Source organism: Pseudomonas sp. FP2294, assembly GCF_030687625.1.
Taxonomy (GTDB): Bacteria; Pseudomonadota; Gammaproteobacteria; order Pseudomonadales; family Pseudomonadaceae; genus Aquipseudomonas; species Aquipseudomonas shahriarae.
Genome location: NZ_CP117441.1, coordinates 2,112,673 through 3,035,418, shown reverse-complemented (window position 1 = coordinate 3,035,418; position 922,746 = coordinate 2,112,673). Strand labels below are relative to the sequence as shown.

General features: G+C 60.4%; 775 protein-coding genes, 2 tRNA genes, 25 pseudogenes and 3 riboswitches (2 of these 805 cut by a window edge). Of the genes and pseudogenes, 348 read left to right on the top strand and 454 right to left on the bottom strand.

The genetic code is table 11. The features are described from left to right. Both PSH73_RS13400 and nfuA read left to right on the top strand, forming a co-directional pair. Positions 1–1,279, top strand: the 3' portion of a protein-coding gene (locus tag PSH73_RS13400; protein ID WP_057436768.1) for a fatty acid cis/trans isomerase. Its footprint begins 1,013 nt before the window's first position; only the last 1,279 of its 2,292 coding nucleotides appear in the window; the start codon falls outside the window, past its left edge; the stop codon is at positions 1,277–1,279. An 86-nt stretch (positions 1,280–1,365) separates the two neighbouring features. Continuing rightward, on the top strand, positions 1,366–1,950 hold the full coding sequence (nfuA, locus tag PSH73_RS13395; RefSeq protein ID WP_057436766.1) for a Fe-S biogenesis protein NfuA: 585 nt from the start codon (positions 1,366–1,368) through the stop codon (positions 1,948–1,950). 1,069 nt (positions 1,951–3,019) lie between these two features. Here the strand turns inward: nfuA and cobM are convergent. The 4 genes from cobM to PSH73_RS13375 all read right to left on the bottom strand — a co-directional run bounded on the left by cobM (position 3,020) and on the right by PSH73_RS13375 (position 5,158). Next, the gene (gene cobM / locus PSH73_RS13390) at positions 3,020–3,766 is read right to left on the bottom strand and encodes a precorrin-4 C(11)-methyltransferase (RefSeq protein WP_305417137.1); all 747 of its coding nucleotides are present in this window, start codon (positions 3,764–3,766) and stop codon (positions 3,020–3,022) included. 80 nt (positions 3,767–3,846) lie between these two features. Further along, positions 3,847–4,260, bottom strand: coding sequence for a cobalamin biosynthesis protein (locus PSH73_RS13385; RefSeq protein ID WP_057959412.1), 414 nt, complete (start codon positions 4,258–4,260; stop codon positions 3,847–3,849). Next, the gene (locus tag PSH73_RS13380; protein ID WP_120733224.1) at positions 4,257–4,958 is read right to left on the bottom strand and encodes a CbtA family protein; all 702 of its coding nucleotides are present in this window, start codon (positions 4,956–4,958) and stop codon (positions 4,257–4,259) included. Before PSH73_RS13380 ends, PSH73_RS13385 begins: the two co-directional genes overlap by 4 nt. Before the next feature lie 11 nt (positions 4,959–4,969). Beyond that, positions 4,970–5,158: a CbtB domain-containing protein gene (locus tag PSH73_RS13375; protein ID WP_057436758.1), complete on the bottom strand. Its 189-nt coding sequence runs from the start codon at positions 5,156–5,158 to the stop codon at positions 4,970–4,972. Positions 5,159–5,253: 95 nt separating this feature from the next. After that, positions 5,254–5,461: riboswitch (cobalamin riboswitch) on the bottom strand. 88 nt (positions 5,462–5,549) lie between these two features. Then, positions 5,550–5,750, top strand: a riboswitch (cobalamin riboswitch). Positions 5,751–5,842: 92 nt separating this feature from the next. On the opposite strand from PSH73_RS13375, the gene cobW reads away from it, so the two are divergent. The 4 genes from cobW to PSH73_RS13355 are packed head-to-tail and all read left to right on the top strand — an operon-like array spanning position 5,843 to position 12,322. Beyond that, a complete protein-coding gene (gene cobW / locus PSH73_RS13370) occupies positions 5,843–6,904 on the top strand; it encodes a cobalamin biosynthesis protein CobW (RefSeq protein WP_057436756.1) in 1,062 nt (353 codons plus the stop codon). 2 nt (positions 6,905–6,906) lie between these two features. Beyond that, positions 6,907–10,668, top strand: a complete 3,762-nt coding sequence (cobN, locus tag PSH73_RS13365) for a cobaltochelatase subunit CobN (protein ID WP_120733222.1) — start codon at positions 6,907–6,909, stop codon at positions 10,666–10,668. After that, complete coding sequence (locus tag PSH73_RS13360; protein ID WP_115128301.1) at positions 10,668–11,666, top strand: ATP-binding protein; 999 nt, start codon at positions 10,668–10,670, stop codon at positions 11,664–11,666. Before cobN ends, PSH73_RS13360 begins: the two co-directional genes overlap by 1 nt. A gap of 53 nt (positions 11,667–11,719) precedes the next feature. Next, positions 11,720–12,322, top strand: coding sequence for a VWA domain-containing protein (locus tag PSH73_RS13355; protein ID WP_057959416.1), 603 nt, complete (start codon positions 11,720–11,722; stop codon positions 12,320–12,322). Between the two features lie 125 nt (positions 12,323–12,447). Here the strand turns inward: PSH73_RS13355 and PSH73_RS13350 are convergent, their stop codons facing one another. Next, entirely contained in the window at positions 12,448–13,395 is a 948-nt protein-coding gene (locus PSH73_RS13350) for a DUF1853 family protein (protein WP_128593045.1), read from the bottom strand. 154 nt (positions 13,396–13,549) lie between these two features. On the opposite strand from PSH73_RS13350, the gene PSH73_RS13345 reads away from it, so the two are divergent. The 8 genes from PSH73_RS13345 (at position 13,550) to PSH73_RS13310 (ending at position 21,810) form a co-directional block, all read left to right on the top strand. Then, positions 13,550–14,440, top strand: coding sequence for an NAD(+) kinase (locus PSH73_RS13345; RefSeq protein WP_010210870.1), 891 nt, complete (start codon positions 13,550–13,552; stop codon positions 14,438–14,440). Further along, on the top strand, positions 14,437–15,414 hold the full coding sequence (locus tag PSH73_RS13340) for a metallophosphoesterase (protein ID WP_164844814.1): 978 nt from the start codon (positions 14,437–14,439) through the stop codon (positions 15,412–15,414). The genes PSH73_RS13345 and PSH73_RS13340 overlap by 4 nt, the downstream gene beginning before the upstream one ends. Beyond that, the gene (locus PSH73_RS13335) at positions 15,407–16,276 is read left to right on the top strand and encodes a rhomboid family intramembrane serine protease (protein WP_115128297.1); all 870 of its coding nucleotides are present in this window, start codon (positions 15,407–15,409) and stop codon (positions 16,274–16,276) included. The genes PSH73_RS13340 and PSH73_RS13335 overlap by 8 nt, the downstream gene beginning before the upstream one ends. A 30-nt stretch (positions 16,277–16,306) precedes the next feature. Then, on the top strand, positions 16,307–16,567 hold the full coding sequence (locus PSH73_RS13330; RefSeq protein ID WP_057436741.1) for a YeaC family protein: 261 nt from the start codon (positions 16,307–16,309) through the stop codon (positions 16,565–16,567). Then, the gene (locus PSH73_RS13325) at positions 16,564–17,394 is read left to right on the top strand and encodes a DUF2797 domain-containing protein (RefSeq protein ID WP_057436738.1); all 831 of its coding nucleotides are present in this window, start codon (positions 16,564–16,566) and stop codon (positions 17,392–17,394) included. Before PSH73_RS13330 ends, PSH73_RS13325 begins: the two co-directional genes overlap by 4 nt. A 13-nt stretch (positions 17,395–17,407) precedes the next feature. Beyond that, on the top strand, positions 17,408–20,065 hold the full coding sequence (gene pepN, locus PSH73_RS13320) for an aminopeptidase N (RefSeq protein ID WP_120733216.1): 2,658 nt from the start codon (positions 17,408–17,410) through the stop codon (positions 20,063–20,065). After that, positions 20,062–21,168: a cell division protein ZapE gene (gene zapE, locus PSH73_RS13315; protein ID WP_057959421.1), complete on the top strand. Its 1,107-nt coding sequence runs from the start codon at positions 20,062–20,064 to the stop codon at positions 21,166–21,168. Before pepN ends, zapE begins: the two co-directional genes overlap by 4 nt. 150 nt (positions 21,169–21,318) lie before the next feature. Next, positions 21,319–21,810 (top strand): GNAT family N-acetyltransferase, encoded by a 492-nt coding sequence (locus PSH73_RS13310; protein ID WP_057436733.1) that lies wholly within the window; start codon positions 21,319–21,321, stop codon positions 21,808–21,810. A gap of 123 nt (positions 21,811–21,933) precedes the next feature. Here the strand turns inward: PSH73_RS13310 and PSH73_RS13305 are convergent, their stop codons facing one another. The 3 genes from PSH73_RS13305 to PSH73_RS13295 all read right to left on the bottom strand — a co-directional run bounded on the left by PSH73_RS13305 (position 21,934) and on the right by PSH73_RS13295 (position 24,294). Beyond that, positions 21,934–22,155 carry a hypothetical protein gene (locus PSH73_RS13305; protein ID WP_057959422.1) on the bottom strand — a complete coding sequence of 74 codons (222 nt, stop codon included), beginning with the start codon at positions 22,153–22,155 and terminating at the stop codon, positions 21,934–21,936. Between the two features lie 150 nt (positions 22,156–22,305). After that, positions 22,306–24,039: a phosphoethanolamine transferase CptA gene (locus PSH73_RS13300; protein ID WP_305460685.1), complete on the bottom strand. Its 1,734-nt coding sequence runs from the start codon at positions 24,037–24,039 to the stop codon at positions 22,306–22,308. A gap of 105 nt (positions 24,040–24,144) precedes the next feature. After that, a complete protein-coding gene (locus tag PSH73_RS13295) occupies positions 24,145–24,294 on the bottom strand; it encodes a DUF6026 family protein (RefSeq protein WP_220172963.1) in 150 nt (49 codons plus the stop codon). Positions 24,295–24,572: 278 nt separating this feature from the next. Here PSH73_RS13295 and gnd point away from each other — a divergent pair, with 278 nt between their 5' ends. Genes gnd through PSH73_RS13280 form a run of 3 tightly spaced genes read left to right on the top strand, consistent with a single transcriptional unit; the run spans position 24,573 to position 27,894 of the window. Beyond that, positions 24,573–25,553, top strand: a complete 981-nt coding sequence (gene gnd / locus PSH73_RS13290; RefSeq protein WP_057959424.1) for a phosphogluconate dehydrogenase (NAD(+)-dependent, decarboxylating) — start codon at positions 24,573–24,575, stop codon at positions 25,551–25,553. Next, positions 25,550–27,073, top strand: coding sequence for a glucose-6-phosphate dehydrogenase (zwf, locus tag PSH73_RS13285; RefSeq protein WP_115128294.1), 1,524 nt, complete (start codon positions 25,550–25,552; stop codon positions 27,071–27,073). Before gnd ends, zwf begins: the two co-directional genes overlap by 4 nt. Continuing rightward, positions 27,070–27,894 carry a Cof-type HAD-IIB family hydrolase gene (locus tag PSH73_RS13280; protein ID WP_057959426.1) on the top strand — a complete coding sequence of 275 codons (825 nt, stop codon included), beginning with the start codon at positions 27,070–27,072 and terminating at the stop codon, positions 27,892–27,894. The genes zwf and PSH73_RS13280 overlap by 4 nt, the downstream gene beginning before the upstream one ends. 182 nt (positions 27,895–28,076) lie before the next feature. Here PSH73_RS13280 and PSH73_RS13275 read toward each other — a convergent pair whose 3' ends face one another. Further along, a complete protein-coding gene (locus tag PSH73_RS13275) occupies positions 28,077–28,343 on the bottom strand; it encodes a hypothetical protein (protein ID WP_032861167.1) in 267 nt (88 codons plus the stop codon). Between the two features lie 340 nt (positions 28,344–28,683). Between PSH73_RS13275 and PSH73_RS13270 the strand changes: the two genes are divergently transcribed. Beyond that, complete coding sequence (locus PSH73_RS13270) at positions 28,684–30,009, top strand: sigma-54 dependent transcriptional regulator (protein ID WP_057959427.1); 1,326 nt, start codon at positions 28,684–28,686, stop codon at positions 30,007–30,009. Between the two features lie 83 nt (positions 30,010–30,092). Here PSH73_RS13270 and PSH73_RS13265 read toward each other — a convergent pair whose 3' ends face one another. From PSH73_RS13265 to PSH73_RS13235, 7 genes are all read right to left on the bottom strand, one after another. After that, positions 30,093–31,379 (bottom strand): hypothetical protein, encoded by a 1,287-nt coding sequence (locus PSH73_RS13265; RefSeq protein ID WP_120733208.1) that lies wholly within the window; start codon positions 31,377–31,379, stop codon positions 30,093–30,095. A gap of 49 nt (positions 31,380–31,428) precedes the next feature. Further along, positions 31,429–32,175: a hypothetical protein gene (locus tag PSH73_RS13260; RefSeq protein ID WP_057436717.1), complete on the bottom strand. Its 747-nt coding sequence runs from the start codon at positions 32,173–32,175 to the stop codon at positions 31,429–31,431. Between the two features lie 37 nt (positions 32,176–32,212). Further along, positions 32,213–32,893 (bottom strand): C39 family peptidase, encoded by a 681-nt coding sequence (locus PSH73_RS13255; RefSeq protein WP_057436715.1) that lies wholly within the window; start codon positions 32,891–32,893, stop codon positions 32,213–32,215. A 65-nt stretch (positions 32,894–32,958) separates the two neighbouring features. Further along, positions 32,959–33,714, bottom strand: coding sequence for a hypothetical protein (locus PSH73_RS13250; protein WP_057436713.1), 756 nt, complete (start codon positions 33,712–33,714; stop codon positions 32,959–32,961). A gap of 68 nt (positions 33,715–33,782) precedes the next feature. After that, on the bottom strand, positions 33,783–34,337 hold the full coding sequence (locus PSH73_RS13245; protein WP_057436711.1) for a hypothetical protein: 555 nt from the start codon (positions 34,335–34,337) through the stop codon (positions 33,783–33,785). Next, positions 34,334–34,795 (bottom strand): hypothetical protein, encoded by a 462-nt coding sequence (locus PSH73_RS13240; protein WP_057959431.1) that lies wholly within the window; start codon positions 34,793–34,795, stop codon positions 34,334–34,336. The genes PSH73_RS13245 and PSH73_RS13240 overlap by 4 nt, the downstream gene beginning before the upstream one ends. A 344-nt stretch (positions 34,796–35,139) precedes the next feature. After that, complete coding sequence (locus PSH73_RS13235; RefSeq protein ID WP_057436707.1) at positions 35,140–36,138, bottom strand: FecR family protein; 999 nt, start codon at positions 36,136–36,138, stop codon at positions 35,140–35,142. A 151-nt stretch (positions 36,139–36,289) separates the two neighbouring features. Between PSH73_RS13235 and PSH73_RS13230 the strand changes: the two genes are divergently transcribed. Together PSH73_RS13230 and PSH73_RS13225 are read left to right on the top strand one after the other, a co-directional pair. Next, complete coding sequence (locus PSH73_RS13230) at positions 36,290–36,559, top strand: PepSY domain-containing protein (protein ID WP_057436705.1); 270 nt, start codon at positions 36,290–36,292, stop codon at positions 36,557–36,559. A 340-nt stretch (positions 36,560–36,899) separates the two neighbouring features. Further along, positions 36,900–37,931: an Ldh family oxidoreductase gene (locus PSH73_RS13225; protein ID WP_115128290.1), complete on the top strand. Its 1,032-nt coding sequence runs from the start codon at positions 36,900–36,902 to the stop codon at positions 37,929–37,931. A gap of 39 nt (positions 37,932–37,970) precedes the next feature. Here PSH73_RS13225 and PSH73_RS13220 read toward each other — a convergent pair whose 3' ends face one another. Beyond that, positions 37,971–38,291 (bottom strand): YqjD family protein, encoded by a 321-nt coding sequence (locus PSH73_RS13220; RefSeq protein WP_057436701.1) that lies wholly within the window; start codon positions 38,289–38,291, stop codon positions 37,971–37,973. 164 nt (positions 38,292–38,455) lie between these two features. Between PSH73_RS13220 and PSH73_RS13215 the strand changes: the two genes are divergently transcribed. Beyond that, a complete protein-coding gene (locus tag PSH73_RS13215) occupies positions 38,456–38,707 on the top strand; it encodes a hypothetical protein (RefSeq protein WP_038441493.1) in 252 nt (83 codons plus the stop codon). 18 nt (positions 38,708–38,725) lie between these two features. Here the strand turns inward: PSH73_RS13215 and PSH73_RS13210 are convergent, their stop codons facing one another. The 3 genes from PSH73_RS13210 to PSH73_RS13200 are packed head-to-tail and all read right to left on the bottom strand — an operon-like array spanning position 38,726 to position 41,183. Continuing rightward, the gene (locus PSH73_RS13210; protein WP_115128289.1) at positions 38,726–39,274 is read right to left on the bottom strand and encodes a GNAT family N-acetyltransferase; all 549 of its coding nucleotides are present in this window, start codon (positions 39,272–39,274) and stop codon (positions 38,726–38,728) included. A 5-nt stretch (positions 39,275–39,279) separates the two neighbouring features. Further along, on the bottom strand, positions 39,280–39,747 hold the full coding sequence (locus PSH73_RS13205) for an LEA type 2 family protein (protein WP_115128288.1): 468 nt from the start codon (positions 39,745–39,747) through the stop codon (positions 39,280–39,282). Between the two features lie 8 nt (positions 39,748–39,755). After that, positions 39,756–41,183, bottom strand: a complete 1,428-nt coding sequence (locus tag PSH73_RS13200) for a nucleobase:cation symporter-2 family protein (RefSeq protein ID WP_057444103.1) — start codon at positions 41,181–41,183, stop codon at positions 39,756–39,758. Between the two features lie 235 nt (positions 41,184–41,418). Between PSH73_RS13200 and PSH73_RS13195 the strand changes: the two genes are divergently transcribed. Continuing rightward, positions 41,419–43,044: a methyl-accepting chemotaxis protein gene (locus PSH73_RS13195; RefSeq protein WP_057959436.1), complete on the top strand. Its 1,626-nt coding sequence runs from the start codon at positions 41,419–41,421 to the stop codon at positions 43,042–43,044. A 733-nt stretch (positions 43,045–43,777) separates the two neighbouring features. Here the strand turns inward: PSH73_RS13195 and PSH73_RS13190 are convergent. The 5 genes from PSH73_RS13190 to PSH73_RS13170 form a co-directional block, all read right to left on the bottom strand. Then, the gene (locus PSH73_RS13190; RefSeq protein ID WP_057959437.1) at positions 43,778–44,755 is read right to left on the bottom strand and encodes a D-glycerate dehydrogenase; all 978 of its coding nucleotides are present in this window, start codon (positions 44,753–44,755) and stop codon (positions 43,778–43,780) included. Then, entirely contained in the window at positions 44,755–46,053 is a 1,299-nt protein-coding gene (locus tag PSH73_RS13185; RefSeq protein WP_057959438.1) for an MFS transporter, read from the bottom strand. The genes PSH73_RS13190 and PSH73_RS13185 overlap by 1 nt, the downstream gene beginning before the upstream one ends. A 58-nt stretch (positions 46,054–46,111) precedes the next feature. Next, the gene (locus tag PSH73_RS13180; protein WP_057436679.1) at positions 46,112–47,056 is read right to left on the bottom strand and encodes a sugar kinase; all 945 of its coding nucleotides are present in this window, start codon (positions 47,054–47,056) and stop codon (positions 46,112–46,114) included. Next, positions 47,049–47,831, bottom strand: coding sequence for a sugar phosphate isomerase/epimerase (locus tag PSH73_RS13175; protein WP_057959439.1), 783 nt, complete (start codon positions 47,829–47,831; stop codon positions 47,049–47,051). Before PSH73_RS13175 ends, PSH73_RS13180 begins: the two co-directional genes overlap by 8 nt. Before the next feature lie 64 nt (positions 47,832–47,895). Further along, on the bottom strand, positions 47,896–48,915 hold the full coding sequence (locus PSH73_RS13170; RefSeq protein ID WP_057959440.1) for a LacI family DNA-binding transcriptional regulator: 1,020 nt from the start codon (positions 48,913–48,915) through the stop codon (positions 47,896–47,898). Between the two features lie 257 nt (positions 48,916–49,172). Here PSH73_RS13170 and PSH73_RS13165 point away from each other — a divergent pair, with 257 nt between their 5' ends. The 3 genes from PSH73_RS13165 to PSH73_RS13155 all read left to right on the top strand — a co-directional run bounded on the left by PSH73_RS13165 (position 49,173) and on the right by PSH73_RS13155 (position 55,190). After that, positions 49,173–50,420, top strand: coding sequence for a hypothetical protein (locus PSH73_RS13165; protein WP_057959441.1), 1,248 nt, complete (start codon positions 49,173–49,175; stop codon positions 50,418–50,420). A 225-nt stretch (positions 50,421–50,645) separates the two neighbouring features. Beyond that, positions 50,646–52,637, top strand: a complete 1,992-nt coding sequence (locus PSH73_RS13160; RefSeq protein ID WP_057959442.1) for a hypothetical protein — start codon at positions 50,646–50,648, stop codon at positions 52,635–52,637. A 288-nt stretch (positions 52,638–52,925) separates the two neighbouring features. Continuing rightward, a complete protein-coding gene (locus tag PSH73_RS13155) occupies positions 52,926–55,190 on the top strand; it encodes an autotransporter outer membrane beta-barrel domain-containing protein (RefSeq protein ID WP_057959443.1) in 2,265 nt (754 codons plus the stop codon). Between the two features lie 67 nt (positions 55,191–55,257). Here PSH73_RS13155 and PSH73_RS13150 read toward each other — a convergent pair whose 3' ends face one another. From PSH73_RS13150 to PSH73_RS13135, 4 genes are all read right to left on the bottom strand, one after another. Next, positions 55,258–55,719 carry a hypothetical protein gene (locus tag PSH73_RS13150; protein ID WP_057959444.1) on the bottom strand — a complete coding sequence of 154 codons (462 nt, stop codon included), beginning with the start codon at positions 55,717–55,719 and terminating at the stop codon, positions 55,258–55,260. A gap of 260 nt (positions 55,720–55,979) precedes the next feature. Continuing rightward, positions 55,980–56,621 (bottom strand): DUF1345 domain-containing protein, encoded by a 642-nt coding sequence (locus PSH73_RS13145; protein ID WP_057436955.1) that lies wholly within the window; start codon positions 56,619–56,621, stop codon positions 55,980–55,982. 80 nt (positions 56,622–56,701) lie between these two features. Continuing rightward, complete coding sequence (locus PSH73_RS13140; protein ID WP_057959445.1) at positions 56,702–59,794, bottom strand: efflux RND transporter permease subunit; 3,093 nt, start codon at positions 59,792–59,794, stop codon at positions 56,702–56,704. Between the two features lie 18 nt (positions 59,795–59,812). Next, a complete protein-coding gene (locus PSH73_RS13135) occupies positions 59,813–60,970 on the bottom strand; it encodes an efflux RND transporter periplasmic adaptor subunit (protein ID WP_057959446.1) in 1,158 nt (385 codons plus the stop codon). A 198-nt stretch (positions 60,971–61,168) separates the two neighbouring features. Here PSH73_RS13135 and PSH73_RS13130 point away from each other — a divergent pair, with 198 nt between their 5' ends. The 4 genes from PSH73_RS13130 to nudC all read left to right on the top strand — a co-directional run bounded on the left by PSH73_RS13130 (position 61,169) and on the right by nudC (position 64,961). Next, positions 61,169–61,870: a response regulator transcription factor gene (locus tag PSH73_RS13130; RefSeq protein WP_057436665.1), complete on the top strand. Its 702-nt coding sequence runs from the start codon at positions 61,169–61,171 to the stop codon at positions 61,868–61,870. 4 nt (positions 61,871–61,874) lie between these two features. Continuing rightward, a complete protein-coding gene (locus PSH73_RS13125) occupies positions 61,875–63,170 on the top strand; it encodes an ATP-binding protein (RefSeq protein WP_120733192.1) in 1,296 nt (431 codons plus the stop codon). A 138-nt stretch (positions 63,171–63,308) separates the two neighbouring features. Then, positions 63,309–64,121, top strand: coding sequence for a crotonase/enoyl-CoA hydratase family protein (locus PSH73_RS13120; RefSeq protein ID WP_057959447.1), 813 nt, complete (start codon positions 63,309–63,311; stop codon positions 64,119–64,121). Between the two features lie 6 nt (positions 64,122–64,127). Further along, complete coding sequence (nudC, locus tag PSH73_RS13115) at positions 64,128–64,961, top strand: NAD(+) diphosphatase (protein WP_057959448.1); 834 nt, start codon at positions 64,128–64,130, stop codon at positions 64,959–64,961. Here the strand turns inward: nudC and PSH73_RS13110 are convergent. Further along, positions 64,929–65,708 carry a TSUP family transporter gene (locus PSH73_RS13110; RefSeq protein ID WP_057436653.1) on the bottom strand — a complete coding sequence of 260 codons (780 nt, stop codon included), beginning with the start codon at positions 65,706–65,708 and terminating at the stop codon, positions 64,929–64,931. The genes nudC and PSH73_RS13110 overlap by 33 nt on opposite strands. A 267-nt stretch (positions 65,709–65,975) precedes the next feature. Between PSH73_RS13110 and sfnG the strand changes: the two genes are divergently transcribed. Next, positions 65,976–67,082 carry a dimethylsulfone monooxygenase SfnG gene (sfnG, locus tag PSH73_RS13105; protein ID WP_057436652.1) on the top strand — a complete coding sequence of 369 codons (1,107 nt, stop codon included), beginning with the start codon at positions 65,976–65,978 and terminating at the stop codon, positions 67,080–67,082. On the opposite strand, the gene PSH73_RS13100 is transcribed toward sfnG, so the two are convergent. Beyond that, on the bottom strand, positions 67,071–68,162 hold the full coding sequence (locus tag PSH73_RS13100) for a GNAT family N-acetyltransferase/peptidase C39 family protein (RefSeq protein WP_305462672.1): 1,092 nt from the start codon (positions 68,160–68,162) through the stop codon (positions 67,071–67,073). The two genes, sfnG and PSH73_RS13100, sit on opposite strands and share 12 nt — an antisense overlap. Before the next feature lie 92 nt (positions 68,163–68,254). Between PSH73_RS13100 and PSH73_RS13095 the strand changes: the two genes are divergently transcribed. Together PSH73_RS13095 and PSH73_RS13090 are read left to right on the top strand one after the other, a co-directional pair. After that, a complete protein-coding gene (locus tag PSH73_RS13095) occupies positions 68,255–69,841 on the top strand; it encodes a RimK family protein (protein WP_057959451.1) in 1,587 nt (528 codons plus the stop codon). Continuing rightward, positions 69,835–70,776, top strand: a complete 942-nt coding sequence (locus PSH73_RS13090) for a magnesium transporter CorA family protein (protein ID WP_057959452.1) — start codon at positions 69,835–69,837, stop codon at positions 70,774–70,776. Before PSH73_RS13095 ends, PSH73_RS13090 begins: the two co-directional genes overlap by 7 nt. A 33-nt stretch (positions 70,777–70,809) precedes the next feature. On the opposite strand, the gene map is transcribed toward PSH73_RS13090, so the two are convergent. Both map and PSH73_RS13080 read right to left on the bottom strand, forming a co-directional pair. Continuing rightward, positions 70,810–71,565, bottom strand: a complete 756-nt coding sequence (map, locus tag PSH73_RS13085) for a type I methionyl aminopeptidase (protein ID WP_057436952.1) — start codon at positions 71,563–71,565, stop codon at positions 70,810–70,812. Next, the gene (locus tag PSH73_RS13080; RefSeq protein ID WP_057436650.1) at positions 71,565–71,765 is read right to left on the bottom strand and encodes a ParD-like family protein; all 201 of its coding nucleotides are present in this window, start codon (positions 71,763–71,765) and stop codon (positions 71,565–71,567) included. The genes map and PSH73_RS13080 overlap by 1 nt, the downstream gene beginning before the upstream one ends. A 251-nt stretch (positions 71,766–72,016) precedes the next feature. Between PSH73_RS13080 and ilvA the strand changes: the two genes are divergently transcribed. Further along, positions 72,017–73,039, top strand: coding sequence for a threonine ammonia-lyase, biosynthetic (gene ilvA / locus PSH73_RS13075; protein WP_128593050.1), 1,023 nt, complete (start codon positions 72,017–72,019; stop codon positions 73,037–73,039). Between the two features lie 406 nt (positions 73,040–73,445). Next, positions 73,446–74,406: pseudogene (locus PSH73_RS13070) on the top strand (IS110 family transposase). 159 nt (positions 74,407–74,565) lie between these two features. Here PSH73_RS13070 and eco read toward each other — a convergent pair. Then, positions 74,566–75,048 carry a serine protease inhibitor ecotin gene (gene eco, locus PSH73_RS13065; protein WP_057436648.1) on the bottom strand — a complete coding sequence of 161 codons (483 nt, stop codon included), beginning with the start codon at positions 75,046–75,048 and terminating at the stop codon, positions 74,566–74,568. Between the two features lie 267 nt (positions 75,049–75,315). Between eco and PSH73_RS13060 the strand changes: the two genes are divergently transcribed. After that, positions 75,316–75,573: a DUF1652 domain-containing protein gene (locus tag PSH73_RS13060; protein ID WP_057436646.1), complete on the top strand. Its 258-nt coding sequence runs from the start codon at positions 75,316–75,318 to the stop codon at positions 75,571–75,573. On the opposite strand, the gene PSH73_RS13055 is transcribed toward PSH73_RS13060, so the two are convergent. Beyond that, positions 75,574–75,954 carry a hypothetical protein gene (locus PSH73_RS13055; RefSeq protein WP_057444094.1) on the bottom strand — a complete coding sequence of 127 codons (381 nt, stop codon included), beginning with the start codon at positions 75,952–75,954 and terminating at the stop codon, positions 75,574–75,576. Positions 75,955–76,088: 134 nt separating this feature from the next. Here PSH73_RS13055 and aqpZ point away from each other — a divergent pair, with 134 nt between their 5' ends. Further along, the gene (gene aqpZ / locus PSH73_RS13050; protein WP_305462667.1) at positions 76,089–76,775 is read left to right on the top strand and encodes an aquaporin Z; all 687 of its coding nucleotides are present in this window, start codon (positions 76,089–76,091) and stop codon (positions 76,773–76,775) included. 6 nt (positions 76,776–76,781) lie between these two features. On the opposite strand, the gene PSH73_RS13045 is transcribed toward aqpZ, so the two are convergent. The 7 genes from PSH73_RS13045 to PSH73_RS13015 form a co-directional block, all read right to left on the bottom strand. Next, positions 76,782–77,723 carry a carbohydrate kinase gene (locus PSH73_RS13045; protein WP_252117343.1) on the bottom strand — a complete coding sequence of 314 codons (942 nt, stop codon included), beginning with the start codon at positions 77,721–77,723 and terminating at the stop codon, positions 76,782–76,784. 12 nt (positions 77,724–77,735) lie between these two features. Then, positions 77,736–79,217: a xylulokinase gene (gene xylB, locus PSH73_RS13040; RefSeq protein WP_305462664.1), complete on the bottom strand. Its 1,482-nt coding sequence runs from the start codon at positions 79,215–79,217 to the stop codon at positions 77,736–77,738. A gap of 51 nt (positions 79,218–79,268) precedes the next feature. After that, complete coding sequence (locus PSH73_RS13035) at positions 79,269–80,741, bottom strand: mannitol dehydrogenase family protein (RefSeq protein WP_169989685.1); 1,473 nt, start codon at positions 80,739–80,741, stop codon at positions 79,269–79,271. 17 nt (positions 80,742–80,758) lie between these two features. After that, complete coding sequence (locus PSH73_RS13030) at positions 80,759–81,862, bottom strand: ABC transporter ATP-binding protein (RefSeq protein ID WP_057959457.1); 1,104 nt, start codon at positions 81,860–81,862, stop codon at positions 80,759–80,761. 27 nt (positions 81,863–81,889) lie between these two features. Beyond that, positions 81,890–82,720, bottom strand: coding sequence for a carbohydrate ABC transporter permease (locus PSH73_RS13025; RefSeq protein WP_057436636.1), 831 nt, complete (start codon positions 82,718–82,720; stop codon positions 81,890–81,892). A 10-nt stretch (positions 82,721–82,730) separates the two neighbouring features. Then, entirely contained in the window at positions 82,731–83,618 is an 888-nt protein-coding gene (locus PSH73_RS13020; RefSeq protein WP_057436634.1) for a carbohydrate ABC transporter permease, read from the bottom strand. A gap of 100 nt (positions 83,619–83,718) precedes the next feature. Next, entirely contained in the window at positions 83,719–85,029 is a 1,311-nt protein-coding gene (locus PSH73_RS13015) for a sugar ABC transporter substrate-binding protein (RefSeq protein WP_128593054.1), read from the bottom strand. A gap of 260 nt (positions 85,030–85,289) precedes the next feature. On the opposite strand from PSH73_RS13015, the gene PSH73_RS27025 reads away from it, so the two are divergent. Next, positions 85,290–85,571 (top strand): chitin-binding domain-containing protein, encoded by a 282-nt coding sequence (locus PSH73_RS27025; protein ID WP_081044227.1) that lies wholly within the window; start codon positions 85,290–85,292, stop codon positions 85,569–85,571. 89 nt (positions 85,572–85,660) lie between these two features. Here the strand turns inward: PSH73_RS27025 and PSH73_RS13010 are convergent, their stop codons facing one another. The 3 genes from PSH73_RS13010 to PSH73_RS13000 form a co-directional block, all read right to left on the bottom strand. After that, positions 85,661–89,416 (bottom strand): hypothetical protein, encoded by a 3,756-nt coding sequence (locus PSH73_RS13010; protein WP_305462661.1) that lies wholly within the window; start codon positions 89,414–89,416, stop codon positions 85,661–85,663. A 121-nt stretch (positions 89,417–89,537) separates the two neighbouring features. Further along, entirely contained in the window at positions 89,538–90,443 is a 906-nt protein-coding gene (locus tag PSH73_RS13005; protein WP_057436628.1) for an AraC family transcriptional regulator, read from the bottom strand. 72 nt (positions 90,444–90,515) lie between these two features. Further along, complete coding sequence (locus PSH73_RS13000) at positions 90,516–91,808, bottom strand: glycosyltransferase (protein WP_305462659.1); 1,293 nt, start codon at positions 91,806–91,808, stop codon at positions 90,516–90,518. A gap of 167 nt (positions 91,809–91,975) precedes the next feature. On the opposite strand from PSH73_RS13000, the gene tpx reads away from it, so the two are divergent. The 7 genes from tpx to PSH73_RS12965 all read left to right on the top strand — a co-directional run bounded on the left by tpx (position 91,976) and on the right by PSH73_RS12965 (position 104,818). After that, positions 91,976–92,476, top strand: a complete 501-nt coding sequence (tpx, locus tag PSH73_RS12995) for a thiol peroxidase (RefSeq protein WP_057436626.1) — start codon at positions 91,976–91,978, stop codon at positions 92,474–92,476. 233 nt (positions 92,477–92,709) lie between these two features. Then, positions 92,710–94,014: an MdtA/MuxA family multidrug efflux RND transporter periplasmic adaptor subunit gene (locus PSH73_RS12990; RefSeq protein WP_120733170.1), complete on the top strand. Its 1,305-nt coding sequence runs from the start codon at positions 92,710–92,712 to the stop codon at positions 94,012–94,014. Further along, on the top strand, positions 94,011–97,109 hold the full coding sequence (locus PSH73_RS12985; RefSeq protein ID WP_120733168.1) for an MdtB/MuxB family multidrug efflux RND transporter permease subunit: 3,099 nt from the start codon (positions 94,011–94,013) through the stop codon (positions 97,107–97,109). The genes PSH73_RS12990 and PSH73_RS12985 overlap by 4 nt, the downstream gene beginning before the upstream one ends. Continuing rightward, positions 97,106–100,213 carry an efflux RND transporter permease subunit gene (locus tag PSH73_RS12980; RefSeq protein ID WP_057959463.1) on the top strand — a complete coding sequence of 1,036 codons (3,108 nt, stop codon included), beginning with the start codon at positions 97,106–97,108 and terminating at the stop codon, positions 100,211–100,213. Before PSH73_RS12985 ends, PSH73_RS12980 begins: the two co-directional genes overlap by 4 nt. Then, on the top strand, positions 100,210–101,661 hold the full coding sequence (locus PSH73_RS12975) for an efflux transporter outer membrane subunit (protein ID WP_198799288.1): 1,452 nt from the start codon (positions 100,210–100,212) through the stop codon (positions 101,659–101,661). Before PSH73_RS12980 ends, PSH73_RS12975 begins: the two co-directional genes overlap by 4 nt. Before the next feature lie 241 nt (positions 101,662–101,902). Further along, entirely contained in the window at positions 101,903–103,984 is a 2,082-nt protein-coding gene (locus PSH73_RS12970) for a bifunctional diguanylate cyclase/phosphodiesterase (protein WP_305462657.1), read from the top strand. 87 nt (positions 103,985–104,071) lie between these two features. Continuing rightward, a complete protein-coding gene (locus PSH73_RS12965) occupies positions 104,072–104,818 on the top strand; it encodes an SDR family oxidoreductase (protein ID WP_198817327.1) in 747 nt (248 codons plus the stop codon). Positions 104,819–104,836: 18 nt separating this feature from the next. On the opposite strand, the gene PSH73_RS12960 is transcribed toward PSH73_RS12965, so the two are convergent. The 4 genes from PSH73_RS12960 to PSH73_RS12945 all read right to left on the bottom strand — a co-directional run bounded on the left by PSH73_RS12960 (position 104,837) and on the right by PSH73_RS12945 (position 108,728). Next, complete coding sequence (locus tag PSH73_RS12960) at positions 104,837–105,196, bottom strand: hypothetical protein (RefSeq protein ID WP_225923789.1); 360 nt, start codon at positions 105,194–105,196, stop codon at positions 104,837–104,839. 198 nt (positions 105,197–105,394) lie between these two features. Beyond that, entirely contained in the window at positions 105,395–106,804 is a 1,410-nt protein-coding gene (gene mapR, locus PSH73_RS12955) for a GntR family transcriptional regulator MpaR (protein WP_057436622.1), read from the bottom strand. Positions 106,805–106,877: 73 nt separating this feature from the next. Then, positions 106,878–108,293, bottom strand: a complete 1,416-nt coding sequence (gene ccoG / locus PSH73_RS12950; protein WP_115128259.1) for a cytochrome c oxidase accessory protein CcoG — start codon at positions 108,291–108,293, stop codon at positions 106,878–106,880. Between the two features lie 195 nt (positions 108,294–108,488). Then, positions 108,489–108,728, bottom strand: a complete 240-nt coding sequence (locus PSH73_RS12945; protein ID WP_057436618.1) for a DUF3203 family protein — start codon at positions 108,726–108,728, stop codon at positions 108,489–108,491. Positions 108,729–108,847: 119 nt separating this feature from the next. On the opposite strand from PSH73_RS12945, the gene PSH73_RS12940 reads away from it, so the two are divergent. Next, entirely contained in the window at positions 108,848–109,342 is a 495-nt protein-coding gene (locus tag PSH73_RS12940) for an MgtC/SapB family protein (protein WP_057444089.1), read from the top strand. Positions 109,343–109,352: 10 nt separating this feature from the next. Here PSH73_RS12940 and PSH73_RS12935 read toward each other — a convergent pair whose 3' ends face one another. Together PSH73_RS12935 and PSH73_RS12930 are read right to left on the bottom strand one after the other, a co-directional pair. Beyond that, complete coding sequence (locus tag PSH73_RS12935; protein ID WP_162947732.1) at positions 109,353–109,511, bottom strand: hypothetical protein; 159 nt, start codon at positions 109,509–109,511, stop codon at positions 109,353–109,355. Between the two features lie 318 nt (positions 109,512–109,829). After that, positions 109,830–110,966, bottom strand: coding sequence for a M10 family metallopeptidase C-terminal domain-containing protein (locus PSH73_RS12930; protein WP_169989692.1), 1,137 nt, complete (start codon positions 110,964–110,966; stop codon positions 109,830–109,832). Positions 110,967–111,467: 501 nt separating this feature from the next. On the opposite strand from PSH73_RS12930, the gene PSH73_RS12925 reads away from it, so the two are divergent. The 4 genes from PSH73_RS12925 (at position 111,468) to PSH73_RS12910 (ending at position 123,569) form a co-directional block, all read left to right on the top strand. Next, complete coding sequence (locus tag PSH73_RS12925; protein WP_057959470.1) at positions 111,468–113,441, top strand: alpha-1,4-glucan--maltose-1-phosphate maltosyltransferase; 1,974 nt, start codon at positions 111,468–111,470, stop codon at positions 113,439–113,441. Positions 113,442–113,533: 92 nt separating this feature from the next. Next, on the top strand, positions 113,534–116,848 hold the full coding sequence (treS, locus tag PSH73_RS12920) for a maltose alpha-D-glucosyltransferase (protein ID WP_057959471.1): 3,315 nt from the start codon (positions 113,534–113,536) through the stop codon (positions 116,846–116,848). Between the two features lie 146 nt (positions 116,849–116,994). Continuing rightward, on the top strand, positions 116,995–119,223 hold the full coding sequence (glgB, locus tag PSH73_RS12915) for a 1,4-alpha-glucan branching protein GlgB (RefSeq protein WP_057959472.1): 2,229 nt from the start codon (positions 116,995–116,997) through the stop codon (positions 119,221–119,223). Positions 119,224–119,831: 608 nt separating this feature from the next. Continuing rightward, the gene (locus tag PSH73_RS12910) at positions 119,832–123,569 is read left to right on the top strand and encodes a hypothetical protein (RefSeq protein WP_305462653.1); all 3,738 of its coding nucleotides are present in this window, start codon (positions 119,832–119,834) and stop codon (positions 123,567–123,569) included. Positions 123,570–123,578: 9 nt separating this feature from the next. On the opposite strand, the gene PSH73_RS12905 is transcribed toward PSH73_RS12910, so the two are convergent. The 28 genes from PSH73_RS12905 to arnC form a co-directional block, all read right to left on the bottom strand. Then, the gene (locus PSH73_RS12905; protein WP_186625402.1) at positions 123,579–126,155 is read right to left on the bottom strand and encodes an autotransporter outer membrane beta-barrel domain-containing protein; all 2,577 of its coding nucleotides are present in this window, start codon (positions 126,153–126,155) and stop codon (positions 123,579–123,581) included. A gap of 247 nt (positions 126,156–126,402) precedes the next feature. Continuing rightward, complete coding sequence (locus PSH73_RS12900; RefSeq protein ID WP_057959509.1) at positions 126,403–127,164, bottom strand: PIG-L deacetylase family protein; 762 nt, start codon at positions 127,162–127,164, stop codon at positions 126,403–126,405. A 183-nt stretch (positions 127,165–127,347) separates the two neighbouring features. Beyond that, the gene (locus PSH73_RS12895; RefSeq protein WP_057436603.1) at positions 127,348–128,007 is read right to left on the bottom strand and encodes a glycosyltransferase family 2 protein; all 660 of its coding nucleotides are present in this window, start codon (positions 128,005–128,007) and stop codon (positions 127,348–127,350) included. Continuing rightward, complete coding sequence (locus tag PSH73_RS12890) at positions 128,004–128,603, bottom strand: SAM-dependent methyltransferase (RefSeq protein ID WP_057959475.1); 600 nt, start codon at positions 128,601–128,603, stop codon at positions 128,004–128,006. Before PSH73_RS12890 ends, PSH73_RS12895 begins: the two co-directional genes overlap by 4 nt. After that, positions 128,600–129,358, bottom strand: a complete 759-nt coding sequence (locus PSH73_RS12885) for a PIG-L deacetylase family protein (RefSeq protein ID WP_057959476.1) — start codon at positions 129,356–129,358, stop codon at positions 128,600–128,602. The genes PSH73_RS12890 and PSH73_RS12885 overlap by 4 nt, the downstream gene beginning before the upstream one ends. Continuing rightward, positions 129,355–130,356: an acyl-CoA dehydrogenase family protein gene (locus tag PSH73_RS12880; RefSeq protein ID WP_057959477.1), complete on the bottom strand. Its 1,002-nt coding sequence runs from the start codon at positions 130,354–130,356 to the stop codon at positions 129,355–129,357. Before PSH73_RS12880 ends, PSH73_RS12885 begins: the two co-directional genes overlap by 4 nt. A gap of 1 nt (position 130,357) precedes the next feature. Then, positions 130,358–132,499: a glycogen debranching protein GlgX gene (glgX, locus tag PSH73_RS12875; RefSeq protein WP_057436597.1), complete on the bottom strand. Its 2,142-nt coding sequence runs from the start codon at positions 132,497–132,499 to the stop codon at positions 130,358–130,360. 112 nt (positions 132,500–132,611) lie between these two features. Next, positions 132,612–132,842, bottom strand: coding sequence for a DUF2934 domain-containing protein (locus PSH73_RS12870; protein WP_057444084.1), 231 nt, complete (start codon positions 132,840–132,842; stop codon positions 132,612–132,614). 23 nt (positions 132,843–132,865) lie between these two features. Continuing rightward, positions 132,866–135,619 (bottom strand): malto-oligosyltrehalose synthase, encoded by a 2,754-nt coding sequence (locus tag PSH73_RS12865; RefSeq protein ID WP_057959478.1) that lies wholly within the window; start codon positions 135,617–135,619, stop codon positions 132,866–132,868. Then, positions 135,616–137,700 carry a 4-alpha-glucanotransferase gene (gene malQ / locus PSH73_RS12860; protein ID WP_120733154.1) on the bottom strand — a complete coding sequence of 695 codons (2,085 nt, stop codon included), beginning with the start codon at positions 137,698–137,700 and terminating at the stop codon, positions 135,616–135,618. Before malQ ends, PSH73_RS12865 begins: the two co-directional genes overlap by 4 nt. Continuing rightward, on the bottom strand, positions 137,697–139,454 hold the full coding sequence (gene treZ, locus PSH73_RS12855; protein WP_057959480.1) for a malto-oligosyltrehalose trehalohydrolase: 1,758 nt from the start codon (positions 139,452–139,454) through the stop codon (positions 137,697–137,699). The genes malQ and treZ overlap by 4 nt, the downstream gene beginning before the upstream one ends. A 14-nt stretch (positions 139,455–139,468) precedes the next feature. Continuing rightward, on the bottom strand, positions 139,469–141,028 hold the full coding sequence (gene glgA / locus PSH73_RS12850) for a glycogen synthase GlgA (RefSeq protein ID WP_057436591.1): 1,560 nt from the start codon (positions 141,026–141,028) through the stop codon (positions 139,469–139,471). Positions 141,029–141,586: 558 nt separating this feature from the next. Continuing rightward, positions 141,587–142,540: a D-2-hydroxyacid dehydrogenase family protein gene (locus PSH73_RS12845; RefSeq protein WP_252117331.1), complete on the bottom strand. Its 954-nt coding sequence runs from the start codon at positions 142,538–142,540 to the stop codon at positions 141,587–141,589. 34 nt (positions 142,541–142,574) lie between these two features. After that, on the bottom strand, positions 142,575–143,003 hold the full coding sequence (locus PSH73_RS12840; RefSeq protein ID WP_057436587.1) for a YqaA family protein: 429 nt from the start codon (positions 143,001–143,003) through the stop codon (positions 142,575–142,577). Between the two features lie 3 nt (positions 143,004–143,006). Next, complete coding sequence (locus PSH73_RS12835) at positions 143,007–143,453, bottom strand: DUF411 domain-containing protein (protein WP_057959482.1); 447 nt, start codon at positions 143,451–143,453, stop codon at positions 143,007–143,009. 166 nt (positions 143,454–143,619) lie between these two features. Further along, on the bottom strand, positions 143,620–144,069 hold the full coding sequence (locus PSH73_RS12830) for an SRPBCC family protein (RefSeq protein WP_305462648.1): 450 nt from the start codon (positions 144,067–144,069) through the stop codon (positions 143,620–143,622). 98 nt (positions 144,070–144,167) lie between these two features. After that, on the bottom strand, positions 144,168–145,319 hold the full coding sequence (locus tag PSH73_RS12825; RefSeq protein ID WP_120733147.1) for an acyl-CoA dehydrogenase family protein: 1,152 nt from the start codon (positions 145,317–145,319) through the stop codon (positions 144,168–144,170). A gap of 3 nt (positions 145,320–145,322) precedes the next feature. Further along, entirely contained in the window at positions 145,323–146,429 is a 1,107-nt protein-coding gene (locus PSH73_RS12820; RefSeq protein WP_169989701.1) for an enoyl-CoA hydratase/isomerase family protein, read from the bottom strand. A 159-nt stretch (positions 146,430–146,588) separates the two neighbouring features. Further along, positions 146,589–147,293: an HPP family protein gene (locus PSH73_RS12815; protein ID WP_120733143.1), complete on the bottom strand. Its 705-nt coding sequence runs from the start codon at positions 147,291–147,293 to the stop codon at positions 146,589–146,591. Positions 147,294–147,493: 200 nt separating this feature from the next. After that, the gene (locus PSH73_RS12810; protein WP_225923788.1) at positions 147,494–147,700 is read right to left on the bottom strand and encodes a type VI secretion system contractile sheath small subunit; all 207 of its coding nucleotides are present in this window, start codon (positions 147,698–147,700) and stop codon (positions 147,494–147,496) included. A 190-nt stretch (positions 147,701–147,890) separates the two neighbouring features. Further along, a complete protein-coding gene (locus PSH73_RS12805; RefSeq protein WP_128593070.1) occupies positions 147,891–149,498 on the bottom strand; it encodes a glycosyltransferase family 39 protein in 1,608 nt (535 codons plus the stop codon). 3 nt (positions 149,499–149,501) lie between these two features. Further along, positions 149,502–150,875: a UDP-glucose 6-dehydrogenase gene (locus PSH73_RS12800; protein WP_186625384.1), complete on the bottom strand. Its 1,374-nt coding sequence runs from the start codon at positions 150,873–150,875 to the stop codon at positions 149,502–149,504. Then, positions 150,872–151,276, bottom strand: a complete 405-nt coding sequence (arnF, locus tag PSH73_RS12795; RefSeq protein WP_057959489.1) for a 4-amino-4-deoxy-L-arabinose-phosphoundecaprenol flippase subunit ArnF — start codon at positions 151,274–151,276, stop codon at positions 150,872–150,874. Before arnF ends, PSH73_RS12800 begins: the two co-directional genes overlap by 4 nt. Then, positions 151,273–151,620, bottom strand: a complete 348-nt coding sequence (gene arnE / locus PSH73_RS12790; RefSeq protein WP_057959490.1) for a 4-amino-4-deoxy-L-arabinose-phosphoundecaprenol flippase subunit ArnE — start codon at positions 151,618–151,620, stop codon at positions 151,273–151,275. The genes arnF and arnE overlap by 4 nt, the downstream gene beginning before the upstream one ends. Beyond that, the gene (gene arnT / locus PSH73_RS12785) at positions 151,617–153,272 is read right to left on the bottom strand and encodes a lipid IV(A) 4-amino-4-deoxy-L-arabinosyltransferase (RefSeq protein WP_186625381.1); all 1,656 of its coding nucleotides are present in this window, start codon (positions 153,270–153,272) and stop codon (positions 151,617–151,619) included. The genes arnE and arnT overlap by 4 nt, the downstream gene beginning before the upstream one ends. Then, on the bottom strand, positions 153,269–154,156 hold the full coding sequence (arnD, locus tag PSH73_RS12780) for a 4-deoxy-4-formamido-L-arabinose-phosphoundecaprenol deformylase (RefSeq protein ID WP_169989721.1): 888 nt from the start codon (positions 154,154–154,156) through the stop codon (positions 153,269–153,271). The genes arnT and arnD overlap by 4 nt, the downstream gene beginning before the upstream one ends. Beyond that, positions 154,153–156,156: a bifunctional UDP-4-amino-4-deoxy-L-arabinose formyltransferase/UDP-glucuronic acid oxidase ArnA gene (gene arnA, locus PSH73_RS12775; protein WP_305462644.1), complete on the bottom strand. Its 2,004-nt coding sequence runs from the start codon at positions 156,154–156,156 to the stop codon at positions 154,153–154,155. The genes arnD and arnA overlap by 4 nt, the downstream gene beginning before the upstream one ends. Beyond that, the gene (arnC, locus tag PSH73_RS12770; protein ID WP_057959494.1) at positions 156,153–157,187 is read right to left on the bottom strand and encodes an undecaprenyl-phosphate 4-deoxy-4-formamido-L-arabinose transferase; all 1,035 of its coding nucleotides are present in this window, start codon (positions 157,185–157,187) and stop codon (positions 156,153–156,155) included. The genes arnA and arnC overlap by 4 nt, the downstream gene beginning before the upstream one ends. 453 nt (positions 157,188–157,640) lie before the next feature. Between arnC and PSH73_RS12765 the strand changes: the two genes are divergently transcribed. Both PSH73_RS12765 and xerC read left to right on the top strand, forming a co-directional pair. After that, entirely contained in the window at positions 157,641–158,426 is a 786-nt protein-coding gene (locus PSH73_RS12765) for a M949_RS01915 family surface polysaccharide biosynthesis protein (RefSeq protein WP_057959495.1), read from the top strand. A 108-nt stretch (positions 158,427–158,534) separates the two neighbouring features. Then, positions 158,535–159,449 (top strand): tyrosine recombinase XerC, encoded by a 915-nt coding sequence (xerC, locus tag PSH73_RS12760; RefSeq protein WP_057436550.1) that lies wholly within the window; start codon positions 158,535–158,537, stop codon positions 159,447–159,449. Here xerC and PSH73_RS12755 read toward each other — a convergent pair whose 3' ends face one another. Continuing rightward, positions 159,450–161,915 (bottom strand): fimbria/pilus outer membrane usher protein, encoded by a 2,466-nt coding sequence (locus PSH73_RS12755; protein ID WP_234451380.1) that lies wholly within the window; start codon positions 161,913–161,915, stop codon positions 159,450–159,452. It lies immediately after the preceding gene. On the opposite strand from PSH73_RS12755, the gene PSH73_RS12750 reads away from it, so the two are divergent. Next, positions 161,857–161,991 (top strand): hypothetical protein, encoded by a 135-nt coding sequence (locus PSH73_RS12750; RefSeq protein WP_258558676.1) that lies wholly within the window; start codon positions 161,857–161,859, stop codon positions 161,989–161,991. The genes PSH73_RS12755 and PSH73_RS12750 overlap by 59 nt on opposite strands. 120 nt (positions 161,992–162,111) lie before the next feature. On the opposite strand, the gene PSH73_RS12745 is transcribed toward PSH73_RS12750, so the two are convergent. The 8 genes from PSH73_RS12745 to PSH73_RS12710 all read right to left on the bottom strand — a co-directional run bounded on the left by PSH73_RS12745 (position 162,112) and on the right by PSH73_RS12710 (position 173,464). Further along, the gene (locus PSH73_RS12745; protein ID WP_057959497.1) at positions 162,112–162,858 is read right to left on the bottom strand and encodes a molecular chaperone; all 747 of its coding nucleotides are present in this window, start codon (positions 162,856–162,858) and stop codon (positions 162,112–162,114) included. Between the two features lie 73 nt (positions 162,859–162,931). Then, positions 162,932–163,534 carry a fimbrial protein gene (locus PSH73_RS12740; RefSeq protein ID WP_305462642.1) on the bottom strand — a complete coding sequence of 201 codons (603 nt, stop codon included), beginning with the start codon at positions 163,532–163,534 and terminating at the stop codon, positions 162,932–162,934. Between the two features lie 147 nt (positions 163,535–163,681). Next, positions 163,682–164,329, bottom strand: coding sequence for a response regulator (locus PSH73_RS12735; protein ID WP_057436542.1), 648 nt, complete (start codon positions 164,327–164,329; stop codon positions 163,682–163,684). Between the two features lie 73 nt (positions 164,330–164,402). Further along, complete coding sequence (locus PSH73_RS12730) at positions 164,403–167,591, bottom strand: hybrid sensor histidine kinase/response regulator (protein WP_305462640.1); 3,189 nt, start codon at positions 167,589–167,591, stop codon at positions 164,403–164,405. 82 nt (positions 167,592–167,673) lie between these two features. Next, positions 167,674–168,867 (bottom strand): EAL domain-containing protein, encoded by a 1,194-nt coding sequence (locus tag PSH73_RS12725; protein WP_057959499.1) that lies wholly within the window; start codon positions 168,865–168,867, stop codon positions 167,674–167,676. After that, positions 168,854–171,664, bottom strand: a complete 2,811-nt coding sequence (locus PSH73_RS12720) for an ATP-binding protein (protein ID WP_305462638.1) — start codon at positions 171,662–171,664, stop codon at positions 168,854–168,856. Before PSH73_RS12720 ends, PSH73_RS12725 begins: the two co-directional genes overlap by 14 nt. Before the next feature lie 64 nt (positions 171,665–171,728). After that, positions 171,729–172,715 carry a hypothetical protein gene (locus tag PSH73_RS12715; RefSeq protein ID WP_169989710.1) on the bottom strand — a complete coding sequence of 329 codons (987 nt, stop codon included), beginning with the start codon at positions 172,713–172,715 and terminating at the stop codon, positions 171,729–171,731. A 23-nt stretch (positions 172,716–172,738) separates the two neighbouring features. After that, positions 172,739–173,464, bottom strand: a complete 726-nt coding sequence (locus tag PSH73_RS12710; protein WP_057436537.1) for a molecular chaperone — start codon at positions 173,462–173,464, stop codon at positions 172,739–172,741. Between the two features lie 483 nt (positions 173,465–173,947). On the opposite strand from PSH73_RS12710, the gene PSH73_RS12705 reads away from it, so the two are divergent. Further along, positions 173,948–174,322 carry a C40 family peptidase gene (locus PSH73_RS12705; RefSeq protein ID WP_225923874.1) on the top strand — a complete coding sequence of 125 codons (375 nt, stop codon included), beginning with the start codon at positions 173,948–173,950 and terminating at the stop codon, positions 174,320–174,322. Between the two features lie 119 nt (positions 174,323–174,441). Here PSH73_RS12705 and PSH73_RS12700 read toward each other — a convergent pair whose 3' ends face one another. From PSH73_RS12700 to PSH73_RS12690, 3 genes are read right to left on the bottom strand one after another with little or no spacing between them, the layout of a single operon-like run. Beyond that, positions 174,442–174,702 (bottom strand): hypothetical protein, encoded by a 261-nt coding sequence (locus PSH73_RS12700; RefSeq protein WP_152987932.1) that lies wholly within the window; start codon positions 174,700–174,702, stop codon positions 174,442–174,444. 38 nt (positions 174,703–174,740) lie between these two features. Beyond that, entirely contained in the window at positions 174,741–175,133 is a 393-nt protein-coding gene (locus PSH73_RS12695) for a hypothetical protein (protein WP_057959503.1), read from the bottom strand. A gap of 58 nt (positions 175,134–175,191) precedes the next feature. Next, positions 175,192–176,733 carry a catalase gene (locus PSH73_RS12690; RefSeq protein WP_057959504.1) on the bottom strand — a complete coding sequence of 514 codons (1,542 nt, stop codon included), beginning with the start codon at positions 176,731–176,733 and terminating at the stop codon, positions 175,192–175,194. A 417-nt stretch (positions 176,734–177,150) separates the two neighbouring features. Here PSH73_RS12690 and PSH73_RS12685 point away from each other — a divergent pair, with 417 nt between their 5' ends. The 3 genes from PSH73_RS12685 to PSH73_RS12675 all read left to right on the top strand — a co-directional run bounded on the left by PSH73_RS12685 (position 177,151) and on the right by PSH73_RS12675 (position 184,874). Continuing rightward, entirely contained in the window at positions 177,151–182,562 is a 5,412-nt protein-coding gene (locus PSH73_RS12685; protein WP_305462636.1) for an Ig-like domain-containing protein, read from the top strand. Between the two features lie 124 nt (positions 182,563–182,686). Beyond that, positions 182,687–183,607, top strand: a complete 921-nt coding sequence (locus tag PSH73_RS12680; RefSeq protein WP_057959649.1) for an OmpA family protein — start codon at positions 182,687–182,689, stop codon at positions 183,605–183,607. Positions 183,608–183,935: 328 nt separating this feature from the next. Continuing rightward, positions 183,936–184,874, top strand: coding sequence for an OmpA family protein (locus PSH73_RS12675; protein ID WP_057959642.1), 939 nt, complete (start codon positions 183,936–183,938; stop codon positions 184,872–184,874). Between the two features lie 167 nt (positions 184,875–185,041). Here the strand turns inward: PSH73_RS12675 and PSH73_RS12670 are convergent, their stop codons facing one another. The 4 genes from PSH73_RS12670 to PSH73_RS12655 form a co-directional block, all read right to left on the bottom strand. Next, positions 185,042–188,656 carry a transporter substrate-binding domain-containing protein gene (locus PSH73_RS12670; protein ID WP_305462634.1) on the bottom strand — a complete coding sequence of 1,205 codons (3,615 nt, stop codon included), beginning with the start codon at positions 188,654–188,656 and terminating at the stop codon, positions 185,042–185,044. Positions 188,657–188,837: 181 nt separating this feature from the next. After that, positions 188,838–190,643 (bottom strand): TolC family protein, encoded by a 1,806-nt coding sequence (locus PSH73_RS12665; RefSeq protein ID WP_305462632.1) that lies wholly within the window; start codon positions 190,641–190,643, stop codon positions 188,838–188,840. Between the two features lie 2 nt (positions 190,644–190,645). Further along, positions 190,646–191,824 carry an HlyD family type I secretion periplasmic adaptor subunit gene (locus tag PSH73_RS12660; protein WP_367615842.1) on the bottom strand — a complete coding sequence of 393 codons (1,179 nt, stop codon included), beginning with the start codon at positions 191,822–191,824 and terminating at the stop codon, positions 190,646–190,648. 62 nt (positions 191,825–191,886) lie between these two features. Beyond that, positions 191,887–194,262, bottom strand: coding sequence for a type I secretion system permease/ATPase (locus PSH73_RS12655; RefSeq protein ID WP_305462631.1), 2,376 nt, complete (start codon positions 194,260–194,262; stop codon positions 191,887–191,889). A 448-nt stretch (positions 194,263–194,710) separates the two neighbouring features. On the opposite strand from PSH73_RS12655, the gene PSH73_RS12650 reads away from it, so the two are divergent. Beyond that, positions 194,711–195,412 (top strand): response regulator transcription factor, encoded by a 702-nt coding sequence (locus tag PSH73_RS12650; RefSeq protein ID WP_057959645.1) that lies wholly within the window; start codon positions 194,711–194,713, stop codon positions 195,410–195,412. An 18-nt stretch (positions 195,413–195,430) separates the two neighbouring features. Here PSH73_RS12650 and PSH73_RS12645 read toward each other — a convergent pair whose 3' ends face one another. Both PSH73_RS12645 and PSH73_RS12640 read right to left on the bottom strand, forming a co-directional pair. After that, a complete protein-coding gene (locus tag PSH73_RS12645) occupies positions 195,431–196,066 on the bottom strand; it encodes a response regulator transcription factor (protein WP_057959646.1) in 636 nt (211 codons plus the stop codon). A gap of 195 nt (positions 196,067–196,261) precedes the next feature. Continuing rightward, positions 196,262–196,636, bottom strand: a complete 375-nt coding sequence (locus tag PSH73_RS12640) for a cell wall hydrolase (protein ID WP_057959651.1) — start codon at positions 196,634–196,636, stop codon at positions 196,262–196,264. 478 nt (positions 196,637–197,114) lie between these two features. On the opposite strand from PSH73_RS12640, the gene PSH73_RS12635 reads away from it, so the two are divergent. Both PSH73_RS12635 and PSH73_RS12630 read left to right on the top strand, forming a co-directional pair. After that, on the top strand, positions 197,115–197,615 hold the full coding sequence (locus PSH73_RS12635; RefSeq protein WP_057959647.1) for a hypothetical protein: 501 nt from the start codon (positions 197,115–197,117) through the stop codon (positions 197,613–197,615). Positions 197,616–197,871: 256 nt separating this feature from the next. After that, positions 197,872–198,072: pseudogene (locus PSH73_RS12630) on the top strand (site-specific integrase); the annotation flags it as partial. Between the two features lie 74 nt (positions 198,073–198,146). On the opposite strand, the gene PSH73_RS12625 reads toward PSH73_RS12630, so the two are convergent. Next, positions 198,147–198,671, bottom strand: coding sequence for a DUF3833 domain-containing protein (locus tag PSH73_RS12625; RefSeq protein WP_057959648.1), 525 nt, complete (start codon positions 198,669–198,671; stop codon positions 198,147–198,149). A gap of 359 nt (positions 198,672–199,030) precedes the next feature. On the opposite strand from PSH73_RS12625, the gene folE reads away from it, so the two are divergent. From folE to PSH73_RS12610, 3 genes are all read left to right on the top strand, one after another. Next, positions 199,031–199,591: a GTP cyclohydrolase I FolE gene (folE, locus tag PSH73_RS12620; RefSeq protein ID WP_057436461.1), complete on the top strand. Its 561-nt coding sequence runs from the start codon at positions 199,031–199,033 to the stop codon at positions 199,589–199,591. Positions 199,592–199,793: 202 nt separating this feature from the next. After that, a complete protein-coding gene (locus tag PSH73_RS12615; RefSeq protein ID WP_120733118.1) occupies positions 199,794–201,332 on the top strand; it encodes a cryptochrome/photolyase family protein in 1,539 nt (512 codons plus the stop codon). Beyond that, complete coding sequence (locus PSH73_RS12610; protein WP_186626228.1) at positions 201,329–201,469, top strand: DUF2256 domain-containing protein; 141 nt, start codon at positions 201,329–201,331, stop codon at positions 201,467–201,469. The genes PSH73_RS12615 and PSH73_RS12610 overlap by 4 nt, the downstream gene beginning before the upstream one ends. A gap of 146 nt (positions 201,470–201,615) precedes the next feature. Here PSH73_RS12610 and PSH73_RS12605 read toward each other — a convergent pair whose 3' ends face one another. From PSH73_RS12605 to PSH73_RS12595, 3 genes are all read right to left on the bottom strand, one after another. Further along, positions 201,616–202,395: an EAL domain-containing protein gene (locus tag PSH73_RS12605; RefSeq protein ID WP_057959652.1), complete on the bottom strand. Its 780-nt coding sequence runs from the start codon at positions 202,393–202,395 to the stop codon at positions 201,616–201,618. Positions 202,396–202,760: 365 nt separating this feature from the next. Then, positions 202,761–203,896, bottom strand: a protein-coding gene (locus PSH73_RS12600; RefSeq protein ID WP_216312731.1) for an IS3 family transposase whose coding sequence is annotated in 2 segments (ribosomal slippage) — positions 202,761–203,644 and positions 203,644–203,896 — 1,137 coding nt in all. Because the reading frame shifts where the segments join, the coding sequence is not laid out codon by codon here. Between the two features lie 192 nt (positions 203,897–204,088). Next, positions 204,089–204,469, bottom strand: a complete 381-nt coding sequence (locus PSH73_RS12595; protein WP_128593839.1) for a DUF4354 family protein — start codon at positions 204,467–204,469, stop codon at positions 204,089–204,091. Between the two features lie 387 nt (positions 204,470–204,856). On the opposite strand from PSH73_RS12595, the gene PSH73_RS12590 reads away from it, so the two are divergent. Then, positions 204,857–205,798 (top strand): radical SAM protein, encoded by a 942-nt coding sequence (locus PSH73_RS12590; RefSeq protein WP_305462626.1) that lies wholly within the window; start codon positions 204,857–204,859, stop codon positions 205,796–205,798. A gap of 121 nt (positions 205,799–205,919) precedes the next feature. On the opposite strand, the gene PSH73_RS12585 is transcribed toward PSH73_RS12590, so the two are convergent. Continuing rightward, positions 205,920–207,203 carry an OmpP1/FadL family transporter gene (locus PSH73_RS12585; RefSeq protein ID WP_128593841.1) on the bottom strand — a complete coding sequence of 428 codons (1,284 nt, stop codon included), beginning with the start codon at positions 207,201–207,203 and terminating at the stop codon, positions 205,920–205,922. 476 nt (positions 207,204–207,679) lie between these two features. Then, positions 207,680–208,309 carry a response regulator transcription factor gene (locus PSH73_RS12580; protein WP_128593842.1) on the bottom strand — a complete coding sequence of 210 codons (630 nt, stop codon included), beginning with the start codon at positions 208,307–208,309 and terminating at the stop codon, positions 207,680–207,682. A 360-nt stretch (positions 208,310–208,669) separates the two neighbouring features. Here PSH73_RS12580 and PSH73_RS12575 point away from each other — a divergent pair, with 360 nt between their 5' ends. After that, positions 208,670–209,431, top strand: coding sequence for a subclass B2 metallo-beta-lactamase PFM-4 (locus PSH73_RS12575; protein ID WP_198799270.1), 762 nt, complete (start codon positions 208,670–208,672; stop codon positions 209,429–209,431). Positions 209,432–209,463: 32 nt separating this feature from the next. Here PSH73_RS12575 and PSH73_RS12570 read toward each other — a convergent pair whose 3' ends face one another. From PSH73_RS12570 to PSH73_RS12525, 11 genes are all read right to left on the bottom strand, one after another. After that, positions 209,464–209,946: a hypothetical protein gene (locus PSH73_RS12570; protein WP_128593844.1), complete on the bottom strand. Its 483-nt coding sequence runs from the start codon at positions 209,944–209,946 to the stop codon at positions 209,464–209,466. After that, on the bottom strand, positions 209,943–210,797 hold the full coding sequence (locus PSH73_RS12565) for a transcriptional regulator (protein ID WP_128593845.1): 855 nt from the start codon (positions 210,795–210,797) through the stop codon (positions 209,943–209,945). Before PSH73_RS12565 ends, PSH73_RS12570 begins: the two co-directional genes overlap by 4 nt. A 40-nt stretch (positions 210,798–210,837) precedes the next feature. Next, positions 210,838–212,034: an EAL domain-containing protein gene (locus tag PSH73_RS12560; protein ID WP_198799269.1), complete on the bottom strand. Its 1,197-nt coding sequence runs from the start codon at positions 212,032–212,034 to the stop codon at positions 210,838–210,840. 322 nt (positions 212,035–212,356) lie between these two features. Next, a complete protein-coding gene (locus PSH73_RS12555) occupies positions 212,357–212,692 on the bottom strand; it encodes a hypothetical protein (RefSeq protein ID WP_128593848.1) in 336 nt (111 codons plus the stop codon). Positions 212,693–212,826: 134 nt separating this feature from the next. Next, positions 212,827–213,702 carry a winged helix-turn-helix domain-containing protein gene (locus PSH73_RS12550; protein ID WP_198799268.1) on the bottom strand — a complete coding sequence of 292 codons (876 nt, stop codon included), beginning with the start codon at positions 213,700–213,702 and terminating at the stop codon, positions 212,827–212,829. A 128-nt stretch (positions 213,703–213,830) separates the two neighbouring features. Beyond that, positions 213,831–214,913, bottom strand: a complete 1,083-nt coding sequence (locus PSH73_RS12545) for a fimbrial protein (RefSeq protein WP_216312118.1) — start codon at positions 214,911–214,913, stop codon at positions 213,831–213,833. Between the two features lie 26 nt (positions 214,914–214,939). Then, entirely contained in the window at positions 214,940–217,465 is a 2,526-nt protein-coding gene (locus PSH73_RS12540; RefSeq protein ID WP_305462623.1) for a fimbria/pilus outer membrane usher protein, read from the bottom strand. Positions 217,466–217,500: 35 nt separating this feature from the next. Beyond that, positions 217,501–218,292 (bottom strand): molecular chaperone, encoded by a 792-nt coding sequence (locus PSH73_RS12535; protein ID WP_282405659.1) that lies wholly within the window; start codon positions 218,290–218,292, stop codon positions 217,501–217,503. A gap of 34 nt (positions 218,293–218,326) precedes the next feature. Then, the gene (locus tag PSH73_RS12530; protein ID WP_198799266.1) at positions 218,327–218,887 is read right to left on the bottom strand and encodes a fimbrial protein; all 561 of its coding nucleotides are present in this window, start codon (positions 218,885–218,887) and stop codon (positions 218,327–218,329) included. Between the two features lie 228 nt (positions 218,888–219,115). After that, entirely contained in the window at positions 219,116–219,622 is a 507-nt protein-coding gene (locus tag PSH73_RS27020; protein ID WP_370693738.1) for a fimbrial protein, read from the bottom strand. A gap of 158 nt (positions 219,623–219,780) precedes the next feature. Continuing rightward, positions 219,781–220,413: a response regulator transcription factor gene (locus PSH73_RS12525; RefSeq protein ID WP_128593854.1), complete on the bottom strand. Its 633-nt coding sequence runs from the start codon at positions 220,411–220,413 to the stop codon at positions 219,781–219,783. 273 nt (positions 220,414–220,686) lie between these two features. On the opposite strand from PSH73_RS12525, the gene PSH73_RS12520 reads away from it, so the two are divergent. After that, entirely contained in the window at positions 220,687–220,905 is a 219-nt protein-coding gene (locus PSH73_RS12520) for a carbon storage regulator (RefSeq protein ID WP_164844875.1), read from the top strand. Between the two features lie 203 nt (positions 220,906–221,108). On the opposite strand, the gene PSH73_RS12515 is transcribed toward PSH73_RS12520, so the two are convergent. From PSH73_RS12515 to PSH73_RS12485, 7 genes are all read right to left on the bottom strand, one after another. Beyond that, positions 221,109–222,182 carry a fimbrial protein gene (locus tag PSH73_RS12515; protein ID WP_220172226.1) on the bottom strand — a complete coding sequence of 358 codons (1,074 nt, stop codon included), beginning with the start codon at positions 222,180–222,182 and terminating at the stop codon, positions 221,109–221,111. Between the two features lie 11 nt (positions 222,183–222,193). Beyond that, positions 222,194–222,712 carry a fimbrial protein gene (locus PSH73_RS12510; protein ID WP_198799265.1) on the bottom strand — a complete coding sequence of 173 codons (519 nt, stop codon included), beginning with the start codon at positions 222,710–222,712 and terminating at the stop codon, positions 222,194–222,196. Beyond that, positions 222,712–225,327, bottom strand: a complete 2,616-nt coding sequence (locus tag PSH73_RS12505) for a fimbria/pilus outer membrane usher protein (protein ID WP_164844876.1) — start codon at positions 225,325–225,327, stop codon at positions 222,712–222,714. The genes PSH73_RS12510 and PSH73_RS12505 overlap by 1 nt, the downstream gene beginning before the upstream one ends. Before the next feature lie 238 nt (positions 225,328–225,565). Then, positions 225,566–226,270 carry a fimbria/pilus periplasmic chaperone gene (locus PSH73_RS12500; RefSeq protein ID WP_128593859.1) on the bottom strand — a complete coding sequence of 235 codons (705 nt, stop codon included), beginning with the start codon at positions 226,268–226,270 and terminating at the stop codon, positions 225,566–225,568. Between the two features lie 47 nt (positions 226,271–226,317). Further along, positions 226,318–226,887, bottom strand: coding sequence for a fimbrial protein (locus PSH73_RS12495; RefSeq protein WP_216312121.1), 570 nt, complete (start codon positions 226,885–226,887; stop codon positions 226,318–226,320). 79 nt (positions 226,888–226,966) lie between these two features. Further along, complete coding sequence (locus PSH73_RS12490) at positions 226,967–227,500, bottom strand: fimbrial protein (RefSeq protein WP_164844878.1); 534 nt, start codon at positions 227,498–227,500, stop codon at positions 226,967–226,969. A gap of 294 nt (positions 227,501–227,794) precedes the next feature. Beyond that, the gene (locus tag PSH73_RS12485; protein ID WP_198799263.1) at positions 227,795–229,210 is read right to left on the bottom strand and encodes an MATE family efflux transporter; all 1,416 of its coding nucleotides are present in this window, start codon (positions 229,208–229,210) and stop codon (positions 227,795–227,797) included. An 841-nt stretch (positions 229,211–230,051) separates the two neighbouring features. On the opposite strand from PSH73_RS12485, the gene PSH73_RS12480 reads away from it, so the two are divergent. Next, positions 230,052–230,447 (top strand): SGNH/GDSL hydrolase family protein, encoded by a 396-nt coding sequence (locus PSH73_RS12480; protein WP_128593862.1) that lies wholly within the window; start codon positions 230,052–230,054, stop codon positions 230,445–230,447. 219 nt (positions 230,448–230,666) lie between these two features. Here PSH73_RS12480 and PSH73_RS27015 read toward each other — a convergent pair. Together PSH73_RS27015 and PSH73_RS12470 are read right to left on the bottom strand one after the other, a co-directional pair. Next, positions 230,667–230,831 (bottom strand): annotated as a pseudogene (locus tag PSH73_RS27015) (IS3 family transposase); the annotation flags it as partial. 235 nt (positions 230,832–231,066) lie between these two features. Continuing rightward, on the bottom strand, positions 231,067–231,627 hold the full coding sequence (locus tag PSH73_RS12470) for a chalcone isomerase family protein (RefSeq protein WP_120733112.1): 561 nt from the start codon (positions 231,625–231,627) through the stop codon (positions 231,067–231,069). A gap of 168 nt (positions 231,628–231,795) precedes the next feature. On the opposite strand from PSH73_RS12470, the gene PSH73_RS12465 reads away from it, so the two are divergent. From PSH73_RS12465 to PSH73_RS12455, 3 genes are read left to right on the top strand one after another with little or no spacing between them, the layout of a single operon-like run. Beyond that, positions 231,796–232,260 (top strand): thiol-disulfide oxidoreductase DCC family protein, encoded by a 465-nt coding sequence (locus PSH73_RS12465; protein WP_128593863.1) that lies wholly within the window; start codon positions 231,796–231,798, stop codon positions 232,258–232,260. Between the two features lie 10 nt (positions 232,261–232,270). Next, positions 232,271–232,981 (top strand): SDR family NAD(P)-dependent oxidoreductase, encoded by a 711-nt coding sequence (locus PSH73_RS12460; RefSeq protein WP_057959654.1) that lies wholly within the window; start codon positions 232,271–232,273, stop codon positions 232,979–232,981. 14 nt (positions 232,982–232,995) lie between these two features. Beyond that, positions 232,996–233,301 (top strand): DUF6482 family protein, encoded by a 306-nt coding sequence (locus PSH73_RS12455; protein WP_057959655.1) that lies wholly within the window; start codon positions 232,996–232,998, stop codon positions 233,299–233,301. Here PSH73_RS12455 and PSH73_RS12450 read toward each other — a convergent pair. Continuing rightward, positions 233,296–233,913 (bottom strand): dTMP kinase, encoded by a 618-nt coding sequence (locus PSH73_RS12450; protein ID WP_305420453.1) that lies wholly within the window; start codon positions 233,911–233,913, stop codon positions 233,296–233,298. The two genes, PSH73_RS12455 and PSH73_RS12450, sit on opposite strands and share 6 nt — an antisense overlap. Beyond that, positions 233,910–234,239, bottom strand: a complete 330-nt coding sequence (locus PSH73_RS12445; protein WP_057438473.1) for a lysozyme inhibitor LprI family protein — start codon at positions 234,237–234,239, stop codon at positions 233,910–233,912. Before PSH73_RS12445 ends, PSH73_RS12450 begins: the two co-directional genes overlap by 4 nt. Positions 234,240–234,351: 112 nt before the next feature. On the opposite strand from PSH73_RS12445, the gene PSH73_RS12440 reads away from it, so the two are divergent. After that, the gene (locus PSH73_RS12440) at positions 234,352–235,005 is read left to right on the top strand and encodes a TetR/AcrR family transcriptional regulator (RefSeq protein ID WP_305420450.1); all 654 of its coding nucleotides are present in this window, start codon (positions 234,352–234,354) and stop codon (positions 235,003–235,005) included. 10 nt (positions 235,006–235,015) lie between these two features. Here PSH73_RS12440 and PSH73_RS12435 read toward each other — a convergent pair whose 3' ends face one another. The 3 genes from PSH73_RS12435 to PSH73_RS12425 are packed head-to-tail and all read right to left on the bottom strand — an operon-like array spanning position 235,016 to position 236,880. Next, a complete protein-coding gene (locus PSH73_RS12435; protein WP_057438472.1) occupies positions 235,016–235,483 on the bottom strand; it encodes an Atu1372/SO_1960 family protein in 468 nt (155 codons plus the stop codon). Between the two features lie 24 nt (positions 235,484–235,507). Then, positions 235,508–236,410 carry a glycine betaine ABC transporter substrate-binding protein gene (locus PSH73_RS12430; RefSeq protein WP_305420447.1) on the bottom strand — a complete coding sequence of 301 codons (903 nt, stop codon included), beginning with the start codon at positions 236,408–236,410 and terminating at the stop codon, positions 235,508–235,510. Continuing rightward, positions 236,410–236,880: a VOC family protein gene (locus tag PSH73_RS12425; RefSeq protein ID WP_057959660.1), complete on the bottom strand. Its 471-nt coding sequence runs from the start codon at positions 236,878–236,880 to the stop codon at positions 236,410–236,412. Before PSH73_RS12425 ends, PSH73_RS12430 begins: the two co-directional genes overlap by 1 nt. 142 nt (positions 236,881–237,022) lie before the next feature. Here PSH73_RS12425 and PSH73_RS12420 point away from each other — a divergent pair, with 142 nt between their 5' ends. Together PSH73_RS12420 and PSH73_RS12415 are read left to right on the top strand one after the other, a co-directional pair. Beyond that, positions 237,023–237,403, top strand: coding sequence for a RidA family protein (locus PSH73_RS12420; RefSeq protein ID WP_057438469.1), 381 nt, complete (start codon positions 237,023–237,025; stop codon positions 237,401–237,403). Positions 237,404–237,497: 94 nt separating this feature from the next. Beyond that, positions 237,498–239,501 (top strand): U32 family peptidase, encoded by a 2,004-nt coding sequence (locus PSH73_RS12415; protein ID WP_170059127.1) that lies wholly within the window; start codon positions 237,498–237,500, stop codon positions 239,499–239,501. 34 nt (positions 239,502–239,535) lie between these two features. Here the strand turns inward: PSH73_RS12415 and PSH73_RS12410 are convergent, their stop codons facing one another. Beyond that, entirely contained in the window at positions 239,536–240,450 is a 915-nt protein-coding gene (locus PSH73_RS12410) for a DMT family transporter (protein ID WP_115128210.1), read from the bottom strand. A gap of 131 nt (positions 240,451–240,581) precedes the next feature. Here PSH73_RS12410 and PSH73_RS12405 point away from each other — a divergent pair, with 131 nt between their 5' ends. Beyond that, complete coding sequence (locus PSH73_RS12405) at positions 240,582–241,025, top strand: Lrp/AsnC family transcriptional regulator (RefSeq protein WP_057438466.1); 444 nt, start codon at positions 240,582–240,584, stop codon at positions 241,023–241,025. A 71-nt stretch (positions 241,026–241,096) separates the two neighbouring features. Here PSH73_RS12405 and PSH73_RS12400 read toward each other — a convergent pair whose 3' ends face one another. From PSH73_RS12400 to PSH73_RS12390, 3 genes are all read right to left on the bottom strand, one after another. Then, a complete protein-coding gene (locus tag PSH73_RS12400) occupies positions 241,097–241,228 on the bottom strand; it encodes a hypothetical protein (RefSeq protein WP_258558623.1) in 132 nt (43 codons plus the stop codon). Between the two features lie 4 nt (positions 241,229–241,232). Beyond that, positions 241,233–241,460 carry a hypothetical protein gene (locus PSH73_RS12395; protein ID WP_081044249.1) on the bottom strand — a complete coding sequence of 76 codons (228 nt, stop codon included), beginning with the start codon at positions 241,458–241,460 and terminating at the stop codon, positions 241,233–241,235. An 85-nt stretch (positions 241,461–241,545) separates the two neighbouring features. Further along, positions 241,546–242,091 (bottom strand): hypothetical protein, encoded by a 546-nt coding sequence (locus PSH73_RS12390; RefSeq protein ID WP_057438464.1) that lies wholly within the window; start codon positions 242,089–242,091, stop codon positions 241,546–241,548. A gap of 375 nt (positions 242,092–242,466) precedes the next feature. Here PSH73_RS12390 and PSH73_RS12385 point away from each other — a divergent pair, with 375 nt between their 5' ends. The 3 genes from PSH73_RS12385 (at position 242,467) to PSH73_RS12375 (ending at position 245,898) form a co-directional block, all read left to right on the top strand. Continuing rightward, positions 242,467–243,876 (top strand): circularly permuted type 2 ATP-grasp protein, encoded by a 1,410-nt coding sequence (locus PSH73_RS12385; protein ID WP_057959664.1) that lies wholly within the window; start codon positions 242,467–242,469, stop codon positions 243,874–243,876. A gap of 2 nt (positions 243,877–243,878) precedes the next feature. After that, positions 243,879–244,829, top strand: coding sequence for an alpha-E domain-containing protein (locus tag PSH73_RS12380; RefSeq protein WP_029299950.1), 951 nt, complete (start codon positions 243,879–243,881; stop codon positions 244,827–244,829). A 637-nt stretch (positions 244,830–245,466) separates the two neighbouring features. Then, positions 245,467–245,898: a nuclear transport factor 2 family protein gene (locus PSH73_RS12375; RefSeq protein ID WP_057444786.1), complete on the top strand. Its 432-nt coding sequence runs from the start codon at positions 245,467–245,469 to the stop codon at positions 245,896–245,898. A gap of 3 nt (positions 245,899–245,901) precedes the next feature. On the opposite strand, the gene PSH73_RS12370 is transcribed toward PSH73_RS12375, so the two are convergent. The 3 genes from PSH73_RS12370 to PSH73_RS12360 form a co-directional block, all read right to left on the bottom strand. Next, on the bottom strand, positions 245,902–246,837 hold the full coding sequence (locus tag PSH73_RS12370; RefSeq protein WP_198799259.1) for an alpha/beta fold hydrolase: 936 nt from the start codon (positions 246,835–246,837) through the stop codon (positions 245,902–245,904). 80 nt (positions 246,838–246,917) lie between these two features. Beyond that, positions 246,918–249,170: an ATP-dependent DNA helicase gene (locus PSH73_RS12365; RefSeq protein ID WP_186625758.1), complete on the bottom strand. Its 2,253-nt coding sequence runs from the start codon at positions 249,168–249,170 to the stop codon at positions 246,918–246,920. Continuing rightward, positions 249,167–250,816, bottom strand: coding sequence for a VRR-NUC domain-containing protein (locus PSH73_RS12360; protein WP_120733088.1), 1,650 nt, complete (start codon positions 250,814–250,816; stop codon positions 249,167–249,169). The genes PSH73_RS12365 and PSH73_RS12360 overlap by 4 nt, the downstream gene beginning before the upstream one ends. 188 nt (positions 250,817–251,004) lie before the next feature. Between PSH73_RS12360 and PSH73_RS12355 the strand changes: the two genes are divergently transcribed. Next, positions 251,005–251,229 (top strand): YgdI/YgdR family lipoprotein, encoded by a 225-nt coding sequence (locus tag PSH73_RS12355; RefSeq protein WP_057438460.1) that lies wholly within the window; start codon positions 251,005–251,007, stop codon positions 251,227–251,229. A 44-nt stretch (positions 251,230–251,273) separates the two neighbouring features. Here PSH73_RS12355 and PSH73_RS12350 read toward each other — a convergent pair whose 3' ends face one another. From PSH73_RS12350 to PSH73_RS12305, 10 genes are all read right to left on the bottom strand, one after another. After that, the gene (locus PSH73_RS12350) at positions 251,274–253,121 is read right to left on the bottom strand and encodes a polyurethanase (protein ID WP_305420436.1); all 1,848 of its coding nucleotides are present in this window, start codon (positions 253,119–253,121) and stop codon (positions 251,274–251,276) included. Between the two features lie 101 nt (positions 253,122–253,222). Further along, a complete protein-coding gene (locus PSH73_RS12345) occupies positions 253,223–256,354 on the bottom strand; it encodes an autotransporter domain-containing protein (protein WP_198799256.1) in 3,132 nt (1,043 codons plus the stop codon). A gap of 31 nt (positions 256,355–256,385) precedes the next feature. Continuing rightward, positions 256,386–259,310: an autotransporter serine protease gene (locus tag PSH73_RS12340; RefSeq protein WP_305462705.1), complete on the bottom strand. Its 2,925-nt coding sequence runs from the start codon at positions 259,308–259,310 to the stop codon at positions 256,386–256,388. 66 nt (positions 259,311–259,376) lie between these two features. Then, positions 259,377–260,714 (bottom strand): TolC family outer membrane protein, encoded by a 1,338-nt coding sequence (locus PSH73_RS12335; protein ID WP_057959670.1) that lies wholly within the window; start codon positions 260,712–260,714, stop codon positions 259,377–259,379. 2 nt (positions 260,715–260,716) lie between these two features. Continuing rightward, positions 260,717–262,039, bottom strand: coding sequence for an HlyD family type I secretion periplasmic adaptor subunit (locus PSH73_RS12330; protein ID WP_305462612.1), 1,323 nt, complete (start codon positions 262,037–262,039; stop codon positions 260,717–260,719). Further along, entirely contained in the window at positions 262,036–263,787 is a 1,752-nt protein-coding gene (locus PSH73_RS12325) for a type I secretion system permease/ATPase (protein ID WP_057959672.1), read from the bottom strand. Before PSH73_RS12325 ends, PSH73_RS12330 begins: the two co-directional genes overlap by 4 nt. 177 nt (positions 263,788–263,964) lie before the next feature. Continuing rightward, on the bottom strand, positions 263,965–264,333 hold the full coding sequence (locus PSH73_RS12320) for an AprI/Inh family metalloprotease inhibitor (RefSeq protein WP_233093257.1): 369 nt from the start codon (positions 264,331–264,333) through the stop codon (positions 263,965–263,967). Positions 264,334–264,405: 72 nt separating this feature from the next. Next, positions 264,406–265,854 (bottom strand): serralysin family metalloprotease, encoded by a 1,449-nt coding sequence (locus PSH73_RS12315; RefSeq protein WP_057438454.1) that lies wholly within the window; start codon positions 265,852–265,854, stop codon positions 264,406–264,408. A 426-nt stretch (positions 265,855–266,280) separates the two neighbouring features. Beyond that, the gene (locus PSH73_RS12310) at positions 266,281–267,378 is read right to left on the bottom strand and encodes a P1 family peptidase (protein WP_057438453.1); all 1,098 of its coding nucleotides are present in this window, start codon (positions 267,376–267,378) and stop codon (positions 266,281–266,283) included. Positions 267,379–267,387: 9 nt separating this feature from the next. Next, a complete protein-coding gene (locus tag PSH73_RS12305) occupies positions 267,388–268,752 on the bottom strand; it encodes an APC family permease (protein WP_057444785.1) in 1,365 nt (454 codons plus the stop codon). 212 nt (positions 268,753–268,964) lie between these two features. Between PSH73_RS12305 and PSH73_RS12300 the strand changes: the two genes are divergently transcribed. Then, positions 268,965–269,759 carry a helix-turn-helix transcriptional regulator gene (locus PSH73_RS12300; RefSeq protein ID WP_057959676.1) on the top strand — a complete coding sequence of 265 codons (795 nt, stop codon included), beginning with the start codon at positions 268,965–268,967 and terminating at the stop codon, positions 269,757–269,759. Between the two features lie 200 nt (positions 269,760–269,959). Here the strand turns inward: PSH73_RS12300 and PSH73_RS12295 are convergent, their stop codons facing one another. Genes PSH73_RS12295 through PSH73_RS12280 form a run of 4 tightly spaced genes read right to left on the bottom strand, consistent with a single transcriptional unit; the run spans position 269,960 to position 273,748 of the window. Continuing rightward, the gene (locus tag PSH73_RS12295) at positions 269,960–271,039 is read right to left on the bottom strand and encodes a polyamine ABC transporter substrate-binding protein (RefSeq protein ID WP_186625748.1); all 1,080 of its coding nucleotides are present in this window, start codon (positions 271,037–271,039) and stop codon (positions 269,960–269,962) included. 60 nt (positions 271,040–271,099) lie between these two features. After that, the gene (locus tag PSH73_RS12290; RefSeq protein ID WP_057438450.1) at positions 271,100–271,441 is read right to left on the bottom strand and encodes a cupin domain-containing protein; all 342 of its coding nucleotides are present in this window, start codon (positions 271,439–271,441) and stop codon (positions 271,100–271,102) included. A 27-nt stretch (positions 271,442–271,468) separates the two neighbouring features. After that, a complete protein-coding gene (locus tag PSH73_RS12285) occupies positions 271,469–272,875 on the bottom strand; it encodes an FAD-binding oxidoreductase (protein WP_057959678.1) in 1,407 nt (468 codons plus the stop codon). Between the two features lie 48 nt (positions 272,876–272,923). Next, positions 272,924–273,748 carry an AraC family transcriptional regulator gene (locus PSH73_RS12280; RefSeq protein ID WP_198799254.1) on the bottom strand — a complete coding sequence of 275 codons (825 nt, stop codon included), beginning with the start codon at positions 273,746–273,748 and terminating at the stop codon, positions 272,924–272,926. 257 nt (positions 273,749–274,005) lie between these two features. Here PSH73_RS12280 and PSH73_RS12275 point away from each other — a divergent pair, with 257 nt between their 5' ends. After that, positions 274,006–274,278 carry a DUF1652 domain-containing protein gene (locus PSH73_RS12275; RefSeq protein WP_057438448.1) on the top strand — a complete coding sequence of 91 codons (273 nt, stop codon included), beginning with the start codon at positions 274,006–274,008 and terminating at the stop codon, positions 274,276–274,278. Between the two features lie 47 nt (positions 274,279–274,325). On the opposite strand, the gene PSH73_RS12270 is transcribed toward PSH73_RS12275, so the two are convergent. Then, a complete protein-coding gene (locus PSH73_RS12270) occupies positions 274,326–276,791 on the bottom strand; it encodes a UvrD-helicase domain-containing protein (RefSeq protein WP_305462607.1) in 2,466 nt (821 codons plus the stop codon). Between the two features lie 227 nt (positions 276,792–277,018). On the opposite strand from PSH73_RS12270, the gene PSH73_RS12265 reads away from it, so the two are divergent. Next, entirely contained in the window at positions 277,019–277,714 is a 696-nt protein-coding gene (locus tag PSH73_RS12265; protein WP_057438447.1) for a pirin family protein, read from the top strand. Positions 277,715–277,844: 130 nt separating this feature from the next. Here PSH73_RS12265 and pgm read toward each other — a convergent pair whose 3' ends face one another. The 4 genes from pgm to PSH73_RS12245 all read right to left on the bottom strand — a co-directional run bounded on the left by pgm (position 277,845) and on the right by PSH73_RS12245 (position 284,183). After that, complete coding sequence (gene pgm, locus PSH73_RS12260) at positions 277,845–279,491, bottom strand: phosphoglucomutase (alpha-D-glucose-1,6-bisphosphate-dependent) (protein WP_057444783.1); 1,647 nt, start codon at positions 279,489–279,491, stop codon at positions 277,845–277,847. A 114-nt stretch (positions 279,492–279,605) separates the two neighbouring features. After that, the gene (locus PSH73_RS12255; protein ID WP_120733068.1) at positions 279,606–281,012 is read right to left on the bottom strand and encodes a PLP-dependent aminotransferase family protein; all 1,407 of its coding nucleotides are present in this window, start codon (positions 281,010–281,012) and stop codon (positions 279,606–279,608) included. Positions 281,013–281,049: 37 nt separating this feature from the next. After that, a complete protein-coding gene (locus PSH73_RS12250) occupies positions 281,050–282,459 on the bottom strand; it encodes a hypothetical protein (protein WP_305462606.1) in 1,410 nt (469 codons plus the stop codon). Between the two features lie 701 nt (positions 282,460–283,160). Then, positions 283,161–284,183, bottom strand: coding sequence for a zinc-dependent alcohol dehydrogenase family protein (locus PSH73_RS12245; RefSeq protein WP_120733064.1), 1,023 nt, complete (start codon positions 284,181–284,183; stop codon positions 283,161–283,163). A gap of 247 nt (positions 284,184–284,430) precedes the next feature. Here PSH73_RS12245 and PSH73_RS12240 point away from each other — a divergent pair, with 247 nt between their 5' ends. Continuing rightward, a complete protein-coding gene (locus PSH73_RS12240) occupies positions 284,431–285,345 on the top strand; it encodes a LysR family transcriptional regulator (protein WP_057959684.1) in 915 nt (304 codons plus the stop codon). 313 nt (positions 285,346–285,658) lie between these two features. Here the strand turns inward: PSH73_RS12240 and PSH73_RS12235 are convergent, their stop codons facing one another. Further along, on the bottom strand, positions 285,659–286,564 hold the full coding sequence (locus PSH73_RS12235; protein WP_120733062.1) for a LysR family transcriptional regulator: 906 nt from the start codon (positions 286,562–286,564) through the stop codon (positions 285,659–285,661). A gap of 130 nt (positions 286,565–286,694) precedes the next feature. On the opposite strand from PSH73_RS12235, the gene PSH73_RS12230 reads away from it, so the two are divergent. The 3 genes and pseudogenes from PSH73_RS12230 to PSH73_RS12220 form a co-directional block, all read left to right on the top strand. Beyond that, entirely contained in the window at positions 286,695–287,525 is an 831-nt protein-coding gene (locus PSH73_RS12230) for an oxidoreductase (RefSeq protein WP_186625738.1), read from the top strand. Positions 287,526–287,619: 94 nt separating this feature from the next. Next, positions 287,620–288,621: an aldo/keto reductase gene (locus tag PSH73_RS12225; protein WP_169990121.1), complete on the top strand. Its 1,002-nt coding sequence runs from the start codon at positions 287,620–287,622 to the stop codon at positions 288,619–288,621. Positions 288,622–288,728: 107 nt separating this feature from the next. After that, positions 288,729–288,917, top strand: a pseudogene (locus tag PSH73_RS12220) (transposase); the annotation flags it as partial. A 41-nt stretch (positions 288,918–288,958) separates the two neighbouring features. On the opposite strand, the gene PSH73_RS12215 reads toward PSH73_RS12220, so the two are convergent. The 8 genes from PSH73_RS12215 to PSH73_RS12185 form a co-directional block, all read right to left on the bottom strand. Then, positions 288,959–289,546, bottom strand: a complete 588-nt coding sequence (locus PSH73_RS12215; RefSeq protein WP_057959687.1) for a hypothetical protein — start codon at positions 289,544–289,546, stop codon at positions 288,959–288,961. 95 nt (positions 289,547–289,641) lie between these two features. After that, entirely contained in the window at positions 289,642–289,812 is a 171-nt protein-coding gene (locus PSH73_RS12210) for a ribbon-helix-helix protein, CopG family (RefSeq protein WP_120733054.1), read from the bottom strand. A gap of 468 nt (positions 289,813–290,280) precedes the next feature. Continuing rightward, entirely contained in the window at positions 290,281–290,637 is a 357-nt protein-coding gene (locus PSH73_RS27010; protein WP_057959688.1) for an NTP transferase domain-containing protein, read from the bottom strand. 54 nt (positions 290,638–290,691) lie between these two features. Next, on the bottom strand, positions 290,692–291,672 hold the full coding sequence (locus tag PSH73_RS12205; RefSeq protein WP_120733052.1) for a GTP 3',8-cyclase MoaA: 981 nt from the start codon (positions 291,670–291,672) through the stop codon (positions 290,692–290,694). Continuing rightward, on the bottom strand, positions 291,662–292,645 hold the full coding sequence (locus tag PSH73_RS12200) for an XdhC family protein (protein ID WP_120733050.1): 984 nt from the start codon (positions 292,643–292,645) through the stop codon (positions 291,662–291,664). Before PSH73_RS12200 ends, PSH73_RS12205 begins: the two co-directional genes overlap by 11 nt. Before the next feature lie 2 nt (positions 292,646–292,647). Further along, positions 292,648–294,834 carry a xanthine dehydrogenase family protein molybdopterin-binding subunit gene (locus PSH73_RS12195; protein WP_198799397.1) on the bottom strand — a complete coding sequence of 729 codons (2,187 nt, stop codon included), beginning with the start codon at positions 294,832–294,834 and terminating at the stop codon, positions 292,648–292,650. 11 nt (positions 294,835–294,845) lie between these two features. Next, positions 294,846–295,304 carry a (2Fe-2S)-binding protein gene (locus PSH73_RS12190; protein ID WP_029290699.1) on the bottom strand — a complete coding sequence of 153 codons (459 nt, stop codon included), beginning with the start codon at positions 295,302–295,304 and terminating at the stop codon, positions 294,846–294,848. A gap of 144 nt (positions 295,305–295,448) precedes the next feature. Beyond that, the gene (locus PSH73_RS12185; protein WP_120733046.1) at positions 295,449–296,066 is read right to left on the bottom strand and encodes a hypothetical protein; all 618 of its coding nucleotides are present in this window, start codon (positions 296,064–296,066) and stop codon (positions 295,449–295,451) included. A 479-nt stretch (positions 296,067–296,545) separates the two neighbouring features. Between PSH73_RS12185 and PSH73_RS12180 the strand changes: the two genes are divergently transcribed. From PSH73_RS12180 to PSH73_RS12165, 4 genes are all read left to right on the top strand, one after another. After that, entirely contained in the window at positions 296,546–297,472 is a 927-nt protein-coding gene (locus tag PSH73_RS12180) for an AraC family transcriptional regulator (RefSeq protein ID WP_169990119.1), read from the top strand. A gap of 126 nt (positions 297,473–297,598) precedes the next feature. Beyond that, positions 297,599–298,864: a low temperature requirement protein A gene (locus PSH73_RS12175; RefSeq protein WP_198792109.1), complete on the top strand. Its 1,266-nt coding sequence runs from the start codon at positions 297,599–297,601 to the stop codon at positions 298,862–298,864. A gap of 931 nt (positions 298,865–299,795) precedes the next feature. Beyond that, complete coding sequence (locus PSH73_RS12170; RefSeq protein ID WP_120733044.1) at positions 299,796–300,629, top strand: oxidoreductase; 834 nt, start codon at positions 299,796–299,798, stop codon at positions 300,627–300,629. Positions 300,630–300,655: 26 nt separating this feature from the next. Further along, complete coding sequence (locus tag PSH73_RS12165) at positions 300,656–301,597, top strand: AraC family transcriptional regulator (RefSeq protein ID WP_057959773.1); 942 nt, start codon at positions 300,656–300,658, stop codon at positions 301,595–301,597. 408 nt (positions 301,598–302,005) lie between these two features. On the opposite strand, the gene PSH73_RS12160 is transcribed toward PSH73_RS12165, so the two are convergent. Together PSH73_RS12160 and PSH73_RS12155 are read right to left on the bottom strand one after the other, a co-directional pair. Next, complete coding sequence (locus PSH73_RS12160) at positions 302,006–302,632, bottom strand: hypothetical protein (RefSeq protein ID WP_305462601.1); 627 nt, start codon at positions 302,630–302,632, stop codon at positions 302,006–302,008. After that, entirely contained in the window at positions 302,616–303,395 is a 780-nt protein-coding gene (locus PSH73_RS12155) for a helix-turn-helix domain-containing protein (RefSeq protein ID WP_198792108.1), read from the bottom strand. The genes PSH73_RS12160 and PSH73_RS12155 overlap by 17 nt, the downstream gene beginning before the upstream one ends. A 98-nt stretch (positions 303,396–303,493) precedes the next feature. Between PSH73_RS12155 and PSH73_RS12150 the strand changes: the two genes are divergently transcribed. Together PSH73_RS12150 and PSH73_RS12145 are read left to right on the top strand one after the other, a co-directional pair. Further along, a complete protein-coding gene (locus PSH73_RS12150) occupies positions 303,494–303,745 on the top strand; it encodes a hypothetical protein (RefSeq protein WP_057438437.1) in 252 nt (83 codons plus the stop codon). A gap of 141 nt (positions 303,746–303,886) precedes the next feature. Continuing rightward, on the top strand, positions 303,887–305,377 hold the full coding sequence (locus PSH73_RS12145) for an MFS transporter (RefSeq protein WP_305462598.1): 1,491 nt from the start codon (positions 303,887–303,889) through the stop codon (positions 305,375–305,377). 29 nt (positions 305,378–305,406) lie between these two features. Here the strand turns inward: PSH73_RS12145 and PSH73_RS12140 are convergent, their stop codons facing one another. Continuing rightward, positions 305,407–306,021 (bottom strand): helix-turn-helix domain-containing protein, encoded by a 615-nt coding sequence (locus PSH73_RS12140; protein WP_120733035.1) that lies wholly within the window; start codon positions 306,019–306,021, stop codon positions 305,407–305,409. Between the two features lie 145 nt (positions 306,022–306,166). On the opposite strand from PSH73_RS12140, the gene PSH73_RS12135 reads away from it, so the two are divergent. The 3 genes from PSH73_RS12135 (at position 306,167) to PSH73_RS12125 (ending at position 308,910) form a co-directional block, all read left to right on the top strand. Next, complete coding sequence (locus PSH73_RS12135) at positions 306,167–307,339, top strand: FAD-binding oxidoreductase (protein WP_252117291.1); 1,173 nt, start codon at positions 306,167–306,169, stop codon at positions 307,337–307,339. Between the two features lie 26 nt (positions 307,340–307,365). After that, entirely contained in the window at positions 307,366–307,746 is a 381-nt protein-coding gene (locus PSH73_RS12130) for a RidA family protein (RefSeq protein ID WP_186625724.1), read from the top strand. A gap of 96 nt (positions 307,747–307,842) precedes the next feature. Beyond that, complete coding sequence (locus PSH73_RS12125) at positions 307,843–308,910, top strand: hypothetical protein (protein WP_305462594.1); 1,068 nt, start codon at positions 307,843–307,845, stop codon at positions 308,908–308,910. Positions 308,911–308,976: 66 nt separating this feature from the next. Here PSH73_RS12125 and PSH73_RS12120 read toward each other — a convergent pair whose 3' ends face one another. The 8 genes from PSH73_RS12120 to PSH73_RS12085 all read right to left on the bottom strand — a co-directional run bounded on the left by PSH73_RS12120 (position 308,977) and on the right by PSH73_RS12085 (position 318,125). Next, positions 308,977–310,224 carry an OprD family porin gene (locus PSH73_RS12120; protein ID WP_305462593.1) on the bottom strand — a complete coding sequence of 416 codons (1,248 nt, stop codon included), beginning with the start codon at positions 310,222–310,224 and terminating at the stop codon, positions 308,977–308,979. Between the two features lie 39 nt (positions 310,225–310,263). Continuing rightward, positions 310,264–311,598, bottom strand: a complete 1,335-nt coding sequence (locus tag PSH73_RS12115) for an MFS transporter (protein WP_305462591.1) — start codon at positions 311,596–311,598, stop codon at positions 310,264–310,266. 53 nt (positions 311,599–311,651) lie between these two features. After that, a complete protein-coding gene (locus PSH73_RS12110; RefSeq protein WP_198817378.1) occupies positions 311,652–312,413 on the bottom strand; it encodes a 1,6-dihydroxycyclohexa-2,4-diene-1-carboxylate dehydrogenase in 762 nt (253 codons plus the stop codon). Between the two features lie 10 nt (positions 312,414–312,423). After that, positions 312,424–313,446 (bottom strand): benzoate 1,2-dioxygenase electron transfer component BenC, encoded by a 1,023-nt coding sequence (benC, locus tag PSH73_RS12105; RefSeq protein WP_305462589.1) that lies wholly within the window; start codon positions 313,444–313,446, stop codon positions 312,424–312,426. Between the two features lie 10 nt (positions 313,447–313,456). Beyond that, entirely contained in the window at positions 313,457–313,945 is a 489-nt protein-coding gene (benB, locus tag PSH73_RS12100; protein WP_128593680.1) for a benzoate 1,2-dioxygenase small subunit, read from the bottom strand. Beyond that, positions 313,942–315,318, bottom strand: coding sequence for a Rieske 2Fe-2S domain-containing protein (locus tag PSH73_RS12095; RefSeq protein WP_198817383.1), 1,377 nt, complete (start codon positions 315,316–315,318; stop codon positions 313,942–313,944). Before PSH73_RS12095 ends, benB begins: the two co-directional genes overlap by 4 nt. A 107-nt stretch (positions 315,319–315,425) precedes the next feature. After that, positions 315,426–316,373: an AraC family transcriptional regulator gene (locus PSH73_RS12090; RefSeq protein WP_305462587.1), complete on the bottom strand. Its 948-nt coding sequence runs from the start codon at positions 316,371–316,373 to the stop codon at positions 315,426–315,428. 294 nt (positions 316,374–316,667) lie between these two features. Next, on the bottom strand, positions 316,668–318,125 hold the full coding sequence (locus tag PSH73_RS12085; protein WP_057959708.1) for a TrkH family potassium uptake protein: 1,458 nt from the start codon (positions 318,123–318,125) through the stop codon (positions 316,668–316,670). Between the two features lie 427 nt (positions 318,126–318,552). Here PSH73_RS12085 and PSH73_RS12080 point away from each other — a divergent pair, with 427 nt between their 5' ends. Next, positions 318,553–320,319, top strand: a complete 1,767-nt coding sequence (locus tag PSH73_RS12080; RefSeq protein ID WP_305462585.1) for a penicillin-binding protein 2 — start codon at positions 318,553–318,555, stop codon at positions 320,317–320,319. Positions 320,320–320,460: 141 nt separating this feature from the next. On the opposite strand, the gene PSH73_RS12075 is transcribed toward PSH73_RS12080, so the two are convergent. Together PSH73_RS12075 and PSH73_RS12070 are read right to left on the bottom strand one after the other, a co-directional pair. Continuing rightward, complete coding sequence (locus PSH73_RS12075) at positions 320,461–322,116, bottom strand: methyl-accepting chemotaxis protein (protein WP_120733016.1); 1,656 nt, start codon at positions 322,114–322,116, stop codon at positions 320,461–320,463. A gap of 324 nt (positions 322,117–322,440) precedes the next feature. After that, entirely contained in the window at positions 322,441–323,325 is an 885-nt protein-coding gene (locus tag PSH73_RS12070; protein WP_305420391.1) for a LysR family transcriptional regulator, read from the bottom strand. A 113-nt stretch (positions 323,326–323,438) separates the two neighbouring features. Here PSH73_RS12070 and argC point away from each other — a divergent pair, with 113 nt between their 5' ends. Further along, entirely contained in the window at positions 323,439–324,395 is a 957-nt protein-coding gene (argC, locus tag PSH73_RS12065; protein ID WP_198817387.1) for an N-acetyl-gamma-glutamyl-phosphate reductase, read from the top strand. 49 nt (positions 324,396–324,444) lie between these two features. On the opposite strand, the gene PSH73_RS12060 is transcribed toward argC, so the two are convergent. Continuing rightward, the gene (locus PSH73_RS12060) at positions 324,445–325,335 is read right to left on the bottom strand and encodes a LysR family transcriptional regulator (RefSeq protein WP_057438424.1); all 891 of its coding nucleotides are present in this window, start codon (positions 325,333–325,335) and stop codon (positions 324,445–324,447) included. A gap of 165 nt (positions 325,336–325,500) precedes the next feature. On the opposite strand from PSH73_RS12060, the gene PSH73_RS12055 reads away from it, so the two are divergent. The 4 genes from PSH73_RS12055 (at position 325,501) to PSH73_RS12040 (ending at position 330,704) form a co-directional block, all read left to right on the top strand. Next, positions 325,501–326,583 carry a 4-oxalomesaconate tautomerase gene (locus tag PSH73_RS12055; protein ID WP_305462583.1) on the top strand — a complete coding sequence of 361 codons (1,083 nt, stop codon included), beginning with the start codon at positions 325,501–325,503 and terminating at the stop codon, positions 326,581–326,583. Positions 326,584–326,626: 43 nt separating this feature from the next. Continuing rightward, positions 326,627–327,934, top strand: coding sequence for a dicarboxylate/amino acid:cation symporter (locus PSH73_RS12050; protein ID WP_198817443.1), 1,308 nt, complete (start codon positions 326,627–326,629; stop codon positions 327,932–327,934). 125 nt (positions 327,935–328,059) lie between these two features. Continuing rightward, positions 328,060–329,364, top strand: a complete 1,305-nt coding sequence (locus PSH73_RS12045) for a CitMHS family transporter (protein WP_057959717.1) — start codon at positions 328,060–328,062, stop codon at positions 329,362–329,364. An 86-nt stretch (positions 329,365–329,450) separates the two neighbouring features. Then, the gene (locus PSH73_RS12040) at positions 329,451–330,704 is read left to right on the top strand and encodes an OprD family porin (protein WP_305462581.1); all 1,254 of its coding nucleotides are present in this window, start codon (positions 329,451–329,453) and stop codon (positions 330,702–330,704) included. An 87-nt stretch (positions 330,705–330,791) separates the two neighbouring features. Here PSH73_RS12040 and PSH73_RS12035 read toward each other — a convergent pair whose 3' ends face one another. Both PSH73_RS12035 and PSH73_RS12030 read right to left on the bottom strand, forming a co-directional pair. Further along, positions 330,792–332,036: a M20/M25/M40 family metallo-hydrolase gene (locus tag PSH73_RS12035; RefSeq protein WP_198817389.1), complete on the bottom strand. Its 1,245-nt coding sequence runs from the start codon at positions 332,034–332,036 to the stop codon at positions 330,792–330,794. 305 nt (positions 332,037–332,341) lie between these two features. Continuing rightward, complete coding sequence (locus PSH73_RS12030) at positions 332,342–333,556, bottom strand: aldose 1-epimerase family protein (RefSeq protein ID WP_128593674.1); 1,215 nt, start codon at positions 333,554–333,556, stop codon at positions 332,342–332,344. A gap of 94 nt (positions 333,557–333,650) precedes the next feature. Between PSH73_RS12030 and PSH73_RS12025 the strand changes: the two are divergent. After that, a pseudogene (locus PSH73_RS12025) lies at positions 333,651–333,784 on the top strand (integrase); the annotation flags it as partial. A 48-nt stretch (positions 333,785–333,832) separates the two neighbouring features. On the opposite strand, the gene PSH73_RS12020 reads toward PSH73_RS12025, so the two are convergent. From PSH73_RS12020 to PSH73_RS12010, 3 genes are read right to left on the bottom strand one after another with little or no spacing between them, the layout of a single operon-like run. Then, entirely contained in the window at positions 333,833–334,312 is a 480-nt protein-coding gene (locus tag PSH73_RS12020) for a YbaK/prolyl-tRNA synthetase associated domain-containing protein (RefSeq protein ID WP_016964635.1), read from the bottom strand. Positions 334,313–334,328: 16 nt separating this feature from the next. Beyond that, the gene (locus PSH73_RS12015) at positions 334,329–335,087 is read right to left on the bottom strand and encodes a TSUP family transporter (protein ID WP_032859412.1); all 759 of its coding nucleotides are present in this window, start codon (positions 335,085–335,087) and stop codon (positions 334,329–334,331) included. A 4-nt stretch (positions 335,088–335,091) separates the two neighbouring features. Beyond that, entirely contained in the window at positions 335,092–336,177 is a 1,086-nt protein-coding gene (locus tag PSH73_RS12010; protein WP_057959720.1) for a TauD/TfdA family dioxygenase, read from the bottom strand. A 109-nt stretch (positions 336,178–336,286) separates the two neighbouring features. Between PSH73_RS12010 and PSH73_RS12005 the strand changes: the two genes are divergently transcribed. Then, positions 336,287–337,219, top strand: coding sequence for a LysR family transcriptional regulator (locus tag PSH73_RS12005; RefSeq protein ID WP_057959721.1), 933 nt, complete (start codon positions 336,287–336,289; stop codon positions 337,217–337,219). Between the two features lie 144 nt (positions 337,220–337,363). Here PSH73_RS12005 and PSH73_RS12000 read toward each other — a convergent pair whose 3' ends face one another. Next, positions 337,364–337,933, bottom strand: a complete 570-nt coding sequence (locus tag PSH73_RS12000; RefSeq protein ID WP_120732999.1) for a DJ-1/PfpI family protein — start codon at positions 337,931–337,933, stop codon at positions 337,364–337,366. 163 nt (positions 337,934–338,096) lie between these two features. On the opposite strand from PSH73_RS12000, the gene PSH73_RS11995 reads away from it, so the two are divergent. Continuing rightward, a complete protein-coding gene (locus PSH73_RS11995) occupies positions 338,097–338,534 on the top strand; it encodes a GNAT family N-acetyltransferase (protein ID WP_120732997.1) in 438 nt (145 codons plus the stop codon). Between the two features lie 136 nt (positions 338,535–338,670). On the opposite strand, the gene PSH73_RS11990 is transcribed toward PSH73_RS11995, so the two are convergent. The 3 genes from PSH73_RS11990 to PSH73_RS11980 all read right to left on the bottom strand — a co-directional run bounded on the left by PSH73_RS11990 (position 338,671) and on the right by PSH73_RS11980 (position 340,456). Continuing rightward, positions 338,671–339,108, bottom strand: coding sequence for a tetratricopeptide repeat protein (locus tag PSH73_RS11990; protein WP_120732995.1), 438 nt, complete (start codon positions 339,106–339,108; stop codon positions 338,671–338,673). 217 nt (positions 339,109–339,325) lie between these two features. Then, positions 339,326–339,532, bottom strand: a complete 207-nt coding sequence (locus PSH73_RS11985) for a hypothetical protein (RefSeq protein ID WP_225923859.1) — start codon at positions 339,530–339,532, stop codon at positions 339,326–339,328. A gap of 192 nt (positions 339,533–339,724) precedes the next feature. After that, positions 339,725–340,456, bottom strand: coding sequence for a YafY family protein (locus PSH73_RS11980; protein ID WP_120732990.1), 732 nt, complete (start codon positions 340,454–340,456; stop codon positions 339,725–339,727). Between the two features lie 161 nt (positions 340,457–340,617). Between PSH73_RS11980 and PSH73_RS11975 the strand changes: the two genes are divergently transcribed. Continuing rightward, the gene (locus PSH73_RS11975; protein ID WP_120732988.1) at positions 340,618–341,562 is read left to right on the top strand and encodes an alpha/beta fold hydrolase; all 945 of its coding nucleotides are present in this window, start codon (positions 340,618–340,620) and stop codon (positions 341,560–341,562) included. 356 nt (positions 341,563–341,918) lie between these two features. Here the strand turns inward: PSH73_RS11975 and PSH73_RS11970 are convergent, their stop codons facing one another. After that, positions 341,919–342,812 (bottom strand): LysR substrate-binding domain-containing protein, encoded by an 894-nt coding sequence (locus PSH73_RS11970; protein ID WP_120732986.1) that lies wholly within the window; start codon positions 342,810–342,812, stop codon positions 341,919–341,921. Positions 342,813–342,906: 94 nt separating this feature from the next. On the opposite strand from PSH73_RS11970, the gene PSH73_RS11965 reads away from it, so the two are divergent. Then, the gene (locus PSH73_RS11965) at positions 342,907–344,073 is read left to right on the top strand and encodes an MFS transporter (RefSeq protein WP_186625929.1); all 1,167 of its coding nucleotides are present in this window, start codon (positions 342,907–342,909) and stop codon (positions 344,071–344,073) included. Between the two features lie 51 nt (positions 344,074–344,124). Here the strand turns inward: PSH73_RS11965 and PSH73_RS11960 are convergent, their stop codons facing one another. Then, complete coding sequence (locus PSH73_RS11960; protein ID WP_057959725.1) at positions 344,125–344,610, bottom strand: ATP-binding protein; 486 nt, start codon at positions 344,608–344,610, stop codon at positions 344,125–344,127. A 262-nt stretch (positions 344,611–344,872) separates the two neighbouring features. Continuing rightward, a complete protein-coding gene (locus PSH73_RS11955; protein WP_128593695.1) occupies positions 344,873–345,727 on the bottom strand; it encodes an EamA family transporter in 855 nt (284 codons plus the stop codon). Positions 345,728–346,244: 517 nt separating this feature from the next. On the opposite strand from PSH73_RS11955, the gene PSH73_RS11950 reads away from it, so the two are divergent. Beyond that, positions 346,245–346,379: a helix-turn-helix domain-containing protein gene (locus tag PSH73_RS11950; protein ID WP_225923873.1), complete on the top strand. Its 135-nt coding sequence runs from the start codon at positions 346,245–346,247 to the stop codon at positions 346,377–346,379. On the opposite strand, the gene PSH73_RS11945 is transcribed toward PSH73_RS11950, so the two are convergent. The 5 genes and pseudogenes from PSH73_RS11945 to PSH73_RS11930 form a co-directional block, all read right to left on the bottom strand. Next, the gene (locus PSH73_RS11945; RefSeq protein WP_186625930.1) at positions 346,376–346,957 is read right to left on the bottom strand and encodes an HD family hydrolase; all 582 of its coding nucleotides are present in this window, start codon (positions 346,955–346,957) and stop codon (positions 346,376–346,378) included. The two genes, PSH73_RS11950 and PSH73_RS11945, sit on opposite strands and share 4 nt — an antisense overlap. 107 nt (positions 346,958–347,064) lie before the next feature. Next, positions 347,065–347,622 (bottom strand): helix-turn-helix transcriptional regulator, encoded by a 558-nt coding sequence (locus PSH73_RS11940; protein WP_220172946.1) that lies wholly within the window; start codon positions 347,620–347,622, stop codon positions 347,065–347,067. Positions 347,623–347,778: 156 nt separating this feature from the next. Then, a pseudogene (locus PSH73_RS27005) lies at positions 347,779–348,375 on the bottom strand (methyl-accepting chemotaxis protein); the annotation flags it as partial. Positions 348,376–348,684: 309 nt separating this feature from the next. Continuing rightward, positions 348,685–349,392 (bottom strand): annotated as a pseudogene (locus tag PSH73_RS27000) (MCP four helix bundle domain-containing protein); the annotation flags it as partial. Positions 349,393–349,569: 177 nt separating this feature from the next. Further along, the gene (locus PSH73_RS11930) at positions 349,570–350,109 is read right to left on the bottom strand and encodes an adenylate kinase (RefSeq protein WP_128593670.1); all 540 of its coding nucleotides are present in this window, start codon (positions 350,107–350,109) and stop codon (positions 349,570–349,572) included. Between the two features lie 172 nt (positions 350,110–350,281). On the opposite strand from PSH73_RS11930, the gene PSH73_RS11925 reads away from it, so the two are divergent. Further along, positions 350,282–351,262, top strand: coding sequence for an NAD-dependent epimerase/dehydratase family protein (locus PSH73_RS11925; RefSeq protein WP_169990097.1), 981 nt, complete (start codon positions 350,282–350,284; stop codon positions 351,260–351,262). Here the strand turns inward: PSH73_RS11925 and PSH73_RS11920 are convergent. Beyond that, on the bottom strand, positions 351,228–351,617 hold the full coding sequence (locus tag PSH73_RS11920; protein ID WP_057959732.1) for a MerR family transcriptional regulator: 390 nt from the start codon (positions 351,615–351,617) through the stop codon (positions 351,228–351,230). The two genes, PSH73_RS11925 and PSH73_RS11920, sit on opposite strands and share 35 nt — an antisense overlap. Positions 351,618–352,006: 389 nt before the next feature. Here PSH73_RS11920 and PSH73_RS11915 point away from each other — a divergent pair, with 389 nt between their 5' ends. The 3 genes from PSH73_RS11915 to PSH73_RS11905 all read left to right on the top strand — a co-directional run bounded on the left by PSH73_RS11915 (position 352,007) and on the right by PSH73_RS11905 (position 354,308). Then, positions 352,007–352,402 (top strand): hypothetical protein, encoded by a 396-nt coding sequence (locus PSH73_RS11915; protein ID WP_220172944.1) that lies wholly within the window; start codon positions 352,007–352,009, stop codon positions 352,400–352,402. Between the two features lie 156 nt (positions 352,403–352,558). Beyond that, positions 352,559–353,185, top strand: a complete 627-nt coding sequence (locus PSH73_RS11910; protein WP_220172943.1) for a LysE family translocator — start codon at positions 352,559–352,561, stop codon at positions 353,183–353,185. Positions 353,186–353,345: 160 nt separating this feature from the next. After that, a complete protein-coding gene (locus PSH73_RS11905; protein WP_305462567.1) occupies positions 353,346–354,308 on the top strand; it encodes an arsenic resistance protein in 963 nt (320 codons plus the stop codon). Here PSH73_RS11905 and yddG read toward each other — a convergent pair. Both yddG and PSH73_RS11895 read right to left on the bottom strand, forming a co-directional pair. Continuing rightward, a complete protein-coding gene (yddG, locus tag PSH73_RS11900; protein ID WP_057438397.1) occupies positions 354,305–355,195 on the bottom strand; it encodes an aromatic amino acid DMT transporter YddG in 891 nt (296 codons plus the stop codon). The two genes, PSH73_RS11905 and yddG, sit on opposite strands and share 4 nt — an antisense overlap. A 160-nt stretch (positions 355,196–355,355) precedes the next feature. Next, the gene (locus tag PSH73_RS11895) at positions 355,356–356,318 is read right to left on the bottom strand and encodes an IS110 family transposase (protein ID WP_076965387.1); all 963 of its coding nucleotides are present in this window, start codon (positions 356,316–356,318) and stop codon (positions 355,356–355,358) included. A gap of 908 nt (positions 356,319–357,226) precedes the next feature. Between PSH73_RS11895 and mexE the strand changes: the two genes are divergently transcribed. Genes mexE through PSH73_RS11880 form a run of 3 tightly spaced genes read left to right on the top strand, consistent with a single transcriptional unit; the run spans position 357,227 to position 363,078 of the window. Further along, positions 357,227–358,471 carry a multidrug efflux RND transporter periplasmic adaptor subunit MexE gene (gene mexE, locus PSH73_RS11890; protein ID WP_057959775.1) on the top strand — a complete coding sequence of 415 codons (1,245 nt, stop codon included), beginning with the start codon at positions 357,227–357,229 and terminating at the stop codon, positions 358,469–358,471. Between the two features lie 15 nt (positions 358,472–358,486). Further along, on the top strand, positions 358,487–361,666 hold the full coding sequence (locus PSH73_RS11885; protein ID WP_120732962.1) for an efflux RND transporter permease subunit: 3,180 nt from the start codon (positions 358,487–358,489) through the stop codon (positions 361,664–361,666). Beyond that, positions 361,663–363,078, top strand: a complete 1,416-nt coding sequence (locus PSH73_RS11880) for an efflux transporter outer membrane subunit (protein ID WP_057959735.1) — start codon at positions 361,663–361,665, stop codon at positions 363,076–363,078. Before PSH73_RS11885 ends, PSH73_RS11880 begins: the two co-directional genes overlap by 4 nt. Before the next feature lie 151 nt (positions 363,079–363,229). On the opposite strand, the gene PSH73_RS11875 is transcribed toward PSH73_RS11880, so the two are convergent. Beyond that, positions 363,230–364,246: an AraC family transcriptional regulator gene (locus PSH73_RS11875; protein ID WP_057440114.1), complete on the bottom strand. Its 1,017-nt coding sequence runs from the start codon at positions 364,244–364,246 to the stop codon at positions 363,230–363,232. 189 nt (positions 364,247–364,435) lie between these two features. Between PSH73_RS11875 and efeU the strand changes: the two genes are divergently transcribed. The 5 genes from efeU (at position 364,436) to PSH73_RS11850 (ending at position 370,101) form a co-directional block, all read left to right on the top strand. Continuing rightward, entirely contained in the window at positions 364,436–365,269 is an 834-nt protein-coding gene (efeU, locus tag PSH73_RS11870) for an iron uptake transporter permease EfeU (RefSeq protein ID WP_115128163.1), read from the top strand. Between the two features lie 9 nt (positions 365,270–365,278). Further along, positions 365,279–366,475, top strand: a complete 1,197-nt coding sequence (gene efeO, locus PSH73_RS11865) for an iron uptake system protein EfeO (protein ID WP_370694597.1) — start codon at positions 365,279–365,281, stop codon at positions 366,473–366,475. Positions 366,476–366,489: 14 nt separating this feature from the next. Further along, entirely contained in the window at positions 366,490–367,779 is a 1,290-nt protein-coding gene (efeB, locus tag PSH73_RS11860) for an iron uptake transporter deferrochelatase/peroxidase subunit (RefSeq protein ID WP_198792093.1), read from the top strand. A 23-nt stretch (positions 367,780–367,802) separates the two neighbouring features. After that, positions 367,803–368,615, top strand: coding sequence for an iron uptake system protein EfeO (gene efeO, locus PSH73_RS11855; RefSeq protein ID WP_057959738.1), 813 nt, complete (start codon positions 367,803–367,805; stop codon positions 368,613–368,615). A 289-nt stretch (positions 368,616–368,904) separates the two neighbouring features. Further along, the gene (locus PSH73_RS11850) at positions 368,905–370,101 is read left to right on the top strand and encodes an MFS transporter (RefSeq protein ID WP_057444795.1); all 1,197 of its coding nucleotides are present in this window, start codon (positions 368,905–368,907) and stop codon (positions 370,099–370,101) included. Here PSH73_RS11850 and pssA read toward each other — a convergent pair. After that, the gene (pssA, locus tag PSH73_RS11845; RefSeq protein WP_120732954.1) at positions 370,098–371,441 is read right to left on the bottom strand and encodes a CDP-diacylglycerol--serine O-phosphatidyltransferase; all 1,344 of its coding nucleotides are present in this window, start codon (positions 371,439–371,441) and stop codon (positions 370,098–370,100) included. The genes PSH73_RS11850 and pssA overlap by 4 nt on opposite strands. Positions 371,442–371,565: 124 nt before the next feature. Here pssA and PSH73_RS11840 point away from each other — a divergent pair, with 124 nt between their 5' ends. Both PSH73_RS11840 and PSH73_RS11835 read left to right on the top strand, forming a co-directional pair. After that, positions 371,566–372,129: a TetR/AcrR family transcriptional regulator gene (locus tag PSH73_RS11840; protein ID WP_271043591.1), complete on the top strand. Its 564-nt coding sequence runs from the start codon at positions 371,566–371,568 to the stop codon at positions 372,127–372,129. A 44-nt stretch (positions 372,130–372,173) separates the two neighbouring features. Then, complete coding sequence (locus tag PSH73_RS11835; RefSeq protein ID WP_057440109.1) at positions 372,174–372,653, top strand: nuclear transport factor 2 family protein; 480 nt, start codon at positions 372,174–372,176, stop codon at positions 372,651–372,653. 51 nt (positions 372,654–372,704) lie between these two features. On the opposite strand, the gene PSH73_RS11830 is transcribed toward PSH73_RS11835, so the two are convergent. From PSH73_RS11830 to PSH73_RS11820, 3 genes are all read right to left on the bottom strand, one after another. Then, the gene (locus PSH73_RS11830) at positions 372,705–373,862 is read right to left on the bottom strand and encodes a PQQ-dependent sugar dehydrogenase (protein ID WP_305462561.1); all 1,158 of its coding nucleotides are present in this window, start codon (positions 373,860–373,862) and stop codon (positions 372,705–372,707) included. 18 nt (positions 373,863–373,880) lie between these two features. Continuing rightward, positions 373,881–374,198 carry a hypothetical protein gene (locus tag PSH73_RS11825; RefSeq protein ID WP_120732947.1) on the bottom strand — a complete coding sequence of 106 codons (318 nt, stop codon included), beginning with the start codon at positions 374,196–374,198 and terminating at the stop codon, positions 373,881–373,883. 154 nt (positions 374,199–374,352) lie between these two features. Further along, a complete protein-coding gene (locus tag PSH73_RS11820; protein WP_240435990.1) occupies positions 374,353–374,514 on the bottom strand; it encodes a hypothetical protein in 162 nt (53 codons plus the stop codon). On the opposite strand from PSH73_RS11820, the pseudogene PSH73_RS11815 reads away from it, so the two are divergent. After that, positions 374,450–374,581 (top strand): annotated as a pseudogene (locus tag PSH73_RS11815) (Ku protein); the annotation flags it as partial. The gene PSH73_RS11820 and the pseudogene PSH73_RS11815 sit on opposite strands and share 65 nt — an antisense overlap. A 1-nt stretch (position 374,582) precedes the next feature. Further along, positions 374,583–374,921: pseudogene (gene ligD / locus PSH73_RS11810) on the top strand (ATP-dependent DNA ligase); the annotation flags it as partial. Between the two features lie 31 nt (positions 374,922–374,952). Here the strand turns inward: ligD and lpxO are convergent. After that, on the bottom strand, positions 374,953–375,852 hold the full coding sequence (lpxO, locus tag PSH73_RS11805) for a lipid A hydroxylase LpxO (protein WP_057440106.1): 900 nt from the start codon (positions 375,850–375,852) through the stop codon (positions 374,953–374,955). Positions 375,853–376,136: 284 nt separating this feature from the next. Continuing rightward, positions 376,137–377,480, bottom strand: a complete 1,344-nt coding sequence (locus PSH73_RS11800; RefSeq protein ID WP_305462559.1) for an LPS O-antigen chain length determinant protein WzzB — start codon at positions 377,478–377,480, stop codon at positions 376,137–376,139. Between the two features lie 402 nt (positions 377,481–377,882). Here PSH73_RS11800 and PSH73_RS11795 point away from each other — a divergent pair, with 402 nt between their 5' ends. Beyond that, positions 377,883–378,293 (top strand): TIGR03067 domain-containing protein, encoded by a 411-nt coding sequence (locus PSH73_RS11795; RefSeq protein WP_169990086.1) that lies wholly within the window; start codon positions 377,883–377,885, stop codon positions 378,291–378,293. A gap of 127 nt (positions 378,294–378,420) precedes the next feature. Here the strand turns inward: PSH73_RS11795 and PSH73_RS11790 are convergent, their stop codons facing one another. Then, the gene (locus tag PSH73_RS11790; protein ID WP_057959744.1) at positions 378,421–379,233 is read right to left on the bottom strand and encodes a bifunctional 2-polyprenyl-6-hydroxyphenol methylase/3-demethylubiquinol 3-O-methyltransferase UbiG; all 813 of its coding nucleotides are present in this window, start codon (positions 379,231–379,233) and stop codon (positions 378,421–378,423) included. Between the two features lie 470 nt (positions 379,234–379,703). Here PSH73_RS11790 and PSH73_RS11785 point away from each other — a divergent pair, with 470 nt between their 5' ends. Next, positions 379,704–381,290, top strand: a complete 1,587-nt coding sequence (locus PSH73_RS11785; protein WP_071610063.1) for an ABC-F family ATPase — start codon at positions 379,704–379,706, stop codon at positions 381,288–381,290. A gap of 178 nt (positions 381,291–381,468) precedes the next feature. Next, positions 381,469–382,641 (top strand): MFS transporter, encoded by a 1,173-nt coding sequence (locus PSH73_RS11780; RefSeq protein WP_305462556.1) that lies wholly within the window; start codon positions 381,469–381,471, stop codon positions 382,639–382,641. On the opposite strand, the gene PSH73_RS11775 is transcribed toward PSH73_RS11780, so the two are convergent. Both PSH73_RS11775 and PSH73_RS11770 read right to left on the bottom strand, forming a co-directional pair. Beyond that, a complete protein-coding gene (locus tag PSH73_RS11775) occupies positions 382,635–383,672 on the bottom strand; it encodes a dienelactone hydrolase (RefSeq protein WP_198799229.1) in 1,038 nt (345 codons plus the stop codon). The two genes, PSH73_RS11780 and PSH73_RS11775, sit on opposite strands and share 7 nt — an antisense overlap. A gap of 184 nt (positions 383,673–383,856) precedes the next feature. Further along, positions 383,857–384,468: an FMN-dependent NADH-azoreductase gene (locus PSH73_RS11770; RefSeq protein WP_120732939.1), complete on the bottom strand. Its 612-nt coding sequence runs from the start codon at positions 384,466–384,468 to the stop codon at positions 383,857–383,859. Between the two features lie 125 nt (positions 384,469–384,593). Here PSH73_RS11770 and PSH73_RS11765 point away from each other — a divergent pair, with 125 nt between their 5' ends. Further along, positions 384,594–385,502 (top strand): LysR substrate-binding domain-containing protein, encoded by a 909-nt coding sequence (locus tag PSH73_RS11765; RefSeq protein ID WP_057440099.1) that lies wholly within the window; start codon positions 384,594–384,596, stop codon positions 385,500–385,502. 11 nt (positions 385,503–385,513) lie between these two features. Next, complete coding sequence (locus PSH73_RS11760; RefSeq protein ID WP_057959745.1) at positions 385,514–385,864, top strand: MmcQ/YjbR family DNA-binding protein; 351 nt, start codon at positions 385,514–385,516, stop codon at positions 385,862–385,864. Between the two features lie 88 nt (positions 385,865–385,952). Here PSH73_RS11760 and PSH73_RS11755 read toward each other — a convergent pair whose 3' ends face one another. Both PSH73_RS11755 and PSH73_RS11750 read right to left on the bottom strand, forming a co-directional pair. Next, positions 385,953–386,336 carry a DUF1294 domain-containing protein gene (locus PSH73_RS11755; RefSeq protein WP_057959746.1) on the bottom strand — a complete coding sequence of 128 codons (384 nt, stop codon included), beginning with the start codon at positions 386,334–386,336 and terminating at the stop codon, positions 385,953–385,955. Then, positions 386,336–387,166: an undecaprenyl-diphosphate phosphatase gene (locus PSH73_RS11750; RefSeq protein WP_057959747.1), complete on the bottom strand. Its 831-nt coding sequence runs from the start codon at positions 387,164–387,166 to the stop codon at positions 386,336–386,338. The genes PSH73_RS11755 and PSH73_RS11750 overlap by 1 nt, the downstream gene beginning before the upstream one ends. 249 nt (positions 387,167–387,415) lie before the next feature. Here PSH73_RS11750 and PSH73_RS11745 point away from each other — a divergent pair, with 249 nt between their 5' ends. The 3 genes from PSH73_RS11745 to PSH73_RS11735 all read left to right on the top strand — a co-directional run bounded on the left by PSH73_RS11745 (position 387,416) and on the right by PSH73_RS11735 (position 390,282). After that, a complete protein-coding gene (locus PSH73_RS11745) occupies positions 387,416–389,050 on the top strand; it encodes a methyl-accepting chemotaxis protein (RefSeq protein WP_057959748.1) in 1,635 nt (544 codons plus the stop codon). Between the two features lie 147 nt (positions 389,051–389,197). Further along, entirely contained in the window at positions 389,198–389,761 is a 564-nt protein-coding gene (gene pnuC / locus PSH73_RS11740) for a nicotinamide riboside transporter PnuC (RefSeq protein WP_057440095.1), read from the top strand. Continuing rightward, a complete protein-coding gene (locus PSH73_RS11735) occupies positions 389,758–390,282 on the top strand; it encodes an AAA family ATPase (protein ID WP_057959749.1) in 525 nt (174 codons plus the stop codon). Before pnuC ends, PSH73_RS11735 begins: the two co-directional genes overlap by 4 nt. 5 nt (positions 390,283–390,287) lie before the next feature. Here PSH73_RS11735 and PSH73_RS11730 read toward each other — a convergent pair whose 3' ends face one another. Further along, positions 390,288–392,576, bottom strand: coding sequence for an acylase (locus PSH73_RS11730; RefSeq protein ID WP_057959750.1), 2,289 nt, complete (start codon positions 392,574–392,576; stop codon positions 390,288–390,290). Positions 392,577–392,829: 253 nt separating this feature from the next. Between PSH73_RS11730 and PSH73_RS11725 the strand changes: the two genes are divergently transcribed. After that, positions 392,830–393,210, top strand: coding sequence for a hypothetical protein (locus PSH73_RS11725; protein WP_057959751.1), 381 nt, complete (start codon positions 392,830–392,832; stop codon positions 393,208–393,210). A gap of 1 nt (position 393,211) precedes the next feature. On the opposite strand, the gene PSH73_RS11720 is transcribed toward PSH73_RS11725, so the two are convergent. From PSH73_RS11720 to PSH73_RS11695, 6 genes are all read right to left on the bottom strand, one after another. Next, a complete protein-coding gene (locus PSH73_RS11720) occupies positions 393,212–393,406 on the bottom strand; it encodes a hypothetical protein (protein ID WP_057440092.1) in 195 nt (64 codons plus the stop codon). 258 nt (positions 393,407–393,664) lie between these two features. Continuing rightward, positions 393,665–394,438: an enoyl-CoA hydratase gene (locus tag PSH73_RS11715; protein WP_115128145.1), complete on the bottom strand. Its 774-nt coding sequence runs from the start codon at positions 394,436–394,438 to the stop codon at positions 393,665–393,667. Between the two features lie 14 nt (positions 394,439–394,452). Next, a complete protein-coding gene (locus PSH73_RS11710; protein WP_057959753.1) occupies positions 394,453–395,580 on the bottom strand; it encodes an acyl-CoA dehydrogenase in 1,128 nt (375 codons plus the stop codon). 9 nt (positions 395,581–395,589) lie between these two features. Continuing rightward, complete coding sequence (locus PSH73_RS11705) at positions 395,590–396,783, bottom strand: acetyl-CoA C-acyltransferase (protein ID WP_169990081.1); 1,194 nt, start codon at positions 396,781–396,783, stop codon at positions 395,590–395,592. A 12-nt stretch (positions 396,784–396,795) separates the two neighbouring features. Next, a complete protein-coding gene (locus tag PSH73_RS11700; RefSeq protein WP_057959755.1) occupies positions 396,796–397,563 on the bottom strand; it encodes an SDR family NAD(P)-dependent oxidoreductase in 768 nt (255 codons plus the stop codon). Positions 397,564–397,584: 21 nt separating this feature from the next. Beyond that, on the bottom strand, positions 397,585–399,237 hold the full coding sequence (locus tag PSH73_RS11695) for an AMP-binding protein (protein WP_057959756.1): 1,653 nt from the start codon (positions 399,235–399,237) through the stop codon (positions 397,585–397,587). A 254-nt stretch (positions 399,238–399,491) separates the two neighbouring features. On the opposite strand from PSH73_RS11695, the gene PSH73_RS11690 reads away from it, so the two are divergent. The 4 genes from PSH73_RS11690 to PSH73_RS11675 all read left to right on the top strand — a co-directional run bounded on the left by PSH73_RS11690 (position 399,492) and on the right by PSH73_RS11675 (position 404,831). Next, positions 399,492–400,385, top strand: a complete 894-nt coding sequence (locus tag PSH73_RS11690; protein ID WP_115128142.1) for a bestrophin family protein — start codon at positions 399,492–399,494, stop codon at positions 400,383–400,385. 75 nt (positions 400,386–400,460) lie between these two features. Beyond that, complete coding sequence (locus tag PSH73_RS11685; RefSeq protein ID WP_120732924.1) at positions 400,461–401,519, top strand: HEAT repeat domain-containing protein; 1,059 nt, start codon at positions 400,461–400,463, stop codon at positions 401,517–401,519. A 142-nt stretch (positions 401,520–401,661) separates the two neighbouring features. Continuing rightward, on the top strand, positions 401,662–403,164 hold the full coding sequence (locus tag PSH73_RS11680) for an ATPase domain-containing protein (RefSeq protein WP_057959759.1): 1,503 nt from the start codon (positions 401,662–401,664) through the stop codon (positions 403,162–403,164). Then, entirely contained in the window at positions 403,161–404,831 is a 1,671-nt protein-coding gene (locus tag PSH73_RS11675) for a response regulator (protein WP_305462551.1), read from the top strand. The genes PSH73_RS11680 and PSH73_RS11675 overlap by 4 nt, the downstream gene beginning before the upstream one ends. Positions 404,832–404,961: 130 nt before the next feature. Here PSH73_RS11675 and PSH73_RS11670 read toward each other — a convergent pair whose 3' ends face one another. The 5 genes from PSH73_RS11670 to PSH73_RS11650 all read right to left on the bottom strand — a co-directional run bounded on the left by PSH73_RS11670 (position 404,962) and on the right by PSH73_RS11650 (position 411,538). Further along, on the bottom strand, positions 404,962–405,339 hold the full coding sequence (locus tag PSH73_RS11670; protein ID WP_057440084.1) for a response regulator: 378 nt from the start codon (positions 405,337–405,339) through the stop codon (positions 404,962–404,964). Positions 405,340–405,417: 78 nt separating this feature from the next. Then, a complete protein-coding gene (locus tag PSH73_RS11665; RefSeq protein ID WP_120732918.1) occupies positions 405,418–406,611 on the bottom strand; it encodes a hybrid sensor histidine kinase/response regulator in 1,194 nt (397 codons plus the stop codon). Beyond that, on the bottom strand, positions 406,605–407,210 hold the full coding sequence (locus PSH73_RS11660) for a chemotaxis protein CheB (RefSeq protein ID WP_115128139.1): 606 nt from the start codon (positions 407,208–407,210) through the stop codon (positions 406,605–406,607). Before PSH73_RS11660 ends, PSH73_RS11665 begins: the two co-directional genes overlap by 7 nt. Further along, a complete protein-coding gene (locus PSH73_RS11655) occupies positions 407,207–408,022 on the bottom strand; it encodes a protein-glutamate O-methyltransferase CheR (protein ID WP_057440081.1) in 816 nt (271 codons plus the stop codon). The genes PSH73_RS11660 and PSH73_RS11655 overlap by 4 nt, the downstream gene beginning before the upstream one ends. 15 nt (positions 408,023–408,037) lie before the next feature. Then, complete coding sequence (locus PSH73_RS11650; protein WP_169990075.1) at positions 408,038–411,538, bottom strand: response regulator; 3,501 nt, start codon at positions 411,536–411,538, stop codon at positions 408,038–408,040. Between the two features lie 223 nt (positions 411,539–411,761). On the opposite strand from PSH73_RS11650, the gene PSH73_RS11645 reads away from it, so the two are divergent. Then, positions 411,762–412,124: a response regulator gene (locus tag PSH73_RS11645; RefSeq protein ID WP_057959764.1), complete on the top strand. Its 363-nt coding sequence runs from the start codon at positions 411,762–411,764 to the stop codon at positions 412,122–412,124. Between the two features lie 123 nt (positions 412,125–412,247). Here PSH73_RS11645 and PSH73_RS11640 read toward each other — a convergent pair whose 3' ends face one another. The 3 genes from PSH73_RS11640 to PSH73_RS11630 all read right to left on the bottom strand — a co-directional run bounded on the left by PSH73_RS11640 (position 412,248) and on the right by PSH73_RS11630 (position 415,222). Then, positions 412,248–412,919 carry a DUF3313 domain-containing protein gene (locus PSH73_RS11640; RefSeq protein ID WP_057959765.1) on the bottom strand — a complete coding sequence of 224 codons (672 nt, stop codon included), beginning with the start codon at positions 412,917–412,919 and terminating at the stop codon, positions 412,248–412,250. A gap of 141 nt (positions 412,920–413,060) precedes the next feature. Beyond that, positions 413,061–413,555, bottom strand: a complete 495-nt coding sequence (locus tag PSH73_RS11635; protein ID WP_057959766.1) for a DUF934 domain-containing protein — start codon at positions 413,553–413,555, stop codon at positions 413,061–413,063. After that, positions 413,552–415,222 (bottom strand): nitrite/sulfite reductase, encoded by a 1,671-nt coding sequence (locus PSH73_RS11630; RefSeq protein ID WP_305462547.1) that lies wholly within the window; start codon positions 415,220–415,222, stop codon positions 413,552–413,554. Before PSH73_RS11630 ends, PSH73_RS11635 begins: the two co-directional genes overlap by 4 nt. Before the next feature lie 239 nt (positions 415,223–415,461). On the opposite strand from PSH73_RS11630, the gene ccoN reads away from it, so the two are divergent. Both ccoN and PSH73_RS11620 read left to right on the top strand, forming a co-directional pair. Further along, positions 415,462–416,889, top strand: coding sequence for a cytochrome-c oxidase, cbb3-type subunit I (gene ccoN / locus PSH73_RS11625; protein ID WP_169961003.1), 1,428 nt, complete (start codon positions 415,462–415,464; stop codon positions 416,887–416,889). After that, positions 416,889–417,110 carry a cbb3-type cytochrome c oxidase subunit 3 gene (locus tag PSH73_RS11620; protein ID WP_120732912.1) on the top strand — a complete coding sequence of 74 codons (222 nt, stop codon included), beginning with the start codon at positions 416,889–416,891 and terminating at the stop codon, positions 417,108–417,110. The genes ccoN and PSH73_RS11620 overlap by 1 nt, the downstream gene beginning before the upstream one ends. Before the next feature lie 1,039 nt (positions 417,111–418,149). Here the strand turns inward: PSH73_RS11620 and PSH73_RS11615 are convergent. Then, on the bottom strand, positions 418,150–418,644 hold the full coding sequence (locus PSH73_RS11615; RefSeq protein ID WP_057440074.1) for a hypothetical protein: 495 nt from the start codon (positions 418,642–418,644) through the stop codon (positions 418,150–418,152). A gap of 119 nt (positions 418,645–418,763) precedes the next feature. Here PSH73_RS11615 and PSH73_RS11610 point away from each other — a divergent pair, with 119 nt between their 5' ends. Next, complete coding sequence (locus PSH73_RS11610; protein WP_170045622.1) at positions 418,764–419,465, top strand: aspartate/glutamate racemase family protein; 702 nt, start codon at positions 418,764–418,766, stop codon at positions 419,463–419,465. On the opposite strand, the gene PSH73_RS11605 is transcribed toward PSH73_RS11610, so the two are convergent. The 3 genes from PSH73_RS11605 to PSH73_RS11595 all read right to left on the bottom strand — a co-directional run bounded on the left by PSH73_RS11605 (position 419,453) and on the right by PSH73_RS11595 (position 422,387). Beyond that, positions 419,453–419,965 carry a GNAT family N-acetyltransferase gene (locus PSH73_RS11605; RefSeq protein WP_115128132.1) on the bottom strand — a complete coding sequence of 171 codons (513 nt, stop codon included), beginning with the start codon at positions 419,963–419,965 and terminating at the stop codon, positions 419,453–419,455. The two genes, PSH73_RS11610 and PSH73_RS11605, sit on opposite strands and share 13 nt — an antisense overlap. 60 nt (positions 419,966–420,025) lie before the next feature. Next, positions 420,026–421,174, bottom strand: coding sequence for a glycerate kinase (locus PSH73_RS11600; RefSeq protein ID WP_305462544.1), 1,149 nt, complete (start codon positions 421,172–421,174; stop codon positions 420,026–420,028). A 112-nt stretch (positions 421,175–421,286) separates the two neighbouring features. After that, positions 421,287–422,387: a sugar diacid recognition domain-containing protein gene (locus PSH73_RS11595; protein ID WP_057959635.1), complete on the bottom strand. Its 1,101-nt coding sequence runs from the start codon at positions 422,385–422,387 to the stop codon at positions 421,287–421,289. Between the two features lie 170 nt (positions 422,388–422,557). Between PSH73_RS11595 and PSH73_RS11590 the strand changes: the two are divergent. The 3 genes and pseudogenes from PSH73_RS11590 to PSH73_RS11580 form a co-directional block, all read left to right on the top strand. Continuing rightward, positions 422,558–422,878, top strand: a pseudogene (locus PSH73_RS11590) (MFS transporter); the annotation flags it as partial. A 46-nt stretch (positions 422,879–422,924) separates the two neighbouring features. Further along, positions 422,925–423,179, top strand: a complete 255-nt coding sequence (locus PSH73_RS11585; RefSeq protein ID WP_305462542.1) for a hypothetical protein — start codon at positions 422,925–422,927, stop codon at positions 423,177–423,179. A 59-nt stretch (positions 423,180–423,238) separates the two neighbouring features. Then, a complete protein-coding gene (locus tag PSH73_RS11580) occupies positions 423,239–423,478 on the top strand; it encodes a hypothetical protein (protein WP_057959633.1) in 240 nt (79 codons plus the stop codon). A gap of 60 nt (positions 423,479–423,538) precedes the next feature. Here the strand turns inward: PSH73_RS11580 and PSH73_RS11575 are convergent, their stop codons facing one another. The 12 genes from PSH73_RS11575 to PSH73_RS11520 form a co-directional block, all read right to left on the bottom strand. Further along, positions 423,539–424,252 carry a hypothetical protein gene (locus PSH73_RS11575; RefSeq protein ID WP_305462540.1) on the bottom strand — a complete coding sequence of 238 codons (714 nt, stop codon included), beginning with the start codon at positions 424,250–424,252 and terminating at the stop codon, positions 423,539–423,541. A gap of 263 nt (positions 424,253–424,515) precedes the next feature. Continuing rightward, positions 424,516–425,232 (bottom strand): recombinase family protein, encoded by a 717-nt coding sequence (locus tag PSH73_RS11570; RefSeq protein WP_305462538.1) that lies wholly within the window; start codon positions 425,230–425,232, stop codon positions 424,516–424,518. Positions 425,233–425,620: 388 nt separating this feature from the next. Further along, positions 425,621–426,211, bottom strand: a complete 591-nt coding sequence (locus PSH73_RS11565) for a hypothetical protein (protein ID WP_305462536.1) — start codon at positions 426,209–426,211, stop codon at positions 425,621–425,623. 30 nt (positions 426,212–426,241) lie between these two features. Continuing rightward, positions 426,242–426,739, bottom strand: a complete 498-nt coding sequence (locus tag PSH73_RS11560; protein WP_305462534.1) for a hypothetical protein — start codon at positions 426,737–426,739, stop codon at positions 426,242–426,244. A gap of 290 nt (positions 426,740–427,029) precedes the next feature. Continuing rightward, entirely contained in the window at positions 427,030–428,058 is a 1,029-nt protein-coding gene (locus PSH73_RS11555; protein ID WP_305462532.1) for a hypothetical protein, read from the bottom strand. Positions 428,059–428,199: 141 nt separating this feature from the next. Continuing rightward, positions 428,200–428,568 (bottom strand): hypothetical protein, encoded by a 369-nt coding sequence (locus tag PSH73_RS11550; protein ID WP_169955583.1) that lies wholly within the window; start codon positions 428,566–428,568, stop codon positions 428,200–428,202. A 12-nt stretch (positions 428,569–428,580) separates the two neighbouring features. Then, complete coding sequence (locus PSH73_RS11545; RefSeq protein WP_305462527.1) at positions 428,581–430,860, bottom strand: hypothetical protein; 2,280 nt, start codon at positions 430,858–430,860, stop codon at positions 428,581–428,583. A 15-nt stretch (positions 430,861–430,875) separates the two neighbouring features. Beyond that, on the bottom strand, positions 430,876–431,406 hold the full coding sequence (locus PSH73_RS11540; protein WP_305462526.1) for a hypothetical protein: 531 nt from the start codon (positions 431,404–431,406) through the stop codon (positions 430,876–430,878). Between the two features lie 208 nt (positions 431,407–431,614). Continuing rightward, on the bottom strand, positions 431,615–431,965 hold the full coding sequence (locus tag PSH73_RS11535; protein WP_305462524.1) for a hypothetical protein: 351 nt from the start codon (positions 431,963–431,965) through the stop codon (positions 431,615–431,617). Further along, positions 431,962–432,249: a hypothetical protein gene (locus tag PSH73_RS11530; protein ID WP_305462522.1), complete on the bottom strand. Its 288-nt coding sequence runs from the start codon at positions 432,247–432,249 to the stop codon at positions 431,962–431,964. The genes PSH73_RS11535 and PSH73_RS11530 overlap by 4 nt, the downstream gene beginning before the upstream one ends. Continuing rightward, positions 432,242–432,805, bottom strand: a complete 564-nt coding sequence (locus tag PSH73_RS11525) for an NUMOD4 domain-containing protein (protein WP_305462520.1) — start codon at positions 432,803–432,805, stop codon at positions 432,242–432,244. The genes PSH73_RS11530 and PSH73_RS11525 overlap by 8 nt, the downstream gene beginning before the upstream one ends. Before the next feature lie 970 nt (positions 432,806–433,775). Further along, positions 433,776–435,320 carry a recombinase family protein gene (locus PSH73_RS11520; protein ID WP_305462518.1) on the bottom strand — a complete coding sequence of 515 codons (1,545 nt, stop codon included), beginning with the start codon at positions 435,318–435,320 and terminating at the stop codon, positions 433,776–433,778. A 74-nt stretch (positions 435,321–435,394) separates the two neighbouring features. Between PSH73_RS11520 and PSH73_RS11515 the strand changes: the two are divergent. Further along, positions 435,395–436,396, top strand: a pseudogene (locus PSH73_RS11515) (MFS transporter); the annotation flags it as partial. A gap of 117 nt (positions 436,397–436,513) precedes the next feature. Here the strand turns inward: PSH73_RS11515 and PSH73_RS11510 are convergent. Further along, entirely contained in the window at positions 436,514–437,218 is a 705-nt protein-coding gene (locus PSH73_RS11510; RefSeq protein WP_169990260.1) for an SDR family oxidoreductase, read from the bottom strand. 101 nt (positions 437,219–437,319) lie between these two features. Here PSH73_RS11510 and PSH73_RS11505 point away from each other — a divergent pair, with 101 nt between their 5' ends. Both PSH73_RS11505 and PSH73_RS11500 read left to right on the top strand, forming a co-directional pair. Beyond that, entirely contained in the window at positions 437,320–438,222 is a 903-nt protein-coding gene (locus PSH73_RS11505; protein WP_128593743.1) for a LysR family transcriptional regulator, read from the top strand. A 128-nt stretch (positions 438,223–438,350) separates the two neighbouring features. Continuing rightward, positions 438,351–439,361, top strand: coding sequence for an aldo/keto reductase (locus PSH73_RS11500; protein ID WP_186626287.1), 1,011 nt, complete (start codon positions 438,351–438,353; stop codon positions 439,359–439,361). A 33-nt stretch (positions 439,362–439,394) separates the two neighbouring features. Here PSH73_RS11500 and PSH73_RS11495 read toward each other — a convergent pair whose 3' ends face one another. Beyond that, on the bottom strand, positions 439,395–439,871 hold the full coding sequence (locus PSH73_RS11495; RefSeq protein ID WP_120732899.1) for an Lrp/AsnC family transcriptional regulator: 477 nt from the start codon (positions 439,869–439,871) through the stop codon (positions 439,395–439,397). A gap of 133 nt (positions 439,872–440,004) precedes the next feature. On the opposite strand from PSH73_RS11495, the gene rarD reads away from it, so the two are divergent. After that, on the top strand, positions 440,005–440,886 hold the full coding sequence (rarD, locus tag PSH73_RS11490; RefSeq protein WP_170060418.1) for an EamA family transporter RarD: 882 nt from the start codon (positions 440,005–440,007) through the stop codon (positions 440,884–440,886). Between the two features lie 49 nt (positions 440,887–440,935). On the opposite strand, the gene hppD is transcribed toward rarD, so the two are convergent. From hppD to PSH73_RS11475, 3 genes are all read right to left on the bottom strand, one after another. Then, positions 440,936–442,012 carry a 4-hydroxyphenylpyruvate dioxygenase gene (gene hppD / locus PSH73_RS11485; RefSeq protein ID WP_057440066.1) on the bottom strand — a complete coding sequence of 359 codons (1,077 nt, stop codon included), beginning with the start codon at positions 442,010–442,012 and terminating at the stop codon, positions 440,936–440,938. A 295-nt stretch (positions 442,013–442,307) separates the two neighbouring features. Further along, positions 442,308–443,018: a molecular chaperone gene (locus tag PSH73_RS11480; RefSeq protein ID WP_186626286.1), complete on the bottom strand. Its 711-nt coding sequence runs from the start codon at positions 443,016–443,018 to the stop codon at positions 442,308–442,310. A gap of 27 nt (positions 443,019–443,045) precedes the next feature. Further along, positions 443,046–443,609 (bottom strand): fimbrial protein, encoded by a 564-nt coding sequence (locus PSH73_RS11475; protein ID WP_186626285.1) that lies wholly within the window; start codon positions 443,607–443,609, stop codon positions 443,046–443,048. Between the two features lie 353 nt (positions 443,610–443,962). Between PSH73_RS11475 and PSH73_RS11470 the strand changes: the two genes are divergently transcribed. Beyond that, positions 443,963–445,504, top strand: a complete 1,542-nt coding sequence (locus PSH73_RS11470; protein WP_198799218.1) for an EAL domain-containing protein — start codon at positions 443,963–443,965, stop codon at positions 445,502–445,504. A gap of 197 nt (positions 445,505–445,701) precedes the next feature. Continuing rightward, positions 445,702–446,067, top strand: a complete 366-nt coding sequence (locus tag PSH73_RS11465; RefSeq protein ID WP_029294664.1) for a histone-like nucleoid-structuring protein, MvaT/MvaU family — start codon at positions 445,702–445,704, stop codon at positions 446,065–446,067. Between the two features lie 201 nt (positions 446,068–446,268). Here the strand turns inward: PSH73_RS11465 and PSH73_RS11460 are convergent, their stop codons facing one another. After that, the gene (locus PSH73_RS11460; RefSeq protein WP_120732894.1) at positions 446,269–446,805 is read right to left on the bottom strand and encodes a DUF4946 domain-containing protein; all 537 of its coding nucleotides are present in this window, start codon (positions 446,803–446,805) and stop codon (positions 446,269–446,271) included. Positions 446,806–446,997: 192 nt separating this feature from the next. On the opposite strand from PSH73_RS11460, the gene gloA reads away from it, so the two are divergent. Further along, positions 446,998–447,519 (top strand): lactoylglutathione lyase, encoded by a 522-nt coding sequence (gene gloA, locus PSH73_RS11455; RefSeq protein ID WP_057440061.1) that lies wholly within the window; start codon positions 446,998–447,000, stop codon positions 447,517–447,519. Positions 447,520–447,657: 138 nt separating this feature from the next. Here gloA and ahpF read toward each other — a convergent pair whose 3' ends face one another. The 3 genes from ahpF to PSH73_RS11440 form a co-directional block, all read right to left on the bottom strand. Further along, positions 447,658–449,211 carry an alkyl hydroperoxide reductase subunit F gene (gene ahpF / locus PSH73_RS11450; RefSeq protein ID WP_198831107.1) on the bottom strand — a complete coding sequence of 518 codons (1,554 nt, stop codon included), beginning with the start codon at positions 449,209–449,211 and terminating at the stop codon, positions 447,658–447,660. A 125-nt stretch (positions 449,212–449,336) separates the two neighbouring features. Then, a complete protein-coding gene (ahpC, locus tag PSH73_RS11445) occupies positions 449,337–449,900 on the bottom strand; it encodes an alkyl hydroperoxide reductase subunit C (protein ID WP_010210361.1) in 564 nt (187 codons plus the stop codon). Between the two features lie 132 nt (positions 449,901–450,032). Continuing rightward, positions 450,033–450,965, bottom strand: a complete 933-nt coding sequence (locus tag PSH73_RS11440) for a site-specific integrase (protein ID WP_198831108.1) — start codon at positions 450,963–450,965, stop codon at positions 450,033–450,035. Between the two features lie 181 nt (positions 450,966–451,146). Between PSH73_RS11440 and PSH73_RS11435 the strand changes: the two genes are divergently transcribed. Beyond that, positions 451,147–452,154, top strand: a complete 1,008-nt coding sequence (locus PSH73_RS11435) for a DNA-binding protein (protein WP_305462509.1) — start codon at positions 451,147–451,149, stop codon at positions 452,152–452,154. Here PSH73_RS11435 and gorA read toward each other — a convergent pair whose 3' ends face one another. After that, a complete protein-coding gene (gene gorA, locus PSH73_RS11430; RefSeq protein WP_057959612.1) occupies positions 452,155–453,513 on the bottom strand; it encodes a glutathione-disulfide reductase in 1,359 nt (452 codons plus the stop codon). It abuts the gene before it with no gap. A gap of 100 nt (positions 453,514–453,613) precedes the next feature. Then, positions 453,614–454,453 (bottom strand): UTP--glucose-1-phosphate uridylyltransferase GalU, encoded by an 840-nt coding sequence (gene galU, locus PSH73_RS11425; RefSeq protein WP_057440057.1) that lies wholly within the window; start codon positions 454,451–454,453, stop codon positions 453,614–453,616. Between the two features lie 309 nt (positions 454,454–454,762). Here galU and PSH73_RS11420 point away from each other — a divergent pair, with 309 nt between their 5' ends. The 11 genes from PSH73_RS11420 (at position 454,763) to PSH73_RS11370 (ending at position 463,804) form a co-directional block, all read left to right on the top strand. Further along, positions 454,763–454,948, top strand: coding sequence for a hypothetical protein (locus tag PSH73_RS11420; protein WP_029294643.1), 186 nt, complete (start codon positions 454,763–454,765; stop codon positions 454,946–454,948). A 672-nt stretch (positions 454,949–455,620) separates the two neighbouring features. Continuing rightward, the gene (locus PSH73_RS11415; RefSeq protein ID WP_057959611.1) at positions 455,621–456,142 is read left to right on the top strand and encodes a fimbrial protein; all 522 of its coding nucleotides are present in this window, start codon (positions 455,621–455,623) and stop codon (positions 456,140–456,142) included. A gap of 50 nt (positions 456,143–456,192) precedes the next feature. Beyond that, on the top strand, positions 456,193–456,753 hold the full coding sequence (locus tag PSH73_RS11410; protein ID WP_057959610.1) for a fimbrial protein: 561 nt from the start codon (positions 456,193–456,195) through the stop codon (positions 456,751–456,753). Positions 456,754–456,774: 21 nt separating this feature from the next. Beyond that, positions 456,775–459,384: an outer membrane usher protein gene (locus tag PSH73_RS11405; RefSeq protein ID WP_152987941.1), complete on the top strand. Its 2,610-nt coding sequence runs from the start codon at positions 456,775–456,777 to the stop codon at positions 459,382–459,384. Then, positions 459,381–460,139, top strand: coding sequence for a fimbria/pilus periplasmic chaperone (locus tag PSH73_RS11400; RefSeq protein ID WP_169990253.1), 759 nt, complete (start codon positions 459,381–459,383; stop codon positions 460,137–460,139). The genes PSH73_RS11405 and PSH73_RS11400 overlap by 4 nt, the downstream gene beginning before the upstream one ends. Before the next feature lie 25 nt (positions 460,140–460,164). Beyond that, positions 460,165–460,746: a fimbrial protein gene (locus tag PSH73_RS11395; RefSeq protein WP_057959607.1), complete on the top strand. Its 582-nt coding sequence runs from the start codon at positions 460,165–460,167 to the stop codon at positions 460,744–460,746. 10 nt (positions 460,747–460,756) lie between these two features. Beyond that, complete coding sequence (locus PSH73_RS11390) at positions 460,757–461,248, top strand: fimbrial protein (protein ID WP_120732888.1); 492 nt, start codon at positions 460,757–460,759, stop codon at positions 461,246–461,248. A gap of 13 nt (positions 461,249–461,261) precedes the next feature. Next, a complete protein-coding gene (locus PSH73_RS11385) occupies positions 461,262–461,741 on the top strand; it encodes a fimbrial protein (protein WP_057959605.1) in 480 nt (159 codons plus the stop codon). A gap of 11 nt (positions 461,742–461,752) precedes the next feature. After that, the gene (locus tag PSH73_RS11380; protein WP_057959604.1) at positions 461,753–462,301 is read left to right on the top strand and encodes a fimbrial protein; all 549 of its coding nucleotides are present in this window, start codon (positions 461,753–461,755) and stop codon (positions 462,299–462,301) included. A 112-nt stretch (positions 462,302–462,413) separates the two neighbouring features. Next, the gene (locus PSH73_RS11375; RefSeq protein ID WP_057959603.1) at positions 462,414–463,367 is read left to right on the top strand and encodes a fimbrial protein; all 954 of its coding nucleotides are present in this window, start codon (positions 462,414–462,416) and stop codon (positions 463,365–463,367) included. Positions 463,368–463,522: 155 nt separating this feature from the next. Further along, complete coding sequence (locus PSH73_RS11370; protein WP_128593749.1) at positions 463,523–463,804, top strand: hypothetical protein; 282 nt, start codon at positions 463,523–463,525, stop codon at positions 463,802–463,804. 9 nt (positions 463,805–463,813) lie between these two features. Here PSH73_RS11370 and PSH73_RS11365 read toward each other — a convergent pair whose 3' ends face one another. From PSH73_RS11365 to PSH73_RS11350, 4 genes are all read right to left on the bottom strand, one after another. Then, positions 463,814–464,044, bottom strand: a complete 231-nt coding sequence (locus tag PSH73_RS11365) for a hypothetical protein (protein ID WP_282405541.1) — start codon at positions 464,042–464,044, stop codon at positions 463,814–463,816. A gap of 73 nt (positions 464,045–464,117) precedes the next feature. Beyond that, complete coding sequence (locus tag PSH73_RS11360) at positions 464,118–465,041, bottom strand: c-type cytochrome (RefSeq protein ID WP_305462503.1); 924 nt, start codon at positions 465,039–465,041, stop codon at positions 464,118–464,120. Continuing rightward, the gene (locus tag PSH73_RS11355; RefSeq protein ID WP_057959601.1) at positions 465,038–465,688 is read right to left on the bottom strand and encodes a cytochrome c; all 651 of its coding nucleotides are present in this window, start codon (positions 465,686–465,688) and stop codon (positions 465,038–465,040) included. Before PSH73_RS11355 ends, PSH73_RS11360 begins: the two co-directional genes overlap by 4 nt. A gap of 182 nt (positions 465,689–465,870) precedes the next feature. Further along, complete coding sequence (locus tag PSH73_RS11350) at positions 465,871–466,221, bottom strand: hypothetical protein (protein WP_057440046.1); 351 nt, start codon at positions 466,219–466,221, stop codon at positions 465,871–465,873. Positions 466,222–466,435: 214 nt separating this feature from the next. Between PSH73_RS11350 and PSH73_RS11345 the strand changes: the two genes are divergently transcribed. The 11 genes from PSH73_RS11345 (at position 466,436) to PSH73_RS11295 (ending at position 476,245) form a co-directional block, all read left to right on the top strand. Beyond that, the gene (locus tag PSH73_RS11345) at positions 466,436–466,738 is read left to right on the top strand and encodes a DUF1883 domain-containing protein (protein WP_003173824.1); all 303 of its coding nucleotides are present in this window, start codon (positions 466,436–466,438) and stop codon (positions 466,736–466,738) included. A 29-nt stretch (positions 466,739–466,767) separates the two neighbouring features. Further along, positions 466,768–466,935, top strand: coding sequence for a hypothetical protein (locus tag PSH73_RS11340; protein ID WP_162947682.1), 168 nt, complete (start codon positions 466,768–466,770; stop codon positions 466,933–466,935). Between the two features lie 31 nt (positions 466,936–466,966). Continuing rightward, positions 466,967–467,635 carry a DNA oxidative demethylase AlkB gene (gene alkB, locus PSH73_RS11335; RefSeq protein WP_057440045.1) on the top strand — a complete coding sequence of 223 codons (669 nt, stop codon included), beginning with the start codon at positions 466,967–466,969 and terminating at the stop codon, positions 467,633–467,635. Positions 467,636–467,722: 87 nt separating this feature from the next. Beyond that, entirely contained in the window at positions 467,723–468,799 is a 1,077-nt protein-coding gene (ada, locus tag PSH73_RS11330; RefSeq protein ID WP_057959599.1) for a bifunctional DNA-binding transcriptional regulator/O6-methylguanine-DNA methyltransferase Ada, read from the top strand. 83 nt (positions 468,800–468,882) lie between these two features. Further along, a complete protein-coding gene (locus PSH73_RS11325) occupies positions 468,883–469,947 on the top strand; it encodes a nitronate monooxygenase family protein (RefSeq protein WP_057959598.1) in 1,065 nt (354 codons plus the stop codon). 110 nt (positions 469,948–470,057) lie between these two features. After that, the gene (gene modA, locus PSH73_RS11320) at positions 470,058–470,810 is read left to right on the top strand and encodes a molybdate ABC transporter substrate-binding protein (protein WP_169990248.1); all 753 of its coding nucleotides are present in this window, start codon (positions 470,058–470,060) and stop codon (positions 470,808–470,810) included. Then, a complete protein-coding gene (gene modB / locus PSH73_RS11315; protein ID WP_057440041.1) occupies positions 470,811–471,491 on the top strand; it encodes a molybdate ABC transporter permease subunit in 681 nt (226 codons plus the stop codon). Positions 471,492–471,496: 5 nt separating this feature from the next. Continuing rightward, positions 471,497–472,576: a molybdenum ABC transporter ATP-binding protein gene (gene modC, locus PSH73_RS11310; protein WP_128593753.1), complete on the top strand. Its 1,080-nt coding sequence runs from the start codon at positions 471,497–471,499 to the stop codon at positions 472,574–472,576. Positions 472,577–472,642: 66 nt separating this feature from the next. Beyond that, positions 472,643–473,680 (top strand): DNA topoisomerase IB, encoded by a 1,038-nt coding sequence (locus tag PSH73_RS11305; RefSeq protein ID WP_169990247.1) that lies wholly within the window; start codon positions 472,643–472,645, stop codon positions 473,678–473,680. Positions 473,681–473,826: 146 nt separating this feature from the next. Continuing rightward, positions 473,827–475,461, top strand: coding sequence for an ABC-F family ATP-binding cassette domain-containing protein (locus tag PSH73_RS11300; RefSeq protein WP_305462500.1), 1,635 nt, complete (start codon positions 473,827–473,829; stop codon positions 475,459–475,461). A 79-nt stretch (positions 475,462–475,540) separates the two neighbouring features. Continuing rightward, positions 475,541–476,245 (top strand): YoaK family protein, encoded by a 705-nt coding sequence (locus tag PSH73_RS11295; RefSeq protein WP_057959594.1) that lies wholly within the window; start codon positions 475,541–475,543, stop codon positions 476,243–476,245. Between the two features lie 136 nt (positions 476,246–476,381). Here PSH73_RS11295 and PSH73_RS11290 read toward each other — a convergent pair whose 3' ends face one another. The 4 genes from PSH73_RS11290 to PSH73_RS11275 form a co-directional block, all read right to left on the bottom strand. Next, a complete protein-coding gene (locus PSH73_RS11290) occupies positions 476,382–476,735 on the bottom strand; it encodes a hypothetical protein (RefSeq protein WP_057440037.1) in 354 nt (117 codons plus the stop codon). Positions 476,736–476,774: 39 nt separating this feature from the next. Continuing rightward, the gene (locus PSH73_RS11285; protein ID WP_057440036.1) at positions 476,775–477,086 is read right to left on the bottom strand and encodes an AzlD domain-containing protein; all 312 of its coding nucleotides are present in this window, start codon (positions 477,084–477,086) and stop codon (positions 476,775–476,777) included. Continuing rightward, positions 477,083–477,778 carry an AzlC family ABC transporter permease gene (locus PSH73_RS11280; protein ID WP_057440118.1) on the bottom strand — a complete coding sequence of 232 codons (696 nt, stop codon included), beginning with the start codon at positions 477,776–477,778 and terminating at the stop codon, positions 477,083–477,085. The genes PSH73_RS11285 and PSH73_RS11280 overlap by 4 nt, the downstream gene beginning before the upstream one ends. Before the next feature lie 91 nt (positions 477,779–477,869). Beyond that, positions 477,870–478,085 carry a hypothetical protein gene (locus PSH73_RS11275; RefSeq protein ID WP_003212603.1) on the bottom strand — a complete coding sequence of 72 codons (216 nt, stop codon included), beginning with the start codon at positions 478,083–478,085 and terminating at the stop codon, positions 477,870–477,872. A gap of 175 nt (positions 478,086–478,260) precedes the next feature. On the opposite strand from PSH73_RS11275, the gene PSH73_RS11270 reads away from it, so the two are divergent. The 9 genes from PSH73_RS11270 to PSH73_RS11230 all read left to right on the top strand — a co-directional run bounded on the left by PSH73_RS11270 (position 478,261) and on the right by PSH73_RS11230 (position 486,988). Further along, positions 478,261–478,617 (top strand): metalloregulator ArsR/SmtB family transcription factor, encoded by a 357-nt coding sequence (locus tag PSH73_RS11270; RefSeq protein ID WP_057444819.1) that lies wholly within the window; start codon positions 478,261–478,263, stop codon positions 478,615–478,617. An 18-nt stretch (positions 478,618–478,635) separates the two neighbouring features. Beyond that, positions 478,636–479,919 carry an arsenic transporter gene (locus PSH73_RS11265; protein ID WP_057440035.1) on the top strand — a complete coding sequence of 428 codons (1,284 nt, stop codon included), beginning with the start codon at positions 478,636–478,638 and terminating at the stop codon, positions 479,917–479,919. A gap of 12 nt (positions 479,920–479,931) precedes the next feature. Beyond that, complete coding sequence (locus tag PSH73_RS11260; protein ID WP_057440034.1) at positions 479,932–480,402, top strand: arsenate reductase ArsC; 471 nt, start codon at positions 479,932–479,934, stop codon at positions 480,400–480,402. Between the two features lie 12 nt (positions 480,403–480,414). Next, the gene (gene arsH / locus PSH73_RS11255) at positions 480,415–481,101 is read left to right on the top strand and encodes an arsenical resistance protein ArsH (RefSeq protein ID WP_305462498.1); all 687 of its coding nucleotides are present in this window, start codon (positions 480,415–480,417) and stop codon (positions 481,099–481,101) included. A 52-nt stretch (positions 481,102–481,153) separates the two neighbouring features. After that, positions 481,154–481,981, top strand: a complete 828-nt coding sequence (locus PSH73_RS11250) for an AraC family transcriptional regulator (RefSeq protein WP_169990245.1) — start codon at positions 481,154–481,156, stop codon at positions 481,979–481,981. A 45-nt stretch (positions 481,982–482,026) separates the two neighbouring features. Continuing rightward, positions 482,027–482,638 (top strand): LysE family transporter, encoded by a 612-nt coding sequence (locus tag PSH73_RS11245; RefSeq protein ID WP_128593754.1) that lies wholly within the window; start codon positions 482,027–482,029, stop codon positions 482,636–482,638. A 305-nt stretch (positions 482,639–482,943) separates the two neighbouring features. After that, positions 482,944–483,228: a hypothetical protein gene (locus PSH73_RS11240; RefSeq protein WP_081044239.1), complete on the top strand. Its 285-nt coding sequence runs from the start codon at positions 482,944–482,946 to the stop codon at positions 483,226–483,228. A gap of 209 nt (positions 483,229–483,437) precedes the next feature. After that, entirely contained in the window at positions 483,438–486,152 is a 2,715-nt protein-coding gene (mgtA, locus tag PSH73_RS11235; protein ID WP_186626204.1) for a magnesium-translocating P-type ATPase, read from the top strand. A gap of 107 nt (positions 486,153–486,259) precedes the next feature. After that, positions 486,260–486,988, top strand: a complete 729-nt coding sequence (locus tag PSH73_RS11230) for a hypothetical protein (RefSeq protein WP_305462496.1) — start codon at positions 486,260–486,262, stop codon at positions 486,986–486,988. A gap of 1,115 nt (positions 486,989–488,103) precedes the next feature. On the opposite strand, the gene PSH73_RS11225 is transcribed toward PSH73_RS11230, so the two are convergent. Next, positions 488,104–488,835 (bottom strand): tellurite resistance TerB family protein, encoded by a 732-nt coding sequence (locus PSH73_RS11225; RefSeq protein ID WP_057959587.1) that lies wholly within the window; start codon positions 488,833–488,835, stop codon positions 488,104–488,106. A gap of 295 nt (positions 488,836–489,130) precedes the next feature. Between PSH73_RS11225 and PSH73_RS11220 the strand changes: the two genes are divergently transcribed. Continuing rightward, entirely contained in the window at positions 489,131–489,415 is a 285-nt protein-coding gene (locus PSH73_RS11220) for a hypothetical protein (protein ID WP_057440027.1), read from the top strand. Between the two features lie 37 nt (positions 489,416–489,452). On the opposite strand, the gene PSH73_RS11215 is transcribed toward PSH73_RS11220, so the two are convergent. Then, complete coding sequence (locus PSH73_RS11215; RefSeq protein WP_057440026.1) at positions 489,453–489,635, bottom strand: hypothetical protein; 183 nt, start codon at positions 489,633–489,635, stop codon at positions 489,453–489,455. 226 nt (positions 489,636–489,861) lie between these two features. On the opposite strand from PSH73_RS11215, the gene PSH73_RS11210 reads away from it, so the two are divergent. Then, the gene (locus PSH73_RS11210) at positions 489,862–490,464 is read left to right on the top strand and encodes a glutathione S-transferase family protein (RefSeq protein ID WP_057959586.1); all 603 of its coding nucleotides are present in this window, start codon (positions 489,862–489,864) and stop codon (positions 490,462–490,464) included. On the opposite strand, the gene PSH73_RS11205 is transcribed toward PSH73_RS11210, so the two are convergent. Together PSH73_RS11205 and PSH73_RS11200 are read right to left on the bottom strand one after the other, a co-directional pair. Next, positions 490,454–490,885, bottom strand: coding sequence for an MAPEG family protein (locus PSH73_RS11205; RefSeq protein ID WP_057959585.1), 432 nt, complete (start codon positions 490,883–490,885; stop codon positions 490,454–490,456). The two genes, PSH73_RS11210 and PSH73_RS11205, sit on opposite strands and share 11 nt — an antisense overlap. Then, positions 490,882–491,193, bottom strand: coding sequence for a DUF2834 domain-containing protein (locus PSH73_RS11200; protein WP_120732864.1), 312 nt, complete (start codon positions 491,191–491,193; stop codon positions 490,882–490,884). The genes PSH73_RS11205 and PSH73_RS11200 overlap by 4 nt, the downstream gene beginning before the upstream one ends. A gap of 112 nt (positions 491,194–491,305) precedes the next feature. On the opposite strand from PSH73_RS11200, the gene PSH73_RS11195 reads away from it, so the two are divergent. Then, on the top strand, positions 491,306–492,115 hold the full coding sequence (locus PSH73_RS11195) for a helix-turn-helix domain-containing protein (RefSeq protein WP_057959583.1): 810 nt from the start codon (positions 491,306–491,308) through the stop codon (positions 492,113–492,115). A gap of 10 nt (positions 492,116–492,125) precedes the next feature. Here the strand turns inward: PSH73_RS11195 and PSH73_RS11190 are convergent, their stop codons facing one another. From PSH73_RS11190 to eutH, 6 genes are all read right to left on the bottom strand, one after another. After that, positions 492,126–494,963 (bottom strand): TonB-dependent receptor, encoded by a 2,838-nt coding sequence (locus tag PSH73_RS11190; RefSeq protein WP_305462492.1) that lies wholly within the window; start codon positions 494,961–494,963, stop codon positions 492,126–492,128. Between the two features lie 97 nt (positions 494,964–495,060). After that, positions 495,061–496,026, bottom strand: coding sequence for a FecR domain-containing protein (locus PSH73_RS11185; protein ID WP_305462490.1), 966 nt, complete (start codon positions 496,024–496,026; stop codon positions 495,061–495,063). Next, positions 496,023–496,529, bottom strand: coding sequence for a sigma-70 family RNA polymerase sigma factor (locus PSH73_RS11180; protein ID WP_057959580.1), 507 nt, complete (start codon positions 496,527–496,529; stop codon positions 496,023–496,025). The genes PSH73_RS11185 and PSH73_RS11180 overlap by 4 nt, the downstream gene beginning before the upstream one ends. A gap of 278 nt (positions 496,530–496,807) precedes the next feature. After that, positions 496,808–497,653 (bottom strand): DUF1989 domain-containing protein, encoded by an 846-nt coding sequence (locus PSH73_RS11175; protein WP_057959579.1) that lies wholly within the window; start codon positions 497,651–497,653, stop codon positions 496,808–496,810. A gap of 131 nt (positions 497,654–497,784) precedes the next feature. Further along, positions 497,785–498,141 carry a DUF1937 family protein gene (locus tag PSH73_RS11170; RefSeq protein WP_120732854.1) on the bottom strand — a complete coding sequence of 119 codons (357 nt, stop codon included), beginning with the start codon at positions 498,139–498,141 and terminating at the stop codon, positions 497,785–497,787. Between the two features lie 56 nt (positions 498,142–498,197). Next, positions 498,198–499,442 (bottom strand): ethanolamine utilization protein EutH, encoded by a 1,245-nt coding sequence (gene eutH, locus PSH73_RS11165; protein ID WP_057440016.1) that lies wholly within the window; start codon positions 499,440–499,442, stop codon positions 498,198–498,200. Positions 499,443–499,828: 386 nt separating this feature from the next. On the opposite strand from eutH, the gene PSH73_RS11160 reads away from it, so the two are divergent. Next, positions 499,829–500,608 (top strand): DeoR/GlpR family DNA-binding transcription regulator, encoded by a 780-nt coding sequence (locus PSH73_RS11160; RefSeq protein ID WP_057959577.1) that lies wholly within the window; start codon positions 499,829–499,831, stop codon positions 500,606–500,608. 4 nt (positions 500,609–500,612) lie between these two features. Here PSH73_RS11160 and PSH73_RS11155 read toward each other — a convergent pair whose 3' ends face one another. Genes PSH73_RS11155 through PSH73_RS11145 form a run of 3 tightly spaced genes read right to left on the bottom strand, consistent with a single transcriptional unit; the run spans position 500,613 to position 504,688 of the window. After that, the gene (locus PSH73_RS11155; RefSeq protein WP_057959576.1) at positions 500,613–502,028 is read right to left on the bottom strand and encodes an FGGY family carbohydrate kinase; all 1,416 of its coding nucleotides are present in this window, start codon (positions 502,026–502,028) and stop codon (positions 500,613–500,615) included. 25 nt (positions 502,029–502,053) lie between these two features. Further along, positions 502,054–503,292 carry an NAD(P)/FAD-dependent oxidoreductase gene (locus PSH73_RS11150; RefSeq protein ID WP_120732853.1) on the bottom strand — a complete coding sequence of 413 codons (1,239 nt, stop codon included), beginning with the start codon at positions 503,290–503,292 and terminating at the stop codon, positions 502,054–502,056. Next, the gene (locus PSH73_RS11145; RefSeq protein WP_305462486.1) at positions 503,279–504,688 is read right to left on the bottom strand and encodes an NAD(P)/FAD-dependent oxidoreductase; all 1,410 of its coding nucleotides are present in this window, start codon (positions 504,686–504,688) and stop codon (positions 503,279–503,281) included. Before PSH73_RS11145 ends, PSH73_RS11150 begins: the two co-directional genes overlap by 14 nt. 811 nt (positions 504,689–505,499) lie before the next feature. Between PSH73_RS11145 and PSH73_RS11140 the strand changes: the two genes are divergently transcribed. Continuing rightward, positions 505,500–510,476 (top strand): glycosyltransferase family 32 protein, encoded by a 4,977-nt coding sequence (locus PSH73_RS11140; RefSeq protein ID WP_305462484.1) that lies wholly within the window; start codon positions 505,500–505,502, stop codon positions 510,474–510,476. A gap of 19 nt (positions 510,477–510,495) precedes the next feature. Here PSH73_RS11140 and PSH73_RS11135 read toward each other — a convergent pair whose 3' ends face one another. Continuing rightward, positions 510,496–511,818, bottom strand: a complete 1,323-nt coding sequence (locus PSH73_RS11135) for a PLP-dependent aminotransferase family protein (RefSeq protein WP_305462482.1) — start codon at positions 511,816–511,818, stop codon at positions 510,496–510,498. A gap of 92 nt (positions 511,819–511,910) precedes the next feature. On the opposite strand from PSH73_RS11135, the gene PSH73_RS11130 reads away from it, so the two are divergent. The 3 genes from PSH73_RS11130 to yghX are packed head-to-tail and all read left to right on the top strand — an operon-like array spanning position 511,911 to position 514,281. Continuing rightward, positions 511,911–512,801 (top strand): DMT family transporter, encoded by an 891-nt coding sequence (locus PSH73_RS11130; RefSeq protein ID WP_057959572.1) that lies wholly within the window; start codon positions 511,911–511,913, stop codon positions 512,799–512,801. Positions 512,802–512,852: 51 nt separating this feature from the next. Continuing rightward, on the top strand, positions 512,853–513,347 hold the full coding sequence (locus PSH73_RS11125) for a PaaI family thioesterase (RefSeq protein ID WP_305462480.1): 495 nt from the start codon (positions 512,853–512,855) through the stop codon (positions 513,345–513,347). A gap of 46 nt (positions 513,348–513,393) precedes the next feature. Beyond that, positions 513,394–514,281 (top strand): YghX family hydrolase, encoded by an 888-nt coding sequence (gene yghX / locus PSH73_RS11120; protein ID WP_057959570.1) that lies wholly within the window; start codon positions 513,394–513,396, stop codon positions 514,279–514,281. Between the two features lie 426 nt (positions 514,282–514,707). Here the strand turns inward: yghX and PSH73_RS11115 are convergent, their stop codons facing one another. After that, complete coding sequence (locus PSH73_RS11115) at positions 514,708–515,586, bottom strand: LysR family transcriptional regulator (RefSeq protein WP_271043442.1); 879 nt, start codon at positions 515,584–515,586, stop codon at positions 514,708–514,710. A gap of 132 nt (positions 515,587–515,718) precedes the next feature. Between PSH73_RS11115 and ampC the strand changes: the two genes are divergently transcribed. Beyond that, the gene (gene ampC / locus PSH73_RS11110; protein ID WP_305462478.1) at positions 515,719–516,861 is read left to right on the top strand and encodes a class C beta-lactamase; all 1,143 of its coding nucleotides are present in this window, start codon (positions 515,719–515,721) and stop codon (positions 516,859–516,861) included. Positions 516,862–517,124: 263 nt separating this feature from the next. On the opposite strand, the gene PSH73_RS11105 is transcribed toward ampC, so the two are convergent. The 7 genes from PSH73_RS11105 to norR all read right to left on the bottom strand — a co-directional run bounded on the left by PSH73_RS11105 (position 517,125) and on the right by norR (position 523,690). After that, positions 517,125–517,592, bottom strand: a complete 468-nt coding sequence (locus PSH73_RS11105) for an SCP2 domain-containing protein (protein ID WP_271043443.1) — start codon at positions 517,590–517,592, stop codon at positions 517,125–517,127. Then, the gene (locus PSH73_RS11100; RefSeq protein ID WP_057959568.1) at positions 517,586–518,476 is read right to left on the bottom strand and encodes a U32 family peptidase; all 891 of its coding nucleotides are present in this window, start codon (positions 518,474–518,476) and stop codon (positions 517,586–517,588) included. The genes PSH73_RS11105 and PSH73_RS11100 overlap by 7 nt, the downstream gene beginning before the upstream one ends. Before the next feature lie 10 nt (positions 518,477–518,486). Beyond that, positions 518,487–519,482, bottom strand: coding sequence for a peptidase U32 family protein (locus PSH73_RS11095; RefSeq protein ID WP_057959567.1), 996 nt, complete (start codon positions 519,480–519,482; stop codon positions 518,487–518,489). Between the two features lie 64 nt (positions 519,483–519,546). Beyond that, positions 519,547–520,782 carry a gephyrin-like molybdotransferase Glp gene (glp, locus tag PSH73_RS11090; RefSeq protein WP_305462475.1) on the bottom strand — a complete coding sequence of 412 codons (1,236 nt, stop codon included), beginning with the start codon at positions 520,780–520,782 and terminating at the stop codon, positions 519,547–519,549. Beyond that, entirely contained in the window at positions 520,779–521,333 is a 555-nt protein-coding gene (gene moaB, locus PSH73_RS11085; RefSeq protein ID WP_057444821.1) for a molybdenum cofactor biosynthesis protein B, read from the bottom strand. Before moaB ends, glp begins: the two co-directional genes overlap by 4 nt. 92 nt (positions 521,334–521,425) lie before the next feature. After that, positions 521,426–522,073: a pyridoxamine 5'-phosphate oxidase gene (gene pdxH / locus PSH73_RS11080; RefSeq protein ID WP_057439727.1), complete on the bottom strand. Its 648-nt coding sequence runs from the start codon at positions 522,071–522,073 to the stop codon at positions 521,426–521,428. Positions 522,074–522,172: 99 nt separating this feature from the next. Then, positions 522,173–523,690 (bottom strand): nitric oxide reductase transcriptional regulator NorR, encoded by a 1,518-nt coding sequence (gene norR / locus PSH73_RS11075; RefSeq protein ID WP_186626247.1) that lies wholly within the window; start codon positions 523,688–523,690, stop codon positions 522,173–522,175. A gap of 178 nt (positions 523,691–523,868) precedes the next feature. Between norR and PSH73_RS11070 the strand changes: the two are divergent. Continuing rightward, a pseudogene (locus PSH73_RS11070) lies at positions 523,869–524,318 on the top strand (hemerythrin domain-containing protein); the annotation flags it as partial. Between the two features lie 40 nt (positions 524,319–524,358). On the opposite strand, the gene PSH73_RS11065 reads toward PSH73_RS11070, so the two are convergent. Both PSH73_RS11065 and PSH73_RS11060 read right to left on the bottom strand, forming a co-directional pair. Continuing rightward, on the bottom strand, positions 524,359–524,790 hold the full coding sequence (locus tag PSH73_RS11065; protein ID WP_057959566.1) for a hypothetical protein: 432 nt from the start codon (positions 524,788–524,790) through the stop codon (positions 524,359–524,361). Positions 524,791–524,800: 10 nt separating this feature from the next. Then, on the bottom strand, positions 524,801–525,988 hold the full coding sequence (locus PSH73_RS11060; RefSeq protein ID WP_057959565.1) for an NnrS family protein: 1,188 nt from the start codon (positions 525,986–525,988) through the stop codon (positions 524,801–524,803). Positions 525,989–526,501: 513 nt separating this feature from the next. On the opposite strand from PSH73_RS11060, the gene PSH73_RS11055 reads away from it, so the two are divergent. Both PSH73_RS11055 and PSH73_RS11050 read left to right on the top strand, forming a co-directional pair. Then, positions 526,502–527,221, top strand: a complete 720-nt coding sequence (locus tag PSH73_RS11055) for a Crp/Fnr family transcriptional regulator (protein ID WP_120732832.1) — start codon at positions 526,502–526,504, stop codon at positions 527,219–527,221. Continuing rightward, positions 527,218–527,418, top strand: coding sequence for a protein DnrP (locus PSH73_RS11050; protein ID WP_198800201.1), 201 nt, complete (start codon positions 527,218–527,220; stop codon positions 527,416–527,418). The genes PSH73_RS11055 and PSH73_RS11050 overlap by 4 nt, the downstream gene beginning before the upstream one ends. Here the strand turns inward: PSH73_RS11050 and PSH73_RS11045 are convergent. From PSH73_RS11045 to PSH73_RS11030, 4 genes are all read right to left on the bottom strand, one after another. Further along, entirely contained in the window at positions 527,412–529,253 is a 1,842-nt protein-coding gene (locus tag PSH73_RS11045) for a nitric oxide reductase activation protein NorD (protein ID WP_200657143.1), read from the bottom strand. The genes PSH73_RS11050 and PSH73_RS11045 overlap by 7 nt on opposite strands. A gap of 72 nt (positions 529,254–529,325) precedes the next feature. Next, positions 529,326–530,747, bottom strand: a complete 1,422-nt coding sequence (locus tag PSH73_RS11040; protein WP_057959561.1) for a cbb3-type cytochrome c oxidase subunit I — start codon at positions 530,745–530,747, stop codon at positions 529,326–529,328. Positions 530,748–530,750: 3 nt separating this feature from the next. After that, entirely contained in the window at positions 530,751–531,191 is a 441-nt protein-coding gene (locus tag PSH73_RS11035; RefSeq protein ID WP_057439734.1) for a cytochrome c, read from the bottom strand. 1,042 nt (positions 531,192–532,233) lie between these two features. Beyond that, on the bottom strand, positions 532,234–532,701 hold the full coding sequence (locus tag PSH73_RS11030) for a GNAT family N-acetyltransferase (protein ID WP_057439736.1): 468 nt from the start codon (positions 532,699–532,701) through the stop codon (positions 532,234–532,236). A 224-nt stretch (positions 532,702–532,925) separates the two neighbouring features. On the opposite strand from PSH73_RS11030, the gene PSH73_RS11025 reads away from it, so the two are divergent. Next, the gene (locus PSH73_RS11025; RefSeq protein ID WP_170045163.1) at positions 532,926–534,176 is read left to right on the top strand and encodes a ribonucleotide-diphosphate reductase subunit beta; all 1,251 of its coding nucleotides are present in this window, start codon (positions 532,926–532,928) and stop codon (positions 534,174–534,176) included. 52 nt (positions 534,177–534,228) lie between these two features. Here PSH73_RS11025 and PSH73_RS11020 read toward each other — a convergent pair whose 3' ends face one another. Further along, positions 534,229–534,528: a putative quinol monooxygenase gene (locus PSH73_RS11020; RefSeq protein WP_057441906.1), complete on the bottom strand. Its 300-nt coding sequence runs from the start codon at positions 534,526–534,528 to the stop codon at positions 534,229–534,231. Positions 534,529–534,611: 83 nt separating this feature from the next. Beyond that, complete coding sequence (locus tag PSH73_RS11015) at positions 534,612–535,622, bottom strand: zinc-binding alcohol dehydrogenase family protein (RefSeq protein ID WP_186626175.1); 1,011 nt, start codon at positions 535,620–535,622, stop codon at positions 534,612–534,614. Between the two features lie 112 nt (positions 535,623–535,734). On the opposite strand from PSH73_RS11015, the gene PSH73_RS11010 reads away from it, so the two are divergent. Together PSH73_RS11010 and PSH73_RS11005 are read left to right on the top strand one after the other, a co-directional pair. Next, on the top strand, positions 535,735–536,625 hold the full coding sequence (locus PSH73_RS11010) for a LysR substrate-binding domain-containing protein (RefSeq protein ID WP_057959539.1): 891 nt from the start codon (positions 535,735–535,737) through the stop codon (positions 536,623–536,625). A gap of 36 nt (positions 536,626–536,661) precedes the next feature. Continuing rightward, entirely contained in the window at positions 536,662–537,150 is a 489-nt protein-coding gene (locus PSH73_RS11005; protein WP_305462472.1) for a DUF1289 domain-containing protein, read from the top strand. Positions 537,151–537,217: 67 nt separating this feature from the next. Here the strand turns inward: PSH73_RS11005 and mdeB are convergent, their stop codons facing one another. After that, positions 537,218–539,896: an alpha-ketoglutarate dehydrogenase gene (mdeB, locus tag PSH73_RS11000; protein WP_057959538.1), complete on the bottom strand. Its 2,679-nt coding sequence runs from the start codon at positions 539,894–539,896 to the stop codon at positions 537,218–537,220. Positions 539,897–540,088: 192 nt separating this feature from the next. Here mdeB and PSH73_RS10995 point away from each other — a divergent pair, with 192 nt between their 5' ends. Both PSH73_RS10995 and pcsA read left to right on the top strand, forming a co-directional pair. After that, positions 540,089–541,027: a class I SAM-dependent methyltransferase gene (locus PSH73_RS10995; RefSeq protein ID WP_057959537.1), complete on the top strand. Its 939-nt coding sequence runs from the start codon at positions 540,089–540,091 to the stop codon at positions 541,025–541,027. A 150-nt stretch (positions 541,028–541,177) separates the two neighbouring features. Next, positions 541,178–541,900, top strand: coding sequence for a phosphatidylcholine synthase (gene pcsA, locus PSH73_RS10990; RefSeq protein WP_057441892.1), 723 nt, complete (start codon positions 541,178–541,180; stop codon positions 541,898–541,900). A gap of 58 nt (positions 541,901–541,958) precedes the next feature. Here pcsA and PSH73_RS10985 read toward each other — a convergent pair whose 3' ends face one another. Next, entirely contained in the window at positions 541,959–542,744 is a 786-nt protein-coding gene (locus PSH73_RS10985; protein WP_057441891.1) for a sulfite exporter TauE/SafE family protein, read from the bottom strand. Between the two features lie 203 nt (positions 542,745–542,947). On the opposite strand from PSH73_RS10985, the gene PSH73_RS10980 reads away from it, so the two are divergent. The 6 genes from PSH73_RS10980 (at position 542,948) to PSH73_RS10955 (ending at position 547,224) form a co-directional block, all read left to right on the top strand. Beyond that, a complete protein-coding gene (locus tag PSH73_RS10980) occupies positions 542,948–543,469 on the top strand; it encodes a DUF3455 domain-containing protein (RefSeq protein WP_057959536.1) in 522 nt (173 codons plus the stop codon). Positions 543,470–543,560: 91 nt separating this feature from the next. Continuing rightward, on the top strand, positions 543,561–544,100 hold the full coding sequence (locus PSH73_RS10975; protein WP_057959535.1) for a sigma-70 family RNA polymerase sigma factor: 540 nt from the start codon (positions 543,561–543,563) through the stop codon (positions 544,098–544,100). After that, positions 544,097–544,789: an anti-sigma factor domain-containing protein gene (locus tag PSH73_RS10970; protein WP_057959534.1), complete on the top strand. Its 693-nt coding sequence runs from the start codon at positions 544,097–544,099 to the stop codon at positions 544,787–544,789. Before PSH73_RS10975 ends, PSH73_RS10970 begins: the two co-directional genes overlap by 4 nt. 84 nt (positions 544,790–544,873) lie before the next feature. After that, on the top strand, positions 544,874–545,431 hold the full coding sequence (locus tag PSH73_RS10965; RefSeq protein ID WP_057441885.1) for a UPF0149 family protein: 558 nt from the start codon (positions 544,874–544,876) through the stop codon (positions 545,429–545,431). Positions 545,432–545,533: 102 nt separating this feature from the next. Continuing rightward, on the top strand, positions 545,534–546,790 hold the full coding sequence (gene aroA / locus PSH73_RS10960; protein ID WP_169990554.1) for a 3-phosphoshikimate 1-carboxyvinyltransferase: 1,257 nt from the start codon (positions 545,534–545,536) through the stop codon (positions 546,788–546,790). Between the two features lie 32 nt (positions 546,791–546,822). Next, positions 546,823–547,224, top strand: coding sequence for a hypothetical protein (locus tag PSH73_RS10955; protein ID WP_057959531.1), 402 nt, complete (start codon positions 546,823–546,825; stop codon positions 547,222–547,224). Positions 547,225–547,265: 41 nt separating this feature from the next. Here the strand turns inward: PSH73_RS10955 and PSH73_RS10950 are convergent, their stop codons facing one another. Then, positions 547,266–547,946: a GNAT family N-acetyltransferase gene (locus PSH73_RS10950; RefSeq protein WP_198831197.1), complete on the bottom strand. Its 681-nt coding sequence runs from the start codon at positions 547,944–547,946 to the stop codon at positions 547,266–547,268. A 27-nt stretch (positions 547,947–547,973) separates the two neighbouring features. Beyond that, positions 547,974–548,879 carry a LysR family transcriptional regulator gene (locus tag PSH73_RS10945; protein ID WP_305462468.1) on the bottom strand — a complete coding sequence of 302 codons (906 nt, stop codon included), beginning with the start codon at positions 548,877–548,879 and terminating at the stop codon, positions 547,974–547,976. A gap of 119 nt (positions 548,880–548,998) precedes the next feature. On the opposite strand from PSH73_RS10945, the gene PSH73_RS10940 reads away from it, so the two are divergent. From PSH73_RS10940 to PSH73_RS10915, 6 genes are all read left to right on the top strand, one after another. After that, the gene (locus PSH73_RS10940) at positions 548,999–550,219 is read left to right on the top strand and encodes an MFS transporter (protein ID WP_057959529.1); all 1,221 of its coding nucleotides are present in this window, start codon (positions 548,999–549,001) and stop codon (positions 550,217–550,219) included. A 54-nt stretch (positions 550,220–550,273) separates the two neighbouring features. Beyond that, entirely contained in the window at positions 550,274–550,984 is a 711-nt protein-coding gene (locus PSH73_RS10935; RefSeq protein ID WP_057959528.1) for a FadR/GntR family transcriptional regulator, read from the top strand. A 109-nt stretch (positions 550,985–551,093) separates the two neighbouring features. Next, positions 551,094–552,287, top strand: a complete 1,194-nt coding sequence (gene lhgO / locus PSH73_RS10930; protein ID WP_198818324.1) for an L-2-hydroxyglutarate oxidase — start codon at positions 551,094–551,096, stop codon at positions 552,285–552,287. 172 nt (positions 552,288–552,459) lie between these two features. Continuing rightward, positions 552,460–553,788, top strand: a complete 1,329-nt coding sequence (locus PSH73_RS10925) for an MFS transporter (protein WP_169990555.1) — start codon at positions 552,460–552,462, stop codon at positions 553,786–553,788. Between the two features lie 80 nt (positions 553,789–553,868). Beyond that, positions 553,869–554,720, top strand: coding sequence for a CAP domain-containing protein (locus tag PSH73_RS10920; protein ID WP_198792765.1), 852 nt, complete (start codon positions 553,869–553,871; stop codon positions 554,718–554,720). 27 nt (positions 554,721–554,747) lie between these two features. Beyond that, positions 554,748–556,934 carry a response regulator gene (locus PSH73_RS10915; RefSeq protein WP_057959525.1) on the top strand — a complete coding sequence of 729 codons (2,187 nt, stop codon included), beginning with the start codon at positions 554,748–554,750 and terminating at the stop codon, positions 556,932–556,934. A gap of 3 nt (positions 556,935–556,937) precedes the next feature. On the opposite strand, the gene PSH73_RS10910 is transcribed toward PSH73_RS10915, so the two are convergent. The 5 genes from PSH73_RS10910 to PSH73_RS10890 form a co-directional block, all read right to left on the bottom strand. Continuing rightward, positions 556,938–558,065, bottom strand: a complete 1,128-nt coding sequence (locus PSH73_RS10910) for a GGDEF domain-containing protein (RefSeq protein WP_057959524.1) — start codon at positions 558,063–558,065, stop codon at positions 556,938–556,940. Positions 558,066–558,256: 191 nt separating this feature from the next. Further along, positions 558,257–558,820: a nucleotidyltransferase family protein gene (locus PSH73_RS10905; protein ID WP_057441870.1), complete on the bottom strand. Its 564-nt coding sequence runs from the start codon at positions 558,818–558,820 to the stop codon at positions 558,257–558,259. Positions 558,821–558,874: 54 nt separating this feature from the next. Beyond that, positions 558,875–559,354, bottom strand: a complete 480-nt coding sequence (locus PSH73_RS10900) for a VOC family protein (protein WP_057441868.1) — start codon at positions 559,352–559,354, stop codon at positions 558,875–558,877. Positions 559,355–559,425: 71 nt separating this feature from the next. Further along, on the bottom strand, positions 559,426–560,640 hold the full coding sequence (locus PSH73_RS10895; RefSeq protein WP_057959523.1) for an EAL domain-containing protein: 1,215 nt from the start codon (positions 560,638–560,640) through the stop codon (positions 559,426–559,428). 168 nt (positions 560,641–560,808) lie between these two features. After that, a complete protein-coding gene (locus PSH73_RS10890) occupies positions 560,809–562,863 on the bottom strand; it encodes a TonB-dependent receptor (protein WP_057959522.1) in 2,055 nt (684 codons plus the stop codon). Between the two features lie 252 nt (positions 562,864–563,115). On the opposite strand from PSH73_RS10890, the gene PSH73_RS10885 reads away from it, so the two are divergent. The 3 genes from PSH73_RS10885 (at position 563,116) to PSH73_RS10875 (ending at position 565,411) form a co-directional block, all read left to right on the top strand. Next, positions 563,116–564,336: a multidrug effflux MFS transporter gene (locus tag PSH73_RS10885; protein WP_120732799.1), complete on the top strand. Its 1,221-nt coding sequence runs from the start codon at positions 563,116–563,118 to the stop codon at positions 564,334–564,336. Between the two features lie 15 nt (positions 564,337–564,351). Beyond that, positions 564,352–564,963 (top strand): TetR/AcrR family transcriptional regulator, encoded by a 612-nt coding sequence (locus tag PSH73_RS10880; protein ID WP_057959520.1) that lies wholly within the window; start codon positions 564,352–564,354, stop codon positions 564,961–564,963. A 361-nt stretch (positions 564,964–565,324) separates the two neighbouring features. Further along, a tRNA-Leu gene (locus tag PSH73_RS10875) sits at positions 565,325–565,411 on the top strand. A 180-nt stretch (positions 565,412–565,591) separates the two neighbouring features. Here the strand turns inward: PSH73_RS10875 and PSH73_RS10870 are convergent. Continuing rightward, positions 565,592–566,242 carry an NAD(P)H-dependent oxidoreductase gene (locus PSH73_RS10870; protein ID WP_057959519.1) on the bottom strand — a complete coding sequence of 217 codons (651 nt, stop codon included), beginning with the start codon at positions 566,240–566,242 and terminating at the stop codon, positions 565,592–565,594. 93 nt (positions 566,243–566,335) lie between these two features. Between PSH73_RS10870 and PSH73_RS10865 the strand changes: the two genes are divergently transcribed. Further along, on the top strand, positions 566,336–566,965 hold the full coding sequence (locus PSH73_RS10865) for a TetR/AcrR family transcriptional regulator (RefSeq protein ID WP_120732797.1): 630 nt from the start codon (positions 566,336–566,338) through the stop codon (positions 566,963–566,965). Between the two features lie 175 nt (positions 566,966–567,140). On the opposite strand, the pseudogene PSH73_RS10860 reads toward PSH73_RS10865, so the two are convergent. Next, positions 567,141–567,287: pseudogene (locus tag PSH73_RS10860) on the bottom strand (phage holin family protein); the annotation flags it as partial. A 161-nt stretch (positions 567,288–567,448) separates the two neighbouring features. Between PSH73_RS10860 and PSH73_RS10855 the strand changes: the two are divergent. After that, positions 567,449–567,790, top strand: a complete 342-nt coding sequence (locus tag PSH73_RS10855) for a hypothetical protein (RefSeq protein ID WP_057445079.1) — start codon at positions 567,449–567,451, stop codon at positions 567,788–567,790. Positions 567,791–567,913: 123 nt separating this feature from the next. On the opposite strand, the gene PSH73_RS10850 is transcribed toward PSH73_RS10855, so the two are convergent. Further along, complete coding sequence (locus PSH73_RS10850; RefSeq protein ID WP_120732793.1) at positions 567,914–568,495, bottom strand: hypothetical protein; 582 nt, start codon at positions 568,493–568,495, stop codon at positions 567,914–567,916. After that, positions 568,492–568,617, bottom strand: a pseudogene (locus PSH73_RS10845) (recombination protein NinG); the annotation flags it as partial. The gene PSH73_RS10850 and the pseudogene PSH73_RS10845, both read right to left, overlap by 4 nt. A 499-nt stretch (positions 568,618–569,116) precedes the next feature. On the opposite strand from PSH73_RS10845, the gene PSH73_RS10840 reads away from it, so the two are divergent. Continuing rightward, positions 569,117–569,680, top strand: coding sequence for an isochorismatase family protein (locus PSH73_RS10840; protein WP_057959515.1), 564 nt, complete (start codon positions 569,117–569,119; stop codon positions 569,678–569,680). Between the two features lie 595 nt (positions 569,681–570,275). On the opposite strand, the gene PSH73_RS10835 is transcribed toward PSH73_RS10840, so the two are convergent. The 8 genes and pseudogenes from PSH73_RS10835 to PSH73_RS10800 all read right to left on the bottom strand — a co-directional run. After that, entirely contained in the window at positions 570,276–572,105 is a 1,830-nt protein-coding gene (locus tag PSH73_RS10835) for a hybrid-cluster NAD(P)-dependent oxidoreductase (RefSeq protein WP_305462461.1), read from the bottom strand. 36 nt (positions 572,106–572,141) lie between these two features. Then, entirely contained in the window at positions 572,142–572,903 is a 762-nt protein-coding gene (gene chbG, locus PSH73_RS10830; protein ID WP_057959512.1) for a chitin disaccharide deacetylase, read from the bottom strand. A 200-nt stretch (positions 572,904–573,103) separates the two neighbouring features. Further along, the gene (gene nagE, locus PSH73_RS10825) at positions 573,104–574,810 is read right to left on the bottom strand and encodes an N-acetylglucosamine-specific PTS transporter subunit IIBC (RefSeq protein ID WP_057959511.1); all 1,707 of its coding nucleotides are present in this window, start codon (positions 574,808–574,810) and stop codon (positions 573,104–573,106) included. A gap of 25 nt (positions 574,811–574,835) precedes the next feature. Next, complete coding sequence (gene ptsP, locus PSH73_RS10820) at positions 574,836–577,349, bottom strand: phosphoenolpyruvate--protein phosphotransferase (protein ID WP_305462459.1); 2,514 nt, start codon at positions 577,347–577,349, stop codon at positions 574,836–574,838. Positions 577,350–577,385: 36 nt separating this feature from the next. Beyond that, complete coding sequence (locus tag PSH73_RS10815) at positions 577,386–578,408, bottom strand: SIS domain-containing protein (protein WP_115127493.1); 1,023 nt, start codon at positions 578,406–578,408, stop codon at positions 577,386–577,388. Next, positions 578,389–578,526: pseudogene (locus tag PSH73_RS10810) on the bottom strand (hypothetical protein); the annotation flags it as partial. The gene PSH73_RS10815 and the pseudogene PSH73_RS10810, both read right to left, overlap by 20 nt. Before the next feature lie 140 nt (positions 578,527–578,666). Then, a pseudogene (locus PSH73_RS10805) lies at positions 578,667–578,789 on the bottom strand (type VI secretion system contractile sheath small subunit); the annotation flags it as partial. Between the two features lie 396 nt (positions 578,790–579,185). Continuing rightward, positions 579,186–579,398 (bottom strand): annotated as a pseudogene (locus PSH73_RS10800) (DUF4113 domain-containing protein); the annotation flags it as partial. Positions 579,399–579,670: 272 nt separating this feature from the next. On the opposite strand from PSH73_RS10800, the gene PSH73_RS10795 reads away from it, so the two are divergent. Beyond that, the gene (locus PSH73_RS10795) at positions 579,671–580,186 is read left to right on the top strand and encodes a hypothetical protein (RefSeq protein ID WP_169990572.1); all 516 of its coding nucleotides are present in this window, start codon (positions 579,671–579,673) and stop codon (positions 580,184–580,186) included. Positions 580,187–580,492: 306 nt separating this feature from the next. Here the strand turns inward: PSH73_RS10795 and PSH73_RS10790 are convergent, their stop codons facing one another. After that, positions 580,493–581,812: a HAMP domain-containing sensor histidine kinase gene (locus PSH73_RS10790; protein WP_057441967.1), complete on the bottom strand. Its 1,320-nt coding sequence runs from the start codon at positions 581,810–581,812 to the stop codon at positions 580,493–580,495. Continuing rightward, the gene (locus PSH73_RS10785) at positions 581,805–582,479 is read right to left on the bottom strand and encodes a response regulator transcription factor (RefSeq protein WP_057441969.1); all 675 of its coding nucleotides are present in this window, start codon (positions 582,477–582,479) and stop codon (positions 581,805–581,807) included. Before PSH73_RS10785 ends, PSH73_RS10790 begins: the two co-directional genes overlap by 8 nt. A 171-nt stretch (positions 582,480–582,650) precedes the next feature. Between PSH73_RS10785 and PSH73_RS10780 the strand changes: the two genes are divergently transcribed. Further along, positions 582,651–582,794: a hypothetical protein gene (locus PSH73_RS10780; protein WP_162947681.1), complete on the top strand. Its 144-nt coding sequence runs from the start codon at positions 582,651–582,653 to the stop codon at positions 582,792–582,794. Then, complete coding sequence (locus PSH73_RS10775; RefSeq protein ID WP_233093370.1) at positions 582,781–583,380, top strand: hypothetical protein; 600 nt, start codon at positions 582,781–582,783, stop codon at positions 583,378–583,380. Before PSH73_RS10780 ends, PSH73_RS10775 begins: the two co-directional genes overlap by 14 nt. A gap of 27 nt (positions 583,381–583,407) precedes the next feature. On the opposite strand, the gene PSH73_RS10770 is transcribed toward PSH73_RS10775, so the two are convergent. Both PSH73_RS10770 and PSH73_RS10765 read right to left on the bottom strand, forming a co-directional pair. After that, positions 583,408–584,016: a LysE family translocator gene (locus PSH73_RS10770; protein ID WP_057959778.1), complete on the bottom strand. Its 609-nt coding sequence runs from the start codon at positions 584,014–584,016 to the stop codon at positions 583,408–583,410. A gap of 202 nt (positions 584,017–584,218) precedes the next feature. Continuing rightward, the gene (locus PSH73_RS10765) at positions 584,219–584,614 is read right to left on the bottom strand and encodes a MerR family transcriptional regulator (protein ID WP_057959779.1); all 396 of its coding nucleotides are present in this window, start codon (positions 584,612–584,614) and stop codon (positions 584,219–584,221) included. A 73-nt stretch (positions 584,615–584,687) separates the two neighbouring features. Between PSH73_RS10765 and PSH73_RS10760 the strand changes: the two genes are divergently transcribed. Beyond that, positions 584,688–585,752: an SDR family oxidoreductase gene (locus tag PSH73_RS10760; protein ID WP_305462456.1), complete on the top strand. Its 1,065-nt coding sequence runs from the start codon at positions 584,688–584,690 to the stop codon at positions 585,750–585,752. Positions 585,753–585,847: 95 nt separating this feature from the next. Continuing rightward, positions 585,848–586,732 (top strand): LysR family transcriptional regulator, encoded by an 885-nt coding sequence (locus tag PSH73_RS10755; protein ID WP_169990570.1) that lies wholly within the window; start codon positions 585,848–585,850, stop codon positions 586,730–586,732. A 46-nt stretch (positions 586,733–586,778) separates the two neighbouring features. Here the strand turns inward: PSH73_RS10755 and PSH73_RS10750 are convergent, their stop codons facing one another. The 3 genes from PSH73_RS10750 to PSH73_RS10740 form a co-directional block, all read right to left on the bottom strand. After that, a complete protein-coding gene (locus PSH73_RS10750) occupies positions 586,779–587,873 on the bottom strand; it encodes an alkene reductase (RefSeq protein ID WP_057959782.1) in 1,095 nt (364 codons plus the stop codon). 161 nt (positions 587,874–588,034) lie between these two features. Beyond that, entirely contained in the window at positions 588,035–588,700 is a 666-nt protein-coding gene (locus PSH73_RS10745; protein WP_128593615.1) for a TIGR02466 family protein, read from the bottom strand. 164 nt (positions 588,701–588,864) lie between these two features. Continuing rightward, entirely contained in the window at positions 588,865–589,482 is a 618-nt protein-coding gene (locus PSH73_RS10740) for a LysE family translocator (RefSeq protein ID WP_057445077.1), read from the bottom strand. Positions 589,483–589,548: 66 nt separating this feature from the next. Between PSH73_RS10740 and PSH73_RS10735 the strand changes: the two genes are divergently transcribed. The 3 genes from PSH73_RS10735 to PSH73_RS10725 are packed head-to-tail and all read left to right on the top strand — an operon-like array spanning position 589,549 to position 591,702. After that, positions 589,549–590,466 (top strand): LysR family transcriptional regulator, encoded by a 918-nt coding sequence (locus PSH73_RS10735; protein WP_169990569.1) that lies wholly within the window; start codon positions 589,549–589,551, stop codon positions 590,464–590,466. Positions 590,467–590,501: 35 nt separating this feature from the next. Continuing rightward, a complete protein-coding gene (locus tag PSH73_RS10730) occupies positions 590,502–591,029 on the top strand; it encodes an AAA family ATPase (protein WP_057959786.1) in 528 nt (175 codons plus the stop codon). Positions 591,030–591,081: 52 nt separating this feature from the next. Then, complete coding sequence (locus PSH73_RS10725) at positions 591,082–591,702, top strand: LysE family translocator (RefSeq protein ID WP_057959787.1); 621 nt, start codon at positions 591,082–591,084, stop codon at positions 591,700–591,702. Between the two features lie 87 nt (positions 591,703–591,789). On the opposite strand, the gene PSH73_RS10720 is transcribed toward PSH73_RS10725, so the two are convergent. Then, a complete protein-coding gene (locus PSH73_RS10720; protein WP_169990568.1) occupies positions 591,790–593,370 on the bottom strand; it encodes a sensor domain-containing diguanylate cyclase in 1,581 nt (526 codons plus the stop codon). A gap of 321 nt (positions 593,371–593,691) precedes the next feature. Beyond that, the gene (locus PSH73_RS10715) at positions 593,692–594,147 is read right to left on the bottom strand and encodes a tautomerase family protein (protein ID WP_057959789.1); all 456 of its coding nucleotides are present in this window, start codon (positions 594,145–594,147) and stop codon (positions 593,692–593,694) included. Positions 594,148–594,243: 96 nt separating this feature from the next. Between PSH73_RS10715 and PSH73_RS10710 the strand changes: the two genes are divergently transcribed. From PSH73_RS10710 to PSH73_RS10690, 5 genes and pseudogenes are all read left to right on the top strand, one after another. Next, on the top strand, positions 594,244–595,203 hold the full coding sequence (locus tag PSH73_RS10710; RefSeq protein WP_057959790.1) for a GlxA family transcriptional regulator: 960 nt from the start codon (positions 594,244–594,246) through the stop codon (positions 595,201–595,203). Between the two features lie 161 nt (positions 595,204–595,364). Further along, positions 595,365–596,234, top strand: a complete 870-nt coding sequence (locus tag PSH73_RS10705; RefSeq protein WP_057959791.1) for a GyrI-like domain-containing protein — start codon at positions 595,365–595,367, stop codon at positions 596,232–596,234. 128 nt (positions 596,235–596,362) lie between these two features. Then, the gene (locus PSH73_RS10700) at positions 596,363–597,448 is read left to right on the top strand and encodes an FAD-binding oxidoreductase (RefSeq protein ID WP_198792811.1); all 1,086 of its coding nucleotides are present in this window, start codon (positions 596,363–596,365) and stop codon (positions 597,446–597,448) included. Positions 597,449–597,554: 106 nt separating this feature from the next. After that, a pseudogene (locus PSH73_RS10695) lies at positions 597,555–597,758 on the top strand (chlorhexidine efflux transporter); the annotation flags it as partial. A 50-nt stretch (positions 597,759–597,808) separates the two neighbouring features. After that, positions 597,809–598,339 (top strand): hypothetical protein, encoded by a 531-nt coding sequence (locus tag PSH73_RS10690; RefSeq protein WP_057959793.1) that lies wholly within the window; start codon positions 597,809–597,811, stop codon positions 598,337–598,339. On the opposite strand, the pseudogene PSH73_RS10685 reads toward PSH73_RS10690, so the two are convergent. Together PSH73_RS10685 and PSH73_RS10680 are read right to left on the bottom strand one after the other, a co-directional pair. Next, a pseudogene (locus tag PSH73_RS10685) lies at positions 598,299–598,608 on the bottom strand (transposase); the annotation flags it as partial. The gene PSH73_RS10690 and the pseudogene PSH73_RS10685 overlap by 41 nt on opposite strands. A 270-nt stretch (positions 598,609–598,878) precedes the next feature. Beyond that, positions 598,879–599,349, bottom strand: a complete 471-nt coding sequence (locus PSH73_RS10680) for a hypothetical protein (protein ID WP_189691268.1) — start codon at positions 599,347–599,349, stop codon at positions 598,879–598,881. A 406-nt stretch (positions 599,350–599,755) separates the two neighbouring features. Between PSH73_RS10680 and PSH73_RS10675 the strand changes: the two genes are divergently transcribed. Then, positions 599,756–601,750, top strand: a complete 1,995-nt coding sequence (locus PSH73_RS10675) for a methyl-accepting chemotaxis protein (RefSeq protein WP_057959795.1) — start codon at positions 599,756–599,758, stop codon at positions 601,748–601,750. Positions 601,751–602,156: 406 nt separating this feature from the next. Here PSH73_RS10675 and PSH73_RS10670 read toward each other — a convergent pair whose 3' ends face one another. From PSH73_RS10670 to PSH73_RS10640, 7 genes are all read right to left on the bottom strand, one after another. Continuing rightward, positions 602,157–603,902 (bottom strand): ABC transporter ATP-binding protein, encoded by a 1,746-nt coding sequence (locus PSH73_RS10670; protein ID WP_057959796.1) that lies wholly within the window; start codon positions 603,900–603,902, stop codon positions 602,157–602,159. Between the two features lie 55 nt (positions 603,903–603,957). Then, a complete protein-coding gene (locus tag PSH73_RS10665; RefSeq protein ID WP_120732767.1) occupies positions 603,958–604,905 on the bottom strand; it encodes an acetamidase/formamidase family protein in 948 nt (315 codons plus the stop codon). Between the two features lie 75 nt (positions 604,906–604,980). Next, the gene (locus PSH73_RS10660) at positions 604,981–606,600 is read right to left on the bottom strand and encodes an ABC transporter substrate-binding protein (protein ID WP_057959798.1); all 1,620 of its coding nucleotides are present in this window, start codon (positions 606,598–606,600) and stop codon (positions 604,981–604,983) included. Positions 606,601–606,629: 29 nt separating this feature from the next. Beyond that, positions 606,630–607,556 carry an ABC transporter permease gene (locus PSH73_RS10655; RefSeq protein ID WP_057959799.1) on the bottom strand — a complete coding sequence of 309 codons (927 nt, stop codon included), beginning with the start codon at positions 607,554–607,556 and terminating at the stop codon, positions 606,630–606,632. After that, complete coding sequence (locus PSH73_RS10650; protein WP_120732765.1) at positions 607,557–608,405, bottom strand: ABC transporter permease; 849 nt, start codon at positions 608,403–608,405, stop codon at positions 607,557–607,559. After that, positions 608,402–608,995, bottom strand: a complete 594-nt coding sequence (locus PSH73_RS10645; RefSeq protein ID WP_057959801.1) for an ANTAR domain-containing response regulator — start codon at positions 608,993–608,995, stop codon at positions 608,402–608,404. Before PSH73_RS10645 ends, PSH73_RS10650 begins: the two co-directional genes overlap by 4 nt. Beyond that, complete coding sequence (locus PSH73_RS10640; RefSeq protein ID WP_057959802.1) at positions 608,992–610,131, bottom strand: transporter substrate-binding protein; 1,140 nt, start codon at positions 610,129–610,131, stop codon at positions 608,992–608,994. The genes PSH73_RS10645 and PSH73_RS10640 overlap by 4 nt, the downstream gene beginning before the upstream one ends. A gap of 572 nt (positions 610,132–610,703) precedes the next feature. Between PSH73_RS10640 and PSH73_RS10635 the strand changes: the two genes are divergently transcribed. Next, a protein-coding gene (locus PSH73_RS10635; protein WP_216312731.1) for an IS3 family transposase occupies positions 610,704–611,839 on the top strand; the annotation gives its coding sequence in 2 pieces (ribosomal slippage) (positions 610,704–610,956 and positions 610,956–611,839; 1,137 coding nt in all). Positions 611,840–612,566: 727 nt separating this feature from the next. Then, positions 612,567–612,773 carry a hypothetical protein gene (locus PSH73_RS10630; protein ID WP_305462449.1) on the top strand — a complete coding sequence of 69 codons (207 nt, stop codon included), beginning with the start codon at positions 612,567–612,569 and terminating at the stop codon, positions 612,771–612,773. Between the two features lie 107 nt (positions 612,774–612,880). On the opposite strand, the gene PSH73_RS10625 is transcribed toward PSH73_RS10630, so the two are convergent. Beyond that, positions 612,881–616,567 carry a DNA-binding protein gene (locus PSH73_RS10625; RefSeq protein WP_305462447.1) on the bottom strand — a complete coding sequence of 1,229 codons (3,687 nt, stop codon included), beginning with the start codon at positions 616,565–616,567 and terminating at the stop codon, positions 612,881–612,883. Between the two features lie 845 nt (positions 616,568–617,412). Between PSH73_RS10625 and PSH73_RS10620 the strand changes: the two genes are divergently transcribed. Continuing rightward, positions 617,413–618,438, top strand: coding sequence for a DNA cytosine methyltransferase (locus PSH73_RS10620; protein WP_305462445.1), 1,026 nt, complete (start codon positions 617,413–617,415; stop codon positions 618,436–618,438). Beyond that, on the top strand, positions 618,435–620,198 hold the full coding sequence (locus PSH73_RS10615; protein ID WP_305462443.1) for an ATP-dependent endonuclease: 1,764 nt from the start codon (positions 618,435–618,437) through the stop codon (positions 620,196–620,198). The genes PSH73_RS10620 and PSH73_RS10615 overlap by 4 nt, the downstream gene beginning before the upstream one ends. Positions 620,199–620,259: 61 nt before the next feature. On the opposite strand, the gene PSH73_RS10610 is transcribed toward PSH73_RS10615, so the two are convergent. From PSH73_RS10610 to PSH73_RS10590, 5 genes and pseudogenes are all read right to left on the bottom strand, one after another. Further along, a complete protein-coding gene (locus tag PSH73_RS10610; protein ID WP_305462441.1) occupies positions 620,260–620,796 on the bottom strand; it encodes a lysis system i-spanin subunit Rz in 537 nt (178 codons plus the stop codon). Then, positions 620,778–621,089 (bottom strand): annotated as a pseudogene (locus PSH73_RS10605) (glycoside hydrolase family 19 protein); the annotation flags it as partial. The pseudogene PSH73_RS10605 and the gene PSH73_RS10610, both read right to left, overlap by 19 nt. A gap of 57 nt (positions 621,090–621,146) precedes the next feature. Continuing rightward, positions 621,147–621,605: pseudogene (locus PSH73_RS10600) on the bottom strand (terminase gpA endonuclease subunit); the annotation flags it as partial. 1 nt (position 621,606) lies between these two features. Then, positions 621,607–621,855: pseudogene (locus tag PSH73_RS10595) on the bottom strand (phage regulatory CII family protein); the annotation flags it as partial. A gap of 249 nt (positions 621,856–622,104) precedes the next feature. Next, positions 622,105–622,419, bottom strand: a complete 315-nt coding sequence (locus tag PSH73_RS10590; protein WP_305462439.1) for a hypothetical protein — start codon at positions 622,417–622,419, stop codon at positions 622,105–622,107. A 97-nt stretch (positions 622,420–622,516) separates the two neighbouring features. Between PSH73_RS10590 and PSH73_RS10585 the strand changes: the two genes are divergently transcribed. The 8 genes and pseudogenes from PSH73_RS10585 (at position 622,517) to PSH73_RS10550 (ending at position 627,664) form a co-directional block, all read left to right on the top strand. Then, positions 622,517–623,164, top strand: a complete 648-nt coding sequence (locus tag PSH73_RS10585; RefSeq protein WP_134326451.1) for a LexA family transcriptional regulator — start codon at positions 622,517–622,519, stop codon at positions 623,162–623,164. Between the two features lie 45 nt (positions 623,165–623,209). After that, the gene (locus PSH73_RS10580; RefSeq protein ID WP_305462435.1) at positions 623,210–623,977 is read left to right on the top strand and encodes a hypothetical protein; all 768 of its coding nucleotides are present in this window, start codon (positions 623,210–623,212) and stop codon (positions 623,975–623,977) included. A gap of 3 nt (positions 623,978–623,980) precedes the next feature. Continuing rightward, complete coding sequence (locus PSH73_RS10575) at positions 623,981–624,340, top strand: hypothetical protein (RefSeq protein WP_305462434.1); 360 nt, start codon at positions 623,981–623,983, stop codon at positions 624,338–624,340. Between the two features lie 31 nt (positions 624,341–624,371). Beyond that, positions 624,372–625,289 carry a hypothetical protein gene (locus tag PSH73_RS10570; protein WP_305462432.1) on the top strand — a complete coding sequence of 306 codons (918 nt, stop codon included), beginning with the start codon at positions 624,372–624,374 and terminating at the stop codon, positions 625,287–625,289. A gap of 430 nt (positions 625,290–625,719) precedes the next feature. Then, complete coding sequence (locus PSH73_RS10565) at positions 625,720–626,301, top strand: hypothetical protein (protein WP_305462430.1); 582 nt, start codon at positions 625,720–625,722, stop codon at positions 626,299–626,301. A 9-nt stretch (positions 626,302–626,310) separates the two neighbouring features. Next, positions 626,311–626,595, top strand: a complete 285-nt coding sequence (locus tag PSH73_RS10560) for a phage antirepressor KilAC domain-containing protein (protein ID WP_305462428.1) — start codon at positions 626,311–626,313, stop codon at positions 626,593–626,595. Positions 626,596–626,798: 203 nt separating this feature from the next. Further along, positions 626,799–627,035, top strand: a complete 237-nt coding sequence (locus tag PSH73_RS10555) for a DUF4224 domain-containing protein (protein WP_305462698.1) — start codon at positions 626,799–626,801, stop codon at positions 627,033–627,035. Between the two features lie 3 nt (positions 627,036–627,038). Beyond that, positions 627,039–627,664: pseudogene (locus PSH73_RS10550) on the top strand (hypothetical protein). A 155-nt stretch (positions 627,665–627,819) separates the two neighbouring features. Here PSH73_RS10550 and PSH73_RS10545 read toward each other — a convergent pair. Beyond that, positions 627,820–627,893: transfer RNA gene (locus tag PSH73_RS10545), tRNA-Cys, on the bottom strand. Positions 627,894–628,122: 229 nt separating this feature from the next. Further along, the gene (ggt, locus tag PSH73_RS10540; protein ID WP_305462426.1) at positions 628,123–629,847 is read right to left on the bottom strand and encodes a gamma-glutamyltransferase; all 1,725 of its coding nucleotides are present in this window, start codon (positions 629,845–629,847) and stop codon (positions 628,123–628,125) included. 143 nt (positions 629,848–629,990) lie between these two features. Between ggt and PSH73_RS10535 the strand changes: the two genes are divergently transcribed. Then, the gene (locus PSH73_RS10535) at positions 629,991–631,277 is read left to right on the top strand and encodes an MFS transporter (protein ID WP_057439638.1); all 1,287 of its coding nucleotides are present in this window, start codon (positions 629,991–629,993) and stop codon (positions 631,275–631,277) included. Positions 631,278–631,483: 206 nt separating this feature from the next. Here the strand turns inward: PSH73_RS10535 and PSH73_RS10530 are convergent, their stop codons facing one another. The 6 genes from PSH73_RS10530 to nosR all read right to left on the bottom strand — a co-directional run bounded on the left by PSH73_RS10530 (position 631,484) and on the right by nosR (position 639,331). Beyond that, positions 631,484–632,017: a nitrous oxide reductase accessory protein NosL gene (locus tag PSH73_RS10530; protein WP_057439639.1), complete on the bottom strand. Its 534-nt coding sequence runs from the start codon at positions 632,015–632,017 to the stop codon at positions 631,484–631,486. Further along, complete coding sequence (locus tag PSH73_RS10525; protein ID WP_057439640.1) at positions 632,014–632,844, bottom strand: ABC transporter permease; 831 nt, start codon at positions 632,842–632,844, stop codon at positions 632,014–632,016. Before PSH73_RS10525 ends, PSH73_RS10530 begins: the two co-directional genes overlap by 4 nt. After that, positions 632,841–633,752 carry an ABC transporter ATP-binding protein gene (locus PSH73_RS10520; RefSeq protein ID WP_115129386.1) on the bottom strand — a complete coding sequence of 304 codons (912 nt, stop codon included), beginning with the start codon at positions 633,750–633,752 and terminating at the stop codon, positions 632,841–632,843. Before PSH73_RS10520 ends, PSH73_RS10525 begins: the two co-directional genes overlap by 4 nt. After that, positions 633,752–634,999: a nitrous oxide reductase family maturation protein NosD gene (locus PSH73_RS10515; RefSeq protein ID WP_186625865.1), complete on the bottom strand. Its 1,248-nt coding sequence runs from the start codon at positions 634,997–634,999 to the stop codon at positions 633,752–633,754. Before PSH73_RS10515 ends, PSH73_RS10520 begins: the two co-directional genes overlap by 1 nt. A gap of 190 nt (positions 635,000–635,189) precedes the next feature. Next, positions 635,190–637,112: a TAT-dependent nitrous-oxide reductase gene (gene nosZ, locus PSH73_RS10510; RefSeq protein ID WP_057439642.1), complete on the bottom strand. Its 1,923-nt coding sequence runs from the start codon at positions 637,110–637,112 to the stop codon at positions 635,190–635,192. 38 nt (positions 637,113–637,150) lie between these two features. After that, entirely contained in the window at positions 637,151–639,331 is a 2,181-nt protein-coding gene (gene nosR / locus PSH73_RS10505; RefSeq protein WP_057959815.1) for a transcriptional regulator NosR, read from the bottom strand. 221 nt (positions 639,332–639,552) lie between these two features. Between nosR and PSH73_RS10500 the strand changes: the two genes are divergently transcribed. Next, on the top strand, positions 639,553–640,344 hold the full coding sequence (locus tag PSH73_RS10500) for a MipA/OmpV family protein (protein WP_305462421.1): 792 nt from the start codon (positions 639,553–639,555) through the stop codon (positions 640,342–640,344). 579 nt (positions 640,345–640,923) lie between these two features. On the opposite strand, the gene PSH73_RS10495 is transcribed toward PSH73_RS10500, so the two are convergent. Both PSH73_RS10495 and PSH73_RS10490 read right to left on the bottom strand, forming a co-directional pair. Beyond that, the gene (locus PSH73_RS10495; protein ID WP_057959816.1) at positions 640,924–642,204 is read right to left on the bottom strand and encodes an ATP-binding protein; all 1,281 of its coding nucleotides are present in this window, start codon (positions 642,202–642,204) and stop codon (positions 640,924–640,926) included. Positions 642,205–642,208: 4 nt separating this feature from the next. Continuing rightward, complete coding sequence (locus PSH73_RS10490) at positions 642,209–642,916, bottom strand: winged helix-turn-helix domain-containing protein (RefSeq protein ID WP_057439652.1); 708 nt, start codon at positions 642,914–642,916, stop codon at positions 642,209–642,211. 157 nt (positions 642,917–643,073) lie between these two features. On the opposite strand from PSH73_RS10490, the gene PSH73_RS10485 reads away from it, so the two are divergent. Beyond that, positions 643,074–644,273, top strand: coding sequence for an MFS transporter (locus PSH73_RS10485; protein ID WP_200656996.1), 1,200 nt, complete (start codon positions 643,074–643,076; stop codon positions 644,271–644,273). Here PSH73_RS10485 and PSH73_RS10480 read toward each other — a convergent pair. Further along, positions 644,229–644,831, bottom strand: a complete 603-nt coding sequence (locus PSH73_RS10480; RefSeq protein ID WP_186625856.1) for a tRNA-(ms[2]io[6]A)-hydroxylase — start codon at positions 644,829–644,831, stop codon at positions 644,229–644,231. The two genes, PSH73_RS10485 and PSH73_RS10480, sit on opposite strands and share 45 nt — an antisense overlap. Before the next feature lie 157 nt (positions 644,832–644,988). On the opposite strand from PSH73_RS10480, the gene PSH73_RS10475 reads away from it, so the two are divergent. Further along, the gene (locus PSH73_RS10475) at positions 644,989–645,855 is read left to right on the top strand and encodes a universal stress protein (protein ID WP_057439655.1); all 867 of its coding nucleotides are present in this window, start codon (positions 644,989–644,991) and stop codon (positions 645,853–645,855) included. Positions 645,856–646,105: 250 nt separating this feature from the next. On the opposite strand, the gene PSH73_RS10470 is transcribed toward PSH73_RS10475, so the two are convergent. Next, on the bottom strand, positions 646,106–646,576 hold the full coding sequence (locus tag PSH73_RS10470) for a DUF1289 domain-containing protein (RefSeq protein WP_057439656.1): 471 nt from the start codon (positions 646,574–646,576) through the stop codon (positions 646,106–646,108). 395 nt (positions 646,577–646,971) lie between these two features. Between PSH73_RS10470 and acnB the strand changes: the two genes are divergently transcribed. The 5 genes from acnB (at position 646,972) to PSH73_RS10445 (ending at position 653,538) form a co-directional block, all read left to right on the top strand. Then, positions 646,972–649,581: a bifunctional aconitate hydratase 2/2-methylisocitrate dehydratase gene (gene acnB, locus PSH73_RS10465; RefSeq protein WP_057439657.1), complete on the top strand. Its 2,610-nt coding sequence runs from the start codon at positions 646,972–646,974 to the stop codon at positions 649,579–649,581. A gap of 315 nt (positions 649,582–649,896) precedes the next feature. Beyond that, positions 649,897–650,790, top strand: coding sequence for an alpha/beta fold hydrolase (locus PSH73_RS10460; RefSeq protein WP_115128033.1), 894 nt, complete (start codon positions 649,897–649,899; stop codon positions 650,788–650,790). Positions 650,791–650,815: 25 nt separating this feature from the next. Then, positions 650,816–652,087, top strand: a complete 1,272-nt coding sequence (locus PSH73_RS10455) for a glycosyltransferase (RefSeq protein WP_120732626.1) — start codon at positions 650,816–650,818, stop codon at positions 652,085–652,087. A gap of 119 nt (positions 652,088–652,206) precedes the next feature. Continuing rightward, positions 652,207–652,932 carry an autoinducer binding domain-containing protein gene (locus tag PSH73_RS10450; RefSeq protein ID WP_057959820.1) on the top strand — a complete coding sequence of 242 codons (726 nt, stop codon included), beginning with the start codon at positions 652,207–652,209 and terminating at the stop codon, positions 652,930–652,932. Positions 652,933–652,959: 27 nt separating this feature from the next. Next, on the top strand, positions 652,960–653,538 hold the full coding sequence (locus PSH73_RS10445) for an acyl-homoserine-lactone synthase (protein ID WP_057439660.1): 579 nt from the start codon (positions 652,960–652,962) through the stop codon (positions 653,536–653,538). Positions 653,539–653,580: 42 nt separating this feature from the next. Here PSH73_RS10445 and PSH73_RS10440 read toward each other — a convergent pair whose 3' ends face one another. After that, positions 653,581–654,858, bottom strand: coding sequence for an HAAAP family serine/threonine permease (locus PSH73_RS10440; RefSeq protein ID WP_057439661.1), 1,278 nt, complete (start codon positions 654,856–654,858; stop codon positions 653,581–653,583). A 237-nt stretch (positions 654,859–655,095) separates the two neighbouring features. On the opposite strand from PSH73_RS10440, the gene PSH73_RS10435 reads away from it, so the two are divergent. The 7 genes from PSH73_RS10435 to PSH73_RS10405 all read left to right on the top strand — a co-directional run bounded on the left by PSH73_RS10435 (position 655,096) and on the right by PSH73_RS10405 (position 661,303). Continuing rightward, the gene (locus PSH73_RS10435; protein WP_057439662.1) at positions 655,096–655,290 is read left to right on the top strand and encodes a hypothetical protein; all 195 of its coding nucleotides are present in this window, start codon (positions 655,096–655,098) and stop codon (positions 655,288–655,290) included. A 316-nt stretch (positions 655,291–655,606) separates the two neighbouring features. Then, complete coding sequence (locus PSH73_RS10430; RefSeq protein ID WP_057959822.1) at positions 655,607–656,101, top strand: DUF4822 domain-containing protein; 495 nt, start codon at positions 655,607–655,609, stop codon at positions 656,099–656,101. Positions 656,102–656,180: 79 nt separating this feature from the next. Next, a complete protein-coding gene (locus PSH73_RS10425) occupies positions 656,181–656,612 on the top strand; it encodes a hypothetical protein (RefSeq protein WP_057959823.1) in 432 nt (143 codons plus the stop codon). A gap of 156 nt (positions 656,613–656,768) precedes the next feature. Beyond that, the gene (locus PSH73_RS10420; RefSeq protein WP_170060710.1) at positions 656,769–657,722 is read left to right on the top strand and encodes a 2-hydroxyacid dehydrogenase; all 954 of its coding nucleotides are present in this window, start codon (positions 656,769–656,771) and stop codon (positions 657,720–657,722) included. Positions 657,723–657,851: 129 nt separating this feature from the next. Beyond that, positions 657,852–658,919: a phosphotransferase family protein gene (locus PSH73_RS10415; RefSeq protein WP_057444053.1), complete on the top strand. Its 1,068-nt coding sequence runs from the start codon at positions 657,852–657,854 to the stop codon at positions 658,917–658,919. 17 nt (positions 658,920–658,936) lie between these two features. Then, entirely contained in the window at positions 658,937–659,704 is a 768-nt protein-coding gene (locus tag PSH73_RS10410) for an SDR family oxidoreductase (RefSeq protein ID WP_057439666.1), read from the top strand. Between the two features lie 165 nt (positions 659,705–659,869). Beyond that, positions 659,870–661,303, top strand: a complete 1,434-nt coding sequence (locus PSH73_RS10405) for a PLP-dependent aminotransferase family protein (RefSeq protein ID WP_120732622.1) — start codon at positions 659,870–659,872, stop codon at positions 661,301–661,303. 29 nt (positions 661,304–661,332) lie between these two features. On the opposite strand, the gene PSH73_RS10400 is transcribed toward PSH73_RS10405, so the two are convergent. Next, on the bottom strand, positions 661,333–661,962 hold the full coding sequence (locus PSH73_RS10400) for a DNA-3-methyladenine glycosylase I (protein WP_057439667.1): 630 nt from the start codon (positions 661,960–661,962) through the stop codon (positions 661,333–661,335). Positions 661,963–662,194: 232 nt separating this feature from the next. Between PSH73_RS10400 and PSH73_RS10395 the strand changes: the two genes are divergently transcribed. The 3 genes from PSH73_RS10395 to PSH73_RS10385 all read left to right on the top strand — a co-directional run bounded on the left by PSH73_RS10395 (position 662,195) and on the right by PSH73_RS10385 (position 664,990). Then, positions 662,195–663,505 carry a C4-dicarboxylate transporter DctA gene (locus tag PSH73_RS10395; protein WP_057439668.1) on the top strand — a complete coding sequence of 437 codons (1,311 nt, stop codon included), beginning with the start codon at positions 662,195–662,197 and terminating at the stop codon, positions 663,503–663,505. 90 nt (positions 663,506–663,595) lie between these two features. Then, the gene (locus PSH73_RS10390) at positions 663,596–664,297 is read left to right on the top strand and encodes a FadR/GntR family transcriptional regulator (RefSeq protein WP_057439669.1); all 702 of its coding nucleotides are present in this window, start codon (positions 663,596–663,598) and stop codon (positions 664,295–664,297) included. Positions 664,298–664,312: 15 nt separating this feature from the next. Next, the gene (locus PSH73_RS10385) at positions 664,313–664,990 is read left to right on the top strand and encodes a GntR family transcriptional regulator (RefSeq protein ID WP_200657002.1); all 678 of its coding nucleotides are present in this window, start codon (positions 664,313–664,315) and stop codon (positions 664,988–664,990) included. 300 nt (positions 664,991–665,290) lie between these two features. Here PSH73_RS10385 and PSH73_RS10380 read toward each other — a convergent pair whose 3' ends face one another. After that, positions 665,291–666,253 carry an IS110 family transposase gene (locus PSH73_RS10380; RefSeq protein ID WP_076965387.1) on the bottom strand — a complete coding sequence of 321 codons (963 nt, stop codon included), beginning with the start codon at positions 666,251–666,253 and terminating at the stop codon, positions 665,291–665,293. Between the two features lie 1,208 nt (positions 666,254–667,461). Then, the gene (locus PSH73_RS10375; protein ID WP_057439671.1) at positions 667,462–672,321 is read right to left on the bottom strand and encodes an NAD-glutamate dehydrogenase; all 4,860 of its coding nucleotides are present in this window, start codon (positions 672,319–672,321) and stop codon (positions 667,462–667,464) included. Positions 672,322–672,848: 527 nt separating this feature from the next. Between PSH73_RS10375 and PSH73_RS10370 the strand changes: the two genes are divergently transcribed. The 11 genes from PSH73_RS10370 to PSH73_RS10320 all read left to right on the top strand — a co-directional run bounded on the left by PSH73_RS10370 (position 672,849) and on the right by PSH73_RS10320 (position 688,391). Further along, positions 672,849–674,453: a dermonecrotic toxin domain-containing protein gene (locus tag PSH73_RS10370; RefSeq protein WP_128593917.1), complete on the top strand. Its 1,605-nt coding sequence runs from the start codon at positions 672,849–672,851 to the stop codon at positions 674,451–674,453. A gap of 94 nt (positions 674,454–674,547) precedes the next feature. Continuing rightward, positions 674,548–674,901, top strand: coding sequence for a hypothetical protein (locus PSH73_RS10365; protein ID WP_057959831.1), 354 nt, complete (start codon positions 674,548–674,550; stop codon positions 674,899–674,901). Positions 674,902–675,163: 262 nt separating this feature from the next. Further along, entirely contained in the window at positions 675,164–676,123 is a 960-nt protein-coding gene (locus PSH73_RS10360) for a MoxR family ATPase (RefSeq protein ID WP_057959832.1), read from the top strand. A 5-nt stretch (positions 676,124–676,128) separates the two neighbouring features. Beyond that, entirely contained in the window at positions 676,129–677,061 is a 933-nt protein-coding gene (locus tag PSH73_RS10355) for a DUF58 domain-containing protein (protein ID WP_057438643.1), read from the top strand. Then, positions 677,058–677,552: a DUF4381 domain-containing protein gene (locus PSH73_RS10350; RefSeq protein WP_057438644.1), complete on the top strand. Its 495-nt coding sequence runs from the start codon at positions 677,058–677,060 to the stop codon at positions 677,550–677,552. The genes PSH73_RS10355 and PSH73_RS10350 overlap by 4 nt, the downstream gene beginning before the upstream one ends. After that, positions 677,545–678,633: a VWA domain-containing protein gene (locus PSH73_RS10345; protein WP_057444734.1), complete on the top strand. Its 1,089-nt coding sequence runs from the start codon at positions 677,545–677,547 to the stop codon at positions 678,631–678,633. Before PSH73_RS10350 ends, PSH73_RS10345 begins: the two co-directional genes overlap by 8 nt. After that, positions 678,630–680,366: a tetratricopeptide repeat protein gene (locus PSH73_RS10340; RefSeq protein ID WP_186625861.1), complete on the top strand. Its 1,737-nt coding sequence runs from the start codon at positions 678,630–678,632 to the stop codon at positions 680,364–680,366. The genes PSH73_RS10345 and PSH73_RS10340 overlap by 4 nt, the downstream gene beginning before the upstream one ends. Further along, positions 680,363–682,003, top strand: a complete 1,641-nt coding sequence (locus tag PSH73_RS10335; RefSeq protein WP_057959835.1) for a BatD family protein — start codon at positions 680,363–680,365, stop codon at positions 682,001–682,003. The genes PSH73_RS10340 and PSH73_RS10335 overlap by 4 nt, the downstream gene beginning before the upstream one ends. Before the next feature lie 909 nt (positions 682,004–682,912). Further along, positions 682,913–684,154 (top strand): exonuclease SbcCD subunit D C-terminal domain-containing protein, encoded by a 1,242-nt coding sequence (locus tag PSH73_RS10330; protein ID WP_057438646.1) that lies wholly within the window; start codon positions 682,913–682,915, stop codon positions 684,152–684,154. Then, the gene (locus tag PSH73_RS10325) at positions 684,151–687,789 is read left to right on the top strand and encodes an AAA family ATPase (protein ID WP_216312694.1); all 3,639 of its coding nucleotides are present in this window, start codon (positions 684,151–684,153) and stop codon (positions 687,787–687,789) included. Before PSH73_RS10330 ends, PSH73_RS10325 begins: the two co-directional genes overlap by 4 nt. Beyond that, entirely contained in the window at positions 687,786–688,391 is a 606-nt protein-coding gene (locus tag PSH73_RS10320) for a glutathione S-transferase (protein WP_076965179.1), read from the top strand. The genes PSH73_RS10325 and PSH73_RS10320 overlap by 4 nt, the downstream gene beginning before the upstream one ends. A gap of 13 nt (positions 688,392–688,404) precedes the next feature. Here PSH73_RS10320 and PSH73_RS10315 read toward each other — a convergent pair whose 3' ends face one another. The 3 genes from PSH73_RS10315 to PSH73_RS10305 form a co-directional block, all read right to left on the bottom strand. Then, entirely contained in the window at positions 688,405–688,584 is a 180-nt protein-coding gene (locus PSH73_RS10315) for a hypothetical protein (RefSeq protein WP_076965178.1), read from the bottom strand. A 155-nt stretch (positions 688,585–688,739) separates the two neighbouring features. Beyond that, the gene (locus PSH73_RS10310; protein ID WP_057438650.1) at positions 688,740–689,915 is read right to left on the bottom strand and encodes a lactonase family protein; all 1,176 of its coding nucleotides are present in this window, start codon (positions 689,913–689,915) and stop codon (positions 688,740–688,742) included. Next, positions 689,902–690,192, bottom strand: coding sequence for a DUF5629 family protein (locus tag PSH73_RS10305; protein ID WP_057959839.1), 291 nt, complete (start codon positions 690,190–690,192; stop codon positions 689,902–689,904). Before PSH73_RS10305 ends, PSH73_RS10310 begins: the two co-directional genes overlap by 14 nt. 141 nt (positions 690,193–690,333) lie before the next feature. On the opposite strand from PSH73_RS10305, the gene PSH73_RS10300 reads away from it, so the two are divergent. Together PSH73_RS10300 and PSH73_RS10295 are read left to right on the top strand one after the other, a co-directional pair. Beyond that, positions 690,334–695,196, top strand: coding sequence for a DUF6543 domain-containing protein (locus PSH73_RS10300; protein ID WP_305462409.1), 4,863 nt, complete (start codon positions 690,334–690,336; stop codon positions 695,194–695,196). A gap of 43 nt (positions 695,197–695,239) precedes the next feature. After that, the gene (locus PSH73_RS10295) at positions 695,240–699,901 is read left to right on the top strand and encodes a hypothetical protein (RefSeq protein WP_282405830.1); all 4,662 of its coding nucleotides are present in this window, start codon (positions 695,240–695,242) and stop codon (positions 699,899–699,901) included. 51 nt (positions 699,902–699,952) lie between these two features. Here PSH73_RS10295 and PSH73_RS10290 read toward each other — a convergent pair whose 3' ends face one another. Together PSH73_RS10290 and PSH73_RS10285 are read right to left on the bottom strand one after the other, a co-directional pair. Further along, positions 699,953–702,328 carry an RND family transporter gene (locus PSH73_RS10290; protein ID WP_198800244.1) on the bottom strand — a complete coding sequence of 792 codons (2,376 nt, stop codon included), beginning with the start codon at positions 702,326–702,328 and terminating at the stop codon, positions 699,953–699,955. A gap of 15 nt (positions 702,329–702,343) precedes the next feature. Next, positions 702,344–703,384 (bottom strand): YCF48-related protein, encoded by a 1,041-nt coding sequence (locus PSH73_RS10285; RefSeq protein WP_057438652.1) that lies wholly within the window; start codon positions 703,382–703,384, stop codon positions 702,344–702,346. A 328-nt stretch (positions 703,385–703,712) separates the two neighbouring features. Between PSH73_RS10285 and PSH73_RS10280 the strand changes: the two genes are divergently transcribed. Continuing rightward, the gene (locus PSH73_RS10280) at positions 703,713–704,828 is read left to right on the top strand and encodes a Gfo/Idh/MocA family protein (protein ID WP_057438653.1); all 1,116 of its coding nucleotides are present in this window, start codon (positions 703,713–703,715) and stop codon (positions 704,826–704,828) included. Positions 704,829–705,778: 950 nt separating this feature from the next. Here the strand turns inward: PSH73_RS10280 and PSH73_RS10275 are convergent. The 10 genes from PSH73_RS10275 to PSH73_RS10230 form a co-directional block, all read right to left on the bottom strand. Further along, positions 705,779–707,482 (bottom strand): AMP-binding protein, encoded by a 1,704-nt coding sequence (locus PSH73_RS10275; protein ID WP_057438654.1) that lies wholly within the window; start codon positions 707,480–707,482, stop codon positions 705,779–705,781. Positions 707,483–707,509: 27 nt separating this feature from the next. Continuing rightward, positions 707,510–708,808, bottom strand: coding sequence for an acetyl-CoA C-acetyltransferase (locus tag PSH73_RS10270; RefSeq protein WP_057959844.1), 1,299 nt, complete (start codon positions 708,806–708,808; stop codon positions 707,510–707,512). Beyond that, positions 708,805–709,707: a MaoC/PaaZ C-terminal domain-containing protein gene (locus PSH73_RS10265; RefSeq protein WP_057438655.1), complete on the bottom strand. Its 903-nt coding sequence runs from the start codon at positions 709,705–709,707 to the stop codon at positions 708,805–708,807. The genes PSH73_RS10270 and PSH73_RS10265 overlap by 4 nt, the downstream gene beginning before the upstream one ends. Before the next feature lie 2 nt (positions 709,708–709,709). Then, on the bottom strand, positions 709,710–711,053 hold the full coding sequence (locus PSH73_RS10260) for a 3-oxoacyl-ACP reductase (RefSeq protein ID WP_076964900.1): 1,344 nt from the start codon (positions 711,051–711,053) through the stop codon (positions 709,710–709,712). A gap of 143 nt (positions 711,054–711,196) precedes the next feature. After that, positions 711,197–713,722: an acyl-CoA dehydrogenase gene (locus tag PSH73_RS10255; protein ID WP_305462405.1), complete on the bottom strand. Its 2,526-nt coding sequence runs from the start codon at positions 713,720–713,722 to the stop codon at positions 711,197–711,199. A gap of 295 nt (positions 713,723–714,017) precedes the next feature. Further along, entirely contained in the window at positions 714,018–715,460 is a 1,443-nt protein-coding gene (locus PSH73_RS10250; protein WP_057959848.1) for an outer membrane protein transport protein, read from the bottom strand. 125 nt (positions 715,461–715,585) lie between these two features. Beyond that, positions 715,586–716,101 (bottom strand): alkane oxidation protein activator PraB, encoded by a 516-nt coding sequence (gene praB / locus PSH73_RS10245; RefSeq protein ID WP_076964898.1) that lies wholly within the window; start codon positions 716,099–716,101, stop codon positions 715,586–715,588. Positions 716,102–716,230: 129 nt separating this feature from the next. Beyond that, on the bottom strand, positions 716,231–716,725 hold the full coding sequence (gene praA / locus PSH73_RS10240; RefSeq protein ID WP_057438657.1) for an alkane oxidation protein activator PraA: 495 nt from the start codon (positions 716,723–716,725) through the stop codon (positions 716,231–716,233). Positions 716,726–716,871: 146 nt separating this feature from the next. After that, the gene (locus tag PSH73_RS10235) at positions 716,872–718,149 is read right to left on the bottom strand and encodes an alkane 1-monooxygenase (RefSeq protein WP_057959850.1); all 1,278 of its coding nucleotides are present in this window, start codon (positions 718,147–718,149) and stop codon (positions 716,872–716,874) included. Positions 718,150–718,475: 326 nt separating this feature from the next. Next, positions 718,476–719,474, bottom strand: a complete 999-nt coding sequence (locus PSH73_RS10230) for an alpha/beta fold hydrolase (RefSeq protein WP_233100866.1) — start codon at positions 719,472–719,474, stop codon at positions 718,476–718,478. Positions 719,475–719,773: 299 nt separating this feature from the next. On the opposite strand from PSH73_RS10230, the gene PSH73_RS10225 reads away from it, so the two are divergent. The 3 genes from PSH73_RS10225 to PSH73_RS10215 are packed head-to-tail and all read left to right on the top strand — an operon-like array spanning position 719,774 to position 723,068. Further along, entirely contained in the window at positions 719,774–721,330 is a 1,557-nt protein-coding gene (locus tag PSH73_RS10225; RefSeq protein ID WP_169990650.1) for an NAD(P)/FAD-dependent oxidoreductase, read from the top strand. After that, complete coding sequence (locus tag PSH73_RS10220) at positions 721,327–722,223, top strand: SDR family oxidoreductase (protein WP_305462402.1); 897 nt, start codon at positions 721,327–721,329, stop codon at positions 722,221–722,223. The genes PSH73_RS10225 and PSH73_RS10220 overlap by 4 nt, the downstream gene beginning before the upstream one ends. Next, the gene (locus tag PSH73_RS10215; protein WP_305462400.1) at positions 722,223–723,068 is read left to right on the top strand and encodes a metal-dependent hydrolase; all 846 of its coding nucleotides are present in this window, start codon (positions 722,223–722,225) and stop codon (positions 723,066–723,068) included. Before PSH73_RS10220 ends, PSH73_RS10215 begins: the two co-directional genes overlap by 1 nt. 63 nt (positions 723,069–723,131) lie before the next feature. On the opposite strand, the gene hemN is transcribed toward PSH73_RS10215, so the two are convergent. The 3 genes from hemN to PSH73_RS10200 form a co-directional block, all read right to left on the bottom strand. Next, the gene (hemN, locus tag PSH73_RS10210; protein WP_057959855.1) at positions 723,132–724,517 is read right to left on the bottom strand and encodes an oxygen-independent coproporphyrinogen III oxidase; all 1,386 of its coding nucleotides are present in this window, start codon (positions 724,515–724,517) and stop codon (positions 723,132–723,134) included. Further along, on the bottom strand, positions 724,504–725,829 hold the full coding sequence (locus PSH73_RS10205; RefSeq protein ID WP_076964892.1) for a coproporphyrinogen III oxidase: 1,326 nt from the start codon (positions 725,827–725,829) through the stop codon (positions 724,504–724,506). The genes hemN and PSH73_RS10205 overlap by 14 nt, the downstream gene beginning before the upstream one ends. A 93-nt stretch (positions 725,830–725,922) precedes the next feature. Further along, positions 725,923–726,366 carry a CopD family copper resistance protein gene (locus tag PSH73_RS10200; protein ID WP_057959857.1) on the bottom strand — a complete coding sequence of 148 codons (444 nt, stop codon included), beginning with the start codon at positions 726,364–726,366 and terminating at the stop codon, positions 725,923–725,925. Positions 726,367–726,695: 329 nt separating this feature from the next. Here PSH73_RS10200 and PSH73_RS10195 point away from each other — a divergent pair, with 329 nt between their 5' ends. Next, positions 726,696–727,301: an SCO family protein gene (locus PSH73_RS10195; protein WP_057959858.1), complete on the top strand. Its 606-nt coding sequence runs from the start codon at positions 726,696–726,698 to the stop codon at positions 727,299–727,301. Next, positions 727,301–727,771 (top strand): copper chaperone PCu(A)C, encoded by a 471-nt coding sequence (locus tag PSH73_RS10190; protein ID WP_057438666.1) that lies wholly within the window; start codon positions 727,301–727,303, stop codon positions 727,769–727,771. The genes PSH73_RS10195 and PSH73_RS10190 overlap by 1 nt, the downstream gene beginning before the upstream one ends. Before the next feature lie 990 nt (positions 727,772–728,761). Here PSH73_RS10190 and PSH73_RS10185 read toward each other — a convergent pair. Continuing rightward, positions 728,762–729,091 carry a DHCW motif cupin fold protein gene (locus PSH73_RS10185; protein ID WP_057959859.1) on the bottom strand — a complete coding sequence of 110 codons (330 nt, stop codon included), beginning with the start codon at positions 729,089–729,091 and terminating at the stop codon, positions 728,762–728,764. 135 nt (positions 729,092–729,226) lie between these two features. Between PSH73_RS10185 and PSH73_RS10180 the strand changes: the two genes are divergently transcribed. Further along, positions 729,227–729,721, top strand: a complete 495-nt coding sequence (locus PSH73_RS10180) for an HIT family protein (protein WP_186626133.1) — start codon at positions 729,227–729,229, stop codon at positions 729,719–729,721. Here the strand turns inward: PSH73_RS10180 and PSH73_RS10175 are convergent. Next, on the bottom strand, positions 729,702–730,172 hold the full coding sequence (locus PSH73_RS10175) for a GNAT family N-acetyltransferase (RefSeq protein WP_128593766.1): 471 nt from the start codon (positions 730,170–730,172) through the stop codon (positions 729,702–729,704). The two genes, PSH73_RS10180 and PSH73_RS10175, sit on opposite strands and share 20 nt — an antisense overlap. 192 nt (positions 730,173–730,364) lie before the next feature. On the opposite strand from PSH73_RS10175, the gene PSH73_RS10170 reads away from it, so the two are divergent. Further along, entirely contained in the window at positions 730,365–730,697 is a 333-nt protein-coding gene (locus PSH73_RS10170) for a hypothetical protein (protein WP_057438669.1), read from the top strand. On the opposite strand, the gene PSH73_RS10165 is transcribed toward PSH73_RS10170, so the two are convergent. After that, entirely contained in the window at positions 730,690–732,303 is a 1,614-nt protein-coding gene (locus tag PSH73_RS10165; RefSeq protein ID WP_076964888.1) for a hybrid sensor histidine kinase/response regulator, read from the bottom strand. The two genes, PSH73_RS10170 and PSH73_RS10165, sit on opposite strands and share 8 nt — an antisense overlap. 110 nt (positions 732,304–732,413) lie before the next feature. Here PSH73_RS10165 and PSH73_RS10160 point away from each other — a divergent pair, with 110 nt between their 5' ends. The 4 genes and pseudogenes from PSH73_RS10160 to PSH73_RS10145 all read left to right on the top strand — a co-directional run bounded on the left by PSH73_RS10160 (position 732,414) and on the right by PSH73_RS10145 (position 734,400). Continuing rightward, on the top strand, positions 732,414–733,016 hold the full coding sequence (locus tag PSH73_RS10160) for a response regulator transcription factor (protein WP_057438671.1): 603 nt from the start codon (positions 732,414–732,416) through the stop codon (positions 733,014–733,016). Between the two features lie 28 nt (positions 733,017–733,044). Continuing rightward, positions 733,045–733,224 (top strand): annotated as a pseudogene (locus tag PSH73_RS10155) (ASCH domain-containing protein); the annotation flags it as partial. A 165-nt stretch (positions 733,225–733,389) separates the two neighbouring features. Continuing rightward, positions 733,390–733,827, top strand: coding sequence for a GNAT family N-acetyltransferase (locus PSH73_RS10150; protein ID WP_076964903.1), 438 nt, complete (start codon positions 733,390–733,392; stop codon positions 733,825–733,827). An 81-nt stretch (positions 733,828–733,908) separates the two neighbouring features. Continuing rightward, positions 733,909–734,400 carry a GNAT family N-acetyltransferase gene (locus PSH73_RS10145; RefSeq protein ID WP_057438672.1) on the top strand — a complete coding sequence of 164 codons (492 nt, stop codon included), beginning with the start codon at positions 733,909–733,911 and terminating at the stop codon, positions 734,398–734,400. Positions 734,401–734,414: 14 nt separating this feature from the next. Here PSH73_RS10145 and PSH73_RS10140 read toward each other — a convergent pair whose 3' ends face one another. From PSH73_RS10140 to PSH73_RS10130, 3 genes are all read right to left on the bottom strand, one after another. Continuing rightward, positions 734,415–735,626 carry a YgcG family protein gene (locus PSH73_RS10140; protein WP_057959864.1) on the bottom strand — a complete coding sequence of 404 codons (1,212 nt, stop codon included), beginning with the start codon at positions 735,624–735,626 and terminating at the stop codon, positions 734,415–734,417. Positions 735,627–735,755: 129 nt separating this feature from the next. After that, a complete protein-coding gene (locus PSH73_RS10135; RefSeq protein ID WP_057959865.1) occupies positions 735,756–736,133 on the bottom strand; it encodes a type 1 fimbrial protein in 378 nt (125 codons plus the stop codon). A 129-nt stretch (positions 736,134–736,262) separates the two neighbouring features. Beyond that, positions 736,263–737,828: a murein L,D-transpeptidase gene (locus PSH73_RS10130; RefSeq protein ID WP_057959866.1), complete on the bottom strand. Its 1,566-nt coding sequence runs from the start codon at positions 737,826–737,828 to the stop codon at positions 736,263–736,265. Between the two features lie 37 nt (positions 737,829–737,865). On the opposite strand from PSH73_RS10130, the gene PSH73_RS10125 reads away from it, so the two are divergent. From PSH73_RS10125 to PSH73_RS10115, 3 genes are read left to right on the top strand one after another with little or no spacing between them, the layout of a single operon-like run. Then, entirely contained in the window at positions 737,866–738,564 is a 699-nt protein-coding gene (locus tag PSH73_RS10125) for a murein L,D-transpeptidase catalytic domain family protein (protein WP_057438675.1), read from the top strand. Between the two features lie 44 nt (positions 738,565–738,608). After that, positions 738,609–739,358 carry a creatininase family protein gene (locus PSH73_RS10120; protein ID WP_057959867.1) on the top strand — a complete coding sequence of 250 codons (750 nt, stop codon included), beginning with the start codon at positions 738,609–738,611 and terminating at the stop codon, positions 739,356–739,358. Between the two features lie 47 nt (positions 739,359–739,405). Next, positions 739,406–739,681 carry a hypothetical protein gene (locus PSH73_RS10115; RefSeq protein ID WP_057438677.1) on the top strand — a complete coding sequence of 92 codons (276 nt, stop codon included), beginning with the start codon at positions 739,406–739,408 and terminating at the stop codon, positions 739,679–739,681. On the opposite strand, the gene yfcF is transcribed toward PSH73_RS10115, so the two are convergent. Together yfcF and PSH73_RS10105 are read right to left on the bottom strand one after the other, a co-directional pair. Further along, positions 739,656–740,273, bottom strand: a complete 618-nt coding sequence (yfcF, locus tag PSH73_RS10110; protein WP_178118167.1) for a glutathione transferase — start codon at positions 740,271–740,273, stop codon at positions 739,656–739,658. The two genes, PSH73_RS10115 and yfcF, sit on opposite strands and share 26 nt — an antisense overlap. 107 nt (positions 740,274–740,380) lie before the next feature. Then, on the bottom strand, positions 740,381–740,926 hold the full coding sequence (locus PSH73_RS10105; RefSeq protein WP_120732583.1) for a DUF924 family protein: 546 nt from the start codon (positions 740,924–740,926) through the stop codon (positions 740,381–740,383). A gap of 134 nt (positions 740,927–741,060) precedes the next feature. On the opposite strand from PSH73_RS10105, the gene PSH73_RS10100 reads away from it, so the two are divergent. Continuing rightward, complete coding sequence (locus PSH73_RS10100; protein ID WP_057959870.1) at positions 741,061–742,224, top strand: DUF1624 domain-containing protein; 1,164 nt, start codon at positions 741,061–741,063, stop codon at positions 742,222–742,224. A gap of 537 nt (positions 742,225–742,761) precedes the next feature. Here PSH73_RS10100 and metE read toward each other — a convergent pair. Next, positions 742,762–745,050 carry a 5-methyltetrahydropteroyltriglutamate--homocysteine S-methyltransferase gene (gene metE, locus PSH73_RS10095; protein ID WP_186626132.1) on the bottom strand — a complete coding sequence of 763 codons (2,289 nt, stop codon included), beginning with the start codon at positions 745,048–745,050 and terminating at the stop codon, positions 742,762–742,764. A gap of 119 nt (positions 745,051–745,169) precedes the next feature. Continuing rightward, entirely contained in the window at positions 745,170–745,943 is a 774-nt protein-coding gene (locus PSH73_RS10090; RefSeq protein WP_076964783.1) for a M12 family metallopeptidase, read from the bottom strand. Between the two features lie 285 nt (positions 745,944–746,228). Here PSH73_RS10090 and PSH73_RS10085 point away from each other — a divergent pair, with 285 nt between their 5' ends. The 6 genes from PSH73_RS10085 (at position 746,229) to PSH73_RS10060 (ending at position 754,331) form a co-directional block, all read left to right on the top strand. Further along, the gene (locus PSH73_RS10085; protein WP_057438683.1) at positions 746,229–747,326 is read left to right on the top strand and encodes a carboxynorspermidine decarboxylase; all 1,098 of its coding nucleotides are present in this window, start codon (positions 746,229–746,231) and stop codon (positions 747,324–747,326) included. Positions 747,327–747,355: 29 nt separating this feature from the next. After that, positions 747,356–748,600, top strand: coding sequence for a saccharopine dehydrogenase family protein (locus tag PSH73_RS10080; RefSeq protein WP_057438684.1), 1,245 nt, complete (start codon positions 747,356–747,358; stop codon positions 748,598–748,600). 1,244 nt (positions 748,601–749,844) lie between these two features. Next, complete coding sequence (locus tag PSH73_RS10075; protein ID WP_305462393.1) at positions 749,845–750,195, top strand: DUF6124 family protein; 351 nt, start codon at positions 749,845–749,847, stop codon at positions 750,193–750,195. 122 nt (positions 750,196–750,317) lie between these two features. Then, positions 750,318–750,824, top strand: coding sequence for a sigma-70 family RNA polymerase sigma factor (locus tag PSH73_RS10070; protein ID WP_057438686.1), 507 nt, complete (start codon positions 750,318–750,320; stop codon positions 750,822–750,824). Continuing rightward, positions 750,821–751,780, top strand: a complete 960-nt coding sequence (locus PSH73_RS10065) for a FecR domain-containing protein (RefSeq protein WP_271043963.1) — start codon at positions 750,821–750,823, stop codon at positions 751,778–751,780. Before PSH73_RS10070 ends, PSH73_RS10065 begins: the two co-directional genes overlap by 4 nt. A 100-nt stretch (positions 751,781–751,880) precedes the next feature. Further along, a complete protein-coding gene (locus PSH73_RS10060) occupies positions 751,881–754,331 on the top strand; it encodes a TonB-dependent receptor (protein WP_120732579.1) in 2,451 nt (816 codons plus the stop codon). 75 nt (positions 754,332–754,406) lie between these two features. On the opposite strand, the gene PSH73_RS10055 is transcribed toward PSH73_RS10060, so the two are convergent. Then, positions 754,407–755,591 (bottom strand): sugar transporter, encoded by a 1,185-nt coding sequence (locus PSH73_RS10055; protein ID WP_198800206.1) that lies wholly within the window; start codon positions 755,589–755,591, stop codon positions 754,407–754,409. Between the two features lie 87 nt (positions 755,592–755,678). Beyond that, the gene (locus PSH73_RS10050) at positions 755,679–756,677 is read right to left on the bottom strand and encodes a bile acid:sodium symporter family protein (protein ID WP_076964780.1); all 999 of its coding nucleotides are present in this window, start codon (positions 756,675–756,677) and stop codon (positions 755,679–755,681) included. 84 nt (positions 756,678–756,761) lie between these two features. On the opposite strand from PSH73_RS10050, the gene PSH73_RS10045 reads away from it, so the two are divergent. Beyond that, positions 756,762–757,550, top strand: a complete 789-nt coding sequence (locus PSH73_RS10045; RefSeq protein ID WP_115127996.1) for a helix-turn-helix transcriptional regulator — start codon at positions 756,762–756,764, stop codon at positions 757,548–757,550. Between the two features lie 271 nt (positions 757,551–757,821). On the opposite strand, the gene PSH73_RS10040 is transcribed toward PSH73_RS10045, so the two are convergent. Then, positions 757,822–758,850, bottom strand: coding sequence for a LacI family DNA-binding transcriptional regulator (locus PSH73_RS10040; protein ID WP_115127995.1), 1,029 nt, complete (start codon positions 758,848–758,850; stop codon positions 757,822–757,824). 213 nt (positions 758,851–759,063) lie between these two features. Here PSH73_RS10040 and PSH73_RS10035 point away from each other — a divergent pair, with 213 nt between their 5' ends. Continuing rightward, positions 759,064–760,395, top strand: coding sequence for an MFS transporter (locus PSH73_RS10035; RefSeq protein ID WP_305462385.1), 1,332 nt, complete (start codon positions 759,064–759,066; stop codon positions 760,393–760,395). A gap of 13 nt (positions 760,396–760,408) precedes the next feature. Further along, positions 760,409–761,764 carry an amidase gene (locus PSH73_RS10030; RefSeq protein ID WP_305462383.1) on the top strand — a complete coding sequence of 452 codons (1,356 nt, stop codon included), beginning with the start codon at positions 760,409–760,411 and terminating at the stop codon, positions 761,762–761,764. A gap of 42 nt (positions 761,765–761,806) precedes the next feature. Here PSH73_RS10030 and PSH73_RS10025 read toward each other — a convergent pair whose 3' ends face one another. The 7 genes from PSH73_RS10025 to PSH73_RS09995 form a co-directional block, all read right to left on the bottom strand. Continuing rightward, positions 761,807–763,042: a Zn-dependent hydrolase gene (locus PSH73_RS10025; protein ID WP_076964775.1), complete on the bottom strand. Its 1,236-nt coding sequence runs from the start codon at positions 763,040–763,042 to the stop codon at positions 761,807–761,809. Next, the gene (locus PSH73_RS10020; protein ID WP_057438692.1) at positions 763,039–763,530 is read right to left on the bottom strand and encodes an L-2-amino-thiazoline-4-carboxylic acid hydrolase; all 492 of its coding nucleotides are present in this window, start codon (positions 763,528–763,530) and stop codon (positions 763,039–763,041) included. Before PSH73_RS10020 ends, PSH73_RS10025 begins: the two co-directional genes overlap by 4 nt. Positions 763,531–763,646: 116 nt before the next feature. Beyond that, the gene (locus tag PSH73_RS10015) at positions 763,647–764,786 is read right to left on the bottom strand and encodes a branched-chain amino acid ABC transporter substrate-binding protein (protein WP_057959882.1); all 1,140 of its coding nucleotides are present in this window, start codon (positions 764,784–764,786) and stop codon (positions 763,647–763,649) included. A gap of 84 nt (positions 764,787–764,870) precedes the next feature. After that, complete coding sequence (locus PSH73_RS10010) at positions 764,871–765,587, bottom strand: ABC transporter ATP-binding protein (protein WP_057438694.1); 717 nt, start codon at positions 765,585–765,587, stop codon at positions 764,871–764,873. Further along, a complete protein-coding gene (locus PSH73_RS10005; protein ID WP_029292970.1) occupies positions 765,580–766,353 on the bottom strand; it encodes an ABC transporter ATP-binding protein in 774 nt (257 codons plus the stop codon). Before PSH73_RS10005 ends, PSH73_RS10010 begins: the two co-directional genes overlap by 8 nt. Next, complete coding sequence (locus PSH73_RS10000) at positions 766,350–767,450, bottom strand: ABC transporter ATP-binding protein (RefSeq protein ID WP_057438695.1); 1,101 nt, start codon at positions 767,448–767,450, stop codon at positions 766,350–766,352. Before PSH73_RS10000 ends, PSH73_RS10005 begins: the two co-directional genes overlap by 4 nt. After that, the gene (locus PSH73_RS09995) at positions 767,447–768,394 is read right to left on the bottom strand and encodes a branched-chain amino acid ABC transporter permease (RefSeq protein WP_057438696.1); all 948 of its coding nucleotides are present in this window, start codon (positions 768,392–768,394) and stop codon (positions 767,447–767,449) included. Before PSH73_RS09995 ends, PSH73_RS10000 begins: the two co-directional genes overlap by 4 nt. Before the next feature lie 198 nt (positions 768,395–768,592). Here PSH73_RS09995 and PSH73_RS09990 point away from each other — a divergent pair, with 198 nt between their 5' ends. From PSH73_RS09990 to PSH73_RS09975, 4 genes are all read left to right on the top strand, one after another. Then, a complete protein-coding gene (locus tag PSH73_RS09990) occupies positions 768,593–769,498 on the top strand; it encodes a LysR substrate-binding domain-containing protein (protein ID WP_057959883.1) in 906 nt (301 codons plus the stop codon). Positions 769,499–769,727: 229 nt separating this feature from the next. Beyond that, the gene (locus PSH73_RS09985) at positions 769,728–770,180 is read left to right on the top strand and encodes a thiol-disulfide oxidoreductase DCC family protein (protein WP_057959884.1); all 453 of its coding nucleotides are present in this window, start codon (positions 769,728–769,730) and stop codon (positions 770,178–770,180) included. Between the two features lie 67 nt (positions 770,181–770,247). Beyond that, positions 770,248–770,676 (top strand): hypothetical protein, encoded by a 429-nt coding sequence (locus PSH73_RS09980; RefSeq protein WP_057959888.1) that lies wholly within the window; start codon positions 770,248–770,250, stop codon positions 770,674–770,676. Positions 770,677–770,827: 151 nt separating this feature from the next. Next, positions 770,828–771,271 (top strand): hypothetical protein, encoded by a 444-nt coding sequence (locus PSH73_RS09975; RefSeq protein ID WP_186626123.1) that lies wholly within the window; start codon positions 770,828–770,830, stop codon positions 771,269–771,271. 104 nt (positions 771,272–771,375) lie between these two features. Here the strand turns inward: PSH73_RS09975 and PSH73_RS09970 are convergent, their stop codons facing one another. The 11 genes from PSH73_RS09970 to PSH73_RS09920 form a co-directional block, all read right to left on the bottom strand. Next, complete coding sequence (locus PSH73_RS09970; protein WP_057959890.1) at positions 771,376–772,353, bottom strand: LysR family transcriptional regulator; 978 nt, start codon at positions 772,351–772,353, stop codon at positions 771,376–771,378. 51 nt (positions 772,354–772,404) lie between these two features. Next, complete coding sequence (locus PSH73_RS09965; RefSeq protein WP_200660183.1) at positions 772,405–773,334, bottom strand: peptidylprolyl isomerase; 930 nt, start codon at positions 773,332–773,334, stop codon at positions 772,405–772,407. After that, the gene (locus PSH73_RS09960) at positions 773,331–773,807 is read right to left on the bottom strand and encodes a YbjN domain-containing protein (protein WP_120732572.1); all 477 of its coding nucleotides are present in this window, start codon (positions 773,805–773,807) and stop codon (positions 773,331–773,333) included. The genes PSH73_RS09965 and PSH73_RS09960 overlap by 4 nt, the downstream gene beginning before the upstream one ends. A gap of 22 nt (positions 773,808–773,829) precedes the next feature. After that, complete coding sequence (locus PSH73_RS09955) at positions 773,830–774,456, bottom strand: DNA repair protein (protein ID WP_198792310.1); 627 nt, start codon at positions 774,454–774,456, stop codon at positions 773,830–773,832. A gap of 17 nt (positions 774,457–774,473) precedes the next feature. Then, positions 774,474–776,165, bottom strand: a complete 1,692-nt coding sequence (locus PSH73_RS09950) for a putative porin (protein WP_198792311.1) — start codon at positions 776,163–776,165, stop codon at positions 774,474–774,476. A 40-nt stretch (positions 776,166–776,205) separates the two neighbouring features. After that, positions 776,206–776,910, bottom strand: a complete 705-nt coding sequence (locus PSH73_RS09945) for an energy transducer TonB (protein ID WP_169990487.1) — start codon at positions 776,908–776,910, stop codon at positions 776,206–776,208. Then, complete coding sequence (locus PSH73_RS09940) at positions 776,907–777,326, bottom strand: biopolymer transporter ExbD (RefSeq protein WP_057438708.1); 420 nt, start codon at positions 777,324–777,326, stop codon at positions 776,907–776,909. Before PSH73_RS09940 ends, PSH73_RS09945 begins: the two co-directional genes overlap by 4 nt. Positions 777,327–777,337: 11 nt before the next feature. Then, the gene (locus PSH73_RS09935; protein WP_057438709.1) at positions 777,338–779,137 is read right to left on the bottom strand and encodes a DUF2341 domain-containing protein; all 1,800 of its coding nucleotides are present in this window, start codon (positions 779,135–779,137) and stop codon (positions 777,338–777,340) included. A 25-nt stretch (positions 779,138–779,162) separates the two neighbouring features. Further along, on the bottom strand, positions 779,163–780,752 hold the full coding sequence (locus PSH73_RS09930) for a ShlB/FhaC/HecB family hemolysin secretion/activation protein (RefSeq protein ID WP_057438710.1): 1,590 nt from the start codon (positions 780,750–780,752) through the stop codon (positions 779,163–779,165). Positions 780,753–780,814: 62 nt separating this feature from the next. Then, a complete protein-coding gene (locus PSH73_RS09925; protein ID WP_057438711.1) occupies positions 780,815–781,417 on the bottom strand; it encodes a transposase in 603 nt (200 codons plus the stop codon). A gap of 1,047 nt (positions 781,418–782,464) precedes the next feature. Then, entirely contained in the window at positions 782,465–782,944 is a 480-nt protein-coding gene (locus PSH73_RS09920; RefSeq protein ID WP_057959148.1) for an Lrp/AsnC family transcriptional regulator, read from the bottom strand. Positions 782,945–783,104: 160 nt separating this feature from the next. Here PSH73_RS09920 and PSH73_RS09915 point away from each other — a divergent pair, with 160 nt between their 5' ends. The 4 genes from PSH73_RS09915 to PSH73_RS09900 all read left to right on the top strand — a co-directional run bounded on the left by PSH73_RS09915 (position 783,105) and on the right by PSH73_RS09900 (position 789,137). Then, complete coding sequence (locus PSH73_RS09915; protein WP_198818365.1) at positions 783,105–784,919, top strand: tyrosinase family protein; 1,815 nt, start codon at positions 783,105–783,107, stop codon at positions 784,917–784,919. After that, the gene (locus tag PSH73_RS09910) at positions 784,916–786,649 is read left to right on the top strand and encodes a hypothetical protein (RefSeq protein WP_057959146.1); all 1,734 of its coding nucleotides are present in this window, start codon (positions 784,916–784,918) and stop codon (positions 786,647–786,649) included. Before PSH73_RS09915 ends, PSH73_RS09910 begins: the two co-directional genes overlap by 4 nt. A 71-nt stretch (positions 786,650–786,720) precedes the next feature. After that, positions 786,721–788,319, top strand: coding sequence for a hypothetical protein (locus PSH73_RS09905; RefSeq protein WP_057438714.1), 1,599 nt, complete (start codon positions 786,721–786,723; stop codon positions 788,317–788,319). Then, on the top strand, positions 788,316–789,137 hold the full coding sequence (locus PSH73_RS09900) for a hypothetical protein (protein ID WP_120732569.1): 822 nt from the start codon (positions 788,316–788,318) through the stop codon (positions 789,135–789,137). Before PSH73_RS09905 ends, PSH73_RS09900 begins: the two co-directional genes overlap by 4 nt. Positions 789,138–790,126: 989 nt before the next feature. Here the strand turns inward: PSH73_RS09900 and PSH73_RS09895 are convergent. The 9 genes from PSH73_RS09895 to gspG all read right to left on the bottom strand — a co-directional run bounded on the left by PSH73_RS09895 (position 790,127) and on the right by gspG (position 812,286). Further along, on the bottom strand, positions 790,127–802,438 hold the full coding sequence (locus PSH73_RS09895; protein ID WP_305462372.1) for a filamentous hemagglutinin family protein: 12,312 nt from the start codon (positions 802,436–802,438) through the stop codon (positions 790,127–790,129). Positions 802,439–802,627: 189 nt separating this feature from the next. Then, positions 802,628–803,818, bottom strand: coding sequence for a substrate-binding domain-containing protein (locus tag PSH73_RS09890; protein WP_057959143.1), 1,191 nt, complete (start codon positions 803,816–803,818; stop codon positions 802,628–802,630). A 421-nt stretch (positions 803,819–804,239) separates the two neighbouring features. Next, the gene (gene gspF / locus PSH73_RS09885; protein ID WP_057445154.1) at positions 804,240–805,448 is read right to left on the bottom strand and encodes a type II secretion system inner membrane protein GspF; all 1,209 of its coding nucleotides are present in this window, start codon (positions 805,446–805,448) and stop codon (positions 804,240–804,242) included. Then, on the bottom strand, positions 805,448–806,866 hold the full coding sequence (gene gspE, locus PSH73_RS09880; protein WP_057959142.1) for a type II secretion system ATPase GspE: 1,419 nt from the start codon (positions 806,864–806,866) through the stop codon (positions 805,448–805,450). The genes gspF and gspE overlap by 1 nt, the downstream gene beginning before the upstream one ends. 130 nt (positions 806,867–806,996) lie before the next feature. Further along, entirely contained in the window at positions 806,997–809,279 is a 2,283-nt protein-coding gene (gene gspD / locus PSH73_RS09875; RefSeq protein ID WP_305462369.1) for a type II secretion system secretin GspD, read from the bottom strand. Further along, entirely contained in the window at positions 809,276–809,803 is a 528-nt protein-coding gene (gene gspM / locus PSH73_RS09870) for a type II secretion system protein GspM (protein WP_305462367.1), read from the bottom strand. The genes gspD and gspM overlap by 4 nt, the downstream gene beginning before the upstream one ends. Continuing rightward, a complete protein-coding gene (gene gspL / locus PSH73_RS09865; RefSeq protein WP_198800240.1) occupies positions 809,796–810,908 on the bottom strand; it encodes a type II secretion system protein GspL in 1,113 nt (370 codons plus the stop codon). The genes gspM and gspL overlap by 8 nt, the downstream gene beginning before the upstream one ends. Beyond that, a complete protein-coding gene (gene gspK / locus PSH73_RS09860) occupies positions 810,905–811,828 on the bottom strand; it encodes a type II secretion system minor pseudopilin GspK (RefSeq protein WP_159439761.1) in 924 nt (307 codons plus the stop codon). Before gspK ends, gspL begins: the two co-directional genes overlap by 4 nt. A gap of 8 nt (positions 811,829–811,836) precedes the next feature. Beyond that, positions 811,837–812,286, bottom strand: coding sequence for a type II secretion system major pseudopilin GspG (gene gspG, locus PSH73_RS09855; protein ID WP_057959138.1), 450 nt, complete (start codon positions 812,284–812,286; stop codon positions 811,837–811,839). Positions 812,287–812,434: 148 nt separating this feature from the next. Between gspG and gspI the strand changes: the two genes are divergently transcribed. After that, the gene (gene gspI, locus PSH73_RS09850; protein ID WP_057959137.1) at positions 812,435–812,827 is read left to right on the top strand and encodes a type II secretion system minor pseudopilin GspI; all 393 of its coding nucleotides are present in this window, start codon (positions 812,435–812,437) and stop codon (positions 812,825–812,827) included. On the opposite strand, the gene PSH73_RS09845 is transcribed toward gspI, so the two are convergent. Continuing rightward, a complete protein-coding gene (locus PSH73_RS09845) occupies positions 812,814–813,245 on the bottom strand; it encodes a type II secretion system protein N (RefSeq protein WP_057438721.1) in 432 nt (143 codons plus the stop codon). The genes gspI and PSH73_RS09845 overlap by 14 nt on opposite strands. Positions 813,246–813,335: 90 nt before the next feature. On the opposite strand from PSH73_RS09845, the gene gspH reads away from it, so the two are divergent. Together gspH and PSH73_RS09835 are read left to right on the top strand one after the other, a co-directional pair. Continuing rightward, a complete protein-coding gene (gene gspH / locus PSH73_RS09840) occupies positions 813,336–813,797 on the top strand; it encodes a type II secretion system minor pseudopilin GspH (protein ID WP_198792319.1) in 462 nt (153 codons plus the stop codon). Then, a complete protein-coding gene (locus tag PSH73_RS09835; RefSeq protein WP_057438723.1) occupies positions 813,794–814,402 on the top strand; it encodes a type II secretion system protein GspJ in 609 nt (202 codons plus the stop codon). Before gspH ends, PSH73_RS09835 begins: the two co-directional genes overlap by 4 nt. A gap of 31 nt (positions 814,403–814,433) precedes the next feature. Here PSH73_RS09835 and PSH73_RS09830 read toward each other — a convergent pair whose 3' ends face one another. From PSH73_RS09830 to PSH73_RS09820, 3 genes are read right to left on the bottom strand one after another with little or no spacing between them, the layout of a single operon-like run. Further along, entirely contained in the window at positions 814,434–815,354 is a 921-nt protein-coding gene (locus tag PSH73_RS09830) for a DUF4880 domain-containing protein (RefSeq protein ID WP_305462362.1), read from the bottom strand. Positions 815,355–815,390: 36 nt separating this feature from the next. After that, positions 815,391–815,936 (bottom strand): RNA polymerase sigma factor, encoded by a 546-nt coding sequence (locus tag PSH73_RS09825; protein ID WP_057438724.1) that lies wholly within the window; start codon positions 815,934–815,936, stop codon positions 815,391–815,393. Next, positions 815,933–816,571: a secretin and TonB N-terminal domain-containing protein gene (locus PSH73_RS09820; RefSeq protein WP_057959149.1), complete on the bottom strand. Its 639-nt coding sequence runs from the start codon at positions 816,569–816,571 to the stop codon at positions 815,933–815,935. Before PSH73_RS09820 ends, PSH73_RS09825 begins: the two co-directional genes overlap by 4 nt. A gap of 233 nt (positions 816,572–816,804) precedes the next feature. On the opposite strand from PSH73_RS09820, the gene PSH73_RS09815 reads away from it, so the two are divergent. Beyond that, a complete protein-coding gene (locus tag PSH73_RS09815) occupies positions 816,805–817,092 on the top strand; it encodes a hypothetical protein (RefSeq protein ID WP_305462360.1) in 288 nt (95 codons plus the stop codon). Positions 817,093–817,104: 12 nt separating this feature from the next. Here the strand turns inward: PSH73_RS09815 and PSH73_RS09810 are convergent, their stop codons facing one another. Next, on the bottom strand, positions 817,105–817,623 hold the full coding sequence (locus PSH73_RS09810; protein WP_198800238.1) for a cysteine hydrolase family protein: 519 nt from the start codon (positions 817,621–817,623) through the stop codon (positions 817,105–817,107). 349 nt (positions 817,624–817,972) lie between these two features. On the opposite strand from PSH73_RS09810, the gene PSH73_RS09805 reads away from it, so the two are divergent. From PSH73_RS09805 to PSH73_RS09785, 5 genes are all read left to right on the top strand, one after another. Next, a complete protein-coding gene (locus tag PSH73_RS09805) occupies positions 817,973–818,692 on the top strand; it encodes a response regulator transcription factor (protein ID WP_057959131.1) in 720 nt (239 codons plus the stop codon). Next, entirely contained in the window at positions 818,689–820,029 is a 1,341-nt protein-coding gene (locus tag PSH73_RS09800) for a sensor histidine kinase (RefSeq protein ID WP_169961366.1), read from the top strand. The genes PSH73_RS09805 and PSH73_RS09800 overlap by 4 nt, the downstream gene beginning before the upstream one ends. A 212-nt stretch (positions 820,030–820,241) precedes the next feature. After that, complete coding sequence (locus PSH73_RS09795) at positions 820,242–820,529, top strand: DUF3649 domain-containing protein (RefSeq protein WP_057445152.1); 288 nt, start codon at positions 820,242–820,244, stop codon at positions 820,527–820,529. Beyond that, a complete protein-coding gene (locus PSH73_RS09790) occupies positions 820,526–822,064 on the top strand; it encodes a PepSY domain-containing protein (protein WP_305462358.1) in 1,539 nt (512 codons plus the stop codon). The genes PSH73_RS09795 and PSH73_RS09790 overlap by 4 nt, the downstream gene beginning before the upstream one ends. A 1-nt stretch (position 822,065) precedes the next feature. Next, positions 822,066–822,335 carry a DUF3325 domain-containing protein gene (locus PSH73_RS09785; RefSeq protein WP_178112945.1) on the top strand — a complete coding sequence of 90 codons (270 nt, stop codon included), beginning with the start codon at positions 822,066–822,068 and terminating at the stop codon, positions 822,333–822,335. Between the two features lie 936 nt (positions 822,336–823,271). Here the strand turns inward: PSH73_RS09785 and PSH73_RS09780 are convergent. From PSH73_RS09780 to PSH73_RS09745, 8 genes are all read right to left on the bottom strand, one after another. Further along, entirely contained in the window at positions 823,272–824,339 is a 1,068-nt protein-coding gene (locus PSH73_RS09780) for an NAD(P)-dependent alcohol dehydrogenase (RefSeq protein ID WP_057439040.1), read from the bottom strand. A 213-nt stretch (positions 824,340–824,552) separates the two neighbouring features. After that, positions 824,553–825,059 carry a GNAT family N-acetyltransferase gene (locus PSH73_RS09775; RefSeq protein ID WP_057439041.1) on the bottom strand — a complete coding sequence of 169 codons (507 nt, stop codon included), beginning with the start codon at positions 825,057–825,059 and terminating at the stop codon, positions 824,553–824,555. Between the two features lie 59 nt (positions 825,060–825,118). After that, complete coding sequence (locus PSH73_RS09770; RefSeq protein WP_057439042.1) at positions 825,119–826,129, bottom strand: PLP-dependent cysteine synthase family protein; 1,011 nt, start codon at positions 826,127–826,129, stop codon at positions 825,119–825,121. 37 nt (positions 826,130–826,166) lie between these two features. Continuing rightward, on the bottom strand, positions 826,167–827,288 hold the full coding sequence (gene hisC / locus PSH73_RS09765; RefSeq protein WP_057959216.1) for a histidinol-phosphate transaminase: 1,122 nt from the start codon (positions 827,286–827,288) through the stop codon (positions 826,167–826,169). Between the two features lie 14 nt (positions 827,289–827,302). Beyond that, the gene (locus PSH73_RS09760) at positions 827,303–828,694 is read right to left on the bottom strand and encodes an MATE family efflux transporter (RefSeq protein ID WP_120732556.1); all 1,392 of its coding nucleotides are present in this window, start codon (positions 828,692–828,694) and stop codon (positions 827,303–827,305) included. Beyond that, positions 828,682–829,686, bottom strand: a complete 1,005-nt coding sequence (locus tag PSH73_RS09755) for a hypothetical protein (protein WP_198792323.1) — start codon at positions 829,684–829,686, stop codon at positions 828,682–828,684. The genes PSH73_RS09760 and PSH73_RS09755 overlap by 13 nt, the downstream gene beginning before the upstream one ends. Positions 829,687–829,715: 29 nt before the next feature. Next, positions 829,716–831,062, bottom strand: a complete 1,347-nt coding sequence (locus tag PSH73_RS09750; RefSeq protein WP_076965183.1) for an alanine racemase — start codon at positions 831,060–831,062, stop codon at positions 829,716–829,718. Between the two features lie 4 nt (positions 831,063–831,066). Continuing rightward, entirely contained in the window at positions 831,067–833,172 is a 2,106-nt protein-coding gene (locus tag PSH73_RS09745; protein WP_159439762.1) for a TonB-dependent siderophore receptor, read from the bottom strand. 236 nt (positions 833,173–833,408) lie between these two features. Here PSH73_RS09745 and PSH73_RS09740 point away from each other — a divergent pair, with 236 nt between their 5' ends. Beyond that, entirely contained in the window at positions 833,409–833,777 is a 369-nt protein-coding gene (locus PSH73_RS09740; RefSeq protein WP_057959213.1) for a cupin domain-containing protein, read from the top strand. Here the strand turns inward: PSH73_RS09740 and PSH73_RS09735 are convergent. Continuing rightward, on the bottom strand, positions 833,774–834,337 hold the full coding sequence (locus PSH73_RS09735) for a helix-turn-helix domain-containing protein (RefSeq protein ID WP_057959212.1): 564 nt from the start codon (positions 834,335–834,337) through the stop codon (positions 833,774–833,776). The genes PSH73_RS09740 and PSH73_RS09735 overlap by 4 nt on opposite strands. A gap of 92 nt (positions 834,338–834,429) precedes the next feature. Between PSH73_RS09735 and PSH73_RS09730 the strand changes: the two genes are divergently transcribed. From PSH73_RS09730 to PSH73_RS09700, 7 genes are all read left to right on the top strand, one after another. Further along, complete coding sequence (locus PSH73_RS09730) at positions 834,430–835,329, top strand: DMT family transporter (RefSeq protein WP_057959211.1); 900 nt, start codon at positions 834,430–834,432, stop codon at positions 835,327–835,329. A gap of 130 nt (positions 835,330–835,459) precedes the next feature. Further along, positions 835,460–838,387, top strand: coding sequence for a monovalent cation/H+ antiporter subunit A (locus tag PSH73_RS09725; RefSeq protein ID WP_216312531.1), 2,928 nt, complete (start codon positions 835,460–835,462; stop codon positions 838,385–838,387). After that, complete coding sequence (locus PSH73_RS09720) at positions 838,387–838,731, top strand: Na+/H+ antiporter subunit C (RefSeq protein ID WP_005789164.1); 345 nt, start codon at positions 838,387–838,389, stop codon at positions 838,729–838,731. Before PSH73_RS09725 ends, PSH73_RS09720 begins: the two co-directional genes overlap by 1 nt. Then, positions 838,728–840,410, top strand: a complete 1,683-nt coding sequence (locus PSH73_RS09715) for a monovalent cation/H+ antiporter subunit D (protein WP_057959209.1) — start codon at positions 838,728–838,730, stop codon at positions 840,408–840,410. Before PSH73_RS09720 ends, PSH73_RS09715 begins: the two co-directional genes overlap by 4 nt. Then, positions 840,407–840,895, top strand: a complete 489-nt coding sequence (locus PSH73_RS09710; RefSeq protein ID WP_057959208.1) for a Na+/H+ antiporter subunit E — start codon at positions 840,407–840,409, stop codon at positions 840,893–840,895. Before PSH73_RS09715 ends, PSH73_RS09710 begins: the two co-directional genes overlap by 4 nt. After that, positions 840,892–841,170 carry a K+/H+ antiporter subunit F gene (locus tag PSH73_RS09705; protein WP_038440496.1) on the top strand — a complete coding sequence of 93 codons (279 nt, stop codon included), beginning with the start codon at positions 840,892–840,894 and terminating at the stop codon, positions 841,168–841,170. The genes PSH73_RS09710 and PSH73_RS09705 overlap by 4 nt, the downstream gene beginning before the upstream one ends. Then, on the top strand, positions 841,167–841,535 hold the full coding sequence (locus tag PSH73_RS09700) for a Na+/H+ antiporter subunit G (RefSeq protein WP_057959207.1): 369 nt from the start codon (positions 841,167–841,169) through the stop codon (positions 841,533–841,535). Before PSH73_RS09705 ends, PSH73_RS09700 begins: the two co-directional genes overlap by 4 nt. A gap of 75 nt (positions 841,536–841,610) precedes the next feature. On the opposite strand, the gene PSH73_RS09695 is transcribed toward PSH73_RS09700, so the two are convergent. Next, positions 841,611–842,048, bottom strand: a complete 438-nt coding sequence (locus PSH73_RS09695) for a DUF3995 domain-containing protein (protein WP_057959206.1) — start codon at positions 842,046–842,048, stop codon at positions 841,611–841,613. A gap of 89 nt (positions 842,049–842,137) precedes the next feature. Between PSH73_RS09695 and PSH73_RS09690 the strand changes: the two genes are divergently transcribed. Beyond that, positions 842,138–842,527, top strand: coding sequence for a DUF2946 family protein (locus PSH73_RS09690; protein WP_057439055.1), 390 nt, complete (start codon positions 842,138–842,140; stop codon positions 842,525–842,527). Positions 842,528–842,622: 95 nt separating this feature from the next. Next, a complete protein-coding gene (locus PSH73_RS09685; RefSeq protein WP_057959205.1) occupies positions 842,623–844,737 on the top strand; it encodes a TonB-dependent siderophore receptor in 2,115 nt (704 codons plus the stop codon). 146 nt (positions 844,738–844,883) lie between these two features. Here PSH73_RS09685 and PSH73_RS09680 read toward each other — a convergent pair whose 3' ends face one another. From PSH73_RS09680 to PSH73_RS09670, 3 genes are all read right to left on the bottom strand, one after another. Then, positions 844,884–845,900, bottom strand: coding sequence for an ABC transporter substrate-binding protein (locus tag PSH73_RS09680; protein WP_200656895.1), 1,017 nt, complete (start codon positions 845,898–845,900; stop codon positions 844,884–844,886). A gap of 116 nt (positions 845,901–846,016) precedes the next feature. Beyond that, positions 846,017–846,214: a hypothetical protein gene (locus PSH73_RS09675; RefSeq protein ID WP_057439058.1), complete on the bottom strand. Its 198-nt coding sequence runs from the start codon at positions 846,212–846,214 to the stop codon at positions 846,017–846,019. Then, positions 846,214–846,663, bottom strand: a complete 450-nt coding sequence (locus PSH73_RS09670) for a hypothetical protein (protein WP_057439059.1) — start codon at positions 846,661–846,663, stop codon at positions 846,214–846,216. Before PSH73_RS09670 ends, PSH73_RS09675 begins: the two co-directional genes overlap by 1 nt. Positions 846,664–847,055: 392 nt before the next feature. Between PSH73_RS09670 and PSH73_RS09665 the strand changes: the two genes are divergently transcribed. Both PSH73_RS09665 and PSH73_RS09660 read left to right on the top strand, forming a co-directional pair. Further along, entirely contained in the window at positions 847,056–847,310 is a 255-nt protein-coding gene (locus PSH73_RS09665) for a hypothetical protein (protein WP_057959202.1), read from the top strand. 80 nt (positions 847,311–847,390) lie between these two features. Further along, on the top strand, positions 847,391–847,627 hold the full coding sequence (locus PSH73_RS09660; RefSeq protein WP_057439060.1) for a DUF2789 domain-containing protein: 237 nt from the start codon (positions 847,391–847,393) through the stop codon (positions 847,625–847,627). A 7-nt stretch (positions 847,628–847,634) separates the two neighbouring features. Here the strand turns inward: PSH73_RS09660 and PSH73_RS09655 are convergent, their stop codons facing one another. The 12 genes from PSH73_RS09655 to iolC all read right to left on the bottom strand — a co-directional run bounded on the left by PSH73_RS09655 (position 847,635) and on the right by iolC (position 862,396). Further along, positions 847,635–847,838, bottom strand: coding sequence for a hypothetical protein (locus tag PSH73_RS09655; protein ID WP_057439061.1), 204 nt, complete (start codon positions 847,836–847,838; stop codon positions 847,635–847,637). A 125-nt stretch (positions 847,839–847,963) separates the two neighbouring features. Continuing rightward, the gene (locus PSH73_RS09650) at positions 847,964–849,196 is read right to left on the bottom strand and encodes a methyl-accepting chemotaxis protein (RefSeq protein WP_370693734.1); all 1,233 of its coding nucleotides are present in this window, start codon (positions 849,194–849,196) and stop codon (positions 847,964–847,966) included. A 550-nt stretch (positions 849,197–849,746) separates the two neighbouring features. After that, positions 849,747–850,151: a TraR/DksA C4-type zinc finger protein gene (locus tag PSH73_RS09645; RefSeq protein ID WP_003214706.1), complete on the bottom strand. Its 405-nt coding sequence runs from the start codon at positions 850,149–850,151 to the stop codon at positions 849,747–849,749. Between the two features lie 404 nt (positions 850,152–850,555). Further along, positions 850,556–851,593, bottom strand: coding sequence for an ABC transporter permease (locus tag PSH73_RS09640; protein WP_057439063.1), 1,038 nt, complete (start codon positions 851,591–851,593; stop codon positions 850,556–850,558). A 21-nt stretch (positions 851,594–851,614) separates the two neighbouring features. Then, positions 851,615–853,153 carry a sugar ABC transporter ATP-binding protein gene (locus PSH73_RS09635; protein WP_057959200.1) on the bottom strand — a complete coding sequence of 513 codons (1,539 nt, stop codon included), beginning with the start codon at positions 853,151–853,153 and terminating at the stop codon, positions 851,615–851,617. A gap of 62 nt (positions 853,154–853,215) precedes the next feature. Then, on the bottom strand, positions 853,216–854,151 hold the full coding sequence (locus PSH73_RS09630) for a sugar ABC transporter substrate-binding protein (protein WP_305462349.1): 936 nt from the start codon (positions 854,149–854,151) through the stop codon (positions 853,216–853,218). A gap of 364 nt (positions 854,152–854,515) precedes the next feature. Continuing rightward, a complete protein-coding gene (locus PSH73_RS09625; RefSeq protein WP_057959199.1) occupies positions 854,516–855,562 on the bottom strand; it encodes a Gfo/Idh/MocA family oxidoreductase in 1,047 nt (348 codons plus the stop codon). A gap of 137 nt (positions 855,563–855,699) precedes the next feature. Continuing rightward, entirely contained in the window at positions 855,700–856,710 is a 1,011-nt protein-coding gene (locus PSH73_RS09620) for a Gfo/Idh/MocA family protein (protein WP_057959198.1), read from the bottom strand. A gap of 19 nt (positions 856,711–856,729) precedes the next feature. Further along, positions 856,730–858,661, bottom strand: a complete 1,932-nt coding sequence (gene iolD, locus PSH73_RS09615; RefSeq protein WP_057959197.1) for a 3D-(3,5/4)-trihydroxycyclohexane-1,2-dione acylhydrolase (decyclizing) — start codon at positions 858,659–858,661, stop codon at positions 856,730–856,732. Positions 858,662–858,686: 25 nt separating this feature from the next. Continuing rightward, entirely contained in the window at positions 858,687–859,481 is a 795-nt protein-coding gene (gene iolB, locus PSH73_RS09610; RefSeq protein ID WP_057959196.1) for a 5-deoxy-glucuronate isomerase, read from the bottom strand. Further along, a complete protein-coding gene (iolE, locus tag PSH73_RS09605; RefSeq protein WP_057439070.1) occupies positions 859,478–860,371 on the bottom strand; it encodes a myo-inosose-2 dehydratase in 894 nt (297 codons plus the stop codon). Before iolE ends, iolB begins: the two co-directional genes overlap by 4 nt. An 87-nt stretch (positions 860,372–860,458) precedes the next feature. Further along, complete coding sequence (gene iolC / locus PSH73_RS09600; RefSeq protein ID WP_305462346.1) at positions 860,459–862,396, bottom strand: 5-dehydro-2-deoxygluconokinase; 1,938 nt, start codon at positions 862,394–862,396, stop codon at positions 860,459–860,461. Between the two features lie 241 nt (positions 862,397–862,637). Here iolC and PSH73_RS09595 point away from each other — a divergent pair, with 241 nt between their 5' ends. After that, entirely contained in the window at positions 862,638–863,558 is a 921-nt protein-coding gene (locus PSH73_RS09595) for a MurR/RpiR family transcriptional regulator (protein ID WP_057444762.1), read from the top strand. 141 nt (positions 863,559–863,699) lie between these two features. Here PSH73_RS09595 and PSH73_RS09590 read toward each other — a convergent pair whose 3' ends face one another. After that, on the bottom strand, positions 863,700–864,587 hold the full coding sequence (locus PSH73_RS09590; protein WP_057959194.1) for a hypothetical protein: 888 nt from the start codon (positions 864,585–864,587) through the stop codon (positions 863,700–863,702). A gap of 397 nt (positions 864,588–864,984) precedes the next feature. Between PSH73_RS09590 and PSH73_RS09585 the strand changes: the two genes are divergently transcribed. Together PSH73_RS09585 and PSH73_RS09580 are read left to right on the top strand one after the other, a co-directional pair. Next, positions 864,985–865,668 (top strand): response regulator transcription factor, encoded by a 684-nt coding sequence (locus PSH73_RS09585; RefSeq protein WP_057439073.1) that lies wholly within the window; start codon positions 864,985–864,987, stop codon positions 865,666–865,668. Then, the gene (locus PSH73_RS09580; protein WP_305462344.1) at positions 865,646–867,031 is read left to right on the top strand and encodes a HAMP domain-containing sensor histidine kinase; all 1,386 of its coding nucleotides are present in this window, start codon (positions 865,646–865,648) and stop codon (positions 867,029–867,031) included. The genes PSH73_RS09585 and PSH73_RS09580 overlap by 23 nt, the downstream gene beginning before the upstream one ends. Positions 867,032–867,059: 28 nt before the next feature. Here the strand turns inward: PSH73_RS09580 and PSH73_RS09575 are convergent, their stop codons facing one another. The 4 genes from PSH73_RS09575 to PSH73_RS09560 form a co-directional block, all read right to left on the bottom strand. Then, positions 867,060–867,476 carry an SRPBCC family protein gene (locus tag PSH73_RS09575; protein ID WP_128593414.1) on the bottom strand — a complete coding sequence of 139 codons (417 nt, stop codon included), beginning with the start codon at positions 867,474–867,476 and terminating at the stop codon, positions 867,060–867,062. 71 nt (positions 867,477–867,547) lie between these two features. Further along, positions 867,548–867,718, bottom strand: a complete 171-nt coding sequence (locus tag PSH73_RS09570) for a metallothionein (protein ID WP_081044213.1) — start codon at positions 867,716–867,718, stop codon at positions 867,548–867,550. A gap of 90 nt (positions 867,719–867,808) precedes the next feature. After that, positions 867,809–868,264, bottom strand: a complete 456-nt coding sequence (locus PSH73_RS09565) for a DMT family transporter (RefSeq protein ID WP_057439075.1) — start codon at positions 868,262–868,264, stop codon at positions 867,809–867,811. Between the two features lie 4 nt (positions 868,265–868,268). Further along, positions 868,269–868,754 (bottom strand): DMT family transporter, encoded by a 486-nt coding sequence (locus PSH73_RS09560; RefSeq protein WP_200656892.1) that lies wholly within the window; start codon positions 868,752–868,754, stop codon positions 868,269–868,271. Positions 868,755–868,868: 114 nt separating this feature from the next. Between PSH73_RS09560 and PSH73_RS09555 the strand changes: the two genes are divergently transcribed. Further along, the gene (locus PSH73_RS09555; protein ID WP_057959192.1) at positions 868,869–869,801 is read left to right on the top strand and encodes a LysR family transcriptional regulator; all 933 of its coding nucleotides are present in this window, start codon (positions 868,869–868,871) and stop codon (positions 869,799–869,801) included. Position 869,802: 1 nt separating this feature from the next. Here PSH73_RS09555 and PSH73_RS09550 read toward each other — a convergent pair whose 3' ends face one another. The 3 genes and pseudogenes from PSH73_RS09550 to PSH73_RS09540 form a co-directional block, all read right to left on the bottom strand. Beyond that, complete coding sequence (locus PSH73_RS09550) at positions 869,803–871,122, bottom strand: Nramp family divalent metal transporter (RefSeq protein ID WP_057444760.1); 1,320 nt, start codon at positions 871,120–871,122, stop codon at positions 869,803–869,805. 38 nt (positions 871,123–871,160) lie between these two features. Beyond that, a complete protein-coding gene (locus PSH73_RS09545) occupies positions 871,161–872,717 on the bottom strand; it encodes a DUF726 domain-containing protein (RefSeq protein ID WP_305462696.1) in 1,557 nt (518 codons plus the stop codon). 93 nt (positions 872,718–872,810) lie between these two features. After that, positions 872,811–873,015, bottom strand: a pseudogene (locus PSH73_RS09540) (helix-turn-helix domain-containing protein); the annotation flags it as partial. Between the two features lie 40 nt (positions 873,016–873,055). Between PSH73_RS09540 and PSH73_RS09535 the strand changes: the two are divergent. Next, on the top strand, positions 873,056–874,864 hold the full coding sequence (locus PSH73_RS09535) for a monovalent cation:proton antiporter-2 (CPA2) family protein (RefSeq protein WP_057959191.1): 1,809 nt from the start codon (positions 873,056–873,058) through the stop codon (positions 874,862–874,864). Positions 874,865–874,937: 73 nt separating this feature from the next. Then, complete coding sequence (locus tag PSH73_RS09530) at positions 874,938–875,522, top strand: hypothetical protein (protein WP_057959190.1); 585 nt, start codon at positions 874,938–874,940, stop codon at positions 875,520–875,522. Positions 875,523–875,657: 135 nt separating this feature from the next. Here PSH73_RS09530 and cobF read toward each other — a convergent pair whose 3' ends face one another. Next, positions 875,658–876,416 (bottom strand): precorrin-6A synthase (deacetylating), encoded by a 759-nt coding sequence (gene cobF / locus PSH73_RS09525; RefSeq protein ID WP_115127943.1) that lies wholly within the window; start codon positions 876,414–876,416, stop codon positions 875,658–875,660. 47 nt (positions 876,417–876,463) lie between these two features. Beyond that, the gene (locus tag PSH73_RS09520; RefSeq protein ID WP_128593409.1) at positions 876,464–877,030 is read right to left on the bottom strand and encodes a histidine phosphatase family protein; all 567 of its coding nucleotides are present in this window, start codon (positions 877,028–877,030) and stop codon (positions 876,464–876,466) included. A 341-nt stretch (positions 877,031–877,371) separates the two neighbouring features. On the opposite strand from PSH73_RS09520, the gene PSH73_RS09515 reads away from it, so the two are divergent. From PSH73_RS09515 to dkgB, 5 genes are all read left to right on the top strand, one after another. Further along, positions 877,372–881,652 (top strand): hypothetical protein, encoded by a 4,281-nt coding sequence (locus PSH73_RS09515; RefSeq protein WP_305462340.1) that lies wholly within the window; start codon positions 877,372–877,374, stop codon positions 881,650–881,652. Between the two features lie 66 nt (positions 881,653–881,718). Beyond that, positions 881,719–881,924, top strand: a riboswitch (cobalamin riboswitch). A 90-nt stretch (positions 881,925–882,014) separates the two neighbouring features. Next, positions 882,015–883,955 carry a TonB-dependent siderophore receptor gene (locus PSH73_RS09510; protein WP_120732526.1) on the top strand — a complete coding sequence of 647 codons (1,941 nt, stop codon included), beginning with the start codon at positions 882,015–882,017 and terminating at the stop codon, positions 883,953–883,955. Then, positions 883,955–884,314: a ferredoxin gene (locus tag PSH73_RS09505; protein ID WP_057959185.1), complete on the top strand. Its 360-nt coding sequence runs from the start codon at positions 883,955–883,957 to the stop codon at positions 884,312–884,314. The genes PSH73_RS09510 and PSH73_RS09505 overlap by 1 nt, the downstream gene beginning before the upstream one ends. Then, positions 884,311–885,225, top strand: a complete 915-nt coding sequence (locus tag PSH73_RS09500; RefSeq protein ID WP_120732524.1) for an ABC transporter substrate-binding protein — start codon at positions 884,311–884,313, stop codon at positions 885,223–885,225. Before PSH73_RS09505 ends, PSH73_RS09500 begins: the two co-directional genes overlap by 4 nt. A gap of 114 nt (positions 885,226–885,339) precedes the next feature. After that, positions 885,340–886,143 (top strand): 2,5-didehydrogluconate reductase DkgB, encoded by an 804-nt coding sequence (dkgB, locus tag PSH73_RS09495; RefSeq protein WP_120732522.1) that lies wholly within the window; start codon positions 885,340–885,342, stop codon positions 886,141–886,143. 1 nt (position 886,144) lies between these two features. Here dkgB and PSH73_RS09490 read toward each other — a convergent pair whose 3' ends face one another. The 5 genes from PSH73_RS09490 to PSH73_RS09470 all read right to left on the bottom strand — a co-directional run bounded on the left by PSH73_RS09490 (position 886,145) and on the right by PSH73_RS09470 (position 893,685). Next, positions 886,145–886,579 carry a hypothetical protein gene (locus PSH73_RS09490; RefSeq protein ID WP_057959182.1) on the bottom strand — a complete coding sequence of 145 codons (435 nt, stop codon included), beginning with the start codon at positions 886,577–886,579 and terminating at the stop codon, positions 886,145–886,147. Between the two features lie 134 nt (positions 886,580–886,713). Further along, positions 886,714–890,352, bottom strand: coding sequence for a transporter substrate-binding domain-containing protein (locus PSH73_RS09485; RefSeq protein WP_057959181.1), 3,639 nt, complete (start codon positions 890,350–890,352; stop codon positions 886,714–886,716). Position 890,353: 1 nt separating this feature from the next. Beyond that, positions 890,354–890,980 (bottom strand): response regulator transcription factor, encoded by a 627-nt coding sequence (locus PSH73_RS09480; RefSeq protein ID WP_057439085.1) that lies wholly within the window; start codon positions 890,978–890,980, stop codon positions 890,354–890,356. Between the two features lie 327 nt (positions 890,981–891,307). Next, a complete protein-coding gene (locus PSH73_RS09475; protein ID WP_057444753.1) occupies positions 891,308–892,024 on the bottom strand; it encodes an MgtC/SapB family protein in 717 nt (238 codons plus the stop codon). 323 nt (positions 892,025–892,347) lie between these two features. Then, positions 892,348–893,685 carry a lysine N(6)-hydroxylase/L-ornithine N(5)-oxygenase family protein gene (locus PSH73_RS09470; RefSeq protein ID WP_057439138.1) on the bottom strand — a complete coding sequence of 446 codons (1,338 nt, stop codon included), beginning with the start codon at positions 893,683–893,685 and terminating at the stop codon, positions 892,348–892,350. 386 nt (positions 893,686–894,071) lie between these two features. On the opposite strand from PSH73_RS09470, the gene PSH73_RS09465 reads away from it, so the two are divergent. The 3 genes from PSH73_RS09465 to PSH73_RS09455 are packed head-to-tail and all read left to right on the top strand — an operon-like array spanning position 894,072 to position 898,626. Then, positions 894,072–895,244, top strand: coding sequence for an efflux RND transporter periplasmic adaptor subunit (locus PSH73_RS09465; RefSeq protein ID WP_057959179.1), 1,173 nt, complete (start codon positions 894,072–894,074; stop codon positions 895,242–895,244). Next, a complete protein-coding gene (locus PSH73_RS09460) occupies positions 895,245–897,212 on the top strand; it encodes a MacB family efflux pump subunit (RefSeq protein WP_198792332.1) in 1,968 nt (655 codons plus the stop codon). Between the two features lie 7 nt (positions 897,213–897,219). Next, positions 897,220–898,626 carry an efflux transporter outer membrane subunit gene (locus PSH73_RS09455; protein WP_305462333.1) on the top strand — a complete coding sequence of 469 codons (1,407 nt, stop codon included), beginning with the start codon at positions 897,220–897,222 and terminating at the stop codon, positions 898,624–898,626. A 71-nt stretch (positions 898,627–898,697) separates the two neighbouring features. Here PSH73_RS09455 and PSH73_RS09450 read toward each other — a convergent pair whose 3' ends face one another. Then, positions 898,698–900,326 carry a PvdJ/PvdD/PvdP-like protein gene (locus PSH73_RS09450; RefSeq protein ID WP_120732510.1) on the bottom strand — a complete coding sequence of 543 codons (1,629 nt, stop codon included), beginning with the start codon at positions 900,324–900,326 and terminating at the stop codon, positions 898,698–898,700. Positions 900,327–900,589: 263 nt separating this feature from the next. Here PSH73_RS09450 and pvdM point away from each other — a divergent pair, with 263 nt between their 5' ends. The 7 genes from pvdM to PSH73_RS09415 form a co-directional block, all read left to right on the top strand. After that, positions 900,590–901,951: a pyoverdine-tailoring dipeptidase-like protein PvdM gene (pvdM, locus tag PSH73_RS09445; RefSeq protein ID WP_115127934.1), complete on the top strand. Its 1,362-nt coding sequence runs from the start codon at positions 900,590–900,592 to the stop codon at positions 901,949–901,951. Beyond that, entirely contained in the window at positions 901,948–903,219 is a 1,272-nt protein-coding gene (locus tag PSH73_RS09440) for an aminotransferase class V-fold PLP-dependent enzyme (RefSeq protein ID WP_305462331.1), read from the top strand. Before pvdM ends, PSH73_RS09440 begins: the two co-directional genes overlap by 4 nt. A 30-nt stretch (positions 903,220–903,249) precedes the next feature. Beyond that, positions 903,250–904,128, top strand: coding sequence for a formylglycine-generating enzyme family protein (locus PSH73_RS09435; protein WP_305462329.1), 879 nt, complete (start codon positions 903,250–903,252; stop codon positions 904,126–904,128). A 138-nt stretch (positions 904,129–904,266) separates the two neighbouring features. Beyond that, positions 904,267–905,916 carry a cyclic peptide export ABC transporter gene (locus PSH73_RS09430; RefSeq protein ID WP_305462327.1) on the top strand — a complete coding sequence of 550 codons (1,650 nt, stop codon included), beginning with the start codon at positions 904,267–904,269 and terminating at the stop codon, positions 905,914–905,916. Positions 905,917–906,046: 130 nt separating this feature from the next. Next, the gene (locus tag PSH73_RS09425; protein WP_305462325.1) at positions 906,047–913,924 is read left to right on the top strand and encodes a non-ribosomal peptide synthetase; all 7,878 of its coding nucleotides are present in this window, start codon (positions 906,047–906,049) and stop codon (positions 913,922–913,924) included. Further along, positions 913,925–917,260, top strand: a complete 3,336-nt coding sequence (locus PSH73_RS09420) for an amino acid adenylation domain-containing protein (RefSeq protein ID WP_370694596.1) — start codon at positions 913,925–913,927, stop codon at positions 917,258–917,260. After that, positions 917,260–922,746: the 5' portion of a non-ribosomal peptide synthetase gene (locus tag PSH73_RS09415; protein WP_169990630.1), read on the top strand. Its footprint extends 3,099 nt past the window's final position; 5,487 of the gene's 8,586 nt are visible here — the first part of the coding sequence; its start codon is at positions 917,260–917,262; its stop codon lies off the right edge, out of view. Before PSH73_RS09420 ends, PSH73_RS09415 begins: the two co-directional genes overlap by 1 nt.

Sequence of the window (922,746 nt, the reverse complement as noted above, 5' to 3'; positions counted from 1 at the left end):
GGCGCGCTACCAGTTCATGCTGGATAACGCCGAATACTTCGTGCGCACGTTTATTCGTGGGCCGGTGTGCCGTGGGCAGATTGCCACGGACGTAATCCGCGACAACTTCTGGACCCTGTTCCAGGACCCGGACCACGACCTGTACATCACCGATGCCCGCTATCGCGGCCAGGCCACGCCGCTGCTGGCGATGCCGGGGCAGAACGATGACGTGGGCAGTGTGTTGAGCCTGTGGCTGGCCTACCGTGACAAACGCAATGAATACGAGGCCCTGCGCCGCGACAACTACGCGGATTTGCCGGCGCCGGGCTGGTCGAGCCTGTGGCAGGGCAATGACAACGCGTTGCTGAGCATCTTCCGCCACTTCGACAGCGCTTCGGTGAACAAGGGACTGATTGGCGAAGTCCCGCAGACGATGTGGCTGTTCGACTACCCGCTGCTGGAGCGCACCTATTATCAGTTGGCGGTGAATTTCGACGTGTTCGGCAATGTCTCGCACCAGGCCCAGACCCGTTTGTATTTCGACCTGATCCGCAATGGCGCCGAGCAGAACTTCCTGCGCCTGATGCCGGCGGATTCGCGCGATGGCTTGCTCGACGACTGGTACCAGAACAGCGGCAAGGTCAAGCTGTGGCTGGACTATGAAGCCATCGACAATGACAAGCCCAGCGGCCTGAAGCTGGACCCGCAGGATCCGAAACGCGACTTTGCCAACCAGTTGCTGGCCCGGTATGCCGACTTGAACGCCAGCCCGGACCCGATCAACCGTTGCATCAGTGCCTACTGCTCACGTCTGGGTATCGACCCGCAACTGCGCGACGTCGAACAAACCCTCAGCCGCCTGACCTCAAGGCCGGCGGCCGGGCTCAAGGTGATCGAGCAGTTGCCGGAAGCCACCTTGCTGCGCATCCAGACTCCGAGCGGCAAACGCGAGGTCTACAGCCTGCTGCGCAACCGCGCCCACAGCAACGTGGCCTTTATGCTCGGCGAGGCTTATCGCTATCAACCGGGCCTGGATACCCTGACGATCTATCCGGGCGTGCTCAGCAGCTACCCCAACTTCATCTTCAATGTGCCGGCCGAGGATGTGCCCGAGTTTGTCGAGGACATGGAGCTGGCCAGGGACGCCAAGCGCTTTGAACGGATTGTCGAACGCTGGGGCATTCGCCGCAGCCACCCGCAGTTCTGGGAGTACTTCCACGATTTATCGCAATACATCCGCGAAACCACTCCGGTGGAAGAGGGTGTGCTGGATATGAATCGCTACGAGAACCTGTAGGTGTGGATTTGCCTGACAAAAATACTAGGACTTTGTACCGTCGCGGCGATTGGCGTAAACTGCCGGCAAGCCTGTGAGGAGTTCCCATGACTGCCATAACCATTACCGACGCCGCCCACGATTACCTGGCTGATCTGCTGTCCAAGCAGAACACCCCGGGTATCGGCATCCGCGTCTTTATCACCCAGCCTGGCACCCAGTACGCCGAGACGTGCATTGCCTACTGCAAGCCGGGCGAAGAAAAGCCTGAAGACACCGCCCTGGGGCTCAAGAGCTTCACCGCGTATATCGACGCCTTCAGCGAAGCCTTCCTTGACGATGCCGTGGTCGACTACGCCACTGACCGCATGGGTGGCCAACTGACCATCAAGGCGCCCAACGCCAAGGTGCCGAACGTCAATGCCGATAGCCCGATCAACGAGCGTATCAACTACTACCTGCAGACCGAGATCAATCCGGGCCTGGCCAGCCATGGCGGCCAGGTCAGCCTGATCGACGTGGTGGATGACGGTATCGCCGTGCTCAAGTTCGGTGGCGGCTGCCAGGGCTGTGGGCAGGCTGACGTGACCTTGCGTGAAGGTATTGAGCGTACGTTGCTGGAGCGGATTCCCGAGCTCAAGGGCGTCCGTGACGTGACTGACCATACGCAGAAAGAAAACGCCTACTATTAAGGTGTTCGCTGCAAACAAAAAAACGGCGTCCGTGAGCGCCGTTTTTTTATGCTTTAAAGTTAGCAAGTTACACGATTTGTCTAACAAATAAGATGAGCTTTTTGAGCTGGCTTGCATGCGATAGCCGTAGGTATCTATACATCTCTTTTATCCAGTGCTTGTTGGGTTTGTGAACATATCCGTTGCTGCGGTCATGGCGGCTATTGGTTCCGCTCTTACAGCGGGTCACTTTTGGAAAAGAGCCCCAAAAGTAACCAAAAGGGCTCTTGCCCCACCACTCGGCACCTCGCCTAGGCTCGGTGTGCCCGTCATCCGACATTGATTTGGGGGGCCGCCGCGATGGGCCATCCATGGCCCAGCGCGGCTAAACCGGCGTCCTGCCGGTTTACCCCCCCAAATCAATATCGGATGACGGCCAGCGTGGTTTAATGGGGCGCCTCAGATCAAAAGCAAAGCGAGGCGGCCTGACAGCCGACCTGATCGTCGAGGCGTGCGCGTACCTCTGTGGGAGCTGGCTTGCCTGCGATGGCGGTGTCTCAGCCAATACATTTATCGACTGATACACCGCCATCGCAGGCAAGCCAGCTCCCACAGGGGAATGCAGCTTCGCGCCCCGGCTTTGGCATTGCTGTTGCTGTTGCTCTGCTTTTGATCTGGCTTTTGATCTTGATCTTAGGCGCCCCGTTAAACCACGCTGGCCGCAGGCAGGTATTGCGCAGTGGGCACCCCGGCATGGATGCCGGGGTAGCCGCGACACGGCCAGGGATGGCCGATCGCGGCGGGCCCACGGAGCAATGCCTGACTGCGGGCATGCCGAGCCTAGGCGAGGCACCGAGTGGTGGGGCAAGAGCCCTTTTGGTTACTTTTGGCTGGGCCGGCACTCCGGGCTCTTTTCCAAAAGTGACCCGCTGTAAGAGCGGAACCAATAGCCGCCGTAACCGCAGCAACGGATATGTACACACCCCCCAGAAGAGAACTATGTAGAGACTCATGCCGCGATAGCGGAGGGTCAGGCGACTTCTCTACAGCCGGTTAAACCGCAATCGCAGGCAAGCCAGCCCCCACAGTGTCAGGGTCGGTAGAGGTGGGCGTGCCCTGCGCGATACAGCGAGGATTCGCTGAAGCGGTCACTGGCCAGCACTCGACCCACCACAATCAGCGCGGTGCGCCTGAACCCCTTGGCTGCCACTTTGCTGACAATATCCGCCAAGGTGCCAATCGCCCAATCCTGATCCGGCCAGGTCGCCCGGTGTACCACGGCAATCGGGCAATCTGCACCGTAATGCGGCAGCAGCTCGGCGACGATTTTCTCCAGGTGATTGACCCCCAGATGCACGGCCATGGTAGTGCCGTGGCTGGCCAGGCTGTCGAAGGACTCCCCCGCAGGCATCGTGGTTTTATCGGCATAGCGGGTCAGGATCACGCTTTGGGCGATATCCGGTAAGGTCAGCTCCGCCTCCAGCAACGCGGCACAGGCGGCCACGGCGGTGACGCCGGGAATGATCTGGAAGGGAATTCCCAGTGCGCGCAAATGGCGGATTTGCTCGCCAATCGCGCCATACAGGCTCGGATCGCCAGAATGCACCCGCGCCACGTCCTGGCCCTGTTCATGGGCATGCTTGATCAACTCAATGATCTGCTCCAGGTGCAGTTCGGCGCTGTTGACCAGGGTTTCGGCCTGATGGCCTTCAAGCACGGCGGCCGGCACCAGAGAGCCGGCGTAGATAATTACCGGGCAACTGCGGATCAGCCGCTGGCCTTTGACGGTGATCAGTTCCGGGTCGCCGGGGCCTGCGCCGATGAAGTAGACGGTCATGGAGGATTCCTGTGAAAAAGCCGGCGAGGCGGGCTGCAGATGAAGACCGCTCATGATCAAGGAGGCGGATTATCGGGAATTCAGCCCGCGCACGCCAATGCAAAGGTGGCTTGCGGGCTTTTCTGGCGGTTGATCAACAGGCGGGCAGGGCGCTGGGCCAAGTGCTCGGCCAGGGCCAGGGCGGCGCTTTCGGCGATGCCGTGGCAGCCGGTATGGGCAAACGCGACAGCAGAGCGGTGGCTCAATTGCGCTTCGTGGATCGCCAGCTGTTCGGCACTGAAAAACTGCAGTGGCAACCTCAAGTGTTCGGCCAGGGCCAGTAACCCTGGCTCATCCTGTTTACGGTCGATACTCGCCAGTGCGCTGATGTGCCGAGGGTCGATTCCCGCGCCAGCCAAGGCTTCATTGAACAGCGCCAATAGCGCCGCGACGCTGCAGCCACGCTGACAACCCAGGCCGACCACCAGGGTCGGCGCGGTGGTGGCTGCTGTCATGCCGAGTGCTGATTGTCGCGATTGCGTCGGAACAACCAGGCGCTGATGAGGCCCAGGGCCAGCCAGAACGCAACATTGGTCAGCTGCGACGCGATCTTGAACTGCGCTTCCAGGGCCTGCGGGGCGAGCATCGAGTGCACTTCGGGCTGTGGCGCGCCAATCACATGGGGCACCGCCAGGATCGCCACGCCGAGGATCTTCAGCAGCCAGTTGCGACCAAACACAATCAACGCGATACCGGCGGCGGTGGAGGCTGCTGTGCCGATCCACCAGATCTGCCGTTGCGCCAGGTCCGCCGCAGCGGTGCCGGGCAGTTCCGGTGGCAGGCCGAGGGTCGGTGCCAGCACAAAGGTGGCGTAACCGGCCAGGCCCCAGAGCAGGCCCTGGGCGGTGCGGGTCGGGGCACGCAGGGTGTACAGGCCGGCGAGCATCAGCGCAAAACCTACGGCGACCACCAGGTTAGCGCCGGTGGTGGACAGCACGCGCTGCCAGCCGTCCTCCGGTTCCCAGGCCTCGGCGTCGTGGCTGTGGGCTGCAGCGCCAGGCGCATGCTCATGCACTTCGGTCGTGGCCGGGGCGTTTTCGTAGGTTTCCGCCTGCTGAATCAGCGGAGCCACCCAGAAACTTTGCAGCAGGGTCAGCAGCAGGGCGGCCAACAGGCCGGTGAAACCTGCGGTTTGCGCAATTCGCTTGATCATGGTTGCAGGTCTCAATGGCACGGGAAGGCGGCGCTGTGGCGCGTATCGTGGGCGGCGTTGTGCACGGCCTCGATATGGGAGAACCCGGCGAAATACACCAGGCACGCACCGAGGATCGACGCGCCGATAGCGGCGGTCAGGCGTTGGCTCAAGGTGGCGGAGCGGCTGGCGGTGTGTGAGGTGCTGCTGATGATCGACATGGCACGTCCCTTTCGAGTAGCAGGGTGACACGAGCGCATGAAAACCCCGCGAGCCGGGCACGCAGGGTTCTGAACAGCGCCCGCCCACCGCGGGTTTGTTATTTGATTTTTCGGGCCGGTCTCCGGGCTTGCGAGGGGGCTCTCTTGAGTCCTGAAAGCATCGCCTTCCCATGCCAGAAGCACAGTGGCTGTGACGCTTCGCTCGCTTACCGTTGCGGGGGCAGCACCGGATTGGTCATGCATGCATGATTGACCGGTTTCCCGTTTCACCCTGTAAAGGGCACCCGAAACAAGATGTGTAGGAGAGCATGGGCGCGGGATGGCCGTCAATCTGTAGCTGGGCACCGCGGCTCTTCGCATGGTTTTGAATTGACCGTCCCTCAAGCACTGCGTAGCCTTGCACCTTCGAGGTTCTTCGGCTGCGGTCGAAGCTAAGAAGGGAACGCGGTCCAAGCCGCGGCTGCCCCCGCAACTGTAAAGGGTTTATCTGACTGCCACGCCACTGCCAATACGGCGGGAAGGCGCAGCCAGCGCCAGCCGCAAGGCCGGCAAGCCCCAAGCCAGGAGACCTGCCTCGCAACCGATTTTCCATTTCAACCGGGCGGGGTGATCCGGTGACGAATCCAGCACCTGCACGCCGCTGCAGGGCCAGTCGTCCCGTATGCCCGCCCCAAAGGGCATCCGATGAAAACACTGGCCAAACTTCCCGTCACTATCGTCACCGGCTTTCTCGGCTCGGGCAAAACCACCTTGCTGCGGCACATGCTGGACAACGCCCAGGGTCGGCGCATTGCTGTGATCGTCAACGAATTCGGCGAACTGGGTATCGACGGCGAGATCCTCAAGCAGTGCTCCATCGGTTGCACCGAAGAAGAAGCCAGCGGGCGCGTGTATGAACTGGCCAACGGCTGCCTGTGCTGCACCGTGCAAGAAGAGTTCTTCCCGGTGATGCGCGAGCTGGTGGCCCGTCGTGGCGACCTCGACCATATCCTCATCGAAACCTCTGGCCTGGCGCTGCCCAAGCCCCTGGTCCAGGCCTTCCAGTGGCCGGAAATCCGCAGCGCCTGCACGGTTGACGCGGTGATCACCGTGGTCGACAGCCCGGCCGTGGCCGCTGGCACCTTTGCCGCGTTCCCGGACCAGGTCGACGCCCAGCGCAAACTGGACCCGAACCTGGACCACGAATCGCCACTGCACGAGTTGTTCGCCGACCAACTGGCCAGCGCCGACCTGGTGATCCTCAACAAAACCGACCTGATCAGCCCTGAAGACCTGGCCCGTGTACGCCTGGAAGTCGCCGAAGAACTGCCGCCAGCAGTGAAAATCGTCGAAGCCAGCAGCGGCCGCCTGCCTCTGGATGTGCTAATTGGCCTGGGTGCCGGCTCCGAGGAGCATATCGACGGGCGCCATAGCCATCACGATCATCACCACGAAGGTGAAGACGACCACGATCACGATGCGTTTGACTCCATCTCCATCGACCTGCCACAGGCTGATGAAGCGCTGCTGCTCGATGCCCTGACGCAATTGGTGGTGCAGCACGGCATCCTGCGGGTCAAAGGCTTCGCCGCGATCCCCAACAAGCCGATGCGCCTGTTGATCCAAGGCGTGGGCACGCGCTTCGACAAGCACTTCGACCGGGCCTGGGGCGCTGACGAAGCGCGCATCACACGGTTGGTGCTGATCGGTCAGGACCTGGATGCGGCGGGCCTTGAAGCGCAATTGCGCGCCGCGCTCAGCGTTTAACCATGCACCTGCTCAGGACCCAGCCCGGTGGCTTCGTCTCCGATGACAACATCGCCGACCTGGGACAAACCCCCGCCGAGCTGGTGATCCTGTGCAGCGGCGATTCCAGCCTGGCGTTGCTGGCCGAAGCCGCCCAGCAACTGCCCGACGACTACCCGAGCCTGCGCCTGGCCAACCCGATGCAGGTGCAGAACCACGCCTCGGTGGACCTGTATGTGGATGAGGTGCTGCGCCACGCCAAGGTCATCCTGATATCCCTGCACGGCGGCATCGGCTATTGGCGCTACGGCATCCAACGCCTGGTGGAGCTGGCCGAGCAGGGCGTGCAGTTGATCCTGGTGCCGGGGGATGATCGCCCCGATCCCGAACTCAGCGGCCTGAGCACCGTGGGTGTGGTGGAGCGTGACCGCCTGTGGCACTTTCTGCGCCAGGGCGGGCTGGGGAATGCGCTGGATTTCTATCGTTGCCTGGCCAGTAGCTACCTGGGCCGCGATTACCCGTGGGCCGAGCCGCAAACTCTGCCGCGCACCGCGATCTATCACCCGCGCGCCGCCAATGCCCGCCTCAATGACTGGCAGGCGGACTGGAACACCGATTGGCCGGTGGCAGCGGTGCTGTTCTACCGCTCGCACTTGCAGGCGGCCAATACCGGTTTTATTGATGTGTTCTGCCAACGCTTGCAGGCGGCGGGCCTTAACCCGCTGCCGATGGCGGTGGCCAGCCTGAAAGAGCCCGGCTGCCTGACAGTGGTCGAGGATTTGCTGGATGAGGTCGGGGCGGCGGTGATTCTGAACACCACCGGCTTTGCCCAATCCAGCCCCGAAGCGCCCCATCTGCGGCCGTTTCGCCGCAATATCCCGGTGATCCAGGCGATCTGCGCCCAGGACAACCAGCCCGGCTGGGAAGCCAGCGAGCAGGGCCTCGGTCCGCGTGACCTGGCGATGCATATTGCTTTGCCGGAGCTGGACGGGCGCATCATCAGCCGCCCGATCAGCTTCAAGGACCTGGCCTGGCGCAGCGAGCGCAGCCAATCGGACGTGGTGTGCTACCGCGCGGCCCCCGAGCGCATGGACTTTGTTGCCGAACTGGCGCGGCGCTGGGTCGAGCTGGCACGGGTGCCGCATGCCGACAAGCGCATTGCGCTGATCCTCGCCAACTACCCGACCCGTGATGGGCGCATCGGTAATGGCGTGGGCCTGGACACCCCGGCCGCGGCCTTGAATATCCTGCGGGCTCTGCAGGCCGAGGGTTATCCGCTGCCGGATGCATTGCCGGCCAGCGGCACTGCGCTGATCCATGACCTGCTCGGCGGTGTCACCAACGACCTGGACAGCCTCGACCTGCGCCCCTGCCATCAAAGCCTGGGCCTGGACGAATACCAGGCGATGTTCAATCGCTTGCCCGAGGCCAACCGCCAGGCCGTGCTGGAACGCTGGGGCACGCCTCATAACGATCCGATGTGCCGCGACGGGCGCATGATGATCGCCGGCCTGCGCCTGGGCCTGACCTTTGTCGGCATCCAGCCGGCGCGGGGCTACCAGGTGGATGCCAGCGCGGTGTACCACGACCCGGACCTGGTGCCGCCCCACGCTTACCTGGCGTTCTATTTCTGGCTGCGCCACACCTACGGCGCCCATGGCGTGATCCACGTCGGCAAGCACGGCAACCTGGAATGGCTGCCGGGTAAAGGCGTCGGGCTGTCCGAGAACTGCTGGCCAGATGCATTGCTGGGACCTCTGCCGAATATCTATCCGTTTATCGTCAATGATCCGGGCGAGGGTGCCCAGGCCAAGCGCCGGACCCAGGCGGTGATCATCGACCATTTGATGCCGCCGCTGACCCGTGCCGAAACCTATGGCCCATTGCGCAATCTGGAACTGTTGGCGGATGAGTATTACGAGGCGCAGTTGCTCGACCCGCGCCGTGCTCTGGAGCTGCAAAAGGACATCCTCAAGCTGGTGCGCGAAACCCGCATCGATCAAGAGCTGGAACTGGATAACGAGGCTGACGCTGCCGTCTGGCTGCCGCGCCTGGACACCTACCTGTGCGATCTGAAGGAGTCGCAGATCCGCGATGGCCTGCATATCTTTGGCGAGTCGCCCGAAGGCCGCCTGCGTATCGACACCTTGCTGGCCCTGCTGCGCATTCCGCGTGGCGATGGGCGGGGTCCGCAATCTAGCTTGCTGCGGGTGTTGGCCAAGGCCTTTGAGCTGGGCTTTGACCCGCTGGACTGCGCCCTGGCCGAGCCCTGGACCGGGCGCCGCCCCGAGGTGCTGCAGAAGATCGACGGGCAGTTGTGGCGTACCGCTGGCGATACTCGCGAGCGCCTGGAGCTGTATGCGGCGCGGTTGATCGAACAGGCGCTGGAAGGCCCGCTCGAACAGCTTGAGGAGCCGGGCTGGGAGGAGGTGAAATCGGTGATCGAAAGCCTGCGCATCGTCGTCGCACCGCGCCTGGATGCCTGTGGCCCGGCGGAAATGCATGGCTTGCTGGAGGCGTTGAGCGGTCGTTTCGTGCCGGCGGGCCCCAGTGGTGCGCCGAGTCGTGGGCGCCTGGATGTGCTGCCGACCGGGCGCAATTTCTTCACCGTTGACGTGCGTAACCTGCCTACCACGACTGCCTGGCGTATCGGTTTCCAATCCGCAAACCTGATGCTTGAGCGGCACCTGCAGGACCATGGTGACCATCTGCGTCAGTTGGGGCTTTCCGTGTGGGGCACCGCGACCATGCGCACCGGCGGTGACGATATCGCCCAGGCCATGGCACTGATGGGCGTGCGTCCGGTGTGGGCCACGGGCAGCCAGCGTGTCGATGATTTTGAGATATTGCCCATCAGCTTGCTCGACCGCCCGCGAGTTGACGTCACGCTGCGGGTGTCGGGGTTCTTCCGCGATGCGTTCGCCAACCTGATCCGCCTGTTCGATGCTGCGGTGCAGGCGGTCGCGGCGCTGGATGAGCCGGACGACCTGAACCCCCTGGCGGCCAAGGTGCGCAGCGAGCGCGAGGCGCTGCGCAAGTCGGGCCTGGATGAAGAGGCTGCGGCCAAGCAGGCCGGCTGGCGCATTTTCGGCGCCAAGCCTGGGGCCTATGGCGCGGGTGTGCAGGGCGCGATTGACGGTCGCCTGTGGCAAAGCCGCGAAGACCTGGCCGAGGTCTATCTGAATTGGGGGGGCTACGCCTATGGCGGTGCGGATGAAGGCACCGCCGCCCGTGAACAGTTCGCCCAGCGCCTGAGCCAGGTGCAGGCCGTGCTGCAGAACCAGGATAACCACGAGCACGACTTGCTCGACTCCAATGACTATTACCAATTCCAGGGCGGTATGCTCGCCGCCGTGGAAACCCTCAGTGGCGCCAAGGCCGCCAGCTACCATGGCGATCATAGCCAGCCGGACTTGCCGAAAATCCGCACGCTGAAGGAAGAGCTGAACCGGGTGATCCGTTCCCGCGCCGCCAACCCCAAGTGGATCGAAGGGGTCAAGCGCCACGGCTATAAAGGCGCGTTCGAGATGGCGGCGACGGTGGACAATCTGTTCGCCTTCGACGCGACCACGGCGCTGATCGACGACCACCAATATGCATTGCTGGCCGATGCCTACCTGCTCGACCCCGACACCCGGGCGTTTGTGCAACAGCACAACCCTGCGGCCTTGCGCGACATGACCGAGCGCATGCTGGAAGCCCAGCAGCGCGGTATGTGGCAGGAACCGGGGGCGTACCGCGAGGCATTGGAAAACCTGTTGCTGGACATAGAAGAAGACAGTTGATGACTGACATCCCCCATTTCCCACTGTCGGCAGTGGTCGGTGCCGACGACCTGAAGCTTGCCCTGTGCCTGACCGCCATCGACCCGAAGATCGGTGGCGTGCTGATCGAAGGCCCACGCGGCATGGCCAAGTCTACCCTGGCCCGCGGCCTGGCGGACCTGTTGGCCAGCGGGCAATTCGTCACCTTGCCGTTGGGCGCCACCGAAGAGCGTTTGGTCGGCACTCTGGACCTGGATGCGGCGCTGAGCGAAGGCCGTGCGCAGTTTTCCCCTGGGGTGCTGGCCAAGGCCGATGGCGGGGTACTGTACGTGGATGAGGTCAACCTACTGCCTGACCATCTGGTGGACCTGCTATTGGATGTAGCCGCCAGTGGCACCAACCTGATCGAGCGCGACGGTATATCCCACCGGCACTCGGCGCGTTTTGTGCTGATCGGCACGATGAACCCGGAAGAGGGTGAATTGCGTCCGCAGTTGCTGGATCGGTTCGGTTTCAACGTGGCATTGAGCGGGCAGACTTTGCCGACCGAGCGCGGGCAGATCATCCGTCGGCGCCTGGATTTCGATAGTGATCCTGGGGCGTTCTGTGCGCAGTGGGCTGACCAGCAAGCGGCGCTGCGTGCGCGTTGCACCCAGGCCCGTGCACGCCTGGAAAGCATCGCCCTGGATGACCAGGCCCTGGCGCAGATTACCGAGCGCTGCTTTGCCGCTGGTGTGGATGGCCTGCGCGCCGATCTGGTGTGGTTGCGCGGGGCGCGGGCCCATGCGGCGTGGCGTGGGGCTGCGGCCATCGCTGAAGAGGATATAGAGGCCGTTGCCGAATTTGCCCTGCGCCATCGTCGCCAGGAGCATTCATCTGCCGCCCACCCGCCGGAAAATGCGCCGGCGCCCAAACCCACTGACCCCAGCAGCGGCCAGGGACAGTGGGGTGAAATGCCTCCGTCTACACAAGTAACGGGTGCCCGCCGTGAAATACCCACCTGGCCAAAAAAGCCCTAGGCATTCGCCCCCGACCTGACGCGGGGGCGGATGCCCAGCCCAAGGCGGGTCGACTGGATCAAGGCAGGCAAGGGCGGGCGCGCAACGGCGCCGAGGGGATGGTCAATTGGCCGGGCACCTTGTTGGGCGGGCGACCACAATCGCGTAAAGACCTGGTGTACTGCAACCGCAGCCGTGCCTCCCATGAGCTGTGGCTGGTGATTGTCGATGCCTCGGCGTCCACTCGGCGGCATCAGGCGCTTAGCGATGCCAAGGGCTTGCTCGCGCAGGTGTTCGACGACGCCTATCGGCAGCGGGCGCGACTGGCGTTGTTGACCGCCAGCGGGCAAGTGCCGAGCTGGCAGGTACAAGGCTTGAAAGCGGCCAAGGGCCTGGGGCGTTGGCTGGATGGCCTGGGCGCCGGCGGAGGGACGCCGCTCCTGGCGGCGTTGACCGAGGCCGGGCATTGGCTGGCGGCGCGGCGCAAGCGCTATCCGGCTGAACAGCAGCGGTTGCTGGTGATTACCGATGGCCGGCTCAAGGATATTGGTCAATTGCCGGCGTTGGATTGCCTGGGGCTGTTGGTGGATATCGAACGTGGGCCGATCCGGCTGGGGCGGGCGCGGGAGCTGGCCGCCGGGTTGCAGGTGGATTATCGGCATATTGATAGCCTGTAGCGCTGCTGCTATCGCTATCGCGAGCAAGTCCGCTCCCACATTCGGCCGCGTACATCCTTTGGAATGCGCTTGAATGTGGGAGCTGGCTTGCCTGCGATAAGGCCCTCAAACCCACCGCAAAACGATCAGCTAGCCCCCGGCACATTCGGCCAAAGATCCGCCACCAGAAACAGCCGCTCCGCTTCCTCCCAATCCCCGCCGTTCTGCATCATGCGCACCAACAACTGCGCCGGCGCCATCGGGTCCAGGTCGACCAGCCAGCGCTGCATCTGCTCTTCACTCCAGATTTCTTCCGCCGGGTAATGCGCCGGCGCCAGCCAGGCATGGCGCGGCAGGGGCTGCCAGCGGCCCGGCGGGCTGGCCTGGATAAAGTCCTGCCAATCGCGCTGATGCAACCAGCGCCCGCGCAAATGCTGGGGGTGGGCGCCGAAAGGCGGGGCGGCCTCGCCGGGCCAGGGGTACAACAGGTAGCCGCCGAGCCACAGATGGGCGGTGAACTCCTGGATATCCAGCGTCGCCAGCACCTCCCGGCTTTGCGCCCTGGCCGAGATGGGCAGTTGGTGGTCTGCCAGATGCGCCAGCTTGCGATCCAGGCGGTCGTGACAACCCGGGCCCAGCCATTGCGCGGTGTCCTGGCCGTTGCCGTCCTGGGGGCCGAGGTAAAGCTTGATCGCCAACTCCAGATGATGCACGCCGTCACGGTCGCGCAGCAGCATGTCCAGCTCACCCAGGGTGTGCCCGGCCTGGCGGATCGGCAGGTTGGCCGCCAGCAACTCCACGCCAGGGGCGTGCTGCACGGCAAATTGCCACAGGCGTTCGTAATACAGGCCCAGGCGCCGGGTGCGTGCCAGGCTCAGCCAATGCAGCAGGGCGCTGCTGTCCTGGTCCAGGCGCCTGAGCCATTGCTCCAGGGCCGCAGGCTGCTGCACCCAGTCACTGCCGGCCAGGGGGTGACGTTGTGGCCAGGGCGTCTGCGCGAGCATCGGCGGGGCGAGGATCACCCACGCCAGGTCCCGCACTGCGGGATGACGCAATTGACGGGGCAGAGGCTGCAGGTCGGGAAACGGATTCATGGTCCGAGCATAGCTGTTTCCTACTCGCCGCGTGCCCCCTGGAAGTGTTGAGAACCGTTGTCGTCTGGGGCCTGGGGCGACAAAGGATTTTGTCTAATGCGGCCTTTCGCCCATAATCGTTCTTTTTGCCAGACCCAAACCCTGCAGGAGCCCCATGGAGCAATTTCGCAATATCGGCATCATCGGTCGCCTGGGCAGTACCCAGGTTCTGGACACGGTCCGCCGGCTGAAAAAGTTTCTGCTTGAGCGCCACCTGCATGTGATCCTCGAAGACACCATCGCCGAGATTCTGCCGGGCCACGGCCTGCAGACCTCGTCGCGCAAAATGCTCGGTGAAGTCTGCGACATGGTGATTGTGGTCGGCGGCGACGGCAGCCTGCTGGGCGCCGCCCGGGCCCTGGCGCGGCATAACGTGCCGGTACTGGGGATCAACCGGGGCAGCCTGGGGTTCCTCACCGATATCCGCCCCGACGACCTGGAAGTTGAAGTGGCCAAGGTGCTGGACGGCCACTACCTGGTGGAAAACCGCTTCCTGCTGCAAGCCGAAGTGCGCCGCCATGGCGAAGCCATCGGCCAGGGCGATGCCCTCAACGATGTGGTGCTGCACCCCGGCAAGTCGACGCGGATGATCGAGTTCGAGCTGTATATCGACGGCCAGTTCGTCTGCAGCCAGAAGGCCGACGGCCTGATTGTCGCCACGCCCACCGGGTCCACGGCCTATGCGCTGTCGGCCGGCGGGCCGATCATGCATCCCAAGCTGGATGCCATTGTGATCGTGCCGATGTACCCCCATATGTTGTCTAGCCGACCGATTGTGGTCGATGGCAACAGTGAGTTGAAAATCGTGGTCTCCAAAGACATGCAGATCTACCCGCAAGTTTCCTGTGACGGGCAGAACCACTTCACCTGCGCCCCCGGTGACACCATCACCGTGAGCAAAAAGGCGCAGAAGCTGCGGTTGATCCACCCACTGGATCACAACTACTACGAAGTGTGCCGCACCAAGCTGGGCTGGGGCAGCCGCTTGGGGGGTGGAGGCGACTGATGCTCGATCCCGCGCGTAGCTACGACCTGATTGGTGACGTGCACGGTTGCGCTCATACCCTTGAGCACCTGCTCGACCAGATGGGTTACCACAAGCAGGGCGGCGTCTGGCGCCACCCATCACGCATGGCGGTGTTCCTCGGCGATATCATCGACCGTGGCCCGCGCATCCGTGAGGCGCTGCATATCGTCCACGACATGGTCGAAGCCGGCCAGGCGCTGTGCATCATGGGCAACCACGAGTTCAACGCCCTGGGCTGGAGCACCCTGGCGCCGCCCGGCAGTGGCAAGCAGTACGTGCGCGAACATTCGCCACGCCACGCGCGGCTGATCCACGAGACCCTGACCCAGTTCGAACACCACCCCGGCGACTGGCATGACTTCCTCGGCTGGTTCTACGACATGCCGTTGTTTGTCGATGCCGGGCGTTTCCGCGTGGTGCACGCCTGCTGGGATTCGGGGTTGATCGAACCGCTGCGCCGGCAATTCCCCGACGGCTGCATCGACGAGCATTTCCTGCAGGCGGCGGCGGTGCCGGGCAGTTTTGCCTGCAACGCCTTCGATCGCCTGCTGCGCGGCACCGATATGCGCCTGCCGGACGGCCTGACGCTGACCGGCGGCGATGGCCTGACCCGTTCGTTCTTTCGCACCAAGTTCTGGGAAGACGACCCGAAGACCTACGGCGATATCGTGTTCCAACCCGATGCCTTGCCCGATCCGGTGGCCCGTACGCCGTTGTCTTCGACCGAGAAAAACTCCCTGTTGCGCTATGGCGTCGATGAACCCTTGCTGTTTGTCGGCCATTACTGGCGCAGCGGCAAACCGGCGCCGATCCGCTCGAACCTGGCCTGCCTGGACTACAGCGCAGTGCTCTACGGCAAGCTGGTGGCGTATCGCCTGGATCAGGAAACCTGCCTGGACCCCAACAAGTTCGTGTGGGTCGATGTCGAGCGCCCTGAGGTGATTCATGAGTAACGTGGCCGTTTTACGCTTGCCGCTGACGGTCGACCTGGCTGGCTTCGTCAAACTGTTGCAGCGCATGCAGGTGCCCCATCGCGTCAGTGAAGAGGCCGGCGAGCAGGTGCTGTGGGTGCCGGACGCGATCAGCGAAGACGTGCGCAGTCTGTATCAGCGTTTCCCGGCCGGCGATCCGGACCAGCAGCTGGATATTCCCCAGGAACCGGTAGCCAAGCGCCCCGGCTTCCTCCAGCAACTGCGCCACAGCCCGCTGACCGCGGGTGTGTTGCTGCTGAGCCTGGTCGTCGCTGCGGTCACGATGCTCGGCGACAACTTGCAAGCCATGAGCTGGCTGACGTTCCTGAATTTCCACGTGGCCGGTGAGTACCTGTATTTCACGCCCCTGGCCGACAGCCTGGCGGCAGGGCAGTGGTGGCGGTTGATCACGCCGATGCTGATCCACTTCGGCATCCTGCACCTGGCCATGAACGGCATGTGGTACTGGGAGCTGGGGCGGCGCATCGAGGCGCGCCAGGGCAGTATCAACCTGCTGGGCCTGACGATGCTGTTCAGCCTGGCCTCCAACTATGCGCAATACACCTTTGGCGGGCCCGGCCTGTTCGGTGGCCTGTCCGGCGTGTTGTACGGCTTGCTCGGCCATTGCTGGATCTACCAGTTGCTTGCGCCCAACCCGGCGTATCGCCTGCCGCGCGGCGTGCTGGTGATGATGCTGGTGTGGCTGGTGCTGTGCCTGTCGGGCCTGGTCTCGATGATCGGCTTCGGCGAAATCGCCAATGCGGCCCATGTCGGCGGCCTGGTGGCGGGTTGCATCACCGGTTTGCTCGGCGGGTTGTACAGCCGCCATAAACGTAACGCTTGAATCTCTGCCCATTATTGAAGGAAGAGTCTTATGTCCTCTTTTGCTGAAATGATCGAAAACATCACCCCGGATATCTACCAGAGCCTCAAGCTCGCCGTGGAAATCGGTAAATGGGCCGACGGCCGCAAGCTCACTGCCGAACAGCGCGAGCTGTCGTTGCAGGCCATGATCGCCTGGGAGCTGCAAAACCTGCCGGAAGACCAGCGCACCGGCTATATGGGCCCGCAGGAATGCCAATCGAAGTCGACCCCGGTGGAAAACATCCTGTTCAAGTCGGATGCCATCCATTGATTGAGATTGGCCGTGGTGCAGTCAGCAAGATGTCGGCGCAACTGGGTTCGCCGACCGTTCAATACGCTTTTCGCCTGGGCGACACCGAGGTGCCGGTCAACCCGTTGATTGGCACTCATATACGCCTGGAATACCTCGGTGCGATCCACTGCACCCATTGCGGACGCAAGACCAAGACCAGCTTCAGCCAGGGCTATTGCTACCCGTGCATGACCAAGCTGGCCCAGTGCGACCTGTGCATCATGAGCCCCGAGCGCTGCCATTTCGATGCCGGCACTTGCCGCGATCCGGCCTGGGGCGAGAAATTCTGCATGACCGACCATGTGGTGTACCTGGCGAACTCGTCGGGGATCAAGGTCGGCATCACCCGCGCCACCCAGTTGCCCACGCGCTGGCTGGACCAGGGCGCGAGCCAGGCATTGCCGATCATGCGCGTGGCCACGCGCCAGCAATCGGGCTTTGTCGAAGATGTGCTGCGCAGCCAGGTCGCCGACAAGACCAACTGGCGCGCCTTGCTCAAGGGCGACGCGGCAGCGGTAGACCTTGCGCAGGTACGCGACGAGCTGTTTGTCTCCTGCGCCGATGGCCTGCTGCAATTGCAGGAACGCTTTGGCCTGCAGGCCATCCAACCGGTAACCGATATCGAGCCCCTCGAAATCCGCTACCCGGTGGAGCAATATCCAGCCAAGATCGTCAGTTTCAACCTGGACAAGAACCCGATTGCCGAAGGCACGCTGCTGGGGATCAAGGGCCAATACCTGATCTTCGACACCGGCGTTATCAATATTCGTAAATACACGGCTTACCAGCTCGCCGTGCATCAGTAGAAGGATTTCACGTATGCGCACCGAACAACCGAAGATGATTTACCTGAAGGACTATCAGGCGCCCGAGTACCTGATCGACGAGACTCACCTGACCTTCGAGTTGTTCGAGGACCATAGCCTGGTCCACGCGCAGCTGGTGATGCGCCGCAATCCCGAGCGCGGCACCGGCCTGCCGCCGCTGGTGCTCGATGGCCAGCAGTTGGAACTGCTGAGTGTGGCCCTGGGTGACCAGGAACTGAGCGCCACCGACTACCAATTGAGCGAGAGCCACCTGACGTTGCAGCCGACCAGTGACAGCTTCACGGTCGACACCAGCGTGCGCATCCACCCGCAAACCAACACCGCTCTTGAAGGCTTGTACAAGTCCGGTGGCATGTTCTGTACCCAATGCGAGGCCGAGGGCTTCCGCAAGATCACCTACTACCTTGACCGCCCGGACGTGATGAGCACGTTCACCACCACGGTGATCGCCGAGCAGCACAGCTATCCGGTGCTGCTGTCCAACGGCAACCCGATTGCCAGCGGCCCCGGCGAAGACGGTCGGCACTGGGCGACCTGGGAAGACCCGTTCAAGAAGCCGGCCTACCTGTTCGCCCTGGTGGCCGGCGACCTGTGGTGCGTCGAAGACACGTTCACCACCATGAGCCAGCGCACCGTCGCGCTGCGCATTTATGTCGAGCCGGAAAACATCGACAAGTGCCAGCACGCCATGAACAGCCTGAAGAAGTCCATGCGTTGGGATGAAGAGGTCTATGGTCGCGAATACGACCTGGATATCTTCATGATCGTCGCCGTCAACGACTTCAACATGGGCGCCATGGAAAACAAGGGCCTGAACATCTTCAACTCCAGCGCCGTGCTGGCCCGCGCCGAAACCGCGACCGACGCCGCGCATCAGCGCGTCGAGGCCATCGTCGCCCACGAATACTTCCACAACTGGTCGGGCAACCGCGTGACTTGCCGCGACTGGTTCCAGCTGTCGCTCAAGGAAGGCTTCACGGTGTTCCGCGATTCGCACTTCTCTGCGGATATGAACTCGGCCACCGTCAAGCGTATCCAGGATGTGGCCTACCTGCGCACCCACCAGTTCGCCGAAGATGCAGGGCCGATGGCCCACGCTGTGCGCCCGGACAGCTTTATCGAAATTTCCAACTTCTACACCCTGACCGTGTACGAAAAGGGTTCGGAAGTGGTCGGGATGATCCACACCTTGCTCGGCGCCGAGGGCTTTCGCAAAGGCAGTGACCTGTACTTTGAACGCCACGACGGGCAGGCCGTGACCTGTGATGACTTTATCAAGGCCATGGAAGACGCCAACGGTGCCGACCTGACCCAGTTCAAACGCTGGTACAGCCAGGCCGGCACGCCACGCCTGGTAGTGAGCGAGTCCTACGACGCTACCGCCAAGACCTACAGCCTGACCTTGCGCCAGAGCTGCCCGCAAACCCCGGACAACGTAGAAAAACTGCCATTCGTGATTCCGGTGGCCCTGGGCCTGCTGGACGCCAATGGGGCCGACCTGCCGTTGCGTCTGGCCGGTGAAGCGGCGGCGCAGGGCACCTCGCGAGTGTTGTCGGTGACTGAGGCCGAGCAGACGTTCACCTTCGTCGATATCCCTGAACAACCCTTGCCGTCGCTGCTGCGTGGCTTCTCGGCGCCGGTGAAGCTGAGCTTCCCCTACAGCCGTGACCAGTTGATGTTCCTGATGCAGCACGACAGTGACGGCTTCAACCGTTGGGAGGCGGGCCAGCAACTGGCGGTGCAGGTGTTGCAGGACCTGATCAGCCAACACCAGCAGGGCCAGGCCCTGGTGCTGGATCAACGGCTGGTCAATGCGCTGCGCAGCGTGTTGAGCGACGAAAGCCTGGACCAGGCCATGGTCGCCGAAATGTTGTCGTTGCCGGGTGAAGCCTACCTGACCGAAATCAGCGAAGTGGCTGACGTCGATGCGATCCACGCTGCCCGCGAGTTTGCGCGCAAGCAGTTGGCCGATAACCTGTTCGAAGGCCTGTGGCTGCGCTACCAGGCCAACCGCGACCTGTCGCGCAACACGCCTTACGTGGCCTCGGCCGAGCACTTCGCGCGCCGCGCCCTGCAGAACATCGCGCTGTCGTACCTGATGCTCAGCGGCAAGCCCGAAGTACTGGCGGCGACCCTGGAGCAGTTCGACGCGTGTGACAACATGACCGAACGCCTGACGGCATTGGCGGTGCTGGTCAACTCGCCGTTCGATGCCGAGAAGGCCAAGGCCCTGCAAGTGTTTGCCGAGAACTTCAAGGACAACCCCCTGGTCATGGACCAATGGTTCAGCGTCCAGGCCGGGAGCGTGTTGCCGGGCGGGCTTGCACGGGTCAAGGCCCTGATGCAGCACCCGGCGTTCAATATCAAGAACCCGAACAAGGTGCGCGCGCTGGTCGGCGCCTTTGCCGGGCAGAACCTGATCAACTTCCATGCAGCCGATGGCTCGGGCTATCGCTTCCTGGCGGACCTGGTGATCGAGCTGAATGCCTTCAACCCGCAGATCGCCTCGCGGCAGTTGGCGCCACTGACCCGCTGGCGCAAATACGACAGCGCCCGTCAGGCGCTGATGAAGGCTGAGCTGGAGCGCATCCGTGGTTCGGGCGAGCTGTCCAGCGATGTGTTCGAGGTGGTCAGCAAAAGCCTCGCATGACGGCCGACTCACCACTGGCCGCCTACCAGCGGGCCCTGGCCGATGGTTTTGTGGCAGACGACGCGCAACGCCGGGCGGTCGAGGCGTTGCAGGCCTGCCATGGGGCATTGCACCAGGGCGCCGACGCACCGGTCACCGGCGTTTATCTGTGGGGGCCGGTGGGGCGGGGCAAGACCTGGCTGATGGATCAGTTCCACCAGAGCCTGCGAGTGCCCGCGCGGCGCCAGCACTTCCATCACTTCATGGGCTGGGTCCATCAACGTCTGTTCCAGTTGACCGGCACCCCGGACCCTTTGCAGGCCCTGGCCCGCGAGTTGGCCGGGGACGTGCGGGTGTTGTGTTTCGACGAGCTGTTCGTCAATGACATTGGTGACGCGATCATCCTCGGGCGCCTGTTCCAGGTGATGTTCGACGAAGGGGTGGTAATGGTCTGCACCTCCAACCAGCCGCCCGGGCAGTTGTACGCCGACGGTTTCAACCGCGAACGCTTCATGCCGGCTATCGAGGCGATTGAGGCCCATATGCAGGTGGTGGCGGTAGACGGCAGTGAGGATCACCGCTTGCATCCGGGCACCGCCGAGCAGCGCTACTGGGTCGATCAACCACAAGCATTGGCTGCGGTTTTCCAGCGTCTGAGCGCTGGACAAGCCTGCAGCGAGGCGCCGGTTATGGTCGGTTCGCGGCGCATTGTTACGGTGCAGTCCAGCGAAACGGTGTTGTGGTGCCGCTACGCTGATCTGTGCGAACAACCGCTGGCGGCCATGGATTTCATGCAGCTGTGTGATCGCTATAGCGCCATATTGCTCGGCGAAGTGCCCGGGCTGAGCGCCTCGACACGTCCTGGGCGGATTGCCCGTGGTACCGAGGATGGTGCCCAGCGTGTAGAGGCGGGCGACCGCGAGCTGCCGGCGTTGTCGGTGCACGATGACAGTGTGCGCCGGTTTATCGCCCTGGTGGATGAGTGCTACGACCGCAAGGTCCCGCTGTACATCGAAGCGAGGGTGCCCTTGGCCGAGTTGTACACCGAGGGTTACCTGGAGTTTGCGTTCCGCCGCACCCTCAGCCGTTTGCAAGAAATGCAGTTGCAACGCTTTGGTCAGTAGTGGCCATTGGCCCACTGACACAATCATTTGCCTGATGGCTTTTTCCCGCGCCAAGTTGTAGTTAATCTCCTTCATCTAACCCCTACACCCCGCTTACAATCGAGCTTTTGCGGGGAGCTCATCCCTGCCGGGCAGTTATCGAGGAAGGAAATGGAAGCCGCAGAAATATTGGTGCTGCAAGCCAGCTACAGCAACTCCGTGCACGCCGAGGCCATTGGCCTGTTGCTCAACCACTATGCACAAGACCCCATGGGCGGTGGCCATGCCCTGTCCGCCGACCTGCTGCAACAATTGCCGGCGGAATTGGCCAAGCGTCCCCATGCCTTCAGCGTGCTGGCCTTTGTTGGCGGCGAGCCGGCCGGGCTTGTTAACTGTTTTGAAGGGTTTTCGACCTTTGCCTGCCGGCCGCTGGTCAACGTGCATGATGTGGTGGTCAAGGAACCGTTCCGAGGCCTGGGCCTGAGCCAGAAAATGCTGCAAAAGGTCGAGGAAATCGCCCGCCAGCGCGGTTGCTGCAAGATCACCCTGGAAGTGCTGGAAGGTAATCCAGTGGCGCAGGCGTCGTACCGCAAGTTCGGCTTCGATGACTCGATCTTCGACCCAGCCCATGGCCGCATGCTGTTCTGGAGCAAGGCCCTCTAAATCCTCAGGTCGTTCCCGCGCTCCCCTTGGGAAGGTTCGACCAGGCAAAAAAAAGCGCCCTGTACAGGGCGCCAAATTGACCTTCACCACCAGAGCATAATGGTGCCGGGTATTACTCGTGCATCAGCCTTTGGGTTGCTCAGCATCCCGCGTGTGTTGGGTGGACCCGGATTCAGCACCCTTGGCGTCGGCAGCCGCCGTCTGTTCGGTGTCGTTGTGGATTTGTTTCTGGGTGAAGCTGAAATTATCGAAGTGCTCCTTCACGCGCTCAGCGCCGCCTTCGGCGAAGGCGGCAGCGGAGGTCAGGCCCAGCAGGCCAGCAAGCATCAAGGTTGAAAGTTTCATCGCAGGTATTCCCATTAAAAGTGATCGTGTCTGCACCGTCCCTGGTCAGATTTATGGGAATAGTCTGTAGGAAGCTAATTAAGTGGGGGTTAACGTCAAGCACATCCAAAGTTAACCGCAGGGGTTAACTCTGGACGGGGCGCGGGTCGTTTACTTCTGGACCACACTCCGGGGTGCAGTACTGGCTTTGGGCTTGATCAGGCTGAAGTCGATCAAGGCCTTCTGTGAACGCTGGTAGGGATCGCCGATCAGCAATGGCCGTGGCTTGAAGCTGTCGCTGACCAGGCTGCGGCTGCGGTCCAGTTCGTCGAAACTCAAGCCGGCCAGGTCGGCCCAGGTATGAATCAACTGCGAGCTGCTGTAGGGCCGTTGTATATCGCCCTGCATGTTCCAGTCGTGGGTGGCGCGCCACTTTGGCGAGGCCCAGGTCATGAAGGGGATGGTGTACATCGGGGCTGTCGGCTTGCCCTCGTTGCGGCCCAGGGTGTCATGGCCCGCCGAGTCGAACACATCCTCGCCGTGGTCGGAGAGGTACAGCAGGAAACCATTGGGGTCGGTCTTGGCGTAGTCCTTGATCAGGCTCGACACCACGAAGTCGTTGTAGCGCACTGCGTTGTCATAGCTGTTGTAGGTCGGCAGCTGGTCGTCACTGACCGCGTCCGGGACACCCTGGCGGTCGGTAAAGGTGTCGAAGCTTGGCGGGTAGCGGTACTGATAGCTCATATGGGTACCCAGCAGGTGCACCACGATCAGCTTGCGCTCGGCCTTGTCGGCCAGGGCCTTGGAGAACGGCTCCAGCACGTCGCCATCGTACTGGCGGGCGTTCTGGTTACGGTTGTTGTTGAGGTACACCTGCTCGTCGGCCTGTTCGGAGAACGTGGTGAGCATGGTGTTGCGCTTGGTCATGGTCTGCTGGTTGGTGATCCAGAAGGTCTTGTAGCCAGCCTGTTTCATCATGCTGACGATGGAAGGGGTCTTCAGATACAGATCCGGATTGTCTTCATCGGCAAAGGTCAGTACCTGTTGCAGCGCCTCGATGGTGTAGGGGCGCGGGGTGATGACGTTGTCGAACACATCCAATTGGTCACGCAGCTTGTCCAGTTCCGGCGTGGTCTTGCGCGGGTAGCCGTAGAGGCTCATGCGCTGCCGGTTGGTGGACTCGCCGATCACCAGCACCAGGGTCGACGGTTGGCCGGCCATGCTGTCCTTGAAGTTGCTCAGGGGCGGGATCTTGCTGACGTTGTCGAGCATGCCCTGCATGTTGTTCAACTGCTGGGTGTAGCGGCGATAGGCAACAATCATCTGCCACGGCACGGCAGGTTCGACCCGGGTTTCGAAGCCATCGATGGCCCGTTCCAGGGTGTCGTTGGTGGCAATCTGCTTGACCAGCGGATAGCCGACAATCGCCAGCACAATGGCCGTCGCCGCGACCATTGCCCGGACCCGGGGCAGGTAGACCGGGCGCACATGGGTCCAGAGGAAGACGGCCAGGGCAGTGTGGGCAATAAAGGCCAGCACGATCCACCAGGCAAAGTATTGCGTTGCATACTCGCCGGCTTCAGAGATGTTCGACTCGAACATGATGAAGATGACGCTCTGGGAAAATTCCTGCTGGTAAATAAAGAAGTAGCCCAGGCTGGCCATGGAACAGGCCCACAGCACCACACCGATCAGCGCGGCGAGTAGCCGGGCGCGACGCGGGAACAGCAGCATGGGTGCCAACCACAGCGCACTCATGAAGAACGCCTGGCGGAAACCACTGAAGCCGGAAGTGCCGGTCAGTTGGATCAGCAGTTGGGTAATACCGGAGAAATACCAGAAAAACAGGAACATCCAGCCCAGGCCGGCCCAATCAAACCCTTTTGCAGACTTCGTGCTCGCCATGCAGCGCTCCAACCCGATAATTGCCGCCGCCCATGCGCGAGGCGGCGTTCTGGCGCAGGATTATCGGGAAGGGCGGGTGAAAAGTTTGTGAGTTGGACCCGGGGTTCAGCAGGTAATGGCTTGGTTTGCCAACTGAGCCTGCAACTGCGCCCGCAGACGGATCACTTCCTGCTGCAACTGCTCGCGTTCGTCTTTCAGCTGGCGCAGTTCGTCGCGACGGACGGTGACGTAGAGGGTCTGTGGCGGGCGTGTCATCTGTGCTGTGCGCATTGCTTACCTCGCAAATAGCCGGTGTATCGCGGTGCCAGAGCGCTTGAGTCGAGGCCCTCGGCAGGAGTCAGGGGCGATTCTGATTTCTTTTTGGGCTCAAGGGAACTTTTTTATTTTTCAGGGTCGCTGTGACTTTTCAGCCAGTGATGGTGAAACGATGGCCTCTTTTTGTGATGAAACTAGTGCGATTGGCGCCGGACTAATTCGTCATTGCGCTATAAACTGTGTCACACATTTTTATTTGTAGTTGGGAGCATCAATACATGCAACTGGGGATTATCGGACTAGGCCGCATGGGCGGGAATATTGCGCGCCGCTTGATGCTCAATGGGCATACCACCGTGGTCTACGACCGCAATGAAGCATTCGTCAAAGGCTTGAGTGAAGAGGGCGCGACCGGCGTTGCCGATCTGCCTGCCCTGGTCGCGGGCCTGCAAAAGCCGCGGGCTGTCTGGGTCATGTTACCGGCGGGCGAGCCCACCGAAACCACGATCAACGACCTGAGCGAACTGATGGAACCCGGCGATGTGATCATCGACGGCGGCAACACCTTCTATAAAGATGACGTACGTCGCGGCAAGGCGCTGGCGGAAAAAGGCCTGCACTACATCGACGTCGGCACTTCCGGTGGCGTGTGGGGCCTGGAGCGCGGTTACTGCATGATGATTGGCGGCGACGCCGAGACCGTCAAGCACCTGGACCCGATCTTCGCCACCCTCGCGCCGGGCCTGGGCGATATCCCGCGCACCAAGGACCGTACCGCTACCGACGACCGCGCCGAACGTGGCTATATCCACGCCGGCCCTGCCGGTTCCGGGCACTTCGTGAAGATGATCCACAACGGCATCGAGTACGGCATGATGCAGGCGTTTGCCGAAGGCTTTGACATTCTCAAGACCAAGAACTCGGAAAACCTGCCGCCAGAACAGCGTTTTGACCTGAACGTGGCCGATATCGCTGAAGTCTGGCGTCGCGGCAGCGTTGTGTCCTCCTGGCTGCTCGACCTCACAGCCGATGCCCTGGCGACCGACCCCAAGCTCGACGGTTACTCCGGTTCCGTGGCCGACAGCGGCGAAGGGCGCTGGACCATCGAAGCGGCCATGGAGCAATCGGTACCGGTACCGGTGCTGTCCAACTCGTTGTTTGCCCGGTTCCGCTCGCGCCAGCAAAGCACTTACGGTGACAAGCTGCTGTCGGCCATGCGCTTCGGCTTTGGCGGCCATGTGGAGACTTCCAAAAAATGACGGCCACCGGCAAGAAACCCAAGGCCGAACCCGCTCCACCCACTACCTTGTTCCTGTTCGGCGCCCATGGCGACCTGGTCAAGCGCCTGCTGATGCCGGCGCTGTACAACCTCAGTCGCGATGGCTTGCTGGGTGAGGGGCTGCGAATTGTCGGGGTGGATCACAACGCTATCAGCGATGCAGACTTCGCCAAGAAACTCGAAGACTTCATCCGCACCGAAGCGGCGAGCAAGGTCAAGGGGAATGCCGAACATGCACTGGACCCACAGTTGTGGGCCCAGTTGGCCAAGGGCATCAGCTACGTGCAGGGCGATTTTCTCGATGACGGCACCTATGCCGACATTGCCAGCAAAATCGCCGATAGCGGCACGGGCAACGCGGTGTTCTACCTGGCCACCGCGCCGCGCTTCTTCAGTGAAGTGGTGCAGCGCCTGGGCCGGGCCAACCTGCTGGAGGAAAGCCCCGGGGCTTTCCGCCGCGTGGTCATCGAAAAGCCGTTCGGCTCCGACCTGGCCACCGCCGAGGCGCTCAACGCCTGCCTGCTCAAGGTCATGACTGAGAAGCAGATCTATCGCATCGACCATTACCTGGGCAAGGAAACGGTGCAGAACATTCTGATCAGCCGTTTCTCCAACGTGCTGTTCGAGGCGTTCTGGAACAACCACTACATTGACCACGTGCAGATCACCGCTGCCGAAACGGTCGGTGTGGAAACCCGGGGCAGTTTCTTCGAAAACACCGGCACCCTGCGCGATATGGTGCCCAACCACCTGTTCCAGTTGCTGGCGATGATTGCCATGGAACCGCCGGCAGCCTTTGGCGCCGATGCGGTGCGTGGCGAGAAGGCCAAGGTGATCGGGGCCGTGCGCCCCTGGTCGCTGGAGGATGCACGGGCCAACTCGGTGCGCGGCCAGTACACCGCCGGCGAGATCGGCGGCAAGGCGCTGCCGGGCTATCGGCAGGAGGCCAATGTGGCCCCGGACAGCAGCACCGAAACCTTCGTTGCGCTCAAGGTGATGATTGATAACTGGCGTTGGGTCGGCGTGCCGTTCTACCTGCGCACCGGCAAGCGCATGAGCGTGCGCGATACCGAAATCGTTATCTGCTTCAAACCAGCGCCCTATGCCCAGTTTCGCGATACCGAAGTCGACGAGGTCAAGCCGACGTACCTGAAAATCCAGATCCAGCCCAATGAAGGCATGTGGTTCGACCTGCTGGCGAAAAAGCCCGGGCCGACCCTGGACATGGCCAACATCCAGCTGGGTTTTGCCTACAAGGACTTCTTCGAGATGCAGCCTTCCACCGGCTACGAGACGCTGATCTATGATTGCCTGACCGGCGATCAGACCCTGTTCCAGCGTGCCGATAACATCGAAAACGGCTGGCGTGCGGTGCAACCGTTTCTCGATGCCTGGCAGAAGGACGATGGCATCCAGGCCTACAAGGCCGGGGAAGATGGCCCAGCGGCAGCGGATGCGTTGCTGGCCCGTGATGGCCGCGCCTGGCATAGCCTCGGATGAGTGAGGAGACGATTCACCCCATCCGTTTTTTGTTGAGTGATATGGACGGCACCTTGTTGCTGCCCGATCACAGCCTCAGCCAGCGCACCATCGCTGCCGTGCGGGCGCTGCGCGAAGCCGGGGTGTTTTTCAGCCTGGCCACCGGGCGGCCGCCGAGGGCGATGTTGCAGCAGATCGAAGCCCTGGGCGTCGATGTACCCACGGCGGGATTCAACGGCGGCACCCTGGTGAACCCGGATGGCAGCATTCTGGTGGCCCACCACTTGCCGGCAGAGGCGGCGCTGATCACCCTGGCACTGTTGTGCGACCAGCCGGAGGTGGAAATCTGGGTGTTTGCCGATGGTGAGTGGCTGCTGCGTGACCCCTCGGGCCCGATGGTGCCTCGGGAGCAGCATGGCCTCGGTTATGCGCCGGTCGTGGTGGAGAGTTTCGAGCCGTTCCTGGGGCGGATCGACAAGATCGTCGCCGCCAGCGCCAATGCACAGTTGCTGGTCGAGCTGGAAGCGCGCTTGCAGCCCAAGGTTGCAGGCTTGGCTCAGGTTTCGCGTTCGCAGCCGGTCTATCTCGATATCACCGCAATGAAGGCCAACAAGGGCGATGCCCTGAAAACCCTGGCTGCGCACCTTGGGGTGGCGCTGGAGCAGACGGCAGCCATCGGCGATGGTGGCAATGATCCGGCGATGTTTGAAGTGGCCGGGTTGTCGATTGCCATGGGGCAGGCAGAAGAGGTGGTCAAACGTCAGGCCAACCTGGTCACCGGCAGCAATGTCGAGGACGGTGCTGCCGAAGCCATTGAACGGTTGATCCTTCACCGCCAGTAACTGAAGGCTCACTGGAAGATCAAGTGATCATGCCATGGCTGCTATATAAAGAAGGGCGCTACGAAAGTTGCAGGCACGCAAAACCCGTGGCGAGGGTCGAACTCACTCGCCACGGGTTTAATAGTTTTAACAAGTTGCAGCCAATATAAGAAGCGACGGTATGTCGCAGTAGCTGCGTTAACTTACTTGGGCATTGCCCAGGACTGTAGCTGATAGCCTTCGCCATTGAGTTCGGCGCGGGCTTGCAGCAGCAGGGTTTCCAATTGTTTTGGATCGGAATAAGTGCTGCAAGGAATCTGTTTGCGCCCGATGCGGTTTTCGGTGCGGTCGATCACGGTCAGGCTCAGCTCGCCAGTACCGTCTTGTGGGGCCCAGGCCACGCAGTGAAAGGGTTGGAAAGCACGGTCTGCGATCAAAAGAGCTTCGTTGATACGGAGCGGGGCGTTCATGGGGTCTTCTCTCTAAGTGCCCAATCAAAAGATGTGCCGTCGGTTGGGCTTACCGTTCGGCTAGTACCTGTACTGATGCACGATGACGGGGTACGGGTCACATGCTAAAACAAGAAAATTCAACTTTTCGTGATTAACGTCATGTAAGCGGCGCTTTTGAAAGGCCGGGAAAGATTCAAATCAGCGCACTAAAGCGGGTTGATCGCCAAATGCCGTATCCCGAGATCTTTTATCGCGAAACGATACAAGCGTAGTGTCAAGATCTTGCTAGGGTTATGAGCAGCTCGCCCAAACTGTTGTTTCTAAATAACTTTAATGTTTTTGACGCCAAGGAACAGTCATGGTTGTTACACCAGCCCTGCGTCGCTTGCTTGTGGTCGATCCCTGTGACGACTGCCACCAGTTATTGCCTGGTTTGCGGGCGGCTGGATGGGCAGTGGACAGCTGTGCCCTGGATGCCTTGGGCGATCGCACCTGTGACGTAGGATTATTGCGACTCCAGCCCAAACACCTGGAGCGACCCGAGGCGGTCAAGGAGCTGATCAGTCGCAGCGGTACCGAATGGATAGCCGTGCTCAGCCCCGAGATGCTGCGCCTGCAGAATGTCGGCGACTTTGTCTGTGAATGGTTTTTTGACTTCCATACCTTGCCGTTCGATGTGGCGCGCGTCCAGGTCACCCTGGGCCGGGCCTTTGGCATGGCGCGCTTGCGGGGTAAAGGCTGCGCCTATGTGGCCGAGCCCGAACATGAACTGTTGGGTGACAGCCGGCCAATCCGCGAACTGCGCAAACTGCTGGCGAAACTGGCCCCTACCGAGTCGCCGATTCTGATCCGTGGCGACAGCGGCACCGGCAAGGAACTGGTGGCCAAGACCTTGCACCGGCAATCCCAGCGGCACGCCAAGCCATTCGTGGCGATCAATTGCGGGGCTATTCCGGAACACCTGATCCAGTCCGAACTGTTTGGCCATGAAAAAGGTGCATTTACCGGCGCCCACCAACGCAAGATCGGGCGCATCGAAGCGGCCAATGGCGGCACCCTGTTCCTCGACGAGATCGGTGACCTGCCGATGGAGTTGCAAGCCAACCTGTTGCGCTTTCTCCAGGAAAAACATATCGAGCGTGTCGGTGGCAGCCAGCCGATCCCGGTGGATGTCAGGGTGTTGGCCGCGACACACGTCGATCTGGAAGCGGCCATCGAAAAGGGCACCTTCCGCGAAGACTTGTACTACCGGCTCAATGTCCTGCAAGTGCTCACCGCACCGCTGCGTGAGCGCCATGGCGATGTGGGGATGCTGGCCAATCATTTTTCCCGGTTCTACAGCCAGGAAACCGGGCGCCGTCCGCGCAGTTTCAGCGAGGACGCGCTGCTCGCCATGGGCAAGCATGGTTGGCCGGGCAATGTGCGCGAACTGGCCAACCGGGTGCGGCGCGGTCTGGTCCTGGCCGAAGGGCGGCAAATCGAAGCGGCCGACCTGGGGTTGCAAAGCCAAAAGGCAATCGCGCTGCCCATGGCTACACTAGAAGACTATAAGCACCGCGCCGAACGCCAGGCGCTGTGCGATGTGCTGAACCGCCACAGCGACAACCTGAGTGTTGCCGCCCGGGTCCTGGGGGTTTCCCGGCCCACCTTCTACCGGTTACTGCACAAACACCAGATCCGCTAGGGCGGGTAAAAAAAGCCCCGTCGCGACCCTTATCGCGGCGGGGCTTTTCCTTATCTCAAACTCGCCATTCCCTGTAGGCGCGTTTAGAAGTAGTACGGAAATTTCAGGCTGAAGGTGAAGTCCGGCGCGTCATCTGTCATGCCGATGGCCAGGTTGGGCACGATGGTCAGGTTTTCGCTGGCGGCAATGGTCATGCCGACGTTGAAGTAGCCCGCGTTGGCGTCACTGGACACAATCGACTGCCAGTCGCCACCGTCGGGTTTGAGCTTACTCTTGCGCTGGATCAGGTCAGACACCGAGAACGACATACTCATACGCTCGTTCAAGGCAAATGCCACGCCGACACCGAACTGGAAGCTGTCGCCCAGGCGTACCTTGCCGCCGACTTTTTCGTTGACCGTGGAGCTGATGTCGTCAAACGAATCTTCGAAGTTGTGGGTGTAGGAGAGCGAGCCGAACAGCACGGCCGGATCGAAGGTCTTGACCAGGGAAATCCCCGGGGTCACCGACCATACGCCATTGCCGGTTGGCAGGTTCTCCGGCACATAGAGGTTGGTGTTGGACGGCGAGCGTACCAGCTTGATACCGAACGGCTCCTTGCCGGTCGGCGCCTTGACCCGTACCGAGAGTACGGCGTCCGGCAGGGTGGGGGATTCATCGAGGAACTTGTAGGCAACCCCGAAGTTGACGTCGCCGATGGTCGGGTCGCGACTGACCGACTCCTCTGAAGTCGCTGTTCCCGCGCCACCATTGGCGCCCCCGGACTGATAGGTCGATTCGCGGTACACCACGGGGACGTTGACGTCGAACTGCCAACGGTTATCGACGTTGTAGCGGCCCGTCATGTCCAGGGTCCAGTTATCCGCCTTGATGCGATCCAGGTTGATATTGCCGAGGAAGATTGAGTCCAGTGCCAGGAAACCATTGAGGGTCAATTGCCGGGCATCGTAGCGAGCGTAGGTAATGCCCGTCTCAAAGCTGAACTTGCCATTGCCAAAGAACCCGCTGGCCTCGTTATAGAGGTTGCTGACACTCTGTGCCGGCGCCGAATCATCCTTGAGGGCCTGCCCATAGGAGCTGCCGGTTGCACCGCCGGTGCCACTGGCGGCCACCGTACTGCCGCTTTGCTTGAAATCTGCAGGTGACTTGGCCAGGCGCTTGGGCGCGGGTACTGCGGGCTGGTCCTCGACCTGGCGCACCCGTTGCTCCAGGACCGCCAGGGCTTTTTGCTGTACTTCGTAGCGTTGCTTGAGTTCCAGCAGTTCCTGTTTGAGGGTTTCGATATCGGCGTCTGGCGCTGCGTACAACAAACTCGCGGGCAAGAGCGTACTTAAACAAACAACGGCGCGTAGCGATAACGTTCGATGCATGAAATAAGCCGTCCTTTTCTAATGCGTAAGTGTCGAGGGTCAGCGTAGTTCAATAACCGAGAGTGCGTAGACCCTTGAGTTGGTCCAGGTTGCAGTTCAGTGCCACGTTGTTTAGTCCGTTGCTACCGAGCACGACATTCAGTTGGGTCATGTTATTAACGAAGTTGCTATTGCCTTGCAGAATCGTGCCTTGCAGCACATTGCCGCCGCCGATCTGCTGCACGGCGCTGCCCTGATTATGGTTGGCCTGGATCGCCATCTGCAGGCCGCCGTTATTGGCAGAAACACTCACCTTGCCAGCGGCGCTATTACCAGAGATCGAACCGCCAGCGACCAGTACCTGGCCCGACTGCACCAGATTGGCGGGCGCCAGGCCGTTCTCACTGACATTGATCCCGACGTTGTTATAGGCCGTATTGCCATCGCCCGCGGCGCGTACGGTTTGTGTCACGCCGGCGCCGGTACCCAGCCCGGAGCCGCCGATGACCGTACCGGTCCCCGTGGGGCGGTCGCTGCCTTTGCCGGTCTCGCCGGTAGTCTGCACATAGAACTGCGGCGTGATGGTGGAGGAGTCGATCTGCATGTTGGCCTTGACGGTGCTGGTATCGCCTGCGGCGTTGGTCCAGGTGGTGCTCATCACAATACCGAAGCTGACAATCCGCCCCGGCATGACGAAGCGGCCGCGCAGTTGGGCCAGTTCAGCATCATTTATTTCAATCGGCTTGAACGCCGAGGCTGCATAAGCGGGCATTGAGGCTGCCAGGCACAGGACCGTCAGCCAACGGTAAGTGTTCATCATCTGCTCCTGGAGCTTCCTGCTCCTTATGGCGCTTCTAGAAGAAGTCGCTCTGGATGAAACCGAAGTCCATCAGCTCGGCGTCGCCCACGGGCCGGAACTCGTTCATTTTGCCCTTGGCGGTCAACGGTATCGGCGGATCGAGCAGGGCGTTGGCCTTGTCGTAGCCTTCACCCAGCACCGCAAACACGATGCCGTTCCATCCGGCGAGGAAGTCGTCCCGCGAGTAGCGTTTGTTGCCCAGTACCGGGTCGCCGATGTAGATCCAGTCTTTCTCTGCGCGCTGCATCACCACAAAGTGCTTGTAGCCACGGATATCCAGGAGCACCACCACCGGAATCTTCACCGTTGTCAGGGTGTCCGCCCCGATCTTGTAGCCCCTGGCCCGCATGCCAATGCTTTCGAGGTAGCGCTTCATGTCCAGCATGGAAAAGCCCTGGGTGCGTACCAGGTCCTGGTCGGCGTTGACCAGCATGCCCTTGATGACGTGTTCTTCATCAACATCCAGCCAGTAACCCTGGCGCAGGATGGTGGCGAGTGCTGCGGCACCGCAGCTGAAATCGGTTTTCTGTTCCACCAGGTTGGCGAACCGTCGCTCGCGGATGCTCTCGACCTTCTTGAAAATCACCGCACCGCCGGGCATGGCGGAAATCGCCATTTGCCCAGCCCAGGAAGGGCCGGTGAGGGTTAACAGCAGGCACAGGGTCGCGAGGCGCATGATCGAATGACCGGGTGGGCACGGGAATAAAAAAGGGCCTTGTTGCCAAGGCCCTCTGCGTCAGGTCAGAAGCGTACGCCGCTGCCAGCTGCGCACTGGGTGCAACCGCTGCCCAGGGACAGGGAGTTGGATTGCTGGTTGCCAGAACCCGCGGACACGTTGATTCCGATGTTGCCGGAAGCATTGTTACCCGAGTGGTTGATGGAGGCATCGTTGTTGACGTAGGTCTTGCCCCAGTTGCCGTAGCCTTTGCCAGCCGAAGCAGTGTTGAGGAAGGTGTTGTTCAACGATTCCTGGCTGGTGACGGCCGCAGCGCCAATATTTTTGCCGTCGGAGGTTACGATTGCCAGGTTGTTTTTCTGCTGGTTGCCTTGGCCTGCGGTGACGTTGACACCCACGTTACCCGAGCTGTTGTTCGCCGAGTTGTTCAGCGAAGCATCGTTTTGCGTGCCTTTGTTGGTGAACTTGTTGTCTTTAGATGTTTGCTCGACGTCTACGATCGCGAAAACCGCCAGGGCGTCCTTGGCAGCACTGCTGGTGATGGCAGCGCTGTTGTCTTGTTGGTTACCACTGCCTGCGGCAACGTTGGCGCCCAGGTTACCGTCGCTGCTGTTCAGCGAGCGGTTGGCCGAGGCGTCGTTGTTGGTTTTGGTGTCGTCGAACTTGTTGTCTTTGCTCAGTTGAGTGTCGGTCACGACGGCTGCCACGGTGCCGCTAGGGGCAGGGGTTGGCTTCCACTTATCTTCACTAGCTTGTGCAGCAACAGCCATGAGCGCAGCCAGAGCAAAAACCAGTGGTTTGAGAGCCATTGTAGGTTTCATGGTGTATCTCCTTGCTTCTAATTAGTTGGTTAAGTGTTGGTACGGCCTAACAAACACCTATCAAGCAGTTACTTGATAGTGATACCGAGGGTGTTAGCCATGCGGTTCCCCACCCCTGCACTCTGATTCACCTGTACCACTCCACGGCTGCCGGTGAAGGCCTGGTCGCTGGTAACGACCTGGCGGCTGCCAGTGGTAGAGGAGGATCGGGAGTCTGGTAGCAGCGTCATGTTCTGTTGCGACAGGACGCTGTCATCAATGCTTTGCGGGCCTGGGTTGATGCTGATCCGCACCGCATTGATTGTCTGGTTGTTGGCCCCGGCCGACTGGTTGACGCCCAGTACACCGTTGCCATTGCTGAAAGATGAACCCTGGATCGCCGCGCTGGCATTCAGGGACGGGTCGACCTGGCCATCGAGCCGCTGCACCAGTACGTCAGTGGATTGGCCACCGACCGTAATCGCACGGCTATTGATCTGCTGTTGCTGGTTGCCAGCGGCCTGGTTGATGGAAGCGACGCCGCTGTACTGCTGGCCTGAGCTGTCGATAAGTGCGTTGTTATTGCTGTCTGCCATCGCGGCGCAGCTACCCAGCACGGCGAGCATCAGCCACGAGCGCTTCATTGCTGGCCTCCCATCAGGCTGCCGATGTTGTTCAGCGGGGCCATGCCACGCTCAATCGTCCCGCTGATCTGTCCGCCCAGGCTGCTGCCACCGCTATGGCCCGCAGCCGCGCCTGCACCCAGCCCGGAGGCGCTGCTGCCATGGGTGGTGCTCAAGCCAGGGAGGGTGCCATTGGGCAGGATGGATCGAGTGATGCTGGAACCACTGCTGACCCCTGCGAAGTCGTTGTCGCTGAGTTCGCCGTTAGTCGTCGAGCGTAGAATCTGCGCGCCAGGATTGGCATTGGCCGTAGTGGGATAAGGATCCGGTCCGAAGGAAGAACGCCCGGCCATATGGCCTTGGACGTTGCGCCCGGTAACGATGACGCCGTTTTCGGCGAGGGCGGGTACGCTCACACTGGCGCTGAGTACACAGCTGATCAGCAGGAGGCTCAGTGAGCCTTGATTGAGAGTTGCCACGGCATCATTCCTTGTTCTGTGACGCTGACCCTAAACAGCGCTGTTAGGAATAGAGCAGGAGCTGTGCCGCTTTTTATATTGACTTGTTTTTCAATGACTTGGGGCTTCTGGCGGGGCGGGCGTAGGGCGAGGTGTATCAGGCCTGAGACGTGACGCCGGGGAATGACCGGCACCTGGCATAGGCAGACTGGGGGGAAGAGGGTGTTTCAGCAATGCAACACTATTGATGACGAACCGATGAATCCACAGCCAGAGGGGCGTTGCGCGGTGATGGGTGTTTCAAAAGTGGACAGTGCGGCGCGCACAGTTGCCCGGCAATGCACGCCGTGCTGCCTTGGCGAAGGTCAGGTCTTGGGGACTTTGCGCGGTATCGAGTTGAGAACGGTGTTGCCATCCTGGTTCTGGGTCAGGTAGACCGGCAGTACCTTGGGCAGGGACGACACCAGGTGGGTGACTTCATGGATATCGTAGATCCCGCCAATACGGATATTGCCGGTACCGGTATCGGCCAGCATCACCGGTTTGCTCAGGTAACGGTTGATCAGGGGCAGGGCATCCACCAGTGCCAGGTTGTCGAGGATCAACTTGCCGGTGCGCCAGGCCAGCGCCGGATCATGGGGGTTGAATGCCTGTAGCTGTGGTTGCGCATCGCCCCCGTGGTAACTGGCCTGCATTCCGGGAGTGAGGCTCACGCCGCTGTGGCTGGCATCGCTGCTGATCTTCACCGAACCCTCCAGCAACATGACCCGCACCTGGTCGTCGTATTTCCAGACGTTGAACTGGGTGCCTGTCACTCGGATCTGCCCGGTACCGGCGCGCACCACAAACGGGTGTTCGCGGTCATGGCTGACCTTAAAGAACGCTTCACCTTTTTTCAGGGTGGCCCGGCGCTCATCTTTATAGTTGCTGTAGACCAGCTCGGTGCCCAGGTTCAGTTCCACTTCGCTGCCATCGGCCAGGGTCACCTGGCGCAAGCCGTCTTCGGCGAGGTAATGCTCATAGGAACTGGGCAGCCAACCCGCTTCCCAGCCCGTGAAAGCGGCCAGGGGCAGGGCCATCAACGAGATGGCGGCAGCCACTGCATAGGTGCGCCAGCGGCTGGGTGGCGGGACCTGCACCGGGGGCGGGGAGGGCACGTTGCTGCGTGGCAAATGGTCGGCCACATCCCAGATTTCCAGCATGGCCGCATATTCGAAAGCATGCAGGGGATGCGCGTCGTGCCACTCTTCGAACGCCTGGCGTTCGGCCGCCGTGCAATCAAAAGCATGCAGGCGCATACACCAATGCGCGGCAGCATCGGTGACGGCGTCATATTCGGCTTCTGAAAGGGGCTGCTGGGTCATTGGTGCTTCCTGATTTCCTACATTCTAACCTTCCGGGCAGGGTGCCGAGAACAGCCATCATGGCGAATGAGCATCAATGTGGAACTAATTCGTCCTGCAAACACCCTAAAAATCTGGATCTGTAAGTCATTCTCTATAACGGAGTAAGAAAATGCTGAAGAAAACCCTCACTGCCATGCTTGCCACTGCCACTTTGCTCGGTGCAGGCGCCGCTCTGGCCGACAAGCCGGGAGCCGGCTGGATTACCATCGAGAAAGCCATTGAAACCGCCAAGACCAAGGCCGGTTACATTGAGGTCTACCAGGCCGAAGCGGACGACAACGGTTACTGGGAAGTAAAAGGTCGCAAGGCGGACGGTGTTGTCTATGAGGTCCGCATCGACGGTGCTTCGGGCAATGTGTTGCGTGACCAGAAAGACTGACCCCCCACCGGATCAGTTCATCGAATCCCTTCGATTGAAGGCGTCGGGTCCCACTGACGTCCCGGGCGACTGATCATGAGCGCCGCCGAGTCAACATTCGCTTGCCAGGCGGCGAACTCAGCACATAGACGGAACCGTCGAGCACCCGCTTGACGGTTTCCCATCGTGCCTTTACGGCCTTTTTCCCATTGTGTGCTAACGCTCTCCGGCACTGCCCGGCGTTTGTTAAATAGCGCTGAAGCCGCGTCGGTGGTTGACAGCCCACTTGTCGCGCGTTGTTAATCAACGAGCGAAATCCAGCAGGCTGTTGCCCCCTCCAATAACAATTCCGGAGCTTCAGATGTCAGCCACACCCACCACTGCCGTGACTACTTCAATTGGCTTCACTGAGCTTGTGACGCTGCTCAAGGATATTTTCAGCCGGCATGGCGCCTCGCCTGAGGTTGCCCGCGTATTGGCCGACAACTGCGCCCGCGCCGAGCGGGATGGGGCGCACAGCCACGGGGTGTTTCGCATACCGGGCTATGTCTCGACCCTGGACAGCGGCTGGGTCAACGGCCAGGCGGTGCCAGTGGTCGAGGATGTGGCCTCGGGTTTCGTGCGTGTGGACGCCGCCAATGGTTTTGCCCAGCCGGCCCTGGCCGCCGCGCGCCCGTTATTGGTGGCCAAGGCCCGCAGCGCCGGTATCGCGGTACTGGCGATCCGTAACTCCCATCACTTTGCCGCGTTATGGCCGGATGTCGAACCGTTTGCCGAAGAAGGTCTGGTGGCCCTCAGCGTGGTCAATAGCATGACTTGCGTGGTGCCACATGGCGCCGATCGCCCGCTGTTCGGCACCAACCCCATCGCGTTCGCCGCACCACGTGCCGATGGGCCGCCGATTGTGTTTGACCTGGCCACCAGCGCCATCGCCCATGGCGATGTGCAGATTGCCGCCCGTCAGGGTGAGCGTGTGCCGCCGGGCACCGGGGTCGACAGCCTGGGGCAGCCGACCCAGGACCCCAAGGCGATCCTTGAAGGCGGCGCGCTGTTGCCGTTTGGCGGGCACAAGGGGTCGGCGTTGTCGATGATGGTGGAGTTGCTGGCGGCGGCCCTGACCGGGGGGAATTTCTCGTTTGAATTCGACTGGTCGAACCACCCGGGCGCCAAGACTCCCTGGACCGGCCAGCTACTGATTGTGATCGACCCCAGTAAAACTGCGGGGCAGGACTTTGCCCAGCGCAGCCAGGAACTGGTGCGACAGATGCATGCGGCAGGGTTGCGGCGCTTGCCCGGCGACCGGCGTCATCGCACACGGGCCAAGGCAGAACGGGAGGGGATTATGCTCGGTGGGGGCGAACTGGCCCGGTTGCGCGAATTAGCGCGGGGCTGAAGGGCGGTGCGGGCTGACCCGCACCGACCCAGGCATCCATCAGTTGCGACGGCCCAGCAGCAAGCCAACCACCAGGCCGAAGCCGGCGGAAATGGCTACGGTCTGCCAAGGGTGGCCACCGATATAGGTTTCGGTGGCATCCACCACCGGCTTGCTGCGCTCACGCACGTTGGACACCGAATCCAGGGCTTGCTTGAGTTTGATCGCGACCTGCTCGCGCAGGGTTTCACCTTCTTCTCCCACCAGCGACGCGCTGCTCTTGAGCAGTTTGTCGGACTCTTCGATCAGGGCCTGGAGTTCGCTGAACGCCTGGTCCTTGATTTGCTCTTCGACAGCTTGGGCGGCGGTTTTACGGGCCATTGAGTAGCTCCTTGCGGGTAAGTGGGCAGTGAACAATGGAGTCTTGCAGCAGGCTAAAAGTTGCAGTTTTTTTTCGCCCGGCATCGGGCCGATGAAAAATCCGAATTCGGACCTTTCGACCTACAGTGTAAGATGTCACCTATTTGTGCAGCAGGTAAATCCACATGAGCTTCAATCTGGCCAACAAGCCCCTCGCCGAGCGCGCCGCGCTTGAAGATGAAAAGTCCCGTCTGTATGACCTGTGGCAAAGCAACCTGGGCAAGGCCAAGGGCGAGGGCGCACGGTTGTTTGGCGAGCGCGCCAAGCGCAAGGGTAAATGGGCCGAATGGGTGCGTTCCGAGCTGGACGGCATGTCACCGCCGGAATTTGCCAACATGGTGCGCAGTGAAGTCAATCGCCTGATGGCCGCCAAGTAAGCACGGGCTGATCGGTGCCTACAGGGGTTGTTTCAACCATTCTTCGCGGGTGATTTCCCAGATGTCCTTGGGGAACGCCCCCTCCACGAACTGCCCTTCTTCCGTGCGGATCAAGCGCATCCCGGTTTTTTCGGAAAGCCTGCGTGAGCCCAGGTTCGGCGCTGCCTTGGGCACCCGCAGCACGGGGCGCCCAAGCACCGTGAACCAATACGCGGTCACTGCCGCGCTGGCTTCGCTCATCAATCCCTGGCCCTGCCATTGCGGCGCGAGCCAGAAGCCCCGGTTGTTGTCCAGCTCATCCATCAGGCTCACATTGCCGATCAACTGCCCGGGGGCCTCGCGCAGGCGGATCGACCAATGCCACTCGCGGCCCTGGGCCATGGCAGGCAAGACCACCTGTTCCAGGTAACTGCGCGCACCATCGGCCGGGTAGGGCCAGGGCACCAGGGCATTGAGGTAGCGCACCACTTCCCAGTGGGGAAACTGCTGCTGTATGCCCTCGGCGTCGTCCAGGGTCAGCGGTTGCAGGATCAGGCGTTCGGTGTACAGGGTGGGCAAGGTGTCCATGCTATTTACCAGGTCACGGTGTTGGGCAGGTCCAGGGTGCCACGATCGACAAAGCGCATCGTGCCAAACAACCCGCCCGCCAGCTTGCCGCGCAATACATAGGGCAGGTTGTTCAAACCCTGGGTCTGGCTCAGGCCCAGGGTCTGACGCAACACCGAAAACGCTGAAACGCTGACCGGGACGGTCAGAACGGTCTCGGAAAAGCGCGGGATGGATCCCTGTTGATCACTCACCCCAGCCGCCAGCGGCCGGCCATTGACCTCCAGGTCCAGCGCCACGCCGTTGTAGTCGATCGCGGTTTCGTTGGGGTTCTGCACCCGCAACTTGACCGCGAAGCGCACTTCCAGATCCTGGCTTTGCAGCGGCTCGATTCCCACCACATTGATATGCAGCGGGTCGCGGTTGGGGAACAAAGCGCAGGCGCTCAGGCTGAGCAATATCAGAGACAGGGTCAGGCCGATCAATCTGCGCATAAGGGTTCCTATTTCGTGGGTTCCGGATCCTGCATGACCTTGAGGGTAGAGGCTTCCGGGTCAAATTCATCTTCTTCCAGCTCTATGAACTCTTCAGGCAGGAAAATGTTCAGCAGGATCGCACAGAAGGCACCGACGGTAATCGGCGACTCGAAGATGTTGTGCAAGGCCTTGGGCAGCTCGCGCAGCACTTCCGGTACTGCCGCCACGCCCAGGCCCATCCCCAGGGAAATCGCCACGATCAGCACATTGCGCCGATGCAGGCCGGCTTCGGCAAGGATCTTGATCCCGGCCACCGCCACCGTGCCGAACATGATCAGGGTCGCGCCACCCAGCACCGGCTTAGGCATCAATTGCAGCACCGCGCCAATCATCGGAAACAGACCCAGCAATACCAGCAGCCCGGCAATGAAATACGCCACATAGCGGCTGGCCACGCCGGTCAACTGGATCACCCCGTTGTTCTGGGCGAAGGTCACCATCGGCAGGCTATTGAAAGTGGCGGCCATTACCGAGTTCAGGCCATCGGCCAGCAGGCCGGACTTGATGCGCTTGATATACAGCGGGCCCTTGACCGGTTGCTGGGAAATCATCGAGTTGGCGGTCAGGTCGCCGGCTGCTTCCAGGGGGGAAATCAGGAAGATCACCGCCACCGGAATAAACGCCACCCAGTCGAACGAGAACCCGTACTTGAATGGCACTGGTACGCTGACCAGCGGCACCTGGGGCAACGCCGCCAGATCGACACGCCCCAGCCACCAGGCCACCACAAAACCCAGGGTCAGGCCGATGACAATCGAGCCCAAACGCAGGAACGGGTTATTGAAGCGGTTAAGTACCACGATAGTCAGCAACACCAGGGCCGCCAGCCCCATATTGCCGGCCGCGCCCAGGTCTGCCGCGCCATAGCCGCCGGCCATGTCGGTCACGGCGACCTTGATCAGCGATAGCCCCATCAAGGTGATGATGGTGCCGGTGACCACCGGCGTGATCAGCTTGCGCAACTTGCCGATGAACTGGCTGAGCACCACTTCGATAAATGCGGCAAAAAAGCAGATGCCAAAGATCGTTGAGAGAATTTCATCGGTACCGCCGCCCCGGGCCTTGACCATGAAGCCGGCACTGAGGATCACGCTGATAAACGAGAAGCTCGTGCCTTGCAGGCACAGCAAGCCCGAACCCACGGGGCCGAAGCGCCGCGCCTGGACAAACGTGCCCAGGCCGGAGACGAACAGCGCCATGCTGACCAGGTAGGGCACTTCGCTTTCCAGGCCCAGCACACCACCGACGATCAGGGTCGGGGTAATGATCCCGACGAAGCTGGCGAGCACGTGCTGCAGGGCGGCAAATACCGCAGCGGTGAAGTGCGGGCGGTCTTCCAGACCGTAGATCAGGTCCGATTTATAACGGGGGCGGGGGGCTTGAGCGTCAGACAAGATACGTGCTCGGGTCAGAAAATGGACGCGCAGGATGCCAGAAAGCGTCCACTGTCAAAAGTGTGAAAAAATATTTCTCCAAGCCCCGCAAAAAAACCTCAAGTCTGCCGATACCTCCTATAGGCCCACACAACCTTTATAACAGTGGCGCCGAACCGTTATCTCCGCGCGTTGACGCTGAGTGACCGTGTCGCGGCAAGGACGCTCGCAGCCATCCCTTCTTGAGAGCTTTCCTATGTCCCTCCGTAATTTGAATATCGCACCTCGGGCGTTTCTCGGTTTTGCGTTTATTGCGTTGCTTGTGATTGTTCTGGGGGTGTTTGCCGTCAACCGTATGACGCTGATTCGCCAGGCCGCGCTGGATATGGGGGCTAACCAACTGCCGAGTGTCGGTTACCTGGCCAATATGACCGAGAACGTGTTGCGCCTGCGCATTCTGTCGTTTCGGGTCCTGGTCAATCGCGAACCGGTCGCCTTGCAGGAGGCCCAGGTGCGCATCGGCGTGCTGGTCGACAAGGCGCGCCAGGCCCAGGCGGGTTATGCCGCGCTGCCGGCCGGCGCTGAAGAAGCCGCGCTGTACAAGACTTTTGCCGCCACGCTGGACAACTATCTCAAGGCCCAGGCTGAAATGCTGACGCTGTCCCAGCAGAACAAAGTCGAGGAGATGCGGGCCCTGATCAACAGCCGGATCAAAGACGGTACGGATCAGATGGGCGAGCAACTCAATAAGCTGATTGCGATCAACGCCGCCAATGCCAAACAGGCCGGGGAAGACGCCGGGCGCAGCTACAGCGATGCCATCAGCGGAATTGTCGTGGTGTCGGTGGTGGCGGCGCTGATGACCGTATTGCTTGCCTGGTTGTTGACCCGCAGCATCGTCACACCGCTGCGCAAGGCGGTGGCCGCCGCCGAAACCATCTCCAGCGGCGACCTGAGCAAGGTCATTGCGGACGACGGCCAGGATGAGCCGGCGCGCCTGATCGGTGCCCTGGCTACCATGCAGAACAACCTGCGCCAGACGATCCAGCATATTGCCGGTTCAGCCACTCAACTGGCGTCGGCGGCCGAAGAGCTGAGCGCGGTGACCGAGGAAGCCTCCAAGGGCTTGCAGCAGCAAAACAATGAAATCGACCAGGCCGCCACTGCCGTCAATGAAATGACCGCGGCCGTGGAAGAAGTCGCGCGCAATGCGGTGTCCACCTCAGAAGCCTCGACCCAGTCGAACCAGGCCGCGCGGGAAGGGCGCGATCGTGTGGTGGAAACCGTGGGCGCGATCCAGACCATGACCCAGGACGTGCAGGATACTTCGGTGCTGATCGAAGGCCTGGCGACCCAGGGCCGGGATATCGGCAAGGTGCTGGACGTGATCCGCGCGATTGCCGAGCAGACCAACTTACTGGCCCTCAATGCCGCCATCGAAGCGGCACGTGCCGGTGAGGCCGGGCGCGGGTTTGCCGTGGTGGCCGACGAAGTGCGTGCCCTGGCCCATCGTACCCAGCAGTCGACCCAGGAGATCGAGAAAATGGTGGCCGGGATCCAGAACGGCACGGGGGAAGCGGTGCAGTCCATGCAGCAGAGCAACCAGCGCACCCAAAGCACCCTGGAAATGGCCCGCGCCGCCGGCGTGGCACTGGAGCAGATCACCCAGTCCATCAGCCTGATCAACGAGCGCAACCTGGTGATTGCCAGCGCGTCCGAAGAGCAGGCCCAAGTGTCCCGCGAAGTGGACCGTAACCTGGTGAATATCCGCGACCTGGCGACGCAGTCGGCGGCCGGAGCCAACCAGACCAGCGCCGCCAGTCATGAACTGTCGCGCCTGGCGGTGGATTTGAATGCGATGGTGGCGCGGTTTGTGATCTAAGCAGGGAGGACTTGGGTGGCTGGCATACCGCTATCGCAGGCAAGCCAGCTCCCACATTTGATTGATGGTGTGGCCCAGACTTCTGCCCCGCCGAACATCCCTGTGGGAGCGGGCTTGCCCGCGATAGCGGTGGTCCAGTCACTGTTTTCGGTGGCCGACACACGGACATTGGGTCGGGCTGTCAGGCTCCCACATTTGATTGATGGTGTGGCCCAGACTTCTGCCCCGCCGAACATCCCTGTGGGAGTGGGCTTGCCCGCGATAGCGGTGGTCCAGTCACTGTTTTCGGTGGCCGACACACGGACATTCGGTCGGGCTGTCAGGCTCCCACATTTGATTGATGGTGTGGCCCAGACTTCTGCCCCGACGAACATCCCAGTGGGAGCGGGCTTGCCCGCGATAGCGGTGGTCCGGTCACTGTTTTCGGTGGCCGACACACGGGCATTGGATCGGGCTGTCAGGCTCCCACATTTGATTGATGGTGTGGCCCAGACTTCTGCCCCGCCGAACATCCCTGTGGGAGTGGGCTTGCCCGCGATAGCGGTGGTCCAGTCACTGTTTTCGGTGGCCGACACACGGACATTGGATCGGGCTGTCAGGCTCCCACATTTGATTGATGGTGTGGCCCAGACTTCTGCCCCGCCGAACATCCCTGTGGGAGCGGGCTTGCCCGCGATAGCGGTGGTCCGGTCACTGTTTTCGGTGGCTGACACACGGGCATTGGGTCGGGCTGTCAGGCTTTCCATACGCTGGAATTGACCAGGTTTTTCGGCCGCTCGCCCGCCAACGCCGCCAGCAGATTATCCACCGCACACCGCGCCATCGCTTCACGGGTCTCGTGGGTGGCCGAGCCGATATGCGGTGTCGCCACCACGTTGTTCAAACGCAGCAACGGCGAGTCGTGGTTCAACGGCTCACGCTCAAACACATCCAGCCCCGCCGCGCGGATCGTGCGCTGTTGCAGGGCTTCGATCAGTGCCGCCTCATCTACTACCTTGCCCCGGGAGATATTGATGAAAATCGTCTCCGGGCCCATCTGGGCGAATTCCTTGGCGCCAATCAACCCCTGAGTCTGTGCAGTCAACGGCAACGTCAGGCAAACAAAGTCAGCGTGTTGCAGCAACTCCGGCAAGCTGCAGTACCGCGCGCCGAAACGCTGCTCCACCAAAGGTTTGGGCGAATGGCTGTGGTAAATCACCGGCATGCCAAAGCCAAAGTGCCCACGCTGGGCCAGGGCTTCACCAATGCGCCCCATGCCAATGATACCCAGGGTCTTGCCGTGCACATCGCTGCCAAAGTGCAGGGGGCCGATGTTCTGGTTCCAGTTGCCGGCGCGCACCAGATTGGCCAGCTCCACTACGCGTCGGGCGGTGGCGAGGATCAGTGCAAAGCCGGTATCGGCCGTGGTTTCGGTGAGTACATCCGGGGTGTTGCTGAGCAAAATGCCGCGTTGGGTCAGGTAGTCGATGTCGTAGTTATCGACGCCCACCGAAACACTGGCCACGGCTTCCAGGCGCGGCGCCAGGTCCAGCAGTTGCGCATCCAGGCGCAAGCTGGCCCCCAGCAGGCCGTGGGCACTGGGCAGTGCCTCACGCAGTTGCGCCAGGCCCGCGGGGTCGAGGGATTCGATCAAGGTCACCTGGGCCGCTTCATGCAAACGGGCCATCAACGGTGCGGACAGTTTCTTGTACAGCACGACATGCTTTTTCATCAGGTTCTTACCTTCAAATCCAGGGAGTGCAACGGTGCTGCCGGGGACGGCTCCCGGGCACCGGTCTTGAGGAAAATCGTCAGCACCACCGACAGCAGCAACGCGCCGCTCATCAGCAGGTACGACGCACCGGGCGAGCCGGTGCTGCTATTGAGGTAGCCCACCAGGTAGGAGCCGCCAAACGAACCGAGGGCGCCCATGCTGTTGATCAAGGCCATGGCGCCGCCGGCGACGTTGGCCGGGAGGATTTCCGGGACGATGGCAAAAAACGGCCCGTAGGGCGCATACATGCAGGCGCCGGCGATCACCAGCAGGGTGTAGGACCACCAGAAATGCTCGGCCCCCAACAAGTAGGAACCATAAAACGCCACGGAGGCGATCAGCAGCGGTGGCCATACAAAGCGCTTACGCTTTTGCAGCTTGTCCGAGCCCCAGGACACCACCAGCATGCCGATCACCGCCGCCAGGTAGGGCAGCGCCGACAACCAGCCGGCTTCGACCATGTCCATTTTCAGGCCGGCCTTGAGGATTGACGGCAGCCACAGCACAAAGCCGTAGACGCCGATGCTCCAGCAAAAGAATTGCAGCGCGAGGATGATCACCTTGGGCGAACGGAAGGCTTCGGCATAGTTCTTCACAGCCTTGAGCCCGACCTGTTCGGCGGCCAGGGCGGTTTCCAGGTCGTGTTTCTCGCCAGCGCTCAGCCACTTGGCATCGGCTGGGCGCTCATCGGCCAGGCGCCACCAGATAAAGGCCCAGAACACCGCCGGCAGGCCTTCGATGATAAACATCCAGCGCCAGCTGTAATGCTGTACCAGGTAGCCGGATACCACCGACATCCACAGCATGGTCACCGGGTTGCCGAGGATCAGGAAGGTGTTGGCCCGCGAGCGTTCGGCACGGGTAAACCAGTGGCACAGGTACACCAGCATCGCCGGCATCACGGCGGCCTCGACCACCCCGAGCATAAAGCGGATGGCGATCAACATATAGGCGTTGGACACCACGCCGGTGAGGGTCGCCAGGCCGCCCCAGAGGATCAGGCTGACGAAAATCAGTTTCTTCACGCTACGCCGCTGGGCATAGATCGCCCCCGGTACCTGGAAGAAAAAGTAGCCGAGGAAGAACAGCGCACCGAGCAGCGAGGACATGCCCGGGGTGATCATCAGGTCTTCGGCCATCCCGGAGGCGGCGGCGAAGCCGTAGTTGGCACGGTCCAGGTACGCCAGGCTGTAGGTGATAAACACGATGGGCATGATGTACCACCAACGGCGGGTGGCGAGTTTCAGGTTGTTCATGGGGTTGCTCCTGAGCTTGTTGTAGTTGTGGCAACAGGTAACGGGTTGTCGGTCCGGGTCAGCCGGCTTTTTGCCAGGCGGGCAGGTCGGCGCGCAGGGGCAGGCCTTCCATATCGCCGCGACTCTGTACTGCGCGGCTGCCGATCCAGTTGGCGCGCTGTACCGCCTGGGCCAGGCTGAGGTTTTCCAGGAGGGCGCTGATCAGGCCCACGGCAAAGCCGTCGCCGGCCCCCACCGTGTCCACCACCTTGGCCACCGGCACGGCGGCGACAAAGCCCTGGTCCAGTTGGCTGCGGTAGTAGGCACCGTGGGGGCCGAGCTTGATGGCTACGGCTTCCACGCCCAGGTCGAGGTAGAAGGCGGCAATATCCCCGGGATCTTCGAAACCGGTCAGCAGCCGACCTTCACTCAGGCCCGGCAATACCCAATGCGCCAGGCCGGCCAGGGCGTTGACTTCGCGGATCATTTTTTGCTCGCTGGGCCATAGCGAAGGGCGCAGGTTCGGGTCAAAGGACACACTGCGGCCGGCCGCGCGCATCTGGCTCATCAACTCGCGCGACAGTTCGGCGGTGGCGTCCGACAGCGCCGGCGGAATCCCGGTGGCGTGCAGATGGCGCGCCGTTAGCAATTCTGGAGTGATTGCGGCGCTGGACAAGTGACTGGCCGCCGAGCCACGCCGGAAATACTCGACCTGGGGATCGTCGCCGCTCTCTTCCCGGGACTTGAGCTGAAAGCCGGTGGGGTGCGCGGGATCCACCGCCACATGCCGGCAATCCAGGCCTTCACGCTCCAGGGCCGCGACCACAAACCGCCCCAATGAGTCATGACCGACCCGGCTCAGCCAGGCGACGTTGAAGCCCAGGCGTGACAACCCGATCGCCACGTTACTGTCGGCCCCGGCGATGCGCTTTTCGAAGTGGCCGACCTGGGCCAGGTCGCCGGTTTGCTCGGCGACAAACATCGCCATGGTTTCGCCGAACGAGAGGATATCGATCTCAGACATGGGCATTCTCCACACGCGGTTGGCCAAGGTGGGCGAGGGCGGTGACCTGCTCGGCGGTGACCGCCACCAAGTCGTCGCCTTGCAGCGGGAATTCCACCGCGCGGCTGATACCTTGGGGCATCAACTGCAGCAATTGTTCCCATAGATGCAGGTCGGCGCTGCCGGGCGGCAGGGCTACCAACTTGCCGTCGGCGCGGCGGGCCACGGCCTTGCAATGCAGGTAATCCACATGCCGGCCCAGCAAGCGAGCGGCGGTACGTGCGGACTGGTCTTGCCAGTGCCAGTTGCCGATATCGAAGGTCATTTTCACCGGCACCGCCAGGCGCTCGGCTTCATCGAAGAAGCGTTGCATCGGCTCGATGCGCCCGCCGTGCAGGGTCTGGTCGTTTTCCACCAACAAGCGCACCGGGTGGCGGTTGAGCAGGGCGCTGAGGCTGTGCAGGTCGTTGGTGTCGGTGAAGTAACCCAGCGAAACCTTCAACCAGCGCGCACCGAACGCCTGGGCCCGGTCGAGGGTGGCGGCCAGCTCCGAATTGGCTTGGGCACGCCCGGCGACCCACAGCTCCAGGGGCGACGAAAACACACACTCCAGATCTTGCGCGGCGGCGGCCTGGGCCAGTTCGCCGGGTTGTTCGCTGGTCAGCAGTTCTTCACGCCATTCAATACGCCTGGCCCCGGCAGCGGCCAGCAGCTCGACGAAACTCAACTGGCCGCGCTGGCGAACCAGGTCGGCGCCGTAGCTGGAAAGGCTGATGGAAACGGGATATCTATGCATTTTTATTGATCTCTGAAACCGGTTTCATTTGTAGATAAAAAAATGCCCGTGCAGGCGGTTATGCCTACACGGGTTGGGTTGAGCCTCGCACGATCAGTTGCGGGGCAAAATCCAGGGAACGGGTCGCCGAGGTATCGCCGCGCAACCGCTTGAGCAAGCACTCAAAAGCGCTGGCGCCAATGGCTTCGGTCGGCTGGGCCAGGGCGGTGATGCCGCTGCCTACCAGTGGGTACCACTCCAGGTCATCCAGGGCGATCAAGCCAACGTCCTCGAACAATCGGCAACCCAACTCGCGCAGGGCTTTGCTACAGGCCAGCGCGGCAATGCCGTTGGCACAGAACAAGGCTTTGGGCCCGGCTTGGCCTGCGCCCAGAAACGTCTGCAAACGCTGGGGCAGGTCGAGGTCTATCTCCAGTACAGCGCCGTGCATTTTTTTGCGACGGCTGATCTGGGCCTGGAAACTGTCCATGCGCTCAATCCGCGAGCTGGTGCCATCGGCGGCCTCGCTGATCAGCAAAATATCCCGATAGCCCTGTTGCTCCAGGTGATCCAGGGCCATGCCCACGGCCAGTGGGTTATCCAGGCCCACCAGGTCGCTGTGCAGCGCCTCGACCTTACGGTCCACCAGCACCAGGGGCATTTCCCGTTGCAGCTCCAGTAACTGGTCGCGGTGATGGCCCAGGGTATTCACGATCAGGCCTTCGATGTTATAGGCGCGCAACGCCGCCAGGTGCTGGCGCTCCTGCTCGTCATCGCGGTCGGTGTTGCACACCACCAGGCTGTAGCCGTGCTGTCGGCAGGCGGTTTCCACGCCATGCATCACGGCAATCGAATAGGGGTTGCGGATATCCGCTACCAGCATGCCGATCAGGCGCGTGCGTCCACGTTTCAGGCCACGGGCCATCTGGTTGGGGCGGTAGCCCAGGTCATCAATAGCCTGTTCGATACGTTGGGCGATGGCGTCGGACAGCAGGGCGCGGTCGTCGCCGATAAAGCGCGACACACTGGCCTTGGATACGCCGGCGCGTTGGGCTACATCAAGCATGGTCACGCGGCTGCGCTGGGCGGCGGAGAATGAAGTCACGGCGGGGCCTTTCTTATTAGTGTGAGGTGGCAGTGCGCTGGGCATTGAAACCGGTTTCAGAAAACACCAGTCAGCCACTCTCGTCAAGAAAATATTTGTTGGGATCGGTATGAAGTCAGGCCGCTCAAACCGACGAGCGGCGAGCGCACCTGTTAGTTCTGACAGTATCCGCAGTACCACAGGAGGTGTTCAATTGCCCCAACAGAGCCGCAAGCGCCGTGATCAGGTGATGCATAGGCGTGTAGAGGGAGGTTTGGATGAGCACCCACAATGCTGGCCAATCGAGCGCGAATGGCCCCCAAGGCCCAGGAGGCAGCCTGGCGATTGACGCGCCCATCGTCGTCGACGCGCTGCCTGATGGGTTGGTGCCGGTGCAATTTTACTTCTCTGATCTACAGCTTTTGATTCCCACTCCCTGGGCGTTTCTACCGGGTCCGGGCAGAGACCAATATGTGGTGTTCGAGTGGAGCGTCCGCGGTGCCCGCCCGGTCGACACGCCACCGGTGTTGCTGCCTAACCCGATGACGGCCGCCGACTTTCCCTACCCGATGCAGATACCCCAGGCATTCCTGCTGAACAGTGCAATTATTGATCTGACGTTTCGCATCCATAACGGCACGCCGAACAGCCCCAGCGTCGATAGCTCTGAGGTTGTGACGATCAGGATCGACCGCGATGCGCCCGGTGGCGGCGCGTTGCTGCCACCGGCCATTTTTCCCATTGATCCGATTACCGAGGCCTACCTGGTCGCCAACCCGCTGGTGCCCATGGAAATCCCGCAGGGATATTTGGGGCGTGAGGTGGGTGATCAGGTGCCGATGTATTTTTCAGACATGAATATCTTGCCAACCGGCGCGCCGACCCTGGTTTCTGCACCGTTGGCCAGCGCCACCGGCCGCATATTCGTGGACGTGCCCAGCGAGGTGTTCCGTCGTTTTCCGGGGGCGCTCTGGATCTTCTGCTTCTATCGCCTGCAAGACCGTGCCGGCAACATCAATCCGATGTTTTCACTGGTGGCGCAAGTCAGGCTGCAAACCGACCTTCCGCCCTCCAACTACCCTCGGCCCCGTTTCCCGCAATCGGAGTTGCATCCTAACGGCTACTTGACCTGCAGCACCCAGCCTCCGATCTGGTTCGGTGTCGAGGTGTTCATAGCCCCTCACGCGGACATCCGTTCTGGTGATCTGATTACGCTGCGGTTCCAGGGGTACGGGCTGTACCCGGATGTCAATCCAGACCCCAATATCGTGGAAACCCTCACGCATTACTGGGATGAGGTCAGCGATGCGTCCGGCTATGCCTTCTGGATACTCGATGTCGAGCGCTTGATTCGGCCCCTGAAAAAAAACGCCGGAGGAGAAGCTCATTACACGGTGTCCAGGGGAGGCGTGATCATTGGCCGGTCTGCTTCTAGGTATGTGCCCTTCGATCGGGTAGTGAATACCTCGCCCCCCCCGCCAAACCCCATCTACTGCTGGATTGACGGCAATGGCCCAGAACCCTGATTGCGAGTGCTTTGCGTCATGAGTGTTGGAACACCGCGTACGTTTCACTGAACTTCTGACGGGTAAATCCAAAGTTGGTTTGTTTGGCCGCATGTCATACGGCTGGGAAGAGTGTTGCTGCGATTTCAGTCACCTGGCAGTCACTCAAGCAGCGGGGCGATGGCCGTCCGGCCACTTCATGAGTGTTTGTGCGATGCCTACATTAAGTACTAAGGAGAGACTGATATGAGCAGCAACCCTGACGTCACCATTACATCCGAAACTTTGGTTATTGATGCGCCCACGATTGCAGAGGCACTGGATAATGCAACGGGTCTTATTCCAGCGGCCGTTGCTCGTGCGGGTATCACCGTGGAGTGTCGAACCGGGCGGATCTCGGTACCGACCGACTGGCTGGGTATTCAAATTCGCACAACCACCGATCCGGTGCCCACTTGGCGGCCCTTTCTGGAACCATTCCAGATCAACTTGGACCCCGTGCCTGCAATCATCGATAGATACATTCCGGCGCCGTCTCCCGAGTTTGAGTTCCCGCATGGCTTTTATGAGATCAAAGTCGTGCAATACCGCAATTCCAATGGCGCACCAGGTGCTGCGCGGGACGAGTCCAACCCTGCCGCGTTTCGCGTCGATCTGATTGCGCCCTACGCTGTAGCGTCGTCACGTGAACAACCCACCGTTCCGATGCTGGCTAATGCGCCAGCGGGGACCATTATCGACAATGCGTTCCTGATAAATCATGGCGGCGTGGAGATTGTTATTCCCCGCAACACCTTCAGTCCCCAGCCTGGGCGATTCGAACCGGGGGACATAGCTAACGTTTACTTCAGCCCGGTAATGGACCCACGACCAGAGTATCTGGTGAGCGGCCCAGGTGTGCCTCTGCTACCACCACCCGACAACAGCACCTTCTTCCTGCCCGCCGGCCAGATCATCTTGAGTGGGCTTTATTATTTTTTCTACACCATGGTTGACCGGGCAGGGAATATCAGTCGCCCATCGTTCAATGAGTTTCGCACGGTCTCGTTACTGACCGACCCCGTACTATTGGAGCCATTCCTACCGCTTGCGCCGGCCCCACGTGACGGTAGCACTGATGATGTGCTCAGCATTGCGGACTTTGTGCTGGGCATTAAACTCCATATCGAACAGTATCTTAATTTCGCTACAGGACTGGACAAGTTCGAGACGCAATGGGAAAGCCAGCCCTTTGGCCCGCAAACCACTGAACTCACGGGCTTCCCGGTAGTTTTCAGTAATATGAATGATGCGATCAAGGCCGCCTATACCGCGACGCTAGGTCCTCAGACGGTAAGCGTGCGTTACCGGACTGATCGCAACGGTGTGTTCTTCCTCTCACCCGCTAAAAACGTCCGGCTCGACTTGTCGGTAGAAGGGCCTGTACTGCCGGGCACACTGGAACCAGGCGATATGAACCCTGGGCTGAACCCGGCACAAGTGTTTGGCGAGGACTCACAGGAGTTGAATACCCTGCGCATTGGCGATGCGGACCGACCTGTGACTATTGTGATTCGACTCTGGACCATTGCGGCACTGCCTCATCCAGACAATGAGTTTTACCTGTATTGGGGCGCCTCCAAAGAGCGTGTCGGGCCTTTCCCTTTAAGCACTACGGTTCCTGGCGAGGACGCGAGGTTTATCATTCCCTGGGCGGTGGTTGCCCGCCACGGGAACAATCTGCAGCCTGTCAGTTATTCTGTCATTGGCCCCGGCACTATCAATGAGAACCCGTCGCCCCTTACCACGGTCAATGTGATCGATGCCGTGACGGTGGAACTGGCGCCGGCAAGGTATGAGAATCTCATCGCTGGCGAATGGACCTGTCAGTCGCTGGTACAACGGATGCCTGGCTCGCCGCCGGTCCTGGCTGCCATGCTTTTCATTCCGGGCGATGTCAGGCTGGTAGTGGGCAATACTGTGGAGGTTACGGTCACTATCACCAACCAGTACCCCCAGCTCCCACCGGGCCCCTTTGTAGAGCCTATTACAACTGCGCCCTTGACCGCTGCCGATGTGGCCAACGGTTTTTATGTCGATATCATTTACCGTCCATTCCTGGCTCAAGCGCCGTTCGGCCCTTGCGAGGTCACCTACACCACGAACGTGGCGGGTGGAGGCATCGGTCGCGGGCGGTTGGCCGAAGTATTCACGATATTCTCCAACCCTGACTCTTTCTGTGATGGCATACCTGCTTAACCTACGAATCAACGCCTCCAAGTCTACAAACTGCTGAAAGCACAAAAGGGAAGCATGGCTTCCCTTTTGTGCATCTGGTAGCAATGGACTACGGCTTGTGGACGGATCAGTTTGCCAGTTGTGCAGTTTTCCATACCACTGCGGTGTCTATACCTAAGCTTTGCTCGGATTAGTCCTACAGTCATCAGTATGTTCACTACGTAACCTCTGCGCCTTACAGGTGAGGCTTCATTCCACGGGAACGAGCCAAGCCGTTTTTACAGGCGCTACCCAGAGAGTGAACCCCCGATGTCATTACCTACCAAATTCGAGCTCAAGCCCTTGAGCAAGATGATGCATGTTCCAGCCATTAGCGTGCTTCTGCTTGCAGCGATGCACACCAGCGTCCAAGCGGATCAACTGATCGGTGAGTCAAGGACCATTGGCCCCCATGAGATGAAAAATGACTGGCAGTTGGATCATAAGTCCGAGCTGACCGTCAACGGTGCTCGCGCCGGAAATATCCTGGCCAACGACTCGACGCTGAATGTCAATACCGGCAGCCGGATCGAAGATATCCGTGCGACGCAGGGCTCCACCGTCAACGTTGACGGCGCCACTGTTGAATCCAACCACTCGATATGGGGGGCGGTGCGCCTGGATGACAGTGCGGCCATCATCCGAAACAGTGCCATCATCAGCCACACAACTTTCGGTCTGCAGGCGTACCAGAGTTTCAATTCCGACAAGGGCGGCATTGCCCAGGTGTTCAACAGCATCATCCGGGGGGAAAAGAGTGGGGCAGTAGCCACGGGCAATGCTGAGTTGCACTTCAATCAGAACACTGTGGTCGAAGGCACCGGCGCCGATAGTGATGGCGTGTGGCTCGACGGTGCAACGGCGACTGCCAGCCAAAGCAGCATCATCGGCGGCAAGAATGGCGTGTTGTTTACCAACGACGCTGGCAGCAGCGATGCCGGCAAACTGGTGCTGGATAACTCCAGCGTCGAAGGGCGCAACGGCTCGGCCATTGTCGTGGAAGGTCACCCTGGCGCGGAGATGGAAGTTGAAATCGACGTGCGCAACGGCTCAACCCTGACCGGTGGCAATGGCGTGCTGCTGGAAGTCAACGGCGGTGCCCAGGCGAGCATGAATGTCGATAGCAGCCGGTTGAAAGGCGACGTCATTGTCGAAGATGGCAGCACGGCACATTTGAACCTGGAAAACAGCTCCGGGCTCAAAGGCCAGCTGCAGAATGTCACCAGCTTGAACGTAGGCAATGGGTCGTACTGGGAGTTGACCGCCGACAGCCAGGTGGGTGCCTTGAACCTGGTGGACGGTACGGTGATATTCGGCCACACCGATGCGTTCTATCAGTTGGACCTGGACAGTCTCGACGGCAACGGCACCTTCGTCATGGGTACCGATTTTGCCAACGGCGTCACGGACTTCCTGAACATCAGCGGCGAAGCCCACGGCAGTCACAGCCTGTTGCTCGCAGCCAGCGGTACAGAGCCGGTCAGCCCCGAAGCGATTCGTATCGTGCATACCGGCGGCGGTGACGCGCAGTTCTCACTGGCGGGCGATGTCGTCGACGTGGGTGCCTATTCCTATGGTCTGAAAAAGGATGGCACCGATTGGTTCCTCGACCCGAACAACCGCGTGATCAGCCCGGCTACTCGCTCGGTCATGGCGTTGTTCAATACCGCCCCCACGGTCTGGTACGGCGAGGCGACTTCCCTGCGTACGCGCATGGGCGAGCTGCGTTTCGAGCCTGGTCAGGCGGGTGTGTGGATGCGTGGTTATGGCAACAAGTACAAGGTGGCCGAGAGCACAGGGGTTGGCTACAACCAGAACCAGCAGGGCTTTACCCTGGGTGCTGACACGCCGTTGGCCGACAGCCAGTGGCTGGTGGGTGTGATGGCCGGCCATAGTACTTCGGGCTTGAACCTAAAGCGCGGTACGTCGGGCACAGTGAAGAGCTACTACGTGGGTGCTTACGCAACCTGGCTGGATGAAGAGAGCGGTCTGTATTTCGACGCCGTGGCCAAGCTCAACCGTTTCCATAACGAGTCCAAGGTCGGCTTGAGTGACGGCACCAAGTCCAAGGGCAAGTACGCCAACACCGGCGGTGGCCTGTCGGCAGAGTTCGGTCGCAATATCAAGCTGGACGACGGTTACTTCGTCGAGCCGTATGCCCAGCTGTCCACCGTGGTGATCCAGGGCGCCAACTACAACATGAAAAATGGCCTGCACGCCGATGGCGAGCGCACCCGCTCGATCATGGCCAAGGCCGGTGCGACGGTGGGGCGTGACATCCAGCTCGACAGTGGCAGTGTACTCCAGCCTTACCTGCGGGCGGCGATGGTGCATGAGTTTGCCAACAACAATAAGGTCGCGGTGAACAACCATGAGTTCAACAACGACCTATCGGGTTCACGCGCCGAGTTCGGTGCGGGCGTCGCGGTTAAGTTGTCGCAAAACCTGCAACTGCACGCCGACCTAGAGCACAGCAGCGGTGGCCGGGTCGAGCAGCCATGGGGTGCCAACGTAGGTGTGCGCTACAGTTGGTAAAGACTTGACGCTTATTAACGCCCGTATCGAAAGATACGGGCGTTTTTTTTTGCTTTTGCATAATCGATCAACTGGTTACATCGAAACCGACTTCCAGTGTGTGTGGGTTCCCGTTGACATCTTCATCGGTGGTGCCATTCAGCGTGCCGCTGATTTTGATGATGCCGGCTTCCAGGTTGTTAATGATCAACGTTCCTGTGGAGCAGCGCACGGCGTAATGAATCGTAGGCGACTTGACGGCATACCAGACATTGACCTTATTGGACTGCCACTTATCCAGCTCTAATACCTGCCCATTGCGAATGGTGTCGGGCAGTTCAATCGTGATTTTTTTCACGGTGACTGCATTATCAGCATGTCGTGCTAGAAGGCGGTAGATGGCCGCGTCATGGTCATGCACCAGGGTCAAAGTCTGAAAGTGGACCGATATCGTATCGATAAATGCGTCGAATGTACCGGTGGCGCTGAGGGCCTTGGGGTACAGTGCTTTTTGTTGCGCAGGGGACAACTGTTGCGCTTGTACGCTCATGATCGCTTCTCCATCGCTGATGATTGTGCGAATAACAGAGGTTTCGAGGGCTCTGTTCGAGTCATGAAATAGCAGTGTGCGTGGGCTGTAAACTGTCAGAACTAACAGTATACGAAGGCAGCGACTCATGAGTGATGCGTGGCCTGACTCGGCACCTGGCCTGAAAGCATCAGACGCCTTTGCACGGGATTTTCTACTGTGAGGAATGACAGTCTAATAACCTGCCATTAATACGCTTTAGTTCTAAGCCCGATGCAACTTCAAGCAAAAAGCCCCGCCGCAATATTGATCGAGAACCCCAATATCGCCGTATTGAACAGAAACCCGATCAGCGACTGCCCCAGTACCACTTTGCGCATGGCGCGGGTAGCCACTCCCACATCCGAGGTCTGCACGGCGACGCCGATGGTGAAGGAGAAATACAGAAAGTCCCAGTAGTTGGGGGTCAGCAGCCCCTCGGCAAAGCGCAACGCCGGCGCCTTGCCCTCCCAGGTGTAATACAGGCGAGCATAGTGCACGCTGAAAATCACCCCGATCAGCAGCCACGAACCAATCACCGTCACCCCGGTAAAACCGTAATGCAGCAGGCGTTCGGCAGTGCCCAGGTCCTTGCTGCCGGCCAGGCCAACGGCAATCGTCGCCAGGCTGGCAATCGCCGCAATGCACACCATAAATAACACCAGGCCGGCGTTTTCATCCTCGACCTCGGCGATGCGCTTGACGTCCTCGGCCTTGGCACGGATGGTCAGGCGCAGCATCAGCACCAGGTAGGTCCAGACCCCGACGTTCCAGCCGATCAGGATTTTGCTGAGGATTGAGTCGAAGGGCGCCAGGATGCCGATTGCCAGGCCCAGGACGGCGGCAGCGGACAGGCGAGGGTGGGTTCGGGCGAGGAAGGGCATAGTGCTCACAAATACAGGATGTTTGAGCACCATAGCCTATTCCTGCGGGAGCCGGCTTGCCGGCTCGTGCAGGGGGCTGATCAATCTTTGCGTTTGCGCACCAGTTTCATGACGACCACAAAGAACACCGGCACAAACACCACTGCCAGTGTCGCCGTGATCATGCCGCCAATCACCCCGGTCCCAATCGCCTGCTGGCTCGCCGAACTGGCGCCGGTGGCAATCGCCAACGGCACCACGCCCAGAATGAACGCCAGCGAAGTCATGATGATCGGTCGCAGACGCAAGCGTGCGGCCTTCAATGTCGCGTCCATCAGGTCTTCGCCCTGGTCATACAGGTCCTTGGCGAACTCGATGATCAGGATCGCGTTTTTCGCCGACAGCCCGATGATCGTGATCAAGCCGACCTTGAAGAACACGTCGTTGGGCATGCCGCGCAGCGACACCGCCATGACCGCGCCCAACACGCCCAACGGCACCACCAGCAGCACCGAAGTGGGGATCGACCAGCTCTCATACAGCGCCGCCAGGCACAGGAACACCACCAGCAGCGACAGCATCAACAGCAGCGGCGCCTGGGAGCCTGACAAGCGCTCCTGCAAGGACAACCCGGTCCATTCCTGGCCCAGGCCGGCTGGCAATTGGCTGACCAGACGCTGGATTTCTTCCATCGCCTCGCCGGTGCTATGACCGGGTGAGGCTTCACCCGAAATAGCGATGGCCGGGTAACCGTTGTAACGGGTCAACTGCGCCGGGCCCTGGACCCAGCGCGCTTCGACAAATGCCGACAGCGGCACCATCTTCCCGGCGTTGTTGCGCACATGGATCTTCATCAGGTCTTCGACTTGGCTGCGCTGGTCGCCTTCGGCCTGTACTACCACGCGCTGCATGCGGCCCTGGTTGGGGAAGTCGTTGATGTAGGCCGAGCCAACGGCCGAGGACAGGATATTGCCCACATCGGCAAACGACACGCCCAGGGCATTGGCCCGCTTGCGGTCCACCTCCAACTGCACTTGCGGCGCCTCGGCCAGGGCACTTTCGCGCACATTGGCCAGGATCGGGCTTTTTTCCGCAGCCGCCAGCAGTTCGGTACGGGCTGCCATCAACGCGGCATGGCCGACGCCGCCCCGGTCCTGCAAGCGGAACTCAAAGCCGCTGGAGGTGCCCAGGCCATCCACCGGTGGTGGCAGCACGGCATAGGCCATCGCATCCTTGAGTTCGGTAAAGGCCATGTTGGCGCGATCGGCAATCGAGGCCGCCGAATCGTCGCTGCTGCGCTCGGACCAATCCTTGAGCGTGGTAAACGCCAGCGCCGCGTTCTGCCCGGAACCGGAGAAGCTGAACCCCATGATCATCGTCGTATCACCGACGCCCGGCTCGGTGGCGTTATGCGCCTCGATCTGCTCGGCCACCAGCACCGTACGGTTCTTGCTCGCGCCCGGCGGCAACTGGATATCGGTGATGGTGTAGCCCTGGTCTTCCACCGGCAGGAACGAGGCGGGCAGACGGCTGAACAGGAAGCCCATGCCCACCAGCAGGACCAGGTAGATCAGCAGGTAGCGGCCGCTGCGCTTGAGGGCATAGGCAACCCAGCCTTCGTAGCGGTCGGTCAGTTGTTCAAAGCGCCGGTTGAACCAGCCGAAGAACCCACCCTTGGTATGGTGCTCGCCCTTGGCAATCGGCTTGAGCAACGTGGCGCACAGGGCCGGGGTCAAGGACAGGGCGAGAAACGCCGAGAACAGGATCGAGGTGGCCATCGACAGCGAGAACTGCTGGTAGATCACCCCCACCGAACCCGACATAAAGGCCATCGGCAGGAACACCGCCACCAGCACCAGGGTAATGCCGATGATCGCCCCGGTAATCTGGCCCATGGCCTTGCGTGTGGCTTCCTTGGGCGACAGGCCCTCAGTCACCATGATCCGCTCGACGTTCTCCACCACCACAATCGCATCGTCCACCAGGATGCCGATGGCCAGCACCATGCCGAACATGGTCAGCACGTTGATCGAGAAACCCAGCAACAGCATGGTGGCGAAGGTGCCCATCAGTGCAATCGGCACCACCAGCGTCGGGATCAGGGTGTAGCGGATGTTTTGCAGGAACAGGAACATCACCGCAAACACCAGCGCCATCGCCTCCAGCAGGGTGTAGATCACCTTGGTGATCGAGACCTTGACGAACGGCGAGGTGTCGTAAGGGATCTTGTACTCGACATTGGCCGGGAAGTAGCGCGACAGCTCATCCATCTTTGCCCGCACCAGGGTCGCGGTGCTCAAGGCATTGGCGCCGGGCGACAGTTGCACGCTGACGGCGGTGGAGGGCTTGCCGTTCAGGCGCGTGGAGAACTGGTATTCCTGGCTGCCGATCTCGACCCGCGCCACATCACCAATACGCACGGTGGAACCGTCCGGGTTGGCCTTGAGCACAATGTCGGCAAACTCGGCCGGCGTGGAGAGCTGGCCCTTGACCAGAATCGACGCGGTGATTTCCTGGGTATTGGTGCCCGGCAGATCACCGATGCTGCCGGCCGAGACCTGGGCGTTCTGCGCGGTAATCGCCGCATTGACATCGGCCGGGGTCAGGTTGAAACCGATGAGCTTTTGCGGGTCGATCCAGATCCGCATCGCGCGCTCGGCGCCGTACAGCTGGGCCTTGCCCACGCCGTCGAGGCGCTTGAGCTCGTTCATCACGTTGCGCGCCAGGTAATCGCTGAGCGCCACGTCGTCGAGCTTGCCGTCGCTGGAGGTCAAAGTCACCAGCAGCAGGAAGCCGGCGGACACCTTCTCCACCTGCAAGCCTTGCTGGGTCACGGCCTGCGGCAGGCGCGGCTCCACGGCCTTGAGGCGGTTCTGCACATCGACCTGGGCCATTTCCGGGTCGGTGCCCGGCTGGAAGGTCGCGGTGATGGTGGCCGAGCCGAGGCTGCTCTGGGATTCGAAATACAGCAGGTGGTCGGCGCCGTTGAGCTCCTGCTCGATCAGGCTGACCACGCTTTCATCCAGGGTTTGCGCCGAAGCGCCCGGGTACACCGCGTAGATTTCCACTTTCGGCGGCGCGACGTTGGGGTACTGCGCCACCGGCAACTGCGGGATGGCGAGGGCGCCGGCCAGCAGGATAAACAGGGCGACCACCCAGGCGAAGATCGGGCGGTCAATAAAGAACTGCGGCATTGTCTCTGATCCCTTTGATTACTGGCCGGCTGCCTGGGCGACAGGCGCGACGCTGGCATCCACTTCGACTTTTTCGCCGGGGCGTGCGTGTTGCAGGCCTTCGACGATGATGCGGTCCCCAGCCTTCAGGCCGCTGTTGACCACCCAGCGATCATTGATCGCCGCGCCCAACTCCACCGGCTGCTGGCTGACGTTCTGCTCGGCGTCCACGAGCAACACCATGGGGATGCCGGCGCTGTCACGGGTGATTGCGCGCTGCGGCACGCTCAGGCCTTGCTGGTCGACCGCCTGCTCCAGGCGTACGCGGATAAAGCTGCCGGGCAATAGGTCGAGGTCCGGGTTGGGGAATTCGCTGCGCAGGATGATCTGCCCGGTACCGGGGTCTACGGAAATCTCCGCGAACAGCAACTTGCCCGGCAGCGGATAGAGGCTACCGTCATCCTGGATCAGCGTGGCCTTGGCCTGGTCCTGGCCCACTTGCTTCAAATGCCCGGCGCGGAAAGCGCGGCGCAGGTCATTGAGTTCGCGGGTGGATTGGGTCAGGTCGGCGTGGATCGGGTCCAGTTGCTGGATCAGCGCCATGGGCGTGGCTTCGTTCTGCCCCACCAGGGCGCCTTCGGTCACCAGCGCGCGGCCGATACGCCCGGAGATCGGCGCGGTCACGGTGGCATAGCCAAGGTTGAGCTTGGCGCGTTGCACCGCTGCCTGGTTGGCCGCGACATCCGCGGCGGTTTGCCGGGCGGCGGCGCGGGCGTTGTCGTAGTCCTGGGCGCTGATGGCATTGCCTTCGACCAACTGGCTGTAGCGCTGCTCTTGCAGGCGCGCCTGGAAGGCATTGGCCTCGGCCTTGCGCAGGCTGGCCTGGGCGCTGTCGAGGTCGGCCTTGAACGGCGCCGGGTCAATACGGAACAGCACGTCGCCCTGTTTGACGTCATGGCCTTCCTTGAACACCCGTTGAAGCACCACGCCCGCAACCCGGGCGCGCACTTCGGCGATGCGCGGTGCGACGATCCGCCCACTCAGCTCGCTGCTGATGGACAGGGGCTTGGCTTCGAGGGTTTCGATCCGCACCTTGGCCAGGGGCATTTCGGGGGTGTCGCCTGCGGAGTTGCCACACGCACCCAGGGCCAGGGTCAGTGCCAGCAGGCAAAACGGCGCAAACAGATTCTTTGACATGCTCTTATCCCAATATTGACTGGCGCATCCTACGGGCGCCCCCGACTCGGTGCTGTGAAGCTGTGTAGGTGGTCTGTGAAGAAATGTAAGGTACGGCGCACGCCGAGGCGCGTGCGTATATCCTTCACGGCTGTGGATCCTAACAAGCTCTTCTGATCAATGACGATCTAATGTGAAACTGTATTATTTGGAAACACCATGCCCAACATCCTCCTGGTCGAAGACGACGCCGCGCTGTCCGAGCTGATTGCCAGTTACCTTGAGCGCAATGGCTATCACGTCAATGTGCTCAGCCGTGGCGACCATGTGCGCGAACGGGCGAGGCTCAACCCACCAGACCTGGTGATCCTCGACCTGATGCTGCCCGGCCTCGATGGCCTGCAAGTCTGCCGCCTGCTGCGCGCCGATTCGGCCGGCCTGCCAATCCTGATGCTCACCGCCCGCGATGACAGCCATGACCAGGTGCTGGGCCTGGAAATGGGCGCCGACGACTACGTGACCAAACCCTGCGAGCCACGGGTGCTGCTGGCCCGGGTGCGCACCCTGTTGCGCCGCAGCAGCCTCAGCGAGCCACAGGCGGCCAACGACCAGATCCTGATGGGCAACCTGTGCATTGACCTGTCGGAACGCGCCGTGACTTGGCGCGAGCAGACGGTGGAGCTGTCCAGCGGCGAATACAACCTGTTGGTGGTGCTGGCCCGGCATGCCGGCGAAGTACTCAGTCGCGACCAGATCCTGCAGCGCCTGCGGGGCATCGAGTTCAACGGCACCGACCGTTCGGTGGATGTGGCCATCTCCAAGCTGCGCCGCAAGTTCGACGACCATGCCGGCGAGGCGCGCAAGATCAAGACGGTATGGGGCAAAGGCTACCTGTTCAGTCGCTCCGAGTGGGAATGCTGACACCATGTTCCGCGCCCTGATCCGTCTCTACCTGCTGACCATCGTGACCTACAGCGCAGCGATCTACTTGATCCCCATGGGCATCATCGAGGTCTTCCACGACCGCTACATGAACTACAACATCGAGCAGTCCCGTGGCTTGCAGAGCCTGATCGTGCGCCAGTACCACAGCCGGCCGGTGGAGCGCTGGTCCGAGGTCACCGACCAATTGGCACGGGATTTTGCGCCGCTGAAGGTGCAACTGATGCATCGCCAGGACGCCCGCTACACACCCGACGAGGAGCGACTGCTGGAGCAGGGCAAGCCGGTGATCCGCCTGGGGGAGTGGGGCTGGATGGAGGAGATCAGCTCGCCGCTCAATGGGCAGTTGGCGGTTAAATTGACCATCCCCCCCGACCCGCTGGACATGAACCTGCTGTACTGGACCATGAACGTGCTGATCGGCGCGGCGTTGCTGGGCGGCCTGTTGATCTGGCTGCGCCCGCATTGGCGCGACCTGGAGCGCCTCAAGGTCACCGCAGCGCAGTTGGGCCGGGGCCGCCTGGAGGAGCGTACGCATATTCCCCCCAGCTCCAACATCGGCAGCCTGGCGGCGGTGTTCGACACCATGGCCAACGACATCGAGCACCTGCTCAACCAGCAGCGGGACTTGCTCAACGCGGTGTCCCACGAACTGCGCACACCGCTGACCCGCCTGGATTTCGGCCTGGCCCTGGCGTTGTCCGAAGATCAGCCGGCCGCCAGCCGCGAGCGCCTGCAAGGCCTGGTGGCGCATATCCGCGAGTTGGATGAGCTGGTGCTGGAGTTGCTGTCCTACAGCCGCCTGCAAAACCCGGCGCATCTGCCCGAGCGGGTGGAGGTGGTGCTCGATGAGTTTATCGACAGCATCCTGGGCAGCATCGACGACGAGCTGGAGAACCCGGAGATCGTGATTGATGTGGTACTGGAGTGCGCCGTGGAGCGTTTTACCCTCGACCCACGCCTCACCGCCCGTGCCCTGCAAAACCTGCTGCGCAATGCCATGCGCTATTGCGAGCGACGGATCCAGATCGGCGTCAAGGTCTGCGCCAAGGGCTGTGAAATCTGGGTGGATGACGATGGCATCGGCATCCCCGAAGAGCAGCGCGCCCGGATCTTCGAGCCGTTCTACCGCCTGGACCGCAGCCGCGACCGCGCCACCGGCGGCTTCGGCCTGGGCCTGGCGATCAGCCGCCGGGCGGTGGAAGCACAAGGCGGCACACTCACGGCCCAGGCCTCGCCACTGGGCGGCGCACGCCTGCGGCTATGGTTGCCCACCTGAAAACACCGGCAACTGTCTGCCTGGAGCGGGTTTGTGTTTTTATGCAGTCCTGCTTTTGGCACATGCACAGCCTTACCGGCCCTGATACACCCTTGCTATAGTTCGGCCCTTATCAGCCGCCAGTCAAGGATCACTGCCATGTCCGAATACCAAGCCTTTGTCGTCGAACTCCACGGCAACGTCGCCCATGTGCAGATTAATCGCCCGGAAAAGATCAACGCCATGAACGCGGCGTTCTGGAGCGAAATCGTCGAGATTTTCCAATGGATCGACGACACCGACGCTGTACGCGCCGTGGTGTTGAGCGGCGCCGGCAAGCATTTTTCCTCGGGCATCGACCTGATGATGCTGGCCTCGGTGGCCAACGAATTTGGCAAGGACGTGGGACGCAATGCGCGCCTGCTGCGGCGCAAGATCCTGCAACTGCAGGCCTCGTTCAATGCCGTGGATAATTGCCGCAAGCCGGTACTGGCGGCGATCCAGGGCTATTGCATCGGCGGCGCCATCGACCTGATCAGCGCCTGCGACATGCGTTACGCCGCTGACGACGCGCAATTCTCGATCAAGGAAATCGACATCGGTATGGCCGCCGACGTCGGCACCCTGCAACGCCTGCCACGTATCATCGGTGACGGCATGCTGCGCGAACTGGCCTACACCGGGCGCACCTTCGGCGCCGAAGAAGCGCGCAGCATCGGCCTGGTCAACCGCACCTTTGCCGACCACGCCAGCCTACTGGCCGGGGTGATGGACCTTGCCGCGCAAATCGCCGCCAAATCGCCGATTGCCGTCACCGGCACCAAGGCCATGATCAGCTATATGCGTGACCACAGCATCAACGACGGCCTGGAATACGTTGCCACCTGGAACGCTGCTATGTTGCAATCCAACGACCTGCGCGTGGCCATTGCGGCCCATATGAGCAAGCAGAAACCCGAATTCGTGGATTGACTGAATATGACCCCAGGCTGGATCACCACAACGCTGCTGGACAACGACGCCCCCGGCGGCTGGGCTGTGGCCCGTAGTCGCGAAGGTTTTTTACTCGATGACAACGGGCCGCTGTTTCCCCGGGAATGGCTCAAGCGCCAGGACCTGTCGGTGATGGCCGAACATGGCATCGGCCATCTGGACGGCGAGCCGGTGTACCTGCTGGAGCTGAACAGCCCTGGCGATGTGCCGGGTTGCCGCTGGCAGGGCCTGCGGGCGTTTATGCTGCAGGGCGATCACCGTCTGTACAAAGTCCTGGGTTATGCCGCGCAAATCGGTACCTGGGCCCGCGAGCACCGCTTTTGCGGCAGTTGCGGCCAGGCGATGGTGCAGGTGCCCCGCGAGCGCGCAATGTTCTGCCAGGCCTGCGACCTGCGCAGTTACCCGCGCATCTCACCGAGCATGATTGTGCTGATCACCCGTGGCGATGAGATTCTGCTGGCGCGTTCGCCGCGTTTCGTCACTGGGGTCTACAGCACCCTGGCCGGGTTTGCCGAGCCTGGGGAATCTGCCGAAGACTGCCTGATCCGCGAAGTGCACGAGGAAGTGCAGGTGCGGGTGCAGAACATCCAGTACGTGGGCAGCCAGTGCTGGCCGTTCCCGCACTCCATGATGCTGGGCTTTCACGCCGAGTATGCCGGTGGCGAAATCGTGCCCCAGGCCGACGAGATTGAAGATGCGCAGTGGTTCAATATCCACCAGTTGCCACCGTTGCCGGCCTCGCGCTCGATTGCCCGCTACCTTATCGACCTGTATGTGGCGCGCCGTCTAGGCCACGCTGAACCAGTGCTGCCAGGCTAGGCGCACGGTCAGGCCGAGGACCACGGTGATAAACACCGGGCGAATGAATTTGGCGCCGCCGCTGATGGCACTGCGTGCGCCAAAGAACGCGCCCACCATCACCGACAGGCCCATGCTCAGGCCGACAATCCAGTCCACCGAACCGTTGAAGATAAACACCGACAGCGCCGCCGCGTTGCTGACGAAGTTCATGCTGCGCGCCACGCCGCTGGCCTTGACCAGGTCCACGGGGTACATCAGCAGGGTGCTGACGGTCCAGAATGCGCCGGTGCCGGGACCGGCCACGCCATCGTAGAAGCCCAGGGCCAAACCCTGGGTCGACTGCCACTTCTTCTTGATCGGCGCATCGGCGTCCAGCGGCGCCTTGGGCGTACCGCCAAACAACAGATAGATACCGCAGGCGAAGACGATCACCGGCAGCATCTTGTTCAGCCATTCGGCGGGCAGGTAATGGGCGACGATGGCCCCCAGCAGCGCGCCGACCAGGGTGCCCACGATCGCATGGACCCACTGGCGCGGATGGAACAGCTTGCGCCGGTAGAAGGTAAAACTGGCGGTGGCCGAACCGAAGGTCGAACTCAGTTTGTTGGTGCCCAGTACCAAATGGGGCGGCATACCGGCGGTGAGCAGGGCCGGGGTGGTGAGCAAACCACCGCCGCCGGCAATGGCGTCGATAAAACCGGCAATAAAGGCAACCACGGCCAGAATGGCCAGGGTGGTGAGGTCAACGCTGAGTTCAAAAGGCATGGAGGCGACTTATTTTCGGCGAGGCGCAGAAGGGGTTGCGCGAAAGTCCGATAGCTTACCTATAACCGAATGTTACGGCGACTGTTGCACACGCTCCATCCCTCGCCACGGTGTTGCGCTACCAACAGTGATCTGACAAATAGCCCGCCCGGGCAACATGGCCGATAGGTCGGTCGGCACGCAAACGCCCCAGCCCAGGGGCTTTGCCAACCCTGGCACGTTTGCTGCTCTACCCCTGTACATTCCCTGTGTGCGAGGTGCCGAACGATGACTCAGCAAGCCGTGAAATTTGCCTATTGGGTGCCCAATGTCAGTGGTGGCCTGGTGGTCAGCAAGGTTGAACAACGTACCGACTGGGGCATCGACTACAACCGCAAGCTGGCCCAGTTGGCCGAGGCGGCGGGGTTTGAGTATGCCCTGACGCAAATCCGTTTCACCGCCGGCTATGGTGCTGAATACCAACATGAATCCGTGGCCTTCAGCCATGCGTTGCTGGCGGCCACGACCCAACTCAAGGTGATCGCCGCGATCCTGCCGGGGCCCTGGCAACCGGCGCTGGCGGCCAAGCAATTGGCGACCATTGATCAACTGACCCAAGGCCGGGTGGCGGTGAACATCGTCAGCGGCTGGTTCAAGGGCGAGTTCCAGGCCATTGGCGAGCACTGGCTGGAGCATGACGAGCGCTATCGGCGCTCCGAAGAGTTTATCCGCGCGTTAAAAGGCATCTGGACCCAGGACGATTTCACCTTCAAGGGGGATTTTTATCGGTTCAACCATTACAGCCTCAAGCCCAAGCCCCTGACTCAGCCGCACCCGGAAATTTTCCAGGGTGGCAGCTCCCGGGCTGCGCGGGACATGGCGGCGCGGGTGTCGGACTGGTATTTCACCAACGGCAACACGCCCGAGGGGATCAAGGCCCAGGTCGATGATATCCGCGCCAAGGCTGCGGCCAATCACCATTCGGTAAAAGTCGGGGTCAACGCGTTTGTGATCGCCCGCGACACCGAGCAAGAGGCCCAGGCGGTGTTGGCCGAGATCATCGACAAGGCCGACCCGCAGGCCGTCAACGCCTTTGGTGATGCCGCCAGGCAGGCGGGCAAGGCCTCGCCCGAAGGTGAGGGCAACTGGGCCAAGTCCAGCTTCGCCGACCTGGTGCAGTACAACGACGGCTTCAAGACCAACCTGATCGGCACCCCTCGGCAGATTGCCGAGCGCATCGTCGCGCTCAAGGCGGTGGGGGTGGACCTGGTGCTGGCGGGCTTCCTGCACTTCCAGGAGGAGGTGGAATATTTCGGCCAGCGCGTATTGCCCCTGGTGCGCGAACTCGAAGCCAAGGCCGCGGCGACCGGCAGCGCCAGGGCGTTACCGGTATAGCACCACCGCCGCCCGCAGCTGACGGCTGCCAAAACGGCACATCCGCTCGAACTCCCCGTGGCTGACCGGCAAATGCTGGCAGTCCATGGGGCGGCGATGCTGGCTATGGTCCACGTCGGGATCATGCAGGTAGACAAACTCTTGATCACAGTCAGTCACGATCACCCAGTGTGGTGACTTGGAGCGCGTCAGCCGGTAGCTGCTGATCAGCACCAGTGGCTGGCCGCCATCACCGAGGACCTGCGCCAGGTCCAACGCACCGCCGAATACCTGCTGCACATCACTGTTGGCCAAATCCTCCTCGAACCCCTCATGCACCAGGCGCATCACCTCTTTTTTATGCGGGTCGCGCACCCCATCGAGAAACAGCGGCCCGCGCACGTTGACCTGCATGCGCACCTTAAACCCCCGGCACCAGGCAGCCAGGGCCAGGCCTTGGGGGCTGCAGCCGCCGTGGCCGGCGGTCATGAACACGGTGGTTGCTTCGCGCCAGATCTGCAGCTCTTCGCGGCGCGGAGACTCACGCCCAGGTAACAGGGCGCCCATGGCCATCAACAGGCAGGCTGCGCCGCAGGTGAAGTCGGTGGTCTGCTGGTAGTAGGGCACACTCAAGGCCCGCGCGTCAGTGTGCTGGAGGATGCGTTTTTCCAGGCGCAGGGCGTCGGTATGGTCGGCGTAATAATCGTTGATCAGGGCAAAGCGCCGGTAGCCACTGTGTTCATACAGGGCAATAGCGCCAGGGTTGTCGGTGCGCACCTCAAGGCGCAGGTACGCACAGTCGTGCGCCACGGCGCAGGCCTCGATGCGCGCCAGCAATTGCTTGCCCAGGCCCATGCCCCGGGCCGGCGCGGCAATGGCCAGGGAGTACAGGCGCGCCAGCGAGGTGCCGCGATGGAACAGCACCAGGGCATAACCCAGCAATTGCCCGGCGTTTTCGGCCACCAGCAACTGCGCATGGGCGCGGCTGATCATCCACTGGAAACTGCGAGCAGACAGCCGGTCTGTGGTGAAACAGTGCTGTTCCAGGGCCACCAGTGCTGGCAGGTCATCCAGGGTTGCAACGCGAAAGAAAAGAGTCATATAACCGCCGTAAAAGTTGCGTAACTAAACGAGACTTCCGTGAAAGATCGTGCTTAATAGAAAAGGTCAAGTTCTCTAGCGGATCAATCAATATGTCAGCGGTACAAAGTCATTGGCGAGAAGTATCCGAGCAAACCGTCGCGGCGACAATAACTTCCGGCGGATATTTTTCTACACCGCCCAAGAGTGCAAGCCAAGTTGTGATTATTGTAGAACGCAAGGAAGACTGGGCCTCGTACTTCCCCAGTGAAGATATTGTCACTGCCCAGGAATACCTCGAACACCCCCGGGAGAACGAGGCCGGCAAACGGGTCCAGGTCATCAACCTGTGCCGCAGCTACAAGTACCTGGGGCATGGCTATTACTGCTCGCTGCTGGCCGAGGCGCGGGGGCACAAGGTGATTCCGTCGGTGCGCACCATCAGCGAATTGACGAAAAAATCCTTGTATGGCCTGGCCCTGGATGACTTGGATAAAACCCTCGACAAAGCATTGAGTCATCACCTCTACAGTAATACCGAAGGTTTTACCCTGACCCTTTATTTTGGTCGAACCAATATTGAGCCGTTGCAGGATTTGGCCCGGCAGTTGTTTGAAGCGTTTCCGTGTCCGATCTTGTTAGTTGAGTTTCGCAAGCATAACGGCTGGCATATCGAAGGCATCAAGTCCGGGGTGCTGCATAAGTTGCGCGATGATCAGGAAGATCAATTCGCCCACGCTCTGGACAACTTCAGCCGCAGGATCTGGCGTCAACCGCGCTCCCGGCGCCTGGCCCGTTATGACCTGGCGATCCTGCATGATCCCCAGGAGCAGCTGCCGCCGTCCAATGCCAAGGCCCTGGAAAATTTCGTGCGGGTGGGCAGGGGTTTGGGGATTGATGTCGAGCTGATTGAGCGCAAGGACTACGCGCGACTGGCCGAATACGACGCCTTGTTGATCCGCGAAACCACCAGTGTCGACAACCACACCTATCGCTTCGCCAAAAAGGCCGAGAGTGAAGGGCTGGTGGTGATGGACGACCCGGCGTCGATCCTGCGTTGTACCAATAAGGTCTACCTCACGGACCTGCTCAACAGCCATCAATTGGGCATGCCCGCTACCGAAATTCTGTACAAGGAGCGACCGGAAGATTTCGAACGGGTTGGCGAGCGCCTGGGCTTCCCCCTGGTGCTGAAAATCCCCGACGGTTGTTTCTCCCGAGGGGTGATTAAAGTGGAAAGCCAGGAGGCGCTGCTGGCCGCCACGGCAGAGTTGTTCGAACACTCGGTGTTGCTGCTGGCCCAGGAGTTTTTCTATACCGAGTACGACTGGCGCATCGGCGTCCTCAACCGCAAGCCGATCTTTGCCTGCCAATACTTTATGTCCAAGGGCCATTGGCAGATCTACAACCACAAGGCCATCGGCCAGGATATCAACGGCGAGTGCCGGACCCTGGCGGTGCACGAGGCGCCCAAGGCCGTGGTGGAACTGGCGGTCAAGACCGCTAACCTGATCGGTGACGGGTTATACGGCGTGGACCTGAAGCAGTCCGGCAACAAGGTGGTGGTGATCGAGGTCAACGACAACCCGAACATGGACGCCGGGATCGAAGACGCCTACTTGCAGGACGACTTGTACTCCCTGGTGCTGGAGGAGTTCGTGCGCCGCCTGGAGCTCAAACGCCAGGGCCAGGTCTGGTGATCTGCTTTGAGCTCAATGAGGGCGCGCTGCGCCGCACCGAGCGCGAAAGTGCCGAGGTCCTGCTGTTCAGCAACCCCGACAGTGATGAGCGTGAATTGCTGCGCGAGCGCTACAAGGTCGATGAGCATGCGCTGGCGTCGGCACTGGATCCGGACGAGGTGTCGCGTATCGAGTTCCATCCAGACAACCTGTTTCTGATCTGGAAGCGCCCGCAAAACTACTCCGGGGGCAGCAACCTGGTGTTTGAAGTGTCGTCTTGCGGCTTGCTGTTTTCACCGGACCGTCTGCTGGTGATCGCCACCGACGACAGCCAACTGTCCGGCCTGGGCGCGCGCCGGCCGCTGCATACCCCGTTGGATGTACTGCTGGACCTGCTGCTGAACAACATCCATCACTACCTGGGCCACCTCAAGGTGATCAAGCTGGTCGCCCGGGAATTGCAGCAGCAGTTCAACGCCTCCATGAGTAACCGCCACTTGATGCAGATGTTCAGCCTCAGCGAGAGCCTGATCTATTACATCAACGCGCTGCACAGCAACGGTGCGGTCTTGACGCGTTTGCGCAACCATGGCGAGAAGGAGCATTTCAGCCCGCAGACCCTGGGCTTGATCGACGACCTGATCATCGAGAACAACCAGTGCTACAAGCAGGCGGAGATTTATTCCAATGTGTTCTCCGGGCTGATCGACGCCCGGGGCAACCTGATGAACAACAGCATGAACAACCTGCTGCGCAAGCTGACACTGATCAACGTGGTGTTCCTGCCGCTGAACCTGATCGCCAGCATTGGCGGCATGTCCGAGTTCAGCATGATGACGGCCGGCACGCCGTGGTGGGTGGCGTACCCGCTGTTTTTGCTGGCGATGGCGTTGGGCGCCGCAGGGATGGTGCTGGGGCTCAGGCGGATTGCCAGGGGCGGCGACAAAGCAGGGTGACTGGGCCCCACTTTGCTGCCGGTGTGGGAGGACTCAGGCACCCGCCTGCAGCGTCAGCACTTCAAAGCCATCCGCGGTGACCGCCACCGTATGTTCCCACTGGGCCGACAGGCTGTTGTCGCGGGTCACCACGGTCCAGCCGTCCTTGAGGCTGCGCACTTTGGCGCTGCCCTGGTTGAGCATCGGTTCGATGGTGAACACCATGCCTTCGCGCAGGGTGAGGCCGGTGCCCGGGCGGCCGAAGTGCAGGATTTGTGGCTCTTCATGCATTTCCCGGCCAATCCCGTGGCCGCAATACTCGCGCACCACGCTGTAGCCATTGGCTTGGGCATGGCTTTGAATCGCATGGCCGATATCCCCCAGGCGCGCGCCGGGTTTGACCTGGCGAATACCGGCCCACATCGCCTCGAACGTCTGCTCCACCAGGCGCCGCGCCTTGGGCGCGACAGCGCCGACCATGTACATCTTGCTGGAGTCGGCGATAAACCCGCCTTTTTCCAGGGTGATGTCGATATTGACGATATCGCCGTCCTTCAACACATCCTTGGCATTTGGCATGCCGTGGCATACCACTTCATTGATGGAGGTGTTGATGCAGAAGGGGTAGTCATACTGCCCGAGGCTGGCGGGGCGGGCCTGCAGGTCCTGGCGGATAAACGCCTCGACGGCCGCATCCAGTTCCAGGGTGGTCTGGCCGGCCGCGACCCGGCTGTCGAGCATCGTGAACACCTGGCCCAGCAGGCGCCCGGCTTCGCGCATCACGGCGATCTGTGCAGGGGTCTTGATCATCAGCTGCGCCCCCGGATCAGGTCGGGCTTATCGAGCAACAGCTTGTTGATCAGATCGTTGTAGGCCAGGTGTGGATTGAGTTCGGCCAACAGGCCGATCTTGATCCAGAACTCCGCCTGGGCGTTGATGGAGCGGTCCATGGCGGCGCTGGCCAGACGCAGTTGTTCATGCAGTTGATCGGTGATCTTGACGATGCCCATGAGCTTCACTGTGTAGGATTGATATACAAAGCGTATATGTTTCGTATATCGCCCGTAAAGCCCCGCAGTTGACTTGCCACAGAGCGCCGGTTAGTTTTGCGCCATGACCGTTCAAACCTATCGTTCCCAGCCAAGCATTATTACCGCCATTCCTCATTTGGCGGGATAGCGTTCGGCTGTACCCAAACCCGCCCTAGAGGCGGGTTTTGTTTTTCCGTCTCCAGGGCCCCGTAAAACGCCAGGAGACACCCATGAGTAGCCCCTTGCTGCTTGAGCAATACGTGAAGAAGATCCTCGCCGCGCCGGTCTACGACCTGGCGGTACGCACCCCCTTGCAGGCGGCCCCGGCACTCTCGGCGCTGCTCGGCAATCAGATCCTGCTCAAGCGTGAAGATCTGCAGCCGACGTTCTCCTTCAAGATCCGTGGCGCCTACAACAAACTGGTGCAACTGAGCGATGAGCAAAAAGCCCGCGGCGTGATCACGGCCTCGGCGGGCAACCATGCCCAGGGTGTGGCGCTGGCGGCGCGTGAGTTGGGAATCAAGGCGACGATAGTCATGCCCAGCACCACGCCTGAATTGAAAGTGCTGGGCGTGCGCTCACGAGGCGCTGAGGCGGTGTTGCAGGGCGCGAGCTTCCCGTTTGCCCTGGCCCATGCATTGCAGTTGGCTGAACAGTCGGGGGGCACCTTTGTATCGCCCTTCGACGATCCCGACGTGATCGCCGGGCAGGGTACCGTCGCCATGGAAATCCTGCGCCAGCAGCAAGGTGCGCTGGACGCGATCTTCGTCCCGGTCGGCGGGGGTGGGTTGATCGCCGGCATCGCGGCCTACATCAAGTATTTGCGCCCGCAAGTGCGGGTGATTGGCGTGGAACCTGAAGGCTCCAGCTGCCTGCTGGCGGCCCTGGATGCCGGTGAGCGGGTGATACTGCCCAGCGTGGACAGCTTTGCCGATGGCACCGCAGTGGCGCAGATCGGTGCCCACGGTTTTGAAATCTGCCGTCATTATGTTGATGAGGTCATCACCGTCAGCAATGATGAACTGTGCAGTGCGATCAAACTGATCTACGACGACACCCGCTCCATCACCGAACCCTCCGGCGCCCTGGCGGTGGCCGGTATCCGCCGCTACGTGACACGTACCGGGGCCCAGGGGCAGACACTGGTGGCGATCAACTCCGGGGCTAATATCAACTTCGACAGTTTGCGCCACGTGGCCGAGCGGGTGGCGGCGCGAGAGCACCGATTGAATGTGGAAGTTGCCGAGCTTTAGCAAAGTCGCCCCTGTGGGAGCGGGCTTGCCCGCGATGGCGGTGGTTCAGTCACTATTCTCGGCGGCTGACAGACCGCCATCGCAGGCAAGCCAGCTCCCACATTTGATTTGTGGTGTGGCCATACTTTCCTGCTCGCAGAGCCCCCAGTGGGATGGTTCAGTCATTATTTTCGGGGGCTGACAGACCGCCATCGCAGGCAAGCCAGCTTGTATGGTTAGACTTGTAGGGGTGGTGGGACTAAAAGCCAGCATCTGACTCTAGCCAGTACAGACCGTGGGAGACTTCGTCCCACCCCTTCACCAAAGCGCCGATAAGGAATGCATCGGCCATGACCGACGATAGAAGCAAGCCAGCGCAACGGTGAAGCCCCGACAAGCCCGTAAACCCTAACCCGGAGCTTTTCTCATGGCAATGACTGTCTCGCAATCAATCATTGGAGTGGATGTCGCTAAAGCCGAAGTAGTTGTTTATCAAAGTGAAACTGCTGAAACAAAGATCGTATCGAACAAGAAAAGCGAGCTGAAGGCATGGCTGAAGTCTTTGCCTGCGGGCAGCGCCATCGCAATTGAAGCCACCAATATCTATCACGTGGATACCGTCAACTTGGCTCATTCGATGGGCCATATCGTTTACGTGATTGATGGATATCGCCTTAGCCATTACCGCAAAGGCACAGGTGGTCGCGCTAAAACAGACTTCAGTGATGCGCAGTTGCTGGCTCGCTACTTGAAGAATGAACAGGCTGATTTACGCGCCTGGAATCCGCCGCCGAAGATTTATACCAAGCTTCAAAGCTTGCTGCGTCGACGCGCAGCGCTGGTGAAAATGCGTGTTGCGCTGAATCAGAGCTGGGCGGGCGAGCCATCACTCAAGGCCTCGTCCAAGAGCATTTCAGCGTGTCTTGATAGGCATGAGGGGCTCATTGAGAAAAGGATATTAGATGCTGTTACTGAGGCGGGGCTTTTGCATCAGGTCAAGCGCTGCCAAGCCGTCGAGGGCATTGGTTTTCTGACAGCGGTTGCCCTGGTAATGGCGTTTCAGCGAGGAGAATTTGAAAGTGCTGACGCTTACATCGCGTTCTTGGGAATGGACTTGAGAGTATCCGATTCTGGGCAAATGAGCGGACGCCGCTCATTGAGCAAGAAGGGAGATTCAGAGATACGCAGATTGCTGCATAACGCGGCGTCAGCAGGTATCAGGTCAGAAGCCTGGAAACCTTTATACGAGGGTTATCTAGCCAGGGGCCTGAAAACGACTCAAGCCCTGGTCATCATTGGCCGCAAGCTGGCGCATCGCCTTTTCGCTCATGAAAAACCTGAGCGAATACCAGTCAAAAGCGGTTTTGGGGGCTTCCCCAAAACCATAGAATCTCCCACATTGGGTTTGTGGTGGAGCCATACTTTTCTGCCCGCTGAGCTCTCCCTGTGGGAGCGGGCTTGCCCGCGATGGCGGTGGTTCAGTCACAGCAACTGGTGGCTGACGCAGCGCTGTAGCAGGCAAGCCCACACACATTCTGGCTGTGGCGTTACTGCGCGCTCGCCTTCTCGACGGTAGGCGATGCCGACCAGATTCGGTAACGCACTTCGACATCTTTTGGAACATATAAAACGATGGGCAATTTGCTGTTGTAACGCAGCACAAAACCGTCACCGACCACCGGCACAAAACCCTCGTGGGTCTTGCCTTCGGGGCAGGCCATCAGGGTGCTCATGGGGCCGCTGACCTTCTCCAGGCGGTAGAACGGGTAGCCCCAGCCTTCGAGGTTTTTCTCTTCCAGCACACCACCGAGCCGTTGCTGGTTGCAGTCCACCGGCAAGGTTTTACCGGCGAGGATTTCAACCTTGAAGTCCTGTTCCTGGGGCTTTGCCGGCAAGTGGATGACCTGGCGAACCTGACCAGCATCGGCCTTGGGGTAGGGCGCGATATCTTCCAGCTTGGCGGCATTGGCCTGGGCGGCCAGCACGCTCATGGCCAAAACGGAAAACAGAGTGAAGGGCGAAGAAGTCATGGGACGTCCTTATCTTGGGGTCAATAAAACAGTCGCGGCCACGATGCACGCCAACGTCCGGCAATGCAAACCAGCAGCAACGCATATAAGGGTAGCGGGTGCTTATGAGGAAAGGATCCTACGCCGACAGGCACAAGGAGTAGGCTTTGCAGTTGAACGCGCCTGCCAGGGTTGGCAAGGCGTGCAGTCAACCGTCCTGACGCGGCGGTCAGACTATTGAGAGCTATAAAAATTCATTGGCGGTCTCAAAAAAGGAGAGGTTTAGCCATGTTTTCGGAATTGGAGTTACGCGGCCTTATTGAAGGAAGCTTCCTGCCCAGACGTTGTGAATGCATCAAGGCCCAGGATGCGTCGTTGACCATCAAAATCTACGACGACGATGGTACCGACCTGACTGTCACCGGCATCCAGGCCAATAAACTCGACAGCAGTCGTGCCATCTGCAATCTGATCACCGAGTTGCGTGAGGATCTCAAACACGCCCATGCACCCGCCCCGCGCAGGGCGGGCGCCAGGCTCTACTGATCAGCCGACGGTTGGTTTGCGGGCCTGGATAAACCCCAGGCCCAGCACTAACTCCGTGCCCACGGCCAGCAGAATTCCCGGGCCGGCATGGCCATTGAGCCATTCGCCAATCCCTAGCGCGGCCAATCCCAGACAACCGACAATAAACCCCGATACCAGCGCGCTGCGCGTGGGTGACGGGGCGGTATGGCGCAAGCGATAAAACATGATGCCGATTGCGAGGAACAGCATGGCATTGCGTCGCGCCACCAGGCCGCTGGCATCGGTGTATTCCACTCCCCAGAGCCACAGTAGCAGGTCGGGCCGCACTCCCCAGGCAATCGCAAGGGCCAGGCACAGCACGGCGGTGAAGGTGGAGAGTGCGTGGAAACTGATGCGCATGGCGAGTCCTTTCGGCCGTTTCAGAAGGGCCCAAGCCTACGCTGTGAGGTATGCCTCAGACAAATCCGATACGGCAGCTTCCCCTATCACTGCTAGTGTTTCGCCACATTTTTCGCCAGTGGCTGAGGTAGTGCGTGCAGCAAAAAATCGCAGCAGAATTTCTCGGCACCTTTTGGTTAACCTTTGGCGGCTGTGGCAGCGCCATCCTGTCGGCCGCGTTTCCGGGCCTGGGTATTGGGTTTAGCGGGGTTGCCCTGGCGTTTGGCCTGAGCGTGTTGAGCATGTCCTATGCGGTGGGCAGCATCAGTGGCGCGCATTTCAACCCGGCGGTGACTGTCGGCCTGTGGGTCGGTGGGCGGTTGCCGGGGCTGGATGTGCTGCCCTATATCATTGCCCAGGTCGCCGGGGCGACGGTGGCGGCGGCGATTCTCGCACTGGTCGCCAGTGGCCGGCCGGGCTTTGAAATCGGCGAGTTTGCCGCCAATGGCTATGGCGCGTTAAGCCCGGGGCAGTACAGCCTGCTGGCCGCCGTGGTGGTGGAAAGTGTGGGCACCTTCTTCCTGGTATTTATCGTGATGCGGGTGACTGCCCCCGGTGTGGCGCCGGGGTTTGCGCCGATTGCCATCGGCCTGACGCTGACCCTGATTCACCTGGTGTCGATTCCTGTGACCAATACCTCGGTCAACCCGGCCCGCAGCACCGGGCCGGCATTGTTTGCCGGCCCTGATTACCTGATGCAGCTCTGGCTGTTCTGGCTCGTGCCCCTGGTTGGCGGTGTGATCGGCGCGTGGGTGGCCCGGGCAATACGGGAGCGCCCCTAATCGCGATTACCCGTGCAATTGATGGCGGTAGGGCAGGTCTGGCCCGGTCTTGCCGCAGGTCAGCGCCGCAGCGCTGATGGCAAACCTGAGCATTGTGTCGATCTGTTCCCTGGTCAGGCTGCGCACACCCTCCACGCAATCCAACTGCTGTTCGGTGAGCCAGGCAATCAGGGCGGCCTGGAAGGTATCGCCGGCGCCCACCGTATCAGCCATCACCACCTTGAGCGCCGGCGCCGACCAGTTGCCATGCTGGCGACTGAACACACTCGCGCCATCGCCGCCACGGGTCAGGAAAACCAGCTGGCAACGGTGCTGCAACCAGTCTTGCAGCACGCTTTCGGGGGCCTGGCCTGGGTAGAGCAGGTGCAGGTCTTCATCGCTGACCTTGATCAGGTCGGCATGCTGTACCCACTCGGCCACGCGCTGGCGCCATAGTTCGATATCCGGCTGCGGGTTCAGGCGCACATTCGGATCGAGGCTGATCAAGCGCTTGCCGCTTTCCCGGCGGACCAGGGCCAGCAGGCTGTCGGCGACCGGCTGCACCACCAGGGAAAACGAACCAAAATGCAGGCCGCGTACCCGAGCATCGAGGGCAGGCAGATGCTCGAGCTGCAACTGCCGATCGGCACAGCCTTCACCCCGGAAGCTGTATTGCGGCGAGCCATTGGCCCCCAGGGCGACCATCGCCAGGGTGGTCGGTGCGGCAAACTCCACCAGGTACTCGTCGCTGACCCCTTCATTCCTGAGCACCTGGCGCAGGCGTTGGCCCAGGTAGTCGCTGGACAACCCGGCGAACAGCCCGGCCTCGATCCCCAGGCGGCGCAAACCTACGGCCACATTGAACGGCGAGCCGCCGGCAATCGCCTTGAAATCGACTTTGGAAGCCTGCCCGCCGGCGTCCTCCTGGCTGAAAAAATCAAACAGCGCTTCGCCACACACCAGATACATAGTTACTCGCTCTTAAAGGGTTGCCACATGCTGTTGATAGCGTTCATAGGCCTGCTGGTAAGCCTTGACGCTGGCGGCCACAGGCTGAGTGCGGCTGGCCGGGTCGAGACTGACGCAGCATGCACACAGTGCCTGCAGGCTTTCGCCGGACTGGCACCACGCGGCCTGGATCGCCGCGCCCAGGGCTGCCGCTTCGCTTTGTTCGGTACAGATCACTTCGGTGTCCATGATATCGGCGACCATCTGCCGCCACACCGGGCTTTTCGAGCCGCCACCGATCAGGCGGATACTGTGGCTTTGCAGGCCGGTCTGGCGCAACAGGTCCAGGCCCTGGCGCAAGCCGAAGGTGGTGCCTTCGACCACCGCGCGGCACAGGTTGGCACGGGTCAGGTTGGTCATGGTCAGGCCGTGCAGGCTGCCGGTTGCGTGGGGCAGGGCGGGTACGCGCTCGCCATTGAGAAACGGCAGCATGCTCACGCCCTCGGCGCCAATCGGCGCCTGGGCCACCAGGGCGTTGAATGCCACCAGGTCCAGCTCGAACAGTTCGCGGATGACCCCGGTGGCATTGGTCAGGTTCATGGTGCAGATCAGCGGCAGCCAACCGCCGCTGGAGGAACAGAATGTCGCCACTGCAGCCTGGGCGCTGACATTCGGTTGGTCGGCAAACGCGTACACGGTGCCCGATGAACCGAGGCTCATGGTAATCACCCCAGGAGCAATATTGCCGGTGCCAATCGCCCCCATCATATTGTCCCCGCCGCCACTGGACACAATGGCACCGGGGTTGATCCCCAGGCGCTCGGCGATCGCCGGCAGCACAGTGCCCAGTGCCTGATTGGCTTCGATCAGGGTTGGCAACGCCGCTTCCAGGCGCCCGCTGGGGTCGATATGCCGCAGCAACGGCAAATCCCATTGCCGGGTGCGCACATTGAAATAACCGGTACCCGAGGCGTCGCCATACTCGGCGCAGGCACGGCCGGTGAGCCAATAGTTGAGGTAGTCGTGGGGCAACAGGAGATGGGCGATCCGCGCAAACACATCCGGGTGTTGCTCCAGGGTCCATAACAGCTTGGACACGGTGTAGCCCGGTGCGATCGCTACGCCAAGCCGCTCCAGGGCGCCGCTTTCACCGCCCAGGTGTTGCAGCAGCCGGGCGTTTTCCGCGCTGGTTTCGGTGTCGCACCACAGCTTGGCCGGGCGCAACACCTGGCCCTGATCGTCGAGCAGCACCAGGCCATGTTGCTGGCCGGAAACGCCGATGCCGAGAATGTCCTGGCCGTCCACCCCGGCTTGCTGCAAGGCGCGGTGGGTGGATTCGGTCAAGGCGTCCAGCCATTCCTGGGGGTGTTGCTCGCGACGGCCGTTGGCGCCGCTGATCAGGCTGTGTGCAGCAGCGCCCAGGCCCAACACCTTGCCGCTGGCGGCATCGAGGACGATGGCTTTGGTGCCTTGGGTGCCGCAGTCGATGCCCAGAAACAGAGATTGGCGAGTCATGGTGGTTACTCAGCAGGCAGTAGGGTGAAAACCCGATCAATGTGGGTTTCTTCAGTGGGTAAGTCGTTTCAGGGTTTCTGTGACACCGTTATCGCGCAAACTGGCAAAACACCGCTCAAACGCTGCCACGAATTCCGCCGAGTTGGGAATCGCCGTGCCAAAAATCTCTTCTACACCCAGCAACCGCTGACTGATCAATGCGTCATCCGCCACCAGCTCCTGGCAGAAATCGGCGCGGGGGTCGGGGATTCGGTAGCGCACGCCGTTCTCATCCACGCCCTGCAGGTACAAGGCCCAGGCCGCCACCACCAGTGCCGCCCGCTCAGTGTCGCGGCCCTCGGCAATCAGGCGGTTGATGGTTGGTACGGTGAATTTGGGAAACTTCGACGAACCATCGGAACACACCCGCTCCAACTGATCGGCAATCGCCTGGTTGGAAAAACGCTGCACCAGGGTCTGCTTGTACTCGGTCAGGTCAATGCCCGGTACTGGCGCCAGGTGGGGGGTCACGTCCAGGTCCATGTAGGCACGCATATAGGCGACAAACAGCGGGTCGTTCATGGTCTCGTGGACAAACCGATAGCCCTTGAGAAACCCCAGGTAGGTCAGGGCCAGGTGGCTACCGTTGAGCAGGCCGATCTTCATTTCTTCATAGGGCGTGACGTCATCGGTGAACTGCACGCCCACCTGTTCCCAGGCCGGGCGGCCGTTGACGAACTTGTCTTCCAGCACCCATTGCACAAAGGGTTCGCACACCACTGGCCAGGCATCGTCGACGCCGTGTTCATCATGCAATTGCAGGCGGTGCGCGGTGCTGGTCATCGGTGTGATGCGGTCGACCATGGCGTTGGGAAAACTCACATTGGCCTGGATCCAGTCATGCAGGTCGGCGTCGCGCAGCGCGGCGAAGGCCAGCAGCGCCTTGCGGGTCACGGCGCCGTTGTGCGGCAGGTTATCGCAGGACATCACCGTGAACGCCGGGATGCCTGCAGCACGGCGCTGGGTCAGGGCTGCGCAGATAAAGCCGAACACCGTGGTGGGGGTGTCGGGGTGGGCCAGGTCGTGTTGGATCTGCGGCAGATGGGCCATAAACTCGCCGTTGCTGTCGTCGATGCAGTAGCCGCCCTCGGTGATGGTCAGCGAGACGATGCGAATCTGTGGGCTGGCCAGTTTGTCGATCAGCGCCTGGGCCCCGTCTTGGGCCAGCAGCATGTCGCTGATGGCACCGATTACACGCACTTCGGTGTCGTCGGTATCGCCCAGTTCGTACAGGGTGAACAGATAGTCCTGGCCGGCCAGGTCATCCCGCGCCTTGCGGTCTTCGGCGCGCAAGCCAACGCCGCAGATGCTCCAGTCGAGGCCGACCCCAGTGTTCATCAGGGCGTCGGTGTAGTACGCCTGGTGCGCGCGATGGAAACCGCCGACGCCGATATGGGCGATGCCCTGGCGCGTATCGGCGAGGGTGTAGGCGGGCAGGCGCACTTCGGGCGCCAGTTGCGTGAGGTTTTGCTTATTGAGTTTCATCAACGGTTCTCGCGAAATCAGGCGGCGGCGCGCAGTGGGCGAGCCACGGCAACACCGTCGGTGTCGAACAGATGGCAGTGCGCCGGGTTCAGGTGCAGTTGCAGGGTTTCGCCATACTGGCTGGCCATATCGCCACGGATCCGCAGGGTCAGCGGCTCGCCATTGGCGGTGAGCACATGGCAGAAGGTGTCACTGCCCAGGCGTTCGCCAACGTCGGCGGTGACGGTCAGGGTGGTATCGCCAGGTGCCGCCAGCTCCAGGTGTTCGGGGCGAATGCCCAGGGTCACTGCGCTGCCGACGCTCAAACTGGCGCTGCTCAATGGCAGGCTGATCAGGGTCCCGGCCTCCAGCTGCACGTCGCAGCCCTGGCCGTCGACACGGGTCACCCGGCCCTTGAGAAAGCCCATTTTCGGCGTCCCCAGAAAGCCCGCGACAAACAGGTTGGCCGGCTGGTGATACAGCTCCAGCGGCGAGCCGACCTGTTCGATGCGCCCGCTATTGAGCACCACCACCTTGTCCGCCAGGGTCATGGCTTCGACCTGGTCGTGGGTCACGTAAATCATGGTGGCCTGCAGTTCTTTATGCAGGCGCGCCAGTTCCAGGCGCATTTGCACGCGCAAGGCGGCGTCGAGGTTGGACAGCGGCTCGTCGAACAGGAAGATCTTCGGGTTGCGCACAATCGCCCGGCCGATGGCCACGCGCTGGCGCTGGCCGCCGGACAGCTGCTTGGGCTTGCGCTCCAGCAGCGGCCCCAGCTCGAGGATGCGTGCCGCTTCACTGACTTTGCTATCGACGATCTGCTTGTCCACGCCGGCCAGGTCCAGGGCAAACGACATGTTCTTGCGCACGCTCATATGCGGGTACAGCGCGTAGGTCTGGAACACCATGGCCAGGTCGCGCTTGGCCGGGGTCACTTCGGTGATATCGCGGCCATCGAGCTCGATGGTGCCTTCTGTCACTTCCTCAAGGCCGGCAATCAGGCGCAGCAGGGTTGACTTGCCACAGCCCGACGGCCCGACGAACACCACGAACTCCTTGTCGTTCACTTGCAGGTCGATGCCCTTGATGATGGAGAAGCCTTCGAAGCCTTTTTGCAGATTCTTGATTTTCAGGTTGGCCATGATGGGCCTCCTTTTTATAAGGGGTCGTTATTTCACTGCGCCGAAGGACAGGCCGCGCACCAGTTGCTTCTGGCTGATCCAGCCGAAGATCAGGATCGGCGCGCAAGCCAGGGTCGAGACGGCGGACAATTTGGCCCAGAACAAACCTTCGGGGCTGGAGTAGGAGGCGATCAATGCAGTCAACGGCGCGGCATTCGAGGAGGTCAGGTTCAGCGACCAGAACGCCTCGTTCCAGCACAGGATCAGCGACAGCAACACGGTGGAGGCCAGGCCGCCCTTGGCGATGGGCAGCAGCACCCGCACCATTTCCTGCCACAGGGTGGCGCCGTCCAGGCGGGCGGCTTCGAGGATGTCCTTGGGGATATCCTTGAAGTAGGTGTAAACCATCCACACCACAATCGGCAGGTTGATCAGGGTGTAGATGATGATCAGCGCGATGCGCGTATCCAGAAGGCCCATGCTCTTGGCCAGCAGGTAGATGGGCATCAGCACGCCCACCGGGGGCAGCATCTTGGTCGACAGCATCCACAGCAGCGTGCCCTTGGTGCGCTGGGTTTCGTAGAACGCCATGGAGTAGGCCGCCGGCACCGCAATCAGCAGGCACAAGGCGGTGGCGCTGAAGGAAATCACCACCGAGTTCCAGGCGAAGCTTGCGTAGTTGCTGCGCTCGTTGATGTGCAGGTAGTTCTCAAGGGTGGGCGTGAATATAAATTGCGGCGGCGTGGCAAAGGCGTCGATTTCGGTCTTGAAACTGGTAAGCACCATCCAGAAGATCGGGAAGAAAATCACGATCGCGATGGCCCAGGCCAGGGTGCCGAGCAACAGGCTTTGCAGGCGGCGGGATTGTTGAAGTGTCATGGCGCGGCCCTCAAGGCTTGTCAGTCAGGTTTTTGCCGAGCATCCGCACCAGGATGATCGCCGCGATATTGGCAATGACCACGGCAATCAAGCCGCCGGCCGAGGCCATGCCCACATCGAACTGCACCAGCGCCTGGTTGTAGATCAGGTAGGCGAGGTTGGTCGAGGCGTAGCCAGGGCCGCCGTTGGTGGTGGTGAAGATTTCGGCGAACACCGAGAGCAGGAAGATGGTTTCGATCATCACCACCACGGCGATGGGCCGGGCTAGGTGCGGCAGGGTCAGGTGCCAGAAGATCGCAATCGGGCCGGCACCGTCCAGGCGTGCCGCTTCTTTCTGTTCCTGGTCCAGGGACTGCATGGCAGTCATCAGGATCAGGATGGCGAAGGGCAGCCATTGCCAGGACACGATGATGATGATCGACAGCAGCGGGTAGTGCGCCAGCCAGTCCACCGGCTGCGCGCCAAACAGCTTCCACAGCGCCGCCAGCACGCCGGACACCGGGTGGAAAATCAGGTTCTTCCAAATCAGCGCACCGACGGTGGGCATGATGAAAAACGGCGAGATCAGCAGCACCCGTACCAGCCCGCGGCCGAAAAACTCACTGGCCTCCAGTAAGGCACTGATCAACACCCCCAGCACCACGCTGATCAGCAGTACGCTGCCCACCAGCAACAAGGTATTGGTGGCGCCGGGCAGAAAGCCCGAGTCGGTGATGAAGTAAGTGAAGTTCTCCAGGCCCACGAATTGGTTTTCGCCGGGGTAGAGCAGGTTGTAGCGGATCAGCGAAAAGTACAGGGTCATGCCCAGCGGCACGATCATCCACAGCAGCAACAGGGCCACCGAGGGGCTGACCAGGAACCAGCCGGGGTTGCGCAGGCGGCTTTTAGACGTATTCATGACAATCAGAACCCATTGGAGGCAAACAGAATCGGCCTTGGAATGCGGTCAATGTAGGCGCTGGCTTGCCAGCTCCCACATTGACGGTGGTGAGCCTGGGCTATTTGGGGTAGCCGGCGCGCTTCATTTCCCGCACGGTGGTGGTTTGCGCCGCCGCCAGGGCCTGGTCCACGCTCTGCTGGCCGGTCAGGGCGCCGGAGAAGAACTTGCCCACCTGGGTACCAATGGCCTGGAACTCGGGAATGGTCACCAACTGGATACCGATGTAGGGCACGGGCTTGACGGTCGGTTTGGTCGGGTCCGCGACTTTCAACGACTCCAGCGTCACCTTGGCAAAGGGGGCGGCCTGCATGTATTGCTCGCTGTAGGTTGAGGCGCGGGTGCCTGGCGGCACATTGGCGATGCCATCGGTCTTGGCCGCCAGCGCGCCGTACTCCTTGGACGTCGCCCAGGCACTGAAGACCTTGGCGGCGTCCTTGGCCTTGGAGCTGGCCGGGATCGCCAGGGACCAGGAATACAGCCACGAGGTGCCTTTGTCGGTGACCTGCTGCGGGGCAAAGGTGAAGCCCACGTGGTCGGCGACTTTGCTCTGGGTCTTGTCGGTGACAAACGAGCCGGCGACGCTGGCATCCACCCAGATCGCGCATTTGCCGCTGTTGAACAGCGCCAGGTTTTCATTGAAGCCGTTACTCGAGGCGCCGGGTGGGCCGGACTTCTTCATGTTGTCGACATAGAAGTTCAGCGCGTCCTTCCACTCAGGACCATTGAATTCGGGTTGCCACTTCTCATCGAACCAACGCGCGCCATAGCCATTGGCCAGGGTGGTGATCAGGGCCATGTTCTCACCCCAGCCGGCCTTGCCGCGCAGGCACAGGCCGTATTGCTCCTTGCTCTTGTCGGTGAGCTTTTGCGCAAACTCGCCAATCTGCACCCAGGTCGGATGCGCTGGCATGTTCAGCCCGGCAGCCTTGAACAGGTCAGTGCGGTAGTAGGTGATGGAGCTTTCGGCATAGAACGGCAGGGCGTACAGCGAGCCCTTGACCGAAAGGCCGTCGCGCACCGAAGGGAACACGTCGTCCAGGTCGTAGGAGGCCGGCAGATCCTTCATCGGCTCCAGCCAGCCCTTGGCGCCCCAGAGTGCGGCTTCGTACATGCCGATGGTCAGCACATCGAACTGCCCGCCCTGGGTCGCAATGTCAGTCGTCAGGCGTTGGCGCAGCACATTCTCTTCGAGCACCACCCAGTTCAACGTGATGTCCGGATGCTCGGCCTCGAAGGTTTTCGAGAGCTTTTGCATGCGGATCATGTCGCTGTTGTTGACGGTGGCAATGGTCAGGGTTTGCGCGCCAAGGCTGACGGCGCTGAGGGTCATGCAGGTACAGGCAAGCAGAGCTTTTGCTGAGAAATTCATCGCGCACTCCATTTCTGCGCCCAGGGGCTGCAGAAGGACAGTTTTTGTTGTTGTGTCTTCCCAGGCGGCAGGAAGAGTGTGCGTCGATTACAGCCTTCTGCAGGCGCGGTGACAAATCCTTGGGAGCACTTGAAGTGATACTTTTTTGCACTGGGCTGCAAAGCGTTCAATATCTAGCAGGGGAGCGGCGACCTGTTATTTCTGACAGTAGACGGGAAAGAACAGGAGAGGGTTAATAGTTTGGTAAACCTAACCAGGAGATGTTTATGAACTGCTCTCGCGTCAATCCCCAAGGCCACACCCTCTATAAAATCGCATTGGGCTTACTTATGGCGGTTTTTATCGGGGGCTGTAAAACACCACCTCCGGAACCACGCGAACCTCCTTGTACTCAGGCGGGGTATTTTAAAAGTACTGACAGAGTCGGGGGGTTCTACCGATGTGTGTATGACAAAGAGATCCAGCGTTGGATTCAGTATCCTTTTACATGTCCCGTCGGGCTGGAGTTTGACGAGCGTGTGACCGCATGTGTGAGGCCCTGATATTTTCGGAAAGCACTGTCTGTTGGGTGAGCCAACGCATAAAAACCAGGGGATAAGTGCATTGCACCTATCCCCTGGTTTGCGGTAGCTCAACCCGGAAAGTGTCGCTGTTGGATCCAGACGTCATCTATATCGTAGACCCCGCCAGTTGTCGGATTCATAACCGCGATTGAGGCTTGAAAATTACCGCCTTTCCAATAACCCATGTACTCATCGACATAGTTCCATGTATTAAGGTTTGTTACGGTAATGTTGCGCGTCAAATTAGCCAGATGAATATACATGCTGGTTGGCCCACCAATGCTTGCAAACTTGTTGACCCTGTATTTGAACCTGACTCGATAATACCCGTAGTCGACCGGGGTATATATTTTGTAGATTCTGACACCATCCCCTGTCATGGGTCCGTGCCGCAGGTAATAGTTGCCGTCCGCCTCGCGCTGGATGCTTTTCTGTTCGGGGTACTGGCTGATCCAGCCATTCATGAACCCACCGGTAAAGGGCGTTTTGTCTGAGATCAGCAGGCTCAATATGGAATACGTAACCACGGGAAACTCAAGTGCTTGCCACTCATCAGTACTGTGATTGAGGGCCACTTTGAACTGCATTGTCAGTCGAGTGCCGTTCCCCAGGTCTCTCAGGTAGGTATTGAGTACCGTCAGCAATTGATACCCTTGATTCAACCACCCATCACTCACCCGTGCACCCTGGGTACCATCCAGCAGGGTCAAGTTGTGTGCCGTGCCGTCGGGTTTGTTACCGATCAGGCGCAGCCATACGGGCTGGTTCCTGGCAATGAACGGCCAAGTCCCCAACCTTGCTGTTGCATCACCGATCAACTCGTCCACATTGAGTACGCCGTTAGCTGCTTCATCAATACGGATCACGGTTTTGTTCAGTTCGGCCGCAGGAATAGCCTTCAGCGTAACGGTCAACACTGCAGACGAACGGAGTTCGCCATTGCGCCAGACCGTATATTTCAAGGTGAAGGTGGTGTCATGGTTGCCAATATTGGCTGCAATCAGCGCCGCCGGCAGGTCGAAGGTGACCGTTCCATCCGTTTCTCCGTCTTTTGGTCCGATCAGCCCTGAGCCTGCTCCCGGCGCGCCGACCACCTCCAGGGTGAGTCTGTCGGAGGTATACATCGGGCTATACGTCGCGTTTACCTTGGCCCCGTACTGTGCGACGAGTGGCAACAGGGTCACCGAGCTGCCAGAGCCGGTAGCCCCCATCAATTCGGGTAGCGGAAACTGCGCCGGGACGGCCTGGACGGTATACCTGCGTTCCGGGAACCACAGGGCATTGGACTTGTTGTTGGTTTGGTCGAACGTCGCGCCAAAACGCATGAGAAATTGCGAGCCATCCTTGAGCTGGCGCAGCTCAAGTACCGGTGCCGGTGACTGGATACCGTTCTGTTCGCCGGTATAGGTCACCAGATCGCCGTCGAACAGCACAGCGTAGAACGGTGTGTCATTGGCATACGTGCCACTGAGTTCAAACCACATCCGTTGATAGCGACTGATAAAGCTCCAGCGTTCGACCATGGCGCGTTCGGTACCGATCAACCGGCTGATGTCCAGCACGCTGGTGGTATGGCCTTCGAGGTAGGGCAGGGGCAGCACAGGCGCCAGCAGGTACAGGCTCAGCACCGGCGAAGGTTTTTGATGGGCACCTAACAAGACGAAGTACTGCACCTCGATGTAGCGCCCGTAGCCATTGAGGTTGGCCCCAATCACCTCTGGGGGCACCTCAAAGTGCACGGTCTTGGAGGTATTGCCATCCTTCGTTTCACAATGGGTCCCAATCTCCGGGATACCGGTCCAACACGCGAGCACCCGATGGCTGGACAGCATCTGCGGGTAGGTGACGGCAATGGTCGCCCCGTGCAGCGCGGCCTCGGGCACCAGTTGGTCGGGATAGCGCTGGGCTTGCAACACTTCCGGCCGCAGCAGGTCCAGGGCTTCACCGACGGTGACGGTCAACACTTCCGAGTAGCGCGTGGCACCGCCACTGGCAGGCACCAGCGAATAGCTGAAGCGAATTTCGCCATTCCTGCTGGCAACGATCAGCGCCTCATCCAGGTTGAACAACACGGGTTTGCCCGCCGTTGCGGAGTTGAGGGAAATCTCGTCACTGGCCGAACCGTTGCTGGTAGCCCCCAGCAAGGTCCACTTGAACACATCGCCTGGGATCGTTCGTGTGTACGGCAGGGTCGCCTGGACCAGGCCGCCTTTTATGCGCGCCGGGTCCAGATTGTTGAACTCGTCCACATATTGCATCTGCGGCGCTGGGAGATCGGCATAGCGCAGGCCAAAGGTCACTTCCAGTACCTCGGACTTGCGTATGGCCTGGATGGCGGGGTTCATGACCTGTGTCGTGCCGTTATCGACGAGGTAGAACACCCGGACGGGGCCAAGCCCGACGAAACGTTCGAATTTTTCCTGGAGGACAATCCGATACCGCTCTGGCGGCGGCTCGGCGCCTGCCAATAAGGTCTCTTCATAAAACACCAGGCCGCCTCCTGACCGCACCGCCTCCATACGCAGTGTCACGTTGTAGTTGCGGTCGTAAGGGGTGTAGCGCGGAAAGATGACTTTGATATAGGGATGTTCAGGGTCAATGTTGCCGCCTTCGTTCTGCTCGATGGTCATCGCCGGCATCGTGCTTTTCGTACCATGAACCGTAATGTTCCGGCGCTGGGAGCGGGCGAGGAACGCGCCACCGGCTGTTGTCAGGGTGTATTCGAACTGCATGTGCCCATTGAGCACTGCTTCGAGGTCTTTCAGGTCTATCGGGACGGTGGACGACAGTTCGATTCGCGCCGGAAACGGCGCCAGGGTCCTCTCAAAGGACGCGCCCGCAGCATCGGCCCCGCTCAACGTCACGACAATCAAGGCCCCGGCCGGTGTCAGCGTGCCATCAGGCAGCCTTCTGGGCACCACCATTTCCAAGAAGAAGCCTGAACTATGGATATCGAGATTGACGTCAATGACGGAGTACCCGCCTACCACGAAGTGCGCTGCCGGGAGCAGTTTACGATCCAGATTGCTCACCACCGTGACGGCCTGCGACCACTGCTGCAGCTCACCGGAATAGTTGAACACCTTGTCATACAGCCGGAAGCGAATAATGACCTCGCCACTGCCGCCCAAATAGATGGTTGACTCAGGGATCACCACGGTAATGGGCTTGATGCCGGCGACATGCTCGTCATCAATCCGCAGCTTGGTCGGATGGCCGTTCCAATGCACTTCGGCAGTGTCACCTACCGTGATATTGGGGTAGGGGTCGATTGTCAGTTCCACGTTCTCCTTGGCGCGTTCGGGGTCAAGATCATTGCCCACCAGGTCGGGCGGCAGGTGTATCACCAGCTCGGTGTGATAGGACAATGCAGGATCTTTACTGACCCCGCCCGGGCGAGTGGTCTTGACATACCAGGTCTCACGAGGGGAAGTACTGGGGATGTCAGTGCCTCTGCGAGTGACCTCGACAAAACAGGGATAGATAAAGTTTTCCGGAATAAGCTCCGGAAAGATGACCAACTGCAAAAGATGTTTGTCCAGATCCTCATCCCTGACCTGATCCGAGGCGATGGCAAAGTGATCGCTGCCCATATAGAACTTGTAGGAGTCACCTACCTCGAGTTTGGTCCAGCGCTGTAAATGCAAGGTCATCCAAGGCCGGGTTGAGCTGATGCCGAGCCCACGCGCAGCTCCTGGCAGCGGGATCACCTGGTCGCTGACAAAGGGTGGGGCCAACTCGTCTGCATCAGTCGGTTGCCCAGGTTCGGGGTTATGCGGCAGGCGAGGCAAAGCGGGCGGAGTAGGTGGCGCGGGCTTCTTCATCGAGGGTGCTCCTTGTGCAGGAAAACTGGACAAAGACATCACACACCCAAGGTGGTCGTGCAGGTAACTGTCAAAATTGACAGTGGCGACGGGCGGTTGTGAGTGAAGCGTTCTCAGCCGCTCAGGCCAGGTTCTGCTCGGTCAGGCGCTGTACCGCCAGGCGTCGGTAATGCGACGGCGTCATGCCTTTGAGCTGCTGGAAGCGCCGGTTGAAATTGGAGATGTTGTTGAAGCCCGACTCGAAGCACACATCGGTCACGGCCTTATCGCCATCGGCCAGCAGTTCGCAGGACTTGCTGATCCGCAGGCGATTGACGAACTCGATGAAGGTGCGGCCGGTGGCTTGCTTGAACACCCGGGAAAAGTAGGTGGGTTTCATCCCCAGGTAGTGTGCGACTTCTTCCAGGGACAATTCCCGCGCGTAATGGGCAAAAATGTAGTCCACCGCACGGTTGGTCCTGTCGATGCTGTGCTCATCGGCCAACTGCGCGGTGGCTCCTCCCGACAGCACTTGGTAGTCCTCGCAGGCACAGAGCGCCTCCAGCAGCACAAAAAAATGCCCCAGCCGCGCCATCCCATGGGTGTCTTCGATGCGCTGCATCAAGGTCAACGCCTGGGCGATGGTCTTTTGGCAGCGGAACTCAATGCCGTATTGTGCCCGCTCCAACAGCGGCGAGAGGCTCTTGAGTTCAGTGAAGACCTGGCTGCCGCCTTCCAGCAACTCATCGGTGAAATTCACCAACATGTCGCGCTTGGGCACCACTTCGTCTTCCTCCACCTGGCTGATCCAGTTGTGGGGCAAGTTGGGGCCGGTAAGGAACAGGCTTTGCGGGTGGAAGTTGCCGATATAGTCGCCGATAAACACCTTGCCGGAGCTGGCGACAATCAGGTGCAACTCGTACTCCTTGTGGAAGTGCCAGCGCACCAGCGGGCAGGGGAAGCCGTGCTGGCGATAGATGATGGACAGGCCGTTGTGATCGTCCATCAACTCGTAGGAAGGGTCGGTGATGCGCGTTGCTCGGCTCATGCTGGCGTCGCTTTTATTGTGGTTGCGCAGCCGATAATGCCCCGTTGCGCGCCACCTCGCCAGCGTCGGTGTTTAAAGAACGCGGTTTTTTGCCTCGATCCACTGCGCCATGTACTGGGTACTTTTATGCAGGTGGTGGCGCAACATGCTGCCGGTAAAGTTGTTGCGCCGGTGCTGCGCCAGTTCGCCCAGGCAATGTTGCAGGCGTTCAACCAGTGCGGGCCCGTGGACCTGCGGGGCAAAGCGACGGGCCAGCAGCGCACGGCCATTGGCCTGGGCCTCGGTCCAGGCTTGCCGATCTTCGTATAGCGCCACGGCGGCGGCGGCCAGGGCCGTGGCGCTCTGGGCGACCGTCCCGGGCCAGGGCTGCCCGTCGGTCATGCCTTCGGCGCCGATGGGGGTGGTAATGCTCGGGGTGCCGCAGAGCATGCCATCGGCCAGCTTGCCCTTGATCCCGGCACCGAAGCGCAACGGGCCCAGGCAGATGCGCGCAGCCGACATCACTTGCAGGGCGTCCTCGGCCCAGTTCATCACATGAAAACCCTGGGCCGGATTGTGCAGCGCGGTGGCCTTGGGGGGGGTGTAGGCACCATAGATGTGCAACTGGGCGCCGGGGAGCTGCTGGCGAATCAACGGCCAGAGGCTGTTTTTCATCCAGAGCACCGCATCCCAGTTGGGGGCGTGGCGGAAGTTACCGATGCTCAGGAAATGCGCGCGGTCCTCATAGGGGATAAACCCCTCGCTGGGGGCGTCGATCATCAACGGGCACCAGTGGAGCAGGGCGGCGGGCACCTTGAACTGTTCGGTGAGCAGTTGGATCTCCACATCGGAAATCATCAGGCTGATATCACAGCGGTAGATCGCCGCGATCTCGCGCTTGGCCAGGTCGGTATCGGCCATCCTCTGGAACTCTTCGTCCAGGGCCGGGGCGAACACGGGGCTGAAGTCATCCGCGTGTGGCTGCTGCTTCAGGTAGTCTTTCAGGCGCTGCTGGCGGGCATCGCGCAGGCTTTGCAAGTCCGAGGTTTCCAGGACGCGCAGGGCATCCGGGCAATGCTTCTCCACCCGCCAGCCGAACTGCTCCTCCATCATAAAGCGATCGAACAACACGATATCCGGGGCCAGTTCACGGATAAAGTCGTCGAAACTGCAGTTATTGAGCTCGATGGCGCATTCGCGGATACCCAGTGCCGCCAGGTCAGCCTTGTGTTCACCGATAGCGGCCGGGCTGCTGAAGGTGATGGCCCAGCCTTGCGCCAGAAAACTTTCCAGGATCTGCATCATATGCCCGCCGGCGGCCGAGGAGCGGGGCTCCGGCCAGACGTAACCGATAACCAGGACGTGGGTGGCAGGCTGACTTTTCAACGGTGAATTCCTTCAAGGGCAGGCAAACGCGGCGCAATTAAACCACAGCAGCCCGGCGCGGGCGCAGTCATGACATTTTGTGTTCGGCCATAGGTGTCATTCGCACTTTGTGGTTAACTTCCGCCTCTCGAATTCGTTTCATCTAACCCAGCATAAGGATTCCGTTCATGGCTCAAGTCACCCTCAAAGGCAACCCGGTCCAGGTTGAAGGCCAGTTGCCGCAAATCGGTAGCCAGGCCCTCGACTTTTCCCTGACCGCAGGCGATCTGTCGGACGTCACCCTGGCGACTTTCGCCGGCAAGCGCAAAGTACTGAACATCTTCCCAAGCGTTGACACCCCGACCTGCGCCACGTCGGTACGCAAGTTCAATGCCCAGGCCAACGAGCTGAACAACACCGTTGTACTGTGCATCTCCACCGACCTGCCATTTGCCCAGGCGCGTTTCTGCGGCGCCGAAGGCCTGGAAAACGTGAAGAGCCTGTCGGACTTCCGCAGCGCCGATTTTGCCGTTGACTACGGTGTATCCATTGCCGACGGCGCCCTCAAGGGCCTGACCGCCCGCGCGGTGGTGGTACTGGACGAAAACGACAAGGTGCTGCACAGCGAGCTGGTTGGCGAAATCGCCGAAGAGCCAAACTACGAAGCGGCCCTGGCTGTACTGAAGTAATTGCGGCAGCGCGTTACTGTCGCTTTGCAGTAACACGTATGATGCATGCTTGCGGCCTGGCCTAGTCCAGGCCGTTTTTATTTGTGCTTCAGCGGTTTAGGCCAAATAGCTGATGTTGCCCCACGAAAAGTAAATGTTTGTAAGCCTGAAGGTAAATAGCCGGTAAAGGCGCTTTTCTAAACGCGCCCCAGTGCTTATCTTTCAGCCTCCCACAGTAGAAGCCCTCGCCTCCAATGGTTGATCAATCCATGCAATCGTCCCCCCGTAGTTCCCGCCGCTGGCTGTTTGGCTTGCTCGTCCTGTTGGTTGTTGCCTTCCTGTGCTGGAAATTCTGGCCGACCGGCACCGCCCAGAAGGAGGCCCCGGCAGCCAGGACCAGCAAGACCGGGATGATGCGTCCCGGCTTCGGCGGCTCGGGTGCGGCGGTGCCGGTACGTGTCGCACCCGCGGTCGCAGGGGATTTCCCGGTGTACTACAAGGCACTGGGGACGGTGACGGCCTTGAACACCATCAATGTGCGCAGCCGGGTCGGGGGGGAGCTGGTCAAGATCGCCTTTGAAGAGGGGCAGATGGTCAAGGCCGGCGACCTGCTGGCGGAAATCGACCCGCGCAGTTATCAGAATGCCTTGCTCCAGGCCCAGGGCACACTGATGCAAAACCAGGCGCAATTGAAAAACGCTCAGGTTGACCTTGAGCGTTATCGCGGCCTCTACGAACAGGACAGCATCGCCAAGCAGACCCTGGACACCGCTGCCGCGCTGGTCCTGCAATACCAGGGCACGGTCAAGACCAACCAGGGGGCGGTGGATGACGCCAAGCTCAACCTTGAGTTCACCAAGATCCGTGCGCCGATTTCCGGGCGCGTTGGCTTGCGCCAGTTGGACGTCGGTAACCTGGTGGCGGCTAATGACACCACCGCCCTGGCGATCATCACCCAGACCCAGCCGATCAGCGTGGCGTTCACCTTGCCGGAAAACACCCTGCAAACCGTACTGGCCCGCTATCGCGGTGGCAACAAGCTGCCGGTGCAGGCCTGGGACCGTGGCGACCTGCAACTGCAAGCCACCGGCGTGCTGCAAAGCCTGGACAACCAGATCGACGTCACCACCGGCACCCTGAAATTCAAGGCGCGCTTCGATAACCACGACCAGGTGCTGTTCCCCAACCAGTTCGTCAACGTGCGGCTGCTGGCCGACACCCTGAAAAACGTGGTGCTGGTACCTTCGGCCGCGATTCAGTTCGGCACCAATGGCACCTTTGTCTACGCCCTGGACGGTGACAAGAAGGTCAAGATTCGCACCCTGGTGATTGGTGAGACCGATGGCCAGAACACCGTGGTCAAGGAAGGCCTGGCCGCCGGCGATCGCGTAGTGCTGGAAGGCACCGATCGCCTGAAAGATGGCACCGATGTGGAAGTGGTCAACGACAGCAACCAGGTGCCCACCGGCCCGACCGAACACTTGCAGGGCAAACCCGCGGCACAAGGCGAAGGCAGCCCGACGGCTGAAGCCGGCAAGGCGCAAAAGGCCGGCGCATGAACCTGTCACGGCTGTTTATCCTCAGGCCCGTCGCCACCACCCTGAGCATGCTGGCCATTGTCCTGGCCGGCCTGATCGCCTATCGCTTGATGCCGGTGTCGGCCTTGCCCCAGGTGGATTACCCGACCATCCGCGTCATGACCCTGTACCCCGGCGCCAGCCCGGACGTGATGACCAGCGCGGTCACCGCGCCCCTGGAACGCCAGTTCGGGCAAATGCCGGGCCTGACGCAGATGGCCTCCACCAGTTCCGGCGGGGCCTCGGTCCTGACCCTGCGCTTCAACCTCGACGTCAATATGGACGTGGCCGAGCAACAGGTGCAGGCGGCGATCAACGCGGCCAGCAACCTGTTGCCCTCGGACCTGCCGGCGCCGCCGGTGTACAACAAGGTCAACCCGGCCGATACCCCGGTACTGACCCTGGCCGTCACCTCCAAGACCATGCTGTTGCCCAAGCTCAATGACCTGGTCGATACGCGCATGGCGCAAAAGATCGCGCAGATCAGCGGCGTGGGCATGGTCAGCATCGCCGGCGGCCAGCGCCAGGCCGTGCGGATCAAGGTCAACCCCGAGGCCCTGGCGGCCAATGGCTTGAACCTGGCCGACGTACGCAGCCTGATCGCCGCCTCCAACGTCAACCAGCCCAAGGGCAACTTCGACGGCCCGACACGGGTGTCGATGCTCGATGCCAACGACCAGTTGGTATCGCCCGAGCAGTACGCCGAACTGATCCTGGCCTACAGCAACGGTGCACCGCTGCGCCTCAAAGACGTCGCGCAAATCGTCGATGGCGCAGAAAACGAACGCCTAGCCGCCTGGGCCAATGAAAACCAGGCCGTATTGCTCAATATCCAGCGCCAGCCGGGCGCCAACGTGATCGAGGTGGTGGACCGGATCAAGGCGCTGCTGCCGAGCATCACCGACAACCTGCCAGCCGGTCTCGACGTGACGGTACTCACCGACCGCACCCAGACCATCCGCGCCTCGGTCACCGATGTGCAGCATGAACTGCTGATCGCCATTGCGTTGGTGGTAATGGTGACGTTCCTGTTCCTGCGCCGTTTCAGCGCCACCATCATCCCGTCGATTGCCGTGCCGTTGTCGCTGATCGGCACCTTTGGCGTGATGTACCTGGCTGGCTTCTCCATCAATAACCTGACGCTGATGGCCCTGACCATCGCCACTGGGTTTGTGGTGGACGATGCCATCGTGATGCTGGAGAACATTTCCCGCTATATCGAGGAAGGCGAGACGCCGATGGCGGCCGCGCTCAAGGGCGCCAAGCAGATCGGCTTCACCCTGGTTTCCCTGACCCTGTCGCTGATCGCGGTCTTGATCCCGCTGCTGTTCATGGCCGATGTGGTCGGGCGGCTGTTCCGCGAATTTGCCATCACCCTGGCGGTGGCGATCCTGATTTCCCTGGTGGTGTCCCTGACCCTGACGCCGATGATGTGCGCACGCCTGCTCAAACGCGAACCCAAGGAAGCAGAACAAGGGCGTTTCTACAAGGCCAGTGGCGCGTGGATCGACTGGCTGGTTGCCGCCTACGGGCGCAAGCTGCAATGGGTGCTCAAGCATCAGCCGCTGACCCTGTTGGTGGCCATTGCCACCCTGGGCCTGACGGTGGTGTTGTACCTGGTGGTGCCCAAGGGCTTCTTCCCGGTGCAGGACACCGGGGTGATCCAGGGCATTTCCGAGGCACCCCAGTCGATATCCTTTGCGGCCATGAGCCAGCGCCAGCAGGAGCTGGCGAAGATCATCCTCGAAGATCCCGCAGTGGAAAGTCTTTCTTCCTACATTGGCGTCGATGGCGATAACGCCACCCTCAATAGCGGCCGCCTGCTGATCAACCTCAAGCCCCATAAAGAGCGGGACTTGAGCGCCGTCGAGGTGATTGCACGCCTGCAACCGACACTGGACAAACTGGTGGGGATCCGTCTGTTTATGCAGCCGGTGCAGGACCTGACCATCGAAGACCGTGTCAGCCGCACCCAGTACCAATTCAGCATGTCCTCCCCGGATGCCGACCTGCTGGCCCTGTGGAGCGGCAAGCTGGTACAGGCCCTGAGCCAGTACCCGGAACTCACCGATGTGGCCAGCGACCTGCAGGACAAAGGCTTGCAGGTGTACATGGTGATCGACCGCGACGCGGCCTCGCGCCTGGGCGTGTCGGTAGCCAATATCACCGACGCCCTGTACGACGCCTTCGGCCAGCGGCAGATTTCCACGATCTACACCCAGGCCAGCCAGTACCGCGTGGTGCTGCAGGCCCAGTCCGGCGAAAGCCTGGGGCCGGACGCGCTGAACCAGATCCATGTGAAAACCACCGATGGCGGCCAGGTGCGCCTGTCCAGCCTGGCCCGCATCGAGCAGCGCCAGGCGCAGTTGGCGATTACCCATATCGGCCAGTTCCCCGCAGTAATGATGTCATTCAACCTGGCCCCCGGCGTGGCCCTGGGCAAGGGTGTGGAGCTGATCAACCAGGTGCAGAAGGACATTGGCATGCCGGTCGGCGTGCAGACCCAGTTCCAGGGCGCCGCCCAGGCGTTCGAAGCCTCGCTGTCGAGTACGTTGCTGCTGATCCTGGCGGCAGTGGTGACCATGTATATCGTGCTGGGCGTGCTGTACGAGAGCTATATCCACCCGATCACCATCCTCTCGACCTTGCCATCGGCAGCGGTGGGGGCCTTGCTGGCGTTGCTGCTCACGGGCAATGACCTGGGGATGATCGCGATCATCGGCATCATCCTGCTGATCGGCATCGTGAAGAAGAACGCGATCATGATGATTGACTTCGCCCTCGACGCCGAACGCAACCAGGGCCTGGACCCGCAGACCGCAATCTACCAGGCGGCGTTGTTGCGTTTCAGGCCGATCCTGATGACCACCCTGGCGGCGCTGTTCGGTGCGGTGCCCTTGATGCTGGCCACCGGCTCCGGCGCAGAGTTGCGCCAACCCCTGGGCCTGGTGATGGTCGGTGGCTTGCTGTTGAGCCAGATCCTCACGCTGTTTACCACGCCGGTGATCTATCTGTACTTCGACCGCCTTGGCCGTCGCTGGCGCAAGTCCGAAGCGCTGGAGCCGGTTGAGCCATGAACCTGTCCGGACCTTTTATCCGCCGGCCGGTAGCCACCATGCTGCTGAGCCTGGCGATCATGTTGCTGGGTGGCGTCAGTTTCAGCCTGCTGCCAGTGTCGCCGTTGCCGCAGATCGACTTCCCGGTGATTGTGGTCTCTGCCAGCCTGCCTGGCGCGAGCCCGGAAGTGATGGCGTCTACCGTGGCCACGCCGCTGGAACGGTCCTTTGGCGCGATTGCCGGGGTCACCACCCTCAGCAGTTCGTCCAGCCAGGGCTCGACCCGGGTGATTCTGGCGTTTGACTCCGACCGTGATATCAACGGCGCGGCGCGGGAAGTGCAGGCGGCAATCAACGCCTCGCGCAACCTGTTGCCCAGCGGCATGCGCAGCATGCCCACCTACAGGAAGATCAACCCGTCCCAGGCGCCGATCATGGTGCTGTCGCTGACCTCGGACGTGTTGCCCAAGGGCCAGCTCTACGACCTGGCGTCCACCATCCTCTCGCAAAGCCTGTCCCAGGTACCGGGTGTGGGCGAGGTGCAGATCGGCGGCAGCTCCCTGCCGGCGGTGCGCATCGAGCTGGAGCCCAAGGCCCTCGACCAGTACGGCGTGTCCCTGGATGAGGTGCGCGACACCATTGCCAATGCCAACGTGCGCCGGCCCAAGGGCTCGGTGGAAGATGGCGAGCGCAACTGGCAGATCCAGGCCAATGACCAGCTGGAAAAGGCCAAGGATTATGAGCCGCTGCTGATCCGCTACCAGGACGGTGCCGCCTTGCGCCTGAGCGATGTGGCGAAGATCAGCGATGGCGTCGAAGACCGCTACAACAGCGGTTTTTTCAACAATGATGCAGCGGTGTTGCTGGTGATCAACCGCCAGTCCGGCGCCAACATCATCGAGACCGTCAAGCAGATCAAGGCCCAGTTGCCGGCGTTGCAGGCGGTGTTGCCGTCCAGCGTCAAGCTCAACCTGGCCATGGACCGTTCGCCGGTGATCACCGCCACCCTGCATGAGGCAGAAATGACCCTGCTGATTGCCGTGGCCCTGGTGATCCTGGTGGTGTACCTGTTCCTCGGCAACTTCCGCGCCTCGCTGATCCCGACCCTGGCGGTGCCGGTGTCGCTGGTGGGCACTTTTGCGATCATGTACCTCTATGGATTTTCCCTGAACAACCTGTCGCTGATGGCCCTGATCCTCGCCACCGGCCTGGTGGTGGACGATGCCATCGTGGTGCTGGAGAACATTTCCCGGCATATCGACAACGGTATCGCGCCAATGAAGGCAGCGTACCTGGGGGCCAAGGAGGTCGGTTTTACCCTGCTGTCGATGAACGTGTCGCTGGTGGCGGTGTTCCTGTCGATCCTGTTTATGGGCGGGATTGTCACCAGCCTGTTCCGTGAATTTTCCATCACCCTGGCGGCGGCGATCATTGTGTCGCTGGTGGTTTCGCTGACCCTGACCCCGATGCTCTGCGCGCGCTGGCTCAAGCCCCATGTCAAAGGGCAGGAGACCGGTTTGCAGCGTTGGAGCCAGAAGGTCAACGACCATATGGTCGCGGGTTACGCCCGTAGCCTGGACTGGGTGCTGCGGCACAAGCGGCTGACCCTGCTCAGCCTGTTCGTGACCATCGGGGTGAATATCGCGCTGTATGTGGTGGTGCCCAAAACCTTTATGCCGCAACAGGACACCGGGCAATTGATCGGTTTTGTGCGCGGCGATGACGGCCTGTCATTCAGCGTCATGCAGCCGAAGATGGAGATCTTCCGCAAAGCCGTGTTGCAAGACCCGGCAGTGGAAAGCGTGGCGGGTTTTATCGGTGGCAGCAACGGCACCAACAACGCGGTGATGCTGGTGCGCCTCAAGCCGATCAAGGAACGCCAGCTGTCGGCCCAGGCGGTGATCGAGCGCTTGCGCAAGAACGTGCCCCTGGTACCCGGTGGCCGCTTGATGCTGATGGCCGACCAGGATCTGCAATTTGGTGGTGGCCGCGACCAGACGTCTTCGCAATATTCCTACATCCTGCAAAGTGGCGACCTGGCGGCCTTGCGCCTGTGGTACCCGAAAGTGGTCGCCGCGCTGCGCGAGTTGCCGGAACTAACCGCCATCGACGCCCGCGAAGGGCGGGGTGCGCAACAGGTGACGCTGATTGTTGATCGCGATCAGGCCAAGCGCCTGGGCGTAGACATGAACATGGTTACCTCGGTGCTGAACAACGCCTACAGCCAGCGGCAGATTTCCACCATTTATGACAGCCTCAACCAGTACCGGGTGGTGATGGAGGTCAATCCGAAATACGCCCAGGACCCGATCACCCTCAATCAGGTGCAGGTGATTACCGCTGACGGCGCGCGAATTCCGCTGTCGACCATTGCCCACTACGAAAACAGCCTGGCCGACGACCGCGTCAGCCACGAAGGGCAGTTTGCCTCCGAAGACATTGCCTTCGACATGGCGCCCGGGGTCACGGTGGAGCAGGGCACGGCCGCCATCGAGCGGGCGATTGCCAAGGTCGGCTTGCCGGAAGACGTGATCGCCAAGATGGCCGGCACCGCCGATGCCTTCGCCGCCACCCAGAAAAGCCAGCCCTTCATGATCCTCGGCGCATTGGTCGCGGTGTACCTGGTGCTGGGGATTCTCTATGAAAGCTACATTCACCCGCTGACCATCCTCTCGACCCTGCCCTCGGCCGGGGTCGGCGCGCTGTTGTCGATCTACGTGCTGGGCGGCGAGTTCAGCCTGATCTCGCTACTGGGTCTGTTCCTGCTGATTGGCGTGGTGAAGAAAAACGCGATCCTGATGATCGACCTGGCCCTGCAGCTGGAGCGCAAGGAAGGCATGCAGCCCCTGGAATCCATACGCAGTGCTTGTTTGCTGCGCTTGCGGCCGATCCTGATGACCACCCTGGCGGCGATCCTCGGGGCCTTGCCGTTGCTGCTGAGCACCGCCGAAGGCGCGGAAATGCGCCAGCCCCTGGGCCTGACCATTATCGGCGGGCTGGTCTTCAGCCAGATCCTGACCCTTTACACCACCCCGGTGGTTTACCTCTATCTCGACCGCCTGCGCCACCGTTTCAACGGCTGGCGCGGGGTGCGTACCGACGCTGCCCTGGACACTCCGCTATGACCGAATCAATTGTTTTCCGGGCCCCTGCACTGACGGTGATGTTTTGCGCCGTGTTCCTCAGCGCCTGCGCCATCGGCCCCGATTACCAGCGCCCGCAAGTTGCCGAGCCGGCGCAGTACAAAGAAGCCCAGGGCTGGCGCCAGGCCGCCCCTAGCGATGCCCTGGCCCGTGGCGCCTGGTGGGAGCTGTATGGCGACCAGCAACTCAACAGCCTGGTGGACAAGCTCAACAACGCCAACCAGACCGTGGCCCAGGCCGAAGCCCGCTACCGTCAGGCCCAGGCCACGGCACGCAGCTCCCGTGGCGCGTTCTTTCCGACCGTCGACCTGAGCGCCGGGAAAACCCGCGCCAGCCAGGGCACGGGTAGCAGTAATGCGAGCTTGAGCAGCTCCAGCAGTGGTATCCGCGACACCCTCAACACTCAGTTGGGGGTGAGCTGGGAAGCCGATATCTGGGGCAAATTACGCCGAGGCCTGGAAGCCAGCGACGCCAGCGCCCAAGCCAGCGCCGCCGACCTGGCGGCCATGCGCCTGAGCCAGCAGTCGGAACTGGTGCAGAACTACCTGCAATTGCGGGTCATGGACGAACAGACGCGCTTGCTGCAAACCACCGTCGAGACCTATCAGCGCTCGCTACAAATGACCCAGAACCAGTACCGCGCCGGCGTCTCAGGCAAGGACGCTGTCGCCCAGGCCCAGACCCAGCTCAAGAGTACCCAGGCCAGCCTGATCGACCTGATCTGGCAACGGGCGCAACTGGAAAACGCCATCGCGGTATTGATCGGCGAACCTCCTGCCATGTTCAACCTGGCGGTGAGCAAGGACATACCGGCACTGCCGCAGATTCCTGCAAACCTGCCATCGCAACTGCTGGAACGCCGCCCGGATATTGCCTCGGCGGAGCGCGCAGTGATTGCCGCCAACGCCAATATCGGCGTGGCGAAAACCGCCTACTACCCCGACCTGACCCTGAGTCTGGCCGGTGGTTACTCCAGCAGCACCTATGCCGACTGGATCAGCCTGCCCAACCGCTTCTGGTCGGTGGGGCCGAAACTGGCGATGACCCTGTTCGACGGCGGGCAGCGCTCGGCAGAAGTTGACCGCGCCGAAGCGTCCTACGACGAAACCGTGGCCAAGTACCGCCAGACCGTACTCGACGGTTTCCGCGAGGTGGAAAACTACATGGTCCAGCTCAAGGTTCTGGAAGACGAGGCGGGCGTGAGCAACGAGGCCCTGGAGTCCGCGCGGGAATCTCTGCGCCTGACCCAGAACCAGTACAAGGCCGGCCTGATTGCCTACCTGGATGTGGTCAACGTCCAGGCGACGGCGTTGAGCAACGAACGTACCGTGCTGACCTTGCTGCAAACCCGGCTGGTGGCCAGCGTGCAACTGATTGCAGCGCTGGGTGGTGGTTGGGATGGCCAGTTGGAGCCAAACGAAAAACCCTGACCCTGTCGGCGATGGTCGTCAACGATAACGGATGAACAGCTGATAAACCCTCAGGGGTTATTGCTGACGCCATCGCGGGCAAGCCCGCTTCCACCGACTGTAGTTTCGCCCCTCCCCAGGCCATACATTTTCAGTAATGGCCTTGTGACAATATTCCACCTGTACGAGAATTATTCTCGCTACAATCCCCGACTTTCCCCCGGCACGGACGCCGTTCGCATCGTCATCCATGAGACGTCACATGCTTACCGGCAGTTATTCCCCCGCGTTGGTCCTGATCTCCCTGTTTGTGGCCATCCTGGCGTCCTATACCGCTCTGGACCTGACCGGTCGGATTGCCACCGCCAAGGGCCGGGCTGTGTACCTGTGGATGGCCGGCGGCGCCCTGGCCATGGGGATTGGCGTGTGGTCGATGCACTTTATCGGGATGTTGGCGTTTCGCCTGCCGATTGCCCTGGGCTACGACATCGGCATAACGGCGCTGTCGCTGTTGATCGCCGTCCTGTCCAGTGGCTTCGCCCTGTGGCTGGTCAACCAACCGCGTCTGCCGGCCTGGCAACTGGGGTTTGGCGCCTTGATCATGGGGGCGGGGATCAGCACCATGCACTACACCGGCATGGCCGCCATGCGCATGATGCCGGGCATCGACTACGACCCCACCTTGTTCATCGCCTCATTGCTGATTGCCGTGGGGGCCTCGGCCGCCGCGTTATGGATTGCCTTCAAACTGCGGCGCAACACCCCCTATGTACGCCTGGCACGGAGCGCTGCGGCGGTGGTGATGGGCGTGGCCATCGTCGGCATGCATTACACCGGCATGGCGGCGGCGCGTTTTGCCGATGGCAGTTTTTGCGGGGCGTCTGTGGATGGCCTGAGCGGCACCGGCCTGGACAATCTAGTGTTGGTGACCACCCTGGCAATCCTGGCCTTCGCGCTATTGACCTCCTTGCTCGATGCGCGCCTGGAAGCACGCACCGCTGTGTTGGCCGATTCCTTGAGCCTGGCCAACCAGGAACTCACCCACCTGGCCCTGCACGACACGCTGACCGGCCTGCCAAACCGTACGCTGCTGGCCGATCGCATTCAGCAGGCTACCCAGTTGGTCGCGGAGCAAGGTGGGTGTTTTGCTCTGATGTTTATCGACCTCGACGGTTTTAAACCGGTCAATGACGCCTTTGGCCATCATCTGGGTGACCAATTGCTGCGCGAGGTGGGCCTGCGCCTGCGCGAAGACCTGCGCAGCCAGGACACCCTGGCGCGGATCGGCGGCGATGAGTTCGTGTTGCTGGTGCAGTTGAGCCAGCCCGACGATGCGCTGCGTCTGGCCGAACGCCAGGTGGGATTGATCAACCAATCGTTCCGCGTAGCCGAGCATGACTTGAGCATCTCCGCCAGTGTCGGCATTGCCCTGTTCCCCGGTAACGGCGCAACGCCCCAGGAACTGTTGATGAATGCCGATGCGGCGATGTATCACGCCAAGAGCATGGGCAAGAACGGCTACAGCTTTTTTGATGTGTCAATGAACACCAATGCGCGCAAGCAACTGCAACTGTTGCAGGATTTGCGCAAGGCGGTTGAACAACAGCAGTTGCGCCTGTACTACCAGCCCAAGTTCGACGCCCTCAGCGGTCGCGCCATCGGTGCCGAAGCCCTGTTGCGCTGGGAGCACCCACAACACGGCCTGTTGCTGCCGGACAAGTTTATCGAGTTGGCGGAAAAAACCGGGGTGATCATCGCCATCGGCGATTGGGTGCTCAACGAAGCGTGCCGGCAAATGCAGGTGTGGTTTGCCCAGGGGTACCGGGACTGGCGTATTGCGGTGAACCTGTCGGCCCTGCAGTTCTGCCATGCCGGGCTGGTCACCAGTGTGGCCAACGCCCTGCAGCGCCACCAGTTGCCGGCCAATAGCCTGACCCTGGAAATCACCGAAACCACGGCCATGAGCGATGCCGATGCGAGCATGCGGGTGTTGCAGGAACTCTCGAAAATGGGCGTGGATTTGTCCATTGACGACTTTGGCACCGGCTACTCGAGCCTGATGTACCTCAAGCGCCTGCCGGCCAATGAGCTGAAAATCGACCGTGGCTTTGTGCGCGACCTGGAGCAGGACAGCGACGATGCCGCCATCGTCTCGGCAATTGTCGCCCTGGGCCAGGCCCTGGGCCTGCGCATCGTTGCCGAGGGGGTCGAGACCGACATGCAGCAGGATTTCCTCACGCGCCTGGGCTGTAACTCGCTGCAAGGCTACCTGCTGGGCCACCCACTGCCGGCGGATACCTTTATGAGCGCCATCGTGGCCAGGGAGCGCTTGACCCCACCGTGAGATCAATTGACCCCGGTCCATGCAAAACCTGACAGGCGCAGGTATTCTTGGATCCAACAGCTCAGGTTGAATGGGGAGTCACTACGCATGGACAAAGTCGTCATCATCACCGGTGGCAGTCGTGGGATCGGCGCCGCCACAGCCTTGCTGGCGGCCCGACAGGGCTATCGCATCTGCATCAATTTCCAGTCCGATGAAGTCGCCGCGCTGCGGGTACTGGAGCAAGTGCGCGCGCTCGGTGCCCAGGCCATTGCGGTGCGCGCCGATGTCAGCATCGAAGACGAAGTGATCAGCCTGTTCAACCGCGTCGACACCGAACTGGGGCGCGTCACCGCGCTGGTCAACAATGCCGGGACCGTCGGGCATAAATCACGGGTCGATGAGATGTCCGAATTCCGTATCCTGAAAGTCCTCAAGACCAACGTGCTGGGGCCGATCCTGTGTGCCAAGCATGCGCTGCTGCGTATGTCGCCCAAACATGGCGGGCAGGGTGGCAGCATCGTCAACGTCTCGTCGGTGGCCTCGCGCATTGGCGCGCCCGGTGAGTATGTGGACTATGCGGCGTCCAAGGGCGCGCTGGACAGCTTCACCGTTGGCCTGTCCAAGGAAGTGGCGGGCGAGGGGATTCGTGTCAATGCCGTGCGCCCCGGCTACATCTACACCGAGTTCCATGCCCTGAGCGGCGACCCGGATCGGGTCAGCAAGCTTGAGTCCGGCATTCCCATGGCCCGCGGCGGGCGCCCGGATGAAGTGGCGGAAGCGATTGTCTGGCTGTTGTCGGACAAGGCGTCCTACGCCACCGGGACGTTTATTGACCTGGGGGGCGGCCGCTAGCAGGCCTGCCGTAACGCGTCAAAAGGTGGGCAGCACCGAGTAGCCTTTGCGGGCGAACTGGTCCAGGCGGTCAGCCTCGGAGTTGTGCAGGATGACCACACCCCTTTCGGAAAACCCGTCTATCTTGCCGTTGCGCTCCTCACTACCGTCGAGCTTGCACTCGTCCAGGTTATCAATGAAGCGCAACACCTTATCCAGATCGTAGGCGGCGTTGGCGCGAGCGTCCGGGTCCGGATTGGCTTGCGTCCAGTCGCCCAGATGCCGCTTGAGATCCCGGTCCAATTGCCAGCGATCGTTGCCGTCGACGTAGTCCGTCAACACCGCACTCTGTTCGATAATCCTTTCCGCCGAACGGTGATCCCCCGCAGGGCGTCCCATGGGGCCAGTCAGTTGGCGGACTGCGCGCTGTTCTGCGACCCGCATGTAGTTGGGCGGGATGGGCAATGGAAAATGAAAAAATGGTGGTAGGACATTGTTCATGGCACCTCTCTTTTTTGAGTGAAAAGAGGCGAATGTTAAACCGCGCAATCACGCGGTCCAACGGCACCGTTGAGCTGATCTATTTCAAGGCGTTTTTCAAAACGAACGCACAATCCGCCCCAGCGTCTCCATGGCCTTTTCCGCTGTTTCATCCCAGGGGCTGCCGTAATTCAGACGGATACAGTTACGAAAACGCTGGGTCGGCGAAAAGATCGGCCCCGGTGCAATGCTGATGCCCTGGGCCAGGGCCATCTGGAACAGTTTCAGCGAGTCGGTCTGCTCCGGCAGCTCCAGCCACAGGAAATATCCGCCGGCGGGCTGACTGACCCGGGTTTGCGCCGGAAAGTAACGGGCGATGGCCGCGAGCATGGCACTTTGCTGTTCTTCCAGGGCATAACGCAATTTGCGCAGGTGGCGGTCGTAGCCGCCGTGTTGCAGATAGTCGGCAATGGCCGCCTGGGCCGGCATCGAGGCGCATAGCGAGGTCATCAGCTTCAGACGTTCAATCTTTTGCGCGTAGCGGCCTGCCGCAACCCAGCCTACGCGGTAGCCCGGGGCCAGGCTCTTGGCGAAGGAACCGCAGTGCATCACCAGGCCTTCAGTGTCGAAGGCCTTGGCCGGCTTGGGCGCCTGTTGACCGTAGTACAGTTCGGCGTACACATCGTCTTCAATCAGCGGCACCTGGTGCCCGCGCAACAACTCGACCAGCTCCTGCTTCTTGGCCTCGGGCATGGTCGCACCCATGGGGTTCTGGAAGCTGGTCATACACCAGCAGGCCTTGATCGGGTAGCGCTCCAGGGTCTGGGCCAGCACCTTCAGGTCAATGCCATCACGCGGATGCACCGGAATTTCCACGGCCTTGAGCTTCAAGCGCTCCAACACTTGCAGGCAGGCATAAAACGCCGGGGCTTCGATGGCCACCAGATCGCCAGGCTCAGTCACCGCTTGCAGGCACAGGTTCAGCGCTTCCAGGGCGCCGTTGGTGATCAGCAGCTCTTCCATGGGCAGCATCAAGCCACCGACCATGTAGCGCAGGGCGATTTGCCGACGCAGTTGCGGGTTGCCCGGCGACATGTCCGTGACCACCATGCGCGGGTCCATTTCGCGGCTGGCGCTGGCCATGGAGCGGGCCAGGCGTTGCAGGGGGAACAGCGTCGGGCTGGGGAAGGCCGAGCCGAAGGGCACGGTCTGCGGATCCTTGATCGAATCCAGTACCGAGAACACCAGCTCACTGACGTCCACCTCGGTGGATTCGTGAACATGGGCGCTGACTGCCGGCTCCGAAAACGGGCTGGGCGCGTGGGTATTGACGAAATACCCGGAGCGCGGCCGCGCCCGGATCAGGCCGCGGCGCTCCAGCAGGTAATAGGCCTGGAACACCGTGGAGGGGCTGACGCCATAGGTCTGGCTGGCATAGCGCACCGACGGCACCCGCTGGCCCGGCCCGAGGACGCCGGAGCGGATCAGTTCAGCGATGTCGTCGGCAAATTTCTCGTAGCGTTTCATCGTGATCCTAATGTTCTACAGCGGTCAAAATGTGGGAGAGGGCTAGCCTGCTCCCACAGGGGGATTGCGTGGGTCAGCGGTTCAGCGGCGCGACAAAACGGCTGTCGGCGACACTATAAACACTTGGCTCGTCGATATCCGTCACCTTGAAACGGATGGTTTGCGAGCTGCTGGTCGGCTTGTCACGGGTCAGCGCCACAGACACCGGCACATCCGTGATCTCTCCTGGCTCCAGGCTGATCTCGGTCTTGCCCTGTAGCTGGAAGCCTTCACCATCCACCAGTTGCACGCGGTAATCCTGGCGCTGCTGGGTCTTGTTGATGATCTTCAAACTGTAGATGTTCTCGATCAACCCCTGGCTGTTCTCCCGGAACATGCCACGGTCCTTGGTGACGTCCAGCGAGACCATGGGCCGTTGCACCAGTGCCATCACCAGGGCGGCGATCATCACCAGCAGCACGGCACTGTAGCCGATCAGGCGTGGCCGCAGCAGGTGGGTCTTGCCACCCTGCAACTGATGTTCGGAGGTGTAACTGATCAAGCCCCGGGCATAACCCATTTTATCCATGATCGAATCGCAGGCGTCGATGCAGGCGGCGCAGCCGATGCACTCCATCTGCAGGCCATCGCGGATGTCGATGCCGGTGGGGCAGACCTGCACGCACAAGTGGCAGTCGATGCAGTCGCCCAGACCCACATCGGCCGGGTTCACATCGCGTTTGCGCGGGCCACGGCTTTCGCCACGGGCGGCGTCGTAGGAAATGGTCAGGGTGTCCTTGTCGAACATCACGCTCTGGAACCGTGCATACGGGCACATATGCATGCACACCGCTTCCCGCAGCCAGCCGGCGTTGATGTAGGTGGCGCCGGTAAAGAACAGCACCCAGAACAGGCTGACACCGCCCATCTGCCAGGTCAGCAGCTCCTCGGCCAGGGGCCGGATCGGGGTGAAATAGCCGACAAAGGTCAAGCCGGTCAGCACACTGATTGCCAGCCACAGGGTGTGTTTGGCGGCGCGGCGCGCCAGTTTATTCACGCTCCAGGGCGCGGCCTGCAGCTTGATCCGCTGGTTTCGCTCACCTTCGGTGACTTTCTCGCACCACATGAACAGCCAGGTAAACGAGCTTTGCGGGCAGGTGTAGCCACACCAGACGCGGCCGGCAAATACCGTAATGGCAAACAGCCCGAAGGCACAGATGATCAACAGCGCCGACAACAGGATGAAATCCTGGGGCCAGAAGGTTGCGCCAAAAATATGGAACTTGCTTTCAGCCAGGTCCCACAACACCGCCTGGCGTGAGTCCCAGTTCAGCCACACGGTGCCAAAAAACGCCAGGAACAGAAAGCCTGCACCGCTTATGCGCAAGGTCCGGAACAGGCCGGTGAAACTGCGGGTGTGAATCAGGTTGTCGCTGGATTTGGCCTTCATCTTCTTTGGATGTGCAGGCTCGAAATTTTCTACTAATCGGACGGGGATTCTATCGCTCATGGTCTTTCGCTCATCAGCCTCCATCAGGCGGATGAACTATGGGCCGCGATCTGTTTGCATAACAGACTCAGGTAAAACCATAAAAAGCGGATCAGATGAGTTTTTAGCGCGCCGCTGCGACAATGTGCAGCACCCCGCAAGCCGCGGGGCCGGTGCCTGGATCAACAGCACGCAAGGCATGCTGATCCAGATCAATCAAATCACCGAATCACCGGTGCTGGCCTTGAGGTGCTTGCGCCCGTCAATGGCACCTGCGACGGTCAAGGCGTCGGCCTCGGCTTCGGTGATGTAGATCCGTTGGCCGTCGATCTCGACCGCCGACATGGATTTGTCGCTGTCGGTAATCACCGTCACCTCCAAAACGCTGCAGCGTTGTTCTTCACCGTTGTCGTCGGTCTTGAAATAGCAGGTCTGGTTTTCGATACGTACGGGCATGGTCTTCTCCTGGTTGTTCGGTGCTGTTCATTAGGTGATGCACGCGGGCCAATGGTTCGGCGCAACTGACTGGCGGTCGTTGCTGTCCATCTTCTATCTCCCATGAAAAGGACAGGACCATGGACGCCTGGTGGCAAGAAGTCTGGCAAACCCTGCAAAGCGAATTCGCCGATATCGGCGATGCGCGGCAACTGACGCAAATCACCCTACGCCTGCTGATCGCCGCGATTCTGGGTGGCATCCTGGGCTTTGAGCGCGAACAGAAAGGCAAGGCCGCCGGTGTGCGCACCCATATGCTGGTGGCGATGGGCGCAGCCTTGTTTGTGCTGGTGCCACAGATGTCCGGCTCCCAGGCAGACGCCATGAGCCGGGTGGTGCAGGGGGTGATCGCCGGTATCGGTTTCCTCGGCGCGGGGACGATTCTCAAGGGCAAGGAGGAGGACACTGGCCAGCACGTCAAGGGCTTGACCACCGCAGCCGGCCTGTGGATGACCGCCGCCATCGGGGTGGCGGCGGGGTTGGGCAAGGAGTCCACTGCGGTACTGAGCACCGTGCTGGCGCTACTGGTGTTCAGCGTGATGCCAAGGATTGTGAAACTACTGGACAAGCCTTAGCTACGGGCTCCTACACGATAACTGGCGGCATAGTCGTAGGCGGTTCTTCCTTTGCCGGTGGCACGCTTTCCGGCGGTTCCTGTTCGGGAATCGGCGCAGGCTCGGTCGGCGGCAAGGTCGGTGTATCAATATTCGGGTCGGGTGTTTCAGCAGGAATCGGGATGTTCATCGCGGTGGCCTCGTTTGTGTTTTGCTCAATCGGTGGACAACCGCCACGGCCGATTGATTCCCGCCCGGTGGCGGCACACCCCTCTGAACGTTCCGCCGGCCATCGGGCTCGGACCTTATGTGGCCGGCTCAGGAAGAGCCCGCCTGCAGCACTGACAATCAAGCACAAGAGCGTCCTACCCGGATTAGCTCAGGGTCTTTCGCTCATCAGCCCCCGCAAGCCGCGGGGCCGGTGCCTGGATCAGCACGCAGGGCGTGCTGATCCAGGTCAGTCAAATTACCGAATCACCTGTGCGGCCCTTTAATCACCGCCGCCTGCTCAGGTCACCAGATCGCTGTAGGTCACTTCACCAAACACCTTGACCACGAACGGTGGCTTCCCGGGATCGCCTGCGATCATCACCACGCTTGTGTGGGTACCCGGGAGGTAGTGAATCTGCATTTCACCGCTGGCGCCTGAGAAGTTCTCTACCAGGTCAAGGGGTTTATTACCCAGTTGGGCACGAACTCCCGAGACATCGAGCTTGTCACGGCCGTGGGCAAAGTTCATGACTTCACTCGGCGCTGCCAGGATCGATTCGCCAATATTGCCGAAGGTGAAGGTTTGGCTGCTGCCTTGGGCAGGTGGATTGTCCCTGGGCTGGGGTGTCTGGGTTGTCTGTATCGGCGGGTTATTCTCCGGTGTTGGCTTTGCCTGGGACGGTGTCTCATCCGTTGGCGTGTCCTGGGGGAGCGCGTTCAATGATTGGCCGAGGCCGGAAAGGGCCTTGGCGGTGCCTGCGCTATCGCGCTTGCGCTGCTTGATATTCACTTCCTCCAGACGCAACTCTTGCTCGACTTCCTGGCTGGCCCTGAAATCCGCCTCGGGGTCGCCGGTGTTCATGCGTGATCTGATTTCATTCTTACTCAACCCAGGGACCTCCACGGCTGCCGCAGTATCTTGCAGGTGCTCGAGGTTTGTTTGGCTCAAGAGTGTCTTGAATTCGTTGAGTTGCCTGATCGTTCCGGCGGCATTGGGGCCATTCTGCATCGTGCGGATATTGGCCGGGCTCAACAACGTGCGCAGTTCGCTGAGACGGCTCCTGGTCTCCATGGAAAACGGCTCGCGCAACATTTGTATGACACTGTCGCGGTTCAATAACTTGCCAACTTTGTCGGCTATTACAGAGCCTACGTCAGGCGTTTGTGGGCGAGGCTTGGCCTGTGCAGTGGCTGCCTCGGACTGCCGGGGGGGATAGCCACGCTCGGCAGGCTTTGCGTCAGGTTGGCGCGTGGTTTTGAACTGTGAGGTAGGCGTTGGCTGCTGACGCGGTCTGTCAGGCGTTTTTGTTCGTGAGGGGGCACTTGGGCCGGCCTTGAGCAAGCGCAGAATCTCTTGAGAATGATTAAGTGGCACTTTTTCAGGAAGCGACGTGATAGGTCGGTACGGCTGATGATTAGCGGGTTGAATTGACATGATGAGCCCTCGCATGGGTTTGACGTGATGCATGCGCAAGTCAGCCTATCTATGGGCGAGGGCGATCGACTTCAGTGCTTTCGGGCTGGTTGGTAGGACGTATCTCTAATGCTTGCCCGATCGCGGGCAAGCAGCGACGCTTTTCAGGCGACGACCGGTGGCGCGGTTTGCGGTGGGTCTTCCATCGGTGGTGGCTGGTTTTCAGGTGGCTCCTGCTCGGGAATCGGCACTGGCTCAGTGGGCGGCAGTGGTGGCTTGTCTATATTGGGCTCTGGGGTTCGTGCGGGATCGGGATACTCATCGGTATGGCCTCCTTTGTGCTTTGTTGTATCGGGGACAATCGGCACGACCGATTGATTCCCGCCCGGCGGGCGGCACATCCATCTGAACTTTCCGCGAGCCACCGGGCTCGGACCTTATGTGGCCGGCTCAGGAAGAGCCCGCCTGCAGCACTGACAATCAAGCACAAGAGCGTCCATGGGGCGTAAGGGGAGATGCTCGATGACGGCTGAAATACCCGGATTACCACTGTCCCAGGCACTGTTGCTGCCCAGGATCGCCATTGAAGACACGATGCCGGTGATTGATGCCGGCGCATTCGCGGTCAAGGCCGTGCAAGGGCAATCCATCCACGTTACCAGCAAGGTGTTCGCCGACGGCCATGACCAGTTGGCCGTGTTGATTCGCTGGCGGTCGCTGAGTGAAGACAACTGGCATCGCGAGGTCATGGCAGACAAGGGCAACAACACCTGGGAAGGCACTTTCGACGTCACCCTGCAGGGCCCGCACCAATATTGCATCGAGGCGTGGATCGACCATTTCGCCAGTTTCTGCTACGAACTGGGCAAGAAACACACCGCCGGGGTTCCCGTCAGCCTGGAGCTGCAGGAAGGTCGCCAGCAGGTCTTGCAAGCCGCTGAACGCAGTGAAGGTGAGCTGCAGGAGCACTTGCAGCAATTGCATCAACAATTGTCCGGGCTGCTGGAAACCGAGCAGGTCGCGTTGTTTCTGCACGAACACAGTGCACAGCTGATGGCCGAGGCCGATTTGCGCCCCTACCTGAGTATCAGCCCGGTGTATCCACTGGATGTGGAACGGCCACAGGCGCTGTTTGCCAGTTGGTACGAGCTGTTTCCGCGCTCGATCACCGACGATGCGGCGCGCCACGGCACCTTCAATGACGTGCATGGGCGCCTGGCGATGATCCATGACATGGGCTTTGACGTGCTGTACTTCCCGCCGATCCACCCCATCGGCCGTAGTCACCGCAAGGGCAAGAACAACTCACTGACCGCCGGCCCCGAGGATCCCGGCAGCCCGTATGCCATCGGCAGCGAGGAGGGCGGCCATGACGCCATCCATTCGCAGCTGGGCACCCGCGAGGATTTCCGCCGCCTGGTAGCCGCCGCCGCCGAGCACGGCCTGGAGATCGCCCTGGACTTTGCCATCCAATGTTCCCAGGACCACCCCTGGCTCAAGCAGCATCCCGGCTGGTTCAACTGGCGCCCGGACGGCACGATCAAATATGCGGAAAACCCGCCGAAGAAATACCAGGACATCGTCAACGTCGACTTCTATGCCACCGATGCGATCCCCAGCCTGTGGCTGGAGTTGCGCGATGTCGTGCTGGGCTGGGTCGAGGAGGGGGTCAAGACCTTCCGCGTCGACAACCCTCACACCAAGCCGCTGCCGTTCTGGCAATGGTTGATCAGCGATGTACGGGCCCAGCACCCCGAAGTGATCTTCCTCGCCGAGGCCTTCACCACCCCGGCGATGATGGCGCGGCTGGGCAAGGTCGGTTATTCCCAGAGCTACACCTATTTCACCTGGCGCAACACCAAGGCCGAATTGAGTGAGTACTTCACCCAGTTGAACCAGTCGCCCTGGCGTGAATGCTACCGGCCGAACTTTTTCGTCAACACCCCGGACATCAACCCGGGCTTTCTGCATGAGTCCGGGCGCCCCGGCTTTTTGATCCGTGCCGCGCTGGCCACCATGGGCTCGGGCCTATGGGGCATGTACTCGGGTTTTGAGCTGTGTGAAAGCGCGCCGGTGCCGGGCAAGGAAGAGTACCTGGACTCGGAAAAGTACGAGATCCGCCCCCGGGACTTCAGTGCCCCCGGCAACATCATTGCCGAGATTGCCCAACTCAACCGCATCCGCCGGCAAAACCCGGCACTGCAGACACACTTGGGCCTGACGCTCTACAACGCGTTCAACGACCACATCCTGTACTTCGGCAAGCGCAGCGAGGATGGCAGCAACTTCATCCTGGTCGCCGTCAACCTCGACCCGTTCAACGCCCAGGAGGCGCATTTCGAGCTGCCGTTGTGGGAGATGGGCCTGCCGGACGACGCCCAGGTGCAGGGCGAAGACCTGATGAACGGCCATCGCTGGACCTGGTACGGCAAGATCCAATGGATGCGCATCGAGCCCCATATGCCATTTGGCATCTGGCGCGTAACCCAGTCTTGAGTCGGATGCAGATCAACTGTGGGAGCGGGCAAGCCCGCACACATTGATCCAGTCCAGTCTGTAAGTTTTCTTGAATTTTCCAGGAGTTTCCAATGGCGAAGAAACCCAAGGCTGCCACCTTTATCAAAGACCCGCTCTGGTACAAGGACGCGGTGATTTACCAGGTTCACGTCAAATCCTATTTCGACTCCAATAACGACGGCATCGGGGATTTTCCCGGGCTGATCGCCAAACTCGACTACATCGCCGACCTGGGCGTGAACACCATCTGGCTGCTGCCGTTCTACCCCTCGCCACGCCGTGACGACGGCTATGACATTGCCGAATACCGTGGTGTGCACAGCGACTACGGGACCATGGCCGACGCCAAGCGTTTTATCGCCGAGGCGCACAAGCGCGGGCTGCGGGTGATTACGGAGCTGGTGATCAACCACACCTCGGACCAGCATCCGTGGTTCCAGCGCGCGCGCAAGGCCAAGCCTGGCTCCAGTGCCCGGGACTTCTACGTGTGGTCCGATGACGACCAGAAATACGACGGCACCCGCATCATTTTCCTCGACACCGAAAAGTCCAACTGGACCTGGGACCCGGTCGCCGGCCAGTACTTCTGGCACCGCTTCTATTCCCACCAGCCGGACCTCAACTTCGACAACCCGCAAGTCATGAAGGCCGTGCTGTCGGTGATGCGCTACTGGCTGGACATGGGCATCGACGGCCTGCGCCTGGACGCGATTCCTTACCTGATCGAGCGCGACGGCACCAACAACGAAAACCTTCCCGAAACCCACGATGTGCTCAAGCAGATCCGTGCCGAGATCGACGCCAACTACCCCGACCGCATGCTGCTGGCCGAAGCCAACCAATGGCCGGAAGATACCCAGCTGTACTTTGGTGACCAGAAGGGCGACGACGGCGACGAATGCCATATGGCCTTCCACTTCCCGCTGATGCCGCGCATGTACATGGCCCTGGCCCAGGAAGATCGCTTCCCGATCACCGATATTCTGCGCCAGACCCCGGAAATTCCCGCGAACTGCCAATGGGCGATTTTCCTGCGCAACCATGATGAGCTGACCCTGGAAATGGTCACCGACAAGGAACGCGATTACCTGTGGAACTACTACGCCGCCGATCGCCGCGCGCGCATCAACCTGGGGATTCGCCGACGCCTGGCGCCCTTGATGGAGCGCGACCGCCGCCGCATCGAGCTGCTCAACAGCCTGTTGCTGTCCATGCCTGGCACACCGACCCTGTATTACGGTGATGAAATTGGCATGGGCGACAATATCTACCTGGGCGACCGCGACGGCGTGCGCACGCCGATGCAATGGTCCATCGACCGTAACGGTGGTTTTTCCCGCGCCGACCCGGCCAGCCTGGTGCTGCCGCCGATCATGGACCCGCTCTACGGCTACCAGTCGGTCAACGTCGAAACCCAGGCCCAGGACCCCCATTCCCTCCTGAACTGGACGCGGCGCATGCTGGCGATCCGCAAGCAGTCCAAGGCGTTCGGGCGCGGCACCCTGAAAATGCTCTCGCCGAGCAACCGCCGGATCCTCGCTTACACCCGCGAGTACACCGGCGTCGACGGCAAACAGGAAATCATCCTGTGTGTGGCCAACGTGTCGCGTACGGCCCAGGCGGCGGAGTTGGACCTGTCGGCCTTTGCCGGCATGGTTCCGGTGGAAATGCTCGGCGGCAATGCCTTCCCGCCCATCGGTCAGCTGAATTTCCTGCTGACCCTGGCGCCGTATGGCTTCTATTGGTTTGTGCTGGCCGCGGAAAACCAGATGCCCAGCTGGCATGTGGAACCGGCCCAGAGCCTGCCGGACTTCACCACCCTGGTCCTGAAAAAACGCCTCGAAGAATTGCTCGAAGCGCCGTGCCGCACCACTCTGGAGCAGACTTCACTGCCCAGCTGGCTGGCCAATCGGCGTTGGTTCGCCAATAAGGACTCAACCATCGACCGCGTGCATATCGCCTATGGCGTGCGCTTTGGCGATGCCCAACATCCGGTGCTGCTCAGTGAGATTGAAGTGACCAGCGGCGGGCAGACCAGCCGTTATCAGTTGCCCTTTGGCCTGCTGGGCGAAGATCAATTCAGCAGCGCCTTGCCGCAGCAACTGGCCCTGGCACGGGTACGCCGGGTGCGCCAGGTGGGCCTGATCACCGATGCGTTCAGCCTCGACAGCTTCATCCGCGCGGTGATCGAGGGCCTGCGCGCCGAGACCGTGCTTACCAGCAGCGATGGGGAGATCCGTTTCGAGCCGACCCCACAATTGCCCGACTTGCCCCTGGGCGACCAGTTGCAAGTGCGTTACCTGGCGGCCGAGCAGTCCAACAGTTCAGTGGTGGTCGGCGAAAGCCTGGTGCTGAAGTTGATCCGCAAGGTCAGCACCGGGATTCATCCGGAACTGGAAATGGGCGCCTACCTGACCGCCGCCGGCTACGCGCATATCTCGCCGTTGCTGGGTTCGGTGATCCGCCGCGATGCCGAAGGCCAGGACAACCTGTTGATGATTGCCCAGGGCTATCTCAGCAATCAGGGCGATGCCTGGGGCTGGACCCAGAACAACCTGGAGCGGGCGATACGCGATGAATTGGCCGAAGCGATTTCCGAACAGGAACAGCACTACAACGCCCTCGGCGAACTGGCGGATTTCGCCGGGCTGCTCGGGCAACGGCTGGGGGAAATGCACAACGTGCTGGCCGCGCCAACCACCAACCCGGACTTCCAGCCCGAAGTCACTACCGTCAAGGACAGCCAGGGCTGGGCCAAGCAGGTGGGCGCGCAGATCGAGCGTGCATTGCAACTGCTCAAACAGCATCAAAACCAATTGAACCCCGCCGACCAGGGGTTGGTCACTCAACTGCTGGCACAGAAAAAGGCGATTGCCAGCCATGTGCAGGCCTTGGCAAAAGCCACGATGGGCGGCTTGCGCATCCGGGTCCATGGGGATTTGCACCTGGGCCAGGTCCTGGTGGTCAAGGGCGATGCCTATCTGATCGACTTCGAGGGCGAGCCCGCGCGGCCGTTGCACGAGCGCCGAGGCAAGCACAGCCCGTACAAGGACGTCAGCGGCGTACTGCGTTCGTTCGACTACGCCGCCGCCATGGCCCTGAATGTGCAAGGGCAAGGGCTGGATCACTCGGCCGATACCGATGCCTCGCGCCAACGCGTGGTAGATCGCTACCTGACTGAAGCGCGCCAGGCATTTATCCAGGCGTATCAACAGGCTACGTCTACACTGGCGCATGACTGGCAGGATGCCAAAGGAGCAGAAGCGGCTCTCGCATTGTTCAGCCTGGAGAAGGCGGCGTATGAAGTGGCCTACGAGGCAGAGAACCGCCCGACCTGGCTGGCAGTGCCATTGCGCGGATTGCACGGGTTGCTGGACGGGCGTTAAAGGCGTACGTCAAAACAAAGCAGATCGAATGTAGGAGTTGTCGAGCTGTCGCCAGGCTACGATGGCGGCGTTAGCTGACACTGCGCCAGCGCTGGCAAGCCAGCTCCCACATTTGATCCTTAGTGTCACAAGCGGTGGGAGAAATCATGAGCTTTACACATAAAGAACCGCTGCAATCGAAATTCGCGGTCATGCCGGCACCCAAGGATATTGAAGCCCTGGTGCGCGCCGAACATCCGGATCCGTTTGCGCTCCTCGGCCCCCACGACGATGAGCAGGGCGGCCAGGTTATCCGCGCATTCCTGCCTGAGGCCTTGAGTGTTGAGGTGCTGGCCCGTGACAGCGGCGACGGGCTTGGCAGCCTGGATGCCACCCCGGTTCCCGGCTTGTTTATCGGGCATTTCTCTACACGCCAAAGCTACCTGCTGAAGATCCAGTGGGCCGGCGGCGAGCAAATCACCGAAGACCCCTACAGCTTCGGCCAGTTGCTCGGGGAAATGGACCTGTACCTGTTTGCCGAAGGCAATCACCGCGAGTTGAGCAATTGCCTGGGCGCCCAAGTGACGAGCGTCGATGGTATCCAGGGCGTGCGCTTTGCCGTGTGGGCGCCGAATGCCCGGCGGGTCTCGGTGGTGGGCGACTTCAATATCTGGGACGGGCGCCGCCACCCGATGCGCCTGCGGCATCCCGCCGGGGTCTGGGAAATCTTTATCCCGCGCCTGCAACCGGGCGCGGCCTACAAATACGAAATTCTCGGCGCCACCGGGATCCTGCCGCTCAAGGCCGATCCCATGGCCCTGGCCACCCAGTTACCGCCCGACACGGCGTCGAAGGTCGCCGCGCCATTGCAAGTGGCGTGGTCGGACGAAGCCTGGATGCAGACCCGGGGCGAACGCCAGGCGCCGAGTGCGCCCCTGTCAATCTACGAACTGCACGTCGGTTCCTGGCAATGCGAGCTGGACGAGTTGGGCGAAGTGTCGCGCCAATACGGCTGGCGCGAGTTGGGGGAGCGGCTGATTCCCTATGTGCAGCAACTGGGTTTCACCCATATCGAACTTATGCCGATCATGGAGCATCCGTTCGGTGGTTCCTGGGGTTACCAGCCGTTGTCGCAATTTGCACCCAGCGCACGCTTTGGTTCGCCCGACGAGTTTGGCGCGTTCGTCAACGCCTGCCATCAGGCGGATATCGGCATCATTCTCGACTGGGTGCCGGCGCATTTTCCTACCGATACCCATGGCCTGGCCCAGTTCGACGGCACCGCGCTGTACGAATACGGCAACCCGCTGGAAGGCTTTCATCAGGACTGGGACACGCTGATCTACAACCTGGGGCGTACCGAGGTCCATGGTTTTATGCTGGCGTCGGCATTGCACTGGCTCAAGCACTTCCATATTGATGGCCTGCGGGTGGATGCGGTGGCGTCGATGCTGTATCGCGACTACTCACGCAAGGCCGGGGAGTGGGTGCCTAACCGCCACGGAGGGCGCGAGAACCTCGAAGCCATTGAGTTCCTGCGCCACCTCAACGATGTAGTGGCCCTGGAAGCTCCCGGCGCCCTGGTAATCGCCGAGGAATCCACCGCCTGGCCTGGCGTCAGCCAGCCGACCCAGCAGGGCGGCCTGGGGTTCAACTACAAGTGGAACATGGGCTGGATGCACGATTCGCTGCATTACATCCAGCAGGACCCGGTGTACCGCGCCCATCATCACAATGAGCTGAGTTTCGGGCTGGTGTATGCCTGGTCCGAGCGTTTTGTGCTGCCGATCTCCCATGATGAGGTGGTGCATGGCAAACACTCGCTGATCGACAAAATGCCCGGCGACAGGTGGCAAAAATTCGCCAACCTGCGGGCCTACCTGAGCTTTATGTGGATGCATCCGGGCAAGAAGCTGCTGTTTATGGGCTGCGAGTTTGGTCAATGGCGTGAGTGGAACCACGACCAGCAACTGGATTGGTACCTGCTGCAGTACCCGGAACACCGGGGTGTGCAGAAACTGGTGGGCGACCTCAATCGCCTGTACCGCGAAGAGCCGGCCCTGCACGAGCAAGACGACGCACCGCAAGGCTTCCAGTGGTTGATTGGCGACGATGCAATCAACAGCGTCTATGCCTGGCTGCGCTGGAGCAAGGACGGCAAGCCGGTGCTGGTGGTGGCCAACTTCACCCCTGTGCCCCGCGAGGCGTACAAGGTGGGGGTACCGTTTGCCGGCAGTTGGAAGGAGGTGATCAATAGCGATGCCGACACCTATTCCGGTTCCAACTACGGCAACGGCGGTGAAGTGTTCACCCTCGACGAGCCGCACCATGGGCAGCCGGTGTCGCTGGCGTTGAATCTGCCGCCACTGGGGGTACTGATTCTGCGCCAGGAGTAAAGGCGCGCCGCATGGCCATCGTGGCCTGACCACGATGGCCTGACCAACGCTGTTACCAAACCGTCTGGAACATTTTCTTACGTGTGCGCCACACAAGGATGTCAGCGATCAGGCGCAGTTTCCCAGTCCCCCTTCGTTTCGTCGCTGTGCCTGTGTATCACTGCCAGAGACGAACCATCATGACGCCTGTCCACCTCAACACACGATTTGCGCCTGCTGCTCCCACCTTGTCACGCTCCGACACGCCACCACCCAGCGAAGGCAGTGCCGGCCTGACGCTGGTGCAACCGCCTGCGCTGGCGACTCCCTCACACCAGGTGCAAGTGCGGGGAAAGCTCGGTGATCTGGACGAAATACTGCGGGTGCTGCACGCGCTGCAAACCCCGAATGCCGTCGTCAATAAAAGCTTGTTTCTCAACAAAGACTCGCCGCTGATACCCGCCAATGGCTCGACCCAACCGGGGACCAATCGGCTGGATAACATGCTCGCGTTTTACGGGATAGTGCCCTCCAACCCCAAGACACCGGAGCAGGTGCAAGCGGCGATTGACGCTGCGCAAGATGCGCGTAGCGAAATCAGCCTGGGCCTGGGTGATCCGTCCAGTGACATGGATGGCTTGCTGGACAAGCGCAATGAGCCCGCTATCCAGGCCTGGGTTGCCGAGCAAGAGGCCAAGTACAAAAAACCGTTGCTCAGCCAGCTGACCGAAGACCTCCCACCCCAGGCTCTGAAAAAAGCCCAGGGCACGCCGGCCGCCGTGCTGGAGCTGATACTCAAATCGCCCAAGGCCAATGAACGGGTTCAGCAGTTGTTAAAAACCCTGGGCGGGGCCGAGTTCCCCCTCGATGGCGTCATAACGCCCGAAGTCAAGGTCAAGCTGTTGCTCAAGGCCCTGGCCTTGAGTCTGGACCCGCTGCAGACGCGCCAACCCGGGCAGGTTGCCGGCTTTAATCTGGCCTCGAGTGACCAGTGGGGCCAAAGCTACCCGTCGATAAAGTCCGCGTTCAGGAAACACCTGGTCGATTCACGGCAGCTTTCCGGGGATCAGGCCCATCTGGCGGCCTATATTCTGCAACCCCTGTTCCCGCCCGACTTTGCCGTGCGTGATACGCCAGCGGATCTACCTTACCGAGGGTCGGCGGTGTGGGTGAACTTCCAGCAAGGCGTCAGTCTGGCTGAAACGATCGCGCCGGGCTCGTCGCGGCGCATGGGCTTTCAACAACTGGTCGATCTGCCTGGCAAGCTCAGCGAGCAAGCTACAACGGACGGTGAGTGGGCGCTCATAACCTCGACCCGTACCCCGGCGGTTCTGGCGTGGGCGGTGACGCAAGGGGTGCTCCCACAGAAGGAAAGCTATTCGCAGGAAGATATAAATAAGGCAGCCACTGCACTGGACGCCCATATCGATAGCGTGGTCGCGGCAACCCAACAGATGGCGGCCGATGTGCCGATGCGCAAAGACTATTTCGAACGGATGCAGAAGGGCACTTCCCGGACCGAGGTGCTGAGCCTGATCAGTCCTGTTTTTGCTCTGTACAGGCACATGAGTGGTGAGAAAATCACCCCCTCGGACGTCAACTATCAATACCCTGTTTATGATGAAGGCCAGTTCCAGGGGGCGTTTGACAAATACCTGGCCGATACCAAGGTCGCCTACGGAACGCTTGTCCGCAGCCAGTTGACCCAGTTGCCGCTAAAGGACCGCGAGGCGATTGAACGGGGTGACGTAACGCTGTATGCCCTGCGGACAAAACCCGGCAGCCCCAATGAAACCGCCGAGGAGAAAAAGGCCGCTGTCACACGCCCGGCGTTTATTCTCAAAGCCAAATACAAGGGCGAGACAAGCTACTACGAAGTGAATCCGGTCAAGGGTATCGCCCGGCGGCGCGACGACTTGAAGCCGATCCTGGAGTCCTACAACCCCACCGATAAACGCTATGGCAAGGATTTCATTTCAATTGACCATTCCGCTGAGGGTGAGCCTTCTGAAGAGCTGGTAGTCCGCCACACCCGCCCCGACAGCAGGGCCGAGTTCAAGCAACAGTGGACGGATTACAAGGCCGGCAAAGGCCCCAAACCCAAGAGCTTTTCCATCGTGGTACCGCAACAGCTCGCGCACTTTTCAGCGGCGAGCAATCCATCGACAGGTGCGGTGCCGCACACCCTGGCGTCCGAACGCTCAGTGGAGATCGCCAAGGCCATTACCACGGATCTGTTTTATGTCGATGAAACCACGCTCAAGCAGTGGGCGGAGTCGGACCCGGCCCGGGAAAGCGCAGCCCATAAAAACGACGACGCCTTTTGGGATCGGGTCAAAGGCGTCGGTCAGATGGTTGTTCCGTTCTGGAGTGGCATCGAAAACCTGGTCAAAGGCAATACCAAGGAGGGCATCAAGGATCTGGTGGTCGACGGCCTGCTGACCTTCGCCGGGCCGGCGGGCAAGTTTGCCGCGGGCTCGGTGCGCCTCCTGTCCACGGCCGGCAAGATTGGCGTAAGGGCACTGCTGCCAAAATTTCTGCCCCTGGTGAAGAAGTTCGCGGTTTCCGTGGCGCACAATCTCAACCCGCTTGACCCGGTGATGCCCGCGATCAATGGCCTGGGGGGCAGGCTCATGAAGTCTGGGCGCGCGGGCCTGAGCAATCTTCAGGCCGGTATTGCCAAGGTCAAGCAATCCGGCTTCCTTAAACTGCCCGGCAGAGGCCGCTACGACATTACCCCGAAGATCCCCCTGACCCCCAGGCCCGTCGCGCAGGGCCTGACCTTGCGGGTCCCCGAAGGCCTCTCCAGTGACCAGGTCCGAGTCCTGCATCGGCACACGTACAGCGACCTGGTTATCGGTGATGATGTCTATCGCTATAACCCGAAAAAGCCCGACAGCCTGATCAAACTGGGCGGCCCGGAGGATACCGAGCCGCTTGAAGGTTTGGTGATGAGCTGTGGCGGCGGGGGCCGGCGATCCAAGCGGGACCTGAATGACCTGTGCTACACCAAACAGATCGAGCCAGGAGGCACGCCGGTCTTTCAGGACGCACAAGCACTCGAGCATCGCCGACTGATCCCGCGGGCCGGCCCAGGAAAAGGGCCGCGCACGGTCATCCATGAGCACCGTCGTTACCGCGTCAATGAGGCGGGCAACCAGGAGCTGCTACCGATGGCGAGTGTAGGACCTGTGACCTACAAACCTCGCACGACCGGCAGCGTGGTCAACGAAGCGGATTTTGGCTATGACGATTTTGGTGTGCCCCGGGCGATCAACCAGGAAACGGTGGTGGTCAAGATGGATGCGATCAGCGACCTGAGTAATGACCAGCGTGTCATCAGGGGGGTCAAGGTCAACCATAATGGCCACCAGTACGTGGTGGTCGAGGCTGATACTGGCGTGCACTATTACGCTGAGCTGACAGGCAACGGGCAACTGGATTTTCACCGGATGACCCGCAGTGATGCGCTGGATGTCGAATTCATCAAGTTCTACGACCAATACAAGGATATCTACGGTTTCGCGGCGCAGGGGCTCCCGGACAATCAGTTGGTGGTACTGCCCAGCCTGGAGACGCTGATCAAGAAAATCGTCGCCGACGAGCCTATGTCACCTGCCGAAATCAACCACCTTGCCAGCGTACTGCAGGGTCTGTCCCCCGAGAAACAACGCGAAGTCCTGATGGCGGTGTACGCATCGGGAAACAACCCCGGACATGTGGTAGTGGCGGCCAAACCGATCCGCCTGGCGCCGATCAACAAGCCTGCTGACTTCGCCCAGTTGCCGGCTGAACAACAGAACCGCGTGTATGCAGAAGGTGCGAGAAAAGCGGTAGACGAGCAGTTTCAGGCCACGGGCATTCGCTCAGCCAATCAACAGGTGCCCGGGCTTGCCGGTGAGGCCACGCGCAACGCCACGGCCACAGAAGTGGTGGGTTGGCTGTACACCCGCACGGGGGCGCCCAATTATTCCGAAATGGTCCTGAAGACCGGCGCCGGCAATTGTGACCAGATGGCCAAGGTCGCCGTTGATACGATCAATGCCAGTGGCGGCAATGCCCGTATCGCGCAAGTCAAAGGACATACCTTCGCGGTCGTCGGCGGGCCCCCGGGCCAGCCCCGCAGTAAAGGGTTTGTGGGGCCGGAGTGGGATCAGGCATGGGTCGTCGACCCCTGGGCCGGTATCACCTGCCGGGCGGCAGACTACCCGGCCCAGTTCAAGGCGCGGATGCAGGAGTGGAGCCAGTCTGGCAGACGCATCCTGATCAGCGATGGAGGAACGCCGCCGCGCTCGGTGTGGAGCGACCCCATGGACCCACGCTGGATAAGCGCCACCGTCGATGGTGAAGCCCAGGTGTTCCAATAATCCGTTGCGCTAAAACTCCATCCTGAGGCCCAGGGTGCCCTTGCGCCCATCCAGTGCATTGCTGTCGAGGTTGCGCGCATAACCCACCTCGCCATACACGCTGACACTGCTGGAAACCTGCAGCGTGGCGCCGGCACTCAGGTCCAGGGTGGTGGATTTCTGCTCGGTATCAATGTCCGTGGCGTCATTGAATCGCACACGATGGGTCCCGGATGCACCGTGCCAGAGGTTGGTGCGGATATAGGGCTGGACTGGCATCGCGGCCAGGGTATAGCTGCCGCGCAATCGGGCCCCGAGCCGGGTGGTGATGGCGGTGTCCGCGGAAAACCCGACCTTGGACACCCCATCATTCTGGCTATCGAGCCTGGTTTTATTGGCGATCAGTTGCACCTGCGGCTCCAACACCCAGTGTTGCCCGACCTGCAGCGGTATGCCGGCTTCTACCGAGCCCAGCACATCGTGACCTTTGGTCTTGAGCTTGAGCCCCCGATCGGATTCGCTGCTGCCATTGAGGCGGGTGCCCATCAGCACCACATCGACGTACCAGCCATACGGGTCGAGCAACGTCCAATACAGGCCCAGGCTGTCGCCGCGTAATGTGGTGTTGCCAGCATCCAGGTGCTGCCATCCGCGGTTGAACCCATCGACATTACCCCTCAGGCGGCTATGCCCGACGAAGAAGCCCAGCCGCTGGGTCTGGCCATTGCCAGTGGTCCAGGCATGGACATCGCTGCCCACCTGGAAGCCGCTGACCGAACCGTCCAACCGTGGGTTGACCGTGCCGGCGTAGGTCTGGCGGCTACTGCTGCCGTAAACCCGGCCCCAGCCTGCCGGGAATGAGCCGGTGGCGGTCTGGCGACTCTGATCGCCCATGCGTTCGTGGTAGGTCCCGAGCATGGCCCGGACGGTCTGCTGCGCCGCCGGAAACAGCGTCGAATACACCGGTACCTCGGGGCGGTAGATCGGGATCGGCGGTTCACCGGGCACCGGCGTTGGCAAGTCAACCGGCGTGCCTTCGCCAGGCACCGGCAACGGCACCGGGGGCTGCTCCGGCTCGGGCAGGGGAGGCGCGACAATGGCTGAGCGCAGGTACCACTGTTGTTCGGAGCCGGCACTGACACCGCCCTTGAACAGGAAGTACTCAAAGGCCCCGGCGGACACCGAACCGCCTGCCAGGCTGAAGGCCCGGTCGCTGCCCGTCGCACCGTTGCGCGCTTCGACCACCTGGATGCCGTTGCTCAAGGTCTCGGCGCCGGCCCCGCCCAGATTGCTGACGTTGAGGGTCGTGGTGCCCAGTAGAGAGCCCTGGTTCACCACCAGTTTGTCACTGGCGGCACCATCGCCGGCCAACACACTTTGCAGCGCCATCTGCCCGTTGTTGCCGGTGTAGGTGCCATTTACCGTCAGGCTGTCGGTGGCGCCGGTACTGCCGGTTGTCATGTCGATCAGGCCGCTGTTGTTGAGGCTTGCCAACTGGCCGGCCGTGAATGGGCTGATGGCCCCCTGGCTGACCAGCAGCACACTGCTGCCGTCGATATTCAAGCTGCCGGTACCGCTGCCGCTATCCCCCAGTTTGAAATCCTGCGCCAAGGTAAAGCGCGAGCCGTTGTCCAGGTTGACCGTTTCCCAGTTGACGTAGCGTTCTGCGGTGGCTGCCTGGGTGTTATCGAAGACCAGGGTGTCGGTGCCCACGCCGCCATCGACCAGGGGCGTGGAAGAGAGCAGGGCCTGTGTCAGGTTTTGCAGCAATGCCCTGTCGTTATCCGCGCCCATATTGACCGCTGAATTGATCGTGCCTGCCCCGATCCAGTTGAACTGATCGTTGCCGAAGCTCATCAGCACCTGCCCATTGACCACGCCGCCGGTCAGGGTGAACAGGTCGTCGCCACCGCTGACACTGACGTTGCCGCCGATATACCCCCCGGAAACAGCGATGGTGTCCAAGCCAAAGCCAGTCACCAGGTTGCCGTTGATCCGCCCGCCGAGCAGGGTGTAGAAGTTGTTGTCGAGCTTCATATCCACCCGGCCGATGGTGCCGGCGGATTGGGTGGCCACGTCGCCATCCTCGAATGCCCCGACGATCTCGCCACCGCTCATATAGAACGTATCGCGGCCATCGCCCTGGGCCACGCTGGCCACGCGCCCGCCGCTTTGCGCATAGTTGTCGATGCCGTTGCCCTGATTGATCGCGCCCACGGTGCCGCCGCTGATCTGCACCGTGTCGGCACCATCGCCCTGGGTCACTGCACCCACCACCGCATTGAGGTCCGCGCGGAAAATATTCGCGCCATTGCCCATGTTCAAGGCGCCCATGCTGCCTGACTGGGTTTCCACCTGATCATGGCCGTCGCCAAACGTGACAGTGCCGGTGATCGCGCCATTACCACCGCTGGGAAGACTGAGGGTGTTATTGCCATTGAGGTCGGTAAAACCGGGTGCTGTGCCACTGTCGCAGAGGGTGGTGTCGTCACCCGCAGTGATCACCGGGGTACAGGCCGCATAGGTAGCTGGCGGGAAGGTCCCCATCAGGGCCGCGCTGGTTAGCCAGGCGCCCAGGTACCGCCGCACATATCGCCGTGTGCTCATGATCTATCCTCGCTCGATGGAAGATGACGTCCCGCCGCCCCCAAGGGCAGGCACGGTCCGGACCATGACAACGCAAAAAAGCACGATAACGATAAGGGACAACCGGTTTCCTGTTTCGTAAAACATCGCCAATGCAAGGGGTTGGCATGGCTATCTCGACTGCACCTGAACCTGTGCAGTGCTGGTTCCACGTTAGCAACCGCCGGGAAGGGCCGCCACTGTCAGAATTAACAGGTATAGACCTGTGTCACAGGAACACGATCTCATAGGGCTCACGCATACGCTCCAGCAACACCGGTGGCAGCATGGGCGCCAGGCCGATCAGCGGGTCGCCGAGCAACTGACTGGCGTAGGCGTGGGCGGCATGGCGTTTGCGCGCCACGCTCCAGGTGTCGAGGCGCACCTTGCGCGCGCACTGCCAGGGCATGCGCCCGGCTTCGCGGGCGGGCCAGTGCCAGGCCCAGATCGGCAACTCCAGCAGGCGCGCGCCCGTCAGCGCACAGGCGATGGCGGTGGCACGACCAACCGCATCGTGGTCGTCATTGCCATCATTGCGCCAAGTGGTAAACACCACATCGCCGGGTTGCAGGTAACGCGCAATAAACTGGCTCAAGGGCTGTTCGTGGGCGGCCAGGGCGTTGTCGCAAAAGCCACCACGGATCCATTTCAGGCTGTGCAAGGGCAAGCCCAGGCGGCGCAGGGCCTCGACACTTTCCTGGGGCCGGAACACGCTCAGGCGTTGCGCCGACCATTGGTTGGAGCCCGGATGGCTGGCACTGCCGTCGGTGATCGAGATCAACTTCAGAGGGTAGTCCAGGGCACTGAACAGCTGCAGCAAACCGCCGCAGGCCAGCACTTCGTCCCCAGGATGCGGAGCAACTACCACCACGCGTGAGCCTGGGGGCACCAGCAGAGAAGGGCTGATGGTCGGGATTTGCGCCAGCTGAGGCGCACTGTTCCAGATTTGCGCCGGCACGCGGCGCCCGTCGTGCAGGGGGGCGGGTTTGATCAATGTCACGTCCTTGTCCGTTTGATGCAGGTCGTATCCCGTTGACGGGTCGACTCTCCTTTTTGTCGCGCAGGCGCCAGGCCCGTACGGCACGCTGGCGTTCCGAATCCTGGATTGCCATACCTGAGTATTGTTCATTGGCGGGGATTCGTCGCGCTCCGGCCGGGTAAAATCGTATTTATTTCAGGAAGGCTGCATCAGCCCCTTCAAATAGTCGCCAAATCCGCCTTGCGCACGGCACTCCAGGCGCGCACTGGTAATGACCTGGGGCGCGTGGCTCCAGGCAATGGTTGCGCCGCAACGCTCCAACTGGCGTACCAGTTGCACATCTTCATGACAGGGCAGGGGCTCGAACCCGCCAGCCCGCACATAGGCGCCAGCGCTGACCCCCAGATTGGCCCCATGGATGTGCCGATGCCCGTCACAGGCCTGGTAGGACTGGTGATAGCGGATCTGCGCCGCCTGGTCGAAACCATCGCTCCAGGCGTCCACCGTGACGGTGCCGCACACCGCATCCACGCCCAGCGCCAGTTGCGCCACCAGCCAATCGGTGGCAACACGACTGTCGGCATCGGTACAGGAGATCCAGCGGGCGCCATTGTTAAGCAGGTGCCGAGCGCCCATGCCCCGCACCTGGCCGACATTGCGCGCCTCGACGCTCAGGCTGTGTACGCCGAACGTCTCGGCAATGGCCGCACTGCGGTCGGTACAACTGTCGAGCACCACCAGTATCTGCACTTCTTCACCGAGCAACCCGGGATGGCTGGCGGCGATCAACGCGGCCTTCAGACATTCAGGCAGCAGCGCCTCTTCGTTATGCACCGGGATCAGAATGCCGATCATCGCAAGCCCTCGAGATGGGCGACCGAGGCGCTTTCGCGAGACCACAGGTCGAGTAGGAAATCACTGTCAGCCACCTGCGCCAGGCGGGACATACCCAGGCGTTGGTGCAACACCTGGTGGACCTGTTCCGCAGTTTGCGGGCAACCGTCGATAGCCGGGCGCCAGTGACAGGCCAGGACCTGGCCATCGTCGGTCAGCGCGGCCAGGATCTGCTCGACGAGCAGGCACAGGTCGTCATGGTCGAGGTAATAGCACCACTCGCTCAGCACGATCAGTTCGAACCTGCCGCCCGGCCATTGGGCAGGCAAGCGACGTTGCTCGACCTGGGCATGGGCGAACCCTTGCAGGCGCGCTTGCGCCAGGCTCACTGCGGCAGCGGCGGTGTCGCAGCACAGCAGACGCGCGCAACGTGGCGCCAGTTCGGCGCTCAACTCGCCATTGGCGCAGCCGGGTTCGAAAATCGAGGCATAGCGGGGCTTGGTCAGCAGTCCCAGGGTCAAGGCGCGCTTGCGCTGCTCGTACCAGCGCTGGCGGAAGGCCCAGGGATCGTCATTATCCACAAACAATTGGTCGAAGTAAGCCGTGGCCACACTCATACAAACACCACTTCAAAAGGTTGTAACAGCCGCTCCAGCACGTGGGGCGGCAAGACGGGCGGCAAGTCGATCTGGGGGTCGCCTTCCAGCTGGCTGGTGAAGGCGTGCAGGGCATGACGCTTGCGCGCGACGACGGCGGGCGCCAGGGCAATCTTGCGTGCGCGCTGCCACGGCACCCGTGGGTCTTCGGGGGTTGCCCAATGCCACGTCCACACCGGCAGTTCAATCAAGCGCGCACCGACCGCCAAGGCCGCCTGGGCACTGGCGCGGCCTACCGCTTCGTGGTCGCAATGCCCGTCTTCGCGCCAGGTGGTGAACACCACATCGTCCGGTTGCAGGTGCCGCTGGATAAATTCAGTCAGCGCCGATTCCCGGGCCTGCACCTGACTGTCGCTAAAACCGCCGCGCAGCCAGGTCAGGCGTTGCTGATGCCAACCCAGGCGCTGCAAGGCCTCGGCCGACTCCTGCGGGCGCACCTCGCGCAAACGCTGCTGCGGCCAACGGGGCGAGCCGGGGTGGCTGGCACAGCCATCCGTCACCGAGATCAGCAGCAGTTCGCGGCCCAGCGCGGCCAAGCCTTGCAACAGGCCGCCGCAGCCGAGCACTTCATCATCCGGATGGGGCGCGATTATCACGGCGCGGCAACCATCAGGCACCAATTGCGCCACATTGACCTCGGGCAGGCCGGCGACCCGGGCTGAACCTTGCCAGGCCCGCAGCGGGGTGCCCTGGCCGACAATGGGGTTGGCTTTCATAATTGCCACGTCCCTCCGGACTGGATCGCCACCTGCTTGCCAAGGGCCGCCAGGTCACGCTCGGCATGGCTTTGGCGCAAGTACACCGGCAAGTCGGCCATCAGCCGGGCGAAGTGTTCATCCTTGCAGTAAGGCCCGGCGCCCAAAGCCCGGCCTGTGTGATGGATGACCTGGTTGGCGGCCGCCTCAATCACCGCCCGCGCGCGGCGTGCCAGCAGTTGGGCATTGGCCTGGGGCTGATCGTCGATTTGCCGCGCAGCCGTGCGCAGCACCGTAGCGGCCGCGTACAAGGCCATGTCCACCGCGCCCAGATGCGCCAGCGCATGGGGCTCTTCGCGTTGGTCGCAGTGTTCACGCAGGGCCTCGGCCAAGCGCTGCGCCGCGCCGTACCAACAGGCGGCAATACCAACCCCGCCGTGCCAGAAGCCGGGGCGTTGCAGGTAATCCCCTGGGGCGCCTACGGCCAGCGCCACGGCGTTCTCGAACGTCACATCGACACTCGCGCAAGCGCCCATGCCCACGGCGTTCCAGCCTTCGGCGGTCACAGTTACCCCCGGCTGGTCCATTGACACCGCGACCAACTGCTGGCGCTCCTGCGCATCCCAGGCGGTCAATAACCCGTGGCTGACCACCCCGGCCCCGGAACACCAGGCCTTGCGGCCATGCAGCAGGTACTGCGAGCCCTCACGCCTGACCTGCACCCGTGCCGTCGGCGGTTCGGCGGCCCACATGCCCCAGGTGCTGCCCGCCGGCGGCGCCGCGCTGTTGAGGTCGGCCATGATTGCCAGCGCGTCGGTGTGCCCTTCGAACAGCTTGCACAGGCTCAGGTTGTGCCCGGCCACCTGGGCCAGCAGGCTGAAGCGCAGCAGGGTCTGCCCGCCACCCGGCAATGGCAATTGATCCAGGCCAGCCGCCACCATGGCGCTCAGGGTCTGACCAAGGCCCTCGGTATCGGCCAGACCCTTACGATTGCGTTGCAGGAACCCGTGTAAATCCATTTCACACCTCTTCCTCGTGTTGCAGCTCGAACAGCAGCAGCGAGCGCCCGGTCACGGCATATTCATGGTCAAAATCGAAACGTTCCTGGCCGCGCACGGCCGGCTGGTTGGTATCGACCATGCAGGTCCAGAAACCGCCATCCGGCACCTGGGGCAAGCGGAAGTTCACCAGGTCATGGTGCGCATTGACCACCAACAGCAGCGTAGCATCGGCCCCCGGCCGGCGGATCCCGGTTTCCTGGGCGCGCCCATCCATCAACATGCCCAGGCAACGGCCCTGGCTGTCTTCCCATTGCTCGATGGTCATTTCATTGCCATCGGGGGCCAGCCAGGTCACGTCCTTGACCCCGATGTCCTCGTTATAGTCGCCCACCAGGAAGCGCCCGCGACGCAGGATGGGGTAGGCCAAGCGCAACTTGATCAGGCGTTTGACGAACTTGAGCAGGGACTTGCCATCCTCATCCAGCTCCCAGTTGACCCAGCCGATTTCGCTGTCCTGGCAGTAGGCGTTGTTATTGCCGTGCTGGGTGCGGGCGAACTCATCCCCGGCCACCAGCATCGGCGTGCCCTGGGCCAGCAGCAGGGTGGCGAAGAAGTTGCGCATCTGGCGCAGGCGCAGCGCGTTGATCTCCGGGTCTTCGGTCGGTCCTTCGACGCCGTGGTTCCACGACAGGTTGTTATTGCTGCCGTCCTGGTTGTTCTCGTCGTTGGCTTCGTTGTGCTTGTCGTTGTAGGACACCAGGTCATGCAGGGTGAAGCCGTCGTGGGCGGTGATGAAGTTCACCGAGCTGTAGGGGCGGCGCCCGCGCTGGTTGAACATTTCGCCGGAGGCGGTCATGCGCCCGGCAAAGTCCGCCAACTGGCCGTCATCGCCTTTCCAGAACGCGCGCACGGTGTCGCGGAAACGGTCATTCCACTCCACCCAGCCCGGCGGGAAGTTGCCCACCTGATAACCGCCGGGGCCCACATCCCAAGGCTCGGCGATCATTTTTACCTGGCGCAGCACCGGGTCCTGGCGGCAGGCCACAAGGAAGCTGTGACGCTCGTCGAAACCGTCGTGATAACGCCCGAGGATGGTCGCCAGGTCAAAGCGGAAGCCATCCACATGCATCTCGGTGGCCCAGTAACGCAGGGAGTCGGTGACCATTTGCAGTACGCAAGGGTGACTCAGGTCCAGGGTGTTGCCGGTGCCCGAGTCATTGATATAGAAGCGCTTGTCGTCAGGCATCAGGCGGTAGTAGGAGGCGTTGTCGATGCCGCGCATCGACAGGGTCGGGCCTTGCTCGTTGCCTTCGGCGGTGTGGTTGTAGACCACATCGAGGATCACTTCCAGCTTGGCCTCGTGCAGGTGCGCGACCATTTCCTTGAACTCGGCGATCTTGCCGCTGGCCAGGTAGCGCGGGTCGGGGGCAAAGAAGGCGATGCTGTTGTAACCCCAGTAGTTGGTCATGCCTTTTTGCAGCAAATGCTGGTCATTGACGAAGGCATGCACCGGCAGCAACTCCACCGAGGACACCCCCAGTTGGCGGATGTGCTTGAGCACATCGTCCACCATCAACCCGGCGCAGGTGCCGCGCACCGCTTCAGGGACCGAAGGATGGCGCATGCTGATGCCGCGCAGATGGGTTTCGTAGATGATCGTGCGGTCCCACGGGGTGCGCACCGGCTGGTCGTTGCCCCAGGTATGGGCTGGGTCGATGACTTTGCATTTGGGCACGAAGGGTGCGCTGTCGCGCTCATCGAAACTCAGGTCGGCATCCGGGTGACCGATGGTGTAGCCAAACAACGCTTCGGACCATTTGAGCTCGCCCACCAATTGCTTGGCATAGGGGTCGATCAGCAATTTATGGTGGTTGAAGCGATGGCCGTTGGCGGGATCGTAGGCCCCGTATACCCGGTAGCCATAGATCAGCCCGGGGTGGGCATCGGGCAAGTAGCCGTGGAAGGTCTCGTCGGTGTATTCCGGCAGCTCGATACGTTCCAGCTCGACTTCGCCGGTATCGTCGAACAGGCACAACTCAACCTTGGTGGCGTTGGCCGAGAACAGCGCGAAATTGACCCCCAGACCATCCCAGGTCGCGCCGAGGGGGAAGGGCAAGCCTTCACGAATGCGCGATGGCTCGGTAGCGGGTGTCTTGCTCATGGTGTTGCTCCTGCAGGGTTTTTCAGGCCGAACGGGGCCGTGCTGACATCAGGTCAGATCAATCGTTGAGTGTGCTGCAGGAGCCGGTGGCCGGCTCCTGTGGGAAGGTGGATCAGCCGGCAGGCTTACGCGCCGCCCGTGGCTTTTTGGCGACCGCCGGTTTTTCCGCGGCCGGCTTTGCCTTGGCCTTGGTGCCGGTCTTGGGTTTACTCGGAGTCAGGGCCTCGGCTTCGGCCAGCTTGCGGGCCATTTCCCAATGACGGGCTTCCTGGCCCTCAGGTTTACCTTCGGACTCCCATATCTGATACGCGAATTCACGAACGCGTTTGTCTTCGGTGCTCATCGCAATGCTCCTCACAGAAAATTTCAGCTTTCTTGATCGTCAGAATGGATAAAGACATTTACCGGGAGTACCCCCAGGGCAGCGCTGATCAGTAGCTCCTTGTTGGGTGTGACTGCGCCTGTTTGCAAAAGTCCCTTCCAATTTTGCAGCGTGGCGTCGAACGGTAATGTGATCCGGGTATCGCCCCAAACCTGCGCATCCACCCGGGGCTGGGCGCTGTTTTCAAGCAGAGCGTGGGTCCAGCGTGGCACCACCACCAACAGCCACTGGCCTTGATATTCGCGGCTGAAGGCGACAATCCGTTGGGCATGCCGGCCCAGCACTTGCAGCGGTACATAGCGTCCCCTGGCAAACAACAACGGGTAGGCCTTGCGCAGGTTCAACACCTGGGCAATCAGCGCCTGCTTCAAGTGCCCGTCACGCCAGCGCTCAAGCAAGGCGCCGGGTGCTGCCGCCAATGCCTGTTGCCGGGCATTGAAATCCACCGGCCGCCGGTTGTCCGGATCCACCAGGCTCAAGTCCCAGAATTCGTCGCCCTGGTACAGGTCCGGCACGCCTGGCACGGTGTTGCGCAGCAAGGATTGCGCCAGCCCGTTCAACGCGCCGGCGGGGGCGATGGCCTCGGCCGCCGCGTGGATCGCGGTGCGCAAGGTCAGCCCAGCGGGCTCGAGCAACAAGCGCCTGAGGAAGGCTTCGACACCTTGCTCATAAATATCGTTGGGGGCGCTCCAGCTGCTGTGCAGCTTGGCTTCGCGCAGGGCTTTTTGCTGCCACTGCCAGAGGCGCTGCTGATAGTCGTCGGTGTTCTCAATGCCCAGGTCCAGGGGCCAACTGCCCAGCAGCACCTGATACAGGATCAGCTCATCACCGGCCGAGGGGATGGCCGGATCATCGCGCAAGGGCGCCGCCAGCCTGCGCCACTGTTGCACCTGCTCGGCATACCAGGGCGCGCACTCGCTGAGTACCGCCAGGCGCGCTCGGCTGTCTTCGCCGCGTTTGTGGTCATGGGTGGCGGTGGCCAGCAGGTTATCGGGGAAGGTCTGCAGGCGCTGCTGGTTGGCGGCATGGAACTCGGCCAGGGGCGCGCTGAACTGTTCGGTACTGAAACCCACGTCATTGCGCGAGAGCAGCACTGCCGAGCGATAGAAAGCGGTGTCTTCCACGGCCTTGGCGGCTGCCGGCGAGGTCAGTTGCTGGAAACGCACGCAGGCATGCTTGAGGATCTTGCGCGGCTGCCCCACCGGGCGTTCGCGCCAGAGTTGGCCGCCGAGCCACTGTTGCAGGTAGTCGAGCACTGGCCAGTCGGCTTCGCTCAAAGTCCCACGGGCACCGGCCAGCGCCTGCTGGAACAGCGCCTCGTCAGCGGCGCTGCGGCCACAGGCGCTGATGTAGGTGCGGTACACCGGGAAGTGCACGATCAGCTCCTGCAAGGCGCGGCGGATCGCGCCCAGGGTCAGGTCACGGCTCATCACATCTGCGCGGGCCACTTGCAGCAGGGCCTGGGCCACGCTCTCAAAATCCCCGGCCAGGGAGCCGTTGAGGATTTGTTGCCGGGCCAGCCAGGCTTCCTCGATAAACGCCGACGGCCGCTCGCTGGCCTCGCTCCACAGCTGGGCCAACGCCTCGAACCCCTGGGGGTCGTGCTGTACCAGCGACACCTGGTTCATGAACTCATAGCCGGTGGTGCCATCTACCCGCCAGTCTTCGCGCAGGGTTTCCCCGGTGCCGAGGATTTTCTCGACAAAGATCGGCAAGTGCCGGCTCGGCGACAATCCATCCACCCGGCGCCGCAACTTGCGGCAGTAGCCACGGGGATCGGCCAGGCCGTCGATATGGTCGATGCGCAGGCCATCCACCAGGCCCTCGCTGATCAGCTGGAAAATCTTGCGGTGGGTGGCCTCGAACACCGTGGCCCGCTCCACCCGCAGGCCGCCCAACTCGTTGACGTCGAAAAAGCGCCGCCAGTTGATGTCATCCGCCGCCGTGCGCCAACTGGCGAGGCGGTAGGCTTGCTGCTCCAGCAGTTGGTGCAACCGGGAAAATCCCTCGGGCTGGCGCGCATCAAACAGCGCCAGGATGTGCTCGATGGCTGTCAGGTTGAGGGGGGCGCGCGCCTGTACGGCCAGTTCCTGTTTCAGGCTGGCGGCCAGGGGCCAGGCATCGGCCTGATAGGCCAGGGCGCTGAAGCGGTCGGCCAGCTCTTTGAGGGGCGGATGCAGGCGCAGGATATCGCCGTAGTCCCTGGGGCAGATCGGGAAGCGGTGCTCGTAGTGCTCGACAAAGAAGCTACCCTGGGCCGGGTCAAACCGCAGGGGCAGGTTGCCGCTTTGCAAGGCCTCGCCGTAATCGCTGCCGAGGAAGGGCATCAGCAGTTGGCCCTTGAGCAGCGGGTCGGGGGAGTGCCACTGGATATCGAAGAATTCGCAGTAAGGGCTCAGGCGCCCCCATTCCAGCAGATCCAGCCACCAGGGGTTGTCGCTGCCACCGACGGCCATGTGGTTGGACACGATATCCAGAATCAGCCCCATCTCATGGGCGCGCAGGGCCGCCACCAGGCGACGCAAGGCGGGTTCGCCGCCCAGTTCCGGGTTGACGGTGGTCGGGTCGACCACGTCGTAGCCATGCATTGAACCGGCGCGGGCCTTGAGCAGGGGCGATGCATACAGGTGGCTGATGCCCAGGCGGGCAAAATACGGCACCAGCGGCACCGCATCATCGAGGGTAAAGCCTTTGTGAAATTGCAGACGCTGGGTGGCTCGTAGCAAGACGCTGTTCATCGGTCACGCTCTAGGGCTTGATTACGGGCGACCGCCAGTAACTCCAGGCGGCGCGCAGCGTTGTCATCGTCGAGCAGGTGCGCGGCGTCCCCCGGCAGGCGCCGTCGCCAGTTGGGATGGGTGTCGGTAGTGCCGGGCAGGTTGGCTTGCTCTTCGACGCCCAGGGCATCTTCCAGGGGCAGCAACACCAGCGGCGCACGGGTGTGGCCGAGGTAGCGCACGCTGGCATCGAGCATGTGGTCGGTTTCGTTGCGCAGCTCATCGAGAAAGTTCTGCGGGTCTTGAACCAGGGCCCGGCGCAGTGCTTCACGCTCGCGCTGGCGGTGCTCACTCCATTGCTCCACCGTCGGCGCGTCGATCAGTCCCAGTTGCACATTCCAGTCGATATCGCGGCTGTGCCACCAGCCATTGAGCGTCGGCAGGTCATGGGTACTGGTGGTGGCCAGGGCGTTATCCGGCCAGTCGAGGATCGGCGTGAAGCGCCCGCCGTGGTCCTGTTCGAACAGCAATACGCGCATGCCCAGCATGGCCCGGGCGCTGAGTTTTTCCCGCAGGCCCTCGGGCACCGTGCCCAGGTCTTCGCCGAGCACAATCGCTTGGTGCCGGCTGGATTCCAGGGCCAGCAGGCGCAGCAGGTCGTCCACCGGGTAATACAGATAAGCGCCTTGTTTGGGTGAAGCGTCCCTGGGGATCACCCACAGCCGTTGCAAGCCCATCACATGGTCGATACGCAAGCCGCCAGCATGGGCGAAGTTGGCCCGCAGCATTTCGATAAACGCGCGAAAACCGTTGCGTTTCAGGCCTTCGGGAGAGAACGCGGAGATGCCCCAGCCCTGGCCGGCACGGTTGAGGATGTCCGGTGGCGCACCCACCGTCAGGTCGGCCAGCAGTTCATCCTGACGGCTCCAGGCCTGGCTGCCGGCGCCATCGGCACCCACGGCCAGGTCGGCAATCAGGCCGATGCCCATGCCACTGCCGCGGGCGGCTTGTTGCGCACGTTCAAGGCAGCGGGCGATCAGCCATTGGTTAAAAGCATAGAAGCCAATGGCTTCGCCTTGCTCGGCGGCAAATTGTGCCAGCGCGGCGCTGCCTGGATCGCGCCACTCCTCGGGCCACTGGCGCCAGTCGAGGCTTTCGCCGTTGGCGGCGCGCTCGGCCTGGATGGCTTCGAAGCGGCAGTGGTTTTCCAGGGCCTCACCGCCGGCCTGGCGAAAGCTCAGGAAGTCCGCCTGCTGCGGGTGCTCGCCCTGGCAGAAGTCCTCATACAGGGCGCGCAGCAGGCGTTGCTTGACCTTGGCGGCGGCAGGCCAGTCGATCAGGCTTTGTTGTTCCAGTTCCTGCAGCTGATCGGCCAACCCGGTGGACTCGATGGCGCTGCGCACTGCGCGCTCGCCGAGGATGCACCCCGGCGAGGCGTACAAGCTATTGAGGAACAGTCGGCTGGACGGCGAGTAGGGGCTGTAGCGCGTGGTATCGGCGCTGAACATTGCGTGCAGCGGGCTGATAGCCAGGGCATCGACGCCCCGTTCAGCGGCGGCGCGGGCCAGTTGTTCCAGGGCCTGGGTGTCGCCAAAACCGCCGTCGCCGCTACGGCGCAAGGCATACAACTGGGCGCTCAGGCCCCACGCACGGGCAGGCTGGCTGTCCACCGCCTCGGCCACGCTGAAACAGCGCAGGGGCGCGACAGCCAAGGTGAAGGACTGGCCGCCGATCTGTACCCGCTGGTAGCCCACGGGCAAGGTGCCGGGCAGGTTGGCCTCGGCGTCCAGCTCAAGGCTTTGGGTACTGCCATCCTCCAGGTAAACCTGGCACGGCGTGCCGGGAGCAAAGTATGCGGCCAGGTCGAGGCTGCTGCCGACATCCACGGTTAACAGTGGCGCCAGGTGCCGGTCTCGTTGCACACGTTCCAGGTCTTGCAGGCTGGCAGCGATGGCTTCATCGGTGTCGGCGGGGTGGCCAAGGCCGTTGAGCACGGCGCGCAAGGCGTCGGCGCTGACATGTTGCGGACGGCCATTGGCGTCGATCCAATCCACCGCCAGGCCCGCGCGGCTGGCGAGTATTTCCAATTGCGCTTCGCTCAAGGGTGCTCTCCAACAGGTGATGAGGTGTCGCCCGGCGTCAGGCTGACGCGGGCGCAGAAGGGCGTGAGTGACCCAGGGTCGCTGCTGGTGCTGAACAGCTCAGTGATGCCGGCCGGATGGTGCAGGGTGGCCGGGCTCAGGTTGAGGTCTATCTGCAGGATGCTGCCATTGCCCATCCGCCAGCGGGCCGATACCGCGCCCTGGCCCAGGACCTGCGCGCCGAGGGCCATGCTGCCGGGCAGGTGGGGCACGATATGTTGCCGGCGCAGGCCCAGCAGTTGGCGATACAGCGCCGCAGGCGCCTGGCTAAACTGCGGGAGGCAGCGCTCGAAGGTCTGCAGCGCGTTGGGGTCGGGAATCTGCGCGCGGCGCTCGGGGTCGCTGAAGGCGGCGAAGTCAGCAAACTCATTGCGTCGGCCTTCGCGCACGGCCTCGGCCAGTTCGCCGTGATGGTCGGTAAAGAACAGGAAGGGCTGCTCGGCGGCGATCTCATCACCCATGAACAGCAGCGGGATCATCGGCGACATCAGCAACAAGGTGGTCGCCGCCTGCAACGCCTGGAGCGAACACAGTTGATGCAAGCGCTCGCCAAGGGCGCGGTTGCCGATCTGGTCGTGGTTCTGCAAAAACAGCACAAAGGCACTGGGCGGCAAGTGCTCGCTGGATTCGCCACGCCGGGTACCGTGGCGCGTGGTCTCACCCTGATAGATAAAGCCTTCGCCCAGGCAGCGCGCCAGTTTGGCGGTGGGTTCGTCGGCAAAGTCGGCGTAATAGGCGTCGGTCTCGCCGGTCAACAGCACGTGCAGGGCGTTATGCCCGTCGTCGTTCCATTGCGCATCGAAACCCTGCTGCAACAGGCTGGCCTGGTTGAATTCGTTTTCCAGCACCAGCCACACATGGCGGTCCGGGTCCACCTGCTCACGCACCCGTTGGGCCAGTTCCTTGAGGAACGACGGGTCGTCGATGGCATGCACCGCATCCAGGCGCAGGCCGTCGAAGCGGTATTCGAGGAGCCACATCAGCGCATTGTCGATAAAGAAGTCGCGCACCTCGCGGCGGCGAAAGTCGATCCCGGCGCCCCAGGGGGTGTGGGTGTCTTCGCGGAAAAAGCCTTTGGCGTACTGGCCCAGGTAGTTACCGTCGGGGCCGAAGTGGTTGTAGACCACATCCAGAATCACCGCCAGGCCATGCTCATGGGCCCTGTCGATCAGCTGTTTCAACTGCTCCGGCGTGCCCAGGGACGCTTGCGGCGCGTAGGGCAGCACCCCGTCGTAGCCCCAGTTACGCTCGCCAGGACACTGCGCCAGCGGCATCAGCTCAATGGCGGTGATGCCCAACTCGGCCAAGCGTGGCAGGTGTTGCTCTACAGCGCTGTAGCCTCCCAGGACCCCCACATGCAGCTCGTAGATCACCGCTTCATGCCAGGGTCGGCCCTGCCAGGCGCTGTGGCGCCAGGGGTAGGCCAAGGGATCGACCACCACGCTGTCGCCATGTACATCCGCGTGCTGGAGGCGCGATGCCGGGTCCGGCACATCGCGCTCGCCATCAATATTAAAGTGGTAGCGGGTACCGGCCCCACAGCGCACGTCAGCCACAAACCAGCCGGCTGCCTGGGGCAGCATGGGCACCGACTGCCCCCCTTGCAGCTCGACGCTGACATAAAACGCATCAGGCGCCCACAGGGCGAAGCGGGTGTGTTGCGCATCCTGCATGATCGCGCCGTGGGGCCATGTTTCCAGAGTCCGTGACGGCATCTATCCTAACCTCTTTATACTTTTCCTGATTTTCCCAGCGCTTTCGCTACCAGTTGTTCGTAAAGTTCGGCATAGGGCTCCACCGCCTGGCACCAGTTGAATGGCGCGGACATGGCCCGGCAGCGCATGGCGTTGAGCAGGCCGGGGAAGGCAAACACCTTGAAGGCACGGGCGAGGGCGGCTTCGTAGCTTTCGACGGTAGATTCGTCGAACAAAAAGCCGGTCACGCCATCTTCGATGGTGTCAGCCAGACCGCCAGTATTGCGCGCCACCGGCAGCGAACCGAAGCGCTGGGCGTACATCTGGCTCAGGCCGCAGGGCTCGTAGCGCGAGGGCATCAATAAAAAGTCGCTGCCGGCAAACATGCGGCGGGCGTCGGTTTCGTTAAAGCCGATCCGCACGCCGATGCGGCCGGGGAAACGCAGGGCCAGGGCGCGCATGGCTTGTTCTTCTTCCGGCTCGCCACGGCCGATAATGGCAATTTGCCCGCCGTTTTCGACGATAAAGCCGGCGACGGCTTCGGTCAGGTCCAGACCTTTTTGGTAGACCAGGCGAGACACCACGGCAAACAGCGGGCCGCTGGACGCGTCCAGGCCGAACAGCTTGCGTACGTGGCTGGCGTTGACCGCCTTGCCTTGCCAGTCGCCGATATTGAATGGGTGGTCCAGGTGTGGGTCGGTGGACGACTCCCAGCTTTCATCAATGCCGTTGGGGATGCCACTGAGCAGGCCTTGCTGGGTCTTGCTGGCAAGGAAGCCATCCAGGCCGCAGCCGAACTCGGGGGTGGTGATCTCCCGGGCGTAGGTGGCGCTGACCGTGGTGATATGGCTGGAATAGGCCATGCCGGCCTTGAGGAACGACATCTTGCCGTAGAACTCCATGCCTTCCTGTTGCAAGGCATGTTCGGGAATCCCCAGTTCCGGGCACGAGGCCAAGCTGACCACGCCCTGATAGGCCAGGTTATGGATGGTAAACAGCGTGGGGGTGCGCGAACCCCGCCAGTGCATGTAGGCCGGCGCCAGGCCGGCTGGCCAGTCGTGGGCATGCACCAGGTCCGGGCACCAGTGGATTTGCGCGAGGTTGGCGGCGATATCGGCGGCGGCCAGGCCCAGGCGGGCGAAGCGGATATGGTTGTCGGGCCAGTCGCGGCCGTTGTTGGCGCCATAGGGCGTGCCTTCACGCTCGTACAGTTCGGGGCAGATCAGCACATAGATGACCAGGCCGTCCTTGAGGTCCATGCGCCCGATCTTGCACGGTGGCAGCGCGGCATGCCCACCCAGTTCGCCAATGATATGGATCGGGTTGTCGCTGTCCAACACCTGGCGGTAGCCCGGAATCAGCACCCGTACATCGTGCAGGTGGGCCATGGCTCGGGGCAGGGCAGCGGACACATCCCCCAGGCCGCCGGTTTTCACCAGATCAGCCAGCTCCGAGGTCACAAACAGTACTTTCTTACGATTGGGATTTTGCGACGACACCGACCGCACTGGGCCGGGAAGGTCAACCAAGGTGGTTGGTCCATCGACCGGCTGACTAAAACGCTGTCCCTGAGTTCCCGAAGCGGCACTTATCATTGTTCTCTCCCATGTGTTGGTCAACTGAGCGCCTGAGGCCCCAGCGAAAATCAACCGCGTCCTGCGGTCACGCGCACTAGCACTGCACAGACTGGCAAGGCTTATGCCAATTGCACCGAACTGATAAATAGATTGGATGGGCGGACGTCCGGCTGGCGCCGGTGGCGTGCGTCCTACCTTAAACCTGACCTACGGCAGAGTTGGAAAGTTTCGATTTATTGCGGGGGCTTTTGTTCTGATCGTGACCCATCGGTCATCAGTCTAGGACACAGCCCAGAGCCTGCAAGGGCTGTGGGAAAAATTTGTAGGACAATATCTTTTTTGCGGCGGTGTGGTGGGTGGGGATCGTATCGATGGCTGGGTGCGTAGAGGCACGAGAGGGGGACTGCTGCGCAGTCCAACGCGGGCAAGCCCGCTCGCCACAGGGGATGGGTGCCTCTTGGCAGGGCGCCGAGGCAGTGCTGCTCGATAGTGGTGCGTGTTCGTACTTAAAGTGATTTATTAAGAGTTAATATGGTTATATATCAATGAATTAGAAGTTACTTCTAATGTTTGATCTCAATTCAGGCCGCGCCGTATCTCCCCCGCAGCCCATGCCTGGATGTCTTCAATCATCTGCCCATAGAACTGCCGGTAGTTCTGCTCGCTGACGTAGCCCACATGGGGTGTGGCCAATACATTGGGCAGATGGCGGAACCCATGGTCCACTGGCAATGGCTCCTGCCCGAACACATCCAGCGCTGCGCCGGCCAATCGGCCATGGCGCAGTGCATCGACCAACGCCGCTTCATCAACGATCGGCCCGCGTGCCGTGTTGACCAGGCGTGCACTGGGCTTCATCCAGCCCAGGGCCTGGGCATCCACCAGTCCACGGCTGCGCTCGCTGAGCACCAGGTGAATCGACAGCACATCGGCTTGCTCGAACAATTGGCGCTTGCTGACCCAGGTTACCCCCACGGCGGCGGCGCGTTCCGGGGTAAGGTTTTCGCTCCAGGCAATCACACGCATGCCAAACACCTGGCCAAACTGCGCCACGCGCTGGCCAATACTGCCCAGGCCGAGGATGCCCAGGGTCTTGCCATGCAGATCGCCGCCCAGCCCTTGTTGCCACTGGCCGGCGCGCAGGGCGTTGGCTTCAGCCAGCAGATTGCGCGTGGACGCCATGATCAACGCCCAGGTCAACTCCGGCGCCGCGTGCTTGTAGCTGTCGGTGCCGCACACCTGGATGCCCAGGGCCTTGGCCGCGGCCAGGTCGATGGCCGCATTGCGCATACCACCGGTGACCAGCAGTTTAAGCGCCGGCAACCCTTGCAACAGCGCCTGATCGAAAAGCGTGCGCTCGCGCATCACGCAAATCACCTCAAACCCCTGCAAGCGAGCGATCAGGGTGGCGGTATCGGCCGGATAGTCGTGCAGGAAATGCACCTGGCCGACCGCCTCCAGCACGGACCAATCCACCACGTCCCGCGCGACGTCTTGCCAATCATCTATGACTGCGATCTGTACGGACATACACACCTGCCTTGCGTTAACTGGGGCTTGACCGTTACACCCAATGCACAGCCATTGCCACCACCGCGTAACGGGCCGCCTTGGCCAGGCTGACGATCAATATAAAACGCCAGAGCGGCTCCCGCATCACGCCGGCCACCAGGGTCAGTGGGTCGCCGATGATCGGCAGCCAACTGAGCAGCAGTGACCAATGGCCCCAACGACGATAATGGCCGCGGGACTTTTCCAACTGTGCAGCGCTCACAGGAAACCAGCGACGGTCCTTGAACAGCTCGACCGAACGGCCCAGCAACCAATTGACCAACGAGCCCAATACGTTGCCCAGGGTCGCGATGCCGAGCAGTAGCCACAGCGAGTAGCTGCCATTGAGCAGCAGCGCCACCAGCACCGCTTCCGATTGCAGCGGTAACAGCGTAGCCGCCCCGAAAGCGCTGAGAAACAGCCCGGCATAGCCTGCAAACATAGATCAGTGGGCCGGGTATTCGGCTACCACCACATCTTTGCCGGCGCGGGTCAGGCCAATGACTTGATAGGCATCGCTCATGCCCTGGGTTTCCATCCCTGGCGAGCCCATGGGCATGCCTGGTGCGGCGATGCCCAACAGATCGTCGCGCTTGCGCAGGGCCAACACTTGATCAGCCGGCACATGGCCTTCGACGAACTTGCCGTCGATCACCGCGGTATGGCAGGACGCCAGGCGCGGAGCCACGCCCAGGCGCTGCTTGACCGAACTCATGTCGGCTTCCACATGATCGTTGACCTTGAACCCGTTGGCTTCGAGGTGGCTGATCCATTTTTTGCAGCAGCCGCAGTTGGCATCGCGATGCACGTCAATCGGGATCAGTTCGGCGGCCTGGGCCAGGCTGGTCATGAACAGGGCGGACAGTAAAGTCAGGCGCAGGGTGGTTTTCATAGACAGGTCCCATCGGTTACGGAGTGCGCAAAGAGCGCGCATTGTCCGCGCTTTTGCGAAGCAGGTGAGGTGGTTATGTTTCGAAATTATACGCGCACGCGACAGTCTCGGAGCTTAGCGTCCGCTGCTGTCAGCAAACTGAGAGAAAGATGACAAGTTTGTCAGCTCAGTACGATTCCAGGCGTTGCTTGAGTTGGTCCATGGCCTGGTTCGACAGCGCCACCATGCGCGCTTGCAAGGTATCGAGCTGCAGCTCGGTCTCATAGCTGAGCACCCGGGTAAACAGGGTGCCGCTGCCACGCGCCTGGAGAAAGTAGTGAATGCTGCCATCCACGGCGAGGGAGGTGAACACGGTCTTGAACTCCCGGGGCGGCACGGCGATCTGCACCCGGTAGCTCATGGGCACTCGTACCCCCAGCAGGTCGATCATTTCGGTGAAGCGCTGGCCAACGGGCAGTGAGCCGCTGGTACCGGTGTCTGCGCTCAACGAGGTGGGGTGCCATTCGTGCCAGCGGTCGGGCTGGGTCACGTAGTCATAGACAGTTTCGATGGGGGCTTGGATATAGCGTTCCTGGCTGATTCGCTCGACGCGGAGCGGGTGCTCAACTGCATTCATGTCACACCTCCTGTGCGGCTAGGAACTGTCAGAATAGTCGCACTCCCGTACAACGCACGGGAGTCTCCAGGCTTTTTTCGACGTAACGCCGGCAAGCGCTATAGCTGATAGTTTTTCAACTCCCGGGCAATCACCATGCGCTGGATCTCACTGGTACCCTCATAAATCTGCGTAATCCGCGCATCCCGGTAGTAGCGTTCCACCGGGTAGTCTTCCAGGTAGCCATAGCCGCCATGGATCTGCATCGCCGAAGAGCAGACTTTCTCGGCCATTTCCGAAGCAAACAGCTTGGCCTGGGAGGCTTCGGACAGGCACGGCTTGCCCGCACTGCGCAACCGTGCGGCATGCAGGATCAGCAAGCGTGCGGCATTGAGGCGGGTCTGCATGTCGGCCAGCAGGTTGGCCACGCTCTGGTGCTCAATAATGGCCTTGTCGAACTGCACCCGGTCACGGGCGTAGGCCAACGCCGCTTCAAAGGCCGCGCGGGCAATGCCCAGGGCCTGGGCGGCGATACCGATGCGCCCACCCTCCAGGTTGGACAGGGCAATGGCCAGGCCCTTGCCGCGTTCGCCCAGCAGGTTGGCTTCGGGCACGCTGCACTGGCTGAGGGTCACGGCGCAGGTGTCCGAGGCGCGGATGCCCATCTTGTGTTCGGTACGGTCCACGGTGAAACCTGGGGTGTCGGTGGGCACCAGGAACGCCGAAATGCCCTTTTTGCCCAACTCCGGGTCGGTCACTGCAAACACAATCGCTAATTTGGCCCGTTTGCCATTGCTGACAAACTGCTTGGCGCCGTTGATCACCCACTGGCCATCACGCAATTCGGCGCGGGTGCGCAGGTTGTGGGCTTCGGAGCCGGCCTGGGGCTCGGTCAGGCAAAAGCAGCCGATGGCCTGGCCGCTGGCCAGTTCGGCCAGCCAGGTTTCTTTCTGTGCCTGTGTGCCGTAGTTGAGGATCGGCCCGCAACCCACTGAATTATGGATACTCATCAGCGCGCCTACCGCGCCGTCACCCGCAGAAATCTCCTCGACGGCCAGGGCGTAGGCCACGTAATCCACATAGGTGCCCCCCCATTCTTCCGGCACTACCATGCCCAGCAGGCCCAGTTCTCCCATCTTGGCGACCAGGCCGTCGTCGATCCAGCCGGCCTTTTCCCAGGCCTGGGCATGGGGCGCGATTTCGCCACGGGCAAAGTCGCGCGCCATGTCGCGAATCATGACTTGTTCTTCTGTAAATTCAATATCTTGCATGAGTTAGTTTCCGTTCTTCGCGAAGTCTTGGAAGAAGCTGTCGACGTGGTGCTGGTCCAATGCCGAGAGCGTTGGCGGGTTCCAGCGCGGGGCTTTGTCCTTATCGATCAACAACGCGCGCACGCCTTCGATCAGGTCGCCCCGGGCGAACCACTGGCGGTCCAGGTGCAGTTCCAAGGCGAAGCAATCTTCCAGTGCCAGGTGGCGACCGCGTCGCAGCATCTGCAGGGTGACGGCCATGGCCAAGGGGGAGCGGGTCTGCATCAACTGCGAGGTGCTCAGCGCCCATTCATGGCTATCGGCGACGGTCACTTGTTGCAGTTGTTCGACAATGCTCGGCACATCCGGCTGGGCAAAGAAGTGGTCGATGGCCGGGCGCAGGGCGGCCAGTGGCGCATCCGGCAATTGTTGCACCGCAAGCTTGGCCAGCAAGCCTTGCAGGTCCTTGAGTGGCGAATCGTGCCATTGCAGGCGGTCGAGTTTCTGATCCAGTTCCGCCAGCCTGGCGCTGTCGAGGTACCAGTCGGCGAGCCCGCAGTACAGGGCGTCGGCGGCGCGGATCTGCACCCCGGTCACCCCCAGGTAAATCCCCAGCTCGCCAGGAATGCGCGGCAGGAAGTAGCTGCCGCCCACATCCGGGAAGTAACCGATGGCCACTTCCGGCATGGCCAGGCGGCTGCGTTCGGTGACAACCCGCAGGTCGGCCCCCTGGACCAGGCCCATGCCGCCGCCCAGGACAAAGCCGTCCATCAGGGCGAGGACCGGCTTGCGGTAATGATGAATGGCCAGGTCGAGGGCGTATTCTTCGACGAAGAAGTCTTCATGCAGGGTGTCGCCACCCTTGAAGCTGTCGTACAGCGAGCGGATATCGCCACCGGCGCAGAAGGCTTTCTCGCCGGCGCCGCGCAACACCACGGCATGCACCTGGGCATCCTCGGCCCAGGCGCGCAAATGCGCCGAAAGGCTGCGGACCATGTCCAGGGTGATGGCATTGAGGCCGGCGGGGCGGTTGAGGGTCAGGTGGCCGATATGGTTGCGTACTTCGGCCAGGACGCTGTCCTGGGAGGACTGGGTGCTGCATGTCGCCTGGGACTGAGCCTGAGCAGTCATCTGTAACTCCCTGCTTTTATTGTTCTTTATCAAAATGTTCGCGGGCGAACCATCTCCGGATCGTACCAGTGCAAATTTGCCCAGTACAAGCCGGAATCCTGCAGGTCATCTTTGCATTTATGCAGGGGGGTATTCGATAAAAAACCAGGGTGGGCGCGCCTACACCCGGCTGGCCAGCACTTGGCCAATGCTGCGGCGGCGCGCATGGTCTTCGGCGATGTGGATCAGCTCTTCCAGTTCGCTGGGGGTGACGTCGAAAAACTGCTCCATTTGCGCCAACGCCTGCTCCAGGTCCACGGCGGTGATTTTGGCGTCCACCTCCCGAGCGTGCGGTTGCACCATCACCGGCACCTCGGCGGGGCCCTTGGGGTAACGGGTGCGGGTCAGGTTGTTATAGGCCAGGGCCGAGAGCAGCAGGGTGCCAGCCCCCAGCATGACCGGCCCGACCTCCTGCCAACCCAGGGCGATGCTGGCCGGGTCGGCAAGGACCAGGGTCATGGCCAGGCCACCCGAGGGCGGGTGCAGGCAACGCAGCCAGCACATCAGCATCAACGCCATGCCCGCCGCAAGGCAGGCACTGCCCAGGGTCCGGCCCAAGACCCGGGCTACCAGCAAGGCCACCACACTGGCGCATAGATAGCTGCCAATAATCGACCATGGCTGGGCGAGGGCCCCCGATGACACCGCAAACAACAGCACGGCAGAGGCCCCCAGCGGACCCAGCAGGTGCATGGCCACTTCCAGGCCATACACCTGGGCGCAGAGCCATACGCTAAACAGGGTGCCCAGGGCCATGCCGATGGCGGCGCGGCTCCATTCGGCGGGACGGGTATTGATAGCAGCGGGTAACCAACGAGCGAGCATTGCGGGGCAGTCCAATCTTCAAAGGCGAGCAGGAAATAATGCGGGATCAGGCAAAAAGAAGGGCTTTGCGGTTTCCCGCAAAGCCCTGCGAAAGTTCCAACATTTGGGGGAGGAACCGGCGAAGTGTGCCGATCAATCAAACCCCTCGCCAATGCATATTAATGCAGGTTAAGTGCAGTATTTTTGCATCAACATCGCTCCTACCCCAGGCTGACCTTGCCCAGCACCCGCTCGTGGTTCTCGGCATTGATCAACGACTTCTGCACACTTTCCCGCAGCCGTGGGTCATTGGCCAGCGGCCCCTTGAGCGCGACCAGGGCGTCGCGCAACTCCATCAGCCGATCAAGGGTGGGCATGGGGATATAGCCGACATGTACCTGCTCAATAGGCAATTGCTCTTTAGCCATGGCGGCGATCCTCTGAGGCGTCTTTTGAACGTTTGGCGGTAACTATGCAGCACAGATGTAAAACCAGTTTAGCGCCGGGGTTATGGGGCTGATAGGGGAGCTGGTACCGGCATTTACGGATACAAACGTAGGAGCTTTCTTGATAGTGCGTGTGGCGCTTATGACCACCCCACAGGGCTTTAAATGCCTGCTATGGCCCAGCCCGCTCCAGACGCAGCAGCACATAGGTGTTTTTATCGAATGGCCCCGTCAGTACCGGCGTCAATCCGCGCCAGCGTGGCTCATCGAGGCGCTGGAAATCAGCCTGGTCCATCACCAGCCACGCCGGCGTCGGCAACGAGGCCAGGTCTGCAGGTGCCTGGGTAAACAGCGGCACCCGGTCACATTCCACATTGACCATGAACTTGATGGCCTTGGCGTCTTTACCCAAGCCATGCAATACCAGCGGCGCCGGGTGCTGCTGGATCAGCGCATGGGCCTCGCGGGCAAAGGTGCGGGTGTCGTAGAGACGGCGCTCCACCGGTTCGACCACCAGGATGTACAGGCCCCAAACCGCCAGCACCGCGCAAAACGCCGGCCCCACCGGGCGCCAGCGCCACTTGAGGAGCATCCCGACACTCAGGAGCTGCAAGCCGATCAACAGGCCCAACACGCCCTGGAAATGCTCCAGCTGCGCAGCAAAGCGCTGGCGCGCCACCAGCAGCGCGCCGATCAACAGCCCCGGGGTCAGCGCCCACAGCCCCAGCATCAAGCCCCGCAGCCCCTTGAACAGCCGCCCGTCCACCCTGTGGAACGGGTACGCGGCGATAATCGCCACCATCGGCATCATCGGTAACACATAGCGGGCTTTTTTCGCCTCGGGGATCGACAGGCCAAGCAGCACGATCAAACCCGCAGCCGTGCACCCCAGCAACAACTGCCATGCGCTATCAGCGGTGCGCCGGGCACTGAACAGCACCGCCAGTAGCGCCAGCAGGGCCAACGGGTAGGCCGGGGCGTAGTTGCCCAGGGAGCTGCTGAAGTAATACCAGACGCTGCCGGAGCCTTCGCGGCCGTCCAGGCGCCCGAGGAACTGCATGCGGATCACGTCCTGCATAAAGCTTTCGCCACCACTGACCTTGGCCAGCAACAGCAGCAAGCCGACACACGCCAGCAGCAGCGCCAAGGCCAGCACGCCGAAGCTGAACAACCGGCGCCACTGACGATTGAGCAGGTAATAGCTGCACAACACCCCGGTGGGGATCACGAGGCCGATGGGCCCGCGAATCGCAAAGCCGAGCAATAACAGGAGCAACAGCCAGGGCAGGCGCCGAGGGCTGGCGAAGTGATCGTGGGCGTAGCCCAGGTAAAACAGCGCCAGGGTCACCGCCGCGAGCATCTGATCCAGGGAGACCGCGCGGGTTTCGCTGATAAATGTGCTGCTGAGCAACAACAACGCGATGCTCAGCAGCGCCCAGCGCTGGGAGTAGGGCGCGGTCAGGCGGTAGACCAGGGCGACGATGACCGCCGAGGCAACGGCGGTCGGCAGCCAGGCACTGAAGCTGGTGACCCGCCCCAGGGGCAGCGACAACAGCCAGGTCAGCAGGGTTGAGGTCGACAGGTAATCGGCATACGGCTGGCCATAGGTGGAGGGGAAAAACCCCGGGCCGTGGCGCAACATCTCCTGGGCGAACAGCACAAAGCGCGAGTCAAAACCGATAATTGCCTGGTCCCAGTTGCCGGCGACAAACAGCAGCAGCGCCAGGAGCCCGACGCCCCAGGATTGGCGGTGCAGGGCCGGGCTGGCTAGCGTGTCCACGCCTCAGGCCTCCAGCAGCCGGGGTACCCACTGTTGCTGGGGGATCGGCAAGTCGCAGGACTGCCCACGCCCCATCGGGAAGTAGTGGAAGCCCTTGCGCGCCAGGCGCTCGGCGTCATACAGGTTGCGCCCGTCAAAGATCACCGGCGCCTTGAGGCGGGCGTGCAGCAGGTCGAAATCCGGGGCTTTGAACTGCTGCCACTCAGTGCAGATGATCAAGGCATCGGCGCCGCCCAGGGTCGATTCCGGGGTGCCCATCAGCATCAGGCGCGGGTCATTGCCGTACAGCTTCTGGGTTTCCTGCATGGCCTCGGGGTCGAAGGCCCGCACGTTGGCCCCGGCGGCCCACAGCGATTCCATCAGCACCCGGCTGGGGGCATCGCGCATGTCGTCGGTGTTGGGCTTGAACGCCAGGCCCCACAAGGCGAAGGTTTTGCCGCGCAGTTCGCCCTTGTAGAACGCCCGGATCCGCTCGAACAGTTTGCTTTTCTGCCGCTGGTTGATGGCTTCCACCGCTTCGAGCAGGTCACTGGAGCAATTGGCTTGGCGAGCGCTGTGGATCAGCGCGCGCATGTCCTTGGGGAAGCACGAGCCGCCGTAGCCGCAGCCCGGGTAGATAAAGTGGTAGCCGATCCGCGAGTCGGCGCCGATGCCCAGGCGCACCGATTCGATATCGGCCCCCAGGTGCTCGGCCAGCTCGGCGATCTGGTTGATAAAGCTGATCTTGGTCGCCAGCATGCAGTTGGCGGCGTACTTGGTCAGCTCGGCGCTGCGCACATCCATAAAGATAATGCGGTCGTGGTTGCGGTTGAACGGCGCGTACAGGTCACGCATCACCTCACGCACTTCTTCGCGTTCGCAACCGATGATGATCCGGTCGGGGCGTCGGCAGTCGGCCACCGCAGAGCCTTCCTTGAGGAATTCCGGGTTGGAGACAATATCGAACACCAGGCTGCGACCGGCCAGGGCCTTGTCGATATGGGCGCGCAGGGTGTCGCCGGTGCCCACCGGGACCGTGGATTTTTCCACCAGGATTACCGGCTCGACGCGATGGCGGGCCACCGCATCGCCCACCGACAGCACATACTTCAAGTCCGCCGAGCCGTCTTCGTCCGAAGGCGTGCCAACTGCGATAAACAACACTTCGCCATGCTCGACCGCGAGTTTTTCCTGGCTGGTGAAGGTCAACCGGCCGTTTTCCAGGTTTTCCCGGACCAGGCTGGCAAGCCCCGGCTCGAAAATGCTCACATGGCCTTGTTGCAGCAGGCGCACCTTGTTTTCGTCAACGTCCATGCAGATCACATCGTGACCGACCTCGGCCAATACGGTGGCCTGTACCAGGCCAACGTAACCACTACCAAATACGCTGATTTTCATGGGGTATTCCTGGGGCTTGTGTTGCCGATACGACGGGAGTTGATGGTCAGCACACCCAGGATGACCAGAGCCACCCCCAAGGTCCGTGACAGGGAAAAGGGTTCGTTGAAGCCCGGCAGGCTGGCCGCCAGCAGGTACACCAGGACGTAGCTGATACTCAGCAACGAATAGGCGCGACCCAGGGGCAGGTGCTGCAGCGCGCCGAGCCAGCACAGCATTGACAGGGCGTAGGCCACGATGGCCAGGGCGACCACGCCCAAGGCCACGGGATCAACCATGGGCGCGGCGAGCCACTCCGCCGGCAATGGCAGGCGCGTCATGCTCCAGCGCATGCCCAACTGGGCCGCGCTGACCAGTGCTACGCTGGATAACGCCAGGGTGAAACCGCGCAACCGGCTCATACCTGACCTCCCAGCAGCAGCACGCCGGCCATCACCAGGGCCACGCCCACCCAGTGGCGGCGATCCACCGGCTCATGGAACACAAAGCGCGCCACCAGGGTGATCAATACAAAATTCAGGCTGAGCATCGGGTAGGCAATCCCCACTTCCAGGCGTTGCAGCACCAGTAGCCACACCAGCAGGCCCAGGCCCAGGCACAGCAGGGCCGACCAGAGCCAGGGCGAGCGCAGTTTCAACGCCCAGCCCGCAGGCTGGCCGCGCCAGCCTTCCACGGCATACTTTTGCGCGATCTGGCCCATGCAGGTCAGCAGGCACGCGGCCAGAAGCAGCAGCAGGGTGATCAAGGCGCCACCTGCGGGAACAGCAGAATCACCATATTGCCTTGCTCGTAGCGCTTGCCGTCTGCGGGCAGCAATGCCAGTTCGCGTTGCTCAGATGCGCCCTTCACGCGCATTACCACGCCCACCGAACCCTGTTTGCGCGCGTCGCCCAGCCACTGCTGGACGCTTGCGAGTTTGACCCGTCGGGCGGCGCTGTCGGCATAGGCCAGGCCGTATTTGACTTCTCCGGTGGTGTTGTACAGCGCCACGTCCGGACGCTTGAGCCGCCACGCCAGGGCCGAGGCTGCGCCCAGGTCGTTGCTCAGCAGGCGCTGGGTAGTCGCCAGTTCTACGGCGTGATCGATAATGAACTGGTCCGGTGTCTTGTTATTCACCACCGAGTGCGGCAATGCCGCCGGCACCAGGGCCACCAGTAACCAACTGCCCAGTGCCGGCGCCGCCCACAAACGCAACGGGCGTAACGCCTGCAGCAGGTTGGCGATGATCCAGCCCAGCAGCACGCTGAATACCAGCACCAGGCTCAGCAGTTCCTGCTGCGGGGCATAAATCGGCTTCTTCAACTGGAAGTACACGATTGCCAGCAGGCCCAGCACCCCGATGATCAGGTTGAGCCAGCCATTGACTTGCAGCACCCGGCCACGGGCCTGGGCCAGCTTGTCGGTCAGGGTATGGCCCATCAGCAATGCCAAAGGCAGCAGGCACGGCAGGATATAGGCCGGCAGCTTGCCCTTGCTCAGGCTGAAAAACGCCAGGGGCATCAGCAGCCAAAACAACAGGAAGCCGATCTTGTGCGTGCGTTTTTCCTGCCACGCCTGTTTCAGGGTGGAGGGCAGCAGGGCCAGCCACGGCAAGCTGAACGCGGCCAGCAACGGCAGGTAGTACCACCAGGCTTGTTCGTGCTGGGCATCTTCACCGGCAAACCGCTGGATGTGCTCGTGCCAGAAGAAGAAGTTCCAGTAGTCGGGCTCCTGGGCATGCACCATCAGCGCCCAGGGCAGGCTGACCGCAATCGCCACCGCCACGGCAACCAGACCATAGGCCAACAGTTCACGCAAACGCTTTTGCCAGACCATATAGGGCAGGGCGATCAATACCGGCAGCAGCCACGCCAGAAAACCCTTGGTCATGAAGCCCATGGCGCAGGCAAACCCCAGCAAGGCCCAGGCGCCCAGGCGGGCGCGTCGGGTCTGGCTGTCGATACATAGCCACAAGGCCACGCCGCTGAGGTTGACCCAGAAACTGAACTGCGGGTCGAGGTTGGCGTAGCCACCGGACATCGCCACGCTGATAAAACTCATGTACAGCACGCTGCAGACCAGGCTCTTGCGCGGATCGTTCCACAGGCGCCGGGCCATGAAGTACACCAGCAATATGCTCAAGCCCGTGGCCAGCGCAGAGGCTACGCGCACGCCGAACAGGTTCTGCCCGAACAGCGCCTGGCCGAGGGCGATCATCCAGTAGCCGGCCGCCGGTTTTTCGAAATAGCGGATGCCCATAAAGTGCGGCGACGCCCATTTGCCGGTCAGCAGCATTTCCTGGCTGATCTGCGCATAACGGGTTTCGTCCGGGATCCACAGGCCATGGGTGACCATCGGCAACAGATAGCACAGGCCGAAGACCAACAGGAGCAGGGGCAGGGCCCAACGTCGGATCATGCCTGTTGCACTCCCAGCCAGCCTTCGCGGCCGCCGAGTACGCCGCGTGTCAGATGCGCCAGGGGCAGGCTGGCCGGATCGGCCGGCAGCAGGTTGCCCAAGGGTTGGAACTGGATGCCGCGCTGTCCTGCCTGGGCGAGCAGCTGGCGAAATTCATTGGCCATCAGAATCCCTTCTACTTCTGCGTGGATCGTATAGACGTTGAGTGTCGATTCGGTGAACCGATCAAGAATAAAGCGATTGAAGTCCTTGGACGCGACCTGTGGCCCGACCACCTCATCGAAAGTCGGCAAGTCCACCGGGACCTGCGGCGTGCCGGCGCTGCCATCGGCGAGGATCGGGCGGAACAGGCTGGTGCCGCGACAGTCGCTGTTGTAGCGCAAGCCAAAGCCTTGCTTGGCCTGCACCACACGCTCATCGGCCCGCCAGCCGGCGGCGGCAGAACACTGCACCGGGGCGCCGAGGATATCGCCCAGGGTGTCGAGCCCACGGCGTACCTGCTCCACCAATTGCGCATCGCTCCAGCGCCCGGCATTGGCTTGCCAGCCATGGTGATCCCAGGCGTGCAGGCCCACTTCGTGCCCGGCGGCCTTGGCCTGGCGCATCAGGTGCCCCAGGTCGCGGCCAATCGGCTTGCCCGGCCAGGCGGTGCCGGCCAGCAGAATGTCCCAGCCATACAGCCCGGCCGCGTTGGAACGCAGCATCTTCCACAGGAACTGCGGGCGGATCAGGCGCCACAAGTGGCGGCCCATGTTGTCCGGGCCGACACTGAAGAAGAACGTCGCCTTGATGCCGGCCTCATCCAGCAACTCCAGCAACCGTGGCACGCCATCACGGGTGCCGCGGTAGGTGTCGACGTCGATGCGCAGACCTGCCTTCATTATTTGCCTGCTTCGCTGGACTGGGCGATTTCCAGCATCGCTTCACGCAGGAAGAAGTCCAGGGTGTTGCCGATGGTTTCGCTCATCGCCACGCTCGGCTCCCAGTTCAACAGGCGCTTGGCGTTGGCAATGCTCGGCTTGCGGTGCGCCACATCCTGATAACCGGCGCCGTAGAACGCCTTGCTTTCCACTTCGCGAAAGCCCGCGAATGGCGGGAAGTTACCGCGCAACGGGTGGGCCTCGAACTGACGCAGCAGCTCTTCGCCCAACTGGCGGATGCTGGCTTCGTTGTCCGGGTTGCCGATATTGATGATCTGGCCGTTGCACGCGTCGTTATCGTTGTCGATGATCCGCGCCAGGGCCTCGATGCCGTCGGCAATGTCGGTGAAGCAGCGCTTCTGCTCGCCGCCGTCAAACAGGCGGATCGGCGTGCCTTCCACCAGGTTGAGGATCAACTGGGTAATGGCCCGGGAACTGCCGATGCGGGCCGAGTCCAGGCGATCCAGGCGCGGGCCCATCCAGTTGAATGGGCGGAACAGGGTGAAATTCAGACCCTTGGCGCCATAGGCCCAGATCACCCGGTCCAGCAACTGCTTGGAGACCGAGTAGATCCAGCGCTGTTTATTGATCGGGCCGACCACCAGGTTGGAGGTGTCTTCGTCGAAGTTCTGGTCCTGGCACATGCCATAGACTTCAGAGGTCGACGGGAAAATCACGCGTTTGTTGTACTTGACGCAGTAGCGCACCAGCTTGAGGTTTTCTTCGAAGTCCAGCTCGAACACGCGCAGCGGGTTGCGGGTGTATTCGATGGGCGTGGCGATGGCCACCAGCGGCAGGACCACGTCGCATTTCTTGATGTGGTACTCGATCCACTCGGAGTGAATGCTGATATCGCCTTCCACATAATGGAAGTTGGGGTGGCTGCGCAGGCGCTCGATGGCGTCGGAGCCGATATCCAGGCCGTAGACTTCGTAGCGATCGTCGCGCAACAGGCGCTCGGACAGGTGGTTGCCGATAAAGCCGTTGACCCCCAGGATCAGCACGCGGGTACGCCGTGGTTTACCGCCCGATTCGGCGCCGCGCAGGATCGAGCCATCCACCAGGCCCAGCTCATCGGCCAGGGCCGGGGCGGTCAGGTACAGGCCATGGTCATTGCGCTGGCCGAAGTGGATGACCAGAGAGTCTTCACCGCAGGCAATGCGCAGCGGGTTGACGCTGATCACACGGCCGGGCGCCTGGCCTTCGTTGCCCTTGAGTACTTCGGCTTGCCACACGATCAGCTTGTGTTCGCCCACGGCACAGAAGGCGCCAGGGTACGGCTGGGTCACGGCCCGCACCAGGTTGAACAGCTCTTCTGCAGGTTTGCTCCAGACGAGCTTGCCGTCCGCCGGGGTACGGCGGCCAAAGCAGGTGGCCTGGCTTTCGTCCTGGGCGGTTTCGCTCAACGTGCCCTTGGCCAGTTGCGGCAGGGCATCGCGCAGCAACTGGGTGGCCGCCTCGCGCAGCTTGGCGTGGAGTGTCAGGCCGGTGTCGCTGCGTTCGATCATGACTTTTTGCTGGGCGAGAATCGCGCCAGCATCCGCACGCTTGACCATGCGGTGCAGGGTCACGCCGGTTTCGGTTTCGCCGTTGACCAGCACCCAGTTGGCCGGCGCACGGCCACGGTATTTGGGCAGCAGCGAACCGTGCAGGTTGAACGCGCCCTGGCGCGCGGTGGCCAACAACGCCTCGCCCAGCAGGTTGCGGTAGTAGAACGAGAAGATGAAGTCCGGGTTCAGCTTGGCCACACGCTCGACCCACAGCGGGTGGTTGGCGTCTTCCGGGGCGTGCACCGGGATGCCGTGGCGGGCGCACAGCTGGGCGACCGAGCCGTAGAAGGTGTTTTCCTTGGGGTCATCGGCATGGGTGAACACGGCAGCAATCGGGTAGCCCGCAGCGAGCAGGGCTTCGATGCCTGCACAGCCAATGTCGTGGTAAGCAAAAACAACAGCTTTAGAACTCATGACGAAACCTGACTGGAAGAGGAAGGGGAAGACGGGGAGGACGGCAGGCCATCAACGATGACCGTTGGCGCAGGGGCTGTCGGCTCGTTGCGCAGCACCTTTTCAATAAAGAAGCGGGGGCGGGCACGCACATCGCTGTACATCCGCCCGAGGTATTCGCCCAACAGGCCCATGCCGATGAACTGCCCGCCAGTAAACACAAACAGCACGGCGAACAGCACGAACAGGCCATCGCCGGCCCAATCGGCACCAAAGGCCAGGCGCAGCACGATCAAGGCAAACGCAAACAACATGCCCAGGGCCGCCAGGCTGAAGCCTACGATGGACAACAGGCGCAGGGGCGTGGTGGTCATGCAGGTCAACAAGTCGAACATCAGGCTGATCAGGCGCATGGCGCTGTATTTGGATTCGCCGTGTTCGCGCTCGGCGTGGTGCACCAGGATCTCCGTGGTATGGCGCGCAAAGCCGTTGGCCAGGATCGGGATAAAGGTGCTGCGCTCACGGCAGGCGAGCATGGCATCGACGATGGTGCGCCGGTAAGCGCGCAGCATGCAGCCATAGTCGGTCATGGCCACGCCGGTGGAGCGCTGCACGGCCAGGTTGATCAGGCGCGAAGGCCAGCGGCGAAAGGCCGAGTCCTGGCGATTATTGCGCACGGTAGCGACCACGTCGTAGCCCAGGGCCGCTTGCTCGACCAGGCGTGGAATCTCTTCGGGCGGGTTTTGCAGGTCGGCATCGAGAGTAATCACCACCTCGCCCCGGCACTGCTCGAAACCGGCCATGATTGCCGCGTGCTGGCCGTAGTTGCGGTTAAGGATCACGGCCACCACAGGGCTGCCGGGCTCGGTTGCCGCGTCTTCGAGCAGTTGGGCGGAACTGTCGCGGCTGCCGTCGTCTACCAGGATGATTTCATACTCATAGGCCAACTGCTCGCACGCCGCACGGGTACGGCGCAGCAGTTCGGGCAGGCTCTGTTCTTCGTTGTAGACCGGGATAACGATCGACACGCAATGAATAGGGTAGGGTTTCAAAGATTCATGACCTCGGATTAGAGCAACTTTGAGCGTAGAGATGACAACAAACATGGGATTAAAGTGCAGGCGACTCAATAAAAAATGGCCGATAGCATACCCATCCTGAGTAAAGCCCATTACGGCCAAAGATAAAGCATTATCAAGGGGTTAGTCAGCAAAGCAGGGCATTCCCTCAAGTATTGCGGCCAAGGTTAAGCGCAAATTTGTCCAGCGAATATGAAAGGCCGATGAAAAACTCGTTTATTTGGTGGGCAGACAGCTAGTGTTCAGCTAGACAATAAGGAACGCAGACAAACGATAACTGTTTGCGCTGTAGTCATTATCTGTAAGTAATTTAATGCGTATTCACGCTGAATCACTCGGCTTGTTAATCCGTAACGCCTGAAGAATCTTCTCTGCAACCCTCTGCAAGTCCCGGTAAAGTAAGCGATCTCTTGCCTGGGTAGTCGGATGAACAGCGTGCAGATACGGCCAGTCTTGATGATGTTGTGGATGACGCTCGGCACGGCCCATGCCACCGGGGCGGACGAGGGGCTGAGCCTGACGCCGGTCGCTCAGGTTCCCGCCGGGGTCGAAGTCAGGGGCCGGCAGGTGGCCGCGTATAGCTGGGATGACCGGCAGGGCCACAACCTGTTGGTGTTGGCCGAGCAGGAAGCCGGCGAGCGCGATGACGACGGCACACAATCGGCGGCGATCTATGCTGCGCAGTACCTGCTGGACGGTGATCGGCCCAAGCGTCTGTGGATGCTGCATGACGATGTGCAGCGTTGCGAATTCGACGCCGGCCTGCATTTCGATAGCGCCGCGACTCACGTCACCGACCTGCTGGGAGATGGCCCCAGCCAAGTGACCGTGGGCTATTCGCGCACCTGCACCAGTGATGTCAGCCCCCGTGAATTCAAGCTGATCATGCATATCGGCAAATCACACAAATACGCACTGCGCGGGGTTGACCGCTATGGCGCCAATTGGTGGGACGAGGAAGCCGGCGCCCTGCGCGGCATGCCGCTGCCCACCGATTGCAGTGTTGCCGGGCAGCAGGCGTTGCTCAGTCAATACCAGGAGCAGGGCACCGACCTGCCATTGCCAGGCTGCTACAACGACGAGCAGGACTTCGCCAAGGCGCGAGCCCAGTTGTTGGCTTTCATGCGTCAGCAGTGGTTTGCGCTGATGCAAAAACAGAACGCCGACTGGAGCCAGCAGCAAAGCCCGGCACCCGCCGAGGATGAGCCCTAGTTTGGTATGCGGCGCCGACCTGGGTTAGACTCGGCGCTCGCTAAACCACTAAATACTGATATTAAACATAGGCTTAGTCTCTATATTTAATCTCAAGGCTGATCTATTTTGACCGAGATTTCCCGCAACCCCCTGACCCTGTATCTCGCGCGCCTGGCGCCTTCCAGCCAACTGACCATGCGCTACGTGCTGCAAGATGCCGCCGACCGCCTGGGGTTCGAAGAGATCAACCTCGAAGATATCGACTGGCATCTGTTGCAACCGGAACACGTAATGGCCCTGGTCGCCGTGTTGCGCGAAGACGGGTATGCACCCAACACCTCATCGCTGTACGTCAACGCCGTGCGCGGGGTAATGAACGAAGCCTGGCGCATCAGCCTGATCAGCCAGGAACACCTGCTGAAGATGCGCTCGGTCAAAGCCACCGCCGGCACGCGCTTGAGCCAGGGGCGTAACCTGCGTCGCACCTTGATCCGCGAACTGATGGATGTCTGCGCCGCCGATCCACGGCCACAGGGCCTGCGGGACGCGGCGGTGATCGGGATCCTCTACGGTTCGGGGATGCGCAAGTCAGAGTCGGTCAACCTCGACCTGGCCCAGGTGAACTTTGCCGAACGCAGCCTGCGGGTGACGGGCAAGGGCAACAAGGAACTGCTCAAGTACGCACCGGCCTGGGCATTTGCCAAATTGCAGGCATGGCTGGAGTTTCGCCGCGAGCAGTTAAAGGAAGGGGAGCAGGACGACAGCTTCCTGTTCAACCGCATCCGCCGCGGCAGCCATATCACCCGCGAACGCATCACCAAACATGCGATTTACTACATCGCCCGCCAGCGTGGTGAACAGGTGGGTGTGAAGATCATGCCCCATGATTTCCGCCGCTCGTTTATTACCCGGGTGATTGAAGAACATGACTTGTCCATTGCGCAGAAACTGGCGCACCACACCAATATCCAGACCACCGCCAGCTACGACGTGCGCGATGACAACGAGCGGCGGCGGGCGATTGATCGGTTTGATCTTTGATCAACGGTCACCAGCGGGTTCGCTGCTACACACCAACGCCTGGCGCTCGTAGTTCAGCGCCTTGTCTTGCGCGGGCAGTGCATACGCCGCAGTGCATTGCTGGCCCCCCCACTTGATAGTCAGGCTGCCCTGGTCCTCTTCAACCAGCACCAAGGCGTTACCGCTGGGGTCGGCGATGGCCAACTGCTTGCCGCTGGCGTCTTCCAGTGAGGCGCCAAACGTCAGGCGCTGGTGCTGTGCATCAAACAGCTCAAACAGCACGCGACGCCCGGTTTTGCCGCTGTAGCGGGCCAATACCACCGCACCACGGCGCGGCACCACTTGCTGTGTGGCCTGGGTGATTTCTACATCACCGCCCAGGTCACGGGTGTCGAGGCTGATCCAGTTCACTCGATAAGGTTGCGCCGAGGGGATGACGGCATAGCCGTTGCGTCCGGTTTCGACGCCGCTGTAGCTGCTGATTTTTGCCCCACTGATGCCCGGTACCTGTACCAGGGCGAAGGTCTCGCTGACGGTCTGCCCCAAGTTGATGCCACCCGCATGCGCCACTACCGAGCCGGAAACGTTGAGGTTTTGTGAGTCATAACCACGCCCCTGGCTGTACCCCAGGCTGATATCGGCCATGGAGGTGCGGCTGTTGATGTTGGCCGATCCCGATTGGCCGCCGGTGCTGCTATGGCCGGCCTGGACTGAATAGAACACATCGCTGGTATCTGCCACATAACCGTTGATACCGGCCTGGGTGCTGGTGTCGCCTTGCTGCGTACTGGTGGTGACAAAAGCGCGGGGTGCCCGAGGCTGGCTGCCCAAGGGAAACGAAACAGACAGGTTGAACTGGGTGTCGGAGTCGGGTGCGCCCCAACTGGCGATCTGCTTGGTGCGTGTCACGCCCAGGTTGTAGCTCAGGTCCCCCCAGTTGTTGTTATAGCCGGCCGAAAAGCTCTGGGAGCCGCCACGGTTCCAATAGCGCTGATCGCTGGCGTTCACATACAGGCTGCCGAACTCACGGTTGCGCCCGAGACTTTGGTTGATCGTCAGGTCGGTACGGGTTTTCGAGTTACCGGTACGTTTGACTGTCTCTTCGCTGGTGTCCTCGACGTGGTCGGTCAGGGTGCGGTAACCCTCGGTCGAATACCGATACGCGGCCAGCGTAAAGTTGGTGTCAGTGCCAGCAAAGGTCTTGGCATACAACGCACGCACACTGTTGCCCTGGGTGGTTTGCCCCTGGGCGGCGCTCGACGAGTGTGTGACGTCCATGGACACGGCACCCAGCGATGTGTTGCGGCCCACCCCCAGGGAGAACGCCTTGTAGTCTTCACTGACTTGCAGGCCGACAATCCCGCTGAGGTTGCTGGTGAGGCCGTAGGCGAGGGTGCTGCTGACAAATTGCGGGCTCGCCAAACCGTCAGCATTGCTGCTGAATTTACCGGCCGAAACGCTGTATTTGACCTGCCCTTCACGCACCATGATCGGCAGGCTGGAGAACGCCTGCGTGGTCACACGCCGACGGCCATCGGCCTCGATGATGGTGATTTCCAGGTCGCCGTTCGAACCGCTAGGGTAGATATCGTTGATCTCGAAAGGCCCGGGTGCGACGTTGGCGGTGTACAGGATGTAGTCGTTCTGGCGGATTTCCACCGTGGCGTTGGTCTGCGCCACGCCACGAATCACCGGCGCATAACCACGCTCGCTGTCGGCGCGCATGCCTTCGTCGGACGCCAGCTTCAGGCCCCGGTAGCGCACGCTGTCGAACAGGTCGGTATCGGAAAAAATCTCGCCGGCACTGAACTGCCCCTTAAGCGCGGTCACGTCATGCTGCACGTAGCTGCGGTTGCTGGTGAAGGTGCTCGGCCGGCCGGTACCGCTACTCAGGTTCGACTCATTGCGCAGCCGCCAGGCGCCCAAGTTAATGCCGTTGCGCAGCCCCAGGTTGTTGTTGATGCGCGTTTCATAGTCGCCGGCAGTGCGGCTGCTGTTGAGTTGATAGTTGATAAACGCCGCCGGCACACCATCCTCCCACAACTGGGGATCGACATAGCCACGCATGCCACGTTGCATCGCGACCTGCGGAATGCTCGCCGCCAGGCGCAGGCGGCTGGCGTCATAGCGCAAGGTCGCCTGGTCGATCAGTGTCGGCAGGTCGTAGCAGTCCTGGGGTTGGTTGGGGTCGAGCTTGCCCTGGGCCTGCAACAGGCTCATGTCGATGCCCAGTTGCTTGAGCAGGTCCAGGGTCAGGCACGGATCGACCCGGCCGGTCTGTGGGTTGCGCTTGAAGTCGATGTCGCGCCGGCCCACCAGGACCTCGTTGCTGTACAAGTCGACCCGGTAGTTGCCGGGCAGCACGCTGTTGGCCGAGAGCAGTTGCTGCAGGTCTACCGACGATTGCGCGCCCTGCAAGAAGGTGGTGTTGAAGACGTTCACGGCGGGCTCATCGGCAATCGCCAAAGACGGCGAACCGGCAAGCATGGCCAGCGATAGCGTGCTCAACTTGAGTGATGTGCAAGTTGTCGACACGCGTGAAGTGCGCTCGCTTGATATGTAATGATTGGGCCTGCAGCCTAAAAGAAAAAACATGCAAAGAACCTATATCATTCCTGTTTATCGAACAGGCGAGGCACGCGAGTACGCACTCGAATCGAACCTGAGGGTTTAAGGGAACTACTTATGGCTTGGCGCGAGTACCCGTAGCCTTGGCCGCCAAGTGCGGTACAAGTTGGGCACTGTATTTATCTTGTGCGCCATAGTCGTTAATACTGGAAAAAGACAGTTGTACTGAATCCTGGCGACTCAGTTGTTTAATGCTGAACTGTTTCTCTGCGCCTGGCGCAATCATTGTCGAGTCGGCAGCCAGTTCCGTTTGTTGCCCGGCCTGTAGTTTTATATCGGCCATGGACACGTGATACAGCGTCGGGTTTTTTACCGTCAGTACTGACCCGGCATCGCGCTTGACCAGTTGCCACTCCAATTGCGCGGGTGCCGACAGGGCATCGCCAGGCAACCCGGAGGGGCGGAAGAAAATCTTGATGCGCTGGCGTACGGCCAGTTGCAACGTGTTGTCGGAGGCGGCGGCTTGCGGGATCTCCTGCACATTGAGCCAGACCACGGACTCACGATCCGTTGGCATCCCGGCACCCTGGTAGAGAACTCGCAGTAACTGCTGCTCCTTGGCAAATATGCGTGCCAGTGGCGGGGTTACGGCGAACGGCGCGGCACTGTCTTGTGTATCGCTGGTATCGACCCAAGACTGAATCAAGACGTCCTGATTACCGTTGCGCACGGTGATATTGGCCTCCTTGTGATCGCCATCGAAGACGATACGGGTGGCACTCAGTGAAATGCTGGCGGCAGCCTGGGTCGCCATAAGCAGGGTCAGCAGCCCCAGGCCTGTGGCAATGGAACGAGGTAACATGATGTCTACCGTTTAGTGGTCGGATAAGTGGCGAGGTCCGAAGACCTCGCACGTGACAGGCGCTGCGTGTCGTTTATTCGTATTGCAGGATGAACGGCAGGGTAGCGTCACCGCGACCCGCGGTGGAGGCGCCGGCTGCACCGGTGGTGACGTAGGCTGCGGCAAAGCTCAAGGTTGCATCGCCGCCGTCGCTGCCTTGGCCGTGCATGGCGCTTTCGATACGGGCGGTGGCCGGGGAGCTGAGGTCGATCAGCGCGCCAGTGCTGTCGAGCAGTGCGATACCGACGTTGCTTGCGCTGCCGTTACCAGGGGTCAGGGCGAGGACTTTTTTACCGGTAACCAGGCCTGAACCGCCACTTTTGGCGTCAAAGATCATTGCCACTTTAGTGCCCAGGTTGCAGTTCACGCTGAGGTTGAAGTCCTTGGCGGTCACACGGCCCGAAGCTGGGTTTTCAGCGGTGCCCATGTCTTTGATGGAGACAGTGCCCATGTCGACGGAGATCACGCGATCGGCGTTGGCACCATCAACCGAGCAAGCGTCGTTGTTGATCAAACCGGTGAAGGTGATTTTGCCGCCGCCGCCCGGGGTACCCGTACCCGGGGTAGTTTCGGCAAACGCACTGCTGCTGGCGGCGATAACTGACACAACGATAAGGGCCAGGGAAAACTTCTTCATGATGATGTCCGTTAGTGTTGGTTGTGGTGATGGGTTGAAACTGCCAACGAACAATAGTTAATCTGGACTTTATAGAGAATAAGACGATTCTTATAAAGCACTTAAGTGAGGGGTAATCGGTTTTATAGCGGGCTTAATAAAAGGAGTTTAGTTAAAAATATTGTATTCCAGACAGTAGGCCAACAAGTCCTGATCGCTGCTTACTTCAAGTTTTCGCATGGCGGAAATCTTCTGCGCGCTGATGGTTTTTGAACTTCTATTTTGGCTGCGCGCGATATCACTGACACTTTTTCCTGAAATAAATAAGCGCAATATTTCAAATTCTTTGGGCGACAGCGTAGAGAAGCGTTCATCAATAGCGGTCAACGACTCGATAACGGAGGTCTTGGCCGGCTCCAGGCTCCGGTAATGCGCCTGCTGGGCAATGGACTTGAGGGCGACCTGAATTTCCGTATGCAACTGGCTTTTCTGGATCACGCCCACCACGCCCAATTCCTGCAGGCGGGTAAGAATCAGGTGATTGGAGATCATGGTCAGAATCAGGATCTGCACGTCGGGGAAATGCCGCTTCAGGTACTCCACCAGCTTCAAGCCATCGCCGTAGGGCGAATCACCGGGCATGTTGTAATCGGTGATCACAATGTCGATGGGCTGCTGCTCAAGCAATTTGATGAGGCCCGCCGAACAGATCGCTTCGCCGATGACTTGAAAACGCTCGTCTCTCTCGACGAGTTCACGCACCCCCAGAAGCACGATGGGGTGATCGTCTGCAATTACCACAGTGAATGTCTTCATAGGGGGGAGCCGTAATCCTGGTTCAGTAAGTGAGGTGATCCCATGCGCGTGTACACAAGGGCGTGCGGTGCGCTCATAGCTGCGCCCCGAGCAAGGCCGACAGCCTGCCGATAACCTGCTTTATCCGCAGTTCCAGCCCGGCATTGAGCCGACCGACTGCCAACTGGCTTTCCAGCTCGATGCACGCCTGGGCCAGGTCGAGTGCCTGCACGGCACCCAATGCGCCGGCAACCGAGTGCAGGGTTTCAGCCAGGCACCGGCAATCACGCTGCTCAAGTGCGGCACTGATGCGCTGCAAGTCTTGCTGCACGCTGCTGATAAACAACGGGCGCATTTTGTCCGACAGCTGGACCGTGTCAATCACCAGCAGCTCGGCGCGCAATGTCGGTTTGCACAGTTTGATCAATTGCGCACGCAGGGTTTGCAGGCTCAAGGGTTTTACCAACCAGGCATTCATCCCGACCGCCAGACAACGAATGCCTTCCTCGCGCATGGCATTGGCGGTGACACCGATGATAGGCAACTGGGGGTCATGCTCTCTGAGGGTGCGGGCCAGTTCATAGCCGTTCATCAACGGCATATTGATGTCCGTCAGCACCAGGTCAAAGGCCTGGGGTTGCCACAGGTGCATGGCTTGCTCGCCATTGTCTGCCAGCGTCACCGTGCAGCCGAGGGCCTCGAGTTGCTCCTTGATGATTTCCTGGTTCACCGGATTGTCTTCGGCGACCAGAATGCGCAGCTCCAACTGCCCCGCGCTCTGTTGCTCGACACGCAGCGCTGACGCCTGTTTACCTTGCTGTGCCAGCGCAACCACCGACGCAATGGCGCGCACATCATGCACATCCACTTCCCAGCCCTGCGCGGTGCACAGGGGCGGGCTATGCGCGCCCGGCACACACAGCACCCGCGGTCCAGCCCAAGGCTGCAGGGGACCGGCAGGCAGCATATCCACCAGCACCGCCTGCGCACTCTGCTGCTCCAGGGGCAGCGCCGCCAACGTGGCCTGGATACCCAAGCGGTTGAGCCAGTCGCACAGGGACTCCGCCAACTCGCGCACGGGGGCCTGCACATACACAGGTGAAGTACTCGGTTCAATGGGCGTGAGGCCCGGCAGCTCGCTGGTACCGAGCGGCAAGCGCATCTTCAGGGTAAAACTGCTGCCCAGGCCGGGTTCGCTGACGACCTTGATCTGGCCGTCCATCATCTCGGCCAGCCAGCGACAAATCGGCAGCCCCAACCCTGCGCCGCCTTGGCCGGCGGTGTCCGGGGCCTGGTAGAACAAATCGAACAGCTTGGCTTGCTGCGCCTGGCTGATGCCCACGCCAGAATCGGTCACCTGCCATTCGAGGTCGACGCGATCGTCGCCGCGGCGCACGGCCCTGGCCCGAATCACCACGCGCCCGATGTCGGTGAACTTGACGGCATTGCTCACCAGATTGTTGAGGATCTGGCGGATACGCATGGGGTCGCCGACTACGCAGTCCGGCAGTTGCGCGTCAATGCAGCCATACAGTTGCAGGCCCTTGCGCTGAGCGAAGGCGGTGTAGGTGTGCAGCGTGTCTTCCAACATGTCCAGGGGGCAGAACTCGATGGATTCGATTGCCATCTGCCCGGATTCTATTTTCGACACATCCAGCACGTCGCTGATCAGTTGGAACAACGTCGCAGATGAGCGCTGGATCGTGTGCAGGTAGGTTTTCTGGCGTGGGTCCAGGGGCGTCAACCCGAGCAATTCCAGGGTGCCCAGCACGCCATACAAAGGCGTGCGAATTTCATGGCTCATGGTCGCCAGGAACAGCGTCTTGGCTTCGTTGGCCGCGTCGGCGGCCCGCCTGGCATCTTCCAGGGCCAAGGCATCCTCGACATGGCGGGTGACGTCGCTGAACGCATACAGGCGCACATCCTGGCCCTGGTAACGGGTCGAGACAAAGCCAACCTGCAAATGCCGGCCCTCGATCTCCAGGTAGGTTTCGCCGCTCTCGGCACTCTCTTGGATGCGGCTGAGGGCAGCCACCAGCCTGGCCGTGCCCGGCCATTGCTGCGCCCGCTGGTTCTCGATCAACACCTGGCCATCTGCGCGGCCCACCACACACAGCCCAGTGGGCGCGGTGTCGATGATCACCCGGCTAAAGGCCACGCTCTCTGCGATGCGTTCATGGGCCTGGCGCGCCGGGCGAATGACTTGCTTGCGATACCAGCGGGTGCCGGCCCAGGAGATCGCCAGCACCGCACAGATAAACAGCGCCAGGCTGGTCAGCGGCCAAAAGGCATAGCGAAAAAAATGCTTGTAGCTGATCCCATAGATCGCCGTCCACTGCTGCTCGGTGTCGTGGGTAATTTTGAACTCCAGGCCGTTGGCCCGAAAGTTGAGCCCCTCACTCAGCGAAGACGCCAGGACAGACGGCCCTGCCAGCGTCTGGCCGCTGGGTGAGAGCAGGGTGAAGCGGTCGTAGACGGACGACTCGATCGTGCGCTCCACATCGTTGACTTGCGCCATATCCAGCAGGGTGGCAACCAGCACCTGTTTATTGCCTTCATGCCTGCGCATCACCTGGGGGTTCAGGGTAATGCCGATGTAGGCCAGCAGACGCGGAGGCGCAGGGTCTTCGCCGGGCGTGACGTAGGCTTCCCAGTAAAGCTGATCGTCCGCCAGAGGCTGAGGCAGTTGCCCCAGCCTTTGTTGCACGGCGTCGGCCCGCTCGGCGGAGGGGCCGTTGTAGGCGGTCTTCCCGCCGCGCTGGTAGCCGACCGCCGGCACCGTTACGTAGTAGTTGACGAGCCGATTGAAGACAAACGCATGGGGTGAAGGGTAGGGCGACGATGACCAGAATGCGCTGTAGTAACTGGCCAGGTGGGTCCCCAGGGCAAATATCTTCTGCTGCTCGCCAGCGCTGACTCGTTGCTCATCGAATCGGCTGCTGAAGGGCACCGAAAAGGCGAACTCGCGGCCTTCAAAGCGCGTGTTGTACGCATCCAGCCTTTGCCCCTTGAGGCGGGCCTGGGTGTTTTTGTCACTGATCAGATCGCGCTGGATAGCGGGCTGCGCCAGGGTTCTCAAGAACGTTTCCTGTTCCTGGATATTTTCCATCAGCCGGGCAAAATGAAAACGCACGGCGGCGTACTGCTCGTCGATCACTCGCTGCAGTGCCCAGTAACTGGTGCCCGCCAACAGCAATGCGAGACCGAGCACCACCATCAGCCCTTTATTCAGGCGCAGTGAGCTGCGGGTGAATGCTTCAAGGATGGCGTCGTTGTGCTTCATTAAGGGGTTTCGCAGGCGGATGAGAAATCGGCACTGAATGGAGCTTACTCCTGATAGAGGTTAGACAAAATCGGGCCGCAGGCTAATGAGATGTCGCGGGGCCATCATTGTTCAACAGTTGCTGAAATTGTTCCGAGGAGACTGCCTGAGAGATCAGGAAACCCTGAACTTGAGTGCAATCAATTTTGCGCAGAAGGGCCAGTTGCTGGGGCGTTTCGACGCCTTCGGCAACCACGGTCAGCCCCAGTTTACGGCCCAGTGCGATGATACTGGCCAGGGCCGACGTCATGCCTTCGTTATCGTGGCAGCCTTGTACCAGCGCCTGGTCGATCTTGAGCTCGGTAAAAGGGGTCGAGACCAGGTTCAGGTATGAGCTGTAGCCTTTGCCGAAATCGTCCTGGGACAAGCCAAACCCCTTGATACGCAGGCGGCAAGCTCCGGCATAGAAGTTACTGATGTCCTGGGGCACCGAGCACTCCATCAGTTCGAAGCAGATCATTCCCGGAATACCCTGGTTATCCAGGACAAAATCCAGCAGGCGGTCTGCCAAGTCATGGCTATTGAGCAGATGGGTCGGCAGGTTGATCGACACTGGAACATCGTATCCGCGCTGACGCCATCGCTCCTGCGCATGAATGGCCTGCTTGAGCACCAGCCACAGCAAGCGCTCCTCCAGTTCGAAGGTCTTGATTGCCGGCAAAAACGCCGCGGGCAACATTAGCCCTTGTTCGGGGTGCATCCAGCGCACCAGCGCTTCAGCGGCGACGATACGGCCGTTGGCCAAGGATTTCTTGGGTTGGAACCACGCCTGGATTTGCCCGTTACCCATGGCCTGGAGCAGCGTATGCCGACCAATTTCCGCTGCGGCGGGGAGCGACGGGTCAGGGCTGCGATCCTTGTGATTGAGTTGGCCGACCAGGCTGCGCAGCGCGTCGGCGGCGACGGGTTTTGAGATCAGACCGATGACTTTCACATCAAGGTTTTTCGCCACCAGGCTGGCCGCCATCAACATGCGCCGCGACGCGGCACTCATAATGGCCAGGGCGGGCTTGCAGCGCAGGGTTGCCAGGCTCTGGATAAACTGCACGCCATCCATGCCGGGCATCAGCAGATCAGTCAGCACTAGGTCGAAATCCCGCTGGCGCAAACGCTCCAGTGCCTCGTTCCCATCCTGGGCGGCTTCAAGCATGAAGTCTCCCAATTCATTGAGCAGGTTCTGCAGGTACAAGTGCTGCAGAGGATGGTCCTCGACGATCAAAATACTATAGCGCTTCATGGGGGATCCGTGCGTAAGGCTCCAGGTAATTAAAGAGGGCCCGCAACGCAAAGGGTTTGACCAGGCAATAGTTCATACCTGCGGCCAGGCACAAGTCGGCCTCGCCGCGCATGGCGTTGGCGGTAGCCCCGATGATGGGCAGCGAGCAACCTTGGCTGCGTAACTCCCTGGCTAATTCATAGCCGTTGACTCTGGGCATATTCACATCCGTCAGTACCACATCGAAGTGTGAGGCCTTGCACAGCAGCAGCGCTTCATGACCATCGCAGGCCAACTCCACGGTGCAGCCAAGTTCCTCAAGCTGATCGCGCAAAATCAATTGATTGATAACGTTGTCCTCGGCCACCAGCACATGCAGGTTGAGCTTGCGCAGTTCACGCGTGTGCGCCTGCTCGTCGACCCTGGCCACCCACAACCCTTGCGCCTGGCTGACAGCTTGGTGAATCGCGCTCAACTGATTGAGGTTGGCGTGCCACGCGCCGGTCTCGCTCTGCTGGCCATTGCTGCTGTTGCTGCTCACCAGGATTACCGGCCCCGGCCAGGCGGGCACCAGCGGCTGTTCGAAACTGCCTGGATGCAGTTCCAGCAGTAACTGGCCGTCGGGGTGGGTCGGCTGGCCGATCTGTGCGCGGGCGCCCCAACGGCGCAACCAGCCGCCGATGGATTGAGCGAGTTCGGGGATCGGCGAAACCACATAGATCGTCTCTGCCAACAGGCTACTCATGGGCGTACAGGGCGCCTCTTCCAGAGGCAGGGTCAGGCTGAAACTGCTGCCCAGGCCCAGCTCGCTGACCATACGGATATGCCCGTTCATCAATTGCGTCAGGCGCTGGCAAATCGGCAAGCCGAGCCCGGTCCCGGCCACCACGTTGGTGTTGCCTTCGGTTTGGTAGAAAGGTTCGAAAATCATCGCCTGGTCTTCCTGGGCAATCCCTTTGCCGGTGTCGGACACTTGCCACAGAACGCTGGAGCGCTCGTCGTCGCGGTCCAGCAACTTGACCCTTAGCACCACGCGCCCATAGTCGGTGAACTTCACGGCGTTGTTCAGCAGGTTATTGAGGATCTGGCGAATGCGCGTGACATCCCCGATCAACCGCTCGGGCAACTTGGGGTCAAAGCAGGCGTAGAGCTGCAAGCCCTTGCCCATGGCAGCGGCGGCATAGCCCTGGATGATTTCATTGACCAGGTCCAGCGGCGAGAACTCACTCAGTTCCAGAGCCAGTTGCCCGGCCTCGATCTTCGACACGTCGAGTACGTCGCAGATCAGTTGCAACAAGGTGGCCGAAGAGCCTTCTATTGCATGCAGATAATCTTTTTGCTGGTTGTCGAGCTGGGTGCGGGCCAACAGCTCCAGGGTGCCCAGTACGCCATACAGCGGCGTGCGTATTTCATGGCTCATGGTCGCCAGAAACAGGGTTTTCGCGGCATTCGCTGCGTCGGCCGACTGCCGGGCCTCTTCCAGGGCGGCTTCAACTTGCTTGCGCGCACTGATATCACTGAAGGCGCAAAACAGAACGTCCTCGCCTCTATAGCGGGTAGGCGCGCTGCTGAGGTAAAGGTGGCGGCCGTCGAGGGTCTCGAAGTAGTCGCAATGCCCGGACGGAGCGCTATCGAACGCCTGGCGGATCCAGCCGGTGCACAGCGCTTCGCGCTCCAGGCCGTTACCCAGCCAATGCTGGGCCAGGGTGTTTTCCAGCACAACCTGGCCGTCGGTGCGACGCAGCACGCACAAGGCGACCGGCGCGGTCTGGATCACATCGCGACTGAAGGCCTCGCTTTCAATCAATGCCTGAATCCCGTTGATCGAGGGGATGATGAAGCGCTGGTTGACCCGGCGCATCACCAGCCAGATCAGCGTCACACTGAACAGGCAAAACACCAGCGAACCGAGCAGTTCGCGCCACAATCCGCGGACCACATCCCGCAGGTTGATCGAGTACATCAGTTGCCAGTCCGACGACTTGAGTTGCTTGCGAATGACCAGATGATCCGGCAGCAGGCCACTGCCGACAAAACCGAAAAAGTTCGCACCCTGGGGCTCGAGCAATGACTGGTTCAACTGGGGTTCGTGGCTATTGGTAAAGACCAGCATGCCCTTGGAATTGAGCATCATGAACTCGCCCGCACTCTGGTCATTGAGGGTCATGGACACTTCGTGGCTTTCCATTTCCAGGCCCAGCCAGCCGGAATTGGGGTCACGCTCATCCAGCAGAATGAATAGATACAAATGTGAATGCCCTTCGCTCTGGTCACTCAGCCAGAGTTCGCCTGGGTCCACTGGGTTGCGTTTCTTCAGCGTCCTGAGGCGATTGAGCATGCATTGGGAGAACGGTAATACCTGCGCCGTCGAATCGTAGAGTCGGGTTAATTGCGGGTTGGGGCCGGCGGTCACGTAAAGCAGGTTGACCTGTTTGACCTTCAGGTAGTTGCGCATGCGTGAGGTCAGCCAGATGCTCCACTGGTTGCCCGGTGTACTGCCCAACTGCAGGCGCTGCTCTTCGCTGGAAGCCGGATACGCTTGCGCTTTGGCCTGCATGGATTTGCGCACCGCCGACAGGCTCAGGCTTTCGAGCAAGGCTTCGCGGGTGGTGAAAAACGTATGGGCTTCGGCAATCGCGCTGCTCATGTAGCCGCGCCGCTGAGAGATGTCATTGTTGAACGTGGACAGCAGAAACGTGTAGACACCGCTAAAGATGCCAATCAATAACACGATGGCGAAAAGACGAAGCAGCCTTCTGGCTGCTTCGGGTCGGGACAGGACGGGATTGATCTGGAACAGATAACTTTTAAATCGCATCGGCGGATTTTAATGAGCCATCCGCCGCCTGGGCATAAGACGATCCTTAAAAGCGCCCATGGGCTTACTTGTAGAACATATCGACGACCACCGCGGCATCGAACGCACCAGGCTGAGGCAGGGCGCGCCACTTCAAATCAGCCCTGAAGTCTTGGCGGAAGGTCTGGTTGGCACCATTCATTTTGGCCAAGGGGAACCATTCATTGAATGGCAGGTTTTGATGGGTGTAGTCCCAGGATAACGCGATGCCCACGGAGCTGTTATTAGCGGGTACCAACAAACCATCGATCACGCTCCCGCCGCCCGGTGTCGTGGCGAAGCGAGCGCTCACCGTGTACGGAGTGTCACAGGCTTTGCGCAGGCTCAGATTGAAGGTAGCGGTGCTCGCCACTTCACCGACCTTTGCCAGGCGCGAGGGTTTGGGAAAGTTGACGACACTGGGGGTAATCGTCAGGTCTGGCGTGCAGGGCACAAAGCGGATGTCGTTCACGCCGGTGACGATGTAGTTGAGGTTGCTGTTGGGCCGGCTGTTGAGCCCCGTAATCCCGTCCAGTTGAAAGACCCGGTATTGCGACAGGGTGCTGGCCTGGCCGTTTTGCGGCGTGCTACCAAACTTCTCGATAAACACGCTGAAGTTGAGGGTGAACCGGGCCTTGTCCCAACCGACGCAATTTGACAGGTTGCAACCGCGGTCGGAGTAGAACCCCGTACCGTACTTGCCACTGCTTTGGGTGATGGGCACTGAGTTATAGCGGATCCCGGCGCGAATGCCCTTGCCGATACTGACGCTTGCCGGGTTCAGGTAAAAAAACACTTCTTCGCGGCCGTGCTCAAAGTCATCCTTGCAAATCACGTTGACCGAGCGTGGGCCCGACTCCCAGATAATCGTGCCATCCGGCGCATCGGCCGCCACCGCCAATGCGGTACCCAGCGGTGCGGTGTCGGCGACCGAGCCGCTACCGTCCACCCGGCAGGCCAGCGCATAGCTGGTAGCGGGGAGGGCAGCGCTGACAAGCAGGGTGGCCACGAGTAGGTATTTAAGAGGTGACATAGGTCGGTATTCCCCGCGTTCCATCACTTGAGAACCGCGCGATGGCGGGCCTGCAAGCCGATATCGGTGATTTCGGTAAAGTTGATTTGGCTCCCGACGCTGATGGGGGCCTGGGTGCTGAAGACTTTGCGTTCACCGGGCTTGAGCAATAGGTAGTCATCCAGCATTTGAACCTGGCCGCCTTTGTCGACTTGCACATCCACCAGGGACAGATGAAACGCACTGGGATTGGTGACGGTCAGGGTTTGCCCATCGGTGCGGCTCCATACCAGTTGCGGCACGGCCTCTGACGAACTGCCTGCCAGCCCGGCCGGGCGATAGAACAGCTTGAGGCGCTGGCGCACGGCAAATTGCACGCTGTCGGCGGCTTCCGGCTTCAGCGGGATTTCCATGACGTTAAGCAAGAACATCGACTCCACATCGCTGGGCAAGCCTGCGCCGGCGTACAGAATGCGCAGCAGGTGATGCTGTTGAGCATCCAGGCGAACCAGCGGCTGAACCACGGCAAAGGGCACCGGCGACGTTGCATCATCGTCCTCGCGGGTGACCCAGCTTTGCACCGCCAGTTCGCTGGAGGACTGATTGACGATATTGATGCTGGCTTCTTTATATTGGCCAAAGTAGATCAGGCGCGTGCCTTCAATCTTGACCGTCGCCTGCGCACAGGGCGCCAGGGCCAGCAACGCTGCAATCAGCGCACTGATCCAGAGCAGGGAGCGGCAGAATGGCAAGTGGTTGAGAGGTGACATGAGGGCCCGTAGCTTTCCTGGGTGTGTTGGAGTGGCTTCGGGGTCCATGGTAGGAGGTGGGCGTCAGGGATTCTCTCAGGCGATTCTTAAAAGGGAAAATTGCAGGCTCAGGGCTGGGGGGCTTTGTGTTTGTCACCGCCAAACGTCTCGCGTTGGGATGAGTATTGGAAGCGTTGCCACAGGCCATGGGCAAAATCCGAGGGCAACTCACGACACAGAATCGCCCCCCGTTCGTCGATTCCTACACGCCAACGGGCACGACTGAGACAAATCCTATGTGTTGGTCATCGCCTCCTGAATACCATTGCACCCCAGCTAACTTACCTCTATTTTTCGGTGCATAACGTGTCAAAGTTTACATTTATGATAGTGCTCAGCTATTTGTTTTCGGATTATCTTTTTGCTTCCACAAAACAAAGTACCTCTGGCAAATCCAAATGGGCGAATCAGGATAATAGCGTTGTCAATAAGCCGTCAGGCCATATGGACAATCTTGTATCGCGAGCCCACGAGTTGATTGGTACGCCCTACAAGTGGGGTGGTGCTTCAGTGAGCAAAGGGTTTGATTGCAGCGGGTTGATTGTTTATCTGTTTCGCAGTGAAGCAGGCATCAATATTCCGCGTACGACCGCCTCAATGCTCAGCTCACCGGCTAAAACGATCTACCGTAATCAACTAAAGTCCGGAGATGCTGTTTTTTTCAAGCATAATGGCGCGAACCGCATGCGGCATGTGGGGATTTATATCGGTGGTGGTCGGTTTATTCATTCGCCCAGAACAGGTAAAAGTATCCGCATCGACTCGTTGAACAATAGCTACTGGAATAAAAGTTATTACACAGCGAAACGCTTTCATTGATTCGCCCCATCTAGGTGCGCGGCAGGAGCTGGTCTGGCGACGAATCACCGACCCATCCCCCTATAAAAGCCCGCTCGCGGGCTTTTTTTCATACTGGCATCCTTTCCCCATTGCATAAATCACTCGGACTTGCGCGCGATAATCGCTTGTTCTGCAAGCGCTATTTTTTGCATGGCCAGTCGCGAGAGCTGGCTGACCTCGGGCGCGTCGATATCGGTATTGGATAACAGGTCGGCCTGGATAAGTACGGCAAATGCATCCTTTACTTCATCGACGACCAATGTAAACGACTCGGGTTTATTCTGAAGTTGGGTAAACCGCTCGCGTGCTTCTATGAGCTCAGGCTGTATCGTTGGCTTGGCACATCCGGCCAGGCTCAAGGCATACACGCTAATGATGGGCAGACACCTGTACCACATCATTGCCTGCTGCCCCTGGGTGCACCTTTTGCCCACGGCAGATCTTTCAAACACGCCCAGGGAGAGGGGGGATCAATCTCCGTCATAAAGCGTTCGATCAGTTCAATGTCGGGTGGCAAATGCAGCCAGTCATACAGCAAGGTAGGGCGTGTTTTCCCGGCGGCGGGTTGAGGCTGCGCCGAGGGAGTGCTTTTGACAGACGAAGCCAGCACCTGGTTTGCAATCAGCACATCAAAATAGTCGATCAGGCTATGACTCATGACCTGAAGGTCTTGACTGCTTTGCAAGGCAAGGAGCCTGTAGTAGCCAAGCCTGTTCAAGCATCTTTCGATCCGGATCAGCCTGGGCAGGCTGGGGTCTGCGACCAGTATTCTCAATTCTTTATTGGGCATGTGGATCACCTTGTTCGGCGCGGTTTTCGCTGCCCGTAGCGGGCAGCGAAACACTTGCTCAGTCGCTCAACGTCGAAGCCAATGCCTGGACGCGTAACAGGTCGCCTTTCACCGCTTTGGTGACGCCGGTGCCGTACTCAGGGTCGGCCTTGTACAGGAAGGACAAGATCAGGTGCTTGCTCTTGTCGTCCGCACTGGCCAGTGAGCCGCCGAAGCTTTCGATCAGGTCCTGGCGCTCTTTATGGCTGAAGGAGCGATACAGGTCGCCGGCCTGCTTGAAGTTCTGTTCGCGCTGGATCTTGGCCTGCTGCGTAGTGCCGGTCAGGGGCAGGATGCTGTAGCGCGCCTTGGCCGGCTCTTCACGCGGGAGCAATCGGCTCGGCTGGTAGTTGATGCCCGTCGTGGTGCTGGCGGTGTTCATCGCACCATCCTGGTTACCGTTGTTGACGGGTTTCTTCGGGGCGTTGATCGGCAGTTGCAGCGCGTTGACGCCCAGGCGATGCATCTGGGTATCGGCGTAGGAGAACAGGCGACCCTGCAGCAGACGGTCTTCGGAAGGCTCGATGCCCGGGATCAGATTGGAAGGCGCCATGGCTACCTGCTCGGTTTCCTGGAACACATTGGCCGGGTTGCGGTTCAGCACCATCTGCCCGACTTTGCGCAACGGGACGTCCGGCCAGACCTTGGTCGCGTCAAGCGGGTCGAAGGCGAAGCTGCCCAACTCTTGTGGTTTGAGCACCTGGATATACAGGTCCCACTTCGGGAAATCGCCCTTGTTGATATGGCTGACCAGATCCTGGGTCATATGGCTGTAATCGGCACCTTGTACCTGGGCCACCTGTTTAGGTGAAAGGTTGCGGGTGCCTTGCAGGCTTTTCCAGTGGAACTTGACGTAGTGCACTTCGTTTTTGGCGTTGACGAACTTGTAGGCATGTACGCCGTTGCCGTCCATCTCCCGATAGCTGGCCGGGATGCCGGCGTTGGAATACAGCTCGGTCAGGGTGCGGGTGGCTTCCGGGACATGGGAAAAGAAATCGAAACGACGTGAGTCGTCGTCAAGGTTGGTGCGTGGGTCTGGCTTGAAGGCGTGGACCATATCCGGGAACTTGATGGCATCACGGATAAAAAAGGTCGGGAAATTATTGCCGACCAGGTCCCAGTTACCGTCCGCGGTGTAGAACTTGGTGGCGAAACCGCGTGGGTCGCGCAGGGTTTCCGGGGAGTGAGTGCCATGCACCACCGATGAGAAGCGCACAAATACCGGGGTGACCGTGCCGCTGTCAAAGACCTTGGCCTGGGTCAGTTCGCTGAGGTTATCGGTGGCGGTAAACACCCCATGAGCCCCGGTGCCGCGGGCATGCACCACACGCTCGGGAATGCGCTCGCGGTCAAAACGCTGCAACTTCTGGATCAGGTGCACGTCTTGCAACAGCACCGGCCCTTGGGCGCCTGCCGTTTGCGAGTTCTGGTTGTCGCCGACCGGGGCCCCGTTGTCACGGGTAAGGTCAACGGCCAGCGCCGAAAACGACAGCGTGCCGGTGGTAACAATGCACAACAAGCGTCGCGGGGTAAAAGCATGGAGGGGGAAGGGGGGCTTCATTCTGAATTCCTGGTTATTGGCTGAGAACACCACCGCCCACCCGAATAGATGCCTTGCCGACATGAGAGCCTCAAGCCGTAGTACTTCTATTTAATGGGAAGAGTGCCTTTAAAGGTTTACTCAGAACGACACACTATCAATGTAAGACTTGTCTCAATTCCCGATAATCAAATGTTAAGTGGCTAGCGATCAACGGCCGGGCAACTGCGACTCTGATTAAAGACATTATTAGATTGGATGAGGAAGTTACTTTTAGTTAGCGGGTGCTTGTCGCGAACTGCGTAGGAATATTCCCAGTTTTGGGACATGTCTCATATCGACAAAGGTCAACGAGGGCCAAGATTCGTCCTATCCCCTGGTACCGCTTTTTGAATAGGCGGGCCTTGGATAATTAGGACGTGTCGAAACTTCGGCGCGGTGACCAATCTGACGAATGAAGGCATCACAGTGAACAAAAACGCAGTGAACGTCGCCGTAGTGGACGGCAAAACGATTACCGAATCGGTGGAGCTTCGCACCACCAAACAAGGCGATCCGGTCCGAATCAAAGCGGTCAAGGACGGTAAATACATTATCGCGGAGGCCGGTGAAAAAACCGTTGCCCCCGAGAACCTGACCATCAAGCGCGTCGGCAACGACCTGCATGTGGCCACCGAAGGTACCGACCCTGATCAGCCACAACTGATTATCGAAGGTTTTTACGAGCACCCCGGCCAGTTGGTCGGTGTAGCCGAAGACGGTGCCTACTACGAGTACATCTCTTCCGACGCCGAAGACGATCACGCAGCGGCATTTCTGGCCGATGGCGTGTCGTCGCCACAAGTACTGGGTTCCGAGGAACTGGTAGGTTTCGGTGAAGGCCTGGTTGCCGGTAATGGCATCGGCTGGTTCTGGCCAGCTCTGCTCGGTCTGGGCGCGCTCGGTTTGCTGGGCGCCGCTTACAAGCTGACCCGCGACGATGACAATAACGATAACAAGGATGGCGGTTCGGCTATCGCTCCGAGCGCCCCAACCTTGTCTGACGTCACCGACGATGTCGGCGATGTGCAAGGCCCAATCAACAAGGGCGACTCTACTGACGACCGTACCCCGACCTTCAGCGGCGAAGGCACCCCCGGCAACACCATCATCATCGAAGACAACGGCAAGCCGATCGGCGAAGTGGTGGTGGGTGATGACGGCAAGTGGGAGTTCACGCCTACCACGCCGCTGCCGGAAGGCGAGCACTCGATCATCGTTGTCGAGAAGGACAAAGACGGCAATACCAGCGGGCCTTCGGACGAATTCGATTTCATCATCGACATCACCGCGCCAGGCAAATCGATCATCGACGCCATCAGTGATGACGAGGGTGATCAGCAAGGTGTGATCGCACCAAATGGCCTCACCGACGACAAAACCCCGACGCTGACAGGTACCGCCGAGCCAGGTGCCACCCTGGAAATTTACGCCAACGACGAAAAAATCGGCGAGACCACCGTCGAAGCCGACGGCAGCTGGACGTTCACCCCATCGCCAGCCCTGGAGGATGGTGAATACAGCTTTACCACCATCGCCATTGACGCGGCGGGCAATGCCGGCCTGCCGTCAGACCCTTACATTGTCACCATTGACACCACTGCCCCGGTCAAGCCAGGCATTGGAACCGGTGGCATCGAAGAAGCCATCGACAACGTTGGCCCGATCATCGGCGATATCGGTAATGGCGGCGTCACCGACGACGGCACCCCGACCTTTGGCGGTGGCGGCCTGCAACCTGGCGACAAAGTCACCATCATTGATGACGGCGTGGAAATCGGCGAAGTCATTGTTGGCGAAGACGGTCGTTGGGAGTTCACTCCGGACCCTGAGCTGATTGAAGGCCCGCACCCGATCACCGTGATTGTCACGGATCCTGCAGGCAACAAAAGCGAACCGTCCGATCCGTACATCGTGATTGTCGACACTACCGCGCCAGTCAAACCAGGCATCGGTACCGGTGGCATCGAAGAAGCCATCGACAACGTTGGCCCGATCATCGGCGATATCGGTAATGGCGGCGTCACCGACGACGGCACCCCGACCTTTGGCGGTGGCGGCCTGCAACCTGGCGACAAAGTCACCATTATTGATGACGGCGTGGAAATCGGCGAAGTCATTGTTGACGAAGACGGTCGTTGGGAGTTCACTCCGGACCCTGAGCTGATTGAAGGCCCGCACCCGATCACCGTGATCGTGACCGACCCGGCGGGCAACGCCAGCGAGCCGTCCGATCCGTACATCGTGATTGTTGACACCACTGCACCGGTCAAACCAGGCATCGGCACCGGTGGCATCGAAGAAGCCATCGACAACGTTGGCCCGATCATCGGCGATATCGGTAATGGCGGCGTCACCGACGACGGCACCCCGACCTTTGGCGGTGGCGGCCTGCAACCTGGCGACAAAGTCACCATTATTGATGGCAGCGTGGAAATCGGCGAAGTCATTGTTGGCGAAGACGGTCGTTGGGAGTTCACTCCGGACCCCGAGCTGATTGAAGGCCCGCACCCGATCACCGTGATCGTGACTGACCCGGCGGGCAACGCCAGCGAGCCGTCCGATCCGTACATCGTGATCGTTGACACCACCGCCCCTGTGGCCCCGACCATCGACAGCGTATTCGATGACCAGGGCACCTCGACCGGCAATATCATGCCGGGCGACATCACCGACGATTCCCAGCCGGAAATCCGTGGTCAGGCCGAGCCTGGCACGACGGTGATCATTTATGACAATGGCCGGGAAATCGGCCGCGTACCCGTCGCTGCCGATGGCAGTTGGACCCACACCCCGGTGCCGCCACTGCTCAATGGCCCGCATGACCTGACGGCAGAGGCTGTCGATGCTGATGGTAACACCAGCGCGCCGTCCAACAGCGTCGACTTCGAGCTGGTTGCCGGTGGCCTGCCGCCAGCGCCAAGCATCACCGGTGTGTTCGACGATATCGCCGATAACGTCGGCAACATCATGCCAGGCGAAAGCACCAACGATACCGAGCCACAAGTGAGTGGTACCGCTGAGGCCTTCTCCACCGTCACTCTGTTCGCCAACGGTGTCCCCGTCGGTAGCGTAGTGGCAGACGCACTCGGCAACTGGACTATCACCCCAAGCCCGGCCTTGACGCCAGGTCTGAACAACCTGACTGCAACCGCGACCAACTCGGCCGGTAATGTCAGCCCGGCGACTGGCGATTATCCGATCACCGTGGATATCACTCCACCGGCGGCGGCAGATGCCAGTCAGCTTGAAGACAACGTGGGTGCGATTACCGGTCCGATCAACAGCGGCGATATCACTGACGACAATACCCCGACGTTCAGCGGTACTGCCGAGCCCAACACCACCTTGATCATCTATGACGGTGGCGTCGAGATTGATCGTGTACCGGTGGATGGCGCTGGTAACTGGAGCTACACCCCGGCACGACCGCTGGCCGATGGCCCGCATAGCTTCAGCACCGAAGTCGTGGACGCAGCCGGTAACCGTAGCCCTGAAAGCACGCCGATCGACTTCACCGTCGATACCAGTGCCGTTGCCATCAGCATCGAACAGGCGCTGGATAACGTGGGCCCGAACCAGGATCCTCTGGCCAGCGGCAGCGTGACCGACGACGCCACACCGACCCTGCGTGGTCAGGCAACACCGGGATCGACCGTCAATATCTACCTCGATGGCGTGCTGTTGCAGGAGGGTGTAGCGGTCAACAATGCCGGTCGTTGGGAGTACGAAGTTAACCCGCCGCTGCCCGAAGGTAGCTATGCGTTCACCGCAACAGTGGTCACCGCCGCAGGTGGTGAAAGCGCACCGACGGCTGATTTCAACCTTGAAATCGACCTGACGCCCCCGGCGGCCCCGACCATTGATGAAATCCGCGATGACGTGGGCGATATCCAGGACCCGCTGGTGGATGGTTCGACCACCGACGACACCACACCGACCCTGGTGGGTAGTGGCGTAGCCGGCGACACGATCATTATCCGCAACAACGGTAATGAACTGGACCGCGTCACCGTGCAGCCGGACGGTAGCTGGACCTACACGCCAAACCCGGCGCTGAACAATGGCTCGACCAACGTGTTCGACGTGATTGCCCAGGATCCGGCCGGTAACCAGAGTGCACCGTCTGCTCCATGGACAGTGATCATTGACACCACGGCGCCGATCACGCAGATCACGTCTGTGATCAATGACGACGGCACCCCGACCCCTATCAATCCGGGCGACGAGACGACGGACCGTACCCCACTGATCAGTGGTACCAGCGAGCCTGGCAGTACCGTGACCATCTTCGACAGTGGCGTGCCAATCGACACGGTACAGGTTGATGAGTTCGGTAATTGGAGTTACTCGGTTGTTACACCGCTGAGTTCAGGTTCTCATGGTCTGACGGCTTCGTCGGTCGACCTAGCCGGTAATCAAGGGCCGGTCAGTGATCAATTTGATCTTCGTATTACGTCGGTTTTTGGCACCTATAGCAACATCGAGAGTTTTGATGGTGCGCCACTCGGCGGTATTGCAGTGGGAAGTGTTCTTGATCTTAAGGCGATGGCGATCACGAACATAAGCGGCTCGAGCGATGTGGTGCCTGTTAACCCTAACACTATCAGCGACCCAATGTTGCGGATCTACGGTAAACTTGATTTTGATTTGAAGGGGGATTCTTCAAGTGTACTTGTTATGGAAGCGTCCGGTCTTGGTGCACAGCATATTAACGAAATTCGATTTTATGACGCGAATGGCGTGCTGATTCATACGGATACCGTTTCTAAAGAGCCAGGCTCGCAGCAGTTTATAATGCCTGGAGGCATGGAGTTTAGCCGATTTGAGATTGAGACTGACGTTAATGCAGGGAGTGGCCTGTTCGTAGACAATCTCATCTTGGCAAATGGCCCGATCAAGACCGAAGGTTTTGAGGGGCTGCCGCTGAATCATAAATTTGATTTGGGTGTTCCGTTTGAGCTCGATTTGTTTACGCTCACAAGGATAGAAAATAATGTTCCGAGGGGGGCTGGTGTTGGCCTTATTAACCAGGGGCATGCTGCTGGGCAGCAACTGGCGATCCTTGGGGCCAAGGTTGAGTTCGACCTGAAAGGCGAAACGGCAAGTACACTCAATTTTAAATTAACGCTTCAAGCCGGTCGTGTGTTGGATACCATTATTACTTTTTACAATGCGGACGGGGAGCTGATTCATACTGAGATTATGCTGGGGGGGTCAGATGGACTGCGGCATATCTCGATGCCTGACGGTTTGGAGTTTTCTAGCTTTGTAATAGACAATCCTGACTCAAGACATTTATATATTAACGAGATATCTTTCGCAGACTTAGCCCTTCCTAACTTGCCGTTGGCGGACGAGTCAAATACAACTTCTGACCATGTCATCTATGTCACCGAGGGTGACGAAGCGGCACTGGTAGCCGAAGGCAGCGATGCCATCGATACGCTGGTGTTGACGGGCGCCAACCAGCTCCTGGACCTGTCGGCCCTGGGCAACCAGGTCTCGTCCATTGAGGTCATCGATCTCACGGGCACTGGTGACAACACGCTGAACCTGTCGCTGTCCGATGTGCTGTCGCAAGGGGGGGACAGCCTGTTCACCGCGGATGACACCACGCAGATGATGATCAAAGGCAACGCTGGCGACGTCGTCAACCTCGACGACCTGCTGGCCGACGGCACCGACCCGGGTGATTGGGCAGGTCAGGGTCAGGTGATCGTGGAAGGGGTGACGTACAACGTGTTCCAACACTCCAGCCTCGATGCTCAATTGCTGGTTCAGGACGGGGTAACCACCAACCTGGTGTAAACGCGAACACCGTGTGCAGGCCCAGCCTGTACACAGCTCGCGCTGCCAATCGGTTGGTTCGCTCCAGCCTTAATCCATTCAATATCTGCGGGCACCTCACGGTGTTCGCGGTGGAGTCATGATCATGTTTAAACGTATCACCGTCTTTAACGCTGCACTGCTGAGTTTGGCGTTGGCCAGTGCCCCGTTCGCCACGGCCGAGGGTTTCACCCCTGGGGCTGTCTCGAGCAAGGTGTTTGGCAATCAATACATGCCTGTGGCTCCGGTCTCTGACCGTCAGGTGCAAGTGGTGTATTACCGCTCAAGTGCCATGGGCACCCAACAGGGCGCCGCCCACGTGTATGTGGACCGCGAGTTTCATGCCGGCCTGTTGCCAGGCGGTTACAGCGCGTTTTGCGTGGCACCGGGCAATCACAGCCTAGGCGCTTATGTAAAAGATGCGCCGCAGTACAAGGGCAAGACCACCGACGTGTTCTCGGCCTCCCTGGACGGCGGCAAGACGTACTTCCTGCGGGTTCGCGAAGACGGTTACGGCGCTCCCCAGGCGGTAACACGCGTAGAAGCCGAGCGCGAGCTGGCCGGCATGCGCAAGCAGGTCCAGGCACTGTCCCGTGCCTCGACCGTGCAGGCGTGTGACTACCAGGCAATGCCGGTGGCGCAGTTCAAGGATTACGCGGTCTCTGGCGACGTGCTGTTTGCCTTTGGCAAGTCGGGCTACCAGGACATCACCCATCAGGGCCGCGAAGCCATCCGCCAGTTGGTCACCCGACTGAAGCAGGAAAACGCCAACCTGGACCGTATCGAAGTGGTTGGCCATACCGATGCCATCGGTTCTGCCGCCGCTAACCGTACGTTGGGCCTCAAGCGCGCACAAACCGTGCGTCGTTTGCTGCTCGACGGCGGCTTGCCGTCTTCGGCAGTCAGCGCCAGCAGTGCCGGCGCGGATCAACCGGTAAGCAATGGCTGCTACGGTTCGCGCTCCGAGCAGATTGCCTGCTACGCCGCCGACCGTCGCGTCGTGGTGCGGGTCGACACGCGTAACTGATACTTCCCAGGCAGATTCCCCTCTCCTGGCTTTTGGCCCGACGCACGGATAGCGTCGGGTTTTTTTTGCCTGTTGAACAGGGAGGGCAGGCCCTTGAGCGGTTTTTGCTCTGTGGAGGAGCGAGCAAGCTCGCTCCTGCAGTGAATTACGGCATTAGGCACTTAACCCCCGTTTTGTCTGGCCATGTGGGCCATTTCTGAGACGGGTCTTATAGCTGCGCAGCGCGGCCTTTCGGATAATTCTGACTCGAACGGTTGGCCATCATTGCCAATCCCATTCCGTTTGTTTTTCCAGGTGCCCGATGGCGGGCGCTGGCGATGGAACCCAGATGAACTTCATGCGAAACACACATCGAGTAGCGCTGCTGGTCGGCGCTACCTTACTCATCAGTTGTCCTGCATTGGCGCAAGAGCCCAAGGCCGGCCAGGTAGCGGGGCGGGTATTTTATGCCGCGTATATCGGGTTGCCGCCAGTGGCGGTGGACCAGGCGCAAGTGGTGTATTACCGCAACAAGGCAGGGGTGCAGCGCAACGGCGCCGCCCACGTCTACATCGACCAGCAATTCCACACCGGCTTGTTGCCCGGCGGGTTCACCAGTTTCTGCCTGGCGCCCGGCAATCATACGCTGGGCGCTTACCTGAACGATGCCCCGACCTACAATGGCAAGCGCACGGACCTGTATCAGGCCAACCTGGAAGGCGGGCGCACCTACTACCTGAAAGTGCGCGAGGACGGTAATACTTTCCCCATGCCGATCGAGCGTACCCAGGCTGAACAGGAGTTGAGCACCACGCGTATGCAGATGCATGCACTGTCCCGCGCCACCAGTGTCGAGGCTTGTCGCTACTATGCGCACTTGAAGGACGATGAACGCTTCAAGCATTACACCTTGGCCAGTGATGTGCTGTTTGCCTATGGCAAGTCGGATTACCGCGACATCAGCCTCGCCGGACGCACGGCCATCGGCCAGTTGCTCGCTGAACTGCAGAGCGATGATGCACAGCTCAAACACGTGCAGGTGACCGGGCACACCGACCCATTCGGCAGTGCCTCCGACAATCAGTTGCTGGGGGAGCGGCGGGCCAATACCGTGCGGCAGATGTTGCTGGATGGTGGCATCGCCGAATCCATCCTCAGCGCCGACAGTGCCGGCAGCCGCGAGCCTGTGGTGCACACCTGCTACGGGCCAAGGCTCGAGCAGATCAGTTGCTATGCACCGAATCGCCGGGTGGCCATCCGCGTGGAGCTTGACCGCCCCCAGCCATAAAGAATTGATCCCCTCTCGAGAAGCTGTGCTTCTCGTCTTTTACGTCGTGCCTGGACCGCGGGCACGGCGTTTTTTTTGCTTGAAATCCAGCCCCTCGATGCATAGGTCTCTACCCGAGTCTTTTGGTGTTGCTTGGGGACGTGTGTAGATGGCCAGCCCTGGCACGCCTACAGGCTAGCTAACAGGTCGACTTCCAGTGACATCATCTCGCTCAACAGGTGGTTGACCTGTTGCTGGCAGACCGTACTGTCGCCCCGCGACGCCGATTCTTCCAACGCCGTGCAGGCCGCAATCAGCGCCTGGGCATCAGCCATTTGTGCACCGCCCCTGATCTTGTGGGCCAGGCCCATGACTTTCTCGAAGTCGTTTTCGTGGGCAAGCGCCTCCAGTTGTGCACCGTCAGCACGGTTGGTCCTGACCAGTTCGTCCACCAGGCCGGGATACGCTTCGGGCGCCAGTACTTTGAGCTTGCCCAGTTCGCCGCCGGTGGTGGCGGCAGCGCTTGCCCGGCGCTCGACCTGGGCCGAGACCACACCGATGTGCTGCGTCAGGGCTTCGATGCCCAGAGGCTTGAACAGGCATTGGGTCATGCCAGCGTCCAGGCAGTCCTGAATGATCTGCGATTGGGCATTGGCGGTGAGGCCGAACACAGGATGGGCGCCCAGGGCACGGGATTGCTCGATGTCGCGCATGCGCCGGGTCAGCTCGTAACCACTCATGTGGGGCATGTTGCAGTCGGTGATGGTCAGGTCGAACGGTGGGACGGCCTTTTCCCATTCCGCCAGCGCGGTGACGCCGTTATCGCAGGCCACGGCGCAATGGCCCAGGTATTCGATTTGCTGGCAGAGCAACAGGCGATTGGCCGCGTGGTCTTCCACCACCAGAATGTTCAGGCGCCGGCCGGTCTGGGCCGTGGTCGCCGCAGGGGCCTGCACGGGTGCCAGCTCAGTGCGTTCGGCAAGAAACTGCAGGCGCAGGCAAGACCCTTCGTTCGGCCGGCTGTCGACACTTAACTGCCCACCGATCATCGGCGCCAGGCGCGTGCAAATGCTCAACCCCAGGCCGGTGCCGCGTCCTTCCCCACCCGTGGGGGCAATTTGAACGAACGGTTCGAAAATCGCTTTTTTTTCCTGCTCGTTCAAGCCACGTCCAGAGTCACGCACCTCGATCACGTAACTGCCCAGGTCAGACTTGGCTTCATCGGGGAGTTGTTTCAGGGATAGCTCGACAAAGCCGTGCTCGGTGAACTTGATGGCGTTGCTGACCAGGTTCGCGACGATCTGGTTCAGCATCAGCGCGTCGATGATCACCTGCTGGTCAGCGGCCTCGATCAGCAAGTCGAACCTGAGGTGTTTGTTGTGTGCGTTGATCTGGAACAGGTGATGAATGGCGCGCAGCACTTCACCGAGGTGGGTCGGTCGCGGTGAGGGGTGCATGGCGCCGGCTTCGATCTTTGACAGGTCGAGGATGTCGCCGATCAACGACAGCAGCGACTGCGCGGACTGATGCGCGACTGTCAGGTTTTCCTCGATCTGCTGCGGGCTGCCACCTCGCACGCGCAGCATTTCGATCAAGCCGATCAGCGCGCTGATCGGCGTGCGGATTTCATGGCTCATACTGGCCAGGAAAATCGACTTGGATTCATTGGCTTCATCGGCCGCTTCCTTGGCCCGATGCAGCTGCGCTGTCAGTTGTTCACGTTCACTGATGTCCAGCCAGCCGCCGATCACCCCGGAGAATTCGCCGACACTGTTCTGAAAGGGGAGGGTCCAGTGATAGATCCGATGCTGCTGGCCCTTCACTTCAATCTCCAGGTCTGCGTAGGTCGGCTCCCCGTGCCGTTGGGTGTCTTGATAGATCTGTTGGTACTGGCGGCCCAGTTGCGGTGAGACCACCCCGGCTTCGAGCAATGTCTTGCCGATGATCTCTTCCTGGGTTGTCTGTAAAAACTCCAGATAGGCCCGGTTGCAGTGGGCCAGTCGGCCGGCTTTATCCCGTACATACAGGGCGATCGGGGACCCGTCGATCAGGGTCTTGCTGAAGGTCAATTGGTCGCTGAGGGCCAACTCGGCGCTGCGTCGTTTCTTGATCTGGATTTGCAGGTAGTAGTTCCAGACCAGAAACGCCAGGACGAAGGCGATCGCGACCCCAATGACCGTGTAGACACTGTCCTTGTAGGTGCTCCAGGAGCTGGAGACAGCCGGTGCCGCATGATTACGCCAGCGATCGCTCAGGGTCTTGAGCTCTTCGGGAGGGATGCCAAGCAGCACCTTGTTGATGATGTTCTTGAGCGGCATGTCGGCGGCGTCGACGGCCATCGCGATACGTCCGGGCGTGGGGCCGATAACCGCTGCAATCTTCAGGTCTGTGCGAAAATGGTGCTTGATGAAGTAGTCGGCGCCAAAGCGGGTGTGCACGCTGGCATCCACATTGCCGTTGGAGAGTTCTTCAACGCCGCGCACTGCTGTGGCGACCGGAACCTGGATGATCTCGGGATAGTGCCGGGAAAGCCAATCGGACAGTGGATTGCCGGACGGGATGGCCAGGCGCTTGCCATTGAGCTCTTCAAGACGCTGAAGGGTCGCGTCCGACTGTTGGGTCACCACCACAAACGGGCTAATGAGATACGGCCGGGTATATTGTTCAGGCGCCAGGCGCAAGTCACCAATGCTCAAGGCGAGGATAAGGTCTGCCTGTTCGCTCTTTAGCTGCTGGAGCATGTCGGGAATGCTGTTGTTGCGAATGATCTCGAACTGCAGGCCAGTGCGTTGCCCGATGATTTTCAGCAAGTCGGCACTCAAGCCCTGGAGTCGATCATGCTCATCGAAAAACGTCAGTGGCGCATAAGACCCGGCGACCAGCACCTTGATCTTGCGATGGGCGGCCAGCCAAGCGGTCTCGGCCGCATCCAGGTGGAGTGGTGGTTGCTCGACCACAAAATTATTGCTCAGCCCCCAACGCGTGGTAATTCGCATCGTGTCGACAGGGGGGATGGCATCCAGCGTGCCGTTGATGGCAGACAACAACAGGGGCTTGCGATCACTGACGGCGAAGTTGATGTCGGCCGAGGTGGGGAGGGCATCGCCGGCAATATAGACGTCGTTGCTGTAAAGCAACCTGATCAGGAATTCAGCGGTAATTGCATCGGTCCACAGGGCGTCAGCCTGGTCGTAGACCAACGAGGTCAGGCTATTCAGATCGTTGCTGTGCTGGATCAGGGTGGCCTGGGGGTATTGCTTGTGCAAAAAAGCGCCGACCTTATCGTCACCGACGTAGGCCAGACGCTGTCCTCGCAGATCCGCAGTGGGCAGCAGGGTCTCGCTAATGCGCCGAACCATGACCTTGCGGTTCAGCAGATAGGGCCTGGATTGGGTAATGGCACCGTCCTGGCCCTCGCTGACGTCATGCAGTGCCAGCATGTCAACCTGGCCTCGCTCTAAGGCTTCCCGCGCCTCGGCGCGGGACGAGAAACGCCAGATTTTCAGGTGTACCCCGGTAGTCTCCTGTATCACGCCCAGGTAGTCCGCGGTAACACCCTCGAATTGGCTTTGCTCAAAACCCATGTGCATGGGGGGAAGCGCGCCGCTCCAGATGGCGACGTTCACCTGCGGGCGTGTGGCGAGCCAGGCCCGGGTTTGCACATCGAATGTGACAGGCGGTGCGGTGATTGGCGCATTGACCAGCAGCTCAACCGGTTGGGGGGTTTGTGCTTGCAGGTTTGCAGCACACAGCAATATCAGTAATCCCAGCAGCCTGGGGAATGAAAAAAAGCGAGTGTTCAAGGGGGGGCGTTCCATTGACAGCACGGCTAGTCGGGCCCGATATGGCATTCACCTGAAGGGAGCCACGGGCATTACACCTTTGAAAATAGCAACCTTGTGCACGCTTGTCCCGGAGTCAATTGCAGAGGGCCGGGCCCGGTGGGGGTGACCGTGAAGCGCTGGCCCTGCGGCGATGGGTTGGTCAACTCCCCGTACGCAGCCAGCGGGCCAGTGTGCCGGCCCCTGCGTATTGACGCAGAATGGCCTGGTAGCCGTCGAAGCGATTGTTGATCTCGTTGACCTGATTGCCGTAGTGCTCGTTTTCGGCGGTCAGCACGTCGAGCAGCGTACGCTTGCCCAAGTGGTGCCATTGCTGGAAAAAATCCTCACGGATCCGTCCCGACTCTTGCCCCAGGTCCCGGTACAGCTCGGACCTTTCCAGCATCGTGCGAGCATCGTGATCGGCGGTCCGAATCCGGAACTCCAGGTCCCGACGCTGTTGATCGTTGGCGTAACGACTGGCATCGGCGCGTTGCAGGGCTGCACGCTCGGCGGCGCGGGTGGAGCCTCCGCGAAATGCTCCCCAGGTCATTGACAGGTTGGTTTGCCATGGCTGCTCGCGCCCCACTGAGTCCTCCGCCGTGCTTTTGCTGATCACCCAATTCAATTGCGGCAGCCCGCTTGCACGGACGGCCTTGGCTTGCGCCACGGCGGACTCTGTTTCGGCGATGGACTTACGGATGGTCGGGTGCTCCTTGGCAGCGTCGAGCAGCAAATCCAGGTTGGCCAGGCGAATATTCCATTCCCGTGTGACTGGGATCGGCACCGGGCGTTCACCGACCAGTTTGCTCAGGTTGATTTCGGCGTCACGAGCCTTGGCCGCGGCCGCGTCACGCAAGGCTTGAGCCTGGAGCAGACGCGCCTTGGCCTGAGTCAATTCGCTGGTGCGGCCTTTATCGACCGCCACGATACCGGCGAGCATCTTGACCAGATCATTCATGCGGTCGGCGAATTGCTGGCTAAGGTCCACAATGATGCGCTGTTTGCCCAGTTCGATGATGGTAGTGGTGACTTCGTAGCCCAGGGTTTCCTTTTCTGCCTCGAGGTTTTCCTCGGCGGCGGTCAAAAGACGTTCACGGCTGTCGATCGAATGACCGATTCGCCCCCAATCGTAAACCGGGGTAGTGACCGCTAAATTGATCCCGCTGCTGCCTGAGTCGACATCGGAGCCTTTGCCGATATTGACCGGTGAGGTTTGTGTGCCGACATCCACTTGCGGCCAGCGTTGCCCCTTGGCTTCGTCGATGTCTTCTACGGCGGCTTGTTGTTCGGCTTTGGCCCGGGAAATAGTCGGTGCCCGCAGGATCGCAGCTTCCACAGCGCGATTGAATACCTGGCGCAGCTCGAATTCGGAGGGGCCGAGGAGGGTGCCTCTTTCACTGCTGCGGGCGGCCAGGCGCGGTGGCAATGCGGCCAACGATAGGGCGGAAACGCTGTGGACCTGTTGTTCCGCTTCCCGGGCGACCCTTGAGGTCTGGGTGAATTGCGCAAGGCCGTTGCCCGCGCCAGGCTGAGGGCTGGTAGCCGCAGCTGCCGGTATTGGCCGGGCCGGGGTGACGGTTCGAACAACCGGGGGCGAGGCTATCGGCTCGAAGGTGAGCAAGTCGTTGCTTTTACGACTGACAGACGCCGCTTTAGGCGCCGCGGGTTCAGGCCGGGCGAGGGCAGGAGCCGGCTTGAACACTGGCGTGGCCGTTGCGACCGGAGCGGGCGGCGCTGCCGGTGCCGGGCTTGGGCTGAATGAAATCAGATCGTTGTCGCGACGACGGGGGGCGGCGCTGCCAGGTTGGGTCGCCGCGGCGGCGGCAGGCGGCTGCGGTGCAGCCGGCATAAAATTGAGCAGTTCCTCAGCGAATGCCTGCTGAGCGCCCAGACTGCCGAACAGGTAGCAGGAAACCAGCCACGCTGCCGGGGTCAGTCGAAAACGGCGATGCTTGAAAGGCGTCATGCTTATCGCTCCCGGAACGCTTCCCGTGCCTTGAGCACGGGCTTGAGCAGGTAGTCGAGAATGGTTTTTTCACCGGTGCGCACTTCCACCGAAGCGACCATTCCCGGGATGATCGGCAACGATCGGCCACCGGCTTCCAGGCTGCTGCTTTCAGTCAGGACCAGGACGCGGTAGTAGGTATCGTCCGGGCGTCCTGCCGCGGCTTTTTGATCGTCTTTCAAGGTGTCGGGACTGATATGCTCGACGTGCCCCTTGAGCCCGCCATAAATGGCGTAGTCATAGGCCGTGATCTTCACGGTCGCCGGTAAACCGGGGCGCAGGAATGCCACATCGGCGGGGCGAATCTTGCCCTCCACCAGCAACTGGTCCTCCAGGGGGACGATTTCCAGAATGGGTTCGCCGGGCTGGATCACGCCACCCCGGGTGTTGACCCGGACGTTCTTGACGGTGCCATGCACGGGCGCATTGATAGTGGTGCGCTCGACTACGTCCGCACGCCCCACCAGGTTCTCACTGGTCTGCGACAGCTCCAGCTCGAACTTGGCCAGCTCTGAGTTGGCCTCGGCCTGGTAGCGGTTAATACGTTCGACGATTTGCGATTTGATTTCATTGGCCGAACGGCGCATACGCAGAATCTCGACTTCAGACATCAGCCCCTTGGCAGCCAGAGGTTCGGCCAGTTGAATCTCCCGGGCCGACAAGGCATAGCTGCGCTGCAGTGCGTTGATACTTTCGTCCAGGGCGTTTTTGCGCGCCTTGTAGGCTTGCTGTTCCTGCAGAACCACCGCGGGGTCAGTCATGACCATGTCGTCGAACTCTAACGGCTGCTGGTACGCTTCGGCCCGCAAACGGGTAATGCTTGCCTTCAGGCCGATCACTTTGGACAAGGTTTCGCGGTAGCTGGCCTGGGCACGGGTGGGGTCGATCTTGAGCAGAATCTGACCCTTTTCCACCACATCGCCTTCGCGCACATTCATCTCGGCAAGGATCCCGCCTTCCAGGCTTTGAATGATTTGCTCGCGGCTCTTGGAAATAATCTTCGCCTCGCCCAGGGTGATTTCTTCGACTCGCGCGAAGTAGGCCCATATCAGGCCGCCGATCAACACGGCGGCAATGAGCTGGAGGATCAGCCGTGAACCCGGAGTGGTTTGCGCAAGCAGCGACTCCTGAACATCGTTCATGAAGGCGGCATCACCGGGCATAAGGTCCGAGGCAGGTTGGCCCCGACCAAAGAGTTTCTTGATCATTGTGGAGTCACCGCAGGTTGTTCCGGGGGTTTGGCAGGCTCTGCCTTGGCGTCGTTTCTGCTGGAGGCATCAGGTGTCGAGACACGCTGAGGGGCAACCGGCCGCGCCGGGCCGATCTTCACGCCGGCGGGTGGCTTGGCCGGCGTGGAAGCACCCGGGTTTTCCGGTTTTTTGGCGCCGTTGCCATTCAGGGCCTCGAGGATCTTGTCTTTGGGGCCATCGGCGCTGACTTTGCCGTCGTCGACAATAATGATTCGCTCCACCAAGGCGAGCAGGGAGGGGCGGTGTGTCACCACCACCAGGGTCTGGCCTTCGGTGGCACGCTTGAGGTGTTCGAGAAACTGCACCTCGGTCTGGCCGTCCATTGCACTGGTGGGCTCATCGAGCAACAGCAGGCTGGGACGTGCGAGCAGGCTTCGTGCCAGCGAAACCAGCTGACGCTGGCCGCCCGACAGGCCTTCGCCCATTTCGCCGATGGGCAGGTTGATGCCCTTGGGGTGGCGCCCGGCAACATGGTCGAGGCCTGTCAGGCGAATCACCCGCAGGAACTCCTCGGCCGTGGCTTCAGGGCGCCCGATCATCACATTTTCCCGCAGAGTGCCGTAGAACAGGCGCGCATCCTGGCCGACATAGCCAACGGCTTTGCGCCAATCGGCCGGATCAATCTGATTGACGTCCAGGCCGTCAGCGAACATCTGCCCGCTGACCGGCAGATAAAGACGTGCCATGACCCGTAGCAACGTGGATTTGCCACTGCCGATACGACCCAGAATAGCGACGCGCTCACCGGGCTTGATCGCGAGATTGATGCCTTGCAGCACGGCCGGGTTGGGTTGCATGGGAGGGGCGGGATACGCGAAACCGATGTTCTTGAGGCTGATCTGGCCACTGATATCGGGCTTGGGCAAATATTCGCGGGTGACATCACGGTCGACGGGCATCGCCATCAGGCCATTGAGCGAACTCATTGCCGCCTTGGCCTGCTGGAAGCGCAACGCCAGGCCAACGACTTGGCTCAAGGGCGCAGTTGCCCGCCCGGCCAGCATTACGGTGGCGATCAGTGCCCCCATCGTCAGGTCGCCGGCATCAATCAGGTAAACACCGATGACAATCAGCGCCACGGTCTGGATCTGTTGAAAAAACGCCACGCTGCCGGACGCCATGCTGGACAGTTCGCGTGATTTCATCGAGGTGTTGGCGGCCAGCGCGCTGAAGGTTTCCCAGCGACGTTGCATATAGGCTTCCCCACCGATGGCCTTGAGGGTTTCCAGGCCTTCCACGGACTCAATCAACACCCCTTGCTTGAGAGACGCCTCACGCAGGTTTTCTTTCATGGTGCGCGCCAGTGGCCACTGGATGCCCACGCTGATAATCAGAATCAAGGGGATCAACAGCAGCGGCACCCAGCCCAATGGACCGCCGACGGCAAAAATCACTGCCACGAACAGCAGCACGAAGGGCAGGTCGGAAATGGTCGCCAGAGTGGCCGAGGTGGCGAAGTCACGCACCGATTCGAATTCGCGCAGTTGGTTGGCGAATGAGCCCGAGGAGGCGGGCTTGTGTTCCATCTGGATGGACAGGGCCTGGCGAAACAACATCGTGCCCAGTACCAGGTCGGCTTTCTTTCCCGCGAGATCAAGCAAGTGTGCCCGCACATAACGGGCGATGGCCTCGAAGACCATGGCCACGACCACGCCGATGGCCAGCGACCAGAGCGTCACAAACGCCTGGTTGGGGACGACACGGTCATAGACGTTCATGGTGAAGAAAATGCTGGCCAGGGCCAGTACGTTAATCAGCACAGCACCGATAGCAGCACTGCGGTAATAACGGCGATAGCGCCACAGTGTCGAGAACAGCCAATGACCGGCGGCTTGCGGCGTTTCATCGCCGGCGCGCGCATCGATCTTGGCTTTGGGCTTCACGAGAATGGCGAAGCCGGTGTACATCTCGTCCATGGTGGCTTGATCGATGTCCACCGGCGTAGTGCTGATCTCCGGTAGGATCACCTGGTAGCGGCAAGCGCGCTTGTCCTCGGCTTCAGTGTCGGGATGGTATCCGAGCAAGATGCAGCCACCGCGATCCTTGCGCAGCAGAATGATCGGCATCAGTTGTTTTGGGAGCGCTCGTACAGGGCGCTCTACCATGCCCGCGGTCAACCCGGCGTTGGCCAGGCTGCGCATCGCCAGTGAGGGCGTCAGCAGGCCGACTTTGGGTAATCCCGCTGTCAGGGCCTGTGGTGACTTCCCCAGGTTGTAGTGATCGCATGTCCAGGACACGCTCTGCAACAGAGTGTCCTGGATCTGTGTTTGAGGGGCAGGCATCGCCTGTGCGTCCACGTCTTTTTCAACGAGCGCGCTATGAGTAGCCATCAGATATAGTCCTGGGCTGGGCTCGCCTTGTGGCGAGCTTATCGGCGTGTTTGTGCAGGGGGACGCTGGAGTGCAACAGCATTTTGATGAGACCTGGAACGTCTCCCGACCATTGAGATAAGTCTGAGTGTTGAGGGGACATGTGTGAACGAGACTTGTCCCAAAAGCCGCGTAGGCCTGGCCGCCAATACAGGCTCTGGGGACGTCGAAGGAGGGGGGGGATCAGGTCGTTTTCAAAGGCGGTCGGTGGGGCATGTTGGCGCTGTAATACTATGAAAAATCAGGGCTTAACCTATCCATGCTGCGTCGTTGAATTTTTTTTCAATGGGGGAGATAGGCAAAACTATTTTAAGTTTTCTTTCATTCCACATTTAGGATAACGTTCTTCTGGCGAGGTGAATCTGTAGGAATATTCCTACAGCGCTATCAGAGTTATGGAGTCCTGAGAATGAAGTGGTCGGTTGTTTCACCTCTGCGAATTGTCCTGCTCGATGATCACGCGTTGATTCGAGAAGGTTTGAAAATCCGCCTTTCCTCTGAGTCAGACTTCAAGGTTGCAGGGGTTTTTTCGGGAAGCCCCGAATTGCTCGAAGCGCTACGCAGCGAAACGGCCGATCTGCTGATACTGGATTACCAGTTATCGGACGGCGAACTGGATGGCCTGCGCTTGATCCAGCTGTTGCGTAGTCATTATCCGGATTTACGGATCCTGATTTTTTCTTCAGTGGAGCGACCTGCCACCGTCAATATGGCAATTCGTGCCGGAGCCAATGGTTTTTTTGGTAAGTCCCAGCCGACTGAAGACTTGATGTTTGCAATTCGCACAGTGGCGCTGGATCGGCTGTATCTTTCGCCGTCCATGGCGGCCGAGCTGGACTCGACCCCCAAGGCTCCCGTGGCAGTATCACTTGAAGAGGGAGAGGGGACTGCGCAGAGCAGTGATCCACTGGTCAATTATCCAGCGTTGTCACCCAAGGAGCGCGAAGTCTTGCGTTGTTGCCTGGGAGGGATGTCTGTCTCTCAAATCGCCGCCAAGTTTCTGCGTAGTCGCAAGACCATCAGCGGGCAGAAGCAGGCCGCACTGCGCAAGCTGAATGTGCGCACGGACACCGAGCTGTTCAAGCTGCACCAGGAACTTAAAGACGTTTGAGGGGGCAGGGCCGAGGGATCACGGCTCTGTCAGGCCATTGCGTTTTGCCAGGTCGTAGAGGTCAAGTACGGTGTTTGCATTGAGCTTGGTCAGGATGCGGGTTTTATAGGTACTTATGGTTTTGCCGCTCAACAACATGCGTTCGGCTATTTGCTTGTTGCTCAGCCCCTGAGTCAAATACTGTAAAACCCCGAGTTCCCGTACAGAAAGTGTTCTTAACCTTTCATCTTCGTGATCGGTACCGGCTTCGCGACGCGTGAGGCAAAACGCCTTTTCCGGAAAGTAATTCTGCCCACTCCCCACCGCCCGAATGGCACTGACCAGCTCACACAAATCCTCTTGCTTGCTGACGAAGCCGTGGGCACCCGCTTCCATGCAGCGTATCGCGATGTGGTTCGATATCTGAGCGGTCAGTACGATGATCTTTATCTGGAGATGTAGCGCGGCCAAGCGACTGATAACCGTCAATCCATCGACTTTTGGCAACCCTATGTCGAGTACCACTGTCCCAGGTTGAAACTCGCGGATGAGTTCAATCGCATCCGCCCCATTTTCTGTCTCCCCAACAACCTTGTAGCCTTCACCCTCCAACAGGATGCGGACAGTCATGCGCACCACTGGGTGATCATCGACAATAATTACCTGATTGTTCATGTTGGTCACTGGCGAAAGAAATTTGATTGATTCTTGACGGAAAGTCTGGCAGTTAGCAATTGCTTGAGAGCTTTTTGAGACAAGTCTTGAATTTACAGTTCGGAATGAAAGAGGCGTTTTGTGTGCAAAGAGAAACAACGAAGCTTTATTAATGAATTGAACCAATTCAATCAGCGCAAGAAACATCATTGATATTTAACGTTGCACGTAAAATACATGCCGCCCAATCGTTGCTGTTTTCTTTAATGAATTACGCCATACAGGCCGCACTGCGCGGCTATGAAAGTGCGTAGCCCCATAGGTAATATCGTCATGACGCCCCTCAATGACCCGGGTTGCCACACGTTTCGCCTTCGTCCAGGCATCGTGTTCCTGTGGGGGGAAGCGGGAAACACGATTAGTCCAGGAAAACTGATTGCGTTCATACACAACTTGGCAAATCCCCGAGGTTTGCCAGTCGGCACGGTTCATCGTAACCATCGCCACCGCGATCTGCCCCTCAAGCGGCTCACCGCGTGCCTCATGATAAATATTGAGCGCCAGGCACATCAGCGCGTTCTGCAATGTCATTTGGAAGCTCTCTGAGCTGAATGGGAAGTCCATCAGGATTAAGGGCCGTGTAATTGACAGCACCTACAGCAATCGATTTTGTATACCGCGCTATCGGCCAGCCATAGGACCTGTCTCAATTTAAAATGGCACTCCACTCAGTCAGATGGCTAGCGAGCAGGCACGCACTGGCCGTGCCAACAGTTTGGGAGTTGGCTTCTGTTTAGGTTTAACTTCGGATGATTTAATTAAAAGGGTGGAGGGGTTAGCTATCATCATGTGACATCTAATTAACTAAACTAAATAGTCATTTAGTTTAGTTATAATTATCCGCTATTAATGGAGGAGGGTAGCGCATTAAATGAACCAGAGGGCGTTCATCCTTGGTCGCTATCTTCCATAGCATGTGCGATATCTCGCAAAGCTGCAAACAGACACGTGTAATCGGTAACAAGCCACGTATACCGTGGCTTTCACTAAATATCTGGAGCAATGAATCATGGATTCTGAGCCTTTGCCAAGCACCTGGGTCATCGAGGAAGCACGTGCTTTTCTAAGAGCCGCACAGATCCTCGAACAAGGTGCTTCAAACGGAGATTTTCATCTGTATTGGCCAGCCGTCATGAATTCGGCGCTCGCAGCGGAGCTGCTTCTTAAGTCATTCCTTGTCGAGGCTGACCCTCGGTTTCCAAGGACTGAATATGATCCCGAGGGGCACCTTCGTTTGATCGCCGGCTTGCCTGGAAACAGGCATGGCTTGATCGATCTGTACAACGCCATTCCTGCAAAGTTGGCCAACAAGCCGCGTGAAACCTCAGAGCGATTGGCTCCAGGCTTTCCACTGGAAAAATGGATCACGGCTTGTTCGAAGCTTTTTGTTGGCACTCGATATCCATACGAAGCCAATTCGGTTCAAGCTGTTGACCTTGATGTGCTGAAGCTCGCGCCGCACCTGGACCAGGTGCTGGAGGAAATGACTCGTCGACCAGTCAGCAGTTGATTATCAGGGTTTTGATTTTCGCGTCCGCGAAAACGCCGACAGGAGGCAGTGCCAGGCTTCAAATCTGACCGCCAGAGCCCCCCAGCTCCGTATATGACGGTTCGCATAATGTATATTATGTTAAACGACAGGTCATGTCATAGATGTTCATGAGCCACCTAAACCACTGATTCGACAAACCTGCTTCTGACGTCCACTCTGTCAACGGGCCATGTACGTTGTGTTCATGGTGAGACATTGAATGAGGTGGCTGCCGATGAAGCTGATTCAGTGCCGTTTCTCTTCAGGTCAGCGTGTACCGCTGCTCGTGCAGACTGGAGATGCGGCGCCATTGCCCATACTTGTTCCATTCATCTACACCCAACTTAAACTCAGGCACCGCGCTTACAACACGGCTGCGGCACATCTGCGTGCGATCCTCGCTTTCTACTCCTATGCCAGAACCCGAGATCTGGATCAGGCTGGAGTTACTTCCACAGTGGGTTGAACACCGGAAACGTGCAGGATGTACCTGCCGCCGGCCCTGACTACTCAAGGTTGCTTACGGAAGAACAAAGTGATCTGGCCTACCTCCACTCCGAATTTGGTCATGAACGAGCGATTGATCATGGTGTTCTTGTCCATAAGGTACATCCAGTCGTCTAATTCAACCTGATACTCCTTACCATCCACAGGAAGGCTAAGTACGTATTTCCAGCGCAGGGTATTGCCTGCCATCTCACCACGCGCTTCCCCCACCACGTCGTCAGCGGTTCCGCGCCATTGGTTATGACCAACTGGCGTTAGCGTCCACACCCGTTTTTGTTTAGTGCCATCGCTGTAAGTAAATGACTCATCGAGTATTAACTTATTGCCTTCGGACTGGCCATTGATCTCCACGTGGAAGCGCTTGACCACCTCACCTGATCGCTTTTGAAACATGCCCCAAGCTTCGACCCGCCCCTCGAAAAAATCGCGTAGCTCAAGGATGGGCATCTCCTGGCGGTAAGTATGCACATCTACCCGGCTGCAACTCGCGAGACCAATGCTTAGCAGAACTATCAATACCTTTAACATGTGCAACTCCTCAACGGTCTCAGGGATTTAGAACCGCCCAGCAATTGGGATCGCAGCTGCGGGCACGCCAAAAGCTATACAAAACAATTAATTTGTACAGCTGAATCCTCAGGTCGGCGCTACAGCCACACAAACGGACTCCGACGGTCTGTCCAAGGGGGGGCACGCGCATCGCGCAGAAATGGTGCCTGCGACAGCCACCCATACGCATCACGCCTAGGAATGGCGCACATTGTCAGGCGGTTTTTTTAGGCCTACCCTATACAGAACCTATACAGCGCATTAGATAATGTACAATAAAAGCTGACCACTGGCGCTGCAATTTGACGGTGAGAGCAGCATGGCTTCGAGGAATCTTAATGAACACATCAATAGCCGAGCATTACCGTGAAATTCTCGTCGGCGTCGGCGAGAACCCTGAGCGTGAAGGACTGCTGGATACTCCCAAGCGTGCAGCCAAAGCGATGCAGTACCTGTGCAATGGCTACACGATCAGTCTAGAGGATTTGATCAACGGCGCATTGTTCGAATCGCAAAACGACGAAATGGTCATCGTGCGCGACATCGAACTGTATTCGTTGTGTGAGCATCACCTGCTCCCCTTCATCGGCAAGGCTCATGTCGCCTACATCCCCACTGGGCGGGTGCTGGGCCTGTCAAAAGTCGCCCGGGTCGTCGATATGTTCGCCCGCCGCTTACAGATCCAGGAAAACCTTACAAAGCAAATTGCCGACGCTATTGCACACATCACTGATGCGGCCGGCGTGGCCGTGGTCATTGAGGCAAAGCACATGTGCATGATGATGCGGGGCGTGGAGAAACAAAACTCGGTGATGACCACCTCCGTGATGCTGGGCGCCTTTCGCGAGTCGTCCGCTACGCGGCTGGAGTTCCTGCAACTGATTGGGCAACGCAGTTAACGCTCGGAGCTCGCGCAGGCTTGCAGGAGAGACTCAATGAACAGTTCCTTTGAAATGAACGCCTTGGTGATAGGCGCCAGCGGTGCGCTTGGCGCAGCGTTTGGAATGGCTGAAAGCAGATCCATGACGATATCGAGTCGTTACGCATTCCTTTCTCGCTGGCGGCACCCTGGTGAGTCACGTTGCGCCGGGGGCCTGGCAAATGAGTAAGATTCGCCGACTGTGCCTGGTGCTGGGCGACCAACTGTCTTGGGACTTGGCTTCATTGCAGGGGCTGGATCCCGAGCGCGATGCGGTGTTGCTGGTCGAGGTGATGGAGGAAGCAAGCCATGTGCCCCATCACCCACAAAAAATCGCGCTGATCTTCAGTGCGATGCGCCATTTTGCCGAGGCGTTGAAGCAGCGCGGTATCCGCGTGCACTACGTCAGCCTGGATGATCCACACAACAGTGGATCGGTGCCCGGCGAGTTACGGCGCTGGCACTCACTGCTTCAACCGCAGCAACTGCACCTGACTGAGTGCGGTGACTGGCGCCTGGAGCAGTCGCTCAAGGACTGTCGCTTAACGATCCAGTGGCATAGCGATAGCCGTTTTCTCTGCACCCGCGGCGAATTTTCGTCTTGGGCCGAGGGCAAAAAGCAGCTGCGGATGGAGTTCTTCTACCGCGAGATGCGGCGCAAAAGTGGCTTGTTGCTTAATGGCGACCGCAGCCCGGTCGGTGGCGCCTGGAACTTTGATGCCGAAAACCGCAAGGCGTTGCCCAAAGGTGTGAGAGCGCCCTCACCCATGCGCTTTTCGGCCGATGCCATCACCCAGGAAGTGCTGGCGCTGGTGGCAAAAAACTTCTCCGGCCACTATGGCGCCCTAGACACCTTCGACTACCCGGTAACCCACGCCGATGCCCAAGCCTTGTGGGATTACTTTCTCGATTGGGGCCTGGCTGCGTTCGGCGACTACCAGGATGCGATGGCCAGTGACGAACCCTTCCTGTTTCATGCGCGGATCAGCGCCGCGCTAAATATCGGCCTGCTGGATCTGCGCCAGTTGTGCAGCGACGTCGAAGCCGCGTACTGGGCGCAGCGGATTCCGCTGAACGCTGCCGAAGGCTTCATTCGTCAACTGATCGGTTGGCGGGAATACGTCCGAGGCATCTACTGGTTGAAGATGCCTGAATATGCCGACGGAAATGAATTCAGCAACACAAGGTTGCTTCCAGAGTTCTACTGGACAGGCGAAACGAAGATGAACTGCATGCGCCAAGCCATTAACCAAAGCCTTAAGCATGCCTACGCTCATCACATCCAACGGCTAATGGTTACCGGCAATTTCGCTTTGCTCGCAGGTATCGCGCCGAGTCAAATATGTGAGTGGTATCTGGCAATCTACATGGACGCGTTCGACTGGGTGGAGTTGCCCAACACACTTGGTATGGTCATGCATGCAGACGGCGGCTACATGGGATCTAAGCCTTACTGTGCGAGCGGCCAATACATCAAACGCATGTCCGATTATTGTCGTGGCTGCGCATACAAGGTGAGCGAAAGCACCACAGATGACGCCTGCCCTTTCAATGCGCTTTATTGGCACTTCCTGATACGTCACAGCGATCGCCTGCGCAGCAATCACCGTATGGGCATGCAGTATAAAAACCTCGACCGAATGCCTGAATCAAAGCAGCAAGCGCTCTGGCAACGTGGTCAATTGTTGCTCGCAAACTTAGATGACGGTGAATCACTTTGAAAAAGAGTGAACTCCCGGTCAAAACCTGCATGACTTGCGGCCTTCCCTTCCTATGGAGGAAGAAATGGGCGCGCTGCTGGGAGGAAGTTCGTTACTGTTCTGAGCGCTGCCGGCGTAGTAATCCTGCCCAGTGCTGAGCCAAAAAATGGCCATCACAGGCCCTTTTGTACTCAAGCCAAAATCACTTGCTTAGCCAGGAGGTCGATGTGATGTTAGGCGTTTTAGAAGGTCACACCAAAAACACAACCTGAGCCTACAACGATGTGCGCCATGAAATTTTCAGTTAGGAATAAATTGGGAGCGGTAGTTGAAATGTATCAGGTCGTGCGAAGAGGTACCCTTGCATAAGATCTATGCCTAAGCGGAGTAATGCATCACTCTCATCACGGGTTTCAATACCTTCGGCCACAACCACTATATTTAAACGGTTTGCGACTAAAACAATACCTTCGACTATTGCAATTCTAACTGGGTCTTTGTCAATGTTTCTTGTGAGAGCCATGTCAATTTTTAGCACATGAGGTTGGAACATCGCCAATAAATTCAACCCCGAGTAACCCGAGCCGAAATCGTCGATAGATGTAGTGAAACCTTGACGATTGTACTCTTCGAAAATCCCCTTTAGATGCATAGGGTCATCAACACGCTCACCTTCGGTCACTTCGAACATTAGCCTCTCTGGAGGGAACCCAAACAGCCTGGCAGCCTCCAGAGTGGCTCGAATGCAGGTTTCGGGTCGATACACAGCATTTGGCAAAAAATTGATACTGAGCTTGCAGTCTGGAATGCCCAGCAAACCTAGTTCCGTCGCTCTCTCGATAGCCTTGACTCGGCATGCTTGGTCAAAGCGGTATCGGTTGTCGTCATTAACCTGATCCAAGATGCTCGCCGCCGACTCACCGTTCACCCCACGTACAAGGGCTTCATAGGCGAAGGTTGTGCGCGTTCTTACGTTAACGATTGGCTGGAATGCCATTATGAAATCGAACCCCAACCCTTCTAGATTTCGGCACTCTGCGCAGCCGACTGATACGAACGTAGAGAACGCAATATTACGGGGCATGGCTGATCCTCCAGATTTTTAGCAACCCTAACCTATAATTTTCGAGCTTTCAGTATGTATCGGCACTGATCTGGCTTCGTTGAAGGCGCATGTTCATCGCGTGCAACGCGCCAGCCTGATAATGCCAGCTTTCGCCACGCCAATATCTTGTTTTGCGCATTTCCAAGCAGAGCCAGCATCACTGGCACCCGCGCGATGAATGCCGGCGTCAGGAGGGGCCGCTGACCTTAACACCGCATGCAATGCAGACGCTGTACCCTGGATAGCCTATGGCTTCCTGCGTCGTTGCTTTTACCGATAATTTCGCGAATCAACGCCAGCTACGCAATGTGGACTACCCCCGCTTCCGTAGACATTTTCCAGCCTCAAAGTGAGGCACTTTCAAAGGCCTCAGGACTGACGCCGCCCAGGTGACTGTGACGACGCGTTCGGTTGTAAAACGCCTCAATGTAATCGAATACGTCGGCACGGGCCATGTCCCGGGTTTTGTAGATCCTCTTGCGGATGCGTTCTTTTTTCAGGCTACTGAAAAAAGACTCAGCCACGGCATTGTCCCAGCAGTTTCCTCGGCGGCTCATACTCGGCTCGAGGTGGTTGGCCAGACAAAAACGTTTCCAGTCATCGCTACCATATTGGCTACCCTGGTCCGAATGCACGATGACTCTGGTTTTGGGTTTACGGCGCCATACCGCCATGAGCAGCGCGTCCAGCGCCAGCTCCTTGCCTAGCGTTGGCTTCATTGACCAGCCGACCACCTTGCGAGCGTAGAGATCCAGTACGACAGCCAGATATAGCCATCCCTGCCACGTTCGGATGTAAGTGATATCGGTCACCCAAGCCTTATTAGGGGCATCGACAGTGAAGGCCCGGTTAAGTCGATTGGGGGCAATGATCGATGGTCTGCCTTTGATTGCGCGCGGGGCTTTATATCCTCTGAGCGCCTTGATTTTATTGGTGCGCATCAGTGCCGCGACACGGTGCTTGCCGCAACTTTCTCCAGCCTCGCGCAAGTCAGCAAACACCCGCCGTGCGCCATACACACCTCGACTGGCCGCATAGGAGTCGCGGATCAGCCCTAACAGCCGACCATTCTCTTTTTCGCGGTCAGAAACAGGCTTGTGTAGCCATTGATAGAACCCGGCGCGAGCAACTTGCAAAACCCGGCACAGCGTAGTGATCGCGTATTGATGCCGATGCTCGTTCATAAAGCGGTATTTCACTCGGGTTCCCTGGCGAAGTACCGCGCTGCTTTTTTTAATATGTCGCGCTCTTCTTCCAAGCGTCGCATTTGGGCTCGCAGCCGCAAAATCTCACTTTTGGCTTCGAGCAACTCGCTGGCCTGTTTCTCGGTTTTGTCAGGCGTCACGGCTTTGACCCATTTGTAGAGGCTGTGGGTCGAAACGCCGAGGCGCTCGGCTGTTTCCGCAACGGAGTATCCGCGTTCAATAACTTGCCTCACGGCTTCTGCCTTGAATTCCGGCGTGAATCGTTGGGTGCTCATAAACTTCCTCCTATGCTCAAAGCATAGGCTGGAGATGTCTACGATGCCGGGGGCAGTCCAAGCATAGGCTGGAGATGTCTACGATGCCGGGGGCAGTCCAATGAGCTTGCAAGGTGTCTAGAGAAGCCGGGGCTATTCATCATGTTCCACGGAGAAAAAAAGAGTTCCAGCATCCTAACATCCCAGAATGGCTTATTTGCATCTTCCAGAGAGCTTGATCATCAGAGGCTGATATACGCCGGAATCGACAGAAGAAAACATTGCCATACCTTGGACCGGGGCGCCTACCTTTAATTTTCCGACGGTGAGCGCCTCATCCACAGTATCCAACTTGTATTCTTGGCCTTCAATTCCGTAGGCTTTCAAACAGTAGCCGGCCAAATCAATTTCCCGCCCCTTGAGATTCCCCAGGAAAATATCAAAACTCTGTGTGTAGGCGCTTTTATCGCCCACGGACATCGTGCCGGAAGACTTTTGTGTCGAGACTACTATCACGTGATCCAGACCTTTTGCATGTGCGGTGAGAGCAATCAGGCTCAGAGTGATTGGGGCAATGATACTTGAGAATTTCATAGTGAGTCCGCTGAGGTAAACGTCAATCTTAGATAATTGAAATGTAAGCTAGTATGCTCGCCATGAAAAATAGCAGAGTTATTTCCATAGCAATATATTTCATAGATTAAAAGGAAGCCGCACGCCACACAACTCAACCACACTGAACAGTTGTGAAGCTCTGCCGCGAGGCATAGTGAGAGCCTTCACCTTAATGAAGAGGAAGCCGTTGGTAATATTTAATGAGGCGCACTATATACGCAACAATAGGGCGCGCCATGAAGAACTCTGAATTGCGCTGAATGGCTGTATCGGAGTCATTCTACTAGGTGGCACTTTAATGCTTCACTGATAACAACATCAGCGTATGTATGACCCACTCACCGCCCTCGAAATGGAAGCGACAAGATGCGCCATCACCAGCAAAAAAACCGCACTTTCGGCTTATCGCGCGTTGATGAAGACAAGGTTGAGCTGACACCGTATTTCGGTTGTCCCTGTCGCTACTGCATCAAGAAATCTAGCACTGTGCGCTGCGAGTCTCAATCGATGAGTGAGGAAAACCTGATCAATGTCGTAGAGTACATACGCAACGACGCACGCATCACTCAAGCCTCAATCACTGGTGGCGACCCGCTGGTAAAACCAACGCAGCTGTTCGCGTTGCTGGAAAACCTGGCGAGCATTCCCCATCTCAATAACATTCGTATCGCAACCCGGCATGCTTTGCTTCAACCAGAGTACATTAATGAAGCATTTGTCGAACGCATGGCCAGTTATAACCACGTCGATTATGCCTATCCTCTGCGCTCCACAAGGGTGTCTTTGGACGTTGCAATCAACCACGCCAGCGAGCTGCAACCGGACGTCATCAGGGCACTCAACGGCTTCGCCCGTCGGGGCATCAACGTACGTGGCCACGCAGTACTGCTCAAAGGGATCAACGACGATTTCCACAGCCTTAAAAATCTTATCGATCATTTTCTCGCGGTTGGAATCACGCCTTATCACTTAATGCACTGCGCAGACGCTCCAGGTGGAGCACCGCTGCGCACCACAGTGCAAAAAGGCCATACCCTAATTACCCAATTGATGGCGTTTTCAGGCACCTATGCACTGCCTTATGGGTACGTCACAGCCATAGGTACGCAGTACATCACACCAGGCCAAGTCCTGCGCTACGAAAATATTGGCGGGCAGCGTTTTATTCGCGCCCGCTCACTCTATCCAGCCGAGCGCTATAAAACACTTTCCGGCAACTCGAGCCTGCCGCCACTGCACGAAATTGATGCGCAAGGCTACATCGTCTCGCACTACCCAGATGGTAGCGACGCCCTCCTCGTCTATTGATCCACTAAGCGCCCCAGGTACTGTGGGGCAATTCGACACAGGGCTCAGCGGCCTGCGCCGAAGGCACAGTCAAAACGCCCCGCTCTCTTGTAAGACAGCAGGGCTTTAAGACGATGGCGAATCAGAAACGGTAAGTGACGCCCAAGCCGAAACCATTGGCGCTGTTTTCATACTTGGCCTTGTAGTGCTGGCCAAGCCCATTGGTGCGGTTAACTTTGACCGGCTCTTCCTTAAGATAGGCATAAGCCACATCGACAGTCATGTTCGGCAGCACATCGTAACCAGCACCGAGACTGAAGATGGTTCGGTCCCCGGTAGGAATACGTGGTGAGCGATCCGTGTTGTTGGTCGGCGACTGGTCAAGCGTCAAACCGGTACGCAGCACCCACTGTTTGCTCAGTCGGTAGGACGTCCCCACGGCATAGGCCCAGGTATCGTGCCAGTTTTGCTCTTCTTTAATGGTACTGAGCAAAGCCTGAGCATACGCACCATCGCTGTAACTAACGCCCTCGTTCTTGACCGTGATGTCTTTCAGGCGACTCCAACGTGTCCAGGTGGCCCCGGCATAGAGCTTCCAATCAGCATTCACATCTTGCGTCACAGAGAAATCCCAAGACTCTGGCGTGTCAATTTTGAGCGACGCGTCGTAGCGTCCGCTGCTCAATAATGCGTCATGAACGTTGGCGCCTTTAGTGACTTGAGTGTGCCCCTTCAGCTTGTACTTGACCTGCGAATGGTAAGTCAGGCCTACCCGCGTGCTGTCTGTTGCTTGAAGCAACACCCCAGCGTTAAAACCCAAGGCGGTGTCGTCACCCTTGATTTTGATATTGTTGGACGCGAGACCTGGGTTCGGAAGGTTGATATCCGACTCCAGGGTACCGGAAACTCGGTTGATGGTCGGGCCAAAGCCGATAGACAGCTTATCGTTGAAGGCATAGCTGACGGTTGGCTGGAGCGTGATGACTTTCACCTCGCTCTTACTGCCGAAAGCTTTGCCTTGGAAGCCTTTTTCATAATCGGCGACCATGCCAAATGGCGCGTAGAGACCAAAGCCGGCAGCCCATTGCTCGTTGAGTTTTTGGGTGTAGAAAGCAAAGGGCACGCCGGTAAGCGGCACCATGTTGCCCTTGTTACTGCCACTCGAACTGCCACTGGCCTGGCTGATGTTGCTTGTTGCATCAATAACGGCTAGACCACCGGTGATTTGCTGACCGTCCAGGCGAACCATACCGGCGGGGTTGCCATAGACAGTACTGGCATCTTCTGCCGATGAAGATCGCCCGGCAAACCCTGTTCCCATACCACTGATGCTTTGCTCATTCAGTGCAAAGCCACTGGCAAATACTTGTGAAGATGCCAGAGTAATAGCCAGACCCAGTGTTTTTTTCAACATTACTTTCTTCATTAATTAAAGCTCCGTGGTGATCACCACAGAGGAAAGTAACAATATTTAAATGTCAGTGTTGTAGGGCAACTTGTAGGAAAAAATCTGCACAGGCTAGTTTCGCCCATGCCAACTTACCCATCGGCAACACTTAGTTACGTACCCAGCAACTAAGGGCAACGAAACGCTCGCACATTGGCGTCACCGAAGGGCTGCTCAAGCCCTAAGCTGCGTATCTGCAGAGCGGGACGCTGCACTTGCCTTGCGCGTGCGGCAGCACATATTCGGGCATCGCTATGTTGGAGGCCCGTCGCTTGAGGCGCCCCATAATTGCGATGGCATGACTGATAGAGGCCTTATACTCGGATGCACCCCGGGAAAAGGGCATGAAGTGGTGCAAGTAATACGGATTTACACCATCGAGCGTAACGCCGTCAGGATCTCCTCCGATCAAACAGGACGGGAGTTGATATCACTGTCGCAATTTCGTAAATGACCTAATCCGCGAAACCGTTGCGCTTGGCAACTTCAAACAAATGAACCAGGGAAAAGACATTGAGCTTTTCCAGTAGTCGTACCTTGTAGGTGCTGATCGTCTTGTTACTCAGCTGCAAATAGTTCGCTATTTCCTTATTACTCATCCCTCGCACAAGCAGTTCAAATGTCATTAACTCGCGGTTGGAAAGCGTATTGATAAGTAGGGCCTCATTGGAGAAACTGTCACCGAGCGCAGGCAGTCGATCAATGCCATGAGGCATATAAGCCCTGCCTTTCATCAGCAGGTTGACAGTCCTTTGCAACTCTTCAACTGTGCACGTTTTCGACAAAAACGCCGACGCGCGCGCCGCACGGCAACGGTTGTAATAATAGCGTGCTGAGCAGGATGTCAGCACCAGAATTTCAATATTCTTATCAAAGCTGTAAATCTTCTGCATCACCTCTAACCCCCCAATTCCGGAGAGCTGGATGTCCAAAATCACTAAATCAGGTTTATGCTCACGTACCAAGTCAAGGCCGTCGGTACCATTATTAGCCTCTGCTACCCAGGTAAAGTCGTCCGGATTCAGAATGGATTTAATAGCCGCTCGCACAAGCGGTTGTCCATCAATAATAATGACTTTGAACATCAGCACCCCCCAGTGTTTCAGATCAGATGAACTACAGGAAACTTCTCATCCAGCAATCCTACACACGCGGCTGCTGTTACTTAACTAAAATACTAATCGCTTAAAGAAATTAACAAGTTATCACGCACCTCCATTGTGCACCCAGAGCCCTTAAAGCAGCCCAGGTCAATACTGCGCCTGCACCGACGCCCGGAATCCGCAGTTGAGCCAGGCGCGTACCAATCCCGCATTAATTCTCAATTCATGGTTATTCACTTCGCAATGGGTGGGATGTGCCTGATTCTATGACGCGGCCTCACTACCGATCAGAACAGGTGGGGGCATGCCCCTGTGTTGTATAACTCATTCCCTGAGAAACTTATGAAGCTTATTAATATTCTGTCAGTCATCAGCCTGGCCTGCATTACCTCCCAGGTCTTCGCTAACAAGAGTGACTTGACCCTTACCCACTTCAAAGGCCCGCTCTACATCGTTGAAGACAAGGAATATGTGCAGGAGAACTCAATGGTCTACGTTGGCGAGCAACACATCACGGTTATTGGCGCAACCTGGACCCCAGCCACCGCTGAAAAGCTTGAGCAGGAAATCAGGAAAATCAGCCCCCTGCCCATCAAGGAGGTGATCAATACCAACTACCACACCGACCGCGCGGGAGGTAACGCCTACTGGAAGAAGCTCGGCGCCAGTATTGTCTCAACGCAGATGACCTATGACCTGGAAAAAAGCCAGTGGCGCAGTATTGTCGACTTTACCCGGCAAGGGATGGAGCACTATCCAATCCTGGAACAAAGCCTGCCAGACCAGGTATACCCGGGCAACTTCGACTTGCAAAACGGCCATGTTAGAGCACTGTATTTAGGCGCGTCTCACACCGAAGATGGGATTTTTGTGTACTTTCCAGAAGAGCGTGTGTTGTATGGAAACTGCATTCTCAAGGAAAAGCTGGGTAACATGACATTCGCGAATCGCAGCGAGTACCCGAAAACCCTGAAGAAATTGCAAGGGCTGATCCGCAGTGGTGAATTGCCCGTTGAAGCGATTATCGCAGGGCATAACTCACCGATACAGAACGTTGAGTTGATTGACCATTATCTGACCCTGCTTGAACACGGCGAGCAGTAATATCTGCGGGAATTTTGCCAGTGCCGGCGAGCTCAGCGTGATGAAATATCTCGACTGCGCTCGCTCCCCAGGCACAATACGCGCTCCAGCTCTTTGATATAGAAACACGGCGTATCCGGGTTCAGGTCCAACTTGTAAAAGGTCAATTGTGATGCATGACTTGATAAATAAGCATAATTAAAGGCAACGTCTCGATCACGCACCGACATGCTTCTAAGCAGCTCATTGCCGCCTACTGGGTTAGTCACAAATCGGGCACTGCCGAAGAGGTTGTTAACCAGTGCAAACGAAAACTTCTGGCTATCATAATTTATTTTCTCAAAATCATGAATTTGATTTCCATGCGACTGAAGCCTGATCAGCACATTTAAGACTTCGCCACTGCTCATAATCATCGAACCGGTGGTGAAACAAGCGCCTTTAAGCACATCCTTACGCGATGCGGATGAATACATCAAATGCAAGGCCACGAGCAACCCGATGCCCACCAGTAGTCCAACACTGCGCTTGTTCACTTCAGGCACCTGTCTAACTGTTCATCGGTCAAGAGTGCTAACTTCGAATTATGCACTGAAACAAATTCCACCGTGCTGCCACTGATGCAAAGGATTTCGTAAAAGCTGTGCATCGTATTTAAAACCACTGTGCCGGGCACTTCCAACAAACTTTCCATGCGCCGTAGCACCGGTGCCATGCTCACTTTTAGCCTCTCGACTTCCGGTGTATTTGCACCGGTGTACCACACAGTCAGCAAGCCCTGAGTTTCGGTTTCTTTGACGAAGTCCGGCTGTAGCCAAAGGTTCCAATCAATCCGCCAAAGAAAACTCATAGCTAATATCAGCGTCGCTCCCATCAAGATATTCTCAGTGCTCAGCCGCCTTGTCAGCCATGAAAGCCTAACCTGCGGCACTTCGGAGCTTGATGCGGCGCCCAAGGTTAAAGGCGCCGGAGCGCTAATGTCGCTAACGTGCCCGGGAGCAACCAAGAACGCGGAGTTGAACTGGTAACCCCTTCGCGGAATGGTCTGGATGATTTCACGATGCTCGTCATCGGCCAGCAGTTCCCGAATCGTTGAAATAGCCTGGTTCAAGCTGTTCTGCCCAACGATACGGTCAGGCCAGCCAAAGGCAAATATTTCATCGCGACTTACAATGGTGCCTGCCCGGTCAATCAGAATTTCCAGGATTCGACTGGAACTGTATCCCAACTCAACTTTTCGCTGGTTATTATGCTCATGAATAACCAACATATTTTGCGAGGGCCAAAATACAACTTGCCGCCCTTCAGAAGCACATAGAATTAACACTTTTTTAGCTTCCGCTTGAATACCCTTATCGCTCGATGTCGGGTCAATCGATGACTGCATGTTCTTTTCCTTGCAACGATAACTGTGAGTACCTATTCTTTTAGATCACTCGGTTCATATCCGGATGAACCAGCGAAAAATACCCATGTACCAAGTCCTCTGCAGTCAAGTCTTTTGCATAAAACCAACCTTGGGCAGTGGTCGCCCCTAAGGTAAGCAGACGCTCCACTTGTTCGGGTGTTTCGACCCCCTCGACGATTACGTTGAGTTTCAGGTGTCTGGCCATATTCAGCAAATGGACCAAAATCGTATTTGCGCGCCCTTGACCTTTTTTGCTCACAAAGCAACGGTCAATTTTAAGAATGTCCAGAGGCAGGCAATCCAGATAAGACAAATTGGAATAGCCCGTACCAAAGTCATCCAAGGCAATCTTATGGCCCTGGGCACGTAATTGATTCAAATGCAGGATGGCTTCGTATTTATCAAGCACGACACCTTCAGTGACCTCAAATACAATGCGCGACGCCGGGATGCCATATTGACTCAATAGTTGTTGAATAAACGCGGGGAACGTGGGGTCGGATACATCTTGAGAAGATAAGTTTATATTGATGTAAAACCCGTCACATGCCCATAGCAGGCATGAATAATCTTCTATAACACGCTGGCAAATCCAACGGGTTGTCAACGGCATGATGCCGGATCGTTCGATCAACGGAATAAATACCGCAGGGCTTATCGTCTGCCCCTTATGGGTCCAGCGTAGTAATGCCTCAGCGCCTACCCATAGGCCAGTGTTCATATTCACTATCGGCTGATAGTGCACGCTCAACTCACCGTTAACCAAGCCTCTGCAAAACCTTGCTTGCATTGAAAAGTAATACGTATAGATCGAACTGAAAACCTTATAGAGGCCGATAATGGTACATACCCCAGCAGCCGACATAGACAATAAAATACAATACTCTATAAAGGCATAGCTTTTAGCCAACAGCGAAGGCCACTCCTCAACGCTAGCCTCATAGTTACCCATGGCTTTCAACTCACTCAGCATGCCAGGCTCAAAACCAGAGAAGTTACCATTGCTCAAATCAACAATATTACTCAGGCGCTCAAAAACATACATTTGCGCCAAATGTTCCACCGAGTATAGCGACGCCCAGACCATCAGTAATGCGACGATCAACCAAAGCGCGACTTGCGCGACTGCTACCTGAGACCACATTGAAGAAATAGAGTTTGCCCATGAGCGCTCAACAGAACGCCCACGCTTAAGAACGCGCTTGATTGCTTTCACGTATCAACCTGTTAGGTAAAGTCATTTCTAGAACTGCGGGGCTAAATCTGAATAACACTCACAAGTAGGCGAATGAAGTGAACCCGGTCGCTTCATGGCTACGATAATGATTTATTGACTGCCCGATTTGGATGCCGAGCATAGAGCAGATTGGTGTAGAGACGAGGTGATGAGTGGTGAATTCATAATTATTCACCACTCAAGCTTACTACACGCACGAAGGCCGCCCGTCCACCGCGGTCATGCGTGTGCTCTCAGCATCACTTAATAAATAGCGCCGCTATCAGTGAGCACTCGGAGGGTACATCTCAATTTAAAAAGGTTAGCGCTCGGCACCAAAGCAACGTACTGTCTCCAACTCCTTTACATAAAAGCACTGACTGCCTATACGCGCCTTTATTTTATACAAGCTTAATCTGGAAAACTCGTTCGAGTAGTAAGCGTAATTAAAGGCAATATCCCGGTCGATGCTGATCTTATCTTTAATCCACTCGCCATCCCGCTCTTGATTCGTCACAAACCGCGCATTACCGGATAGACTACTCACTTGCGTCAGAGAAAAATCCTGGGTGTTTTTATTAATCGCTTCGAAGTCGTGCAGTTTATAGCCATGGGACTGTAAGCGCTGGCTGCTATCATACACAACGCCGCTGCTCATGATCAGTACTCCAGAAGCAAAGAACGTGCCCTGCAATATCTGTCTACTCGATTGAGCCGAATACACAATATGCAAAATGATTAATATCACTACTAACCCAGACCAAGTGATCACCCATCGAATATTTAATGGTTTCAATTGACGCACCTGTTCAGTTGTTCATCTGTCAACTGGGATAATTTGGTTTTATGCACCGTCAAAAACTGCACAGATCGCCCCTGATCAATACAGACGATCTCATAAAAACCATGCATTTTATTGAAAATGATGGTTTCCGGTTGTTTGACAAACGCCTGCAAACGATCACGCAAAGGCTTGATATCGGCCTGCAACTGCGTCAGCTCTTCTGGGCTTTCCGAGACATACTGAATGTCTAACTCGCCCAATGCTTCACTTGCACTGAACAAGCCGTGCTGCAACCAAAGCGCCCAGTCGATACGCCAGACTAACGTTGCTGCCAGTGCAATCGTCAGCACACCGAGCAGCAGGTTGGTAGAGCGTGGTAGACGGTCTAATGCAAAAAACGCCTGGCCTTGCTCCGGCTGATTGATACCTTCAGCAGCATCCGCTGCTACCGGAGGCGCTGGGGCAGTGTCATCGCTGACGTTAAACTCTTCGCGGTCCTCGCTCAGGTATGCCGAGTTAAATCGATACCCACGCCGTGGGATCGTCTGGATGATCGTTCGCTGTACATCATCGCCCAGCAGATCACGAATATTGGAGATTGCCTGGTTCAGGCTGTTCTGTCCCACCACCCTGCCCGGCCAACCGTAGGCAAACATTTCCTCGCGGCCGACGATCAGGTCGGCGTGGCAGATCAGCAGTTCAAGCAGCCGGCTTGAGCTGTAACTCAACTCCTGTCCAGTGATAACCCCCCCCTCACTAACCCTCAACAGGTGTTGGCTGGGGGAAAACTCTGCATACCGCGAAACCTCATGAAGCCTGAGTATGACCTTTGTGGGCACCACCGACGGAAGAACACTGCCATCGGTACTTTCAATGGGTTGCATTACTGTCACTACCCCGCGTCTGTCTTTCGATCACGTCAATGGACTACGCTTGCCCAGAACCACTCGATAGCCGACGTATCAGCGGGAGTATAGACAGGTTTAAACGGGCCTCTAAGTGCTGTTTTTGTTTATTGATAGTTGATTGTAAAAATCGCTGTCGCATTCGCCGGGCCGCTGTGTACCGTTGAGTTAGGCAGCCTGAGGTAACGAGCCTTGAGCGCAATGACATAACTGCCACCCTCTTTGGGCTGGAGTGAAATGCCACTGTCAAGCAACGTCGACAGCCTGATCGGCTGGGTATTCTCCAACGCAAGCTGTACACCGATACCTTGCGCCGCCCTCTCAACCCTTGGGCCCTGCGCTGTGAGGCTCAGGATTCCCTCGTCAGGGGACACCGCCCGCTGGGTGGGGTCGATACGGAATGCAATTTTATTGGTTTTGAATACTACGCCTGGCTCAAGTACGTTGGCCCCTGCGGAGTAGTACCCGTAAAACCCCGGGCACTGATTGAGCACGATAGAAAAGTCTTGCCAGGGCGTGTAGCCGGTTTTCTCAAGGGTACCCACAGAGTGTTGGCCCAGACTGACCTGAATGTTCGGCGCCTGGCAGGTTTGCGACACCACCCTCAACTGGCCCGAGAGTCGCACCCTGCGCACCGGCAACTGCCGCCCACGGATTTCGTAGCCGATGTTAACGATTGGCAACGACGCACTCACGACGGGCCCCGCTTGGACATGCGCACTGACCTTGACAAGCGACAGGGTGAATTTATCCAGGTTCGGATCACGAAATACGCAGGCTTGCGGTCCTGGGCAGTCAGGTAGTTTCGCAGTGAATGGAAAGGCGCGGTTATCGACGTCCAGGAAACGCACCCCGATGCCTGCAAGGTTGGTGGGATAGGTATTGCCGTTTACCCCGGGTGGATAACCGGGGATAGACCCAGAGACCATCTCCAGGTTGCGCTTGAGGTTAATATCCCGGGTACCGGGTGCACATCGGATAGATGCGACACCGCCTGGGGTGAAGACTTGACGGTAAACCTCGGTGCCGACGGGGATATCGCGGCCGACGCTGATCTGGCTGATGCGCAGCGGCATTGTCGAATCATTTGCCCCGCCCGCCTCGACCCGTTCGCAGTCCGCCGCCGCGTTACCGGCTATCCATACGACGCTCCACACCAAAAGCGACAGAACCGCGACGTTGCCAAACATATTTCATCTCCTCAGGTCAAACCGGATTAGGGTTGAACCGCTGTGCATAGGCTGTTTCGGCTTTGCAAGCCCGACCCTTCAGCGTCGGGCGCCGGCAGCAGCAGCAGGCACTGCTGAGTGGCCTCTCGCCCCCAACTGACCCTTACTTGATCCACCCCTTCTGGTACCCGCGCATAGAGCTGCCCTCCCTGCCCGACCAAGCCTAACGACGGACCGGCGGCAAGGCTCACGGTGGCACCAAAAGGTACGGGGCTGCCGTCGGCTAAATGCACAGTGAGCAACAGCGCACGTCCCGCATTGGTTGCGAAATCCACCGCTAAAACAGCCCCGGCGGTGGGCACCACTTTGCGGCTTGATTCGTTCAGATCCACACTCGAGGATGCGCCGCGGGGGTCGATGCCCACCTCGTTAAGTTCATAAGGGCGCAGGTAAGGCACCACGGCATTGCCCTGACTATCCAGCTTGACTCCCGGAAAGCCCACCACTTCAGCCCCTTGGGCGCCCTTGGCACTGATTAACGCAATGGTGTCGCTGCGAAAAGGACTCAGCGTAAGCCCCTTGGGATGCCCAACAAGACTGCCGCCGACACTGACACCCAAGGTGGCATAGTCATCGCCCTGACTCAGCGAGCCGCCGAGGGAGGTTTTGTCGCCTTGGTACTGGCCGTTCCACGAAGTGCCCGACGTGCCACTTGCACCATCACGCTGGAGCCCAACGCCGTAACTGTATTGATTGCCCTCGCCGGAGCTACCGCTGAGGTATAGATCTTCGCTGAGTTGCCCTTGGGCATCGCGTGCCAAGCGCGCCGACAGTTGGGCGTAATGACGCGTTGAGCCAAATGCCAATGGCAGGTTAGCGGTGAGCAGGTAGGTGGTGTCCATTGCCCCGAGTGCCTGGCGGCTGCGGTTGGCATTAAGACTTAACCCCACACGCCCCAATCGGGTGCTGTAGCTGAGTTGATACTGCAAGTCACTTCCCGCCGTGCTCCTGTACCACTGGGATGACGCGCTGAGCCCTAACTGCCCCCACTCTCCGATCTGTTGATTGGCGCTCAGTGTCACACGGCGGCTCATCCGCGAAGCCAGGGTCATGGATGAGAGCACGTTCTTCTCAAACTGTAATCGCTGCGACGCATCGTTGAGATTATGGGCGCCAGTGGCCGAATACCAATAGGATGCTGCCGTGAAGTAACTGCCGGTCTCCAGCACACTCTTGCTGTACAACAGGCGCAGGGTATTGCCGTGTTCTGTGCCACTGAGGAAACGGGTCTTGGACTGCGTCAGGTCAAGCGCCAGTGCGCCCAACTGCGTATTCATGGCCACGCCGGTCAACAACGCGGTGTATTTGTCGCTCGCCTGCAGCCCGCCTTCTCCAGTGAACATATTGTTCAAGCCATGCTGGACGGTAGCTTGGGTAAAGTTGGGCGGATCATCAAGGTACTGATTGCGTAACTGCCCCGCCGTCAAGCTGTAACGCGATACGCCGGGGCGCAACAGTTGACTGACCGAAGCGTAGGGTACGGTGAAGCGTTGCTGGCTGCCATCGGCCTCAATAACGGTCACGCTCAGGTCGCCGCCATAGCCACTTGAGTAGAGGTCGTCGATCACAAACGGTCCAGGCGCGACAAGGATCTCGCGCAAAATGTTGCTCTCCTGACGGATAACCACGCGCGCGCTGGTGCGTGCGATGCCGCGAATCATCGGCGCATAGCCGCGTAGCGATTGCGGCAGCATCCGATCATCCGTGGCCAGTTGCACGCCCCGGTAGAGCACGCCATCAAATAACTCGCCCGTGGTATGGGTCTCCCCAAGCGTGAGCTGGCTTTTAAGGCCCGCCAAATCACGTTGCAGGTATGTGTTCAGCGCCTGGTACGCGGCCCCATCAGTCGGTTGCCAACTCACTGAGCCATTATGGCGAGCACGCCAATGGCTCAGGTTTATTCCGGCGTCAAAGCTCAGGTAGGCTGAGTCTTCGCCATGCCCCTTGAGATTGCGGGTTGCGTTAGCGGAGTAGCCGAAAATCGCTGCGGTGGTGCCGCGGTTCCATAACTCAGGGCTGACATACCCTTGGGCATCACGGCGCAATGCGACTTGGGGAACACTCACGCGCAACATCAAGTCTTGCAGGTTGAATGTCGCGCTGGCGCCCCTCACTGTTTCAGGTAACACCAGACAGGACGGGTCTCCTAAGGGCGTCAGATAGGCTTTCGGGCTGACTCCCAATTCATCCAGCAATTGCGCAGTGAAGCAGGGCAACACGCCCCCCCCCGATGCGGAGAACAGGATATTTTTACGTCCGATGGGCTGTTCATTAACAAACACGTCAGCCCTGTATTGCCCTGGCAACACCGCATTTCCCTTTTGAAAAGGCGCCAGGTCCAGGCTCTCTGAGCCCTCAGGCAGAAAAGCACGGTTAAAAAGCACCTCATCTGCGAAAACCTTTTGCCCACACGACATGCCCAGAGCCAACCACCAGCCAACAACAGGTTTGGATAAACGCGAGGCACTGAAGTACCGAGCCACTTCAGCCCAGGAGTCAAAAAGAGTGTTCATGGATTACTCGTATGCACTGTTCGCAGCGATCGCGACTAAGGCGTTAGCGGCCGCTTGATCAACACATCCGCGCCATAGTCATTGATAGCGCTGAGTTCCACTTGAGCCTGAGGCCCCGGCAGGTTTTTTAGCGTGGGCAAAGCAAAGGAGTGCTTGGACCTCGGCGCGAGCATTTCACTGCCGGCCATAAACCGCTGTTTGCCATCCACCACACCCACTTTGGCTACGGTCACATAAAACGCCGTGGGGTTATGCCCTTCCAGTGCCAGACCTCCGGCCTGGTGGACGATGCGCCATTGAACCTGATCAATAGCGTCGGATGCGTTGCCGCTCAACGTTTCAGGACGATAGAAAATCTTGATTCGCGAGCGAAAAGCCATCTGCAACAAATTAACCGGCGTGCCAGTCTCCGCGGGCGCGGTGGGCACTTCGAGCAGGTTGAAATAATAAACCGACTCTTTATCTTCGGGCAGGCTGGCACCGGTGAACATTAACCGCACACTTTGGCCTTTATTTGGGTCCATGCGAAATACGGGGGGGGTTAACAAAAAAGGCGCCGTCGAATGGGTGGGGCTAGAGTTTGGATCTCCGCTGTCGACCCAAGTCTGCACCAGTACCGGGAGCGCACCGTTGTTGTCCAGCGTCACGGTGATTTCTGCTTCTTGTGCCGGGTAGATCAAGCGTGTGCCGGTAATGACCACACTGGCACTCACCTGACAACAAACCATTGACATCAGCACCGCGGCCATTCCTTGGCGTATCGATATAAGGTAAGCCATAAAATCCCTTGCTTGGCTGATCAAGTTCCCAGTGCTGTCTTTAATCACAAAGGCAGCACTGGGAGTGCTGAGCGGTTGCAGCTTATAGATAGCTGATCGAGTATGTGACAGCCCCCTCAAACCTACCCGCCTGCACCGGTGTACCGGTCGTTAGATATTGAACAGTGTATGACTTCGTCATACCGCCGTTGACAAGAGGGCTGTAGTCAGAGAGTGCTGGTGCATTACCAATGACCACTGCCTCGTTGTTGGAGTCTTTAATTTGCAGCACGACGCCCTTCGCTGCAGCAGCCGCTGGTGCGGATGTATTAAGCACATTACCGCCCGCGATGCCCTCGCCGCTCTCGAAAGCGATTGCGGCACTCCCTGCTGCTGCTGTTGTTACCACTGCAGACGAGCAATTCGTGAGCGCAAAATTTAGTGCCGTAGCGCCTTTGACAGCACCTACGGTATCCATTCCTGTCGAACTTATCGTCGGCAGTGTAACGGTTGTTGTACCCGCAGCAGCGCCATTCACTGTGATGGTGCAGGTGGTAGAGCTGATACCACCGATAAAATTAATAGTACCGTCGGAGGCTGCATTCACAACCTGGATAGACGATGCGATCATCAATAACGACACAGCGATTACTTGACGTTTCATTTTAATAACTTCCCTGGTTAAACTTAAGTCAGATGTGGCGCAACATAAGTGAGCCCTACGCACTTCCTATTGCGCAACACAATCAGCAAAACACATGCAACAGCATCAAACAACTCAAAATCCATAAAGCATGTTTTTCACAAGTTTCCAGACTCGCCCCTCCCTCAGCGCAACGGTGCAGCATTTCTACTTTGGTCAGCATGCGACACTCATCAGATCACCCCCCGCTTACTCGTAACTGATTGAATACGTCACACTGGTTTGAAATGGGCCAGAACCTATCGCATCACTATCAGCGATATACCGAACGTAATACTCCATCAAGTCAGCCAAGGGCATGGCGGTCTGATTTAGTTGAGAGGGGTCTCCTACCCTGATGGGATTCATCGACGCGTCGTACAACTGGAGCGCGACCCCGGTGGCTGCGTGGGACGTCAGTTTGTTTTCCAGAGTACCGTTCTCACCCACATTCGATCCACGCTGGAAATACACACGGGCCTTAGTCACCAAACTGGATGAACACCCCGAGAACTTAAACGTGAACCTTGTGCCACCCTTGGTTTCTCCTTCCACCGACATTCCTTTACGGCTCACCCTGGGCAATTGAACTAAAGGCGCAAAAGATGTTGAGTTATTGACAGCAATCGTACACGTTTGCGCCACCAACCTGCCGCCGAATTGGAGGGTACCTTCACTCGCAACCGGTGCGGCTACTACTAGCAGGGCAAACGACATCAACGTCGCTACTAGTGCCCTTACACCGAATTTATCTATCATCAATATACCCCTGGCTGCGTTTACGCTCGTCGCTTAGCAGACTGTTAGGGATGACTTTAGCCCTCAGGCAATCTACCGCCAATGAAGAAGAATGATTCACGACTAGTCACACGGGATCATCCCAGCTTATTGCGAGCCGCTAACGCTTGCAGTTGCGATATCGACTGCAATAACATTTTTTCAAAAATATTGGTTTTATGTACACTGATATGAGGTCTGCCAACATTCATGTGTTCGGCAATTTGCCTATTATTCAACCCCCTCGCCAACCCTTGAAATACCATTAGCTCGCGATCCGTCAACGTAGCAATCAAATCAGTTTCATTGGCAAACGACCGCTCTCGCGTTTTGATAGGTGCGTTAATAAAGTCAAAATAGGCGTAGCCCGAGCGTATGGCCCGAAGAATAAATGCCAGCCCCCGCACATCCCTTGAGACACGTAACGACACCGTCGCCCCGGCACGGCGGTAACGCGCCGAAAAATGCTTGGAGTCTTGCTGTGTCAGCACAATAATTTTCAGTTCGCGGTTGCCGGCACGCAGCTGCCTGATCAATTCAAGGCCCTCAATATTGAAGGTGGCAAGGTCCAGAATTGCAATACTCGCAAGCCGTGTTCGCGCAGCCTCAACAACCTGTGCCGCGCACTCGGTGTTGATCAATACGTTGACAGATTCCGCCTCTAAAATATCGGCCATTTCGCCGCCCATACACCAACGGCCCGACAGCACAACGGCTGATATTGTTTCCATCACTCTTTCCGCCTCTAACACATACTTTTCGAGAACGCTATAAGTGGGCTGCCCTGTGACCAGGCAAGCGCTCGACAAGACGGTCAGCCTAATTCAACACACGCTGCGATTAACCTGAAACATGCTTCTTTTGGCTCATTCACCTTGAGCCTCACTTCAAATCCAATCACGTCAGTGTGCGAGGTGATCAACCGAGCGCATGCCAGGTTTTTCACGGCTTTTGACTTAAGTTAAACGATAGTCAGGTAGATCATGTGCGAACGGAAATATGTCATGGAGGAATCACGCGTGAAAATTATTACACTCAAGGTCGGTGACGCCGGTTGTCTGGGTAGCGACATCAAGATCCGGATACTGACGATCCAAGGTAAGCAGGTCCAATTAGGGTTTGAAGCGCCGAGAGATATCCCTATTTATCGCGCAGAGCTCGTCCTGACGCCGGAAAAACGCCAGCGGCAAAACGATAAGTTAAAGGGTGTAACCTCCGAATAGCCGCTTCTTAGCCTTGCCCCCTATCCTGGTCGTTAATCGACCAGGATAGGGTGTTTTCCCCTTGCAGGATGATGGCACGTAAGCCGCAGACCGCTGTTCTTGCTTAGTTAAACCTCAATGCTCTGGCATACGCATCTGCAATCCGCTGCACCGGTCACTATCTATTGTCGTTCGACAAGAGCGTACCAAGGCAAAACCTCGAATCAATCATAAGCAAAGGTAATGCTGGCTACTGCGTTAGCTTCGCCAGCGGTAATGGAACTGGCAGTCTGAATATACTGCGGGGTCAGTACAAACTGGGCAGTGTTGCTCAGTGTGGCTTTATCCTTCACCCGCCATTGGGCTGCGGAGCTTGAGTCAACAAAGCTCGAGTCAGGTCCATAAATCACCGGTGAACCGCCGTCCTTGAGAAACTGAACGCCTACTCCGGTGGCACTAGCGGTGCCGGGTGTCAACTGCAGCTTATTTGTAGAGTTACTTGAATTATTTTGGTCCGTCATGGTTACCAGAACCCCGATGTCAGGAGTACTGCATTGAAGGCTGACGGTTACCGGCGCGTTTGAAGCAACTGTACTGCCGACCCCGGTGAACAGTAGAGGAGAAACGACGCCCATATTAATGACAGCCGGCGAAAGACTGGCCGTACAACCCCTCTGTTTATACTCCAGTTGGAACGCATTTAAACGCACAGTAGCGACATCTTGACCCAGAGTACCAAAATTACCCCACCCGATAGCACTCCCACCCAGAAGATATGGGCCGGGCTCTATATCCTGACTTGTTGTAATAAACTTTATTTCATATTCATAATGTATGTCGTATGCCAAAAAGCCGCCATCTCGAAACACTTTGTAGTCGTTAAATGTATCCTGTACATGAAGCACACGACTTGAACAATTACCACCGCCAAAATAGCAATCTTTTGAATATGTCCTCAAGACAAATCCAATACCTGATGGACTTCCATTAGGCAGAGCAACGTGGTATACGGTATAGTTTTTTCCAGATTCAGAGTAAGATACATCTGACGTACTAGAACTAATTGTCAGGCCATACGACCCATAACCCAAACTGAAACCTCCTACCACTCGCTGCATACCGCTGTTAATCCAACCAGTTAACGCCTCACCTATTATCGAGCTATTGAGCGCAGGCTTTTGGATGACAACGTTCTCGGCACCTATGTATGAATCAAAGAGGTCCGCCAAAGTGCTGTTAGACGTGAACAACAGCAGCATCGAAAGAACAACAGCACCGCCCTTGCTCATCGCCGTCATGAAAACTCTCATTACTGATACTCCAAAACAAAATTTGCAGTCGCGTTGGCGGGCCCAGCGGTAACCGTACTCGCAGTGGAGCGATACTGCGCATAAAACAATAGTTTATTGTCCCCTTCTACCTGGCTGATCGGAATAGCCGATGCCTGGCTGTTAATTGGAATACTTGCACTGTTCATATCGAGTATTTCAATCGCCAGGCCCTTGGCAACGCCTTCTCCCGGGGTAAGTTGCAGAAGATCGGCGTCATCTGCATCGGCATTGCCTTTAAAAGATACCTTCACCGCCGTTGCGTCATCACCACATCTTTCAAGGCCAATCACGAACTTCTGCTTACCCCAAGGAATGCCTTTTGCGTAAAACTGTTTAGTGGCGACATTACCAAAGTCCACCGTCATCTGCTGCGAAGCGAACGAAACCATGCAACCGTTAGCAGCGATCGCCCCGTTGATATTCACCAGCACGTCATAGGCCGCGGCGTGATGACAGAAGGTCCACCCTGCAATCACCCAAAGAAAGCGCTTTTCCATTACACACACTCCGCCGCCAGTTTGCTGATGTCTTTAAGTTCACTGCCCTCGTCCAGCTGGTAGTTAACCGTGCACTGCCCTCCAGGGCCGTCTTGCCACCACACCTTCAATTGCCCCTCCAGAGCAAGGCCGGACAGGAATACCTGACCGTTGTTACCCACAATGTTATCGCCAGGGGTTGCCGCCTGGGTCACGCTCGCACCGAAAGGCACGGGCATACCTTTGTAAGTAATATTCATAAGTGCACGCACCCCGACTCGCACAGCGAAGGTGCTACGCACCAGAGCACCTTGAGTCGGCACGGCGTAGGCGACTGGGTTGTCCAACTCGATGTTATTGGCCAGCGAATTGATATCCAGGGCTACCCTGTTTTGTCGGTAGGTCGAAGCTGAAGGCACCACGGCATAACCGCGAGAATCGGTTTTTATCCCCACACCGCTGGCAAGCTTCACTTCCTTGGCCAGTGGAGCTTTAACCAGGATGTTGGTTTCCCCCAGCGGCTGACTGAACGTCATACCATCCTCATGAGCCACGATACCGCCACTGAAACCATAATTAAGGCGACTACTGCTGTTGCTATTGTTGTAGCTATAGCCGACATTGGCGTTACCGGAAGCCCCCCGATAATGTGCATTCACGTTACTGCTGGCTACATGATCCTTGTCGCTATAACTTTGTTGTGCGCCATAACTCAGATTATTGTGTTCCAGCGCAGTGCCGGTCACGCCCGCGCTGTATAGCGCATGACCTTTGTTATTGAGTGTCTGCCCATAATTGGCATACGCAGAATTGTTTCGCGGACCTCGTTTACCCGTCCATGCGCCGTCGCCCAATGGCAGGGAGACACTCAGCGCAAAGACCTGATCCGTACTGTCAACCCAAGCGCTTTTGTTATAGCTATAAGAAAGGGAATAATTAACCCCTTTCAGCGAGGTGTGATAACCAGCCTGCAGCAGGTCGGTAACTTCCTTGGTATTCCAAAATGTCTGCCGATGACCGCTGACATACACAGAACCAAAGCCGCCCAATGGTTGAGAAACATTGAGCTGTGCACTGCTGCGCTTTGGGTAATTCAAATTGTAATAGTCGTAGAATTCAGGCTTTTGATAAATTTCGCCGTCTTGAGTTATAACCGACGGTCGCCTTTCCATCATTTTACTGGCCGTATCACTGAAGTTATAAAACCCACGAGTGGAATACTGATAACCCGCCAACTTGAAATTGGTACCGGAACCTATCAAGGTCTTGGCATACAACATGCGGATCGAATAACCGGTATGCTGGCTATCGTCCGCCAGAATGCTGTGGGCCGAAGTCACATCCAGCGACAACGCTCCCCAGTCTCCCAGGTTCTGCCCCGCGCCTAAGGAGTACGCTTTGTATTTCTCTGCATTCTGTACACCGCCGTATAGGGTCAGGCCGTGGGGCAGCCCCCAGGCCAAGGTGCCTTGGAGGATAGTTGGGCTGCTCTGGTAATCAGCGCCCCGTAGCGTACCGGCAACCAGATCGTATTTGAGCCGACCTTCGCGTTGCAAAACCGGCAGCGAAGAATATGGCACGCTGTATTGATTCACTCGACCATCCGCTTCACGCACACTGACTTGCAGATCGCCATTGGACGAGCTTGGATAGAGGTCGTTGATCGTAAAAGGCCCGGCCGCTACGTAGGTTTGATAGATTACGTTCCCGCCCTGACGGATAGTCACCTCGGCGTTGCTGTTGGCAACCCCTCTGACTACCGGAGCGAAACCTCTTTCACTGTCCGCCAGCATGTTGTCATCCGACAGCAGCCGCGCCCCTTCAAAGTTGAAGTTGTTGAAAACCGTATTCGATGTCGATGTCTGCCCCAGTATCAGGCTGCTTTTGATCCCCGGTAGCGCACGTTGCGCGTAACTGTTCAGGGTTTTCCAACTGACGCCGGCATCCGAATAGTAGCCATTGCCCTTGTCAACCGTCGAGTCATTCCTCAAGCGCCAGGCACCGATATTCAGTCCGGTATTGAGGTTCAAGAAATAGTTATCACTGGAAGCACTGTTGGAGGCGGTACTGTGGGCGCCCGTGAAGTTGTAACTGACCAAAAGTGCACTAATGCCATTGTCCCACTCTTCTACAGGTACGAAGCCCCTGGCCTTACCGGTCAACATCGCCTGGGGCACACTCACGTCCAGCCGCAACTGTTCCAGGTTCAAGCGACTTTGCGCCTCAGCCATTAACGACTGTAATTGAACGCAGCTACCCGGCAACACAGACTCTAAACCCGGGACAGCGGCAGGGTTGATATTGAAGTCCTTGATCTCCTCAGCGCTGAAACACGCAGCAAGCGCAGGAGCGCCGTCTTTCGAGTATTGATTTTCCTCAAACACCACATCACGGGTATTGATAAACGCGCCATTCAAGTAGACGTCGACTCGATAGGTGCCTGGCTGAATAGCGTCCGCAGCTGAGAATCTGGTAAGGTCTGCAACTTTCGTTTTGGTGTCGGACAGAAAGGCCGGATCAAAGTACTGATCGGCGTGTACCCAACCCCCATAAATCGAGGCGATCAAATACACATAGATCTTGGTATAACGAAAAGCAATCACGTTGACTGCAGGACGCTTAGTGGCTAAATCCATATTAGCCGGTCGGGGACACCATCTCATTCCGCACACCCTAGTTATTTTATCCATATAAATATCGAGGTTTATAAGCCTTCTTCCAGCGCACTATCTGACAGCACCTCACACGAAGTGGCCGGCTTCAATCCGTATCATTTTCAGTAGTGGCTCATGGCTTATTAAAGGACGAACACATACGAATCGCCATTAAGAAGCTCATTGAGTAAATGCAGAAAGACCAGGATTTACCGCTGCTTTATTTCAGTTTTATCAAAGCGCCGTAATCATTTATAAAGGAATAGTGAAGTTCACCTTTGGCATTTTCCGGCACGCGGACCTTCCCTTGTCCATAAGGTGCGACCATGGTGTTGTCCAATACATGCTCGCCAACTGATACTTTGATCAAACTGATGAAATAAGGTGTTGGATTATTGATGGCCAAGGTGTTACCCACACGCTTGACCTCTACTTTCGATGCTGAGTCCTGAAGCCCGTTTGCCAACTCTTTGGGTCGGTAAAAAAGCTTGATGCGACTGACCACAGCCAGCCGGAGTTTGCTCTGCCCATCATCGGCATCCCGCTTTGTCGAAGGGATCGCCTTGACATTGACCCAGAACAGCGTCTCACGATCCTGTGCCAAGGGCGGACCAGCGTAGACCAGGCGCAAGGTATTCTCGGCGGGTGCGCTTTCTGTTGCTTGCTTGATGACAAACAGGGGGGGCGTCACCATGAAGTCTTGCGTGACCCCACCTTCTGCGGTATCAATCCAGGATTGCAGCAAATAGACATTATTTTTATCTGTATTACTAACAGACAGAGAAACCTGCTTGCTGTCTGCCGGATAAACAACCCGTGTCGCTCCCAGCCCTACCCCTCCGGCGAAAGATGCAGTCGAGACTAACGACAGCAAGAGTGCAACACAGGCAACCATCTTTTTTTTGTACGCATTAAAAACGTCCAAAATCTATTCCTCATCAATTTCCACGATGCATTTTTACATCTTTTCACTTACTGATAGACCAGGGTAAAGTCGGCTGTCGCGTTGGCAATCCCAGGGCGCAAAAATTTCTCTACTAATCGGTACTTCGCAAAGAAACTTAAAGTATTGATACCTTTGCTCAACGGCGCATACTCAACGGGATCGGCATTGACTGCTAACAGCTGGTTATCAGCATCAAATAACGCCAGACCAATACCTTGCGCTGCGTCCGTTCCTCCATTAATTGCCAATACCTGCAAATCCTCCTCATTGGCGATGCCGCTAAAGCTGATCCCAACAGACTCACTGACATTACTGTTACAGTCATCCAGCTGAATGGAGAAGGGTACTGCCTGGCTGTCACTGCCAACCCCCGTAAACTGATTACTTCTCACAGTACCCATGAGTACTATCTTGTCGGAGTTACTGATACTGACGGAGCAGGCCCCAGTGGTCACGGCGCCAAACACTGCGACTCTTCCACCAGGAAGTGTTACAACAGTATTAGAGCCGCCTGCAGCATGCACCACTGAATGGGCCGAAATCGTCAAAAAGGCTATCAAAATGCTGATCCATATAGACACTCTATAGACGTTCAAGCTTATACACCCCCTGCCTGCAAGTTCGTTTAGTTATAAAATGCCCGCCCGGGCACTTTATAACCATTCCTCACCTCCGTTATTGATAGTTCACAACGAAGTCAATATTGGCGCTTGCATCGCCTGCTACAACAGCATCCTGCAAAGAAATATAGCTCACTTGAAATGGTAAAATGTTACGACCCGGAATTAACTGGGTCTCCGTACTTACCCCGGTATTGGGAGTAATAACAACGCCATTCTGGTCCCTGATCTGCAAGCCAATGCCCTGGGCCCTGCCACTCCCCATACCCGCATCAAAAGCTGGAAAACCATCGGCGGCGGTTGCTTGAAATTTTATACTCGCAGTTTGCGAAATAACTGTATCGCAGTCCAGCAGCTCAATGGTGAAAGGTGTTCTGGATGCTTCAACCCCCGCCCCCGTAAAGGACGCGAGTCGTACCTGCCCCATATTTACTGTCAATTGCGAAGATGCTGCACTCACTGCACAAGCCGCGTTGACCACGGAACCGGTGAATTTGATTGTGCCTCCCGTTACTGGCGTGACAGCGCTGGCCATGCCACAAGACATCGCTAGAGCCACACCACAGAATGCCGAGATTCCTTTATTCATTACTGATTTCCATCCATTATTGATTGTCATTAAGGGTGTAAGCCTCCCCCTTGATATGAGCGCGGACACCAATGTAGTGTGATCTCCGACCTCATAAAATATGACAGCTAAACAATGCATAAAGAAATCAATCTGAACTTTTTCACAGCTTTTCACACCAATACACTTCTTTTCTCGGTGCTTTTAATACGCCTTATCGAGTGCAGAAGGCGCAGACGCTAAAAAGTTTCAGCGCTCGAGGCGACGCAGGTCGTTATCGAGATGTTAGTTATTTACACCAACACGCGGTGAGAACTACCGACGCAATAGCGTGACCACGCCCGTCGCCAGCACAATGGTCGACAGCGGCAATGCCAGTAATATACCGACAACCCCGAGCCAGGGCGCCAGTATCAGCAAAAATGGAATTTGAATGCACATATTTGCCAGTGTAATCATAGTCGCCCTTCTGCTATCGCTGACTGCTTGATAATACGCCGCGGCGAGTACTAAGAATCCGTCCAGAAACAGCACAAACAGATGGAGGCGAACAGCGTCAATGGCTGCCACATCCAACGCAGGGTCTTCGTCGCTGATAAATATTCGCGTGCCAATGTGTGGGAAGATCAGAATCATCAGTACCAACACCACGCCCGTGCCCACCACCCAGCGCATGGCCAGAAAGAACACCTTACGGACTAAAGCCGATTGCCCCGCACCATGAAAGTAGCTGACCAGAGGTTGCATACCACTGGCCAAGCCTTCGGCCAGCAGATAATAAACCGTCATTAAATACCCGGTTATGGCATAGGCCGCCACGTTCACGGTGCTGCCGTAATGCATCAACGCGGTGTTGTGCAATAACGCGGCGAAACTGGCGTAAAGGTACATCAATAAACTGGAAAACCCATTAAGCAGAATCTGCCGACAGGGTACGGGCTGTAGGCCAAACTCGCGCAGGGCCAGGCTTAATGGCAGGGAACTGTAACGGGTGAACAGAAACACCAAGCCGATCAGCGCCGAGAGGGACTCGCCGGTGACTGTCGCAATGGCCGCCCCCTGCAGACCCCAGCCCAGCTCTACGATAAATACGTAGTCCAGCACTATATTAGTGAGTGCGCCGACAAGCATCATGATGGTGGCCAACATGGGAGCACCCAAGTTTCTGACCAGAATGGGCATGGCAATACTGGCCATTACCAACGGTGAGGACCAACCGATAATTTGCAAATAGCCACTGCCATGGCGCTGCACGGTGGCATTGGCACCTTGCAAAGCAAGCAAGCTATCGCGCCCAGCGATGATCAAGACGCCAACTACAACGCCTAATAATACCAACAGCCACAAGCCTTGTATGAGAAAGCCCTTGGCCCTCTGGAAGTGCCCTTCGCCCTGGGCGATTGAACAATGAACGCCCGCTCCCGCACCAATCATAAGGCCAACACCGGCCATCAGGCCGATCCAGGGCCACGCCATGTTAATGGCTGCCAGCCCTTCGGCGCCCACTACATGTCCAATAAAGATCCCGTCGACGATTTGATACAAACCACTGACCAACATTGCCATGACCGTGGGCAAGGCATAACGCCAATAGGCTGCGGCCACGTTATCAGGCGTAATAGCGATTGAGCGCCTGTTCATATTGCTGACCTGAGCTGATTTGATAGTAAGGGGTTCCAGTCGATTGCCATATGCATCGGCCAGTGTTGTTCTCGTTGAAAATAGATTCACTTCAAATTCAGCGACGTAAACGCGCGGCGCAAGTTACATTAATTTCGAGTAAAAAAAGGCTCAAAAGTCATTAATTCACAATTACTCACACTTAGATGCGACGGGATCCGCTACGTTTCCTGCGGGTATTCTGCTGCGTTCTACGGGACCACCATCTACCGCTGGGTAGGAATCATTTGCCTTGCCAGCGGTGCCGTTTTATACGTCTCGCTGAGAGGCCTTCATGGAAAATAGAGTCCATCATTGAAACCAAGCACACCCATTCATCGCCAATGATAATTCTTCATGAGATTATAGAAAATAAATCAAAAGCTCAGCCTACACTACACATAGATCGAAGAGTTTGTGGTTTGCGATTTATGTGCATCCGACAACTTTCGAGAAATGTAGAGTAAAACCTTCCAAACCTCGCGGTTATTACGTTGATTCTAAAAAGAGCAGATACTTTATCTCCCTCCAACACCTTTCTATGAATCGTACGGGTGCGGACTGTCAAGTCTTCAGGAGCAAACATACTAGTGATTCCCGAAGTCTTTGACGAACCCCGCCCTAAATCTGGAGGGCCATACCCCGCGACAATCTACTCGCATTCGAGCATGAGCTTACCAAGGCCGCCGACAGCGCGGCAATGATAGAAGCCATGACCCAATTGTATCCCGATGCCGGTATGGGTATTGCGCTACAACTTGGGGCCAAGGTTGCAAAAGATGAAATGAAGTGGGGTTGAAAGCAATAACAAACCCAGGACAACGATCCGCTATTTCACTTAGCAATGGAGGTTGGAGCAAGCACCTTTTCTCCCCTTCAGAAAGCTAAACTACTTTTTAACTGGAGAACATTAATGAGCAAAGCAATTAACATACTTCTCGTCGGCTGGCACCCCGACGCGGTGGATTACAGCAAATGGCCAGGACTGACACACGAGAAACTTCAGGCCGCTCTGGACACTGATAAAAACACGTTTGAAAGCCTCGGCTACGCGACTGAACTAGGCTTAATCCAAAGTGAACAGACCGCAGAAACGCTCCTTCTCAGTCTTCTTCAGGAAAAACAACGTGATTGCGTCCTGATCGGAGCAGGCGTTCGTACTGATGCCGCGTATCTACGCCTCTTTGAACGCCTCATCAACACAATTCATGAGCATGCTCCCAAGGCAAGAATATGTTTCAACAGCGGACCATTTGATTCGCTCGAGGCTGTGCGGAGGTGGGCCCCTATGCCCCCACCCATTCACTAGGCAATATAAGCGCCGCTATCATCACTGCGTTCAACGGGGGATAACGCCGTTGAACGACTTCGGCCCAGACCGCTGTATGCGCTTGCTCAAGCACAACCGCCAATATGCACCGCCGTCAATTGAGAAAAACCATTGTTGCGCTGGGTGCTGCTCGCACTGGAGACTGAGCCTCCAAACTGTTCGATGGTTGAATCGCCCCGGATTCTCTAATAGTGCGAGGCGACTACAGTCTTCACCGACCTCGCGCAGATCGTCATGGATTTTGCGATAGCCATAAACGCCGCCGCTCTCCAGCCACGAATGCTTGATCAAACCCGGCAATCGCTGGTCGTCTTTAGCGCGTGCCGATTGCAGCTCAGACAATCAGACGTAATACCCACTGGGTTTACCCAGGCAAAGAGGCTATGCGTCGACACGCGGAGACGAGCCGCTCAATCAGCGACAGGCAGCTTCTTTCGGTCACTTGATTGACAGCTTGCATTTTGAATTCTTCGGGGTAACGCGGGGTTGCTTATGGATCTCCTAATTGGCCTCAGTTTGAGACAACGAGGTGTCTACAAAACCCGAGGCGATTCACCCACCGGTTCGACAAACCCGGCTTATCCAATTGTGCAATTCCTCAACGCCCCCCGGGTTTGGATCCACCCAGCAACTGGGCCCGCAGTTCCGGGTTGCGTGTTCGGGGGTCAAGCCAGATGGCAAAAAAGGCTTTGGCGAAAGCTTCATCCCTCACCACGCGCCTTAGGTTGTCGCCGAAGTAAAACCGTACGCCCTCTCCAGGAACATAAACGCCCGTGATGCGGTCGCCTGCGCGCACATTGACGAACGCGTGCTGCATTTCCCGCTCCCAGCGGCCCATCAGCTCTGAGTTCAGGCCGTAGGGTGACAAGCGACGGATTTCCTTGATGCTGGCCTCGACTAGATCGTCGCGGCTAATAGCGCGGCTGTAGGTGAGTTCAAGCGCAAAAGGTGCATCTGCAACCAGCGGCTCACCGGCGATCAGGCGTGGGCTCCAGAACTGCGCGCTGTAGACCGAGAAACCGAATACTCGCATATCCCCGCTGCCCAACAGATGGGCATTGGGGATCGCCTCACGCCAATCGGCAAATATGTCCGCGCTCTGGAGCATAAGAGCAATACAGATAAGGTGGCGGACCAAGCTATCGTTGCGCGTAGCCATGCAAATACCTCGATAAGACTCTTGGATACCTATGCGCTCGCCACGCGTCAATTGCGGGCGCGTAGCCGGATGGCATTGGCCCGTGGTTAACACGCATAAGCATCGCGCACATTGTCAGGTGGTTACTTTAGGCCTATCTTAGATAAAACCTATACAAGGTATAGTGCAATGTACAACAAAAATCCTTGGCCACTGACGCTGTACTTTGACGGTAACTGTCCATTGTGCGCGCGGGAAATCAAGATCCTGCGCCGACACGCCACAGAGGGCCGACTGCTATTTATTGACTTAAACAGCGCTGAATTTGACGCCAAGGCCCTTGGCTTTACGTTCGAGCACATGCAGTCCGTACTTCACGCCCGCTTCGCCGACGGCCGCTGGGTTGACGGCTTGGACGCCACCCTATGGAGCTGGCGTGCCGCCGGCCTGGGATTCTGGGCCAGCCCCCTGACCTGGCGTGCACTTCGACCGCTGCTGGCGTTCGGTTATCGGCTGTTCTGCCGCTTGCGCCCCCATTTGGCGTGGTTGCCTCACCCGGATGGGCGACGTCGATGTGTCGATAACCGTTGCGCAGTGCCGGAATCACAACACGCACCCGACGCGTCGGACACCTTGAAAACAAGGCAGCCTTAGAGCGCTACTCATGAACAGCCCCTTCGAAATGAACTCACTTGGCGACGGCTATCGCGCCTTAGTGATAGGCGCCAGTGGAGCCCTTGGCACGGCGTTTTGTCAGTTGCTCAAAGAAGATCCACGCTGCTCGGTTGTTCGCGAACTGACGCGTCATAGTCTTCCGGGGTTGGACCTGGAAGAGCCCGAGAGTATCGCCAAAGCCGCCGCCGAATTAGCTGAAGAAGCCCCGTACCAGTTAATCCTGCATGCTGCGGGCCTGCTCCATCGCAAAGAAATCAAGCCGGAAAAGAGTTACTCCGCCATTGAGGCGGATGCGTTTCAGGCAGTGTTCCAGGTCAACACCCTGGGACCAGCGCTTGTTTTGCGTCACTTTTTGCCACTGCTCGACCCTCGTGGCGCGATAGCGGTGCTTTCGGCCAAGGTTGGCAGCATCGGCGATAACCGTTTAGGCGGCTGGTATGCGTATCGCGCCTCCAAGGCCGCGTTGAACATGTTGATTAAAACCGCGGCGATCGAACTGGCGCGAACCCGCCCGCAAACCCGCTTGCTGAGCCTGCATCCAGGAACCGTTATTTCAGGCCTTTCACAGCCCTTTCGTGGTGCCTCGGCAGCCAGGCCGGCACACATTGCTGCCCGCGAGTTGTTATCGCTGATTGACCGTCTGACTGCTGCCGACAGCGGCAATTTTTTTGCTTATAACGGCGAGCGCCTACCCTGGTAGGCAAGGAGTAAACCTTGAATTTGCAAGCACTGACCGAACGGGCCGCGAAGGGCGAAATACGCGAGCTGGAGTTGCTGTCACTCGAAGGTGGTTTTTATCTGGCACGAATCCGCCTGGATCACGGCCAGTTCACCCTGCTTGATGATGCGGCCAAGCCGATGCGCCTGCGGTCGACCACCCACCTGCGCGACTTGCTGCAGACCGTGCCGGCATTTCCTTGCGTGCTGGTGCAGCAATGCGCACACGACGAAATGTGCGGCCGGGATGCAGGGCCTGTCGAGGAGCTGCGTATCCCGTTTTCGCTCACCACGCCATTATGAGCAGGCAAGCACGCGATAAATCTCAGAAACCACCTGCAATGTTGCCTCTTCAAGCGTTCCCTCGTTGCGGCATAAAGCCCAGCCTTGATCTGCAACCGCTCGCTCGAACGCCTGGGTACAGGCAACATGTTCTTCCAGCGTATGCATCACAGTACTGCTCAGCCCGCGCCGTCGTGCTGCGGCCCTCGCCCATGAAATTTCAGGGGCGGTGACAATCCCGACGTGCAGGTCTGGCACTTGCACGTTGCGATCAATGTTCAACTGGAGAATGTCTGCAAACGGGACTATGCGCCGAAACGCGGCATCAGACGGGTACCAGCGATCAATCAACACAATGCTGCCCGGAGGTTGTTTAGTCAGCACCTGTCGGGAAATCCATGCACGGCTATCCGCAAGGCGTTCACACACCTGCAACTCCAGATCCCGGCAGGGATTTCTGACCAGCTTGTTAACGAGGGTCATTGTTTCCCGTCTAAAGGGATCGCTTTTTTTCTCGCAAAGTCGGATTACCGTTTTGGCGTCTGCCCTCAGTACTTTTGTAACGGCTTCCAACAGTGTGGTTTTGCCGGTGCCCTTGGGCCCATCCAGAGAAACAAACAGCGGAGGATTCATTGTTGCAGTTCAACCAACCGCTGGTTGTAACTGTCACGAATGCAGGCCTGTTTGTCGTCAGCCTTCCAGCAGTCGTTGCGCCCCTTGATCCAGCCACGTTGCTCGGCCTTGAGCATCTTGGCCTGGCTGCCGGCCTTTTTCAGCGCGGTGTTGTAGGTGCTCGCCATCTGGCGATCCAGGGCGGAAAGCGCTTCGCTGCCGCAAATCAGCGTTTCCACGGAACTGGCCATGTTTGCGCTGCACTTGAACGAAGGTCCGGTCTGGGCGTGTGCGCTGATGGCGAAAATGGCGACTGGCAACAGCGCCGCGCGGATGAATGAATGCATAGGAGTGTTCCTGTAAAGGTGTCGATGGCCACATCGATGCGGGCCCACGTTGACCGCTGCAACGCGTATGATTCTGTCACGCTTTCTAGATGTGGCACTGCATAGGTCAACAATGGCAAAAATCAGCGTTAGCAACAAGGCGACCACGCCAGGCCGAAAAAATCTCACGGCTGCCGATCGTCAGCAGCAGATGGTCGAGCGGGCGATCACCCTCTTCGCCCAGAAAGGCTTTGCGCTGACCACCCGCGAGCTGGCCGAGGGGCTGCAGGTCACCCAGCCCCTGCTCTACCGCTATTTTCCCAGTAAGCAATTACTCATCGAACAGGTGTACCAGCAGGTGTTCATGAACCGCTGGGACCCTGAGCTGGAGCAGCAGCTCAAGGACCGCACGCGTCCTTTAAGGGAACGGCTGATTGATTACTTTATCGGTTATACCCGCACCATCCTGAGCAATGAATGGGTGCGGATATTCCTGTACGCCGGCCTGCAGGACCCGGAGTTGAACCAGCGCTATCTCAAACAATTACACGAGACGGTGTTCCTGACGATCATCGAAGAGCTGCGTCATCAGAAGCAACTGACCGCCCCGCTGGATAAACACGCGCTGAGTCTTGAGATCGAAGTGCTGTGGGGCTTCCACAGCAGCTTCTTTTACCTGGGGGTGCGCAAGTGGGTGTATCAGATGTCCGTCCCTGAGAATCTGACCGAACTGATTACCCTGCGGGTCAATGCCTTCCTCGATGGCGCCCTGCATAACGAGGCGTAGTGAAGGCCGTTTACGGGGCGTCGATTTCCGCAAAGAGATACACCAGGCAAAAGCCATCCATGGGTATGACCGGGTTGGTCCAGATCATGCGCGAATGCCGAGCTTGTTCGGCGAAGACTTCGACCAGCACGTCAGACGCGCCATCCAGGGCTTTGGGGTGCTCATGGAAATCCTCCGCCACATTCAGTACGCCTTCCAGCCGATAGACCTGGCGGATACGGCTCAAATCCCCCACCGCATCCTTGAGCTGGGCAATTGCATTCAATGCCGCCAGGCGACAGGCCGCATACCCTTGCTCCAGGTTCAGGTCGCGGCCCAGGCGCCCACGGTACAGCAGCCGGCCATCAATCCAGGGGAATTGCCCGGAGGTCATCAAGGTATTGCCGACAATGCTCCAGGGCACGTAGTTACCCAGGGCCGGGGCGGGAACAGGCAAGGTGATGCCGGCGGCTTGCAGACGCGATTCAGGGGTGGTCATGATCGTTTCCTGTTTTGATTGTGTTCAGGCCAATGGCGCCAGCCAGGAGGCGAGAGTCTGCGGGTTGTTCAGTAGCCAGCCCTCAGCTGCCTGGTCCGCACTTTTACCCTGGCGATTGAGGGCGTAATCCAACTCGGCGACAATCGCATTGCTCAGACGGATGTTATCGAGCACCTGCAATTGCGCCTCGCTGAACCGCCCCAGGCGATCAACCCGCGCCAACAGCACCGCACGGTCGACACTGCCCAGCAGCCCCTTGGGGTCCTTGAGATAACGGATGCGATGACGGAAATGCAGGAACTGCGGATGCCAAAGTGGCACCACGCCCCATCTGCCCTCCTCGACCAGCGCCTCGAACGCGGCCACGCATTGTTCCTGGGTGCCGGTGCGGAACTGGTAGCCCGCCGCCGCAAGGCCGTAGTCCTCCATCATCCGCAGCGAAAACCGGGTAATCCCGGCGCCCGGGCCAATCCCCTGGATCAGCGTGTGCATACGGGCGATAACCTCGGGCTTGCGCAGGTCATCCACGGAGTCCACCTGCGACACCGGCACATAGTCGGGCACACCCCACAACGCATACGGGGTGTAATGCAGGCCCAATTCGCGGGTGGCGACCACCTCTTCCACCCGGGCTTTGTACATCCCATGGCTGGACGGGATCCATGCGGAGGCAATCATGTCGATGCTGCCAGCACGCAACTGCTCGAAATTGGCCTCGTGCAGCGCATACGAACGCTCCACCCCAAAACCCATGCGCTGCAATACCGAAGCAACCACCGCGGCTGTCGCACGATGAAAGGACAGATCAGTCACACCGAGTCGTACCATGGTTGGGCTCCTCTCAGGGTTATTGCCACGGGCCAGCAGCGGCGCCAATAACGCTGCGCTGCCCAGGGCTTGAATCACACGTCGACGTTTGAAGTCCATCAGCGACCTTCCGCAGACGGGCCAATGGCAAGGCTCGCCATGGCCTCGCCGACAATCCGGGTTCCCGGCACATAGTCAAAGATCATTTCGATGGTGATGCCGTTGGGGTCTTCAAGAAACAGTTGGTGCTCGCCAATCTGCGGAATCACCCGTTCGCGAAAGGCGATGCCCAGGGATTGCAGGCGGTTCTGCACGGTTTCCAGCCCTTCACAACGCAGCGAGACATGGTCAAGGGCGCCCGACCCGTAGCCGCCCGGCTTCTCGCCCAGATAGGCCTGCAGATCCTTGTCAACGCCCACGATACTGGCGATGTGCAAGAGCGGACGGCCGCCGGCGTACATCCAGCAGCCAGGGAAACGAAAATCCGGGCGCGGCCCAGGTGACAGGCCAACCACTTGTTCAAAAAACTCGGCGGTCTTGCCCCATTGTTCGGTGCGAATGGTGAAATGGTCGAGCGCTAGGACTCCCATGTTCTCTCCTGACAGTGCGGATTAGAGACGGTACCGCCGCATATTTTATCATTCGATAATTTATTTCAAGAGATAATTTATCGACCGATAACTAGTGCGTAACGTTTACTATCCACGCTGTTCCAATCACCTAGAGTTCCCCATGAGCAACCACGACCTCAGCTTCACCCCCGACCTCGACCCGGATTCGATTTCCTCCGACGTTATCGGCTTCAACGGCATCCTGGTCTCCACACAAATCCCGGTACGCGCCGATGGCAGCCTGGAATTGGGCGATGTCACTGCGCAAAGCGAATGCACCCTGCAAGCCCTCAAAGTCGCCCTCGAACGCGCCGGCAGCAGCATGGACCGGGTCATGCACTTGACCATCTACCTCACTGACATGGCCGACCGCGCCGCATTCAACGAGGTGTACAAGCGCTTCTTCGCCAAACCCTGGCCGGTACGCGCGGCGGTTGGCGTGGCGTCGTTGGCGGTCGAAGGCATGCGGGTTGAAGTCACGGCGATGGCCGCCAAGGGCTGAGCCCGGCGCGTCATTGGGCATCCAGCGGGTGCCCGCCAGGCGATTCACGGCTACAATGCGCGCCTCAACCGTGACAAGCCTGACTAAAAAAACTATGTCCTTGCCCAAGCATCACCTGGAATTGCTCAGCCCTGCCCGCGATGTCGCCATCGCGCGCGAGGCCATCCTGCACGGCGCCGACGCCGTGTACATCGGCGGCCCAAGCTTCGGTGCGCGCCACAACGCCTGCAACGACGTGAGCGAGATCGCCCAACTGGTGGAATTCGCCCGTCGTTACCACGCCCGGGTGTTCACCACCATCAACACCATCCTGCACGACGACGAACTGGAGCCGGCCCGCAAGCTGATCCACCAGTTGTACGATGCCGGCGTTGATGCGCTGATCGTCCAGGACCTGGGGGTGATGGAGCTGGATATCCCGCCCATCGAGCTGCATGCCAGCACCCAGACCGACATCCGCACCTTGAACCGGGCCAAGTTCCTCGACCAGGCCGGGTTCTCCCAGCTGGTGCTGGCCCGCGAGCTGAACCTCCAGGAAATCCGCGCGATTGCCGATGAAACCGATGCCGCCATCGAGTTCTTCATCCATGGCGCGTTGTGCGTAGCGTTCTCCGGGCAATGCAATATTTCCCACGCGCAAAACGGCCGCAGCGCCAACCGTGGCGACTGCTCCCAGGCCTGCCGCCTGCCCTACACCCTCAAGGATGACCAGGGCCGCGTCGTGGCCTTTGAAAAGCACCTGCTGTCGATGAAAGACAACAACCAGAGCGCCAACCTGCGCGCTTTGGTAGACGCCGGCGTGCGCTCGTTCAAGATCGAGGGCCGCTACAAAGACATGGGTTATGTGAAGAACATCACCGCCTATTACCGCCAGCGCCTGGACGAGATCCTCGAAGACCGCCCGGACCTGGCTCGCGCTTCCAGCGGGCGTACCGCGCATTTCTTCCTGCCAGACCCGGAAAAAACCTTCCACCGTGGCAGCACCGACTACTTCGTCAGTGACCGCAAGATTGATATCGGCGCCTTCGACACCCCAACCTTTACCGGCCTGCCGGTAGGTGTCGTGGAAAAAGCCGGCAAGCGCGACTTGCAGGTGATCACCCATGAGCCGCTGTCCAACGGCGATGGCCTCAACGTGCTGATCAAGCGTGAAGTCGTGGGTTTTCGCGCCAATATCGCCGAGCCTAAAGGTGAGTTCGAAGAAGACGGCGAAAAGCGCTACCGCTACCGTGTCGAGCCCAACGAAATGCCGGCGGGCCTGCATCAACTACGACCGAATCACCCGCTCAACCGCAACCTCGACCATAACTGGCAGCAAGCGTTGCTCAAGACCTCGGCCGAGCGGCGGGTTGGCGTGTCGTGGCAGGCCACCCTGCGCGAAGACCAATTGCAACTGACCGCCACCAGTGAAGAAGGCGTGAGTGTCAGCACCACCCTGCCCGGCCCGTTCGGCGTGGCCAACAAGCCGGAACAGGCGCTGGACACCTTGCGCGACCTGCTTGGCCAACTGGGCACCACCCAGTATCACGCCACCGCAATCGAGCTGGACGCCCCCCAGGCGTTTTTCATTCCCAATTCGCAACTCAAGGCACTGCGCCGCGACTTAATCGAAGCGCTGACGGTTGCGCGTGTCGAGGCCCACCCCCGTGGTGGTCGCAAGGCCGAAACCACACCGCCGCCGGTGTACCCGGAGTCGCACCTGTCGTTCCTGGCCAACGTCTACAACCAGAAGGCCCGCGACTTCTACCATCGCCATGGCGTGAAGTTGATCGATGCGGCCTACGAGGCCCACGAAGAAACCGGTGAAGTGCCGGTGATGATCACCAAGCACTGCCTGCGTTTCTCCTTCAACCTGTGCCCCAAGCAGGCCAAGGGCGTGACCGGCGTACGCACCAAGGTCGCACCGATGCAGTTGATTCACGGCGACGAAGTACTGACCCTGAAATTCGACTGCAAACCGTGCGAAATGCATGTGGTGGGCAAGATCAAGGGGCATATCCTCGATCTGCCGCTGCCGGGCAGTGGTGTGCAACAGCAAGTCGTGGGGCATATCAGCCCGGCGGACTTGCTCAAGACCATTCCCCGCGCACCACACTGAGTCCCCCTCTGTAGGAGCTGGCTTTGGCTGGCTCCTACAAGGGGCGCTTAGCATGAGAGGGCGAAACATCCGACTTCCAGCGCCACCACCATCCCCGCTGCAACCCCGCCGCCGCCAGCAGAATCGCCGCAACACCCAGCCATTGCGTCCAACCCAGACGATGCCCATAGGCCATCCAATCAACCAGGATCGCCGCAATCGGGTAGATGAACGACAACGCCCCAGTCAATGCCGTCGGCAGTTTTTGGATCGCGCCATACAGCAGCACATACATCAGGCCGGTGTGCACCATACCCAGTGTCAACAGCGCCGCCCAGGCATCAACCGGTGCTGAAAGGCTGTGCCATGAAACCAGTGGCACCAACAGCACCGCACCGGTACTCACTTGAATCAGCGCCAGCAGATGGGGCGGCACAGCCTTCAGGCGCTTGATAATCAGTGCAGCGATGGCATACAAAAGAGCCGCGCCCAGCGCCTGGGCCACGCCCCACAGGTATTGATCACCGCGGCCCTGCTGCTCGCCATGGGCGGTGACGATAGCCAACATGCCCATGAATGACACGCTCAGCCACGCCAGCTTCTGTACGGTGATTTTCTCGCCAAGCAACAGCGCCGCGAGGATCACCAGCATAAATGGCTGAACGTTATAGACCGCCGTGCTGATGGCAATCGACGCTTTTGAATAGGACGCAAACAGCAACAGCCAGTTACCCACGATGGCCACGCCGCTCAACATGGCCCAGCCGAGTGTCGAATAACTCAACCAGGCACTGCGCAGATACCCCAGGTGCCAGCACACCAGCAACAAGGTCAAGGCGCCAATGACGCAACGCCAGAACACCACCTCAATGACCGGCACCCCAGACACCAGCACAAACCAGCCGATCGTGCCGGAGATCAGCATGGCGCCAACCATTTCCCATGAGCCGCGACGTATGGATTTGTCCATGATTAAGCTCCTCGAATGAGGCTAAATTATGGCAATCTGCGTCGATCAGGCTCCAGCGCCTGAGAAAGGCCAATGGCGGTGTTTGCCTATTCTTATTAGGCAAAAATTCAGGTTTACCTAAGGAGCCCAGGATGATTGACGTTATCGACCAGCAACTGCTCGCTGCTTTGATGGACGACTCGCGTTGCTCGCTCAAGACCTTGGCCGGCATAACCGGCCTGTCCTCGCCCAGTGTCGGCGAACGCTTGCGCCGCCTGGAAGAGCGCGGGGTGCTCAAGGGCTATACCGTGGAGGTCGACCCCAAACATTTTGGCTACTTGCTGCAAGCCATCGTGCGCATCCGCCCCCTGCCCGGCCAATTGCAGGAGGTTGAACGGCAGATCCAGGCGATCCCGGAATTCACCGAGTGTGACAAGGTGACCGGCGACGACTGCTTTATCGCGCGGCTGCACGTGCGCACCATGGATCAGTTGGACACCTTGCTTGACCGCCTCAACGGCTATGCCGAAACCAACACCGCCATCGTCAAGAAAACCCCGGTCAAGCGCCGGCTGCCGCCGTTGGCAGGTGGGTGATGCCAGGGTTGATGCACGCTCCTCTCGCTTTGGATCACATAACAAGCTGGCTAGCTGATGCGGCGCTGACGCTAGGCACCAGCACTGCTCTCGTCAGCCACCTCATCCTCCTCAATCAGCGGCACTTGCGCATCATCCATCAACGATCCGGGGTCTTCATTGCCCGGATCATTGATCGGTTCCTCTTCGGCTGGAATGTGCATGGCCTTAGCCGCCCGGGGTATCAATGTCAGCGTCGGTCTGCGGCTTGGGCTCGCGCTCTGGCTTGAAGTCCGGGCTGTACTCATTGTCCCTGGCCACCTTGTCGGTGGCGGGTTGCGGGTCCTTGGGGGCGGCGGCTGCGGTGCCGGGAGCGGGCACTTGGCGAGTCTCGTCATCGATGGCCGGATCGTTCCTGCCGCTGACGTGTGGGTCTGGGCTGTGACGGGTGCTCATGGGAACCTCTTTATCCGATGGTGTAAGGTTAAGGTGCCGCACTGGTGGATGAAGTTCAGTCCGGATGACCTGTACTGATCAATGGTCACGCCCCCGGATTGTCCACCTGGATATAGAACGCAAACGCCGCCAGCAGTATCCAGAACACCATGAACAGCCACGGCGTGCGCACCGAAAACAGCAAGGACTTGCGATAACCCTTGTGCGACGACTCGGTCTCGCAGAACAGCGGTGACTCATCGTAGGCCATGCCCATCACCGGCTCGCTGCGCAACAACTCGCTCTGCTTGAAGTGCCAGTGATCAATGATGTCGTAGGCTGCGCGGATGCCCGGCCAGGCATTGAGCGAGCTGAACACCCCAAGCATCGACAGCAGCAGCGGAACCACCAGGGTAAACAGCTTGCCCCACTCCGGGTTGAGGTTGCCCATGCACGACACAAAGGCAATCACCAAAAACGACTGCGCCGTCAGGTAGGCATCGGTGCGGTTGGCGAGGATGGTGGTTTCGTACTGGATTTCCCGGCGATAGAAGTCCAGTCGGTCCTTGGGCGAACCGAAAATCTTGGCGTTGTGTTCGGTGTGGTCAGTCAGCGCCGATTCCGGGCTGTGCGGGGAGATGATTCTGGGCACAATCGTTGATCCTCAGAGTGCTTAATCTCCTTAGAAGAACCGCCCATGGCCGAAGTTCAGGTCAATCGCCTGCACCGTTATAGGGCGCAGACTGCGCATATCACGCACTGGACTTGCGCAGGCTGCTCCAGTAACGGGCTGATACACCGTGTAATCCCCATAAACGCGGTTCCGGCACAGCCATTGCTTTACTCCTGTAACCCCCTGCCTGCCCAGGTGAACACAGGAGCAACTGTTACCCCCCGACTCAGAGCCGACTCCAAAAGAAAGTAAGGACCCGGTCCGTTGGCGCCAAAAGCCACGGGCTCATAACAATGCGTTTTCTAAAGCGGCAGTGCCTGCAGCCTTTCACCCGGCACTGACAAGGTAATTGGAATGGCTCGATCTTTCTTTGATGAGATGAATGACGCAAACGGCGTATGCCGTGCGCACTACCAGGATTTTTCCCGCTGGCTGGCCAACACCCCGCCGGAACTGCTGGCCCAGCGCCGCCGTGAGGCCGACCTGCTGTTCCACCGCGCCGGCATCACCTTCACCCTGTACGGTGACGAGCAGGACACCGAGCGCCTGATCCCCTTCGATATCATCCCGCGCAGCATCCCCGCCAGTGAATGGAGCGTGATCGAACGCGGCTGTATCCAGCGGGTCAATGCGTTGAACATGTTCCTCGCCGATATCTACCACGACCAGCGCATTATCAAGGCCGGGATCATTCCCGCCGACCAGGTGCTGGGCAATGAAGGCTATCAGAAGGCCATGGTCGGCCTGGACCTGCACCGCAATATCTACTCCCATATCTCCGGTGTCGACCTGGTACGCGATGGCGATGGCACCTACTACGTCCTCGAAGACAACCTGCGCACCCCCAGCGGCGTGAGCTACATGCTCGAAGACCGCAAGATGATGATGCGCCTGTTCCCGGAAGTGTTTGCCAAGCAGCGCATCGCGCCGGTGGATCACTACCCCAACCTGCTGCTCAAGACCCTGAAAAGCGCCAGCCGCCTGGACAACCCCAATGTCGTAGTACTGACCCCGGGGCGCTTTAACAGCGCGTTCTTCGAACATGCGTTCCTGGCCCGGGAAATGGGGGTGGAGCTGGTCGAAGGTGCCGACCTGTTCGTGCACGACCTCAAGGTGTTCATGCGCACCACCGACGGCCCGAAAGCCGTGGATGTGATCTACCGGCGCATCGACGATGCCTTCCTCGACCCCCAGGCCTTCAACCCCGAATCCATGCTCGGCGTGCCTGGCCTGGTGGCCGCCTACTGCGCCGGCAATGTGGTACTGGCCAATGCCATCGGCACCGGGGTGGCCGACGACAAATCCATCTACCCCTATGTGCCGGAGATGATTCGCTTCTATCTGGATGAAGAACCGGTGTTGCAAAACGTGCCGACGTTCCAGTGCCGCAAGCCTGAAGAACTGTCCCATGTACTGGCGCACTTGCCCGAGCTGGTGGTCAAGGAAACCCAGGGCTCCGGCGGCTACGGCATGCTGGTGGGCCCCGCCGCCTCGGCGGCCGAGATCGAGGACTTTCGCCAACGCATCAAGGCCCGGCCCCATGCCTATATCGCCCAGCCAACCTTGAGCCTGTCGACCTGCCCGACCTTTGTCGAAAACGGCATCGCGCCACGGCATATCGACCTGCGTCCGTTTGTGCTGTCGGGCAAGGAAACCCGCCTGGTGCCAGGCGGCCTGACCCGGGTGGCATTGCGTGAAGGCTCATTGATCGTCAACTCGTCGCAAGGCGGCGGAACCAAGGACACCTGGGTGGTGGAGGGCTGAGTATGCTGAGTAGAACCGCCGCAGATCTGTATTGGATGTCGCGCTACCTGGAACGCGCGGAAAACCTGGCGCGCATGCTGGAGGTCAGCTACTCGCTGTCGCTGATGCCCCAGGCCGGGCGCAGTGATGGCCTGGACGAACTGGCGATGTCGCTGCTCAGCAGTGGCACCCTCGACAGCTACCTGGAACGCCATCAACAACTGGACGCCGAGCGCATGTTGCACTTCTTCGCCCTCGACGAAGAAAACCCGGCCAGTATCTACAACTGCCTGCGCGCCGCCCGGGGCAATGCCCATGCGGTACGTGGGCGGATCACCGCCGACATGTGGGAAAACCTCAACGCCACCTGGCTGGAAATGCGCAGCATCGCCGCCGGCGGCCTGGCGCGCCATGGCATCAGCCACTTCTGTGACTGGGTCAAGCAGCGCTCGCACCTGTTCCGAGGGGCCACGTCCGGCACCATCATGCGCAACGATGCCTATCGGTTTATCCGCCTGGGCACCTTTGTCGAGCGCGCCGACAACACCCTGCGCCTGCTGGATGCACGCTACGAGATGTTTGGCGAAGAGTCCGAAGAAGTCAGCGACCTGTCCGCCCGCGGCTACTACCAGTGGAGCGCCCTGCTGCGTGCCTTGTCGTCGTTCGAGGCCTACACCGAGCTGTACCCCAATGCGCTGAATGCGCGTTCGGTGTCGGAACTGCTGCTGTTGCGCAGCGACGTACCGCGCTCGTTGCATGCCTGTATCGAGGAGTTGAGCCATATCCTCGCCGACCTGCCGGGCAGTTACGGCCGTACGGCCCAGCGCTTGGCGGCCGAGTTTGAGGCGCGGCTGCGTTACACCGGTATTGATGAGATTCTCGAAGAAGGCTTGCACAGCCGGCTGACCGAATTTATCGACACCGTGCGCGAACTGGCGCGGGCGATCCACAGTTCCTACCTGGAGGTGGTTTGACCCCCCATATCCCGCTGTAGAGGTGGGCCCGTTATAGCCATAGGTATCTATTTTTTTAGTGTTTCTTGGGTTTGTGTACATATCCGTTGCTGCGGTTACGGCGGCTATTGGTTCCGCTCTTACAGCGGGTCACTTTTGGAAAAGAGCCCGGAGTGCCGGCCCAGCCAAAAGTAACCAAAAGGGCTCTTGCCCCACCACTCGGTGCCTCGCCTAGGCTCGGCATGCCCGCAGTCAGGCATTGCTCCGTGGGCCCGCCGCGATCGGCCATCCATGGCCGTGTCGCGGCTACCCCGGCATCCATGCCGGGGTGCCCACTGCGCAATACCTGCCTGCGGCCATCGTGGTTTAACGGGGCGCCTGAGATCAAGATCAAAAGCCAGATCAAAAGCAGAGCAACAGCAAAGCCGGGGTGCGAAGCTGCATTCCCCTGTGGGAGCTGGCTTGCCTGCGATGGCGGTGTATCAGTCGATAAATGTATTGGCCGGTACACCGCCATCGCAGCGATGCGGCGACCCCACAAGCCCGCTCCCACAGGTGTGGTGTTTGCTCCAGACATATAACTGTCAGTTTGGATCATTGATCCCACCTCGCGGCTGCTCTTATGGTTGTTCGACACTCATAAGAACAGGTACAGACCATGTCCGACGCTCTGCAATTAGCCACCCCGGCCGCCCATACCCTGAAACGCTGGCACACCATGCTGGCCACTGCCGATCTCAAAGCCCTGCCCGAACTGCTGGCGCCGGAGGCGGTGTTTCGCTCGCCCATGGCGCATACGCCCTACCCCGGCGCGCCCGTGGTGTCGATGATCCTCAACACCGTGTTTACCGTGTTTGAAGACTTCCAGTACCACCGCGAACTGGCCAGCGCCGACGGGCACAGTGTGGTGCTGGAGTTCAGCGCGCGGGTGGGCGACAAGCAGCTCAAGGGTATCGACCTGATCCGCTTCAACGAACAGGGGCAGATCATCGAGTTTGAAGTGATGGTCCGCCCCCTGAGCGGGCTACAGGCTCTCGGTGAAGAAATGGGCCGGCGCCTGGCGCCGTTCCTGGCCAAGGCCAAGGGTTGATACTCAACGCCCGAGGAACTCCAGCAACCGGGCGTTGACCTGCGCCCCTTGCTCCACCTGGATCCAGTGCCCGCAGTTGGCCAGTACCTGCTGTTCCAACTGCGGTACCACCTCGGGCATGCGCTTGAGCGTATGCGCCTCGAATACCCCCACCGGATCGCGGTCGCCGATCAGGAACAGCGTCGGTTGTAACACTTGCCGCCCGGCCAGGAACTCGGTGCGCTGCCAGTTGCGCTCGAAGTTGCGGTACCAGTTCAACGGCCCGCGAAAACCCTGGGCGAAGGTTTGCATATAGATCTCCAGGTCGTGCTGGCTGCACCAGGCCGGCAAGGCGCCCGGCAGCGCGACACCCTCGAGCAAGGTCGCCGTGGCCGGCTTTTGCTGCAGGAATACATCCTGGTCCTGCATAAACAGGCGCAAGGTGCGTTCGATGTCCGCTTCCAGCTCCTGTTCGGCCACGCCGGGCTCCTGGAAGTACAGGATGTAGTTGAACCGCTCGGCGTACAGCTCGCGCATGATCTCGATCACCGGCCTGCGGGAGCGACCGGCAAAGGGCACCGACATTGTGACCAGGGCGCGGATACGCTGCGGTTCCAGCAAGGCCAGGTGCCAGGCCACCACGGCGCCCCAGTCATGGCCGACCATCGCCACCCGACGATGCCCGAACAGGTCCATGGCGCCCCGGATATCTGCGCACAGGGTCAGCAGGTCGTAGTCAGCAATGTCTGCAGGGGCACTGCTTGGCCCGTAGCCGCGCATTTGTGGGACGAACACCCGATAGCCGGCTGCCGCCAGCGCCGGTATCTGCAGTCGCCAGGAGTGCCAACACTCGGGAAAGCCATGGAGCAACCACACCGGCGGGCCGGTCTCGGGGCCGGCGATATGCAGGCTCAATTGAATACCGTTGACCTGGATCGTCTGTTGCTCGATAGCACTCATCACGCGGCTCCATCAGAGGGACTGCTGCAGACTGCCCCAGCAGCACGGCCTGCGCCAGCATCATTGATCGGGCAAATACCTCAGGTCACCGACCACCAGCGCGGCAGCAGTGGCCGCACCTTGGGCTCGGCAAAACGGTCATCAATCAGCATCACTACCCCCTGGTCCTGCCGGGTGCGAATAACCCGGCCGGCCGCCTGCACCACCTTCTGGATCCCGGGATACAGGTAGGTGTAGTCATACCCCGAACCGAAGATCGCGCCCATGCGCAGCTTCATCTGCTCGTTGACCGGATTGAGCTGCGCCAGGCCCAGGGTGGCGATAAAGGCCCCGATCAGACGCGCCCCCGGCAGGTCGATACCCTCGCCGAACGCCCCGCCCAGCACGGCAAACCCCACGCCCTGGCTATGCTGGGTGAACTGCTCAAGGAAGGCCTGGCGCTCGGCCTCCGCCATGCCCCGTGATTGATGCCAGGTCGGGATCGCCGGATGCCGCTCGGCCAGTAATTGCGCCACTTGCTGCTGGTAATCGAAGCTGCTGAAAAACGCCAGGTAGTTGCCCGGGGTACGCGCAAATTGCTCGGCGATCAACGCCACGATGGGCTCCAGAGACGCCTGGCGATGCACAAACCGCGTGGAGATGCGATCGATGATGCGCACCTGCAACTGCGCGGCCTCGAACGGTGATTCGACGTCAATCCACGCGGTATCCGCCGGTAGCCCCAGCAGGTCGGCGTAGTAATGCCGGGGGCTGAGGGTCGCGGAAAACAGCACGCTGCTGCGGGCTGCGGTCAAACGTGGACGGATAAATTCGGCCGGCACCACGTTGCGCAGGCTCAAGCGCGAGAAGCGGCGCTTGGCCAACGGGTCGCGCTGACTGATATCAAAAATAAACTGCTCGTTGAACAGCTCCGCCACCTTGGCGAACTGCAAGGCCTCGAAGTAAAAGCTTTGCAGTTCGCCCGTGAGCGCCTGCGGGTGGTCGTTGAAATACTCGCCCATGGCGCTGGTGCACAGGGCCAGGGCCTGCAACAGCTTGTCCGGTTTGCTGGCATAGGCCTGGTACACCGTGACCTGTTCCTTGTGCAGCGTATTCCATTCACGGTTGAGCCGCTGCAATGGCTTGTGCAAAGGCTCGGGGGCGCTATCGCGCACGCTCTTCAGGGCAAATTGATCAAGGTCGGCGCTGTACATCGCCCGGCCCCGCTCCACCAGGTTATGGGCCTCGTCCACCAGCACCGCGACCCGCCATTGGTTGAGTTGGGCGAGGCCAAACAGCATCGCGCCAAAATCGAAGTAATAGTTGTAGTCTGCGACCACCATGTCGCACCAACGCGCCATCTCCTGGCTCAGGTAATACGGGCACACCTCATGGGCCAGTGCCACTTCGCGCAGCGTGGGTTGATCCAGCAGGCGCACCTTGGCTGCGGCCTCGCGCGCGGCGGGCAGGCGATCATAAAAGCCTTTGGCCAGTGGGCAGGAATCACCGTGACAGGCTTTGTCCAGGTGTTCGCAGGCCTTGTCCCGCGCCACCAGCTCCAGCACCTGCAATGGCAGGTCGGCGCTGGCGTGCAGCACTCGCACCGCGTCCAGCGCCAGTTTGCGGCCGGGGGTCTTGGCCGTGAGAAAGAACAGCTTGTCCAACTGTTGTGGCGCCAGGGCCTTGAGCATCGGAAACACCGTGCCAATGGTTTTGCCGATCCCCGTGGGTGCCTGCGCCATCAGGCAGCGCCCGGTACTGACGGCCTTGTACACCGACTCGGCGAGGGTGCGCTGGCCCAGGCGAAAGTCCGCGTGGGGAAAGGCCAGGGCCCTGGTTGCGGTGTCACGGGCCAGGCGCTGCTGCGCCTGCTGCTCGGCCCAGCCGAGAAACAACGCGCACTGCTGATTGAAGAACTTCTCCAGTTCATCCGCAGGGCACAGCTGGTTGATCACGGTTTCGCGCTCGCTGACGATATCGAAATACACCAGCGCCAGCCCGATCTCAGGCAACCCCAGCTTGCGGCACATCAGCCAGCCATAGACCTTGGCCTGGGCCCAGTGCAGTTGCCGGTGGTTGGCCGGCTGGGCATCCAGGTCGCCACGGTAGGTCTTGACCTCTTCCAGCACGTTGCGATCCGGATCATAACCATCGGCGCGGCCGCGCACGCTCAGCTGTTGGTAGCCCCCTTCCAGCGCCACCTCACTCTGGTAATGCGCGCTACGGCGGGACGCCACCGTGCGGTGGCCGAGCATGCCTTCCTGGGCACTGGGCGAAGGGGTAAACCGCAGGTCGAGGTCACCGACCTTGGCCGTGAACTCGCACAATGCCCGCACGGCGACCGTATAACTCAAGCGCCCTGCTCCGCCCAGCGGACATAACAGACGGTGACCGGCATCTGGTGCTCGCCACAGAACTCCAGCCAGCGCAATTGGTTGTCCTGCAGGCGGTCGCCCGGGCCTTTGACTTCGATCATGCGATAGGTTTTTTGCGCCGGCCAGAACTGGATCAGGTCCGGCATCCCGGCGCGGTTGGCGCGGATATCCAGCAACAGGCGGTCGAACCAGTGCCGCAGGTGCTCGGCTGGCAGGCAATCGAGGGCCTGCTCGAGCAACTCTTCGCTCAATACATTCCAGAACACAAAGGGTGACTGGATCCCCCATTTTTCGGCGTAGCGCTGGCGGATCGTGGTTTTGTAGCGCTGGTCGTGCAGTTGATCCAGGCAGGCGGCAAACAGTTCGGCGCGGCGCTGCTGGAAGTCCTCACTGTGCAAGTCCACCGGCCCGCGCTGGAACGGGTGAAAAAACGAGCCGGGCAACGGCGCGAAGATCGCCGGCCAGCACAACAGGCCGAACAGCGAGTTGATCAGGGTGTTTTCGACGTAGTGCACCGGCCCCGCGTCATCTCCCAGGTGCGCCTGCACGCAGAACTCCACGGCGGCCAGCGGTTGCGGGAATGGCAGTTCCAGGTCCAGGCGCTGGATCACCGGGGGTTTGGCCTTGGGCAGCGCCGGTTCGCCCAGCTTGCGCCGCAACCGTGGCAGCACCCGCAACAGGTGCTGCTGCTCGGCCGCACTGTGGGGCGCTGCCTGCGCCTCCAGGGCCAGGTCCATGGCCTGGGCGAACGCCTCTTGACGCTCCAGCACCCGGATCAGCCGTGCACGCGCGCCGGGGTAGGCACAATCGCGGTAGATCGCCTCGGCCAGGGCCAGTTCGGCGACCCGTTCGCAATGCTGGCCGACCTGGAACAGCAGCTTGGCCCGGCGCTTTTCCAGCCAGGGGTTATCAGTGGTCAGCGTGGCGATCTGCGCCAGCACCTCCGCCAACGGTTCACCGGCCTCGAAGGCCTGCTGGCATTGGTGCAGGAACAGCAGGCCAGACACATCGTCGCGATGGCGCAGGCCACGGGATTCGGCACAGAACTCAACCTTTTCGTAGGTGTAGATCCCCAGGTCCGCCAGTACAAACTCCGACCAGTCCTGGTACAGGTTGCCGAAAAACATCAGCCGCAGGCGGTCACACAGGTCCATCACCGTAAGGCTGTACAGCCGGTCGTCCAACTGCGGACACCACTGCGCAAACGTCCGCGGCTCGGTAAATTGGCTGGATAAACCGGGCAGCCAATCGGACTTCTTGCCCCTGGGCTGCTCGATCCACGGCTTGAACGCTTGCAGCACCTCGCCTTTTTGCAGTTGCCCCCACACCTCATCAAGCGCCAGCAGGCCCTGCTCATTCACCCAACCGTGAGCCAACAGTGGCTGCACGGCCACGTCGACCGGGCCGATCTCGAGGTAATTGAGCTTGCTCGCCCGAAAATGCAGGCCCTTGCGCATCACCATGCGCACCAGCAACGCCTGGGCCGGTTGCGGCAGCTGGGCGAACTGCGTAACGAAGCGCTGCTCTTCATCGTCCAGCACATCCGCATAGCGCTGCTCCAGCCAGTCGAGCACTTGCTGGAAATTATGCAGGTAGTAAAACGGGTCTTCGAGGGGATTGGACATGACGGGCACTTGGGAAAACACTGGTTATGCATACAGATTGCCGCTGCCAGGCCTGCGTTGCAATCGCTAATAGATCAGTGGCGCACGCAACTTTTTGCATAAAAGTGATCAGATGGGGGTGGATCCGCGTAACATTTGTTGCCCGCAGCCGTTGAGCACGGGGTTTTCGAAGGATGAGAGTAAGGGTTATGAACATGAAGAACTGGGGCCTGCCGCTGGCTGCACTGACGTTTCTGGCATTGGCCGGTTGCTCGACGCCGACCGTCGTGACCTTGCAGAACGGTACGCAGTACCTGACCACAGACACGCCGAATGCCAAGACTCCCGATGGTTTCTACGAATTCACCGATATCGCCGGCAAGCGCGTACGGGTCAAGGCGGCGGATGTCGCGACCGTGCGCAAGGAAGACTGACCGAATCACCGTAGGAGCCGGCGAACCGGCGCCTACGGTTTGTTTCAGGTAATCACAAACGCCTCCGCCGACAGGCTGCCCAGCCCTACCCCCACCAGCGTCACCGAGTTATCGCCGAAGGTCAGCAGCGTATCGCTGCCCACTGCCTTGGCATGGTCGAGGTAGTTGTACTGCCCGTCCACCCCCGCCACGCCCATGAATACCAATTTGTCCGTCGACTGGTAGCCCAGGATCCGGTCCTGGCCGAAGTCGCCGTCGAACAGGAAGGTATTGCGCCCGCCACCCGCTTCCAGCAGGTCATTGCCGGCCCCGCCCACCAGAACATCGTTGCCTTTACCGCCGATCAGGTGGTCATTGCCGTCCAGGCCAAACAACCACTGCCCGCTATCGCCGGCCTTGAGAACATTGGCGCCGGCATCGCCCTTGAGCGACGCCGCGTAGGCGGTCAGGTCCTTGCCCGCCAGCAACCCCTTGTCGGTCACGCTGTGGGTCACCTCTTTGCTGAACAGCAACAGATAGCTTTCCTTACTCACTATCGCGCCCATATCGCGGGTCATGCTGATACCGCCTTGGCCGTCGCGGATGTACAGGGTGCCTGCGCCATCGTTGGCCACTTCGACGTTTTTCAGCGACTGCTGCAAGTCCAGGGTGTTGAACCCCTTGCCGCCCAGCAGGATGTTGTAGCCGCCGCCATCACGGAAGGTATCGTTGCCGGCGCGACCTTCCAGGTAGTCGTTGCCCCGGCCACCCTGGATCAGGTCATTGCCGTCGCTGCCGATAATGAACGTACTGCCCTGGTGGGCTTCGGCGTTGCGGTTGAGGTCCTGCACCCAGGTGTTGGCGCGCGCCGGATCCGACAGATTGGCGACGATGATCGTCGAATCACGGCTGGTCAGGTCATAGAACTTGGATTCGAGGATGCGGTTCATGCCATCGCCATAACCCGTGGGTAAATGGGAAATCCACGTCGGCAGGTTGAGAATGGAAAACGGCAGGATGTTCCAGAGCGTCGAGGCGTAGTGGTCGTTGAAGCTGACGATGTTATCGGCGCTGGAGGCATGCGGTTGGTCATGCACCCCGAGGGACGACAGGTTGAACGACGAACCGTCGAGAGCGCGATAGACCGGGTCGTTTTCATAGCCGATGTTCAACACCTTGTCGCCGCTGCTCTGGGTCGGCGAGGCATAGGCCACATAGTTGGCGTCCTTATAGAAACCCGCCCAGGTGGTGTTGCTCAAGTCGGCCATGCTGTTGACCGCCAGGCCACCGAGGCTATGGCCGCTGACCAGTACATCCTGGCCACTGAGCCCCTGCGCGCTGGCATACGCGGCGACTTTGCCCAGCAAATCGCCAAACGCCTGGCCCGCGTAGTTTTTCGCATAGTCCGCAGGGCCGAAGGCTGCCAGCAAGTCGCTGATCACATCGCCGATTGAATCAACAATCAGGTTCTCCCTGGGCCCCGAGGTGCCACGGAAGGCAATGCCGATTTCCAGCAGTTTGCCGGCGTCATCGTATTTGCCCAGGACTTCCACCTGGGCAGTGGTATAGCCGGTTTTCTCACCAAAGAAGGTGCCCCGGGCATCGACTTTGCCGCCGTAGTCGAGGGTGCTGGCGCTGATGGGGGTCCAACCGGCCTTTTGCACCGCGTCGAGGGCGGCCTTTTCCGAGTCGGGGTTCCATGGGATACCGGGGATCACGCCCTGGGAGTCGGTGCTGCCCAGCAACGCCTGCACCAGGGTCACCGGCAAGCCAAGCCCCAGGCCATGCTGCTGGTAGCCCACGGCAAAGCCGTTATCCAGGTTGTGGTAGGAGTACAACGTGATCGCCATGGCATCGGCGAACAGTGCTTTGGAGTCCTCGGTAGTAAGGTTTTTGTAGTCGTAGACACCCATGGTATTGCCTCTCTTTTGTTGGAATTGTCGAGAAAGCCAAAACAGTTGGAATGCTGTAACTGTGGGAGCAAACCTGCTCCCACAGTTTGGAGCTGCGGTGTTTAGAAGGCCCAGTCCAGGCTCAAGCCCACACCGTGGATTTTCTCCTTGCTGGCCAGCAGGCCGTTGTAGTCAAAGTTCAGCCGCGCGTCCTTGGTCAGCGCCAGGCTGGCCCGCGCACCGACCAATGCCGCATCGCGCACCATCGGCGAGCTTTCCACGGCAAACGCAGTGCTACCCGAAGCAAACGCCAGGTGGCGCTCGGAATCGGTGGCGCTGAGGTTGTGCTGCCAGCCCAGGGTGCCGGAAACGTCGAGGGCCTGATGGTCGGTGACGTTGAAGGTCTTCAAGGCCCGTACGCCCAGGGTGCTGAGCACCAGGTCGCGGGTGTCATCGCCGCCCTTGAGCGCCGCTGCATCGCCTTTCTCGCTGAAGCCATCGCTGTCCAGATGCACATAGGCCAGGTTGGCGAATGGCTCCAGCGCCAGCGGTTGCAGGTTCAGGCGGTAAGCCGCTTCGGTAAAGACCTGGGTGCTGCGGGCATCGACCTTGGCTTTCTGCTTACCGGCGACTTCGCCGTATTGCAGCTCACGCGTCACATCAGCACGGTGCCAGCTGTAGGTTGCCCCGCCGCTCAGGCGCCAGGCGCCGATGTCGTGACCGGCATAGGCGCCAAAGTGGTAACTGTCCACCGATGCCCGCGAATGGGTGCCATCGCCCATGTTCAGCGAAGTGTCGCTGTAGCCGGCGACCAGGCCCAGGCGCGTGTCGTCATCCAGCGCACCGTCCACACCCGCCAGCAGGCCGCCGATGGAGGTGGTGTAGCCCGCCGTATCGCTGGCGCTGTCGGTTTTACCCCAGGCGCCGAGGGCCTTGATCCAGACGTTGCCACGCGAGTCGAGGGTTTGCGCTGAAGTGCCCATTTCCCCCTGCTGCAGGCGCTCGCCTACGGCTTCACGCAGGTAGCGGTTGTCGTTGACCAGCGCGGTTTCCAGGGCGGGGTAGATTTCCCCCGACAACTGTTGGAACGCCCCTTGCGCCGAGGCCGCACTCGGCGCCAGCAGCAGGCTTTCATACACCCCGTTACCTGCACCCAGTTGCTCGGCAGCCGCCGCCACCGCACGTTGGTTATCGGTCGCTGCGACGCTGGCAAAGCTATTGGCCGTGCGCGCAACATCCAGTTGCACGCCGTTGGCGCCATAGTTCAGGTTGCCGCCGACAAACAGGTAATTGGGCAGTACCGAGGCAAAACTACCGGTAATCCCCCCGGCCGCCTGCAGAATATTGTACTGGCGACCAATCAGGCTTTGCGCTTCGGGCTGGCTAAGCAAGGTCGGGCTGTTCTCCAGGGCCAGGGTCACAGTGCCGCCGTTGAGGGTCGCCTTGCCACCGGCGACGATGCGGTCGCTGCTGGTCGTGGACAGCTCTACCGCATAGGTGGAGCCCGCATCGAAATTGACATCCCCAGCCACATTCAAGGTGCCGATGGAGTTGCCCGGCGCGACCGTACCGCCGCTTTTCGCGTTTAGCGCGCCGATGCTACCGGCCCCGCCCAAGACCCCGCTGTTGCTGACAGTGACCTGTGATGTAAGCGAGCCATTGACCGCCAGCAAGCCTTGATTGACCAGGGTCGGCCCGCTGTAGGTGTTGCTGCCGGTCAGCACCAGTGTGCCGATGCCCTGCTTGGTCAGGCCGCCGTGACCGGAAATGTTGTTGCTCCACACGTCCCGCCCGCAGTGCACATCGGTGCACAGGCGCTCGGTGGGCTTGCCGGCATCGACCACCGCCCCAACCCCGGGCAAGTCCGCGACAAACTGGCCGCTGCCATAGCCACCGTCGATGCGAAACTCGGCCGGAATATCCTCGGCGGTGATAAACATCCCCGGGCCGTTGACCGCCTTGCCCAGGTTGATCATGCCCCAGCCGTACAGGGAGTCGATGCCCGGTGCGCCAAGGTCGGTGGCGGTGGTCTTGAGCAGCGTGGAAATCTGCTCGCCGCTCATATACGGGAAACGCTCCATCAACACCGCGGCCGCGCCCGCCACATGGGGCGCGGCCATGGAGGTACCGCTTTTATTGTTCCAGCCCAGGTTCATGTTATCGACGGTGGTGCCGACCATCACCGAGCTGTAGATCGCCGTGCCCGGTGCCGATACGCAGATGCTCGCGGCATACCCGCAACGCGAGGAGAAGGTGCTGATCACATAGGGGTTAGGGCTGTTGACGTCCGGGTTGCGCTGCAACGCCGCCACCGACAGCCAATTGGGCGCGATCTCGGGGACGAAATACGCCAGGCCGGAAATCGCATCGGGGTTGTTCAGGTTGTAGTCGTTGCCGGCGGCAAAGATTGTCAGCACGCCGCTACGCGCCGCATTGATCGCGCCCGAATAAGCGCCCCCTGCAGCGGTGCCCAGCAAGGGTTTGATCTGGTCGAACTGCGCCTGCGCCTCGCTGAGGCCGAAATGGGGGGACGCTGGGTCCTTGCCGCCCTGGGCAAACTGATCGCCAATACCGATGCCCCAGCTGTTGTTGATGATGCGCGCACCATTGGCCACCAGGCTGTCCCAGCCGGCCTGGTACACCGCGCCGTCGTTGCCCAGGATGATCCCGTCTTCGGGGCCGGGGTCGCCGTTCTCGGCGCTGAGGATATGTGCGTTGTAGGCCACGCCGTGCATCGGCCCACCGTTACGGTCGCCGGCGGCAATGCCACCGACATGGGTGCCGTGGTCGCCCAGCTTGCCATTGGAGCCCTGGGACGGTGTGCCGTCATAGCGGAACGGGTCACCGGCCTTTACCGGGATGTACGGGTCGGTGTACTGGCGGATCCCTTCAGTGACCAGGGTCTGCACCTTGCCCGGGCTGGAGAACTCAGGGTGCAAGGCGTACACCGGCTGGTCGAAAATCCCCAGCTTCACGCCCTTGCCGCTGTAACCGGCGGCATACGCCACATCGGCATTCACCGCCCCCAGGCCCCAGTCGGCCTTGAACTCATTGCTGCGCCAACTGGCGACATCCCCCAGCTTGCCGGTTTCGACGTAGGGTGCGGCCTGGGCGGTACCCAGGCTGGCCAGGCAACACAGCAACGCGCCGTATGGCACGCGACTCAGGGCCTTGAGCGGGTAGCCCGGGCCTGTTGGGATGGCGGAGTGAAACCCTCGTTGTTTTACGTTCACGGTGACCTTCCTTAGTTTCATTGCGTTTGTTGTTCTTTTTGTTGGCGCCGCTTCAGAACTGCCAGTCGAGGCTCAGGCCCACGCCCTGGTTGTTCTCCTTCGCACCCAATTGGCCGCTGTAATCGAGGTTGACCCGCGTGGTCTCGCTCAATGCCAGGCTGGCCTTCAAGCCCACCAGCGCGGCGTTGCGCTGCAACGCCGCGCTTTGCACGGCAAACGATGGGCCTCCGGCAACAAAGGCCAGGTGCTCCTCGGATTCAACCGGTGTCAGGCTGTGCTGCCAGCCGAGCGAGCCGGAGAGTTCCAGTTGCTGGCGGTCATTCAGCGGCACTGTTTTAAGGGCGCGCAGGCCCAGGGTGCTCAGGGTCGCGTCGCGGCGATCACTGCCGCGCTGCAGGGCGGCGGCATCGCCTTTTTCATGGAAGCTTTCGCTGTCCAGGTGCACATAGGCCAGGTTGGCAAACGGTTCCAGGGCCAGCGCTTGCAGGTTCAAGCGGTAGGCCGCCTCGGTGAACACCTGCAGGCTGCGTGCATCCAGCTTGGCCTTTTGCTTGGCGCTGACGTCGCTGTATTGCAGGTCGCGCTGCACATCGCCGCGATGCCAGCTGTAGGCGCCGCCCACACTCACGCGCCAGTTGCCCAGCTCACGCCCGGCATAGGTGCCCAGGTGGTAGCTGTCGACATCGGCCGACGAGTGCGTGCCATCGCCCATGTTCAGCGAGCTGTCGCTGTAGCCCGCCATCACGCCGACGCGGGTCTGTTCGTCCCACTGGCCATCGACCCCCAGCAGCATTCCGCCGATAGAGCGGGTGTACCCCGCGTATTCGCTGCTGCTGTCGGCCTTGCCCCAGGCGCCGAGGGCCTTGATCCAGAGGTTGCTTTCGCCGGTCGCCGGCACATGGCGCAGGCGCTCACCGACGGCCTCGCGCACATGGCGGCTGTCGTTGATCAGCATCGCGCCCACCGCCGGGTAGATCTCGCCAGACAACTGCTGGAAGGCCTGGCGCGCGACCACTGCGGAGTCGGCACTCAGCACGCTTTCATACACCGGGTTGCCGGCCCCCAACTGCTCGGCAGCGGAAGCCACGGCAAGCTGGTTGCGGGTCGCCGCGACGCTGGCAAAGCTTGCGTCATTGCGCGCGATAGCCAGTTGCACGCCGTTAGTGCCGTAATCGAGGTTGCCGCCCAGAAACAGATAGTTGGGCAATACCGCAGCAAAACTGCCGGTCACTCCGCCCGCCGCCTGCAAGATGTTGTACTGGCGGCCGATCAGGCTTTGCGCCTGGGGCTGGCTGAGCAGGGTCGGGCTGTTTTCCAGGGCCAGGGTCACGGTGCCGCCGTTGAGGGTAGCCTTGCCGCCCGCGACGATACGATCGCTGCTGGCGTCCGACAGCTCCACCGCATAGGTGGAACCGGCCTCGAAGCGCACATCCCCGGCCACGTTCAAAGTGCCGATGGAATTGCCCGGCGCAATCACACTGCCGCTGTTGGCCTGCAATGCGCCGATGCGCCCGGAACCGCCCAGGGTCGCGCCAGGGTTGACCGTGACCGCCGAGGTCAACGAACCATCGACCTTCAAAACACCGCCATTGACCGTGGTCGGGCCGCGATAGGTGCTGTCGCCACTGAGCAGCAGGCTACCGGCGCCGGACTTGATCAGGCTGCCTTGGTAAATGCGCTGGGCCGCCGCCGCATCCCGGGCCATGCCCACCGCGTAGTCGGTCTGCTCCTGCTGGCTGGCGCCGGCGCCAGGACCATTTTCCCAGCCCTTGTCCTGCACGGTCTGTTGCCATGCCAGGTGTTCGGCGCTGTCTTCCGCCTGGCGCTGCAGCAGCGCCTTGTCGGAAATGCCATTGCTCCACACATCGCCCTGCCCGGCCGCCAGATTGACGTCCATGGCGCCCAGTAACTGCCCCGGTCCATGCATCGCCCGGCCAAGGTCCGGCACGCCCCAGCCGACCTTGGCGTTCGGCGCGTCGGTCACCGAACCGTCCAGTTGCGTGGCCGTCGTCAGCAACACCTGCAAGGCCTGTTCGTTGTTCAAGTACGGGTAGCGCTCCATCACCAGCGCCAAGGCGCCTGTGGCATGGGGCGCCGACATCGAGGTGCCGGACTTGACCGCATAACCGCCGCCTGGGATGGTGCTGTCGATCTTCGCGCCGGGGGTGGAGATGCACCAGTACTTGGCGATGCCGCACTGGTTGTACTTCTGGTTATTGGCCTGGTCCAGGCCCGACACCGCCAGCCAGTGGCCTTCCAGTGCCGGCTCAAAGTACGGCAAGGCCGAGCGCACGCTGGCATTGGCATAACCGCTGTTGCCAGCGCTGAACACATTGATCACCCCGGCGCGCGCCACATCGGCGGCGGCGTCCAGCCAGGTGCCCTGGTTGAAGTGTTGCGCGTAGGCGGCGTGCAGATCACCCAGGGTCTGGTAGCTGACATCCTTGGGCTGGCTGCCCCAGCTGTTATTGATCACGCGTACCCCGGAATCGACCATGGAGTTGTACACCGCCTTGAAGTACTTGGGGTCGGGCGTCGGGCCAAACAGGAAGCTGTCGTTGGCGTTGGTATTGCCCACGTAAATCTGCGCGTTGTAGGCCACGCCATGCATACCGTTGCCGTCCCGCGCAGCCGCCATGGTGCCGGTGACGTGGGTGCCATGGGAGTCGTTGTTGGGGTTCAGCGCGCCGGTGGTGGAAAACGGGCTGCCATCCACGTAAGTGCCGCTGGCGGTCACCGGGTGAAAACGCTGCGGGGAGGCTTCCGGGTGGCTGGCATCAAAACCCGAGTCCAGCGCACCGATCTTCACCCCGGCACCGCTGATCCCGGCGGCATAGGCTTGATCAGCCTGCATGCGGCCCAGGCCCCAGTCCCTTTGATATTCCGCCGAGCGCCAACTGGCGGGGTCGCCCAGCTTGCCGGCCTCTACATAGGGCGCGGCCTGGGCAGTGCCCAGGCTGGCCAGCCCACACAGCATGACGCAGTGATAGCCTCGTTGTTTCGCGTTCACGGTGACCGTCCTCACTTTTATTGTGTTTTTTATTCAGCGCGGGCCTGGGCCAAAGGCTTCGTCGACCTTGGCCAGATCGGTGTCGCGCAGGTTGCCCGCGTAGTAATGCAATTTGGTCCAGGCCATCAGGTAGTCGTAACGGGCCTGGGCCAGGTCGCGACGGGTGCTGTACAGCTGCTGCTCGGCGTTGAGGGCGTCGAGGTTGACGCGCTCGCCGCCAAGGATGCTTTGCTTGGTCGACACCACCAGCGCTTCAGCCGAGGCCAGGGCCTTTTGATAGGCGCGCAGCTTGCTGACCCCCGACAGGCAGGCGCTGAACTGGCGCCGTAGCTCGATCAGGGTTTCGCGGGTCTTGCCCTCCAGTTCGTACTCGGCCTGCTCCATGGAGCGACTGGCCTGGCGGGTGGACGCCGAGACGCCGCCCCCGGCATACAACGGCACGCTGACTTCAATGCCGATGGTGTTGGTGTCGTAGCGCTGGTTGTAGGTGTTGCCACTGTCGGACTCCTGCTGGCGCGAACTGGCATACGCGGTGATGCGTGGCAGGTGCCCGGCGCGGTTGCGTTCCACCTCATAGCGCGCCACTTCCACGGCCTGGCGCTGGGAGGCCAGGGTCGGGTTGTTGGTCAATGCCAGTTCGTGCCAGCTGTCGTAGTTGGCCGGGGCCAGGGTCAAGGCGGCGAAGTCCTGGTTCAGTGGCGCCAGGTCGGCAATGTCGACGCTCTGTACGCCAAGCAAAGCCCCCAGTTCGCGCAGTGACGCGTCCTGCTCGTCGAGCGCCTGGATCTCTTCGGCCGTCGCCAGTTCATAACGGGACTCGGCCTCCAGAATGTCGGTGCGGGTGCCCTCGCCCTGCTGGAACAGGTGCTGGTTCTGCTGGAACTGTTGCTCGTAGGCCTTCTTCTTGGCCCGGGCGATGTCGATCTGGTCCTGGGCGAACAGGGCCTGGGTGTAATAGGTCAGCACCCGCACCAACAGCGCCTGGCTCTTGTCGCGAAAGCTCTCATCGGCAAACAGCGCCTGGGCCACGCCCTTGCGGTAGTTGGCATAGGCTTCGTAGTCGAACAGCGGCTGTTGCAGGGTGAAGGTCGAACCGAAACTGTTGTAGTTACGGTCATCGTGATAGTGGCCGCCACGGCCATCGGGCAGGTTGGCCTGGGAGTTGTTGCGGCCCTTGTTGTAGTTGTACGACAGCCGGGGCAACAGGCCGGCGCGGCCGATGGTGCGGTTTTCCAGGCCGGCGTCACGCTCCTTGATTGCGCCGAGGAAGGCTGGATCGTTACGCAGGGCCTGTTCATACACATCGAACGGGCCCATGGCTGCCTGGGCGCCGGTGCAGGCGAGAAACAAGGCGATGAACACAGGCTTCATGCTCATTCCTCGGTCAACGCAGAGCCGGCACGGTCGAGCAGCGGCTTGAACAGGTAGTTGAGCAGCGAGCGCTCGCCAGTGCGCACGAACATCTCGGCGGGCATGCCCGGCTTGATCACCAGGCCCTGGAGTTTTTCCAGGGCGTCATCGCTGACCGTGGTGCGCAGCACGTAATACGGCACACCGGTTTTTTCGTCGAGCAACTGGTCGGCGGAGATCAGGCTCACCTCCCCCGGCACCCGGGGCGTGCGGCTCTGGTTGAAGGCGGTGAACAGGATATCCACCGGCAGATCGGTGCCGACCTTGTCCACCAGGTTCACCGGCAGGCGCCCTTCGACTTCCAGGCGCGTGCCCTGGGGCACGATTTCCAGCAGGGTTTCCCCGGCCCGCACCACCGCACCGATGGTGTGCACCCCGAGGTTGACCGCAATGCCATCGGCTGGCGCGTTGATTTCACTGTGTTGCAGGTCAAAGCCGGCGGAGGTCAGTTGCTGCTCCAGGGTCAGGCTGCGCAGTTGCGCGTCGGCCAACTGGCTGCGGACTTCCTTCTGGTACTCCTCGCTGTGCTGTTGCAACTTGAGGCGCGATTCGAGGATGCCCTGCTCCAGGCGCCCGCTTTCGCCGCTGTTCTGCGCCAGGTCCTGTTGCACCTGGGACAGTTGGCGCTGGTACTCCAGCAGGCGGTTGCGCGGGATATAGCCGTTGTCTGCCAAAGGTTGCAGGTTGGCCAGTTGATCACGCAGGGATTGCGCCTGGGCGCTGAGGTCCGTGCGGGCGCGGCGCATGCCGTTGAGCTGGGCGCTGGCGCCTTCGATATTGGCGCGGATCCCCGATTGCTCGCGGGCAAAGGCCTCGCGCCGGCTGCTGAACAGTTGGCGCTGGCCTTCAAGTACCAGGGCCAGCGCAGGATCGGGGTTGGCACTCAGTTCAGCGGGAAAGGTCACGGCAGGCAAGCTGTCGCGCTCGCTCTGCCAACGGGCGACGCTGGCCCAGGCCATGCGGTACTGGGCTTGCAGGGAATGCACATCGGCCTGGCTTTGGGTCTGGTCGAGGCGAAACAACGGCTGGCCCTGTCTGACCACCTCGCCTTCGCGCACCAGGATCCGGCTGACCACGCCGGGGCTCAGGGTTTGCACGGCCTTGCGCTTGCCGGACACCACCACCGTGCCCTGCACCGGGATCCCCTGGTCCAGCGGCGCGAGGCTGGCCCAGAGGAAGAATCCCCCGGCGCCAACCACCGTCATCACCCAGCCCAAACGGGAGAAAAAGCGCGCATCGCGCTCGGGAAAGGTCTGCTCGAGTGGCAGGCTGTTATCGGTACTCATTGGCCTGGATTCCTTGCCGCAGGATATTGACGGTTCAAGCTGACGCCGGCCTTTTCACGGGGGGGCTCCGTGTGGCCGGACAGTGCCCGCAGCACCTCCTGGCTGGGGCCAAAGGCTTGCAGGCGGCCTTCATTGAGGACCAGCAATTTGTCGGCCTGGGCCAGGGCCGAGGAGCGATGGGTCACCAGGATCACGCTGCTGCCCTGGGCTTTCATCTGCATGATGGCGCTGGCCAGGGCGGCTTCGCCTACGGTGTCGAGGTTGGAGTTGGGTTCGTCGAGCACGATCAGGCGCGGCCCGCCATACAACGCGCGGGCCAGGGCCACCCGCTGTTTCTGCCCGCCGGACAAGCCGCTGCCGTCGTCGCCCAACACCGTGTCGTAGCCCTGGGGCAAGCGCAGGATCAGGTCATGCACCCCGGCTTGCTGGGCGGCCTGCACCACCCGTTCGGGGTCAGCCTGGCGAAAACGTGCAATGTTGTCGGCGATGCTGCCGCTGAACAGTTCGATGTCCTGGGGCAAGTAGCCGATATGGGGGCCGAGGTCGTCGCGGTCCCAGCGATGGATATCGGCGCCGTCCAGGCGCACCGTGCCGGCCAGGGTTGGCCACACCCCCACCAGCACCCGCGCCAGGGTCGACTTGCCGGAGCCGGAGGCGCCCAACACCCCCAGCACTTCACCGGCCGCCAGCTTGAAGCTGACCTGATGTAAGGTCGCCGCCCGCCGCCCCGGCGGCCCGGCGCTGACCTGCTCGAAACTCACCTGGCCCTGGGGCGCCGGCAACGCCATGGCCTGCGCCCCAGGCGGGAACTCCTGCAACAGCTCATCGAGGCGTTGATAGGCCAGCTTGGCCGAACTCCATTGCTTCCACACGGCGATCAACTGGTCAATCGGGCTCAGCACCCGGCCCATCAGAATGGTGCCAGCAATCATCATCCCGGCCGTCATCTGCCCCTTGATCACCAGCAAGGCGCCCAAACCCAGCACGAGGGATTGCAGGAGCAGGCGCAGGGACTTGCTCAAGGAGCTGATCACCGAACCGGTGTCGCTGGCCCGGTTTTGCAGGCCGAGGAATTGTGAATGCACCTGGAACCAGCGACTGCGCAGCGCCCCCAGCATGCCCATGGCCTGGATGGTCTCGGCGTTGTGCAAGTGGCTGGTGGCCAGTTGGGTGGACTGCTGGGAGTAGCCGCTGGCTTCGCGCAACGGCTTTTTGGTCAGGTATTCGTTAAGGCACGCCAGGCCGATCAACAGCACCGCACCCGCCGTGGCCAGCACGCCCAGCCACACGTTGAACAGGAAGATCACCAGCAAGTAGATCGGGAACCACGGCGCATCGAAGAACGCAAACAACGCCGGCCCCGTGAGGAACTGGCGGATATGGGTCAAATCCCCGAGCGATTGCCCGGCGTGCCCCTCACCCCGTTGCAGGTTGCGTTCGAAGGCGGCCTTGTACACCTGCAGGTTGAACCGCCGCTCCAACTGGCTGCCGATACGAATCACGATAAAGCTGCGGACGATTTCCAGGGTGCCGATAAAGGCAAAGAAGCCCACCACCATCAGGGTCAACATCACCAGGGTGGTTTCATTCTGCGAGGACAGTACCCGGTCATACACTTGCAGCATGTAAATGGACGGCACCAGCATCAGCAGATTGATCAGCGCGGTAAAGCAACCGACGCTGATCAGGATACTTTTATAATCGCCGAGGGCTTTAAACAGTGGTGCAGTGGGAGTGGTCTTCGCCATGTTGCCTGATCTTCCCTGGACTGAAATACGCGCAATAGTCTGCCGAGCGCCCCAAACAATGGGGCGGGCAACTATTTCAATAGTGTTTAATGCGTTGGAAGTGACAGGTCGATAAAGGTCACGACCAACAAATACCTCTATACCCGACAGTTATAAGCATATAACCGTAATACTTAATTAGTGTGTGCGTAGTAGTAACAGCTCTACTCCAGAAGCAGAACGCGCGGTGTATTCGCCTTCTTTCTGTCGATTCAAATGGGTAATACCGGTGCCCTCGGTATTCATCAGCCAAATGCCATCCGGGGTGGGCAGCCAGGTCAGGGGTTTTTGCCCCAGCCACTGTTGCGCGCACTCAATATCACCGGCCAGGCTGTTGGGTTCGGCGATCAGATCCAGCTCGCACACCTGCTCCTGCTGGCGCAGTTGCCAGTGCCCCGCCAATTGCGCGGTGCTGGGTAAAACAAGACTGCTTGCCATTGCGTTGGCTCCTGCCGACACGAGCAATGCCAGGATCAACCAGGCGATTGCGTTGCGAAAATTAGTCATCACCATTACCCGTTTACGGGGCTGTTGCAAGGGAAGAGCAGCGCCGGGGCGCCACCCTTCGTTACGCCTTGATCAAGCCACGATGTCGCTATACATCGCCTGGCCTACGGTGGTGACGAGGAAATCCGCCACGCCGTGCCCGGAGAAGTCCACCGCCAAGGTGCCCAGGTTGGTACCCGAGGCATAAGTCAGCACGGCATCACCGATAGCGCCGGTAAAGGCGTTGACGAAATGCAGGCCGCTGCCGTTGGTGATGCCGGTCAGGTCGATCTTGTCCGAACCCGAGGTGAAATCAAGAATCTGATCCGCCGCACCCGGTTTGGAGTCAGAGCTGGCACCGAACACAAAGGTGTCCGAACCCGCGCCGCCCCACAGTTTGTCGGCACCGCCACCGCCGTAGATCAGGTCATTGCCGGCGCCACCCTTGAGGGTGTTGGCCACGGCGTTGCCGATCAGCAGGTCGTTGCCCGAGCCACCAAAGGCGTTTTCCACGGTCACGCCCTGGGCGATCGACACGTTACCCACCAGGCCACCCACATCGGAGAACGAAGTCGCGTTGAGGTTGATTTTCTGGTTCTGGGTAAAGCCGGAGAAGTCCAGGGTGTCGTTGCCGCCACCGTCCCATACCGAGAACACCAGCTTGTCGGCGTTGGACGTGGCGCTGAGGTGATCGCGCCCGGTGTTGGAGTTGAAACCGTAGGTGGTGTCACCGGCACGGGTGTTGTAGTTGGCACCGTAGAGCTTCTGGATCGCCGCAATATCGTCGATCAGCGGGCCGGACGCATAGGCCTCGACCCCGCCTTTGGTGAAGTTCTGGTTGGTGTTGTTTTCGCCCCAGTAGCTCATGACGCTGTAGCCACGGGTGTCCTGGCCGTAGTCCGCGTCTTTGTAAGACGGGTTGCCGGTCCCGGCGTTGTAGTCGCCAGGGTGATCCAGGCCCAGGGTATGGCCGATCTCGTGGGTCAGGGTCTGACGCCCGTAGTTGTTCAGGCCAGGGTTGATGTTGGCGGTGTAGCTGTTGTTGATCAGGTACCACGAGGTGCCATCCGTGCCACTCGTGTGGTACTTCTCATTGGTGCCAGGCAGGTAGGCAAACGCCGCGGCGCCGTCCTGGCCTGCGCTGTAGTTGCCGAAGGTCATGTGGAAGTCGCCGCCCGAGGCTTTCTCGGTGAAGGTGACATTGGCCACATCGGCCCAGGATTGCATGGCCAGAACGGCCTGGCCTTTTTGCAGGTTGCTGAACTGGCTGAACCCGGAGATACCATGCTTGTTCATGGTCGCCGAGGAAGCCGAGGTCAGGAAGGTGTAGGTCAAGTCGATCCTGCCGTTACCGTCAACGTCCCGGTATGCCGCGTTTTCGCGCAGCAAATGGTCGGCTGCCTGGTCGACAGAGAACGAGGGTTTGCCATTGACCGTGAGATTGCCGCCACGGTCATACAAATGGCTAAAGCTATCGACTTGTGAATAGGCACTACTTGCTTGAGCTGCCGAGACAATAGCTTTGTCTTTTACTTTCGACATAAACGTACTTCCTTGTTTGCAAGTGGAACAGTTTTTGTCCGATAGCGACGTTCTCGGGCGAGATCGTCCTATCACTCGCCTCTTATGAAGGCGAAAAGAAACTGACACAATTCGAAATCACACGTCCACTATTTTTTTTGTTGGAAAAGTGCGTGAACGGAATAACGACTGCAAACATTGGGAATTAAGTGTTTATATTCTTTGTTTTGGGCTGGATGGCGGCAAGCGGGCTATTTAAATATTAAATAGTGCTAAATAGTTAAATGCCAGACACGTCACACTTTAGTGCTAAGTGGATCCAATATATTGAGTGGGGTGCACTTTTAAAGTGCCACCGTGTCATTGGTAAATATTAAATAGCCACTGTTTAATTATCGACAGCTTGCGGCCGCTATCACCGGCAAGCCGGCGATAGCGAGGTCAAGACTAGCCACGCCACCCCGTTTGGCGCAGGGCCTCCAGCAGCGTCTGCCCCTCCAGCCCCGGTACCAGCACGCCATCGGCGGTGGTCATGTCCTCCCCGGCGAGGATCGCGTTGATGATCGCCTCTTCCACCGCCTCGGCCGCGGCGCTGAACAAGGGCGAAATATGATCGTTATTGACCATGCTCAACGTTGTGCTCAGGGGCAGGTCCTTGCGCCCGTAATCCGCCGGCGGCAAGTCGTGGTTGCCGGTGGCAAACGCGAGGAACAGATCACCACTGGAGTCCTCGGTGCCACCGCCGGTGCGGGCAATGCCGATGGAGGCGCGTTGCGCCAGGCGCTGGCACTGGTGCGGCAGCAGCGGCGCATCGGTGGCGATAATCACCACGATGGAGCCCATGCCTGGCGTACCACGCTCGGCAAATGGCGAGGCGATTTCCATCAGGTGCCGCCCCACCGGGTAGCCATCCACCCGCAGCTCCTGGCGCTTGCCGTGGTTGGCCTGTACCAGCACGCCGACAGTCCAGCCGCCCTGCTCCGCCGCCAGCTTGCGCGAGGCGCTGCCGATACCGCCCTTGAATTCATGGCAGATCATCCCGGTGCCACCGCCCACGGCGCCCTCCTGTACCGGGCCGGATTCTGCGTTGGCCATGGCCTGCAGCACATGCTCGGGGCCGATATGCTGGCCCCAGATATCGTTGAGCAGGCCGTCGTAGGTTTCCATCACCACCGGCATGCACCAGTACACCGCCGGGTCTGCCAGGCTGTCGCGCTCCAGGGCAATCAGGGTGTCGCGCACAATGCCGATACTGTGGGTGTTGGTGATCGCCAGGGGCGTGGTCAGCAGCCCGGCTTCGCCGATCCACTCAAGGCCGGTGGCGTCGCCGTTGCCATTGAGCACGTGGTACCCGGCAAAACACGGCTGCAGCCGCGCTGCACCGGCCCGCGGCTGGATCAGTGTGACCCCGGTGCGCACCTGTTTGCCGTCGATCTGCTCCTTGAGCGTGCTGTGGCCGACCCGAATCCCGGGGACGTCGGTAATCGCATTCAATTCGCCGGGCGTACCCAGCCCCAACGTGATGCCCAATTGACGTGCGCGCATAACCACTCCTTACAGTTTCTGAAACGCCGGACTCGACCGGCCGCTGATGCAGTACAGGATCACCGACAAGGCCAGCAGGCCGATGATAATCATGATGTCGCGCATGGACGCCGCGCTAAACAAGGTAAATAACAGATAACCCGCGCCCGCCACGGCCAGCAGTGCCGGCACCGGCCACAGGGGCATGCGGTACGGGTGCTCGCGGTCGCGCAACAGCACCCGGCTCATCAGCGCGCTCAGGGCGACGATCAGGTACACCAGCATGATCAACAACACGCTGAAGGACGTCAGGTCTGCCAGGTTGGAGCTGAAGCTGAGCAGTGCCGATGGGATCGCCAGGAACAGCGTGGCCAGCCATGGCGAATCCCAGCGTGGGTGGATGCGGGTGAAGAGTTTATTGATGGTCGGCGTCCACAGCGCATCGCGGCCGCTGCTGAACACCACCCGGCCGATCTGGATCACGATGGCAACGATGGCGTTGAACACCGAGAGGAAGATCCCGGCGCTGACCAGGCGTGACAGGGTTTCATTACCATGGCTGGTCAGCAGGTAGCCGATGGGGTCCGGGCTGCTGATCATCTCGCTCAGGGACGGGGCGCCGATCAACAGCGCGGTGATTGGCACCAACTCGATCACCACCACCAGGCCCAGGGACCACAGCACCGCCTTGTGCACGCCCTTGCCGCCGCATTTCATGTCTTCGGCCAGCAGCACCGCCGGGCCGTAGCCGTTGAACGAGAACAGGCCGATGCCCACCGCGCCGATCACCAGGGCCCAGGGCGCCAGGTGCAGCACGCCGTTTTCGACGATCTGCGGTTGGAACAGCACACTGGCCGGCTGTACCGGGTTGCCAAAGCCGATAAACACAATCACCAGCAACGCCGCCACTTCCAACAGCAGGCAAGTGCCGGTGATCCAGGCGTTGAGCTTGATATTGAGAATGCCCAGGGCGTAACTGCACACCACAATCACCAGGGCCACGGTTTGTGAATCGAATTTCGTGCCCAGGGCGTTATTGAGGTAGGTCGCGGCGCCGGTGGCCAGGACTGGCGGGATAAACAGCAGCATCACCAGTACCGTGAGGAACGTCGCGTAGCCGGCCATGCCGCCAAACACGCGCTTGGCGTACACGTATTCGCCACCGGCACTGTTATGGGCACGCCCCAGTTCCGCGTAGCAAAAGGCAAACATCAGCGCCAGTAGCCCAGCCATCACAAATGCCAGGAACACCCCGCTGCCCGCTTGCTGGATCGCGAACGGTGCAATAACAAATACGGAACTGGCCGGAGTTACCGCCGAAACGGTAATGGCCACCACATCGAACACACTCAAGGTAGGTTTCAGCACGCCATCGGGTGCGGGGGTTGCGCTCATGTCGTTATCCTCGTGGTTATTCTTTTTATTGGAAAGCTGGTTGAGGCAGGAACGAAAAGGGAATGCGTGTGCGGGATATGTTTCCCGCTGAATGCCAGGGAATCTAGGCGCTGCGCCGGCACCCGCCAATTCCCCTATTGGAGTACTCCCCTTGACGGGCTCGTGCAAAAGCCGAACCCTTGGCCGATCTTTCAGCCATCGGAACCCATCACATGAGCCTGTTCAGGGAAATCGGCATGCATGCGGGGCTGGGTCGGACGGTGTCGCAAATTGGCACCGAGCGTTTCTGGAAGCAACTGGTGTTGCTGCTGCACCAGAACCTGGCGTTCGATAACGCCCTGGCAATCTTCTACCCGCTGGATGGCCCGCCCCAGGCGCTGGAGGAGTACGACGCGCAGCCCACCAGCAAACCGGCGTCGATGCTGGTGTACCTCAATGGTTTGTACTTGCTCGACCCGTTCTTTCAGGCCTGCCGTGAAGGCTATGCCAGCGGCGTGTATCGCCTGGAAGAGGTGGCGCCGGACCATTTCCGCCAGAGCGAGTACTTCCTCAATTACTTTCACGACAATGTGCTGGAGGATGAGGTGCAGTTCATCCTGCAACTGCCGGGGGTGGGCACCTTGTCGTTGTCCCTGGGGATGCAGCGGGTGTTTACCGCGTCTGAAACCGGGCTGCTGACCCTGCTGGCGGCGTGGGTGCTGCCACTGATGCAGCAGCACTGGCAGCAGAGCACCCGGCGCGCACCGGCCGGCGAGGCCATGGCCAGCCAGATTCGCGATGCGTTGAGCCATTTTGGCAGTGGGGTGTTGTCCGAGCGCGAACTGGAAATCGCCCGCCTGGTATTGCGCGGGTTCTCATCCAAGGCCATGGCCGAACGCCTGAGCATCTCGCCGGACACGGTCAAGGTGCATCGCCGGCACCTGTACGCCAAGCTGGATATCTCGTCGCAGCCGGAGTTGTTTTCGTTGTTTATCCAGTCGTTGGGGCATGACCTGGATAACCCATAGGGCAGGCACGCGGGAGTGGTGGATCAAGTAAGGATGTGTCGACTGGCCTACCGCTATCGCAGGCCAGCCAGCTCCCACATTTGACTTGTGGTGTGGACACAATTCTCTGCTCGCCGAGTTCCCCCTGTGGGAGCGGGCGGTGTGTCAGTCACATTTATCTAACCTGACACTCCAGCCCCCTCCAGGCTAAGCGTGCTGCCTTAGCGCCCGGTACGGATAGTGTTCCATATCCGCGTGCGAACACGGTCGATCTTCATCGGCATGGCTTCGAGGGCGAAGAGCTTGCCCATCATTTCCTCGCTCGGGTACACCTTGGTGTCGCTCTTGATCAACGGGTCTACCAGGCTGTCGGCGGCGCTGTTGCCGTTGGCGTAGTGCACGAAGTTGGTGATGTCGGCCATCACGTCCGGGCGCAGCAGGTAGTTCATAAAGGCATAGCCGGCCTTCTCATCCGGGGCATCGGCGGGCATGGCGACCATGTCGAACCAGATCGCGGCGCCTTCCTTGGGGATGTTGTAGCCGATCTTCACGCCATTCTTGGCTTCCTTGGCGCGGCTTTCGGCCTGCAGCACGTCACCCGAAAAACCCACTGCCACGCAGATGTCGCCATTGGCCAGGTCGCCGGTGTATTTCGAGGAGTGGAAGTAGGCAATGTACGGCCGCACTTTGATCAACAGCGCCTCGGCCTTTTTATAGTCTTCGGGGTTCTTGCTGTGGTGCGGCAAGCCCAGGTAATTCAGGGCAATAGGCAGTAGTTCCGGGCCGTTGTCGAGGATCGCCACCCCGCACTTACTGAGTTTTTCCATGTATTCGGGCTTGAAGATCAAGTCCCAGGAGTTGACCGGCGCGTCGTCGCCCAGCACTGCCTTGACCTTGTCGATGTTGTAGCCGATGCCGGTGCTGCCCCACAGGTACGGGAAGCCGTGTTCATTGCCCGGGTCATTGGTTTGCAGGGCCTTGAGCAGCACCGGGTTGAGGTTTTTCCAGTTCGGCAGCTGGCTCTTGTCGAGCTTTTTCAGGGCCCCGCCCTGGATCTGCCGGGCCATGAAGTGGTTGGACGGGAACACCACGTCGTAGCCCGAGTTACCGGTCATCAACTTGCCGTCCAGGGTCTCGTTGCTGTCGTACACGTCGTAGCTGAAACCGATCCCGGTTTCCTTCTGGAAGTTCTTGGTGGTGTCCGGCGCGATGTAGCTCGACCAGTTGTAGATTTTCACCGTCTCGGCGGCCTGGGTCAGGGACGCCACCAACATCAAGGGCAACAGGGCAATGGGTCTCATGGTTCGATTTCCTGGCGGTTATAGGGCTGTTTTTATGGCAGGCGATCAAGGATCAAAAGATTAGAGGATCAACACATAGGTCTTGCGTACGGTCTCCTGGATATCCCAGATGCCCGTGCTGTTGGCCGGCAACATCAGTGCATCGCCGGCTTCGATATGCAGGGTTTCGCCGTCATCGGGGGTGAAGGTGCAGCGGCCCTGGATAAAGTGGCAGAACTCCTGGGCCACGATCTGGCGCCGCCAGCGGCCCGGGGTGCATTCCCAGATACCGGTTTCGACGCCGTCGTTGCGCTCTACGCTGAGGGTGGAGGCCACGGCAACCGGGGTGCCCAGGGGCACGGCGACCGGGTTTGAGTCCGGCAAGTGGCGGTTAAGGGTGTCTTTGAATTGGGTAATGCTCATGGTCATACCTGTGGTGATTGAAGCGACTTAGTGCATGAAACCTTCCATGAAACCGGCAATCCCACTGGCCAGCTTGCGCCGCCAGGGCGCGGTGTTCGGGTCGGCCAGGGTCTGGTCCTCATGGACAAAACTGCGAATGATGGCGTTGTAGCCCAACCAGCGGCACGGCTCCGGCTCCCAGCCCCGGAGGGCACTCAGGCCGCCGTCGCGCAACACCCATGGCTGCTGGACCAACGGCGTGTCGCGCCCCAGGATCAGGTCGGCCAGGGTCCGGCCACCCAGGTTGCTGGCGCCCACGCCCTCCCCGCCATACCCGCCGGACAAGGCGATGCCACTCTGTTGGTCGCACAGCATGTGCGGCCGGAAGCGCCGCGACATACCGAGGTTGCCGCCCCAGGAGTGGGTGACCCGCACATGCTTGAGTTGCGGGAACAGCTCGCAGAACAGGTAGCGGCGCAGTTCCACTTCGCTGTCGGTGAGGTCGAAGTTGTGGCGCAGCTTGCCGGCAAACTGATAGCCACCGCGGGCCCCGAACACCAGGCGGTTATCGGCGGTGCGCTGGCCGTACGTGACCTGGCGGCTGCTTTCACCGAAGGCCTGGCCTTGATTCAGGCCGATTTCCTCCCAGGTACTGGCCGGCAGGGGTTCGGTGGCGACGATCAGGCTCTGCACCGGCAGTTGATAGCGGCCCAGGGGCTTGAGCGTCGGCGCATAGCCCTCCACCGCCGGCACCACCCACGAGGCGCGGACCTGGGCCTGCTCGGTGCGCAGACTGCCGGATTGCCAGTGGGTGACCGGGCTGTTCTCGTAGATCGCCACGCCCATGGCCTCGACCACCCGCGCCAACCCGCGCACCAGCTTGGCCGGGTGGATCGTCGCGACGTGGGGGGTGTAGACCGCACCATAGGCCGAGGCGATGCGGATTTGCCCGGCCAGTTGTTCGGGGCTGAGCCAGCGATAGTCGTCGTCGGTCAGGCCCTGGCCATGCAGTTTGGCCAGGTATTCGCGCAGGCTGGCTTCCTGCTCGGGGTACCGGGCGGCGCAGTGCAGTGCGCCGCCTTTGCGGTAGTCGCAGTCGATACCTTCGCGCTGCAACACCTGCCCGACTTCATCGGGGATGCCGTGCAGCAGGTCAAACGAGGCCCGGCGCTGCTCGGCGGGCAGCCCTGCCAGCAAGCGATCTTCGCCCAGCAGATTGCCCATCAGCCAGCCACCGTTGCGCCCGGAAGCGCCAAAACCGGCGGTCTGCGCCTCGATGATCACCACCTTGAGCTGCGGCGCGTGGCGCTTGAGGTAATAGGCGGTCCACAACCCGGTGTAGCCGGCGCCAATAATGGCCACATCGACATCCAGGTCCTGCCCGAGGGACGCACGCGCCTCCAGCGGCTCTTGCAGCTGGTCCATCCATAAACTGATCTTGCGCCATGCCGGCATGCCGAACTCCACCACCAAACGTCGATGGCGTGATCCTAGTGCCTGGCTTCAGTCGTCGTCTTGCGCGCGTGCACGCAGGGAAATTTGTTTGACGTAGGCCTTGGGCGACAAGCCAGTGTGCTGGCGGAAACAGCTGTAAAACGCCGACAAGGAATTGAAACCGGCGGCAAACGCCAGCTCGTCGATACGGATCGGCGGCGTGGCGCCGTCCAGCGCCGCCAGTAAATGCTGCAGGCGGGCCTGGTTGACGTAGCGGTAGAAGCTCTGCCCCAGCACCTGGTTGAGCAGATAGGAAATCTGGTTGCGGCTGTAGCCACATTCCTTGGCCACCCGCTGCAGGTCCAGTTCCGGGTCGAGATAGGGTTGCTGGCGCTGGAAGTACTGCTGCAGATCGTTGGCCAGGTAACTCAGTTGCTGTGGCGACAGGCCCAGGCGACTGACGGTCGGCCGCGTGGCCTGGGACTGGGAACGGCTGGTGGCGGGCTCGTGCACCAGGGACGCGTATTCGTTGACGCGCCAGATCAGCCCGTCGCGCACGGTGATCGCCTCACTGGTGCGAAACGACACCAGGCCCTGGCCGCCACGCAAGGTCACGCGATACTGGATAAAGGCGGTATCGCCGTCGGTGCGAATGCGGTCGGTGTGTTCAATGCCTTCGTCGGGGTCGCGGGGCATGCTGGCTTGCAGGTACTCACGCAACTGGTCGAAGCACACCACGCGGTTCTGGAAGAAGTCGTGGTACTGGATATCCGGGTGATAGTGCGCCATCACCCCGTCCAGGTCCCGGTGTTTCCAGCAAAGATGATGGCGCAACACCACCTCGGCAGTCGCTTGCGTCTGTTGCGGGCTATCGGCCGGGACGGTCTGTGGCATACAACGCTCGAAAACGGCTAAAGCCTGGAGCTTGCACAACTTTACCAAGGGCTTCAATGGCAACGTGACAGTTTTAAGTGGTGGCCTTTTGCCTAAGTATTTGTAAGACATGACCCACGTCAAACTTCTTGCAAGCAACTGCCGAACGGATAGAAAAAACTCCGCTGCTCACTGCAAGTGAGTGCTATTTTTTAAGCTTCACAGTCAGCACCATTGATGGTTCTGACACCCTTGCCGCGAGCTAAAGGAAGTGCTCAATGAACAAGGTGGGCCACATGAACAAAGTGACGTTCCCCAACGCATGTCAGTTGATGCGCTGGCATTTTCATCCGGTCGGTTTTGAAGGCAGCATGGACGCACCCGGCAGCCTGATTGCGCGCCTGTTTGACCGAGAGAGTGGTGAAACCCTGATTGCCATCGCTGGCATTCCCTGCGCCACGGTGATGAATGCCACGGATGTGGAGCGGATTATCGAGGCGATCGAGGCTGAGCTGGAATCGTTTGTGCGGCCAAAGTTGCTGCAGGCCTGAAGGGTGTGGGAGCTGTCTCGCCCGGCGAGACATCTGCCACATTTGATTTATTGCGCTTTAATGGCGCGGCGATCATCAAAGAACGCCTTGCCCCCCGCCACCCGATCCGACGCTCTGGGCGCATGCCCCACCTGGCCATCCTGCCCTTCGACATACCAATAGCAATGGCTCACCGCCCGGGTAATCCCGACATAGGCCAGGCGCAGCACTTCGTCTTTTTGCGCATTGTCGTAAGGCTCGGCATCCCCGTCCTTGCCAAGGCCGGCCATGCGGTACACCTGGTTCTTGTAGGGCGAACGGGTCAGGTGCTGGCAGTCGCCGAGCAAAAACACAGCATCCGCCTGTAGCCCCTTGGCGCTGTGGTAGGTCAGTTGCTTAAAGCGGCGCATGCCCGGCGGCAAGCTAGAATCAAGGTTAACTACAGACTGAATATGCTCCTGAATCAATAGCTTATCGCTGCTTTTTCGATACAACATCAATACCGATTCGCCCCGTTGATAGTGCGCCAGCAACTGCTGCGCCAGGCCCGCCTCGTCACGATCCAGCACCTGTACCGGCACCAGCGCCCTGGCTGCGCCGCTGGCCTTGGCCTTCTTGCCGCTGATTGCCGGTGCGGCTTTAACGATATGTTCGGCCGCATCAATGATGTGCTGATGACTGCGGAAGTTCTCCCCGAGCATCACCCGCGTGGTGGTCGGCGACGGAAACTCCTTGTTGAACTCCATGAAGTACTTGGGCGAACTGCCGCGCCAGCCATAGATCGACTGCCAGTCATCACCGACACAGAGCAGCGAAGAATGCTGGGCCGCGCGCCCCACATGCAGCGCCGGCCCACGGCTGCGGATCTCGCGCAGGCTGGCGCGGATCCACGATACGATCTGTGGCGAGACATCCTGGAATTCGTCGATCATCAAGTGCGACAGCGGGCGCAACAGCCCGTCGCCGAGCAGCTTGAGGTTTTCTGGCGTGTTCTCGCCAAACAGCGAAAACATGCGGTTGTAGGTCATGATCGGCGGCGACTGGTCCAGCAGATGATCTTCCAGGGCCTTCCAGAAAATACTCAGGGCCTCGAAGAAGCCGCGGTCCGGGTCATCCTTGGCAAAGCTCATCTGGCCCACCGCCGTGGGCACGTCCAGGCCGAGGTTCTCGATAAAGCCGGCGGCGCTCACAAAACAGTCCAGCAATGGCGCTGAAGCCAACTCACCCTTGACCTTGTAATCAAACCCGGGGCCGGAGCTGGCATCCCCCGCCAGGCTGCTCAACAGGCGCTTGGATGATTCATAGTTATCCAACCAAATCAATGACTTGCGGCAGAATGCTTGAAACAGGGTGCGTTTTACCGCCCATTCAGCCCGCACCGACAGCTTAGCCCCAGGGCGGGCGATCTGTGGGTTTTCCCTGGCGTCGAAGCCCAGCACCACCCAGGCATCCAGCTCGGCGCTGTAGCCATGGCAATGGAACGACGCACCATTGATTTCAACACGCTGGCGGTTCGGCTCGATGCCCTTGATCGGCCATGCGCCGGCCCGGAACCACAGATCCTCGATCACATCGCACAATTCTTCATCGCGCTTGGCCGCCAACTCGGTGACGGCCACGCGTTTTTGCACATCCGGGTGCTCGCGCTCCAGCTCCTTGAGCTGCAAGGCATGGCGGGCCATCGGTGCAATCAACTCGCGAAAACGTGCATGCCGGCCGTAGAGGCCGTGGTAGCAGGCATTGAGCTGCTGGCGCTGGGCATCGTTGATGCGCAGGTCGAAGGGGTTGCTGTCGGCCTCGTCATCGTAGAGGCCGCTGCGCAGGTTTTCGAAGGCCTGCAACCGCTCAAAGCCCGGAAGGCTACGAACCATAGGCAGGATGCGCGAGTGAAAGGTGCGCACTACCGCCTGGGCTTCTTTCAAAGCAAGGGGTTGGCCCCACAGGTGGAGAATCTCCATGAGCTTGCGGATAAAGTCCTGGCGCGACTCGCGGGTGAAGGTCACCACGGTCATGGCGCTCAGCTCAAAGCCCAGGTAATGGGTCAACAGCAGGATCCGCAGGACCAGCGAGGTAGATTTGCCAGCCCCGGCCCCGGCAATCACCGAAGTTGAAGGGGTATCGCTGAAGATCATCTTCCACTGCGCCGTGCTGGGCTGCGCATGGGCCGGCAGCAGGCGCGCCACATCGGCTTTGATGCGTTTTTTCAGTTCGGGGGTCAGTGGCAGGCGCCAATCGTCGAACAGGCTGTCGTCCACGCCCGGGGCGCGGTGCTCATCGCTACGGAAGTCGCGAATCAACAGAACCTGACGCCCCTCTTCGATGCCATCGCGCCGGCCTTCCTGGTAGCCATACTCCACGCCGGCCTCATGCCCGCTGCGAAAGCCATCGGCCTGACCGTGCAACCACGAAAAACGATGCTGGGCCCGCAGGCGCGTCAACCCATGGCCAAACAGCCGCGCAGCCAGGCGTTTGAACAGCGGCATTTGCGCCAGGGGGCGCAGTTCGGGAGGCAGATCGGGGGTGTGTTGCGGCACGCGGACTCCTGCGGGGGCTTGAGCGAACAGAGCCCCTATGGTCGCCGGAATCCCCCGACAGTTCCAGCCAATTGCTTTGGCTTCATGCAGTTAGGCGATGAACTGAAGCTGGGGTCTAGTTTTGGGACTGAACAAACAATCGAATAATCTGATAAGAATCAGGCATTTTTTACGCTTTTTGTCGATGATGCCCTGGCGGATGATAGGCCCATCAACAGGAGACGATCATGCTTGAACTTCGACCTTTTACCTCCCTGGGCGGCGCCAATCACGGTTGGCTGGATGCTCATCACCACTTCTCGTTCGCCGAGTACCATGACCCGCAACGTATGCATTGGGGCAACCTGCGGGTGTGGAACGACGACATCATCGCGCCGGGCACCGGCTTCCCGCAGCATCCGCACCGGGACATGGAAATCATCACCTATGTGCGTGAAGGTGCCATCAGCCACGCCGACAACCTGGGCAACAAGGGCCGCACCGAGGCGGGCGACGTGCAGGTGATGAGCGCCGGTACCGGGATCGCCCATAGCGAATACAATCTGGAAGCCACGGCAACCAAGATTTTCCAGATATGGATCATTCCCAATGAAGCGGGCTTGCCCCCTTCCTGGGGCGCCAAACCTTTTCCCAAGGGTGAGCGCGAAGGGTTCGTGACCTTGGCCAGCGGCAAGCACGGTGACCATGAAAGCTTGCGGATCCGTGCCGACGCACGCCTGGTGGCGGCCAATCTGAAGGCTGGGGAAAGTGCCGAGTATCACCTGGATGCAGGCCGCCGGGCGTACCTGGTGCCGGCGACCGGGGTGATCGAGGTCAATGGTCTGCGAGCGCAGGCGCGTGACGGCGTTGCAGTGCAGGATGAGCGGGTGTTGCGGGTAACGGCGGTCGAAGACAGCGAAGTGGTGCTGGTGGACTTGGCCTGATCTCGAGCCAGACTCAAAAACCAATGTGGCAGCGGGCTTGCCCGCGATGGCGGTGGGTCAGTCACACATGTATTGACTGATCCACCGCCATCGCGAGCACGCCCGCTCCCACATTTTTTACAACGGTGTGTCAGTTCGGGGTGATGGCGCCATCCACCAACACCTGCGCCTCTTCCACCAGGCGCTTGAGGTGATCTTCGCCAATAAAGCTCTCGGCGTAGATCTTGTAGATATCCTCGGTGCCCGACGGCCGTGCGGCAAACCAGCCGTTTTCGGTCATGACTTTCAGCCCGCCAATCGCCTGGTCATTCCCCGGCGCATGGCTGAGGATCTGCTGGATGCTCTCCCCGGCCAATTGCGTGGACGTGACCTGCTCCGGTGCCAGTTTGCCCAGCAGCGCCTTCTGCGCCGGCGTGGCCTTGGCATCCACCCGAATGGCGAACGGCTCGCCCAGGGCGTCGGTCAGGCCACGGTAGATCTGGCTGGGGTCCTGGCCTTTGCGCGAGGTCATTTCTGCGGCCAGCAAGGCCGGGATCAGACCGTCCTTGTCAGTACTCCACACGCTGCCGTCCTTGCGCAGGAACGAAGCGCCCGCGCTTTCTTCGCCGCCAAAGCCCAGGGAACCGTCGAACAGGCCGTCGGCAAACCATTTGAAGCCTACCGGCACTTCGTACAGGCGGCGGCCGATGCGTGCGGCCACGCGGTCGATCAAACCACTGCTGACCACGGTTTTACCCACGGCAGCATCCGCCCGCCATTGGGGACGGTTCTGGAACAGGTAGTCGATCGACACCGCCAGGTAGTTGTTCGGCGCCAACAGCCCGCCCGACGGAGTGACGATGCCGTGGCGGTCGTGGTCGGGGTCGCAGGCAAACGCTACATCGAAGCGTTCTTTAAGGCCGATCAGGCCTTGCATCGCGTAGCTGGAGGACGGGTCCATGCGGATCTGGCCATCCCAATCCACGCTCATGAAACGGAAGGTCGGGTCGACTTCGGTATTCACCACGTCCAGGTTCAGACGGTAATGCTCGGCGATGGCCGACCAGTAGCGCACCCCTGCTCCACCCAGTGGGTCCACACCCAGGCGCAGATCGGCGCTGCGGATGGCGTCCATGTCGATGACATTCACCAGATCGGCCACATAGGTGTTGAGGTAGTCATGGCGATGGGTGGTGTCGGCTTTCAGCGCCTGCGCGTGGGTGATGCGCTTGACCCCGGCCAGCTTGGCCGCCAGCAGTTCGTTGGCCTTGGCCTCGATCCATTTGGTGACGTGGGTATCGGCCGGGCCGCCGTTGGGCGGGTTGTACTTGTAGCCGCCGCTCTGGGGCGGGTTATGGGAGGGCGTGATGACAATGCCGTCGGCCAGCCCGCTGGTACGGCCACGGTTGTAGCAGAGGATGGCGTGGGAAATCGCCGGGGTCGGCGTGTATTCATCGCCTTCGGCGAGCATCACATGCACACCGTTGGCGGCCAGCACTTCCAGGGCGCTGGCGCCGGCCGGCGTGGACAGCGCGTGGGTGTCGAGGCCGACAAACAGCGGGCCATTGATGCCTTGCGCCTCACGGTACAGGCAAATGGCCTGGCTGATGGCCAATACGTGCCACTCATTGAAGCTCAAGTCAAAAGAACTGCCACGGTGCCCGGAGGTACCGAAAGCCACGCGCTGAGTGGAGATCGCTGCATCGGGCTGGCCGGTGTAATAGGCCGTCACCAGTCGCGGGATGTCCACCAGCAATTGAGCTGGCGCCGGTTTGCCCGCAAAAGGACTGAGAGTCATGCAAAAACCTCTGAAAAGAAGGATTCGGAAAAGGAATGCAGTTTACTGGGTGTTCGACCGCCACGCGACGGTATCTATCCCACAACAATCAGTGATATTTCCCACAAAACCAATTCATCCGTGCTGCCCCTGCCTGAGGGCCTGGGCCAACTCCTCCAGCACCAGGTCCAGGCTGTGATGAGTGCTGACCACATGGCTCAAGCGAAAGTGCTGCTGGTACAGGCCAGTCACGCTGAACAACTCGCCCGGGGCGATCACCACCTGGCGCGCCAGCATGTTCTGGAACACCCGGCGCATATCCACGGCCTCGGTCGAACGCAACCAGAAGGTGGCGCCAGCCTGCGGCGTCCGGTACGTCACGCGCTCGCCCAGATGCTGGGCCAGGCGTGCCTGCATCGCTGCAGCGTGCTCCTTGAGCACCATGCGCAAATCATCCAAGTGCTGGTCAAAGCGGCCACTGTGGTAAAGCCGGGCAATCGCACGCTGGCGAATGGACGATAAACGAAACGCACGCAACAGGAACTGACGCTGCAAGGGCGTGCTCAGGTGCCGCGAGAGTAGATAACCATAGGGCGCCTCCGGGCCCATGGCTTTCTCGAAACTGGAAAACACCATCAGCCGCTCGGGGTTCACCAGGTCCCGCAGGTAGCGGGTGCACGCCTCAAACGCCAGCCCGCCATGGGTGTCGTTTTCCAGCAGCCAGCAGTCATATTGCTCCAGTAACCTGGCCACCTGCGCCTGATCCGCCACACTCAAGGCGTTGCCCGTGGCAAGGCCTGGAGTCGAGGACAGCAGCGCCAGTTGCACCCCCTCGGTCCGCAGTTGCTGCTCCAGATACGCAGGATCGAGCCTGCCCTGCTCGTTGCATGGCCACTCGATCACACGCACTCCGGCATCTTGCAACAGGCGCAGGATAAGCCAGTCACATGGCGACTCCACCAACACCGCCGCCCCTTTGAGCGCCAGCACTTCGATCAGAATGGCCAGGACACCTCGCAGGTCCGCGCCGATGTACACGTCATCCGCCTGCCAGCAACGTGTGGGCGAACGGGTATAGCGCGCCGCCAGTGCCGCACGCAGTTCCCAGATACCACACGGCTGGGAATAGGGTTGCAACTGGCGCGGATACTGGCGCACCAGTTCACGCTCCAGTTGCAGCAGCGGCGCGTCCAGGGACAACAGCTGTGCCGGCTCATCGGCACTGAGTACCAACATCCCCGGCCTGCGTGCCCCTACATACAAGCGTTCCAGCAAATCCCCCGTGGTACAGCACGCAGTGCTACCGGCAATGGGCAAGGCGTAGTAGCCGGACTTGGCTACCGAGTACACCCTGCCCTCCTTTTCCAGGAGCGAGTAGGCGTACTGAATGGTGGAAATCGACACATTCAACCGCTCTGCCAGGTGTCGCAAGGACGGCAGCTTGACCCGGCCCTCGGTGCCCACTTCATTGATCAGGTTGATCATGTAGCGATACACCGCCTGATAGGCGAAGTCTGCCTGTTTATCGTCCCTCATGAGGATTCCTGCCCGAGCAACGGCTGCCGTCGCGCAACCACCCTCAGTACCCTGTTACGCCGCACGGTCCTGTGGCCGGCTCCTCGACATTGATACAGGCCGCATTGGCCGCGACATGGGTGCCGTACAAATGCTGCAAAAGCGCCAGGGGCAAACCGCTGGTATCGACCATCCAATGCTGGATCAGCTCTGCCGACGCCTTGCCCTCAAGGGCTTTGTGCAGTTCGGGCAGCACCACCAGCATGCCCGGGTGACAGCGACGCAAGAAGGCTTCCAGCCGCTGTCCTTGCTGGATAAACGGTGAAAACAACAGGCACACCAGTTGGCTCTCCTCCAGGCCAAAGAACTCGCGGGCGTAGATCGCCGCCAGCATGCGCCCATCCTTGGTGCCGGCTTGGGCAATCAGCAATTCGGGGATTTTTTTACGGCGCATAAAGCCGCTGGCGTGTTCGATAAAGCGCGTGACGCCCTCTCGATAATCAAGGCCCAGCAGCACTTCGGCCTGCAGGCCATGCATATGCGCCATCAGCAAGGGGTTGGCGTAGGCCGGGGTGCTGAACTGAAAGGCGAATTCATCCTGTTTGTAACCCATAAAATCGTTAAGCAGTGCCGTGAAATCCTGCCCGGCCGCGCGTAACAGATCGGCCACGCCGATATAGGTCAGGTGACGATGCACCTCTTTGGAAGCGTTATCCTCCGACGCGTAATGTTCGCCATAGACATCGCGGTAATAGCCGGCGCTGCAATCATCCATCCGGCAAAACAGGGCATTGAGCGCCAGTGGCTGGCCGGCGTGGCCTTTCATGCCAGCAGCGCGGGTGGTCCTGAACAGCCACGCCAGGTATTGGTTCTGCTGGCGCGGCGAATCACTGCTGACCAGGGCGTGCACCCCACCGTCCCATGCCGTGATACGGCGATAGAAATCCCCCAGGGACAAGTATCTGTCGTTGCACACGCTGGCGCGGATATCCCCTGAACGCTTATGCCCGATCATCAACATGTTGCGCCGGCCGATATCCTGGCCCGCTGCTGAAGCGGGGCGCAGGTGGTTGAAGGGCAGAACTTCCTGGTTTTCCACCATCAGCAGCTCGACCCTGGGGTCGTCGTGGAAAAACAACGCACTGTAGCCCCGATGAATGCTGTCCAGCGCCGCTTGCGTCATCCCGGTATGGCGCAGGGTGGCGACTCGCAATTGAAAACTCCTCGGCGCCCGGCCGGCGATGGTCAATTGGGCGGCGCGCAAGAAGGCCAGTGCGTAACTGCTGCCTTTGCCGCCCCCGTGGGTGACCAGTACTTTGTAGTCGCCGATCTGCTCGATGCCACCTGCCGCTACAATCAACCGCTGAATCAATAACTGAAGTGCGGTGCGCTCCGCTCGCGAGAAGTAGCCCTGCAACCGTTGCAATACCTGCTGGTAAACATAATTCATGGCTTGTTCGTGAATAGCGCTCATAGCTTTACTACCTGAGGTTAACTGTCAGTTCCGAGCAAGCAGTTGCGCGTGCCTGTCCGATCTGCTGTTTGCTTAGAGTTGACGTCTGTTGCGATTAAAGCTGATAGCTAAATGTTAGCACCGCACAACAAAACGCCAGTTGGAACATCCCGACGAAGATGCCACCACCTGCTGAAGAAAGCCCCTACAGCGGCCCAATGACCGCCTTAGGAACGGTCTTACAACTTCCTACTAGTCTTTAATTCAAACATTAAAGAATGATCTGACATATGCAGTGCAGGGCAAGGTCGGGATTCAGTTCGCGCGCACCTTAAGCCTCTCTCTACAGGCCAACGTCCTTGAGCCGGTATACAAGACGACTTGTTAGTTACAGCGAACTGCTGTTTGGATTTGATTTCTGCAATCATTGCTCAGTCCTTGAGATGAAAGTGACTGGGCAATTATCAGCGCTTGTTTGATGATTAAAAGATACAGACTCGGCGCAAAAACCAGTGCAGTTTGGCGAGCCGGTGTTTACCGCAGTGCCCATGTAAAACGCCGCTGCTCTGGGATTCAGGGCAGCGGCGGCATTAAAGGCAGGTTTTGCAGGGGAAGAATCCCGGCGGCAGATTCAGCAGGTGCGGAGATCCTGTCCTTCTAAATGGCGTATTTGCCCCATGGCAAACACCGGCGAAATGTCCGTTTACGAACATTCCCACAGATCAAACGGCTTCAACCTGCAACGCCACCCGCTCGCGACATGGGCATTCGTCCATATAGCGATGGGCTTCGACGAACTGGCTGAACGCAAACACTCGGGTCTTGAGCGGCACCAGCATGCCGTCGGCGGTCAACTGGTTGATCTCGCGCAGGGCCCGTTGCAATGCGGCCTGGTCCTGGGCAATGCCCAACTCCGGCTTGCCAGTGAAGTTGCCGATGCAGTGCACAAAGAACTGGATGTTTTTCTGGAACGCGGCACAGGCCGGGAACGGGGTCTGGTTACCACCTTGCAAGCCATACAACACCAGGCTGCCACGGGGTGCGAGCACATCGCCCAACAGCGACATCTGGGGGCCACCGAGGCCGTCAAACACCACATCCACGCCGCGTCCCTCGGTGAACTTGTTGATTTGCATCAGCAAGTCCTGCTCTTCAGTGACGATGACCTTTTCCGCGCCCAGGGACAGCAGGTATTCACGCTCGTCCGGCGACTTGGTGGCGGCAATCACCCGCGCCCCCAGGGCCTTGCCCAATTGTACGAACGAAGGCCCGGCACAATGGCTGGCATCCGTGACCAGGGCGAATTGCCCGGGCTTGACCCGCGCCAGGTCGACATAGGCAAAGTAGGCAATCAACAACGGTGTGTAATGCACGCTGGCCTGCACCGGGCTCAAGACATCCGGGTAACGGGTCAGGGCTGAACGGGGCAGGACAATCAGTTCGCCATACACTGGATAGTCATTCGGGCTTTCGGCCGGAAAACTGGCAACCTTGTCGCCAATGGCCAGGTCTTCAACGCCCTCGCCCACCGCCACCACCACACCGGCCATTTCATGGCCAAGGCCCGACGGCAAGCGCGCATGGGAAGACGCCAGGTTCTGCCGCCAGAGAATGTCGTACCAGCTGATGCCAATCGCTTCGACACGCACCTGCACTTCGCCCGGTGCGGGCAACGTGGCTTCATGCTCTTCGCACTTGAGCACCTCGGCCGGACCAAACTTGTGAAAACGGATCGTGCGGGACATCGCAAACCTCGCCAAAGTAACCTCTAATGCCATGAACTTTATCTGGGCTTTCGGGGCAAGGCCACCAGTCGCCATTAATAGTCGTCATGTCTGTCATTGATTCCGCCACCTCGGAAAATACCCCAGGCAGCGTAGGAAATCTGAATTAGCCGGTGCAGAGTACCAGCCTTTCCCCGTAAGATTCATGCCGGCCATTGTTATCATGTGGCCGCTCACGTCAAGTTCGCTGAATCTGCCAGGACACAAGATGAACCGTAACGACCTGCGTCGTGTCGACCTGAACCTGTTGATCGTATTCGAAACCTTGATGCATGAGCGCAGTGTGACCCGCGCTGCCGAGAAGTTGTTCCTCGGCCAGCCGGCCATCAGCGCCGCCTTGTCGCGCCTGCGCGGGTTGTTCGATGATCCGCTGTTCGTGCGCACCGGGCGCAGCATGGAACCCTCGGCCCGGGCGGTGGAGATTTTCGCCCTGCTCTCGCCGGCCCTGGATTCGATTTCCACCGCCGTCAGCCGCGCCGCCGAATTCGATCCGGCCACCAGCACCGCAGTGTTTCGCATCGGCCTGTCGGACGATGTCGAGTTCGCCTTGCTGCCACCCCTGCTCAAGCGCCTGCGCGCCGAAGCACCGGGCATCGTGCTGGTGATCCGCCGCGTCAATTACATCCTGATGCCGGGCCTGCTGGCTTCCGGGGAAATCTCCATCGGCGTCAGCTACACCGCCGACCTGCCGGCCAACGCCAAGCGCAAGCTGCTGCGCCGCAGCCTGCCCAAACTGCTGCGCGCCGACAGCGTGCCCGGCTCCCTGAGCCTGGACGATTTCTGCGCCCGCCCCCACGCCCTGGTCTCGTTTGCCGGCGACCTCAGCGGGTTTATTGATGAAGAGTTGGAAAAGCTCGATCGCAAGCGCCATGTGGTGCTGGCCGTCCCGCAATTCAACGGCCTGGGCACCCTGCTGGCGGGCACCGACATCCTCGCAACCGTGCCCGACTACACCGCCGAAGCCCTGACCGCCGCAGGCGGCCTGCGGGCTGAAGACCCGCCGTTGCCGGTGCGCAGTTTTGAATTGCATATGGCGTGGCGTGGTTCACAGGACAATGATCCGGGGGAGCGCTGGTTGCGGTCGCGGATACAGATGTTCTTCGGCGACCCTGAGAGTCTTTAGGCGTTGTCGGGCAGGCTGTTTAGCTGATCATTTCTGGCTTTTCATAGGCCATGGAGATCCATTCACTTCCAGTGGATTGCTACATTGGGGGCAAATCTGAGGGCATGCTTTGGATGGTTTGAAAAGGATGCCCCAGGCTGAAGTCCAACAGCCACTTCTCGGAAAAGTCATACGCTGCCGCTCCCAAACCGCCGTCGAGCGCTATCCGATCACCTCAATTTGTAGACTTGAAGCGATCTTCTGGCGCCTCTGAAATCCTGACAATTCCGTCCAGGAACGCCAACTACAGAGGTCGTTGGAAAAAATAATAACGCTATAAATTTTTGATCTGGCGGGTAGAGCGAGTGAATTCAATAAATGCCTTTAGCGGAGCGGGAGTATGTCGCCGGCCAGGGTAGTACAAGTGCAACCCTGGATAGTATGGGCACCAATCGGCTAAGACCTGTTTCAGTCTCCCATCTGCTAAATACTCAGTCACCATGCCTTCAAAGACATAAGCCAACCCCAGCCCATCTATGGCTGGTCCGAGCATAAGGCTGACGTCACCCAGAGTGAGTGGACCGTTAACTTCGATTTCTTGGGCGATTCCCCCCCGCTCGAATTCCCAGCGATAAATCGAGCCACTGGGAAATCGATGGCGAATACAGGGGAGCCGATGCAAATCCTCGGGTTTTTGCGGCGCAGCATGGCGTTCGAAAAGCGAAGGTGCCCCCACAACAATTGACCGCATGTTGGGCCCAATAGCCAGAGAAACCATGTCTGCTTCTAGACGATTACCGAAGCGCACCCCAGCGTCAAACCCTCCAGCTACTACGTCTACAAACGCATCACTTTCGACAATCTCTACTCTGATATCCGGGTACTGCTGGAGAAACGGGCTAACAATTGGGAGCAGCACCAATTCGCAAGCTTGGCGTCCTGCGGTGATGCGCAAACTGCCAGAAGGCTTGTCACGAAAGCTATTGAGATCTTCAAGGGCATCATCGATATCTCGAAACGCAGGCCGCAAACGAATGTACAGCCGCTCCCCCGCCTCCGTAAGGGCGACGCTACGAGTCGTCCGATTGAATAAGCGCACGCCGAGACGACTCTCCAGTACTCGCAGCGAATGGCTCAATGCTGAGGGGGTAAGGCCAAGATCTATCGCCGCTCTACTCAGGTTTAGATGCTGAGCGATGCTCAAAAAGATCGATAAATCGGCGGGAGATGGAGATTTCATTTGTGAGCCGCTTTCACAGAGTCAAGTAACCTTCATGGTATTAACACATCAGTAATGCACATTTAAAGTTGCGTCAACTTATCAGTAAGGCCCGGCAATGCCGCACGGGCTACTGGCAGGAGGAGTTGATATGCGTACTTGGTTCATTACAGGCGCTTCTCGTGGTTTTGGCACACTCATCGCAGAACAAGCTCTGCGTGCTGGTGATGCAGTCATCGCTACCGCTCGCAAGCCTCAAGACATTACCAGTCGCTTGGGAGATCACCCGAATCTGTTGGCTGTACGCCTGGACGTAACCAGTGAAGAAGAAGCACATCAGGCTGTTGCCGAAGGTATCAAGCGATTTGGCCAGATCGACGTGGTCGTCAACAACGCCGGCTTTGGCGTGTTGGGCGCCGTTGAAGAAACCAGTGCTGAAGAGACGGAACGCCTGTTCGCCACAAACGTCTTCGGTGTGCTCAACGTGACGCGCGCTGTTCTGCCGCACCTGCGTCGGCAACGTAGCGGGCACATCATCAATATTTCCTCTGTAGGCGGATATCAGTCGTTTATCGGTTGGGGTGTGTACTGCTCCACCAAGTTTGCTGTGGAAGGCATTACCGAGGCACTGCATCAGGAATTGGCACCTCTGGGAATTCGAGTGACGGTCGTTGAGCCCGGTTTCTTCCGCACCGACTTTCTTGATGAGCAGTCGTTGATCAAGACCGCGCTGGAGCTGTCTGACTACGATGAGACGGTCGGTAAAATGCGGCAGTTTGCTGAGGGCGCTAACCACGCGCAGTCCGGTGATCCATTGAAGTTTGCAGAAGCCATGTTGACGCTGGTCAATGCACCTAACCCTCCACAGCGTTTGACGATGGGTAGTGACACGGTAGCCATCGTTGGCGAGAAGAATCGTTTTGTGAACGCTGAATTGGCTGAATGGAAAGAGCTGTCTATCTCGACCGATTTTAAAGTCTAAACACGCAATGATATGGAAACCGAGCTTGCTCGGTTTTTGCGTTGAGGGCTGCGAATGCAACTACCCACCCAATCGAAGTTTTGATGGAGGATTTATGAAGTACGTGAAACTTGGTAGCACGGGCCTTGATGTTTCCAGACTGTGCCTTGGATGCATGACCTTCGGTGATCCTGATGCTGGCATGCATCCCTGGACATTGGGTGAGGAAGCAAGCCGACCGATCATCAAGCACGCAGTGGAGCAAGGGATCAACTTTTTTGACACAGCAAACAGCTACTCCGCTGGAACGTCGGAAATTATCGTTGGCAAGCTGCTGAAGGAGTTCACACGTCGAGAAGAGACCGTAATCGCCACGAAGGTATTTTTCCCGGCAAACATGAGGGAATGGGAAGGCTCCGCAAAGCCAAACGAGAAAGGTCTTTCTCGTAAAGCCATCATGGCCAGCGTTGATGCGAGCCTGGCTCGCTTGGGCACTGACTACATCGACCTGTACCAGATCCATCGTTGGGACTACGACACGCCTATCGAAGAAACGATGGAGGCCCTGCATGACATCGTCAAAGCAGGCAAAGCCAGGTACATCGGCGCCTCATCCATGTATGCATGGCAGTTCGCTAAAGCACAGCAGGTCGCCATGGCAAACGGATGGAGCAAGTTTGTGTCCATGCAGAACTATCTGAACCTGGTGTATCGAGAAGAAGAGCGGGAAATGATCCCACTCTGCCTCGATCAGGGCGTGGGGTTGATGCCATGGAGTCCGATGGCACGCGGCAGGCTGACCAGACCATACGGCCAGCAGACCGAGCGCACCAAAACCGATCTCTCAGGGCAGTCGTTTTACCAGGCTACTGAAGTCGAAGACGGTCGGGTGATTGACATTGTTGAGCAGATTGCTGGGGAACGAGGCGTGCCTATGGCGCAAATTGCGTTGGCATGGGTGTTAGCCAAGCGTGGCGTCTCAGCACCTATCGTTGGCGCCTCTAAAGCAACCCAACTTGACGACGCAATCGCTGCGCTGGAGTTGGTACTGAGCGAAGAGGAAGTCAAACGCCTTGAGGCCCCATATGTACCCCATGCGGTGACTGGATTCTCCTGATGCGGCAGTAAAAGAGATACCGGCAAACTTATGCCGGTATCAGCTTATCGCCGCTGATCGACTCCTACTCTGGCACAACCTGCGGCATGACTTTCTCGCCTAGCCTCGATCAGATGCCCAATGGATCAGCAACGGCCAACACCCTGGGTTACAGACTTAAACGCTGGGTAGCGCTGACGCGCTACCCGGAAGACGAGGCCGTGCCCATCGACTACAACCCGGTGGAGAACCATATCAGGCCACGGGTACTTGGGCTCTCAAACCGGTGGTTTACCGGGCCGCCGCGTGCAGATCGAAGCTTGCGGCGCCCGTGGGAGACACGCGGGTGCGTGCCTTGTCAAAGGATGACATAAAGCCTCAAGATCCAACTCACCTGATAAGTAATGGCCGCGAGCACCAAAACCATCTGGAGTTTCTTTGAAGTGATTGCTACTGCAATTATGCAAAGGAGGACGAACGCAATCTGTCGGATCAAGTACTCGACCCCGAGTGAGTACAGGTAATCCTCGCCTTTTATTAATGTATCTCCAACATCTAGCAAAAACGCAAAGGCAAGTAGTCCGAAAAACCAGCGCTTGCGCTGCTCGAAGTAGTCCTCGAATCCCTTGTACTCATACATTTGGTCGGGAAACAATAATGCCGTGAGCGCTGCAAACACCATCGCGTAGAAAAGCAGGAACCCATAGAGTGGGAATGTCCAGACAGGGATCCGCGACAAATGGAATTCGTACCACCAAAAGTGCACGATCGTGATGAAGAGGAATATCACCCACCCAAGGTGGACAGGATAAACTTTAATTATTCCTGGGTGCTGTACGAAGCGTGTCAGGCCGTTTACCAGTCGCGCAAGGCTTAGGCCCAAGACCATGCCGATAATCGTGCGCACATGCGAAAAATACTCTGGATGAGTTGAGGCCACTTCCATAGATAGTTCCATCCTTGATGAGCAGTACAGTTTTTGGGGCCAAGCGGCCGAGTATTCCTATATGTAACTCCAACGCGATCTTGCCCGAAAGAAAATTACTCCGGCTCACCGGTCAACCTCCGAGTTTCGGCTTCTATGAGGTATAGCTTTATCAGCCTCCGAATGATTTGCGACGTTGTTTTGTCTTCTTCTTCCGCGACCTGCTCCAGACGCTGTTTAGTCGATGGGGCAATCAAGATTGTCAGCCTTTCAGTATTCTTTTGCATTTGTGTCCACTCCTCCGGCGCCTATATTTCGTCACTCCGCCTAGGCTTTTTGATTGTAGTGCATGCTGCCTCGCAAGCCAGTCCAGCTATTCTGGCTCGGCCATATACCGCTGCCAGCTCTTCCGCTCTTTGTCAGGCAGTTGGAGCAGTTCGGGAAGCACCATGGCGACGCGGGTGGGTATCTGCGATTCGTTTTTCCAGGCGAGGACTTGCGCTTAGAAGGGATATGTAAAACTGCAGGCACCATGAGTAGATATATTTTCCACCGACTAGGTAAAAAGAGCGCCCCGAGGGGCGCTAAAGATTCATCTCTTTCCAAAGGAGCTCTACAGAAAAGCTTCAGAGATGAATATTGCTCGATGTGTAGCTTGTAGACTTGGATGTTTTTATTCGCATTTAACCAGCTTAAAAAAGGTAGAACGTCGTACTTGTACAGCTAAGCGAACGATGAAAATTCTAAAGGCGTGATCACCATTCGATGAACTCTTCGATTTCGACACGCCGCCGGGAATCGATATCGCTTAGTTCTGGGGGCCATACAGGGTGCGGAGCCACCTGCAATTGGTCTTTTTCATCGAAGTCCTCAGCAAGCAACTTTAACGTTTGCCAGAACTGCCGCTTTAACAAGAAATTAGCCCCTTGCACCCTCCTAAATGTCGGAATAACTATGCGTTCAGGCGAGACTACTGACACGAGATGATGCAGAGTGTCGCCAGTGATCCAGGGCATGTCACTAAGAAAGCTCGCCGCTGACAATGCATCCGCGTGCTCGATCGCCCGTATACCACTTAGCAGGCCCTGGCTCCTAGCCCGGGCAGAAACCATGCTGCGTATTACCCATACCCGAGGTGGCGATTCAGTTTCAGGGATCATTGCTTATTACCCACCAATGACTTTCATGATCATGAGGTCGCCCGTGAAATGAGTCGGTTGTTTGTCCAGTAAGGCGTGCCTCGACAATTCGCGAATACGTGACAAGGCAAGATCGCGTGGAAGTTCAAGGGCATCGCCCAAGTAATGGCTTTGGCTGGAGGAAAGGCACCCATGCAGCCACCCGCTCGAACTTAGGCGCACTCGGTTACAACTGCAGCAAAAAGGCGCGCTGGCGTTGGCGATCACGCCGAAGTCACCTCGCCCCGGTATATTGAAGCGCAATGCCGTGGCGCTGGGCGCACTCGGTACTGCGCTGAACGGATGGTGCTGACCGATAACCTCAAGAATCTCGGCCATGCCATAGAACTGCCGACGAAAAGTTTCATCATCGCGCGCCAGATGCCCCATGCGCATCAACTCGATGAAGCGCAATTCCACCCCCCGGGCCAGACAGTACTCAAGTAGAGGTAAGATCTGATCATGGTTGTGCCCACGAAGCGGCACCATGTTGATTTTTACCTGCAAACCAGCCTCCAGGGCCTGGTCAATGCCATCGAGTACTGTGGCCAGATCCCCACCCCGGGCGATGCGCTGGAAAGCCTCTGCATCCAGTGTGTCGAGCGAAATGTTGATACGCTTGACGCCAGCCGCCAATAACAGAGGAAGCTTGCGCGACAGTAATTGACCATTGCTGGTCAGCGATACATCTTCGAAGCCCAGCCGCCCTACTGCCCCGAGAAAGCCATCGAACAAAGGGCTGATCAGCGGCTCGCCGCCGGTGATCCTCAGGCGCCCCAGTGGGTTTACGGTTTTCAGGTATTCCACCGCCAGCAACAACTTGTCCAGCGACAAGCTATCGTTGCGAGCCTGAAGCCGTTTGCCATCAGCCACACAGTAGATGCACGCGTAATTACATGCGCTGGTCAGGCTCAGACGCAGGTTTCCCAAACGCCGCCCTTGCCCATCGACGATCGGTTCAGAGCGCATCGCGTGACCTTCCACGCTGGACTCGAATGATATCCGCCATCACCGCCAGTGCGATCTCGGCAGGCGTCTTGCTGCCCAAGGACAACCCTATCGGCATGTGCAGTCGAGCAATTTGCTTGTCGCTTAACCTCCCGATACGGCGCAGTCGCTCCGCGCGCAGCTTAGAGGTTTGTAGCGAACCCATGACGCCGATGTAGAAGGCCGACGTGCCTACAGCCTCCATCATCGCCAAGTCGTCGATGCGCGGATCATGGGTCAGCGCCACTACGGCAGTGGCAGCATGGCATCCGCCGGCACTGATGAACATCGACGGCAAGATAGTTTTAACCTCTATGCCGGGTAGCTCGACACCTACTAGAGCTTCCTCCCGTGGGTCACAAAGGATGACTTCGAAACCAAGCGTGCGGGCGAACTCGGCGCACGCCACCGATACCGGCGACATACCTGCGATGATCAGGCGCGCAGCCGGACCGATCCGCAAATGCACGATTTCACTTTCGACCTGTTCAACTACCCGCGGGCCAAGGCCGTCGTCGACCTCGAAACGGGCATCGCCGCTGCTTAAGTTGACACAACGCAGCAGATGGCGCTGCCCGCGCAGTGTCGAACGCATGATCTCCAACTGGTCCAGTGTCGCCGGGTCGGCCGGCAGACGCTCGATCAGCACTTTCAATATTCCACCGCAAGGCAGAGTGATTCGCGAATCCCGTGGTCCACCGTGGGCATCCCCGTAACGCACGACCTGAATACGATCCCCGAACTCACCCTCCTGCAAGCGTTCAAGGAAATCCTCCTCGACACAGCCACCCGACAGTGAGCCAACGTAGCGCCCATCGCTGCGGGCCACGAGCCAGGAACCTGGCCCTCGCGGAGAGGACCCGAAAGTGGCGAGCACTGTGCACAGCCAAACATCCTCGCCACTGCGGGTCCAGGTCAACGCTTGCTCAATAACCTGCAAGTCCAAATGCTGCATGGTCAAGCCGACAACTGGTCACTGATAGGCAAGCGCCGAATACGCTTGCCGGTCGCCGCAGCCAAGGCGTTCACCAGCGCCGGCGCGAGAGGCGCAACGGGCGGCTCACCGATACCGCTTGGCGGGCTTGCCGACGGCACTATATGTACCTCGACCTTAGGCATGTCATAGATGCGCAGCGGTTCGTTGTTATGGAAGTTGGATTGATCAATCTTACCGTCGGTCAAGGTAATCGCTTCGTGCATGGCCGCTGAAAGAGCGAAGCCAACGGAGCCCTCGACCTGAGCACGGATTACATCCGGGTTGACCGCAATGCCGCATTCCACCGAGCAAACCACACGGTCCACTTTGAATTTGCCGTCGCTTTGCACCGTAACCTCGACCACTTGCGCCACCACAGAGCCAAAGGCTTCGTGCAGAGCCACTCCCCGGCCACGACGTTCACCCTGCTTGCCAGCTGCCAACGGCGTGTCCCAGGCAGCCTTTTGCGCCACCAACTTGAGCGTTTCGATGTGACGTGAATGCCCTTCGAGCATTGCCAGGCGCCAGGCCACTGGATCCTGTCCCGCCATCTGAGCGAGCTCGTCAAAAAAACACTCAGTGGAGAAAGCGTTATGGGAATGTCCCACTACCCGCCACCACTGTATGGGTACTGGAATATCGCTTGGGGTATGCAGATCAACACGCAGATTGGGGATTCGATAAGGAAGCGTCGACCCTCCCTCTACCGATGTGGAGTCGATGCCATCCTTAATAAACGCAGCGAAAGGTGATCCTGCGAACACGGATTGACCGACCAAGCGGTGCTGCCAGGCCACCAGTTTGCCTTGCTCATCTAGCCCGGCAGTCAGGCGATGATGGTACATCGGTCTGTAGTGGCCGGCCTGCATGTCGTCTTCGCGTAACCACACCAGTTTTACCGGCGCCTTCCCACCGATAGCTTTGACGATATGGGCATTTTCCAAAACGTAATCAGCATCTTTACTAGCCCGCCGGCCGAAACTGCCACCGGCGTAAAGCGTGTGGACCCGAACCTGCTCCGGTTCCAGGCCGAACAGATCGGCCAACACCGTCTGCACATGTGACTGCATTTGCGCACCATGCCAAGTTTCACAACCGTACTTAGTCAGGGCGACCACGCAGTTCATCGGCTCCATGGCCGAGTGGGCAAGAAAGGGAAAGTCGTACTCCGCTTCCAACGTACGCGTTGCGCCCGCAAGACCGGTATTAACATCACCATCGTTGCGGACAACCGTACCCTCCGTTTTGGCTAACTCACGGTAGCGCTTGAACAACTGCTCGGAGCTTTGCTTGAACGCACCACTCTCGTCCCACTGGATCGCTACTGCGTCACGCCCCTTCTTTGCGCTCCAGGTGTCTTTCGCCACAACAGCGACGCCGCTGGGGATCTGCACCACATGTACCACTCCAGGGATGGCAAGCGCCGCCTTGGCATCAAAGGATTTCACCTTGGCGCCAATGCGCGGCGGATGAGCAACCACAGCCGTTAGCATGCCGGGCAAGTGAATGTCCTGGGTATAGATCGCCTTGCCATTGACCTTGTCAGCCGAGTCTTTACGCGCCAACTGCTGCCGACCGATCAGTTTGAATGCACTGGGATCTTTGAGCTTGACCTGGGCCGGGACCGGCTGATCGGCGGCGAGCTTGGCAAGTTGGCCGAATGTTGCCTGCTTACCCGACGCAGCATGCCGCAGTACCCCATCTACCACTTCGATTTCTTGCGCCGGCACTTTCCACAGCCAAGCCGCGGCCGATACCAGCATGGCGCGAGCGGTAGCTCCGGTCATGCGCAGTTGTTCCCAAGAGTTGGCGATGGAGCTGCTGCCACCGGTACCTTGAATACCCAATAGCGAATTTTTGTAACGCGACTCTGCCGGGGCGCTTTCAACACGGACTTGCGCCCAGTCTGCATCCAACTCCTCAGCAACCAAAGTGGCCAGACCAGTGTAAGCGCCTTGTCCCATCTCCAAATGTTTGGAGATGACGGTGACGACATTATCTTCGCCTATGCGCAAGAAAGCGTTGGGTTCAAACTCTCCCTCCTTCTTTCCCGCGCGCGCGGTGCTGTCAGCCAGCGACCAAGGCATATAAACGGCCAAAGTGAGGCCTGCTGTACCTTTGAGGAAGCGGCGACGACTTTCGTTCTCGATAGACCGGATCATATTCATTACCTCGTTGCTCAAGCCAGCGACTTGGCAGCATCATGGATGGCCGCGCGAATGCGTACATAGGTTGCGCAGCGGCAGACATTGCCACCCATTGTTCGATCGATGTCGGTATCTGAAGGTGAGCGATTGGTTTGCAGCAAAGCCACAGCGCTCATGATCTGACCTGACTGGCAGTAACCACACTGCACCACGTCGAGCCGTTGCCAGGCCTCCTGAACTACCTTACCGGTCGGGGTCTCGCCGACACCTTCAATCGTGACGATCTTCGCCTCGACTGCTGCCGAGACAGGTGTAACGCAAGAGCGGACGGGCTGACCATTAAGGTGAACAGTGCACGCCCCGCACAGGGACATACCGCAGCCGAACTTGGTACCGGTAAGCTGCAAACTATCGCGCAGCACCCACAGCAGGGGCGTATCGGGGGCAACGTCGACACGCAGGTCCTTGTTATTGATATTAAGCGTGATCATGAAATCCTCCGACCCGTAGGTGTTTAAATGGCTGGCGCCAGGCCAGCCTTGCGAAGCGTTTGCCCGAAGGCTGTTTAAAGGGCGAATGCCAGACACTCGCAGATCGCTCGCCAAAAACTGTTTGGCAGCACATCAATATGTTCATCATTCGGGACAAGGCTGGCCTGCAGCACCCCACACGGTCATGTCCTGCACGTGCGTCTCGAAACTGCCAGGCGGTGTAGAGCGCCCAGGTCCGGGAACCCAGGCCCAGGGAATAAAGCCCTTTATCTTTGCGTCATGATGAAGGTGCTCAACCAGGCCAGCGGCATCACGGCCCCCATTACGCTTGGGGTCGCGCAACTGGGTACAAATCTCCGCGCCGGTCTTTGCGAACCACTCGAACGCCACTGGGGCGAGCTGCCAGGGAAGGCCCACATGCGGCGGCATGTTGGGGGCAACGTTTGGTGTGTCCGAACTTGCGTGACAAGCAACGCAAGACACTGTTTCAACGCCTATTCGAGAGTCACCCGCGTGGATATTCATGCCGTGCGGGCGGGTCTTGTTCTCACTGGCGATGGTCCACATTGGAATATTGTTGGGGCCGACGTGACAGTTGGCGCAGCGCGGGTGAGTCACCACGGCTTCAATCCGCTGCCAAGCCTTTAACCCCTCGGCTTTACTGACACTACCTGCCGGAGGCATGGAACTGCCTGCGCTGTCAGCCAGTGCCGTGCCCGAAATAGGCAATGCCAGTAATAATGCGATCAGTCCTATTTTCATTATAAAGGTCCTTCAGGCGAACTCACGGTGTTGGACAGACGGCTTGGTGGATACTTTCTCCAGAACATGCCAGGTTATTCAGGCGGCATCTTTTTGCGCCGCTCTTGATTGATCCGGTGACAGCCAATGGATAACCCACGGCGCAATTTCTGATGATGCAATCACCACTTTGTTGTCCACGCAGATGCTTAAGAGTAGGTGAGCAACGTCTCGACTGTTTGCACAAAAGTTATGATTACTTGCCTGATTAATCGGATTCGGCAATTAGGGACGCGGGAGGCGAATGATCTTGCGATGCTGGACGGCCAGGCAACACCGGTCGGGCATGGCTTGCATCTAGTGGACTGCACTAACACCAAGACCAAATTGCCTGATTCTTAGATTTTTTTACCTAAAAGACGGAAATTTCAGGGGGGCTGCAACTTCCAGTGGCGCCTGCTGCTACCATTTTCCGTTTGGTTAGCTAAGGAAATTACCAAATGCACGGCGATCAGGGATCTAAAACCGCAAATGTCCCTCAGGCAGTAGAGTTGTCCGCCGCGATTCAGCGCTTTGCCAGCACGGACGGTGATTTCACTACAGCGCTTCCCGCGCTGACGATGCATCGCCGTCATGGCGTTAGCGAGCCGATGCCTTGCATCTATAACCTGGGCATAGGCGTCATTACCCAGGGCTACAAGCAAATCATGGTCGGCGACAAGGTGCACAATTACGGGCCTGGCCAATTGATGCTGTCGACTTTCGACATGCCAGTGACTGCCCACGTCACGCGGGCATCTCGCAGCGAACCACTGCTGGGTATGATGCTGAAGCTGGACATTCGCCAGATTGCGCAAGTGGCCTATGAGATGGAGTTGCCGTCTTCGCCCGAGACCGCCTATGAGCCAATCTCTGTCCACAAGCTGGAGCCTGCTTTATTCGATGCGTTTTTGCGACTGGTACGGCTACTGGACGAGCCGCAATTGGTAAGCCCACTTGCGCCACTGCTTCAGCAAGAAATCGTCGTCCGTTTGTTAGCTGGTCCCCAAGGTTCCCAACTTCGCCACATCATTGCCGATGGCACGCCGCGTCAGCGAATGGCCCAAACCCTTTCCTGGCTCAGGAAGAATTTCAAACAAGCTTTGAATCTGGATGACCTGGCCGCTCACGCGCACATGACTCCATCAACGTTCCGTCAGCACTTTCGCGATATCACCGGTATGAGTCCTCTGCAGTTCCAAAAGCAAATGCGCCTGCAAGAGGCTCGGCAATTGATGTTGAACCAGGCTTTCGACGCAGGCGAAGCCAGCAACCTTGTCGGCTACGAAAGCGCCTCGCAATTCAGCCGGGAATATAAGCGACTGTTTGGCTCGCCCCCTTCGCGCGATATTCGGCGCATGCGTCTTGACGCGGACGTGTCTGAATAGCCGACTCCTTGAGCCAACCTCTTTGTGGCGTCACGCGCGGGAAGCGAAATGACCTATGCGAGTCACGTTGAACATAACTTTTCAAACCACCTTTGATACATGGCGCTTGCCAACGAGGGATCACGCATGAGCACATCGGCGTCTGTTACTAAAGCTCTTCACCATCACCTACGGCGGATGTCCGGGCGCGATCCGCACGAAACACACCGCGTTGCCTCGTCTCTCGAACTATTGTTCGACCTGACCTTCGCGACCTGCTTCGCGTTTGCTGCTACCCAACTCGCACATGCATTGGCAGCAGGCCACTACTCCACTGCATTGATTGGGTTCGGATTCGCGAGCTTTTGCATTTGTTGGGCTTGGACCAATTTCTCGTGGTTCGCATCAGCCTACGATACTGACGATTGGATTTTTCGCATTACCACAATGGTGCAGATGGCTGGTGTCCTCGTGCTGGCGATCGGATTGCCACGGCTGTTCTCCTCAATAGAGGAGGGTCACCAGCTGGATGCTTCAGTTATGGTACTGGGCTACGTGATCATGCGCATTGCGATGATATTTCAGTGGTTGCGAGCAGCGAAACAAGACCCTTCAAGGCGCCGCGCCTGCATCACTTACGCTGTCGCGATCGCGGTGGCGCAACTCGGCTGGATAGCACTTTTCATTTTTCCTCTTTCGATAGACGTCACCATCACACTGTTTTTTTTGTGGTTTCTAGTCGAGTTTGCAGGTCCGATATTGGCGGAACGCAGGGACGGCGGCACGCCGTGGCACGCGGAGCACATTGCAGAGCGCTACAGCTTGTTCGCAATTATTGCCCTGGGCGAAGGGTTGGTGGGGACGGTCGCAGCCCTGTCTGCGGAAATGGAGCATGTGGGATGGACGGCTGAAACGGCACTGGCCTGCGTTGCAGGTGTCGGAATCACCTTTGGAATGTGGTGGGTCTATTCAATTCTGCCATCGGCTAACGTGCTGCACGCTTATCGCTCGCGCGCTTTCGTATGGAGCTATGGGCAAATACTGATTATTGCCTCGATTGTCGCAACGGGTGCGGGACTGGACGTCGCGGCGAACTTTATCGAGAACAAAGCCCACATTGGAGTGCTACCGGCTCTGCTCGCCACAGCTATTCCGCTTGCGATCTTTCTTGGGCTGATTTACGCGCTTCATTATTTTCTAGTGCGCCACTTTGACCTGCTGCATGTATGGCTCTTACTAGCGACCGTAGTGGTCATCGCGATCGCGATCGGCGCGGCGATATTGGGCGTGAGTATCGTAGTTTGCCTGGTCGTGCTCATGTTTGCGCCTATCATCACAGTAGTCGGTTACGAGGTTCTAGGGCATCGTCACCAGGGAGAAATGCTCAGTGAACGATTAGCGGAGACCGCGTAAGTCGGCGTTATCTTTCGACTCCTTACCTCAACAGCTCGGGCCTGGAGGCAACGATCCCCGCGGGAGAAAAACACTGAGTACCAGCCACTGCCACACTGGAGTTCGTCGGAAGCCGCCCTTCGCGTTCATTCGCGTATTCGGTGCGAGTGGGGGCAAAAACAAACTCGTTCGACCTGGAAACACCGTCCTAGAGCCAAGTCAAAATGTTTTTTGGGGATCCTGAGAGTCTTTAAGACTCGTAGGACAGGCAGTTCTTCTGATCATTTTTGCCTTTTCACAGACCATGGAGCTTCATTCACTTCCAGTGGATTGCTACATTGGGGGCAAATCTGAGGGCATGCTTTGGATGGTTTGAAAAGGATGCCCCCACTGCCCGCAATCTTGCCTAAGCATCAGTGTGTCGCTAAGCGCCAAGAGAACTTTAGCGAAATCATCGGTGCACGATTTCCGGCTGGAGCACCCCCGCTACAGGCATGCGCACTACCCAAGGGAATCGTTTGGGATCGGCCTGTTCGGACTGATTGCCCTCAAGGCGAGGGAGATTCCGCCTGTCATACATTGCCAATCTCTCAACCCTCTGGCCTCGATCACGATGACCTTCTTACGGCTCACTCGGCGGATAGGCCAATGATCCAGGCTGATGGCTGACAGCACTCCAAATGCATTGTCACTCTCACATTCATGGGCACCTTCGGCCAGACCGCATGCACATCAGCGTTACCGAAAAACCACTCGCGACACGAAGCAGAGATTAGAGCAGGTAAATAAGCCCGTCGTTTTTTTCCTTTGGCCTCGTTTTTTGCCACCAGATTTCAGGTTGCTCGCCGATCACTCCGATAGAATCAGGCAATACTAAAATCGAATCAGGCATAGTTCCCAACCACTCCCCGCCCTAGCATAGCCTGACCTTATATATTCAGGAGTGCGCCCCATGCGTGCAGACAAAACCATTTTTATCACGGGCGTTAGTAGCGGCTTTGGCCAGGCCCTGGCTAAAGAAGCTCTCGCTCAGGGCCATCGAGTGATCGGCACTGTTCGCAGCGAATCCTCTCTGGCAACGTTCCAGGCACTCTTGCCTGAGAGAGCCCATGGCGTGGTGCTGGACGTTACCCACTTTAATGCCATCGACGCCGTCGTCGCCGCTGTTGAGGATCAGTATGGCCCGGTGGACGTGCTGGTTAACAACGCGGGTTATGGGCACGAAGGGGTTTTCGAGGAGTCGTCGTTGGAGGAAATGCGCCGTCAGTTCGACGTCAATGTATTCGGCGCGGTGGCGATGACCAAGGCGTTTGTGCCCTTTTTTCGCCAGCGACGGGCGGGGCATATCCTCAATATCACGTCCATGGGTGGCTATATCACCATGCCAGGTATTGCTTACTACTGCGGCAGCAAATTTGCCCTGGAGGGCATCTCTGATACGTTGAACAAGGAGCTTGCACCCTTCAATATTTTTGTAACGGCCGTGGCGCCGGGGTCTTTCCGAACGGACTGGGCAGGTCGTTCGATGCAGCGTACGCCGCGCAGCATCAGTGACTACGATGCGACTTTCGACCCGGTGCGAAAAGCACGTGAGGAAAAAAGCGGCCTTCAACTGGGCGACCCGCAGAAAGCCGCACGCGCCATGATGACTATTATCACCAGCCCTAACCCGCCGGCTCAACTGCTGCTGGGCAGCGACGCCCTGGCTCTGGTGCGTGACAAGTTGCACCGGACGGCGGAGAGTATTGAGCAATGGGAAGCGCTGAGCTGTTCCACGGACGGCTGAGCATAAAAGTGGAGAACGTGCAATCGATGCCGAAACCCAAGAACCCGAGCACTGCGCGTATGGTGCAGTTGATGGGCCAGCTTGCACCGCTGGAGGGTTACAACCTGAGTCCGCTGGATGATGTGCGTTTTCTGCGTTCCAACCGGCCGCTGAAGCGCACGCCGGTTCTATATGAACCGGGCATCGTCATCCTCTGTCAGGGGCAGAAACGCGGCTATCTGGGTGATGAAGTTTACATCTATGACGCCCAGCATTATCTGGTGGTCTCAGTGCCAGTGCCTTTTACAATGGAGACCGACGCTAGCGAGGCGGAGCCAATGCTGGCGGTGTACATACGTCTGGATTTCAATCTGGCCGGCGAGCTGATTCAGCAGGTAGATGAGGTATGGAACATCCGCGTGGCTCAACCTATGGGTATGTACGCCTCGCCCATGGACGAACCGCTGCGCCAGTCGACCCTGCGTTTTCTGGAAGTCATGGGCGACTGCACCGACGCGCAAATCCTCGGGCCAGCGATGTTGCGCGAACTCTACTACCGCATCCTCACTGGCGAACAAGGCGGCACCCTACGCGCGGCTATCGCCCAGCAGGGTCAGTTCGGCAAGGTGACGCGCGCCATTCACAAAATCCACCGCTGTTACCACGAGCATCTGGATGTAGAAATACTCGCCCAGGAAGCGCAGATGAGCGTGCCTAACTTTCATCTACATTTTCGCAAGGTGACCGATTCCTCGCCTATGCAGTACCTCAAGTCGACGCGGTTGCATCAAGCGCGATTACTGATGCTGCGTAACGACCTGACAGCGGCCAAGTCGGCATTTCTGGTGGGGTATGAAAGTGCTTCGCAATTTAGCCGCGATTTCAAGCGCCTCTTCGGACGCACGCCGATAGCGGAGGTGGCGTGGATGAAGCAGGCTTATGCGTTGCCGGCACCGACAATCCCGTCGCCCTTCGTGTCATCACACTGAGTTCCAAACAATCCTGTCTTGCCCGTCGCCAGTAGGCTTGGGAACGTGCGGATGGCGTGACTGCCGACACAGCGGACGAGTGAAGTTTCACATCTGCGGCCGCATAGATGAACAGGTCGCGGCAGGGATGGCAGTTGCCTGCCACCCCCCGCACAGATCCGTACGTGCGGAACTACCGCATACGGCTCCTGCCTTGGGTGCGTGACGCGAAGCGATCCTCAGGATACGGGTGTGCATTCTTTGGGCTCGGTATGTAGTGATCTGTGAGCAACCCGAAGCTAGACCATTGCAGCCGATTTCGCTGGCTGCGTCGCCCGAGAGCCTGACGCCAGTATCGGCATATGGCCTTCCTGAAGCCACTCAATAGCTTCAAGTTTCCTGGCACCGCGTGGTAATTGAAGTAACCACTTACCACCCGAGTGAACCATTGCCCTTGAGCCCGGATGGGTTCGTGACGTCGGCGCTTGAGCTCATCCCGAAATAGCCAGCAGCGTCGCACGCATTCGACGCCCGGTCACCGAAGTTCTCGGTGGTGTTTTCCACGCGCTGGCGGCGGGCGCCCACGGTCCATTGCACGCGGTCATCGGCGAAAGACAGGGTATCGGCAAGCGCATAACTGCCCAGGGTTGCGCGGGTCTGCGAGGTGGTCACGCCATAACCCGGGAAGGTCGGTGTGTCGCCAAAGTCCAGGTTGTCGAAATGGGTGGTACCGGGAATACCGGCCCTGGCGTCCTTGAAGCTGTTGTCGGAGGTGAAACGGGTGGTAGCGAGGGTCCAGGCGTGGCCCACAGGCCCGGTCTGGAATTTGCCCTTCAGGCCTACTTCACCGGATTGCTGGGTGCCGCTGCGGGTCGAGCTACTCGCCGAAGAACTGATGTCACCCACATTGTTGATCAGGGTGCTGGAGTTGATCAGCGCGTTGTCACTCCCATCGCGCGGCCCCCATGCCGCGTAGGCCGTGACGGAATCTGACAGGTCGCTCGTATTGGATCGGATCCCGGCTAGGGCGCGCCCGGCCTCAAAGGCAGTTTGCAAAGTAGCGACCCGGTGTAACACCGAACGTGCGACGAAACAGTGCAATAAAAGCGCTGACGTTTTCGTAGCCCAATTCCAGGGCCACACGGGTGACCGACATGTCCGCCGCAAGCATTTCCAGGGCCCTTAGCAGGCGCACCCGCTGACGCCACTCGGTAAAGCTGAAACCGGTCTCCACCACAAAGCGCCGTGTCAGCGTGCGCGGTGCCATCCCCACCCAGGTCGCCCAGGCCTGCAGGCCGCGCTCGTCATCGGGGTGATCCGACAGCGCCTGGGCAATCTTGCGCAACCGGGCGTCCTGAGGTATCGGCAAACCCAGGGCCACCCGGGGCAGAGTCTGTATTTCATCAAGCACTACACCGGCCAAACGCGACTGCGCCTGGTCCAGAGGCTTGGCTCCCCACCCGGCGGCACGGGCAACTACCTCTCGCAAAAGCCCGGACACTGCAAGGATGCATGGCGTTTCAGGTAAATCAATGCACGCCAGTTCACTCACGTAAACGCTCCACCCGGCAAACGGCCCATGGGAACGCAAGCCGTGGGGGATATTGGGCGGGATCCACACGGCATGTGTCGCGGGCACCACCCACTGACTGGTACCGGCATCCACCGAAAGCAGGCCCGACGTTGCGCCAAGCAACTGGCCCCGCGCATGGCAGTGGCGCTCGGTAACCCGTGGTTCAAGCTCCTTGCGGATCACTGCAACAATCAACGGATCCTCGGCCGAGGACGCCTCGGCGGGGGAAATCAAGGCAGCTGGCATGAGTGGCCTCATTGGGTTATTGATTGTCTTCAATAGCGTAAATCAGCCAACACTACGCCCTTATAGTCAAGGTCTTCAACACCTAGCGAGGAAACACCATGCGCGCAGAAGATATGCTGCCCGATGACAAAAACCAGGTACAACGCAACGGCGTCATGATTCGTAAAGGCAGCGTTGGCGCCTTCTTGATCAACGCCAGAGTGTGGACCGCCCCTACCTCCACGCCCGCGGCGCGCAGCGCTGCCGAGCAGGACCTGATCGACAGCCTGCCGGCCCTGCGTGCCCTGGGACTATTTGAAGTGCTTGCGATCCGTGATGGCGCCTTGCAGCGTCTGGTGGATGCACATTGATGGGCTTTTGCCCACAGGGCTATCACTTGCAAGGTCTTTTGAAAGGCCAGTTGTACTTGGAGATGGAGGCTGACCTGGGTCTTGACCTGAACCTTACTTGAGGTTTTATAAGGAGTGCCTGAATCGCAACGTGGCCTCCCTATGAATACCCACCACACCTCACCAGATCAACGTTCGCAACCGGTACCAGAGGTCGATGATCCTCCAAATGCAGGTTGGGCCACCCTCCTCTCTGGCGCCAATGGCGTGCGCTCCCTGGCGTTGGCAGGGGGCGTCGTGCTCCACGCGATCAACGTCTACATTGCCACTACGATCCTGCCCTCAGTTGTCCGGGACATCGGCGGCATCGACTACTACGCGTGGAACACCACACTGTTCGTCACCGCCTCGATCCTTGGCTCAGCATTGTCAGCCAGGCTCCTGGTCGGCTTGGGGGCACGCGGCGCCTACACCCTCGCCACGCTGGTGTTTGCAGCCGGTGCGCTGATCTGTGCGTTTGCCCCATCCATGCCCGTGATGCTGGCCGGCCGTCTGATCCAGGGGTTGGGTGGCGGTTTTCTGTTCGCGCTCTCTTACGCGATGATCCGCCTGGTGTTCCATGAAACCTTGTGGCCGCGAGCGATGGCGTTGGTGTCGGGCATGTGGGGAGTGGCCACGCTGATCGGCCCGGCGGTCGGTGGCGTCTTCGCTGAACTCGGCGTATGGCGCGCGGCTTTTTGGTCGCTCATCCCTGTCGCCGGGTTGTTCGCTCTGTTGGCTGCCGTGGTGTTACCCAAACGCAACGCCATCAGATCACAACGCTTGCCGCTCCCTCTGGCCCAGTTGGTGTTCCTGACGTCGGCCGTGCTCGCTGTTTCAGCCGCCAGCGTCTCATCAACACTCGCCTGGAACATCGCCGGCCTGGGTGCCGCCGCGCTCCTGACTGGCCTGCTGATAGTCACAGAAAGCCGCGCCCGCCATCGACTGCTGCCAACGGGCGCCTTCAGGATCACCTCCGCGCTGGGAGTGCTGTATGCAACCCTGTCCTTGCTTGCGGTGGCCGTTACCAGTGGCGAGATCTTCGTGCCACTTTTCCTGCAGGTCCTGCACCATCAATCGCCGCTCGCCGCCGGCTACCTCGCGGCGCTTATGGCGGGCGGATGGACGCTGGGCTCAATCGCAAGTTCCGGGGCGCGCGGCAAAGGCATCAGGCGCGCGATCCTTGCCGGCCCAATCCTTGGCTTGACGGGCATGGCTGCACTGGCCGTTTTGATTCGCGTCGAAAGTAGCGGTGGCTGGCTGACGGTCACGCCGATCTGCCTGGCGCTCGTCGCCGTCGGGTTTGGCGTCGGGCTGGCGTGGCCGCATTTGCTGACCCGGGTATTTCAGGTGACGCCTGCCAGCGAGCAGGACTTGGCAGGCGCGTCGATTACTACTGTGCAACTGTTCGCCACCGCCCTCGGTGCGGCCCTCGCCGGCATGGTGGCAAACCTTGCCGGCCTTACGCATCCCGCAGGCATCGCCGGCACGGCCAATGCTGCCGGCTGGCTGTTCGGTGTGTTTGCGGTCGCACCCGGCGTTGCCATTTTTACCGCCCTGCAGGTGATCCGGTGTTACTCCAAAGACCAGGCAATCACTGCTGAGCACCGGTAGAGGTCACTGCCCAAAAACGCCTTGGCGCCTCAGGACTCCGACATCACCACCATCACTTCGGCGGCGGCGCCATCCTCGCCTTCCGCCAGGTAAATATGGCCGATTGCACTGTTGAAATAGGCCGTCTCACGACAGCCGATACTAAGGGACTCACCGGTTTCAAATTGAATGCGCACGCGGCCTGACAGGACGACCGCGAACTCTTGCCCAGGGTGCCGGATGTAGTCTTCGAATTGACCCAGTTCCCGCGCATAGATCCGCGCATACATGGGCGTCATGCTGCGCCCGGGGAAATCCCCGGCCATCGGGTGATAGTCATAATTGCCCGTGCTGTAGCCGGCCGCACCGTCGATGGCGGTGCTGACCACCGTAGGCTGTTGGGCGCTGACACCTTGTCTGGTCGGGCTGAACAGCTGGGCAATATCTATATTCAGGGCCCGCGCCGCAGCCGCCAGTTTTTCATAACTGACCGACACCTGCGCCAGTTCCATCTTCGACAAGGTCGACAAAGCCACGCCTGAGCGCTCGGACAGTTGTTTGAGCGTCAACTTCTGGTGCTTGCGGATCACACGCAGGCGGGCGCCAACCTGGGCGCGATCTATCAAGGGATGGGTTGTGGAACCCGAGGCGCAATCGGAACTCATGCAGGCTCTCTGTCGTACAAAAAACGGTGCCTGGAGCTGAGCCAGGGCATGGGCAGGAATAATACCTCATGGTTGTGGGTTGACTGGAAAATTCTCATATCTTACATTTCTCTTATCTGAGAATTATAAAAACACAGGAAAGGGCATGTCGTCCCTTCCCCAGAGACAGGAGGTACTCGCAGTGCCCAACAGCGAATGTTTCGATTTCGCCATCATCGGCGGTGGTATTGCGGGGGCCTCCCTGGCTTATCGCCTGGCCGGCCAGGCCAGTGTCGTGGTGCTCGAACGTGAAAGCCAGCCGGGTTACCACGCCACCGGGCGCTCTGCCGCAATGTTCATGGAGAGCTATGGCACGCCACAGATCCAGGCCCTGACCCGCGCCAGCCGAGGCTTCTATGAGCAGCCGCCCGCCGCGTTCACCGAACATGCACTCCTAGAGCCGCGCGGCTGCCTGTACATCGCCGGCCAAGAGCAGCAATCCCTGCTGCAACAAGCCTTCGCCACCAGCCGGGCGCAGGCCGGCAACGTGTCATTGATTGATACCGAGCAGGCCCTGGCATTGGTGCCGTGCCTGCGCCCCGAGGCGGTTGCCGGGGCGATGCTCGAGACCGATGCCCGCGACCTCGACGTGCATGCGCTGCACCAGGGCTTTTTGCGGGCCATGCGGCGGGCCGGCGGGGTGCTGCACTGCGATGCCCAACTGAATGGCGCCACCCGCGAAGGCCTTCAATGGCACCTGGTACTGGCCGACGGCCGCCAACTGCGCGCGCGCCACCTGGTCAATGCCGCAGGCGCCTGGGCCGATCAGGTCGCACAGCAGTGCGGCGTGCCGCCCGTGGGGTTGCAACCGTGCCGACGCTCCGCCTTTACCTTCGACGGCCCCGAAAACACGGACTTCTCCCGCTGGCCGGCGGTGATCGGTATCGACGAAAGCTTCTACTTCAAACCCGACGCTGGCCAATTGCTGGGCTCACCGGCCAATGCCGATCCTGTCCCGCCACAGGATGTAATGCCCGAAGAGCTGGATATCGCCACCGGCATCTATCACATCGAGGCCGCCACCTCCTTGACCATTCGCCGCCCACGCCATAGCTGGGCCGGCCTGCGCTCATTCGTCGGCGACGGTGACCTGGTGGTCGGCTGGGACAATCATTGCGAAGGCTTCTTCTGGCTGGCGGCACAGGGCGGTTACGGCATTCAGTCCGCAGCCGGTGTATCGCAACTGGCCTGCAGCCAATTACTCGATCTTCCCCTTCCCGAGACCCTGCGCCACCAGGGCGTCGAGCCACAACGCCTGGCCCCTGGCCGCTTGCGTTAATTCATCCCCCCAACGAGGTGCATAGCATGTCTGACACTTTCCAGCGTTACCCCAGCCACCTGCCCTACCCGTTCTCCAAGGCCATTCGGGTCGGTGATTTCCTGTACCTCTCCGGGCAAGTCCCCATGACCCCTCTGGGCGAAGTGGTGCTCGGTGATATCCGCGAGCAGACCGAGGCGGCCATGGCCCGCATCGGCGAAACCCTGGCCGAATGCGGAGCAAGTTTCGAGCAAGTGATCAAGGCCACCGTGTGGCTGTCGGACATGCAGCATTTCGCGGGTTTCAACGACGTGTATAAGCGCCACTTCGACGGCGGTTTCCCGGTGCGCTCCACGGTCGGCGGCGCTCAATTGGCCTTGGGCGTCGATGTCGAGATCGAAGTCCAGGCGTGGGTTGGCGCCCGTTGATCCACCCCTGCCATTTGCCAGAGCGATGCCCCGGTAGGCCATGAGCAGTGGCCTTCCCCCCTGAGCGATAACAACAATAATTTGAGGGAAGTCGTCATGAAAGAAAGTCTGAAAATAGCCGGCGCATTTGTCGGCGTCATTGTCGGTGCAGGGTTCGCCTCCGGTCGGGAGCTGCTACTGATGTTCGTGGATTTCGGCGTCTGGGGGCTGCTGGGTTCGGTGGTCAGCGCCGCGCTCTTCATCTTTCTCGGCATGGCGTTGGCGGGCATGGGCAGCCGGCTGCGGGCAAAGTCCCACAAGGACGTAGTGCATGCATTGTGCGGACGCTACCTGGGGACCTTTGTCGACCTGATGATCACCTTTTTCATGTTTGCGGTAACGGTGGTCATGCTGGCCGGGGGTGGCGCCCTGCTGGAACAGCAGTTCGGCATTCCCGCCCTGTTCGGCAGCGCTGGGGTGACGCTGATCGTGGTCGCCATCGTGTGCCTGGATGTGAAGAAGGTTATTGGCATGATCGGCGCCGTCACGCCGCTGCTGGTCCTGACAGCGGCAGGCGTGGCCCTGTATGGCGTCGCCACCCGGGGCCTGAGTTTCGGTGAACTCAATCAACTGGCCAGCCAGCAAGACGCTGGCGCGAGCCATTGGCTGCTGGGCGCGTTGTTGTATGTGTCCTACAACATCGTGGCCGGGGTGCCGTTTCTGGCGATCATGGGCGGCGCCGCAAAGTCCGAGAAACAGGCAATCTGGGGTGGTATTTTCGGCGGAGCATTACTGGGGCTGTTGATGTTGGTAATGAGCCTGGGTCTGCTGTCACGCCTGGACAGCGTGGCGGACCTGCCCATGCCCATGCTGTCCATCGCCACTGAGGTTTCGCCGGCCCTCGGCCTGCTGATGGCGTTGATCATTTTCCTGATGATCGTCAATACGGCCGTGGGTACCTTGTATTCCTTTTCGGCCCGATTGCTGCCGGCAGGCACACGTACATTCCGCATTGGCTCGGCAGCCTTCGGTGCATTGGCATTCGCTGGCAGCCTGGTGGGATTTGTCAGCCTGGTGGGCCAGGTCTATCCACTGTTCGGTTACCTGGGCTTTTTGCTGATTGGTGCAGTGGTCGTGGGTTGGCTACGCGTAGGGGGATTGTGGCTGGCCAGTAACGGTAGATGATTCGGTACACCTGCGCCGCACACAAAAACTAACCGAGCAAGGCCTGGAGCCCTGCTCGGTCAGGGTCTAAAGCAGCGTCCAGGTGTAACTGAGGATCAACCGGTTCTCATTGATATCGCTGCGGTAGTTTGAGCGCGCCATCACATTGCGTACCCGAATCCCCAGGCCACTGAGTACGCCGCTTTGCACCGCATACCCGATATCCAGGTCACGCTCGCGGTCCCGGCCCTCGTAGCCGCCGCCGGTGCTGACGTTGTCGCCGGTGATATAGCGCACCGTGGTAGTCAGCCCCGGCACCCCGAATGCCGCGAAGTTGTAGTCATAGCGCACCTGCCAGGAGCGCTCGTCGGTATACGCAAACTCGTAGGTGGGGACTTCGTTACCCAATGGCGTGACATTGGCAAATACCCGGGGGAAGGCGCTGTCGCCGTACATCGCCTGGTACCCCACGTAAAAGGTATGGCCACCGCGCCTGGCCGACAGCAGCGAGAAAAACGCCTGGTTGTCGATCTTGCCGAGTAACTGCTCGCCCTCCTCGCGCGCTGTGTAGTAACCCAGGTTGGCGCCCAGCAGCCACGTCCCGAACGGCTGGCTATGCTTGAGGCCGATAAAGTCCTGGGCGTAGATGTCCTGCAACTGGCCATGCCAGAGGCTGACACTGGTGCGTTCGCGATTAAACGCGTAGTCGCCGCCGACATAATTGAAGGCATCGCTCTGAGCCCCGCGCTGCGGCACATGGCCGAGCATCGCGATCATCTTGCCGTCACCGGCCTCGTTGCGCAGGCTGGTGGTGCTCAGGTGCCCCGCCTGCAGGGTCAGCCCCGTGATTTCATTGGAGCTGAGACTGAGCCCCTGATAACTCGGCGGCAGCAAGCGAATGTCACTGAAGGCCAGCACCGGCAGGTTCGGCTGCAACTCCCCAACCTTCAGTTCACTACTGGACAACCGCGCCTTGAAGGTCAAGCCCAGGCGGCTGTAGTCGTCGGCAGCGCGGCCGTCGTCCTTGACCGGCAACAAGCCGCTATTGACCCGGTCCGGGCTGCTGTCGAGCTTGAGGCCCAGGGTGCCCAGCGCATCCAGGCCAAAGCCAATGGGTCCGGGGGTATACCCGGATTTGTAAGTCAGGATAAACCCCTGGCCCCACTCCTGGGCCTGGGACTGTTGATTGGCGCCGACAATATCGGAGAAGTCGCGGCTGAAGTAATAGTTGCGGGCCTGCAAGGTAGCCGTGGAACCCGCGAAAAAACCACCCTCGCCCGCCGTTGCCGCAAGGGGCAGCCCTAGCAGGGAAAGCCAGATACGTTGTGTGTGCATGTCGTTGCTCTTTGTTTTTATTATCGACAGGTCGGACAGTTACAGCGCCTGGGCGGCGGGCAACCGGATAGCGGTGCGCCGCTCATTCAAGGCGAATGCCGTCATGGCCAGGGCCGCAATGGCTCCGGGCACGGCAAAGGCCATGAAGTTCAGTTGCAGCGGCAGCTCGATCGCCATCAGCGCGCCGCCTAACAGTGGGCCGACGATGGCGCCATTGCGCCCGATGCCGGAGGCCCAGCCCAGGCCAGTGGCGCGAATCGACAAGCCATAGAGTTGCGCCGCCCCCGCATACAGAAGGATTTGCGTGCCGATGGTGGTGGCACCCGCAATAAAGATCAGCAGGTACAAGACCGGCATCGGGCTGTTGATGCCCAGCAGGCTGATGGAGACCACGGCGGCAACAAAGAAGCAGATCACCACTTTCACCAGGTTCAGCCGATCCCCCAACCGCCCGCCAATCAACGCCCCGGCCATACCGCCCAGGTTCAGGGCAATCAGGAACGACAAGCTCGACCCGAGGCTGTAGCCAGCCCCGGCCATCAGCTTGGGCAGCCACGAACTCAAGGCATAGACCATCAACAGGCAGCAGAAAAACGCAGTCCAGATCATCGCCGTACGCATGGCCAGGCCATGCCGGAACAGCTCCACCACCGACGCGCCCTTGCTCTTGACGTCCGCGATGAGCAGTTCATCCCCGGCGTTGATCGGGGTGTCTGGCGACAGGCGATTAAGCAGCACTCGGGCCTGCTCTACACGGCCCTGGCGGATCAGAAAGCCAATGGATTCGGGCAACCACAGCACAATCACCGGCAACAGCAGCAGCGGGATGACGGCGACAAAAAACATCGACGACCAGCCATAGGCCGGCAACATGAAAATCCCCACACTGGCGGCGAGCATGCCACCCAGGGAATAGCCGCTGAACATGAAGGCCATCAAGGTGCTGCGCACTTTTTTCGGCGCATATTCGTTGATCAGCGCCGCCGCGTTAGGCATCAGCCCACCACAGCCAAGCCCGGCGATAAACCGGCAGATGCCGAACTCCGTAGGGCTGCTGGCAAAGCCGTTGATCACCGTGGCAATGCTGAACAACGCAAAGCAAAAGACGATGCCTTTCTTGCGCCCGAAGCGGTCCGCCAGGGTGCCGAAGATCAGCGCGCCGAACATCATGCCGAACAGCGCATAACTGCCCAGGGCGCCGGCCTGCAGGGGCGTCAGCCCCCACTCGCGCATGATCGATGGCAAGACCACGCCATAGATAAACAAGTCATAGCCATCAAAGATCAACAGCAAGGCACACAGGCTGACAACCAGCCAATGGAAGCGATTGAAAGGGGCATTGTCGATAATCGAATGAACGTCATGGGTACGCATGGCAGTGCTCTCTTTATTGTTGTTGTGAGTCAATGTCTGCAGGTAACGGTGAATCAGCCGAGGTCGCCACCTCCTACCGGCAAGGTCACGCCGGTGATATAGGAAGCCTCGTCAGAGGCCAGGAATAGAATCGCGCCCGCTTGCTCGTCGATGCTGCCGTAGCGTTTCATCGGGCTGCTGTCGAGGGTCTGGTCGACGATCTGCTGGTACCACACGCGCTCCTGCTCGCTTTGCGGCTGGCTGTTGCGCGGGATGCGCCGCGGTGGGGCCTCGGTGCCGCCCGGTGCGGTGGCATTGACACGGATGCCGCTGCCGGCGGTCTCCAGGGCCAGGCACGCGGTCAGGGCATTGACCCCGCCCTTGGCCGCGCCATAGGGCACCCGATTGACCCCGCGTGTGGCGACCGAAGACACATTGACGATGGCCCCACTGCCCTGCTCCAGCATGTAGGGCAGCACGCAATGGCAACACCACAGCGTGGGGAACAGCGAGCGGCGCACTTCGGCTTCGATTTGCGCTACCGCGTAGAACTCAAAGGGCTTGGCCCAGATAGTCCCGCCGACGTTGTTGATCAGAATGTCGATGCGCCCAAACCGCACCTTGGCGGCGGCCATGACCTCGGCACACGCGGCATGTTGCTCAAGGTCGGCGATCAGGGTCAGCAGCCGTGCATGCTGCAACTCATGCACCAGCTCCGAGCGATCGACCGCGACCACCCAGGCGCCCTCCGCCAGCAACCGCTCGGCCACGCGCCGGCCGATGCCCTGGGCGGCGCCGGTAACCAGCGCTACCTTGGTGTCAAAACGTGGACTCATGCTGATCTCCTCACGCGGCGTCAGAACTTGCGACGGCATTGGCGGTGAATTTCTCGTAATGGAAGCTGGCCGGGCTCACGCCTTGGTGCTTGAAGTGCTGGCGCACCGCATCGACCATCGGCGGCGGCCCGCACAGGTAGACATCGACATCGCCGTCGTGGAGCGCCTCGCGGGCCATATGCTGGGTGACATACCCCTGGCGCGGGTGCGCGGTCTGCGGGTCGGCCACGCACGTGACAACCGTGAGCTGGGGCAAGCGCGCGGCGAAGGCCTCCAGAGCCTCAACCAGCACCAGGTCCTGATCCCGCGTTACCCCGTAGATCAGTGTGATCGGCCGGGTTTCCCCGCGCTGTGCCAACACCTCAAGCATCGACAGAAACGGCGCCAGACCGGTGCCGCCGGCCAGTAACAACAGGGGCCGCACCACCTCGCGCAGGTAAAAACTGCCCAGTGGTCCAGTCATCGGCACTCGATCGCCCGGCCGGGCGCGCTCCAGCCAGCCGCTCATCAAGCCGCCCGGCACATGTTTGATCAGGAAACTCGCGTGCGTATCGCCAGGGCGGCTGCTGAATGAATAGGAGCGCGTATGCCCACTGTCGGGCACACCGATATTCACGTACTGGCCGGGTAAAAACACCGGAGCCTGGTCCAATGCAAAGCTCACCTCCAGCGCGGCATCGGCGTGGCGGGTAATGCTCGCCAGCGTCGCGGCAAACTGCGTGGTGCCGGTCTTGCACGCACTGGACGGCAGCGGCACGGCAATCACGCAATCGGATTGCGGCACCATCTGGCAGGTCAGCACCTGGCGTTCCCGGGCTTCGTCGGCGCTCAGGGCGTCGTCGATATAGTCGTCACCCAAGTCGTAGGCGCCGGTTTCACAATGGCATTTGCAGGTACCGCACACCCCGTCGGAGCAGTCCATGGGCAGGTTGATGCGTTGGCGAAAGGCGGCATCGAGGACCTTCTCTCCCACCTTGCAGTCGATGAAGCGGGTCACCCCATCTTCGAAGTTCAGGGCAATGGCATAGCTCATGGCGGTGTCCTCAGATGTGGTAGATGTCGATGACCTGGTGGATGTAATCGTTTTTCAGCACCACTTTCTTGCGCGTGATCAGCGGCTGCTCGCCACTGATATCCAGGCCATAGAAGGACGTCCCGAAATAGCTGTCCGTGGTCTTGTAGCGGTGGCTGAGGGTGTGCCAGTTGAAACGCAGTTCTACCTGCGCGCCATCGTCGGCCAGCACTTCGAGGTTGCCGAGCAGGTGCACCGTGCGCGGCTCGGGCGTGCTTGCGCTGGATCGCTCGGTCTTGATCCGGAAGATCCGGTCTTCCAGGCCGTCGCGGCTGGGGTAGTAGATCAGTGAGATTTCGCTGTGCGGGTCTTCGGTGAGGGTGTCGTAGTCGTCCCAGGCGGGCATCCAGAACTCCACTTTGGGCGAGTAACACGCCAGCCATTCATCCCACTGTCGGTCATCCAGCAGGCGCGCTTCGCGGTAGAGAAAATCCAGCAGGCGGTCACGGGACAGGCTCATGGCTGCACCTCCCGGTCGCTGGCGATCAGGCCCTGCCGTTCGCGCTCGATTGCGCGCTGCAGGCTTGCGGCCCAATGCGCATGCTGGCGCACGAACAAGCCTTCGTCTTCGGTCTTCACCCCGCTCAGTTGCGGGTGCATGCCCATGGCCCTGGCGTTGTCGTCGGCCCCCTCCACCCACTGTTTGGCGCCACGGCTCAGGTCATTCCACAGGGTGGTCGCCCCCTGGTAGCCGGTCTGGCAGGCGCGGAACTCCTCCAGGTCATCCGGGGTACCCATGCCGCTGACGTTAAAGAAGTCTTCGTACTGGCGAATCCGCGTCGCCCGCTCCTGGGCACTTTCGCCGATCGGCGCCATGCAATAGATGGTCACTTCGGTCTTGTCCACCGCGAGGGGCCGCACCACACGGATCTGCGTGGAGAACTGGTCCATCAGGTACACATTGGGGTAGAGGCACAGGTTGCGGGTCTGGTCGACGATAAAGTCCGCACGCGCCTGGCCCAGGCGCTCGGCCAATGCTTCGCGATGGGCATGCACCGGACGCACCTCAGGGTTGAGCAGGCGCGTCCACAGCAGGATATGCCCGTGATCGAAGGCGTAGACCCCGCCCAGGCTTTTCGACCAGCCATTGGCATCGACCGTGCGCGTGCCTTCGGCCTCGTAATTGCGCCGGCCCATGGTCGCCGAGTAGTTCCAGTGCACGGAACTGACGTGGTAACCGTCGGCACCGTTCTCGATCTGCAGCTTCCAGTTGCCGTCGTAGACATAGGATGAACTGCCGCGCAGCACCTCCAGGCCCTGGGGAGCCTGGTCGACCATCTGGTCGATGATAACGCGGGTCTCGCCCAGGTAATCACTCAGTTCCGGCACCGCGTCGCTGAGGCTGCCGAACAGAAAACCGCGGTAGTTTTCAAAGCGCGCCAGGCGCTTGAGGTCGTGGGAACCGTCACAGTCGAAGCTGTCCGGGTAGGCCCCGGTCTTGCCATCCTTGACCTTGAGCAGCTTGCCGGCGTTGCTGAAGGTCCAGCCGTGGAATGGGCAGGTGAATGAGCCCTTGTTGCCCTGCTTGCGCCGGCACAACATGGCGCCGCGATGGGCGCAGGCATTGACCAGGCCATGCAGGGTGCCCTGTTTGTCGCGGGTGATCACCACCGGCTGGCGGCCAATCCAGGTGGTGTAGTAGTCATTGATTTCCGGCACCTGGCTTTCATGGGCCAGGTACAGCCACCCGCCTTCGAAAATGTGCTTGATCTCCAGGGCAAACAGCTCGGGGTCGGTAAAGATGTCGCGGCGGCAGCGGAACACCCCGGTAGCGGGATCTTCCTGAACGGACTCGCGCAGTTGTGCGGCGAGGCGCTCGAGTGTACTGGTCATGGGGCAGGCCCTCCGTTGTTCTTGTATCAGGCGCCCTCACCGTACGTGTTCGTCCTGTTCCTCAATATCCGCTTCCTGCAAATCAGTATCCGGCTGGCGCAAGCCGCTTAGCGATGGCGCTTCCAGGTCTGCGAAGGCAGCTCACCAAAGCGTTTGCGATAGGCCTCGGAGAAGCGCCCCAGGTGCATAAAGCCATGGTCCAGTGCCACCTCCGTCACACTGCGCGCGGTAGTCAGTTGTAAACGCGCATGCACCCGCTCCAGCTTGCGCTGGCGCACATAATCACGGGGCGACAGACCCACCTGGCGTTCGAACAGGCTATACAGCGAACGCTCACTGACCTTGGCCACCGCCATCAGTTGCTCGATGCTGATATCCTCGCCCAGATGTCCATCGATAAACTCGCGCACGGCCTCAAAACCGCCGCCTTGCGCCGCCTGGGGAACCACCCGCAGCACATTGCTGGCCAGCAGCGCCAGCAGCTTATTGGCCACAATCCGCTCATACAGGCCCTGTACCTCAGGTTCGGCGGCGTTTTCCGCCTCATGGCAGATCAGCCCCAGTAACTGCAGAAAACCGTCCATCTCACTCAGCGCCCGGCGTGCATCCGCAAAGCGAATACCCGGTTGCGGCAGCGTCCAGTGCTGCGCCAGGCAAGCGTTTTCCAACAGACGCACCGGTAACTTGATGATGAATTTCTCGCAGTCGGCGGAATAGGTCAGGTCCACCGGGTCATCCGGGTTGATCAGCAAGATCTCTCCTGGCCCGAAGACCTGCTCCCCGCCCCGGGAGTTGGAGCGGCAGTGGCCTGTCAGCAGGATCTGCAAGTGATAAATGGTTTCCAGCGCCACCGACGTGACCCTGACCGGCGCGCCATAGCTGATACGGCACAAGTCCAGGCTGGAAAAGGTCCGGTGACTGATACTCGCCATGGGCCGGCTCTTGGGCGGCAGGCGGATACAGTGGCTGCCCACATGCTGGTTGACATAGTCCGACACGGCATAGGCATCGGCGCCCTGGAAAATCTGGCTGCGCTCACTCAATAGCACGGTCATGGTGCGCCTCTTTATCGTTATTGGCCTCAGGCTGAGGCGTGATGCCGCAACCGTCCAATATGGATAAGGTCTGACGGGATACCTTGGAGGTATGGTCGGCTTTGCGTGGGGCGATAATCCGCACTAGGCCGGGCATCATGCGGCGCACGACTGCTTGGGGGGCGACACGTCTTGATACGTGTTCCGTAGCGCCTTAGATCAGAAGTGCGCTCATGGGATGTGCTGCCACTTTTTATAAGCGGGCGCGGGTTGCGGGCTTCGAGGCGGGCTAGTCTCGGCCCTCGACAATCGGGGTCAATATCTCCAGAAAACCGGAGTTACGAGTACTAACACCGTCAGGATTTCCAACCTTCCCAGAAGCATGCCAACGGTCAGTAGCCATTTTGCGGCATCCGGTAATGATGAGAAGTTACCGGCCGGGCCAATGATTGTGCCAAGCCCCGGCCCGACGTTACACACCGCAGTAGCGGCACCGCTCAACGCGGTTGTCCAATCAAGTCCGATGAGCGCCAGGCCCAAGGCGATGACGGCAATGGTGATGGTGAAGAAAAACGAGAAGGTCAATAGCGAGCGCACGATTTCTTCGTCGATGGGATGGCCGTTGTATTTTTTCTGAATCACGGCTCGGGGGTGAATCAACTGCTTCAAGCTACTGACCAGTAGAGCGGCAGCCACCTGAAAACGGAAGATTTTAAGCCCGCCGGCAGTGGAGCCGGAACAACCACCCACGAACGTCAAATAGAAAAACAGCAAGACCGCGAAGCTGCCCCACAAGGTGTAGTCGCCAACAGCAACACCCGTGGTCGTGACGATTGAGGTCACGTTGACTGCCACGATACGAAACGCATCCCACCACTCGTAATCGCTGTGAAAATGCAGCCAGGTGCCCACAGCCAGCGATGTGACAAGCAAGAATCCAATAAATCCGCGTACCTGGTGATCCTTGATCAGCGCACGCCGATTACCCCGCAATGTGGCGACGTACAAGGTGAACGGCATACTGCCCAGAATCATGATGGCCACTGCCACCCAGTGAATCGTTGGTTGTGTCCAGTGCCCAAGTGAGGCATCGGAAGTTGAGAACCCCCCGGTAGAGATCAACGACATTGCGTGGTTGATCGCGTCAAATGGCGTCATTCCAGCGAACCAGAGCGCCAGGGCTCCGATGCCAGTAAGCCCGCAATAGAGCAGCAGGATGTACTTGGCGCCCACATGGGAACGCGGCGTTATTTTCTCTGACCAGTCTGAGGACTCTGTCTGGAACAGCCGCATGCCACCCACTCGTAACAGTGGAAGGATCGCCACGGCCATGCCAATAAATCCTATGCCTCCCAACCAATGCAGCATGGAGCGCCAGATCAACAAGCCGGGAGATGAGGTGTCCAGGCCGCTGAGTACCGTCGAGCCGGTGGTTGTGATGCCAGACATCGTTTCAAAAAACGCGTCGGTGTAACTGATGTGAGTGATGAACAGCATTGGCAACGCTGCGAAGGTGCACACCACCACCCAACTGCCCGTCGTCAGCAGGTACATATCTCTCGGGCGAAGCTGACCAGCATCCGGACGCCCCCCCCGGACAACCAACAGGAGGCCACAGATGAGGGTAATCAGACTTGACCAGAGAAATGCCGCCAGATCGTCGTTACGCTCGTAGACCACCAGCGTGATCATGGGGATAACCATGCTTATGGCCAGCGTGATCAGAAAAATGCCTAAGATAAATCCAATAAGCCGAATTGCTGCGAGGGACATACAGTAGCGTTCCAAATTATCACCCCGCAGTATCGGATGCCCAACCTGAAAGCTCCGTAAATTTTGCGTAAAACTTTCACGAGCAAGCCGTCAGACTGCGTGCGTCAAAGGGCAGCTTTTGGCCCAGAGCAATTCAACCAGCAGCATGCTGCCAAACGGGTATGACCTCATCACGTTGCCGGGTACTCGATTCGCTTAAAGCGTCTGCGTTGCAGTTGCCATTATTATTTTTCCCATTCAACAACGAGGAAGCCCGTTGTAAAGATAAGAAATTATCTGTATTGCTAAAATCCAAAGCTGGAATCAACTATCCAATTCTCTAGAGGCGAATAGATCGAGAAAAGACATTTCTTAATATTACAGAGCGAAGCACGAATAATTTAGTTAGGCTGGTCCTGTTTTGAACGTATACAACAGGATGTGCCGTGTGAAGCCCCTAGCGACAAACCCAAGATTCGCCATTGTCTTAGCTGTTTTTTATACACTATCAATGGTTCTTGCGGCCAAAGTAACTTACCTGATGATTTTCTCCCATGAATTCCTGGCCAGCGAAGGCCGCAAACGAACAACGCGAATGATTGAAACGATCCCCGTTCGCGGGACTATATTCGACAGATTCAGTCAGCCGCTGGCAGTTTCCACACCGGTGAGCACCTTGTGGGTAAACCCTAAACAGTTTGACCCAACAAATCAGCAAGCAGCCTTACTCAAAGAACATCTTGACATCAATGAATCACTAACAAAAAACCTAACACTAAACACTCAAAACAAATCCTTTGCCTATTTGGCCAGAAGGATTGATCCCCAGCTGGCGAACACGATAATGGAACTATCTATTCCTGGCGTTTATGAACACCAGGAATACAAGAGATACTACCCTCAATCCTCGATGCTTGCTCAGTCAATAGGCTTCACCAATATTGACCAGAAAGGTATCGAAGGTATCGAATTAATGTATAACCATAAACTTTCTGGCCTGCCTGGCATAGAAGAGCACACGTTAAACCTACACAAGCGAGCCACTCGTGAAATCGTTGTGCACAAACCCTTTACTCCGGGAGACAATCTGCATTTGACGATTGACTCTACACTTCAACATTACGTTGAAAAAGCACTACTGAAAGCCCTCATGAAAAATGCAGCCAAGTCTGCAAGTGCGATCCTTATACACGCTAAAACAGGTGAGATACTAGCACTCTCTACAATGCCCTCTTTCAATCCCAATGCACGCAAAAGCTTCAACGCGGAGCTTATTCGAAATCGCGTTTTCACTGATGTGTATGAGCCCGGCTCAGTGATAAAACCATTCAGTATGGCAGCCGTTCTGACGGCTAAAATAATTGACAAAGACGCCATTATTCAAATAGCACCAGGATTCGTAAAGATAAATGGATATACCATCAGGGATGTAGGCAGAGACAGCCAATTGGATTTGGCGGGAATTATCCGCCGCTCTTCAAATGTTGGCATGAGCAAGGTCGCGATTCCGACAGGTGGAGCAGTCATCTCGCAATTGCTTACTGAGTTGGGATTCGGAATCAACACAGCTATCTACTTCCCCGGGGAAAGCGTCGGGACGGTTCCCGTCAACCGGGTGTGGTCCGACATTGCTACAGCGAGCCTCTCATACGGATACAGCTTGTCTGTCAACTTGGCACAACTGGCTCAAGCCTATACCGTCTTTGCGAATGACGGGAATCTAGTTCCACTATCAATAATCAAAGGCGAGGCAAAGCCGTCACGCAACGTCATAAGTCCGGAGGTCGCCAACAGTGTTCTGAGCATGATGGTGCAGGCCGTGGATGGCCCTGGAGCAGGTGGAAAGCGCGCAGCCATCGACGGTTATACAATTGCAGGCAAAAGCGGCACGTCACGCAAGGCATCCAGCGGCGGATATCAAAACAATAAATATAGAGCCATGTTCGTAGGTATCGCTCCGGCCAACGCGCCGGAATTCATAATGGCCGTAATCGTAGATGAACCCACTGCCGGAGGCTATTTCGGGGGCGCTATTGCTGCACCGATTTTTAAGGAGGTCCTTGAAGACGCTCTTCGGATCAGAAATATTCCGAGTGATGAGCGTCGTTCCACTCGCGCCACGCCTGGGCGTGCGGGGGCCCCATCGCCCGCGATGTTTACGACGCCTATACACTCGCAGCCACCATTGCGAGCCCATATACCCGCGACGGGTTGAACGCTCAGTCTGAACTGGGCAGTAAGCTGGGTTCCCAATGATGAGTTGGATGTGGGCCAGCTTTCCGAGTGCAACTCAATGATCATTGCTAGGGAGCCATTTCTCGCAGCAACGCGGCTCGCGATGAAACGGCAACAGCCCCTAGAGCTGAAAGCGCGAGATGTTCTCTCGCAATGTCACGCTGGTGCGTGCCAATCCTTCGCTTTCCTGCTGAGCGCTGCGGAAGGCTGCAGCGGATTGCTCGGCGCTTTCGCTGACGGTCACGATGCCCCGGCTGATCTGCTCGGCAACGGTACTCTGCTGCTCGGCGGCAGCGGCGATTTGGTGGTTCATGCCGTTGATCCGCTCGATCATGGTGACGATCGTGCTTACCGCGTCACCGGCCTCGGAAACGCCGGACACCGACTGCGCACTGGAGTGCTTGCAGCGTTGCATATGCTGCGAGGTCTCATCGGCAATTTTCTGCAGACTGGCGATCAGCCCCTCAATCTCTGAGGTGGCCTTCTGGGTACGCTGTGCCAGGCTGCGCACCTCGTCGGCGACTACCGCGAAGCCGCGTCCGGCCTCGCCAGCACGGGCAGCCTCGATGGCAGCGTTGAGCGCCAGCAGGTTGGTCTGGTCGGCCACCGACTTGATCACTTCAAGCACGCCGCCGATATTGCCGGTTTCATTCTTCAGCCGACCCATGGCCATATTGGACTGTTCGATTGTCTCGGCCAGTTCGCCGATCATGTTCACGGCATCTTTGGCCTTCTGCTGGCTGTACAGGGCCGCGCTATCGGCCTCGCTGGCGGCACTGGCGGCGGATTCGGCATTGCGCGCGACATCCTGCACGGTGGCGGCCATTTGGTGAACGGCGGTGACGATCTGCTCGACTTCGCACTGTGCCACAGCCACGCTTTCGGCGTTTCTCAGGCTCGATTGGCTAAGCTCCTGGCTGGATTCGGCCACGGTTTGTGAGGACAGGTTTATGCCCTTGGTCATGTCCCGCAGGTTCTCTTGCATGCTCAGCAAGGCGGCCATGATGCTGGCTTGTGGTGGCTCAATCGTGCGCTCGCTAGCGCGCAAATCGCCCTGGGCAACCCGTTGGGCGAGCTGGTTGAGTTCACTCGGTTCGGCACCCAGCGCGCGCAGCAGGTTGCGGCTGATGACGTAGCCCAGTACCGCAGCTAGCAAGACGGCCAGCGCCGTAATGGCGAGCAGCAGGTTGCGTTGTGACAGATAGTTTGCGTCATTTTCGCTGACCTGCAGGTCTGCCTTCTGGTTGGTGTAGCGCAGGTATTCGCCAATTGCCCGGGTCAGCTCGGCCAGCAATGGTGTGCACTGCTCGCTGACCATGCGCATGGCCTCATCGTTTTCACCCTTGAACAGGTGTTCGGCAATGGTGTGCGCTACCGGTTTGTAGCGGCTCTCGACCTGCTCGATGGTTGAGAACAGCTCACGTGATCTGGGCGACACATCATCATGGCTATCAATTGCCTGGCGTAGCGCGGCGAGGCTGCTGGCCACCGTTTGTTCGTTAAGGGCAATCGCGCCCCGCTGCTGTCCTCTCGCAGTGACATTGCTGTTCAAGGCGATGTTACGCAGGGCAATCGCGCGCTGGGCGGCGGCGTCGTTCAGTGTGTTGGCCAGGCGGGTACGTGCATCAACCCCATTAACGTAGAGAAAAAAATCCTTATTGCTGTTAGCCAGGGCGTACAGCGAGATGGCGGCGATCAGCAACATAAACGCGACCAGGCTGGCATAGCCGGCATAGAGACTGGTGCGTGTAGAGAACCGGAGAGTGTGCGATGGCATGATGTACCTGCGTAATGAGAGGAGCAATTAAGGGACACCTGCAAGGGTATGTATTCGCCCCTGGTCCGCATCCTGCGCAGGTATTCTTTTGTTCATCGGCAACGAGTAGCGGCGTTGTTTCCTGGCCAGCGATACTTGTACAAGAATTTATTCCTGTACAACTCTTGTACAGATATATTTGGATGATGTCGTCATGACATCACTCAATCCCGATGAACGGTTAGTCACCTCCGGTTTCTGACAGGCGCGAGAAATAGAGGCCGGGCTGACTGTCGCCAACGTCAGCGATAGCTCGAAAGCGCTCCTTTCTCTGACAACATCGCCCTAGCCCGCGCTCAACCCCCACAACACATCCAGCACATGCTGCGTCGGCCGCTCGACGTCCCCACCACGGTGGGCAATACCCAGTTGACGCCACAATAAAGGCTGTAATGGCCGCATGACGATCCGGGTATCGGGCAATGGTGTGGAGGCTTCATGGGGCAACAACGTCGCGCCGTAACCGGCCGCCACCAGGCTTTTGATCGCATCGTTGTAGTTCAGTTGAATACGCGGCATGGGCTGGCATCCATCACTGGCGAACCACTCCGAGGTCAAGCGCGAAAGCCGAGTAGTGTTGTCATTCAGAATCAATGGCTGAGCGGCCAGCCAACCAGGGCTCACAACATCCGGGCATTCCCAGCGTGCCGGCAAGAAAGCCATGACCGGGTCCCGCCGCCATGGTTCGATCCGCAATGCCTTCACCGGGGTCTGTGGCAGCGCGACCAGACCGATCTCCAAAGAGCCCTCGGCAAGCTTCTTCAAGGTTTCCTGCGACGTGAGCACCGCGACCTGCACATCGATAGCGGGATGGCGTTGGCTCAAGGTCTCCAACGCTTGCGGCAACAACTGCGCGATAGCCCCTGTGGAGGCACCCAGCCGCACACACCCGGCCAAGCCCTGCACCTGACGCTCCACATCCTCAAGCGCCTGCTCGGCATCCGCCAACAGGCGCCGCGCGCGGCCCACCAGGGTTCCTCCAATCGCCGTAGGCTGCACGCGCCCACGCGTGCGCGACAACAGCTTGCCGCCAACCCGCGACTCCAGGTCGGCGATATGCAAACTCACCGTGGGGGGCGCCAGGTGTAGCGCACGGGCCGCCTCGGCAAACGAACCCAGGTCGGCAATGGCCACCAACGTGCGCAGACGGTCTAGGCTGATTTCGCGCATGGTTACTCACCCTTCAGAAAAACTGAATTTCATCGTTTGGAAATTCAACTTTTCCTATCTTAACCCCGCACTGAAGATTGGAACTCCTGATTTCCTATGTCCGAGAGCATTCCATGGCAAGCCCCCTTGTATTCATCGACGGCGACCAAGGCACCACCGGGTTGCAAATCCATCAACGTCTACGCGACCGGACCGATCTGCGGCTCATCACGCTCAGCCCCGAACACCGCAAGGACCCGCAACGTCGCGCCGAAATCATCAACGCCTGCGACATCGCGATTCTCTGCTTGCCCGACCAAGCCGCACGCGACGCCGTAGCGAGCATCGAAAACCCCGCCGTTCGGGTGATCGATGCGAGTTCGGCGCACCGCACTCATCCAGACTGGACCTATGGTTTTGCGGAGATGAACTCACAGCAGGCCCAGCACATCGCCCTGGCGCGGCGGGTCAGCAACCCCGGTTGCTATCCCACGGGAGCGATAGGGTTGCTGCGCCCATTGCTGGAGGCCGGGTTGCTGCCCAGGGACTTCCCGACGAACATTCATGCGGTGTCGGGCTATTCCGGAAAAGGCCGCGTCGGCGTGCAAGAGCATGAGGGAGAAGGCGCGTCACAGGCGCCGTCGTTTCAGGTTTATGGCCTGGGGCTGGCACACAAACATATTCCGGAAATTCAGCAGCAAAGCGGTCTGACGGAACGGCCGATGTTTGTGCCGGCCTATGGGGCTTTTCGTCAGGGGATCGTGCTGACCATACCGTTGCAACTTCGGTTGTTGGCGCCGGGCGTGGATGCGCTGCGGTTGCATGCGTGCCTTATGCAGCACTACATCGGTGCGGAGCATGTACAGGTGATGTCGATGCAAGAGTCTAAAGAGTTGACGCACCTTGATCCTCAGGCGCTTAACGGGACGGACAGATTGCGCTTGGTGGTGTGTGAAAATGATGAGACGGGGCAGGTTTTGTTGGCTGCGGTGTTTGACAATCTTGGGAAGGGAGCCGCTGGAGCGGCGGTGCAGAATCTGGACTTGATGGTTGCAGGAAGCCGTTTGCAATCCAGTCGGGCTCGGGGTTAAACGGTCGTCCACGGCAGGCAGCAATCGGCCAAACTCAGCCGTTCACTGCCTATTGCGGCCATTGCTCAAGCAATATCGAGACGAATTTTTCCGCCGCTGGCGAAAGTGATGATCCGCGGCGGTAGACCAAGCCCAAAGAGCGGTTCACAACCGGTTCGATCAACGGGACGCTGACCAAGGTGGGATGATCTTCCGCCGGCATGGACAGGCTCGGCATCGCCGAAACCCCCAGACCGGCCTCCACCAGGCCCAGAGAAGTGGAGAGATGCTGCACTTCGTAGAACCATTGCGGCCGCCAACTCAACCCAGAAAGGGCATGATCGAGCAGCATGCGGTTCCCGCTCAGGCGCCCTACCCCAATAAGACGGTAATCGCTCAGTTCAGACCAAGTGACCGCACTGCGCCCAGCCAATTCATGATCGCGCCGGCACGCCAGTACAAAAGGTTCGCTGACCAATGGCACGAACTCAATGTCCGGATGCTGCCCACTCATCATGTTGATACCGAAGTCGGCCTCCCCCCGCAGTACCGCTTCAAGCCCCTCATTGGCACTCAAATCCAGCAGACGGATCCGGATTTTTGGGTAGCGCTCGTTGTACAGCCGAATGACTGAAGGCAAGAAATAGAATGCGGCAGTTGGGATACACGCCAGGGTTACCCGGCCAATCTGGCGCTCGGCCAGTTCACGGATATTGAGAATCGACTCATCGAAGTCATCCAGCAACCGACGCGCCTTTGGAAGAAAGTCACGGCCGACGCTCGTGAGGCTGACCTTGCGTGTGGTGCGATCCAGTAAAGAGGTGCCCAACCCCTCCTCCAGTTTTTTTATCCGCCGACTGAGTGCAGGTTGAGACAGATGCAAGGCATCAGCTGCTTCGTGAAAACTGCCAAGTTCGGCAATTTTAACGAAAGATCGAATGTCGTTCAGCTCATAGTCCATGTCTTATCTCATCAGCAGCAGGCACCAGAAGAACACCCAGCGTAAATTTATCGTTCGCAAAACGCAATAATCTCTTCAATCTTTGCATTTGATAGATTTTTTAAAGCTTGAGACTCTTGCCCCAAGAACATCAATTGCGTCGATTGATTAACAAGAGTCAGCATCATGCAAAGAATTCCCTGTGTGCTTATGCGCGGTGGCACCTCTAAAGGCCCGGTTTTTCTTGACTGGGACTTACCGGCAGCCATTGAGGCCCGTGACGAACTGCTGCTCAACCTGATGGGCTCCGGCCACGAGCTGGAGATCGACGGAATCGGCGGGGGCAGCCCGCAAACCAGCAAGGTGGCGATTGTCAGCCCTTCGCTGCACCCGGACGCAGACGTTGACTACCTGTTCGTTCAAGTGATGGTTTCGCAACGCCGGGTCGACAGCGCGCCCAACTGCGGCAACATGCTGTGCGCCGTCGGCCCGTTCGCCATCGAACAGGGCCTGGTCAAAGGCACACCGGGCCGCACCCGTGTGCGCATTCGCAACGTAAACACAGGGACCTTTATCAACGCTGACGTGTACACACCGGATGCCAAGGTCAGTTACGAGGGCGACACCGCCATCGATGGTGTGCCGGGTACGGCAGCGCCGGTGCAACTGACGTTCCTCGATGCGGCTGGCAGCAAGACCGGCAAACTTTTCCCTACCGGCAATAAACAAGACTTGATCGACGGCATTGCAGTGACTTGCATTGATATGGCCATGCCCATGGTGCTGATCGAGGCCAGTCAACTGGGCAAGCGTGGCGATGAAAGCCCGGCAGCACTGGACGCCGATAAAGACTTCCTGCGGCGCCTTGAGTCATTGCGGCTTAAGGCAGGCCTGGCCATGGGCCTGGGTGATGTCAGCGACAAAGTGATTCCAAAGCCGGTGCTGGTCTCGCCCGCCAAAGCCGGCGGTACGATCCAGGTTCGCTATTTCATGCCACATAACTGCCACCGCGCTCTGGCCATTACCGGCTCGATTGGGTTGGCCACCGCGTGCGTGATAGAGGGCAGCATCGTCGCGCAGATGCTCGGCGGGATCAGTACGCCGCGCCTTGAAGCGGTGCGTATCGAACATCCGAGCGGCGGGATTGATGTCGTATTGTCCTACACCGGTGTCAACGATGAGACAATTCAAGCGTCCGTAGTACGCACTGCGCGCAGGCTTTTCTCTGGTTATGTCTACGCCACAAACGCTCAACGCCTGGCCGGGTAATTCCGGTGGTCGTTGGAGCTTTTGCATCCGCACAATTCTAAAAATGGGTGATGCCATGAAAGTTGTTAAATCGCTCTACTTCCAGGTTCTCTGCGCCGTGGTGCTGGGCATCATGGTTGGGCATTTCTGGGCTCAGCAGGCCATCGCGCTCAAACCACTGGGTGATGCGTTCATCAAGCTCATCAAAATGATGATTGCTCCCGTGGTGTTCTGCACCATCGTCACCGGCATCGCCGGGATGAGCGACAAACGCTCGCTCGGCCGCCTGCTCAGCAAAACCATGCTGCTGTTTTTCGGCCTCACGGTGATCAGCCTGGTGATCGGCCTGGTGGCGGTGTACGTGTTCCAGCCGGGTGCCGGCATGAACATCGATCCCAGCCAACTGAGCACCAAGGGCTTGGCCCAGTACACGGAGTCGGCTGCGAAGCTTGGGGTTGTGGAGTTTTTCATGCACATCATCCCGGACACTTTTATCGGTGCCTTCAGTAAAGGGGAAGTACTGCCGGTGCTGTTTATCGCGGTGTTGTCCGGCTTCGCCCTGTCATCCCTGGGCGAGCGCGGCAAGCCAGTACTCGACGTGCTCGAATCGGCTTCGCAGATGGTGTTCAAGATCTTCGCTTACCTGATGCGTTTTGCTCCGATCGGCGCCTTTGGCGCCTTGGCGTTCACCGTCGGCCAGTACGGCATCACTTCGCTGGGTTCGCTGGCGAAACTGATCATGACCTTGTACATCGCCTGCGGCTTCTTCGTGTTCGTCGTATTGGGCAGTATTTGCCGGGCCAACGGTTTCAGCCTGTGGAAACTGCTGCGCTACTTGCGCGAGGAGTTTCTGGTGGTACTCGGCACCTCTTCCACAGAACCCGTCATGCCGCGCATGTTGGAGAAACTCGAAGCACTGGGTTGCAAAAAAGGCGTCGTGGGCCTGGTACTGCCCACAGGCTACTCGTTCAACTTGGACGGCACGGCCATCTACCTGTCATTGGCGGCGATTTTCATTGCCCAGGCCTGCAACATTGACCTGAGCTTTACGCAAATCATCACCATGCTGGCGATCATGCTGCTGTCCTCCAAAGGCGCGGCCGGCGTGACCGGCAGCGGGTTCGTGGCACTGGCCTCGACCCTGACGGTCATTCACGACATCCCGTTGGCCGGGCTGGCGTTGCTGATCGGCGTTGACCGCTTCATGTCTGAAGCGCGGGCCCTGACCAGCCTGGCCAGTAACGCGGTCGCGACCGTGGTGATTTCGATGTCTGAAAATGCCTGCCACCGCGAAACGCTGACGCGGATGCTCGACGCAAAACCCGATGAGGCAACAGCCTGGGAAGACCTGAAGGTCGCCAAACGCGTCTAGCGCAAACCGCAAACACCTGACTTGACAGCCCCCTCCCCGCCAGGCGCCATTGTGCCGCCCGGCGGGTCAGGGCTCGTGCGCCTCGGCGTCAGCCATTCTTACGATAACAACAAGAGAATCGTCCTATGCTCGCTTTCCTTGGCTTGGCCATGGTGGTCGTATTCACCTTCCTCATCATGACCAAGCGCTTGTCGCCAATCGTCGCGCTCACCGTGGTGCCTATCGTCTTCGCCGTGATTGGCGGTTTCGGCGGCACCACCGGCAAAATGATGCTCGACGGCCTGAAAATGGTTGCACCGTCTGCCGCGTTGCTGCTGTTTGCCATCCTGTTCTTTGGCCTGATGATCGACGCGGGGTTGTTCGACCCGCTGATCCGCAAGATCCTCAAGCGCGTCAATGGCGACCCGATGAAAATCGCAGTGGGCACGGCCCTGCTGTCCTTGCTGGTCGCGCTCGACGGCGACGGCACCACCACCTACATGATTACCTGTGCGGCGATGTTGCCGCTGTATAAACGCATCGGCATGAACCCGATGATCCTGGCGACCATCGCCATGCTGTCGTTGAGCATCATGAGCGGCATGACCCCTTGGGGCGGCCCCGCGACACGGGCCATCGCCGCGCTGGGCCTGGATGCAGGGGAATACTTCGTGCCGTTGCTGCCGACCATGATCGGCGGCGCCATGTGGGTAGTCTTCACCGCCTTCCTGCTGGGGCGAGCCGAGCGCAAGCGTATCGGCAACGTGCAACTGCAAAGCGGTGGCGGCGATTGCTACATCAACGCGATTCTTGAGGACACCCCTCACAAGCGTCCGAAGCTGGCCTACGTCAACCTGGTGCTGGTGATTGCGGTGATGGTCGCCCTGGTGCTGGGCCTGATGCATTCGGCGATCCTGTTCCTGATCGGCTTTGTGCTCGCGCTGATGATCAACTATCCGCAATTGGACATTCAGAAAGAACGCATCCTGGCGCACTCGGGCAATGCCATGACGGTGGTGCTGCTGGTATTTGCCGCAGGGATCTTTGCCGGGATTTTTTCCGGCACCAAGATGGTCGACGCCCTGGCGCAGACCCTGGTCGACTGGATCCCGCCGTCCTGGGGCCACCTGTTCCCACTGGTGGTTGCGATCACCAGCATGCCGCTGACCTTCGTGCTGTCCAATGACGCCTACTATTTTGGCGTGGTACCGATCCTGGCCAATGCCGCCGCGGCATACGGCATCGACCCGGTGGAAATCGCGCGGGCCTCGATCCTCGGGCAACCGGTGCACCTGATGAGCCCACTGGTCGCCTCAACCCTGTTGCTGGTGGGCATGGTCGACCGTGACATCGGCGACTTCCAGAAAGCCACCGTCAAATGGGCAGTGCTGACCTCCCTGGTCGTTACCGCCCTGGCCTTGCTGACTGGGGCCATCAGCCTGTTTACCTGATTCATCTTCCTGCTGCCGTTCAACGCGCCTCGCTCACGGGGCGCGTGCTGCCCTGCACCCCGAATAACAACAATGAGACGTTTGCCATGAACCTTATGTATTCCCGTCGGGCCCTTTTTTGCGCGTTCGGCCTGGTCCCCCTCGCCGGTGCCAATGCCGAAGGCTTTATTGACGACAGCAAACTCAAGCTGCAACTGCGCAATGTGTATTTCAACGAGAACTTTCGCGATGAGCACGGCATGAGCGCACGCGCCGCGAGAACGGCCAAAAGCGAGCGCACCGAGTGGGCCCAGGGATTCCTGCTGGACTACCAGTCCGGGTTCACCGCCGGCACCCTCGGCCTGGGCATGGATGCCCTGGGGCTCTATGGCGTGAAACTCGACTCAGGCCGCGGGCGCAGCGGCACGGGGCTTCTGCCGGTTCACGATGACGGCCGCGCAGCCGGTGAATTTGCCAGTGCCGGTGCCACCGCAAAAGCCAGGTTCGCCAAAACCATCGTCAAGTACGGCACCTTGCTGCCCAAGACGCCGGTGCTGATTTACAACGACGCACGCTTGCTGCCCCAGACCTACCAGGGCACCCAGGTCAGCAGCAACGACATCGAGAACCTGACCGTCACCGGTGGGCACCTGGACCGTTTCAAATTACGCGACTCCACCGACAGCGTACCGATCGTGCCGGATGGCTACAGCGGCGAAAAATCAGGGGATTTCAACTACGCCGGTGCTGAATACAAATGGGGCAAGAACACCCGGCTGAGCTATTTCTACGGTGAACTGGAAAACTTTTACCGACAGAATTTCGCCGGCATCCAGCACGACCTGCCGTTGGCCGGAGGCGTGCTGACCGGCGACCTGCGTTACTTCAACAGCGTTGATGGCGGCTCGGCCTACGCCGGAAAAATCGACAATGACATGCTCAGCGGCCAATTGTCCTACGCGATCGCAGGCCATACGTTCGGCGGCGGCTACCAGACCCTGCGCGGCGATGCCGGTTTGCCTTACATCAGCGGCGCCACCGTGTACTCGTTCAGCAACGCCGGTATCGGCAAGTTCATCGAGGAAGATGAGAACACCTGGATGCTCAACTACGGCTACAACTTCGCCGCCGCTGGCGTGCCGGGCCTGACCTTCTCCACGCGCTACCTGAGCGGCAATGACGGCAAGTCCACGAGCACGGTCAAGGAATGGGAGCGTGACGCCGAGCTGGCCTATGTTGTGCAAACCGGCACGTTCAAGGGCCTGGGCATGCGCATGCGCAACTACGTCTACCGCTCCGAGTTCTCCCGGGGCCGTGACAGCAACCGCCTCTACCTCACCTACGACATCGCACTCTGGTAGGTCGTTGGGCATTCGTCTTTGCCAAAAACGGAGCTTCCCGACCGGCCACAAGCATTTTATCGCCTGTGGCTGCGGAAACCGTCGTAGTTACGGTGCTACGTCAGCGCCGGACAGCTGGGTGATCAGTGCCACCGTAAGGTAAAGCCTCGGAGCAATGCTCGACAGCTCGATGTATTCGTCATCGGCGTGCAATCCGGCACCGACGACACCCATCGTCTCCAGCACAGCCGGTTTCGCGCTCCCTGGCATGTATGCGTAGCCCGCATCGGTGCCAAAGCGCATGGCGATAGGCTCAATGTTGCGGCCTATTTTTTTGTAAAGCGCTTGTGCGGCTTTCGCCAGTTGTTCGGAGCCCGGATTCTTGGCCAGCGGTGGGCGACCCTTTTCCAGGCGCAATGTCACTTCAGTGCCATCGATGAGTTTATTCGCAGCGATGCGTTGGGCGTCGGCGAGTACGCGGTCAGTTTCACTCAGATCGGCATAACGCATATCTGCCTCGGCCGAGGCGCTGGAAGGAATGATGTTGCGTTTCTCTCCGCCTTTTATCAACGTCCAGTTGACCGTGGTGCCTTTGGCCGGATCGCCAAGGTCCTTGAGTTGCAACATCTGGTGCGCGAGTTCCATGGCCGCGTTGTGCCCGGCTTCAGGGGCAGAACCAGCATGCGAAGACTTGCCCTTCACGTCGAGAAACACGCCGTTTATGCCGTTGGTAGCGACGGTTACCGCGTCCCTGTCCGGTGGCTCGTACGAGAACACATAGTCCTGCTTGCGAGCGAGCTCGGCGATGATTTTTTTCGAACCCGCAGAGCCGGTTTCTTCATCGGGATTGAACAGCACTGTTAGGGTGCCGAAATCCTTGAACTTCTGATCCTGCAGTATCTGCAATGAATGCAGAATCATCGCGACGCCACCTTTGGCGTCAGCAACACCGGGACCGTAGGCGCGCTCGCCGTCGAGCTTGAACGGGCGTTTCGCCGCTGTACCTGGCCCGAACACCGTGTCGTAGTGGACCATCAGCAGAAAGTTCTTGCTGCCAGTGCCTTTGAGCGTGCCCACGATGTTGTCGCCCGCGGAGGGGATCGCAGGTGTCGTGGTGACTTCAGCACCCAACCCCTTGAGCCGCTCAACTAACATCGCGCTGACAGTTTTCAGGCCGAGCCCATGGCCGGTTCCGGTATCAATGTCCACCAGCTCTTTGACGGTGGCAAGATAGGCTTTTTGTTCGGCCTCGGCTTTTTTCAGCAACTGGGGGGCCAAATCCGTAGCGAACGCGGTACAGGATAAGAATGAACACGCGAGCGCGGCGGCGATGGATGAACGTCGGATAAGCATGCTGTCTCCTTCAGATCATTGCTAATTGAAGCCCCATCTTTACCCCATAAATTTCGTCAACGCCACCTATCGCTGCGGGCGTTCACGCAGGCAATGCTGGTTACCAGCAATATAGTTTGTCTATGAATGCCAACACAGAATTGACCCACCTCCCTATCGGTACTAATCCATTAAGGGCAATGGTTTTCGAGGCGGCAGACCGGGTCAGCAATATTTCGGCAACTGGGTCAATTCGACTTCGGTGCCAACACGAAGTCGACTTTTTCAACAGAATCGGCCAAGAGCCGACAATGCTCCAGCCGGTCTCACCCCTTGCTCAGATCAACCAACGGCGTCTGCCGCACCTCAGTCTCCCGCCCATCCTGAATCTCGCTCACCCGCTTCAAGGCCTTATCCACCGCCACCTTATCCGCCAACAAGCTGTAGCTGATGCGGAACTGCTTGTGTTCCTTGGGCCCAATTGTCGGTACCAGGTTCAGTGGCCGCTGATAACGGCGGTTGTAGGAAAAACTTGTCCCCGGCTCCAGCCCCGTGACATAGCCCTGGCCTTGGGTATCGGTGTTTTTCCACAGGGAAAACACGGGCAGTGTCTGGGTGTTGAAGCCGACCGAAACGCCCAGGCTGCCGGCCTTGTTGTGCAACACGGTCAACGTGTCGCCCTTGGCATCGGCATACGGCACCACGTTGTAAACCGTTTCGTCGTAGTCCCTGGTCGGTGCGCGGTAGGTTTGCCAGTCGGGCAGATCGCCCTTGGCCTTGTCGTTGAACGGCGACACCTGTTTCACCGGCGCGGCAAAACGGGCGCCCTGCTCCAGGAACGGGGTGCTGAAGTTGCTGTGATACAGCGCCTGGTATTCCTTCGGATAGTCGCCGTTGTTAGTCAGGGTGTCGTTGAGGGTGAACACGACGCTGCCGGGTTCGGTGACCAGTTCGGTCGCGACCGAGAAATCGACCTTCTTGAACGCCTGCTCTTTCAGTTCGCCACGTAGGGTGATGGCGTACGGTGGTTTTTCATCGATATGCAGGGTGACTTTGTTCGCAGGAATGTTGGCGGCCCGACCGTGCAGGGTCAGCAGTTCGCCGTTGTCGATGCCTGGGTGGCCGACCCATTCGAATCCGCAGCGGGTGACCAGCTCATTGAAACCTTCCAACCAGCCCAGACCACCGCGGCCATTGAGCTCGATGAAGGACGGATTGACCACTTCCTTGACCGGCGAATCCCAGCCCATGCGCACATTGCCCACCGAGGCCTGCAAGACGTTCATTCCGCGAGTCGGCACTACCGAGAGTTTCAGCGTGCCGTTATCGATTTCGACGATGCTGACGCCCTCCTGCCGACCGCCGTGCAGGGTGCGCAGGGTAACGCTGAAGGGTTTGTCGGTTTTTAGTCCGAGTTGCTGACTGGTGATCTGCCAGTTCTGGGCAGCTTTGTCGGTGTCGAGCAGAACGTAATCCCAAGCCATGGCGTGGGAGGCAGCGGACAGTGCGCTGAGGGCAACAAAGAGTTTGAGCGGGGTCATGGCGGCAGCCTTTCTTGGAGTTGTGCCATTTTTATAAACTTGATGAAACGTTTCAGCAAGCTAAAAAATCGAACCAACTCCGACGAGGCTGGCAACGCAGCGGCCAGTGCAGTTTGAGATCACTGAGCAAACACGGTCAGCTCTCGTGGCCTGCATACCGCAGCCCCTCTATCCACTCTTCAATACACTCGTATCGGCAAAGGCTGGGTGAAGGCCCTAGGCCTTGATATAGATCCGTCCCCTTTTTCTTTTTTGCGGCGTTGTGAAAACGTCTGCTCAGGCCTGGCTGATATCCAGCAATCGAGGCATGGCAATCGCCAGATAATCCTGCGTATCGAGCACCATCGACGCATCCAGCCGCCCCGCGTTGAAGGCTATTTCAGCGTAGCCTGTGGTCAAGGCCGGATCGACGATCAATTGAATTCGCTCATCGAAGACAAAAGGAGGGATGGCGCCGATCCGGCACCCGGTCAGTTCCATGGCGGTTTCGGCCTTCACCAGCTCGGCTTTTTTGCCGCCCAGGGCCGCTCCGACTTTCTTCATGTCCAGCTTCTGGTCGCCCGGCAGTATCACCAGTGCATAGGGTCCGGCCTGCCCCTTGAGGGAGCAAAGCATGGCCTTCGCGCCCTGGCCGGGCTCGGTGCCACGGATTTCGGCGACGCGCGCCGACTGGCCCTCGGCATCGTGCATCAACACCCGGTAGGAGGCTGAGCGGGCATCGAGTAGTGCCACGAGGCGATCGAACATGGGATGCATGGAGTTTTCCTCTGGTTTACAGGAGCAGGTCGTAGGACAGTTTGCTGATCAGAATCACCAGCAACACCAGGAATAGAGCCCGGACAAAGGGCACGCCTTTATGAACCGCCAGCCAGGTGCCAGTGAGCGCGCCCAGAATGTTGAATGCCGCCATGGGGATTGCGATCAGGTAGAGCACGTTACCCGTCGGAATGAAGAACATCAGTGCCGCTACGTTGGTCGCGATGTTCACTAGCTTGGCCGATGCTGAGGCATGAAGAAAGTCGAAGGCGAAGCAGCGGATAAACAGGAAGATCAGGAAGCTGCCAGTGCCGGGACCGAACAGACCATCGTAGAAACCGATGGCACCGCCGATGACGATCGCCAGCAGTTTTTCCTTGGTACCGATACGCATGGGTTTGTGCAGGGCGCCGAAATCTTTTTTCCAGAAGGTGTAGATCGCCATCAGTACAATCAACACCAGCACCGCCGGCCGGATCATCGACTGGGGCACGAACGACACCGTGGCGGCTCCGAAGAAGGCCATGACAAAAGCCGCGCAGGCCGCGGGGATCACAAGACCCCAGTCAATCACCACCTTACGCACGAAGGACCGAGCCGCGAATGCCGTGCCGCAGGCGGCCGCAACCTTGTTGGTACCCAGCAGCGCCGCCGGTTGAGCGCTGGGTAGCACGTTGAACAGCGCGGGAATCTGGATCAGTCCGCCGCCGCCCACCGCCGCATCGATCAGGCCGGCGGCGAAGGCGAACACGCAAAGGATGACAATATCGACCATGAAATCAGGCTCTGACTATGTAGGGTTGATGAGGGTCCAGCGGCACCACGCGTGCCGGATCATTGACCCCGAAGACACGTAACATCCAGCGATCACGGCCGTCGTAACGGGGTGTAAAACCATCCCGGGCATGCAGGGTTTGCTGGTTTTTGAAGATCAGCATGTCCCCTGGTTGCAGCAGTATGTGGTGCACGACATCGGGATGATTGGCAGCGGCGGCGAACAGCTGGAGGGCAAACTGCGCATTGGCGCAGGTCGTTTCGACACTCGCTTTGTTGTAGCGGCAATACAGGCCATCGTTTGCGCTTCTGTACAGCAAGGGGACGTTTTCCAGCACATTCCCCTGTTTGCCGAAGGAGGCCGGTCGGCGAACGGTGAAGTTCGGTCGTGACAATTCTTCTTCGACGCAGGCCGGGAGAATGGCCAGCACCTCGTCAATTGCGACGATGCGCGTCGGCACGTCGAGCTCGCAGCGCAGGCCGGTCAGGGACAGGTACTCCGGACAGGCCGACAACTGCGAGACGGGTTCGCAGGTCAAAGGCAAGTGAGGGTTGTCGACATGCATGTCCAGATCCGCGCGCGAGCCATAGGAACTCTTTTCGGTCTCTCGCTTATGCTTGGGCGATACGTGACGGAACACTGTGTCGTTGCTCTCACCGTCGTACGCCAGCGGATGGGTTTGCAGAGTTTGCAGCACGGACAAAATAGCCCCGGCCAGCGTCGGCACGTTCTCGATACCCGGCTCCAGGTCATAGGGCGTGGCGGGCAGTTGCGGGTCCAGCGGCAGCCCCCTGATGATCATCGCCACTTCAGGCGCCTGTGGAAAATTGCGCAGCTGCTGGATTTTCTCGGTGCACAGGACACTTTCCAGCAACAGCCCCAGGACCGGCATGTGGCGGATACCCGAGGCGCTATCGGTCACGTCCAGCGATGCCAGACCGGCCTGAAGTGTGCGTTGTTCTTCGAGCGACAGATGAATTTGCGGTATCTCCCGTCGGGTCGACGTCACTGAATTTTGTTCCTGCCATTCATGAATTACTTCATCAACACCCGCTGCGGCTTTCCCGATTACTTCTTCCAGCTTCGACACGTCCTTGCGCTCCTGTTTGCCCCATCCTTGTGGGTTGAACGGGAAGGTTAACGGAAGGACCTTTTTTGTGTTGCAATGCCGCGTTGTGAAAAATGCAATGAGGTGGAGAGTGGCGTTGAATATGTTGGGGGAACTTGAAGCCTTCGCGACCGTGGCTCGCAAGCGCAGCTTCGTCGCCGCGGCACGGACTCTGGGGCGCTCCCCCAGCGCACTGACCCGTGCCGTTCAAGCCCTGGAGGAAAGTGTGGGGCTCAAGTTGTTCCATCGCTCGTCCAATGCCGTGACCTTGACCGAAGCGGGTGAATGCTTATTGCCCCACGCGCACAAAATGCTCGATCTGCAACGTGAGGTGGATGAAGACCTGGCCGGTCTCAGCGGCCTGGCCTCTGGCTGGATCCGTTTTTCCGCCCCCGAGGTTCTCGGACACGGGGTATTGCCCCGGTTGATCGCACAGTACTGCGAGCGTTATCCGGACGTTAACATCGATGTGATTTTCACCGATGAGATCATCGACCCGGCCAAGAGCAAGCTGGACTTCTCGATTCGCGGTGCCTTCCCACAATCCAGCGACTTGATCGGCTTTGCGCTCTGGAGTTACTCACGTTATCTGTATGCCAGCCCCGACTACCTGGAGCGCAACGGCATGCCCGACTCCATCGAGGCACTGGAGTCGCATTCGCTGATCCTGCATACGGCGCCACGGATTCTCAAGGAGTGGAATTTTCGCAGTGAAGAGCAGGCCATCAGCTTTCGGGTGCATCCAAAATTTCGTTTCAGCTCCGGCCTGGCGGTATTCCAGGCAGCCCTGGCGGGCGTCGGGATCGCCCGCTTGGCAGATTGGATGGCGGAGCCCGAAGTGGATGCGGGACGCCTGTTTCGGGTTTGTCCTGAGTACAAGCTCACCTCCAGCAACGGTGAGAGCCCACAGATGCACGCGGTGTACCCGGCCGGAAATTTGCCAATGCGGGTGAAGGCCTTGATGGAAATGATCCGCGGCTTAGGTGAAAGCCTCGAATGTAAACGCGGCTCAGCACTAATATGAGGTTACGGGGCGTTCAGCCGTGTCCGCTCACTCTGCAGTTGATCAGACCTGACACGCTGAACCCCACCCTCGGCTACCGCAGACGAGCATCGACAAGATGCTACACCGAGGATTTTGTATTAGAAACTCCTTGGCGCGACGCAGTCACCGATGTTCCGCTGCCAACATTGATCTGAATTGAGAAGTGGTCTCGGAAGATAGCCCGGCAGCTTCGAACACTGCGCAGGTGAAGCTAACGGGTGCAGGGCCTGGAGCAGTTATGATGCGGTCTGCAACCACAGCTACTGGGCTGCTTCGATAAAGCGTGCCCCCCTCATAACCCATGGCATTCTGTTGCAGGAAATCGGCGCTGTTCGAGGTATGAGGAACGGTGTCGAGAAGGCTGGCCCTGGCAAGTGCCAGCGTTCCCCCACAGATACCGGCAATTGTCGCTCCACTTGCACGACTAGCATGAAGAAACTCTCGGATATCAGGTGCTTCTGCACGTTCCCAGACCATTCCTCCAATCACGACTACAACGTCCGGTTTCCAGTCCAGACATTGTTGCAAACTGCTCTCGACCGTTACCGCCAATCCACCCTGCGAGCGAAACTGCCCCGTAGCAGAAGCGAAAAACCTGACGTCGATCCCGTAAAACGGAGACGCAGTTCCAGCAATGAAAGCGTATTCCCAGTCCGCAAAACCGGGTGTCAGTATCAATCCCACACGTGCCATCAGTCAGAATCCTCCATGAATACCAATAACATATGGCGACGACACACATACATCAAGGGCAGCTAGGGGTCGATAGCTGCCACTGGCGTACCCACGGCCCACACATCAAGATCCCCAGAGAACTCAGAAGGGTTTCGCGCCCGATCAGAGAGAATTGACCTCAATGGAAATTCAACGGATCACGCATCTGCCGCCACAAATCCTCGACCTTGAGAAAACCGCGGTTGCAGAAGGCTTCAGGTTTCTCACCCGACTGACTTCAGAATGGCAGTCAGGCACCAATCGCTTCGATGGGCCTGGCGAATGCCTCATGGCAGCGTATCTGAACCAGCAGCTTGTAGGCATTGGAGGTCTGTCTGTTGATCCGTTCACGCATGACCGTACGGGAAGGCTGCGACGTGTGTATGTGGCGCCGTTATCACGTGGGCAACAGGTTGGCCGGAGATTGGTTAGCGCGTTGCTTGCCCACGCCGCATTGCATTTTGAAAGTGTGCGTCTCTACACCGATACCCCCGATGGGAGCACTTTTTACCTGCGCTGCGGCTTCATTCGAACAGAAGACGCTGACGCGACCCACATCGTGCGGATCACAAACCTCTAAGTTTTTCGGCTATCGGCCAAAAGCGGACTGTTACGCAGGGTTAGGAGCCCTCTTTGAAGCCTGAAGGCGTCTACAGAAGAAGGCGCGGCTCAGAGAAGCCTGAATGTAAATGCAGGACCTGATGATTACGTTATTGTCAAAGATCAGCACGTGTCTTGAGAAAGTTCAGGTAACGGGCGTCCTCTGCAGCGAAAATCTCTGGGCCAGCTCCCATGTATGCACGCATAAGTTCTTCTACTGCGAGGTCATTTTGCGCATCATCCAGTAGAACCTGTCCAAGGCGCAGATGCAAAAAGGGGTTCCCAAGACCACCAGGGCACGTCATTGCGTACTGCAAAGCCTCGCGTGCTGAGGTGGTAAACCCTGATAGGAAGCAAGCGTCAGCGATAGCCGCCAAGATCCAGGTTGCAGCCTCCCAATCATTTTTGGGGGAAGGGATCAATTCCCAAGCGTTATTATATTGGGCTACCGCTTCTTCAAAGCGGCCTGACTCAGCCAGTAGGTCTCCGTCACTGCTGAATTTCTTTATTTGCGCGTGCAGATCCGGACTTAACTCTTCATTTCCATTCTTCATTATCCGCTCCGTAGATTCGAGAAAAAGTGAGCTAAACTTACCTTGGTTTCGCTGGTTTTTGTAGGCGTCTCGATATCTTCCACGAGACTTTGTATTGCCCATCACCAGACTTGCTTGAGCTTAGTTTGATGCCACCACCTTGGACGGGCTCTTTTTGGTGGATTGCAGCCGTTCACAGCCATAATATTAATTATGCGAGCACAACGACGTCAGGAAGTTAAAACTCCAATACATCATCGAATGGAATGAACAAAGCTGAAGCGGACATCACGAATAGGCTAGCGATATCCAACGCATCTTCAACATTTTTAAGCTCAGGCGTTGGGTACTCGTGCTCGAGAATATTTCGCATGTCGACGACTTTACGCAAGAGACTTGGCGCCAACAACCCAAGCGCCCTCAGCCGTTCGATCTTCTTCGGCACGTTCTGAATCGCCCCAGATGTACTAGACAACCCGTTGGCTGCTTTGGACTGCCCCCTGCACCGGAGACATCTCCAGCCTATGCTCCTGGCCAACGGCCGTCTTGGTCCTTTTCAGCCGGTCACGAAAGGCAGAAAACGGCCATTAGTCGCCGTTCGTCACTGTCAGGTATCGGCCTAAAGCGGTCAGTGTGTCTAAAAAGACAGGGGCGATTCAGAATTATCCAGAGGCCGGACGCCATCATCGAAAACGACGTTCCGCTTTCGAAACTTCGTTCCTTCGATACAGTGCGGTTTTCTGATCCTGTCCATGCGGAAATGCCGGAAATCTTCACGTGCAGGATCCCAGGCCACCAGATACCAGAGGGGCGGCAGAATCAACATCGCTTGCGGCTCAACCACACGTGTGCTGCTTTCACCTTTCGCATCGCGGTAATTGAACCGCAGATGCAGGCGCTGAAGAAACGCTGCCTCGAACTCCGGAAGCAAGGCAGGGTCCATTGTTCCGATATTGGATCTCTCCACCTGCGGGGCAAGTTCTCCAATATACAGGCAGTCCAGAAAATGCCGCAGATCCCGAATCTTGTCTGACGGCAGTGCCTTTTCAATCTTTGCAAGCCCGGTATCTGCAACGCTTGAAAATGGTAGATTTCCCGCCGCGCGCATAGATGCCACGCTAATCAAAAGCGCAAAAACCTCGATCACTGATAAACGTGGCGCGGTCTGAACTGAACGAGGGTCAAGCTGCAGCCCGCCGCCGCGACCAGGTTCAGAGCGAATGACAAAACCCTGCTCTCGCAACGCGTTAATGTCACGTAGCAGCGTGCTGCGGGATGCCCCTACCTGCCCTGCGAGCTCGGCAATGGTTGATGATCCGTTGCGACGGAGGCTGCGTATGATGGCTTCTTGTCGAAGGCGAACATTCATCTTCTTTGGATCAATAATCAAAGGTGTCAGATTTTGACACCTTTACCTCATAGTTTACGAGTGTCGACGCCAGCTTGATGTCTGACTCGAGCCCTCGGACCTACCGGCATTAAGTGCTGCGCCGCTACCTGGTCGCCCATCCAAACCCAAAAGGAAGATAAATGCTTACCTCCAACGGCTTTCCCCAGCCCACCTTGATCTCGGTAAACGGTGTTGAATTGGAAGTGTTTGAAGCCGGAAAAGAAAACTTTGGAAACCCGATCGTACTTTGTCACGGCTGGCCGGCGCATGCCTTTTGCTGGCGGTATCAATTGCCAGCGCTTGCGACCGCTGGCTATCACGTCATCGTGCCGAACCAGCGTGGGTATGGCAATTCTGCACGGCCGACTGATGTGACCGCATATGACCTCGCGCATTTGACTGGCGACCTTGTCGCGCTGCTTGATCACTTCGGATACGACGATGCCGTCTTTGTCGGCCATGATTGGGGCGCCAATGTTGTCTGGGGAACGGCGCTACTGCATCCAAACCGAGTGAGCAAGCTCATCGCGCTCGCACTTCCGTATCAGGAACGGGGTGACATCCCGTGGGTGGAGTTGATTGAAAGCTTCATGGGGCCTGATAACTACATGGTGCATTTCAATCGGTACCCCGGAGTGGCGGATGCGATCCTGGATCAAAACAGGCAACAGTTCCTTCGAAATCTGTATCGCAAGAACGAACAAACACAAGCACCAGAACTAGGAATGGCAATGATCAACTTGGCTGAGGCTGAGGCTGATACCGGAGAGCCGCTCATGACAGATACCGATTTGTCTGTCCTCGACGCCGCGTTTGAGATCTCTGGCTTCACGAGCAGCATCAACTGGTATCGAAATCTGGACCGCAACTGGCATCTCTTGGCGGGCGTTGACCCGATTGTTCATCACCCCGCTCTAATGATCTACGGGGACCGCGATACGATACCAAAGTCCCCAAATCTAAGTGACTTTGTGCCAAACGTCGAGGTTGTCAGCCTGGACACAGGCCACTGGATTCAGGAAGAAAAGCCAAAAGAGACAACCGAGACAATTCTGGACTGGTTAAAGAAGACGTCTGCAAGCTGACCCTCAAAAGAGCAACGACTCATTTGCGCCCTCTTTCTTGAATAGAGGGCGCATACGAACGCTGAAGGAAAAACGATGGAAGAGTCGACCTTTTTCGTCACTCCATCGCCTCGAAGTGAGTCGCTTCTGATTTTGTAGACACTCAATGGGCTAATGGCCGATTTCTTCTGGTCTCCAGCGGCATCTATGGGTCGCAAGCCGCCCCCCACAAATAGCCTTCAACCAATCAAGCCCATTCACAACCTGCAGGCCAGACACCCATCCCATTGCTCCCATCAGGCAGACCACACTACCGCGTTTTTCACTACTTGCCCCTCCGCGCCCCCTCCCCCGGAAAGCTGATCTGCCACCACCGCCTAGATCCGATGATGTTCCAGCAAAAAGTCCACAAACAACCGCACCCGCGCAGGCATTGCCGAGCCGCCTACGAACACCGCATGAATCGGTTCCCGGTCGCCGGGGTTCCAGGCTTGCAGCAGTGGTATCAGGTCGCCGCGCTGCAGATCCTCGTTTACGGTGAACTCGCCGATACGCGCAATGCCGGCACCGACTCGCGCAAGTTGTGCCAGCGCTTCACCGCTGCTGCATTCGATATTGCCGCTGACCTTCAGGGAAAATTCTTTCCCGTCGCGGATGAACGGCCAGTTAGGCTCGGCACGCCGGAAGTTGAAACCCAGGCAGTTGTGCCGGAGCAGGTCTTCCGGTTCCTGGGGGGTGCCGTGGCGCTGTAGATACTCGGGCGATGCCACCACGACCTCACCGGTGTCGCCGAGCCTGCGTGCGGTCAGCGGGCTGTCGGGCAGATGGCCAAAGCGTATTGCTACGTCGGCTTGGCCGCCAAGAATGTCGACCACTTCGTCGCCAAGGTTGAGGTCGACGACGATGTTCGGGTACTGCGCGCTGAATGCCGCCACCAAGGGAACGATGGTCTGCCGCCCATGGCCAAGGGCGGCGCTGACCCGTAATCGGCCCCTGGGCACGCCCTGGTCGGCGATGGCCTCTTCCATCTCGTTCATGTCCGACAGAATACGTCGGGCACCTCGCAGGAACGCCTCGCCCTCGGCGGTGAAGATGATCGCGCGAGTGGTGCGCAACAGCAGCCGGGTGCCAAGGCGTAGTTCGGTACGCGCGATGATCCGGCTGACCGCCGAGGGTGTCAGCCCCAATGCACGGGCGGCCGCCGAGAGGCTGCCCTCCTGCGCCACGCTGGCGAACACAAGCATTTCACCGGATCTGCCGTTGAAGTCCATTTGTGCCTCTTGCGCAAAGGTGATTGCCAAAAATGCTATCTACCGCCTCAGATGGCTGGATCGTAGCATTGGCGGCATAGATAAGGAGCCTTTCATGCGTATCAATCCACCCCTCGTTGCACTCGCCATGGGTGCCTTTGGCATCGGCGTTACCGAGTTCGCCCCCATGGGCATGTTGCCGAGCATTGCGGCGGACCTCGGCGTTTCGATTCCTGCTGCGGGCCTGTTGGTGAGCGCTTACGCCCTGGGCGTACTGCTCGGCGCGCCACTGATGACCCTGACCACCGGCAGGATTCCCCGGCGCTACCTGCTGATAGGGCTTATGGCGATTTTCACCCTGGGCAATCTGATGTCAGCCCTGGCGACCGATTACTACAGCCTCATGGTCGCCAGGGTGGTGACCTCACTGAACCACGGCGCGTTTTTTGGCGTGGGCTCCATCGTCGCCGCCAGCGTGGTCGCCCCAGAGAAACGCGCCGGCGCGGTGGCGGCAATGTTTATGGGCCTCACCCTGGCGACCATCGGCGGTGTGCCGCTGGCTGCCTGGTTTGGCGAACTGTTCGGTTGGCGCACCGCGTTCTGGGGCATTACCGGCCTCGGCGTGGTGGCCATGGCCGCATTGTGGTTCGCCCTGCCCAACCTGAAGGCGCCGCCAAGCGTCGGAGTAATGGCCGAAATTCGCGTACTGGGCCGTGGCCCGGTGCTGGGTGCGTTGGCCCTCACCGTCGTCGGCTCGGGTGCCATGTTTACCGTCTTCACCTACATCGCGCCGATCCTCAGCAGCGAGACCCACGCGTCCACCGCCTACATCACCGCGATGCTGGTGCTGTTCGGCGTGGGGCTCACACTGGGCAACATGTGGGGTGGCAAGGCTGCCGACCGCTCGATAGATCGTACCCTGATCGTATCGTTGAGCGTGCTGATTGCCGTCTTGCTGGCGTTCACCGTACTGATGCGCTGGCCGTTGCCAGCTGCCGTGGCCATCCTGATATGGGGCATCGCCAGCTTCGCCCTGGTACCGCCGCTGCAGATGCGCGTGATGGAAGCCGCCAAGGACGCCCCCAACCTGGCCTCGGCGGTGAACATTGGCGCCTTCAACTTCGGCAACGCGATTGGTGCGGCACTGGGCGGCGCGGTGATCAACGCCGGGTTGGGTTATCCGGCGATTTCCCTGGCTGGAGCGGCAATGGCGGGGCTGGGGTTGTTGATGGTGCTGGGGTTTGCCTGGCGGTCGAGGGCGGTGGCGGCAGCGGTGGTGTGAGGAGGATGTGAGCCATCCCCGGAGGATGCCGTCCCTAGGCGCCGCTACCCGTCAAAGACGGTGGATTTTAATCTGGAGTCCTTCATCCTCGTCCGGGGCCCGAAAGTAGCTAGTGATCAGATCGAACTCAGCATCTGTCGCCGCAAACTCATGGTCGGCGCGGCGGTTGCGGATATGCAACCTGCCTCGACAGGTCTCATCGTCCACCTCAAGGTAGTGGACACAATGGGCAACCCCGGCTGAGTCAGCGAGGCCGCGCAACCATTGTCGATCTTCAGGGGTGTTGGCGGGAAAATCCAAGACCACCGTCACGCCAGTATTCAGCACATCGACGACGAGCGGGCCCACCACCTCTCTAATCTGGCGCGACAGGCGCACGTAATCGGTTACTGACTTGATCTGATTAGGGTAAAGCCGTGACAGCCAATGATCCTCACTCAGCAGAATCGCCGACTGTTCGGCTGCCAAACTTTTGGCCAGCGTTGATTTGCCGGATGCAATCTTGCCTGAGATCAGATGAAGCACGGGTTTGGGCATAGGGGACGTCTCCTTGTCGAACCCTGATGATGCTCATACAAAAGCGTCGAAGCAACCACAGATACCTCACTTCGGGTCGAATCGGCTAGTCGCCAGCATCGGCCAGAGTGCCGTATTCGGTGCGGCGAAGATGCACTGCGCTTATCTCTTGGCCATCCGTTACAGGTCGGCAAATACAGGATGCCGTCGACGGGCTGAACCACACACTGTCGGTCATGTGAACGTGTGTTGGATATACGCTTACTTTTTTTGATCGCACACATCAGGTTTTCAGGTGCAGCACAAATGCACCGCCCAGTACCAGAACAACGCCCAGCACCTGCACCTTTCCCAGTCGCTCCTTGAAAAACACATAACCCAAAATTGCCGCAATACCGCCCGACAATGTGCTGATTACTGTCACCACCGAAACTGATCCCGACACCGCTCCATAAGCGAACGCCGAAAAACCACCTAGGTTCATCAGGCTCACACCCGTTAGCGCCATGCAGTTTTTTAAGGGCGGAAATTTCAACCCTTCCTTGATCTTCAAAACCATAACGAACATTACAATCAGCCCGACCAGATAGGCCAGCCAAAGCATGGTCACTGGTCCAAGGACGGGGAGAACGAAATGCCCCTGCAACCAAAAACTGGTGCCGAAGAACACTGCCGCCAGTAACGCAAAGGAAATTGAACTACTGGCCTGCGTAGTGTGTGGCACTTTCGAGTCAGAGTGAATGCTGGAGAGAATTACTCCGAGCACGCACAAGGCGATGCACAGCAACTGGATTAGACTGATCTGCTCACCGCCAGCCCATGACAGCAATGTCGTAACCACACCGTAGGACGTCACCAGCGGCGCAACGATAGAAGCTTTGCCAAGTGCGAACGCTTTGGACAGGGCCAAGGCGCCGAACACAGTCAAAACGGCAGCGGCGATGCCGATGAGCCAAATATCGAATGGTGCTGCCATGGATTTAAGAATGAAGGTCGGGAACACGATCAGCAGCATGCTCATGATGGCAAAACCCATCGTCTGACCGAAAAACACGGCGCGTTTGACGCCGACTGCGCGAGCGTTTAGGCCCACTAAAAAATCTGTACCGCCCCAGAGTAAGGCAGCCAGTAACCCCATCAGTACATCCACGTTTTGTCCTTATAGATGCTCGCTTTGCACATCGAGAGTCCTTCAGACTCCTAAGTGTTCCAGCATTGGGCCCTCATGGCCTTGTAGAGTATGCCGATGGTCATCGGGATATTGTCGCCTCGACCCTTGGCCCTACTTTTGAGCAACAGATCATAGCCTTCAGGTTGTAAGTAGCGATAGGCGTCGTAGCCCCCCAAAAAATCGAATGCAAACATTTCTACCAATCCTTTCATCAAATACCTCGCCTCGGCCCCGTCGGAGACCACTTCGAAGATCGAGGCTTTGTTGTTCTCTACACCGCTTCAACCACTTTGTGACATGGCCACCTGCAACGCATCACTGAACCTGGTGGGATGCTTGATATTTGGCGTTGTTAGCGGTGTGCGCCCAATGGCGATGACCGTCACCTGTCGGCTTTCGGGATTTAGGAATTGCTGGCGCAAAGATGCGTGGGGTTTACAGAGGCCGCAAGAAAAAACCGTCCAACAATCTGGTGGTAAGCTGAATTGACCGCGCCTGCGCTGGAGATAGTAAATCTAAACTAGCGCGTAACTTTGAAATCAGTCGCCAGACACTTTATCGGTACTTGAGATCTACTCAGGGGACTCCTCAGTCACATCCCGAATCGGCACCCACTTAGTGATTTTTAGAATTCGCCAGTATGTGTTCTTTGGTCTCCTGGTCGATGATAGTGCGCAGCACCTCAAACAACGGCGCGGCATCTGTGTATTTTTTGCCATAGGCAAGATTGAATTCGTAATCGAAGCCCGTTGGGTTCTTGCCTTGGTTGTGCTGCAGCATCGTTTCCAACTTATCCAGCGCCTTGACGGCTACGGCCTCTGGCGACGAAGCATTTTCATAGTCATCCCAAAGCGCCAGTATCTCGGCCTTCAACGGTTCATCCAGGGCACTGGTCAAGAGCAGGAGATCGTTTCTCTCTTGCTCGCTCTTGTTGGGAAACGAATCTTGATTGACGGCGGGAACATCTCCGTTAATGGCCTCCCCCAAGTCGTGGATAACACACATCTTGAGCATTTTCAGCCGATCAAGATCAGTCAGGTAGTCCCCAAAGACAATGGCCATCAGGCAAAGGCGCCAGCTATGCTCCGCCGTGCTTTCGGTGCGCCCGCAAGAGGTGTGCGCGCTTCTAAGCACGTCCTTGAGCTTTTCCGCCTCGCGTAGAAATTCGAGGCGCCCTTTGATTTTTTCGATGTCCATGAAAACCTCTGACTCAGTCGGCGAACCGAATACCGCTCACCTTGTTCACGCCAGACTAAATCTCAAGATATTCAGCGTCCACGCATAAAATATGCAGGGCGATGCCGTCAGAGCGACTCGACCAAGCGCGCTGTTGTTCCGTCGCACAGGGGCATACGCGTCCAACGACACAGGCTTTGGCTGATCGGAACGATAGACGAATTATTGTGGCCCGTCAGAAACTCCAGCGCGGGTGGCGCAAAGGCTTCCCGCCAGCCCAATTTATCCAGGGCGAGCTCGTTGCTGATGATATTGGGCGTAGCGAAGCGCCATAGCGAGCGACCCAGCAGTTCACTGACCGGACTCGTGAACTGGGCGGCGCGCGAAGGAGAACAAGCAAGCAGACGGTGCGTCAAATCACACATGAGATGAACAGGACGCGAGCTTTCCCGCACCATTCGTCCCAGCGCTTGATCCGCCGCGGTGGTGAGACGAGCGGCCAGCAATTGCTCAAGTTTTTTGTGCGCGAGAGGATCCAACTCGAGTACGCCACTCTCCCAGCGAGAGATAGTCGATTGAGTGACGTTAAACAGCTCCGCGGCATGGGATTGTTTGACCCGGTGTAACAGGCGCCATCGCCTGAGCATAACGCCGGGTAAGACAGGGCTTAACAACATGTCAGACATTTGGTATTACGGAAAAGTGGAAGTCTCGCAAGTTTGCTCTGTGCGAGCCCTGCATGCAAATGGGCTAAAGAGTGATTGTTTCACCTCGAAAACAGCCGCTCTGCAGCCCTCTCCTGGCGTATGACACCAATCCCCGACCCAGAGCGTCTCAGCCCATCAAAGCCGAAACCGCCCCACCGACTGCGCCAATTGCCCCGCCAGCGCCGACAACTCATCCGTAGTCCCGGCCGTCTGGCCAATCACCCGTGTATTGCCTTCCGACATCCCGGCAATCATCTCGACCTGATGCGCGATCTCATTACTTGCCAGGCTCTGCTCACCAATCGTGCGGGTAATGTCGTTAACCAGCTGCGTAGTATTCAACGTCGCGTCAAGAATCTCACGGATCGCCCGCTCCACATCGGCCGTGACGGCCATGCCTTTATCCACCTGGGCCACCCCCTCTTCCATGCTGGTGACAGCCTCGCGGGTGCTGTGCTGGATGCGCGTGACCATGCTGGCGATTTCCTGGGTGGAGGCGCTGGTGCGCCCTGCCAGGCTGCGCACTTCGTCAGCCACCACGGCAAAGCCGCGCCCCTGTTCGCCGGCGCGGGCGGCTTCAATGGCGGCATTGAGGGCCAGCAGGTTGGTCTGGTCGGCGATGCCCTTGATTACCTGGATAATGCTGTAGATGCCTTCGGACTCCTTGTCCAGGGTGCGGATCACCTGGGCCGAGTGTTGCGCCGAGCGAGCGATGGCGTCCATGTCGCTGACGACTTGGTGAATAACTTGCCCACCGTTTTTGGCCAGGGTTTGCGCCTGGTTGGCCATTTCCAGGGCGTGCTCGGCATGCCGGGTGATTTCTTCGATGCTGGCAGTCATTTGGCTGGTGGCGGCCGACATGGTCCCCGCCGCAGAACTCTGCTGCTGACTGCTGGCAGCCACTTCATGGCATCCGTTGCTCAGTTGTTGGCTCATGCGCGTAACGCCCTGGGCATTGCTGCGCACCACGTCGATCATGCCGCGCAGGTCATGTTGCATAACAGCCAGGCTGCGAATCAGCATGCTTGCCTCATCGCGGCTGACGGGTTCGGGAATCGCTTCGCTGAGGTTGCCATGGGCAATGCTCTCGGCAATCTGCCGCGCCAGTTGCAGCGGCCGCATGATGCTGCGGGTGACCCAGTAGCCCTGGGCAACCAGCAATAGCAGGCACAGCACCAGCACCACCGCGAGGGTGAAATTGGCGCTGTGCACGGTTTGACGGGTCTGCTCGCCAGTGGCTTTGGAGTTGTTTTCGATCAGTTCACTGAGGCTGGCCATCCGGCCTTCCAACTGGGTGAAGGCGTCGCTGAAGGTGCCCAGCTCTTGTTGGGCTTCCACGGGATCGTTCAGGGCCACGCCGACAATCCGCTCACCCGAGGCGATGTAATTATCGAGACTGGGCTTGATATCGCTCAGTGCGGTCTTGAGGCTGGGGGTGAGCGCGAGCGCTAGGTTATCGTCCAGCACCTTGCGAAAATGCGCCGCATGCTCAGTGATGGCCGCCAGCACTTCATCCCGGCTGCTCACGCTTTTGCCCAGCCCCACCAGCATCGCCGACAGCACATCGGCGCGCAGCGCGTCGTGCATCATGTCGGCCTCCAGATGATTGCTCAGGGCGGTCATGCTGACCTCGCTGTCAATCATCGCCGCCTCCATCCGCGCATTCCCCAGGTAGTTCACCAGGCTGATGACCAGCACGGTGAGCACACTGGTGCCGATCAGCAAAAACAGACGAAGTTTTATCGACATCCCTAAGCCCTCTGCGGTTATGGCCTAAAACAAGGTATTGATAGCTGTCGTTTAAAACCCATCGACGCGTTCGTTACCACTGATTTAAGCCTACTTGCAGGTTTTCGCCTTGGTGATGGCGGTTAGGTGTCCTCTGTGACGCCTGACGTCGCCGCCGACTCCTGTGCTGGACGGGATTTATCGGTATAGCAACGTCGCCTGCATGGCGTGCGCAACCATTTGCTCAGCAGTGTGTTCCCCGTCAATGCGCAAGACCGGCACCGTCTGCCTGGAAATCCACGCTTCATGCCGCGCTCGGTTGCGCCCGGAACAGCGCGGATCGTCATACTGGGAGGCCCATTCGCGAAAGGCGACATGTATCTCGTGCATATCGCCCCCAGGGGCAATGCGCTCGCCAAAGAGGCGCTTTTCACGCAGATCCAACCGCTGAAGGCGCACAGGTGTTGGCGTTATCACGAACACGATCAGGTCCACATGCACCATAAGCGCTTCGCCCCAGCCATCAGAAGAGCCGGTCAGCACCCAGCCTTGGTCACCGAGCGCTTGCTTGATCAAACACACACGCTCATTGGGTGGCCGCTTGGTGGTGAACGGTGGGTGGGTGGGCAGCCAGTAAAAGTCATCCACATCCACATGGATCAAGCCCAGCGACGCAGCCAGGGCTTGCCCCAACGTCGTGACGCCTGCGCACGAAGCGCCAGTAATGTAGATGCGCACTGTTCTCTCCATGAATATAAGTCGGCGTTGGATTCTACAAGAAATCCAGGGGCGAACCCGTTCACTCGAAATTGCGGTTTTTGCTGACGGCAGCGCTTGACTCTGTCCCTTGGGACAAGCCCTACCCTGCCTTATCTATTTCAGTTTCCGCCGTCAGCGGATAAGGCAACCCATGAGTACGCTATCGTTGGTCACCGGTGCGAATGGGCATCTGGGCAACACCCTGGTGCGGACGCTGCTCGCCCGCGGGCAACAGGTGCGCGCCGGGGTCCGTGACCCGGAGCGAAGCACCGCCCTGGCAGGGCTCGACTGCCAGTTAGTGCGCGCCGAGCTGCAAGATCCGCAATCCTTGCGCCAGGCCCTGCAAGGGGTGGGTGTGCTGTACCACGTGGCGGCGGTGTTCAAGCACTGGGCGAAGGATCCACAGACCGAGATCGTCGAGGTCAATGTGCAAGGCTCACGCAATGTCCTGCGTGCCGCCGCCGAGGCCGGGGTTCGGCGGGTGGTGTATGTCAGTTCCGTGGCAGCCGTCGGGCACAACGGTCAGTTTTTGGATGAAACCAGCTGGAACGCTGATCAGCAAAACCCCTACTACCGCTCAAAAATCCTCTCTGAACGCGCGGCCTGGGAAACCGCCCGGGCCTATGACCTGCCCCTGGTCAGCGTGTTGCCCTCGGCAATCATCGGCCCGCATACCACGCGGCTTACCGACACCATGGGGTTTCTGGCAGCCGTACTGGCGCGCAAGTTGGTACTGGACCCGAATTTTCATTTCAACTTTGTCGATGTGCGCGACGTGGCCGATGGGCTGATCCGCGCGGCGGAAAACGGCAGGCCCGGCCAGCGCTACCTACTGGCCAACCGGCAGGCCTCATCACTGGCGCAGGTGATCGAAGCCCTCAACGCCCTTAGCCCAGGCTACCCATTGCCGCGCCGCGCCCCCAAACCCCTGCTATTGCTGATCGCCTGGCTGAAAGAGCAGCAGGCACGCTACACCGGCCGGCCAGCTGACTTGCTGCTCAGCCAGGTGCAAATGTTCTATGGGGTGCGTCAGGTTTACTGCATCGACAAGGCGGTCAACGAACTGGGCTACCAGCCGCGCTCGCCGCATGACGCCCTCACCCAGGCATTTGCGCATCTGTTGGCACGCTGAGGCTGGGGGCGAATTGCTGGTTGATCTGTTGTTGCAACTGCGTCAGTTGCTGCTGCCGATCCTGCAAGGCCAGGATCTGCGCCTGCAACTCCAAGCGCTTGACCTCGATGCCCTGATTGGCCAGTGCCAGGGGGAACGGTGCCTGGTGTTGCTTGGCAGCCAGCAGCTCACTCAGTTCAGCCAGTTTGAACCCCACCGCCTGGGCGCGGCGAATCATCTGCACCAACCTCAGGTGATGGGCGGTGTACAACCGATAACTGCCACGGCGCTGCGGCGTCAGCAGGCCCAGTTGTTCATACAAACGGATGGCTTTGGGCGTGCATCCCGTCAGCTTGGCCAGTTCACCAATGTACATATACCGTCTTCTCCCTGATGCGACGTCGAACCGCAGTTTACTGGGTTGGGCTTCCAGTGGGTAATACCGGCTTTGGGGGAAACGGCCGAACATCCCCCCCCACCAAGATGCGGTGAATGTTCAAATGCACCCAATTATTGCGCGGAGGCTTTTCGTGTCGTCGCCATCCACTCCTTCAGCCCCTCACGCCGAAAGCCTGGCCGGGACGTCAATCAGATGATTTCGTACAGGCTAAGAGTGTGGGGGAAGTCGCCCTTGAGGCCCCCTCCCCGTTAAACACCCCGTATTGCTTGATGCCTCTCTGACCGGAACCCAAATGGCTGAATCACTCACTGAGTTGAGCGATCAGGCAACCCCCTGATCCCCTCAACAAGACTTAGGAATCCAGCATGATCAACAGCACTCCATATCAGCCATCAGCGGCCCTCTCAGCCAATGCTCAACCACAGATTGAAGAGCTGCACATGCCCCCCGAGCCAGGCATGCCGAATAGGCAAACTGTGCGCGTCAGCGTAGCCAATGAACACGTATTCCCGACGGCCGAAAGCTTTCATAAACTGGCCGATTCACTGGGTATTGAAAACGTCAGCGTGTCAATCGGCGCACCTCACTTCGCTGACTATGTAACCCCACCGAAAAATGTGTGGCCCGTCAGCATTCATTTCAGGCCAGACCTGCCCGACGAAAAGTTCAGCCCTGTGCAATTGGAGAAAGTGAACCGGTTTGATCAGCAGATTGACGCAGAACTGCAGCGAAACAAAATCGTAGATCTGGGGCCGCAGTGATGTCGCGGCGTCGAGAGGGTTGAACCATATTCGTGGCGACTACGCCATGCCCTGAGAAGGCGCTAGTTCCAACAAACCTGTGGCAGCAGGCTTGATCTTGGAGGCCCCGCGGGAGCACGATGGCCTCCCTACCCCCTCGACGAAAGGACTGTCGTTATGTTCCCCCTGGAAATCTGGCTGACCTATACCGCCGCCTGCCTGTTGCTGGTGCTCTCCCCCGGGCCGGACAATCTGCTGGCCATCGCCAGGGGCCTGAGCCAGGGGCGTATGGCAGCCGCCATTTCGGGGACCGCGTCGGGTACCGGGATTCTGTTTCACGTGGCCACCGCATCGCTGGGCTTGACCCTGCTGATGCAGACATCCGCCGTGGCCTTCTGGGTGGTCAAAGTCATCGGCGCCAGCTACCTGTTGTGGCTGGGCATCAAGGTCTTGCGTTCGCGCAGCCTGATCAACTTCAAACCGGCGGCGCGGCAACCGCTCAAAAACATCTTCCTCACCGGCTTCCTTTCGGCGGCGCTGAACCCTAAGCCTGGGCTGTTTGTGCTCGCGTTCATTCCGCAGTTCGTCAACCCGTCATTGGGTTCGGTCACCGTGCAAATGATGGTCTATGGCGCCTGGTTCGCCGCATTGACCGCCCTGGGCTTTGCGCTCATGGGGATCTTTGCGACGCGCCTGTCGACATGGCTGCAGCGCAAGCCAAAAGTGGTCAATGGCCTGAATGTGGGCGCCGGACTGACCTTCGTCGCGTCCGGGCTTTCGGTGGCGGCACTCAGTCAAAAATAGACCGGACCAAAGACTGGATGGCCTGCCTGTGCGCCAGACATTGCAGCGCGCGCTGGGCTTACACGGGGCGATCCGGCGGGCGGACATGGCGGCCGCGCGCCGGGCTGTGGTTTCGATTACCCTGCACGGCGCAAACAGCCCCCCGTGACAAGGACACCCCGTGACCCGAGAACAACTTGAGCACAACCAGATCCCCGTCTACCTCGTCGCCGTGATCGGCGCGGTGCTCGGCGGTCTGCTCGCCCCACAGGCCGCACCGGGTCTTGGCGCCCTGGTAACCCCGGCGATTGCCGTGCTGATGTACGTCATGTTCCTGCAGATCCCGTTTCTGCAGTTGCGCCAGGGGCTCGCCAATAAACGCTTTATGGCGGCACTGCTGATTGCCAACTTTGTGTTGATCCCCCTGCTGGTCTGGGGCCTGACCCGTGGCTTGAGCGAGCGTCCGGCGCTGCTGATCGGCGCGTTGCTGGTGCTGCTCACGCCGTGCATCGACTACGTAGTGGTGTTTACCCATATCGGCAAAGGCGATGCGCGGCTGACGCTGGCCGCCACCCCCGTCTTGCTGTTGCTGCAGTTGGCGCTGCTGCCGCTGTACCTGGCGTTGCTGCCGGGCGTAGAGGCGGCGGTGGCAATCCCCATCGGCCCATTTGTCGAGGCGTTTTTGCTGCTGATCGTGGTGCCATTGCTGCTGGCGGTACTGACCAGCGCCGGGGCCCGGCGCTCGCGCCTGGTCGAACGCTGGAACGACGCCTGGGCGTGGATGCCGGTGCCGGCCATGGCGGCGGTGCTGATCGTGGTGATAGGTTCGCAGATCGCGCTTGTCGCGCAGGAGCTCGAACAGTTGCTGCCGGTGGTGCCGGTCTACTTAGGCTTTGTGCTGCTGGCGCCAATGGTCGGGGCGCTCACGGCCTGGGTCTTTCGTCTGCCGGCAAGCACCGCGCGTTCGGTGACGTTCAGCAGTGCAACCCGCAACTCACTGGTGGTCCTGCCGCTGGCGCTGGCACTGCCGGCAGATATCCGCGCCCTGGCCGCCGCTGCCGTTATCACCCAGACCTTGATCGAACTGGTGTGTGAGCTGATCTATATCCGCGTGATCCCGGCCCTGGTCTGGCGCAGCCGCTAGGATTGCGCGCGTGTCGCGTGCCAGCACACCAGTGAACCGGCGGTCACCAGCACCGCCCCCTGCCAGAACTGCGGGGTGAGGTGGGCGCCCAGCCACAGCGCGGCGAAGGCCGAGGACAGTACCGGCGCGCCATAGGACGCGGTCGCCAGCAACGTCAGGTTGCCGCGTAGGATGCCGATATTCCACAGAGCATAGCCGCCCGCCATGGCCACACCGGTGGCCAGCAACTCCAGGCTGTTGCCCAGGCTGAAGGCCGGCAGCACCTCGGCACTGAAGGCGTATTTCACCCACAGTACGGCGGCGGTGAGGATGAAAAACAGCACCACCAGGTTTTGCCCGCCGGCATAGCGCCGCGTGACGTTGCAATACAAGGCGAAAGTGATCGCGCAGCCCAGGGCCAGGCTGTAACTCAGGGGGTTGGATTGCACATTGGCGACGATGGTTGCGAGCGCCAGGCCATCGCCACTGACCACCCACAGAATGCCAAACAGCGCCAGCGCCGAGCCTGGCACGATGATCCAGCGCGCCCTTTGGCCATTCATGACGATTGCCAGCAGCACTGTCAGGCACGGCCAGAGGTAGTTCACCACACCCAGCTCAATCGCCTGATTGCGGTTGCTGGCAAACCCCAGAGCCAGGGACAGGCAGACCTCGTAGGCCACGAACAAGCCACTGCCCATGATCAGATAAGGCCAGGACGTGGCACGCAGACGCGGCCGCCCCAACCAGGCCAGCAGCAGGATGGCGCCCAAGGTGTAGATCAACGCCGCACCGCCCAGTGGCCCGAACAGCTCACTGACACTGCGGATCAACCCGGCGGCGGTGCTCCATAAAATGATCGCGACCAAACCACACACCGTCGCGGCCCGTTCAACCCTGATCTGCATGGATGCCTCTCTGTGAATGTCCCCAACCGCAGCGCCTGCGGCACAAAGGCCGCAACGGTACACGCTTGGGCTATTGCTTGTCTCCTTGTGGGAACCACAACAAAGGAATCTCATTGAGGGCAGAAATTCTGGCCACGCCACACCTCAAATGTGGGAGATTCTATGGTTTTGGGGAAGCCCCCAAAACCGCTTTTGACTGGTATTCGCTCAGGTTTTTCATGAGCGAAAAGGCGATGCGCGCCAGCTTGCGGCCAATGATGACCAGGGCTTGAGTCGTTTTCAGGCCCCTGGCCAGATAACCCTCGTATAAAGGTTTCCAGGCTTCTGACCTGATACCTGCTGACGCCGCGTTATGCAGCAATCTGCGTATCTCTGAATCTCCCTTCTTGCTCAATGAGCGGCGTCCGCTCATTTGCCCAGAATCGGATACTCTCAAGTCCATTCCCAAGAACGCGATGTAAGCGTCAGCACTTTCAAATTCTCCTCGCTGAAACGCCATTACCAGGGCAACTGCTGTCAGAAACCCAATGCCCTCGACGGCTTGGCAGCGCTTGACCTGATGCAAAAGCCCCGCCTCAGTAACAGCATCTAATATCCTTTTCTCAATGAGCCCCTCATGCCTATCAAGACACGCTGAAATGCTCTTGGACGAGGCCTTGAGTGATGGCTCGCCCGCCCAGCTCTGATTCAGTGCAACACGCATTTTCACCAGCGCTGCGCGTCGACGCAGCAAGCTTTGAAGCTTGGTATAAATCTTCGGCGGCGGATTCCAGGCGCGTAAATCAGCCTGTTCATTCTTCAAGTAGCGAGCCAGCAACTGCGCATCACTGAAGTCTGTTTTAGCGCGACCACCTGTGCCTTTGCGGTAATGGCTAAGGCGATATCCATCAATCACGTAAACGATATGGCCCATCGAATGAGCCAAGTTGACGGTATCCACGTGATAGATATTGGTGGCTTCAATTGCGATGGCGCTGCCCGCAGGCAAAGACTTCAGCCATGCCTTCAGCTCGCTTTTCTTGTTCGATACGATCTTTGTTTCAGCAGTTTCACTTTGATAAACAACTACTTCGGCTTTAGCGACATCCACTCCAATGATTGATTGCGAGACAGTCATTGCCATGAGAAAAGCTCCGGGTTAGGGTTTACGGGCTTGTCGGGGCTTCACCGTTGCGCTGGCTTGCTTCTATCGTCGGTCATGGCCGATGCATTCCTTATCGGCGCTTTGGTGAAGGGGTGGGACGAAGTCTCCCACGGTCTGTACTGGCTAGAGTCAGATGCTGGCTTTTAGTCCCACCACCCCTACAAGTCTAACCATACAAGCCGGCTTGCCTGCGATGGCGGTGGATCAGTCGACACATCCCTACTTGACCTACCGCCATCGCGGGCAAGCCCGCTCCCACAGGGGGAACTCAGCGAACAGAAAATTGTGGCCACACCACAAGTCAAATGTGGGAGCTGGCTTGCCTGCGATGGCGGTGGGTCAGTCGGCACATCCTTACTTGACCCTCCGCCATCGCGGGCAAGCCCGCTCCCACAGGGGGAACTCAGCGAACAGAAGATTGTGGCCACATCACACCTCAAATGTGGGAGCTGGCTTGCCTGCGATGGCGGTGGGTCAGTCGACACATCCTTACTTGACCTACCGCCATCGCGGGCAAGCCCGCTCCCACAGGGGGAACTCAGCGAACAGAAAATTGTGGCCACACCACAAGTCAAATGTGGGAGCTGGCTTGCCTGCGATGGCGGTGGATCAGTCGACACATCCCTACTTGACCCTCCGCTATCGCGGGCAAGCCCGCCCACAGGGTGATCTCTTTAGGGCAGGATTTCTTGGTTGGTTGCAGTTCGCGCAACGGTGTCTTGTCATCAATGGGATTGATAGCCCCCTAACGAAACCCCCATCCTAGAGGGCTTGGCCGGCCCTTATATCATTCCGAATGATAGTTACCTTTGTTTCATTCGATTCGTGAGCGAGCACGCTGCCGAGCATGATCCGCCCATCTCAAATACATTTGGCGGATGCACCTCATGGAACAGTCACTCAAACATTTGCGCTATCCCCTGGCCCTTTTGGCCGTGCTGGTGATGAGCGCATGCGGCAAGGCCCCCGAGCAAGCGGCCGCCATGCCCGCCAGCAAAGTCAGCGTTGCCAAGGTCCTGGAACAACCGGTCAATGAATGGGACGAGTTCACCGGCCGCCTGGAAGCCCCGGAAACCGTACAGATCCGCCCACGCGTGTCGGGTCAGATCGACCAGGTCGCCTTTACTGAAGGCGCACTGGTGAAAAAAGGCGACCTGCTGTTCCAGATCGACCCGCGTCCGTTCCAGGCTGAAGTCCGCCGTCTGGAAGCCCAGCTTCAACAAACCAAAGCCGCCGCATCGCGCAGTGACAACGAGGCCCAGCGTGGCGAGCGCTTGCGCCAGAGCAATGCGATTTCCGCCGAACTGGCCGACTCGCGCACCACCGCCGCCCAGGAAGCCCGCGCCGCGGTGGCGGGGATCCAGGCGCAACTTGACCTGGCCCGCCTGAACCTCAGTTTCACCCGCGTCACCTCGCCCATCAGTGGCCGTGTCAGCCGCGCCGCAATCACCGCCGGCAACCTGGTGACCGCCGATGTCACCGAGCTGACCAGCGTGGTCTCCACCGACAAGGTCTACGCCTACTTCGACGCCGATGAGCGCGTGTACCTCAAGTACACCGAACTGGCGCGCCAGGGCCGTCGCGGCGCCACCACCCCGGTGTACCTGGGCCTGTCCAATGAAGACGGCAACCCGCACCTGGGCCAGATGAACTTTGTCGATAACCAGGTCAACCCGGCCACCGGTACCATCCGCGGCCGCGCGGTGTTCGATAACAGTGACGGGCGTTTCACCCCCGGCCTGTATGCGCGCCTCAAGTTGGTCGGCAGCGGCACCTACTCTGCCGTGCTGATCACCGACGAAGCCGTGGGCACCGACCTGGGCAAGAAGTTTGTGCTAGTGATGGACGCCGACAACAAGTCCGCCTACCGCGCCGTGGAACTGGGGCCGAAGATCGAAGGCTTGCGCATCGTGCGCAGCGGCCTGAGCAAGGACGACACCATCATCGTCAAGGGCCTGCAGCGGGTACGTCCGGGTTCGCCGGTTGCCCCAGAAACCATCCCGATGGCCAGCCAGGCAACCCTCGCCGCCCTGGCCCAACAACGACAAGCGCTTGAAGCCAGCAACCTGGAGCAAGTGGCGCCGGATAAAGCCGCGCCCAAGCTCGCCAGTGTCGCGATTCCACGCGGTTAAGGGACTACACACCAGATGAATTTTTCCAAGTTCTTCATATCGCGGCCGATCTTCGCAGCGGTGCTATCGCTGCTGATTCTGATCGCCGGCGCGATCTCGCTGTTCCAACTGCCGATCAGCGAATACCCAGAAGTGGTACCGCCAACCGTGGTGGTGCGCGCCAACTTCCCCGGCGCCAACCCCAAGGTCATCGGCGAAACCGTGGCCTCGCCGCTGGAACAGGCGATCACCGGCGTCGAGAACATGCTCTACATGTCCTCGCAGTCGACCGCCGACGGCAAGCTCACCCTGACCATCACCTTCGCCCTGGGCACTGACCTGGATAACGCGCAGGTACAGGTGCAAAACCGTGTGACGCGCACTCAGCCCAAACTGCCTGAGGAAGTGACGCGCATCGGTATCACCGTGGACAAGGCCTCCCCCGACCTGACCATGGTCGTGCACTTGACCTCCCCGGACCAGCGCTACGACATGCTCTACCTGTCCAACTACGCGATCCTCAATATCAAGGATGAATTGGCGCGGCTGGGCGGCGTGGGTGATGTGCAGTTGTTCGGCATGGGCGATTACTCCCTGCGGGTGTGGCTGGACCCGAACAAGACCGCCTCGCGCAACCTGACTGCCACCGATGTGGTGACCGCGATCCGCGAACAGAACCGCCAGGTGGCCGCCGGTGCCCTGGGCGCGCAGCCTGCGCCCAACGACACCAGCTTCCAATTGTCGGTCAATACCCAAGGCCGCCTGGTCACCGAGGAAGAGTTCGAAAACATCGTGATTCGCGCCGGCGACAACGGTGAAATCACGCGCCTCAAGGACATCGCTCGTGTTGAGCTGGGCTCCAGCCAATATGCCCTGCGCTCGCTGATCGACAATCAGCCGGCGGTGGCGATTCCGATCTTCCAGCGCCCGGGCTCCAATGCCATCGACATCTCCAATGATGTGCGCAGCAAAATGGCCGAGCTGAAAAAGAGCTTCCCCGAAGGCATGGACTACCGCATCGCCTACGACCCGACCGTGTTTGTGCGCGGCTCGATCGAGGCGGTGGTGCACACCTTGTTCGAGGCGTTGATCCTGGTGGTGCTGGTGGTGATCCTGTTCCTGCAGACCTGGCGTGCGTCGATCATCCCCCTGGTCGCGGTGCCGGTGTCGTTGATCGGCACCTTTGCGGTAATGCACCTGTTCGGCTTCTCCCTCAATGCGCTGTCGCTGTTCGGCCTGGTGCTGGCCATCGGCATCGTGGTGGACGACGCCATCGTGGTGGTGGAGAACGTCGAACGTAACATCGAGCTGGGCCTGGAGCCCTTCCCGGCCACCGAAAAAGCCATGAGCGAAGTGACCGGGCCGATCATTGCCACGGCGCTGGTGCTGTGTGCGGTGTTTATTCCGGCCGCCTTTATCAGTGGCTTGACCGGGCAGTTCTACAAGCAGTTTGCCCTGACCATCGCCATCTCCACCGTGATTTCGGCATTCAACTCCCTGACCCTGTCGCCGGCCCTGGCAGCGGTCTTGCTGCGCAGCCATGACGCGCCGAAAGACCGGTTCTCCAGGTTCCTCGACAAGCTCTTCGGTGGTTGGCTGTTCCGCCCGTTCAACCGTTTCTTCGAAAAGGCCAGCCATGGCTATGTAGGCACCGTGCGCCGAGTGATTCGCGGCACCGGTATCGCGCTGTTCGTGTATGGCGGCCTGATGGTGCTGACCTTCTTCGGCTTTGCCCACACACCGACCGGTTTCGTACCGGCCCAGGACAAGCAATACCTGGTGGCCTTCGCCCAGTTGCCGGACGCCGCCAGCCTGGACCGCACCGAAAACGTGATCAAGCGCATGTCCGACATCGCCTTGAAACAGCCCGGCGTGGAAAGCGCCATCGCCTTCCCGGGCCTGTCGATCAATGGGTTCACCAACAGCCCGAACAGCGGCATCGTGTTCGTGACGTTGAAACCGTTCGGCGAGCGTAAAGACCCAAGCATGTCCGCCGGGGCGATTGCCGGGGCGCTGAACGGCAAGTACGCCGATATCCAGGAAGCCTACATGGCGATCTTCCCACCGCCGCCGGTACAGGGCCTGGGCACTATCGGCGGGTTCCGCCTGCAGGTCGAAGACCGTGGCAACCTGGGCTACGAGGAACTGTACAAAGAAGTACAGAACGTCATCGCCAAGAGCCACAACGTGCCGGAACTGTTTGGCCTGTTCACCAGCTACACGGTCAACGTGCCCCAGGTCGATGCTGCTATCGACCGGGAAAAAGCCAAGACCCACGGCGTGGCGATCAGCGACATCTTCGACACCCTGCAGATCTACCTGGGCTCGTTGTATGCCAACGACTTCAACCGCTTTGGCCGGACCTATCAGGTCAACGTGCAGGCTGAACAGCAGTTCCGCCTGGACCAGGATCAGATCGGCCAATTGAAAGTGCGCAACAACAAGGGCGAGATGATCCCGCTGGCGACCTTTATCAAGGTCAGCGACACCTCGGGGCCGGACCGCGTGATGCACTACAACGGCTTTATCACCGCCGAGATCAACGGCAACGCTGCACCCGGCTACAGCTCGGGCCAGGCAGAGGCAGCGATCGAAAAACTGCTCAAAGAGGAACTGCCCAACGGCATGACCTACGAGTGGACCGACCTGACGTACCAGCAAATCCTCTCGGGCAACACCGCGCTGTTCGTGTTCCCGCTCTGCGTACTGCTGGCGTTTCTGGTACTGGCCGCCCAGTACGAAAGCTGGAGCCTGCCACTGGCGGTGATCCTGATCGTACCGATGACCCTGCTGTCGGCTATTACCGGGGTGATTCTGTCCGGTGGCGACAACAACATCTTTACCCAGATCGGCTTGATCGTACTGGTGGGATTGGCCTGTAAGAACGCGATTCTGATCGTCGAGTTCGCCAAGGATAAACAGGAAGAAGGCCTCGACCCGCTGGCTGCGGTGCTGGAAGCCTGCCGCCTGCGTCTGCGGCCGATCCTGATGACCTCGTTCGCCTTCATCATGGGCGTGGTGCCCCTGGTGTTCTCCAGCGGTGCCGGTGCCGAGATGCGTCATGCCATGGGCGTGGCGGTGTTCTCCGGGATGATCGGGGTGACCTTCTTCGGCCTGTTGCTGACGCCGGTGTTCTACGTGTTGATCCGCCGTTATGTGGAGCGCAGCGAAGCACGCAAAGCGGCCAAGGCCTTGCAGCTGGAGACACAGCAATGAGTGTGAAAGTGTTCCTGCCGAGCCTGCTGGTACTGGCGCTCGCCGCCTGTGCCGTCGGCCCGGACTATAAAGCCCAGCAGCTGGAGGCGGCCAATATCACGGCCGCCACCGATGCCAAGCAGTACGACCACGCCAAGTTCGAAGGCATCTGGTGGCAGCAGTTCGAGGACCCGATCCTCAACCAGTTGGTGACCCAATCGTTGAGCGGCAACCGAGACCTGCGGGTAGCGTTTGCCCGCCTGCGAGCTGCCCGGGCGATTCGCGATGACGCCAGCAATGACGCGATGCCGACCATCACCAGCCGTGCCAGCAGCGATTTGGCCAAGGGCCAGATCCCAGGCCAGACCACCCGCCGGGTCAATAGCGAACGCTATGACCTGGGCCTGGACATGGCTTGGGAACTGGACCTGTTTGGCCGCATCCAGCGCAACCTCGAAGCCAGTGACGCTGACCAGCAGGCTGCCGAAGCCGACCTCTATCAACTGCAGGTCAGCATGATTGCCGAACTGGTGGACGCCTACGGCCAACTGCGCGGGGCGCAACTGCGGGAAAAAATCGCCCTGGCCAACCTGAAGAACCAGCAGGATTCGCGCACCATCACCGAAAGCCTGCGCGATGCCGGCGTCGGCGACCAACTGGACGTGGTGCGTGCCGATGCGCGCCTGGCAGCGGTCGAAGCCAGCGTGCCGCAATTGCAGGCCGAGCAGGTGCGCGAGCGCAATCGCATCGCCACCCTCCTCGGCCAGCGCCCGGACAAACTCAGCGTGGACCTGAGCCCGGCCAACCTGCCGGCGATTGCCAAGGCCTTGCCGATTGGTGACCCGGGGCAGTTGCTGCAACGGCGCCCGGACATTCTCAGTGCCGAACGCAAACTGGCGGCCGCCACCGCGCGAATCGGCGTGGCCAAGGCCGACCTGTTTCCACGGGTCAGCCTCAGTGGTTTCCTCGGGTTTACCGCTGGCCGTGGCTCGCAGATCGGCTCATCCGCCGCCAATGCCTGGGCCCTGGGCCCGAGCATCACCTGGGCCGCCTTTGACCTGGGCAGCGTACGCGCCCGCTTGCGCGGTGCGGATGCCGAAGCCGATGGCGCCCTGGCCACCTACGAGCAGCAAGTGTTGCTGGCGCTGGAAGAGTCAGAAAACGCCTTCAGCGACTACGGCAAGCGCCAGCAGCGCCTGGTATCGCTGATCCGCCAGAGCGAATCGAGCCGTGCCGCGGCCGACCTGGCGCAGATTCGCTACCGCGAAGGCACCGCCGACTTCCTCGTGCTGCTCGACGCCCAGCGTGAACGCCTGGCGGCCGAAGACGCCCAGGCCCTGGCCGAAGTGGACCTGTATCGCGGCATCGTGGCGATCTACAAGGCATTGGGTGGCGGCTGGCAGCCGGAGACGGTGGTCGCCAGCGCAAAATGATGTAAAGAGCTCCTTTGGTTGGTCGCATCCAACCAATTTTTGCCCCGTGGTCCATTCGGTCACGGGGCTTTTTTTGCCTGCGTGAAACCGGTCACACCCTTTGCTTAAAGACGGTCACAAAGATCAAAGGTAGGAGCTGCGCTGATCCAACTCAGCTGGATTCCGTGAGGATCAAGCTGCGGTAATGCCCGGGATTGGAGCCCGACCATTTGCGAAAGGCCTTGTAGAACGAGCTCACATCGGCAAAACCCAGGCGGCTGGCGATCTCGGCAAAGCTGATATCGGCCTCGGCCAGCCACACCACTGCCAGCTCCTTGCGCACGCTGTCCTTGAGCCCCTGGTACGTCTGCCCTTCTTCGGCCAAGCGCCGACGCAGCGTCGAGGCAGACATGCACAACTCATGGGCCAGACTGTCGGTTTCCGGCCACTGTTGGGCCGGGCGCTGGCGCAGGTCGTGTTTGATGCGCATCGCCAAGCTGTCCGGGTCGCGGTATTTGACCAGGATGTTGGCGGGCGCCTGGGCCAGGAAGCGCTTGAGTTCCTCGGGGCTGCGCTTGACCGGCAGGTCGAGGCAGTCTGCCGAAAAAATCATGCGGGTACGGGTGCGATCAAAACGCAGGTTGTCGGAAAACATCACCTGGTAATCATCACAAAATGCCGGCTGCGCACTGCGCAGTTCGATGGCCAGGATCGGGATGCGTCGGCCGGCCAGCCAGCAGGCGACGCCGTGGACGATCATCCAATAGCAAAAGTAGGTAAACGCGCGCCGTGGTTCCGGCTCAGGTTCCAGCAGCACGATTTCCGCCAGGCTTTGCTGACGCACCAGCTGCGCGGGAAGGTGCTCAAGCATCAACGACAGGAAGCCCAGGCCGGTTTCCAGGGCCTCGCCAAGGGTGGGCTGGGCCATGGAGGCACGACACAAAAACCCCAGGCTGCCCGACTTCAACTTGCGCGGGTCCATGCCAAAGAACTCATCATCCCGGCGCCGCGCCAGCAAGCGCCAGAGCCGCGCGTATGCCAGCGCCGGAACCCGGGCGGCGGGCTGCTCCAGCAACGCGGGGTCGATCCCGACCTTGCTCAGGGCCTCCCACGTCGCCGCACCGGGGGCGCAACTCTGCAACAGGGCTTCACGAACCAGGTGGATGGAGATTGTGTCTTTTTCCGACATGGGCCAGGGCTCAATCTTGTAGGTCGGCCATTGTAGGAGCGTGTTGGCTTGTAAGGAACACATACCCCACGCAGCAACGACATAGAGGGCTGTTCAGGCCGCGTTCAGAAAACGTCAAGATCCTTTGTTTAGTAATGAGTATCATTATGTTACAACTTAGCACCCTAACTAATTACGTTGCGGTGCCCGATGCTCGTCCCCTTTCTCATCATGCTGCGCGAAGGCATTGAAGCCGCATTGATCGTTGGCATCATCGCCAGCTACCTGCAACAGACCGGCCGTGGCCAATGGATGCCAGCGGTATGGATCGGCGTATTTCTCGCCGCCGCCCTGGCCTTGCTGGTCGGCGGTGGCCTGGAGTTGGTCAGCGCCGAGTTCCCGCAAAAACAGCAAGAGCTGTTCGAAGGCATTGTCGGCCTGGTCGCCGTGGGGATTCTCAGCTCCATGGTGTTCTGGATGCGCAAGGTCGCACGCTCGATCAAGCACTCCCTGCACCAGTCCCTGGATCATGCGTTGGCTGGCTCGCGCAACCAGGTGCTTGCCCTGATCGCCATGGTGTTTTTCGCCGTGGCCCGTGAAGGCCTGGAGACGGTGTTCTTCTTGCTGGCGGTGTTCCAGCAGAGCGAAGGCCCGGCCGCGCCCATCGGCGCCCTGCTCGGCCTGGTGCTGGCGATCATTGTCGGGTTCCTGATCTACAGCGGCAGCATGCGCCTGAACCTCGGTGCGTTCTTTCGCTGGACCGGGCTGTTCATCCTGGTGGTAGCCGCCGGGATCCTCGCCAACTCGGTGCAGGCCCTGCATGAAGCCGGGGTGTGGAACCACCTGCAAGGCGTGCTGTTCGATTTCAGCGCAACCCTGCCGATGGATGGCCCGCTGGGCTCGGTGCTGGCCGGCATGTTCGGCTACCAGGACGCACCGACCGTCAGCACCCTGGGCGCCTACCTGATTTACCTGGTGCTGGCGCTGGCGATGTTCTTTATGCCCGCCGCGCCAGCCACCTCTTCTTCCGTCTCCAGCCAGTAAGGTCGTCCCTTGCCAAACCCAGCCCCTGCCTCACCACCCCGCGCGTTGCGTTGGGCGGTCGCCGGTTCGGTGATCGTGATGATCGCCGCCGGCGGCCTGTTCTACTACGCCGCGCAATTGGCCGCCGCCAAGCGCCAGGTCAATCACAACGAAATCGCCGTGATCATCCACGCCCACGCCTGCGAACCCAACGCCCTGACCGTACCGGCGGGCCGTGCGAGTTTTCGCATCATCAACCGTTCGGATCGCGCGGTGGAGTGGGAAATCCTTGACGGCGTGCTGGTGGTCGAAGAGCGCGAAAACATTGCGCCGGGCTTGAGCCAGGTGATCAACGCCAACCTGCTGCCGGGCGACTACGCCATCACCTGCGGCCTGTTGAGCAACCCACGCGGCACCCTGCATGTAACCCCGACGGCCGAGTCTGACGCCCAGGCCAAAGCCAAGCCCTCGATGGTGGCCTTTATCGGCCCGCTGTCGGAGTTTCGCGTGTACCTGAGCAGCCAGGGTGGCGCTTTGATCAAGGCCGTCAGCGCCCTTGAACAAGCGATTGCCGCCGGCGACCTGGCCCAGGCCCAGGCCCTGTACCTGCCGGCTCGCGAGGCTTACCAACGACTGGCCCCGGCGGCCCAGCGCCTGGCCGAGCTGGACAACGCGATCAATGCCCGCGCCGATTACTTCGAGAGCCGTGAACAAGACCCGGCCTTCAGCGGCTTCCATCGCCTGGAGTACGGCCTGTTCGAGCAGCACACTCTCGGCGACCTGACACCGATTGCCCAGCGCCTGCTGGCCGATGTCACCACCCTCAAGCAACAGTTGTTGGCGCAGTCGCTGCCGCCCGAGCAACTGGTAAGCATCCTGGTGCGCAACCTCAACAGCCTGGCCGACGTGCGCGCCGCCAGTGGCGAAGAGGAGCGCTACAGCCACCTCGACCTCAACGGTTTTGCCGCCAACCTGAAGGTGACGCGCAAGGTGGTGGACCTGATGCGGCCGCTGTTGACCAAGTCCGCCGCCGACCTGCTGCCGGGAATTGATAGCGCGATCAACGCCTTCGCCGCGCAACTCGACGACTTGCAGGTCGATGGCCATTACCGCAGCTACAACCGCGTTACCGCCGCTCAGCGCCAGCTGATCGCCGACAAGGCCAAGGCTCTGGCCGCCGTACTCGATGGAATCGACCCAGCCCTTGGTCTCTCCGGCCTTAAGTGAAGACGACCAAACACATGAGTGATTCACCACAGTTCAACGCCCAACGCCGCCGTGTGTTGCTCGGGATGGCCGCCACCGGCGCCGCGATTGCCGGCAGCAGCCTCAGTTGCCCGGCAATGGCAGCCGGCGCAGCCCAGGTCACCACCGCGCCCAGCAGCGAAAAAACCCAGGACCACCAGGCCTTCCACGGCAAGCACCAGAGCGGCATCGTCACCCCGCGCCCGGCCTGCGGCATGCTGGTAGCGTTCGACGTCCTGGCCAGCGACCGCGAAGACCTGGAGCGCCTGTTTCGCACCCTCAACCAGCGCATCCGTTTTTTGATGACCGGCGGCAGCGTGCCGCAAGTCGACCCGAAACTGCCGCCCAGCGACTCCGGAATCCTCGGCCCGGTGATCAGCCCGGATAACCTGACCATCACCGTATCGGTGGGTGAATCGCTGTTCGACGAGCGTTTCGGCCTGGCCGCCGCCAAACCCAAGCGCCTGATCCGCATGGTCGGCTTCCCCAACGACGCCCTGGAACCGGCGCAGTGCCACGGTGATTTGAGCCTGCAGTTCAGCTCCAACACCCCCGACACCAATATCCACGCCCTGCGCGATATCGTGAAAAACCTGCCGGACCTGCTGCTGGTGCGCTGGAAACAGGAAGGCAGCGTACCGCCCCAGGCCCCTGCCCGTGCCGGGCAACCGGCGCAGAGCGCACGCAACTTCCTGGGCTTTCGCGATGGCTCGGCCAACCCCGACTCCAACGACACCAAAACCATGGACCAACTGGTCTGGGTCCAGCCCGGCAGTGATGAGCCCGCGTGGGCCGCCCATGGCAGCTACCAGGCGGTGCGGATCATCCGCAATTTCGTCGAACGCTGGGACCGCACGCCCTTGCAGGAGCAGGAAAGCATCATCGGCCGGATCAAGACCAGCGGCGCGCCCATGGACGGTCACAGCGAAGCCCAGGTGCCCGACTACAGCAAGGATCCGGCCGGCAAACTGACCAAGCTCGATGCCCATATCCGCCTGGCCAACCCGCGCACGGCCGCGACCCAGGCCAACCTGATCCTGCGTCGGCCATTCAACTACTCCAACGGCGTCAACAAGAACGGCCAGCTGGACATGGGCCTGTTGTTTATCTGCTATCAGGCGGACCTGGAGAAAGGCTTTATCAGCGTACAAACCCGGCTCAATGGCGAGCCCCTGGAGGAATACCTCAAGCCAGTGGGCGGCGGGTATTTCTTCACCTTGCCGGGCGCCACCGGGCCGCAGGATTTCATCGGCCGAACCTTGCTGCACAGCACTGCCAAGACCTAACCCTCCACAGCGGAAACCGCCCTATGAACATGTCGTCTCTTGCGTTGTTATTGAGCCTTTCTCCGCTCGCGGCCTTTGCCGCGCCGGCGCCCCTGGATCTGGTGGGCCCGGTGTCGGACTACAAGATCTATGTCACCGACAAGATCGAGGAACTGGTGACCCAGACCCAGGCCTTCACCGACGCGGTGAAAAAAGGTGACCTGGCCACCGCGAAAAAACTCTACGCGCCCACCCGCGTTTACTACGAATCCATCGAGCCCATCGCCGAGCTGTTCAGCGACCTCGATGCATCGATCGACTCACGGGTCGACGACCACGAAAAAGGTGTGAAAGCCGAAGACTTCACCGGCTTCCACCGCATTGAATACAGCCTGTTTGCCGAAAACACTACCCAGGGCCTGGGCACCCTTGCCGACGGCTTGAACACGGACGTCAAGGATCTGCAAACCCGCGTTGCCGGTCTGACCTTCCCGCCGGAAAAAGTCGTCGGCGGCGCTGCCGCATTGCTCGAAGAAGTGGCCGCCACGAAGATTTCCGGCGAAGAAGACCGCTACAGCCACACCGACCTGTATGACTTCCAGGGCAATATCGATGGAGCGAAAAAAATCGTCGACCTGTTCCGTGGGCAGATCGAACAGCAGGACAAGGCGTTTTTGGCCAAGGTCGACAAGAACTTCGCCACGGTGAACACCATCCTGGCCAAATACAAAACTGCCGATGGCGGCTTTGAAACCTACGACAAGGTCAAGGAACACGACCGCAAGGCCCTGGTGGGCCCGGTCAACACCCTGGCCGAAGACCTCTCGACCCTGCGTGGCAAACTGGGTTTGAACTGACACCTCAACGCTAGCGGCTCTGAGCCTGACCCACCGCCATCGCGGGCAAGCCCGCTCCCACAGGGGTCTCAGCGAGCAGAAAATGTTCGCCACACCACAAATCAAATGTGGGAGCTGGCTTGCCTGCGATGGCGGTGATTCAATCACCGACCATAGTGACTGAAGCACCGCCATCGCAAGCAAGCCCACTCCCACAGCTGTAGATCCCTATCATCCGGGTTAATCGCGCTGTGCGTTTAACCGTCTTACCTATAACGTTCCATAGACTCCCACTCACGGAAGATTTCCCATGCCTCATTCGGCCACCCGCCTTGATGCCGCCCCGCCCACTCCCTTCAACCTGCGCCCCCTGCTGCTGGCCAATATGGCCTGCACCATGGCGATGATGGCGTTTGTCTCGCTGATCGGCCCCATCGCGCGGGTGCTGGGGCTGGCGACCTGGCAGGCCGGCGCGGCGGTGACGGTGTCCGGTGTGATCTGGATGCTTTTGGCGCGGCCCTGGGGCCAGGCCAGTGATCGCCTGGGTCGGCGGCGCGTGCTGTTGCTGGGCACCGGGGGCTTCACCCTGGCCTATTGGGCCCTGTGCGTGTTTATCGACGCCTCCCTGCAACTGCTGCCCTCGGCGATGCTGGCATTTATCGGGCTGGTGCTCGGGCGCGGGTTGATCGGGGTGTTCTACGCGGCGATCCCAGTGGGGGGCTATGCGCTGATCGCGGACAATATCGAGCCGGCCCATCGCGCCAAGGCCATGGCCTCGCTGGGGGCGGCCAACGCCTGTGGCCTGGTGTTGGGCCCGGCGATTGCCGCGCTGCTGGCCCGCCACAGCCTGAGCCTGCCGTTTTATGTGATGGCGCTGCTGCCGATGCTCGGGTTTCTGGTGTTGCTGATGAAGCTGCCGCGCCAGGAATTGCACCTCAAACAACCGCCCAAGGCCGTCAACCTCTCGGACCCACGCTTGCGCCGGCCATTGGTCGTGGCCTTTGCGGCGATGCTCTGCGTGTCGATTGCCCAGATCACGGTGGGCTTTTTTGCCCTGGATCGCCTGCAGATGAACCCCGCCGACGCCGCACAAACCGCCGGGATCGCCCTGACCATGGTCGGCCTGGCCTTGATCTGCTCGCAATTGCTGGTGCGCAAGCTGGAATGGCCACCCCTGCGATTGATCCGCGTCGGCGCGCTTGTTTCGGCCCTGGGGTTTGCCGGGAGCATGTTCGCCGATACGGCGTGGATCCTCTGGCTGTGTTTCTTCGTCTCGGCGGCCGGCATGGGCTGGATCTTCCCATCGTTCGCCGCCCTGGCGGCCAACGCGGTGGACGCCTCGGAACAAGGCGCCACTGCCGGATCGGTGGGGGCGGCGCAAGGGCTGGGCGTGGTGGTCGGGCCGCTGGCCGGGACCCTGATCTATGCCGTTGAACCGCGGCTACCCTACCTGGTCGCGGCTGCCCTGCTGTTGCTCATTGCGCTCTGGCCGGCACCGCGCCACTAGAGGATCCGGTAAAGCAAGCGCTCGACTCGGACGCGACTGACCCGGCGCAGGAACTTGCCGACGGCTTCGGGGTAATCCACCAGTGTCTGCAACTGCTGGTAGCCCTGGATCCGCGTGGCGTGCTGGAAAATGTCCTCCAGCTCGCGGCGCCGTGGCGCCAGCCACTGGCCCTGGGGATCGTCGATCAGCAAGGCGTTTTCCAGGTCCAGGCGAAAGGCCCGGGGGTTGAGGTTATTGCCGGTGAGCAAGGTATAGCGTTCGTCGACCCACATGCCCTTGAGGTGATAGGTGTTATCCCCGTCGCGCCACAGGTGCAGGTTGAGTTGGCCACTGTCGATCATGCGCTGGTGGCGCTTGGCAAAGCGGCGCAGGCTGATTTCGTAGAGATACGGCAGCGCGGCGATGATTTTGAAAGGCTCGCTGGGCGGGATGTAGAAGTCGTTGGCGGTCTTGTCGCCGACGATGATGTCGATCTTCACCCCACGGGCCAGGGCCCGGTTGATTTCCCGGGTCACCGGCAGCGGCAGGTTGAAATACGGGGTGCAGATGGTCAACTGCTGCTGGGCACTGGCTATCAGCTCGCAGATCACCCGGCTCAGCGGGTTGTTCTTGCCCACTCCCAACAACGGGCTGACCGACAACCCACCAATCCCAGCCTGGCCGGCCGTGGTGTCATAGGTCGCGTGCTTGAGCCGGCTGCGCAGGTCGCCGATGTCATTGCGCAGGCTGCGGGTGGTGGGCAGGTTGGGCAGGTCCAGGCGGTGTACCGCCTTGGCCGCCACCAGGCCGTGTTCCACCAGGTGCTGCATGGAGTCGGCCAATGGCTTGTTGTGGATCAGGTGATAGCGGTCGAAGCGGTATTTATCGAACTTGTGCAGATACACATTGTTCAGGCTGGCGCCGCTGTACAGCACGCTGTCGTCGACCACGAAGCCCTTCAGATGCAGCACGCCAAACAGCTCGCGGGTCTGCACCGCAACCCCATACACCGGCACATGTGTCGGATGTGACTGAGTCATTGCCTGGTACCAGGCGCTATTGCCCGGCTGCTTGCCCGCACCGATCAACCCGCGCTGGGCACGCAGCCAATCCACCATCACCACGATATCCAGTTCGGGCCGTGCGGCCTTGGCGGCGTGCAGCGCGTCAAACACCTCCTGGCCCGCTTCGTCCTGTTGCAGGTACAACGCGACGAGGTAGATGCGGTGTTGGGCCTGGGCGATTTGCTGCAGCAGGCAGCGGCGAAACTCGGCAGCGCCGGACAGCACCTCAATCGCGTCGGTGGCCAGGGGGAAACCGCGCAACTTGGGCAACAGGGAACGTTTGAATAACGACGGCATAGGGCTCGCAATGATCGAATCCGAAGAGCCCGAGAGCTTACACCATGGGGGTCCTCAGGTCTGCCCACTGGCCGCTGAAAATAATTGATTGACCAAGAAGAACGATCGTTCTACTGTTTGCAGCATGAACGATATGACCAGCAGTGAAACCCGCGACATTATTCTGGACGTCACCGAAAAGTTGATCTATCGGCACGGCATTGCGGCCACCGGTATGGATCTGTTGGTGAAAACCGCCGGCGTCTCCAGGAAAAGTATCTACCGCTACTTTGCCAATAAGGACGAACTGGTGATCGCCGCCCTGCAGCGGCGCGATGAACGTTGGTTGCAATGGCTGCGCAGCGAGGTCGAGCAATACGCCGGCAGCGGCGCCCGCTTGCTCGGCGTGTTCAGCGCTCTGAAGACCTGGTTCGACTCTGCGGACTTTCGCGGCTGCGCCTTTATCAACACCAGCGGCGAAACCGGTAACCCGCAAGACCCGGTACGTTTACTGGCCAAGGCACACAAACAGAAGCTGTTCGAGTATTTGCTTGAACTGTGCGAGGCACATGGCACCCCGGCCCCGGAGCAGCAGGCCGCGCAACTGCTGATTCTGGTCGATGGCGCCATTACCATCGCCCTGATCATGGGCGATGTCACCGCCGCTGATAATGCGCAATGCATGGCGCATAACTTATTGGCACTTTGAAAGTTGTACGGGTTTAACAACTAACGATCCAAAGGAGCAGTCAAATGACCGCCAATGCACACGTGCGTCCGCCCTTGCCGCCCTTTACCGAGCAATCGGCCATTGAAAAGATCCGTCTCGCCGAAGACGGCTGGAACTCCCGTGACCCGCAACGCGTGTCGCTGGCCTACACCCTGGACACCCAGTGGCGTAACCGCGCCGAATTCGCCCATAACCGCGAGCAGGCCAAGGACTTCCTGACGCGCAAATGGGCCAGGGAACTGGACTACCGCTTGATCAAGGAGTTGTGGGCGTTTACCGGCAACCGCATCGCAGTGCGTTATGCCTATGAATGGCACGACGATTCCGGCAACTGGTTCCGCTCCTACGGCAACGAGAATTGGGAGTTCGACCAGGACGGTCTGATGTCCAATCGGCATGCGTGCATCAATGACATGCCGATCAAGGAAAGCGAACGCAAGTTCCACTGGCCGCTGGGACGGCGCCCGGATGATCATCCGGGGCTGTCCGAACTGGGGCTGTAACCTTGTAGGAGCCGGGGGGCGTCCAGTCCTTGCCGGCTCCTGCAATGCCCGTCAATCCTGCTTCAACCCCACCTGATACAACACGCCATCCTCCTCATCCGTGAGTACGTACAGGAAACCATCCGGGCCCTGGCGTACATCGCGGATACGCGCCTTCAGTTCGCCCAGCAGGCGCTCTTCGTGGACCACCTTGTCGCCCTCGAACTGCAGGCGAATCAGCTCCTGGCTGGCCAGGGCGCCGATAAACAGGTTGTGCTGCCAGGCTTTGAAGCGGTCAGCGTCGTAGAACGCCATGCCGCTGATGGCCGGTGACTTTTCCCACACATGATGGGGGCCGACCGTGCCTTCGGCTGTCTTGCCACGGGCCTCGGGAATCGGCAGCAAGGAATAGTTGATGCCGTGGGTCGCCAGGGGCCAGCCATAGTTCTTGCCACGTTCGATGATATTGATTTCATCGCCGCCACGCGGGCCGTGTTCGTTTTCCCAGAGGGTGCCAGTCCACGGGTTCAGCGCCGCGCCCTGTGGGTTGCGCTGGCCATAGGACCAAATCTCCGGCCGCGCTCCCGGCTGGCCGACAAACGGGTTGTCATCCGGCACGCGACCATCCGGGTAGATGCGCACCACCTTGCCTTGCAGCTTGTCCAGGTCCTGAGCCGTGGGCCGATCGTTGTTCTCGCCCAGGGTCACAAACAGGTAGCCGTCTCGGTCAAACACCAGGCGCGAGCCAAAGTGATTACCGGTAGAGAGCTTGGGCTCCTGGCGCAGGATCACCTGGAAGTCCTTGAGGCCGCTCAAGTCATCGCTCAAACGGCCACGGCCTACCGCCGTGCCGGCCGTACCGCCCTTGCCGCCACCTTCGGCGTAGGACAGGTAGACCAGGCGGTCTTCCTTGAAATCCGGTGACAACACCACATCCAGCAAACCGCCCTGCCCTTTGGCCCAGACCTGCGGCACGCCACTCAATGGCGCCGATAATTTGCCATCACTGCTCACATAGCGCAGCGCGCCTGGCCGCTCGGTGACCAGGAAACCTTGCTTGTCGGGCAAAAACGCCACCGCCCAGGGATGGTCCAGGCCTTTGACAATCGGGGTCGCGGTGAGGCTGCCTTGCTCGCTGGGGAACTGGCGGGTCTCGGCGGCCAACGCGGGCAGCGCGCTTGCCAGGGCGACAGCGCAGCAGGTCGCTAAAAGGGTTTTGCGTAGAAACATACGTGGGGTTCCTTGCGTTCAGGGCCGGCGATTGCCATTGGCATCTTGTGTCGGGGCTGAAGGTTGGGTGGCAGGGCGTGTGGGCACTGCATCACGTTGCGGATAGCGATTGCCGATACCGCCGTTTTCCAGGGTCGGCGGCCGCGGTACCGGCGCGGTGTAGGTACCGCGGGCGGCGGGCGTATTGGGCTGGGTGCCCTGCATGCTATTGGGATTGGCCCGCTTGATCGGGCTGTTATACGGGTTGTTGTTGCCGGGCAGGTTTTGCGCCTGCAACCCGCCACTCAAGGCAAGGCCCAGGGCCAGTACTGCAAGGCTGCGTGTACGGCTGTTCATGACAAAACCTCTATAGGGCGAGGAATACCTGCATTCGATAACACGCTACGCCCTGGGTTCGGATTTGGTAACTAAATACTTTCCAGGCAGGTGTAACACGGCTTTTCGAATGCCCCTGTGCCAACCGGCCGACAGCCGAAACTTTTGCCAGCGGCTACAGGTCACCTGAAGACCATTCCCCATCAGGAAGCACGGCCATGCCACGGGCAATATGGAAAGGCGCAATCAGCTTCGGCTTGGTACACATCCCCGTGTCGCTGGTCTCGGCCACCTCGGCCCAGGGCGTGGATTTCGACTGGCTGGACAAACGCAGCATGGACCCCGTGGGCTATAAGCGCATCAACAAGATCACCGGCAAGGAAGTCACCGAGGACAACATCGTTGGCCATTGCGCTGTTCATGACACAGCAACTGCCGGAGCGTTTTACCGCCACCAGCGGCCCCAAAAACCGCATCGGCAAGATCTTTATCGACTACCTGCGCAATGGCCGCGGTGCCAGCACCGTCGCCGCCTATTCGGTACGCGCCCGCCCGGGGCTGCCGGTTTCCGTGCCCATCAGCCGAGATGAACTCGACAGCCTGCGCAGCGCCCAGCAATGGAATGTGACGAATTTGCAGGCGCGCTTAAACAGCCTGAAAGCTGATCCCTGGGCGGGTTATGCCAACCGCCAACGGCTCAGCAAGAAGATGTGGCAGAAACTGGGGGCCCAGCCGCCAGAATAAAGCCCCCCGCCGATGGCAAGGGGGCTGATGCTCAGATCAGGATAAAAATCACTGCCAAACCGGCAAAGATCGCCCACTTTTCCAGGTAATAGCGGGTGCGGTTACGCTTTTTCAGCTCCTTGCCCCGCAAGCGGATCTTGTACAGGCGGGTGAAAGCGCGGTTCAAGCCACCGGTCTTGTCCCCGGCATCATTGGGTGAGCCGGCGGCCGCCATGACGTTGCGGCTGAACCAGCGATTGAACGCTGCCGCCCAACGATATTTCATCGGTCGCTCGATATCGCAGAACAGAATGATACGGTTTTGCGCCGTGGTGTTTTCGGCGTAGTGGATGTAGGTCTCATCGAACATCACCGCTTCGCCGTCACGCCAGTAATAATTCTCACCGTCCACGTTGATGTAGCAGCCTGGATCGTTGGGCGTATCCAGCCCCAGGTGGTAGCGATAGGAGCCAGCATAAGGATCGCGATGGCGGACCAGCCTGGAACCTGGCGGCAGTTCGGCAAACATCGCCGCCTTGATCGAGCCGATACTTTGCACCAGCTCGGTAGTGCGCGGGCACAGCTTCATGGCCGAGGGGTGACTGTCGCCGTACCACTTGAGGTAGAAACGCTTCCAGCCCGATTTGAAAAACGAGTTGAAGCCAACGTCGTTGTATTGGTCGGAGCGCTTGATCTCGCCGGCGCGCATCAGGTTCTGGCCTTCCTCGCGGATCTCCTGCCAATGCTCCTGGAGCGGGCTCAGGTCGGGGAAGTCACTGGGGGCAAGGTACGGCCGGCCGGGCAGCTTGGAGAACAGGTAAAGGAAGCAATTGACCGGGGCGAGGAAGGTGGAGTGGTCGCTTAATTGACGGCCCAGCTTATGTCGCACCCGGCCACGCAGATGGACATACGCAATGGACGCAACGTACAGAGCAACAATAATGAGTTTCACGAGAATTCGTCACATATCAGAAGAGTACAGGCTGCTCCGCCAGGCCCTACCGGGCTGGGGATGGAAAATGCAGCACCTGAAATCACAATTCATTAACAGACCCACGACCGTCTTGGAGACAATTCGGATAGTGGCCAATGGCAGTTATTTTAGCCATAGTTTGTAACCAAAGGTTAACTAAGAATTGTGAAAAGGTGTCTTCCGACTGTATAGCCGCGCCACCTCGAGCGAGCGGTGGCGGGAGTGCCGGGCTGCGACGCAGCCCGGAAAAGGTCCGGTGCGACTCAGCCCAATGGCGAGTCATCCTTGCGTTCACGCCGGGTAAAACGGTCATCATCCAGGCCTGAATAGGCCACAGTCTGGCGCCGCGTCAAGACCAGATGGCGAACCAGCGCAACGAACATCCCCAGCAGCAAGCCGACTGCCAGGCTCAATGCAACCGCCAGGACTTTTTTCGGTTTGATAGGGCTCAGCGGCTCTTGCGCGCGCCGGTCAATCGTCACCAGTTTCAACGCACTCATATCAATATTCAGGCCACGCAGGCGTGCCACTTCAGCACGCAAGGGCTCGACGTCCTGCAGGAAAATATCTTCATTGCCCCGCCGCTTCAGGACTTCGACTTGGCGATTGACCTCCAGCAGTTGCAGCTCCTTGCCGATTTCCGCAACACGGCTACTGGTGAAGTCATCGCTGGTCCGCTGCTGCAAAGCCCTGCGCTCGGCTTCGAGGGCGTCGGTGCCGAGGAAGTACAGGGGAATCTGCTGATTATTGACCTCGGTACGCATCACCTGACTGGAGCCACTACGCCCGGCATCGGCCATAGACGAGGGTGTGGTCGGGCTCTTGATACCCATGGACTTGGCAATCGAGATCGCTTCGTTCAACTCTGCCAGGCGGTTGGAACGCTGCATTTTCATCTGTAGGCGCAGGGCACTGAGTTCATCTTCCAGCTGTGCGCGTTTGAGCTTGTCGCCCTCCAGCAGCTTGGCGATCTTCGATTCCTTGTCGGTTTCATAATTGGAGCGCGCTGCATCAATCTTGCCCTTGAGCTCGGTGAGGCGGTTGTTGACGATCACCTTGAGGTCGGCGCCCACCTGCTCACGCTCTTGCGCAATGGCGTAGTCGACAAAACCGTTGAGAATCGCCACCCCGTCAACGTCCGTGGGGTATTGCAGCTCAAGACGAATATAGCTGCTCAGGGAGTCGGATTTTTTCGGGTCGGGCAGGATCAGCTTGATCGAGTTACGGTTGAACGCTTCAAAACTCTGTTCAAGGCTGCGCCCTGGCTCCTGAAACGCCTGGAACAACGCCGGGTTGGCCTTGAAGAACCCCAGTCGCGCGTCATACGAGTCCAGTTGCGCGCCGACTTTGGCCAGTGCGTCCGCCGGCGGCAACTTATAGACTTCGGAGCGATTGAGGGCATCCAGCTCATTGATAGCCGCCGGGCGCAGCACGCTGCTGACCTGGTACTCACGGGGTGCCAGCAACGCGTAGCCAACGCCAATCAGGCCGGCAAACAGGGTACAGCCGATAACCAGTTTCTTTTGTCGCCAGATCGAGTGGAACAGATCAAATAAATCAATTTCATCGGACACCACGGGGGCTTGCACCTGGGGAGTTCTGTTCAAAATGGGGACACCCTTTTAGAAGTGGACGCTGGCTGCCCACTACACAATAGATCTGAATAACCAACTGAAAATACAGGGACAACGCCCTGGATATGGCCAGTACGACACGAGGCAACGGTCATCCGACCATTGCGTCACTGAAAAAATCCCTACCCCATTCAGATTGTTTTCCTTCAGAAAAAATAATGTCGTATAAGGCATTGATCAGCGTAGACGACATATCGGAAAACATCGGGATAACGACATGTCAGAACCGCTTTAAATAGCTGCTGGCAAAGGAAAAACCGACCGGGACAGACCTTGAGGAAGTTTTCTGCCATACCTTTGAACGGAATTTGCCAGGGCGCATTGCTGCTGTGGGCGGTCCCGCCATTTATGCCTCATTAAAAAAGGAATTTTTATATGCCCACGTCCCCTCCCCGCACCACGCCGTGCCCGACCGAACAGGACAAACAAGCCCTGCAAGGCACCTGGGAACAAATCGCCCTGGAAGACAGCGGCATCGCCAACCCACCGGATGAACACAGTGCACCCGGCGCGCTGACCACAATCGAGGGGGATCAGTTTCGGGTCATGACCCAAGATGGCGAGGTATTACTGCAGGGCAGTTTTACCCTGGACGCCAGCACCACGCCCAAGAGCATCACCTGGATCGACGCCATCGGTGCCGACGCCGGAAAGCACCTGCCCGCCAGTTACACCCTGGATGATGAGCGCTTCGTGTTTATCGCGGCGGATGAAGGCATGCCCCGGCCGACGCGTTTCAGTACGACGCCAGGGCAGACAATGCGCACTTTCGTACGCCGGTCATGAACGGATGAGGGGCATTCGTTTTTGCGACAGGATTTTCACGAAGTATTCACGTTTGGCGCGCTAGGTTAGACCCAACTCCTCAGATGAATCCCTTGGCCCGCCGCCCCAGCGGGCCTTTTTTTTGCCTTCAGGCCGGGCGCTTGACGGCGGTCAGGGTGTAGCACATCGGCAGTTGCGCCGGCTGGTTCTCGTACTGGTCGTAGAGCTCTTCGCGATTGGAGTGCGGGTACTCCTGCAGGTGGCTGATCTGCAAGCCTGCCGCGATGGCCGCGCTGACAACCTCGCCTAAGGTGTGCACGAACCAGTAAGACGCCGCGACTGCGCTGTTACTCGGCCCCTCATAGACAATCGCCTCGTGCTGCACAAAAGGCTCGCGGCGAAAATATGAGGTGACCGGCAGCATCGGGTTCGGCGCTGCGGGGTCGAACACTTCCAGGATCGGATGAGTCTCGTAGATCACCAGCGTCCCGCCGTCTTTGAGGGTGCTGGCGACATGCCCCATGAATAGCCCGATATCCGGCATCCAACCCAACACCCCGATGGTGATCAGGGCGATATCAAAACGCCCCTGCAACCGCTCGGGCAAATGATGAATATCGGCTTCGATAAACTCGGGCGCATGGGGTGAGCGACTGGCCAGCTCCGCCGCCTGTGCCAGAAATGCATCGGACTGGTCGACCCCCACCACACTGCTGGCGCCCAGCCCATACAGCGACAGGCTTTCACGGCCGTTATTGCAACCCAGTTGCACGGCGTCCCGCCCCTTGACGCCCACCTGCATTAACAGGGTGGTCAGGGTGGGATCCAGGCAGGAGAAATCAGGCGCGCCGACATCCGCGAGCAGGCTTTGCCAGTGCTCGGTAGCTTTGTGGTGTTCGGCGGATTCGTTCCAGGCGGCCTTGTTGCTGGCGATTGCCTGTTGAGCAGACAGCGTGTCCATTGCGTCTCCAAACCATTGAACGTGCGCAACACGATGGCGATGAGCGTCGTCAAGAAAACAGAAGGGAGTCCGCCCCGCACCGACAGCCTCGCCATCCTTGAACCGGTAAAGAGCCATCACTGCAGGGCGAACGCTGGAAACTTAATCCACGGTCATTGCATGTTCAACTGTTAACAAACACAGATCGGACGGCCGATACAGTTTCGATACAACTCGATGCTTTTTGTAAGGATTTCCGCAAAAAAAAGACAAACCAGGCACTTCCAGCGGCCCGACACGCCTGCCTGTCATATAACTCACGCCGCACATATGCGACAATGCGCGCCAAATTCCAACATACACCCCATATTTTCTGCTCGGCGACTGGGCTTCACGCCTTGATGTCGCTGTTGACGCATGCCCGTTGGCCCGGGCTCCGAATGGGTCCCGGCCCAAATAAGCGCACCCCAAGCTATTGATAGGTAAAGTAATTGATCTCCACAGCTAACATCACCATGCAGTTCGGCGCCAAGCCGCTGTTTGAGAACGTCTCGGTCAAGTTCGGCGCCGGTAACCGTTATGGTTTGATCGGTGCCAACGGTTGCGGCAAGTCGACCTTCATGAAAATCCTCGGTGGCGATCTCGACCCGTCCGGCGGCCAGGTCATGCTGGAGCCGAACGTGCGCCTGGGTAAGCTGCGCCAGGATCAGTTCGCCTACGAAGAATTCAATGTCATCGACACCGTGATCATGGGTCACGAAGAGCTGTGGAAGGTCAAAGCCGAGCGCGATCGCATCTACTCGCTGCCGGAAATGAGCGAAGAAGACGGCATGGCCGTGGCCGAGCTGGAAACCGAGTTCGCCGAAATGGACGGCTACACCGCCGAATCCCGTGCCGGTGAACTGCTGCTGGGCCTGGGTATCGGCATCGAGCAGCACTTCGGCCCGATGAGCGAAGTGTCTCCAGGCTGGAAGCTGCGCGTATTGCTGGCCCAGGCGCTGTTCTCGGATCCGGAAGTGCTGCTGCTCGACGAACCGACGAACCACCTGGACATCAACACCATTCGCTGGCTGGAAAACATCCTGACCCAGCGTAACAGCCTGATGATCATCATCTCTCACGACCGTCACTTCCTGAACAGCGTGTGCACCCACATGGCTGACCTGGACTACGGCGAGCTGCGCCTGTTCCCGGGCAACTACGACGAGTACATGACCGTGGCGACCCAGTCCCGCGAGCAGTTGCTGTCGGACAACGCCAAGAAGAAAGCGCAGATCTCCGAACTGCAATCGTTCGTCAGCCGCTTCTCGGCCAACGCCTCGAAAGCCAAGCAGGCCACTTCCCGCGCCAAGGCGATCGACAAGATCCAACTGGCCGAGGTCAAGCCTTCGAGCCGTGTGAGCCCGTTCATCCGTTTCGAACAGACCAAGAAACTGCACCGCCAGGCGGTCATCGTCGAGCGCATGGCCAAAGGCTTTGACGGCAAGACCCTGTTCAAGGACTTCAGCTTCCAGGTTGAAGCCGGCGAGCGCGTGGCGATCATCGGCCCGAACGGTATCGGCAAGACCACCCTGCTGCGCACCCTGGTCAACGAACTGACCCCGGACGCCGGTAGCGTGAAGTGGACCGATGCGGCCGAACTGGGCTACTACGCCCAGGACCACGCCCACGACTTCGAAGACGACGTCACCCTGTTCGACTGGATGGGCCAGTGGGCTCAGGGCGAACAAGTGATCCGCGGCACCCTGGGCCGCATGCTGTTCTCCAACGATGAGATCCTCAAGTCGGTCAAGGTCATCTCCGGTGGTGAGCAAGGTCGCATGCTGTTCGGCAAGCTGATCCTGCAAAAGCCCAACGTGCTGGTCATGGACGAACCGACCAACCACTTGGACATGGAATCCATCGAGGCGCTGAACCTGGCGCTGGAAAACTATCCGGGCACGCTGATCTTCGTCAGCCACGACCGTGAGTTCGTATCGTCCCTGGCCACCCGCATCATCGAGTTGAGCCCAAGCGGCGTGATCGACTTCAGCGGCACCTATGACGACTACCTGCGTAGCCAGGGCGTGGTGTTTTAAGGGCCGCCAATAGCGGTTAGCCACACGCTGCAAGTAAAAGCCCCGTCAGCAGTGACGGGGCTTTTTGCATTTCCAGGCTCGACCAACGGCGCGTCAGGGCCGATGATTGTTAGCCTGCTTCCTTTTCTTCCAGGCCCTTGCCATGATGCGTTCACCGCCCTGCCGCGAATGAGCCTCCATGCCAGCCGCCCCCAGCTCCCTGTCGATCACCCTGCAGATCGTCTCCATCGTCTTCTATACCTTTATCGCGTTTATCTGCATCGGCCTGCCGATTGCGGTGATCCCAGGCTACGTCCATGAACAACTGGGTTTCAGCGCCGTGGTGGCCGGCGTAACCATCGGTTCGCAGTACCTGGCCACCCTCCTCAGCCGCCCCATGGCGGGGCGCATGTCGGACAACGTCGGCACCAAGCGCGCGATCGTGCTGGGCTTGAGCGGTATCCTGCTCAGCGGTGTCTTGACCTTTTTCGCCACGCTGCTGCACAGCCTGCCCAGCCTGAGCCTGGGGATTCTGCTGGTCGGTCGCGTGTTGCTGGGCGTGGCCCAGGGCCTGATCGGTGTCGGCACCATCAGTTGGTGCATGGGCCAGGTCGGTGCCGAACATACCGCGCGCTCGATCTCCTGGAACGGCATCGCCTCCTATGGCGCCATCGCCATTGGCGCCCCGCTGGGCGTGGTGATGGTTGCGCAATACGGTTACAACAGCCTCGGTCCCACGCTGGCCGTGCTGGCAGCCCTGGGCCTGGTGCTGATCCGCAAAAAAACCTCGGTGCCGGTGGTGCGCGGCGAGCGCCTGCCGTTCTGGGCGGTGTTCGGGCGGATCGCGCCGTTTGGCGCCAGCCTGTGCCTGGCGTCCATTGGCTACGGCACCCTGACCACCTTCATTGCCCTGTTCTACCTCAATCGCGGCTGGACCGGCGCCGCCTGGTGCCTGACGGTGTTTGGCCTCTGCTTTATCCTCTCGCGCCTGCTGTTTATCTCGAGCATCAGCCGTTTTGGCGGGTTTCGCGCGGCGATTGCCTGCATGACCCTGGAAACCCTCGGCCTGACCCTGCTGTGGCTCGCGCCCTCGCCCGCCATTGCCCTGATCGGCGCCGGCCTCACCGGGTTTGGCTTGTCGTTGGTGTACCCGGCACTGGGCGTCGAAGCCATCAAACAGGTGCCCAACAGCAGCCGGGGCGCCGGGCTGAGTGCCTATGCGGTGTTTTTTGACCTGGCGCTGGCGATTGCCGGACCGCTGATGGGTGCGGTGGCGTTGAACCTGGGCTACTCGTGGATTTTCTTTTGCGCGGCGCTACTGTCCGTCACGGGCCTGGGCCTGACCTGGCTGCTGATGCGCCGGGCCTACTGATCCGCAGTCTGCATCCCGGCCCGCGAGTGCTGGCCAAGGGTGCGACTGAAAAATCGTCCGGCCTCGGAGATCAGGTCGCGGTGAATACCCTCGCGGTCCACCCCATCGGCATCGGTACAAAGCGCCGGCATCAGCGCCAGTTGCTCGTCATCGCAAGGGGCCATGAAGATAAAGTGCCCAGCCCCGGCCAACAGTTTGAAATCCGGCGGCTGCGGCAGCTTGCGCGCCAGGGCGGCGGCGTTTTTATCCACGGCTACCAGCTTGTCGCCATCGCCGCTATAGAGCAGCACCGGCACATGCACGTCGCCCAGGGTCTGACGACCGAACATCAGGCTGAGCGGCGCCATCAGCATCAACGCGTGGATCCGTGGGTCGGCCTGGGGTTGCAGGTCATCACGGTCGGCCACCAGCTCACCCTTGGTGGTACAGGCGTCGCGGTCTTCGGGACGCTCCTGGCAATAGCGGCGCAAACGCTCGAGATCCGGCTTGGCCCCGGCCAGGATCAGCGCCGTCTCGCCGCCCGCCGAATAGCCGATCACCCCTACCTGGCCCACGTTGACGAACGGCGACAGCATCGGGTCGCCCAGGGTCGCGGTAATCGCCGCAGAAATCTGGATCGGCCGGCCATACAGGTTACTCAAGGTACCCAGGCGGCTGTGGTCCTTATAGTTGTCGCCTGGGTGCAGCACGGCGACCACCACAAACCCCTTGCGCGCCAGCGACGTCGCCAGGTCGTGCAAAGCCAGGGGCGTGCCGGTGTTGCCATGGGACAGCATCAGCAACGGGAAGCGGCCGATGGCGACCTTGGCGTCCTCGGCGGCGGCGACGCGATACGCCCCCACCTGACTGAGATGTTCATCACCCGTGGACGGATAAAACGCGATGGCTTTCATCGGCTGCGAATCCAGCGGGTCAAGAAAGCTCATGCGGTGATAGCCCACGCTCCAATGGGGGTGCGGGGCGACAGCGGCGTGCACTGAAACGAGGCCGCCGAGCAGGGAAACCAGCAAGACTGCACAAAGACGCATCATGGGGATGTCCACCTGTGCTGGGTGACGCCTGCAGGCCGATGCAGCCTCGGGCGGTATGACCCGGTGTTGCATAAGCTGCGCCATATTCGCCGGTTCAAAACAAAAAACTCCGTATTCCGCCGGCATTGAAGCTAGCAGAATACAGAGTTTAGACAGCCCGAATCAGATTGAAAGACGCTCGTGCTTACGCCGCGACGAACAACTGCTCGCTGATCAGCGCATTGGCATCGTTCAATGCCTTGCTGCGTGCTTCGTCACCATAGGCCAGGCCGTGGGCACGTACGAACTCGATATCAGTGATACCGAAGAAGCCCAGCAGCACTTTCAAGTAGTCCTCGTGCCCGACGCCGGTCGGTTGGCCAACGTGCAGGCCACCGGCGGTGGAGACCACGATGACTTTCTTGTTGCCGCACAGGCCTTGCGGGCCGGCTTCGGTGTAGCGGAACGTCTGGCCAGCGACGGCAATGCGGTCGATCCAGGCCTTGAGCTGGGTGGGAATGGTGAAGTTGTACATCGGCGCGGCGATAACCACCGCGTCGGCAGCCAGGAACTCGGCCAGGGTCGAGGCGCTCAGGTCGGCTTCGTGCTTCTGTACGGCATCACGCAACTCGGCGGTGGTGCCCAACGCGCCCAGGGTAATCCCGGAAAAATGGTTGATACCTTCGCTGGCCAGGTCACGGTAGGTTACTTCCACACCCGGCTCAGCCGCTTGCCAGGCCTTGACCACTTTGCCGCTCAACTGGCGGGATACCGAGTTGTCACCGAGGATGCTGGAATCAATATGCAAGAGTTTCATGTGGGATCTCCAAGTGAGGATCGCCACCGGCGATCTGATGGGAAGGATCCTACAGATCAATCCAATAGCCGATTAGCCGGTTAAAATGCGATAGTTCGTCCCACTGACAGGACAATAGGCCCAACATGCAAGACCTCAATGACCTCTACTATTTCGCCAAGGTGGTGGAAGCCGGTGGCTTCGCGGCGGCAGGCCGGCTGCTGGGCATCCCCAAGTCGCGGCTGTCGCGGCGCATTGCCGAACTGGAAGAGCGCCTCGGCGCCCGCCTCTTGCAGCGCACCACCCGGCAACTGACCCTGACCGCCGTCGGCGAACGCTACCTGGGGCACTGCCAGGCGATGCTGCTGGAAGCGGAAATGGCCGACGAAGCCGTGGTCAACATGTCCAGCGAACCCCGGGGCCGGCTGCGGGTCAGTTGCCCGGTGGGCCTGGCCCACGAAATCCTGCCGACGGTGGTGGCGCAATTCCTCGCGGCCCACCCGCTGGTGCAACTGGAGATGATGCTGATCAATCGCCGCGTCGACCTGGTGGCCGAGGGTGTAGACGTAGCTTTGCGTGTGCGCGAGTTGGGGGACGAAGACCCACTGCTGGTGACCCGTCGCCTGCGTCAGGCGCAGACGGCCATGGTCGCCAGCCCCGAGTTTGTGCGCGACCGCCAGATCAACAGCCCGGCCGACCTCAAACACCTGCCGGTATTGGGCGCCCTGGAAGCCGACCGTATGGTCCACCTGCGCATGCTCGACCCTGCCGGCAATGCCACCGACCTGGCGATGGAGGCCCGCCTGGGCATCGACGACTTCCTGGTGCGCAAGGCCAGCGCCCTCGCCGGCCTGGGCTTCACCGTGCTGCCCATGATGTATTGCGAGCAGGAGCTGGAAAGTGGCCAACTGGTGCAACTGTTGCCCGAGTGGTCGCTGCCCGGTGGCTGGCTGCAAGCGGTGTACCCGCATCGACGCGGCGTATCCCCAGCGGTGCGCGCCTGGATCGACTTTCTGGCCCATGCCTTCAACAGTTGCGGAGATCGACTGCTATGAGTACCCGGAGCATGACCGAAGACGACGTCGCCCAGTTCTGCCTGGGCTTGCCCAGTGCACGGGAGGATTACAAGTGGGGCGGTGTGCGGGTGTTCTCGATTGCCGGCAACAAGATGTTCGCCCTGCAGAACCTGCGCGGCGACTCCCTGGCGTTCAAGGTCGACAAAGAACTGTTCCTCGGCCACGTCGACCGCCCCGGCATCCACCCGGCGCCGTACCTGGCGCGGGCGCAGTGGATCATCATGCAGGTGCCCTACCCACTGGGCGGCGAAGAGCTGCGCGGCTTGCTGCAGCGCTCCCACCAGTTGGTGGTGAGCAAACTGCCCAAACGCACGCAGATCGGCCTGAGGCTGGACGAGTAAGCCAGCCCAGGTCGTCTTGGACACACCTTGATCATCGAGACATGCACAGCCCCCTGTGGGCGCAGCTTCGCTCTCAAGCCCCGCGCGGCTAGAAGACTGCCAGCAGCGTGCCACCCAGAAACAACCGATCAATCCAGAACACCTGGTGCAGCAACACAATCAGCCAGAACACCACCTGATAAGACACCTTGCGCGTCTTGTGCCGGAACACCTGCTGCGCAACCAAGGCCCCCGGCCAACCACCAGCCAGCTCCATGGCATGCAGGATCTTCTCCGGGGTGCGCCAGCTATCGCTCTGGGCCTTGCGCTTGTCGCTCCAGTACAGGCAAAACGTCACCACGCTGACCAGGCCATAGGCCGCCAACGGGATCAGCGACACCCCGCGATACGCCAGCAGTGCCGCGCCAAACAACGGCACGGCACACAACAGTGCAAACACCACAGCCTTCAAGCGCAGATGCTGGACTGTCATCACGCCTTGGCCGCCGCCCAGTCAATCCAGCCGAACTGCCAGGTGGCCAGGATCAGCAAACCGAACGCAATGCGGTACCAGGCAAACACTGCATAGCTGTGGCTGGCGATGAACTTGAGCAAGCCACGCACTGCAATCATCGCGAAGATGAACGAGACCACAAAACCGACGGCAAACACCGGCAGATCCGCAGGCTGGAACAGGTCACGGTATTTATAGCCCGAGTACACCGCCGCCCCGACCATGGTCGGCATCGCCAGGAAGAACGAAAACTCGGTGGCCGTCTTGCGCGACAGGCCAAACAACAGGCCACCGATAATGGTCGAGCCGGAACGCGACGTCCCTGGAATCATCGCCAGGCACTGGGCAAAGCCCACTTTCAAGGCGTCTTTCCAGGTGATGTCATCGACGGTTTCGGCATGGATGACATGCTCGCGACGCTCGGCCCACAACATGATCACCCCGCCGATCACCAGCGCAGTGGCCACCGTGATCGGGTTGAACAGGTATTCGTGGATCAGGTCGGCAAAAATCACCCCCAACACCACCGCCGGCAGGAAGGCGATCAGCAGATTGACGGTAAAGCGCTGGGCGTTGCGCTGGGTCGGCAGGCCGGTCACCACGTCGAGGATCTTGCGCCGGAACTCCCAGACCACCGCCAGGATGGCGCCCAGTTGAATGATGATGTTGAACGCCATGGCGCGCTCGCCACCGAAGTCGAGCAAGTCAGCGACGATAATCTGGTGCCCGGTACTGGAGATCGGCAAGAACTCTGTCAGCCCTTCGACAATGCCAAGTATCAATGCCTGAAAGGCGGTCCAAAGATCCATTATTCCCCCAAAGGTCATGCGACGGCATGCCTCGTTGATATTTTCTAGGTGTTCACTAACGATGAGCACGCGGCAAGGCTGCGCGCAGGATCAAGGCTGACCTGCAAAAATTCTGTGAAAAATCAGGCAGTACTCAGGTTTTTTGATTCCGGGCCGAAAGCCTATCAGACAAGCCCGAATTTCGCTTCGCGTTATCACTGGCCGATCAACGCAGCACCGAAAATTATAAGAACGCGGAGTGACAAGACTATGAACAGTTTGCGCAATATGTCGATCAGTCGGCGCCTCTGGATGATCCTGATAGTCGCCGTGTTGATGTTGATGACCCTGGGTTTGTTGATGCTCAAGCAGATCCACGACGACCTCTACCAGGCCAAGAGCCAGAAAACCCAGCACGTAGTGCAAACTGCCAGCGGGATTCTGAATTTTTATCACGGCCTTGAAACCACCGGGGTGCTGACCCGCGAAGCCGCGCAGAAACAAGCCCTGAGTGTGGTGCGCGGTCTGCGCTACGACCAGAACGAATACTTCTGGATCAATGACCTGACGCCGGTGATGATCATGCACCCGGCCAACCCCAAGCTCGACGGCCAGAACCTATCGGCCATCCGCGATCCGGACGGCTTTGCGATCTTCAATGAGTTCGTCACCCTGGCCAAGGCCAAGGGCGTCGGCATGGTCGATTACCGCTGGCCGAAACCCGGCGCGGCTGAGCCCGTGGCCAAGACCTCCTATATCCAGTTGTTCGAACCCTGGGGCTGGATCATAGGCTCCGGCGTCTATGTGGACGACGTACAGGCACAATTTCGCGGCCAGGTCTGGAAAGCCTCGCTGATCGGCCTGGGCATTGCCCTGATCATGGCCCTGCTGGTGGTGCTGATTGCCCGCAGCATCGTGCGCCCGTTGCAGGAAGCGGTACAGGCCATGGCCAACATCGCCAGTGGCGAAAGCGACCTGACCCGCAGCCTCGACACCCATGGCCAGGACGAAGTCACGCAACTGTCCCGACACTTCAACACCTTCACCGCCAAACTGCGCCAGGTGGTCAGCCAGTTGCAGGTGTGCGCCAATGCCCTGGCCCAGTCGTCCGCCGAGCTGGGCAACAACGCCAGCCAGGCCCATGACCGCAGCCAGCAACAATCCCAGCAAATGGAGCTGGTGGCCACCGCCATCAATGAAGTGACCTACGGCGTCCAGGACGTGGCCAAGAATGCCGAGCACGCCGCCAGCGAAATGCGTGACGCGCAGACCCAGGCCGAACAGGGCCAGGTCAATATCGACGGCAGCCTGCAACAGATCGACGCGCTGTCCGGCACCATCAGCCAGGCGGTGGAAGTGATCCGCACCCTGTCCACCGAAAGCACGCAGATTGGCGGGGTGCTGGAGGTGATTCGCTCGATTGCCGAGCAGACCAACCTGCTGGCTCTCAACGCCGCCATCGAAGCGGCCCGCGCCGGCGAACAAGGCCGTGGTTTTGCCGTGGTCGCCGACGAAGTGCGCCTGCTGGCCCAGCGCACGCAAAAATCCACTGCCGAAATCCAGAACATGATCGAGCGCCTGCAAGGGCATTCCGAAGCAGCGGTCAAGGTCATCAGCGACAGCCACCAGGCCTCGCAACTGACCATCGAACAAGCCGGTCAGGCGGGCGCCAGCCTGAATGCCATCGGCCAGGCCCTGCGCAACCTCAACGGCCTGAACGCCTCGATTGCCAGCGCGACCCTGCAACAGGCCCACGTGGTGGAAGACATCAATCAGAACGTGACCCAGGCCGCCGGCCTGTCCCACAGCACTGCGCTCGCGGCCCAGCAATCGAGCGAGGCCAGCGTGCATCTGAAGGACTTGAGCGAAGAACTCAACGGCCTGCTGCGCCAGTTCAAGGTCTAGCCCTCCTCCCGGCAGCAGCCCGCTCGCCACAGCGAGCGGGTTTGCCACAGCAATCCTTCTTCCCATAATTAGCCCCCGGCCTGGACAGGATTTTGCCCGGCCGGTTGGGTACAATCGCCCTCCTCTTCGACTCTTCCAAGGAATCCCATGTCCGGGCTTGAACTGTTTGCCGCCGCGCTGGGGGTGATTGCCGTCTGGTTGACGGTCAAGCAGAACCCGTGGTGCTGGCCGATCGGCCTGGTCATGGTGCTGCTGTACACCTGGGTGTTCTTCGAGGTGAAGCTGTATTCCGACATGCTGCTGCAAGTGGTGTATGCCGGCCTGCAGGTCTACGGTTGGTGGCAATGGACTCGCGCCGGCGAGGTCAAGCAAGGGCGCCAGGTCAGCAGTCTTGGCAGCCAGGCGATCCTCCTGAGCCTGACGGTTGGCGCAGTCGGCAGCCTGTTGCTGGGCGCCGCCATGGCACACTGGACCGATGCTGCACAACCCTGGCTGGACGCCGCCCTGACCGGCTTCAGCCTGGTGGCGCAGATGTGGATGGCGCAAAAACGCGTGCAATGCTGGGCACTGTGGATTGTGGTCGATGTGATTTTTGTCGGCCTGTTTGTCTACAAGGGGCTGTACCTGACGGCCGCGCTCTATGCCCTGTTCACAGTGATTGCCGTACAAGGCTGGCGCGAATGGCGCGCCGATCCGGCGTTGCGCACATGAAGGTGCTGGTGATGGCAGGCCCCGAGTCCAGCGGTAAAAGCTGGCTGGCCGAGCAGTTGCAGGCGCATTTCGGTGCGGTGCTGGTGGGCGAGTATGTGCGCTATTTCATCGACCACTACCAGCGTGATACGACCCTCGCCGACATCCCGGACATCGCCCGTGGCCAACTGGCCTGGGAAGATGCCGGCCGTGCCCGGCAGCCGCAACTGCTGATCCTCGATACTCACCTGCTGACCAACAAGCTGTGGAGCCTGACGCTGTTTGGCGATGCCCCCGCGTGGCTCGACGAGGCACTGCTGGCCCGCCATTACGACCTGCACCTGTTGCTGTCGCCCGAAGGCATTGGCTGGACCGCCGACGGTCAACGCTGCCAGCCGGACCTGGCCGACCGCCTGGCCTTCTTCCAGGCCAGCCGCGACTGGCTGGAGCAGCATCAGCAACCGTACAAGGTGATTGGCGGGGATTGGCAGGCACGCCATGACCAGGCGTTTGCCGCCGTGGCACACCTGCTCGACCAATAAAGCCCCTACTCGTGGATCAGTTGCCGTTGATACTGTGGGTCAGCCTTGATCTGCTGTTCGGTAAACGGCAACGGGCTGAGCTTTTTCGCGGAAAACGCCTGGGTCTGGTCCTTGAAGTACGGCGACGCCGGATCGCTGGACAGTGAGAACGCCAACACGCCTTCCGCTTTCGGCCCCTGGTCGTCGAAGGTGACGATCTGCAAGTAACTGCTGCCGCTGACCACCTCACGCTTGCCATCGGCCCTCGGCACGCTTTGCATGGCGTTGTAGATCCCCAGTTCCTGTGGGCCACCGTGCATCGGAGTGCTGCCCGAGACCTGGATATCGCCCCAACGAGTGCCTTCTTTCAACCCCGATTCACTCACCTGCGCCATTGACGCCAGCATTGCCTCACGCAACGCCTTGGCCACCTCCGGCTGCTCGATGAGCAACCCGCGCGGGGTGGTTTGTGGGTGGTCCGGGTCAAACGCAACGCGCCACACCTGCGGCACTTGCTGCAGGTGCTCCATGACCTGGAAGAAATGCACCAGGCCCAGGCCGCTGTCGAGGTTGGCCTTCTGGTCCCAGTCCTTGAGGCGGGTACACAGGGTTTTCAGGGCGGCATCCGTCTGTTGCGCGCAGAACTTGAGCAGATCCGGCATCACCTGCCCAGCCAGGTACACCTGGTTATCCAGCACCATGTGTTGCAAATCGGCGACGGTGATCGGCTGTGTGTCCAGGTCCTGCAAGCGCTGCAAGGCAAAACGCGAACGTGCGCCCAAGGCAATGTGATCCTGGCTGACCACCGGCGAAAAGCCGGCCAGCGGGGCCTTGGGGTTGGCCATCCAGGCCGAGTCGTTGGAGTGCTGCACGTAGTCCCGGCGCGCCAGCTGCGGCAGTTGATCAGCGGCAAAGATCCCCGGCTGGGCGGCGCGCGGGTCGATATCCCAGGCGCAGGCACTATGGGCACCGTCGAGCATGATCATCTGCAGGCCGGCACGCGGGTCGCTGCATTGTTCGAGTTTTTTTGCACTGACGTTCGGCACCACCGACAGGTTCATATACAGGCTCTGCCCCTGATCGTCCGCCGCCAGGGTGTTGACCCAGGGAATGCCTTGCAGGCGGTGTACCGAGGCTTGCAAGTCCTTGAGGCTGCGGGCCTGGTTCATCGCGTACCACTGCTGCAGCACGCGGTCATTGCCCAGGTTGGCGTCGCGCAGGCTGAAAGCGTATTGCCCGTTCCAGTCGAGCTTGCCCGGCCATTGCACCACCGGCCCGAACTGCGAACTGTAGACCGTTTGGGTGTGGGCCTCGGCGCCCTTGACCTGTACCGTTACCTGGGTTTTCTGCAGGGGGATCGACTTGCCGTCGAGCAAATAGCGGGTCGGGTCCTTCGGGTCCAGGGTCAGGCGATACAGGGTGAAATGCTTGGATGTGTCCACCGTATGGGTCCAGGCCACATGCTGGTTGAAGCCGATATTGACCACCGGCAGGCCCGGCAAGGCGGCGCCCATTACGTCCAGCTGACCAGGAATGGTCAGGTGCATCTGATAAAAACGCATGCCGCCGATCCACGGGAAATGCGGGTTGGCCAGTAACATGCCGCGCCCGTTGAACGAGCGCTCGCTACCCACCGCCACCGCGTTGCTGCCGCGCTCCAGGGCAAAGCGTTGCTGCTTCAAGGTGGCGACCTCAAACGCTCGCACATCGCTCTGCACCGCCACGCCTGGCTGGGGTGGCGTCGCCCCCGCCAAGGCCTCGGCGAATTGCCCGACACCACCTTCCACCAGCAATCGGCGGGTCAGCTTGACCAGGTCATCGGTCGTGATCGGCCGCACCCAGGCGCCCTGGCACTGCATCGGTCGGTCCTTGGCCCCGCGCTCTTGCATGTAGCGGTTGTAACCCGCCGCATAGCCGGCAAGACGCTGCTGCATCTGCGGGGTCTGTGCCTTCCAGAAAGCCGTCACTGCTTCGGGCGTATTGAGCCAGGTAAAGAACACATCGCTGGTCAGGTTGTTGCGCTCTTCCAGGGTCGCCTGCTCGGCACCGAAGTAGCGGGCGCGCTGGCCATTGACCGTGACCACTTCGTTGGCCAGCAGGCACAGGTTGTCCTGCGCGTAGGCATAGCCGATGCCATAGCCCAGGCCGCGCTCATCGTTGGCGCGGATATGCGGGACACCAAACCCGGTGCGGCGGATATCGGCGCTCAGTGTGCCCGCCTGCACGTCGCTCACCTGGCGGGCCGTCGCACACAGGCTCACCCCCAGCAACACACCCGCCACGCAAACCCTGGACAACCCGTTGGAAATAATCACGCAGACCCCATCATCAAGCCAAATTGAACGCCCAAGGCGGGGCCGACTCGCCAACACCAGCCCATGGATAAAGACGTAGAAATCCGCAGAAATTTAGGCAGCGCGCGCCTTATTTACCGGCGCCAGGAAGGTGACAGACGTGAGACCGAGAAAATTTATCCCTCTTGGACTTCATGATTTGCGTGGCTCATACGTCTTATTAACTAAAGAGCACCATCGTTTTCCTGATCAGGCTCTGATAAGGAGTTTTTGCATGCACAACCCGCAACTGCCCACGGACGGACATTTTATGGCACACGACGCCGCTTTCGGCGCAAGTAACCCAGCCTTCGGCAAGGCCCCCGAGCATCAAGGCAACCAACGCATCCGGCATCTGCTCAAGTGTTTTGGGTTGCGTACCAGCCTGATCCGGCTGAAAGTCATCGACGCCCTGCTCACCGCCGCCGAGAACGGCCGCTCGCTGGGTGTACGGGGTGTGCACAGCCACTTGCTGGAACTGGGCATCCCGCTGTCGTTTCTCAGTGTGCGCGAGGTGCTCAAGCGCCTGTGCAGCGAGGGCGTGATCACCCTCAACAGCGACAAAAGCTACAGCCTCCATGAAGAGGCTGCCAAGGTCCTGGCTGCCAGCGCCTGACTTACAGGTTGGGCTTGACCTTGCGGCGCATGATGCCGTTGATCACCACCACAATCACCGCCACGGCAATGGCGATGTACTGGAACGTCTTCTCACTGATGGCGCCGATGTTCTGCAAATAGGACAGGCCAAACATCGTGCCGAGGACGACCAGGGAAATCAGAATCGAGTAAATCAAGCGTTGCTTCTGGGTCATGACGGGTTCCTGAAACCTGAAAATTGTATCTGGAGCGTATCAGGGCCTCATGTTACAGGCGATAAAGCGCTTTGGCATGACCCTATTTGCCTTGCCAGCGCAACGGTTGTGGCGAGCGGGCTTGCCCGCGCTGGGCTGCGTAGCAGCCCCAATACACCCAGCGCATTGCTTCAGTTGAACACGCGGGGCCGGATTTTAGGGCTGCTACGCAGCCCAACGCGGGCTAGCCCGCTCGCCACGGGGCAGTTGGTCAGGGGCTTATTGGTCCTTGAACTGCGGCGCACGCTTGGCCACGAACGCGGCCATGCCTTCCTTCTGATCCTGGGTCGCGAAGGCGGCGTGGAACACCCGGCGCTCAAAGCGCACGCCTTCCGACAGGCTGACTTCAAAGGCGCGGTTCACGCTTTCCTTGACCATCATGCTGATCGGCACCGATTTGCTGGCGATCAGCGCCGCAACCTTGAGCGCCTCGTCCAGCAGTTCGTCCGCCGGCACAATCCGCGCCACGATGCCGCAACGCTCGGCCTCCACGGCGTCGATAAAACGCCCGGTCAGGCACATCTCCATGGCCTTGGCCTTGCCCACCGCACGGGTCAGGCGCTGGGTGCCACCCATGCCCGGCAGGACGCCGAGGTTGACTTCCGGCTGGCCGAACTTGGCCGTGTCACCGGCCAGGATAAAATCGCACATCAACGCCAGCTCACAGCCGCCCCCCAGGGCAAAACCATTGACCGCCGCGATGATCGGCTTGCGGCGGTTGGCCACACGGTCGCTGTCGCTGAACAGATCGTCGAGGTAGATCTGCGGGTAGGTCAGCTCGGCCATTTCCTTGATGTCGGCGCCAGCGGCAAAGGCTTTCTTCGAGCCGGTCAACACGATGCAACCGATGTCGGGATTGGCTTCCAGGCTGTCCAGGGCCTGGTTCACTTCGCTGACCAATTGCGCGTTCAAGGCATTCAGCGCCTGGGGGCGATTGAGGGTAATCAGCCCGACACGGCCTTGAACGTCGAGCAAAATGGTTTCATAACTCATTGATCCGTTCCTCTTCAAAGATTGCGCGAAATGACCATGCGCTGAATATCACTGGTGCCTTCATAAATCTGGCAGACCCGCACATCACGGTAGATCCGCTCCAACGGGAAGTCGCTCAGGTAACCGTATCCACCCAGGGTTTGCAAGGCGGCAGAACAGACTTTCTCGGCCATTTCCGAGGCAAACAGCTTGGCCATGGACGCCTCCACCAGCGCAGGCTTGCCGCTGTCGCGCAGGGCCGCCGCGTAGTGCACCATCTGCCGGGCCACAGCGATCTGGGTGGCCATGTCCGCCAGGCGAAACGCTACAGCCTGGTGCTCGATCAGCGGTTTGCCGAAGCTTTCCCGCTCACGGGCGTAATCCCGGGCAGCTTCGAACGCCGCACGGGCCATGCCCACCGATTGCGCGGCAATACCCACGCGACCGCCCTCCAGGTTGGCCAGGGCGATTTTGTAGCCTTCGCCCTCCTCGCCCAGGCGGTTGGCGACCGGCACCTTCACATCCTCAAACAGAATCTGACAGGTGTCGGACGCATGCTGGCCCAGCTTGTCCTCGACCCGCGCGACGGTGTAGCCCGGCGAGTCAGTGGGCACGATAAACGCGCTGATCCCACGCTTGCCGGCCGCAGGATCGGTCACGGCAAATACAATCACCACCCCGGCGTTCTGCCCGGAGGTGATGAACTGCTTGCAGCCATTGAGCACGTAATGATCGCCCTCAAGACGCGCGCGGGTTTTCAGGCTGCTGGCATCGGACCCGGCCTGGGGTTCGGTCAAGGCAAACGCACCGAGCATTGCGCCGCTGGCCAGGGGCTTGAGGAATTGTTCTTTCTGCAGGTCATTGCCGAACTTGAGAATGGGCACGCAGCCCACCGAGTTGTGCACGCTCATGATGGTCGAGCAGGCGCCATCACCGGCAGCGACCTCTTCCAGGGCCATTGCATAGGCCAGGTAGCCGGTGTCGCAGCCGCCCCACTGTTCCGGCACGAGCATGCCGAAAAAACCCAGCTCGGCCATCTCAGCGATAGCCTCCCTGGGGAAGCGATGCTCGCGGTCCCACTCGGCAGCGAACGGTTTGAGCCGCTCCTGGGCGAATTGCCGGGCCGCGTCGCTGATTTGCAGTTGTTCGTCATTGGGCAACATAAAAATTCCTTAATCCAGGCATTCGACGGCCATGGCGGTGGCTTCACCGCCGCCGATGCAGATGGCTGCAACGCCGCGCTTGAGGCCCCGCTGGCGCAGCGCTGAAAGCAGGGTCACGAGGATCCGCGCGCCGGATGCGCCAATCGGATGCCCCAGGGCACACGCGCCACCGTGGACGTTGACCTTGTCGTGGGGGATTTCCAGCTTGCTCATGGTCACCAGGCTGACCACGGCAAAGGCTTCGTTGATCTCGAACAGGTCGACATCGCCCAGGTCCCAGCCGGTCTTGCTCATCAGCTTGCGAATCGCCCCCACCGGCGCCACCGGGAACAGCCCCGGCTCATCGGCAAAGGCCGCATGGCCGTGGATCACTGCCAGAGGCTTGAGCCCACGCTTCTGCGCTTCGGACTGGCGCATCATCAGCAAGGCCGCCGCGCCGTCGGAGATCGAGCTGGAGTTGGCCGCCGTCACCGTGCCGCCTTCGCGGAACGCCGGCTTCAAGGTGGCGATCTTGTCCAGGCGCGCCTTGGGCGGCTGCTCGTCATCGGTGATGGTCTTTTGTTCCTTGCCCACGGTGACCTGCACCGGGACGATCTCGGCGCTGAAACGCCCGGCACTGATCGCCTGCTGGGCGCGGGTCAGCGAGGCAATGGCAAACGCATCCTGGGTTTCGCGAGTAAAGCCATTGGCCTCGGCGCAATCCTCGGCAAAGGTGCCCATCAGGCGGCCCTTGTCATAGGCGTCTTCGAGGCCGTCGAGGAACATATGGTCAAGCACCCGGCCATGGCCCATGCGGTAGCCGCTACGGGCCCGATCCAGCAGGTACGGGGCATTGGACATGCTTTCCATGCCGCCGGCGATCACCACCTGCACGCTGCCGGCCAGCAGCGAGTCATGGGCGAGAATCGCCGCCTCCATGCCCGAACCGCACATTTTGTTGAGGGTGGTGCAACGTGTCGATTTATCCAGGCCGGCACCCAGCGCGGCCTGGCGTGCCGGGGCCTGGCCGAGACCGGCGGGCAGCACGCAACCGAACAGCACTTCATCCACGGCGTCGTGGGCGATACCGGCGCGCTCGACAGCCGCACGAATCGCGGCGGCGCCCAGTTGCGGCGCGGTCAGGCCCTTGAGGTCGCCCTGGAAGCCGCCCATGGGCGTGCGTACGGCGCTGACAACAACAATCGGATCGTGAAGCTGAGTCATGACAAATCCTCCTTACTTGGCCGCCATGCGCAAGGCCCCGTCAAGACGGATCACCTCGCCATTGAGCATGCTGTTTTCAATGATATGCCGGGCCAGCGCGGCGTATTCGGCCGGTTTGCCCAGGCGTGGCGGGAACGGCACGCCGGCCGCCAGGGAGTCACGAACCTCCGGGGTCATGCCGGCCATCATCGGTGTTTCAAAGATGCCCGGGGCGATGGTCATCACGCGGATGCCGAAGCGCGCCAGTTCACGGGCGGCCGGCAGGGTCAGGCTGGCAATCGCGCCCTTGGACGCCGCGTAGGCGGCCTGGCCGATCTGCCCGTCGAAGGCCGCCACCGAAGCGGTGTTGATGATCACCCCGCGCTCACCGTCGGCATCCGCCGTGGTTTCGGCAATCGCCGCTGCGGCCAGGCGCAGCAGGTTGAAGCTGCCGACCAGGTTGACGTTGATCACCTGGGCAAAGCTGGCCAGGGCATGGGGCCCATTCTTGCCGAGGATTTTCTCGCCACGCACCACGCCCGCGCAGTTGACCAGGCCATGCAGGGCGCCAAACGCCGCCACCGTGGCCTGTACCGCAGCTTCGGCGGCCGCTTCCTGGCTGATATCCGCGACCACACTGCGCGCCTGCGCGCCCAGTTTTGCAGCCTGGGCCGCCACGGCGTCGGCATTCAGGTCCACCAGCATCACCTTGGCGCCTGCGGCCACCAGCATTTCGGCGGTAGCCGCGCCGAGGCCCGAAGCGCCGCCGCTGACCATAAATACCTTGTTTTCAATCTGCATCGTTGTTTCCTTAAAGAGGGATCAAGCCGTGGTCGCTGCCTGGACCTTGGCGATTTCCTGGTTACGCAAAATAAACCGCTGCAGCTTGCCGCTTGGGGTCTTGGGCAAGTCGCTGACAAATTCGATTTCCCGTGGGTAGGCGTGGGCCGCCAGGCGCTTGCGCACATGCAGGCGCAGTTCCTCGGCCAACGCGGCGTCGGCGCGGTACTGGCTGTTGATCACCACAAAAGCCTTGACCAGTTCGGTGCGCTCGGCGTCCGGCTTGCCGACCACCGCGGCTTCGATCACCGCCGGGTGCTCGACCAAGGCGCTTTCCACATCAAACGGTCCTACCCGGTAGCCAGACGTCGTGATCACATCGTCGCTGCGCCCGACAAAACTGATGCTGCCATCGGGGTTCAATTCCACGGTGTCGCCGCTCAAGTAGTACTTGCCGACGAAGGCCTTGGTCTTGACCCCTTCATAGCCGGCGAACCAGCACATCGGTGACTGCTCGCGGTCGATCGCCAGGATGCCGGGCTGGCCGGCGGGCAGTTCGTGGTGGTTGTCGTCCAGTACCACGATGCGGTGCCCCGGCGAGGCAAAGCCGGCGGAGCCGACATGCACCGGGTGTTCCAGGCCGTGGTGGTTGCACAGGACCATGCCCAGTTCGGTCTGGCCGTAATGGTCGTGGATGGTCACGCCCAGGTTATCGGCGAACCAGCGGATCACTTCCGGGTTCAGCGGCTCGCCGGCGCTGCTGACAATGCGCAACCGGCCCTTGATCGAGCGCGCGAACTGTTCGCCGCCGGCGATCAGCAGGCGGTAGGCCGTGGGCGAACCGGTCAGGTTGGTGATCCCGTATTTGTTGATGACCCGGCAGGTGCTTTCCAGGGTGAACGGGCCATCGTAGAAGGTGATCGGATGGCCCATGGACAACGGCCCGGTCACACCGAAGTAGATGCCATAGGCCCAGCCCGGGTCGGCGACGTTCCAGAACGCGTCTTCGGGGCGCAGGTCCACGGCGTCGCGGGTATAACTCTGGAACGCAACCAGGGCCTTGAGCGGCACGGCCAGGGCTTTCGACGGGCCGGTGGTGCCAGAGGTGAACATCAGCAGGAATGGATCATCGGCGCCCAGCAGTACCGGTTCGCACACATTCGAATAGTTGGGCAACTCGGCCCAGAAGCTGAAATCGCCGCGCACAATGCCTTCGCCCTTGGCGCCGGCCACGGTGACGATGGTCGGGCAGTCAGCGACTTCGGCAAGCTTGCTGCGGTTGACCGCGTCGGTCACCACCAGCGCCGCGCCGGAGCTGTTCAGGCGATGCTCGATGGCCTTGGGGCCAAAGGCCGTGAACAGCGGTTGATAGACCGCGCCGATGCGCCAGGTGGCGAGCACCGTCACCAGCAATTCGGCAGTGCGTGGCAACAGGCCGGCGACCTTGTCGCCACGCTTGACGCCCTGGGCCAGGAGGAAGTTGGCCAAGCGCGCCGCCTGATCCTGCAATTCGCTGAAGGTCACGGTGGCGCTGCGGCCATCCTTGCCCTCCCAAAACAACGCAATGCGCCCCGGTAACGCGTGCCGGTCGCAGCATTCGACGCAGGCGTTGAGCGCCTGCAGGTGGCCGGCCAGTGCGGCCTCGACGGTTTGCTGGTAGTTGAACTGGGTGGTAGCAGCCAAATAATCGCGCATCGTGGCAAATCCCTGTGTCTTTTGTTGTTTTGGGGGGCGTGCTTTTGCGGGGTTGAATCGGGGGAAATAGTGGCGCCAGAGCGGCGCAGGGACAATGGTCAAAGCTTTCAATGTGGCTGACTGGTTTGGCCAATGGCGCCATGGACCAAACCGTTGCGTCATAGAGGCCAACAATCAGCCGGTCAACGCAAGCGATTGGACGCCCCGCCCGCCGGCTTCTAATCTGAGGGCCTGCGCCACGAAGAAGCCCCTCGATGATTGTTCGCCCCAAACCCAACCTATTCGGCATCCTGTTCTCCCTCAAGGGTTCGATTGCCAAGCGTATTGCCCTGCGCAGCCTGCTGGTGACCCTGCTGGCCTCGGTGATCGTGCTGGTGGAAACCCTGCACCCGGCCTACTTCTCCAAGGTCAACGCCACGCCGTTCACCCTGCTCGGGCTGTCACTGTCGATTTTCATGAGTTTTCGCAACAACGCCTGCTACGACCGCTGGTGGGAAGGTCGCAAGCAACTGGGGCAGATGGTCATTGAAATCCGCTCGCTGATCCGCGAAACCCAGGTTTTCACTCAGCCCGGCGAGCGCGAGGGCCTGTTGCGCGGCCTGTGTGGTTTTGCCCATGGCCTGGTGGCACGCCTGCGCCTGGAAGACGAGGCCCGTGCCATCCAGCCGTGGGTCAATGTCGAGCCCGGCCACCCGAACCTGCCGGACCGGATCCTGCAAACCCTCGGCGCCCACTGCTCGGATGCCGCGCAACAGGGGCGGATCAGCGACTGGCGCTACACCCAGCTGGAAACCCGCCTGGTGGGTCTCAGTCAAGTCCAGGCGGCGTGCGAACGGATCAAGAGCACACCGCTGCCCTTCCCCTACACGTTGCTGCTGCACCGCACCATCTATCTGTTCTGCATCCTGCTGCCCTTTGCCATGGCCGAGCCCCTGGGTTGGCTGACGCCGATTTTTACTGCCATCGTCAGCTACACCTTCTTTGGTCTGGATGAAATCGGCGATGACCTGGAGGACCCCTTCGGCTTCGACGAGAACGACCTGCCTTGCAATGCCATCGTGCGCACCCTGGAACGGGAGATCCTCGCCGCCCTGGGCGAAACTGCCCTGCCAGCGCCCCTGGAGCCCGTGGACTATGTGCTGACGTGACGCGGGTTTGACACTCGCCGGTGTCTGACCGAAGCTGAGCGCTTTGCACTAGCTGCCCAGCTTTCGGACGCCTGCATGTCAAAGTCACGCCGTTACGCGATCATCGGCCTGAGCGCCCTGTTATTGGTGGTACTGGTTTTTTGGTATTTCTCCCGCAGCCCGAGCGTGTCCGTGCCGCCGGCTGTTGCCCACGGTTACTCCAAAGCCCTGAAAAAAGCGCATAACGGCGAGCCCGGCGCCGCGCGCGTGCTCTATCAGCAACTGGCGCGACCAGACCTGTCCGACGTGCGCCGCGCCGCCCTGCACAGCGAATTGCACAACTACCCAAGCCCCCAGGCCTTGAAGCTGGCGGACAAGGACTTGAGCCACCCATCCCCCCTGGTGCGCCAGGCAGCCATTGCCAGCATTGTCGGCCTGGTGCCCAGCGGCCAGCGCACCCTGTTGCTGGGCCCGTTGCTCGAGGATGACCAGCAAAGCGTGCGATTTGCCGCCGCCAACGCCCTGCTGGGCCTGTCGCCCGACACCCTGGGCCTGTATTTCGGCCCCTTGCAGCTCGTGCTGGATGAGTATGTAAAGTACCTCAAGGCCCAACCCGAAAGCCCTGATGGCTGGATCCAGCTGGCGCGCCTGTACATCCACAGCGCCCTGTTGCCCGAGGCCCAACATGCCCTGGAGCAGGCGCTGCGCCTGGACCCGGACAACCTGCCGGCGGTGGTTTCACGCATCGAGTTGCTGGATAAACAGGGCAAGGTCGATGACTCGCGCCAGATCCTCGCCACCCAACTGCAAGCCCACCCCGAGTCAGCCTATCTGCAACACGCCCTGGGCATGTGGCTGCTGCACCATGGCGAACGGGAATACGCACTGCTGGGCCTGTCCAAGGCGGTGGAGCTGGAGCCCGACAATCAGGATTACCGCTACGACCTGGCCACCACCTTGCATGACCAGGAGGAACTGGAAGCCGCCCAGCGCCAGCTGGAAGAAATCGTCCAGCGCCATCCCGCCAACCGCAAGGCACGGGTGCTGTTGATCAACTACTGGAAGGAAAGCGGCCAGTTGCAGAACGTGCAAGTACTGCTGGCCCAACTGGAGCAGCAAAACCCGGACGATCCCGCGCTGCAGCAGGGCCTTTGAAGCGCTGCAGGCATTGCAAACTGTGGATTGGCCTGCACAAAAACGAGAAAACGTTGAACCGCCCCACAGCCCCACGGTCAAGTGAATATGGCGCGCCTTAGCCGGCACGCCGCTCAACTTATACGTGACCCGAGGGCACTTCTTGTCTACATCCAAAGAGCTGTTCACAGCAAAGGCGGCCACCGGCATCGAAGGTCTTGATGACATTCTTTCCGGGGGGCTATCGCGTAGCCATCTGTTCCTGCTCGAAGGTGAGCCCGGCACCGGCAAGACCACCGTGGCCCTGCATTTTCTCCAGGCCGGGGCCAAGGCCGGGGAACGATCGCTGTATATCACCCTGTCGGAAACCGAGCGCGAGCTGCGCCAGGGCGCCCAGTCCCACGGTTGGGAGCTGGATGAACATATCCATATCTTTGAACTGACCCCACCCGAAAGCCTGCTCAATGCCGAGCATCAGCAAAGCCTGCTGTACTCCTCCGACCTGGAGCTGGGCGAGGCCACCCGGCAGATTTTCGAGGTGGTGGAACGGGTCAAGCCGACCCGCGTGGTGATCGACAGCCTCTCGGAAATCCGCCTGCTGGCGCAAAGCTCGTTGCGCTATCGCCGGCAGATCCTGGCGATCAAGCACTACTTCGTGCGCTACGACGCCACCGTGCTGCTGCTGGATGACCTGACCACCGAATCCCTGGATAAGACCGTGCACAGCGTGGCCCACGGGGTGATCCGCCTGGAAGAACTGACCCCCAACTACGGCGCGGAACGACGCCGGGTCCGGGTGGTGAAGTACCGGGGCCAGAAGTATCGCGGCGGCTTCCACGATTTCACCATTATGCAAGACGGTGTGCATGTGTTCCCGCGCCTGGTGGCCGCCGAGCACCGCGGTGGCTACAACCGGCAGACCCTGACCAGCAGCATTCGCGAGCTGGATGCGCTGCTGGGCGGCGGTATCGAGACCGGCTCCAGCACCCTGATCCTCGGCCCTGCCGGTACCGGCAAGTCGCTGATCTCGATGATCTTCGCCGCTGCCGCAGTGGCCCGTGGCGAAAAAGCCGCCCTGTTTATTTTCGATGAAGAGCTGGGCCTGTTGTTCGACCGCATGAACAACATAGGCATCGACCTGGCCGCCCTACAAGCCACCGGCAATCTGCTGATCGAGCAGGTGGACGCCGCCGAGCTGTCGCCCGGCGAATTTTCCCACCGGGTGCGGCGCTGCGTGGATGAGCGCCAGATCAAGACCGTGGTTATCGACAGCATCAACGGTTATCAGGCGGCCATGCCCGAGGAAAACGCCCTGGTGCTACACATGCACGAGCTGTTGCTGTACCTCAACCGCCGGGGCGCAGCGACCTTCATGACCGTGGCCCAGCACGGGTTGGTCGGCGACATGCAAGCGCCGGTGGATATCACCTATCTGGCCGACACCGTGATCCTGCTGCGCTACTTCGAGGCCCTGGGCAAAGTGCGACGGGCCATTTCCATCATCAAGAAACGCACCGGCAGCCATGAGTCGACCATTCGCGAATACCGCATCGGCAGCCAGGGCATGACCATCGGCGAACCCCTGGAAGCCTTCCAGGGCGTGCTGCGCGGCGTCCCCACCTACATGGGTGCCGGCAACCCGCTGCTCAAGGATGAGCGCTTGTGAGCAGCCTGCCGGCCATTTCCGAGCGCGCGATCATTCTCGCGCCCTTGGGACGGGACAGCACGCTGGCGCTGATGATGCTCAACGAAGCAGGTTTCAGCGGTATTGCGACCCCCAACCTGTCATCGCTCTGCGATGAACTGGAACAAGGCGCGGGCCTGCTGATCATCGCCGCCGAAGCGTTGCATGGGGTCGGGCTGGAGCCGCTGCTGGAGTATCTGCAGCAGCAGCCGGCCTGGTCGGACCTGCCCATCGTACTGCTGACCCACCATGGTGGCACCGAACAGAACGCCTCATCGCACTTGAGCGCCAGGCTGGGCAACATCACCTTGCTGGAGCGGCCGTTTCACCCGGTGACCCTGATCAGTCTGGTGACCACCGCCCTGCGCGGGCGGCGACGACAGTACGAAGCCCGCGACCGCCTGATCGACCTGAGCCAGAGCGAACTGCGCCTGCAAAGCACCCTGGAAACCCTTGAGCAGCAGGTCGAAGAACGCACTGCGCAATTGCGCAGCAACGAAGAAGCCTTGCGCCAGTCACAAAAAATGGAAGCCGTCGGTCAATTGACCGGCGGCATCGCCCACGACTTCAATAACATGCTCACCGGGATTATCGGCAGCCTGGAGCTGCTGCGCCGGCGCCTGGCCCGGGGCCGCCTGGATGACCTCGACAGCCTGATCGACCTGGGTGTGACCTCGGCCAACCGCGCCGCCGGCCTGACCCACCGCCTGCTGGCGTTTTCCCGCCGCCAGTCGCTGGATTCCAAGCCGGTGGAGATCAACCAACTGGTGACCTCCATGGGCGAACTGCTGCAACGCAGCCTCAATGAAAGCATCGTGCTCGACATGCAGTTGAGCGGGCAGCTGTGGACCGCCGAAGCCGACCCCAATCAACTGGAAAGCGCCCTGCTCAATCTGGCCCTGAATGCCCGGGACGCGATGCCTGATGGTGGTCGGCTGGTGGTGGAAACCCGTAATCGCCACCTCGACAACGTGTTTACCGCCGCCTACGGCACTTTAACCCCCGGCGACTACGTGGAGCTGAGTGTCAGTGACACCGGCTGCGGCATGCCGGAAAACGTCATCAGCCGAGCCTTCGACCCCTTCTTCACCACCAAGCCCATCGGCCAGGGCACCGGCCTGGGTTTGTCGATGATCTACGGCTTCGCCCGCCAGTCCCATGGCCATGTGATCCTCCACAGCGAGGTCGGCAAAGGCACCACGGTGAGCCTGTTCCTGCCGCGCTGTGTCGGTGAAGTTACCGTCGATGCCCCCCTGGACGCGACCCTGCCGCCATTCGCCAACGCCGGTGAAACCGTGCTGATCGTCGAGGATGACCCGGCGGTACGGGTGCTGGTGAGCCAGGTGCTGAGTGAGCTGGGCTATGCCTTTGTCGAAGCCGCGGATGCTGACAGTGCGCTACCGATTATCGAATCCAGCCAGCGCATTGATCTATTGATCAGTGATGTAGGGTTGCCGGGGATGAACGGTCGCCAGTTGGCAGAGATCGGCAGGCAGATTCGCCCGGACTTGAAGGTGTTGTTCATTACCGGGTATGCCGAGCATGCGGCGGTGCGCGGGGGGTTCCTGGATCCGGGCATGCAGTTGATCACCAAGCCCTTTACCTTCGACCTGCTGACGGCGAAGGTGCGGGAGATGATTGCGACGTGACACGGAAGAGCACAGCGGGAGCCAGGCTCCCGCATCGCACAGCGATCAGGCAGCAGGTGCGCGTAGCACGCGGGCCTTGGTGAAGACGATTGCATGCTGATTATCGGCAAGCCAGTGCTGGTTTTTTACTTCACGCCAACAACCGTTGGATATGCTCCTGCAGCGTATCCAGGTCAAACGGCTTGGCCAGGATCGGTGCATTGCGCGTAATCGGGCTATTGCAGTCGAGGATCTCCTGCGGATAACCACTGATAAAGATCACCTTCAGCTCCGGCCGCAGCTTGATCGCGGGCTCGGCAATCTGCACCCCGGAAATTCCGCCAGGCAGGCGATAGTCAGTCACCATCAAGTCCAGGTGGGGCTTGGAAGCGAGGATTTCAAAGGCCTGCTCGCCGTTGATGGCCTTCAGTACCCGGTACCCCAGGCCCGAAAGGTACTCGCCCAATACGAACATGATCGACTCGTCGTCCTCGACGATCAGTACAACATCTTGCGCATCTTCACTCATGGGAAGCCTTTGTCCGGTCAATTGCTGCTGATACGACCCTTGGGTCACGCAGAGGTTGCGTCTGGCTGACGATTGATTTCACGCCGCGCCTGCCAAAGGCAGGCACACACGGAACAATGCGCCCTCGCCTATCCGGCTCTCGACTTCAATCGTGCCGCCGTGGGCCGCAACGATCTGCTCAGAGATAAACAGCCCCAGGCCCAGCCCTGCCACCGCATGGTTGGCGGACACCCGCTCGAACTGCTGGAAAATCCGCTTCTGATTGTCTTCGCTGATGCCGATGCCGTGATCCCGTACTTCCACCCTGGCCTCGTCATGTTCGGCGTACACCCGCACCGTCACCGGGCTCTTGGCGCCGTAGCGCAGGGCATTGGTCAGCAAGTTGGAGACCACCTGCTCAATACGAAACTCATCCCACTTGCCCTCCACCGGCTGCGGCGCATCCAGTTGCACCGACGACTCGGCCGCTGCCACTTGTGGGGCAAAGTTCTCCAGCAGGTTGCGCACCAACTGCGCCAGGTCGAAATGCCCCGGGCGGATCGACAATTTGCCGGTGCGGATCCGCGAGACGTCGAGCATGTCTTCGATCAAGCGGATCAGGCTCTGGATCTGCCGCTCATCGCGGTCGACCATGGCGTGCATCTTGTCCAGGGTAAAGGCGGCCGCGTTATCCCGAGCCAGGTGCATCTTGCGCAGCTGGGTTTCCAGGATCAGGCCGTTGAGGGGCGTGCGCACCTCGTGGGCGACGATCGACATGAAGTCATCGCGCATGCGCACCGCCTGCTCCAGTTCCGCCTGGGCCGCCTGCAGGCGGTTGAGCAACAGTTCCTGCTCGCGGCGACTGTGCTCCAGGGCTTCGACCTGCAGCTTCATGGCCTTGCTCTGGCGATACAGGTCGACGAACACATTGACCTTGCTCTTGACCGCATGGATGTCCAGCGGCTTGTGCAGGAAGTCCACCGCACCGCTCTCATAGCCTTTGAAGGCGTAGTTGAGCTCACGACCGGCGGCGCTGACAAACACGATGGGAATGTTCTTGGTCTTTTCGGTGCCGCGCATCATTTCGGCCAGTTCGAAGCCATTCATGCCGGGCATCTGCACGTCGAGAATGGCCATGGCGAACTCGTGCTCCAACAGCAGCGACAAAGCTTCGTCGGCACTCAATGCCTTGTAGACATGACGGTCCTCGCGCTTGATCAGCGCTTCAAGGGCCAGCAGGTTTTCCGGCAGATCGTCGACGATCAGCAGTTTGGCCTGGATAGTACTTAGCATGGGGAGGGTTCCAGGGAAGCCAGCAAATCGCCAATGCGGCTCAAGGTGAGAATATGGTCAGGGGTATGCAGCGCCAGGGCCGCCATGGGCATTACGGCCACCCGGGCCTCCGCAGGGTCCTGGATGACGGTGGTACCGCCGAGCTGCTTGACCTGGGCCAAGCCGCGCGCGCCATCCTGGTTGGCGCCGGTTAGCAGGATCGCCAGCAGGTTCGGGCCATAGACGTCGGCGGCCGACTCGAACAGATAATCAATGGCCGGGCGGGAGTGATGCACGCGCTCTTCCTGGCTCAAGGACAGGCTGTGGTCATGCTCCACCGACAGGTGGTAGCCGGGGGTGGCAAAATACAGGGTGCCGGGCTGGATCGTTTCCTTGTCCCGGGCTTCTACTACCGGTATTGCCAGACGCCGATCAAAGACTTCTGCCAATTGGCTGCGACGTTCATCCGGCAAGTGCAGCACGGCGATGATCGGTAGGTTGAACCCGGGCGCCAAGGCCCCGAAAACACTCAGCAACGCCTCGACCCCGCCGGCGGAAGCGCCAACGACAATGGCTTGGACACCCGACACCAAGGCCGGGCTGGCAGCTGCTTCATTCATGATTTGCGGTAGATCCGTTCTTGCTTGACCAGGGGTTCGAACTGTTTGCTGTAGGCGGAGAAGTCCAGGGTTTCCTTACTGCCCAGCACCAGGAAGCCACGATGACACAGCGACTCATGAAACAATCCAAAGGCCCTATCCTGCAACTTTTTATTGAAATAAATCAGCACGTTACGACATGAAATTAATTGTGTTTCTGAGAATACGCTATCCGTCGCCAGGCTGTGGTCGGCGAACGTTACGTTCTCGCGCAGAGTCTTGTCGAAGATTGCGTAATCGTAGGCCGCCGTGTAGTAATCGGCAAACGACCGCTGCCCGCCCGCCTGCTGGTAGTTGTGGGTATAGGCTCGCACACTCTCCAGGGAGAAGATCCCCTGCTTGGCCTTTTCCAGGGAGCTGGGGTTGATATCAGTGGCATAGATGATCGTGCGTTCAAGCAGCCCCTCCTCACGCAGCAGGATGGCCATGGAGTACACCTCCTCCCCCGTGCTGCAACCGGCGATCCAGATCTTGATCGACGGATAGGTCTTGAGCAGTGGCACCACTTCCTGGCGAATGGCCAGGAAGTGCGACGGATCACGAAACATCTCGCTGACCGGAATGGTCAGGAACTGCAGCAACTGCATAAAGGCCGTGGGATCGTGCAACACCCGCTCCTGCAAGGCCGAAATGGTCTTGCAGTCGAACTGGCGCAAGGCATGGGCCACACGGCGCTTGACCGAAGCCCCTGAGTAGTCGCGAAAGTCATAGCTGTACTTGAGGTAAATCGCCTCGATCAGCAAGCGCAGTTCAATATCAGTACTTCGATCCACTTAGTGTATTTCCACTTAAATGCGTTCCATCTTGGGCAACCACACCCGGATCAGCGAGAACAGGCGGTCCAGGTCAATGGGCTTGGCCAGGTAATCGTTGGAGCCCGCCGCGAGGCAGCGTTCCTGGTCGTCTTTCATCGCCTTGGCCGTCACCGCGATGATCGGCAGCTTGCGCCAGCGCGGATCCTGGCGGATCAGGGCGGTGGCTTCGTAGCCGTCCATCTCCGGCATCATCACGTCCATCAACACCAGGTCGATGTCCTCGACCTCATTGAGTCTCTCGATGGCCTCACGGCCGTTACGGCCAATGACCACAATCGCGCCCTTGTGCTCCAGGGCGCTGGTGAGGGCGAAGATGTTGCGTACATCGTCGTCCACCAGCAGCACCTTGCGCCCCTCGAAGACCTTGTCGCGACTGCGGGCGGTCTTGAGCATCTTCTGCCGCTCCTGGGACAGCTGGGATTCGACTTTGTGCAAAAAGAGTGTCACTTCATCCAGCAACCGTTCAGGTGAACGTGCGCCCTTGATGATGATCGAGCGCGAATACTTGCGCAGCTCCGCCTCTTCGTCCCGGGTCAGGTTGCGCCCGGTGTAGACGATCACCGGCGGGAACGAACAGATATCCTCGGTGGCCATGCGCTTGAGCAACTCGTTACCGAGCATGTCCGGCAGCTTGAGGTCGATGATCATGCAGTCGTAGACCGTGCTGCGCAGCAGGTCCAATGCTTCCTGGGCGAAGCCGACGGCGGTGATTTCAATGTCTTCATCGCCGATCAGGCGGGCGATGCTCTCGCGCTGCAAGTCGTCGTCTTCCACCAGCAGGATGCGTTTGACCTTCTGCGTCAGCTTGGCCTCCAGGCGTGCAAACACGTCCTTGAGCTCTTCGCGGGTGGTGGGCTTGACGGCATAGCCGATGGCGCCCATATGCATGGCGGCCTCCACGCGATCCTCCACGGAAATCACATGCACCGGGATGTGGCGGGTCTCGGCGTGCTCCTTGAGGCGTTGCAGCACGGTGAGCCCGGAGTGGTCCGGCAGGCGCATGTCCAGCAGGATCGCGTCGGGCAGGTACTGCTCGGCGAGGTTGTAGCCCTCGTCCGCACCATGGGCCACCAGGCAGTGGTAGCCCAGTTCATGGGCCAGGTCGAAGAGGATCCGTGCAAAGTTCGGCTCGTCCTCCACTACCAGGATGCAACGGGTGGCGAACGGTGCCAGCTCGCGGTCGTCGGCAAAACGCGGGATCAATGCTTCGTCTGCCACCGGCAGCGGCGAAATTTTCACTGGCGCCACGGGTGCCGGGGCAACCGTCACGGCCCGCGGCTGCTCGATAGCCGGCGCGTCTTCGTCGCGCTCCACATACTGCTCCGGCAGCACCAGGGTGAAGATACTGCCCTGGCCCGGCTCACTGGTGACATTGATATAGCCGCCAAGCAAGGTGGCCAGGTCACGGGAAATCGACAGCCCCAGGCCCGTACCGCCATAACGACGGTTGGTGGTGCCATCAGCCTGGCGGAACGCCTCGAAGATGCTTTCCTGCTGGTCCAGGGCGATGCCGATCCCGGAGTCGCGCACGGTAAAGGCAATGCCCTCCCCCGGCTGGCGGGAAATGGTCAGGCTGACCTGGCCCTTCTCGGTGAACTTGACCGCATTGGACAGCAGGTTCTTGAGGATCTGCTCCAGGCGCTGGCGGTCAGTGAACAGCATCAGTGGCGCGCCGGCCTGGACCTCCACCTGGAAACCCAGCTTGCGGTCGCTGGCCAACGGCTCGAACATCCCGCGCAAGCCCTCGGCCAGGCGCGCCACGCTGGTGTTTTCGGGGCGCATATCGAGCTTGCCGGCCTCGACCTTGGCGATATCCAGGATGTCGTTGATCAGGTTGAGCAGGTCGTTACCCGCCGAGTAGATCGACTCGGCAAACTTGACCTGTTCGGCGCTGAGGTTTTCCTCGGAGTTCTCCGCCAGCAACTTGGCCAGGATCAGCGAGCTGTTGAGCGGCGTACGCAGCTCATGGGACATATTGGCCAGGAACTCGGACTTGTACTTGCTCGAGCGCTGCAACTCATCGGCGCGCTCCTCCAGCTCGACCTGTACGCGATTGAGCTCGACGTTCTTGCGGTCCATGGCGTCGCGCTGGTCGGCGAGGATCTGGGTCTGATCGGCCAACTGTTCGTTGGTCTGTTCCAGCTCGGCCTGCTGGGTTTCCAGGTGGGCCTGGGACTCCTTGAGGATGCGCGACTGCTCTTCCAGCTCCTCGTTGGCGGTCTTGAGCTCTTCCTGCTGCACTTGCAGCTCTTCATTGAGCTGCTGGGTCTCGGCCAGTACTTCCTGCAGGCGCTGGCGATAGCGCGCCGCCTCGATGGACGTGCCGATATTGCCGGCGATCAGCTCCAGCAGCTCCACATCGCGCTCGTCCAGTGCGCGCAGAAAGCCCAGCTCGATCACCCCGTTGACCCGATCATCATCGCTGGTCGGCACCACCAGCACGCTGCGCGGTGCGCCATCGCCCAGGCCGGAACTGACCTTGAAGTAGTCCACCGGCACATCATCCAGGCGAATCAAGCGATGCTGCTGGGCAGCCTGGCCGACGATGCCCTCGTCGCGGTAGATCGCCTGCTCCTGCTGCTCCTGCTCACGGGAGAAGCCATACGTCGCCACGCGCTTGAGGCCACCGTGCTCCTCGCGCACATACAGCGCGGCCACCACCGAGCCCATGTATTGGGCACAGAACTGCAGGATATTGCGCCCCAGCAGGTTCAGGGTCAGTTGGCCAAGCACCTGTTCGGCCAGCTCGGTCTGGCCGTTGCGCAGCCAGGCCTGCTGTTCCAGGCGCTTGGCAATCTTCATCTGCGAGGCCAGGTTGGCACTGTAACTGTCTGAAAGAGCTAATAGATTCTTCCTTCCGACATAGGCCAGGAAGCCGCTCAAGCCCAACACGAACAGCAAGTAAACCGCCACGCTGAATACCGTGGTGCGGGTCACGTCCTTATTACGCTCGAGCCGGAACTGCTGCTCCATGGCAATCGCTGCGTCGTATTCCTTGCGGATCTCGTCGGTCAGACGCTTACCCCGCCCGGCCTTCACCGCGCCACGGTAGTCGCCGTTTTGCCGTTGCATGTCGATCATCGTCTGGGCGTAGTTGTTCCACTCCAGCTGCAATGACTCCAGGCGCTTGAGACGATCCACTTGCTGGGGGTTATCCGCGACCAACGACTGCAAATTGCGCAGATCGGAAATGATCCGCGGCTTGGCCACCTCGTAGGGGTCGAGGAAATGCTCGTCGCCGGTAATCAGGAACCCGCGCATGCCGGTTTCCTGATCCACCGTCAGTTTTGCGGTCTCATTAAGGTTATTGATCACCCGGTCCGTGTGTTCCACCCACTGGATCACCGACAACAGATAGGTGATCAGGCACACGAAAAACACCGCGCTGAGCACGCCCACACCCAACGGCAAAGCCACGTTGCGGCTCAGGAGTTTGCGGAAGCTGTTTTCATCGACTGACGAAGCGGGAGTCATGGGCGTGCCTTGGCCAAGTGCGGAAAAACCGGAAGTTTGCCCCAAAATCGACCACAAGGGCTATGTTTCTGCCGTATTTCAACGACACAGCCAGGACATCAAGCCTGATTATCGGCACAATGCCCGCCCTGTTTCGGGAACTTGCCGGGATCGACGCAACTCACTAGAGGATGGTCTTTCAACTGCTCAAGACCTGTACCTCCACTATCTGGGAACCCTCACTATGTCCGCAGCCTCCACCATCCTTGTCGTCGAAGACGACGCCATCGTGCGCATGTTGATCGTCGATGTGCTCGAAGAACTGGAGTTCAAGGTGCTTGAGGCGGCAGACGCCGAAGCGGCGCTGGCGTTCTTGGAAGACAGCGCCCATGTGATCGACCTGATGATGACCGACTGGGGCCTGCCGGGCATGAATGGCAAGGAACTGGCGGATAAAACCTGCACATTGCGCCCAGCCCTGCCCATCCTGCTTGCCAGTGGCTATGCCGAAAACATTGAGTTGCCTGCCGGTGTGCAGATGATTGCCAAGCCGTTCTCCATTGAGCAACTGCGCGACAAAGTCAAAGGCATGCTGGTGGGCGGCTGATCGCACCCAGGTGTCCGTAGGCGGCCTTGTTGTGGCGAGGGGGCTTGCTCCCGCTGGGGCGCGAAGCGACCCTGAAACGAGACTGGGGCCAGCCCGCTCGCCACAAGCCACTGTTCGCGCTCGCTATTTGGCCTTGAACTTGGAGTAGGACTGGTGCAAATCAGCCGCCCAGCCGTCTATCACCCCCTTCACGTCAGCCGCTTTCATGACCTGGCTATCGTTCTCCAGCGGCTTGCCAGTGCCTTTGCGCACAACCTGGGCAAGCACCCGCCCACTGCCACCATCGAGAAACTGCGCCTCGGTGCCCAAGGTGGTTTCCTGGTCGCGAATCCCCGTGCCGGTACTCACCGCTGCTGCCACCAAGGCCACCGGAATGAACTCATAGGGCTTGAGGCCTTCAGTCTTGCGACTGACCGCCGTGATCGCCGCCCGTACCACGATCACCCCGGGGCCCGGAGCGCTGGCCAGTGGCAGTGACTTGACCAGCTCACGCTTTAGCGCCTGGTTGTAGTACTCGTTGATGCTGCGCAAGGTGTCTTCGGGGATTTGCGCCGTGGCTTGGGGCTTGGGGAAAAACTGGGTCGGTTCGATATACACCGAGGTGTAGCGCTTCAGATTCAGCTTGGGATCGACCCAGCGCATCACCTCTACGCCCGATGGCGACTTGGCTTCCTTCAACTGGCTGTAGTCCGAAAGAAACCCCGAATACTCGTCCGGCTGTGGGACTTTACTCGCGCAACCGGCCACCCCGAGTGAGGCAATACACAACGCACTGATCATCAGCCCTAGCTTCATGGCGCAACTCCTTGGCGTTTATCGCCGAAACGTGAAGTTACAGGTATAGCCAATTCTGCAGAAATAACCTGCCTCCAGCCCCCCAGTGCGGGTTATTTCGCAGCTTCGATTTGCCCCGCAGCTGGGCGCTCCTGCTTAACGTCAGCGCCGCCGAAACAGCGGCCGCGGCTCAATCACCGAGCGGCCATAGCTCACACTCATGCCTGCCAGACCCTTGAGCGCGTCTGCGGCCGACTTGTCCTCGCGCACGGCGAACCCATCGAAGCCACACTGGCGCATATGGCTGAGCTGGTCGCGCAGCACGTCCCCCACCGCCCGCAACTCACCCTGCCAGCCCAGGCGGGTGCGCAGCAGGTAGGCCTGGCTGTAGGCTCGGCCATCGCGAAAGCTGGGGAAGTCCAGGGCAATCAGCGGCAGCACATCCAGCCACGGCTGCAGGTGTTCCACTTCATCATCCGGGCCGAGCCACACCGCGTCCTGTGGCGGGTCTGGCGCAATGCGCCGGCTCAGCCACAGGGCCAGCGGCAGAATCAGCGCACCCTCGGGCAGCGCTACTTGTGCATCGCGCACCAGGGTCCAGGGATCATCGTGCTTGATGCGCGCCACGCCCTGTTCCAGGCTCAACAGATTGTTCATGCCGGTTGCACCACGCTGCCATACACCCGCTCCTTGAACGGCTCCAGGCCGATGCGTTGCACGGTGTCGATAAAGGGCTCGTCACTCTCCCGGTAGCGGACGTAGGTGGCGATCAGGCGGGAGATCACATCCGGGATTTGTGCCGCACTGAACGATGGGCCAATCACCTTGCCCAGCGCGCTGGCCTTGCCCTGGGCACCGCCCAGGGTGACCTGGTACCACTCGCTGCCATTTTTATCGACCCCCAGGATGCCGATATTGCCGATATGGTGATGCCCACAGGCATTGATGCAGCCGGAGATGTTCAGGCTGATATCACCCAGGTCATGCAGGTAGTCGAGGTTGTCGAAGCGCTGCTGGATCGCCTGGGCGATGGGGATCGACTTGGCGTTGGCCAGGGCACAGAAGTCGCCGCCCGGGCAGGCGATGATATCGGTCAGCAAGCCGACATTGGCGCTGCCCAGACCCTGCTCGCAGGCCAGGGTCCACAAGGCATGCAGTTGCGCCTTGGGTACGTCCGGCAGCACGATGTTCTGTTCATGGGCGGTGCGGATTTCACCGAAGCCGAACTGTTCGGCCCACTGCGCCACGGCGTCCATCTGCGCGGCACTCACGTCGCCCGGCGGCGCGGCGATCCCCGGCTTGGTGGACAGCACCACACTGGTGTAGCCGGGTACTTTGTGGGGCTGCACATTGCGTGTCACCCAGCGTGCGAACGCCGGGCTGTCGGCCATGTGCGTGCCAAAATCCAGGTCGGTATCGGGCAGGGCCTGATAGTCCGGCGGTACAAAGGCCGAGGCCACGCGCTGGTACTCATCCTCGGTCAATTGCGCCGGGCCATCGCGCAGGTGCTGCCACTCCTCCTCCACTTCCTGGGAAAACGCCTCGATACCCAGGGCCTTGACCAGGATCTTGATCCGCGCCTTGTATTTGTTATCGCGCCGACCATGGCGGTTGTACACGCGCAGGACCGCTTCGACGTACGACAGCAGATGCTGCCAGGGCAAGCCATCGCGAATCTGCAAGCCGAGGATCGGCGTGCGCCCGAGGCCACCGCCCACCAGCACGCGGAACAGCATCTGGCCGTCGGCGTCCTGATATAGATAAAGGCCGATGTCATGCATCATGATCGCCGCCCGGTCCTGGCGCGCCGAGCAGATGGCGATCTTGAACTTGCGCGGCAAAAACAGGAATTCGGGGTTGATGGTCGACCATTGCCGCAGGATCTCTGCGAGCGGGCGCGGGTCCAGCAGTTCGTCGGCGGCCACCCCGGCAAAGGCTTCGGTGGTGATGTTGCGCACGCAGTTGCCCGAGGTCTGGATCGCATGCATGTCGACTTCGGCCAGGCGCTGGAGGATGTCGGGCACCTGCTGCAACTCGATCCAGTTGAACTGCATGTTCTGGCGCGTGGTGAAGTGGCCGTAGCCGCGGTCGTAATCCCGGGCAATGCTCGCCAGGGTGCGCAGCTGCTGCGCACCGAGGGTGCCGTAGGGAATCGCCACCCGCAGCATATAGGCATGCTTTTGCAGGTACAGGCCGTTTTGCAGGCGCAGCGGCAGGAATTCCTCTTCGCTCAAGTCGCCAGCGACAAACCGTTCGACCTGATCACGAAACTGCGCCACACGCTCGAAGACCAGAGCCCGGTCGTACTCATCGTACCGATACATCTCGCTACCTCATCATGGCTGACCGCGCTCGACGGCAGCGGTTTCTATGGGGGCGACTATGCACCTACAGCTCAAGACGTCACAGATTCAGCTAAAAACTAAAAAACCATATCAGCCACGGAATACCCCATGTTTTAAGGGATAGACTCTGATCCGTATTAATGTAGTTTTTCTGAGCCTGTTTTGTTTTTCATGGATTTCCTACAGTGCCCGGGACTTGAAACCGTGGAAGACTGACCATGAGCACAGCATCAACCGGGCAGGCCTATAACTATAAGGTTGTCCGTCAATTCGTCATCGCCACCGTGGTTTGGGGCGTTATCGGCATGGCCATGGGCGTATGGATCGCCTCGCAACTGGTATGGCCGGACATGAACCTGGACCTGCCCTGGACCACGTTCGGCCGGTTAAGGCCGCTGCACACCAGCCTGGTGATTTTCGGCTTTGCCGGCAGCGCGCAATTTGCCGCCAGCTACTACGCGGTCCAACGCACCTGCCAGGTGCGCCTGTACAGCGACTGGCTCGCCGCCTTTACGTTCTGGGGTTGGCAGTCGGTGATCGTGATCATGCTGATCACCCTGCCCCTGGGCTACACCACCACCAAGGAATACGCCGAGATCGAATTCTCCGGCGCAGTGTGGATGACTGTGGTGTGGGTGGCCTACGCCATCGTGTTCTTCACCACCGTGGTGCAACGCAAGACCCAGCACATCTACGTCGGCAACTGGTTTTTCGGCGCGTTTATCGTGGTGATCGCCATGCTGCACGTGGTCAACCACCTTTCCATCCCGGTGGACTGGTTCAAGTCCTACCCGGTGTATTCCGGCGCCACCGACGCCATGGTGCAGTGGTGGTACGGGCATAACGCAGTAGGGTTCTTCCTGACCACCGGGTTCCTGGGGATGATGTATTACTTCGTGCCCAAGCAGGTCGGGCGACCGGTGTATTCCTATCGCCTGTCCATCGTGCACTTCTGGGCGCTGATCACCCTGTACATTTGGGCCGGCCCCCACCACCTGCACTACACCGCGCTGCCAGACTGGGCGCAGTCGTTAGGCATGGCCATGTCACTGATCCTGCTGGCGCCCAGCTGGGGCGGGATGATCAACGGCATGATGACCCTGTCGGGTGCCTGGCATAAATTGCGCACCGACCCGATCCTGCGGTTTCTGGTGTTGTCGTTGGCGTTCTACGGCATGTCGACCTTTGAGGGGCCGATGATGGCGATCAAGACGGTCAACGCCCTGTCCCACTACACCGACTGGACCATCGGCCACGTCCACGCGGGTGCCCTGGGCTGGGTGGCGATGATCACCTTTGGCTCGCTGTACCACATGATCCCGAAAATCTTCGGCCGCGAGCAGATGTACAGCGTGCCGCTGATCAACCTGCACTTCTGGCTGGCAAGCATCGGCACCGTGCTGTACATCGCCTCGATGTGGGTCAATGGCATCACCCAGGGCCTGATGTGGCGGGCGGTCAACGACGACGGCACCCTCACCTACTCGTTCGTCGAGGCCTTGCAGGCCAGCCACCCGGGGTTTGTGGTGCGGTTTGCCGGTGGGGTGTTCTTCCTGGGCGGCATGTTGCTGATGGCCTACAACACCTGGCGCACCGTACGGGTGGCTGACTTGAAGGTGGCGCACAGTGATGCGCAGATCGCCTGATGTGGGAGGTCATTTTCAACCTGGCGGCGGTGATCTGCCTGTATGGCGCCGTGGAGTACTGCCTGCGCGGGCAATCGGGAACCGAGCTGGATGAGGCGAGCCTGATACCGTTTGCCGACGACCCGGAAGTGGCGCGGCGGGTGGAGCTGGCGACGGGCAAGCAGGTCAAGGCGGTGGCGCCTGAAGAGGCCAGGCCGGGCTGGGGTAATGTAGAGCTCTAAAGCTCGGTGTTGGGCTTTTTGTGGGAGCGGGCTTGCCCGCGATGGCCATAGGTGTCTACACAACTCGCTCTTTTTGGTTATTGGGAATGAGTACATATCCGTTGCTGCGGTTACGGCCACTTAGGGTTCCGCCCTTACGGCGGCTCACTTTGGAAGAGCGCCAAAGTAAGCAAAGCGCTCTTGCCCCACCACTCGGTGCCTCGCTTAGGCTCGGCATGCCCGCAGTCAGGCATTGCTCCGTGGGCCCGCCGCGATCGGCCATCCCTGGCCGTGTCGCGGCTACCCCGGCATCCATGCCGGGGTGCCCGCTGCGCAATACCTGCCTGCGGCCAGCGTGGTTTAACGGGGCGCCTAAGATCAAGATCAAAAGCCAGATCAAAAGCAGAGCAACAGCAACAGCAATGCCAAAGCCGGGGCGCGAAGCTCCATTCCCCTGTGGGAGCTGTCTCGCCCTGCGAGGCTGCGATAGCGGTGTGTCAGACAACATAAAGGCTAGCAGTGCCGGCGCCATCGCAGCGATGCGGCGATCCGACAAGCCAGCTCCCACAGGTATATGCGCACGCTTCGACGATCAGGTCGGCTGTCAGGCCGCCTCGCTTTGCTTTTGATCTGAGGCGCCCCGTTAAACCACGCTGGCCGTCATCCGATATTGATTTGGGGGGTAACCCGGCAGGACGCCGGGTTAGCCGCGCTGGGCCATGGATGGCCCATCGCGGCGGCCCCCCAAATCAATGTCGGATGACGGGCACACCGAGCCTAGGCGAGGTGCCGAGTGGTGGGGCAAGAGCCCTTTTGGTTACTTATGGCTGGGCCGGCACTCCGGGCTCTTTTCCAAAAGTGACCCGCCGTAAGGGCGGAACCAATAGCCGCCGTGACCGCAGCAACGGATATGTACACAAACCCAGAAAAGAGTGGTGTAGAGACTCACGCCGCGATGGCGGTATCTCAGGTTAGGAACACTTGTCTGACACACCGCTATCGCGGGCAAGCCCGCTCCCACACAAGCCCACAAAAGCCCGCTACCACATTTGCCCGGGGATCAGCCCCGTTCGCGCGGAATCAGGCTCTGCAACTGCAAGGCCAGAAAATTGGCATCAAAGGTGAACGTGTCCGGGTCTTTCAAACCATTGGTTTTCTTCCACAGCCAATCATCATTCCCCGGCAACAACACCAGCGAAATACTGCCGTAGCGAGCAGCAGTCAGCCCCATGACCGACAACGAAATCAACCCACCCGCCCCCATCACATCCGGCACAAACTCCACCGGTTTGCCTGCGATATGAATGGTCAGTTTCTCGGTCTTGAAAGTCGACGTCTCCACCGGCACGCTTGGGCCAGACGCCACATAAGCCTCACGCTGCACCTCCAGCAAACCATCACGCTTGACCGGCGCCAACCACTGCTCGATCTCGCCGTACAGCTCAGTGATTTTCTGGGTCCAGCGGGCTGACTGCACCTCGAACTGCTGGCGCTTGTGCGCTTCGCTGTCGGCGTAGTGACGAAGCATCTCGCCCAATTGCTGTACATCGTCCATTGCGGTGTTCCTCGGGGACTGCAAACAACGATCATGGCAGATGCAGCAGCGCCGCGTATGACTAACGCTCACTGGTTGGGTAAGGTGTGGCTTTCGCCTATTCGCTTGAGGAGCTTTGCATGCGCACCATCGGCCTAATCGGCGGCATGAGCTGGGAGTCCAGCGCCGAGTATTACCGGATCATCAACCAGCAGGTACGCGACCGATTGGGGCCGCTGCGCTCGGCACAAATCCTGCTGTACAGCGTCGACTTCGGCCCGGTGGAACAGGCCCAGCACGCCGGGCGCTGGGATGACGCGGCGCTGATCCTGCAAGACGCCGCGCGCCGCCTGCAAGCCGGTGGCGCCGACTGCATCGTGCTGTGTACCAACACCATGCATCTGCTGGCGCCACAGATCGAAGCCGCCGTATCGCTGCCGTTTCTGCATATTGCCGATGCGGCCGGCGCGGCGGCAGTCAAGGCCGATACCCTGACCGTCGGCCTGCTGGGTACCGCGTTTACCATGGAACAGGATTTTCTCAAGGCACGCCTGGCAACCCAGGGCTTGAACGTGCTGGTGCCCGACGCAGCAGAACGCCACGCCGTGCACCGGATCATTTATGAAGAGTTGTGCGTCGGGGTGATCAGCGAAGCCTCACGCCAGGTTTACCAGCAGGCCATTGCCAACCTCGCAGCCCGTGGTGCCCAGGCGATTATCCTGGGGTGTACCGAAATTGGCCTGCTGATCAAACCCGAGCACAGCCACCTGCCGTTGCTCGACACCACCGAGCTGCATGCACAGGCTGCGGTGGCGTTTGCCCTGAGGGATCAGGCGGTCTGACGCAGGCGGGCCATGCTCAGGGCGTCGACAAATACGCCGTCGCGCACAGCGTAATCGCGCAGCCGGCCTTCAGTCTCGAAACCGAATTTGCGGTACAACGCCTGGGCCGGCTCGTTGTCGACATACACCGTCAGTTCCACCCGGTGCAGGTTCATCCAGTTGTCGGCCACCTCCAGCGCCGCGCCCAGCAACTGGGTGCCCACGCCCTTGCCCTGCCAGGCCACGGCCACCCCCATGCCGATACTGCCGACATGGCTTTGCCGACTGCGCGCATATTGCTCCAAGGTGCAGTTACCAATGACCTCGCCCGCCTGCACCGCCACCAGCCTGAGCAGTCGCTCATTGGTATCGGCCAGGCGCTTGCGCCACACCTCCAGCGACTGGAATGGCATCTGCAGCACCTGACGGCACACGGCCGGGTCGTTGTAGAGCGCACGCATTCCTTCGAGATGGCTTTCGGCAAAGCGCTGGATCACGATCGTGGAATCAGGTGTAGGCATTGTGTTTCATCCTTTGAAAGACAAGTGGCCGAGCAGTGTAGGCGGCGACAGCAAGCGCTGTCATCCGCGGCTACGTTGCGCGCCCAAGCGCCACACCCGCGCAATATCCGCCGCCCGCTCACGCAGCAACCGCGGTGCTTCGCTGCAGGCCTGCTCCAGGCTCATCGGCCCGCCAGGCAAAGCAAACGCGGCGTCGACGCCATGGGCGTACATCTGCTCGTAGCCCTCGCCCAGCGTGCCGGCGATCACGATCACCGGAACACCGTGCAGCTTGGCCACCCGCGCCACGCCAAAGGGGGTTTTGCCGCGCAGGGTCTGGGCGTCGAAGCGGCCTTCGCCGGTGATCACCAGGTCGGCGCCGCGCACGGCGTGTTCCAGGCCCACTAGTTCGGCGACCACCTCCACACCCGGGCGAAACTGCGCGCCGAGGAAGGCCTTGGCGGCAAAGCCCAGACCACCGGCCGCGCCGCTGCCCGGCTCGTCGCGCATGTCTCGGGGCAGCACCTCGGCGCATTGGTCGGCAAAGTGTCCGAGGGCCTGGTCCAGTTGCTCGACTTGGTGTGGATTGGCGCCTTTTTGCGGGCCGAAAATCGCTGAGGCGCCGTGGGGGCCGCACAGGGGGTTGTTGACGTCGGCGGCGATATCGAAACGCACCTGGGCCAGGCGCGGGTCCAACTGCTCAAGCTTGATCCGCGCCAGCTGCGCCAGGGCCAGGCCGCCGCGCGCAAGGGGTATGCCTTGGGCGTCGAGCAGTTGCACGCCCAGGGCCTGCATGGCTCCGGCGCCGCCGTCATTGGTGGCGCTGCCGCCAATCGCCAGGATGATCCGCTGTGCCCCGGCGTCCAGGGCGGCGCGGACCAGCTCACCCGTACCGAAGGTGCTGCTGGAGCAGGCATCACGCTGCCCCGGCGGGACCCGTTGCAGGCCGCTGGCTTCGGCCATTTCGATGATTGCCGTGGCACTTTCAGCCAACCAGCCCCAGTGCGCCTCAACGGTGCCGCCCAACGGGCCTTGCACGGTGCAACTGCGCAATTGCCCGTGGCAGGCCGCGAGCACCGACTCCACCGTGCCTTCACCACCGTCCGCCATCGGGCACTGGATCAGTTCGGCATCCGGCCAGACCTGGGCCAACCCTTGGGCAATGGCCTGGGCCACGCCTTCGGCACTCAGGCTGTCCTTGAATGAGTCGGGGGCGATGATGACTTTCATGGGCTTTCTCCGGTTTTTATGACGCCCATGCTGCCAGTTGGCACCGGCAATGACGCCTGTCCAATGCACAAGCGTGGCAGGGGTTTGTTGTTCATTTCTACAAAAGCGCCTCCTACAGGGTTTGCGGCAGCAGTTGCACCCCCAGGTACAGCGCGAGCATGCCATCCAAGGTCAGGGGATCGACACCGCTCAATTCGGCAATGCGCTCCATGCGGTAGCGCAGGCTGTTGCGGTGGATGCCCAGGGCGTCGGCGCACGCTTGGCTTTGCCCGTCGTGTTCGCACCAGCTGCGCAGCGTTGCCTGCAGTTGGCCGTTGGCGTCCTTGGCCAGGACCTTGCGTAACGGGTTGAGCAGTTCGTCGAGGGCGTCGTCGTTGCGATGGCGCCAGAGCATCACCGGCAACCGATAGCGGTTGAGGGTCAGCAGGCGTGACTGGGGCAGTACGTCGCGGCCATAGGCGAGCAAGTCCGCCACCCGCCGATAACAGCGGCGCAAGCCGGCCAACCCATCGGCCTGGCCACCCACGGCGACCCGCAGGATGTTCCAGCCCGAGGCCTCGAGTTTTTCCAGCAGGCGCGGGTTGTCCATCGGCACCGCCGCCGGGCGGCACCACAGCAACGAAAACTCTGCGGAGCTGACGCACCAACTGTCCGGGTATCGGGAGGCCAGCCAGGCTGCCAGGGCTTCGGCGGTCTGCCCCGGGCCCAGTTCAAACAGATAGGGGGTGCGCGGCAACTGCGGCTTGAGCCCCAGTTGCTGGGCCTCATCCACCAGGCGCGGCGATTCGCCGCTGTCGGCCAGCAGCAACGCCAGCAGATCATCACAACGTTGGCGTCGCCATTGCTGCTCCGCCTGTTGATGGCGCTGGCTGACCAGCATCTCGGCGGTCATGCGCACCAGTTCGGCATAGGTGCGCAGCAACTGCGGTTCACCACTGATGCCCAGCACGCCGATCAGGCGCTGATCATGCAGCAGCGGCAGATTGATCCCCGGCGCGACACCCTTGAGGTGCTTGGCGGTCTGGCTGTCGATTTCCACCACGCGACCGTTGGCCAGAACCAACTGCGCGCCTTCATGGCGGGTGTTGATGCGCTCCGGTTCGCCGCTGCCGAGGATCAGGCCCTGGCTGTCCATGACGTTGACGTTATAGGGCAAAATGGCCATCGTGCGATTGACGATATCCTGCGCCAAGTCATGATCGAGTTCGAACATGGGGCTAAATTCCTTGAAAGCGCTGCATTACGCGATTGTTCAAAGGCACAGCGCAATGGATGGATCGCTGTGCGGGGGCACAAAGACATGGCACCGTCCCGTGACCGAGACTCTTGGGGCGATCAACGTTACCCGCGCATCGCGAAAAATCATAATAAAGAGAGAACGCCATGTCACAGAGCGCCGCCGCTACCCTGGCCAACGATGACGACAAAAACGCCGTCTACAAGCGCATCACCCTGCGCTTGATCCCCTTCATTTTCATCTGCTACCTGTTCAACTACCTGGACCGCGTCAACGTCGGCTTCGCCAAGTTGCAGATGCTCGACGCCTTGAAGTTCAGCGAGACCGTGTATGGCCTCGGGGCCGGGATCTTCTTTATCGGCTACGTGCTGTGCGGCGTGCCGAGCAACCTGGCGTTGACCAAGTTCGGTCCACGGCGCTGGATTGCGCTGATGATGATCACCTGGGGCACCCTGTCCACCTGCCTGTAAATAGTTGCAAAAAGACACCCATAAATCTCTAAGGTGTCTATACATGAAAAACGAACAGCGTCCCGCAGATAAAGGGCCTTCTCCCCTGTCCCGCCTACGCCAACCCATCCAAAAAAACCATCCAAGCCAAGAGACGGCAGACGCTCAAACAGAACGTGGCTTCTTTGCTCCACTACCTCTTTATGGTGCTGCTTCTGATTGGTCTGTGACTCAGGACGTCTACTCCAAGGGTGCAAGCACCGCCCAGAAGTTGGCCGCAATCAAGAAACTAGCTGTCATTCGTACTCGTCATGCCTAAGCGGTGCTAGCATGGCTATCTGCCAGCAAGAATAGAAAGCTCACAATAAGGAGCAACACATGAGCATCAGACAGAACATTAGAAATTTGGCTATTCGCATTAACAACTTCATGGCTTTCGCCGCTTTTTTCTTAATTTTGATAATAGTTCTTATTGTTTCCGTCTTCGTACCCGTAGATAGGATATGGACAGTTGCACTGGCAGGACTTGGGGCAGTTGTAGGATGGGCGTTACTATATGGCTTTTGGTTTGTCCTAACTGGAATACTTGATGAACTGAAGAAACTTAACAATCGTTAATCACGTACAGCTAGCAAAAGCCCCTAAACTCAGGGGCTTTCTTTTATAGAAAATACTTGATTAGCAAACTAAATACACATGATTAACTTGGCACCATGCAAGAAGTGAAACAACAATAGAAGCCAAAGCATATAAAACCGGAAGAATGTAATCAGTGAACCAAGCAGTGATGAGCGAGCCCTTGATGAATGCATAAATCCTACAAAACAAAATCAAAGCAACCCCTGGAACTATTCGCTTGCCTTTGACTTGGCCAATGCGCTCAACCCCGTCCCTAAAATACAAAAAGGCCACGCTCATAGACAGCTCAACACGTTTGGCACGCTCAGGATTCCTGTAGTAAATATACTTTAATACTGAAGACCCCGTATCTGCCAATTGATGCCCCATGGTTACATCTTTCTCAAACTTCCTAAACTTACCTCTGACACCATCTATACCAGAAACCTCAACCATAGAGCTATAGAGCATCCGCATATACACATAGGGAGCAACAGTTTTCAGTGCAGACTCAAAAACAGAGACCATATCACTATCTAATTTGAAACTACCACTCGGAGCTTTCTGAAAGAACCGAATAAGAAAATACAAGTTACCTAACGCCGCTACAAGATGAACATTTTCAACATTATCTCTAATCTCGATAGCCACACCGAGAAAGTTGAAACCTTTCAAATCAACAGAAAAATACCATAAAATTAAAATCAACGTAGAGTAAGTCAGCAGAAAAGCTCTAGCCTTCTTGAAGTCACCGTCAACATCATCAATCCCCATGTCGCTCTCTCCTGCTGTAGAGGCGTCATGATATCACAAGCCTAAAACGTGTATTAACGCACCAATTTTCCGCCAAAAAATAAGGGCTCCTTATGGAGCCCTTTCATTTTGTCTCGGAAAATATATCTGCATGGAAACCACGTTTCAAAACGGATGTTCTCTCTTATGTACTTAACAGGAAGCACAGAGGCCAATGCTGAAGCTACGCAAAATCAAAATATCTGTGGCCGTGTCGATCAGCACAGAAGACGGCCATCACACCATCAAGGAAAGGCAATACCAAGACGCTTGCACAGGCGATCTACCTGAACGGCTTGCCAATTGCCTACAACACCACGACTAGAAGGCAGCTTGAGCGTGTTGAAGCGTTCAGCCAATGCAGACAGGGTAGACACACCATCAAACATGGCAGACTTGATAGCGTCGGCGTATGACTGGCTCACCTTGTCAGCCTTGTCTACGACTGCCTGTGTAGCTACTGCAATCGTGTTCTGTAATGCTGTCTTACGTCTTGCTTCCACTTGTTTGTTGAGCTTAGCAACACTCTCTACGTCACCCTGTGCAGCCCTAGCCTTGAGAGCTTGTAAGCCTTCGCGTGTACGCTGGCTGATGAACTTTCTCTCTTGCTCTGCCAAGGCTGCATAGATATGTAGTTGGAAGCTGTCAGCCTCTGGCATGGTGGCTACTTTGAAAACTGTAGTTTCCATCAAGCGGCTGATGTGACTCACAGTACGGCTCAAGCGATCCAGCTTAGCGACTACCAGCACAGCACCAAGGGCTTTACAGGCTGCCAGAGCCTTAGAGCATTCAGGGCGTTGGCTTGGGTCAACCTTGCCGCTTACTACGTCTGTATAGCTTTCTACGACTTCCCAACCCATTTTTTCAGCAGCTTGACGAACGTATGCCTGTTGAGCTTCCAAACCCAGACCAGAACGTTCCTGCTTGGATGTAGAGACGCGGTAGTAGGCTACGACTTTCATTTCACCAGCTCTGCATTTGTGTGTGTGTGAAAGCATTATCTACAAACCGTGCACGGTCGTCAACCGTTTGTAAAACGTAGTCTTCCATTTGATGCGTTTGGACAAATCGCTTGAAATAGAAATGACCTATCACGAGTGACATTGTGATAGGAATGTATTCATTGACACAATCTGCTGCGTCCGAGTGAAAAGGTGGCGTTAAATTGTTGAAAATAATGAAAAATTAGCTTTACAGAGCGGAAATGTACCCGGCCTAACAACCCAAGGATAAAGCCCTTATGGAATGGGCCTTTCAGTCAATCAGCCCATACACTTCTCCCGAAAGAACAGGAATTGATCGTCCTGTTAATAAAAGTGCAATCATCAACGATGATGACTTTATTAAACATTATTCTACGTCGTCCACATACCCTTCCCGTCTAAGCCATTGAAGCGAAGCCCAGCCGACATGGAGAATACAATTGCGATAATGAAATAGAACACTTTTGAATGCTTGGAACAAGAAAAACGAGAACAGCCCAGATTTTGCGAGCCTGTCAAACTCATGACGCATTACTTTATCCTCATGCACCATTCCACCATAAAAGACCAAATCGAATAGTTCTTTCTTGGTAGTCTTACCCTCATCCTTGATGTTTACCAAACTAGGGGAATCCAAATTTTTTTGTAGTTCCGCACGAGCATCTTGGATTACTTTTTTAAGATCATCATGCTTAGATGGCCATCCGTCAGCGATAAGACCAATATTACGAATACAGAAACCGTCACGGCCTTGGATTAGTAGCCTAAGGTTGAGACAGAACGCCTCAAGCTCGTCAATGTTAAGACCATCATGAGCGAGCCAATCTCCAGCGATAATGCGATCCATATCAGGCTGACCACGCCTAACTGTCATCCAGCCCCAAAAAGCGCTAGAAACTATCCGTTCCGCCCTTTGGACGAAACGCTTGAGATTATCAACATTACTTTCTTCGCTCACCCTAGCCTCCGATATCAAGCGACATTTTGCTCACAATGACTCAAGGAAATTAAGAAAGGTGTCAGACAGTTCATACCGGGTAATGAAGACCGTTTCCTGCACCTGCCAAGCGATACCGTGGTCCAAGTTTAAGGCTGGATAGGCGATTGGTGAGTCTGCCCTGTAGCGGTTTGCAGTTGCCATCTTGGCTAGCGGCATACGTACCCGTTCGAAAACGCGCTTGGCTTCCCTGGCAGTACTATGCCTTGGGTCGCCCTCAAGCCTCTCACATACAGACCTGATGATTTCATAGGCGCCCAACACCCAGAGGTAGGATTGCGTCAGTAGATCATTGAACTCCATCATATGAAGTTCATTGAACTGGATAGCGCCTGTCTCAGTTTGGTGGTGAATATCCAGGGCACGCCGATCACGCTGGATCAGCTCACAGTCTTTATGTCCAAGGGCATGAATCACAGGAATCATCATAATTTCAATGGGAGCAGCTTTATATCCTGCGCTCACCCAACGCGGCATTCGATTACCCACGACAGACTCCTTTTAGACACCCGATCAATTGAAGGCAGAATGCCATGCAGCAAACAGAATAGAAACCGTAGGCAGAAGAAAGCCCCAGCGTATGAGGCTAGGGCGTGGGGATGGGAGTATTCATGTTGAATGAGTATTCAGTGATGTGGGCCGCTAGCGGCTATTTGGATCGTAGAGAGGACAATAGTTTGTCACACATGAAATAAGCTGAACGCCTTATGGAATCAGGGCTGTAGAGCATTTTCCATGTGTTTTACTTTAGTCATATCTCTACTAGTGAGCAGCTTCTTTTAATACGGAAGTGAGGAATCAAAGCTAGCGTAGTCTGTGTCATCTACCAAAGTGGCGATGTCAATGTACGACTTCAGGAAGTGAGCAAGGTGTGGAGTAGCGTCTGGGATTTCCTGGTGAAGCCACTTGAAGCAGACCATGTGTGCTTTGGCAATTACCTCATGAGGAATGTCAACGAGGCTAAGCCAGATAACGCCCTTCAAGTAAAGCTGAGCTTCTTCAGAAGCGTTCAGACGTTCCATTTCAGCAAGATATACTTCAGTCGGAGTGTAAGCCTTTAACTTATATGAGAATCCCTTACCTTCCTTGCCCATGTGTTTATCTTTCAAAGCTTGAAGTTGTTGGGTTGATACGCTGGAGGCTGGAGCTTTGATTCCATTAGCCTCAAACCAAGCAAAGAGTTTCACACGAGCTGTTGGCTGAATCTTGGCCTTTACTACCACCTTCTCCACAAAGTCATCACCCAAGAAAGACACGATACGTTTGATAACTGACTTAGGCGATTCATCTTCACTAACATGATGTTCATGCTTCAAAGAGCGGCGTGAAATAGAACGTCCTGCGCCCTCTTTAAAGGCATTGCTGTGGCGTTGATTATCGAGAGCTGGGCAGATGATCAGATTATCTGCAAACAAGGCTCCTATGGCCTCTGATGAGCTATCAGGGTTAGCGGCATAGATATGTGAAAGAACATATAGACGGTCCGTACTACCCGTACCATTCATTTTGATGGAGTCTTTGAACAGGTTGTAAAGATCAATCATTGTGGTCAATGTGTGACCTTCAAGAATCTGTAAACTACCTGAGCGGATTACCTGTTGAGCCACCCAGTAGAAGAAAGCACTACCTTGGGCACGGAACAAACGCTTTTCTGTGTTGTTCCGTTGCTTAGCATTTCCAGCTGCATAGCGACATGTATCGCTACAGTAGACTTTAGACTTAGCACCACGGAAGCGATACTTACAATGTTTGCAACGCTTCTGAATTGCTGACGATTTACTTGTCTTGGCTTTGTTTGGCTGTTCCATACGGATCGTTTCCTTTTGCTAAAGTGTCATTATTGGTTTTAGATTTACGGCATATTTCGCTGCAATACTGTTTAAGTTTCAGGCTAGAAAAGCCATGACCACAAACCTTGCATGTAATGTAGAAAGTCTTCATATTTGACCTCATGGAGATTGTTGTTTTGGGACTGGCCTGTATTTACAGACCAGTAGTTTGCCGCACTCTTCAGCGATTACCTTTCGCGCTATGCTGGGAACATCATCACGAAGCGCCCCAACCCTTAACGATTGTTCAGCAAAAATCATCGTCTTGAAGTGTTCCGATATACTTCTTACTTCGGCTTGACGAGTGCCGAGCAAATCAGTGTAGAGCTTTGATTTATCCTCAAAACGGTCTACACGATCTACAAGCATGATAAAGTCTTGACGAATCCGGTACTCCATCTTTGCGACGACATACCAGTTACCACTAGCAAGACCAAAGAAAGATAAAACGATAACGAGAAGCAGCACATGAAATTGTGCTTTTGTCATCACCGTTTGTTTTCACTCCACTTCTTTTTGGTTAGCTGACAGCTTGGCAATTGAGCGATTCCAATGGTCTGCCAACTGAGCGTCTACCAGTTTAGATACTTCCATCGGATCAGATACACCAGTAACCGTAATCTGAGCTGGCTCCACGTTAACTTTATAAATAATAGGCTCGACTGGTCTGTCATTTGTAGCGTTAGGTTTTGCTTCAGTCGCTCGCTGTTTGGTACGCTCCATCTGAGTAGCGAACATACCTTCGCGAATACTGCCTAACTGCATGCTTGGCGTAGCATTAAGACTTGCCATATTAGAGAATAATGCTGGGTTGCCCAGAGCGTCAGCCACACTACTTGCGAAAGTCTTAGGACGTTGATCTACCATAGCTTGGTAGTCATCGTTAGCCATGTTCTTTGGGTCAGCTCCAAAACCTAGCATACCTTTCACTGTAGCGATGTTCTTAGCGATAGTACCTGTCTGCTTGCCTTCGGCTTTGTCTTCAATTTCTTGTTGGTCACGAAGCTTAGTAGCACGATCAATCTTGCTAGTAATGAACTCCCAAGCTTTGGCGATAGCGTTAGAAATCATTTCAATCTCTTTCAGCGTACTTTCAAACTCTGGAGCAAAACCTACAGTACCAGTGACTTCACCAATCTTGTCAAGGGCAATGCCGATGTTATCGAACAAGCCGCTGATTTGATCTACCATCGTGTGGAAAGCTTTAATGTCTTCTTGCGACGTGAACAAGTCGTCAAAGGCGCCTTTGTTACCATCTGCAAGTTGAATCAAACGGTCAAGAGCGTCAACACCAAGTGTTAGATACTCTAGCAAGTGACCTGCTTTCTCGCCTGCCTTATCCATGATTCCTTTCATGTCTTCAGCCAAATATTCCATATGATGATCAAGGTCTTTCCGGGCTACATACATAGCACCAAGCTTACCTGTCAAAGACTTACCAGCGTAGTTAGCACTTTCGTAGTTAGCATCGTAAATATTACGACGGCGATTCAAACTGCTTTGGTGTGACTGCATTGCTTGATCAAGACGGCCACCATCGTTAGCGTGTTCTTTTAGCTTATCCATCAAGCGCATAATGGTTGGATTAACCGATGCACCGCTGGCCTTACCAGACTCCATATCTTTAAAGAGAGCTGTATATGCTTCTTGACCTTTCAAACCGGTCTTGTTTTGTTCAGCCCACGCCTCAGCAAGATAACCTACCGCAAGGGGCGTTACCTCTCCAAGTTGCCCACGGACCTCTTCCGACATGAACTGATTTTTACCCAAAATCTGAGAAATAACCTTATTAACACGTCCAACATCATCAGAGCTTAAGCTTGCACCTTTCGCATATGACAAAAGACTATCAGCCACATGGTCACGCTGATCTTCTTTAAGGCCAGCAACTTTTAAGGTCTGTTGCATCTTGGTATATTCTGGAGCAGTTTCAGCCGCATTCAGACCAAGCTTGTTAGCCAACTTATAGAATCGACTCTCTGCCCGTTTGCCAGATGTTGGATCATCCGTATCAACAGCCGCAAACTGTGCCCTGGTATTCAAACGTTTCTGAGTTGTATCGGTTACTGCATCTGCATAACCTTTCAAAGCAGCCCCAGCAGCAATAAGTGCAATACCAAAACCACCAGCTGCGATACTGGCACCACCAACGCTACTCATAAAACTTGTAAGACCGCCACCGACACCACCACCAAACCCACTACTAGCTGCAAGGCTTGTAAGGCCGCTGGTGAGGCGTTGATGCCCACTTGATACATTTGTATGCAAACGTTGTTGAGCGCGCTGTAGTTGATTCTGGCGACTGTTATGACGGTGTTCTTCAGCAGCTTGTATCGCAAGCAATCTAGCTTGGGCCTGCGTAGTTCTAATACCGTGAATCTGATCACGACGAGCAGTTAGGCGTTGATGCTCTGCTAATCGAGCGGCTTCACGACGAATAGCAAGTTGATTCTTAGCGGCTGATGTATCAGCGCTGTCTACAACCTTTCTTGCTGCTGCTTCTTTTTTTATTGCTGCAAGCTTCTGAGTCTCCATTGTTGCGAACAGCTTACCGTTTTTGATTGCTGCTGTTTGCTGTGCTTGGAAAATCTTAGTGGCTTGGGCGATGTTGGAGCCAGAACCAAGACGTTTAATCTTGGCCTGGACCTGATCGAGCGACTTCATGAGCCGTTTTAGCTCGCTGTCAGTCTTGACAATCTGCTGTTTGAATACAAGCAGAGGTTTGTAGTCAGCTTTAAATTGCAGCGTCCCGTATAGTTTAGCTATCTCTTTCTCAAACATGATGAAACGTCCTTATTATGCTGGGAATTCTTCTGCCAGCTCTTTCTTCAAAGCCGCGACACGCTGCCCGCGCTTTACTGCGGCTTTTGCAGCGATACCAGCGATACGATCCAGCTCAACTTGTTCTTCTTTGCGTAGCTCACGTTCAGCCAACGCTTCAAGGAAAGCTTCGTATTTGACTTCAAGACCGGCTTTATATTCTGCCGTTACGCGATCAGCAATAATCTTCAAATCAGCATCAATCTCAACTTGAGGTTTCAGCAAGAAGATATCAGTCCAGCCCTGAGACGCAGTCTCAAGATTGTGAGCATTAATAAATAATGTTTCAACTTCGTATTCTTGATATCCTGCAATGCGCTTATTTGCATAGAGCTTCACAGCAGCGTTCAAAGTTGGAGCTTCAAATTTGGCGATTGCTCCCGGCAAACCTCCCTTACCGTCGTAGTGGAAAGAATAGGCTTTGATTGCCGGAGCTAGTTTGGCGTCTAGGTCTGCTTGGTTAAACTTGTAATTAATTGTCAGATTATCGTGTTTGTTAGTAGTCATTTGTATTACTCCACATAAATATTATCAGCGCCACGGCGCTGGGCCGAACGTGAGATCGCTAGTGATTTGGCATGCTGGATTTCAGCAATGAATTTGGTCAGGTATTCTGTTCTAAACTTGTACCGTAAAGCGTCGTATGTCGCTTCGTCTGCGTAGATGAACAACTCACCTACAGCCCGTTCAAGGTCAGCGTAGATTGATTCAGTCGTTAGACGTACTGGATTGTTTTGGTGCAAGCTTGAATACATTTTTGTGTACCTCTAAGGTTACCGCCGTTTGGCGTGTGAATAATCACCTCAGAAACATTGACAGAGCATTCTGTGTACATACCAAACATTCTCTTCATTGTTTCCGAATTATAAGCCTTGCGTTTCGCTTCCAATATTTCGTAAGTTTCCACCTCTTCCTGTAGCATCTTGGTAATAGCTACAACCCAACCATCAGAAGAAAGTTTGTTTTGCTCTTTCTGTTCGGCGGTAAGTGGTTTGCGTTTAGCTGGTTTAGGATTCCAGAGTTTACGAAGTTCGCGTTTCGCTTTTAGTTTTTCTAGCAGTGTCATTTGATTGTTCTCAGCGTCGGGGTCATCAGGACTGTTGCAAGTGGTGCTACAAGTTTTGGGTTGTGCTGGCGTCTGACGTACCATCTGTTGGCTTGGCGTGGCGTAAGCTTTACAAACTTAACCTTACGTTCGTATTTCTCTGACAGTTCAGCTTCTCCGCTAGGAATGAACTCAACTTCAGCCAGTTCAAATTGATGAACTGAAACAACGGTGTGGACACCTTGTTCAACTACAGTGCAAGCGTAATGCACAATGCTTGTTGGAATATCTGGAAAATTAAGCATTGCGTTTCGCCTTCTTTGCTTCGTACTGGGCTCGTTTGATTGCTGCATCTGTAAACGACATACCTAACCTCAAGTACTTACAAATATACTGGTATCTGTTCTTGTTGCTGCTACCAAACACGTTCTCTACGGCTGACATAAGGTCAAGCTCTTTACCGCTCCACTCCACATAAATATTATCTTCGCGGTTGCGTTGGTTGGTGCTGGCTGTGACATAACGCAGATTAAACAAAGCGTTTAGAGAACGGTTTCGGTTGATATGGTCGATGTTGTAACCATCTTGACGTTTAAAGAAAGCGTCTGTCATCAAGCGAGCAAGCTTAACTGACTTCTGACCTTCGTGTGGTTGTACAAGATTGACGGACAAGTAACCTTTACCGTCTTGGCGTGGTTTAACTAGTACACCGCTATGAGCGCGACGTACACGCCCCACTGTCGAGACTTCGTAGCATGGGAACTTGAAACACCTTTTCCATTGTTCAGCAGCCAGTACGTCACGAGTGATAGGGCCGATAATTACAGCGTTAGTCATCTTCTTAGTGTAATAGTGGATCATGTATATTTTCCTTTTGCCGAAGGCGTTTCAATTAATGTTTTGTGTTGAGGTTTGGATTGCTTCTTGCTGCTTTGCTTTCTTGCGGCACCGATCTGAGCAATAGATCTTTCTGGCGTTATACGTGAGCATTGGATGCTGACAGACAACGCAAAAACGCTGGACTACAGCCATATGGCCTCCTATGTGATTAGTTTATTTTCCGGATACCAAAGCGAAGACCATAAAAAACCATCACTTGGATGGCTTCATGTCCTCGGCAAAGGAAGTTCAGGCTTTTGCGGGCTTGAATTTGTTTATTACAAATAGGTGCCAGACGTAACGGGCGCTACGCTGGCGACGATACAAGTGAGTTGATGCACTTGCCTCGCATGAGATTGTCCACAGTTGAAGACGGTCGCTACTATGGGAAGCGTTGAAAAATGGGCGTCACCAGCGGACTTTGCTAACCCTAGTAGTCCGGCTCACTAGGCACTTGAACACCAAACTAAAGGTAGTTTGATTCTTGACTGGATTTGGTCGCTCCCCAGTCGGGAGCAATGCATTCTGGAAGTGCTGACCTGGAGAAGAAAGTGTTGTCTCGATCTAATCTAATACCAGAATACCACGGAATTACGTAAATGTCAAGTAAAATATTACCCTATCATAAATTATTTCACACCATTGATTGGATGTAAACCCAGTTCACAAGAAAGTAGATTTCTCGTTGAGACATGATCACCAGATTCATGGAAACCATCTGGGTGAAGAACCCCAGCGAAGCCCCAAGATCAAGAGCTTTTGATTTTAAAAACAACAGCTCTTGATTCTAAGAGCTTTGAACCCCCAAGCCCTTGCTTTTGAGATTGCTGCACTAATAAATTTTGAGAGGTTCTGCCGTAGCTTCTAGATATTGCGACACATTTAAATCTGGTAGCCTCCGACAGAGCGCAAGTGCATTTGCGGATTGCAGCCCCTCACAGGGCGCAGCCCGTTAGTGGGATGTATCTTCTTGTACGGCCTTGCCTTCAAGCTTACGTTCCAGCAACACCACCTGCCCCTTGTGATGGATCTTGAAACTTCCCGTCTTCCTGTCGATCCCACCATACCGGAACGTCTGGAGTCCTACGCTTACGTTCCTGTCAGCCCCTGTGAGGACGTAGGAGACGCTTTGGAGCATTGCGTTGAGGCGAAGTATGTCACCACTCGCTAACGCCTCTTCTACGCTCTCTGGTGTGATGTCGAGTTCTACAGCTTCGCCAGACAGGAGTGCCTTTTCATTCTGCAATTCTTCACGCTGACTTCTGAACATTTCCAGCTTAGCTACGATTTCTGGTACAGCACCTACTGAAGCGATGGCTGAAGCCAGATTACCTAGTCCCTTCTCCACCTCTTGTAATTCAACGTCGATTGCAATCAAACGCTTACCATTTTCTGACAAGTGCTGAGACTTGAGGGCTGTTCTCACTGCATGTAGGCATGTCGATTTTACGATCCACTCCAAGACAACAATAGGAATGCTCGCGACGTTCTCGCACTTCTTGCCGTTCTCGCGGTTTTGTTGGCCGCATTTCATCGTATCCATGATCCCTGGATTACGAGAACTGATCTGTTTGTTGTAGTTACTACCGCATTCAGAGCATATAACCAACCCTGTCAGAAAATTACTGGTTGGGGCGGCAAACTTCTTGCGGGCATTGAATACGCTTTGAACCCTGTAGAACAAGTCAGCATCAACAACTGGTGGATAGACATTTGGGATATCATCACGGACTACATTGCCGTCGCTGTCACGTACTATCTTGCCATTTTTATCCACCATGGCAGGCCAATAACCAATGGCCGTCTTGTTCCGCATCCAACGCTTGAGCGTGGTGGACGTCATACCATTGAACACAGAAGAAGCTTCACATAGTCGGCGGAGAATCCTACGCTCCCCTATACCCACAGCCGCATCTTCAAAAGCTTGCTTCATGTATGGGGCTACATCAGGATTGAGCGTTCCATCAGAATTTAGCCACATAGGCACAGAGCGCTTGATAGTTTTACCCGCCTTGGCCATGACTTCACGACTCTTGTAAGAAGCTGTGACCCGCCGAGAGAGGTTCTCGCTGTATGTATTGGCCTGTTGAATCTTGGCAGCCAACAAGAACAAATGAGGCCCGTTCACGCTTTCCTCTGTGTACATCACTTCATCATCCAATGTCACAATGTGAACACCGGCTGTAAGAATGCGTGAAAGTACTTCAATCATCTTGAGTGGCGCTAAACGCCCTGCCCTGTCGATAGCTTCCACCAATACCACAGAGCCCTTAGGAATGACGCCAAAGTCGATAGCAGCCTGAAGCTTCCCAAAACCGTTTTCTAGATGCTCACCCTTGAACCCAGACTTACCGTAGTCAGCATACTTAATGGAAGACAACACGTATTCAGGGTGACGCTTTAGCCAAGCCCCTAACATGGCTTCCTGGCGCTCTACAGAAGACCCTGTACCTTGCTTGGCAGAGCTGAAACGTATGTAGCTTATGGCCTGTGACATGTGTTGGGCTCCACGAGTAACGCCTGCTTGACATTGGATGCAGCGGAGACTAGGGTTTTCGGCGTCTTGTTGCAACGTCCTGCCTGCTGTTTGTGACCACGCCGACGCACTTCTACACCTTGCGCCTGTTTACCGGTGCCGCTGAAGCGGGCTTTTTCCCGGGCGTAGTGCTGTACCTCTCGCAGTGGTTCCCGACCTTCCGCCGTGGGCGGATCATGGCCCTGTTCATGTCGGCAATCCCGGTGTCCGGCCTGCTCGGCAGCCCATTCTCCGGCTGGATCCTCAACCACTTCGCGGCGGGCCAGGGTGGCCTCGCGGGCTGGCAGTGGATGTTCCTGCTGCAAGGTGTTCCAACGGTCATCCTCGGCGCCCTCGCCTACTTCCTGCTCAGCGACAGCTTCGCCAACGCCAAATGGCTGACCGCCCATGAGCGCGCAGTCCTCGAGGCCGACCAGGCCACCGACCTGGCCAACAAGCCCAAGACCACCACTGATTCGCTGCTGGAAGTGTTCAAGAACCCGGCGATCTGGGCGTTCGGCCTGATCTACTTCTGCATCCAGAGTGGGGTGTACGCCATCAACTTCTGGCTGCCGTCGATCATCAAGAACATGGGGTTCAGCGATAACCTGGTGATCGGCTGGCTGAGTGCAATCCCCTATCTGCTGGCGGCGGTGTTCATGCTGGTGGTGGGCCGCTCCGCCGACCTGCGCAAAGAGCGCCGCTGGCACCTGGTGGTGCCGATGCTGATGGGCGCTGTGGGCCTGATCATCGCGGTGAACTTCGCCACCACCCCAGCCATTGCGATCCTCGGCCTGACGATCGCCACCATGGGCGCCCTCACCGGCCTGCCGATGTTCTGGCCGGTGCCTACCGCCATGCTCAGCGCTGGCGCGGCCGCGGGCGGCCTGGCCTTGATCAACTCCATGGGCCAGATGGCGGGCTTCTTGAGCCCGTATGTGGTGGGTTTTGTGAAAGACGCCACCGGGTCCACCGACCTGGCGCTGTACCTGCTGGCTGCGGTGATCGTCGCGGGTAGCGTGCTGGCGCTGCGCATGACCCGTACCCTGAAGGCCTGACACGGCACAAAAAATGTGGGAGCGGGCTTACCCGCGATAGCGGTGGATCAGTTAGCCTATATATCGACTGACACGCCGCTATCGCGGGCAAGCCCGCTCCCACATTGCGCTCGGTGATTACAGCAAACCGCCGCCGTCGATGTCGATCACGCTGCCGGTCATAAAACCATTTTCCATGGCCATCAAATAACCCGCCGCCACCTCCTCCGCCTGCCCCACACGCCCTACCGGCAACGCCCCACCCGCCTTGGCGAACATGCCCTGACGCTGCTCCTCAGGCATCCCCGCGTATGCCGGCGTGTCGATCACCCCAGGGCTGACCACGTTGACCCGCCGTGGCGCCAGTTCCTTGGCCAACTGCTTGCCCAACGCTTCGGTCGCGGCATTGATGCCGACCTTGATAAATTGCCCCGGCACCAGCTTGCGCCCGAGCTGCCCCGAGGTGAGGACGATGCTGCCGCGCTCGTCGAGAAAAGGCAGCGCCTGCTGGATTGCGCGCAAGGCGCCCCAGAGCTTCACATTGAAGTTGTCCTGGGCCAGTTGCAGGTCGGTGTCCTGCAGGTGTTTGGCCTGGACCGCCGGACCCGAGGTGAACACCAGGTGATCAAAACGCCCCACCGCTTCGAACAGGCGCTGCAGGGCGGCGCTGTCGGTGACGTCCACCGGCTCGCTGCGCACGCCATTGTCGACCGTCGACGACAGGCGTCGCCCGGCCAGTACCACGTGCGCGCCACGGGATGCCGCCTGTCGGGCGACTTCGGCACCAATGCCGCTGCTACCGCCAATCACCACCACGGTTTGGCCCTTGAGGGGAGATGTCATGGGAACTGCCTCGTCCTGAAAAAATGAGCGTTCATCTTCCCAGCTTGGCAATCATGGAAAAATCCCGGTAAAACGACAGGATCTTTAAAGGATTTTTACAAATGAGCTCAATCCTTGACCTGGAAGTGTTTGTGCGCACCGCCGACAGTGGCAGCCTCTCGGCGGCCGCCCGCAGCCTTAGCCTGACCCCGGCCGCCGCCAGCATTGCCCTCAAACGCTTGGAGACCCGCCTGGGCATGCGCCTGCTGGCCCGCTCCACCCGCAGCATGCGCCTCACCGAAGAAGGCCGGCGCTACCTGGACAGCGTGCGGGTGGCCCTGGAAGCCCTGGCGGAAGGCGAACAGGCGATCAAGCAACACGGCCAGAGCCTCAGCGGCTTGCTGCAACTGTCCGCGCCCTCGGATTTCGGACGCAATGTACTGCTCGGTTGGCTGGACCAGTTCAAGCGCGAACACCCGAATATCCGCCTGCAATTGCTGCTTAACGACAGCAACGCCGACCTGTTCCGCGAAACCGTGGACATCGCCCTGCGCTTTGGCGTGCCAAGGGATTCCAGCCTGGTGGCGCTGCCGGTGGTCGCCGATCACCGCCGTATCGCCTGCGCCAGCCCGGCGTACCTGGCACGCCACGGCACACCCCAGGTGCCGGCCGATCTGACGCAGCACAGCACCCTGCGCTACATGCGCCAGGGCCGGGCCAACAGCACCTGGTATTTTCGCCAGGGCACGTTGCTGGAAGAGGTCGAAGTGGGCGGCGACTACCTCAGTGATGACGGGGAAATCGTGCGGCGCTGGGCCCTGGCCGGCCACGGTATTGCCTACAAGGCCAACCTGGATGTGGCCGGTGATATCAAGGCCGGGCGCCTGGTGCCGTTGTTCGGCGAATGGCAAGGCGAGCCCACGCCCTTCAACCTGATGTGCCCCCATCGCCTGCAAGTGTCGGAGCGTGTCAGAGTCCTGCATCGCTTCTTGCAGGCGCGCGCTGGCGAACTGCTTGCCGAATAAGCGGAACACGGCACAAAAACGCTGTGGCCAACGCGGTGGTAGGCACCGAGCCACCCACGTCGGGCTTGTTCTAGAGCCTTGCTCTCTGGTATTGCATAGCAACCGTCTGCGCTTTTGAGGAGTTCACCATGATTTACCGCACACTGGGCCAGTCAGGGCTCAAGGTCAGCGCCTTGACCCTGGGCACCATGATGTTTGGCGAACAGACCAACACCGAAGACTCGCTGCGTATCATCGACAAGGCCTGGGACCAGGGCATCAACTTTATCGACAGCGCCGACGTCTACACCGGCGGGCGCTCCGAGGAAATCGTCGGTGAAGCCATCAGCCGCCATCGCGCCGACTGGGTCGTCGCCTCCAAAGTCGGCTTTGGCCCGCCGGACGGCCTGCCCAACCGCAGCGGCCTGAACCGCAAGCGCATTTTCAACGCGCTGGAAGCCAGCCTCACCCGGCTCGACACCGACTACCTGGACATCTACTACCTTCACCGCGAAGACCACGACACCCCACTGGACGTCACGATTTCGGCGATCGGCGACCTGATCCGCCAGGGCAAGATCCGTTACTGGGGACTGTCCAACTACCGCGGCTGGCGCATCGCCGAAGTGGTGCGCGTGGCCGAACGCCTGGGGGTCGACCGGCCGATCATCAGCCAGCCGCTGTACAACATCGTCAACCGCCAGGCCGAGGTGGAGCAGATCACCGCCGCAGCCGCCTATGGCCTGGGCGTGGTGCCCTACAGCCCGCTGGCCCGCGGGGTGCTCAGTGGCAAGTACGCGCCGGATATCAGCCCCGAAGCCGGCAGCCGCGCTGCGCGCCAGGACAAACGCATCCTGGAAACCGAATGGCGCGTGGAATCGCTGCGCATTGCCCAGCAGATCCAGCAATACACCCAAGGCCGTGGCGTGGGGATTGTCGAGTTTGCGATTGCCTGGGTTTTGAACAACCAGGCGGTCAGCTCGGCGATTGTCGGGCCGCGCACTGAGGCGCAGTGGGATGCCTATACCGGGGCGCTCGATGTGAAGATCAGTGCCGAGGATGAGGCGTTTATTGACTCACTGGTGACGCCGGGGCATGCGTCGACACCGGGGTTCAATGATGTGGGGCACTTTGTTTCCGGGCGCATCCACCGCCCCTGAGCCCCTGTGGGAGCTGGCTTGCCTGCTCCCACATCAGCCCAGCGGCACATCCAGGCTGACCTTGACCCGGTCCATCACCACGATGCTGCGAAACCATTTGATATTGCGGTTCTCGTAGAACAGCGTGCGGGCCAGGGTTTCGTAGGCCTTCATGGTCTCCACCACAATCACCAGCATAAAGTCCGCATCGCCGGTGACGTAATAGCACTGCTGCACCTCGGGGATCGACATCTGCACCTTGAGCACATCGAGGTCCTCGATGTGGGTGCGTTCGGCGTGCACCTCCACCAGGATCGTGATCGGCTTGCCCACTGCATCCTGATTGACCACCGCCGTATTCGCGCTGATCGCCCCGCTCTGCTCCATGCGCTTGATGCGCCGCTGCACGGCGGCGGTCGACAGGTTGACCTGTTCGCCAATTACCCGCAGCGCGGTGGTGTTGTCGCGTTGCAGGTGCTTGAGAATCGCGCGGTCGAAATCATCCAGGGGCGGCTGGGGGCTGACGGGCATGCTGGCGAACCTTGGAGGTGAGAAAATTTCCCATAAGATGCCGTAAAACAGAGCAAACGTCTCACCTCAAAAGCAATATATTCCCACCTGAAATTCCCCCCTCTTTTGTTTGAATCGGTTTGGCGAGGACTGTGTGTCTAAAGGTGTTGTTTTATCGGTAGCGGCCTCGGTGTTGTTTGCCGTGATGTATTACTTCACATCACTGCTTGCGCCCTTGAGTGGCCTGGAAATTTTCGGCTGGCGCATGCTGCTGACCGTGCCGTGCATGACGGTATTTATGGTGGTCAGCGGCGAGTGGCGTCAGGTGTGGCAATTGCTGCGATTGCTTGCGGGCAAGCCACGGCTGATCGGTGGGATTGTGCTGTCGTCGGTGCTGCTGGGGGTGCAACTGTGGCTGTTTATGTGGGCGCCGCTCAATGGCCGCAGCCTGGATGTGTCCCTGGGCTACTTCCTGCTACCGCTGACCATGGTCCTGACCGGGCGCCTGGTGTATGGCGAAAAACTCTCGCGGCTGCAGCTGATCGCAGTGGTGTTTGCGGCGATTGGCGTGCTTAACGAGTTGTACCAGGTGGGTGGTTTTTCCTGGGCGACGCTGCTGGTGATCATCGGTTACCCGATCTACTTCGTGCTGCGCAAACGCCTGGGCACCGATCAGTTGGGCGGCCTGTGGCTGGATATGGCGCTGATGCTGCCGGTGGCCTTGTGGTTTGTCCAAAGTGGCGAACAGGGCTTCGCCGTGCTGGATGAACACAAAGGGCTGTATGGATTGATCCCGATGCTCGGGCTGATCAGTGCTTCGGCGCTGGTGTGCTACATCATCGCCAGCCGCCTGTTGGCGTTCAGCCTGTTCGGCCTGCTCAGCTATGTGGAACCGGTGCTGTTGCTGGGGGTGGCGTTGCTGCTAGGGGAAAGCATCGGGCCGGGTGAATGGCTGACCTATATCCCGATCTGGCTGGCGGTGATGGTGCTGGTGTTCGAAGGGTTCAAGCATCTGGTGCGTCAGCGCCGGGCTTGAACGGGAAAGGTGTAGGAGCCGGCAAGCCGGCTCCTACAGGGGGCTAGGATCAGTCGGTGGTCAACACGCCACGACGAACCTGGTCACGCTCGATCGACTCGAACAGGGCCTTGAAGTTGCCTTCGCCGAAACCGTCATCACCCTTGCGCTGGATGAATTCGAAGAACACCGGGCCCATCAGGGTTTCCGAGAAGATCTGCAACAGCAGGCGCTTGTCGCCGGCCACGGACGAACCGTCCAGCAAGATACCCCGCGACTGCAACTGCTCCACCGGTTCGCCGTGGTTTGGCAGGCGGCCTTCAAGCATCTCGTAGTAGGTGTCCGGCGGCGCGGTCATGAAGCGCATGCCGATCTTCTTCAACGCGTCCCAGGTCTTGATCAGGTCGTCGGTGAGGAACGCCACGTGCTGGATGCCCTCGCCGTTGAACTGCATCAGGAACTCTTCGATCTGGCCGGCGCCTTTGGACGACTCTTCGTTCAACGGGATGCGGATCATGCCATCCGGGGCGCTCATGGCCTTGGAGGTCAGGCCGGTGTATTCGCCCTTGATGTCGAAGTAGCGCGCTTCGCGGAAGTTGAACAGCTTCTCGTAGAAGTTGGCCCAATAGACCATACGCCCGCGATAGACGTTGTGGGTCAGGTGGTCGATGACCTTCAAGCCGGCGCCCACTGGGTTGCGGTCCACGCCTTCGATAAACACGAAGTCGATATCGTAGATCGAGTTGCCTTCACCGAAACGGTCGATCAGGTACAGCGGCGAGCCGCCGATGCCCTTGATGGCCGGCAGGTTCAGCTCCATCGGGCCGGTTTCGATATGGATCGGCTGGGCACCCAGCTCCAGGGCACGGGTATAGGCCTGTTGCGAATCCTTGACGCGGAACGCCATGCCACACACCGACGGACCGTGCTCGGCGGCAAAGTACGAAGCGATGCTGTGGGGTTCGTTGTTGAGGATCAGGTTGATCGCGCCCTGGCGGTACAGGTGCACGTTTTTCGAGCGGTGGGTTGCCACCTTGGTGAAGCCCATGATCTCGAAGATCGGCTCCAGGGTACCCGGGGTCGGCGATGCGAATTCGATAAATTCAAAGCCCATCAGGCCCATTGGGTTTTCGTATAGATCTGCCATGATTTGGCGCCTCATCATCTTTTTTAGAATTAAGTAAATTAATTGCCAGCAAGGATGAGGTGAGCAGGTGGCGCACAGGAAATGCCCCGCACGCTGCGGGCGAGGAAGTCACCGTAGATGAGTTGGAACCCGAGTAGCTTCATGGTTGAGTCATTCTCTTACGGGCGTCTCTGACGGACGAGGCCTGCATGGAAACAGGCGCTTATTCTTGTATGCGTAAACCGATTCTACACAGCGTAAACAGCTTTGTCCGTATTCCTTATCAAATCCCTATGCCCAGGCGGGCGCAAGGGGTTTATTGCCCAGATAGATGCCCGGCAGGATCAACGGGCGCGGGTTGCATCAGGGGTGGCAGGGCAAGATCCAGGCTGGCGCGGGGGGGGGCAACCATGCCCTGCTGATCGCTGGGGACCACCTGCCCGCCCACGACCAACGCGACGTCATGGAACGTCACACGGAAAGGCGACGGGTTGAAGACACGCAGGACCGCCGGTTTGCCGGTGTGCAGCGTCCAGATCAGTTGCCCCGGCGCATCCTCGGGGCTACCCGACAAGCCCTGGGGCCGGAAAAACACCTTGGTGCGAATGCGAAAGGCGAAACGCAACTGGTTCTGGCGCTCTGCAGCCGCGAATGCTTCCGGCTGGCGGGTCGCGGGCGGCACCTCCAGCACGTTGAGCCAGAACAGCGATTCCCTGTCCCTGGGCAGCGGTTCCTGGGTATACGCCAGGCGTATGGCCTGGCTCTTGCCCGGATCCAGGCGAAACACCGGCGGGCTGAGGGTGAACGGCACCTCACTGTGCTCGGCAGTCAGCCGTGCATCACCGCCATCCAGCCACACCTGCACCAGGCGCGCGGCATGTGCGTCATCGTTGCTCACCTGCACGGTGATTTCCCTGCGCGGCTCAGGGTAAATCTGCCGGGTGCCACTGATGATCACCCCGGCCTGTGCCTGCCCGAAGACCAGGCACAGGCAGAGCGCTACCTGCAGGCGTGCTACGCAACCCATGGCCCGGGCCCTCGGTCTATCGGGCGATCAGGGAAAGATCACCGAGTACTGCACCGCCGTAGTCACCAGCCCTACCCCCGCCGCCCCGCCCGTGGCGATGTAACGTGCCGCAAAGGGCAAGGTTGCCAGGCAGCCGGTGACCGTGGCCGTGCTCGAAGCATGGCCGGTACGCAAGTCCATCGGCTTCTGGGTGGCGCCGTCGAGAATTTGCACCTCTACTTTGGCGGCAGCGGTTTTGGGGGCCATGTTGCGCAAGTTGCCAGTGGCAGGATTGATCGCCGGGCTGGTGCTTTCATACAACACAGCCACCTTGGTCGCATCCGCACAACTGGCGCCGCTGCCCACATAAATAAAGAATGGCTTGGCGCTGGCGGTTGCCCCCTCCGTCGACAGGGCGCTGGCTTGCACTTTGTCCAGGACCACCGGAAAGTTCGCACCGGAGCCCGCGACACCACCGGTCCCGCCACTGATCGTGCAGGTGGTGCCGGTGATTTCGCCGGTCAGGGTGATGGTGCCATCGGCGGCAGTGGCCAAGGGTACGGCAAGCCCGCAAGCAAGCAGCAAGGCAATCGCCAGGACATGGTTTTTCATACACGTGTTCCTAAGGGTTAAGGCGAGCCCCGGTCAGACGACGCGCAGGCACAAGCCCGCCCGCCGAGTTCGAGCTCAATGCAGCAAAACTGTTGGTTCTTGAATGGCAGCCTCTTCACGAGACTGAAGTTTTTTCTGGCAGGCACTGATCCAAGCAACAACGCAATAGACCAAACAATTTTTTCTCGTCAAAATATGTTGCAAAGTTTGGCAAGATTAAAAAACACGCACAACTAGCCAAGTCGTTAGGTCTACGCTTTGCTAATGCCATAGACCAACTATCATTGTTACTTCAGACGTACTGCCTGTAGCCGCTACCAGGCCCTTCCCTCACTTTGCTACAGGCTGCGTAAATGCCACTTACCCTCAAAGGTCCGCGCAAGCGCGCCGCCCGCTCCTTGATCACGGTCCTGTGCGGCCTGCTGCCGATTCTGCTGGGAGTGGCCATCCTGCACCTGCAGGCCCAACGCACCCTGGAGCACAGCACGTCGCAGACGGCGACCGAGGCCGTGCGCCAATTCGACCTGATGCTCGACAACACCGCCCGTGCCGCCCAGGATCTGCTGCCGCTGGCGGGCAAGGACTGTGACAACGCGGTGCAACTGGCGCTGCGCGAGCAAGTCACACGTCGCCCCTTTGTACGCGCAACCACCTTGTCGTGGAAAAAGTCCATGTATTGCACCTCGCTGTTTGGTGACACCCACGTGTCTGCGGTCAATCCTGGCGACTACGTCGAGGGTCGCCTGTGGCTGATGAATGGCAATCCGGTCACCCCCGATACCGCTCTGTTGGTGTACCGGCTGGTGGAGGGCGACAAGGCTGCGTTTGCTTCGATTGACGGTTACCACCTGACCAATGCCCTGCGCCTGATCAGCCGCTACGCGGACCTGGTGTTGCAGGTCGGCCCCAATTGGTTGGGCAGCGACGGAAAAGTCAAAAACAGTGCGCCGCCGGAGTTTCCCGTGGCCCACCAGCACCTCGCCTCCCAGCGCTACGCGTACAGCGTGGAAGCCGGCATGCCCGAAGGGGAAGTCTGGCGGTATATGGAAGCGCGCTACCCGGCGCTGTTCAGCCTGCTGGTGTTTTTCGGCGTGCTGGCCGGCGTGCTGGCGCACTGGGTGCAAAAACGCTCCTCCGCCCCCACCCACGAACTGCAGCGGGCGCTGGGCGCCAATGAGTTCGTGCCGTATTACCAACCGGTGGTTCGTGGCGATAACCTTCAATGGGCCGGCTGTGAAGTCCTGATGCGCTGGCAGCACCCCAAGGAAGGCCTGGTGCGCCCCGACCTGTTTATCCCCCTGGCCGAGCACTCCGGGCTGATCGTGCCCATGACCCGCGCCTTGATGCGCCAGGTCGCCACACAACTGGCGCCCCATGCCGATCGCCTGGGCAGCAATTTCCATGTGGGGATCAATATCACCGCCCGGCATTGCCAGGATCTGGTGTTGGTGCAGGACTGCCAGGAGTTCCTCGCCGCCTTCAAGCCGGGCCAGGTACTGTTGACGCTGGAGTTGACCGAGCGCGAACTGATCGAACCCACCGAGGTCACCCGCCAGCTGTTCCAGGCCCTGCACGAACTGGGCGTGATGATCGCCATTGATGACTTCGGCACCGGCCACTCCAGCCTGGGTTATTTGCGCAACTTCAATGTTGATTACTTGAAGATTGATCAAAGCTTTGTGGCCATGATCGGAGCCGATGCGTTATCGCGGCATATACTCGACAGCATCATTGAGTTATCCGGCAAGCTTGATTTGGGCATCGTCGCCGAAGGCGTGGAAACCCAAGAGCAATGTGACTATCTGGCCGCGCAAGGTGTGGACTTCTTGCAGGGCTACCTGTTTGGTCGCCCGGAGCCTTTTGACGCATTCATTAAATCTTTGCGGCGCGATTGAATATCCATCTAGCATCAGATGAAAAATTGTTATTTATACAAAAGACGTGATTTACTCGTGGCGCATTAACTACTACAATTTTTCCTGCCTGCGCCGAATCGGCAGGAGAACCACTTTTACCGAGTCATGCTGAGGCTCTTGGCTTATAGCTTTGTTTGCAGTGGGTATCAGCCAAATACACTATTGGAGTAAATATTTTGTCCAGACTCGCCGAATTTCGTGCCGCAGAAAAAGCCCTTCAAGAACAGCTTGCCCAGCTGGAATCCCTGAAGAACGACGCTGGCCTGAAGAAAGAAATCGAATTTGAAGAAAAGCTTCAAGGGCTGATGAAAACCTACGGCAAGAGCCTGCGCGACATCATCTCCATCCTTGATCCAAACCCAGGCAAGTCGGGGATCCAAGTGGCAGCCGCCCCCAAAACCCGCCGCGCACGCGTGGTCAAGGTGTATCACAACCCGCATACGGGTGAACTGATTGAAACCAAGGGCGGCAACCACCGCGGCTTGAAGGCCTGGAAAGAACAGTATGGCGCTGCCACTGTAGATTCCTGGCTGCGCGGCTAATACAGGCGCACTAATAAAAAGCCCCGCTGATGCGGGGCTTTTTGTTTTTGCGCCTCGATTTCAAACGCTGCCGCGTGCGAAAGTGAACTTTGAAATACACTCCACTTCGAACACAATCGCCGAACAGCCGCTGTACACCGCAGTCCTGTAGTTATGGGTTTTTCTGTCAATGTGCCATGTCAGGCATCTAGCCATCGCCGATCAAAGTTTCAGGCTTGCACGTACCGAGCTGACTTCTTCCTTGCTCGACTCATAGGCAGCGGCTTGCCCGGCATATGAAAAAACATAGGCCTTATTCGTATCGACAGCACCCACCAGTGTTTGCGAGAGCACATGCCGACCGTTCTCGGTAATCACGCAGGTAGTTTCCAGCGCCTCAAGATGACTTAAGGTGCTTGAGTGAATCTTGTTGCAGACACTTTGATAACCACTGCGGGCAAAGTCCTTCTGGATGGACTTGCGCATCTCCAGCAACACCCCTTGCAGATTGACCACATGCCCGGGCTCGATCGGCGTACCCGTCAACTCCATGACCATCAGCGTCTCGCCGTTCTCATCGTTCTTGATCGCGCGCTGGCGCGACACCGGTGACGGCGTAGCTGGCGCATCGGCATCCGCCACCACCTCCTCCACCTGCCAGCCGCTGGGCCAATGAATCTCGGGGTCTGCCGCCAGTGCAACGGTGCTACCCAAGACAAGCCACAAGGCGGCCAACAATGGTTTGTTCAATCGGCTCATTGCAAAAAACACTCGAAGTTCAAGCCGCAAAGTTTGAGCCCGCCGAGGGGATGGCCGCAAGGCCCGGGTGCGTTTTTCATTTGGCGCGGCCGGTGCAGCTTGCGTATCATGATCCGGCTACACGGATCTGCCGCACGCCAAGGGACCGCTCAAATCACGAGCTGCGTCTGCCCCATTTTTTCTGGAGGGCCCATGAGCCTGCACGAATTGAACACCTTCCCGGGCGTCACCGCCCAACCCGACACCGCCACTTCGAACTTCGTGTTCAACCACACCATGCTGCGGGTCAAGGACATCACTAAGTCCCTGGACTTCTATACCCGCGTCCTGGGCTTTTCCCTGGTTGAAAAACGCGACTTCCCGGAAGCCGAATTCAGCCTGTACTTCCTCGCCCTGGTCGACAAGGCGCAGATTCCGGCCGATGCCGCCGCGCGCACCCAGTGGATGAAGTCGATCCCGGGCATCCTGGAACTGACCCACAACCACGGCACCGAAAACGATGCCGACTTCGCCTACCACAATGGCAACACCGACCCGCGCGGTTTTGGCCATATCTGCATTTCGGTGCCGGATATCGTCGCGGCCTGCGAGCGCTTTGAAGCCCTGGGCTGTGATTTCCAGAAGCGCCTGACCGATGGGCGGATGAAAAGCCTGGCGTTTATCAAGGATCCGGATGCGTACTGGGTTGAGATCATTCAGCCAGCGCCGCTGTAAACCGGTTTGTTGCCCCTGTAGGAGCGTATCACCGTGGTGTAACGGTCACGCCGAGTCGCCTGCCTCGCAGGCCAGCTCCCACAAAAGCAACACCCACAAAAAACCCATGATCACTCATGGGTTTTTTAGTATCGGGCCTTACGCTCGGATCAGGTAATCAAAAGCACTCAGGGAAGCCTTGGCGCCCTCGCCCACCGCAATCACGATCTGCTTGTACGGCACGGTGGTGACGTCACCGGCGGCAAACACGCCGGGCAGTGAGGTCTCGCCACGGGCATCGACAATGATCTCGCCACGGGGCGACAGCTCCACGGTGCCCTTGAGCCAATCGGTGTTAGGCAACAGGCCGATCTGTACAAAGATACCTTCCAGGTCGACGGTCCTGAACTCGCCGGTATCGCGGTCTTTGTACGCCAGGCCAGTAACCTTCTGGCCATCACCTTTGACTTCACTGGTCAGCGCACTGGTGATCACGTCAACGTTCGGCAGGCTGTAGAGCTTGCGCTGCAATACGGCGTCGGCGCGCAACTTGCTGTCGAACTCCAGCAAGGTCACGTGGCTGACAATACCGGCCAGGTCGATGGCTGCTTCAACGCCGGAGTTACCGCCACCGATCACCGCCACGCGCTTGCCCTTGAACAGCGGACCATCGCAGTGCGGGCAGAAGCACACACCCTTGGCCTTGTATTCCTGCTCGCCCGGCACCCCCATTTCGCGCCAGCGGGCACCGGTGGCCAGGATCACGGTCTTGGACTTGAGGGTCGCACCGCTTTCAAAGCGAATTTCATGCAACTCACCGGGATTTTTCGCCGGGATCAGGCTGCTGGCGCGCTGCAGGTTCATGATGTCCACGTCGTACTGACGCACGTGGGCTTCCAGGGCGCTGGCGAGTTTCGGGCCTTCGGTTTCCTGCACCGAGATAAAGTTCTCGATGGACATGGTGTCCAGTACTTGCCCACCAAAACGTTCGGCGGCCACACCGGTACGAATACCTTTACGCGCGGCGTAGATCGCGGCGGCAGAACCGGCCGGACCACCACCGACGACCAGCACATCGAACGCGTCCTTGGCGCTGATTTTCTCGGCGGCCTTTTCGATACCGCTGGTGTCGAGCTTGGCGAGGATTTCTTCCAGCCCCATGCGACCCTGGCCGAAGTTCACACCGTTGAGGTAGACGCTGGGCACCGCCATGATCTGGCGCTCGTCGACTTCCGCCTGAAACAGTGCGCCATCAATGGCCACGTGGCGGATGTTGGGGTTGAGCACGGCCATCAGGTTCAGCGCCTGGACCACGTCCGGGCAGTTCTGGCAGGACAGCGAGAAGTAAGTCTCGAAGTTGAACTCACCTTTAAGGCTGCGAATCTGTTCAATCACTTCGACACTGGCCTTCGACGGGTGGCCACCGACTTGCAGCAGGGCCAGCACCAACGAAGTGAATTCATGGCCCATGGGGATGCCGGCAAAACGCAGGCTGATATCGGCACCCGGGCGGTTGATGGAGAACGACGGTTTGCGCCCATCATTGCCATCGGTTTTCAGGGTAATCAGCGTGGTGAGGCTGGTTACGTCCTGCAAAAGAGCAAGCATTTCCTGGGATTTCGCACCGTCGTCGAGGGAGGCAACGATCTCGATCGGCTGGGTGACCCGCTCCAGGTATGACTTCAACTGAGCTTTAAGATTGGCGTCCAACATACGGGCGATTTCCTATTTCAAATCAATTCGGTAAAAAAAACGCCCGAGCGAATCTCGCCCGGGCGTTTTTGAGGGCGGTGCGGCTTACTTAAGGTGCGGCAATCCGCCCTTGATACTTCACAGACTTAGATCTTGCCGACCAGGTCCAGGGACGGAGCCAGGGTAGCCTCACCTTCTTTCCACTTGGCTGGGCACACTTCGCCTGGGTGGGCAGCGACGTACTGGGCGGCCTTGATTTTGCGCAGCAGCTCGGAAGCGTCACGGCCAACACCGCCGTCGTTCAGTTCAACGATCTTGATCTGGCCTTCAGGGTTGATCACGAAGGTGCCACGGTCTGCCAGGCCAGCTTCTTCGATCAGCACGTCGAAGTTGCGGGAGATGGTCAGGGTTGGGTCGCCGATCATGGTGTACTGGATTTTGCCGATGGCTGGCGAAGTGTTGTGCCAGGCAGCGTGGGCAAAGTGGGTGTCGGTGGACACGCTGTAGATCTCGACGCCCAGCTTCTGGAATTCGGCGTAGTTGTCAGCCAGGTCTTCCAGTTCGGTTGGGCAGACGAAGGTGAAGTCGGCTGGGTAGAAGAACACGACAGACCACTTGCCTTTCAGGTCAGCGTCCGACACGTCTACGAAGTTGCCGTTTTTGTAAGCGGTGGCTTTGAACGGTTTTACTTGGCTGTTGATGATAGGCATCGTTGACTCTCCGTCAGGGGTTAGTAAGTTGATGGGTGAATCCTACCCAGTCTCATCGCCGATGGCTCATTGCCAAACCTGATGCCGCCGATTGGTTTTGGCTATCAACCAGCTGTATTAATAGAAGAAATCTTAAAGCAGCGGATCGCGGGCCTGAGTCATGCCAAGAAAGGGCGTCGCTTCAACATAGCGCATGGCGGACTTCATGTCCTTCCAGCCGACGTAACTCATCAACGACTTCAAATCCCAACCGCTGCGATGGGCCCAGGTGGCGAAGCCCCGGCGCAAGGAGTGGCTGGTGTACTGCTCGGCAGCAATGCCCGCGCGCCCGAGGGCCTGGCGCAGCAGCGGGATCACGCTATTGGCGTGCAACCCCTCCTCGCCCAGGTTGCCCCAGCGATCGATCCCGCGAAACACCGGGCCGCGCACCAGGGCCGAGGCACTCAGCCATTCGGTATAGGCCTGCACCGGGCACAAGCGCAGCAGTGCCGGGGTTTGATAGGTCTGGCCGAGGTTCTCGCGGTCACTCTTGCTGCGCGGCAAGTACAAGGTGATGCCCGCGCCTGGTACCGCCTGCACATGCTCGATCTGCAGCCGACACAGCTCATCACTGCGAAAACCACGCCAGAAGCCCAGCAGGATCAAGGCCGCGTCGCGCTTGGCGCGCAGCCAGCGCGGCCGATCGCCCTCTGCCCGCGCCTGCTCAGCTTCGCGCTCAAGCCAATTGACCACCTGCTCCAGGTGCTGGAGCTGCAAGGGCTCGGCCTGTTTTTCCTGGGCTGGGTGCACGGCGCGGATGCCCTTGAGCACCTTGCGCACCACCGGCGCTTTGGTCGGGTCCGGGAAACCCTGGCTGGAATGCCATTGCGCCAGCGCCGACAAGCGCAATTTCAGGGTATTGACCGACAACACCCCGGCGTAAGCCACCAGATAACGGGCCACGCTGTCGCTGGTGGCGGGCAGGAAGCCACCCCAACCCACTTCAAAGTGCTCGGTGGCGGCGCGATAGCTGCGTCGGGTGTTATCGCGGGTGGCGGCGTTCAGGTAACGATCAAGTTCACTCATAGCGCTATCGCCAAGGGGTTGGTGTACGGGCATAGGGGATGAATCTGCGTCAAATGGGTCATCACACGGGATAATACGCCAATATCCCATCTGTAAAATCATCAATTTAAAGGCAATTTTATTCGTGATACAGTATGTATATACATAATACATACCACAGTACTAAATCGACGGAGACCCCATGGCTCGCGGCGGCATCAATAAAGCAGTAGTTCAAACGGCACGCCTGGCAATCCTCGCCCGCGGCGAAAACCCCAGCATTGATGCGGTACGCATCGAAATGGGCAATACCGGCTCGAAAACCACCATCCACCGCTATTTAAAGGAGCTGGACGAGAGCGAAACCCGCCTCGCCATTACCGAGGCGCCCATCGACGATGAGCTTGGCGAGCTGGTCGCACGCCTGGCCCAGCGCTTGAAAGAGAAGGCTCAGGAACCCATCGACCAGGCCCTGGCGCAGTTCGAGCAGCAGAAAACCGCCCTGCTCACCCAGGCAGAGGCACTGACCGCAGCCCACAACCAGCTCCAGCAGCAATTTGATATTCAGGCCGCCGCCCTGGCGGAAGAAAGCGCAGCCCTGCAGACCGCCAGCACCAGCCTGCAAACCGAGCAAACCCGTAACGCCGGACTCAGCCAGGCGTGCAGCGACTACGAGCTACGACTCGCGGACAAGGACGAACAGATTCGCTCGCTGGAAGACAAACACCTGCACGCCCGCGACGCCCTTGAGCACTACCGCACTGCGATCAAAGACCAACGCGAACAGGAACAACGCCGCCACGAAGGCCAACTGCAGCAACTGCAGGCCGAACTGCGTCAGGCCCAGCAGAGCGCCATGGTGCGCCAGGACGAAATCACCCAGTTGCACCGTGACAATGAACGGCTATTGATTGAGCACCGGGTCACGGCGAAGGAGTTGGCGACTCTGCAAGAGCAAAACCGCAAGGATCAGGCCCAGCAACTCAAGCTGAGCGAACAGGTAAGCCTGATTGATAGCGAGCGCACCCTGCTCCAGGAGCGTCTGCGGGTTGCCGTGCTGGACAACCAAGCACGGCAGGAGGCCCTGGCCGAGCACCAGCACAGCCGCAAAACCCTGGAACTGGAGCTGCTCAAGGCCCAGGCCACCATTGAGGCGCTGCGCCTGGCCGCCGTCGTTGCAACGGCGCCAGAGGCAACAGGGAATACCTGATCAGCCAGCGACAGGCGTGCGCATGGTGACAAACTCTTCCGCCGCCGTCGGGTGCACGCCGATGGTCTCGTCGAAATGCTGCTTGGTCGCCCCCGCCTTGAGGGCGATCGCCAGGCCCTGGACAATCTCGCCCGCATCCGGCCCGACCATGTGGCAACCCAGCACCTTGTCGGTATCGGCATCGACCACCAGCTTCATCAGCGTGCGCTCCTGGCACTCCGTCAGGGTCAGTTTCATCGGCCGGAAGCGGCTTTCGAAAACCTGCACGTTATGCCCATCGGCCCGCGCCTGCTCTTCGCTCAGGCCCACGGTACCGATATTCGGCAAGCTGAACACTGCCGTGGGGATCATCGCGTAATCCACCGGGCGGTACTGCTCAGGCTTGAATAGACGCCGCGCCACCGCCATGCCTTCAGCCAATGCCACGGGCGTCAGTTGCACGCGACCAATCACGTCGCCAATGGCCAGGATCGACGATTCGGCGGTCTGGTACAGATCGTCAACCTCGACAAAGCCCCGCTTGTCCAGCTTGACCCCGGTGTGCTCCAGGCCCAGGTTATCCAACATCGGGCGCCGGCCCGTGGCGTAGAACACGCAATCGGCTTCCAATACACGACCGTCTTTCAGGGTGGCCTTGAGGCTGCCATCGGCCTGCTTGTCGATACGTGCGATATCAGCGTTGAATTGCAGGTCCAGGCCACGCTTGGTCAGCTCTTCCTGCAAGTGCTTGCGCACCGCGCCATCGAAGCCACGCAGGAACAGATCGCCGCGATACAGCAACGACGTCTGCGCGCCCAGACCATGGAAAATCCCGGCAAATTCCACCGCGATATAACCACCACCCACCACCAGTACGCGCTTGGGCAGTTGCTTCAGGAAGAACGCCTCATTGGAACCAATGGCATGCTCATGCCCCGGAATCTCGGGGATCTGCGGCCAGCCGCCCGTGGCGATCAAGATGTGCTTGGCCGTGAAGCGCTCGCCGTTGATCTCGACCTCGTGGGGGCCGGTCAGACGCGCATGGCCTTCGTGCAGGGTCACCCCGCTGTTCACCAGCAAGTTACGGTAAATACCGTTGAGGCGATTGATCTCGCGATCCTTGTTGGCGATCAATGTCGCCCAATCAAAGTTCGCCTCGCCCAAGGACCAGCCAAAGCCGCTGGCTTGTTCGAAGTCTTCGGCAAAGTGCGCGCCATACACCAACAGTTTTTTCGGCACGCAGCCAACGTTGACACAGGTACCGCCCAGGTAGCGGCTTTCCGCCACGGCCACCTTCGCGCCAAAACCTGCGGCGAACCGCGCCGCCCGTACACCACCGGAACCGGCGCCAATCACATAAAGATCAAAATCGTAGGCCATTTCACTCTCCTCGGCAGGGCATCAGGATACCCGCTTACGCCCAAAAAACCAGAAAGCCACCCGTAGGTGGCTTTCTTGAGACTCAACAGGCGATGCTTAATCAGTAAGCCTTGCCAGTCTTGTAGAAGTGCTCGTAGCAGAAGTTGGTCGCCTCGATGTAGCCTTCAGCGCCACCGCAGTCAAAACGACGGCCCTTGAACTTGTAGGCAATCACGCAACCGTCTTTGGCCTGTTTCAGCAAAGCGTCGGTAATCTGGATTTCGCCGCCCTTGCCTGGCTCGGTTTCTTCGATCAGCTTGAAGATATCCGGGGTCAGAATGTAGCGACCAATGATTGCCAGGTTCGACGGGGCATCTTCCGGCGCCGGCTTCTCGACCATGTCGCGAACGCGGATCAGGCCATCACCGATGTCATCACCGGCGATCACCCCGTACTTGTTGGTTTCCGCAGGGTCGACTTCCTGCACCGCAACGATGGTGCAGCGGTACTTCTGGTAGAGCTTGACCATCTGGGTCAAGACGCCGTCGCCTTCCAGGTTGACGCACAGGTCGTCCGCCAGGACCACGGCAAACGGTTCGTCACCGATCAGTGGGCGACCGGTAAGGATGGCGTGGCCAAGGCCTTTCATCTGGGTTTGACGGGTGTAGGAGAACGAGCACTCGTCGAGCAGCTTGCGGATACCGACCAGGTATTTTTCCTTGTCAGTGCCCTTGATCTGGTTTTCCAGCTCGTAGCTGATATCGAAGTGGTCTTCCAGTGCGCGCTTGCCACGGCCGGTGACGATGGAGATTTCGTTGAGGCCGGCATCCAGTGCCTCTTCGACGCCGTACTGGATCAGTGGCTTGTTTACCACCGGCAGCATTTCTTTAGGCATGGCCTTGGTCGCTGGCAGGAAGCGAGTACCGTAACCGGCTGCTGGGAACAAGCATTTCTTGATCATAAAAGTCCTTAATAAGGGCTGTGCATACGAAATTCGGCGCAGTCTAATCAGGCCGCAGCCACCTTACAATGGGCGCTGCTGGCGTTGCGATGTCAACATAGAGAAAAAATGTCGGCGTTAGTTCCACCGATCATGCAATTGGCCCTACCAACGGCATGCCCAAACAAACCGTACCCCTCTACTTGAAAGGGCTTCGGTTGTTTTAGCACGCTTTTGGGCGCAGAGCACTGACCTGCAACAACTTGCGCTTGCCCTGCGCGTTTGGCGTTATCATAGCCCGCTTGAACCAGACCACGAGATTGTTAATCGATGTCAGAACCCAAAGGCGTAAACGGCTACCTGATCACTAAGCGAGCAGACGGCTGGCACCTGATCAATTTTCACGGAGACAGCGTCGCCGGGGCATTCGCCACCGAGAGCCAGGCTATTGCAGTAGCCGAAGTGTTTGTGGACGAAGCCGGTCACGCATCGAGCAAAAGGCCAAAGGGGAAATAAGCCCCTACGATTGCACATAAAAAGCCCCGATGATCGGGGCTTTTTTGTTTGCCCATTGCATTGCCTGTATCTGCGCCCTGGGAGAGCCGGCGCACTCACTCGCGAGAGAGGAAATTAGTTGGCCCTCATCAATAAACACTATTGCCTCCAAACACTAGCCAACCTATTTTTATAGCAACTCGCCTCTTCATCACACCAAATGTAGTCCAAGTCTTACGGTCATTTCTCGATTCTTGGAAAACAGCCATAACTTTCCTATATGCCCCACCACCAAAAGACTACGCAAGCAAGGGAACCGGACGACTTCCTTACTAAAACTAGTAGCTTAATAATTGCCCCGCCTCGAATGTTCTCCCGAAGTGCAATACAAATAGTTGGAAAATCAGGACTTCGCTGAACACCAACTCAACCGCACTCGGGCTGAGTTTTCTGCGCGCCTCCGCTGAGGCAAAGAACCGACTGGTCGGCCCGTTCCGGCTTGTCGTACGAACCTGGACTGCGCCTAAAAAGCGGCGAACTCAATCGCAAGCTTTTGATACCTCAAGAAGAGGAGAAATCCAAAGTACTGAGACCTGGACACTTAGCTGCACTCTCCATAACCGCTTTTTAATAGGTCCTACGCACAGTTGCGGCCGGACTTCTCAATAACACTTACTCTGTAGGTATCTGCAAATGAAAAATAATTTTAAAACTGCACTGCTAACTATCGGACTATTTGCTGGCGCGATCTCTGCCGCTCATGCGGCAGATGGGACAGTTACATTCGAGGGATCGGTCCACTCGGGTGCTTGTTCCATTAAGCCTGACTCCGTAGATCAAACCGTTCATCTTGGCGCGATCGCCAAACATCAATTGCAGACAGGGGGGAAATCCGAAGCCAGGCGCGTTCTGATTGAACTTGAAGGCTGCGACCTGGCAGGCCTGACTGATAATACGGTGACGACTACATTCACGGGCGCGCCCTCAAGCGTTGTCCCGGGCGGGTTGGGCACAGTGGGTAGCGCGGGCGGTATCGGCATCATGATGACCCATGGCAGCCAGCCCATTGAGCTGGGTGTCGCAACGACCCCGCAAGCCATTGCCGTCGGTAACAACACCCTGGAGTTTGGTGCCTATGTACAAGGTGCCGCCACCGGCACGGTCGTGCCTGGTGATTTCAGTGCGGTGACCAATTTCACCCTGGCCTATCAGTAAGTACGGCCCCCGCCACTTCGGGTGGCGGGGGACTCTGACGGGAGATACAGGTGAAAACATTCCTGAGTTTCGCCATTGCCTCTTCATTGACGGTGCTCATCAGCCCCTGCGTTTTCGCGAGTGCGGCGGCGCAAGGTGAGGGGTTAGTCACCTTGGGAGGAGAAGTCATTGACTCCGCTTGCGGGCTGGAACTGGTCAGTGCCGATCAAACCATCGAGATGCCTCCCGAGCCCATAGGCCGGCTGCTGCGCAGTGCGATAGGAGAACCTCACCCCTTCCAGTTGCGCCTGGTCAATTGCTCCTTGACCCGCCCTGACCCGTCACGCCCGGATGTGAACCTGCCGGATTGGCAGCACCTGCAAGTGACCTTTGACGGTGCCCGCGATAGAGACGGTCGCTCCTTTGCTGCCTTTGGTGGTTCACAGGGGGTCGCCCTGCACATTTGGGATGCGGCCGGCCAGGAGAGCATTCCGGGTGAACCGATGCCGTTGCTGCCGTTGGCAGAAGGCGACATGACACTGCACTACACGCTTCGCCTGGTCGGCAACGGGCTGCCGCTGATGCCTGGCGCTCACGGTGCCGCCGTGCGGTTCAAGCTGGAATATTTTTGAACATTGATGAGTCGTTTTTTCATGTTGAATACGTCGAAGGTCAAATATTCGCTGCGTCCAGGCCTATTTAGCGGGTTGATGTCACTGGCTGGAACTGCAATGGCCAGCGGGGATATCGAGTTCAATACGGATGTTCTTGATCTGAATGATCGCACCAATATTGACTTGTCCCGATTTGCGCGCAGCGGGTTTATTCTGCCCGGCACCTACTCAATGGTGGTGCAGGTCAATGCCCAGCCTATTGCTGAGCAGTCGGTGGTGTTCTATCCCCCCGATAATGATCCCAAGGGCAGCCAGGCCTGTTTGTCCCCAGATCTCGTCGAGCAGCTTGGCCTCAAGGCGTCCGGCGCGGCAAAACTCACCTGGTGGAATAACGGGCAGTGCCTGGATATCCAAGGGCTGCCGGGCATGGAAGTGAGTGGGGATCTGGCCACCTCGACGCTGACTATCAACCTCCCCCAGGCTTATCTCGAATACAGCGACATCAATTGGGACCCGCCCTCGCGCTGGGATGAAGGTGTGCCGGGGCTGTTGGCGGATTACAGCGTCACCGCGCAGTCCAACTATCAAAACAATCGCGGCAACCGCAACAACCTGAGTGGGAACGGAACGCTCGGCGCGAACGCCGGGGCCTGGCGCCTCAGGGCAGACTGGCAGGGGCGTTTCGAGAGACGCCGTGAGGGCGAAGCCAAGGACCAGAAACTGGACTGGACGCGCTACTACGCCTATCGCGCAATTCCTGCGCTGAAGTCGCGCCTCGTGGTGGGAGAGAACTACCTGTATTCGGACCTGTTCGACAGTTTCCGCTTTACCGGCGCCGCACTCAGTTCGGATGAAAACCAACTGCCCCCCAACTTGCGTGGCTACGCTCCGGAAGTCGTCGGAGTGGCGAAAACCAATGCAAAAGTCGTCGTCAGCCAGCAAGGCCGTGTGCTGTATGAAACCCTGGTCGCGGCAGGCCCCTTTCGCATTCAGGATCTTAACGATGCCGTGTCCGGCTCGCTGGATGTGCGGGTGGAAGAACAGGACGGCTCGGTCCACAGCTTCCAGCTAGATACGGCGGGTGTTCCCTACCTGACACGCCCCGGCCAGGTTCGCTACAAGCTGGCAACGGGACGACCGTCCAACCTCCAGTACAACGGTGACGGTGATTTTTTCGGGACCGGCGAGTTCTCCTGGGGGGTCAGCAATGGCTGGTCGCTGTTTGGCGGCGGGATCACGGATAACAATTACCATGCGCTGTCCGTCGGCGCTGGGCGTGACCTGCTCGCGTTCGGGGCCCTGTCGCTGGATGTCACCCAGTCCCAGGCAACCGTCTGGAATGAGCGGCTCGCGGGTAAATCCTACCGCCTCCAATACTCCAAGCACTTTGAGCAGTACGACAGCCAGATAACCTTCGCCGGCTACCGGTTTTCCGAGAAGGGCTTCCTGAGCATGAGTGAATACCTCAACGCTCGGCATTACGGTTTGAATGGCGAACTCGGCGGGCGCGGGGGGTACAACGAGGACGGTGAACGCATTGATGACTGGAAGCCTATCGGCGGGAGCAAGGCCCTTTATACGGCCACGGTGAATAAGCAGTTTCGCGACCTTGGGGCCACGGTCTACGCCAGTTACAACAAACAAACCTATTGGGACCGGCCACACACGCAGCGCTGGAACATGTCCGTGTCACGTTATTTCAATGTGGGCACCGTGAAAAACATGAGCCTGTCCCTGAACATCTATCGCACCCTGGAATACAGCTACAAGGATAACGGTGCGGCGCTAACGGTCAGCCTGCCGCTGGGGCGCACCGGCACGCTGTCGCTGGATGCCTACCGGGCCGCGGGCGATAACAGTTTTTCGTCGCGCTTCAGTGATCGCCTTGATGCGCGCAATAGCTACCAACTCCGTGCAAGCGATAGCTCTGCCAGCGGCTATCTGACCCACATGGGCGATCAGGCCGATATCGACCTCAGCGCCAGCCAACAATCCGGTAACAGCAGCCTCGGCGTGTCTGCGCGCGGCGGTGGCACGCTTACGTCTCACGGCGCTGCGCTGCACCGGACCAACAGCACGGGCGGAACCCGCCTGATGGTCGACACCGGCGGCGTACCTGATGTGCCTGTGCGGGGTTACGGCAGCCCAAGCCGCAGCAATGCCTTTGGCAAGGCGGTTATCTCGGATATCAGCAGCTATCAGCGTACGGCGGCCAGCGTCGACCTGGAGAGCCTGCCGAACAATGTCGAAGCCACTCAATCGGTGACGCAACTGACACTGACCGAAGGGGCTATCGGCTACCGCTCACTGGACGTGATTGCCGGCGAGAAAGCCATGGCGGTTCTTCGCCTGGAGGATGGCAACTCACCGCCGTTCGGCGCGCAGGTCAAGAACATGAAACAGCAGGATACCGGGATTGTGAATGACGACGGCCATGTCTATCTGAGCGGCATACAGGCCGGCGGGCAGATGGCCGTCAGTTGGGGAGGTGCCGAGCAGTGCATCCTCACGCTCCCTGTCGTTTTGCCTGCTGATGGCTTGACCGATGCCCTGCAATTGAGCTGCCGCAAGACCGCTACTGATCAATCCTTGCCCGTGCCGCCGGTACTGAGCGGGCAGCCTACCGATACGGAGAACACATCCTCATGACGCTCAAGACGCGCCTCCCTCTTCCGGCCTTCGCCCTGCTGGCACTGGGCTTGAGCCCGAGTGTAAATGCCGCGATCGGCCTGGACCGCACCCGAGTGATTTTCGATGGTGGCAAACAGGCCACCAGCGTGAACATCACCAATAACAACACCCAATTGCCGTATTTGGCCCAAGGCTGGATCGAGGATGAAGCGGGCACGAAAATCACCACTCCCCTGATCGTGTTACCCCCGGTTCAGCGCTTGGAGCCGGGGAAACAGAGCCAGGTGAAAGTCCAGGCATTGCCGGCGGCAAAAATGCTGCCGCAGGATCGCGAGACGGTCTACTACTTCAATTTGAGGGAGATCCCGCCGCGCAGTGATAAATCCAATACCCTGCAAATCGCCCTGCAGACCCGAATCAAACTGTTCTACCGGCCGCAGGCCATTGCGCCGAGCCAGCAAGACCTATCCACCCCCTGGCAGGAAAAGCTGACCCTGACCCGCATAGGCGCCAGTTATCAGGTGAATAACCCAACGCCTTACTACGTGACCCTGGTGGATGCGCGCAGCAGCAGGGACGGCAAAACCGTACCGGGCTTCGAGCCGGTGATGGTACCGCCCAAAGGCGCGCTGACGCTGGGGCCATCGGCCGACACACTCGGTACTACACCCTACTTCTCCTACGTCAACGACTACGGTGGTCGCCCACTGCTGGCTTTCACCTGCAGTGGTGAAACCTGCAAGGTCAGCTCACAAACCCCACCGCCCAAATGAGTAGCGCCTGCCGCGGGAGAACATCATGAAGTCGCACAATGGGAAGGTCTTGGGCGGCCTGTTGCTGGCCTTTGCCTTGGTGGGGGGCGCACACGCCGAGGATGATATCGAGGGCATGAATGGGCTGCTGAACATTAACGGGGCCATGCATGAGACACCTTGCAGCCTGGAGATGACGTCACTGCACCAGACGATTGACCTGGGCGCCGTGTCCACCAGCCAATTGCAGCGGCCGGGCGACCAGGCAACAGCTGTGGCATTCCAGCTGCATTTTACCGACTGCCAGCGCACCGCCGGCAGCATCCGTAGCGAACGTACGGGGAACCTGGCGTGGAGTGCCTTTCAACCGGTGCTGTCGGTGACGTTTGTCGCCCCTGCCGATGACGATGATCCGCGGCTGGTCAAAGTACAAGGCATCACCGGGATGGGCCTGCGGCTGACCGATGACGTGGGGCGGGATGTACGGCTGGGCTCCAGGGGCGAACCACTGTTTCTGGCATTGGGCAGCAGTACCCGGACCTGGAATGTTCAGCCTACGCGCACCTCTGCGCCACTGACCAGCGGGGCATTTCGCGCCGTAGTGGATTTCAGGCTCAATTATGACTAAGGGCAAAACAATGGCTAAGTCAATCGGCGCGCAGGCCGTTCTTACCGGCGCCCTGGTGTGGGCGGCAGGCCAAGCAGTGTCGGCCGATACCAATCTGATCATCCGGGCACAAATCATCGCCCCGCCGCCGTGTGTCATCAACAGCGGGAGCACGCTCGATGTGCCGTTTGGCAATAACCTCCTGACATCACGGGTTGACGGGGTCAATTATCGTCGAAGCGTGCCTTACACCGTGACATGCGACTCGCCTTTCAGCAACGCGATGACCCTGGAACTCAAGGGCACCGGAGCGGCGTTTGACAGTCGCGTGCTCGGCACCCGCAAGGCCGACCTTGGGGTAAAGCTGTTCGTGAATGACGCCGACTGGCCGCTGAATACGGCTGTGAGGTTTACCTATCCAAACTTTCCGATCGTGCAGGCCGTGCCTGTCAAACGCGCGGGCAGCAGTCTGACAGGAGGGGTGTTTGATGCCGCCGCCACCCTTGTCATCGAGTACCAATGAAAAGGAGCGATCAATGACCCGTTGCCAGCAGCGAGCATTGCTCGCCTTGTGTTCCATCGGCCTTTGCAGCAATGCGCTGGCCAACCTGACATTCAGCGGCACGCTGAACGAGCCGCCGCCCTGCACGATCAACGCAGGCAATAGCATTGAAGTCGATTTTGGGGATGTCGGGGTCAAGCGGGTCGACGGAGTGAAGTACCGTCGCGGGCTCGGCTACACCATCAATTGTGCCCCCGCCACGCTGCCGTGGGAGCTTAAGTTGAGTATCAGGGGCACGGCGACAGGGTTTGACGGCGCCGCATTGCAAACCAATGTGCCTGCACTGGGGATCCGGATTTTCCAGAATGACCAGCCGTTTCCACTCAACACACCGCTGGACATCAGCCTGTCGTCACCGCCGGCATTGGAGGTTGTTCCCGTCAAACAGCCAGGCACCACGCTGTCCCCTGCACAGTTTACGGCGGTGGCAACGTTGCTGGCCGAATACGAGTAGGAGATCCGTCCATGGGACACGAAACGATTTATAAGGGCTGGCCAAGTGCGGGGCTGGCCTTACTGCTGACCACCGGCCTGCCCCCCGAGGGGCAAGCGGCGGACAACCTGCGCTTGAAGGGCAACCTGGTGGAAGAGGCCTGCACTATCCGTCCAGGCGACGAGGCCATCACATTGGAGCTCTGGGACCTGACCAGCAAGCATCTCTACATCAACACCCGCTCCCAGGGTCGGGGTTTCAAGCTGCACCTGGAAGATTGCAACACCACAATCAGCAACACGGTCACCATCACGTTCGGCGGCAGGGAAAACCCGGCGCTGCCCGGATTGCTCGCGCTGGACGCAGGGAGCGGTGCCTCAGGCATTGGCGTCGGTATCGAGACACCGAGCCAAAAGCCATTGCCGCTGAATACAGTCAGCGACGAACAGGTGTTGCGTAATGGCAGCAACGTTATTGAGCTCAAAGCCTATGTCCAGGGTGAGCCGAATGCCATCAGGGACCAGAGCATTGGCCATGGCGCCTACACCGCGACCTCTACTTTTACCCTGGACTACCCGTAATTCGTAGGCTCAAAAAACCGATTGATACCCATAGGCTTTCAGGCCAACCAGGTTTACAGCGACTGATTGTTCGCTGGACAGCGCCTGCGTAGAGAAGCAACGAGAGATCAAGATGAAACGACTATATGAAGCCATGGTGCTTCTCCTGCTGATTAGCGTTAGTTCGGCCGCGCTGGCTGTCGATTGTCGGATCAATGGTGGGGAGTGGGCGCGGGTGACCCACCTGACCGTTCCCGTAGACGTACGGCTCGATACAGATCGCGTGAGGATTCTGATGGAGGGCGCCCGGCTCGAATGTCGGTTTACCGCCGGCGCAGGCCCCGTTTGGGGAGAGGATTACTGGGCAACCGGGAATGCCTCGGGAACGCCCTGGACGTCCGGCCCCAAATTCACCCGGGAAAGGAGCGGTTTGCGCATCAATGGCAGCTTCCTCGATACGCCGGTTCCGGCGGGTATCCGCGTGGCCACCATGCCCAACAACGGGATCGGCTACCCGATCAATATCACCCCCTATATTCTGGTGCGTAACGATCCCTCCAATCCGATTGATGTGCGCACAGGAGACACCCTCGGCCTGTTGCGCCTCACCAGCTCGAACAATTTCGACGGCACCCGACCGCAACTCACGGTCACTTATACCGCCGCCAACGACTTCACCATTTCCCCGTCAACCTGCACGATCAACAATAACAACCCGATCGAGATCGACTTCGGCGATGTACACCAAAGGGCAATCGGCACCGACCCGCTGACAACCACCGTTCGCCGTGACCGCCGACTCACCTACGCGTGCCCGGACCCGGGGATCACCACGCCGATCACCATTACCTACAAAGGTACGCCGTCATCGTTCGACTCCAGGCTACTGCTGATGAGCAACCCGGATGTCGGCACGGCACTCGTAAGGAGCGCAACGGCCGTCCAGGTCGGCGGCGCCTTCCTGTCCAGTATTACCAATAGCGTGGGAGGCGACGATGTGACGTTTACCCTCGTCCGGCGAGCCGGCTCCCTGCCCACCCCAGGCCCCGTCAGCGGCAGCGGTGTACTCGTGATGGGTGTGCCATGACACACGCAGAAGGCCAGGGCTGGACACATCGCGGGGGCGCAGTCACAGACTTTGTTTCTGAGACTGCGCATTAAGTGGCAGTTCGCTATACTCTCGCGCCAACGCCCCACGACAGTGTCAGCGCCCCTCCAACACCCTCGACGACGACCCAACTCATGAACAAAATCCTGGCACTGATCTCGGTACTGGCGCTTGCCGGCTGCACCACCACATCTGATATCTATCTGAAAAATGGCGAACAAGGCCTGACCATCGACTGCTCGGGCGAGGCCAACTCTTGGGCCAGTTGCTATGAAAAAGCCGATGCATCCTGCGCAGGCACCGGTTACCGCATCGTCGGTACCGAAGGCACGCCGGCCTTGCAGGACAGCGACAAGACCCTGGGCGTGGACGTGGGCAATTTCAAGGACCGCAGTGTGGTGGTGGTCTGCAAGTAACCGGGGCGGTTACATGTGAATCTCGGCGAACTTGATGCCCAGGCTACGAATGGTGTCGATCAGGTCATCCAGTGTCGCAAAGGATTCGACCTCGTCCTGGTCATCCACCAGGAAAAAGCTGCGCCCGCCGCTTTTCTTGAAAAATACAATCCACTCCCCCGAATTGGCCGGATTTTGAATCACATGGGTCGCAGAGATGTTACCCTCTGCATGCCGCTCTCTGACGCGTTCACGTTTCATAATTGCTTTCCAGAATGACAATGCCGCTCAAACCCCGGGGTTTGAGCGGCATTTTTTGTGGTCGGCCGATAGTTTAACGGATGCCTTGGCCAATCAGTACGCCATCAACCGTTTGCCCGTACAGATTCACGCCATCATTGGCGTGGAACTTGACGCGGGTCTTCTCCACCGAGCCGTCCACCAGGCGCGGATCCTGGGGGCGCTCATGGCGGTTGACGTAGGCCGCCACGTCCCAGGCCTGCTGGTCGCTCAAGCTACCGCCCTTGCCCAGCGGCATGTTGTGCTTGATAAAGGAGGCCGCCGTGTTGATCCGGTGCATACCGGCGCCCCAGTTATAGGAGTCCTTGCCCCACAACGGTGGCATCACGTAGCTATCACCGACCTTCTGCCCCTGCCCCTCGCCGCCATGGCACACCGCACACTGTGCCTTGTACACCTCGGCCCCTTGCGCCAGGTTGTAGCCTTTGGCCGGTTGTGGCACATCAGGGTAACCACGCCCAGGCAACTCCACGCCCAGCGGCGCCTTGCTCGCCAGCCAGTAAGCGTAGGTCGACAGCGCGGCAATCTCAGGGCTGTCGGCTGCCGGTGGCGTGCCGCCGTCCATGCTGAACTGGAAGCAACCCTGCAGGCGTTCGGCGAAGGAGTTGACCTTGTCATTCTTTTTTCGATAGGCCGGGTACATCGGGTAAGCCCCCCACAGCGGCGAGGAGTTGGCCAGGCGCCCCTGATCCAGGTGGCAGTTGCTGCAATTGAGACCGTTGCCGACATACTGCGGCGCCAGGCGCTTGGTGTCGACGAACAACGCATAACCCTGCATCACCAACTTGCCGTAGGCATTGTCGGGCAACTCGCTTGCCTGAGGTGGCTGGAACGCCGTGGTGGCAGACACCGCAGCCGGCACCTGCAGTTGCGACTGATCTTCCATGGCTATCGGTGCGGCCAACGCCGGCACACTGATCAACGCGACCAGCACGGGTGCAAATGACAGGTTCTTCATGGCTTGACCTCCTGGCCAGGCAAGGAGGCGAAATAACCGGCAATCCCCTGCACTTCGTCATCCGTGAGGGATTTGGCCACATGGCCCATCAGGTCATTGGGATCATTGTGCCGGGTGCCACTGCGCCAGGCATTGAGCTGGGCGGCCAGGTAGGCGGCAGATTGCCCGGACAGCGGCGGGAACGCCTCGCCCACGCCGACACCTGCAGGGCCATGGCAACTGACGCACGCAGGAATCTGCCGCTCCCAGGCCCCCTGCAGTGCCAGTTTTTCGGTGGGATTGGTCGGGGCCATGCTGCGATGGCCGGTTTGCACGGCCGGCGCCGGCATCGCCGCCAGCGTCTGGGTCACTGCGGCGATTTCTTCATCGGTAAGCGCCTTGGCCAGCGACGTCATCACCGGGTTGCTGCGCGCACCACTCTGGAAGTCATGCAGTTGTTTGCTCAGGTAAGCCTCCGGCAACCCCGCCAGCCGCGGAAACCCCGCAGCCGCCAGCCCCAGGCCATCGGCGCCATGGCACGCCATGCAAGCCGCCGCGCCAGGCTGCGCGCCACCTTCATTGAACACCTTTTTGCCCTCCAGCGCCTGCGCGCTGCCGAGCATGAGCAGCAGGGCGCCACCCATCAACACTCTCTCCACAGACATCATCACGACTCCATTTTTATAGTTATATGCTTAGACCTACAATGCATAAGCCTACAAATGGTAGGGTAATGGGCTGACAGTCACAACCGCTGGGTAAGAAATTTCAGGCAATAAAAAGCCCGGCACTGCAAGCGCAGGCCAGGCTTCTTGATCGGAGTTGATCGCGTATGAGCGGTGAGGTGGACTCAGCCGGAAATGCAGTCTTCCGCAGCTTTCTTCACATCACCCGGACGAATCGGCACATTGGACATGCTCTCGTAGAGCTTGATGCTGCTACCGCTGGAGCGGTCTTCAATCTCGAAAATGGCCGACGGGTCAGCCGAAAATTTCTGCGGCACAATTACCCGCACACCTTCCTTGAGCGGCTCGATCTGCGACGGGCGACGGGTCGCCGACAGTTTCTGCACCACACACGCCGCGTATTCCTGCGGTTTTTTCCCGGAGATAACCGCCAGGGTTGGCGGTGTCTGCTTGATGTCTGAAACCGAAGCACATCCACCTATTGCCAGGGCCAGAACCAATACACTCCACTTCATACAAAACCTCCGATAAAGACCCTACGACAGCGAAGATGGTATTTTTCTCCCGCCAACGTAGGATTTATCCCTGATATATCGGTAAATAACTGTTTTAAATTGTCGAAGACGCCGACGACGACCCGATAATAAACGTGCTGGGGCTGATAAACTCCATCTTAACCCACGTATCGTTCTGATTTTTCAGAAAAAGCCCTTCTGGAGACACCCCCCCATGAAATTCATCCACCAGCGCGAACACTTGAACGAAGGGGACATTGTCGTCATTGAATGCTCGCAGACCTGCAATATCCGCCTGATGAGCGATGCGAATTTCCGCAGCTTCAAAAATGGTGGTCGCCACACGTATCACGGTGGCGCGTTCGACAAATTCCCGGCCAAGATCACCGCGCCAAGCACCGGGTTCTGGAACATCACCCTGGATGTGGTGACACGCCGTGCCATCAGCGTTACCCGCAAGCCGGCCTTGTCCCATAAAATCCGCATTGTTCGCCGCACCAGCACCAAACTCAGCTGATTGCGCTGCCTTACACCACAGGAATGCCCGTGAACCAGACCACCAAATACGTCATCAAGTACAAGCTCAACGGCGAACGCCGTTTTGAATTTGCCCAACTGCAGTCGGCCAGCACCGAAGAGGCCCAGGCGGCCTTGGCGAAAATCCACGATGCCAGTGACGAAATCACTGAGATCACCGTGAGCAAGGCCCTGTAAACCATCCCCAGCAGCGGAGTGATTGTGCAACATGGACCCTCATTCCACCGGCGACCTGTTCAGCGACGAGGCCTTGCAGCAACCGGCCCGTCGCGAGCAAATCGGCGAACAATCCTACGTCCTCAGGGGCTATGCCCTGCCCTGGCTTGAACGTGTCTTGCCCGAGCTGCGTGCCGTCCTGGTCCAGTCCCCGTTCCGGCATATGGTCACCCCCGGTGGTTTTACCATGTCGGCGGCCCTGAGCAGTTGCGGCGCACTGGGCTGGACCACCAGCCCCCAGGGCTATCGCTACAGCCCCCTCGACCCCGAGCGCCAGCAGCCCTGGCCGAGCATGCCGGCGGTGTTGCGCGAACTGGCGATCAACGCGGCTAGCGCAGCGGGCTTCGACGGTTTTGCGCCGGACGCCTGCCTGATCAACCGCTATGTGCCGGGTGCGAGGATGTCCCTGCACCAGGACAAGAACGAGCGCGACTACAACGCGCCAGTGGTCTCGCTGTCCCTGGGCCTGCCGGCGGTGTTTCTGTTTGGCGGCCATCAACGCAGTGACAAGACGCAGAAGATCTCACTGTTCCATGGTGACGTGGCGGTCTGGGGCGGCGTTGACCGCCTGCGTTTTCATGGGGTGCTGCCGATCAAGGAAGGCGCGCACCCGCGCATGGGGCCACAACGGATCAACCTGACGTTTCGCACGGCCGGCTGACCCCGGTGAATTCAACCACAAGCAACGGAGTGTGCGGCCCCTCCCCGGTGATTATCCTGGCCACTGATCCATTGCCGAGCTACTGCCATGAGCACTGAAGATGATCTGCGCTGGGCGGCCATTGTTGCCCGTGACGCTACCGCCGACCTGACCTTCGTCTATGGGGTCAAGACCACCGGGGTGTATTGCCGTCCCAGCAGCAGCGCACGCCAGCCGCTGCGCAAGAACGTCGAGTTCTTCGACACCCCGCAGCAAGCCGAAGCCGCCGGGTACCGCCCCAATAAACGCACCTCGGCCGATCAGACCCAGGTCGCGCAACGCCATGCGCACCTGGTCGCCGCCGCTTGCCGCCATATCGAACAGGCCGAGACCCTGCCGGCCCTGGAAGACCTGGCCAACGGCGCCGGCCTGAGCCCCTTCCACTTCCACCGGGTATTCAAGACCCTGACCGGGCTGACGCCACGGGGCTATGCGCGGGCCCATCGTTCACGCAAGGTCAGGGCTCACCTGCAGGACAACCAGTCGGTGACCGACGCGCTGTACGACGCAGGCTTCAACTCCAACAGCCGCTTCTATGCGTCTGCCGACCAGTTGCTCGGCATGACACCCAGCGACTACAAGGCCGGCGGCATCCATAACGATATCCACTTTGCCATCGGCGAGTGCTCCCTGGGGGCGATTCTGGTGGCGCAAAGCAATCGCGGGGTCTGCGCGATCCTCCTGGGCGACGACCCGGACCAACTGGCGCGCGACCTGCAGGACCAATTCCCGCAGGCCAATCTAATCGGCGCCGACCCCGGTTTTGAACAGTTGATCGCCCAGGTGGTGGGTTTTATCGAAGCACCTGCCCTGGGCCTGAACCTGCCCCTGGACCTGCGCGGCACCGCGTTCCAGGAGCGTGTCTGGCAGGCCCTGCGCGACATTCCGTTAGGCAGCACGGCCAGCTATGCCGAGATTGCCCAACGCATCGGCGCGCCCAGCGCCTTTCGCGCCGTGGCCCAGGCGTGCGGCGCCAATCGCCTGGCCGTGGCGATTCCCTGTCACCGCGTGGTACGCAGCGATGGTCATCTTTCGGGCTACCGCTGGGGGGTGGAGCGCAAGCAGCAATTGCTCCAGCGCGAACGCCGCACCGTGCATGAACAGGCGCCTGCGTCCAGTGAATAATACAGACTGGCCTTGCCCTGGCCGCCCCTGTTAAAAATGCCGGGCAGCCCTCCCCGGGCGTTCCACCACTGGAGAAGCGAACCATGAGCACCTGGCCAGATACGCGGATTATTGACCTCTTGGGCATTGACCTGCCGATCATCCAGGCCCCCATGGCCGGCAGCACCAGCCCGCAGATGGTGATTGCCGCAAGCCAGGCCGGCGCCCTCGGCTCAATGCCGGCGGCCACCTTGAGTCTCGAGCAACTGCGCCAGGCGCTGAGCACCATTCGCCAGGCCAGTGCCCGACCGTTGAACGTCAATTTCTTCTGCCATCAGCCACCAGCCCCTGCCCCCGAACGTGACCGCCAGTGGAAGGCGATGCTGGAGCCCTACTACCGTGAACTGGGGGCCGATTTTGACGCACCGACCCCGGTCTCCAACCGCGCTCCGTTCGACACTGCCAGTTGCGAAGTGGTGGAAGAGTTCCGCCCCGAGGTAGTCAGTTTCCACTTCGGCCTGCCGGAAAAAGCCCTGCTGGACCGGGTCAAGGCCACCGGGGCAAAAGTGCTGTCATCGGCCACCACCGTCGAAGAAGCGATCTGGCTGGAGCGGCACGGTTGCGATGCAATCATTGCCATGGGCTATGAAGCCGGTGGGCATCGCGGGATGTTTCTCAGCGATCGCCTCACCAGCCAGATTGGCACAATGGCCCTGGTGCCGCAGATCGTCGATGCGGTCAGTGTGCCGGTGATCGCTGCCGGTGGGATTGGCGATGCACGGGGCATGGTTGCCGCGTTCGCCCTCGGCGCCTCGGCGGTGCAGATCGGCACGGCCTATCTGTTCACGCCCGAAGCCACTATCACCCCCGCCCACCATCAGGCATTGCACAGCGCCCAGGCCAGCGAAACGGCCCTGACCAACCTGTTCACCGGGCGCCCGGCGCGGGGGATCGTCAATCGGGTGATGCGCGAACTGGGGCCAATCAACCCAGCGGCGCCGGCGTTTCCATTGGCCGGCGGTGCCTTGATGCCTTTGCGCGCCCTGGATGAAGCCGACTTCAGTAGCCTGTGGGCCGGCCAGGCGCTGCGCCTGGGGCAGGACCTGTCGACCCGCGAGCTGACGCTGAACCTGGCCCGGCAGGCCCTGGCGCAACTTAATAAGCGCTGAGCCCCTGAGACAACTTTGCACTGTACCGACGATGGCGAAGCGCTATATATTCCCATACATAGCGATTACCTATAACAAGCCGCCACGTCGGCACCCCAAGGAGCTGCTGCATGATGATTCGCGCCCCAGGCCTGGCCACCCTGCTTGCCCTCTTCACCCTGGGCTCGGCCCACGCCGATGAAGTCCAGGTAGCCGTCGCCGCCAACTTCACCGCCCCTATACAGGCCATCGCCGCCGACTTCAAACAAGACACCGGGCACACCCTGGTCGCCGCCTACGGGGCTACCGGGCAGTTCTACGCCCAGATCAAGAACGGCGCGCCGTTTGAGGTATTCCTCAGTGCCGACGACAGCACCCCGCAAAAGCTCGAGAGCGAAGGCGACACCGTCAAGGGCTCGCGCTTCACCTATGCCGTCGGCACCCTGGCGCTGTGGTCGGCCAAGGAAGGTTATGTGGATGCCAAGGGCGATGTGCTGCAGAAAAACCAATACCAGCACCTGTCCATCGCCAACCCGAAAGCCGCCCCCTACGGCCTCGCAGCCACCCAGGTGCTGGCCAAGCTGGGCCTGACCGACCAGGTCAAGAGCAAGCTGGTCGAAGGCCAGAACATCACCCAGGCCTATCAGTTTGTGTCCACCGGCAATGCCGAGTTGGGCTTTGTCGCCTTGTCGCAGATCTATAAAGACGGCAAAGTCAGCAGCGGCTCGGCGTGGATCGTTCCTGGCCAGATGCATGACCCGATCAAACAGGACGCGGTGATCCTCAATAAAGGCAAGGACAACCCGGCCGCCAAGGCGCTGGTTGACTACCTCAAGGGGCCAAAAGCTGCCGCGATTATCAAATCCTACGGTTATCAACTGTAAATGCCCCTATCGAGTGCCGATTTTTCTGCGATCTGGTTGACCCTGAAACTGGCGTCGCTGACCACCGTGATTCTGCTGGTCATCGGCACTCCGATTGCCCTGTGGCTATCGCGCACCCGCTCCTGGTGGCGCGGCCCCATCGGCGCGATCGTGGCCCTGCCGCTGGTGCTGCCGCCCACGGTGATTGGCTTCTACCTGCTGCTGACCATGGGCCCCCATGGCTACCTCGGGCAGTTCACCCAATGGCTGGGCCTGGGCACCCTGACCTTCAGCTTCGCCGGCCTGGTGATTGGCTCGGTGATCTATTCCATGCCGTTTGTGGTGCAACCGTTGCAGAACGCGTTCTCGGCCATCGGCAGTCGCCCCCTGGAAGTCGCCGCCACCTTGCGGGCCAACCCCTGGGATACATTTTTCACGGTGATCCTGCCCCTGGCCCGGCCCGGTTTTATCACCGCGTCAATCCTCGGTTTTGCCCATACCGTGGGTGAGTTTGGCGTGGTGCTGATGATCGGCGGCAATATTCCCGACAAGACCCGGGTGGTCTCGGTGCAGATCTACGATCACGTCGAAGCCATGGAATACGCCCAAGCCCACTGGCTGGCCGGGGCCATGGTGGTGTTTTCTTTCCTGGTGTTGCTGGCGCTCTACTCCAGCCGTAAAACCAAAGCGGGCTGGAGCTGATGTCGATGATCGAAGTGCGCCTGCAACTGCAGTATTCCGGGTTTGCCCTGGACGTGGACCTGAAGCTGCCGGGGCGGGGCGTCACCGCACTCTACGGGCACTCCGGCTCGGGCAAGACCACCTGCCTGCGCTGCATTGCCGGGTTGGAGCGGGCCGGTGATGGGTTTGTGCAAATCAACGAGCAGGTCTGGCAAGACAGCCGTAACGGGGTGTTTGTACCGCCGCACAAACGTGCCCTCGGTTATGTATTCCAGGAGGCCAGCCTGTTTCCCCACCTGTCGGTGCTGGCCAACCTGGAGTTCGGCCTCAAGCGTATCCCCAAGGCCCAACGCCGTGTGGACATGGCCCAGGCCACGCAACTGCTGGGCATTGGCCACCTGCTGGATCGCCATCCCGAGCATTTGTCCGGCGGTGAGCGCCAGCGCGTCGGCATCGCCCGCGCCCTGCTCACCAGCCCGCAATTGCTACTGATGGACGAACCCCTGGCCGCCCTCGACAGCCAGCGCAAAGGCGAGATCCTGCCCTATCTGGAGCGCCTGCACGACCAACTGGAAATCCCGGTGCTGTACGTCAGCCATGCCCAGGATGAGGTGGCGCGCCTGGCCGATCACATTGTCCTGCTCAGCGAGGGCAAGGCCCTGGCCAGCGGCCCGATTGGCGAAACCCTGGCGCGGCTCGACCTGCCGCTGGCCCTGGGCGACGATGCCGGCGTGGTGATCAACGGCACGGTCAGCAGCCACGACGCCCACTACCAGTTGCTGACCCTGCAATTGCCCGACAGCCCATTGCAAATGCGCGTGGCCCATACACCGCTGGCGCCGGGCAAACACTTGCGGTTCAAGGTTCGCGCCCGGGATGTCAGCCTCAGCCTGCAACCCGGGGAGCACAGCAGTATTCTCAACTGCTTGCCCGTGACCGTGATCCAGGAGATCCCTGCCGATAACAGTGCCCATGTGCTGGTGCGGCTGGATGCTGCGGGCACGCCGTTGCTGGCGCGGATCACCCGTTACTCGCGGGACCAGTTGCACGTGCATCCAGGGCAGGCACTGTGGGCACAGATCAAGGCGGTCGCGGTACTGGCTTGAACGGACGGCGCAACGCTGCGGTCAATCAGCCATACCGGCCTGATTTATTGCCAAGGACTTTGCCCCATGCCCGACTCCACCGTGCCTGCCGACCTGCCCCGTGACCTGCACTACGTTGATGACAGCCAACCGGGCCTGAGCCGCCGCAAACTGCGGGGCAGGTTCCAGTATTTCGACAGCCACGGCCAACGCCTGACCGACGCCGACGAAATCCAGCGGATCAACGCCCTCGCCATCCCGCCGGCCTATACCGACGTGTGGATCTGCGCCGACCCCAAGGGCCATCTGCAGGCCACCGGGCGCGATGCGCGCGGCCGCAAGCAATACCGTTATCACCCACGCTGGCGCGAGGTGCGCGACAGTGACAAGTATTCGCGCCTGCAGCAGTTCGGCAATGCGCTGCCCAAATTGCGCAAGCAACTGCAAGCGCAGGTCGACGCACCAGGCTTCAATCGGGAGAAAGTCCTGGCCACCGTGGTGTTGTTGCTCGATGCCACGCTGATCCGCGTCGGCAACAGCCAATACGCCCGCGATAACCGCTCCTATGGCCTGACCACCCTGCGCACCCGCCACGTGGATATCAAGGGCAGCGAAATCCAGTTCCAGTTCCGTGGCAAGAGCGGTGTCGAGCATCAGGTCAGCATCAAGGACCGGCGCCTGGCCACCGTGCTCAAGCGCTGCCTGGAGTTGCCGGGGCAGAACCTGTTCCAGTACCTGGACGAAAACGGCGAGCGGCGTACCGTCAGCTCCACCGACGTCAACGCCTACCTGCACAGCCTCACCGGCGCCGACTTTACCGCCAAGGACTATCGCACCTGGGCCGGCAGCGCCCTGGCCCTGGCGGTGTTGCGGGAGCTGGCGTGGCAACCGGAGTCGGATGCCAAAAGGCATGTGGTGGAGATGGTCAAGAACGTCGCCCGGCAACTGGGCAACACCCCGGCGGTGTGCCGCAAGTGCTACATCCACCCGGCGGTGCTGGAGCACTTCAGCCAGGGCGGGCTGGCGAAACTGCCCAGGCCCAGGGTGCGCAAGGGCTTGAAAGCCGAAGAGGTGGGGCTGGCGATGTTTCTTGAGCAACTGCAGACGGCGGCATCACCGATGTAGGAAAAATGACGCAACTGCGCTAGGCTACCGGTCCTTTCCGACCGCAGGACGACCGCCGACGTGAACAACTAAGCCTTCCAACATGTAAACGCAACGAGCCGCCTGGCGCGCTTGTTGGCTTGTGCCACATTGTTCTGGAGGTGCTGATGACTGACGTCAACCGGCTGCCTGTACTTGTTTCCTTGCATCACGTGGGTTTTCAGTTCGCCAATGGCGAGATTCTGCTGGAAGACCTCAACCTGTCTATTGATTGCACCCCTACCGGGATTGTCGGCCGTAATGGCATGGGCAAGAGCGTATTGGCGCGCCTGCTGGCCGGCGTGCTTGTTCCGTCCTGTGGCGTGATCAAATTATCGGCCCGTATCGCCTATGTCCCACAGACCATTGAGCTGTTACCGGGACAGACCGTGGCCCAGGCCAGCGGTTGCGCACAAACCCTGGCCGCCCTTGAACGCATGGCCCGGGGTCAAGCGCAGGCTGACGACCTGGAACTGATTGATGATCGCTGGGACCTGGCCGAACGCCTGCGCCAGGCACTGGACGCCGCTGGCCTGGCCGAGATCAGCCCCGACCAGCCCGCCGAACAGCTCAGTGGCGGCCAACTGGCCAGGGTCGCGCTGATAGGTGCTTTACTTCGCGCCCCGCAATTGCTGATTCTCGACGAGCCCACCAACCACCTCGACAGCGCCGGTCGCGACTGGCTGCTGGCGACTCTCAACGCCTGGCGCGGCGCCCTGGTAGTGGTCAGTCATGACCGGCGCCTGCTCAACACCCTGGGGCGAATCATCGAGCTGTCGCCCCTCGGGGCCCGGCTCTACGGCGGCAACTACGACGACTACCGGGCGCAGCGCGATGCCCAGCAGCACGCCGCCCAGGCCGCCCTGGAACATGCCCGCCTAGATCGGCGCCGCGAGCGCCAGCGCCTGAAAAAAGACCTCGACAGCTTCCAGCGCCACGCCGCGAGCGCCCGTAAGCATGCCGAGACCGCCAACGTCGATGCCTTCACCAAATCCCGCTGGAAAGGCGCCGCCAACGAAATCGTCAGCAACGTGCGCAGCGCCCACGTGCAACACAAACAGGTGTTGAACGAACGCGTGCGCTCGGCCCACGAACGGGTGGTGGACGAAACACCGACCTTCCTCGCCTTGCCCGGCACCCTCCTGCCTGCTGGCCGCCAGGTGCTAACCCTGACCGACTGCCAACTGCCCTGGCTCGCTCCCCACGCGCCGAGCACCTTTATCAACGCAAGCCTGTGTGGGCCGATACGGGTCGCAGTCCACGGTCCCAATGGTTGCGGCAAGTCCACCCTGCTCAAGCTGCTGGCCGGCCAATGGCAACCGGTCAGCGGCACCTGCACGGTGCACGTACCCTGTGCCTATCTCGATCAACAGTTGACGCTGCTCGATGACCGGCAGTCGATCGTCGAACAACTCAAACTGATGGACACGCCCCTGGCCGAAGCCGAGCTGCGCACCCGCCTGGCCCTGTTGCAACTGGACGCATTGCGCGTAACCCAACCCATCGGCCAGCTCAGTGGCGGCGAGCGGTTGAAGGCCGCCATGGCGATTGCCTTATGGCGCAAGACCCCGGCGCAATTGCTGCTGCTGGACGAGCCCACCAACCATTTGGACCTGGAGTCGGTAATGGCCTTCGAACAGGCTTTGCAAGGGTTTAGCGGCGCGCTGATTGCGGTCTCCCATGACGCGGCATTTCTGCAGGCACTCAAACCGACTCACGTCCTGACCTGGGACGCCATGGGCTGGCGCTTGGAGGTGAACTGAAGATGTTCCAAGTCATTGCAGTTCAGAGGAAAGCGTCCTACGGTAGTGGCCGGATAATCTCATTGAGGAACCTCCCGCCGTGCTGCCCTCCTCCCCGAAACCCTTGGTCAATACCGTCCTGCAGCACCAGCACAAATGGCGCGGGCGCATTGGCCTGACGCTGGTGGCCAGCCTCTCGGTACTGGCCGGCATGACTGACGCCATTGGCTTTATGGCCAGTGGCGATTTTGTCTCGTTCATGAGCGGCAACACCACGCGGCTGGCGGTGGCGATCAGTGAAGGCGACCTGGGGCTGACCGGACGTCTGACGCTGCTGGTGGCGACGTTTATTCTGGGGAACGCCCTGGGTGTGATCATCAGTCGGATCAGCAAGCGCCACGCGTTGCCGCTGTTGCTATGTATTGCCACGCTATTGTGCGGGGCAGCAGCGTGGCCGCTGGCCGAACAATTGCCTGCCGTGCTGGCCGCGATCATTGCCATGGGCATGCTCAATGCGGCGGTGGAACAGGTCAATGGCCTGCCCGTGGGGCTGACTTACGTGACCGGCGCGTTGTCGCGGTTCGGTCGGGGGCTGGGGCGCTGGATGCTGGGGGAGCGTCGCGATGGCTGGCGCGTACAGTTGATTCCCTGGGCCGGGATGTTTGTCGGCGCGGTGATCGGCGCCTTGCTGGAGCATCAGATGGGCATTCGCGCCCTGCTGGTCAGCGGCCTGCTGTCGGCGCTACTGGGCCTGCTGTCGCTGAAGATTCCACGGCGTTGGCACTTGGGTTATATGCCACGCTGAAAAGGTGCCCGCCCAACACAAGGCCTCGACGTCCATGTACTGGTAAAGAGCCATGATGTTGGGCGAGCGCGAGAATATTAAGGCAAAGCCGGCGGTGTGTCCGCCGGGCATTTCTGAAGAAATCTAAGGAAACAAACTACAGACAGGTCGCCAAGGCCGCCAGGCGACGCTTGGCAGCGAAATTATCTTCGGCTGCGTAGTAACTGACGGTGGTGCTGGCGCCGGCACTGCGCACATCGACAAAGTAATCACCGCCCGTGGTGTAGACCGTATGACCACCGCCTTGCGCCGGCTCCATAAAGCCTCCGGCATCAACGCCGAACACCGCTTCGTCCTGCCAACCGAACTGGATGCACTGGGCAACGACCAGCGCGGCCTTGTCAGAGGCCAGGGTTTTATAGGGCGCGCCTGCGCGTGCGTCTTTCATCTTCGAACCTGCGCAACCGGCCAGCGCCGCCAGGACCAACGCACCTATCACCACCTTCCGCATGCCATCGCTTCCTTGAAAAAAACGCGACTGTACCACTGCCTACAACAACCAGCGAAACAGATAGAACAGCGCCATGCTCGACAGCACCGTGGTCAAGACGCTGCGCGTCCAGAACATCAAGGCCACCGCGCAGATACCGGCCAGCAGGTAGGGGTTGGTGGGGCTCAGGTTGAGCTTGTGCTCGGCCAGGAAAATGATTGGCCCGCAGATCGCCGTCAACATGCCGGGCACCGCAAAACCGAGAAACTCCCGGGCGCCGCGATTCAGGCGAACCGGCAAGCGCGGCTCAAGAAACAGATAACGGTTGAAAAACACCGCCAGGCCCATGCCGATAATCATCACAAAAATCATCGCTGCCCCACTCCCAAACGCTTGCAGGCATAGCCTGCACTCATGCCCAACAACCCCGAGACCACCACCGCCGACTCCCAGTGCCAGTAGCTGAGCAGCACCGAAAACAGCAGGGCCACCGCCACGCACACCACCGTCGGCACATCACGCACCACCGGGGTGATCAAGGCGATAAAGGTCGCGGCGATGGAGAACTCCAGGCCCAGTTGATCGAGGTTGGGGATGCTCTTGCCGAGCACGATGCCGGCCAGGGTGAACAGGTTCCAGGCCACGTAGAACGTCAGGCCCACGCCCAGGGCATACCAGCGGTTGAAGGTCTGGCGGTCGTATTGGCTGACCAGGGCAAAGAACTCGTCGGTCAGCAAAAAGCCCAGGCTCATGCGCCACCGCGCCGGCAAGGGCGACAGGGTGCTGCGCATATGCATGCCATACAGCAGATGCTGAGAGGTCAGCAGCAAGGTGGTGAGCAAAATGGCGATCAGGCTCGCGCCGCTCTTGACCATGCCAATCGCCACCAGCTGCGCCGCACCGGCAAACACAATGGCCGACAGACCCTGGCTTTCCAGCGGGGTGAACTGGGCGTCAATCGCCAGGGAACCGGCCAACAGGCCCCACGGGGCACAGGCCAGCGACAGGGGAATAATCGCAATCGCGCCACGGGCGAAAGCGTAATGCGGTAAGGCAGTAGGCATGGACAACAGGCTCATCGGCAAACAGCCCGTAAGCATGCCTGCCAGCGCAGCGATTGTCTTGAATGATCTTGCGCGCGGCTAAGCCGCCGATTCAGGCCAGCTTGACCGACACCCGCTCCACCGCATCCCTGGCCTCACGCAGTTCGTGGGCATCCTGGTTGAGCCGGTGGATGGTGTTGAGCAGGCGCTGGCGCAGCACTTCATCGCTGAGTTTTTCGACAGCGCGCATCAAATCGAAGGCCGCGGTTTCGTTGTTGTCCGCGACGGAATCGAGGGTCTTGCGCAGGTTGCGAGTGGCACGGGTCACACGGTTACTTCCTTTTTCATCAATGGCGGGCACTTTAGGACAGTTGTGTTTCATTTTAATTTCAGTCACTTGCCGGCAATCCCCAGACCCTTGACCTGGATCAACGGGATATTCGTTGCACACTACATATGGATATCCGTATATTCGCATCCTCATATGTTTAGTGGCGCCGATCATGAGCGATCCGTTCTCCCCCCCAGACGTTTTTAAATGCCTGGCCGATGCGACACGCATCAGGCTGATCTTGTTGATCCTGCGCGAAGGCGAGTTGTGCGTCTGCGAGCTGATCCATGCCCTGGATGACAGCCAGCCAAAAATTTCCCGCCACCTGGCGCAACTGCGCAGTTGCGCACTGCTGGTAGACCGTCGCCAGGGCCAGTGGATTTACTACCGCCTAAATCCCCAGTTGCCGCAATGGGTGAGCACGGTGCTGGAGACCACCTTGCAAGCCAATCAAGCCTGGCTGCAAAGCGACGCACAGCGCCTGGCGGCAATGGGTGACCGACCGCAACGCGCCAGCACCTGCTGCTGACCCCTGGAGAACACTTTTATGCTGATCGCCTTCGCGATATTTCTCGTCACCATTGTCTTGGTCATCTGGCAACCCAAAGGCCTGGGGGTTGGCTGGAGCGCATCCATAGGCGCGATCCTGGCCCTGGCTTGCGGCGTCATCAGCCTGGCGGATATCCCCGTGGTGTGGCAGATCATCTGGAATGCCACCGGCACCTTCGTCGCCCTGATCATCATCAGCCTGATCCTCGACGAGGCCGGCTTCTTCGCCTGGGCCGCGCTGCATGTCGCGCGCTGGGGGCGCGGCCGTGGCCGCCGGCTGTTCGCCTATATGGTGCTGCTGGGGGCGCTGGTCTCGGCACTGTTCGCCAATGACGGTGCGGCCCTGATCCTGACGCCGATTGTCATGTCGATGCTTCTGGCCCTGCGCTTCTCACCCGCCGCCACCCTGGCCTTCGTGATGGGCGCAGGGTTTATCGCCGACACCGCCAGCCTGCCGCTGGTGGTCTCCAACCTGGTGAATATCGTCTCGGCGGACTACTTCAACATCGGCTTCAACCAGTACGCGGCAGTGATGGTGCCAGTCAACCTGGTCAGCGTCGCCGCTACCCTGGCCGTGCTGCTGTGGTTCTTCCGTCGTGACATCCCGCACAGTTATGACCCCGCCGACCTGCCTGAACCGGCCAGTGCCATTCATGACCCGGCAACTTTCCACGCGGCCTGGTGGGTGCTGGGCATCCTGCTGGTCGGCTGCTTTGCCCTCGAACCCCTGGGTATTCCCATCAGCGCCATCTCGGCCGCCTGCGCCCTGCTCCTGCTGGTGATCGCCGCCAAAGGCCACAAGATTTCCACACGCAAGGTGCTCAAGGAAGCGCCCTGGCAGATCGTGATTTTCTCCCTGGGCATGTACCTGGTGGTCTACGGCCTGCGTAACGCCGGACTGACCACTTACCTCGCCACCTGGCTCAACACCTTCGCCGATTACGGCGTGTGGGGCGCGGCCCTGGGCACCGGGTTGCTGACGGCGCTGCTGTCTTCGGTGATGAACAACCTGCCGACGGTGCTGATCGGCGCGCTGTCCATCGAGGCCAGCCATGCCGTGGGCGTGGTCAAGGAGGCGATGATCTACGCCAACGTGATCGGCAGCGACCTGGGCCCGAAAATCACCCCTATCGGCAGCCTGGCGACGTTGCTCTGGCTGCATATCCTGGCGCGCAAGGGCATCCGTATTACGTGGGGGTACTACTTCAAGGTCGGCATCGTCCTGACCTTGCCGGTGCTATTGCTTACCCTGGCGGCGCTGGCCCTGCGCCTGAGTGTTTAACGGAGAATTGTCATGAAAGTCCTGTTCATCTGCACCGCCAACAGCTGCCGCAGTATCCTCAGCGAAGCCCTGTTCAACCACCTGGCCCCGCCAGGGTTCCATGCCATCAGCGCCGGGAGCTTTCCCAAGGGCCAGGTCCTGCCACGCAGCCTGAGTACATTGCAGGCCGCGGGCATCAGCACCGACGGTTTGTACAGCAAGGGCAACGAGGCCTTTGCAGACAGCCCACCCGACATTGTGATCAGCGTGTGCGACAAAGCCGCCCAGGAAGCCTGCCCGGTGTACTTTGGCCCGGCAATCAAGGCGCATTGGGGGCTTGAGGATCCGTCGGACCTACACGGCGACGAGGCGCAGATTGACGCCGCCTTCCAGGCCACCCTGCAGATCATCGAAACCCGCTGCCGGGCGCTGTTCGACCTCCCGTTCAACCGCCTCGATGCGGCACAGATCAAGGCTGAGCTGGATCGTATTGGCTTGTTATAAGCGGAGAATGTCATGACCACCCTACCCAACCTCGACCTCACATTGAGCACCCCACTCCACGCTGACACCGCACAACGGCCACGGATTCTCCTGCTCTATGGTTCCAACCGTACGCGCTCTTTCAGCCGACTCCTGGTGGAAGAAGCGGCGCGCGTGCTTCAGCATCTAGGCGCCGAGACACGGGTCTTCAACCCCGCCGGTCTGCCAATGCCGGACGATGCTCCAAACGATCACCCCAAGGTCCAGGAACTACTGGCCTTGATGCAATGGTCCGAAGGCCAGGTGTGGTGCTCACCGGAACGGCACGGCTCGATGTCAGCAGTGTTCAAGGCGCAAATCGACTGGGTACCCCTGGCACTGGGTGCCATCCGCCCAACCCAGGGCAAGACCCTGGCGGTGATGCAAGTCTGCGGCGGCTCGCAGTCTTTCAACACTGTCAACCAACTGCGCGTCCTGGGGCGCTGGATGCGTATGCTGACCATCCCCAACCAGTCATCTGTGCCCAAGGCCTTCATGGAGTTCGACGATCAGGACCGGATGAAACCTTCAGCCCTCTATGATCGCGTGGTGGATGTCATGGAAGAGTTGGTCAAGTTCACCCTGCTGGTGCGTGAGCATCCGGAACTGGTGCAGCGCTATTCTGAGCGCAAGGAAGATGCTCAAGCGCTCTCTGACCGGGTCAATCAACGGTCGATCTGAACGCAGGTAAACGCGTATGCTTTGCTGCACCCGATGCCACTGAGCCCACCCCATGAGTTCCCTGCACCACGCCTGGCTGGGCCCTTACGAAATCAGCAGCACCACCTGCACCGGCCTGACCTTTGCCCGGCATAGCCACGACGAGTGCGTGATTGGCGTCAACCTGGTCGGCGCCGAGCAGGTGTGGCTGGACCGGCGCACCTTCGAGGCCGGGCCGGGCAGTATCACCCTGTACAACCCCGGCCAGATCCAGGGCGGCGGCGCGGCCGAGGGGGCACCCTGGCACTTTGTCAGCCTGTACGCCGGGGCCGATCGCCTGGCCACCGACCTTGGGCTGGCGCACCTGGAGTTCGATCGTGCGCTGTGCTTTGCCCCGGAACTGGCGGCGCAACTGGCCCAGGCCGCCAAGGGCGCATTAAGCGCCGACCCACTGGTTTGCGGGCTGAGTGAAGACGCCCTGGTGTTGCTGCTGGGCGAAGTGGTCAGGCTCAGTGGTGTGCGCCTGCCCAGTAGCGCCAGCGCCGGGTCGGGGATGGTGGCCCAGGCTCAGGAACTACTCGCTGCGCAGTTACATCAAGGCGTGGCGCTGGATACCCTGGGCGACGAGTTGGGCCTGTCGAAATTCCACGTACTGCGCACCTTCCAGAAAGAAACCGGTCTGAGCCCCCGGCAGTGGGCCATGCAGTTGCGTACCCGCCGAGCAAAAGGCCTGCTGCGCAGCGGCCTGAGCGCCGCTGAAGTCGCCCATGAAGTGGGCTTTGCCGACCAGAGCCACCTCAACCGGCACTTCCGTGCGGCGTATGGCATTACCCCTGGCCGTTATCAGAGCGCAATCCGGTCCAAGACAGCTCAGCGCCCGCAGCCGCAAACTGACCTGTAGCAGCCGACGTGTCGGCGAAGGTGCGTGATTGATTTTGGGGGGGTGATGCTGACAATCTTTTTTTCCGCGCTGGTCTTCGGCTTTGTATTTTGCCTGTCCCCTGGCGCAGTGCTGGCAGAAACCCTGCGCCGCGGCCTGCTGCATGGGTTCGCCCCGGCATTGCTGGTGCAGGTCGGGTCGCTGGTGGGCGATGCGACCTGGGCGGTGATCGGCCTGACCGGCATGGCCCTGCTGATCCAGCACGACGCGGTACGCGTGCCCCTGACCGCCGTTTGCGCGCTGTACCTGGCCTGGCTCGGTCTGCGCAGCCTGCTGGATGCCTGGCACCTGCCGCAACCCGACAGCGCCCCGGCCAGCACCGGGCGCAACGCGCTGATGGTCGGCGCAACCCTCTCCTTGGCCAACCCGAAGAACATTGTGTACTGGGGCGCCCTGGGCAGTGCCCTGGCAGGCATCGTCGGCACCACCCCGAGTCACGGTCAGACCCTGATGTTTTTCGCCGGTTTTATGCTGGCGTCGATCCTGTCGTGTTTTCTGATTGCGGGCTTGGTGAATGTCTTGCGAAAGAACGCCTCGCCAACTTGGCAGCGAATCAGCCATGGCGCCTGCGGCCTGGTATTGATGTATCTGGCGTTATTGGCCGCCTACAGTGTATGAACTTATATATAACGCCAATCTGAATGAAGTCTGAACAAGCGCCCAAACAAGTTCATTATTGATTGACATCCCCTACCTGCCTGAGTAGATTGCCCGTGCCTGCAACTCGGGCCTTATTTCAACCTCACAAAAGAAGCCAATGGACACAGTATCTAGTCGCTGTCCGCTCCCCGTGAATACAGGGGGCGGACGCCAAACCCAGAGTAAAGACGGGACTCGCCTTCCAGGCCGGGTTAGCTGCGCTAGAGCTTGATGCTCCAACGTAACTGCCTTGAGCCGGCGCCAGTCCGGTCCCGAGGTGTGTTATGAATTTCCAGACCCTTGTTCTACCTGATGTACGCACGCTGGCTTCAGCCCTGCGTGCCACGCCGTGCCGTGTTTCCCGGGGCATTGCCCCCGCGCGCACGGCCCTCGCCTGCCCCTCCCCGCGTATCAGCCCGGTGCACCTGCGTGCTCACTGGCGCCTGTGCCCCACCACCGGCCACCTGGTCCAGCAATGGGACCATGCCGACCCTCAAGATCCACAGAGACGGAACGTTTCCAGCCTGCCTGTTCACGTGCGCCTGTTGTTGAGCGCGCACGCGGCATAAGCCGACTGGAAACAGCAACTTCCTGATAGTTGGTCAATTAATTAACTGGCGTTCTTTGCGAACTAAGCCAGCGGCAGTTTTCTGCGCGCCCGTTAATTAACTCACCTCTTTAAAGTTATTAGAACTGATCGCAAAAAATTGCGACTCGGCATGTTCGTGCTCGCCTGCCCACCAGGCAAGTAATGAGTATGTCGACAGGAGTACACACTATGAGCGCCGTAAAAACCACGCAACTGCCCAACAAGCACCGCGCCACCCATGACAGCAAACTGTCGATGCGTGCCGCCCGCGAAGCGCAAAACGGCCTGGCGGCCACCCTGGCCAACGTCCGGGCGACCAAGGACGGCCTGACCGAACTGGATGCCAGCGCCCGCCTGCAACGCGAAGGCTATAACGAAGTGGCCCACGACAAGCCGCCACACGCTGTCGTGCAATTCCTCCAGGCCCTGAACAACCCTTTTATCTATGTGCTGCTGACCCTGGCGGTGATCAGTTTTGTCACCGACTACTGGCTGCCGCTGCGCGCCGGTGAGGACGTCGACCTGACCAAGGTCATTATCATCATGACCATGGTCGCCCTGAGCAGCCTGCTGCGCTTCTGGCAGGAGCATCGCTCGGCCAAATCCGCCGAGGCGCTGAAGGCCATGGTGCGCACCACCGCCACGGTGCTGCGCCGCGAGCAGGTCGGCGCCCAACCCATCCTGCGCGAAGTGCCGATGCGTGAACTGGTGGCCGGCGATATCGTGCAGTTGTCGGCCGGCGACATGATCCCGGCCGATATCCGCCTGATCGAGTCCCGCGACCTGTTTATCAGCCAGGCCGTGCTGACCGGCGAAGCCTTGCCCGTGGAAAAATACGACACCCTGGGCGACGTCACGCAAAAATCCGCCACCCTCAGCGCCGCCGACCAGAGCAACCTGCTGGATCTGCCCAACATCTGCTTCATGGGCACCAACGTGGTCAGCGGCCGCGCCCAGGCAGTGGTGGTGGCGACCGGGCCACGCACCTATTTCGGCTCGCTGGCCAAGGCCATCGTCGGCTCCCGGGTGCAGACCGCCTTTGACCGTGGGGTGAACAGCGTCAGTTGGCTGCTGATCCGCTTTATGCTGGTGATGGTGCCCATCGTGTTTTTCCTCAATGGCTTTTCCAAGGGCGACTGGGGCGACGCGTTCCTGTTTGCCCTGGCGGTGGCCGTGGGCCTGACCCCGGAAATGCTGCCGATGATCGTCAGCGCCAACCTGGCCAAGGGCGCGAATGCCATGGCCAAGCGCAAAGTGGTGGTCAAGCGCCTCAACGCGATCCAGAACTTCGGTTCGATGGACGTGCTGTGCACCGACAAGACCGGCACCCTGACCCAGGACAAAATCATCCTCGAGCACCACGTCAACGCCTTCGGCCAGCGGGACGACCAGGTGCTGTCCCTGGCCTGGCTTAACAGCCATCATCAAAGCGGCATGAAGAACCTGATGGACCAGGCGGTGCTCGCGTTTTCCCAGCACAACCCCAAGTTCCAGGTGCCGTTTGCCTACAGCAAGGTCGATGAACTGCCCTTCGACTTTGTTCGTCGGCGCCTGTCGATTGTCGTCAAGGACAGCCACGGCGATCACCTGCTGGTGTGCAAGGGTGCCGTGGAAGAAATGCTCGCTATCGCCACCCATGTGATGGAAGGCGCGAGCGCCGTGGCTCTGGACGAGCGTCGTCGCCAGGAACTGCTGAACACCGCCAACGAGTTCAACGAGGACGGCTTCCGCGTGCTGGTGGTGGCCACCCGCAACATTCCCAAGGCCCTGGCGCGCCAGCAATACACCCCCACCGATGAACGCAACCTGGTGATCCACGGCTTCCTGACTTTCCTCGATCCACCGAAGGAAACCGCCGGCCCGGCGATTGCTGCGCTGCAAGAGATCGGAGTCGCGGTCAAAGTGCTGACCGGCGATAACGCCGTGGTCACCCGCACCATCTGCCGCCAGGTTGGCCTGGAGCCTGGCGAGCCGCTGCTCGGCGTGGATATCGAAGCCATGGACGATGCGACCCTCCAGCAGGAGGTTGAGCAACGCACGGTGTTCGCCAAGCTGACGCCGCTGCAAAAATCCCGGGTGCTCAAGGCTTTGCAGGCCAATGGTCACACCGTGGGTTTCCTCGGCGACGGCATCAACGATGCACCAGCCCTGCGCGATGCCGACGTCGGCATCTCGGTGGACAGCGCGACTGATATTGCCAAGGAATCGGCCGACATCATCCTCCTGGAAAAGAGCCTGATGGTGCTCGAAGAAGGTGTGCTTAAAGGGCGCGAGACCTTCGGCAATATCATGAAGTACCTGAACATGACGGCCAGTTCCAACTTCGGCAACGTGTTCTCGGTGCTGGTGGCCAGTGCGTTCATCCCTTTCATGCCGATGCTGGCGATCCACTTGCTGCTGCAGAACCTGATGTATGACATCTCCCAACTGGCCCTGCCGTGGGACAAGATGGACAAGGAGTACCTGGCCAAGCCCCGCAAGTGGGACGCGCAGAACATCGGGCGCTTTATGATCTGGATCGGGCCGACCTCGTCGATCTTCGACATCACCACCTTTGCCCTGATGTGGTACGTGTTTGCGGCCAATAGTGTGGAAATGCAGACCCTGTTCCAGTCCGGCTGGTTCGTCGAAGGGCTGCTCTCCCAGACCCTGGTGGTGCATATGTTGCGCACCCGCAAGATCCCATTCTTCCAGAGCACCGCCGCCTGGCCGGTGTTGATGATGACCAGCCTGGTCATCGCCCTGGGGATCTATGTGCCCTTCTCGCCCCTGGGCACGATCGTGGGCCTGCAACCCTTGCCTTGGGCCTACTTCCCTTGGCTGGTCGGCACCTTGCTCGCCTACTGCTGTGTGGCACAGCTGATGAAGACGATCTACATCCGCCGCTTCAAGCAGTGGTACTGAGTTTGCTGTTGTGACCGGGCTGGGTGTGGCAGACAGGTTTGCCACACCCAGCCCACTCCAACAGCACCATCGCTACAGATAATTCTGTTCATTTGGAGCATGACCCCATGCACAAACACACCTTCCTTGCTGCCTTTGACTGGCTACCGGCATCGCGGCAACGGGCGCTGCGGCGCAACCTGATTTTTATCGGCGCCTTCCTGGTGCTCGGCCTGCTGTCCAAGGCCTTCGCCGCCGGTGGTTCCTATGTGGTGGACGATGGCGCCATCAACGCCCCCGGCGAATGCAATATCGACGGCGGCTACACCCGCTCGACATCGCACACCACCCTCTCCGCCGCCTGCACATCCCGCGCAATGCCCAACCTGCAATGGGGCGCCGCCCTCGAGGATGACCCTGAGCAGACCCAGCTCAGCCCGCAGCTCAAGGGCTCATTGTGGGCCTGGCAGGATGCCGGCGTGGAGATCGCCTGGGCGGCGGCAGCGCATATCGCGGTGGATCGCCGGCACCCATTCGACGGCGCAGACCTGAGCCTGCCGCTGACCTGGCAAGCGTCTCAGACGCTACGCTTGAACCTCAACGCCGGCTGGGCCCATGCCTATGACGATGGCGAACAAAACCACCGACTGACCTGGGGCACAGGCCTGGAATACCGCTTGGCGAACTCGTTGACGCTATTGGCAGAACGCTATGGCCAACAAGGCGGCGACCAGGCCTGGCAAGCCGGGCCGCGGGTGCATTTGGGTCAGCAAGTCGATGTGGACCTGGTGGTCGGACGCAACCTGACCGGGGATCGCGACCGCTGGCTGACGACCGGGGCTACCCTACGGTTCTGAAACACTGGAGGGAGATCAATGTGGGAGCTGTCGAGCTTCAGCGAGGCTGCGATGGCGGCGGTACTGCTGGCATTGATGCTGGCTGAGCCACCGCTTTCGCAGCCTCGCTGGGGCTCGACAGCTCCCACAGGGTTTATCGGGGTTTGCGGGATCTGTGTTCTCGAACGCGGGCGCCCTACAGCGAACACGTTATGCCAGCTGGCACAAAATAATGTGGGAGCTGTCGAGCTTCAGCGAGGCTGCGATGGCGGCGGTACTGCTGGCATTGATGCTGGCTGAGCCACCGCTTTCGCAGCCTCGCTGAAGCTCGACAGCTCCCACAGGGTTTATCGGGGTTTGCGGGATCTGTGTTCTCGAACGCGGGCGCCCTGCAGCGAACACGCTATGCCAGCTGGCACAAAATAATGTGGGAGCTGTCGAGCCCCGGCGAGGCTGCGATGGCGGCGGTACGGCTGGCATTGATGTTGCCTGAGCCACCGCTTTCGCAGCCTCGCTGAAGCTCGACAGCTCCCACAGGGTTCGTCGGTGTTTGCCGGGACTGCGGACCTTAACGCTGGCGCCCTACAGCGAACACATTATGCCAACTGGCACAAAATAATGTGGGAGCTGTCGAGCCCCGGCGAGGCTGCGATGGCGGCGGTACGGCTGGCATTGATGTTGGCTGAGCCACCGCTTTCGCAGCCTCGCTGAAGCTCGACAGCTCCCACAGGGTTCGTCGGTGTTTGCCGGGACTGCGGACCTTAACGCTGGAGCCCTACAGCGAACACGTTATGCCAGCTGGCACAAAATAATGTGGGAGCTGTCGAGCCCCGGCGAGGCTGCGATGGCGGCGGTACGGCTGGCATTGATGTTGGCTGACCCACCGCTTTCGCAGCCTCGCTGGGGCTCGACAGCTCCCACAGGGTTCGTCGGTGTTTGCCGGGACTGCGGACCTTAACGCGGGCGCCCTACAGCGAACACGTTATGCCAACTGGCCACAAAATAATGTGGGAGCTGTCGAGCCCCGGCGAGGCTGCGATGGCGGCGGTATGGCTGGCCTTGATGTTGGCTGAGCCACCACTATCGCAGCCGCACTAGGGCTCTGCAGCAAGCACACGCTTCAAGTTGCCTCGGTATCAGGCCGGTTTGGCTTGCTGCTCAAGGTGCAGTTGCAGCTCCGGCTCGATGCCCAGCGCACCTGCCAACTCGTCCAGGTAGTTGCGCTCGGCGTCCTGTTGGTCATCCACCAACATGACGCTGGCCAGGTAGACCTCGGCAGCCACCGCCGGGTCATTGGCATATTCGGCAAAGTCGGTTGCATCCAGGGGCTTGGCGACTTGAGCGTCGAGCCATTGCTGCAAGTCCGGATCGTCGGTGTGGCGCCCGATCTCCTGGGAGATCAAGGCCTTTTCTTTCTCATCAATCCGCCCATCCGCCTTGGCCGCCGCGATCAATGCACGCAGTACCGCATGGCTATGGGCCTCGACATCGGCGCCAGACAACTGGTCAACCGTCTGCAGCGTCTGTTGCGGCGCCGAGGCCTGTTGCCGTTGCCAGGCCTGATACGCCTGGAACGCCATCATCCCCAGTGACGCCAGGGCCGCGTAGTTGGCACCGCCAGTGCGCGCGCGGGTCGATCCGCTCGCCTGGGTCCCGCCCAACATGCCACCCAGGCCACCCAGCAGATCGCCGAGGCCGCCACCGCCCGACGCCGTTGCGGAGCCGCCGCCGCGCAGCAACCCACCGAGCAGGCCGCCCAAGCCACCGAGCCCTCCCGCGCCACCCTGGGGTGCCGCCGAGCCGCCTTGCTGCGCCATCGAGGCTTGGCCTGCACGGAGCAGTTGTTCCAGTAGAGCACTGGTGTTCATGGTATCGCCCTCCTTTGGGCTGTGCGCCAGACAATCAACAATAGTCCCTGGAACCGGTAACGCCAAGGCCGCCCAGCAGGCACGGAGTTGGCGACCTGAACGCGCCCCAGCAAACCCGGCGCCGGCCTTTAGCCACCGTGAGAATTCTTCAGATTCGGCACACCAAGACGGGTGGTGAACGTCAGCGCGCGCGTGGGGTCGGAAATATAAGGGCTCGGCCTCAATCGGCCTGGCCTTGAGCGCGAGCATCAACAGATTAGCGGTGCCGCGTACCCTCACAGAAGGAGACGCTGACATGGTCACTCACTTCAAGGTCGCGGGGCACCTCGCTTGCGGCCATCACGGCAATAACCTGACGTCCACGGTGGAACTGAACCGGGTTAAATGCCGCACCTGCCGCAACACCGATGCCTACAAGGAAGCCCGCCGTAACCAGCGCAACGCATCGCGCCGCGCGGCACGCAGAGCCCGCTCCGGTAGCCCCCACAATGACTGGCGCAGCGCCTGGACCCAACGCCTGACCGAGCTGCCCGGCCTGCAGCGCCTACCACGCGGGTTCAGCGGCCAGCCCTTCGTCTGACCCGGTGCGGGGGCCGCAAATCCGGCCCCCTCCAAGGTTATGGGGTCGGCCGTGGCCGGGCCTTGTAGCCCGGCAAGGTCGCGGCATAGGCCAGCGCCTGTTCGCGGGAGCTGAATGAAGCCAGTCGATCATCCTTGGTGCAGACGCGCCATGGGCCGCTATTGACCCGGACAATTTCATAGCCATTGAGCTGCATCTTGTTCAACAGGGGAACGCTCATAGTCACCTCTCCTCTTCCAGAGATAATCCACGGGTTGCCCGGTCCACCATACTCCCGATCCCGGCCCTGCGGCCTACCGAACGTCGCTGACTGCCGTTCGCGCTCAACATGATCCCGCCAAGGGTCCACAGACGATCGGGCTGAGTTTCAACCAGGCATTTATGGTAAAAAACAGCGGCATCAAGTCAACGCACAAACCCTTCCCCTTGATAGCAATGGAGGCTTCATGAAACTGGTTGGCATGCTGGACTCGCCGTATGTACGCCGCGTGGCGATTGCCCTGGATCTGTATGGGGTGGACTTTGAGCAGCAATCCCTCTCGGTGTTCAGCACCTTCGACGAATTCGCCAGGATCAACCCGGTGGTCAAGGCCCCGACCCTGGTGCTGGACGACGGGACGGTGCTGATGGACTCCAGCCTGATCCTGGATTATTTCGAAACCTTGGCACCAGCCGATAAAAAACTCTTGCCCCAAACTGCTGCGGCCCGTGCACGGGACCTGCAAGTGATCGGCCTGGCATTGGCCGCCTGTGACAAGAGCGTGCAGATTTACTACGAGCACAACCTGCGGCCCGCAGAGAAGCTGCATGCACCATGGCTCGATCGAGTAACCGGGCAACTGCTGGCGGCCTATTCGGGCCTGGAAAAACTCTTGGCCAACGCTCCAGGCGAGCCCTTGACCCAGGCGTCGTTGAGCGTCGCGGTGGCGTGGTCCTTTAGCCAGTACGCGGTGCCCTCGGTGGTCAAGGCCGATGACTTTCCCAACCTGCAACGCCACGCCCAGTTGGCCGAGCAACACCCGGCATTCGGCAAATACCCTATCGAATAGGCAGTAGCGCCGCACCGATCAACCCCGCCAACCCCAGCAGGCACGCCAGGCCAACGCCATAGGCCAGGGTGCGCCAGGGTTGGCGGCGACCCAGGTACATCAAGGTATGTAGCACCCGCGCGACGGTGAACAGGGCAAACAGCCAGGCCGTCGCCACCCCATGGGTGCCCAACGCCACGCACAACCCGCCCAGCGCGAAGAACAGCGGAATATTCTCCAGGTCATTGGCCCAGGCCCTGCTTGCCCGGCTGACGGCGGACAGTTCGTGCACCAGGGCATCGCGCTTGAAAAAACCGGCATCCTCGGGGTTGGTGAACGCCCGGTGCCTGAGGCGGAAAAACCCCTGGTAACAGGAAATCGCCAGCATCTTGGCAAATAACACCAGCACGCACAGGGCAAACACATGCAGGCTGCTGCTCATTGCCGGCCCCTGGCAAAGCCGTTGACCACGATGTACAGCAGCGGGCCGACTGAGACAAAGACCGCCGTCAGCAGCCAATAAGGCAACACACTGGCCTGGGACCGGCCCTTGGCCCGGGCGTCGCGGTACATCCACACACACGCCAGGGCCGCCATCAGGTACAGGTCGATCACCACCTGGGCGGTATCGGGCCTGGATAGCAGCTCAAGGCCGAACGCCAGCAGCGACTGCTCGGCCCAGAGCAGGGTGCCCAGGGTGTACAGGGAGAACGCCAGCAGGCTAGCGAGGGCGATGTAGGGTCTGTGCATAGTGTCCACCACGCAGGATTGGGCAAGCCGCAGATTAGTGATAACGTCGCCGCCATCTCAATGACCTGCGAGGTCATGGACGCCCCCCGCCCCGCCCTGCCAGAGTCCATCCATGAACCGCCCACCCTTCCCCCGCGCCAACCCCGAGACCGACGCCGGCACCCAACTGCGGCTGTTGCGCCGTCAGGCGAAGTTGAGCCAATTGCAGCTGGCGCTGATCAGTGGCATTTCCCAGCGCCACTTGAGCTGTATCGAAACCGGCCGCGCCAAGGCCAGCCCGGGCACCTTGCATAACCTGCTCAGCGCCCTCGAGGTGCCCCTGGAGCAGTGCAACAGCCTGTTCCTGGCCGCCGGCTACGCCCCGCGCTATGAAGCCACGCCGCTCGCAGCGCCGGCAATGGATGCCATTCGGGATGCCATCAGCCATGTACTGAAGGCCAACAATCCGGCGCCGGCGATCGTGCTGGGCAGTCACTGGGAAGTGCTCGCCGCCAATGCCAGCACCCAGGTGTTGTTCGACCTGGTGGGTTTGGCGCCAGACGCGGCACGAGGCCTGAACCTGCTGACCACCCTGCTGCAACCGGGGGGGCTGGGCGACCATCTGCTCAATGCCGACGAGATCCGCAACCTCGCCTGGCAACGGGCTGCCCGTGAAGCACTGGGTAACCCGACCCTGGCCACGCTGCTGCAAAGCCTGCCCGTGCCGCACGGCTCGACACCCCTGGCCAATCAACTGCCGCCGCTGGTGCTGACCCGCGTGAATTCACGGCATGGCCAGCTGGATTTCATGTCCACCTTCACCACGTTCGGCATGCCCCAGGACATCACCGTCACCTCATTGCGCATCGAGCACCTGATCCCGGCCAATCCCCACACTTGGCAGGTCATGACCGCAGCCTACGAACACTTCCTGAACCGCTAGGCGTCGCTGATCAGAACTTGGTCACCACGCCCATGCGCAACGTGCGCCCCGGCGCCGGCATAAAGCTCTGGGCCAGCGGGTCCAGGTAGTAACGGTTCGTCAGGTTGTCCAGCGACACGTTGAACTGGGTGTGGTCTTGCCATTTGTAGTCGAGGAACAGGTCCACCAGCGCCACTTCGCGATAAACCAGCTGCGGCGTGGTGGCGCCGGTCTGCCAGGATTTGTCGGCGGTGACGGTCGGGCCCGAGGTGTAAGTCAGGCGCCCGCCCACGGTCAGGGTCTGGTCAAAGAAGCGCAGGCCCGAGGTCAGGTTACCGGCGACCCGTGGTGGGTTCTGGGTGTTGGTGTACGAGCCCATGAAGCTGCCCGCGGTGCAGTTGGGGGTGTCGTCAAGCTTCCGCCAAGGGTTGGAACTGGCCCGCAGGCGCGCGGCGAAGGCCGAGTCACAGGTTTCGGTCTTCAGGTAGTAGGTCGAGGACAGGTCGGCAAAGACCCAACCGGCATCGTATTTCGATTGCAGTTCCAGGCCGCTGGTCTTGAAGCTGTCGGTATTGCTGAAGTTCATCAGGCCCATCAGGCCAGGGCTTGGGTCGTAGTAGCGGGTCACGTAGTTCTTGATGGTGTTATTGAAGTACGCCAGCTTGATCGCCGCCGTGTCGTTGTCCGCCAGCAGGCCTTTTTGCAGGGTGCTCGCGCCGATTTCCCAGTTGCTCGAACGCTCCGGTTTCAGGCCCTTGCCAGGCATGGTCTGCAGGGTGCCCTGGCTGGTTTCGAACAGCGAGGGCATGCGCAGGCCCTGGGTGTACGAGGCATAGATGAAAGTATCCGGAGCGATCTCGTAGTTGATGCCGATGGCCGGCGAAAAGGCGCCCTTGCTGTCGCTCTGCTTGCCCGAATAGGTGTAGCCGGTGACCACTTCGCCCACCTGCGACGGATAGACGAGTGTGCCAACGCCCCCATAGTCGTTGTAGCGCGGGCCATCAAACGGGTTGTTGGTGTCGCTGAACACAATCCCGTTATTCAGGCGCGGGTCGGTGGCGTCGGTGTATTGGCCGTTGGCGTCGGGGAACCACAGCATATTGCCGTAGCTGCCCGGCTTGATCACGTTCACGTAGCGCAACTCACGCTCCTCGCGCTGGGCGGTCGCGTGCGGTACATGGTCCTTGGTGCGGTAGTAGGTATAGCGCCCGCCGCCCCACACCGTCAGCTCATCCACCGGTTTGTACTCCAGCTTGCCGTTGAGGCTGAATTCCTTGCGCGAACCGTCACGCAGGCTGCGGTTGGCGTTGATATCGTTCTGTGTGGTGACCACGCTCTTTTGCGGCTGCAGCTCCTCGAGCTGGAACGAGCCCCCCAGGTCCAGCTTGAAATCGCCATAGCGCGTATCAAAACGCGAGGTATTGGCCAGTTCACCGCCGATGCGTCGGTCATCCTGGCGCGTCCAGTTGCGGTCCGAACGATAGGCCTGGGATTTTGGCGCCAGCACCGAGGTCAACTGGCTGGTCTTGGCATCGGTCATCCACAGGCTGGTCGTCAGGTCCACCAGCATATTGCCCGTGGGCAGGTAGTGATAGCGGGCGGTGTAGGTGTCGATCTTGGTGCTGCCGCGCGGGTACTGGTAGATACCGCCGGTGCCGAAACGGAAGATGTCCGAGGGCATGATCTCGCCTATGCGCCCATCGTAACGGATGTAGCCGAAGTCGAAGGTGTGGTCATCGGCCGGGCGCAGGGTGGTCTTGAGCAGGATCGACTCGGTCTCTGCCGAGGAGTTGAGCACCTCTTCGCCGGCGTTGTAGGTAGTGGCCACCGTCATGTTTTCCTGGCCATAGCGGTCAAAGGTGCGGTAGCGGTCCTGGCCGTGCTTGCCGGAGAAGTAGTTGCCCTGGTTGCGATGGGCGTAGGCGGCCACCACATCAAACAGGTCATGGGTATAGGCAAACGCCGCGCTGCCCGATTCCGAGTCGGAACCGAACAGGCCGCCACGGTTCTGGTGCGGTTCGGAGTACAGGTCCTCGGTGGTCGAATGGCTGTTGCGCGAGGCCGGCTCGACGCCGTTGTTCCACAGATCGCCCTTCAGGCGCAGGCCCACGTTCTTGCCGTCGCGCAGGATGTCATCGACACCCAGGGTGCGGATTGCCACCGTGCCGCCGATGGCGCTGGAGGTCAGGCTGGGGCCTTTGTCGATGGACACGTCGCTGATCAGGTCGGGGTCGATGTAGCTGCGCTGTTGCGTGCCCGCATAGCCGCGATAGACATCCAGCGCCTGCTGCGAACCGTCGACCGTGACCGCGACCCGGCTTTGCCCCTGGATCCCGCGGATATTCACATCCAGGCCACCGCCATTACGGCTGTCACCCACCTGCACCCCCGGCTGGCCCTTGAGCAGGTCGCCGGCGGAGATCACGCCAAAGCGGCGCACTTCTTCGTTGGAGATATACACCAGCGAACGTGGCTCGGTGTACACCGCTTTTTTCTCAAGGTCATCGCCAGTGACTTTCTGCGACGGCAGCACCACTGCACTGGTCGCCGGATGCAGTTCAAAGCTGCCATCGGCCCGGCGCTGAAAACTCAAGCCCGTGCCCGCCAATAACTTTGCCAGGCCGGCTTCGGTGCTGAAATCGCCGTGCAGGCCGTTGCTGCGCTTGCCCGCCGTCAGCGTCGAACTGCCCGCCATGCTGATACCCGCCTGCACGCCGAAGCGCGAGAGTGCCTGGTCCAGCGGGCCGGCTTCGATGCTGTAGGGCTGGCGCTCGGCCTGGGCGAAAACCGCCGTGCTGTACAGCGGTTGCAGGCTGAGTAACAACAGACCCAATGTGCGGGTGCGCAAGACACTTGCGGGAGAAATCATGCAGGGCTCCTAGAGGTGAAGGCCCACCTGTTTCGGTGGGTTATTCCTAGAGGCCAAGCGAGTCTGGAAAAACTACGGGGGGAACGTAAAAAAATATTCAGACCGGCACCACAGTCACCCAATAGCGGGTCCGCCGCTCGATACGCACGGGCAATGCATGGGCGACCAACGCCAACGCCGCATCGGTATCGTCCAACTGGAAGCTGCCGGTCACGCGCAACGCCGCGACCTGCTCGCTGCATCGCAAGACGCCCGGCCGGTAACGGGACAGTTCGGCCAGCAGCACATCCAGGCGCATGCGCTCGGCGGGCAAAATCCCGCGCAGCCAGGCTTGGGCCAGAAACCCATCGGTTTGCCGTGGCGTGCCCACACCCTGGCGATCGACCTGGGTCTGCCAGCCTGCCGCCACTGATACCGGTGCCGGGTGGCGCGGCGAACTCACCTCGACCAGCCCGCGCACTACGGTAATCCACGTACCCTGCTGATCATGGCGCACCAACAGATTGGCATCCTGGCTACGCAGCAGCGCATCCGGTGTGAGCAGTTGCAGCGGGCGCGATTCAACCCGAGCATCCAGCGCCACTTCGCCCTCGATCAACTGCACGCGACGCAGCTGCGCGCTAAAGTCCAGTCTGACAGCGCTGGCAGTGTTCAACCACAGAGAGCTGCCATCGGCCAGGGTCCAGCGGCGGCGCTCGCCGGTGGCCGTGCGGTACGTGGCAAAGGCTGCACGCACCAGGGTCGATTCCGCGCCCTGCCAGGACAAGCCACCGAGCAGGCCCAGGCCCAACAAGCACTTGAGCACCTGCCGGCGCCGTGCCGGATCGGCCCCGGCCGCCTCCAATGCCCGCCGCGCGGTGACATCGGCCAACAGGTTGGCGCCGGGCTGGAGCATCAGCGGCAGACTGGCGACGCGTTGCCAGGCGTATTCGTGCTCGGCGTTTGCCTGGCGCCAATGCTGCAACGCCTGCTGCTCGGCCGGGCTCATCATTCCGGACTGCACGCGGACGATCCAGTCGATGGCCGTCTCGCGGACTTTCGGTGCAACCGGCTTACCAGTCATTCAAAACGGCTCGCGTAGCACACGCTGAAAGCCTTGCCCATCGCCCGTTGCACCTGGGCCACGCTCAAGCTCAACTGCGTGGCGATCTGCGGGTACGTCAGGCCATCGAGCTGGGACAGGAAGAAGATCTTGCGCACCTGCATCGACAGGCCCACCAGCAGCGAGTCGAGCTGCAGCAGGGTTTCGATCATCAGGTAGCGGGTCTCGGGCGATGGCTCCTCACCTTCCGGGCGGGCGGCGAGTGCTTCCAGGTAAGCCCGCTCAATCGCCTGGCGGCGCCAGCGGTTGATCAGCAAGCCATTGGCAATCGCCGCCAGAAACGCCATGGGCTGGCGCAACTCCCGCACATCCTGCTGCGTGCGCAACACCCGGATAAACGTGTCGTGGGCCAAGTCTTCGGCATCGGCGCAGTGCCCCAGGCGCCGCTGCAACCAGCTGCGCAACCAGGGGTGATGACGGGTATAGAGTTGTTCGACGGGCGAGACGAGACTGTCGTCGTACATGTCAGGTCCAATGAGCAGCGAATGATAATACTTCTCATTTTAGTGTCTGGACCTGATGCTTGTACAGCCTCGACTGCTCCCATAGGGGATCTCTAACCTTACACACACCACACATCAACTGTGGGAGCTGGCTTGGCTGCGATGGCGGTGTGTCAGATACCAGAAGTAGCGCCTGAACCAACGCCATCGCGGGCAAGCCCGCTCCCACAGGGGGGGGGGGGCGGCTGGGCACGCAATTTCCGCCACATAAAGCACTACCGCCGCCCTTCCCGGCTCCATTATTTTTCCCACGCTGCCTTGGGAATCAGCAAACCATGGTTGCCGTTGTACGCCGCGCGCGCAGGCGATTCCCAGCCGTGCAGCAGGGCCGCGTCGAGCCGATAGATCTCCACGCCCAGCGGGCGGCACACGGTCAGCGGATCCTGGGCATCCGGGCCCCACATCGGCAGCGACAGGTCGCCGCCCGGGCAAGTGGACAGTGCGCACAGCAAGTCGATCTCGGCAAAAAACTCCAGATAATCGCCCTGTTTGGCCGGGCATGCCTTCATGAAGTACATGTCGTCGTGGTTCAGGCCGGTGCACTGGAAGATGTTCAACACATCGTGCACATCGAACTCGGTCAGGCCGTGGGGCAAGATGGCGCGGGTCAGGTTGGAGTGGCAATGGTGGTGGAAGTCCTCGCCGGTGAGCATCTTGTTCACGTATGGGTCGCAGCGCGTGCCCAACAGGTCGTGCAGGCGCCCGCCGTGCTCGTCGATGCCGTAGCCGGCCAGGCTGTCATCGGTGATGGTGACCATCGGCCGCAGGAACGGCAGGTTCGACCACAAGCGGTCATAGGTGCTGACGTGGGCGCCTTGCAACTGGCGGGTGCGGGCCGCCCACATGCGCTCGCGCGGATCATTGGCATTCCACACATTGAAGTCGCCAACCTGCGGGCCGACCGGGGTGGTCACGCGGAACACGTGACCTGCCGGCACTTTCCAGGCGCGGCCGGTGCGGATCGGCACTTCAAACTGCTCGACCAGGGTGCGCTCGGCCTCGCGCACGCGATCATAAAATGCCTGGTCGACCTGCAAGGCAGCACCTTTGCTGACTTGGTAGGCGGCGGGATAGTCCTTGTACATGGGGGGTGCTCCGTTGCAGGGTTTTGCAAGACCATACAACGTGGCATGTGGCGTGCGCCATGCACACAACCCGAAGTGGGAGGGCTTTTGTGGGAGCGGGCAAGCCCGCTCCCACAAGGGGATCTGCGTTGTTAGCTGAACTCGCCAGAAACCTGCGACCACAGGCTGACCTTCTGCCCGCGATTCTTGAAGAATTCAATCTCACGCTTGATCCCCGAACTCAAGTCCCAGCCCGGCAGATCGAGGATGATCAATTCTTCCATCATGTCCATGAACAACGCATCCACCGGCGCCCACAGCTTGCCGATGGTTGCGTTGTCCTTGCCTTCGAACGCCAGGTTGATCGGGTGCGACATCGACACCTGACTGAACACCCCATGACCCGCCTCGATAATCGTGGCCGCCACCTTGTTGCACTGGATAAAGCGCTCGTGGGTGACGGACGCATCGGCATGGCTGTAGGGGCAGGCCAGAAAGATCTTTCTCATTGTTACCTCAGGGCAATGCAAGGGCTCGCACCCTTGCGATGGTTGAACAGTGGGCGTCAGACCGCCTGGGCAGCGGGCACACCGGGAGCATCGGCCTCTTCGCGCTCGCGTTCCTGCGCTTCATAACGCTGGGCGGCGGGCACCGAGATCTTGATCGCGATCGCCACGGCGAGCAGGCCGCCAAACAGCTTGGCGAGCAGGATCGGCATGATCAGCGTCGGCTGGAAGTTCGCGGTAAAGGCCAGGTGATCGCCAATGGTGGCCTGGGCACAGACACCCAGCGCCACACACAGGACCTTATCCCGGGCATTCATTTTCTTGAACAGGTGGTAAACCGCGATGATGTTGGCAAACACCATGACAAACGCCGCCGCACCATCGGCCGACAGCCCGATGTGCTTGCCCAGCACTTCCATGGGTTTCTTGCAGTAGCGGTTGAACAGGTAGCAGATCGGGAACGTACCGGCGAGCATGATGCCGATATAGCCAGCAATCTCGATGGCACGGAACAACTCCTTCTCGTCGGCGAACATCGGGTCAAAGCCCCACACACCGAAATTCTTCATGAAGAACCCGGTGAAGTGCTCAACGATGGCCAACGCCAGGACGATCTTGATAAAGGCGTCCATCAACTTACCGAACACCAGGAACCCGGCCACCATCCACGCCGCCCGGTAGCGCAGGCCGGCAGCCAGCAGGAAGCAGAACACAAACAATGGCGCGAGCAAGCGCACGCAGTCGACAAAACCCAGGCTCAGGTAATGCAACGCCGGCGACGTGGTGGACACAATGTCCCGCACCGGCAGGTTGAAGGCGGTGATCATCATCAGCGACGCAAGCACCGCGAACGGGATGCTGATCAAGCCCGCCATGGCCCCCAGCGCCAGGTACTTGTGGTCCTTGCGTTCGAGCATCATCAGGCCGACCGGGATCAGGTAGACAATGGTCGCGCCGGAGGTGTAGCCGACGATCATGGCGGTGATCCACATGTCGCGGTTCGCCGCCAGGGCATCGGCCAACTGGTAGCCGCCCATGTCCACGGCAATGATCGACAGCGCCGCAATCGACACGTCAGACCCCATCGCACCAAAGTACGGCCCCAGGGCGACCTCGATGAATTTGGACAAGTACGGGATCGCCACCATGATGCCCGCCTGCGCCAGGAACACCGGGCCGATGGAGTGGATGCCGTTGACAAACTCCTTGCCCAGGCCGCTGTCCGGCTTGATCACGGATGCAAACGCGCCAACCACCGCGCCGATCATGATCAGGTAAATAACGTAGTTGCCAAATTCCGCCATTGCTTTCGCTCCATCTGTACTGAATCAATTGTTTTTGTAGGAGTACGCCCCAGTTCGGTCGCTCCATTGGCCAAACGCGTTTACAGCTCCATTTGCGGTGTTTTCACACCCTATTACTAACCACTTCCCATGCCAATCGTGTGTTTTATGTGGTTTTGCGGGTTAAACACACTGGAATCGGTCAATTGTATTGCGTAATCTCTGGTCACACCTTTCAAGGCAGCGGACTTTACGGCCGTGAACGACAAACGCCAATACCACGTTCACCTCCCTGCCGCTGGCGCTCAAACGCCCCAGCGCTAGCGACTGCGGCATCATTTGAGTGCCTCGGTAACAGCGCCGCGCCCCTGTGGCGCATTCACGTAGCATCAAGAGGATGATTACCCATGCGCCCCAATGAAAGACGCCAACATATCCTTGAGTTACTACGCCAACGTGAACGCATTTCGGTCGACGAGTTGGCGCGCACCCTCGGCACTTCGCAAGAAACCATACGCCGCGACCTCACGGCCCTGGCCGAAGACGGCCAGGTCACCAAGTTCCATGGCGGTGCCTCGCTGCCCCCCAGCGGAGAGCACGAGAACGCCTTCCAGACCCGAATGAATGAGTTCTCCCACGAGAAACGTGCAGTGGCGCGCTTTGCCGCCGGGCTCTACGCGCCGGGCGACAGTCTGCTGATTGATACTGGCACCACTACCCTGTTCTTCGCCCGTGAACTGGCAAAACTCAACCGCATCACAGTGATCACCAACTCCTTGTTGATCGCCGCCGCCATTGGCGCCAGCGGCAATCGCGTGTTCATGATCGGCGGCGAATACCGCCCCGAATCGGAACAGAATATCGGCGCCCTGGCCATGGAGCAGATCGCCCGTTTCAACGCCGAACATGCCGTGGTCACCATTGGCGCCCTGAACACCGACGGCGCCTTCGATTTCTCCATCGAAGAGGCGGAAATCACCCGCGCGATGATCGCCCGCACACGCTACCTCACGGTGATTGCCGACTCTTCGAAGATGGGCAAGCGTGCGCTGTTCCAGGTGTTCCCCCTGGAGCGCATCGACCGACTGATCATCGACCGCGCGCCCCTGGGCGAACTGGCCAAGGCCCTGGCAGAAGCCCAGGTTGAAGTGCTGCAAGCCCCTGCCCTGACCCGCCCGGAGTGGTGACTGGTTAACGCCAGTCGCGGCACCGCGTCACCGCGTCACTGAACGTGGCACGCCACTGCTGGGCCTGGGCGGCACTGACTTTCGGGTGGAAGCTGGTGCTGGTATTGCGCGGCGGCTTGAGCGCCACGCCAAGCCCTTTGGCCGCCAGCGCGGCACAGCCGAACGCGGTCAACTCATCGAAACGCTGAGTGACGATGCAACGCTGCAAGGCATCGGCGAGGAACTGCGCAAAGTACGGGCTGCGCGCCAGGCCGCCATCAATCGACAGGTGATCGGTGACGCTGAGAAACCCGTCCATGGCCGTGATCACTTCAACACTGCGTAACGCCACGCCCTCCAGCACCGCCTGGCACATATCCTGGCGTGTGGTGCTGCCGTTCATACCGACCCATAGGGCGGTCGCGCTGCGGTCCCAATGGGGGCAAGCCAGCCCGGACAGCGCCGGCACAAACGCCAGTTGGCGGCCAATGGCCGGAGGCTCGTCAAACGCCGCCAGCTCCGAAAAATCCGTGAACAAGCCGAGCCGCCCGGCCCACTCCACCGCCGCGCTGGCATCGTAGACACCACCGTCCATGGCATAGGTGGGCTTGCCGTCGATCTGCCAGGCAATGGTTGCCAGCAGGCCCTTTTCCGGCGCGCGGATGATCTGCTCGCCGGTCAAGGTCAGGGCAAACGCGCCGGTACCGTAGGTGATCTTGGCGTCGCCTTCATTGCGGCAACCATGGCCATAGAGCGAGGCCTGCTGGTCGACAATCGACGCGGTGACCGGGGTGGCACCAATCTCGCCAAAGTGCCCAACGGTGTCGCGGATCTGCGGCAGGGTTTCCATCGGCACGCCAAACAGCTCGCAGAGCTGGCTGTCCCACTGCCCGGTCGCCAGGTTCATCAGCGAGGTGCGCGAAGCGGTGGTGACATCGGTGGCAAAGACCCCGGTCAGACGGTCGAGAAAGTACGCATCGGTGGTGCCCAGGCGCAGCCGCCCGGCGCGCAATGCGCTCTGCGCGGCCGGCAGGTTGCGCACGATCCAGGCCAGCTTGCTCGCCGAAAAATACGGGTCGAGCGGCAAACCGGCGCGCTCCAGGGTCAGGGCCTCGCCACCGTCGCCGCGCAACTGGGCGATCTCGGCCGAGGTGCGATTGTCCTGCCAGACGATCACCGGGGATAACGGCTCGCCGGTCTGGGCATCCCACGCCAGGCAACTCTCGCCCTGGTTGGCAAGGCCGATGGCGTCCACCTGGCCGGTGGCCTCCAGGCAACGCTGCAGGTTATTGAGCAATTCCAGTGGATCATGCTCCACCCAACCAGGATGGGGATGGTGTTGCTGATGGCGCAACGAGAGCTGGATATCAGCAGACCCATTGTCACTCACCACCAGCACGCGGGTGCTGGTGGTACCTTGATCGAGCGCGGCAATGCGCATGTTAAAGACTCCTCGGCAGGTCTTGTTATGGGCCGACAAAGTCGACTTCGAGTTGCTGTACGCCCTGGGGCAGGTTCAGGCTGGCGATGGGTATCAAGATCCGCCGCTCGGGCAGCGAACTGTCGGCGCGCGACCAGATCTCCTTACCGTCGGCGCGAACCACCAGGCGCCCTTTCACCCCACGACGAACCCGCAGTTGCAGGTGCTGCAGCCCCGCCACGGCAGACGGGCTCAGGCGCTGCGGTACGCAGAGTTTCAAGTCGCCCCTGCAGGCAATTTCGATACTCGACGCAGCAGACGGTAATTGCCCCTGCAGGTCACGGGCGATCATCGTAGCGATCTTATGGCCTTCGCGAAACGACCAACCTGCCGTCTCGACGGGGCGCAGCAGGTTGCCGGCGGCAAAGTACGCCGGGTCGGAACAGCGCCCGTACTGATCAATATGCGGGCCGCCGCTGTTGGGGTCCAGGCGCAACTCGCTCAAACGCACCAGGCTCGATTCGGGGGTGAACTGGCCGGTGAGCAGCACGCCGTCACAGTCAAACGTCTGGGTCTGCCCGTTGGCCAGGCGCACCGTCGCGCCCTCGACCCGCCCGGTGCCGTGGATTTGCAGGAGTTGCGCGCCAAAATGCATCGGCACCCCGCACAGCCGCGGGAACAGCGACAACGGCCAGCGCGCCGTGGCCCGTGGGTTGACCTCGATCATGGCCACCGGCCGGATCCCGGCACGCCGGCAACTCATGACCGCCGACAGGCTGACCAGCTCGGTACCGACGATCAATGGGCGTTCAAAGGGCTTGAGGTGCTCCAGGTACAGATAGGATTGGAACGCACCGGTATTGATCACCCCCAGCGGGCGGTCGCCACCCACCAGGCGCGCCGAGCGCGGCGTTTCCCGGGCCCCGGTGGCGATCAGCACCCGACGCGCCTGGATCACCTTGGCGCCCTGCGGGCTGACCACCTCCAGGCGTCCGCCCTGGCCCATCTGCGTCACCGAGTGCTTGACGCGGATATCCACGCCCGCCTTCACCGCCTGCGTGACATTTTTGCGCGCATACGCCGGCCCCGTGTAGACCCGGCCATATTCACGCAGACCAAAGGGTGGATGCCCGCAATGGCGCGGAATACCGCCAGCCTCGGGCTCACGCTCGAGCACCACCACCGTGCCCACACCCAGCTTGCGCAGGGTGATCGCCGCCGACAGTCCCGACGGCCCGCCACCGATAATCGCGACATCAATGTTTTCGACTTCAATGGGCTGCATGACAAACACCTGTTGCAAGGGGAATGGCCAGATGGCCAGCGCTCAGCTCGGCCACCCGCGCCCCACAATAAAAACCCTGGCAGCGCCCCATGCAGGCCCGCGTGCGCCGCTTCAACCCGCCCAGGTCACCGGGCGGCAGCGCGCTGGCCAAGGCATTCTGGATTTCCCGCAGGGTCACCATTTCACAGTGGCAGACGATTTCGCCGTAGCCCGGCCGGTGGTAGTCGCGTGGCAAATGTTCGGCGAGGTTAGGCAGCGTCGGCCATTGCAGGATGGACGCGGGGACTGGCGTGTGCTCGCGCTGATACAGGCTGAACACGTGCCGGGCGATGCCCAGCGCCGCCGTCAGGCCGGTGGAACGGATGCCGCCGACGCTGATCCAGTTCTTACCTTCGACCCGCTGCACCCGATACTCTTTCTTTTCCGTGGCCGGGCGCAACGCAGCATAGGTGGCAGTGACCGGCATGCCGTCGAGCGCGGGAATGCGCTCGACGGCAGCGTCCACCAGTTGGCGCAATACCTCGCTGTCGAGCCCCGCGTGCAGGCGGTCTTCCTGTTCTTCGGCGGTAGGCCCCACCAACAGGTTGCCGTAGACCGTGCGTGTCAGGACGATGCCCTTGGTGCGCTCATTGGGCACCGGCAGGATGATATTGCCCAGATAGCGCGCGGCCGCCTTGTCGAACACCACGAACTGGCCTTTGCGCGGGTGAATGGAAAAGCTCGATGCGCCCAGCAACTGTTGCTCCAGCATATCGCCGAACAACCCGGCGCAGTTGATGATCGTACGGCCGCGGATAAACCCGTTGGTGGTCTCCAGGGCCCAGAGATCGCCATCAAAATAGCCGCCGTTGACCTCGGTGTTGAGGCGCACCTGCGCGCCATGCATCATCGCCTGGAGCAGGTACCCCAAGGGCGCCGACCACGGGTCGATAAGGAATTCGCCAGGCACCTCGACCGCGCCCAGGGCATTGTGCGCCAGGTTCGGTTCCAGGCTGCGCAGCCGCTCGCGGCCGATCAGGCTGACATCGGCAATGCCATTGGCGTGTGCCTGCTCGACGATACCTTGCAGCTTGCCCAGGTCGTCCTCGTTCCAGGCCACCACCATCGCGCCGCTCTTGAGCAGCGGCAGCGACATCTGCTGGTGGATCTCCAGGTATTCCTGGTAGCCATCCTTCATGCACTGCAGCTCCAGGCTGCCGGTGGGCGCATCGAAGCCGGTGTGCAAGATCGCGCTATTGCCTTTGCTCGCCCCAGACAGGATATCCGGGCTCTTTTCCAGCAACAGCACCCGCGCCCCCTCCAGGGTAAAGCGCCGAACCATCGCGCATCCCACCACGCCACCGCCCACAACGATGACGTCGTAGATACCGCTCTGATTCGGGAAGGGTTTCGTCATGATCAAGCCTATGGGTGAAGTGAACGCATGGAATGCCTTGAAAGGGTGCAGGGCATATGCCACTGACCGAACCGGGGTTGGAATGACCGATTGGCTATGGCGTTTCTCGCAGTGCCCAAGGGCTCTGCGTCAGGACAAGCAGTCACAGCCATGCCAGCGCCTAATGTTTATGGGGATCCTGGCTTTAAACACAACGTGGAAAAGGCTGACCGGATCGGTGCGCACAGAGCGGACTCTGTCAAAAAGACGTTACTGTGGATTCGGTCAATACGCGCAAAAGCGCTACCTAAATACACATAAAATTTATACATGGTTACTTTTCAACACCTATAAAGCATGACCCAGACCGCTTTCCCACGGCCATATCGCGCTCTACCAGCGCCGATCAGTCAATAAAACCAACAAAAAATGACTGATACCCAAAATTAACCACATGAAATCCGCGCATTAACGACGTGAAGCCATCTTTCTTCGAGTCCTTCTATTAAAGACGTTGAAAGGGGCTGCGCTGAGACCACGGTGCCCCTCGCCCGAGCAGATTCTGCAGGCGGCACAGGTGCTCAAAGCGATTGACCGGGTGCGCCAACAGCCGAAGGCGACCGCAAAAACCAACTGCTGGAGCCCTCCGAAGGCAAGAACCGTGATGCTGACTACCCGCTGGGATTTCTGATCCGTAGCTGATGGAAATAAGAGGTAAATCAACAACTGCAGACGCAAGGGAATCATCCGGCGTTAAACCGCTACACAAGGCTAATGCCACGGTCGCTGTTTAACCCCGGACCCATTCCCAAACCTTCAGGCAGTCGCCCTTATGCTCAGTATTCCCAAGCACGTGAACCCGCAACGTCAGCCACCTCTTGCCTCCAACATCCTCCCCGGACCGCCGCCCTCCCGGCAAAAACGTGAAGCCCCCAACCCCGAAGGCCCCAACGAAAACCCGCGTATCGCAGGTGATCGCGAGCTGGCGATGGAGTATCACTCGGCGCTGTTGCTGGCCGCCAATGGCCAGAGAAACGTCACGATCAACACCCTTGCTCCCGAGTCCACGTTCGGCCAGTGGTGGACGCAACTGTCAAACGCCTTCAAATCGCCCGACATCCGTCAATGGATGCAAGACAAAGGCATCAATCCCCGCTCGATCGAACTGCATCCGCAATCCGGCAAAATCTCCTTCAAGCTCCAGCAGCACCTTGATCCCGAGCAGAAGCGACACACCGTCGGGCAAGACGACGCCCGCTGGGCCGCCATCAGCGGGCCCGTGCTCAAGGCCGGCCAAGTCATCGCTGCGGGCGACAGCGATACGGCCTTCTCGCCGCCGGCAAGCGACCTTATCGAGCCCGTTCCCTACTGGTTGGTCGGGCGCTTTTACAATGAGCGGCTGGACCTCACCGCCCCCTCAATGCGCCAGCGTGCTGCGCAAATCGACCAGAACCAAGGCTTCACACCGCTCGATCCAGCCACCTCGGCCCCCTTGATCAAGTCGCGCAGCGAAGATGAACTGCAAAACCAGGAAGCGCATCTGGGCGACATTGACCACCGGCACCAGGCCATCGCCGAGCTTCGTCACCTGGCAACGTCGGTCGAGCACGACATCGACTATGCCGGGCAGATCAGGAACCAACTGCACAAAAGCATGATCGAGCTGTCCCCCAACAGCACCTACCAGGCCAACCACACCGAGCAATCGAACAAGGTCAGCCTCCTGCAATTCATCGAAGACCATGGCTGGGACGTGCCCACCACTCACGAGCAGTTGGCAAACCTTGCAACCGCCCTCGCTACGCCAGCCCCCAAGGCACCGGCCAATGGCAACCTGGGTGGAGCGCTGGCCTGGCCCGAACCCCTTGACCGCGCCAGCCAGGAACAACTGCACTCGGACCTACGCGCCGGCAAGTTCGGCGATACCACGCTGAGTCCGTTTAACCATGTGCTGGATTATTTGCTGAACGGCAGGCAAATCTCGGCCGAGGACCAAAAACACCCACGGCAGTTGATCGATACCTTGCTCCATTCGCCCCGGGGCAAGGCACTGGGTAGCGCCATCCAGGCCACTTTCGAGGCGCGCGGCGTCAAAGGCAGTGCCACGGACTGGCTGTTGGCGGCCTTGAACATCGAGAGCGGCAAGCACCTGCATAACCCGTCACCCGGACAGATCGAGGGCTATCGGCTGGTCTCGGAGAACAATACGGGCAAGCCCGCCTCGGCGATCATCAAGGAACTCGCCGCGCACTTGCTCGCCCAAGGCAGCGCTTCGTCCCCTGAGAGCGCGGCAGTCAAGGCCCATCTTTTGCTGGCCAGCCGGGCACCGGAGTTCCTGGTCAAGGGCATTCCGAATCAGGTGACGCCGGGCACCCATAGCTGGGTCAGCCTGGTCACGGCAACCGCGCGCCTCGAAGCAAAAGCGCCAGGCAGCACGGCGACGATGAGCTACGCGCAAATCATGCTCGACGCCGCAACCGCCCCCATCACTGACGAAGAACGTCGTATTGAGTACACGGCGCAGAGCGAGGCGATCAAAGACTGGGGAGCAGCCAACGGCATGGGTTACCCGGCAACACCCACGGCCATAAATACCGTGCGCGAGGAGTTCAGTGCGCAGATTCGCGAGCTGAAAGAGGCCTCCGAAACCCAACTTGCGCAAATGCCTACCACCAAGGCAATTGCCCTCGAGCAACTGAAGAAAGCCCTGCCGGACATGGACCCGGCACTGTTCGACAAGAAGTGCATTACCTCGCAACCCTCCAGCCGTTATTTCCCGGGCCCCTACTCGATCCTCGACCTGTATATCGATGGTCGCGCGCTCAGCGGGGCTCCCGACTCGGCCGACAATTGGGGGGAGCATGGCCGTGCTTTTGTAAAAGACCTGACGTTTGGGGCGATCACCCTCGAGCCTGATGGCAAACCTGCGGCATGGGTTTCCTCATCTGAGGCGATCAACATCAGTGCTGTCATACCAAAGCTTAAAAACCTGGCGCGCCCGGTGGAGGCCTTCAACGAGACATTTGCGGGCTACGCCAATACGGTCAAGAAAGCCACGGCCACCCAGATCAAGCTGCTTATTTCAAAACTGCCGCCGCAAGACCGGGAGAACCTCGAGTTTGGCAAAATATCCATCAGCAAGGAGGTTCGCTACACCCGGGCCGATCACCCCATTCTCGTTGAACCGGGTGTGCTGCTGGTCAAGACCGAGCGCAACGGTAAGGTCATGACCTATGCCATTGACCGATTGAAAGGCACGGTGACCAGGCGACCGAACCAGAGTTACCAGGAGTACGCCCCCACCAGCGGCTTTTTACACGCATCAGGCGGCAAGAGATTCGATGCAGTAAAACCGGCGGGCCCGCACCCGCCTGGCATAACCGATGAAAACAAGGGGGCACAAGGCGCGCCCAACAGCTTCAACAGTGCCCGGACCCGCTACATTGCTGACGCAGTGATCGAGGCCATGGACCTGCCTGCTGTAGAACGCTACGCCAAGGGCGCCACCACCTTTGACACTGAACTACCGTTCTATAAGGCGCTTGAAGAAATCGCCCTGAACCTCATTCCATTTCGCTCAGCCATAAAGAACTTTATAGACGGCAACGTTGGCGAGGGCATTACCGACCTGGCGTTTGATATCTTCGGTTTTGCAATTGGCCTGGGCACCGCAGCCAAAGGTGCCAAAGCCCTCGCAGCCGGAGCATCGGCCCTTTCAAAACTGGGGCGTGCCGGCAAGATCATCGGGCGCGCGGCGGTTGGCGCACTGAATCCCGTGGGGGGGCTTGATGACCTGGCGCGCTCGGTAGCGAAGCTGGGGCGTACCGCCTCCAAGGGGGTCAAATACTTGCGTGGCTCCTACCGCAGCGTGAACCTGCTGGAGTTGGCGAAAAAACCTGATATCGCCGAAGGCACCTACAAGGCAGCCAATAGCGCACTTGAAAACAAAGCCTTGGCCAAGTTCGATGAGGCGAGCCAAAAATGGTATGCCTTTGACCCGCACACCCAGCGGGCGTACGGCAAAGCCCTGGACAACTTTGTGGCTACCCCCGACAACCCGATTGCTCTCGGCGGCGACACAACCCAGATCGCCAGCCAGCAGCACGGCCTGGCAGCAACCGGCACGTTCAAGGTTGGCCAGGAGACGACCGAAGGTAACGTCGTCATGTTTCAAGGCAATTGGCATCAATACGACCCGCTCAAGAAGCGAGCCTTTGGCCCCCCGATAAAGGAGTTCAAGCCGCACCGGGTAGCGGCCAATGGAGAGGTGAAATCCCTGAATGCCGATTTATCCGGGTATGAAGTCAAACATATCGCCCTGTCAGAACTAAAGATCAAGGGCCGACAGGGCAATGTGTATGTCGGGGGCAGCAATAAAGAGTATGTAAAGGTTGACGGAGCGCTGTATGAGTCACGCGTGAAAGATGGCCAGCGCGTGATCGTGCGCGCGGGAGGCGCAAGCCCCGATATCCCCGTCAAGGATCTGGGCGTTGCTGGCTGGGAACCCGTGTCCAGGGGTAACCGTCTGCTGGGCGGTGCCGGGAGCCCGCCCACGCCGTGGCGGCTCGACGAACATACTTATGTCGTGCCGATAGACGATGTCAAAACAACCGGGCGCCCACCCTCCCCCTACACGCTCAATTACATGGGCGTGGAGCATAGCGTCACGTTCAATAGTTCACTCGGTGCCTGGAAGGCAACGAATACCTCTACCGGTGTTGAAGGGGTTACTGACCAGTATTTCTGGAGAACCGGCAAAGGCAAGTGGCAGCGGGGAACCCTACAACAACTCGGCAAAGCCAAGAAAATCGACGCCCATAGATTCCAGTTCGTGGATGTCAGCCCGCCGATCTCCATACATGTCCCGAGAGATGCGAGGCCATTACCCAAACAACTGCATTATTTCTGGGCAGGCCAGGACATCCCCACCAACCTGGTGGAAAACATGGCCAACAATGCCAAGAAAGCCCCAGGCTACCAATCTGTTCTCCACGTAGATGCCGACAACCCAGCCATTTTCCAACAGATAAAAAGCAAGCTGCAGAGCAAGGCTCCCGACCTGACGGTGGTGAATCTCAATGAGGACGAGGTTTTCAAACAGTTGAAAAATGGCGAAATGTACGACTACTTTCGCCAAGGCCAGGGGAAAAACCTGGCCGCCGCATCGGACGTCGCACGCTATCCGATCATGAATAAATACGGCGGCATCTATCTTGATACCGATGATGTGATTCAAGCCGATATCGGCAATGTAGTTTTAAAAGCCGGCGCCAATGACGTTCTTCTTAACAAGCCTGTTGCCCATAGCCTGACCGGCTACAACCCGTTCTATAACACCAGTAACTTTGCAACGCAGCCGGGCAATCCCGTGCTGACGGACATGATCACAGAAATGAACCAACGTTTTTCCGCCAACAAGTCGTATTTCGCCGCCAATCGGCCCACGGTTTCCAGGGGCCCCAATGGACGGGTCCAATTCACCCCCGAATTCAATGCCTATGAGCGCAAGATCTTTGAGACGGTAGGGCCCAACCTGTTCAATGACATACTTAAAGCGAAACGACCCGACATGTACGACCTAGGGTTTGACGGCATTGCCAAAGAATCAAAAGTCGTCGGCAACAAAGTTGTTTCATCCGGACCGAGCGTCAATATCGAAGACGGTCTACGCGAGTTTTACGTGAGCAAGGGCATTGTTCCATCCAACCTGCTGGGTGTGAGGATCAAGGAAATGAAGGAACACTACCTCCCGCTGTTTCACAAATTCAACATCAAGGTGGGTGCTGAGCATTCCTGGATCGACGGCTGAGCCCTCACTCGGCGGATGGTCATTCGACCACCCGCCGCACCTTGAGCAATGCCGCGCGCAACGCCCCCTTATCCACCGAGCCCAGCGCCAGCCGGATCGCATGGGGCACCTGCCCCGACACCGAAAACGGCTCGGCAGTGGACACTGAAATCCCCTCCCGCGCCAGGGCCATGGTGACCTGGTCCGCGCGCACCTCCTCCCCCAGAGGCAACCAGAGAAAGTACGAGGCGGGATGGCTGATGTACGCCAGCCCCGCCAGCACCTCGGTCGCCAGCGCCTGGCGGGCCCGGGCGTCCTGGCGTTTTTGCGCCTCCAGCTGTACGACCGTGCCGTCCTCGATCCAGCCTACCGCGATGGCCGTCATCACCCCGGGGGCATTCCACACCGTGGCCATGAGCGTGCGCTCCAGCGCCGGCACCCATTCCAGGGGCGCTGCGACGAAGCCCACACGCAGGCCGGTGGCGACGCTCTTCGACAGCCCGCCCACATACACGGTGCGTTCCGGCGCCAGCTGCGCCAGCGGTGGCGGCGCCTGTTCGGCGAGGAAGGCATAGGCGGCGTCTTCGATGAGGATCAGCCCATGTTCGCGGGCGATGCGTACCAGTTCCTCACGCTGCTCGAGCCCCAGTACCCAGCCCAGGGGGTTGTGCAGGGTCGGCATGCAGTACACCGCGCGCACCGGGCGCCGGCCACAGACCTGGCGCAGCGCGGCCAGATCCGGCCCGTGCGGCGTAACCGCAATGGCGACGATCTCCAGGTGCAGGGCCTCGGCCAGCACCTTGAAACCGGAATAGGTCAACGCATCCACCGCCACCACATCGCCCGGCTTGAGCAATGCCATCATGCTCACCGCCAAGCCATGCTGGGCCCCGCCGACCACCAGCACCTGCTCGGCCGCCACGCTCAGACCACGGTGCAGCAGATGCCGCGCCATGGCCGCCCGCTCGTGGGGGCGCCCGGCATGGGGCTGGTAACGCAGCAGCGCTTCCAGGTCGCCGGACAACGCCAACTGGCGCAAGGCGGTGCGCAGCAGGTCGGCCTGGCCCGGCAAGGACGGGTAGTTGAAGTTCAAATCGAGCATGCCCGCCGCCACCGCCATCTGACCAATGCCCTGCCCGGGCGCCAGGGCAATTTCCCGCACAAAGGTGCCGCGCCCGGTCTCGCCGCTGACCAGGCCCATGGCCTCCAGCTCGCTATACACCCGGCTGGCCGTGACCAGAGCCAGGCCATGGCTGGCCGCCAGTTGGCGGTGGGTGGGCAGGCGGGTGCCGGGCACCAGGGTTCCAGCGCGGATATCCCGGGCAAAGGCATCCACCAACGACTTGTAACGGGCACGGGGCATAGGCGATGTATCCATGACAATTTTTTGATTGTCCCAATCTTCCGCCCTAGGATGCGCCAAACGCAACCCCGCCCCCTACGAGCACACCCTGCATGGAACAGACCTCTCGGATTATCACCCCCGCGCACAGTCGCAGCGGTTGGATCAATGGCTTGATTGGCGTGCTGATTTTCAGCGGTTCGCTGCCCGCCACCCGCGTGGCGGTGCTGGAGTTCGAGCCGGTATTTCTCACCGTGGCCCGGGCGAGCATCGCCGCCGTGCTGGGCCTGTGCCTGTTGTGGCTGTTCCGGGAACAACGCCCCGCGCGCCACCAGTGGCGGCCGTTGCTGATTGTTGCCCTCGGTGTGGTGATCGGTTTTCCGCTGCTGACCGCACTGGCCTTGCAGTACGTGACGTCGGCCCATTCCATCGTATTCATCGGCCTGCTGCCCCTGGCCACCGCAGTGTTTGGCGTACTGCGCGGCGGCGAGCGACCGCGCCCGGTGTTCTGGCTGTTTTCGATCCTCGGCAGCCTGCTGGTGATGGGCTATGCCCTGACCCAGGGCCTGAGCGCCGCCCCCGCCGGCGACCTGCTGATGCTGTTGGCGGTGCTGGTGTGCGGGCTCGGTTATGCCGAAGGGGCCACGCTGTCACGCACCCTCGGCGGCTGGCAGGTGATCTGCTGGGCGCTGGTGGTGTCGTTGCCGGTGGTGGCGCCCCTGACCTTGCTCCTGGCCCCCGCCTCCTTCAGCGGGATCAGCCTGCCGGCGTGGCTGAGCCTGGGTTATGTGGCGATGTTCAGCATGTTGATCGGCTTTGTGTTCTGGTATCGCGGCTTGGCCCAGGGCGGTATCGCGGCGGTCGGTCAGTTGCAGTTGCTGCAACCTTTTTTCGGCCTGGCGCTGGCGGCCGGCCTGCTGCATGAACAGGTGAGCCTGGGCATGCTGGCGGTGACTGGCGCGGTGATTGCCTGTGTGGCCGGGGCGAAGAAGTTTGCGCGGTAGGGGGCTGCGCCATTAGGCTCATGGATTGGCCAAAAACAATAAGGATCCACGATGCACAGCCCTTCCCTGCAAGACACCACCGCGCCGGACGGCGTCTGTTACGGCTGCGGCCCACGCAATGCCCACGGGCTGCAGATCAAAAGCCGCTGGGATGAAGACGGCGTGCATATCGTCGCCGAGCACCTGCCCGACGCCCAGTATTGCGGCTGGCCCGACCTGGTCTACGGTGGCCTGATTGCAATGCTGGTGGATTGCCACTCCAACTGGACCGCCATGGCCTATCACTACCGTGCCGAGCAGCGCGAACCTGGGGAGGCGCCGCGCATCGACTGCGTGACCGGCAACCTGGGCATCAAATTTATCAAGCCCACCCCCATGGGCGTGCCACTGACCCTGCGCGCCAGGGTCGAGGGCGAGGTCGGGTGCAAAAGCCGCGTGGTCTGTGAGGTGTACGCAGGCGATGTGCTGACGGCGATTGGCGACTCGATCTTCGTGCGCGTCGATACCGGGCAGCTGGCGGCGTCGGCCCATGGCCGGCCCGCCTGAGAATGGTCTACATTCAACGCCACGTGCCGAAAAAAGGAACCTGACGATGACGCGCCTGACCGCCAAAGACTTTGCCCCCGAACTGCTGGAGCTCTACGACGGCTATGCCCACGGCAAGATCAACCGTCGCGAGTTTCTCGACCGCGCGGCCCTGTTCACCTTTGGCGGCCTGACCGCCTCGGCGCTGCTGGCCTCCCTGAGCCCCAACTACGCCCTGGCCGAACAGGTAAAGTTCACCGACCCGGACATCGTTGCCGACTACGTCACCTACCCTTCGCCCAAGGGCAACGGCCAGGTGCGTGGTTACCTGGTGCGTCCGGCAAAGGCCAGCGGCAAGCTCCCGGCGGTGGTGGTGGTCCACGAAAACCGTGGGCTCAACCCCTATATCGAAGATGTCGCACGGCGCCTGGGCAAGGCCGGGTTTATCGCCCTGGCACCCGATGGCCTGACCTCGGTGGGCGGCTATCCCGGCAATGATGAAAAAGGCGTGGCACTGCAACAGACCGTCGATCCGACCAAGCTGATGAATGACTTCTTTGCCGCCATTGAGTGGCTGATGAACCATGACGCCAGCACCGGCAAGGTGGGTATCACCGGCTTCTGCTATGGCGGAGGCGTGACCAATGCGGCGGCCGTGGCCTACCCGGAACTGGGCGCGGCGGTGTCGTTCTATGGACGCCAACCCGAGGCCAAGGATGTACCGAAGATCAAGGCACCGATCATGTTGCATTTCGGCGAGTTGGACACGCGGATCAACGAAGGCTGGCCGGCCTATGAGGCGGCGTTGAAGGCCGCTGGCACGACCTATGAAGCGTATATCTACAAAGGTGCCAACCACGGCTTCCACAACGACTCGACCCCGCGCTACGACGATGCTGCGGCGAACCTGGCCTGGGAGCGTACCTTGGGCTGGTTCCGTAAATACCTCGTGTAATTGCGGCGGTGGCTTCTCGGACGCCATCGCGGGCAAGCCCGCTCCCAAAGGGGATCTTTGCCGGACATACATTTGCGCCGCATCACAATTCAAATGTGGGAGCTGGCTTGCCTGCGATGGCGGTATACCAGCCACCAAAAATAGCGCCTGAACCACCGCCATCGCGGGCAAGCCCGCTCCCACAGGGGACTTTTGCCGGACACACATTTGCGCCGCATCGCAAATCAAATGTGGGAGCTGGCTTGCCTGCGATGGCGGTATACCAGCCACCAAAAATAGCGCCTGAACCACCGCCATCGCGGGCAAGCCCGCTCCCACAGGGGACTTTTGCCGGGCACACATTTGCGCCGCATCGCAAATCAAATGTGGGAGCTGGCTTGCCTGCGATGGCGTCCGAGAAGCCACCGACACCAGCAAGCCAGGCGCCTACAGGCCCTTCACCTGCTCCAACAGCCATTGCTTGAATGCCAGCATCGCCGGGGTTTCGGCGCGTGACTGCAGGCGCGTCAGCCAGTAGCTGCCGGTGCTGATGCCTACATCGAAGGGCTGGCGGATCACGTCCTGGGCCAATTGCCGCGAGAACATCATCGCCGGCGCCAGCGCCACGCCACTGCCCTGCAACGCCGCTTCCATCATCGCCAGGGACGAATCGAACACGATACTGCGCGGCACCAGGGTGTCGGCGGGCAAGCCTGCGGCCTGGAACCAGAGGTTCCATTCATCCGCCCGGTAAGAGCGCAGCAATGTGTGCTTCAACACATCGTCCGGGCCTTCCAACTGGCGGGCAATCGCCGGCACGCACAACACCGTCAGCGGCGCCTCCAGCAACTCACAGGCATGGGTGCCATGCCAGGCGCCCGCGCCGAAGCGGATCGCGTAATCCAGGCCCTCGGCCGCCACGTCCACGCGGTTGTTATGGGTCGACAACCGCAGATCGATAAACGGGCAGCGCGCCTGGAAATCCGCCAGGCGCGGTAGCAGCCAGCCCACCGCAAACGTGCCCACCGCCCCCACCGTGAGCACCTCACGGTAATGCCCGGCCTGGAACTGGCCGAGGGTCTGGGCGATACGGTCAAAGGACTCGCGCAGCACCGGCAGCAGCGTCTCGCCCTCGCGGGTGAGCATCAGGCCACGGGGCAGGCGCTTGAACAGGATGACGTTGAGCTGTACCTCCAGGCTCTTGACCTGATGGCTGACCGCCGCCTGGGTCACGCACAGCTCGATGGCCGCCCGGGTAAAGCTCAAATGCCGGGCGGAGGCTTCGAAAGCACGCAATGCATTAAGGGGTAAATGGGAACGCAGCATGGTCTAAGGCCAAATTTTTCTAATGACTGGGGCGAGATATCATCGGTTGTCCGGGGCCGGCAAACTGCCTATCTTGGCGGCGCCTGCGCAGGCAGTGATTAACCCGACCCTCCTCAAGGAAGCGACCACATCATGTACCAACATGTGCGCAACGTCACGATTCTCAGCCTATTGCTCGGTGCCGGCAACTGCATGGCCGCTGCCGACCTGCGTCAGGTGGTAGACGCCACCGTCAAGCCGCTGATGCAGCAGCAGGCAATTCCCGGCCTGGCGGTCGCCATCGTGCAAGATGGCAAGGCCCGATACTTTAACTACGGTATTGCCACCAAAGACAACCAGCAACCCGTCAGCGAGAACACCCTGTTCGAGATCGGCTCGGTGAGCAAGACCTTCACCGCTACCCTGGCCGGCTATGCCCAGGCCACTGGCAAGCTGCAGCTCGCGGAGCCGGCCAGCCACTACCTGCCAGCCTTGCGCGGCAGCCTGTTCGATCACATCAGCGTGCTCAACCTGGGCACCTACACCGCTGGCGGGCTGCCGTTGCAGTTCCCCAGCAAGGCGGACAATGCACAGCAAATGATCGGCTACTTCCAGCACTGGAAAGCCACTTTTCCCCCTGGCACCCACCGCCAGTACTCCAACCCCAGCCTGGGCCTGTTCGGCTACCTGGCGGCGCAGAGCCTTCAGCAACCGTTCGATGTGGCCATGGAAAAGACCCTGTTGCCCAAGCTCGGCCTCCAGCACACCTATCTCACAGTGCCCAAGGCGCAAATGGGTCTGTATGCCCAGGGCTACGACAAGGCCGGCAAGCCGTTGCGTGTCAGCCCGGGGGCGCTGGACAGCGAAGCCTACGGGGTGAAGACCAGCCCGGCGGACCTGGCCCGCTACATGGCGCTGAACATGGACCCGACGCCGTTGGAACAACCGCTGCAACAGGCCATCGCCGCCACCCATACCGGCTATTACACCGTAGGCAACACCACCCAGGGCCTGGGATGGGAGATGTACCCTTACCCGCTGAGTGTTGACGAACTGCTCGCCGGTAATTCGACGCCCATGGCCATGGAGCCGCATCCGGTCACCTGGCTGAACCCCGCCCAGCCGCTGCGCGCCAACACCCTGGTAAACAAGACCGGCTCGACCGGCGGCTTTGGCGCCTATATCGCTTATGTGCCGAGCAGAGGCATCGGCGTAGTGATCCTGGCGAACAAGAACTACCCCAATGCCGAGCGGGTGAAAGCGGCCCATGCGATCCTGCAGGCCATGGAGCAATAGCCCAGATTTTTTGAACCCGGCATGTTCCCAATGTGGGAGTGGACTTGCCCTAAAGCCGGTCAGTTAAGCGAACGCAATGCTCAAAGCAGTGAAGATCAAATGTGGGAGCGGGCTTGCTCGCGAAAGCAGTGGGTCAGTCAACATCAATGTTTGCTGGGCCGACGTCTTCGCGAGCAAGCCCGCTCCCACAGGGGGTCTGCGCTTAACTGAACGGCATTAGGGTTTGCCCACTCCCACAGGGCAGCCTCTGCGCCAGCGCTATCTCACGCCGCCAAGCCTTTACCGGCCCGTTCCAGATTGCGCCACAACCAGGGCGGCAGCACATCCGGGTCGAGGCTGTCGATCAGGTTCTTCAGGCCCAGCCCCAACTCCGTATCCCCTTCGATCACCAACCGCCGACGAAAGAACAAGGTGTCCGGATCTTCCTGACGGCTGGCCAATAACAGGAACTCGCGCCAGTTGCCGCTGATGGTCACCTGCGCCTCGGCCTTTTCGGCAATGCGCAGTCCGTCCCGGCCCAGGGTCAGATACCAGCGCAAGCCCAGGTCGGGAATGCGCAGGCACATCCAGCGCCCACGCAGCAGTTCAAAACCGCCATCGCGCAAAGGTTCGGCCAGGCAGCGATTCAGCGCCTGTTGCAACGCCAGGCGCTGCACCACAAAGGGCACCTTGCGCATCAGCGGCAGTAAGCGGTCGGCGCCCTTGAGCAGCCATTGTTTGCGACTCAGCACAGTCCCACCTCCTCGACCCGCAACATCCCGGCCTGGCCGTGCCAGTAGCCATTGCAACCTTCGACAAACAACGGCGGCGTGGCCCCCTGGCGGACCCGGTCAAAGGCTTCGACGATGCCCACCATGCCCTGGGCCCGTGGGCTCAGGCGCAGCAGGTCGGCGCCGCAACTGACCAGCCCCGGATAGTCGGCCAACAGGTTGGTGACATCCGCCGACATGGTCTGGATGCCATTTAACGTAAACAGCGCCTGCCCTTCCTGGCTGGTCAAGGCCATGCCATCCGGGTAGTTGAGGCAGCAGAACTGGCAGTCATCCTTGGGCCGGTTTTCCGCCCGCGCCGTAAAGCAGCGCGCCGAATAGGCCAGGGGCAGATGCCCATAGGCGAACACTTCGACTTCAGGCAACGGCCGGCCCAGTTCACGCACCTGCTCCAGCACATCGCCAATCAGTGCGGCCGAACATTCCACCGGCGGCACCCAGCGCATCATCCCCGCATCCAGCAATTGCACGAGAGCGTGGCCGTTATACAGATTCAGCGCCGGGCCGCCGACAAAGGGCAGCTTGCGTTCGGCGAGCAGTTGCACGGCGCCCATGTCATTGGCTTCCACCAACACCTCGCCGTTGTCACACAGGCGACGCAGGCTCGACAGCTCCGACGCGGCCTCGATCAGGGTCAGGCTCGACAGCACGATTTGCGCGTTGCCCGCCGAGCGCAATTCGCGGCCCAGGCCCAACCATTGATCGAGGTTGAACGCGCGGCGTTTGGAGCACACGGTTTCCCCCAGGTAGATCACATCCAGCGCCAGGCTGGCCATCTCGGAGTAGAACTGCCCCAGTTGTTGCTTATCCCAGTAAAACAGCACCGGTCCCAGGCTGAGTTTCATGTACGGCTCCTCATTGCCACGAACGATGGTAGGCGCCCAGGGTGGTCTGGCTGCCTTCGGATAGACCGGCCAGCACACTGCGCCACTGGTCCTTGACCACAAAGCGTTCCGGCGCGCTGCGGTGGGCGTCCAGCGCGGCGCGCCAGACCCCGGTGACTTGCTCGACATACGCCGGGCTGCGCTGGCGGCCTTCGATTTTTACCGCTGCGACGCCCATGGCGATCAACTCGGGGATCAGGTCCAGGGTGTCGAGGCTGGTGGGTTCTTCGAGGGCATGGAAGCGCTTGCCATCGACCATGAAGCGGCCCTTGCACAGGGTCGGGTAGCCTGCCGGCTCGTCCGGGGTGTAGCGGTCGATCAGCACTTCACTCAGGCGCGCACTCAGGCCGTCGGCGTCTTCACTCCAGCGCACCGCCTTGGCCGGTGAGCACACGCCACACAGGTTCGGCGATTCGCCAGTGATGTACGAAGACAGGTGGCAACGGCCCTCGGCCATGATGCACAGGCTGCCAAAGCCAAACACCTCAATCGGCACCGAGCTGCTGGCGGCCACATGCTTGACCTGGGCCAGGGACAACACCCGGGGCAATACCGCACGACGGATACCGTAGCGCTCGGCGTAGAACTGCAACGCTGCCGCATGGGTAGCCGAGCCCTGTACGGAAAGGTGCAAGGCCATTTGCGGATGGCGGCTGCTGGCGTACTGCAGCACCCCCGGATCACCTGCGATCAGGGCATCCACGCCATGGTCGGCAGCGCGGTCCACCGCCCGTTGCCAGCGCTCCCAGCCCTTGGGCTGCGGGTAGGTATTGACGGCCACATACAGCTTGCGCTGGTGCTGGCGGATATGGGCGACGGCACCGTCGAACTGCTTGTCGTCCATATTCAGCCCGGCAAAATGCCGGGCATTGGTGTCATCGCGAAACCCCACGTACACCGCATCGGCACCTTGGCGCACGGCGGCTTTAAGCGCAGGCAGATTGCCTGCCGGGCAGACCAGTTGCATGGTTGATCCTCATCAGAAAATTCATCACCAACACCGCCCCCACAGTGATTTCCATCAAAGGGGGTTACTGCATCAGTTCGGCAAAAGACACGAACCGCACCAGCCCGCCCTTCTCCACTAGCTGATCACGCTCCACAATCGCCAGGCCATCGGCCCAGCATGCGGCGCTGAGCATCGCCGAGCTTTGCCGGGGGTGCAGCGTGACCCGCGCCTGGCCGTCGAGACCCGGGGTCAGGCGTGCGCGCAGGTATTGGCGACGGCGGTTGCGCTGGGCCCAGATAAAATCGGCCGGCACCAGCAGCGGCACTGACGTGACCTCGGTCACACCCTGGGCGCGCAACAGAAACGGACGCACCACCACCAACGCGGTAATCAGTGCGGCCGAAGGGTTGCCGGGCAAACCGATCCATGGTTTGCCGGCTACATCGCCAAACGCCAGGGGCTTGCCCGGCTGAATCGCCAGGCGCCAGAAATCAACGTGGCCCAGTTCCTTGATGGCTTGCTTGAGGTGATCTTCCTCGCCCACCGACACTCCGCCGGAGGTCAGCAGCAGGTCGCATTCCGAGGACGCCAGGCTCAATGCATCGCGGCTGACGGCCAATTCGTCGGCCATCACCCCATAGTCATGCACCTCCACGCCCCAGCCTTGCAGCAAGGCCGCCAGGCAGTGGCGATTGCTGTTGTAGATCTGCCCTGGAGCCAGGTGATCGCCCGGCTCGCGTAGTTCATCACCACTGCTCAACAGGCACACCCGCAACGGTCGATAGACTTTGACCTGGGCCAGCCCGGCAGCCGCCTGCAGGCCCAGTTCCTGGGCGCGCAGGCGCTTGCCGGCCGGCAGCAGCAAGGCGCCCTGGGTCACTTCTTCGCCTTGCTTGCGCACATGCTCACCCGTGCGCATCGGCGGGCACCAGATGCGTTGGCCATAGACCCGGCAACGCTCCTGGGGCACCACGGTGTCGGCCCCGGCCGGCAAGGGTGCGCCGGTAAAAATGCGCATGGTCTGCCCGCTGCCCAACGCCGTCGCGGCCTCCTCGCCAGCGGCAATCCGCCCGGCCAGGCGCAGGTAACCGCCCTCGGCCGGCAGGTCGGCAGCGCGCAAGGCGTAGCCGTCCATGGCGCTGTTGTCCCAGGCCGGCAGGTTTACCGGGGAAAAGATGTCGCCGGCCAACACCCGGCCCAGGGCCTGGGCGGTTTTCACCTGCTGCGTGGACGGCGGTGGCGGTGCCTGGGCCAACAGGCGTTCGATGGCCTCATCCACCGGGATCAGTTCGCCGCTTTCACACACCGATGTAGTCATGGCCGAGCCTCACAAGGTTCCAGCACTTGCGCGGCCTGGGGCTTGAGGTGCGGGGCGAAGTTACAGGGCCCGGTGCGGCTGTCCAGTTGCCCCAGGAGGATCTTGTCCCAACCGGTGCGGCAGGCGCCGGGCGAACCGGGCATGCAGCACACCAGCACGCCATTGCTCATGCCGGCCAGGGCGCGCGATTGCAGGGTCGACATGCCAATCTCTTGCAGGGACACCTGGCGGAACAGTTCGCCAAAGCCTTCGACATGCTTGTCCAGCAGTGGCAATACCGCTTGCGGGGTGTTGTCCCGCGCGGTAAAGCCGGTGCCGCCGGTGGTGAGGATCACTTGCACCTGGGGGTCGGCGATCCATTGCGAAATCTGTGCGCGGATCTGGTAGATATCGTCCACCACCAAGGCCCGGTCAATCAGCGCGTGACCAGCGGCTTGCACGCGGTCGCACAGGGTTTGCCCCGAGGTGTCGCTGTCAAAATTGCGCGTATCGCTGATGGTCAGTACGGCGATATTCAGTGAGACGAAATTGCGTTGAGTCAGATGTGCCATGGTGAAAATCCCGGAATAAATGAGCAATGGCGCCAGCCTGCACCGCAAAGGCCGGCGGGCCTATTCCTCCGAGGAGGTACCTCTAGGTGAATTCAGGGGGCCAGGCGGCTGCGCTGCCAGGTGCCGTCGTGCAGGCGGTAATCGAGGCGGTCGTGCAGGCGATCGGCGCGGCCCTGCCAGAACTCCACACGCTCGGGTTGCAGGCAGTAACCGCCCCACTCCGCCGGGCGCGGCGGTGGTTGCCCGGCAAAGCGTTGGGTGGCATCGCGCAGACGGCCTTCCAGCTCGGCGCGATGGGCCAGGGGCTGGCTTTGCGGCGACGCCCAGGCGCCGACCTGGCTGGCCAGGGGCCGTGAGTTGAAGTACTCATCGGACAGCTGCGGCGCCAAACGCACGACCGTGCCTTCGATGCGCACCTGGCGTTCCAGGCCCGGCCAGAAAAAGGTCATGGCCGCGCTGGGATTGCTCGCCAGCTCCTGGCCCTTGGCGCTCTGGTAGTGGCCGAAAAAGGTGAAGCCTTCAGCGCTGAAGCCCTTGAGCAAGAGGATCCGGCAATGGGCACGGCCCTGGGCATCGACGGTGGCCAGGGCCATGCTGTTGGCCTCCACCGGCGCCACTTCAGTCTTGCGCGCCTGCTCCAGCCACTGGCCGAACAATACGAGGGGATCGTCCTGTACCAGGTCATCCCGCAAACCGTACAGGGTGTAGTTGCGGCGCATCTGCGCCAGGGAAAGGGGCATGGGGCGAACCTCCGGTCAATTCGCCACAGTCTGATCAGCCGCCGCCCTGCGCACCTTGATCGCGATCAACTGCGCGCCGCGGCATGGCGTCGCAGGCCGTTACTTGAGCCCCAGGCGCCGCGCCAGTTTGTGCAGGTTGCTGGAGTCCAGGCCAAGCATGCGCGCAGCGCTGGCCCAGTTATCGCCGGACAGGCTCAACGCCTGGCGCACCTTCTGGCGCTGGCAGTCGTCCACCGCATCGCTCAAGCTCTGGAACGCCGGCGCCGGCACTTCAGGCACAGGGGCCTGGGCCAAGGTGGCGCTGTCGAGATCCAGCAGCTCGGCTTCCAGGGTCATGATCTGGTTGCGATTGCCACCCCGGCTCAACTGCTTCAGAGCGGCGCGGCTGATCACGTGTTCCAGCTCGCGGACATTGCCCGGCCAGGCATAACCGAGCAGGGTCTGCTCGGCCGCCGGAGACAGACGCAAACCGCGCAGGCCCAGGCGCGCCCGGTTGAGCTCCAGGAAATGCCCGGCCAGCAGCAGCACATCGTGGCCACGCTCGCGCAGCGCCGGGATCGGTACCGGGTACACCGACAGTCGGTGGTACAGATCGGCGCGAAACAATCCTTGGCGAATGCTCTCGGGCAGGTGGCGGTTGGTCGCGGCGATAATCCGTACATCCACATGCAACGGCTTGTCGGCACCCAGGCGCTGGATCTCGCCGTTCTGCAAGGTGCGCAGCAGTTTGGCCTGCACACTCAACGGCAACTCGCCCACTTCATCGAGGAACAGCGTGCCGCCGTTGGCCGCATCAAAACGCCCGGCACGGTCGCTGGTGGCGCCGGAAAACGCACCTTTGACATGCCCGAACAACTCGCTCTCGGCCAACGACTCCGGCAGCGCCGCGCAGTTGACCTGGATCAGCGGCTTTTTACTGCGCCGCGACAGGCGATGCAGACGGCGCGCAAACAACTCCTTGCCCACCCCGGTTTCGCCGAGCAGCAGCACCGGCAGGTCCGAATCGGCGAGCACATCCAGCTCGTTGAGCAGTTGATGCAGCACCGGGCTCTGGCCGAGGATTTCGCCATCTTCGACGCTGGGCAAACCCGCCAGCGGCTCATTGCGCGACAGGCGCAGGCTGCGGTTTTCCTGCTCCAGGCGTGTGACCCGCACCGCGGCCTCGATCTGCAAGGTGCAGCGTTTGAGTTGCTCGCGGGCATTGGCGTCGAAGGTCCCGGCATGCAGCGCATCCAGGGTGATCGCGCCCCAGGGTCGGCCTTCGACGAACAGGCTCACGCCCATGCAGTCATGCACCGGCAGCGGTTCGCCGACCTGGGTATCGAGTAACCCGTCATACGGGTCCGGCAGGCGGCTGTCGGGTTCGAACCAGGTCGGCTCGCGGGACGCCATGATCGCCGCCAGCCGCGGGTGCTGGGCAATCACAAAGCGTCGGCCAAGGGCCTCATGCACCAGCCCCACCGTGGCCACCGGGCGCAGGCTGTCGTCGCCGTCCAGGCGCAACAGGCCCACGGCGCCGCTATGGAAATATTCACGCAGGGTCTGCACCAGGCGTTGCAGGCGCACAGCATTGGGCAGTTCGACAATCAGATCGGCCGACAGACTTTCACGCAACATGGTCATTACTACCCTTGTATGGTCGGTTCTACCGTGCAGCATCAGGGTGTTCCTGACCACTACAAAAAATTAATCGCGTTTTTTCAATGACTTGCCGGTGGCACAAGGCATGCAATCACCGGCTTATCTGTTCACTTGATGAGGAAACCCGATGAACGCCATCGCCCCGGACAGCCTGCCCCAGGCGCAATTGATCGAGCATTTGCTGCAGCGTTACCACGCCCGCCACCGCGAACAACTGCCGGAACTGATCCGCCTGGCCAGCCGCGTCGAGCAGGTCCACGGCCATCACCTGGCCTGCCCCAATGGCCTGGCCGACTTGTTGCGGGATATCGAGCAGGAACTGGAGGGCCATATGCTCAAGGAGGAACAGGTGCTGTTCCCGATGCTGCAAATGGGCATGGGCCCCCAGGCCGCGCCGCCGATCCAGGTCATGCGCTATGAGCATGAACAACACGGCCAGGCCCTGGAGCAGTTGCTGGCGCTGACCCATCGCATCCAGCCGCCCGCTGACGCGTGCAATACCTGGCGCACCCTGTATCAAGGGCTGGAAGCGTTTCATGCAGACTTGCTGGAGCATATTCATCTGGAAAATGACGTGTTGTTTGTTCGTGCGCTAACAGCCTGACCCCTCTCCGTAGGAGCGAGCTTGCTCGCGCCTACAGGACTCAGCGCAGCATCAGCTTGGCCAGGATCACGATCAGCACCATATGCCCAAGGATGCTGCGGCGAATCCATACCGCTCGCAACGGGCTCAGGCGCTTTTGCGTCAGCCAGTACGCGAGCAACAGGTAATGCCCGATGATGCTCAGCGCCAATACGATCTTCAGGCTCAACATCGCCGAAAAATGACTGGCCCAGGGCGCGCCCAGCACGCCGCGGTAATGCCAGGCCAGGCCGACGCCCGCGCCATACAACAGCACCACCACCCCATGCAGCACCTGCCGCGAACGCCGGGCAATGGCTTGCTCGCTGGTGAACTGCGCCGACCAGGCCAACTCTTCGCGGGCGCGGTGCCAGATGAAAACCTCGAAGAACAGCGTGCCGATAAAGGCGATGGCCGCCAGCAGATGCACAATCAATAACCACGAATAGAGCATTGCCGTTCTCCTAGCCCGGATGGCCGTCAACCCGCGCACGCCACAGCATTGGGGCATAGCGCCATAGATACAGGCCCAGGCCCAGGGTCCAGCACAGGCCCGCCAGCCACAGCGCGGCATACGGCCAGATCAGCACCAGCAGCACCCGGCTCAGGCAGGCCAGGTTCAACAGCGCGAAAGCCAGGGTCATGCCCTTGGGCGGCGTCAGAGGCCGGCCGGTATGACCGAGGCTGACCCGCGCGATCATCGCCAGGATCAACCCGCCCATTGCCCCGACCGTCAGCGCATGCACCGCCAGGCTCGGGCTCAGTGGCACGCCCACGTGCCACAGCGCCATACCCAGGCAGGCCACAGCCAGCCAGGCATAGGCCAGGTGCAGCGACCAAAGCAGCGGCACGCGCCACAAGCCTGGGTCGTGCCAGCGCACCAGGCGCAGCAGATGACCGAGCCCCAGCAGGGCAAACAACAGGCCGACCCAAAGGCTGGGCATCAGCGCCACGCCGCTGGCATACAGCAGCGCCACCAGCGCCGAGCCTGCCAACAGCAGGTAATCCAGCCACGGCCAGGGCTTCACTGCTTCAGTGCGCCCCAGGCCTCGCTGAGTGAAGAACGGAATCACCCGCCCGCCGATCAAGCCCATCATCGCCGCCACCAGCCACAACCCGGTCAACACCGCCTGGCGCTGCCAGCCTTCGTCAGCGCGCAGCAGGCCATACAGGGACAGGCCATCGGCCAGGGCCAACAACAGCAGGACCAGCACAATCGGGTAGTTGCGTTGTTGCCGCACTTTCCACAGGGTCCAGCCCATCAGCCCGGCGACCGCCAGGGGAAAGCTCAGCTCCAGCACCGCCAGCAGCGGCCACGGCAGGTTGAACAGCCAGGCCAGGCGTGCGGCCAGCCATACCCCGGCCAGCACCGCCAGGGGCATGCCGCTGATGCCGGGGCGGCCGGTCCAGGTCTGCACCGCCGTCAGCAGGAACCCGCCGATGATTGCCAGGGCAAAACCGAACAGCAGCTCATGGCGATGCCACGCCAGCCAACCGCCCGCCGGCTGCCAGCCCGCATCGCCGGCCAGGGCCAGCAGCCACAGGGGGATCGCCAGCAGCGCCAACAGGCAGCCACCGAGGAAAAATGGCCGGAAAGCCAGGCGAAACAACGGGGTAATCGACATAGCCTTGCGTCGATCCAGCACTTGCATACCACCACTCCTCAAGTCATTGCCGGCCCGATCATCCGGGATTGCCCGCCCCTGGCCCTTGTCGCAGATCAAGCGGGGTCCAGAGGCGGCGCACTATCCTTGGGGCCGTCGCGCAATCAGTGTTGCAAGGGCCGGGCCGAATTCCCCGGTGCGCCGCCCCACCCCTGTGGGAGCTGGCTTGCCTGGGATGCAAACACCTCGGTCTGGCGGTTACACCGCAGCGATGCCATCGCAGGCAAGCCAGCTCCCACAGGGGGGCGGTGTTGTATATGAGGGTTTAAATAACCATTAGAGGGTTAAAAGAACCCTTATAGGCCAGGTCATTTTGACCCTCAAGGCGCTACAGCCCAGGTTTTACAAGGCCCGTGCCTTGGCCCAGCTCTTGCTCTACTCGGTTATCCCTTATTACCGCCCCCACGGAGTCACCATGAAAAAAGTCATCCAGCCCCTCGCCTGGTTCGTGATCCTCGGTTCGATGATGGCGGCGGCCAGCGGCCTGTCGTTGTGGCTTGTATGATCCCGTCCCTGAGCTGTTCCAAGGATGCACCCCGGGTTTTGCACCGCGTGCATCATCAGATCCTGCGCAGCCATCACCTGTTCGAGCCGCTCAACGAAGAGCAGATGGATGAGTTGATGGCCAGCAGTCAACTGCTGAGTGTCGACAAGGGCGAGCCGTTGTTCCGCCAGGGCGAACCGGCCGATGCGTTTTACTTCGTGATTGCCGGCGCGGTGAAGATCTACCGCCTGACCCCGGACGGCCAGGAAAAAGTCTTTGAGGTGATCGGCGAACGACAGACCTTCGCCGAGGCGATGATGCTGATGGACACCCCCAACTACGTGGCCTGCGCCGAAGCGGTGTGCCCCACGCAGTTGTATCGCCTGTCCAACGCCACCTATATGCGCCTACTTCACAGCAACAGCCGCCTGACTTTCGCCCTGCTGGGCAAGTTGTGTGTGCGCCTGCACCAACGGGTCAACGAGATCGAGACCCTGTCGCTGAAAAACGCCACCCACCGGGTGGTGCGCTACCTGATGACGCAATTGGTGCGCCTGCACAGCGTCGACAGTTCGTTCGAACTGCCCATGGCCAAGCAGTTGATCGCCGGGCACCTGTCGATCCAACCGGAGACGTTTTCGCGGATCATTCGCCGCTTGATCGACGAAAAAATCATCACCCAGGACGGGCGCCAGATCGCCATTCTTGACCGCCTGCGCCTGGAGCAATTCGAATGAACGCCGTGCGGGCCTGCCTGTATTGCCAACATGCCAACCCGCCGGCGCAGACGGCCTGCGAACGCTGCGCCATGCCCCTGCCCGCCTCCACCGCACACCTTGAGGCGCGACGGCTCAAGCGCTTCCAATGGTTCTGCCTGGGGCTGGCCGTGTTCTGCATCGTGATGTTTTTCTGGCTGCCCCGGGACTTCTACTGATCTTCGGTCAACTGCCGGTAGAGCTGCGGCAAGCGTAACGGCAGTTGCTCCGGCTGACGGATCAGGGTGTAGCCGTGGGCGCCGAACATGTACGGCAGGTAATCCCCGGCCTGTTTGTCGATGGTGATGCAGAACGGCACCAGGCCCTGACGCCGCGCTTCCATCACGGCCTGGCGGGTATCCTCCACGCCATAGCGCCCCTCATACAAGTCCAGGTCGTTGGGCTTGCCATCGGTCACAATCAACAGCAGTTTGCGCCGTTGCTTGCAGGCCCCCAGGGTTTGGGTGGCGTGGCGGATGGCTGCGCCCATGCGCGTGTAGTAACCCGGTTTCAGGCCCTGAATGCAGCCACGGGTATGGTCGTCGTAGGGTTGCTGGAATGACTTGAGCTGCTGCAGGCGCACCTGCTGGCGACGCAAAGACGAGAAGCCATACAAGGCAAACGCATCGCCCAGGCCCGCCAGGCTTTCGCCAAACAGCAACAGGCTGTCGCGGATCACATCGATGACCTTTTGCGTATCGTTCAAATGGGCGTCGGTGGACATCGACAAATCGGCCAGCAGCAAACAGGCCAAGTCCCGCCGGGTGCGGCGCTGCTCCTTGAACAGGCCACGTTCGGCGCACGCTCCGTGTTGGCGTTCGACATGGAAGTCCAACCACGCCTGCAGGTCCAGTTCTGCGCCCTGGGGCTGTTGGCGCAGCCATTGGCGGTCGGTGCGCAGTAGCTGGAACTGGCGGCGCAAGCGCGCGGCCTGGGGCAACAGGCGCGCCGGCAACGGCTGGGGCGCACTGTCCCGGGGTTGCATCAGTTGCAGGTTGACGAAATTCGCTTGCAGGCACTGTTGGCGGTAGTCCCACTCGGGCAGCTTGATGCCTTCGCCCAGGGGGATATCGTCGACGTCGGCCGGGGGCAGATCCAGGTGCAACTTGAGCCCGCCGCTCTTGCGCACGCGCTGGCGCGACAGGCTCAACTGGTCGAGGTCTTCGGCGACCCGCGCGGCATCTTCGTCCTCGGAATCGTCGGCCCAGCGGTCCAGATCGACATGCTCGGTCCAACTGAACAGGTTTTCCAGGCGCACCACCAACAGGCCGCCGTCGCGGCTGTTGTCGTCGACCCGGTTGGCCTGTTTAGGCGCACCCTGCTGTTCGCCGGGCCGGGTTGCCAGGTCGTCGCCCTCTTCGTCCTGATCTGCGGCCTGCGGGCTGTGCAGGTGCAAGGGTGGATACAGCCACAGCGGCAACGGCCAGGCGGCGCGCTCGCTGCGGGGTAACTGGCGGATGCTGCCGGGTTCGCGCAGGGCCTTGCGCAAGGCTTTTTCTACGGCAGCTTCGGCGGGGTTGAGGGTGGCGGGATCGGGGCGCAATTGCAGGTGGGCGTCCACCAGGCGCTGATAACTGGGGAGCATGGCCGGGTAGCGCTGCAACAGCAGCCAGGTCCAGCGCTGATTGTCCCGGGCCCAGTGGGTCATCGGCCCGGCGTGCGCGGCCAGCAGCGCCAGCCAGCGGTACAGTTCCAGGTTCAGGGCGGCCGAGGGAAACACCGCCAGGCTTGCCGGCAGGCGCAGGCGATGACCATCGCACGAGGCCAGGGGCGCCTGCCGGCAGGTGCCGGCGATGCGCATCAACAGGTTGCGCCGCAGCAGCAGATCGCGCTCGCTGGCGGCTTCCACGGCTATCCCATGGGCGCCGCCCAGGGCGCGGAACAACAGGGCCAGGCTGCGCTGGCGGTCGACCAGATCGACCCGCGCCTCGGGGAAGTCGGCACTGGCGCGGCGGGTGATAAAGCGGTGCCAGACACTGCCGACCCACTCTTCCAACTCAAGGGTAAAGGCCATGTGAAGTGCTCCAGACGTAAAACGGCCCGCAGAACCTGCCGGGCCGCCCTCTTGGGGATTGACGTTTACCGGTTAAGCCGTCACGGGAGCGGCAGAGTTCAAGCCCTTGCCCCGCTGCCGGAAGCTCCACAGGTAGCAGAGCAGGCCGAGCAGGAACACCACGCCACTGGCCAGGCGTGCCCAGAACAGCACCGTCAGGTGGTCCATGGTGGCCATGAACGGCAGCGCCACACCGTCCACTTGCCAGCGTTGCAGCCAGACCTGCACGGCACCGGCAGCGGTGAGGAACAGGGTGATCATCACCATCGACAGGACCATCATCCAGAAGCCCCAGATCTCCAGGGTCTGCGAGCGTGCATCCGGTGCTTCACCAATACCGCGCAGGCGGGGCATGGCGTAGCTGATCAGGGTCATGACGATCATCGCGTAGGCACCGAAGAACGCCAGGTGGCCGTGGGCGGCGGTCAGTTGGGTGCCGTGGGTGTAGAAGTTGACCGGTGCCAGGGTGTGCAGGAACCCCCAGACCCCGGCGCCGAAGAACGCCGTGACCGTGGTGCCCTTGGCCCACAACGTGGCTGCCCGGTTCGGGTGCTGGCGGCGACGCTGTTTGACCATGGTGAAGGCAAACATCACCATCGCCAGGAAAGGCAGGGGCTCCAGGGCCGAGAAGATCGAGCCGACCCACAGCCACACCTCAGGCGCGCCGATCCAGAAGAAGTGGTGACCGGTGCCGATGATCCCGGTGATCAGGGCCATGGCGATGATCACGTACAGCCATTTTTCCACGACCTCACGGTCGACGCCGGTGACCTTGATCAGCACAAAGGCGAGCATCGAGCCCATGATCAGCTCCCACACGCCTTCCACCCAAAGATGCACCACCCACCACCAGTAGAACTTGTCCCGCGCCAGGTTGCCCGGGTTGTAGAACGAGAACAGGAAGAACACCGCCAGGCCGATCAGCCCGGTCATCATCACCATGCTCACGGTGGTCTTGCGGCCCTTGAGCAGGGTCATGCCGATGTTGTAGAGAAAGCCCAGGCAGACAACCACGATGCCCATTTTGGTGATGGTCGGCTGTTCCAGGAACTCACGGCCCATGGTCGGCAGCAGTTCGTTATGGGTCAACTTGGCCAGGGCCGCATAGGGCACCAGCAAGTAACCGAGAATGGTCAACACGCCGGCGGCGGCAAACACCCAGAACAACAGGATCGCCAGCTTGGGACTGTGCAACTCGCGGTCGGCCTCTTCCGGCACCAGGTAGTAGGCGGCGCCCATAAACCCGAACAGCAGCCAGACAATCAGCAGGTTGGTGTGGACCATGCGGGCCACGTTGAACGGGATCAGCGGGAACAGGAAGTCGCCGATCACGTATTGCAGGCCCATGATCAAACCGAACAGCACCTGGCCCAGGAACAGGATCAGCGCGAATACAAAGTAGGGTTTGGCGACGGCCTGGGATTGGAATTTCAGATATGGATTGACGGTACGCATCCCTCAGCCCTCCTTGTTTGGCGGCCAGCCATTGGTGTTGATCTTCGAGCTCCATTTGAGGAACTCGGCCATATCGTCCACCTCCTGATCGCTGAGGTTGAATTGCGGCATCGCGCGCCGGCCCGGAACGCCCAAGGGTTGCATCTTCATCCAGGCGTGCAGGAATGGCTTGAACGCTTCATCGCCGCCACGGCGGTTGAACACATTGCCCAGTTCCGGCGCAAAGTACGCGCCCTCGCCCAGCAAGGTGTGGCAGCCGACGCAGTTGTTGCGCTCCCAGACGCCCTTGCCGCGGACCACGGATTCGGTGAGTAGCTCCTGATTACTGCGAGAGGGAAAGGTTTGTTCGGTGTGGTAGGTCAGGGCCAGGAATATCAGGAAGAAGAACACGCTTCCTCCGAAGTAGATATTCCTGGCCATGCCCTTGGTGAAGGTCTCTGACATGGTCGCTTCCTCATTGCTTGGCAGGGACCATGATAGGAAGTGAGGGGGTAAAAGCTGCTTGATGGCGATCAAGAAATGCTGATGGTTTTGGTCGGGTATTGGGTATTGGTTGGGGTTGGGGTTGGGGTTGGGTACATATCCGTTGCTGCGGTCACGGCGGCTATTGGTTCCGCTCTTACAGCGGGTCACTTTTGGAAAAGAGCCCCAAAAGTAACCAAAAGGGCTCTTGCCCCACCACTCGGCACCTCGCCTTGGCTCGGTGTGCCCGTCATCCGACATTGATTTGGGGGGCCGCCGCGATGGGCCATCCATGGCCCAGCGCGGCTAACCCGGCGTCCTGCCGGGTTACCCCCCAAATCAATATCGGATGACGGCCAGCGTGGTTTAACGGGGCGCCTAAGATCAACATCACAAGCAAAGCGAGGCGGCCTGACAGCCGACCTGATCGTCGAGGCGTGCGCGTACCCCTGTGGGAGCGGGCTTGCCTGCGATGGCGATGTATCAGTCGATAAATGTATTGGCTGATGAACCGCCATCGCAGGCAAGCCAGCTCCCACAGGGGAAGGCAGCTTCGCACCCCGGCTTTGCTGTTGCTCTGCTTTTGATCTGGCTTTTGATCTTAGGCGCCCCGTTAAACCACGATGGCCGCAGGCAGGTATTGCGCAGTGGGCACCCCGGCATGGATGCCGGGGTAGCCGCGACACGGCCAGGGATGGCCGATCGCGGCGGGCCCACGGAGCAATGCCTGACTGCGGGCATGCCGAGCCTAGGCGAGGCACCGAGTGGTGGGGCAAGAGCCCTTTTGGTTACTTTTGGGGCTCTTTTCCAAAAGTGACCCGCTGTAAGAGCGGAACCAATAGCCGCCGTTACCGCAGCAATGGATATGCACCCAACCCCACCCCTGAAGAACCCCACATTACTGATAGCGAACGTGACAGCGTTTTGCACACACTGGCCTTTGCCTGGATCACAACTCCCGTCTTCCAGAGCAGACGCAGGCAGTCTTGCAGGACCAGCAAGAAGCAACTGGTAGAGCACCGAACTACAAAGCCCGCTCCATCTTGATGATCTCAATGGACACCGGGCTATTGCCCCGGCTGAATGTTCCCTCGCCAATCTTGCGGAAGCCATGCGAGGCATAGAATTTTTCGGCGGTCAGGGTCGCCTCCAGATAGGCCCTGTCATGCCCAGCTGCGGCGATGCGCTGCAAAGCTTCGGCCAGCAGACGCGCACCAAGCCCCTGCCCGGCTGCCTCCCCACGAATAAACAACTTGCTGACTTCATGGCCGTCGATCTCCACGAAGCCCTGGAGCCTGTCGTTGCAAGCCAACCACAGGTTGCCCGCGTCGATGGCCGAGCGGTAGGTCTCAGGTGAGCGACCGTCGAGCCACATGGCAATCTGCTCGGGACCGTAGTCGGCATTGCACAGGTTTTCGACGGAGTTTTTATGCACCAGGAAGATGCTCTCGGCGTCTTCTGGGGTCGCTGGGCGGATCAGTAGATTTTTCATTCCCTTGAGATTCCGAGTGTGGCCAGTAAACCCAGGCGTTATAGCCGATCTTGCGCCGGGCAGCGACCGAAGACCGCACATCTTGTGCGTTGACCAACTTTCCGACACACCATATAGTGTGCCAACCCAGGCAGCCGACCACTACATAGTGTGCGAAGCCGGTAATTATCGAGTTTTCTGGACGGTTTCATACGCCGCCAGAACAGACCAGGAAGGAGTATTTCATGCTGAGTTGGGACGAAGTCGACAACGAAGACACCGGTGCAGCGGTCATCCGTGGCACCAACGCCGGCCACGCCACCGAAGCCAACATGGACCGCCTCGACGGTGCCGGCGCTGCCGCTGCCATCGAAGCCCGCGCCGTCACCGCCAACGACTCCGCCGCCATCGTGCGCGCCAAGGCTGCCCTGGACAAACTCGACGTCGCCGAAGGCCTCGCTGAACTCGAAGGCGCTTCCGCCCGTGTCGCCGTTGACGAAAAGCGCATGATCAACTGCCGCGCCGACCTCAACCAACTCGTACCCTTCAAGTACGACTGGGCCTGGCAAAAATACCTCGACGGCTGCGCCAACCACTGGATGCCGCAAGAGGTCAACATGACCGCCGACATCGCCCTGTGGAAAAACCCCGAAGGCCTGACCGACGACGAACGTCGCATCGTCATGCGCAACCTGGGCTTCTTCTCCACCGCCGATTCCCTGGTCGCGAACAACCTGGTGCTGGCCGTGTACCGCCTGATCACCAACCCGGAGTGCCGCCAGTACATCCTGCGCCAGGCCTTCGAAGAGGCGATCCACACCCACGCCTACCAGTACTGCATCGAATCGCTGGCCATGGATGAAGGCGAGATCTTCAACATGTACCACGAGATCCCATCGGTCGCCAAAAAGGCAGCCTGGGGCCTGAAGTACACCCGTTCGATCTCCGATCCGAAGTTCGAAACCGGCACCGTCGACACCGACAAAGAACTGCTGCGCAACCTGGTCGCTTACTACTGCGTGCTGGAAGGCATCTTCTTCTACTGCGGTTTCACCCAGATCCTGTCCATGGGCCGCCGCAACAAAATGACCGGCGTGGCCGAGCAGTTCCAGTACATCCTGCGCGATGAGTCGATGCACCTGAACTTCGGCATCGACGTGATCAACCAGATCAAAATCGAAAACCCACACCTGTGGGATGCCGACATGAAGGAAGAAGCGACCCAGATGATCCTGCAAGGGACCCAGCTGGAGATCGAATACGCACGCGACACCATGCCGCGCGGCGTGTTGGGCATGAACGCGGCGATGATGGAGGACTACCTCAAGTTCATCGCCAACCGTCGCCTGTCGCAGATCGGCTTGAAGGAAGAATACCCAGGGACCACTAACCCGTTCCCGTGGATGAGCGAGATCATGGACTTGAAGAAAGAGAAGAACTTCTTTGAGACCCGCGTGATCGAGTATCAGACTGGTGGGGCGTTGAGCTGGGATTGATCCAATGCTATCGCCGGTTTGCCGGCGATAGCGATCTATCAGGCGCCACGCATCAGTTCGAGACTTGCTCAAGAAAGATCAGTTTCAGGGGTTCCTGGAGCAAGTCATCCGCCGTGGCGGCAAAGCGCTGGAAGTACGGCATTGCGAAATGCGCATCGAGGGCCGCCTGGTTTTTGAACGCTTCACGCATATAGAACGTGCCCGGCTCATCACGCAGTTCGAACAACACGTAATCCAGGTTGCCAGGCTCGGTGCGGGTTGGCTCGACCAAGGCCAGCAGGCCTGCCTTGAGTGCTTGTTCCTGGCCTGGCTTGGCCTTGAGTACGGCGATGGATATCAAAGGTTTGGTCATGCTGGCGACTCCGTTGGTAGGTTGGCTGGCACATGCAGCGAGCATCATACACAGCGATAAGCCCATGGCTTTGATCAGGGTGTTCATTGGAAATCCTCAAGCACAATCTTGCCCCGCGCCTTGCCGCTTTCGACCAGGGCATGGGCGCTGCGCATATTGGCCGCGTTGATCGCACCGAAATGTGCGCCCAGGGTGGTGTGCAACACGCCCTGGTCGATCAGTTGTGCAACCCGGTTGAGCAGGTGGTGTTGCTGGATCATATCCACCGTTTCAAACAACGAGCGGGTGAACATCAGTTCCCAGTGCAAGGACAAGGATTTGAGCTTGAGCGGCATCACATCCAGGCTGGCGGGATCGTCGATCAACCCCAGCCGCCCTTGTGGGCGAAGCACTTCGACCAGTTGCGGCAGGTACTCCTCGGTATGCGTGAGGCTGGCGACATGGCTGACCGCGTCAATGCCCAACGCTTGGAGCTGGGCCAGCATCGGCCGGCGATGGTCGATCACATGATGGGCCCCCATGCGCTGGACCCACCCAATGGTTTCCGGGCGCGAAGCCGTGCCGATCACCGTCATGTTGGTGAGTTGACGGGCCAGTTGCACCAGGATCGAACCCACGCCGCCGCCAGCCCCCACCACCAGCAGCACATCGCCCTCGCCGCCGCCTTCGGTCACGCCCAGGCGGTCGAACAGCAGCTCCCAGGCGGTGATCGAGGTCAGCGGCAAGGCGGCGGCGTGCGCCGCATCCAGTGTGCGCGGACGATGGCCGACGATGCGCTCATCAACCACCTGGAACTCGCTGTAGCTGCCGGAGCGGATCAGGGAGCCGGCGTAGTACACCGCGTCGCCCGGTTTGAACAGGGTCACGTCGGCGCCCACCTGGCGCACGATGCCCGCCGCGTCCCAGCCGAGGATTCTCGGCTCCTTGGCAAAGGTGCCGGAACGCACCTTGGTATCGACCGGGTTGACCGCCACGGCCTGCACTTCCACCAGCAGGTCCCGAGGGCCCGGCTGGGGGGCTTCGATATTCACATCAATCAGCGAGCGCGGGTCGTCGATGGGCAGGCCATGCTCGGTAAAGGTAATTGCTTTCATGGGAACTCACGAGTGATGAGGGGCGATGGCCCTCGATGGCTTGCATCTTTACCGTTCCCAGGGAGAAGAAAAATCGACAAAATGCAGCAACACTTTCATTGCTGGAGTGAAAATGATCCGCATCGATGATCTCGGGCTGTTTCTGCGCAGCGCCGCCCTGGGCAGTTTCACCGCCGCGGCCGTGGAGGCCAACCTGTTGCCGGGCCAGGTCGCGGCGGCGATCAAGCGCCTGGAGCGGGAGCTGGAGGTGCGCCTGTTTACCCGCACCACCCGCAGCCTGCGCCTGAGCGCCGAGGGCGAACAGTACCTGCCCACCGCCCGTGGCGTGCTGGAGCAATTGGAGCTGGGCCGCGAACGCTTGCGCGGCGATGACGCGCCACTGCGTGGCACCTTGCAGATCGCCGCGCCGTCGGACCTGGGGCGCAATATCCTGCTGCCGATGCTCACCGAGTTTCGCCGCCAGCACCCTGAGTTGAGCTTGCGCTTTCTGGTGTCGGACCAGGTCACCAACCTGTTTCGCGACCCGGTGGACGTAGCCCTGCGTTATGGCTGGAACGAGGACGCCAATTACATCGCCCTGCCCCTGGCGCCCTGGAACCGCCGGGTGCTGGTGGCATCACCGGACTACGTGGCGCGCCACGGCACACCGACATCCGTCGACGACCTGAGCCGCCACCCGTGCCTGCTCTACCTGCAAAACGGCCGCCTGCATGACCGCTGGGAGCTAGGCGAACAGACCGTGCAAGTCACCGGCCCCCTGTTCAGTGACGACGCCGATGTGGTGCGGCGCTGGGCCGTCGCCGGTGAAGGCATCGCCTACAAGACCTGGCTGGATGTGTATGCCGATGTGCAGGCCCAGCGCCTGGTGGTGCTGTTGCCGGAGATTCCCGGGGATGTGTACCCCTTGAGCTTCGCCTGCCCCCATCGCGGGCAGATGTCGCGGGCGGTCACCCAGTTGTATCAGTGGTTGAACCAGCAGTTCAGCGCTCTGCAGCGCCTTTGAACCCTTTTGTAGTGGATTAGGAAAGACGCGGTTTTTATGCCCAATCAAACCATCAAGACGCCGTGCGTCGGCCTGTGTTCCACCGTGTATGGCGACCTGGTGTGCCGTGGCTGCAAGCGCTATCACCATGAAGTCATTCAGTGGAATGGCTACAGCGCCGAGGAAAAACAAGCGGTCTGGCTGCGCCTTGAGCAGTTGCTGGTGCAGGTCATGACCAGCAAGCTGGAGGTGTTTGACCCGGCGCGCCTGCGCCAGCAACTGGAGAAGCGCAAGATCCGTTTTATGCCGCACCAGTCGCCTTATTGCTGGGCCTATCAACTGATTGCCCGGGGCGCGCGGGTGATTTCCAGGCTGGATGCGTATGGCTTGGCGTTGCTGCCGGAGTTTCGCGAGCGGCACCTGGCGGATTTGCGTGATGCGATTGATCGGGAGTTTTTCCTGCTGTCGCAGGCGCATTACCAGCGCTACATCGCGCCGGATTTTTTGCGCGAGGCGTTTGGGCCGGCGTTGATTGCTACCCTCTAAAGCACACCCAAAACCCCCTGTGGGAGCAAGCCCGCTCCCACATTTGGTCCTCATTTACCTTGAGGTGTCAGTGAGTCCACGACGCCGCACGCTCGGTGTGCAGGCCGTATCGCTCAATCGCCCGCTGACACACCTGCGCCTCCAGGCTGCCCTGTTCCACCAGGGCGGCCAGCGCGGCGAGCACGATGTGGTGGCGGTCCACCTCGAAGAAATCGCGCAACGCCGCACGGGTGTCGCTGCGCCCGAAGCCATCGGTGCCGAGCACGGTGTAGTGGGCCCCCAGGTAGGAACCGATCATCTGCGGCACCGCCCGCACGTAGTCCGAGACGGCAATCACCGGCGCGCCGTCGGGCAGGCAGGTCGCCAGGTGGCTGCGCTGCGGGATTTGCAGTGGATGCAGGCGGTTCCAGCGCTCCACCTCACGCGCATCGCGGGCCAGTTCGCTGAAGCTGGTCACGCTGAATACCTCGCTGTCGATCTGCCAATCGTCCGCCAGTAACTGCGCGGCGGCCTGGGCCTCGCGCACCAGGGTGCCGGAGCCGAGCAGGCGCACCTTGGCCCCGGCACTGCCCTCAAGGCGGTACATGCCCTTGATAATCGCCGCCTCGACGCCTTCGGGCAGGGTCGGTTGCGGGTAGTTTTCGTTCATCAGGGTCACGTAGTAGAACTCGTCCACATCGTGCTCAAGCATCTGGCGCATGCCGTGGTCGAGAATCACCGCAAATTCGCCGGCAAACGCCGGGTCGTAAGCACGGCAGTTGGGCACGGTCGCGGCCATCAGGTGGCTGCTGCCGTCCTGGTGCTGCAGGCCCTCGCCGCCCAAGGTGGTACGCCCCGCCGTGGCTCCGAGCAAAAAGCCCCGGGCGCGCTGGTCGGCGGCGGCCCAGATCAGGTCGCCCACGCGCTGGAAACCGAACATCGAGTAGTAGATGTAGAACGGCAGCATGCGCAAGCCATGCACCGAGTAGCTGGTGGCCGCCGCGACCCAGGAACTGATAGCGCTGGCTTCACTGATGCCTTCCTCAAGGATCTGCCCGTCGGTGGCTTCGCGATAGCTGAGGATCGAACCGATATCTTCCGGCTCGTAGCGCTGACCGACGCTGGAATAAATGCCGATCTGCTTGAACAGGTTGGCCATGCCGAAGGTGCGTGCCTCGTCGGCGACAATCGGCACGATGCGCGGGCCCAGGGCCTTGTCTTTGAGCAGGTTGCTGAGCATGCGCACAAAGGCCATGGTGGTGGACATTTCCTTGCCTTCGGCCTGGGTCGCAAAACCGCCGTAGCCACTCACTGGCGGCACAGGCACCGGTTCAGCGCTCTGGCTGCGGCTGGGCACATAACCGCCCAAGGCTGCGCGGCGCTGGTGCAGGTAGCGCATTTCGGCGCTGTCGGCGGCGGGTTTGTAGAAGCTCAGGGATTCGGTCTGCTCGTCGCTCAGGGGCAACTGGAAGCGGTTGCGAAAGCCGATCAGCGCGTCGCGATCGAGTTTTTTCTGCTGGTGGGTGGTCATCTTGCCCTGCCCGGCCTCGCCCATGCCAAAGCCTTTCTTGGTCTGGGCCAGGATTACCGTAGGGCGCCCCTTGACCCGCCGCGCGGCGTGATAGGCAGCATGGATTTTCAGCATGTCGTGGCCGCCGCGCTTGAGACGGTCGATCTGCTCATCGCTCAAGCCGGCCGCCAGCTTGGCCAGGGATTCATTTTGGCCAAAGAAGTGCTCGCGGTTATAGGCACCGTCCTTGGCGGCAAAGGTCTGGAACTGCCCGTCCACGGTCTGGGACAAGGTGCGCACCAACGCGCCGTCCTCATCCTTGGCCAGCAAGGCGTCCCAGTCCGACCCCCACACCAGCTTGATCACGTTCCAACCGGCACCGGCAAACAGTGCCTCCAGCTCGTCGATGATCCGCCCATTACCGCGCACCGGGCCATCGAGGCGTTGCAGGTTGCAGTTGACCACCCAGGTCAGGTTGTCCAGGCCTTCGCGGGCGGCCAGGGTCAGGGCTGACATGCTTTCCGGCTCGTCCATCTCGCCATCGCCGAACACACCCCAGACGTGCCGGTCGGTGGTGTCCTGCAAGCCGCGATGGTGCAGGTAACGCATAAAGCGCGCCTGGAAAATCGAGCTGATCGGGCCTATGCCCATGGAGCCGGTGGGGAACTGCCAGAAGTCCGGCATCAACCACGGGTGCGGATAGCTCGACAGGCCACGGGCGCCGGCCTTGACCGCGCCCAGCTCCTGGCGATAGTGGGCCAGGTCCTGCTCGCTCAGGCGCCCCTCAAGAAAGGCCCGCGCGTAAATACCGGGCGCGGAATGCGGCTGGTAGAACACCAGGTCGCCGCCGACGTTGTCGTGACGGGCACGGAAAAAATGGTTGAAACCCACCTCGAACAGGTCCGCCGCGCTGGCATAGCTGGCGATATGGCCGCCAAGTTCGCCATAGGCCTGGTTGGCACGCACCACCATGGCCAGGGCGTTCCAGCGCACCAGCGAGGCCAGGCGCTCTTCGGTCGCCAGGTCGCCGGGAAAGTGTGGCTGCTGGTCTACGGCGATGCTGTTGATGTAGGGCGTGCCGTGGCGCGGTTTCCAACCGATGGCTGGCGTATTGCCGGCATCGGCCAGCATATCGAGGATCTCCCGCGCGCGCTCCGAGCCGGCATGCCGTACCAGGGAGTCCAGGGCGTCGCGCCACTCGGTGAGCTCCTGCTGGTCAATGGCTGTTTGATTGACTGTCTTTACGAAACCGTTCATGGGCACCTCCGAGCTGTTTTTTCCAGTTTATGTCTGCCCAAAAGGATTTTTTGACTGTTCTGGGTAGGTCAAAGGGCGATTTGCAGCACAAAACGCTTAAACATGGCTGATTAAAAGCACGTTGTGCTTCCTTCACCTGAGTCAACGCAATTGTGTTTAAAATGCCGCCCGTTTAATGATCGACGCTGCCCGATGACCCCAGACGCCCTCGCCCTGCTCCACACTCACTTGCTGACCGCCCTGCGTGACGTGCCCGTGGAAACCCGTCGCCTGTTCCACGGCCGGGGTCGTTGCTGGCCGGGACTGGAGCAGTTGACCGTGGATTGGCTGCAAGGCGTGGTGCTGGTTTCGTTGTTCAAGGAGCCTGAGCCCGCGCAACTGCAAGCCTTGCAACACCAACTGCGCGAGCTCTGCGAAAGCCGCGAATGGCAACAGGCCGGCGCCCACACTCTGGCCCTGCAACATCGCTACTTGCCGCAAAGCACCACCGAATGGCTGTGGGGCGAGAGGGTCGAGGAATTGACCATCACCGAAGGCGGCCTGCGTTATCGCATCGACCTGGGCAAAAAGCAGAACAGTGGGCTGTTTCTGGATATGCGCTACGGCCGCAACTGGGTGCGCGAACACGCCCGTGGCTTGCGAGTGCTGAACCTGTTTGCCTATACCTGCGGGTTTTCCGTGGCCGCCATCGAGGGCGGGGCCGAGCATGTGGTCAACCTGGATATGGCCCGTGGCGCCCTGAGCCGGGGTCGCGACAATCACCGGCTCAATGGCCATGACCTGGGCAAGGTGAGCTTCCTGGGGCATGACTTGTTCAAGTCCTGGGCGAAAGTCACCAGCAGCGGCCCCTATGACCTGGTGATCATCGACCCGCCGTCGTTTCAGAAAGGCAGCTTCCTGCTGACCAAGGACTACCAGCGCGTGCTGCGTCGCCTGCCCGACCTGCTGACACCCCAAGGCACGGTCTTGGCCTGCATGAATGACCCGGCGCTGGGCGAAGACTTCCTGATCGAGGGCGTCACCCGCGAAGCGCCGGGGCTGCGTTTTGAGCAGCGCCTGGCAAACCCGCCGGAATTTCCCGACATTGATCCGCAAAGTGGTCTGAAGGCCCTGGTGTTCCGTCAGGGCTGATGCCGAATCCTTCTGCGCTTGCTACGCTCAACCTAAGGCCTTGGTGGTGAACCTTATCCCCTCCTTCCCGGTCGATACCTGCATCCCTTGGCCAGATTCGACGCTCAACCGCCGTCGGCTGCCCCGTTTCACCTTTTGGAGAACGCCCCTGTGATATCGACCCTGCATGTAGCCAGACTCAAAGCCTGGGGCGCCCATGGCTTTACCGCCACCGGCGTGGTGCTGGCCTTCCTTGCGACGCTGGCGCTGCTGGAGAACCAACCCAAGGCCTGCCTGCTGTGGCTGGGCCTGGCGTTGATTGTGGATGGCGTGGACGGGTCGCTGGCGCGGCGGGTCAATGTGCAGACCGTGCTGCCAAGCTTCGATGGCTCGGTACTGGACCTGGTGATTGACTACCTGACGTATGTGTTTATCCCGGCGCTGTTTATCTACCGCTATATCGACCTGCCGGACTTCACCCACCTGTTCACCGTCTCGGTGATCCTGGTGTCGTCGTTGTTCTGCTTCTGCAACGTCAATATGAAGAGCAAGGACAACTACTTCCAGGGCTTCCCCGCAGCCTGGAATGTGGTGGCGCTGTGTGTCTACATTATCGACCCGGACGCCTGGATAACCTTGGCCACAGTGATCGGCCTGGCGCTGCTGACGGTGACGCCGATGAAGTTCCTGCACCCGTTCCGGGTCAAGCGCTTTATGCCGATCAATATTGCGGTGACCACGGTGTGGCTGCTGTGCAGCCTGTTGCTGGTGATCGACCAGCCGTACACCAACAAGCTGACCATGGGCTTGTGGTTGTTGATGTCGGCGTATTTCCTGGGGATTTGTATCTGGCGTACGGCGATGGAGTGGTTGGATAAATCGCGCAAGGCATAACCCGTGAAGTGTTGTGGCGAGCCGCCCTCGCCACAGCAACCCAGCGCAAGACCGGCAGTCAGAACGCCAGCTTGAAACCAATCAACCCCAGCATCACCGCCAGGCACGGACGCAGCAGCTCATCCGGCACCCGGCCGGACATATGGCTGCCGAAGTAGATACCCGGCAGCGAGCCCATCAGCAAGAACCCCAGCAAATGCCAGTCCATATTACCCATGCTCGCATGCCCAAGGCCCGCGACCAGGGTCAGGGGGACTGCGTGGGCGATTTCGGTGCCCACCAGGCGCTTGGTGGCCAAAAACGGGTACAGGATAAACAGCGCCACGGTGCCCAGGGCGCCGGCACCGATGGAGGTCAGGGCAACCATGGTGCCGAGGATCGCCCCAGTGAATACCGTCAACCCATTCAGGTTGCGCGGGCTCATATGGTAGTTGTCGCCCGCATGGCGCTGGGCAAAAGCCAACAATCGCTTCTTGAACAGAATCGCCAGGGCCGTGAGCAACAGCACCACACCCAGGGCTTGCTTGATCACTTCGTTCATCGCGCTGGGATCGGTATGCAGGCTCTTGAGGAACCACAGCGTCAGCAACACCGCCGGCACACTGCCCAGGGTCAGCCAGCCGGTGATGGTCCAGTCGATGTTCTTGTTCTTGCCATGCACCAGCACCCCACCGGATTTGGTGATGGCGGCATACAGCAGGTCGGTACCCACGGCGGTCGCCGGGTTGATGCCGAACCACAGCAGGATCGGGGTCATCAACGACCCTCCACCGACGCCGGTCATGCCGACGATAAAACCAACAATCAGGCCCGCCACCACAAAACCAAAATTACCCACATCCATTACAGCTACCTGCGGCCTTATAAAATTCTGGCGGCAGCATAGCGATTTTTCTTATAACTACTTATATCAATACGATCTGACTTTATTCCTTTTGTGTTTTGCAGATTTATTTGCCGCACCGTGCATCCAATCGGCCACGCCGTGAGTAGTACAGGAAGCAGCCGCAGCGCTGCTCAGCTGTTCACCCTTACGGAGAGACACCGATGAACGCTAAACCCCTGCTCTGCCTGACCTGCCTGCTGATTGCCGCACCGGCGGCCTTTGCCCAGACCAGCCTGCCCGACAGCATCAAGGTGCCGGACGGGCACAAGCTGATCCTGGAAACCACCGGTGTCGGCGAAATCACCTACGAATGCCGCGACAAGGCCAACGCTGCCGGCCAGACCGAGTGGGTCTTTGTCGGCCCCAAGGCGGTGCTCAACGATCGTAGCGGTAAGCAAGTGGGTACCTACTTCGGCCCGCCTGCCACCTGGCAGGCCAAGGACGGTTCGAAAGTCACCGGCACCCAACTGGCCGTGGCGCCGTCCAGCGCCGGCAACCTGCCCTATCAGTTGGTCAAGGCCAATCCGGCTGAAGGCCAGGGTGCCATGACCGGCGTCAGCTATATCCAGCGCGTGGCGCTCAAGGGTGGCGTGGCGCCGAGTGCCGAATGCAGCACCGCCACCAAGGGCCAGCAGCAAGTGGTGAAGTACCAGGCGGACTACCTCTTCTGGGCGGCCAAATGATCCGCCCGGCCAGAAAACTCGTCTAAGCTGCTGCGATAGCACCCCGGCCACTCTGGGCCGGGGGTTGACCCTGAAATGGCGGCCCCAGTCCTTGCCCGAACTTCTCTTTGACTATGAAGCCTGCCTGTTGGCCTGCGCCCGTGGCGAACAGCAAGCCTTGCGTCAGTTGTATGAACACGATTGCGCCCGTCTGCTCGGCGTGGCCAAGCGCATCGCACGGAACACGGCCCTGGCAGAGGACATCGTGCATGAGGCATTTATCAACATCTGGAACGGCGCCAGCGGGTTCGACCCGCGCCGGGGTTCGGCCCGTGGCTGGGTGTACAGCGTGACCCGGCATATGGCGCTCAACGTTATGCGTAAAAGTCAGCGTGAGGTCGCGCTCAGTGATGAGCACGAACGCACACTGGTGGCTGAGCCCACGGCCGAGCACTTCGAGTACCGCGCCCGCAGCGGCAAGGTTTATCAGTGCCTGGAGCATCTGGAACCGTCGCGCCGCAGTTGCCTGTTGCATGCGTATGTCGATGGCCTGTCCCACAGTGAAATCGCACAGAAACTGGACACCCCGCTGGGGACTGTCAAAGCCTGGATCAAACGCAGCCTCGCGGCCTTGCGTGAGTGCATGGCATGACACCCGACGAATTGGACGAACTGGCCAGCGAATACGTGCTGGGGACCTTGGCCGCAGATCAACGTTTGCAGGTGCAGCAACGCCTGGAACACGACGCGCCCTTGCGCGCGGCGGTGGATGCCTGGGAACAGCGCCTGCTGCCCCTGACCGAACTGGCCGAGCCGCTGGCGCCGTCGCCCTACCTGTGGCGACGCATTGAACGCAGCCTGGGCCATCACACCCTGGGCGATGCGCGGTCAGTGCCGTGGTGGAACCTGCTCGCCCTGTGGCGTGGCCTGGCCGGTGCAGGCTTGTTGGCCAGTCTGGTGCTGGCCACACTGCTGCTGACCCGCCCCGCCGCCGTCAACCCGACCGCCTACGTGGTGGTGCTGATGGCGCCACAGAGCCAGGCGCCGGGCTGGGTGATCCAGGCCAGCAACGATCAGCAAATCCAGCTGATCCCCCTGGGCGTGGTGCAGATACCGGCAGACAAGGCGCTGGAATTCTGGACCAAGGGTGATGACTGGCAAGGCCCGGTTTCGCTTGGGTTGGTCAAGCCGGGGCAAAGCCTGTCGATCCCCCTGGATAAACTGCCGCCGCTGGCGCCCAACCAACTGTTCGAGCTGACCCTGGAAGGCCCCAATGGCTCGCCGACCGGCAAGCCGACCGGGCCGATCCAGGCGATTGGCCGTGCGGTAAAGGTGATCTAGCACTGGATTAAAACGCTGACTCGCGCCATCCTCCGCGTTTTACGCCGCCTTATCTGCGGCGCTTGACGCTCAAAGGATATGTTCATGCACGACCACGCCCTCGCCCCTGCCGATTTCGAGTTCATCGAAGACATTCTGCTCAAATACGGCGACGACAACTCGGTGTTGAACCTGGCCGAGCTCGACGGCTACTTCACGGCCCTGGTGTCCGGCCCGGCGCCGGTGGACGTTGCCATCTGGTTCCCGGCCATCTGGGGTGGGCAGGTCCCGGCCTGGGAAAGCAAGGAAGAACTCGGGCAGTTTATCGACCTGTGCACGCGCCATCTCAACAGCCTTGCCCTGCAGTTGGCCAGCGATGCCCAGGGTTTTGAGGCACGCTTTGAACAAACCGAACACCAGGACCAGCCGCTGACCCTCGCCGAGGAATGGTGCTTTGGCTATATCCGTGGCGCCGCGATCAGCGAATGGCCGCCCCTGCCGAGCGAACAGGCGGCACAGTTGGAAGCCATCTCCTGGTGCGCCGAGCAGGACAACTTCGAATTGCCGGCCGACCTGGATGTCGCCGCCCATCAGCAGCAGGTGGCGCGCATCGAACCAGCCGCCAGGGCCTTGCATGCCTATTGGCTGAGCCAGCGCGGTTAAACCTGCGCCACGATTTGACCCTGCCGTGCCGGATGGTCGATTATTCGTCTCCGCCAGCCGGCCACTCCCAGCCACCGCGCCTTGAATCAGGAGCCTTGTACCTTGAGTTCGCAGAAAACCGTGACCGTGACACCGCCCAACTTTCCATTGCACGGCAAGGTAGCGCCTCCCGGCTCCAAATCCATTACCAACCGCGCTCTGTTGCTGGCGGCCCTGGCCAAGGGCACCAGCCGCCTGAGCGGCGCGCTGAAAAGCGACGACACCCGGCATATGTCCGTGGCCTTGCGCCAGATGGGCGTGACCATTGACGAGCCGGATGACGTGACCTTTGTCGTCACCGGCCACGGCAAGCTGCAACTGCCGGCGCAACCCCTGTTCCTGGGCAACGCCGGCACCGCAATGCGCTTTCTTACGGCCGCCGTGGCGACCGTGGAAGGCAGCGTGGTACTGGATGGCGACGCGTACATGCAAAAGCGCCCGATCGGCCCGCTGCTGGCGACCCTGAACCAGAACGGCATCCAGGTTGAAAGCCCCACCGGCTGCCCGCCCGTGACCGTGCATGGGCGCAGCAAGGTGCAGGCCAAGCGCTTCGAGATCGACGGCGGCCTGTCCAGCCAGTACGTGTCGGCGCTGTTGATGCTCGCGGCGTGCGGCGAGGCCCCTATCGAGGTGGCCCTGACCGGCAAGGACATCGGCGCCCGTGGCTATGTCGACCTGACCCTGGATTGCATGCGCGCGTTCGGCGCCCAGGTGGACGTGGTCGACGACAGCACCTGGCGCGTGGCCCCCACCGGCTACACCGCCAACGATTATCTGATCGAACCCGACGCTTCGGCGGCCACCTACCTGTGGGCGGCTGAAGTACTCACGGGCGGCAGCATCGACCTGGGCGTCGCGGCCCAGGACTTCACCCAGCCCGACGCCAAGGCCCAGGCCGTGATCGCGCAATTCCCGCAGATGCCGGCCACAGTGGTCGGCTCGCAGATGCAGGACGCCATCCCGACCCTCGCAGTGCTGGCGGCGTTCAACAACACCCCGGTGCGTTTCACCGAACTGGCCAACCTGCGGGTCAAGGAATGCGACCGCGTCCAGGCCCTGCATGACGGCCTCAACGAGATCCGCCCGGGGCTGGCGACCATCATCGGTGACGACTTGCTGGTGGCCAGCGATCCGGCGTTGGCGGGCACTGCGTGCACCGCACTGATCGACACCCACGCCGACCACCGCATCGCCATGTGCTTTGCGCTGGCGGGCCTGAAAGTCTCGGGCATCAAGATTCAGGACCCGGACTGCGTGGGCAAGACCTATCCTGAGTACTGGAACGCCCTGGGCAGCCTGGGCGTGCAACTGACCTACTAAGCCGTCAGCACCAGCGTGGGGAGGGAGTGATCATGACAATTCGCCAACCCTGCCCACCGGCTGTGTGTGACTGCGAGCGCGAGCAACTGCTCGAGGCCCCCGGTGCCGACCAGCGCATCCTGCAACTGACCCGCCAGGAAGAAAAAAAGCTGCTCGAACGCCTGGAAAACCTGCAAAGCCTGGCCGACCTGGAACGCATGCAACACCTGATGCACCAGCAACTGGGCATCCGCGTGCATATCGCCCCGGGGCATACCGAAGTCAAAAGCATGCGCGGGATCCAGATCGTCATCGACGACCTGCCGGGGCTGTGTCGCAAGACGCGGCAGTCGATTCCGGCAGCCATTCGCAAAGGGATGGAGAAACGGCCGGAGATTGCTTATCGGTTGCTGGATGCCCATGACCTGTTTCGCGACAGCCCGCCGTTGTTGTGAGCAACGGGCTTGATCAGACCCGTTGCCACAACAGCCGCCGGTCAGGCCAAGCGGTTTTGCACAAACACCTGGGCCTTGCGCGCCATCTGATCGAAATGCCGGTCCCGCTGTTTCTCGGCGTCGATCATCGCGCGCTTGCCGTGTTTGTTTAGCAAATAGGTGTGAATCTGCCGCACTTCCAGGGAGCTGTAGATCGACGCCACATCCAACACGCCCATCAGGCCATCGGTGCTGTAGTCACGGGTATTCATCAATACCTGAGTGCCACGCACGCCGCGCACCTGAAAGCCCATGGCTTCGAACGCCGGGACTTTTTCCACCGCGCAGGTCAGTTCGCCGTGGGGGTAACGGCCGAGCATGTCATCCATCATCGCCCGCGCCACGCCCTGGCGGCGGTGGCTGGCATGCACGGCCATATAGGTCGCGCCACAGGCCTCGGGGTCATCCTTGACCGGCAGGTACAGCAGGAAGCCAATGACCTTGGCCGGATCCTGCTCATCCATCGCGACAATCAGCTCAACCGCAATGCCCTTGCCCCCGCCCAGCGCTTCCAGGTACAGGTGCACTTCGTAGCCGATTGCATATTGGTAGATGTTGTACAGCAGGTTGCTCGGCGGGATGGCGACCATGCTGATATCGGTCAGGTAGTCGACCACCATCTGCAGAATCTGGCTGTTGACCGGCTCGGGGCATGGGCTTGCGTAGTGGGTAAGGGTGAACATCGAATTCCTGTTTCCTGGTATTTCGCATCAAGGCTGGCGGGATTGTACCCGTTCTGCGCCACACACCTCGCGCAAACAGCCACGCAACCAACGATGCGCGAGGTCGGCATCCAGGCGTGGATGCCAGAGCATCGCCACGCTGAACTCCGGGACGTCGACCGGCAGGGCAAAGCTGAACAGACCATCGCGCAGGCCATGGGTATAACGCTCTGGGACGCTGGCGATCAGGTCGGTCCTTTGCGCCAGTGCCACGGCGGTGGAGAACCCGGTGACGATAGTCGCCACGTCACGCTTGAGGTGCAAGGCCTCAAGGGCATCGTCGATCTGCCCGCGCTCGCGCCCGCGCCGGGACACGTAGATATGCCGGCCGGCGGCGTAGCGCGCAGGGGTGATGGGCCCCTGGCTCAGTGGATGGCCGGCGCGGACCACGCCGATAAAACGGTCGCGAAACAGTAACTGGGTCAGCACTTCGGGGTTGGCCGTGCTATCGACCACGCCGGTTTCCAGGTCCACGCCGCTGTCGCGCAGCGGTGTGCCGGGCTTATGCACAAAGTGCAGGCGTACGCCGGGCGCCTGCGCGGCGATATGGGCCAGCAGCGCCGGGCCAAAACTCTCGACAAACCCTTCGCTGGTGCGCAGCACAAAGGTTCGCTGCAGGCTCTTGAGGTCCAGGACCTGCAGCGGACGCAGCAGTGCTTCGGCGTCCTGTACCAGTTGGCTGACCCGTTCGCGCAGTTCCAGGGCGCGTGGCGTCGGCACCAGGCCTCGGCCGGCGCGCACCAGCAACGGGTCACCGGTGGTTTCACGCAGCCGCGCCAACGCCCGGCTCATGGCCGAGGGGCTCAGGCCCAGGCGCTGGGCGGCACGGGCGACGCTGCCTTCGGCGAGCAGCACGTCCAGGGTGACCAGCAGATTGAAATCGGGAAGCGACACGGCAGCAATCCTCATCAGGCGTTTGACGCAGGTATAGAGTGCAACTGCTGCGTCTTCCGCCATGCTAGGCGAGACCATAGAGTGCAGGCAACGACTAGGTGCAGCACAAGGAAAATCCCATGACGTCCCCTACCCCACGCGGCGCGCTCGCCGGTTTATCGTTGTGCATGCTCCTGGCTGCACTGGGCACCAGCATTGCCAATGTCGGCCTGCCGCAGATGGCCGAGGGCTTTACGGCAGCCTTTGCAGCGGTGCAATGGGTGGTGCTGAGTTATCTGCTGGCGATCACGGCCGTGCTGGTGGGTGTGGGCCGCCTGGGGGATCGGTTCGGCCATCGACGCCTGCTGCTGGCGGGTGTGGCGGTCTTCGCCGTGGCATGCGCCCTGTGCAGCGCCGCGCCCTCCCTCGGTGCCTTGGTCGCGGCGCGGGCGCTGCAAGGGCTCGGCGCAGCGACCATGATGGCAATGACCATGGCGCTGGTCACCGCCACCGTGCCCAAGGAGCAGACCGGGCGCGTCATGGGTTTGCTGGGAACGATGTCGGCGGTGGGTACCGGCTTGGGGCCGGCCATCGGTGGCGCACTGATTGCGGCGTCGGGCTGGCGCGCGCTGTTCCTGGTGATGCTGCCGTTGGCCGCCCTGGCGTTCGTGCTGGTGCAGCGCACACAGGCCGACAGAGATCCGCCACCACCCGCTGGCGGCCGCGTCAGTGTCTTCTCGGCACTCCATGACCGAGCCCTGGGCGCCGGGCTTGGCATGAGTACGCTGGTGGCGGCCGTGATGATGACCACCCTGGTCGCCGGGCCGTTTTACCTGAGCCATGGCCTAGGGCTGGATCCCACGCCAATGGGCCTGGCCATGGCTGTCGGCCCTTGCGTCGCGGCGCTCGCGGGCATACCGGCCGGGCGCCTGACCGACCGCTGGGGCAGCTATGCCACGACGCTTGGCGGCCTGTTGTGCATGCTCGCCGGCTGCTTGATGTTGGTGTTGCTGCCCTTGGGCGCTGCAGGTTATATCGGCGCGCTGGTGATCCTCACCCTGGGCTACGCGCACTTTCAGGCGGCCAACAACACAGCGGTGATGAGCAATCTGTCGGCGGACCGACGCGGCGTGATCGCGGGCTGGCTGAACCTGTCGCGCAATCTGGGCCTGATTATCGGCGCCTGGGCCCTGGGCGCGGTGTTTGCCTGGGGCACTGGCGATCTCCAGTCAGCCCTCCCCGCAGCAGTCGGCCAAGGCTTGCGCGTGACCTTTGCGGTGGCCGCAGGGCTGGTTGTGCTGGCGCTGCTGCTGGCCTTGGGGCGCCAGGTAAAAACGCTGCAAGCCACAGCGGCGCCTTGACAAGGGAAAATCGTAACAGCTATTGTCTGACAACCTGATCACCTAGGTTTTGCCATGCTTGAGCTTCAGCGTCCAGATTCCCTCGTTGTGCGTGTTGTCAGCGCCATACGGGCCGAGATTGACTCCGGACAACTGGCGCCCGAGTCGCGCCTGCCCACCGAGCAGCAATTGGCGGAACAGTTGAATGTCAGCCGTTCGGTGGTGCGCGAGGCGATTGCCCAGCTCAAGGCCGATGGCGTGCTGACCGCCCGCCGTGGCCTGGGCTCGTTTATTTCGCAGACCCCGGCCGGTACGGTGTTCCGCTTTCCGGAAAAAAATGGCCGACGCCCTGACCTCGCGCAAATGTTCGAAGTGCGCCTGTGGATCGAAACCCAGGCGGCCTCCATTGCCGCCCAACGCCGCGACGCCGACGACCTGCAACGCATGAAACGTGCCCTGCAGGAAATGCACGATAAGCGCGCCGACTTTGAGGCCGCTGCACTGGCCGACGTGGAGTTTCACCGGGCCATCGCCGACGCCAGCAAAAACGAGTATTTCGTCGCCTTCCACGACTTTCTGCGCAGCCAGTTGGCCAGCGCACGCAAGACCGCCTGGGAAAACTCGGCGTCGCGCTTTGCCAGCGGCTCGGCGGACGCCACCCAGGAACACCAGGCGCTGTACCAGGCCATCGTCGACGCCGACCCCCAGGGTGCCGCCGCCGCCGCCGAGGCGCATTTGCGTGCCGCCGCCAAACGCTTGCAACTGGAGCTGCCGGCCACCCATTGATCCATCGAACACCTATAAAGCGTGCCCGCGGGCACGCTGTTTTTTTAACAAAAACATTAGTCTGACAACCTGATAAGCAGACTGAAATGTACTGATTTAGGTAGCCCACATGATTTATGACTTTTGCATCATCGGTGGCGGCATTGTCGGCCTGGCCACCGCGATGGAGTTGCTCAAGCGCCAGCCCAACGCGTCCCTGGTGATCCTGGAAAAGGAACCAGTGCTGGCCAAGCACCAGACCGGCCACAACAGCGGCGTGATCCATGCCGGCATCTACTACGCACCCGGCAGCCTCAAGGCCGAGTTGTGCAAGCGTGGCGCCGAGGCCACCAAACAGTTCTGCAGCGAGCATGGGATCAAGTTCGAGGTGTGCGGCAAATTGCTGGTGGCCTCCACGGCCCTGGAAGTGCAGCGCATGGAAGCGCTGTATGTGCGCTCGCAGCTCAACGGGATGAAGGTCGAGCGCCTGGACGCCGAGCAACTGCGTGCCCGCGAGCCGAACATTGTCGGCCTGGGCGGGTTGTTCCTCGATGCCACCGGGATAGTCGACTACCGCCAGGTCTGCGAAACCATGGCTGCAGTGATTCGCCGCAACGGGGGTGAGATCTGCCTGGAAAAAACCGTCACGGCGATTGCCGAAGACACCGACAAAGTCACCGTCAGCACCCACGACGGCGCCTGGCAAGCGCGGCACCTGGTGGTGTGCGCGGGCCTGCAATCGGACCGCCTGGCGACCCTGGCCGGGATTGATATCGACCACCAGATCATCCCCTTCCGTGGCGAGTATTTCCGCTTGCCCGCGTCGAAGAACAACATCGTCAACCACTTGATCTACCCGATCCCGGATCCGGAGCTGCCGTTTCTGGGGGTGCACCTGACCCGCATGATTGATGGCAGCGTCACCGTCGGCCCCAATGCGGTGCTGGGCCTGGGCCGGGAGAACTACAAGAAGTTTTCCGTCAACTGGAAGGATGTGGCCGAGTACGCGCGCTTCCCCGGCTTCTGGAAAACCATCTGGCAGAACCTCGGCTCCGGCAGCGTGGAAATGAAGAATTCGTTGTTCAAGTCCGGCTACCTGGAGCAATGCCGCAAGTATTGCCCATCCCTGGAACTCGACGACCTGCAGCCCTACGAAGCCGGGATCCGCGCCCAGGCGGTGATGCGCGACGGCAGCCTGGTGCACGATTTCCTGTTCGCCCAGACGCCGCGCATGTTGCACGTGTGTAACGCGCCGTCACCGGCGGCCACCTCGGCGATTCCGATTGGCGAAATGATCGCCGACCGCATGTTCACCCCCAACTAAACACCCCCTGTAGGAGCTGTCTCGCCCCGCGAGGCTGCGATGACGGCGGCGCAGGCAACCAATGTATCGCCTGACCCGGCGCTATCGCAGCCTCGCCAAGGCTCGACAGCTCCCACATTTGATCGCGTTCGCAACACCCTAATAAATATAATGACTGAGAAGGAAGTACAGCATGACGGCAAAAGCCCACACCCCGGCCACGGTGGAAACCCCGGCACAAACCAAGAAGCGCCTGCGCAAGGTGGCTGCTGCCACCATCTTCGGTTCGATGCTGGAGTGGTATGACTTCTACCTCTACGCAACCATGGCGGCGATTGTCTTTTCGAAGATCTTCTTTGATAACAGTGACCCGAAAACCGCGACCCTGATGGCGTTCTCCACCTTTGCCATCGGCTTTATCGCCCGCCCCTTCGGCGGCATCCTGTTCGGCTACCTGGGCGACAAGTTCGGCCGCAAACATGTGCTGGTGTTGACCTTCTGCATGATGGGCGTGTGCACCACGCTGATCGGCCTGATCCCCAGCTATGCCTCGATTGGCATCTGGGCGCCGATCATTCTGGTGTTTATCCGCATCATCCAGGGCCTGGGCGCCGGTGCCGAGCTGTCGGGCGCGGCGGTCACTTCCTACGAGCATGCTTCAGAAGGCAAGCGCGGCAGCCAGGGGGCCTGGCCGGCGCTGGGCTTGAACCTGGGCCTGCTGCTGTCGTCGCTGACCGTGTACCTGCTGACCATCAATGGCAATGAGTTCCTGTTGGCCGGCGGCTGGCGCATCCCGTTTATCTGCAGTATCGCCCTGGTGGGTGTGGGCCTGTGGGTGCGTAACAGCATCCCGGAAACCCCCGAGTTCAAAGAACTGAGCCAGGAGCCGGCCAAGGCCAAGGTCTCGCCGCTCAAGGCCCTGTTCAAGAATGACCTCAAGGGCCTGGCGGTGGTGTTCTTCGTGGCCATTGGCTACAACGCCCTGAGCTACATCTTCAAGACCTTCTCCCTGGCCTATCTGACGCAGTTCAAGGGCGTTGATGTGCACGTCACTTCGCTGTCGGTGACCATCGCCAGCCTGGTGGCGATTGTCGCCGTGCCATGCTTCGGTTGGCTGTGTGACAAGTGGAGCAGCAAGTCGGTGCTGGTGCTGGGCGGCGTGCTGTCGCTGATGTTCGCCTACCCGTTCCTGGCGCTGTTGAACACCGGCGAAAGCCTGATGATCTACCTGGCCATCGGGATCGGCACCGGGATCCTCGCGCCGATGATGTTCGCGCCACAGGGCTCGTTCCTCAGCCGTCAGTTCCCGACCCAGACCCGTTCTTCGGGTTTCGGTACCGGCCGTGAAATCGGCACGGCTATCGCCGGTGGCCTGGCGCCTTTGGGGGCCTTGTCGATGGTGGCTGCCTCGGCCACTCACTCGACAGACGGCGTGGTGATCATTCTGGCCATCGCGTCAGTGCTGGTGGTGGTGTTTGCCCTGTGTGACCAGGGTCGCAAGCACTCGGCATTCAAGAACTAAGGGCAAAATATTGCCCAAGGGGTGCATCTGCGCCCCTTGATCGCGCATCATGGGCACTTTCATGCTCAAGGGAAACGTCCATGCGCGTTCTGTCATTGATGATGGGTGTTACCACGCTGGCCGCCAGTCTGGTGTTTTGCGCCACCGCGTCGGCGAGCGAAGAGAGTCAATTGATCGACTCGATCAACCAGTACCGCAGCCAGGTGCAGCGCTGTGGCGACCAGGGCTCCCAGGAGTTGCCGCCGCTGGCGGTCGACCCACGCCTGGTGTTGCCGGTCAATAATGTCGGCGATTTGCAGCAGGCCCTGGCCCAGGTGGCCTACCCGATGGTCAACGTGCAGGCGATCAGCCTGTCCGGGCCTCGCGACTCGCAATCGGCGATGAAAGCGGTACGCGAGAGCTTCTGCCGGGTGGTGCTCGACCCGCAATTCGTCGACATCGGCGTCAGCAACAATGGCCAGGACTGGCGCATTGTCCTCGCCCGCCCACTGTTGAGCCGTGGCTTGGCCAGCTCCCAGGACGCCGGCCCGCAGTTGCTGGAGATGGTCAACGCCGCCCGCAAACAACCGCGCCAGTGTGGCGAGCAAGCCTTCGCGGCCACCACGCCGCTGGCCTGGAACGCCCAGTTGGCCAGCGCCGCCGACAGTCATGCACGCAATATGGCCAACCACAACTTCTTCGACCACCTGGACCGCGACGGTCGGACCCCGGGCGACCGCGCGGAACTGGCCGGTTATGTGGCGCAACAGATCGGCGAGAACATCGCGGCCGGCCTGGACACGCCGCGCAAGGTGGTTGACGGCTGGCTCGCCAGCCCCGGGCATTGCGCCAACCTGATGAACCCACAATTTCGCGAATTGGGCGCCGCCTATGGGCTGGATCCGAAAAGCGATGCGGGGATTTACTGGACGGCATTGTTGGGCACGCAATAGCGTCGAAACGAACAAGGTATTGAGTCGATGACAGACTGGCTGCAAGGCGGCGGTGAGATGGCCGAACGGGTTCGCCGCCATGACTGGGCCAACTCGCCCCTGGGGCCAATAGAGCAATGGCCGGACGTGCTCAAGACCACGGTGTCCCTGAGCCTTGCTTCCCGTTTCCCTCAGGCGGTGGTGTGGGGGCCCGAATTGATCACGCTGTATAACGACGCGTTCATTCCGGTGCTGGGCAACAAACCAGAGGCACTGGGCCAACCCTTCAGCACGATCTGGCAGGAAGCCTGGAGCCAGATCCGCCCGATCGCCGATGCTGCATTCGACGGCCAGGCAACGTTTATCGAAGACTTCCCACTGATCGTCGAGCGTGGCGCGGCGCCGGAACAGGCTTATTTCACGTTCTGCTATAGCCCGATCCGCGACTCCACAGGCAAGGTGGTGGGGATGCTCGACACCGTGACCGAGACCACCAATACGGTGTTTATGACGCGCCGCCTGGCCGTGCTGGATGCCATCAGCCTCGGTGTGGCCAACGCCACCGATCCGGCGGCGATCATGGCGGCCACCACGCGGGTGCTGGCGACCCACCTGAACCTGTCCAACTGCGCCTATGCCGACATGGAGGCCGACGAAGACGGTTTTACCATCCGCGGCAACTGGGCCGCAGAAGGCTCGCCCAGCATCGTCGGGCATTATCGCCTGACGGACTTCGGCCAATTGGCGGTCGAGCGCCTGCAGGCCGGCGAGCCGTTGATCATCAATGACAACCTGACGGAGCTGACGCCCGAGGAGGCCGCGACCTTCCAGGCCATTGGCGTGACGGCGACGATTTGCATGCCGCTGATCAAGTCCGGGCGTCTGACCGCGCTGATGGCCATTCACGACCGCGTCCCGCGGCGCTGGTCTTCCTACGACCTGGCGCTGCTGGGTGAGGTCACGGAGCGCTCCTGGGCCCATATCGAACGGGTGCGGGCCGATGCCATTGTGCGTGAGGGCCTGTCGGCGCTGGCCGATTTGAATGCGACCCTGGAGCAACGGGTCATGGAGCGCACCACCCTGCTCAACCAGACTGAAGCGGCGTTGCGCCAGTCGCAGAAGCTCGAAGCCATTGGCCAGTTGACCGGCGGCGTTGCCCACGACTTCAACAACCTGCTGACAATCATCCGCTCGTCGGTGGACTTCCTGCGCATGCCCAACCTGCCCGAAGAGCGCCGCGAGCGATACATGAGTGCGGTGACCGATACCGTAGAACGCGCCAGCAAGCTGACCAGCCAATTGCTCGCCTTCGCCCGGCGCCAGCCGCTCAACCCACAAGTGTTCAATGTGGGCCAGCGCGTGCAAAACATCGGCGACATGCTGGAGACGCTTACCGGTGCGCGGATTCACGTCCGCGTCCAATTGCCGGAACAGGCGTGTTACGTCTGCGCGGATTCCAGCCAGTTTGAAACCGCGCTGATCAACATCGCCCTCAACGCGCGGGATGCAATGAATGGCCAGGGTACGCTGGTGTTACGCCTGGACCGGGACCAGCCGTTGCCATGCATTCGCGGGCATGGCGGCTCCGGCAAACCCTTCGTCGCGATCTCCCTGGCGGACACCGGCAGCGGGATTGCCTCGAGTACCTTTGAACGCATCTTCGAACCGTTCTTCACCACCAAGGAAGTCGGCAAAGGCACCGGGCTTGGGCTGTCGCAGGTATTCGGGTTCGCCAAGCAGTCGGGAGGCAATGTCGATGTCGCCAGTGTGCTCGGCCAGGGCACCGTGTTTACCCTGTACCTGCCGCAAGTGGAGCCGGAGACGATCCTCGACAACGTGGTCGAGACGCCGCTTGAACTGGCCCCGGACGCCGGGCGACGGCGCATCTTGATCGTGGAGGACAACCTCGAAGTGGGCCGCTTCGCCAACCAGATTCTGCAGGACCTGGGCTACCAGACAGTGTGGGCCACCCATGCCGAAGAAGCCCTGGAAATGATCGGCCCGGATGCCCGGGCATTCGATGGGGTGTTCTCCGACGTGGTGATGCCCGGCATCGGTGGCGTGGCGCTGGCCCGGGAGTTGCGCCGGCGCCGGCCCGATCTGCCGGTGATCCTCACCTCCGGCTACAGCGAGGAACTGGCCAAGTCCGGTTATGACGGCTTTGAGTTTCTCGCCAAACCCTACTCCGCCGACCAGGTCTCACGGGTGCTGGCCAAGGCTATGGGCAAGGACTGAAGCCTAGGACGCGACCACCACCTGGTTGCGCCCCAAGGCCTTGGCGCGGTACAGGGCTTTGTCGGCCGTGTTCATCAAGTGCTGCAAGTCGTCGCCCACGGCAAGCGTCGAGGCCACCCCCAGGCTCGCACTCAACACCTGCACCGGGTCAATGGTCAAATCGGCAATGGCGCGGATCAGTTGTTCGCCGATGTCCCGTGCTACCTCAAGCGTGGTGTCGGGCAACAACACCGCAAACTCCTCGCCCCCCAGGCGGCCATAGATATCCGTCTGGCGAAAGGAGGCGCTGATCACCTGGCCAATCTGCTGCAACACCCGGTCACCCGTCTGGTGGCCGTAGGTGTCGTTGATGGCCTTGAAGTGATCCATGTCCAGCATCAGCGCACACAGGGGCTGGCGAGTGCGTTTGCATTGGTCATACAGCACCTGGGCCTTTTCGAAAAACGCCCGGCGGTTCATCAGCCCGGTGAGTTCGTCGGTCTCGGCAGCGCGCGTGGAAATACTGTGGGCCCGCTCTATTTCGCGGGTCAGGCGAAAGGCCTTCTCCAGGGCCTCGGACAATTTCCGTGAGGCGCCTACGACAAAGGATGAGAACACCAGCACTGCGATAGCCATGCCCATTTGCATCTTGGAAGGTTGAAACAGCAACCACAGGGTGCACGGCAACAGCACCAGGGCCATGGACACCATGGTCATGTAGCGGTAGGCCGAGTAACACGACACCGCGCTGACGGACATCCCCACGGTAAAGAGGATGACCAGCGCCTGGGTCAAGCGGTCATCGGTGGGCATTATGGCAAGGGCACCGGCGCCCCAGATCCCCGCAGAAAGCACCAGCGTAAGCCAATAATGGAGCTCCCAGCGGCGCGGCGTGCGCTCACTTCTGGGGCTGCGAAAATACTGGAAAAACATCAAAAAGCGCAGGAGCGACGAGCCGGACAGCAAGATCAGCCAGCCGATCATCAGGTCGCGATCAAGGCGGTCCCAACACAACCAGCACAACATGCCGGCGGCCAGATAGCTGCCGAAAACCGCAGAAAAGGATTGGCGAAACAACTGATGCAGGCAATCAGTCCGCACCTGCGCTTCGATGAAAAAATCCTGGTCCTGCTCACGCCCAAGGCCATTCATTTGATTCGCCTGATCAGTAGTGCCGCGACAAAATGGCATTGTGGCACCCTGCCAGTATCCAGAACAGCGAAATCCGCTGTAGATACCGCGTAAACGCCCATGTTAAAGCCATCGCGCCTCTGTAGGAGCTAGCTTGCTGGCAATGGCGATATGACTGTGAGCTGCAACGCCACGTCGCCCAGCGTCGACAGCTACTGCGGGTTTTCAATCCTGAGCCACGACCAGCGGGCCTGATAGCTTCTGGCCTTCTGCTGAAACAGATCCGGCTGCGGGGTGATGGGGTTGAGCCGGAGTATTCCCTGTTCGATGTCGGCCAAACCGAAAGGTGCATAAATTTCGCCCGTGTCTACGGCCAAGGCGATGCAGGTGCCCGCCACCAAATAGCGATCCACCCCATCCATGGCCGAGTGCAACTGGGGATAAGGCATGCCGAACCGCTGCGGGTACCAGAGATGCACACGCGCCTGGTTCTTCACTTCAATGTTCGCATGCAGGTCGCGGAAAAGTTCGGCGGCGCGCTCAATCACCGCATTCTCGGCTTCCCAGGACAGATCGGGATCGAAGTAGAACACGTCGTAATCCTTCACGCCCCAATCGGCGCTCAAACCGGCCTGATGATTCCACACCGCCTGGAACAGGCAACCGGCCGTCAGCAGGCATTGATCCAGGCCAAGGGCTGGCAGGCGCGCGGTCATTTCAGCATTGATGGGGTTGGTCATCGCCAACTCAACCAGCCTCTGGGTCGTCAGTCTCATGTGCAGTCCGTTGCCATTGCTCGTGTTGAGGGCAAAGGTTATACCAGGGTTTCGTTACCCCTTGAACGCAGCCTCGATGGCCGCGATGTCGATTTTCACCATGCCCATCATCGCCTCGAACGCACGCTTGGCTGCGGCCGGATCGGGGTCGGTGATCGCCGCTGTGAGCACCCGCGGGGTGATTTGCCAGGAAAGCCCCCACTTATCCCGGCACCAACCGCACGCAACCTCCTCGCCACCATTGCCGACAATCGCCTGCCACAGGCGATCCGTCTCGGCTTGGTCGTCAGTGGCGACCTGGAATGAAAACGCCTGGTTGTGCTGGATACCCGGCCCGCCATTGAGGCCCAGGCACGGGATGCCCATGACGGTGAATTCCACGGTCAGGACATCGCCCTGCTTACCCGCCGGATAGTCACCCGGGGCTGTATGTACGGCCTCTACGCTGCTGTCCGGGAATGTCGCGGCATAGAACCTGGCAGCGTCCAGGGCGGCGCCGTCGAACCAGAGGCAGATGGTGTTTTTGTGGGTCATCTGGATACTCCAAAAAAGGCCATTGACCGCTACAGTCTAGCCCTACCGTGAGCGGGCCCAGTGACGAGCAATCAAAGCGTACCGCACGACACCGACTTCATGCCCAGCCAGGCCAGCGCACGCGTGGCACTCATGGGCCGCGCGCAGAGGTAGCCCTGGCCCAGCTCGCAACCGAGCTTGAGCAAGCCCTGGCGCTGGCTTTCGTGCTCGACGCCCTCGACCACCACCGCCATATCCAGCGCTTGAGCCAATGCCAGGGTGCTGCTGATCACTGCACGGTTACGGCTGCTGGTTTCAAGGTCGCGGGCGAAACGGGCATCGAGTTTGATTTCGGTAAAAGGCAGTTGGCACAGGCGCTCCAACGACGAATAGCCGATACCAAAATCATCAATGGACAGGCCGGCGCCCATCATCCGCAAGCGAATCAAGGTTTGCAGCACCCCGGGCGAGACCTGCAGTAATCCGCTTTCAGTGATTTCGAAGGTCAGGCGCGAAGGATGGATGGCGTAGCGCTCCAGCGCTGCGCACAGACGCGGGAGCAAGGACTTACAAGCCAGTTGCCCGGCCTCCAGATTAAACGCCAGAGAGAGCACATGCCCCTGTTCCTGAGCCGTCTGCTGGAACGCCAACGCCTGTTCCAGCAGGCTGAAAAACAGTTCATCCATCAAACCGAAACGCCCTGCCGGGGCGAGGAAATCAGCCGGGGGTAACACGCCAAACTGAGGGTGTTCCCAGCGCGCCAGCACTTCAAGACTGTCGCTTTTACCGGTCATCAGATTGAACTTGGGCTGGAAAAAGGCCTTGAGCTCATCCCGTGCAATAGCGTGCTCCAAACGTGCTTTGCTCGCGCGGGTATGGCGCGCCTGCCGAGAGACGGGGTGCCCGGCAGCGACCGTGGTTTCCAGGTATCGGGTCAACAGCGCCGCAATCGCCACCGCTCGCACCGGAGCATCGACATACCCCAGGAAACTCACCCCCAGCAGGCCGAGCATCCGTTCGATGGCGTCATGCAGATCCTGGGCATGGCTACTGCAAATGATCATGGACCTGACCCACCGAGTGCGGCTGAGTGCTTCGAGGGTCGTCAGCCCTTGCAGTCCTTCCTCCTTAAGGGTGCACAGCACGATATCCACCGGCCCTGTGCGGTCGAGCAGTTCCAGGGCCGCGGCCACGTCGGCCACGCCCATCACCCACTCACACCCCGAGTCCTTGAAGACCTGAGTGGCAACGAGCTGCTTGAAGGGGTGCTCTTCGACGACCAGAACACGAATTGGTAGAAAGGACATGACAAATCACAGACGACAGGGAAGTACGGCCATTCTCGTCACGCTTCCTACCGGCGTATTTAGGAAAAGTCTTAAATGGAAAACGAAAACTCCATGGTTTGAATACGTCGCAAATCAACTGAGAGCGCTGGCTTACCTGCTCCCTCAGTTGATTTGCGCATCACTGCCCTACATCTCGTAACGCAACGCCAGGCCCACCGTGCGCGGTGCGCCTACATCGACGATATCGCCACTGCGGTTGTTGGTGATGTATTCCTTGTCAAAAGCGTTTTTCACGAAGCCGGAGACCGCGATATTTTTGCTGACTTTGTACTCGGTGTTGAAGTTCATCAGCCAGTAGTTGTCGCTCCGGCGCTCGCCCGTGACGTTGCCTGCGGTATCAAACCTGTATTCCGAGGGCGCGGTGCTTTGATACACCAGGTCGGTGTTCAGGGTCAGGCGATCATTCCAGCGGTAGGTACCGCCCAAGGACAGTTTGTACTTGGGCGAGTTGAGGAAGCTCTCGCCGCTCATATTGCGGCCGTCGCCGGTCACGAAGTCCTTGTACTTGCCCGCAGTGATCGAGCCGCCTGCCGTCAGGGTCAGTTGTTGGCCGAGGTCTTTCTCGACAAACACTTCCAAGCCCTTGATATCGCTGCTACCGGCGTTGAACACCTGGACGAAATCGGTGTGGCGCTCCAGCACACTGACCTGCTGGTCTTTCCAGTCGGTGTAGTACAGGTTGGCGCGGGTACGCAGAGTCTTGTCGAAGAACGAGCCACGGTAGGACAGCTCGTAATTGGTGGTGTATTCCGGGTCGTAGCCCTCGTGGCCGCCACCGGCGCGGACGTTGACGCCGCCACCGCGATAGCCCTTCTGCACCATCACGCCAAGGTATTGGTTGGCAGCCAACTCATAGTCGAGGCCCAGTTTCGGCAGGAGCGCATCAAACGATTTGCTGACTTTTCCAGGGCTGGAGAAATCGTCCTGCTTGATGTTGGTGTCGTTGGTTTCGTGGTCGTAGCGCAGCCCGGTGATCAAGGTCCACTGCGGGGCGAATGTCCAGTTGATTTCACCGAACACGGCCTTGCTTTCAACGGTGGTATCGCCCTTGGCGGTACCAAACAGGACGTTGTCGAACAACAGGCGGTCGTGGAAGTTGTTGGTGTTGTGGCCGTAGTAGGCGCCGACAAAACTCTTCAGCGTGTCGCCACTGTAGTTCAGGCGCAGTTCCTGGCTGAACAGGTCGCCGTCCTGGGTGCGCAACACTACCTCGTTGGCGTCGGCTGACTGGTCGAAATCCAGGCGTGCGTCGTAATCGGAGCGAGTATTGGCAGTCAGGCTGGTCAGCGACCAGTTGTCGTCCAGGCGATAGTCCACCTTGGCGCTGAGCGTGTCCTGCTCAAGCTTGTCGTAGGCCCTGGTGTTGGACGTGATCTTGTAATAACGGATCTTGTCGTTCTGGCGCATGGCAGCGTTGTCGCCCTTGCGGCTTTCGCCATGGGCGTAGGTCAGCAACACATCCAGATCGTCGTTGGGCAGGATCAGTAGCTTGCCCCGGGCATTGCCGGTACGGGTCGGGTTGGCGTCGTCATGCAGGGCAACGTTGTCGATGTAGCCGTCGCCGTCCTGGTAATCCACGGCGATACGCGCGGCGATCTTGTCATCGACCAACGCGCCCCCACCGGCCACCGCTGCACCGCGCTCGCCATAAGTGCCCATGTTGGTGCGCGCGGAAAAACTCGGCTCGAACGTTGGGTTGCGGGTCTGGATCACCACTGCGCCGGCCAGCGAGTTGCGGCCCTGGGTGGTGGATTGCGGGCCGAGGAACACTTCGACCTGGTCGACGTCCCACAGCGGCATCGGGCTGAGGGTCAGGGCACGATTCGGTTGCACGGCGCCATCGACGAAGACCGACACCGCACCGTTGAGCGTGGCAGGGCCCTGATCATCGAAACCGGATACGGGCACGCCGCGAATCCCCCAGTTTTCATTGCCGGACTGGTTGTACACACCTGGCGTACGCGCAAATACGTCCACCAGATCACGGTCCTGCTTTTCACGCAGTTGCTGGTCGGTCACCACCACCACGCTCGACTGGGTCTGTTCCAAGCTGCGGTTGATCTTTTCACCGGTGACGGTGATCGGCGCGATCTCCAGAGCGCTTGCCGGTTCCGCGGCCCACGCACCGTTGCACAGGCAGATAGCCGAACCCACCGCCATTGTCGTTTTCTTTAAATTCACGCCCTGCTCCCCTACGCCTGTTTTTTGTTTTTTCTCGTGCCCGGAACGCTGTTTGTGCCCAGCCGGCGGGAGTCTAATTCAATCTTGATGTTAAAGAAATACAATTGATAACACATCTCATTCGTGGAATTTAGTGTCATGTAACGATGCTGATATCCCCGAACGTTTGCCGTACGTTGACCATTTCTGGAGCAGTGGTTATTATTCGAAAACCTACCGACCGGTAGGCAGTTTTTTTACGTTGGAGGCTGTATGAATTCGCAACCCACCCACAGGGTTCCCCTGAGGCTGGCTATTGGTCTGGGACTGATCGGCGCCCTCGGCCCGTCGGCGGTCGATATGTACTTGTCGAGCCTCCCGCAGATTGCCCACGAGTATCAGAGCAGCTTCGCCAGCGTGCAGTTGACCTTGACGTTCTTCCTCCTGGCCATGGGTGCAGGCCAGTTGATCTTCGGGCCCATCGTCGATGCCTATGGCCGGCGCCGCCCCCTGCTGGCCGGCCTGCTGTTGTTTACCCTGTGCTCATTAGGCGCGGCGTGGGCACCGACCCTTGAGACATTGATCGCTCTGCGTTTCGTCCAGGGACTTGGCAGCGCACTGACGCTGGTGGTGATCATGAGCATGGTCCGGGATGTCAGCGAAGGCGTGGCCGCAACCAAGCTCTTTGCGTTGCTGATGACCATCGAAGGGGTTGCGCCCATCTTCGCCCCGGCACTGGGTGGGATTATCGACACCCATTACGGATGGCGCGCGGTGATGCTGGTCCTCGCCGGGTTTGGCCTGGCCGTGCTCGGCAACAGTTGGCTGTCGCTGCCGGAAACCCTGGCCCCCAGCCAACGGGAACCGCTGCGCCTGGGCGCGGCGTGCCGGACTTACCTGACCATCGCCAGGGACCCGCACTTCCTGCGCCCGACCCTCGCCGTGGCCGCGGTGTTCTTCTTTCTGTTTGCCTACATCGGCGGTGCAACCCTGGTGTATCAGCAAACCTATGGCCTGAGCCCGCAAGCGTTTGGCATGCTGTTCGGCGTCACGGGCGTGGCCATCCTGATCGGGGCCATGAGCGCCGGGAAACTGGTCAGCCGCCTTGGCTTGAACCGTCTTTCCTTGATTGGCGTGTCGTGCATGGCGGGTGGCTCGGCAATCGCCCTGGTTTCCAGCGTTACCCTCCTGAGCCTGCCCGGTATAGTGGCGGGCATGGCGGTTGCCCTGTTTGGCCTGGGCATCGCGGAGTCCACGCTAATGTCGCTGGTAATGTCCTCGCAAAAACGCGCGCTGGGCTCCACCGCCGCACTGTTGGGGGCATTTCAACTGTCGATCTCCGCCAGTGCGACGCCGATCTCGGCCTTGGCGCTGACCTATGGACCAGTAGCTTGGGCCGCGTTGCTGCTGGCCAGCGCGTTGCTGACTTGCCTGCTGACCACCACCAGCCTCCCCCGGGGTGCTGGGCAAACCTATGACCTGACCGGGCACTGATCAAGGAGCAGCACCATGACATCCACCATCCTGACCTCGGCCGCCGAACGCATCGCACAACTGGCCGTGGAGCAATTTGCCGAGCATGGTTACGACGCCGCCTCACTGAATGACATCGCCGTTCGCGCAGGCATCAAGAAGGCTTCGCTATACGCCCACTTTGCGAGCAAGGACGCGCTCTACGTGGTCGCACTCGAACTCGCCCTACGGGCCGAGCTCGATTACGTGCAAAGCCAATTTGCCAGGAACTCGCGGTCGATCAAGGCCCCCGGCGAGGTCTATATCAACAACCTGCAACGCCGCCACAGCGCCAATCAATCCCTGCGGTTCTTGTTACGGGCCGCGTTCTACCCGCCGACGCCGCTGAGGGACGTGGTCATGTCCGGGTTCAATGACTATATGGCGACGATCCGCGGCCATTTCCAACAGGCGCTGCTTAAGGCCTATCCGGACGTAGACGAACAGGCCATGCAAGTGTTGGCAGAGGCTTACCTGGTGATGATCGACAGCCTGCATGTAGAACTGACCTACGGTGATGCGCCGGCCTACGCACGCCGTCTGGAGGCGCTGCAACGGTTGTCGCGGGCGGTGGGTTACGATGAGATTATTCTTCGGTTACGGGGGTAAATACCTGAACGGCCTTGGCAGATTCAAGTTCCGTTTTGGTTCTCATCGGAATGACGCCCAGGCCACTTCCCGAATCGAATGTTCTAAACATAGGTGATCGCAATGCCATGTGTTAAACAGCGACTACAAGGCCGGTGGAGTGCCCGCCGTGGTGACGTGCCGCCGAGTCGCATGCCCGCCCAGGAAAATGTAGATCACTGATATGGCGGGCTTTTTTTCAAAGCTGGCGCACGCATTCCAGCAGAAAAAGAGCGCATGCAAACTTGCGCCAAGGTGCCTGGATCTATATATTCCCTAGCCTGCTGCACCGCTCAAGCGCTTTGTTCGACAACGCCCCCTTGAGCAGCTTCATCGCGCTGCCGCCCGAATGGCGAAACTGGTAGACGCATGGGACTTAAAATCCCCCGCTCGTAAGGGCGTCCCGGTTCGATTCCGGGTTCGGGCACCATAGATATCAAGGGCTTGCATGATGAACTTCGTGCAGGCCCTTATCTTTTCTGCTCCGCAATTTTAGACTCTGCTCCGCAATTATCCCTCCCTCGGCGTCCTGCCGACCGAACACGAACTACCAAATTTCCCACGACTCGTGGTGCTTGTCGTATGGCCGCGTTCGGCCAGAAGCGAGAATTCAGGTCATGGAAAATAAATCTGTCCCGTTATGACTGGTTCCGTTATTACTGCATCGCTTAGATACAGTGAAAAGTTCGCGACCGAGAGCTCGTGCAGTGTCCATATGAACCTTCGGATCCTGCATTTCTGACTCGAGTAGGAGTTCGGACGTCACTACGCATGCGCCGCAATAGTCGAAGATCCCATGGTCAATCTGCGTCTTCATGGCGTCGGCATAGCCGTGCCGCTCATAGGTTCCCCCATCGGCACCGCCGACACCGACAAGATGAACGCGCAGGTGACGAAGCTTCTTCACCAGCTTGGCATCCGAACTGTAATCAAACGCCCAGCCATTGGCGAACACGCGATCGATCCACCCCTTGAGAAGCGCCGGCATCGACCACCAGTAGATGGGATAGACCAGCACAAGGGCATCGGCGCGATCGATCCGCGCCTGCTCGGCGGCAACATCAGCGGGAGGCGGTTCCTCCCTGTGATGGACAGCGAGATCAGCCGCAGTGAACCTTGGATCGAACGCTTGCGCCGAGAGGTCCGCGATTTCGAAGGAGTTGCCGGGATCTGCCAGGGATACGCCTTCGGCGATTTGCGAAGCGAGGCTATGGGTGAGGGACTGGGGATCGTGATGGGCAACAACGATAAGCGCGTGCATGTCGAAAACTCCTGCTACTGATTGAGGGCGAAAGGGCGAACCCTATATACTATTGGTAAGTTACGCACAGTAAGTTACTTTTGGTATATAGCCATGTCAAGCATCGAGACAAGAGAGCAGGGTTCCAGACCGCAGCCGCGTCGGCGCATGTCAAGGGAAGAAAGGCAACGACAGTTGCTGGACGTCGCCTGGCGGCTAGTCCGGGAGGAAGGCACGGAAGCCTTGACGCTTGGACGGCTCGCCGAACAAGCTGGCGTGACAAAACCCGTGGTTTACGATCATTTCAGCACGCGGCCCGGGTTGCTGGCGGCGCTCTATCAGGAGTTCGATGCTCGCCAGACCGCACTCATGGACGCCGCGCTTCAGACGAGCGAACCCACCTTGCAGGACACGGCGACGGTCATCGCATCGTCTTACGTCAACTGCGTGCTTCTTCAGGGCAACGAGATACCCGGTGTGATCGCGGCGTTGGCCAGCTCACCAGAGCTCGAAAAGATCAAGCGCGAATACGAAGCGATCTTCATGAACAAGTGCCGGATGGCCCTCTCCCCATTTACCAGAGAGGGTTCTATCGCGCCCGCGAGTCTTCGGGCGATGCTCGGTGCGGCCGAGGCCCTATCCCATGCCGCCGCAACCGGAGAAATCACACCCGAGCAAGCGCAGGACGAACTCTTCGAAACGATCATCGCAATGGTCGACAGAAGCGCGCGCGGTGGCACGTAAAGTGTCGACGAGAGCGGTGAGCTGAGCGTCTGGTGAATCGAAGGGCAAAACACGAATCTATCCGACGTTGCACCGGACGTCCGAAAAGGGTCGATTGTAGCCGGTCGCGAAAGACCTGAACCGGCCAGAAGCGAACACTCAATATAACTCCTAGTCACCATGGTGCAGAATGCTCTTCCAAAGAGTGGCGGCCTCGATTACCGCCGCCATAGATGATCCTGATACCAGCCATCAAGGCAGATAGCCCGGCAGCATAAAGCGTTGGCGAATGCTGACTCAGCCATGCAAGCACGATGAGCCAGGTGTCTGGTTTGTCTGGCATGTTGGGCGTCGTAGCTGCGCTGATTAAAGGTAAGTCGCTGATAAAGTTCAGGCTCGGAGAAGAGCATATGGCCACGTGTTACGATCGGCTGCGTTAAACGGATATGTCCCCCAGGGGAACCTGGTACACGATCTAATGAGCTGCAAAATGAGAGGCGAAATATGCAATTTAGAAAACACTACCCAATACTGATCGCTATGAGCTGTCTTCTCTTAACAGCGTGTGACACGAAGAAAGATCAGATTTATCAGGTCGTCCGTTGCGTTATGGCAACAGAGACTGTGGCCGGCGGCGCCCCTGGTGAAGTGGGGATCAAAACCGGGCAGGCGGTTGCTCAATATCAGAAGGACCATGGCCTAGATATGAACTACGAAGAAATTAAAGATCTCGCAGAAAAAGCACGAATAGAAATAACAGGAAATCCGGAGTTGCCAATGCCTGCTCAGATTGATCGAGCAAAAAAAATCATGGCTTCGGATCAATGCAAAAATAGTCATCCCTGATTAATTTGCTTCGCAAAATAATTTCGCAAATAAAAAAACCGACTATGTGGTCGGGCCTCTATCAAACTCGCCGTAGGCAAAATATTAACTATGGGGAAATAATGTTCTCAGCCGTGCGGGAATTCAAGCGGCCTCATTCATCTTGTAAGTTATCCCACCAATTGGGCGTAATGCCTTGGCGTCAATGTCATAGCAGGCATCGAAGCAGAGCTGCACAAAAGGCTCCCAGTCCCTCCCCCAAGCTGCCGGTGGGAGCTTGATGCCGTACTCCCCTTCCAACCAGGCACGAAAGATCTCTGGCTTGATGAATGGATCAGGGTTCGAAGACTGCCCGCCCTGGTGCATGTATCGATAGCGGCGAAATACACCCTTAGCGACGTACGCAGCACGATCACGCTTGCTGGCAGTCATGCGCTCTACTCGGGAGCAAGCCTGGTTGAAAACTGCCTCTTCCGCATCCTCCCGATCATCATCGGTCGGCTCTGCCGCGTACATAGCATTGCCAAAGGCGCGTAGCAGGTAATGGAGACGCGCTATCGCCGACTGGATGTGACCAGCAAGCGCTCCGTGCACCGCGTGATTTGCAGTAGGTCCTCGCTGGGTACTCTGCACCACTACTCCAAGCTCTGCGGCATCTGAGGATTGGCCAGGCGCTGGGTTGTCGTTGCAGTCATGCCATGCCTGGCGCGCTGAATTAATCTTCATGCGACAGCCCTCTTCAGCTCTCTAGTCTTCGCTCGGTAGTCGGCGGTCATCGCCTTTAACTTTTCGACCGTGTACTTCTTGGCCTCATGAGGTCCCTCCAACCACTCAACTGCCTCAGCGCCTAGCGCTATTGATATGTGGCTGATCGAGAGCGAAACGCTCGAACCGTGCGAATGACCTGGCAAGCAATGCGCCCCGCGAATCCCAGCGGAAGAAGGGAGATTCAACTGAACAGAATTAGCGGTCCCGATAGCCTCGGCTGGGAACACCGGACCTCATGCACCCTGCCCCACTCAACCAGGGCATTCAGAGCTGTAGCGTGCATTTTGTAAGGGCCTTTTGCCCAGGGATTCACCTCGAAAGAGATCGCCCGGGAGGCAGGCATTGAGGGAGGCATGAGTGTTGACGAATACAGGTGAACATCCGGGACAACCGGCTGGCCGTCAAGCAGGGTAAAACCATCAACCATCACGGGGCTTACGAACTGGGTTGAGCAGCAAGGCGGCACAGAAATAGCCGACAACGTTCGCGGCGCGTTGGATTCATGTTCGACCAGTTGCTGGGAGCAGATTGTTACAGCAAACTCAATCCGCTCGCCCCACCTAAAGGAACTGAAATCACATGAAGGATCAACCCAGCCCTATCCCCCTGGTTATCCTTGACGTTCAGGACGCCATTGATCGCCCGAACTGGGACGGAAAAAATAATCCTGGGTACGTGGCGGTAATCCAACGCCTTCTTGATCTATGGCGATCAAACGACTGGCCAGTTCTGCACGTGAAGCACGATGAACGAACTCCTACATCTAGTTATTACGTCCATGGCCCGTGGAATGGCATCAAGGAAGTCGTTGCCCCGATAAAGGGAGAAGTCGTCATCATCAAACATGAAAACTGCGCCTTCATTGGCACCGAGTTGGACGCCACTCTCAAAGGGATGAAAGCAAAGCAGTTGGTGCTAACGGGGGTCGTCATTCATAACAGCATGGACGCCACGGTCCGTGCGGGGAAAGCACTCGGATACAGCATCATTCTTCCCTCAGACGCCACAACTGCTGTGCCCGTCGTCGGGGCGAATGGAAAGACCTGGGACGCCAAAACTGTTTACGACCTGACCTTGGCAATACTTGGTGATGAATATGCCGATGTTATGTCATCGGACGAAGTGATCGCACAGTTCACGTAAGGCTAAGAGGCTTCCTCAACCGCCCTGCCTCAGTATGAAGGCACCTATTGATGCGATAACAGTCGCTAGCGCCAGATGCAAAAAGCCCAGCGCTGGTTGGGCGGTTGGCTACCACAGAGCAACTCGAAAGCTACTGATATCTCGAATGCTCGCACGCTGCCTTCAGTCGTTGCATCGCATCCGGCGCCATAGGCGCGGTCATCATTGACCTGTAGGTCATGCACTCTTGAGTTTCATGGGGCTTTGGAATATCAACGTGACTCGAAGCGCACCCCGCCAGCAGCACCACCGCTACCGCCGCTATAAAAATCCGCATGTCGTTCCCTCTGTGGTTTGGCGGGACTGTAGCACTTATAGGACTGCGCAAAAGCTCGGCCCCTAGTCGTGTTTTACCAATCACATGAATGTTCAGTAAGCGGCTCATCAAACTGGACAAGGACGACTCGCGTGTAGCTACGGGCATTCATCACCCCCAGCAAAAACAGCGTCCTTTCTGCTGAGCCGCACGGGGTGTTTCCCGGCAGTCGAACCTCGATGTGCGCAGAGAGCAGCATTTTTTCCATAAGCTGGAAGTTTGAAACCTCTATACCTCAAGTCACGCAGATTCCACTACCAAGTCTGTTAATGGAACCGCACAGCAGGTCAAGACATGATTGCTCATTTGCTCTTCTGCAGATACCGCTGATGCACTTTGTTGGTCAACGCACCCAGAAACGACTCTCACTTTACATCGACCACAAAACCCTGCACGACATCCATAAGGTAATTGCACACCCGCTTGCTCAGCCTGACGCAATAAAGGCTGCTGATTATCGCCTAAGAAGGCGACTCCATTGACTATCAGGTTAACAGGCCTAAACTCAGCCTGAGGGATAATAGCAACATTGAAGGTTTCTTGATGATAATGTGACTTAGGCACACCGAGCTTCAATAACTCACACCGAGCATATTTCATGAACTCATCAGGACCACAGGCAAATACCTGCCGTTCGCTTACCTTAGGAATCCCCTTGAGCAACTGAGTATCTAAGCGTCGCTTTGGCCCGCCCCATAATTCATCAGGCCGAGTTAATGCGACAATAACTTTCAGATTAGGGTTAACGCTCTTAAGATAATCAATCTCTGACTTAAAAGCTATGTCTTCCCGAGTGCGGCATTGATAGTAGAGATAAATATCAATATGCCTTTTATTATCATAGAGGTAACGCAGCATAGAAATCATTGGTGTGATACCGCTGCCCGCAGCAAGCAATAGAAGCTTATCAGCAGTAATATCGAGATAAAATTCACCGGCAGGTGATTCCATAGCTAACTTGTGCCCCACCTGCAAGCGATCATGTAACCAGTTCGAGACACGCCCACCGGGTGCTCGTTTTACCGATATTGCATATAGCCCCGCGCGCGAAGGCGTTGACGATAGCGTATAGCGACGCGTGAAATACTGACCGTCTATTTTAAGCGTTATAGGAAGATGTTGCCCTGGAAGGTATGAGGGAAGTAAATTGCCGTTTCCAGATTCAAACCAGAAAGTACAAATATCGTGAGAGACGTTCTCCCGCTTAGCACAAATCAGACTTAGGCGTTGAGTGGCACTGACGTTAAATACCTCCCGGGGCTTCTCTTCTAAAACCTCGATAAAATCCCCTACTCTAATCACTCCTTCGTTGAGGGCAACAAGATTATGCCCGAATTTAATATTTCCTTGTTCATCGCTTCTGAATTCAGACAGTGTTTTTAACGGCTCTTTTTTTGCATCGAAGATTGTGCTTTTCGGATCAATCGTTGTGAGAACACATCGCGTGCAGGGTTTAACTCCCTCAAAGATAACGTCACCAATACGAATTCGCTTCCAGCTATCCTCATCGAAAGCATTCGTTCCACTGACCACTAGATTAGGTCTAAAATGGGTCATTGAGACATTCTCGATGCTGCGCTCATTCAGCGCGGCCAGAGAGGCCTCACTGATAATAAGCAAAGGGTAACCGTCAGCGAAACTGATGTTAAATGGAATAGCCTCACGCGTTCTATTTGATTGTTCACCGGTATAAAGCAGTTGCACCGGGGCACTCAAAATAGCCGAAAACCATTGATTCGCCTCATCGGTGGTAGTAAAGGCAATAAAGTTATCCTTGAACACATTGGTGCCAGCCTCAAGCATCATAAAATCCGAATACTTTAATACGAGACGTTTGCATTGCGCATAGGTTAAATATAATCCCTCCGCAAATAGCGCAGCGGTTATATTAAGTAACTGCGGGAACTCACGGGCCGTTATCATCTCGCCATCTTCACGCGCCACCATAAAGCGGCGATCGAACGCAATCCCCTGCTTCTCAACCCACACTTGTGACTGGCTGATTCCACCCGTCGATTTAACAGGATAAAATGTTATCTCAGTTAAATAAGGTTTATTCGTCAAGGTCACCTGATCCTCCGGATATTTTTAGACCGAATTGAATTATCAGATCGAAGAGTAGTTTTCCAAGCTATATCCGCGGGATATTATTTCGTTCCTGAGCGCCAGGGAGGTCAAAACATCAATCTCTTTAACCCGAGGGTAGCAATATGAACTCCTTAGAATGACATCATCTAAAAATGCGGGATGACACATTATCTCAAGACTCATACAACCTCGCTTATCGGCATTCTCTAGTATTTGCAGGATAAGCGCCTCTGAAACGGCCTCTCCATAAAAACTGGAATCGAAATAATTGGTGGCACGGGAAGTATTTACTTGAATATTAAATTTTTTAGCTTCAGTGCGGTCTATCCGCAAAGGCAATGATTTACTGCTTGCGAAGCTCTCAACCACGGGATAAATTTCTGGCAGCATATGCACAAAATGATGGCTGTCCAAATGTGTAGGGACCCTCCCAAAAACCTCTATAAACTTCTCAAATTGCGCATTTAATTCGACTGCTATCTCTGCGGGCTCCAGCATTCCCTTTTCTGCATATCCCCACAACCATTTACCTAGCTCCCCGGTTTCATTAACCAGACTTTTCATAGCCGTTAACGGACGTCCATAGGTCAAAACAAGGTGAAGCCCGACACCTAAACCTGGGTTTTTCTGACTCAGTTCAGCTGCGTGTAACGCATAAGGAGAGGTAACCATGGCGGTTGTCGACGTGACGATGCCGTTATTGTAGGACTCAACTATCCCGTAGTTCTGGCCTTTGCTCATGCCAAAGTCATCGGCATTAACAATTAAGATTTTTTTCATTTTGCTCCTCTCGTCATGTTCAATACTCCTCTGAATAGCGGGCTAAAGCAGAGAAGCGGAGCCTAGGGGAGATCTGAAGTAGCCAGCGTTTTTGATGCCGTCGTTGATTGGGGTCAAAAAAACGCTGCAACGCCATCCGGTCTCAAAACACGCATTTATAGGCCCGACGGAAATTTCGGCGGTTTGGGCATACCACCCCTTTAAGCGCCCGCCCCGGTCTGTTGAGCACCGACCAAGCACTCAAGCGCCTCACCCAAGCCTGTGGCCTTGTCACCAATCAACAAGTGCCAAACACCGCTTTCCAGCTGGCTGAGACCTTGGCAACCCAGCGCAGTGAGATCAGCTTCGGACAACCCCGACTCATCCCCCAACTCCACCCGCAACCGCGTCATCGCCACCGCTTCCAACTGCCGCACATTCCCCCTGCCACCCAACGCGCTCAGCCATTTCTCGGCTTCCTGCACATCCACCGCCATCGGCTTATCCAAGGGCGCACCCGTCACAGGTGCTCTGACAACAAACGAAGGCATGGCCAACCGAATTTCATCAGCAATGCAATCCGCCATCGGCCCGACCACCACCTGCAAACTCCCGCCGCTCCCTGGCCGCACAACAGCTATCGCGCCGAGTGCTTTCAGCTCCGCGTCCACCGCCTTGTTGCGGTCGACCATGTCCAGGCGCAGACGGGTGGTGCAGGCGCCGACACTGAGCAGGTTGTCGGCGCCGCCCAGGGCGCGGATATAGGCACTGGCCCGCTGGCTATCACTCATTGCTTGGGCCTGTACCACCTGGATATCTTCACGGCCAGGGGTCTTCAGGTTGAACCGACGAATGCAGTAGTTGAACACGCTGTAGTAGATCACCGCGTAAGCCAACCCCACAGGAAACACCAACCAACCATTGCTGGACTTGCCCCAACCCAGCACCATGTCGATAACCCCTGCGGCGAAGGTAAAGCCCAGGTGGATATCCAGCATATTGGTGACAGCCATCGACAGGCCAGTCAGCACCGCATGGATCAGATACAGGAATGGCGCCAGGAACATAAACGCGAATTCAACCGGCTCAGTCACTCCGGTCAAGAACGAGGTCAGCGCCATCGACAGGAAAATCCCGCCCATCACTTTGCGGCGTTCAGGCAGCGCATTCCGATACATCGCCAAGCACGCAGCGGGCAGGCCGAAGAGCATCACCGGGAACATGCCGGTCATGAATTGGCCGCCTTTGGGGTCGCCCGCGAAGTAGCGAGCGAGGTCGCCAGTGACCACGGCGCCGGTCACCGGATCGGTAAAGGTGCCGAACACAAACCACGCCATATTGTTGAGGATGTGGTGCAGGCCAGTGACGATCAGCAGGCGGTTGACCACCCCAAACACAAACGCGCCGAGGCTGCCGCTTTCCATCAGCAGCACGCCGAAACTGTCGATACCGTGCTGGATCGGCGCCCAGATCAAACCAAAGATCACCCCCAGTCCAACCGCGCTGAACCCCGTGATAATCGGCACAAACCGCCGCCCGCCAAAGAACGCCAGGTACTCCGGCAACTTGATGTCCTTGAAGCGGTTATACAGCGCGCCTGCCATCAAGCCACTGGCGATACCCGCAAGCATGCCCATGTTGATAGAGGTGTCCATCCCCTTGAGCGTGGAGACCATCACCAGGTAACCAATCGCACCGGCCAAACCCGCCGTGCCGTTGTTGTCACGGGCGAACCCCACGGCGATGCCGATGGCGAAGATCAGCGCGAGGTTGGCGAAAATTGCCTGCCCGGCGTCGTGCATCACCGCGATGTTCAGCAGGTCGGTGTCGCCCAGGCGTAGCAGCAGGCCGGCGATCGGCAGGATCGCGATCGGCAGCATGAGTGCGCGGCCCAGGCGTTGCAGGCCTTCGATAAAATGTTGATACATGGCATGTCTCCTTTTGTTGTTGTTATCAGCTCAGCGGCCAGTGGTGTTGACAGGCTTGGCGGACGGCTTTGGCACTGCTCAGGTCGAGCAGGCCTTGGCTCAGTTGCCGGCATTGCGCCGCGTCCAGGTGGCGGACGCGGTCCTTGATTTCACCGATCTGCGGCGGGCTCACCGACAGCTCGCTGACGCCCAGACCGACCAGCACCGGCGTAGCCAGCGGGTCGGAAGCGAGGGCACCGCACACACCGACCCAACGCCCGTGTTTAGCCGCGCCGCTGCAGGTCTGGGCGATCAGGCGCAGCAGCGCCGGGTGCAACGCATCGACCCGCGCGGCGAGGCCGGCGTGGTCGCGGTCCATGGCCAGGGTGTACTGGGACAGGTCATTGGAGCCAATGGACAGGAAGTCCGCGTGCCTGGCCAGTTGCTCGGCCATCAACGCAGCGGCGGGCACTTCGATCATCACTCCCAGTTCGGGGCGCTGGGTCAGTTCCAGCTCTGCGCACAGCTCATCGAAGCGCTGGCGGATGTGCAGCAGCTCGTCGACTTCGCTGACCATCGGCAGCAGGATGCGGCAACGCGCCAGCGGGCTTACCTGCAGCAGAGCACGCAATTGCTGGTCGAGCACCTCAGGGCGGACCTGAGCCAGGCGAATACCGCGCAAGCCCAGCACCGGGTTGGTTTCGACCGGCAGCGGCAGATAATCAAGCTGCTTATCGCCGCCCACATCGATGGTGCGGATAATCACGGACTTGTCGCCCATGGCATCCAGCACGGCTTGGTAGGCCTGGCGCTGTTCCTGCTCATCCGGCGCGGTGCGGCGGTCGACGAAGAGGAATTCGGTGCGCAGCAGGCCGACACCATCGGCGCCGCTTTCAAAAGCAACCTGGGCTTCGGCGCTGGAGGCGACGTTGGCGGCCACTTCGATGGTCGTGCCATCAATGGTGTTCGCCGGCTGTTGGGCCTGGGCCTGTTGCTGTTGGCGACGCAGCTTCTGTGCGTCGCGAATCTGGTGCACTTCGGCGCGGCGCGCTTCGGTGGGTTCCAGTTCCAGGCGACCGTTGACGGCGTCGAGTACCACCCATTGGCCTTGGGGAACATCGAGTACTTCGGCGCCCAGCGCTACCACACACGGCAAGCCTTTGCCACGAGCCAGAATCGCCACATGGGAAGTCGCACCGCCTTCGGCCATGCAGAGGCCGGCAGCCTGCTGGGCACTCAATTGCAGCAGGTCAGACGGCGTCAACTCGTGGGCGCTGACGATCGCGCCGGCAGGCAATCCGAAGTGCCAGGCTTCACCTTGCAAAGCTCGCAATACGCGTTGTTGCAGATCCCTTAGATCATTTGAACGCTCGGCGAACAGTGGCTTGCCCAAGGCCAGCAATACCCCGCATTGCGCCTGGATCGCATCGTGCCAGGCGTGGGTAGCGGCGCTGCCGTTTTCGATGGCGCCGGTAGCCGCCTCCAGCAGTGTTGGGTCTTCCAGCAAGGCGAGATGCGCCGCGAAGATATCCTCTTCCTGGACGCTCTTACGCTGGCGGGCATGCTTCAGTGTCGTGCGGATTTCGCTGCGCACTTGCTCCAACGCTGCGTCCAGGCGTTGCAGTTGTTCGTCGGCGGAATGGTTGCCGGTGTCGGCCGGCAGTTCGATACCGGTCAGGTGAAACAACGGCCCGTAGACCAGTCCCGGCGCAGCACACACACCTTGCAGCACACCGGCTTCACTGTTTGCCCGGCGTGGAGCGACGATGGCCGGGGCGTGGTGTTCTTCTTTAATGACGACGGATAAGGCCGCGACCAACGCCTGCAGCGCCGCGTCGGCATCCTTTCCGACACAGTTCACACGGACTTCATCACCTTCGCCAATGCCCAGCCCCATCAAGCCGATCAGGCTGGCGCACGACGCCGATTTGCCGGCGAAATGCAGCTGCGACAGGCTGCTGAAACCCTGGGCGGTCTTGCGGATCAGCGCTGCGGGCCGCGCATGCAGGCCGCCGCGATGGGTGATGCGCACGCTGGCACTGGCGTGCGCCTCGGCGGTGTCGGCCATCACAGGCTGCACGACGCCAGCCTGACGCGCAACGATGCGCAGCAGGGCTTCGCCGACCTTGACGGCGTTCACGGCCACGGGGCGCAGTTCGAACTGCTCGCCGTTAGTGAGGATGATCAGGCTGACCAGGCTTTTGCACTGGCGGGCGATGCGATCCAGGTCAAAGCGCACCAGGGGCTGCCCATTGCTGACCCGCGCGCCTTGCTGGACCAGCAAGGCAAAGCCTTCGCCTTGCAGTTCGACGGTGTCGATGCCCACATGCAGCAGCACCTCGGCGCCATTGTCGGCGCGGATGGTCAGGGCGTGGCCGGTACGGGCAACGTGGATCACGACCCCGGCGCACGGCGCATGCAGGCAATCGTTGTGGGGGTCGATGGCAATCCCGTCGCCCATGGCGCCACTGGCGAACACGTCGTCAGGCACATTGCCCAGGGTCAGCACTGGCCCGCTGAGGGGGGCGCTGAGGGTGAGGTCATTATTATTGTCGGGCATGGGCACGGTACTCATCAGGAAACGACAGAAATCAACTCAGTGGGTGCGAGTGACTTTGCTCAGGTGGCGGGGCTGGTCCGGGTCCATGCCCCGGGCCTGCGCCAGGCCGGCGGCCATCACGTAGAAGCTCTGGATTGCCAGGATCGGGTCCAGGGCCGGGTGTTCGGCGCGGCTGAGGGTCAGGTCGCGTTCGGCGATATCGTCGGGCGCGGCCAGCAGCACCCGAGCCCCGCGCTGGCGCATTTCCGTGGCCAGGCTCAGCAGGCCCGGCTGTTCGGCGCCGCGCGGGGCGAACACCAGCAACGGGTAGTTATCGTCGATCAAGGCCATCGGCCCGTGGCGCACTTCGGCGCTGCTGAAGGCTTCGGCCTGGATCGCCGAGGTTTCCTTGAGCTTGAGCGCGGCTTCCTGAGCGATGGCAAACCCGGCGCCACGGCCGATGACCATCAGGCGCTGGCAGTCGCGCAGGGCGTCGATGGCCAGGCTCCAATCCTGGGTCGCCGCTTCGCGCAGGCCGGCAGGCAGGGCGTGGCAAGCTTCGAGCAGGCCGTCTTCCTGGTTCCAGTGCCCGACCAGTTGGGCGCTGGCGCTCAAGGTGGCGATAAAACTCTTGGTCGCGGCCACGCTACGCTCGGGGCCGGCGCACAGCGGCACATGGAATTCGCAGGCGGCTTCCAGGGGCGAGTCTTCAGCGTTGACCATCGACACACTCAAGGCCCCGCGCTTGCGCAGCAGGCGCAGGCTGTTGACCAGGTCCGGGCTCTGCCCCGACTGAGAGAAGCCGAAGGCCGCCTGGCCGCTGACTTTCAGCGGCGCCTGCGCCAGGGTCACCACCGACATCGGCAGCGACGCCACGGGAACGCCCACATGCTGCATGGTCAGGTAGGCGAAGTAACTGGCGGCGTGGTCCGAACTGCCACGGGCGACGGTCATCGCCACTTGCGGCGGCTGGCGGCGCAGGCGGCCGGCGACCTCGGCCAGCAGCGGGTCGAGGCATTGCAGTTGGGCCGCGACGGCCTCACAGGAGGACAGGGCCTCTTCAAGCATTTTTGAAGTCAATGGTTTCTCCTTCGACCATTACGTCGGTGAGGTGCAGGGAGCGGTCCAGGCGCACGCCGCCCAGGCATTTGGACACGGTGTGGCTGCCCAGCTTGTATTCGCCGTCGGGCATGCTGGCGGTGCCGGGAGCGAAGCCCACCAGCTTGGCGGACTCATCTGAGGCGTTGATTGCCTGGATGTGCTGCGGGGCACGCACCACGGAGGACGCTGTCAAAGTTGGTTTTGTGAGGATTAACTTTTCGCTATTCCTCACCATTAATCACCCATGACCATTAGTTTCAGTGGCAATTCGACTTTCTTCTGAGCACTACCGGCGTGCAGGTCTAGCGTTATATTGATCCGAGTCTTTGGCACTTCATTTTGGAAACTATTTGAAGCCATACCCCCCTCCCCTCCAGGCTTTTTTGCAGCAGCAAGTGCTGAAGCGAAACCAATACTGAAACCAGTGCATATAGCCGACGCGTCAAATAGCACACCCGCCATAACACATAAGTTCCATTCCTAAAGAGAGCATAAAGCGCTTACACGTTGCTCGCTTTTGCCCGGCCAAGACCATGGTGAATAATTTCAAATGGTGATTACTAGCCTTCACAGCGCGCCAGGGATCATTCAGAACAAAAATTAGGAATTATCCTACAAACAAACTGATTAACATTCGGAACCCGCTCCGTACTTGTAGGAGGGGTATGACTCACTCACATGGGTTACAAATCAGTTCACGCACATAGGTAACAGTTACTGACTGGCAGGCAATTACTGATCGTCGGGTACCTTCAACTACCTACAAGACACCGACCAAAGCTGATCAAGTCTTGTCGTATAGCTCTGACTCATAAGCTCCCGCCGCATCGCCCCGTCAGGATTCGCCGGCACTCTGGCTGAACGCAACGAGCCCCGGCCCCAACAACCATTAATCTGATCCAGCACGCTCATCACCCTGGACACGTTTACAGGTTGCGACACTGCAAACAAATCTTCAGTGTACTGGCCTCAGTCATTGAGGCAGGCTGTCCTCGTGCCGGCTCATTTGATTTTCTCGGTATCCGGCGCACGGGAAAGGCTAGACCCGGTCACGCTCAAGAAGCGTGCCGAGCAGAGGGTGTTGCGCCAGGGTAAGCAGGTCGTGGGCAACGTCAGGAACAAAGGGCCGGTTCTGAAGCCCTGACATACGCCTGGCACGCCCGCAGCGCGATCAATCCTTGGTCGTAGGTGTTGATATTGCCTATACTCGGCGACCTCAAGATAAAGACAAAGGAGCAAATTTGAACAAGAACTCGTATCGTTATCTGGTGCCTTTGATTTTTGGAACGCTGCTCTCTGCTTCCTTGCTTGTTACATGGCATAGCCATATTTACTCCAGAACCTTCTTCAAGCCAGATCTACAACAAAGCTTCCTTATCGCCTCATCAGTACTAGCAATCATCACTTCGCTGGGCATGTTATTATTTAAATCAAACATCACACCAGGCAACACTCTCAAAAATATAAAAATCATTATCTGCACCCCAATAGCCGCACTTATAGTATGCATGCTTATACTGGTCATTCCATTTTCACTTTCAATCTACCTTTCCACTGGAACTCAAAGCAGCTACACGACTGCCTATAAAAAAACCTCAGGCGGCAGAAGAAGCTGTAGTGGGATTGAATTCTTCGAGCCAGAACTAAATAAGGAAATCAAAATATGCCGATCAAACGTTATCGACAATACTGGACAGGTAAGCGTTTACAAAACCAGCACTCATAACGGCATAGTCATAATAGGCACAAAAATTTAATGGCGTTCTTAGGCAGAGGGTTCATATTTTAGGGAGCTGTAAACTATCCCCTCCCCTATCCGACAGGGTGAACACCTGACCCTGGGCCCAGTCAGTCATGCCCCGGTAGATCGCCGAGATGTCACGCAGCAGCGACCAGGCATCAGCCTTGTTCTGCAGGTTCAGGTTGCAGATGAAACGCAGCTCCAAAGGCCGAGACTTTGACCGGCCTGCCATCACCCGCAATGACAGGAAAACTGCACGAAAAACCGAGCTTGGGTACAACAATCAGTTTGCGCAAAACGCCACCTGTCGACCCAATACTGTTCACCCTCTTCCCCCCGGCACCCCAACACCCTGCAAGCTGGTGAACTCCAGAGCGACGGTAAAACGCTGCTGCTCCAGAATTACATCAATCTGCCAGCCCAATTTTGCACATAACTGACGCATCAACTGCAGCCCCAGGCCGTAGCCGTAATCGCTGGACTCCTCCCTCGGCTTGGCCTCCCTGATGTGGTTGGCAATTACCAGGCGCGGGTAGTTGAAGCTGATTTCTACCTGGCCCTCTTCCGCGTATTGCAGGGCGTTGCGCAGGAAGTTACCGATCACGATGCGGCACGCGGTGGGGGGGAGTCGGCAGGGTTCGCTGTGGATGTCGACAAGCAGCTCGATATCCCGATTGCCGATCAGGTAGCGATGTTTGTCAATCAGCTCGCCGACCAACGCGCTCAGGTCTATATCTTCCTCAGGCAATGGTTCTGGGCGTTCGCGGCTCATCCACAGTAAGGTCTCGGCGATAAGTTGCATGTTCAACACCGAGCGCTCAATGCGCTGCAGGGAAGATGGCAAGACACCGCCGGCCTGCAGGGTCAACAGTTCTATATTGGCCTTGAGCACCGCCAATGGGGTTCGCAGTTCATGGCTGGTGTAGCGCAACAGGCGGCCTTCACGCTGGCTGGCGGCTTGTACTTGCTCAACACTCTGGGCCAGCGCATCGGCCAGGGTATTGAACTCCTTGAAGCTGAAATCCGGGCGCTCGCCGGCCCGGGCATCCGGGTTGTTCAGGGTACTGGACCATTGGGCCAGGCGTCCGAGCGGCCGCACCAGCCACCAGACCAACAGGGCGATAATGATCAGCGCCGGCACGAACACCGCCAGGCTGACAAACACGACGCCCTGCAGTACCTGATCAAAGTAGGCATCGGACAGCGGCGTCTCGACCTCACCGCCCTCTTCGTGATCATGGTCAATGTCATACATATAAAGGGTCTTGCCGTCACCCAGGGGCTGGGTGAGGACTGCCCGGATCTCAGCATCGTCATCATCGGAGTCTGTATCACCGAAGACCTGAACGGCACCGAAGGACATGCTCGGCGGAGCCTCGAGCAGTTGGCGCACGCTCGCCGGCAAGGCTTCCTTGCCGATAACGGCTTCGAAGAAGTAGTTGCGCGGCGGTGGCGTGGTCGGATCCTTCTTGTAATGCCTGACGAAATACTGAGCCTCTTCTTCCATCATCGCGCTGGCGGTGTAGAGCAGGCCACGCACGGTGTATACCGGCAGCAGTTGGCTGTAGATCAGTAACACCACAGCAATCAGGAACAGGAAGCTGCCACTGATCACCCACTTCAGACTCAGGCGGTTACGCATGGGGCTTCACCTGAACACCGACCCCAGGCAGGGTGTGGATCAGCGGTCGGTCAAAGGGTTTGTCTACCGCCTTGCGCAGCCGGTGCATATGGACTTTAAGCGTGTTGCTGTCCGGTGGTTCATCGCCCCAGATCGTGGTTTCCAGGCGCTCCCGGGGCACGAGCTCAGGGCTGGCGCGCATCAGGTACTCCAGCAGGGTCCAGCAAATGGGTGACAAATGCAGCTCCTGCCCGGCGCGGCTGACTTTGCGGGTGGTCAGCTCCATGACCAGGTCGTCCACCTGCAGGCGGCTGGTCTGGCCACTGCGGCGCACGCTCAGGGCGCGAATCCTGGCGACCAGTTCGGCCAGCTCGAAGGGTTTGACCAGATAGTCGTCGGCCCCCGCCGCAAAGCTGGCGAGCTTGTCAGGGAGCGCGTCCAGTGAAGTGAGCATCAGGATCGGCGTCTGGCTGCCTTGCTGGCGTAGCCGTTCGCACACTTGCTGGCCGTCCAGGCGCGGCAACATGATGTCCAGGAGAATCACGTCGTAATGCTGGTCGAGTGCCAGGTTAAGGCCGGCCTGGCCGTTAGTGACGTGGTCGCAGACCATGCCGCTGATTTCCAGGTACTCGATGATGGTCGTGGCCAGGTCAAGGTTGTCCTCGACCAGCAGCAGGTGAATATGCACGGAAAAGTCCCCTCGGACAGGTGTTGCGCAGAGGGTTGAAGGATAACGGAAGTCGGGCGATTTCCCGTGGATGTTTACCTCGCGTTAACCCGGCACTCTCTAAGCTGGGGCTCTTCCTATCCTGAGCTCATCACCGTCATGAACCTTTACTCGATGGTTAAAAGAGTCCTGTTGGCTTTGATTCTATTCGGCCTGATGGCCAGCGTCCTGCCGTCTCGCGGGCAATTGGTCAACCTGGGAGGCGGCAGCCGGTTTCTGGTGGGCGAGCATCTCGAGCAGGCAGCTGCGTGCTGTGTCGCCAGTGCGTTCCGATAACGTAGGCGCCAGTTACAGCTGGCAGGTGCTGATATGCCTGGGGCTGATTGTGGGTGTGTCGATTGCGATGGGTAGCTACATCGTTCATTTGAATGCGCGCATTGACAAGCAGCGAGAACTGTCGCCGGTGTATCTGCACCAATGTGGCAACGGGCGCGGGGGGTTTATTGTGTACCCCGACGGCAGGCGCAGCAGTGATGACTGCTACCCCGCCGATGACCTTGAATCGACGAGCACTGATCAGCCGCAGGACGTACCAGGCACACCCCGCGAGCAATGGCTCAAATACATCCTGCCTGCCGTTGAAGGCCTGCGCAGAATGACCTCCAACAGTCTGATCAGCACCTCCATGCCCCAGCCGAAACCCCGGCACGCCAGCCTGCCAGGCACATCTGATATGCTTTTTTCTTTAACACCTGCATCTGTACCGAACAGTGCACAACCCGGACAATGGCTCATCGGCAGGAACTCCCCGGCCGCCCTTCTTCCTTTTGGAGGCCCCATGGCTAAGATGGCATTTTTTCTTTTAGGGTTTCTGGCACTGACCGTTGGCATTGGCCTGCTGGCCACGATCTCACCGGTCTGAGCCCCGGCCCGTAAAGGCCTGGACTCTTTAGCCGGCAAAAAACATCGGGTACAACGACAGCACCAACAGCCCCGCCATCGACCCGTTGAACAGCTTCAACCAGCGGGGCTCACGCAGGACATTGCGCAAGCCGGTGCCACACCCCGCCCACACGCACACACTCGGCAGGTTGACCACGGCAAACACCACGGCGATGACCAGCACGTTAGTGAAGTAGCCTTCAGCCGGCGTATAGGTGGTGATCGCGCCCAATGCCATGACCCAGGCCTTGGGGTTGACCCACTGGAACACCGCAGCGGCGAGAAAGGTCATGGGTTTGCGCTTGCCGTCGGTGTCGTCCGACATTGCGCTGGAGGTCGCTATCTTCCACGCCAGGTACAGCAAGTACGCCGCCCCGATATAGCGCAACGCGGTGTACGCCCATGGCAACGCCTTGAACACCTCCCCCAGGCCCAGGCCGACCGAAATCACCAACAACATAAAGCCCACGCTGATCCCCAGGGCATGGGGAATCGAGCGGCGAAAACCGAAGTTCACCCCCGACGCCAACAGCATGGTGTTATTGGGGCCAGGGGTGATCGAAGACACGAAGGCAAACAGCGCGAAGGCCGATAGCAAGCTGGTGGACATGAACATGGTGCGTCATCCGGCGAATTATTGTCGCCTTGACAGTAGAGGGTTATGCCGCGCCTCGCCCCGTACAGCTAGGGGCAGATCGAGAGATACAATTCATCAAGGGTGGGAGCTGTCGAGCCCGGCGAGGCTGCGATGGCGGCACAGCCCCCAGCACGATGACAACTTCGCCAAAGCCTGACAGCAAATACGAAACAATTGACGCTTAAACCGGACTTGGCACTTGCCGATAGGTGACTGTTTGCCCCAGCGCGATGGCACTGGCCTCAAGCCGCAGACGCTCGGCGTCAAGAAAGCCATGCAACGTTTTGAGATGACCGATCTTGAGTTGAATCTCAGCCATTTTGTCGGCCACCAACGCAGCGCCCTGGGCACAGTCAATCGTACTTTGCCGCTTGGCTTCGAGGATTTCGCCGACTTCAGCCAGGGAAAACCCCATCTTCTGCGCCATCTGAATAAACGCCAGGTCCAGTGCCGTCTGCTCACTGTAAACGCGGTAGTTATTGGCTCCCCGCTGCACGGTGATCAGCCCCAGCGCCTCGTAATACCGCAAGGTATGGCGCCCAAGGCCGCTCCTACGCTCAAGCTCTGCGACTTTCACGGTAAATTTTCCTTGACTGTAGAGGTAGCTCCACAGTTTAGCCTGCGCACCTTATCCAACCAAGGAATGCGCCATGAGTACTCAATGTTTTGTCACCGGCGGCAGCGGATTTATCGGGCAGCATTTGCTGGCCCACCTGAGCGCTACAGGGCACGAGGCCTGGGTGCTGATGCGCCACGCCGCAAATCTTGAAACGCTCAGGGAGCAGGTGCGCCTACTGGGGGGAGACCCCTCGCGCATTCAGGCCGTTCAAGGCGACCTCAATCACCCGAACCTGGGGCTGAGCGCGACTGACCGCCAGCGTATTGCCTCAGCCCGCGTGGTATTCCACGTCGCCGCCCAGTTCGCCTGGGGCCTGTCTATGGAGCAAGCCCGTGCGGTCAACGTCAAAGGTGCTCTGGAGGTTGCCCGGTTATCCGCAAGCCAGCACAGTCGGCTGCTGATGGTGGGTGGCTACATGCTGCAAAACACCGCGCACTTGACCAGCATTGGCATTGATCAGCAATGCCCCGAACACACCGATTGGCCCGCCGTGTACAGGCGTGTGGGTGGGTACGAGGCAAGTAAGCTGGAGGCGCATTTTGCGGTCATTCGCTACATGCAGGCGCAACGGGCCGACTACACCATCGTGCACCCGGCAACGGTCTGCGGGCATAGCGAGAGCGGGCATATCCTGGCTGGTCAGCCGGTAGCAGAGCTGATTCGCAACCTGGCGACGGGCAAGTTGACGGCGATTCCTGGATCAACCCGCCACTGGCTGCCATTGGTCAGTGTCGATTACCTGGTGGCGTTGATGGTCGCGGCGGCATTCGACCCGGCAATGGCAAATCAGCAGGCCCTGGCACTGGACGAGCTCAGCCCCAATCTGCAAGGACTGGTTACACACATCGCCCACACCCTGGAAGTGCAGACTCCCCGCCGCCACCTACCACTGGGCCCACTCAGATGGCTGCTGAAAATACCGGGCGTGGCTAAGCACTTTGGCACTAGCCCGGAATCCCTGAACTTCATCCGCACCGAGCGATTCGACATGACTCATAGCCGCAAGCTGGAAAGCCGATATCAGCTCAAGCATGCTGATTTGGCATTAACGCTGGAGAAAACTGCGCGATTCGTCAGGCATGGACTTCTGAACTGAAGGAAGTTTTGCCCCCCAACAAATGACATGAGCACTGTTGAGTGCTGGCGTAGAATCCAGCCCAAAGCACAATCATATTCAGGGAAATCCGGATAATGCTCTTCGAGAACCTCGCGCTGTTTTTGTTGATTGTCGAGAAAGGCGGATTGTCGGCGGCAGGCCGCGAGGTCGGGCTTTCGCCCACGTCTGTGTCGGAGCGGCTCGGGGCCTTGGAAAGGCACTACGGCGCGACACTACTGACCCGTACGACCCGCTCAATCAGCCTGACGGACGAAGGGCGGACGCTGATGGAGGGCGCCCGGCGCCTGCTCGCAGAAGCTGAAGACATCGAGAGCACTATCAAACTGGGCACCGAACGAATCTCGGGGCTGATACGCCTGAGCGCTCCCGTCGACCTGGGCCGCAACCGCATCGTGCCCATCCTCGATGATTTTCTGCAGAAGCATCCCAACGTCAGCCTCGACCTGAACCTGACCGATGGCTACCTGGATCTCGCGGGGCAAGGGGTTGATTTCGCCATTCGATATGGCGCCCTGTCCGACAGCACCCTGCGCGTCAGAAAACTCAGCGAGGGCCGTAGGGTCGTGTGTGCATCCCCCGCCTATCTCAAGGCCCATGGCACGCCCCAACACCCATCGGACCTGGCGCAGCAACAGTGCATCCTGATGCGCTTTGGCAGCAGCATCCACCGTGAATGGCAGTTCCGCGCCGCTGGCCGTACGTTCAAGGTGCTGGTGTCGGGCAGGCGTATTGCCAATGATGGCGATCAGGTGCGCCAGTGGTGCCTGGCCGGCCACGGCATCTGTATCAAGTCCTACATCGATGTACGTGATGACTTGGACGCCGGCCGACTGGTCGAGGTGCTGGAGACCTACTCCCTGCCGGGCGTGGACTTGCAGATTGTCTACCCTTCCGGCCACGCAATGCCGCGCCGGGTCAAACTGCTGATGGACGAAATCTCCTTGAAGCTGGCGACCTGAGCGCGCCCCAAGGAGATTCTTTGGACCTGACCTACCGCTTTCAGCCCTACTGAGCCCAGGCGGCAAAGTCCGAGTAACCACGTTCGGTACCGCCAAACAACTCAGCGCCTTCCAGACCGGCTAACGGGTAACCCTTCTCCAGCCGCAGTGGCAGATCCGGGTTGGCCACAAACTTGCGTCCAAAGGCGATAAAGTCTGCGTAGCCTTTTTCCAGGACCCACTCAGCAAGTTCCAGGTCGTACTTACCGGCCACCACAATCGCATTACGAAAGCGCTCGCGCACGGCCTGGCGGAAGTCTTCGGGAAACTTGGGGGCATCATCCCAGTCCGCTTCGACCAGGTGCAGATACGCAATATTTTTGCCCTGCAAATAGCGGGTCGCTTCCAGCAACGTCGGCAGAATGTCCGGGCAAGCCATGCCACGCGCCGTAAGAAACGGCGCAACCCGGATGGCTGTGCGATCGGCCCCCACTTCATCAATTACCGCATCCATGACTTCCCTGAGAAAGCGCAGACGGTTCTCGCGCGATCCGCCGTACTCATCCGTACGCGTGTTCGACGTGGTGCGCAGGAACTGGTCGATCAGGTAGCCGTTGGCCCCATGCACTTCGACACCGTCGAAACCTGCCGTCATGGCATTACGCGCAGCCTTACGATAATCGTCGACGATGGCGTGGATTTCGGCGCGCTCCAGTGCCCGTGGTGTCGGGCACGGGGCCATACTGCCGACACCCGACGCAGAATCTACTTTCCAGATGCTGCCATCAAACGCAATTGCAGACGGCGCGACCGGTAATTCGCCATTGTGGAAGTCGGGGTGCGACATGCGCCCTACATGCCACAACTGCAGGAAAATTCGTCCGCCAGCGGCATGCACCGCATCGGTCACCAGGCGCCAGCCGGCGACCTGTTCGTCACTGTAAATCCCTGGGGTGAATGAATAACCCTTGCCCTGGGGCGAGATCTGCGTGGCTTCAGTCACAATGAACGCAGCCGACGCCCGCTGCGCGTAGTACACCGCGTTCATAGCGTTCGGCACATCGCCAGGCTGGGTGCTGCGCGAGCGAGTCATGGGCGCCATGACGACACGGTTGGGCGTGCTCAGTTGACCAACAACGCCTGGGGTAAAGAGTGTGGACATCGGTGTCTCCTCGTAGATAGTCGGTGGTGCCAATGACCACAGCGTATCTGCGAGGGGATTTCTTGATAATCGACTCAGTTCGGGAAACATATTCCGGTTAATCCGGATAATGCGATGGTAGGCAGACGCAAAGCCCGCATGATCAAAAGACGGTCGGCAACTCAGGCGCCAAAATTAAAGGCAATAGAAATGCGCGGACGCGCGCCTTCAAAACGTCTTACGGAATGCATCAGCCACGACGGAAACATAATGAACGTTCCACTGGTAGCGGCATAAGTCGTACTAAAGCCAGCAGTAACACAATCTTCCACCCTCATGCGCAGCGCAGGATTGTAGATCGATGCAACCATCCCGCGGGGGTCGATAAACTCAAGGTCACCGCCAACAGCCGGATCTTCCTCTCGCCCGCCGGCATCCACCCAATAAACCCCCGACCAGAATGCCCCCGGGTGGCCATGCAACGCATTGCTGTGCCCTGCCTGGTTAACGTTTGCCCAGGCATTGAGTTTCCATGCAAAACTCGGCTCAGTTAAGCCGTACTGCTCGCTATGCACCGCCGTCAGTTGAGTGGCGAACTCGGTGGCAAAGCCAACCAACGCATCGCAGGCCTGCCCGCCCCATTCCGGGAAGTCGCTCGCCGACTGCCAGCCGCCGTCATTACTGCGCTGCGTGCCGCCCAGATCGTCCGCCATGCGACAAGTGATCAGGGTTTTCAGCTCTGTATTGAGTTTTTCTGCATCGGGGTACTGGAGACTGGCCAGGGGAGTTGCAAACAGCCGTCTGATGTTTATCAGTTCAGGGTTTAGCGGGTTATTACTGGAGTGCATTGCGATGCTGACCAAGTTGCGCTAGTTGCAAAAACCTTACCGGACGAACTAAATAACAGCTGTAAACCTTTGTTAAAATTTACTGGGCATTAGTTAACCACACCCTATCAAGTTGCCGAAAAGTCGAATTCAACCTCAGTCCATATAAGCCCCCACCGACACACTCAAGCTGAATACTGAGTGATTACCAGCAGTATCCCGAAGCTCACCAGCAAGGCGCCAAAAGCCCGGTCAATCCATTGTCGTGCAGCCATCAGTTTTTCGCGCACCCTCCCAGCGGAAAAGCACAGCGCAATAAGGCTGAACCACAGCACATGCGCCCCCGCGATAAATAGCCCATAGGCCATTTGCACGGTCAACGCGGTGTCCGGTCGTACTACCCCCATAAACAGACTGACGATAAAAATCGATGTCTTGGGGTTCAACGCATTCGTGAGAAACCCGGTACGCAACGCTTCCAGGTCAGACATCGCGGCAGGTGGCGCGTCCAGCTGTTCAGTCGCAGGCCGGGAACGCAGCATCTTGATCCCCAAGTAGACCAGATATGCCGCTCCAGCCAGCTTCAACGCATTGAACAACCAAGGAGTCTGTTGCAGCACCAACCCTAATCCGAGCAGCGTGTAGCCCACATGAACCAGCACCCCCAGGCCGATTCCCACAGCGGTGAGCACACCTGCCCGCCGGGACAGGAGCAAGCCGTTACGAGACACCATGGCGAAGTCCGGCCCTGGACTGATGCATGCAAGGAGTGTGATGGTGATTACTGCTATCCATTCGCCCATGTTGTAGCCTTTGAATTATTGGTTGTGTAAGGCAATATTTGCAGATCCTCTGCTTGGGTAATAACGATGATTTCTGAAGAAAATAGTGACTACAACTCACTGATTTCTGAGACGCGCATGCCCTCCCTGCTTGCATTGCGCTGCTTCGAATCCGCCGCACGCCTGGAAAACTTCGCCCGTGCGGCTGACGAACTGCACCTGACACCCGGCGCCATTAGCCGCTCAGTGCGCCTGCTGGAAGAGGATTTGGGCGTTGACCTGTTCGAGCGACGCAGCCGAAGGGTGTTTTTAACGGAGCCCGGAAGACGCCTGGCAAAAGCCGTCAGTGAAGGGCTCGGGTTGATGAACCAGGCCGTGCGCGCGATACGCAGCGACGCCCGTCGAGCGCGCCGGCTTGTCTTATCCTGCGAGCCAACGCTGCTGATGCGTTGGTTGATCCCTCGCTGGAGCGACTTCCAAACACATCATCAAGGGCTGGACATTCACCTGGTTGCCGGCGGTGGCCCCTTCTCATTCAACCAGGGCATCGACCTGGCCATACGGCGGGACGATTTCCCACGGCCTCCCGGCTACCATGCCGAGACACTATTCCCAGAGAGGGTCGGCCCTGTATGCCGGCCAGACAAAGTAGCTGAGTGGTTTGGTAAAAACGGCAAATCCCTGCTCGCCTCGGCCCCGCGCCTACAGACGACTAGCCGGCCTACGGCTTGGCAAGAGTGGGCCAACGCAAAAGGCCTGCCCACTCCGACCATGGAAATGCAATCCTTTGAGCACTTTTACTTCAGCATCCAGGCAGCGGTTGCAGGCCTTGGAGTAGCCATTGGTCCGTGGCACCTGGTGCGCGACGATATCGAAAGCGGTGTATTAGCCGCGCCATTGGGGTTTGTTGAAGATGGCTCGCGGTACTGCCTGCTATCGCCGGCAGCCCCCAAGCCAGGCAGCATGGAAATGGCGTTACTTAACTGGTTGCAGGAGCGATCCTAAATGCCAGGCAACATTCACCCAGCGAAGGACAGACAGTGCTTATCGTATTCAGCGGCCTTCCCGGCACCGGAAAAACCACTCTCGCCAAGGACCTCGCCGCGACGACAGGCGCCGTCTACCTGCGCATCGATACCATTGAGCAAGCAATCCGAAACTCCGGAACGCTTGCCCAAGACGTGGGACGCAGTGGTTACGTGGTCGCTAATGAGCTTGCACTGAGCAATCTCCTGCTAGGCCGCACCGTCATCGCCGACTGTGTAAACCCGGTAAGCGAAAGTCGAGTAGCCTGGAGCGAAACCGCCTCAAAGGCCGGTGTTCGGCTAGTCAATATCCAAGTGATTTGCTCTGATAAAAATGAACATCAGCGACGGGTAGAAACACGGAGGGTGGATATTCCGGGGCTGACGCCACCCACCTGGCAGTCGGTACTCAATCATGAATATGAAGCGTGGGACCCCGCCCCGTTTTGCATAGACACTGCCCTGGCTTCACCGGCGCAAGCGGTGTCGATGATCACGAACCAATTCCTGCCCAGGGGAGAAGGTGTGATTAGCGAGCAATGACATCGACAGGGCTGCAAATGTAGGATTTATGCAAAATGGTCTGGAGAGGCATATGGACGTTGCAACACTCGCATTATTCCTGCCCGCCTGCTTTGCACTGAATATGGCGCCGGGGCCCAACAACCTGCTGTCCATCAGCAATGCAACGCGCTACGGATATCGCACAGCCTGCATCGCAGGCGTGGGGCGCTTGCTGGCATTCGCCATCATGATCGCACTTGCTTCGGCGGGCCTGGCGGTGGTGTTGCAAACGTCAGAGCTGATCTTCTACGGGATCAAAATAGTCGGCGCGGCGTACCTTTTCTACCTGGCGTATCAGCTGTGGAACGCCGCACCGCAAGCAGCAGCCGAATCAGAAACCTCTGGGACGGGGTTGTGGGGGCTGGCCAGGCAGGAGTTCCTCGTCGCTGCCGGCAACCCCAAAGCCATCCTGATCTTTACCGCGTTCCTACCTCAATTCGTTGACCCAACGGCAGACGTTGGCGCTCAGTTCCTATTGCTCGGATTGCTGTTTCTGATACTGGAGTGGATCGCCATTGGCGCCTATGCCTATATCGGGCTGCATATGCGCCGCTGGTTTACGCAGCCTCGCGGCAAGAAATTTTTTAATCGTTGCTGTGCCGGTTTGTTGTCTGCGGCTGCCTCGGCTCTATTGATGGCGCGGCGTACCTGATCCTAAAAACAGGAGCGTTTTATTTTCGAAGCAGCTGCACCAGTGCCCCGGACGCATTGTGTGTCGCACACTCGGGCGAGGCCTGTGTCAGGACGCTGGCCCGGTGGCACTGGATTCTTGCTCTGCCACAACCTGGTTACGCCCCTGTTGCTTGGCGCGGTACAGCAATTGATCTGCCTTATGGAACACATCCTCCATCGAGTCGCCGGATCGCCAGAGCGCAACCCCCAGCGAGACAGTAATGTGACCAACAGTCTCCAGGGCGGTGGATGCGATCGAGAGTCGCAAACGCTCTGCGATGTCTACAGCGGCAGCGATTGAGCTATCGGGAAGCAGCAAAACGAACTCCTCCCCCCCTACACGGCAAAGCAGATCGCTCGGCCGAGAGTTCTGTTTCATCAGTCCTGCTACCGATCTGAGCGTCTCGTCACCTACGTCGTGGCCAAAGGTATCGTTCACTCGTTTGAAATGATCAATATCCACGGAAATCACAGCAATCGTCTTCTTCGACTCCAACCACACCGTGAGCGCGTCTTGCATTGCGCGACGGTTTGCCAGCCCGGTGAGTGGATCACTTTGAGCCTGGTGGTTGAGCCTGCCGATTTTTTCCTGCAGTAGGCTCACGCTAAGCAAAAGTGCCCGACGTAACTGCCAGCTTTCCAGGTAGTCCACAGGGATGGCGCTGATGCGCTCATAGCTTTCCGGCACGTCCAGGCGTCCGGCGCTGTCCGCCAAGCGGGACAACGGGTTGGAGATTCTCGACCCCGCCCACCATATTAGTAGCAAACCCAGCAGGCCCAGTGGCACGATCCCTTTAGCCACCTTCAGCGCGGTAACGCTCAAAGTTTCCTGAACAACGGCCATTGGCTGTTGCGAGACAATGCCCCAACGGCTGCTGGGTATGCCCGCGTAACCCGCAAGCATTTCATTCCCATCCCGGTCGACCGCCTGGAGTGAACCATTAGCCTGACTCAGTGCAGCATCTACAATCCGATCATGGTCAATGAGCCTGCCGATTTGTTGCGGGTCAGGGTGGTAGAGCACACGTCGCTGACTGTCTACGAGATAGACATATGCCCCATTTTGTCGACGGTTCAAATCCATCAGCGCTTGAAGCGTATTCTGCTGCTCCAACCTGAGAGTCCCGCCCACCAGCCCGAGGTACTGCCCACTTGCATCGAAGACCGGCTGGGATACGAAAACCACCAGATTGCCAGTGATAGAGTGAAATGCATTACTGACCATTGGCTTACGCCGCTCGAGCGGTTCACGGCGTTGAAGAGATTGGCCGTTTAGCTGCAACCGCTCTGGCGCAGATGCGACGATAGTGCCGTCGGCGTTGGCAATCAGCACTGAGTTGAAGCTGTTGTCTTGCTCAAGCAGCCGTCGAGCCTCGACAGCCAGCAGCTGGCGGTCAGAGAAGTTCTTTGAAAGGATGGCCGAGCCATATTCAAGGCGGTCTAGATCAGAACTCAACACCCCTTCTACCGCTGCTGCGATACGAGCAGCGTAAGCTCGGTTGCCTTCCAGCGCGTTTTCAATGAGCTCTCGCTTTTGGATCTTGAACATTACCCAGAATGTATTGGCAAGAGTGACTGCGGCACTGAACAGCGCAAAGGTGAGCAGTACGATGCGTAGGTTCAGTCTGGGTTTCGGCTGAGAAGGCATTCGGTGTTCCAAGGATATGCAGGTGTAATTTGCTGAAGTCTCAGCCATCGGGTAGAGAATGCACGTCCGAGTGCTTCTAGCTATTGGACAACACCTGCAGGATCTTAAATGGTGCAACGTCAATGGTTAGTGTCTCATGCAAAAGCCCCAGTCACCAACGGCCAGGCCCTGATGAACAGGCCTGGCCAGCAAATAGGCACCGTGGCTCACGCGATTGGGGCATCTGATGCAACTCGGCCTACACTGTTAACGAGAACAAAAAACAGGACAGATTTATTTTCGCAGAGCCCACTACGAGAAATAAATCTGCCCCCGTTAGGCTTACTGCTCCAACTGCCCCAGCAGATGCCGGTACCCAGCCGCTTGAATGAAATCGGCCAAATGCCAAATCGCTCCGTTGGCTGCCCAGAAGCCATCTGTGACTTCATCAAGGATGATCGAGGTCATGATGATTCGATGGTCGTCCGCTGCTTGCGACCGGGTGACGGCTTGATGCAAACGCTGCACATAGTCACTTCGCATGGCCGCATTCAGCACACCCCCGGGGACCCTGACCTGCACGATACAGGGGATGGCGTGAGCGCTGATATCCACTGAACCACATGTCCAGTAGCCAGAGGCCACTTCATCAATGAGCACCCAGCACAGACTTTGTTGACGGGGATCGTCGCCGACTTGCTCGACCTCGCTGGCCACTTTCGTCACCTCTTCGCACAGCAGTACTCGTTGTTCGCGAGAAAAAGAACCTTGAGGCACCTTGATCAGTATATTTGGCATAGGGGTTAGCACTCGATGAAATGGAGGCGTTATTAAGCCAACCCTCGAGCACCGCAACCAGCGACCGATTTGACATCTTTCGTGCATAATCGGCCAATGAACGACTTCACAATCCTGATAACTGCCGGCGCCTTTGCCTCCAGTGTCGCACTGACTCTGGATATCCTCTCAACGGCGGCCTTGCGCGCCCAGCGCTTGGGCACCGCTGTACCTCGCTGGCAAGTCTGTGGGCTGAACACAGATTGCGTGACGCTCGGCCACGGTATGCAGATTGCGGTTCAGCCCTTGGCGATCAGCCCGCACGACCGTTCTTGCTGGATCATCCCCGGCATCGGGGTGGCTGACGCCCTCATGATTGAGCATCGATTGCAACAGGCGGATATTGCGCTGCTGACGACGGCATTGCGCGCGCATGTGCAGGCCGGGGGGCATGTCGCCGCATCATGCTCTGCGGTGTTCGTGCTACAGGCTGCCAACCTGCTGGCAGGACACTGTGTGACCACCTCTTGGTGGTTGGCTCCCTTACTCCAGCAGCGGGCACCAGAGTGCCAGGTAGATGCCGAACGCATGGTGATCCACGACCCGCCGTTGATGACGGCGGGCGCCGCGCTAGGTCATACCGATCTGATGCTGCATCTTCTGCGCAGCCATTTCTCCCCTGCTTTGGCAGATGACGTTGCTCAGGTGCTACTTATTGATGGTCGGCAACTGCAGTCGCCGTTTATGGTTCCGGCAATGATGGCCCAGGGGAACGAATTGATCGCACAATTGACGGCTCATATTGAAGCTTCGCTACCGACAATTATCAGCGTCAGTACGCTCGCATCCGACTTTGGATTGTCAGAGCGGACCCTGTCTCGGCATGTCCACAAGGCCACCGGATATAGCCCGTTACGGCTGATCCAGCGTGTCCAGGCTCATAAAGCACGGGAACTGCTGGCAAACAGTAAATACTCGATCGACACCATTGCCGAACACGTTGGATACAGAGATGCCACCTCCCTGCGACGACTGATGAAAAAAATGCTGAACGTAACACCACGGCAACTGCGTTAACTGCCAAGCCGGGACAGATCTATTCTCAGGGAGACTCAATAAATAAACCTTTCCCCTTTTCTCAAGCCTCTCAGGGCGTCGCCCTTGAGCAAACTCGGCTAGGCGCGTTCACGTCGGTATAGCGGACTCTACTGGCGACCGTACTTCCAGGAGCTTTTCCAGTGTCTGACATGCCGACCCATTTTGCTTACACACAACGCTTCAACGCCGTGCTCGCCTACATTGATGCCAATCTCGAAGGCGACCTGTCGGTGAAGACGTTAAGCGGTGTAGCAAACTTTTCGGCATTTCACTTCCACCGACAGTTCACCGCGTTCGTTGGCGTGCCGGTCTCACGATATGTGCAACTGATGCGCCTACGCCGTGCGGCACATCGCCTGGCGGCCGTCGCTGATCATTCGGTACTGGACGCCGCACTCGACGCCGGCTTTGAAAGTCCCGAGGCATTCTGCAGGGCGTTCAAGCGGGCGATCGGTATGACGCCGAGTGCGTTCAGCAAGGAACCGAACTGGCAAGTCTGGAATACGGTGTTCGCAATCCCTCACTTTTCCAGGACTATCATCATGCAAGTAAGGATCGTAGATTTCCCTGAGGTCAAGGTAGCAGCGCTTGAGCACCGCGGGCCAGCGGGGCTCGTCAGCGAGAGCGTGCGCAAGTTCATCGAGTGGCGTATGCACAGCGGACAGTCGCCGCAGGCATCGAGTCGCACCTTTGGCATTCCCTATAACAACCCCGATACGACACCTCCACAAGCGTTCCGCTTTGCGATCTGCGGCGAGATTCATGAGGCTGTGGCGCCAAATGAGTTTGGCGTGCACGCGCTCGTCATTCCTGGCGGCCGCTGCGTCGTGGTGCGCCATACGGGTTCACCGGATCATATTGGCGAAACGATCTATCCGATTTACCGCGACTGGCTTCCCACCAGTGGAGAGGAACTTCGTGACCAGCCGCTGTTCTTCAATTACCTGAGCGCCTACCCCCAGACACCGATGGATCAATGGCAAACAGATATTTATGTTCCACTGCAGTAGGGGAATAAGCTGCCTTCGACCTTGAGTTGGCGGTAGCGAGCGAAAATCGGGGCAGATGTATTTTTAAAGGTAAATCTGCCCCTTTTCACTCACATATCCCCCAACGCTCTCGCAATCAGATCGACAAAATGGAGGTTGATGTGGAGGATCGCAAGCAAAGCCGAGTCGTCGTCATAGGCGCGGGCATAGTGGGCGCGTCCCTGGCTTATCACCTGGCAGGCAAAGGTGCAGATGTTACGTTGGTAGACGCCGGAGATATTGCGTGCGGCGTGACGGGGACCTCATTTGCATGGATCAACGTTTCTCACAGCGGGTTCGACCCTATTGCGCAACTGCGCGGCTTGGTCATCAATGAGTTCCGTCGACTCGACATGGAATTACCCGACCTGAACGTTCGATGGACAGGTGCCCTAACTTACGGCACGAACCTGGATGAAACGCTGCAAAGGGCAGGCAATACAACTGCAGAACATTTAGTGTCCCGCCCCCAGATTGTCGATATTGAACCCAATCTCAAGCATCCCCCTGAACAGGCCTTATACGAAACCCAAGCAGGTGCCTTGGATGCGGTACGAGCAACGCACGCCTTGATTGCAGGCGCGAAAGAGCATGGGGCCAATGTATTAACCCATACACGGGTTCTCGGATTTAGAATGCTGAATACTCGAGTTACGGGACTCGAAACCACAGCGGGAATAATTGACGCTGATATCGTTGTAACCGCAGCGGGGATTGGCACCAGGAAACTCACCGACATGCTTAACGTTTCTCTTCCTATAGAAGAATCTCCAGCCATTTTTATTCGTTACAAGGCACCCGCCAACCTGGTGCAGACCATAATTTCCAGCCCCGCAATGGAAGTCAGACAAGAAGAGGATGGGACGTTGCTAGCCGCAGAGGATTATCTGGGTGATGCCCTGGACAACCAGGCAGAAGCGATTGCGCTACGAACAGCCCAGGCCATCCGGGACGAACTTCATGGGGCTGATTCCATTGAGCCGGAATTGGCATGTGTCGGGCTAAGACCATTTCCCGCTGATGGCATTCCCATTGTCGGTTACTTGCCCACAGTCAGCGGTGTATATGTTTGCACAATGCACCCTGGCGTTATCCTTGCCCCGATAGTAGGCCGTCTGGCCAGCGAAGAGATAATGGACGCCACTCTGGCCCCTGCCCTCGGCCCTTGCCGCCCTGACAGGTTCATTCAACCTTAGTCCGTGCTGGTTGACACCACCATGGCCACTAACTTTCCATGCCTGAGGCTGTCGGCTACCAGTACATTGTTTGCCAGCAGCAGCCCATGACCGGTGATCGCAGCGCTCACTGGGTTTTGAGGGTGGGCTAGTTCTACTGTGGGTGCCACTGGTGGCATGGTGGCTGGAAATTTCCTGGTGGGCTGCACTGGTCACCGATCTGGGGCTGTTCGTGTTCTTCTTCTTTTACGCGCTGGCGTTTCAGTGGGTCTTTGATAGGGTGTTTGATGTACCAGAGTCCGCGAAGGAGCAGGTTTCGGTTAACCCGTAATCCGCCCGGAATCCCGATTGGCCCACCTGTAGCAGCACTAGGATTTGTGCATGAAAAACGCCACCAAAGCGATTGAGAACTACATCTTCGGCAAGGACGGAAATCGGCCTGACTTGTTGCGGCATGCTTTCAGTCCAGACGCAACTCTTACCATGCTGGTGCAGACAAGCACCATCCAATTTCCCCCCAACGTCCAGGGGCGCGAAGATATTGCTGAAGTACTGGTACGCAGCTTTAGCCTGCAATATGAGAACGTTTATACATTCTGCTTCGGTGCCCCTCCAAAGCCCGAAGCACATGCTCATAGGTGCAAATGGCTGGTTGGCATGTCAACAAAAGCAACTGGAGAGTTGCGCGTAGGCTGTGGGGAATATCATTGGGTCTTTTCACCGCAAAGCGGCCTGGCCATGCAACTGTCCATTACTATCGAACACATGTTGGAGTGCCCTTCCCAGCATATGCAGAAAATAATGGATTGGCTTCAAGGTCGCAGCTATCCATGGTGTGAACCTGCCGACATGCTCGATTCGGCACCGCCACTCACTTGCCTCCAGCCGGTTCTTGTCTACGTTGCTGCATGACCCCTATGGTTGTAAACGTTCGCGAGCGTACGCGTTCTTTCGTGTAGCCAAACTGGCGCTTGATCACACGAAAGGCATGTTCAACCTTGGCCCGCACCTACGCTTTGGCGTATTCAATCTTGCGTCGCATACAGCCCGATCAAGCTCTTTTTTCCGCGCCTTCTATAGCTGCTAGGACGCGCGGCGATCGCCCACATCATCGCGCGGTTCTGATGCTCGGCACGCTTCTCCTCACCGGTACAACCCGCATCGCCGCACACATACGTTTGCCGGCATACTCGGCATCGGCGAAGGACATCTGTTTCTCGGTGCAAAAGCGCCTCGCATAATGGACGTTATGGCTAAATTCAGCGCCGATACTTCGCTATTATCCCAGCGCTAAATGCCTCGATTCCGACGGCATAGCGACCATAACGTCACAGACATTATGCTTAACACCGATAGCGACCTGGAACACCGCGCGCCAGATTCAAAAGCAGCCACCGTAGTCCTCGGCTGACCGGCCTTCGTTTGGCCTTTGGGCCATCGGACTTTTACGGCTAGTCAGCACACCGTTCACCAACACTATGGTGAACTCGATAACTTTGCCCGTCGTAACGCAGCACTGGAAAACACAAGCCCGGGCCACCGACCTCAACATCAGGCCAACCATTACTGCCTTTGCTAGCGAGAAACTCAGCGACACCGCTTTCTTTGAGCATGAGTTTCCAGTGGCCGTCAGGCTGCTGACTTACCAGATAAAATCCAGTACCTGCTTGCCCATAACAGTAAGTGCTGCCTTCGGTAATCAACGCATCCGGTCGGCCGTCACCGTTCAGGTCCTCAACCAATTCCATGGTTACCGGCCTGTAGCTACCAGTTTCCTGAATTTCACACTCCGACGTCTCTTGGTTAAATCCAGCAGCGTGGAATGCTTTTATCTGCTCGCTACGCGGTAGTTCATCTGCCTGCGCCGTAACACTGCTCACGAAACATGCCACCCATAGACCTAACGTAAAACTTCCCTTCATATCGACCGTCCCTTTATGATGCTCAACGTTATTAAGTATCGTGCATGTACCCACACAAGCATCTTGGATAAGTTGGCCGTTTCACATGGGTGCGCGTGCGGTACAGCATGCCTTCCGCAGTACCAGCGACGCTAACGACACCCTCAGGAAAAACAAGACCACGGACTGCATTTTTACAGGTGCCAATGATCATTTCGACCGCACCCAAGGCTCGGCCTTCACGGAGGTAAAACCGGCGATTAAGCCACCCTCCAATGGGTAACCTCGCAGCTGATGCGCGCAAGGTCACGGTCAAGCCGATTAACTCAGCACCGTCGTACCTAAAGCTCTTCCTTGCCAAGCCGATAGCCCGACGAAGCTCTAATAAAGCCGCGTCGATAATAAACGCTTCGTAAGGACGACCTCCATGCCCACACTGCGCTCCATCCAGACCCGCTACACCCTGTTCCTGGTGCTGTTCGTCCTGGTGTTATCGGTACTAACCGTCGTCGGCATCGGCCAATTGGTCGCCCCCACGTTAAAACACACTGAAGAACAGGTGGTGCTCAACCGCATCGCCGAGGTAGCTGTGCAGATCCAGGGCGAACTCAACAAGGTTCAAGCCCAGCAACGCAGCATCACCCAAACCATCCCGCTGCTCGACAGTGACGCCATCGACAAGGTGCTGCCCGGCCTGGTGGATCAGTATGGCGAGCTGAAAGTCTTCGGCGGCGGTATCTGGCCGCTGCCCAACCAGCGCACGCCGGGGCGCAACAAGCACAGCACGTTCTGGCACCGCGATGCCTCGGGCAAGCTGGCGGTGAATACGTTCTGGAACAGCGACGCCGCACCCAATTATTACGACCAGAGCTGGTACAAAGGCGGCCTCGCCTCGCCCCGTGGCCAATGCGCCTGGGCCGCCGCCTACAAGGACGACGCCAGCCAGGAGCCGCGCACCAACTGCGCCATGGCCATCCAGCGGGACGGCGCGGCCTACGGCGTCGCCACCATCGACGTGACCCTGGGCTTTTTCAATGAGCTGGTGGCCAGCAAGGAAAAAGACATCGGCGGCCAGATGCTGATCGTCGAAGGCGACGGCAAGATCATCAGCAACAGCACGCGCATCAGTAGCCCGGTGGTGCTCAAGAACATCAGCGAACTGACCGGCACCTCGGCGTTTGCCGCCCAGGTCAGCAAGGCCCTTGCCCATCGCGACCAGGCCCTGCAGCGCGGTGAATTCGACAACCAGGGAGTGGCCAGCACCTTTTACATGCGCCCAATCGAGGGCACCCCGTGGTTCCTCGCCACTGCCCTGCCCACCTCGCTGATCACCGCCCAGCGTGACGATGTGCTCGGCAGCCTGGCGCTGCTGCAAATCCCGATGGTACTGCTGCTGGTGCTGCTGGCGTTCTATGCGATTCGCAATCTGGTGCAACGCATGAAGTCGCTGCGCACCAATATCGACTCGCTGTCTGCCGGAGATGCCGACCTGACCAAGCGCATCACCATCCGTGCTGAGGATGAAATGGGCGCCATCGGCCACTCGGTAAACCGCTTTATCATCTACCTGCAGAACATGATCGGCGAAGTGACCCAGGCCACGGGCGCCATGGCCTCGGGGCTTGAGCAATTGCAGCAGACCTCGGCGCAGACCAACCGGATTCTGGTGCGGCACGCCTCGGAAACCGATCAGACGGTCACGGCCATCACCGAAATGAGCTCCACCGCCGACACCGTCGCGCAAAACGCCGCTGAAACCGCCTCGTTCACCCAGCGCGCCAACGAACACGCCGACCGCTCCCGCGTGGTGGTGGGCGAAGCCTCGACCAGCGTCAGCGCGCTGATCGGCGAAGTGGCCAGCGCCACCCACACCGTGGAAAACATGCGCCAGGACGCCGCACGTATCACCGAAACCCTCGGCGTGATCGGCGCGATTGCCGGCCAGACCAACCTGTTGGCACTCAACGCGGCCATTGAAGCGGCGCGCGCTGGCGAACAAGGCCGTGGGTTTGCGGTGGTCGCCGACGAAGTCCGGGCGTTGGCCGCACGCACCCAGGCCAGCACCTCGCAGATCAACGAGATGTTGGCGCGCCTGACCACTGGCGTGAGTTCGTCGGTGACGGCAATGGAAAACACCCAGGCCAGCTGCCAGTCAGCGGCGGATGCCACGGCACGCGTCAACACTGGGTTGGACGAAATGGCCGGCTCGGTCAGCCATATCAACAACCTCAGCACGCAGATCGCTACCGCCGCCGAGCAGCAAAGTGCGGTGACCGAAGAGATCAACCGCAGCATGGTGCAGATCCGACATATGGTCGAAGAGCTGGTGGAAAGTGGCCATGCCACTGAAACCAATACGCAAAGCCTGCTGGATGCCAATGGCCGGGTGATTACGTTGATGAGCCGCTTCAAGGTGCGCTGATAAATGAGTGAAACACTCCCGTGCAAACCACGGGAGTGGGACTATTCTGGCAGATCCCAGTGCGAGATTTCGCCACATAGGCGGTGTGTCATGCATGCTGCTGGGCATTCTGTCCATGTGGAGCGGTCAGTCGACTAAAGCGATCAGAGAGCTTGAGCTTGGGCTCCCCAAGCTACACCGCGTAACGATGCAAGCCTCGTCATTGAACCTGGAAATCGAAGGGCTGATTTTTATTCCAGACCAGAATCCACTGAGGGGCCAGAACTGCCGGGGCGCAACAACCGCCCCCATCACAAAGCCGGAGGTGTGCGCCACAGCAGCGCGCGCCATTCCTGCCGATAACGCAAAGATCGTTTGCCTCTGCTCCGCTGTCAGGTCGTTATTGCTCACCTCTCCCTACAGCTGGTTAGCCTACCGCTACCCAATGCTCGTTCCCCAAGTCCTGAAACTTCTGCGCCGGCGCTTCAAAGCCTTTTGACTTGATCGGGCTTGGTTGCTCGAACTCATGCAAGAGCGCCTTGAAATCGCGCTTACGGTCAACGTCCGGCATTGGGACGGCGCTGAGCAGGCGCTTGGTGTAAGGGTGTTGAGGGTTGCCCAGGACCTGATCGCGGCGGCCAATCTCGACGATCTGACCGCCGTACATGACGGCCACACGATGACAAATGCGCTCGACCACCGCCATGTCATGGGAAATGAACAAGTAACTGAGCCGATGCACCTCACGCAAATGCTCAAGCAATTCCAGCACCTGAGCCTGAACCGAAACATCAAGGGCCGAAACGGATTCGTCGGCGATGATGACTTTCGGGTTGAGCGCCAGCGCCCGTGCGATACAGATGCGCTGGCGCTGGCCACCGGAGAACTGGTGGGGGTAGCGATACATCGTGTCGACTGGCATGTCGACTTGGCGAAGCAGTTCAGCGACCCGTTCCTGGCGTTGCGCCAGGGGCAACTGGTGGTGAATCAACAAAGGCTCGCCCACCAGTTCCAGGATGTTCTTGCGTGGGTTCAAGGCCGCATAGGGGTCCTGAAACACCATCTGGATATCCCGCCGCACCGCATGAAGGTCGGCGCCTTGCAGGCCGTTGAGCTCTTTGCCGAACAACTTCACGCTGCCCTGGTAAGCCTGCATGTTCATCAGGGCCTTGCCCGTACTGGACTTGCCGCAACCGCTCTCCCCCACCAGCCCCAGCGTTTCGCCCTGGCGCAACTCGAAGTTGACGCCCTCGACCGCATGCACTTGCCGGTTCTCCTCAAACCAGCCGGTACGCACGGGAAAACGTACGGACAAATCGCGAACCTGCAAAATCACCGGCTGCTGGCTGATGTTCTCCGGTTGACCCACGGTGCCCAACACCGGAACGGCTGCGAGCAATTTACGCGTGTAGTCTGCCTGCGGCTGTGTAAACAGTTGACGCACCGGTGCCTGTTCTTCGGTACGGCCATGATTCATGACGACCACTTGGTCGGCCATTTCCGCGACCACGCCCATGTCGTGAGTGATCATCAGCAAGCTGGTGCCGTACACCTGCTGCAACTCGCGCATCAATTCCAGAATCTGCGCCTGAATAGTGACGTCGAGCGCTGTGGTCGGTTCATCAGCAATCAACACCTTGGGCCGGCAAAGCATGGCCATCGCGATCATCACACGCTGGCGCATGCCACCGGAGAGTTCATGGGGGTACTGCTGTAGACGTTTTTCGACCTGCGGCATGCGTACCGACGCCAGCATTTCCTTGACTCGCAGGCGTAGGGCCTGACGCCCCAGCGGTTCGTGGCGCAGCAGCGTTTCCTCCAACTGCTGACCAACGGTCATCAGCGGATTCAGCGAGGTCATCGGTTCCTGGAAAATCATGCCAATCTCTTTGCCACGCAACTGCTGAAGTTCGCGCTCAGGCATCCCGATCAGGTTGCGCTCGGCAAACCTGATAGCACCCTCCGCCACCCGCACGGCCTTAGGCAACAGCCCCATGATCGCCAACGACGACAGTGATTTTCCGCTACCGGACTCTCCGGCGATACACAGCGTCTGTCCCGGATACAGGTCGAAATTAAGGTTATCGACCACCCGCCGGGGCGTGGCCCCCAGGCCGACATCAATGGATAAATGCTGCACCGACAGAATCGGCTTGGAGATCCCGTTACTCATCAAAGCTCCTCGCGATTGAAGCGGCATACATCAAGCCGCTCGCAATGAAAACGCATCAGGCAAACACGACTTTCGGGAAGTAGAACGACACCACCCAGTTGGGCAGGTCGACAACTTCACTGATACGCAGATCGCCGCATACCGAACACAACATATAGGCCTGCTCTGCCGGCATAGCGTGTTCACGGCACAGCCAGTCGATGGTATTGCTCACGGCTTGACGCGCCGCTTGCATCAGGTCCGGGCCGATCCCGGTGAACGCTTCGTAGCCGGCAGAATCGAGGTGGCGTGTGACCGGGCCAGGTGTGCTGAAGCGCGGGGTTGCCAGCGGGGTATCCTTGATCAGGTCGATTTTCACCACCACGTCCATGGCGCTTTCAATCGCGGTGCCACACACCTCTCCATCACCTTGTGCCGCGTGGGTATCACCGATCGACAGCAATGCGCCACTGACCTCCACCGGCAAGTACAACGTGGTGCCAGCGGACAGGTCCCGAATGTCCAGATTGCCGCCGACCCGGCGTGGTGGAACCACCGAATGTAACCCTGCCTGCGCTGGGGCCAGGCCGATGGTGCCAGCGAAAGGTTTGAGCGGCACACGGGCAAAATCACTGAACGCCGCAGGGGCCAGGTTGACCTTGTCGTAATGCCACAGGGCCAGGGCCGGGTCCTTGAACTGGTCGGCCAGCAGGCCGAAGCCCGGAATATTCGCCGTCCAGCCAAAGCCGCTGGGCTTGAAACTGTCGAGGGTAATTTTGAGCACATCTCCTGGTTCAGCCCCTTCGACGAAAATAGGCCCGGTAACCGGGTTGATTTTGTCGAACGGTACCTTGCCCACGTCACTCACCACCGAGTTGGGCGTAAAGAACCCGTTGGACGAATCAAGGCAGCAGAATTCAAGCATAGAGCCCGGCGTTACCTGTGCGGTTGGTTCGAAGCGGTTGTCCCAGCCAAAATGGCTGTTGACACTATGAATGGTCTTGACCAGGCAGTTCTGGCACATAAGGGAAGGTCTCCGCGTTGAAGGCCACACCTTTTGGCAGGCGTGGCAAAGGCTGATCGTCAGGTCGACCGCGCGTTACTTGAGGTAGATGTAGTCGTAGTTGACCGGCACGTGAACCGGGTCGACGTACAGCGAATCGGAGCCGCCCATGCGCGCAGAACGCACGGTGAAGCGCTGCTCGTTGAAGATTGGCACCCACGGCGCGTCAGCCATCACGTCGATGAAGATTTTCTTCCACAGCGCGATGCGCTCGGCTTGTTGCTCCGGCTTGGCCATGCTGTCGGCTTTGGCCGCCAGTGCATCCAGCGTCTTGTTGCAATACAGTGCCCAGTTCCAGCCGCCGTCAATCGCACCGCCGCAGCCCAGGATCGGCCCGTAGAAGTTCGACGGGTCCGGGAAGTCGGCAATCCAGGCCATGCCACCTGACCACACCATCGGTGCCTGATCCTTGGAACTGCCGGCTGCAATCACGTTGGCTTGTGCCAGGGATTTGATCTGCGCCCGGATACCGACCTTGGCCAGGTCTTGCTGGATGGCTTGGGCGATACGCGGTTGCGGATCGGTGTTCATCACGTACAGTTCGGTGTCAAAGCCCTTGGCGAAACCGGCGTCTGCCAGCAGTTTTTTCGCCGCCTCGACGTCGTAGGCATAGCCTTTATAGTCCTTGTCGTAGCCCGGCATGGCCGGCGGCAGCGGCTGGTTGGCCGGGACCGCACGACCATTGATGATGCGCACGATACGATCCTTGCTGATCGCCATGTTCACTGCCTGGCGTACCTTGAGGTTGTCGAACGGCGGCATCGTGGTTTTCAGGGTCAGGTAGCCGGTTTGCAACTGGTCACCGGTCACCACCAGGTGCTTGAACTTTGGATCGTTCTTGAATTCCAGGAACTTGGCGGGCGGCACACCGTCACCGGCGATGTCGACTTCACCCTTTTGCAAGCGCAGCAGGGCGACCATCGGGTCCTGGCCCACTTCAAAGGTGATGCTGTCCAGGTGCGGCAGGCCAGCCTTGAAATAGTTGGGGTTTTTCTTGAAGACAATCTGTTGTCCAAGCTTCCACTGCTCCAGGCTGTAGGCACCCGTACCGACCGGATGCTTGCCGAAATCGGCGCCCCACTTCTCGACTTCTTCCTTGGGCACCACAGAGGAGAAGTTGATCGCCATCACATGCAGGAACGTCGCACTCGCCTCCTTGAGGGTGATCTTGACGGTGTAGTCGTCCACCACTTCAATGCCCGACAAGTGTTCGGCCTTTTGGGTGCTCATTTCGTCATAGCCCACGATCGGGCTGAAGAAGCCGGCGCCCGGGCTCTGGGTTTTCGGGTTGACGGTGCGCTCCAGGGAGTACTTGACGTCGCTGGCCTTGAGCTCGCGACCGTTCTGGAACTTCACGCCTTTACGCAAGGTGAAGGTGTAGACCGTGCCGTCATCGGAGATGGTGTAGTCCGATGCCAGGTCCTTGACCAGCTCCGTGGTTCCGGGCTTGTAGTCCATCAGGCTATCGAACAGGCTTTTGATCATCGACCAGTTCTGCCAGTCGTAGCCAATGGCGGGGTCAAGTGTGGCCACGTCGTTCTGATAGGTAATGACTGCGGCGCCACCGTCTTTTGCGTTTGGATCGAAGTCATCGGCCAGAAGATTCCCGGCGAACAATGCAGCCGCGATGGCCAAGGATAATGCTTTGCGATTCATGCTCCAGCCCCTTACCTATGATGTGTTTTTTAGTGTTTTTGGATGTCGATGCGCGGATCGACCCATGGGATCACCAGGTCTGCGACCAGATTGCCCAGCACGATGGCGACCGCTGAAACCGTGGTCACGCCGACAATCACCGGAATGTCCACCTGCTGAATGGCTTGCCACGTCAACTGGCCGATTCCCGGCCAGCCAAAGACCGACTCGACCACCACCAGCCCACCCATGAAGATGCCGATATCGATGCCGATCATCGGGATCACCGGCACAATGGCGTTGGGGAGTACATGCCGCAGAACCACGCGCACCCGGCTCAGGCCCTTGGCCCGGGCGGTGCGAATGAAGTCCTGATGCAACACCTCGATCATCGAGGAGCGCACCATGCGCGAGTACCAGCCGCTGCCGAGAATCCCCAGGGTCAGCGCCGGCAGCAGCAGATGCTCGAACCCGCCATAGCCCCCTAGTGGAAACCAGCCCAGTTTTACGGCGAAGAAGTACAGGAAGAGCATCGCAGCGATGAATTGCGGGGCTGACACGCCGATGAACGAGAGCGCCATAAGCGCCTTGTCGGCCCAACTGTCGCGCCGCAACGCCGCGATCACACCCAGGCTGATGCCGATCAGCAATTCGAAACCAATACCGGCAGCCATCAACTCAAGCGATGGCCGCAGGCGCGAGCCGATCAACTCGGTCACCGGGCTGCGCTGGATATAGGAGCGCCCCAGATCACCTTGCACCAGGTTGCCCAGGTAGTTGGCGTACTGCCGATAGAACGGCAAATCCAGGCCCAACTGCGTACGAATCCCCGCCACCACTTCCGGTGTGGCACTGCGCCCGGCAATCTGGCGCGCAGGGTCGGCAGGCAACATGAACAGCAACAGATAGGTGATGAAGGTCACGCCGAGCAAAATCAGCAACGAATAGCCGATGCGACGAGTGATGAAGGCGAACATTCAGCTTCTCCCTTGCAGGGTAGGATCGAGTTCATCGCGCAGGGCATCACCGACCAGGTTGAAAGCCAGCGACAGCAGGACAATCGCGATACCGGGGAAGAACACCAACCATGGCGCGGAGGTGAAATAGGTCTGGCTTTCAAAAATGATGTTGCCCCAACTTGGCGTTGGCGGCTGGACCCCCACTCCCAGGTACGACAGGGTGGCTTCGAGCAGCACCGTGGTCGAAATACCCAGGGTCGCCCATACCAGAATCGTCGGCAGCAAATGGGGCAGCAGGTGCGAAAACAGGATGCGCAGCGAGCTCGCGCCCAAGGTCCTCTCCACCGCCACGAAGTCACGGGCACTCAAGGCGATGGTCTCGGAGTAGATCACCCGGGCAATCTGCACCCAGTTGACCATGGCGATGACCAACGCAACGATCCACACGCTGGGTTGGAAAATCGCCGACAACGCAATCGCCAACAGCAGCGCCGGGAACGCCATCATCAAGTCGGTAAAGCGCATCAGCGTGCTGCCGATCCAGCCCCGCAGAAAACCTGCGCTCAAGCCCACCAAGGTGCCGATCAGCACGGCCAGGCCGTTGGCAAGCAGGCCGATGAACAGTGAGGTACGTGCGCCGTAGATCAGGCGCGACAGCAAGTCACGACCCAGCAGGTCAGTGCCCAGCCAATACGGCATATCTGGCGGTAGCGGCGCGCCCTCCATTGACAGGCCTTCGACAAATTGTTCGGACGGATCGTGAGGGCTCATCCACGGTGCAAACAGCGCCAACAGCACCACGATGACGATGTACAACAACGACAACGCCACCGCGGGCCGGCGAATCAAGGCGCGCAACACTTTCATTGGCACGCCCCGCCTTGCTGAAGATAATCGGCGGCCATGTCCGCACACAGGTCATCCAGGCTGCGATTAAGGTGCATCGACAGGCTGCGCAGGCGCTCATAAGCCTCGCGCTCGTCAATCTTGTGCTCAACCATCAACCGCGCCAATGCCTGGGCCAGCAGAGGTCGCGCATCGAGGCGCTGGCGCAGCGCTTCGAGGGTTCGCGCATCACTGTCCAATCGCTCACGCAAACTGATCGCCATCATCAGCGTGGTGTAGACAGAGCCCTGGGTAATCGGTTTGTTCAACAAGGCGGTCGCCCCCAGTTCGATGGCGCGCTGGATCTGCGACAGGGTTTCGTGGGGCGTCAACGCCACGATTGGCACACCGGTGCTATTAAGCCGTTGCAGGGTGGCGGGACTGGCGAAGTGCTCCAGATCGACCACGGCGGCAAAGCAGCCTTCAAGCGAATCCAGCGCGTCTTCAAACAGCGCCTGCGGCGTGATGCCCAGGCGTTGCAGGCTTTTCTGCAGACTGGCCAACGTACGCGGTTCGCAGTCAACCAACAGCAACCGACCACTTTCGAAGTCCGGGCGTTTGAGCAGGCTCATTTGACGATCCTCAGGCGGGGCGCTGGCGCAATCGTGCGCAGGCGTTGGAATTCACTCAGGTCAGTGGCAGTCAGGTAAGGATCGGCTGGCAACGATTGCGCTTCACTGTGCAGTACGACAAAGCGCCCTTCGCGCAATTCGGCGATATGGCAAGGCTGGCTGCAGTGATTGTTGTGCGCAGAAATGTTTAACGTGCCGAGCACACTGTGCTGGGGGTGTTCGTAGAGGTAGTTGCAAATGAGCTCGGGATCGTCGCTGCCACACTGGTCCAAGGCCTTTGCAAACAAGTGCAAGGCGACGTACATCCCGGTGTAAAAATGCGACAACGGGTACAGTCCATGTTGGCGGCGTTGCTGCTGGCTGAAAGCCCGGTCTACATCCTCAAAAAATGGGCCGCACGACAACAGGCGCAGGCTCCGCATGACGCCGACTTCAGGCAGCTCGGCTTCCGTCAGGTTGCAGCTCAACACCGGTAGATTCAAGCCGACGGCAAGACACGCCGCGTCCAATTGCTGCAAGAAGACGTAGGAGGACTCACCGACTAGATTATTGAGCACAAACGCCGGTTTTTCAGTTATCAGGGTCTGGATAAGCTCACTGAAGCGAGTCGTGCCCAAATGCACGTACTTTTCCAGAAGCACAGTGCCGCCTGCGACATCGAGCACTTCCCGTGCGACGCGGTTACTTTCCCAACCCCAGATGTAATTCGAACCGATCAACGCAGCGCAAGAACCAAACGCCTGCAAGGCATACCTCAACAACGGGATCAACGTCTGATTCGGACACCCGCCCAGATAAAGGACGTTCTCACTGCTTTCAAAACCTTCATACGGACAGGCGTACCACAACAGGCTCCCGTTCTGCTCGAGGTCCGGAATGATTTCCTTGCGGCTGGCCGAGGTCGTCGCACCAAAAATATGCCGAACCCCGGCCTGCATCAATTGAACAGCACCTTCGCTGTAACTGTGCAAGAAGCCCTGCGGATTGATATGGGTAACTTGTAAGGTAAATGGGTAATCGGGATTGGCATTGATTTCCTGCAGTGCGTGTGTGGCCCCTGCCAGAGCATTCCGGCCTATGCACTGGTAAGTCCCATCGATAGAGAGCAAGAGTCCGACATCGATTGTGTGGCGCATTTATTCACTCCAAAAAAAAACCTGATAGACCAGTGGACTGGTCGATCAGGCTTCATTACCTGGCGCTTGGGCGCATGATGTAGGCAAGACTTAAAGGCCGGGGCCTGGCTTACTCGTTTATTTCTCTATGGAAAAAGTGTGCCAAATTGGTTTTTTGCTGAAAATCGGCCTTATCCGCAATGCTCATGACAGCCAGCGCACCGGTCTGAGCCGTAGCACTGTATTTTGCACCTAAGAGGTGCACATCAAATGTGAGGTTTTTGACGGGAACACTGCCCGCTTTATGAATGGGTGTGTAACGTAAATTCCCAGGTCGCCGACCTTGGAAACTGACAAACCTCAATAGCCGGTGTGGCGCAACGTAATAAAGGGCACGCTGATGTAGTACGCGCGGCGTAGCAGAAGCGAACCGCCCTTGTATCAATCGGGTGTGGGTTCCATCTAAGACGAAGAACACTAAAAATTAACGCTTTGAATCGCCCCGGGTTTCGTAGACGCCCTTGGTGTCCGTTTGGACTGCCCCCGGCATCGTAGACATCTCCAGCCTATGCTTTGAGCATAGGAGGAAGTTTATGAGCACCCAACGATTCACGCCGGAATTCAAGGCAGAAGCCGTGAGGCAAGTTATTGAACGCGGATACTCCGTTGCGGAAACAGCCGAGCGCCTCGGCGTTTCGACCCACAGCCTCTACAAATGGGTCAAAGCCGTGACGCCTGACAAAACCGAGAAACAGGCCAGCGAGTTGCTCGAAGCCAAAAGTGAGATTTTGCGGCTGCGAGCCCAAATGCGACGCTTGGAAGAAGAGCGCGACATATTAAAAAAAGCAGCGCGGTACTTCGCCAGGGAACCCGAGTGAAATACCGCTTTATGAACGAGCATCGGCATCAATACGCGATCACTACGCTGTGCCGGGTTTTGCAAGTTGCTCGTGCCGGGTTCTATCAATGGCTACACAAGCCTGTTTCTGACCGCGAAAAAGAGAATGGTCGGCTGTTAGGGCTGATCCGCGACTCCTATGCGGCCAGTCGAGGTGTGTATGGCGCACGGCGGGTGTTTGCTGACTTGCGCGAGGCTGGAGAAAGTTGCGGCAAGCACCGTGTCGCGGCACTGATGCGCACCAATAAAATCAAGGCGCTCAGAGGATATAAAGCCCCGCGCGCAATCAAAGGCAGACCATCGATCATTGCCCCCAATCGACTTAACCGGGCCTTCACTGTCGATGCCCCTAATAAGGCTTGGGTGACCGATATCACTTACATCCGAACGTGGCAGGGATGGCTATATCTGGCTGTCGTACTGGATCTCTACGCTCGCAAGGTGGTCGGCTGGTCAATGAAGCCAACGCTAGGCAAGGAGCTGGCGCTGGACGCGCTGCTCATGGCGGTATGGCGCCGTAAACCCAAAACCAGAGTCATCGTGCATTCGGACCAGGGTAGCCAATATGGTAGCGATGACTGGAAACGTTTTTGTCTGGCCAACCACCTCGAGCCGAGTATGAGCCGCCGAGGAAACTGCTGGGACAATGCCGTGGCTGAGTCTTTTTTCAGTAGCCTGAAAAAAGAACGCATCCGCAAGAGGATCTACAAAACCCGGGACATGGCCCGTGCCGACGTATTCGATTACATTGAGGCGTTTTACAACCGAACGCGTCGTCACAGTCACCTGGGCGGCGTCAGTCCTGAGGCCTTTGAAAGTGCCTCACTTTGAGGCTGGAAAATGTCTACGGAAGCGGGGGTAGTCCAGTTTTTGGCGGTTAGTGGATGTTTAGTCTCCTTAGTCTCGAGCACAACCCCATGTCCAATCTAGGAGAGGCATAGCGATAACGGCGTCTTAAATTTCTCGAAAGACGGCAGGGTTGCGAAAGCGATCCGAAAAATTGCGGAAGCGATGACCAAATGGCAGACAATAAAAAACCCCGTAGACGTTAATCTACGGGGTTTCTAAGAGTGGAGACCGAGGTCGGAATCGAACCGGCGTAGGCGGATTTGCAATCCACAATATTTTATCTATAAATCAGTAACTTAAAACGGTAAAAATTCCGCACCTCCGCTATTTTTAGGAGACTGTAACGCAGGCAGGCCAAGCTTGCCGTTTTGAGTTGCGGAACTACTTTTTAGCGCCTCGTTGATCCCCCTCCGCCCCTACAATTTGCCCTCAAGTACAGATCGATTTGCCTAAAACATGGAGCCATCCTTTGACGCGCGCCCGCATTCACCGTCTTTCAAGACCGGTATGCAAACTCCAGCGGGCTGCGATCTTGAGGGCTCGCGGAGCTCCATTATTCAGCAGTAGCGACTAGGCTGGAGGCCCCACTCCACAAAGGGTGCGTTTTTAGTTTTGGAACTGTATTCACCCCCTTCCCCGGCTTCCTGCCGACCGAACATCCCCCAATATAAACCTGCTGCTACTCTTTCTACTCTACAGAGGAACAGCCATGCCGAATTCAGACCTGCTCCCTTCCTTGCTGTCCAAAATCAGCGAAAACCAACTCACCCTTGAAGCGGCTATCATGGAACTGACGAGGTGGGTTGAGCAGCGAGGCGGTACGGAAATCGCTGAAAACGTGCGAGGAGCTCTGGACACACTCGACCGGAACGAAGAACTCATCAAGCTATCGCGGGCAGTTCTCAATACCCCCTGATTGATCGCGCAGGCATCTACAGCCCGTTGCCCAAATCTCACAACCTGCAAATCCGGATGACGCGAGGGCGAAAATGTATGCACTGGGACAATTCAGATAGTCCAGTCTCACTTACGCTTCCTATTCACCTCAATCATTCCCTTATTAAGGTGGTAGCTACTTACAGTCTCCCGTTTAAGACGCTCCAAGAGCTCACGATCAGCAAGCGTATCCGGCACTCGCAATCTACTGCGGCCCACCTCAGTGAGTTTAGGGTAATCACCGTCGAGTGATTGTAGGATAGTGAAGAGCTGGGCACGACTGATCACACCTAGGTGTGGCCTTAGTAGCATCAAGATTTCCTGCGCTGAGACATTTTCTTGCGCCATCTTCTGCACAACATCGGGCGATAGTTCCATTCCGCCTCGGGTAGCGAATTGTGCCAGTTCATTCAGCCCCCGACGGCCCGCTACCTCCGCATACTTTACGGCTTGATCAACAACCACACCCTTGATTGCCGAATCGATCTCATCGCTTTTCAGAAGTTCTGCAAGATCTGCCGTGACCAACGCCGGGGTCATGTAGCCCGAAAACTTCCGCGACTCTCGGATAAAACCTTTGCGCGTCGGCCAATCAGTGGCTGCAAGGTGCTCATAGGATGCTGCTTCATCCGCAATGATGTCGTGCTTAAGTAACTGCGCGAAGAGGTCGCCAACTTCCGACGCGATTTCGCCAACCTCGAGGTAGAGGCTCAGGCTTAAGCTCGCGACCAGCTTTGCACGGAGCACTGCTGATGGGAGCTGATCCTTTGCCGCCAGGATTGCTGCTGCCAACGCAGTCTTCGACTCCTCGTCAGCGCTGTTGGTGTCGGTGATCTCGGCAGAGGCCGTCAGGGTTTTCGCCAGTTGCGCATCGACCGCACCAAGAGCCACGATGTAGCGGCTAACGTTGTTAAACGTTGCTGGGGCACGCCTATGTTCTGCTAACGCTGGCCACGTGCCCTCAGACACCTCTGCGAGATCTGCAACTTCACAATCTGGAGCAGCACGCTCGATCACATCACCAAGATGGGGTGCATTTAGCGAGAGCACATCTTCGATTACTGCGATGAAGTCCTGGTTAGCATCTATCGTCATGGAAGTGCCATCGATAGCCTCCAAGTACTTGCTTAAATTCTTAAGCACATAGTCGTACACAGTCCCGCTCCGATCCCGAATGACGTCGAGCGCCACGGTTGGTGCATTGTCGATGGCGATCGCGAGGTTCTGGCAAGTGATCTCATACAAATTGCGTGACACGAACGATGCACGAGTTTGGCTGCCCAACAGTTCCAGACGAGGCACGGCAATACTGGCATCTGCGAAGAGTACGCTGATACGTTCGGCCTGGACCGGGTCGGTCGCGCCGGACGTTAGCGCCGTGAACTCAGCGTAGTGCGCCGACAGATATAACGACACCGCAGAATCTATCCTCTGCTTTGAAGGTGTTAGGTGTGCTAGAGCTGCATTCACAAGCGCTAGTCGTGAAGAGTCGTCTAGGCCAGCCTGACTTACGAGATAGGTGAGCACTTGTGTGGACGCGACCGTGAACCGTTCAATGAGCCTTAGGCACTCGTTACCTGCGGTGAGGTACGCCTGCAAAAAACTAGCCTGACGCTCCCCGAGCCCTACTAGGGAGTGAATCATGATGTCCGCCGCGTCTATATGTTTGGCCAGAAGGTGGTCGAGGATAGCGATGTTGTAAAGCGAAGGCTCCTTCAGCGCGCTCTTGCCGCGCTCGCGGACAACAGCGTCCACGTCCTCCGGCCCAAGCTCGAAGTGCTGGTCCATCAGGTCTCGCTCGACGTGATGGATAATGAAATTCGTGGCAGCGGACCCCACGCGATCCCCGTGGAACGTTGACGTGTAAAGCGTGAAGTTGCGGTTGATATACCCGGCACGGACGATTTGGTACGCCAAGCCCGGCGTTAGGATGATCTTCGCGATTGCCTCGAAGGACTGCTTGCTCTCCTTATAGAGGACGAGGAATTCCGGTCGTTTGACGAGATCACCAAGATCAGCGCTCCGCAAGAACTTGACCTCCTCCATCTTCTCATCGATCTGCTCAGTGAGCGCCTCACGATCCGCTTCGTTCCAGCTCTCGGCGTCCAGCGGATCACCAAGCGCAGCCACAAGACTGTCGCGAGTGAACGACAGTTTATGACCGCGGAAGTTGTCGTAATATTCAAGTGTCGAGTCTCCGTCTGGAGATACGAAGTTTGTCCAGAACTGCCCTCCCTTGAGGTCATTCGAAGACTTCGCAGTACCCGCGAGCGAGTACGTTGCATTCTGGGTCCGGAAGCCAACAGCTTCAGCTGTCCGCCGCACGTGCGCAAGCAGACGCTCGCCCAACTGAGTACTGCGGGTGGCAGCCCCGTTGATCCGTGTGATCTGCTGGCGAAGCACACGAAGCTCGCCCTCGATTCGCTTTATATTCTCAGCTACCAGTTCACGGCTAAGCTTGTAGAGTATGTCCAGCTTGCTATGGCCAAGCCGGATAGTCTCGAAGTCTGCTAAGTGCGTGCTCTTGTAGAGCATCATCGCAAACAGGTCAGTCTCACTCAGGCTGAGCTGCTTGCCGTCGCCGGAGAAGATTCGGTCGCGGAAGACGATAAATTCGTTACGAACGTTCTTGAGCAGCCGCATATCCGGTACGTACTGCGTCGCTAAGTCGAGTAGCTCTGGAGCTACTTGGTGCTCGACTTGATCAAGTAGCTGTAGCGCTAAGTTGCGAGCGCTCCGGTGCGTAATAAAGGGAACCACCGGAATGACCAGATCGAAGAACTTCGTGCGATTGGCACGTATAGCCTCGACCTGTGCCGGATCGTCCGTCGTGAGCAATTCTGTATTATGCCTGCGCCCCTCTATCTCCAGGCCAATGCGATCGAAGATGCTGTCTTTGATGGCATAGATGAATCGGATCGGCTTCTTGATCTGGGGCGAGGCGTTGAGCAAAGTGTTCAGCGCTCGGAGCGTCTCGAAGATATGAGAGTCGTTGAAACGGTCGATGTCCTCAAAGAGAACAACATCGCGGCCTGAGACCTCAAAGAAGTAGACGATCTCGTCGAGGTATTGGTCAAAGTACGAAACGGAGCTTTCGTTAAGCGTGACGGTTGCAGACCCTGCGGAGAACTGCTGGATATGCAGTTTTCCATAGAACAACCAACTCACCAGCAGGGTAATCAGCGCCGCAGCGCTCCAAATGACAGGGTGAGCCCAAACACCAAGATCCAAATATGGCGTGAACACAGAAGCAATCTTTGCCGTCCATCCAGTCAGCAGAAAAATGACTGCAACGACAAACCCCAGCAGTACAGACGTTCCGATCGTCCGCCACCATCGGAAACGCTCAATACGCCGAAACCGTGAGCCAGGGGTTCTGCTCGGATATTCTCGATAGAGCAGTTGCTTGACAATTTCCTGCTGGATGCGGTTGGTCGGGGTTGTGGCCTGGATGGGCACTGAATTATCAATCTGGGAAGCTTCGATAGGTGCAAGCGTCGAGAGCGATAACTCTACGATACGATTATCCTGCCGCCGAGCGACTTCCCACATGATACTGCTCTTACCGACCCCGTAGTTGCCGGACAACGCTATGTTGCGGATCTGATCCTTCGCGAGGGCAGCCTCGATAGCGGTGACATAGCAGCCATGCTCCTCTGCCAGGTACTCAGGGGTAAGCGGGAGCAGCTTCCACGATTCTTTGGCAGGCCCCTGCTCAGAACAGAAGACACCCCGAACACGATTGCTGATGCCGCGCAAAAAATGACAGACCACATGTCCTCCTGACGAAATATCCTAAATTGCAGCATTACCACACATCTTGCCAAAAAGCTGGAAAAATCTATTAGCGCTGATATGCACGCGCTGATACTAATCTTCCTTCCCTTGCATGCAGGAGCGAGTTGTAGCGTTAATACCGAAGTGTGACTTAACTGGGTTCTTACAGCGAAATAGCTTGAACTCGAGTTCGGCAGACCGACGCCATAATCCGCCTCTGGCCGATCTCTGTCTGTCGACACCGTAAGGTTTGAGTCGAATGCGGTCATAGGAAAACCAATTCAACGATAGGGATTCAAGCCCTTTCTGCATTTCCTCAGAATCGCTACAGACCATAAAAACGGCATTTTCGTGCGTTGTCTGTGGCGCATTGCGGTCTATAACGGCCCGAGTGGCGCTCTAATTTTGCACTAACATTACTCACACGACCGAGCTGATGGCCGGATTGAAAAATTTCAGGCTGCTACTCACAGGGTTTGTGCGTACTCAGCGGACCGGCAACGCCAAAGCTTTGAGGGCTGAAATTTCAAGATTCACTTGCGGCCGAGACGCTGCGGCCACTCATAGACGTAAGCAAGTCTCTCCCCTTCTTGCTTACCTTGATCGAGACCTGCTCCCAGCTATACGCCTCTCACTCAGCGATTTTTACCTTTACACCCGCACAAAAACGCGCATTTGTAAGGTTTTTGTTCGACTTTTTTCCGGTACCCCTTCATCCTTGTCTCCGCGTTCAAAGCGCCCACGAGAAGAAGGCGTGAATACTGCACGCCACTAGGCGAGGCAGGAAGTCTACTGGCTCGATTTAAATTTAATTATGTATTGTGAATTCCGGCGGCAGTGAAATGGCTCTAAATTTGACGGCAATTGATCTTTTTTCGGGGTGCGGAGGCTTAACTCAAGGCCTGAAGGACGCCGGTTACCTGGTGAAAGCTGCCGTTGAGATTGATCCAAAAGCACGCAAAACCTATTCATTAAATCATCCCGATATTCCATTAATCGGTGAGGATATTCGGGAGCTAGACGCAGCTGTCTTACTACAAGAATTGGGATTAAACGCTGGCCAACTCGATCTACTCGCTGGATGCCCGCCGTGCCAAGGATTTTCAACGCTCCGCTCACGGAATGGCCCAAAACCAGCGTCGGACGATCGAAACGCTTTAATTGATGAGTTTGCTCGTCTTGCTCTCGCTGTACGACCTAAAATGATAATGATGGAAAATGTTCCCGCGCTCGCTCGCTTTGGAAAATTCCTTGATTTTGTAGAACAGCTTGAAAGTGCTGGGTACATAGTAAAATATCAAGTTTTGGATGTTTCTAACTTTGGTGTTGCACAGCGGCGCAAACGACTAATACTTTCTGCTAGTCGAGTTGGAATTCCTGCGTTAGCCAATGCAGAACCGACGATAATAAGCGTTCGTAAAACTATCGAGGGGTTACCAAAAGCTGGTTTTAGCGGTGACGCACTCCATGATATCCCGACGACCAGAAGAAGTGACCGAGTACAGGCAATGATTGCCGCGATCCCAAAAAATGGGGGAAGTCGTCATAGCCTCCCTCCCGAAATGCAGCTTGCATGCCATTCTAGAACAAATGGATTCAACGATGTATATGGTCGCATGAGCTGGGATGAGGTTTCACCTACTATTACAAGCGGCTGTTCGAACCCGTCGAAAGGACGATTCCTTCATCCAGAAGAAGATCGCCCAATCACCTTGAGAGAAGCAGCGTTACTGCAAGGTTTTCCGGCCAATTACAAATTTGATGTTTCTCATGGAAAAGAGGCGATTGGATTAATGATAGGAAACGCACTCCCTCCGCCCTTCATCGCTGCACACGGCAAAGCAATGGCGGAGGCGCTCAATCAATGAGTCAAATAAACTCCCTCATTGAGGCAATTACAAAAAAATTTAACGACAACGAGTTCGATAAATTTATTCACGAAATAAATTTTCCAAAGTTTAAAAGTTTTGCCCCCAACACTAAAATTTCGTTGGATTTCCCTGTCACTGTTTTGGTAGGACCAAACGGTGGAGGCAAAAGCTCAATTCTTCAAGCTGCGTGGGGCATGCCCTTAAAACATAGCACCTCAAGATTCTGGTTTTCGACTCCGGTTGACCCTATGGATTTCGACTCCATAAACCAAAACCGTTATTGGTATGCACACTACGTAAAAAAAATAAACCAAGTCGTGGAGTGCCGCAAAATGTGCGGTAACAAGCGGCATGGATACTGGGAACCTACCCGCCCATCACAGCAAGAGGGAATGAAGGTGATGCCTCCAGCATCGCCACGAACCTCTGAATTTATGAGCCCAAGCGGGGATCGGTGGAACCAAGTAAAAAGAACTCCGTATTACATCAATTCAAAAACAGAATCCAGTGCATTCGAACGGTTCTTTTATTCCAGTGGCAACACCACTCTTGAAGCCAGACAAGACTATTTCGTAAAATACTCTCGCCAACTCAAGTCGGCGATCGACAAAGAACTAAAAAGCCTAGAATATTACGGCGTCGAAAGAATTAAAGAAAACTTCGTAATACCAAAACCCCAACTCGACATTATAAACAACATCTTAAAGAAGAGCTACAAATCCGCAAGATACATAAGTCACGCTCTTTATGACAAAAATTTTTCTCCAAGCGTGATTTTTGAAACAGAACAGCGGCGCTATTCTGAGTGTTTCGCTGGTAGCGGCGAGCTAGCAGTAGTTAACTGCGTACTCGCACTAGAGAAAGTTGAAAAATTTGATTTGCTTCTACTGGACGAGCCAGAAACCTCGCTTCACCCTGGGGCACAAACCAGCCTACTAGAGTACATACTGGGCATTGTTAAGAGCAAATTGATTCAGGTTATTATATCCACGCACTCACCTACATTTGTCGAATTGCTTCCAACAAACGCACTTATAGTTTTAGATGAAAGCTCCGAAGGGATAGTCGTTCGAACAGAATCAACGAAGGCATCTGCATTCCGAAGACTGGGCCATCTTGAGAAAAACAAAATAACCATAGTTACAGAAGACAAACTACTTGAAACCTTGGTAAAAAGAGCACTTGAGCGGGTACCACCTGAACTCTCGCGAAAAACTGTTGTTTTTCCTGCCGACGTAGGTGCATCCGAGATGCTTTCAAACCAAGTGAGAGCTTACTCTCAAACTGGCGCCAATGTGATAATGGTACTAGACGGAGATCAGTCAGCGATCACACAAATATTTGACGTCGACCCTAAAGACCTTTCGACATCGTCAACCGAAAAACATATTAAGTTTCTGAAAGACAACAATGTTTCTATTGTCGGAAGCGACCAAGAACTAAACTTAGAACTATGGATTAATTGGTGTAAAAAGCGCGTCATACTTATTGATGACACATGCCCCGAGCAATTGCTTTTAGAGCTTATTAACAAGGACCATCCTTTACTCAAAGATCTGAACGCAACAAATAAAAAGTTCAAAGATGCCGTGCGTGGCGAGCTAAAATCACAAAGCAACGATCGCGACAGTAGCGCGCAGGCAAGCCTCTTTAAATATTTGCTTGGCAAAGTTAAAAGTGGCGAACCGGTGGATCTAAAAATTGCTTCACTGGCAGAAAAACTTCGGGTCAAATTAATCGAACTTGAAAAAAGCTAAACTTTAAAAGCAGGGTGACCATGCCCTCAAGCATGATCATTCGCACTAGCTACGAATAGTCCTATCTAGTGACTTCCCTTGCATATGCCTGGCATGCTGCCAATGCTATCAACCCCCGGTCGCCAGCGTCGGTGATTCCGATAATTCGTTGAGCATGCGCTGGGTCAAGTTTGGCTCTTGTGGCTCCATGAACCACGCGGCCGGTGGCGGTGGCGCTTGGCATTGCACAGCTACCGGTGGTTTCGGTGGCAGCGAGTACGACTGACAACCGCAGATCAGCAGTAGCCAAGCGATCACGCAGGCGTGCCTGCTTCGTTTGCTCATTGGTCAATTCCTTGTGGTAGGTTTCATCTTTGCTCTGCAGGCGCCGCTCCAGTGCCAGGCGCTTGTCCTGCTCAGCGCGCTGCAGGCTGGCAGATACCTGGGCCATCTCATTGAAGGTGTCAGCCTGGAGGCGCGCTTGGCGCTCCAACTGCTGACCATACCGCCAGCCTTGAACGGTCCAGGCCAATGCAGCAGATCCGCCGGCCAGTATCACCAACAGCAAGAAGACGGCGGCGATTCGGTACTGAACGGGGATCAGGTCGAAGAGACGCATAACACCGCCCTCGCCCTACCCCAAAGCTGCAGCCGATCCTCCAGGCCATTGAGGCCACCGTTGATCCTGCGAGTGATGGTGTTGAACTGCTCTTTGTCGGCCAGCAGGTTCAGCCCATTCACCCACCAGAACCAGGCCGCTGACTCTGCCGCCCATTGCGGCAGCTCCAACAGTTCCGGCGTGCGTAGCAAGCGTTCATCACCAAATAGCGCCAGGCTGCAGCGCAAGTAGTTGTTGTGCCCGGTGACCTGGATCAGTCCGCGACCACGATAGCGCTGACCATCGCCATCAGCTCACCGCGTGCGATGGCGCGCTCGATGGCTTCGAGGTGCTTTGGGGTAAACGACATATCAGCGTCTCTTCAGGTAGCCACTGGTGGAACTGCGGCGTTGTGGGGGTGCAGCGGATTGCGACTGGGCGACCGGGGCGACGGATTGTTGTATCGGTTGTGATCTTGGAACCGGCGCTGGGCCTTCAACGTCCCGCGCTTCATCCGGAACATTGGAAGCGGGTTTCTCCGCGAACAGCTCAGATTGCGCGAGTGCCTGAGCAACGCGATCCCAATCCCTTTCCTTGTATCGATCTAGACCGAGGTAATGCGCCATCGCCAAGCAATACACCATCAGGTCTAAGGCTTCGTTACGCTCCGATTTACCTTTGATCCATTCAGTCACCGGTTTGTTTTTCACATAGCGGGTGATCCTGCGCTCTGCCACGCATTGCGCGAAAAAGTCATCAGGCAAATCTTTGGCAAAGTGCAATGCACCTGGACCAGACTCGAATGGATAACGGTTGTAGATCCAATGCCTCATGCACCGCATCAAGAATGCGACGGTCCTTGGTCAGTTCCAAAATCTCGCCGAACTCCTGAACGTTGACCGTATGGCTGGGATGGGTGGGAGACAACTTGTGTTGCAAAGTGGTGGGGTTGCGGCCGGTGGTGGCGGCGATTGCAGCGGCGCCGCCGGGATAGTCCCGTGCGGCGTGGTAAAGCGCCAATTCGAGCGTCAGGACTTCCCTGTTTGCTCGATCAACGCAACTCAGAACAATTCGGCTCATGGCATTAATCCTAATAAGTTGCCAGTGCCGCGCGGCGTGCAGTGGTGATACATTTGCCGCGTGGCTTGAAAGGGCCCAAACGCCGGCCAGATCTTAGGGATCGAAACCGGCACCGTGCCGAGGCGAACAATCCGTTGCTCACCTCTGGCGCAACAGCTGCCTAATCTGTGGTGGAAAAGGCAGCAACCCAAGGCATCCGTGCCTTGAAAGCGCGGTAAAGGGAGGTGGTTTAGCATGTGGTGTGCCCGCCTACCTTTGTCGCGACCCGACAGCACTGTGGTGTTGTGTGCCGGGAGGAACTGGGCGGCCCTTGGGTCGCCTTTTTTCTTGCTCAGCAGCCTCACTTTCACGCGAGGTATCGACCAAGCCGAAATGTGCTAACACTTCCATTAGTCGGACATGCCCTTCGCTTTCTCGTGCCAATGCCTTGATCAACGAAACGCTGGGATTCTTATTCGCATACTTCACGTGCAACCGAAGATAATTCACGGCAATTTGACACCGTGCAGCGTATTCAATGACACCTTGAGCGCCGAGTGAGTCGATGTAGCTACGTAATTTCATGGTGGCTCCTCCGGATGCAAATTTAACCCTTGAGGTTATTTTTAGCAATACCTATAGGGATATTCACCTCAAAGGTTAATCAATTCAGAATTGCCTAATGAAAATATCTGACACCCGCTTGCAAAATTTCAGACGTGTCCTAGCGGAGCGTAAGCTTCGCTTAACGGATATCGCAGATCTCTTGGGGAAAGCTCCAGCCCAAGTCAGTGCTTTTGGTGGCAAAAATCCAACAAAAGGAATTGGTGACCGAATCGCTCGAGAGATTGAAAAAGCTCTCGGCCTGCACAGTGGCTATCTGGATATGCCTTATGGACAAGGGGAGTTTAGCAACGCTACGTTACTAAGTAACACAGGTAGAAAGCTCCCTGTAATAGGCTCTATTGCTGCTGGTGCTTGGTGTGAGATTGAGGGAAGCTTTGATCCTCGTGATGCTGAAGAATGGATAGAGGCACCCGGTCCAGTGGGGCCTCGAGCGTTCATTTTGAGGGTGGAAGGAATCAGCATGGAGCCAAAATTCGTCGAAGGCGACAAAATTGTTGTCGACCCATCCCTAGAAGCTCTACCTGGACACTTTGTTGCTGCAAAAAGAACTATTGACCAAGCCGCAACACTGAAACAGCTAAAGCAAGAAGGTAACGAGCTATACTTGTATGCGCTTAATCCAGACTGGCCTGAACGTATAATTAGGCTTTCTGAAGAATGGAGCATATGCGGTAGAGCCAGGTGGAAAATATCCGACCTTTAACACTATCTAAATCCTATCAAACTTAACTAACGCAATGGAAGCGATATGTCGACCTACTCAGACACCAAAATAAAAGAAAGCATGGACAGTGACAAACTAATTCAAGATGGTGATCTATCACAAATCGGACCAGCGTGTTACGAATTACGAATGGGAAATGTTTATTACGACCTCACTGAGGGTGACATGCAACTGAAAGTCACTAAAAGCTCAGGAGTTTTAATCAAACCTGGTCATCGCGTTGTGTTAATCACAAAAGAATCTCTTTTAATTCCAGAAGATGTTATAGCGCGAGTTACAAGCAAAGGTTCTCTTTTCAGCATAGGACTAAGCCCAGTAAGCACTTATGCTGATCCGGGTTTTGCTGGAAACTTAGGAATCGTCACTCAGAACATGAGCGACAAATACATAATAATTCCTATGGGAGAGTCAATTGCTAAAATTGACTTTTCCACTCTTTCAGAAAAATCTGAAACACCGTACAAAGGCCAGCACGGATATCAAACAAAAATCTGGCCAATCAAACATCAATTACAAAAAACCTATGATGAAATATCTCAAGACCCTAGAGTTGGTAGCGAGCTAGAGGAAGCTTATAAAATTTTACCGGCTGCAACGACAAAAATCATAAAAGAGCTGCGAAAAAAACAAAAATTAATTCACTGGAGCATTTTTGCCGCATTAGTTATAAACACAGTCGCAATCGCCTCTCTTTCAAGCAAGCTGCTTGAGCCAATCAATTCAATTATACTAAACATTATATCCACAGTTATACTTGGGGTATTCATGTACATAATTGATCGGAAGGAGTAAGTCATGGAACTCAAAGAGATATCTAACTTACAGATAGCGCTAGATGAAAAACATGGTTTTCCAGTGAAGTTTTCCGACGAGAAGACGCGCTACGACCAAATAACAAAGGACCTAGTTGGCTTATTTGGCGAGATTGGTGAGTTCTCAAACCTAGTAAAAAAAATCAATTTGAAAATGGAGCATACTGAAAACTACAAGCTGGATATGAAAAAAACTGAGAGTGCCCTTAAGGAGGAACTTATAGACAGCTTGATTTATATCATAAGAATCGGTGCGATTCTTGACATCGACATTGAATACGAATTACTTAAAAAGATTGCCAAAAATCAAGTGCGCTATGCTTCCCTTACACCAAAACCGTAAAGTGTTCTTTCTGCCAGTAAATACTGGCTTTATGAAAGACTCCCATCCAGACGACAGGTGCATTGACTTCTACAAATCAAGAAGCGGAAACGGCTTACATTGCACAATTGTCGGCAATGTAGTCATACCTAACGGGCACGGTACGAATAGCTCCTGTTTACAAATCTCTGGGGATGAACGATGGACTCATCTATCGAGCGCTATAAAAGCTCAGGGTGCACGCCCGGGGATACAATTAAGTACGACATGGGAATCTTATACGGGCGTTAAATCTTTCAAACCGCCTTCGCAAGAAACATCCATCGAAAAATATAGGCTCGCGACATCTCAATTATGTACAACTCAAATACTAGAAATATTCAAAGCTTTAGATTACGGAACTGAACTTGCGCTTAAAGCAAATTTTGAGCACATACAGCTTCACGCCGCTCACGGGTATTTTTTCAGCTTAATTATTGACAGTAGCTTTTCCTCGAAAAGCGAGCTTGGAATAAAGTTAATTGAGGATTGGATTGCCCGGTTCCGATCTCCAGATATTGAGCTTTCGCTGCGCGTATCTCTAACCACTGGAATTAAAAATATAGATTCAACGAGAAAAATTTTTTTAAACACAATAACCAAATTAGATTTAAACTACTTTGATTTATCGGACGGCTTCTACAATATAGACAAAAGACAAATTTACCCAACAACAACAAAACATATAAATGCTCGACATAACGCGTCTATAAAACTTTCACTGCGCAACCCAACAAAAAATTTTATTATTTCTGGAAAAGCAAACACCCTGCCTGACACTCTCTTACCATCAAACATTAGCTTGGGATTTTGCAGAGATTTTATAGCCAACCCAAACTTCCTTGTAAATCCGACATTTAAATGCACTGACTGCATGCACTGTCACTATTACTCAAGAAGCCAGAGCAACATAACTTGCAAACTCTGGTGAAAGCCTTTTAGAAAGTTTAATTTTCGTAGATATGGAGATAGGCTTCCCCTATAAATCTACGCTCAAATGCTTTTCTTCATCCTACCCGACCTCAAATTCAAGAAGCACGTCTACAAAACTCCACCTTCCCTCGTACCTGTGAGCTCGTGAGCTCGTGAGCGACCACCAAAACAACCTTTTAGGTTTACTACCATGAACAAAATAACCTTTTAGGTTAATATTTGTCTCACTCTCCCACCACAGAGCGAGGCAATACCATGCACACCACAGCTACCCTGCATGTCCACCCAGCCGCTGCTAGCCCCTGCCGCATCTTCGAAATCCGCCGTCTGGCGCAAGACTGCGGCTGCGCTTTCATAGCGTCCAAACCTAAGCTGAAACACCGCTCCGCACCCGAACCCTTTGATCCAAATGGCGGAGGGAACGCGGCATGAGCAAGTACAAACTCGACAACCGCACGCTGACCCTGCTCAAGGCCCAGGTCAATCTGACCGAAACCTTCAACCACCTGCTGCGCGCCGAGACTCAGCGAGAGTCCCTAGCCTTTCGCCTGAAAGTCGAGCGCCACAAAGCCGACACGCACTTCACCATTGAACTGGGAAGCGAACGCCACACGCTGACCCTGACCAACAGCAAGAAGATGCACCTCAAGCTCGCGGACTTCATTGAAGAGATCGTCAACGGGCCAGCCACCTCTGCCGACCAATCGTCCCTGCCGCACGCAGACCGCCGCTATGGCGTGTTTGAGAGTGAACACAAGCAGCAGGTGTTCGACCTTGTGCAAGCCGGCGGTATCATCAGTCTCGACATGGGCTTTGAGCAACCGATCAACCTAGCAATCCATCGCAACAAAACCCGCTCAGGCATCACCACGATCATGAGCATCGGCGTCAGAAAGCCGCGTACCAAGTGCTTCACGGTTTACGGAAGCGACGTGGAGATCTACTCCATGGTCGCTGAATCCATCTCCCACCTGGCCGCCGTAGCGACACCCGCCGCGCATGCAGCCTAGGAGGCCGAGATGGAACGTAGCCTGGAAAAAGCTGCCAAGTACTTCGGCCTCACCCGCCCCAAGCTCATCACGCTCATGCGTCACAAGGGCTTACTCAACGACCGTAACCTGCCGGCCTTTCCCGTCCGTGATCGCGAATACCTGCGGATCAAGGACAGCAACTGGTACCACGAGAAGGCAGGCATGCAGTACAGCCAGTCGACCAGGGTCCGTCAGGCCGGCATGCGCTGGCTGGCCGAGCAACTGGGGCTCGAACTACCAGCGATCCCGGTAGACAACCGTGACGTGGCCTAGGGAGTACGCCCGCCAGATCATGCCGTCATGGCGCTCGATGGTGGGCACCTGAACCCGGAATGGGTCGAGTGGCTGATGGGGTGGCCCATAGGGTGGACAGACTTAAAGCCCTTGGAAATGGCCAAGTTCCGGCAGTGGCAGCAGCTGCATTTTATGACCTTGTCAAGTGAGGCGGCAGCATGAGAATAAACTCGAATAGCGCGATATCACTCTCAAGCGAAACTCTTGCCGACGATGAGCTCGCGCTGATCACGGGTTATCAGATCCCGTCGAAGCAAATTCAGTGGCTGACTCAAAACCACTGGGAGTTTGTCTTAACTGGGGCCAGGCGCCCAATCGTCGGGCGTGTATATGCAAGGATGAAATTGGCCGGAGTGAACCCATCGCCCGCCAACGCAGTGGCTGAAATTTGGACACTGAATTTGGCCAATGTGAGCTGACCGATGCGCCATAAAAATACAGAAAACCGGGATCTTCCACCCCGGATGATCAGGCGAACTCGCAAGCGAAAAAGCGGTAAAGCGGTAAAACCTGGACTGCTTACTACTACAACGGCAGGGACGCCGAAGGCCAACGAAAGGAAATACCGCTGGGCAACGATCTCGACGCGGCAAAGGTGGAGTGGGCACGGCTGGAACGCCGTGAACCACCAAAGCCCAATCATCTCCTGGGTGCACTGTTCGACAGGTACGAGAAGAAGATCATCCCGACCAAATCAATACGCACGCAGTCGGATAGCCTATTCCTAGACAATCTGCTCGAACGCAGATCGTTGAATGGGATTAAGACCTCAACTCTGATCACGAACGCGTCCGGCCTTAGGATGAGCCAGCAGATGCTGCGCAATCGCTGGGATGAAGCCCGGGATAAAGCAGCAATCAAGGCCGGTGCCGATGGCGATCCTGCCCTTGCTGTACTCATCCGTCAGTTTCAATTCAAGGACATCCGCCCCAAAGCCGCCAGCGAGATAGAACTGGCGCATGCAAGTCGACTGCTCGGCCACTCAACTGAGGAGATGACAAAGAAGGTCTATCGGCGAGTCGGTGAGATCGTTAACCCCACCAAGTAGCCGACCAACAACACCCTCCCCCTGCGCTGTTCTGCACCCTCATTGCTATCAAAAACGCGTGAGGTTGCGGAACACATCCCAAAAGTTGCGGAACACTTCTCAAATCACAGGCAATAAAAAACCCCGTAAATCATTGATCTACGGGGTTTTAAGAGTGGAGGCCGAGGTCGGAATCGAACCGGCGTAGGCGGATTTGCAATCCGCTGCATAACCATTTTGCTACTCGGCCTCAAACGATCAATGCCCAAACCACTGACATTCACCGCATATAAACTTGAGTGGGCTATGTGAAGCCTGCCTCTACTCTATCTCATTGAAAACATTGAAGTTTTTTATGCCTCAGTGCGTTCGATGGCGGCAATTATGTACTGATTTGCCGGGGCTGGCAAGCCCTTGATTTCAAAAAATATTCTTCCGTGGAGCAGAACAGGGGCGGTTGGCCCCTGCTCTGCCTGGGCTTAGTAGCCCAGGGACAGTCCGGTATTGCGCCGTGGGTCGTTGGCGCCGTAGAAGCGGTTGTTGCCCACGGGCTTGCCGTCCAGGGACGGGGCGCCGACGAGGATGGCGGCCAGGTGGTTGGCGTCTTGGGGGCCGGCGAATTTATGGCCCCAGCTTTCGAGGATTTTCTGGGTGTCGGGGCTCAGGGCGAAGGTTTCGAGGTTGGTGGTGTCGGGCATCCATTGTTGGTGGAAACGTGGGGCGTTGACGGCTTCCTGGATGTTCATCTTGTAGTCGATGACGTTGAGGATGGTCAGCAAGGTGGCGGTGATGATGCGGCTGCCGCCGGGTGTGCCGATGACCATCACGGCCTTGCCGTCCTTGGTCACGATGGTCGGGCTCATGGACGACAGGGGCGCCTTGCCCGGGGCGATGGCGTTGGCTTCGCCCTGGACCAGCCCGTACATATTGGGCACGCCGACTTTGACGGTGAAGTCGTCCATTTCGTCGTTGAGGATGACCCCGGTCTTGCTGGCCATGACGCCGGCGCCGAACCAGTCGTTGAGGGTGTAGGTCACCGACACCGCGTTGCCCCATTTGTCGACGATGGAGTAATGGGTGGTGTTGCTGCCTTCATGGGGCGCAACGCCGGGTTTGATGGTCATGGAGTCGCCGGCTTTTTGCGGGTCGATGGCGGCGCGCAGTTTGGCCGCGTAGTCCTTGTCCAACAGGTGTTCCACCGGGTTCTGCACGAAGTCCGGGTCGCCCAAGTAACTGTTGCGGTCGACGTAGGCGTGGCGCATGGCTTCGATCTGGTAATGGGTGCCCTGGGCCGAGCCGTAGCCCAGTTCGGCCATGGGGTAGCCTTCGAGGATATTCATGATCTGGCAGATCACCAGGCCGCCCGAGCTCGGTGGTGGTGCCGAGACCACGTGGTAGCCACGGTAGTCGCACTCGATGGGCGCCAGCTCGCGGGTCTGGTATTTGTCCAGGTCGGCCTGGGCGATGATGCCCTTGCCGGCCTGGCTGGAGTCGACGATGGCCTTGGCCACCCAGCCTTTGTAGAAGCCATCGGTGCCCTTGGCGGAAATTTCCCGCAGGGTACGGGCCAGGTCTTTTTGCACCAGCTTCTGCCCGACCTGCAGCGGCTCGCCTTTATTGAGAAAGATGCCACGCAGGTCCTGGTCTTTTTTGAACTCTTCGGTGGCGCTGTGCAGCATGTCGATATCGCCCTGGTCGAGGGCAAAGCCGTCTTCCGCGAGCTTGATCGCCGGTGCGATCACTTGGGCACGTTTGAGGGTGCCGTATTTGCTCAGGGCCAGTTCCATCCCGGAGACGGTGCCGGGAACGCCGACCGCCAGGTGGCCCTTGGCGCTGAGGCCGGGGACGACATTGCCGTCCTTGTCCAGGTACATGTCGGCAGTGGCCGCCAGCGGCGCTTTTTCACGGAAGTCGAGGAAGGTCTTGCGCCCGTCCGCCAGTTGCACGGTCATGAAACCACCGCCGCCGAGGTTGCCCGCAGCCGGGTAGACCACCGCCAGGGCGTACCCCACCGCCACTGCCGCATCCACGGCGTTACCGCCAGCCTTCAGCACGTCCACACCCACATGGGTGGCCAGATGCTGGGCCGTCACCACCATGCCGTTTTCGCCGGCCACCGGGGCCTGGGAGGCGGCCTGCACGCCACTGAATGTCAGGACCAGGGCCGTCGCTATCAAGGTTCGGGTAAGGGGTTGGTAGTTCATCCGTGGATACTCTGTTTATTAGAAGCATTAAACGTAGCTTCTTTCGCACGGCAACCCCAGTCAGGTGGCGCGTTTCAGACAGAGCGTGTCGGTGACGGAATGCTATATTCGCCCCGCCCTCCTCATTGCCCTGAGACACACCGATGCCCACGGTCGCCGACCCGATTCACGCGCTGTACCACAAGATCACCTGGAAGCTGATCCCGTTCCTGTGCTTCTGCTACCTGGCTGCCTACCTGGACCGCATCAACATCGGTTTTGCCAAGTTGCAGATGCAAGACCAGCTGCAGTTCAGCGAAACCGCGTTCGGCCTGGGCGCCGGCCTGTTTTTTGTCGGCTATATCCTGTTTGAAGTACCCAGCAACCTGATCCTGGAGCGCGTCGGCGCGCGGATCTGGATTGCGCGCATCATGATCACCTGGGGCCTGCTGTCGGCTTGCACGTTGCTGGTCACCTCCACCACGCAGTTCTATGTGCTGCGGTTTTTGCTGGGCGTCGCCGAAGCCGGGTTCCTGCCGGGGGTGTTGTATTACCTGACCACCTGGTTCCCCACCCATCGCCGGGGCCGGGTGATTGCGCTGTTCATGATCGGCCTGCCGCTGTCCAGTGTGATTGGCGGGCCGTTGTCCGGCTGGATCATGGGCCACTTCGACCAGATCGGTGGCCTGCGCGGCTGGCAGTGGCTGTTCCTGCTTGAAGCCCTGCCCAGCGTGCTGTTGGGGGTATTGGCGTTCTGGGCGTTGCCCAATACCTATCACCAGGCCAAATGGTTGTCAGCCGCCGAAAAGACCCTGCTGCAACAGCAGTTGCAGGCCGATGACAGCCAGGCCAGTCAAAGCCCACGGCGTTTTCGCGAAGGGTTCTTCAACCTCAAGGTGTGGATGCTTGGCGGGATCGACTTTTCGATCCTGCTCAGTGCCTACGCCATGGGTTTCTGGATGCCGACTCTGATCCGCAACGCGGGGATCAGCGACACCTTCCATATCGGCCTGCTCACCGCCCTGCCCAGTGTGGCCGCGCTGGCCGGCATGCTGCTGATCGGCGCCAGCTCCGACAAACACCGCGAGCGCCGTTGGCACATTATCGTGCCGTTTGTGGTGGGCGCCGTGGCCATGGCCGGCAGCACGTTCTTCACCCATAACGTGGTCGCCACCGTGGCCCTGTTTGCCGTGGCCTCGGCAGCAATCCTCGGCGCCGTACCGGTGTTTTTCAGCCTGCCGGCGACCTTCCTCACCGGCACCGCGGCGGCCACCGGCTTTGCCCTGGCCTGCTCCCTGGCAAATATCGCCGGGCTGGTCAGTAACTCGTTGATGGGCCTGGCGATAGATATCACCGGCAGCAGCGCTGGAGCCATGTGGTTCTTTGCCGCCAGCTTGCTGCTCAGTTGCTTGCTGGTGATTGCGTTGCCGGCGAAATTGGTCAACCGCTAGGAGCGAGTGCGAAGCTACATACCCCTGTGGGAGCGGGCTTGCTCGCGAAAGCAGTGGGTCAGTCAACATCAATGCTTGCTGGGCCGACGTCTTCGCGGCGATGCGGCGATCCGACAAGCCCGCTCCCACATTTGATCTTCACTGCTTTGAGCGTTGCGTTCGCTTAACTGATCGGCATTAGGGCAAACCCGCTCCCACAGGGGGGCTCAATGACTGCTATGGCCCATGCCACTCGGCTGCTGCAACAGTGCCAGGTCAATCTCCTCGAAACGCAGCACCCGCCCGCCGGTATCGGCCGCGATTTTCTGCGCCTCCGCCTGCTCGGCAAACGAGGCCAGCACCACGCCCATGGCGCCCTTGAGCCCGGTGCCGAGCACGTAGTAGGCGGTCTTGGCGTCGATCAGATGGGCATCGTCCGGGGTATCCCAATGGCTGCGCCCCATGTCATGCACATACAGCTTGGACTGGGCATGATGGTTTTCCGGCTGCAACCACCAGCCGAGCATTTCTGCCGTAGAGCAAAACTTCTTCGCCGCGCCCTGCTCCACCACCTCGCCCTTGGGCCCCGGGAACTCGCTGATCACCATGCCACACACATGGCACTCATCAGCCGGATGGAACGCCACCGGCCCGTCACCTACCCCCGCCGCCACCGGTTTGTCACAACCGACCAACAGCAGGCTCAACAGTAAAACCAACCCCATCTTCATGTTTACATGCTCCACCGATAAAAAATTCATGCCGCGCGCCGGCCGAACAGCCAGTAGGCCCAGGCCAATGGCCCGGCGACCCACGCGGCCAAGCACAGCCACAACGCCGCCTCCGGCACCGCCAGGTCTGCGCCCAGGGCCATCACGCCCATGGACGCGGGGCCGGCATCGAAACCCGACAGGTTGATCAGGCGGTACACATCCGCCGGGTTGAACAGCAACAGCCAGGGCAGCAGCGTCGGGCTGAACTGGCCTTCGCTGAGCACCAGCAGCGCCAGCAACGCCAGGTCGAAGACCAACACAAAAAAGAACCACACCCCCAGGGCCAACCCAGCCGCCGTGGATTTCTCCGCCGAGACGCTGCTCAACACATACGCCAGCCCCAAAAAGCCCCAGCCAAGCAAGGTCGAGGTCAGCATGAACCGGCCAAAGGCCCAGAGCAGTAGGCTGAACTCGACGTCATCCACCAGCAGCGCAATGGCGAGCATGGCGCAGCCGAATCCGATAAAGGTCGCCAGCGCCAGGATCAACCCGTGCCCGACAAACTTGCCGAGCAGGATCTGCCCGCGCCCCAGGGGATAGGTGAGCAATAGCAGCAAGGTCCCGCTTTCGTCCTCGCCGACAATCGCGTCATAGGCCAGCAGCAGCGCAATCAACGGCATCAGGAAGGTCGCCAGGCTGGCCAGGCTGGCGATGGTTGCCGGGATAGAGGTAAAGCCCAGTTGCCCGGACGCCGCGGCCCCGAGCCAGGCAATGCCGATGGCCAGCACCGCAAACAGCAGGCTGATGGCCAATAACCAACGGTTGCGCAGGCCATCGCTGAATTCTTTGCGGGCCATGTTCCAGATTGGCGTCATTGGGCACGCTCCACAGGGCTGTCCATGTAATGGCGATACAGGTCTTCCAGGGACGGCACGACAATTTCCACATCGCTGGGGCTGTCCTGGTCGAGCAACTGGCGCAGCAGGTCCAATTTATTGCCATTCAACGCCGCCACTTGCAGCCCTTCCGCGCCCCAGCGCTGGGTCACGTGGCCAGCCTCGCTCCAGCGTTTTTGCAAGTGCGCCGCACGTTGCAGGCCGCTGCTGCGGATCAGGGTGGGCAGCCCGGCCTCTTCGCGCAACGCCGCCAGGGTGCCGAGGGCCAGCAGACGGCCCTGGGTCAAGATGGCGGCGCGGTTGATATGGGCCTCCACACCGGGCAACACATGGGAGCAGAGAATGATGCTGGTGCCCTGCCCGCGCAGGCGGTCGAGCAAGCGATACAGGTCCTGGGTGGCAATCGGGTCGAGGCCCACGGTGGGCTCGTCGAGCAGCAGCAGGCGCGGCTCGCCAAGCAGGGCCTGGGCCAGGCCGAGGCGCTGGCGCATGCCCTTGGAATAGGTCTTGACCCGCCGCCGTGCCGCCACCGTCAGGCCGACGTCTTCGAGCAGGGTCTGGACCTGGCTCATCGGCGCGCCCTTGAGCCGGGCGAAATGCTGCAAGGTTTCCAGGCCGCTGAGTTGCGGGTAGAACGTGACGTTTTCCGGCAAGTAGCCGAGCATCTGCCGCACATGAGGGTCGCTGGGCGCGCGACCGAACACCCGCACCTGACCACTGCTTGCCTGCAACAAGCCGAGGATCAGTTTCATGCTGGTGGTCTTGCCCGCGCCGTTATGGCCGAACAGGCCCAGCACTTCCCCGGGCGCCAGGCTCAGGCTCAAGTCGTGCAGCACAGTGGCGTGCCCATAACGCTGGGTCACGCCTTCGATTTCGACAACGGGCATCATGCAGGCTCCTTGAGCAGGGAAAGCGTGGGGTCTTGCATCAGCGGATGGCTGTCCATCACCCCCGGCGACTTGATCACCGGAAACGCCCGCTGCACCCAGCGCAGCAACTCGATGCCGGGGCTGTTCATCAACAGGCGCACCTGGGGATACAACCACAGCAGGCGGTCGACGTTATCGTTGGGCTCGTAGGCCACATCCCCGAGGCCGTCGTTATTGCGGTCCCAGCCCAGGTAGTCGCTCCAGTAATTGCCGCGGCCTTCTGCCGACCATTCCTGCAAGCGGGTGGCCACGTACTTGACCTGGCGCTGGTTGCCGACAAAGGCATTGTTGGCAATCCGGTTGTCCTCGGAACCAGCTGTGAGGTGAATGCCCACCGCGCTGCGCCCGAAGTGGTTGTGTTCGATGCTGTTGAACAGCGAGTTGTAGATAAACAACGCCTTGCCTTCGGCCCCGGTGATCATGGTGTCGCCGGTTGTGCCGTCGCGCACGTCGTTGACCACGTTGTCGCGCAAGGTGGAATAGGTGATGTAGTTCATCAGGATCCCGTAGTTCTGATCCTCCTCGGAGCGATTGCCGATTACCGTCAGCTTGCGGCTTTGCATCAGCGCATAGCCGGTGCGGGTGCGGCGGGTGATATTGCCGAGTACCTGGTTGTCATTGGCGAACATGTAGTGGATGCCGTAGCGCAGGTCTTCCAGGGTGTTGCCTTGCAGCAGGTTGCCGTTGGAGGTGTCGATGTAGATGCCATCGCGGGCATCGCGCACCTGGTTGCCGATCACCCGCGCGCCTTTGACTGCGTAGAGGTGGATGCCATTGCCCCGGTCCTGGGAGCGCATGGTCGGGTCGCCCTGGATCTGGTTGTCGATCACGCTCACATCCGCCGTGCCATCGACCCACACGCCAAAACCCTGGCCGCGCAGGCGGTTGTTCTTGATCAGGGCGCCGTGGGCCTTGGGCTGGATGAAGATGGCCGCGTTCATCGCGGTGAGGTCATGGCCCCAGTCGAGGAAGGTGCAGCCCTCGACGGTGACGTCGGCAGCGTTGATCAGCAAGCCATTGCCCAGGCCTTGGCTGTGGATCACCGCACCGGGTTCGCAAGTCAGTTGCAGGGGTTGGTCGATGCTGAAGGAGCCCTGGTAGTCACCGGCAGGCAGGCGCCAGTGCTGCGGGCCTGCGGCGACCAAAGGCAGGTCGGTAATGGGCAGTACAGCAGCGCCGGCGGCGGCCGAAAATAGCAGCCACACACACCCGGTCCATAACGTGCGGGGTCGAGCCACGGAGTCTTCCTTTTGATCAAAGCCCAATCTGTGGAGCGACACAGATCTGGTGTGAGAGCTGGCTTGCCTGCGATGGCGGTGTACCAGCCACCAAAAACAGTGGCTGAACCGCCGCTATCGCGGGCAAGCCCGCTCCCACATTGGTTGGTGCTCGCCGTTAAGTGCGCTCGACCAACATCCGCCCCACCATCTCCATATGCAGCGCATGGCAGAACCAGCTGCAGTAGTACCAATGCAGCCCCGGTTTATCGGCAATGAAGGTGATGGAAGAGGTCTGCTGCGGGCTGATTTCCATGCTCACGCCATGGTTGGTCATGACAAAGCCGTGGGTCACGTCCTCGATCTGGTCGATGTTGGTGATGGTCACAGTGACCTCATCGCCATGCTTGACGGTGAACTCCGTCAGGCCATAGGTCGGCGCCATGGACGTCATGTACACCCGCACTTTCTTGCCGTCGCGGATCACCTTGTTATCGGTCTCCAGCTTGATCCCGTCCTTGGCCGCAATGGCCACGGTTTCGGCGAAGAAGGGGTCGTTGCGTTCCCAGATTTTCTTGGTCTTGATCTGGTCGCGCCGCGCCATCACACAGTCATGGGGTTCGGCGAAGGTCGGGCCGTCGTGGACCAGTTTCATTTCATCGCCCGAGATGTCGATCAACTGGTCGTTTTCCGGGTGCAGCGGGCCGGTCGGCAGGAAGCGGTCCTTGGAGAATTTGCTCAGGACCACCAGCCATTGGCCGTCGGCATCCCGGGTCTCGGTGAGCGAGGCATGGTTGTGGCCGGGTTGGTAGTGCACATCGAGCTTCTGCTTGATGTAGTTGACCTTCTCGCCGCCGTAGGCGCGGATGGCTTCGGCGATGTTCCACTTGACCACCTGGCTGTCGATAAACAGCGTGGTGTAGGCAAAGCCCCGGCCATCGTAAGTGGTGTGCAGCGGGCCCAGGCCCAGTTCCGGCTCGCCGACCACCACGCCGCGCGGGTCTTTGATCTTGTCGCTGAACAGGTCGTCGAGCTTGTCGATGGCAATGATGGTGCAGGTCGGCGACAGCTTGCCGTTGGCGATAAAGTACTTGCCGTCCGGCGAGGTGTTGCAGCCGTGGGGGTTCTTCGGCACCGGGATATAGCGGGTGAATTCGCTGTCCTTGCCATCATCGCCCTTGCGCCCGTCCACCACCGGCACCTTGACGCCGTCGAGGTTGATGAACTTGCCGGCCTTGATAGCCGCCTCGATGCGCGGGATGTTGAACACCACCACCCAGTCGCGCTCGTTGCGCATCATGCCGCCCAGGTCGGAGGCTTTCTCCGAGTTGTAGCAGGTGGCCGCCGCGTATTTGCCGGTGTAGTCCATGTCGGCGTTGTCGAGGTTGCCGTCAACGATGACCTGGAAGGCCATTTCCATCTTCTCGGCGTCGATCGCGTTGAACATGGTGAAGCTGTTCTTGTCCTGCAGGTCGAAGGTGTGGCCGTCATTGGGGTGCGGGATGATGAACTCGGCGTTGCAGAACACGTACTTGGTGTACGGCACCTTTTGCAGGCGCAGGCCGTGGATCGCCTGGGCGTTGGGCACGGTGACGATCTTGTCGCACTTCATGATGTCCAGGCGGATCCGCGCCACGCGGGTGTTGGCCTTGTCGTTGATGAACAGGTATTTGCCGTCGTAGCGGCCATCGGTGGTGGACAGGTGCGGGTGATGGCAATCGCCGTTCTGGTACTTGGCGCCCTCGCCCAGGATGCGCTTGCTCTCGTTGGTCAGGCCCCAGCCGGTGGCGGAATCGACGTTGAACACCGGGATACGCATCAGTTCACGCATCGACGGCACACCGAGTACCCGCACCTCACCCTGGTGGCCGCCGCTCCAGAAACCGTAGTACTGATCCAGCTCCCCTGGGCCCACATGGATCTTCGACTTGGCTTCTTTGGCCGCCGCCGCAAAGGACTCGCGGGTAAACACCGTACCACCGAGGGCCGAGGCCCCTGCCAGCACCGCGCCGGTGACTGCGCCGGTGCCAAGGAAGCCACGCCGGCTCATGCCTTCAGGTTCCGGGGTGGCCCCGGCTTTTTTCGATTCACTGTCGTTCATGATGTGCTCCAGATGGGAAAAGTGAGTGCCCAAGGCCGTCATTCAGGCACCGCCACCTGCACCACCGGGATCAATTGCCCAGTGGCGGGTGCGGCCTTGTTGCGTTTCTTGCGCTTGTTGATCAGTGGCGGGCATTTGTGGTCGTTGTGCCAAGTCATCTGGCAATCCAGGCAGTAGTGGCATTCATTGGCGTTGATATGGCCGTCAGGGTGAATCGCCTGGATTTCGCATTCCTTGGCGCACAACTGGCACGGATCGCCACACTCTTTGCGCCGTTTGAGCCAGTCGAACAGCCTGAACTTGCTGGGGATCGCCAGCGCGGCGCCCAGCGGGCAGATGTAGCGGCAGTAGACTTTGCGCGTGAACAGGTTGATCACCAGCAGCGCCACCGCGTACAGCACGAACCACCACTGGCGGTCGAAATGCAGGGTGATGGCGGTCTTGAACGGCTCCACTTCGGCAAACCGCTCGGCGGTGGCCATCGACTCCAGCGACAAGCCAAACAGCCCCAGCAGGATCAAATACTTGATCGCCCACAGCCGCTCATGCACGGCAAACGGCAGCTCGAACTGGCGCACTTTGAGCCTGCGCGCCGCCTCATTGATCAGCTCCTGCAGCGCCCCGAACGGGCACAACCAGCCGCAGAACACACCTCGGCCCCACAGCAGGATGCTGGCGGCGGTGAATACCCAGAGCATGAAGATCAGCGGGTCGGTGAGGAACAGCTCCCAGCGGAACTGCTGGAACAGCGCATGCACAAAGGTCAGCACATTGACCACCGACAGCTGCCCCAGGGCGTACCAGCCGATAAACACCACGGTAAACAGCAGGTAGCCACGGCGTACCCAATGCAACAGGCGCGGGCGCCGGGCCAGGCTGTCCTGCAAAAACAGAATCACCGTCAGCAGTACCAGGGCTGCGCCCAGGATCAGGATCTGCACGTGTTTCTGGTACCAGATCGTCAGCCACATCGGCCGATTCGCTTCGTCGATGGCAGCCTGCTCGGCGGCAGTCGGCAACGGGCGCTCCAGATACGCCTCGGGCATCTGGTAGGGCAATTCAAAACTGCTGAAGGTGCCGCTGACCGGGCCGGTCTGGCGCCGTACCAGCAGTTCCAGGGTCCAGGCCGAGCCAGGGTCGAACCCGGCCTGGGGGCGCACGATAAACACCGACATCTCGTCGAACTCGGGCATGCCCTCGGCGAACACGTCATACAGGCGCTGGTGGTCCATATCGCGGAAGCTGATGACATTGCCGAACTGGCGCAATTGCACCCGATCAAAAATCCCGCCGCGCACGTAGCCCGAGCCCTTGAACGAAAACAACCCACGCCCCAGCACCGCAATGGCCTGCTCGCCGGGCTTGAGGCCCTGCATCAGCACCCGGTATTGCGCGTCGCCCAACAGGTTGCGGCCGATGGTCGGCGCGTTGAGATCGGCCACATACAGGTCAATAAAGGTCTCGTCGACCTGCCCCGGCCCCGCCACTTCCACGCCTTCGGCCTCGGTGCCCTTGAAGGCCGCGTCTACTTGCCCGCGCGTCAGGTGCAGGCGGCGCACCGCGCCGTTGCCGGTCAACTGCGCCCAGTTGGCCGGCTCGAACAGGTCAGCGCGCACCAGCGCGACTTTCTGCGCGGTACTGGCCTTGTCCTCGATCAGCTTGAGCGACACCGCCACCTCGTGGGCGGCGCGCATGATCACCTCATTGACCACCATGGCCGTGACAGTAGCGCCGGCCACCGCATCCACAGTCACCGCCTGGCTGTCGCTGGAGTGCCCCACCACCACCCGTTGCTTGACGTTGATCCCGCTGTAGCGGGCGGTGAAGTCATGCAACTTGGCCTCGGGAATGCCGATCAACAGAATCGGCTCGTGGTGCTCCAGCACATAGGCATCACGGATCACCCCGGCCGGGTCGAGGATCACCTGGGTGTTGATCGGTTTGCCGGAGTACGCCGGGATATCCACCACGTCCAGGCTCTGGAACACATAGCCGATGACCGCGCCGTTGGCCGACAGCGTGCGCACCTTGAACTTGCCTTCGGCGGCGGAAATGGCGTCGGTCTGCGGGAAGATCTTGTCGATGCGCTGTTGTTCAATCGCGCCGTAGGACTTGGCCTGGGCCGGGCCGGCCAGGCTGAACAGCAGCACCAGGACAACCAACCAGGTGACGGGACTTGCGGCCAGTGTAGCGAGGGTCGAGGGCTTGGTGCGGTTCATGGGCTCACTGACTTCAACGGCCGGAATATGAAGTCGATGGTAGGTGGCAGCTGGCCAGTGAGCCCTTGATTGAAATCAAGTCTGGGGGCGGTGCGGCGTTTGGGCGCTGGGCGTTGCGCCCCCACTTAACAGTCTTTGACAGTTTCCCGACAAAGCTGTCAAAGACCCCTGCCCACGCCGTCCCTAGGATTTGAGCCTTCCTTGGAATGACGAAGGCCATCATGCGTTCAAAAACGATTTACCTCGCTGCCACTTCTGTGTGCCTGATCACCTGCACCCAACTGTCAGCCGCCGCCGACTGGCAATACAGCCTGCAAGCCGGGGCGGCCAGCCTGCCGCGTTACAGCGGCAGCAATGAGCGTATGACCGCGCCATTGCTGGGCGCAAACGTCGTCAGCCCATGGGGGATTTTTCTCGATACCAACAAAGGGCTGGGCTGGGGTTATGAGGATGACAACCTCAGTTTCAGTGCCTATGTCGGCGCCAGCACTGCGCGCAAGGACCAGAAGAAAAGCACCAGCCTGGGCTCCGACCGGCTCAAGGGCATGGGCCAAATCAAGTCGCGACCGCAGTTCGGTGTGAGTGCCAGCTACACCTTGGGCACGGCCGTGCTGGGCGCGACCCTGGAGCATGCGCTGGAGCAAGACGATAAAAAAGACAGCGGCAAGGCGTTTACCTCCCTGGAGCTGAGCATTGGCACCAACCTGTATGACGGTGACTACGGCACCGTGGACGCCAGCCTCAATAGCCTCTTTGGCGATGGCAACTATGTGCGCACCTGGTACGGCGTCACCCCCGGCCAGGCCCAGCACAGCCGCTTTCGCGCGTATGACGCCAAGGGTGGGATGGTCAGCCGGGGCTTGAACCTCGATTGGAGCGTGCCGCTGGGCGACCACACAACCTTCTCTACCTTGCTGGATGTGCAGTATTTGTCGGGGGATGCCGGCAAAAGCCCGATTGTGGAACGCCGGATGCAAACCTCGGTGATGGGTGTGCTGAACTACAGCTTTTGATTTGCAAACCCGATCAGACAGGGGGGGGCTGGCTTGCCGGTCGCTCCATTACTGCGATGGTCATTCGCTCTTTTTGGGTTGTTGGGGGGGGGGGGGTGTACATATCCGTTGCTGCGGTCACGGCGGCTATTGGTTCCGCCCTTACGGCGGCTCACTTTGGAGAAGCGCCAAAGTAAGCAAAACGCTTTTGCCCCACCACTCGGTGCCTCGCCTAGGCTCGGCATGCCCGCAGTCAGGCATTGCTCCGTGGGCCCGCCGCGATCGGCCATCCATGGCCGTGTCGCGGCTACCCGGCATCCATGCCGGGGTGCCCACTGCGCAATACCTGCCTGCGGCCATCGTGGTTTAACGGGGCGCCTGAGATCAAGATCAAAAGCAGAGCAACAGCAAAGCCAGAGCGCGAAGCTGCATTCCCCTGTGGGAGCTGGCTTGCCTGCGATGGCGGCCCAATAGATCGCCACAGAGTGTCAGGTACCCAACGTCATCGTTTACGACCATCGCAGCGAGGCGGCGACCCGACTAGCCAGCTTCCACACCCGCCAGCCCCCACATTTACAACCTTTATGAGTTTGCAAAAGGTTAGTCGGCGTACGCCCAAGTCATCCGGAACGACGCCCCGCCCCACTGCGAGTCCAGCACCTGCACCTGCCCGCCATGCCACTGGCTGACCCGCTGCACCAGCGCCAGGCCCAGGCCAAAGCCGCCGGTGCGGCGGTCGCGGCTGGCGTCCAGGCGCATAAAGGGTTGGAAGATTTTCTCCCGGCCGTCCTCGGGTACGCCGGGACCGTCGTCGCAGACGCGTACTTCATAACCACTGCCGAACTTGACCAGCGACACCTCGACCCGATGCTCGGCGTAACGAATGGCATTGCGCAGCAGGTTGATCACCGCGCGTGCCATAAACCGCGGTTCGATCTGGATGAAGTCGACTTCACAGGCACCCAGGGACAGTTGCACGCCTTCGGCCTCGGCTTCCAGGGCCACACTGCCGATCACACTGTCGAGCCAGCTGTGGGCCTCGATGTTCTCGCGGGTGACCTGTGTCGCGCCACGTTCAAGGCTGGCGTAGGTCAACAGTTCGGAAACCATGTCCTCCAGTTCGCCTAGGTCGGCGTACATATCGCCGATCAACGCGCGGCTCTGGCGCGGATCGGCCTCCTGTTTGAGTTGGTCGAGTTCAAACGACAAGCGTGCAATCGGCGTGCGCAGTTCATGGGACACCGCATTGGTCAGCTCGCGCTGGTTGGCGATCAGGTGTTCGATGCGCTCGGCCATCTGGTTGAAGTGCCCGGCCAACTCGCGCACGCTCGAGCGCCGTGGCAGGAGGATGCGCGAACCCAGGTCATTGTCACCAAATCGCTGGGCCGCCAGGCGAATATGCTCCAAGTCGCGCCAGTGCGGGCGCACCCAGAAATACAGGACAATCGCCAGGCACAGGCCCAACAAGCTATAGGCCCACAGGTACAGCCAGCGCGGCTCCACCGGCAGCTTGATCTGAAGCAGCTGCGCGCCACCGTCGATTTCGGTGATGAACTCCATAAAGTCGCCGCGCACCACCAACTTGCCGTCAGTCAGCAATTGTTGCTCGCGGGAGGTGAGTGCCGCAGCGTCCCGGGCAATCAAGGCCAGGCGCAGGCCATAGTGCTGCTGCAGCTCGGCCAGGCGTGCTTCGCGGGCCGCGCCAGCGGGCAGCGGGCGCAACTGCTCCACCAGGCCGTAGGCCGGGCCGCGCATGGCTTCGCGGTTGTAGGTTTCGTTGGCTTCGGGCAGCAATTCGTCGAAGGTGTAGTTCACCAGCCAGATTGCCCCGGCCAGGCCCAGGGCCAGGATGATGTACAGACGCAGAAACAGGCGCAGCATCGGGCTAGGCCTCCCAGGCAAACGGGTTGAACAGGTAGCCCTTGCCCCAGATGGTCTTGATGCACACCGGCTCGCGGGGGTTGTCATTGAGCTTGTTGCGCAGCTTGCTGATATACACATCGACACTGCGGTTGAGCCCATCGAAGGCGATCCCGCGCATGCGGTTGAGGATATCGTCCCGCGAGAGGATCTTGCCCGCGCTGCTGGCCAGCAGCCACAGCAGCTCGAACTCCATGGTGGTCAGGTCGATCTTCTCGTCACCCAGGCTTACCCCCCGACAACTGCGGTCAATCGCCAGTTGGCCGAACGCCAGGGAACCACGCACCGTCGGCTCGGGCAGATGGCGGCGCTGCAAGGCGCGCAGGCGTGCCAGCAACACCGGCGGCTTGATCGGTTTGATCACATAGTCATCGGCGCCGGATTCCAGGCCGAGGATATGGTCCAGGTCGTCTTCCTTGGCGGTGAGGATCACGATGGGGGTGTCGGACACATTGCGGATCTCGCGACACACATGCAGGCCGCTCTGGCCCGGCAGCATCAGGTCGAGCACGACAATCTTCGGTTTGAACGCCAGGAACACCGCCAACGCCTCATCGCCCCGGTGCACCACGCGCACTTCAAAGCCATGCTGTGACAGAAAATGCGCGATCAGCCCTGCCAGCTTCTCATCGTCCTCAACGAGTAGGACCTTGCCCAGACCCAGGTTTTCCATACGTTCTCAGTGTGCAAAAGCGGATTGAAGAGCGAGCATTATAGGTGGCAAGCTGTCCGGCAAAAGCGCCTGGCCAGCAGCGGCTGACGAAGCTTCATGTTTTTAAGAGTTTTTAACAATTAGCCTGCAATGTTTAACGCCACCCACAGGGAGTTGTATGCGCAAGGATTACCTGGCGTTCTTTGTTTCGCTGTTCCTGTCCCGGCTGGCGGACCAGATTCTGCTGTTTATCGTGCCGCTGATCGTATTTCAGACCACCAACAGCGTAGCGTGGGCCGGGCTGGCGTTCTTTATCGAGTCGCTGCCGCGATACCTGGCGTTCCCGGTGTGCGGGGCATTGTGCGACAAGTTTTCGCCCGTGCGCATCCTGCATATCAGCCAGGCCTACCGGGCGCTGGCATGCCTGGTGGCCGTGGCGCTGTACGCGATGTTCGGCGGCATCCATTGGCTGGTGATCCTGTCGGCGCTGTGTGGAGTGCTGACGACCCAGGGCATCATGGCGCGAGAAGTCGTCATGCCGCATATTTTCAAGCATTACACCTACGCCAAGACCCTCTCCTACTCGCAAATCGCCGACCAGAGCGGCCTGGTGCTAGGGCCACTGATTGCTGCACTGATGCTGGAGGTGTGGGCCTGGCATTGGGTGGTGCTGGGGATTGCCGGGCTGTTTGTGCTGGCAGACCTGGCAATGCTGGTCTGGCAGCGCACTACCACGGTGAATCTCGAAAACCACGCGCAACACCGGGATATCTGGCTGCAACCGCTACGCATCGCGCTCGGGCATATCCGTAACCTGGCGGAGCTCAAGCGCATTATCGCCCTGGCAGTCGGCGTGAATTTGATCATTGGCGTGACGCTGGCCACCTCCGCCGCCATGGTGACCGGCCTCTACGCGGCCGACAAGGATGCCTATGCACTGCTGCAGGCCGCCGGTGCGGTGGTGACCATCGTCATCCTGTTTTACCTGGCGCGCTCGAGCCTGGCGTTGAAAGTGCTGGGCGGGCTGTCGTATTCGGTGATTGCGCTCGGGGCATTGATCATGGCGATCAGTCCCAACCTCTGGCTGTACACCCCGGGTTTTCTGCTGGTCACCGGTTTCGACAAGATGTTCAACGTGTACATGCGCAGCACCCGTCAGCGGGTCATTCCCGTGCAGGATTTCGGCAAGACGGTGGGCGTGATCACCTTGCTCAATAACCTCGCGCAGCCATTGGCGGGCCTGGCAATTGCCGTGCTGGCGGCACCTTTTGGCACGCAAACGGTGATCCTGCTGCTGACCGGGATCACCGCGCTGATCGGCGTGGCCGTGGCCTCAGGCTGGCACGCCACTGTGAAAGCGGAACTCGATATCGGGTGATTCGATCAATTCCTGCTCGGCCGCCCTCACCCGCTCGATGACCTGGGCAACATCCTTGGCATCACCGTATTGATAGGCCAGCTTCAGATAGCCCTGGAAATGCCGTGCCTCGCTTTTCAGCAGACCAAAGTAGAACTTGCCGAGTTCTTCGTCCAAATGCGGCACCAGTGCTTCGAAACGCTCGCAACTGCGCGCTTCGATAAACGCCCCGACCACCAGGGTGTCCACCAGCTTCACCGGTTCGTGGCTGCGTACCACCTTGCGCAAACCCGAGGCATAGCGGCTGGCATGCAGCTGGCGCAGCTCGATCTTGCGCTTTTTCATCAGGCGCATGACTTGCTCATGGTGCACCAGCTCTTCGCGGGCCAGGCGCGACATCATGTTGATCAGGTCGACATGGGAGTGGTACTTGGCAATCAGGCTCAAGGCCGTGCTGGCGGCCTTGAATTCGCAGTTTTTATGGTCGATCAGCAGGGTTTCCTGGTCGGCCAGTGCGGCCTGGACCCAGGTATCAGGGGTGCGGCAACCGAGGAAGTCATGGATTTCGGGCAGGTTCATCGGGCTCACGGGCAAAGGGTCACAAAAGGCCGCCGATTATACCGACCCCGCCGCAGACCACCAGTCACGGGGCTTGATGTGCATCAACATGCTGTACGGCGGGCAACAACTATAGTTGTTCGAAGCCTTGCCCTTCCCACCCTTGGAGATCTCGCTCATGAACGAAATTGGCAAAATCCTGGTGATCATTGAGCCCGAACACTCGGAAAGCCTGGCCCTCAAGCGCGCCAAGCTGATCGCCGGGGTGACAGGCGCTCATTTGCATCTGCTGGTGTGCGATAAAAAGCATGAGCATTCGGCGCTATTGGCCTTGCTCAAAGAGCAATTGTCGGCCGATGGCTACAACGTCACAACCGAACTGGCCTGGAACAACAACCTGCACGAAACCATCATCGGTGTGCAGCAGGCCGAAGGTTGCGCACTGGTGATCAAGCAGCACTACCCCGACAGCCCGCTGAAAAAGGCCCTGCTGACGCCGGCGGACTGGAAACTGCTGCGCTTGTGCCCGGCCGCTGTGCTGTTGGTCAAGACCGCGACCCCATGGACCGACGGGGTGATCCTGGCGGCCATCGACGTGGGCAACCTGGATAACGAACATAAAGACCTGCACGCGGCCATCATCGACCATGGCTTTGACATCGCCAGCCTGGCCAAGGGCCAGTTGCATGTCATCAGCGCCCATCCCTCGCCCATGCTGTCGGCAGCCGATCCGGTGTTCCAGCTCAAGGAAACCATCGAGGCGCGCTATCGCGAGCAGTGCAAGGCGTTCCAGGCCGAATTCGACATTGACGACAGCCGCCTGCATATCGAAGAAGGCCCGGCGGATGTGCTGATCCCTCATACCGCCTATAAGTTGAGGGCGGCCGTCACGATCATTGGCACCGTGGCACGCACCGGGATTTCCGGGGCGCTGATCGGCAATACGGCGGAAGTGGTGCTGGATGCGCTGGAGAGCGATGTGCTGGTGCTCAAGCCCCAGAGCATCATCGACCACCTGGAGGAACTGGCCAGCAAGGCACAGTGAAGATCAGACATGTGCGAGCGGGCTTGCTCGCGATAGCGGTGAGTCAGTTGATACATCCCTGACTGAACTGGCGCTATCGCGGGCAAGCCCGCTCCCACAAGGGATCTTGGCAGGGCAGGATATTTTGGCCACACCCCAGAACAAAAGTGGGAGCTGGCTTGCCTGCGATAGCGGTGGGTCAGTTGATAGATGCCTGACTGACACGCCGCCATCGCGGGCAAGCCCGCTCCCACATGTTGATCGGCGACAGTCAGTGACCTAGTGCATCCTTGAGGAAGCCAGGGGCGATATAGCGCTGGTAATGCGCCTCGGACAGGATAAAAAACTCCCGATCAATGGCATCACGCAGTTCCGGCAGGTTCCAGTCGCGAAACTCCGGCATCAGCACCATGCCATAGGCTTCCAGGTTGTTGATCACCCGCGCGCCCCGGGCGATCAACTGGTAGGCCCAGCAGTATTCGGACTGGTGCGGCACAAAGCGGATTTTTCGCTGTTCGAGTTGCCAGCGCAGCCGTTTGGGGTCGAATACTTCCAGCTTGCCCGCCATGACCTGCACCAGCAGTTGCTCAAGCCGCAGCCATACTGCGCGTTTTTCTTCCTCGCCATAGCCGTTCCACTGGATCACTTCATGGTGGAAACGCTTGCAGCCGCGGCACACGAGATCGCCGTAAACCGTGGAGCACAGGCCGATGCAGGGGGTCTTGATGGTTTGGTTGGGCATGGGTGACAACGCACAAATCAGCGAAACAGTGGCCCATGTTAGCCCTTTGTCTAAGGTTCATCACCCTGCAAACTTGCTGCGGCAACTTACCTTTAGAAATTTTTTGCCGTAGAATCATCCGGCCTTGTAAGGCGCCAAATAATCCGTTGGAAGCTGTTTTCAAAGCGTCACGAGCACAGTCGTTCCTTCAGAACGGTGTTGGCGCTGGTTATTTACCCTCCAAATGACCAGCACCAACCCTCATCAGCTCCGTTCTGCAGGCGTAAAACTTTGAAAGCAGCTTCTGTGAGAAATGCCGGCAGCGCTGGCTCTACGGCCCAAAAAGCCCCCGAGCGCATGCGTGCCGTGCATGTCTGGATGAGCGTCCCGTGGGACCACTGATGAGGGTAATAACTGTGCTTGAAGCCTACCGCAAACATATCGAAGAGCGTGCAGCCCTGGGTATCGTTCCCCAGCCGCTAAACGCCGAACAAACCGCAGGCCTGGTCGAGCTGCTGAAAAATCCCCCGGCTGGCGAAGAAGAGTTTCTCGTTGACCTGATCACCAACCGCATTCCACCAGGCGTTGACGAAGCTGCCTACGTCAAGGCCGGTTTCCTGTCTGCCCTGGCCAAGGGCGAAGTGTCTTCCCCCCTGATCGACAAAAAGCGCGCGGTTGAACTGCTTGGCACCATGCAAGGCGGCTACAACATCGTGACCCTGGTCGAGCTGCTGGACGACGCTGAACTGGCCGCCGTTGCTGCTGCCCAGCTCAAGCACACCCTGCTGATGTTCGATGCATTCCACGACGTCGCGGAAAAAGCCAAGAACGGCAACACGCACGCCAAGGAAGTGATCCAGTCCTGGGCCGACGGCGAGTGGTTCAAGAACCGCCCGACCCTGGCCGACAAGATCAGCCTGCGCGTGTTCAAGGTCACCGGCGAAACCAACACCGACGACCTGTCCCCTGCTCCCGATGCCTGGTCCCGTCCTGACATCCCGCTGCACGCCCTGGCCATGCTGAAAATGGCCCGTGAAGGCATCGTGCCGGACGAGCAAGGCAAGACCGGCCCGATGAAGCAGATCGAAGAAATGCGCGGCCAGGGCTTCCCGATCGCTTACGTCGGTGACGTGGTCGGTACCGGTTCGTCCCGTAAGTCGGCAACCAACTCGGTGCTGTGGTTCTTCGGCGACGACGTCCCGTACGTGCCTAACAAGCGCGCTGGTGGCTTCTGCTTCGGCAGCAAGATCGCTCCCATCTTCTACAACACCATGGAAGATGCTGGCGCACTGCCAATCGAATTCGACGTCACCAACATGCACATGGGCGACGTGATCGACCTGTACCCGCATGCTGGCAAAGTCTGCAAACACGGCACCGACGAAGTCCTGACCACCTTCGAAATGAAGACCCCGGTCCTGTTGGACGAAGTCCGTGCCGGCGGCCGTATCCCGCTGATCATCGGCCGTGGCCTGACCGACAAGGCTCGCGCTGAGCTGGGTCTTGGCCCTACCGACCTGTTCAAGCTGCCTGAAGCACCGGTCGACACTGGCAAGGGTTTCACCCTGGCCCAGAAAATGGTCGGCAAGGCCTGCGGCCTGCCGGAAGGCAAAGGCGTTCGTCCAGGTACCTACTGCGAACCGAAGATGACCACCGTGGGTTCCCAGGACACCACCGGTCCAATGACCCGTGACGAACTGAAAGACCTGGCGTGCCTGGGCTTCTCCACCGATCTGGTGATGCAGTCCTTCTGCCACACCGCGGCCTATCCAAAGCCGATCGACGTGACCACCCACCACACCCTGCCTGACTTCATCATGACCCGTGGCGGTGTATCGCTGCGTCCAGGCGACGGCATCATCCACAGCTGGCTGAACCGCATGCTGCTGCCGGACACCGTGGGTACCGGTGGTGACTCCCACACCCGTTTCCCGATGGGCATTTCGTTCCCGGCCGGTTCTGGCCTGGTAGCGTTCGCCGCAGCCACTGGCGTAATGCCACTGGACATGCCTGAGTCGATCCTGGTGCGTTTCAAAGGCAAGATGAAACCTGGCATCACCCTGCGTGACCTGGTTCATGCCATTCCTTACTACGCAATCCAGTCCGGCCTGCTGACCGTTGAGAAGAAAGGCAAGAAAAACGCCTTCTCCGGCCGCATCCTGGAAATCGAAGGCCTGAACGACCTGACGCTGGAGCAGGCTTTCGAGCTGTCCGACGCCTCGGCCGAACGTTCGGCTGCCGGTTGCACCATCAAGCTGTCGAAAGACTCCGTCACCGAGTACCTGAACTCCAACATCACCCTGCTGCGCTGGATGATCGGTGAAGGCTACGGTGATGCGCGTACCCTGGAACGTCGTGCCCAAGCGATGGAAGCCTGGGTTGCCAACCCTGAGCTGATGGAAGCCGATGCCGACGCAGAATACGCCGAAGTCATCGAGATCGACCTGGCCGAAATCAACGAGCCAATCCTCTGCGCGCCAAACGACCCGGACGACGCCCGTCTGCTGTCCAGCGTCGCTGGCGAGAAGATCGACGAAGTGTTTATCGGTTCGTGCATGACCAACATCGGTCACTTCCGCGCTGCCGGCAAGTTGCTGGAACAGGTCAAGGGTCAGCTGCCAACCCGTCTGTGGCTGTCGCCGCCGACCAAGATGGACGCTCACCAACTGACCGAAGAAGGCTACTACGGCATCTACGGCAAGGCTGGCGCGCGCATGGAAATGCCGGGCTGCTCGCTGTGCATGGGTAACCAGGCACGTGTTGAGCCGAATTCGACCGTAGTGTCGACTTCGACCCGTAACTTCCCGAACCGTCTGGGTGATGGCGCGAACGTCTACCTGGCATCGGCCGAGCTGGCGGCAGTCGCCTCCACCCTGGGTCGCCTGCCGACCGTCGAAGAGTACATGGGCTACGCAGCGAAACTGGACACCATGGCCAGTGACGTCTACCGCTACCTGAACTTCGACCAGATCGCCGAGTTCCGTAAAATCGCAGCAAGCGCCAACATTCCGGTGGTTCAAGCCTAACGGTGTGTTGATGTGAAGAACGCCGCGTATCGCAAGATACGCGGCGTTTTTTTATGCCTGGGAAAATCTGCCGGGCACTGGCTGTCGACGGCCTTTCTCCAACGACCTACCAGATCAGGTAGTTGTCCCGCCGCGCCTTGAAGGCCGAAACTCTCTACACCCTGATGCCCGCGTCATGGGATCCGCCTGCTTTGGATGTACTCGCGCTGTATGCCGTACGACTTCTAATAAAAACAGCCAAGCCTCGTCGTCGATGCCCGTACCCGGTGGCAGGGGCGCTCTCACCCGTTTTTAAGTGCTTAATGGAGGTGTGTTATGTGGCGCAATCAATATGTGATCAAGAACGTCTTCAAGGACTATGCGGTGTCGGTGGAACAAATCGGCGATGCCCCCGATAAAAAGAATGTGCTGCTGGTCAATGGCGCCATGGCCACAACCTCGGCCTTTGCCCGTACCAGCAAGTGCCTGGCCGAACACTTCAACGTGGTGCTGTTTGACTTGCCATTCGCCGGAAACTCCCGGGCTCACAACCCGAATCGGTGCCTGGTGACCAAGGACGATGAAGTCCAGATCCTGCTGGCCTTGATCGAAGGCTTCAATATTCACCATCTGGTTTCCGCATCCTGGGGCGGCCTGTCGACCTTGCTGGCCCTCGCCCAGAAGCCGGACAACGTCGAAAGCTCGGTGGTGATGTCATTCGCTCCCGGCCTCAATGGCCCGATGCTCGACTACGTCAGCGGCGCCCAGGCACTCATGGCTCGGGATGACAACGCAGGCATCGGGCACTTGCTCAACCAGACGCTGGGCAAGCACCTGCCGCCCCGCCTCAAGAGTGCCAATCAACAGCACATGGCGCAGTTGATCAACGCCGAGCAGCATCAGGCGCGATTCCATATCGACCAGGCCCTCAAGCTCAATGAAGGGGCGTACCTGCCCCAGCTTTCGAACATCGACAGCCACGTGCACTTTTTGAACGGTGCCTGGGACGAATACACCAGCGCCATGGACGTGCAGCGCTTCAAGCAGTACATCCGCGACTGCAGCTTCTCCACGGCCGAGAGCAGCGGGCACTTTCTGGATCTGGAATCCAGGGCTGCGGCCAACGGCGTGCACCGCGCGTTGCTCGGCCATTTGCTGACGCATCGCGACGCCCGGCCAGAGGCGTTTTGCATGGCGCCCCCTCACCGAGCGCAGTTGAGCTTCGCCTGAGCACTTTTGAACAAGGATGTGGATGATGCGAGTAATCATGATTGCCATCGGTTCGGCCGGTGACGTTTTTCCCTTTATCGGCCTGGGCGCAGCACTGACCCTGCGCGGTCATAAGGTGACCTTGTGCAGCATGCCGGCGTTTCAACACACCATCGAGGCCCGGGGCCTGGACTTCGTGCCGTTATGCGATGAGGCGACCTATAACGCTGCCATGGGCGATCCCCGCCTGTGGGATCCGAAGACTTCCTTCAGCGTGTTGTGGCAAGCCATCGCAGGCCTATTAGAGCCGGTCTACGATTATGTAACCGCGCATAACACTGACGATAGGGTAGTGGTCGGCTCGCTGTGGGCCCTGGGTGCACGTATTGCCCATGAAAAATACGGTTTCCCTTACCTCTCGGTCCAAGTGTCCCCTTCAACCCTACTGTCGGCACATTTACCGCCTGTACACCCCACTTTCAATGTGTCACGTCGCCTGCCCTTGACGGTGCGCAAATTGCTCTGGCGCGGGATCGAATACCTGAGCCTGGACCGGACCTGTGCCCCACAAATCAATGCCCTGCGCCGCAAACACGGATTGCCGGGCGCGGTGAAGAACATCTTCAGCCAATGGATGCATGCCCCCCAAGGCGTGATTTGCCTGTTCCCCGAATGGTTCGCCCCCGTCCAGCAAGACTGGCCGCAGCCCCTGTACATGGCTGGCTTCCCACTGTTCGATGGTGGCACCCTGGGGCTCGATGAACAGACCCGGGCCTTCCTCGATGCCGGACCGCCCCCCGTGGTTTTCACCCAAGGCTCCACTGAGCACTTTGACCAGCAGTTTTATCACTTCGCCCTGGAAGCGCTGCACAGGGTCGGCGCACGCGGTATTTTTCTGACCGGTGATCGGCCGGTGACCAGCGATTTGCCGCCCACGGTGATGCAACGTCCGTTTTTGCCGATGAGTTCGCTGCTGCCCCGCGCAGCCGGGCTGGTCCACCCCGGCGGCATTGGCGCCATGAGCCTGGCGCTGGCTGCCGGCATCCCACAGATTGTCCTGCCGATCGCCCATGACCAGTTCGATAACGCCGAACGACTGGTGCGCATGGGGTGCGGGATGCGTCTTGCCCTGCCCTTGGACAGACAAGACCTGCAAGGGGCGATCACAGCGCTGCTACACGACACCCGGTTGCAACAGGCCTGTGCTCGGGCGAGCAGCCTGATGCCCGCCGATGCGGCGGCCTGTGAAACAGCGGTCAAGGCCATTGAACAGTGCCACGCGCACCATTCAATACCTCGCCTGCGCCAAGCGTCATAAACACCGGCCTCTTGGGCAAAAGTGCCGTGCCAGAGCCGTCGGCAAAGCACCGGAAAAGTTTGACAGAAAGATCACGTGGGCTAGATTGCCAAAGGTTCCAGGAATCGAGGCGACTGTCCATGGAGAAGGAAAACGACCTCATCCGCTGGTGGAATCGCTTGCGGATAGAGATGCTCAAGCAACAGGGAGGAGCACAAGTGTTCGCGCTGCTGGAGCGGGAAGTGTTGCAATTGGGGTTCGAGTATTACGCCTATGCCGTACGCCACCTGACCCCTTTTACCCGACCAAAAACCGAGATTCACGGCTCTTACCCCGAAAGGTGGCTGGAACATTACCAGGAGCAAAACTACGCGGCTGTCGATCCGTCGATCCTCAGTGGCTTGCGTTCCACCGAGATGGTGCTGTGGAACGACGCACTGTTTGAAAACAGCCGCAAGCTATGGCTGGAAGCTCGGGACTGGGGTCTGTGCATCGGCGCCACGCTGCCGATTCGCAGCCACGATCATTCGCTGCGGGTACTGTCCGTGGCCCGGCGCCAGGATCCTATTTCGCGGGCTGAAAGCGACGAAATTCAATTGCGCCTGCGCTGCATCCTCGAACAGGTGACGCTGCGCCTGACAGATCTGGGCCATAACGAACGCGCCCACCCGTCGGTCTGCCTCAGCCTGCGTGAGCGGGAAATTTTGCAATGGACCGCCGACGGCAAGAGTTCAGGCGAGATCGCGCTGATCCTGACCATCTCCATCAACACGGTGAACTTTCACCTCAAGACCATCCAGAAGAAATTCGGCGCAGCCAACAAGACACTGGCGGCTGCCTATGCCGCCGCACTGGGCCTGATCTAGGCCCGACGATCACGATAAGGACATCCAATGATCAGCATCATCACCCGCCATCACCATGAACTGTCTGCAGCCCTTGAGGACGACCTGGGCCGCTATCGACACGAAGTGTTCATCGAGCAACTGGGTTGGCAGCTGGACTCCACCCACGCCCGGCCCCAACGCGAATTCGATCAGTTCGACCAGGCCGACACGCGCCATATCCTCGCCCTGGACACAAAAGGCCAGGTCTGCGGTTGCGCACGGCTGTTGCCGACCACCCAACCTTATCTACTGTCGGAAGTCTTCGGGTTTCTGTGCGACCAGCCAAGCCCGCGCAGCCGTGACACCTGGGAAGTGTCGCGTTTTGCCGCCCGCGCCCTGGAGAAAGGAACCCTACCGATGCGCGTCTGGTGGAACAGCCTGCACCATGCCTGGAGCCACGGCGCTAATCAGGTGGTGGCAGTGACCACTCCAGCGCTGGAGCGTTATTTCCTGAAAAATGGCGTGCAATTGAGTCGCCTCGGCGCCCCGCAACGCGTGAACAACGACCATGTGGTAGCACTGAGTTTTCCGGCCTGGCAGAAAAACGGCCGAATCGCGCTGCACGCTGATTCGGCCGTTGCCTAGCTAGAGATATGAGTAACGCCGAGGTCGCCGGCGCTGATCACATCAAGGGATCAGCGAGTAAATCAGCGAGGAGATGGCGACCAGGCCGACCAGGGTCACGAACACATTGGACATCTGCCCACGGTACTTGGCCATGGCCGGCACCTTGCGGATTGCGTACATCGGCATCAGGAACAGGATCGAAGCAATGATCGGCCCACCCAGGGTCTCGATCATCCCCAGGATGCTCGGGTTCAGGGTGGCGATGATCCAGCACACCACCAGCATAAAGCCAGCAGTCATGCGGTCCAGGGCCTTGGCGCCCGGGCGGCGGCCGCTCTTGACGATCAGGCCCTTGAGGCCTTCGCTGGCGCCGATGTAGTGGCCCAGGAAGGACTTGGCAATCGCCACAAACGCAATCAATGGCGCGGCAAAGGCGATGGTCGGGTTATCGAAGTGGTTGGCCAGGTAAGACAGGATCGACAGGTTCTGCGCCTTGGCTTCGGCCAGTTGGGCCGGTGACAGGGTCAGCACACAGCTGAACACGAAGAACATCACCATCGCCACCATCAACAAGTGGGCACGGGACAGGATCTGCGAGCTGCGCTCTTCGGCGTGGGCGCCGTACTGGCGTTTCTGGTCAACGGCGAAGGCCGAGATGATCGGCGAGTGGTTGAACGAGAACACCATCACCGGAATCGCCAGCCACAGGGTGTGCAGCAGCGCCGACGGTGCCGGAACGGTGCTGGCCGTGCTGAGGATGCCGCCATTCCAGTGCGGAACCAGGTACACCGCCAGAAACAGCAAGGCAACAATAAACGGATAGACCATCAGGCTCATGGCCTTGACGATCACCTGCTCGCCGCAACGCACCACGGCCAGCAGGCCCAGGATCAGCACAAACGACAGCAGCGCCCGTGGCGGTGGCTCGATGTGCAGTTGGTGCGACATAAAGCTTGCGACGGTGTTGGTCAGCGCCACGCTGTAGATCAGCAGGATCGGGAAGATCGCAAAGAAGTACAGCAAGGTGATCAAAGCACCGGCCTTGATGCCGAAATGCTCTTCAACCACCTCAGTGATGTCTGAGCCCGCACGCCCCGACAGCACAAAGCGGGTCAGGCCACGGTGTGCGTAGTAGGTCATGGGGAACGCCAACAGCGCGAGGATCAGCAACGGCCAGAAGCCGCCCAGGCCTGCGTTGATGGGCAGAAACAAGGTGCCGGCGCCAATCGCCGTGCCGAACAGGCCAAGCATCCAGGTCGTGTCCTGGCGGCTCCAGCCCGTGAGGGTTACAGGTGTCGTTGCGTAGCGTTCATCGACGCTATTGGCCTGATCATTCATCCGCTCGGTTCTCCACTTTCATACGATCGCGGCGAGTCAGAAAAACCTGACAGGCAGCGCCACGACCGTAACAGGGGCGCGATTGTCCGGGATTCACTTGAATAAGCAAAGACTTAGCTGAGGAATGGTTGTACGGAGCAGAGCCAGTCGATTGACCACAAATTGTTGGAATCAGGAACGTTACGCCCCCATCGCCCACTCAATGCAAGCTCTACTACAAAACCTGGAGATTCAAGCATGACGACTTCAAGCCTGAACATTTTCAACGCTGGCCAGTTGGTCGATAGCGTATCGACCCACATCGCCGATCAAATCGCCGCCCAAGACAAGCCCAAGCAACAACAGTCTGACACCTTCACATTCAACGGCATTGAATACGCCGCCGCGCCCAAGCCTCGCAACACACTGATACCCACCCCGCGAATCGGCTAAAGATTGGCGAAACTGAGGAATGGGGGTGGCGCAAATGCGTTTAATCAGGCAACAACTATATAGATAGCCGCCCCTTTAAACATAAAATTTATATACCTATCGCAATCTATATCTCACCAGCTTATTTGTAGGAATCCCCCTACTTCACAGCGAGCATTTGAATATTTTTTAAATGATTGCCCATGGATTTGTTACAAACATATACCCAGGCATTGATAGCACCTGCCAGCACATTTATATTCCGTCACTGCCGGGCCCAAGCAATACCCAACCAAATACAAGAATAAAAACCCATGCCCCATGTAGGAATTATCTAATGCGAAAATGCCATGCCGTTTTTACAGGTCTACTTCTCGCTGGACTGCTCGCTCCACTTTCCAGCCAGGCACAATCGACAAACTCCGACATCCGCGCACTCGCTTCTTCGCCCCAGTGGCTGACCACCAAAGTCTATATAGAAGGCGCCCCGCAAATTGACGTCAAGGACAAGTATCCGGGCGTGGTTGGCATCTCCATGTGGGACCCCGAGCGTAATCGCTATGAGTTTTTCTATGCCGACACCGGGCTGTCAAAGTATGACAATGGCGGTGGCGGTTACTTTCTGGTCACAGGCGACAAAACCACCCATATCCTGGTACCAGACAAGGGCCCTGCCAGAACAGTGGTCAGGCGGCTTGAGGTCCTCAACAACCAAGAGTTCACCTATTCGCGGGAAGTGCCCCGGGACATGGTCGAGACCAACGAGAAAGTTCGTATCTACGTGGTCCATGCGCCTTACAACGGGCCGATCAAAACCTCCACCTCCCACTGAGTATTCTTGACCTGCCAGATACCATCAGGCTTTGACTACTTACTTCAAAAATCCATAAAACAATAAAAAGACGCCTCTTATGAAAACTCAACTCAAGTCGTTATTAATATCCACCGTATGGTTGTCCGCCCTTCTTTCCAGCGGCGCCAATGCGCAACCCTCAGCCCCCGCGACAGCAAAAATACCGCACGCCACACCCGAAAATGCAATTATGTTGACGGTATTTCTCAAACATGATCAATCCCGCCCATTAAGCGAACTAAGGGCGCAACTCGCCAAGCAGGATTTCTACAAAGTATTTCCACCGGAGGGAGTAGAAGTCGTCAGTTGGAACATCACCATGGGAATCGGCCAAGTCATCGTCCTGCGCCTACCCGCCTCTCGGTTGTCAGCGGTCAATCTGGCACTGGAAAATGCTGCATGGGGCACCTACCGGACCGAGTTTTTCCCCACCTATGATTTCCGGGAAATCGCCCAGGCAGAACAGAACAAGGTAAGACAAACCCAGTAACGCCCCCCACGAATGCCCAGCGTCTGCAGCCTGCGCCGACGCTGGCATCCCCATGCCAAGGCCTCCCATCGAGGAAGCATCTTTCATCTGCGGGCATTCGTACTACAAAAAATACCGCATACTCCAGAGATCAAACCCCACAACAAGAGCTGCCCCATGCCCGCCACTGTTCTGGTCCTGGTTGAAACCATCAATGAATACCTGCCCATCATCGAGAGCAACGACTTTCATGTGATTCTGGCGCCAACCCCCGCAGAACGCGCCCAGGCGATCAAGACCCATGGCGGGCAGATCCGTGCCGTGCTGACCCGTGGCCCACTGGGGTTGTATGCCGAGGAGATCGCCGCCCTGCCACTGCTGGAAATCATCTGCGTGATCGGTGCCGGCTATGAGCATGTCGATCTGCAGGCGGCGAGCAATCGCAAGATTGTGGTCACCAACGGTGCCGGGGTAAACGCGCCCTCAGTGGCCGACCACGCCATGGCCTTGTTGCTGGCGCTGGTACGCGGCATTCCCCAGACAGACGCGGCCGTGCGACGTGGCGAATGGCCCAAGGTGATGCGCCCGTCCCTCGCCGGCAAACAGCTGGGCATCCTCGGCCTCGGCGCGGTAGGCCTGGAGATCGCCAGGCGCGCCGCCCTCGGGTTTGGCATGGAAGTCAGTTATCACAACCGCCAGCCCCGCGATGACGTGGACTACACCTACTGCGCCAGCGCCGTGGAACTGGCGCGTAACTCGGACTTCCTGGTGCTGGCCACCCCCGGCGGCGTCGGCACGTACCACCTGATCGACCGCCAGGCCCTGGACGCCTTGGGACCCCACGGCTACCTGGTGAACATCGGCCGCGGCAGCGTGGTGGTGACCGCCGACCTCGTCGCCGCCCTTGAGCAACGCCGTATCGGCGGCGCGGCCCTGGATGTGTTCGACGACGAGCCCCAGGTGCCCGACGCCCTCAAGCGCCTGGGCAATACGGTGCTCACCTCCCATGTCGCTGGCCTGTCGCCCGAAGCGGCCCATGACACCGTGCAAAGGGTCGCCGAAAACCTCGTGGAACACTTCGCCGGGCGCCAGGTACTCACACCGGTTGCCTTGCCCCCGCCCGAAAAATGACCGATCAGGCACGCTGATTGTCGTCCAACACGCTAGCCTATTAAGCCACCACAGCCTTGTGGCAGGTTGGCTGTGCGCATTAGATTAGCCAATAGTCCAAGGCCTCAAGAATAAGCAAAAGGGATAAGCATGGCGCTCAATGACCAATCCACCCAGATTCGCCCAGGCGAAGAACTGGATGCCAGCCTCATCGACCCCTACCTCAAGGCCCATATCCCAGGCCTGAGTGGCAGCGCCAGAATCAGCCAGTTTCCAGGCGGCGCCTCCAACCTGACCTACCTGCTGGAATACCCCGAACAGGAATTCGTCCTGCGCCGCCCACCGTTTGGCCACAAGGCCAAGTCGGCCCATGACATGGGCCGTGAGTTCCGCATCCTCAACCAGCTCAAGGATGGCTTCCCCTATTGCCCCAAAGCCTACGTGCACTGCACCGACGAATCGGTGATCGGCGCCGAGTTTTACGTGATGGAACGGGTCAAGGGCATCATCCTGCGCTCGGACCTGCCGCCGGAGCTGGGCCTGGACGCGGCGCGCACCGAAGCCTTGTGCAAGAGCTTTATCGACAAGTTCGTCGAACTGCACCAGGTCGACTACAGCGCGTGCGGCCTGGCCGACCTGGGCAAGCCTGAAGGTTATGTGCAACGCCAGATTCGCGGCTGGAGCGAGCGCTACGAAAAAGCCCTGACCCCCGACGCCCCGAAATGGGAAGCCGTGCGTGCCTGGCTCAACGACAAGATGCCCGCCGATCATCCGACCTCGAGCATCGTGCACAACGACTATCGCTTCGACAATGTGATCCTCGACCCCAACAACCCGATGCAAATCATTGGCGTGCTGGATTGGGAGCTGACCACCCTGGGCGACCCGCTGATGGACCTGGGCAACAGCCTCGCCTACTGGATCGAAGCCGCCGACCCGGCGCCCGTGCAACTGATGCGCCGCCAACCGAGCAACGCCCCCGGCATGCTGACCCGCCGCCAGTTTGTCGATTACTACGCCGAGCGCTCCGGCATCCAGATCGACAATTTCGACTTCTACTACACCTACGGCCTGTTCCGTCTGGCCGGCATCGTGCAGCAGATCTACTACCGCTTCTTCCATGGCCAGACCCAGGACAAACGTTTCGCGCAGTTCATCCACATGAACACGCTGCTGGAACAGATGAGTCTGAACGTCATCCACAAATCCACCCTCTGACCCGACAAGGAACCCCCATGTCCAAGACTCATCTGTTCGACCTCGATGGCAAGATCGCGTTTGTTTCCGGGGCCAGCCGTGGCATTGGTGAGGCCATCGCCAAGCTGCTGGCCCAGCAAGGTGCCCACGTGATTGTCTCGAGCCGCAAGATCGACGGCTGCCAGCACGTGGCCGATGCAATCATCGCCGCCGGCGGCAAGGCCACGGCCATTGCCTGCCACATCGGCGAGATGGAGCAGATCAGCGAGGTGTTTGCGGGCATTCGCCAGCAGTTCGGGCGCCTGGACATCCTGGTCAACAACGCCGCGACCAACCCCCAGTTCTGCAACGTGCTGGACACCGACCTCGGCGCGTTCCAGAAAACCGTCGACGTGAACATCCGTGGCTACTTCTTCATGTCAGTGGAAGCCGGCAAGCTGATGCGTGACAACGGTGGCGGCAGCATCATCAACGTGGCCTCGATCAACGGCATTTCCCCGGGGCACTTCCAGGGCATCTACTCGGTGACCAAGGCCGCCGTGATCAATATGACCAAGGTGTTTGCCAAGGAATGTGCGCCGTTCGGCATCCGCTGCAACGCCCTGCTGCCGGGCCTGACCGACACCAAGTTTGCCTCGGCCCTGGTGAAGAACGAGTCGATCCTGAACATGGCCCTGGCCCAGATCCCACTCAAGCGCGTGGCCGACCCCAGCGAAATGGCCGGCGCGGTGCTGTACCTGGCCAGCGATGCCTCGACCTACACCACGGGCGTTTCGCTGAATGTGGACGGTGGCTTCCTCTCCTGACCCACGCTTGTGTGGGAGCGGGCTTGCTCGCGAAGACGTCGGCCTAGCAAACATTGATGTTGACTGACCCACTGCTTTCGCGAGCAAGCCCGTTCCCACATTTTTGATCGGCGCGGCCTGTACATACGAGTAACCTTGGCAGAATTGGCCGCCTCGGAATGAAACATGGAACTGCACGTCGTCATCCAGGGCCGCAAGGACCTGGCCGAACAGCTTTACCAGCAACTGCGCGACGCGATTGAATCAGGACGCCTGGCCGCTGGCGCGCAGTTGCCCCCCAGCCGCTTGCTGGCCGAGCAGTTGGGGGTGTCGCGCAAGACCGTGTCCGACACCTACACCACCCTGACCTACGAAGGCCTGCTGATCGGCAAGATCGGCCGTGGCACCTTCGTCACTCCCCATGCGCTGCGGCCAAAGGGCCTGCAAAGTGCGGCCGACCTGGCCTGCGCCGCCAACCTGGCCAAGTGGCAGGCCCTGCCCTCGCCCATGCGCCATCCGACACGCGAAAGCACGTTGCGCTGCGAGTTCATCGGTGGCGCCACCACCCGCAGCCTGTTCCCCCAGGACGAATGGCGACGTTGCACCCAGGACGCTCTGCGCCGCATTGCCAAAAACAGTGGTTTCTACGGCCAGCCCGAGGGCTTGCCGGCCTTGCGCAATGCGATTGCCGGGCATATCGCCTTTTCCCGTGGGGTCAACTGCCGCGACGACGACATTGTGGTGTGCAACGGTGCCCAGCAGGCACTGGACCTTATCGCCCGCGTGGTGCTGGAACCGGGCAGCATCGTCGCCATGGAAGACCCCGGCTACGCCCCGGCGCGCCTGCTTTTCGAAGCCATGGGCGCCACGGTGGCCGGCGTGCCGCTGGACGCGCAAGGGATCCAGGTCGAGTTGATTCCCGAAGGCACCCGACTGATCTACGTCACCCCGTCCCACCAGTTTCCATTGGGTATCCCCATGAGCCTGCAGCGCCGCGAAGCGCTGCTGAAACGGGCGCTGGCGCTGGGCGCAATTGTCATCGAGGACGACTACGACAGTGAGTTCCGCTACGAAGGCCGCCCCACTGACGCCCTGCAAAGCATGGATACACGAGGCATCGTCGCCTATGTCGGAACCTTCTCCAAGACCCTGCTCCCAGAGCTGCGCCTGGGCTACACGGTGCTGCCACCGGCCATCCGCGGCGCGGTACTCAAGGCCAAGCAACTGAGCGACCAGCACAGCTCGACACTGCCGCAATGGGCCCTGGCCAAGTTCATCAGCGAAGGCTATCTGCTCAAGCACATCCGGCGTTGTCACGCGGTCTACACCACCCGCCGCGAACGCATCCTCAGCCGCCTGGCCGGCGACCTGTCGCCCTGGTTCGAAGCCGTGCCCAGCGTGGCCGGGTTCCACTTGGCCGCACTGTGCAAAGTGCCCGTGAACATCCCCCTGCTGATCGAACGGGCGCGCCAGGTGGAAGTCGGCCTGTATCCACTGGACGTGTTTTTCCATCAGGCGCCGGTGCGTAGTGGCTTGATCTTCGGCTTCGGCGCCATCGAGACCCTGGATATCGACCCATCCCTGGACAAGGTGCGCGATATCCTGTTGCAGATTGGCTGAGGAGTAAGGAGGCCCTGCCAGTTCAGGACTCAGGGGCGCCTGAACTGGCGGCGCAGGTCTTCAATTGGCTGCCGACAGGCGCAGCCTTCCAGGTGGTCATTGACCATCCCCATCGCCTGCATGAATGCATACATCGTCGTCGGCCCGACGAATGTCCAGCCGCGCTTCTTCAAGGCCTTGGACAAGCGTACCGACGCCGGCGACGTCGGGTTGCCCGTCCAATAGGCCATGTCCACCACCGCCGGGCGCTCGTCGGCCGCCGGCTCGAATGCCCACAACCAGGCCGCCAGCGAGCCGTATTCATCCACCAGCTCGCAGGCCCTGCGCGCATTGTTGAGGGTCGAGAGGATTTTCGCCCGGTTGCGCACAATGCCAGGGTCGGCCATCAAGCGCTGGATATCCTGCTCGGTGTACTGCGCCACCCGGCGAAAATCAAAACCCTCGAACGCCCGGCGAAAATGCTCGCGCTTGCGCAGAATGGTGATCCACGCCATGCCGGCCTGGAAGCCTTCCAGGCAGATTTTCTCGTACAGCGCCCTATCATCGGCAACCGGTACACCCCATTCGTGATCGTGGTAATCAGGGTACTCGGCAGCGGCCGTTCGCCATGTACAACGGGTCAGTCCCGTTTCATCGGTTGTCAGTCCAGGCTTGTCCATGCATCACCTCAGCAGCCAAGCCGGGGATGATAAGCGAAAAATTTTCCAGACCGCCAACCGCTCAAGCATCACGGTTACCGAGCAACTGGTAAGACCGGACAACCTAAACAGCCCCTCCCCCCCTTGTAGTTTGCAAAAAACCGAGCGTAGACTGGCCGCGCACTGGACTTACCGGTAAGACCACAACAATTAAGCCCTGGACCCACCAGGGCACCGAATAGAGATCCTTCCCATGCTCAGATGGTGCTCGCGTTCGATTTTCCTGCAAGTCGTCATAGGCCTGATGCTCGGCATCGCGTGCGGCTTGGCCCTTCCCGAATTCTCCTCACAACTCAAACCCCTGGGTGACGGCTTTATCAAGCTGATCAAGATGCTGATCGGCCTGATCGTGTTCTGCGTGGTGGTCAGCGGCATTTCCGGTGCTGGCGACCTGAAAAAAGTCGGGCGCATCGGCCTCAAGTCGGTGATCTATTTCGAAATCCTCACCACCATCGCCCTGGTACTGGGCCTGGTGCTGGCCTTCAGTACCGGGATCGGTAGCGGGGCCAATATCCATCTGGAACAGCTGTCTTCCGCCGGCCTCAATGAATTGGCGGATCGTGGCCAACATATCAAGGGCACTAGTCAGTTCCTGATGGACCTGATCCCCAACTCGGTGATCGGCGCCTTTGCCGACAACAACGTACTGCAAGTGCTGTTGTTCTCGGTGCTGTTCGGCAGTGCGCTGAACCTGGTAGGGGAAGCGGCGTCGGGCATTTCACGACTGATCAACGAACTGAGCCATGTGATCTTCCGCATCATGGGCATGATCGTGCGCCTGGCGCCCATCGGCGTATTCGGTGCCATCGCCTTTACCACCAGCACCTATGGCCTGGATTCGCTACAGCACCTGGGCAGCCTGGTGGGTCTGTTCTACCTGACCTGCATCGCGTTTGTCGCGCTGATCCTGGGCGCGGTGATGCGCCTGTCGGGCCTGCGCATGCTGCCGCTGCTCAAATACCTGCGCGAAGAGCTGCTGATCGTGATGGGCACCGCGTCATCCGATGCAGTGTTGCCACAGATCATGCGTAAACTGGAGCACCTGGGCATCGGCAGTTCCACCGTCGGCCTGGTGATCCCCACCGGTTACTCGTTCAACCTCGATGGTTTCTCGATCTACCTGACCCTGGCCATTGTGTTTATCGCCAACGCCACCGGTACGCCGTTGTCGATGACCGATCTGCTGACCATCCTGCTGGTGTCGCTGATCACCTCCAAGGGGGCCCACGGCATACCGGGTTCAGCCCTGGTGATTCTGGCCGCGACCCTCACCGCCATTCCCGCCATCCCGGTGGTGGGCCTGGTGCTGGTGTTGGCCGTGGACTGGTTTATGGGGATTGGCCGTGCACTGACCAACCTGATCGGCAACTGCGTGGCCACCGTGGCCATTGCCCGCTGGGAAAAGGACATTGATCTGCAACGGGCCAACAAGGTACTGGAGGGGCAGCAAGGGTATGCGTTCCAGGCCAAGAAGCCGGTGTTGCCGGCTCACCAGGAGTTCTAGCGCAGATCGAATGTGGGAGCAGGCTTGCTCGCTCCCACCGTTAATCGTCGCCATTTTTACCGTTTGTGTTTGCAACATAAGGAGCCCGGCGTGATCAGCACCTCAACCGTCGTCAATTCAGTCGTAGAAAAACTACGCGCCGCCCTGGCCCGAGGCCAATGGCGGCGTGGGGAAATGCTCCCCGGCCAGCGCGAACTGGCCGAACAATTGGGCATCAGCCGCCCGAGCCTGCGCGAAGCCGTGATCGTCCTGGAAACCCTCGGCCTGGTGCGCTCGATGCCCGGCAAAGGTGTGGTCGTGCTGGAAACCAGCGTCAACGAGCCCCAAGCCCATGATGCCGTGGCCGACGCCAGCCTCGCCGACATCCTGCAACTGCGCTACACCCTGGAGCCGTTTATCGTCGGCCTGGTGGCCCAGTCCATCACCAGCAAGGAAATCGGCCAACTGCGCCTGACCCTGATGGACATGCGCGAAGCCCTGGACGCCAACGACAGTGAAGCGGGGATGAACGCCTACATCGCCTTCCACGAAGAACTGTTCGCCCTGACTTCCAACCCGATCTTCCAGAACGTGGTGCAGCAGACTAGCAACGCCCTCAAGCAAAGCGCCCAGGTGTTGCGCAACTCCCCCGAACACCTGGCCGAGCGCCTGCAGGAAAACGAAGCGGTGGTGCGCGCGATCCGCAGCAAGAACAGCGCCCAGGCCAGCGCCGAAATGCGCCGCCATATCCTCAACGAAGGCCAGCGCATGGGGACCGCCCTGAACATTCCCGACGACCATCTCGGCAACTGACTCTGGAGGCTGGCCATGAGCGCTCATGCCCTGCAACGCACTAACGTTGTCACCGCCCCGCCCCCCATGCGCCTGGTGCCCGGTAAACGGCCCTCGGTGGATGACCTCTACCCACGGCTGTTCGATGCCATCCTCGAACAGCGCATCGTGCCCACCAGCCGCTTTACCGAAGAAGGCCTGGCCGAACAATTTGGCGTCAGCCGCAGCGTACTGCGCCGGGTCCTGGCGCGCCTGGCCGAGCAGCAAGTGATCATCCTGCGCCCCAACCTGCGTGCCCAGGTGGCGGCGCCCGATGCGCAGCAGGTGCAACACATTCTCGAGGCGCGGCGCTTGATGGAAGTGACCGTGGTGCAATTGGCATGCGCACAGGCCAGCCCCGGCCAGATGCGGCGCTTGCGCGAACTGGTGGCGCGCCAACGGGCGTGCGTCGAACAGGGCCAGCAAGGCCCGGCCATCCGCCTGTGTGGCGAGTTTCACCTATTGCTGGCGAGCATTGCGGGGAATCGGCCACTGGCGCAGTTTCTCAATAGCCTGGTGCCGTTGACCTCGCTGGTCATTGCGCAACAGGGAGCGTTCGCCGGGACCTGGCGTGAGCAGTCGGAGATGATCGAGGCACTGGAGCGCAGGGATGGGGGCACGGCCGTAAGCCTGATGACCCAACATCTGGATCATCTGCAAGCACAACTCTCGTAAGCCAATGGAGATTCAACTGTGGGAGCTGGCTTGCTTGCGATGGCGGTGGGTCAGCTGCCAGCAACAGTGACTGGACTGCCTCTATCGCGGGCAAGCCCGCTCCCACAGGGGATCTGCGCGGCGCAGAGAATGTTGGTACCACCACAAATCAAATGTGGGAGCTGGCTTGCCTGCGATCGCGGTGGGTCAGCCGCCAGCAACAGTGACTGGACTGCCGCTTTCGCGAGCAAGCCCGCTCCCACAGGGGACCTCACTGGCGCAGAGAATGTTGGTACAACCACAAATCAAATGTGGGAGATTCTATGGTTTTGGGGAAGCCCCCAAAACCGCTTTTGACTGGTATTCGCTCAGGTTTTTCATGAGCGAAAAGGCGATGCGCGCCAGCTTGCGGCCAATGATGACCAGGGCTTGAGTCGTTTTCAGGCCCCTGGCCAGATAACCCTCGTATAAAGGTTTCCAGGCTTCTGACCTGATACCTGCTGACGCCGCGTTATGCAGCAATCTGCGTATCTCTGAATCTCCCTTCTTGCTCAATGAGCGGCGTCCGCTCATTTGCCCAGAATCGGATACTCTCAAGTCCATTCCCAAGAACGCGATGTAAGCGTCAGCACTTTCAAATTCTCCTCGCTGAAACGCCATTACCAGGGCAACCGCTGTCAGAAAACCAATGCCCTCGACGGCTTGGCAGCGCTTGACCTGATGCAAAAGCCCCGCCTCAGTAACAGCATCTAATATCCTTTTCTCAATGAGCCCCTCATGCCTATCAAGACACGCTGAAATGCTCTTGGACGAGGCCTTGAGTGATGGCTCGCCCGCCCAGCTCTGATTCAGCGCAACACGCATTTTCACCAGCGCTGCGCGTCGACGCAGCAAGCTTTGAAGCTTGGTATAAATCTTCGGCGGCGGATTCCAGGCGCGTAAATCAGCCTGTTCATTCTTCAAGTAGCGAGCCAGCAACTGCGCATCACTGAAGTCTGTTTTAGCGCGACCACCTGTGCCTTTGCGGTAATGGCTAAGGCGATATCCATCAATCACGTAAACGATATGGCCCATCGAATGAGCCAAGTTGACGGTATCCACGTGATAGATATTGGTGGCTTCAATTGCGATGGCGCTGCCCGCAGGCAAAGACTTCAGCCATGCCTTCAGCTCGCTTTTCTTGTTCGATACGATCTTTGTTTCAGCAGTTTCACTTTGATAAACAACTACTTCGGCTTTAGCGACATCCACTCCAATGATTGATTGCGAGACAGTCATTGCCATGAGAAAAGCTCCGGGTTAGGGTTTACGGGCTTGTCGGGGCTTCACCGTTGCGCTGGCTTGCTTCTATCGTCGGTCATGGCCGATGCATTCCTTATCGGCGCTTTGGTGAAGGGGTGGGACGAAGTCTCCCACGGTCTGTACTGGCTAGAGTCAGATGCTGGCTTTTAGTCCCACCACCCCTACAAGTCTAACCATACAAGCTGGCTTGCCTGCGATGGCGGTGTATCAGCCGCCAGAAACAGTGACTGGACTGCCGCTTTCGCGAGCAAGCCCGCTCCCACAGGGGATCTGCGCGGGGCAGAGAATTTTGGCCCCACCACAAATCAAATGTGGGAGCTGGCTTGCCTGCGATGGCGGTGTATCAGCCGCCAGAAACAGTGACTGGACTGCCGCTTTCGCGAGCAAGCCCGCTCCCACAGGGGATCTGCGCGGCGCAGAGAATTTTGGCCCCACCACAAATCAAATGTGGGAGCTGGCTTGCCTGCGATGGCGGTGGATCAGCCGCCAGAAACAGTGACTGGACTGCCGCTTTCGCGAGCAAGCCCGCTCCCACAGGGGATCTTCGTGTGGCAGAGAATTTTGGCCCCACCACAAATCAAATGTGGGAGCTGGCTTGCCTGCGATGGCGGTGGGTCAGTTGCCAGAAGTAGTGACTGGACTGCCGCTTTCGCGAGCAAGCCCGCTCCCACAGGGGATCTGCGCGGGGCAGAGAATTTTGGCCCCACCACAAATCAAATGTGGGAGCTGGCTTGCCTGCGATGGCGGTAGATCAGTTGCCAGAAGTAGTGACTGGACTGCCGCTATCGCGGGCAAGCCCGCTCCCACAGGGGATCTCACTGGCGAAGAGAATGTTGGTACCACCACAAATCAAATGTGGGAGCTGGCTTGCCTGCGATGGCGGTCGATCAGTTGCCAGAAGTAGTGACTGGACTGCCACTATCGCGAGCAAGCCCGCTCCCACAGGGGATCTGCGCGGGGCAGAGAATGTTGGCACCACCACAAATCAAATGTGGGAGCTGGCTTGCCTGCGATGGCGGTGGGTCAGTTGCCAGAAGTAGTGACTGGACTGCCGCTATCGCGGGCAAGCCAGCTCCCACAAGGGGCACCAGGGGCAGCAAATTTCGCATACACCCCACATTGAATCGAGTGAAAACAAAAAGCCCCGTCTCTCGCGAGACGGGGCTTTGTTTTAACGCGCTAGCAGCCGATTACAGCACCGCTTGACCACTCATGGCCAGGTCCAGCAGTTCCCGGTTGGCCACCGCGTACATGGCGTAGTCCGTGCCGACCGCAGCCCGAATTTCCACCATCATCGCGCGCCAGCGTTCGACCATGCTCGCGTTCTGCTCAAGCCACAGGGCCACGCGGGCTTCCATGTCTTCTGGCGCATCGGCCATTTGCAGAACCTTGATGGTGATCGCCCGTTGCTGCCAGTCCACGTCATCGCGGAAGGCTTCGCGGGCCTGGGCCTGCCAGTTGTTGCCCACCGGCAGATCGCTGATCTGCTGCAGGTACCACGGCAAGTCCAGGGCGCTGCCCACGGCGAAGTAGGCCTTGGCCACATCGGCAGCGCTCTGACCGGTAACGTCAGCAGCCTCGATGATCGGCAGCAAGGTGTACAGGTGCGTGGTGCCGGCAACCATGCGCGCCAACAGCTCAGGCACACCGGCTTCGACATAGGCCTGGTAACGGTTCTGCCAGCCTTCGCGGGTCGGGCCTTCCAGCAGTTCGTCGAGCTTGAGGCCCAACGCCGCCAGGTGCGGACCGAAGTGCGCCACATCACGCGCGGCATCCTGCTCGTTGCGACGGCTGCGCAGGAACCAGCGGGTAGCCCGACGGCCCAGGCGCATCAGTTCGTCCATCAGCGCCAGTTGCACTTCAGCCGAGACCTGGTGATCCAGGGCTTCGATCTGACGGAACCAGTGCGGGAGGTGGAAGATGTCGCGCACGATCACATAGGCGCCCGCCACGTTCGCCGGGCTCATGCCGGTCGACTCTTTGAGGCGTTGCACGAAGGTGATGCCCATGTGGTTGACCAGGTCGTTGGCGATCTGGGTGCTGACGATCTCGCGCTTGAGGCGGTGGCGACGCATGGCCTCGCCGAACTTGGCCACCAGGCTCGGCGGGAACGCGGTCTCCATGTCGCGGGTCAGGTAGTCGTCATCCGGTACCAGGGACTTGAGCAGCGCTTCCTTGAGGTCGATCTTACTGTAGGAAATCAGCACCGACAGTTCCGGACGGGTCAGGCCCTTGCCGGTCGCGGCGCGCTCGACGAGCTGCTCCTCGGTCGGCAGGTACTCGATGGCGCGGTCCAGCTTGCCGCGGCCTTCCAGGTCGCTCATCAGACGCTTGTACTCGGCCGCACGCTCGTAGGCTTTGCGCGCCGCCAGGGACAGGGCCTGGGTCTGCTTGTAGTTGTTGCCCAATACCAGGCTGCCGACTTCGTCGGTCATGCTCGCCAGCAACTGGTTGCGTTGCTTGTCGGTCATGTCGCCAGCCTGCACCACTTCGTTGAGCAGGATCTTGATGTTCACTTCGTGGTCGGAGCAGTCCACACCACCGGCGTTGTCGATAAAGTCGGTGTTGGAACCGCCGCCATTGAGGCCGAATTCCACGCGACCCAGCTGGGTCATGCCCAGGTTACCGCCCTCGCCCACTACTTTGCAGCGCAGCTCGTTGCCGTTGACGCGCAGCGCGTCGTTGGCCTTGTCGCCGACATCGGCGTGGCTTTCGGTGCTGGCCTTGACGTAGGTGCCGATACCGCCGTTCCACAACAGGTCCACCGGCGCCTTGAGCAAGGCGTTCAGCAGCTCGGTCGGGGTCAGCTTGTCGGCCTGGATGTCGAAGCGTTCTTTCATCTGGGGCGAGATGGCAATGCTTTTGGCGCTGCGCGAGAAGATCCCGCCACCTTCGGACATGATGCTGGTGTCGTAGTCCGACCAGGCCGAACGCGGCAGCTCAAACATACGCTGGCGCTCGATGAAGCTGGTTTCCGGGTTCGGGTTTGGATCAATAAAGATGTGCAGGTGGTTGAAGGCCGCGACCAGTTGCAGCTTGTCGGACATCAATAAGCCGTTGCCGAACACGTCACCGGCCATGTCGCCGACGCCGACCACGGTAATGCTGTCTTTCTGCACATTGATGCCGCGCTCACGGAAGTGACGCTGCACACCGACCCACGCGCCCTTGGCGGTGATGCCCATTTTCTTGTGGTCGTAACCGGCCGAACCACCGGAGGCAAACGCATCGCCCAGCCAGAAGCCGTAGTCGATGGCGATGCCGTTGGCGATATCGGAGAAGGTCGCGGTGCCTTTGTCGGCCGCCACTACCAGGTACGGGTCGTCGTTGTCGTGGCGGACCACGTTCAACGGCGGCACCAGGGCACCGTCTTTCAGGTTGTCGGTAATGTCCAACAGACCGGAAATGAAGATGCGGTAGCAGGCGATGCCCTCGGCCGCGATCTCGTCCCGGCTGCCGCCCAATGGCAGGCGACGCGGCAGGAAGCCGCCCTTGGCGCCGACCGGCACGATCACCGAGTTCTTCACCTGCTGGGCTTTTACCAGGCCCAGCACTTCGGTGCGGAAGTCTTCTTCACGGTCGGACCAGCGCAGGCCGCCACGGGCAACGTTACCAAAGCGCAGGTGCACGCCTTCGACCCGCGGCGAGTAGACGAAGATTTCAAACTTCGGCACTGGCTTGGGCAACTCGGGAATAGCGTGGGGGTTGAACTTGAAGCTGAAGTACGACTTGTTCTGGCCGTTGGCATCCGCCTGGTAGAAGTTGGTGCGCAGGGTGGCCTTGATCAGGTCCAGGTAGCGCCGCAGGATCCGGTCTTCGTTAAGCACCTGCACATCGTCCAGGGCGTTGAGGATCGCTTGCTCCAGGCGCTGCTGCTTGTCTTCCAGGTCGTCGGCAGTGAGCTTGCGCGCCAGGTAGAAGCGCGTCTTGAACAACCGGGTCAACTCGCGGGCGATGTCGGTGTGGTTGTTCAGGGTGCTGGCGATGTAACCCAGGTCGAAGCCCAGGCGGATCTGCTTCAGGTAACGGGCATAAGCACGCAGCAGCGCCACGTCACGCCATGGCAAGCCGGCAGTCAGTACCAGGCGGTTGAATGCATCGTTCTCGGCATCGCCATTGACGATGTGCACGAACGCATCCTGCAGGGTGTCGTTGAGCTGCTGGATATCGAGGTTCAGGCCTTCGGCGGCGGTGAACGCAAAGTCATGGATCCAGAACTCGCGGCCATTGGCGTGGCGCAGGCGGTACGGGAACTCACCGAGCACGCGCAGGCCGAGGTTCTCGAGGATCGGCAGTACATCCGACAACGCCAGCGGAGTGTCAGCGTGGTACAGCTTGCAGTGCAATTCCTGCTGGCCGGTCACGTGGCCCAAAGGCTGATAGAAGCTCATCACCAGTGGCTTGGCTTCGGTCAGGTTCAACAGGTGCTGCATGTCGACCACGGCCGAGTGCGCGGCAAAGCGCTCGCGGTAGCCTGCCGGGAAGCCTTTCGGAAAATCCGCCAGCACGTTGGTGCCGTGGGCTTCGCCGAAGCTCTCGACCACCAGGCTCGCGTAGTCGTCCTGCCAGCTGCGGCAGGCCTGCACCACTTCTTTTTCCAGGAGCAGCGGGTCGATATCCAGGCGGTTCTTCGGATCGACCCGCAGAATCAGCTGGACACGGGCCAGTACGGACTCGGAGAAGAACGTCCAGAATTCGCAATCCGAGGCTTTCAGGCGATCCATCAGCACTTGCTGGATCTTCTGGCGCACTTCGGTGGAGTAGATATCGCGCGGCACGTAGGCCAGGCAGTAGCAGAAACGGCCGTACGGGTCTTTGCGCAGGAACACGCGGATCTTGTTGCGCTCCTGGATCTGCACGATCGACATCACGGTGCTGAACAGCTCGTCCACCGGGGTCTGGAACAGGTCGTCGCGGGGCAGCACTTCAACCACCTGGGCCAGCTCCTTGCCCAGGTGCGCCTTGGCCTGGAAGCCCGAGCGGCGCTCGATTTCCGCGACCTTGCGGCGGATATAAGGAATCACCCGCACGCTTTCGCCGTACACCGAGGAGGTGTAGAGGCCCATGAAGCGGCATTCCTTGACGACCTTGCCGTCAGCATCGATCTGGCGGATCGACACGTAGTCAGGGTAAGCCGGACGGTGTACACGGCTTGGGTGCGCGGCCTTGGCGAACGACAACACGGTCGGCTCGCGCAGGTAGGCCACGGCGTAATCTTCGATGCGCAGGTCTTCAGCGGTGAGGCCGGCGCGCAGCAGTTTGGTCAGGCCGAGGAAGGAGTTGGCGTCATATTCCAGATGACCGCCGTCCTTCTCGTCACGTACCACAAATTCTTCGTAGCCGAGGAAGGTGAAGTGGTTGCCCACCAGCCATTCCAGGAAACTTTTGATCTCGGCCTTTTCTTCACCGTCGATGGTCAACGGGCTGTTATCGATGCTGTCCAGCAACTCCTGGACCTTGGCTTTCATCGGCTCGAAATCAGCCACGGCCACCCGCACTTCGCCCAGTACCTGCTCAAGTTCCTTGCTCAGGACGTTCAGCTCGGCGGCGTTGGCGCAGCGGTCGATCTCCAGGTACATCAGGGATTCTTGCAGGACGTCTTCGCCCTGGGTGCCCTTGGGCAGGATTTCCAGCAACTCGCCCTTCTTGCCACGGCGCACGCTGAGTACGGTGGTTTGCAGGGTATGGATGCTGTAGCCGCGACGGTTCAGCTCAGTGCGCACCGAATCCACGAGGAACGGCAGGTCATGGTGCAAGACCTCGACCGCAGTGTGGGTCGACTGCCAGCCGTGGCGTTCGTAGTCGGGGTTGTAGACCCGCACTTGCGGCTGGGTGTGATCAAAGCGCTCAAGCAGGCGCCAGGCAGACAGGGTGCAACCGGCCAGGTCGGACATGCGACGCTGGGTCAGCTCGTCCAGGGAAATGATGCCGAAGAATTGTTCAGCGAACAGCGCCACTTGTGGCAGTGCCTGTTCACTGATGTGCTGCGCCAGTGCCGCTTGCAGTTGATGCTGGAAGTCGGCTTTGCTGGCTGCGGTGAAGAACGCCATCTGTGGTACTCCGCTTGGGCTTGTTATTGATGGAAGCGTCGCGTGTTGTCCCCTGATGGGGAGGCCGTCATGTCTGTTCGCAGGTGCTGATGATAAGCACCATAGACGAATCAGGGTGACAGGTGGGTGAAGCTGGACAAGACCCTGAGGTCACATTCGACGTCCACTGGATGCACCACCGGCGGATGACGACACGACGGGCAGGCCAGAGTCACGCAGAAGGTACACCCGTTGCGCAGCTTAACGAGTGCGGCGAGCAGGCTGCTTACTGCACTGCGACATATTCGGTCAACACCCGGCAATGGGCGGTTGCACCAAGAGCAACCCCTCCCGCCAGTAAAGGGGTGGCTAGCGATTGAAAGTGGGTGGCCATGCAGGCACGGCGAGAGTGCTGACAGGTAAATATTCATACACTCGTACAATCTAATTCCCAGCTCCACGCAGGAACCGTATTTCAAAATTCAGTCACTTAGTGTGCGTAGGCAGTCATACCCATAAAGGCCCTATTACCACTCAACGAGGCTCAATTGAACGTACACTCTTCCGCCCTTAACGTCCCACCCGGTGGGAACCGTGGCTCTTTCTTCCAGCCCACTGCACGATCAAGTTCGGACAATGCCCCCGTTGCCTCCACGCCGCACTTTCCGGTGCCCTATTTCAAAGCGCCCCTATCCAGCAACAAGGCCGTCGAACAACTCATCAGCCAGTACAAGCAGCCCAAGACGGCAGATGAAATTACATCCATGGAAGTAAAGCGTCAGATAAAGGAAAAGTTCGGTAAAGATATTGACCCCGATAACACCTACTTAGTGAGCATTCAGTATGATCACCGCACCAATACCCCACCTTACAGCGGGGTCATTGTTCAAAAAATATCCCTGACCCAGGCAGCGAGGCTCAACCAGCAGGAAGAGCCTGACTTCCACGGGGCGATACGTTCAAAAGAGGACGGCCCTTTTGAAATAAGGAAAAGTTCAAAACATACAGATAAGCCTGACGCCTTTGGTAGGTTCCCGCGCCCAAATGAGACAGGGTTCACCAGCCACTTTCAAGGGATTTACACGGAGCCGCAGCAGGGGTCTGCGAATACCTATGATGCGAGCAACAGGGTCGATATCCCGGCAACTGAGTTCAAACAGATGGTATGGGATAACAGTTATAAATCCCCTTATGACCAGTACCTTAACAATTACTGGAACGGCAACTCCCGCCATGCCTACTCCGAAGCGGCGAGAGGCGCGTTTTTGAAAGCGTCACACGTTCAACACCATGACAAGTCTCTTACCGAAAACGATCGCCAGATTGCCATGGGTGTCGCGGGCATGCCGGCCGACAAAAGTTACCTATCCCTTAATCAAAATGACCTGACACAGCCCTACAAGGCTGACCCGAATCTGGAAACCAAATTCCTCACATTCAAAGGTTTCCCCATGCGCGCTTTTTACACCCAGGATAAGACCACGGGCAGGGTCTTGTTGTATCTACCTGGCCAGGCGTCTCCGTTGAAAGGCTTCGACTCCAAGAAAGAAATGAATAAATGGCTGGCCGAGCAAATGAAAGATCCGCAATTCGTCGAGAGTTTCAAACTTTACTTCCGCCCCGAAGACCTCGGTAATGAATTCCTGTCCAAAGGCATTGATGCACTCGTAGACAACACCCGCAATGTACTTAACGGTGACCTTCCTGCCTCCACGCAAGAAAAGCTCGGTTATTTTGACGAGGGTGGCCTATTCGATGGCCAGGTTGTCCAGGGAAGTCCATTCGAGGAACTCCAGCATCGCACCGAGGTAGACCTGAAAAGCGCCACTCGTTTTCAATTCGTCCTCAATCGCGACGTCAACGCAAAGACTGCGTTCAAGTACTTGAACTGGGCAAAATATGGGCTACTTCTTTTAGCCCCACTCGGAATCGCTTTCCCGCCGCTGGGCATTGCCCTGACGGCCACAAGCACAGCGGTGGGCACCGCGCAACTCGGCATTGGCATAGACAGCTATATCCACAGGCGCCCTGGGGCAGACAAGCTCATTGGCGAAGGTTCCGTGAAAACCCTTCTTCCTGTGTTCACCAGTGGTTTGGGGAATGCCTTTAAACCGTTAAGCAGCGCAATCAGTGCCTGGGCCTCCAAAACCTGATGCCCGCTTGATACAAAAGCCGACACAAAGCCCGATGCAATGGCAGAATCAAGGCCTGCCGGCCTTGAAGCCGCCTTTCCAGACAGGACTCTACATGCAACTGACCACCACCCACCTGCTCGCCACCCCCTGCGACGACGAAGAAGACAACATGGCCATGCTCTGCTGCCACGGTACCCATGGCGAGATGTTCATGCTGTCGCGTTATCCAGATGAGGACGAGGTTGAACTGACCTGGGACTACGAGCCTTCGACCCTGGAAGGCTTGAAGATCACCCTGAGCGCGACCACCCTCCTGGTGGAAATCGGTGCGGCGGACAAGGACGCATTGGGCGGCAGCGACCACCTGCAGATCAATCACGGTACCGCTGAGGCGGACTTGGCCGAGGTAGAAGAAACCCTGCAGAACATTCTCAAGGGCACTGGCACTTATATCCGCACGCCTTGATGGGCACCTGCTAAATCGCCATCGCGGCAATGCGGCGACCCGACAAGCCCGCCCCCACCTGTGGGAGGCCGGGCTTGTCGGGTCGCCGCATCGCCGCGATGAGACCCTTATAAACGCCAAAAACCTCAGACCTTTCCTACAGATCGCAAAAAAATACCCCCTGGTTCATTAGTCGCCAGCCCCTCCAATGCATTAAAGTAGGCCCCCCAGGCCTTGGCATTTTTCCCAATCCCCAGGCTCATCTTTCCAGGAACCGTCCTTGATGGAACATCGTGAAGCGCTGCTCGCGCTGCGAACCTTTCTTTCTACGCAGATTCTCGGCCAGGAAAAACTCATCGAGCGTTTGCTCATTGCCCTGCTCGCCGACGGCCATATGCTGGTAGAGGGCGCTCCCGGCCTGGCCAAGACCAAGGCCATCAAGGAGCTTGCCGAAGGGATCGAAGCACAGTTCCATCGTATCCAGTTCACCCCCGACCTGTTGCCCGCCGACATCACCGGCACCGAGATCTATCGTCCGGAAACCGGCAGTTTCGTGTTCCAGCAAGGGCCGATCTTCCACAACCTGGTGCTGGCGGACGAGATCAACCGTGCTCCGGCCAAGGTCCAGTCGGCCCTGCTCGAAGCCATGGCCGAGCGCCAGGTCAGCGTCGGGCGCAGCACCTACGAGCTGTCGCCGCTGTTTTTGGTAATGGCCACGCAGAACCCCATCGAGCAGGAAGGCACCTATCCCCTGCCCGAAGCCCAGCTCGACCGCTTCCTGATGCACGTCAAGATCGGCTTCCCCGATGCCGCCGTGGAGCGGCGCATCCTGCAACAGGCCCGTGGCGAAGCGCTGAATGGCGAGACAAAGCCCGAGCGGCGGGTCAGCCAGCAGGCGATTTTCGCCGCGCGCAAGGAAATCCTCGGCCTGTACATGGCCGACGCCGTGGAGGAATACCTGGTGCAACTGGTCATGGCCACGCGCACCCCGGCCAAGTTCGACGCGGAAATGGCCGAGTGGATTGCCTATGGCGCCAGCCCCCGGGGCTCGATTGCCCTTGATCGCTGCGCCCGCGCCCACGCCTGGCTGGCCGGGCGTGACTTTGTCAGCCCGGAAGATATCCAGGCGGTGCTGTTCGATGTACTGCGCCACCGCATCATTCTGTCGTTCGAGGCCGAAGCGGCCGGCATCGACCAGGACCGCGTGGTGCAGCGTATTCTCGACGTCGTAGCCGTCGCTTGATCTCCATGAATGCCGGCGACGGGATCCATGTCAGCCTCAGCGAATTGATCGAGATGCGCCATCGCGTGCGCGAAGTACAGCTGTTTTCCACGCCCAGCCAGCGCAGCCCGTTGATCGGCCTGCACCACTCCAAACTGCGCGGGCGCGGCGTGGACTTCGATCAGGTGCGGGTGTACCAGGCCGGCGACGATGTGCGCACCATCGACTGGCGCGTCACCGCCCGCACCCAGGAGCCCCACACCAAGCTGTTCCACGAAGAGCGCGAACGGCCGATCTTTATCATGGTGGAGCAAAGCTGCCGGCTGTTTTTCGGCTCCGGGCTGATGTTCAAGTCGGTCCTCGCCGCCCAGGCCGCCAGCCTCATCGGCTGGGCCGCGCTGGGCCACAACGACCGGGTCGGCGGCCTGGTGTTCGGCGATAACGAGCACTACGAAATCAAGCCCCGGCGCAGCAAGCAAAGCCTGCTGCAACTGCTCAACCGCCTGGTACGGGTCAACCAGAGCCTCAACACCGAGAGCCGCCCCGAAGCCGACGCCCTGGGCATGGCCCTGCGCCGAGGCCGCGAAGTGCTGCGCCCCGGCAGCCTGGTGATTGTGATTTGCGACGAGCGCGCCCTGACCGAGGGCGCGGAGCAGCAACTGAGCCTGTTGTCGCGCCATTGCGACCTGTTGCTGCTGCCGGTCTCAGACCCGCTGGACCACGCACTGCCCGCCGCCGGGCTGCTGCGTTTCGCCGAGCGCGGCGCGCAATTGGAAATCGACACCTTGAACTTCGAGCTGCGCCAGGCCTACAAGGCCCAGGCCGAAGCACGCATCGCCCGCTGGGAATTGCTCGCGCAAAAACTGCGGGTACTGCTGATGCCATTGAGCACCCAGAGCGAAATGGTCGAGCAACTGCGCGAATACCTCAACCCGCAACGCCCGGTGAAAAAGCCATGAGCAGCCTGGACCAGTTGCAACCGCTGATCGCCCCACCGGCCATTGGTTTCTGGCCGCCGGCGCCGGGCTGGTGGCTGTTGCTGGCGCTGATCCCCCTGGCGGGCTGGGGCTTGTGGCGGCTGCGGCGCTTCCTGCCGAGCAAACGCCCCCTGGCCCGGGCCGAACAGCCCCTGGACCCGCTGCGTATTGCCGCCCTCGCGGAACTGGCGCTGATGCCCAAGCCCTACGACGGCGCACCGGCCGGCGCCTGGCTGCAGCAGCTCAACGGCCTGCTCAAGCGCCTGTGCCGCAACGACTACCCCTACAGCCAGAGCCACACCCTCAACGGGCGCAAATGGCTGGCCTTTCTCGACAACCGCTGCCCGGCCGCCGGCCTCACGCGCTGGATGGTCCTCGTCGAGGGCGCCTACAAACCCGAATGCAAGCTCGACGACAAGGCCATCGCCGGCCTGACGCAAGCGGTCGACACCTGGATTCGCAAACATGTTTGAGTTCGCCTGGCCGTGGGTCTTTGCCCTGCTGCCCCTGCCCTGGCTGATGCGGCTGATCCTGCCGGTGGCCGACAGCGGCGAGCCGGCCTTGAAAGTCAGCTTTCTGGGCGACCTCGAAGGCCTGGCCCGGCGCCGCGCGCGCATCAACCTGCCAGGCTGGCGCCAACAAGCGCCGTTCGTGGTGCTGTGGTTGTTGCTGCTGACCGCCGCCGCCCGCCCGGAATGGCTCGGCGAACCGTTGCCGATTGCCGCCAGCGGCCGCGACCTGTTGGTGGCGGTGGACGTGTCCGGCTCCATGGACTTCCCCGATATGCAATGGCAGGACGAAGACGTCAGCCGCCTGAGCCTGGTCAAGCACCTGCTTGGCGACTTTCTCGAAAGCCGCGAGGGCGACCGCGTTGGCCTGATCCTATTTGGCAGCCAGGCCTACCTGCAGGCACCGCTGACCTTCGACCGGCGCACCGTGCGCACTTGGCTGGATGAGGCACGCATCGGCATCGCCGGGAAAAACACCGCGATTGGCGACGCCATTGGCCTGGCCCTCAAACGCCTGCGGCAACGCCCGGCACAAAGCCGGGTGCTGATCCTGGTCACCGACGGGGCCAACAATGGCGGCGAAATCGACCCATTGACCGCCGCCCGCCTGGCCGCCGAAGAAGGCGTGAAAATCTACCCCATCGGCATTGGCGCCAGCCCCGAACAGACCGGCAGCCTGGGCATGCTCGGCCTCAACCCCAGCCTGGACCTCGACGAGCCGGCGCTCAAGGCCATCGCCCAGACCACCGGCGGGCAGTATTTCCGCGCCCATGACGGCGCCGAGTTGCAAGCGATCAAACAAACCCTCGACCAGCTGGAGCCGGTGGCGCAACAACCAACCCAGGCCCGCCCGACCCAGGCGCTGTATAGCGGGCCGCTGGCCCTGGCGCTGTTTCTCAGCCTGCTGCTGGTGATCCAGGAACGCTGGCCGGACAACGCCCTGCAACGGCTGCTCAATAAACTCTCGACCAAGGGCCATTTCCTGCAACAGCACCCGCAATGGCGGCAACGCCTTAAACGCCTGCGCTTGCGGAGGCGTCGATGATCGCTTTATGGCCGCACTGGTTCCGCCCCTGGTGGCTGTTGCTGCTGCCCGTCCTCGGCTGGTTGCTGTGGCAACTGTGGCATCGGCAAAAACGCGCCGGGCGCTGGCAGATGATCCTGCCGCCGGCCTTCCACGCCGCCCTGCTCAGTGGCGGCAATGGCCGGGAAAGCAAGTCACCATGGCTGTTGCTGGGCCTGGCCTGGCTGCTGGCGGTGCTGGCCTTGCTCGGCCCCGGCTGGCAACGGGTCGAACAGATCAGCCAGAAGCCCGCCGACCCGCTGGTGGTGGTGCTGGAGCTGACCCCAGAGATGCTTGCCACCGACAGCCCGCCCAATCGCCTGGAGCAGGCGCGGCGCAAGCTGGTGGATCTGCTGCAGGCGCGCAGCGATGCGCAGACCGCCATCGTCGTGTATGCCGGCAGCGCCCACACGCTGGTGCCACTGTCCGACGACCTGGCCACCAGCCGCAACCTGCTGGAAGCCCTGCGCCCGTCGATCATGCCCGAGGCCGGCCATCGTGCCGACCTGGCAGTGGAAAAAGCCCTGGGCCTGCTCAAGCACGGCGGCCTGGGCCAGGGTCGCCTGTTGTTGATTGGCTCGTCGCTGTCCAAGCAGGAACGCCAGGGCATTCGCCTGCTGCTGCAAGGCCAGGCGCCGAGCCTGTCGATCCTCGGCATCGGCAGCCGCGAAGGCACGCCAGTGACCCAGGAAAGTGGCGAGTTCCTCAAGGACGAACAAGGCGCGATCCTGATCCCGCGCCTGGACAGCCCGACGCTCAAGGCCTTTGCCAGCGAAATGGGCGGCCGCTATCGCCAGGCCCGCCTGGACGACAAGGACCTGCGCGGACTGGGCCTGCTGGACGGCCCGCAAAACCTGCGCGACGACGGTCAGCGCCTGCAACTGGACACCTGGGCCGACCAGGGTTACTGGCTATTGCTGCCCTTGCTGCTGCTTGCCGCCTGCGCCGGGCGCCGTGGCTGGCTGTTCTGCCTGCCGTTGCTGCTCCTGGCCGCGCCGCAGCCGAGCTACGCGTTCAGCTTTGACGACCTGTGGCTGCGCCCCGATCAACAGGGCCAGTACCTGCTCAAGCACAAACGCCCGGCCGAAGCCGCCGAACACTTTGAAAACCCGCAATGGCAGGGTGTCGCCCTGTACGAGGCGGGCAACTATGCGGAGGCGGCCCGACGTTTTGCCGAAGGCAGTGATGCCTATTCCCACTACAATCGTGGCAATGCCCTGGCCCGCACCGGTGAGCTGGAAGCCGCGATAGACGCCTATGAGCAAGCCCTGGAAGCCCAGCCGGACTTGCAGCCCGCCCTGAAAAACAAAGCCCTTGTCGAGAGCCTGCTGCTGGAAGAACCGGAACCTGAGCCGCCCGCACCGGAAAAAAACGAGGATGACGAATCCACCCAACCCGGCCAAACTGCACAACCGGGCGACAGCGGCCAGCAGGCCAACGGCGGCGAGCAATCGCCCCAGGGCGCGGGCCAGGCAGGCACGGCTGACACACAAACCGGCACCCCGCCCGTTGCCGGCAACAACGAAGTACCCGGCAGCGAACTGGGCGACGAACAAACCACGACGCCGCCCTTGCGCCCCACCGAGAGCCACCTCGACGAGGAGCACCGCCAGGCCCTGGAACAGTGGCTGCGACAGATCCCGGACAACCCCGGCGAGTTGTTGCGACGCAAATTCTGGTACGAACAGCAACAACATCAGGACAAGACTCGATGAGCCGCTGCACCCCCTTTGTCTTATTGCTAGCGCTGTGGGCCGGTCACGCCCAGGCGGCCGACCTGGCCGCCAGTATCGACCGCAGCCGCGTCAATTCCGGGGAAACGGTGGAGCTGACAATCGAGTCCAACGACGTCACCCAGTTCGGCAAGCCGGACCTAGCGCCCCTGGACCCGCTGTTCGACGTGCGTGGCACCCGCCAGATCAACCAACTCACCACCCTTGACGGCAGCAACCACGCCACCACTCGCTGGATCATCACCTTGCAGCCCAAGACCACCGGCACCGTGGTGATCCCGCCGCTGCAACTGGGCGAACTCAAGACCCAGGCGATCAGCCTGCAAGTGGACGAAACCCTGGGCCAGGACAGTGATAATCAACTGGAACCGGTATTCATCGAAGCCAGCCTCGATGAGGGCAGCGTCTATGTGCAGGCCCAGGCCCTGCTGACGGTGCGCATCTACCACTCGGTGGCGCTGTATGACGACAGCAGCCTGACGCCGTTGCAGTTGTCTGACGCGCGGGTCGAGCAGGTGGGCGATTCGCGCACCTATGAAAAAGTCATCAACGGCGTGCGCCACGGCGTGATCGAAATGCGCTATGGGATCTACCCGCAACACAGCGGGCAACTGCTGATCCCGGCGCAAATATTCAGTGCCACCCAAGTCGAACCGCGCCCGGCCCAGGGCACCACGCCCCAGGCACCCAGGCCCGGCAAGCTGTTGCATGTCAATTCCACCGAAATCCCCCTGACGGTCAAGCCCAAGCCGGCCCTGTACCCCGCAGACGCCCCCTGGCTGCCGGCGCGCAGTCTGAGCCTGGGTGAAAGCTGGAACCCGGAACCTACGAACGTGCAGGTCGGCGACTCCCTGACCCGCATCCTCACCCTCAAGGCCGAAGGCTTGGCCAGTGCCCAGTTACCGGCGCTGCCGAGCACCGAAATCGCCGGCCTGCGGCGTTACCCCGACCAGCCGGTGTTGAGCAACCAGAGCAGCGAGCGCGGGGTGATCGGCAGCCGCGAAGACCGCGAGGCCCTGGTGCCCAACCGCGCCGGCGCCCTGGAGCTGCCGGCGGTGGAGGTGGTGTGGTGGAATACCCATGAAGACCATCTGGAACGCACCAGCCTGCCGGCCCGCACCCTGCAAGTGGCGGTCAACCCGAGCCTGGTGGTCGACACCCCGGCCACCCCCACCGTAATCACCGCACCGGACGATGGCCGCCTGTGGATCTGGCAACTTACCAGCCTGCTCCTCGCCGGCACCACCCTGCTCGGCTTCGGCCTGTGGTGGCGGGCCCGCTCCCGCCCGGCAATCCAGCGCGCCGCCCAGACAGGGCCCAGCCCCCGTACCTTGCTCGACGACCTCAAGCGCGCGAGCCAGGCCAATGACCCCCAGGCCACACGCCAGGCGCTGGATGCCTGGGCACGCCAACAACCGGAAACCCTGGCGGACATGGCGGCGCGGTTTGTGCCCTTGTCCGATGCCCTGGATGGGCTGAACGGCGCGCTCTATAGCGAAACCGGCCAGTATTGGCAGGGTGAGGAGCTGTGGCGGGCGATCAAGGCCATTCCCATGGCCGAGCGCGAACAGGCGCCGGTGGCCGACAGCACCAGCTTGCCGCCGCTGTATCCCAAGTAACTGCCCATGCTGTAGCGACATTGGGCTCGGCGCAGGCATATTCGTTGGGGCATGCGTGGACTGCTGTGGGAGCTGGCTTGTTGGTGATGGCGGGGTTGTGTACATATCCGTTGCTGCGGTCACGGCGGCTATTGGTTCCGCCCTTACGGCGGCTCACTTTGGAAGAGCGCCAAAGTAAGCAAAGCGCTCTTGCCCCACCACTCGGCACCTCGCCTAGGCTCGGTGTGCCCGTCATCCGACATTGATTTGGGGGGCCGCCGCGATGGGCCATCCATGGCCCAGCGCGGCTAACCCGGCGTCCTGCCGGGTTACCCCCCAAATCAAAATCGGATGACGGCCAGCGTGGTTTAACGGGGCGCCTCAGATCAAAAGCAAAGCGAGGCGGCCTGACAGCCGACCCGACAAGCCAGCTCCCACAGGGGAATGCAGCTTCGCGCTCTGGCTTTGCTGTTGCTCTGTTTTTGATCTGGCTTTTGATCTTGATCTCAGGCGCCCCGTTAAACCACGATGGCCGCAGGCAGGTATTGCGCAGTGGGTACCCCGGCATGGATGCCGGGGTAGCCGCGACACGGCCAGGGATGGCCGATCGCGGCGGGCCCACGGAGCAATGCCTGACTGCGGGCATGCCGAGCCTAGGCGAGGCACCGAGTGGTGGGGCAAGAGCCCTTTTGGTTACTTTTGGCTGGGCCGGCACTCCGGGCTCTTTTCCAAAAGTGACCCGCCGTAAGGGCGGAACCAATAGCCGCCGTGACCGCAGCAACGGATATGTACACAACCCCGCCATCACCGACAAGCCAGCTCCCACAAAGCCCCGTAGCTTTGCGCTCTGGCTTTGCTGTTGATCTTGGGCGCCCCATTACCATTTACAGGTAAACTCCCCTCCTTTCCCTATTCCCCACGGAGTTCGCCTTGCGTCTGTTTCACACCTCCGACTGGCACCTGGGCCAAAACCTCCACGGCCAGGAACGCGACTTCGAGCACGCCTGTTTTCTCGAGTGGCTGCTGGGCCAGATCAAGCTGCACTGCCCCGATGTGCTGTTGATTGCCGGCGATATCTTCGACACGGTCAACCCGCCGCTCAAAGCCCAGGAGCGTCTGTATGACTTCATCATCAACGCCCATGAACAAAACCCCGACCTGACGATTGTGATGATCGCCGGCAACCACGACTCCGGCTCGCGCATTGAGCTGCCGGCGCCGTTGATGCGGCGTTTGCGCACCCATGCCCTGGGCCGGGTGCTGTGGCTGGATGACGGGCAACTGGATGTGGAGCGCTTGCTGATTGCTCTACCGGACAAAACCGGGGCTGTGGCCGGCTGGTGCCTGGCGCTGCCGTTCCTGCGCCCGGCCGAGGTCACTGGCGCACTGCTGGGCGACGATTACCTCAAGGGTATCGGCCAGGTGCATGAGCGCCTGATCGCGGCGGCCAACGCCAAGCGCCAGCCGGGCCAGGCGCTGGTTGCCATCAGCCACGCGCATATGGCCGGCGGCTCGGTGTCGGAAGACTCCGAGCGCAGCCTGATCATCGGCAACGCCGAAGCGCTGCCGGCCAGTCTGTTCGATGCCAGTGTCAGCTATGTCGCCCTCGGCCATTTGCACAAGCCGCAGCGGGTCAATGGTGAGGAGCGCATCCGTTATTGCGGCTCGCCGATCCCGCTGTCGTTCTCCGAAATCGGCTATCAACACCAGATTCTCGACGTGCAACTGGACGGTGACACCCTGGTCAGCGTCGAATCGCGCCTGATCCCCCGCGCCGTGCATCTGCAACGCCTGGAAGCCGCACCCCTGGCCGAGATCCTCAAGCAACTGGCGGAGCTGCCCGATGTCGACCTGCTGGCCGAAACCCAGCGCCAGCCGTGGCTGGAGGTGCGGGTGCGCCTCGACGAACCCCAGCCCGACCTGCGCCAGCAAGTGGAAAACGCCCTGCTGGGCAAGGCCGTGCGCCTGGTGCGCATCGCCGCCGAGTACGCCGGCAGCGGCGCACGCCAGGACCATGGCCAAGAGCAGTTGATCGAACTCGACCAGCTCACGCCCCAGGAACTGTTCAGCCGTGCCTGGCAGGAAAGCTACGGCAATGACGTGGACGAACAGACCCTCAAGGATTTCGCCGTGCTGCTCCAGGAAGTGCAACAGGAGGAGCAACTGCCATGAAGATCCTCGCCATCCGCCTGAAAAACCTTGCGTCCCTGGCCGGGCCATTCGAGATCGACTTTACCGCCGAGCCCCTGGCCAGTGCCGGCCTGTTTGCGATCACCGGGCCCACCGGCGCCGGCAAAAGTACCTTGCTCGACGCCCTGTGCCTGGCGCTGTTTGGCGCCGTGCCACGCCTGGGCGATACCGGCCAGGCGAAAATGCCCGATGCCGATACCGATATCTCCATCGGCGACCCGCGCACCCTGATCCGCCGCGGTACCGGCGGCGGGTATGCCGAGGTGGACTTTATCGGCGTCAGCGGCCGGCGCTACCGCGCGCGCTGGGAAGCCAACCGTGCCCGCGACAAGGCCAGCGGCAAGCTGCAGAACAGCCGGCAAAGCCTGATCGACCTGGACAGCGAGCAACTGCTGGCCAGCCAGAAAACCGAATACAAGACCCAGCTGGAACTGGCCCTGGGCCTGAACTTCGAACAGTTCACCCGCGCCGTGCTGCTGGCGCAAAGTGAGTTCAGCGCCTTTCTCAAGGCCAACGACAATGAGCGCAGCGAACTGCTGGAAAAGCTCACCGACACCGCGCTCTACACCCAGTTGGGCCAGCGTGCGTTCGTCAAGGCACGGGAGGCCAAGGAAGCCCACAAGCTGCTGCAAGACCAGGCGACCGGCGTCACGCCGTTGCCGGCCGAGGCCCGCGCCGAGCTGGATCAACAGTTGAGCGCAGCCCAGCACCAGCTCAAGACCCAGCAGGCCCAGCTCAAGCAACTGGAACTGCAGCACACCTGGCTCAAGGAACTGCGCGAGTGGCAAGAGCGCCAGCACAGTGCAGCCGAACAGTTGCAGCAAGCCCAACAGCAATGGGACAGCCAAGGCCAGCAGCGCCAGGACCTGAACTACTTGGAGCAACTGGCACCGCAGCGTCATCATTTCGCGCGGCACAGCGAATTGACCGGCCAACTGGAACCCCTGGCCGCGCAGATCCGCCAGCACCTTGAACAACAAAGCGCCCTGCACACGCGCCAGGAGCAGCTGCAACAGCAGCAAGCCAGCGCACACAGCGCCTTGGCCGCAGCCCTGCAACAACAGACCGACGCGGTGCCGCTGCTGCGCCAGGCCTTCGAGGAACAAAGCAGCCTCGCCCGCCTGACCCGCGAGCTGGCCCAAAGCAACGAACAGCTGCAACTGGGGCAAACCGCCTGCACCGAGGGCCAGGCCGCGCTCGATGCCTTGCACGCCCAGCAACAGCAGGTCACCAGCCGCCTGCAACAACTGGCGGCACAGCTTGAGCGCAGCGCCGGGCTGGCGCCCTTGAGCGACGCCTGGAACGCCTACCGTGACCGCCTGCAACAGCTGATGCTGATCGGCAATCGCCTGAACAAGGGCCAGGCCGAACTGCCGCAACTGGAAGAACGCGCCAACCGCGTCAGCGAGCAATGGACTCAGCAGCGCGCGGCCCTGGACCTGCTGTATCAGGAAGCCGGTGCCGAACCCCATGCCGTGGCCGAGCAGATCCAGTTGCTCGACAGCCTGCTCAAGGACAATCGCAAGCAGCAACGGGCCTTCGAAGACCTGACGCGGCTCTGGGACAGCCAGCAGCAGCTGGACCAGCAACAACAGGAGTTGGCCCTCAAGCAGGCCACCGCCCAGCAACAGCGCGAGCAGTTGAACCAGACCGGCCTGCAAGCCAAGGCCGAGCTGACAGTGGCCGAGCAGACCCTGAGCGTGACCAAGCAGTTATTGGAGCGTCAGCGGCTGGCACGCAGTGCCAGTGTCGAGGAGTTGCGCGGGCAATTGCAGGATGATCAGCCCTGCCCGGTGTGCGGCAGCGTCGAGCATCCTTACCATCAGCCCGAAGCCTTGTTGCACAGCCTCACGCGCCACGATGAAAACGAAGAGGCCACTGCACAGCTCGCCGTCGAGACCCTCAAGGAAAAGCTCACCGACCTGCGCGGCGAAGTTGGCGGCTTGATCGCCCAGCAGAAGGAGTTCCTGCAACAGCAGGAGCAGTTGGCGACCCAGCGCCAGGCCCTGGCGCCGAGCCTCGAGGCCCATCCGTTAAGCGCCACCCTGTTCAACCAGGACAGCGACAAACGCAGCGCCTGGCTGGCGCAGCAACTGGGCCAGCTCAGCCAGAGCATCACCCAGGACGAACAGCGCCAGGGCGCCCTGCTCAACCTGCAACAAAATGCCGGGCGCCTGCAGCAACAGTTGCAAGCCGCCCAGGATGCCAGCCAACAGGCCCGCCAGCAGTTGATCGACCAGCAACGGGAGCTGGCCAGCGACCGCGAGCGCCTGGACGAAGAGCTCAATGCTTTCGCCAGCCTGCTACCGGCCGAGACCCTCGAAGGCCTGCGCACGGAGCCCGCGACCACGTTCATGCTGTTGGACCAACAGATCAGCCAGCGCCTGGAGCAGCTCGGCTACCAGAAGGATGAACTGGCCGAGCAGCAACAGCGCCAGCAAACCCTCGAAAAAGAACAGGACCGCCAGCAACATCGCCAACAACAGCTGGCCGTGTTGCAGCAACAATTGGCTGAGCTGAGCGCCCAACAGCAGGCCGCCCAGGCACAACTCAGCGCCCTGGTGGGTGAGCACAGCAGTGCCGAGCACTGGCAGCAGCACCTTGAGCAGGCGGTGGAACAGGCGCGCCAGAGTGAGACCCAGGCCAATCAGCAGTTGCAGGACACCCGCAGCGAACTGATCCAATTGGCCGCCGACCTCAAGGCCCGCCAGGAGCGCCAGCAAGCCCTGGACAGCGAACTCCAGGCGTTGCACAGCCGTATCAGCGAGTGGCGCGCCCAACATCCGCAGCTTGACGACGCCGGCCTGGCGCACCTGCTGGCCTTCGACGAGGCGGCTGTCAGCGCACTGCGCCAGCAGGTGCAGCACAGCGAAAAAGCCATTGAGCAAGCCAAAGTTCTGCTGCAAGAGCGCGAGCAACGCCTCAAGGACCACCAGGCCCTGCACAACGGCAACCTCGACGCCGAACAGCTGGACGCGGCCCTGGCCGACCTTAATCAGCAATTGCACAACGCCGAGAAACACTGCGCCGAACTGCGCGCCCAACAAGCCGAAGACCAGCGACGCCAGGACGCCAACCAGAGCCTGGCACTCACCACCGCCAAGGCCTATGAAGAGTGGCAGCGCTGGGCGCGGCTGGATGCGCTGATCGGCTCGGCCACCGGCGACAAGTTCCGCAAGTTCGCCCAGGCCTACAACCTCGACCTGCTGGTGCACCACGCCAACGTGCAACTGCGCCAACTGGTACGCCGTTATCGCCTCAAGCGCGGCGGCAGCATGCTCGGCCTGCTGGTGCTGGACACGGAAATGGGCGATGAACTGCGCTCGGTGCACTCGCTGTCCGGCGGCGAGACGTTCCTGGTCTCCCTGGCGCTGGCCCTGGGGCTGGCGTCGATGGCCTCCAGCACCTTGAAGATCGAGTCGTTGTTTATCGACGAAGGCTTCGGCAGCCTGGACCCCGAATCCCTGCAACTGGCGATGGATGCCCTCGACGGCCTGCAGGCCCAGGGGCGCAAGGTGGCGGTGATTTCCCATGTGCAGGAAATGCACGAGCGGATACCGGTGCAGATCCAGGTCAAGCGCCAGGGCAATGGCCTGAGCACCCTGGAGGTCAAGTGAGCGAGACGCTGCTGTTTTCGTTCCGTCGTTGCCCCTACGCCATGCGCGCGCGAATGGCCCTGCGGTATTCAGGGGTGGCGCTGCGGATTGTCGAGGTCAGCCTCAAGGCCAAGCCGGCCGAGATGTTGGCGCTGTCACCCAAGGGCACGGTGCCGGTGTTGTGTGTGGGTGGCCAGGTGATCGACGAGAGCCTGGCGATCATGCACTGGGCGTTGGCGCAGAACGACCCCGAGGACTGGCTGCTCGAGGCTGATCCGGCGGCGCAGAGGTTGATGGCGCAATTGATTGGCGAGAATGACCAGGCCTTCAAGGTGTATTTGAATCGCTACAAATACGCCGAGCGCTACCCGGAGCAGCCGATGGAACACTATCGCGCCGAGGGCGAGGTGTTTTTGCGCCAGCTGGAGGGATTGCTGGCGCAACGTGATTACCTACTGGCCGATCACCTGAGCCTGGCGGACGTGGCGCTGATGCCGTTCATTCGCCAGTTTGCCCATGTGGATCGGGAGTGGTTTGCAACAACGCCGTATCCGCGTTTGCAGCAGTGGCTGCAGCGTTTTCTGGCGGCGCCGTTGTTTACCGCAGTGATGGCAAAAACCTGAAGCCGAGTGCTGCTCACTGCGGGGTCTTGTGATCCAGGGCGGCGTAGAAGTTGGCGCTCTGTTGCAGGTATTTCTGGGTGTAGGCGCTGGTGCTGGATTTTTTGCTGCTGATCTCCACGCTGGCGCTGGCTGGCAAGGCGACGGTGGCGGAAACAGCGGAAGCGGCAATGATCGAGAAGAGATTGAAGTTCATGGCGGTAACCCTTGTGTTCAGTTGGCTGGATGGCTTGTGAAGGCCTTGGAGCAAACTTACGCCTGGGTTCCGGCTCGCTGAAATGCTTTGAAACAGTAGCCGTTATCACTGGGATTAATACAAGGAGTCAGGCCCCGTACACCGGGGCCTGTGGCTTATTGACGCACCAGAAACTTGAGATCGCTGGGAGCATCAATCGGCAGTTTTTGTACCGTTTTGCCCAGTTGGCCGGTCTGGCTATCGCGCTCGATCACCACGATCTGGTTGCTCTTCTGGTTGGCAATCAACAGGAACCTGCCGCTCGGATCCAGGCTGAACTCACGGGGATGATCGCCGTCCACGGCGCGGCGCTGGATCTCTTTCAGCTGTGCGTTGGCCGGATCAATGGCGAACACCACGATCTGATTGGCGGTGCCACGGTTACTGACGTAGAGGAACCTGCCGTCGCTGGAGGCGTGCAATGCCGCGCCGGCCTTGTCCGACAGCGGTTGCCCGGCGGCAAAGTCCACCCGTTGGCGTTCGCTCAGTTTGCCGTCCTGGTAGTCGTACACCGCGACCTGCGCGCTCATCTCGGTGGTCAGCCAGGCATGCTTGCCATCGGCACTGAACAGCAGGTGACGCGGGCCACTGCCCGGCGGCAACTGCACGGAATCCGGATCGGCGGGGGTCAGCGGCCGCTCAGGGTTGGCCTTGGGGTCGTAGCGGTAGGCAAAAATCCGGTCCGCCCCCAGGTCCTGTACAAACACGTACTTGCCATCCGGCGACGACACCACCGAATGCACATGGTTGGACGCCTGGCGCTCGGGGTTGACGCCGCTGGCCGGGTGCCCGCTCAGTTGCACCGGTGGCGCCAGCCTGCCCTCGGCATCGACCGGCAGGGCCGCCAGGCTGCCGCCCGGATCTTGCAGCACCGAGTAGTTGGCAACAAACAGGTAACGCCCATCGGCGGCCAGGCTTGAGTGGGTGGGTTCGTTGCCCAGGCTCTGCACCTGGTTGATCAGGGTCAGTTGGTGGTTGGCCGGGTCAATGCGATAGCTGCTGACACGCCCGACTTCGTCCTGCTGGCCCGGGCCGTTTTCATTGACCACGAACAGGCGTTTCTGGTCCGGGGACAAGGTCAGCCAGGACGGGTTCTGCGCCTTGGCCGCCAGCACCGGCGGGCCGCTGAACTGGCCGGTACGGCTGTCGAACTGCAGGCGATAGATGCCTTCGCTGGTGCCGGCGGTGTAGCTGCCCACCAGCAGATCAAAGGTATCGGCCGTGGCGGCCTGGACCGACATCGCACCGACACTGCCGGCCATCAGCAGGGGCCAGAATTTACGCATCAGCATGTTCGTCGTCCTCGTCTTCGTTGCTGCCGGTGATGGCGCTCAGGCACACCAGGCGGTGCTCGCCCGAGTCACCGGTGAGCGTCCAGCTTTGCAAGGCTTCATCAAACGTCGCGGCCTGCACCTGGGCGATGCTGAACGTCCAACGTTTCTCGGCCCGACCGTCCATGCTCTTGATCAGCAACTGCCGGTCATCGAAGGTGAAATCAAAAGCATGCAGGCCATCGATTTCGAGCATGTCGCTGGTGTGGAGTGCAGTAGGCAGAGTGGCAGCAGTCATCAGGATCATTCATCAGTGGAAAAACGTTGATGATAGGCCAAACCGTGTTCGCCGTCGTGTCGCGATAACCGGCTACCACACTGCGGCCCCAGCGGCTTGCCATTCTGCGGAGGAACCCCATCGCGCAGAACGGAATCTTTTATGCCGGACACTTTACCCGCCCCACCCCCTGGCCCATCGCTGTTCACTCACCGCAGCAACACCCCGGCCCTGGCCGTCGCCCGCCAATTCGCCGATCGCCCGGGCTTGCGCCAGGTGCTTGAGCAACACCTGCAGGAACGCCTGCTGGAACACTTCCCGGTGCTGCGCCTGGATGTGTCTACGGTCAGGCTGGCCACCCCCAACCAACGGCGCGGCTGGGATCTCAAGCGCCTGATCGACGTCGTCCTCGATCACCTGGGCAAGGGCACGGCCCTGAACCTGACCCTGGTCATCGACGAACGTCGCTGCTTCCTGTCCCAACGACCGCCGTCGCGCCTGACCTATGAGGCCAATGGCCCCCGCGAGCCGGATATGACCGTCATTGAACGGGTGATTCTGGACCTCGCCTTTACCCTGCCTATCGCTTTGCAACACGCCCTGACGAGCTACTGGAACCTCGACGCAGATACCGGCGTCAGCCGCTGGCAATGGCTTGGCGACCTGCTGTGCGACACCCTGAAAAACACCGCAAGCCTGCTGCCGAGCGGCCCCGCCCGGAACATGCTCGATAGCGTGACCGGCGAGCCCGATCGCCGCGAGCGCCAGGCCGCGCCCGCAGGTTTCGTGCATGCCTACTGCCTGCAAGCCTGCGTGAGCAACCAGGACCGCGAAGCGCGCCTGCTAAGCACCGACCTGCTGTTGGTGCAGGGCACCCAGATCCTGCTGTGCCAGGCGTCGGGCAATGTCGAGCCCTTTGCCTCAATCGAGGCCTTCACCCACACCTGGGGCCAACGCCTGGCCAGCCGCTTGCAAGCGGACACGCTGGTGGTCAAGCGTTACGAGCCCGATGGCAATCTCTTCGATACCCAGGCCGCCTTACTGCTCAACCAGCAACTGGACGACCTTCAAGCCATCCGTTTGCCGGCTACCGAAGGGGTACGCGCCCTGGAGCAGCAGGTCACCGACGCCAGCGACCCTGTGCCCTTGCTTATCGCCGCCCCCGCGCCGGACCCTACGCTGCAACCTGTCCTGCAGGCGGCGCTGCCCCCCTGGCTGCTGGCAGCCGATGCCGAGCAGCGCTTTGCCTATCGCCAAGGGCTGTTGGACCAGGCGCGCCTGCAACGGCAAACCGGCGGTGCATCCTTTCTGAGCGGCGTCGAAAACCTGCAAGCCTTCACCACCCGCACCCTGCGCGAGCAGATGCGCCGCGACCACCCCGAGTCCAGCGTGGAGCCAGACAACCTGGCGCTGACCTTCCATGTCCCGGTGGGAGACCTGCGCAGCGGCTATCTGGCACAGCAGACCATGAGCCTGAGCGAACTGGCGATCAACAACCTCGCCGCCGCGCCCCAGGGTCGCCTGACCCTGCGCGACACCTCGGGGGCGGACGTTCCGCAGTGGCTGACCGAAGACTACGTCCTGGGGGAAAAGGGCCTGCTCCATAGCACCCCAGGGCTGATCCGCCAGGTGGACGTCGGCCGGCACTACCCGCAGACAATCCGCGAACAGCTGTTGGGGGACACCGCCCAAGCCCGTCGGCGTGAAGCGCTGTTCGGCCAGGAGCTGGCGGTACAGTTGCCGCGCCAAGCCCTGGAGTTGGCGATTCGCGGGCAACAGGGGTTTACCTTCCTGGGTTATCGCTACGTCAAGGCGGTACTGCACAGCAACCTGTCGGGGCGGGTGGTGGATGCCCAGGACATCGTGATCCGCCCTCTGGCCTTCGCCCATAAGCCCGGTGCCGTGCCGGATATCGTCAGCAACATGTTTATCATCGAACCGCGCGCTAGCGACGCCGGGCCGCCGATTCTCTACCGCCCGTTGTACCAGGACGCGCTGCAGCAATTCAGCAGCCGTGCGGCCCTGTTCGACGCCATCGCACAACCCGGCGCGCTACAAGACAGCGTATTGTCCTGGATGACGGACAAGGCCCGGCCGATCTACAGCCATAATGGCTTTCACAGCCCACATATCCTGCGCTTCGGCCAGGGTGACGACAGCGTGCAATGGCCTGCCCCACCGCCCGCCCAGTTGGCGCAGGACAGCCATGGCGGCGAAATCCCCGGTTCCCTGGCGCAGGCACTGGCCACGGGCAACCTGACCCAATACCTGTACGGCAGCAATGCCCGGGCACTGGTGGACCTGGCAGACCGGGACTCGGTGTCCAATGCCGAAAGCCGCTGGAAAGTGCTGCTGGAAGGTGGCTGGCTGCTGTTCAACGCTCTGCTGCTGCCGCTGCTGCGCGGGCCGGCAATGGCGGCGGGCTGGATGGCACAACTGGCGGTCAGCCTGCGCCACGATATTCTCGCCCTGCAAGGCAATGACGCCGCTGCGCGGGAACTGGCCTGGGTCGATGTGCTGCTCAACATCGGCCTGATTCTGTTGCACGTGGCCTCCCGGCCCACCCCTACCCTTGAGCAGGCGGCGCACACCACCGAGCCGGCCTTGGCGCTGACCCTCGCGGCACTGCGCCGCCCGGCGACGACGGCCCACCCGCCGACAGTGATCGAACAAGGCACGGTGGGCCTGCCCGCCGAGCCACCGGCCGGCGACCAGACCCTGGTGGACTTTATCCACTCCAACGCGCGGGACAGCAGTCGCCGACGCCTGCTGGAGGCCCTGCACGAACTGCATGTACCCTGGCCGGTGCCGCCGCCCTTACCGGTGAGCATCGGCGCCTTCAAGGGCCTGTACCGCATTGATCAGCAGTGGCATGCCTCGGTGGCCGGCCTGCTGTTTCGCGTGAATGTCCTGCCGGACCTGGGCCAAGTGTTCCTGGTTCATCCGCACAAACCGCAGCACCCCGGCTTCCAGCTGACACGCAATGCCCAGGGTCGCTGGAGCCTGGACCTGGGCCTGAAACTGCGCGGTGGCGGGCCGAAGAACCGGCTCAAGGCCAAGCTGGCGCAAATCGATCAGCAACGCAGCCAGGTGTCGGAGGAAATTAATCGCATCGGTGATCAGATCAGCGTCCTGATCAAGCGCCTGCAACCGATCGACCAGGTGCTGGATGCCGCCCGCTTGAAGTTCGAGCAAGCGCATAACGCCTTGGGCAAAACGCGCCTAAGCTTGCGCAGCAAACCGGACGACCCGGCGCTGATAGCCGAGCACCGCGACAAAGTCGCCCAACGCTCCCGGACCAGGACCGCCTTCCAGCTTTTTCAGGAGCGCTTCGATCAGGCCGCCGCCGAATTGCTGCAACAGCGGCGCGAGCTGATCACGGCCTATGGCCAAATGAAAGAAGTGGACAGTCGCTTCGACTACGAAGGGCAGTGCGTCGAGCAATATCAGTCGATTCTGGCCACCGATGAAATCCGCGTCAGCCAGTTGTCATCCCTCTACCTGGCAACATTCATTTCCGAACAGGGCGAGTCGCTGATCGAACTGCAAGGCGCAGCCCACGATGTCGGGGCGATGCGCTATGTCAAGGATCTGCTGGAGACCAACTTTGCGGTTTCCGAGCGCCACGCCCAGGCGATGACTGCCATTGAGAACACCCTGGAGGAAATGGCCGCACGCTTGAAGACCGGCCCCGCGCAACGCCTCAAGTACCTCAATGGTCACCCCAAGCGCCGGTTCTACAACCGCCTCAACGCCACCCTCGAATCCCTGGATGTGCTGACCGAGTTGAGCATCGACCAGACGATCCCGGCCACCACGCCCCAGGAACACTACTTCCTGGCGCGCCATGACCACCTGCAATCCTCGCTGTCGCCTCTGGAAGACTCACACCTGGAGCTACTGACCACCGAAGGCTTCACCCCAGCCGAGCGCAAGGCCGTGCTGAGCAACCTGATCAAGCATTACCGCCGCCGACTGCAAATTTACCAGAGCCTGCTGGAACTGGACTCGCCCCTGGCACACCCACGGTATATGCCGCTGCTGATCGAGCGCCTGCACACCGCCCGTGACAGCGCCGAGACGGATCTGGCGGCCCTGTTGCGCGAGGATGAATTCCTGCCGCCACAACCGACGCCGTTTAAACCGGTACGCACGACGTCGCGAACCAAACGCGTATTCAAATCACGGGACAAGGGAGCCCTGGTCGGCGAGTTGGAACCCGCGCAAAGCGACATCCCCTTCCCCACCATCGTGACCCGCAACCCGATTACCCAGCAGGTCAGCGGGCGCTTTATGGAGCATCCCAATGAGGGCTGGGTAGAGATTGTCGACGCCCAGCCCACCGCGCCGGTCGAGCCATCTCCGGCGCCGTCCCTGGCGACCTTGCGCACCCAGGCACAACGGCTGCTGGAAGAAGTGCCCGGTATCGAGCGCTCTATCGAGTTCCAGAAAAAGAAGCTCAGCGACCCGACACGCCGCGATGAACTCAACCCGCAAGACTGGCGCGACATGCTCGCGCACCAGGCCGAGCGCCTCGAAGCGGTCGCGACCGAGTTGACCAACCACCATGGGGACAAGCCGGACATGCCGCAGACCGTGGAACGCTTGCGCCGGCGCGCCAGCGACTTGCGCAGCCAAGGCACGCAGCAGTGCATCGAGGGCTACAAGGCCCAGCGCCCGCGCCAGGAACACATCGAGTTCCTGCGTAGCCACGGCGCGATTGATATCGGCCTGGTCCACGGCGCCCAACGTACCGCGTCCAGGGACTACGTGTTGGAGTTCGCCGTGCGCGAGAAAAACAGCCTCACGGTGCTGTGGTACGCCCACTTCCACTACAGCCAGGCCGACAGTTTGCCCAGTGCCTACACCGCCGCCCATCTCAAGCGCCCCGAACAGCGCTTTGTGACCCTGCGGGACTTGATCGCCCAGGCCGGTGCAGACAGCCAGGCCATCGTGCGAGACCTGTACCACCCGATCACCGCGCCGTTTGACCAACGCCTGTTCCTCAGCCTGTTGCCCGCCTAGAACCCCGCCATGAAGGCATCTACTGCCAATAAAAAGGATGTTTATGCAAAACCTCACCCCCTCCTCCATCGCCCATGCCGTGAGCGCTCGATTTGCTGATCGCCCCGCGCTGGAAACGGTGATCCGCCAACAACTCGCCGCGGCCATCGGCGCCCAATACCCAACGCTGACGATAGACCTGAGTCGCACGCGCCTGGCCCGGCCGCAACGCCGCAGCTGGCTGTTACAGCCATTTATGCCAGTGGTACAGGATGCGCTGGCCAGTGGCATAGCGCTGGACTTCAGCGATGTGGACAACGTGCCCTGGTACCTCTCCGACGAGCCGCCAAAACGTCTGAAACTGCCCGGTTTGACCGGGGAACAACTCAATATGCAGGTCATCGCACGCCTGGTTGGCGAACTGCCCCAGACCCTGCCCATCGCCCTGCAAAATGCCTTGGCCGAGTATTGGGACGCCGGGCATTGGCGCTGGCTTGCGCACGTGCTGATGGACACCTTGCGCGTATCCGCCCTTCGCCACACAGGCCTGGATGCCCAGGCGCAGGAGGCGATCGACCAACTGGTGGCCATCCCCGACCGTGAAGCGCGAATCGCCCGCCATGGCCAGGGTGTGGTGTTCGCCTATGGCCTGGAAGTCACCCTCAAGAGCGGGGAACAGAGCAGCCACCTGCTGAGTCCGGAACTGGTGCTGGTCCGCGCCGTGAACGGCAAGATGCCGGTGCTGCTGTGCAGCCCCGGCGGCGGCATTGAAGTGTTCGCCTCCATGGATGGGTTGGTCCAGGCCTACGGCCAGCGCCTGGGCAGCCAATATCAGGTCGACGATATCCTCATCCAGCGCTACGAGCCCGACGGCGATATCTTCGAACACCAGGCGGCGATGATCCTCAATCGCCAGTTGGCAGACCTGGGCAACCTGCGCCTGCCCACGGCCCAGCCCTTCAGCGCCTGGCAGGCGCTGTATGCTCAACTCACCGATCCCGGCCGGTTTTTCCGCGACTCGCCGGCCGCCCCACCCCAGGCCCTGGACACCCTGCGCCCACACCTGCCGAGCTGGCTGCAACAGGCCAGCGCCGACGACCGCGCGACTTACCGGCGTTATGCCCTGGCGCTGGCCAGCGCCAAACAGCGCGGCGGCGGGCGCCACTTCCTCAGTGATCTGGACGATATCCGCACCTACACCGTCAAGACCCTGCTGCAAACGCTGCAACACGACGCCGTGAACTTCGATTCCCTGATGCCGACGCCGCCGTCTGTCGCCGCGCTGCACCCCGACGACCTGCAACTGACCTTCGCCGTCACCGCTGGCTATCCGGGCACCGTCGGAATTATCCGCCACGAGCGCATGAGCCTCACGGACATGGCCATCGACAACCTGGCCAGCCGCCCCAGCGGCACCGTGACCCTGACCCATCGCCACGGCCTGGCGCTGCCGTCGTGGCTGACCGCCGACTATTTGATGGGCGCCGGTGGCCTCATTGAAAAGGTCGATATCGGCCAGCACTACCCCCGCCTGCTGGAGCAGCACCTGCTGGGCGACAGTCCCGAGGCGCAGCAGCGTGAAACGTTGTTTGCCGATCAGCAGGCCGCGCAACTGCCGTTGCTGGCGCTGGAGTTGTGCCTCAAACAACAGGCCGGCGTAAGCCGCCAGGGCACGCGCCTGGTGGCCGCGCTGATGCAGGGCAATGTTGCCGAGCAGCAGGTTGATAACCGCCAGGTGGTGATCCGTCATCTGGCGTTGGTGCGAGCCCCTGGCGCCTCTCCCGACAGCGTCAGCAACATGTACTTGATCGAAACGCGGGACGCCGAGGTCGGCCCTCATCTGCTGTACCGCCCGTTGTATGCCCAAGCGCTTCTGGAATTCGCCAGCCGCGAGGCGCTGTTCGAGGCCATCGCCCAGCCCGGCGAGCTACAAGACAGTGTGCTGACCTGGCTGAGCGACAGCGCCCGGCCGATCTATGCCCACGGTGGCTTGCGCGAACCGCATTACCTGCGCTTCGGCCAGGGCGATGAATTTGCCCCCCTGAATAAGCCGGTGCCGGCGCGCCTGTCCAGCGATGGCATCAACGATGAATTACAACAATGCCTGGTGACCGGGCGCCTGATGAGCTACCTGTTCAGCGACCACGCCCGTGGCTTGGTGCAACAGGCCAACCGCGAGTCGGTGTCCAACAGCGAGAGCCGCTGGCGGGTACTGCTGGAAGGCAGCAGCCTGTTGTTCGGCAACCTGCTGCTGCCGTTGCTGCGTGGTCGGGCGATGCTCACCGGCTGGTTGATGGCCCTGATGGCCAGCCTGGACCAGGACATACCGGCGCTGGATGCGCCCGACCGCCAGACCCGGGAACTGGCTGCCGTCGATCTGCTGCTCAACCTCGGCCTGCTGCTGTTCGAGGCGACGCCCGAGGTGACCGCGTCTTACCCGCCCCTGGCTGCCGGGCTCAAGGCGCGTGCACTGCCTTCGGCCCTCGCGCCGCGTATTGCCGAACAATGGCCGGTGCCCGCGGCGCCGACGGTTCGCGAGGGAGCCGTGGCCCTGCCAGGTGTGTTGCCGGACACCCGCCGCAATGTGCTGGACTTCAGCTTTGCCCAGACCCGTCAACGCCTGACGCCAGCCCAGCGCGTGCGGCTGAGCAGCTTCAAGGCCATCCGGCCGACGCCCCTGCCCCGCCCCGTGCTGAATGGGCCACGCAGGGGGCTGTACCTGGTTGAAAACATTTGGCACGCCGAGGCGAACGGCGAGTGGTTGCAAGTGAGCCTGGAGCCGGAGGGCGACATCAGGGTCGTCGCCCCTGGCGACCCCAACCGCAGCGGCCCTTACCTGCGCAGCGATGCCAACGGCGTGTGGTCGGTAGACACCCGCCTGCGCCTGCGCGGTGGCATGCCCCCCAGGCGAATCGCCGCCGAACGTCAGCGACGGGCTGAACGGGTCAGCCAACTGAAGCGTTCTTACGAACAGTTCATCCAGGGTCAGGTGGCCCGGCAAAACCGGATCGAGATTATCCTGGGGGTGATGACCAGGACCGCCGAAGACCCACGCTTCAGCGAAGCGCAACAGGCTGACAGTCGCCAGCGCTTCGATACGGCCCTGCAGGAACAGACATTGGAATACCAGCAGCAGTTGGACAGCCTGAAAGAACGCAGCGAGCTGGGGATTGCCTTGCCACCCGAATCGGTGGCGAGCTTGCTGGAAAACATCGTCAACAATACGCGCAAGCATGTGGTGGTGGCCGAGAAAGATCGCGGTGCGCTGTACCGCAACAACAGTCACTTCACGTCCCGAAGCACACGCCTGGCCGAGGCTGTGCTCAGTGACTTTGCGGCTTACCAGCGGTTCATCCGCGAAATGATTGCCATCAATGAGCGTTCGATCCACTGGCTGGAGCTGCGCGACCGCTACCTGGACCAACTGTTCAACCTGGGCACCGCCGGCAGCGAATACTACAACCGTCTGACCTGGGACCGTCCGCAGGAAATCAGCGCCCTGGCCGTCAAGGATTTGCTGATGCGCAACTACGAACTGATGACCCACAAGTACCCGGATCATCCACTGGTCGATGTACTGATCGACATCCTTGAACCCCTGCAGGAACACTTGCGTACCCACAGTGAGCTGAACGACCTGGAACTGACGGCCGAGGACCGCGTCAGCGTGCTGGAAAGCCTGGTGGAACACTATGGCCGGGGCCTGGATTCGTTGCAGGGGCTGGGTATCGTCAATGCCGATGAGCTGGACAGCGAATATTTTGCCAAGCTGGTCACGCTGGTAGAGGGACTGTACCAGGACGCCGCCAAGCAACTGGCCGGCGAAATCAAGCCCGTCGCCCAGCCCCCCAGGCGCCCGAGCCGACGCAACCCGGCAATGATCGGCAAGCCTCTGAAAAAAGTGATCCGTACCCCGAAAAAGGGCACCTTTATCGGTGAGGTCAAGCCAGTGGGCTCGGTGGAAACGGTGGAGGTTCGCTCCCAGGTCAGTGACCAACTGCTGGCCATGTATTCACAACGGGGGGACCAGTGGATCGAATACAAGGAGTCGCGACCACCGGCCTCTGCGCCAGCACCGCGCAGTCTGAGCCTGGTCAAGGGTGAAGCCCGCAAGCTGCTGGCCATGCTCGAAGAACACCTGCGCCGTGGCGAGCAATACCGGAGAATCTCCCGGCACCCGCAAGAAGTGCAGGAAGTGCTGCAATTTGAAGCGGTGCGTTACGACAGACTGGCCAACGAACTGCATCTGGCGATTCAGGCCCAACCCGCCGAGGCGCGTACGTCAGCGGATCAAACCCTGGTTAACAACATGCGCCAGGCGGCGGTGCGCTTGAGTGAGCAAGGCCTGGCGCTGCGTACCCAGCTGTGCCTGGACCTGCCCCCGACCCACGGCAACCTCGAGTACCTGATCGAACAGAAGCGCGCCAACATAGGGTTGCTGGGGGAGCGTATCCAACTGAGTGGCGAGCGTCGGGATTTTGTCCAGGAGTATGCGGTGAACGACCAGGGCGGCTATCCGTTGTGGTATGCGCACTTGCACTACCCGGCGGCCGATACGCCCAAGGAACTGTATACCGCGGCCCACCTGAAAACCCGGGAGCAGCGCAAGCAGAGCTACTACTCGCAACTGGCCAGGGCGCAAAGCCCCCAGGCAGTCGTGGATGTCCATCGCGGGTTGATCGGCAAGGCGTTGGTGCAGCGCTGGTTCCTGCCGCTGGCTCCCTGACCGGCTGTGGCGAGCGGAATTGCCCGCTCGCCACAGGGGGGGGGTCTTGGGTCAGTGGGCGAACAAGGAGTTGCCCTTCTGCCCCGCCAGTTTCTCCGGTTTGATCAGGAACCGCGCCAGTGCCGGCAGCAGCCACAGTGCACCGAACATGTTCCACAGCAGCATGAAGGTCAGCATCAGGCCCATATCGGCCTGGAACTTGATGGCCGAAAAGATCCAGGTGCACACGCCGATCGCCAGGCACAGGCCGGTGAACAGTACGGCTTTACCGGTGGATTTGAGGGTCTGGTAATAGGCTTCCTGCAACGGCAGACCGGCGCGCAGGAAGCTTTCCAGGCGGCTGTAGATGTAGATGCCGTAGTCCACGCCAATCCCCACCCCCAGCGCCACCACCGGCAGGGTCGCGACCTTGACGCCGATACCCATGAACGCCATCAGCGCGTTGCCCAGCACCGAGGTCAGTACCAGCGGCAGCACGATGCACAGGGTCGCCGCCCAGGAGCGGAAGGTGATCATGCACATGGTCGCCACGCACAGGTAGACCAGGATCAGGATGGTCAGCTCGGCTTCCTTGATCACTTCGTTGGTGGCCGCTTCGATCCCGGCGTTGCCGGCGGCGAGGATGAACTCCAGGCCTTCCTTGTTGTTTTCCTTGGCGAAGTCCTGCACCGCATGCACCGCACGGTCGAGGGTCTCGGCCTTGTGGTCGTTGAGGAACACCAGCACCGGCGCCAGGGAACAATTGTTGTTGTACAGGCCATCGGCACGGGCGATGGAGTTGTTCAACACATCCGGGTTACGCGACAGGGTTTCCCATTTCAGGTTGCCCTCGTTCATACCCTTGATCATCTGCTTGGACACGGTCACCAGGGAGATCGCCGACTGCACCCCCTCGGTGTTCTGCATCTTCCACATCAACTGGTCGATGGGCGCCATGGCTTCGTAGCGCGAGCAGCCTTCTGCCTTGGTCTTGACCATCACCACCAGTACATCGGAGCTGGTGGAGTAGTTGCTGATGATGAAGTTGTTGTCTTTGTTGTAGCGCGAATCCGGGCGCAGTTCCGGGGCGCCCTGGTCGAGGTCGCCGATCTTCAGGTTCTGGCTGTACCACAGGCCGCCACCAAAGGCGATCACGGCCAGGGCGACGGAGATCGGCGCGACTTTCGGGCTGGCGAAGTTCGACAACAGGCGCCAGAACGGATGGTCGCGGTTGGCGTCCTTTTTGCTCTTGGCAATCGCGCGTTTGCTGATGCCCACATAGGAGATCGCGACCGGCAGCAGGATCAGGTTGGTGAACACGATCACCGCCACACCGATGGAAGCGCCGAAGGCCAGTTCACGGATCACGCCGATGTCGATGATCAGCAGGGTGATAAAGCCGACCGCATCCGCGAGGATCGCGATCATCCCCGGCAGGAACAGTTGCCGGAACGTGCGGCGGGCTGCCGTCAGGGCGTTGTCGGCCTCACTGGATTGCAGGGCGATGCCGTTGATCTTCTGCACGCCGTGGGAAATGCCGATGGCGAAGATCAGGAACGGCACCAGCATCGAGTACGGATCCAGGCCGAACCCGAAAAAGTGCATCAAGCCCAGTTGCCAGACCACTGCCACCAGCGTGGTAATCAACACTGCGATGGTGCTGCGTACGCAGTTGGTGAACCACAGCAGCAGCACCAGGGTGATCACGAACGCGACACCGAAGAACAGCACCACCATGATCAAGCCGTCGATCAGGTCGCCGACCTTCTTGGCGAACCCGACGATATGGATCTGGACGTTGGGGTTCTGCTCCTGGAACTTGGTGCGGATCTTGTCTTCCAGTTCGTGGGAAAACTTCTGGTAGTCCAGGGCCAGCAACTTGCCCTGGTCCTGCGGGTCCGGGTAGGACTCCAGCAGCGGGATATCGACGATGCTCGACTTGAAGTCGTTGGCCACCAGGCGCCCGACCTGGCCGGACTTGAGCACGTTGTTGCGCAACTGGTCGAGGCTTTCCGGCGAGCCGTTGTAGCTCTGCGGGATCACTTCGCCGCCGGCAAAGCCCTCCTCGGTCACTTCGGTCCAGCGTACGCTGGGGCTCCACAGGGACTTGAGGCCGGAGCGGTCGACACCGGAGATATAGAACACTTCGTCGTTGATCTGGCGCAGGGTCTCCATGTACTCCTTGGAGAAGATGTCACCGTCCTTGGCCTCCACCGAGATGCGCACGGTGTTGCCCAGGTTCGCCAGGTCGTTGCGGTGCTCCATCATCTTTTCGATGAAGGGGTGTTGCAGGGGGATCATTTTTTCGAAGCTGGTGGACGGGCGAATCAACGTCGCCTGCCAGAACAGGAAAATGCTCACCAGCAGGCAGATGACGATCACTGCCGGGCGGTTATTGAAGATCAGGCGCTCAAGAAAGGTCGCTTTATCGTTGTGATGACTGCTCATTCTGTCCCCGCCTTCTTATTGTTTTTTGCGTTCGGCGCCGGTTGGCTCGGCGACGCGCACGCCACCCTGCCCCACCAGAATCAAGTCGCCATTGCCCGCCGCCGTCACTGCCGAGAGTGAAATGCGGTCCGGGCGATTGAATACGCTGAACGTCAGGCCATCGTCGTGGCTGACCACCACGCTGCCGCCGTTACCCACCACCACCAGGGTGCCGTCGTCGAGCAAGGTCGCGCCCGACAGGCCGAACTCCAGGGCGCCACGGGCGGCCTTGAGCGCCACCGGCTCCCAGGTGTCGCCAAAATCGGTGGAACGGAACAGATTGCCGCGCAAACCGTAGGCCAGCAGGGTCTTGGGCTGGGCGGTGCCGATCACGCCAAACAGCGAGCCCTCGTAAGGGCCTTCGAGTTTTTCCCAGGTCTGCCCCTCGTCGCTGGAGCGGAACATGCTGCCCTGCTCGCCGACAATAAACAGGCCGGCATCCTTGACCCGGGCAATGGCGTTGAGATGGTACTGGTCTTCGTTGTCGAGGCGGTCGCTGACATCCTCCCAGGTCTTGCCGGCGTCGGTGGTCTCGATCAGCGCACCGTAGGCGCCCACGGCAAAGCCGTGGTTGGGGTCGTTGAACAACACGTCCAGCAGCGGTGCTTCGCGGCTGAGGTCCTTGAACTGCTCGCTCCAGGTGGCCCCGGCATCGCTGCTGGCGAGGATCTTGGCGTCATGCCCGACCGCCCAGCCATGCTGGTCGTCGATAAAAAACACCGCCGTGAGCAATTGCCGGGTCGGCACCTTGGCCTGCACCCAGGTGGCGCCCTGATCATCGGAATAGAGGATATGCCCGCGATCACCGACCGCCACCAGGCGCTTGCCGGCCTGCACGACGTCGATCATCAGGCCTTTTTCGGCCCTTGGCGATTCAATGGCAAATGCCGCAGGTTCTGCGGCGTCGGTTGCAGCCTGGGCAGCCGTCGACAACGCGACAACCCCCAGCAGCGAGAGCGCTGTAGCCAGCACCGCGACCTTGCGCGACGCGAGCGGGCGGCAAAAACCCACACCCATGACAGGCTCACTCATAGACCTTTCTCCCATTTATTATTGTTAGGTCGTAACACCTTCCAGGGTGTTCGCAGTGCGCAAACCTGCAATCTAGAGCCCCTTGAGGAAGCAGGGGCCATCCTATCGGGCTTTCGAATCGTCTGACAATCGGCGCTACGTTATCTTTTGTTAACTAAAGGCCTTTTGCCCTCGCGCTGAATATAGCTGCATTCGCTGAAATGATGAGTTGCCCGCGTCCTCTGGGCGATATTTTTATTCCATATATTGATAATTGGGAATTTTTATTCTATTAATTGCGCTCCTGAAACAATAATTCAAAAGGACCACCGCCATGCGCTCACTCGGAATCGGCCTGATCGGTACAGGCTTCATGGGCCGTGCCCACGCACTGGCGTTCAATAACGCCCGTGCGGTGTTTGAGCTTCCCTTCAACCTGACGCTGGCGGCCCTGGCCGATGCCGATACCAAGCGCGCGCAACGTTGCGCCAGCGCCTGGGGCTTTGCCCAGGCCCATGGCGACTGGCAACAATTGATTGATAACCCGCACGTGGACCTGGTCGCTATCACCACCCCCAACCACCTGCACTACCCCATGGCCATGGCCGCACTGGCGGCGGGCAAGGCGGTGTATTGCGAAAAACCCCTGGCGACCAGCCTGCAGCAAGCCGACGCCATGCGCCTCGCCGCCTACGAGGCTGGAGTGGTGACGCGGGTCGGCTACAACTACCAGCACAACCCGATGATCGCCCTGGCGCGACAGATGATCGACGCGGGCGAGCTGGGGCAGATCATCAGTTTCCAGGGCGAGTTCAGTGAAGACTTTATGGCCGACCCGGCGTCGCCCTGGTCCTGGCGCTGTGAGGTGGAGCATGCCGGCGGCGCCCTGGCGGACCTGGGCAGTCATCTGCTGGCGATGGCGCGTTATCTGGTGGGCGATGTGAGCAAGGTGTGCGCCGACAGCCAGACCGTCCACGCCCAACGCCCGGCCAGCCCTGGCAGTACCGAGTGGCGTTCGATTGCGGTGGATGATCAGGTACATGCCTTGCTGCGTTTTGCCAATGGCGCACGCGGCACCGTCAGCAGCAGTTGGCTCAAGCACGGCTACAAGAATCACTTGAGCTTCGAGATCAGCGGCACACACGGCACCCTGGCGTTCGATCAGGAGCGATTGAATGAGTTGCGCCTGTTTCGCGCCGGTGAACAGGGGTTCCAGCGTTTACTGGCGGGCCCCGCCCTGCCCGGCTATGCCGCGTTCAGCCCGGCGGCGGGGCATCAGTTGGGGTACAACGAACTGAAAACCCTGGAAGTGCAGGAGTTGATCATGGCCCTGGCCGGGCAAGGTGCCGCGGGTACTGATTTTGAAGCGGCGTGGGAGGTGGAGCGGTTGGCGACAGCGCTTCGGCTGGCGGCGCGGGAGGAGCGGTGGGTCAACGTGAGCGAAATTTAAAGACCTGCACCGATTGATGTGGGCTTGTTCGCGATGGGCATAGGTAGCTATACAACTCTCTTCTGGGGTTGTGTACATATCCGTTGCTGCGGTTACGGCGGCTATTGGTTCCGCCCTTACGGCGGCTCACTTTGGAAAAGAGCGCCAAAGTAAGCAAAGCGCTCTTGCCCCACCACTCGGCACCTCGCCCAGGCTCGGTGTGCCCGTCATCCGACATTGATTTGGGGGGCCGCCGCGATGGGCCATCCATGGCCCAGCGCGGCTAACCCGGCGTCCTGCCGGGTTACCCCCCAAATCAATATCGGATGACGGCCAGCGTGGTTTAACGGGGCGCCTAAGATCAAAATCACAAGCAAAGCGAGGCGGCCTGACAGCCGACCTGATCGTCGAGGCGTGCGCGTGTACCTGTGGGAGCTGGCTTGCCTGCGATGGCGGTGTACCAGCCAATAGATTTATCGACTGATACACCGCCATCGCGGGCAAGCCCGCTCCCACAGGGGAAGGCAGCTTCGCGCTCTGGCTTTGCTGTTGCTCTGCTTTTGATCTGGCTTTTGATTTTGATCTTAGGCGCCCCGTTAAACCACGATGGCCGCAGGCAGGTATTGCGCAGTGGGCACCCCGGCATGGATGCCGGGGTAGCCGCGACACGGCCATGGATGGCCGATCGCGGCGGGCCCACGGAGCAATGCCTGACTGCGGGCATGCCGAGCCTAGGCGAGGCACCGAGTGGTGGGGCAAGAGCGCTTTGCTTACTTTGGCGCTCTTCCAAAGTGAGCCGCCGTAAGGGCGGAACCCTAAGTGGCCGTAACCGCAGCAACGGATATGTACACATACCGAAAAGAGAGTTGTGTAGCTAATCATGCCGCAATGGCAGACTGTCAGTCAGCAAATGTACTGACTAGCACTCCGTCATCGCGGGCAAGCCCGCTCCCACATTAAACCGCATCAAGTCAGCGCAATGCGCGGCGCAGGACCTTGCCCACCGTAGTCTTGGGCAATTCCTCGACGCGAAACTCGACAAACTTCGGCACTTTGTACCCCGTCAGGTATTCCCGGCAATGCGCCAACAGCTGCTCCTGGGTCAGGCTGGGGTCGCGACGCACCACGACAATCTTCACCTTCTCTCCGGTCACCCCATCCTCCACGCCAATCGCCGCCACTTCCGCAACGCCCGGGTGCAACGCCACCACGTCTTCGATTTCATTGGGGTACACGTTGAAACCCGACACCAGGATCATGTCCTTCTTGCGATCCACCAGGCGGATGAAGCCCTGTTCATTCATCACCCCGATATCCCCGGTGGACAGCCAGCCCTCGGCATCCAGCACTTCGGCGGTTTCCTTGGGGCGCTGCCAGTAGCCCTGCATCACCTGCGGGCCGCGCACCTGCAGTTCACCCGGTTCACCGATGTCGGCGAGTTCACCGTCCTCGCGAATAAAGCGCACCCAGGTCGACGGCAGTGGCACGCCGATGCTGCCGGTAAATTCCATCTCGCGCATGCGCGAGATGTCGATAGGGCTGATGCTCACCACCGGCGAGCACTCCGTCAGGCCGTAACCCTCGATGATCGGCAGCCCGGTGACTTCCTTCCAGCGCTTGGCCACCGCGGTGTGCGTGGCCATGCCGCCGGCGATGACCAGGCGCAGGTCGGAAAAGTCCCGGGCACGGAACTCTGCGTTCTCCAGCAAGCCGTTGAACAACGTGTTGACCCCGGCAATGCCGTTGAAACGCTCCTTGCGCAGGATCATCTGCACCCGCTTCACGTCCCGTGGGTTGGCGATCAGGATATTGCGCCCGCCCAGGCACATGAACATCAGGCAATTCACGGTCAGGGAAAAGATGTGGTACAGCGGCAACAAGGTGACGTTGGTTTCCTGCTGGTTCTGGTCCAGTTGATCACCCACCCACGCCTTGGCCTGCAACAGGTTGGCGATGATATTGCGGTGGCTGAGCATCACGCCCTTGGCATCGCCGGTGGTGCCGCCGGTGTATTGCAGGAACGCCAGTTCTTCACGCGCCAGCGGCACCGGCGTATGGGTCAGGCCCCGGCCCTGCTTGAGCGTCTGGTTGAAACGCAGTGCACCCGGCAGGTTGTAGGCCGGCACCTGCTTCTGCACCCGGCGCAGGATGAAGTTCATCGCCGCGCCCTTGAAGGTGCCGAGCAGGTCGCCGATGGCCGCAATGACCACGCGCTTGACCGTGCTGCCGGCCACGACTTTTTCCAGGGTATGCGCGAAGTTCTCGAAGATCACCACGGTCTCGGCGCCGCTGTCCTTGAGCAGGTGCTTGAGTTCGTGGGAGGTGTACAACGGGTTGACGTTGACCACCACCGCTCCGGCAAGGATGGTGCCCAACAGGCAGATCGGATACTGCAAGCAGTTGGGCATCATCAACGCCACGCGATCGCCCTTGCGCACGCCCTGGGCCTGCAGCCAGGCGGCAAAGGCGATGCCCTGGGCCTGCCAGGTGGCGTAGGTCATTTCGGTGCCGATGCTGACGTAGGCCACGCGGTCGCGGTATTTGTGCAAATGTTCGAGAAACACCTCGCGCAACGACGGGTAGTCCTCGATGCCGGCGTCGATGTCGCTGGGCACCCCAGGCAGATAAGCGTTCAGCCAGATACGTTCGGTTTGGTCCAGGCTTACAGCGTTCATCGCAGTCTCCTTATTGTTGTTGTACGGCTACTTTTCAACGATGGCGGTAATGCCCAGGCCGCCGGCGGCACAGATAGAAATCAAACCGCGCCCGCCACCGCGCAGGTGAATGGCCTTGGCCAGCGCCGCCAACTGGCGGCCACCGGTGGCGGCAAAGGGATGACCGCAACCGAGCGAGCCGCCATTGACGTTCATCCTGGCGCGGTCGATGGCCCCCAGTGGCGCCTCCAGCCCCAAGCGCTCACGGCAGTAATCGGCATCTTCCCAGGCCTTGAGGGTGCACAGCACCTGGGCGGCGAAGGCTTCGTGGATCTCGAAGAAATCGAAATCGGCAAAACTCAGGTTTTCGCGTGCGAGCATGCGGGGCACGGCATAGGCCGGGGCCATCAGCAAGCCTTCGCTGCCGTCGACGAAGTTCACCGCGGCGGTTTCGCCGGTACGCAGGTAGGCCAGCACCGGCAGGCCACGAGCCGCGGCCCACTCCTCGCTGGCCAGCAGCACCACCGAGGCGCCATCGGTCAGCGGCGTGGAGTTACCGGCCGTGAGGGTGCCGTTCTGCCGATCGTAGGCCGGAGACAGGCTGGCGAGCTTCTCCAGGCTGGCATCGGCGCGCAGGTTGTTGTCGCGGGACAGGCCGCGATAAGGGCTGATCAGGTCGTCGAAGAAGCCATTTTTATAGGCCGCGTCGAGGCGCTGGTGGCTGGTCAGGGTCAGTTCGTCCTGGGCCAGGCGCTTGATCTGCCAGCGCTTGGCCATTTCTTCGCAGTGCTCGCCCATGGACAAGCCGGTACGCGGCTCGCCATTGCGCGGCAGCAGCGGCTTGAAAAACATCGAGGGGCGCACCTGCAACAGGCTGCGCAACTTGTTGCCGCTGCCCTTGGCGCGGTTGGCCGCCAGCAGCGTGCGGCGCAGGGATTCGTTGATGCCGATGGGCGCGTCGGAGGTGGTATCGGCGCCCCCGGCAACCCCCACGTCAATCTGGCCGAGGGCGATTTTATTGGCCACCAGCAACGCCGCCTCCAAGCCGGTGCCGCACGCTTGCTGCAGGTCGTAGGCCGGGGTCTCGGCGGACAGGGTGGTGGACAGCAGCGACTCGCGGGCCAGGTTGAAGTCCCGCGAGTGTTTGATCACCGCGCCGGCGGCGAACTCGCCCAGGCGCAGGCCGTGGAGGTTGTAGCGGTCCACCAGGCCTTGCAGCGCAGCCACCAGCAAATCCTGGTTGCTGTCGTGGGCGTACACCGTGTTGGAGCGGGCAAACGGAATGCGGTTGCCGCCGACAATCGCCACGCGGCGCGTCGGGGCGGGGCTGAAGCTGTAGTCACTCATGAACGACTCTCATCAAAACGCGAGGTCCAGATAAACAGGCCACGCATGTGGGGTTTGTCCCCGGCCGGATTGCGCACCTCGAATGCACGGCGCGGGCCGTCTGCCGGGGCATTCCACAGGGCGACCTGGCCGGGCAGGAAGATCGGCAACTTGAAATCGCAATGGGCCTCGGCCACGTCCAGCCCGCCTGGGGGTTGCTGGGCGGCCAGGGCGCGGCCCAGGGTCCACATGCCATGGGCGATGGCCCGGCGAAAACCGAACAGCCGCGCGCCGATCAACGAGGTATGGATCGGGTTGAAATCCCCCGACACCTTGGCAAAACGCCGCCCCAGGTCCGCTGGCAACACCCAACGCTGAGTGCGCCGCACGCCCTCTTCGGGCAATGCCAGGCTGTCGCCCCATGGCTCGCCCACCGGGTTGGCGACATCGCGACGCAGGTACAGGCTTTCGCTTTGCCACACCAACTCGCCCGCGCTGTAAGCGTGGGTGGCAATACTCAAGGCCTGGCCCTTGGCATGGGCCACCCAGCGCTCGGCAAACACTTCCAGGCGCAGGGCCTGACCTTCCTGCAGGCGTCGATGTTGGCGAATGCGATTGGCCAGATGCACCATGCCGCTGGCCGGGTACGGAAAGCTCGGGCGCGTCAGCAACATCAAGTGCAAGGGGAACGCCAGCACATGGGGGTAGGACAGCGGCACCCCTTGCTCGCGCCGAAAGCCACAGGCCCGGCCATAAGCCGCAATAGCATGGGCGCTCAACTCCACCGCCGAGCGCACCAGGCGCTCCCGGGGCAACGTGGGGGCGCCTTCCAGCCTGGGTTTGCGCATCGCCAACAGGCCGTCCAGCAGCAGGCGATTGCGCGACGGTGGCGGGTCGATAATCTGCGTCACGTCGTCCATGCTCAGGCTCCCAACAGGCTTTGGCCACATACGCGCACCACCTGGCCGTTGACCCCGCCCGAAGCCGGGTGCGCCAGCCAGGCGATGGTTTCGGCGACGTCGATGGGTTGCCCGCCCTGGGACAGGGAGTTCATGCGCCGCCCCGCTTCGCGAATCATCAGCGGGATTTTCGCGGTCATCTGGGTCTCGATAAACCCCGGCGCCACGCCGTTGACCGTGACCTGCTGCGCCGCCGCCACTGGCGCCAGGCCCTGCACCAGGCCAATCACCCCGGCCTTGGAGGTGGCGTAGTTGCTTTGCCCCAGGTTGCCGGCGATCCCGGAGATCGACGACACGCACACAATCCGCCCACCGGCCTTGAGCCCCTGCCCTTGCAACAAGGCTTCACTCAACTGCAACGGCGCTTCGAGGTTGACTGCCAGCACACTGCGCCAGGCGGTTTCGGTCATCTTGGCGATGGTCTTGTCGCGGGTGATCCCGGCGTTGTGCACCACCACATCAAACGCGCCATGCTCGGCCACATAGGCCTGCAACTGCTGCTGCGCATCGGCGCCGGTGATGTCCAGCGCCCAGGCCTGGCCGCCGACGCTGCTGGCCGCCTGCTCCAGGGAGGGCAGCGCTTGCGGCACATCCACGCACACCACGTGCGCGCCGTCACGGGCCAGCACCTGGGCGATGGCCAGGCCGATGCCACGGGAGGCCCCAGTGACCAGGGCGCGGCGGCCGCTGAAGGGTTTGTCCCAGTTGATGGCGGGGGCGGCATCGACCGGTTTTTCCAGGCGCACCACCTGCCCCGAGACATAGGCCGAACGCCGCGACAGGAAGAAGCGCAAGCTGCTGTCCAGGGCCTGCTCGGCACCCGGCGCGACATAGATCAACTGCACGGTGATCGCCCGCCGCAGCTCCTTGGCCAAGGATCGCACCAAGCCCTCCAGAGCTCGCTGGGCGATGGCCTGGGGCAAGTCCTGGCAGTGTTCGGGCGCGGTGCCCAGCACCACCACCCGCGCGTGCGGCCCCAGGCGCCGGGCGTTGGCATGGAAAAATTCGTAGAGTTCGTCCAGTTGCTTGAGGTCGACCACGGCGCTGGCATCGAACACCGCGCCCTGGACCTTGACCGTGGACGGCGCCTTGAGCGTGGCGGCCTGGGCCGGCACGGTGTCGGTGGCCTTGAAGAGGCGCCGCACTTCGTCCGCCAGGCGCCCTGCCCCAGCGATAATCACCGGGTTGGCCAGGCCCTGCTGGCCGCTGCGGTGACGTTGCAGGGCCAAGGGTTGCGGCAAGCCGATAGCCTGGGCCAGACGACGGCCCCAGGCAGAATTAACAAAAGAAAGGTAGCTGTCGCTCATAAATCAATCCGTTTTCCTGACCTGCAAATCCAACCCCTTTTGGGAGCTGGCTTGCCTGCGATGGCGGTGGATCCGATTGCATCTGTGGCGCAGATACACCGCTATCACAGGCAAGCCCGCTCCCCCATTGAGCGCGCTCGTTTCTAGTTCACCGGGGCGTTTTCACGTTTTTTGCTGCTGGGTTTGGCCGCTTGTTCCAACGTTTGCTGGCGCTTTTGCAAGGCCTCCAGCAACCCGAAGTCCTGTGGGAAGTCGTCCACCTGGATGCCGTGATCGGCGTATTCCACATAGCGCGCCAGCAAGGCGTCTTCGTCGGCGCTGATCAAATCCAGGGCGCGGGCCTTGATGCGCCAGGCGGTAAAGGCCGTGCTGCTGATCGGCATCGGGCCGAGGGTGCCTTGCTTGACCGCCGCCTTGAGCCGCCCTTCGATCAACTCCACCTGGGGTAGCAGGCGGAACGCCAGTTCGCCATAGGCCAGCTTGTCGACTTCCGGACGCGGGATGTAGGAATTGGCCAGCAAACGGTCGCGGCTTTCGCCCGGGGTCTGCACCAGCTCGGCCACTTGGGCCAGCAGGCGGTCGGAGGGTTTGCGCCGGGGAATGCCGAACGGGAAGCTCAAGCCACGCATCACTGCCGCAGCCGGCGTCGAAGGATAATTGTCGAGCACCTCGGCCAGGGCTTCATGGGCCCGCAACAAGGCATCCTGGGCCGACCAATGCACCAACGGCAGGTCGGCCTGGGGCCGGCCATCGTCCTCAAAGCGTTTGAGCACGCAGGACAGGATGTAGAGCTGGGACAGAATATCGCCCAGGCGCCCGGTGATGCTTTCCTTGCGCTTGAGCGCGCCGCCCAGCACGCCCATGGAAATATCGGAAATCAACGCCAGCACCACCGACAGCCGATTGGCCTGGCGGTAGTAGGACGCCAGCGCCGGATCCGTCTTGGCCGGTACGCCAATCAGCCGTCCGCCTGTCAGGGAATGCACTGCCGCACGTACGGTGTTGGCCAGCACAAAACTCAGGTGACCGAACATGGCGCTGTCGAACTCGAGCAACGCCTGGCGATTATCAGTGTTGCGCGCCGCTTCCATTTCTCGGAACACGTAGGGGTGGCAACGGATCAGGCCCTGACCGTAGATGATCAGGCAGCGGGTCATGATATTCGCGCCTTCCACCGTGATCGCGATGGGGCTTTGTTGATAGGCACGGGCCAGGAAGTTGTTGGGCCCCATGCAGATGCCCTTGCCGGCGACGATGTCCATGCCATCGTTGACGATGATCCGCGCACGCTCGGTGACGTGGTATTTGGCAATTGCCGAGATAACCGAGGGTTTCTCGCCGGCATCCAACGACGCCACCGACACTTTACGTACCGCATCGCAGGCATACAGGTGCCCGGCCATACGTGCCAGGGGCGCCTGCACCCCTTCAAACTTGCCAATCGGCAGGCCGAACTGCTTGCGCATCGCCGCGTAGGCCGTGGTACCGCGTACCGCCACCTTGCCCAGGCCGACGTTGGCCGACGGCAGGGAAATCGCGCGCCCAGCGGCCAGGCATTCCATCAGCATGCGCCAACCGTTGCCCACTTGCTCGCGGCCGCCGATCACCCACTCCAGGGGGATAAACACGTCCTTGCCGGTGGTCGGGCCGTTCTGGAACACCGCATTGAGGGGCCAATGGCGGCGACCACTGTTCACCCCGGGATGGGAAGTGGGGATCAACGCGCAGGTGATGCCCAGCGAGCCGGGCTGGCCCAGCAGGCCGTCAGGGTCTTCGGCGCGAAAGGCCAGGCCGAGCACCGTGGCGATGGGGCCGAGGGTGATATAGCGCTTGTCCCAGGTCACGCTGAAGCCCAGCACTTCCTGGCCTTCATGCATGCCCTTGCAGACGATGCCCAGGTCGGGAATCGCCCCGGCGTCGGAGCCGGCATAGGGGCTGGTCAGGGCAAAGCACGGGATGTCTTCGCCACGGGCCAGGCGCGGCAGGTAGTAATTGCGCTGGGCGTCGGTGCCGTAATGCAGCAACAGTTCGGCGGGGCCCAGGGAGTTGGGGACCATCACCGAAATCGCTGCCGCCGAGCAACGGGTCGACAGCTTCATCACCACTTGCGAATGGGCATAGTGGGAGAAGCCTTTGCCGCCATATTGCTTGGGAATGATCATGCCGAGGAAGCCGGCGTCCTTGGTGTACTGCCAGCCTTCGGGCGACAGGTCCTGCCAGACCTGGGTGGTTTCCCAGTCGTTGGCCATGTCGCAGAGGGTTTCTACTTCGTTGTCGAGAAAGGCCTGTTCTTCGGCGCTCAAGCGTGCCGGCGCGGCTTGCAGCAGGCGCGGCCAATTGGGTTTGCCGCTGAACAACTCGGCGTCCCACCACACGGTGCCGGACTCGATAGCCGCGCGTTCAGTGTCGGACATGGCCGGCATGATCGTGCGAAACAGGCCCAGGGCCCTGCTGGTCAACAGTGTGCGACGCAGGGGCTTGATACTCATCAGCAGCGCCGGCACCACCACCAGCAACGTCGCAACGCTCAGGCCCAGCCCTGCAACCACATTGAACAGATAGCCGCCCGCCAACCAGGCCAGGCCAGCACCCAGCCACAGGGTGGCTGCCGCTTGTCGATACGCCAGGGCAGTCGCCACAGCGAGTCCCGCCAATAACCAGATAACCATGGAGATACCTCTACTTATTATTCAGGGCACGGCACGCACAGCAGCAGGTCGGTACGGCCTGCGACTGATCACCACACTACAAACTTGAAAAGCCAAATTCAAATTTTGTTTTGAAATTTTTATTTAATGTCTTTGCGAAATAATTCTCGGCCGAACGCGTCAGCCGAAGTGTTAAAGGGAGAAGGAAATCACCAGGGGTCGCGTGGGCGCCCCACAGGTGGAGCACCGGGTAAACGCAGTAGAAAGATGCGCTGACTACGCGTTTACCCAGGCACTACGCAGATACAACCCCAGGTCAGAAGGCGTAGGTAGCCGACAGGCTGACCACTTCGCCCTTGGCCTCGGATTTGCCATCCAGCGACGCTGCGCCAAGACGGTCAACGTTCTTGGTCTTGAGCTTGACGGTCTCCACAAACTGGCGGGAATACGCGCCGTCGATGCTCAGGCCCGGAATGGCGCGGATGTTGTAGCCAAAGCCCAGGGAAGCGAAGGTGCGATCCCCATCCGGGATACGCGGGTCACGGGTGGAGTTGCGGGTTGGGGTCTGGTCGAAGGCCACACCGGCACGCACGGTAAAGTCATCCGTGAGTTTGTAGTCACCGCCGAACGAATACATCCAGGTGTTCTTGTACTTGTACGGGATCGACACGATGGTGCTGCCATTGGACTTCAAGGTCAGCGCCTCGAAGGAGGACCATTGGGTCCAGGTCACACTGGCGCCCAGGGTCAGGCGGTCAGAGAAGTCGTGTACCCAGTCCAGGGACGCGTTGGCAGGGATATCCAGTTGCGTGGAGGCATTGGCACCGCCCGGATACAGTTTCAGCCCAGGGTAAGCCAACTCGACCAGGGTTTTACCGTCGACCACCGGGGTGGTCATCAGCCCTTCCGAGCCTGGATCGGCGTACATGTTGTACTTGCCCTCCAGCTTGTTCTTGATCTTGGCGTGATAGTTCAAGCCCAGGGTGTCCTGCGCCGTGGGTTTCCAGGTCATCCCCGCAAACCAACCCAGGGAGTTATTGTCGACTTTGACCCGCATCAAGGCGAAGCCCTGGCCGGCCGGGAACGGAATCATCCCGAAGTCCGGCGACTGCGCAGCAGCGGCATACAGATCGACGTTCTGGCTCACAAAGCCTTTGGTGTGCTGGAGAATCGCACCACCACCGATGGAAAACTCATCATTGACCTTGAACGACAGGGAGCCGGTCAGGCCCACGGTTTCGATGCGGGTGTCCACCGCGAAGTCGCGACCTTTCCAATCCTCATCCCAGGTTGTGCGCGCGCCCATCGGCACCACTTGGCTCAAACCAAAGGCAAAACGATCGTTGATCGGGATCACCATGAAGCCAGTGGGTACCCACGCTTCGAAGCCGCCTTGACCGCCATTACCGGTGCGAGGTGTCGATGTTAACTCGCCAGTATTGGGATCATAGACCGTGTTGGACGTCGGATTGCCAGCGTAGTCATACGCCGACCCTTTGTATTTGATGTCGATGTTTGCGTAGTTGATGGTGAACTGCGAAATGGTCTTGTCAATGAAAGCCATGGCAGCAGGGTTGTTGTACGCCGATGACGGGTCGTTCTTGAACATCGACCCCCCACCAAACGCCCGGCCCCAACCAGCAGTGTTTGCGGTTGGCGTCATGAAACCACCCGCCTGAACGGTTCCCGCTGAGGCGATCAGCCCGCCCAACAATGCCAGGCCTAACAACGCCTGGGCCTGCTGCTTCATATTATTCATGCGTCACTCCTTATTGTTTTTATTTGTCACAGCCGGTTGGACCGAACGGCTTTACCTCAACAGATGCCTCTGACGAGGCACCTGTTTTTCACCGGGTGATCAAGCCTATTTCCGAAGTGCCGGCATCAAGGAACAATGGTGACGCCGGTAGCGCCTACGTTCAGTGTCACCACCGTGCAACTGCCGCTAAGCGGCTGGTTGGTCGCAGCAAGAGTGATACTTGGAGACGGAGCTGGGGTTGAGGCCAGCGCTACATCGATAGCCGTAGGGCCGCAGTTGGTTGGAGGGAACGAAGTGATCGTGTAACCAACGTTGTAAGCTTTACCGGCACTTGTGCTGGTGGCTTCCAGCAACCAAGGCAAACCAGTGATATTGGGTAGGTTGCACAGCACGCTTGATCCTGGAGAGATAGTTACTTTGGTGATATCTGCCTTACCATCAGGGCGCACCTTGCCTTCGAATACAGCCTTACATGTTACGGGCTGCTGAAACGACGAAGGTGATTTAACAACAATGCTCCCAGTCGCCCCTGTAGTAAACGTCGCTCCAATTGGACTAAAAGACGCCGCACTGGCCATCGAAGCCGCGCCAAAGCACAGAGCAAACGAACTTACACAAACGAGGGTTTTCAAACTTTTCATTATTTTTCCTCACATGTATGGCGAGTCATTTCGCCGGGGTAATGGCCATGATCGAGAGGTCACGGAGAAACAGCAGAACTTCCCTTTCCAGCCAAATTTCAATTCATTTACCGCTACAAATTCGGGGGTTTACTCGACGACTTTGAACGTCGGCGGCATCTTGATCGACACGGTTTTGATCTTGCAGTCTTCGCCAATCGGCACATTGACCGCTTCCAACTTGCCGGTGGCGTTATCCCAGGTGCCTTCGGCAGTGGACGGGCCACACTTGCCGCCCAGGCCAAAGGCGTGCACATCGACGCTGATCTTCGACATGGAGCCGCTCCTGGCATCCCTGGCCACTAATATCCACGGCAGGTTGATGGCTTCGACGCGGCTGCACTTGAGGCCACCGTCAAACTCGACCTTGTCGACATTGACTTGCGAACCATCGGCCGCGACCTTGCCGGCCACCTTGATGGTGCAGTCGGCGCTGATCAGCGCGCCCTTGGAAAAGCTGATGGGGCCCTGGGCAGTGAAGGCGCTGCCGGCGGGTTCGATACGGGCGGCCTGGGCCTGGTGATAGGCAATAAGCCCCAGTGCAGCGAGCACGATATGCGCAGTGAACTTGGCAGGTGTTTGCATGGTGTACGTCCTTCCCTTGATTTTATTTTTGTTAGGGTCAAACAACTTTCTTGCAACTAAGCAGCACTCGAAACCGGCAAACCGTGGGCGATGAAAACCTGCGCGATACACAGATCCCGAGTGCGCCCTACAACAGTTAATTCACATTAGAAGGTGCTGGTCTTGCCGTACTTCTCCAGTATCTTCAAGCGTTTGGATGGCTGGATATTGGCCAGGGTGACATCCCCCGAATAATGCCGTAGTACCCGGTGATCCATACGCCGGCGCCATAAGTAAGGGATATAGGCCCAGACAATCATGCTGGCGTAGCCATACGGCAGTTGCGGCGATTCATCAAAGTGGCGCAACGACTGATAACTGCGAGTCGGGTTGGCGTGATGATCAGAGTGGCGCTGCAACTGGAACAGAAAGATATTGGTGACAATACGGTTACTGTTCCACGAGTGGCGCGGCGAACACCGTTCATAACGGCCGTTAGGCAACTTCTGGCGTTTAAGCCCGTAGTGCTCGACATAGTTCACCACTTCCAGCAACGAGAAGCCGTAGATGCCCTGGATCAACAGGAAGGGAATCACCGCCATGCCCAGCCAGGCGATCATCGCGCCCCACAACACCACGCTGTACATCCAGGCGCTGAGTACGCCGTTCTTCCAGTGCCACGCCGGCAGGCCGAGCTTGCGCAGGCGTTCGCGTTCCAGGTTCCAGGCCGAGCGCGCACTGAACCACACCGAGCGCGGCAGGAAGGCCCAGAAGCTCTCCCCCAGTCGCGAGCTGGCCGGATCTTCCGGGGTGGCAACGCGTACGTGATGGCCACGGTTGTGTTCGGTGTAGAAGTGCCCGTAGAAGGTCGGCGCCAGGGTGATCTTCGCCAGCACAATCTCCAGCAGGCGCGGCTTGTGCCCCAGTTCATGGGCGGTGTTGATCGCGATGCCGGTGGCAGCGCCGGTGGACATGGCCATGCCCAGGTAGGTAAACCCACTGACCTCACCGTGCAACTGCACCCGGGCCGTCAGGAAGCTGGCGGTTTGCGCCATCCAGCTCGAAGGATCGAGGGAGGCGGTAAGTTGCAGCAGCCCGCCGCTGATCATCCAGTCGATGCCGCTGACGGCCAGCCAACCGGTGATCACCACCGAGGAAATAACGAACAACACCCCGGTGTAGACGATCCAGCGGTAGTACTTCTGCGATTCAAGGCCGCTGACAGCGGATTCCGGCGGGTTGCTGACGTCTTCGCCGAGCAGGCCGTCGATCAGCGGGATCAGGCCGAAAATCACCAGTACACCGACCCACCACAGTTGTTGTACGCCGGTAGTGATAGCCAGGGCGCCGGACAGCAGCGGGGTCGCCAGAGGCATGATGCCGAGCCACCACAGGTGGCGCTTGCCGTCGGTCCAGACGTGGGGGGCGGCCAGGGTCTGATTCATGGCAACCTCCGGGCGCACTGCGCGGCAGAGAGTGAGAGCGAAGCAAAAGAGGCAGAAAAGCGGTTCAGGCGGCACTGACGGCCACTTGAAACAAACCATGCGATAAAAGGCGTTTTTTTCATTATTTTATTCGCTCTTAGGCATTTCAAAAATCATTTCAAAATAAATATTGAAATATTTTTTTAAATAAATAGCGCGGAATCGATAGGTCGTCAACTACTTTTTCGGGGCCTTTTTTACGTGACCGGCCAGTCTCTTTTTCATCCGTTCGGTCAGGTGTCTAGGGCAAGCGTCAGCGACTTTCGACCACGCCGTGGGGTTCACGATTATTTACTCGCCAGCGCAAACGGCGGGTGCAACACCGTGGCGCTTGCCACCGGCTTGCTGCGCTTGGCCACCTGCTCGACCAGTGCCGCCACGCGCTCGGTGGCGGTGATTGGCAGCATATGGCCACGGCCTTCGACCAGCTGCAGCTTCAGCCCTGGCACCTTGTCTGCCAGGGCCTGGCCGTGCTTGCGAAAGTCCAGCACCTTGTCCCGCGAGCCATAGATCAGGCCGATGGGCAGGCGCAGTTGCGGGTAGCGTTTGACCATCTCGGGCAGGTAATCGTTGACCAGACTGATTTCGGTGGAAGCGGCATAGAAGTTATCGGGGCGCATCCCCAGCAGGCCGCCGCCACGGGTGGCGAAGTCGGCCGGCGCCGGGTCGGGAGCGAACACGCCCTTGACCACCGCACCACTGGTGAGCATGCCGATGGGCACCGTCAGCGTGCGCGACACCCAGCGCCGCAGCCAGGCCGGGCGCACCGCCAACGACAGAAACACCAGGGGGAGCATGCGCTGGGGATGGGTCAGGGGTGCCACCAGCACCAACCCGGACACCGCATGGGGATGGTCCAGGGCCAGGGCCAGGGAGATCGCCCCGCCCAGGGAATGCCCCAGCACCAGGGGCTGGCCCAGGTCCAGGGTCTGGATAAAGGTCGCCACTTGCCGGGCCTGGCTTGGCAGGTCGGCACCGGTGCCTTTGCGGCGGGTGGAATAGCCTGAGCCGGGTCGGTCCAGGGTGATCACCCGAAAGTGCTCGCGCAATTGTGCGGCCAAGGCATAGGTCAGGTTACGACTGCTGCCCATCAGGCCGTGGATCATCACCAGCGGCGGGCCCTTACCCTCGTCTACATAATGAAAGCGCTCGCCATCCACCTCCAGAAAGCGCCCGTTGCTTGGAACAGCCACTTCGATACGGCGCGTCATCCAGGCACTCAAGCCCCATAACGCCGCACTGGCAGCCATAAACACACCCGCAGCGACAACCCATTCGACAGCCATAGCTCGGTCCTCTGCTTCCCTGCTGCTGGCGATCTGACCGGTATTGGTCAAGACCTCAGCCATCGTCCACACCCTGGACTTCAACTGCGCGCGTCAAGCGTTCGTCCGTCGGACAAATCGCACATAAAGGACAAGGGTCTAGCGTAGACGACATTTTCAGGTAGATTATTTAAAATCTTTTTTAAAATAATAAATACAATTTTTCTTTGCAATGGTGTTCTATCTAAAAGCCAAAACAAAAAAGGAGCACATCCGATGTCAACACCCGTAAGGCGCCCACAGCCCACGAGGGACACCCTATGAATGCCTCTACCCAGCCAAGCGGCCCGGCAGATTGCGTCGATATCGCAATCATTGGCTCAGGCTTCGCCGGCCTGTGCATGGCGATCAAACTCAAGCAAGCCGGGCTCGACGACTTCTTTATTGCCGAACAGGCCGACTCCCTGGGCGGCACCTGGCGCGACAACCACTACCCGGGCTGCGCCTGTGATGTGCAATCCCACGTCTATTCGTTTTCCTTTGCGCCCAACCCCGACTGGACCCGCCAGTTCGCCCCCCAGGCGGAAATCCGTGCCTACCTGGAACATTGCGCACAGCGCTTTGAGTTGGCGCCGTACCTGCGTTTTGGCATGGGCCTGCAACAGGCGGTGTTCGACGAGCAACTGCAACGCTGGCAATTGCAGTTCAGCAATGGCCGCCGCGTCAGTGCACGGGTACTGGTGTCGGGGATGGGGGGACTGTCCCGCCCGGCACTGCCGGAAATTCCGGGGTTGGACAGTTTCAAGGGCAAGCGCTTTCACTCCCAGCACTGGGACCACGACTATTCACTCAAGGGCAAGCGTGTGGCGGTGATTGGCACCGGCGCCAGTGCGATCCAGTTCGTGCCGCGTATCGCCCCCCAAGTGGCGCACCTGGACCTGTTCCAGCGCACCCCGCCGTGGATCATGCCCAAGCCGGACCGCCCCATTTCAAGTTTTGAGCGCTGGGTGTTCAAGCATCTGCCGTTCACCCAGCGCCTGGTGCGCGGGGCTTTCTACTGGGCTCTGGAAGGTCGGGTGGTGGGCTTTGCGCTGCACCCGCGCCTGATGAAAGTGGTGCAGAAAATCGCCGTGCGCCATCTGCACAAACAAGTGGCGCGCCCTTCCCTGCGCAAAGTCCTGCGGCCGGACTACACCATCGGCTGCAAGCGCGTACTGATCTCCAACGACTACTACCCAGCGCTCTCACGCAGCAATGTTGAAGTGGTCACCGACGCTGTACTGCGAATCGAGGCCGACGGGGTCGTCACCGCCGATGGCATCAAGCACCCGGCTGATTGCCTGATCTTCGGCACCGGGTTCCAGGCTACCGATCCCCTGCCCCGCGACTGCATCATCGGGCGCGGCGGCATTGACCTGATGGAGGCCTGGAGCGATGGCGCCCATGCGTACAAGGGCACCACCGTACCGGGCTATCCGAACCTGTTCCTGATCGTCGGGCCCAACACCGGGCTGGGCCACAACTCGATGATTCTGATGATCGAGGCGCAGGTCACCTACATCCTCGATGCCCTGCAACAGATGCGCCGCCAGCAAATCGCCACGGTCGAGGTCAAGCCAGCCGTGGAAAGCGCCTACAACCAGCAAATCCAGGCAAAACTTCAGCGCACCATCTGGAACACCGGCGGCTGCCGCAGTTGGTACCTTGACCCGCGCACCGGCAAAAATACGACGTTGTGGCCCGGCTCGACCTGGCGCTTCAAACAGGTCACCCGCCAGTTCGCCCTGCGCGATTATCAGGTCACGCCACTATTGACCGGCGCCACACCGCGTCCCGTCGCGCCACCCCATGCCACCGCAGAAGGAAGCCTGTCATGAAGTCATTCAATGGCCGCGTGGCGGCCATCACCGGTGCCGCGTCCGGCATGGGCCGCGCCTTGGCCCTGGCCCTGGCGCGCGAGGGTTGTCACCTGGCCCTGGCGGACAAGAACCAGGCCGGCCTGCAACAAACCGTGGAGCTGATCCAGCGCAGCAGCCTGGCGCCGATCCGCGTGACGTCAAGGAAGGTGGATGTTGCCGACCGCCAGGCCATGGAGGATTGGGCCGCCAGTTGCGCGGCAGAACACGGCCAGGTGAATTTGATTTTCAACAATGCCGGGGTGGCCCTGTCGAGCACCGTGGAAGGTGTGGACTACGCCGACCTGGAGTGGATCGTCGGCATTAATTTCTGGGGCGTGGTGTACGGCACCAAGGCCTTTCTGCCCTACCTCAAGGCCAGCGGCGAGGGGCATGTGGTCAACACCTCCAGCGTGTTCGGCCTGTTCGCCCAGCCCGGCATGAGCGGCTACAACGCCACCAAGTTCGCGGTGCGCGGCTTTACCGAGTCCCTGCGCCAGGAACTGGATTTGCAACGCAGCGGCGTCTCGGCCACCTGCGTGCATCCCGGTGGGATCCGCACCGACATCTGCCGCAGCAGCCGGATCGACGCGAACATGACCGGGTTCCTGATCCACAGCGAACAACAGGCCCGCGCCGACTTCGAAAAACTGTTTATCACCGATGCCGACCAGGCCGCCAAGGTCATCCTGCAGGGCGTGCGCAAGAACAAGCGCCGCGTGCTGATCGGCCGCGACGCCTACGCCCTGGATCTGCTCGCGCGCTGGCTGCCGGCGGCCTATCAAGGGCTGGTGGTGTTCGCCAGCCGGCGCATGGCACCGAAACAGCGCAAGGCCCTGCCACCCTCCCCCCTCTCTGAACAGGAGTCGCCATAATGCTGCCCATTCGCCGCGACCTGCGTTTTACCCTGCCTGCCGAACGCATCAAGGACTGGCACGAGCAAGGCCCGTTCATCACGCACTTTTTCAATGCCCTGTCGTTGCTGTTTCCCCAGGGCGAATTGTTCTTCATGGACAGCGTGCGCCACTATCGCCAGCGCATCGACGACCCGGCGTTGAAAAAGGAGATCCAGGGTTTTATCGGCCAGGAGGCCATGCACAGCCGCGAGCACGTGGCCTACAACGAGCTGCTGCAAGCCGCCGGGCTGCCGGCCCACCTGCTGGACCGCCGCTTGAAATTTATGCTCGACCTGCAAAAGAAGCACTTGTCGCCGTCCTTCAACCTGGCGGTGACCATCGCCCTGGAACACTACACGGCGATGCTCGCGGAAATCCTGCTCAGCGACCCCACGCGTTTTGGTGATTCGCTCAAAGGCTACCAACAGATGTGGTACTGGCACGCCCTCGAAGAAACCGAGCACAAGGCCGTGGCCTTTGATGTGTGGAACAGCGTGATCAAACCAGGGCCCAAGCGCTATCTGCTGCGCACCGGGACCATGCTGTTCACCACGGTGTTTTTCTGGCTGGTGGTGTTTGATTTCCACCTGCGCCTGCTGATCGCCGATCGCCGCGCGGGCGGGCATCTGAAGGGTTTCTGGCGGATGCTGAAGTTTCTCTACGGGCCCAAGGGCGTGTTCCCGCGCATGGCGCGGCCGTGGCTGCATTATTTCAAGCCGGGGTTTCATCCGTGGGATCACGACAACCGGGCACGGTTGGAGGGGATTGATAAGCTGGTGGAAGAGATTGAGCGCACCAACGGCGCGGCAGGCGCCTATACCTGAGCCGTGGTGAGGGGGGCTGTGGCAAGGGGCCTTGTCCCCTCGCCACAAGGGTGGATTCGGTAGTCAGACCGTGCGGGAAAACTGCCCCTTCTGCTGCCCACCCAGGTACGCATCAAACGCCATCGCCACGCTGCGCACCATCAGTTGCCCCTGGGGCAGCAACTGCACCCCATCGTCCTCGACATGCAGCAAACCATCCGCCACTTGCTCATCCAACTGTGACAACGCCTGGGCAAAGTATTCGGTAAAGCGGATCGCATGCCCCGCCTCGACCCCGGCAAAGTCAATGCGCCCATGGCACATCAGGCCGTTGATCACGTCCCGGCGCAACACGTCATCGGCGTTCAGGCGGTAGCCGCGCTGCACCGGCAACAACCCGGCGTCGATCCGCGCGTAGTACTGGGACAACTCCTTGACGCTCTGGCTGTAGCTGTCGCCCACCTTGCCGATGGCCGACACGCCCAGCCCGATCAGGTCGCAATCGGCATGGGTCGAGTAGCCCTGGAAATTGCGCTGCAAGGTGCCATTGGCCCGGGCCAGGGCCAGTTCGTCGTCGGGCAAGGCAAAGTGGTCCATGCCGATGTACACATAACCCGCTTCGGTCAGCCGGCGAATGGTCAACTCCAGCAGCTCCAGCTTGCGCTCCGGCGGTGGCATGTCTTCGGGGCGGATCATGCGCTGGGCGCGGATTTGCGTGGGCAAATGCGCGTAGCTGTAGGCCGCCACACGGTCCGGGCGCAGGGCAATCAGCTTGCCCAGGGTCACGTCGAAACTGGCCACGGTCTGCAATGGCAGGCCGTAGATCAGGTCCACGCTGATGGACTTGAAGCGTGCCTGCCGGGCGGCCGTGACCAACTGCACAATCTGCTCTTCGCTCTGCACGCGATTGACCGCCGCCTGCACATCGGCATCAAAGTCCTGCACGCCAAAACTCAGGCGATTGAAGCCCAGCCCGCGCAGGTTATGGATGCGTTCCACGCTGATGGTGCGCGGGTCGACCTCAATGGAAAACTCATGGTTGTCGCTGGTATCCAGGCTGAAGCCCTGCGCCAGGCTTGCCATCAACTCGGCCAGTTGCGCATCGTCCAGGTAGGTCGGCGTACCGCCCCCCAGGTGCAACTGGGTCAGGGGCCGCGTGCGGTCGAACAGCGCGGCCTGCATCTGGATTTCGCGCTTGAGGTAGCTCAGGTACTCCACGGCGCGATGGGTCTTGCGCGTGATGATCTTGTGGCAACCGCAGTAATAACAAAGGCTCTGGCAGAACGGTATATGGATGTATACCGACAACGCCTTGGGGGCCACCCCATGGTTGCTGGCCGCTACTGCCTGCTGATAGTCATCCAGGGCAAACGCCGAATGAAACTGCGGCGCCGTCGGGTACGAGGTGTAGCGCGGCCCCGGGCGGTCGTATTTCTGCACCAGGGCCCGGTTGAACTCAAACGCTTTCATGGTCGATGGTCTCATCGTTGGAGCAAGGGGGAACCGCGCTGCCTGCCCGGTCAAACAGCGCGCAGAGGGCTTCGACCCGCTGCCGGCCCGCAGGCAGCACACAGAGGAAGCGCTCGGACAAGTCGATCAGGCCGTCCTGGTGCAGGTGCTCCAGCAGCGGCCAGATCGCCGAAAAATAGCGGGAAAAAATCACACCATAACGGCGCTCCAGCGCCTGGATATCCAACTCCAGGTCACAGGCCAGGCGCTCCATGACATGCTGACGGATCTGATCGCCCGCCTCGCAGCGCCAGCCGCGGGCGGTGGGCAACAGGTCGCTGTCCAACTGCTGACGATAGCGCGCCAGGTCGTCGGTGTTTTGCGCATACAGGTTGTCGAGCTGGCTGATGGCGCCCAGGCCAAAGCCGATATGGTCGCAGTAACCATGACGGGTAAAGCCCTGGCAATTGCGGCTCAGGCGTCCGTGTTCCTGGGCCAGCGCCAGGTCATCGTCAGGGCGTACGAACTGGCCCAGGCCAATGTAGTGATAACCGGCAGCTTCCAGGTGCTGGAAGGCGATCGCGCGCATCGCGCACTTGTCGGCATTCGACGACAGCGCCCGCGCCCGTTGCTGCTGGTAGCGCCGGGGGGCCTGGGCATAGTCGAACACTTGCAGGCGGTCCGGCTCGAGGGCGATCAGGCTGGCCAGCTTGGCTGCAAAGCTGTTGCAGGTCTGCCAGGCGTGGCCATACCCGAGGTCGACATTCACCGAGCGAAAGCCCAGGGTGCGCGCCGCGTCGATCAGCGACTGGATGGGCGCCGGGTCTTGATAGCCGGCCACCGAAGGTGTGACGTCGCTACTGGCATCCGACACGCCGATATTGATGTGATTGAAGCCCAGTTCACGCAGGCGGCCCATGGTCGCCCAGTCGGTGTGCAGCGGGTCGAGGTCGAGGCTGTAGTCACCCTGGTCATGCTCGAGAAAATGCAGGCGACTGCGCAGGTGCGCCATCAACCGCTGCAGGTCGGCCATCGCCGGGGTAGCGCCGCCCAGATGGAATTGATCCACCGGCTGGCGCCCGCCCACGTGGCAACCGACCAGGTGGATTTCCTGCTCCAACGCGTCCAGGTAGTCATCGGCCACCAGGCCCGCCGGCCATTGCAGGTTCAGCGCCAAGGGGCGTTGGCGCTGGCGACTGCTGCGCATGGCGCGCAACAGGTCGAGGGAGCCGATCCCCGTATGAAATTTGCCGATGTCGACCTGGCCCTGGTCCAGCACGCTTTGGTCACGGCGCAGGCGCCACTCGCGGGCGGGATGAATGACAGTGAGCATGACGGCCTCCGGGTCTGGCTACGGTGGATCATTGTGCGGTGCGACCGGACAGCGCACCTTGATATGCATCAAGGCCAGGGAATACGAGGGGGGTTACCAGGTGATGTAAAACATGCTTTTGGCCAGCAACACAATGGCGACCATATGGCAGAACAGGCTCAGATGAACGAAGCGCAAATAGGCCGCGCTGACCCGCCCACGACGCATCAGCCACACCGTCAGCAAAAAATGCATCAGCACACTGGCGGCGAGGATCAACTTGAGGGTCAGCAAGGCGCCGAATGCCGAACTCGATGGCGCCGCCAGCACCGGCAGATAGCGCAACCAGACCATGCCGATACCCGCGCCGAAAAGCACCAGCAGCACCCACGGCATCAAGGCCCTGGCACGGTTGCCGATGCCCTGCTCCACCAGCAGCATGACGCGGGCCGGCAGTTGCTTGTGCACGCTGGCGAGGATCAGTACTTCAAAGAACACCGTGCCGATAAACATCAGCGCCGCGAACAGATGGGCCAGCAGAAACAGGAGATAGAGCATCAGCGCCTCACAGTGGGCCGGTCCGTATGGCGTGACTGTGCCCCAGGCCGGGGGGACGCTGCCTTGATGCGGGTCAAGAGCCCTGATAATCGTTGAAACATTTGCCCAAAGCCTTGTACGCCGGGCGTTTCAAGGCGTCTGCGACAGTGTGCCACAGACGCAATCGCCCCCTCGGCTGGTAAGGTGGCGACCGCCCCTGTGGCAGAACGTCGCAGATTATCAAGCGTGATCAACACCGGTAGACTACCCACCCTGCTTGTTCACCGCTTTTCAAAGCCTGACTGACCTGTTATGCGCAGCCGTCAGGCGCTTCACGGGACGCCCACTTCATGAATACGTTACTCACCCGCCGCAAGGTCCTCACCGGTATGGGCCTGCTGGGCCTGGGCCTGCTGAGCGGCTGTGACACCGGCCCCAAGCTGAATTTCAAGTACGGCAAGGATCTGAGCAACAAGATCATGGGCCGCACGTTCAAGCTCAAGAATACCGCCGGCGAAACCGTGACCCTGACTTCGTTTCGCGGCTTGATGCCGGTGGTGTTCTTCGGGTTCACCCAGTGCCCGGCCGTGTGCCCCACCACCCTGGCGCGCATGGCCCAGGCCAAGAAGCTGATGGGCCGCGACGGCGAAATCATGCAGGTGATCTTTATCACCCTGGACCCGGAACGCGATACGCCCGAAGTGCTCGACGCCTACGTCAAGGCCTTCGACCCCAGCTTCGAAGCGCTCTACGGCACGCCGGAAGAAATCGCCGTGGCCGCCAAGGAGTTCGGGATCTTTTATGAAAAGATCCCCGCAGGCGACACCTACACCCTGTCCCACACCGCCACCAGTTTTGTGTTCGACACCCGCAGCAACCTGCGCCTGGGCCTGTCGGCATCCCTTAACGCCAAAGAGTGCGCAGAAGACCTGCTCACCGTCATGGAGGTCTGCTAATGACTGCTGTCCACACCCTCAAGCGCATCGCCCTCGGCCTTTCCCTGCTGGGCCTCGCCGCCCACGCCAGCGCCCAGGTCCAGGTCAGCGATGCCTGGGCCCGCGCCACCGTACCGGGGCAGCATTCGAGCGGGGCATTCATGACCCTCACCGCCGACAGCGACAGCAAGCTGCTGAGCGTCAAGTCGCCGGTGGCCAAGGAAGTGCAGATTCATGAGATGAGCATGAAAGACGACGTCATGCGCATGGGCCCGGTGGATGCCGTGGCACTGCCGGCCGGCCAGGCGGTGAAGCTTGATCCCGAGGGTTATCACGTGATGCTGATGGGCCTGACGGGCCAGATCAAGGAAGGCGACCAGGTGCCGCTGACCCTGACGGTGGAAGATGCCAAGGGTGACAAGCAGACCCTCGAAATCCAGGCCCCGGCCCGCAGCCTGGGTAGTGCTGGTGGTCATCATATGAACCATTGATCCTGAGGGTGGGAGCTGGCTTGCTCGCGGTGGCCATCGGTATCCTCTTCTGGGTATGTGTACATATCCGTTGCTGCGGTTATGGCGGCTATTGGTTCCGCCCAACGGCGGCTCACTTTTGGAAAAGAGCCCCAAAAGTAACCAAAAGGGCTCTTGCCCCACCACTCGGCACCTCGCCCAGGCTCGGTGTGCCCGTCATCCGACATTGATTTGGGGGGCCGCCGCGATGGGCCATCCATGGCCCAGCGCGGCTAACCCGGCGTCCTGCCGGTTTACCCCCCAAATCAATATCGGATGACGGCCAGCGTGGTTTAACGGGGCGCCTCAGATCAAAAGCAAAGCGAGGCGGCCTGACAGCCGACCTGATCGTCGAAGCGTGTGCGTACCCCTGTGGGAGCTGGCTTGCCTGCGATGACGGTGCATCAGCCAATACATTTATCGACTGATACACCGCCATCGCAGGCAAGCCAGCTCCCACAGGGGGGAATGCAGCTTCGCGCCCCGGCTTTGCTGTTGCTGTTGCTCTGCTTTTGATCTGGCTTTTGATCTTGATCTCAGGCGCCCCGTTAAACCACGCTGGCCGCAGGCAGGTATTGCGCAGTGGGCACCCCGGCATGGATGCCGGGGTAGCCGCGACACGGCCAGGGATGGCCGATCGCGGCGGGCCCACGGAGCAATGCCTGACTGCGGGCATGCCGAGCCTAGGCGAGGCACCGAGTGGTGGGGCAAGAGCGCTTTGCTTACTTTGGCGCTCTTCCAAAGTGACCCGCCGTAAGGGCGGAACCCTAAGTGGCCATAACCGCAGCAACGGATATGTACACATACCCAGAAAAGGATACCGATGGCCACCGCGAACAAGCCAACTCCCACAGGGGATCTTTGCCGAGTGCAGAGCTTTGTGCCACACCGCCCATCAAATACGGGAGTTGTGCCGAGACACCAAACTCTGAAAACCCCACGATGGATCCATCTCAGCCGATGGACGACTAATCAATCCACAATAAACAGCCTGGCCCCGGTGGCTGTGCTCGACCGGTGCCCGTCCCTGTCGTTGCCCACCTGATAACTCATCCCCGCCGTCAGGGTGAACTGGCGGCCATCCTCCAGTTCAGTCTGCAACTCCCCCTCCAGGCACAACAACACATGACCGCGCCAACACCAGTGGTCAGCCAGGTAGCCAGGGCTGTATTCGACCATGCGCACGCGGGTGGTGCCGAAATGGCAGGTGCGCCATAGGGCGCTGCCGGTTTCGCCAGGGTGCAACTCTGGTTCGATGGTCGACCAGTCGGTGGTGCCAAAAGGGGTAGCCAGTAGATCCATGATTGCCTCAGCGTTAAAGCAAAGAGCAGGACAGTACCCACAAGACCCGCCCGTCGAAAGACACAGATCGCGCCCATTTCTGGGATACAGGGGGTTGCCTTTGGTATCCTGCCGGCCCGACCTAGGTGCCCGGCCATGCACATTGCTCCGTCCCATATCCTCCACGAAACCGAACACTGGCTGCTCAACCATCACCTGGCCTCGGCCCTGCCCGGTTATTTGATGCTGGGGGCCAAGACGCCAATCAGCTCGCTGGCTGACCTGCCCGACGCGGCCCTGGCGGAAATGGGTGGCCTACTGGCGAAAACCCAGCGGGTGATGGAAGTACAGCTCCAACCCAAGTGGCTATACATCAGCCGCTTTGGGCATATGCCCGGTTTCCCGCTGCATTTTCATTTGATCCCGGTCTATGACTGGGTCGAAACGCTGTTCTGGGAGGATGAGCGCTACCGGGTGCTGCAAGACTTCGGCACTGGCAGCGACGGGCAAGCGGCGACGGATGGGGCCGAACTCACCCTGTTTATCTGGCGCGAGTTCGGTGAGAACCCGACGCCACCCGCGACGGCCGGGCTCACGGTGCCGGACGTGATCGAGCGGCTGCGGGCGGCGTTCAAACAGTCAGGCGCTTGACCATCGGGATACACGCCAGCTCCAGCCCCGAAGGCGAATGATAGATGGACTGTTCGCAGCCTTCATAACCACGCCTGCGATAGAACTGCGCGGCATTCAACGTCGCGTCCAGCACCACCTCCTCAATCCCCAACTCCAGCGCCACTTGCTCCAGGTGCTCAAGCATCTGCCGGCCAAAACCGCGCCCGATAGAACCGGGCAGCACAAACAGCGCTCCCACTTCCCGGTGCGCCGGGTCAAGCATGCCCGTGGCGACCGGCTCGCCATCGACGCAGCCCAGGTAAAACGGCTTGGCCATTAGCGCGGTATAGCCGTCCTCGGCCGCGCCACGGGTCCAGGTCAGCATCTGTTCGGCGGTGTAGGCGCCGATGCATTGGCCGCGGATCGCCTGACGGCGAATGTCGAAGGCGATGGGGCCATCGTCGTCGGTGGCGCGTCTGATTTGCAGCATGCGAATCTCCCTGAATTAACTCTGTTTGCCGTGACCTCAAGGTGCCATTAGCACACTTGTGCTAATCGACCCCGCAGGCCCCCGGCGCTATATTCCCCGGTACTCCAATGCTCCCCGCCAGCACGTCGAACCCGCCGTGCAAGGGATCGTTGTGCGTTGAAAACACTAAAACAACCCCAAGGAAGACACGCCATGAAACTGCACTCCCCTGTCGCCCGCCTTGCCCTGTTGGGCGCCCTGATGCTCGGTGTTGCCGGTTGCAGCAATATCAAGCCCACCGAAGACCACCTCAAGACCCTCTCGGAAACCAACCTCGGCGAGCCGGTCAAGCGTGTCTCCAATGTCCGCAGCGACTCCATGACCACCTATTACATCGCCAGCACCGCCTCCGGTGACTACAACTGCTCCGTGCCCAGCGGTGCCAGCGGCGGGATGTTTGCAGTGGCCAGCTTTGGCATGATGAAACCCGCCGCCTACTGCCAACCCAAGGGCGCCCGGGGTAACGGGTTGACGCCGTTTAACTAGTAACCGGCCCCTGGCTGAGGTCGCGCAGGGTGCCCCGTAGTTCAGCGGGGCGCACTGGCTTGGACAAAATGGCGATCTGCCGGTCGTGCAGCGCCGCCTGGATCTTCTCCACCTCATGCCCGGTCAGAATCAGCGCCGGCACCGCCACGCCACGCTGTGCACGCAACCGGTCGATGCACTCGATACCGGTGGCGTGGTTGCCCAGGTCATAGTCGGCGACGATGATGTCGCAATCGCTGACCAGGTTATGCCCGCTCGACTCCGCCTGCACCTGGCAGCCCCAACGCTCCAGCAATGCCTGGGTGGCCAGCAGCACGTTGTGGTCATCTTCCACCAGGCACACTTTCAGGCCGGTCAACAGCCCCGCCTGGCGTGCATCGTCGCGCACCGGGGGTTGATGGGGCGCGGTCGCCAGGTGCAACCCGCGCAGGCTGACGGACGTGCCATGGCCCACCCGGGAGCGCAGCACCACGTCCATGTCCATCAACTGCCCCAGACGCTTGACGATGGACAAGCCCAGGCCGACCCCTTCGACGTCCTTGTCGCGCAGGTGGCGGACGCGATAGAACTCCTCGAAGACCCGCGGCAGATGCTCCTCGGCAATCCCCCGGCCCTGGTCGTGAATCTCCACCCGCACCTCGCCGCCGCGCTGGCGCACGCCGATCAGTACCGGGCGCTGGCCGCCGTACTTGAAGCAATTGGAGAGCACGTTCTGCACCATCGTTGCCAACAGCGCCGGATCCACCCGCACCCAGTGGGCGCAGGGGCGCAGGCGCAGTTCTACGCCGGCCCAGCGTGCGGCTTCGGCGTTTTGCCGCAGCAGGTCGGCCAGCCACTCACCCAGGTGCACCACCTGGTATTTGGGCAGCAGCCGGCCGTTATCCAGGGTGTAGAGATCGAGAATGGAGCGGAACAACTGCGAGACGTTGAGCAGCGAACGGTCGATATTGTCCACCAGCCGCCGCTCCTCATCGCCCAACCGCGCTTCACGCAGGCACGCCGTAAACAGGCCGATGGAGTGGATGGGCTGGCGCAGATCATGGCTGGCCTGGGCGAGGAAGCGCGACTTTTCCAGGTTGGCGGCGGTGGCCTCTTCAGACGCCTTGCGCGTGCGCTCCAGCAGCAGGTGGGCGTAGACCGGGATCACCGTGCTGGTAATCATCAGCATCAGCACCATAAAGGGCTGCGCCTGCCACAACGGGGTCAGCCGATACACAATCAGCAGCGCCAGCAACGCCAGGCCCGTGGCAATCGCCAGGTAGCGCGAGCCATAGCGCATGCCATTGCCCAGGTTGACCCAGACCATCACCGCATACAGCGGCAATGCCGCCTCGCCGCCGACTACCAGGCCGAACGAGGTGCCGGTGTAGTCGTGGATCATCCCGAAAACCCGTCGCGCCGGGTAATGCCCGGGCCAGCGTGCAATCACCTGACGCAGCACAACCGAGACCAGCAGAAACAGGCAAATATAAATAATCACCGGCACATAGCGGTCCATCGACTGCCCCGGCAAAAAGCCCAGCAGGCTGATGTACACAATGGCGCAGACGGCCACCACAATACGCAGGTTGGCTTGGTCCAGTTCGGCGTCTTTCACGAACTTCATGGGCAACGTCCTTGTACGGTCATCGTCTAAACTGTGCCCCCAGCAGGCAGGCGCTGAGCAGAGTGGTAAAGTAGCACGCCACACAACCTGGCCCCAGGGAGGAGCACACCATGACATGCCGGATCATCATCGCCGACGACCATCCCATGTTTCGCGAAGGCATGCTGCGCACCGTGCAACGCCTGCTGCCCGAGGCCCGCGTGGAACAGGCCGGCGATCTGGATACAGTGCTGCACCTGCTCAAGAGCGGCAGCGAAGTCGACACCCTGATCCTCGATTTGCGCTTCCCCGGCCTGACCTGTATCAGCCAGTTGGGCGAGCTGCGCCAGCAACTGCGGCGCACCACGCTAATCGTGGTGTCGATGGTCGATGACCCGGGGTTGATCGAACAGGTGATGGCGCTGGGCGCCGATGGTTTTATCGGCAAGAACATCGCCCCCGAAGAAATCGGCCAGGCCCTGCTCGCCATCCGCCAGGGCGAGGTGCTGGTCAAGTTCGCCCCCTCGGGGCTGTTGCCCCTGGACACCAACACCCTGACCGCGCGCCAGCAGGAGGTGTTGCGACTGATCGCCCAAGGCAAGACCAACAAGGAAATCGCCAAGGCCCTGGATATTTCGCCGTTTACCGTACGCATCCATGTGTCGGGGTTGTTGAGAAGTCTGAACGTGCCATCGCGGGCAGCGGCGGCAGTGAAGTACAACACCCCTCTTTAGGAGCAGCACCATCAAAGCCCTCTCCATCGTGCGCCCCAGCGGCAGCCGCATCGCCGCAGGCGAAAAAACCCTGGAAATCCGCCGCTGGCAGCCACAACTGGAGCCTTCCCAGGACCTGCTGATTGTCGAGAACGGGCGCTTCCTGCATACCGATGGCGATGAAGATGAAACCGGCGTGGCCGTCGCCATCGTACGGGTAAAAGCAGTGCGTGCGTTCACCCCCGAGGACGTGCCAGCGGCCTGCGCCAGCTATTTCGAGGAAGGCTGGCTCGCCTGGGAACTGAGTGATGTACGGCCGCTCACCCGCCCCTTCACCGCCCTGGCGGCACGCGGGATCTACGACGTTGAATTCATGGATAACGGCGAGAACTGCATGAACAGCCCTATCAGAGTCGCCACCCCGGCAGATATCGACGCCATCTTCGACATTCGCACCAGCGTCAGGGAAAACCACCTGTCCCACGAGCAGTTGGCAGAAATGGGCATCACCCCCGATGCCATCCAACTAGCCATGCAGCAAGCGCCCTGCGTCTGGGTCGCCGAGGTGCAAGGTGTAGCGGTCGGGTTTGCCATGGCCGATATCGACGACGGCTGTGTATTTGCCGCCTTCATCCGCCCCGAATTCGAAGGCCGCGGGCTGGGCCGCAAACTGATGGAGCAGGCCGAAGCCTTGTTGTTCCAGCACCATCGACAGATCTGGCTGGAAACCGCCCAAGCGAGCCGGGCCAGTGGGTTTTACCAGCGCCTGGGCTGGGTGGAGGTTGAGCAATTGGCGGACGGGGATATTCGGATGGAGAAGCACCGGCAATAAGCCTGCCGCTGGGATTTTCGCCAGCGCACCGACCCCGCTATCATGCAGCCCCTCGTTCAATCGCCCAGCCCAGGAATCCCCATGCCCGCCCTCACCTTGCGCAACGCCACGCCGGCAGACGCCGCCCGCTGCTACGAGATCGAAATCAGCGCCTATGAGGGCGATGAAGCCGCGACCCTGGAGAAGATCGCCACGCGTATCGCCCTGTACCCGCAAGGCTTCCTGATTCTGGAAGCGGACGGTCAGGTAGTGGGCTTTATCAACGGCGGTTGCGCCCATGATGTGGTGATGTCGGATGAGGCCTTCAAGGAGTTGGTGGGGCACTCAGCGGATGCGCCGAATGTAGTGATCATGTCGGTGGTGGTGGACCCGGCGCACCAGGGCAAGGGCTACGCCACGCAATTGATGACAGCCTTTGTGCAGCGCATGCGCGGGATGGGCAAACAGACCATCCACTTGATGTGCAAGGAGCAGCATGTGCCGCTGTACACACGCATGGGTTACCAGTATGTGCAGCCCTCGGCGTCAGACCACGGCGGGATGGCTTGGCATGAAATGGTGATGACGCTCTGAGCCGGCACGGGGCCTCACCAGCTCCCTGAGGCCCCACCGCCGCCGCTGGAACCGCCGCCACCGGAAAACCCGCCACCGGAGCTTGAACTTGAGCTGGAGCTGGAGCTTGAACGGTCACTGGAACCGGAGCTCGACCCGCCCGTGCCCTGACCATAAATGAACAACGCCGCGAACGAGCTGATAGGCCAGGCGAACAACCAGCCATCAAGCCCCATCTCCAGCATGTACCCCGCCGCGCCATAGACCCCCAGCACCATCACCGATTGCACGCAAAAACCCAGCCGGCTGTGTTTCCAGGCGGCTTTCATCACCGCGAACAGGATCAGGTACAGGCCCAGCACCGCCAGCGCGGCCAGCGGCCATGCCAGCCAGTTCATAAAGGACACTTCAGTCAGGTAGTGATCCACCAACCCCAGGCCGATGCTGTAGGTCATCAGCCCCACTACGCAATAAAACACCGCCTTGGCCTGCCATAACGCGCCAAACAGAGCCGCGCTGATCGACATACAAAACGGCAGCGCCAGCACATAGATCGGCCAGGCCTTGCCATTGATCGCGGCCAGTGCCGTCAGCAACACGGTCAGCACCAGGCCGGCAATCAGGCCGCGGCGCCAATGCAGCTTGCCCGAGGCCAGCAGCACCCCGCCGACAGCCCCCAGAATCAGCGCCAGCAACACCGCAGTTTCATCCACTGTTTCGCGGGTCTGGTCTACTGCCGGCAAGTCACCCCCCTCGACCAGCACGGTCAGGGCGTCCACGGCGCGCTGCACACCGCCAGCGTAATCGCCCTGGCGAAACGCCGGGTTCAGTTGCTCCTCGATAATCCGGTGGCTCAACAGGTCCGTGACCACCCCCTCCAGGCCGTAACCGACTTCGATCCGCACAGTGCGGTCGTCCTTGACCACCAGCAGCAAAATACCGTCGTCGATGCCCTTGCGCCCCAATTTCCAGGCGCGAAACAGTTGGGTGGTGAATGTTTCGAGGTCAGCGTCGCCCGTACTCGGCAGCAGCATCACGGCGATTTGCGCGCCTTTGCGTTGTTCGAGGTCTGCCAGTTGCTCAGTCAGACGCTGCTGGGTCGAGGTATCCAGGGTATGGGTCAGGTCGATCACCCGCTGGTTCAGCGGCACATTCTCCAATGCCGGAGGCGCCGTTTGCGCCACGGCCAGCGTGGTGAACACCATGACCAGCAGGACCAAGACCGATTGCCGTATAAACTGCCCCATCGTTTGTTACCTGACGTTTCATCCTGAAGACGCCGACTTTACCTGATCAACCCGCGTTGAATCTCCAGGCTGACGCGAAAAGTTCGTGGCAACACGCCCCTGCGAGCCGGACCTTCGACATCGCGACAATCAGGGATAACTCAGCGTCACCAGGTAAGCCCCTGAACGCAACGGTTTGCCTGCCGCATCGCTCAAGTTGTATTGCCGATCGAAGTAACGACCATCGCGCGTTTCAGTCACCATCTTGACCTTGACCACCGAGTGGTCCAAGGCACTGACGGTACGCACCGGCTCGACACCCTGGGCGCTGACGTTGCTTGCGGGTACAAACTGCGGGCAACCACTCAGGGCCAATGTCGCCCCCGCCCCATCGCCCGTAGTGCATGTTGCCTCGACGATGCTGCCGCGGAAATGGATAACACCGTGGCTCACGGGCGCCGCCTGGGCAGTGCCACTGACGAGCGCGAAAAACAGGCTGATACCGACTGCCAAACGTTGACTGCTCATATTGAACGCTCCTGGGTATGTACCCATCACGTCGGCAAGCTTGGTCGGTTTCTTGAGTGTTTGAGAAATGCCTGATGGTTAATTTTTCAAGGATGCCAACCGGGTCTCATATTGCGCCTCGCTGCGCACCTACAGGACCGCGCCCAGAGCCTTCAACAGCACGCCATCGCGGCCATAGATATCCGGCGCGTACAGCAACGCCCCCTGGCTATCCACCTGCACCGTCCAGTACCCCAGCAACACCGGGACCGGCGTAGCCAGGCGGAACTCATGGGTCAGCCCGGTCGCCAGCAATTCCTCGGTCCGCGCTTTTTCTGCCGGGTTCACCAGCAGATCGCGCAGCAGCATCGGCTGCTCCACCCGCACACACCCCGAGCTGAACGCCCGTGGCCCCTTGCTGAACAACGGTTGGCTGGGCGTATCGTGCAGGTACACGGAGAATGGATTGGGGAAGCGCATGACGATCTTGCCCAGCGGGTTGCGCGGGCCGGCGTCCTGGCGCAGGAGGATGTTGCCGGGGTGCGACCAGTCCACCTGCTCGGGCGACAGGGCGCGGCCTTCACTGTCGAGCACTTTGAGGTTCTGTTGGCGCAGGTACTCCGGGTTCAGGCGGATGGCCGGCAGTTTGTCCTCGCGCATGATGGTCGGCGGGATGGTCCAGGTGGGGTTGAGGGTCAGGCGTGTGATGCGCGACTTGAGCAGCGGCGTCTGCCGTTCGGCGCGGCCCACCTGCAGGCGGGTCTGCCACACGGGCACACCACCCTGGTAGACACTCAACTGGGCCGCCGCGACGTTGACCAGAATGCCATCCGGCTCCAGGTCCTGGGCCAGCCAGCGAAAACGTTCGAGGTTGACCCGCAGTTGCTCGCGGCGCACCGCCGGGCTGACGTTAAGCTCGGCCACCGTGCCCGGGCCGATCACCCCGTCGGCTTGCAGCGAATGGCTGGCCTGGAAGCGCTTCACCGCCGCCACCAGCTCATTGCCGTATTGATTGCCCTTGGGCACGCTCGCCAACTGGCCGCCACTGACCAGGCGTCGGGCCAGGGCCGGTACCCGTGGGTCTTCGCCGCCGGGACGCAGCAATGGGCCGTCGGCAATCACACCCCACTGCGGCAAGGGTTGCAGGCGTTGGGTGGCATAGGCCGCGCGCAGGCTACGATACAGATCGGCTGCGGGCCGGGCCTGGTCGAACGCCGCCGGCATATCCGCAAGCCCCGCGTTGGCCAGGGCCAGCACCGCAACGGCCGGATCCTCAGTTGGCGGCTGGGAATGCCACAGCGGCTCGTAATGGGCCTGCTGCAAACGGCCATAGTGCAAGTCATGCAGGGCCTGCAGGTAGTGCTGGCTGGTTGCGAAGTCGGTACACAGCACATTGCTGGTGGTTGCCACGTCGGGCAGCCGGTAGTGCGCCGGATCGAGGCCGTCGTCGGCCAGCAACAGCAACTGGCCCTGCAGGGCCGTTCGGCGATCGTCCACCGACCACAGGGCAGCATTGCCTTGTTGCTGGTAAAAAGCCTGCAGCCGCAGCTCGGCCGGTGTATCCAGTTGGGTCGCCAAATCGGGGCAAACACTCGACAACTGCCCAAGTGCCAGCTGTACTGGGTTTGGCGGCTCGACTGGCAGTTCATCGGCCATGGCGACCAATGGTGCTACGAGCAAGCAAAGGCTCAAGTAACATGCGTGTTTTTTGAACAATGGCTTAGCTCCAATCTACGGCGGAGATGCTTGATAAATGCTGAATATTTACTGCCGACTCGGCCTGATCGCCGCCACCCTGGGCGCGTTCTGTACGGGTGCCTTCGCAGAGAATGCCAAACCTCATACCTTGTATAACAGCCTGGCGCGCTCGGCTCCAGAACTCAATCCCACTGTACTTAAAAGTGCCCTCAGCGCGATGCAGTGTGCTGTCAATAACGGCCAGGAACGCTCTGAACGCCTGGCCGTGATCGACTACTCGCAACCTTCGACCGCCCGTCGCCTGTGGATTTTCGATCTGCGGCAAAAAAAACTGGTGCTACGCGACCTGGTAGCCCACGGGCAAAAATCCGGGGAAAACTTCGCCACCCAGTTCTCCAACAGCGAAGGCAGCCATCAATCCAGCCTCGGGTTGTTCCGCACCCAGGAGAGCTACCAGGGCACCCATGGCTACTCGCTGCGCATGGACGGCCTGGAGCCGGGGTTCAATGACCAGGCCCGCGACCGTGCCATCGTGATCCACGCCGCCGACTACGTCAGCCCCTTGTGGAGCAAGCGTGAAGGCCGCATCGGCCGCAGCCAGGGCTGCCCCGCCGTGCGTCCGCAGGTGGCGCGCCAGGTGGTGGACAAACTCAAGGATGGCCAGTTCATGTTTTCCTGGTACCCCGACCAGCGCTGGCTGAAATCCTCGCCCTACCTCAATTGCAAGCCGCGCCAGATCGCCAGCGCCGGTTGAGGTAGTATCTGGAAGGCCGAGCCTGACCAGAGAGAGAACCTCCAATGCTTTTGCACCAGTCAACGTGGATCGAGATAAGCCAATTTCTCGACCGTAGCCGCACCGTGGTGATTCCTATCGGTTCCAATGAACAACATGGCCCTACCGGCCTGTTGGGCACCGATTGGATGTGCCCGGAAATCATTGCCCATCACGCGCAAAAAGACGCCGATATCCTGGTCGGCCCGACCTTCAATATCGGCATGGCCCAGCATCACCTTGGGTTCCCCGGCACCATCTCCCTGCGCCCGTCGACGTTTATCGCCGCCATCGGTGACTGGACCCGCTCCCTGGCGGCCCACGGCTTCGAGAAAATCCTGTTTCTCAATGGCCACGGCGGCAATATCGCCACCATCGAAGCCGCCTTTTCCGAACTGTACGCCGAGGCCAGCTTCGCCCGTCGCCCTGCCGGCTTTGCCTTGAAGCTGTGCAACTGGTGGGACCTGGAAGGTGTTGGCGAACTGGCGCGCGCGCAGTTCCCGACGGGGCATGGCACCCATGCCACCCCTTCCGAGATTGCGATTACCCAATGGGCTTATCCGGACTTGATCAAGACCGCCGACTATTCACCACAGATCGCGTCTTCCGGCCCGATCCGCGAGGCCCAGGATTTCCGCGCCCGCCACCCGGATGGTCGGATGGGTTCCGACCCGGCCCTGGCAACGCCTGAGAAAGGTGCTGAACTGGTGGTGCTGGCCGCCAAGGGCCTGGTGTCCGCAGTGGAGGCTTTCAGCCGCGAAGCCATGCCACACTGACGGTTGCGACACCGGCACACAATAAAATCTATAAGAAGGACCTCTCCATGAAACCCCATCAGAAGACCTTTGATCGCATCCGCAACGCCGTCCTGCCAGAGTATCGCGAGCGCGTTGCCGACTATTTGATCGAGTACGAAAACGTCCTGCAGGACCCGACTGCCGATGCCGATCAGGCCAGCGCCGCCGCCCAGCAGTTGCGCGGCTACATACGCGGCCTGAACACCACCCGGGTGCTCGGCATGGAAGACTGGGAAGACCTCGACCGCCGAGTCGCGCAGGAATGGCCGCTGGGCGCTACAACGCCGGACGTGCCTGGTTGACCCAGGCCTGTACCGATGGCCGCTGCCACTGACGCTGGGCATATGCCACCAACCGCGCGGGCACCGGATCGCCATTGAGGATCAGCCGGTTGAGCATCACGGCCAGGTCCACATCGGCAATCGACCATTGGCCAAACAGGTAGTCGTCGCCCTCGGCCAACCATTGCTGCGCCGCCGCAATCAGCTTGTCGGCCGCCATCTGGGCCTGGGTTGATAACGGGCCATACTGGACCCCGCAAAACACCACCAGTGTGGAGCGTTCCTGGCGGATCGCCAGCAGGTCGCTGCGCAACCATGCCTGAATCTGCCGTGCCCGCGCACGTTGGCGCGGCTCCCTGGGGTACACCGGCACCTGCGGGAACACATCCTCCAGGTACTCGGTAATCGCCGACGACTCGGACAAGGCAAACCCAGCCTGCTCCAGGGTCGGCACCCGCTGGGTCACGGACAGCCCGGTAAAGACCGGAGACTGCTGCTCCAGCGCGTCAAGGTCGAGGGGGCGCACCTCGAACGGTAGGCCTTTTTCCCGCAGGGTCACAAACACCGACATTGCATACGGGCTGGTGAACAGGGCATCGACGTATAAGCGCATCGGCAGGTCAGTCACGGTGGCATCTCCTTGGGTGAGCAGCCACGCTACGAGATGTGCGGCGATAAATACAATGTCGCTTTTTTATCGGCCCATTCCCGCGAGGAATACTAGCCAGAAAATCCGCCGCCCGTGAGGAACGCCTGCTCCTGCTCAGTCGTCACCCGGCCCAACGCCGCGTTGCGGTGCGGAAAGCGACCGAATCGCTCGATGATCTCGGCGTGTTCCTTGGCCCAGTGATAGGTACTGGCGTCGAGCTGCTTGTTCAAGGCCAAAGACCGTTGTTGGTCCTCAGGGCTTTCGGAATGTTCGAAAGGCAAATAGCAAAACGCCCGCAATGCCGGATCAATCAGCCGATCCATCCCGGCGTCGATCATACGTGCGGCATAAGCCCTGGCCAGTGGATCGGTCGCGAACATATGGGCGGTACCCCGGAAGGTATTGCGCGGGTATTGATCGAGCAGGATCAGCAGCGCCAGCGCGCCTTCGGGCTCGTCCATCCAGTGTTCCAGTTCGCCCCTGGCTGCCTGGAAGTGCGCCTCGTGGAAGCGGGCGCCAAACTCGGCATCGAACTGTGGATCTTTCTTGAACCAGCGTGATGGGCCCGCCGCCGTCCAGAATTGCACGACAGCCTTGATATCAACGGGGACGCTCATAAGTCACTCCAGGGTGGTCAAAGTCTGCGCCCTACCCTAGCACTTGCAGGGCCCGATTCCGACTGAGAAATCCACAGCTGCCGACCAATGTTATAAGATAACCGCCCCTACATTCCCGCCGGCGACCCTGCACCATGACCGACGCTGTTCCCGCTGCCCGTTTACGCCAACGTCTGCTCTCCATCGACGCCCTGCGCGGCCTGGTGATCCTGTTCATGTTGCTCGACCACGTGCGCGAGACGTTCCTGCTGCACCGCCAGGTCAGTGACCCGATGAACATCGACAGCACGGAGCCGGCGCTGTTTATCAGCCGCACCCTGGCCCACTTGTGTGCGCCGGTGTTTGTGTTGCTGACCGGCTTGTCGGCGTATCTGTACGGCGAAAAGTACCAAGGCCGTGGCGATGTTGCGGCGTTTCTGTTCAAGCGCGGGCTGTTCCTGGTGGTGCTGGAATTTACCCTGGTGAACTTCGCCTGGACCTTCCAACTGCCCCCCAGCGTGATCTATATGCAGGTGATCTGGGCCATCGGCGTGAGCATGATCGCCCTCGCCGCGCTGGTGTGGCTGCCCCGCCCGCTGCTGATCGGCCTGGCGCTGGTGATCATTGGCGGGCATAACCTGCTCGATGGCGTGCATTTCGCGGCGGGGTCGGCGTGGCATATTTCCTGGACGATCCTGCATGAGCGCAGCTGGATCGAGGTGAGCGACACCCTGCGCCTGCGCACGACCTACCCGGTGTTGCCGTGGATCGGGGTGATTGCCCTGGGTTACAGCCTCGGCCCGTGGTTTTCCGGGGCGATGCCGGCGGCGCGGCGTCAGCGGTATCTGTTGCTGGCGGGCATTTGCGCGCTGGTGGGCTTTGGGGTGCTGCGCGCGATCAATGGTTACGGTGAGGCGCCGTGGCACAACTATGACAGTCCGGTGCAGACCTGGATGAGCTTCTTCAACATCACCAAGTATCCGCCGTCATTGCTGTTCCTGGCGCTGACCCTGGGCGTGGGGCTGGTGTTGCTGCTGGCCTTTGAACGCGCCGGGCAGCGGCGCTGGATCGACATACTGGCGGTGTTCGGCGCGGCGCCGATGTTCTTCTACCTGCTGCACCTGTATGTGCTGAAGGTGTTGTACGTGATGGGTGTGGCGCTGTTTGGCCTGAATCAGGGGACGCACTTTGGGTTCGACAGCGTGGGGGCGGTGTGGCTGGTGGCGTTGTTACTGCCGCTGGCGTTGTACCTGCCCGTCCGCTGGTTTGCCCGGTTGAAGGCCCGGCGGCGGGATATAGCGTGGCTCAAATACCTCTGAGCACAAAGATCCACATGTGGGAACTGGTTTGCCTGGGATGGCGGTGGGTCAGTTGTCAGAAGTGGTGACTGGGCTGCCGCTATCGCGGGCAAGCCCGCTCCCACAGGGGATCCGCGCGTGGTAGAGAATTTGGGTATCGCCACAAATCAAATGTGGGAGCTGGCTTGCCTGCGATGGCGGTGGGTCAGTTGCCAGAAGTGGTGACTGGGCTGCCACTATCGCGGGCAAGCCCGCTCCCACAGGGGGGTCTGCGCGTGGCAGAGAGTTTTGGTGCCGCCACAAATCAAATGTGGGAGCTGGCTTGCCTGCGATGGCGGTGGGTCAGTTGTCAGAAGTAGTGACTGGACTGCCGCTATCGCGGGCAAGCCCGCTCCCACAGGGGGGTCTGCGTGTGGTAGAGAATTTGAGTACCGCCACAATTCAAATGTGGGAGCTGGCTTGCCTGCGATGGCGGTGGGTCAGTTGTCAGAAGTAGTGACTGAACTGCCGCTATCGCGGGCAAGCCCGCTCCCACAATGGGATTTGTGTCAGCCGCAGTTACGCCCATTCAGCGCGCAATTGCCGGGCAGCTGTAACCATGTGAATCAACGCCGCTTCCGTCTCCGGCCAGGCGCGGGTCTTCAGGCCGCAGTCGGGGTTGACCCATAGGCGCTCGGCCGGGATGCGCTGGGCGGCTTTGCGCAGCAGGTTGGCCATTTCCGAGGCGTCGGGCACCCGGGGTGAGTGGATGTCGTAGACCCCCGGGCCGATGTCGTTCGGGTAAGCGAAGGCTTCGAACGCATCCAGCAGTTCCATGTCCGAACGGGAAGTCTCGATGGTGATCACGTCGGCATCCATCGCCGCGATGGACTCGATCACGTCGTTGAATTCGCTGTAGCACATATGGGTATGGATCTGGGTTGCGTCACGCACACCCGAGGCGCACAGGCGGAACACTTCGGTGGCCCAGTCCAGGTAGTGCTGCCACTGGGCCCGGCGCAGGGGAAGGCCTTCACGGAACGCCGCTTCATCAATCTGTACGATCTTGATGCCCGCCGCTTCCAGGTCCACCACTTCGTCACGGATCGCCAGCGCCAGTTGCCGGGCCTGCACTTCGCGGCTCACGTCTTCGCGGGGGAATGACCACATCAGCATGGTCACCGGGCCGGTCAGCATGCCCTTCATGACCTTGTCGGTCAGGCCTTGGGCGTAGCGGATCCACTCCACGGTCATGGCTTTCGGGCGGCTCAGGTCGCCGAAGATCACCGCCGGTTTCACGCAGCGAGAGCCATAGCTCTGCACCCAGCCAAAGCGGGTAAATACATAGCCGTCCAACTGTTCGGCAAAGTACTCGACCATGTCGTTACGTTCGGCTTCACCGTGCACCAGCACGTCCAGGCCAAGGTTTTCCTGCACTTCAACGGCGTGCTTGATCTCGCTGTGCATCGCCTCGACATATTCGGCTTCGCTTAACTTGCCGGCCTTGAACGACTGGCGCGCCAGGCGGATCGACGCGGTCTGCGGGAACGAACCTATGGTGGTGGTCGGGAACAGCGGCAAGTCGAGGCCGGCGCGCTGCTGGGCGATGCGCTGGGCAAACCGCGACTGGCGCTGGCTGTCCTTGGCGGTGATAGCCGCCACGCGGGCCTGGACCGCCGGCTTGTGGATACGCGGCGAGGCCCCGCGGGCCGCTTGCACGGCGCGGCTTTGGGCCAAGGCAGCAAGCACCTTCGGCGCTTCGGGCTGGTTGATGGCCTGGGTCAGCACCGCGACTTCTTCACACTTTTGTACGGCGAAGGCCAGCCAGCTTTTCAGCTCGGCGTCGAGCTTGTCTTCACGCCCCAGATCCACCGGGCTGTGCAGCAGCGAACAGGACGGCGCCACCCACAGGCGATCACCCAGGCGTTCATGGGCGTGCTGCAAGGTAGCCAGGGCATTTTCCAGGTCGCAGCGCCAGACGTTCCGCCCGTTGACCACCCCCAAGGACAGCACCTTATAGGCCGGCAGACGGTCGAGAATCGTCGGGTACTGGTCAGGTGCACGCACCAGGTCAATGTGCAGGCCATCGACCGGCAAGTTGGCCGCCAGGCCGAGGTTTTCTTCGAGCCCGCCAAAGTAAGTGGCGACCAGTTTTTTCAGCGGGTCACGCTGGATCAGGTTGTAGGCGCGTTCAAACGCGTTTTTCCAGTCCTGGGGCAGATCCAGCACCAGGATCGGCTCGTCGATCTGCACCCATTCCACGCCCAGGTCCGCCAGGCGCTGGAAGATCTGCCCGTACAGCGGCAGCAGGCGGTCGAGCAGGTCGAGCTTGTCGAAGTCACCGCCCTTGGCCTTGCCCAGCCACAGGTACGTCAGCGGCCCGATCACCACCGGCTTGACGGTGTGCCCCAGGTCGCGGGCCTCCTGGACTTCTTCGAACAATTGGTCCCAGCCCAGGTGGAACTGCTGGTCCGCGCTGAATTCAGGCACCAGGTAGTGGTAGTTGGTGTCGAACCACTTGGTCATTTCCTGGGCGTGGGCACCGCCGCAGCAGCTGTCGCTGACGCCACGGGCCATGGCAAACAGGGTCTTGAGGGTGGCATGCCCGTCAGCCGGGCGGAAACGCTCGGGGATCACACCAAACATCAGCGAGTGGGTCAGCACCTGGTCGTACCAGGCAAAATCCCCAGCCGGCAGCAACTCGATGCCGGCCTGTTTCTGCAAGTCCCAGTGGGTCTTCCGCAATTCACGGCCGACGGCGCGCAGACCGGCTTCGTCCAGCTCACCCTTCCAAAACGCTTCCTGCGCTTTTTTCAGTTCACGATCGCGTCCAATGCGCGGAAATCCAAGGGAATGAGCGACAGCCATGACAAAAACTCCAATGTGTTGGTATGGGAGCTATTGTCGGCAGCGGGTCATAATGAGACAAACTCATTTTACTGTAGATGATCACGAATATCGCTCATGATCGACCTGCCCCAGGCGTTTTATGGAGACGGCTGAACGTGACGGAAGTCCCACCAACTGGCAGAAACTGGTTTTTTCTTGACCTCGGGTGGATAGAGCGAGCGGACAAAGTTGATATCACCCTCGGAGAGCTCATTGTTGTCCCCAATAGCATCTCCACTGTTGAGCCAGGATGAATTGAAACCATAATGCATGATGGATTTACGATCATAGTCAGATGACACAACATCGGAAACCAACGGCCCAAAATTCGCTTTTAGTTCTTTCTCCCCACCTTTATCCATGTAGGTTTTCTTGACTTCGGACCAATTGATATCCAAATCATTGTTTTCGTGCTGATGTTCATGTTGCAACCCCAAAACATGACCGAACTCATGCTGGATCGTACCGGCGTTATAAGCATTCGGCCCACCCTTGAGGCCGATGACCATTGTAGGTTTGTCGGGCGGTACATAGAGCGAGCGGGTACCCAAGTACGAATGCCCACCGGAAATATCGTTGTCTGCGGCAATCCGGATATCCCCGTCGGCGGCGTCAGTGAACTCAAAGTGCAGATTGACGTGAGGCGCCCATTTGTTGATGTTGGCTTTGGTAAACTCTTCTTGCGCTTTACTCATGCCCATCAGGGAAATTCTTATGACTGAGTGTTGTGGCCATAACGCCGAAGCTGACGCCACCCCACGCTTTTGCCTGGAAGACGCAGCAACCTCCCCCTTGGCAGTTTGATCGGCGTTCTCGTTGGGCAGGTAGTCCGGTGGATAGACAGATAAGTGAGCGTTCAGTTGGACAGTCAAAGTCGTAGCTCCAGCAGCGATGTATTTCCCATTACGTCGTAATTCGGCGCTATAGGTTCCACTGGGGCCATGACAAGAGTTTACGCGTGACGATCAAGCGTGCGCCTGGCGACTAAACCACTGCCTGACCGCCTGGCCACAGGGTTATGGACCCATTTGCTGACCAATACCTGAGTGGCCTGTAGGCCCAAGCCTGCAAATTCCGCTGACTAACCTTTCGATCCTGAGCAAGTGCGGGCACAATGCCTGTCCTTTTTTGGCAGGCTCCGCCGCAGGCTCTGAAAAATGATCAAAACCCCGTATTACCTCATCGACAAACAGAAGCTTCTGGTCAACATGCAGAAGATCGCCTACGTGCGCGAGCAGTCCGGCGCCAAGGCGCTGCTGGCGCTCAAGTGCTTTGCCACCTGGTCGGTGTTCGACCTGATGCAGGAATACATGGACGGCACCACGTCCTCGTCGCTGTACGAGCTCAAGCTCGGTCGCCAGAAGTTCGAAGGTGAAGCCCACGCCTATAGCGTGGCCTGGGCCGACGATGAGATCGAGGAGATGCTCGACAACTGCGACAAGATCATCTTCAACTCCATCAGCCAGCTGCAGCGCTTTGCCGAGCGCAGCGAGGGCAAGACCCGCGGCCTGCGCGTCAACCCGCAAGTGAGCAGCTCCGATTACCTGCTGGCTGACCCGGCGCGCCCCTTCAGCCGTCTGGGCGAGTGGGATCCGGTGAAGATCGAAGGCGTGATCGAGCAGATCTCCGGCTTCATGTTCCACAACAACTGCGAGAACGGTGACTTCAACCTGTTCGACCAGATGCTGAACACCATCGAAGAACGTTTCGGCGCACTGCTGCACAAGGTCAACTGGGTCAGCCTCGGCGGCGGCATCCACTTTACCGGCGAAGGCTATGCCATCGACGCGTTCTGCCAGCGCCTCAAGGCGTTCTCGCAGAAGTACGACGTGCAGGTATACCTGGAACCCGGCGAAGCAGCGATCACCAACAGCGCCTCCCTGGAAGTGACCGTACTCGACACCCTGTACAACGGCAAAAACCTCGCCGTGGTCGACAGCTCCATCGAAGCCCACCTGCTGGACCTGCTGATCTATCGCCTCAATGCCAAACTGGCGCCGAGCGATGGCGAACACACCTACATGGTGTGCGGCAAGTCGTGCCTGGCCGGTGATATCTTCGGCGAATATCAATTTGATCAGCCGCTGGCCATCGGCGATCGACTGTCGTTCATCGACACGGCAGGCTACACCATGGTCAAGAAAAACTGGTTCAACGGCCTGAAAATGCCGTCCATCGTAGTGAAACAACTCGACGGTACAGTCGAAGTGGTTCGTGAATTTGGTTACGACGACTACCTGTCCAGCCTTTCGTAAAGCGGACAGATAAAGGAGAGATAAAGCAATTGAAAAAGAACGTTCTTATCATTGGTGCAGGAGGTGTCGCCAAGGTGGTGGCCCACAAGTGCGCGCAGCACAACGACGAACTCGGTCGTATTGCTATCGCGTCGCGCAACATCTCCAAATGCCAGGCCATCATCGACAGCGTCAAGGCCAAGGGTAGCCTCAAGGTACCCGCGCAGATCCAGGCCTTTGCCCTGAACGCCCTGGACGTGGAAGCGACCAAGGCACTGATCCGCGAAACCGAATCGCAGATCGTCATCAACGTCGGCTCCGCCTTCCTCAACATGTCGGTACTGCGTGCCTGCATCGATACCGGCGTGGCTTACCTCGACACCGCCATCCACGAAGAGCCGGGCAAGGTCTGCGAGACCCCGCCGTGGTACGGCAACTACGAGTGGAACCACCTGGAGGAATGCAAGCAGAAGAACATCACTGCGATCCTCGGTGTGGGTTTTGACCCAGGAGTGGTCAACGCCTATGCGGCGCTGGCGCAACAACAGCATTTTGACCGCATTGATTCGATCGACATTCTCGACGTCAATGCCGGCAGCCACGGCAAATATTTCGCCACCAATTTCGACCCGGAAATCAACTTCCGCGAATTCACCGGGCAGGTGTGGAGCTGGCAGAACAGCCAGTGGACCAGCAACACCATGTTCGAAGTAAAACGTACCGACGACCTGCCGGTAGTGGGTTCACAGAACCTGTACCTGACCGGCCACGATGAAGTGCACTCGTTGTCGAAAAACCTCGACGTGCCCAACGTGCGGTTCTGGATGAGCTTTGGCGAACACTACATCAATGTGTTCACCGTACTGAACAACCTCGGCCTGCTCTCCGAGAAACCGGTCACCACCGCCGAAGGCCTGGAAGTGGTGCCTTTGAAACTGGTCAAGGCCGTGCTGCCTGACCCGTCCTCGCTGGCACCGGGCTACACCGGCAAGACCTGCATCGGCGACCTGGTCAAGGGCACCAAGGATGGCCAGCCACGCGAGCTGTTCATCTACAACGTGGCCGACCACGAAGACGCCTTTGCCGAAACCGAAAGCCAGGGCATCTCCTACACCGCCGGCGTACCACCGGTAGCCGCTGCGCTGCTGGTGGCCCGTGGCGAGTGGGACGTGCAACGCATGGCCAACGTTGAAGAACTGCCAGCCGAGCCGTTCCTCAAGGCACTGGACGTGATGGGCCTGCCGACCCGTATCAAGGACGAAAAAGGCGACCGCGCCTGGGATGCTATCGCCTGATAGCGTCTTGATCGACGGATCGCTCCCACGTCCTGTGGGAGCGATCAAAAACATTGCCCGGATCGTTGCATGGGCGGATATCAATGTTGCCAGTGCCTAAGCTATCGCAGGCAAGCCAGCTCCCACAGGGGTTATCAGTGTTTGCGGGATCTGCGCACCTTAACGTGGGCGTCCTACAGCGAACACGCAATGCCATCTGGCCCAAAACAATGTGGGAGCTGTCGAGCCCCAGCGAGGCTGCGATGGCGGCAGTATTGCTGGCATTGATGTTGGCTGACCCACCGCTATCGTAGCCTCGCTAAAGCTCGACAACTCCCACAGGGTTTATCGGTGTTTACAGGATCTTCGCACCTTAACGCGGGCGTCCTACAGCGAACACGCAATGCAATCTGGCACAAATTAATGTGGGAGCTGTCGAGCCCCAGCGAGGCTGCGATGGCGGCGGTACTGCTGGCATTGATATTGGCTGACCAACCGCTATCGTAGCCTCGCTAAAGCTCGACACCTCCCACAGGGTTTATCGGTGTTTGCAGGATCTGCGCACCTTAACGTGGGCGTCCTACAGCGAACTCGTTATGCCAGCTGGCCCAAATTAATGTGGGAGCTGTCGAGCCCCAGCGAGGCTGCGATGGCGGCAGTATTGCTGGCATTGATGTTGGCTGACCCACCGCTATCGTAGCCTCGCTAAAGCTCGACAACTCCCACAAGGTTTGTCGGTGTTTGTGGGATCTGCACACCTTAATGCTGGCGTCCTACAGCGAACACGCAATGCCAACTGGCCCAAATTAATGTGGGAGCTGTCGAGCCCCAGCGAGGCTGCGATGGCGGCGGGATTGCTGGTATTGATGCTGGCTGACCCACCGCTATCGTAGCCTCGCTAAAGCTCGACAACTCCCACAGGGTTTATCGGTGTTTGCGGGATCTGCGTGCCTTAACGCTGGCGCACCAGATGCTTCCTACATCCGTTTCAGGTTGTCCCTCGGAAAGGTGCTGACTAACCTTCCCGTTGCCGCTGCCAAATCAGCGACCGGATTTGACCGTCCGACCAAACCAGTACGCTACAGCACCCCAGACCTATTTCAGGCGTTTTTCTTATGTCTGATGTATCGTGTCGCGGCAGCTGTGCGCGGGATACCTTCGGGTATGCCGGAATCACTGGTTTCCGGTCGGTCAACCCGCGTACAGCTGCCACCCTACTCGTTTGACCGCGAACGGTGGCAGCTCCACCTACCAGGAGCTTCACCATGATCAAACACAGCCCCAACCCCCCACCCAGCTACGATGCCAGTCTTCTGCGCGATGCGGCGTATCGTGCGATCAACCACTATCTGCACCCCGAGCCCCCCACCCCAACCGCTCAACCCAGCGACCCGGCGTCAGCAGCATTATTTACCGTGCGCACCGACCTGGACGCCGAAACCCTGCTGATCAATGCCTCGCAAGACCTGGCGTCGATCAACGTGATCGCCACGCACCTGGCCTTTGAAGTCGACGGTACGCACCGCAGCGTGGCGCTGGGCCTTTGCCGGATGCTCGAAGGCGTGCAGCTGCTGGTCGACCAGGCGCTGGATGGCTGCGCACAACCGGCCCTGTAGAGCTGGAATGCCGTTTTATGTAGGAGCGAGCTCGCTCCTACAATTACCGGTTGTTGCACCCCCCCTCGCACAAAAGGTAGTATTGAGAACGATTCACAATACCACCCTGAGAAAGTCGACCCGTGCAGTCACCTCCAATCCGCAAGCTGGGCTTCTTTTTCAACGACCATCACCGTTGGCTGCTGCAACATATCCAGCATCGCGTGCGTAACCATGCCGATGCCGAAGACACCGCCGCCGATACCTTCTGCCAGATGCTCGCCGCCCGGGTCGACCCCGACAGCATCGAGCAACCCCGGGCCTATCTCTCGACCATTGCACGCCGGCTGATTTTTGATCGTTACCGCCGCAGCCGTCTGGAAACCGCCTACCTGGAGCGCCTGGCCGCTGCCCCCGAAGCCTTGGCGCCCTCCCCCGAAGACCAATTGCAACTGATCCAGGCCCTGGTGGCGATTGACCGTGCCCTCGACGGCTTGCCGCTGATCGTCAAGGCCACGTTCCTTTATAGCCAGCTGGACGGCATGAGCTACGTGGCGATTGCGCGCAAGTTGCAGTTGTCCGAGCGCACCGTCAGCCGCTACATGAAACAGGCCCTGCGCCAGTGCTACCTGGCCGAGCTGGCCCCGTGAGCAAGGCGCGCCTGGACCCGGTCAGCGAGCAGGCCATCGACTGGATGGTGCGCCTGCGCGCCGGCAAACCGGATGCGCGGATGCAGGAACGCTTCAATGCCTGGCTGGCCCTGGACCCGGCTCACGCCCAGGCCTGGGCCCGTTTGCAGGAGCGCCTGGGCGGCTCGTGGAACACCCTGCGCACCCTCGAAAAACGCCTGCCCGGTGAAGCGCGGCAAGTGCTGTTGCAGCCCCATGGTTCGCGGCGTGACGTGCTGCGCGCCATCGGCGGCCTGGGACTGCTGGGCGGCGGCCTATGGCTGGCGGCGCGCAGCCCGCTGGGCGACAACCTGTTGGCAGACCTGCACACCGCGCGCGGCCAGCGCCAGACATTCACCCTGGCCGATGGCAGCCGCCTGAGCCTGAATGCGCAGAGCGCGGTGGATGTGCAATTCGACCAACACCAGCGCCTGATCATCCTGCGCCACGGCGAACTGGTGATTCAGGTGGCAGCCGATGCGCAACGGCCGCTGCGCGTGCGCACTGCCCAGGGCAGCATCCAGGCCCTCGGCACGCGCTTCCTGGTGAGCCAGGAGCCGCAGGCTACACGGCTGGTGGTGCTGGAACACTCGGTGCAGGCGACCCTGCGCAACGGCGTGCAGCGCACCGTGCTGGAGGGCCAAGCCGTAATGCTGCAGGCCGATCGGATCGAGCCGCTGGCCGGCAACCAAGGCTTCCGGGCCGACTGGCTCGCCGGGCACCTGAGTGTGCTGGACGACTCCCTGGAACAGGTGGTCAACGCCCTGCGCCCGTACAGCCGTGGTTTTGTGCGCGTCGATCCTCAGGTGCGCGACTTGCGCGTGCAGGGGGTGTTCCCCCTCAACGACCCGCACCGCGCCTTCGGCGCCCTGGCCGAAACCCTGCCGATCCGGGTCGATCACTACAGCCCGTGGCTGACCCTGATTCGCGCCAAATAACCCGGGCAACATTTTTTATGCAAATAACTCTTATTTGTGTCCGGTTTTCATTTTTCGTCCCACCTATCTCCTGACACGTCCACACCTTCAGGAGAATGCTGTGCTCAACCCTTGGCCCCACGCCCTTTCTGTCGCCGTTGCCCTGGCAACCCTGGCGAGCCCTGCCCTGGTGCAGGCGCAAAGCCTGTCTTTCAACCTGCCGGCCGGCCCGCTGGCGCAAACGCTGAACGCCATTGCCAGCCAGAGCGGGCGCATTGTGTCCCTGGACCCGGTGCTGGTGCAGGGCAAGCAGGCCAATGCCGTGATTGGCCAGATGCCGGCCGAACAGGCCATGGACCGTGCGTTGTCGGGCAGCGGCTTGCAGTTGCGCATCACCGAGCAAGGTAATTTCAGCGTCGAGCCTGCCACCGACACGGGCAGCGCGCTGCAATTGGGCGTGACCTCGATTGTCGAGCACAGCATCGACCCCACCACCACCGAAGGCAGCGGTTCCTACGCCGCACGCGCGGTGACAATCGGCAAGGGCACCCACACCCTCAAGGAAATCCCCCAGTCGATCACGGTGATGACCCGCAAGCAAATGGATGACCAGGACCTGGTCGACCTCAAGGACGCCGTCAACCACACCACCGGCCTGGTGGGCGTGCAAGGCGTGGGCAAAGGCATGATCATCACCTCCCGCGGCTTCCAGATCGACGACTGGCAGTACGACGGCGTGCCGATCCCGCGCAATACCTACGCCCTGGGCAACTGGGCGACCCAGGACATGATTTTCTTCGACCGCCTGGAAGTACTGCGCGGCGCCTCCGGCCTGCTGCAGGGCACCGGCAGCCCCGGTGGCGCAATCAACCTGGTACGCAAGCGCGGGCAGACGGCACCCACCGTGGCCCTTACCGCCAAGGCCGGCAGTTGGGACCACTACGGCCTGCAACTGGACGCCGGCGGCCCGCTGAACCAGAGCGGCACGATCCGTGGGCGGATGGTGGCCGACGAAGACCAGAGCGATTCGTTCATCGACTACGAATGGAGCAAGACCCACTCGCTGTACGGCGCCCTGGACTTCGACCTGCAGGAAGACACCACCCTGGGCCTGGCCGTCAGCCGCACCAATGCCGAATCCCGGCCGATGCTGCGGGGCCTGCCGCGCTACAGCACGGGCAAGTCGATTGACCTGTCACGCTCCACCTTCAGCGGCTCGCGCTGGAACCACTCGCAGATCGACGTCACCACCCTGTATGCCGACCTGGAGCATCGCTTCAACGACGACTGGAAGTTCAAGGTCGGCGCGGTGCGCATGAGCGAAGAAAACACCTCCACCCACCAGCGCGTGCAGAGTACCGGCAACGGCATCAACGCCGACGGCACCGGGTTGACCTATGCCGATTGGTACACCGATTTCGACGGCACCAAGATCGGCCTGGACACCCACCTCACCGGGCGTTTCGAAGCACTGTCCATGGCCCAGGAAATTACGCTGGGCGGCAACTATTCCAAATACACGTCCAACGACATCATTGCCCGGACCTTCAATAAAAGCACCGACAACATCTTCGACATCGACAACAACCGCCCCGAAATCAGCTACGAGGGTCTGATGAACACCCCCGGCGGCAGTGCAACACCGAGCAAATACGACATCCGCCAAAAAGGCCTGTATGGCAGTTGGCGCGTCAAGCCCATCGACCCGTTGACCCTGGTACTCGGCGCCCGTGTCAGTTGGTATGACTACAGCTATACCTCCTCGGGCATCGCGGCGGTGACCCACGCCACCACCGTCAACGACCCCAGCACCACCAACGAAACCGGCGAAGTCACGCCCTACGCCGGGATCGTCTACGACCTGAGCCGCGAGTGGGCGGTGTACGCCAGCTACACCGACGTGTTCGAGCCACAGACCCAGCGTAACCTCAGCGGTGCGGTGGTCAAGCCGGTGATTGGCAGCAACTACGAAGTCGGGCTCAAGGGCGAACTGCTGGACGGGCGGGTCAATACCTCCCTGGCGCTGTTCCGCTACGACCAGGAAAACCGTGCGATCACCGACTTCGCGCTGGGCGAAGTCCCTGCCTGCGGCAACAGTTACTGCGCCACCAGCTCAGGCAAAGTCCGCAGCCAGGGCCTGGAAGCTGAAATCAGCGGTGAAGTGTTGAGCGGCCTGCAACTGTTTGCCGGCTATACCTACAACACCACCAAGTACCTTGAGGACCGGGATAACAAGGGCAAGGTATTCAGCCAGTGGACGCCCAAGCATATGTTGCGGGTGTGGGGCGACTACCAGTTCAGTGGCGACTGGAGCAAGGTCAGCGCCGGGTTGGGCTTTACCACCCAGAGCCATACCCTGGGGTATGAGTACAACTATGACGTGGCGGGCTACACGGTCTGGAACGCGCGGCTGGCGTATCAGATGACGCCGGAGGTGGGCTTGGCGGTCAATGCCAACAACCTGTTCGACAAGACCTACTACGCCTCCGGGTACAACCAGTTGAATGGCAACAACTTCTACGGCGATCCGCGCAATGTGATGTTCAGTGTGAAGTACACGCCGCAGTTCTGATGGGCTGACACAGCGATGGCGTTCCTGTGGACGCCATCGCTGGCGAGCTGGCCGCTGCTGCGAACGCCGTTCACCTTATTCCCGTGGTCCGCCCTGCCCAAACCGATAAATCGACAGGCAGTACAACCCCAGCGCCGCCACCGCCAGCAAGCCCCCCGCCGCGCCGATCCAGGCAAAGCCAAAATGCCCGCCGACCCAACTGCCCAGCAGCGCGCCGCCGCCGATGCCGATGTTGTAGATCCCGGAAAACATCGCCATCGCCACATCGGTCGCGTCCGGTGCCAGCACCAGGACCTTGGACTGCAGCGCCAAGCCAAAAGCCATGATCGCCATGCCCCAGAACACGCTCAGCACCACCAGGTACGAAACGTCACCACTCAACGGCAACAACAGCCCCAGGCACAGCGCCAGCACCGACACGGCCACCAGCAAAAAGCGGTAAGGGTTGAAACGGTGCAGCAAGCTGAACAGTAACGACCCCATGATCCCCGCCCCGCCAAACACCAGCAGCACCAGGGTCACCGCATTGCCCCCCAGGCCCGCGACGCGTTCGACGAAGGGTTCGATATAGCTATAGGCGGTGAACTGGGCCGTGACCACCATGGCCGTCAACACGTACAGCGCCACCAGCGCCGGGCGCTTGAACAGCATCGGCAGGCTGCGCAGCGAGCCGGAGTTCTGGCTCGGCAACAGCGGCAAGGTGCGCGCCAGCCAGAACACCAGCACAGCGGCGAATCCGGCGATCACAATAAAGGTGGTGCGCCAGCCCATGGCCTCGCCCAGCAGACGGCCCAAAGGAATGCCCAGGACCATCGCCAGTGAGGTGCCCGTGGCCAATAAGCCCAGCGCCTGCACCTGCTTGCCCGGCGGCGCCAGGCGTACCGCCAGGGAGGCGGTGATCGACCAGAACAGCGCATGGGACAAGGCAATGCCGATGCGACTGACCATCAACAAGCCAAAACTGTTGGCCACGCTGGAGAGGATATGGCTGGCGATAAACATGCCGAACAGCACAATCAGCAACTTGCGCCGCTCGACGTTGCGGGTCAGCAACATCACCGGCAGCGACGTCAATGACACCACCCAGGCATAGATGGTGAGCATCAGGCCGACCCGGGCGATCGGCATGTCGAAGCTGGCGCCGATGGCACTGAGCAGGCCGACCGGGACGAACTCAGTGGTGTTGAACACAAAGGCCGCCAGCGCAAGGGCGATGACCGGCTGCCAGTTGGCTTGAGGTGTGGCGGTGGAAGTACTCATCGACAGGTCGTTTTACTCAGTTGCGCGCCGATCCTGACGGCCCGATGCCTGCCCTTGAGCGGCGCCGAAAAATAGTAACACGATGGCTCAGGGATCGACTTGCGCCATGATCTCGGGAATCGACTCCGGGCGCTTGGCATAGCGCTGGGCCAGTACCGCGCAGACCATCAACTGGATCTGGTGGAACAGCATCAGCGGCAGGATCAGCACGCCCATGGTGCTGCCGGCAAACAACACCTGGGCCATTGGCACCCCGGTGGCCAGGCTTTTTTTCGAGCCGCAGAACAGGATGGTGATGCGGTCTTCCTGGTTAAAACCGAACGCCTTGCCCAAGAGCGCGGAAGCCATCAGCACCAGCGCCAGCAGGATGCAGCAGGCCACCACCAGGCCGCCCAGCTCCCACAGGGGGATCTGGTGCCAGATGCCTTCGTTGACCGCCTCGCTGAAGGCGCCGTAGACCACCAGCAGGATCGAACCCTGATCGACGAATTTCAGCCAGTTTTTATTGCGCCCCACCCACGCACCGATCCAGCGTCGGGCGATCTGCCCGGCAATAAACGGCAGCAGCAATTGCACGCTGATCTTGAGAATCGCATCCACCGTGGAGCCGCCGTCGCCATGCACATTGAGCAACAAGGCCACCAGCAACGGCGTAAGGAAAATACCGAACAGGCTGGACGCCGCCGCGCTGCAAATCGCCGCCGGGATATTGCCCCGCGCCAGGGAAGTGAAGGCAATCGCGGACTGCACCGTGGCCGGTAGCGCGCATAAGTAGAGCATGCCCATGTACAGGTCTTTGCCGATCATCGGCGACAACAGCGGCTTGAGCGCCAGGCCCAGCAGCGGGAACAGCACGAAGGTCAGGCTGAACACCAGCAAATGCAATCGCCAGTGCCCGGCACCGGCGACGATGGCCTGGCGCGACAGCTTGGCGCCATGCAGGAAAAACAGCAGCGCGATGGCCAGGTTAGTCACCCAGCCAAACGCCACGGCGGCCTGGCCGCTGACCGGCAACAAGGAGGCGAGGACCACCGTGGCAATCAGGATCAGGGTGAAGTTATCAGGTAAAAACCGGGGGCGTTTCATTAGCTGTTCTTCCAGGGGTTGCCAGGGCGTCGTGGCGACTCTAACGTAACGGCTGCCTACCGACTAACGCCAATGAGCCAGTAAATGCCGCCTAAAGGACATGAAAAGGCCGTTCGCCGCAGCATCCCCGGGCTCGCCAGCCTGCCGCGCCCGGTGTATGGCCGCACCGAATCCCTGCCCAACCGCGCCCTGACCCGTCGCCATAGCCACCCGTGGGTGCAGTTGTCGTATGCGATTTGCGGGGTGCTGGAGATCCACACCAGTGCCGGGCGCTTTGTCGCCCCGCCGCAGCGCGCGGTGTGGATCCCGGCGGGGGTGCCCCACCGCGTGTTCAGCTCGCCCCACACCGAAATGCGCAGCCTGTACCTGGACTGCAGCGTGACGAGCTGGGCCGTGGAACGTTGCCAGGTCCTGGCGGTAAGCGACCTGCTGCGCGAGTTGATCCGCCGTTTCAGCGAACTGCCGGTGGAATATGCCGAAGACGGCCCGGACGGGCGCCTGGCCCTGGTGCTGCTGGACCAGTTGGCCGCCGCGCCGCAGGTTGACCTGATGCTGCCCCTGCCTGTGGACAGCCGGCTGCGACAGATCTATCGCAGCTTGAGCCTGCACCCGGAACAGGCAACCACCCTGGGGCAGTGGAGCCAGAAGTTGGGGGTCAGTGAGAAAACCTTGAGCCGGTTGTTCTTGCGCGATACCGGCCTGACCTATCGCGCCTGGCGCCAACGGCTGCGACTGCTCAGCGCCCTGCCCGACCTGGAACGCGGGGAACGGGTGACGGATGTAGCGCTGGGCTGTGGGTATGAATCGGTTTCGGCGTTTATCGCAGCGTTTCGCCAGCAGTTTGATGCGACGCCAGGGGAGTTTTTTCGCTGATTGAATACCGCGGCTTTTGACCGTCCACAATCCCCCTGTGGGAGCGGGCTTGCTCGCGAAGGCAGTGTGTCAGTCGATAAATTCAGTGACTGAACCACCGCCTTCGCGAGCAAGCCCGCTCCCACAGGGGATCTTGGCCGGGCACAGCGTTTTGGCCACACCACCCATCAAATGTGGGAGCTGGCTTGCCTGCGATGGCGGTGTACCTGTCATCAATGAGAGAGACTGGACCACCGCTATCGCGGGCAAGCCCGCTCCCACATTTTTGACGTCAGCGCAACAAAGACGAACTCGCACGCACCTGCAGCTGCGGCGCCACCTTGATCGACTCGACAGCCTCGCCCTCGATGCGCTTGAGCAGCAGTTCAACCGCATGGCGGCCCATCTCTGCCAAGGGCAGGCGCACGCTGGTCAGGGGAACCATCAGTTCGTTGGCCAGCGGTATGTCATTGAAGCCCACCACGGCAATGTCCTTGCCCGGCATCAAGCCCTTGTCACGCGCAGCACCCATCAGGCCGATGGCCAGGAAGTCATTGACCGCAAAAAACGCCTGGGGCCGTGGGTTCAGGCTCAGCAGATACTCGCCCTGGCGATGCCCGGTCAGGCTGTCAAAAGGACCATTGAGCGTCCACTCCGGGCGTAGCGTGATGCCTTGCTCACGAAAGTAGCGGGTAAACCCACGGGTGCGATCCGCCCCGGTCGAGGCGTGCCGCTCACCCGCCAGAATGGCCACATCGCGACAGCCCAATTGGTACAAGTGCTCGGCCGCCAACCAACCGCCCAACTCATCGTCACTGCACGCCGCCAGATGCCCGGCAATCTGCCGGCTGACCAACACGTAGGGGATGTGCTTGCGCGCCAACAGGTCGAGCAGCGGCTGGCTTTCGCCCACATGGGAGTCGCCGACGATCAGCCCGGCCACCGAGCGGCGCAAGGCGTGCTCGGCACGCGCCATCTGGCGTGGCTGCTGGTCGTCGGTATTGGAAACGAAGGTGAGGTAGCCGGCCTGTTCGGCGGCACTGTCGATGCTGTCATAAATGGTCGCCATCACCAGGTCGGTGAGCCTGGGCATGAGCACACAGATTTCCTGGCTTTTGCGCAACTTCAGGCTCGATGCCTGGGTGTTCGGCCGGTAATCCAGCTCTTTGGCCAATGCACGAATGCGCGCCACCACTTCGGCCGAGGCCGCTCGCTCGACCCCGGCCGGGTCGCCATTGAGTACCCGGGACACCGTGGACACATGCACACCCAGTGCGGTCGCCATGGATTTCAGGGTGGCAGGGCGAGATGGGCTCGGCATGGTGGAGAGGCTTCCAACTGTCTGATATTTAGCGCGCAGATTCTACCCGAACGGGCGTGTCGCAGCCGCAGGTAAATTTTTACCCAAACGTTTGACTAAAATTTTTACGAGCCTTACATTTCGCCAACCCAAACGTTTGGGCAAACAATAAAAAATACGCCGGACGCGGCCGACTTTTTGACTTCTGCCATCATTTTGAAGAGTCAGATCCTTATGAACAGCCCCGCTATCCCGTCTTTCCGCTACCAGATTTTCTTCCTGATCATGCTGATGGCACTGCTCAACTACATCGACCGCGGCGCGATTGCCTATGCGTCGGCGAGCATTCTGCCCGAGTACGGTTTCGACAAGGCCGACTGGGGCAACGTGCTGGGATACTTCGGCTACGGCTACATCCTGGGGGCATTGGTCGGTGGCATTCTGGCCGACCGTTTTGGTGCCAAGCGCATCTGGCTGATCGCCGGCGCCACGTGGTCGATCTTTGAAATTGCCACGGCCTTTGCCGGTGACTTCGGGCTGGCGTTCCTCGGCGGCTCGGCCATGGCCGGTTTCGCCACGATCCGCGTGATGTTCGGGTTTGCCGAAGGTCCGGCGTACTCGGTGATCAACAAGAGCGTGGCCAATTGGGCCACGCCCAAGGAGCGCGGTTTTGTGGTTTCGGTCGGCCTGCTCAGCACCCCCTTGGGGGCACTGCTCACCGCACCAGTGGCCGTGGGCCTGCAAACCCTGACCGGCAGCTGGCGCAGCATGTTCGTGGTGCTGGGCGTGGCCAGTCTGGCGCTGCTGATCTATTTCATGACCCGTTTCACCAACACCCCGGATGAAAACCCGCGGGTATCCAAGGCCGAACTCGACTTCCTGCGTAAAGAGCGCGCCGAAGCCGCCAATGCCTCGACCCCCACCACCAGCGTCGCGCCGGTCTGGCACTTCTTCAAGAACAAGGACCTGCTGCTCAATGCCATCGGTTACTTCTCGTTTGTGTACGTGACGTTCCTGCTGCTGACCTGGACCCCCAAGTACCTGCAGGATGAGTTCCACTACAACCTGTCGTCGCTGTGGTACATGGGCATGATCCCCTGGACCGGCGCCTGCTTCACCGTGCTGCAGGGCGGCAAAATATCGGACTGGCTGCTGCGCCGCACCGGCAACCTGAAAGTCGCCCGCAGTTGGCTGGCCGCGACCTGCCTGCTGCTGACAACCCTGTGTTTCATCATGGTGTCCCAGGCCCAGACCGTCTGGGGCGTGATTGCCTTGATGACGTTGGCCAACGCCTTAAACGCCCTGCCCAACTCCGTCTACTGGGCCGTGGTGATCGACACTGCGCCGTCCAATCGGGTTGGCGCCTACAGCGGCATGACGCACTTTATCGCCAACACCGCTTCGTTTATCGCCCCGATGCTCACGGGCTACCTGACCGTGCATTACGGCTATTCGTCGATGTTCGTGGCCGCCGCAGTGGCCACGGCGCTGGGCATGAGCGCAATGCTGATGGTGCGCCCAGGCGGTCGCCAGGTCGCCCCACCCTCTGTACCCGCAGCTGTTTGATGGAGTTGTTTATATGAGCCTGGTGAAGCCTACCCACGCTGGATATTTTTGCGGTCAGTCGATCATCACGCTGGCCGAGCGCCTGCGGGCTGGCAGCGTGACCAGTGTCGAGCTGACGCAAGCCGCCCTGGACAGCATCGAGCGCTTGAATCCGCGATTAAATGCGTTCGTTCAAGTCGATGCCTGCGTCGCCCTGGCCCAGGCGCGCAAGGCCGACGCGCTGTTGGCCCAAGGCCTGGACCTGGGCCCACTGCACGGCATACCGGTCGCGGTCAAAGACAACATCGACACGTTTGACTACATCACCACCTACGGCTCCGCGCATTTCGAGGGTTTCCAGCCGGACCGCGATGCCCTGTGCGTACAGCGGGTGCGCGAAGCCGGGGCGGTGATTATCGGCAAGACCCTGACCCACGAATTCGCCTACGGCCCGACCGGCGACCGCTCGTTGCAAGGTGCTGCACGCAACCCGTGGGATGCCCGTTGCATCACTGGCGGCTCCAGCGCCGGCAGTGCCGCGGCGGTGGCCAGCGGCATGGTACCGCTGGCCCTGGGTACCGACACCGGCGGCTCGATCCGGATCCCTTCGGCCTTGTGCGGCACGGTCGGCTTCAAGCCCTCGTTTGCCTGCGTGCCGGTGGACGGGGTGTTCCCGCTGTCATCGAGCCTCGACCACGTAGGCCCCATCGCCAACCATGTCGAAGATGCGCGCCTGTTGTTCGAGGTGTTGGCCGGACGCGCCGGTACGCCTGCAACCCACCCGCAGCCGCTGCGGGTTGGCTGGATGACTTGCCCCAGCTTCGGCCCGGTCGACGCCGACGTGCATCAGCAGGTCTATGGGGCGGCGCAGCAGCTGTTTGGCGACGCACTGCAGGAGACCGACGAACTGCACCACCTGGCGGCGGGCATGAAAGACACCCTGCTGATACTGCAACGTGCCGAGGCCTTCGAGGTGCATGCCGAACGCATGCGGGATGCGCCGCATAAGTTTGAACAGGAGGTACGCGAGCGTCTTGAGGTATCGGAGGAAGTCAGAGGCTGGCAATACATTCGCGCACAGGCCAGCCAGGCGCAGTACAAAGCGGCGATGGCGCGTCTGTTCGAGCACTATGACTTGCTGGTTTCGCCCAGCGTGCCGATTACCGCGACTGAGGTGAATGCACGCGAGGTGCGGGTGGGCGAACGGGACATTGATGTACGCGCCGCCGTGCTCAGCTATACCAGTGCCTGGAACCTCACCGGCCTCCCCGCGCTCAGCCTGCCGGTGGGGCACGTGAGGGGCATGCCGGTGGGGTTGCAGGTGATTGGCGCCGCTGGCGCGGATGATCGCCTGTTGCAACTGATGAGCAGGCTGTTTGTGCGGGAGTAAGGGCAAGACCCCACAGGTTGAATGTGGGATCAGGTCTTCAGCCTATTCGCCTGACGAAGCCAGAATCGCCTGCAACAACACATCCGCCCCCGCTGTGGACCAGTGCGGGTGGATCTCTTCCGCCTCGTTATGGCTCAAGCCATCCACACACGGCACAAAAATCATCGCCGTCGGCGCGACCTGGTTCAGGTAGCAGGCATCATGCCCGGCTCCGGAAATCATGCGCCGATGGCTATAGCCCAAGGCCTCGGCCGCAGCCTGCACCACGTCCACGCAGTCTTTGTCGAAGGCAATCGGTGCGTACTGGAAGATCTGCTTGACGCTGGCCTGCAAGCCAATCCCTTCGGCGATGCGCGCCACTGCTGCGTGCAGTTGCTGATCCTGCACGGCCAGCACCGCTTCATCGGGATGGCGGAACTCGACGCTGAAAAACACCCGCCCCGGCACCACGTTGCGCGAGTTGGGGAAGATATTGGCCATGCCCACCGTTGCCCGCCCTTCGGCGCCTTGGGCCAGGCCGATCTGGTTGACCGCCTCCACCACCCGGGCAAAACCCAGCAGTGCATCCAGGCGGTGATCCATGGGCGTGGTGCCGGCATGGGCACTGCGCCCGCTCAGCTCGACTTCATACCAACGCTGGCCCTGGGCGCCGGTGACCACACCGATGGTCAGGTCCTGGGCCTCAAGGATCGGGCCTTGCTCGATATGCAGTTCATACGCCGCATGCACCGCCTGGCCGCCCACGGGGTGCGGGCCGGCGTAGCCGATCTGTTGCAGTGCCTGGCCGATGCTTACACCGGCCTTGTCTTCGCGGGACAAGCCGTACTCCAGGTCGAACACCCCGGCATACACCCCCGAAGCAATCATCGCCGGGGCAAAACGCGAGCCTTCTTCGTTGGTCCAGTTGACCACCTCGATCGGCCGGTCGGTCTCGATGCCCAGGTCGTTCAAGGTGCGCAGCACTTCCAGGCCGGCGAGTACGCCGTAGATGCCATCGAACTTGCCGCCCGCCGGTTGTGAGTCACCGTGGGAGCCGGTCAGCACCGGGGCCAGGTGCTCATGCCGGCCGGCGCGGCGGGCGAAGATATTGCCCATGGCGTCCACACGGATGCTGCACCCGGCCGCCGTGCACCAGGCCACGAACAGGTCGCGGCCGCGCCGGTCTTCGTCGGTCAGGGCCAGGCGCGAGACGCCGCCCTTGGGCGTGCCGCCGATCTGCGCCATTTCCATCAGCGAGTCCCACAGGCGCTCGCCGTTGACCCGGGCCAGGGCGCTCACGAGCGCGGCTCCCGGGGCTTGGCGTGGTAGCGGAAGTCACAGCTTGGCGCGCCGCCCATGATGGTCTGGGTGCGCGTCAATTCAATATTGGGGTTGTAGCCGACGATAAACAGCTCGTCGCGGTTGCACGACAACAGGTGGCCGATCTCGCCCAGGCCCATCTCATGGTACATCTCGGCATAGCGGCAGCGCTTGACGTCATAGTCGTAATGCTCGGCGTCGCTGGCGATGATCTCGACTTTCAGCGCGTCGTCCTTTTCCCACAGCACTTGCAGCTCAACGAAGCTCTTGAGGTCGGCGCCCTGCTCTTCCTGGGCGGCAAAATGCTTGCCGGCCTGGATCGCGGCGTTGCCCACCGCTTCGCCAATCACCGCTGCGGCAAAGGCCTTGCCCTGCTCGCGCACGAGGATTTCGTAGATCGGCTTGATGATCTCGGCTTCGATGCGCCGGCGGGCCAGGATGCCCAGTTCACCTTCGAGTTTGCTCATTGCGTGCCTCATTCAAATGGCTACGAAGATCCAATGTTGGTGCTCCACATGGGGGAGCTGTCTCGCCGGGTGAGACAGCTCCCACTTGGGACGCTCCTACGCTTAGATCCAGCGCGTTACTTTTTGCCGCCAGCCACGCTTACCGGCTGCCATTGATTGGCCTTGACCTGGTAAACGGTGAACGACGGGTTCTGTAGATTGCCCTGGGCATCGAACGCGAGGGTCCCGGTCACGCCCGGATAGCTGATGGCGCGTAGGACCGGCAGGTACTTCTGCGAGTCGGTGGAGTTGGCCTGTTCGATGGCGGCGATCAGCACGCCGACACCGTCATAGGCAAACGGCGCATGCAGCTCGATATTGCTCTTGAAACGCGCCTTGTAGGCGTCTTCAAAGGCCTTGCCACCCGGCATCTGTGCCACGGCCAGGCCCGGCTCCAGGGCGATTACGCCCTCGCCTTCGTTCTGCGCCAGTTGCAGGAAGGTCTGGCTGACAAAGCCGCCCGCGCCCATCAACGGAGCCTTGATCCCCAACTGCTTGATGCGTCGGGCCAGCGGTGCAGCCTGGGAGTCGACGCCGCCAAAGAAGATCAGGTCGGGGTTTTGCCCACGGATATTGGTCAGCACCGCACTGAAGTCGATGGTCTTGTCGTCCACGTATTCACGGGCAACCACCTTGGCGCCACCGGCCTCGATGGATTTGACGAACTGGTCCGCCAGGCCCTGGCCGAATGCGGTGCGGTCGTCGATCACGGCGATACGCTGCGCCTTGAGGGTCTTGAGCGCGTAGTCGCCGGCGACCTGGCCGCCGTCATCGTCATGGCCCATGATCCGGAAACTGGTGTCGAAACCTTGCTGGGTATAGGCGTGACCGGTGGCCACTGGCGCGACTTGGGCAATCCCGGCGTCATGGTAGACCCGCGCGGCCGGGATGCTGGTGCCGGTGTTCCAGTGACCGACCACGCCGACTACGCCTTCGTCCACCAGGCGCTGGGCCACGGTGACGGCGGTGCGTGGGTCGGACTGGTCGTCTTCGGAGACCAGTTTGTACGTGACCGCTTCGCCGTTGATTTTCGGATGCTTGGCGTTGGCCTGGTCAATGGCCAGTTGCGCACCGTTTTCCAGGTCTTTGCCGATCCGCGCCGACGGGCCGGTCAAGGGCCCGGCCAGGCCGATCAGGACCGTCTGGTCGGCCTGGGCCACACCGCTCAGGGCCAGGCTCAACAACAGTACGCGTTTGAAGGGGGCAGTCTTGTTCATCAGTTTTTCCTGTTTCTCATCAGGCCCTCATGGCCTGTGGGGTGGGCGAAACACGCCGGGCGTCCGGTGGCGTTTGTTATGGGGTTATTCACCGAGGTAGGCACTGCGCACCTCGGGGTGGTCGAGCAATTGCGCGCTGGCGCCACTGAGGCTGATGCGCCCGGTGTCCATCACGTAGGCGCGGTCAGTCACTTGCAGCGCAAGGCGCGCATTCTGCTCTACCAGCAGCAGGGTCATGCCCTGGCGGCAGACATCATCAATCACCTGGAACAGCTTTTCGACCATGATCGGCGCCAGGCCCATGGATGGCTCGTCGAGCACCAGCAACCGCGGCTTGGACAGCAGCGCACGGGCCAGGGCGAGCATCTGCTGCTCGCCCCCGGAGAGCAAGCCGGCCGATTGCTGCAAGCGTTCTTCCAGACGCGGGAAGTGCTCGAACAACTGGCGGATTTCCAGGTTCACCTGGTGCGGGTCGCGGCGCAGGAACGCCCCGGCCTGGAGGTTTTCCAGCACGCTCATGCGCGCAAAAATGCCGCGCCCTTCGGGCACCATGGCGATGCCCAGGGTCAGGCGCTCATGGGGCGCCAGGCTGAGGATCGAGCGCCCGGCAAAGCGGATCTGCCCCGCAGCGGCCGGCAGCAACCCGGTCAGGGCCTTGAGGCTGGAGCTTTTGCCGGCGCCATTGGCACCGATCAGCGTCACCCGTTCGCCTTCATTGATATGCAGGTCCAGGGACTTGACCGCCTCGATGGCGCCGTAGCGCACCTTCAGGCCGTCAATCTGCAACAACGCTTCAGACATGGGCGCCGGCTCCCAGGTAAGCCTGGATCACTTGCGGGTGGCGGCGCACTTCGGCAGGCGCGCCCACGGCGATCACGCGGCCGTAGTCCAGCACGCTGATGCGGTCGCACACGCCCATTACCAGCTTCACGTCATGCTCAATCAGCAGCAGGGTGTGGCCGTCGTCGCGGATCTTTTCCAGCAGGCTGCGCAGCTGCACTTTCTCGCTGGCATTCATCCCGGCAGCCGGCTCGTCGAGGGCCAGCAGGCGCGGCTCGGTGGCCAGGGCGCGGGCAATTTCCAGGCGCCGCTGATGGCCGTAGGACAGGCTGTCGGCGCGGTAGTGGGCAAACCCGGCGAGGCCGACATAAGCCAGCAGGCGATGGGCATGGGCGCGGGTCTGCGCCTCTTCCTCGCGCCCACGCGAGTGCCCGCTCAAGGCCGCCCACACGCCGTTATGGGTGCGCACATGGCGCCCGACCATGACGTTTTCCAAGGCGCTCATGGCGTTGAACAGGCGGATATTCTGGAACGTACGCGCAATGCCGGCGCGGGCCACCTGGTGCACCGCCGTGGGCTGGTACTCCTGGCCGTCGAGTTGAAAGCGCCCGGAATCCGGGGTGTACAGCCCCGTCATCACATTAAAGAAGGTGGTCTTGCCGGCGCCATTGGGCCCGATCAGGCCGTAGATTTCCCCGGCCTCGATACTCAGGCTCACGTCATCGAGCGCAGCCACGCCGCCAAACTGTTTATTGACCTTCTCGATCTGCAATAACGGATGATTCAAGGTGCACCTCCTGTGCGGCTCGGCCAGAGGCCGGCGGGTCGATACAGCATCGCCAGAATCAGCGCCAGGCCGTAAAACAGCTGGCGGATAATCTCCGGGTCCACCAGCACCTGGCCAAACAGCGCCTGCTGCAAGGGGCCCATGCTGGCGCGTAACGCTTCGGGCAGGGCTGCGAGCAACACGCAGCCCAGAATCACCCCGGGGATATGCCCCATGCCGCCGAGCACCACCATGGCCAGCACGGCGATGGACTCGTTGAGGGTGAAGGATTCCGGTGAAACAAAGCCCTGGAACGAGGCAAACAGCGCCCCGCTGATACCGCCGAACGCCGCGCCGATGGCAAATGCCAGCAGCTTCAGGCGCAAGGTATTGAGGCCCATGGCCTGGGCCGCCTCTTCATCCTCGCGGATCGCCATCCAGGCGCGGCCGATGCGCGAGCGCTCAAGGCGAATGCAGGCAAACAGGATCAGCACCACCAGCGCGGCGAACAGGTAGTAATAGAGGTAGACCGAGGGCAAGCGCAGGCCGAACAGTTCCTGGGTACGCCCCAGGTTGACCCCCAGTAGCGTCACCGGGTCGACCTGGGCGATGCCCTTGGGGCCATTGGTGAGGTTCACCGGGCGGTCGAGGTTGCGCAGCAGGATGCGGATGATTTCGCCAAACCCCAGGGTGACGATGGCCAGGTAGTCGCCGCGCAGGCGCAGGGTCGGCGCCCCCAGAATCACGCCGAACCCGGCCGCCAGCAGCGCGGCCAGCGGCAAGATCAGCCAGATCGAGGTGTGCATGCCCTCCGGCAGCAGCGCCAGCAAGGCCGGGAACTGTTGCACCAGATGGGGCGATGACAGCAAGGCCGCCAGGTAGGCGCCCACCGCGTAGAAGGCGATAAAGCCCATGTCCAGCAAACCGGCATAACCCACCACGATATTCAGGCCCAGGGCCAACATGATGTACAGCAGGGCAAAGTCCAGGGTGCGCACCCAGGTATTGCCGCCGGCATGCCCGACAATCCAGGGGGCCAAGACCAGGGCCAGGGCGAACAGCAGCAGCCCCAGGCTGGCGCGTTTGCTCGAAGGGCTCACAGCGGTTGCCAGGCTCATGCGCGGGTCGCCAATCGTTCGCCCAACAACCCCTGGGGCCGCAACACCAGCACCGCGATCAACACGATAAACGCGAACACGTCCTGGTAGTTGCTGCCGAACACACCGTTGGTGGCAGCCCCCAGGTAGCCGGTGCCGAGGGCTTCGATCAGCCCCAGCAGCAGGCCGCCGAGCATCGCGCCCTTGAGGTTGCCGATGCCGCCCAGCACCGCCGCGGTAAACGCTTTGATCCCGGGCAAAAAGCCCATGTAGAAATGCGCGCTGCCATAGTTGCTGGCCATCATGATGCCCGCCAGCGCGGCCAGGGCGCCGCCGATGGCGAAGGTCATGACGATGATGCGGTTCGGGTTGATGCCCATCAGGCTCGCCACTTGCGGGTTCTCGGCCACGGCGCGCATGGCCCGGCCAAAGCGCGTGCGCTCTACCAACAGCAACAACCCGAGCATCAGGCTTAACGCCACGCCAATGGTGGTCAATGCGGTGGCATTGGTCACGGCAGCGTGGGTGGCATCGCCAGCGAGTACTTCGATAGGTTCCAGGGGCAGCAATTGCGGGAACATCTGCGGGTTACGGGTCCAGACCAGCATCGCCACGGTCTGCAACAACAGCGACACGCCGATACCACTGATCAACGGTGCCAGGCGCGGCGCGTTGCGCAAGCGCCGATAGGCAACACGCTCGATCACCACCGCCAGCACCGCACAAAAGGCCATGGCGATCATCGCCGCCGTCAGCAGCAACAGCACCGGCGGCATATCCGGCCAGGCTGCCTGCAGCACGCGGATCACCGACAGGCCCACCAGTGCGCCGATCATCAACACATCGCCATGGGCAAAGTTGATGATGCGCAAAATGCCGTAGACCATGGTGTAACCCAAGGCGACCAACGCGTAGAGACTGCCCGACAGCAAGCCGTTAAGCAGTTGCTGGATAAACGCATCCATGAGAACCATCAACTCCCTTTACAAAAAACGTCGTGGCCAAGGCGCGCCGACTAAAAAGCCCGAGCGCGGAACACTAGTTATTTATTCTGTTTTTATCAAATATCTGAAGGGAATATGGTTATACCAACTACAAAAGCCCCTATACACGGGACCTTTTTGCGCTTTATTTATCTTTTTACTTAGTATTTAATTCAATACATGAATAATTTAGAACAGTTAGCCAACGATCCGCCTCTACGGGCCGTGCGTACTTTCGAGGCCTTTGCCCGCCACGGTGGTGTCAATGCCGCCGCCCGCGAGCTGGGGGTGTCGCCCTCGGCTGTCAGCCATCAGTTGCACTTGCTCGAGAGCTTCCTGCAACAGCCGCTGACGATGCGCCAAGGCCGCAACCTGGGCCTGACCGAAGAAGGCCGCGAGTACTACCGGGCGATTCGCTCGGCATTCGCGGTACTGCGCAGCGCCACCGAACACGTGCGCGAGAAAAGCGCGACACGCCAGGTCACCATCAGCCTGATCCCGATGTTCGCGACCAACCTGTTCATCCCGAGCCTGGCGCAGTTTTTGAGCGCCAACCCGGCGCTGGATATCAACATCACCTACGCCAACCACCGCAGCTACCCCAGCGATGCCGCCGACCTGTCGATCCGCTTCGGCACCGGGCACTGGCCGGGTTATCACAGCGAGCCCCTGATCAGCGGCGCGGTCACGCCGTTCTGCAGCCGCGAATTCCTCCAGCGCCACGGCCCTATCGACAGCCCCCAGGCCCTCAGCGAACTGCCCCTGCTGCACGACGAAGAGCGTGGTACCTGGGGCCAATGGTTCGATGCCGCCGCGATCAGCCACAGCAACACACACAACGGCCTGCTGCTGGAGGACGGCCAGTTGACCCTGGTCGCCACCCGCACCGGCCTGGGCTGCTCGCTGCTGCGCGCGCCGTTGGTGGCGCCACTGGTGGCTACGGGTGAGCTGGTGCAATTGTTTGACCTGCAGGTGGATGACGGTCGCCAGTATTACCTGTGCCGCCGAGCCACCAGCGAGCTGTCGAGCGAGGGCAATAACCTGTATGACTGGATCAAGGACCGCTTGGGCCATAGCCCCGTGTAGGAGCACCTCATGCACGAACGGCATCCCTGTGGCGAGCGGGCTTGCTCGCGCTGGGTCGCGTAGCGGCCCTAAAAATGGGACTGCTGCGCAGTCCAACGCGGGCAAGCCCGCTCGCCACACTTTATTTGTGCTTACCAACTGAACAGCATCGCGTTTTCCGGCCCGTGTATCATCAGTGCGGGCTCGCCGGTATGATCCGAGGCTCCAGAGCCTCATTGGACCCACCCTTATGCCCGGCGCCTTTACCCGCCCCACTCCCGCCCCCTTGCTCAGCCAGGGCGAGACGGTGGTGCTGTTCGACGGGGTCTGCAAACTGTGCAATGGCTGGGTCAGGTTCCTGATCCGCCATGACCGCCACCGGCGTATTCGCCTGGCGGCCGTCCAGTCGCCCGAAGGCCAGGCACTGCTCGCCTGGGCCGGCTTGCCCCTGGATCAATTCGACACCCTGGCGGTGATTCGCGACCAGCACTACTGGGTCCGCTCCAACGCAGTCCTGCAGATCATCGCCCTGCTGCCCATGGCCTGGCGGCCGCTACAGTTGCTGCGGGTACTGCCACGGGTACTTCGTGACTGGGCCTATGACCGCATCGCACGTAACCGCTATCGGCTTTTTGGCCGGTACGACAGCTGCCTGCTGCCCGATCCTGATCATGCGCAACGCTTCTTGAAAACCCCGCGATGAGTACGGATCGTGCTGGTATGATGCCGCGCTTTGAAAAACCAGCTGTAGACCTGCGAGGAAATGCACCTTGAGTAACGACGCAAAAATGACCGGCGACCTGTTCGAAGTGGACAAGCGCCTGTCGCTCAAACCCGTGGTGGACTTCAATAGCTACCTGCAGGCGGCTTTTGGTGATGGCCCTTGCACCTGCACGCGCTGCGTGGCCAGCGCGGGTGACGAGAAAGGCTACGAGTATCAGCACAGCTTCGACTTCCAGGGCCAGGTAACCCACCGCCGCTTTGCGCTGACCGCTGGCAGCGATGTGTTGCAGATGCTGAAGAAAGCCTGGCTGTCGTACACCAAGGCGGAACTGCCGGGTCACGGCGAGCTGGCGTTGGACACGGTAAAGGAGTTTGTCGAACCGCAGTTGCACAAGCGTCTGCTGCCGTTGTTGCTGGCCAGCGGGTTGGTCAAGGATGTCGAGGGTGGGTTGCACATTCAGCCTGTAGTCGCCTAGGGACCGACCCGGGATACACGCGCCCGGAACGACACCAGACCACTGAAACGATTTACTGTTAATAGTGACAGTAGATCCCTGGTACTCCTCAAGTTATTAATTAACCGTAAAGCCTCTACGAACGGTTTAAATCAACTCTGAGGATTCACTAATGCCAACCCCCCAACCGCACAATACAACCGGCCATTTAACAGCGGACATTGATGGCCGCGCCTACACCGCCGAGTCTGTTTCACTTAACCTTTATAGTTCATCCATTATTGCCGGCGGTCCGGTTGAAGGTATCTTGAAAGAGGGGATTTTCTTTACTTTCCCGGACCACATCAAGCCGGGCACATACGAAATGAACAGGGATACCCTTGTAGGTGCCTGGTACAACCCAGGGCAGAATCAGAATAGCTGGTACGCTGACAACAACGATGAGGACAAGATGGAGGTTATCTCTGTTTCATTGACAGCCGAGCCTTCATTAGAAATTTCTTTCAAGTTTTTTGCGGTCAATTCTGCGGACACGCAACAGCGTAAAAGAATTATCGGCGTCGCGAAGTTCGAAGGCGCCTCGCAACAAGGTACGGTGCAATACAAGACTCAATAACACTATGAGCGCCCAAGTCTGTCTATCGCTGGAATATCCCATTTGTAAAAAGGGCTGCGCTTATTAACGCTTGCCCTTTTTATTGTTCGCGCCATTGAGCGGCGTCAGCCAAACCACTCCCGCCGCTCCTCAAAGGTGTTGACCACCATTGCCACAATCATCTGCACCTCCTGTGGGTGCGCCGCCGCGGCATTGACCGCCATCCACACCTGGCGCTGCATATCCTGGGCAAACAAGCCCGGCAACGCCATCAAGCCCCGGTCGAAACAACTCATGTAACGCGGCAGCAAGCCAATGCACGCGCTGCAGCGGATCATCTCCAGCATCAGCGGATACGCCTGCACCTGCACCACCCCCGCCAAGCGCTGTTGCACCACCCGGTTCCACGGCGCCAATGCCTCGACCAAGCCGTCAGGCTGCCATTGCACCAGCATGTAGTCCGCCAAGTCATCCACACTGTCCGGGCGTGCGGCCAGGCGTGAGTAGCGTTTGGCGATATGCGGCAGGTAATCCAGGCAGGCCAGTGCCTGCGGCGGGTGGGTCGCAAAGCCCGGCCCCGGCTGCGGCGAGTCGACGCCCGCCAGCCACAGCACCACGTCGGCTTCCACTGTCTGCACGGCCTGCGGACTGTCGATACAGACAATCTCCAGGCGCACACTGGCATTGCGGCGCAGCAGGGAGATCAGGTCGCGCCCGAGGATGTCATGCAGGATGGTCTCGGCCACTGCCAGCCGAATCAACGGTTGTTCCTGCACCGGCACCCGCCGTTCATTGGCCAGGGTCACCAGCCGCGCCTGGAGCTGCAGGCCGTCACGGCTCAGCGCCAGGACATTGCCCTGGTAGCTGAACAGTGAACGGCGCATCTGTGCTTCCAGTAACGCCAGGCGTTTGCGCAGCAATGTGGCCTTGATGTTCAGGCTGCGGGCCGCCTGCATGAAACAGCCGCAGCGGGCGCTGATCAGGAAGTAGCGCGCCACCTCCGGGTCGATGCCCGCAGCCAGGGCCAGCCAGGCTTCCCGGGGTTCGCCGGGCGCGCGGTAAGGCGTCATGCCGTGGGGTGCTGCAGGTTCTAGATAGTCCATGGGGGGAACTCCCTGTCTTATTGGGTCTGTGCATCCATGCGTACAGCCTGTTTATTCCAGTACTTTGTTCAGTTGCGCCCCGTCGATGCTCAAGGTCGCGGTGTTGAGCATGCCCTCCAGATAGGCCTTGGCGATCTGCTCCTGGCGCTGGGCGCGCAGGGCCTCGGTCAGGCGTGGGCGCAGTTCTTCGAGGCTGGCGGTGCGCGCCGGTTGGTGCTCGGTCAACTTGAGCACATGGAACCCCGCCGCGCTGTGCACCGCATCCGATACCGCACCCGGCTTGAGCCGCGCGACCACGTTGCGCACCTCTGGTACCAGTTGCTGCAAGGGTTGCAGGCCCGAATCACCGCCGCGCCCGGCGCTGCCGGCGTCCTGGGAGTACTGGCTGGCCAGCCCGGCAAACTCCGCCGGGGCCGCCTGGGCCCGGCGGCTCAGTTCCTGGGCCTGGCGCCGCACGGCCTCGGCATTTTGCGGGTCGTCCACGGCGAGGAAGATCTGGCTGACCCGGTACAGCGGCGGTGTCATCCACTGGGCCTTGCCGCTGTCATAGGCCTGCTGCAACTCGGCGGCGCTGGGGTAGTCGGCCGGCACCTGGCTGACCGACAGCAGGTAGTCGCGAAACACGATCTGCTCGGTGGCGGCGCGGGTCTGTTGCTCGACGTCCGGGCGTTGCCGCCAACCCTGGGCATCGGCCTGTTCGAGCACGGCCTTTTGCGCCAGGCGCGAGCGGATCCAGGTTTCCAGGGCACCCCGATTGGCGCGCAACTGCTCGCGCGATTCGGCCGGTAAGGTGGCCAGCAATGCCTGCAGTTCCGGCACGGCCACCTGTTGATTGCCCAGGCGTGCCACCGCCGGGCCCTCTGCGCCGATCACCGGGGCCGGTTGCTGGGCCGCGACCGGGTCGCTGCCCGAGCGCAGGCCCAAGCCCACCGCCACCCCCAACAGGGCCAGCGCAGCTACCACCAGGGTTGGTTTTTTCACAGCGCCGACGCCTCTTCGCGGGTTTCAACCTCAGGTACACCCTGGGCATGCAGGTGAGCGGCGGTCTGGCTGTATTCACGCAGGTAGACGATAAATTCCTGCAACAGCCGATCCCACAACTCCAATTGGCTGCGCAGGTACAGGGCACCGACGCCAGCCACCATCACGTCCATCTCCATCAGCAGGAACTCCCCCTGCACGGACAGCCGGGCAAAGCGCCGCGAGGTGTTCCAGACCGGGGCCAGGCCTGCGGGCAACTCGCCCTGGACCCGCAGCGCGCAACTGTAGGTGAAATCCACATAGGCGCCCTGCTCCGCCGCCGGGTTGCCGAAGCGCACGGCAAAACCGATGCCCTGGCTGGCGCTGAGCAGTTGCACGATGCCGTTCTGCTCGCTCTGGTTGACCCGGTAGCCGGCCTCTTGCAGCAACTCGGTCAGGCGCTGGGGGGTCACGCTGCTCATCAATTCGCTCATGGTTAACTTCTTCCTTGGTTGATCAGTGATTAAGCGCCGCCTGGGGCGCATCGAAACGGCTGTTGTACAGGCCATCGCCAAAACCCTGGGCCAGTTCTTCGAACTTGACCCGCGCGCCGCTGGCGAACGGTTGGCGAATGCTCATGACCTCGGCCACGTCGATTTTTTCGTAGGCCGCGAGCAACGCTTGGGCCACGCCATACATCTGTTGATTCTTGGCTGAACATTGCTGCACTTGTGTGTCACGTTCAGCCAGTTGCGCCTGCAGGCGCGCGCGCTCGGTTTCTTTGCCACGGGCCAGCACCAGCAGGTCGTCATACGCCTTCTTGAACTTGCCGCTCTGCTCGGCACTCGCCGCCACTTGCGCCTGGGCCTGGCTGTGCAGGCTCTGCTGCTGGCCGGCCAGTTGCTCGGCCACGCCTCGGGCCTTGTCCAGCTCCAGGCTCAACTGCTTGATCTGCACCTGGGCCTGCTTGGCCTGGTTTTCGGCGGCAATCCGTGCAGCGGCGGCCTGGGCCTGTTCGCTTTGCAGTGCCTGCAGCTGCGCGGTGGTGCTGCGCAACTGGGTGCGCAGGCGCTCCTCCATGCCTTCGGCCGAGGCGCCGGTGGCGACCAGGGCCAGGACCAGTCCGCAAATTCGCATGTTCATGGGTATCTCCCGGCGCGTCAGAAGCGCGTATTCAGTTCCAGTTGCATCACATCGACTTCAAACGGCGCGCCATACACCTCTGAGGCGCTCAGCCAACGGGCGCTGGCGTAGATGTTCTTGTCGATGCCGTAGTTGCCGCCAATGAAGTAGCCCTTGGCGTTGGTGCCGCCGAGGTGGAAGGACGAGTCGTTGAAGCCGTCCGGCAAGGCATCCGGCTGGATGTACTTGTAGCCAGCCAACAGGTTCCAGTCGCCGGCCTTTTTCATCTCCAGGGCGCTGCCGAGGGTGAACTGCACCATCAGCGCATTGCCGCCACTTTCAAACTGGCCCTTGCTGTTGATGTTGTTGACGATCTCGCCTTCGCTGCGCTTGAGCATTTCGCCCTTGTCGTAGGCTAGGTTGTGAATGAAGTTGGCCTGGCTGCGCAGCCTGAAGTCTTGAGGCAGTTCGCTGTCCCACACCAGGTTCAGGTCCAGCACATCGAACTTGGAGGCCAGGCCCACGTATTGCGGTTGCGGGGTCTGGCCCGGGGTTGCCGGGTTGGCGTTGATATTGCGCAGCAGGAACACGCTGTTGCCCTTTTGCATAAAGGCCACGCGCGAGCCGTCGGTGTCGCAGCCCGGCGCGCCGGCCCATGGCGAGCAAGGGCTGGAGCGCTGGCCTTCGATGTCGTCGAAGCGGTAGTAGGCCAATGCGCCCTTGAGGCTGTTGCTGCGGTTGATCTTCCAGTTGGCGCCGATCTGCCCGCCGAACAGCCATTTGGTGTCGCTGTCTTCCTTGTCGAAACCGTTGCTGCTGGCGGTGTCGGAGGTGTACTCCACCGGGAACGCGCCCAGCGTGCCGAACAGGCCCCATTCGTTGTTGAGGCTGTGGTTGAAGATCGCCGCCACGCCGTCAAAGTTGAGGTCGCTGGAGTACATCAGGTCGGTGGAATAGAACGGGTTGGCGATCCGCCCGCCCGTCAGGGTCAGGTCCTGGGTGGCCTTCCAGGTCAGGTAGCCCTGGTCGAGCCAGATATCTTTCTTGCCAAAGCCGCCGCCCAGGGTCTGGGTGGTGGACACCGGGTTGTTGTCGGAGCCGGTGCCGATGCGGATGCCTGCGGTCCATTCCGGCGAAATGATCGCCTTCATCCCCAGGCGTGCGCGTAGGCGGAACAGGTTCTCGCGGTCTTCACGGGTGTTGAGCAATGGCGGCAGGCGGGTGTTGGTGTCTTTGTTGACGTCGTAGGGACCGTTCTCGTTGAGCTTGGCGTAATCGACGATTTCGTTGCTGTTGTTGCCAGAGAAGAACCGCGACTCGTCACGCAGGCGGATATCGCCATCGAAGCTGATACGCGAGACCCAATCCGGGAAGGTGTTGGGCTGGGCCCAGTTTTCCTGCTTGGCAGTGGCCATGACTTCGGCCTTGACCTGGTCGCGGATCTGATCACGCACGGCGGCCGGCACGTACTGCACCCGCACATCCCCAGGGGCCGCCGCAGGCCCGGTGGCGGCCACTGCGGTCTGGCGCGCCTGCACCGCCTCTTTCTCGGCCTGGGCGATCAGCCCCTCGGCCTGTTCCTGCTTGAGCACACCTTGCTGCACCAGCAGGCGGATCAGGTTGATCGTGGCGTTTTCCGAAGGCCCGGCCGGGGCGGCCGTTGCCTGGCCAACCAGGGTCGCGATGACCATGCCGACCGCCAGGGTCACTCGATTCACGTGGGAAATCATCTGCACACAACTCCTGTAGAAAACTGCAAAAAAGGTTGGCTCACTCCGGGCGTCGGCCCTTGAGGGACAGGCGCACCGGCAACGTCAGGGAGGCCGGTGTGCGTTCTTTCAAACGGGGCGTGGCCCGCAGTGCCGCCAGTACCTGGGCGTCGGTGTCGGCATCGCCGCTGGACTGGGCCAGCTCTACACGCGTGACCTCGCCATCGCCGCTCAGCCACAGGTCGGCCTGCACCGCATAGGCCTTCTTGCGCAACTCCGGGTCTTCGCGCAGCAGGCGCTGGAACACCCCGGCCAGGTACTGCTTGAACGTGCCCGTGCCCAGGCCGCCCCCACCGGAGCCGGCCATGCCGCCGCCCTTGCCGGCCCCCACGTTGAAACCGTCGTTACCGGCCTGGGCATCACCGTCGATCTGCATCGGGTTGGCCAGGTCGTCGGCGGGACTCGGGGGTGCCTCTTGCTCCGGCTTGATCTCCTCCGGCGCAGGTGTGGGCTCAGGCTCGGGGATCTTTTCCTCGACCTGGGGCTCGGGCTCCTTGGGCGGTTCCGGGGGCGGCGGCGGTGGTGGCGGCAACGGGATAATCATCGGCACCTTGGGCGCTTCGCGGCGCACGCCGCTCATGTCATTGGCCCACTGCCACAGGAACCACGCGGCCACGGCGCCCACCAGCAGGCCGGCGCCCCACTTCAGCGGGCGCAGCGGCGACTTCTTCACGGGCGTGGGTGGGATCGGCATCTGTGCGGTCATGATGGTTTGCCAGTGACCAGGCCGACCTGGGACAGCTCCAGGCGGCGCAGCAAATCAAGCACCTCGATGACCTTCTGGTACTGCACCGTGGCATCGCCGCGCACAATCACCGGAAACTCCGGGTTCAGGGCCTTCTCGATGCGCAGGCGTTCTTCCAGTTCCCCCAGGGTTACCGGGTAGGCGTCGAGGAATACCTGGCCGCCGTCATTCACCGAAATCGCCTTGGTCTTGGCCTCGGACAACGACACCGAGGCGCTGGCCTTGGGCAAGTGGATCTGGATCCCCGAGACCTGGGCCGTGGCGGTGAGGATAAACATCACCAGCACCACCATCAGCACGTCCACCAGGGGCGTGATGTTGATGCTGTCGACGGCGGCGTCTTCGTCATCGTCGTGGGAGGCATTCACAGAAGCCATGCTGATTCTCCTCAGGCCGGTACGTGGGCTGGCTGGGCGCGCCGATGCGCGGCTTCGCTGGACTGGCTCTCGCCGTGCATCTCGGCCAGGCGGGTGATGAACTCATCGACGAACACCCGCATGTCGGCACTGACCTCCTTGTTGCGGGTGATCAGGCGGTTGTAGCCAAACAGTGCGGGGATCGCGACAAACAGGCCCATGGCGGTGGCCAGCAACGCAGCAGCCATGCCCGGGGCGATCGCATTGATGTTCACGTCGCCGGCCATGGCCGTGCCGAGGAACACCACCATGATCCCCAGCACCGTACCGAGCAGGCCGATATACGGGCCGCCGGCAATGGCGTTGGACAGGGTCGAGAGCTTGGCGCTGAGCTGCTGGTTTTCCCGGGTGCGCACGCCGTCCATGGAGCAACGGATGGCTTCGATGGTGGCTGCCGAGACCGAGCTGGTGTCGGCGCCCTGGGCGCGGCGGGTGCGGATTTCCTGGACGGCGACGCGGTACAGGCGCCATAACGACGAGTGGCTGAGGCGCTCGGCCAGGATCTGGTCGTCGTAGTACATCTCCAGGCGGGTGCCGATCTGCGCGAACTGCTCGCGGAAGATCTCGTTGGCACTGCTGACGCGGCTGACCATGCGGTTCTTGCGGAGCATGATGACCCACGACTGGACCATCATCGCCACCAGCACCAGGATGATCACCCAGGCGTCGATAGGCACGGCCTTGAGCAAAAAGCCCAGGCTGCCGAAACCAAAGCCCGACTGTTCTTCATCCACGCCATAGGCCAGCAGTTTCGACTCAGAACCCTGGGCGCTGGCATCGGCCAACAACGCCCCCGCCGGGCGTGCGACTTTGGACAGGCGCAGCTCATCCATCGCCCCGGCAAAGGGCAGCAGGCCGCCGGTGGACTCCGGCAGGTCGGCGCCAATGGCCAGCTGGGAATTGAACGCCGGCATCGCCAGCGCCAGGGTCGCGGTTTCGCGGCCGTTGACATACAGGGTCACGGCGTTGCCAGCGGCCGTAAAGGCCAGGTGTTGCCATTGGCCGGGGTTCAGCGGCTGGGTCGATACCGCACGCTGGCCGTCGATCTCGACAAACGGCATGCCCTGGTTCAGGCCCAGCACCAGGCTGCTGCTGCCTTCACGGCGGGCCAGCACCACTTGCTCACCGGCGGCCTGGTCCAGGCGCAGCCAGGCACTGAAAGTAAAGGCGCCGCTGGCGGTGTGTTGCAACGACGGACTGGCCGGCAACAGCAACGGCTGGCCGCTGAACTGCAAGGCCCGCCCGATCACGCCGTCGATGCTCGCACCGGTGGCGTTCAGCGCGGTGTTGCCATAGGCCGTGGTGTCACGGGCCGGCGTGCCGTTGGCGCCCTCGAAATGGTAGAGCGCGGTGTAGCTCGGATCGAACGTCAGTTGGCCGTTGCCGGTCGCCGGGGCCTTGTCGTTGCCGTAGTACATCCACAGGTCCTGACGCTGGCCGCCCTCGATCTTGGGCACATCGACCCAGATCAACGCCATGCCCATCAGCGGGTCGAAGCTCTCGATCTGGTGATTGAACACGGTCTTGTCGTCGGCGCTGACAAAACGCAGGTCGGCGCCGTCTTCCTTGACCCCGTCGAAGGTGAAGTTGCCGGTGTGCAAGCGCACCAGCAAGGCAGTACGGCCCAGCGCCTGATTGATCGCGGCGCCTTGGGGGGTGGTGTCCAGCGAGATCTGTTTACGGTAGTGCCAGTCGTCCTGCCACCAGGCTTGGGCGGTGGCCGGGAGCACGAAGCCCAGGCAGATCAACAGGCTCAGAAATAGGCGTTGCATGTGAAGGGTTCTCCGGAAAAAAGGGTCAGAAAGTCGCCTGCACACTGAAGTGCAGTCGCGAGTCCTGTTTCTGGGTGTTCGGTCCATCGAGCAGCGGGTAGCCCCAATCCAGGCTGCCGGACAACCACTTGCTCAAACTGGCACGGGTGCCGAGGCCGACGCTGGCCAGGCTGTATTCGTCTTCCTGCTCGGGCAGCGGGTCATGCAGGCGCAGGCGCGCGCCTTCGGCAAACGCGTAGAAGCGCCACTCCTGCACATAGCTGCCGAGGAACTTGGCCAGGGATGGCGTACGCAATTCCTGGGAGAGCAAGTAGCCCTCATCCCCGGTGCGTTCAGCGGCCAGGTAGCCACGGATCGACGTGGCGCCACCGGCCGAATACTGCTCGTTGGAGACCAGCGGGCCAGACGCCAGTTGGAACGCGGTCTTGGTCGCCGACTGCCAGTCGCCGGTGAAGGTGTAGGTGTAATTCAGGTCGCCCTTGAGCACGGCAAAGCTGGGGCTGGCCTGGTCGCGTTTGTACTGGAATTCTTCGGCGTCGCTGCCGTAGCCAAAAAACGCACGGGTGCCGACCACCAGGTTCAGGCCCAGGCCCAGCTGCGCCTGCTCGGTGTAGCGGTAGCCGTTGTAGCCGAAGGTCAGCGGCGCGTACTTGAGCGGGATCTGGTCGCGGCTGGCGCCGAACTGCATCTGCTCCTCGAAGTCCTTGAAGTCCACCCCCACCGATAACGAGTTGGCCCAGACACCACTGGCCGGCAGGTTGTAGATCGCCGAGACGCCGTAGGAGTGACCCTTGCCCAGCACGTTGCTGCCGCCGATGGTGGCGATATTGCTGTCGGACTGATAACCGGAGAACTGCACGGTCCAGCGCTCGTTGAGCGGCGCGCTGTAGGCGCCGGACCAGACCTTGGCGTTTTCGCTGTCCTGGGGCGCAGTAAAGAAGGTCAAGGACACGCTGTGGCCCAGTTGCCAGAGGTTGTCGTAGCCCAGGGTCGCGACACTGCGCAGCTTCTCGGTGTCGGCGCTGTAGTCGTTGTTCAGGCCGAGGCTGGCGTGCCAAGGGTTCTGGTCCTCCACTTGCAGGTCCACATCCATGGTGCCGGGGCGCTGGCCCTCGCGCACCAGCGGCGTGACCTGGCGCCCTGCCCCGCGATTGAGGCCGGCGAGCTGGGTCTGCACCGTGGCAAAATCCGGCACCGCCCCCTCCTTCAGCGCCGAAACTTCTTCGCGGATCTCTACCGGCGAATAGTGCTTGGCCCCCACCACCCGCACTCGGCCGACCTTGGTCTCGCTGACTTGCAGGTAGACGATGCCGTCATCGACCTTCTGCTCGGGCAACTCGACAAACACCGACTGATAACCGCGCGCCTGGTAGATCTTCTGCAAGGCATCGCGGGCGCCTTCGATATCGCTCAAGGTTTTTTGCGGGCCCAGGAACGGGTACACCGCCTCTTCGATCGCCCGAGCGTCGAGCACCGTATTGCCGCGCACAAAGTACTCATTGACGTCCACCCGCCGCACCGCGGCCTCGGACGCGCCACCTGGCTCATCGGCTGACACCGGCAGCGCCAGTGTCAGCCAGCACAGCGCCAGCGTTGATTTGAACAGATGCGTCACACCGCCCCCTGGATTACTCGAATGGCTGGCCTTCACGGTTGTTGGCACCACGTTCGGCCGACTCAATTGCTGGATGTCGAGGTATTGGCATGCCGTGCCAGCCAGGTATGCAGCAGCGCGAAGTTCAAGGAGAACTCCGGCATGTGCAGCAAGGCGCCACAGAACACTTCACCGATGATTTTCTGGATCAACTGCACCGCCCGTGGGTTGCCCAGGAGCGTGGCGATATCGCGCTGCAGAACGTGGATGCCCCACACCCGCTGGGTCAGGTCGAGGCCGACGAACCAGCGGAACAGCAGGTTGTAGTTGAGTTGCTCGTGCAGTTGCTGTTCGCTGGGCACCGAATAGAGCAGTTGCAGCAGCAGAATCTGCAGCACCGTGCGCGGGGCGATAAGCATGCCAGGCTCGGCATTCAGGGCCTGCAGCAAGTCGTGGTGCTGCTCCAGCACCTCGTCGATCTGCGGGCGCAGCAACACCAGGGAGTGACCGGCAGGTATATAGCTGGACACCTCTTTCAAAGCGCCTTGCCAGTCCTCCTGGGACACGATCCAGACCCAGGGCGCGCCATAGCGATAGACCGACACCGGCTTCTTGCGGGCGGCTTCGACGATCTTCGACAGGCGCTGATCGAGTTCTTGCATGCCTACTTTCGAGTAGCGTTCCATAGTTCCCATCCGCCCCACTCCTGGCCTGTTTCGCGTGCTTGAGCGCGTTACATAGGCAAGACGGAGGGACGGGGGGACTACCGAACTTTTGTCATAAAAGCTTCATTCCGCAGGGCTGATTGTCGGGCGTCGTCAGCAACCCAATGTGGGAGAGGGCTTGTTCGCGATGGGCGTAGGTCGCTACACAGCTCTTTGGTGGTTCTTTGGGGTTGTGTACATATCCGTTGCTGCGGTCATGGCGGCTATTGGTTCCGCTCTTACAGCGGGTCACTTTTGGAAAAGAGCCCGGAGTGCCGGCCCAGCCAAAAGTAACCAAAAGGGCTCTTGCCCCACCACTCGGCACCTCGCCCAGGCTCGGTGTGCCCGTCATCCGACATTGATTTGGGGGGCCGCCGCGATGGGCCATCCATGGCCCAGCGCGGCTAACCCGGCGTCCTGCCGGGTTACCCCCCAAATCAATATCGGATGACGGCCAGCGTGGTTTAACGGGGCGCCTAAGATCAAAATCACAAGCAAAGCGAGGCGGCCTGACAGCCGACCTGATCGTCGAAGCGTACGCGTACCCCTGTGGGAGCTGGCTTGCCTGCGATGACGGTGTATCAGTCGATAAATGTATTGGCTGATGAACCGCCATCGCAGCGATGCGGCGACCCGACAAGCCAGCTCCCACAGGGGAATGCAGCTTCGCGCTCTGGCTTTGCTGTTGCTCTGCTTTTGATCTTGATCTCAGGCGCCCCGTTAAACCACGCTGGCCGCAGGCAGGCATTGCGCAGTGGGCACCCCGGCATGGATGCCGGGGTAGCCGCGACACGGCCAGGGATGGCCGATCGCGGCGGGCCCACGGAGCAATGCCTGACTGCGGGCATGCCGAGCCTAGGCGAGGCACCGAGTGGTGGGGCAAGAGCGTTTTGCTTACTTTGGCGCTCTTCAAAGTGAGCCGCCGTAAGGGCGGAACCCTAAGTGGCCGTAACCGCAGCAACGGATATGTACACAACCCCAAAGAACCACGAAAGAGTTGTGTAGATACCTATGCCACAAACCGCGCGTCTACAGATCCGGAGGCAAATGCTGCACACCCTGCAGCGGCAGTTCATAAGACTTCTTCACCGTACGCACCACCAGCGTCGACGAATAAGTGCGAATCGGAATATCGCGGTAAGTGTCGAGAAACCGATAGATATATTCGGTGTACTCCGTGGCATCGCGAAACTTGGCCACCATCACAAAATCGAACTCCCCGGTCATCAGGTAGCAGTCCTGAATCTCCGGGCGGGTGGCCAGGATGTGTTGCATCTTGCGATCAATGTCGTTGCTGTCCTTGTCGAGCTTGATCAAAAAGAACGCCGTGACCTGGATCCCCAGCTTTTTTTCATCCAGCACTGCGACTTTCGCCTTGATGATCCCCGCGCTCTCCAGGCGCCGGATGCGCCGGTAACAACTGGTCGAGGACAGCCCCACGCTGTCGCTGAGCAGGTCCAGGCTCTGGGTACAATCCTTCTGCAATTTGCCGAGAATTTTCAAATCCATGGCGTCTGTCATTATTTCCACTTCTTCCTTGAGAAAACTGCAATGAATCCGCCGTAACGGGCGGCCAATTTGCACAAATCACTGCACAGTGGCCCGTTACTATCAATTCCAGCTTAGCAGCCCCGAAAGATCCAGCATGGGGCGGCGTGAGAGGGATCTTATGATAGTTGCGAAACCGACATGGACCGCTGATATCCAAGGGCTTTTCACCGCGCCTTACTGGATACCGCCCGCCGAGCGCGGCCAGGTCGCAGGCTCGTGGGTGCGTTGCATGAATGCCTACGACGTGTTCCTGGAAGACCCCGATTCGGTCAAGACCTGGTCCGAAACCATCTACCAGCACCTAGCCTCACGCAACATGCCGCTGACCCTGGATGACCGGCAGTTCTGGCCGATCGACGCCCTGGAAACCTTCCGGTTGTGGGTCAACCAGGGCTGGCGCCTGAACAGTTTTTCGCCGTTCGATATCGCCGAGCGCATCCCACCGCCAGACCTGCCGCACCCGGTCAGGCGCGTGCGCCAGGACATCCGCGCGCTGAGTCAGGAACAACTGGACCTGTACCGCGCGCGGCTCGATGACGTGATGCAGATCGGCAACCCGGACAGTGGCTCGCCGTGGCAGCGCTATGCCTATATCCACAGCAACTGGTGCCTGCATTATCAGGAGGCCTTTGCCCTGTGGCATCGCGCTTACCTGCTGTACCTGGAAGCCTTGATTGACTACCCGATCCCGTACTGGGACTGGATGGCCGAAGACGCCAGTGTCGATGGCAGCCCCCAGGCCGGTTTGCCCCAGGCGTTTCTCGATGAAACCTATGTGCATCCCCGCAGCGGCGAAGTACGGCCCAACCCATTGCGCTATGCGGCGGCCAAGGATGGGCGCTCGAAGGTGTGTGCCTCGGGCAATGTCGAGGGCGTGGATTGCCGCTTTGTGCAACGCAACCCGCTGTTCTACACCCAGGGCGACTCACAACGCGTCAAACGCACCCAGTTGTATGGCATGAGCCGGATTTTCCAGCAGCAGGTGGTGGATGCCTTGACGTTCAAGACCTTCAGCCAGCCCCAGGGCGTGCCGGGGTATCCCTGGGCCAATATCACCGAGTTCGATCCGCCGCAAAAAGACGAGTTGTATCCCAATCGCACACTGAATTTCGATGGCCTGTACGAGCAGCCCCACGACAACTATCACGGCTGGATCGGCGGCGATATGGCCGATAACGCCTACACCGCGTTTGACCCACTGTTCTGCTCTTACCACGCCAATATCGACCGCGTGCTGGAGATCTGGATCCGCGCCAACCCGGCGGCGCAGTACACCACCCAGTGCCTGCTCCAGCCGTTTGCCGGCAACCAGGCCGAGACGGTCACGTTCACCAGTGCCGATGCCTGGCGCTACACCACCCTGGGCGATATGGCCCAGGACAGCCGGCACATCGGCTACGACTACGGCACCCCGGTGGCGCCGCCGTTCGGTGCACGACGCGCCAGCGCAAAAGCGTGCTGCCCGCACAGTGCCGCGCCTGCCCAGGAGCAGGCCCAGGCCAGCGGCCCGTGGGTAGTGTTCGACCATGTGCGCTGCACCCACGACACCTACCTGATCGACGCTTTCCTCAACCAGGCCGACGCCACGCCCCAGCAGGTCAGCGCTGAGAACCCGCACTACGTCGGGCGCTTCAGCAGGATCGGCATGGGCCTGGTGGATGACAAGGGGCGCTGCATCCCCCATGGCGTGTGCCGCGCGCTGAATGCCGCGCGCAGTGTCACGGCATTGCACCTTGGCCCCACGGACGAGCTGCAGTTGAGCCTGCTGGTCACCCATCTCGATAGTGGCCGGGTATTGGCGCCGCAAGAGTATGCGCCGCTGCCTGGCTTTATCGCCCAACTGGTGTGGGACGACCCGCGCCAGACCGTTGCCGACCCTCCCCCGAGTGCCGGTTGCTGCTCCGTTTCTACCCCCCATGGAGATCTGACATGAGCACGCCCTTCAAGCAATTCACCTCCCCCGCCGGGCAAGCGCCAAAGGACTACAACAAGCTGGGCCTGGAAGACCAGTTGCCGCAATTTGAAACCGACTGGAACAACGACGTCACCGGCTGGACCGAAGCGGCGATCATCGGCAACCCATGGTCGGGCCTGTACGACGCGCCACGCTCGGGCTATTACAACCCGCTGGTCGAGGGCTATGGCGACACCACCCCGCCGGCGATTACCTGGCAACCCTTTCCCAACCGGCTGTGGACGTTTTTTTATAGCAACGGCACGGCGGTGATTCCGCAACTGGGCGGCAAGGCCATGACCCTGCAACAGGTCATGGAACTGACCGACAATGGCCAGATCACCATCAACGACACCCTGTACACCCTGTACGACCCGGACAAAAAAGGCACCCTGCTGCAACTGCCGGTGACCCGTTGCCCGAGTATCGACTGGAACGGCAAGTACAAGGACTTCTCACCCTCGGGCCCACGGGGCTGGCTGGACGAGTATTGCGAGTGGTCGATTGTCCGCGATGCCAATGGCGACATGCGCAAAATCACCTTCACCAGCGAAAACCCGGCGTACTTCCTGGCCATGTGGCGCATCGACCCGAATGCCGTGCTGGGGCTGTATCGCGACTACATCGACCCGAACGTCCAACTCGAAGACCTCTACCTGCGCTACGCCACCAACTGCCCGACCGGCAATGCCGGGGATCCGGTGATTGACCCGACCACGGGCCTGCCCGCCTACGACACTGTCAACAAATGGAACGCCGGCACCGCCTGTACGCCCGGCCAGTTCGGTGGCGCGATGCACCTGACGTCCGGCCCCAACACCCTCAGCGCCGAGGTGTACCTGGCGGCGGCGGCCACGATCATGCGGCCCCTGAAAAGCAGCCAGAACCCTCAGTCGCTGATCTGCTGCGCGCAATATGGGCAGAACTATCGCAACTCCGACCCGCATATCGGTTTTGCGGCCAATGAGGCGGCCATCAGCAACCGTATCTCCCTGACCAATCCCATCGCCCTGTACCTGCAGCAACCGACCAACTTCAGCGCGTGGAAAGGCCCGCAGGGCCAGGATGTGAGTCAGTACTGGCGCATTACCCGCGGCACCGCCAAATCGGCGATCAACGGCTCCGACCAGATCCTCCAGGCGGTGTTCGAGGTGCCGCAAAGCGCGGGGTTCTCGATCAATGACATCACCATCAACGGCCAGGCCGTGGACTATGTGTGGGTGATTGCCCAGCAACTGCTGGTGGGCCTGAGTGTGACCGTCATGCCGAGCACCACGGCGGCGCCGTCTCCTTGCGTACAAGACCGGGTCAATGGCCTGCAACCCTGGCCGGTGCAGTTATTGCCGCTGGACCTGTTCTACGGCCAGTCGCCTACCGACCTGCCGGCCTGGCTGGCCCCTGGCAGCAGCGGGCAGTTTGTCCTGGTGGTGCAAGGCGCCGATCTGCAGACCACCGCCGCCACGGCGAGGATCCAGTTCAGCAATCCCGGGGTGACGGCACAGGTCACGAAGTTCATGCCCGACGCCTCGGCCATTCCCGGCCAGACCAACGCGGGCGGCACCCAGGGTTACATCATGACCATCAGCGTCGCGGCGAACGCGGCGCCGGGGCTGGTGACGGTACGCGCGCTCAACCCGGGCGAGGCGGATAACGTCAGCGCGGCGGACCACCCGTGGGAATCCGGGCTGGCGCTGGTGCCATCCACCTAAGCCCCCCCTGTGGCGAGGGTGCAAGCCCCTCGCCACAACAAGCCCCCCTCATTTCTGCAAGGAGCGCGATGATGTCCAGGTTTCGCTTGAGTCGTCTGCTGCTGGTCAGCACCCTGCTGTCACTGTTTATCCTGCCCTTGGCCCACGCGTCCGATGCCGATAACTGCGTCCAGCAGCAACTGGTGTTCAACCCCAAGAGCGGCGGGTTTATGCCGGTCAACAACTTCAACACCACCGGCCAGAGCTTTATGAATTGCTTTGGCTGGCAATTGTTCATCGCCCTGAACTGGCCGGTGGACCCCGGCTGGCCGGCCAATGCCAGCCTGGCGGGCGAGCCGGACAGAACCATCACCGTCGCGCAATTCGGCGTGCCCACCACCGCCGGACAGCCCATGAGCGTGGCGCCGGTATGGGCCAGCTACAAAGACGCCAATGAGATTTTCCTGCCCGGCGCACCCAAGCCCAGCGGTTGGGGGGTGCAAACCCTGGTGCCGCCCAATTGCAGCAGCCAGGACAGCCTCCAGGCCCTGTCGGTAGGGGCGCGTAAATTCATGAATGCCACCTCGGAAAGCGCGACCAACGCCAGGCATCGCTTCCACTTGTCCAGCGGCACCCTGGCGTCGATTCCCGACCCGATCATGGAAGCCGCCGGTGGCTGGCTCACGGACCAGACCGGCAACCTGGTGTATTTCGAACGCAAGGTCGGCAAGGCCGAGTTCGACTACATCGTCGACAACGGTCTGTACGATGCCGCCAATCAACTGATCGTCGCGCAAAACAGCGATGGCAAACACCCAGCCGGCCTGTCGCTGCCCGCCGGTGAGCTGATGCGCTCGATGCCCACCACCCCGCTACCCCAGGAACAACTGGGCGCCCTGGAACTCAAGGCCGCCTGGCGCATCCTCACCGGCCAGCCCCAGCTCTACGGGCGCTACCTGACCACTGTGGCCTGGCTCAAGAACCCCGCCACCCTGCAATGCACCCAACAGGTGGTGGGCCTGGTGGGCCTGCATATCATCAACAAGACCCAGAGCTCACCGAACTTTATCTGGACTACCTTCGAGCACGTGGACAACGTACCGGAACCGGGCCAGGTGCCCGCGCAACAGCTGCCCCCGGACGGCTACACCTTCAACAATCCCAACTGCACCGGCGGCCCCGATGTGTGTACGCCGAACGTGGCGCGCATCCAGTGCAAACAGCACCACCCGGATCGCGAATGCACCGAACCCTATCCACGGGACCAACCGGTGCAGACCACCCGCGAACACCCACTGTCGTCGGACATGCAGGCGCTCAACGGCGCAGTGCAGGCCAGCTTCGCCCAACAGACCAACGGCCAGTCGGTGTTCCAGTACTACAAGCTGATCAATGTACTGTGGATCACCGCCCCGACGCCGCCCGACCCCGAGCCGGGCCCGAATGCGAAGGTTCCCCTGTCCTACGGTGCTTTTATCAGCGACAGCAACGTACCCGTGGCCAACACCACCCTGGAGACCTACGTCCAGGGCATGAACTGCAATGACTGCCATCAGCAAGCGACCATTGCCGGCAGCGCCACCCTGGCCTCGGACTTCTCGTTCCTGTTCAACAACGCCGATTCGGCCAGGCAAACGAGCCTGATCAAACGCGTACATGCCTTCGAAACCCTCAAGGACGGCCAACCATGAAACGCTCCCTCGCCACCCTGCTGCTCACCCTGTCAATGGCCCTCGCCCCCCAGGCCTTTGCCCATTCGGCCCATGAACTGCACGCCCTGAACAACGGCGCCGATGCCGATGCACCGGGCAACCACGGCATGTTCATGGTCGGATCGCAGACCCTGTTCCTGGTGCACATGCCGATGTTCACCACGGAAAAGCACATGTACCAGATCGTCCTGCAGGCCAGCCTGCCGGCTGACGTAATGGCCAAGTACCAGGCCCTGCGCGCGGCCAACCCGAGCAAGCCGTATAACCTGATCAACGTCGATAACGACACCTTCACCCTGCCCCAACTCAAGGCCGGCGAAGTGACCGCGTTCAAGGCGACGATCTATGACGGCTACTCCAATGATGGCGGCGGCACCCCGGGGCCGGTGCTGTTTGACAACGTGCCGGTGACGGTCGAGGCGGTGGTGATCTACCGGCCGTTCAACCTGGGGATCGAGCGGCCCAAACAGATGGTGTACACCCTGTTTGGCCGGGGTAATGAGGCGCACCTGACGCACTACATCGCCCAGGATCCGGACTTCCAGGAAATCATCACCCTGCCTGGGCCACCGGCGCCGTTTTCGGCGGCGCAATTGGTGTCTACGGTGGATTTGAATTTCACCACGGTGCAGTCGTTGCCGATTGTGTGTCAGTCGCCGCTCAAACCTGGGGTCTATCCGACCTTGCTGGAGGGGCGTGCGGATGCGCCAGTGGCGCTGGACCTGGGGCCGGCGGCGCAGCGTGTGTGGTATTCGACGGGGAATTTGTTGAACAGGACCGATCCTTGCCAGCCTTGAGTGGGTATAAGGCAGCTTCCACATTTGATGTGTGATGTGGCAGGGGTTTTTCTGCTTCGCCCGGGTCGCGGTGGGAGCGGGCTTGCCCGCGATGGCGGTGGGTCAGCGGCATCGCGGCATAGGTATCTACACAGCTCTTTTCTGGGGTTGTGTACATATCCGTTGCTGCGGTCACGGCCACTTAGGGTTCCGCCCTTACGGCGGCTCACTTTGGAAGAGCGCCAAAGTAAGCAAAGCGCTCTTGCCCCACCACTCGGTGCCTCGCCTAGGCTCGGCATGCCCGCAGTCAGGCATTGCTCCGTGGGCCCGCCGCGATCGGCCATCCATGGCCGTGTCGCGGCTACCCCGGCATCCATGCCGGGGTGCCCACTGCGCAATACCTGCCTGCGGCCAGCGTGGTTTAACGGGGCGCCTGAGATCAAGATCAAAAGCCAGATCAAAAGCAGAGCAACAGCAACAGCAAAGCCGGGGCGCGAAGCTGCATTCCCCCCTGTGGGAGCTGGCTTGCCTGCGATGGCGGTGTATCAGTCGATAAATGTATTGGCTGATGCACCGTCATCGCAGGCAAGCCAGCTCCCACAGGGGTACGCACACGCTTCGACGATCAGGTCGGCTGTCAGGCCGCCTCGCTTTGCTTTTGATCTGAGGCGCCCCGTTAAACCACGCTGGCCGTCATCCGATATTGATTTGGGGGGTAAACCGGCAGGACGCCGGTTTAGCCGCGCTGGGCCATGGATGGCCCATCGCGGCGGCCCCCCAAATCAATGTCGGATGACGGGCACACCGAGCCTGGGCGAGGTGCCGAGTGGTGGGGCAAGAGCCCTTTTGGTTACTTTTGGCTGGGCCGGCACTCCGGGCTCTTTTCCAAAAGTGACCCGCTGTAAGAGCGGAACCAATAGCCGCCGTTACCGCAGCAACGGATATGTACACAAACCTAGAAGGTTGTGTAGCTACCTATGCCCATCGCAGACAAGCCCACCGTGTGAACCTTACAAACTGATCTGCCCCCGCTCCTCATCCGTCAACCGTGCCTTGGCCTGTTCGCTCAACGGCCCCGCCCCCAGCACCTGCACCGGGCTGTCGGGGTTGTAGGTCGGCGCCCGGCGTGCTTCTTCCTCCCGGCGTTGCACCGGCTCGGTGCCAAACCCCAGCACTTCCACCGTGACGATCGACGCCCGGCCCTGGCGCGCTGCAGCCTGTTGGTTGCGGGCCGCGTCTTCGGCGGCCTGGGATGCCGCTGCCCCCGCCGCGCTGGCTGAGCTCATGGCCGCGGTGTTGACCGCCGCCGACACCGGCACCCCCGACGATTTACCCTGGGTCTGGATATTCGCCGCGTTGACCACCCGCAGCGCGGCAATGTTGATATTGCCCGACACACGAATCCCCGCTTCACCGGCGTCGATGGTACCCAACGGCGCAATCAGGTCGATATCCCCTGCCGGCACTTCCGGGATCGGGTTTAGCGTGGCGATCCCCGCACCGGTACTCGGCACCGACGGCGACAGGCTGACGTTGCCCCAGTTGTCATACACACGCCGTGGCGGGGTGTAGACCACGGTGGTCTTGGAACCCCGCCCGGCGTTGATATCGCCTGCGGCGGACCAGCCCATGATCGAGCCGCCAAAGGTGGTCATGATCCGGCTCTGGCCCAGCAGGATGCTGTCCAGGGAATACAGCTGGATATCCCCCGCGCCCTGGGTAATGACCCCGGCGGTGGACGGCGGTGCCGCCCCCTCGATGCCGAATGTCTGGCCACCACCCGGGGTGAGCATCTGGATCGAGCCACCGAAATTGGTGTGCACCCCGGCACCGCCGAACAGGGTGATATCGCCCTTGTAGGCGATGGCATTGCCGGCCACGTCCTTGTCCGGGAACAACCCGGCAATCGCCGCCCGCCCCCGCACATAGCTGCCCTCGCGCACGCCGCCAGCCTGGTTGTATTCGCGACCGGCGGCCTTGAGTTCGGCAAAGTACACCTCACGGGCAAACACCCGCTGCTGCTGCGCCGACAGCGCCGCGTAGTAGGCGCGGGCCTGTTCACTGTCACCGACAAACCCGAAGCGCTCGGCCAGCCACCCGGCCAGTTCGCGTTCGTAGGTCTTGGCGACTTTGCCTCCCAGCAGCGTCAAAGGCTCGCCCGTCTGCAGTTGGTTCTCAGGATTCAGGTAAGTCTCGACAAAGCGCCGGTAGTCCGGACCGTTGGGGCCAACACCCGCCAGCATGACGATGCTCGCGCCGGGACGGCTGTCACCTGCGGCCACGGCGCCAAGGCTGTTGACGCTGACCTTGTCCTCCATAAGGAGGTTGCGCCCTGCCGTCAACTCCAGGGTGCCGGGCCCTGCGACATTGAAGCTGCTGTAGAGCATGTCGCGCCCGGCACTGACAATGGAGATGTCAGTCAGGCCGTTATGCACGAACAGGTTGGCGTCGAAGGCATATTCACCGGTATCCACTTCGCCACCGCTGGCGCCCCCCAGGCGCGTGCCGCTGCTGACGATGTCACGCCCCGCCCGCATCCAGACCGGGCCTGCGCCCTCATAAAACGTTTGCCCCACACGCGGGTCTCCGGCGCTGGTGATGGTCAGGGCACGCCCACTGTTGACGCCCAGCAGGTCACCGCTCAACGCATAAAAACGCGCAGGTTCCAGGGTATCGCCCCACGACGTGCTGGCCGTGTTGGCACCGAAGGTGAACAGCGGGGAAAGCCCCAGGCGTGCAATGTTGCTATCGCCGGAAAGGTTGCCGCTGCCCGCGATGGGCAGGGAGTTGACGAAGCCCAGGAACGCCGGGTTGAGGATCGTCGCCATGCTGTCCGGCGCGGCGCTGGAACGGCTGACGGTGAGGTCGCCGCCATAGATCGAATCCCCAGCCAGCAATTGCAATTGACCGTTGGCCGATGGCGCCAGCACCAGTGCCGCCAGCGGTGGCAGCGAGCCAGGGTTGGCGGTCGCGGCACGCCCGTAATACAGGCTGCCGCTGGCGGCCACCGCACGCAATGTGGCGGGATAGACCGCCGCCATATCCGTCTCCAGCGTTTGCGTCAGCGGCGTAAGGTTGCCACCGGCCGAAAACAGGTCCACTGCCGTGTTGCGGGTCCACAGGCTGAACCAGCTCTGCCCGACGCCGTTGACCCCGTCGTTAACGTAGGCCAAGGCATTTGTCTGTGCGACGCGCCCTGGATCGGCCACATCCTGCAGCACCAGGTCGCCACGGGTGGCCAGGTTGAAGGTGGCATCACCGGGTAACAGGCTCAAGCCACCGGCCGCCGCGGCTGACGTGGCGCGCAGTGGATCATAGGCGCGGACTTCGCCGGGGCTCTGGTCGATCACCCGGCTGCCATAACGCAAGGTCAGGCTGCCCAGGGCGCCGCCGGTCAGTTGCACGTGCCCACGCAGGTTCACCAGCGTGCCGTTGAGGTGGTCCTGGGTAATCTGACTACCTGGATTCACGGCACCGCCGACCCGCAGGTTCAAGTCGCCACCGCCGGTCAGTTGCAGGCTGCCGTCAGCCGCCACGCGCCCGGTGCTGCCCACCGCCAACACCAACCCCTGGCTGCGCAAGTTCACCGCCTGGGGCACATAACCGGCAGCCAATGGCCGGATGATCCCGGCATCGCCGCCCACGTCGACATTCAGGTTGCCCCCGCCCAACGTACCGAAGCCGGTGAAGCCGACCATCTGGTCGGCGCCCCCCGCCAGGGCGAGGTTGCTGGCGTAGGTACCAAAATTGATCCACCAGGCCGTCGCTTGTGCCGCCGAGCCACTCAAACCATTGCCCTGGCGCCATAACCAGTTGCCGACATTCGCCGAATCCTGGCCAAGATCGTTGCGGACCGGACGCCCCGAGGCACTGAGTGACGGGCTGGTGATGTCACCGGTCAGGTTCCCACCCACTTTCAACAACAGGTTGCCGCCCGCCTCCGGATACCAGGCGCGGTACACACTGTCTGCGCCGCCATTGACCAGTTTCTCGTTGCCACCCACGCTATTGCCCAGCACCTTGGCGTTTTCGCCAAGCGCCCGCGGCAGGTTGTAGGGGTCGTTGGCCGAGGTACCCGTGGAAGAACTGCCAGCGGTGTAGACCCCGTACAGCGACTCCATGCTCAGATTGCCAGCGGCCAACAAGTCCAGGTCAGCGGCCCCGGTGCGCACCACACTGAAACGGCTACTGCCCCCCGCCACCAGGCTGTAGGCATCGCCGCCCGACTCACAGGAACCGGGGTAGTCCGTGCAGGTTCCAAGGTTGCCAGGGCTCACGGGCTCGCCGACCATGCTGGTGTCGCCGTAATTGTCGATGGAGCCCTGCTCGGTCCAGACCAGCACGCCCTGGGCGAACATGCCGTAATGGCTGTCGGCCAGACGCAGGTTGCCGGTCACTGGAGAAACTTGCAGCCTGCTACTGTCGGCCGCCTGGGTGTCGGCCCCGGCCACCAGGCGGATCGCCCACGCCTGGGAGCCTTCCGTCAGCATCGGCGCAACGCCCCAGTTCTTGCCCTGGCGGCCGGCCTCCTCGACCCGCAATTTCACCGACTTCGCATTGCCTGCCAACTTCACATTGGTGCCGGCCGGCAACAAGGCGCCACGGGGCAGTGCCTTGCTGCCATTGAGGGTCACGAACGCAGTGCTGCCCAGACGCCCGGGCAATGGCACGCCCTTGGGCCAGATCATCGCCCTGACACTGGTGTTGCTGGTCAACAGGGTACCGGCCCCCAGAACCGTGCCGGCCTCCAGGGTCTGGCTCTGGCTCAGCAGCGTCCCTGCCGCGAACAGCTGCGTGCCCGAGCCGTCGAGTATCGCCGCCGCCAGTACCGTACCGGCAGGCAGTACCAGGGGCTGGCTGAGGGTCACCGGCACCGGCAACCGCGTACCGTTCGCCAGGCTCAGGGCCTTGATCGACACATCGAAGTTGAGGATCGCGCCCGCCGGAAACCTGGTGCCGTCGGCCAGGGTCACGCCCGTGCCCGGCACTACTTGGGTGCCGCCGGTGTAATTGATCCCGGGGAGCAGCACCCAGCCGTTGTCATCGTCGCTCGGCGGTGGCGGGGTAAAGCCGTCGTTGATGCTGCCGTAGATATTCAAGTCGCCGCCGGCGCGCAGGGTCAGGCGGCCGACTTCGCCGGAACCATACACATCCGGGTTTTTCTGGGTATGTGGGTTGAGGCTGGCGTAGCGATAACCGGACAGGTCCAGGTCGCCCTGCACCACCAGGTCACCCTGGGGCGTCTTGCTGACAATCTCTACCCCCGGCCGCAGATGCAAGGCGTCGGCGTACGTGGCGTTATTCAGGCCCGCGAGCTTGTTATTCAGTAGGTCGTGGTTGCTGAGGGCTGCGTTGATAAACAGCACGCTCAGCTCATGTTTTTTGTCCAGGTACTTCTGGTCGATCACCTGGTACGGACGCCCACTGGCCGTGGCATCGGTCTTGGTCGGCGCATCGTCGTAGCTGATCATGCCGTTGAGGGCAATCGAGCGCGCGCCCTGGATATCCAGGCGGCCACGGGCATCAATGGCAATGTCATCACTGTTCAGGCGCGGAGCATTGAGCTCCAGGGTGCCACGGCTGCGACCGTCATGGCCCACGCCCCCATCGGTCCCGTGACGCAGGTCGATACGCGCGCCATCGGCCAGGGTCAACTGGCCCTGGCCCGAACCCAGCACCACCATGGCGCGGTTCGGCGCGTCGATGATCTGGCCATGGCTGTCCACCCGCAACTGGCTGCCATGGGCATCGAGCACGGCGCTGCCGTCCAGGGTCAGGCCGGTCTTGGCCGTCAGGTTGATGCTGCCCACCCGCTCGCCACTGGCATCCACCCGCCCGGTGACGCGCAGGCTGCCGTTGTCCAGCGAGACACTGACGCTGTTGGCCTTGACCTCATTGCCGATGCTCAGGTCGCCCTGCTTGAGCTGGAAGCTGCGCGCCCCAAACACCTGGCCCTGGTTGAGCCGTTGGTTGAGGGCGGCAAACTGTTCGTCCAGGATGCCGCTGGTGCCCAGGCGCTGGGCCTGGATCTCCACCGCACCGGCCAGGTACGGCACCCGAGTGCCACCGGCATCGTAATAACCGCTGCTGCCGGCCAGAAGCTTGCCTGCCAGGTCAACCACACCGCCTGTGTCCCCCACGGCCACTGCCCGCAGCGTGCCCGCCTGGTTATGCTGCGCCGACAGGTCGATGGTTGAGCCGGTGGCCTGCAGCACATTGCCTTCGCGGCTTTGCAGCGATACCTCACCCCCCGCGCCATATTTGGTCAGGTCGTTGAAGACGATGGCGCGACCGGCCACATCAATCAGTGAGTCATCGGTCAACACCACGTCGCCACGGGCGTCGAGGGTGACCTTGCCGCTGGGCAGCACCACCGCGCTGGCCAGGCGAATGCTGTCGCCCTGCAGCGACAGCTCGCCGCCCAGGCCCTCGACCTTGCCCCGGGCCCCCGCCGAGGCGCCGATATCCAGGGTGCCGCCGGCGGTGATGCGGTTTACCGAGCCCGCCTCGCCGGTCAGCAGTGGCGTGAGAATGCTCAAGTCGCCCCCGGTATAGGCAAAGCCCTTGAGCGGATCATAGGCCCCCTGGCGCTGATAGACCGACAGGCTGCCCTTGTGGTTGGCGGTGATGCGCTCGCTGGCACTGAGGTTGACCTGGGCAAACCCCAGCGCCAGGCGATCGAAGCGCTTGGTCGTGCTCGGCTGGGCAAAGTCGCCATAGCCGAACTCGATGCGTTCGGCCTGGATATCCAGGCGCCCATTACCGCTGCCGGCGCCGCCGTCGATGGCGGCAACGGCCGGCGTTTCAGCACCGAGCCAGATCAGGTTGGCAGTGTGGATGCTCGCCACATCACTGGCGCTGCCGGCGCCGTAGATCGCCGGGGCAGACAGCATCAGGCGGCTGAGCAACGACTTGCCGGTCACCGCGTCATAGGTGTCGAGGGCACTGGAGCCATAGAAGTTGAAGCTGTCGCGGGCCGAGAGTTGCAGGGTTTCCAGGGCCGGCGCGCCGAACTGCGTGTCACCACGCAACAAGCGGTCCAGCACCTGCTGGGTCAGGGTCATGCCGGCCGGCAGGCGATTGCCGGCCGCCGCTGCAGCCAGGGCTTCAGGGCTGCCGACGTTAATGCTCGCCAGCCCCAGGTTGAGGTGACGGGTGCCGTAGCGCACCTCATCCCCCATCTGCAACGTCTTGTCGGTCAGGGCGACGATACTGCCCTCGGAATACAGGGCAGTCTGGCCGCTACAGGGCGCGCTGTTGCACGCCCCCAGATTGATCCCGCCACTGGCTGCGCCGCCGGCTTGCACGGCGTTGACCACGTTGAGCAAACCGTTGGAGACCGCCAGCATATTCGCCACCTGGTAGACGAAACCGTCTCGTGCGTCATAACTGGCCTTGCCCCGGCCAAGGGTATTGATCGAGGCGCCCTGCTCCATGACGATCTCGCCGGTGGAGCTCACCAGGAACACTTCCGGTGCGGCCAGGCTCGCCCCTTCACGCAAGGTAATAGAGCTACTGTTGGCACCGACCACGTTGATGTAGTTGCCGCTCTGGCCATACGAAACCTGGGTCATCCCGCCAATCATCAGGCGTGCCGCGCCCAGCGCATTGAGGCTGGCCGCCCCCACGCTGACGCCCTCGAACCCCTCCGTGGCGGCCTTGCCTGGCGCCATTACTTCGATCCCGCCGGTTCCCATGTTCATCACTGCAACAGTGCCGGCAAAACCGTCGGTGGCCGCCTCAAAGCGGCCGATACCGGCGAACGAAAAGGCGTTCGCCCCACCACCGGGGTGCAACGCCAGTTTCAGGGTCTTGGCATCCACCGGCAGCAACGCCCGTGGCACGCCGAGCTTGGCCGCATCAGCCACGGCGAACTGCGCATAGCCGGTTTCGTTGTACTGGGAGTAGCGGCGCAGGGTGTCGGCCGAGGTCAGGATTACCTGGCTGGCGACCCGGTTACTGATCCCGGTGTTGACGATGGACAAGCGCCCGGCAGCCGACCAGGAGCCATTGCGCAGCGCCTGTGGCACCTCTTCGGTGCCGCGCCCCGCGAGGCCGTTGATTTCGACACGGAACGCCCCCGGCATCAGCGCATAGGTGGAGGGCATCAGGGTATAGGTGCCTGCGGCCAGCCCCGGGACGCCAGCGTCCAGGGTGATTTGCTGGCCGAGCAACGGATCGACTGCGCCCCCCTCCGGGGCCACCGGGGCATAACCCGGTTGCGCGCCGGGCACGATGGCGTACACCGGGTTACTGCCCAGGCCCGGCAGGACAAAGCCGCCGTGGGTGCCGACCTGCATCAGTGGGTTATAACGCGCATCGGTGGAGCCGCCACGGCCGGAAATAAACCCGGCACCGAGCAGTTCGCCGCCGCCGGACAGGTCCAGCGTGGCCTCTGGCAGCACCGCCACCGATTGCCCACCGAGGATTACCCCCACGCTGAGATCGCCATTGAGGTTGGCAATCGCCCCCTGGCCGAGGAACGACACCGTCTTGCCGTTGTACTGGTAAACCTGGCCATCCACCGTGCCGCCGTAGGGCAGCACCAGGCCCTTGCCGCTCACCGAAGTCAGGCTGCCGGGCAGCAGTTCGACCTTGTGGGTGCCCAGGATGCCGACCTCGATCAACCCCAGGGGCGCACGCACCACCCCGCCCTGCCTGATGCTCGGGCCGCCCAGTTGCAGGCGACCGAAGGCCGAGTAAGGCACCGCGCCCGTCTCGTTGCCGGCACGGGCGATGGTCAGGGTGCGCGTCGGGTCGTAACCGTCAACCCCATCCAGGTAACCGGCCAGCACCCGCGCGCCGACTTCGGTGGCCGGGTACAACTGCGCGGCCTGCAGGGTCATGTCGCCCCGGGTCATGATTTGGGTACTGATCCCCTGGGCGACCGCATCGGCGCTGGCCCCCGCGAGAAAACGCAGGTCGCCCTGGCTGCTCAGCTGCACGTCATCGAAACCACGGCGGTCGACGCTCAACTGGCTGTTGTCGGCCTGGGTCAGGTTGCTCTTGTTGCCGAACAACACATTGCCGCGCACCTCCAACAGATTGGCACTGGCAGTGAACTGCGCCTGACTGGCGCGTTGCGACATGGCGCTGGTCAACACCGGATGCTGGTATTGGTCCTTGGCCTCCAAGGGCGCAAGGATGCCCGCCAGCAGCAGGTGCGGTGCCGACAGATTGACCCGGGCATTCTGCGCAGCCTGCTCACTCAGCCCCAGAGCGCCACTGTACAGACGCAGGCTCTGGCCCATGTGCAGCGACAGATCACCGTCAACACTCAGCAGGCCATTGCTCAGCAAGGCCAGGTTGTCGAACCCGCCGGCGCTGACCTGGTCCACGCCCAGGCGAGCATGCCCGTACTCCAGTTCCGCGGTCGCAGCCTCCGCAGTGCCCGCCAGCGTGCTGGGCTGGTGGGTCTGGCTGAGTAACAGTTCCCGCGCCTTGAGCACGCGGTCGCTGACCGCGCTCTTGAGGTAGTAAGGGCTTTCCAGGGCCACGACCAGGCTACCGCCCGACGCTCCGGCACCACCGGCCCGGGCCACAAAGCGCCCGTCCAGGTACAGGCCATTGTTGGAGGCAAGGCTGATACTGCCGCCATTGCTGGCCACCGGTACCCGGCCCTGGCCCGGCAGGTCCAGGTCCGCCTGGGCCCCGGACGCCTCCAGGCGCGCACCGTCACGCACCACCACAAACACATCACTGGCCTGGGCAATGCCAGTGGCGAGGTTGATCGTGCCACCGAGGCTGATATTGCCGCCGTTGCGCACCAGGCCATAGTGGCGGCCACGATTGTCCACGGCGCTCACCGCCCGCGCCGCCACGTCGATCAGCGCCTGCTCGCCGACCCAGATCGAACGCCCATGACCTGCGGCATTCACCGCCTCGGAACTGGCCACGTTCAGCCCGCCCAGGCTGACGCTACCGCCCCAGGCGTTGAGCGTACCGTTGACGGTCAACTGGCCGACGCTGCGCAAATTGATGGCCTGGCCCGGATCGACCGTGATAACCGCGCCCTGGCCGACGCTCAGCGCGGTGCTGGCCAATTGCGCAGCGCTGGAGTCGAGGTGCCCGGCCGTGAGGCTCAAGCTGGCACCGCGCCGCTGGCTCAGCACGCTCTTGAGCGCGTCCTGCTGATACAACTCAGGTGTCCACACCTGCATCAGACTCGCCGGATCAGTGCCGCTCGGCAGCGTCTGCACCTGCTCGCCAACCCGGTACACCGGCACCTCGACCCCGACCTGGGTGCCGTCAGCAACAATCAACCCTTCGTTGCCGGTGATGTCATACGCCGAGAACCCTTTCTTGAAAAAGTCCCCCGCCAGGTGCAGGGTGCCCGCGTCCAGGCTGCCTGCATCGCCGATCAGTACCTGGCGCGACTGCAACGCCAGAGTGCCGCCACCGCTGACGCCATAACCGCGAATCTCACCGCCCAACACCAGGGCGCCCTGCGCGCCCAACGTCACGCTGCCGCCCTTGCCACCGCTGACCTTGCCATCCTGGCCGACCGTAGCGCCCGAAGACACCTGCACCAGGCTCTGTGCCCCCAGGCTCACATCGCCGGTGCCACGCAGCGCCACCTTGCCGCCATTGGCGTAAGCCACACCCTCGGTGAGCGACGGCTGCAGGGCCAGGTTGTTCCAACGCCCGGACGCATCCAGCACCACCCCGGCGGCCACCGCGACGTGCCCGCTGCCCGCCAGAATCACCTCTTCAACGGCATTCTGCCGATCGAGGTTGACCTGACTGAGCACGTTGCCGGCGTGGAGGCTGCCACCGTGGGCGGTCAGATTGGCGTTGACCGCCACCTGGGGCCCGTACAGGGTGATATCGCCACCGTCGGCCACCGACAACCCACCATTGACCGTAATCTGCTGCTTGGCGCCGACCTTGATCGCCCCCAACTGAAAGCCATTGAGTTGCTCGCTGTCGAGCACCAGCGTGCCCTGGCGCCCGGCCGGCAGCGCGGTGCCCAGGTCGAGGCCGGCGGCGATTTTTTGTGTTCCGCCTTCGATCAGCACCTGCTCCATACCCGGCGTCAGGGCGTAACGCAGGGTGCCGGTGCTTTTGTTGAAGATCGGCGTGTACTGGCCAATGATCAGTTGCGCACGTTGGGCCTGGGCCTTCTGCGACTGTTGGTAACCGTCGAGGTTGATGTTCGGCGCCTGGGTCTGGCGCTCACCCTGGAACACATCACTGATCAACTGCCCTTCAAGCACCGCATTGCCGGTACCGATCACCAGCTTGCCGGCATCGCGGCCCACGGTATAACCGGCCTCGAAACGTCGCTGGGGGGCGATCAGCGGGTTGTAGTACAGGTCGGTACGGCCCCAGCGTTCGCTGGTGTCTGCAAAGCCTTTGTAAAGCCCGGTGTAGAGAATATCGCCCGGTGCCTTCGACAGCTCATACAAGCGCCCGTCCGGGCCCTTGAGCCAGGTTTGCTGGACATAACCGCCCTGCACATCCACGGTGCCGCCCGACAGATTGATCTGCGCGCCCTGCTGGGTTACCACGTCATCCCCCGTGAACGTCACGGTACCGCCCTGGGCCATCCACTCGCCCACCGAGTGCCCTTGCGTGCCCAGATAGCCACCGACTTCCAGCAGGCCGCCGGCGGTGTACCAGCGGTCCGTCGCGTAGCCGTTGGTACCCGCCGGCACAAACACCAACTCGCGCAGATCGACCCACACATCGTTGTTGATCAATTGCCCGCCATCGCGGTTGACCGGCGCATCGCGCTGCTCGTTGCCCTGCACGTTGATCTTGATGTTGTTGGCTTGCATCGCCACCTTGACGCCGATGGCGCCGGACACGTCGATCATCGCCCCCTCGCGCATCAGGCTGCGCTGGCCGGCGCTGACCGCGACCTGGCCACCGGTGGCGAGGGTTATCGAGCCTTTCTGGAAGTCCACGGTGCCGCCGCTGACGATCTCGATGCGCGACTGATCGGTACGGTCGGCCACCCTGCCCAGGTTATTGAACTGCCCGCTGGCCTGGGGGTTCACCAGACCGTCGAGATTGACCAGGCCATTTTCGCGCTGGTTGTTGAGCGCGGTGGTGCCGCTGCTGTCGAGCAGGATCGCAGTGGTGCTGCCTTCGCCCAGGCTGACGCTGCCGGTGGTGTCGCTGGCCGAGTTGAGTAAGTGAAGGGTGCCACGGGTGTCCACCGACGTGCTGGCCAGGGCTACGCCGTTTTGCTGCACGGTGTGCCCGGTCAGGGTGATGTCGCCGGTAGCGGCCATGATCAGCCCGCTATTGGTCACGCTGCCCGCGCTGCTGCCGGCCTTGAGGCTGCTGGCGACTTCATTGCCGCGAGTGGTGGAACGGGCATTGCCGGCGGTACCCACGCCCTTGCGGATATAAAAACTGTCGCCGGCGGCCAGGGTCGTCTGGCCTTTGGCGGTGATGAGGGTGCCGGCGTTTTCCACTTCCGTACCCAACAGCAAGGCGTAGCCACCGGCATCGGTGGACGTCGCCGCGTCATGGGTCTGGATCAGCGCCCCCCGCTGCACCTGGACCTTGCCCGCGGCATCGGTGAACGTTGGCTGGGTGCCAGTGGCGTCGAAGTAGATCCCGCGCTGGGTGAATTGCTCGTCGGTGATCGCCGCCGCCGCCGCCACCAGGTTGCGCACGTTGACCTGGCTGCTGCCGCTGAACACCACGCCATTGCGGTTGATGATCATCACGGTGCCAGCGCCCTTGATCTGGCCCTGGATTTCACTGGGGCGCGCGTTGGGGTCATTGACGCGGTTGAGCAAGGCCCAGTTGGACTGCTGCTGGAAGTCGACGGTGGTGTTGCGCCCGACGTTAAAGGTTTCCCAGTTGAGGATGGCCTTGTCGGCGGTCTGTTCGATGCTCACCGTGGTCTGGCCACCGGCCTGGCTTTGGGTCGGGCCCTTGGCGTTGATCCAGCCTTGGGTCAGGCTGTTATCGACCTGCAAACCGCCCTTGCCCAAGCCGTCGGGAATCGTCGAGACCTGGCCCAACGCGGCCTGGCGCCCGGCCGCCTGGGCAGCCTGCTGGGCGGCAATCGCCGCTACGCTGTTGTTGAGGGTGCTCAGTGAGCGCTGCATCTGCTGGTTGACCCGCGCCTGCTGGGACAACGGCGGCGGCATCCCCGGCACCTGCGCCCCCGGCCGCGCCGCCGTGGCTGCCTGGGACGCGCCCTTGGCGGCAAACCAGCCGGAACTGAACGCCGTAGCCCCCTGGGCACTGCCCGCCACCAGCAACAAGGCAATGGCATGGGCCAGCGGCTTGAGGCGCAAGACAGTCTGGCCGCTCGGGCCGCGGGCATTCAGGTTTACCGGTGGTTTGCAGCGGACCATCTGGAATCATCCTTCTGTGTGGAGATGCACATCACGTATGGGAGGTAGGCGGTTGGCGAGGGGCAGCACTGAACTTCTGTCATGGAAAATTCATCTGGGCTCGGCAGCGGCTACGGGGTGAGCCAATAAAAAATCAGCAACGGCACAGGCCGTTGCTGATCAGGGGTTGCAGGTCGAGGAACGCGGGCGTTACAGCGGACGACCGATACCGTTGCAGACGTCGGTCTTACCGATGCTCAGCGGGTTGCTGGCGGTCAGGAAGCTGCTGCGGATCGCGCTTTTCCAGGAGTCAGGCAGTGGCACGAAACGGTTGGCGCGGATGGCGTCATCGTTGTTCACGGTCTCGCCGTAGTGCTGGGCAAAGAAGTCACGGACCTGGTTGGACTGGGTGCCGTTGATATAGCACTGGCTGAAGATCAGGTTGGTGAAGCCCAGGATCGGGTAGCCCGACGTTGGGTAAGGCACCACGCCGGCCACGCCGTTTTTACCGAACACAGGTACCCACTTGTCCGGGTTGCCACGGTCAGCCACGGCGGGCACCGAAACGTTATCAATCGCCTCGGAAACGTTATCCGGAGCAGGCGATACACCTTCGGTGTTGCTTGCCACGTCCTTGCCGACGCGAGCGACCTTGGTCGCGTCGTCCAGGCCTTCCAGGGTGGTGGCCGCGTAGTCAGGGCTCATGTAGGTGATACGGCCTTCGGCGACAGTCGTATCGTTCAAGGCATTCATCACGCCCTGGCTGCCGGCAGCCGCAACGGCACCGGCCGGCAGGCCACCGCTGTAGCTGTTGGCAAAGGTGGTGGTAACGGCGAAGCTGCCGGTTTCAGCGCACTTGGCGTTCAGGAAGCGCGTGAACAGTTCGGTGGTGCCGCTGCTTTCGCTGCGGTAAACCACGGTGATTGCACCGCTACGGCCAGCGCCGGTGATCTGGCTCCAGTTGTTGATACGCCCGGAGAACACACCGCACAGCTCGTTGACGCTCAGGTCAACCGCATTGGCACCGCTCTTGCGGAAAGGAATGGCCACCGAAGTGGCCACCGACGGCACCTGGATCAGCTTGCCCCAGCCTGGCTGCTTGGCAGAGGCATAGGTGGACAATTCAGTGGCGCTGAGCTTGGAGTCGCTGCCGGCCCAGTGCACGTTCTTGGTGGTCACGCCGGGTACGAGCTTGTCGTATTTGTTTTCCAGGAACGCGGCCTTGCCGTTGCCGCTGCCGACACCGATGTAGGCGGCGAAACCGGCAGTCAGTACGCCGGGCGTCTGGTACAGCGGCTGTGGCAGGGTTGCGCCACCGCCGTTGACATCAGCGAATGCAGCCTGGGCCGAGCAGAGGGCCGCGAGGGTCATGGATGCCGCGAGAACGTTGCGCTTAAACATGAAGAAGCTCCTTTCGTCGTATTCATACGTTGAGGTAGATGGCTCTTGCATGACGCCATGGCACTCGGTTCACACGCCATGATCCAGCGGGCTTGCGGGGCGAGGCCATGGACACGAAGGTCGCAGTTTCCGATGACAGATAAGGGAAAAAACCTCGGGAGGAACAGCTTGATTTTTAAAAAGATTCTCGGGTGTTTTGGCAATGATTGTGGCTTTTATCGGGGTGGGTGACAGCGAGGTTTCAGGGAGTGTTTCGACGATGGCGGGCGGGCCGTGCGCAGGGGGGCAAAGATGACGCAATGACGAACCCGAGGCTGGGTGATGGGCGGGTCAGGTAATTGACTTGCAGCCAGTCACCACCGATCCAAATGGGTGTGTGGCTTGCCAGCTCCCACATTTGCACCGGCGCAATCTTCACAGGTCAGGTAACCAATTGGTTGATCTCGATGATCGGCAACAGCACCGCCATCACGATCACCAGCACCACCGCGCCCATCACCACGATCATCAACGGCTCCAGCAATGCAGTCATGCCCATGGCCCGCCGTTCGATATCCCGCGACAGGGTCTGCGCCGCCCGCTCCAGCATCGGCGGCAGGGCGCCGGTTTTTTCGCCGCTGGCGATCAGGTGGATCAGCACCGGCGGGAAGACCTTTTCCACCGCCAGGGCCGGCGCCAGGTTAACCCCTTCGCGAACCTTGGCCGTGGCATCGCTGACACACTGGCTCAGGCGGTCGTTGGACAGGGTCTGGCGCGCCGCTTCCAGGGCGCGCAGCAAGGGCACGCCGGCACCGCCGAGGATGGCCAGGGTCGAGGCGAAACGCGCGGTGTTGAGCCCCAGCACAAACCGCCCGAGCAGCGGCAGGCGCAAGACCCGGCTGTGCCAGTTCAAGCGCGCCACGGGGTTGCGCAGGTACAGGCGCCAGCTCCAGAAGCCCGCGACCAGCCCGGTAAAACACAGCCAGCCCCAGGCGCGGATAAAGTCACTGGCATTGAGCATTGCCAGGGTCAGCCCCGGCAGGTCCTGGCGCGCCTGGGAAAAGGCGCTGACCACCTGCGGCACCACGTAGCTCAGGAGGAAAATCACAATGCCGATGGACACCAACCCCACCACCCCTGGATAGATAAAGGCCGTGAGAATCTTGCCCCGCAGGTTGTTGCGCTCTTCGATGTAGTCGGCCAGGCGCTCCATGACCTGGGCCAGGTCGCCGGACTCCTCCCCCGCCGCAATCAACGCCCGGTAGATCGACGGGAAGTCCCGTGGCCGCGCAGCCAATGCATCGGCCAGGCGCATGCCGCTGCGCACATCGGCGCGCACTGCGCTGAGGGTCTGGGCGATATGCTTTTTTTCCGCCTGCTCCACTGTGGCACTCAGCGCCGCCTCCAGGGGCAGGCTGGCACCGAGCAGGCTGGCCAGTTGGCGGGTGGCCCAGGCCAGGTCGTTGTCCGACAGCTTGGCACTGAACAGGCTGCTGCCTGCCACGTTGGCGTTGCCTTCGAGCTGCACCAGCAACGCGGTCAGACCACGACTGCGCAGGCTGGCAAAGGCCGCGCCCTGGCTCTCGGCCTCGAGGTGCCCGGCTTCCAGTTTGCCGCTGGCATCGGCGGCCTCATAGCGATAGCGATTCATCAGGCGTCCCGTGTTACACGCAAGATTTCTTCCGGCGCAGTGGCACCGCTGCGCACCCAACGCTCGCCGTCTTCACGCATGCTGAACATTCCGGCGTGGCGCGCGGCGACGCGTATCTGCTGCTCGCCGGCCCCCTGGTGGATCAGGCCGCGTACCGCGTCATCGACACAGAACAGTTCATGGATGCCGGTGCGGCCGCTGTAACCGACCTGGTTGCACTGGCCACACCCCACCGGGCGCCAGGTGCCGGGGGCCGCCGGGTCAGGCTGTTTGCAGTGCGGGCACAGGCGGCGCACCAGGCGCTGGGCCAATACACCGAGCAGCGACGAGGCCAGCAGGAACGGCTCGACCCCCATGTCGATCAGGCGATTGACCGCCGACACCGCGTCATTGGTGTGCAACGTGGCCAGCACCAGGTGCCCGGTGAGGGAAGCCTGCACGGCGATCTGCGCGGTCTCCAGGTCGCGGATTTCGCCGATCATGATGATGTCCGGGTCCTGGCGCAGGATCGCACGCAGGGCCAGGGCAAAGGTCATGTCGATCTTGGCGTTGACCTGGATCTGGCTGATCCCCGGCAGGTCGTATTCCACCGGGTCTTCCACGGTGAGGATATTGCTCGTGCTGGCATCCAGCCGCGCCAGGGCGGCGTAGAGGCTGGTGGTCTTGCCGCTGCCAGTGGGCCCGGTGACCAGCACGATGCCGTGGGGCTGGCGAATCAGGCCATCGAGACGCGCCAACAGCTGCGGGTCCATGCCCAGGGTTTCCAGCTGCAGGCGCCCGGCCTGTTTGTCGAGCAGGCGCATCACCACCCGTTCGCCATGGCCGGTGGGCACCGTTGACACCCGAATATCAATCGGCCGCCCGGCAACCCGCAGGGCGATGCGTCCATCCTGGGGCAGGCGTTTTTCGGCGATATCGAGCTGGGCCATGATCTTGATCCGCGACACCAGCGCGCCATGCAGGGCTTTGCGCGGCGACACCACATCGCGCAGGGTGCCGTCGACGCGGTAGCGCACCACGGAGTGGGTTTCGAAGGGTTCGATATGGATGTCACTGGCCTCGTCGCGGGCGGCCTGGGTCAGCAAGGCGTTGATCATGCGAATCACCGGGGCGCCGTCCTGGGTGTCGAGCAGGTCGGTGATTTCCGGGATGTCCTGCATCAGGCGGTCGAGGTCGACTTCGTTTTCGGCGGCGCCGACCACGGCGGCGGCACTGCCGGTATCGGCGTAGGCGCTGGCCAGCAGGCCGTCGAGCTCATCGTCGCGCACCTGCTCGATGGCGGCCTCGCCGAATTGCCGGTGGACCTCGCTGATCGACCAGCCGGGGGTCGAGGGGCAGATGGTCAGGCGTGGGCCTTCGGGGGTGGGCTGCAAGAGGATGCGTTGGGATTTGGCCCAGGCGTAGGGGAGCAGGCTCATAGGGACCCTCCCTTGCGGCGGCTCAGCGCACAGTAAGCCAGGGCTGCGCCCATGCTCGGCAGCCCGATTCTCGAGGCGACCGCATCCCCCTGTGGGAGCTGTCGAGCCCCACAGGGGGAATGGGTGCGACTCACGGGCGTGTACTCCCCGGCATCGCCTTCTCCACCGCCGGCAACTGCGGCGCCTGCACATCCGGCAGTGCCCAGCTGTGCTGCGGCTGCAAGCCTCCCTGGGCGCGGCGCATAAAGTCGTAGCGATTGCGCGTAATGCTGCGCCCCGCGCCGCTGTCGCGAATGATGTAGGGCCGCAGGAACACCATCAGGTTGGTCTTGTTCACACTGCGCGACTCGTTGCGAAACAGTGCGCCCAATCCCGGGATGTCTGATAGCCACGGCACTGCGTCGTTGCTCTGGGTATAGCCATCCTGCAACAGCCCGCCCAGCACCATGATCTGCCCGTCATCCAGCAAGATGCTGGTATCAATCGCGCGCTTGTTGGTCACCGTGCGCGCATCCCCCGACGCCCGGGTATCGACGCTGCTGACTTCCTGGTAGATATCCAGCTTCACCGTACCGCCCTCGGAAATCTGTGGCCGTACGTTCAACTTGAGCCCCACTTCCTCACGCTGCACGGTCTGGAACGGGTTATTGCTGGTGCCGCCCCCGCCGGTCACGTAGCTGCCGGTGATGAAGGGAATGGTCTGGCCGACGAAGATACTCGCCGCCTCATTGTCCAGGGTCAGCAGGTTCGGCGTGGATAACACATTGGTCCCGCCCTTGCTCTTCAACGCCCGCGCCAGGACTTTGAGGTCCAGCACCCGGCCGATCCCTGGAATATCCACGGTGCCGTCCACCAGGCCGATGTTCAGGCCCTTGGGCAGCACGTCAATGCTGGTCTTGCTGGTGGGGGTGCCGTTGATCCCGCTGCCGCCCAGGTTGACCCCGCCAAAACCACCCTTGCCCCCCAGGTTGCCGGCCTGCCACTGCACGCCGAATTCGCTGGCATCGTCTTCGTTGACTTCGACGATCAGGCTTTCGATCACCACCTGGGCGCGGCGCTGGTCGAGCATGTCGATGACTTCGCGCAGGTTGCGGTACAGCGGATCCGGGGCGGATATCAGCAGAGTATTGGTGGTCGCATCGGCCTGGATCGTCACACCGCCGGCACTGAAGGCGGTGTTCTGCTCACTGCCGGCAGTGCTTGCGCCGGTGCTGTCCTTGGGATAACCGCTGGATGGCGCCGCGCTGGCGGTCGGCGTGCCGCTGCTGTTCTGGGTGCTGCCCTGGCTGGTGCTACCCGCGCCGCCCATCGCACTCAACTTGGAGCGGGCCTCGTCACTGACGCCACTTTCGCTCTCACCGGTCAGCATGCCGCGCAGGGATTGGGCCAGCTTGCCGGCCTGGGCGTTGCGCAGGTACACCACGTGCATGTTGCTGGGGTTGCTCTGGGCATTGTCGAGCTTGTAGATCAGGTTGCGCGCCAGCTCCGTGCGCTCCGGGCTGCCGGCACGGATGATGATCGAGTTGGAACGCGGGTCGCCGATCACGGAGATCTTCTGGGTCTGGTCGTTGCCCTGGGTTTCCAGCAACTCGGCGACCATTGCCGCGATATCCACGGCGATGCCGTTTTGCACCGGCACCACGTCGGTGTCGATGGCGCTTGGGGTGTCGATGCCGGCGATGATTTGCCCTACCCGTGCGAGGTTTTCCGCGTAGTCGGTGATGACGATGCTGTTGTTGCCGGGGTAGGCGTTGATCGGGTTGTTCGGCGAAACGATGGGGCGCAACACCGGGATCAGGTTCACCGCGTTTTCGTATTGCAGGCGGAAGGTGCGGGTCTGCATGCCGTTGCCACTGGGGCTGGCGGCGTTGTAGATCGGCCCGCCCAGCAGTTTGGCGTCGGCTTCCGGGACCACCTGGGCCACGCCCCCCACGTCGACCACGCTGAAGCCCTGCATGCGCAGCGCCGCCAGCAGCATGTCGTAGGCCTGGTGCGCCGGGACCTGGCCTTCGCTGACCAGGGTCAGGTTGCCCTTGACCCGGGGGTCTACCAGGAACTGCTGGCCGGTGGCGCGGGACAAGGCGCGTACCACCGCCTGGATCTCGGCGTCGACGAAATTCAATTGCACCGGCTGGTCACCCAGCGGGTTGCGCACCTTGGCCGGCGCGGCGACCGGGCCACGGGCGCGGTTGCTCAGCGGGTGCTGGACCCGCGGCTGGGGGCTGATTTCGCGCTGGCGATCGGGCAACGGCACGCCATTGCGCCGGGTGTCGGCCAGGGGCTGGCCGAGTTCGCTGTCCACCAGCAAGGGCGCAGGTGTGGGCGCCGGGGTGTGGCTGCAGGCACTGAGCGCCAGCAACAGCAGCGGCGCCACCTGGCGAAACGGCGCTGAACGGGGAAGTGACCACTTCATGAAGCTTCCTTAGCGCCAGGCGCCTGATCCATGCGAACGGTCCCGGACACGCTGCCGGCCGGGTTTTCTGGGGTATCGCCCACACGCTGCAAGCGCGCGTGGGACACCTCCAGGGAAAATGCGCGCGGGCTGGTCAGCAGCCAACCGACCAGCGCATCCGCCGGCGCGTCGGTAAAAGTCAGGCGCCAACCGGCGTGCGCCACGCCCTGCAACTGATAGCGGTCTTTAAGTCCGGCAGCGTCGAGCGCCTGGCGCAGCGCGCCTTCCAGGTCTTGCCCGGCGCGCGCACCGGCACTGGCGCCCTGCAGCAGCACCTGCAAGGTGGCGGCCTGGGTGCGCAGCTTGGGGGTTTCGGCCTGCCAGAAATCAATCTGCTGCAAGGGCGGCTCAATCAGCAGCAACCACACCAAAAAGCCCGCCAGTACCGCCCCGCTGCCGCCCAGCAGGCGCTTTTCGCGCAGGGCCAGGCCGCTCCAGAATCCCTGGAGCTGGCCGCGCAGGTACGGATAGCCGAACTTACTCATCGGCGCCTCCCGTGTTGTCGAGCGGCCCGAGGGTCCAGCCGTGCTCATCGCGGGTGGCAGCGAAACCCGCCTCGGTCAACGCCGCCTGCCACTCCCCTGGGGCGGCCGGGCTGCGACTGTCGGGCAACAGCTCCAGGTACAACCGGCCTTGATCAAATGCCAACGCCTGGACGCTGCCGACCATAAACGGCAGGTGGTTGCCCGCCAGTTGCAACAGGCTGCTGAAACGCTGGCCGGGATCGGCGGTGGCGCCTTGACCGGCGGCCAGTTGCTGCCGGGCCTGTTGCAGCGGATTGAGGATCACTGGCAAGTGCGGGAAGGCCTGCTTGACCTGGGCAATCATCCGCGCTTTGAGCTGTTGCCCTTCGTCCACCTGGCGCGCGGCATACAGGTTCAGGCCCAGGGTCCAGACCACCACCGCCAGGGCACTGAGCCCCAGCGCCCGGCCCCAGCCACCGCTGCTGGCGCGCTTGAGGTGGCCATGCAAGCCCCAGGCGGGGACCACACCCTGCCAGCGCGCGGGCGTGTGTTCATCGACCTGATGCAACTGCGCGCCAGCCTGCACCAGTTCCGCCAGGGCCTGTGGTCCCAGGGGGTGCAAGGCGCTCTGGTGCAGGCTCTGGCGCAGCAGCAGATGCCCGTCGACGCAGGCCACGCTCAAATGCCCCGCCGGCGGCACAGGCAAGGCATAGGGCGCCGGGTACAGGCCGCGCAAACTGATAGGCACCTGGGCCAGAACCCGCTGCAACTGTTCCAGGCCAGCCGTCGGCAGCCAGCCCACTTGCACCTGGCCGTTGCTCTGCCGTGGGCTGTGGACCACCTGCATTTGCGCGACCGGGCCGAGGATCAGCGCCTGGGCCGCGCAGGCCACGGCTGCCGCCACTTTAGCGGGCGGCAATTGCGGCAACTCCAGGCTGCTCAGCAAACTGTCCCGGGGATGCAGGAAACACTCGGCCGCCAGGCTCTTGCGCGGTTGCGCCAACTGCCCAAGGCTGGCCTGACCTTGCCGGCTGACCTGCCCGGCGCGGTCCAACCAGGCGTAGTGCACCAGGCTCTCGGCGCTCAGTTGGGCCAGCGGCGGCAAGGCAATGCGCAAGCGCGTCATGCGCCCACCCGCCACCAGATCACTTGGGGTTGCCGGTCTTCAGGGCGATACAACAATGCTTCGACTGCCACCCGCCGCTGCTCGCGCCGCGCGCGGCCGTGCCAGCGGAACCACTCACTGGTGATTCCCACCTGCACCGAGTCCACCAACAACTGCGGCATGCGCAGGCGGTTGACGAAATCCCCGCGGTTGATAAACCAGCGCCCGCTGTCCCGCTCGGCCACCAGCCCCTGGGCCTGGGACAGGCTGAGCCCCGGCACCACCGCACTGAGCACTTCGGCGCTGGCCGTATTGCCATTGACCCAGGTGTTGTCGGGCAACACACTGACATAGGCCGCCAGGCGTTGCTGCACACCCGGCTCAAGGGCAAGGTCGTCAAGACTTCGCAACATCGGCGCCCTGGCCGGCAGCAAGGTCTGCGCGGCCTCGGGCGAGGTGCTGCGCAGGCTGCTCACGTCACTGCCACCCGCACGCTGCGCATAAGAGGCAAGCACCCGTTGGCTGATGCGCTGGCTGGTGTTGGGGTCGATGCCGAGCAACTGGCACAGACGCTGGAAACTCTGCAACTGCGCCACATCCGGCTGCTGCTGGCTGACCAGATTGCGCAGGTTGAACTTGCCCTGCTCGTCATCCAGGCGCCCTTCGACCACCCCGGCAAAGGGGCGCGCCCAGGGCTGGTCGAGACGGGTCAGCACCTCTTTGCGCCGCGCGTCCCACAACTGTTGCCGGCTGGCCTGCAGCGCGCCCTGCAACAACCAACTGCCCTGGACCCGCAGTTGTTCGGCCTCAAGGCTGCGGGTGAACACGCTCTGGCGGGTGAGCATGGCCCCGGCAAGCACCGCCACCACGGCGGCGATCAGCAACGCGCTGATAATCGCCATGCCGCGCTGCTTCGCCGCTCTGGGCAAATGGCTGTTCATGGCGCGCCTTACAACTGCCAGGAGCCGATATCGGCATTCACGCCCTCACCGTCCGGTTGGCCGTCGGCGCCCAGGGAGAACACATCGACTTCACCGTTGGCGCCAGGGTTGAGGTACTGGTACGGGCGGCCCCAGGGGTCGTTGGGCAAGCGTTCGAGGTAGGCGCGCCAGTTGCTGTTCTTCCCATCGGCCGGGCGCTCGACCAGGACCTTGAGGCCCTGGGTCTGGTTCGGATAGCTGCCGTGGTCCAGGCGATAGAGTTTCAGCGCCTGCATCAGGCCACCGATGTCTTGCCGGGCGGCCGTGGCTCGCGCCTGGTCGGGGCGGTCGAGCACCTTGGGCACCACCATGGCGGCGAGGATCCCGAGAATGACCACCACCACCATGATCTCGATCAGGGTAAAGCCACGCTGGCCACGAGCGCCTTGCGGGGTGGATGTGAAGTGCGCGATATCCATCTCGACATTCCTTGGCTTGAGTGCTTTTCGTCGCGCAGTGTTGCAAGACAACATGTCAGGCGTATTGAAAATCCTCGGGAGCTTTGGTCGCCAATCGGTCAAGTGCAGGGGCTAGTCTGCGGGCCTGTTTCCCGGCATTGAGCAAGCCATGCGCGCCCGCAATAGGAACCAAGGTTTCACCCTGATCGAGGTGCTGGTGGCCCTGGCGATTATCGCCGTGGCCATGGCGGCGGCGGTGCGGGTGGCGGGGTTGATGACCCAGAGCAATGGCCTGTTGCGCGACAAGTCCATCGCCATGCTGGCGGCCCAGAGTCGCCTGGCGCAACTGCGCCTGGAGGGCCGCGCCGGCCCCGGGCGCAAGACGTTCGAGTGCGACCAGGGCCGCTTGAAACTGCGCTGTGAACAGGTGGTGGCAGGCGCTGGCGACCTGTGGAAAGTCAGCGTGCAAGTGCTGGACGCCACACGCGAGGCGCCGCCCCTGGCGCGCCTTGAGACCCTGGTGGGCCGCGCGCCGGCGTTAAAGCAGGTTACGGCCGAGTGAGCCGGGGCAAGGCCGGGGCATCGGGCAACTTGTCGAGGTTGACCCGGACCTTTTCAGCGCCGCGCTCGATCACCACCCCGTCGCCCTCGATGGCCGCCAGGCGCACGCCGGGGCTGAGGCGCTCCCCCGCTAGAAAACTGCGCGGCGGCCCGTCGTTGAGGCTGAGAATTGCCACCGCGCCCTGGGCGCCGGCCAGCACCCCGGAGACCTTGATCTGCAGGGCCGCCGGCATGTCGGCAAACCATTGCAGCGCCGGGTTATCACTGCGCGCCGCCAATGCCTGGGGGGCAAGCGCCGGGGTATGGGACTCGGCAGACGTCAGCAACAACGGTGTCCATGTAGCGACCCCGGCCAGCGTCGCCAGCACGGCCAGGGCCTGGATGCCGTGGGCGGCAGATACGCGATGGATGAATGCCATGGGCGGGACCTCCTGTTTGTCCGTGCAGACAGCCTACAGGGCAATTCTCACGGTTTTATTTCAGTGGCAGATCCCGTTGAGGGCACACCCATGACGAATCGCCGGCAACAGGGGTTCACCTTGATCGAGTTGATGGTGGTGCTGGTGATCATCGGCATTGCCAGCGCGGCCATCAGCCTGAGCATCAAGCCCGACCCCTTGCACCGCTTGCGCAAGGACGCCGAGCGCCTGAGCCAGGTGCTGCAGATCGCCCAGGCCGAAGCCCGTGCCGATGGCCGCACGATCACTTGGCGCGCCGATGCCAAGGGCTACCATTTGAGCCGCCGCCGCGACGATGGCCGGGGGCTGGAGGACTTCAAGGATGACCCACAACTGCGCCCACGGGCCTGGGATACCACGCCGATGCTGGTGCGGATCGAACCCCGGCAGACCCTGGTGCTGAATGCCGAATGGATCAATCCGCCGCTGCAGGTGTGGCTCTCGGACGGGCAACACGGCCTCAGCCTGCAACGTGATGCAGCCGGCACCTTGCGCGTGGTGAGCCAGCCATGAACCGCGAGCAGCAAGGCTTTACCCTGATCGAAGTGATGGTGGCGATCATGCTGATGGCTGTGGTCAGCCTGATTGCCTGGCGCGGCCTGGACAGCGTGACCCGCGCCGACGCCCACTTGCAGGCCAGCACCGAACAGACCCAGGGCCTGCTGCGCGCCCTGAACCAGCTGCAACTGGACGTCAGCCTGCGCGCCGGGGTGGAACTGGCTGCGCCACCCACCGAGGACCAGCCTCCCGCCGCCGACGCCTTGCCGGCGGTGACCGTGCGCAGCTCCGACAGCCAGGGCTTTCGTCTGGAGCTGATCCGCAGCGCGCCAACCCCCGGCGACGGCCTGCAACGGGTGCGGTGGTGGCTCAAGGGCGACACCTTGTACCGCGCTGCCGCACCGGCGCGGGATCGCTATCCGCTGCCGGCGCCCAAGGAGGCGGTGGCGGTGTTGAGCCAGGTCAGCGACCTGCAAGTGCGGGTGTGGGACAACGAGAAAGGCTGGCGGCAGTTGAGCGGCAATCGCCAGGACAATCCATTGGGGATGGAAATCACCCTGGTGCGCCAGACGCCCCAGGGGGTGGAGCGCTATCGCCAGGTGCTGGGGCCGTTGGACTGAAGCTGTGGCGAGCTGGCTCCCTTCTCCAGGGCTAGCTGAGCAACACCACCCCACCCGGCAGTTCCGTGCATTTGGCCCCATAGGCATCGCGGATCAGCAGCGCCACGCCTGGCAGTTGTTCGAGACTGAAGCGCGCCTGGACCCGGCGCTTGCCCAGTTCGCGGTTGAGCAATACCAACATCCCTGGGCGGTAGCGGTTGATCTCGTCGATTACCGTATCCAGTGTGGCGTTATTGAATACCAGCACCTGTTCCCGCCAGGCGATCACGGCTTCGGTGTCCACCGTCACCACGGGGCCCAGCCCGGCCGCGTCGTAGGTCAACTGGCGCCCGCTGTCCAGGCGCACGCTGCGCCCCTGCACTTCAACCGCCAGCCAGCCTTCAATGCAGGTCACACACACACTGTGGTCGGTGTTGCGCACATTGAAGCGCGCCTGGCTCGCGCTCAGCCAGCCCGCCCCTGCCTGTACGGTCAGCGGCTGTGCCAGCTGCACCTCGACCTCGCCTTCAAGCAATTCGATGCCCTGCTCGCGCCGGCTGATGCGGGTCTGGGTGTTGAGCTCCAGGCTGATGCCCTCGCGCAAGTCCACCCGCCGCTGCTCGCCCACTGCGGTGTGGTAGTCGGCGCTCAAGCCGGCAAAACCACCGGGCACGCTGATGTGCACCATCACCAGGGCCGCCGAGGCCGCAAGCGCCCCGCCGAGGAACGCCCGCCGGCCAAAGTGCCGGGGGGCCTGGGCCTCGGTCAGCGCCGGGGCCAATTGTTGCCACAGTCGCTTGGCCTGTTCGAAGGCCTGGGCATGCTCGGGGCTCTGGGCGCACCACTGGCGCAGGGCCTTGGCATCGGCCACGGTTGCCTGGCCCGAGGTCAGGAGGACCAGCCAGTCGCGCGCTTCACCGTGCAATCGGCTGTCGGGCGTGTCCCGGGCAGTGGGAAAGCTAAAAATATTCAAGCGCGCAGGTACTCACGGATTATCAGGGACTCAACACTAAGACGGTTTTCCGGCGCCGGGACCGAACCGCTGGATGACTTTTCTTTCCAGACGCTGGGCGCAATGCCCCAGGGCGGCCTTGATTTCCTTCTCGACCATGCGTGTGGAAATGCCGAAACGCTGGGAGATTTCCAGGTGTGGCGCTTCCTCCAGGCGCGCGGCGATAAGGATCTTGCGCCGCCGGGCAGGCAGTTCGTAGAGGGCTTTGAGCAGGGACTGGATTTCTTTCTGGCCACCCACCACCCGCGAGGGGTCCAGGGCTTCATCGCTGATATTGAGCAACTCCTCGACTTCGCTGCCGGTCAGCAGGCGGGCATCGGCCTGGCGCCGGTCGGCCGCAATGTTCAGGGCCATGCGGTACAGATAGGCATTGGGTTGTTGCAGGTTCGCCGGCATGTCCATGCGGTCGACCCGCAGGTAGGTTTCATGCAGGACGTCATTGGCCAGATCCTCCGACCCCAGGCGCTTGCGCAAACGCACCTTGAAGTCCTCGTAGGAGGCCAGGAACAACCTGACCATTGGCGTGTGCCCGGTATCCTTCATGCCCCGGAAGCTCCTTGCCGTGCTGTGCATTCCATGCGTTTTCCTGTGGTATCGGGCATTAAAAGCAGGGTCAACGGCAACCGCATCGAGCTGGGTGCCGGGCGCTCTATCCATGTGCTGCCGAGGCTGCGCACCAGCGCTTCATCACGCAGTACATCGCCAGTGGAGCTGACCAGGCGGCTGTGTTCAATCAATCCGTCACGGTTGACCCAGACCTGCACCAGCGCCCGAAAACTGCCGGGGCGAGTCAAGGGTGAACGGCACAGGCTGGCTTCGACGGCCTGCTGCACGGCGCTGGCATAACTGCGGTTGAGCCGTGCGGCGTTACGTGGCGACACCCCGCGACTGGCCAGCGGCTGGCTGACTTCAGGCACCTGCAGGGTGAATGCATCACTGCGTGCGTAACGTGCCATCAGGCCACTCCCTGTCAGTAACAGGCCCAGGGCCTGCTGGGCGCTGTAGTGCCCGTGCACACTCATCGAACGTCGTCCATCGCTCAACTCGCGGTCCACCAGCACAGCCATCCCGGTGGCCCGGCTGAAAGCTTCCAGGGCGGGCGCCAGGTCTTGCGCAGGCAGATCCAGGCGCAACAACGGCGGCTCCCCCGCTTGCACCCTGGGCAGTGGCAGCCACATCCAGGCCAACAGCAAGACCAGGCAGCAGTGCGTGCGCCTCCAAGCCCACCGTTCGACCCCTGCTCTGCCTTGTTGCACGGCTGCCGTGTCCTGGGAAAAGCGTCATCCTGAGGCCAATTTATGAACCTGATGTTACGGTGATGGCAAAAAAAACATCACGGTTTCGCCAGCGCCACCGGGCTAGACTGGCAGGCACTAGCGGCCCACTCCCCAGGGCCTGCCAGGAGGCTCTGATGAAGCGGTTGCTGATGCTGTTGTTATGCGCGGGCCTGGCGTCGACCGTGCACGCCGAGGAAACGCCAGGCGGTTGTGTCGAGGCCAGGGTGGATGGGTACAAAGCGCCTGACTATGGATGCCTGAGCCAGCAGATGGGCGCTAAGGCAGCGCAGAAAAACCGCGAGGCGCGGGAAAAACCGGTGCACCAGCGGCCGCCGAACCAGATTGGCTTGTCGACGCTGGCGGCGACCAGTGTGCGGATGGGCAATACGTTCGGTACGGGGGTAAAGCCGCAGCGGCCGTGATCTGAGGGCCTGCTAGAAGCGCCACTCCTCGGCCCTAACCAGTTGGCAGAACGGCCCATCCAGCGTGGCATTGTGATGAGCGACGATATGCTCGGCTTTCATCACGGGAGTGTCCGAACAGGTATGGCCATCGGCGATAAGTACCGCATCGAAGCCAAGGTCACGGGCAGCGCGGCAGGTGCTGTCGACGCAGTATTGCGTTTTCATCCCGGTGACCACTACACCGCTAGCGCCGCATGCGCGCAACTGGTCAGCCAGGTCGGTCGACTCAAAGGCGTTGGGCCGGCGCTTTTCGAACACCTTTTCGCTACCGAGCAACTTCAGTTGCGGTACCACCTTCGTCAGCGGGCTGCCGGGTTCGATGGGCGAGCCCACGGGCCCGATATGGCGCGCCAGAAAAATCGGCGCACCGGCGTGGCGGGCCTTATCCATCAGGCTATTGAGTGTTTCCAACAACGCTTCGCAGCGCCATGGTTTTTCCGGGCCGTGAACTAGCCCGACTTGCATATCGAGAATCAACAGGGCGTACATGGGTGCATCTCCTTGCGTTTGAGCCAGCGACACAAGGACAAGAAAAAAGGCCCTGTCCATCGCTGGCGGGCCTTTGAAGTTCGTCTGCTATTGGCTCACGAAACCTCGCACGCTCCGCTTGCAGCGGTCGTGGTGGTGGTCGTCGAGGTGAGGCAATAGGCAGTCATGCGTCGACACTAGCAATACCGCAACGCCCTGACAAGCCAGGATCCTGGAGCTCCCCCCCGAGCTGCAAACGTGTTCAGTGCTTAAACCGAAAATGCGGCAATAAAGCGCAGTGGATAGGAATATGTCGGGACTTTTGCCAGAATGCGCAACTTAGAAACATTCGCATTCGCAGGAAATTCCCATGCACGCCCCCCACCCGCTCCCCGCTGCGCGCCGCATCCTTGCCGTCGAGGATGACCCGTTGCTCGCCGCCCACCTGCACAGCCACCTGGGCCAGCGTGGCTTCGAGGTCACGTTGCGCCAGGATGGTGGAGGGATTGTCGAGTTGGCGCGTACCCAGGATTTCGACCTGATCCTGATGGACATCATGCTGCCCGGCAGCAGCGGCCTGGAGGTGCTCGCGCAACTGCGGCGGCATCAACGGGTACCGGTGATCCTGATGTCGGCCCTCGGTGCCGAGCAGGACCGCATCACCGGTTTCAGCCAGGGCGCCGACGATTACCTGCCCAAGCCGTTCAGCATGTTGGAGATGGATGTGCGCATCGACGCGATCCTGCGCCGGGTGGCCTATGAACATGAGGTGCCTGGCACGGCGCGCAATGAAGATCCGCAACTGACGTTCGACGAACAGCGCACGGATGTGCACCTGGATGAACAGTGGGCCGACCTGACTACCACCGAATACCGCGTCCTGGAAACCCTGGTGGCCCATGCCGACGAGGTGCTGACCAAGGCATTCCTGTATCAGCAGGTCATGCACCGCGCCTATTCGCGGCATGATCGCAGCCTGGACATGCATGTCAGCCGTATCCGCCGCAAGTTGCAGGCCATCGGCTACACCGCCGGGCGCGTGGAAACGGTCAGGAGCACAGGCTATATGCTGACCCGGCTGGAGCCATGAGGCTGCCCAACCGCCACTCGCTGTTGTGGAAATTGATCGGCTTGCTGGCGGTGCTGTGCCTGCTGGTGGTCAGCCTGCAAGTGGATGTGAGCCGGCGCATCTACGAAGCCACCGCGCGCTTGCCCGCCCCCACCCGTTACATCCTCAGCGAGTACTCACGCCAGGCCGAAATTGCCTGGCGCGAACGCGGTGCAGTGGGGGTCGATGAGTTCCTCAAGAATCTGCGTGCCCAGGAGCAGGTATGGGCGGTGATAGTGGACGACCACCAGTCGCTGTCCTCCCAGGCTTTGACCACGATCGAGCGGCGCAAGCTGGATTTTGTACGCCAGATCGACTGGCCAGTGGGCCGCCCCGGCGGGCGGCCGACTTTCTATATTCCGTTCAGCGACGGTGCAGCACGCCTGGTCATGGAGTTGCCACTGCACCTGGACCCCCGCCAGGGCCGTGGCCTGTGGGACATTTTGCTGCGCCAGGTACTGCCGACGTGCCTGGCGCTATTGTTTGGTGTGCTGTTGTACCGGGTGCTGATTTCGCCGCTGGTGATCTTGCGGCGCCAGGCCAATGCCCTGAGCGCCGGCGACCTGGCGGCGCGGGTCGGGCCCCAGGTGACGCACCGCCGTGACGAACTCGGTGAATTGGCCCGGGCCTTCGACCACATGGCCGAGCGCCTGGAAAATACCGTGGTCCTGCAACGGCGCCTGCTGCGGGACTTGTCCCACGAACTGCGCACGCCCTTGAGCCGGCTGCGGGTGGCCGGGGAGCGCGAGCCCGATCCAAATGCCCTGCGCCAGCGCCTGGAGCGCGAAGTGCAAGGCATGGAACGCTTGATCGGCAGCACTCTGGAGCTGGTCTGGCTGGATACCGAACGCCCGGCGATGCCCGTGGAAGCGGTCGAGATGGAACCGTTGTGGGACTTGCTGCGCGAAGACGCCTGCTTTGAAAGCGGCTGGCCGCGGGAGCGCCTGCCCTGCGAACTGCCCGCCGACTGTTGGGTGCTGGGCAACCTCAATGGCCTGGCCCAGGCCCTGGAAAATATCCTGCGCAATGCCATCCGCCATTCCCCCGAACACGGTGTGGTGCGCTTGACCGGAGCATTGGAGGGCGATTTCTGGCACTTGTGCATCCAGGACCAGGGCCCAGGGATCGAGCCGGACAAGCTGGAGCAGATCTTCCTGCCCTTCACCCGCCTCAACGCCGCCCGCCCCGGCGGTGATGGCTATGGCCTGGGGTTGTCGATTGCGCGCAGCATCGTGCAGTTGCAAGGCGGCCAGTTGTGGGCACAGAACACCACGCCCGGGCTGTGCCTGCACCTGCGGCTCAAAGTGTATAAGTTGTAAATTGCGTTTACTCCCATATGAGAATCACTAGCATTCGAGCCATACGTTTCTTGTGACCCACTCGGTCTATGTGGGAGCTGGCTTGCCTGCGATGCAGACGCCTCGGTCTAGCAGGTCATTCCGAGGAGATGCCATCGCAGGCAAGCCAGCTCCCACACAAGCCTGCCCCCCAGGGCGATGGTGTTGCCTGGTCTGATGCTGATGAGCCCTCCATGAAAAGCAAATCCCCTGCCTGGCCGACCCTCTCGCGGGTAGTCGCCGCGCTGATCGGCGGCTACCTGTTTACCTATGCGTTTACCGCCGCCCTGGCGCGCCTGTTGCCCATGGACAAGGTGGATGCCCTGGTGGTCGCCAGCCTGCCGTCCTTCTTGATCTACACCCTGGCGATCCTCTGGGCCTTTGCCTGTCGCAACGCCTGGCGTGCGTGGGCCGGGATGGCCCTGGCGCTGCCCCTGGCTGCCGTCGGTTTCTGGCCACACTGGCGCGAGGTGCTGGGATGAAACACAAGACTCTGACACAGGCCATGGCCTGGCTGCATACCTGGAGCGGGCTGGTGTTCGGCTGGCTGCTGTTTGCAATCTTCCTGACCGGCACCCTGGCGGTGTTCGACAAGGAAATCGACGGCTGGATGCGCCCGGAAATCCCCACCGCGACCCTGTCGCAAAGCGCCGCCGCGCAGCAGGCCCTCGACTACCTGGCGCGCCAGCACCCCGAGGCGAAGACCTGGAACATCGGCCTGCCCGGCGAACGCTCCGACACCCTGACGGTATCGGCCGGCGAACAACGACGTGGCGGCGGCACCGCGCTCGACCCACACACCGGCGAGCCCTTGGCCGTGCGCGAAACTGCCGGGGGCGGGTTTTTCTTCCGCTTCCACTTTACCCTCAACCTGCCGCGCGACCTGGGGATCTGGACGGTCGGCCTGGCCGCCATGGCGATGCTGGTCGCGTTGGTCAGCGGGATCGTGATCCACAAGAAATTCTTCAAGGAGTTCTTCACCTTCCGCCCCGCCAAGGGCCAGCGCTCATGGCTGGATGCGCACAACGCGACAGCGGTGCTGGTGCTGCCCTTTCACCTGATGATCACCTATACCGGGCTGGTGATCTTCTATTTGATCTACATGCCGGCGGCGGTGGACGCGCTGTTTGACGGTGACCGCGACAACCTCTTCCGCGCCCTGCGTGGCGCGCCCGCCGAACAACAAGTGCGCGGCGAACGCCCCAAACACAGCGAAGCAGCCGAGCTGACGGCACTGGAACCGCTGCTGGCCGAGGCCGAGCGGGCCATGGGGCCGGTGTCCAGCTTGTCGATCCACAACCCCGGCCGCAGCGACGCACGCATCGAGGTACGGCCGGTACTGGGCAACCGCATCGAGCTGACCAAGGGCCAGAGCATGCTGTTTGACGGGGTCAGCGGTGCCGTCCTGCGCCAGCCTGCGGTCAGTCGGCCCAGCCTGTTGACCCAGAAGGTCATGGCCGGCCTGCACTTTGCGCAGTTCGGCGGCTACTCCATGCGCTGGTTGTACTTTGTCTGCGGCCTGGCCAGTTGCGCAATGCTGGCAACCGGCGTGGTGCTGTTTACCGTCAAACGCCGCCGGCGCCATGATGGCGAAGGCGCTGTGGGCGCCCTGCTCTACCACATCGCCGAACGCCTGAATGTGGCGGTGGTGGCCGGGCTGACGGTGGCATGCGTGGCCTTGTTGTGGGCCAACCGCTTGCTCCCGGTGGAACTGGCCCAGCGCGGTGGCTGGGAAGTGCGGGTGTTTTTCCTGGTGTGGCTGTTGAGCCTGGGCCACGCGATTGTCCGCCCCTGGCGCAGTGCCTGGCGCGAGCAACTGGGCCTGGCGGCAGTGCTGTGTCTCGGCCTGCCGGCCCTGAATCTGCTGGGGGAAAGCCTGGGGGATTACGTCTACCTGGAATTGACCAGCGTCGCCCTCGGCCTGCTGCTGGCCTGGCCGTGCTGGAAGCTGTACCAGGCGCCCAAGGAACGCAGCACCCGGCGCGTGGCCAAGCACGCTGTAGCGGAGGTCAATTGAGATGGCGTTGATAGGCGCGTTGTTGCTGGCCTGCGCAGGGATGGCGGGGTTGTGCCTGGGCTTGGAGCGCCATTACAAACAACTTATGCAGCGCCTGCCCTCGCCGGTGCTACGACGTGGCCTGCGAGTGCTGGGCTGGGGGATGCTGGCGGCGAGTTTTGCCGTCAGCGTACTGGGGTGGGGCTGGGCCATGGGGCCGGTGGCGTGGTTCGGCTTGATTTCGCTGGCTGGGCTTGGCGTGGTGTTTCTGTTGCCCTACACCACCCGCTGATGGGCCAAAAAACCTTGTAGGGGCTGGTTTGCCGGCGATTGCGCTGGGTTGTCCGATACATACGGCGACTGATACACCGCCATCGCGGCATAGGTATCTACACAGCTCTTTTCTGGGGTTTTGTACATATCCGTTGCTGCGGTTACGGCCACTTAGGGTTCCGCCCTTACGGCGGCTCACTTTGGAGAAGCGCCAAAGTAAGCAAAACGCTCTTGCCCCACCACTCGGTGCCTCGCCTAGGCTCGGCATGCCCGCAGTCAGGCATTGCTCCGTGGGCCCGCCGCGATCGGCCATCCATGGCCGTGTCGCGGCTACCCCGGCATCCATGCCGGGGTGCCCACTGCGCAATACCTGCCTGCGGCCATCGTGGTTTAACGGGGCGCCTAAGATCAAAAGCAGAGCAACAGCAGAGCCAGAGCGCGAAGCTGCATTCCCCCCTGTGGGAGCTGGCTTGCCTGCGATGGCGGTGTATCAGTCGATAAATGTATTGGCTGATGCACCGCCATCGCAGGCAAGCCAGCTCCCACAGGTATATGCGTACATCTCGACGATCAGGTCGGCTGTCAGGCCGCCTCGCTTTGCTTTTGATCTGAGGCGCCCCGTTAAACCACGCTGGCCGTCATGCGATTTTGATTTGGGGGGTAAACCGGCAGGACGCCGGTTTAGCCGCGCTGGGCCATGGATGGCCCAGCGCGGCGGCCCCCCAAATCAATGTCGGATGACGGGCACACCGAGCCTAGGCGAGGTGCCGAGTGGTGGGGCAAGAGCGCTTTGCTTACTTTGGGGCTCTTCCAAAGTGAGCCGCCGTAAGGGCGGAACCAATAGCCGCCATAACCGCAACAACGGATATGTACACAACCCCAACAACCCAAAAAGAGCGCTGCGTAAAGACTCATGACCATCACAAACAACCCAGCGCCCACCGCCAGATTAAGGTCAGGCCGCCTGGATCTCGCGCTTGAGGCTGTCCATGTCGATCACAAAACGGTACTTCACATCGCCCTTGAGCATGCGCTCGTAGGATTCGTTGATGCCCTGGATATCAATCATCTCGATCTCCGAGACGATCCCGTGCCGGGCGCAGAAGTCCAGCATGTCCTGGGTCTCCTGGATGCCACCAATCAATGACCCCGCCAGGCTGCGGCGTTTGAAGATCAGGTTGAACACCGAAGGCGACGGGTGCGGGCTGTCTGGCGCGCCCACCAGGGTCATGGTGCCGTCGCGCTTGAGCAGGTTGAGGAACGCGTCCAGGTCATGGGGCGCGGCCACGGTGTTGAGGATGAAATCCAGGCTATTGGCGACCTTGGCCATTTCGTCCGGGTTCTTCGACACCACCACCTCGTCAGCCCCCAGGCGCAGGCCGTCTTCGCGTTTGTTCGGCGAGGTGGTGAACAACACCACATGGGCGCCCATGGCATGGGCGATTTTCACCGCCATATGGCCCAGGCCGCCGAGGCCGACCACGCCGACCTTCTGTCCAGGGCCGACCTTCCAATGGTGCAGCGGCGAGTAGGTGGTGATCCCGGCACACAGCAGCGGCGCCACGGCCGCCAATTGCGCCTCATCGTGGGAAATGCGCAGGACGAACTTCTCCTTGACCACGATATTGTCGGAATAGCCGCCAAAGGTGTTTTCACCGCCAAACACCGGGCCGTTGTAAGTGCCGGTAAAGCCGTTCTCGCAGTACTGCTCCTCGCCCTCGGCGCAGGATGCGCAGTGCTGGCAGCTGTCGACCATGCAGCCGACGCCGGCCAGGTCACCGACCTTGAAGCGGCTGACATTGGCCCCCACCGCCGTCACCCGGCCGACGATTTCATGGCCCGGCACCGATGGGTAGAGGGTGTTGTTCCACTCATTGCGCGCCGTGTGCAGGTCGGAGTGGCACACTCCGCAGTAGAGGATGTCGATTTGAACATCGTCGGCCCCGGGGGCGCGGCGCTCGAAGGTAAAGGGTTTGAGGGCGTCCTTGGCGTCACGGGCGGCGTAGCTGTAAGTCTTGGCCATTGCGGTCACCTCTTTGCGTCGACATTGAAGGTCAGTTGACCAGCATAGCCGCCCAACCGTTCAACCCACGTAAATCAGCGGTAATTCAAACAAACACATACCCTCTGTGGGAGCGGGCTTGCCCGCGATAGCGGTGGGTCAGTACCGAACACATCCACTGATACACCGCTATCGCGGGCAAGCCCGCTCCCACACGAGTCCGCACGGACTGCGTCAGTGAACAACCGCCCGGGTCACCAAAAAGCTCAGCAACTGCGGCTCATCATCCAGCTCGATGGCCTGCACTGGGCGCGGCAGGTTGTCCAATACGCTGCGCCAGAACGCCTGGGACGCCTCGTCCTGGTCATAGAACCGCACCAGCCAGTCCGTCTCGCCGCTGGTCAACACCTGGGTGGCCAGGGCGCGGCCTATGCCCTTGCGCCGATAGCGTTTCAAGATAAACAGGTCAGCCAGTTCCAGGGCATTGATCCCCGGCAGCTCGCTGCGCTCGATCAACAGGAAACCGGCGATGTAACCGTCCACCAGCAGCAGATTGGCGCTCCATTGCGGCTCTTGCCAGTAGCGCGCCAGGTGTTCCTCGTGGATATAGAAACGGCCGTCCTGCTCGACGTCTTCCTGCTCCCAATCGGAGGATTCATAGGCATAAAACTGGTAGAGGTTGCAGATCAGTTCGGCCTGTTCAGGGCCGGTCTGGATCAGTTCGACAGTGGTGTCACTCATGGCGGGGCTCACGCAGGCGGGGCGCCACAGTAGCGAAGGCCGGCGCCCCAGGCAAGCCGCTAGGCTTGCTGTTTGACCTGGGGCAGCGCGCTCAACCATTGCTCAAGCTCACGATGAACCTGGGGCGCCAGCAGTTGCCGATCCGCCATCCATTGGTCGTTGAACACCGTGTCGAGGTATTTTTCGCCGCCATCGCACACCAGTGCCACGATCACGCTGTGGGCCGGGGCATGCCAGGCCTCGCGCAGGGCCTGGTAGATCACCCCGCCGGCCGAGCCGCCGAGCAGCAGACCGTAATGCCGCGCCAGGTAGCGCGCGGTTTCGAAGGCCTGGGCGTCGCTGACAGTCAGGCCTTTGTCGATCAACGCGTAGTCGACCACGGCGCCGATTTCTGCGCCCTCCGGGGTGCCGGTTCCGGACTGATGATACGGCGCACCGGGGCCGCCAAAGATCACCGAGCCGCAGGGTTCGACGCCGATCACCTGCAGGCCATGGGCATGGCGTTTCAAGGCACGCGCAGTGCCGCACAACGAGCCGCCGGTGCCCACGGCGCCCACCAGGTAGTGGATTTCATCGCCCAGCACTGCGCGCAATTCCGCTGCCAGCTGCGTGTAGCCATTGGCATTGGCCGGGTTGTGGTGCTGGCGGGTCCAGTAGGCGCCCTGCTCCGTGGCAATACGCTCGGCGGTAGCATCGCGGTCGGCGGTGGACAGCCCGCCACCGGGGTCGCCGACCCGCACCAACTGCGCACCAAAGGCTTGCATCGCCCGCAGTTTGTCGGGGCTGGCGTGTTCGTCGACCACGGCAGTGAAGCGGTAGCCGCGCTCGGCGGCCAGCAGCGCCAGGCCCAATCCGGTGTTGCCCGAGGTCGACTCGACAATCCGCCCACCCGGCTTGAGCTGCCCCGAGGCCTGCGCCTCGTCGAGCATCTGCCGGGCCATACGGATCTTGGCGGTGCCGGTGGGGTTGAATTGTTCCAGCTTGAGCAGCACGCAGCTGCCGTTTTCAGTGACGCACAATTTGAGCAGCGGTGTATCGCCGATCAGTTCGGACAGGCAAGTCTTGATCATGACAACCTCTGGGCAGTATGAAAAACCGGCGCGGCGCTTACCCGGCCAGGGTCGCGACGGCGCGTTGCAGGCTGGCGAGAAACGCCTGGTTTTGCTGGGCCAGGCCCAGGGACACGCGGATAAAACTGGTGTATCCCGGCTCGCGCCAGGCCTTGACGATGATCCCGTCCTTGAGCAATTCGTCGACCACCTCCAAGGCGTTGCAAGCGGTGTCGATAAACAGGAAATTGGCCTGGGACGGCGCCACGCGAAAACCCGCAGCCTGCAACCCCTGGGTCAGGCGTTGGCGTTCGATGGCGACGAATTCGCGGCTGCGAATCACGTGTTGCGGGTCCAGCCAGGCGGCCTTGGCGGCCTCCTGGGCCGGTTGATTGACGTTGTACGGCGTGCGCACCCGGTGCAGCGCATCAATCAGGCTGCGGTGCGAAGCGATGCCATAGCCGATCCGCAGCCCCGCCAGCCCATACGCCTTGGAGAACGTGCGCAGGATGATCCACGGCCGCGACTGCGCGTCGAGGATCGCCAGGGCGTCAGCCGCGTCCTCGACGAATTCGAAATACGCCTCGTCGATCACCAACAAGGTGTCGGGGTGAGCGGCGGCGACCAGCGCCGTCAGTTCAGCGCTGGACAGCGCCGTGCCCACCGGATTGCAGGGGGTGCTCAGCATCAACAGCTTCGCCGGTTGCTCGAGGGCCGTGGCCCAGGCCTGCAGGTTAACGCTGAAATCCGGGTTGAGCGGCACCTTGTCCACCGTCGCGCCCATCATCAATGGCAGGCTTTCATGCAGGCTGAAACAGGGCTGCTGGGTCACCACCCGGTCCTCGGGATCGAGCAGCGCCAGGCACAACAGTTCGAGGATATTTTCCGAGCCGTTGCCGAGGATGACCCGCGCCGGGTCCACATCCAACTGGCCACCGATCAGCTGCCGCAGGGCCCGGCCACTGGGGTCGGGGTAGCGTTCCAGCCCTGCCCCGCCATGATGCGCCAGCATCGCCGCAGCAGCCGGCGACATGCCCAGCGGGTTTTCGCAGTTGGACAGCTTGATCACCGTCGGCGTACCGAGCTGGTGTGGATCGGCGCCCGGGTCGTACAGAGGCAAACGCCGCACGCTGGGGCGCACCAACGCCTCGACGCGGTGTGCAGGGTCGTCTTGATGCATGGAACACCTCCTTGTTATGACAGTGCGACGGCGCCCGCGCGGTCCAGCGCCTTGAGTTGCCGTTCAAACGAGACAATCAGCAGCAACGCGGTAGCCGCCAGGCCTATCGCCAATCCGGCCCACACGCCGAAGATCCCGTAAGGACTGACGATGCCCAGCAGCCAGGCAGCGGGCAGCCCCACCAGCCAGTAGCCGAACAGGGAAATGCGCAGCGGTCCCGCCGTATCGCCGATGCCGCGCAGGATGCCGTTGCCGATGTTCTGGCTGGCGTCGAACACCTGCAGGACGATGGCAATCAACAAACCGGTGGTGGCCAGGCGCACCGCATCCAGGTTGTTGGCGTGCTCGGTGCTGATAAACAGGCCGATGACCTGTTCGGGTAGCAACGCGTAAGGAATGGCGAACAGCAACATGACCAGCACCCCAAGGCCCAGGCCCAGGCGTCCCAGTTGCCGCGCGCGCTGATACTGCCCGGTGCCGCAGGCCTCGCTGATATGGATCGAGGCGGCATGGGAGATGCCCGCAGAGAACATGAACACGATGTAGATGATCTGGTTAAGCACGGTCTGCGCCGCCAGCGCCTCCATGCCCAGGGTGCCGATCAGCAGGGTCAGTACGCTGAAGAACCCGGCCTCGCTGGCATAGGTCCCGGCAATCGGCAGCCCGAGCTTCCACACGGCCTTGATCGCCGCCGGCGAAAAGCGCAAGTGCGCCAGTTTGAAGTAACCGGCCAGGCGCCGATGGGTCAGTACCACCGCGAAGAACATCAGGAACGACAGCAGGAACACCACGGCGCTGGTGATCGCCACCCCCGCCAGCCCGTAGGCCGGGACGCCGAACTTGCCGAACACCAGCACGTAGTTGAGCGCCGCCGTGAGGAAGATCGACACCAGGGTGATCGCCAGCAACGGCCCGGGGAATTTCAGGCCCACGGTGAAGTGGCGCAGCGCCTGGAACCACAGGCAAGGCAGCAGGCCGGGAGCAATGATCAGCAGGAAGTCCATGGCATTGGCCACCACGCTGGCATCCTGGCCCAGCCAGGTCAGCGGCTGGCGCAACCCCAGCAACACTGCCATAAACACCAGGCCGCTGACGGTCGCCCAGAACAGCCCCGCCACCAGCAACGCCCGCACCTGGGCGTCATCGCCCCGGGCATTGGCCTGGGCCACCAGGTTGCTGACGCCGGTGACCAGCCCGGTGCCGGTGGTGCGCAACTGGTTGAACAGCGCGATGGCCAGGCCACCGGCTGCCAGCTCCTTGGCACCCAGCATGCCGAGCACCACGATGTCGATGGTGGTCAGGGCCACGTAGGCCAGGTTGGTGAGGATCAGGGGCAGCGCCAGCAACAGCAGAGCCCGGCTGTCGGCGCGCCAGGCGCCGGGTTGTGCGGCAGTCAGGCCGACCATAGTTGGACCCTCTGCCCACGGTTCTGCGTCAGGGCGCGGTCGGCCATCAGGCGCCCGAGGGCGACGTCGGTCACCACCATGCCGCTGTTGTAGGCGAACACCACATCGTCGGGATGGCGGCGTGCGGGTGCCAGGCCCAGGAGGATGTCCGGCAGCTCGGCGTCCACCGCGGGCAGGCTGCCGTCGGCGGCCGCCAGGTCGGCGCTGGTGACTTGCATCTGCGCGGTGTCGGTAGCAATGCGGTAGTCGGCGCCATGCAACACGTCGGCATCAATCCCATAGCCCACCAGCACCGCCACGGCGCCGGGCTTGAGCCAGGCACGCTGCACTTGCTGGCGCGCCGAAAGCCCGGCGACGCCAAGGATGATATCGGCCTCGCCAGCCGCCGCCGGCAGGTCATCGACCACCACCACATCGCGCAGCGGGTAGTGTTTGTGCAGGGTGTCTTGCACCGCGCGCAGGCCTTCAGCGTAGTGCCCGTAGACATACAAACGTTCCAGGTCCGGCATGGCCGCGAGCAACATGGGCAACGCCACCTGCCCCTGCACGCCGGTACCGACGACCAGGGCACTGCGGGCATTCGGGCAGGCGGCCCTGGCCATCAACGCCGAGGTGGCCGAGGTGCGCAACGGGCCGAGCTTGACCACGTCCATCAAGGCAATCGGGCGGCCGGTGCGGTCATCACACAGAAAGATAAACGAGTGGAATTGATAGGCATCGCGGGTGCGCTGCGGGTCATGCTCGTACACCACCTTGAAGCCCACGGTGTGGCTGGCGCCATCCCGGCCAACCATCGAGTAGCTGATGGAATGGCGGTCCATCGGTTCGACAATGGTCTTGAGCGGGTTCTGCGAGTCGCCGTTGCGCAAGGCCTTGTACGCCTGCTCGACTACCTGCAGCACTTCACGGTAACTCACCCCCAGGTCTTCGAGCGCCGCCTGGGGCAGCACCCATAGGTCGGCGGGGGCAGCGGGTTTATTCAAACTGTTCACTCGAGGCTCCTTGTTGAGTGGCTTTACGATTAAGCCAGGCTGTCCAGCTTCCAGCGCAGGTGTGGGTTACGCAGCTCCAGCACCACTTTGTGTGGCAAGGGCGCTTCGTGAAAAGGCGACTCGTTGGAGTCCATCTGATAGCCGGCGGTATTGAGGTAGATAAGTAAGTCACCCGCCTGGATCGGGTAATCAAAGGCGACTTTGCGCCAGGTCAGCATGTCCGACTCCAGGCAGGTGGCCCCGCCAATACACGCGACAAACGGCGACCGCGGCCGTGGCGAGGCCGGCAACAGCAGCGGGTCGGGTAGAAATTCGCTGTTGAACCACTGTTCGGAGAGGTTGAAGCTGCTGCCCTGCACAGTGACCTGGGCATAACCATCACTGGCCGTGCGGTCCTTGACGCCCTGCACGCGGAACACGCTGATACCGGCCTGGTCGAGCAAGGCGCGGCCGGGTTCGATAATCAGCCGCACGCCGTGCTCGATGACCTTTTGCGCCAGGCTCAGGCCGGGGCTGACGGGCGTGGCGAGGATATCGTCAAGGGCCTCGGCCCCCGCGCGCAGCGCGCCGTAGGGATAGAAGCCGGCGAAGCCCTTGTCGTTGTGATAGCGCTCGGCGCAGTCCTCGGCCAGAAAGGCCTGCCACTGCTCCGGGTCGACATAGCGCACGGCAAAGCCACCGCCCAGGTTGACCGTGCGGCAGTTGTCCAGCTCGCTGGCCCGGCACAGGTCGACCAAGTGGCTGGCGACGTGTGCACGCTGGGCGGTGTCGTAGCCGCCCAGATGAAACGAGAAGCCTTGCAAGTCCAGATTCGCCGCGTGCTGGCGGCAGAACACCAGGGCCTGGTCGCACTCCCGTGGGTTGAGGCCGAAACGACTATGGGCCTGGCTGCTGGGGCAATAGCGCAACAACAGACGCGCACGTTGGCGCAGGGATAGCGCCAATTGCTGGATACGCAGCAGCTCCTCCAACGAGTCCACCGCCAGCAGGCATTGATGACTCAGGCCCAGCCCAAGCAGCTGATCGCTCTTACGTGGCCCGGACACGCCGATATCAGTGCCAGCCACCCCACCCGCCAAGGCCTTTTGCAACTCACCGACGCTGGCCACATCCACGCCAATCGCACACTGCGCGCAGGCCTGGATAAAACAGTTGGCCTTGTTGGCCTTTTTCGCAAACAACACGCTGCCGCGCACCTGGGCCTGGGTAAAGCTGTGCTGGAAGGCTTCGACATTGGCGTGAAAAACCTGTGGGCACACCAGATGCAGCGGCGAGCCGAGGCCATCGACCAACTCGGTCAACGTGCCCGCGTGCCGCTCAAGCAGGCGCTCGACCCACAGGTGGCGCAGGCCGGGCAATGAACTGGAATACGTCATGGTTCTAGAACTCGAACTTGGCCGACAGGAACACTTCGCGCTCGCGCCCCACATCCAGCCCGCCCAGGTAATAGGCGCTGGCGTAGTAGTACTTGTTGGTCAGGTTCTTGCCGTGCAGGCGGTAGGTCACCGGGGTGTCCGCCAGTTTCGAGCGGTAGCTGATACCGGCGTCGAGCAAGGTGTAGCTTGGGATGTAGCCGCTGTTCTGCGCATCCACCGGGCGGCTGCCGACATAGCTGAGGGTGCTGTCCAACGATAGGCCAGGCACAGCGGCCACGGTGTACAGGGCACCGACCGCGCCTTTCCACTTGGGCACGTTCTCAGTGCGCTTGCCGTCCACGGTGACGTCATCCACATCTTCCATGCGCGTGGTCAGGTAGGCGGCGTTGGCGGTGAGGGTCAGGGCGTCGGTGACGCGATCGGACAGGGTCAGCTCGGCGCCACGGTGGTGGTATTCGCCGTTGCTCACATAGGTATTGCTGGTGTTCAGGTAACTGGCCTTGCGCCGGATATCGAATACCGCCAGGCCCAGGTTCAGGCGATCGTTAAGGTCCAGCTTCAGGCCCACCTCGTATTGCTGGGACTCGATGGCGTCGGTGGGCTGGTTGGCGTTGGTCGCGTGTTGGGGGGCGTAGTCGCCTTTTTCAAAGCCTTTGGAGTAGCTGACGTAAGTCATCACGCTGTCCCAGGGCCGGTAGATCAGCGCAGCGCTGGGCACGAACACGTCGTGGCTCTGCGAAGGTGCGGTGGCTGAGAGTTTATCCGCGCGGTACCAGATGTAACGCCCGCCCACCATCACCTGGAACTGTTCGGTGAGGGAAATCAGGTCGCTGGCGAAAACCGAGGTTTCCTTGATGGAGGACACAAAGTCCGTGGGCTGTTCCGAGCCGAAGTGCCACTTGGGCGGGTTGACCGGGTGACGGATATTACCCACCGAGACATCGCCAATGCCGATGCCTGGAGTGCCACTGTCGACCAAATCCCAGAACGGGCTGACGTCCTTGAACTGCTTGTAGCCGGTGCCGAAGAACACGTCGTGATAGATGTTGCCGGTGGCGAACTTGCCGGCCAGGTACGACTGCAGCGACCAGGTGCTGAACACTTCACCACGGGACACGTAAAAGTCGGCCGAGCCGATATCGCCGTTGGGCTTGATCCCGAACAGGTCGTTATAGCCGCCGTGGCGCTCGACCCGCGAGTAGTTGCCCTGGGTCACGGAGGTCCAGTTGTCATCCAGCTCGTATTCGAACTTGGCGTCGAGGTTGGCGCCTTCGGTCTGGTGACGGAACCAGGAGCCGGTCAATAGATCGCGGCGATTGACCTTGGGTGGCAGCACGTAGCTGGACGGGTCCAGAGGGTTGGCGCGGCCGCTCTGGTCGGCACGCAGCAATGGGTCGGCGACCGTGGACTTGCGCGACCAGTCGGCGTTCAACTGCAACAGGGCGCGGTCGCTCAGACGGAAGTCGGTGGCCAGGCCGATAAACTTGCGTTCCATGTCGCGGGCGTGGTCGAAGTCGCCGTTTTTCTCGTAGCCGGCATTCAGGCGATAACCAAAGGCGCCGTCGTTGAATGAATCGCTGGTATCAATCGCCACGTAGCGGCCGAGCAACGACGAGCCTTGCACGCTGACATTGAGCAGCGGCTCCAGGGTCGGGCGCTTGAGGATGTAGTTGATGGTGCCGCCCGGCGAGTTGAAACCGTAGAGGAAACCCGATGGGCCCTTGAGCACGTCGATGCGCTCGACGTTTTCCAGGGGTACGTCGTGGTGCGGGGCCAGGGTCAGGCCATCGCGGCGGATGGTGTTGAAGTTGTCCATGGCAAAGCCGCGCAGGCGGAAGTTGTCAAAGCCGCTGCCGCCCGACGAACTGAGCACCGAGGGGTCGAGGCTCAGCACATCCACGGCGGTGCGCGCGGAGCTGTCGGCGATGGTCTTGTTGGAATAACTCTGGATGGCCAGGGGGATTTCCATGGCGTCCTTGGCGCCGAAGCCACCGGCATTTACTTCCAGGGCCTTGTTCAGCGGCGCGCTGACTCGTATGGCTTCAAGCTCGGTGACCGATTCTTCGCGATCTTGCGCTGCAGCAGCAGGTAGGCCGGTGAGCGACGACACCAAGCCCACCGCCAAAAATGTGGGAAACCGCGGAGCTATCCCGTGCAACTGGTTCATCTGCAATCCCTTGAGCCGAAAATAAGCGGGGCGATCTCAAGCGCGACAACGCCTGAGAATCGTTATCAAGAGATACAATATAACGTTTCTTTTAAACTCACAATCGCACGATCATTCAATACTTGCTGCCGCGCTGCATTTAAGGTCTGGCCTTTCCCGGATCAACAGAGATAACGGACATGCCCTCCTATACCGCCGTCAACTTTGCGCACAAATACAGCCTGTTCAGCGAGCAATGGACACCCAAGGTCGTCGCGCAGATGAACGACTACCAATTCAAGGTGGTGAAGATCGAAGGGGATTTTGTCTGGCACAGCCACGCGGACACCGACGAGACCTTTATCGTCCTTGAGGGCGCGCTGCGCATTGATTTTCGCGATGGCGCGGTACAGCTCGGGGCTGGCGAGATGTTCGTGGTGCCCAAGGGCATCGAGCACAAACCGTATGCCGAGGGCGAGGTAAAGCTGCTGCTGGTCGAACCCTGCGGCGTGTTGAACACTGGCGATCAGGGCGGCGAACGGACCCAGCGCAATGATGTGTGGATCTAGATCACCACGTTGCGGATAAAGCGCACCGCCACTGGCCCGTCATTGCGATAGGCATGGGGCTGATGGCTGGGGAACATAAAGAACTCGCCAGCGGCGATGGTGGTTTCGACGTCACCCACCACCAGGGTCAGGCTGCCCTCGAACACGAACAACTGTTCGCTCCAGCCTTCCAGGTCGGGATCCGGGCAATAGTGGTCGCCCGGCTCCAGGCGCCACTCCCACAGTTCCACCTCCCGCCGGGCGCTGGCCTTGGCCAGTAACACGGCCTTGCTGCCATCTATTTCACCGGCCCAGGCCAGTTCGTTGATGCGGCTGTGGTCACGGGCATCAGGGGCCTGGATCAGGTCGCTGAAGGCCACGTCCAGGGCTTCGGCCACGCGGTCCAGGGTGGACAGGCTGACGTTCTTTTCACCGGCCTCGATGGCCACCAGCATACGCCGGCTGACTCCGGACTTTTCCGCCAGGGCTGTCTGGCTCAGTTCGGCCGCATGGCGCAGGCGTCGAACGTTCTGGCTGACGTGCTGCAGGACCGAGGCCCGTTGCGGATTTTCTTTGTGCACTATATTGCTCACTCGGTGGGGTTGCGCAGTATACTGCCCAGCTGCGGCGCATTGTGCGTTCCGCGCCCTTCCTGTGCAAGACCAGAGCCGCCATGACCACCTCGACCGCCTCCCCGCTGTTTTCCCGCTTCAGCAAAGCCGAATGCGTGCTGGTGCTGATCACCATGATCTGGGGCGGTACGTTTATCCTGGTGCAACACGCCATGACCGTCAGCGGGCCGATGTTCTTCGTCGGCTTGCGTTTTGCCGCAGCGGCGCTGGTGGTCGGCCTGTTTTCCTGGCGCAACCTGCGCAGCCTGACCCTGTTCGAGCTTAAGGCGGGCGCCTTTATCGGCACGGCGATCATGTTTGGCTACGGTCTGCAAACCATTGGTCTGCAGACCATCCTCAGCAGCCAGTCGGCGTTTATCACCGCGCTCTACGTGCCGTTTGTGCCGCTGCTGCAGTGGCTGGTGCTGGGGCGACGCCCGGGGTTGATGCCAAGCATCGGCATTATGCTGGCCTTCGCCGGCCTGATGCTGCTGACCGGCCCGGCCGGCGCATCACTGAATTTCAGCCCCGGGGAAATCGCCACGTTGATCGGCGCGATTGCGATTGCCGCCGAAATCATCCTGATCAGCGCTTATGCGGGCCAGGTGGATGTACGCCGGGTGACCGTGGTGCAACTGGCCACCGCCTCGCTGCTGTCGTTCCTGCTGGTAGTGCCCACCGGCGAGGCATTGCCGGGCTTTTCCTGGGTGTTGCTGTTCAGCGCCGTCGGCCTGGGCTTGACCAGTGCGGTGATCCAATTGGCGATGAACTGGGCGCAGAAAAGCGTCTCGCCGACCCGTGCCACCCTGATTTATGCCGGCGAGCCGGTGTGGGCCGGGGTGATCGGACGGATTGCCGGTGAGCGCTTCCCGCCGATGGCCATGGTGGGGGCGGTGTTGATTGTGGCGGCGGTGATTGTCAGTGAGATCAAGGCGCGAGAGCGAAAGCCCGTCTCCCTGTAGGAGCCCGCACCTACACCACGACAGATAGGCATTTACGGTCCATCTTGTAGGATCCTGCCACAGGTTGCCGTTTGGTAATCCGGTTTCCGGCACGTATGATGCATCCCAAACCACCGCAGATTAGAAGCCTATGTCCCTGATAGTTCTACTGCTTCTGCCTTTTATCGGCAGCTGTCTGGCGGCCTTGCTGCCGCACAACGCACGTAATACTGAATCCCTGCTGGCCGGCCTTGTGGCCCTGGTCGGTACTGTACAAGTCGCCCTGCTCTACCCCCAGATCGCCGACGGTGGCGTGATCCGCGAAGAATTCTCCTGGGTGCCCGGCCTGGGCCTGGACTTCGTGTTGCGCATGGATGGCTTTGCCTGGTTGTTCTCGATGCTGGTGTTGGGCATCGGTAGCCTGGTGTCTTTGTACGCCCGTTATTACATGTCGCCGAATGACCCGGTGCCGCGTTTCTTTGCGTTTTTCCTGGCGTTCATGGGCGCGATGCTCGGGTTGGTGATCTCCGGCAACCTGATCCAGATTGTGTTTTTCTGGGAACTGACCAGCCTGTTCTCGTTCCTGCTGATCGGCTATTGGCACCACCGTTCCGATGCGCGCCGGGGTGCCTACATGGCGCTGATGGTCACCGGTGCGGGTGGTTTGTGCCTGCTGGCGGGGGCCATGCTGCTCGGCCATGTCGTCGGCAGTTACGATCTGGACCAGGTGCTCGCCGCCGGTGACCAGATCCGTGCCCACTCCCTCTACCCCGTCCTGTTGACGCTGATCCTGATCGGCGCCCTGAGCAAAAGCGCGCAATTCCCCTTCCACTTCTGGCTCCCCCACGCCATGGCTGCACCGACCCCCGTGTCGGCCTACCTGCATTCGGCCACGATGGTGAAAGCCGGCGTGTTCCTGCTGGCCCGCCTGTGGCCCTCGCTGTCGGGTAGCGAAGAGTGGTTCTGGATGGTCGGCGGTGCCGGCGCCCTGACCCTATTGCTCGGCGCGTATTGCGCGATGTTCCAGAACGACCTCAAGGGCCTGTTGGCCTACTCCACCATCAGCCACCTGGGCCTGATCACCCTGCTACTGGGCCTCAACAGCCCGTTGGCCGCCGTCGCGGCCGTGTTCCATATCCTTAACCACGCCACGTTCAAGGCCTCGCTGTTCATGGCCGCCGGCATCATCGACCACGAAAGCGGCACCCGTGATATCCGCAAGCTCAGCGGCCTGGTGCGCCTGATCCCGTTTACCGCGACCCTGGCCATGGTTGCCAGCGCCTCCATGGCCGGGGTGCCGTTGCTCAACGGTTTCCTGTCCAAAGAGATGTTCTTCGCCGAAACCGTGTTTATCTCCTCGACCCAGTGGGTAGAAATCGCCCTGCCGGTGATTGCGACCATCGCCGGCACCTTCAGCGTGGCCTATGCCTTGCGCTTCACCGTGGATGTATTCTTCGGCCCGGCCGCCACCGACCTGCCGCACACGCCCCACGAACCGCCACGCTGGATGCGTGCGCCGGTCGAGCTGCTGGTGTTTACCTGCCTGCTGGTGGGGATCTTCCCGGCCCAGGTGGTGGGCTCGATCCTCGCCGCCGCTGCCCTGCCGGTGGTCGGCGGCGTGTTGCCCGAGTACAGCCTGGCGATCTGGCACGGCTGGAACGCGCCGATGATCATGAGCCTGGTGGCCATGACCGGCGGTGTGGTCCTGTACCTGCTGCTGCGCAAGCAACTCAAGCGCGGGCGCTTCAAGTACCCGCCGATCATCAGCTACTTCAACGGCAAGCGCATGTTCGAGCGCTGCCTGGTGGTGATGATGCGTGGCGTGCGCAAGATCGAGAAACACATCAGCACCAAGCGCCTGCAGACCCAGTTGTTCCTACTGGTGCTGGTGGCGGTGATTGCCGGGATGATCCCCATGCTGGGCAGCAGCCTGAGCTGGGGCGACCGGCCGAAAATCCCGGGTTCCATCGTGTTCGTCACCCTGTGGCTGTTGGCGATCGCCTGCGCCCTGGGCGCCGCCTGGCAAGCCAAGTACCACCGGCTGGCAGCCCTGACCATGGTCAGCGTGTGCGGCCTGATGACCTGCGTGACTTTTGTCTGGTTCTCCGCACCGGACCTGGCATTGACGCAACTGGTGGTCGAGGTGGTGACGACGGTCCTGATCCTGCTGGGCCTGCGCTGGCTGCCACGGCGGATCGAAGAAGTCTCGCCACTCCCGAGTTCGTTGCGCAAGGCGCGCATCCGACGCTTGCGCGACTTGCTGCTGTCGACCGTGGTCGGTGGCGGCATGGCGCTGCTGTCTTACGCGATGCTGACGCGCCAGACCCCCAACGATATTTCCTCGTTCTACCTCAGCCGCGCCCTGCCTGAAGGCGGCGGCAGCAATGTGGTGAATGTGATGCTCGTCGACTTCCGGGGCTTCGATACCCTGGGCGAGATCACTGTGCTGGGCGCCGTAGCCCTGACCGTCTATGCGCTGCTACGCCGCTTCCGTCCGCCCAAGGAAAGCGAGCAACTGCCCGCGCAACAGCGGCTGTTGGCGCCGGACGTGGACACCGATCTGGTCAACCCACGCCAGGCCAGCGACACCGCCCTGGGCTTTATGATGGTGCCCGCGGTGCTGGTGCGCCTGCTGCTGCCGATTGCCCTGGTGGTGTCGTTCTACCTGTTTATGCGCGGCCACAACCAGCCGGGCGGCGGCTTTGTCGCCGGGCTGGTGATGTCGGTGGCGTTTATCCTGCAATACATGGTCGCCGGTACCCAGTGGGTCGAGGCGCAGATGAACCTGCGGCCGATGCGCTGGATGGGCTTTGGCTTGCTGTCGGCGACACTGACCGGACTGGGGGCGCTGTTCTTCGGCTACCCGTTCCTCACCACCCACACCCTGCACTTGAGCTTGCCGGTGCTGGGCGACATCCATATCGCCAGCGCGCTGTTCTTCGACGTCGGCGTGTACGCCATGGTGGTCGGCTCGACCCTGCTGATGCTCACCGCCCTCGGCCACCAATCGGTACGGGCCCATAAACCCGGCAACCAGGCGAAAGCCGCCGCCACGCCACCACAAGGAGCTGCTGCCTGATGGAAGAAGTCATCGCAATTGCCATTGGGGTCCTGGCGGCCTCCGGCGTCTGGCTGGTGCTGCGGCCACGGACGTTCCAGGTGGTGATGGGCCTGTGCCTGTTGTCCTATGGGGTCAACCTGTTCATCTTCAGCATGGGCAGCCTGTTTATCGGCAAGGAGCCGATCATCAAGGACGGTGTGCCCCAGGACCTGCTCAATTACACCGATCCCCTGCCCCAGGCCCTGGTGCTGACGGCGATTGTGATCAGCTTCGCCATGACCGCGCTGTTCCTGGTGGTGCTGCTGGCGTCCCGAGGCCTGACCGGCACTGACCATGTGGACGGCCGGGAGCCCAAGGAATGAGCTGGATGAACCAACTGATCATCGCGCCGATCCTGCTGCCGCTGCTGACCGCTGCGCTGATGATGATGCTGGGCGAGAAACACCGCCCGCTCAAGGCCAAGATCAACCTGCTGTCGAGCATGACCGGCCTGGGCATCGCGATGTTGATGCTGTACTGGACGCAAAAAGGCGGCCCTGCCTCCATTGGCGTGTACCTGCCGGGCAACTGGCAGGTGCCGTTTGGCATCGTGCTGGTGGTGGACCAGTTGTCGGCCCTGATGCTGGTGCTCACCGGGATCATCGGCGTCAGCGCCCTGCTGTTCGCCATGGCCCGTTGGGACCGCGCCGGCACCAGCTTCCATGCGTTGTTCCAGATCCAGTTGATGGGCCTCTACGGGGCCTTCCTCACCGCCGACCTGTTCAACCTGTTCGTGTTCTTCGAGGTGCTGCTGGCTGCGTCCTACGGCCTGATGCTGCACGGTTCGGGCCGGGCGCGGGTGTCGTCGGGGCTGCATTACGTCTCGATCAACCTGCTGGCTTCATCGCTGTTCCTGATTGGCGCGGCGCTGATCTACGGGGTCACCGGCACCCTGAATTTCGCTGACCTGGCGCTGAAGATCCCGCTGGTGCCAGAAGCCGATCGCGGTCTGCTGCATGCCGGCGCGGCGATCCTCGCCACGGCGTTCCTGGCCAAGGCCGGGATGTGGCCGCTGAATTTCTGGCTGGCGCCGGCTTACTCCTCGGCCAGTGCGCCGGTGGCGGCGATGTTTGCGATCATGACCAAGGTCGGCGTGTACACCGTGTTGCGCCTGTGGACCCTGCTGTTTTCCGGGCAGGCCGGCGCCTCGGCGCTGTTTGGCGGTGACTGGCTGGTGTACGGCGGCATGGCCACCATCCTCTGCGCCGCCCTGGCGATGCTTGCCGCCCAACGCCTGGAGCGCATGGCCAGCCTGAGTATCCTGGTCTCGGCCGGCATCCTCCTGTCGGCGGTGGGTTTTGCCCAGCCCAACCTGACCGCCGGCGCGCTGTTTTACCTGGTCAGCTCGACCCTGGCCCTGAGCGCGCTGTTCCTGCTGGCGGAACTGATCGAACGCTCGCGCTCGGCCAATGAGCTACCTCTGGACGATGAAATCGAAGTGTTGCCACCGCCGGTGGAATCCCTGCATCCACCCAGGGGCACCAACCTCGACGATGAGCAAAAGGCCGTAGTCGGCCAGGTCATCCCGTGGACCATGGCCTTCCTCGGCCTGAGCTTTATAGCCTGCGCCCTGCTGATCATCGGCATGCCGCCGCTGTCAGGCTTTATCGGCAAGCTCAGCCTGCTCAGTGCGCTGGTCAACCCCCTGGGCCTGGGCCATGCCGTGACGGAGCCGATCCGCCCGGCAGCCTGGGGCCTGTTCGCGCTGCTGATCTTCTCGGGCCTGGCCTCGCTGATCGCCTTTGCGCGGCTGGGCATCCAGCGCTTCTGGACCCCGGAAGAACGGCCTTCGCCGCTGCTGCGCCGCTTTGAGTGCATACCGATCTTCGTCTTGCTCGGCCTGGCGATTGGCCTGACCTTCAAGGCAGAAATGCTCATGCGCTTTACCCAGGACACCGCCAACAGCCTGAACAACCCCGAGCACTACGTGATGGCCGTCATGGCCACCCGCCCGGTGCCGGGCCCGCAAGCCCAGGCCGCCGCCGTGGAGGTGCAGCCATGAAACGCCTGTTTCCTGCCCCGTGGCTGTCATTGGCACTGTGGGTGCTGTGGCTGGTGCTGAACCTGTCGATCAGCCCCGGCAACCTGCTGCTGGGGGCGATCCTTGGCTTCCTCGCACCGCTGATGATGGCGCCGCTGCGCCCGCTGCCGGTACGGATCCGTCGCCCAGGGGTGATCATTCGCCTGTTCTTCCTGGTCGGCCGCGATGTCTTCATCTCCAACCTGCACGTGGCCTGGGGCGTCTTGACCTGCGGCTCGCGGCCGCCGCGCTCGCGCTTTGTAAAAATCCCCCTGGACCTGCGCGACGCCAACGGCCTGGCTGTGCTGTCGATGATCACCAGCGTGACCCCCGGTACCGTGTGGTCGGAACTGGCCCTGGACCGTAGCATCCTGTTGCTGCACGTGTTCGACCTGGATGACGACGCGCAGTTTATCGAGCACTTCAAGCAGGCCTACGAGCGGCCCCTGATGGAGATCTTCGAATGAGTGCCCTGCTCGCCAATGCGATCCTGCTCAGCCTGTTCCTGTTTTCCCTGGCCATGGTCCTGACCCTGGTGCGCCTGTTCAAGGGTCCTTCGGCCCAGGACCGGGTCCTGGCCCTGGATTACCTGTATATCCTGGCCATGTTGATGATGTTGGTGCTGGGCATACGCTATGCCAGTGACACCTACTTCGAAGCGGCACTGTTGATTGCGCTATTCGGCTTTGTCGGCTCGTTTGCCTTGGCCAAATTCCTGCTGCGTGGGGAGGTGATCGAATGATCAATGTCAGTGAACTGCCACTGTGGGTAGAAATCCTCGTGGCGATCCTGCTGGTGCTCAGCAGCCTGTTTGCGCTGATTGGCGCGCTAGGCCTGTTGCGCATGAAGGATTTTTTCCAGCGCATGCACCCGCCTGCACTGGCCTCGACCCTGGGCGCCTGGTGCGTGGCGCTGGCGTCGATTATCTACTTCTCGACCCTCAAGTCCGGGCCGGTGCTGCATGGCTGGCTGATCCCGATCCTGCTGTCGATCACCGTACCGGTGACCACCTTGTTGCTGGCGCGCACGTCGCTGTTCCGCAAGCGCATGGCGGGGGAAAATGTACCGGCCGAGGTCAGCAGCCGCAGGACTGACAGCGGTAGCTGATCCCTCTGAATATACGCGCCAAACAATGTGGGAGCGGGCTTGCTCGCTCCCACATTTGGCCCTGCATACCGTCAATCAGGCCCAGGCCACGACCAACAGCCCAGTCCCCAGCATCAGGCACAGCGGCGAATAGAAAAACGTATCCAGCCGCGCAAACCGCGACCCGCCGACTTTCTTGAAGAACCCCACCAGCTCCGAATCACCAATCGCCCGCGCAAACATGATCAAGGCAATCGCGCTGATCCCCCACTGCAGGGCCTGATGCCCCACTGGCTGGAAAAACAGCCCCGCCCGCAGGCTTACCAACAAGGCAATCAGCACCAACCCCACCGCCACCAGGAAGGTGCCCAGCGCTGACGGTTTGAACGCCGGTCGCGGCCCGCTGGCGAACTCGCCGGGCAGTTGCGGGATCGCCGCCGTACTGCCTAGCTTGCCGCCTGCGGCCCAGTACACATGGACCATGCTGATAAACGTAAAGACCCCGACGACCCACCTCGCAATAACAAAGCTCATGGCTGGACACCCCTGGAAAAGTGCGAAAGAGGATAGTCCCTTTCAGATTTTTTGCAGGGATTTTGTCGTCTGATGCTAAAGTGCCGGCCATGAAACTCGCCCGTGCCGACCGCTCGTTGATTGCCTGGATGCTCTATGGCTGCGTCCTGTTCAACGTGTTCGCCTGCAGTATTGGTCATGGGCAAATGGTCGGCATGCAGCTCAACGGCATTGGCGGCCAGTTCTGTACGGTAGACCCACGCACCCAGGCGCCAGCCCCCGTCAATACGGGCGATGAGTCGCTGCCCACGCTGTCCAAGGCCTTCGGTTGCCCGCTGTGTTCCACCGGCGGCATGGGCCCGGCGCTGAACTCCAGCCTTAACGTCGCGGTCCTTCCCCAGCCCCATGCGCCACCTCCGGCGGTGGTGCTCACCGCTGACATTCCCACCCGTTTTACCTGGCCTGCGGCTAATCCGCGCGCCCCGCCCGCCTACGCCTGATACCTGCGCTTTTTGATCCGCACACCGCGCAGCTTCCCCCCGGAAGCGCGGACGGCTGTGCGCTGCTTCCAAGCCCTGCTTTTCAGGATTTACCGATGAAACATTTACCTCTACTGGCGGGCCTGTTCGGCTGCCTGCCTTTCAGCGCCTGGGCCCTTGAGCTGGCCCCCACCACCATTGACGGCGCCGCCACCAACGAGCCTGGCCTGGCCCTGGACCAATCCAGCGGCATGGCCTCGCGCCTGGGCCTGAGCGTGCGGGAAACCCCGGCTTCGATCAGCATCGCCGACCGCCACGATATCGAACGCCGTGGCGCCAAAACCTTCCAGGATGCGGCCAACACCCTGCCTGGGGTCAACGCCAGTGCGCCGCCGGGGTTTGGCGGGTTTATCTCCTACCGGGGCTTTACCAGCAGCCAGATCACCCAGATGTTCAACGGCATCAACGTCGCCAGTGGCCTGGCGCGACCGGTGGATGCCTGGATTTATGACCGGGTGGAACTGGTGGGCGGCCCCTCCTCGCTGATCAACGGTGCCGGCTCCGTGGGCGGTTCGCTGAACTACGTGACCAAGCTGGCCAACCGCGAAGAACAGGCCGTCGAAGGCCAGATCAACTACGGCAGCTACGACACCACCGGCATCGCCCTGGGCCTCAACCACGCCCTAACCGAGCCCGGCGCCGAGGTCCAGCACTATGCGCGCCTGGATGTCAGCCGCAACACCAACCACACCCATATCGACCGCCAGCAACGGGAGTCCTGGAGCGTGGCGTTTTCCCTGCTCAGCGACCTGACGCCCAACCTGTCCCACACTCTGGCCCTGGAATACCAGGACGAACACGAAGACAGCCCGTACTGGGGCACCCCGGTGCTCAACCCCAAGGCCGGCGAGCTGAAGATCGACAAGCACAACCGTTTCAACAACTACAACGTCGCCGATGGCCGCTACGAACAACGCACGATCTGGGCCCGCTCGATCATCGACTATCGGATCAACGACAGCACCACCCTGCGCAACACCCTCTACCACCTGGACAGCCAGCGCGACTACCGCAACCTGGAGACCTACCAGTACAGCCCAGACAACCGCGTGGTGAACCGTTCGACGGCCTATCAGGTACGGCATCAGGGCGAACAGAACGGCAACCAGTTCGAGCTGCGCCATGACAGCAGTGTGTTCGGCCTGGCCACTACCTGGTCCGGCGGTTTCGAATACAAGGTCAACAGCACCACCAACAGCCCGTTGAACGTATCCCCCAAGAACGCGGTGGACCCCAACCACTACGATCCGGGGCATTTCTACGACCTGCCCGGCACCCGGCCCGGCTTTATCAAGGACAAGACCACCGACGTGACGACCAAGGCGCTGTTTGTCGAAAACCGCCTGGGCCTGACCGACACGCTGTCGCTGCTGACCGGCCTGCGTTATGACGCCATCGATCTGGACGTGACCAGCCACCGCGACAACCTGGGTAACGTCAAGCGCCGTTGGGAGCCGGTCACCGGGCGGGTGGGCCTGACCTACCAGTTCATCCCGTCGGCCAATGTCTACGTGCAATACAGCACCGCCGCCGAACAGCCCACCAGCACCACCCAGGTGTTTGATGTCTCCACCGGCAAGCAATGGGAAGTGGGTAGCAAGTTCGATTATCTGGACGGGCGTGGTTCAGCCACCGTGGCCGCTTACCACATCGAGCGCAAAGACTTTGCCGTGACCGATCCACAAGACCCCACCCGCAGCATTGCGGTGGGTGCGCAGTCGTCCAAGGGCATCGAGCTGGCCAGCTCATTGCGCATCACCCCCAAGCTATTGGCGGAAGGCAACTTCGCCTGGGTCGACGCGCAATACGATGACTTCAACGAGAAAACCGCCAGCGGCGCAGTGGTGTCGCGCAAGGGCAATACACCGACCAACGTACCGAAACGGGTGGGCAACCTGTGGCTGACCTATGACATCGCCCCCGCCTGGCAAGGTGGCGTAGACGCGCGGTACGTGGCGCAGGTGTATGCCGACAATGCCAATACCCTGACGGTGCCGGCGTATACCCTGTTTGGCACGTTCCTGACCTATAAGGTCGATCAACACACCTCGGTGACGGGCCGGGTGCGCAACCTGACCAATGAGGTGTATGCGCAGTTTGCCCATGTGTCGCCAGCGTATTACCTGGGCTCGCCGCGCACCTTTGAATTGGCCGTGCAGACCCAGTTCTAAGGCTGGAATGCAGTTAAAACTGTGGGAGCGGGCTTGCCCGCGATGGCTGAGTGTCAGTCAATACATTGGCTGCCGAACCACCGCTATCGCGGGCAAGCCCGCTCCCACACAAGCCCGCGCCCACAGTTTGATCCTCATATGAAAGGTTATTTGAGGCTGGCCTCGACCTTTGCAGCCACTTCCTCCGTCAACCAGGCCTTCCACACCTGCGGGTGATCCTTGAGAAACGCCTGCGCCACTTCACGGGGCGGAGTGTGTTTCTCGCTCATCGTCGCCAGGGCCTGATTGAGCGGGCCAATCGGAAAGTCGACTTTTTCAAAGAACTGCGCAATCTGCGGATACTGCTGCTGGAACGGCGTGGACACGCCAATGCTCAGCTTGGACGCCAACGAACGCGTGGGCTTGGGGTTGGGGTTGTCGGCATCGGTCAGGGTCTTCCAGGCCTCGGCGTCGAACGCCGGCTCCTCCAGCTGGACCAACTTGTAACGCCCCATCAAGGGGGTTGGCGACCAGTAGTAGAACAGGATCGGCTTGCCACGGCGGATCGACGAGGCAATCTCGGCATCCAGCGCCGCGCCTGAACCGCTGCGAAAGTTGACGTAGCTGTCGTCCAGGCCGTAAGCCTTGAGTTTTTGCTTATTGACCACTTCCGAGGTCCAGCCGATGGGGCTGTTGAGGAACCGCCCCTTGCCCGGGGCTTCCGGGTCCGCGAACACGTCCTTGTAGCGCACCAGGTCCTTTACGCTACGCAGCTCAGGTGCCAGCGGCGCAATGCCCTTGTCCGGGTCGCCCTTGACCACGTATTCCGGCACCCACCAGCCTTCGGTCGCACCCTTGACGGTATCTCCCAGGCCAACCACCTTGCCTTCGGCTTGCGCCTTGATCCACACCGGGCTGCGGCCCGCCCACTCCTCGCCAATCACCTGGATATCATTTTTCGCCAGGGCGGTTTCCAGGGTAATGGTGGTTCCGGGCAAGGTGTCGGTGGGTAAATCGTAGCCTTTCTCGACAATAAACCGCAGAACTTCGGTGATCAGGCTGCCACTTTCCCAATTCAGGTCGGCAAAGTGAATGGGCGCCTGGGCAGCCGCTACCGGTGCGGCCGCCATCGACAGGCCCAGGGTGGTAATGGACGCTGCCAACAGCGCGCGAATTGCTTTCATGCCTTTGAACCTCGTGTATGCATAGCCAGGGTGGATGGCTTTGCTGTCACGCCGCGAAAGCCTCTGAACAATTAAGTCCACTGAACTGTAGTAGAGGTTCAAACGGTTGCCGATATTCAGGGCTGCTGATGCAAACGCTGTAGTTCCCGGCGCACCATGCTGGCGTACTCGGCAGGCCGCAGGGCATACAGTTGGCTGGCCACCCAGTTCAACCAGGCACCTTGCAGATCATCTTTGCGGGCAAACAGTTCAGCAGCCTTGGCTTGGGCATCCGCCAGGTGTTGCTGGTGAAACTGTGCCCGGCCTTCGCTCATTATTCGCTGGCCTTGAACGTCACCAGCTCACCTTTGCGCCACTTGGCGGCTTTGCCGGTCACGGCCTTGAGGGTCTTGCTCAGGCCTTCCTGCAATTGTTCATTGGCGGCGAACACCAGCATTACGCTGTGACCTTCCTTGAACACAATGCCCTCGCCCTGCGCGGTGGACACAAATGCATAGTCGCCCAGGCCATAGACCGTCAACTTGATGTCGCGAAACTTCAGTTCGAACTTGCCACCTTCACGACTGGGCAGGACTGCCGCACGAAAATGATCGCCGACCTTGAGTTCCAGTCGAGGCTTGTCATCTACCACCAGCGCTGTTTCAGTATCTATTTCGGCAATGTAAATGCCTTCAGGGGTTTGTTCCGTGATGTAAACAAACCGCGACTGAAATTGTTTAACCAACTTCGCGCGCAAATCACCCAGCACGAACAATGCGTGCATATCCAGATTACTGACTGCCAAGGAAACGCCCCCACATCTAAAAAAGCGCTACCCGCCCGAGGCAGGCAGCACAAAAAAGGCCGATACGGCTCGACACATTGAAAAAACATACTGAAGTTGATTCCCGCCAGACTCGTGCAGCCGGGCATGACAGTCCTTGTACAAGGTCGTCAGGCTTTGCAGGAAATCACAGGTTTATCGGCCAGAGAATACTGGACGCCCCACTTCAGAGAATACCCCACTTGAAAGGGTGGTTTTCCGACAGCCAAAAACCAAGGAAAAACGTTGGATGGAACCGAACGTGAGCTGCCGACAACAATATTAGAACAGCAACACAGCTCAAAACCACCCGAAATGCTGCAAGCAGGTCAATAGATCGAAAGGAGCTGGTCATGCAACGAGTTCAACGCCAACCGACACAGACTTCCGGTGCCTTATCACGCAAGGATAGCGCGCTATTCTACAGCGTGTATGCCAATGGCGTGTGCGCAGATTTCGCCTTGTACCGCGTCGTCCCCGCGGGAAGGAATTTTTTCCATATCCTGGAAGTGCCCAGCGGCCGGATCAAAGGCTTTCGCAGTGATCACAACAAGGCCTGCGCCCTGGCCAAGGAATTGGAAGCCCTCCTCTGCCCCCCTGCCCGTTGAGGAGCGGCTACAGCCAAATCGAACTATGCGCGCTGGCACACCTCCCATACGAGTAGAAGCTCACTCTTTTGGAGAATGAAATGGACGCGCCAACGCACACCCTACACGACCTGTTCGAACAATTGGGCCTGGAAGCCTCGCCTGCAGCCATTGACAAATTTATCGGTGAACACCCCCTGCCAGAGGATGTGAAGCTGATCGACGCGCCTTTCTGGACCCCACAACAGGCGCAGTTCCTCAAGGAAGAGCTACGCGAAGATGCGGACTGGGCGATTGCCGTGGATGAGCTGAACCAGCGTCTGCATCAGAGCGCCTGACCGGCCCTCAGTGCAGGCGGTCTGATTGCTCGAGGTCCATCAGGGCCTGCCAGGCGGCGCGGCACTCCTGGGCTTCGTCGCGACTGGCGAAGGCCGTGCCGCGCTGTTCCCCGTTGAGCAACACCACCCAACAGGCGCGCAGGCCCAGCGCACGCAGGGTCTGTGGCACCCCACTGCCAATCATCACCGCCACATCGACTTTGTTTTGCATGGAAGCTCTCCGCCAGATTAGTTAGCCAGCTAACGATATGCCGCATCTTAAGCGGTTCCTTTCACCGGAAAAAGCGACCGGCGTAAAAGCTTCCTTGCATAACACGCAACAATCCTGGCCAGGGTCTAGCGCGCCCCAGCCTGCCCTTCAGGCTTATAGCCCAGGCGCAAACCGCCCCAATGCCGGCCGTTGACCATGATCGGCACGGACAGATCGTGCATCAACTCCCCGGTGTCGCGGGTATAGGTTTGCAACAACACAGCCTGCTGGTGGCTGCCACAGCGGATCCCGGTGCGGTCTTCAAACTTGCGCTTGGTGCGATTGTTCACGGCATCAACCTGGGCATCCCCGGTCAGTGCCTGGGAAAACGCCTTGTTGTGCGTCGGCACATAGCCCTGTGGTGTGCAGGCAATCGCGAACACCAGCCCTTCATGACGGGGCAGCAAGGCTTCCTGGATAGCGGGCAAGACCTGATCGGTGTAGCCGTCGAAGCGGCTGTGATATTTGGTCGGGTGGCTGTTGGCTATCGGCGTGTAGCTGCGATTGAACAGGTCATCGAGGCTGATGCGGTTCTGTTGGATATCCGCCTCGAACTGCGCGGCGATCTGGCTGGCGCCTTCGCGGGCGAGGTCGTAGATACGCTGGTGATAATCATCCAGACCGACTTCGGCCAGGCGCTCGCTGATGGTTTCGGCCTGCCCTTCCATTTGCACGGCGGCCTGGGCCAATTGCTGGGTCTGTTGGTCGCTGACGGTCAAGTCGCTGCGCATCTGCTCCACGGCATGGAACAGGCTGTCGAGTTGCGCACGGTTGGTCTCGGTGCCCTGGGCAATCTCGCTGACCTGGCCCTCCACACCCGCCGCCAACGTGGCAATGCTCTCCAGTTGCTCGCCGGCATGCTCCACTTGCTCGACGCCGGCCTGCAAATCCACGGACAGTTGGCGGATTTGCTCCACCACCTGGGCGGTACGCTGCTGGATGTCCGCGACCATCACCCCCACTTCATCGGTGGCGGTCGCCGTACGGCCCGCCAGGCCGCGCACTTCGTCGGCCACCACGGCAAACCCACGCCCATGCTCACCGGCGCGGGCGGCTTCAATGGCGGCATTCAAGGCCAACAGATTGGTCTGGCTGGCAATCGACTGAATCACCAGGGTCACGCGCTGGATTTCTTCGCTGCGCTGGCTCAGGGCCTCGATCAATTGCCGGCTGTCGCTGGCACGCTGGCTGAGCTGATGCATGCGGCTGATGGATTCCCCCAGCACCGCACGCCCTTCGGTGCTGCGCTGATGGGCCTGGCCGGCCGCCCCCAGGGCCTCGCGGCTGAGCTGGGAAGTGACTTGCTCGGTACCAATCATCACTTCGGCACTGCTGACGATCTGCTGGGCCGCGCTCAATTGCGATTGCAACCTGGCGGCCAGTTGCTTGACCGAATAGGCCACGCCAGCGGCCGACAGCGCATTATGGCTGGTGGTGTAGGACAGATCGCGAGTCAACGCGCCAATGGCATCCTCGCCAACATCAGGCGCTGGGCTGCGGGCCGGCCTTTTCAGGCACGGCAGCCAGATCAGCAACAGGGCCACGGGCAGGCAGAGGTAGATCGACAGGTTGGCGAACGCCAGGCCCGACAGTATCAGCACCAGGGCGATGCTTTGCAGCAGCGGAGTCACCCAGCCAGGCAGCCGGCGGTTCACCGCGTGCGGCACCACGACGGCGCCCATCAGAGATCCATCCCCGGCCATGTTTGTCACCCCACTGCTTGTCATTATTGTGTCTGCATTAAACGCCACTATCTGGCCATTATCTATGGGCCTTTGGTGTTAGGGCTTGCAGCAGATCAATAGACGGGGGGATGACACGCGGGGATCTGTAGGGGCCGGCTCGCCGGCGCCTACAACATCAAACAGATCAGGCCTGGCGCTGATGCTTGTCGATTTGCTCGTGGCGCTCTTGCGCTTCGATGCAGTACTTGGTGGTCGGGCTGATCAGCAGGCGCTTGAGGCCGATAGGCTCGCCGCTGTCGTCACACCAGCCAAAGGAATCTTCCTTGATACGGCCCAGGGCCTGTTCAAGTTGCGGCAGCATGCGCTGGTCGCGGTCGATGGCGTTGACCAACCAGGTGCGCTCTTCTTCAACCGAGGCGGCGTCAGCCGGGTCAGCCGGGGTGTCCAGGCTTTCAATGGCGATGCGGTTTTGCTCAATGCGCTCGTGGTGCTCGACTTTCATGTCTTGCAACAACTTCTCGAAAAAAGCGTGCTGCTCGGCATTCATGTAGTCATCCGCCGGCATGGCCAGCAACTTTTCCTTTGTCATTGATTTCTCTATAAAAAATACGTGCATTAAGGCGAATAAGGGAGCGTTCCGGCCAACCTCTGGAGGTCGGGGAAAGACGCCGTCCATTCCAAGCGCCACCCGGCACTCAATTTACGAGGGGCGGCAGTCTACGGCCGACTTGAGGGCGCAGCAACTGAAATGACAGGCAATTTGTCCGACATTCCCCTAAAAGGCACCAGGACGGGCTTGGCAGGCGGTTATCGGAGTGCGTTTATAGCAAGAAATTCAGTGTCATGGAGCTATATAGAAGACAAACGGTTATGTGGGAGCGGGCTTGCCCGCGATAGCGGAGGGTCAGTTGATAGAAATTTGACTGACCCATCGCTATCGCGGGCAAGCCCGCTCCCACACAAACAAGCCCCACTTTTTGATTCAAATCTCGCTCAGCGCTTGAGTTTGCGCTTGTTGCGATACTGGTCGATCACCACCGCCACCACAATGATCAGGCCCTTGATGATGTCCTGGATATAGGCATCCACCCCGACAAAGGTAAACCCACTGGCCATCACCCCGAGGATCAGCGCGCCAATCACCGTGCCGGTGATACGCCCCACCCCGCCCGCCAGGCTGGTGCCGCCGATGACCGCAGCCGCGATCGCGTCCAGCTCATAAGACATGCCCATCCCCGCCTGCCCGGTAGCCGCCCGTGCCGAGGCAACCACACCGGCCAGCCCGGCCAGCAGCCCGGCGATGCTGTAGACGATGATCAGGTGGCGCTTGACGTTGATCCCCGAGGTGCGCGCCGCCTGCATGTTGCCGCCGATGGCGTAGGTGTACTTGCCGTACTTGGTGTAGCGCAGGGCAATGTGGAAAATCACCGCCACCACCAGAAAGATGATCACCGGCATCGCGCCATGGCCGATGGCCGTGTAGGAATCCGAGAGCATGCTCACTGGCTGGCCTTCGGTGTAATAACGTGCCAGGCCACGGGCCGAGACCATCATGCCGAGGGTCGCAATAAACGGCGGGATGCCGGTTATGGCGATGATGCTGCCATTGATTGCCCCCGCCAGCAGGCCCACGCCCAGGCCGGCGACCACCGGGATCCACACCGGCAAGTCCGTCAACGATGGAAACACCGCCCGGGAAAAGTCCGAGGTCTGCGCCAGACTCGCGGCGATCATCGCCGACAACGCCAGCACCGAGCCCGAGGACAGGTCGATCCCCGTGGTGATGATCACCTGGGTCACGCCAATCGCCAGCAAACCGATGATCGACACTTGCAGGATCATCAGCACCAGGCGCTGGGAGTTCATCAAAAAGCTCTGGTCCCGTACGATCCAGCCAAACAGTTCGAACACCAGGCCGATACCGATCAGCACCAGGAAAATGCTCAGTTCGGTAGGGAACCGCCGCCGGCTCTTGACCGGTGCCGCGGCGGGCTTCTTTTCCTCGGGTTTGCTTTCCAGTATTGCGTTCATTGCCCGTCACCTTTTTATTCGTTAGTGGACTGCCGTCATACCGGAAGCCAACTGCATGACTTTTTCCTGGGTGGCCTCGGCCCGATCCAGGGTGCCCATCAAATCGCCTTCGTGCATGACCATCACCCGGTCGCTCATACCCAGCACCTCCGGCAGTTCCGAAGAAATCATGATCACCGCCATGCCTTCACTGGCCAGGAAGGCAATCAAGCGGTAGATCTCGGCCTTGGCGCCGACGTCGATACCACGGGTCGGTTCGTCAAGGATCAACAGCCGTGGATTGGTCATCAGCCAACGTGCCAGCAGGGCCTTCTGCTGATTGCCACCAGACAGGGTGTCGATGCACTGCTCAAGGGAGGGGGTTTTCACCCGCAGTTTCTTGCACATGTCTTCGCACAAGGCGCGCAGGGCTTTTTGCTGGATAAAGCCATTGCCCGAGTAATGGGGCAGCACGGCCATTTCCATGTTTTCCAGGACCGACAGGCACGGGAACAGGCCACTGAGCTTGCGGTCCTCGGTCAACAGTGCAAACCCCTGCTGGATGGCCATATGCGGGTCGCTGATACGCAACGCCTGGCCGTCGAGACGGATCTCGCCGCCGTCGCTGGGGGTAATGCCGAAGAGCGTTTCCGCCACGTTGGTGCGGCCCGAGCCCATCAGCCCGGCAATACCGAGGATTTCGCCGGCATGCAGATCAAAGGACACGCCCTGGAACACTCCGTCCAGGCGCAGGTCGCGCACCGACAGCAACAACTCGCCGATGGGCGTCTCGCGCACCGGGAACAACTGGCTCAATTCGCGCCCGACCATCATCGAGATCAGGCTGTCGCTGTCCATGCTGTCGGCCCGTTGCAGACCGATGTAGGCGCCATCGCGAAACACTGCCACTTCATCGGCGATGGCGAACACTTCATTCATTTTGTGGGTGATATAGATGATGCCTTTGCCCTGGGCCTTGAGGTCGGCAATGATCGAAAACAGGTGGGCCACTTCCTTGTCGGTAATCGCCGACGTCGGCTCATCCATGATCAGGATGTCCGAGTCGTAGGACACCGCCTTGGCAATCTCCACCATCTGCCGCTCGGCAATGCTCAGGTTGCCGACCTGCTCCTCTGGGTCCAGGTTGATCCGCAGGCGCGCCAGCAACTCGGCAGTGCGGCGATGCATGGCGCGGTGATTGACCAGGCGCAGGCCGTTGAGCTGTTCGCGGCCGATCCAGATGTTCTCGGCGATGCTCATATGGGGCATCAGGTTGAGCTCCTGGTGGATCATCGCGATGCCCGCCTGCAAAGCCGCCAGAGGCGTGTCAAACACCACCGGCTTGCCCCGCAGGCGGATTTCCCCGGCGTCGGGCTGGTAGATGCCGGCGATGATTTTCATCAGCGTCGACTTGCCGGCGCCGTTCTCTCCCATCAGTGCCAGGACCGAGCCGGGGCGCACCCGCAGTTGCACATCGGCCAGGGCCACGACGCCGGGAAAGCCTTTGCTGATATGGGCGATTTCCAACAGGTAGGGTTGTTCTACACCTGCGGGCTGCGCAGCAGTCGCTTGAGCAAGCATATCGGGGCTCCATCGGCAGGGCGGCTGTGGCCGCCCTGCCCGCTTATTGTTGTGATTGAACGCTACTTGAATGACGCGACGTTGTCCGGGGTGATCAGCTGGAAAGGCACCACGACGTTTTGCTCGACCGCCTCGCCCCTGGCCATTTTCACGGCCGCCTCCACCGAACCGATCGCCTGCCCCTTGGCATCCTGGAACACCGAGAGCGCCATCTCGCCCTTGGTGATCGCATTCAACCCGTCGGGTGTGCCATCGACGCCGCCAATCAACACGCTGCCGGGTTTCACCCCTGCGGTTTTCAAGGCCATGGCGGCGCCAATTGCCATTTCGTCGTTGTTGGCCACGACCGCATTGAACTCGCGGCCCTGGGTCAGCCAATCGTTCACCAGGGTCATGCCCTTGTCCCGCAGCCAGATCCCGGTCTGTTCCTGTTCAATCTTGATGTCCGGGTATTTGTCGAGGATCTCCTTGACGCCCTTGGTGCGATTGGTCGTCGAGTTGTTGGCCAGGTCACCCAGCAGAATCACGATTTTGCCTTTGCCGCCCAGCTTCTCGGCCACGTACTGCATTTGCAGTCTGCCGGCCTCGACGTCATTGGACGTCACCGTCACCACCCCTTTGGGCAAGTCGGCCTGATCCGGACGACGGTTGACGTAGACCAGCGGGATACCCGCCGCCACCGCCGCTTTAGTGATGCGCGCGGTGGAGGCCGTATCCACCGGGTTGACCACCATGGCATCGACTTTCTGGCTGATAAAGTTCTCGACCTGGCTCAGTTGCTTGACCACGTCGGCACGGGCGTCCTCGAATTGCAGTTGCACAGCATCGCCCTTGGGGTAGGACTTGGCTTGCTTGTCCATATCCTCACGCAGGTAGGTGAGGAAGGTGTCGTCGAACTGCGACATGCTGACGCCAATCTTGATATCGGCGGCTGAAGTCACGCCACTGCCGAGCATCATCGACAAGGCCAGCGAGGCGAAACGGATCTGGGTCTTCATGAACGGTCTGTCTCCACTTTCTTGTTGGTTTTCTGGACGTAGCGTTTATCAGAGCGAGGGGGCTGCGGCAGGCAGCCGGACCACCGGCGCTCCCGGAATGCAGCACACCAGGGCACCCTTGCTTTCCACGCAAAGGACATTGAGAAAAGAGAAATAGAAGGGCCGTGCGCGGGGCAGGAAGGCAGAACGTAACACTCGCAGTACAGCGCTGAAGATTTTCATCTGACGGTACCTGGTTGTTTTATCTTGTTTTTGTTGAGTCCCCCGGCCCCCTTATAAAGGAAGGTCGAGATGGACTTTCGGCAACCTGGAAATGACTTTATTGGAAAATAATTTCCATATCAACTCATTTTAGAATTTTATTCTATTTCCATTCTCCGCCCTCCACCGTCACCATCTCCACCACTTGCCGACGCTCGGCGCTGAGCCTGGCGGCATCCAGCACGCGCGTGGTTTCCCAAGCATCCATGGCCTGCACCGGCAGCGCGCCCTGGCCCTGGATTGCACTTTGCAACTGGCGATAGAACTGGTTCCAGGCGCCCTTTTCCGAGGGGATACGCTCGCGTTCCGCACCTTGCTCGAACCAGCCCCATCGTCGATGTTCTTCGGCGCCCCAGTGCTCGCCTTCGGTCTTCGGACTTTTGCCGGCCAGCAGCGCTTGCTCCTGGCCGTCCAGGCCGTCGACGGTGTAGCAGCCCGCCGTGCCATTGACCCGAAAACGCGGGCCCTGGCAGTTTTGCAGGGCGCTGCCCCACAGGTGGGAAATCACCCCGTTGGCGTGGGTCAGGCTGACAAAAAAGCCATGATCGAGGGTGGGGTGCTCGGCGCTGTACTGCAATTGTGCATACACCCGCTCCACCGGGCCAAACAGTTGCAGGGCCTGGTCCACCAGGTGACTGCCCAGGTCACGCAGGAACCCGCCACCGCTGGCGTTGCCCAGGGCCTGTGGGCTGTAGCGCTCCACCCGGGACTCAAAGCGGGTGATGCTGCCCAGGGCGCCGGCGTCGATCAGCTTGCGCAGGGTCAGGTAGTCCGAGTCCCAGCGCCGGTTCTGGTAGACGCTGAGTGCTACCCCCTCGCGTTCGGCGGCACTAATCAGCGCCAGGGCCTGCTCGGCATTGCTGGCGAAGGGTTTGTCGCTGACCACCGCCACACCGTACTCAATGGCCTCCAGCACCAGGGCCGGGCGCCCTTTGAGGGTGGTGGAAATCACCAGCACCTCCACCCCGGCTTCGACGATCTGCGCAATGCTGTCGAAGGCCGGCACCCCGGGATGCTCCGTCGCCAGTTGCTGGCGGCGCTCGGGGGAACGGGTCACCACGCCGACAAACGTCGCCCCGGGCAATGTGGCGATCAGCGGGGCATGAAAAAAACGGCCGCCATGGCCGTATCCAACCAGTCCGATTCGCATGAACCAACTCCTTCTTGGAATGGAAACCCAGTCAAAAAATGTGGGAGCTGGCGTGCCTGCGATAGCGGTGTTTCAGGCCCTACCTCTGTTGCTGATCCACCGCTATCGCAGGCAAGCCAGCGCCTACACTGACCGCGCTAGCCATAGAATGCCGGGCGCTGCGACAGGCTGACCGCAACGATCTGCCCACTGCCCTGGGCCTCGATACACGCGTCCGCCGCCACCGCTGCGGCAAAGCCATCCCACGCCGAAGGCCCACCTACCTGGCCGGCCCGCACGCCATCAATAAAGGCCTGCAACTCGACGTCATAGGCCGCGATAAAGCGGTCTTTCCAATCCATCAGAATCGCATTCGACAGCTTGGCGCCGCTGCGCAATTGCACCTGGGACGGCTCTGGCAATTTGGCAATGCCGGTCTCACCCACCACCTCGCACTGGATGTCGTAGCCGTACTGGCAGTTCACAAACACTTCCACATCAATCCGCGTGCCCCTGGCGGTTTCCAGCAGCACGATCTGCGGGTCGCGCAAATGGCTCAGGGCCTTGCTGGTTTTACGCGGGAACACCACCTGCACCGACACATAGTCATCGGCCAGCAGCCAGCGCAACACGTCCAGCTCGTGGATCAAGGTGTCGGTGATGGCCATGCTGGTGTTGTAGTTCTCACCCACGCTCGGGTTGCGATGGGCGCAATGCAGCATCAACGGTTCGCCGATCTGGCCGCTGTCGAGCACCGCCTTGAGGGCCTGGTAGCCCTGGTCATACGGGCGCATAAAACCGACCTGGACCAGGCGTTTGCCGTGGGCCACTTCCGCCTCGACGATCTTGCGACAGCCCTCGGCGGTGACGGCCAGGGGTTTTTCACAGAACACCGGTTTGCCGGCCGCGATAGCCGCCAGCACAAATTCCTCATGGCTCGGCCCCCAGGAGGTGACCAGCACCGCCTCGACCTGCGCCGAATGGATCAGCGCATGACCGTCGGCGTACACCTCGGCGTTCAGTTGCAGGTCAGCCACCACCTGGGCCGCCTGCTCAAGGTTGATATCGGTGACCGCCACCACCTGGCTGTTGAGCAAGGTCTGGCTGCAGCGGCGGATATGGTCCCGGCCGATAGCGCCCGTACCGATCACACCCAGCTTCAAAGACATGGCAACACTCCTCTTATTGTCAGTACTGCCGGGCCTTGGCCAGGCGTTCATTAAGTTGTTTGGCGCAGGCGTTGGTGCGTTCGCTGGTGGAGACCTGCGCCACACCGACCCGCCACCACGACAGGTAGCCGTGAATCATGGTTTTGGGCAGCACCTTGATATCAATCAGCGTCGACACGCTTTGCGCGCGTGCATCGGCCAGCGCGGCGTGCAGTTGTTCCACGGTCGTGACCTTGTAGGTCTTGCAGCCATAGGCCGCCGCGCTCATGGCGAAATCCACCGGCACCAGGCCGCCATCGAGCTTGCCGCTGTCGGGGTTGCGGAAGCGGAACTCGGTGCCGAAGCTGTCCATGCCATTGCCCATCTGCAGGTTGTTGATGCAACCGAAGGCCATGTTGTCCAGCAGCACCACATTGATCTTGCGCCGCTCCTGGATCGAGGTCGCCAGCTCCGAATGCAGCATCATGTACGAGCCATCGCCGACCAGGGCATAGACCTCCCGCGCGGGCTCGGCCAGCTTCACGCCCAGGGCCGCATTGATCTCGTAGCCCATGCACGAATAACCGTACTCGACGTGGTAAGTGTTGACGCCCTTGCTGCGCCAGCTGCGCTGCAAATCCCCCGGCAGGCTGCCGGCGGCGGCGACAATCACCGCATCGTCGGCCAGGGTTGCGTTGAGCACGCCGAGCACCTGGCTCTGGGTCAGGCAGGAACCGGTCAGCTCGATGAATTCGCGCAGCACCGCCGGATCCATATGGTCGTTGACCTCTGGGGTGAAGTCGGCGTCGGTGTAGCGCGCCTGATGGACCCGGTCCACCTCGGCATCCCCCTGCGCACGGGCCTGGCGTGGCTGCTCGCCCCATTGCGTGGCGTAATCGCCCAGCGCGTCGGTCAATGCTTGCAGCCCGACCTTGGCATCTGCCAGAACCTGGACCCCGTCGAGTTTCAGTACATCGCCGGGGCTGATATTGAGGTTGAGAAACTGCACCTCGGGATGCTGGAACAGCGACTTGGAGGAGGTGGTGAAGTCGGTATAGCGCGTGCCAATGCCGATGATCAGGTCGGCGTCCCGAGCCAGCAGGTTGGCGGCCAGGCAGCCGGTTTCGCCGATACCGCCGACATTCAGCGGGTGGCTGGAGACGATGGCGCTCTTGCCGGCCTGGGTCTCGGCAAAGGGGATCTGAAAGCGCTCGGCAAAGGCCTGCAGCGCGGCATTCGCGCCGGAGTACTTGACCCCGCCACCGCAGATAATCAGCGGTTTGCCCTTGGACTTGAGCAGCGTGACAGCGTCGCGCAACATCGCTTCGGTGGCCGGGCGGCGCTCCAGACGGTGCACGCGCTTTTGCAGGAAATAATCGGGGTAATCCCAGGCCTCGGCCTGCACGTCCTGGGGCAAGGCCAGGGTCACCGCGCCGGTTTCGGCCGGGTCGGTCAAGACACGCATGGCGTGGATCGCCGCACTCATCAACTGCTCGGGACGGTTGATGCGATCCCAGTACTTACTCACCGCACGAAACGCGTCGTTGGTGCTGATGCTCAGGTCATGGAATTGTTCGATCTGCTGCAACACCGGGTCCGGCTGGCGGCAGGCATACACATCGCCGGGTAGCAGTAACAAAGGGATGCGGTTGGCCGTGGCGGTGGCGGCGGCGGTCAGCATATTCGCCGCGCCGGGGCCGACCGAAGCGGTGCAGGCGTAGACCTTGCGCCGCAAATGCTGCTTGGCAAAACCAATCGCGGCATGGGCCATGCCCTGCTCGTTGCGGCCCTGGTGCACCACCAGGTCGCCACTGTCTTGCTCCAGGGCCTGGCCCAGGCCCAGCACATTGCCGTGGCCGAAGATGGTGAACACCCCGGCGACAAACTTGCTCTGCACGCCATCGACTTCGATGTACTGGTTATCGAGGAACTTCACCAGGGCCTGGGCCATGGTCAATCGGGTGGTGGTCATGTTGGGTCCCCTCGGCGCCTACGGGTTAAAGGTCCAGCAGCCAACTGTGCTGCGGGTCATTGTGAAAGTGCCAGGCGCGCTTGGGGCCGGCCATCACATTCAAGTAATAGGACTCGTAGCCATAGGGCACGCTGACGGGGTGATAGCCCTTGGGCACCACCACCAGGTCGTGGTTTTCCACGGCCATGGCCTGGTCGATGCTGCGGTCGTCGGTGTACACCCGCTGGAACACAAAGCCCTGGGACGGGTTGATCTGGTGGTAATAGGTTTCTTCAAGAAAGCTCTGGTGCGGCAAGTCATCGGTATCGTGCTTGTGCGGCGGGTAGCTGGACGAATGTCCGGACGGCGTGCGCACCTCCACCACCAGCAGCGAATGGGCCGGCTCGCTGTCGGGCAGGATGTCGCAGACATAACGCGTGTTGGCGCCCTTGCCACGCACGCTACGCCGACACTGCTCAGGGCGGATCAGCCGGGGCGTGAAACCGCCGGCCGTGGCGCCCGGCGCGGCGCAGACGGCAATCTGCACATCGCTCAGGGCGGTCACCTGGGCAAGGGTGCCCGGTGGCAGGTAGGCGGCGAACGGCGATTTGTCTTCAAATACCGATTGGCGATCACCCAGGTTCTGCCAACTGAACCCTTCGCCCTCGATCGTGACCCGGCCACTGAGCAGCACCAGGCACAGCTCGTTGTCGTCGGCGCTGACCGGCAATGTTTGCCCCAGGCTCAGGCGGTAAGCGGCAAACCCTACATACTCCAGGCGCCCCTCTGGCAGTGCGACCATGGTTGGCCCGCGCGGGGTGCTTTTGACCAGCAGGCTCATTGTGCAGCCCTCGCATCCAGCAGCGCGCGCAAGGTATCGAAGCCTTTTTTCGCATAGATATAGCTGGGTGCCACGGCCGGATCCTGCTCGGCTTCCACCACCAGCCAGCCACGATAGCCGGCGCCCAGCAGCACATCCAGCAACTCGGCGAAGTCGATATCGCCATCGCCCGGCACGGTGAAGGTGCCATTGACGATGCAGTCGGGGAAGCTCCACAGCTGGTTGCGCGCCAGTTGCACCACCGCTTTGCGCACATCCTTGAAGTGCACATGGCACACACGCCCCAGATGCTTGCGTAGCACCTCGACCGGCTCGCCACCGCCCATATAGCAGTGCCCCGAATCGAACAGCAGGCCGACCTCCGGGCCGGTGAGGCGCATCAGGGTGTCGATGTCCTCCGGGGACTCGACGTACGCGCCCATATGATGGTGGTAGGCCAGGCGCACACCCTGGGACAGGGTAAAACGCGCCAATTCGGTGAGTTTGTCGGCATAGGCTTGCCATGCCTGCTCGCTGTGAAAACGCGGGCGTTCGATCAGGCGGATCGGCGAGCCCTGGATCGAGTCGGCCACTTCGCCGTAGACCAGCACCGTGGCGCCGTTCTCGCGCAGCAGTTGCACATGGCTGGCGATGGCGTCGATTTCCTCGGCCACCGAGCGCCGGGCCAGGCGGCTGGAATACCAGCCGGAGACCAGTGCCAGGTCGTAGGGGCGTAACACATCGCCCACGCCCTTGGCGTCCTTGGGGAACTTGCCGTTGAGTTCAAAACCTTCGTAGCCGATGGCCTTGCCTTCGCTTAGCGCAGTGCTCAAGGGCGTTTCGCCGCCCAGGGCCGGCAGGTCGTCGTTACTCCAGGAGATGGGGTTGATGCCAATACGGATTGCGGGCATGGCTGCACCTTTTATTGTTTTAACCTTAAGGCTGCTGATATCTGCTTCTGTGGGAGCTGGCTTGCCAGCTCCCACCTTTGAGCGTGTTTAAATTCTGGAACTGCGCCAAGCCTGGATCAGTTGCTCGAAGGTTTGCTGCACCTGCTGGATCAGGGTTTCATCATCAATCTCCCCCGCCATCCACGCCCTGCTCGGCTCCTGGAAAATCGTCCGGCCCACGGCAAACCCACGGCAGGTCCGGCTCTGGCTGGCCTGCTGGAACCCCTCGGCCAACGCTTGCGCCGAGGCATTCAGGCCCAGCAATACCACGCCCCGGCAATAAGGGTCGCGCTCCTCGATCAGCTCATCAAGCTGCCGCCACTGCTCGGCACTCTGCGCCTCGATCTTCCACCAGGCCGGGTAGATGCCCAGGTTGTACAGGCGCTTGAGGCTGCGATAGAGCACATCCGGGTAGGTCGAGGGATGATCCTTGGGCGGCACCACTTCCAGCAGCAGTTCATGGCCACTGGTTTGCGCGGCCTGATACAGGGCCTTGAGCTGCGCCTCCTGCTCCAGGCGAAGCAGCGGCTCGTCGTCGGGGTGAAACTGCACCAGGCACTTGATGATCTGCTCCTGGGGCCAGGCAATCAGGTTGCTGCCGATCGAGCGGCCATGTTCGAACGCCAGCGGCCGCGAACCCTGTACCTCTACCGGGCGCGCCACCCACCAACCACGGCCGGTGGCGGTGTTCAGCGCATCCTGGCCGAAACGCTGGTCGGCCAAAATGCCCACATCGGCCTCCACCCCCTGCTCGCCCAGCTTGCTCTCCACACGCTCCACTGCCTGGATAAACAGCTGCTTGATCGCGCTGACCCGCGCCGGGTCCTGGCCGCCTTTTTGCGCCAGTTCCAGCAATTGCCAGCGATGGTCAAAAGCGAACACAAACAGCTGCTTCCAGGTTTTGCGCGGCACACTGACCTGATGCAAACGCTGCAGTACCAAATCCTGATCCGGCCGGGTGATAGGCACCGGGCTGTTGAACAGATACTCAAGCTCCGCCGGAGTCGGCATTGCCGGGGCGCAGGCATGGCGCGACACCACCAACCCGCCGCAGGCATTGGCCAGTTGGCAGCAACGCGCGTCACCGGCGTCGTTCAACCAGCCACTGAGGAAGCCCGACATAAACGCATCGCCGGCGCCCAGCACATTCAGCACTTCGACGCGCACGCCGGGATAGATCGCACCGTCTTCGAGGCGCGCCGGTATATCCCCATGAATCACCGTGCACCCTTGCGGGCCGAGCTTGACCACCAGGGTCGCCGCCGTCAGTTGGCGCACGTTACGCAAAGCGCTGAGCAGGTCGTGGCTGGCACCGGCAATCAAAAATTCCTCTTCGGTGCCGACAATCAGGTCAAAGCGCGGCAGGATGCCTTGCAGGTGCTGGCTGACGTTCTGGTCGGCGACAAAACGCGTCTCGCCGTCAGCCTTGCCTGCCAGGCCCCAGAGCACTGGGCGGTAGTCGATATCCAGCACACGCTTGACGCCGTGCTGCTCGGCGTAATCCAGGGCCTGGAGGCTGGCCTGGTACACGCCGTCGGTGGAGAAATGGGTGCCGGTGATCAGCAGCGCCTTGCTGCTGGCGATAAAGGCTTCGCGAATGTCCTCGGCACGCAGGGCCATGTCGGCACAGTTTTCGCGGTAGAACACCAGGGGGAAGGTTTCGCGGTCCTTGAGGCCCAGCAGGACCATGGCAGTCAGGCGCTGCGGGTCGAGCGTGATACCGCTGACATCACAGCCCTCGCGCGCCAGGGACTCTACGAGGAAGCGCCCCATATGATCGTCGCCGACCCGGCTCAGCATCGCCGACTTAAGCCCCAGGCGCGCCGTACCGAAGGCAATATTGGCGGACGATCCACCCAGGTACTTGGCGAAACTGGTGACATCTTCCAGCCGCGCCCCGACTTGCTGCGCGTAAAGATCGACGCCCATGCGTCCAAGACAAATCAGATCCAATTGACGACCACTGGCAAAACGAGTCTGGCCCATGCTGGCTCCTGTTATTTTTATCAGCCCGCGCCTGCCATCGTGACGGCGACGCTCTTGGTGGATGCAGACTAGGACGTCCGGCGCCATCAATCAATATTTATTCTATAAATTTTTTATGTGGAATATATTTTCCATTAAGATATTTTTTGCCGCCTTCCCTGTAGACTTGTGCCCATTGACCTATTGTCAGGGGCGACGTGCCAGCCGCATGCTCCGTAAGAACAAGCCAGAAGGATTGCCTATGTCCCGCACCGATCAGCAGGCTCCCGCCGAGACCGAGGTCACCGAGGTTCTCGCCAGTCCTCCGATCAATGCCGAGCGTCTGTTGCAGTTGATCACCGATGAATACGAAAGCCTGCCCCGCCAGCTCAAGCGCATCGCCAGCTATATGAGCCAGCAGAGCGATCGGATCATGGTCGACCGCATCAGCGATATCGCCCGGGAATGCGAAGTTCACCCTTCGGCCATCGTGCGGTTTTCCCAGCGCTTTGGTTTCAGCGGCTTCAGCGAAATGCAGGCGTTGTTTCGCGAGGCGTATACCCACAAGACCACGCCGGTGCAGAACTACCAGCAGCGCATCCGCAGCATGATCGCCAACAAGTCGCAGAAAGCCAGCGGCGGCGACCTGGCCCGTGAATGCGTGAATGCCACGCTGTCGGGCATCGAGCGCCTGGGCTTGGAGCTGGACGACGCGGCCTTCGAGAAAGCCGTGGACCTGGTGGTCAACGCCGACAATATCTATGTGGTCGGCGTACGCCGCTCCTTTGCGGTGGCCGACTACCTGGTCTACAACCTGCAGCACACCAACAAGCGTATCCACCTGGTCTCGGGCCTGGGCGGCAGCTACCGCGAACAGATGCGCAGCGTGCGCGCCAATGACTTGGTGATCGCGATCAGCTTCACGCCCTACGGCAAGGAAACCCAGCACTGCCTGCGTATCGCCCAGCACCACCAGGCCAAGACGCTGATCATCACCGACAGCAACCTGTCACCGCTGGCCAAGCGCGCCAACACGGTGCTGCTGGTCAATGAAGGGTCGTCGTTCGCGTTCCGCTCGCTGAGTGCCACGCTGTGCCTGTGCCAGGCGCTGTTTATTGCGGTGGCGTACCGGCTGGAACTGAAGGTTGATGAGATTCACGAACAGGTAGGGTTTGACGACTAAAAAAGGCCGCCCTGCCATGCAGGAGCGGCCTCGATCAAGCGGGTACGCGGGTTAGTGCATGAAGATCGCGATCAGGATAATGACCGGGATCGGCACACCGAGGAACCACAGCAGTAATGAGCGCATGACGTTCTCCTTGAGTTAACGAATGGTTTCCAGATACACCACGGCGTCGCGGCGGCGACCGCCGAAGGTGGCGGCGAAACTGGCGAAGAAAGCACCGAGCAACAGTGCGACAAAGGTCCACAGCGAGGTCACGGCGGCGATTTTGCTGGCGGTGTCGGCGGCCTGCCTGGCTTTCAACTTGGCCTCTTCCAGGGCTTTGCGGGCGTCACCGTAGACCTGGTCGACGCGCCGTTCGGCATCGGCCTGGCTGAGGTTGGTGCGCTGGCTGATCAACTGCGCCAGGTAGGCACGGTCCTGCGGGGCCAACTGGCCGTCATTGCCCAGGGTGCGGGCGAAGATCCGCGCCACCACACCATGCACTGCGTCATCACTGGCGGCTGCCGGGCGATCATCGCGGAACAGGCTGTCAACGTAATAGCCGAAATCGTCGCCATTGGCCGCATTGCCGGCGGCCTGGGTCAAGCCGCTGGCTGCGCCCGAGGCCACACTCGCACCGGCCTGCACCCCACCACCGACGATGCTGCTGACCGAGCCGACCACCAGGGTCGCGGTCACCAGCGTGGCCACGGCCCAGGCGAGAAAACCATGGGCGGTGTCGCGAAAGTACACCTCATCGCCATGCATATTGGCCCACTTGACCCGCAGCCGACCGGCGAGGTAACCGCCCAGTCCCGCCGCGACAATCTGGGTGAAGGCCAGCCAGACAATCGTGGAAATGCCCAGGCCCTTGGCGCTGATGCCACTGTCGGCCCACGGCGACACCGCCGAAAAGCCCAGGCCGAAGCCCAGCAGCACCAGGACCAGGGACAACGCAGCGGCGGCCGCAGCCCCGGCAAAGATCGCCCCCCAGGAAACCCCGGAGAGCGTGCTCGACTCTTGCAAAGTGGATGAGGATGTCATCATTGTTGTTGTGCTCCAGGCATTGAAAAATGGTGTTACATCTGTCGAAACGGACAGTGCAGACGCCGTGCCAGTCGCCTTGAAAATAAAAACCCATTAATTTCAATCAGATAAGCAAGTTGAACTTCCGAGAATCATGCAACTTGCAAGAACCAGGCATAGAGGGCGGGCGTTATGCACTCCCAGGACCGGCACCGCCAACCCCTGTGGGAGCGGGCTTGCCCGCGATGGCGGCGTGTCAGTCACCGAATGCTTGGGCTGATCTACCGCTATCGCGAGCACGCCGGCTCCCACATTTGACCGAGGTGACCTGGAGAATGGCCTACATGAATTTTCTTTTAGAAACCTCGCTGGCATTTCTTGGCAAAATGCCCCACTCCCGTGTGACCAGGTAACCTGTATGACCCGCATTTTGACCATCGAAGACGACGCCGTGACGGCCCGCGAGATCGTCGCTGAGTTAAGCAGTCATGGACTGGACGTGGACTGGGTCGACAACGGCCGCGAAGGTCTGACGCGGGCAGTCAGTGGCGATTACGACCTGATCACCCTCGATCGCATGCTCCCGGAGCTCGATGGCCTGGCCATTGTCACCACCTTGCGCACCCTCGGCGTGTCGACGCCGATCCTGATGATCAGCGCCCTCTCCGACGTGGATGAACGGGTACGCGGCCTGCGCGCCGGTGGCGATGACTACCTGACCAAACCCTTTGCTTCCGACGAGATGGCCGCGCGGGTCGAGGTGCTGCTGCGCCGCAACAACGCGGTCAAGGCCGCGCAAACCGCCCTGCGCGTGGCCGACCTGGAACTGAACCTGATCAGCCGCGAGGCCAGCCGTGCCGACCAGCCGCTGAGCCTGCTGCCGACCGAGTACAAGTTGCTGGAATTCCTGATGCGCAACACCGGGCAGATCCTCTCGCGGATGATGATCTTCGAGGAAGTCTGGGGTTATCACTTCGACCCGGGGACCAACCTGATCGACGTGCACATTGGCCGCCTGCGCAAGAAAATCGACCCGCCGGGCCTGACGCCGCTGATCCGCACGGTACGAGGTTCGGGCTATGTCATTGCTGAACCCGTCTAACGGCTGGCGCTCGTCCAGCAGCCGTCTGCTGGCACTGTACAGCTCGCTGTTCGTGGCCTGGAGCTGCATCCTCATGGGGGTGCTGTATTACGAGGTCTCGGGTTATCTGGGCAACCTGTCGCGCCACTCGCTGATGCAGCGCCAGCATCTGTTCCAGCGTTTCAACGGCGCGCAACTGGATGAAGCCCTGGCCACCAGCATGACCTTCGATATGAAGGGCATGGATGCCTATGGCCTGTTCGATGGGCAACAACGCCCCCTCAGCGGCCCGCTCCAGCAGATCCCCGCAGGCTTGCCCCTGGACGGGCGCATCCATGCCTTGGCCAACTGCATCGAATCGGATGACCCGAAACTGCCCCGGGGCAGCTGCGACGCCGTGGCAACCCACACCCAGGATGGCCGCTGGCTGGTGCTGGTGCGCGACAACGGTTCGTTGCTGGGCGTGACGCGGATCATCCTGCAAGCCCTGCTCTGGGCGATCTCCCTGACCATCATCCCCGGCGTCGCCAGCTGGCATCTGCTGCGCCGGCGCCCGCTGCGGCGGATTCGCGGGATCCAGGCCAGCGCCGAAGCCATCGTCGCCGGCGACCTGACCCACCGCCTGCCGCTGTCCAACCGCCGCGATGAACTGGACATGCTCGCGGCCATCGTCAATGCCATGCTTGAGCGTATTGAAAAGCTGATGAACGAGGTCAAGGGCGTGTGCGACAACATTGCCCACGACCTGCGCACCCCACTGACCCGCTTGCGTGCGCAGCTGTACCGGATCAAGCAGCAGACCGATGAAGGTTCGCCGCAGGCCCTGCAGCTTGATGAAGTCATCAGCGAGACCGACACCCTGATGGCGCGCTTTCGCGGCCTGTTGCGCATCTCCGAGCTGGAAGACCGTCAACGACGCTCCGGTTTCCTGGTCTTCGATCCCCTGCCCTTGCTCCAGGAACTGCATGATTTCTACCTGCCACTGGCGGAAGAAGGCCAGTTGGAGCTGCTGCTGCAAGTCCCCGAATCATTGCCGCCGATCACCGGTGACCGCGCACTGTTGTTCGAGGCCCTGGCCAACCTGCTGAGCAATTCGATCAAGTTCACCCCGCCGGGCGGCGAAGTGATTCTGCGCGGGCTCGACCAGGCAGGCAGTGCGCGCATCGAGGTACTGGACTCCGGCCCGGGAATCCCGGAAACGGAACGCGCGGTGGTATTCCAGCGGTTTTACCGGGTCGACGGTGGTCAGCAGGGCAGCTTTGGCCTGGGCCTGTCGATTGTGGCGGCGATCGTCAACCTGCATGGCTTCGGCCTGGAAGTCGGCAGTAGCGAGCGTGGGGGCGCGCGGTTGACCCTGGAGTGCCGCACACAACAGCCGCTGTAGGAGCCGGCTTGCCGGCGATAGTGGCGGATCAGGCCGGGAAGTTTTTGCGCAGGGCCTCGACGCCGCCGGTGTAGACGCCGCTGAACAGCTCTTCCAACTCGGCATCCGTCACACCGGCAATCGGAGTGAACACACCGGACCAAGTGACTTTGGCCGAATGCTCACCCAACGCTTCAACCTGCAATGTCGCCAAATAGGCACTGACCGGAAACGGCGATTCGCTGATGGTGTAGCTGTAAGTGCGCGCAACGTTGTCAAAGGTCTGCAAGTGCTCGACCACCACGGCGCCATCCGCCGTTTGCAGGTGACGCACGCGCCCGCCTTCACCCGGCTCGCTCTTGGCAATCAATGGCAGCCAGTCAGGCAACGAGTTGAACCCGCCGACCAATTGCCAGACTTGATCGGCCGAGACCGGGATTTCAATGACAGCAGCTGCTTTGGCCACGATAAAACTCCACGACAGGGGAAAAAGCCAGGCAGCTTACGCTGCCTGGTGGTGTTGGCGCTATTGGCCGATCAGCCATGGGCCGACTTGGCACACTCGCAGCCGGTCGCCGATTCGCACGGCTCGCCATGGGCATGGTGCTCGGCACAACCCTGGCAGCAATAGCCCTTGCCGTCTTTGATCACAGCGTTCGGCCCCAGTACACATTTGCAATGCGGGCAAGCACAGGTTGGATCTGGCATGTTAAGACTCCTTTTTCATGGTCGTCCTGGTGCAGCGAATGCTGGCACCTTAAGCAGTGACTCCCGCCCGCCACCCAAGGTTCAGCGCCGTTAATCAGCCTGGCGTGCACTGCTGCGGTACATGAACACCAGTGCCAACGCCAGGCACAGCATCGCCAGCACCCGGCTGCCGGACAGTTCGATGGCGGTGTTGCCCAGCCAGCCGAAGTTGTCGATCAGCATGCCCATGGCCAATTGGCCGACGATCACCGCGACCGTCGCCACCGCCGTGCCCACGATCGGCACCGCACCGACCATCACCATCATGTACACCACACCGAACAACGCCCCGGTCAGTTGCCACTTGGGCACCTCCAACAGGCTGACGGCCTGGGCCGGTTCGAAGAACAGGATCAGCAGGCCAGTCACCAGCGTGCCCACCGAGAACGTCACCAGACTGCTGCGCAACACACCGACGGTTTGCCCCAGGCGCCCATTGATCGCCGCCTGCACACTCAACACCGCGCCGGCGGCAACCACCAGCACCAACAATAGAAGCAGATTCATCGCCTTAACCCCGCGCAATCAAAACAAGAGCCACCACAATCAACAGCAGCGCAATCCAGCGTTCACCGTTGACCCGCTTGCGGGCAGTGCCGAACCAGCCAAAGTGGTCGATCAGCACACTCTTGCCGACCTGCCCGGAGAGGATCGCGATCATGGTCATGGCAATGCCGATATGGGGCGTGGCCAGGGTCAGCACCACCACATACATCGGCCCCAGAAACCCACCGATCAGCTGCCAGCGCGGCAGTTCGTTGAGGGCCGGACCTTGTTGTGGGCCGCTGAACAGCAGCAGCAACAGGAGGATCGCCGTGCCCACCGCGAAGATGCTCAAGGTCGCCCACAAGTGCCCCACCTGGGCACCCAACGGCCCCAGCAACCCGGCCTCCACCGACAGGCCCATGCCTGCCAGGATCACCAGCGGCAACAGCAGCAGCCCCAGGCGGTTTTTCGGTCGGGCCCGGGCCGCGGCCTCAAGAGAAGAACTTTGCATACAGCACCTACAGGTCAGAAGAACAATGACGCGCATTATCCGGTGGCACACCTGTGCGATAAATGGGAGCATGCGGACAACACCTTTGCGCAATACGCACAGCATGGAGTGACGATGCAGGGCTTCAACGAGCTGAGCTTCAAGGCGCTACGCCTGTTTGTCGCGGTGCTGGACCACGGCAGCTTCTCTGAAGTCGCACGCCGCGAAGGCCTGGCGCCCTCTTCCATCTCCCGGCAGATCCAGTTGATGGAACAGGCCCTGAGCCAGCAATTGCTGTATCGGCATACCCGTGCGGTCAGCCCCACGGAAGCCGGGCGCTTGCTCGGGCATCATGCGCGCTTGATGCTGCAACAGCTGGAAGAAGCCGGGCAGGCCCTGCAGGAACAGGAAAGCGAGCCCAGCGGCCTGGTGCGCATCAATGCGCCCATGGTGTTCGGCCAGCGCCACCTGTCACCCTGGCTGGCCGAGTTGTGCCAGCGATACCCCAAGCTGCAACTGGATATCCAGCAGACCGACACCTACGTCGATCCCCTGCAGGAAGGCGCCGACTTGTTGTTCCGTATCGGTGTGCTCAACGATTCCGGAATGCAGGCGCGTATTTTCGCGCCCCAGCGCTACCGGATCGCCGCCAGCCCCGACTACCTGGCGCGCTTTGGCACCCCACGCCATCCCGATGAACTGCTCAATCACCAGTGCCTGGCGTACAAGGGCGTGAACGGCCAGCAGCGTTGGTTCTTCCGCCGCGCCCAGGACGACTGGACGCCCTATACAGTCAAGGGCCAGATCACCGGCAACCACGCAGACACCCTGGCGCGCGCCGCCGAACAGGGCCTGGGGTTCGTGGTGTTCCCTTCGTGGCTGATCGGCGACAGCCTGCGCGCCGGACGCTTGCAGGCGGTGCTGACCGAATATGAAGTGGCTACCACCCTGGAGCCGCAGCAGATTGCCGCGCTGTGGCCCGGCAGCCGGCGGTTGTCGGTGAAGGTGCGCACGGTCATCGACTTCTTTGTCGAACGCTTCGGCAACGTGCCCTACTGGGACCGCTGACTCAGAACAGCCACTGGCCGATCAGCCAGGCGTTGGCGCCGCTGATCACACTAAACAGGCTCCAGGCCAGGATCCTGGTGGGCAGGCGATTGACGAACGGCCCCATCAGTTGCCGGTCGCCGGTCATGCGGATCAACGGGTACAGGGCAAAGGGCAACTGCAGGCTGAGCACCACCTGGCTGAGGATCAGCAACTTGCCAATGGCATCATCGCCCATCAACCACACCCCGAGAAACGCCGGGATCAGCGCCAGGCCACGGGTGATCAGGCGGCGTTGCCAGCAAGGAATGCGCAGATTGAGGTAACCCTCCATGATCACCTGGCCGGCGATGGTGCCGGTGAAGGTCGAGCTTTGCCCGGACGCCAGCAAGGCAATGCCGAACAGGATACTGGCAAAGGCGCCGCCCACCAGCGGGTCCAGCAGGTGGTAGGCGTCCTGGATTTCCACGACCTCGGTATGACCGCTCTGGTGGAATGCCGCGGCGGCCAGCACCAGGATCGCCGAGTTGACCAGCAAGGCCAGGGCCAGGGAACCGATGGTGTCGATACGCGCCAGCTTGACCGCGTCCTGGCGGCTGGCCAGGTCTTTGCCGAACAGGCGGGTTTGCACGATGGACGTGTGCAGATACAGGTTATGTGGCATCACGGTGGCCCCGAGGATACCAATGGCCAGGTACAACGGCGCCGCATCGCTGATCGCCGAGAGCGACGGCGTGAAGCCACGCATGACATCCGGCCAATAGGGTTTGATCAACACCAGTTCGACAAAGAAACACACACCGATGGTCGCCACCAGCGCCAGCATGATCGCTTCCAGGCGCCGGAAGCCGCGGTTTTGCAGGGCCAGGATCAGCAGCGTGTCAAACGCGGTAATGACAATACCGGTGGTCAGCGATACCCCCAGCAACAGGTGGAACGCCAGGGCGCAGCCGAGGACTTCGGCCAGGTCGGTGGCGATAATCGAGATTTCCGCCAGCACCCATTGCGTGCGCGCTGAACGCCGGCTGTAGCGTTCGCGGCACAGCTGCGCCAGGTCCTTGCCGGTGGCGATGCCCAGCCGCGAACACAGGCACTGCACCGCCATCCCCGCGAGGCTGGCGAGCAACACCACAAACAGCAGATTGTAGCCATAGCGCGACCCGGCCTCGATGGCCGTGGCCCAGTTGCCGGGGTCCATGTAGCCGATGGAAATCAGCAGGCCGGGACCGGCAAACTGCAGCACCCGTTTGAAAAACGGCGCACGGGGATCGACGGGGATGGTGCCCGCCACTTCCGGAGGGCAAAACGGGGCGGTCGCAATTTTCGGCAGGCTGAATTTCACGCGGGGTACCCGGCAGACACACAAGACAAGGACGCAGCTTAGCAGTCAGGCGAGACCGTGCGCATCAGCGTTTCCCGAGGCAGGTCGAACGCCTCGACCACCTGCACCACCAGGTCCATTTCCTGATTCAACGCCTCGCGCTCCATGCGCTGGCGAATCACCCCCAGCACCAGCACCGCCAGGGTCGTGATGGAATACGCCGGCCCGGAAAACGCCCGTACCCCGCTCACCAGCAGCATGGCCGCCGCCAGCGCCTGCCCCACCACCGGAATCGCCGTGGCCGCACCGCGCCGCAGGATAAACCCGGTCAACCCGGCCAGCGCCGTTCCGCTCAAGGCGGTGGTGGCCGAGCGGCCGACATCGAAACGGTGGAAAAACCCCTGTTCCTTTTGCGCGGCGGCCCGGAGTTCGGCCTCGAACACCTGGCGGTCGGCCTGGCTGAGTTTGTCCTTGTACTGTTCGATCAGGGTCTCGGCGACCCGCTCTTCCAGGCTCACCAGGGCCACGCTGTCGATCGGCTGGTCAAACTTGATACCGACGCGCAGGGCCACGTCCTGGGCCAATTGGCGGTAACTCACGCCGTGCCCACGGGCCAGGTTCATAAAGCTGTCACCGCCCATGCGCTGCAACTCGATGGCCAACTGCAGTGGGTCGCGCACATCCGCAGCGATGGTCGCACTGCGCTTGGCGGCCATCAGCTCGGCGAGGAACTGCAACTCTGGCGCCCGGGCCTGGAGCAGCACCGGATACAGGTCCACATCCTCTTCGGCAAAGCGCACCTCGGCACTGCGCTGGTCCGCACGGATCATGCCTCGGCGCTCTTGCAGCAAGTCGGTGTACTGCACCACGGTCTGCAACTGCGGCCAGTAGGCAGCGTGGTCGAACGTGACCAGATGCACATTGGTCACTTTGCCCTTGAGGGATGGCGTCAGGGGGATGGCATAGCGGCCAATACAGCGCTCGGTATCCGGCTTGAGCGCCAGGGCCCAGTCCTTGCTGGAGTGGCAATTGATCACGCGCCCCTTGAGCGGTGCCGACACCTGCTCCCAGGGGCTGGACGTGCAAATCGCCCCGCCCATCAACAACAGGTGATTGAGGGGCAGTTCCCGGGCCAGCTCCGGGCTGGCCAACAGGCTCTTGACCAGCAGGCGTGCGCCCAGGGAGTGGCCGATCAGGTTGATCTGACGGACCTCGATCGACTCGGCGTGCAGGTAGTTGGCCAGCTCCGCCAACAGCGTCCTGGCCACCTCGTCCACCCGCGCCTCGACACTTTTGTAGTGATCGAGAAAATAACCCACCGCCTTGCCCAGACCCACGGTCGCCGCGCCCAGGCTGCCGCCGCCGAGCATCGAGGCAATGATGTCCTTGAAGGGGGCGAAGAGGTTTTCCAGGAAATGCCCGGCCGGCCAGAACAGCATCAGGTTGGTCGAACCCTCGATCCCCGCCAGCTGCGCCTGGAAACTGGCCAGTTGTTGCTGGTTGAAAAACGCAGAATAACCATGGACATAGAGATTGAGCACCTGCCCCTGGGGCTCGCCGCACAGCACGAACGAGGGCTTGCGGGTGCGGTGCATTTCATCCCACTGGTGTTGCATGAGGCGTTGGCTCCTGGTGAAAACGCATGGCGATAGTAACAAGAATTGGCGCAGGACCTGGCCCTGTAAAGGACTGCATCCAGCACAATAGGTGGCGAAGTTGTCGATCTTGACCTGCCCGTCCGGGAACGTCGCCCGGATGTAGTTGCGCAAGGTCGGTACGACGCTCCATCTTGGAAACCGCCGCCTGGTTGATATCTAATGCCTTGGCCAGGCTTTCCTGGCTCAACAGGCGCTGGCGCAATGCGTCGTGCCTTGGCAAAAATTCAGATTCAACAGCGTAAAAGCGCGCTCTAATAGCGCCCTGTCGATTCGCCTCAAAGATTCTGGAGTAAGCGATGCCCCATGAAGGCAACCTGTTACAAGCGGCCGTAGTTTTCCTGTTGGCGGCGGTGCTGACCGTGCCTCTGGCCAAGCGCCTGCAATTGGGCGCGGTGCTGGGCTATCTGTTCGCCGGTGTGATCATCGGCCCCTCGGTGCTGGGGCTGGTGGGCAATCCGCAAAGTGTCGCGCAGTTCTCCGAGCTGGGGGTGGTGTTGTTGCTGTTCATCATCGGCCTGGAACTGTCGCCAAAACGCCTGTGGGTGATGCGCAAGGCGGTGTTTGGCGTGGGCCTGGCGCAGGTGCTGCTGACCGCGATGGTGATAGGTGCAGTAGCGCTCTGGGCCTTTGGTCAGTCGTGGAATAGCGCGATTGTGCTGGGCCTGGGCCTGGCGCTGTCCTCCACCGCCTTCGGCCTGCAAAGCCTGGCCGAACGCAAGGAACTGAACAGCCCCCACGGGCGCCTGGCCTTTGCGATCCTGCTGTTCCAGGACATCGCGGCGATCCCATTGATCGCCATGGTGCCGCTGCTGGCCGGCAGCGACCACACCACCACTGCCGCCCAGGACCTGAACCACGGTTTGCAGGTACTGGGCAGCATCGCCGTGGTGATCATCGGCGGTCGCTACCTGTTGCGGCCGGTGTTTCGTATTGTCGCCAAGACCGGCCTGCGCGAAGTGTCCACCGCCACCGCGCTGCTGGTGGTGATCGGCACCGCCTGGCTGATGGAGCTGGTGGGCGTGTCCATGGCCCTCGGCGCATTCCTCGCCGGCCTGCTGCTGGCCGACTCGGAATACCGCCACGAACTGGAATCGCAGATCGAGCCGTTCAAGGGCCTGCTGCTGGGGTTGTTCTTTATCAGCGTGGGCATGGGCGCCAATATCGGCCTGTTGTTCAGCACGCCCTTCGTGGTGCTGGGCCTGACCCTGCTGCTGATCGCCATCAAGTTGCCGCTGCTGTACGCAGTCGGGCAGATGGTCGGCGAGCTGAACCGCGAGAGCGCGGTGCGCCTGGGCGTGGTCCTGGCGGCCGGCGGTGAGTTTGCCTTTGTGGTGTTCAAGATCGGCCGCGACCAAGGCCTGTTTGCCCCGCACCTGTACGATGTGCTGGTGCTGACCATCACCCTGTCCATGGCCCTCACCCCGCTCCTGCTACTGCTGTGCCCGAAGCTGTTCCGGCCCAAGACCAAGCCGGTGGACGTGCCGGAAGAATACCGCGCGATCGAGAGCGATGCGCCGCGCGTGGTGATCGCCGGGATGGGCCGGATGGGGCAGATCGTGGCGCGGATCCTGCGGGCGCAGAACATTTCGTTTATCGCCCTCGACACCTCGGTGGAAACCATCGATCTGACCCGCAGTTTCGGCGGCATGCCGGTGTTCTACGGCGATCCCCAGCGCCCAGAGATCCTGCACGCGGCCAAGGTCGACCAGGCCGAGTACTTCGTGATTGCCATGGATGATCCGGAAATCAACATCAAGACCGCCGAGCTGGTGCGCAATCTGTACCCGCACATGAAGATCATCGCCCGCGCCCGTAACCGCCAGCACGTACACCGCCTGGTGGACCTGGACGCGTCACCGGTGCGCGAAACCTTCTATTCCAGCCTGGAAATGAGCCGCCGCACCCTGGTCGGCCTGGGCCTGAGCGAGACCCAGGCCGATGCACGGATCAACCGCTTCAAGCACCACGACCTGCAATTGCTGGCGGCCCAGCACGCGGTGTACGACGACGCGGCCAAGGTGATGCAGTCGGCCCAGGAAGCCCGTGCGGAACTGGCGCGGTTGTTTGAAATGGACCGCCTCGAAGAGGAATCCGCAAAGGTCTGAGGATGGATCCGAACGAAATTGCGAATTTTCTGACAGAATATGGCGCAATTTCGTTCATCCATTGGAAGACCTCATGCTCACCCTCAGCAAAATCGCCACCCGCCTGGCCCTGGCGCTGACCGTCAGCCTGGGCGCCAGCCCGCTGTTCGCGGCAGCCAAGCCGGCCGCCGCGCCGCCGGACGACTTCCAGATCGTCTCGACCCTGGACGGCAAATTCACCTTCACCCTGCCCAAGGGCTATGTCGCCGATGCCCTGCCTGCCGGCGCGCAAGCCCAGGGCACCGCTGGCGCCAACGGCACGATGTATATCAACCAGGCCTCAAAAAGCGTGGTGGTGGTGGCCCAGACCCTGCGCAATGACGGGATCGACTTGAAGGACGACGAACCGCTGTTTCTCGACAGCGCGGTCGAGGGTTTCCTCAAGGACGTCGGCACCAGCCTGCCGGACTACAAGAAACTGACGCAGAAAAAACTGCTGATCAAAGGCGTGGGCCTGCGCCAGATTGATGGCACGGCCACCATGGGCGGCGGCAAGACCTTGAACTCGACCTTCCTCGCAGGCTCCGGCAACCGGTTGCTGGTGATCCAGGCCATTTCCCGGGCCGAGGATGTGACCGGGCATGGACTGCTGGTCAGGCAGATCACCAGCGGCAAGTGACATCCCCCTAGGAACCACACATCCAATGTGGGAGCGGGCTTGCCCGCGATCGCGGTGTATCAGCCAATACATAGGCTGACTGACACGCCGCCATCGCGGGCAAGCCCGCTCCCACTTTGTTTATTGCATTCCCCCCTACGGCTTGCGTAGCAGGTAGGTATCCATGATCCAGCCATTGGCCTGGCGCGCCGCCTTGCGCACGCGCTCGATTTCCTCGGCCACCTCGGCCACCTTGCCGCTGATCAGGATTTCATCCGGCGTGCCCAGGTACGCGCCCCAGTAAATCTCCAGGTCCTGGTCCGCGACGCTGCGGTAGGAGTCCTCGGCGTCGAGCATCACCACCAGGGTATCGGCATCGCTGGCCTGCCCCGCCGCGAGCCGGCGCCCGGTGGTGATCTCGATGGACCGGCCAATGCGGTTCAACGGCACTTTGTGCTGGGCCGCCAGGGCCTGGACGCTGGTAATCCCGGGGATGACCTCGAACTCAAACTCACTGCCGCCACTGGCCAGGATCGCCTGCAGGATGCGGATGGTGCTGTCGTACAACGCCGGGTCGCCCCAGGCCAGGAAAGCGCCCACTTCGCCGTCGGCCATTTCCTGGTTGATCATGCGCTCGAACGTCTGTTGCTTGTCGCGATTCAGATCCTGCACGGCCGTGGTGTAGTCGATCTCGCCACGCACACGCTCGGGGCAGTCGGCTTCGACAAAGCGATAGGTGCGGTCGGCGTCGATATAGGTCTGGCAGATTTCCCGGCGCAGGTCGATCAGCTTGTCCTTGCTCTGGCCCTTGTCCATCAGGAAAAACACGTCGGTGCGGTTAAGCGCCTTCACCGCCTGCATCGTGATGTAGTCGGGGTTGCCGGCGCCAATGCCGATGATCAGGATCTTTTTCATGAAGGGGTTCTCAGTGCGGGGCTGCGATTTTGCCATGTTCGCGCGGCTCAGGTCTCGCGTGTTTCCAGGCGCAGGCGCCACACACCGTTGAAACGCAGTTCGGTGGAGGACAACGGCTCCACATCTATCCGGTTGAACATAGCCAGCGGGCCTTGCATGACGTAGAGCAACGCGGCGCGGATCACAAAGGGGTGGGTCACCGCCACGACATGGCCCGGGATCTGCTCCAGGGTGTGCAGCCACTGCCCGACCCGTTCACACACTTGTGCAACGGATTCGCCGCCATGGGGAGCGGCCGTGCTGTCCGTCAACCAGGCCTGCAAAGCCTCGGGTTCGGCTTGCTCTATCTCATCCAGGCGCTGCCCTCGCCATCGCCCGAAATCACAGTCGCGCAGGGCCTCGTCTACCTGCGGGTGCTCGCCAAACAGCAGGGCCGTCTGCCGGGCGCGCAGCTCGGGGCCGCACAGCAAACGGGGGGCGCGCTTGAAGCGCTTTGCCTGGGCCAACGGCATCTGCTGCTCCTCCGTCTCCAACGGTTCATCCAAGGCAAAACGCGAGCGTTTGCGGGCCTGGGTGCTGGCGTGGGCAATCAGGGTCAAGCGAGTGGCCGGCATACAAAGCTCCACGGGTTAAGTGATTTCTAGATGTCACAGCGATCCAGGCAAGTCGCGCCACTGTAGGCCGCCCACACGCCGTAAACCAGCCCCTGTGGATCGCGCTTGAAGGCGCTTACAACCTGCAGCGGAACTGATGCTCGTCGCTCATCACCCAGTCATTGCCCTGGCCGCTGAATCACTGCGTTCAAAGAATCATCTCCCCCCTTCTTTCCAAGGACGTGTCCATGAATTCTATCGAATCACGCCTACCTAGTTTTTCCAATGCCACACGCTCCTTCGCAGAACCCCCGCCGGAATCGGGCGCAGCCCACTCGTCAAGTCGATCCCGGCGCGACGCCGTGGATGTGACTGCCCACGAACTGGAGAATGCCCGGCAACTTGTGCAAGACAGTGACCGCGAACTGGCGAAACAGTACGCCCTGACCCTGGCCTTTCACGAGACATCCAACGAGCCTGCTGCAGACTTCGACCCGAGCAAAATGACCGTTAACAACATCCCGCCCTACTCCACATTCGGCAGGGCCTGGAAAAAATTCAACGACGCCTTGAAAGCAGAGCCTTTTGCAACGTTTGCCAAAAACAACACCATCAATACGCAAAACTTTACCTGGACCCCCAGTTCAGCGTCGCTGGACTTCGAAATTCGCGGTGCGTCTGGCCACTTCTCGAAATACACCCCCGGGTGGGAAGCGGCATCCGCAGACGTTGCCGCTGCGGCAAGAGCACTGGAACCCAGCGCTGAGCACTCCTTCGTGCATACCGGGGAACACAGTGCTCCGCTGGCGCTGATCGGCGACTTCTACGGCCATGACGCCTACAGCACCAAAAGCCAGCGGTCAGCCTCAATCGAGCAGTTGCTGACCCAGCAATCGTTTCCCTCCCTCCTGCCGGCAAACACCAATAGCCTGCAAGCTGCACATATCGTCGAACAGCAACGCCAAACCGCAGAGGTCCTCGCCAAAGAACCCGCCTCAGTGCCTCTTGAGCAAACGCCGTCCGCGCAGGTTGATGAGGCTGACCGGGAGTTGGCGCAGAACACCGCGACAGCCCTGCTGACGCTGCGCAAAGAAACGCGCCCCGCTGCTGCCCTGCCCCCTGCCAGGCGCCTGTTTCTGGAACTGCCGCCCCTTTCGACACTGGCCCAAACATTCAAGGCATTTAACGAAGCCCTCTCCAGTGAGGCTTTTTTGGATTTCGTCGAAAAAAACAACCTGGTCGTTGCCAACCTCAGGGTGGACCCGACCACCGGCAACCTGCTGGTCCGCAGCCCCAAAGGCTCCGATGCGCCGCCCAAGATGTTCACGCACGATGACTCGTCAGGCTGGGCGCAGGTGGCCCCGGCCATAGTGGCGCTGGCGAAAAAACTGAGTGCCGGAACCGGGGCGCTCGTACCGTGCTTCAACGTTGAAACCGCAAGCCTGGGCCAGGTTCTGAGTTTCTATGGCGAGCCGCCAGCGGATCCCAGCCTGCAAGGCGTGCTCAAGCAGAGCTCGGCCCTCAATCGCAACGGCTTCAGCGCGTTGACCAACGCTGCGCACGACCCGCGATCACGGGAGGTCAAGCAAAACCAACTGGCCGTCAAACAACAACTCGATCAGCAAGCTGCCGCCGATAAACCCATCACCATCCCTCCCCGCCGCTCCCCGACCGCCGAGATTGCCAGACAGCAGTTTGCCGGCGAGCCCGGTTTGCAAGCGGTCGTGGGACGGCTGCTGACGGACGCCATAAAGAGTGCATCACCCGGGCTGGACTTCGACATCAATCAGGTCGACTTGGCCCAGCCCGACCCGGACAACCCGGGTCAGTTCAAACGCAAGCCGCTGACGACGCTGGCCCTGGAATACCTGGTAGACGGTGCGGTCCCCGACTTGCCCGCCAACAGCAAACTGGTCGACACCCGCCCAGACGTCCTGACCCATACCGGCAACACCCCGGACACCCCACTCGCCGTTGACATGGGCGCGATCCAAAGCGCATTCCGTGCGCTGCCAGGCCAACTGGCGCAGGCGTTGACAACCGACGTATCCAACTATTGGGACCAGCCCGCCTTCGGCGCCCCCACCCGTGCAAGCCTCAGCCCGTTTGCCGGCAGTCGCCGGACACTGATCAGTAACCTGTTACGGGACAACCTGCGACTGGCCCTACTCAAGCAGCCGGGCCTGGACGATCTGCAGCGCGAAACCCTGGACCTGGTGGTGCGCTACCCCAACGGATCGACGCGCCCAAGCTCCAACGACAGTGCCGAGGTGACGGTATTCAACCTCGGCAGCATTTCAGAGCCCAACCAGGGCGCGATAGAGTCCACTTCAGCCAACCTGCTGATTCAGCGCCATGTCGGCGAGCGCACGATTCTGCTGCTGTGCGAACCCAGCGGCAAAGTCACCCCCTATGACTCCTACGCGGCGTTCAACGCGGCACGGGAGCGACAGCTCAAAGCGCAGGCCCCTGAACAACGGCTTCTCAACACCTTGCGTAAGGTCGACGGCAATGCTTTCCAGACCCAGGCCGAGACGGTGATCACTCAGCGTCTGGATAACAGCCTTGCTCCCGACCCCAGCTGGCTGAACCTGGACACACTGGATCAGCCTTCACGCAAGATGCCCAGTTGGGTCAGCAACGCCACCGAGGCCGAGCGTGTTGTCTTGCGTGAACTGAGCCTGCAACTGGCGAGTATCACCCAGCGCAATAAAGGGCGGACCTACAACAGCGATATCCCGGATATCCGGCCCTTTGCCGAACAGGCTTTCGATCAACTGAAGGCGGTGAGCCACCCGGCGAAAAACCTGGAGGTGGTGTTCAAGGTGCCCGTCGGCGGCAACTCGCCAGGTGGGGTGGTCAGCGGCAGTCTCCATCGCGAACGCATGAGCATGACCGATGTGCTCCTGAAAAACCTGTCGGGGCTGCCCAGCCGCGACGTGGAGGTTTATCTCAAACCGGGTAACACGCGGGTTCCGGAGCTGGAAAAGGATGGCGAACTGCAGAAACTGATCGAGAAGGTCGACGTGGGTAAAAGCTACCCCGAGCTGCTCAAACGCGAACTGCTGGACGATCCCGTCAAAAAAGCCCAACGCCAGTCCCTGTTTGCCCAGCAAGTCCCCGTGGAACTGCAGATCAAGGCCCTGGAGCTGGCGGTTAACAAACAATCGGGGTTCGATACCACAGGGTTGCGCTACGTGCAGGCGGCCGTCAACCCGCAACCCGGTGCACAGACCGTCGATGGCAAAGAGATCGTCGTCCGCCCGCTGGCGTTCGTTGCCGGGCCAGGCGCCACACCCGAGGTGGTCGACAACATGTACCTGATCGAACCCGAGGACAGCAGCGGCGGCCCGCATATTCTCTACCGCCCATTGATCGCCGACGCACCGCTGCTGCAATTTCCCACCCGCCAGGCCTTGCTGGAGGCCATCCAGCAACCGGGGCGCCTGCAAAACGACATCCTGGCCTGGTTTCCCGACAACGCGACCCGCGACTACTACAAGGCATGGAGTTTCAAGGAGCCCTCCACCCAGACCACCAGCCTGTTTGGCGTGGGCGACGGAGAAACCGTTCCCGCTGCGCCCACACTGGCGGTGGGCGGCTATGCCGCTGCCGATGCCCTGAAGGCCAAACTACAAACCGGGCAATTGATGAACCACCTGTACGACGCCAATGCCCAGGGTCTGATCAGCATGGCCGAACAACAATCTGTCTCCGACGCCGAAAGCCGCTGGGCAACGCTCAAGGAAGGCGGCTATCTGTTGCTCAACGCGGTACTGCCGGCCCTGCGCGGCCCCGGCGCTGCCATTGGCACGGCGCTGCAGTTCCAGGGCATTCTCAGCGACCTGCAAACGCTGGCGGACAACGCCACGCCGGACAAAGAAACGGCCATGGCGGATTTGCTGCTCAACTTTGCAATGCTGGTGACCCACTCTCGAGCACGCTCCTCACGCAGGCCGGTCGATCCCCCACCGACGCCGGAGGTGACCCAGGCAGCGCTGCGCAGTGGCAGCCACAACAGCATCATCGAGGCGCCGAATGGCGAAAAGGTCCGGCGCCTGATCGTGATGAAGGGCAACATGCAAAAGATGCAACTGATCAAAGGCAACCTGTTCAGCTTTGAAGATGAATACAAAGGCAAACCTCGGCTCAACATCAACGCTCATGGTCGCGACCTCAGCTTCAGGGAACAACTGTCCGGTAAAAGCTCGACCATCCTGTATGACGGTGCTGAGCATACCGCCGAGCAACTGCATGCCCACTTGCTCGCCAAAGGCATTGATCCCAGCCAGTTCGACAACGTTCGCTTGCTTGTCTGCTACTCCGGCAATGGCGCCGAGAACTCCTTCGCCGCCGAGTTCCAGCGGCTGATCAACAAGCCGGTAAAGGCCTTCGTGGGCACCGTGACCGTGACCCCAAGCCCCGAACTGGTCACCGCCGAGTTCAAGACCGGCATCCAGATGCATGGGACGCAGAAAGGCCCAAAACTGGTGAGTGACACCTACGCCCAATACGACAGCGTGGACACGGTCAAGGACCGCACGGGTATTTCCCTGATCCGCAACCCGCTCGAATATGTGCTCTTCTCCTACTACCCCGTGTATTTCCCGCCCCGCACCGGCGCCACCGCGGCAAACCGCTGAGCATCAGCACACTGGCGGCACTGCACAATCGCTGCGCCAGATTGACGAAAGGGCCTGCGAATGTTCAGATGCCGCCCTGTTTCAGGTGCCTTATGCCGCCGTGCATAGGGTGAAACGGGAAACCGGTACGCTCGTTCGAGCAAGTCCGGTGCTGCCCCCGCAACGGTATTCGCGTGACCCCTTCGACACACCACTGTGGCCAGAGCGCCATGGGAAGGTGAAGGGTTCGATACGCGAGAGCCCGGAGACCGGCCTGGAATTTCTGTTTGGCATAATCCTGCGGTGGGCGGGCATGGGCCGGTATCGGTGTGTGCCCGGTGCCTTCTCCTGCGTGCTTCTGCGAAGATACTTTCGAGAAGACTATGATTTTCCAACGTTCCTCTACCTCTGGCCCGACCCTGCTCCTGGGTTGCCTGTTCAGCCCGCTGCTGCTCGCCGATGACACAGCCCTGGTGCTCAACCAGCAGATCGTCTCTGCGCCGTCGGTGGAATCCACCACCGTGGCCGATATGGCCCAGTACGGCAGCAAAGTCGAGATTGTCAGCCGCGAACAGATCGAACGCGCCGGCCCCAGCGCCGATATCACCCGGGCGATGCAGATGTTTATTCCCGGCTTTTATGTCGCGCCGAAAAACGGCCCCTTCGACTACGGCACCTATTCCCTGCTGGGCGGGCGCAATGACGACACCCTGATCCTGCTCGATGGCGTGCGCCTGAACAACCGCCTGTACGGCGGCCTGTACCTGGACACCCTGCCGGCCAACGCCGTGGAGCGCATCGAAGTGCTCAAGGGCGGCCAGAGCCTGTTGTTCGGTACCCAGGCGGTGGCGGGTGTGATCAATATCGTCACGCGCAGCCCGCAGACCCGTGACGTGTCCGGCGAAACCAACCTGGGCGTCGATACCTTTGGCGGCACCACCGGCGATGCCCGGGCCGAGCGGATTTTCACTAACGGCCTGGGCGACCTGGGCCTGCTGGCGTACGTCAGCCACAACGTGTCCGAGGGTTACCAGCCGTTTCGCAACCGTGACATGAGCAACGTCAGCGACAAGAAACGCTCCTACGAAGTCACCACCTTCGGCGCCAAGGCCATCCAGTCCCTGGGCGATGATTCGCGCCTGGAGCTGTTCTACCAGTACTCCGACGCCAACCTGGACTTCGCCGGCGCCACCAACAACCGCAAGACCACCAACGACCGCGTGCAACAGATCGCCACGGCGACCTTCGAGCAACGCCTCAATGAACGGCTGAGTTACTTCGTCAAGGGCCATATCAACGATTGGGACACGCGTTACTCGCGGGTCAACAACACCGCCGACGGTGGCACCGTGGTGCGTAACCGCGATGACTACTGGGGGTTCACCGACTGGGGCGTGCAAGCCGAAGGCAAGGCTGAGCTTGAAGGCGGCCATGTGCTGGTGTTCGGCTCCGACAACCAGTGGTTCAAGGGCCAGGACGATGTACTGATCATCGACAACAACAAGGCCGAAGCCCACGCCCTGTACAGCCAACTGCGCCCGCAGATCGACGCCCTGCCCGACTGGCACCCGAGCATCGGCCTGCGCCACGAAACCATGAGCGGCGGCGACAGTGCCACGGTCGGCATGCTCACCTCGCTCTACGACCTCAATGCCAACTGGGCCCTGCGCGGCCAGTACGGCAGCGCCTACAAGCTGCCGAATGCCGAGCAATTGTTTGTCAATGAACCCGGCGACGAGATCGGCAACCGTAACCTCAAGCCGGAAAAAAGCCGCAACGCCGAGCTGGGCCTGGACTACAAGGGCCTGCTGGCCGACCGCGAGTTCAGCGCCAGCGTGACCCTGTTCAAGCGCAAGATCACCGACCTGATCACCCTCGACGATAGCCACTGGGTCAACGGCCAGGGGCAGATCCAGGTGCGTGGCTTCGAGGCCGACGCCAAGCTGGCGCTCAACCAGCAGTGGAGCCTGCAGGCGGACATGACCCGCAACCTGACCGAGTCGCGCGCCGGCGTCACTCTCAATGATGTGCCAAGCTTCTTCGCCCGTTCACGGGTGGGTTTCGAGTCGCAGAATCGCCTGTGGGGCGCCGGCGCGGCCATCCGCTATATCCACGATGTGATCAGCTCGAAAAGAGTCGAATACGGCCACTATTCGGTGGTGGACGCCGACGCCTACCGCTACCTCGACAACGCCCACCAACACCGCGTGAGCCTGCTGGTAGAGAACCTGTTCGACCGCGACTATGTCACCAGCCGCTCCAGCAATGTCGACAACCTGGGCCGACCGTTCACCACGGAGGTGCGTTACACGTATCGCTTCTGATGACTGAAATCACACAAATCGACGGGGTGGACAGCCACCCCGACTGGTCCCATATCCCCGAGCATGCCCGCCATGTGCTGCTGTGCACCGGCCCGCGCTGCACCCAGCGCGGCGCCCTGCAGCTCTGGAAAACCCTGCGCCGACGGCTGCTGGAACACCAGCACATCGAAGTGCCCGGCGGCGTGCTGCTGACCCGCACCCATTGCCAGTTCCCCTGCAACCTGGGGCCGGTGCTCACGGTGTACCCGGAGCGCTGCTGGTACGGAGTGCGCAGCAAGGCCGATGCCGTACGCCTGGTGGATGTGCACCTGGTGGGCGGCGAGGTGCTCGAAGAGTTATTGATCCGGGAGCGCCCATGAAACGCTTGGGAGGATTTGCCATCGCCCTGGTGTGCAGCGCCTCGGCCCTGGCGGACAGTTATCGCAATTGCCAACAGGAGTGGCACCTGCCCCATACGCCGCCGGCGCGGATTGTCGCCCTCAACCAGCACGCCGCCGATATGCTGCTGGCCCTGGAGGCCGGCCCGGCGCTGGTGGGCGTGGCGTACCTGGATGACAACGGCGCCGCGCATAAGCAGGGCACATATTTCGCTGTGCCGGTGATTGCTCCGCGCTACCCGGCCAGCGAGGTGCTGTACGGGCAACAGCCGGACCTGGTAGTGGGCGGCTTTGCCACGGCTTTTGGCAGCGGCATTACTTCACGCACCGGGCTGGCGGGTAATGGCGTGGCTTCGTATCTGCTGGAGTCGGCGTGTGCCGGGCATTCCCTGGATTACTTCGGGCACATTCGCAATGACCTGCTGACCCTGGGCAAGCTGCTGCATACACCGCAGCGGGCCCGCGAGCTGATTGACGCCCTGGACGCCGACCTGGCCAGCGCCCAGGCATTGGCCAAGCCCGCCAAGCCGCTGTCGGTGTTTTACCTCGACAGTGAAGTCAACGGCCTGGACAGCGAAGGACGGCAAGGTTTCGTCACCACCCTGCTGGCGGCTGCCGGAGCGCACAATATATTGGCTGGGATCAACCAGTACCGGGTCACGGTCAGCAGTGAGACGTTATTGATGAGCGACCCGGATGTGATCCTGCTGGCCGACGCCGTGTGGTCCCCTGCCAGCCGCAAACGCCAGTTGCTGACCCGCGACCCGGTGCTGTCGCGCCTGCGGGCGGTGCGGGAAAACCGCATGATCGATATCCCGTTTACGCACCTGGTGCCCACTGTCGGCAGCGGCAAAGTGGTGCTGGAGTTGGCCCACGAGCTCAACACCCTGTAGGCGCGGGCCACTCATGACTTCTGGTCAAGAGTCATTTGAACAAGCATGGGTGTTTCGCCTGGCGCCGGCAGCCGATACTCAACGCCATTGTCCATGCCACAACAGGAGTCACACATGTCTATTCCCGCATTCGGCCTTGGCACTTTCCGCCTGCAGGGCCAGGTGGTCATCGATTCCGTCAGCACCGGCCTCGATCTCGGCTACCGGGTCATCGACACCGCGCAGATCTACGACAATGAAGCCGAGGTCGGCCAGGCCATCGCTGCCAGCGGTATCCCCCGCGATGAACTGTTCATCACCAGCAAGATCTGGATCGCCAATTTTGCCGAAGGCCAGTTGATCCCCAGCCTCAATGAAAGCCTGCGCAAGCTCCAGACCGACTACCTGGACCTGACCCTGATCCATTGGCCGTCGCCAGAAAACCAGGTACCCGTCGCCGAGTTCATGGGGCAGTTGCTGGAAGCCAAGCGCCTGGGCCTGACCCGGCAGATCGGCATCTCCAACTTCACCGTAGCGCTGATGGAAGAAGCCATCGCCGCCGTCGGTGCCGAGAATATCGCCACCCACCAGATCGAGCTGCACCCCTACCTGCAAAACCGTAAGGTGGTGGATTTCGCCACGCGTCACGGTATCCAGATTACGTCCTACATGACCCTGGCCTACGGCGAAGTGCTGAAAGACCCGGTGATCCAGGCAATCGCCACACGCCACCAGGCCACACCGGCACAGGTCGCCCTGGCCTGGGCCATGCAGCTGGGGTATGCGGTGATTCCGTCCTCGACCCAGCGCGCCAACCTGCAGAGCAACCTCAAGGCTGTGCAACTGACGTTGAGCCAAGCCGATATGGCGCAAATCGAGGGCCTCGAGCGCGGCCATCGCCTGACCAGCCCCAAGGGTATTGCGCCGCAGTGGGACTGAGCTAAACCGCCGGGTTGCGCGCCAGCTCCCGCAGCCAGGGCAAGACCCGCAAGCCACTGGCTGGTGACGGCGGGTCGACGATGTCCATAAAGTGTTCCAGGGTGATGCTGTCGGGCGCTCCCGGCAAACGCACCAGGGCCAGGGGCACCACGCAAGCAGACGGCCCCAGGTCCTGGTCGTCATACACCAGCACATGGCGCACCTGCGGATGTTGCTGTTGGAACGCCAATGCGCCGCCCGCGGCGGCAGCCAGTCCGGCATGGATAATCAACACGTCAAATGGCTCAGCCGGGATATCCGTCAGGATCAGCACTTCATCGAAGGTCTGCACCGGGACGATCCGGTAATAGCCCAGCTGGTTGAGCATTTTTTCGATGTGCAACCGTTGCAGGTGCCGTTCATCGGCAATCAGGATGGTCAGTGCTTTGGTTGGCATCGCAAGTCCCTGAGCAGGCATCGCTCGCGGAAGGAAGGAGCGGCCTACTTTTCCAGACATATTTCGACGAAAAAATCAGCGTAGTTCCCTCTACATGTAGGAGTTCTCCCAAATTCCCTGCGCCGGACCTGCCTCTATGCCTGGTTGCAGTAATCCGTCAGGGCTTGATGCAATTGATCAATGGCCTCTTGCACAGCCGCCACTGCACAAACCAGTGCCTCGGGATCGCGCTGTTCACAAGCCGCTTCCAGGGCTTCGCAGTGGTTCACCAAGGTCTGCGCCTCGACCAGACGCGCCCCGCCCTTGGTCCTGTGGGCCAGGTCATGTAGCTGGGCGTAGTCGTGTTTTTCAAGCAATGCCTGAAGTTGCGTACGGTCTGCAGCAAGGCTGTCGAGCAGTTGTGCCAGCAGCTCCTTGACGGCCCCCGTGTCGGAGCCGGTCAGCTTCAACAAGCGGCTCAAGTCGAGGGCCTTGACCGGGTCGGCCTGCACCGGCTCATTGACCGAAGGCATGGCCGTGCGAGAAGCCAGTGCGGCATGCAGGTCCTCAAGCCCGGTGGGTTTGAACAGGCAGCCGTCCATCCCCGCCGCCAGGCAACGCTCGGTTTCCTCCGGCTGCGCATTGGCGGTAAACCCCAGCAACAGGCAAGGGGCCAAGCCGCGGGCCCGCTCATCGGCACGGATGTCTCGGGCCAGCTCATAGCCATTTTTCAGCGGCATGTTGCAGTCGGTGATCACCCCGTCAAAACGCTCGGTCTGCCAACGCTCCAGGCCCTGCACACCATCGTTGGCGGTAGTGATCCGGTGCCCCAGGAAACTCAGTTGGCGGGTCAGCAATTGACGATTGGCGGGGTAGTCGTCCACCACCAGGATATTCAACGCATGGGCTGGCGGCGCCTCCAGAGCAACCGGTTCGGACGGTGCGCTGGCCGAGGTGGCCACCGCCAATGGCAGTGTGACCTCGACCCGTGTGCCCTGCCCCAGCACGCTGCTCAATTTCAGCTGGCCCCCCATCATTTCACACAGGCTGCGGCTGATCACCAACCCAAGCCCTGAGCCACTACGCGCCGACTGGTCAGTGTTACGCCCTTGAATAAACGGGTTGAACAGGCGCATCTGGTCCTCGACGCTGATCCCGATGCCGCTGTCCTCTATCACCAGCCGCAGGCTCAGGTAACCATTGGCAACTGCCGGCGAGCCACTGGCACTCAAGCGCACATGGCCCTGGGCGGTGAACTTGATGGCATTGCTCAACAGGTTAGAGACCACTTGCTTGAAGCGCAGCGGATCAATCAACACGTAGCGATCGACCAGCGGGTCCAGCTCCACCTGCAACACCAGGCCCTTGGTGCGCGCCAGCCCTTCGAAGATTCGCCCCACCGAAACCAGCAGCTCGCGCAGGTTCGACGGCTCCAGGGTCAGGGACAAGTGGCCGGATTCAATCCGCGCGATATCGAGAATATCGCCGATCAATTCCAGCATGCCGCGCGAAGCGTCGGAAGCCACTGCCAGGGCGTCATGGTCGATACGCCCTTGCTCGGCATTTTTCAAGGCCAGTTCGATCATGCCGATCACCGCATTCATCGGCGTGCGGATCTCATGGCTCATGGTCGCCAGGAAGGTGGTCTTGGCGCGGTTGGCGGCGTCGGCCCCCTCCTTGGCCTCCTGCAACTGCCCCAGCAAACGCTGGCGCTCGCTGACATCGACCCAGCCGGCAATCATGCCCACGACCCTTTCGTCCCCGTCGCGGTACGGCAGCATCCAGTGATAAATGGTCAGGGTCGCGCCGCCGGGCACCTTGAGTACCCGGTCGTGAATCTGCGGTTCGCCGCGCTCCATCAAGCGCAAGTAGTCTTCATGGTAGGACTGGGCCTGGGGTTGGTTCCCCGTATCGGTCTCCATCACGGTCTTACCGATCACGTCTTCAAGGCGGAAGCCGAAAACATTGAGATAGGCGCTGTTACAGGCCATCAACCGCCCCAGGCGATCACGCACGTAGATCGGGTGCGGCGTACCGTCGATCAGCACGCTCATAAAGCGCATCTGGTCGCTCAGGGCGCGCTCGGCCTGGGCACGTTTGCGGATCAGGCTGCGCAGGTAAATGGCCCAGCCCAGGGTGATCAGCAACAACACGGCGGCCAGGGAGAAGCCCTGGATAATCGTGTTGCGGTGGCGTAGCCAATAGCTGTCATCGATCAACAACTCGCTGCGCCAGCGGTTGGTCAACTCATCCATCTCCTGGGGGGTGATGCTCAATAGCGCCTTGTCCAGGATCGAATACAACTCCAATTGGCCGCGCCCCACGCCAAAGGCGATTCGCGCCGGCTGCGAGCCTACCGTACTGGTAATGCGCAGGCGGTCACGGTATTGATGGGCAATCATGTAGCGCGCAATGATCAGTGCGTTGACCGTGGCATCGACACCCCCGCTGGCGACCAAAGCCATGCCCTGCGCGGAATTCTCCACGTTCACCAACAGAACGTTGGGGTAGTCGCGGCTGATGATTTCCCGCTGCACGCTACTGCCAATGACCGCCAGGCGCTTGCCCGCCATATCGTCGAGTGTGACCGGAGTGCTGCCATCGTCACGCGTGATCAGCACGAATGGGTTGCTCAAATAGGGCCGGGAAAAACGGACCTTTTCCTCGCGAGCCACACTCGGTGTGATGAACGCGATCATCTCTGCCTCGCCATCGCTGACCTGCTGGATTTGACGGGGCAACGAACCTGCGCGCACCACATCGAACTTCAAGCCCGTACGCAGGCTGATCTGGGCCAGGACATCGGCACTCAAGCCCCGGAATTGCCCTCGATCATTGAAAAACGACAACGGCAGGAACTTGTCGAGTGCCGTCACCCTGACCCTTGGATGCTTGTCCAGCCAGCGCTGTTCACTGTCGCTCAGACGCAGGCGTTCACGGCCAACGATCCCCAGATTACCGGCACTCCAGCGGCGCAGGATCTCCATCTGTTCATCGGCCGGAATCACCGCCAGTGCCGCATTGATGATATGCAGCAGCCGGATATTGTCCCGGGCAAGCGCGAACGCGAAAGGGTTGACCTCCAAGCTGGAAAAGTCCGCCATCCGCACGTTGTTGAGGTTGTTCTTGTTAATCAGATAGTTGGTGCTGATTGCATCGCCCAGATAGACATCCGCCTGGCTAAAGGCCACGGCCCCAATCGCCTCGAAAGTCGACGGGTAGGTCTGCAAGGAGGCATTGGGATAAAAGGCCGCTACCACCTCGGGCTGCATGTAGTGGGAGAGCATGGCCAGGCGTTTACCGTCGAGATCGGCACTCAGCGCCTGACTGTCATCAATACGCGTCACCAGGGTTGGCTGGTCGTTGGCGTACGAGCGCGAAAGTGCCAACTGAGGGTCCGCCGCCTCATAGCCATTGGCCGTGCCTACAAAGTCCACCTCGCCGCGTTTAAGGGCTGCGATGAGTCGATCCCGGTGCTCGTAACACTGCACCTGGATCGGGATGCCGAGTAGCTCAGCGAGCAGCGCCGCATAATCAGCGGTGATCCCCTCCAGTTCGCCGTTGCTGCCCGTCACATCGAAGGGGACATAATCGGGGGCGGAAACCCCCATCACCAATGTGCGGCGCTCGCGCAGCCAGCGCCAGTCGGCCTCATCCAGGTTCACTTGCAGTGTGTCAAGGGTGGAGTGCCCCAGCAAACGCAGTGGGTGTGGCTCACCCTGAGCCACACTGACGGTGAGCGCCAGACCCACCAGCCAGAGTGCGGTGAGCCATTTCCCCAGAGATCTCGACATGTCAGATCAGATGATTACGCTGGGCGAACTTGGATAAGTGCACCACCGACGACATACGCAGTTTCTCCTTCAACCGGGTTTTATAAGTACTGATGGTCTTGTGACTCAACAGCATGTCCTTGGCGATTTCATTGTTGCCCAAACCCAGGGCCAACTTCTGTAGCACCATCAACTCCCGGTCAGAGAGTGCTTCTACCAGTTGCTGTTCCGTGGTTTGCAAGTCGTCCTTGCGTACGGAACTGGTGGGCAGGCTGGGGAAGCAGCTGTAGTTGGACATGACGGCCTTGATGGCTTTTTGTAGCTCATCCAGCTCGCCGGTTTTCGCGACAAACCCCATCGCCCCGGCCCGCATGCAACGCGTCGAAAAAAACACCGCCAGATAGGAGGTCAGGACCAGTATCTTGCAGGGCAGGCCCAAGGCCTTGATCCGGCTGATCACTTCCAGCCCGCCCAGCTTGGGCATGGCCAGGTCGAGAATGACCAGGTCTGGCCGTTCCTCCCTGGCAATCTGTAATGCATCGGCACCATTGGCAGCCTCGAAAATCTTCTCGAAGCCCTCCTGGCGCAACAGGTACTTGACGGTTGCACGAATGAACGGATGATCATCCACAATTAGCGCTTTGCTCATGCGACTCCCTGGCAGAACACCACGACTGTTTAGTTGCTTCATTGGCGACCACTCATTTCAGGGCGCCAATACCCTTACACATCACACGAAACCCCTGTACCTGTGAGAAGTACCAGTTCCGACCAGCGGTACTGTCTACACAGAACGTTTCAACGGAATTTGGTTAGGTGCAACGGCTCAACATTAACAACGGAATGATGTTTCGCCCGAAGGGAAAATCCGGCGCATATGTAGGATTAATCCTCACTAAAGCGTAGTCAAAATCACCGAAAAAAAACCGCCCCCCATGACGGGGGGCAGCTTTTCCAGCCGAACAGAGAGGGATTGTCAATCAGTGGTGCTGGGACTCCAGAAGGCTTGCACCACCAGGGTCGACTGGGAGATCCGCGCCACCAGGGCATCCAGTTCGTCACCATCGACCGAGTTGGCCGCCAGGGTGGCCTCGATCTCCACTTCCTCACTGCCAAAGGGCCGCACATCGACATCGCTGGCCGGGTAGTTACAGCGCGCCAGTTCCGACTCCAGCAAAGCCATTACCGCCTGCTGCTGGGCGCGCCGCGCAATCACGTAGAGGATGTTGGTGACCTCCGCCGACACCACGTCCAGGGGCTGGCGGTTGATGTTGTTGACGATCGGCCGCAGCAAGGTGTTGGCCGCCAGCACAAAACAGGTGCCCAGGAACGCCTCGAGGATCAGGTCGGCACCGGCGCAGGCGCCCACGGCGGCAGAAGTCCACAGCGTCGCGGCGGTATTGAGCCCGCGTACGTTGCCCTCCTCGCGCATGATCACCCCGGCGCCGAGAAAGCCAATCCCGGACACCACATACGCCACTACCCGCACGGCCCCTTCGGCCCCGGCCAGGCGGTTGGCCATGTCGACAAAGATCGCCGCCCCCACCGCCACCAGCACATTGGTGCGCAGCCCCGCCGTGCGCTGGCGGAACTGGCGCTCAAAGCCGATCAGCCCACCCAGGATAAAGGCCGCACTGAGGCTGACCACGGTGTCGATCAAGGAATCCAGATTGATATTGTTGAGGGCTTGCATGGTAAATCTCCCTTTGATTGCCCGCAGAATCAGCGTCGAAAAAAGGGGGATCAGGCAGGAACCAGGACGGTTCGCTACCGAAAGGCCGCTTCTCGCTTGATCGGCGAGGCAACGGCATGGAGATGCGCGTCAGCTGGCCAAGCCTGGTCGACAACTGTCACTCGAAAGTCTGTTCACGAAGGTCTGCGCTATGGTTGAAAACCGGCGCAGCTTACGCCTGCAGTCTGCAGGAGGAAAGTGACAGCGCGGCGAATCGTCGGGTTCTTCAGCAAGGGTTCAGCCAGGGTCGCCCCCGCAGGCGCGGGAGCGACCGGCAGCCGGTATCAGCTCGCGGTGGCCAGCAGCACGTCACGCACCGAACGGTCCTGGCCGCGGCTGCGATCATGTTCATGCAGCGACGCGGCAATCTCGTCGGCGCGAATCGGCAGGATCGACAGCAAGGTATCGCTCAAACCATGGCTGGCCTGGCTGAAGCCCTGCATGTAGATACCCGCCTTGCAACGCTCGTCGGTGACCACGCGGTAGTCGCGGTTCACTTCAAAGTCACCCATATAGGCCTCGAGCGGCGCCAGCAACTGGCGATGCATCTGGCGCTCATAGCCGGTGGCCAGGACCACCGCATCGTAGTGATTGAGCACCGTCTCACCGGTGGCGTTATGGCGCACCAGCAACTCGATGCCCAGGGGCCCGGCGCTGGCTTTTTCCACGGTGGTCAGGGTGCGGAAGGCGTGACGGGCGATGCCGGAGACTTTCTGGCGGTAGAAAATCCCGTAGATGCGCTCGATCAGGTCCAGGTCCACCACCGAATAGTTGGTGTTGTGGTACTCGTTGACCAGGCGCTCGCGCTCGCTGCTGGGCTGCTGGAACACCAGGTCGGTGAACTCCGGGGAGAACACTTCATTGACGAACGGGCTGTCGTCGGCAGGCTTGAGGGCCGAACCGCGCAGGATGATATCCACCTGCACCGAGGGGAAGCTGTCATTCAGATCAATAAACGCCTCGGCCGCGCTCTGCCCGCCACCGATGATTGCAATGCGCATCGGCTTGCCCTCGACACACGGCTGCTGGGCCATGCGCGCCAGGTACTGGGAATGGTGGAACACCCGCCCATCGTCCTTGAGCGCCTTGAACGCCTCGGGAATCCGTGGCGTACCACCGGCGCTGACCACCACCGAGCGCGCGGTGCGTACCAGTTGCTCGCCCTGGGCATCACGGGAGATCACCCGCAGCGCCTCGACCTGCTGCTGATGCAGGATCGGCTCGATGGCCAGCACTTCCTCGCCATAGCGGCTCTGCGCGGTAAATTGCCCGGCGACCCAGCGCAGGTAGTCGTTGTACTCCATGCGGCACGGGTAGAACGTGCCCAGGTTGATGAAGTCCACCAGACGCCCATGGACCTTGAGGTAGTTGACGAAGGAATAAGGGCTGGTGGGGTTGCGCAGGGTCACCAGGTCCTTGAGGAAGGAAATCTGCAGTTCGCTCTGGCTCACCAGGGTATTGCCGTGCCAGCGGTAGTCGGCCTGCTTGTCGAGAAACAGCACATCGAGCTTGCCCTGGGCTTTCTCGCGCTCTTGCAGGGCGATGGCCAGCGCCAGGTTCGAAGGACCGAAACCAATACCGATCAGGTCGTGAACCGCGGGCGATGCAATTGCCTGTGTCATTCCAGTGTCCTCTGGATAAGCCCCGTGGCAGTGGGGCGGAAAGCCTGGGCGACCTGCTGAACAACAGGCCATGTGTTGATAGGAAACGAGGACAATGAAAAAAAATTTAAGCCCGGTGCAGGATTCGTCCGGGCAGGCGTGGCGGCGACGGCTGTGGCAATGCAGTAATGGCAGTTTGAAGTCATCTAACTTAGAATTATTCTCATGTGGCTTTAAACAGACTGGTAAACGCGCTCGAATACTGGCGTTTCGCCCAGCTGTAACGCCGTATGTAAGCACTTAAATTTCAGGGCAAATACCTCGTTTACCTGACAGCTTCCCGCTTCTGTCTCTGCCCTCAAGGGCGTTTGAGCAGCGGTCCGAACTTTCCTGGCTGGAACCCGTGCATGAACCGTCCTCGACACACCCGGCGCGCGCTGCTGGCAGCACTTTGCCTGATCCCCGTGGTCGCCTTCGCCGCCTGGCAACTGATCCCGCCCGGCCGCGATCAGTTCGCCACCCTGGAAGTGCGCCGGGGCGATATCGAAAGCAGCGTGACCGCCCTCGGCACCCTGCAACCACGGCGTTACGTGGATGTCGGCGCGCAGGCGTCCGGGCAGATCCGCAAGATTCACGTTGAAGCCGGCGCCCAGGTCAAGCAAGGCGATCTGCTGGTAGAGATCGATCCGGCCACCCAACAGGCCAAGCTCGACGCCACCCGTTATTCCATCGCCAATCTGCAGGCGCAACTGCAGGAGCAGCACGCGCAAAACCGCCTGGCACAGCAGAAATACCAGCGCCAGCAACGCCTGGCCGCCGGTGGCGCGACCCGCGATGAAGACGTGCAGACCGCCCAGGCCGAACTGGACGCCACCCAGGCGCGCATCAACATGTTCAAGGCGCAGATCAGCCAGGCCCAGGCCACGCTGCGGGTTGATCAGGCCGAGCTGGGCTACACGCGCATCTATGCACCGATTTCCGGCACGGTAGTCGCCGTGGATGCCCGCGAAGGCCAGACCCTCAACAGCCAGCAGCAGACGCCGCTGATTTTGCGCATCGCCAACCTGTCACCCATGACCGTCTGGGCGGAAGTTTCGGAAGCCGATATCGGCCATGTCAAACCGGGCATGCAGGCGTATTTCACCACCCTGAGCGGTGGCAACCGGCGCTGGACCAGCACTGTGCGCCAGATCCTGCCGGTGCCGCCCAAGCCCCTCAACGAAACCAGCCAGGGCGGCGGCAGCCCCAGCAGTTCGAGCAAAAGCGGCAGCGGCCGGGTGGTGCTGTACACCGTGCTGCTGGATGTGGATAACGCCGATAACGCACTGATGGCGGAAATGACCGCCCAGGTGTTTTTCGTCGCCAGCCGCGTCAGCGATGCGCTGACTGCGCCCGTCGCGGCCCTGCAAGGCAGCACCCGGCCCGACACGCAACTGGCGCGAGTGGTGGCCAAGGACGGCAGCATCGAAGACCGTGAAGTACGGGTGGGGATCAGCGACCGCCTGCGCATCCAGATCCTCGATGGCCTCAACGAAGGCGATCACCTGCTGATCGGCCCCGCCGAAAGCAGCGGAGGCTGAATGTTGACGCCGCTGATCGAACTTCGGGATATCCGCAAATCCTACGGTGGCGGTGATACGCCCCAGGTCGACGTATTGCGCGGGATCGACCTGTCGATCCATGCCGGGGAATTCGTGGCGATTGTCGGGGCCTCCGGCTCAGGCAAGTCGACCTTGATGAATATCCTCGGCTGCCTCGACCGCCCCACCGTCGGCCAATACCTGTTCGCCGGGGAAAACGTCGCGCAACTGGACACCGACGAACTGGCCTGGCTGCGCCGCGAAGCCTTTGGTTTTGTGTTCCAGGGCTACCACCTGATCCCGTCCGGCTCGGCCCAGGAAAACGTCGAGATGCCGGCGATCTATGCCGGCACGCCGGCCGCCGAACGCCATGCCCGCGCCGCCGCCCTGCTCACCCGCCTGGGCCTGGCCGGGCGCACCGGCAACCGCCCGCACCAGTTGTCCGGAGGCCAGCAACAACGGGTGTCGATTGCCCGAGCCTTGATGAACGGCGGGCATATCATCCTCGCCGACGAACCCACCGGCGCCCTCGACAGCCATAGCGGCGCCGAGGTCATGACCCTGCTCGACGAACTGGCCAGCCAGGGGCACGTGGTGATCCTGATCACCCACGACCGCGAAGTGGCGGCCAGGGCCAAGCGCATCATCGAGATCCGCGACGGCCTGATCATCAGCGACACCCCCAACTCCCACGCAGACACCGACGCCAACCCCAAGGCCTTGCAGGCCGTGGACCTGCGCCAACGCCTGGCCGATGGCGCCGAGCACAATGGCGCGTGGAAAGGCGAACTGCTGGACGCGGTACAAGCAGCCTGGCGGGTCATGTGGATCAACCGTTTCCGCACCGCGCTGACCCTGCTGGGGATCATTATTGGCGTGGCCTCGGTGGTGGTGATGCTGGCCGTGGGCGAAGGCAGCAAGCGCCAGGTCATGGCGCAGATGGGCGCCTTCGGCTCCAATATCCTCTATGTCAGTGGCTCGGCGCCCAACCCGCGGACGCCGCCCGGCATTATCACCATGAACGACGTCAGCGCCATGGCTGCCCTGCCCCAGGTCAAGCGCATCATGCCGGTCAACGGCGCGGAAGCCGGGGTGCGCTTCGGCAATGTCGACCACATGGCCTATGTCGGCGGCAACGACACCAACTTCCCGGCGATCTTCAACTGGCCGGTCGTCGAGGGCAGCTACTTCACCGAAGCCGACGAACGCAGCGCCGCCACCGTCGCGGTGATTGGCAAACGGGTGCGCGACAAGCTGTTCAAGGACCTGCCGAGCCCCATCGGCCAATACATCCTCATCGAAAACGTGCCGTTCCAGGTGATCGGCGTCCTCGCCGAAAAAGGCGCCAGCTCCGGCGACAAGGACAGCGACGACCGTATCGCCATCCCCTACTCCGCCGCGAGTATCCGCCTGTTTGGCACCTACAACCCCGAATATGTAGTGATTGCCGCCGCCGACGCACGCAAGGTGCATGAAGCGGAAAAAGCCATCGACCAACTGCTGCTGCGCCTGCACAACGGCAAGCGGGATTTCGAACTGACCAACAACGCCGCGATGATCCAGGCCGAGGCCCGCACCCAGAACACCCTGTCGCTGATGCTCGGCTCGATTGCCGCCATCTCGCTGCTGGTGGGCGGCATTGGCGTGATGAATATCATGCTGATGACCGTGCGCGAACGCACCCGGGAAATCGGCATCCGCATGGCCACCGGCGCCCGGCAGCGGGACATCCTGCGCCAGTTCCTCACCGAAGCGGTGATGCTCACGGTGGTCGGCGGGGTGGCGGGGATCGGCCTGGCCCTGCTGGTCGGCGGCGCGCTGATCCTCAGCAGCGTGGCCGTCGCCTTTTCGCTGCCAGCCGCCCTTGGCGCCTTCGTCTGCGCGCTGGTCACCGGCGTCATCTTCGGCTTTATGCCAGCCCGCAAAGCAGCCCGGCTCGACCCGGTCACGGCCCTTACCAGTGAATGATCGCCCTATGAAAGCGCACTTGACCCTCGTTGCCGCCAGCCTGCTGCTGGCCGCGTGCAGCAGCCCGGCGCCGCGCCCGGAGAGCGGTTTGCAGCCACCGCCCGCGTGGCACACGGCGAGCAAGGCCCAGGCCCAGCACGTCAACCAGCAATGGTGGAAGGCATTTGCCAGTCCGCAACTCGACCAATTGATCGAACAGGCCCGCGCTGGCAGTTACGACCTGGCCAGCGCCATGGCCCGGGTACGCCAGGCCCAGGCCAGCGCGGTGGTCGCCGGCGCGCCCTTGCTGCCCGCGCTCACCGGCGGGCTCAACGCCAGCCGGCAGAAACAGCTGCGTGGCACGGGCAACAACCCACCGCAGAGCAACAGCAACAAAGACGCAGGGGACTACTTCAGTACAAACCTCACCGCCACCTACGAAATCGACTTCTGGGGCGGCAAGCGTGCTGCACGCGACAGCGCGGAACTGGCCGTGCGCGCCAGCGAATTCGAGCGCGCCACGGTGGAGTTGACCCTGCTCAGCGGCGTGGCCACGACCTACACCCAACTGCTGGCACTGCATGAACAACAGCGTATCGCCGAACTGAACCTGGCCAATGCGCAAAGCGTCCTCAAACTGGTGCAGACCCGTCATGATGCCGGCTCTGCCACCCAGCTGGAACTTGCGCAGCAAAAGAGCCTGGTCGCCGCGCAACAACGGCAGTTGCCAGAAGTCCGTCAACGCACCGAAGCCGCCCGGATCAGCCTGGCCGCCCTGCTCGGCCAACCGGTACAGACCCTGCCATTTACCGATCAATCCTTTGACCAACTGCGCTGGCCCAGCATTGCCGCCGGAGTACCCAGCGACCTGCTCAGCCGTCGCCCGGACATCGCCAGCGCCGAAGCACAACTGGCGGCGGCCCAGGCCGATATCATCGTCGCCCGCGCCGCCATGCTGCCCACGGTCACCCTGACCGCCAACCTCGGCTCCGGCGCCAATCGCACTGCCGATATGCTGCGCAACCCGTTCTATAACCTCGCGGGTGGGCTGGTCACGCCAATCTTCAACAACGGTCGCCTCGGCGCCGAACGCGACAGAGCGACGGCACGCCAGGATGAATTGCTGCACACCTATCGCAGGGCGATCATCAATGGCTTTGCCGATGTGGAAAAGGCCCTGAGCAGCATTCGCCAGCTCGACGAACAACGCCAGTGGCAGCGTGAGGAGCTGAGCCAGGCACAGACCGCCTTCCGCATCGCCCAAAGCCGTTATGAGGCCGGCGCGGAAGACTTGCTGACGGTGCTGGAAACCCAGCGCACACTGTATGCCGCCCAGGACCTGAACGTGCAACTGCGCCAGGCGCGGCTGGAGGCCAGTGTGGCGCTGTACAAGGCGCTGGGTGGAGGCTGGCAGGCACCCGACCTTCAACGATGAAGATCTAATGTGGGAACTGGCTTGCCAGCTCCCACATGGTTTAGTGTGCATTCAGCTTGATGGCGCGTCGGTCAAATGATCCGTTCCTTGACCTTCAAATGCCGCGCATACCACGGCCGTTTCGGCACCTTGCGGAACAAGTCCTGTAACTTGTCATCATCAGCGCCAAAGGTGATGCGCAAGGCCAGCTTCATGGTTTCCGGATCCATCTCCACGGTGCGCCCCATCTGCAATCCCGGGGTGGTACTGCAACCATGGGTATCCGGCCCCAGCCACGGATCACCCACCTCGACCCAGCGCCCCGGCGCAAACCACGGCACACCGTTGACCTCCAGGCGGCTCAGTTCACCCGGGTGAAAGCGCTCATGGGCGCGAAACCAGTCCTCGAGCCGATCATCGATCCAACCATGAAAATGCCAGAACACCGGGTTCACATGGGAGGAAAACGGATCGCCCAAAAAGTCATTCTCAGGCTCATACCAACGCGCCGCGAAGTCCGCCGGATCTCGCGCAAATGGCACGGGCGCACCATTGGAAGGATCGCGCGGCACCGAAGCCCAGCGCATATGCAACCAATCGTGCAACCCCAACTCAAGCTCCGAGCCGAACTGACCCAGAGTCAACTTGGCCAGGTAACGCGGGTCACGGTATTGCGACTCCCACACCTGGAAGTTGCTGTGATAAGTCTCGGCCGCCTTGATCTCACTGACCCACTGGGTGTACTGCTCGTCACCGCTGGCCATCCAAGTGGGTGGCAGCGCAAAGCCATCGTGATTGTCGAAGTAGCGCGCAAAACCCCGGCGATCAGCCTCAAGTGCCGGCTGCGGCCCAGGGAAACGTGGCCATGACGGCAAGTCCTGCATGGAGCGCGCAGTACCGAGCATGTGCCGATGCATAAAGAAAAAGTCGATCCCCGAACCGTTGCGGTCCTTGCGCGGGCCACGGGCGTCGCGCTCTTTATCTCGTGGCCCGGGCTGCCAGCCGATACCGCGCAGGGCATTACGCTTGTCTTCAGGGAGCTTGTGCCACTGGTCCCGCGAGGCGTGCCAGAGCTGATGAAACAGGCGGTGCTCGGGCGCAACCAACCACGCCAGCAGCGTCGGGTTCAGGCCGATACGCTCGCGGGCTTCGGGGAAAAGCTGTTTGGTAGCGACAAAACGGTTGTCCCGCTCCAGCAGCGCCAGCGGGCGATCGAGGCTGAGGACCTGCCCGCTAAGGGTGCCGCTACCGGCATTGCCGAAGCTGCCCCAGACTTCGTCCAGGCGCATCTTGAATTCATAGGCCGGCCTGCCGTCTGGCGAGTCGCGGTCAATCAGGCGCCAGTACAGCAGCGCCGCATTGCCTGGCGCCAGGTCGCCGAGCACCTGATAGCGCGGCTCACCCTCTGCGCGCAGTTGCCCGGCCGTATCCAGGTAGCCACGCAGGCCTCGGCCACGCGGCGCAATATCAAGAAACAGTTCCAGGCCGTCGAGGGGCAAGCCTTGCAGCCCGGCATCAGCCCCTTCCAGGCGCAGGCTCCAGACACCCCGCAGGCTGTCCGCCAATTGCTGGCCGGCGGTGTCCGCCAGGTCCACCGTGGCCTCTTCGGGCGTGATGGGGAATTCCTCACGCGTCAACTCACGATGGGCATAAAAGGCCGCAGGTACGGCGGCGCCGGTCAGCGCCAGGCCTGCGATAAACCCTCGTCGAGAAATCGTCATGTTCCTACCTGTGTCAGCCTTGGAGCAGGCTTTATCCAAGCTAGAACGTTTAGCCGGGTGGCAAATTTACTGTAGGCGCCGGCTGCCCGGCGATGGCGGTCTTCCTGTCGATGCATCACTGCCTGACCCACCGCTATCGCCGGCAAGCCGGCTCCTGCAGGTGATCGTTGGCGCGCTTAAATTTCCCTGCCCATCACTCGTTCTTCCCAGATAGCAAAGGCCCCTTGCGCCTGCACCTCAAAGGCGAACCGACTGAGATGGCAATGACAAAACCACGTTCGAAAAAGGCTCTATACATCGGCCTGCCCTTGGCCCTGGCCATTGCTGCCGGCGCAGGCTTTGCCTGGGATCACTGGTTTCGCGGCAATGCCGGCTACCCGCTGGAAGTGATCAAGCAAGCCAATGAACTGCAAGATCGGTTGATCTCGTTCGACAGCCATATCACCGTGCCCCTGGACTTCGGCACCGCAGGCCATGAAGCGGACAAGGACGGCAGCGGCCAGTTCGACCTGGCCAAGGCCAGTCGCGGACGCCTGTCGGGGGCGGCGCTGACGATTTTCGGCTGGCCCGAACTGTGGAACGGCGCCAACGCGCCCCACAAACCGACTGCAGGCTTTGTCGACGAGGCCCGGCATCAGCAAGAGGTGCGCTACAAGATCATCGCCGGTATGGTCCGCGACTTTCCCAACCAGGTCGGCATTGCCTATACCCCCGCCGATTTTCGCCGCCTGCATGGCGAAGGCAAGTTTGCGATTTTTATCAGCATGCTCAACGCCTACCCGCTGGGCAATGACCTGAACCTGCTGGACATGTGGACCGCACGCGGCATGCGCATGTTCGGCTTCAGCTACATCGGCAACAACAGCTGGTCGGACTCTTCGCGCCCACTGCCGTTTTTCAACGATTCACCGGACGCCCTCGGCGGCCTTTCGGATATCGGCAAGCAAGCCGTACAGCGCCTGAACGACCTGGGCGTGATCATCGACGTATCGCAAATGTCGACCACCGCCCTCGAGCAAGTCGCCCAGCTTAGCCGCACCCCCATGGTCGCTTCCCACTCTGCGCCCCGCGCATCGGTGGATATCCCACGCAACCTCAGCGACAAAGAACTGCAACTGATCAAAAACAGCGGCGGCGTGGTGCAAGTGGTGGCCTTCGGCGGTTACCTGCGACCGTTGAGCCAGCCGATCCAGGACAAGCTCAACGCACTGCGCGCGCGTTTCGACCTACCGCCACTGCCCAACCTGGCGATGGCATTGATGCCGGGGGATCCGATCATCGCCGCCTGGCCAGAACAGAAGTTCGGTGAATACGCCAGCGAGCTCTACGCCATTCTCGAAGAGGAACCCAAGGCCAGCCTCAAGGACCTGGGGGACGCCATCGACTACACCGTGCGCAAAATCGGCATCGACCACGTCGGCATTGCCTCGGACTTCAACGAAGGCGGCGGCGTCAAAGGCTGGAACGATGTCAGCGAAGTACGCAACGTGACCGCCGAACTGATCACCCGCGGTTACTCCGAAGCCGATATCGCCAAGCTGTGGGGCGGCAATTTCCTGCGGGTGTGGGAGCAGACGCAAAAATCCGCCAAACCTGGCGTCTTGCCAAGCGAGCCGACGCCATGACCAACCGCCGTACCTTTCTCAAGCAGGCCGGCATCCTCGCCGCCAGCCTGCCGTTGGGGGCCGGCCTTGAGGCCCAGGCAGCCCCCATCCAGGCACCCGCAGACAAATGGACGGGCCTGCGCCACCTGTTCGACCAGGACCCAAGCTACATCCACTTCTCCAACTTCCTGATCACCTCACACCCAAGGCCCGTGCGCGAGGCCATCGAACGGCACCGCGCCGCCATTGACCGCAACCCCGGCCTGACCATGGACTGGGACCTGCAGGAACCCTGGAAACGCGAACGCCAGGTGCGCGAATGGGCAGGTCGTTACCTGCAAGCCAAACCCGGCCAGATCGCCCTCACCGGCAGCACCACCGAGGGCTTGGCGATGATCTACGGCGGTATCCATGTGCGGCCCGACCAGGAGATCCTCACCACCGAGCACGAGCATTTTTCCACCGACAGCATCCTGGGGTTCCGCACCCGGCGCGACGGCACTCAGGTGCGCAAGATCAAGCTGTTCGCCAACGCCAATCAAGTGTCGATCGATGAAGTGCTGGCGGCCATCGAGCGCAATATCCGCCCCAACACTCGGGTGCTGGGTATGACCTGGGTGCAATCGGGCAGCGGCGTGAAGCTGCCGATCGGCGAAATCGGCCAACTGGTCAAACGCCATAACCAGGGGCGCGAAGAAAAAGACCGCATTCTCTACGTGGTCGATGGCGTGCATGGCTTTGGCGTCGAAGACCTGGCCTTCCCCGACATGCACTGCGATTTCTTTATCGCCGGCACCCATAAATGGATGTTCGGCCCACGCGGCACCGGCCTGGTATGCGCCGCGTCAGAGCAGGTGACCACCCTCACCCCCTGCGTGCCGACCTTCTCCGAAGACAGTGATTTCGCCACCTCGTTCTCCCCCGGTGGCTATCACGCCTATGAACACCGCTGGGCGCTGGACGAGGCCTTCAAGCTGCACCTGCAACTGGGCAAGGCCCAGGTTCAGCAGCGTATCCACAGCCTCAACACCTACCTCAAGGACCGCCTGCAAGCGCGACCGAACATCGAGCTGGTCACCCCGTCCAACCCGCAGCTCTCAGCCGGCTTCAGCTTCTTTCGGGTCAAGGGCCAGGACAGTGACAAGGTGGCCGCCTACCTGATGCGCAACCGTGTGGTCAGCGACGCAGTGAACCGCGACGTCGGCCCGGTGGTGCGCACCGCACCCGGCTTGCTCAATACCGAAGATGAAGTCGACCGCTTCCTGGTCCTGCTCGACAAAGCCCTCTGACACCCTTTTTTCTTGCCCACGAGACGACTCATGAACGATGAACCGCTCACCCCGACGCTCCTCAAATCCCTGGCCCTGACGGCATTGATGGCCTGCCTGTTGCCGTCCGCCCAAGCCGCGACGCCGCCCAAGCCCGGCACCGTGTTCAAGGACTGCAAAAACTGCCCGGAAATGGTGGTGCTGCCTACCGGCACGTTCAAAATGGGCACCCCGGATGATGAAGTCGGTCGCCAGCCCGATGAAGGGCCGATGCATGACGTGACCTTCGCCAAACCCGTGGCCATCAGCCGCTTCCAGGTGCTGGCCGGCGAATGGGACCGTTACGTACAAGAAACCGGCTACAAGATGCCCGACGGCGACGACCGTCCAGGGCGCAAATGCACGGCCGGCAAACCCACCTACAAGACAAGCCCCAAACATCCGGCAGTGTGCATGGACTTTGCAGAAGCCAATGCCTATGTCGCCTGGCTGTCGAAGAAAACCGGCAAGCAGTACCGCATGGTCAGCGAGTCCCTGCGTGAATACGCCGCCCGTGGCGGCACCTCCGGCCCGTTCCCATTTCCATTCGATGAAGACAAGAAGTACAGCATCGCCAAGCACGCCAATACCTACGGGCCGGCGGATGGCTACAGCTATACCGCCCCGGCCGGCAGCTATGCGCCCAATGCGTTCGGCGTGTATGACATGCATGGCAACGTCTACGAATGGGTCGAAGACTGTGAAAACGACAGCTATGTCGGTGCGCCCAGCGATGGCAGCGCCTGGCTGACCGGGCAGTGCGAAGTGCGGCAGATTCGCGGCAACGACTGGGGCGAAGCGCCGGTGTTTTCCCGCTCCGGCAACCGCAACAGCCTCAACTCCAACGTGCGCGGCGACTGGCTGGGCTTTCGCGTGGCACGGGATCTCTGAGCCTACGCACCTCGGGACGCGGCTAAATCGCGCCCCGCCCGACTCGTCCTCCTACTATCGGCCTGCCAACGGTAAACCTCCGCGCGCAGGCCTTCACTTGCCCACAGCACGTAGCCACGTCGCGATCGAGGTAGTTTCATGACCGCAGCACCGCGCAGCGCCATTCGAGAACTCTTGAGCCTGCTCAAGCCCTATCGGCGGATTGTTATTTCTTCCATCACGCTGGGCATCATCGGCGGCCTTAGCGTCACGGCGCTGCTGGCCACGGTCAACCGCGGCCTGCACAGCGCCGACGGCATGGGCACCGGTGTGGTGCTGGCCTTCGCCGGGCTGTGCCTACTGGCCCTGCTCAGCAGTATCGGCGCCGACATCGGCACCAATTTCGTCGGTCAGAAGGTGATTGCCAAACTGCGCAAGGACCTCGGCGCCAAAGTGCTCGCCGCCCCCATCGAGCAGATCGAGCGCTACCGCACTCACCGCCTGATCCCGGTTCTGACCCACGACGTGGACACCATCAGCGACTTCGCCTTCGCCTTCGCCCCGCTGGCGATTTCTACCACGGTGATCCTGGGCTGCCTGGGCTACCTGGCGGTGCTGTCCTGGCCGATCTTCCTGATGACCCTGCTGGCCATCGGCATTGGTTCGGCGGTGCAGTACGTGGCTCAAAGCAAAGGCATCAAAGGGTTCTACGCGGCACGCGACGCCGAAGACAACCTGCAAAAACACTATTCGGCGATTGCCGAGGGTGCCAAGGAACTGCGCATCCACCGCCCACGTCGGCATGCCATGCACACCCGTAATATCCAGGGCACCGCCGACAAAATCTGCGACACCCACATCCGCTCGATCAATATCTTCGTAATTGCCAAGAGCCTGGGCTCGATGCTGTTTTTCGTGGTTATCGGTCTGGCCCTGACCCTGCAACAATTCTGGCCCAGTTCGGACCCAGCGGTGATGAGCGGCTTTGTCCTGGTGCTGCTGTACATGAAAGGTCCGCTGGAAAACCTGATCGGCAACCTGCCGATCATCAGCCGCGCGCAAATTGCCTTCCGCCGCATTGCCGACCTGTCGGAGCGTTTCTCCTCGCCGGAACCACACCTGCTGCTCGATGACGCCGACAAAACCGTGCCCGTGATGAAGCACTTGGAACTGCGCAACGTGCAGTACGCCTTCCCAACGGTCGAAGGCAGCGAGCCGTTCAAGCTCGGGCCGGTCAACCTGAGCATCGAGCCTGGGGAAATTCTGTTTATCGTCGGTGAAAACGGTTGCGGCAAGACCACCCTGATCAAGCTGCTACTGGGCCTGTACACCCCGCAGCAAGGTGAAATCCGTCTCAACGGCCTGCCCGTGGACGCCCTGGGGCTGGATGACTACCGGCAGATGTTCACCACGATTTTTGCCGACTACTTCCTGTTCGACGACCTGGTGCAGAACGACAAGGTCTTGCCCGACGACGCCACTCAATACCTGGAGCGCCTGGAAATCGCCCACAAGGTCAGCGTGCGCGACGGCGCGTTCACCACCACCGACCTGTCCACCGGGCAACGCAAGCGTCTGGCCCTGGTCAACGCCTGGCTCGACGAGCGCCCGGTGCTGGTGTTCGACGAGTGGGCGGCGGACCAGGACCCGACCTTCCGGCGGATTTTCTACACCGAGCTGCTGCCGGACCTCAAGCGCCTGGGCAAGACCATCATCGTCATCTCCCACGACGACCGTTACTTCGACGTCGCCGACCAACTGGTACGCATGCAGGCCGGCCGAGTCATCACTGAAAAAGCCTGCGCCTGACCTCCCCTGTAGCAGCCGGCTTGCCGGCTACTACAACGCTCCCCGCCTGCTATTGCACCTAAATCTCATTGATCGAACTTCGTCTTCCTGACACAGCTTATTTCCTCTGCCGACGGCGACGAGATCGATCATGAACCAATTGAACCAACTTCCCGATGACGACCTGCTGGCCTTGTTGCTGGCCGATGAAGCCGGCGCCGGGCAGTCCATCCAGAGCCTCGCCGGGCGTGATCCGGTGCCGCTGTCGTTCGCCCAGCAGCGTCTGTGGTTCCTGCAACAGTTCGATCCGCAAAGCCATGCCTATAACCTGCCACGGGCGATTGCCATCAAGGGACCGGTGGACGCGTGCGCCCTGGAAGCGGCCCTTAACCAGGTGATCAATCGCCACGATATCCTGCGTACCGCCTTTCGCAACACCGACGGCACGCCCCTACAAGTCATCGACCAGGGCGCACAGCTGAACCTGCTCGAAGAGGACCTGAGCGCCCTGGACAGCGTCCAGCGCGAACAGCAAGTGCAAGATCGCATCCGCCAGCATGCCACCCAGCCCTTCGACCTGAGCCAGGCGCCGCTGATTCGTAGCACCCTGCTCAAGCGCGCCACGCAGGATTATGTGCTGCTGCTCAATATGCATCACATCGTCTCGGACGCCTGGTCCAATCCGATCCTGATGCACGACCTGGCAAGCGCCCTTGGCCAACCAGGCCGGGCCCTGCCGCGCCCGTCCATCCAGTACGCCGACTACGCCCAGTGGCAACGCCAAGACTACCCGCTGACACCGCAACACGCCGCAGCCGCCCAGTATTGGAAGGCCATCCTTGGCAATGATATCCCGGCCCTGACATTGCCTCGCGAGCGCCTGGAAAACCACGCAGGTGCCGGCCATCATGCCCACACCCTGCCTGCATACTTGAACGAGCAGCTCCAGAGCTTTTGCCAGCAACAGGGCCTGAACCCGTTCGTAGTGCTGCTCGGCACCTGGCAATTGCTGCTGGGACGCTACAGCGGCCAGACCGACTTCACCGTCGGCGTGCCCAACGCCACACGCAACCAGGCACAGATCCAGGACCTGGTGGGTTTTTTCGTCAGCAGCCAGGTGTATCGCGCGCGACTGGCGCCCGAGCAATCGTGCAGCACGTTCCTCCAGGCCCTGCGCCAGCAATCCCTGGCCGCCCTGGAACATGCCGACTACCCCATCGAGCTGATCCTCGAAGATCTCCACCTGCAACGCAGCCCCCAGGCCAACCCGCTGTTCCAGACCCTGTTCAACTGGCGCGCCGGCGCCGCGCAGGACGCGCCCCTGCACCTGGGCCCGTTGCAACTGACGTTTATGGACAGCCACCCGTTGCAGGCCAAGTTCGACCTGTCGCTGGACGTGGAGTACAGCCAGCAGCAGATCACCGCGCATTTCGACTATGACGCCGGGTGCTTCACCCCGGCGACCATCGCCACTCTGGCCGGGCACTGGCAGAACCTGTTGCAAGCCATGGTTGAGCAACCGCAGGCACTGATCGGCGAGCTTGCGATGCTCAGTGATGAGGAGCGTGAGCGGCAGTTGGGGCAGTGGAATACCACGGCCGTCCACTACCCGAACGCAGCCCCTGTGCATGTGTTGGTCGCGGAGCAAGCCGAACGCCTGCCACATGCCGTCGCTGTGGTGCTCGGCGAGCAGCAATTGACCCTGGATCAGCTCAACCGTCGCGCCAACCAACTGGCTCACAAGCTGCTGGAGCTGGGCGTTGGCCCCAACGTCTGCGTGGGCCTGGGCCTTGAGCGCAGCCTGGAAATGGTCATCGCCCTGCTGGCCGTGCTCAAGGCAGGCGGCGCCTATGTACCGCTGGACCCGGCCTACCCCGCTGACCGCCTGGCCTACATGATCAACGACAGCGGCATCGGCCTGCTGCTGACCCAAAGCAGCCTGGCATTGCCCGCCCCGGACAGCCTGCCGTCCCTGTGCCTGGATCAGGACAGCGACTGGCTGGAAGGCTATGACAGCGCCAACCCGCAGCTAACAGTCAGCGCCGATAATCTGGCCTACATGATCTACACCTCCGGCTCCACCGGGCAGCCCAAGGGCGTGCAGGTGCGCCACGGCGCCCTGACCAATCATATGCTGTGGATGCAGGGCGAATTGGGCCTGAACGCTGCGGACCGGGTCTTGCAAAAAACCGCCTTCAGCTTCGACGCCTCGGTGTGGGAGTTCTGGTTGCCCTTGCTCAACGGTGCGCAGTTGGTCCTCGCCTCCCGCGAGTTGTCCGACGATTTGTCAGTGCTGTGGTCGGAAGTAGCCGCCCAGCGCATCAGCGTGCTGCAAATGGCCCCCTCCCTGCTGCAAGCCTTGCTCGTCGACGAACAGGGCGCGCAGATGCAATCCCTGCGCTTGCTGCTGCTGGGCGGCGAAGCCTTGGGTACTCCGCTGGTCGCACAATTGCGCGAACGCTGGAACGGCCGCCTGTGCAACCTTTATGGCCCAACCGAAGCCACTATCGACACCACCTTCTTTGATGTCGCCAGCCTGCCCGAAGGCGCCATCGCCCCTATCGGCCGCCCCCTCGCCAACGTGCGTACCTACCTGCTCGACCACGACCTGCAGCTGTGCCCGGTGGGCACCAGCGCCGAACTGCTGATCGGCGGCGACTCCCTGGCACAGGGCTACCACCAGCGCCCGGGGCTGACCGCCGAACGCTTTATTCCCGATCCGTTTGCAGGCAATGGCGCACGCCTGTATCGCAGCGGCGACCTGACGCGCTACCGTGCCGATGGGGTCATCGACTACATCGGGCGTATCGACCATCAGGTAAAAATCCGCGGCCTGCGTATCGAACTGGGAGAGATTGAAGCGCAACTGCTGCAACACAAGGCGGCGCGCGAAGCCGTGGTCATCGCCCACCCAACCCCGGGCGGCGCGCAGTTAGTGGGTTATGTGGTGCCGACGGAACCGGCAACAGACATTAACCGCCAGGACGCCTTGCGCGAGGTCTTAAAAGCCTGGCTCGGCGAACAGCTGCCAGACTATATGGTCCCAGGTCATTTGCTGATCCTGGCGCAACTGCCCCTGACCCCCAACGGCAAACTCGACCGCAAGGCCCTGCCCGCCCCCGACGCGAGCCAGGCCCTGCACGCCTACGTGGCCCCGCAAAACGATCTGCAACAACGCATCGCAGCCATCTGGCAAGACGTGCTCAAACTTGCAAAAATCGGCCTGAACGACAACTTCTTCGAACTGGGCGGCGACTCGATCATCTCCATTCAGGTGGTCAGCCGCGCCCGCCAGGCCGGCATCCACTTCACCCCCAAGGACCTGTTCCAGCACCAGACCATCCAGAGCCTGGCCAGCGTGGCGAAAACCCACGGCCAGGGCCTCGCGATCGATCAAGGTCCGGTCACCGGCAGCGCACCACTGCTGCCGATCCAACACCTGTTCTTCGATACCGAGATCCCCGAGCGCCACCACTGGAATCAATCGGTACTGCTCAAGCCCGCCACGGCCCTGGACCCGCACCTGCTGGAACAGGCCCTCAACGCCCTCATCCAACACCACGACGCCCTGCGCCTGAGCTTCACTCAGGCTGATTCTGGCTGGAACGCCGAATACCGCCCGGCCACGGCGTCGGTGTTGTGGCAGACCCGGATTGAGGACACAACGCAACTGCAATCTTTGGGCGACGAAGCCCAACGCAGCCTCAACCTGCAAGACGGGCCGCTGCTGCGCGCGGTGCTGGTCAGCCTGGGTGACGGTAGCCAGCGCTTGCTGCTGGCGATTCATCACTTGGTGGTGGATGGCGTGTCGTGGCGGATTTTGTTTGATGATTTGCAAACCGTGTACCGGCAAGTGCAGGCGGGCCAGGCGATTGAATTGCCGGAGAAGACCAGTGCGTATAAGACATGGGGCGAAAGGTTGCGGGGCTATGGGCAGAGTGCCGAGTTGCAACAGGAACTGATGTACTGGGAACAGCAACTGGACGCCGCCAGCCACGACCTGCCGCAATCCAATCCTGACGGCAGCCAGCAGCATAGCCGGTCAACGACTGTCGATATCCTGTTGAGCAAAACCCTGACCCAACAACTGTTGCAAGTCGCGCCCGCGGCCTATCGCACACAAATCAATGATCTGCTGCTGACGGCCCTAACCCGTGCAGTCAGCCAATGGACCACGCGCGACAACGTGCTGATCCAACTGGAAAGCCATGGCCGCGAACCCCTGTTCGATGACATTGACCTAACCCGCACCATCGGCTGGTTCACCAGCCTGTACCCGGTCAAGTTGAGCGCCCATCCGGATTTGGGCGAAGCAATCAAACAGGTCAAGGAACAACTGCGGGCCATTCCTGACAAAGGCATTGGATTTGGCGTTCTACGCTATCTGGGTGACGCTCAGACTCGGGAACGCCTGAGCGCATTGCCCGTGCCACGTATTACCTTCAACTACCTGGGCCAGTTCGACGGTAGCTTCGACAGTGCCGAAGGCGCGCTGTTTGTGCCTACTGGCGAGGAGCGTGGTGCCGAAAAAAGCAGCGAAACGCCTTTGGGCAACTGGCTGACCATCAATAGCCAGGTCTATGGCAGCCAGTTGAGCATGAGCTGGACGTTCAGCGACGACGTCTTCCCTGTTGAAGTCATCCAGAACCTCGCCAACAACTGCCTGCATGCGCTCGAGCAACTGATCGGCTATTGCTGCGATACCGATCACCAAGGTGCAACACCCTCTGACTTCCCATTGGCTGGGTTGAGCCAGGCACAACTGGACACACTGAGCATCCCGGTCCAGCAGATCGAAGACATTTACCCGTTGTCGCCGATGCAGGAAGGCTTGCTGGTGCACACGTTACTGGAAAAAAACTCCGGCATTTACTTCATGCAAGAGTGCTACACCATCAAGGAAACGCTGGACTATCCGCGCTTCGAGGCGGCCTGGCAGCAGGTGGTAAAACGCTATGAAGCGATTCGGGCGTCATTCCTGTGGAATACCGGCGGCACGCTGCTGCAAGTCATCCACAAAAACAGCAACGTGCAGGTCGAACGGCTGGACTTGAGCCATGTGCCGATGGACCGGGTACAAGCACAGATCGAACACTTGCTCAAGGTAGAGCGGGAAGCCGGCTTCGATCTAGCCTTGCAGCCTCCGATCCGCTTCAAGCTGATCCTGCTGGCCGACCACTCCCACCGGTTTGTCATGAGCAACCACCATATCCTGCTAGATGCCTGGTGCCGCTCGTTGCTGATGTCGGACTTCTTCGAGATCTACCACGCCATGTTGGCGGGTAAACCCTGTGAGCTCGCCACGCCCTACCGCTTCCGCGACTTTATCCAGTGGTTGCAACAACAGGATCGCACCGCCGCCACGACGTTCTGGCAAGATCAACTGGAAGGCCTGGAGCACACCACGTCACTCCCGGTGGATCATCCGCAAGTGCCTGCGCACTCGGTGTCGGTGATTGGCGACAACTACACCTGGCTCAGCCAGCAAGACAGCACCGCACTGCAAGAGGCCGCGACGCGCCACCACCTCACGCTCAACACCTTCGTCCAGGCTGCCTGGGCCTTGACCCTGCATAACCACAGTCGCTCGCGGGACGTAGTGTTCGGTGTTACGGTTTCCGGTCGCCCAGCGCATATTCCCGAGATGCAAAATACCGTAGGGCTGTTTATCAACAGCGTACCGTTGCGGGTCGCTATCCCCACCCCGGACAGTCAACTCAGCACCCTCGCCTGGCTGCAAACCATCCTGCACAAGAACGTGTCACTGCGTGAATATGACTATCTGCCCCTGGTCAACATTCAGGAGTGTAGCCAGATCCTCAAAGGCCAGCCGCTGTTCAACAGCCTCTTCGTCTACGAAAACGCGCCGATGGAAGACTCCGTCGGCCAGGACGCTCAGGACATGGGCGTAATCTCCGACTCTTCGCGGACCCACACTAATTATCCGGTGACCGTGGTGGTCTACCCGAGCGACAAGGTTGGCCTGCATCTGTCATACGACACCCGCTTTTTCGAGCAGTCGACCATGGACAGCTTGCTCGAAGAGTTCAAGCAATGGCTGATCGCCCTGCGTCATCACCTGCACCAACCGTTGGCCCAGATCACTCTGGTGGCTCCGGAACGTCTAAGTGAGTGGGCCCTTGAACACAATCAATCGCAGGTGCCCCACGATCTGCAGCGCTCATTTGTCGAGCAGTTCGAACAGCACGTCGATGCCAGCCCGCAACGCGTGGCAGCGGTTTGCCAGGACCGTGCCTGGACCTACGAGCAACTCGACCATGAGGCGAACATCCTCGGCCATCGCTTGATCGAGCGCGGCGTGGGCCTGGACCAACCCGTGGCCCTGCTGGCCGACCGCGACCTGGAGTTGCTGGCAATGATTGTCGGCACCTTCAAGGCCGGCGCAGGATATCTTCCGTTGGACCCAAGCCATCCTGGCGAACGGATCAAGAGCGTCCTGCGCCTTAGCAAGACGCCACTATTGGTCTGCACGGCCAAGTACCGCGAGCAGGCCCAGATGCTGCTTGGCGAACTGGCCATCAGCGCCCCCGAACATAGCGTGGGCCTGCTGGTCTGGGAAGATCTGCCGCCTGATTTGGCCAACCGGCAACGCCCAGGACGCTACAGCGGCCCGAACAACCTGGCTTATGTGATTTTCACTTCAGGCTCCACCGGGCAGCCCAAGGGGGTCATGGTGGAACAGGCCGGCATGCTCAACAATCAGTTGAGCAAAGTGCCTTACCTGCAACTGACCGAGCAGGACATCATCGCGCAGACCGCTTCCCAGTCGTTCGACATTTCTGTCTGGCAGTTCCTCACCGCACTGCTGTGCGGCGCCAAGGTATGTATTTTTGCTGACGACATTTCGAAGAACCCTCAGGCTCTGCTCAAGCACGTTGAAGAACAACGTATTACCGTGCTGGAAATTGTCCCGGCGCTGATCCAGGCGCTGCTAATCGAACAACACAGCGACCTTCCCGACCTGCGCTGGCTACTACCAACGGGCGAAGCGCTGCCGGCAGAAACTGCCGCCGACTGGCTGGCACGCTACCCGGCCATCAAGCTGGTCAACGCCTACGGGCCGGCTGAGTGTTCTGATGATGTGGCGTTCTACAACATCGACCCGGCCTCGACTCAACGCACCTACATCCCGATCGGTTACCCAACCGATAATAATCGTCTGTATGTGCTGGACGACGACCTGTCGCCGATCCCCACCGGGGCAACGGGTGAAATCTGCATTGCCGGCGTCGGCGTAGGGCGCGGCTACTGTGGTGACCCGGTGCGCACCGCCGCCAGCTTTGTGCCCAACCCCTTTGCCCTGATACCGGGCGAGCGGTTGTACAAGAGCGGTGACCTGGCGCGCCGACGCAAGGAAGACGGCGCCCTGGAGTACCTGGGGCGTGTGGACCAGCAGGTAAAAATCTACGGATTCCGTATAGAGCTGGGCGAGATCGAGGCGCAAATCGCGCTGTTCCCCGGGGTTCGCGAAGCGGCCGTACTGGTCGGCGAGAACCCGCTGGGCAAGCAGTTGATTGCCTATCTGACCCTGGAAGAAGGTGACACTCACTCAGGCATCGATGCGCTGCGGGCCTTCCTCAAGGCCCGCCTGCCGGCCTACATGATTCCTGCCCAGGTGCATGTGCTGGAGCAGATGCCACGCAACCCCAACGGCAAGCTCGACCGCAAGGCTCTGGCCTGCGTAGACGTGCAAAGCGAAGCCCAGGAACACCGTGAACCGCAAAGCGGGTTGCAGAGCGACATTGCCGATATCTGGCGAGCAGTGCTGAAAACCCAGCGTATTGGCCTGGATGACAACTTCTTCGCCCTTGGTGGCAATTCGCTGCTGGCCACGCAGGTGACGTCCCGCGTGCACCTGCACCTGGGTATTGAGGTACCACTGGCCACGATTTTCGAAAGTGCCTCGCTGCAAGACTATGCATCCCGTATCGAGCCCGCTGGCGAACAAGCCCCTGATGACTCATTGAATGATCTGTTTGATCTGCTCGATGTGCTGGAGACCCAATAAATGCAAGCCAACGCCCTGAATGACTTGATAGACCGCTTTATCAAGTTGCCAGTTACCCAGCGCAAAACCCTCTATGAGCAAATGAGCGCCAAGGGCATGAGCTTGTCGCGCTTGCCGATCCCACAAACCCGGCATTTCTTTGCGCAAATACCCTTGTCGTTTGCCCAGGAGCGCCAGTGGTTTCTGTGGTTGCTCGATCCTGCCAGCGCCGCCTATAACCTGCCAACCGCACTGCGGTTGCGGGGACCACTGGACGTCGATGCATTGCAACGCAGCTTCGATACCCTGATCGAACGCCACCAAAGCTTGCGCACCCGATTTGTCGAAGAACCTCAAGGCGTGATACAGGTGATCGACCCCCTGAGCGGCCTGTTCCTCGACGTCATTAGCAAGAACGGCGCCACAGATAGTTTTATCAAGGACTTCGTTGAACAGCAGAGCCGTCAACCCTTCGACCTGCGCCGTGATCAGTTACTGCGGGTGAAGTTACTACGCATTTCTGAAGAGGATCATGTCCTGCTGCTGGTCCAGCATCATATTGTCTCCGATGATTGGTCAATGCACATGATGGTCCAGGAACTGGTTCAACTATATGGTGGCTATTCCCAGGGCCTATCCGTCGAGCTGCAAGCACTGCCGATTCAATACACCGATTATTCGATCTGGCAGCGCCGCTGGATGGAGGCAGGGGAAAGTGAACGCCAGCTGGCTTACTGGAAGGGCCAACTGGGCGGCGAACAGCCGGTCCTGGAGTTGCCCACAGATCGTTCGCGACCTGCCGTGCAGAGCTATCGTGGGGCGAACATCACGGTCACGGTTCCCCCGGCGCTGGCACAAAAACTCAAGCAGCTTGCCCAGCAGAGCAATGTGACACTGTTCATGCTGCTGCTCGCCTCGTTCCAGGCACTTTTGCACCATTACAGCCGTCAGGCCGACATTCGTGTCGGCGTGCCTGTGGCCAATCGCAACCGGGTAGAAACCGAGCGTTTGCTGGGCTTTTTTGTTAACACCCAAGTGCTCAGGGCACGCTTCGATGAACCGCTGTCCTTCAGCGAACTGTTGGCACAGGTCAAGCAAACTGCGCTGCAAGCCCAAGCCCACCAGGACCTGCCCTTCGAGCAACTGGTCGAAGCCCTGCAGCCGGAACGTAACCTGAGCCTCAACCCTTTGTTCCAGGTGATGTTCAACCACCTCAGCGAACACCAGGGCGCCTCAGCCGGCCAGCCGTCATCACCTTCCGCCTTGCACGTCGAGAGTCTGAGCAGAGAACACCATACCGCTCAATTCGACCTGACCCTCAACACCTTTGAATCAGCACAGGGTCTGTCTGCAACGCTGAACTATGCCACCGACCTGTTTGACGCCAGCACCATTGAGCGCTTTGGGAAACATTGGCTGAACTTGCTGGAACACTGCATTGCAGCGCCACAGCAGCCAATCAACAGTATGTCGCTGCTCAGTGATATGGAAAGACAGCAGATCCTACGAGGTTGGAACGCCAGCACTGCCGACTACCCTCGCGACAGCGCCATCCACCACCTGATCGAAGCCCAGGCCGCCCGCACCCCGGATGCCGTGGCGTTGGTCTTCCACACCCAGTCATTGACCTTTGCCCGACTCAACCAGCAGGCCAACCGCCTGGCCCATCGCCTGATCGCGGCCGGTGTCGGCCCGGATGTACTGGTGGGAATTGCGGTGCGACGCAGCGTTGACCTGGTGGTCGGGCTGCTGGCGATTCTCAAGGCCGGTGGCGCCTATGTGCCACTGGACCCGGCGTACCCCGAGGAACGCCTAGCCTACATGATGCAAGACAGCGGCCTGGCCCTGCTGCTGACCCAGGCACCGTTGCTGGCGCGCTTGCCGATCCCGGCCGGGGTCAGTGCCCTGGCCCTGGACCAACCGGATGCGTGGCTCGATGGCTACAGCTGCGAAAACCCGCTGCCGCGCACCACGGCCGAACACCTGGCCTACGTGATCTACACCTCCGGCTCCACCGGCAAGCCCAAAGGCGTGATGGTGCGCCATGGCGCCCTGACCAACTTTGTGTGCAGCATGGCCCGCCAGCCGGGCCTGGATGCCAATGACCGGCTGCTGTCGCTGACCACCTTTTCGTTCGATATTTTCGGCCTGGAAATCTATGGGCCACTGTTGGCTGGCGCAACCCTGGTGCTGACCGGGCAGGACATCAACCTCGACCCGCAAGCCTTGCTTGCCCTGGTCAAACAGCAGCGCATCAGCGTGTTGCAGGCCACGCCCTCGACCTGGCGCATGCTGCTCGATCACCCGCAGGCCGATGAGCTCAAGGGCTGCAAACTGCTGTGCGGCGGTGAGGCGCTGCCCCTGGAACTGGCGACCCGCCTTTTGGCGCTTTCGCCCCAGGTGTGGAACCTCTACGGGCCGACCGAGACCACCATCTGGTCGGCGCAGTACCCGCTCACGCCAACCCAGCCTCAGCCGTGGCTGGGCGGGCCGATTGCCAATACCAGCCTGTATATCCTCGACGATAACCTGGCGCCGGTGCCGGTCGGGGTGGCGGGTGAATTGTTGATTGGCGGCGATGGCCTGGCGCGGGGTTACTTCCAGCGCCCGGCACTCACCGCCGAACGCTTCCTGCCCGATCCATTTGGCGCTCCCGGTACGCGCCTGTACCGCACCGGCGACCTGGCGCGCTACCGCGCGGACGGGGTGATCGAGTACATCGGTCGGGTGGATCACCAGGTAAAAATCCGTGGATTGCGGATCGAACTGGGGGAAATCGAGGCGCGGCTGTTGGAGCAACCGCAAGTGCGCGAAGCCGCCGTGGTGGTGCGGGACGTCGCTGGCCATTCGCAGTTGGTGGCGTACGTGGTTGCCGTGCAAGCGGTCAGCGATGAACAGGCGCTGCGTGAGGCGTGCAAGCGTCAGCTCAAGGGCGACCTGCCGGAGTACATGGTGCCCATCCATTGGGTCTTCCTCGCCAGCCTGCCGCTGACCCCCAATGGCAAGCTCGATCGCAAGGTGTTGCCGGCGCCGGATGCCAGTCTGGCGCAAAAAACCTATGTAGCGCCCTGTAGTCCTTTGCAACAGCAGGTCGCAGCGATTTGGCAAGACGTATTGAAAGTCGAGCCTATCGGCCTGGAGGACCATTTCTTTGAACTGGGTGGGCACTCACTACTGGTCGTGAGCGTGGTCTCGCGCCTACAACTTGAGCTGGGTATGCAGTTGACGCCGCAGTTGATGTTCCAACACCCGACTCTGGGCGCGTTTACCGCCCAGCTTGAGCAGCAGGCAGGACCTGTCACCGCGCAGAAACTCGACAAACTTGAAGCCCTGCTCGATGAAATGGAGGAGTTCTGATGGATAAGACTGTCGCCGCCCGTATTGCCCGGCGTTTCATCACCCTGCCCCTGGAAAAGCGCAAGCTGTACCTGGAAAAAATGCTGGCTGAAGGGGTTTCACCCACCAACCTGCCAATCCCTGAAGTGCAGTCAGCCTTCGAATCCATCCCACTTTCTTTCGCTCAAGAACGGCAGTGGGTGCTCTGGCAACTAGACCCCGACAGCGCAGCCTACAACATTCCAACTGCCCTGCGACTCAAGGGTAAACTGGACGTCGTGGCGCTGGAGCAAAGCTTCAACGCCTTAATCGCCCGTCACCAGACGCTGCGCACCACGTTTGCACATGGCGAAGATCGACCATTGCAAATTATTCACCTCGACATGCCGATGCAGATCCAGCAAAGCAGCGTTTCGGGGCTCGATGACGCAGGAATCAAGGCATTTATCCAAGCCCAGGCTTACCAGCCATTTGATTTGCAGCAAGGCCCACTGTTGCGTGTAGCCTTGCTACAGCTGGGCCAGGATGACCATGTACTGGTGCTGACCCAGCACCACATCGTCTCGGATGACTGGTCGATGCAGGTGATGGTCGATGAACTGGTTGCACTGTACTCGGATTATCAGCAAGGCCAACCAAACGTCTTGCCAGAGCTGACAATCCAGTACGCCGACTATGCCATCTGGCAACGTCATTGGATGGAGGCCGGTGAAAGCGAACGCCAACTGGCTTATTGGCAAGCCCAATTGGGTGGTGAACAACCCGTATTGGAGTTACCCACCGATCACCCACGGCCAGCTGTCCAGAGCTATCGAGGGGCGAACATTGCAGTCACGGTTCCAGCCTCCCTGGAACACAACCTCAAGCAGCTTGCCCAGCAACACAATGTGACTCTGTTTATGTTGCTGCTCGCCTCGTTCCAGGCGCTGTTGCACCATTACAGCCGCCAGTCCGACATTCGGGTGGGCGTACCCGTGGCCAACCGTAACCGGGTTGAAACCGAGCGCTTGCTGGGTTTTTTCGTCAATACTCAAGTACTCAGGGCGCGCTTCGATGAATCGCTGTCTTTCAGCGAACTACTGGCCCAGGTCAAGCAAACGGCACTGGATGCCCAGGCGCATCAGGACCTGCCTTTCGAACAACTGGTCGAGGCCTTGCAGCCGGAACGGAACCTGAGCATCAGCCCATTATTCCAGGTGATGTATAACCATCTTAAAGAGCATCAGGACTCCACAACAGTACAACTTGCGCCTGCATCCTCGCTGGACGTCGAGGGCATCAGATGGGGCAGTCGCACCGCACAGTTTGACCTGACTTTCAGCACCTTCGAATCAACGCAGGGTTTGTCAGCAACTCTGAACTACGCCACCGACCTGTTTGAAGCCAGCACCATTGAACGCCTCGGACAACACTGGCTAAACCTGCTCGATCGCTGCATCGCAGCACCACAGCAAGCAATTGCCAGTTTGTCGTTACTCAGCAACGCACAACAACAGCAGATCCTGTACGACTGGAACGACACCACTATCACGTATCCGCTTGAGCGTTGCACCCACCAGTGGATCGAGCAGCAAGTAGAAAGCACCCCTGACGCCGTAGCGCTCATTTTTGGTGAGAGCCAGTTGACCTATAACCAACTCAATCAGAAAGCCAACTCATTGGCCCATCGCCTGATTGAACGCGGCGTCGGCCACGATGTACTGGTGGGTATTGCCATCGAACGCAGCCTGGATATGGTGATCGGCCTGCTGGCCATCCTCAAGGCTGGCGGCGCCTATGTTCCGCTAGACCCTGAATACCCGAGTGATCGGCTTGCGTACATGATGCAGGACAGTGGCATCACCTTGTTGCTTAGCCAACAGACGTTACTCGACAAGCTGCCGGTTCCCGCCGGTGTGGAAACGCTGTGTCTGGACGAGCCAGTTATCAGCGCCTGGCCCAGCAGCAACCCCGGTATTACTTTGGATCCGGAAAACCTGGCCTACGTGATTTACACCTCCGGCTCTACCGGCAAGCCAAAAGGTGCAGCCAACCGGCATTGCGCACTGGTCAACCGTTTGTGCTGGATGCAGCAGGCCTACAACCTCACGACAGCCGACACGGTGCTGCAAAAAACCCCGTTCAGCTTTGACGTCTCAGTCTGGGAGTTTTTCTGGCCGTTGATGACCGGTGCACGCCTGGCGATTGCCGGTCCTGGAGACCATCGCGATCCAGCCCGCTTGGTCGAACTGATCAACCAGCACGATATAACTACCCTGCACTTCGTACCGTCGATGCTCCAGGTGTTCCTCGCCGATGAGCAAGTATCCCGCTGCAATGGCTTAAAGCGCATCGTGTGCAGCGGTGAAGCACTGTCGGCCGATGCCCAGCAACAAGTATTTGCCAAGTTGCCAAACGCAGCGCTCTACAACCTCTACGGCCCAACTGAAGCCGCCATTGATGTGACCCACTGGACCTGTCGCGAGGAAAGCCGCAGCAGCGTGCCAATCGGCCAGCCTATCGCTAACCTGACCACCTGGGTCCTCAATTCAGACCTGGCACCTGTACCAACCGGGGTGATCGGCGAGCTGTACCTAGGCGGCGAAGGCCTGGCCCGCGGTTATCACCAGCGCCCAGCCCTGACCGCAGAGCGCTTCGTTGCCAGCCCCTACGCTCAAGGTGAACGCCTGTACCGCACCGGCGACCTGGCGCGCCAACGTCCTGACGGGGTCATCGAATACGTCGGGCGCATTGACCATCAAGTGAAAATTCGCGGTTTGCGCATCGAACTGGGTGAGATCGAAGCGCGGTTGCTGGAGCAAGGCGAAGTACACGAGGTGGCCGTACTGGCAGTCGATACTGCCACTGGCTTGCAGTTGGTCGGGTACGTCGTACCGCGTAAAGACATCGACACTACACACTTGCGCGACAGACTCAAGATCCGTCTCAAGGAACACCTGCCGGACTATATGGTCCCGGTGTACTGGTTGTTTCTCGACCAATTACCCTTGAGCCCGAACGGAAAGCTTGAACGTAAGGCACTGCCAAAACCCGATGCCAGCCAAGTGCAAAAAACCTATGTTGCCCCCAAGGGAGCACTGGAGACCACCATTGTAGGTATCTGGCAAACAGTGCTCAAACTGGAAAAAGTCGGTGTCACCGACAACTTCTTCGAACTGGGCGGCGACTCGATCATCTCGATCCAGGTAGTGAGTCGCGCCCGTCAGGCCGGCATCCACTTCACCCCCAAGGACCTGTTCCAGCACCAGACCATCCAGGGCTTGGCCAATGTGGCGAAAACCCACGGCCAGGGCCTCGTGATCGATCAAGGCCCAGTCATCGGCAGCGCCCCGCTGTTGCCGATCCAGCAACTGTTCTTAGACACTAACATCCCCGAGCGCAATCACTGGAACCGATCAGTGCTGCTCAAGCCTGCCATGGCCCTGGAGCCGCAACTGCTGGAGCAGGCCCTCAACGCCCTGATCCAACACCACGATGCACTGCGTCTGAGTTTCACTCAAACTGACTCTGGCTGGAGCGCTGAATACCGTCCGGCGCCTACGTCGGTGCTGTGGCAAACGTACATTGATGGCGTCACGCAATTGCAATCCTTGGGCGACGAAGCCCAGCGCAGCCTCAACTTACAACACGGACCGCTGTTGCGGGCAGTGCTGGTCAGTCTGAACGATGGCAGCCAGCGCCTGTTGCTGGCGATCCATCACTTGGTGGCGGATGACGTGTCTTGGGGCATCCTGTTTGATGATTTGCAAACGGCCTACCACCAACTGCAAATGGGTCAGGCGCTGGCCTTGCCGGAGAAAACCAGCGCCTACAAAACCTGGGGCGAGAAGTTGCAAGACTACGGTCGCAGCGACGCCCTGCAACAAGAACTGGCGTACTGGGTCCAACAACTGGACGCTTCAAGCCACGACCTGCCCCAGGCCAACCCTGAGGGCTGCCAACGGCACGGCCAAGCGACGACTGTCGATATCAAGCTCAGCAAAACCCTGACCCAGCAACTGATGCAAGTCGCACCCGCGGCCTATCGCACGCAAATTATCGATCTGCTCCTGACTGCCCTGACCCGTACAGTCAGCCAATGGACCTCGTGCGAAAACGTTTTGGTCCAACTGGAAAGCCATGGCCGCGAAGCCCTGTTCGATGATATCGACCTGACCCGCACCGTGGGCCGGTTCACCAGCCTGTACCCGGTCAAGTTGACCGCCCATAAGGACTGGGGCGAAGCGATCAAGCAGGTCAAGGAACAACTGCGGGCCATTCCCGATAAAGGCATTGGGTTTGGTGTCTTGCGCTACCTGGGTGACACACAGGTCCAGGCAAGCCTGGACGCGCTACCAATGCCGCGCATCGCCTTCAACTACCGAGATCAAACCGACAGCGCCGCAGGTGCCCTGTTTGTCCCGGTGAGAGAAAAATATGGCGTAGAGAAAAACAGCAATCCCGCGCTGTGCAACCGACTAACCATTAATAGCCAGATCGATGACGGCCAGCTGAGCATGGCCTGGATCTTCAGCCAGGAAGTAATCCCTGCCGAGGTCATCCAGAAGCTCTCCAATAACTACCTACAAGCACTTGAGCAGTTGGTCGCCTACTGCTGCGATACCAACCATCAAGGTGCAACACCCTCTGACTTTCCGTTGGCTGGCTTGAGCCAGGCGCAACTGGACACACTGAGCCTCCCTATTCAGCAGATTGAAGACCTCTATCCCTTGTCCCCCATGCAACAAGGGATGATGTTCCACACCCTTGAGGCGTCCGAGGCCGCAGCTTACATCAACCAAACCGCAGTACCCGTCAGCGGCCTGGACATCGCGCGGTTTACCGATGCCTGGAATACTGCCGTCGAACGCCATGAAATCCTGCGTACGGGTTTCTGGACCGCCAGCCACCTGGCTGAACCGCTGCAAATGGTGTTCAAAAAAACTGACCTCCCCCTGCGTATTCTTGATTGGCAGAACCGTGAGTCCTGCGCAAACGACCTGCAAGATCTGATCGAAGCAGATAACCGCGAAGGCTTCGACCTACTGGCGGCACCATTGATGCGCCTGACCCTGGTCAAACTGCCGGCCGAACAGCTCTACCTGGTCTGGACCCACCATCATATTTTACTAGATGGCTGGAGCAGCTCACGGCTGCTCGCCGAAGTGTTCGAGGTGTACAACGGCAAGACTCCCGAGCCAAAACGTGGTAAGTACCGAGACTACATCGCCTGGTTGAAAACCCAGTCACAGTCCTCCCTGGAAACGTTCTGGAAACAGAAGCTGCAAGGGCTGAACGGGCCAACCGTTCTCGCCAATAGCCTATCGCCACGACCTGATCCTGGTTGCGACGGGCATGAGGCGCTTTACCTCAACTGGGACGCGCAACAAACCCAACACCTAATAGATCAGGCGCAACGGTTGCGCGTCACACCCAACACATTTATCCAAGCAACCTGGCTACTGCTGTTGCAGCGCTATACGGGACAGGACAGCGTGTGCTTTGGCAGTACCGTCGCAGGACGGCCA

Coding starts and splice junctions, on each gene's coding strand:
- nfuA (WP_057436766.1), top strand. CDS start 1,366: ATGACTGCCATAACCATTACCGACGCCGCCCACGATTACCTGGCTGAT.
- cobM (WP_305417137.1), bottom strand. CDS start 3,766: ATGACCGTCTACTTCATCGGCGCAGGCCCCGGCGACCCGGAACTGATC.
- PSH73_RS13385 (WP_057959412.1), bottom strand. CDS start 4,260: ATGACAGCAGCCACCACCGCGCCGACCCTGGTGGTCGGCCTGGGTTGT.
- PSH73_RS13380 (WP_120733224.1), bottom strand. CDS start 4,958: ATGATCAAGCGAATTGCGCAAACCGCAGGTTTCACCGGCCTGTTGGCC.
- PSH73_RS13375 (WP_057436758.1), bottom strand. CDS start 5,158: ATGTCGATCATCAGCAGCACCTCACACACCGCCAGCCGCTCCGCCACC.
- cobW (WP_057436756.1), top strand. CDS start 5,843: ATGAAAACACTGGCCAAACTTCCCGTCACTATCGTCACCGGCTTTCTC.
- cobN (WP_120733222.1), top strand. CDS start 6,907: ATGCACCTGCTCAGGACCCAGCCCGGTGGCTTCGTCTCCGATGACAAC.
- PSH73_RS13360 (WP_115128301.1), top strand. CDS start 10,668: ATGACTGACATCCCCCATTTCCCACTGTCGGCAGTGGTCGGTGCCGAC.
- PSH73_RS13350 (WP_128593045.1), bottom strand. CDS start 13,395: ATGAATCCGTTTCCCGACCTGCAGCCTCTGCCCCGTCAATTGCGTCAT.
- PSH73_RS13345 (WP_010210870.1), top strand. CDS start 13,550: ATGGAGCAATTTCGCAATATCGGCATCATCGGTCGCCTGGGCAGTACC.
- PSH73_RS13335 (WP_115128297.1), top strand. CDS start 15,407: ATGAGTAACGTGGCCGTTTTACGCTTGCCGCTGACGGTCGACCTGGCT.
- PSH73_RS13330 (WP_057436741.1), top strand. CDS start 16,307: ATGTCCTCTTTTGCTGAAATGATCGAAAACATCACCCCGGATATCTAC.
- pepN (WP_120733216.1), top strand. CDS start 17,408: ATGCGCACCGAACAACCGAAGATGATTTACCTGAAGGACTATCAGGCG.
- zapE (WP_057959421.1), top strand. CDS start 20,062: ATGACGGCCGACTCACCACTGGCCGCCTACCAGCGGGCCCTGGCCGAT.
- PSH73_RS13310 (WP_057436733.1), top strand. CDS start 21,319: ATGGAAGCCGCAGAAATATTGGTGCTGCAAGCCAGCTACAGCAACTCC.
- PSH73_RS13305 (WP_057959422.1), bottom strand. CDS start 22,155: ATGAAACTTTCAACCTTGATGCTTGCTGGCCTGCTGGGCCTGACCTCC.
- PSH73_RS13300 (WP_305460685.1), bottom strand. CDS start 24,039: ATGGCGAGCACGAAGTCTGCAAAAGGGTTTGATTGGGCCGGCCTGGGC.
- PSH73_RS13295 (WP_220172963.1), bottom strand. CDS start 24,294: ATGACACGCCCGCCACAGACCCTCTACGTCACCGTCCGTCGCGACGAA.
- gnd (WP_057959424.1), top strand. CDS start 24,573: ATGCAACTGGGGATTATCGGACTAGGCCGCATGGGCGGGAATATTGCG.
- zwf (WP_115128294.1), top strand. CDS start 25,550: ATGACGGCCACCGGCAAGAAACCCAAGGCCGAACCCGCTCCACCCACT.
- PSH73_RS13280 (WP_057959426.1), top strand. CDS start 27,070: ATGAGTGAGGAGACGATTCACCCCATCCGTTTTTTGTTGAGTGATATG.
- PSH73_RS13275 (WP_032861167.1), bottom strand. CDS start 28,343: ATGAACGCCCCGCTCCGTATCAACGAAGCTCTTTTGATCGCAGACCGT.
- PSH73_RS13270 (WP_057959427.1), top strand. CDS start 28,684: ATGGTTGTTACACCAGCCCTGCGTCGCTTGCTTGTGGTCGATCCCTGT.
- PSH73_RS13265 (WP_120733208.1), bottom strand. CDS start 31,379: ATGCATCGAACGTTATCGCTACGCGCCGTTGTTTGTTTAAGTACGCTC.
- PSH73_RS13260 (WP_057436717.1), bottom strand. CDS start 32,175: ATGAACACTTACCGTTGGCTGACGGTCCTGTGCCTGGCAGCCTCAATG.
- PSH73_RS13255 (WP_057436715.1), bottom strand. CDS start 32,893: ATGCGCCTCGCGACCCTGTGCCTGCTGTTAACCCTCACCGGCCCTTCC.
- PSH73_RS13250 (WP_057436713.1), bottom strand. CDS start 33,714: ATGAAACCTACAATGGCTCTCAAACCACTGGTTTTTGCTCTGGCTGCG.
- PSH73_RS13245 (WP_057436711.1), bottom strand. CDS start 34,337: ATGAAGCGCTCGTGGCTGATGCTCGCCGTGCTGGGTAGCTGCGCCGCG.
- PSH73_RS13235 (WP_057436707.1), bottom strand. CDS start 36,138: ATGACCCAGCAGCCCCTTTCAGAAGCCGAATATGACGCCGTCACCGAT.
- PSH73_RS13230 (WP_057436705.1), top strand. CDS start 36,290: ATGCTGAAGAAAACCCTCACTGCCATGCTTGCCACTGCCACTTTGCTC.
- PSH73_RS13225 (WP_115128290.1), top strand. CDS start 36,900: ATGTCAGCCACACCCACCACTGCCGTGACTACTTCAATTGGCTTCACT.
- PSH73_RS13220 (WP_057436701.1), bottom strand. CDS start 38,291: ATGGCCCGTAAAACCGCCGCCCAAGCTGTCGAAGAGCAAATCAAGGAC.
- PSH73_RS13215 (WP_038441493.1), top strand. CDS start 38,456: ATGAGCTTCAATCTGGCCAACAAGCCCCTCGCCGAGCGCGCCGCGCTT.
- PSH73_RS13210 (WP_115128289.1), bottom strand. CDS start 39,274: ATGGACACCTTGCCCACCCTGTACACCGAACGCCTGATCCTGCAACCG.
- PSH73_RS13205 (WP_115128288.1), bottom strand. CDS start 39,747: ATGCGCAGATTGATCGGCCTGACCCTGTCTCTGATATTGCTCAGCCTG.
- PSH73_RS13195 (WP_057959436.1), top strand. CDS start 41,419: ATGTCCCTCCGTAATTTGAATATCGCACCTCGGGCGTTTCTCGGTTTT.
- PSH73_RS13190 (WP_057959437.1), bottom strand. CDS start 44,755: ATGAAAAAGCATGTCGTGCTGTACAAGAAACTGTCCGCACCGTTGATG.
- PSH73_RS13185 (WP_057959438.1), bottom strand. CDS start 46,053: ATGAACAACCTGAAACTCGCCACCCGCCGTTGGTGGTACATCATGCCC.
- PSH73_RS13180 (WP_057436679.1), bottom strand. CDS start 47,056: ATGTCTGAGATCGATATCCTCTCGTTCGGCGAAACCATGGCGATGTTT.
- PSH73_RS13175 (WP_057959439.1), bottom strand. CDS start 47,831: ATGCATAGATATCCCGTTTCCATCAGCCTTTCCAGCTACGGCGCCGAC.
- PSH73_RS13165 (WP_057959441.1), top strand. CDS start 49,173: ATGAGCACCCACAATGCTGGCCAATCGAGCGCGAATGGCCCCCAAGGC.
- PSH73_RS13160 (WP_057959442.1), top strand. CDS start 50,646: ATGAGCAGCAACCCTGACGTCACCATTACATCCGAAACTTTGGTTATT.
- PSH73_RS13155 (WP_057959443.1), top strand. CDS start 52,926: ATGTCATTACCTACCAAATTCGAGCTCAAGCCCTTGAGCAAGATGATG.
- PSH73_RS13150 (WP_057959444.1), bottom strand. CDS start 55,719: ATGAGCGTACAAGCGCAACAGTTGTCCCCTGCGCAACAAAAAGCACTG.
- PSH73_RS13145 (WP_057436955.1), bottom strand. CDS start 56,621: ATGCCCTTCCTCGCCCGAACCCACCCTCGCCTGTCCGCTGCCGCCGTC.
- PSH73_RS13140 (WP_057959445.1), bottom strand. CDS start 59,794: ATGCCGCAGTTCTTTATTGACCGCCCGATCTTCGCCTGGGTGGTCGCC.
- PSH73_RS13135 (WP_057959446.1), bottom strand. CDS start 60,970: ATGTCAAAGAATCTGTTTGCGCCGTTTTGCCTGCTGGCACTGACCCTG.
- PSH73_RS13130 (WP_057436665.1), top strand. CDS start 61,169: ATGCCCAACATCCTCCTGGTCGAAGACGACGCCGCGCTGTCCGAGCTG.
- PSH73_RS13125 (WP_120733192.1), top strand. CDS start 61,875: ATGTTCCGCGCCCTGATCCGTCTCTACCTGCTGACCATCGTGACCTAC.
- PSH73_RS13120 (WP_057959447.1), top strand. CDS start 63,309: ATGTCCGAATACCAAGCCTTTGTCGTCGAACTCCACGGCAACGTCGCC.
- nudC (WP_057959448.1), top strand. CDS start 64,128: ATGACCCCAGGCTGGATCACCACAACGCTGCTGGACAACGACGCCCCC.
- PSH73_RS13110 (WP_057436653.1), bottom strand. CDS start 65,708: ATGCCTTTTGAACTCAGCGTTGACCTCACCACCCTGGCCATTCTGGCC.
- sfnG (WP_057436652.1), top strand. CDS start 65,976: ATGACTCAGCAAGCCGTGAAATTTGCCTATTGGGTGCCCAATGTCAGT.
- PSH73_RS13100 (WP_305462672.1), bottom strand. CDS start 68,162: ATGACTCTTTTCTTTCGCGTTGCAACCCTGGATGACCTGCCAGCACTG.
- PSH73_RS13095 (WP_057959451.1), top strand. CDS start 68,255: ATGTCAGCGGTACAAAGTCATTGGCGAGAAGTATCCGAGCAAACCGTC.
- map (WP_057436952.1), bottom strand. CDS start 71,565: ATGATCAAGACCCCTGCACAGATCGCCGTGATGCGCGAAGCCGGGCGC.
- PSH73_RS13080 (WP_057436650.1), bottom strand. CDS start 71,765: ATGGGCATCGTCAAGATCACCGATCAACTGCATGAACAACTGCGTCTG.
- ilvA (WP_128593050.1), top strand. CDS start 72,017: ATGAGTAGCCCCTTGCTGCTTGAGCAATACGTGAAGAAGATCCTCGCC.
- eco (WP_057436648.1), bottom strand. CDS start 75,048: ATGACTTCTTCGCCCTTCACTCTGTTTTCCGTTTTGGCCATGAGCGTG.
- PSH73_RS13060 (WP_057436646.1), top strand. CDS start 75,316: ATGTTTTCGGAATTGGAGTTACGCGGCCTTATTGAAGGAAGCTTCCTG.
- PSH73_RS13055 (WP_057444094.1), bottom strand. CDS start 75,954: ATGCGCATCAGTTTCCACGCACTCTCCACCTTCACCGCCGTGCTGTGC.
- PSH73_RS13045 (WP_252117343.1), bottom strand. CDS start 77,723: ATGTATCTGGTGTGTGGCGAAGCGCTGTTTGATTTTTTCAGCCAGGAG.
- xylB (WP_305462664.1), bottom strand. CDS start 79,217: ATGACTCGCCAATCTCTGTTTCTGGGCATCGACTGCGGCACCCAAGGC.
- PSH73_RS13035 (WP_169989685.1), bottom strand. CDS start 80,741: ATGAAACTCAATAAGCAAAACCTCACGCAACTGGCGCCCGAAGTGCGC.
- PSH73_RS13030 (WP_057959457.1), bottom strand. CDS start 81,862: ATGGCCAACCTGAAAATCAAGAATCTGCAAAAAGGCTTCGAAGGCTTC.
- PSH73_RS13025 (WP_057436636.1), bottom strand. CDS start 82,720: ATGACACTTCAACAATCCCGCCGCCTGCAAAGCCTGTTGCTCGGCACC.
- PSH73_RS13020 (WP_057436634.1), bottom strand. CDS start 83,618: ATGAATACGTCTAAAAGCCGCCTGCGCAACCCCGGCTGGTTCCTGGTC.
- PSH73_RS13015 (WP_128593054.1), bottom strand. CDS start 85,029: ATGAATTTCTCAGCAAAAGCTCTGCTTGCCTGTACCTGCATGACCCTC.
- PSH73_RS27025 (WP_081044227.1), top strand. CDS start 85,290: ATGTTTATGAACTGCTCTCGCGTCAATCCCCAAGGCCACACCCTCTAT.
- PSH73_RS13010 (WP_305462661.1), bottom strand. CDS start 89,416: ATGAAGAAGCCCGCGCCACCTACTCCGCCCGCTTTGCCTCGCCTGCCG.
- PSH73_RS13005 (WP_057436628.1), bottom strand. CDS start 90,443: ATGAGCCGAGCAACGCGCATCACCGACCCTTCCTACGAGTTGATGGAC.
- tpx (WP_057436626.1), top strand. CDS start 91,976: ATGGCTCAAGTCACCCTCAAAGGCAACCCGGTCCAGGTTGAAGGCCAG.
- PSH73_RS12990 (WP_120733170.1), top strand. CDS start 92,710: ATGGTTGATCAATCCATGCAATCGTCCCCCCGTAGTTCCCGCCGCTGG.
- PSH73_RS12985 (WP_120733168.1), top strand. CDS start 94,011: ATGAACCTGTCACGGCTGTTTATCCTCAGGCCCGTCGCCACCACCCTG.
- PSH73_RS12980 (WP_057959463.1), top strand. CDS start 97,106: ATGAACCTGTCCGGACCTTTTATCCGCCGGCCGGTAGCCACCATGCTG.
- PSH73_RS12975 (WP_198799288.1), top strand. CDS start 100,210: ATGACCGAATCAATTGTTTTCCGGGCCCCTGCACTGACGGTGATGTTT.
- PSH73_RS12970 (WP_305462657.1), top strand. CDS start 101,903: ATGCTTACCGGCAGTTATTCCCCCGCGTTGGTCCTGATCTCCCTGTTT.
- PSH73_RS12965 (WP_198817327.1), top strand. CDS start 104,072: ATGGACAAAGTCGTCATCATCACCGGTGGCAGTCGTGGGATCGGCGCC.
- PSH73_RS12960 (WP_225923789.1), bottom strand. CDS start 105,196: ATGGGACGCCCTGCGGGGGATCACCGTTCGGCGGAAAGGATTATCGAA.
- mapR (WP_057436622.1), bottom strand. CDS start 106,804: ATGAAACGCTACGAGAAATTTGCCGACGACATCGCTGAACTGATCCGC.
- ccoG (WP_115128259.1), bottom strand. CDS start 108,293: ATGAGCGATAGAATCCCCGTCCGATTAGTAGAAAATTTCGAGCCTGCA.
- PSH73_RS12945 (WP_057436618.1), bottom strand. CDS start 108,728: ATGCCCGTACGTATCGAAAACCAGACCTGCTATTTCAAGACCGACGAC.
- PSH73_RS12940 (WP_057444089.1), top strand. CDS start 108,848: ATGGACGCCTGGTGGCAAGAAGTCTGGCAAACCCTGCAAAGCGAATTC.
- PSH73_RS12935 (WP_162947732.1), bottom strand. CDS start 109,511: ATGAACATCCCGATTCCTGCTGAAACACCCGACCCGAATATTGATACA.
- PSH73_RS12930 (WP_169989692.1), bottom strand. CDS start 110,966: ATGTCAATTCAACCCGCTAATCATCAGCCGTACCGACCTATCACGTCG.
- PSH73_RS12925 (WP_057959470.1), top strand. CDS start 111,468: ATGACGGCTGAAATACCCGGATTACCACTGTCCCAGGCACTGTTGCTG.
- treS (WP_057959471.1), top strand. CDS start 113,534: ATGGCGAAGAAACCCAAGGCTGCCACCTTTATCAAAGACCCGCTCTGG.
- glgB (WP_057959472.1), top strand. CDS start 116,995: ATGAGCTTTACACATAAAGAACCGCTGCAATCGAAATTCGCGGTCATG.
- PSH73_RS12910 (WP_305462653.1), top strand. CDS start 119,832: ATGGATGGCTTGCTGGACAAGCGCAATGAGCCCGCTATCCAGGCCTGG.
- PSH73_RS12905 (WP_186625402.1), bottom strand. CDS start 126,155: ATGAGCACACGGCGATATGTGCGGCGGTACCTGGGCGCCTGGCTAACC.
- PSH73_RS12895 (WP_057436603.1), bottom strand. CDS start 128,007: ATGATCGGCATTCTGATCCCGGTGCATAACGAAGAGGCGCTGCTGCCT.
- PSH73_RS12890 (WP_057959475.1), bottom strand. CDS start 128,603: ATGAGTGTGGCCACGGCTTACTTCGACCAATTGTTTGTGGATAATGAC.
- PSH73_RS12885 (WP_057959476.1), bottom strand. CDS start 129,358: ATGAAAGCCAACCCCATTGTCGGCCAGGGCACCCCGCTGCGGGCCTGG.
- PSH73_RS12880 (WP_057959477.1), bottom strand. CDS start 130,356: ATGGATTTACACGGGTTCCTGCAACGCAATCGTAAGGGTCTGGCCGAT.
- glgX (WP_057436597.1), bottom strand. CDS start 132,499: ATGAGCAAGACACCCGCTACCGAGCCATCGCGCATTCGTGAAGGCTTG.
- PSH73_RS12870 (WP_057444084.1), bottom strand. CDS start 132,842: ATGAGCACCGAAGACAAACGCGTTCGTGAATTCGCGTATCAGATATGG.
- PSH73_RS12865 (WP_057959478.1), bottom strand. CDS start 135,619: ATGAACAGCGTCTTGCTACGAGCCACCCAGCGTCTGCAATTTCACAAA.
- treZ (WP_057959480.1), bottom strand. CDS start 139,454: ATGCCGTCACGGACTCTGGAAACATGGCCCCACGGCGCGATCATGCAG.
- glgA (WP_057436591.1), bottom strand. CDS start 141,028: ATGATAAGTGCCGCTTCGGGAACTCAGGGACAGCGTTTTAGTCAGCCG.
- PSH73_RS12845 (WP_252117331.1), bottom strand. CDS start 142,540: ATGTCCGTACAGATCGCAGTCATAGATGATTGGCAAGACGTCGCGCGG.
- PSH73_RS12840 (WP_057436587.1), bottom strand. CDS start 143,003: ATGTTTGCAGGCTATGCCGGGCTGTTTCTCAGCGCTTTCGGGGCGGCT.
- PSH73_RS12835 (WP_057959482.1), bottom strand. CDS start 143,453: ATGAAAACCACCCTGCGCCTGACTTTACTGTCCGCCCTGTTCATGACC.
- PSH73_RS12830 (WP_305462648.1), bottom strand. CDS start 144,069: ATGAATGCAGTTGAGCACCCGCTCCGCGTCGAGCGAATCAGCCAGGAA.
- PSH73_RS12825 (WP_120733147.1), bottom strand. CDS start 145,319: ATGCAAGATATTGAATTTACAGAAGAACAAGTCATGATTCGCGACATG.
- PSH73_RS12820 (WP_169989701.1), bottom strand. CDS start 146,429: ATGACTGCTCAGGCTCAGTCCCAGGCGACATGCAGCACCCAGTCCTCC.
- PSH73_RS12815 (WP_120733143.1), bottom strand. CDS start 147,293: ATGCTCGCTCGTTGGTTACCCGCTGCTATCAATACCCGTCCCGCCGAA.
- PSH73_RS12810 (WP_225923788.1), bottom strand. CDS start 147,700: ATGGCTAAAGAGCAATTGCCTATTGAGCAGGTACATGTCGGCTATATC.
- PSH73_RS12800 (WP_186625384.1), bottom strand. CDS start 150,875: ATGAAAATCAGCGTATTTGGTAGTGGTTACGTTGGCCTGGTACAGGCC.
- arnF (WP_057959489.1), bottom strand. CDS start 151,276: ATGAGCCGGTTGCGCGGTTTCACCCTGGCGTTATCCAGCGTAGCACTG.
- arnT (WP_186625381.1), bottom strand. CDS start 153,272: ATGATCCGACGTTGGGCCCTGCCCCTGCTCCTGTTGGTCTTCGGCCTG.
- arnA (WP_305462644.1), bottom strand. CDS start 156,156: ATGAGTTCTAAAGCTGTTGTTTTTGCTTACCACGACATTGGCTGTGCA.
- PSH73_RS12765 (WP_057959495.1), top strand. CDS start 157,641: ATGAACAGCGTGCAGATACGGCCAGTCTTGATGATGTTGTGGATGACG.
- PSH73_RS12755 (WP_234451380.1), bottom strand. CDS start 161,915: ATGCTTGCCGGTTCGCCGTCTTTGGCGATTGCCGATGAGCCCGCCGTG.
- PSH73_RS12745 (WP_057959497.1), bottom strand. CDS start 162,858: ATGTTACCTCGTTCCATTGCCACAGGCCTGGGGCTGCTGACCCTGCTT.
- PSH73_RS12740 (WP_305462642.1), bottom strand. CDS start 163,534: ATGAAGAAGTTTTCCCTGGCCCTTATCGTTGTGTCAGTTATCGCCGCC.
- PSH73_RS12735 (WP_057436542.1), bottom strand. CDS start 164,329: ATGAAGACATTCACTGTGGTAATTGCAGACGATCACCCCATCGTGCTT.
- PSH73_RS12730 (WP_305462640.1), bottom strand. CDS start 167,591: ATGAAGCACAACGACGCCATCCTTGAAGCATTCACCCGCAGCTCACTG.
- PSH73_RS12725 (WP_057959499.1), bottom strand. CDS start 168,867: ATGAAGCGCTATAGTATTTTGATCGTCGAGGACCATCCTCTGCAGCAC.
- PSH73_RS12720 (WP_305462638.1), bottom strand. CDS start 171,664: ATGCGATTTAAAAGTTATCTGTTCCAGATCAATCCCGTCCTGTCCCGA.
- PSH73_RS12715 (WP_169989710.1), bottom strand. CDS start 172,715: ATGTCACCTCTTAAATACCTACTCGTGGCCACCCTGCTTGTCAGCGCT.
- PSH73_RS12710 (WP_057436537.1), bottom strand. CDS start 173,464: ATGTCACCTCTCAACCACTTGCCATTCTGCCGCTCCCTGCTCTGGATC.
- PSH73_RS12705 (WP_225923874.1), top strand. CDS start 173,948: ATGGACAATCTTGTATCGCGAGCCCACGAGTTGATTGGTACGCCCTAC.
- PSH73_RS12695 (WP_057959503.1), bottom strand. CDS start 175,133: ATGCCCAATAAAGAATTGAGAATACTGGTCGCAGACCCCAGCCTGCCC.
- PSH73_RS12690 (WP_057959504.1), bottom strand. CDS start 176,733: ATGAAGCCCCCCTTCCCCCTCCATGCTTTTACCCCGCGACGCTTGTTG.
- PSH73_RS12680 (WP_057959649.1), top strand. CDS start 182,687: ATGTTTAAACGTATCACCGTCTTTAACGCTGCACTGCTGAGTTTGGCG.
- PSH73_RS12675 (WP_057959642.1), top strand. CDS start 183,936: ATGAACTTCATGCGAAACACACATCGAGTAGCGCTGCTGGTCGGCGCT.
- PSH73_RS12665 (WP_305462632.1), bottom strand. CDS start 190,643: ATGACGCCTTTCAAGCATCGCCGTTTTCGACTGACCCCGGCAGCGTGG.
- PSH73_RS12660 (WP_367615842.1), bottom strand. CDS start 191,824: ATGAACGATGTTCAGGAGTCGCTGCTTGCGCAAACCACTCCGGGTTCA.
- PSH73_RS12655 (WP_305462631.1), bottom strand. CDS start 194,262: ATGGCTACTCATAGCGCGCTCGTTGAAAAAGACGTGGACGCACAGGCG.
- PSH73_RS12650 (WP_057959645.1), top strand. CDS start 194,711: ATGAAGTGGTCGGTTGTTTCACCTCTGCGAATTGTCCTGCTCGATGAT.
- PSH73_RS12645 (WP_057959646.1), bottom strand. CDS start 196,066: ATGAACAATCAGGTAATTATTGTCGATGATCACCCAGTGGTGCGCATG.
- PSH73_RS12640 (WP_057959651.1), bottom strand. CDS start 196,636: ATGACATTGCAGAACGCGCTGATGTGCCTGGCGCTCAATATTTATCAT.
- PSH73_RS12635 (WP_057959647.1), top strand. CDS start 197,115: ATGGATTCTGAGCCTTTGCCAAGCACCTGGGTCATCGAGGAAGCACGT.
- PSH73_RS12625 (WP_057959648.1), bottom strand. CDS start 198,671: ATGTTAAAGGTATTGATAGTTCTGCTAAGCATTGGTCTCGCGAGTTGC.
- folE (WP_057436461.1), top strand. CDS start 199,031: ATGAACACATCAATAGCCGAGCATTACCGTGAAATTCTCGTCGGCGTC.
- PSH73_RS12615 (WP_120733118.1), top strand. CDS start 199,794: ATGAGTAAGATTCGCCGACTGTGCCTGGTGCTGGGCGACCAACTGTCT.
- PSH73_RS12605 (WP_057959652.1), bottom strand. CDS start 202,395: ATGCCCCGTAATATTGCGTTCTCTACGTTCGTATCAGTCGGCTGCGCA.
- PSH73_RS12595 (WP_128593839.1), bottom strand. CDS start 204,469: ATGAAATTCTCAAGTATCATTGCCCCAATCACTCTGAGCCTGATTGCT.
- PSH73_RS12590 (WP_305462626.1), top strand. CDS start 204,857: ATGCGCCATCACCAGCAAAAAAACCGCACTTTCGGCTTATCGCGCGTT.
- PSH73_RS12585 (WP_128593841.1), bottom strand. CDS start 207,203: ATGAAGAAAGTAATGTTGAAAAAAACACTGGGTCTGGCTATTACTCTG.
- PSH73_RS12580 (WP_128593842.1), bottom strand. CDS start 208,309: ATGTTCAAAGTCATTATTATTGATGGACAACCGCTTGTGCGAGCGGCT.
- PSH73_RS12575 (WP_198799270.1), top strand. CDS start 208,670: ATGAAGCTTATTAATATTCTGTCAGTCATCAGCCTGGCCTGCATTACC.
- PSH73_RS12565 (WP_128593845.1), bottom strand. CDS start 210,797: ATGCAGTCATCGATTGACCCGACATCGAGCGATAAGGGTATTCAAGCG.
- PSH73_RS12555 (WP_128593848.1), bottom strand. CDS start 212,692: ATGAGCAGCGGCGTTGTGTATGATAGCAGCCAGCGCTTACAGTCCCAT.
- PSH73_RS12550 (WP_198799268.1), bottom strand. CDS start 213,702: ATGCAACCCATTGAAAGTACCGATGGCAGTGTTCTTCCGTCGGTGGTG.
- PSH73_RS12545 (WP_216312118.1), bottom strand. CDS start 214,913: ATGTTTGGCAACGTCGCGGTTCTGTCGCTTTTGGTGTGGAGCGTCGTA.
- PSH73_RS12540 (WP_305462623.1), bottom strand. CDS start 217,465: ATGAACACTCTTTTTGACTCCTGGGCTGAAGTGGCTCGGTACTTCAGT.
- PSH73_RS12530 (WP_198799266.1), bottom strand. CDS start 218,887: ATGAAACGTCAAGTAATCGCTGTGTCGTTATTGATGATCGCATCGTCT.
- PSH73_RS27020 (WP_370693738.1), bottom strand. CDS start 219,622: ATGTCGTTTGCCCTGCTAGTAGTAGCCGCACCGGTTGCGAGTGAAGGT.
- PSH73_RS12525 (WP_128593854.1), bottom strand. CDS start 220,413: ATGGAAACAATATCAGCCGTTGTGCTGTCGGGCCGTTGGTGTATGGGC.
- PSH73_RS12520 (WP_164844875.1), top strand. CDS start 220,687: ATGGAGGAATCACGCGTGAAAATTATTACACTCAAGGTCGGTGACGCC.
- PSH73_RS12515 (WP_220172226.1), bottom strand. CDS start 222,182: ATGACGGCGATGAGCAAGGGCGGTGCTGTTGTTCTTTCGATGCTGCTG.
- PSH73_RS12510 (WP_198799265.1), bottom strand. CDS start 222,712: ATGGAAAAGCGCTTTCTTTGGGTGATTGCAGGGTGGACCTTCTGTCAT.
- PSH73_RS12505 (WP_164844876.1), bottom strand. CDS start 225,327: ATGGATTTAGCCACTAAGCGTCCTGCAGTCAACGTGATTGCTTTTCGT.
- PSH73_RS12490 (WP_164844878.1), bottom strand. CDS start 227,500: ATGAATAAAGGAATCTCGGCATTCTGTGGTGTGGCTCTAGCGATGTCT.
- PSH73_RS12480 (WP_128593862.1), top strand. CDS start 230,052: ATGAGCAAAGCAATTAACATACTTCTCGTCGGCTGGCACCCCGACGCG.
- PSH73_RS12470 (WP_120733112.1), bottom strand. CDS start 231,627: ATGGCTACGCGCAACGATAGCTTGGTCCGCCACCTTATCTGTATTGCT.
- PSH73_RS12465 (WP_128593863.1), top strand. CDS start 231,796: ATGTACAACAAAAATCCTTGGCCACTGACGCTGTACTTTGACGGTAAC.
- PSH73_RS12460 (WP_057959654.1), top strand. CDS start 232,271: ATGAACAGCCCCTTCGAAATGAACTCACTTGGCGACGGCTATCGCGCC.
- PSH73_RS12450 (WP_305420453.1), bottom strand. CDS start 233,913: ATGAATCCTCCGCTGTTTGTTTCTCTGGATGGGCCCAAGGGCACCGGC.
- PSH73_RS12445 (WP_057438473.1), bottom strand. CDS start 234,239: ATGCATTCATTCATCCGCGCGGCGCTGTTGCCAGTCGCCATTTTCGCC.
- PSH73_RS12440 (WP_305420450.1), top strand. CDS start 234,352: ATGGCAAAAATCAGCGTTAGCAACAAGGCGACCACGCCAGGCCGAAAA.
- PSH73_RS12435 (WP_057438472.1), bottom strand. CDS start 235,483: ATGACCACCCCTGAATCGCGTCTGCAAGCCGCCGGCATCACCTTGCCT.
- PSH73_RS12430 (WP_305420447.1), bottom strand. CDS start 236,410: ATGGACTTCAAACGTCGACGTGTGATTCAAGCCCTGGGCAGCGCAGCG.
- PSH73_RS12425 (WP_057959660.1), bottom strand. CDS start 236,880: ATGGGAGTCCTAGCGCTCGACCATTTCACCATTCGCACCGAACAATGG.
- PSH73_RS12420 (WP_057438469.1), top strand. CDS start 237,023: ATGAGCAACCACGACCTCAGCTTCACCCCCGACCTCGACCCGGATTCG.
- PSH73_RS12415 (WP_170059127.1), top strand. CDS start 237,498: ATGTCCTTGCCCAAGCATCACCTGGAATTGCTCAGCCCTGCCCGCGAT.
- PSH73_RS12410 (WP_115128210.1), bottom strand. CDS start 240,450: ATGGACAAATCCATACGTCGCGGCTCATGGGAAATGGTTGGCGCCATG.
- PSH73_RS12405 (WP_057438466.1), top strand. CDS start 240,582: ATGATTGACGTTATCGACCAGCAACTGCTCGCTGCTTTGATGGACGAC.
- PSH73_RS12400 (WP_258558623.1), bottom strand. CDS start 241,228: ATGCACATTCCAGCCGAAGAGGAACCGATCAATGATCCGGGCAATGAA.
- PSH73_RS12395 (WP_081044249.1), bottom strand. CDS start 241,460: ATGAGCACCCGTCACAGCCCAGACCCACACGTCAGCGGCAGGAACGAT.
- PSH73_RS12385 (WP_057959664.1), top strand. CDS start 242,467: ATGGCTCGATCTTTCTTTGATGAGATGAATGACGCAAACGGCGTATGC.
- PSH73_RS12380 (WP_029299950.1), top strand. CDS start 243,879: ATGCTGAGTAGAACCGCCGCAGATCTGTATTGGATGTCGCGCTACCTG.
- PSH73_RS12375 (WP_057444786.1), top strand. CDS start 245,467: ATGTCCGACGCTCTGCAATTAGCCACCCCGGCCGCCCATACCCTGAAA.
- PSH73_RS12370 (WP_198799259.1), bottom strand. CDS start 246,837: ATGAGTGCTATCGAGCAACAGACGATCCAGGTCAACGGTATTCAATTG.
- PSH73_RS12360 (WP_120733088.1), bottom strand. CDS start 250,816: ATGTCCAATCCCCTCGAAGACCCGTTTTACTACCTGCATAATTTCCAG.
- PSH73_RS12355 (WP_057438460.1), top strand. CDS start 251,005: ATGAACATGAAGAACTGGGGCCTGCCGCTGGCTGCACTGACGTTTCTG.
- PSH73_RS12350 (WP_305420436.1), bottom strand. CDS start 253,121: ATGGGTGTCTACGACTACAAAAACCTTACTACCGAGGACTCCAAAGCA.
- PSH73_RS12345 (WP_198799256.1), bottom strand. CDS start 256,354: ATGAAACTAAGGAAGGTCACCGTGAACGTAAAACAACGAGGGTTTCAC.
- PSH73_RS12340 (WP_305462705.1), bottom strand. CDS start 259,310: ATGCTGTGTGGGCTGGCCAGCCTGGGCACTGCCCAGGCCGCGCCCTAT.
- PSH73_RS12335 (WP_057959670.1), bottom strand. CDS start 260,714: ATGAAGCCTGTGTTCATCGCCTTGTTTCTCGCCTGCACCGGCGCCCAG.
- PSH73_RS12330 (WP_305462612.1), bottom strand. CDS start 262,039: ATGAGTACCGATAACAGCCTGCCACTCGAGCAGACCTTTCCCGAGCGC.
- PSH73_RS12325 (WP_057959672.1), bottom strand. CDS start 263,787: ATGGCGAAGACCACTCCCACTGCACCACTGTTTAAAGCCCTCGGCGAT.
- PSH73_RS12320 (WP_233093257.1), bottom strand. CDS start 264,333: ATGACTAATTTTCGCAACGCAATCGCCTGGTTGATCCTGGCATTGCTC.
- PSH73_RS12315 (WP_057438454.1), bottom strand. CDS start 265,854: ATGTCGAAAGTAAAAGACAAAGCTATTGTCTCGGCAGCTCAAGCAAGT.
- PSH73_RS12310 (WP_057438453.1), bottom strand. CDS start 267,378: ATGCGCGCACGTCAATTGGGCATCACGTTGGGGCTGGGTACGCCCGGC.
- PSH73_RS12305 (WP_057444785.1), bottom strand. CDS start 268,752: ATGAGCGCAACCCCCGCACCCGATGGCGTGCTGAAACCTACCTTGAGT.
- PSH73_RS12300 (WP_057959676.1), top strand. CDS start 268,965: ATGAGCCTGTTCAGGGAAATCGGCATGCATGCGGGGCTGGGTCGGACG.
- PSH73_RS12295 (WP_186625748.1), bottom strand. CDS start 271,039: ATGAGACCCATTGCCCTGTTGCCCTTGATGTTGGTGGCGTCCCTGACC.
- PSH73_RS12290 (WP_057438450.1), bottom strand. CDS start 271,441: ATGAGCATTACCCAATTCAAAGACACCCTTAACCGCCACTTGCCGGAC.
- PSH73_RS12285 (WP_057959678.1), bottom strand. CDS start 272,875: ATGCCGGCATGGCGCAAGATCAGTTTATGGATGGACCAGCTGCAAGAG.
- PSH73_RS12280 (WP_198799254.1), bottom strand. CDS start 273,748: ATGCCACAGACCGTCCCGGCCGATAGCCCGCAACAGACGCAAGCGACT.
- PSH73_RS12275 (WP_057438448.1), top strand. CDS start 274,006: ATGAACAAGGTGGGCCACATGAACAAAGTGACGTTCCCCAACGCATGT.
- PSH73_RS12265 (WP_057438447.1), top strand. CDS start 277,019: ATGCTTGAACTTCGACCTTTTACCTCCCTGGGCGGCGCCAATCACGGT.
- pgm (WP_057444783.1), bottom strand. CDS start 279,491: ATGACTCTCAGTCCTTTTGCGGGCAAACCGGCGCCAGCTCAATTGCTG.
- PSH73_RS12250 (WP_305462606.1), bottom strand. CDS start 282,459: ATGAGCGCTATTCACGAACAAGCCATGAATTATGTTTACCAGCAGGTA.
- PSH73_RS12245 (WP_120733064.1), bottom strand. CDS start 284,183: ATGTCCCGCACGATCCGTTTTCACAAGTTTGGTCCGGCCGAGGTGCTC.
- PSH73_RS12240 (WP_057959684.1), top strand. CDS start 284,431: ATGAACCGTAACGACCTGCGTCGTGTCGACCTGAACCTGTTGATCGTA.
- PSH73_RS12235 (WP_120733062.1), bottom strand. CDS start 286,564: ATGAAATCTCCATCTCCCGCCGATTTATCGATCTTTTTGAGCATCGCT.
- PSH73_RS12230 (WP_186625738.1), top strand. CDS start 286,695: ATGCGTACTTGGTTCATTACAGGCGCTTCTCGTGGTTTTGGCACACTC.
- PSH73_RS12225 (WP_169990121.1), top strand. CDS start 287,620: ATGAAGTACGTGAAACTTGGTAGCACGGGCCTTGATGTTTCCAGACTG.
- PSH73_RS12215 (WP_057959687.1), bottom strand. CDS start 289,546: ATGGAAGTGGCCTCAACTCATCCAGAGTATTTTTCGCATGTGCGCACG.
- PSH73_RS12210 (WP_120733054.1), bottom strand. CDS start 289,812: ATGCAAAAGAATACTGAAAGGCTGACAATCTTGATTGCCCCATCGACT.
- PSH73_RS27010 (WP_057959688.1), bottom strand. CDS start 290,637: ATGGTTTCTGCCCGGGCTAGGAGCCAGGGCCTGCTAAGTGGTATACGG.
- PSH73_RS12205 (WP_120733052.1), bottom strand. CDS start 291,672: ATGCGCTCTGAACCGATCGTCGATGGGCAAGGGCGGCGTTTGGGAAAC.
- PSH73_RS12200 (WP_120733050.1), bottom strand. CDS start 292,645: ATGCAGCATTTGGACTTGCAGGTTATTGAGCAAGCGTTGACCTGGACC.
- PSH73_RS12195 (WP_198799397.1), bottom strand. CDS start 294,834: ATGAATATGATCCGGTCTATCGAGAACGAAAGTCGTCGCCGCTTCCTC.
- PSH73_RS12190 (WP_029290699.1), bottom strand. CDS start 295,304: ATGATCACGCTTAATATCAATAACAAGGACCTGCGTGTCGACGTTGCC.
- PSH73_RS12185 (WP_120733046.1), bottom strand. CDS start 296,066: ATGAAAATAGGACTGATCGCATTATTACTGGCATTGCCTATTTCGGGC.
- PSH73_RS12180 (WP_169990119.1), top strand. CDS start 296,546: ATGCACGGCGATCAGGGATCTAAAACCGCAAATGTCCCTCAGGCAGTA.
- PSH73_RS12175 (WP_198792109.1), top strand. CDS start 297,599: ATGAGCACATCGGCGTCTGTTACTAAAGCTCTTCACCATCACCTACGG.
- PSH73_RS12170 (WP_120733044.1), top strand. CDS start 299,796: ATGCGTGCAGACAAAACCATTTTTATCACGGGCGTTAGTAGCGGCTTT.
- PSH73_RS12165 (WP_057959773.1), top strand. CDS start 300,656: ATGCCGAAACCCAAGAACCCGAGCACTGCGCGTATGGTGCAGTTGATG.
- PSH73_RS12155 (WP_198792108.1), bottom strand. CDS start 303,395: ATGCCAGCTGCCTTGATTTCCCCCGCCGAGGCGTCCTCGGCCGAGGAT.
- PSH73_RS12150 (WP_057438437.1), top strand. CDS start 303,494: ATGCGCGCAGAAGATATGCTGCCCGATGACAAAAACCAGGTACAACGC.
- PSH73_RS12145 (WP_305462598.1), top strand. CDS start 303,887: ATGAATACCCACCACACCTCACCAGATCAACGTTCGCAACCGGTACCA.
- PSH73_RS12140 (WP_120733035.1), bottom strand. CDS start 306,021: ATGAGTTCCGATTGCGCCTCGGGTTCCACAACCCATCCCTTGATAGAT.
- PSH73_RS12135 (WP_252117291.1), top strand. CDS start 306,167: ATGTCGTCCCTTCCCCAGAGACAGGAGGTACTCGCAGTGCCCAACAGC.
- PSH73_RS12130 (WP_186625724.1), top strand. CDS start 307,366: ATGTCTGACACTTTCCAGCGTTACCCCAGCCACCTGCCCTACCCGTTC.
- PSH73_RS12125 (WP_305462594.1), top strand. CDS start 307,843: ATGAAAGAAAGTCTGAAAATAGCCGGCGCATTTGTCGGCGTCATTGTC.
- PSH73_RS12120 (WP_305462593.1), bottom strand. CDS start 310,224: ATGCACACACAACGTATCTGGCTTTCCCTGCTAGGGCTGCCCCTTGCG.
- PSH73_RS12115 (WP_305462591.1), bottom strand. CDS start 311,598: ATGCGTACCCATGACGTTCATTCGATTATCGACAATGCCCCTTTCAAT.
- PSH73_RS12110 (WP_198817378.1), bottom strand. CDS start 312,413: ATGAGTCCACGTTTTGACACCAAGGTAGCGCTGGTTACCGGCGCCGCC.
- benC (WP_305462589.1), bottom strand. CDS start 313,446: ATGAGCTATGCCATTGCCCTGAACTTCGAAGATGGGGTGACCCGCTTC.
- benB (WP_128593680.1), bottom strand. CDS start 313,945: ATGAGCCTGTCCCGTGACCGCCTGCTGGATTTTCTCTACCGCGAAGCG.
- PSH73_RS12095 (WP_198817383.1), bottom strand. CDS start 315,318: ATGACCAGTACACTCGAGCGCCTCGCCGCACAACTGCGCGAGTCCGTT.
- PSH73_RS12090 (WP_305462587.1), bottom strand. CDS start 316,373: ATGACCGTGCTATTGAGTGAGCGCAGCCAGATTTTCCAGGGCGCCGAT.
- PSH73_RS12085 (WP_057959708.1), bottom strand. CDS start 318,125: ATGTCCCTCGCAGCAATTCGGCTTATTGGATTTATCTTAGGCATTTTT.
- PSH73_RS12075 (WP_120733016.1), bottom strand. CDS start 322,116: ATGCCATCGCACACTCTCCGGTTCTCTACACGCACCAGTCTCTATGCC.
- PSH73_RS12070 (WP_305420391.1), bottom strand. CDS start 323,325: ATGCGCGAAATCAGCCTAGACCGTCTGCGCACGTTGGTGGCCATTGCC.
- argC (WP_198817387.1), top strand. CDS start 323,439: ATGGCAAGCCCCCTTGTATTCATCGACGGCGACCAAGGCACCACCGGG.
- PSH73_RS12060 (WP_057438424.1), bottom strand. CDS start 325,335: ATGGACTATGAGCTGAACGACATTCGATCTTTCGTTAAAATTGCCGAA.
- PSH73_RS12055 (WP_305462583.1), top strand. CDS start 325,501: ATGCAAAGAATTCCCTGTGTGCTTATGCGCGGTGGCACCTCTAAAGGC.
- PSH73_RS12050 (WP_198817443.1), top strand. CDS start 326,627: ATGGGTGATGCCATGAAAGTTGTTAAATCGCTCTACTTCCAGGTTCTC.
- PSH73_RS12045 (WP_057959717.1), top strand. CDS start 328,060: ATGCTCGCTTTCCTTGGCTTGGCCATGGTGGTCGTATTCACCTTCCTC.
- PSH73_RS12040 (WP_305462581.1), top strand. CDS start 329,451: ATGAACCTTATGTATTCCCGTCGGGCCCTTTTTTGCGCGTTCGGCCTG.
- PSH73_RS12035 (WP_198817389.1), bottom strand. CDS start 332,036: ATGCTTATCCGACGTTCATCCATCGCCGCCGCGCTCGCGTGTTCATTC.
- PSH73_RS12030 (WP_128593674.1), bottom strand. CDS start 333,556: ATGACCCCGCTCAAACTCTTTGTTGCCCTCAGCGCACTGTCCGCTGCC.
- PSH73_RS12020 (WP_016964635.1), bottom strand. CDS start 334,312: ATGCATCCCATGTTCGATCGCCTCGTGGCACTACTCGATGCCCGCTCA.
- PSH73_RS12015 (WP_032859412.1), bottom strand. CDS start 335,087: ATGGTCGATATTGTCATCCTTTGCGTGTTCGCCTTCGCCGCCGGCCTG.
- PSH73_RS12000 (WP_120732999.1), bottom strand. CDS start 337,933: ATGGCACGTGTGGGATTGATACTGACACCCGGTTTTGCGGACTGGGAA.
- PSH73_RS11995 (WP_120732997.1), top strand. CDS start 338,097: ATGGAAATTCAACGGATCACGCATCTGCCGCCACAAATCCTCGACCTT.
- PSH73_RS11990 (WP_120732995.1), bottom strand. CDS start 339,108: ATGAAGAATGGAAATGAAGAGTTAAGTCCGGATCTGCACGCGCAAATA.
- PSH73_RS11980 (WP_120732990.1), bottom strand. CDS start 340,456: ATGAATGTTCGCCTTCGACAAGAAGCCATCATACGCAGCCTCCGTCGC.
- PSH73_RS11975 (WP_120732988.1), top strand. CDS start 340,618: ATGCTTACCTCCAACGGCTTTCCCCAGCCCACCTTGATCTCGGTAAAC.
- PSH73_RS11970 (WP_120732986.1), bottom strand. CDS start 342,812: ATGGACTTCAACGGCAGATCCGGTGAAATGCTTGTGTTCGCCAGCGTG.
- PSH73_RS11965 (WP_186625929.1), top strand. CDS start 342,907: ATGCGTATCAATCCACCCCTCGTTGCACTCGCCATGGGTGCCTTTGGC.
- PSH73_RS11960 (WP_057959725.1), bottom strand. CDS start 344,610: ATGCCCAAACCCGTGCTTCATCTGATCTCAGGCAAGATTGCATCCGGC.
- PSH73_RS11955 (WP_128593695.1), bottom strand. CDS start 345,727: ATGGGGTTACTGGCTGCCTTACTCTGGGGCGGTACAGATTTTTTAGTG.
- PSH73_RS11945 (WP_186625930.1), bottom strand. CDS start 346,957: ATGGACATCGAAAAAATCAAAGGGCGCCTCGAATTTCTACGCGAGGCG.
- PSH73_RS11940 (WP_220172946.1), bottom strand. CDS start 347,622: ATGTCTGACATGTTGTTAAGCCCTGTCTTACCCGGCGTTATGCTCAGG.
- PSH73_RS11925 (WP_169990097.1), top strand. CDS start 350,282: ATGAGTACGCTATCGTTGGTCACCGGTGCGAATGGGCATCTGGGCAAC.
- PSH73_RS11920 (WP_057959732.1), bottom strand. CDS start 351,617: ATGTACATTGGTGAACTGGCCAAGCTGACGGGATGCACGCCCAAAGCC.
- PSH73_RS11915 (WP_220172944.1), top strand. CDS start 352,007: ATGATCAACAGCACTCCATATCAGCCATCAGCGGCCCTCTCAGCCAAT.
- PSH73_RS11910 (WP_220172943.1), top strand. CDS start 352,559: ATGTTCCCCCTGGAAATCTGGCTGACCTATACCGCCGCCTGCCTGTTG.
- yddG (WP_057438397.1), bottom strand. CDS start 355,195: ATGCAGATCAGGGTTGAACGGGCCGCGACGGTGTGTGGTTTGGTCGCG.
- PSH73_RS11895 (WP_076965387.1), bottom strand. CDS start 356,318: ATGGCAATGACTGTCTCGCAATCAATCATTGGAGTGGATGTCGCTAAA.
- mexE (WP_057959775.1), top strand. CDS start 357,227: ATGGAACAGTCACTCAAACATTTGCGCTATCCCCTGGCCCTTTTGGCC.
- PSH73_RS11885 (WP_120732962.1), top strand. CDS start 358,487: ATGAATTTTTCCAAGTTCTTCATATCGCGGCCGATCTTCGCAGCGGTG.
- PSH73_RS11880 (WP_057959735.1), top strand. CDS start 361,663: ATGAGTGTGAAAGTGTTCCTGCCGAGCCTGCTGGTACTGGCGCTCGCC.
- PSH73_RS11875 (WP_057440114.1), bottom strand. CDS start 364,246: ATGTCGGAAAAAGACACAATCTCCATCCACCTGGTTCGTGAAGCCCTG.
- efeU (WP_115128163.1), top strand. CDS start 364,436: ATGCTCGTCCCCTTTCTCATCATGCTGCGCGAAGGCATTGAAGCCGCA.
- efeB (WP_198792093.1), top strand. CDS start 366,490: ATGAGTGATTCACCACAGTTCAACGCCCAACGCCGCCGTGTGTTGCTC.
- efeO (WP_057959738.1), top strand. CDS start 367,803: ATGAACATGTCGTCTCTTGCGTTGTTATTGAGCCTTTCTCCGCTCGCG.
- PSH73_RS11850 (WP_057444795.1), top strand. CDS start 368,905: ATGCCTCATTCGGCCACCCGCCTTGATGCCGCCCCGCCCACTCCCTTC.
- pssA (WP_120732954.1), bottom strand. CDS start 371,441: ATGCCGTCGTTATTCAAACGTTCCCTGTTGCCCAAGTTGCGCGGTTTC.
- PSH73_RS11840 (WP_271043591.1), top strand. CDS start 371,566: ATGAACGATATGACCAGCAGTGAAACCCGCGACATTATTCTGGACGTC.
- PSH73_RS11835 (WP_057440109.1), top strand. CDS start 372,174: ATGACCGCCAATGCACACGTGCGTCCGCCCTTGCCGCCCTTTACCGAG.
- PSH73_RS11830 (WP_305462561.1), bottom strand. CDS start 373,862: ATGTTTCTACGCAAAACCCTTTTAGCGACCTGCTGCGCTGTCGCCCTG.
- PSH73_RS11825 (WP_120732947.1), bottom strand. CDS start 374,198: ATGAACAGCCGTACACGCAGCCTTGCAGTACTGGCCCTGGGCCTTGCC.
- PSH73_RS11820 (WP_240435990.1), bottom strand. CDS start 374,514: ATGCTGCGTTTGTCCAGCCAGTCGAAATCCACGCCCTGGGCCGAGGTG.
- PSH73_RS11795 (WP_169990086.1), top strand. CDS start 377,883: ATGCCCACGTCCCCTCCCCGCACCACGCCGTGCCCGACCGAACAGGAC.
- PSH73_RS11790 (WP_057959744.1), bottom strand. CDS start 379,233: ATGGACACGCTGTCTGCTCAACAGGCAATCGCCAGCAACAAGGCCGCC.
- PSH73_RS11780 (WP_305462556.1), top strand. CDS start 381,469: ATGCCAGCCGCCCCCAGCTCCCTGTCGATCACCCTGCAGATCGTCTCC.
- PSH73_RS11775 (WP_198799229.1), bottom strand. CDS start 383,672: ATGATGCGTCTTTGTGCAGTCTTGCTGGTTTCCCTGCTCGGCGGCCTC.
- PSH73_RS11770 (WP_120732939.1), bottom strand. CDS start 384,468: ATGAAACTCTTGCATATTGATTCCAGCATCCTCGGTGACAACTCGGTA.
- PSH73_RS11765 (WP_057440099.1), top strand. CDS start 384,594: ATGCAAGACCTCAATGACCTCTACTATTTCGCCAAGGTGGTGGAAGCC.
- PSH73_RS11760 (WP_057959745.1), top strand. CDS start 385,514: ATGACCGAAGACGACGTCGCCCAGTTCTGCCTGGGCTTGCCCAGTGCA.
- PSH73_RS11755 (WP_057959746.1), bottom strand. CDS start 386,336: ATGACAGTCCAGCATCTGCGCTTGAAGGCTGTGGTGTTTGCACTGTTG.
- PSH73_RS11750 (WP_057959747.1), bottom strand. CDS start 387,166: ATGGATCTTTGGACCGCCTTTCAGGCATTGATACTTGGCATTGTCGAA.
- PSH73_RS11745 (WP_057959748.1), top strand. CDS start 387,416: ATGAACAGTTTGCGCAATATGTCGATCAGTCGGCGCCTCTGGATGATC.
- pnuC (WP_057440095.1), top strand. CDS start 389,198: ATGTCCGGGCTTGAACTGTTTGCCGCCGCGCTGGGGGTGATTGCCGTC.
- PSH73_RS11735 (WP_057959749.1), top strand. CDS start 389,758: ATGAAGGTGCTGGTGATGGCAGGCCCCGAGTCCAGCGGTAAAAGCTGG.
- PSH73_RS11725 (WP_057959751.1), top strand. CDS start 392,830: ATGCACAACCCGCAACTGCCCACGGACGGACATTTTATGGCACACGAC.
- PSH73_RS11720 (WP_057440092.1), bottom strand. CDS start 393,406: ATGACCCAGAAGCAACGCTTGATTTACTCGATTCTGATTTCCCTGGTC.
- PSH73_RS11715 (WP_115128145.1), bottom strand. CDS start 394,438: ATGAGTTATGAAACCATTTTGCTCGACGTTCAAGGCCGTGTCGGGCTG.
- PSH73_RS11710 (WP_057959753.1), bottom strand. CDS start 395,580: ATGTTGCCCAATGACGAACAACTGCAAATCAGCGACGCGGCCCGGCAA.
- PSH73_RS11705 (WP_169990081.1), bottom strand. CDS start 396,783: ATGACTCAGCTTCACGATCCGATTGTTGTTGTCAGCGCCGTACGCACG.
- PSH73_RS11700 (WP_057959755.1), bottom strand. CDS start 397,563: ATGCAGATTGAAAACAAGGTATTTATGGTCAGCGGCGGCGCTTCGGGC.
- PSH73_RS11695 (WP_057959756.1), bottom strand. CDS start 399,237: ATGCGCGATTATTTGGCTGCTACCACCCAGTTCAACTACCAGCAAACC.
- PSH73_RS11690 (WP_115128142.1), top strand. CDS start 399,492: ATGATTGTTCGCCCCAAACCCAACCTATTCGGCATCCTGTTCTCCCTC.
- PSH73_RS11685 (WP_120732924.1), top strand. CDS start 400,461: ATGTCAAAGTCACGCCGTTACGCGATCATCGGCCTGAGCGCCCTGTTA.
- PSH73_RS11670 (WP_057440084.1), bottom strand. CDS start 405,339: ATGAGTGAAGATGCGCAAGATGTTGTACTGATCGTCGAGGACGACGAG.
- PSH73_RS11665 (WP_120732918.1), bottom strand. CDS start 406,611: ATGCTAAGTACTATCCAGGCCAAACTGCTGATCGTCGACGATCTGCCG.
- PSH73_RS11660 (WP_115128139.1), bottom strand. CDS start 407,210: ATGAATGAAGCAGCTGCCAGCCCGGCCTTGGTGTCGGGTGTCCAAGCC.
- PSH73_RS11650 (WP_169990075.1), bottom strand. CDS start 411,538: ATGACTCCCGCTTCGTCAGTCGATGAAAACAGCTTCCGCAAACTCCTG.
- PSH73_RS11645 (WP_057959764.1), top strand. CDS start 411,762: ATGTCCGCAGCCTCCACCATCCTTGTCGTCGAAGACGACGCCATCGTG.
- PSH73_RS11640 (WP_057959765.1), bottom strand. CDS start 412,919: ATGAAGCTAGGGCTGATGATCAGTGCGTTGTGTATTGCCTCACTCGGG.
- PSH73_RS11635 (WP_057959766.1), bottom strand. CDS start 413,555: ATGAACAATCTGTTGAGCCTGGAACAGGGCGTGGCGCGCATCAAGCAC.
- PSH73_RS11630 (WP_305462547.1), bottom strand. CDS start 415,222: ATGTATCGGTACGATGAGTACGACCGGGCTCTGGTCTTCGAGCGTGTG.
- ccoN (WP_169961003.1), top strand. CDS start 415,462: ATGAGCACAGCATCAACCGGGCAGGCCTATAACTATAAGGTTGTCCGT.
- PSH73_RS11620 (WP_120732912.1), top strand. CDS start 416,889: ATGTGGGAGGTCATTTTCAACCTGGCGGCGGTGATCTGCCTGTATGGC.
- PSH73_RS11615 (WP_057440074.1), bottom strand. CDS start 418,644: ATGGACGATGTACAGCAATTGGGCGAGATGCTTCGTCACTACGCCGAC.
- PSH73_RS11610 (WP_170045622.1), top strand. CDS start 418,764: ATGCGCACCATCGGCCTAATCGGCGGCATGAGCTGGGAGTCCAGCGCC.
- PSH73_RS11605 (WP_115128132.1), bottom strand. CDS start 419,965: ATGCCTACACCTGATTCCACGATCGTGATCCAGCGCTTTGCCGAAAGC.
- PSH73_RS11600 (WP_305462544.1), bottom strand. CDS start 421,174: ATGAAAGTCATCATCGCCCCCGACTCATTCAAGGACAGCCTGAGTGCC.
- PSH73_RS11595 (WP_057959635.1), bottom strand. CDS start 422,387: ATGTTCGAACTCGATCATGACTTGGCGCAGGATATCGTCAATCGCACG.
- PSH73_RS11585 (WP_305462542.1), top strand. CDS start 422,925: ATGAAAAACGAACAGCGTCCCGCAGATAAAGGGCCTTCTCCCCTGTCC.
- PSH73_RS11580 (WP_057959633.1), top strand. CDS start 423,239: ATGAGCATCAGACAGAACATTAGAAATTTGGCTATTCGCATTAACAAC.
- PSH73_RS11575 (WP_305462540.1), bottom strand. CDS start 424,252: ATGGGGATTGATGATGTTGACGGTGACTTCAAGAAGGCTAGAGCTTTT.
- PSH73_RS11570 (WP_305462538.1), bottom strand. CDS start 425,232: ATGAAAGTCGTAGCCTACTACCGCGTCTCTACATCCAAGCAGGAACGT.
- PSH73_RS11555 (WP_305462532.1), bottom strand. CDS start 428,058: ATGGAACAGCCAAACAAAGCCAAGACAAGTAAATCGTCAGCAATTCAG.
- PSH73_RS11550 (WP_169955583.1), bottom strand. CDS start 428,568: ATGACAAAAGCACAATTTCATGTGCTGCTTCTCGTTATCGTTTTATCT.
- PSH73_RS11545 (WP_305462527.1), bottom strand. CDS start 430,860: ATGTTTGAGAAAGAGATAGCTAAACTATACGGGACGCTGCAATTTAAA.
- PSH73_RS11540 (WP_305462526.1), bottom strand. CDS start 431,406: ATGACTACTAACAAACACGATAATCTGACAATTAATTACAAGTTTAAC.
- PSH73_RS11535 (WP_305462524.1), bottom strand. CDS start 431,965: ATGACACTGCTAGAAAAACTAAAAGCGAAACGCGAACTTCGTAAACTC.
- PSH73_RS11530 (WP_305462522.1), bottom strand. CDS start 432,249: ATGCTTAATTTTCCAGATATTCCAACAAGCATTGTGCATTACGCTTGC.
- PSH73_RS11525 (WP_305462520.1), bottom strand. CDS start 432,805: ATGATCCACTATTACACTAAGAAGATGACTAACGCTGTAATTATCGGC.
- PSH73_RS11520 (WP_305462518.1), bottom strand. CDS start 435,320: ATGTCACAGGCCATAAGCTACATACGTTTCAGCTCTGCCAAGCAAGGT.
- PSH73_RS11510 (WP_169990260.1), bottom strand. CDS start 437,218: ATGACATCTCCCCTCAAGGGCCAAACCGTGGTGGTGATTGGCGGTAGC.
- PSH73_RS11505 (WP_128593743.1), top strand. CDS start 437,320: ATGAGCTCAATCCTTGACCTGGAAGTGTTTGTGCGCACCGCCGACAGT.
- PSH73_RS11500 (WP_186626287.1), top strand. CDS start 438,351: ATGATTTACCGCACACTGGGCCAGTCAGGGCTCAAGGTCAGCGCCTTG.
- PSH73_RS11495 (WP_120732899.1), bottom strand. CDS start 439,871: ATGCCCGTCAGCCCCCAGCCGCCCCTGGATGATTTCGACCGCGCGATT.
- hppD (WP_057440066.1), bottom strand. CDS start 442,012: ATGGCAGATCTATACGAAAACCCAATGGGCCTGATGGGCTTTGAATTT.
- PSH73_RS11480 (WP_186626286.1), bottom strand. CDS start 443,018: ATGGGTTGCGTAGCACGCCTGCAGGTAGCGCTCTGCCTGTGCCTGGTC.
- PSH73_RS11475 (WP_186626285.1), bottom strand. CDS start 443,609: ATGAAAAACCATGTCCTGGCGATTGCCTTGCTGCTTGCTTGCGGGCTT.
- PSH73_RS11470 (WP_198799218.1), top strand. CDS start 443,963: ATGCCACTTACCCTCAAAGGTCCGCGCAAGCGCGCCGCCCGCTCCTTG.
- PSH73_RS11460 (WP_120732894.1), bottom strand. CDS start 446,805: ATGAGCCGATTGAACAAACCATTGTTGGCCGCCTTGTGGCTTGTCTTG.
- gloA (WP_057440061.1), top strand. CDS start 446,998: ATGAGCCTGCACGAATTGAACACCTTCCCGGGCGTCACCGCCCAACCC.
- ahpF (WP_198831107.1), bottom strand. CDS start 449,211: ATGTTGGACGCCAATCTTAAAGCTCAGTTGAAGTCATACCTGGAGCGG.
- ahpC (WP_010210361.1), bottom strand. CDS start 449,900: ATGCCTATCATCAACAGCCAAGTAAAACCGTTCAAAGCCACCGCTTAC.
- PSH73_RS11440 (WP_198831108.1), bottom strand. CDS start 450,965: ATGAGTGAACTTGATCGTTACCTGAACGCCGCCACCCGCGATAACACC.
- PSH73_RS11435 (WP_305462509.1), top strand. CDS start 451,147: ATGGCTCGCGGCGGCATCAATAAAGCAGTAGTTCAAACGGCACGCCTG.
- gorA (WP_057959612.1), bottom strand. CDS start 453,513: ATGGCCTACGATTTTGATCTTTATGTGATTGGCGCCGGTTCCGGTGGT.
- galU (WP_057440057.1), bottom strand. CDS start 454,453: ATGATCAAGAAATGCTTGTTCCCAGCAGCCGGTTACGGTACTCGCTTC.
- PSH73_RS11420 (WP_029294643.1), top strand. CDS start 454,763: ATGTCAGAACCCAAAGGCGTAAACGGCTACCTGATCACTAAGCGAGCA.
- PSH73_RS11415 (WP_057959611.1), top strand. CDS start 455,621: ATGAAAAATAATTTTAAAACTGCACTGCTAACTATCGGACTATTTGCT.
- PSH73_RS11405 (WP_152987941.1), top strand. CDS start 456,775: ATGTTGAATACGTCGAAGGTCAAATATTCGCTGCGTCCAGGCCTATTT.
- PSH73_RS11400 (WP_169990253.1), top strand. CDS start 459,381: ATGACGCTCAAGACGCGCCTCCCTCTTCCGGCCTTCGCCCTGCTGGCA.
- PSH73_RS11395 (WP_057959607.1), top strand. CDS start 460,165: ATGAAGTCGCACAATGGGAAGGTCTTGGGCGGCCTGTTGCTGGCCTTT.
- PSH73_RS11390 (WP_120732888.1), top strand. CDS start 460,757: ATGGCTAAGTCAATCGGCGCGCAGGCCGTTCTTACCGGCGCCCTGGTG.
- PSH73_RS11385 (WP_057959605.1), top strand. CDS start 461,262: ATGACCCGTTGCCAGCAGCGAGCATTGCTCGCCTTGTGTTCCATCGGC.
- PSH73_RS11380 (WP_057959604.1), top strand. CDS start 461,753: ATGGGACACGAAACGATTTATAAGGGCTGGCCAAGTGCGGGGCTGGCC.
- PSH73_RS11375 (WP_057959603.1), top strand. CDS start 462,414: ATGAAACGACTATATGAAGCCATGGTGCTTCTCCTGCTGATTAGCGTT.
- PSH73_RS11370 (WP_128593749.1), top strand. CDS start 463,523: ATGAACAAAATCCTGGCACTGATCTCGGTACTGGCGCTTGCCGGCTGC.
- PSH73_RS11365 (WP_282405541.1), bottom strand. CDS start 464,044: ATGAAACGTGAACGCGTCAGAGAGCGGCATGCAGAGGGTAACATCTCT.
- PSH73_RS11360 (WP_305462503.1), bottom strand. CDS start 465,041: ATGAAGAACCTGTCATTTGCACCCGTGCTGGTCGCGTTGATCAGTGTG.
- PSH73_RS11355 (WP_057959601.1), bottom strand. CDS start 465,688: ATGATGTCTGTGGAGAGAGTGTTGATGGGTGGCGCCCTGCTGCTCATG.
- PSH73_RS11350 (WP_057440046.1), bottom strand. CDS start 466,221: ATGAAGTGGAGTGTATTGGTTCTGGCCCTGGCAATAGGTGGATGTGCT.
- PSH73_RS11345 (WP_003173824.1), top strand. CDS start 466,436: ATGAAATTCATCCACCAGCGCGAACACTTGAACGAAGGGGACATTGTC.
- alkB (WP_057440045.1), top strand. CDS start 466,967: ATGGACCCTCATTCCACCGGCGACCTGTTCAGCGACGAGGCCTTGCAG.
- ada (WP_057959599.1), top strand. CDS start 467,723: ATGAGCACTGAAGATGATCTGCGCTGGGCGGCCATTGTTGCCCGTGAC.
- PSH73_RS11325 (WP_057959598.1), top strand. CDS start 468,883: ATGAGCACCTGGCCAGATACGCGGATTATTGACCTCTTGGGCATTGAC.
- modA (WP_169990248.1), top strand. CDS start 470,058: ATGATGATTCGCGCCCCAGGCCTGGCCACCCTGCTTGCCCTCTTCACC.
- modB (WP_057440041.1), top strand. CDS start 470,811: ATGCCCCTATCGAGTGCCGATTTTTCTGCGATCTGGTTGACCCTGAAA.
- modC (WP_128593753.1), top strand. CDS start 471,497: ATGATCGAAGTGCGCCTGCAACTGCAGTATTCCGGGTTTGCCCTGGAC.
- PSH73_RS11305 (WP_169990247.1), top strand. CDS start 472,643: ATGCCCGACTCCACCGTGCCTGCCGACCTGCCCCGTGACCTGCACTAC.
- PSH73_RS11300 (WP_305462500.1), top strand. CDS start 473,827: ATGACTGACGTCAACCGGCTGCCTGTACTTGTTTCCTTGCATCACGTG.
- PSH73_RS11290 (WP_057440037.1), bottom strand. CDS start 476,735: ATGCGGAAGGTGGTGATAGGTGCGTTGGTCCTGGCGGCGCTGGCCGGT.
- PSH73_RS11285 (WP_057440036.1), bottom strand. CDS start 477,086: ATGATTTTTGTGATGATTATCGGCATGGGCCTGGCGGTGTTTTTCAAC.
- PSH73_RS11280 (WP_057440118.1), bottom strand. CDS start 477,778: ATGCCTACTGCCTTACCGCATTACGCTTTCGCCCGTGGCGCGATTGCG.
- PSH73_RS11270 (WP_057444819.1), top strand. CDS start 478,261: ATGAGCGATCCGTTCTCCCCCCCAGACGTTTTTAAATGCCTGGCCGAT.
- PSH73_RS11265 (WP_057440035.1), top strand. CDS start 478,636: ATGCTGATCGCCTTCGCGATATTTCTCGTCACCATTGTCTTGGTCATC.
- PSH73_RS11260 (WP_057440034.1), top strand. CDS start 479,932: ATGAAAGTCCTGTTCATCTGCACCGCCAACAGCTGCCGCAGTATCCTC.
- arsH (WP_305462498.1), top strand. CDS start 480,415: ATGACCACCCTACCCAACCTCGACCTCACATTGAGCACCCCACTCCAC.
- PSH73_RS11250 (WP_169990245.1), top strand. CDS start 481,154: ATGAGTTCCCTGCACCACGCCTGGCTGGGCCCTTACGAAATCAGCAGC.
- PSH73_RS11245 (WP_128593754.1), top strand. CDS start 482,027: ATGCTGACAATCTTTTTTTCCGCGCTGGTCTTCGGCTTTGTATTTTGC.
- PSH73_RS11240 (WP_081044239.1), top strand. CDS start 482,944: ATGAATTTCCAGACCCTTGTTCTACCTGATGTACGCACGCTGGCTTCA.
- mgtA (WP_186626204.1), top strand. CDS start 483,438: ATGAGCGCCGTAAAAACCACGCAACTGCCCAACAAGCACCGCGCCACC.
- PSH73_RS11230 (WP_305462496.1), top strand. CDS start 486,260: ATGCACAAACACACCTTCCTTGCTGCCTTTGACTGGCTACCGGCATCG.
- PSH73_RS11225 (WP_057959587.1), bottom strand. CDS start 488,835: ATGAACACCAGTGCTCTACTGGAACAACTGCTCCGTGCAGGCCAAGCC.
- PSH73_RS11220 (WP_057440027.1), top strand. CDS start 489,131: ATGGTCACTCACTTCAAGGTCGCGGGGCACCTCGCTTGCGGCCATCAC.
- PSH73_RS11215 (WP_057440026.1), bottom strand. CDS start 489,635: ATGAGCGTTCCCCTGTTGAACAAGATGCAGCTCAATGGCTATGAAATT.
- PSH73_RS11210 (WP_057959586.1), top strand. CDS start 489,862: ATGAAACTGGTTGGCATGCTGGACTCGCCGTATGTACGCCGCGTGGCG.
- PSH73_RS11205 (WP_057959585.1), bottom strand. CDS start 490,885: ATGAGCAGCAGCCTGCATGTGTTTGCCCTGTGCGTGCTGGTGTTATTT.
- PSH73_RS11200 (WP_120732864.1), bottom strand. CDS start 491,193: ATGCACAGACCCTACATCGCCCTCGCTAGCCTGCTGGCGTTCTCCCTG.
- PSH73_RS11195 (WP_057959583.1), top strand. CDS start 491,306: ATGAACCGCCCACCCTTCCCCCGCGCCAACCCCGAGACCGACGCCGGC.
- PSH73_RS11190 (WP_305462492.1), bottom strand. CDS start 494,963: ATGATTTCTCCCGCAAGTGTCTTGCGCACCCGCACATTGGGTCTGTTG.
- PSH73_RS11185 (WP_305462490.1), bottom strand. CDS start 496,026: ATGACTGGTAAGCCGGTTGCACCGAAAGTCCGCGAGACGGCCATCGAC.
- PSH73_RS11180 (WP_057959580.1), bottom strand. CDS start 496,529: ATGTACGACGACAGTCTCGTCTCGCCCGTCGAACAACTCTATACCCGT.
- PSH73_RS11175 (WP_057959579.1), bottom strand. CDS start 497,653: ATGTACAAGGACTATCCCGCCGCCTACCAAGTCAGCAAAGGTGCTGCC.
- PSH73_RS11170 (WP_120732854.1), bottom strand. CDS start 498,141: ATGAGAAAGATCTTTCTGGCCTGCCCCTACAGCCATGCCGATGCGTCC.
- eutH (WP_057440016.1), bottom strand. CDS start 499,442: ATGGCGGAATTTGGCAACTACGTTATTTACCTGATCATGATCGGCGCG.
- PSH73_RS11160 (WP_057959577.1), top strand. CDS start 499,829: ATGCGCCCCAATGAAAGACGCCAACATATCCTTGAGTTACTACGCCAA.
- PSH73_RS11155 (WP_057959576.1), bottom strand. CDS start 502,028: ATGCGCATTGCCGCGCTCGATCAAGGTACCACCAGCACCCGCGTGCTG.
- PSH73_RS11150 (WP_120732853.1), bottom strand. CDS start 503,292: ATGCAGCCCATTGAAGTCGAAAACATTGATGTCGCGATTATCGGTGGC.
- PSH73_RS11145 (WP_305462486.1), bottom strand. CDS start 504,688: ATGACGAAACCCTTCCCGAATCAGAGCGGTATCTACGACGTCATCGTT.
- PSH73_RS11140 (WP_305462484.1), top strand. CDS start 505,500: ATGCTCAGTATTCCCAAGCACGTGAACCCGCAACGTCAGCCACCTCTT.
- PSH73_RS11135 (WP_305462482.1), bottom strand. CDS start 511,818: ATGCCCCGTGCCCGTTACAAGTCGTTGGTGGATGCCTTTGCCCGGGAT.
- PSH73_RS11130 (WP_057959572.1), top strand. CDS start 511,911: ATGGAACAGACCTCTCGGATTATCACCCCCGCGCACAGTCGCAGCGGT.
- PSH73_RS11125 (WP_305462480.1), top strand. CDS start 512,853: ATGCACAGCCCTTCCCTGCAAGACACCACCGCGCCGGACGGCGTCTGT.
- yghX (WP_057959570.1), top strand. CDS start 513,394: ATGACGCGCCTGACCGCCAAAGACTTTGCCCCCGAACTGCTGGAGCTC.
- PSH73_RS11115 (WP_271043442.1), bottom strand. CDS start 515,586: ATGCTGCGTTCCCATTTACCCCTTAATGCATTGCGTGCTTTCGAAGCC.
- ampC (WP_305462478.1), top strand. CDS start 515,719: ATGTACCAACATGTGCGCAACGTCACGATTCTCAGCCTATTGCTCGGT.
- PSH73_RS11100 (WP_057959568.1), bottom strand. CDS start 518,476: ATGAAACTCAGCCTGGGACCGGTGCTGTTTTACTGGGATAAGCAACAA.
- PSH73_RS11095 (WP_057959567.1), bottom strand. CDS start 519,482: ATGCAACTGGTCTGCCCGGCAGGCAATCTGCCTGCGCTTAAAGCCGCC.
- glp (WP_305462475.1), bottom strand. CDS start 520,782: ATGACTACATCGGTGTGTGAAAGCGGCGAACTGATCCCGGTGGATGAG.
- moaB (WP_057444821.1), bottom strand. CDS start 521,333: ATGGCACATCTGACTCAACGCAATTTCGTCTCACTGAATATCGCCGTA.
- pdxH (WP_057439727.1), bottom strand. CDS start 522,073: ATGCCCCTTTCCCTGGCGCAGATGCGCCGCAACTACACCCTGTACGGT.
- norR (WP_186626247.1), bottom strand. CDS start 523,690: ATGTTGCGTGAAAGTCTGTCGGCCGATCTGATTGTCGAACTGCCCAAT.
- PSH73_RS11065 (WP_057959566.1), bottom strand. CDS start 524,790: ATGCTCTATTCGTGGTTATTGATTGTGCATCTGCTGGCGGCCATCGCC.
- PSH73_RS11060 (WP_057959565.1), bottom strand. CDS start 525,988: ATGCAAGTGCTGGATCGACGCAAGGCTATGTCGATTACCCCGTTGTTT.
- PSH73_RS11055 (WP_120732832.1), top strand. CDS start 526,502: ATGATCCCGTCCCTGAGCTGTTCCAAGGATGCACCCCGGGTTTTGCAC.
- PSH73_RS11050 (WP_198800201.1), top strand. CDS start 527,218: ATGAACGCCGTGCGGGCCTGCCTGTATTGCCAACATGCCAACCCGCCG.
- PSH73_RS11045 (WP_200657143.1), bottom strand. CDS start 529,253: ATGGCCTTTACCCTTGAGTTGGAAGAGTGGGTCGGCAGTGTCTGGCAC.
- PSH73_RS11040 (WP_057959561.1), bottom strand. CDS start 530,747: ATGCGTACCGTCAATCCATATCTGAAATTCCAATCCCAGGCCGTCGCC.
- PSH73_RS11035 (WP_057439734.1), bottom strand. CDS start 531,191: ATGTCAGAGACCTTCACCAAGGGCATGGCCAGGAATATCTACTTCGGA.
- PSH73_RS11030 (WP_057439736.1), bottom strand. CDS start 532,701: ATGAAAAATCTACTGATCCGCCCAGCGACCCCAGAAGACGCCGAGAGC.
- PSH73_RS11025 (WP_170045163.1), top strand. CDS start 532,926: ATGCTGAGTTGGGACGAAGTCGACAACGAAGACACCGGTGCAGCGGTC.
- PSH73_RS11020 (WP_057441906.1), bottom strand. CDS start 534,528: ATGACCAAACCTTTGATATCCATCGCCGTACTCAAGGCCAAGCCAGGC.
- PSH73_RS11015 (WP_186626175.1), bottom strand. CDS start 535,622: ATGAAAGCAATTACCTTTACCGAGCATGGCCTGCCCATCGACGACCCG.
- PSH73_RS11010 (WP_057959539.1), top strand. CDS start 535,735: ATGATCCGCATCGATGATCTCGGGCTGTTTCTGCGCAGCGCCGCCCTG.
- PSH73_RS11005 (WP_305462472.1), top strand. CDS start 536,662: ATGCCCAATCAAACCATCAAGACGCCGTGCGTCGGCCTGTGTTCCACC.
- mdeB (WP_057959538.1), bottom strand. CDS start 539,896: ATGAACGGTTTCGTAAAGACAGTCAATCAAACAGCCATTGACCAGCAG.
- PSH73_RS10995 (WP_057959537.1), top strand. CDS start 540,089: ATGACCCCAGACGCCCTCGCCCTGCTCCACACTCACTTGCTGACCGCC.
- PSH73_RS10985 (WP_057441891.1), bottom strand. CDS start 542,744: ATGGATGTGGGTAATTTTGGTTTTGTGGTGGCGGGCCTGATTGTTGGT.
- PSH73_RS10980 (WP_057959536.1), top strand. CDS start 542,948: ATGAACGCTAAACCCCTGCTCTGCCTGACCTGCCTGCTGATTGCCGCA.
- PSH73_RS10970 (WP_057959534.1), top strand. CDS start 544,097: ATGACACCCGACGAATTGGACGAACTGGCCAGCGAATACGTGCTGGGG.
- PSH73_RS10965 (WP_057441885.1), top strand. CDS start 544,874: ATGCACGACCACGCCCTCGCCCCTGCCGATTTCGAGTTCATCGAAGAC.
- PSH73_RS10955 (WP_057959531.1), top strand. CDS start 546,823: ATGACAATTCGCCAACCCTGCCCACCGGCTGTGTGTGACTGCGAGCGC.
- PSH73_RS10950 (WP_198831197.1), bottom strand. CDS start 547,946: ATGTTCACCCTTACCCACTACGCAAGCCCATGCCCCGAGCCGGTCAAC.
- PSH73_RS10940 (WP_057959529.1), top strand. CDS start 548,999: ATGACGTCCCCTACCCCACGCGGCGCGCTCGCCGGTTTATCGTTGTGC.
- PSH73_RS10935 (WP_057959528.1), top strand. CDS start 550,274: ATGCTTGAGCTTCAGCGTCCAGATTCCCTCGTTGTGCGTGTTGTCAGC.
- lhgO (WP_198818324.1), top strand. CDS start 551,094: ATGATTTATGACTTTTGCATCATCGGTGGCGGCATTGTCGGCCTGGCC.
- PSH73_RS10925 (WP_169990555.1), top strand. CDS start 552,460: ATGACGGCAAAAGCCCACACCCCGGCCACGGTGGAAACCCCGGCACAA.
- PSH73_RS10920 (WP_198792765.1), top strand. CDS start 553,869: ATGCGCGTTCTGTCATTGATGATGGGTGTTACCACGCTGGCCGCCAGT.
- PSH73_RS10915 (WP_057959525.1), top strand. CDS start 554,748: ATGACAGACTGGCTGCAAGGCGGCGGTGAGATGGCCGAACGGGTTCGC.
- PSH73_RS10910 (WP_057959524.1), bottom strand. CDS start 558,065: ATGAATGGCCTTGGGCGTGAGCAGGACCAGGATTTTTTCATCGAAGCG.
- PSH73_RS10905 (WP_057441870.1), bottom strand. CDS start 558,820: ATGAGACTGACGACCCAGAGGCTGGTTGAGTTGGCGATGACCAACCCC.
- PSH73_RS10900 (WP_057441868.1), bottom strand. CDS start 559,354: ATGACCCACAAAAACACCATCTGCCTCTGGTTCGACGGCGCCGCCCTG.
- PSH73_RS10895 (WP_057959523.1), bottom strand. CDS start 560,640: ATGTCCTTTCTACCAATTCGTGTTCTGGTCGTCGAAGAGCACCCCTTC.
- PSH73_RS10885 (WP_120732799.1), top strand. CDS start 563,116: ATGAATTCGCAACCCACCCACAGGGTTCCCCTGAGGCTGGCTATTGGT.
- PSH73_RS10880 (WP_057959520.1), top strand. CDS start 564,352: ATGACATCCACCATCCTGACCTCGGCCGCCGAACGCATCGCACAACTG.
- PSH73_RS10870 (WP_057959519.1), bottom strand. CDS start 566,242: ATGCACGCGCTTATCGTTGTTGCCCATCACGATCCCCAGTCCCTCACC.
- PSH73_RS10865 (WP_120732797.1), top strand. CDS start 566,336: ATGTCAAGCATCGAGACAAGAGAGCAGGGTTCCAGACCGCAGCCGCGT.
- PSH73_RS10855 (WP_057445079.1), top strand. CDS start 567,449: ATGCAATTTAGAAAACACTACCCAATACTGATCGCTATGAGCTGTCTT.
- PSH73_RS10850 (WP_120732793.1), bottom strand. CDS start 568,495: ATGAAGATTAATTCAGCGCGCCAGGCATGGCATGACTGCAACGACAAC.
- PSH73_RS10840 (WP_057959515.1), top strand. CDS start 569,117: ATGAAGGATCAACCCAGCCCTATCCCCCTGGTTATCCTTGACGTTCAG.
- chbG (WP_057959512.1), bottom strand. CDS start 572,903: ATGAAAAAAATCTTAATTGTTAATGCCGATGACTTTGGCATGAGCAAA.
- nagE (WP_057959511.1), bottom strand. CDS start 574,810: ATGTATCAACATTTTATCGAAGGCCTGCAACGCCTGGGCCGCGCACTC.
- ptsP (WP_305462459.1), bottom strand. CDS start 577,349: ATGCCCGACAATAATAATGACCTCACCCTCAGCGCCCCCCTCAGCGGG.
- PSH73_RS10790 (WP_057441967.1), bottom strand. CDS start 581,812: ATGCGTAACCGCCTGAGTCTGAAGTGGGTGATCAGTGGCAGCTTCCTG.
- PSH73_RS10770 (WP_057959778.1), bottom strand. CDS start 584,016: ATGTTCATGTCCACCAGCTTGCTATCGGCCTTCGCGCTGTTTGCCTTC.
- PSH73_RS10760 (WP_305462456.1), top strand. CDS start 584,688: ATGAGTACTCAATGTTTTGTCACCGGCGGCAGCGGATTTATCGGGCAG.
- PSH73_RS10755 (WP_169990570.1), top strand. CDS start 585,848: ATGCTCTTCGAGAACCTCGCGCTGTTTTTGTTGATTGTCGAGAAAGGC.
- PSH73_RS10750 (WP_057959782.1), bottom strand. CDS start 587,873: ATGTCCACACTCTTTACCCCAGGCGTTGTTGGTCAACTGAGCACGCCC.
- PSH73_RS10745 (WP_128593615.1), bottom strand. CDS start 588,700: ATGCACTCCAGTAATAACCCGCTAAACCCTGAACTGATAAACATCAGA.
- PSH73_RS10740 (WP_057445077.1), bottom strand. CDS start 589,482: ATGGGCGAATGGATAGCAGTAATCACCATCACACTCCTTGCATGCATC.
- PSH73_RS10735 (WP_169990569.1), top strand. CDS start 589,549: ATGATTTCTGAAGAAAATAGTGACTACAACTCACTGATTTCTGAGACG.
- PSH73_RS10725 (WP_057959787.1), top strand. CDS start 591,082: ATGGACGTTGCAACACTCGCATTATTCCTGCCCGCCTGCTTTGCACTG.
- PSH73_RS10720 (WP_169990568.1), bottom strand. CDS start 593,370: ATGCCTTCTCAGCCGAAACCCAGACTGAACCTACGCATCGTACTGCTC.
- PSH73_RS10715 (WP_057959789.1), bottom strand. CDS start 594,147: ATGCCAAATATACTGATCAAGGTGCCTCAAGGTTCTTTTTCTCGCGAA.
- PSH73_RS10710 (WP_057959790.1), top strand. CDS start 594,244: ATGAACGACTTCACAATCCTGATAACTGCCGGCGCCTTTGCCTCCAGT.
- PSH73_RS10700 (WP_198792811.1), top strand. CDS start 596,363: ATGGAGGTTGATGTGGAGGATCGCAAGCAAAGCCGAGTCGTCGTCATA.
- PSH73_RS10690 (WP_057959793.1), top strand. CDS start 597,809: ATGAAAAACGCCACCAAAGCGATTGAGAACTACATCTTCGGCAAGGAC.
- PSH73_RS10680 (WP_189691268.1), bottom strand. CDS start 599,349: ATGAAGGGAAGTTTTACGTTAGGTCTATGGGTGGCATGTTTCGTGAGC.
- PSH73_RS10675 (WP_057959795.1), top strand. CDS start 599,756: ATGCCCACACTGCGCTCCATCCAGACCCGCTACACCCTGTTCCTGGTG.
- PSH73_RS10670 (WP_057959796.1), bottom strand. CDS start 603,902: ATGAGTAACGGGATCTCCAAGCCGATTCTGTCGGTGCAGCATTTATCC.
- PSH73_RS10665 (WP_120732767.1), bottom strand. CDS start 604,905: ATGTGCCAGAACTGCCTGGTCAAGACCATTCATAGTGTCAACAGCCAT.
- PSH73_RS10660 (WP_057959798.1), bottom strand. CDS start 606,600: ATGAATCGCAAAGCATTATCCTTGGCCATCGCGGCTGCATTGTTCGCC.
- PSH73_RS10655 (WP_057959799.1), bottom strand. CDS start 607,556: ATGTTCGCCTTCATCACTCGTCGCATCGGCTATTCGTTGCTGATTTTG.
- PSH73_RS10650 (WP_120732765.1), bottom strand. CDS start 608,405: ATGAAAGTGTTGCGCGCCTTGATTCGCCGGCCCGCGGTGGCGTTGTCG.
- PSH73_RS10645 (WP_057959801.1), bottom strand. CDS start 608,995: ATGAGCCTGCTCAAACGCCCGGACTTCGAAAGTGGTCGGTTGCTGTTG.
- PSH73_RS10640 (WP_057959802.1), bottom strand. CDS start 610,131: ATGCGCCACACAATCGATGTCGGACTCTTGCTCTCTATCGATGGGACT.
- PSH73_RS10630 (WP_305462449.1), top strand. CDS start 612,567: ATGCCGAATTCAGACCTGCTCCCTTCCTTGCTGTCCAAAATCAGCGAA.
- PSH73_RS10620 (WP_305462445.1), top strand. CDS start 617,413: ATGGCTCTAAATTTGACGGCAATTGATCTTTTTTCGGGGTGCGGAGGC.
- PSH73_RS10615 (WP_305462443.1), top strand. CDS start 618,435: ATGAGTCAAATAAACTCCCTCATTGAGGCAATTACAAAAAAATTTAAC.
- PSH73_RS10610 (WP_305462441.1), bottom strand. CDS start 620,796: ATGCGTCTCTTCGACCTGATCCCCGTTCAGTACCGAATCGCCGCCGTC.
- PSH73_RS10590 (WP_305462439.1), bottom strand. CDS start 622,419: ATGAAATTACGTAGCTACATCGACTCACTCGGCGCTCAAGGTGTCATT.
- PSH73_RS10585 (WP_134326451.1), top strand. CDS start 622,517: ATGAAAATATCTGACACCCGCTTGCAAAATTTCAGACGTGTCCTAGCG.
- PSH73_RS10580 (WP_305462435.1), top strand. CDS start 623,210: ATGTCGACCTACTCAGACACCAAAATAAAAGAAAGCATGGACAGTGAC.
- PSH73_RS10575 (WP_305462434.1), top strand. CDS start 623,981: ATGGAACTCAAAGAGATATCTAACTTACAGATAGCGCTAGATGAAAAA.
- PSH73_RS10570 (WP_305462432.1), top strand. CDS start 624,372: ATGAAAGACTCCCATCCAGACGACAGGTGCATTGACTTCTACAAATCA.
- PSH73_RS10565 (WP_305462430.1), top strand. CDS start 625,720: ATGAGCAAGTACAAACTCGACAACCGCACGCTGACCCTGCTCAAGGCC.
- PSH73_RS10560 (WP_305462428.1), top strand. CDS start 626,311: ATGGAACGTAGCCTGGAAAAAGCTGCCAAGTACTTCGGCCTCACCCGC.
- ggt (WP_305462426.1), bottom strand. CDS start 629,847: ATGAACTACCAACCCCTTACCCGAACCTTGATAGCGACGGCCCTGGTC.
- PSH73_RS10535 (WP_057439638.1), top strand. CDS start 629,991: ATGCCCACGGTCGCCGACCCGATTCACGCGCTGTACCACAAGATCACC.
- PSH73_RS10530 (WP_057439639.1), bottom strand. CDS start 632,017: ATGAATTTTTTATCGGTGGAGCATGTAAACATGAAGATGGGGTTGGTT.
- PSH73_RS10525 (WP_057439640.1), bottom strand. CDS start 632,844: ATGACGCCAATCTGGAACATGGCCCGCAAAGAATTCAGCGATGGCCTG.
- PSH73_RS10520 (WP_115129386.1), bottom strand. CDS start 633,752: ATGCCCGTTGTCGAAATCGAAGGCGTGACCCAGCGTTATGGGCACGCC.
- nosZ (WP_057439642.1), bottom strand. CDS start 637,112: ATGAACGACAGTGAATCGAAAAAAGCCGGGGCCACCCCGGAACCTGAA.
- nosR (WP_057959815.1), bottom strand. CDS start 639,331: ATGAACCGCACCAAGCCCTCGACCCTCGCTACACTGGCCGCAAGTCCC.
- PSH73_RS10500 (WP_305462421.1), top strand. CDS start 639,553: ATGCGTTCAAAAACGATTTACCTCGCTGCCACTTCTGTGTGCCTGATC.
- PSH73_RS10495 (WP_057959816.1), bottom strand. CDS start 642,204: ATGCTGCGCCTGTTTCTGCGTCTGTACATCATCCTGGCCCTGGGCCTG.
- PSH73_RS10490 (WP_057439652.1), bottom strand. CDS start 642,916: ATGGAAAACCTGGGTCTGGGCAAGGTCCTACTCGTTGAGGACGATGAG.
- PSH73_RS10485 (WP_200656996.1), top strand. CDS start 643,074: ATGCGCAAGGATTACCTGGCGTTCTTTGTTTCGCTGTTCCTGTCCCGG.
- PSH73_RS10480 (WP_186625856.1), bottom strand. CDS start 644,831: ATGAACCTGCCCGAAATCCATGACTTCCTCGGTTGCCGCACCCCTGAT.
- PSH73_RS10475 (WP_057439655.1), top strand. CDS start 644,989: ATGAACGAAATTGGCAAAATCCTGGTGATCATTGAGCCCGAACACTCG.
- PSH73_RS10470 (WP_057439656.1), bottom strand. CDS start 646,576: ATGCCCAACCAAACCATCAAGACCCCCTGCATCGGCCTGTGCTCCACG.
- PSH73_RS10460 (WP_115128033.1), top strand. CDS start 649,897: ATGTGGCGCAATCAATATGTGATCAAGAACGTCTTCAAGGACTATGCG.
- PSH73_RS10455 (WP_120732626.1), top strand. CDS start 650,816: ATGCGAGTAATCATGATTGCCATCGGTTCGGCCGGTGACGTTTTTCCC.
- PSH73_RS10450 (WP_057959820.1), top strand. CDS start 652,207: ATGGAGAAGGAAAACGACCTCATCCGCTGGTGGAATCGCTTGCGGATA.
- PSH73_RS10445 (WP_057439660.1), top strand. CDS start 652,960: ATGATCAGCATCATCACCCGCCATCACCATGAACTGTCTGCAGCCCTT.
- PSH73_RS10440 (WP_057439661.1), bottom strand. CDS start 654,858: ATGAATGATCAGGCCAATAGCGTCGATGAACGCTACGCAACGACACCT.
- PSH73_RS10435 (WP_057439662.1), top strand. CDS start 655,096: ATGACGACTTCAAGCCTGAACATTTTCAACGCTGGCCAGTTGGTCGAT.
- PSH73_RS10430 (WP_057959822.1), top strand. CDS start 655,607: ATGCGAAAATGCCATGCCGTTTTTACAGGTCTACTTCTCGCTGGACTG.
- PSH73_RS10425 (WP_057959823.1), top strand. CDS start 656,181: ATGAAAACTCAACTCAAGTCGTTATTAATATCCACCGTATGGTTGTCC.
- PSH73_RS10420 (WP_170060710.1), top strand. CDS start 656,769: ATGCCCGCCACTGTTCTGGTCCTGGTTGAAACCATCAATGAATACCTG.
- PSH73_RS10415 (WP_057444053.1), top strand. CDS start 657,852: ATGGCGCTCAATGACCAATCCACCCAGATTCGCCCAGGCGAAGAACTG.
- PSH73_RS10410 (WP_057439666.1), top strand. CDS start 658,937: ATGTCCAAGACTCATCTGTTCGACCTCGATGGCAAGATCGCGTTTGTT.
- PSH73_RS10405 (WP_120732622.1), top strand. CDS start 659,870: ATGGAACTGCACGTCGTCATCCAGGGCCGCAAGGACCTGGCCGAACAG.
- PSH73_RS10400 (WP_057439667.1), bottom strand. CDS start 661,962: ATGGACAAGCCTGGACTGACAACCGATGAAACGGGACTGACCCGTTGT.
- PSH73_RS10395 (WP_057439668.1), top strand. CDS start 662,195: ATGCTCAGATGGTGCTCGCGTTCGATTTTCCTGCAAGTCGTCATAGGC.
- PSH73_RS10385 (WP_200657002.1), top strand. CDS start 664,313: ATGAGCGCTCATGCCCTGCAACGCACTAACGTTGTCACCGCCCCGCCC.
- PSH73_RS10380 (WP_076965387.1), bottom strand. CDS start 666,253: ATGGCAATGACTGTCTCGCAATCAATCATTGGAGTGGATGTCGCTAAA.
- PSH73_RS10375 (WP_057439671.1), bottom strand. CDS start 672,321: ATGGCGTTCTTCACCGCAGCCAGCAAAGCCGACTTCCAGCATCAACTG.
- PSH73_RS10365 (WP_057959831.1), top strand. CDS start 674,548: ATGCAACTGACCACCACCCACCTGCTCGCCACCCCCTGCGACGACGAA.
- PSH73_RS10360 (WP_057959832.1), top strand. CDS start 675,164: ATGGAACATCGTGAAGCGCTGCTCGCGCTGCGAACCTTTCTTTCTACG.
- PSH73_RS10355 (WP_057438643.1), top strand. CDS start 676,129: ATGAATGCCGGCGACGGGATCCATGTCAGCCTCAGCGAATTGATCGAG.
- PSH73_RS10350 (WP_057438644.1), top strand. CDS start 677,058: ATGAGCAGCCTGGACCAGTTGCAACCGCTGATCGCCCCACCGGCCATT.
- PSH73_RS10345 (WP_057444734.1), top strand. CDS start 677,545: ATGTTTGAGTTCGCCTGGCCGTGGGTCTTTGCCCTGCTGCCCCTGCCC.
- PSH73_RS10340 (WP_186625861.1), top strand. CDS start 678,630: ATGATCGCTTTATGGCCGCACTGGTTCCGCCCCTGGTGGCTGTTGCTG.
- PSH73_RS10335 (WP_057959835.1), top strand. CDS start 680,363: ATGAGCCGCTGCACCCCCTTTGTCTTATTGCTAGCGCTGTGGGCCGGT.
- PSH73_RS10325 (WP_216312694.1), top strand. CDS start 684,151: ATGAAGATCCTCGCCATCCGCCTGAAAAACCTTGCGTCCCTGGCCGGG.
- PSH73_RS10315 (WP_076965178.1), bottom strand. CDS start 688,584: ATGAACTTCAATCTCTTCTCGATCATTGCCGCTTCCGCTGTTTCCGCC.
- PSH73_RS10310 (WP_057438650.1), bottom strand. CDS start 689,915: ATGCTGATGCGTAAATTCTGGCCCCTGCTGATGGCCGGCAGTGTCGGT.
- PSH73_RS10305 (WP_057959839.1), bottom strand. CDS start 690,192: ATGACTGCTGCCACTCTGCCTACTGCACTCCACACCAGCGACATGCTC.
- PSH73_RS10300 (WP_305462409.1), top strand. CDS start 690,334: ATGCCGGACACTTTACCCGCCCCACCCCCTGGCCCATCGCTGTTCACT.
- PSH73_RS10295 (WP_282405830.1), top strand. CDS start 695,240: ATGCAAAACCTCACCCCCTCCTCCATCGCCCATGCCGTGAGCGCTCGA.
- PSH73_RS10290 (WP_198800244.1), bottom strand. CDS start 702,328: ATGAGCAGTCATCACAACGATAAAGCGACCTTTCTTGAGCGCCTGATC.
- PSH73_RS10285 (WP_057438652.1), bottom strand. CDS start 703,384: ATGGGTGTGGGTTTTTGCCGCCCGCTCGCGTCGCGCAAGGTCGCGGTG.
- PSH73_RS10280 (WP_057438653.1), top strand. CDS start 703,713: ATGCGCTCACTCGGAATCGGCCTGATCGGTACAGGCTTCATGGGCCGT.
- PSH73_RS10275 (WP_057438654.1), bottom strand. CDS start 707,482: ATGAACGCTGTAAGCCTGGACCAAACCGAACGTATCTGGCTGAACGCT.
- PSH73_RS10270 (WP_057959844.1), bottom strand. CDS start 708,808: ATGAGTGACTACAGCTTCAGCCCCGCCCCGACGCGCCGCGTGGCGATT.
- PSH73_RS10265 (WP_057438655.1), bottom strand. CDS start 709,707: ATGGACGACGTGACGCAGATTATCGACCCGCCACCGTCGCGCAATCGC.
- PSH73_RS10260 (WP_076964900.1), bottom strand. CDS start 711,053: ATGAGCGACAGCTACCTTTCTTTTGTTAATTCTGCCTGGGGCCGTCGT.
- PSH73_RS10255 (WP_305462405.1), bottom strand. CDS start 713,722: ATGGTTATCTGGTTATTGGCGGGACTCGCTGTGGCGACTGCCCTGGCG.
- PSH73_RS10250 (WP_057959848.1), bottom strand. CDS start 715,460: ATGAATAATATGAAGCAGCAGGCCCAGGCGTTGTTAGGCCTGGCATTG.
- praB (WP_076964898.1), bottom strand. CDS start 716,101: ATGAAAAGTTTGAAAACCCTCGTTTGTGTAAGTTCGTTTGCTCTGTGC.
- praA (WP_057438657.1), bottom strand. CDS start 716,725: ATGCAAACACCTGCCAAGTTCACTGCGCATATCGTGCTCGCTGCACTG.
- PSH73_RS10235 (WP_057959850.1), bottom strand. CDS start 718,149: ATGAATCAGACCCTGGCCGCCCCCCACGTCTGGACCGACGGCAAGCGC.
- PSH73_RS10230 (WP_233100866.1), bottom strand. CDS start 719,474: ATGGCTGTCGAATGGGTTGTCGCTGCGGGTGTGTTTATGGCTGCCAGT.
- PSH73_RS10225 (WP_169990650.1), top strand. CDS start 719,774: ATGAATGCCTCTACCCAGCCAAGCGGCCCGGCAGATTGCGTCGATATC.
- PSH73_RS10220 (WP_305462402.1), top strand. CDS start 721,327: ATGAAGTCATTCAATGGCCGCGTGGCGGCCATCACCGGTGCCGCGTCC.
- PSH73_RS10215 (WP_305462400.1), top strand. CDS start 722,223: ATGCTGCCCATTCGCCGCGACCTGCGTTTTACCCTGCCTGCCGAACGC.
- hemN (WP_057959855.1), bottom strand. CDS start 724,517: ATGAAAGCGTTTGAGTTCAACCGGGCCCTGGTGCAGAAATACGACCGC.
- PSH73_RS10205 (WP_076964892.1), bottom strand. CDS start 725,829: ATGCTCACTGTCATTCATCCCGCCCGCGAGTGGCGCCTGCGCCGTGAC.
- PSH73_RS10200 (WP_057959857.1), bottom strand. CDS start 726,366: ATGCTCTATCTCCTGTTTCTGCTGGCCCATCTGTTCGCGGCGCTGATG.
- PSH73_RS10195 (WP_057959858.1), top strand. CDS start 726,696: ATGAATACGTTACTCACCCGCCGCAAGGTCCTCACCGGTATGGGCCTG.
- PSH73_RS10190 (WP_057438666.1), top strand. CDS start 727,301: ATGACTGCTGTCCACACCCTCAAGCGCATCGCCCTCGGCCTTTCCCTG.
- PSH73_RS10185 (WP_057959859.1), bottom strand. CDS start 729,091: ATGGATCTACTGGCTACCCCTTTTGGCACCACCGACTGGTCGACCATC.
- PSH73_RS10180 (WP_186626133.1), top strand. CDS start 729,227: ATGCACATTGCTCCGTCCCATATCCTCCACGAAACCGAACACTGGCTG.
- PSH73_RS10175 (WP_128593766.1), bottom strand. CDS start 730,172: ATGCTGCAAATCAGACGCGCCACCGACGACGATGGCCCCATCGCCTTC.
- PSH73_RS10170 (WP_057438669.1), top strand. CDS start 730,365: ATGAAACTGCACTCCCCTGTCGCCCGCCTTGCCCTGTTGGGCGCCCTG.
- PSH73_RS10165 (WP_076964888.1), bottom strand. CDS start 732,303: ATGAAGTTCGTGAAAGACGCCGAACTGGACCAAGCCAACCTGCGTATT.
- PSH73_RS10160 (WP_057438671.1), top strand. CDS start 732,414: ATGACATGCCGGATCATCATCGCCGACGACCATCCCATGTTTCGCGAA.
- PSH73_RS10150 (WP_076964903.1), top strand. CDS start 733,390: ATGAACAGCCCTATCAGAGTCGCCACCCCGGCAGATATCGACGCCATC.
- PSH73_RS10145 (WP_057438672.1), top strand. CDS start 733,909: ATGCCCGCCCTCACCTTGCGCAACGCCACGCCGGCAGACGCCGCCCGC.
- PSH73_RS10140 (WP_057959864.1), bottom strand. CDS start 735,626: ATGGGGCAGTTTATACGGCAATCGGTCTTGGTCCTGCTGGTCATGGTG.
- PSH73_RS10135 (WP_057959865.1), bottom strand. CDS start 736,133: ATGAGCAGTCAACGTTTGGCAGTCGGTATCAGCCTGTTTTTCGCGCTC.
- PSH73_RS10125 (WP_057438675.1), top strand. CDS start 737,866: ATGCTGAATATTTACTGCCGACTCGGCCTGATCGCCGCCACCCTGGGC.
- PSH73_RS10120 (WP_057959867.1), top strand. CDS start 738,609: ATGCTTTTGCACCAGTCAACGTGGATCGAGATAAGCCAATTTCTCGAC.
- PSH73_RS10115 (WP_057438677.1), top strand. CDS start 739,406: ATGAAACCCCATCAGAAGACCTTTGATCGCATCCGCAACGCCGTCCTG.
- yfcF (WP_178118167.1), bottom strand. CDS start 740,273: ATGCGCTTATACGTCGATGCCCTGTTCACCAGCCCGTATGCAATGTCG.
- PSH73_RS10105 (WP_120732583.1), bottom strand. CDS start 740,926: ATGAGCGTCCCCGTTGATATCAAGGCTGTCGTGCAATTCTGGACGGCG.
- PSH73_RS10100 (WP_057959870.1), top strand. CDS start 741,061: ATGACCGACGCTGTTCCCGCTGCCCGTTTACGCCAACGTCTGCTCTCC.
- metE (WP_186626132.1), bottom strand. CDS start 745,050: ATGGCTGTCGCTCATTCCCTTGGATTTCCGCGCATTGGACGCGATCGT.
- PSH73_RS10085 (WP_057438683.1), top strand. CDS start 746,229: ATGATCAAAACCCCGTATTACCTCATCGACAAACAGAAGCTTCTGGTC.
- PSH73_RS10075 (WP_305462393.1), top strand. CDS start 749,845: ATGATCAAACACAGCCCCAACCCCCCACCCAGCTACGATGCCAGTCTT.
- PSH73_RS10055 (WP_198800206.1), bottom strand. CDS start 755,591: ATGAGTACTTCCACCGCCACACCTCAAGCCAACTGGCAGCCGGTCATC.
- PSH73_RS10050 (WP_076964780.1), bottom strand. CDS start 756,677: ATGAAACGCCCCCGGTTTTTACCTGATAACTTCACCCTGATCCTGATT.
- PSH73_RS10045 (WP_115127996.1), top strand. CDS start 756,762: ATGCCGCCTAAAGGACATGAAAAGGCCGTTCGCCGCAGCATCCCCGGG.
- PSH73_RS10040 (WP_115127995.1), bottom strand. CDS start 758,850: ATGCCGAGCCCATCTCGCCCTGCCACCCTGAAATCCATGGCGACCGCA.
- PSH73_RS10035 (WP_305462385.1), top strand. CDS start 759,064: ATGAACAGCCCCGCTATCCCGTCTTTCCGCTACCAGATTTTCTTCCTG.
- PSH73_RS10030 (WP_305462383.1), top strand. CDS start 760,409: ATGAGCCTGGTGAAGCCTACCCACGCTGGATATTTTTGCGGTCAGTCG.
- PSH73_RS10020 (WP_057438692.1), bottom strand. CDS start 763,530: ATGAGCAAACTCGAAGGTGAACTGGGCATCCTGGCCCGCCGGCGCATC.
- PSH73_RS10015 (WP_057959882.1), bottom strand. CDS start 764,786: ATGAACAAGACTGCCCCCTTCAAACGCGTACTGTTGTTGAGCCTGGCC.
- PSH73_RS10010 (WP_057438694.1), bottom strand. CDS start 765,587: ATGTCTGAAGCGTTGTTGCAGATTGACGGCCTGAAGGTGCGCTACGGC.
- PSH73_RS10000 (WP_057438695.1), bottom strand. CDS start 767,450: ATGAGCCTGGCAACCGCTGTGAGCCCTTCGAGCAAACGCGCCAGCCTG.
- PSH73_RS09995 (WP_057438696.1), bottom strand. CDS start 768,394: ATGGATGCGTTTATCCAGCAACTGCTTAACGGCTTGCTGTCGGGCAGT.
- PSH73_RS09990 (WP_057959883.1), top strand. CDS start 768,593: ATGAATAATTTAGAACAGTTAGCCAACGATCCGCCTCTACGGGCCGTG.
- PSH73_RS09985 (WP_057959884.1), top strand. CDS start 769,728: ATGCCCGGCGCCTTTACCCGCCCCACTCCCGCCCCCTTGCTCAGCCAG.
- PSH73_RS09975 (WP_186626123.1), top strand. CDS start 770,828: ATGCCAACCCCCCAACCGCACAATACAACCGGCCATTTAACAGCGGAC.
- PSH73_RS09970 (WP_057959890.1), bottom strand. CDS start 772,353: ATGGACTATCTAGAACCTGCAGCACCCCACGGCATGACGCCTTACCGC.
- PSH73_RS09960 (WP_120732572.1), bottom strand. CDS start 773,807: ATGAGCGAATTGATGAGCAGCGTGACCCCCCAGCGCCTGACCGAGTTG.
- PSH73_RS09955 (WP_198792310.1), bottom strand. CDS start 774,456: ATGAACATGCGAATTTGCGGACTGGTCCTGGCCCTGGTCGCCACCGGC.
- PSH73_RS09950 (WP_198792311.1), bottom strand. CDS start 776,165: ATGATTTCCCACGTGAATCGAGTGACCCTGGCGGTCGGCATGGTCATC.
- PSH73_RS09945 (WP_169990487.1), bottom strand. CDS start 776,910: ATGACCGCACAGATGCCGATCCCACCCACGCCCGTGAAGAAGTCGCCG.
- PSH73_RS09940 (WP_057438708.1), bottom strand. CDS start 777,326: ATGGCTTCTGTGAATGCCTCCCACGACGATGACGAAGACGCCGCCGTC.
- PSH73_RS09935 (WP_057438709.1), bottom strand. CDS start 779,137: ATGCAACGCCTATTTCTGAGCCTGTTGATCTGCCTGGGCTTCGTGCTC.
- PSH73_RS09925 (WP_057438711.1), bottom strand. CDS start 781,417: ATGGAACGCTACTCGAAAGTAGGCATGCAAGAACTCGATCAGCGCCTG.
- PSH73_RS09920 (WP_057959148.1), bottom strand. CDS start 782,944: ATGGATTTGAAAATTCTCGGCAAATTGCAGAAGGATTGTACCCAGAGC.
- PSH73_RS09915 (WP_198818365.1), top strand. CDS start 783,105: ATGATAGTTGCGAAACCGACATGGACCGCTGATATCCAAGGGCTTTTC.
- PSH73_RS09910 (WP_057959146.1), top strand. CDS start 784,916: ATGAGCACGCCCTTCAAGCAATTCACCTCCCCCGCCGGGCAAGCGCCA.
- PSH73_RS09905 (WP_057438714.1), top strand. CDS start 786,721: ATGTCCAGGTTTCGCTTGAGTCGTCTGCTGCTGGTCAGCACCCTGCTG.
- PSH73_RS09900 (WP_120732569.1), top strand. CDS start 788,316: ATGAAACGCTCCCTCGCCACCCTGCTGCTCACCCTGTCAATGGCCCTC.
- PSH73_RS09895 (WP_305462372.1), bottom strand. CDS start 802,438: ATGGTCCGCTGCAAACCACCGGTAAACCTGAATGCCCGCGGCCCGAGC.
- PSH73_RS09890 (WP_057959143.1), bottom strand. CDS start 803,818: ATGTTTAAGCGCAACGTTCTCGCGGCATCCATGACCCTCGCGGCCCTC.
- gspF (WP_057445154.1), bottom strand. CDS start 805,448: ATGAATCGCTATCGCTATGAGGCCGCCGATGCCAGCGGCAAACTGGAA.
- gspE (WP_057959142.1), bottom strand. CDS start 806,866: ATGAGCCTGCTCCCCTACGCCTGGGCCAAATCCCAACGCATCCTCTTG.
- gspD (WP_305462369.1), bottom strand. CDS start 809,279: ATGAAGTGGTCACTTCCCCGTTCAGCGCCGTTTCGCCAGGTGGCGCCG.
- gspM (WP_305462367.1), bottom strand. CDS start 809,803: ATGAGTAAGTTCGGCTATCCGTACCTGCGCGGCCAGCTCCAGGGATTC.
- gspL (WP_198800240.1), bottom strand. CDS start 810,908: ATGACGCGCTTGCGCATTGCCTTGCCGCCGCTGGCCCAACTGAGCGCC.
- gspK (WP_159439761.1), bottom strand. CDS start 811,828: ATGAACAGCCATTTGCCCAGAGCGGCGAAGCAGCGCGGCATGGCGATT.
- gspG (WP_057959138.1), bottom strand. CDS start 812,286: ATGGATATCGCGCACTTCACATCCACCCCGCAAGGCGCTCGTGGCCAG.
- gspI (WP_057959137.1), top strand. CDS start 812,435: ATGCGCGCCCGCAATAGGAACCAAGGTTTCACCCTGATCGAGGTGCTG.
- PSH73_RS09845 (WP_057438721.1), bottom strand. CDS start 813,245: ATGGCATTCATCCATCGCGTATCTGCCGCCCACGGCATCCAGGCCCTG.
- gspH (WP_198792319.1), top strand. CDS start 813,336: ATGACGAATCGCCGGCAACAGGGGTTCACCTTGATCGAGTTGATGGTG.
- PSH73_RS09835 (WP_057438723.1), top strand. CDS start 813,794: ATGAACCGCGAGCAGCAAGGCTTTACCCTGATCGAAGTGATGGTGGCG.
- PSH73_RS09825 (WP_057438724.1), bottom strand. CDS start 815,936: ATGAAGGATACCGGGCACACGCCAATGGTCAGGTTGTTCCTGGCCTCC.
- PSH73_RS09820 (WP_057959149.1), bottom strand. CDS start 816,571: ATGTGGCTGCCACTGCCCAGGGTGCAAGCGGGGGAGCCGCCGTTGTTG.
- PSH73_RS09815 (WP_305462360.1), top strand. CDS start 816,805: ATGAAGCGGTTGCTGATGCTGTTGTTATGCGCGGGCCTGGCGTCGACC.
- PSH73_RS09810 (WP_198800238.1), bottom strand. CDS start 817,623: ATGTACGCCCTGTTGATTCTCGATATGCAAGTCGGGCTAGTTCACGGC.
- PSH73_RS09805 (WP_057959131.1), top strand. CDS start 817,973: ATGCACGCCCCCCACCCGCTCCCCGCTGCGCGCCGCATCCTTGCCGTC.
- PSH73_RS09800 (WP_169961366.1), top strand. CDS start 818,689: ATGAGGCTGCCCAACCGCCACTCGCTGTTGTGGAAATTGATCGGCTTG.
- PSH73_RS09795 (WP_057445152.1), top strand. CDS start 820,242: ATGAAAAGCAAATCCCCTGCCTGGCCGACCCTCTCGCGGGTAGTCGCC.
- PSH73_RS09790 (WP_305462358.1), top strand. CDS start 820,526: ATGAAACACAAGACTCTGACACAGGCCATGGCCTGGCTGCATACCTGG.
- PSH73_RS09785 (WP_178112945.1), top strand. CDS start 822,066: ATGGCGTTGATAGGCGCGTTGTTGCTGGCCTGCGCAGGGATGGCGGGG.
- PSH73_RS09780 (WP_057439040.1), bottom strand. CDS start 824,339: ATGGCCAAGACTTACAGCTACGCCGCCCGTGACGCCAAGGACGCCCTC.
- PSH73_RS09775 (WP_057439041.1), bottom strand. CDS start 825,059: ATGAGTGACACCACTGTCGAACTGATCCAGACCGGCCCTGAACAGGCC.
- PSH73_RS09770 (WP_057439042.1), bottom strand. CDS start 826,129: ATGATCAAGACTTGCCTGTCCGAACTGATCGGCGATACACCGCTGCTC.
- hisC (WP_057959216.1), bottom strand. CDS start 827,288: ATGCATCAAGACGACCCTGCACACCGCGTCGAGGCGTTGGTGCGCCCC.
- PSH73_RS09760 (WP_120732556.1), bottom strand. CDS start 828,694: ATGGTCGGCCTGACTGCCGCACAACCCGGCGCCTGGCGCGCCGACAGC.
- PSH73_RS09750 (WP_076965183.1), bottom strand. CDS start 831,062: ATGACGTATTCCAGTTCATTGCCCGGCCTGCGCCACCTGTGGGTCGAG.
- PSH73_RS09740 (WP_057959213.1), top strand. CDS start 833,409: ATGCCCTCCTATACCGCCGTCAACTTTGCGCACAAATACAGCCTGTTC.
- PSH73_RS09730 (WP_057959211.1), top strand. CDS start 834,430: ATGACCACCTCGACCGCCTCCCCGCTGTTTTCCCGCTTCAGCAAAGCC.
- PSH73_RS09725 (WP_216312531.1), top strand. CDS start 835,460: ATGTCCCTGATAGTTCTACTGCTTCTGCCTTTTATCGGCAGCTGTCTG.
- PSH73_RS09720 (WP_005789164.1), top strand. CDS start 838,387: ATGGAAGAAGTCATCGCAATTGCCATTGGGGTCCTGGCGGCCTCCGGC.
- PSH73_RS09715 (WP_057959209.1), top strand. CDS start 838,728: ATGAGCTGGATGAACCAACTGATCATCGCGCCGATCCTGCTGCCGCTG.
- PSH73_RS09710 (WP_057959208.1), top strand. CDS start 840,407: ATGAAACGCCTGTTTCCTGCCCCGTGGCTGTCATTGGCACTGTGGGTG.
- PSH73_RS09705 (WP_038440496.1), top strand. CDS start 840,892: ATGAGTGCCCTGCTCGCCAATGCGATCCTGCTCAGCCTGTTCCTGTTT.
- PSH73_RS09700 (WP_057959207.1), top strand. CDS start 841,167: ATGATCAATGTCAGTGAACTGCCACTGTGGGTAGAAATCCTCGTGGCG.
- PSH73_RS09695 (WP_057959206.1), bottom strand. CDS start 842,048: ATGAGCTTTGTTATTGCGAGGTGGGTCGTCGGGGTCTTTACGTTTATC.
- PSH73_RS09690 (WP_057439055.1), top strand. CDS start 842,138: ATGAAACTCGCCCGTGCCGACCGCTCGTTGATTGCCTGGATGCTCTAT.
- PSH73_RS09685 (WP_057959205.1), top strand. CDS start 842,623: ATGAAACATTTACCTCTACTGGCGGGCCTGTTCGGCTGCCTGCCTTTC.
- PSH73_RS09680 (WP_200656895.1), bottom strand. CDS start 845,900: ATGAAAGCAATTCGCGCGCTGTTGGCAGCGTCCATTACCACCCTGGGC.
- PSH73_RS09675 (WP_057439058.1), bottom strand. CDS start 846,214: ATGAGCGAAGGCCGGGCACAGTTTCACCAGCAACACCTGGCGGATGCC.
- PSH73_RS09670 (WP_057439059.1), bottom strand. CDS start 846,663: ATGCACGCATTGTTCGTGCTGGGTGATTTGCGCGCGAAGTTGGTTAAA.
- PSH73_RS09665 (WP_057959202.1), top strand. CDS start 847,056: ATGCAACGAGTTCAACGCCAACCGACACAGACTTCCGGTGCCTTATCA.
- PSH73_RS09660 (WP_057439060.1), top strand. CDS start 847,391: ATGGACGCGCCAACGCACACCCTACACGACCTGTTCGAACAATTGGGC.
- PSH73_RS09655 (WP_057439061.1), bottom strand. CDS start 847,838: ATGCAAAACAAAGTCGATGTGGCGGTGATGATTGGCAGTGGGGTGCCA.
- PSH73_RS09650 (WP_370693734.1), bottom strand. CDS start 849,196: ATGATTGGTACCGAGCAAGTCACTTCCCAGCTCAGCCGCGAGGCCCTG.
- PSH73_RS09645 (WP_003214706.1), bottom strand. CDS start 850,151: ATGACAAAGGAAAAGTTGCTGGCCATGCCGGCGGATGACTACATGAAT.
- PSH73_RS09640 (WP_057439063.1), bottom strand. CDS start 851,593: ATGAACGCAATACTGGAAAGCAAACCCGAGGAAAAGAAGCCCGCCGCG.
- PSH73_RS09635 (WP_057959200.1), bottom strand. CDS start 853,153: ATGCTTGCTCAAGCGACTGCTGCGCAGCCCGCAGGTGTAGAACAACCC.
- PSH73_RS09630 (WP_305462349.1), bottom strand. CDS start 854,151: ATGAAGACCCAGATCCGTTTCGCCTCGCTGGCCTTGTCGATGATGCTC.
- PSH73_RS09625 (WP_057959199.1), bottom strand. CDS start 855,562: ATGCGAATCGGACTGGTTGGATACGGCCATGGCGGCCGTTTTTTTCAT.
- PSH73_RS09620 (WP_057959198.1), bottom strand. CDS start 856,710: ATGTCTTTGAAGCTGGGTGTGATCGGTACGGGCGCTATCGGCCGGGAC.
- iolD (WP_057959197.1), bottom strand. CDS start 858,661: ATGACCACCACCCGATTGACCATGGCCCAGGCCCTGGTGAAGTTCCTC.
- iolB (WP_057959196.1), bottom strand. CDS start 859,481: ATGAGCCTGCTGGTCAAAAGCACCCCGCGCGGGCCAACCATGGTCGCA.
- iolE (WP_057439070.1), bottom strand. CDS start 860,371: ATGCCCGCAATCCGTATTGGCATCAACCCCATCTCCTGGAGTAACGAC.
- iolC (WP_305462346.1), bottom strand. CDS start 862,396: ATGGGCCAGACTCGTTTTGCCAGTGGTCGTCAATTGGATCTGATTTGT.
- PSH73_RS09595 (WP_057444762.1), top strand. CDS start 862,638: ATGTCCCGCACCGATCAGCAGGCTCCCGCCGAGACCGAGGTCACCGAG.
- PSH73_RS09590 (WP_057959194.1), bottom strand. CDS start 864,587: ATGATGACATCCTCATCCACTTTGCAAGAGTCGAGCACGCTCTCCGGG.
- PSH73_RS09585 (WP_057439073.1), top strand. CDS start 864,985: ATGACCCGCATTTTGACCATCGAAGACGACGCCGTGACGGCCCGCGAG.
- PSH73_RS09580 (WP_305462344.1), top strand. CDS start 865,646: ATGTCATTGCTGAACCCGTCTAACGGCTGGCGCTCGTCCAGCAGCCGT.
- PSH73_RS09570 (WP_081044213.1), bottom strand. CDS start 867,718: ATGCCAGATCCAACCTGTGCTTGCCCGCATTGCAAATGTGTACTGGGG.
- PSH73_RS09565 (WP_057439075.1), bottom strand. CDS start 868,264: ATGAATCTGCTTCTATTGTTGGTGCTGGTGGTTGCCGCCGGCGCGGTG.
- PSH73_RS09560 (WP_200656892.1), bottom strand. CDS start 868,754: ATGCAAAGTTCTTCTCTTGAGGCCGCGGCCCGGGCCCGACCGAAAAAC.
- PSH73_RS09555 (WP_057959192.1), top strand. CDS start 868,869: ATGCAGGGCTTCAACGAGCTGAGCTTCAAGGCGCTACGCCTGTTTGTC.
- PSH73_RS09545 (WP_305462696.1), bottom strand. CDS start 872,717: ATGCAACACCAGTGGGATGAAATGCACCGCACCCGCAAGCCCTCGTTC.
- PSH73_RS09535 (WP_057959191.1), top strand. CDS start 873,056: ATGCCCCATGAAGGCAACCTGTTACAAGCGGCCGTAGTTTTCCTGTTG.
- PSH73_RS09530 (WP_057959190.1), top strand. CDS start 874,938: ATGCTCACCCTCAGCAAAATCGCCACCCGCCTGGCCCTGGCGCTGACC.
- cobF (WP_115127943.1), bottom strand. CDS start 876,416: ATGAAAAAGATCCTGATCATCGGCATTGGCGCCGGCAACCCCGACTAC.
- PSH73_RS09520 (WP_128593409.1), bottom strand. CDS start 877,030: ATGCCGGCCACTCGCTTGACCCTGATTGCCCACGCCAGCACCCAGGCC.
- PSH73_RS09510 (WP_120732526.1), top strand. CDS start 882,015: ATGATTTTCCAACGTTCCTCTACCTCTGGCCCGACCCTGCTCCTGGGT.
- PSH73_RS09505 (WP_057959185.1), top strand. CDS start 883,955: ATGACTGAAATCACACAAATCGACGGGGTGGACAGCCACCCCGACTGG.
- PSH73_RS09500 (WP_120732524.1), top strand. CDS start 884,311: ATGAAACGCTTGGGAGGATTTGCCATCGCCCTGGTGTGCAGCGCCTCG.
- dkgB (WP_120732522.1), top strand. CDS start 885,340: ATGTCTATTCCCGCATTCGGCCTTGGCACTTTCCGCCTGCAGGGCCAG.
- PSH73_RS09490 (WP_057959182.1), bottom strand. CDS start 886,579: ATGCCAACCAAAGCACTGACCATCCTGATTGCCGATGAACGGCACCTG.
- PSH73_RS09485 (WP_057959181.1), bottom strand. CDS start 890,352: ATGTCGAGATCTCTGGGGAAATGGCTCACCGCACTCTGGCTGGTGGGT.
- PSH73_RS09480 (WP_057439085.1), bottom strand. CDS start 890,980: ATGAGCAAAGCGCTAATTGTGGATGATCATCCGTTCATTCGTGCAACC.
- PSH73_RS09475 (WP_057444753.1), bottom strand. CDS start 892,024: ATGCAAGCCCTCAACAATATCAATCTGGATTCCTTGATCGACACCGTG.
- PSH73_RS09470 (WP_057439138.1), bottom strand. CDS start 893,685: ATGACACAGGCAATTGCATCGCCCGCGGTTCACGACCTGATCGGTATT.
- PSH73_RS09465 (WP_057959179.1), top strand. CDS start 894,072: ATGAACCGTCCTCGACACACCCGGCGCGCGCTGCTGGCAGCACTTTGC.
- PSH73_RS09460 (WP_198792332.1), top strand. CDS start 895,245: ATGTTGACGCCGCTGATCGAACTTCGGGATATCCGCAAATCCTACGGT.
- PSH73_RS09455 (WP_305462333.1), top strand. CDS start 897,220: ATGAAAGCGCACTTGACCCTCGTTGCCGCCAGCCTGCTGCTGGCCGCG.
- PSH73_RS09450 (WP_120732510.1), bottom strand. CDS start 900,326: ATGACGATTTCTCGACGAGGGTTTATCGCAGGCCTGGCGCTGACCGGC.
- pvdM (WP_115127934.1), top strand. CDS start 900,590: ATGACAAAACCACGTTCGAAAAAGGCTCTATACATCGGCCTGCCCTTG.
- PSH73_RS09440 (WP_305462331.1), top strand. CDS start 901,948: ATGACCAACCGCCGTACCTTTCTCAAGCAGGCCGGCATCCTCGCCGCC.
- PSH73_RS09435 (WP_305462329.1), top strand. CDS start 903,250: ATGAACGATGAACCGCTCACCCCGACGCTCCTCAAATCCCTGGCCCTG.
- PSH73_RS09430 (WP_305462327.1), top strand. CDS start 904,267: ATGACCGCAGCACCGCGCAGCGCCATTCGAGAACTCTTGAGCCTGCTC.
- PSH73_RS09425 (WP_305462325.1), top strand. CDS start 906,047: ATGAACCAATTGAACCAACTTCCCGATGACGACCTGCTGGCCTTGTTG.
- PSH73_RS09420 (WP_370694596.1), top strand. CDS start 913,925: ATGCAAGCCAACGCCCTGAATGACTTGATAGACCGCTTTATCAAGTTG.